At 61.3% G+C, this 922,746-nt stretch carries 747 protein-coding genes, 15 tRNA genes, 10 rRNA genes, 1 other RNA gene, 7 pseudogenes and 1 riboswitch (2 of these 781 only partly in view); of the genes and pseudogenes, 360 read left to right on the top strand and 420 right to left on the bottom strand.

What is annotated here, in order from left to right; translation table 11 throughout:
- The 3 genes from ACO77H_RS04445 to ACO77H_RS04435 all read right to left on the bottom strand — a co-directional run.
- Positions 1 to 1,078, bottom strand: partial view of an NADH:flavin oxidoreductase gene (locus tag ACO77H_RS04445; protein WP_170043025.1) — the 5' portion only. The gene continues 26 nt to the left of window position 1, outside the view; 1,078 of the gene's 1,104 nt are visible here — the first part of the coding sequence; it begins with the start codon at positions 1,076 to 1,078; its stop codon lies off the left edge, out of view.
- Positions 1,079 to 1,263: 185 nt separating this feature from the next.
- Entirely contained in the window at positions 1,264 to 1,746 is a 483-nt protein-coding gene (locus tag ACO77H_RS04440) for a glutathione peroxidase (RefSeq protein ID WP_169954884.1), read from the bottom strand.
- A gap of 136 nt (positions 1,747 to 1,882) precedes the next feature.
- Positions 1,883 to 2,368 carry an FKBP-type peptidyl-prolyl cis-trans isomerase gene (locus tag ACO77H_RS04435; protein ID WP_017476012.1) on the bottom strand — a complete coding sequence of 162 codons (486 nt, stop codon included), beginning with the start codon at positions 2,366 to 2,368 and terminating at the stop codon, positions 1,883 to 1,885.
- Between ACO77H_RS04435 and ACO77H_RS04430 the strand changes: the two genes are divergently transcribed.
- Genes ACO77H_RS04430 through ACO77H_RS04420 form a run of 3 tightly spaced genes read left to right on the top strand, consistent with a single transcriptional unit; the run spans position 2,337 to position 5,735 of the window.
- The gene (locus ACO77H_RS04430) at positions 2,337 to 2,675 is read left to right on the top strand and encodes a DUF3565 domain-containing protein (protein ID WP_169954883.1); all 339 of its coding nucleotides are present in this window, start codon (positions 2,337 to 2,339) and stop codon (positions 2,673 to 2,675) included. The genes ACO77H_RS04435 and ACO77H_RS04430 overlap by 32 nt on opposite strands.
- Before the next feature lie 60 nt (positions 2,676 to 2,735).
- Positions 2,736 to 4,835 (top strand): phosphate acetyltransferase, encoded by a 2,100-nt coding sequence (gene pta / locus ACO77H_RS04425; protein WP_169954882.1) that lies wholly within the window; start codon positions 2,736 to 2,738, stop codon positions 4,833 to 4,835.
- Positions 4,836 to 5,735, top strand: coding sequence for an acyltransferase (locus ACO77H_RS04420; protein WP_169954881.1), 900 nt, complete (start codon positions 4,836 to 4,838; stop codon positions 5,733 to 5,735). It begins immediately after the preceding gene.
- Between the two features lie 174 nt (positions 5,736 to 5,909).
- On the opposite strand, the gene cysN is transcribed toward ACO77H_RS04420, so the two are convergent.
- The 3 genes from cysN to ACO77H_RS04405 all read right to left on the bottom strand — a co-directional run bounded on the left by cysN (position 5,910) and on the right by ACO77H_RS04405 (position 9,743).
- Positions 5,910 to 7,808: a sulfate adenylyltransferase subunit CysN gene (cysN, locus tag ACO77H_RS04415; protein WP_169954880.1), complete on the bottom strand. Its 1,899-nt coding sequence runs from the start codon at positions 7,806 to 7,808 to the stop codon at positions 5,910 to 5,912.
- 9 nt (positions 7,809 to 7,817) lie between these two features.
- On the bottom strand, positions 7,818 to 8,735 hold the full coding sequence (cysD, locus tag ACO77H_RS04410; RefSeq protein WP_029295601.1) for a sulfate adenylyltransferase subunit CysD: 918 nt from the start codon (positions 8,733 to 8,735) through the stop codon (positions 7,818 to 7,820).
- A 249-nt stretch (positions 8,736 to 8,984) separates the two neighbouring features.
- Complete coding sequence (locus ACO77H_RS04405; RefSeq protein WP_169954879.1) at positions 8,985 to 9,743, bottom strand: Nif3-like dinuclear metal center hexameric protein; 759 nt, start codon at positions 9,741 to 9,743, stop codon at positions 8,985 to 8,987.
- A 102-nt stretch (positions 9,744 to 9,845) separates the two neighbouring features.
- On the opposite strand from ACO77H_RS04405, the gene algW reads away from it, so the two are divergent.
- From algW to ACO77H_RS04390, 3 genes are all read left to right on the top strand, one after another.
- Entirely contained in the window at positions 9,846 to 11,006 is a 1,161-nt protein-coding gene (algW, locus tag ACO77H_RS04400; protein WP_169954878.1) for a Do family serine endopeptidase AlgW, read from the top strand.
- Positions 11,007 to 11,081: 75 nt separating this feature from the next.
- Complete coding sequence (locus ACO77H_RS04395) at positions 11,082 to 13,190, top strand: TonB-dependent siderophore receptor (protein WP_432755054.1); 2,109 nt, start codon at positions 11,082 to 11,084, stop codon at positions 13,188 to 13,190.
- 12 nt (positions 13,191 to 13,202) lie between these two features.
- Entirely contained in the window at positions 13,203 to 13,922 is a 720-nt protein-coding gene (locus ACO77H_RS04390) for a DUF4198 domain-containing protein (RefSeq protein ID WP_432755053.1), read from the top strand.
- Positions 13,923 to 14,078: 156 nt separating this feature from the next.
- Here ACO77H_RS04390 and hemH read toward each other — a convergent pair whose 3' ends face one another.
- Positions 14,079 to 15,101 carry a ferrochelatase gene (gene hemH, locus ACO77H_RS04385; protein ID WP_432755052.1) on the bottom strand — a complete coding sequence of 341 codons (1,023 nt, stop codon included), beginning with the start codon at positions 15,099 to 15,101 and terminating at the stop codon, positions 14,079 to 14,081.
- A 14-nt stretch (positions 15,102 to 15,115) separates the two neighbouring features.
- On the bottom strand, positions 15,116 to 16,015 hold the full coding sequence (locus tag ACO77H_RS04380; protein ID WP_432755051.1) for a TIGR01777 family oxidoreductase: 900 nt from the start codon (positions 16,013 to 16,015) through the stop codon (positions 15,116 to 15,118).
- Between the two features lie 197 nt (positions 16,016 to 16,212).
- Here ACO77H_RS04380 and ACO77H_RS04375 point away from each other — a divergent pair, with 197 nt between their 5' ends.
- The 12 genes from ACO77H_RS04375 to ACO77H_RS04320 all read left to right on the top strand — a co-directional run bounded on the left by ACO77H_RS04375 (position 16,213) and on the right by ACO77H_RS04320 (position 26,197).
- On the top strand, positions 16,213 to 17,199 hold the full coding sequence (locus tag ACO77H_RS04375) for an NAD(P)/FAD-dependent oxidoreductase (RefSeq protein ID WP_169954873.1): 987 nt from the start codon (positions 16,213 to 16,215) through the stop codon (positions 17,197 to 17,199).
- A complete protein-coding gene (locus tag ACO77H_RS04370) occupies positions 17,196 to 17,411 on the top strand; it encodes a TIGR02450 family Trp-rich protein (RefSeq protein ID WP_169954872.1) in 216 nt (71 codons plus the stop codon). The genes ACO77H_RS04375 and ACO77H_RS04370 overlap by 4 nt, the downstream gene beginning before the upstream one ends.
- A gap of 113 nt (positions 17,412 to 17,524) precedes the next feature.
- On the top strand, positions 17,525 to 18,484 hold the full coding sequence (locus ACO77H_RS04365) for a YbgA family protein (RefSeq protein WP_432755737.1): 960 nt from the start codon (positions 17,525 to 17,527) through the stop codon (positions 18,482 to 18,484).
- A gap of 3 nt (positions 18,485 to 18,487) precedes the next feature.
- Positions 18,488 to 19,423: a MerR family transcriptional regulator gene (locus ACO77H_RS04360; protein WP_169954870.1), complete on the top strand. Its 936-nt coding sequence runs from the start codon at positions 18,488 to 18,490 to the stop codon at positions 19,421 to 19,423.
- Complete coding sequence (gene phrB, locus ACO77H_RS04355) at positions 19,424 to 20,869, top strand: deoxyribodipyrimidine photo-lyase (protein WP_432755050.1); 1,446 nt, start codon at positions 19,424 to 19,426, stop codon at positions 20,867 to 20,869. It begins immediately after the preceding gene.
- Positions 20,862 to 21,284 carry a nuclear transport factor 2 family protein gene (locus ACO77H_RS04350; RefSeq protein WP_169954868.1) on the top strand — a complete coding sequence of 141 codons (423 nt, stop codon included), beginning with the start codon at positions 20,862 to 20,864 and terminating at the stop codon, positions 21,282 to 21,284. The genes phrB and ACO77H_RS04350 overlap by 8 nt, the downstream gene beginning before the upstream one ends.
- The gene (locus ACO77H_RS04345) at positions 21,281 to 22,063 is read left to right on the top strand and encodes an SDR family NAD(P)-dependent oxidoreductase (RefSeq protein WP_170043033.1); all 783 of its coding nucleotides are present in this window, start codon (positions 21,281 to 21,283) and stop codon (positions 22,061 to 22,063) included. Before ACO77H_RS04350 ends, ACO77H_RS04345 begins: the two co-directional genes overlap by 4 nt.
- Positions 22,060 to 23,307: an NAD(P)/FAD-dependent oxidoreductase gene (locus ACO77H_RS04340; protein ID WP_432755049.1), complete on the top strand. Its 1,248-nt coding sequence runs from the start codon at positions 22,060 to 22,062 to the stop codon at positions 23,305 to 23,307. Before ACO77H_RS04345 ends, ACO77H_RS04340 begins: the two co-directional genes overlap by 4 nt.
- Positions 23,304 to 24,107, top strand: a complete 804-nt coding sequence (locus ACO77H_RS04335) for a DUF1365 family protein (protein WP_169954865.1) — start codon at positions 23,304 to 23,306, stop codon at positions 24,105 to 24,107. The genes ACO77H_RS04340 and ACO77H_RS04335 overlap by 4 nt, the downstream gene beginning before the upstream one ends.
- Positions 24,094 to 25,365, top strand: coding sequence for a class I SAM-dependent methyltransferase (locus ACO77H_RS04330; RefSeq protein ID WP_432755048.1), 1,272 nt, complete (start codon positions 24,094 to 24,096; stop codon positions 25,363 to 25,365). The genes ACO77H_RS04335 and ACO77H_RS04330 overlap by 14 nt, the downstream gene beginning before the upstream one ends.
- Positions 25,358 to 25,837 carry a DUF2878 domain-containing protein gene (locus tag ACO77H_RS04325; protein ID WP_432755047.1) on the top strand — a complete coding sequence of 160 codons (480 nt, stop codon included), beginning with the start codon at positions 25,358 to 25,360 and terminating at the stop codon, positions 25,835 to 25,837. Before ACO77H_RS04330 ends, ACO77H_RS04325 begins: the two co-directional genes overlap by 8 nt.
- A gap of 54 nt (positions 25,838 to 25,891) precedes the next feature.
- Entirely contained in the window at positions 25,892 to 26,197 is a 306-nt protein-coding gene (locus ACO77H_RS04320; protein WP_169954862.1) for a YkgJ family cysteine cluster protein, read from the top strand.
- 122 nt (positions 26,198 to 26,319) lie between these two features.
- Here the strand turns inward: ACO77H_RS04320 and ACO77H_RS04315 are convergent, their stop codons facing one another.
- From ACO77H_RS04315 to hemA, 6 genes are all read right to left on the bottom strand, one after another.
- Positions 26,320 to 26,838 (bottom strand): acyloxyacyl hydrolase, encoded by a 519-nt coding sequence (locus ACO77H_RS04315; RefSeq protein ID WP_432755046.1) that lies wholly within the window; start codon positions 26,836 to 26,838, stop codon positions 26,320 to 26,322.
- Positions 26,839 to 26,951: 113 nt separating this feature from the next.
- On the bottom strand, positions 26,952 to 27,746 hold the full coding sequence (gene murI / locus ACO77H_RS04310) for a glutamate racemase (RefSeq protein ID WP_169954860.1): 795 nt from the start codon (positions 27,744 to 27,746) through the stop codon (positions 26,952 to 26,954).
- Positions 27,739 to 28,494, bottom strand: a complete 756-nt coding sequence (locus tag ACO77H_RS04305) for a molybdopterin-synthase adenylyltransferase MoeB (RefSeq protein ID WP_432755045.1) — start codon at positions 28,492 to 28,494, stop codon at positions 27,739 to 27,741. The genes murI and ACO77H_RS04305 overlap by 8 nt, the downstream gene beginning before the upstream one ends.
- On the bottom strand, positions 28,488 to 29,318 hold the full coding sequence (gene prmC / locus ACO77H_RS04300; RefSeq protein WP_169954858.1) for a peptide chain release factor N(5)-glutamine methyltransferase: 831 nt from the start codon (positions 29,316 to 29,318) through the stop codon (positions 28,488 to 28,490). Before prmC ends, ACO77H_RS04305 begins: the two co-directional genes overlap by 7 nt.
- A complete protein-coding gene (gene prfA, locus ACO77H_RS04295) occupies positions 29,319 to 30,401 on the bottom strand; it encodes a peptide chain release factor 1 (RefSeq protein WP_169954857.1) in 1,083 nt (360 codons plus the stop codon).
- Positions 30,398 to 31,687: a glutamyl-tRNA reductase gene (gene hemA / locus ACO77H_RS04290; RefSeq protein WP_169954856.1), complete on the bottom strand. Its 1,290-nt coding sequence runs from the start codon at positions 31,685 to 31,687 to the stop codon at positions 30,398 to 30,400. Before hemA ends, prfA begins: the two co-directional genes overlap by 4 nt.
- A gap of 182 nt (positions 31,688 to 31,869) precedes the next feature.
- On the opposite strand from hemA, the gene ACO77H_RS04285 reads away from it, so the two are divergent.
- The 18 genes from ACO77H_RS04285 to ACO77H_RS04200 all read left to right on the top strand — a co-directional run bounded on the left by ACO77H_RS04285 (position 31,870) and on the right by ACO77H_RS04200 (position 46,365).
- A complete protein-coding gene (locus ACO77H_RS04285) occupies positions 31,870 to 33,594 on the top strand; it encodes a tetratricopeptide repeat protein (protein ID WP_170043037.1) in 1,725 nt (574 codons plus the stop codon).
- A gap of 4 nt (positions 33,595 to 33,598) precedes the next feature.
- A complete protein-coding gene (gene lolB / locus ACO77H_RS04280; RefSeq protein WP_070996768.1) occupies positions 33,599 to 34,216 on the top strand; it encodes a lipoprotein insertase outer membrane protein LolB in 618 nt (205 codons plus the stop codon).
- Position 34,217: 1 nt separating this feature from the next.
- Positions 34,218 to 35,066, top strand: a complete 849-nt coding sequence (gene ispE, locus ACO77H_RS04275) for a 4-(cytidine 5'-diphospho)-2-C-methyl-D-erythritol kinase (RefSeq protein ID WP_170043038.1) — start codon at positions 34,218 to 34,220, stop codon at positions 35,064 to 35,066.
- 36 nt (positions 35,067 to 35,102) lie between these two features.
- Positions 35,103 to 35,177 (top strand) — tRNA-Gln (locus ACO77H_RS04270).
- A gap of 45 nt (positions 35,178 to 35,222) precedes the next feature.
- The gene (locus tag ACO77H_RS04265; RefSeq protein WP_003171603.1) at positions 35,223 to 36,164 is read left to right on the top strand and encodes a ribose-phosphate pyrophosphokinase; all 942 of its coding nucleotides are present in this window, start codon (positions 35,223 to 35,225) and stop codon (positions 36,162 to 36,164) included.
- 138 nt (positions 36,165 to 36,302) lie between these two features.
- On the top strand, positions 36,303 to 36,902 hold the full coding sequence (locus tag ACO77H_RS04260) for a 50S ribosomal protein L25/general stress protein Ctc (RefSeq protein WP_169954853.1): 600 nt from the start codon (positions 36,303 to 36,305) through the stop codon (positions 36,900 to 36,902).
- 168 nt (positions 36,903 to 37,070) lie between these two features.
- The gene (gene pth / locus ACO77H_RS04255; RefSeq protein WP_003208389.1) at positions 37,071 to 37,655 is read left to right on the top strand and encodes an aminoacyl-tRNA hydrolase; all 585 of its coding nucleotides are present in this window, start codon (positions 37,071 to 37,073) and stop codon (positions 37,653 to 37,655) included.
- A 22-nt stretch (positions 37,656 to 37,677) separates the two neighbouring features.
- On the top strand, positions 37,678 to 38,778 hold the full coding sequence (gene ychF, locus ACO77H_RS04250; RefSeq protein WP_099167955.1) for a redox-regulated ATPase YchF: 1,101 nt from the start codon (positions 37,678 to 37,680) through the stop codon (positions 38,776 to 38,778).
- Positions 38,779 to 39,203: 425 nt separating this feature from the next.
- Positions 39,204 to 40,127 carry a sigma 54-interacting transcriptional regulator gene (locus ACO77H_RS04245; protein WP_432755044.1) on the top strand — a complete coding sequence of 308 codons (924 nt, stop codon included), beginning with the start codon at positions 39,204 to 39,206 and terminating at the stop codon, positions 40,125 to 40,127.
- A 46-nt stretch (positions 40,128 to 40,173) separates the two neighbouring features.
- Positions 40,174 to 40,518, top strand: coding sequence for a hypothetical protein (locus ACO77H_RS04240; protein WP_169954852.1), 345 nt, complete (start codon positions 40,174 to 40,176; stop codon positions 40,516 to 40,518).
- A gap of 310 nt (positions 40,519 to 40,828) precedes the next feature.
- Complete coding sequence (locus tag ACO77H_RS04235) at positions 40,829 to 40,987, top strand: type III secretion system rspB (RefSeq protein WP_169954851.1); 159 nt, start codon at positions 40,829 to 40,831, stop codon at positions 40,985 to 40,987.
- A 6-nt stretch (positions 40,988 to 40,993) separates the two neighbouring features.
- A complete protein-coding gene (gene sctJ / locus ACO77H_RS04230) occupies positions 40,994 to 41,788 on the top strand; it encodes a type III secretion system inner membrane ring lipoprotein SctJ (RefSeq protein WP_169954850.1) in 795 nt (264 codons plus the stop codon).
- A 34-nt stretch (positions 41,789 to 41,822) separates the two neighbouring features.
- Positions 41,823 to 42,338, top strand: coding sequence for a type III secretion protein (locus tag ACO77H_RS04225; protein WP_432755043.1), 516 nt, complete (start codon positions 41,823 to 41,825; stop codon positions 42,336 to 42,338).
- Between the two features lie 5 nt (positions 42,339 to 42,343).
- Positions 42,344 to 42,934, top strand: a complete 591-nt coding sequence (gene sctL / locus ACO77H_RS04220; protein ID WP_169954849.1) for a type III secretion system stator protein SctL — start codon at positions 42,344 to 42,346, stop codon at positions 42,932 to 42,934.
- Positions 42,935 to 43,028: 94 nt separating this feature from the next.
- The gene (locus tag ACO77H_RS04215; protein ID WP_169954848.1) at positions 43,029 to 43,247 is read left to right on the top strand and encodes a hypothetical protein; all 219 of its coding nucleotides are present in this window, start codon (positions 43,029 to 43,031) and stop codon (positions 43,245 to 43,247) included.
- Positions 43,248 to 43,655: 408 nt separating this feature from the next.
- Positions 43,656 to 45,797: a type III secretion system outer membrane ring subunit SctC gene (gene sctC, locus ACO77H_RS04210; RefSeq protein WP_169954847.1), complete on the top strand. Its 2,142-nt coding sequence runs from the start codon at positions 43,656 to 43,658 to the stop codon at positions 45,795 to 45,797.
- Positions 45,794 to 45,997, top strand: coding sequence for an HrpT family type III secretion system protein (gene hrpT / locus ACO77H_RS04205; protein WP_169954846.1), 204 nt, complete (start codon positions 45,794 to 45,796; stop codon positions 45,995 to 45,997). The genes sctC and hrpT overlap by 4 nt, the downstream gene beginning before the upstream one ends.
- Before the next feature lie 5 nt (positions 45,998 to 46,002).
- Entirely contained in the window at positions 46,003 to 46,365 is a 363-nt protein-coding gene (locus ACO77H_RS04200; protein WP_432755042.1) for a transcriptional regulator, read from the top strand.
- Here ACO77H_RS04200 and sctU read toward each other — a convergent pair.
- Genes sctU through sctW form a run of 11 tightly spaced genes read right to left on the bottom strand, consistent with a single transcriptional unit; the run spans position 46,362 to position 56,516 of the window.
- Positions 46,362 to 47,459, bottom strand: a complete 1,098-nt coding sequence (gene sctU / locus ACO77H_RS04195) for a type III secretion system export apparatus subunit SctU (RefSeq protein ID WP_169954844.1) — start codon at positions 47,457 to 47,459, stop codon at positions 46,362 to 46,364. The two genes, ACO77H_RS04200 and sctU, sit on opposite strands and share 4 nt — an antisense overlap.
- Complete coding sequence (gene sctT / locus ACO77H_RS04190) at positions 47,456 to 48,244, bottom strand: type III secretion system export apparatus subunit SctT (protein ID WP_432755041.1); 789 nt, start codon at positions 48,242 to 48,244, stop codon at positions 47,456 to 47,458. The genes sctU and sctT overlap by 4 nt, the downstream gene beginning before the upstream one ends.
- A 10-nt stretch (positions 48,245 to 48,254) precedes the next feature.
- Positions 48,255 to 48,518 (bottom strand): type III secretion system export apparatus subunit SctS, encoded by a 264-nt coding sequence (gene sctS / locus ACO77H_RS04185; RefSeq protein ID WP_169954842.1) that lies wholly within the window; start codon positions 48,516 to 48,518, stop codon positions 48,255 to 48,257.
- Positions 48,519 to 48,525: 7 nt separating this feature from the next.
- On the bottom strand, positions 48,526 to 49,179 hold the full coding sequence (gene sctR / locus ACO77H_RS04180; protein ID WP_169954841.1) for a type III secretion system export apparatus subunit SctR: 654 nt from the start codon (positions 49,177 to 49,179) through the stop codon (positions 48,526 to 48,528).
- Positions 49,176 to 50,198: a FliM/FliN family flagellar motor switch protein gene (locus ACO77H_RS04175; protein WP_169954840.1), complete on the bottom strand. Its 1,023-nt coding sequence runs from the start codon at positions 50,196 to 50,198 to the stop codon at positions 49,176 to 49,178. The genes sctR and ACO77H_RS04175 overlap by 4 nt, the downstream gene beginning before the upstream one ends.
- Positions 50,195 to 50,653: a type III secretion system HrpP C-terminal domain-containing protein gene (locus ACO77H_RS04170; protein WP_432755040.1), complete on the bottom strand. Its 459-nt coding sequence runs from the start codon at positions 50,651 to 50,653 to the stop codon at positions 50,195 to 50,197. The genes ACO77H_RS04175 and ACO77H_RS04170 overlap by 4 nt, the downstream gene beginning before the upstream one ends.
- Positions 50,650 to 51,075: a type III secretion system stalk subunit SctO gene (gene sctO / locus ACO77H_RS04165; RefSeq protein ID WP_169954838.1), complete on the bottom strand. Its 426-nt coding sequence runs from the start codon at positions 51,073 to 51,075 to the stop codon at positions 50,650 to 50,652. The genes ACO77H_RS04170 and sctO overlap by 4 nt, the downstream gene beginning before the upstream one ends.
- Entirely contained in the window at positions 51,062 to 52,420 is a 1,359-nt protein-coding gene (locus ACO77H_RS04160) for a FliI/YscN family ATPase (protein WP_169954837.1), read from the bottom strand. The genes sctO and ACO77H_RS04160 overlap by 14 nt, the downstream gene beginning before the upstream one ends.
- On the bottom strand, positions 52,417 to 53,322 hold the full coding sequence (locus ACO77H_RS04155; protein ID WP_170043046.1) for an FHA domain-containing protein: 906 nt from the start codon (positions 53,320 to 53,322) through the stop codon (positions 52,417 to 52,419). The genes ACO77H_RS04160 and ACO77H_RS04155 overlap by 4 nt, the downstream gene beginning before the upstream one ends.
- A 9-nt stretch (positions 53,323 to 53,331) precedes the next feature.
- Complete coding sequence (sctV, locus tag ACO77H_RS04150) at positions 53,332 to 55,428, bottom strand: type III secretion system export apparatus subunit SctV (protein WP_170058594.1); 2,097 nt, start codon at positions 55,426 to 55,428, stop codon at positions 53,332 to 53,334.
- Complete coding sequence (sctW, locus tag ACO77H_RS04145; RefSeq protein ID WP_169954834.1) at positions 55,425 to 56,516, bottom strand: type III secretion system gatekeeper subunit SctW; 1,092 nt, start codon at positions 56,514 to 56,516, stop codon at positions 55,425 to 55,427. Before sctW ends, sctV begins: the two co-directional genes overlap by 4 nt.
- A 261-nt stretch (positions 56,517 to 56,777) precedes the next feature.
- Between sctW and ACO77H_RS04140 the strand changes: the two genes are divergently transcribed.
- A complete protein-coding gene (locus tag ACO77H_RS04140; protein WP_169954833.1) occupies positions 56,778 to 57,329 on the top strand; it encodes an RNA polymerase sigma factor in 552 nt (183 codons plus the stop codon).
- Between the two features lie 37 nt (positions 57,330 to 57,366).
- Here the strand turns inward: ACO77H_RS04140 and ACO77H_RS04135 are convergent, their stop codons facing one another.
- On the bottom strand, positions 57,367 to 58,584 hold the full coding sequence (locus ACO77H_RS04135) for an MFS transporter (protein ID WP_169954832.1): 1,218 nt from the start codon (positions 58,582 to 58,584) through the stop codon (positions 57,367 to 57,369).
- Between the two features lie 460 nt (positions 58,585 to 59,044).
- Between ACO77H_RS04135 and ACO77H_RS04130 the strand changes: the two genes are divergently transcribed.
- Positions 59,045 to 59,121: transfer RNA gene (locus ACO77H_RS04130), tRNA-Met, on the top strand.
- Positions 59,122 to 59,226: 105 nt separating this feature from the next.
- On the opposite strand, the gene ACO77H_RS04125 is transcribed toward ACO77H_RS04130, so the two are convergent.
- The 4 genes from ACO77H_RS04125 to ACO77H_RS04110 all read right to left on the bottom strand — a co-directional run bounded on the left by ACO77H_RS04125 (position 59,227) and on the right by ACO77H_RS04110 (position 65,623).
- Entirely contained in the window at positions 59,227 to 61,281 is a 2,055-nt protein-coding gene (locus tag ACO77H_RS04125; RefSeq protein WP_172313512.1) for a TonB-dependent receptor domain-containing protein, read from the bottom strand.
- 283 nt (positions 61,282 to 61,564) lie between these two features.
- On the bottom strand, positions 61,565 to 64,048 hold the full coding sequence (locus ACO77H_RS04120) for a TonB-dependent siderophore receptor (protein WP_432755039.1): 2,484 nt from the start codon (positions 64,046 to 64,048) through the stop codon (positions 61,565 to 61,567).
- A 127-nt stretch (positions 64,049 to 64,175) separates the two neighbouring features.
- Complete coding sequence (locus ACO77H_RS04115; RefSeq protein ID WP_169954830.1) at positions 64,176 to 65,123, bottom strand: FecR domain-containing protein; 948 nt, start codon at positions 65,121 to 65,123, stop codon at positions 64,176 to 64,178.
- The gene (locus ACO77H_RS04110) at positions 65,123 to 65,623 is read right to left on the bottom strand and encodes a sigma-70 family RNA polymerase sigma factor (protein WP_169954829.1); all 501 of its coding nucleotides are present in this window, start codon (positions 65,621 to 65,623) and stop codon (positions 65,123 to 65,125) included. The genes ACO77H_RS04115 and ACO77H_RS04110 overlap by 1 nt, the downstream gene beginning before the upstream one ends.
- A 203-nt stretch (positions 65,624 to 65,826) precedes the next feature.
- Here ACO77H_RS04110 and ggt point away from each other — a divergent pair, with 203 nt between their 5' ends.
- On the top strand, positions 65,827 to 67,671 hold the full coding sequence (ggt, locus tag ACO77H_RS04105; RefSeq protein ID WP_432755038.1) for a gamma-glutamyltransferase: 1,845 nt from the start codon (positions 65,827 to 65,829) through the stop codon (positions 67,669 to 67,671).
- A gap of 116 nt (positions 67,672 to 67,787) precedes the next feature.
- Here the strand turns inward: ggt and ddlA are convergent, their stop codons facing one another.
- Positions 67,788 to 68,882 (bottom strand): D-alanine--D-alanine ligase, encoded by a 1,095-nt coding sequence (ddlA, locus tag ACO77H_RS04100; protein ID WP_172313518.1) that lies wholly within the window; start codon positions 68,880 to 68,882, stop codon positions 67,788 to 67,790.
- Positions 68,883 to 69,036: 154 nt separating this feature from the next.
- Here ddlA and ACO77H_RS04095 point away from each other — a divergent pair, with 154 nt between their 5' ends.
- Complete coding sequence (locus tag ACO77H_RS04095; protein ID WP_432755037.1) at positions 69,037 to 69,846, top strand: AraC family transcriptional regulator; 810 nt, start codon at positions 69,037 to 69,039, stop codon at positions 69,844 to 69,846.
- Between the two features lie 22 nt (positions 69,847 to 69,868).
- Here the strand turns inward: ACO77H_RS04095 and ACO77H_RS04090 are convergent, their stop codons facing one another.
- A complete protein-coding gene (locus tag ACO77H_RS04090; RefSeq protein WP_432755736.1) occupies positions 69,869 to 71,233 on the bottom strand; it encodes an MFS transporter in 1,365 nt (454 codons plus the stop codon).
- A gap of 130 nt (positions 71,234 to 71,363) precedes the next feature.
- Between ACO77H_RS04090 and ACO77H_RS04085 the strand changes: the two genes are divergently transcribed.
- Together ACO77H_RS04085 and ACO77H_RS04080 are read left to right on the top strand one after the other, a co-directional pair.
- The gene (locus ACO77H_RS04085; protein WP_432755036.1) at positions 71,364 to 72,248 is read left to right on the top strand and encodes a LysR family transcriptional regulator; all 885 of its coding nucleotides are present in this window, start codon (positions 71,364 to 71,366) and stop codon (positions 72,246 to 72,248) included.
- 72 nt (positions 72,249 to 72,320) lie between these two features.
- Complete coding sequence (locus ACO77H_RS04080) at positions 72,321 to 72,857, top strand: GNAT family N-acetyltransferase (RefSeq protein WP_170043053.1); 537 nt, start codon at positions 72,321 to 72,323, stop codon at positions 72,855 to 72,857.
- Here ACO77H_RS04080 and ACO77H_RS04075 read toward each other — a convergent pair.
- The 3 genes and pseudogenes from ACO77H_RS04075 to ACO77H_RS04065 form a co-directional block, all read right to left on the bottom strand.
- A pseudogene (locus tag ACO77H_RS04075) lies at positions 72,850 to 73,278 on the bottom strand (methyl-accepting chemotaxis protein); the annotation flags it as partial. The gene ACO77H_RS04080 and the pseudogene ACO77H_RS04075 sit on opposite strands and share 8 nt — an antisense overlap.
- A 159-nt stretch (positions 73,279 to 73,437) precedes the next feature.
- Positions 73,438 to 74,076 (bottom strand): annotated as a pseudogene (locus ACO77H_RS04070) (PAS domain-containing protein); the annotation flags it as partial.
- 193 nt (positions 74,077 to 74,269) lie between these two features.
- The gene (locus ACO77H_RS04065) at positions 74,270 to 74,602 is read right to left on the bottom strand and encodes a DUF2790 domain-containing protein (protein ID WP_169954821.1); all 333 of its coding nucleotides are present in this window, start codon (positions 74,600 to 74,602) and stop codon (positions 74,270 to 74,272) included.
- 258 nt (positions 74,603 to 74,860) lie between these two features.
- On the opposite strand from ACO77H_RS04065, the gene ACO77H_RS04060 reads away from it, so the two are divergent.
- The 4 genes from ACO77H_RS04060 to ACO77H_RS04045 all read left to right on the top strand — a co-directional run bounded on the left by ACO77H_RS04060 (position 74,861) and on the right by ACO77H_RS04045 (position 78,870).
- Entirely contained in the window at positions 74,861 to 76,189 is a 1,329-nt protein-coding gene (locus ACO77H_RS04060; protein ID WP_432755035.1) for an OprD family porin, read from the top strand.
- 174 nt (positions 76,190 to 76,363) lie between these two features.
- The gene (locus ACO77H_RS04055; RefSeq protein ID WP_170058600.1) at positions 76,364 to 76,558 is read left to right on the top strand and encodes a hypothetical protein; all 195 of its coding nucleotides are present in this window, start codon (positions 76,364 to 76,366) and stop codon (positions 76,556 to 76,558) included.
- A gap of 234 nt (positions 76,559 to 76,792) precedes the next feature.
- Positions 76,793 to 77,467, top strand: a complete 675-nt coding sequence (locus tag ACO77H_RS04050) for a heavy metal response regulator transcription factor (RefSeq protein ID WP_169954818.1) — start codon at positions 76,793 to 76,795, stop codon at positions 77,465 to 77,467.
- The gene (locus ACO77H_RS04045; RefSeq protein ID WP_170058601.1) at positions 77,464 to 78,870 is read left to right on the top strand and encodes a heavy metal sensor histidine kinase; all 1,407 of its coding nucleotides are present in this window, start codon (positions 77,464 to 77,466) and stop codon (positions 78,868 to 78,870) included. Before ACO77H_RS04050 ends, ACO77H_RS04045 begins: the two co-directional genes overlap by 4 nt.
- A gap of 11 nt (positions 78,871 to 78,881) precedes the next feature.
- Here the strand turns inward: ACO77H_RS04045 and ACO77H_RS04040 are convergent, their stop codons facing one another.
- From ACO77H_RS04040 to ACO77H_RS04030, 3 genes are read right to left on the bottom strand one after another with little or no spacing between them, the layout of a single operon-like run.
- Entirely contained in the window at positions 78,882 to 82,031 is a 3,150-nt protein-coding gene (locus ACO77H_RS04040; protein WP_432755034.1) for a CusA/CzcA family heavy metal efflux RND transporter, read from the bottom strand.
- A gap of 18 nt (positions 82,032 to 82,049) precedes the next feature.
- A complete protein-coding gene (locus tag ACO77H_RS04035) occupies positions 82,050 to 83,213 on the bottom strand; it encodes an efflux RND transporter periplasmic adaptor subunit (protein WP_432755033.1) in 1,164 nt (387 codons plus the stop codon).
- A gap of 17 nt (positions 83,214 to 83,230) precedes the next feature.
- On the bottom strand, positions 83,231 to 84,454 hold the full coding sequence (locus tag ACO77H_RS04030) for a TolC family protein (RefSeq protein ID WP_169954814.1): 1,224 nt from the start codon (positions 84,452 to 84,454) through the stop codon (positions 83,231 to 83,233).
- A gap of 182 nt (positions 84,455 to 84,636) precedes the next feature.
- Here ACO77H_RS04030 and ACO77H_RS04025 point away from each other — a divergent pair, with 182 nt between their 5' ends.
- Complete coding sequence (locus tag ACO77H_RS04025; protein WP_169954813.1) at positions 84,637 to 85,311, top strand: heavy metal response regulator transcription factor; 675 nt, start codon at positions 84,637 to 84,639, stop codon at positions 85,309 to 85,311.
- A 3-nt stretch (positions 85,312 to 85,314) separates the two neighbouring features.
- Here ACO77H_RS04025 and ACO77H_RS04020 read toward each other — a convergent pair whose 3' ends face one another.
- Complete coding sequence (locus tag ACO77H_RS04020) at positions 85,315 to 86,211, bottom strand: cation diffusion facilitator family transporter (protein WP_169954812.1); 897 nt, start codon at positions 86,209 to 86,211, stop codon at positions 85,315 to 85,317.
- 285 nt (positions 86,212 to 86,496) lie between these two features.
- A complete protein-coding gene (locus ACO77H_RS04015) occupies positions 86,497 to 87,780 on the bottom strand; it encodes an MFS transporter (protein ID WP_169954811.1) in 1,284 nt (427 codons plus the stop codon).
- Between the two features lie 183 nt (positions 87,781 to 87,963).
- On the opposite strand from ACO77H_RS04015, the gene ACO77H_RS04010 reads away from it, so the two are divergent.
- From ACO77H_RS04010 to ACO77H_RS03995, 4 genes are all read left to right on the top strand, one after another.
- Positions 87,964 to 89,382 carry a short-chain fatty acid transporter gene (locus ACO77H_RS04010; RefSeq protein WP_432755032.1) on the top strand — a complete coding sequence of 473 codons (1,419 nt, stop codon included), beginning with the start codon at positions 87,964 to 87,966 and terminating at the stop codon, positions 89,380 to 89,382.
- 200 nt (positions 89,383 to 89,582) lie between these two features.
- Positions 89,583 to 89,792: a hypothetical protein gene (locus ACO77H_RS04005; protein WP_170058604.1), complete on the top strand. Its 210-nt coding sequence runs from the start codon at positions 89,583 to 89,585 to the stop codon at positions 89,790 to 89,792.
- Positions 89,793 to 90,035: 243 nt separating this feature from the next.
- The gene (locus ACO77H_RS04000) at positions 90,036 to 91,205 is read left to right on the top strand and encodes a hypothetical protein (protein ID WP_432755031.1); all 1,170 of its coding nucleotides are present in this window, start codon (positions 90,036 to 90,038) and stop codon (positions 91,203 to 91,205) included.
- A 170-nt stretch (positions 91,206 to 91,375) separates the two neighbouring features.
- Complete coding sequence (locus ACO77H_RS03995; protein WP_169954808.1) at positions 91,376 to 91,900, top strand: SET domain-containing protein-lysine N-methyltransferase; 525 nt, start codon at positions 91,376 to 91,378, stop codon at positions 91,898 to 91,900.
- Here ACO77H_RS03995 and can read toward each other — a convergent pair.
- On the bottom strand, positions 91,897 to 92,541 hold the full coding sequence (gene can, locus ACO77H_RS03990) for a carbonate dehydratase (RefSeq protein WP_169954807.1): 645 nt from the start codon (positions 92,539 to 92,541) through the stop codon (positions 91,897 to 91,899). The genes ACO77H_RS03995 and can overlap by 4 nt on opposite strands.
- Positions 92,542 to 92,679: 138 nt before the next feature.
- On the opposite strand from can, the gene ACO77H_RS03985 reads away from it, so the two are divergent.
- The gene (locus ACO77H_RS03985; RefSeq protein WP_169954806.1) at positions 92,680 to 93,084 is read left to right on the top strand and encodes a serine kinase/phosphatase; all 405 of its coding nucleotides are present in this window, start codon (positions 92,680 to 92,682) and stop codon (positions 93,082 to 93,084) included.
- A 118-nt stretch (positions 93,085 to 93,202) separates the two neighbouring features.
- On the opposite strand, the gene rimI is transcribed toward ACO77H_RS03985, so the two are convergent.
- Both rimI and ACO77H_RS03975 read right to left on the bottom strand, forming a co-directional pair.
- Positions 93,203 to 93,655: a ribosomal protein S18-alanine N-acetyltransferase gene (gene rimI / locus ACO77H_RS03980; protein WP_005784514.1), complete on the bottom strand. Its 453-nt coding sequence runs from the start codon at positions 93,653 to 93,655 to the stop codon at positions 93,203 to 93,205.
- Positions 93,648 to 94,394: an energy transducer TonB gene (locus tag ACO77H_RS03975; RefSeq protein ID WP_432755735.1), complete on the bottom strand. Its 747-nt coding sequence runs from the start codon at positions 94,392 to 94,394 to the stop codon at positions 93,648 to 93,650. The genes rimI and ACO77H_RS03975 overlap by 8 nt, the downstream gene beginning before the upstream one ends.
- Before the next feature lie 229 nt (positions 94,395 to 94,623).
- On the opposite strand from ACO77H_RS03975, the gene mksB reads away from it, so the two are divergent.
- From mksB to mksF, 3 genes are read left to right on the top strand one after another with little or no spacing between them, the layout of a single operon-like run.
- Complete coding sequence (gene mksB, locus ACO77H_RS03970) at positions 94,624 to 95,901, top strand: Mks condensin complex protein MksB (RefSeq protein WP_169954805.1); 1,278 nt, start codon at positions 94,624 to 94,626, stop codon at positions 95,899 to 95,901.
- Positions 95,891 to 96,592 carry an Mks condensin complex protein MksE gene (gene mksE, locus ACO77H_RS03965; RefSeq protein WP_169954804.1) on the top strand — a complete coding sequence of 234 codons (702 nt, stop codon included), beginning with the start codon at positions 95,891 to 95,893 and terminating at the stop codon, positions 96,590 to 96,592. The genes mksB and mksE overlap by 11 nt, the downstream gene beginning before the upstream one ends.
- Complete coding sequence (gene mksF / locus ACO77H_RS03960; protein ID WP_172313538.1) at positions 96,589 to 99,429, top strand: Mks condensin complex protein MksF; 2,841 nt, start codon at positions 96,589 to 96,591, stop codon at positions 99,427 to 99,429. Before mksE ends, mksF begins: the two co-directional genes overlap by 4 nt.
- Before the next feature lie 69 nt (positions 99,430 to 99,498).
- Here mksF and ACO77H_RS03955 read toward each other — a convergent pair whose 3' ends face one another.
- The 17 genes from ACO77H_RS03955 to mrcB all read right to left on the bottom strand — a co-directional run bounded on the left by ACO77H_RS03955 (position 99,499) and on the right by mrcB (position 118,739).
- A complete protein-coding gene (locus tag ACO77H_RS03955; RefSeq protein ID WP_170043062.1) occupies positions 99,499 to 101,802 on the bottom strand; it encodes a PqiB family protein in 2,304 nt (767 codons plus the stop codon).
- Positions 101,795 to 102,418, bottom strand: a complete 624-nt coding sequence (locus tag ACO77H_RS03950; RefSeq protein WP_169954801.1) for a paraquat-inducible protein A — start codon at positions 102,416 to 102,418, stop codon at positions 101,795 to 101,797. The genes ACO77H_RS03955 and ACO77H_RS03950 overlap by 8 nt, the downstream gene beginning before the upstream one ends.
- Positions 102,405 to 103,064: a paraquat-inducible protein A gene (locus tag ACO77H_RS03945; RefSeq protein ID WP_169954800.1), complete on the bottom strand. Its 660-nt coding sequence runs from the start codon at positions 103,062 to 103,064 to the stop codon at positions 102,405 to 102,407. Before ACO77H_RS03945 ends, ACO77H_RS03950 begins: the two co-directional genes overlap by 14 nt.
- 162 nt (positions 103,065 to 103,226) lie before the next feature.
- Positions 103,227 to 103,342 (bottom strand): 5S ribosomal RNA (gene rrf / locus ACO77H_RS03940).
- 154 nt (positions 103,343 to 103,496) lie between these two features.
- A 23S ribosomal RNA gene (locus tag ACO77H_RS03935) occupies positions 103,497 to 106,390 on the bottom strand.
- A gap of 248 nt (positions 106,391 to 106,638) precedes the next feature.
- Positions 106,639 to 106,714, bottom strand: a tRNA-Ala gene (locus ACO77H_RS03930).
- A 30-nt stretch (positions 106,715 to 106,744) separates the two neighbouring features.
- Positions 106,745 to 106,821, bottom strand: a tRNA-Ile gene (locus tag ACO77H_RS03925).
- Between the two features lie 82 nt (positions 106,822 to 106,903).
- A 16S ribosomal RNA gene (locus tag ACO77H_RS03920) occupies positions 106,904 to 108,440 on the bottom strand.
- Together the 16S, 23S and 5S rRNA genes with 2 tRNA genes alongside form the textbook arrangement of a ribosomal RNA operon.
- A 487-nt stretch (positions 108,441 to 108,927) precedes the next feature.
- Entirely contained in the window at positions 108,928 to 109,548 is a 621-nt protein-coding gene (gene msrQ, locus ACO77H_RS03915) for a protein-methionine-sulfoxide reductase heme-binding subunit MsrQ (protein ID WP_169955052.1), read from the bottom strand.
- On the bottom strand, positions 109,548 to 110,561 hold the full coding sequence (gene msrP / locus ACO77H_RS03910) for a protein-methionine-sulfoxide reductase catalytic subunit MsrP (RefSeq protein WP_170043553.1): 1,014 nt from the start codon (positions 110,559 to 110,561) through the stop codon (positions 109,548 to 109,550). The genes msrQ and msrP overlap by 1 nt, the downstream gene beginning before the upstream one ends.
- A gap of 63 nt (positions 110,562 to 110,624) precedes the next feature.
- Positions 110,625 to 111,482, bottom strand: a complete 858-nt coding sequence (gene pssA, locus ACO77H_RS03905; protein WP_029298897.1) for a CDP-diacylglycerol--serine O-phosphatidyltransferase — start codon at positions 111,480 to 111,482, stop codon at positions 110,625 to 110,627.
- Positions 111,483 to 111,624: 142 nt separating this feature from the next.
- Complete coding sequence (gene ilvC / locus ACO77H_RS03900) at positions 111,625 to 112,641, bottom strand: ketol-acid reductoisomerase (RefSeq protein ID WP_003176099.1); 1,017 nt, start codon at positions 112,639 to 112,641, stop codon at positions 111,625 to 111,627.
- A gap of 46 nt (positions 112,642 to 112,687) precedes the next feature.
- Entirely contained in the window at positions 112,688 to 113,179 is a 492-nt protein-coding gene (gene ilvN / locus ACO77H_RS03895; RefSeq protein ID WP_003176102.1) for an acetolactate synthase small subunit, read from the bottom strand.
- Between the two features lie 2 nt (positions 113,180 to 113,181).
- Positions 113,182 to 114,906: an acetolactate synthase 3 large subunit gene (locus tag ACO77H_RS03890; protein ID WP_169955054.1), complete on the bottom strand. Its 1,725-nt coding sequence runs from the start codon at positions 114,904 to 114,906 to the stop codon at positions 113,182 to 113,184.
- Positions 114,907 to 115,337: 431 nt separating this feature from the next.
- A complete protein-coding gene (locus ACO77H_RS03885) occupies positions 115,338 to 115,667 on the bottom strand; it encodes a YqcC family protein (protein WP_170043554.1) in 330 nt (109 codons plus the stop codon).
- Complete coding sequence (locus ACO77H_RS03880; RefSeq protein ID WP_057440150.1) at positions 115,667 to 116,398, bottom strand: tetratricopeptide repeat protein; 732 nt, start codon at positions 116,396 to 116,398, stop codon at positions 115,667 to 115,669. Before ACO77H_RS03880 ends, ACO77H_RS03885 begins: the two co-directional genes overlap by 1 nt.
- Positions 116,399 to 116,414: 16 nt before the next feature.
- A complete protein-coding gene (gene mrcB / locus ACO77H_RS03875) occupies positions 116,415 to 118,739 on the bottom strand; it encodes a penicillin-binding protein 1B (protein ID WP_170043555.1) in 2,325 nt (774 codons plus the stop codon).
- Positions 118,740 to 118,856: 117 nt separating this feature from the next.
- Between mrcB and ACO77H_RS03870 the strand changes: the two genes are divergently transcribed.
- The 3 genes from ACO77H_RS03870 (at position 118,857) to ACO77H_RS03860 (ending at position 121,323) form a co-directional block, all read left to right on the top strand.
- Positions 118,857 to 120,413: an AAA family ATPase gene (locus tag ACO77H_RS03870; protein WP_169955057.1), complete on the top strand. Its 1,557-nt coding sequence runs from the start codon at positions 118,857 to 118,859 to the stop codon at positions 120,411 to 120,413.
- Between the two features lie 91 nt (positions 120,414 to 120,504).
- On the top strand, positions 120,505 to 120,849 hold the full coding sequence (locus ACO77H_RS03865) for a pentapeptide repeat-containing protein (RefSeq protein ID WP_169955058.1): 345 nt from the start codon (positions 120,505 to 120,507) through the stop codon (positions 120,847 to 120,849).
- A gap of 201 nt (positions 120,850 to 121,050) precedes the next feature.
- Positions 121,051 to 121,323: a TfoX/Sxy family protein gene (locus tag ACO77H_RS03860; protein ID WP_169955059.1), complete on the top strand. Its 273-nt coding sequence runs from the start codon at positions 121,051 to 121,053 to the stop codon at positions 121,321 to 121,323.
- A gap of 322 nt (positions 121,324 to 121,645) precedes the next feature.
- On the opposite strand, the gene ACO77H_RS03855 is transcribed toward ACO77H_RS03860, so the two are convergent.
- From ACO77H_RS03855 to ACO77H_RS03845, 3 genes are read right to left on the bottom strand one after another with little or no spacing between them, the layout of a single operon-like run.
- The gene (locus ACO77H_RS03855; protein WP_172314679.1) at positions 121,646 to 122,413 is read right to left on the bottom strand and encodes a heme ABC transporter ATP-binding protein; all 768 of its coding nucleotides are present in this window, start codon (positions 122,411 to 122,413) and stop codon (positions 121,646 to 121,648) included.
- The gene (locus tag ACO77H_RS03850) at positions 122,413 to 123,396 is read right to left on the bottom strand and encodes an iron chelate uptake ABC transporter family permease subunit (protein ID WP_169955148.1); all 984 of its coding nucleotides are present in this window, start codon (positions 123,394 to 123,396) and stop codon (positions 122,413 to 122,415) included. Before ACO77H_RS03850 ends, ACO77H_RS03855 begins: the two co-directional genes overlap by 1 nt.
- Positions 123,397 to 123,446: 50 nt before the next feature.
- On the bottom strand, positions 123,447 to 124,325 hold the full coding sequence (locus ACO77H_RS03845; RefSeq protein WP_432755030.1) for a heme/hemin ABC transporter substrate-binding protein: 879 nt from the start codon (positions 124,323 to 124,325) through the stop codon (positions 123,447 to 123,449).
- 172 nt (positions 124,326 to 124,497) lie between these two features.
- Between ACO77H_RS03845 and ACO77H_RS03840 the strand changes: the two genes are divergently transcribed.
- Positions 124,498 to 124,815, top strand: a complete 318-nt coding sequence (locus tag ACO77H_RS03840) for a Rieske (2Fe-2S) protein (RefSeq protein WP_169955062.1) — start codon at positions 124,498 to 124,500, stop codon at positions 124,813 to 124,815.
- Here ACO77H_RS03840 and sfsA read toward each other — a convergent pair.
- Complete coding sequence (gene sfsA / locus ACO77H_RS03835) at positions 124,812 to 125,525, bottom strand: DNA/RNA nuclease SfsA (protein ID WP_170043559.1); 714 nt, start codon at positions 125,523 to 125,525, stop codon at positions 124,812 to 124,814. The genes ACO77H_RS03840 and sfsA overlap by 4 nt on opposite strands.
- A complete protein-coding gene (locus ACO77H_RS03830; protein ID WP_432755029.1) occupies positions 125,525 to 126,697 on the bottom strand; it encodes a pyridoxal phosphate-dependent aminotransferase in 1,173 nt (390 codons plus the stop codon). The genes sfsA and ACO77H_RS03830 overlap by 1 nt, the downstream gene beginning before the upstream one ends.
- 319 nt (positions 126,698 to 127,016) lie before the next feature.
- Between ACO77H_RS03830 and dksA the strand changes: the two genes are divergently transcribed.
- From dksA to ACO77H_RS03760, 14 genes are all read left to right on the top strand, one after another.
- Complete coding sequence (dksA, locus tag ACO77H_RS03825; RefSeq protein WP_029298940.1) at positions 127,017 to 127,451, top strand: RNA polymerase-binding protein DksA; 435 nt, start codon at positions 127,017 to 127,019, stop codon at positions 127,449 to 127,451.
- A gap of 84 nt (positions 127,452 to 127,535) precedes the next feature.
- A complete protein-coding gene (gene gluQRS, locus ACO77H_RS03820) occupies positions 127,536 to 128,423 on the top strand; it encodes a tRNA glutamyl-Q(34) synthetase GluQRS (RefSeq protein WP_432755028.1) in 888 nt (295 codons plus the stop codon).
- A 62-nt stretch (positions 128,424 to 128,485) separates the two neighbouring features.
- The gene (locus tag ACO77H_RS03815; RefSeq protein WP_003176118.1) at positions 128,486 to 128,662 is read left to right on the top strand and encodes a hypothetical protein; all 177 of its coding nucleotides are present in this window, start codon (positions 128,486 to 128,488) and stop codon (positions 128,660 to 128,662) included.
- Complete coding sequence (locus tag ACO77H_RS03810; protein WP_169955066.1) at positions 128,646 to 131,600, top strand: sensor histidine kinase; 2,955 nt, start codon at positions 128,646 to 128,648, stop codon at positions 131,598 to 131,600. The genes ACO77H_RS03815 and ACO77H_RS03810 overlap by 17 nt, the downstream gene beginning before the upstream one ends.
- 22 nt (positions 131,601 to 131,622) lie before the next feature.
- Positions 131,623 to 133,050: a sigma-54-dependent transcriptional regulator gene (locus tag ACO77H_RS03805; RefSeq protein ID WP_029298946.1), complete on the top strand. Its 1,428-nt coding sequence runs from the start codon at positions 131,623 to 131,625 to the stop codon at positions 133,048 to 133,050.
- 712 nt (positions 133,051 to 133,762) lie between these two features.
- A complete protein-coding gene (locus tag ACO77H_RS03800; RefSeq protein WP_170043563.1) occupies positions 133,763 to 135,160 on the top strand; it encodes a polynucleotide adenylyltransferase PcnB in 1,398 nt (465 codons plus the stop codon).
- Between the two features lie 5 nt (positions 135,161 to 135,165).
- Positions 135,166 to 135,654, top strand: coding sequence for a 2-amino-4-hydroxy-6-hydroxymethyldihydropteridine diphosphokinase (gene folK, locus ACO77H_RS03795; protein WP_170043564.1), 489 nt, complete (start codon positions 135,166 to 135,168; stop codon positions 135,652 to 135,654).
- Between the two features lie 350 nt (positions 135,655 to 136,004).
- Entirely contained in the window at positions 136,005 to 136,805 is an 801-nt protein-coding gene (gene panB, locus ACO77H_RS03790; protein ID WP_169955070.1) for a 3-methyl-2-oxobutanoate hydroxymethyltransferase, read from the top strand.
- Entirely contained in the window at positions 136,802 to 137,656 is an 855-nt protein-coding gene (gene panC, locus ACO77H_RS03785) for a pantoate--beta-alanine ligase (protein ID WP_170058506.1), read from the top strand. The genes panB and panC overlap by 4 nt, the downstream gene beginning before the upstream one ends.
- A 354-nt stretch (positions 137,657 to 138,010) precedes the next feature.
- Complete coding sequence (gene pgi, locus ACO77H_RS03780; protein WP_172314667.1) at positions 138,011 to 139,675, top strand: glucose-6-phosphate isomerase; 1,665 nt, start codon at positions 138,011 to 138,013, stop codon at positions 139,673 to 139,675.
- A gap of 122 nt (positions 139,676 to 139,797) precedes the next feature.
- Positions 139,798 to 141,735 carry an acetate--CoA ligase gene (gene acs, locus ACO77H_RS03775; protein WP_432755027.1) on the top strand — a complete coding sequence of 646 codons (1,938 nt, stop codon included), beginning with the start codon at positions 139,798 to 139,800 and terminating at the stop codon, positions 141,733 to 141,735.
- A gap of 15 nt (positions 141,736 to 141,750) precedes the next feature.
- Entirely contained in the window at positions 141,751 to 142,620 is an 870-nt protein-coding gene (locus tag ACO77H_RS03770) for an oxygenase MpaB family protein (RefSeq protein ID WP_432755026.1), read from the top strand.
- Positions 142,621 to 142,746: 126 nt separating this feature from the next.
- On the top strand, positions 142,747 to 143,763 hold the full coding sequence (locus tag ACO77H_RS03765; RefSeq protein ID WP_169955075.1) for a class I SAM-dependent rRNA methyltransferase: 1,017 nt from the start codon (positions 142,747 to 142,749) through the stop codon (positions 143,761 to 143,763).
- 107 nt (positions 143,764 to 143,870) lie between these two features.
- The gene (locus ACO77H_RS03760; protein ID WP_169955076.1) at positions 143,871 to 146,804 is read left to right on the top strand and encodes a DUF748 domain-containing protein; all 2,934 of its coding nucleotides are present in this window, start codon (positions 143,871 to 143,873) and stop codon (positions 146,802 to 146,804) included.
- Between the two features lie 289 nt (positions 146,805 to 147,093).
- On the opposite strand, the gene ACO77H_RS03755 is transcribed toward ACO77H_RS03760, so the two are convergent.
- From ACO77H_RS03755 to rlmE, 16 genes are all read right to left on the bottom strand, one after another.
- A complete protein-coding gene (locus ACO77H_RS03755; RefSeq protein ID WP_029298967.1) occupies positions 147,094 to 147,714 on the bottom strand; it encodes a BON domain-containing protein in 621 nt (206 codons plus the stop codon).
- A gap of 296 nt (positions 147,715 to 148,010) precedes the next feature.
- Positions 148,011 to 150,116, bottom strand: a complete 2,106-nt coding sequence (pnp, locus tag ACO77H_RS03750; RefSeq protein WP_169955077.1) for a polyribonucleotide nucleotidyltransferase — start codon at positions 150,114 to 150,116, stop codon at positions 148,011 to 148,013.
- A 194-nt stretch (positions 150,117 to 150,310) separates the two neighbouring features.
- Complete coding sequence (gene rpsO, locus ACO77H_RS03745) at positions 150,311 to 150,580, bottom strand: 30S ribosomal protein S15 (RefSeq protein WP_003177875.1); 270 nt, start codon at positions 150,578 to 150,580, stop codon at positions 150,311 to 150,313.
- 159 nt (positions 150,581 to 150,739) lie between these two features.
- The gene (gene truB / locus ACO77H_RS03740) at positions 150,740 to 151,657 is read right to left on the bottom strand and encodes a tRNA pseudouridine(55) synthase TruB (protein ID WP_169955078.1); all 918 of its coding nucleotides are present in this window, start codon (positions 151,655 to 151,657) and stop codon (positions 150,740 to 150,742) included.
- Between the two features lie 3 nt (positions 151,658 to 151,660).
- Positions 151,661 to 152,056 (bottom strand): 30S ribosome-binding factor RbfA, encoded by a 396-nt coding sequence (gene rbfA / locus ACO77H_RS03735; RefSeq protein ID WP_029298974.1) that lies wholly within the window; start codon positions 152,054 to 152,056, stop codon positions 151,661 to 151,663.
- Between the two features lie 159 nt (positions 152,057 to 152,215).
- Positions 152,216 to 154,735: a translation initiation factor IF-2 gene (gene infB, locus ACO77H_RS03730; protein ID WP_169955079.1), complete on the bottom strand. Its 2,520-nt coding sequence runs from the start codon at positions 154,733 to 154,735 to the stop codon at positions 152,216 to 152,218.
- A 27-nt stretch (positions 154,736 to 154,762) separates the two neighbouring features.
- Entirely contained in the window at positions 154,763 to 156,244 is a 1,482-nt protein-coding gene (gene nusA / locus ACO77H_RS03725; protein ID WP_038445977.1) for a transcription termination factor NusA, read from the bottom strand.
- A gap of 59 nt (positions 156,245 to 156,303) precedes the next feature.
- Positions 156,304 to 156,762, bottom strand: coding sequence for a ribosome maturation factor RimP (gene rimP, locus ACO77H_RS03720; RefSeq protein ID WP_032867412.1), 459 nt, complete (start codon positions 156,760 to 156,762; stop codon positions 156,304 to 156,306).
- A gap of 140 nt (positions 156,763 to 156,902) precedes the next feature.
- A tRNA-Met gene (locus ACO77H_RS03715) sits at positions 156,903 to 156,979 on the bottom strand.
- Between the two features lie 96 nt (positions 156,980 to 157,075).
- A tRNA-Leu gene (locus ACO77H_RS03710) sits at positions 157,076 to 157,161 on the bottom strand.
- 20 nt (positions 157,162 to 157,181) lie between these two features.
- A complete protein-coding gene (gene secG / locus ACO77H_RS03705; protein WP_029298979.1) occupies positions 157,182 to 157,565 on the bottom strand; it encodes a preprotein translocase subunit SecG in 384 nt (127 codons plus the stop codon).
- Between the two features lie 4 nt (positions 157,566 to 157,569).
- Complete coding sequence (gene tpiA / locus ACO77H_RS03700; protein WP_432755025.1) at positions 157,570 to 158,325, bottom strand: triose-phosphate isomerase; 756 nt, start codon at positions 158,323 to 158,325, stop codon at positions 157,570 to 157,572.
- A gap of 66 nt (positions 158,326 to 158,391) precedes the next feature.
- Positions 158,392 to 159,729, bottom strand: a complete 1,338-nt coding sequence (glmM, locus tag ACO77H_RS03695; protein WP_029298983.1) for a phosphoglucosamine mutase — start codon at positions 159,727 to 159,729, stop codon at positions 158,392 to 158,394.
- A 16-nt stretch (positions 159,730 to 159,745) separates the two neighbouring features.
- On the bottom strand, positions 159,746 to 160,597 hold the full coding sequence (folP, locus tag ACO77H_RS03690) for a dihydropteroate synthase (RefSeq protein ID WP_169955081.1): 852 nt from the start codon (positions 160,595 to 160,597) through the stop codon (positions 159,746 to 159,748).
- An 8-nt stretch (positions 160,598 to 160,605) separates the two neighbouring features.
- Positions 160,606 to 162,516, bottom strand: coding sequence for an ATP-dependent zinc metalloprotease FtsH (ftsH, locus tag ACO77H_RS03685; protein WP_029298988.1), 1,911 nt, complete (start codon positions 162,514 to 162,516; stop codon positions 160,606 to 160,608).
- A 200-nt stretch (positions 162,517 to 162,716) separates the two neighbouring features.
- Positions 162,717 to 163,367: a 23S rRNA (uridine(2552)-2'-O)-methyltransferase RlmE gene (rlmE, locus tag ACO77H_RS03680; protein WP_038445965.1), complete on the bottom strand. Its 651-nt coding sequence runs from the start codon at positions 163,365 to 163,367 to the stop codon at positions 162,717 to 162,719.
- Positions 163,368 to 163,472: 105 nt separating this feature from the next.
- Between rlmE and ACO77H_RS03675 the strand changes: the two genes are divergently transcribed.
- Positions 163,473 to 163,781 carry a YhbY family RNA-binding protein gene (locus ACO77H_RS03675; protein ID WP_029298992.1) on the top strand — a complete coding sequence of 103 codons (309 nt, stop codon included), beginning with the start codon at positions 163,473 to 163,475 and terminating at the stop codon, positions 163,779 to 163,781.
- An 8-nt stretch (positions 163,782 to 163,789) separates the two neighbouring features.
- Here ACO77H_RS03675 and ACO77H_RS03670 read toward each other — a convergent pair whose 3' ends face one another.
- From ACO77H_RS03670 to grpE, 8 genes are all read right to left on the bottom strand, one after another.
- Positions 163,790 to 164,194, bottom strand: a complete 405-nt coding sequence (locus ACO77H_RS03670) for an MFS transporter (protein ID WP_432755024.1) — start codon at positions 164,192 to 164,194, stop codon at positions 163,790 to 163,792.
- A 28-nt stretch (positions 164,195 to 164,222) separates the two neighbouring features.
- Complete coding sequence (greA, locus tag ACO77H_RS03665) at positions 164,223 to 164,699, bottom strand: transcription elongation factor GreA (protein ID WP_032862903.1); 477 nt, start codon at positions 164,697 to 164,699, stop codon at positions 164,223 to 164,225.
- Positions 164,696 to 167,917, bottom strand: coding sequence for a carbamoyl-phosphate synthase large subunit (carB, locus tag ACO77H_RS03660; RefSeq protein ID WP_169955084.1), 3,222 nt, complete (start codon positions 167,915 to 167,917; stop codon positions 164,696 to 164,698). Before carB ends, greA begins: the two co-directional genes overlap by 4 nt.
- A gap of 105 nt (positions 167,918 to 168,022) precedes the next feature.
- Positions 168,023 to 169,159, bottom strand: coding sequence for a glutamine-hydrolyzing carbamoyl-phosphate synthase small subunit (gene carA / locus ACO77H_RS03655; RefSeq protein ID WP_169955085.1), 1,137 nt, complete (start codon positions 169,157 to 169,159; stop codon positions 168,023 to 168,025).
- Between the two features lie 259 nt (positions 169,160 to 169,418).
- Positions 169,419 to 170,225, bottom strand: coding sequence for a 4-hydroxy-tetrahydrodipicolinate reductase (dapB, locus tag ACO77H_RS03650; protein ID WP_169955086.1), 807 nt, complete (start codon positions 170,223 to 170,225; stop codon positions 169,419 to 169,421).
- A 10-nt stretch (positions 170,226 to 170,235) separates the two neighbouring features.
- Complete coding sequence (gene dnaJ, locus ACO77H_RS03645; RefSeq protein ID WP_169955087.1) at positions 170,236 to 171,360, bottom strand: molecular chaperone DnaJ; 1,125 nt, start codon at positions 171,358 to 171,360, stop codon at positions 170,236 to 170,238.
- Positions 171,361 to 171,676: 316 nt separating this feature from the next.
- Entirely contained in the window at positions 171,677 to 173,596 is a 1,920-nt protein-coding gene (gene dnaK / locus ACO77H_RS03640) for a molecular chaperone DnaK (RefSeq protein WP_169955088.1), read from the bottom strand.
- 103 nt (positions 173,597 to 173,699) lie between these two features.
- Positions 173,700 to 174,269 carry a nucleotide exchange factor GrpE gene (gene grpE / locus ACO77H_RS03635; RefSeq protein ID WP_169955089.1) on the bottom strand — a complete coding sequence of 190 codons (570 nt, stop codon included), beginning with the start codon at positions 174,267 to 174,269 and terminating at the stop codon, positions 173,700 to 173,702.
- A 232-nt stretch (positions 174,270 to 174,501) separates the two neighbouring features.
- On the opposite strand from grpE, the gene recN reads away from it, so the two are divergent.
- A complete protein-coding gene (gene recN / locus ACO77H_RS03630) occupies positions 174,502 to 176,175 on the top strand; it encodes a DNA repair protein RecN (protein ID WP_432755023.1) in 1,674 nt (557 codons plus the stop codon).
- Positions 176,176 to 176,260: 85 nt separating this feature from the next.
- On the opposite strand, the gene fur is transcribed toward recN, so the two are convergent.
- Positions 176,261 to 176,665: a ferric iron uptake transcriptional regulator gene (fur, locus tag ACO77H_RS03625; RefSeq protein WP_038448157.1), complete on the bottom strand. Its 405-nt coding sequence runs from the start codon at positions 176,663 to 176,665 to the stop codon at positions 176,261 to 176,263.
- Positions 176,666 to 176,763: 98 nt separating this feature from the next.
- Between fur and ACO77H_RS03620 the strand changes: the two genes are divergently transcribed.
- Positions 176,764 to 177,291, top strand: coding sequence for an outer membrane protein assembly factor BamE (locus ACO77H_RS03620; protein WP_169955091.1), 528 nt, complete (start codon positions 176,764 to 176,766; stop codon positions 177,289 to 177,291).
- A 61-nt stretch (positions 177,292 to 177,352) separates the two neighbouring features.
- Here ACO77H_RS03620 and ACO77H_RS03615 read toward each other — a convergent pair whose 3' ends face one another.
- Positions 177,353 to 177,667, bottom strand: coding sequence for an RnfH family protein (locus tag ACO77H_RS03615; protein WP_169955092.1), 315 nt, complete (start codon positions 177,665 to 177,667; stop codon positions 177,353 to 177,355).
- On the bottom strand, positions 177,660 to 178,094 hold the full coding sequence (locus ACO77H_RS03610) for a type II toxin-antitoxin system RatA family toxin (RefSeq protein WP_032862891.1): 435 nt from the start codon (positions 178,092 to 178,094) through the stop codon (positions 177,660 to 177,662). Before ACO77H_RS03610 ends, ACO77H_RS03615 begins: the two co-directional genes overlap by 8 nt.
- 168 nt (positions 178,095 to 178,262) lie before the next feature.
- Here ACO77H_RS03610 and smpB point away from each other — a divergent pair, with 168 nt between their 5' ends.
- A complete protein-coding gene (gene smpB / locus ACO77H_RS03605) occupies positions 178,263 to 178,745 on the top strand; it encodes an SsrA-binding protein SmpB (RefSeq protein WP_029299012.1) in 483 nt (160 codons plus the stop codon).
- A gap of 66 nt (positions 178,746 to 178,811) precedes the next feature.
- Here the strand turns inward: smpB and ACO77H_RS03600 are convergent, their stop codons facing one another.
- A complete protein-coding gene (locus tag ACO77H_RS03600) occupies positions 178,812 to 179,579 on the bottom strand; it encodes an FCD domain-containing protein (protein ID WP_070994380.1) in 768 nt (255 codons plus the stop codon).
- A 260-nt stretch (positions 179,580 to 179,839) separates the two neighbouring features.
- Here ACO77H_RS03600 and ACO77H_RS03595 point away from each other — a divergent pair, with 260 nt between their 5' ends.
- The 4 genes from ACO77H_RS03595 to ssrA all read left to right on the top strand — a co-directional run bounded on the left by ACO77H_RS03595 (position 179,840) and on the right by ssrA (position 185,377).
- Complete coding sequence (locus ACO77H_RS03595; RefSeq protein WP_169955093.1) at positions 179,840 to 181,534, top strand: lactate permease LctP family transporter; 1,695 nt, start codon at positions 179,840 to 179,842, stop codon at positions 181,532 to 181,534.
- A gap of 126 nt (positions 181,535 to 181,660) precedes the next feature.
- Positions 181,661 to 184,495: an FAD-binding and (Fe-S)-binding domain-containing protein gene (locus tag ACO77H_RS03590; protein ID WP_170058515.1), complete on the top strand. Its 2,835-nt coding sequence runs from the start codon at positions 181,661 to 181,663 to the stop codon at positions 184,493 to 184,495.
- Between the two features lie 101 nt (positions 184,496 to 184,596).
- Positions 184,597 to 184,881: a hypothetical protein gene (locus ACO77H_RS03585; RefSeq protein ID WP_169955095.1), complete on the top strand. Its 285-nt coding sequence runs from the start codon at positions 184,597 to 184,599 to the stop codon at positions 184,879 to 184,881.
- 102 nt (positions 184,882 to 184,983) lie between these two features.
- Positions 184,984 to 185,377, top strand: a transfer-messenger RNA (tmRNA) gene (gene ssrA, locus ACO77H_RS03580).
- 127 nt (positions 185,378 to 185,504) lie between these two features.
- On the opposite strand, the gene ACO77H_RS03575 is transcribed toward ssrA, so the two are convergent.
- From ACO77H_RS03575 to ACO77H_RS03550, 6 genes are all read right to left on the bottom strand, one after another.
- The gene (locus tag ACO77H_RS03575) at positions 185,505 to 186,416 is read right to left on the bottom strand and encodes a restriction endonuclease (RefSeq protein ID WP_170058517.1); all 912 of its coding nucleotides are present in this window, start codon (positions 186,414 to 186,416) and stop codon (positions 185,505 to 185,507) included.
- 27 nt (positions 186,417 to 186,443) lie between these two features.
- A complete protein-coding gene (locus ACO77H_RS03570) occupies positions 186,444 to 189,644 on the bottom strand; it encodes a type I restriction endonuclease subunit R (RefSeq protein WP_432755022.1) in 3,201 nt (1,066 codons plus the stop codon).
- The gene (locus tag ACO77H_RS03565) at positions 189,644 to 191,002 is read right to left on the bottom strand and encodes a restriction endonuclease subunit S (RefSeq protein ID WP_170058519.1); all 1,359 of its coding nucleotides are present in this window, start codon (positions 191,000 to 191,002) and stop codon (positions 189,644 to 189,646) included. The genes ACO77H_RS03570 and ACO77H_RS03565 overlap by 1 nt, the downstream gene beginning before the upstream one ends.
- Entirely contained in the window at positions 190,999 to 192,975 is a 1,977-nt protein-coding gene (locus ACO77H_RS03560) for a type I restriction-modification system subunit M (protein ID WP_432755021.1), read from the bottom strand. The genes ACO77H_RS03565 and ACO77H_RS03560 overlap by 4 nt, the downstream gene beginning before the upstream one ends.
- 327 nt (positions 192,976 to 193,302) lie before the next feature.
- Entirely contained in the window at positions 193,303 to 193,731 is a 429-nt protein-coding gene (locus ACO77H_RS03555) for a TOBE domain-containing protein (protein WP_170058521.1), read from the bottom strand.
- A 94-nt stretch (positions 193,732 to 193,825) separates the two neighbouring features.
- A complete protein-coding gene (locus ACO77H_RS03550) occupies positions 193,826 to 194,179 on the bottom strand; it encodes a gamma-glutamylcyclotransferase family protein (RefSeq protein ID WP_169955100.1) in 354 nt (117 codons plus the stop codon).
- A gap of 116 nt (positions 194,180 to 194,295) precedes the next feature.
- On the opposite strand from ACO77H_RS03550, the gene ACO77H_RS03545 reads away from it, so the two are divergent.
- Positions 194,296 to 194,949, top strand: a complete 654-nt coding sequence (locus ACO77H_RS03545) for a TetR/AcrR family transcriptional regulator (RefSeq protein WP_170058522.1) — start codon at positions 194,296 to 194,298, stop codon at positions 194,947 to 194,949.
- Here the strand turns inward: ACO77H_RS03545 and ACO77H_RS03540 are convergent.
- On the bottom strand, positions 194,943 to 195,242 hold the full coding sequence (locus ACO77H_RS03540) for a hypothetical protein (RefSeq protein ID WP_169955102.1): 300 nt from the start codon (positions 195,240 to 195,242) through the stop codon (positions 194,943 to 194,945). The genes ACO77H_RS03545 and ACO77H_RS03540 overlap by 7 nt on opposite strands.
- Positions 195,243 to 195,431: 189 nt before the next feature.
- Between ACO77H_RS03540 and ACO77H_RS03535 the strand changes: the two genes are divergently transcribed.
- The 4 genes from ACO77H_RS03535 to dapF are packed head-to-tail and all read left to right on the top strand — an operon-like array spanning position 195,432 to position 199,971.
- Positions 195,432 to 196,775, top strand: a complete 1,344-nt coding sequence (locus tag ACO77H_RS03535) for a gluconate:H+ symporter (RefSeq protein WP_169955103.1) — start codon at positions 195,432 to 195,434, stop codon at positions 196,773 to 196,775.
- Positions 196,776 to 196,801: 26 nt separating this feature from the next.
- Entirely contained in the window at positions 196,802 to 198,157 is a 1,356-nt protein-coding gene (locus ACO77H_RS03530; RefSeq protein ID WP_432755020.1) for a D-serine ammonia-lyase, read from the top strand.
- Between the two features lie 33 nt (positions 198,158 to 198,190).
- On the top strand, positions 198,191 to 199,126 hold the full coding sequence (gene dsdC, locus ACO77H_RS03525; protein ID WP_169955105.1) for a DNA-binding transcriptional regulator DsdC: 936 nt from the start codon (positions 198,191 to 198,193) through the stop codon (positions 199,124 to 199,126).
- 44 nt (positions 199,127 to 199,170) lie between these two features.
- Positions 199,171 to 199,971, top strand: a complete 801-nt coding sequence (gene dapF / locus ACO77H_RS03520) for a diaminopimelate epimerase (RefSeq protein WP_432755019.1) — start codon at positions 199,171 to 199,173, stop codon at positions 199,969 to 199,971.
- Here the strand turns inward: dapF and ACO77H_RS03515 are convergent.
- From ACO77H_RS03515 to ACO77H_RS03505, 3 genes are all read right to left on the bottom strand, one after another.
- A complete protein-coding gene (locus tag ACO77H_RS03515; RefSeq protein ID WP_169955107.1) occupies positions 199,968 to 202,376 on the bottom strand; it encodes a TonB-dependent siderophore receptor in 2,409 nt (802 codons plus the stop codon). The two genes, dapF and ACO77H_RS03515, sit on opposite strands and share 4 nt — an antisense overlap.
- 105 nt (positions 202,377 to 202,481) lie before the next feature.
- The gene (locus tag ACO77H_RS03510; RefSeq protein ID WP_346266513.1) at positions 202,482 to 203,444 is read right to left on the bottom strand and encodes a DUF4880 domain-containing protein; all 963 of its coding nucleotides are present in this window, start codon (positions 203,442 to 203,444) and stop codon (positions 202,482 to 202,484) included.
- A gap of 2 nt (positions 203,445 to 203,446) precedes the next feature.
- A complete protein-coding gene (locus tag ACO77H_RS03505; RefSeq protein ID WP_432755018.1) occupies positions 203,447 to 203,956 on the bottom strand; it encodes a sigma-70 family RNA polymerase sigma factor in 510 nt (169 codons plus the stop codon).
- 157 nt (positions 203,957 to 204,113) lie between these two features.
- Between ACO77H_RS03505 and ACO77H_RS03500 the strand changes: the two genes are divergently transcribed.
- Entirely contained in the window at positions 204,114 to 204,617 is a 504-nt protein-coding gene (locus tag ACO77H_RS03500) for a hypothetical protein (protein ID WP_170058528.1), read from the top strand.
- Here ACO77H_RS03500 and ACO77H_RS03495 read toward each other — a convergent pair.
- From ACO77H_RS03495 to ACO77H_RS03485, 3 genes are all read right to left on the bottom strand, one after another.
- Complete coding sequence (locus ACO77H_RS03495; RefSeq protein ID WP_170058529.1) at positions 204,614 to 205,816, bottom strand: benzoate/H(+) symporter BenE family transporter; 1,203 nt, start codon at positions 205,814 to 205,816, stop codon at positions 204,614 to 204,616. The two genes, ACO77H_RS03500 and ACO77H_RS03495, sit on opposite strands and share 4 nt — an antisense overlap.
- Positions 205,817 to 205,869: 53 nt before the next feature.
- Positions 205,870 to 207,372 carry a PLP-dependent aminotransferase family protein gene (locus ACO77H_RS03490; RefSeq protein WP_432755017.1) on the bottom strand — a complete coding sequence of 501 codons (1,503 nt, stop codon included), beginning with the start codon at positions 207,370 to 207,372 and terminating at the stop codon, positions 205,870 to 205,872.
- Positions 207,373 to 207,462: 90 nt separating this feature from the next.
- Entirely contained in the window at positions 207,463 to 207,921 is a 459-nt protein-coding gene (locus ACO77H_RS03485) for a GNAT family N-acetyltransferase (RefSeq protein WP_432755016.1), read from the bottom strand.
- A gap of 196 nt (positions 207,922 to 208,117) precedes the next feature.
- Here ACO77H_RS03485 and ACO77H_RS03480 point away from each other — a divergent pair, with 196 nt between their 5' ends.
- Positions 208,118 to 209,533, top strand: a complete 1,416-nt coding sequence (locus ACO77H_RS03480; RefSeq protein ID WP_432755015.1) for an ArnT family glycosyltransferase — start codon at positions 208,118 to 208,120, stop codon at positions 209,531 to 209,533.
- A gap of 3 nt (positions 209,534 to 209,536) precedes the next feature.
- Here the strand turns inward: ACO77H_RS03480 and ACO77H_RS03475 are convergent, their stop codons facing one another.
- Positions 209,537 to 210,760, bottom strand: a complete 1,224-nt coding sequence (locus ACO77H_RS03475) for an OprD family porin (RefSeq protein WP_169955114.1) — start codon at positions 210,758 to 210,760, stop codon at positions 209,537 to 209,539.
- A gap of 172 nt (positions 210,761 to 210,932) precedes the next feature.
- Between ACO77H_RS03475 and ACO77H_RS03470 the strand changes: the two genes are divergently transcribed.
- The 5 genes and pseudogenes from ACO77H_RS03470 (at position 210,933) to ACO77H_RS03450 (ending at position 217,399) form a co-directional block, all read left to right on the top strand.
- A complete protein-coding gene (locus ACO77H_RS03470; protein WP_170043658.1) occupies positions 210,933 to 211,826 on the top strand; it encodes a LysR substrate-binding domain-containing protein in 894 nt (297 codons plus the stop codon).
- 211 nt (positions 211,827 to 212,037) lie between these two features.
- Positions 212,038 to 213,477, top strand: coding sequence for a YfcC family protein (locus ACO77H_RS03465; protein ID WP_432755014.1), 1,440 nt, complete (start codon positions 212,038 to 212,040; stop codon positions 213,475 to 213,477).
- A gap of 19 nt (positions 213,478 to 213,496) precedes the next feature.
- On the top strand, positions 213,497 to 215,317 hold the full coding sequence (locus ACO77H_RS03460; RefSeq protein WP_432755734.1) for a CocE/NonD family hydrolase: 1,821 nt from the start codon (positions 213,497 to 213,499) through the stop codon (positions 215,315 to 215,317).
- 21 nt (positions 215,318 to 215,338) lie between these two features.
- Positions 215,339 to 216,496, top strand: a pseudogene (locus tag ACO77H_RS03455) (methyl-accepting chemotaxis protein); the annotation flags it as partial.
- 39 nt (positions 216,497 to 216,535) lie between these two features.
- Positions 216,536 to 217,399: a methyl-accepting chemotaxis protein gene (locus ACO77H_RS03450; RefSeq protein WP_371923395.1), complete on the top strand. Its 864-nt coding sequence runs from the start codon at positions 216,536 to 216,538 to the stop codon at positions 217,397 to 217,399.
- Positions 217,400 to 218,037: 638 nt separating this feature from the next.
- On the opposite strand, the gene ACO77H_RS03445 is transcribed toward ACO77H_RS03450, so the two are convergent.
- The 5 genes from ACO77H_RS03445 to ACO77H_RS03425 all read right to left on the bottom strand — a co-directional run bounded on the left by ACO77H_RS03445 (position 218,038) and on the right by ACO77H_RS03425 (position 224,815).
- Positions 218,038 to 218,406: a glyoxalase superfamily protein gene (locus ACO77H_RS03445; protein ID WP_169955118.1), complete on the bottom strand. Its 369-nt coding sequence runs from the start codon at positions 218,404 to 218,406 to the stop codon at positions 218,038 to 218,040.
- Positions 218,407 to 218,495: 89 nt separating this feature from the next.
- Entirely contained in the window at positions 218,496 to 220,952 is a 2,457-nt protein-coding gene (locus ACO77H_RS03440) for a dermonecrotic toxin domain-containing protein (protein WP_432755013.1), read from the bottom strand.
- A gap of 107 nt (positions 220,953 to 221,059) precedes the next feature.
- Positions 221,060 to 222,523 (bottom strand): N-acyl-D-amino-acid deacylase family protein, encoded by a 1,464-nt coding sequence (locus tag ACO77H_RS03435; RefSeq protein WP_432755012.1) that lies wholly within the window; start codon positions 222,521 to 222,523, stop codon positions 221,060 to 221,062.
- A 1-nt stretch (position 222,524) separates the two neighbouring features.
- Positions 222,525 to 223,385 carry a MurR/RpiR family transcriptional regulator gene (locus tag ACO77H_RS03430; RefSeq protein WP_432755011.1) on the bottom strand — a complete coding sequence of 287 codons (861 nt, stop codon included), beginning with the start codon at positions 223,383 to 223,385 and terminating at the stop codon, positions 222,525 to 222,527.
- A 26-nt stretch (positions 223,386 to 223,411) separates the two neighbouring features.
- Positions 223,412 to 224,815 (bottom strand): gluconate:H+ symporter, encoded by a 1,404-nt coding sequence (locus tag ACO77H_RS03425; protein ID WP_169955122.1) that lies wholly within the window; start codon positions 224,813 to 224,815, stop codon positions 223,412 to 223,414.
- A 186-nt stretch (positions 224,816 to 225,001) separates the two neighbouring features.
- Between ACO77H_RS03425 and ACO77H_RS03420 the strand changes: the two genes are divergently transcribed.
- Positions 225,002 to 225,382, top strand: a complete 381-nt coding sequence (locus tag ACO77H_RS03420; protein WP_432755010.1) for a lysozyme inhibitor LprI family protein — start codon at positions 225,002 to 225,004, stop codon at positions 225,380 to 225,382.
- 23 nt (positions 225,383 to 225,405) lie between these two features.
- Here the strand turns inward: ACO77H_RS03420 and ACO77H_RS03415 are convergent, their stop codons facing one another.
- From ACO77H_RS03415 to ACO77H_RS03400, 4 genes are all read right to left on the bottom strand, one after another.
- A complete protein-coding gene (locus ACO77H_RS03415; RefSeq protein ID WP_432755009.1) occupies positions 225,406 to 226,851 on the bottom strand; it encodes a SulP family inorganic anion transporter in 1,446 nt (481 codons plus the stop codon).
- A gap of 158 nt (positions 226,852 to 227,009) precedes the next feature.
- Entirely contained in the window at positions 227,010 to 227,906 is an 897-nt protein-coding gene (locus tag ACO77H_RS03410; RefSeq protein WP_169955125.1) for a LysR family transcriptional regulator, read from the bottom strand.
- Between the two features lie 41 nt (positions 227,907 to 227,947).
- A complete protein-coding gene (locus tag ACO77H_RS03405; RefSeq protein ID WP_169955126.1) occupies positions 227,948 to 228,538 on the bottom strand; it encodes an NAD(P)H-dependent oxidoreductase in 591 nt (196 codons plus the stop codon).
- Positions 228,539 to 228,661: 123 nt separating this feature from the next.
- On the bottom strand, positions 228,662 to 229,426 hold the full coding sequence (locus ACO77H_RS03400; protein ID WP_169955127.1) for a sulfite exporter TauE/SafE family protein: 765 nt from the start codon (positions 229,424 to 229,426) through the stop codon (positions 228,662 to 228,664).
- Between the two features lie 190 nt (positions 229,427 to 229,616).
- On the opposite strand from ACO77H_RS03400, the gene ACO77H_RS03395 reads away from it, so the two are divergent.
- Positions 229,617 to 230,513: a LysR substrate-binding domain-containing protein gene (locus tag ACO77H_RS03395; protein WP_169955128.1), complete on the top strand. Its 897-nt coding sequence runs from the start codon at positions 229,617 to 229,619 to the stop codon at positions 230,511 to 230,513.
- Here ACO77H_RS03395 and ACO77H_RS03390 read toward each other — a convergent pair.
- On the bottom strand, positions 230,459 to 231,865 hold the full coding sequence (locus ACO77H_RS03390) for an amino acid permease (RefSeq protein WP_169955129.1): 1,407 nt from the start codon (positions 231,863 to 231,865) through the stop codon (positions 230,459 to 230,461). The two genes, ACO77H_RS03395 and ACO77H_RS03390, sit on opposite strands and share 55 nt — an antisense overlap.
- Before the next feature lie 163 nt (positions 231,866 to 232,028).
- The gene (gene kynU, locus ACO77H_RS03385) at positions 232,029 to 233,279 is read right to left on the bottom strand and encodes a kynureninase (protein WP_169955130.1); all 1,251 of its coding nucleotides are present in this window, start codon (positions 233,277 to 233,279) and stop codon (positions 232,029 to 232,031) included.
- A 143-nt stretch (positions 233,280 to 233,422) separates the two neighbouring features.
- Between kynU and ACO77H_RS03380 the strand changes: the two genes are divergently transcribed.
- Positions 233,423 to 233,896 (top strand): Lrp/AsnC family transcriptional regulator, encoded by a 474-nt coding sequence (locus tag ACO77H_RS03380; protein WP_017531067.1) that lies wholly within the window; start codon positions 233,423 to 233,425, stop codon positions 233,894 to 233,896.
- A gap of 153 nt (positions 233,897 to 234,049) precedes the next feature.
- Here the strand turns inward: ACO77H_RS03380 and catA are convergent, their stop codons facing one another.
- The 3 genes from catA to ACO77H_RS03365 are packed head-to-tail and all read right to left on the bottom strand — an operon-like array spanning position 234,050 to position 236,453.
- Complete coding sequence (gene catA / locus ACO77H_RS03375) at positions 234,050 to 234,979, bottom strand: catechol 1,2-dioxygenase (protein ID WP_169955131.1); 930 nt, start codon at positions 234,977 to 234,979, stop codon at positions 234,050 to 234,052.
- A gap of 42 nt (positions 234,980 to 235,021) precedes the next feature.
- The gene (gene catC, locus ACO77H_RS03370) at positions 235,022 to 235,312 is read right to left on the bottom strand and encodes a muconolactone Delta-isomerase (protein ID WP_029299901.1); all 291 of its coding nucleotides are present in this window, start codon (positions 235,310 to 235,312) and stop codon (positions 235,022 to 235,024) included.
- 13 nt (positions 235,313 to 235,325) lie between these two features.
- On the bottom strand, positions 235,326 to 236,453 hold the full coding sequence (locus ACO77H_RS03365) for a muconate cycloisomerase family protein (protein ID WP_170043669.1): 1,128 nt from the start codon (positions 236,451 to 236,453) through the stop codon (positions 235,326 to 235,328).
- 114 nt (positions 236,454 to 236,567) lie between these two features.
- Between ACO77H_RS03365 and ACO77H_RS03360 the strand changes: the two genes are divergently transcribed.
- Complete coding sequence (locus tag ACO77H_RS03360) at positions 236,568 to 237,443, top strand: LysR family transcriptional regulator (RefSeq protein WP_169955133.1); 876 nt, start codon at positions 236,568 to 236,570, stop codon at positions 237,441 to 237,443.
- A gap of 133 nt (positions 237,444 to 237,576) precedes the next feature.
- Here ACO77H_RS03360 and ACO77H_RS03355 read toward each other — a convergent pair whose 3' ends face one another.
- Complete coding sequence (locus ACO77H_RS03355; protein WP_169955134.1) at positions 237,577 to 238,578, bottom strand: AraC family transcriptional regulator; 1,002 nt, start codon at positions 238,576 to 238,578, stop codon at positions 237,577 to 237,579.
- Between the two features lie 309 nt (positions 238,579 to 238,887).
- Between ACO77H_RS03355 and antA the strand changes: the two genes are divergently transcribed.
- The 4 genes from antA (at position 238,888) to ACO77H_RS03335 (ending at position 243,403) form a co-directional block, all read left to right on the top strand.
- Positions 238,888 to 240,279, top strand: a complete 1,392-nt coding sequence (gene antA, locus ACO77H_RS03350; RefSeq protein WP_432755008.1) for an anthranilate 1,2-dioxygenase large subunit — start codon at positions 238,888 to 238,890, stop codon at positions 240,277 to 240,279.
- Positions 240,279 to 240,770: an anthranilate 1,2-dioxygenase small subunit gene (gene antB, locus ACO77H_RS03345; RefSeq protein WP_169955136.1), complete on the top strand. Its 492-nt coding sequence runs from the start codon at positions 240,279 to 240,281 to the stop codon at positions 240,768 to 240,770. The genes antA and antB overlap by 1 nt, the downstream gene beginning before the upstream one ends.
- A 150-nt stretch (positions 240,771 to 240,920) precedes the next feature.
- Complete coding sequence (antC, locus tag ACO77H_RS03340) at positions 240,921 to 241,928, top strand: anthranilate 1,2-dioxygenase electron transfer component AntC (RefSeq protein ID WP_099169834.1); 1,008 nt, start codon at positions 240,921 to 240,923, stop codon at positions 241,926 to 241,928.
- A gap of 71 nt (positions 241,929 to 241,999) precedes the next feature.
- Complete coding sequence (locus ACO77H_RS03335; protein ID WP_169955137.1) at positions 242,000 to 243,403, top strand: amino acid permease; 1,404 nt, start codon at positions 242,000 to 242,002, stop codon at positions 243,401 to 243,403.
- A 238-nt stretch (positions 243,404 to 243,641) separates the two neighbouring features.
- On the opposite strand, the gene kynA is transcribed toward ACO77H_RS03335, so the two are convergent.
- Positions 243,642 to 244,499 (bottom strand): tryptophan 2,3-dioxygenase, encoded by an 858-nt coding sequence (kynA, locus tag ACO77H_RS03330; RefSeq protein ID WP_032862811.1) that lies wholly within the window; start codon positions 244,497 to 244,499, stop codon positions 243,642 to 243,644.
- Positions 244,496 to 245,146 (bottom strand): arylformamidase, encoded by a 651-nt coding sequence (gene kynB, locus ACO77H_RS03325; RefSeq protein WP_432755007.1) that lies wholly within the window; start codon positions 245,144 to 245,146, stop codon positions 244,496 to 244,498. Before kynB ends, kynA begins: the two co-directional genes overlap by 4 nt.
- Positions 245,147 to 245,528: 382 nt before the next feature.
- Here kynB and ACO77H_RS03320 point away from each other — a divergent pair, with 382 nt between their 5' ends.
- Positions 245,529 to 245,873 carry a cupin domain-containing protein gene (locus tag ACO77H_RS03320; protein ID WP_076962673.1) on the top strand — a complete coding sequence of 115 codons (345 nt, stop codon included), beginning with the start codon at positions 245,529 to 245,531 and terminating at the stop codon, positions 245,871 to 245,873.
- Positions 245,874 to 245,921: 48 nt separating this feature from the next.
- Here the strand turns inward: ACO77H_RS03320 and mmsB are convergent, their stop codons facing one another.
- Positions 245,922 to 246,809, bottom strand: coding sequence for a 3-hydroxyisobutyrate dehydrogenase (mmsB, locus tag ACO77H_RS03315; protein WP_432755006.1), 888 nt, complete (start codon positions 246,807 to 246,809; stop codon positions 245,922 to 245,924).
- Between the two features lie 14 nt (positions 246,810 to 246,823).
- Entirely contained in the window at positions 246,824 to 248,350 is a 1,527-nt protein-coding gene (locus ACO77H_RS03310) for a CoA-acylating methylmalonate-semialdehyde dehydrogenase (RefSeq protein WP_170043672.1), read from the bottom strand.
- A 131-nt stretch (positions 248,351 to 248,481) separates the two neighbouring features.
- Between ACO77H_RS03310 and ACO77H_RS03305 the strand changes: the two genes are divergently transcribed.
- Complete coding sequence (locus tag ACO77H_RS03305; RefSeq protein WP_170043673.1) at positions 248,482 to 249,429, top strand: LysR family transcriptional regulator; 948 nt, start codon at positions 248,482 to 248,484, stop codon at positions 249,427 to 249,429.
- A 986-nt stretch (positions 249,430 to 250,415) separates the two neighbouring features.
- Here ACO77H_RS03305 and ACO77H_RS03300 read toward each other — a convergent pair.
- From ACO77H_RS03300 to ACO77H_RS03240, 13 genes are all read right to left on the bottom strand, one after another.
- Positions 250,416 to 250,907 carry an OmpA family protein gene (locus ACO77H_RS03300; RefSeq protein ID WP_169955142.1) on the bottom strand — a complete coding sequence of 164 codons (492 nt, stop codon included), beginning with the start codon at positions 250,905 to 250,907 and terminating at the stop codon, positions 250,416 to 250,418.
- A 4-nt stretch (positions 250,908 to 250,911) separates the two neighbouring features.
- Complete coding sequence (locus tag ACO77H_RS03295; RefSeq protein ID WP_169955143.1) at positions 250,912 to 252,180, bottom strand: diguanylate cyclase domain-containing protein; 1,269 nt, start codon at positions 252,178 to 252,180, stop codon at positions 250,912 to 250,914.
- Positions 252,177 to 252,749: a YfiR family protein gene (locus ACO77H_RS03290; RefSeq protein ID WP_169955144.1), complete on the bottom strand. Its 573-nt coding sequence runs from the start codon at positions 252,747 to 252,749 to the stop codon at positions 252,177 to 252,179. Before ACO77H_RS03290 ends, ACO77H_RS03295 begins: the two co-directional genes overlap by 4 nt.
- Positions 252,750 to 252,887: 138 nt before the next feature.
- Positions 252,888 to 254,933: an exodeoxyribonuclease V subunit alpha gene (gene recD, locus ACO77H_RS03285; RefSeq protein ID WP_432755005.1), complete on the bottom strand. Its 2,046-nt coding sequence runs from the start codon at positions 254,931 to 254,933 to the stop codon at positions 252,888 to 252,890.
- Positions 254,930 to 258,610, bottom strand: coding sequence for an exodeoxyribonuclease V subunit beta (gene recB / locus ACO77H_RS03280; protein ID WP_432755004.1), 3,681 nt, complete (start codon positions 258,608 to 258,610; stop codon positions 254,930 to 254,932). The genes recD and recB overlap by 4 nt, the downstream gene beginning before the upstream one ends.
- Positions 258,607 to 262,056, bottom strand: a complete 3,450-nt coding sequence (recC, locus tag ACO77H_RS03275) for an exodeoxyribonuclease V subunit gamma (RefSeq protein WP_432755003.1) — start codon at positions 262,054 to 262,056, stop codon at positions 258,607 to 258,609. Before recC ends, recB begins: the two co-directional genes overlap by 4 nt.
- Before the next feature lie 156 nt (positions 262,057 to 262,212).
- Positions 262,213 to 262,328, bottom strand: a 5S ribosomal RNA gene (rrf, locus tag ACO77H_RS03270).
- A gap of 154 nt (positions 262,329 to 262,482) precedes the next feature.
- Positions 262,483 to 265,376, bottom strand: a 23S ribosomal RNA gene (locus ACO77H_RS03265).
- 247 nt (positions 265,377 to 265,623) lie between these two features.
- Positions 265,624 to 265,699 (bottom strand) — tRNA-Ala (locus tag ACO77H_RS03260).
- A 30-nt stretch (positions 265,700 to 265,729) separates the two neighbouring features.
- Positions 265,730 to 265,806, bottom strand: a tRNA-Ile gene (locus tag ACO77H_RS03255).
- An 82-nt stretch (positions 265,807 to 265,888) separates the two neighbouring features.
- Positions 265,889 to 267,425 (bottom strand): 16S ribosomal RNA (locus tag ACO77H_RS03250).
- A gap of 571 nt (positions 267,426 to 267,996) precedes the next feature.
- Entirely contained in the window at positions 267,997 to 269,490 is a 1,494-nt protein-coding gene (locus tag ACO77H_RS03245) for a CoA-acylating methylmalonate-semialdehyde dehydrogenase (protein WP_432755002.1), read from the bottom strand.
- A 74-nt stretch (positions 269,491 to 269,564) separates the two neighbouring features.
- Entirely contained in the window at positions 269,565 to 270,914 is a 1,350-nt protein-coding gene (locus tag ACO77H_RS03240; protein WP_169957156.1) for an aspartate aminotransferase family protein, read from the bottom strand.
- Positions 270,915 to 271,039: 125 nt separating this feature from the next.
- Between ACO77H_RS03240 and ACO77H_RS03235 the strand changes: the two genes are divergently transcribed.
- The 6 genes from ACO77H_RS03235 (at position 271,040) to ACO77H_RS03210 (ending at position 277,113) form a co-directional block, all read left to right on the top strand.
- On the top strand, positions 271,040 to 271,960 hold the full coding sequence (locus tag ACO77H_RS03235; RefSeq protein WP_169957154.1) for a LysR family transcriptional regulator: 921 nt from the start codon (positions 271,040 to 271,042) through the stop codon (positions 271,958 to 271,960).
- Positions 271,961 to 272,046: 86 nt separating this feature from the next.
- Positions 272,047 to 273,441, top strand: coding sequence for a uracil-xanthine permease family protein (locus ACO77H_RS03230; protein ID WP_432755001.1), 1,395 nt, complete (start codon positions 272,047 to 272,049; stop codon positions 273,439 to 273,441).
- Between the two features lie 87 nt (positions 273,442 to 273,528).
- Positions 273,529 to 274,188, top strand: a complete 660-nt coding sequence (locus tag ACO77H_RS03225) for a TetR/AcrR family transcriptional regulator (protein ID WP_169957152.1) — start codon at positions 273,529 to 273,531, stop codon at positions 274,186 to 274,188.
- 13 nt (positions 274,189 to 274,201) lie between these two features.
- On the top strand, positions 274,202 to 274,783 hold the full coding sequence (locus ACO77H_RS03220; protein WP_169957150.1) for an IMPACT family protein: 582 nt from the start codon (positions 274,202 to 274,204) through the stop codon (positions 274,781 to 274,783).
- A gap of 46 nt (positions 274,784 to 274,829) precedes the next feature.
- The gene (locus tag ACO77H_RS03215) at positions 274,830 to 275,516 is read left to right on the top strand and encodes an SDR family oxidoreductase (protein WP_169957148.1); all 687 of its coding nucleotides are present in this window, start codon (positions 274,830 to 274,832) and stop codon (positions 275,514 to 275,516) included.
- A 241-nt stretch (positions 275,517 to 275,757) separates the two neighbouring features.
- Positions 275,758 to 277,113, top strand: a complete 1,356-nt coding sequence (locus ACO77H_RS03210; protein WP_432755000.1) for an 8-oxoguanine deaminase — start codon at positions 275,758 to 275,760, stop codon at positions 277,111 to 277,113.
- Here ACO77H_RS03210 and ACO77H_RS03205 read toward each other — a convergent pair whose 3' ends face one another.
- Positions 277,114 to 278,202, bottom strand: a complete 1,089-nt coding sequence (locus ACO77H_RS03205) for a calcium:proton antiporter (RefSeq protein ID WP_432754999.1) — start codon at positions 278,200 to 278,202, stop codon at positions 277,114 to 277,116.
- A 194-nt stretch (positions 278,203 to 278,396) separates the two neighbouring features.
- Here ACO77H_RS03205 and ACO77H_RS03200 point away from each other — a divergent pair, with 194 nt between their 5' ends.
- Entirely contained in the window at positions 278,397 to 279,350 is a 954-nt protein-coding gene (locus tag ACO77H_RS03200) for an adenosine deaminase (protein WP_170042552.1), read from the top strand.
- Between the two features lie 31 nt (positions 279,351 to 279,381).
- Here ACO77H_RS03200 and ACO77H_RS03195 read toward each other — a convergent pair whose 3' ends face one another.
- Both ACO77H_RS03195 and ACO77H_RS03190 read right to left on the bottom strand, forming a co-directional pair.
- Positions 279,382 to 280,080 (bottom strand): ArsR/SmtB family transcription factor, encoded by a 699-nt coding sequence (locus tag ACO77H_RS03195; protein WP_432754998.1) that lies wholly within the window; start codon positions 280,078 to 280,080, stop codon positions 279,382 to 279,384.
- A 134-nt stretch (positions 280,081 to 280,214) separates the two neighbouring features.
- Positions 280,215 to 281,144 (bottom strand): LysR family transcriptional regulator, encoded by a 930-nt coding sequence (locus ACO77H_RS03190; RefSeq protein WP_432754997.1) that lies wholly within the window; start codon positions 281,142 to 281,144, stop codon positions 280,215 to 280,217.
- A 122-nt stretch (positions 281,145 to 281,266) separates the two neighbouring features.
- On the opposite strand from ACO77H_RS03190, the gene ACO77H_RS03185 reads away from it, so the two are divergent.
- A complete protein-coding gene (locus ACO77H_RS03185) occupies positions 281,267 to 282,280 on the top strand; it encodes a zinc-binding alcohol dehydrogenase family protein (protein WP_169957140.1) in 1,014 nt (337 codons plus the stop codon).
- 149 nt (positions 282,281 to 282,429) lie between these two features.
- On the top strand, positions 282,430 to 282,609 hold the full coding sequence (locus tag ACO77H_RS03180; RefSeq protein ID WP_432754996.1) for a hypothetical protein: 180 nt from the start codon (positions 282,430 to 282,432) through the stop codon (positions 282,607 to 282,609).
- 8 nt (positions 282,610 to 282,617) lie between these two features.
- On the opposite strand, the gene ACO77H_RS03175 is transcribed toward ACO77H_RS03180, so the two are convergent.
- Together ACO77H_RS03175 and ACO77H_RS03170 are read right to left on the bottom strand one after the other, a co-directional pair.
- Complete coding sequence (locus ACO77H_RS03175) at positions 282,618 to 283,811, bottom strand: multidrug effflux MFS transporter (RefSeq protein ID WP_169957139.1); 1,194 nt, start codon at positions 283,809 to 283,811, stop codon at positions 282,618 to 282,620.
- 86 nt (positions 283,812 to 283,897) lie between these two features.
- Positions 283,898 to 284,095: a heavy-metal-associated domain-containing protein gene (locus tag ACO77H_RS03170; protein ID WP_169957137.1), complete on the bottom strand. Its 198-nt coding sequence runs from the start codon at positions 284,093 to 284,095 to the stop codon at positions 283,898 to 283,900.
- Between the two features lie 147 nt (positions 284,096 to 284,242).
- Between ACO77H_RS03170 and ACO77H_RS03165 the strand changes: the two genes are divergently transcribed.
- From ACO77H_RS03165 to cueR, 3 genes are all read left to right on the top strand, one after another.
- Complete coding sequence (locus tag ACO77H_RS03165) at positions 284,243 to 284,623, top strand: hypothetical protein (RefSeq protein WP_432754995.1); 381 nt, start codon at positions 284,243 to 284,245, stop codon at positions 284,621 to 284,623.
- Between the two features lie 80 nt (positions 284,624 to 284,703).
- Positions 284,704 to 286,905 carry a heavy metal translocating P-type ATPase gene (locus ACO77H_RS03160; protein ID WP_170042548.1) on the top strand — a complete coding sequence of 734 codons (2,202 nt, stop codon included), beginning with the start codon at positions 284,704 to 284,706 and terminating at the stop codon, positions 286,903 to 286,905.
- Positions 286,902 to 287,303 carry a Cu(I)-responsive transcriptional regulator gene (cueR, locus tag ACO77H_RS03155; protein WP_169957133.1) on the top strand — a complete coding sequence of 134 codons (402 nt, stop codon included), beginning with the start codon at positions 286,902 to 286,904 and terminating at the stop codon, positions 287,301 to 287,303. Before ACO77H_RS03160 ends, cueR begins: the two co-directional genes overlap by 4 nt.
- Before the next feature lie 54 nt (positions 287,304 to 287,357).
- Here the strand turns inward: cueR and ACO77H_RS03150 are convergent, their stop codons facing one another.
- Together ACO77H_RS03150 and ACO77H_RS03145 are read right to left on the bottom strand one after the other, a co-directional pair.
- The gene (locus ACO77H_RS03150; RefSeq protein ID WP_076961462.1) at positions 287,358 to 288,254 is read right to left on the bottom strand and encodes a PA4780 family RIO1-like protein kinase; all 897 of its coding nucleotides are present in this window, start codon (positions 288,252 to 288,254) and stop codon (positions 287,358 to 287,360) included.
- Between the two features lie 174 nt (positions 288,255 to 288,428).
- Positions 288,429 to 289,706: an acetyl-CoA C-acetyltransferase gene (locus ACO77H_RS03145; protein ID WP_432754994.1), complete on the bottom strand. Its 1,278-nt coding sequence runs from the start codon at positions 289,704 to 289,706 to the stop codon at positions 288,429 to 288,431.
- A 106-nt stretch (positions 289,707 to 289,812) separates the two neighbouring features.
- Here ACO77H_RS03145 and ACO77H_RS03140 point away from each other — a divergent pair, with 106 nt between their 5' ends.
- The 4 genes from ACO77H_RS03140 (at position 289,813) to ACO77H_RS03125 (ending at position 295,928) form a co-directional block, all read left to right on the top strand.
- On the top strand, positions 289,813 to 291,165 hold the full coding sequence (locus ACO77H_RS03140) for a 3-oxoacyl-ACP reductase (protein ID WP_432754993.1): 1,353 nt from the start codon (positions 289,813 to 289,815) through the stop codon (positions 291,163 to 291,165).
- A gap of 2 nt (positions 291,166 to 291,167) precedes the next feature.
- On the top strand, positions 291,168 to 292,016 hold the full coding sequence (locus ACO77H_RS03135; RefSeq protein WP_432754992.1) for a MaoC/PaaZ C-terminal domain-containing protein: 849 nt from the start codon (positions 291,168 to 291,170) through the stop codon (positions 292,014 to 292,016).
- Between the two features lie 312 nt (positions 292,017 to 292,328).
- A complete protein-coding gene (locus ACO77H_RS03130; protein ID WP_432754991.1) occupies positions 292,329 to 294,077 on the top strand; it encodes a collagen-like triple helix repeat-containing protein in 1,749 nt (582 codons plus the stop codon).
- Positions 294,078 to 294,245: 168 nt separating this feature from the next.
- A complete protein-coding gene (locus tag ACO77H_RS03125; RefSeq protein ID WP_170058647.1) occupies positions 294,246 to 295,928 on the top strand; it encodes a ShlB/FhaC/HecB family hemolysin secretion/activation protein in 1,683 nt (560 codons plus the stop codon).
- Between the two features lie 395 nt (positions 295,929 to 296,323).
- On the opposite strand, the gene ACO77H_RS03120 is transcribed toward ACO77H_RS03125, so the two are convergent.
- Genes ACO77H_RS03120 through ACO77H_RS03110 form a run of 3 tightly spaced genes read right to left on the bottom strand, consistent with a single transcriptional unit; the run spans position 296,324 to position 297,193 of the window.
- Entirely contained in the window at positions 296,324 to 296,512 is a 189-nt protein-coding gene (locus ACO77H_RS03120) for a Flp family type IVb pilin (RefSeq protein WP_169951996.1), read from the bottom strand.
- A gap of 44 nt (positions 296,513 to 296,556) precedes the next feature.
- A complete protein-coding gene (locus ACO77H_RS03115; RefSeq protein ID WP_169951998.1) occupies positions 296,557 to 296,949 on the bottom strand; it encodes a response regulator in 393 nt (130 codons plus the stop codon).
- 55 nt (positions 296,950 to 297,004) lie between these two features.
- Positions 297,005 to 297,193: a Flp family type IVb pilin gene (locus tag ACO77H_RS03110; protein WP_038445716.1), complete on the bottom strand. Its 189-nt coding sequence runs from the start codon at positions 297,191 to 297,193 to the stop codon at positions 297,005 to 297,007.
- A gap of 326 nt (positions 297,194 to 297,519) precedes the next feature.
- Between ACO77H_RS03110 and cpaB the strand changes: the two genes are divergently transcribed.
- Genes cpaB through ACO77H_RS03070 form a run of 8 tightly spaced genes read left to right on the top strand, consistent with a single transcriptional unit; the run spans position 297,520 to position 304,949 of the window.
- On the top strand, positions 297,520 to 298,467 hold the full coding sequence (gene cpaB, locus ACO77H_RS03105; RefSeq protein ID WP_432754990.1) for a Flp pilus assembly protein CpaB: 948 nt from the start codon (positions 297,520 to 297,522) through the stop codon (positions 298,465 to 298,467).
- A gap of 15 nt (positions 298,468 to 298,482) precedes the next feature.
- The gene (locus ACO77H_RS03100) at positions 298,483 to 299,685 is read left to right on the top strand and encodes a type II and III secretion system protein family protein (protein ID WP_169952002.1); all 1,203 of its coding nucleotides are present in this window, start codon (positions 298,483 to 298,485) and stop codon (positions 299,683 to 299,685) included.
- Positions 299,682 to 300,875 (top strand): AAA family ATPase, encoded by a 1,194-nt coding sequence (locus ACO77H_RS03095; protein ID WP_172312656.1) that lies wholly within the window; start codon positions 299,682 to 299,684, stop codon positions 300,873 to 300,875. Before ACO77H_RS03100 ends, ACO77H_RS03095 begins: the two co-directional genes overlap by 4 nt.
- Positions 300,872 to 302,143 (top strand): CpaF family protein, encoded by a 1,272-nt coding sequence (locus tag ACO77H_RS03090; RefSeq protein ID WP_169952006.1) that lies wholly within the window; start codon positions 300,872 to 300,874, stop codon positions 302,141 to 302,143. The genes ACO77H_RS03095 and ACO77H_RS03090 overlap by 4 nt, the downstream gene beginning before the upstream one ends.
- Positions 302,144 to 302,153: 10 nt before the next feature.
- Positions 302,154 to 303,035, top strand: a complete 882-nt coding sequence (locus ACO77H_RS03085) for a type II secretion system F family protein (protein WP_169952008.1) — start codon at positions 302,154 to 302,156, stop codon at positions 303,033 to 303,035.
- Between the two features lies 1 nt (position 303,036).
- Positions 303,037 to 303,924 carry a type II secretion system F family protein gene (locus ACO77H_RS03080; RefSeq protein WP_170042542.1) on the top strand — a complete coding sequence of 296 codons (888 nt, stop codon included), beginning with the start codon at positions 303,037 to 303,039 and terminating at the stop codon, positions 303,922 to 303,924.
- A gap of 10 nt (positions 303,925 to 303,934) precedes the next feature.
- Complete coding sequence (locus ACO77H_RS03075) at positions 303,935 to 304,657, top strand: tetratricopeptide repeat protein (protein WP_169952012.1); 723 nt, start codon at positions 303,935 to 303,937, stop codon at positions 304,655 to 304,657.
- Positions 304,658 to 304,676: 19 nt separating this feature from the next.
- Positions 304,677 to 304,949, top strand: a complete 273-nt coding sequence (locus ACO77H_RS03070) for a DUF3613 domain-containing protein (RefSeq protein WP_169952014.1) — start codon at positions 304,677 to 304,679, stop codon at positions 304,947 to 304,949.
- Between the two features lie 243 nt (positions 304,950 to 305,192).
- Here the strand turns inward: ACO77H_RS03070 and ACO77H_RS03065 are convergent, their stop codons facing one another.
- Entirely contained in the window at positions 305,193 to 305,975 is a 783-nt protein-coding gene (locus ACO77H_RS03065; RefSeq protein ID WP_170058644.1) for a response regulator, read from the bottom strand.
- A 126-nt stretch (positions 305,976 to 306,101) separates the two neighbouring features.
- Positions 306,102 to 306,575, bottom strand: coding sequence for a prepilin peptidase (locus tag ACO77H_RS03060; protein ID WP_169952018.1), 474 nt, complete (start codon positions 306,573 to 306,575; stop codon positions 306,102 to 306,104).
- 72 nt (positions 306,576 to 306,647) lie between these two features.
- Here ACO77H_RS03060 and ACO77H_RS03055 point away from each other — a divergent pair, with 72 nt between their 5' ends.
- Positions 306,648 to 307,085 carry a TadE/TadG family type IV pilus assembly protein gene (locus tag ACO77H_RS03055; RefSeq protein ID WP_169952020.1) on the top strand — a complete coding sequence of 146 codons (438 nt, stop codon included), beginning with the start codon at positions 306,648 to 306,650 and terminating at the stop codon, positions 307,083 to 307,085.
- Entirely contained in the window at positions 307,082 to 309,826 is a 2,745-nt protein-coding gene (locus ACO77H_RS03050) for a PAS domain-containing sensor histidine kinase (RefSeq protein ID WP_432754989.1), read from the top strand. The genes ACO77H_RS03055 and ACO77H_RS03050 overlap by 4 nt, the downstream gene beginning before the upstream one ends.
- On the opposite strand, the gene ACO77H_RS03045 is transcribed toward ACO77H_RS03050, so the two are convergent.
- The 6 genes from ACO77H_RS03045 to pbpC form a co-directional block, all read right to left on the bottom strand.
- A complete protein-coding gene (locus ACO77H_RS03045) occupies positions 309,823 to 311,760 on the bottom strand; it encodes a pilus assembly protein TadG-related protein (RefSeq protein WP_432754988.1) in 1,938 nt (645 codons plus the stop codon). The genes ACO77H_RS03050 and ACO77H_RS03045 overlap by 4 nt on opposite strands.
- A gap of 394 nt (positions 311,761 to 312,154) precedes the next feature.
- The gene (locus ACO77H_RS03040; RefSeq protein ID WP_170042537.1) at positions 312,155 to 312,712 is read right to left on the bottom strand and encodes a DUF4136 domain-containing protein; all 558 of its coding nucleotides are present in this window, start codon (positions 312,710 to 312,712) and stop codon (positions 312,155 to 312,157) included.
- Positions 312,713 to 312,757: 45 nt separating this feature from the next.
- Positions 312,758 to 313,360, bottom strand: a complete 603-nt coding sequence (locus ACO77H_RS03035; protein WP_432754987.1) for a DUF4136 domain-containing protein — start codon at positions 313,358 to 313,360, stop codon at positions 312,758 to 312,760.
- Positions 313,361 to 313,384: 24 nt separating this feature from the next.
- On the bottom strand, positions 313,385 to 314,134 hold the full coding sequence (locus tag ACO77H_RS03030; RefSeq protein ID WP_170042536.1) for a methyltransferase: 750 nt from the start codon (positions 314,132 to 314,134) through the stop codon (positions 313,385 to 313,387).
- Positions 314,127 to 314,435 carry a MazG-like family protein gene (locus ACO77H_RS03025; protein ID WP_133713881.1) on the bottom strand — a complete coding sequence of 103 codons (309 nt, stop codon included), beginning with the start codon at positions 314,433 to 314,435 and terminating at the stop codon, positions 314,127 to 314,129. Before ACO77H_RS03025 ends, ACO77H_RS03030 begins: the two co-directional genes overlap by 8 nt.
- 156 nt (positions 314,436 to 314,591) lie before the next feature.
- A complete protein-coding gene (pbpC, locus tag ACO77H_RS03020) occupies positions 314,592 to 316,922 on the bottom strand; it encodes a peptidoglycan glycosyltransferase PbpC (RefSeq protein ID WP_170042535.1) in 2,331 nt (776 codons plus the stop codon).
- Positions 316,923 to 317,021: 99 nt separating this feature from the next.
- Between pbpC and ACO77H_RS03015 the strand changes: the two genes are divergently transcribed.
- Entirely contained in the window at positions 317,022 to 317,315 is a 294-nt protein-coding gene (locus ACO77H_RS03015) for a hypothetical protein (RefSeq protein ID WP_057437585.1), read from the top strand.
- Positions 317,316 to 317,471: 156 nt separating this feature from the next.
- On the opposite strand, the gene ACO77H_RS03010 is transcribed toward ACO77H_RS03015, so the two are convergent.
- From ACO77H_RS03010 to ACO77H_RS03000, 3 genes are all read right to left on the bottom strand, one after another.
- Entirely contained in the window at positions 317,472 to 322,367 is a 4,896-nt protein-coding gene (locus tag ACO77H_RS03010) for an alpha-2-macroglobulin family protein (RefSeq protein ID WP_432754986.1), read from the bottom strand.
- Positions 322,368 to 322,502: 135 nt separating this feature from the next.
- A complete protein-coding gene (locus ACO77H_RS03005) occupies positions 322,503 to 323,450 on the bottom strand; it encodes a LysR substrate-binding domain-containing protein (RefSeq protein ID WP_432754985.1) in 948 nt (315 codons plus the stop codon).
- Positions 323,450 to 324,298, bottom strand: coding sequence for an EamA family transporter (locus tag ACO77H_RS03000; RefSeq protein WP_432754984.1), 849 nt, complete (start codon positions 324,296 to 324,298; stop codon positions 323,450 to 323,452). The genes ACO77H_RS03005 and ACO77H_RS03000 overlap by 1 nt, the downstream gene beginning before the upstream one ends.
- Before the next feature lie 479 nt (positions 324,299 to 324,777).
- Between ACO77H_RS03000 and ACO77H_RS02995 the strand changes: the two genes are divergently transcribed.
- Positions 324,778 to 325,077 carry a DUF6124 family protein gene (locus ACO77H_RS02995; RefSeq protein WP_432754983.1) on the top strand — a complete coding sequence of 100 codons (300 nt, stop codon included), beginning with the start codon at positions 324,778 to 324,780 and terminating at the stop codon, positions 325,075 to 325,077.
- A 161-nt stretch (positions 325,078 to 325,238) separates the two neighbouring features.
- On the top strand, positions 325,239 to 326,582 hold the full coding sequence (locus ACO77H_RS02990) for an MATE family efflux transporter (protein ID WP_432754982.1): 1,344 nt from the start codon (positions 325,239 to 325,241) through the stop codon (positions 326,580 to 326,582).
- A gap of 129 nt (positions 326,583 to 326,711) precedes the next feature.
- Here the strand turns inward: ACO77H_RS02990 and speA are convergent, their stop codons facing one another.
- The 4 genes from speA to ACO77H_RS02970 form a co-directional block, all read right to left on the bottom strand.
- A complete protein-coding gene (gene speA / locus ACO77H_RS02985) occupies positions 326,712 to 328,625 on the bottom strand; it encodes an arginine decarboxylase (RefSeq protein ID WP_169952043.1) in 1,914 nt (637 codons plus the stop codon).
- A 196-nt stretch (positions 328,626 to 328,821) separates the two neighbouring features.
- The gene (locus tag ACO77H_RS02980; RefSeq protein ID WP_169897394.1) at positions 328,822 to 329,193 is read right to left on the bottom strand and encodes a translation initiation factor Sui1; all 372 of its coding nucleotides are present in this window, start codon (positions 329,191 to 329,193) and stop codon (positions 328,822 to 328,824) included.
- A gap of 315 nt (positions 329,194 to 329,508) precedes the next feature.
- Positions 329,509 to 330,045 (bottom strand): NUDIX hydrolase, encoded by a 537-nt coding sequence (locus ACO77H_RS02975; RefSeq protein WP_169952045.1) that lies wholly within the window; start codon positions 330,043 to 330,045, stop codon positions 329,509 to 329,511.
- A 3-nt stretch (positions 330,046 to 330,048) separates the two neighbouring features.
- The gene (locus ACO77H_RS02970; protein WP_169952047.1) at positions 330,049 to 331,116 is read right to left on the bottom strand and encodes a DUF2333 family protein; all 1,068 of its coding nucleotides are present in this window, start codon (positions 331,114 to 331,116) and stop codon (positions 330,049 to 330,051) included.
- A 274-nt stretch (positions 331,117 to 331,390) separates the two neighbouring features.
- Here ACO77H_RS02970 and ACO77H_RS02965 point away from each other — a divergent pair, with 274 nt between their 5' ends.
- The 13 genes and pseudogenes from ACO77H_RS02965 (at position 331,391) to ACO77H_RS02905 (ending at position 348,435) form a co-directional block, all read left to right on the top strand.
- A complete protein-coding gene (locus ACO77H_RS02965) occupies positions 331,391 to 333,061 on the top strand; it encodes a response regulator (RefSeq protein ID WP_115127297.1) in 1,671 nt (556 codons plus the stop codon).
- A 1,500-nt stretch (positions 333,062 to 334,561) separates the two neighbouring features.
- Positions 334,562 to 335,077, top strand: a pseudogene (locus ACO77H_RS02960) (methyl-accepting chemotaxis protein); the annotation flags it as partial.
- A 297-nt stretch (positions 335,078 to 335,374) separates the two neighbouring features.
- A complete protein-coding gene (gene aroQ / locus ACO77H_RS02955) occupies positions 335,375 to 335,830 on the top strand; it encodes a type II 3-dehydroquinate dehydratase (protein ID WP_170042526.1) in 456 nt (151 codons plus the stop codon).
- 24 nt (positions 335,831 to 335,854) lie between these two features.
- Positions 335,855 to 336,319: an acetyl-CoA carboxylase biotin carboxyl carrier protein gene (gene accB / locus ACO77H_RS02950; protein WP_029297651.1), complete on the top strand. Its 465-nt coding sequence runs from the start codon at positions 335,855 to 335,857 to the stop codon at positions 336,317 to 336,319.
- Positions 336,320 to 336,336: 17 nt separating this feature from the next.
- On the top strand, positions 336,337 to 337,698 hold the full coding sequence (gene accC, locus ACO77H_RS02945) for an acetyl-CoA carboxylase biotin carboxylase subunit (protein WP_003188188.1): 1,362 nt from the start codon (positions 336,337 to 336,339) through the stop codon (positions 337,696 to 337,698).
- A 273-nt stretch (positions 337,699 to 337,971) separates the two neighbouring features.
- Positions 337,972 to 338,850, top strand: coding sequence for a 50S ribosomal protein L11 methyltransferase (gene prmA, locus ACO77H_RS02940; RefSeq protein WP_170042524.1), 879 nt, complete (start codon positions 337,972 to 337,974; stop codon positions 338,848 to 338,850).
- 30 nt (positions 338,851 to 338,880) lie between these two features.
- Positions 338,881 to 340,089 carry a DUF3426 domain-containing protein gene (locus ACO77H_RS02935; protein ID WP_432754981.1) on the top strand — a complete coding sequence of 403 codons (1,209 nt, stop codon included), beginning with the start codon at positions 338,881 to 338,883 and terminating at the stop codon, positions 340,087 to 340,089.
- Between the two features lie 186 nt (positions 340,090 to 340,275).
- The gene (dusB, locus tag ACO77H_RS02930; protein WP_169952057.1) at positions 340,276 to 341,289 is read left to right on the top strand and encodes a tRNA dihydrouridine synthase DusB; all 1,014 of its coding nucleotides are present in this window, start codon (positions 340,276 to 340,278) and stop codon (positions 341,287 to 341,289) included.
- Positions 341,286 to 341,606, top strand: coding sequence for a DNA-binding transcriptional regulator Fis (gene fis / locus ACO77H_RS02925; protein WP_003186237.1), 321 nt, complete (start codon positions 341,286 to 341,288; stop codon positions 341,604 to 341,606). Before dusB ends, fis begins: the two co-directional genes overlap by 4 nt.
- Positions 341,607 to 341,687: 81 nt before the next feature.
- Positions 341,688 to 343,295, top strand: coding sequence for a bifunctional phosphoribosylaminoimidazolecarboxamide formyltransferase/IMP cyclohydrolase (gene purH, locus ACO77H_RS02920; protein WP_169952059.1), 1,608 nt, complete (start codon positions 341,688 to 341,690; stop codon positions 343,293 to 343,295).
- A gap of 155 nt (positions 343,296 to 343,450) precedes the next feature.
- Complete coding sequence (purD, locus tag ACO77H_RS02915) at positions 343,451 to 344,743, top strand: phosphoribosylamine--glycine ligase (RefSeq protein WP_169952061.1); 1,293 nt, start codon at positions 343,451 to 343,453, stop codon at positions 344,741 to 344,743.
- A 102-nt stretch (positions 344,744 to 344,845) separates the two neighbouring features.
- The gene (locus tag ACO77H_RS02910) at positions 344,846 to 347,623 is read left to right on the top strand and encodes a response regulator (RefSeq protein WP_432754980.1); all 2,778 of its coding nucleotides are present in this window, start codon (positions 344,846 to 344,848) and stop codon (positions 347,621 to 347,623) included.
- Positions 347,624 to 347,838: 215 nt separating this feature from the next.
- Complete coding sequence (locus ACO77H_RS02905) at positions 347,839 to 348,435, top strand: MarC family protein (protein WP_003171467.1); 597 nt, start codon at positions 347,839 to 347,841, stop codon at positions 348,433 to 348,435.
- A gap of 8 nt (positions 348,436 to 348,443) precedes the next feature.
- On the opposite strand, the gene ACO77H_RS02900 is transcribed toward ACO77H_RS02905, so the two are convergent.
- The 5 genes from ACO77H_RS02900 to cobG form a co-directional block, all read right to left on the bottom strand.
- Complete coding sequence (locus ACO77H_RS02900) at positions 348,444 to 349,226, bottom strand: hypothetical protein (protein WP_169952065.1); 783 nt, start codon at positions 349,224 to 349,226, stop codon at positions 348,444 to 348,446.
- A 298-nt stretch (positions 349,227 to 349,524) separates the two neighbouring features.
- Entirely contained in the window at positions 349,525 to 351,162 is a 1,638-nt protein-coding gene (cobJ, locus tag ACO77H_RS02895; RefSeq protein ID WP_432754979.1) for a precorrin-3B C(17)-methyltransferase, read from the bottom strand.
- The gene (locus ACO77H_RS02890) at positions 351,162 to 351,896 is read right to left on the bottom strand and encodes a precorrin-2 C(20)-methyltransferase (RefSeq protein ID WP_407073407.1); all 735 of its coding nucleotides are present in this window, start codon (positions 351,894 to 351,896) and stop codon (positions 351,162 to 351,164) included. The genes cobJ and ACO77H_RS02890 overlap by 1 nt, the downstream gene beginning before the upstream one ends.
- Positions 351,893 to 352,519, bottom strand: a complete 627-nt coding sequence (locus tag ACO77H_RS02885; RefSeq protein ID WP_169952069.1) for a precorrin-8X methylmutase — start codon at positions 352,517 to 352,519, stop codon at positions 351,893 to 351,895. The genes ACO77H_RS02890 and ACO77H_RS02885 overlap by 4 nt, the downstream gene beginning before the upstream one ends.
- Positions 352,512 to 353,816, bottom strand: coding sequence for a precorrin-3B synthase (gene cobG, locus ACO77H_RS02880; RefSeq protein ID WP_170042569.1), 1,305 nt, complete (start codon positions 353,814 to 353,816; stop codon positions 352,512 to 352,514). The genes ACO77H_RS02885 and cobG overlap by 8 nt, the downstream gene beginning before the upstream one ends.
- Before the next feature lie 112 nt (positions 353,817 to 353,928).
- Here cobG and cbiE point away from each other — a divergent pair, with 112 nt between their 5' ends.
- From cbiE to ACO77H_RS02825, 11 genes are all read left to right on the top strand, one after another.
- On the top strand, positions 353,929 to 355,134 hold the full coding sequence (gene cbiE, locus ACO77H_RS02875) for a precorrin-6y C5,15-methyltransferase (decarboxylating) subunit CbiE (RefSeq protein WP_432754978.1): 1,206 nt from the start codon (positions 353,929 to 353,931) through the stop codon (positions 355,132 to 355,134).
- Positions 355,131 to 355,841 (top strand): cobalt-precorrin-6A reductase, encoded by a 711-nt coding sequence (locus tag ACO77H_RS02870; RefSeq protein ID WP_432754977.1) that lies wholly within the window; start codon positions 355,131 to 355,133, stop codon positions 355,839 to 355,841. Before cbiE ends, ACO77H_RS02870 begins: the two co-directional genes overlap by 4 nt.
- 272 nt (positions 355,842 to 356,113) lie before the next feature.
- Positions 356,114 to 356,509 (top strand): DUF2946 domain-containing protein, encoded by a 396-nt coding sequence (locus ACO77H_RS02865; protein WP_170042515.1) that lies wholly within the window; start codon positions 356,114 to 356,116, stop codon positions 356,507 to 356,509.
- A gap of 44 nt (positions 356,510 to 356,553) precedes the next feature.
- Positions 356,554 to 357,036, top strand: coding sequence for a copper chaperone PCu(A)C (locus ACO77H_RS02860; protein WP_169952081.1), 483 nt, complete (start codon positions 356,554 to 356,556; stop codon positions 357,034 to 357,036).
- A 19-nt stretch (positions 357,037 to 357,055) separates the two neighbouring features.
- Complete coding sequence (locus tag ACO77H_RS02855; RefSeq protein WP_169952083.1) at positions 357,056 to 357,478, top strand: DUF2946 domain-containing protein; 423 nt, start codon at positions 357,056 to 357,058, stop codon at positions 357,476 to 357,478.
- A 94-nt stretch (positions 357,479 to 357,572) separates the two neighbouring features.
- The gene (locus tag ACO77H_RS02850; protein WP_432754976.1) at positions 357,573 to 359,648 is read left to right on the top strand and encodes a TonB-dependent copper receptor; all 2,076 of its coding nucleotides are present in this window, start codon (positions 357,573 to 357,575) and stop codon (positions 359,646 to 359,648) included.
- 148 nt (positions 359,649 to 359,796) lie between these two features.
- Positions 359,797 to 361,179 carry a PepSY-associated TM helix domain-containing protein gene (locus ACO77H_RS02845; protein WP_432754975.1) on the top strand — a complete coding sequence of 461 codons (1,383 nt, stop codon included), beginning with the start codon at positions 359,797 to 359,799 and terminating at the stop codon, positions 361,177 to 361,179.
- 153 nt (positions 361,180 to 361,332) lie between these two features.
- A complete protein-coding gene (locus ACO77H_RS02840) occupies positions 361,333 to 363,441 on the top strand; it encodes a TonB-dependent receptor (RefSeq protein ID WP_432754974.1) in 2,109 nt (702 codons plus the stop codon).
- Positions 363,442 to 363,476: 35 nt separating this feature from the next.
- Positions 363,477 to 364,265 (top strand): ABC transporter ATP-binding protein, encoded by a 789-nt coding sequence (locus ACO77H_RS02835; RefSeq protein WP_432754973.1) that lies wholly within the window; start codon positions 363,477 to 363,479, stop codon positions 364,263 to 364,265.
- The gene (locus tag ACO77H_RS02830) at positions 364,262 to 365,209 is read left to right on the top strand and encodes an ABC transporter substrate-binding protein (RefSeq protein ID WP_432754972.1); all 948 of its coding nucleotides are present in this window, start codon (positions 364,262 to 364,264) and stop codon (positions 365,207 to 365,209) included. Before ACO77H_RS02835 ends, ACO77H_RS02830 begins: the two co-directional genes overlap by 4 nt.
- Positions 365,206 to 366,216, top strand: coding sequence for a FecCD family ABC transporter permease (locus ACO77H_RS02825; RefSeq protein WP_169952094.1), 1,011 nt, complete (start codon positions 365,206 to 365,208; stop codon positions 366,214 to 366,216). The genes ACO77H_RS02830 and ACO77H_RS02825 overlap by 4 nt, the downstream gene beginning before the upstream one ends.
- 14 nt (positions 366,217 to 366,230) lie before the next feature.
- On the opposite strand, the gene ACO77H_RS02820 is transcribed toward ACO77H_RS02825, so the two are convergent.
- Positions 366,231 to 372,146: a DUF4329 domain-containing protein gene (locus tag ACO77H_RS02820; protein WP_432754971.1), complete on the bottom strand. Its 5,916-nt coding sequence runs from the start codon at positions 372,144 to 372,146 to the stop codon at positions 366,231 to 366,233.
- A 295-nt stretch (positions 372,147 to 372,441) separates the two neighbouring features.
- Between ACO77H_RS02820 and urtA the strand changes: the two genes are divergently transcribed.
- From urtA to ACO77H_RS02760, 12 genes are all read left to right on the top strand, one after another.
- Positions 372,442 to 373,707 (top strand): urea ABC transporter substrate-binding protein, encoded by a 1,266-nt coding sequence (urtA, locus tag ACO77H_RS02815; RefSeq protein ID WP_169952098.1) that lies wholly within the window; start codon positions 372,442 to 372,444, stop codon positions 373,705 to 373,707.
- A 159-nt stretch (positions 373,708 to 373,866) separates the two neighbouring features.
- Entirely contained in the window at positions 373,867 to 375,369 is a 1,503-nt protein-coding gene (gene urtB / locus ACO77H_RS02810; RefSeq protein WP_172312610.1) for an urea ABC transporter permease subunit UrtB, read from the top strand.
- Entirely contained in the window at positions 375,369 to 376,448 is a 1,080-nt protein-coding gene (urtC, locus tag ACO77H_RS02805; protein ID WP_170058621.1) for an urea ABC transporter permease subunit UrtC, read from the top strand. The genes urtB and urtC overlap by 1 nt, the downstream gene beginning before the upstream one ends.
- Positions 376,445 to 377,305, top strand: a complete 861-nt coding sequence (gene urtD / locus ACO77H_RS02800; RefSeq protein ID WP_407073408.1) for an urea ABC transporter ATP-binding protein UrtD — start codon at positions 376,445 to 376,447, stop codon at positions 377,303 to 377,305. Before urtC ends, urtD begins: the two co-directional genes overlap by 4 nt.
- Positions 377,306 to 377,420: 115 nt before the next feature.
- Entirely contained in the window at positions 377,421 to 378,119 is a 699-nt protein-coding gene (gene urtE / locus ACO77H_RS02795) for an urea ABC transporter ATP-binding subunit UrtE (RefSeq protein WP_029297740.1), read from the top strand.
- A 30-nt stretch (positions 378,120 to 378,149) separates the two neighbouring features.
- Positions 378,150 to 378,989, top strand: a complete 840-nt coding sequence (locus ACO77H_RS02790; RefSeq protein ID WP_170042501.1) for an urease accessory protein UreD — start codon at positions 378,150 to 378,152, stop codon at positions 378,987 to 378,989.
- Positions 378,990 to 379,133: 144 nt separating this feature from the next.
- Positions 379,134 to 379,436, top strand: coding sequence for an urease subunit gamma (locus ACO77H_RS02785; RefSeq protein ID WP_032862374.1), 303 nt, complete (start codon positions 379,134 to 379,136; stop codon positions 379,434 to 379,436).
- A 9-nt stretch (positions 379,437 to 379,445) separates the two neighbouring features.
- On the top strand, positions 379,446 to 379,976 hold the full coding sequence (locus ACO77H_RS02780) for a GNAT family N-acetyltransferase (protein ID WP_432754970.1): 531 nt from the start codon (positions 379,446 to 379,448) through the stop codon (positions 379,974 to 379,976).
- Between the two features lie 5 nt (positions 379,977 to 379,981).
- Complete coding sequence (locus tag ACO77H_RS02775; RefSeq protein ID WP_169952110.1) at positions 379,982 to 380,515, top strand: GNAT family N-acetyltransferase; 534 nt, start codon at positions 379,982 to 379,984, stop codon at positions 380,513 to 380,515.
- Positions 380,512 to 380,817: an urease subunit beta gene (locus ACO77H_RS02770; RefSeq protein WP_169952112.1), complete on the top strand. Its 306-nt coding sequence runs from the start codon at positions 380,512 to 380,514 to the stop codon at positions 380,815 to 380,817. The genes ACO77H_RS02775 and ACO77H_RS02770 overlap by 4 nt, the downstream gene beginning before the upstream one ends.
- A 113-nt stretch (positions 380,818 to 380,930) precedes the next feature.
- Positions 380,931 to 382,631: an urease subunit alpha gene (ureC, locus tag ACO77H_RS02765; protein ID WP_432754969.1), complete on the top strand. Its 1,701-nt coding sequence runs from the start codon at positions 380,931 to 380,933 to the stop codon at positions 382,629 to 382,631.
- A 99-nt stretch (positions 382,632 to 382,730) separates the two neighbouring features.
- Positions 382,731 to 383,855, top strand: coding sequence for a sensor histidine kinase (locus tag ACO77H_RS02760; RefSeq protein WP_432754968.1), 1,125 nt, complete (start codon positions 382,731 to 382,733; stop codon positions 383,853 to 383,855).
- A gap of 454 nt (positions 383,856 to 384,309) precedes the next feature.
- Here the strand turns inward: ACO77H_RS02760 and ACO77H_RS02755 are convergent, their stop codons facing one another.
- On the bottom strand, positions 384,310 to 385,254 hold the full coding sequence (locus ACO77H_RS02755) for a DnaJ C-terminal domain-containing protein (RefSeq protein WP_169952118.1): 945 nt from the start codon (positions 385,252 to 385,254) through the stop codon (positions 384,310 to 384,312).
- Positions 385,255 to 385,526: 272 nt separating this feature from the next.
- Between ACO77H_RS02755 and ACO77H_RS02750 the strand changes: the two genes are divergently transcribed.
- Positions 385,527 to 386,795, top strand: a complete 1,269-nt coding sequence (locus ACO77H_RS02750; RefSeq protein WP_169952120.1) for an Hsp70 family protein — start codon at positions 385,527 to 385,529, stop codon at positions 386,793 to 386,795.
- 137 nt (positions 386,796 to 386,932) lie between these two features.
- On the opposite strand, the gene ACO77H_RS02745 is transcribed toward ACO77H_RS02750, so the two are convergent.
- From ACO77H_RS02745 to ACO77H_RS02735, 3 genes are all read right to left on the bottom strand, one after another.
- A complete protein-coding gene (locus ACO77H_RS02745; RefSeq protein WP_169952122.1) occupies positions 386,933 to 387,946 on the bottom strand; it encodes an AI-2E family transporter in 1,014 nt (337 codons plus the stop codon).
- A 181-nt stretch (positions 387,947 to 388,127) separates the two neighbouring features.
- Positions 388,128 to 388,427, bottom strand: coding sequence for a PsiF family protein (locus tag ACO77H_RS02740; protein WP_169952124.1), 300 nt, complete (start codon positions 388,425 to 388,427; stop codon positions 388,128 to 388,130).
- 71 nt (positions 388,428 to 388,498) lie between these two features.
- The gene (locus ACO77H_RS02735) at positions 388,499 to 389,287 is read right to left on the bottom strand and encodes an AraC family transcriptional regulator (protein ID WP_169952126.1); all 789 of its coding nucleotides are present in this window, start codon (positions 389,285 to 389,287) and stop codon (positions 388,499 to 388,501) included.
- Between the two features lie 97 nt (positions 389,288 to 389,384).
- Between ACO77H_RS02735 and ACO77H_RS02730 the strand changes: the two genes are divergently transcribed.
- Positions 389,385 to 390,257, top strand: a complete 873-nt coding sequence (locus tag ACO77H_RS02730) for a DMT family transporter (RefSeq protein WP_169952128.1) — start codon at positions 389,385 to 389,387, stop codon at positions 390,255 to 390,257.
- On the opposite strand, the gene ACO77H_RS02725 is transcribed toward ACO77H_RS02730, so the two are convergent.
- Entirely contained in the window at positions 390,254 to 391,144 is an 891-nt protein-coding gene (locus ACO77H_RS02725) for an esterase/lipase family protein (RefSeq protein WP_432754967.1), read from the bottom strand. The genes ACO77H_RS02730 and ACO77H_RS02725 overlap by 4 nt on opposite strands.
- A 177-nt stretch (positions 391,145 to 391,321) precedes the next feature.
- On the opposite strand from ACO77H_RS02725, the gene ACO77H_RS02720 reads away from it, so the two are divergent.
- On the top strand, positions 391,322 to 391,852 hold the full coding sequence (locus tag ACO77H_RS02720) for a ferritin-like domain-containing protein (RefSeq protein WP_169952132.1): 531 nt from the start codon (positions 391,322 to 391,324) through the stop codon (positions 391,850 to 391,852).
- A 112-nt stretch (positions 391,853 to 391,964) separates the two neighbouring features.
- Here ACO77H_RS02720 and ACO77H_RS02715 read toward each other — a convergent pair whose 3' ends face one another.
- Positions 391,965 to 394,034 carry an AsmA family protein gene (locus ACO77H_RS02715; RefSeq protein WP_172312604.1) on the bottom strand — a complete coding sequence of 690 codons (2,070 nt, stop codon included), beginning with the start codon at positions 394,032 to 394,034 and terminating at the stop codon, positions 391,965 to 391,967.
- 368 nt (positions 394,035 to 394,402) lie between these two features.
- On the opposite strand from ACO77H_RS02715, the gene ACO77H_RS02710 reads away from it, so the two are divergent.
- The gene (locus tag ACO77H_RS02710; RefSeq protein WP_170058617.1) at positions 394,403 to 394,741 is read left to right on the top strand and encodes a hypothetical protein; all 339 of its coding nucleotides are present in this window, start codon (positions 394,403 to 394,405) and stop codon (positions 394,739 to 394,741) included.
- A 152-nt stretch (positions 394,742 to 394,893) separates the two neighbouring features.
- Positions 394,894 to 395,526: a TetR family transcriptional regulator gene (locus tag ACO77H_RS02705; RefSeq protein ID WP_076961541.1), complete on the top strand. Its 633-nt coding sequence runs from the start codon at positions 394,894 to 394,896 to the stop codon at positions 395,524 to 395,526.
- 5 nt (positions 395,527 to 395,531) lie between these two features.
- Here the strand turns inward: ACO77H_RS02705 and ACO77H_RS02700 are convergent, their stop codons facing one another.
- Positions 395,532 to 396,050, bottom strand: a complete 519-nt coding sequence (locus ACO77H_RS02700; RefSeq protein WP_169952138.1) for a C40 family peptidase — start codon at positions 396,048 to 396,050, stop codon at positions 395,532 to 395,534.
- Between the two features lie 309 nt (positions 396,051 to 396,359).
- On the opposite strand from ACO77H_RS02700, the gene ureE reads away from it, so the two are divergent.
- The 5 genes from ureE (at position 396,360) to ACO77H_RS02675 (ending at position 400,056) form a co-directional block, all read left to right on the top strand.
- The gene (ureE, locus tag ACO77H_RS02695; RefSeq protein ID WP_169952140.1) at positions 396,360 to 396,860 is read left to right on the top strand and encodes an urease accessory protein UreE; all 501 of its coding nucleotides are present in this window, start codon (positions 396,360 to 396,362) and stop codon (positions 396,858 to 396,860) included.
- Complete coding sequence (locus ACO77H_RS02690) at positions 396,857 to 397,531, top strand: urease accessory UreF family protein (RefSeq protein WP_169952142.1); 675 nt, start codon at positions 396,857 to 396,859, stop codon at positions 397,529 to 397,531. Before ureE ends, ACO77H_RS02690 begins: the two co-directional genes overlap by 4 nt.
- A 9-nt stretch (positions 397,532 to 397,540) precedes the next feature.
- Positions 397,541 to 398,155, top strand: coding sequence for an urease accessory protein UreG (gene ureG, locus ACO77H_RS02685; RefSeq protein WP_003217431.1), 615 nt, complete (start codon positions 397,541 to 397,543; stop codon positions 398,153 to 398,155).
- Between the two features lie 22 nt (positions 398,156 to 398,177).
- Positions 398,178 to 398,750: a HupE/UreJ family protein gene (locus ACO77H_RS02680; protein ID WP_169952144.1), complete on the top strand. Its 573-nt coding sequence runs from the start codon at positions 398,178 to 398,180 to the stop codon at positions 398,748 to 398,750.
- 184 nt (positions 398,751 to 398,934) lie between these two features.
- Positions 398,935 to 400,056, top strand: coding sequence for an AGE family epimerase/isomerase (locus tag ACO77H_RS02675; RefSeq protein ID WP_432754966.1), 1,122 nt, complete (start codon positions 398,935 to 398,937; stop codon positions 400,054 to 400,056).
- 111 nt (positions 400,057 to 400,167) lie between these two features.
- Here the strand turns inward: ACO77H_RS02675 and ACO77H_RS02670 are convergent, their stop codons facing one another.
- The 9 genes from ACO77H_RS02670 to amaB form a co-directional block, all read right to left on the bottom strand.
- The gene (locus tag ACO77H_RS02670) at positions 400,168 to 401,073 is read right to left on the bottom strand and encodes a cation diffusion facilitator family transporter (RefSeq protein WP_169952148.1); all 906 of its coding nucleotides are present in this window, start codon (positions 401,071 to 401,073) and stop codon (positions 400,168 to 400,170) included.
- Between the two features lie 164 nt (positions 401,074 to 401,237).
- Complete coding sequence (locus ACO77H_RS02665) at positions 401,238 to 402,002, bottom strand: SDR family oxidoreductase (RefSeq protein WP_169952150.1); 765 nt, start codon at positions 402,000 to 402,002, stop codon at positions 401,238 to 401,240.
- 803 nt (positions 402,003 to 402,805) lie between these two features.
- The gene (locus ACO77H_RS02660) at positions 402,806 to 403,522 is read right to left on the bottom strand and encodes an ABC transporter ATP-binding protein (RefSeq protein WP_029300502.1); all 717 of its coding nucleotides are present in this window, start codon (positions 403,520 to 403,522) and stop codon (positions 402,806 to 402,808) included.
- Entirely contained in the window at positions 403,519 to 404,394 is an 876-nt protein-coding gene (locus ACO77H_RS02655; RefSeq protein ID WP_029300504.1) for an ABC transporter ATP-binding protein, read from the bottom strand. Before ACO77H_RS02655 ends, ACO77H_RS02660 begins: the two co-directional genes overlap by 4 nt.
- On the bottom strand, positions 404,391 to 405,668 hold the full coding sequence (livM, locus tag ACO77H_RS02650; RefSeq protein WP_169952152.1) for a high-affinity branched-chain amino acid ABC transporter permease LivM: 1,278 nt from the start codon (positions 405,666 to 405,668) through the stop codon (positions 404,391 to 404,393). Before livM ends, ACO77H_RS02655 begins: the two co-directional genes overlap by 4 nt.
- Before the next feature lie 2 nt (positions 405,669 to 405,670).
- Positions 405,671 to 406,585: an ABC transporter permease subunit gene (locus ACO77H_RS02645; RefSeq protein WP_029300506.1), complete on the bottom strand. Its 915-nt coding sequence runs from the start codon at positions 406,583 to 406,585 to the stop codon at positions 405,671 to 405,673.
- A 222-nt stretch (positions 406,586 to 406,807) separates the two neighbouring features.
- On the bottom strand, positions 406,808 to 407,944 hold the full coding sequence (locus ACO77H_RS02640) for a branched-chain amino acid ABC transporter substrate-binding protein (RefSeq protein WP_104911477.1): 1,137 nt from the start codon (positions 407,942 to 407,944) through the stop codon (positions 406,808 to 406,810).
- Positions 407,945 to 408,333: 389 nt separating this feature from the next.
- Positions 408,334 to 409,617: an L-pipecolate oxidase gene (gene amaA, locus ACO77H_RS02635; protein WP_170058613.1), complete on the bottom strand. Its 1,284-nt coding sequence runs from the start codon at positions 409,615 to 409,617 to the stop codon at positions 408,334 to 408,336.
- 152 nt (positions 409,618 to 409,769) lie between these two features.
- Positions 409,770 to 411,260, bottom strand: a complete 1,491-nt coding sequence (amaB, locus tag ACO77H_RS02630) for an L-piperidine-6-carboxylate dehydrogenase (RefSeq protein WP_432754965.1) — start codon at positions 411,258 to 411,260, stop codon at positions 409,770 to 409,772.
- A 151-nt stretch (positions 411,261 to 411,411) separates the two neighbouring features.
- Between amaB and ACO77H_RS02625 the strand changes: the two genes are divergently transcribed.
- Positions 411,412 to 412,299 carry a LysR substrate-binding domain-containing protein gene (locus tag ACO77H_RS02625; protein WP_169952161.1) on the top strand — a complete coding sequence of 296 codons (888 nt, stop codon included), beginning with the start codon at positions 411,412 to 411,414 and terminating at the stop codon, positions 412,297 to 412,299.
- Positions 412,300 to 412,364: 65 nt separating this feature from the next.
- On the opposite strand, the gene ACO77H_RS02620 is transcribed toward ACO77H_RS02625, so the two are convergent.
- From ACO77H_RS02620 to ACO77H_RS02575, 10 genes are all read right to left on the bottom strand, one after another.
- Positions 412,365 to 415,745 carry an ImcF-related family protein gene (locus tag ACO77H_RS02620; RefSeq protein WP_432754964.1) on the bottom strand — a complete coding sequence of 1,127 codons (3,381 nt, stop codon included), beginning with the start codon at positions 415,743 to 415,745 and terminating at the stop codon, positions 412,365 to 412,367.
- Positions 415,732 to 416,715 carry a hypothetical protein gene (locus ACO77H_RS02615; RefSeq protein ID WP_432755733.1) on the bottom strand — a complete coding sequence of 328 codons (984 nt, stop codon included), beginning with the start codon at positions 416,713 to 416,715 and terminating at the stop codon, positions 415,732 to 415,734. Before ACO77H_RS02615 ends, ACO77H_RS02620 begins: the two co-directional genes overlap by 14 nt.
- Before the next feature lie 140 nt (positions 416,716 to 416,855).
- Positions 416,856 to 417,119 (bottom strand): PAAR domain-containing protein, encoded by a 264-nt coding sequence (locus ACO77H_RS02610; RefSeq protein WP_170042475.1) that lies wholly within the window; start codon positions 417,117 to 417,119, stop codon positions 416,856 to 416,858.
- Positions 417,116 to 419,464, bottom strand: a complete 2,349-nt coding sequence (locus ACO77H_RS02605; RefSeq protein ID WP_432754963.1) for a T6SS phospholipase effector Tle1-like catalytic domain-containing protein — start codon at positions 419,462 to 419,464, stop codon at positions 417,116 to 417,118. Before ACO77H_RS02605 ends, ACO77H_RS02610 begins: the two co-directional genes overlap by 4 nt.
- Positions 419,452 to 419,973, bottom strand: coding sequence for a DUF3304 domain-containing protein (locus ACO77H_RS02600; protein WP_170042566.1), 522 nt, complete (start codon positions 419,971 to 419,973; stop codon positions 419,452 to 419,454). Before ACO77H_RS02600 ends, ACO77H_RS02605 begins: the two co-directional genes overlap by 13 nt.
- A gap of 170 nt (positions 419,974 to 420,143) precedes the next feature.
- Positions 420,144 to 420,659: a DUF3304 domain-containing protein gene (locus ACO77H_RS02595; protein WP_432755732.1), complete on the bottom strand. Its 516-nt coding sequence runs from the start codon at positions 420,657 to 420,659 to the stop codon at positions 420,144 to 420,146.
- 170 nt (positions 420,660 to 420,829) lie between these two features.
- Positions 420,830 to 421,342 (bottom strand): DUF3304 domain-containing protein, encoded by a 513-nt coding sequence (locus ACO77H_RS02590; protein WP_432755731.1) that lies wholly within the window; start codon positions 421,340 to 421,342, stop codon positions 420,830 to 420,832.
- An 81-nt stretch (positions 421,343 to 421,423) separates the two neighbouring features.
- Positions 421,424 to 421,918, bottom strand: coding sequence for a YceK/YidQ family lipoprotein (locus ACO77H_RS02585; protein ID WP_432754962.1), 495 nt, complete (start codon positions 421,916 to 421,918; stop codon positions 421,424 to 421,426).
- Positions 421,915 to 422,670: a DUF4123 domain-containing protein gene (locus ACO77H_RS02580; RefSeq protein ID WP_432754961.1), complete on the bottom strand. Its 756-nt coding sequence runs from the start codon at positions 422,668 to 422,670 to the stop codon at positions 421,915 to 421,917. The genes ACO77H_RS02585 and ACO77H_RS02580 overlap by 4 nt, the downstream gene beginning before the upstream one ends.
- 10 nt (positions 422,671 to 422,680) lie before the next feature.
- Entirely contained in the window at positions 422,681 to 425,065 is a 2,385-nt protein-coding gene (locus ACO77H_RS02575; protein WP_432754960.1) for a type VI secretion system Vgr family protein, read from the bottom strand.
- A gap of 388 nt (positions 425,066 to 425,453) precedes the next feature.
- Between ACO77H_RS02575 and pncB the strand changes: the two genes are divergently transcribed.
- Positions 425,454 to 426,668: a nicotinate phosphoribosyltransferase gene (gene pncB / locus ACO77H_RS02570; RefSeq protein ID WP_169952179.1), complete on the top strand. Its 1,215-nt coding sequence runs from the start codon at positions 425,454 to 425,456 to the stop codon at positions 426,666 to 426,668.
- Between the two features lie 3 nt (positions 426,669 to 426,671).
- Positions 426,672 to 427,499: an ammonia-dependent NAD(+) synthetase gene (gene nadE / locus ACO77H_RS02565; protein WP_169952181.1), complete on the top strand. Its 828-nt coding sequence runs from the start codon at positions 426,672 to 426,674 to the stop codon at positions 427,497 to 427,499.
- Positions 427,500 to 427,632: 133 nt separating this feature from the next.
- On the opposite strand, the gene azu is transcribed toward nadE, so the two are convergent.
- The gene (gene azu / locus ACO77H_RS02560) at positions 427,633 to 428,079 is read right to left on the bottom strand and encodes an azurin (RefSeq protein ID WP_169952184.1); all 447 of its coding nucleotides are present in this window, start codon (positions 428,077 to 428,079) and stop codon (positions 427,633 to 427,635) included.
- Positions 428,080 to 428,461: 382 nt separating this feature from the next.
- Between azu and ACO77H_RS02555 the strand changes: the two genes are divergently transcribed.
- Entirely contained in the window at positions 428,462 to 428,650 is a 189-nt protein-coding gene (locus ACO77H_RS02555; protein ID WP_169952186.1) for a hypothetical protein, read from the top strand.
- Between the two features lie 81 nt (positions 428,651 to 428,731).
- On the opposite strand, the gene ACO77H_RS02550 is transcribed toward ACO77H_RS02555, so the two are convergent.
- The 3 genes from ACO77H_RS02550 to ACO77H_RS02540 form a co-directional block, all read right to left on the bottom strand.
- Positions 428,732 to 429,628, bottom strand: coding sequence for a transglutaminase family protein (locus ACO77H_RS02550; RefSeq protein WP_169952188.1), 897 nt, complete (start codon positions 429,626 to 429,628; stop codon positions 428,732 to 428,734).
- Positions 429,628 to 432,114, bottom strand: coding sequence for a circularly permuted type 2 ATP-grasp protein (locus ACO77H_RS02545; protein ID WP_432754959.1), 2,487 nt, complete (start codon positions 432,112 to 432,114; stop codon positions 429,628 to 429,630). The genes ACO77H_RS02550 and ACO77H_RS02545 overlap by 1 nt, the downstream gene beginning before the upstream one ends.
- A 194-nt stretch (positions 432,115 to 432,308) precedes the next feature.
- Positions 432,309 to 435,593 (bottom strand): DUF2126 domain-containing protein, encoded by a 3,285-nt coding sequence (locus ACO77H_RS02540; RefSeq protein ID WP_432754958.1) that lies wholly within the window; start codon positions 435,591 to 435,593, stop codon positions 432,309 to 432,311.
- 23 nt (positions 435,594 to 435,616) lie between these two features.
- On the opposite strand from ACO77H_RS02540, the gene ACO77H_RS02535 reads away from it, so the two are divergent.
- A complete protein-coding gene (locus ACO77H_RS02535; protein WP_169952194.1) occupies positions 435,617 to 435,967 on the top strand; it encodes a hypothetical protein in 351 nt (116 codons plus the stop codon).
- A 95-nt stretch (positions 435,968 to 436,062) separates the two neighbouring features.
- Here the strand turns inward: ACO77H_RS02535 and ACO77H_RS02530 are convergent, their stop codons facing one another.
- From ACO77H_RS02530 to rnr, 8 genes are all read right to left on the bottom strand, one after another.
- Complete coding sequence (locus ACO77H_RS02530) at positions 436,063 to 438,366, bottom strand: YgiQ family radical SAM protein (RefSeq protein ID WP_432754957.1); 2,304 nt, start codon at positions 438,364 to 438,366, stop codon at positions 436,063 to 436,065.
- A gap of 99 nt (positions 438,367 to 438,465) precedes the next feature.
- Complete coding sequence (dnaB, locus tag ACO77H_RS02525; RefSeq protein ID WP_038445597.1) at positions 438,466 to 439,860, bottom strand: replicative DNA helicase; 1,395 nt, start codon at positions 439,858 to 439,860, stop codon at positions 438,466 to 438,468.
- A 108-nt stretch (positions 439,861 to 439,968) separates the two neighbouring features.
- Entirely contained in the window at positions 439,969 to 440,415 is a 447-nt protein-coding gene (gene rplI / locus ACO77H_RS02520; RefSeq protein ID WP_003171376.1) for a 50S ribosomal protein L9, read from the bottom strand.
- Between the two features lie 18 nt (positions 440,416 to 440,433).
- Complete coding sequence (locus ACO77H_RS02515; RefSeq protein WP_170042461.1) at positions 440,434 to 441,327, bottom strand: hypothetical protein; 894 nt, start codon at positions 441,325 to 441,327, stop codon at positions 440,434 to 440,436.
- 36 nt (positions 441,328 to 441,363) lie between these two features.
- Complete coding sequence (gene rpsR / locus ACO77H_RS02510; protein WP_003171373.1) at positions 441,364 to 441,594, bottom strand: 30S ribosomal protein S18; 231 nt, start codon at positions 441,592 to 441,594, stop codon at positions 441,364 to 441,366.
- A gap of 29 nt (positions 441,595 to 441,623) precedes the next feature.
- Positions 441,624 to 442,046, bottom strand: coding sequence for a 30S ribosomal protein S6 (gene rpsF, locus ACO77H_RS02505; protein WP_003217491.1), 423 nt, complete (start codon positions 442,044 to 442,046; stop codon positions 441,624 to 441,626).
- 304 nt (positions 442,047 to 442,350) lie between these two features.
- Positions 442,351 to 443,106, bottom strand: coding sequence for a 23S rRNA (guanosine(2251)-2'-O)-methyltransferase RlmB (gene rlmB / locus ACO77H_RS02500; RefSeq protein WP_003217493.1), 756 nt, complete (start codon positions 443,104 to 443,106; stop codon positions 442,351 to 442,353).
- Positions 443,103 to 445,739, bottom strand: coding sequence for a ribonuclease R (rnr, locus tag ACO77H_RS02495; protein ID WP_170042459.1), 2,637 nt, complete (start codon positions 445,737 to 445,739; stop codon positions 443,103 to 443,105). The genes rlmB and rnr overlap by 4 nt, the downstream gene beginning before the upstream one ends.
- Positions 445,740 to 445,963: 224 nt before the next feature.
- On the opposite strand from rnr, the gene ACO77H_RS02490 reads away from it, so the two are divergent.
- From ACO77H_RS02490 to ACO77H_RS02475, 4 genes are all read left to right on the top strand, one after another.
- A tRNA-Leu gene (locus ACO77H_RS02490) sits at positions 445,964 to 446,050 on the top strand.
- A gap of 179 nt (positions 446,051 to 446,229) precedes the next feature.
- Positions 446,230 to 446,316, top strand: a tRNA-Leu gene (locus tag ACO77H_RS02485).
- Positions 446,317 to 446,459: 143 nt separating this feature from the next.
- Complete coding sequence (locus tag ACO77H_RS02480) at positions 446,460 to 447,485, top strand: extracellular solute-binding protein (protein ID WP_432754956.1); 1,026 nt, start codon at positions 446,460 to 446,462, stop codon at positions 447,483 to 447,485.
- Positions 447,485 to 449,050: an ABC transporter permease gene (locus ACO77H_RS02475; protein WP_432754955.1), complete on the top strand. Its 1,566-nt coding sequence runs from the start codon at positions 447,485 to 447,487 to the stop codon at positions 449,048 to 449,050. Before ACO77H_RS02480 ends, ACO77H_RS02475 begins: the two co-directional genes overlap by 1 nt.
- Positions 449,051 to 449,125: 75 nt before the next feature.
- Here ACO77H_RS02475 and ACO77H_RS02470 read toward each other — a convergent pair whose 3' ends face one another.
- The 12 genes from ACO77H_RS02470 to ACO77H_RS02415 form a co-directional block, all read right to left on the bottom strand.
- Entirely contained in the window at positions 449,126 to 451,060 is a 1,935-nt protein-coding gene (locus ACO77H_RS02470) for a methyl-accepting chemotaxis protein (protein ID WP_170042455.1), read from the bottom strand.
- A gap of 139 nt (positions 451,061 to 451,199) precedes the next feature.
- Complete coding sequence (locus tag ACO77H_RS02465; protein ID WP_169952210.1) at positions 451,200 to 452,489, bottom strand: adenylosuccinate synthase; 1,290 nt, start codon at positions 452,487 to 452,489, stop codon at positions 451,200 to 451,202.
- A 54-nt stretch (positions 452,490 to 452,543) separates the two neighbouring features.
- Positions 452,544 to 453,731 carry an ATP phosphoribosyltransferase regulatory subunit gene (locus ACO77H_RS02460; RefSeq protein WP_172312572.1) on the bottom strand — a complete coding sequence of 396 codons (1,188 nt, stop codon included), beginning with the start codon at positions 453,729 to 453,731 and terminating at the stop codon, positions 452,544 to 452,546.
- Positions 453,732 to 454,027: 296 nt separating this feature from the next.
- On the bottom strand, positions 454,028 to 454,894 hold the full coding sequence (gene hflC, locus ACO77H_RS02455; protein WP_017849753.1) for a protease modulator HflC: 867 nt from the start codon (positions 454,892 to 454,894) through the stop codon (positions 454,028 to 454,030).
- Positions 454,894 to 456,072 carry an FtsH protease activity modulator HflK gene (hflK, locus tag ACO77H_RS02450; RefSeq protein WP_115127254.1) on the bottom strand — a complete coding sequence of 393 codons (1,179 nt, stop codon included), beginning with the start codon at positions 456,070 to 456,072 and terminating at the stop codon, positions 454,894 to 454,896. The genes hflC and hflK overlap by 1 nt, the downstream gene beginning before the upstream one ends.
- Positions 456,073 to 456,168: 96 nt before the next feature.
- A complete protein-coding gene (gene hflX / locus ACO77H_RS02445; RefSeq protein WP_029299582.1) occupies positions 456,169 to 457,470 on the bottom strand; it encodes a ribosome rescue GTPase HflX in 1,302 nt (433 codons plus the stop codon).
- Positions 457,471 to 457,482: 12 nt separating this feature from the next.
- Positions 457,483 to 457,743: an RNA chaperone Hfq gene (hfq, locus tag ACO77H_RS02440; protein WP_010221594.1), complete on the bottom strand. Its 261-nt coding sequence runs from the start codon at positions 457,741 to 457,743 to the stop codon at positions 457,483 to 457,485.
- A 95-nt stretch (positions 457,744 to 457,838) separates the two neighbouring features.
- Positions 457,839 to 458,810, bottom strand: a complete 972-nt coding sequence (gene miaA / locus ACO77H_RS02435; protein WP_170042453.1) for a tRNA (adenosine(37)-N6)-dimethylallyltransferase MiaA — start codon at positions 458,808 to 458,810, stop codon at positions 457,839 to 457,841.
- Complete coding sequence (mutL, locus tag ACO77H_RS02430) at positions 458,810 to 460,708, bottom strand: DNA mismatch repair endonuclease MutL (protein ID WP_170058222.1); 1,899 nt, start codon at positions 460,706 to 460,708, stop codon at positions 458,810 to 458,812. The genes miaA and mutL overlap by 1 nt, the downstream gene beginning before the upstream one ends.
- A gap of 14 nt (positions 460,709 to 460,722) precedes the next feature.
- Positions 460,723 to 462,144, bottom strand: coding sequence for an N-acetylmuramoyl-L-alanine amidase (locus tag ACO77H_RS02425; protein ID WP_169952436.1), 1,422 nt, complete (start codon positions 462,142 to 462,144; stop codon positions 460,723 to 460,725).
- A 17-nt stretch (positions 462,145 to 462,161) separates the two neighbouring features.
- Positions 462,162 to 462,629 (bottom strand): tRNA (adenosine(37)-N6)-threonylcarbamoyltransferase complex ATPase subunit type 1 TsaE, encoded by a 468-nt coding sequence (gene tsaE / locus ACO77H_RS02420; protein ID WP_169952216.1) that lies wholly within the window; start codon positions 462,627 to 462,629, stop codon positions 462,162 to 462,164.
- Positions 462,617 to 463,477 (bottom strand): NAD(P)H-hydrate dehydratase, encoded by an 861-nt coding sequence (locus tag ACO77H_RS02415; protein WP_169952218.1) that lies wholly within the window; start codon positions 463,475 to 463,477, stop codon positions 462,617 to 462,619. The genes tsaE and ACO77H_RS02415 overlap by 13 nt, the downstream gene beginning before the upstream one ends.
- A 63-nt stretch (positions 463,478 to 463,540) precedes the next feature.
- Here ACO77H_RS02415 and queG point away from each other — a divergent pair, with 63 nt between their 5' ends.
- On the top strand, positions 463,541 to 464,620 hold the full coding sequence (gene queG, locus ACO77H_RS02410; RefSeq protein ID WP_169952220.1) for a tRNA epoxyqueuosine(34) reductase QueG: 1,080 nt from the start codon (positions 463,541 to 463,543) through the stop codon (positions 464,618 to 464,620).
- Here the strand turns inward: queG and ACO77H_RS02405 are convergent.
- Positions 464,602 to 465,216 carry a trimeric intracellular cation channel family protein gene (locus ACO77H_RS02405; RefSeq protein WP_169851492.1) on the bottom strand — a complete coding sequence of 205 codons (615 nt, stop codon included), beginning with the start codon at positions 465,214 to 465,216 and terminating at the stop codon, positions 464,602 to 464,604. The two genes, queG and ACO77H_RS02405, sit on opposite strands and share 19 nt — an antisense overlap.
- 175 nt (positions 465,217 to 465,391) lie before the next feature.
- Positions 465,392 to 465,934 (bottom strand): oligoribonuclease, encoded by a 543-nt coding sequence (orn, locus tag ACO77H_RS02400; protein WP_169952222.1) that lies wholly within the window; start codon positions 465,932 to 465,934, stop codon positions 465,392 to 465,394.
- A 106-nt stretch (positions 465,935 to 466,040) separates the two neighbouring features.
- Between orn and rsgA the strand changes: the two genes are divergently transcribed.
- Positions 466,041 to 467,072, top strand: coding sequence for a small ribosomal subunit biogenesis GTPase RsgA (rsgA, locus tag ACO77H_RS02395; protein WP_099170122.1), 1,032 nt, complete (start codon positions 466,041 to 466,043; stop codon positions 467,070 to 467,072).
- Between the two features lie 114 nt (positions 467,073 to 467,186).
- Here rsgA and motB read toward each other — a convergent pair whose 3' ends face one another.
- Together motB and motA are read right to left on the bottom strand one after the other, a co-directional pair.
- Entirely contained in the window at positions 467,187 to 468,209 is a 1,023-nt protein-coding gene (motB, locus tag ACO77H_RS02390; RefSeq protein WP_169952225.1) for a flagellar motor protein MotB, read from the bottom strand.
- A gap of 3 nt (positions 468,210 to 468,212) precedes the next feature.
- Positions 468,213 to 469,064 (bottom strand): flagellar motor stator protein MotA, encoded by an 852-nt coding sequence (gene motA, locus ACO77H_RS02385; RefSeq protein ID WP_169952227.1) that lies wholly within the window; start codon positions 469,062 to 469,064, stop codon positions 468,213 to 468,215.
- A gap of 166 nt (positions 469,065 to 469,230) precedes the next feature.
- On the opposite strand from motA, the gene ACO77H_RS02380 reads away from it, so the two are divergent.
- The 3 genes from ACO77H_RS02380 to asd are packed head-to-tail and all read left to right on the top strand — an operon-like array spanning position 469,231 to position 472,516.
- Positions 469,231 to 470,766 carry an HDOD domain-containing protein gene (locus ACO77H_RS02380; protein ID WP_432754954.1) on the top strand — a complete coding sequence of 512 codons (1,536 nt, stop codon included), beginning with the start codon at positions 469,231 to 469,233 and terminating at the stop codon, positions 470,764 to 470,766.
- 57 nt (positions 470,767 to 470,823) lie between these two features.
- Positions 470,824 to 471,639, top strand: a complete 816-nt coding sequence (locus ACO77H_RS02375; protein WP_169952231.1) for a rhodanese-like domain-containing protein — start codon at positions 470,824 to 470,826, stop codon at positions 471,637 to 471,639.
- Positions 471,640 to 471,655: 16 nt separating this feature from the next.
- The gene (gene asd / locus ACO77H_RS02370; RefSeq protein WP_172312568.1) at positions 471,656 to 472,516 is read left to right on the top strand and encodes an archaetidylserine decarboxylase; all 861 of its coding nucleotides are present in this window, start codon (positions 471,656 to 471,658) and stop codon (positions 472,514 to 472,516) included.
- Positions 472,517 to 472,613: 97 nt separating this feature from the next.
- On the opposite strand, the gene serB is transcribed toward asd, so the two are convergent.
- A complete protein-coding gene (serB, locus tag ACO77H_RS02365; RefSeq protein WP_169952235.1) occupies positions 472,614 to 473,828 on the bottom strand; it encodes a phosphoserine phosphatase SerB in 1,215 nt (404 codons plus the stop codon).
- Between the two features lie 133 nt (positions 473,829 to 473,961).
- On the opposite strand from serB, the gene ACO77H_RS02360 reads away from it, so the two are divergent.
- Positions 473,962 to 475,491, top strand: a complete 1,530-nt coding sequence (locus ACO77H_RS02360) for an AhpA/YtjB family protein (RefSeq protein WP_432754953.1) — start codon at positions 473,962 to 473,964, stop codon at positions 475,489 to 475,491.
- 171 nt (positions 475,492 to 475,662) lie between these two features.
- On the opposite strand, the gene ACO77H_RS02355 is transcribed toward ACO77H_RS02360, so the two are convergent.
- The 9 genes from ACO77H_RS02355 to ACO77H_RS02315 all read right to left on the bottom strand — a co-directional run bounded on the left by ACO77H_RS02355 (position 475,663) and on the right by ACO77H_RS02315 (position 485,068).
- Positions 475,663 to 476,370, bottom strand: a complete 708-nt coding sequence (locus ACO77H_RS02355) for a PqiC family protein (protein WP_029299146.1) — start codon at positions 476,368 to 476,370, stop codon at positions 475,663 to 475,665.
- Positions 476,371 to 476,546: 176 nt separating this feature from the next.
- Positions 476,547 to 478,811 carry a DNA topoisomerase IV subunit A gene (gene parC, locus ACO77H_RS02350; protein ID WP_170042443.1) on the bottom strand — a complete coding sequence of 755 codons (2,265 nt, stop codon included), beginning with the start codon at positions 478,809 to 478,811 and terminating at the stop codon, positions 476,547 to 476,549.
- 10 nt (positions 478,812 to 478,821) lie between these two features.
- Positions 478,822 to 479,343 carry a TIGR02281 family clan AA aspartic protease gene (locus ACO77H_RS02345; protein WP_169952241.1) on the bottom strand — a complete coding sequence of 174 codons (522 nt, stop codon included), beginning with the start codon at positions 479,341 to 479,343 and terminating at the stop codon, positions 478,822 to 478,824.
- Complete coding sequence (locus ACO77H_RS02340) at positions 479,340 to 480,335, bottom strand: esterase-like activity of phytase family protein (RefSeq protein ID WP_169952244.1); 996 nt, start codon at positions 480,333 to 480,335, stop codon at positions 479,340 to 479,342. Before ACO77H_RS02340 ends, ACO77H_RS02345 begins: the two co-directional genes overlap by 4 nt.
- Positions 480,335 to 482,239 (bottom strand): DNA topoisomerase IV subunit B, encoded by a 1,905-nt coding sequence (parE, locus tag ACO77H_RS02335; protein ID WP_169952246.1) that lies wholly within the window; start codon positions 482,237 to 482,239, stop codon positions 480,335 to 480,337. The genes ACO77H_RS02340 and parE overlap by 1 nt, the downstream gene beginning before the upstream one ends.
- A gap of 44 nt (positions 482,240 to 482,283) precedes the next feature.
- Entirely contained in the window at positions 482,284 to 482,892 is a 609-nt protein-coding gene (locus tag ACO77H_RS02330) for a YqiA/YcfP family alpha/beta fold hydrolase (protein WP_432754952.1), read from the bottom strand.
- 205 nt (positions 482,893 to 483,097) lie between these two features.
- Entirely contained in the window at positions 483,098 to 483,913 is an 816-nt protein-coding gene (gene cpdA, locus ACO77H_RS02325) for a 3',5'-cyclic-AMP phosphodiesterase (RefSeq protein ID WP_170042440.1), read from the bottom strand.
- Between the two features lie 97 nt (positions 483,914 to 484,010).
- Complete coding sequence (locus tag ACO77H_RS02320) at positions 484,011 to 484,460, bottom strand: DUF1249 domain-containing protein (RefSeq protein WP_169952252.1); 450 nt, start codon at positions 484,458 to 484,460, stop codon at positions 484,011 to 484,013.
- Positions 484,451 to 485,068, bottom strand: coding sequence for an NUDIX domain-containing protein (locus tag ACO77H_RS02315; protein WP_169952254.1), 618 nt, complete (start codon positions 485,066 to 485,068; stop codon positions 484,451 to 484,453). The genes ACO77H_RS02320 and ACO77H_RS02315 overlap by 10 nt, the downstream gene beginning before the upstream one ends.
- Positions 485,069 to 485,270: 202 nt before the next feature.
- Between ACO77H_RS02315 and ACO77H_RS02310 the strand changes: the two genes are divergently transcribed.
- Positions 485,271 to 486,017, top strand: coding sequence for an RsiV family protein (locus ACO77H_RS02310; protein WP_432754951.1), 747 nt, complete (start codon positions 485,271 to 485,273; stop codon positions 486,015 to 486,017).
- On the opposite strand, the gene cytX is transcribed toward ACO77H_RS02310, so the two are convergent.
- Complete coding sequence (gene cytX / locus ACO77H_RS02305; protein WP_170042438.1) at positions 485,986 to 487,275, bottom strand: putative hydroxymethylpyrimidine transporter CytX; 1,290 nt, start codon at positions 487,273 to 487,275, stop codon at positions 485,986 to 485,988. The genes ACO77H_RS02310 and cytX overlap by 32 nt on opposite strands.
- Before the next feature lie 130 nt (positions 487,276 to 487,405).
- Positions 487,406 to 489,295, bottom strand: a complete 1,890-nt coding sequence (gene thiC, locus ACO77H_RS02300; RefSeq protein WP_169952260.1) for a phosphomethylpyrimidine synthase ThiC — start codon at positions 489,293 to 489,295, stop codon at positions 487,406 to 487,408.
- A gap of 150 nt (positions 489,296 to 489,445) precedes the next feature.
- A riboswitch (TPP riboswitch) is annotated at positions 489,446 to 489,551 on the bottom strand.
- A 196-nt stretch (positions 489,552 to 489,747) separates the two neighbouring features.
- On the opposite strand from thiC, the gene ACO77H_RS02295 reads away from it, so the two are divergent.
- Positions 489,748 to 491,187 carry a TolC family outer membrane protein gene (locus ACO77H_RS02295; protein ID WP_169952262.1) on the top strand — a complete coding sequence of 480 codons (1,440 nt, stop codon included), beginning with the start codon at positions 489,748 to 489,750 and terminating at the stop codon, positions 491,185 to 491,187.
- Positions 491,188 to 491,458: 271 nt separating this feature from the next.
- Here the strand turns inward: ACO77H_RS02295 and waaA are convergent, their stop codons facing one another.
- Both waaA and ACO77H_RS02285 read right to left on the bottom strand, forming a co-directional pair.
- Positions 491,459 to 492,736, bottom strand: coding sequence for a lipid IV(A) 3-deoxy-D-manno-octulosonic acid transferase (gene waaA, locus ACO77H_RS02290; RefSeq protein WP_432754950.1), 1,278 nt, complete (start codon positions 492,734 to 492,736; stop codon positions 491,459 to 491,461).
- 23 nt (positions 492,737 to 492,759) lie between these two features.
- A complete protein-coding gene (locus tag ACO77H_RS02285) occupies positions 492,760 to 493,650 on the bottom strand; it encodes a LysR family transcriptional regulator (protein WP_169952266.1) in 891 nt (296 codons plus the stop codon).
- Between the two features lie 105 nt (positions 493,651 to 493,755).
- Between ACO77H_RS02285 and ACO77H_RS02280 the strand changes: the two genes are divergently transcribed.
- The 4 genes from ACO77H_RS02280 to ACO77H_RS02265 all read left to right on the top strand — a co-directional run bounded on the left by ACO77H_RS02280 (position 493,756) and on the right by ACO77H_RS02265 (position 497,167).
- Entirely contained in the window at positions 493,756 to 494,091 is a 336-nt protein-coding gene (locus ACO77H_RS02280) for a DMT family transporter (protein ID WP_099170110.1), read from the top strand.
- Between the two features lie 84 nt (positions 494,092 to 494,175).
- A complete protein-coding gene (locus ACO77H_RS02275; protein WP_169952268.1) occupies positions 494,176 to 495,351 on the top strand; it encodes an NAD(P)/FAD-dependent oxidoreductase in 1,176 nt (391 codons plus the stop codon).
- Positions 495,348 to 496,160 carry an aldo/keto reductase gene (locus ACO77H_RS02270; protein WP_432754949.1) on the top strand — a complete coding sequence of 271 codons (813 nt, stop codon included), beginning with the start codon at positions 495,348 to 495,350 and terminating at the stop codon, positions 496,158 to 496,160. Before ACO77H_RS02275 ends, ACO77H_RS02270 begins: the two co-directional genes overlap by 4 nt.
- A gap of 41 nt (positions 496,161 to 496,201) precedes the next feature.
- The gene (locus ACO77H_RS02265) at positions 496,202 to 497,167 is read left to right on the top strand and encodes a metal ABC transporter ATPase (protein ID WP_169952272.1); all 966 of its coding nucleotides are present in this window, start codon (positions 496,202 to 496,204) and stop codon (positions 497,165 to 497,167) included.
- 27 nt (positions 497,168 to 497,194) lie between these two features.
- Here the strand turns inward: ACO77H_RS02265 and ACO77H_RS02260 are convergent, their stop codons facing one another.
- From ACO77H_RS02260 to msbA, 3 genes are all read right to left on the bottom strand, one after another.
- Complete coding sequence (locus tag ACO77H_RS02260) at positions 497,195 to 498,124, bottom strand: NAD-dependent epimerase/dehydratase family protein (protein WP_432754948.1); 930 nt, start codon at positions 498,122 to 498,124, stop codon at positions 497,195 to 497,197.
- A gap of 11 nt (positions 498,125 to 498,135) precedes the next feature.
- Positions 498,136 to 499,572 carry a bifunctional D-glycero-beta-D-manno-heptose-7-phosphate kinase/D-glycero-beta-D-manno-heptose 1-phosphate adenylyltransferase HldE gene (gene hldE, locus ACO77H_RS02255; RefSeq protein ID WP_170042429.1) on the bottom strand — a complete coding sequence of 479 codons (1,437 nt, stop codon included), beginning with the start codon at positions 499,570 to 499,572 and terminating at the stop codon, positions 498,136 to 498,138.
- Between the two features lie 105 nt (positions 499,573 to 499,677).
- Positions 499,678 to 501,498 (bottom strand): lipid A export permease/ATP-binding protein MsbA, encoded by a 1,821-nt coding sequence (gene msbA, locus ACO77H_RS02250; protein WP_169952278.1) that lies wholly within the window; start codon positions 501,496 to 501,498, stop codon positions 499,678 to 499,680.
- 124 nt (positions 501,499 to 501,622) lie between these two features.
- Here msbA and ACO77H_RS02245 point away from each other — a divergent pair, with 124 nt between their 5' ends.
- Positions 501,623 to 502,279: a phosphotransferase gene (locus tag ACO77H_RS02245; RefSeq protein ID WP_169952279.1), complete on the top strand. Its 657-nt coding sequence runs from the start codon at positions 501,623 to 501,625 to the stop codon at positions 502,277 to 502,279.
- 2 nt (positions 502,280 to 502,281) lie between these two features.
- Here the strand turns inward: ACO77H_RS02245 and ACO77H_RS02240 are convergent, their stop codons facing one another.
- The 4 genes from ACO77H_RS02240 to ACO77H_RS02225 all read right to left on the bottom strand — a co-directional run bounded on the left by ACO77H_RS02240 (position 502,282) and on the right by ACO77H_RS02225 (position 507,060).
- Entirely contained in the window at positions 502,282 to 503,754 is a 1,473-nt protein-coding gene (locus ACO77H_RS02240; RefSeq protein WP_432754947.1) for a hypothetical protein, read from the bottom strand.
- Positions 503,755 to 503,914: 160 nt separating this feature from the next.
- Positions 503,915 to 504,820, bottom strand: coding sequence for a glycosyltransferase family 2 protein (locus tag ACO77H_RS02235; RefSeq protein ID WP_169952283.1), 906 nt, complete (start codon positions 504,818 to 504,820; stop codon positions 503,915 to 503,917).
- Entirely contained in the window at positions 504,813 to 506,567 is a 1,755-nt protein-coding gene (locus ACO77H_RS02230; protein ID WP_169952285.1) for a carbamoyltransferase C-terminal domain-containing protein, read from the bottom strand. Before ACO77H_RS02230 ends, ACO77H_RS02235 begins: the two co-directional genes overlap by 8 nt.
- Before the next feature lie 151 nt (positions 506,568 to 506,718).
- Positions 506,719 to 507,060 carry a YceK/YidQ family lipoprotein gene (locus ACO77H_RS02225; RefSeq protein WP_346266505.1) on the bottom strand — a complete coding sequence of 114 codons (342 nt, stop codon included), beginning with the start codon at positions 507,058 to 507,060 and terminating at the stop codon, positions 506,719 to 506,721.
- A gap of 163 nt (positions 507,061 to 507,223) precedes the next feature.
- Between ACO77H_RS02225 and ACO77H_RS02220 the strand changes: the two genes are divergently transcribed.
- Complete coding sequence (locus tag ACO77H_RS02220) at positions 507,224 to 509,317, top strand: TonB-dependent receptor family protein (protein ID WP_432754946.1); 2,094 nt, start codon at positions 507,224 to 507,226, stop codon at positions 509,315 to 509,317.
- Positions 509,318 to 509,468: 151 nt separating this feature from the next.
- Here the strand turns inward: ACO77H_RS02220 and ACO77H_RS02215 are convergent, their stop codons facing one another.
- The 9 genes from ACO77H_RS02215 to glnE form a co-directional block, all read right to left on the bottom strand.
- A complete protein-coding gene (locus ACO77H_RS02215) occupies positions 509,469 to 509,780 on the bottom strand; it encodes a hypothetical protein (protein WP_170042423.1) in 312 nt (103 codons plus the stop codon).
- A gap of 209 nt (positions 509,781 to 509,989) precedes the next feature.
- Positions 509,990 to 511,441 (bottom strand): lipopolysaccharide kinase InaA family protein, encoded by a 1,452-nt coding sequence (locus ACO77H_RS02210; protein WP_432754945.1) that lies wholly within the window; start codon positions 511,439 to 511,441, stop codon positions 509,990 to 509,992.
- Positions 511,441 to 512,193, bottom strand: a complete 753-nt coding sequence (locus ACO77H_RS02205) for a lipopolysaccharide kinase InaA family protein (RefSeq protein WP_169952293.1) — start codon at positions 512,191 to 512,193, stop codon at positions 511,441 to 511,443. The genes ACO77H_RS02210 and ACO77H_RS02205 overlap by 1 nt, the downstream gene beginning before the upstream one ends.
- Positions 512,190 to 512,924 (bottom strand): lipopolysaccharide kinase InaA family protein, encoded by a 735-nt coding sequence (locus tag ACO77H_RS02200; protein WP_170042419.1) that lies wholly within the window; start codon positions 512,922 to 512,924, stop codon positions 512,190 to 512,192. Before ACO77H_RS02200 ends, ACO77H_RS02205 begins: the two co-directional genes overlap by 4 nt.
- Entirely contained in the window at positions 512,924 to 513,730 is an 807-nt protein-coding gene (gene rfaP / locus ACO77H_RS02195; protein ID WP_169952297.1) for a lipopolysaccharide core heptose(I) kinase RfaP, read from the bottom strand. The genes ACO77H_RS02200 and rfaP overlap by 1 nt, the downstream gene beginning before the upstream one ends.
- The gene (locus ACO77H_RS02190; protein WP_170042417.1) at positions 513,730 to 514,851 is read right to left on the bottom strand and encodes a glycosyltransferase family 4 protein; all 1,122 of its coding nucleotides are present in this window, start codon (positions 514,849 to 514,851) and stop codon (positions 513,730 to 513,732) included. The genes rfaP and ACO77H_RS02190 overlap by 1 nt, the downstream gene beginning before the upstream one ends.
- On the bottom strand, positions 514,851 to 515,912 hold the full coding sequence (gene waaC, locus ACO77H_RS02185) for a lipopolysaccharide heptosyltransferase I (RefSeq protein WP_172312554.1): 1,062 nt from the start codon (positions 515,910 to 515,912) through the stop codon (positions 514,851 to 514,853). The genes ACO77H_RS02190 and waaC overlap by 1 nt, the downstream gene beginning before the upstream one ends.
- Position 515,913: 1 nt before the next feature.
- Positions 515,914 to 516,948: a lipopolysaccharide heptosyltransferase II gene (waaF, locus tag ACO77H_RS02180; protein ID WP_169952302.1), complete on the bottom strand. Its 1,035-nt coding sequence runs from the start codon at positions 516,946 to 516,948 to the stop codon at positions 515,914 to 515,916.
- 197 nt (positions 516,949 to 517,145) lie between these two features.
- Entirely contained in the window at positions 517,146 to 520,085 is a 2,940-nt protein-coding gene (glnE, locus tag ACO77H_RS02175; protein WP_170042414.1) for a bifunctional [glutamate--ammonia ligase]-adenylyl-L-tyrosine phosphorylase/[glutamate--ammonia-ligase] adenylyltransferase, read from the bottom strand.
- Between the two features lie 383 nt (positions 520,086 to 520,468).
- On the opposite strand from glnE, the gene aceE reads away from it, so the two are divergent.
- The 4 genes from aceE to msrA all read left to right on the top strand — a co-directional run bounded on the left by aceE (position 520,469) and on the right by msrA (position 528,486).
- Positions 520,469 to 523,114, top strand: coding sequence for a pyruvate dehydrogenase (acetyl-transferring), homodimeric type (aceE, locus tag ACO77H_RS02170; protein WP_169952306.1), 2,646 nt, complete (start codon positions 520,469 to 520,471; stop codon positions 523,112 to 523,114).
- Positions 523,115 to 523,125: 11 nt separating this feature from the next.
- Positions 523,126 to 524,769 carry a dihydrolipoyllysine-residue acetyltransferase gene (aceF, locus tag ACO77H_RS02165; RefSeq protein ID WP_169952308.1) on the top strand — a complete coding sequence of 548 codons (1,644 nt, stop codon included), beginning with the start codon at positions 523,126 to 523,128 and terminating at the stop codon, positions 524,767 to 524,769.
- A 311-nt stretch (positions 524,770 to 525,080) separates the two neighbouring features.
- On the top strand, positions 525,081 to 527,771 hold the full coding sequence (locus tag ACO77H_RS02160; RefSeq protein WP_432754944.1) for a putative bifunctional diguanylate cyclase/phosphodiesterase: 2,691 nt from the start codon (positions 525,081 to 525,083) through the stop codon (positions 527,769 to 527,771).
- A 67-nt stretch (positions 527,772 to 527,838) separates the two neighbouring features.
- Positions 527,839 to 528,486: a peptide-methionine (S)-S-oxide reductase MsrA gene (msrA, locus tag ACO77H_RS02155; protein ID WP_169952312.1), complete on the top strand. Its 648-nt coding sequence runs from the start codon at positions 527,839 to 527,841 to the stop codon at positions 528,484 to 528,486.
- 96 nt (positions 528,487 to 528,582) lie between these two features.
- Here msrA and ACO77H_RS02150 read toward each other — a convergent pair whose 3' ends face one another.
- Entirely contained in the window at positions 528,583 to 529,419 is an 837-nt protein-coding gene (locus ACO77H_RS02150; RefSeq protein WP_032862126.1) for a 23S rRNA (adenine(2030)-N(6))-methyltransferase RlmJ, read from the bottom strand.
- 252 nt (positions 529,420 to 529,671) lie between these two features.
- On the opposite strand from ACO77H_RS02150, the gene ACO77H_RS02145 reads away from it, so the two are divergent.
- Complete coding sequence (locus ACO77H_RS02145; RefSeq protein ID WP_169952314.1) at positions 529,672 to 530,940, top strand: O-acetylhomoserine aminocarboxypropyltransferase/cysteine synthase family protein; 1,269 nt, start codon at positions 529,672 to 529,674, stop codon at positions 530,938 to 530,940.
- Between the two features lie 146 nt (positions 530,941 to 531,086).
- On the opposite strand, the gene putP is transcribed toward ACO77H_RS02145, so the two are convergent.
- Together putP and ACO77H_RS02135 are read right to left on the bottom strand one after the other, a co-directional pair.
- Positions 531,087 to 532,571 carry a sodium/proline symporter PutP gene (putP, locus tag ACO77H_RS02140; RefSeq protein WP_169952316.1) on the bottom strand — a complete coding sequence of 495 codons (1,485 nt, stop codon included), beginning with the start codon at positions 532,569 to 532,571 and terminating at the stop codon, positions 531,087 to 531,089.
- Positions 532,572 to 532,728: 157 nt separating this feature from the next.
- Positions 532,729 to 532,983: a hypothetical protein gene (locus tag ACO77H_RS02135; protein WP_432754943.1), complete on the bottom strand. Its 255-nt coding sequence runs from the start codon at positions 532,981 to 532,983 to the stop codon at positions 532,729 to 532,731.
- A gap of 29 nt (positions 532,984 to 533,012) precedes the next feature.
- Between ACO77H_RS02135 and putA the strand changes: the two genes are divergently transcribed.
- Both putA and ACO77H_RS02125 read left to right on the top strand, forming a co-directional pair.
- Positions 533,013 to 536,966, top strand: coding sequence for a trifunctional transcriptional regulator/proline dehydrogenase/L-glutamate gamma-semialdehyde dehydrogenase (gene putA, locus ACO77H_RS02130; protein ID WP_169952318.1), 3,954 nt, complete (start codon positions 533,013 to 533,015; stop codon positions 536,964 to 536,966).
- A gap of 269 nt (positions 536,967 to 537,235) precedes the next feature.
- Positions 537,236 to 539,038: an acyl-CoA dehydrogenase gene (locus ACO77H_RS02125; RefSeq protein ID WP_432754942.1), complete on the top strand. Its 1,803-nt coding sequence runs from the start codon at positions 537,236 to 537,238 to the stop codon at positions 539,036 to 539,038.
- Here the strand turns inward: ACO77H_RS02125 and ACO77H_RS02120 are convergent, their stop codons facing one another.
- Positions 539,039 to 539,332: a cell division protein ZapA gene (locus ACO77H_RS02120; protein WP_169952322.1), complete on the bottom strand. Its 294-nt coding sequence runs from the start codon at positions 539,330 to 539,332 to the stop codon at positions 539,039 to 539,041. It lies immediately after the preceding gene.
- On the bottom strand, positions 539,329 to 539,559 hold the full coding sequence (locus tag ACO77H_RS02115; RefSeq protein WP_029299225.1) for a hypothetical protein: 231 nt from the start codon (positions 539,557 to 539,559) through the stop codon (positions 539,329 to 539,331). The genes ACO77H_RS02120 and ACO77H_RS02115 overlap by 4 nt, the downstream gene beginning before the upstream one ends.
- Before the next feature lie 158 nt (positions 539,560 to 539,717).
- On the opposite strand from ACO77H_RS02115, the pseudogene ACO77H_RS02110 reads away from it, so the two are divergent.
- From ACO77H_RS02110 to trxC, 6 genes and pseudogenes are all read left to right on the top strand, one after another.
- Positions 539,718 to 540,557: pseudogene (locus ACO77H_RS02110) on the top strand (MCP four helix bundle domain-containing protein); the annotation flags it as partial.
- Positions 540,558 to 540,587: 30 nt separating this feature from the next.
- Positions 540,588 to 541,460, top strand: a complete 873-nt coding sequence (locus ACO77H_RS02105; protein ID WP_432755730.1) for a methyl-accepting chemotaxis protein — start codon at positions 540,588 to 540,590, stop codon at positions 541,458 to 541,460.
- 200 nt (positions 541,461 to 541,660) lie between these two features.
- A complete protein-coding gene (locus ACO77H_RS02100; RefSeq protein WP_029299228.1) occupies positions 541,661 to 543,403 on the top strand; it encodes a potassium/proton antiporter in 1,743 nt (580 codons plus the stop codon).
- Positions 543,404 to 543,473: 70 nt separating this feature from the next.
- Complete coding sequence (gene mscK / locus ACO77H_RS02095; protein ID WP_169952326.1) at positions 543,474 to 546,812, top strand: mechanosensitive channel MscK; 3,339 nt, start codon at positions 543,474 to 543,476, stop codon at positions 546,810 to 546,812.
- 48 nt (positions 546,813 to 546,860) lie between these two features.
- Complete coding sequence (gene selO / locus ACO77H_RS02090) at positions 546,861 to 548,324, top strand: protein adenylyltransferase SelO (protein ID WP_432754941.1); 1,464 nt, start codon at positions 546,861 to 546,863, stop codon at positions 548,322 to 548,324.
- 120 nt (positions 548,325 to 548,444) lie between these two features.
- The gene (gene trxC, locus ACO77H_RS02085) at positions 548,445 to 548,879 is read left to right on the top strand and encodes a thioredoxin TrxC (protein WP_170042407.1); all 435 of its coding nucleotides are present in this window, start codon (positions 548,445 to 548,447) and stop codon (positions 548,877 to 548,879) included.
- Between the two features lie 116 nt (positions 548,880 to 548,995).
- Here trxC and ACO77H_RS02080 read toward each other — a convergent pair whose 3' ends face one another.
- Positions 548,996 to 549,766: a ParA family protein gene (locus ACO77H_RS02080; RefSeq protein ID WP_169952333.1), complete on the bottom strand. Its 771-nt coding sequence runs from the start codon at positions 549,764 to 549,766 to the stop codon at positions 548,996 to 548,998.
- A gap of 347 nt (positions 549,767 to 550,113) precedes the next feature.
- Here ACO77H_RS02080 and ACO77H_RS02075 point away from each other — a divergent pair, with 347 nt between their 5' ends.
- From ACO77H_RS02075 to ACO77H_RS01980, 20 genes are all read left to right on the top strand, one after another.
- The gene (locus tag ACO77H_RS02075) at positions 550,114 to 550,833 is read left to right on the top strand and encodes a beta-ketoacyl synthase chain length factor (protein ID WP_169952335.1); all 720 of its coding nucleotides are present in this window, start codon (positions 550,114 to 550,116) and stop codon (positions 550,831 to 550,833) included.
- Positions 550,809 to 551,621 carry a lysophospholipid acyltransferase family protein gene (locus ACO77H_RS02070; protein WP_169952337.1) on the top strand — a complete coding sequence of 271 codons (813 nt, stop codon included), beginning with the start codon at positions 550,809 to 550,811 and terminating at the stop codon, positions 551,619 to 551,621. Before ACO77H_RS02075 ends, ACO77H_RS02070 begins: the two co-directional genes overlap by 25 nt.
- Entirely contained in the window at positions 551,599 to 551,868 is a 270-nt protein-coding gene (locus ACO77H_RS02065) for a phosphopantetheine-binding protein (RefSeq protein ID WP_032862152.1), read from the top strand. Before ACO77H_RS02070 ends, ACO77H_RS02065 begins: the two co-directional genes overlap by 23 nt.
- Positions 551,869 to 551,877: 9 nt before the next feature.
- Positions 551,878 to 552,132: an acyl carrier protein gene (locus ACO77H_RS02060; RefSeq protein ID WP_169952339.1), complete on the top strand. Its 255-nt coding sequence runs from the start codon at positions 551,878 to 551,880 to the stop codon at positions 552,130 to 552,132.
- Entirely contained in the window at positions 552,129 to 552,674 is a 546-nt protein-coding gene (locus ACO77H_RS02055; protein ID WP_169952341.1) for a hypothetical protein, read from the top strand. Before ACO77H_RS02060 ends, ACO77H_RS02055 begins: the two co-directional genes overlap by 4 nt.
- Positions 552,671 to 554,341, top strand: a complete 1,671-nt coding sequence (locus tag ACO77H_RS02050; RefSeq protein WP_432754940.1) for an AMP-binding protein — start codon at positions 552,671 to 552,673, stop codon at positions 554,339 to 554,341. Before ACO77H_RS02055 ends, ACO77H_RS02050 begins: the two co-directional genes overlap by 4 nt.
- Positions 554,342 to 554,421: 80 nt before the next feature.
- Positions 554,422 to 555,156, top strand: a complete 735-nt coding sequence (locus tag ACO77H_RS02045; RefSeq protein ID WP_170042401.1) for a glycosyltransferase family 2 protein — start codon at positions 554,422 to 554,424, stop codon at positions 555,154 to 555,156.
- Entirely contained in the window at positions 555,153 to 556,091 is a 939-nt protein-coding gene (locus ACO77H_RS02040; RefSeq protein WP_170058119.1) for a glycosyl transferase, read from the top strand. Before ACO77H_RS02045 ends, ACO77H_RS02040 begins: the two co-directional genes overlap by 4 nt.
- Positions 556,072 to 557,616 (top strand): HAL/PAL/TAL family ammonia-lyase, encoded by a 1,545-nt coding sequence (locus tag ACO77H_RS02035; protein WP_432754939.1) that lies wholly within the window; start codon positions 556,072 to 556,074, stop codon positions 557,614 to 557,616. The genes ACO77H_RS02040 and ACO77H_RS02035 overlap by 20 nt, the downstream gene beginning before the upstream one ends.
- Entirely contained in the window at positions 557,609 to 558,037 is a 429-nt protein-coding gene (locus tag ACO77H_RS02030) for an acyl-CoA thioesterase (protein ID WP_169952351.1), read from the top strand. Before ACO77H_RS02035 ends, ACO77H_RS02030 begins: the two co-directional genes overlap by 8 nt.
- Positions 558,038 to 558,294: 257 nt before the next feature.
- Positions 558,295 to 558,945, top strand: coding sequence for an outer membrane lipoprotein carrier protein LolA (locus ACO77H_RS02025; protein ID WP_432755729.1), 651 nt, complete (start codon positions 558,295 to 558,297; stop codon positions 558,943 to 558,945).
- Positions 558,935 to 561,247, top strand: a complete 2,313-nt coding sequence (locus ACO77H_RS02020) for an MMPL family transporter (RefSeq protein ID WP_432754938.1) — start codon at positions 558,935 to 558,937, stop codon at positions 561,245 to 561,247. Before ACO77H_RS02025 ends, ACO77H_RS02020 begins: the two co-directional genes overlap by 11 nt.
- Before the next feature lie 57 nt (positions 561,248 to 561,304).
- On the top strand, positions 561,305 to 562,552 hold the full coding sequence (locus ACO77H_RS02015; protein WP_346266879.1) for an NAD(P)/FAD-dependent oxidoreductase: 1,248 nt from the start codon (positions 561,305 to 561,307) through the stop codon (positions 562,550 to 562,552).
- 11 nt (positions 562,553 to 562,563) lie between these two features.
- Positions 562,564 to 563,298: a class I SAM-dependent methyltransferase gene (locus ACO77H_RS02010; RefSeq protein ID WP_432755728.1), complete on the top strand. Its 735-nt coding sequence runs from the start codon at positions 562,564 to 562,566 to the stop codon at positions 563,296 to 563,298.
- Complete coding sequence (locus tag ACO77H_RS02005) at positions 563,295 to 563,777, top strand: hypothetical protein (protein WP_432754937.1); 483 nt, start codon at positions 563,295 to 563,297, stop codon at positions 563,775 to 563,777. The genes ACO77H_RS02010 and ACO77H_RS02005 overlap by 4 nt, the downstream gene beginning before the upstream one ends.
- The gene (locus ACO77H_RS02000; RefSeq protein ID WP_432754936.1) at positions 563,774 to 564,940 is read left to right on the top strand and encodes a beta-ketoacyl-[acyl-carrier-protein] synthase family protein; all 1,167 of its coding nucleotides are present in this window, start codon (positions 563,774 to 563,776) and stop codon (positions 564,938 to 564,940) included. The genes ACO77H_RS02005 and ACO77H_RS02000 overlap by 4 nt, the downstream gene beginning before the upstream one ends.
- Complete coding sequence (locus tag ACO77H_RS01995) at positions 564,937 to 565,401, top strand: 3-hydroxylacyl-ACP dehydratase (RefSeq protein WP_432754935.1); 465 nt, start codon at positions 564,937 to 564,939, stop codon at positions 565,399 to 565,401. Before ACO77H_RS02000 ends, ACO77H_RS01995 begins: the two co-directional genes overlap by 4 nt.
- Positions 565,394 to 566,122, top strand: a complete 729-nt coding sequence (gene fabG / locus ACO77H_RS01990; protein ID WP_169952361.1) for a 3-oxoacyl-ACP reductase FabG — start codon at positions 565,394 to 565,396, stop codon at positions 566,120 to 566,122. The genes ACO77H_RS01995 and fabG overlap by 8 nt, the downstream gene beginning before the upstream one ends.
- Positions 566,122 to 567,348, top strand: a complete 1,227-nt coding sequence (locus ACO77H_RS01985) for a beta-ketoacyl-ACP synthase (RefSeq protein ID WP_169952363.1) — start codon at positions 566,122 to 566,124, stop codon at positions 567,346 to 567,348. Before fabG ends, ACO77H_RS01985 begins: the two co-directional genes overlap by 1 nt.
- 27 nt (positions 567,349 to 567,375) lie before the next feature.
- Positions 567,376 to 567,825: a hypothetical protein gene (locus ACO77H_RS01980; protein WP_169952365.1), complete on the top strand. Its 450-nt coding sequence runs from the start codon at positions 567,376 to 567,378 to the stop codon at positions 567,823 to 567,825.
- A 268-nt stretch (positions 567,826 to 568,093) separates the two neighbouring features.
- Here ACO77H_RS01980 and ACO77H_RS01975 read toward each other — a convergent pair whose 3' ends face one another.
- Positions 568,094 to 568,987 carry a LysR family transcriptional regulator gene (locus tag ACO77H_RS01975; RefSeq protein WP_169952367.1) on the bottom strand — a complete coding sequence of 298 codons (894 nt, stop codon included), beginning with the start codon at positions 568,985 to 568,987 and terminating at the stop codon, positions 568,094 to 568,096.
- 124 nt (positions 568,988 to 569,111) lie between these two features.
- On the opposite strand from ACO77H_RS01975, the gene ACO77H_RS01970 reads away from it, so the two are divergent.
- Complete coding sequence (locus ACO77H_RS01970) at positions 569,112 to 570,377, top strand: MFS transporter (RefSeq protein ID WP_432754934.1); 1,266 nt, start codon at positions 569,112 to 569,114, stop codon at positions 570,375 to 570,377.
- Between the two features lie 133 nt (positions 570,378 to 570,510).
- On the opposite strand, the gene hemE is transcribed toward ACO77H_RS01970, so the two are convergent.
- The 11 genes from hemE to pilM all read right to left on the bottom strand — a co-directional run bounded on the left by hemE (position 570,511) and on the right by pilM (position 585,168).
- Positions 570,511 to 571,578, bottom strand: a complete 1,068-nt coding sequence (gene hemE, locus ACO77H_RS01965) for a uroporphyrinogen decarboxylase (RefSeq protein WP_169952372.1) — start codon at positions 571,576 to 571,578, stop codon at positions 570,511 to 570,513.
- 253 nt (positions 571,579 to 571,831) lie between these two features.
- Positions 571,832 to 573,250 carry an FAD-dependent oxidoreductase gene (locus ACO77H_RS01960; protein WP_432754933.1) on the bottom strand — a complete coding sequence of 473 codons (1,419 nt, stop codon included), beginning with the start codon at positions 573,248 to 573,250 and terminating at the stop codon, positions 571,832 to 571,834.
- 32 nt (positions 573,251 to 573,282) lie between these two features.
- Positions 573,283 to 577,728 (bottom strand): glutamate synthase large subunit, encoded by a 4,446-nt coding sequence (gltB, locus tag ACO77H_RS01955; RefSeq protein ID WP_169952374.1) that lies wholly within the window; start codon positions 577,726 to 577,728, stop codon positions 573,283 to 573,285.
- Between the two features lie 349 nt (positions 577,729 to 578,077).
- Positions 578,078 to 579,652 carry an SPOR domain-containing protein gene (locus ACO77H_RS01950; protein ID WP_169952376.1) on the bottom strand — a complete coding sequence of 525 codons (1,575 nt, stop codon included), beginning with the start codon at positions 579,650 to 579,652 and terminating at the stop codon, positions 578,078 to 578,080.
- A gap of 10 nt (positions 579,653 to 579,662) precedes the next feature.
- Positions 579,663 to 580,763 (bottom strand): 3-dehydroquinate synthase, encoded by a 1,101-nt coding sequence (gene aroB, locus ACO77H_RS01945; RefSeq protein ID WP_432754932.1) that lies wholly within the window; start codon positions 580,761 to 580,763, stop codon positions 579,663 to 579,665.
- A gap of 147 nt (positions 580,764 to 580,910) precedes the next feature.
- A complete protein-coding gene (aroK, locus tag ACO77H_RS01940; protein WP_169952380.1) occupies positions 580,911 to 581,429 on the bottom strand; it encodes a shikimate kinase AroK in 519 nt (172 codons plus the stop codon).
- 4 nt (positions 581,430 to 581,433) lie between these two features.
- Positions 581,434 to 582,765 carry a type IV pilus secretin PilQ gene (locus tag ACO77H_RS01935; RefSeq protein WP_170042560.1) on the bottom strand — a complete coding sequence of 444 codons (1,332 nt, stop codon included), beginning with the start codon at positions 582,763 to 582,765 and terminating at the stop codon, positions 581,434 to 581,436.
- Positions 582,766 to 582,834: 69 nt separating this feature from the next.
- The gene (locus ACO77H_RS01930) at positions 582,835 to 583,350 is read right to left on the bottom strand and encodes a pilus assembly protein PilP (RefSeq protein WP_432754931.1); all 516 of its coding nucleotides are present in this window, start codon (positions 583,348 to 583,350) and stop codon (positions 582,835 to 582,837) included.
- A complete protein-coding gene (locus ACO77H_RS01925) occupies positions 583,347 to 583,967 on the bottom strand; it encodes a type 4a pilus biogenesis protein PilO (RefSeq protein WP_432754930.1) in 621 nt (206 codons plus the stop codon). The genes ACO77H_RS01930 and ACO77H_RS01925 overlap by 4 nt, the downstream gene beginning before the upstream one ends.
- Positions 583,964 to 584,515 carry a PilN domain-containing protein gene (locus ACO77H_RS01920; RefSeq protein WP_169952387.1) on the bottom strand — a complete coding sequence of 184 codons (552 nt, stop codon included), beginning with the start codon at positions 584,513 to 584,515 and terminating at the stop codon, positions 583,964 to 583,966. Before ACO77H_RS01920 ends, ACO77H_RS01925 begins: the two co-directional genes overlap by 4 nt.
- Positions 584,515 to 585,168, bottom strand: coding sequence for a type IV pilus biogenesis protein PilM (gene pilM / locus ACO77H_RS01915; protein WP_170042387.1), 654 nt, complete (start codon positions 585,166 to 585,168; stop codon positions 584,515 to 584,517). The genes ACO77H_RS01920 and pilM overlap by 1 nt, the downstream gene beginning before the upstream one ends.
- A gap of 220 nt (positions 585,169 to 585,388) precedes the next feature.
- On the opposite strand from pilM, the gene ACO77H_RS01910 reads away from it, so the two are divergent.
- Positions 585,389 to 587,830 carry a penicillin-binding protein 1A gene (locus ACO77H_RS01910; protein ID WP_432755727.1) on the top strand — a complete coding sequence of 814 codons (2,442 nt, stop codon included), beginning with the start codon at positions 585,389 to 585,391 and terminating at the stop codon, positions 587,828 to 587,830.
- Positions 587,831 to 587,958: 128 nt separating this feature from the next.
- Here ACO77H_RS01910 and ACO77H_RS01905 read toward each other — a convergent pair whose 3' ends face one another.
- The 3 genes from ACO77H_RS01905 to rpmE form a co-directional block, all read right to left on the bottom strand.
- Positions 587,959 to 589,227 (bottom strand): malic enzyme-like NAD(P)-binding protein, encoded by a 1,269-nt coding sequence (locus ACO77H_RS01905; protein WP_057958076.1) that lies wholly within the window; start codon positions 589,225 to 589,227, stop codon positions 587,959 to 587,961.
- A 183-nt stretch (positions 589,228 to 589,410) separates the two neighbouring features.
- On the bottom strand, positions 589,411 to 590,217 hold the full coding sequence (locus ACO77H_RS01900; RefSeq protein WP_169952395.1) for a thermonuclease family protein: 807 nt from the start codon (positions 590,215 to 590,217) through the stop codon (positions 589,411 to 589,413).
- 14 nt (positions 590,218 to 590,231) lie between these two features.
- Complete coding sequence (gene rpmE, locus ACO77H_RS01895; protein ID WP_029296053.1) at positions 590,232 to 590,462, bottom strand: 50S ribosomal protein L31; 231 nt, start codon at positions 590,460 to 590,462, stop codon at positions 590,232 to 590,234.
- 202 nt (positions 590,463 to 590,664) lie between these two features.
- Between rpmE and ACO77H_RS01890 the strand changes: the two genes are divergently transcribed.
- The 10 genes from ACO77H_RS01890 to ACO77H_RS01845 all read left to right on the top strand — a co-directional run bounded on the left by ACO77H_RS01890 (position 590,665) and on the right by ACO77H_RS01845 (position 603,645).
- Complete coding sequence (locus ACO77H_RS01890) at positions 590,665 to 592,884, top strand: primosomal protein N' (RefSeq protein WP_169952397.1); 2,220 nt, start codon at positions 590,665 to 590,667, stop codon at positions 592,882 to 592,884.
- Positions 592,885 to 593,088: 204 nt separating this feature from the next.
- Positions 593,089 to 594,825, top strand: coding sequence for an arginine--tRNA ligase (gene argS, locus ACO77H_RS01885; RefSeq protein ID WP_169952399.1), 1,737 nt, complete (start codon positions 593,089 to 593,091; stop codon positions 594,823 to 594,825).
- Position 594,826: 1 nt separating this feature from the next.
- The gene (locus tag ACO77H_RS01880; RefSeq protein ID WP_029296044.1) at positions 594,827 to 595,528 is read left to right on the top strand and encodes an SPOR domain-containing protein; all 702 of its coding nucleotides are present in this window, start codon (positions 594,827 to 594,829) and stop codon (positions 595,526 to 595,528) included.
- A gap of 255 nt (positions 595,529 to 595,783) precedes the next feature.
- A complete protein-coding gene (hslV, locus tag ACO77H_RS01875) occupies positions 595,784 to 596,314 on the top strand; it encodes an ATP-dependent protease subunit HslV (RefSeq protein WP_017738857.1) in 531 nt (176 codons plus the stop codon).
- A gap of 38 nt (positions 596,315 to 596,352) precedes the next feature.
- Entirely contained in the window at positions 596,353 to 597,690 is a 1,338-nt protein-coding gene (hslU, locus tag ACO77H_RS01870) for an ATP-dependent protease ATPase subunit HslU (protein WP_169952401.1), read from the top strand.
- Positions 597,691 to 597,852: 162 nt separating this feature from the next.
- Positions 597,853 to 598,230 carry a gamma-butyrobetaine hydroxylase-like domain-containing protein gene (locus tag ACO77H_RS01865; RefSeq protein ID WP_432754929.1) on the top strand — a complete coding sequence of 126 codons (378 nt, stop codon included), beginning with the start codon at positions 597,853 to 597,855 and terminating at the stop codon, positions 598,228 to 598,230.
- A 250-nt stretch (positions 598,231 to 598,480) separates the two neighbouring features.
- The gene (phaC, locus tag ACO77H_RS01860) at positions 598,481 to 600,160 is read left to right on the top strand and encodes a class II poly(R)-hydroxyalkanoic acid synthase (protein ID WP_170058125.1); all 1,680 of its coding nucleotides are present in this window, start codon (positions 598,481 to 598,483) and stop codon (positions 600,158 to 600,160) included.
- 194 nt (positions 600,161 to 600,354) lie between these two features.
- Entirely contained in the window at positions 600,355 to 601,212 is an 858-nt protein-coding gene (phaZ, locus tag ACO77H_RS01855; RefSeq protein ID WP_029296035.1) for a poly(3-hydroxyalkanoate) depolymerase, read from the top strand.
- A 102-nt stretch (positions 601,213 to 601,314) separates the two neighbouring features.
- Positions 601,315 to 602,997, top strand: coding sequence for a class II poly(R)-hydroxyalkanoic acid synthase (phaC, locus tag ACO77H_RS01850; protein ID WP_169952408.1), 1,683 nt, complete (start codon positions 601,315 to 601,317; stop codon positions 602,995 to 602,997).
- Between the two features lie 27 nt (positions 602,998 to 603,024).
- Positions 603,025 to 603,645 (top strand): TetR/AcrR family transcriptional regulator, encoded by a 621-nt coding sequence (locus ACO77H_RS01845; protein WP_432754928.1) that lies wholly within the window; start codon positions 603,025 to 603,027, stop codon positions 603,643 to 603,645.
- 82 nt (positions 603,646 to 603,727) lie between these two features.
- Here the strand turns inward: ACO77H_RS01845 and ACO77H_RS01840 are convergent, their stop codons facing one another.
- The 3 genes from ACO77H_RS01840 to ACO77H_RS01830 form a co-directional block, all read right to left on the bottom strand.
- Complete coding sequence (locus tag ACO77H_RS01840; RefSeq protein WP_432754927.1) at positions 603,728 to 604,687, bottom strand: phasin family protein; 960 nt, start codon at positions 604,685 to 604,687, stop codon at positions 603,728 to 603,730.
- 11 nt (positions 604,688 to 604,698) lie between these two features.
- On the bottom strand, positions 604,699 to 605,121 hold the full coding sequence (locus ACO77H_RS01835) for a phasin family protein (RefSeq protein ID WP_432754926.1): 423 nt from the start codon (positions 605,119 to 605,121) through the stop codon (positions 604,699 to 604,701).
- 138 nt (positions 605,122 to 605,259) lie between these two features.
- The gene (locus ACO77H_RS01830) at positions 605,260 to 605,535 is read right to left on the bottom strand and encodes a polyhydroxyalkanoic acid system family protein (protein WP_032862236.1); all 276 of its coding nucleotides are present in this window, start codon (positions 605,533 to 605,535) and stop codon (positions 605,260 to 605,262) included.
- A gap of 155 nt (positions 605,536 to 605,690) precedes the next feature.
- On the opposite strand from ACO77H_RS01830, the gene ubiE reads away from it, so the two are divergent.
- From ubiE to ACO77H_RS01770, 12 genes and pseudogenes are all read left to right on the top strand, one after another.
- Positions 605,691 to 606,461: a bifunctional demethylmenaquinone methyltransferase/2-methoxy-6-polyprenyl-1,4-benzoquinol methylase UbiE gene (ubiE, locus tag ACO77H_RS01825; protein WP_003209306.1), complete on the top strand. Its 771-nt coding sequence runs from the start codon at positions 605,691 to 605,693 to the stop codon at positions 606,459 to 606,461.
- On the top strand, positions 606,461 to 607,084 hold the full coding sequence (locus ACO77H_RS01820; RefSeq protein ID WP_170058127.1) for a ubiquinone biosynthesis accessory factor UbiJ: 624 nt from the start codon (positions 606,461 to 606,463) through the stop codon (positions 607,082 to 607,084). Before ubiE ends, ACO77H_RS01820 begins: the two co-directional genes overlap by 1 nt.
- Positions 607,081 to 608,685, top strand: a complete 1,605-nt coding sequence (gene ubiB / locus ACO77H_RS01815) for a ubiquinone biosynthesis regulatory protein kinase UbiB (protein WP_169952416.1) — start codon at positions 607,081 to 607,083, stop codon at positions 608,683 to 608,685. Before ACO77H_RS01820 ends, ubiB begins: the two co-directional genes overlap by 4 nt.
- Before the next feature lie 64 nt (positions 608,686 to 608,749).
- Positions 608,750 to 609,142 carry a phosphoribosyl-AMP cyclohydrolase gene (gene hisI / locus ACO77H_RS01810; protein WP_169952418.1) on the top strand — a complete coding sequence of 131 codons (393 nt, stop codon included), beginning with the start codon at positions 608,750 to 608,752 and terminating at the stop codon, positions 609,140 to 609,142.
- 2 nt (positions 609,143 to 609,144) lie between these two features.
- The gene (locus ACO77H_RS01805; RefSeq protein ID WP_029295998.1) at positions 609,145 to 609,477 is read left to right on the top strand and encodes a phosphoribosyl-ATP diphosphatase; all 333 of its coding nucleotides are present in this window, start codon (positions 609,145 to 609,147) and stop codon (positions 609,475 to 609,477) included.
- Positions 609,478 to 609,504: 27 nt separating this feature from the next.
- Positions 609,505 to 609,783, top strand: a complete 279-nt coding sequence (locus tag ACO77H_RS01800; protein ID WP_170042383.1) for a twin-arginine translocase TatA/TatE family subunit — start codon at positions 609,505 to 609,507, stop codon at positions 609,781 to 609,783.
- A 10-nt stretch (positions 609,784 to 609,793) separates the two neighbouring features.
- A complete protein-coding gene (gene tatB / locus ACO77H_RS01795; protein WP_169952420.1) occupies positions 609,794 to 610,201 on the top strand; it encodes a Sec-independent protein translocase protein TatB in 408 nt (135 codons plus the stop codon).
- Positions 610,198 to 610,989 (top strand): twin-arginine translocase subunit TatC, encoded by a 792-nt coding sequence (gene tatC / locus ACO77H_RS01790; protein WP_170058129.1) that lies wholly within the window; start codon positions 610,198 to 610,200, stop codon positions 610,987 to 610,989. The genes tatB and tatC overlap by 4 nt, the downstream gene beginning before the upstream one ends.
- Positions 610,986 to 611,693 carry a 16S rRNA (uracil(1498)-N(3))-methyltransferase gene (locus tag ACO77H_RS01785; RefSeq protein WP_432754925.1) on the top strand — a complete coding sequence of 236 codons (708 nt, stop codon included), beginning with the start codon at positions 610,986 to 610,988 and terminating at the stop codon, positions 611,691 to 611,693. Before tatC ends, ACO77H_RS01785 begins: the two co-directional genes overlap by 4 nt.
- 104 nt (positions 611,694 to 611,797) lie before the next feature.
- Positions 611,798 to 612,811: pseudogene (locus ACO77H_RS01780) on the top strand (methyl-accepting chemotaxis protein); the annotation flags it as partial.
- A 30-nt stretch (positions 612,812 to 612,841) separates the two neighbouring features.
- On the top strand, positions 612,842 to 613,714 hold the full coding sequence (locus tag ACO77H_RS01775; protein WP_407073435.1) for a methyl-accepting chemotaxis protein: 873 nt from the start codon (positions 612,842 to 612,844) through the stop codon (positions 613,712 to 613,714).
- Between the two features lie 187 nt (positions 613,715 to 613,901).
- Positions 613,902 to 615,809 carry a methyl-accepting chemotaxis protein gene (locus ACO77H_RS01770; RefSeq protein WP_432754924.1) on the top strand — a complete coding sequence of 636 codons (1,908 nt, stop codon included), beginning with the start codon at positions 613,902 to 613,904 and terminating at the stop codon, positions 615,807 to 615,809.
- A 15-nt stretch (positions 615,810 to 615,824) separates the two neighbouring features.
- Here ACO77H_RS01770 and ACO77H_RS01765 read toward each other — a convergent pair whose 3' ends face one another.
- The 20 genes and pseudogenes from ACO77H_RS01765 to hutC form a co-directional block, all read right to left on the bottom strand.
- Positions 615,825 to 616,559, bottom strand: coding sequence for an amino acid ABC transporter ATP-binding protein (locus ACO77H_RS01765; RefSeq protein WP_057437198.1), 735 nt, complete (start codon positions 616,557 to 616,559; stop codon positions 615,825 to 615,827).
- A complete protein-coding gene (locus ACO77H_RS01760) occupies positions 616,552 to 617,511 on the bottom strand; it encodes an amino acid ABC transporter permease (protein WP_169955674.1) in 960 nt (319 codons plus the stop codon). Before ACO77H_RS01760 ends, ACO77H_RS01765 begins: the two co-directional genes overlap by 8 nt.
- A gap of 123 nt (positions 617,512 to 617,634) precedes the next feature.
- Positions 617,635 to 618,432, bottom strand: coding sequence for a transporter substrate-binding domain-containing protein (locus tag ACO77H_RS01755; RefSeq protein WP_032862246.1), 798 nt, complete (start codon positions 618,430 to 618,432; stop codon positions 617,635 to 617,637).
- Between the two features lie 222 nt (positions 618,433 to 618,654).
- Complete coding sequence (locus ACO77H_RS01750) at positions 618,655 to 619,452, bottom strand: transporter substrate-binding domain-containing protein (RefSeq protein WP_169955673.1); 798 nt, start codon at positions 619,450 to 619,452, stop codon at positions 618,655 to 618,657.
- Between the two features lie 155 nt (positions 619,453 to 619,607).
- Positions 619,608 to 622,252, bottom strand: a pseudogene (gene mdoH / locus ACO77H_RS01745) (glucans biosynthesis glucosyltransferase MdoH).
- Positions 622,245 to 623,981, bottom strand: a complete 1,737-nt coding sequence (locus ACO77H_RS01740) for a glucan biosynthesis protein G (RefSeq protein ID WP_346266507.1) — start codon at positions 623,979 to 623,981, stop codon at positions 622,245 to 622,247. The pseudogene mdoH and the gene ACO77H_RS01740 overlap by 8 nt, the downstream one beginning before the upstream one ends.
- A gap of 267 nt (positions 623,982 to 624,248) precedes the next feature.
- Positions 624,249 to 624,686: a D-aminoacyl-tRNA deacylase gene (dtd, locus tag ACO77H_RS01735; protein ID WP_169955670.1), complete on the bottom strand. Its 438-nt coding sequence runs from the start codon at positions 624,684 to 624,686 to the stop codon at positions 624,249 to 624,251.
- Positions 624,683 to 625,654 (bottom strand): prolyl aminopeptidase, encoded by a 972-nt coding sequence (pip, locus tag ACO77H_RS01730; RefSeq protein WP_169955669.1) that lies wholly within the window; start codon positions 625,652 to 625,654, stop codon positions 624,683 to 624,685. Before pip ends, dtd begins: the two co-directional genes overlap by 4 nt.
- 256 nt (positions 625,655 to 625,910) lie before the next feature.
- Complete coding sequence (gene hutG / locus ACO77H_RS01725; RefSeq protein ID WP_432754923.1) at positions 625,911 to 626,711, bottom strand: N-formylglutamate deformylase; 801 nt, start codon at positions 626,709 to 626,711, stop codon at positions 625,911 to 625,913.
- Positions 626,712 to 626,740: 29 nt separating this feature from the next.
- Entirely contained in the window at positions 626,741 to 627,946 is a 1,206-nt protein-coding gene (hutI, locus tag ACO77H_RS01720; protein ID WP_432754922.1) for an imidazolonepropionase, read from the bottom strand.
- 15 nt (positions 627,947 to 627,961) lie between these two features.
- The gene (locus ACO77H_RS01715; protein ID WP_169955666.1) at positions 627,962 to 629,371 is read right to left on the bottom strand and encodes an amino acid permease; all 1,410 of its coding nucleotides are present in this window, start codon (positions 629,369 to 629,371) and stop codon (positions 627,962 to 627,964) included.
- Positions 629,372 to 629,552: 181 nt separating this feature from the next.
- Complete coding sequence (gene hutH / locus ACO77H_RS01710) at positions 629,553 to 631,091, bottom strand: histidine ammonia-lyase (RefSeq protein WP_432754921.1); 1,539 nt, start codon at positions 631,089 to 631,091, stop codon at positions 629,553 to 629,555.
- A 19-nt stretch (positions 631,092 to 631,110) separates the two neighbouring features.
- Positions 631,111 to 632,634, bottom strand: coding sequence for an HAL/PAL/TAL family ammonia-lyase (locus tag ACO77H_RS01705; RefSeq protein WP_169955664.1), 1,524 nt, complete (start codon positions 632,632 to 632,634; stop codon positions 631,111 to 631,113).
- 142 nt (positions 632,635 to 632,776) lie between these two features.
- On the bottom strand, positions 632,777 to 633,601 hold the full coding sequence (locus ACO77H_RS01700) for a quaternary amine ABC transporter ATP-binding protein (RefSeq protein ID WP_432754920.1): 825 nt from the start codon (positions 633,599 to 633,601) through the stop codon (positions 632,777 to 632,779).
- The gene (locus ACO77H_RS01695) at positions 633,598 to 634,449 is read right to left on the bottom strand and encodes an ABC transporter permease (RefSeq protein ID WP_076961686.1); all 852 of its coding nucleotides are present in this window, start codon (positions 634,447 to 634,449) and stop codon (positions 633,598 to 633,600) included. Before ACO77H_RS01695 ends, ACO77H_RS01700 begins: the two co-directional genes overlap by 4 nt.
- Before the next feature lie 72 nt (positions 634,450 to 634,521).
- Positions 634,522 to 635,490 (bottom strand): ABC transporter substrate-binding protein, encoded by a 969-nt coding sequence (locus ACO77H_RS01690; protein ID WP_169955662.1) that lies wholly within the window; start codon positions 635,488 to 635,490, stop codon positions 634,522 to 634,524.
- 68 nt (positions 635,491 to 635,558) lie between these two features.
- Positions 635,559 to 637,028 carry a purine-cytosine permease family protein gene (locus tag ACO77H_RS01685; RefSeq protein ID WP_169955661.1) on the bottom strand — a complete coding sequence of 490 codons (1,470 nt, stop codon included), beginning with the start codon at positions 637,026 to 637,028 and terminating at the stop codon, positions 635,559 to 635,561.
- A gap of 164 nt (positions 637,029 to 637,192) precedes the next feature.
- The gene (gene hutU, locus ACO77H_RS01680; RefSeq protein ID WP_170042371.1) at positions 637,193 to 638,878 is read right to left on the bottom strand and encodes a urocanate hydratase; all 1,686 of its coding nucleotides are present in this window, start codon (positions 638,876 to 638,878) and stop codon (positions 637,193 to 637,195) included.
- A 392-nt stretch (positions 638,879 to 639,270) separates the two neighbouring features.
- Positions 639,271 to 639,831, bottom strand: coding sequence for a HutD/Ves family protein (locus ACO77H_RS01675; protein WP_432754919.1), 561 nt, complete (start codon positions 639,829 to 639,831; stop codon positions 639,271 to 639,273).
- The gene (gene hutC / locus ACO77H_RS01670) at positions 639,828 to 640,607 is read right to left on the bottom strand and encodes a histidine utilization repressor (protein WP_169955658.1); all 780 of its coding nucleotides are present in this window, start codon (positions 640,605 to 640,607) and stop codon (positions 639,828 to 639,830) included. The genes ACO77H_RS01675 and hutC overlap by 4 nt, the downstream gene beginning before the upstream one ends.
- Positions 640,608 to 640,685: 78 nt before the next feature.
- On the opposite strand from hutC, the gene ACO77H_RS01665 reads away from it, so the two are divergent.
- Positions 640,686 to 642,050, top strand: coding sequence for a formimidoylglutamate deiminase (locus tag ACO77H_RS01665; RefSeq protein WP_170042370.1), 1,365 nt, complete (start codon positions 640,686 to 640,688; stop codon positions 642,048 to 642,050).
- 206 nt (positions 642,051 to 642,256) lie between these two features.
- On the opposite strand, the gene ACO77H_RS01660 is transcribed toward ACO77H_RS01665, so the two are convergent.
- Entirely contained in the window at positions 642,257 to 642,826 is a 570-nt protein-coding gene (locus ACO77H_RS01660) for a lipocalin family protein (protein WP_032862264.1), read from the bottom strand.
- A gap of 30 nt (positions 642,827 to 642,856) precedes the next feature.
- On the bottom strand, positions 642,857 to 643,111 hold the full coding sequence (locus tag ACO77H_RS01655; RefSeq protein ID WP_038445326.1) for a lipoprotein: 255 nt from the start codon (positions 643,109 to 643,111) through the stop codon (positions 642,857 to 642,859).
- Positions 643,112 to 643,346: 235 nt separating this feature from the next.
- Between ACO77H_RS01655 and ACO77H_RS01650 the strand changes: the two genes are divergently transcribed.
- Both ACO77H_RS01650 and ACO77H_RS01645 read left to right on the top strand, forming a co-directional pair.
- Positions 643,347 to 643,619, top strand: coding sequence for a type II toxin-antitoxin system Phd/YefM family antitoxin (locus ACO77H_RS01650; RefSeq protein WP_432754918.1), 273 nt, complete (start codon positions 643,347 to 643,349; stop codon positions 643,617 to 643,619).
- Entirely contained in the window at positions 643,616 to 643,939 is a 324-nt protein-coding gene (locus ACO77H_RS01645) for a type II toxin-antitoxin system RelE/ParE family toxin (RefSeq protein ID WP_432754917.1), read from the top strand. The genes ACO77H_RS01650 and ACO77H_RS01645 overlap by 4 nt, the downstream gene beginning before the upstream one ends.
- Before the next feature lie 49 nt (positions 643,940 to 643,988).
- Here ACO77H_RS01645 and ACO77H_RS01640 read toward each other — a convergent pair whose 3' ends face one another.
- The 4 genes from ACO77H_RS01640 to ACO77H_RS01625 all read right to left on the bottom strand — a co-directional run bounded on the left by ACO77H_RS01640 (position 643,989) and on the right by ACO77H_RS01625 (position 652,127).
- Positions 643,989 to 644,999 (bottom strand): class 1 fructose-bisphosphatase, encoded by a 1,011-nt coding sequence (locus ACO77H_RS01640; protein ID WP_057437154.1) that lies wholly within the window; start codon positions 644,997 to 644,999, stop codon positions 643,989 to 643,991.
- 112 nt (positions 645,000 to 645,111) lie between these two features.
- Positions 645,112 to 646,449: a DUF3999 domain-containing protein gene (locus ACO77H_RS01635; protein ID WP_432755726.1), complete on the bottom strand. Its 1,338-nt coding sequence runs from the start codon at positions 646,447 to 646,449 to the stop codon at positions 645,112 to 645,114.
- The gene (locus ACO77H_RS01630; protein ID WP_432754916.1) at positions 646,449 to 649,520 is read right to left on the bottom strand and encodes a DUF2339 domain-containing protein; all 3,072 of its coding nucleotides are present in this window, start codon (positions 649,518 to 649,520) and stop codon (positions 646,449 to 646,451) included. Before ACO77H_RS01630 ends, ACO77H_RS01635 begins: the two co-directional genes overlap by 1 nt.
- Positions 649,521 to 649,676: 156 nt before the next feature.
- The gene (locus ACO77H_RS01625; protein ID WP_169955653.1) at positions 649,677 to 652,127 is read right to left on the bottom strand and encodes a glycogen/starch/alpha-glucan phosphorylase; all 2,451 of its coding nucleotides are present in this window, start codon (positions 652,125 to 652,127) and stop codon (positions 649,677 to 649,679) included.
- 240 nt (positions 652,128 to 652,367) lie between these two features.
- Between ACO77H_RS01625 and ACO77H_RS01620 the strand changes: the two genes are divergently transcribed.
- On the top strand, positions 652,368 to 652,802 hold the full coding sequence (locus tag ACO77H_RS01620) for a YkgJ family cysteine cluster protein (RefSeq protein ID WP_032862271.1): 435 nt from the start codon (positions 652,368 to 652,370) through the stop codon (positions 652,800 to 652,802).
- Positions 652,803 to 653,007: 205 nt separating this feature from the next.
- Here ACO77H_RS01620 and typA read toward each other — a convergent pair whose 3' ends face one another.
- Both typA and thiI read right to left on the bottom strand, forming a co-directional pair.
- Entirely contained in the window at positions 653,008 to 654,828 is a 1,821-nt protein-coding gene (gene typA, locus ACO77H_RS01615) for a translational GTPase TypA (RefSeq protein WP_053140412.1), read from the bottom strand.
- A gap of 139 nt (positions 654,829 to 654,967) precedes the next feature.
- Positions 654,968 to 656,422 carry a tRNA uracil 4-sulfurtransferase ThiI gene (gene thiI, locus ACO77H_RS01610; protein ID WP_170042368.1) on the bottom strand — a complete coding sequence of 485 codons (1,455 nt, stop codon included), beginning with the start codon at positions 656,420 to 656,422 and terminating at the stop codon, positions 654,968 to 654,970.
- A gap of 333 nt (positions 656,423 to 656,755) precedes the next feature.
- Here thiI and glnA point away from each other — a divergent pair, with 333 nt between their 5' ends.
- From glnA to ntrC, 3 genes are all read left to right on the top strand, one after another.
- Entirely contained in the window at positions 656,756 to 658,162 is a 1,407-nt protein-coding gene (gene glnA, locus ACO77H_RS01605) for a glutamate--ammonia ligase (protein ID WP_029295916.1), read from the top strand.
- Positions 658,163 to 658,621: 459 nt separating this feature from the next.
- Positions 658,622 to 659,707, top strand: a complete 1,086-nt coding sequence (glnL, locus tag ACO77H_RS01600) for a nitrogen regulation protein NR(II) (RefSeq protein ID WP_003218001.1) — start codon at positions 658,622 to 658,624, stop codon at positions 659,705 to 659,707.
- Entirely contained in the window at positions 659,704 to 661,140 is a 1,437-nt protein-coding gene (ntrC, locus tag ACO77H_RS01595; RefSeq protein ID WP_169955651.1) for a nitrogen regulation protein NR(I), read from the top strand. Before glnL ends, ntrC begins: the two co-directional genes overlap by 4 nt.
- Before the next feature lie 409 nt (positions 661,141 to 661,549).
- Here the strand turns inward: ntrC and ACO77H_RS01590 are convergent, their stop codons facing one another.
- On the bottom strand, positions 661,550 to 661,990 hold the full coding sequence (locus ACO77H_RS01590) for a hypothetical protein (RefSeq protein ID WP_432754915.1): 441 nt from the start codon (positions 661,988 to 661,990) through the stop codon (positions 661,550 to 661,552).
- Between ACO77H_RS01590 and ACO77H_RS01585 the strand changes: the two genes are divergently transcribed.
- Positions 661,989 to 662,444, top strand: a complete 456-nt coding sequence (locus tag ACO77H_RS01585) for a tRNA (cytidine(34)-2'-O)-methyltransferase (protein WP_057437141.1) — start codon at positions 661,989 to 661,991, stop codon at positions 662,442 to 662,444. The two genes, ACO77H_RS01590 and ACO77H_RS01585, sit on opposite strands and share 2 nt — an antisense overlap.
- 157 nt (positions 662,445 to 662,601) lie before the next feature.
- Here ACO77H_RS01585 and secB read toward each other — a convergent pair whose 3' ends face one another.
- Genes secB through ACO77H_RS01570 form a run of 3 tightly spaced genes read right to left on the bottom strand, consistent with a single transcriptional unit; the run spans position 662,602 to position 663,801 of the window.
- A complete protein-coding gene (gene secB, locus ACO77H_RS01580; RefSeq protein WP_057437139.1) occupies positions 662,602 to 663,087 on the bottom strand; it encodes a protein-export chaperone SecB in 486 nt (161 codons plus the stop codon).
- A gap of 44 nt (positions 663,088 to 663,131) precedes the next feature.
- Entirely contained in the window at positions 663,132 to 663,386 is a 255-nt protein-coding gene (grxC, locus tag ACO77H_RS01575; protein ID WP_432754914.1) for a glutaredoxin 3, read from the bottom strand.
- 1 nt (position 663,387) lies between these two features.
- Positions 663,388 to 663,801, bottom strand: a complete 414-nt coding sequence (locus ACO77H_RS01570) for a rhodanese-like domain-containing protein (protein WP_029295907.1) — start codon at positions 663,799 to 663,801, stop codon at positions 663,388 to 663,390.
- Between the two features lie 151 nt (positions 663,802 to 663,952).
- Here ACO77H_RS01570 and gpmI point away from each other — a divergent pair, with 151 nt between their 5' ends.
- From gpmI to ACO77H_RS01540, 6 genes are all read left to right on the top strand, one after another.
- The gene (gene gpmI / locus ACO77H_RS01565) at positions 663,953 to 665,479 is read left to right on the top strand and encodes a 2,3-bisphosphoglycerate-independent phosphoglycerate mutase (RefSeq protein ID WP_169955648.1); all 1,527 of its coding nucleotides are present in this window, start codon (positions 663,953 to 663,955) and stop codon (positions 665,477 to 665,479) included.
- 232 nt (positions 665,480 to 665,711) lie between these two features.
- Positions 665,712 to 666,998 carry a murein hydrolase activator EnvC family protein gene (locus ACO77H_RS01560; protein ID WP_432754913.1) on the top strand — a complete coding sequence of 429 codons (1,287 nt, stop codon included), beginning with the start codon at positions 665,712 to 665,714 and terminating at the stop codon, positions 666,996 to 666,998.
- A gap of 29 nt (positions 666,999 to 667,027) precedes the next feature.
- The gene (locus ACO77H_RS01555; RefSeq protein WP_169955646.1) at positions 667,028 to 668,335 is read left to right on the top strand and encodes a S41 family peptidase; all 1,308 of its coding nucleotides are present in this window, start codon (positions 667,028 to 667,030) and stop codon (positions 668,333 to 668,335) included.
- Position 668,336: 1 nt separating this feature from the next.
- The gene (locus ACO77H_RS01550) at positions 668,337 to 669,110 is read left to right on the top strand and encodes a divergent polysaccharide deacetylase family protein (RefSeq protein WP_169955645.1); all 774 of its coding nucleotides are present in this window, start codon (positions 668,337 to 668,339) and stop codon (positions 669,108 to 669,110) included.
- Positions 669,111 to 669,179: 69 nt separating this feature from the next.
- Positions 669,180 to 669,722 carry a hypothetical protein gene (locus tag ACO77H_RS01545; RefSeq protein WP_262376982.1) on the top strand — a complete coding sequence of 181 codons (543 nt, stop codon included), beginning with the start codon at positions 669,180 to 669,182 and terminating at the stop codon, positions 669,720 to 669,722.
- A gap of 153 nt (positions 669,723 to 669,875) precedes the next feature.
- Positions 669,876 to 671,135 carry a Vps62-related protein gene (locus tag ACO77H_RS01540; protein WP_432754912.1) on the top strand — a complete coding sequence of 420 codons (1,260 nt, stop codon included), beginning with the start codon at positions 669,876 to 669,878 and terminating at the stop codon, positions 671,133 to 671,135.
- Positions 671,136 to 671,139: 4 nt separating this feature from the next.
- On the opposite strand, the gene ACO77H_RS01535 is transcribed toward ACO77H_RS01540, so the two are convergent.
- The 7 genes from ACO77H_RS01535 to ACO77H_RS01505 form a co-directional block, all read right to left on the bottom strand.
- Positions 671,140 to 671,895, bottom strand: a complete 756-nt coding sequence (locus ACO77H_RS01535; RefSeq protein WP_169955643.1) for a substrate-binding periplasmic protein — start codon at positions 671,893 to 671,895, stop codon at positions 671,140 to 671,142.
- A gap of 66 nt (positions 671,896 to 671,961) precedes the next feature.
- The gene (gene hisF / locus ACO77H_RS01530; protein WP_003171107.1) at positions 671,962 to 672,732 is read right to left on the bottom strand and encodes an imidazole glycerol phosphate synthase subunit HisF; all 771 of its coding nucleotides are present in this window, start codon (positions 672,730 to 672,732) and stop codon (positions 671,962 to 671,964) included.
- Between the two features lie 9 nt (positions 672,733 to 672,741).
- Positions 672,742 to 673,479 carry a 1-(5-phosphoribosyl)-5-[(5-phosphoribosylamino)methylideneamino]imidazole-4-carboxamide isomerase gene (hisA, locus tag ACO77H_RS01525; protein WP_038445290.1) on the bottom strand — a complete coding sequence of 246 codons (738 nt, stop codon included), beginning with the start codon at positions 673,477 to 673,479 and terminating at the stop codon, positions 672,742 to 672,744.
- Between the two features lie 39 nt (positions 673,480 to 673,518).
- Positions 673,519 to 673,776: a DUF2164 domain-containing protein gene (locus tag ACO77H_RS01520; protein ID WP_169955642.1), complete on the bottom strand. Its 258-nt coding sequence runs from the start codon at positions 673,774 to 673,776 to the stop codon at positions 673,519 to 673,521.
- Entirely contained in the window at positions 673,776 to 674,414 is a 639-nt protein-coding gene (gene hisH / locus ACO77H_RS01515) for an imidazole glycerol phosphate synthase subunit HisH (protein WP_169955641.1), read from the bottom strand. Before hisH ends, ACO77H_RS01520 begins: the two co-directional genes overlap by 1 nt.
- Positions 674,414 to 675,007, bottom strand: a complete 594-nt coding sequence (gene hisB, locus ACO77H_RS01510) for an imidazoleglycerol-phosphate dehydratase HisB (protein ID WP_003218037.1) — start codon at positions 675,005 to 675,007, stop codon at positions 674,414 to 674,416. The genes hisH and hisB overlap by 1 nt, the downstream gene beginning before the upstream one ends.
- 238 nt (positions 675,008 to 675,245) lie before the next feature.
- Positions 675,246 to 676,907 (bottom strand): OFA family MFS transporter, encoded by a 1,662-nt coding sequence (locus tag ACO77H_RS01505; protein WP_169955640.1) that lies wholly within the window; start codon positions 676,905 to 676,907, stop codon positions 675,246 to 675,248.
- 296 nt (positions 676,908 to 677,203) lie between these two features.
- Here ACO77H_RS01505 and ACO77H_RS01500 point away from each other — a divergent pair, with 296 nt between their 5' ends.
- From ACO77H_RS01500 to ACO77H_RS01475, 6 genes are all read left to right on the top strand, one after another.
- Positions 677,204 to 679,423: an AsmA family protein gene (locus ACO77H_RS01500; protein ID WP_432754911.1), complete on the top strand. Its 2,220-nt coding sequence runs from the start codon at positions 677,204 to 677,206 to the stop codon at positions 679,421 to 679,423.
- Positions 679,420 to 680,487 (top strand): A/G-specific adenine glycosylase, encoded by a 1,068-nt coding sequence (mutY, locus tag ACO77H_RS01495; protein WP_432754910.1) that lies wholly within the window; start codon positions 679,420 to 679,422, stop codon positions 680,485 to 680,487. Before ACO77H_RS01500 ends, mutY begins: the two co-directional genes overlap by 4 nt.
- A complete protein-coding gene (locus ACO77H_RS01490) occupies positions 680,484 to 680,756 on the top strand; it encodes an oxidative damage protection protein (RefSeq protein ID WP_038445278.1) in 273 nt (90 codons plus the stop codon). Before mutY ends, ACO77H_RS01490 begins: the two co-directional genes overlap by 4 nt.
- A 103-nt stretch (positions 680,757 to 680,859) precedes the next feature.
- Positions 680,860 to 680,935, top strand: a tRNA-Phe gene (locus ACO77H_RS01485).
- Positions 680,936 to 681,141: 206 nt separating this feature from the next.
- A complete protein-coding gene (locus ACO77H_RS01480) occupies positions 681,142 to 681,810 on the top strand; it encodes a hypothetical protein (RefSeq protein ID WP_169955637.1) in 669 nt (222 codons plus the stop codon).
- A 305-nt stretch (positions 681,811 to 682,115) separates the two neighbouring features.
- Positions 682,116 to 684,191 carry a TonB-dependent siderophore receptor gene (locus tag ACO77H_RS01475; RefSeq protein ID WP_432754909.1) on the top strand — a complete coding sequence of 692 codons (2,076 nt, stop codon included), beginning with the start codon at positions 682,116 to 682,118 and terminating at the stop codon, positions 684,189 to 684,191.
- Positions 684,192 to 684,225: 34 nt separating this feature from the next.
- Here the strand turns inward: ACO77H_RS01475 and ACO77H_RS01470 are convergent, their stop codons facing one another.
- Entirely contained in the window at positions 684,226 to 685,866 is a 1,641-nt protein-coding gene (locus ACO77H_RS01470) for an ArnT family glycosyltransferase (RefSeq protein ID WP_432754908.1), read from the bottom strand.
- A 199-nt stretch (positions 685,867 to 686,065) separates the two neighbouring features.
- On the opposite strand from ACO77H_RS01470, the gene ACO77H_RS01465 reads away from it, so the two are divergent.
- Together ACO77H_RS01465 and ACO77H_RS01460 are read left to right on the top strand one after the other, a co-directional pair.
- Complete coding sequence (locus tag ACO77H_RS01465) at positions 686,066 to 686,974, top strand: alpha/beta hydrolase family protein (RefSeq protein ID WP_432754907.1); 909 nt, start codon at positions 686,066 to 686,068, stop codon at positions 686,972 to 686,974.
- Positions 686,975 to 687,044: 70 nt separating this feature from the next.
- On the top strand, positions 687,045 to 687,458 hold the full coding sequence (locus ACO77H_RS01460) for a hypothetical protein (RefSeq protein ID WP_170042360.1): 414 nt from the start codon (positions 687,045 to 687,047) through the stop codon (positions 687,456 to 687,458).
- Positions 687,459 to 687,596: 138 nt separating this feature from the next.
- Here the strand turns inward: ACO77H_RS01460 and gabP are convergent, their stop codons facing one another.
- Complete coding sequence (gene gabP / locus ACO77H_RS01455) at positions 687,597 to 688,988, bottom strand: GABA permease (protein ID WP_057437117.1); 1,392 nt, start codon at positions 688,986 to 688,988, stop codon at positions 687,597 to 687,599.
- A gap of 553 nt (positions 688,989 to 689,541) precedes the next feature.
- Here gabP and ACO77H_RS01450 point away from each other — a divergent pair.
- The 5 genes from ACO77H_RS01450 to ACO77H_RS01430 all read left to right on the top strand — a co-directional run bounded on the left by ACO77H_RS01450 (position 689,542) and on the right by ACO77H_RS01430 (position 693,828).
- Entirely contained in the window at positions 689,542 to 690,315 is a 774-nt protein-coding gene (locus tag ACO77H_RS01450; protein ID WP_247405983.1) for an ABC transporter ATP-binding protein, read from the top strand.
- A 13-nt stretch (positions 690,316 to 690,328) separates the two neighbouring features.
- The gene (locus ACO77H_RS01445; RefSeq protein ID WP_057437113.1) at positions 690,329 to 691,081 is read left to right on the top strand and encodes an ABC transporter substrate-binding protein; all 753 of its coding nucleotides are present in this window, start codon (positions 690,329 to 690,331) and stop codon (positions 691,079 to 691,081) included.
- Positions 691,082 to 691,155: 74 nt separating this feature from the next.
- Entirely contained in the window at positions 691,156 to 691,851 is a 696-nt protein-coding gene (locus tag ACO77H_RS01440; RefSeq protein ID WP_076961640.1) for an ABC transporter permease, read from the top strand.
- Positions 691,852 to 691,889: 38 nt separating this feature from the next.
- Entirely contained in the window at positions 691,890 to 692,579 is a 690-nt protein-coding gene (locus ACO77H_RS01435; protein WP_029295855.1) for an ABC transporter permease, read from the top strand.
- Positions 692,560 to 693,828 carry a methyltransferase gene (locus ACO77H_RS01430; protein ID WP_432754906.1) on the top strand — a complete coding sequence of 423 codons (1,269 nt, stop codon included), beginning with the start codon at positions 692,560 to 692,562 and terminating at the stop codon, positions 693,826 to 693,828. The genes ACO77H_RS01435 and ACO77H_RS01430 overlap by 20 nt, the downstream gene beginning before the upstream one ends.
- 185 nt (positions 693,829 to 694,013) lie before the next feature.
- On the opposite strand, the gene bcsQ is transcribed toward ACO77H_RS01430, so the two are convergent.
- Both bcsQ and ACO77H_RS01420 read right to left on the bottom strand, forming a co-directional pair.
- Complete coding sequence (gene bcsQ / locus ACO77H_RS01425) at positions 694,014 to 694,919, bottom strand: cellulose biosynthesis protein BcsQ (protein WP_432754905.1); 906 nt, start codon at positions 694,917 to 694,919, stop codon at positions 694,014 to 694,016.
- Between the two features lie 140 nt (positions 694,920 to 695,059).
- Complete coding sequence (locus ACO77H_RS01420; protein WP_432754904.1) at positions 695,060 to 695,908, bottom strand: SDR family NAD(P)-dependent oxidoreductase; 849 nt, start codon at positions 695,906 to 695,908, stop codon at positions 695,060 to 695,062.
- Positions 695,909 to 696,161: 253 nt separating this feature from the next.
- Between ACO77H_RS01420 and ACO77H_RS01415 the strand changes: the two genes are divergently transcribed.
- The 6 genes from ACO77H_RS01415 (at position 696,162) to ACO77H_RS01390 (ending at position 703,958) form a co-directional block, all read left to right on the top strand.
- A tRNA-Thr gene (locus ACO77H_RS01415) sits at positions 696,162 to 696,237 on the top strand.
- A 164-nt stretch (positions 696,238 to 696,401) separates the two neighbouring features.
- On the top strand, positions 696,402 to 697,730 hold the full coding sequence (locus ACO77H_RS01410) for a tyrosine-type recombinase/integrase (RefSeq protein ID WP_432754903.1): 1,329 nt from the start codon (positions 696,402 to 696,404) through the stop codon (positions 697,728 to 697,730).
- Positions 697,731 to 698,634: 904 nt separating this feature from the next.
- Positions 698,635 to 699,615 (top strand): integrase domain-containing protein, encoded by a 981-nt coding sequence (locus tag ACO77H_RS01405; protein ID WP_432754902.1) that lies wholly within the window; start codon positions 698,635 to 698,637, stop codon positions 699,613 to 699,615.
- Positions 699,612 to 699,887 carry a hypothetical protein gene (locus tag ACO77H_RS01400; protein WP_432754901.1) on the top strand — a complete coding sequence of 92 codons (276 nt, stop codon included), beginning with the start codon at positions 699,612 to 699,614 and terminating at the stop codon, positions 699,885 to 699,887. Before ACO77H_RS01405 ends, ACO77H_RS01400 begins: the two co-directional genes overlap by 4 nt.
- Positions 699,888 to 700,321: 434 nt before the next feature.
- Positions 700,322 to 703,465 carry a metallophosphoesterase gene (locus ACO77H_RS01395; RefSeq protein ID WP_432754900.1) on the top strand — a complete coding sequence of 1,048 codons (3,144 nt, stop codon included), beginning with the start codon at positions 700,322 to 700,324 and terminating at the stop codon, positions 703,463 to 703,465.
- Between the two features lies 1 nt (position 703,466).
- Positions 703,467 to 703,958: a hypothetical protein gene (locus ACO77H_RS01390; protein WP_198865481.1), complete on the top strand. Its 492-nt coding sequence runs from the start codon at positions 703,467 to 703,469 to the stop codon at positions 703,956 to 703,958.
- A gap of 580 nt (positions 703,959 to 704,538) precedes the next feature.
- On the opposite strand, the gene ACO77H_RS01385 is transcribed toward ACO77H_RS01390, so the two are convergent.
- Positions 704,539 to 705,075, bottom strand: a complete 537-nt coding sequence (locus ACO77H_RS01385) for a dihydrofolate reductase family protein (RefSeq protein ID WP_432754899.1) — start codon at positions 705,073 to 705,075, stop codon at positions 704,539 to 704,541.
- Between the two features lie 93 nt (positions 705,076 to 705,168).
- Between ACO77H_RS01385 and ACO77H_RS01380 the strand changes: the two genes are divergently transcribed.
- The 4 genes from ACO77H_RS01380 (at position 705,169) to ACO77H_RS01365 (ending at position 710,701) form a co-directional block, all read left to right on the top strand.
- A complete protein-coding gene (locus ACO77H_RS01380; RefSeq protein WP_432754898.1) occupies positions 705,169 to 706,164 on the top strand; it encodes a hypothetical protein in 996 nt (331 codons plus the stop codon).
- A gap of 568 nt (positions 706,165 to 706,732) precedes the next feature.
- Positions 706,733 to 707,233, top strand: coding sequence for a sigma-70 family RNA polymerase sigma factor (locus tag ACO77H_RS01375; protein WP_169953863.1), 501 nt, complete (start codon positions 706,733 to 706,735; stop codon positions 707,231 to 707,233).
- Positions 707,233 to 708,180 (top strand): FecR domain-containing protein, encoded by a 948-nt coding sequence (locus ACO77H_RS01370; RefSeq protein ID WP_262376981.1) that lies wholly within the window; start codon positions 707,233 to 707,235, stop codon positions 708,178 to 708,180. Before ACO77H_RS01375 ends, ACO77H_RS01370 begins: the two co-directional genes overlap by 1 nt.
- 112 nt (positions 708,181 to 708,292) lie before the next feature.
- Positions 708,293 to 710,701, top strand: a complete 2,409-nt coding sequence (locus ACO77H_RS01365; RefSeq protein ID WP_432754897.1) for a TonB-dependent siderophore receptor — start codon at positions 708,293 to 708,295, stop codon at positions 710,699 to 710,701.
- Between the two features lie 69 nt (positions 710,702 to 710,770).
- Here the strand turns inward: ACO77H_RS01365 and ACO77H_RS01360 are convergent, their stop codons facing one another.
- A complete protein-coding gene (locus ACO77H_RS01360) occupies positions 710,771 to 711,553 on the bottom strand; it encodes an AraC family transcriptional regulator (protein ID WP_432754896.1) in 783 nt (260 codons plus the stop codon).
- 100 nt (positions 711,554 to 711,653) lie between these two features.
- On the opposite strand from ACO77H_RS01360, the gene ACO77H_RS01355 reads away from it, so the two are divergent.
- The 4 genes from ACO77H_RS01355 to ACO77H_RS01340 all read left to right on the top strand — a co-directional run bounded on the left by ACO77H_RS01355 (position 711,654) and on the right by ACO77H_RS01340 (position 715,997).
- Complete coding sequence (locus ACO77H_RS01355; protein ID WP_432754895.1) at positions 711,654 to 712,532, top strand: EamA family transporter; 879 nt, start codon at positions 711,654 to 711,656, stop codon at positions 712,530 to 712,532.
- Between the two features lie 137 nt (positions 712,533 to 712,669).
- Positions 712,670 to 714,016, top strand: coding sequence for a CHASE2 domain-containing protein (locus ACO77H_RS01350; RefSeq protein WP_432754894.1), 1,347 nt, complete (start codon positions 712,670 to 712,672; stop codon positions 714,014 to 714,016).
- Between the two features lie 37 nt (positions 714,017 to 714,053).
- A complete protein-coding gene (locus tag ACO77H_RS01345; protein ID WP_169953867.1) occupies positions 714,054 to 714,419 on the top strand; it encodes a hypothetical protein in 366 nt (121 codons plus the stop codon).
- Positions 714,420 to 714,431: 12 nt separating this feature from the next.
- The gene (locus ACO77H_RS01340; protein WP_169953868.1) at positions 714,432 to 715,997 is read left to right on the top strand and encodes a M48 family metalloprotease; all 1,566 of its coding nucleotides are present in this window, start codon (positions 714,432 to 714,434) and stop codon (positions 715,995 to 715,997) included.
- Positions 715,998 to 716,071: 74 nt separating this feature from the next.
- Here the strand turns inward: ACO77H_RS01340 and ACO77H_RS01335 are convergent, their stop codons facing one another.
- The gene (locus ACO77H_RS01335) at positions 716,072 to 717,367 is read right to left on the bottom strand and encodes an OprD family porin (protein ID WP_169863984.1); all 1,296 of its coding nucleotides are present in this window, start codon (positions 717,365 to 717,367) and stop codon (positions 716,072 to 716,074) included.
- Between the two features lie 460 nt (positions 717,368 to 717,827).
- On the opposite strand from ACO77H_RS01335, the gene ACO77H_RS01330 reads away from it, so the two are divergent.
- The gene (locus ACO77H_RS01330; RefSeq protein WP_432754893.1) at positions 717,828 to 719,900 is read left to right on the top strand and encodes a TonB-dependent receptor; all 2,073 of its coding nucleotides are present in this window, start codon (positions 717,828 to 717,830) and stop codon (positions 719,898 to 719,900) included.
- Between the two features lie 122 nt (positions 719,901 to 720,022).
- On the opposite strand, the gene ACO77H_RS01325 is transcribed toward ACO77H_RS01330, so the two are convergent.
- The 4 genes from ACO77H_RS01325 to ACO77H_RS01310 form a co-directional block, all read right to left on the bottom strand.
- A complete protein-coding gene (locus ACO77H_RS01325) occupies positions 720,023 to 720,235 on the bottom strand; it encodes a hypothetical protein (protein WP_432754892.1) in 213 nt (70 codons plus the stop codon).
- 243 nt (positions 720,236 to 720,478) lie between these two features.
- Positions 720,479 to 721,585 carry an agmatine deiminase gene (gene aguA, locus ACO77H_RS01320; RefSeq protein ID WP_432754891.1) on the bottom strand — a complete coding sequence of 369 codons (1,107 nt, stop codon included), beginning with the start codon at positions 721,583 to 721,585 and terminating at the stop codon, positions 720,479 to 720,481.
- A 5-nt stretch (positions 721,586 to 721,590) separates the two neighbouring features.
- Positions 721,591 to 722,469 carry an N-carbamoylputrescine amidase gene (gene aguB / locus ACO77H_RS01315; protein WP_170042351.1) on the bottom strand — a complete coding sequence of 293 codons (879 nt, stop codon included), beginning with the start codon at positions 722,467 to 722,469 and terminating at the stop codon, positions 721,591 to 721,593.
- A gap of 304 nt (positions 722,470 to 722,773) precedes the next feature.
- The gene (locus ACO77H_RS01310; protein ID WP_432754890.1) at positions 722,774 to 725,683 is read right to left on the bottom strand and encodes an aminotransferase; all 2,910 of its coding nucleotides are present in this window, start codon (positions 725,681 to 725,683) and stop codon (positions 722,774 to 722,776) included.
- Between the two features lie 199 nt (positions 725,684 to 725,882).
- On the opposite strand from ACO77H_RS01310, the gene rfbB reads away from it, so the two are divergent.
- The 6 genes from rfbB to ACO77H_RS01280 are packed head-to-tail and all read left to right on the top strand — an operon-like array spanning position 725,883 to position 732,429.
- Positions 725,883 to 726,965, top strand: a complete 1,083-nt coding sequence (rfbB, locus tag ACO77H_RS01305; protein WP_169953874.1) for a dTDP-glucose 4,6-dehydratase — start codon at positions 725,883 to 725,885, stop codon at positions 726,963 to 726,965.
- Complete coding sequence (gene rfbA / locus ACO77H_RS01300; protein WP_169953875.1) at positions 726,962 to 727,837, top strand: glucose-1-phosphate thymidylyltransferase RfbA; 876 nt, start codon at positions 726,962 to 726,964, stop codon at positions 727,835 to 727,837. The genes rfbB and rfbA overlap by 4 nt, the downstream gene beginning before the upstream one ends.
- On the top strand, positions 727,834 to 728,724 hold the full coding sequence (rfbD, locus tag ACO77H_RS01295; protein WP_169953876.1) for a dTDP-4-dehydrorhamnose reductase: 891 nt from the start codon (positions 727,834 to 727,836) through the stop codon (positions 728,722 to 728,724). The genes rfbA and rfbD overlap by 4 nt, the downstream gene beginning before the upstream one ends.
- A gap of 35 nt (positions 728,725 to 728,759) precedes the next feature.
- On the top strand, positions 728,760 to 730,568 hold the full coding sequence (locus tag ACO77H_RS01290; RefSeq protein WP_169953877.1) for a sensor histidine kinase: 1,809 nt from the start codon (positions 728,760 to 728,762) through the stop codon (positions 730,566 to 730,568).
- Positions 730,565 to 731,947, top strand: coding sequence for a sigma-54-dependent transcriptional regulator (locus ACO77H_RS01285; protein ID WP_169953878.1), 1,383 nt, complete (start codon positions 730,565 to 730,567; stop codon positions 731,945 to 731,947). Before ACO77H_RS01290 ends, ACO77H_RS01285 begins: the two co-directional genes overlap by 4 nt.
- A gap of 26 nt (positions 731,948 to 731,973) precedes the next feature.
- On the top strand, positions 731,974 to 732,429 hold the full coding sequence (locus ACO77H_RS01280; protein WP_432754889.1) for a thioesterase domain-containing protein: 456 nt from the start codon (positions 731,974 to 731,976) through the stop codon (positions 732,427 to 732,429).
- 143 nt (positions 732,430 to 732,572) lie between these two features.
- Here ACO77H_RS01280 and cysQ read toward each other — a convergent pair whose 3' ends face one another.
- Both cysQ and nudE read right to left on the bottom strand, forming a co-directional pair.
- Positions 732,573 to 733,409: a 3'(2'),5'-bisphosphate nucleotidase CysQ gene (cysQ, locus tag ACO77H_RS01275; RefSeq protein ID WP_169953880.1), complete on the bottom strand. Its 837-nt coding sequence runs from the start codon at positions 733,407 to 733,409 to the stop codon at positions 732,573 to 732,575.
- Positions 733,406 to 733,972 (bottom strand): ADP compounds hydrolase NudE, encoded by a 567-nt coding sequence (gene nudE, locus ACO77H_RS01270; protein ID WP_169953881.1) that lies wholly within the window; start codon positions 733,970 to 733,972, stop codon positions 733,406 to 733,408. The genes cysQ and nudE overlap by 4 nt, the downstream gene beginning before the upstream one ends.
- A gap of 91 nt (positions 733,973 to 734,063) precedes the next feature.
- On the opposite strand from nudE, the gene yrfG reads away from it, so the two are divergent.
- A complete protein-coding gene (yrfG, locus tag ACO77H_RS01265) occupies positions 734,064 to 734,726 on the top strand; it encodes a GMP/IMP nucleotidase (RefSeq protein ID WP_432754888.1) in 663 nt (220 codons plus the stop codon).
- A 127-nt stretch (positions 734,727 to 734,853) separates the two neighbouring features.
- Here yrfG and lysM read toward each other — a convergent pair whose 3' ends face one another.
- On the bottom strand, positions 734,854 to 735,294 hold the full coding sequence (gene lysM / locus ACO77H_RS01260; RefSeq protein ID WP_170042345.1) for a peptidoglycan-binding protein LysM: 441 nt from the start codon (positions 735,292 to 735,294) through the stop codon (positions 734,854 to 734,856).
- Positions 735,295 to 735,428: 134 nt separating this feature from the next.
- Here lysM and ACO77H_RS01255 point away from each other — a divergent pair, with 134 nt between their 5' ends.
- The 4 genes from ACO77H_RS01255 (at position 735,429) to ACO77H_RS01240 (ending at position 740,301) form a co-directional block, all read left to right on the top strand.
- A complete protein-coding gene (locus ACO77H_RS01255) occupies positions 735,429 to 736,298 on the top strand; it encodes a LysR family transcriptional regulator (RefSeq protein ID WP_170058166.1) in 870 nt (289 codons plus the stop codon).
- A 115-nt stretch (positions 736,299 to 736,413) separates the two neighbouring features.
- Positions 736,414 to 737,253 carry a formate dehydrogenase accessory sulfurtransferase FdhD gene (gene fdhD / locus ACO77H_RS01250; RefSeq protein ID WP_170042344.1) on the top strand — a complete coding sequence of 280 codons (840 nt, stop codon included), beginning with the start codon at positions 736,414 to 736,416 and terminating at the stop codon, positions 737,251 to 737,253.
- Positions 737,250 to 739,598 carry an FdhF/YdeP family oxidoreductase gene (locus ACO77H_RS01245; RefSeq protein WP_432754887.1) on the top strand — a complete coding sequence of 783 codons (2,349 nt, stop codon included), beginning with the start codon at positions 737,250 to 737,252 and terminating at the stop codon, positions 739,596 to 739,598. The genes fdhD and ACO77H_RS01245 overlap by 4 nt, the downstream gene beginning before the upstream one ends.
- A 223-nt stretch (positions 739,599 to 739,821) precedes the next feature.
- Positions 739,822 to 740,301, top strand: coding sequence for a glycine zipper domain-containing protein (locus ACO77H_RS01240; protein ID WP_432754886.1), 480 nt, complete (start codon positions 739,822 to 739,824; stop codon positions 740,299 to 740,301).
- Between the two features lie 134 nt (positions 740,302 to 740,435).
- Here ACO77H_RS01240 and ACO77H_RS01235 read toward each other — a convergent pair whose 3' ends face one another.
- The 3 genes from ACO77H_RS01235 to ACO77H_RS01225 all read right to left on the bottom strand — a co-directional run bounded on the left by ACO77H_RS01235 (position 740,436) and on the right by ACO77H_RS01225 (position 744,266).
- The gene (locus ACO77H_RS01235; protein ID WP_170058168.1) at positions 740,436 to 740,867 is read right to left on the bottom strand and encodes an acyl-CoA thioesterase; all 432 of its coding nucleotides are present in this window, start codon (positions 740,865 to 740,867) and stop codon (positions 740,436 to 740,438) included.
- A 23-nt stretch (positions 740,868 to 740,890) separates the two neighbouring features.
- Positions 740,891 to 742,828, bottom strand: coding sequence for a RecQ family ATP-dependent DNA helicase (locus ACO77H_RS01230; RefSeq protein ID WP_432754885.1), 1,938 nt, complete (start codon positions 742,826 to 742,828; stop codon positions 740,891 to 740,893).
- 262 nt (positions 742,829 to 743,090) lie between these two features.
- Positions 743,091 to 744,266, bottom strand: a complete 1,176-nt coding sequence (locus ACO77H_RS01225; protein WP_432754884.1) for a tetratricopeptide repeat protein — start codon at positions 744,264 to 744,266, stop codon at positions 743,091 to 743,093.
- A 478-nt stretch (positions 744,267 to 744,744) separates the two neighbouring features.
- Here ACO77H_RS01225 and ACO77H_RS01220 point away from each other — a divergent pair, with 478 nt between their 5' ends.
- Positions 744,745 to 745,101 (top strand): DUF1493 family protein, encoded by a 357-nt coding sequence (locus ACO77H_RS01220; protein WP_169954007.1) that lies wholly within the window; start codon positions 744,745 to 744,747, stop codon positions 745,099 to 745,101.
- Between the two features lie 141 nt (positions 745,102 to 745,242).
- Here ACO77H_RS01220 and ACO77H_RS01215 read toward each other — a convergent pair whose 3' ends face one another.
- Both ACO77H_RS01215 and hslO read right to left on the bottom strand, forming a co-directional pair.
- Positions 745,243 to 746,784 (bottom strand): phosphoenolpyruvate carboxykinase, encoded by a 1,542-nt coding sequence (locus ACO77H_RS01215; RefSeq protein WP_432754883.1) that lies wholly within the window; start codon positions 746,782 to 746,784, stop codon positions 745,243 to 745,245.
- 179 nt (positions 746,785 to 746,963) lie between these two features.
- Positions 746,964 to 747,866: an Hsp33 family molecular chaperone HslO gene (gene hslO, locus ACO77H_RS01210; RefSeq protein WP_169953891.1), complete on the bottom strand. Its 903-nt coding sequence runs from the start codon at positions 747,864 to 747,866 to the stop codon at positions 746,964 to 746,966.
- Between the two features lie 126 nt (positions 747,867 to 747,992).
- Between hslO and ACO77H_RS01205 the strand changes: the two genes are divergently transcribed.
- Positions 747,993 to 748,793, top strand: coding sequence for a phosphatase PAP2 family protein (locus tag ACO77H_RS01205; RefSeq protein ID WP_432754882.1), 801 nt, complete (start codon positions 747,993 to 747,995; stop codon positions 748,791 to 748,793).
- Positions 748,794 to 748,894: 101 nt separating this feature from the next.
- Here ACO77H_RS01205 and ACO77H_RS01200 read toward each other — a convergent pair whose 3' ends face one another.
- The gene (locus ACO77H_RS01200; RefSeq protein ID WP_432754881.1) at positions 748,895 to 749,302 is read right to left on the bottom strand and encodes an RNA-binding S4 domain-containing protein; all 408 of its coding nucleotides are present in this window, start codon (positions 749,300 to 749,302) and stop codon (positions 748,895 to 748,897) included.
- 348 nt (positions 749,303 to 749,650) lie between these two features.
- Here ACO77H_RS01200 and ACO77H_RS01195 point away from each other — a divergent pair, with 348 nt between their 5' ends.
- Entirely contained in the window at positions 749,651 to 750,067 is a 417-nt protein-coding gene (locus ACO77H_RS01195) for an ATP-dependent zinc protease family protein (protein ID WP_229689213.1), read from the top strand.
- Positions 750,064 to 750,969, top strand: a complete 906-nt coding sequence (gene rimK, locus ACO77H_RS01190; RefSeq protein WP_038445187.1) for a 30S ribosomal protein S6--L-glutamate ligase — start codon at positions 750,064 to 750,066, stop codon at positions 750,967 to 750,969. Before ACO77H_RS01195 ends, rimK begins: the two co-directional genes overlap by 4 nt.
- A 136-nt stretch (positions 750,970 to 751,105) precedes the next feature.
- On the opposite strand, the gene ACO77H_RS01185 is transcribed toward rimK, so the two are convergent.
- Together ACO77H_RS01185 and ompR are read right to left on the bottom strand one after the other, a co-directional pair.
- Positions 751,106 to 752,419: an ATP-binding protein gene (locus ACO77H_RS01185; protein WP_169953894.1), complete on the bottom strand. Its 1,314-nt coding sequence runs from the start codon at positions 752,417 to 752,419 to the stop codon at positions 751,106 to 751,108.
- 116 nt (positions 752,420 to 752,535) lie between these two features.
- Complete coding sequence (ompR, locus tag ACO77H_RS01180) at positions 752,536 to 753,276, bottom strand: osmolarity response regulator transcription factor OmpR (protein ID WP_032856582.1); 741 nt, start codon at positions 753,274 to 753,276, stop codon at positions 752,536 to 752,538.
- A gap of 335 nt (positions 753,277 to 753,611) precedes the next feature.
- Here ompR and ACO77H_RS01175 point away from each other — a divergent pair, with 335 nt between their 5' ends.
- From ACO77H_RS01175 to tauD, 7 genes are all read left to right on the top strand, one after another.
- A complete protein-coding gene (locus ACO77H_RS01175) occupies positions 753,612 to 755,948 on the top strand; it encodes a Tex family protein (RefSeq protein ID WP_170058171.1) in 2,337 nt (778 codons plus the stop codon).
- The gene (locus tag ACO77H_RS01170) at positions 755,948 to 756,331 is read left to right on the top strand and encodes a PaaI family thioesterase (RefSeq protein WP_169953896.1); all 384 of its coding nucleotides are present in this window, start codon (positions 755,948 to 755,950) and stop codon (positions 756,329 to 756,331) included. Before ACO77H_RS01175 ends, ACO77H_RS01170 begins: the two co-directional genes overlap by 1 nt.
- Before the next feature lie 215 nt (positions 756,332 to 756,546).
- Entirely contained in the window at positions 756,547 to 758,130 is a 1,584-nt protein-coding gene (gene gshA, locus ACO77H_RS01165) for a glutamate--cysteine ligase (RefSeq protein ID WP_432754880.1), read from the top strand.
- A gap of 203 nt (positions 758,131 to 758,333) precedes the next feature.
- On the top strand, positions 758,334 to 759,311 hold the full coding sequence (gene tauA / locus ACO77H_RS01160; protein ID WP_432754879.1) for a taurine ABC transporter substrate-binding protein: 978 nt from the start codon (positions 758,334 to 758,336) through the stop codon (positions 759,309 to 759,311).
- 16 nt (positions 759,312 to 759,327) lie between these two features.
- On the top strand, positions 759,328 to 760,107 hold the full coding sequence (gene tauB, locus ACO77H_RS01155; protein ID WP_432754878.1) for a taurine ABC transporter ATP-binding subunit: 780 nt from the start codon (positions 759,328 to 759,330) through the stop codon (positions 760,105 to 760,107).
- Positions 760,104 to 760,931 (top strand): taurine ABC transporter permease TauC, encoded by an 828-nt coding sequence (gene tauC, locus ACO77H_RS01150; protein ID WP_169953900.1) that lies wholly within the window; start codon positions 760,104 to 760,106, stop codon positions 760,929 to 760,931. Before tauB ends, tauC begins: the two co-directional genes overlap by 4 nt.
- 12 nt (positions 760,932 to 760,943) lie before the next feature.
- On the top strand, positions 760,944 to 761,780 hold the full coding sequence (gene tauD / locus ACO77H_RS01145) for a taurine dioxygenase (protein ID WP_170042335.1): 837 nt from the start codon (positions 760,944 to 760,946) through the stop codon (positions 761,778 to 761,780).
- Between the two features lie 114 nt (positions 761,781 to 761,894).
- Here tauD and betT read toward each other — a convergent pair whose 3' ends face one another.
- Both betT and epsC read right to left on the bottom strand, forming a co-directional pair.
- The gene (betT, locus tag ACO77H_RS01140) at positions 761,895 to 763,856 is read right to left on the bottom strand and encodes a choline transporter BetT (protein ID WP_169954008.1); all 1,962 of its coding nucleotides are present in this window, start codon (positions 763,854 to 763,856) and stop codon (positions 761,895 to 761,897) included.
- A gap of 392 nt (positions 763,857 to 764,248) precedes the next feature.
- On the bottom strand, positions 764,249 to 765,175 hold the full coding sequence (epsC, locus tag ACO77H_RS01135) for a serine O-acetyltransferase EpsC (RefSeq protein WP_170042334.1): 927 nt from the start codon (positions 765,173 to 765,175) through the stop codon (positions 764,249 to 764,251).
- Positions 765,176 to 765,342: 167 nt separating this feature from the next.
- Here epsC and ACO77H_RS01130 point away from each other — a divergent pair, with 167 nt between their 5' ends.
- The 12 genes from ACO77H_RS01130 to ACO77H_RS01075 all read left to right on the top strand — a co-directional run bounded on the left by ACO77H_RS01130 (position 765,343) and on the right by ACO77H_RS01075 (position 777,120).
- Positions 765,343 to 766,335, top strand: a complete 993-nt coding sequence (locus tag ACO77H_RS01130; RefSeq protein ID WP_432754877.1) for a D-cysteine desulfhydrase — start codon at positions 765,343 to 765,345, stop codon at positions 766,333 to 766,335.
- 177 nt (positions 766,336 to 766,512) lie between these two features.
- Positions 766,513 to 767,307 (top strand): cystine ABC transporter substrate-binding protein, encoded by a 795-nt coding sequence (tcyJ, locus tag ACO77H_RS01125; protein WP_169953904.1) that lies wholly within the window; start codon positions 766,513 to 766,515, stop codon positions 767,305 to 767,307.
- Positions 767,307 to 767,972, top strand: coding sequence for a cystine ABC transporter permease (gene tcyL / locus ACO77H_RS01120; protein WP_169953905.1), 666 nt, complete (start codon positions 767,307 to 767,309; stop codon positions 767,970 to 767,972). Before tcyJ ends, tcyL begins: the two co-directional genes overlap by 1 nt.
- A gap of 3 nt (positions 767,973 to 767,975) precedes the next feature.
- Positions 767,976 to 768,722 carry an L-cystine ABC transporter ATP-binding protein TcyN gene (gene tcyN, locus ACO77H_RS01115; protein WP_169953906.1) on the top strand — a complete coding sequence of 249 codons (747 nt, stop codon included), beginning with the start codon at positions 767,976 to 767,978 and terminating at the stop codon, positions 768,720 to 768,722.
- Between the two features lie 304 nt (positions 768,723 to 769,026).
- A complete protein-coding gene (locus ACO77H_RS01110) occupies positions 769,027 to 769,803 on the top strand; it encodes a hypothetical protein (protein ID WP_169953907.1) in 777 nt (258 codons plus the stop codon).
- 185 nt (positions 769,804 to 769,988) lie between these two features.
- Complete coding sequence (locus ACO77H_RS01105; RefSeq protein WP_170042331.1) at positions 769,989 to 771,230, top strand: SfnB family sulfur acquisition oxidoreductase; 1,242 nt, start codon at positions 769,989 to 769,991, stop codon at positions 771,228 to 771,230.
- Positions 771,231 to 771,253: 23 nt separating this feature from the next.
- Positions 771,254 to 772,447 (top strand): SfnB family sulfur acquisition oxidoreductase, encoded by a 1,194-nt coding sequence (locus ACO77H_RS01100; RefSeq protein WP_169953909.1) that lies wholly within the window; start codon positions 771,254 to 771,256, stop codon positions 772,445 to 772,447.
- Positions 772,447 to 773,799: an LLM class flavin-dependent oxidoreductase gene (locus ACO77H_RS01095; protein WP_432754876.1), complete on the top strand. Its 1,353-nt coding sequence runs from the start codon at positions 772,447 to 772,449 to the stop codon at positions 773,797 to 773,799. Before ACO77H_RS01100 ends, ACO77H_RS01095 begins: the two co-directional genes overlap by 1 nt.
- A gap of 83 nt (positions 773,800 to 773,882) precedes the next feature.
- Positions 773,883 to 774,692 (top strand): MetQ/NlpA family ABC transporter substrate-binding protein, encoded by an 810-nt coding sequence (locus tag ACO77H_RS01090; protein ID WP_432754875.1) that lies wholly within the window; start codon positions 773,883 to 773,885, stop codon positions 774,690 to 774,692.
- Between the two features lie 2 nt (positions 774,693 to 774,694).
- Positions 774,695 to 775,810 carry a methionine ABC transporter ATP-binding protein gene (locus ACO77H_RS01085; RefSeq protein ID WP_432754874.1) on the top strand — a complete coding sequence of 372 codons (1,116 nt, stop codon included), beginning with the start codon at positions 774,695 to 774,697 and terminating at the stop codon, positions 775,808 to 775,810.
- On the top strand, positions 775,800 to 776,444 hold the full coding sequence (locus ACO77H_RS01080) for a methionine ABC transporter permease (RefSeq protein WP_169953913.1): 645 nt from the start codon (positions 775,800 to 775,802) through the stop codon (positions 776,442 to 776,444). Before ACO77H_RS01085 ends, ACO77H_RS01080 begins: the two co-directional genes overlap by 11 nt.
- Positions 776,445 to 776,484: 40 nt before the next feature.
- A complete protein-coding gene (locus ACO77H_RS01075) occupies positions 776,485 to 777,120 on the top strand; it encodes a class I SAM-dependent methyltransferase (protein ID WP_432754873.1) in 636 nt (211 codons plus the stop codon).
- Positions 777,121 to 777,243: 123 nt separating this feature from the next.
- Here the strand turns inward: ACO77H_RS01075 and ACO77H_RS01070 are convergent, their stop codons facing one another.
- The 4 genes from ACO77H_RS01070 to ACO77H_RS01055 all read right to left on the bottom strand — a co-directional run bounded on the left by ACO77H_RS01070 (position 777,244) and on the right by ACO77H_RS01055 (position 784,817).
- Positions 777,244 to 779,481, bottom strand: coding sequence for a glycoside hydrolase (locus ACO77H_RS01070; RefSeq protein WP_432754872.1), 2,238 nt, complete (start codon positions 779,479 to 779,481; stop codon positions 777,244 to 777,246).
- 127 nt (positions 779,482 to 779,608) lie between these two features.
- Positions 779,609 to 782,650, bottom strand: a complete 3,042-nt coding sequence (locus tag ACO77H_RS01065) for an efflux RND transporter permease subunit (RefSeq protein WP_169953916.1) — start codon at positions 782,648 to 782,650, stop codon at positions 779,609 to 779,611.
- The gene (locus tag ACO77H_RS01060; protein WP_432754871.1) at positions 782,647 to 783,717 is read right to left on the bottom strand and encodes an efflux RND transporter periplasmic adaptor subunit; all 1,071 of its coding nucleotides are present in this window, start codon (positions 783,715 to 783,717) and stop codon (positions 782,647 to 782,649) included. The genes ACO77H_RS01065 and ACO77H_RS01060 overlap by 4 nt, the downstream gene beginning before the upstream one ends.
- Positions 783,714 to 784,817 carry an efflux RND transporter periplasmic adaptor subunit gene (locus ACO77H_RS01055; RefSeq protein WP_432754870.1) on the bottom strand — a complete coding sequence of 368 codons (1,104 nt, stop codon included), beginning with the start codon at positions 784,815 to 784,817 and terminating at the stop codon, positions 783,714 to 783,716. The genes ACO77H_RS01060 and ACO77H_RS01055 overlap by 4 nt, the downstream gene beginning before the upstream one ends.
- Before the next feature lie 164 nt (positions 784,818 to 784,981).
- Here ACO77H_RS01055 and ACO77H_RS01050 point away from each other — a divergent pair, with 164 nt between their 5' ends.
- The 4 genes from ACO77H_RS01050 to ACO77H_RS01035 all read left to right on the top strand — a co-directional run bounded on the left by ACO77H_RS01050 (position 784,982) and on the right by ACO77H_RS01035 (position 788,829).
- On the top strand, positions 784,982 to 786,142 hold the full coding sequence (locus ACO77H_RS01050) for an AAA family ATPase (RefSeq protein WP_432754869.1): 1,161 nt from the start codon (positions 784,982 to 784,984) through the stop codon (positions 786,140 to 786,142).
- Between the two features lie 277 nt (positions 786,143 to 786,419).
- On the top strand, positions 786,420 to 786,899 hold the full coding sequence (locus ACO77H_RS01045; protein ID WP_169953920.1) for a hypothetical protein: 480 nt from the start codon (positions 786,420 to 786,422) through the stop codon (positions 786,897 to 786,899).
- 128 nt (positions 786,900 to 787,027) lie between these two features.
- Positions 787,028 to 788,443: a PAAR domain-containing protein gene (locus ACO77H_RS01040; protein WP_432754868.1), complete on the top strand. Its 1,416-nt coding sequence runs from the start codon at positions 787,028 to 787,030 to the stop codon at positions 788,441 to 788,443.
- A complete protein-coding gene (locus tag ACO77H_RS01035; RefSeq protein WP_172312426.1) occupies positions 788,440 to 788,829 on the top strand; it encodes a hypothetical protein in 390 nt (129 codons plus the stop codon). Before ACO77H_RS01040 ends, ACO77H_RS01035 begins: the two co-directional genes overlap by 4 nt.
- A gap of 35 nt (positions 788,830 to 788,864) precedes the next feature.
- On the opposite strand, the gene ACO77H_RS01030 is transcribed toward ACO77H_RS01035, so the two are convergent.
- The 11 genes from ACO77H_RS01030 to ACO77H_RS00980 all read right to left on the bottom strand — a co-directional run bounded on the left by ACO77H_RS01030 (position 788,865) and on the right by ACO77H_RS00980 (position 798,180).
- Entirely contained in the window at positions 788,865 to 789,731 is an 867-nt protein-coding gene (locus ACO77H_RS01030; RefSeq protein WP_170042321.1) for a transporter substrate-binding domain-containing protein, read from the bottom strand.
- Positions 789,728 to 790,504 carry an amino acid ABC transporter ATP-binding protein gene (locus ACO77H_RS01025; protein WP_169953926.1) on the bottom strand — a complete coding sequence of 259 codons (777 nt, stop codon included), beginning with the start codon at positions 790,502 to 790,504 and terminating at the stop codon, positions 789,728 to 789,730. The genes ACO77H_RS01030 and ACO77H_RS01025 overlap by 4 nt, the downstream gene beginning before the upstream one ends.
- Positions 790,501 to 791,160: an amino acid ABC transporter permease gene (locus ACO77H_RS01020; RefSeq protein ID WP_076962043.1), complete on the bottom strand. Its 660-nt coding sequence runs from the start codon at positions 791,158 to 791,160 to the stop codon at positions 790,501 to 790,503. The genes ACO77H_RS01025 and ACO77H_RS01020 overlap by 4 nt, the downstream gene beginning before the upstream one ends.
- Positions 791,141 to 791,806 (bottom strand): amino acid ABC transporter permease, encoded by a 666-nt coding sequence (locus ACO77H_RS01015; RefSeq protein WP_169953927.1) that lies wholly within the window; start codon positions 791,804 to 791,806, stop codon positions 791,141 to 791,143. Before ACO77H_RS01015 ends, ACO77H_RS01020 begins: the two co-directional genes overlap by 20 nt.
- Positions 791,807 to 792,322: 516 nt before the next feature.
- Positions 792,323 to 793,105: a MetQ/NlpA family ABC transporter substrate-binding protein gene (locus ACO77H_RS01010; RefSeq protein ID WP_170058185.1), complete on the bottom strand. Its 783-nt coding sequence runs from the start codon at positions 793,103 to 793,105 to the stop codon at positions 792,323 to 792,325.
- 149 nt (positions 793,106 to 793,254) lie between these two features.
- Entirely contained in the window at positions 793,255 to 794,181 is a 927-nt protein-coding gene (locus ACO77H_RS01005; protein ID WP_169953929.1) for a sigma 54-interacting transcriptional regulator, read from the bottom strand.
- Between the two features lie 49 nt (positions 794,182 to 794,230).
- Entirely contained in the window at positions 794,231 to 794,812 is a 582-nt protein-coding gene (locus ACO77H_RS01000) for an alpha/beta hydrolase (protein ID WP_032856553.1), read from the bottom strand.
- A gap of 297 nt (positions 794,813 to 795,109) precedes the next feature.
- Positions 795,110 to 795,511 (bottom strand): ExbD/TolR family protein, encoded by a 402-nt coding sequence (locus ACO77H_RS00995; protein ID WP_029299521.1) that lies wholly within the window; start codon positions 795,509 to 795,511, stop codon positions 795,110 to 795,112.
- A gap of 1 nt (position 795,512) precedes the next feature.
- Positions 795,513 to 796,238, bottom strand: coding sequence for a MotA/TolQ/ExbB proton channel family protein (locus ACO77H_RS00990; RefSeq protein ID WP_169953930.1), 726 nt, complete (start codon positions 796,236 to 796,238; stop codon positions 795,513 to 795,515).
- 42 nt (positions 796,239 to 796,280) lie between these two features.
- Positions 796,281 to 797,090 carry an energy transducer TonB gene (locus ACO77H_RS00985; protein ID WP_169953931.1) on the bottom strand — a complete coding sequence of 270 codons (810 nt, stop codon included), beginning with the start codon at positions 797,088 to 797,090 and terminating at the stop codon, positions 796,281 to 796,283.
- A 238-nt stretch (positions 797,091 to 797,328) separates the two neighbouring features.
- Positions 797,329 to 798,180, bottom strand: coding sequence for a LysR family transcriptional regulator (locus ACO77H_RS00980; protein ID WP_170042320.1), 852 nt, complete (start codon positions 798,178 to 798,180; stop codon positions 797,329 to 797,331).
- Positions 798,181 to 798,284: 104 nt separating this feature from the next.
- Between ACO77H_RS00980 and ACO77H_RS00975 the strand changes: the two genes are divergently transcribed.
- A complete protein-coding gene (locus ACO77H_RS00975; RefSeq protein WP_172312425.1) occupies positions 798,285 to 798,746 on the top strand; it encodes a nucleoside deaminase in 462 nt (153 codons plus the stop codon).
- Positions 798,733 to 799,917, top strand: a complete 1,185-nt coding sequence (locus ACO77H_RS00970; protein ID WP_170042318.1) for a CynX/NimT family MFS transporter — start codon at positions 798,733 to 798,735, stop codon at positions 799,915 to 799,917. The genes ACO77H_RS00975 and ACO77H_RS00970 overlap by 14 nt, the downstream gene beginning before the upstream one ends.
- A gap of 93 nt (positions 799,918 to 800,010) precedes the next feature.
- On the opposite strand, the gene ACO77H_RS00965 is transcribed toward ACO77H_RS00970, so the two are convergent.
- Entirely contained in the window at positions 800,011 to 802,359 is a 2,349-nt protein-coding gene (locus ACO77H_RS00965) for a TonB-dependent receptor (protein ID WP_432754867.1), read from the bottom strand.
- A 155-nt stretch (positions 802,360 to 802,514) separates the two neighbouring features.
- On the opposite strand from ACO77H_RS00965, the gene ACO77H_RS00960 reads away from it, so the two are divergent.
- Together ACO77H_RS00960 and ACO77H_RS00955 are read left to right on the top strand one after the other, a co-directional pair.
- Positions 802,515 to 803,459, top strand: coding sequence for a LysR family transcriptional regulator (locus ACO77H_RS00960; RefSeq protein ID WP_432754866.1), 945 nt, complete (start codon positions 802,515 to 802,517; stop codon positions 803,457 to 803,459).
- A gap of 159 nt (positions 803,460 to 803,618) precedes the next feature.
- Positions 803,619 to 805,223, top strand: a complete 1,605-nt coding sequence (locus tag ACO77H_RS00955) for an alkaline phosphatase family protein (RefSeq protein ID WP_432754865.1) — start codon at positions 803,619 to 803,621, stop codon at positions 805,221 to 805,223.
- A 137-nt stretch (positions 805,224 to 805,360) separates the two neighbouring features.
- On the opposite strand, the gene ACO77H_RS00950 is transcribed toward ACO77H_RS00955, so the two are convergent.
- The gene (locus ACO77H_RS00950; protein WP_170042315.1) at positions 805,361 to 806,266 is read right to left on the bottom strand and encodes a TauD/TfdA dioxygenase family protein; all 906 of its coding nucleotides are present in this window, start codon (positions 806,264 to 806,266) and stop codon (positions 805,361 to 805,363) included.
- Between the two features lie 181 nt (positions 806,267 to 806,447).
- On the opposite strand from ACO77H_RS00950, the gene ACO77H_RS00945 reads away from it, so the two are divergent.
- Positions 806,448 to 807,368: a LysR family transcriptional regulator gene (locus tag ACO77H_RS00945; protein WP_169953938.1), complete on the top strand. Its 921-nt coding sequence runs from the start codon at positions 806,448 to 806,450 to the stop codon at positions 807,366 to 807,368.
- A 198-nt stretch (positions 807,369 to 807,566) separates the two neighbouring features.
- Here ACO77H_RS00945 and ACO77H_RS00940 read toward each other — a convergent pair whose 3' ends face one another.
- Positions 807,567 to 808,568 carry an ABC transporter substrate-binding protein gene (locus ACO77H_RS00940; protein ID WP_432754864.1) on the bottom strand — a complete coding sequence of 334 codons (1,002 nt, stop codon included), beginning with the start codon at positions 808,566 to 808,568 and terminating at the stop codon, positions 807,567 to 807,569.
- Positions 808,569 to 808,854: 286 nt separating this feature from the next.
- Here ACO77H_RS00940 and ACO77H_RS00935 point away from each other — a divergent pair, with 286 nt between their 5' ends.
- The 3 genes from ACO77H_RS00935 to ACO77H_RS00925 are packed head-to-tail and all read left to right on the top strand — an operon-like array spanning position 808,855 to position 812,891.
- A complete protein-coding gene (locus ACO77H_RS00935) occupies positions 808,855 to 810,453 on the top strand; it encodes an ABC transporter permease (RefSeq protein WP_170058189.1) in 1,599 nt (532 codons plus the stop codon).
- On the top strand, positions 810,450 to 811,265 hold the full coding sequence (locus ACO77H_RS00930) for an ABC transporter ATP-binding protein (protein WP_169953941.1): 816 nt from the start codon (positions 810,450 to 810,452) through the stop codon (positions 811,263 to 811,265). Before ACO77H_RS00935 ends, ACO77H_RS00930 begins: the two co-directional genes overlap by 4 nt.
- A gap of 15 nt (positions 811,266 to 811,280) precedes the next feature.
- A complete protein-coding gene (locus ACO77H_RS00925; protein ID WP_169953942.1) occupies positions 811,281 to 812,891 on the top strand; it encodes an arylsulfatase in 1,611 nt (536 codons plus the stop codon).
- Positions 812,892 to 813,019: 128 nt separating this feature from the next.
- On the opposite strand, the gene ACO77H_RS00920 is transcribed toward ACO77H_RS00925, so the two are convergent.
- Complete coding sequence (locus tag ACO77H_RS00920; RefSeq protein WP_170058191.1) at positions 813,020 to 813,706, bottom strand: Crp/Fnr family transcriptional regulator; 687 nt, start codon at positions 813,704 to 813,706, stop codon at positions 813,020 to 813,022.
- Positions 813,707 to 813,789: 83 nt separating this feature from the next.
- Between ACO77H_RS00920 and ACO77H_RS00915 the strand changes: the two genes are divergently transcribed.
- The gene (locus ACO77H_RS00915) at positions 813,790 to 814,314 is read left to right on the top strand and encodes a DUF962 domain-containing protein (protein WP_432754863.1); all 525 of its coding nucleotides are present in this window, start codon (positions 813,790 to 813,792) and stop codon (positions 814,312 to 814,314) included.
- A 105-nt stretch (positions 814,315 to 814,419) separates the two neighbouring features.
- Here ACO77H_RS00915 and ACO77H_RS00910 read toward each other — a convergent pair whose 3' ends face one another.
- The 6 genes from ACO77H_RS00910 to dibA form a co-directional block, all read right to left on the bottom strand.
- Entirely contained in the window at positions 814,420 to 815,400 is a 981-nt protein-coding gene (locus ACO77H_RS00910) for a sulfate/molybdate ABC transporter ATP-binding protein (RefSeq protein ID WP_432754862.1), read from the bottom strand.
- A 3-nt stretch (positions 815,401 to 815,403) separates the two neighbouring features.
- Complete coding sequence (cysW, locus tag ACO77H_RS00905) at positions 815,404 to 816,276, bottom strand: sulfate ABC transporter permease subunit CysW (protein ID WP_029299486.1); 873 nt, start codon at positions 816,274 to 816,276, stop codon at positions 815,404 to 815,406.
- 13 nt (positions 816,277 to 816,289) lie between these two features.
- Positions 816,290 to 817,108 carry a sulfate ABC transporter permease subunit CysT gene (gene cysT / locus ACO77H_RS00900; RefSeq protein ID WP_029299485.1) on the bottom strand — a complete coding sequence of 273 codons (819 nt, stop codon included), beginning with the start codon at positions 817,106 to 817,108 and terminating at the stop codon, positions 816,290 to 816,292.
- Between the two features lie 167 nt (positions 817,109 to 817,275).
- Entirely contained in the window at positions 817,276 to 818,286 is a 1,011-nt protein-coding gene (locus ACO77H_RS00895; RefSeq protein WP_432754861.1) for a sulfate ABC transporter substrate-binding protein, read from the bottom strand.
- Between the two features lie 75 nt (positions 818,287 to 818,361).
- Entirely contained in the window at positions 818,362 to 818,544 is a 183-nt protein-coding gene (gene oscA, locus ACO77H_RS00890) for a sulfur starvation response protein OscA (protein ID WP_029299482.1), read from the bottom strand.
- A gap of 285 nt (positions 818,545 to 818,829) precedes the next feature.
- Positions 818,830 to 820,740, bottom strand: a complete 1,911-nt coding sequence (dibA, locus tag ACO77H_RS00885) for a phosphodiesterase DibA (RefSeq protein WP_169953947.1) — start codon at positions 820,738 to 820,740, stop codon at positions 818,830 to 818,832.
- Positions 820,741 to 820,905: 165 nt separating this feature from the next.
- Here dibA and desA point away from each other — a divergent pair, with 165 nt between their 5' ends.
- Both desA and ACO77H_RS00875 read left to right on the top strand, forming a co-directional pair.
- Positions 820,906 to 822,087 carry a delta-9 fatty acid desaturase DesA gene (gene desA, locus ACO77H_RS00880; RefSeq protein WP_169953948.1) on the top strand — a complete coding sequence of 394 codons (1,182 nt, stop codon included), beginning with the start codon at positions 820,906 to 820,908 and terminating at the stop codon, positions 822,085 to 822,087.
- 267 nt (positions 822,088 to 822,354) lie between these two features.
- Positions 822,355 to 823,362 carry a sensor domain-containing diguanylate cyclase gene (locus tag ACO77H_RS00875; protein WP_169953949.1) on the top strand — a complete coding sequence of 336 codons (1,008 nt, stop codon included), beginning with the start codon at positions 822,355 to 822,357 and terminating at the stop codon, positions 823,360 to 823,362.
- A 238-nt stretch (positions 823,363 to 823,600) separates the two neighbouring features.
- Here ACO77H_RS00875 and ACO77H_RS00870 read toward each other — a convergent pair whose 3' ends face one another.
- From ACO77H_RS00870 to gabD, 3 genes are all read right to left on the bottom strand, one after another.
- Positions 823,601 to 824,812: an HDOD domain-containing protein gene (locus ACO77H_RS00870; protein ID WP_432754860.1), complete on the bottom strand. Its 1,212-nt coding sequence runs from the start codon at positions 824,810 to 824,812 to the stop codon at positions 823,601 to 823,603.
- A gap of 132 nt (positions 824,813 to 824,944) precedes the next feature.
- A complete protein-coding gene (gabT, locus tag ACO77H_RS00865) occupies positions 824,945 to 826,225 on the bottom strand; it encodes a 4-aminobutyrate--2-oxoglutarate transaminase (RefSeq protein ID WP_169953951.1) in 1,281 nt (426 codons plus the stop codon).
- Positions 826,226 to 826,405: 180 nt separating this feature from the next.
- The gene (gene gabD, locus ACO77H_RS00860) at positions 826,406 to 827,848 is read right to left on the bottom strand and encodes an NADP-dependent succinate-semialdehyde dehydrogenase (protein ID WP_099170293.1); all 1,443 of its coding nucleotides are present in this window, start codon (positions 827,846 to 827,848) and stop codon (positions 826,406 to 826,408) included.
- A 369-nt stretch (positions 827,849 to 828,217) separates the two neighbouring features.
- Here gabD and ACO77H_RS00855 point away from each other — a divergent pair.
- A tRNA-Arg gene (locus tag ACO77H_RS00855) sits at positions 828,218 to 828,294 on the top strand.
- Between the two features lie 53 nt (positions 828,295 to 828,347).
- On the opposite strand, the gene ACO77H_RS00850 is transcribed toward ACO77H_RS00855, so the two are convergent.
- The 25 genes from ACO77H_RS00850 to ACO77H_RS00730 all read right to left on the bottom strand — a co-directional run bounded on the left by ACO77H_RS00850 (position 828,348) and on the right by ACO77H_RS00730 (position 864,242).
- Positions 828,348 to 828,950, bottom strand: coding sequence for a hypothetical protein (locus ACO77H_RS00850; protein ID WP_170058194.1), 603 nt, complete (start codon positions 828,948 to 828,950; stop codon positions 828,348 to 828,350).
- Positions 828,947 to 829,519, bottom strand: coding sequence for an RNA polymerase sigma factor (locus ACO77H_RS00845; RefSeq protein ID WP_432754859.1), 573 nt, complete (start codon positions 829,517 to 829,519; stop codon positions 828,947 to 828,949). Before ACO77H_RS00845 ends, ACO77H_RS00850 begins: the two co-directional genes overlap by 4 nt.
- Before the next feature lie 155 nt (positions 829,520 to 829,674).
- Positions 829,675 to 831,306, bottom strand: coding sequence for a YfbK domain-containing protein (locus ACO77H_RS00840; RefSeq protein WP_432754858.1), 1,632 nt, complete (start codon positions 831,304 to 831,306; stop codon positions 829,675 to 829,677).
- A 202-nt stretch (positions 831,307 to 831,508) separates the two neighbouring features.
- Positions 831,509 to 832,159 (bottom strand): DUF799 domain-containing protein, encoded by a 651-nt coding sequence (locus ACO77H_RS00835; protein ID WP_169953968.1) that lies wholly within the window; start codon positions 832,157 to 832,159, stop codon positions 831,509 to 831,511.
- On the bottom strand, positions 832,156 to 832,518 hold the full coding sequence (locus ACO77H_RS00830; RefSeq protein ID WP_169953969.1) for a DUF4810 domain-containing protein: 363 nt from the start codon (positions 832,516 to 832,518) through the stop codon (positions 832,156 to 832,158). Before ACO77H_RS00830 ends, ACO77H_RS00835 begins: the two co-directional genes overlap by 4 nt.
- A 29-nt stretch (positions 832,519 to 832,547) precedes the next feature.
- The gene (locus ACO77H_RS00825; RefSeq protein ID WP_432754857.1) at positions 832,548 to 833,231 is read right to left on the bottom strand and encodes a CsgG/HfaB family protein; all 684 of its coding nucleotides are present in this window, start codon (positions 833,229 to 833,231) and stop codon (positions 832,548 to 832,550) included.
- A 30-nt stretch (positions 833,232 to 833,261) separates the two neighbouring features.
- Complete coding sequence (locus ACO77H_RS00820; protein ID WP_169953971.1) at positions 833,262 to 833,843, bottom strand: hypothetical protein; 582 nt, start codon at positions 833,841 to 833,843, stop codon at positions 833,262 to 833,264.
- 216 nt (positions 833,844 to 834,059) lie between these two features.
- Positions 834,060 to 836,630, bottom strand: a complete 2,571-nt coding sequence (locus ACO77H_RS00815) for an autotransporter outer membrane beta-barrel domain-containing protein (RefSeq protein WP_432754856.1) — start codon at positions 836,628 to 836,630, stop codon at positions 834,060 to 834,062.
- 61 nt (positions 836,631 to 836,691) lie between these two features.
- Positions 836,692 to 837,258, bottom strand: coding sequence for a hypothetical protein (locus ACO77H_RS00810; protein ID WP_170058197.1), 567 nt, complete (start codon positions 837,256 to 837,258; stop codon positions 836,692 to 836,694).
- A 46-nt stretch (positions 837,259 to 837,304) separates the two neighbouring features.
- Positions 837,305 to 837,586: a hypothetical protein gene (locus ACO77H_RS00805; RefSeq protein ID WP_169953974.1), complete on the bottom strand. Its 282-nt coding sequence runs from the start codon at positions 837,584 to 837,586 to the stop codon at positions 837,305 to 837,307.
- Positions 837,583 to 838,449, bottom strand: a complete 867-nt coding sequence (locus ACO77H_RS00800) for a PoNe immunity protein domain-containing protein (protein WP_432754855.1) — start codon at positions 838,447 to 838,449, stop codon at positions 837,583 to 837,585. The genes ACO77H_RS00805 and ACO77H_RS00800 overlap by 4 nt, the downstream gene beginning before the upstream one ends.
- Positions 838,446 to 847,478 carry a hemagglutinin repeat-containing protein gene (locus tag ACO77H_RS00795; RefSeq protein ID WP_432754854.1) on the bottom strand — a complete coding sequence of 3,011 codons (9,033 nt, stop codon included), beginning with the start codon at positions 847,476 to 847,478 and terminating at the stop codon, positions 838,446 to 838,448. Before ACO77H_RS00795 ends, ACO77H_RS00800 begins: the two co-directional genes overlap by 4 nt.
- A gap of 30 nt (positions 847,479 to 847,508) precedes the next feature.
- Positions 847,509 to 849,227: a ShlB/FhaC/HecB family hemolysin secretion/activation protein gene (locus ACO77H_RS00790; protein ID WP_432754853.1), complete on the bottom strand. Its 1,719-nt coding sequence runs from the start codon at positions 849,225 to 849,227 to the stop codon at positions 847,509 to 847,511.
- Between the two features lie 432 nt (positions 849,228 to 849,659).
- Positions 849,660 to 850,109 carry a poly-beta-1,6-N-acetyl-D-glucosamine biosynthesis protein PgaD gene (gene pgaD, locus ACO77H_RS00785; RefSeq protein WP_169953978.1) on the bottom strand — a complete coding sequence of 150 codons (450 nt, stop codon included), beginning with the start codon at positions 850,107 to 850,109 and terminating at the stop codon, positions 849,660 to 849,662.
- Complete coding sequence (pgaC, locus tag ACO77H_RS00780) at positions 850,106 to 851,452, bottom strand: poly-beta-1,6-N-acetyl-D-glucosamine synthase (protein WP_169953979.1); 1,347 nt, start codon at positions 851,450 to 851,452, stop codon at positions 850,106 to 850,108. Before pgaC ends, pgaD begins: the two co-directional genes overlap by 4 nt.
- Positions 851,453 to 851,455: 3 nt before the next feature.
- Positions 851,456 to 853,456 carry a poly-beta-1,6-N-acetyl-D-glucosamine N-deacetylase PgaB gene (gene pgaB, locus ACO77H_RS00775; protein WP_170042295.1) on the bottom strand — a complete coding sequence of 667 codons (2,001 nt, stop codon included), beginning with the start codon at positions 853,454 to 853,456 and terminating at the stop codon, positions 851,456 to 851,458.
- Positions 853,457 to 853,468: 12 nt separating this feature from the next.
- Positions 853,469 to 855,919 (bottom strand): poly-beta-1,6 N-acetyl-D-glucosamine export porin PgaA, encoded by a 2,451-nt coding sequence (gene pgaA / locus ACO77H_RS00770; RefSeq protein ID WP_432754852.1) that lies wholly within the window; start codon positions 855,917 to 855,919, stop codon positions 853,469 to 853,471.
- A gap of 311 nt (positions 855,920 to 856,230) precedes the next feature.
- Positions 856,231 to 857,727, bottom strand: a complete 1,497-nt coding sequence (locus ACO77H_RS00765) for a YdgA family protein (RefSeq protein ID WP_169953981.1) — start codon at positions 857,725 to 857,727, stop codon at positions 856,231 to 856,233.
- A gap of 231 nt (positions 857,728 to 857,958) precedes the next feature.
- Complete coding sequence (locus ACO77H_RS00760) at positions 857,959 to 858,591, bottom strand: NADH:ubiquinone oxidoreductase subunit N (protein WP_169953982.1); 633 nt, start codon at positions 858,589 to 858,591, stop codon at positions 857,959 to 857,961.
- Positions 858,592 to 858,672: 81 nt separating this feature from the next.
- On the bottom strand, positions 858,673 to 860,115 hold the full coding sequence (locus tag ACO77H_RS00755; protein ID WP_169953983.1) for an efflux transporter outer membrane subunit: 1,443 nt from the start codon (positions 860,113 to 860,115) through the stop codon (positions 858,673 to 858,675).
- Positions 860,112 to 861,002 (bottom strand): efflux RND transporter periplasmic adaptor subunit, encoded by an 891-nt coding sequence (locus ACO77H_RS00750; protein WP_169953984.1) that lies wholly within the window; start codon positions 861,000 to 861,002, stop codon positions 860,112 to 860,114. Before ACO77H_RS00750 ends, ACO77H_RS00755 begins: the two co-directional genes overlap by 4 nt.
- Positions 860,999 to 861,208, bottom strand: a complete 210-nt coding sequence (locus tag ACO77H_RS00745) for a DUF1656 domain-containing protein (protein ID WP_029298814.1) — start codon at positions 861,206 to 861,208, stop codon at positions 860,999 to 861,001. The genes ACO77H_RS00750 and ACO77H_RS00745 overlap by 4 nt, the downstream gene beginning before the upstream one ends.
- Positions 861,205 to 863,283 carry an FUSC family protein gene (locus ACO77H_RS00740; protein WP_170042292.1) on the bottom strand — a complete coding sequence of 693 codons (2,079 nt, stop codon included), beginning with the start codon at positions 863,281 to 863,283 and terminating at the stop codon, positions 861,205 to 861,207. Before ACO77H_RS00740 ends, ACO77H_RS00745 begins: the two co-directional genes overlap by 4 nt.
- A complete protein-coding gene (locus ACO77H_RS00735; RefSeq protein WP_169953986.1) occupies positions 863,280 to 863,711 on the bottom strand; it encodes a MarR family winged helix-turn-helix transcriptional regulator in 432 nt (143 codons plus the stop codon). Before ACO77H_RS00735 ends, ACO77H_RS00740 begins: the two co-directional genes overlap by 4 nt.
- 288 nt (positions 863,712 to 863,999) lie before the next feature.
- Entirely contained in the window at positions 864,000 to 864,242 is a 243-nt protein-coding gene (locus tag ACO77H_RS00730; protein ID WP_170042291.1) for a DUF2789 domain-containing protein, read from the bottom strand.
- Between the two features lie 149 nt (positions 864,243 to 864,391).
- Between ACO77H_RS00730 and ACO77H_RS00725 the strand changes: the two genes are divergently transcribed.
- Positions 864,392 to 866,548 carry an outer membrane assembly lipoprotein YfiO gene (locus ACO77H_RS00725; protein WP_432754851.1) on the top strand — a complete coding sequence of 719 codons (2,157 nt, stop codon included), beginning with the start codon at positions 864,392 to 864,394 and terminating at the stop codon, positions 866,546 to 866,548.
- A 4-nt stretch (positions 866,549 to 866,552) separates the two neighbouring features.
- The gene (locus ACO77H_RS00720) at positions 866,553 to 867,260 is read left to right on the top strand and encodes a DUF3142 domain-containing protein (protein WP_432754850.1); all 708 of its coding nucleotides are present in this window, start codon (positions 866,553 to 866,555) and stop codon (positions 867,258 to 867,260) included.
- Between the two features lie 44 nt (positions 867,261 to 867,304).
- On the opposite strand, the gene ACO77H_RS00715 is transcribed toward ACO77H_RS00720, so the two are convergent.
- The 15 genes from ACO77H_RS00715 to ACO77H_RS00645 form a co-directional block, all read right to left on the bottom strand.
- Positions 867,305 to 869,758 carry a TonB-dependent siderophore receptor gene (locus tag ACO77H_RS00715; protein WP_432754849.1) on the bottom strand — a complete coding sequence of 818 codons (2,454 nt, stop codon included), beginning with the start codon at positions 869,756 to 869,758 and terminating at the stop codon, positions 867,305 to 867,307.
- A gap of 226 nt (positions 869,759 to 869,984) precedes the next feature.
- Complete coding sequence (locus ACO77H_RS00710; protein WP_172312400.1) at positions 869,985 to 870,941, bottom strand: FecR domain-containing protein; 957 nt, start codon at positions 870,939 to 870,941, stop codon at positions 869,985 to 869,987.
- Positions 870,938 to 871,447, bottom strand: a complete 510-nt coding sequence (locus tag ACO77H_RS00705) for a sigma-70 family RNA polymerase sigma factor (RefSeq protein ID WP_169953992.1) — start codon at positions 871,445 to 871,447, stop codon at positions 870,938 to 870,940. The genes ACO77H_RS00710 and ACO77H_RS00705 overlap by 4 nt, the downstream gene beginning before the upstream one ends.
- Positions 871,448 to 871,520: 73 nt before the next feature.
- Positions 871,521 to 872,966, bottom strand: a complete 1,446-nt coding sequence (locus ACO77H_RS00700; protein ID WP_432754848.1) for an efflux transporter outer membrane subunit — start codon at positions 872,964 to 872,966, stop codon at positions 871,521 to 871,523.
- Positions 872,963 to 874,021: an HlyD family secretion protein gene (locus tag ACO77H_RS00695; protein WP_169953994.1), complete on the bottom strand. Its 1,059-nt coding sequence runs from the start codon at positions 874,019 to 874,021 to the stop codon at positions 872,963 to 872,965. Before ACO77H_RS00695 ends, ACO77H_RS00700 begins: the two co-directional genes overlap by 4 nt.
- 25 nt (positions 874,022 to 874,046) lie before the next feature.
- Positions 874,047 to 875,582, bottom strand: a complete 1,536-nt coding sequence (locus ACO77H_RS00690; protein ID WP_170058211.1) for an MFS transporter — start codon at positions 875,580 to 875,582, stop codon at positions 874,047 to 874,049.
- 209 nt (positions 875,583 to 875,791) lie between these two features.
- A complete protein-coding gene (locus ACO77H_RS00685) occupies positions 875,792 to 876,712 on the bottom strand; it encodes a LysR family transcriptional regulator (protein WP_169953996.1) in 921 nt (306 codons plus the stop codon).
- 52 nt (positions 876,713 to 876,764) lie between these two features.
- On the bottom strand, positions 876,765 to 877,391 hold the full coding sequence (locus ACO77H_RS00680) for an energy transducer TonB (RefSeq protein ID WP_169953997.1): 627 nt from the start codon (positions 877,389 to 877,391) through the stop codon (positions 876,765 to 876,767).
- Positions 877,392 to 877,490: 99 nt separating this feature from the next.
- A complete protein-coding gene (locus ACO77H_RS00675; RefSeq protein WP_057438937.1) occupies positions 877,491 to 878,339 on the bottom strand; it encodes an ABC transporter permease in 849 nt (282 codons plus the stop codon).
- Between the two features lie 12 nt (positions 878,340 to 878,351).
- Positions 878,352 to 879,203, bottom strand: coding sequence for an ABC transporter ATP-binding protein (locus tag ACO77H_RS00670; protein ID WP_169953998.1), 852 nt, complete (start codon positions 879,201 to 879,203; stop codon positions 878,352 to 878,354).
- 1 nt (position 879,204) lies between these two features.
- Entirely contained in the window at positions 879,205 to 880,230 is a 1,026-nt protein-coding gene (locus ACO77H_RS00665; RefSeq protein WP_432754847.1) for an ABC transporter substrate-binding protein, read from the bottom strand.
- 14 nt (positions 880,231 to 880,244) lie between these two features.
- On the bottom strand, positions 880,245 to 881,129 hold the full coding sequence (locus tag ACO77H_RS00660) for a TauD/TfdA dioxygenase family protein (protein WP_432754846.1): 885 nt from the start codon (positions 881,127 to 881,129) through the stop codon (positions 880,245 to 880,247).
- Between the two features lie 225 nt (positions 881,130 to 881,354).
- Positions 881,355 to 882,716 (bottom strand): HlyD family type I secretion periplasmic adaptor subunit, encoded by a 1,362-nt coding sequence (locus tag ACO77H_RS00655; protein WP_029298775.1) that lies wholly within the window; start codon positions 882,714 to 882,716, stop codon positions 881,355 to 881,357.
- Positions 882,706 to 884,862 carry a type I secretion system permease/ATPase gene (locus ACO77H_RS00650; protein ID WP_169954001.1) on the bottom strand — a complete coding sequence of 719 codons (2,157 nt, stop codon included), beginning with the start codon at positions 884,860 to 884,862 and terminating at the stop codon, positions 882,706 to 882,708. Before ACO77H_RS00650 ends, ACO77H_RS00655 begins: the two co-directional genes overlap by 11 nt.
- A 41-nt stretch (positions 884,863 to 884,903) precedes the next feature.
- Positions 884,904 to 886,250, bottom strand: coding sequence for a TolC family outer membrane protein (locus ACO77H_RS00645; RefSeq protein ID WP_029298771.1), 1,347 nt, complete (start codon positions 886,248 to 886,250; stop codon positions 884,904 to 884,906).
- 340 nt (positions 886,251 to 886,590) lie between these two features.
- Between ACO77H_RS00645 and ACO77H_RS00640 the strand changes: the two genes are divergently transcribed.
- Both ACO77H_RS00640 and ACO77H_RS00635 read left to right on the top strand, forming a co-directional pair.
- Positions 886,591 to 901,170, top strand: coding sequence for a retention module-containing protein (locus tag ACO77H_RS00640; protein WP_432754845.1), 14,580 nt, complete (start codon positions 886,591 to 886,593; stop codon positions 901,168 to 901,170).
- A gap of 160 nt (positions 901,171 to 901,330) precedes the next feature.
- Positions 901,331 to 901,669: a hypothetical protein gene (locus ACO77H_RS00635; RefSeq protein WP_029300706.1), complete on the top strand. Its 339-nt coding sequence runs from the start codon at positions 901,331 to 901,333 to the stop codon at positions 901,667 to 901,669.
- A 14-nt stretch (positions 901,670 to 901,683) separates the two neighbouring features.
- Here the strand turns inward: ACO77H_RS00635 and lapD are convergent, their stop codons facing one another.
- On the bottom strand, positions 901,684 to 903,630 hold the full coding sequence (lapD, locus tag ACO77H_RS00630) for a cyclic di-GMP receptor LapD (RefSeq protein ID WP_169957168.1): 1,947 nt from the start codon (positions 903,628 to 903,630) through the stop codon (positions 901,684 to 901,686).
- Positions 903,631 to 903,644: 14 nt separating this feature from the next.
- Entirely contained in the window at positions 903,645 to 904,337 is a 693-nt protein-coding gene (gene lapG, locus ACO77H_RS00625) for a cysteine protease LapG (RefSeq protein ID WP_169957166.1), read from the bottom strand.
- A gap of 266 nt (positions 904,338 to 904,603) precedes the next feature.
- Between lapG and ACO77H_RS00620 the strand changes: the two genes are divergently transcribed.
- The 5 genes from ACO77H_RS00620 to ACO77H_RS00600 all read left to right on the top strand — a co-directional run bounded on the left by ACO77H_RS00620 (position 904,604) and on the right by ACO77H_RS00600 (position 911,443).
- Positions 904,604 to 905,314 carry a GntR family transcriptional regulator gene (locus ACO77H_RS00620; RefSeq protein ID WP_169957165.1) on the top strand — a complete coding sequence of 237 codons (711 nt, stop codon included), beginning with the start codon at positions 904,604 to 904,606 and terminating at the stop codon, positions 905,312 to 905,314.
- Between the two features lie 544 nt (positions 905,315 to 905,858).
- The gene (locus tag ACO77H_RS00615; protein ID WP_169957163.1) at positions 905,859 to 906,629 is read left to right on the top strand and encodes a DUF3050 domain-containing protein; all 771 of its coding nucleotides are present in this window, start codon (positions 905,859 to 905,861) and stop codon (positions 906,627 to 906,629) included.
- A complete protein-coding gene (locus ACO77H_RS00610; protein WP_432754844.1) occupies positions 906,626 to 907,573 on the top strand; it encodes a diiron oxygenase in 948 nt (315 codons plus the stop codon). Before ACO77H_RS00615 ends, ACO77H_RS00610 begins: the two co-directional genes overlap by 4 nt.
- Complete coding sequence (locus ACO77H_RS00605; protein WP_432754843.1) at positions 907,570 to 910,959, top strand: amino acid adenylation domain-containing protein; 3,390 nt, start codon at positions 907,570 to 907,572, stop codon at positions 910,957 to 910,959. Before ACO77H_RS00610 ends, ACO77H_RS00605 begins: the two co-directional genes overlap by 4 nt.
- A 22-nt stretch (positions 910,960 to 910,981) precedes the next feature.
- Positions 910,982 to 911,443, top strand: coding sequence for an SRPBCC family protein (locus ACO77H_RS00600; RefSeq protein ID WP_432754842.1), 462 nt, complete (start codon positions 910,982 to 910,984; stop codon positions 911,441 to 911,443).
- Between the two features lie 52 nt (positions 911,444 to 911,495).
- On the opposite strand, the gene ACO77H_RS00595 is transcribed toward ACO77H_RS00600, so the two are convergent.
- The 9 genes from ACO77H_RS00595 to ACO77H_RS00555 form a co-directional block, all read right to left on the bottom strand.
- Positions 911,496 to 913,376 carry a methyl-accepting chemotaxis protein gene (locus ACO77H_RS00595; protein WP_170058220.1) on the bottom strand — a complete coding sequence of 627 codons (1,881 nt, stop codon included), beginning with the start codon at positions 913,374 to 913,376 and terminating at the stop codon, positions 911,496 to 911,498.
- A 263-nt stretch (positions 913,377 to 913,639) separates the two neighbouring features.
- Positions 913,640 to 913,755 (bottom strand): 5S ribosomal RNA (gene rrf / locus ACO77H_RS00590).
- A 109-nt stretch (positions 913,756 to 913,864) separates the two neighbouring features.
- Positions 913,865 to 913,980: ribosomal RNA gene (gene rrf / locus ACO77H_RS00585) — 5S ribosomal RNA — on the bottom strand.
- Positions 913,981 to 914,134: 154 nt separating this feature from the next.
- Positions 914,135 to 917,028: ribosomal RNA gene (locus tag ACO77H_RS00580) — 23S ribosomal RNA — on the bottom strand.
- A 248-nt stretch (positions 917,029 to 917,276) separates the two neighbouring features.
- Positions 917,277 to 917,352: transfer RNA gene (locus ACO77H_RS00575), tRNA-Ala, on the bottom strand.
- A gap of 30 nt (positions 917,353 to 917,382) precedes the next feature.
- A tRNA-Ile gene (locus tag ACO77H_RS00570) sits at positions 917,383 to 917,459 on the bottom strand.
- 82 nt (positions 917,460 to 917,541) lie between these two features.
- Positions 917,542 to 919,078: ribosomal RNA gene (locus tag ACO77H_RS00565) — 16S ribosomal RNA — on the bottom strand.
- 573 nt (positions 919,079 to 919,651) lie between these two features.
- A complete protein-coding gene (locus tag ACO77H_RS00560; RefSeq protein ID WP_432754841.1) occupies positions 919,652 to 920,872 on the bottom strand; it encodes a CaiB/BaiF CoA transferase family protein in 1,221 nt (406 codons plus the stop codon).
- Between the two features lie 13 nt (positions 920,873 to 920,885).
- Positions 920,886 to 922,067: an acyl-CoA dehydrogenase gene (locus ACO77H_RS00555; RefSeq protein WP_029290432.1), complete on the bottom strand. Its 1,182-nt coding sequence runs from the start codon at positions 922,065 to 922,067 to the stop codon at positions 920,886 to 920,888.
- A 157-nt stretch (positions 922,068 to 922,224) separates the two neighbouring features.
- On the opposite strand from ACO77H_RS00555, the gene ACO77H_RS00550 reads away from it, so the two are divergent.
- Positions 922,225 to 922,746: the 5' portion of a LysR family transcriptional regulator gene (locus tag ACO77H_RS00550; RefSeq protein ID WP_432754840.1), read on the top strand. 378 nt of this gene lie beyond the right edge of the window; only the first 522 of its 900 coding nucleotides appear in the window; its start codon is at positions 922,225 to 922,227; the stop codon falls past the right edge of the window.

Genomic DNA, 922,746 nt, shown 5'->3' with positions numbered 1-922,746 from the left:
GGCTGAACGGCAAGATATCGCCCTCACGCCCTTCACGCACTTTCAGCGCCCAATCCGGATCGACCAGCAGCGCACGCCCCACGGCCACCAGGTCGAACTCGTCGTTATTCAAGCGCTCCAGCAGTTTTTCCAGGCTTGCCGGCTGTGCGATTTTGTCGGTGTTGACCATGAACTGCAGGAACTCGCCATCCAGGCCGACACTGCCCACGGTGATGGTCGGCTTGCCGGTGAGCTTACGGGTCCAACCCGCCAGGTTCAGCTCGGCCCCCTCAAACTCAGGCTCCCAGAAACGCCGCGTGGAGCAGTGGAAAATATCCACGCCCGCGTCAGACAACGGCTTGAGAAACTCACCCAACGCCTCGGGGGTTTGCACCAGGCGCGCGGTGTAATCCTGCTGCTTCCATTGGGAGAAACGGAAAATGATCGGAAATCCAGGACCTGTGGCGGCCCGCACGGCCTGGATCAACTCAATGGCAAAGCGCGAACGGTTGGCCAGGCTGCCACCGTATTCGTCCGTACGCTGGTTGCTGCCTTCCCAGAAGAACTGATCGACCAGGTAACCGTGTGCGCCGTGGATTTCCACGCCGTCCATGCCGATGGCCTGGGCATCCTTGGCGGCCTGGGCGAAGGCGGCAATCACCTCCTTGATATCCTCGACCGTCATGCCATGGACCAGCACGTTGCCATCCTTGAGTTTTTCCATCGGGCCATAGGCCGGGACGCTGGCATCCGGCTCGGTGCCAATGCGCCGCACGCTACCGACATGCCACAACTGCGGGACGATCTTGCCGCCTTCGGCATGCACCGCATCGACCACTTTCTTCCAGCCGGCCAATGCCGCTTCACCGTAGAAATGCGGCACGTTCGGATAACCGTTGGAAGCCTGGTGGCCCACCACTGTGCCCTCCGTGATGATCAAACCTACGCCGGCCGCCGCGCGACGGCGGTAGTACTCGATCACTTTGGAATTGGGTACGCCACCCGGGGAAAACGAACGGGTCATCGGCGCCATGACCACACGGGACGGCAATTGCAGCGCACCGAGCTGGAAAGGTTTGAACAAGGCTTGGACAGGCATGGGAGCACTCCGCACGAGAGGGATTTTATGATGCGGATAATATGGAACGCGGGCAGTGCCGGATAGCACTATTGATTGCGGTGATTAAGGGGTAAAAGCCGTGAGCCACATAAAACACCGTAGGAGCCGGCTTGCCGGCGATGGCCGTTACTGCGGGTCGCCGGCAAGCCGGCGCCTACAGCAGGTCAGGCCAGGGCTTTTTCGATGGCCTGGACCACGCTCGGATCATCAGGCGCGGTACGCGGAGAAAACCGCGCCAATACTCGCCCATCCTTGCCCAGCAAAAATTTCTCGAAGTTCCAGGTGATATCCCCCGGGAACTCTGCCCCCTCACCCGCCAGCAGGCGGTACAACTGATGGCGATCAGGGCCGTTCACCGAAAGCTTGCTGCCCAGGGGAAAGCTCACGCCATAGTTGAGGCTGCAGAACTCCTGGATCTCTTCTTCGGTCCCAGGCTCCTGGCCTGCGAACTGATTGCACGGCAGGCCCAGCACGGTGAAACCCTGGCCCTTGTATTGCTGGTAGAGGTTTTCCAGCGCGGCATATTGTGGAGTCAGCCCACATTTGGAGGCGACATTGACCACCAGCACGACTTGCCCCTTGTAGGGCGCCAGAGGCAGCTCCTGACCATCCAGGGCTTTGAGTTTAAGGTCGTGGAAAGCACTCATGAAGAACTCCAGGTTTCCCATATTCTGTGTAACGGCCATTCGAGATTACAGCCGCCAAGTCGGCAAGAATAGCCGCCAATCAAAAAAGGCGCCCGAAGGCGCCTCTCTTTTCAACTGACTGGACGTGGCCCGTCAATCAATGGTGGTGACCACCTTCGCCGTGTACGTGGCCGTGAGCCACTTCTTCCTGGGAAGCGTCGCGGATGGCAACGATCTTGACCTGGAAGTTCAGGCGCTGGCCTGCCAGCGGGTGGTTGCCGTCGACGGTCACGTCATCGCCGTCCAGGTCGCGGATGGTCACGATCTGCATCTGGCCGTCCGGAGCGGAGGCGTGGAACTGCATGCCCACTTCCAGTTCGTCGACGCCTTCGAACATGCTGCGGCTCAGGGTGCTGACCAGTTCGGCCGAGTACTCGCCGTAGGCATCTTCAGGTTCTACGGCAACGGTCAGTTCATCACCAACCTCTTTGCCTTCCAGGGCCTTTTCCAGGCCAGGGATGATGTTACCTGCGCCTTGCAGGTAGACCAGCGGCGCGCCGCCGGCGGAGCTGTCGATGACCTCACCAGCGTCGTTGGTCAGGGTATAGTCAATGGAGACAGCCTTGTTGGCGGCGATCGGCATGGGGCGAGACCTTTTGCATAAGAATGAAGAACGGACAAGTCTAAACAAGGATTTGCCCGAAAGCGAACACAACCCGGACAGACGGAGTCGATCCGGTGACCCGACGGTCGTCGGATTTCACCAGGATGCAGATGGCCACTGGGTCGCCGCGCTGTCCTGCGGCCATACGCAGCACCTGCGCCACCAGCCGCCCTGGCAATCCCGGGGCTGGGTGATGGATCCGGCGCAACGCCTGGCAAAAATAGGCCAGCCCTTTGCCTGTGGCTGGTGTGCGCAGCGCCCGGATAACGATACCCTTGGCAGCTGATTCCCGGTCGGCGCGCAGCCATAGCGCACCACCGAAGCCATGCACCTTCAGAGAATTCGCATGCAGACTTTTTTTATCGCTCCCACCGATTTTGGTGTGGGTCTGACCTCCATCAGCCTTGGGCTGGTGCGTACCCTTGAACGGGCCGGGCTGAAAGTCGGCTTTTTCAAGCCCATTGCCCAGCCCCATCCCGGCGACACGGGGCCTGAGCGCTCCACCGAGCTGGTGGCCCGTACCCATGGCCTCAAACCACCGCAACCATTGGGCCTGGCCCATGTCGAGCGGATGCTCGGCGATGGCCAGCTCGATGAGTTGCTCGAAGAAATCATCACCCTTTATCAACAGGCGGCCGTGGGCAAGGACGTGCTGATTGTCGAGGGCATGGTGCCGACCCGCAGCGCCAGCTATGCGGCACGGGTCAACCTGCACCTGGCAAAAAGCCTGGATGCCGAAGTCATCCTCGTCTCGGCCCCGGAAAACGAGGTGCTGACCGAACTGTCCGGCCGTGTGGAATTGCAGGCGCAGCTGTTCGGCGGCCCGAAAGACCCGAAAGTGCTGGGGGTGATCCTCAACAAGGTGCAGACCGACGAGAGCATGGAGGCCTTCGCCGCCCGCCTCAAGGAGCATTCGCCGTTGCTGCGCAGTGGCGATTTCCGCCTGCTTGGCTGCATCCCGTTCCAGCCCGAGCTCAACGCCCCGCGCACTCGCGATGTGGCCGACCTGATGGGCGCGCAAGTGCTCAACGCCGGCGACTATGAAACCCGGCGCATGAACAAAATCATCATCTGCGCGCGCACCATGCGCAACACCGTGGAGCTGCTCAAGCCCGGCGTGCTGGTGGTGACGCCGGGGGATCGCGACGACATCATCCTCGCCGTCAGCCTGGCCGCGATCAATGGCGTGCCCCTGGCCGGCCTGCTGCTGACCAGCGACACCCTGCCCGACCCACGGATCATGGACCTGTGCCGAGGCGCATTCCAGGCCGGGTTGCCGGTGCTGTCGGTGAGTACCGGCTCCTATGACACCGCCAACCAGCTCAACAGCCTGAACAAGGAAATCCCGATTGATGACCGCGAACGTGCGGAGATCATCACCGATTTCGTCGCCAGCCACCTGGATGCGCGCTGGCTGCACCAGCGTTGCGGTACGCCACGGGAGATGCGCCTGTCGCCGGCAGTGTTCCGCTATCAGTTGATCCAGCGCGCCCAGGCCGCCAACAAGCGCATTGTGTTGCCCGAAGGCAGCGAGCCGCTGACCGTGCAAGCCGCCGCCATCTGCCAGGCCCGCGGCATTGCCCGTTGCGTGCTGCTGGCCAAGCCGGCCGATGTCCAAGCCGTAGCCCGCGCCCATGGCATCGAGCTGCCTGAAGGCCTGGAAATTCTGGACCCGGACCTGATCCGCGAGCGCTATGTCGAGCCCATGGTGGCGCTGCGCAAGAGCAAAAGCCTCAACGCACCGATGGCCGAGCAGCAACTGGAAGACACCGTGGTGATCGCCACCATGATGCTGGCGCTGGATGAAGTAGACGGCCTGGTCTCCGGGGTCATCCACTCCACCGCCAATACCATCCGCCCGGCCTTGCAGCTGATTAAAACGGCGCCGGGCTGCACCCTGGTGTCATCGGTGTTTTTCATGCTGTTCCCTGAACAAGTGCTGGTCTACGGCGACTGCGTGATGAACCCACACCCAAGCGCTGCGGAACTGGCGGAAATCGCCCTGCAAAGCGCCGACTCGGCCGCCGCCTTCGGCATCACCCCACGCGTGGCGATGATCAGCTATTCCAGCGGTGACTCGGCCAGTGGCGAGGAAGTGGAGAAAGTCCGCGAAGCCACCCTGCTGGCCCACGAGCAACAGAGCTCGCTGCTGATCGACGGCCCGTTGCAGTACGACGCCGCCGCCAACGAAAACGTCGCCCGGCAACTGGCGCCCAACAGCCTGGTGGCGGGCAAGGCCACGGTCTTTGTATTCCCCGACCTCAACACCGGCAACACCACCCACAAGGCGGTGCAACGCAGTGCCGATTGCGTCAGCCTCGGCCCCATGCTGCAAGGCCTGCGCAAACCCGTGAACGACCTGCCCCGTGGGGCCCAGGTGGACGATATCGTTTACACCATCGCCCTGACCGCGATTCAAGCCGCCAACCGACCTATGGATGCCTAAATGCTGGAATTCCTGCCTGCCCCCCTGCGTGGGGTAATCGCCTCGCTGTTGCTGGCGTTGAACACAATTCTGCTGTGTTCATTCCTGTTTATCGTCGCGCTGTTCAAGGCACTGCCCTTCGCCAAGCGCTTCAGCGAATGGCTGATGAACCAGACCCACGAGGCCTGGATCAGCAATAACAACACCTGGATGAACCTGGTGCGCCGCACACGCTGGCACCTCAAGGGCCTGGAAAGCCTGGACTACCAGCACTCGTACCTGGTGACCAGCAACCACCAGAGCTGGGTCGATATCATGGTGCTGCAGTACGTGCTCAATCGGCGGATCCGCCCGCTGAAGTTTTTCCTCAAGCAGGAACTGATCTGGGTGCCGGTGATTGGCCTGGCCTGGTGGGCGCTGGGTTTCCCCTTCATGAAGCGCTACACCAAGGCCTACCTGGAAAAACACCCGGAGAAGAAAGGCAAGGACCTGGAAACCACCCGCAAGACCTGTGCGAAGTTTCGCGACAACCCGGTGGGTATTTTCAACTTTGCCGAAGGCACACGCTTCACCCCAGGCAAACATGCGCAGCAGCAGTCGCCGTTTCGTTACCTGCTCAAGCCCAAGGCTGGTGGCATTGCGTTTGTGCTGGATGCCATGGGTGAGCAGTTGAAGTCATTGGTCAACGTGACAATCCACTATCCGGGCGGCCGCCCGGGTTTCTGGGACTTGCTGTGCGGCAATGTGCAGGAGGTGGTGGTGCAGTTTGAAGAGGTGCAGATCCCGGCCGAGTTCATTGGCAAGAATTATGAGCAGGATGGGGAATATCGGCTGGCGTTCCAGGGCTGGATCAACCAGTTATGGGAAGACAAGGATGCTCTGCTGAGCCGACTTCACATCGAGTACCCAGGCAATAGGTGATCACTATGTGGGAGCTGGCTTGCCTGCGATAGCGGTCTGTCAGAGGTAAGTGCATTGCCTGGCCTCCTGCAATCGCAGGCAAGCCAGCTCCCACATTGACGGTGTTGACCTTTAGAGTGTGAAAAAAGCCCGCCACCGAGTGCTCGGTGGCGGGCTTTTTTGTGGCGGCGAGGTTTAGATCGCGCCGCGCTGGCGCAACAGCTCCAGCACTTGCTTGACGCTGTCGTCCAGCGACAGTGCCTGGGTATCGATCACCAGGTCAGCATTCAACGGCACGTCGTACGGGAACGACTCGCCAGGGATGTTATCCCCACCGGCGGCGTACAGGCCTTGCGGGTCACGCTCGGCACACACCAGCGGCGAGGCCTGCACGTAGACCGTGAGCAAGCGGTCACTGCCGATCAACGCCTTGGCCTGTTCCCGGCCTTCGGCATCCGGTGCGACGAAGGCCGCCAGGGTCAGCAGGCCGGCTTCGTTGAACTGACGCGCCACGTGGGCCGCACGCCGCCAGTTCTCGGTACGCCCGGCACGATCCTGGGGCAGGCCTTTGTTCAGGTCATGGCGCAGGTTCTGCCCATCCAGCACAAACACCGCACGGCCCATATCGAACAGTTTGCGCTCGACCGCATAGGCCAGGGTGCTCTTGCCAGCGCCCGACAAGCCGCTGAACAACACGGTGGCCGGCTGCTGGCCGAAGCGCTGGGCGCGTTCTTCGGTGGCCACATGGGCCAACTTGCCGTGCTGCGCGGCGCTGCCATGGCTGACCGGCGGGGCGATGATCATGCCCGCAGCCACGGTGCCGTTGGTCAAACGGTCGATCACGATAAAGGCGCCGGTGGTGCGGTTGCTGGCGTAACCGTCCAGGGCAATGGCCGCATCGAGGCTGACCTTGACCCGGCCGATCTCGTTCAACTGCAAGGCACTGGCCGGGCCTTCCTCGAGGGTGTTCACATCCACACGATGCACGATGCTGGTGATCGAACCCGGCACATAGCTGGTGGCGCGCTTGATGTCGTATTTCTTGCCCGGCAGCATCGGCTCCTCGGCCATCCACACCAGCATGGCGTCGAAGGCATCGGTGACTTGCGGCACGTTGTCGGCATGCACCAGCAGGTCGCCACGGGAGATGTCGATCTCGTCTTCCATGGTCAGGGTCACGGCCTGGCCTGGGCCTGCGTGCTCCAGTTCACCTTCGAAGGTGACGATGGATTTGACGCGGCTGCTCTTGCCCGACGGCAGCACTACGACTTCGTCGCCCTTGTGCACGATGCCGCTGGCCAGGGTGCCGGCAAAACCACGGAAGTTCAGGTTCGGACGGTTGACGTACTGCACCGGGAAACGCAGGTCGGTGTAGTTGCGGTCGTTGGCGATCTCGACGGTTTCGAGAATCTCCATCAGCGACTGGCCGGTGTACCACGGCGAACGCTCGCTTTTGTTCACCACGTTGTCGCCCTTGAGCGCCGACATCGGCACAAAGGCCATGGTGCTCGGCTTGAACGCAATGCCATCGGCGAACTTCAGGTAATCGGCCTTGATCGACTCGAAAATGCTCTCGTCGAAACCGTTGAGGTCCATCTTGTTGATCGCGATGACGATGTGCTTGATGCCCAACAGCGAGGCGATAAAGCTGTGGCGACGGGTCTGGGTCTGCACGCCGTAGCGCGCGTCCACCAGGATGATCGCCAGGTCACAGGTGGACGCACCGGTGGCCATGTTGCGGGTGTACTGCTCATGGCCGGGGGTGTCGGCGATGATGAATTTGCGCTTGGCGGTGGAGAAATAGCGGTAGGCCACATCAATGGTGATGCCCTGCTCACGCTCGGCCTGCAGGCCGTCGACCAGCAATGCCAGGTCGATATCGTCACCGGTGGTGCCGACTTTCTTCGAATCGCGGGTGATGGCTTCCAGATGGTCTTCGTAGATCATCTTCGAGTCGTGCAGCAGGCGCCCGATCAGGGTGCTCTTGCCGTCGTCGACGTTGCCACAGGTCAGAAAGCGCAGCATTTCCTTGCGTTCGTGCTGGCCCAGGTAGGCGAGGATGTCCTCGCTGATCAAATCAGATACGTGCGACATGACAACCCCTTAGAAATAACCCTGACGTTTTTTGTCTTCCATCGAGCCGGCGCCATCGTGGTCGATGACACGGCCCTGGCGCTCGGAAGTTCGCGTCAGGAGCATTTCCTGGATGATGTCCGTCAGCGTCTCGGCTTCGGACTCCACCGCACCCGTCAACGGGTAGCAGCCAAGGGTACGGAAACGTACTTTCTTCTTGACGATACGGGCTTTGTCTTCGTCGGACAGGTGCTCGAGGATGCGCTCGTCGTCGATCATGATCAGCGTGCCGTTCTTCTCGATCACTTCGCGTTCGGCGGCGAAGTACAGCGGCACGATCGGGATACCTTCCAGATAGATGTACTGCCAGATATCCAGCTCGGTCCAGTTGGACAGCGGGAACACGCGGATCGACTCGCCCTTGTTGACGTTGCCGTTGTAGACGTTCCACAGCTCCGGACGCTGGTTTTTCGGGTCCCAGCGGTGCTTGCTGTCGCGGAACGAGTACACGCGCTCTTTGGCGCGGGATTTCTCTTCATCGCGACGGGCGCCGCCGAACGCTGCGTCGAAACCATACTTGTCCAAGGCTTGTTTCAGGCCTTCGGTCTTCATGATGTCGGTGTGCTTGGCACTGCCGTGGGTAAACGGGTTGATGCCCTGCGCCACGCCGTCCGGGTTGACGTGGGTGATCAGCTCCAGGCCCAGTTCCTCGACCATGCGGTCGCGGAATTTGTACATTTCCTGGAATTTCCACTGAGTGTCCACATGCATCACCGGAAACGGCAGCTTGCCCGGGAAGAATGCCTTGCGCGCCAGATGCAGCATCACGGCGGAGTCTTTGCCGATGGAGTAGAGCATCACCGGGTTGTCGAACTCGGCGGCAACCTCACGGATGATGTGGATGCTCTCCGCCTCCAGCTGTTTCAGATGCGTCAGTTTATCGACCATGGCTACTCACGGAAAAACGATTCTTTTTGGACGGCCTGCGGGCCGTGTTCGAGCGGGGCATGCTAGCACAGCACCTTCTTCTATTCAGGGAGCCAGCTAGATCGAAACGGTATATGGATATACCGCCTCGTTTGGCCGTACATCGCCCCGTAGGAGCCGGCTTGCCGGCGATGGCGTCCTTGAAATCAATGCATGACTCAAGGGCCTTGTCGCCGGCAAGCCGGCTCCTACAGTGGACGCAATGGGGGCTTAGATCGGGTTGGGGCAATCGATAAACAGGTGTTCCAGGGCAAAGCGCCGGGCCAGGTAGTCGCCCAGGGCCTGCACGCCATAACGCTCGGTGGCGTGATGGCCGGCGGCGATAAAGCTGATGTCGTTTTCCCGGGCGCTGTGGAAGGTCTGCTCCGAGGCTTCGCCGCTGAGGTACAAATCCACCCCGGCCAGCACGGCCTGGTCGATGTAGCCCTGGCCGCCGCCGGTGCACCAGCCCACGCGGCGGATCATCGCGCTGCCTTCGATCAGCAACGGCTCGCGGCCCATGGCTTCCTGCACGCGCCGGGCGAAATCCCGCGCCGACAGCGGCTCGGCCAGGGAGCCCACCAGCCCCACGACCTTGAGGTTGTCCGGGTCCAGCGGGCCTTCGACGGTAATGTCCAACTGGCGGGCCAATTGCACGTTGTTGCCCACTTCCGGGTGCAGGTCCAGCGGCAGGTGGTAGGCCAAGAGGCTGATGTCGTGCTTGAGCAGGGTCTTGAGGCGGCGCTGCTTCATGCCGGTGATGCACGGGCTTTCGCCTTTCCAGAAATAGCCGTGATGCACCAGCACCAGGTCGGCCTTGGCCTCCACCGCCGCGTCGAGCAGCGCTTGGCTGGCGGTCACGCCACTGACAATGCGCAACACCTGCGGCCGGCCTTCGACCTGCAGGCCATTGGGGCAGTAATCGGCAATTTTCGCGCTGTTCAAGTAGCGATCCGCTTCTTCAACCAAGGTGCTCAGGGCGACGGCCATAAAAGACTCCTAAATATCCCGTTCAGAGGCGCTCGCGGCCTCGTATAATGCGCGACATTATGGGCGCTCCCGCGCCCCCTGCAACCTGTCAGGACTTACTTGATGCTCAAGGCACTGCGTTATTTTGGATGGCCATTGTTGGCCGGCGTGCTGATCGCGATGCTGATCATTCAGCGTTATCCGCAATGGGTCGGCCTGCCAAGCCTGGACGTCAACCTGCAACAGGCGCCGCAAACCAGCGCGGTGCAACAGGGCCCGGTGACCTACGCCGATGCGGTGGTGGTGGCCGCGCCTGCGGTGGTCAACCTGTACACCACCAAAGTCATCAATAAACCGGCGCACCCACTGTTCGAAGACCCACAGTTCCGGCGCTTTTTCGGCGACAACTCGCCCAAGCAGCGCCGCATGGAGTCGAGCCTCGGTTCCGGGGTGATCATGAGCCCGCAAGGCTACATCCTGACCAACAACCATGTGAGCACCGGCGCCGACCAGATTGTCGTGGCCCTGCGTGATGGCCGCGAAACCCTGGCGCGGGTGGTGGGCAGCGACCCGGAAACCGACCTTGCCGTCCTGAAGATCGACCTGAAGAACCTGCCGTCCATCACCATCGGCCGCTCCGAGGGCCTGCGAGTGGGTGACGTGGCGCTGGCGATCGGCAACCCGTTCGGCGTCGGCCAGACGGTGACCATGGGCATCATCAGCGCCACCGGGCGCAATCAGCTGGGCCTCAACAGCTACGAAGACTTCATCCAGACCGACGCGGCGATCAACCCGGGCAACTCCGGCGGCGCGCTGGTGGATGCCAGTGGCAACCTGACCGGCATCAACACCGCGATCTTCTCCAAATCCGGTGGCTCCCAAGGCATCGGCTTCGCGATCCCGGTCAAGCTGGCGATGGAAGTGATGAAGTCGATCATCGAGCACGGCCAGGTGATTCGCGGCTGGCTGGGGATTGAAGTGCAGCCGCTGACCAAGGAGCTGTCGGAGTCCTTTGGCCTGACCGGGCGCCCAGGCATCGTGATTGCCGGCATCCTGCGCGGCGGCCCGGCGGAAAAGGCCGGGATGCAGGTGGGCGATGTGATCCTCAGTATCGACGGCGAACCGGCGGGCGACGGCCGGCGTTCGATGAACCAGGTGGCGCGAATCAAACCGACGGAAAAGGTCGCGATCCAGGTGATGCGCAACGGCAAGGAAATCAAGCTGCTGGCCGAAGTGGGCCTGCGCCCGCCGCCGGCACCGGCAACGGTGAAAGAGCAGGAATAAACGGCGACCCTTAAAGAGATACACTCTCAATAGTCATGTTATATTATTTCAATATTGATATTGGAATGTTAGACCATGACGTCTCGAAAGTTTGCGCCCCTGGCCGGTCTCGCCTTGGGATTACTGGTAGACCCGGTATTTGCAGAAGACACCCACCCCCTTGAACTGGGCACCACCAGCATCACCGGCGAGGCCTATGAGTCCGCCACCGGCCCGGTCAAGGGCTACCGCGCAACCCGTTCGGCCAGCGCGACCAAGACCGACACGGCCCTGCGCGATATCCCACAATCGATCAGTGTGATTCCCGCCACGGTGCTCATGGACCTGGGCAGCAACAACGTCGAGCGCGCCCTGGAATTTGCCGGCGGCGTGTCCAAGCAGAACAACTTTGGTGGCCTGACCCTTTACGAATACAGCATTCGTGGCTTCACCACCTCGCAGTTCTATCAGGACGGTTTCAGCGCCAACCGCGGCTACCCCAGCACGCCGGACGTGGCCAATATCGAACGCATCGAAGTGCTCAAGGGCCCCGCCGCCAGCCTGTATGGCCGTGGCGATCCCGGCGGCACGGTGAACATCGTCACCAAGAAGCCCCAAGCCGAAGCCTTCACCACCGTGCAGACCAGCGCCGGCAGCTGGGACCGCTACCGTACCGCCATCGACATGAACACCCCGCTGGACAGCGAAGGCAATGTGCTGTCGCGGGTCAACCTGGCAGTGGAGGACAACCACAGCTTCCGCGACCATGTGCAGAGCAAGCGAGTGTTTGTCGCGCCCTCGTTCAGTTGGCAACTGGACCCGGACACCAGCCTGCTGGTGGAAAGTGAGTTCGTGCGCCACAGCTCGACCTTCGACCGCGGCCTCGTCGCCCCCAACAACCGCTGGAGCGGCATGTCCCGCTCGACCTTCCTCGGCGAGCCCAACGACGGCGATATCGACAACCACAACAACCGCCTGCAAGCCACCCTCGAACATCACTTGAACGATGCCTGGAAGCTGCGCCTGGCCAGCCACTACAAACAGGGCAGCCTGTGGGGCGAAGCGTCGGAAAACCGCGCGCTGAATGCCGACGGCCATACTATCAACCGCCGCTACCGCCAACGCTCCATGGGTTGGCACGACAGCATCACCCAACTGGAGTTGCGCGGCCTGTTCGAGGTGGGCAGTTGGCAGCATGAACTGCTGATCGGCACCGAGTACGAGGACTACCGCAAGAAAGAACGGGTGACCGCCATCGCCGGCCGTTACCCGATTGATATCTACCGTCCGGTCTATGGCCAGCCCAAGCCCAATGGCGAGCGCACCGGCAGTGATTTTTTCACCCAGGTGAAAAGCCAGGCGCTGAACCTGCAAGACCAGATCGTCTTTACCGACCGCCTGCGCGGTGTGGTTGGCGTGCGCCTGGAGCATGTCGAGCAAAGCTCGAAGGACTTCACCCGTAACGGTGCCAAGAGCCAGAAAACCCACGATGTCATGACCCAACGGGCGGGCCTGCTGTATCAACTGACCCCGCAAGTGGGCCTGTTTGCCAACGCCTCCACCTCGTTCAAACCGCAAAGTGAGCTGGACGCAGCCGGCAATTTCCTCAAGCCCGAGGAAGGCATCGGCTATGAAGTGGGGATCAAGAGCGAGCTGTTCGACGACCGCCTGAGCACTACCCTGGCCGCCTTCCATATCGAAAAGGAAAACACCCTGGCCACGGACCCGGCCACCGACACCAAGCGCGCCATCGGCAAGGCCCGCAGCCAGGGCTTCGACCTGCAACTGACTGGGCAACTGACGGATGCCGTACGGGTGATTGGCGCGTTTGCCTACATCGATGCCGAAGTGACCAAGGGCGACAAAGAGATCCCCACCGGCAGCCGCATTCTCGGCGTGGCCAAGCGCAGTGGCAGCCTGTTGGGCGTGTACGAGTTCCAGGATGGCGCCCTGCGTGGCTCGGACCTGGGCGCGGCGTTTACCTACGTCGGCGACCGTTCGGGCGAGGCCGGTAAAAGCTTCGAGTTGCCGGCCTACCACACCGTCGACCTGCTGGCCCATTACAAGGCCAGCGATAACGTCACCGTGGGCCTGAACCTCAACAACCTGTTCGACGAAAAGTACTACGAGCGCTCCTACAGCAACTACTGGGTCAACCCCGGAGAGCCGCGCAACTTCACCGTCAGCCTGACCCTCAACCTGTAAAAGGACCTCACCATGCAAGCGCTCAAATCATTGGCCGTGCTCGGCCTGCTGTTCGCCACCCAGGTCTCGGCCCATGGCCTGTGGACCGAACAACGCCGGGGCCATGTCGAGGTGGTCTACGGCCACGGTGCCGAGGATGAAGCCTTCAAGGCGAGGAAAGTCAGCGGCGCCTGGGCCTACGACTCCAGTGGCCGGATGATCCCGGTGACCCTGCAGCGCCTGGACGATCAGGCGCGCCTGCAACCGCTCAAGCCGCCTGCCGTGCTGGCGGTGGCCTTTGATAACGGCTTGTGGTCGCAAACCCCGGACAAGAAGTGGGTGAACAAGGGCCGCAGCCAGGTACCTGGCGCCGTCGAAACCACCCAGGCCCTGAAGTACAGCCTGGCGATCTATCAGGCCGGGGCCAAGCTGCCCAAGCTGGATCAATTGAGAATGGTGATTGTGCCCGAGGTCGACCCGCTGACCGTCGGCCCCGGCCAATCGCTGCCCGTACGGGTGCTGATCGACGGCAAGCCTGCCGCCGGGATCAAGTTGATTGGTGACTACCGCAGCGCGCCCAATACCCTGAGCACCGAGACCGACAAGGATGGCCGGGCCCAGGTACTGGTGCGCAACGAGGCGTTGAATGTGATTGCGGCGCAGACAGAAGTGCCGGTCAAGGGTGACAGCAAGGTACAGGCGCGCGCGCTGTTCAGCTCACTGACCTTCCTCGGCCAGCCCCATCATGAGTGAACACCACTGAAGCCATGTGGGAGCCTGCTTGTGTAGGACTTGCCTGGGGCTGACTTGTGTGGGAGCTGGCTTGCCTGCGATAGCATCACCTTGGTATGAATGACACACCAAGGTGCCTGCATCGCAGGCAAGCCAGCTCCTACACAAGCCCCCACACTAGAGGCTGACAGGCGCTCTTTCGCACAAGGTATTGAGCGCCGCCGCCCATTGCGGATCATCATTGAGGCACGGCACCAGCACCAACTCCTCACCGCCGGCTTCGCGGAACTGCTCCAGGCCGCGATCACCAATCTCTTCCAGGGTCTCGATGCAATCGGCGACAAACGCCGGGCACATCACCAGCAACTTCTTCACCCCCTGCTGGGCCAAGGCCTCCAGGCGGGCCTCGGTGTAGGGTTCGATCCACTTCGCCCGGCCCAGGCGCGACTGGAACGCCACCGACCATTTATCGTCCGCCAGGCCCATGCGCGCGGCAAAATCGCGGGCGACGCTGAAGCACTGCCCGCGATAACAGGTGGTGCGCACCTGCGGCGACGCATTGGCGCAGCAGTCGCCCGCGCCTTCCAGGGAATGCCCGGGGTTGAGCTTGTTCAGGTGCCGCTCCGGCAGGCCGTGGAAGCTGAACAGCAGGTGATCGTAATCCTGCTGCAAATGCGGCTTGGCACTGGCCACCAGGGCGTCGAGGTATTCCGGCTGGTCGTAGAACGGTTGCAGGATCGAGAACTGCAGGTTGAGCTGCTGATCGCGCACCACACGCCGCGCTTCTTCGATCACCGTGGTCACGGTGCTGTCGGCAAACTGTGGATACAACGGCGCCAGCGTGACTTTGTGGATACCTTGGCCAGCAAGGCGAGTCAGCACGCTCTCAATCGACGGCTCGCCATAGCGCATCGCCAGCTCCACCGGGCCCTGGGTCCACTCTGCAGTCATCTGCTGTTGCAGGCGACGGCTGAGCACCACCAGCGGCGAGCCTTCATCCCACCAGATCGAGGCGTAGGCGTGGGCCGACTGCTCGGGACGCTTGATCAGGATCAGCGACACCAGCAAGCGCCGGACCGGCCACGGCAGGTCAATCACATACGGGTCCATCAAAAACTGATTGAGGTAGCTGCGCACATCGGCCACCGAAGTGGACGCCGGTGAGCCCAGGTTGACCAGTAACAACGCGTGATCCGTCATGCAACATCCTATCTCTAGAGGCGGCTGGACAAGTCGTCCAGGGCCGCGTGCAACTCAGTGAACTGAAAAGTGAAACCGGCGGCCAACAACCGCTCGGGCAACGCCTTCTGCCCGCCCAGCATCAGCCCGGACAACTCGCCCAAACCCACCCGCAAGGCAAACGCCGGCATCGGCATGAACGCCGGGCGGTGCAGCACCTGGCCCAGGGTCTTGGCGAACTCGCGGTTACGCACCGGCTGCGGCGCGCAGGCATTATAAGGACCGCTGGCGTCAGGTTTGTGCAGAAGAAAATCAATCAGGGCGATTTGATCCTTGATATGCACCCACGGCATCCACTGCCGACCGTTGCCGATAGGCCCGCCCAGCGCCAGCTTGAAGGGCAGCAACAGCCGCGACAAAAAGCCGCCCTGCGCCGCTAGCACCAGGCCAGTACGCACCAGCACCACCCGCAGGCCAAAGGCTTCGGCGCGCTGGGCGGTTTCTTCCCAGGCAATGCATAACTGGCTGGGGAAATCGTCCTGCACCGGGCCGCTGGCTTCGGTCAGCTCGCGCTCACCGCCATCGCCGTACCAGCCCACCGCCGAACCGCTGATCAATACCGCAGGTTTTACCGCCAGGCCTTCAAGCCAGGCCAGCAGGGTTTCCGTCAGGCTGATGCGACTGCTCCACAGCAGCGCCTTGCGTTTGTGGGTCCAGAGGCGGTCGGCAATCGGCGCGCCGGCCAGGTTGATAACGGCATCCACCGGCTGCGTCACATCCTGCAAACGGGCCACGCCCTGCACCTGCGCACCGCACAACGTGGCGACCTGCGCGGGGTTGCGGCTCCAGACCGTCAACCGATGCCCCTGGGCGCTCCAGTGCTGGCAGAGCTGGCGGCCGATCAGACCTGTACCGCCGGTCAGCAAAATATGCATGAGATCTTCCTCCTGTAACGTTGGCCGGGCATCGCTGGTCTATTTTATAAGCAGGGATCTTTTTAATCGGCCGCGACCTGGGTTTAACCATAGGTCACGCGACACATTCAGGCATGCCGAAACTTATACCAAAAAACAATATTGTACAGCTATTGGTGTCGGCGTAGTCTGTACCCAACGGTAAAACGAGGCCTCCCATGACTGTTCCCATCGCGATCATCGGTACCGGCATCGCCGGACTTTCGGCCGCCCGAGCGTTAAAAGATGCCGGGCACGTTGTACAACTCTTCGATAAAAGCCGTGGCAGTGGCGGGCGTATGTCCAGCAAGCGCAGCGAGGCCGGTGCACTGGACCTGGGCGCGCAGTACTTCACCGCGCGCGACCGGCGCTTCGTCAATGAAGTGCAACGCTGGCAAGCCAATGGCTGGGCCGCCGAGTGGGAACCGCAACTCTACAACTGCCAATCCGGCCAACTGAGCCCCTCCCCCGACGAACAGACCCGCTGGGTCGGCACCCCGCGCATGAGCGCCATCACCCGTGCATTGCTGGATGACCTGCCGGTGGAGTTTGGCTGCCGGATCACCGAAGTGTTCCAGGGCCAGCAACACTGGAACCTGCTGGACGCCGACGGCGGCAACCATGGCCCCTTCAGCCATGTGATCATCGCCACCCCGGCCCACCAGGCCACGGCATTGCTGGCGGCGGCGCCCAAACTGGCGAGCACGGCGGCCGGGGTGAAAATGGACCCGACCTGGGCTGTCGCCCTGGCCTTCGACACGCCGCTGGATACGCCGATGGAAGGCTGTTTCGTACAAGACAGCCCCCTCGACTGGCTGGCCCGCAACCGCAGCAAACCAGGGCGTGACGCCACGCCAGACACCTGGATCCTGCACGCCACCAGTGCCTGGAGCAAAAGGCACCTGGACCTGCCCAAGGAAGCCATCATCGAACTGCTCCACGGCGCCTTTGCCGAACTGCTGCATTGCAGCATGCCGGCGCCCTCCTTCAGCCTCGCCCACCGCTGGCTGTACGCCCGCCCGGCGGGCAGCCATGAATGGGGAGTGCTGGCGGATGCCGACCTGGGCCTCTACGTATGCGGCGACTGGTGCCTGTCAGGCAGGGTCGAAGGTGCATGGCTCAGCGGCCAGGAAGCCGCGCGGCGCCTGCTTGAGCACCTGCAATGAAGCGCATCAACCCGGCGAAATTGCTGCTCTCGAAATGGACCGCCACCCAGCCTCGGCACAAGGAAAAGCATTTCCTGGTCACTGAGTTGTTTCGCGATGAACAAGGCCGCGTGCTGGAGATAGAACTGCAAGCGGTCCTGACCCGTCGCGCAGAGCGCCTGGCCTGGCAAAGCCTGCAAGATGCCGGGCAGTGGAAAATCGGCTGGCAGTAAAAACCTGTACAAATAATTTGACTTGTATAGCTTCAGACCTATGATGAGATTAAGTTGTACAGAAATTACATTTTGTACAGGAATCTTGTAGAGGTTTTGCCATGTCCACCCCTGTGTCCGCCACCGGCAAACCCAAGATCGCCATCAGCGCCTGCCTGCTCGGCGAGAACGTGCGCTTCAATGGCGGGCACAAACAATCCCCTCTGTGCAGCCAGACCCTCGGTGACTACTTCGACTTCGTGCCCCTGTGCCCGGAAGTGGCCATCGGCCTGGGCATCCCCCGTGAGCCGATTCGCCTGGTGGGAGACCCGCAGCAACCGCAAGCCGTGGGCACGGTGCACCGCGAACTGAACGTGACCGCCGCGCTGGACACCTACGGCCAGGACATGGCCGCCGAGCACACCGACCTGTGCGGCTACATCTTCATGCAGAAGTCACCGTCGTGCGGCCTGGAACGGGTCAAGGTCTACCGCGACAATGGCACCCCGGTGGATGGCGGCGGGCGCGGCATCTATGCCCAGGCATTCTGTGCCCGCCACCCCAATCTGCCGGTGGAAGAAGATGGCCGCCTGCATGACCCGGTGCTGCGCGAAAATTTCCTCACCCGGGTGTTTGTGTATGCCAGCTGGCAGCAACTACTGGCCGAGGGCTTGACCCGCCACCGCCTGCTGGCCTTTCACTCGCGCTACAAATACCTGCTGATGGCCCACAGCCCGGCCCACTACAAAAGCCTCGGCCATCTGCTGGGCAGCATGGGCAAGGGCTGCGACCTGCATGCCTTGGCCAGGGACTATTTCAGCGAGCTGATGAGCGCCCTGAAAAAGTGCGCCACCCGTGGCACCCATTCCAACGTGCTGCAGCACATCAGCGGCTATCTCAAGCAAGCCCTCAGCGCCGAGGACAAACAGGAGATGCAAACCCTGATCGGCCAATACCGCCACGGCATCGTGCCGCTGGTGGTGCCGCTGACCTTGCTCAAACATCACTTTCGCCAACATCCGGACCGCTACATCGCGCAGCAGGCCTACCTGCAACCGCATCCGGAAAATCTCAGCCTGCGTAATGCGATCTAACCCATGAATGCTTCCCTGCACCACCCCACCCACCCCGTCGAAGACGTCGCCCAGGCCCTGGAACAAGGCTGGCTGCCGATTCGCGAAGTGGCGCGCCAGACCGGGGTCAACGCCGTGACCCTGCGTGCCTGGGAACGGCGCTATGGCCTGATCGTGCCGCAGCGCACGCCCAAGGGCCATCGGCTGTTCAACACCGAGCATGTGCAGCGCATCCAGGCCATCCTGACCTGGCTCAACCGTGGCGTGCCGGTCAGCCAGGTCAAGCAGTTGATCGACAGCGCCCAGCCGGTGGACGACAGCGGCGAAAACGAATGGCAGGGCCTGCGCCAGACCCTGGTGCAAGCCATCAGCCAACTGGCCGAGCGCCGGGTCGATGATGTGTTCAACCAGGCCATGGCCCTCTACCCGCCGCGCACCCTGTGCGAGCAACTGTTGCTGCCTCTGCTCAAGGAACTGGAACAGCGCTGGCAAGGCCAGTTCGGCGCGCAGATGGAGCGGGTGTTTTTCCACTCTTGGCTGCGCAGCAAATTTGGCGCGCGGATGTATCACAACAATCGCCAACTCAGTGGCTCCCCGTTATTGCTGATCAACCATTGCGACCTGCCGCTGGAGCCGCACCTGTGGTTGAGCGCCTGGTTGGCCAGCAGCGCCGATTGCCCGGTGGAAGTCTTCGACTGGCCGTTGCCCACCGGCGAACTGGCCCTGGCGGTCGAACACCTGCAACCACGCGCCGTGGTGCTCTACTCCAGCAAGGCCATCAATCTGGCGGCGCTGCCGAAACTCTTGAGCGGCAGTAGTTGCCCAATCCTCCTCGCCGGACCAACGGTGTGCATCCACCAGGCCGAGTTGGCGGTATTAACCCAAGACATCCCTGAACTGTTGCTGGCCGAAGACCCGTTGTCGGCCCATCAGCTCCTGATCCAGCGTGGGCTTCTTTAAATGCACCTGATCTGGCTGCGCAGCGACCTGCGCCTACATGACAACACCGCCCTCGCTGCTGCCTGCCAGCGTGGGCCGACGGCGGCGGTGTACCTGATCACGCCGCAGCAATGGCTGGCCCATGACGATGCGCCGTGCAAAGTCGACTTTTGGCTGCGCAACCTCAAGTGTCTGGGCCTGGCCCTGGGTGAATTGAATATCCCACTGCTGATCCGCCACGCGGATACATGGGATCAAGTGCCACAGGTATTGGTCGAGCTGTGCCAGGCCTTGGCGGTCGAGACCGTCCACGCCAACGAAGAGTACGGGATCCACGAAAGCCGGCGTGATGCCGCCGTAGCCCAGGCCCTGGAAGCACAAGGGGTGGATTTTTACAGTTACCTGGACCAACTGCTGTTCCAACCCGGCAGCGTACTGACCAAGACCGGCACCTACTTCCAAGTGTTCAGCCAGTTTCGCAAGGTCTGTTACAACCGCCTGCACAGTGCCCTGCCACGCCGGGTGCCGACGCCCAAGGCCCAGGCGGCCTTGGCACTGGCCAGCGACGAGGTTCCCGAACAGGTCAGAGGATTCATCCCGCCCAGCGACACCCTGCGCGCCCTGTGGCCGGCCGGTGAAGACGAGGCACAGCGGCGCCTCGGGCAATTTGCCGATGCCCAGATCAGCTACTACAAGGACGAACGCGACTTTCCGGCCAAGCCCGGCACCAGCCAACTCTCCGCGTACCTCGCTGCTGGCGTGGTATCGCCGCGCCAGTGCCTGCATGCGGCGCTGCAAAGCAATCAGGGCGAATTCGAAAGCGGCGATATCGGTGCAATCACCTGGATCAACGAGCTGCTGTGGCGTGAGTTCTACAAACATATTCTGGTGGGCTACCCACGGGTGTCGCGCCATCGTGCCTTTCGCCCGGAAACCGAAGCCGTGGCCTGGCGCCACGCCCCCGCCGACCTGGCCGCCTGGCAAGAGGCGCGCACCGGCCTGCCGATCATCGACGCCGCGATGCGCCAGCTCCTGGAAACCGGCTGGATGCATAACCGCCTGCGCATGGTGGTGGCGATGTTCCTGACCAAGAACCTTTTGATCGACTGGCGCGAGGGTGAGCGCTTTTTTATGCGGCACCTGATCGACGGCGACCTGGCGGCCAATAACGGCGGCTGGCAGTGGAGTTCGTCCACCGGTACCGACTCGGCGCCGTATTTCCGCATTTTCAGCCCGTTGAGCCAGTCCGAGAAATTCGACGGCGAAGGACGTTTTATCAAGCAGTGGCTGCCGCAACTGGCGGGATTGAACAAAAAGCAAGTGCACAACCCCGACGCCGTCGGCGGCCTGTTTGGCGTGGCCGACTACCCACGGCCCATCGTCGACCTGAAGTCTTCCCGCGAGCGGGCGCTGGCGGCCTTTCGTGCCCTGCCCCCGCGCCAGGCGGCAGGAGGTGGGTATGAGTGATTTCCTGCGCCAGTTTGCCGAGTCTTTCGCCGGTCTTAACAAACACAACCTGCACCGGCTCGACAGCCTGTACAGCCAGGACATATCGTTTAGCGATCCACTGCACCAGGTCCACGGCATCAGCGCGCTGAATGCGTATTTCGCCGAGCTTTACAGCAACGTCAATCAACTGCATTTTGACTTCCACGGCTTCGACCACGTGGCCGAAGGCGAGGGTTATCTACGCTGGACCATGAGTTTCTGCCACCCGCGCCTGGCGGGCGGCCAACAGATTCAGGTGCAAGGCTGCTCCCACCTGCTATGGCACGACAAGGTCTACCGGCACCGCGATTACTTTGATGCTGGAGCGCTGCTTTACGAACACCTGCCGGTACTTGGCCGGCTGGTCCGTTGGTTGAAAGGGAGAATGGCATGAGCCTGAAATCGCCACGCCGTTATTGGCTGACAGGAGCAAGCAGTGGCATCGGTGCCGCCCTGGCCGAAGAGTTGCTCGGCAGTGGCGCGCAGGTGGCGCTGAGTGCACGTTCCAAGGCGCCGCTGGAACAACTGGCCCAACGTTACCCCGGCCAAGTGCTGGTGGTGGCCGGAGACTTGACCAACAGCCAGGTCGTACGGGAAATCGGCGAGCAGATCGCACAGACCTGGGGCGCCCTGGACACCGTGATCCTGAATGCCGGTACCTGCGAGTACGTGGATGCCCGGCAGTTCGATGCGTCGATTATCGAACACGTGGTGCGCACCAACCTGCTGGCCAGCAGTTATTGCATCGAAGCCGCGCTGCCGCTGCTGCGTGCCGGTCACACCCCGCACCTGGTGGGGGTCGCCAGTGCCGTCACCTACCTGCCGATGCCCCGCGCAGAAGCCTATGGCGCGTCCAAGGCCGGCCTGCGCTACTTGTTCGAATCCCTGCGCATCGACCTGTCTCCCGAAGGCATTGATGTCACGGTAGTCAGCCCCGGTTTCGTCGATACGCCACTGACCGAACGCAACGATTTCCCCATGCCCCTGAGCTGGCCGGCCGACAAGGCCGCGCGGCATATTTTCGGCAAACTGGAAAAACGCCCGCTGGAAATCGCCTTCCCAGCGCTGTTCATCGCCACACTGTGGCCACTGTCGAAACTGCCGAACCGCGCGCAACTGATCATCGGCAAACGCATGCTGCGCAGCCCGCCGCCGCAGAAGGACGACCTGTGAAGATCGCCATAATCGGCAGCGGTATTTCCGGGCTGACCAGTGCCTATCTGCTCAGCCGCCGTCACGACATCACGGTGTTCGAAGCCGCCGACCGGATTGGCGGCCATACCCATACGGTAGACGTGACCGTCGAGGGCACGCGGTATGCGGTGGACACCGGGTTTATTGTGTTCAACGACTGGACCTACCCCAACTTCATCCGCCTGCTGGGGCAGATCGGCGTGCCGTTCAAGCCGACCGAAATGAGTTTTTCGGTGTGCGACCCTGAGGAAAATGTCGAGTACAACGGCAACAACCTCAACAGCCTGTTCGCCCAGCGCAGCAATCTCCTGTCCCCGGGTTTCTGGGGCATGTTGCGCGACATCCTGCGTTTCAATCGCCAGGCGCCCCTGGATTTGCAGGAGCAGCGCATCAGCGCACAGATGACCCTGGGCGAATACTTGCAGGCGGGCAACTACGGCCCGCGGTTTATCCGCCACTACATCGTGCCCATGGGCGCAGCCATCTGGTCGATGCCCCTGGCGGACATGCTCGGGTTCCCGCTGCAGTTCTTCGTGCGGTTCTTCAAGAACCACGGCTTGCTGTCGGTGAACAATCGGCCGCAGTGGTGCGTGATCGAGGGTGGCTCCAGTCGTTACATCGAGCCGCTGACCCGCTCGTTTGGCCAGCAGATCCGCCTCAACTGCCCGGTGCAAAAAGTCGAGCGCACGCCAGAAGGCGTGGTTATCCACAGTGCCGATGGCCGTGAAATTTTCGACAAGGTCGTCTTCGCCTGCCACAGCGACCAGGCCCTGGCCCTGCTGGACGATCCCAGCCAGGCGGAGCAGCAGATTCTTGGGGCGATAACCTACGCCGACAATGACGTGGCCCTGCACACCGACACCCGCTTGCTGCCCGATCGCCCCCTGGCCTGGGCCAGCTGGAACTATCGGATGGACGCCAGCACGCACAAGCCGGCAGCCGTCACCTATGCCATGAACATCCTGCAAGGCATCGACAGCCCCACCACCTTTTGTGTGAGCCTCAATCAGACGGCGATTATCAACCCGCTGAAGATTCTCGCCCGCTATACCTATGCCCATCCGCAATACAGCCTGGCGGCAGTGGCGGCGCAAGCGCGCTGGGAAGAACTGCATGGCACCCGGCACACCTATTATTGCGGGGCCTACTGGGCCAGCGGTTTTCATGAAGATGGCGTGGTCAGCGCCCTGCGCGTGGCCCAAGCCTTTGGGGAAACCCTGTGAACAGCGCGCTCTACAGCGGCTGGATCGCCCACCGGCGCTTCACCCCCAAAGGCCATGCCTTTCGCTATCGCATTGGCCTGCTGTACCTGGATCTGAGCGAACAGGAACAGGTGCTGGGGCTGTCGCCCTTAGCAGGTCATGGCCGCTTCGCGCCCTTTGCGTTTCGCCAGCAGGATTACCTGCGTGAATTGACCCGCGACGGCACCTGCTTGATCGATGCCGTGCGCCAAGTGGTCGGCACGGCGCTGGGGCATACCCCCCAGGGCAACATCTGCCTGCTGACCCAGGCCCGCAGTTGGGGCCTGGCGTTCAACCCGGTGAGTTTCTTCTATTGCTTTGAGGCCGACGGGCAACTGGCGGCGATTGTCTGTGAAGTGACCAACACGCCATGGCGCGAGCGTTATCACTACGTGCTGCCGGCCCAGGCCCTGGCGGTTGGCGAGCATCAGCATTTCGCGGTGGCCAAGGCGTTTCATGTGTCGCCGTTTTTGCCCCGAGACCTGGAATACCGCATGAGCTTCAGCCCGCCGAGCCAGCGCCTGGGCGTGCATATGGCCGACTGGCAAGGCGAGACCAAGGTGTTCGATGCCACCTTGAGCCTGCAACGCGAAGCCCTCGACCGCGCCAGCCTGCATCGCTACTTGCGGCGCTTTCCGTGGATGACCGCCAAGACCTGCCTGGCCATCTACTGGCAAGCGCTGCGCCTGCTCTTTAAACGCACACCGATTTTTCCCCATCAGGCCGCCGATGGCGCCTGTGCAATTGGCTATCCCAAGGATCGTCGCCATGAAATCCCCTAGCTTATCGGTCAAATCCAACCGCCTGAACGTCAACGGCCTGACCGGCGCGCTGTTGCGCAAAGCCGTGCTGCGCCAACTCGGCAAGCTGCGCCATGGCCAACTGGTGGTGATCGAGGACGGCGAGCGCCAGGTGTTCGGCGCACGGGAAGCGCACTTGCTGGGGGAGATCCAGATCCTCGACCCGGCGGTGTGGGGCCTGGTGGCCGCCAACGGTTCCATCGGCGCCGGCGAGGCGTTTATCCATGGGTTCTGGAGCAGCCCGGACCTGACCGCCGTGGTGCGCGTGATGGTCAGCAACCTCGATGTACTGGACGCCCTCGAAGGCGGCCTGGCCAAGCTGGCCCGCCCACTCACCCAAGGCCTGCACTGGCTCAATCGCAACACCCGCAAGGGCTCGCAAAAAAACATCGCCGCCCATTACGACCTGGGTAACGACCTGTTCCAGGAGTTTCTTGACCCGACCATGATGTATTCGGCGGCGCAGTTCCTTACCGCCGACGACACGCTGGAGCAGGCACAACTTAACAAGCTGGAGCGCATTTGCCAGAAACTGGCACTCAAGCCATCGGACCACCTGCTGGAAATCGGCACCGGCTGGGGCAGCATGGCCCTGTATGCAGCGCAGCAGTACGGCTGCCGGGTCACCACGACCACCTTGTCCAAGGAGCAATTTGCCTACACCGAACAGCGCATCCAGGCCTTGGGACTACAGGACCAGGTGACGCTGCTATTGCAGGACTACCGCGACCTGAGCGGGCAGTACGACAAGCTGGTGTCCATCGAAATGATCGAGGCCGTGGGCCATCGTTTCCTGCCCACCTACTTCAAGCAATGCGCGCACTTGCTCAAGAGCGACGGGTTGATGCTGTTGCAGGCCATCACCATTCGCGAACAACGTTATGAACAGGCCAAGGGCAGCGTCGACTTCATCCAGCGCTACATCTTCCCCGGCGGTGCCTTGCCCTGTGTGCAGAAGATGTTGCAGATCGTCAGCCGCGACACCGATATGAACCTGTTGCACATGGAGGATTTCGGCCTGCATTACGCGCGAACCTTGCGCTTGTGGCATGAGAACTTTCGCCGCGCCCACGGTCGACTGACGGAACTGGGCTACGACGAATACTTCCTGCGGTTGTGGGAGTTCTACCTGTGCTACTGCGAAGGCGGCTTTATGGAACGCACCATCGGCACCGCGCAGTTGCTGCTGGCCAAGCCCTGCGCGGTGACACAACCGTTGCTCGGGCGCTTCAATGCTTAAAAACCTGGCCAATGCCGCGTTGTTCCAGTGCGGTTGGTTTGCCTGTGTGATCGGTGGTGACAGCCTGTGGTTTTTGGTCGGGCTGGGCGTGCTGGCGGTCCACCTGCTGTGGATAACTTCGTGGGCCGTTGAGTGGCGGTTGATCTTGAGCGTGACCGTGCTGGGCACCCTGCTGGACACGCTGCTGCGCACGCTCGGGGTGTTTGAATTCAGTGATCCAGGCCCGTTGATTCCTGCGTGGCTGATCCTGCTGTGGGCGCTGCTGGCGACCACCCTACGCCACTGCCTGGCCTGGAGCGCCCGGCCCTGGTGGCGCGCAAGCCTGCTCGGAGCTGCGGGCGGGCCGCTGTCGTACTACGCCGGCAGCCAGTTGGCCGGTGTGAGCTTCGGCTTTGCCACCGTGCCAACCCTGGTGGCAATCGCGCTGCTGTGGGCTGTGGTATTTCCTGGCCTGCACCGGCTCGCGCGCTGACGTTTGTCAGAGCTTTCACACGCGCTAGACCGGCTTGCCTTACACTGCGCGCCTATGACCACCATCCCTCACACCCAAATCACCGAACCTGCCGTCACCTGCTCCACGTGCGCAGCCTGCTGCTGCCAGCTGGAAGTCATGCTGATCACCGACACTGGCGTGCCTGATCGCTTTATCGATACGGACGATTGGGGCGGCGAAGTCATGCTGCGCCTGGACGACGGCTGGTGCGCGGCGTTGGATCGCGACACGATGATGTGCACGATCTATGAGAAACGACCGCTGATTTGCCGGGAATTCGAGATGGGCGCGCCGGAGTGCCTTGAAGAGCGCCTGGGGATTGCGACGGTCTACCGCTGATCCCAGGGCAAATGTGGGAGCTGGCTTGCCTGCGATAGCATCACCTCGGTTTGTCTGAAGCACCGAGTCGTCTGCATCGCGGGCAAGCCCGCTCCTACATGGGTTCTGCTGTGCTGGGAAAATCAGAGCGGCATGGTGTAGTTCAACGAATAGCTCTCGATACCATCGTTGTGGCTGCTGATGCCAGCGTTGGAATAGTGGGTGGCACGGATCCCCACCTGGTGCCCACCGGCAAAGCGCAAGCCAAAGCCCAGGCGGTCTTCGAACTGGAAAGCGCCGCCAATGTTGTTGTCTTCGACCCGGCTGCGTGAGAACAGCGCCACGCCGATCCCCGCTTCGATGTAGGGTTTGACCGACTCACCGGCAAATTCATACACAAACACCGGCGAAAACGACAGGCTGCTGACACTCGCCCGTTCGTCACCGTCCCAGAAGGTATAAGCGCCGCTCCAGTAGCCAGTCAGGCGCCCCACATTGCTCTGCCACCAGCTCTTGTCCCAGTCCGATTGCAGGCCAAGACGATAAGTCATGGTCGAATCGCTGGTATGCCCCACCGCAAACTCCAGGCCGGCAGCCTGGGCCGAAACCGAGTGTCCCACCACGACGGCCGCAATCGCAGCCAAACAGAACAAGCGCCTCATAAGAAACATCCTTTCCAAACGAAGTTGTATGGTTTTGTACTGCTCATCAAGAGCTATAGAAATCACGGACAACGCAGAAGTTCAGCCGGAAAACCCGCTATTTCACGAATTTTTCACAGGGCGAAGCTTCGCACAACGCCGCTGAATTTCCATAGTGTGGGTAGGATATTTCTGAGATGTTGCGGATCACCGCTGGTCCACAACTGCGCGGCCCGAGGATTGCCCTCGGCCAGCAGCTGACGCTCACCCAGCAGGCGTTGCAGTTGGCGCGCCACGGCCGCCCCGGTGTCGATCAGGATGATCGACGGTGGCAGCATCGTCGCCAGCAGTGGCTTGAGGAAAGGATAGTGAGTGCAACCAAGGATGATGGTGTCGCATCCGGCCTCGACCAGCGGCGCGACATAACCTTGCAGCATCTGGCGCAGCGCCGGGCTGTCCAGGTCGCCGGCTTCGATCAGCTCCACCAGCCCCGGGCATGGCTGGGTAATCACCCGCACGTCGGTGGCAAAACGATCCAGCAGCGCAGCGAACTTGGCACTTTGCAGGGTGCCCGTAGTGGCCAGCACCCCGACCACACCGCTGCGGGTTGCGGCGGCGGCTGGCTTGACCGCTGGCTCCATGCCCACCAGCGGCCAGTCCGGGTAATCACTGCGCAAATCCGCGACCGCCGCCACGGTTGCCGTGTTGCAGGCAATCACAAAGGCCTTGGCGCCCTGCCCACGGAAAAACTCTGCCACCACCCGCGAACGTTCGCGAATGAATGCAGGGGTTTTCTCGCCATAGGGGATATGCCCGCAATCCGCCACGTACAGCAGCGATTCATGGGGCAACAACCGATGAATTTCGTCCAGCACCGACAGACCGCCGACACCGGAGTCGAACACACCAATCGGTGCATCCTTAACCATGCTGGCTACCGCAGACGCTGCAACCGGGATCGCGCTTGACCCGCAGTTCGCGAAAACGTGTGCCCAGGGCGTCGATCAGCAGCAGGCGCCCAACCAGCGGTGTGCCAAAACCGGCCAGCAGCTTCAGGGCTTCCAGGGCTTGCAGGCTGCCGACCAACCCCACCAGCGGGCCGGCGACGCCGGCTTCGCTGCAGGTCAATTCGGTATCGCTGCCGTGCCCATATAAACAGTGGTAGCACGGGCTTTCCGGGCGGCGCGGGTCGAACACCGAGAGCTGGCCTTCGAGGCGAATCGCCGCGCCGCTGACCAGGGGCTTGCCAGCCGCCACGCACGCCGCGTTCACCGCCTCACGGGTGGTGAAGTTGTCACAGCAGTCGAGCACCAGGTCCACATCGGCCACGACGGCGGCCAGCGAGTCGGCGTCCAGCGCCGTGCGATGGGCAATCAGCCGGATCTCGGGGTTGATCGCGCTCAGGCGGCGGATGGCCGAGTCCACCTTGCTCAGGCCAACGCTGTCGGTGTCGTGGATGATCTGGCGTTGCAGGTTGGTCAGGTCGACGGTATCAAAGTCCGCCAGATGCAGCTCACCCACGCCGGCAGCCGCCAGGTACAGCGCCACCGGGGCACCGAGGCCGCCGAGACCGACGATCAGCACGCGGCTGTTTTTCAGGCGCAACTGGCCGTCGATGTCCACCTGTTGCAACAGGATCTGTCGGCTATAGCGCAACAGCTCCTGATCGGTCAGCACGGCCGGCGCCCCAGGCTGATGCGCTCGTGGCCGCCGAGGTCGATACGGCTGTGGACCTCTTCGAAACCTTGGGTCAGCAGCAAGTCACGCACGGCCGGGGCCTGGTCATAACCGTGTTCGAGCAGCAACCAGCCACCAGCCTCCAGGTGCTGCGGCGCCTGGGCGATGATCAGGCGCAGGTCGTCCAGGCCATCGTGGCCGGCCACCAGTGCGCTGGCCGGCTCGAAACGCACATCGCCCGCCACCAGGTGCGGATCGCTGTCGGCAATGTAGGGCGGGTTGCTGATGATCAGGTGATAGGTGTGATCTTTCAGGGCGCTGAACCAGTGACTGTTAAGCACCGTGACGTTATCCAGGTGCAAGCGCTGGCGATTGCGCTCGGCCAGGGCCACCGCTTCGAGCACACGATCCACCGCCGTCACGCGCCAGGCCGGGCGCTCGCTGGCCAGGGCCAAGGCGATGGCGCCGCTGCCGGTGCCGAGGTCCAGGACAGTGGCCGGGGTGGCGGGCAACAACTCCAGGGCTGCTTCCACCAGCAACTCGGTGTCCGGGCGCGGGATCAGGGTGTGCGGCGCGACTTCCAGGTCGAGCTTCCAGAAGCCTTGCTGGCCGAGGATATAGGCCACCGGCTCACCGCTGCGGCGACGTTGCAGGTAATCGGCAAAGCGCAGCGCGTCTTCGCTGTTGACGATTTTTTCCGGCCAGGTGTGCAGGTAGCTGCGGGACTTGCCCAGGGCAGCGGCCAGCAGCAATTCGGCGTCCAGGCGGGCGGTAGGCGAATCTGGCAGGTCGGCGGCGCGCAACAAGCTGGCAATAATGGTCATTTATTCACCTATCGCGGCCAGTTGGTCGGCCTGGTATTCGGCGAGCAACGGCTCGATCACTGCGTCCACGCCACCGGCAAGGATTTCGTCCAGGGAATACAGGGTCAGGTTGACCCGGTGGTCGGTGACCCGGCCCTGGGCGTAGTTATAGGTGCGAATGCGCTCGGAGCGGTCACCCGAGCCCACCAGCAACTTGCGCTCGCTGGCAATTGCGTTGGCCGCGGCGCTGGTCTGCTGGTCGTTGAGCTTGGCCGACAACCAGGACATGGCCCGCGCCCGGTTCTTGTGCTGGGAACGCTCTTCCTGGCACTCCACCACAATGCCGGACGGCAAGTGGGTGATGCGGATCGCCGAGTCAGTCTTGTTGACGTGCTGGCCACCGGCGCCCGATGAGCGATAAGTGTCGACGCGCAAGTCCGCCGGGTTGATTTCGATGGCTTCCTGCTCGTCCGGTTCTGGCAATACCGCCACGGTGCAGGCCGAGGTGTGGATACGGCCCTGGGACTCGGTGGCGGGCACACGTTGTACGCGGTGCGCGCCGGATTCGAACTTCAGCTTGCCGTAGACGTTCTCGCCTTCGACGCGGGCGATGATTTCCTTGTAGCCGCCGTGCTCGCCTTCGTTCTCGGAGAGGATTTCCACGCGCCAGCCGCGCCGCTCGGCATACCGCGAATACATGCGAAACAGGTCGCCGGAGAAGATCGCCGCCTCATCACCGCCGGTGCCGGCGCGGATTTCCAGGAAGACGTTGCGCCCATCGTTAGGGTCTTTGGGCAGCAGCATGCGTTGCAGGTCGCCTTCGAGTTCGACGAGCTTTTCCTTGGCTTCGCGGACTTCTTCCACGGCCATTTCACGCATGTCCGGGTCGCTGTCCTTGAGCAGCGCCTGGGCGCCTTCGAGGTCGGCCTGCACTTTGAGCAGTTGCGAATAGGTGGTCACGATCGGCTCAACTTCGGCGTATTCCTTGGAATAGGCACGGAACTTGGTCTGATCGGAAATAACCTCGCCGTCGCCGAGCAAGGCGGTCAGTTCTTCGAAACGGTCCTGGAGCACGTCCAGTTTATTGAGCAGTGACGCTTTCATTGCAGTTTTTTATCCGAAGAGCTGTCTGACGCGCCCTCACCGAGGGCAAAGAGTTCCTGGGCCATGGCCAGCGCATCGAGGCGGCCTTCGGCTGTCAGTTTTTTAAGCTGTACGCTGGGAGCATGCAACAGCTTGTTGGTGAGGCCACGGGCCAATTGCATCAAGATATCTTCAGCATTGCCGCCATTGGCCAGCAGGCGCTGGGCCTTGATCAATTCCTCGTCACGCAGGCGCTCGCCTTGCTGGCGATAGGCCTTGAGCACATCCACCGCGGCCAGCTCGCGCAGGCGCACCATGAAGTCATCGGCGCCGATCGCGACCATTTCCTCGGCGGCCTGGGCAGCGCCCTGGCGGCTCTTGAGGTTTTCGGCGACCACTTCGTGCAGGTCGTCGACGCTATAGAGGTAAACGTCGTCCAACTCGCCGACTTCCGGCTCGATATCCCGGGGAACGGCGATATCCACCATGAAAATCGGCTTGTGCTTGCGCAGCTTCAGCGCGCTTTCTACCGCGCCCTTGCCAAGGATCGGCAACTGGCTGGCGGTGGAGCTGATGACGATATCGCTGCGCACCAGTTCCGCCGGGATGTCGGCGAGCAACACCGCGTGGGCGCCGAACTCTTCGGCCAGGATGCTGGCGCGCTCCAGGGTTCGGTTGGCCACCACAATCCGCTTGACCCCCAGGTCATGCAGGTGCCGGGCGACCAGGGTGATGGTCTCGCCGGCGCCGATCAGCAAGGCCTGGCTGCGTTGCAGGTCGCTGAAGATCTGCTTGGCCAGGCTGACAGCGGCGAATGCCACGGAGACCGGGTTTTCGCCAATCGCCGTATCGGTACGCACCTGCTTGGCCGAATTGAAGGTGGCCTGGAACAGACGCCCCAGCAACGGCCCCACGGTCCCGGCTTCACGGGCCACGGCGTAGGCCGATTTCATCTGGCCGAGGATCTGCGGCTCGCCCAAAACCAGGGAGTCGAGCCCGGATGCCACACGCATCATGTGACGAACTGCCGCATCATCTTCATGCACATAAGCGCTGGCGCGCAGGTCATCCAGGCTCAAATGATGGTAATCAGCCAGCCAGCGCAGCACCCCATCCGACGAAAGATGTTCCTGCTCTATATAGAGCTCACTGCGATTGCAGGTGGAAAGGATCGCAGCTTCGCGGCTGTCGGTGAGCCGGCACAGCTGCTGCAAAGCCTCAACCAACTGCTCCGGGGTAAACGCCACGCGCTCGCGGACGTCTACAGAAGCAGTCTTGTGGTTGATACCCAGAGCAAGGAAGGCCATTCAATATCGCTGATGATGTCGAGAAGCCGACAATTGTCCTACTTCGACTCATCCAGAACAACCACCGTCGTCTATTGTCCTAATGCCTTGTGTCTATAAAGGCGCCAATTGAGACTCGGTTATGTTTGGCCGAGGGCTTGTGTCATGATGATCCGACCGCAGGTTAGTCGTCCTCTTCCTATATGAATAGATCTTCCGCGTTGCTCCTTGCCCTTGCCTTCCTCGGCGGCTGCCAGTCCATGGCCCCCGTATCGCCGCAGAATCCTGCGCCGGTGGAAGACAGCACCCCCGCCCCTGAAAAACCCAAGGTTTATTCCTCGTTCAGCGAAGAAACAGTGTTCAGCCTGCTGAGCGCGGAGCTGGCCGGCCAGCGCAATCGTTTCGACATTGCCCTGGATAACTACGTGACCCAGGCCATCAACACCCAGGACCCAGGGATCTCCGAGCGCGCGTTTCGCATCGCCGAGTACCTGGGCGCCGACCAGGCCGCCCTGGATACCGCGCTGATCTGGGCGAAAAACGCCCCGGACGACCTGGAAGCCCAGCGCGCCGCGGCGATCCAACTGGCACGTGCCGGGCGCTACGACGACTCCATGGTCTATATGGAGAAAGTCTTGCAGGGCAAGGGCGACACCCATTTCGACTTCCTCGCCCTGTCGGCCGCCGACACCGACCAGGACACCCGCGATGGCCTGATGAAGAGTTTCGACCGCCTGCTGCAAAAGCACCCAAGCAATGGCCAGTTGGTCTTTGGCAAGGCGCTGCTGCTGCAACAGGATGATGAACCGCAAGCGGCTCTCAAGCTGCTGGAGCAGAACCCGCCGGAAGAAGGTGAAATCGCCCCGCTGCTGCTGCGCGCACGCCTGCTGCAAAGCCTCAATCGCGGCAAGGAAGCCTTGCCCCTGCTGCAAAAAAGCATCAAGAAGTATCCGGACGACAAGCGCCTGCGCCTGACCTACGCTCGCATGCTGGTGGAACAGGACCGCATGGAAGACGCCAAGGTCGAGTTCGCCAGCCTGGTCCAGCAATACCCGGACGATGACGAATTGCGTTACTCCCTGGCACTGGTCTGCCTGGAAGCCAAGGCCTGGGAAGAAGCCAAGGGCTACCTGGAAGACCTGATCGCGCGGGAAAGCCATGTCGATTCGGCCCACCTGAACCTGGGGCGCATCGCCGAGGAACGGGATGACCCGCAAGGCGCACTGATCGAATACGCCCAGGTCGGCCCCGGCAATGACTATCTGCCGGCACAACTGCGCCAGGCCGATATCCTGATGAATAACGGCCGCACCGACGAAGCCGAAAAACGCCTGGCCGCTGCCCGTGATGCCGAGCCGGACTACGCTATCCAGCTGTATCTGATCCAGGCCGAAACCTTGTCGGCCAACAATCAGGGGGAGCGCGCCTGGAAAATCCTCGCCCAGGCCCTGCTGCAATACCCCGACGACCTGAACCTGCTGTACACCCGCGCCATGCAGGCCGAAAAACGCAATGACCTGGCCCAGATGGAAAAAGACCTGCGCCTGATCATCAAGCGCGACCCGGACAATGCCATGGCACTGAACGCCCTGGGCTACACCTTGTCAGACCGTACGACGCGCTATGCCGAGGCCAAGGCCCTGATCGAACAGGCCCACCAGCTCAACCCGGAAGACCCGGCGGTGCTCGACAGCCTGGGCTGGGTGAATTACCGCCTGGGCAACCTCGACGAGGCCGAACGCCTGCTGCGTCAGGCCCTGGAGCGGTTCCCCGACCAGGAAGTCGCCGCGCACCTGGGCGAAGTGCTCTGGGCCAAAGGCAACCAGCGCGAAGCCCGACAAATCTGGGCCAAGTTCCTCAAGGAACAACCCGACAGCCCTATCCTGCGCAGCACCATCAAGCGCCTGACCGGATCCGAGACTCTTTAATTCTATGTTTTTGCGCCACGCCATCGTTTTCAGTTTTATCGCCTTGCTCGCCGGTTGTGCGGGCTTCGGTGCCCGTGAGTCCGTCGAAGGCCAGGGCAACCCGGCTCAATGGCGACAGCACAAGGATCAGCTCAGCAGCATTGATGGCTGGCAGATCGAGGGCAAGATCGGGGTTCGCGCACCGAAGGATTCGGGCAGCGGCACCTTGTTCTGGCTGCAACGCCAGGACTATTACGACATCCGCCTCTCCGGCCCCCTGGGCCGTGGCGCTGCACGCCTGACCGGTCGACCGGGGCAGGTGAGCCTCGAGGTGGCCAACCAGGGCCGCTATGAAGCGCCGTCACCGGAGGCCTTGCTCGAAGAGCAGGTCGGCTGGAAGCTGCCAGTCTCGCACCTGGTCTGGTGGGTTCGCGGGCTGCCCGCACCTGACAGCAAGAGCCGCCTGAGCCTCAATGGCGACAGTCGCCTGGCCACCCTGGAACAGGATGGCTGGCAGGTTGAATACTTGAGCTACGTAGAACAAAGCGGCTACTGGCTGCCCGAACGTATCAAGCTGCACGGTTCCAACCTTGATGTCACGCTGGTGATCAAGGACTGGCAACCACGCAAACTGGGGCAGTGACATGACTGAACGCCTGACGCTGCCGTCCCCGGCCAAGCTCAATTTGATGCTGCACATCCTCGGTCGTCGTGAAGACGGCTACCACGAGTTGCAGACGCTGTTTCAATTTCTCGACTACGGCGACGAGATGACCTTCGCCGTGCGCGACGATGGCGTGATTCAACTGCACACCGAATTTGCCGATGTGCCCCACGACAGCAATCTGATCGTGAAGGCCGCAAAAAAACTTCAGCAGCAATCCGGTTGTACGCTGGGCATCGATATCTGGATCGATAAAATCCTGCCCATGGGCGGCGGCATCGGCGGCGGCAGCTCGAATGCCGCGACCACCCTGCTCGGTCTCAATCACTTATGGCAACTGGGTTGGGACGAAGATCGCCTGGCCGCACTGGGCCTGACCCTGGGCGCCGACGTCCCGGTTTTTGTGCGTGGACACGCCGCATTTGCTGAGGGTGTCGGGGAAAAACTCACACCCGTAGACCCCGAAGAGCCGTGGTATGTCGTGCTTGTTCCGCAAGTATCTGTAAGTACAGCAGAAATTTTTTCAGATCCGTTGTTGACACGTAACTCTTCTCCCATTAAAGTGCGCCCCGTTCCCAAGGGAAACAGTCGAAATGACTGCTTACCGGTGGTAGCAAGGCGTTATCCAGATGTACGTAACGCTTTGAATTTGTTAGGTAAATTTACCGAAGCAAAACTCACCGGAACTGGAAGTTGTGTGTTTGGGGGCTTCCCAAACAAAGCTGAAGCTGATAAAGTCTCGGCCCTTCTTACAGAGACCCTTACAGGGTTTGTAGCAAAGGGAAGCAACGTTTCGATGTTGCATCGCAAGTTGCAAAGTCTGCTCTAAAGGAACCGAGTACTGGGTACTCGTTGCAACAGATACAGGGGCGTCGCCAAGCGGTAAGGCAGCAGGTTTTGATCCTGCCATGCGTTGGTTCGAATCCAGCCGCCCCTGCCATTTTCTATACTCATCCAGGTTACCCTCAGCCTCTAGGTACTGCGCGTGTCCAAGATGATGGTCTTTACGGGGAATGCCAACCCCGATCTGGCTCGGCGTGTTGTACGTCAGCTGCATATCCCTCTCGGTGACATCTCTGTCGGTAAATTTTCCGACGGCGAGATTACAGCCGAGATCAATGAAAATGTCCGCGGTAAAGATGTTTTCATTATTCAGCCGACTTGCGCTCCGACCAACGATAACCTGATGGAACTCGTCGTGATGGCTGATGCCTTCCGCCGCTCCTCAGCGACTCGAATCACAGCTGTAATCCCTTACTTTGGTTATGCCCGTCAGGATCGCCGTCCGCGTTCTGCACGTGTGGCTATCAGCGCGAAAGTCGTCGCTGACATGCTGACCGTGGTAGGTATCGACCGTGTTCTCACGGTTGACCTGCACGCTGACCAAATCCAGGGGTTCTTCGATATTCCAGTAGATAACATCTACGGCTCCCCCGTCCTGGTGGATGACATCGAAGACCAGCGCTTTGAAAACCTGATGATCGTGTCCCCGGACATTGGTGGCGTCGTGCGTGCACGGGCTGTTGCCAAATCCCTGGGCGTGGACCTCGGGATCATCGACAAACGCCGTGAGAAAGCCAATCACTCTGAAGTGATGCATATCATCGGTGATGTCGAAGGGCGTACCTGTATTCTGGTCGATGACATGGTCGATACCGCCGGCACCCTGTGCCACGCGGCAAAAGCCTTGAAAGAGCACGGTGCGGCTAAAGTCTTCGCCTACTGCACACACCCTGTGCTGTCGGGCCGAGCGATCGAGAACATCGAGAACTCCGTGCTGGACGAACTGGTGGTGACCAACACCATCCCGTTGTCCGCAGCTGCTCAAGCCTGTGCGCGTATCCGTCAACTGGATATCGCCCCGGTTGTTGCTGAGGCGGTTCGCCGTATCAGCAATGAAGAATCGATCAGCGCGATGTTCCGCTAAGGGTCAAACCTTGGCAGCATCAACCTGACGAAAAGCGCCCCGCCCCAGCACTCTGCTGGGGCGGGGCTTTTTTGCCCATATCGCCTTTAGCGCTGGTCGCAAACGCTGGGGCGAATGTGGTTATTTTGGAGATACAACATGAACGATTTTACTTTGAATGCTGAAGTGCGTTCCGACCTGGGGAAAGGTGCGAGCCGCCGCCTGCGTCGTCTCGCAAGCCTGGTTCCAGCTGTAGTCTACGGTGGCGAAAAAGCCCCTGAATCCATCAGCATGCTGGCTAAAGAAATTGCCAAACTGCTCGAAAACGATGCGGCCTACAGCCACATCATCGAGCTGAACGTAGGTGGCAAAAAGCAGAACGTCATCATCAAGGCCCTGCAACGTCACCCAGCTAAAGGCCACGTGCTGCACGCTGACTTCGTACGCGTTGTAGCCGGTCAGAAACTGACCGCTATCGTACCTGTGCACTTCGTTGGCGAAGCTGCTCCGATCAAGAAAGGCGGCGAAATCTCGCACGTTGTAGCCGAGATCGAAGTGACCTGCCTGCCGAAAGACCTGCCTGAGTTCATCGAAGTCGACCTGTCGGCTGCTGAAATCGGCGACATCATCCACCTGTCCGACCTCAAGGCGCCTAAAGGCGTTGAGTTCGTCGCACTGGCTCACGGTGATGACAAAGCTGTTGCAAACGTTCACGCTCCGCGCGTTGCACCAGAAGCTGAAGAAGGCGCTGCAGAGTAATTCACTCTGTAATGCCGGAGCTTGAGGAAACATCGCGGACCGAAACGTAGCGAGAAAGCGGGCGATAACGCGGCGTTTACTCTTGAGTAAATGATCTCTTGTTGTCCACTTTCGCCGCCCGTTGGTTGCGGCGATGTTATCCACAACTCCAAAGGAAGGGCCCCTGTCGTGACTGCCATTAAACTGATCGTTGGCCTGGGAAATCCAGGCGCCGAATACGAACAGACCCGGCATAACGCGGGGGCCCTTTTTGTTGAGCGGATCGCCCACGCCCAAGGTGTAAACCTTGTGGCCGATCGCAAATATTTTGGCCTGACCGGACGCTTCTCGCATCAGGGTCAGGATGTTCGTCTACTGATTCCCACCACCTACATGAACCGCAGCGGCCAGGCTGTCGCGGCGCTTGCGGGCTTCTTCCGGATCAAACCCGAGGAAATCCTGGTGGCCCATGACGAACTGGACCTGCCACCCGGCGTTGCCAAGCTCAAGCAAGGCGGCGGCCACGGCGGTCATAATGGCCTGCGCGACATCATCGCGCAGTTGGGCAATCAGAATACGTTCTACCGCCTGCGGCTCGGCATTGGCCACCCAGGCGTTGCCAGTATGGTTTCAAATTTCGTCCTGGGTCGTGCGCCACGCGCCGAACAGGAAAAACTCGATGCCAGCATCGATTTTGCCCTCGGCGTGCTGCCGGATATCTTCGCCGGTGAATGGAACCGTGCGATGAAAAACCTGCACAGCCAGAAGGCCTGACTCTTATCCGAGGGGAAACACCATGGGATTCAATTGCGGCATCGTCGGCCTACCTAACGTCGGCAAGTCCACCCTGTTCAACGCCCTGACCAAGTCCGGTATTGCGGCGGAGAACTTCCCCTTCTGCACCATCGAACCCAACACCGGTATCGTGCCAATGCCCGATCCGCGTCTGGAAGCCCTGGCGGCCATCGTCAATCCCAAGCGCATCCTGCCGACCACCATGGAGTTCGTCGACATCGCCGGCCTGGTGGCTGGCGCGTCGAAAGGTGAAGGCCTGGGCAACAAGTTCCTCGCCAACATCCGTGAAACCGATGCCATCGCCCACGTGGTCCGCTGCTTTGAAGACGAGAACGTGATCCACGTCTCCAACAGCGTCGACCCGAAACGCGATATCGAGATCATCGACCTGGAACTGATCTTCGCCGACCTCGACAGCTGCGAAAAGCAACTGCAAAAGGTCACGCGCAACGCCAAGGGCGGCGACAAGGACGCAGTGGTCCAGAAGGCCCTGCTTGAGCAGCTGATCGCACACTTCACCCTGGGCAAGCCTGCACGCAGCCTGATGAAGAGCATGAGCACCGACGAAAAGGCCGTGATCAAAGGCTTCCACCTGCTGACCACCAAGCCTGTGATGTACATCGCCAACGTGGCTGAAGACGGTTTTGAAAACAACCCGCTGCTCGACGTGGTCATGGCCATTGCCGAAGAAGAAGGCGCGATGGTTGTACCGGTGTGCAACAAGATCGAAGCGGAAATCGCCGAACTGGAAGACGGCGAAGAGAAAGACATGTTCCTCGAGGCCCTGGGCCTGGAAGAGCCTGGCCTGAACCGCGTGATCCGTGCGGGCTACGAAATGCTGCACCTGCAGACCTACTTCACTGCCGGTGTCGAAGAAGTGCGTGCCTGGACCGTCAAGGTTGGCGCTACCGCACCACAGGCTGCGGGTGTGATCCACACCGACTTCGAAAAAGGCTTTATCCGCGCCGAAGTGATCGCCTACAACGACTTCATCCAGTTCAAGGGCGAAGCCGGGGCCAAGGAAGCCGGCAAATGGCGCCTGGAAGGCAAGGAATACATCGTCAAGGATGGCGATGTGATGCACTTCCGCTTCAACGTATAACGCTTCACCGGCGGCCTATGCCCCCACAAAAAAAGCCGATGCCCAGCATCGGCTTTTTTTATGGCCGCACCAATAACGATACCGATCTCCAACAGCTCAAGCGCCCCATGAAACATCAAGCAATCGTTAAATATTTTTAATAAAGACATCTAAAAAACAGGACGCAACCACTTCAAGCATGAGATTTGCCTAATCAATAACATTCATAAATCATTTAAGACTTCTCCTACCAACAGCTACAAATAACCTTCCTACAAAAACTTGAATATTTCCCAAGAACAACGCCCTAAACACTTAAAGCACAACAGCGGCGCATTCCAACATCCTTTCGCGATGACAACCTGGATATTTTGCGGTCTACTGGTCAATATCATTCGCTAATTCAAACAATAGTGAAGCGACAACTCTATTGGAGCAATAGCAATATGTCGGCCTCCTATCAGAACGAAGTTGAAACAGATACACCATTCAACGAATACCCAGACATCGAAACAACTATCATAAATACCGCCCCGCTCAACATTGACATGCTGCTGCTGGGGGAAACGGGGACGGGTAAGGACACCTTGGCGCAACGTGTTCATTGCTTATCGGGGCGGCGGGGGAATTTCGTCGCACTCAACTGTGCGGCAATACCGGAGAGCCTTGCCGAAAGCCAACTGTTCGGTGTCAACAGCGGGGCCTACACAGGGGCGATGCAGTCACGTGCAGGTTCTGTCGAGGCCGCGCACCTGGGGACCTTGTATCTTGACGAAATAGACAGCATGCCGCTGACCCTGCAGGCCAAATTGCTGCGGGTGTTGGAGTCGCGGGGGGTTGAGCGCCTGGGCTCAACCCGATTTATTCCAGTGGATATGCGCGTGATCGCCTCCGCGCAGCAATCCTTGCATGAGATGGTCGAGCAAGGAGCGTTCAGGCGCGATCTGTACTTTCGCCTGAACGTGGTCAACATCAACCTGCCGCCCCTGCGCGAGCAACGAGATCGCATCATCCCTTTGTTCCTGAAAATGATCCGGCAGGAGGCCGAGTATTTCAAATGCCCTGTGCCGGCCCCCCCCAGCCACCTGTTAACACAATTACTGTGTCACCCCTGGCGGGGGAATGTCCGCGAGCTGCGTTCGACGGCCAAGCGTTTCGTCCTGGGGTTAGCCCCCCTTTGCGTCCCCGAGGCAGAGCGCGCAGACATGAACATGCCTCTCAAGGAGCGGCTACAGCAGATAGAAAAATCCCTGATTGAAGCCTCACTGAACCGCCACGCCCACAACGTCGACGTGGTGGCCATCGAACTAGGCGTTGCCAAGCGCACACTTTATTACCGGATGAAACAACTGGAAATATCACTGACCTGAGTACCTTGCACAACTCACCCGCACGGCGCTGAAAAAGTTACACCTTTTGAAATACACCCTCCAGAAACACGTGGAACGCATACATCTTCTGCGCCACATAAATCATGGAACAGCGAAACTGGATGTGACACACCACCTCTCAGGATCGCCCTATTCCAGTGAGATCAACGTTAAGTACGGAGTAAAAAATATGAGTATCGGTTCTATTGGCTCTTCCGGATCTAACCCTTACGGCAGCGGCGCTGGTGGTATGAGTGTAGAACAGGCCGACGCGGGCCTTGAAGCCGCAGAAGCAAAAAAGAGGGCAGATGGTGTGAAAAACGCTTGGAAAACTGCGGAGAACCAAAATACCGCAGGTATAAAAACAGCCGCTGACGCACTCCGTTTGTAATCAGTCCGGCAGCCCTCTGGCCTTCCTGGTGCTTGACAGCGGGAAGGCCACTTAAAGTCTGCGCTACACCTCCCCTCCTGAGTACTTACGTAATAGGCGCCATATGTTTATAGGAAGAGTAAGTTCTTTTGAAGAGAATAATCTTGCTGGCGCCGCAAGCGCACAAGAATCATCTGTCTCTAGTACCGACGTGAACTTTTTTGCCTCAATCATGGCACCGTCAATGCCGGCAAATTCGGCGACAACTTATACGACGCCACAAAGTATGCTTTCCGAGGCATCAGGCAAACTATCCTCCGTAACCCAACGCATGACCAAAAGTCTGCGTGCCCTGAGTGGCGACGATAAGTTTGACGAAGCGCGCAAATACCCGGACCAACTGTCCGATACGCTATTGCTCACGCATTTACTCGTCAAGAGTGTCGGTAAAACCGCACAATGCGTGGATAAAATCTGCAATCTTCAGTAGATAAACATGACTCGCACCCTGCGTATTGCATTAGTTCTAGCGTTTTCATTTATGCTCAATGCCTGTAGTGAACGTGTCGAACTTCACCGTCAACTCTCTGAGCAGGAAGCCAACGAGGTCCTCGCAGAGTTGGCAGACAAACATATACGCGCCAGCAAAGTTCCCGCCAAAGACGGTGTTGTCGTGATGGTCAACGCATCCGACATCGGGCGCGCCGTACGTACCCTGGATGCAGTGGGATTGCCCAAGGCCGCCCGCGCCACCATGGGCGAGACGTTCCGCAAGGAAGGGGTCATCTCGACCCCGCTTGAGGAACGGGCGCGCTATATCTATGCCTTGTCCCAGGAGCTGGAAACAACGCTGTCGAACATCGACGGAGTCATCGTCGCCCGGGTACACGTGGTGTTGCCCGAGCGAGTCGCACCGGGTGAACCGGTGCAACCCGCCTCCGCATCGGTGTTCATCAAACACGATCCCCGGCTCGACCCCGACAACATCCAGGCCCGTGTGCGCCGGCTGGTTGCCAGCAGTATCCCTGGCATGACCAACACTGCCGAAAACCCGCAAAAATTGACCGTGGTATTCGTCCCGGCAACGGCCTACATGGAGCAGCAACGCCTGGCCTATTTCGGTCCATTCCTGGTTCCCGGGGACGACATTGGATTTTGGCGGGCCAGTGTCACATTCACCCTGATCGTTTTGGTGCTGCTGATTCTCGCTGTAACGTTCTGGCGGATCCGAGGCCAGCGCGTACTGCCGCCGCCATCCCCTAACGCCCCGGCCCACGCGCCCGATGAGTAACCTGGCTTGGGTCCAGTGGTGGGCAACCCCCTGGATGTATTCGCGTGAAGATTGGAGAGCGGCTGATGAACACCCTGCGCTGAATGGGCTGTATCGCAGTCGGCATTCATGGGTAGGCAAGATATACGGCATCGCCCCCTGCCTGCCTCCCCCGCCCCAGCCCACCCTGCTTCAATTGGCGCTCGCCTCGCCGGACCAACTGGACCTGGTGCTGGCATTGGTCGACAGCACGTGTCGCCCGAGCCACGCCAGCCTATTGAATGAAAGCCTCCTCCAGTGGTGCAACCGACTCTCCAAGGCGTTGCCTGCAGATATGTTGTTGCCCGATGACGACCCCCTGCAATTACTACGAACCTGGGTCAGCCCGCCAACCTGGCAGAGAATCAGATTGAGGTTTTCTCGCAGGCGCGTCTTGGAGCTGGAGAAAAACGCCCTTTCGCTGGGCGACTCGTACAGTCGCCTCGATACCCTTTGGCACGCCGTAGTCTGGCGGATTGCAACGATCAACAGCGACGGTAAAGCGCCTTATGCCAAGGACCATGGAGACTGAAAACGATGTTTTGCCGACATAAAATCGACTTGCCCAAAGGTGCCGCTGCCACTCCCGAAACCCTGATCCCCCGCGAAACGCTGGCGGGTTATGCCCAGGCCAACACTGTGTTGGAACACGCCAAGGCCCAGGCCAGGAAATTGCTGAAGTTGGCAGAAAAGCAGCGTGAAAAGCTCCTGGAACAGGCCGGCCTTGAGATCTGGCAACGTGCCGATGCGCAGTTCAAACGCTGGGAAGTCGAGCGCCAGGCGATGTACGACAACCTTGAGCGCTATGCCTCGTCTATCGCCAACCAGGCTATTGATCTGCTGCTCGAAGAAACGCCCCCTGCACAACGCATGGCGGCCCTGATCAAGCAATTGATGGCGAGCCAGGTTCCGCTGGTCAAGGCGGCTTTGCTATGCCATCCACAGGAACTGGAAGCCGCCAGGCACTTCCTGGCCGGCCACAACAATACGCTCTGGGCGTTGCGTGCCGACGATACGGTCAAACCTCAAACACTGCTGCTACAGACCGAAGAGGGAGACTTCTGTATCGGCTGGGCCGCCATGCGCGATAGTTTCCAGGAACAAAGCGACAAGTTCTTGGGCAGCTGATTTTAAACACGCATATGTATCCAAAATAAATGGCTACATCTGGAACCAATTCGAAATACAAACCACAGAGAGGAAACACAAAAGGAGCGAAGCCATGAACTACTACGAAGGTTATAGAGCACGACTTGTACAGGATGCGAAGCTCACTAGAAACGATGTCCGCGACTTGATGGAAGACAACTCTGGATCTGAGGAAGATATGGCTTTGTTCTACGAACTTCTGAGGAAGAATCGCAAATCCGAATACGTTTACACCGAGCATATTAGAGCCAGGCATATGCTGCTCAAGTCTGGCCTGGACAGCGGGCAGTAAATTGAAGGAGCTACTTTGCAACTGGTTGAACAGCCGTACTGAAGAACTAATACTGTTTGAGGATGACGACGAAATAATCCTCAGCCGCGGTTCTGACACCCTGTTACTGCGCGTCCAACTGACCTCAAGCCGGCCTGACAAATCACACCTCTACACCTGGATGCGCCTGGGCAATGCAAGCCTGAGTCACTTTCAGGGAGCGCTCGCCCAGGCGCCTGCAACGGGTGTGCTCTGGCTCGTCCAGTGTCTACCGCACAGCGCCGGCGAAAAGCATCTATTGGACAGTCTCGAAGCCCTGCTCAACCAGCGCGATACCTGGCGCGCAATGATTACGCGCCTCACAAAACCAACCCCAAGGTTCCAGCCCACGTCACTCCGATCGCTGCCGCACTAATCAGGGAACGCTCCATGTATAACAAAAACCACAAGCGCACTTGCTTGCGCGCCGTCTCGCCTGCATCCCCCCAAAAAAGCCGCCGTTGGTGCTGCCTGCTGGTGCTGCCCTGGTTGCTGGCGCCCTTGCAGAGCCCCCTCGCCGCTATCCCCGCCGAATGGAAAAACACCGCATACGCCTATGAAGCCGAACATAAGCCGGTGCGTGATGTACTGGAGGATTTCGCCCAGACCTTTGGCACGCAATTGCAGATCGACGGCCTGCTGGAGGGCAACGTCAATGGCAAGATACGCGCCAACACCCCGCAGTCGATGCTCGACAGGCTGGGGGTAGAACACCGCTTCCAGTGGTACATGTACAACAACACGCTGTACATCAGCACCCTGGACCAGCAAGAGTCCGCGCGCCTGGAGGTGTCCGCCGAGACCGTGGCTGACTTGAAGCAGGCATTGACCGATATTGGCCTGCTCGATAGCCGTTTTGGCTGGGGCGAACTGCCCGACGATGGCGTGGTGCTGGTCTCAGGCCCCAAGCGCTATATCGAGCAGATCAAGAACTTCAGCAGCCAGCGTAAATCTCCCGACGAAAAACAGAGCGTGCTGACGTTCCCGCTCAAGTTCGCCAACGCGGCGGACCGCCCGATTGATTACCGTGGCGAAAAGCTGGTCATCCCGGGGGTTGCCAGCATGTTGCGCGGGTTATTGGAGCCTCGCGATGCCTCGGCACTGTCGTCAATGAACCCACGCCCCACCTCGTCATCGCAGCCTTCGCCCATAACCCCGATCCTGCCCCGCCTGGGCAACCCGATGCTGGACCAGATGCTCGGCTCGCAAGCGTCCCTGGGGCAGACGGGGCCAAGCATGGCGCTCACATCCCGGGCACCGCCTGCCCGAGGCAAGATCCGTGTCGAGGCCGATGTGCGTAACAACGCGGTATTGATCTATGACCTGCCAGAGCGCCAGGCAATGTACCGCGAACTGATCGCTCAACTCGATGTGGCACGCAAGCTGGTGGAGATAGACGCCATCATCCTTGATATCGAGCGCACGCAACTGCGCGAGTTCGGGGTCAACTGGGGCTTTCAGAACAGTCGCTTTCGCGCCGGTGTGAACATGGCGCCCGGCACCTCCGCGCAAATATCGATCGAGAACCGTGACCGTTTCTACGCCGACATCCGGGCCCTGGAGGCCAAGGGACTGGCGACCATGGTGTCCAACCCGTCAGTGTTGACCCTGGAAAACCAGCCGGCGGTGATTGACTTCAATCGCACCCAGTACCTGACCGCTGGTGTCGAAAACGCAACCATCCTGCCCATCACCGTGGGCACCAGTTTCCAGGTGGTGCCGCGGGTCATCACCTCGCGCGGCAGCCACCAGGTCTATCTGGCGGTGGATATCGAGGACGGCAACTTCGACGAGTCCAACCCTGAGCGCATCGGCCCCGATGTGCGCCGGGGCAAGGTCAGCACCCAGGCGGTGATGGCGGAAAAACGCTCGCTGGTGGTCGGCGGGTTCCATGTCACCGAAAGCGCCGACCAGAAAAACAAAGTGCCGGTACTGGGGGATATTCCCTTGCTGGGCAAGGCGCTGTTTTCTTCAACCCAGCGCAAAAACAACCGGCGTGAACGCCTGTTTATCCTGACCCCACGGGTGATCGGCGACCAGGCCGACCCGTCACGCTACCTGCCCCAGGACGACCAGGTGGAACTGCAAGCAGCCCTCAAGCCGCTGGCCAGGCGCTATGCCGGGCACCCACCGGTGATCAAGCGCAGCGAGATCACCAGCGCCCTCGCCCACCTCGTCACCGGCCAGGTACCCGATGCGTTCAAGGCCGCGCCCATGCCCCTGGGCCTGAACACCTTGTGCAACCCTCGCGAGTTGCTGGCGCTCAATACCGAACGCAGCCAGTGGTACGCCGGCCCGCAGTTCAACGTGGCGGTGGTGGTGATGCGCAACCAGTTCAAACGCAACGTGCGCATCGATGAAAACGAATGCAGCAACGCCCAGACCCTGGCCGTCAGCGTCTGGCCACGGGCCTGGCTCAAGCCGGGCGAAGAGGCTGAGGTGTTCATCGCCATGCGCCCGGTGGTCAAGGATGAACACATCGGTATCTCCCGCCCGTCCCTGCTCACCCCAACACGGAAGACTGCGCCATGAAACAACCACTCGCCGGCATCACCCTCTTCGCACTGGCTCTGTTGATGGGCGGTTGTACACCAACGTGCAAAGGTGACTCCTGTTCACGGCCACAATCGAGCGCCGGCAAGCTGGTGGTCTGGTGGCCGCCGCAGATGCGGGTCGAACCCGGCCCCTCGGGCGAAAGGGCCGATTACCAGACGATCTCGCTGGAGCAATGACAAGCATGGGATTGCCCGACGAGGGTGCGCGTCGCCAGGTACTCCTGGACAACCTGGCAAGCGGCAATGTCGCCTACCAGTCGCTGTGTCCGGGCATTGGCCTGTGCCGTCTGAATGCCGGGCGCCAAGCCGGCCTGGCCCTGCAGATTGCGCCTGAGGCGTTGCAGCCTGGCCAGTTGGACCAGGTGCTGAAGCGGCGCTTTGCCCACGCGATCGGGTTCGATGGCTGCTTTGTCTATCTCGATGGCAAGGGCAGCCTGGTGATCTGGCATGCATGGTCGCCAAAAGGCCATTCGGCCGATGACATCGTCAGCCGCCTGCTCTCCCTGGCCAGGCTCGAGGCCCTGGATGTGCACCGCGCGCCCTAGCGGCGCGCCAACTCCGGCAGCTCCAGGGTCTGGCGCTTGGCCTCATCATCCAACTCACGCAAGGTGCGATAGATCAACGCCACCGCCTGCAAGGTCTCCCGCGGGATCGGCGCGCCCAGCTTGCGTTCATACAGCATGCGCGCCAACCACACACACTGGATCACCGGCACATCAGCAGCCTTGGCCCGGCCAATCAGTTTGCGGGCCTGGGCATCCGTGCCCTTGTCGACCAACATGGGCAGCGGCGTCTTGCCAGGCCTGTAGTACAGCGCCACGGCATAGTGCGTCGGGTTGACCACCAGCATGTCGGACTCTTCAAGCTTGGGCAGCTTGACCTTGGGTTCTTCCTGGGCGAGTTGATAGGCCAGGGAGCGGCGCTGGCCCTTGACGTGAGGATCGCCCTCCATGTCTTTGTACTCCTTGACCACCTCCACCTGGGTCATACGCATGCGCTTGGCAAAGAAGTACTTCTGCATGGCCAGGTCGACCAGCGCGAGCACCAGCAGAAGCCCGAGGCAGGCGTGCAGCAAATGGCGGAACAAGGTAATCAGCGCCACGATGTAGCTTTGCAGGTCGCTGGTGGCGAGGTTGATCAGCACCCCCAAGGACGGGGTGATCACCACATACAGAATCAACGAGAGCAGCAATGCCTTGGCGAGCCCCATCAACAGGTTGATCACTGACTGGGCAGAAAACATCTGCTTGACCTGATTGAGCGGGTTGAGGCGATTGAAGTCCGGCTTCAAGCTCTCCGGAGCGAACAAAAAACCGAACTGCAGCCAACTGCTCATCAGCTTCACGGCAATCGCTACCCCACACATCAACAGGCCGAACGAAAAAAACACCACCAGGCCGTCCATCAACACTTCTTCCAGGGCGCGAACAAACGGTTGGCCAATGCGCGAAAACGGCAGCGCCATCAACTGCTGGAAGCGCTGCAGGCTGGTTTGGGCAGTAAACAGGGCGATCTCGCTGATCGCGGTAAGCACCAATAACTTGGCCACGTCCTGGCTCTGTGCGACCTGGCCTTTCTTGCGTTGGTCCTTGAGTTTCTTGGGGGTCGCCGCGTGTTTTTTCTCGCCTGAGTCACTCATGACCCCACGCTCCCAATCATCACGCCCAGGGAGTGCTTGAGGTCGAGCAAAAGGCCCATGCGCCCGGCGATCAAATCTTCCAACAGGGGAAAGTACAGCAGTAAAAAGGCCAGGCCTGCCAGGCTCTTGGCCGGCATGGCCAGGGTCGACACCTGCAACTGCGGGCTGTAGAGCCCCAGCAGGGCAAAGCCGAATTCCAGCAGCAACAGCACCGCGATGAACGGCGCGGCGTAGAGCATCATGTGCACGAAGGTATCGCCGAGCAGGCCCAGGAACACGCTGAAGCCATTGACTGCGGGCAGTGGCACCCAGGCCGTGGGTGGCCAGATCAGATAGCTGTCCCAAATCACCTGCGTCAACGCCCCCAGCCCGAGGGTGGTGATCAACAGAAAAATCGCCAACTGCTTGAACAGATGCCCGACCGGCGTGGCATCCGGCCCCAGCGAGGGGTTGAGTTGCCCGCCCGCCAAGGCGCCTCGCTGGTTATCGAGCAACGCGCCGACCGACTCGACCATCCAGAACGGCATGAACAGCAACACCCCCAGCAACAGGCCCAGGGCCGCTTCCTTGAGCACCAGCCCGGCAAGCAGCAGCGCCGAGTAATCCTTGCCCATCAACGCGGCATGGATGCCGGGCGTGGGGAACAAGGCCAGCACCATCACAATCGTATGCCGGGTCATGCCGCGCACATGCTGGAAACAAAACGCCGGCACCAGGAACATGCACGGGTAGATGCGGGCCATGCTGATCAGCAGGCTGGGCAAAAATTCCAGATAAAGGAGCAAAGGCTGTTCCTCAGTTCAGTGCCGAGCGGGCAATCATGTCGAAGGTCATATTGATCAGTTGAATCAACTCCACGCCGATCCAGCGCCCGGTCAATATCAGGGTTATGCCGACGGCAACCAGCTTGACCCCAAAGGGCAAGGTCTGGTCCTGCACCTGCATCAGGGCCTGCACCAGGGACGTCATCACCCCGACAATCACCGCGACGATCAGCGGCGGCGCCGAGAGCACCACCACCAGCAGCATGCCCTGCTTGAACAGCACGATCGGTTCCATAGATCACTCACAGATAAGAAAGGAACAGGCTGTCGAGCAGCCGCGACCACCCGGAAACCAGCACGAACAGGAGCAATTTCAGGGGCAGGGAAATGGTCATCGGCGAGACCATCTGCATGCCCAGGGCCAGCAGCAGGTTGGAGACAATCAGGTCGATGACGATGAACGGGATGTAGATCAAGAAGCCGATCTCGAACCCGGCCTGCAATTGCGAGATCACATAGGCCGGGATCAGCAACATGAGATCGTCACGGTGGGCGTTTTGCGCCATTTCCGGGGGCCACATGCGGGCGGTGTTTTCCACCAGGTGGGTCAGGATGTCGGGGTCGGTGTTGCGGGTCATGAACAGGCGCAGCGGCTCGATGGCCACCAGCCCCGTCTCCTGGAGCCGTTGCACACTGCTCAGGTCTACCGGGGCGTCCTTGACGTTCTGGACGATCGCATAGCCCACTGGCGCCATGATGAACAACGTTGCCGCCAGCGCGATGCCGTTGAGCGCCATGCTCGGGGGCACTTGCTGCACGCCGATGGCGTTACGGGTGATCATCAGCACAATGATGATTTTCAGAAAGGACGTGCACACGATCAACAGCATCGGCATCAAGGCCAATGCCCCGATGAACAGCGCCAGGATAAGGGGTTCAACCCCCTGCAGCGTCATCGCGCGAAAATCACACGGGACAACTGCAAGCCCAGGCGTCCATCCATTTCGACCAACTGGCCCTGGCCAATCGGCCGGTCGCCGTAGTACAGGCCAGCCATGCCGGGGGCGTAGCCGGCGATACTCAATACCGCGCCGGGGGCCAGGTTGCGCAGCTCGCCAAGGGTCAGGTTCAGGGTGCCACAGCGTACATTCAGGGCCATGCTCAACTCGTCGAAAGGCTCATGGCCAAAGACATCCACCACCGGTTCATCAAGATCATTGTCTTCATACTCCGAGTAGTGTTGTGCTGAAAGATCCTCGTCCACGGACGTTTCCTCGATAGATGTAAGTGTCAGGCACACAGGCCCGGATTCATCGTCAATGCACCCGCGCAAGCGATGCTTGCCAGCGCGCACCTGGCCATTGCCCCGCACATCAAAAAAGGCTTGTTCGAGCATCAGCACGTCGCCGGCACGCAGGCTGCGCACCTGCGTCACGGGCAGCAGCAAGCGCCCCAGCGTCACGGCAATCGCCAACTGAAACGAGGGCGGTAATGGCAAGGCTGTCGGCTGCCAGCGCCCGGTCTCACACAGCGCCAGCAAGCTCTCGGGGGCCAGCAACAGATACCCCACCACCCTGGAGGGCCCCAGCGTCACCGTGAGCCGGCAACCGAAGTTCAGTTTTCCAGGGGCCGTGCGCAGCCGCAGGTAACCGAACAGCGCTCGCACTTGAGGGCTCAAGTGATGCTGGAATAACTCCCAGAACCAGGAATCCGGATCATTGCCGGCCTCTGCCAGCGTCACCGGGCACTCCCCCAGCAGGCTGAACATTGGCCCTGGCTCGCTGAAGGCCAATAGCCCACAGGCACTTTCGAAGTACAGCGCGGCAGCACTCCTGGGCGCACGCCCAGGCTCGAGCAGCAGCTCTCCGTGCTGGCCTGTCACCTGGAACGGCATGCGCAGGCCTCGCCCCAGTCGCAGGCGTGCCGCAACCGTGGCGCTCTTGACCTGCGGCAGCGCTAAAGCAGGCATGATCATGCCGCGCCCACATTGACCAGATGCAAATCGACGAGCTGGCCCAGCACCTCGGCCAGCCGCTCCTGGCAGCCCTGCCGCACGCCGGTCAGCCAGCGCGCGGCAAGTTCCTGCTCTGCCGCCAGCTCGATGTTCCAGCCCCCCTGTTCACGGCGCACGCTGGCGTTGATCCGCCCCAGGCGCGGCAGGTAAAGCACCGCCTGCAGAGGCCATTGCGCGCTCCCGTGAATCCGGGGAGTCAATTGCGCCGTCATCGCCTCGATCATCAAGGCATCGGCTGACACTCCGGCTGCCGATGCCGAGGTCCCGTAACCTGCACCCTCCGCATCACCGCCCAGCAGTTGGGCAAACAACAGTCCTTGCTCCCAATGCACCACACCCGACAGCGCAGGCTCCTGTTCCGCGCGTGGCTCACGGGGGCGCGGTCGTTCAGGCTTGCTTGCTGGAACTTGCGTCATAGCTCTTCCTGTACCTCTTCCTGGGTCAATAAAACGGACAACTCCTGGAGCTTCTCAACCTCGCGCAGGCATTGGGTGACCTGCTTTTGCGCAGTGGCGACGTGAACCACCTGTTCCTCGCGCCGGCCCTGTAGTGCCTGCAGCTGCCCTTCTTCGCGCTGGGTTCCGGCAGCCAATGAGCGCTCCTGGGTACTCCAGGCCTTGAGTTGCTGCAGTGAGAGCACCTGCCCTTGATGCTGATTCAACAACTGCGCGGACTTCTGGATTTCCTCCAGGCGGGTTTGCTCAAGTGCGTCTTGCGCCTGCTGGATTTGCGCCAGCAAGGCTTGCTGGTGCCGCTTGGCTTCACGTAGCGCCCGCTCGGCACGGTCGGCCCGATGCCTGCGCAGGCGCCGCAACGTGTCGATTTCAGAAAGGGACATGGGTCGTCAGGCTCATCAATTGATCGAGGGTCATCGACATCGATGCCGGTTCGCGCAAGTCCTGGCGCAGGAAGCCATCCACCGCCTGGCGACTGTCCACGGCCAGGTCAGTCAGGGCATCGTTGCCGGGCTGGTACTCCCCCAGCTTGAGCATCAACTCGATCTGCTGGTACGCCGACAACAAGCGGCGCAGTGCCGTCCCGGCCTGGATATGCACGGGCTCGGCGACGTTGCTCAAAATCCGTGACAGGCTGGCCAGCACATCCACCGCCGGATAGTGGCCGCGCTCGGCCAATTTGCGCGACAGGACGATATGGCCATCGAGCAACGAGCGCACCTCATCGGCCACCGGATCGCTCATGGAGTCCTGCTCGATCAGCACGGTATAGATCGCCGTGATCACCCCCTCGCGGGTCAGCCCGGCACGCTCCACCAGGCGCGGCAGCAAGCTGTACACCGACGGCGGCAGGCCGCCACGCCCCAGCGGCTCACCGGCAGCCAGGCCGATTTCACGTTGGGCCCGGGCAAAACGGGTCAGGGAGTCGATCAGCAACAGCACCCGCTTGCCCTTGCGTCGATAACCTTCGGCCAATGCAGTGGCGGTGAAGGCGGCCCGGGCGCGCTCCATGCTCGAGCGGTCGGACGTCGCACACACCAACACCGCCTTGGCCCGCAACTGGTCATCGAGTTCGTGATCGAGGAACTCGCGCAGCTCGCGGCCACGCTCGCCAATCAGGCCAAACACAATCACATCACAGTCAACGTTGCGCGCGATCTCCGCGAGCAAGGTGGTCTTGCCACAACCGGCGCCCGCAAACAGGCCGACGCGCTGGCCTTCGCCCAAGGTCAGCAGGCCATCGATCGAACGGACCCCGGTGGACAACGCCCGATGAATCCGCGGCCGCTCGGTGGGCAACGGCGCCTCGCACAACACCAGGCTGGTGTCTTCGGCCTGCGCCTCGACAAATGCACTGGCGCCCTGCCCCGTGATCGGGCGCCCAAAGCCGTCCAGTACCTGGCCCAACAGCTGATCACTGACACGCACCCGATGTGAGACGCCCAACTGCTCGACACTGGCGCCCACCCGCACGCCTTCAAGATTGCCCAAGGCGCTGAGCACCGCATCCTGCTGATCGAAGCCAATGATCTCGGCCAGCATGTAGTCGCCCGTGGCCTTTTCCACCTGGCACAAATCGCCGATACGCGCATGAGGCAAGCGGCATTGCAGCAACATGCCATTGACCCGCTGGATCCGCCCACGCACCGAGACCGGTGCGAAATTGGCCAGTGCCTGTGATCGGTCCTGCTGCCAGGCGGCCAGGCGTGCCTGCAATTCGGCACTCACCAGCGCACCTCATAGCGCTGTACGCCGTCGAACACCACTTTGCTGTTGTCGATCAGCACCAGGCGCAAGCCATCTACTTCATCCCCGACAAACAGGCGGCTGCCTTCATCCAGGACCACATGGCCATTGGGCCCGCCGACGATCTGCAGAATCTTGAACGGGAACACCGAGCTGCGCTCCTTGACCCGGCTGATCACCGGTACAGGCGTCTCGAACTGCTCGCCAAAACGACTGAGCATGCGTGATACCACCCCCACATCCTCCTGGGAAACATCACCGTCGAGCGCCACCTGGCCATTCACCACCTGTAGGCTGACGCGCTGGCTCAACTCCCGCTCGACGAGCATTTTCAGCAGTTGCTGACGGACTTCGTAGGGTGAGTCCAGCGCGCTTTTCTGGTTCTGTACCGGCATCAACGATGCCTGGGCCTCGTGCTCTCCCGTTGTGGCCAGCCCCACCGCCATGATGATGGCCGCGACCACCACCGCCAGGCTGATCAACCGCTTTTGCTGCGACCCGGAGATCGACGACAACGTCAGCCCCGCAGCCGCCTCCTTGACCGACCTGGCGGGTGACGGAACAGGCGCGGCAGCCGGAGCTTGCGGCCACGGCTGATCAGCCAGGGTCACACACAGTCGAATATTGCCAATCGAAAACGGCACATCCAGTGCCAGGTCGGCAATCTGTGCCAGGAGCCGACCGTCATTGGCGCGCACCAGTCCCTCCTGGGCCTGTACCGACCAGCACTGCTCGATATAGCGCAGCACCACATGGCGCTCGGCAATCCCCTCGTCATATAGCGAAAGGTCAGCCTCCGGATGGGCACCAATACTCCATTGCCCGCCAAACAGCGGCAACGCCGCCCCCTGGCGCGAACCATCCAGCACTCGTAGCTCAAACATCGCCAGGCCTCATGCCACTTCCTCTCGAAACAGATTCTCCTGGGCCAGATCAAAACGCCCCAGCACCTTGACCTTGGACGATGCACTCAACTCGGCAAACGACAGCACCGGCACATGGTTGAACTCCTCCAGCAACAAGGTGCGCAAGGGGCTGCGCAGATCCTGCGCAACCAGCAGCACGCTTTTGCTCTTGGGGCGCACGGAGAAGGCCTGCTTGAGCAAGCTGACCAGCGCCGCACTGCTTTCGTTATCCAAAGAAAAGAACACCCCGGTCTGGGTCTGGCGCAGGGCGTCGCGCAACACGTTTTCGGTGTGCGGTGACAACAGCCAGGCATGCAGGCCATCGGTTTCGCTGTACTGGTGCAGGATCTGCGACTTGAGGGCAATACGCGCATAGTCGGCCAGGGCATCCGGCTCACGTTCATGCTGGCCGTGCTCGATCAACGCCTCGACAATCAGGCGCACCGCCCGTAGCGGTACGCCCTCGCCGGCCAGGCGCTGCAACACCGACGAAAAACGCGACAACGGCATGATCCGCTGCAGTTCCTGCACCAATTCCGGCTGGTTGAACTCCAGCCAACTGAGAATCGCCTTGCTCTCCTGGATGCCGAGGAACTGCGGGCCGCTGAGCAGCATCGCTCGCGTCATGCGCTCCTGGAGCAGGCTGTAGGCCGTCGAGCGCGCCAGATGCTCGTCCGCCAGCAGCGGGTCATCAGGGGCAAACCACATCCAATCCTGTTCGTCGCGCTCCGCCAGGCCCCTGCTGCCACTTGCGGGCTCGCCCGCAAATGCCGCCATTTCCACACCCACCCAATGTCCCAGCGTGGCCTTCAATATCGGCACTTCATGCACGCAGAAACGAAACTCATCGTCGGCCAATGCCGGGGCGAACTCGACTTCAAACGGCGGTAGGGTCAAGCCAATCTGGGTCACCAGGCTATTGCGGCTCTGGCGCACCCCGTGGATCACATCCGATACCAGCGGGCTCTCCTGCAAGGCCAGCGGAAACTGCAACAGGTACGGCCGCGACGGGTCAAAGCCGCGCAGATCCTCCACCCCGTTCTGCTCTGGGGGGACGGTATCGGTGGCCGGTTCCTGCGACTGTTCCTCACGCTGGCGGCGGCGCATCAGGAAATAGCCGAGGCTGCCGGTCATCAACGAAATCAGGATGAACACCACCGTGGGCATCCCCGGCAGCGTGGCGAAGGCGAGCATGCCCACCGAGGCAATCATCCAACTCTTGGGCTCGCTGGTCATTTGCCGGGCAATCTCGGCGCCCATGTTGTTGCTGCCTTTATTGCGCCCGGAAGGCGCTACACGGGTGATGATCATGCCGGCGGTCAGCGAGATCAGCAGGGCCGGAATCTGCGCGATCAGGCCGTCACCGATGGTCAGTACCGAGTACAAAGCCATGGATTCGCCGGCACTCATGCCATGCTGGAACATGCCGGTGGCGAAACCGCCCAGCAAGTTGATCACGACAATGATCAGCCCCGCGATGGCGTCGCCCTTGACGAACTTCATGGCCCCGTCCATGGCCCCGAACAACTGGCTTTCGCGTGACAGTTGCTCACGTTTGTCCCGGGCCTGGTTGCCGTCGATCAGGCCGGCGCGCAGGTCGCTGTCGATGGACATTTGCTTGCCGGGCATCGCGTCCAGGCTGAAACGCGCCGCCACTTCCGCAACCCGCTCCGAACCCTTGGTGATCACCAGGAAGTTAACCAGGGTCAGGATCATGAAGATCACCAGGCCCACCGCGAGGTTGCCGCCCACCACAAAGTTGCCGAACGCCTCGACAATGTCGCCGGCGTCCTGCTCCAGCAGGATCAGGCGCGTGGTGGCAATCGACAGCGCCAGGCGAAACATCGTGGTCAGCAGCAGGATCGACGGGAACGATGAAAACGCCAGCGGCCCCGGCAGGTACAGCGCCAGCACGATCAACAGGCAAGAAATACAGATATTGAGGGCGATCAGGATATCCACCAGCCAGGTGGGCAGCGGCACGATAAAGATAAACACAATGGCCATGACCACCACCGCGCCCAGCACCTCGGCGCGTTGTGCAACCTTCAACAGCACGCCGTTGATGGCCCGCAAAGCACTCATGCCTTCAATTCCGGCCACGTGTGGGTATGCCGCGTGCCTCGCTCCTGGGTGGCGTACTCCAGCAGGACCTGCTTGTAGCTGTTCAGTGCCTCCTCGCGCCGTCTTGCATCACACCACCAGGCCAGCGGCAAGGCCTTGAGCTCCGGGAAAAAGGTGCTCAGCGACTGTAATTGGTGAGCCCACTGATCGCCCCCCAGGTCCCGGGCCAGGTGCTTGATTTCGTGGGGCGCAAGACCGCTGGCCGCATACCCCAGCAAGCGCTGCAACAGGCCCACCGCGTCCAGGGGCAGTTCGGGGTACAACAGAAGGAACTTGCCGATCAGATCCTTGCAGCGGGCGAGCACACCACTCAGGCGGCTGCAGTCATTCAAGCCCAGCAACAGGGTGCGCAACTGGCCCCGGTCTACCGAAGAGGTCTGCGCGGCAATATCGTCGGCCAGGGCGCGGCGGATCAGCTTGAGCCCGGACTCAAAGTCCCCGCCCCCGAACAGCCCCAGCAGCGACTGCATAATGGTCGCCAGCGATTGGGTCGTGACCACGCTGGTGTAATACAGGCTGCGCACCGCCTGGCGCAGCTGCGGGTCATCACTGCCGGCCTGCAATGCCAGTGCGGTGTTCAGGCCCGCCTGGATCTGTGGTTTGTAGTGGGCCTCAAGGTCAACCAGCGAACTGCGCGCCAGGCTCGCCTCGGCGGTACGCCCCTCGGCGTCCGCCTGCAGCGCCACGTGCTTGAGCACCACATACGCGCGCGCCGGGTCGTTGCCCGTGATATCCATCAACTTGCCGACCTTGGCGCCGACCAGCAGTTGCACCCTGACGTTACGGGCAACGGTCGCCATTGTCGTCTGCGCCGGGTGCCCCAGTTGATCATAGAGCTGCGTCAACTGCTCGGCCGCTGGGGCCCGCAGGCCCAGTTGGCGCTGGCCCAGCGCCCGGCCATTGAATTCGACCTCCTGGGTGAACAGCACACTCAGATCGTCAGCAACCGGAGCGTTTATCGGAACCGGCAGCCCACCCTCAATCCGTGCCGGGGCCGGTTGATTCAGGGGCGCGGGGGTTTGCACTTCAAGATTGGGATCGACTTTCATGGGAGTGCCAGCACAAGAGATTCGTATCCTTGTGTGGCTGGGACAGCCCATACGGTTCCATCCTCATCCGCTTTGCATCAGCAATGAAAATACCCGCACAAACCCACGGCGGCTTGCGCAAGCTCTTGCATGAAAAACACCTAAAACAAGATATTTCGCTATATATATCAATTAGATACAGACAATTTCCGATTGGCACAAGCGGTGCTAACAGGGTTCTCGTCGAAGCCATTTCGACTGCTTATACCCTGAGGAAAAATCATGGATATCCCTATCAGTGTTTTAGTTAATCTTCCCCGTGACCCTGGCCAATCCATCCAAGATCTGTCCGACGACCACCACAAACGCCTGCGCCGGTTCATTCATAAACGCGTTTTGAACCCGGAGGATGCGGACGACATCCTGCAACTGACGTACCTGGAGGCCTGGCGTAACCGCCATCACTTCAGCGCGCAGGCATCATTAAGCACGTGGATGTGCGGGATCGCGCTGAATCTGATCCGCAATCACTTCCGCCGCCTCTATGCCAAGCCGGTGCATTGCGAGTTCGACGAGTCGCTGTCCCATGGACATAACGAAGAGCAGGACCTGGCGCGCCAATTCGAGATCAACCGCCGGCTGGAAAACACCCTCAGCGCAATCCAGAACCTGCCCCTGGAAATGCGCAACACCTTGTATGCCTCACTGGAAACCGACGGTAGCTACCAGGACACCGCCGATGCCCTGGCGATCCCGATTGGTACCGTCCGTTCCCGCCTGTCCCGGGCACGGGAACAGCTCAAACGTGCGACAAAATCTCATCCATTCCAATAGGAGAGGGAATGCCCATGGATAGGGCCCTCCCCCGGCTTCAAGCCTTTTTCGAACGTGGCAACAGAATCGCCAGCACCCCGAGCAGCGGCAGGAACGAGCACAGCGTGTACACGTACTCGATGCCGTGGATGTCTGCCAGGTAGCCCAGCAACGCCGCACCAATCCCGCCAAACCCGAACATCAGGCCGAAGAACACCCCGGCGATCATTCCCACATTGCCCGGTACCAATTCCTGCGCGTAAACCACAATCGCCGAGAACGCCGAAGCCAGGATAAAGCCGATCACCACACTGAGCACGCTGGTCCAGAACAGGTCGACATGGGGCAACAGCAGGGTAAAAGGCGCCACACCCAGGATCGAGAACCAGATCACCGCCTTGCGGCCGATCTTGTCGCCAATCGGCCCGCCAAAGAACGTGCCCGCCGCCACCGCCCCCAGGAACAGGAACAGATGCAACTGCGAGCTGGCCACCGACAGGTCGAACTTCTCGATCAGGTAAAAGGTGAAGTAACTGGTGAAGCTGGCCATGTAGAAGTACTTGGAAAACACCAACAGCCCCAGCACCACCAACGCACCGAGCACGCGGTTTTTCGACAGGCCGTGGGTAGCGGCCTGGCCCTGCTTGAGCTTGAACAGGTTCAAATGGTTGCGGTACCAGCGGCTGATCGCATACAGCACACCCAGGGCGAATACCGCGAACAAGCCGAACCACGCCACATTGCCCTGGCCATACGGAATGATGATCGCCGCCGCCAGCAACGGGCCAAACGCCGAACCTGCGTTACCGCCAACCTGGAAGGTCGACTGCGCCAGGCCATAGCGCCCACCCGAGGCCAGGCGCGCCACGCGGGACGCCTCCGGGTGAAAGGTCGAGGAACCAATGCCGATCAACGCCGCCGCCAGTAGGATCAGCGGGAAACTGCCGACCTGGGACATCATCAAAATCCCCACCAGCGTACAGATCATCCCGCAGGGCAGCAGGAACGGCTTGGGATGGCGGTCGGTGTAATACCCCACCCACGGCTGGAGCAGCGAGGCCGTGAGCTGGAACGTCAGGGTAATCAGGCCGACCTGGGTAAACGTCAGGCCATAACTTTGCTTGAGCATCGGGTAGATCGACGGCAACACCGCCTGGATCAAGTCATTGATCAAGTGCGCCAGCGCCACGGCGCCGATGATACGCATGACCAACGGGCTGGATTGCGCCGCGGCCGGCGTCGTAGCCACTGAAGGCTGGGAATTGGTAAGAGCCATGAGGAACGTTTCCGTACAGCAGATGGATGCACAGGTGCAGGTGCGACAATGTGCCATTTTTCGGGGCAGGAAGGCTATCCCGTTAGCAGGCTAACGAGTAGGTGAATCGATGCAGCGCTCATGGGTTGTAAAGGGCCAACAAGATGGATCCGTCTAATTTGAGGGACATTTCCTAGAGAATCCTTCGGCCTTGTACCTGGTAAGAACACCCCACATCAAAGGTGGGAGCGGGCTTGCCCGCGATGGCGGTGGGTCAGTCAACTTCTGTATTGGCTGGCCCACCGTCATCGCGAGCAGGCCCGCTCCCACACTTTGATTTTCGCGACCTGAGGAACCGCACAAATCCCCAGCCATTGGTCGCCTCACCCGATGTTTTTGCTTAAACAGTTGATAGCGTAGATAAATTTTCAAAAAAAGCGCTTGACGCATTCCCGTTCTCCGCGAATAATGCGCGCCACTTGGCTACATAGCTCAGTTGGTTAGAGCATAGCATTCATAATGCTGGGGTCCGGGGTTCAAGTCCCTGTGTAGCCACCAAGTACTAAAAACGGCTTACCGAAAGGTAGGCCGTTTTTTTATGCCCGCAGAAATCCTGGAGAGCAAGCCCGCGAGCAGCTATAGCTCACGGGCCATGTCTACACCTTAGAAGTAAGTCGTAGCCCCGGCAAAAAACGCCCGGCCCGGCACATAGAACGTCGTCGAACCATCCCGCGCATCTTCGTCCAGCAGGTTCTGCACGCCGCCATTGAGCGTCAGCCACTTGGTCACGGCCAGGTTCGCCGTCAGGTCGTAGGTGGTGTAGGACTTGACGAAGTCATTGCCCACTCCGCGCTGTTTACCCACATGCTGCGCCGACAGTTCGGTGTTGAGCTTGTCGGTGGCCTGCCAGTTGATTGCACTGAAAGCAGACAACTTGGGCGCGCTGATCAGGTCTTCGCCGGTGGACAGGTTTTTGCTTTCCAGCATGTAGGTGGCGTTGGTGCGCCAGTCCAGGGAGTCGGTCAGCGGCACGCGAACCGAGCCTTCCCAGCCGCGGGTGCGCGCTTTTTCGACGTTTTCCAGCATGGTCCACCAGCGACCCTGGAATTGGCCCAGTGGCGCATATTCGATCTTGTCTTCGAAGTCGGTATGGAAGTACGTCAGGCTGGCTTCCCAACCATCACGGTCGAAGGACACACCCATTTCCTTGTTGACGCTGGTCTCTGGCGACAGGTTCGGGTTACCGGCCATCCAGCAACTGCCGCTCACATAACCCAGGGGTTTCAACGAGCCGCAACCGCGACCGCCGGACTCGGTGGCGGCACCGGCGCTGCCCTCTTTCAGGCTTGGCGCACGGAAGCCCTTGGACACACCACCGCGCACGGTCCAGTCCGGGTGCGGATGGTAGACCAGGTACGCCCGCGGGCTGTTGTGGTTGCCGTAGTCTTGACTGTGGTCGAAACGGTTGCCCAGGGTCAGGGCCAGGTTGTCGAGCAGGTACAACTCGTCTTCGATAAACGCGGCCGAGTAGTCCCCCTTGAGCGACGAGCCGGAAACCGCAGCGCCCTGATAGTCCACGGGCACCGTGCCCAGGGTGTCGCTGTTGGTCAGCTCTTCACGCTTCCACTGCCCGCCCACGGTCATGCGCTGGCTGAGGAGCAATTCAAACGGAATGTTCAGGCTGCCTTCGGCGATTTTTTCTTCGGCGCTGGATTTGCCCCAATCGATATCGTTCTTGAATTTGTTCAGGTACAGGTCGACCTTCGAGGTGCCGAAACTCCAGTCCCCGCTGTGGGAAACGGAGTAGCTGTCACGAATCAGACGGCCAGGACCAAAGCTGCCACCGATGGTTTCGCCCCAGTCACCAAAGGTCTTTTTACTCGACCAGGACCGCTCCACACCATGCACGGCCTCGAACGACAGGCTCTGCTCATCGTTGATCTTCCAGTCGAGCAAGGCGTTGACGCTGTGGTCCTTGGCGCCGCCAGCGCCGTCGCCGTACATGAACTCGCCATCCTTATCCAGGCGCGCCGTGACCTCATCGGCGGCCCGCCGGGTCAGGTTGGCGCCCAGGCGCAGGCCCACCGACTCAGTCAATGGCCCGGACAGGTTGAGGCTGGTCTGGGTGGTCTGGCCCCGATCGGAGTCTTCGGGAATCGTGGTGTTGATGTTGGCCGAACCACTCCAGGTGCTCGAGACCTTGCGGGTGATGATGTTGATCACCCCGCCCATGGCATCCGAGCCGTACAGCGAAGACATGGGGCCGCGCACGATCTCGATGCGCTCAATCATGTTCGGGGTGATCCAGTTCAGGTCCTGGCGCGCCAGGTCGCGGCGATAGCTCAAATCCCCGGAACCGCCGAGGCGTTTGCCGTCCACCAGGATCAAGGTGTACTTGTCGTCCAGGCCACGCAGTTTGATTTTCGATTGCTCGCCCACCGGGCCGAAGCCACCGGTAACGCCGGGCACACGCCGCAGCAGAGTGTTGAGGTCATACACCGGCTGGCGCTCGATTTCTTCGCGGGTAATCACGCTGACGCTCGCGGGTGCATCGCGCAGGTCCGTGGCGCCGCCGGTGGCGGTGACGAACGAGGTGTCGAGTTCGGTGACGGCGTGTTTATCGACCTCACCAATCTCTTCTGCTTGCAACGCCGGGGCGGCGATCAGCATGCCGACGGCCAGGAAAAGAGAGCTGAACAGGTAGGGGGGATTATTCATTGCAAACAGTCCTTGTTGAGCCGATATGCACCAAGACGGAGCACTAAAGGTCGCGGAGTGTAATGCAAATCTTTATCATTTAGAAAAGCATTTATGACAATGTCGACACAATTCCATACATTTCAAATAGATTTATTTTCTGCTAAATACAGCGAAAATCCGATTAAATCGTCAATCAGAGGATATTTTGCAACGTTAAAGTATTTACTAAAAATTCGAATTAATGCCCTGCTCGCCGCCCCGCAATGGCCTGAATCAGGACCGTTGCGGGGCAGCAATGCCATCAGAAAGCGTATTTGGTGCTCAGCATGAAGTTTCGCGGCTCCCCGTAGGAACCGCTGTAGAAGTTGCCATCCAGGGAGCTGATGTACTTCTTGTCCAGCAGGTTGTTGAGCGTGGCGGTCGCGGACCATTGTGGCGTCAATTGATAGCGGGCCATCAGGTTGACAGTGGCGTAGTCGCCCTGCTTGACCTTGGCGGGCTGGCTGAAGCGCCAGGAGTCCACCGTCAGGTTGATCGCGCTTTGCCAGTTCACCCCGCCGCCAAGGGTCAGGCGCTCCAGTTCGCCGGGCAGGTGGTAGGTGGTCCAGACCTTGACCAGGTCGGCGGGGATGCTGCTTTTGACGCGTTCGTGCTGCTCATCCTTGACCACACTGTGGCTGTAGCTGGCGGCAAGGTTCCAGTCGGGCAGCAGCTCGCCGCTGACTTCCATATCCACCCCCCGGGTCTTGGTTTTTTTCGCCGCATAGGCGGTCAGGGTGTCACTGCCGGCGACCATGCCATCGGCCACGGCGTCGTTCTCCAGGTCGACCTCGAACAAGGCAACAGAGGTGTTCAAGCGCCCACCGTAGTAGTCGCTCTTGAGGCCGATTTCGTAGTTGTTGCCCTCACGCGGGTCCAGCAGCCTGCCGCTCCTGTCACGGTAGGGCTGGGGTTTGAAAATACTCGTGTAGCTGGCGTACAGCGAGTGGTTGGGCGTGAGGTCATAGACCACGCCCGCATATGGCGTGACCTCACCATTGACCCGCACGCTGTCGTCGGTGTTGAAGCGCACCATGTTCGCCACGTTGTAATGCAGCGAGGCGTCATACCGATAGTTGCTGACCCGTGCCCCGAGGATTACCGACAGCTCATCACTGGGTTTTAGGCGCGTGGCCAGGTAAACCCCGTTCTGCCACTGGTCGATGTTGTCGTCTTCGCGGTTGAAGTTGTAGGACGCATGCGGCGCATAGTTGTTCCAGCTGTAGATATTCACCGGCTTGCCGCTGACACCGTTGTTGCTGGTGCCGTCGGCCAGCAGGTTGCCGAAGCCGTTACGACGGTTTTCGTAGTCCTGGAAGTTGAAGCCAAATACCAGCTCATGCTCACGCCCCATCAGCTGGAACGGGCCGGAAAACATGATATCCAGGCCTTTCTGTTCCTGGGTGTTGTCGCCCTTGGTGGCGGTATAGCTCAGGCCATTGCCGGTCTGGGCATTCACGAAGCCTGTGGTGGTGCCGACGATGATCGAGTCGTAGTCGCGGGTGCCATACATGGCATTGGCGGAGACTTTCAGGGTCCAGTCATAGGCCAGTTTCTGCTCGATGGAGGCGAAGGTGTTGACCGATTCCTGGCGGTTGCTGCTGTCACGGCTGGCCGGGTTGTCGGAGCGCGAGGTGTGCAGGCGCTTGCCATTGCTGTCCAGCAGCGGCAGGCCGGTGGTGGAAAAGCCCTTGGGGTCGTTATCGAGGTATTCCACGCCCGCCGTCAGCAGGGTGGTCTCACTCAAATCGGCTTCGACCACGCCATACACAATGGTCTTTTCCTGCTGCAAATGGTCGGTGAAGCTGTTGCCCTGCTGATACGCCGCTACCGCCCGGCCACGCAGGTTACCGGTTTCGGTCAAGGGCCCGGACACGTCCACTTCGCTGCGGTACAAGTCCCACGAACCCAGCCCGGCACTGACGTAGCCCTTGAACGTATCGGTCGGTTTCTTGCGGATCAGGTTCACCGTGCCGGACGGATCACCGGCGCCCGACATCAGGCCCGAAGCGCCACGCAGCACTTCAATCCGGTCGTAGATGGCCATGTCCGACAAGGCCTGGGGCAATGCCTGACTGAACGCGAAGGATGTGGTCGGCATGCCATCGTACTGATAGTTGTCGATGGCCAACCCACGGGAAAATACATACAAGCGGTCGCTGCCGGGGCTCTGTACGTTGATCCCCGGCGTCTGCTCCAGCACCTGGCCGATGCTGCGCAGGTTCTGGTCATCGATACGCTGGCGAGTGATCACGCTGACGGTCTGCGGGGTTTCGCGCAGCGAAAGGTTGAGCTTGGTCGCGGTCTGGGTCGACGCCACGGTGTAGGACCCCGTACCCTCGCTGGTAGTCCCCAGGCCGGAAATGGTGGTAGCGCCCAATTGCAGGGTGTCGCCCTGCACCGCCGGCACCAGGATGTAAGTGCCATTGCCCTGGCGCTGGGCCTGCAAGCCGCTGCCGGCGAGCAGGCGCGACAGGCCTTCCTCGACACTATAAGTACCGCTCAGGCCCGGCGTGGTCATGCCTTGGGTCTGCTCGCTGCTGAACGACAAAGTGACGTTGGCGGCCGTGGCAAACAGGCTTAACGCCGAGCCCAGGGCGCCCGGCTGGATCTGGTAGACCACCGGCAGGCTTTGCGCCATGGCCTGGGTTGGCGCCAGGTTCAGGGCCGAAAAGGCACCAAGGGCCAATGCCAGGTGCACCGCCTTGGCAAGCGGCCGGGCGGCCCGCAGAGAGAATCGTGACATGGGGGTTTCCTTCCGTTGGCAGAACATAGCAACAGTCGTAATCGCTGCTTTCGGTACATGGCCGAACGAAAATGAAAATCAGCAACCGCCAATGGGAATAATTCGCAAAAAAAAAAGCAGAGGTCGCTCAGGCAGGTTCCACCGTGACCCAGTAACGCGTCACGTAACGCACATTGACCGCGAGGGATTGGCGCAGGTTGTCAAGGACGGTGTCGGTGTCATCAATGCGAAACGCCCCGCTCAGGCGCAGGTCGGCAATCGCCGGCGCACAGCGCAGCACGCCGGCACGATAGCGCCCCAACTCGGCGAGGAAATCCGCCAGGCGCCAGTCCAGTACCGTCAACATCCCCTGGCTCCAGGCGCCTGCGCCTGCCGGGGCCGCAGTCATCGGGCCGACCTGCTGGCGATTGAAACCGGACTGCTGCCCGGCATCGAGGCGCAAGACCTGCGCGGGGTTATCCAGGGGACGCAACTCCACCGCCTGTTCGATCACACACACATCGGTGTGACCGGGCCCGCAGCGCACGGTGAAACGCGTGCCCAGGGCGCGCACCGTACCCTGGGGCGTCTGCACCACAAACGGCCGGCCCAGGGCATCGCGGGCGGTCTGCACCAGAATCTCGCCACGGTGCAGATGGATCGCGCGCAGTTGCCCGCTGAAGACAATATCCATGGCGCTGTCAGTGTTCAGGTCGACCTGGCTGCCATCTGAAAGACGCAGATGGCGACGCTGGCCGGTAGCGGTGCGTTGATTGGCCATCAGCGCCTGGTAAGGCACGGTCTCGGTGGCCAGCCAACCGCTGCCGCCCACCGCCAGCAACACCGCAAGGATCTTCAACACCTCCCGGCGCCGGGCGCGCCCACCAGCGAGCGTGGGCAACGCCACATCCGCCGGCAGGCCGGCCCATTGGCTGTGCAGTTTTTCCACCCGGGCCCACGCCCGCGCATGCTGGGGACTTGCCTGCAGCCAGGTGCGCCAGGCCTGGCGGTCGGCATCGCAAGGGTTCGTCCCCTTGAGTTGCACGTACCAGGTGGCCGCGGCTTCCAGGGTCTGGATATCCAGGGCGGTGCTCATCAATCTTCCGTGAGCAGCAGGCAGCGGGTCATGGCGCGGATCAAGTGCTTTTTGACCGTGGTGACGGACACGCCGTAACGCTCGGCGGTCGCCACATAGTTCAAGCCTTCCAGCTGTACCGCGAGGAAAATCTGCCGGGTACGTTCGCCCAGGCCGTCGAGCAAGGTGTCCACCGCCACCAGGGTTTCAAAGATCAGCAGGCGGGTTTCCGGGGAAATCTCCAGGGGTTCCGGGCGCAGGGCCAGGGCCTCCAGATAAGCCTGTTCGAGCGCACGGCGGCGGAACTTGTCGATCATCAGCGCCCGGGCGATGGCACTGAGGTAGGTCCGCGGCTCGCGAATCTGTGCCACGTCCCGGGAGGTCAACAGGCGCACGAAGGTGTCCTGCGCCAGGTCCGCGGCATCGCTGGCATTGCCCATGCGCGCGCGCAGCCAGGCTTTGAGCCAGCCATTGTGTTCGCTGTACAACACGTGCAGCGCAGCATGATCGGGAGCGGACATGGGCGGTAAAGACCAATAATTCAATTGATAATTAATCGCATTGTCTTGCCCGCACGGGATTTGCGCAAGATCGATTCTGTTACCCATCGGTTTTTGACGCTCTTGCATCCCCGCTGTTAGTGTCCGCCCTCCTTCCCCGCAGATATCTGCCAGGTGCGATTTACCGCAAAGCATCATCCCAGGGACAACAGATCATTCTCAAAATGAACGGAGTTCAGCGCGTGCTTTTCAACCTACGCTTGCAGCGCCTCACCAGCCTTTCGGTGATCGCCGCCGCCCTCAGCCTCGGCGCCTGCCACAGCACCAGCACCCCCGACCTGCCGCCCGCCCCGGAGCTGGGCTCGGGTTATCGCACCGACATGAAAGTACGCCATGCCGAGCGCCATATGGCGGCGGCGGCCAACCCGCTGGCGGCCGAAGCCGGGCGCAAGATCCTGCGCCTGGGCGGCTCGGCAATCGATGCGGCCATCGCCATGCAAGCGGTGCTGACCCTGGTAGAGCCGCAGTCCTCGGGGATCGGCGGTGGCGCCTTTATCATGCTGTGGGATGGCAAGCAGGTACGGGCCTATGACGGCCGTGAAACCGCACCGGCCAGCGCCACGGCCGATATGCTGTTGAATGCCGACGGCACACCGATGGCCTTTGCCCAGGCGCAGATCGGTGGTCGTTCGGTTGCCACCCCCGGTGTGCTGCGCGCGCTGAAAATGGCCCACGAACACAGCGGTCGCCTGCCCTGGGCGCAGTTGTTTGCACCGGCGATCCAGTTGTCCGAACAAGGCTTTGCGATTTCTGCGCGCCTGCACAGCCTGATCGCCGCCGACCGCTACATCAGCCAGTCACCGGACATGGCGGCGTACTTCCTCAACGCCGACGGCAGCCCGAAAGCCACGGGCACGCTGTTGAAAAACCCGGCGCTGGCCAATGTATTCAAGCGTATCGCCAAGGAGGGGCCCGAGGCACTCTATAGCGGTCCAATCGCCGAGGAGATTGCACGCAAGGTCCAGGGCCATCACAACACTGGCCGCCTTGCGCTGAACGATCTCCAGGGCTACCGCGCCAAGGAACGCGCGCCGCTGTGTACCGACTACAAGCGCTGGCAAGTGTGCGGCATGCCGCCACCCTCTTCGGGCGGGGTGGCCATTGCGCAGATCCTCGGCACCTTGCAGGCCCTCGAAGCCCGCGACCCACGCTGGGCCCTGGCGCCGCTCAAGCCGGTGCAGGCCGCAACAGCCGCCGGCCTGGAACCCGTACCCGAGGCCGTGCATTTGATTGCCGAGGCCGATCGCCTGGCCTACGCCGACCGCGCCCAATACATCGCCGACACCGACTTTGTCCCAGTGCCGGTCGCGGGCCTGGTCGCCCCCGGCTACCTGGCCAGCCGCGCCGCATTGGTGGGTGAGCGCAGCATGGGCGTGGCCACGCCCGGCCAACCGGCGGGGATTCAGGTGGCCTACGCGCCGGATCGCTCGCCACTGCGTATTTCCACCTCGCAAGTGGTGGCCGTGGATGACCAGGGCGGCGCGGTATCGATGACCACCACCATCGAAGCCGCGTTCGGTTCCCACGTGATGGTCCAGGGCTTCCTGCTGAACAATCAGATGACTGACTTTTCCTTTATCCCCGAGGAAAACGACCAGCCGGTAGCCAACCGCATCGAGCCGGGCAAACGCCCCCGTTCGTCCATGGCGCCGACCCTGGTCTTCGACCGCCAAAGCGGCGAGCTGCTGGCCACGGTCGGCTCTCCCGGCGGATCGCAAATCATCGAATACGTGAGCAAATCCCTGGTGGGCATGCTCGACTGGAACCTCGACCCGCAAGCCGCTATCAGCCTGCCCAACTTCGGCAGCCGCAACGGCGCGACCGAGCTGGAGCAAGGGCTGTTCAGCGAACAATTGAAGGCGGCGCTCAAGGCGCAAGGGCACACCTTGAGCGAGATCGAGATGACCAGCGGCACCCAGGCCATTGTGCGGGTACGCGATGCCCAGGGTAAGGCGACCTGGAGTGGTGGCGCGGATCCGCGGCGTGAGGGGGAAGCGTTGGGGGATTGACCCAGGGTTGTATCGCCTTTACGGGCCTCATCGCCGGCAAGCCGGCTCCTACAAGGTTAACGGCAGGATACGCCACACCCTGTAGAAGCCGGCTTGCCGGCGATGGCGTTTGAAGCTTAGCGACTGATCTTCAGCCCCTTGCGCGCCGTATGTCGCTCCAGTGCCAGTTCGATCAGGCGGCTGACCAGTTCGCTGTAGCTCATCCCCGCCGCCTGCCATAACTTGGGGTACATGCTGATGCGGGTGAAACCGGGCAGTGAGTTGACCTCGTTGATCAGGACTTCACCGTCCTCGCACAGAAACACATCGACCCGCGCCAGCCCGGCGCAGCCCAGCACTTCAAAGGCCTCAACGGCCAGGGCACGAATGCGTTCGCTGGCTTGGGCGCTGATATCCGCCGGCACCAGTACTTGGGCGGCCTGGTCGTCGATGTATTTGCTGTCGTAGGAATAGAAGCCGTCACGTACCACGATCTCGCCACAGCCGCTGGCGATGGGACGCTCGTTGCCCAGCACCGCGCATTCGATTTCGCGGCCTTTGACGGCAGACTCCACCAACACTTTTTCATCGAAGCCCAGGGCCAGTTCAATTGCAGCCAGGTACTGGGCTTCGTCAGCCACCTTGCTCACGCCCACCGAGGAGCCTTGGTTGGCCGGTTTGACGAACAGCGGCAAACCGAGCTTTTGCCGGGCTTGGTCGAAGGTGGTGCGTGCCGCGTTGCCGCGGTTGAGGGTGATGAAGGGCGCCACCGCGATACCGGCATCGCGCAGCAGGCGCTTGCTGATGTCCTTGTCCATGCACACCGCCGAGCCCAGCACGTCGGACCCCACGAACGGCAGGTCCGCCATGCGCAGCAACCCCTGCAGGCAGCCGTCTTCGCCGAGGGTGCCATGGACGATGGGGAAGATCACATCGACATGTTCCAGCAAGCCCTGGCCCGAGGTTTCCACCAATTGCTGGCTGGCCTTGCCCGGCACCACCGCCAGTTCACGGTTGGACTGGTTGAGGGCGATCAGCGCCGGGTTTTCCTGGTTGAGCAGGAAGTTCGAGGTGTCATTGAGATGCCAGTGGCCGGCCTTGTCGATGCCGATCAGTACCGGCTCGAAGCGTGTGCGATCAAGGGCGTCGACGATGTTGCGGGCCGACTGCAAGGACACTTCATGCTCGGCCGAACGCCCGCCAAAAATAATACCCACCCGCAACTTGCTCATAGCCTGCCTCACATTGGAAATGTAGGGCTTATTACCACGAGCGGTCAGCAATTTGCCACCGTTGAAGCCGCGCACAATCGTACAAGACCCTGGCAGACAGCCGCCCCAGACTCAGTTAACGTAACTCCATCCGACATCTTTCGAAAAACATCCCATGGGCAAACCTACCGCAAACATCGACTGGCTGCACCGGGCGCCCCATGCCAGCGGGCTGGAGCGGATCGAGGCGTATTTCTCCGGGTTCGGCTTCGACCCTCATCGCCACGATACCTACGCCATCGGCCATACCCTGTTCGGTGTGCAGAGCTTTCATTATCGCGGCAGCCAGACTCACAGCCTGCCGGGCACAACCATGGTGATCCATCCGGATGAGGTCCACGATGGCTGGGCCGGCAGCGACGAGGGCTTCAAGTATCGGATGATTTATGTCGAGCCGGCGCAGATCCAGCAGGTTCTCGGCGGCAAGCCGTTGCCGTTTATCCACAACGGGCTGTCCAACGACCCATGGCTGCACCGGGCCTGCCAGGCCTTTGTGCAGCAGCTCGACTGCCCGCTGGACCCAATGCAGGAGCAGGACGCGTTGTTCGACCTGGCCCATGCCCTGAACAACGCGTCGGGCATCAGCGTCAGCCGCAAGACGTTTGATTACCAGGCCGCCGAACGCGCCCGGGAATTTATCCACAGCGCCCTGGGGCGCAGCATCACCCTGGATGAAATGGCCGCGCACTGCGGGCGGGATCGCTGGGCCTTGTCGCGGGACTTTCGCCTGTTGTTCGGCACCAGTCCCTATCGCTACCTGACCATGCGCCGCCTCGACCTGGTGCGCAATCTGCTGGGCCAGGGCCAGTCACTGGTGGATGCGGCGCTGATCGCAGGCTTCACCGACCAGAGCCACATGACCCGGCAGTTTCGCAGCACCTTTGGCATACCACCGTCGCGGTGGGTGAAGATGCTCGGCCGCTAAAACCCGATCAACGGTGGGCAACCTATGTGGCTTCGGCTAGCGCCTCCTGCCGTGGAGCTCGCAGCCGCATCGCCACCACCGCCCCGGCCAGCGCAATCCCCGCGCTCCACCACAATGCCAACTCGATGCCCTGGGCTTGACCCGCCCCCGTCGCCCCACCGGCATTGGCCAGCGACACCAGCACCGCCAACCCCAGCGCGCCGCCGATCTGTTGCGTGGTCGAGGCCATGCCCGCCGCCACACCCTGCTCCCCCGGTTTGACACCCAGGCCTGCGGCCACCCACATCGCGGTCCAGGTCATGCCCTGACCAAGGCTCAAGATAAAGATCCCAGGCAACAACCACCAGAATCCCGCGCCGGTGGGCAGCGCCAGGCACACCAGGGCAATCCCCAGCGCCCCCGCCAACTGGCCGCTGACCAGGGTGTTGCGCAAGCCGATTTTTACCAGCGCGCGCTCCGCCAGCCAGATCCCCAAAGTACACACCAACGTCGCCGGCAAGAACGCCAGCCCGGCCTGCAACACGCTGTAGCCGTAGACCTGCTGGTAGTACAGCGCGAGGAAGTAGTACTGCACGCCAAAGCTGCTCATAAACACCGCCGTCAGCACCATGGCCATGCGCAACTCGCGGTAGCCCAGCAGGCGCAGCGGCATCAATGGGTCGCGGCCACGGTGTTCAATCCAGGCGAACAGCCCAAGCAAGACCAGCGCCAGCAGCATGCAGCCCAGGGTCGCGGGCGCCGTCCAGCCCCACTCCGGCCCCTGCACCAGGGCGAACACCAGCAGCGTGCCGCCGACCGTGACGGTCAACGCACCGCTCAGATCGAAACTGCGGCCACGGCTGCGCTCACCGTCGGCCGGGATCCAGTAGCGCGCCGCCAGGGCACAGCCACCTGCCAACGGCACGTTGACCAGAAACACCGCCTCCCAGCCCCACCACTGAGTCAGCACGCCACCCAGCAACGCCCCCAACGCCAGCCCGGCAGCGGATGCCGCGCTCCAGACCGCAAACGCCCGGTTGCGCTGCGGCCCTTCGGCGTAGTGGGTGTTGATCAAGGCCAGGGTCGCCGGAAACAACAGCGCGCCGCCCACCCCCTGCACCGCACGCGCCAGCACCAGCAGCAACGCGCTACCGCCCAGTACCGCCGCCAACGACGACAGCGCGTACAGCGACTGGCCCACCCGGTACAAACGGCGCTTGCCCAGCAAGTCCGTGGCCCGGCCTCCGAGCAATAGAAAACCGCCAAACGCCACGGTGTAGGCACTGACCACCCACTGCAATTGCTGGGCAGAAAAGCCCAGGTGGCTGCCGATCTGCGGCAAGGCAACAAACACGATAGTCGCGTCCAGGGCGATTATCAGTTGCGCAGTAGCCAGCAACATCAGCATCCAGCCCGAGGGACGACTTGAGGGAGTGGTGGGCATCACAACATCCTGTGCAAAAAAGAGTGCGGCCAGTGTCTTTCATGCCCAACAGATGATAAATAGCCCTACCACTCTTTCAGTTATGACTTTAATCATGGACCTGAACGCCGTTCGCCTGCTGGTACGCGTCGCCGAAACCCGCAGTTTCACCCGCGCTGCTGCTGACCTGGGGCTCACGCAATCGGGCTTGTCCCGCGCGATCTCGCGCCTGGAGGCCGAGCTGGGCGTACGCCTGCTGCAACGCAACACCCGCAGCGTCAGACTGACCCCGGATGGGCAAATGCTGTATGAACGCAGCGCACCGTTGCTGGCCGAGCTGGCCGAAGCCGAAAAGCTCATGCTCGATCGGCGCTGCACACCTTCCGGTTTGCTGAAAATCAGCACCCCGTCGTTGTTCGGGCGCAAGGTGGTGATGCCCGTGATCGGTGAGCTGACCTTGCGCTACCCCGAGTTGCGCATCGAAGCGGTGATGACCGACCGCCTGGTGGATATTGTCGACGAGGGTTTCGATGCATTGCTGCGCACCGGCGAGATCCAGGACCAGCGCCTGATTGCCCGCGCCTTGACGCCCTTGCGCTGGGTAACCGTCGCCTCCCCCACCTACCTGGCCCGCTTTGGCACGCCGCAAACCGTCGAAGAACTGCGCGACCACAACTGCCTCACGGTGCGCAACCTGCGCAGCGGGCGGATGGTGGACTGGCAGTTCATGCTCGACGGCAAGGTGCGCGATGTGAATGTGGAGGGGCGGTTGATTTTCGATCTTGGCGATGCCCTGGTGGACGGTGCGGTGGGCGGCTTCGGAATTGCCCAGGTGATGGATTTTGCCGTGCGCGACGACCTCGCCGCCGGGCGCCTGGTGCCATTGCTGCAGGACTTTGCGGGGCGCAGCCGCGCAATTTCCCTGGTGTATCCACCGTCACGCCAGTATTCGCCGAAGTTGATCGCCTTTGCCGATGCCTTGGCACAGGCGCAATGGTAAGCAGAACTTGAACCCGGCGCCCCGAGTGTGAGAAGAAAGGATGCGCTATCGCCACCGCGAGGTTTTCCACGGATGAACCTGACATTGACGCCCCCCCAGTGGGATGACGTGAACGAGCTGCTGGCGTTCGAGCTGGCCAATCGGGCCTTTTTCGAACGTTGGATCAATGCCCGGCCCGAGGCGTACTACAACGTCGAAGGGGTACAGCGCGCCATCGAAAACGCACTGCTGGAGGCCAGTGAAGACCGCGCCTATCAGTACCTGATCCGCGAAAACGGCGTGCTGGTGGGGCGCATCAACTTTACCCAGGTGCGCCGCCGCTACTATCACTCGGCGTCCCTGGGCTATCGCATGGGGGCCGAGTTCACCGGCCGCGGCCTGGCAAGACAGGCCGTGGCCCTGGGCCTGCAGAAAGCCTTTGGCGAGCACGCCCTCAAGCGCATCGAAGCCACTGTACGCCCAGAGAACCCGGGCTCGCTGCGGGTGTTGCAGCGCAGCGGCTTTACCCAGTACGGGCATTCACGCAAGGCGTTCCTGCTCGATGGCCAGTGGTTCGACCTGCTGCTGTTCGAGGTGCATGCCCCGGCCTTGAGCCAGGCATCTAGGTAGATAACTGATTGGCAAACTGGCCAACCGCACTCACCACTTTCTGCGCGCCGTCCTGGATCTCGACGATCACCGTGCCCGCCTCTGCCGCCAGGGACAATCCCTGCTCGGCCTGCAACCGGCCATCGGTCATCAGCGCCACGGCATCGCGGGCCATGTCCTGGTTCTGACGCACCACGCCGACGATTTCTTCAGTGGCTTTGCTGGTACGCGAGGCCAACTGCCGCACTTCATCGGCCACCACCGCAAACCCGCGCCCCTGCTCGCCGGCACGGGCGGCCTCAATGGCGGCGTTGAGCGCCAGCAGGTTGGTTTGCTCGGCAATCGCGCTGATGGTCTTGACGATGCTGCCAATCACCTGGGACTGGGCATTGAGCGCCTCGATGCCCTCGCCGGCCTGTTCCATGTGCTTGGCCAGGTCACGCATCACCTCCACCGCCTGGGTGACCACGGCGGTACCGCGCTGGGCGCTGCTGTCGGTGTGCAACGAGGTGCTGTAGGCAATGTTGGCGGCCTCGGCCACCGCGCGCTCCTGATTGATCTGGTCGGTGATCACCGTGGCGAACTTGACCACTTTGTACAGTCGGTCGTTGGCATCCAGCACCGGGTTGTAGGACGCTTCCAGCCAGACTTCGCGGCCATGGGCATCAACGCGCTTGAAGCGCCCGGCGACAAATTCACCACTGTTCAAGCGTTTCCAGAACGCCTGGTACTCGGCGCTGTTGTAATCCTGGGGCTCACAGAACATGCGGTGATGCTTGCCCTGGATCTGCGCCAGGCTGTAACCCATGCCCTGCAGGAAGCGCTCGTTGGCGCCCAGCACATTGCCATTGAGGTCGAACTCGATCACCGCCGTGGAACGCACCAGCGCAGTGATCAGGTTTTCGTGCTCGCGCGACGCCTCGATGGTGCGGGTCAGGTCGCTGGAGTACACCGAAAACCGCTTGATGCGCCCATCCGCGCCCCGCACCGGCTGCACGATGGAGCGCAACCACGCTTCCTTGCCATTGCCGCGCAGCAGGCGCACGGTGCCGGCAAAATGTTCGCCACGGCTCAAGGCGTTGTTGAAGCGCTGCTGGAACTCGTCGCGTTTCACATGCTCGGGCACAAACCCATGGATGGCATGGCCCAGCAGGTCGCTGGACTTGTAGAGCATTTCTTCGAGAAAGTTCTGGTTGACCGACTCGATCCGGCCCTCGGGGTCGAGGCTCAGGGCCAGCATCTCGCTCTCCAGGCTTTCCTTGACCTGCTGCAGGCTGGACAGTTCTTCGCGAAGAGCGGACAGCTCCTGCTTCAAGCGGGTATTGAACATAGGAACACCGGAGGGCAGTCAATAGTGGATTGTCTAACCATCGGCGCATCCAGCATTTTCTGAAGAGTGCTTGAGGCCCTGACTCAACTATTTTTTCAGCACCTCAACTGCCGTTGTTCCGGCACAATCCCATGACCTGATATTCAAGGGTCTTGAGCTGGCCGCTGGAGTCTTCATACGTCATGCGCGAGGGCACCACCTTGCAGCTACGGACCGGCGGCGTGACGCTCACCACCCGGGCGATATCCAGCTTCATCCCATACCGATAGGCCTGCACCTCAGGCGCCGGCTTGCCCTGGTTGGCAGCGTAGCGAGCCATGGCCTGCTGGTTGTTTTCCATCATTTGCGCGATGGCGCGATCCCCGCCCCCTTCGGCCATCGCCCCCATGGACAGAGCAAAAACCACTACACCCAGGGCTCGTGTTAAACGCTTCATTAAAGTGTCCTCGTCTGATTTCAAGTCGTTGAAAGTTCAGGCTCGAGGGTAACCAACACTTCCTGTCAGCAGCTTCACGGGCGCATTACGTATCCGTAATAGAGCGCTGAACTGGCAAAATTGTAATGCGCGCGCCACCTCCGCGTTATCCGCTGTTTGCAACTATGAGCCGGGCTCCCCGCATCAGGGATAGCTCTCCAATAAGAACGCCCAAGGCGACTAAAAAAGCTCATAGCTGCCAACACCGAGGAGCGATACATGCGCACTAACCGCACACTTTCCCTTTCCATCATCGCGGCACTGGCCAGCGCTACACCGCTGGCGGGCATGGCCGCCGAAGACAAACCCGAGGGGTTTATCGAAGGCAGTACGCTGAACGTGCTGGCGCGCAACTTTTACTTCAACCGCGATGACCGCAAGGGCCAGTCCAGCCCGACCGGCAATGGCTATTCAGAAGCATGGGCGCAGGGCCTGATCGGCAAGTTCGAGTCCGGGTTCACCCAGGGCACCGTGGGGTTTGGCCTGGATGCGTTCGCGATGTACGGTCTCAAGCTCGATTCCGGCACCGGGCGCAGCGGCGGCAAGGGCTCATTCGGCATGCTGCCGGTGGACAGCGGCAACCGCCCCGAAGACGACTACAGCAAACTCGGCGGCGCGGTAAAAATGCGCCTGCTCGATACAGTGGTCAAAGTCGGCGACGTCTTCCCGCAAACCCCGGTGGTGCACTACGGTGACTCACGCCTGCTGCCGGAAAGCTTTCGGGGCGTGACCCTGGAAAACACCAGCCTGGAAGGCCTGACCCTGCAAGGTGGGCGCCTGCACGCCATGAGCCAGCCCACCCAAAGCGGTATGCGCGAGGGCTTTGCGACGTTTTACGCAGGTAATGTGAATGCACCCTGGGTCGGCTACTTCGGCGGCGACTACCAGGCCACTGAACATTGGAGCCTGAGCCTGTACAGCAGCCGCCTCAAGGACGCATGGGACCAGTACTACTTCGGTACAGCGGTCAATTTTCCGCTGACCGAAGAGGTGGCGATGTTTGCCGGCTTCAACTATTACAACGCCCAGGACGAGGGCAAGCGATTGCTGGGCGAGCTCAACAACAATATCTGGAGCGCCAAGCTTGGGGTGAAGGTCGGTGCCCATCGCCTGGCCCTGTCCCACCAGCGCAACAATGGCAACAACGACTTCGACTACCTGCGCCAGTCAGACTCGATCTTCCTCGACAACTCGATCCAGTACAGCGACTTCAACTCGCCCAAGGAGCGCTCGTGGGCGCTGCGTTATGACCTCGACATGCAGACCCTGGGCATCCCCGGCCTGTCGTTCATGACCCGCTATGGCAAGGGCACGGGCGCTGACTACAGCAACGCCAACTCGGTGTACATGCGCCGCGACGCCTTGGGTGACCCGCTCACTGACCAGCGCCGCTGGGAGCGCGACATCGAGGCCAAGTACGTGTTTCAGGGCGGCAGCCTGAAAGATCTGTCGGTGCGCATTCGCCAGGCGACGGTACGCTCGAGTGCCTTTGAGTCGGACCTGGAAGAATTCCGGCTGATCATGGAATACCCGCTGGCCATCCTCTGATGACACTCAACGGCAAGTGCTTACATTCACTTGCCGTTGACTAGCACTTCTTCACAATTTGCAGCCTGTCAGAACTGTAATATGCGCCTCACGTTCTCGTTAAGTTGCACTTCATATACTGCCTGCATCGACCGACCGCGAACTAACGGCACGGGTCTTTTGCGGAGAACGTTCATGAAGCCACTGCACATTTTATTCATCGCTGTCATCAGCGCGGCATCCACCGCTGCCCTGGCCGACGACGGCGGTGAGCGATCCCGCCAGTTGCTGGTCGAGTTTCGCCAGCAACAGCAACAGATCCACGGCAGCCAAGCCGTGACCGAGCAAACACCAGCCCCCTCGGATACGCCGGCCCCAAAGGCCACCTGAGCGGCGCACCCTGTGCACATTCATCTCTTGAAGCTTTTTTTGTGGAGCTCCTTTGGAAGGAGATGAATTTTTAGCGCCCTCACGGGCGCTTTTTTTTGCCCGCTCGATATCATCCAACGCCGCCCTTGACCCTGAAGCTACTTCAAGGCTCAGAATTTTCCTACTTTTGGGACTACAGCCCTACTCGGTGTAGCTCCCGTCGCCTGTTTGCTTATCAGTAAGAGGTCAATCTGCATGCGTATCCTTGTGGTTGAGGACGAACCAAAAACTGCCGACTACTTGCATCAAGGCTTGAGCGAGAGTGGTTATGTCGTCGATCGTGCCGCCAGCGGCATCGACGGCCTGCACCTGGCCGGGCAGCAGCGCTATGAACTGGTGATCCTGGACGTCAACCTGCCGGGCAAGGACGGCTGGCAGGTACTCGAACAACTGCGCCGGGACAGCACCCTGCGGGTGATGATGCTCACCGCCCGCGGCCGTCTGGCCGACAAGATCAAGGGCCTGGACCTGGGCGCCGATGATTACCTGGTCAAACCCTTCGAGTTTCCCGAGTTGCTGGCCAGGGTGCGCTCGTTGCTGCGGCGCAGTGAGCCAATTGCGATGCCGGAGATCTTCCGCGTCGCGGACCTGGAGCTGGACCCGCGTCGCCATCGCGCCTACCGGGGCACGCGGCGCATTGACCTGACCACCAAAGAGTTCGCGCTGTTGCAGGTATTGATGCGCCAGAGTGGCGAGGTGCTGACGCGCACGCAGCTCATTTCCCTGGTGTGGGACATGAACTTCGACTGCGACACCAACGTGGTGGAGGTGTCGATCAGCCGGCTGCGGGCCAAGGTCGATGACCAGAGCGAGGTCAAGCTGATCCATACCATTCGTGGCGTGGGTTACGTGCTGGAAGTACGCCAATGAGATCCGGCAGTCTATCCATGCGCCTGGGGCTCACCGTCAGCCTGATGGGCGCGGGCCTGGTGGTGTTGCTGGCGAGCCTGGCGTACCTGGCCCTCACCCACGAGCTGGAAAACCTCGCGCGCAAGGGCCTGGAAAGCAAGATGGAGCAGATCCAGCACAGCCTGCTCCAGGACCTCAACACCCGCGACATCAGCGCCCGGCCCCATTCACTGCTGGACCTGGTGATGGGCCATGACAACTTCTACCTGACCATCATCGGCCCGGCGCCCGCCAACGCGGTGCTGCTGAGCGTCGGCGCCAGGCCCCAGGAACCGCTGCTGCTGGACTTTGCCGCCGGGCAAACCCTGGGTTTTCTCAACTGGACCGATGGCCGCGACAACCAGATCCTCAGCGCATCGAGCCTGATGCGCCTGCACACCGGGGAAAACGTACGGGTGTTGCTGTCCCTGGACCGTTCCGACGATCAGGCATTGCTCAGTGCCTACCTGCAATCCACGGTCATCGCCCTGCCGATGCTGCTGATCCTGATTGGCATGGGCGCCTGGTGGCTGGTGCAGCGCGGGCTCGCGCCGTTGCAGCAATTCAGCCGCGTCGCCGGCAAAGTCACCACCCAGGACCTGAGCCATCGCCTGTCTGTCGAGAACCTGCCCAGGGAACTCAGCGAACTGGCCCGGGGCATCAACGTGATGCTCGATCGGCTGGACGCTGGCGTGCAGCAGTTGTCGCAATTTTCCGACGACCTGGCCCACGAACTGCGCGCGCCCCTGACCAACCTGATGGGCAAGGCCCAGGTCACGCTGTCCCGCGCCCGGGCGCCGCACGAGTACAAGTCGGCGCTGGAGTCCAGCACCGAAGAGCTGGACCGCCTGGCCCGGATTGTCGCCGACATGCTGTTTCTGGCGCAGGTCAGCCATCCGGCGGCGCGGGCTTCGTTTACCACGGTGAACCTGCGGGATGAAACGCTGCGGGTCATGGAGCTGTTTGCCTTGAGCGCCGAAGACAAAGGGTTGAAGTTGACCCAGGCCGGCGACGCCTGGGTCCAGGGGGATCGGTTGATGATTCAGCGGGCCATTTCCAACCTGCTGTCCAACGCGATCCGCCACAGCCCGCACGGCTCGCGTATCGCCCTGCAGGTCGACAGCCACGAGCAGCGCATATCGCTGGCCGTGAGCAACCCGGGCCCGGGGATTGAAGCGCAACACCTGCCCCACCTGTTCGAGCGTTTCTACCGCGCCGACAACAGCCGCGCCCGCTCCGAAGGTGGCACCGGGTTGGGGCTGGCGATCGTGCGTTCGATCATGAGCCTGCACCAGGGCCAGGCCGAGGCCAGCAGTGTGCCGGGCGAGGTGACCCTGTTCCGGCTGATATTTCCCAACCGCCCGGCCACCCCACAAGTCCCCTAGCGCCCCCGCGATCAAGACGCTGCCTGCTCTTCATCGCGGCGATGGGCCCAGTGGTAAAGCGCAGGCAATACCAGCAACGTCAGCAGCGTCGAAGAAATAATCCCGCCAATCACCACCGTCGCCAGCGGCCGCTGCACTTCGGCGCCGGTGCCGGTGGCCAGGGCCATGGGGATAAACCCGAGGGACGCGACCAACGCGGTCATCAACACCGGGCGCAAGCGGGTCAGCGCGCCTTCGTTGATCGCCACCGACAGCGAGCGCCCTTCCTCACGCAGGTTGCGGATAAACGCGATCATCACCAGGCCATTGAGCACCGCCACCCCCGACAGCGCGATAAAACCCACCCCGGCGGAAATCGACAACGGAATATCCCGCAGCCACAGCGCCATGATCCCGCCGGTCAACGCGAAGGGAATCCCGGTGAACACCAGCAGCCCATCCTTGAGGTTGTTGAACATCATGAACAGCAATCCGAACACCAGCAGCAACGCCACCGGTACCACCACCCGCAAGCGCTCGGACGCTTCCTTGAGTTGCTCGAACTGGCCGCCCCAGGTAGTCCAGTAGCCGGCAGGGATTTTCACCTGCTCTGCCATCACTCGTTCGGCTTCTGCGACAAACGAGCCAATATCCCGCCCGCGCACGTTGGCGCTGACGATCACCAGGCGCTTGCCGTTTTCGCGGCTGATCTGGTTCGGGCCCAGTACCAGGTCCAGGCTGGCCACTTGCGACAAGGCGATAAAGCCCAGTTGCCCCGTGGTATTGCCGGCCAGCGCCGGGATCGGGATCAACAGCCGCGACAAACCCTCGATATCGGTACGCAAGGTTTCCGACAAGCGCACCACCATGTCAAAGCGTCGGTCGCCTTCATACATCGTGCCGGCCTGGCGCCCACCCACGGCCACCGCGATGGTGTCTTGCACGTCGCCCACGTTCAGGCCAAAGCGCGCGGCCTTGTCGCGGTCGATATTGATGGTCAGCACCGGCAGGCCGGAGGTCTGTTCCACCTTCACTTCCGAGGCGCCATTGAGCTTCTGAAGGGTTTCGGCAATTTCCCCGGCGGTCTTGTTCAGCACGTCCCGGTCATCGCCAAACACCTTCACCGCCACGTCACTGCGCACCCCGGAAATCAGCTCGTTGAAGCGCAACTGGATCGGTTGCGACAACTCGTACTGGCTGCCCGGCACAATCGCACTGGCGCGCTGGATATCGGCGATCAAGGCCTCGCGGGATTTTTTCGGGTCCGGCCACTGGTCCTTGGGCTTGAGCATCAGGTAGCTGTCGGAAATGTTCGGCGGCATCGGGTCGGAGGCGATTTCTGCGGTGCCGGTGCGGGCAAATACCCGCTGGATTTCCGGCACCTGTTCCATCAAGGTTTTCTCCAGTTGCTGCTGCATCTGCACCGACTGCGTGAGGCTGGTACCCGGCACGCGCAAGGCTTGCTGGGCGAAGTCACCTTCACTGAGGCTGGGGATAAACTCGCTGCCCATGCGACTGGCCACGGCGCCAGACACCACGATGGTCAACAGCGCCAGGCCACACGCCCAGGTACGGTGCGCCATCACCCAATCCAGCACCGGTGCATAACCCCGGCGCGCATTGCGCATCACCCAGTTTTCGTCTTCCTTGACCTTGCCGGTGACGAACAGCGCAATCGCCGCCGGGACAAAGGTCACCGACAAAATCATCGCGCCCAGCAAGGCCATGACCACGGTGAATGCCATGGGGTGGAACATTTTCCCGGCAACGCCCGTCAGGGCGAAGATCGGCAGGTACACCACCATGATGATCAGTTGCCCGAAGATCAGCGCGCGGCGCGCTTCCTTGGCGGCGGCGAACACTTCGTGCAGGCGTTCGCTGCGGGTCAGCAGGCGGCCATGGCGTTGCTGCGCATGGGCCAGGCGGCGGATCGCGTTCTCGACGATCACCACCGCACCATCGACGATAATCCCGAAGTCCAGCGCGCCCAGGCTCATCAGGTTGGCGCTGACTTTGTTGGTGAACATCCCGGTAAACGTGAACAACATGGCCAGCGGGATCACCATCGCGGTAATCAACGCCGCGCGGATGTTGCCGAGGAACAAAAACAGAATCACGATGACCAGCAGCGCGCCTTCGAAGAGGTTTTTCTTCACCGTGGCGATGGCTTTTTCCACCAGGTTGGTGCGGTCGTAGACCGTGACCGCGACCACGCCTTCGGGCAGGGAGCGGTTGATCTCTTCGAGTTTTTTCGCCACCGCCTGGGACACGGTGCGGCTGTTTTCGCCGATCAACATGAACACCGTGCCAAGCACCACCTCGCGACCATTTTCGGTGGCCGCGCCGGTACGCAACTCACGGCCGATATCGACCTGGGCCACATTGCGCACGCGGATCGGCGTGCCGTCCACGGTGTTGATCACGATATTGGCGATGTCGTCGATGGACGCCACCTGACCCGGCGCGCGAATCAGCAACTGCTCGCCGCTGCGCTCGATATAACCGGCGCCGACGTTGGCGTTGTTGCGCTCAAGCGCCGTCACCAGGTCACTCAAGGTCAGGTTGTAGGCCGCCAGACGCTTGGGGTCCGGGGCGATCTGGTATTCCTTGGCAAAGCCGCCGATGGTATTGATCTCGGCCACGCCGGGCACGTTGCGCAACTGCGGCTTGATGATCCAGTCCTGGATCACCCGCAAGTCCGTCGGGGTGTAGGCCGAGCCGTCTTCCTTACGCGCGCCGTCTTGCGCCTCCACGGTCCACAGGAAAATTTCCCCCAGGCCCGTGGAAATCGGCCCCATCGCCGTTTCAATGCCGTCCGGCAGTTGCTCGCGGGCCACTTGCAGGCGCTCGTTGACCAGTTGGCGGGCGAAGAACAGGTCGGTGCCGTCCTTGAAGATCACCGTGACCTGGGACAAGCCCGAGCGCGACAGCGAGCGGGTCTGCTGCAAGCCCGGCAGGCCGGCCATGGCGGTTTCGATGGGGAAGGTGATGCGCTGCTCGGTCTCCAGCGGAGAGAAGCCGGCCGCCGCCGAGTTGATCTGCACCTGGACGTTGGTGATGTCCGGTACTGCGTCGATCGGCAGTTTCTGGTAGCTGGCGATGCCGACACCGGCCATCAACAACACCGCCAGCAGCACGATGATGCGCTGCTCGATGGCAAATTGAATCAGACGTTCAAACATGGGGAATCACTCGCAGGATCAATGGGCGTGCTCGGCCGAGGCCTTGCCCAGCTCGGACTTGAGGACGAAGCTGCCAACGGTCGCCACCTGGGCGCCGGCCTCCAGGCCCTGGCGCACTTCGACAAAGCCGTTTTCGCTGACACCCAGTTCAACGTGGCGGGTGACAAAGCCTTCGGCGGTGCGCACAAACAGCGAGGGTTTGTCTTCCACGGTCTGGATCGCATCCACCGGCACGCTGACCGCTGCCAAGTAGCTATCCGTCGCCACCTGCACCGCCACGAACAACCCGGGGCGCCAGGAGTCGTCGGGGTTGGCCACGGTGACCCGCACCGTCGCGGTACGCGTCTGCTCGCCCAGCAGGTTGCCGACATAGGCCACGGTGCCCATCACGTCGGTGCCCATTTCCGTGGAGCTGACCTTGACCGGCCGCCCCACCTGGACCTTGTTCAAGTCCTTGGGAAACACGCCAAAGGTGACCCACACCTGGGACAGGTCCGACAGGGTGAAGGCGGCACTGGTCTCACTCACCACCTCGCCGACGCCCAGGTGTTTTTCCACCACCACGCCAGCAAACGGCGCACGCAATTCATAGCGATTGCCGCCGGCCAGGACCGTGCTGCCACTCAGGGCGTTCATCTTTTGCCGCGCGTTGTTCAGGGCGATCTCGGCTTCTTGCAGGGTCTGGCGGGCCAGCAGGTAATCCTGTTCGGCAGAGATCTTGTCCTGCCATAACAGACGCTCGCGCTGGAACGTAGTGCGCGCCAGTTCGACCCGGCGTTCGCTGGCCGCCAGCTCGCTGCGCTGATCGGAAATCTGCTGGCTGGCGATCACGGCCAACAGCTCACCCTGCTTGACCTTCTGGCCCAGGTTGACCTTGACCGACTCCACCACACCCGCGGCACGGGGCACGATATGGGAGGTGCGGTCTTCGTCGAAGCGCACCTCGCCCGGTAGCGACAGCAGTGTGCTGATCTGCCGGGGCTGGGCCTTGGCCAATTGAATGCCGGCAGCCTGGATCTGCTGCTCGTTGAGCACCAGCACACCCTCTTCCTCTTCTTCCTCCGGCGCTTCGACGCTTACGACCGGTGCCTGGGGCGCCACGCTGGTGGCCGGCCAAAACACCATCGCCCCAAGGGCAATGGCCACTGCGACGGCCAAAGCCAGGCCTTGTTGTTTGTTCATGGGGAACTCCTGAAAGATCAAATGCGGGCGAGGTCGCCGTAAATCCGTTCGATGCGCACCCAGGCGTCGGTGGCCTGGGCGAGTGCGGCGAGGTATTGGGTACGGGCGGCGATCAGGGTGCGCTGGGCGTCGAGTACATCGAGGAAGTTGAACTTGCCCATCTCAAAGCCGCGGGTGGCACTGTCCACTGCGCTTTGGGCGGCGGGCAGGATCACTTTATTAAAGGCACTCACCTCATTGTTGGCCGTCGCCCACAGGTCCAGGGCCTGGCGGGTTTCGGTGCGCAGGCGCAGCTCGGTGGCGTTGCGCAGGTCCCGGGCCTGGTCGGCTCGGCGGCTGGCGGCCAGCACATTGCCCTGGTTGCGATTGAACAGCGGGATCGGCATCGACACGCCCACCAGGTTCACCCGCTCGCGCACGCTGGCGTCGTACTGGCTGCCGATGGATATATCCAGGTCGGGAATCCGCTGGGCCTTTTCCAGGCCCAGGCCGGCCTCCCGTTGCTGGATTTGCAACTGCGCCAGGCGCAGCTCGGCGGTGCTCTCCAGGCGCGCCAGCAGTTGGGTGGCCGAAGGCAGCGCTGGCGTATTCACGGCACCTGCCTCGACACGCTCAAAACTGATGTTGGCGCTGCCGGTGATGGCGGCCAGGCGGCGATAGGCATCGCTCACGCCGATCTCGGCGCGGCTGCGCTCCAGGCGGATTTCCGAGACCTGCACCTGGGCGCGAGTGGCTTCGACCGGCGACGACTTGCCCGCCGTGACCCGGCCATTGGCAACCACCAGGCCGCGCTCGGCCAGCGCCATTGAGCGTTGCGCCAGCTCCAGGCGTTCCTGGGCCCGCAGCGCGCCATAAAAGCCATCGATGACCTCGGCCCGCAGCAGGTTGCGCCGCTGTTCCAGCTCCTGGGCCGCCGCATCTTGTGCCCGCGAGGCCACATCGATGCGCGCCCCGCGCTTACCGCCCAGCTCCAGGGTCTGGCTTAGCTTGACGGTGGTGGTGCGGGTGCTGCGGCGGGTGTCTTCGGCGTCCCAGGAGGCCACCGGGTTGGGGATCAGCCCGGCCTGCTGCCGACCGCCCTGGGCGATGTCGATTTCCCATTGCGCAGCGGCCAGGTCCGGGTTGTCGGCAAACGCACTTTGCAGGGCCGATTCGAGGGTCAGGGTCTGGGCGCTTGCCACTTGGGCCATCGCCAAGACCCCCACTACGGAGCACACAATTGTTCTTAAAAACGTTGGCATAACAAGCGTTCCACACCCATGAGTTGGCGGACAAATCCAAGCAGGGGCAATGTAACTTTCGCTACTTATCAGAGGGGTGGCCGAAACATTACAAATCCGTTAGCAAAGGCTCTGGTCCGGGCTTTTGCTTTAACCTTCGCGGCGATTGCAGATACTTTCCCTTGCACCGAGGCACCCTCGACATGCGCATCCTGGTTATCGAAGATGAACTGAAAACAGCCGAGTACTTGCATCAGGGACTGAGCGAAAGTGGCTATGTGGTCGATTGCGCGGCCAGCGGCGCCGACGGCGTACACCTGGCGCGGCAACACACCTATGACCTGGTGATTCTGGATGTGAACCTACCGCTCATGGACGGGTGGGATGTGCTGCAGCGGATCCGCCAGACCAGCAACACGCGAATCATGATGCTCACCGCCCAAGGCCGCCTGGCCGACAAAATCAAAGGCCTGGAACTGGGCGCCGACGACTACCTGGTCAAGCCTTTCGAGTTTCCCGAACTGCTGGCCAGGGTCCGCACCCTGATGCGCCGCAGCGTCGAAGCGGCGGTGCCGGACGTGCTGCGGGTGGCCGACCTGGAACTGGACCAGGGTCGCCACCGGGCCTTTCGCGGCAACCAGCGCATTGACCTGACCACCAAGGAATTCGCCCTGTTGCACCTGCTGATGCGCCAGAGCGGCGTGGTGCTGTCACGCACGCAAATCATCTCGTTTGTGTGGGACATGAACTTCGATTGCGACACCAACGTGGTCGAGGTCTCGATCCGCCGCCTGCGGGCGAAGATCGACGACCCGTTCGAGCGCAAGTTGATCCACACCTTGCGCGGGGTTGGCTACGTGCTGGAAGACCGCGAATAGCGGTCAGTGCGCGATCGGTTCCGGATGAAAACCCTCGCCTTCGATCTGGATGGTGACGTGGGAAATATCGAATTGTTCGTGCAGTAACTCGGTCACCTGGGCGAGGATCTGTTGCTCGCTGCCCAGCGCCGGCTCCACCACCAGATGGCTGCTGAGCACGTTCTTGCCGCTGGTCAGGGCCCAGATATGCAAGTCATGCACCTCCTTGACCCCAGGCACCGCGCAGATGGCCTGCTCGACCGCGTCGATATCGATGCCGTCCGGCACGCCTTGCAGCAGCACATTCATGCTGGCCTTGAGCAGGGTCCAGGTTCTGGGCACGACCCAGAAGCCAATCACCGCGGCCACCACCGAGTCGACCCAGGCCCAGCCAGTGAGCATGATCACCACGGCCGCAATGATCACGCCGATGGAGCCGAGCATGTCGCTCCAGACCTCCAGGTAGGCACCCTTGACGTTCAGGCTCTCGCCACTGGCCGCGCTGAGCAGGCGCATGGAGATCAGGTTGACGATCAGCCCCAGCACCGCAATCACCAGCATGCCGGTGGACTGGATCTCGGCCGGAGCCTGCAGGCGCAGGTAAGCCTCGTAGAGGATGTAGAACGCCACCCCGAACAGCAGCAACGCGTTGAACGCGGCGGCGAGGATTTCAAAACGCGCATAACCGAAGGTGCGCTTGCGGTCAGCGGCGCGCTTGGCGACCTGGATGGCTACCAGGGAGATGGCCAGGGCCAGGGTGTCGGTCATCATGTGCGCGGCGTCGGACAACAGCGCCAGGCTGCCGGTGACAAAGGCACCGATCACTTCGGCAATCATGAAACTGCCGGTCAGGCCCAGGGCTAGCCATAACTTGCGTTCGTGGCCGGCGCGTACGGTGGCGTGGCTGTGTCCTGCACTCATGGCGATTCCTCGTGGGGGGATGTGCGCTGATCATAGAGCGATAAGGGGAAACCTTTGGTATGGATTTCACAATTGTCATAACGCTGCCAGCGGGGTGTTAACCACATGGGGGAGCTGGCTTGCCTGGGATAGCGGTACACCCTCAAGCCCCAATGCCAGTCAGTTAAGCGCAGATCCCCTGTGGGAGCGGGCTTGCTCGCGAAGACGTCGGCCCAGCAAACATTGATGTTGACTGACCCACTGCTTTCGCGAGCAAGCCCGCTCCCACAGGGGAATGCGGCGGCGTTAAAACACCGGGCGCCGGCCAAACCGCAATGCACTGGCCACGCCGACTGCGCCCATCACTACACAGTAAAAAACGCAGATCCACGGGCTGCTGGGCATCAATGCAATCAGCATCAAAGGCGTAGTACTCGCCCACAGCGCGTAGGCAATGTTGTAGGTAAAGGAAATACCCGACACACGAATCTGCGCTGGAAACAGGCTGACCATCACCGATGGCACCGCGCCCACCACTCCGCAGCTCAACCCCGCAATGGCATAGGCCGCGCCCAGCCACACGCCGCCGGCGATCAGGCTGGCGTAGAGCACGGCGATGCCCACCGGCAACAGCAGACTGTAGACCAGTACCGCGCGCCAGGCGCCGATGCGGTCCACCAGCAGGCCGGCCAGTACGCAACCGATGTTCAGGAAGACGATGCCCAGTGCGCTCAGGGCGAAGGTGTGGCTGGGGCTCATGCCGAAGGTTTTCTGCATCATGGTCGGCGTGATCACCACCAGCACCACCACCGCCGAGGTGAGCACACAGGTCAGCAACATGGCCGGCAGCAACGCCTGGCGATGGTCGCGCAACACCGTGCGCAGCGGCAGTTCGGCGTCGGCCTGGCGGCGCGCCTGCATGGCCAAAAACACCGGGGTTTCACTCAGCCAACGCCGCAGCCAGACACCGATCACGCCAAACACCCCACCCAACAGAAACGGGAAGCGCCAGGCGTAATCCAGGATTTGTTCTGCGGTGAACATCTGCGCCAGCAAGGTCGCCGTCAATGCCCCCAGCAGGTAACCGAAGGTCAGCCCGGCTTGCAGGAAACCCAAGGCATAACCGCGGTGGTTGGCCGGCGCGTGTTCGGCGACGAAGACCCAGGCGCTGGGCACTTCACCGCCCACCGCCGCGCCCTGCAAGACCCGCAGCGCCAGTAGGATCAGCGGCGCGAAATAGCCGATCTGTGCGTAGGTCGGCATGATCCCGATCAGCAGGCACGGCAGGGCCATCATCAGAATGCTCAGGCTGAACACGCGCTTGCGCCCCAGGTGATCGGCAAAGTGCGCCATCAGGATCCCGCCCAATGGCCGCGCCAGGTAGCCGGTGACGAAAATCCCGAAGCTTTGCAGCAGGCGCAGCCATTCGGGCATTTCCGGGGGGAAGAACAGCTGGCTCAGGGTCAGGGCGAAAAATACGAAAATGATGAAGTCGTAGATTTCCAGGGCACCGCCCAAGGCGGCCAGGCCCAGGGTCTTGTAGTCGGAGCGGGAAAAACGCTGCGCCTGTGGATAAGTGCTGGCAGTCATGAAAGAAGCTCGGCAGACAGACAAAATGGCGTGCAGGTTATGAGCTGGACCGGATCCTGGCAATCGCCGCGGATATATTGGGTTTACTCATTGATCCATGAAAATAACAACATTCCCAAATAAATGGCCGTGGGCCAAGATGCGGCGATACCTTGCCAAAATAACTACAAGAGGTAATCCCACGTGGCCGATCCTATCGAAGATAGCCGTTATGCCCGCTTCGCCCTGCGTTGCTCGAATTTCGCCGAACGCTGGTTTCCTGACTCCTGGGTGTTTGCCGCCCTCGCCGTGATCATTGTCACCGTGGCGACCCTGGGCATGGGCGCCGCGCCCACCGAAGCAGCCAGGGCCTTCGGCGATGGTTTCTGGAGCCTGATCCCGTTCACCATGCAAATGGCCTTCGTGGTGATTGGCGGCTATGTAGTCGCCAGCTCGCCGCCCGCCGTGAAGTTGATTGACCGCCTGGCGCGCATCCCGAAAAACGGCCGCTCAGCCGTGGCGTGGGTGGCATTGATCTCGATGGTCGCCTCGTTGCTCAACTGGGGCCTGTCCCTAGTGTTCGGCGGGTTGCTGGTGCGAGCCCTGGCCCGGCGCACGGATTTGCGCATGGACTATCGCGCGGCCGGCGCGGCGGCCTATCTAGGCCTGGGCGCCGTGTGGGCGCTGGGGCTGTCGTCATCGGCCGCACAATTGCAGGCCAACCCGGCCAGCCTGCCGCCTTCGATCCTGGCGATCACCGGGACCATTCCCTTCACCGACACCATCTTTTTGTGGCAATCGGGGGTGCTGTTGCTGGCGTTGATTGTGGTGTCGCTGATCATCGCCTACGTCACCGCACCGGGCCCCAACTCGGCCCGTGACGCCAAGGCGTGTGGCGTAGACCCGGCATTCAACCTGCCCAAGCCACAACTGCCAAGCCGTCCGGGAGAATGGCTGGAACACAGCCCGCTGCTGACCATTTTGCTGGCGCTGCTGGCTGCCGGCTGGCTGTTCCATGAGTTCTCGACCAAGCCGGCGATCAGCGCGATCTCGGGGCTCAACACCTATAACTTCCTGTTCATCATGGCCGGCGCCTTGCTGCACTGGCGCCCCCGCAGCTTCCTCGACGCCGTGGCCCGCGCGGTGCCGACCACCACCGGGGTGCTGATCCAGTTCCCGCTGTACGGCTCCATCGCGGCGCTGATGACCGTGGTCAAGGGCGGTGACGGCCAGACCCTGGCCCACCATATCTCGACCTTCTTCACCTCCATCGCCTCCCACGACACCTATGCGCTGCTGATGGGCGTGTATTCGGCGGTGCTGGGGTTCTTTATCCCATCGGGCGGCGGCAAATGGATCATCGAGGCGCCGTACGTGATGCAGGTGGCCAATGACCTGCAATATCACCTGGGCTGGGCCGTGCAGATCTACAACGCCGCCGAGGCCCTGCCGAACCTGATCAACCCGTTCTACATGCTGCCATTACTCGGCGTACTGGGACTCAAGGCACGGGACTTGATTGGTTTCTCGTTTGTGCAACTGCTGGTGCACACGCCGCTGGTGCTGTTTTTACTGTGGGCGCTGGGGACGACCTTGAAGTACATGCCGCCGGTGATGCCTTAGTCATTGGATGTTGCGCCCGTCGTTGTGGCGGGTGCAGCCAGGCCGACATTGAGCGCCTTTTTCCCTCACTGAACATTTCAAGGAGGGAACCCACCACTACTGTAAAACCACCTACATAGTGTCTTTTAGTAGCACGGGACAATCTTCAACTTAACTAAGAGACCACCACTAAATTATTTAGAGCTATAACTGGAGCGCCCATGAATATCACGCCTACAACTACCATGCCTGCCTCTCAAAACAGTGCTCAAACGGGCAACACCCAAGAAGCCAGCCAACAGCAAAACCCCCAGCTAAAAAAATTCAAACAGTTCAAATCGGCTTTCGGCCAACCGGCGGGAAGAATAGTCTTTGCAGAGTCAAACCCTAACAAAAATCTTTTCAAGCCTGTTGTATCGTTTAAAGGCTAACTTCTCAGCAAGCATTCCGGCTTCGCAGCCCATATTGAACACTTACAAGTGTTGCAACTACCTCGGGTCTAATTGCAATCCCATGGATAACCGAAGCAATGCGTTGCACGTCACGATATATGAGAGGCGGCCAAGCCCTACAAAAAAACCGCATTTGCCGACGCATTTTCCCGGTCAGCCGCTACTGTGTGAGGGTAGGCATTCATCCCGCGCAGACGGGCTTTAGCTGACAAGGAAACACGCATGTTTAAACTGACCAGGCTGTCCTTCACCCTTGTCGCACTTAGTGTGAGCACGGTCGTACAAGCCGATGTCGAACTCGACCTGGGCACTGCGCAACGGGTCAGGCAATTGTTCGCCTACCCCAACAATTGCAGTGTGATCTGCTTTCGGCCGCTGACGTTGGAACAGACAGTTGAACACTACCTGACCCAGAGTTTGCAACGTGATGGCTACAGTCGGGCCAGGGTCAGTGTGAAAACCCAGCAGGATCAGGTGCGCGCGCACTTTACGGGTGTACCCGATGGCTATGGCCAGCCCTTGACCGCGTTGTTGCATACCGCCGACCTGGCCTATGAAGGCGCCAGCCAGTTGAACCGCGATGGCAAATGGCAATTTAGCTGGTACCTGTTCCTGCCGCTGGGCATGGCCCTGGAGAACCGCAAGAGCATCGAGTTGATGCATTTCCCGCCCGACTATTCCCTGACCCATTACCAGGACTACCTGGAGTCGGCCACCACCGACCGTTGGGCCACGTTATTGACCGCCAATGGCATAGCGGCGGCCCAGACCCCGGAATACCAGACCATCATCGATATTGCGCCGATTGCCGCGCCCTCCACGGCTGGCAAGGACCTGGAAGGGGTCTATGGCTACTTCACCGAGTACCAGACCCGGATAGTTCGCGAGTTGAGCCTGCACCCCACAGGCTCATTGCCCATGGTCGCCTTCGGCGCACCGGTACGCAGTTGGATCCAGCAACAGTACGGGCAAACTCTCGGGGTATTGGGCCTGGGGCAGATCAGCCCGGCCGAGGGCAGCTATGTCGCCGTACTGGGGGCCAATCACCCCAGTTACATCTGGTACGCCGCCGACCCGGCCAGCTACGGCGGTGACGAACAGAAAGCCGACGAGGCCGGCTTGAAAGTCATGGGCCAGGACTTGAGCGCCGCCTGCTGGCAGGCTGGAATGGGCCAGCAGCCCGCCAGCGACCCCAATGTGCTGCTCAAGGGTTGCATGAATACCTGGCAGGTGACGCGCAAGGAGCAGACCTGTGAATTGTTCTATACCTCGGTGCGAGAGCTGCCCGCCGAGCAGGCCAAGGAAAAATGTAGCAACGCGTCGATCAAGGCCCAGCTCAAGCGCCTGAAAAGCCCCATGCCAGAAGCCTCTGTGCCGGCGCCGGCCCTGTAGGTTCCTGGCTTTATCAGCATTGTCTTACGCGAAAAAACGCCGATAGCTACTGTCAGATTTGACAGTAGCTATCGGCGTTTTTTTGCGTAAGTCTTGGACGGTGCCCATTTGCTGCAAGACCGGCAGTCTAATCAATCTCAGGAGGTCAATGCAGCCCGACAAGGAGCCCTATGAAAACCCAAGTCATGGAAGAAGCACCTGCGGCCGCGAGTGACTGTCTGTATCCCTTCGCAACATTGCTGGCGAAAAAAGGTTACCCCTCGCGTCGTGACTTCGAGGTGGTGCGCACCCGCAACGGACGTGGAACCGGGATCAAGGCCAAGGTCGCCTTCGACAGCCGAGTGCGTATCGCCAAGATTTCCGGGCACGCCCTGAGCGAACGGCGCTTGCACACGCTGCAGGTGTCTTCGCGCATCCACTTGTACGACCCATGGTTCAGCGGCTTGCTCCTGCATTCATGCGACCCGAATGTGTTCCTCGATATCAGCGAACTGGAGCTGTGGTCGATCCAGGCGATCCGCCCCGGCGCGCTGCTGACCATGGATTACGCCAGCACCGAGGACGTGCTGTTCCGGCAGTTCCCGTGCCGTTGCGGCGCCGGCAACTGCCGAGGCTGGATCACCGGCATGAAAGAGCCCTTGAACGCCGAGGGCCAACTGTTCATGGAACAGTGGCGCCAGCGCAAACGCTATTAAATGGCCTCGATCGGGCGCAGGCGGTACTGCGGCGGCAGTTGCTCGAACCCGGTGATGGTGGCGTTTAGGCTTTTCCAGCGGCCGTCCTTGATCCCGTAGATGCAACCGTGGATCGACAGGCTCTGCCCGCGATGCCAGGCGTTCTGCACAATGCTGGTGTGACCGACATTGGCCACTTGCTGGATGACGTTGAGTTCACACAGGCGATCGACGCGTTCTTCTTCCGTGGGCAACTGGGCCAGTACTTCGCGGTTCTCGTAGTACAGGTCACGGATCGTACGCAGCCAGCCGTCGATCAGGCCGAACTGGCGGTCCTGCATCGAAGCACGCACGCCGCCGCAGCCATAATGGCCGGTGACCAGGATATGTTTGACCTTGAGCACATCCACCGCGTACTGGATCACCGACAGGCAGTTGAGGTCGGTGTGTAGCACCACATTGGCCACGTTGCGGTGCACAAACAGGTCGCCCGGCAGCATGCCGACGATCTCGTTGGCCGGTACCCGGGCGTCCGAACAGCCGATCCACAGGTATTCCGGGGTCTGCTGGCGGGCAAGCTTGGCGAAGAATTCGGGATCTTCCTGTTTGATCGCATCCGCCCAGCGTTCGTTGTTATCAAGCAGGTCTTGTAGTTCGTTCATCAGGAAAGCCTCAGGAATGATGCGCAGTTTTGTGACTGACAACCTCTCGCCCAGGTCACGCCCCACGCAAATTAGCTTGAATCTTTGGGAGGCCGGGCCTGTCCACACACTATAAGCCCCACAGTATGAGGATTGGCCATGACGCAATCACGACGTCCCTACGGCGCCCCGACGCCGGCACCGATTGATGACAACGAAGATCGCATGGGCTCGATGCGCGAGCTGGATTTTGACGAGCAAGAGCCAACGGCGGAAATCGGCGATGAGATCCCGCGTGGAGAGCGCGAGCACCTGATGCCCGACGAGCGGGTGCGCGAGGCCGGAATGACCGGGGCTTCGACGGCGGATCATGAGCCCACGGATGATGATATGAGCCCCGAAACCCTGATCCATGAAGATGGCGCGCGCGATGCCCGCGAAGAAGGTGAAGGCGAGCAGGCGGATTGGGACCTGAGTATCGTCGATGAGGACGAGATTGGCGGCGGTAATGGGTTGGATGAAGCCGAGTTGGCGGACATTGATCCGGTCGACGGTAACCGCTGACACAGCGCCACACCTAGGGTGAAGCATGGCGGTGTGGGAGCTGGCTTGCCTGCGATAGCGGCGCTGGATTCACCACCGCTATCGCAGGCAAGCCAGCTCCCACACGGGATCGTGTGTTTTAGTCGACCAGGGTGCAGGCCATGACGACGGCGTCTTCGCGACCACCGACGGCCGGGTAGTAATCGCGGCGACGGCCGATTTCGTTGAAACCGTAGCGCTCATACAGGCGGAATGCCCCGGTATTGCTATCGCGCACTTCCAGGAAGCATTCCCGCGCACTGGCGGCATAGGCCCGGGACATCAGGTGCTCCAGCAGCGCCAGGCCCAGGCCGCGGCCCTGGTTTTCCGGCTTGACGGTGATGTTCAGCAAATGCGCTTCATCGAGGATGATTTGCACCACGCCGTGGCCCACCTGCTGCTCGCCTTCGAACATCAACCAGATCTGGTACTTGCCCAGCCCGTCGAGAAAGATGCCACGGGTCCAGGGATGGCTGAACGCCGCGTATTCGATTTTCAGCACGGCGTCGAGGTCAGCCTCGGTCATCGGGCGGAAGGATAAAGCCTCACTCATCGGTTGTTTTCCAGCGCGCCATCAGCCGGCGCATGGCTTGCCAGACATCAGCCTTACGCTGTGGCTCTTCCATTAATAATTCCAGGCCCGGCAAGGCCCAGACCGAACCCAGGCCTTCGACCTGCAGTTCGCGGTACCAGGCCTCGGCGTTGGCTTCGCCGGCAAATCGCACGGCCGGCAGGCCGATCAGCCACAGGCACACACAGGGTTCATCTTCCAGGCGGGCCGAGACAAAGCCCTGCACGAAGTCACGCGCGGCGTCCGGCCCCTGGTCCATATTGCCGCGCACCAGCAACGGCCAGCGCACCGGCTCGCCGACGATCTGCGGGCTGTCGGGCAGGCCGGCAGCGCGCAGCATATCCTTGAGCAGCAGGTAGGCCGGGTCGCGCGCCTGGAAACGTTCGCCGGTGGGCAGCTCGACCAGCAACAGGCAGCGCCCGGCCCGCAGCAATTGCAAGGCAAAACGCGGTGGCGGCACGACCGGGGCCTTGGCCACCGGGGCAGCGTCGGCCACTGCAGCGGGCTTGGGCGCCGCCGAAGGGCGTGGCACTTCGATCTTGACCCGCTCCGATGGCCGCACAGGCACCTCGGCCACAGGCTTTACCAGCGCAACCGGCGGCGCTGCTTCCTCGCCCGAGGCGTCGAATGGCTCGAACGGTTCCAGCGCCTGCAGCAGTTCGGGCCGCGACGGGGCGGCAAAGGGCAATTCGGTGCGCGGCAGCCAGTTGACCACCTGCATGGCGGTCAAGTAAGCGCGACGTCGGGACTCGATAAGCAAGGCGCGACCACTTGTGGATAACTAAAGAGCGCAGATTCTACCGCCCTTCGACGACGATCGCCCACCGTTGATGATTTTCTCTGCATTGCTGACCGCCCATCGCGAACGCGCCCTGACCGGCTGTGGATAAATCCCGCGCCTGATGCAGTACAATCGCTGCTTTTAATTCGCCAACCAGCCGGCCATTCCGATGATCGAACCCAAGCGCGTCTTGCGCGCCCTCGCCGAACACTGGGCCCTGCTTGAGCCACTGTGCGAACACTTCGACCAAGGCACCCTGAGCCTTGGCGAGTTGCGCGCGCAACTGGCCGCCCAACAACTGGACAGCACGCCACAGGACATCACCAGCCTGCTGGACGTGTGGATTCGCCTGGATATCCTGGTGCCTGTCGCCAAGAGCCCGAACCGTTTCGAGCTCAACGCGCAGATCCATGACTTCCTGGCCTATCTTCGCAAGGAGCACCGGCTAGGCCTGTGCCTGGAAATCGAAGCCTACCTGCGGCACCTCGAGCGCCTGGCCGGTTATATCCAGGACGCCTTCGACATCCGCGACGGCCACGACCTGGCTCGCCAATTGCGGCTGCTGGACATGCGCGTGCGCGACGTGCTGAAAAAACTCGCCAATGACGAACAGGCCCTCGCGGCCGTGGCCGACCGCGCCAAGACCAGCGACCGGCAGATCCCGTTGCGCCAGCGCTATGCCGAGGTCCTGGCGACCTGGGACGAGTACGTCGAGCCGATGATCCAACTGGTGAACGCCGACGGTGCCTTCGAGCAAGGCGTGCGCAAGGTTGAGAACGTGCTGCTGCGCATGCTCACCGAACAACAGCGCCTGGGCCACCTGGTGGATGACGATATGTTGCTGCGCACCCACGCGCGCATCCTCGAAATGCAGACCAGCGCCCAACTGACCCTGCGTCATGCCCGCGAGCTGCTGCTGCCGCTGCGCGAAGAGGCACGCCGGCACAACGCCGTGACCCGTGGCGCGGCGCTGGCCCTCTCGGCGATCCGGCGCAAGGGCCTGGACGCGGTGCCGCAAGCGGCGATGCCGATGTTCACCCGGCCACAAAGTACCTTCCTCGGCAGTGCCAGCCAGGTCGAAGCCTATGTGTATGCCCTGGCGAATTTCGAACCCAAGCCTGCGCGGTTCCCCAAGGCCCACAAATCCCACAAGGGCCAAGCCCAGCGTGCGCCACGCACGGTCAAGGAGATGCTGGAGCGTTGCGAAGACGCGCTGCCGATGCCGGACCTGATGACCTGGCTGCTGGAACAGGAACCGGACGGGGCCACCGACGAGTTGCTGTACTGGTTCTCGCGTTTGTCGCGGGAGAAGCGTTTCAAGCGCGAGCGCCTGGAACGCCGGGATTACCACACTCACGAGCACCAGGTCAGCCTGCGCTCATTCGCCCTGCTCCCGGCCAGCACCGACGTAGCCGAGAATTCTGCGAGCACACCCTATGCATCTTGATCTATCCGAACTGTCCCAGCTGGCGCCGATCTTTCGCGAGCTGTTCAAGGGTTACCACGTCAGCCGCCGCGACCCGGAGCTGTACGCGCAATTGTCGAACTTCCAGGACCAGTACCGCACGCTGTTCAAGGCCCTGGGCTTTGAGCTGGTATGCGATACCCGTGGCTTCTATTACTTCGTGCCGGACACCGCCGTGGCCGCCGCGCAGGTGAACAAGACCGCGCAGCGCCTGGCGTTGTTCACCTTCATCATCGTCGAACACCTGGCCGACCAGGGCCGCGACCCGATTGCCGTGCTCGACGGTGGCAGCCTGGGCCGCGATGAGCTGCCCTCGTTGCTGGAGAAATACCGCGACCTGTTTATCCAGGCCGAAGTACAGACCGTTGAGGAGCTGGAAGAAAAAATCATGCGCCGCATGACCCAGCTCGGCTTTGCCGGTGAAGACAACGGTGTTTACCGCTTCCTGCCACCGATGCACCGTTTCCTCGACGTGTGCCTGTCGGTCCAGGCCGACCGCGACCTGGCGGCCAGCGTCCACAGTGTGCTGCCGTTGCCGGCGCCGGTGATCATCGACGAAGACAGTGATGAAAAGCTGCTGCAGACCGATGACCCGCTGGACTTGAGTGAGTTTGAAAGCGAAGAAGATGCCCTCGCCCGTGCCATTGCCGAAGAACAGGAGACCGATGCATGAGCAAGGAACGTTATGGCATTCGCCGCTTCGCCCTATTGAACACCGCCGGCTACAGCCTGGGCCTGTTCCCGCTGGAAGAGCCGCTGTCGGTGTACGGCGCAAACAACCTCGGTAAATCGGCTTCGATCAACGCCTTACAGTTCCCGATCCTGGCACGCATGTCGGACATGAGCTTCGGCAAGTACACCCTGGAACAGTCGCGGCGCTTCTACTTTGCCACCGACACCAGCTACATCCTCGTCGAAGTCTCCCTGCCCCACGGCCCGCACGTGATTGGCGTGGTCGGGCGCGGCCCAGGGGGCGGTTTCGGTCACCAGTTCTTCGCCTACGCCGGCAAGCTGGACCTGGCTCACTACCAGAAGAACGACACCTGCCTGCGCCAGAAAGAGCTGTTCACCAACCTTGAGCGCGAGGGCCTGAAGGCCTATGAACTCAAGCCCGATGAGCTGCGGCGCTTGCTGGTGGGTGGCCATACCTCGATCCCGCTGGACCTGACCCTGATTCCGCTGCGTTCCACCAGCGAGCAGAGCCTGAAGACCTTCCGTGCGCTGTTTATCAACCTGCTGCACATGCGCGAAATCACCGCGGCCAAGCTCAAGCAGCTGTTCCTCGATGCCTTCGAACACAGCCTGCGCTCGGGCAGTGTGGATTACATTGCGGCGTGTGAAGAAGCGTTCCGCGATGTGCGACGCATGGAGCAGGACTACAACTCACTGGTAGCCGCCGGCCCATTGGTCGAGGCCTTGGCCAATGGCGTGAAACAGCGCGACATCCTGCGCGGCAAACTGCATCGCCTGTCGCCGCTGCTCGATTCGCTGCTGGGTACCTGGTCGGACTACGCCAGTGCGCGCAAGGAAGAGCTGACAATCCAGGCCGAACACTACCGCAACGAGCAGGACGCGCTGCAGAACGATCAGCGCGGCGGCACCCAGGAGCTGATGCGCCTGGAGCGGGAAATCAGCGGCATCCAGCGCTGGCTGGGCGAGTTGTCGGTGCTCAAGCATCGCTTTGCCCTGGTGGATGACGTCAAGGTCCTGGAGCAGCAACTGCTGGCGGCCAAGGATGCCCACGACGAACTGGCCGGCGCCCTCGCGCAATCGCGACAGTTCAGCGCCGAGGACCTGGATGAGCGCCTGCGCGACCTGGAAAAGCGCCTGAAGTCGGTCAAGCAACAACTCGATCACGCCGACAACAACAGCTACGCCAAGCTGCGGGAAGAATTCTCACAGCAGGACGTCGAGCGTCTGATGCGTCTGTTCAACAGTTCGTTGTTCAGCCTGCCGCTGGGCGAGCATGGCATCACCCTGGATGAAGACGGCCAGTGGGTAAAATCCCTGGAGCTGATCCTCGATGGCTTCAAGGGCGAGCGCTTTGAAGTACCGGGGCTGTCCATCGACATCTCGCACATCGAGCCCCCTGCCTTGCAGGCCCTCGCGGATCGCGCGGCATTGCGCGACCAGAAGGAGCGCCTGGAAAAAGAACTCAAGCAACTCAAGACCCAGCAGGCGGTGGCCTCTGACCGCGCGGCAAGCAAGACCCAGACCGAAGCGCTGTACCAGCAGGTACTCGATGCGCAGAAAGCCCTGGAAGACTACCGTCGCGCCCAGACCCTGAGTGCCGAGGAAGGCGAGAAGCTGGAAAACCTGGCGCAGATGGAAGCCGCCCAGGATGAACTCAAGCGCTCCAGCGATGCGTTTACCGAACGTGTGCAGCAGCTGTCGGCCAAGCTGCAACTGGTCGGCCGCCAGATCGGCGATATGGAAGCCAAGCAGCGCACCCTGGATGACGCCCTGCGCCGTCGCCAGTTGTTGCCGGCCGACTTGCCGTTTGGCACGCCGTTCATGGATCCGGTCGACGACTCCATGGACAATCTGCTGCCGCTGCTCAATGACTATCAGGACAGCTGGCAGGGGTTGCTGCGCGCCGACGGGCAGATCGACGCGCTGTACGCCCAGGTGCGCCTCAAGGGCGTGGCCAAGTTCGACAGCGAAGACGATATGGAGCGCCGCCTGCACCTGTTGATCAATGCTTACGCGCACCGCACCGACGAAGCCCTGACCCTGGGCAAGGCGCGCCGCGCGGCGGTGACTGATATCGCGCGGACCTTGCGCAATATCCGCAGCGACTACGACAGCCTCGAGCACCAGTTGGCCCTGTTCAACCGCGAGATCAACAAGCGCCAGGTATCCAACCTGCAGAGCTTCCGTATCGTGTTGGCGCCGAACAAGGAAGCGCTCAAGCATATCGACCAGATCATTCACAGTGCCGGTCAGTATGAGGAAGGCGAAACCCTGTCGGTGTTCGACCTCAGCCAAAGCGCCGAGCAGGACAACAAAAACGAAGAGGCCAAGGAATACCTGGCACGCCTGGTGGCCGCCAACCACAACCAGTTGGGGCTCAAGGACCTGTTCGAACTGGCGTTCGAGATTACCAAGGTCAACGGCCAGCCGATCATTCACACCGACATCGATGGCGCTGCGTCCAACGGCACCACCATGACCATCAAGGCGCTGACCAACATGTACTTGTTGCTGCACTTGATGGACCGCGACCAGGCCGGTCGCGTGCGCCTGCCGTACTACCTCGACGAGGCGGCGGATATCGACGAGAAAAACCAGGCAGCATTGCTGGAGACCAGCCTGCAACTGGGCTTTGTGCCGATCCTGGCCAGTGTGAAGCCGCAGGTTTCCGCCCAGGTGGCGATCGACCTGGAAGGCGGCAGCGGGCCGAACGGGATCTACATCGATGAGGCGGACTGGAAGTACATCCGCCGCCATGATGTGGTGAAGGCGACGATCAATGTTCAGGCGGATGAGCCGCAGTTGGATGAGGTCTGATCGGCGCCTAGCAGGGCATTAAAAAGGCCGCGATCTTTTGGATCGCGGCCTTTTTTTTGGCTCCTGGATTTATTTACCCAGGGGAATCTTCGGCGCCCAGATCAGCCACTCGTCTTCAAACTTGTCGAACAACGGGAAGGTCTGCTCGGGCAGTGCCGGGTTGCCCATGCGCTCGCCATCCGGCGTCGCAAAGGCGATGCCGCCCTGGACCAGGGTTTCCAGGGATTCGGTACGCACTGTCGCGCCCTTGAACAGGCCAAAGTCCAGGCCAAAGCCACTGCTGTTCCAGAAACGGCTGCCGCCACGCACCAGCGGGGCGTACTTGGGCTCGATCAGCACATGAATCAGCACACGGTCGGCCGTCTTGCCCAACTCGTAGCCGGTGACCTTGCCCACCGTGACTTCGCGGTAGGTAACCGGCACGCCGACTTTCAACGAGCCGCGGCGGGCCGCGCTGAGGACCAGGCTCAAGCCGGCTTCCTGCACGTTAGCCTCGGGCGGTTGGGCCAGGGCCACGAAGTTCTTTTGTGCCCCGGTGCTTTTCACCGCCGGCAAGACTTCGATGTACTGGCCGGTGACCAGGGTTTCCAGGTTGGCGGTCTTCATCAAGCCCAACTCGGGCTTGACCACCCAGAACTGGCTGCCGGTGCGGGCGATCCGCTCAGGCACTTCGGTGATGCGCGCACTAAGCATCACTGACTGCATGTCGGCGCTCAGGTCGACGCTTTCGATCTTGCCCACGTCCAGGCCTTTGAAGCGAATCGGCGTACCGGGGCGCAGGCCGTCGGCGCGGTCGACCTTGATCGTGATGAGGGTGCCACGCTGGGTGGAGGCTTCGTGATCGGCAAACAGGCGGAAACGCGGGATGCGATTTCTCAGCGGTACGTTTGGCTCTGGGGTCTCAAAGGCGATCCCCCCGGCCATCAGGCTTTGCAGGGATTCGCTTTTGACCTGGATGCCGCCGGTGAGCCCGCCGGTCAGTGTCACGCCACTGGCGTTCCAGAAACGCGTCGAGCCGTTGACCAGGCCTTCGTACTCCTTCTCGATATGCACACCGATCACCAGCTGCTTGCGCTTGCGCGAGAACTGATAGCTCTGGACCGAACCGACCTTGACCTGTTTGTAGAGGATCGGGCTGCCAACCTCCAGGGAGCCGAGGTTTTCTGTGAGCAGGACCAGGTGCAGGCCTGGGGAGCGCAGGTCCAGCGGTGGCGCCTTGGGCCGGGCGACGAACTCACGTTGGGGACTGGCGCCTTTGTCGCCGGGACGGATGGCAATGTAATTGCCCTTGACCAGGGCTTCCAGGCCGGTGATACCGGCCAGGGAGATGGACGGCTTGACTACCCAGAATTGTGTGCCTTCCACCAGGTAATCTTCGGCCAACGGGTCGAGGGTCAGGTCGGCGCTGGCGCTGGACAGGTCGGAGTCGACCTTGAGGGCCTTGAGACTGCCGACCTGGATGCCTTTGTACATCACCGGTGTACGCCCGGCTTGCAGGCCCTCGAAGTCACTGAGCTTGACCTTGATGCGAATGCCCGCGGCGGCGGCGTCGAAGTCTTCGTACAGACGGAACGGCAGGCTTGGGTCGGTGGGCGGGCTGTCCTTGCGGTTTTCCGGCGTGGCGAAGGCAATCCCCCCGGAGACGATGCTGGCCAGGGACTCGCTGCGCACTTTGACCCCGGACAGGTTGGCGTCGATGCTGATGCCGCTGGCGTTCCAGAAACGCGTATGTTTGCGCACCAGGTTGGCGTAGGTCGGCTCGATATAGACTTTTATCTCGACGGTGTTTTGATCGGCTGACAGCAGGTAGCTTTTGACCTGGCCAACCTGGATCTGTTTGTAGAAGACCGGGCTGCCACGGTCGAGCGAGCCGAGCCGCTCGGCCTTGACGGTCAGGTGCAGGCCGGGCTTGGCGTCGGACAATGGCGGCTCTTCGGAGAGCGCCTTGAATTTGCGCGTAGGCTCGCCGTCACCTGGGCTGGCGGCGATGTAATTGCCCGAGACCAGGGTTTCGAGGCCGGTGATCCCGGCCAGGCTCACGCTGGGCTTGACCAGCCAGAAGCGCGTATTGGCCTTGAGGTATTGCTCGACATCCTTGTTCATCTCGATGGTGGCAATCACCCCGCGATTGCTGCCCTCGTCATCCAGGGCCAGGGTCTTGACCTTGCCCACGGGCATGCCTTTGTAGACCACTTCGGTCTTGTTGGCCTGGATACCTTCGCCGCTTTCAAAGCGTACCTGGATCTCGATGCCCGTCTGGGTGTAGGCACGCCATCCGAGCCAGCCGCCAATCACCAGGGCGATCAACGGCAGTACCCAAATGGCCGACCAGTTCGAAGCGGGGCGGGTTTTAGCCTTTGGCAAATCAGTCATGGTCGTCGTCCGACTCCGTGTTATCCCAAATCAGTCGGGGATCGAAAGTTACTGCGGCAAACATCGTCAAGATCACCACACTGGCGAACGCCACGGCACCGAGATTGGCCTCGATACTGGCAAGTCGCCCAAAGTTAACGACCGCCACCAGAATGGCGATCACGAAGATATCCAGCATGGACCAGCGACCGATGAATTCGATAAAACGGTACATGATAATGCGTTGTCGGGCGGAAAGCGGCTGGTGACGCTGCACCGAGAATAGCAACAGGGCGATGCCCACCAGCTTGAAGGTCGGCACCAGGATACTGGCAATAAACACCACGGCGGCAATCGGGAACATACCGTGCTGAACCAGTTCGATCACGCCCGCCATGATAGTGCTCGGCGCACCCTGCCCCAGGGAGTTGATCGTCATGATTGGCAACAGGTTAGCCGGAATGTACAGAATTGCCGCAGTAATCAGCAAAGCCCAGGTGCGCATCAGGCTGTTCGGGCGGCGGGCATGGACCAACGCACCGCAACGGGTGCAGGTTTGCTCGTCGGTCTCCGGGTCCTGCCTGTTCAGTTCGTGGCATTCGGTACAGATCAGAATGCCAGCATCAATCGCCCGCATGTTCGTCCTCCCCGGACAATGCCTGCCAGATTTGGTGCGGTGACATGACCACCTCCAGCAGCACCTGAACCATCAACAGGCTGACAAAGCAGGCCAGCCCCAGGCCTACACTGAGGGCGGCCATGTCGGCCAGCTTTACAATCGCCACCAGCACGCCCATCAAGTAGACCTCAAGCATCCCCCAATCGCGCATATGGTGATAAATACGGTAGAGCAACAGGCCGTAGCTGCGGCCTATGTTCCAGCGAATACTCAGCAGCACCGCCAGTTGGCACAGCAGCTTGAGCAACGGGATGCCCATGCTGCACAGGAACACCACCACTGCGACGCCTTGCATCCCGGTATTGAACAGGGCGACTACACCGCTCCAGACCGTGTCTTCAGAAGACTGCCCGAGTAGATTGAGCTGCATGATGGGTAAAAAGTTCGCCGGGATGTACAGCAACAACGCGGCGATCACCAAGGCCAGGCTGCGCTCGACGACATTGTAGCGGTGGGCGTACATCTCATAACCACAGCGCGGGCATTGGGCCTTTTCACCGTGCGCAAGCTCTGGCTTGCGCATCAGCAAGTCGCACTCGTGGCAGGCAACCAGGTCCTCCAGCGGTAGGTCGGACACCTGGGTGGTATCAACCGGGTCGGACATATAGGGCTCTAAGTCTAAAATGATCAGGGGTCTATTCTAGTGTTCTGGTTGGGAAATAACTGTGCAAATTTGTCGGGATGAACAATGGTGTAATGCCAGCGCCTTTTCGACCGCCCAAAACAAAACCCCAACTGCTTTCGCAATTGGGGTTTCGGAATTTAATCTTGACGATGACCTACTCTCACATGGGGAAACCCCACACTACCATCGGCGATGCATCGTTTCACTGCTGAGTTCGGGATGGGATCAGGTGGTTCCAATGCTCTATGGTCGTCAAGAAATTCGGGTACTGAGTCGCGGCAAGTGCCTCGCTTCAGCAAATTGGGTATGTGACAGCTTTCGGTGTTTTGTGAGATTCGAACTTTCGGTTCATTTCGTCTTCACACACCGCAATCTGATGCTCTTTCGAGAAACAAATTGCTTGGGTGTTATATGGTCAAGCCTCACGGGCAATTAGTATTGGTTAGCTCAACGCCTCACAGCGCTTACACACCCAACCTATCAACGTCGTAGTCTTCGACGGCCCTTCAGGGAACTCAAGGTTCCAGTGAGATCTCATCTTGAGGCTAGTTTCCCGCTTAGATGCTTTCAGCGGTTATCTATTCCGAACATAGCTACCCGGCAATGCCACTGGCGTGACAACCGGAACACCAGAGGTTCGTCCACTCCGGTCCTCTCGTACTAGGAGCAGCCCCTCTCAAATCTCAAACGTCCACGGCAGATAGGGACCGAACTGTCTCACGACGTTCTAAACCCAGCTCGCGTACCACTTTAAATGGCGAACAGCCATACCCTTGGGACCGGCTTCAGCCCCAGGATGTGATGAGCCGACATCGAGGTGCCAAACACCGCCGTCGATATGAACTCTTGGGCGGTATCAGCCTGTTATCCCCGGAGTACCTTTTATCCGTTGAGCGATGGCCCTTCCATACAGAACCACCGGATCACTAAGACCTACTTTCGTACCTGCTCGACGTGTCTGTCTCGCAGTCAAGCGCGCTTTTGCCTTTATACTCTACGACCGATTTCCGACCGGTCTGAGCGCACCTTCGTACTCCTCCGTTACTCTTTAGGAGGAGACCGCCCCAGTCAAACTACCCACCATACACTGTCCTCGATCCGGATAACGGACCTGAGTTAGAACCTCAAAGTTGCCAGGGTGGTATTTCAAGGTTGGCTCCACGCGAACTGGCGTCCACGCTTCAAAGCCTCCCACCTATCCTACACAAGCAAATTCAAAGTCCAGTGCAAAGCTATAGTAAAGGTTCACGGGGTCTTTCCGTCTAGCCGCGGATACACTGCATCTTCACAGCGATTTCAATTTCACTGAGTCTCGGGTGGAGACAGCGCCGCCATCGTTACGCCATTCGTGCAGGTCGGAACTTACCCGACAAGGAATTTCGCTACCTTAGGACCGTTATAGTTACGGCCGCCGTTTACCGGGGCTTCGATCAAGAGCTTCGCGTTAGCTAACCCCATCAATTAACCTTCCGGCACCGGGCAGGCGTCACACCCTATACGTCCACTTTCGTGTTTGCAGAGTGCTGTGTTTTTAATAAACAGTCGCAGCGGCCTGGTATCTTCGACCGGCATGAGCTTACGGAGCAAGTCCTTCACCCTCACCGGCGCACCTTCTCCCGAAGTTACGGTGCCATTTTGCCTAGTTCCTTCACCCGAGTTCTCTCAAGCGCCTTGGTATTCTCTACCCAACCACCTGTGTCGGTTTGGGGTACGGTTCCTGGTTACCTGAAGCTTAGAAGCTTTTCTTGGAAGCATGGCATCAACCACTTCGTCACCCAAAGGGTAACTCGTCATCAGCTCTCGGCCTTAGAATCCCGGATTTACCTAAGATTCCAGCCTACCACCTTAAACTTGGACAACCAACGCCAAGCTGGCCTAGCCTTCTCCGTCCCTCCATCGCAATAACCAGAAGTACAGGAATATTAACCTGTTTTCCATCGACTACGCTTTTCAGCCTCGCCTTAGGGACCGACTAACCCTGCGTCGATTAACGTTGCGCAGGAAACCTTGGTCTTTCGGCGTGGGTGTTTTTCACACCCATTGTCGTTACTCATGTCAGCATTCGCACTTCTGATACCTCCAGCAAGCTTCTCAACTCACCTTCACAGGCTTACAGAACGCTCCTCTACCGCATCACCCGAGGGTGATACCCGTAGCTTCGGTGTATGGTTTGAGCCCCGTTACATCTTCCGCGCAGGCCGACTCGACTAGTGAGCTATTACGCTTTCTTTAAAGGGTGGCTGCTTCTAAGCCAACCTCCTAGCTGTCTAAGCCTTCCCACATCGTTTCCCACTTAACCATAACTTTGGGACCTTAGCTGACGGTCTGGGTTGTTTCCCTTTTCACGACGGACGTTAGCACCCGCCGTGTGTCTCCCATGCTCGGCACTTGTAGGTATTCGGAGTTTGCATCGGTTTGGTAAGTCGGGATGACCCCCTAGCCGAAACAGTGCTCTACCCCCTACAGTGATACATGAGGCGCTACCTAAATAGCTTTCGAGGAGAACCAGCTATCTCCGAGCTTGATTAGCCTTTCACTCCGATCCACAGGTCATCCGCTAACTTTTCAACGGTAGTCGGTTCGGTCCTCCAGTTAGTGTTACCCAACCTTCAACCTGCCCATGGATAGATCGCCCGGTTTCGGGTCTATTCCCAGCGACTAGACGCCCTATTAAGACTCGCTTTCGCTACGCCTCCCCTATTCGGTTAAGCTCGCCACTGAAAATAAGTCGCTGACCCATTATACAAAAGGTACGCAGTCACCCAACAAAGTGGGCTCCCACTGCTTGTACGCATACGGTTTCAGGATCTATTTCACTCCCCTCTCCGGGGTTCTTTTCGCCTTTCCCTCACGGTACTAGTTCACTATCGGTCAGTCAGTAGTATTTAGCCTTGGAGGATGGTCCCCCCATATTCAGACAAAGTTTCTCGTGCTCCGTCCTACTCGATTTCATGACTAAGAGATTTTCGCGTACAGGGCTATCACCCACTATGGCCGCACTTTCCAGAGCGTTCCGCTAATCTCAAAGCCACTTAAGGGCTAGTCCCCGTTCGCTCGCCACTACTAAGGGAATCTCGGTTGATTTCTTTTCCTCAGGGTACTTAGATGTTTCAGTTCCCCTGGTTCGCCTCTTAAGCCTATGTATTCAGCTTAAGATAACCATCTTATGATGGCTGGGTTCCCCCATTCAGACATCTCCGGATCAAAGTCTGTTTGCCGACTCCCCGAAGCTTTTCGCAGGCTACCACGTCTTTCATCGCCTCTGACTGCCAAGGCATCCACCGTATGCGCTTCTTCACTTGACCATATAACCCCAAGCAATCTGGTTATACTGTGAAGACGACATTCGCCGAAAATTCGATAATACTCAATTTGAGTAACTCACAAATTTTACCTTAGCCTGATCCGTTACCAGTGAAAGTAACGTTCAGTCTATCTTTCTATCACATACCCAAATTTTTAAAGAACGAACTAGTCAAAGACTAGAAATCAACATTCACCATCACAATGATGGAATGCTCATTTCTAAGCTTTATACAAACAGAAGCAGTAGTGGTGGAGCCAAACGGGATCGAACCGTTGACCTCCTGCGTGCAAGGCAGGCGCTCTCCCAGCTGAGCTATGGCCCCGTATTTCTACAGGCGTTTCCCACACAAAATTGGTGGGTCTGGGCAGATTCGAACTGCCGACCTCACCCTTATCAGGGGTGCGCTCTAACCAACTGAGCTACAGACCCAATTTCGGGCTGCTTCTTTTCGTCTTCTTCAATGAATCAAGCAATTCGTGTGGGAACTTATGGAGCAGCTGATGTCGTCGATTAAGGAGGTGATCCAGCCGCAGGTTCCCCTACGGCTACCTTGTTACGACTTCACCCCAGTCATGAATCACACCGTGGTAACCGTCCTCCCGAAGGTTAGACTAGCTACTTCTGGTGCAACCCACTCCCATGGTGTGACGGGCGGTGTGTACAAGGCCCGGGAACGTATTCACCGCGACATTCTGATTCGCGATTACTAGCGATTCCGACTTCACGCAGTCGAGTTGCAGACTGCGATCCGGACTACGATCGGTTTTGTGGGATTAGCTCCACCTCGCGGCTTGGCAACCCTCTGTACCGACCATTGTAGCACGTGTGTAGCCCAGGCCGTAAGGGCCATGATGACTTGACGTCATCCCCACCTTCCTCCGGTTTGTCACCGGCAGTCTCCTTAGAGTGCCCACCATAACGTGCTGGTAACTAAGGACAAGGGTTGCGCTCGTTACGGGACTTAACCCAACATCTCACGACACGAGCTGACGACAGCCATGCAGCACCTGTCTCAATGTTCCCGAAGGCACCAATCTATCTCTAGAAAGTTCATTGGATGTCAAGGCCTGGTAAGGTTCTTCGCGTTGCTTCGAATTAAACCACATGCTCCACCGCTTGTGCGGGCCCCCGTCAATTCATTTGAGTTTTAACCTTGCGGCCGTACTCCCCAGGCGGTCAACTTAATGCGTTAGCTGCGCCACTAAGAGCTCAAGGCTCCCAACGGCTAGTTGACATCGTTTACGGCGTGGACTACCAGGGTATCTAATCCTGTTTGCTCCCCACGCTTTCGCACCTCAGTGTCAGTATCAGTCCAGGTGGTCGCCTTCGCCACTGGTGTTCCTTCCTATATCTACGCATTTCACCGCTACACAGGAAATTCCACCACCCTCTACCATACTCTAGTCAGTCAGTTTTGAATGCAGTTCCCAGGTTGAGCCCGGGGATTTCACATCCAACTTAACTAACCACCTACGCGCGCTTTACGCCCAGTAATTCCGATTAACGCTTGCACCCTCTGTATTACCGCGGCTGCTGGCACAGAGTTAGCCGGTGCTTATTCTGTCGGTAACGTCAAAATTGCAGAGTATTAATCTACAACCCTTCCTCCCAACTTAAAGTGCTTTACAATCCGAAGACCTTCTTCACACACGCGGCATGGCTGGATCAGGCTTTCGCCCATTGTCCAATATTCCCCACTGCTGCCTCCCGTAGGAGTCTGGACCGTGTCTCAGTTCCAGTGTGACTGATCATCCTCTCAGACCAGTTACGGATCGTCGCCTTGGTGAGCCATTACCCCACCAACTAGCTAATCCGACCTAGGCTCATCTGATAGCGCAAGGCCCGAAGGTCCCCTGCTTTCTCCCGTAGGACGTATGCGGTATTAGCGTCCGTTTCCGAACGTTATCCCCCACTACCAGGCAGATTCCTAGGCATTACTCACCCGTCCGCCGCTCTCAAGAGAAGCAAGCTTCTCTCTACCGCTCGACTTGCATGTGTTAGGCCTGCCGCCAGCGTTCAATCTGAGCCATGATCAAACTCTTCAGTTCAAACATCTTTGGGTTTTTAAGAAACCCTAAACTTGGCTCAGCAATCGTTGGTTACATCTTTGATTTCTCGCGGAGCAACTTGTGATGCTGATAATCTTGTTGACTATCAGTCTGACTCCACAAGCACCCACACGAATTGCTTGATTCAGTTGTTAAAGAGCGGTTGGTTAAGATCTTTCGTCTCAACCGAGGCGCGCATTCTACAGCAGCCTCATTTGCTGTCAAGTGATTATTTTCAGAAGCTTCGAGATTTTCCTCAACAACTTCAACCACTTGCGCTTTCGATCTCTCGTCAGCGGGAGGCGAATTCTACAGCGTTACACGCTGCTGTCAACACCTCTTTTTCAACTTCCTTTTGGCTTCGATGCACTGAAGCAACCTGCTGCCGAAAACCACATAACTCTTTGTTTACCAAGGAGTTTTCCGTTTCGACTGCGCCGGAAGTGGGGCGAATTATAGACTTCCAGGATCTGCGGTCAAGCGTTAATTACGCTTTTGTTGCAGAAGGTGCTTTTTTGGCAATAAGGCGAGGGATACGGCGCATCACAGGCGGAATCCGCAAGAGCAAAAGCAGCACCCCTATAGAGGCATAGATAGCCCACTCCTTCAGATCGGCACGCACGATCCACAGCATATGCAGCAAACCAAGCCCCAAAATCACATACACCAGGCGATGCAGCTTCTTCCAACGGGCGCCCAGCCGACGCTGGCTATAGCGATTGGATGTCACCGCCAACACCAACAAGCACATAAAACCCAACGCCCCCACAATAATGTAGGGCCGCTTGCGCAGCTCAACGCCCAGTTGCGACCAGTCCAGCCCCAGGATAAATACGCAATAAGCGGCGAGGTGCAAAACCACATACGCAAAGCACCACAACCCCAACTGCCGGCGCACAGCGATCCACCCTGCCCAACCGCTCAATTTTTGCAGTGGCGTCATTCCCAACGTAACCAGCAACAGGATCAGCGTTCCCAGCCCCAACCGATCAACCAGCACTTTTCCGGGATCAGGCCCCAAGGTGAGACTCCACGCCTCATACAACCAGTACAACGGCCACACCGCCGCAGCTATAAAGACGCCAAGGCGCCAGATGGGGTAGCGCATCAGTAGTTCTTCCGCAGATCAAGGCCGGTATAAAGAGAAGCGACCTCATCCGAGTAGCCATTGAACATCTGCGTCTCGCGTACATTCGGACTGAACAAGCCACTGGGCAGGCGCCGCTCCCGCGCCTGGGTCCAGCGCGGGTGATCGACGGTGGGGTTCACATTCGCATAAAACCCATACTCATCCGCAGCAATGCTCTGCCAGGTGGTTTTCGGTTGCTCGCTCACCAGACTGATCCGCACGATAGATTTCACGCTCTTGAAGCCATACTTCCACGGCACCACCAAACGCAGCGGCGCGCCATTCTGGTTGGGCAATTCCCGCCCATACATGCCCACAGCCAGGATCGCCAAAGGATTCATCGCTTCATCCAGGCGCAGTCCTTCTATATAAGGCCAATCGATCAGGCCAAAACTTGAGCGCTGGCCCGGCATGCTCTTGGGATCCTGCAGGGTTTCAAAGCGGATGTATTTGGCCTTGGAAGTGGGCTCGACCTGTTTAAGCAAGGCCGATATGGGAAAGCCGATCCATGGAATGACCATCGACCACGCCTCGACACAGCGTAGACGGTAGATCCGCTCTTCCAACTGATAGGGCTTCATGAAGTCTTCCAGGGCGTAACGCCCTGGTTTTGCGACTTCACCATCAATCACGACACTCCATGGCTCGGTCTTGAGCGAGCCGGCATTCGCCGCAGGATCGCCCTTGTCCGTGCCGAACTCATAGAAGTTGTTGTAATGGGTCGCATCCTTGAACGGCGTGATGGCTTCGTCTTTGACCGTCACCGCCTGCCATTGCGTGCCAGGAAGTTTCTCGGCGAACCAGCCGGGAGCCTTGCCTGGCTCGACATCGGCATAACGCGCAGTGTCAGCCGCACTCACCCAACGCGGCAGGCTGCTGGCAGCAATACCGGCAAGCGCGCCACCGAGCAGACTGCGGCGGGAGAAATAGAGGGATTCTGGGGTGACGTCCGATTCGTGACAATCGGACGCTTTGGGCAACTTGATTAACATGGCAACTCCGCAGCATTGGAGAACTGATGCACCAATAGACTGCGGAGTATGGGGGAAATTACATTAAGGCAATGTTTTGTCCCGGCGCAGATGCAACAGGTACTGAACCGGACCCGAAGCCGCATATACCAGGAACGCCAGCAGCAGGATCCGCGGCGGATCACTGAAGACCACCGCGAACACCAGTACCACCACCAGAATCGCCACGAAAGGCACACGCCCCTTCAGGTCGAATTCCTTGAAGCTGTTGTACTTGATGTTGCTGACCATCAGCATACCGGCCGCCGCAACCATCAAGGCCACCAGGAACGACATCTTCGAACCCTGGATACCATAGTCACTGAACGCCCAGACAATACCGGCCACCACACCCGCCGCCGCAGGACTGGCAAGACCGATGAAGTAACGCTTGTCGGCAGTGCCCACCTGGGTATTGAAGCGTGCCAGGCGCAACGCAGCGCCCGCGACATAGATGAAGGCCACCATCCAGCCAACCTTGCCCATGTCACCCAGGGCCCAGGCAAACGCCAGCAACGCAGGTGCGACACCAAAGGCCACCATGTCCGACAGCGAGTCGTACTCGGCACCGAAGGCGCTCTGGGTATTGGTCATGCGCGCCACGCGCCCATCAAGGCCATCGAGGACCATGGCCACGAAGATCGCGATGGCAGCAAAACCGAAGTACTTGCTGGCACTCGCCGCATCACCTGCTGCCAGCGCGCTCTGGGCACTCATGGAATTGATGATGGAGTAGAAACCGGCAAACAGGTTCGCCGTGGTGAACAGGTTGGGCAGAAGATAGATGCCACGATGCCGGACCTTGCGGCCTTCCGCGTCATGCCCTTCTTCGACATGCTCATCGATCGGTAGCAGGCTTTCGGCGTCAGAGGCCTGGTTTGGCTCTTCGGGACGTTCGCTCATGGACTTTACCTTGCAACGGTGTGAAAAAATTCGATAGACACTTGCGGCGAGTTTCGCCCGCAAACGATGCAGCTTTATACCAGAACCAGCCCTCAAACGAAAAAACGCGGCCTAGGCCGCGTTTTCCGTAGACACGTGCGACTTAGTTCTTGGCTTTGTCGACGATCTTGTTGGCACCGATCCACGGCATCATGGAGCGCAGTTGCTCGCCGATGACTTCGATACCGTGAGCGGCGTTGTTACGACGCTTGGCGGTCATCGAAGGGTAGCCGGTAGCACCTTCGCTGATGAACATTTTGGCGTATTCGCCGTCCTGAATACGTTTCAGGGCGTTGCGCATGGCCTGACGGGATTCGGCGTTGATGACTTCCGGGCCGGTCACGTACTCGCCGTACTCGGCGTTGTTGGAGATCGAGTAGTTCATGTTGGCGATACCGCCTTCGTACATGAGGTCAACGATCAGCTTCAGTTCGTGCAGGCACTCGAAGTAGGCCATTTCCGGCGCGTAGCCAGCTTCAACCAGGGTTTCGAAACCGGCTTTGACCAGTTCAACGGTACCGCCGCACAGAACGGCTTGTTCGCCGAACAGGTCGGTTTCGGTCTCGTCCTTGAAGGTGGTTTCGATGATGCCGGTACGACCACCACCGACGCCAGCAGCGTAGGACAGTGCAACGTTCTTGGCGTTGCCCGAGGCGTCCTGGTAGATCGCGATCAGATCAGGAATACCGCCGCCCTTGACGAACTCGGAGCGCACGGTATGGCCCGGTGCTTTCGGCGCGATCATGATCACGTCGAGGTCAGCGCGCGGCACAACCTGGTTGTAGTGGATCGCGAAGCCGTGGGAGAAGGCCAGGGTGGCGCCTTTCTTGATGTTCGGCTCGATTTCGTTCTTGTACAGCGCGGATTGGAACTCGTCCGGGGTCAGGATCATGACCAGGTCGGCAGCCGCAACAGCGGAAGCAACGTCAGTCACTTTCAGGCCGTGGGCTTCTGCCTTGGCAACAGTGGCCGAGCCTTTGCGCAGGCCAACAGTCACGTCAACGCCGGAATCTTTCAGGTTGCAAGCTTGTGCGTGACCCTGGGAGCCGTAGCCGATGATGGCGACTTTCTTGCCCTGGATGATCGACAGGTCACAATCTTTATCGTAATAAACTTTCATGAGGTTCCTCTATATATCCAGGCCTTAAGGCCATTCGCTAATTGGGTTAGATGCTGAGTACTTTGTCGCCACGGGCAATCCCGGTGACACCACTGCGTACGGTTTCCAGAATCGAGGCCGTCCCGATCGACTGGATGAAGCTGTCCAGTTTGTCGCTGGTACCGGTCAGTTGAACGGTATAAACGCTGGCGCTCACATCGACGATCTGCCCACGATAAATATCGGTAGTACGCTTGATCTCGGCACGTTGGGCACCCGTGGCCTTGACCTTGACCAGCATCAGCTCACGCTCGATGTGGGCGCTTTCCGACAAATCGACCAGCTTGACCACTTCGATCAGCTTGTTGAGGTTCTTGGTGATCTGCTCGATCACCTCATCATGGCCTACGGTGGTCAACGTCAGGCGCGACAGGGTCGGGTCTTCGGTCGGGGCCACGGTCAGGCTTTCGATGTTGTAGTTGCGCTGCGAAAACAGGCCGACCACACGAGACAGAGCGCCCGGTTCGTTCTCCAGAAGCAGGGAGATAATGTGCCGCATGATTAGGTTCGCTCCGTCTTGTTCAGCCACATATCGCGCATTGAGCCGTCTTTGATCTGCATCGGGTAGACGTGCTCGCTGGTGTCGACCTGAATGTCGATGAACACCAGGCGATCCTTCATGGCGAACGCCTCTTCCATCTTCGGCTTGAGATCCTTCAGATCGGTGATGCGCATGCCGACATGGCCATAGGCTTCAACCAACTTGACGAAGTCAGGCAACGATTCCATGTAGGAATGGGAGTGACGACTGTTGTAGCTCATGTCCTGCCATTGGCGAACCATGCCCAACACACCGTTGTTCAGGCAGACGATCTTCACCGGCAGGCCATATTGCAGGCAGGTCGACAGCTCCTGGATGTTCATCTGGATGCTGCCTTCACCGGTAACACAAGCCACGTCGACATCCGGGAAGCTCAGCTTCACACCCATGGCCGCAGGGAAACCAAAGCCCATCGTGCCCAGGCCACCGGAGTTGATCCAGCGGTTAGGCTTGTCGAACTTGTAGTACTGCGCGGCGAACATCTGGTGCTGGCCCACGTCGGAGGTCACAAAGGCGTCGCCCTTGGTCACTTCGCACAGGGTTTCGATCACGGTTTGTGGCTTGATGATGCTGCCGTCGCCCTTGTCGTAAGGGAACAGACCGCGGTCACCGCGCCATTCGTCGATCTGCTTCCACCAACTGGCAACGGACTCCTTGTTCGGCGTCTCGCCAATGTCCTTGAGCGCAGCGACCATTTCGGTCAACACGCTCTCCACGGGACCTACAATCGGCACATCGGCCTTGATGGTCTTGGAGATGGACGCCGGGTCGATGTCGATGTGGATGATCTTGGCATTCGGGCAGAACTTGCTCGCGCCGTTGATCACCCGGTCATCGAACCGCGCGCCCACGGCCAGGATCACGTCGGCGTGGTGCATGGTCAGGTTGGCCGTGTAGCTGCCGTGCATGCCGAGCATGCCGACGAACTGACGGTCCGAACCCGGGAAGGCACCGAGGCCCATCAAGGTGTTGGTCACCGGCAGGTTGAGCATCTTGGCCAATTCGGTCAACGGTGCGGAACCGCCGCCCAGGATCACGCCGCCACCCGAGTAAAGCACTGGGCGCTTGGCCGCCAGGAGCATTTCTGCTGCCTTGCGGATTTGCCCCGAGTGCCCACGCACGGCCGGGCTGTAGGAACGCAGCTTGGCTTTCTTCGGGAAGATGTATTCGAACTTTTCCGCCGGGTTGGTCATGTCTTTCGGGATATCGACCACCACTGGACCCGGGCGACCGGATTGCGCGAGGTAGAACGCCTTCTTCATGACTTCCGGGATTTCCGAGGCATGCTTGATCATGAAGCTGTGTTTCACGATCGGCCGGGAGATACCGATCATGTCGGTTTCCTGGAATGCATCAGTGCCCACCATGGTGCTCGCCACCTGGCCGGAAATGATCACCATCGGAATAGAGTCCATATACGCAGTCGCGATGCCAGTAATGGCATTGGTTGCGCCAGGGCCGGACGTGACCAGCACCACGCCGGCTTTACCGGTGGCACGGGCATAACCGTCAGCCATATGGGTCGCGGCCTGTTCGTGGCGAACCAGGATGTGGTTGACAGCCGGTTCCTTGAACAGTGCGTCGTAGACATGCAGCAGAGCACCACCTGGGTACCCGTAGATATAGTCGACGCCTTCGTCACGCAAAAAGCGGACGAGCATCTCACCGCCAGATAAAAGCTCCACGTTGTTCACCTCTAAAACGCCAGAATACCGTCCGTTGAAAACCGACGGGTCTTAATAGGTTTACTTCTCAACAGAGCATGAGCGACGGTGGTCGCCGACTACGTCAGCACTGACTGAGCAAGTATTGGGATCGTCCCAAGTGTTGCGGGCTTTTCCCACCCAGCGCGAGGTAACGCGTTGCGGGTGTAACAGGTCGGCGCGGATGTGCGCCTCATGATCTGCTGAGCGGGCCTGCTTCTGGCAGTCCCGATACAGCGGACTTTGGATTCTTCTGTTTCAGCCCCTTCAAGTCAAGCAATAATTGCGCTTTTTTCCAACTAAGCGCATGAGAACGTAGAAGAAAGGGCTTTGAGGAGGGATAAAACTCGCCTGAATGTCGTCAAGCGGTAGAAATGTGCGCAAGACTGCCGGAAAACCCGGCAGTCAGGCAATTAACGAGCGCCGACGATCAGTTGGTCGAACTTTTTCAGCGCAGAGCGTAGGCCGAGGCTTTGTTGGGGACGGTCGGCGTAGACCATCTCGGCCATCTCCAGGATGCCCGACGCATTAGGTAGCGGCAGGTCCTGTTCGAGGATCTGTTTCATCCGCACCAGGAAGATCCACTGCAGCCACTGATGAAAATCCAGGGTATCCACGGAAAACGGCTCGACGCTGCTCAGCGCCTCTGCACCGGGAGACACCTCATCCCACCAGCCCGCCACGCGCAATTCGCGCTCAATCAGCAACAACTGTTCGGCAATCGCCGGAAAACGAGGATCCATCAGAGACTGACCTTGGCCTTCTGCCGGGCCTGGGCAGCACCGGCAGCATCACCTTGTGCAGCACGTGCATCACCAATCAAGGCCCACAGGCTGGCTTGCAGGTCAGGACGACCGTTGGCCATGGTCAAGCCACGACGGGCGAACTGCTCAGCTTGCGGCGCATCACCCTGGGCCATGCGCACTTGCGCCAGGCGGTAGAGCACCTGCGGTTCACGCGGCGCGACCCGCTGGGCGCGCTCAAGGCTGGACGATGCGCCGTTCAAGTCGCCACCGGCCTGCTGTTGCTGCGCAGTGGTGAGCAAGGCCAGGACCGGGCCGTCCAACTGCTCGTCGGCAGACAGGCCGCCGGCATTGGCCGAGGGAATCCCGCTCGGGGTCGACGGCATGTTGTAGGTGCCCTGGTTGATCGGCGCGGTATCAATCGGCGCCGAGTTCGACGGGCCAGGGGTGATCGGCCCCGGCGTCCATGGTGCGGAGCTGATGGGTGCAGATGTGGTGGCGCCCCCACCCGGGACCATCACCACTACGCCGGAATCCTGCGGTACCGCCTGGGTCGTGGCAGGGTTTGGACGGGTAGTCACGGTCTGGCGAAAGCCGCCATTGGCCGAGATCCGGTCATTGTTGGATACGGCCGTGCCGGAATCCACCACCGGGATGGAGCCGCGCTGCACGCTGGAGCAACCGCTGAGCAAAGCTAACGTTGTAATAGCCGGAATCAACCACTTGTTCACTTGAAATCCTCTTTGCTTAATTCATCCAGCCCTTGACCCAATCCATCACCGAATCCGCATCCGTGGGCACACCTGTGCCACATGGAGCGCCGGCTGGCGGTTCACTGCCGCGAATATACGGCATCTGCACCGCGCCCGGACAGTTGGCATCGGAGCCCTGCCCGGTATGGGGGTCGATCCAGGCCTGCACGATATTGTCGGGTTGCGGCATGTTCAGTGGCAGCGGGTCGGCCTTGCGCATAAAGCTGGTCCAGACCTGCAAGGCGCCGGTCGCGCCGGTGAACGGTGTCTTGCCGTTGTCATCGCGCCCCAGCCACACCACCGCGAGCAGGTCCTGGCTGAAACCGGCGAACCAACTGTCACGGGAGTCGTTACTGGTACCGGTCTTGCCGGCCAGCGTCAGGTTACCCGGCAGCGAGCTGTACACCGAACGCCCGGTCCCTTCGCGCATGACCCGTTGCATGGCGTTCTGGATCAGGTAGATGGAGGCCGGATCAAAACGCTGCTCGATCTGGAACGGGTAGCGCTTGAGCGGCTCGCCTTCCGCCGTGAGGACACTGCGGATCCCGCGCATCGGCGTATTAAAACCACCGTTGGCCAGGGTCTGGTACATGGTCGCCACTTCCATCGGGCTCAAGCCACCTGCGCCCAGCAACATCGACGGGAACGCCGGGAACTCGCGGCTTACACCCAGCCGTGCAAGGGTCTTGAGCACATTCGGCACACCCAGCTCCAGGCCAAGCCGCGCCGTGGACAGGTTGTAGGAATGCGCCAGTCCCTGATACAGGAACACCGTGCCGTGGGAGCGACGATCATAGTTCTGCGGCTTCCATACCTGGCCATCGGCGCCCTTGACCGAAAACGCTTCGTCGGAGAGCCAGCTGGTCAGGGTGTACTTGCTCGGCTTTTCCAGTGCAGTGAGGTACACCGCCGGCTTGATCAGCGAGCCAATCGGCCGCACGGCATCCAGGGCACGGTTGAAGCCGGCGAAGCTGGCCTGGCGGCTGCCGATCATGGCCTGGACTTCACCGGTTTCCGGGTTGGTCACCACCATGGCCGCTTCGACTTCGTCCGAGCCCTTGCGCCCGGCCAGGCGCTTGAAGGTATCGCTGACCGAGGCTTCGGCCTTCATCTGCAGGATCGGGTCGAAACTGGTGAAGATCCGCAGACCTTCTTCGGTCAAGTCCTCGTCGCGATAGTCTTCGCGCAACTGGCGCTTGACCAGGTCGATAAAGCCGGGGAAGGAACTGTCGGCCAACTTGCCACGGGTGGTGACGCCCAAAGGCATCTTCTTCGCGGCCGCGACCTGTTCTGCGGTGGCTACGCCCTGCTGCTCCAGCACGTCGAGGACCAGGTTGCGGCGCTCCAGGGCCCGCTCCGGGTTGCGGCGCGGGTTGTAATAGGACGGCCCCTTGACCATGCCTACCAGCAACGCCACCTGGTGCAACTTGAGCTCGGACAACGGCTGGCCGAAGAAGAACTGGCTGGCCAGGCCAAAACCGTGCACCGCGCGCTGGCCATCCTGGCCGACGAACACCTCGTTGAGGTAGGCCTCAAGGATCTCCGGCTTGCTGTAGTGCAGCTCCAGCAACATCGCCATCATGGCTTCGGTGAGTTTGCGGGTCAGGCTGCGCTCACTGGTCAGGTAGAAATTCTTGACCAATTGTTGCGTCAGCGTACTGCCGCCCTGAGTCATGCGGCCACCCGAGGTGTTGACCCAGATGGCGCGAGCGATGGACTTGGGCGAGACGCCCCAGTGGCTGTAGAAATCCCGGTCTTCGACCGCAACCAGGGTTTCCAGCAGATACGGCGGCACCTGATCAATTTTGATCAGGATGCGATCTTCAAGGTTCTTGGGGTAAATCCCGCCGATCAGCAACGGCTCAAGACGCACCACTGGCAACTTGCCGCCATTGAGTGCAGAAAGCTCGGCCACGTAATCCCCGGAGAAACGCACGCGCACCGGCTGCGCCTTTTCCAGGCCTTCATAGAACTGGAAGCCCCGGGTGTTCAGGTCCACGGTATTGCCGCTGACCGCCGCCGCACCCGGGCCGTTGGCCACGGCTTCGCGCCGATAGCCCAGCGCATCGAGTTCGGTAAGGAAATCTTCCTTGCTCAGTTTCTGGCCGGTAAACAGCTCCAGCGGGCGAGCGTAGACCTTCGCCGGGATGGTCCAGCGCTTGCCAGAGAACTTCTCCTGGACCACGGCATCGAGGTATACCGCGATGCCTGCGATCACCACCAGGCCCACCAGGCCGAGCTTGAGCGCCCAGCCTAGCCAGGGGCGCAGGCTGCGGGGAGGAGGTTTTTTACGGGAACGGGGAGATCGGGTACGAGTCATGGCGGCGGATTATACGCATTTTATTGATGATCAACATGAACCGGACGGCGGTTTGCATGACCGACCTGAGCGGCCATAATGCGCTCCATTATTTTCCCAGACTCCGAAGGATCGCCTGTGAGCCAGCCCCTGATTGCCGCCCTGCAAAACCCGGCCCTGTTTCCTCATCCGGTCGAAGCGTTTCAAGTCATCGAAACCCATATTTCCTGGGTCCTGCTCACCGGTCCCTATGCCTACAAGATCAAGAAACCGGTGAACTTCGGCTTCCTCGACTTCACCCAACTGGACGCCCGCGCCCACTTCTGCAACGAGGAACTGCGCCTCAACCAACGCCTGACACAAGATTTGTATCTTGAAGTGTTGCCGATCACCGGCAGCGCTGAAGCACCGCAACTGGGCGGCGAAGGCCCGGCCATCGAATATGTGCTGAAAATGCGCCAGTTCCCGCAAAGCCAACTGCTGAGCACCTTGCAGGCCAATGGCGAGCTGACCAACGGCCACATCGATGAGATGGCCAGCCAGATTGCGCACTTCCACCTCAACGCCCCCAAGGTTCCCGAGGCCCATCCCGCCGGCACCCCCGACGAGGTGATGGCGCCGGTGCGGCAGAACTTCGAGCAGATCCGTCCGTTCCTTAGCGACAAAGCCGACCTGGCCCAACTGGACGCACTGCAAGCCTGGGCCGAGAGCAGCTTCGAACGCCTCAAGCCCCTGCTGGAGCAACGCAAGCTCAATGGCTTTACCCGCGAGTGCCACGGCGATATTCACCTGGGCAACGCAACCATGATCGACGATCACGTGGTGATCTTCGACTGCATCGAGTTCAACGAACCGTTCCGCTTCACCGACGTGTGCGCCGACACCGGCTTCCTGGCGATGGACCTGGAAGACCGTGGCCTCAAGACCCTAGCCAGGCGCTTTATCAGCCAATACCTGGAGCTGACTGGCGATTACCAGAGCCTGGAGCTGCTGAACTTCTATAAAGCCTACCGCGCGCTGGTGCGGGCCAAGATCGCGCTGTTCAGCATGCCGCCCGAGGCAACACCGGTCGAGCGCGCAACCACCCTGCGCCAGTACCGCAACTACGCCAACCTGGCCGAAAGCTACAGCACCATCCCCTCGCGCTTCCTGGCGATTACCCATGGCGTATCGGCGACCGGCAAAAGCCATGTGGCGATGCGCCTGGTGGACGCGCTCGGCGCCATTCGCCTGCGCTCCGATGTAGAACGCAAGCGCCTGTTTGGCGAGCAACAGGTCGAGAACACCCTCCAAGCCGGGATCTATGCCTCGGACGCCAGCGCGGCAACCTACGCCCGCCTGCATACCCTCGCCGAAACCGTACTGCGCGCAGGCTTCCCGGTAGTCCTGGACGCGACCTACCTCAAGCGCGAGCAACGAGAAGCTGCCGCCAAAGTCGCAGAAGCCACCGGCGCGCCCTTCCTGATCCTCGATTGCAATGCACCGCAGGCCGTTATCGCCAGTTGGCTGGCGAAACGTCAGGCAGATAAAAACGATCCGTCTGACGCTACCCTGGCAGTCATTGAGCAGCAACAAGCCAGCCGCGATCCCCTGAGCGCCGAAGAACTGCTACTGAGCAAGCGGGTCGAGACCAATGAAAGCGGGACGCTGGACGCGCTGGTTGCCCACGTCCGCCAGCGCCTGCCAGGGCTGTAGGAAATATTTCACGGCCGTGATGCGGTTAACAGCTCACGGCCGCAAATAGTGGCACTATAATGGCATTATAAGTCCAACAGGAGTTGCCGCCATGGGCCAGCCGAAGCTGCTTGATACACCGCTCTACGCGCTGCTGCATAAAGATGACATCCGGGGTTTCAATCAGGAACGCCCCAAGGATGGTCCGATTGATATGCGCGGCGGCGACTTCCGTGGTCTGGACCTGCGCCACCTGGACGCCGAGGGCGTGGACTTTACCGACGCCTACTTCCGCTCGGCCGACTTGCGTGGCCTGGACCTGCGGGGCTGCCCGCTGGAAGGCGCCAGCCTGGCCCATGCGCAGATCTCGGGCACTTACTTCCCAGCCGAACTGAGCGCTGACGAGATCCTAATGTCGGTCAATTTCGGCACGCGCCTGCGCTATCGCACCCGCTGACCGAACACCTTTATCCCCAGCTGAGCGCAACGCGAGCTGGGGGCCTGCGCCTGTCACCGTCAAGATTCCAGCGCCAGCCTTAGAAGCGTTTACGTCGTTTCTGAGCAAAGAACTACGCTTTTCCTACTGAGCGCTACACTCCTTTCAGGCTTGCCTGGTCACGATACCCACCGAACCATTCGGCCGTCGCAAGGAGGCTTGATGAATGATGAGCTGCAACACCTGAAAAACCTTGGCAAGACCTCGGCGCAATGGCTGCATGCGGTGGGCATCCATAGCGCTTCGGACCTGCGTCGCCTGGGCGCGGTGGACGCCTACCGGGCGGTACGCACCCGTGGTTTCCGGGCATCCAAAGTCCTGCTGTATGCCATCGAAGGCGCATTGATGGATGTGCATTGGAACGATATTCCAACCGAGCGCAAGGAAGCCTTGAATCGCCAACTGGAAGCGCTGTCGATACGGAACAAGAACTGAAACAGGTGAAAACCCAATGTTTGCGGGGTTCCAAACAGACGTTTGAGAAAAATCCCCATGGGTGCAAAAACAAGTGTTGACTCTCAAATGAGAATCGTTATGATTATCACAACTGGTCGCGAGATCAGCCGATAACTGAAAGACCATTGGTTCGGACTCTCAGATTATCTCCTCATCAGGCTAATCACGGTTATTTGACCCGGCTCTTGCCGGGTCTTTTTTTGCCTGGGTTTTATATCACCCTGTAGCAGGCTTGCCGGCGAAGGTGCTGGGCCTTGATACACCGCTATCGCCGGCAAGCCGGCTCCTACAGAGATAGGGTTCAGCGGGCGATGATCAAGGGATGACCCAGCTCAGGATGGGGCTGCACCAGTACATCCAGGCCGAACACCGCCTTGAGCAACTCCGGTCGCAACACCTGCACCGGTGTGTCCAGGGCGTGGGGGCGACCGTTCTCCAGCAGCAGGATGCGATCGCAGTAGCGCGCCGCCAGATTGAGGTCGTGAAGAATCACCAGCACGGCCGCGCCACGGTCGGCAAAGCTGCGGATGGCCTGCAAGGTGGTGTGCTGGTGCAATGGGTCGAGCATCGAGGTCGGCTCGTCCAGCAATAGGGTCTGCCCCGCCTCGCCCGGCCAGAGTTGCGCCAGCACCCGCGCCAGGTGCACGCGCTGGCGTTCGCCGCCGGACAACGCCAGGTAGCTGCGTCCGCTCAGGTGGCCCACGTCGGCGGCCTGCAAGGCGGCTTCGATGATTTCATCGTCGCGTACCCGCCCGGTCTGATGGGGCAAGCGCCCCATGCCCACCACTTCCTCGACGCGAAACGCGAAATCCAGGGTCGACACCTGGGGCAGCACCGCCAGGCGCTGCGCCCGTTGCGCGCCCTGCCAATCCTTGAGCTCGCGGTCGTCCAGCCAAACCTGCCCTTCATCCGGATGCAATTGCGCACACAACGCGCCCAGCAACGTGCTTTTGCCGGCGCCATTGGGGCCGAGCACACCCAGAACTTCACCGGGTTTCAAGTCCAGGGTCACGTCGGCCAACACGGTTTTGCGACCGCGGCGGATCTGCAGGTTGTCCACTCGCAGCATCAGGCGCGTCCTCGCAACAGCAGGTATAGAAAAAACGGAGCACCGATAAAGGCAGTAACAATACCAATGGGCAACTCCGCCGGCGCCAGGGCCAGGCGGGCCACCAGGTCGGCGAATAACAACAGGCTCGCGCCCGCCAGCACCGAGGCCGGCAGGAGCACACGATGATCCGGCCCCGCCAGCAGCCGCACCAGATGTGGCACCACCAGCCCGACAAAACCGATCAGCCCCGCAGCGGCGACCGCCGCACCAACCCCGAGCGCCGTGCAAAACACCAGCTCGCGCTTGAGCCCCTCGACATTGATCCCCAGGTGACTGGCTTCCGATTCTCCCAGTAGCAAGGCATTGAGCGCCTTGGCCCGGCGCGGCAGCCACAGCGCCACACCGGCACTGACCAGCAGCAATGGCCACAGTCGCGAGTAGCTGGCACCGTTCAGGCTGCCAAGGTTCCAGAACGTCAGGGTGCGCAAGGTAGCGTCATCGGCCAGGTAGGTGAACAGGCCCACCGCCGAGGCCGCCAGCGCGGTCAGGGCGATACCGGCCAACAACATGGTTGCGACATTGGTCTGCCCATCGCGCCGCCCCAGGCGATAGACCAGCGCGGTCACGCCCAAGCCACCCAGAAATGCACACAGCGACAGCAGATACGGCGCCACGGCGTCCGGCAGGCCACCAAAGGCCGCGCCGCCGACGATGGCCACCGCCGCCCCCAGCGCAGCGCCACTGGACACACCGACCAACCCGGGGTCGGCCAACGGGTTGCGAAACAGCCCCTGCATGGCCACCCCCGACAGCGCCAGCACCCCGCCAACCGCCAGCCCCAGCAAAGTGCGCGGCAAACGGATCTGCCCCAGAATCAGCTCAGCCTGCTCCAGGCCCTGGGCCTCGATAGGCACGCCAAGCAGGCGCAAGGCAGCGCGCAGAGTGTCGAGCAACGGCAGGCTGACCGGCCCCAGGGCCAGGGACAGCCAGGTCGCCAACACACACAACAGGCTCAAGCCGATAAACAGGGTGCGCGGTTTAATCAGAGTGGTCATGGGGCGGCTTGGGCTTTAACGGGATAGAACCCGGCGGACAGGATTTGCAGGCTGGCCGGCAAGCGTGGGCCCAGGCCGCCGACCAACAAGGTGGGATCCAACTCAAACACCCGGCCGGTCTTGGCCGCCGAGGTGTTCGCCAGAATCGGGTTTTCCTTGAACAACGCCGCACGGGCCGCCTCGCCACTCAGGGCGCGGTCAGAGAACACCAGCACTTCAGGACTCAACCCCGCCAGCGACTCAACCGAAAATGGCTTATAGCCGCTGTGCGTCGCCAGGTTGTGCCCGCCGGCCTGTTGCAGCACCCAGTCGGCGGCGGTGTCCTTGCCGGCAATCAGCGGCTTGCCACCGGCATGCCCGAGCACCAGTAGCACGCCAGGGGCCTTTTGCCGGGTTTGCGCCTGGGTCACGGCCGCTTTTTGCAGGTTTAGTTGCTGTTGATAAGCATTGAACAGTGCCGCGGCCTTGTCTTCAGCTCCCAGCAGCTTGCCCAGGTGCTGCAGGCTGCCTTGCAGGGTCGGCAGGTCCGGCTGCGCGGAGAACAGTTCCACTTGCACCCCGGCATTGCGAATCTGCGCCAGCACCGGTGGTGGCCCCATTTCCTCGGTGCCCACCAGGATCTGCGGGCGCAGGCTCAAGATCCCTTCGGCGGACAGCTGGCGCTGGTAACCGATACTGGGCAGCGCCTTGAGCGACTGCGGATGCTGGCTGGTAGTATCGACGCCCACCAGCTTCGACTCTCCGCCCAGGGCCGTCACCCACTCCGACAACGCGCCCCCGGCGCTGACCCAGCGTTGAGGCAGCTCAGCAGCTTGCGCCACGTGGTTGACCAGCAGTCCGACAACAAGCGCAATAGCGCTGGCACTCAGGCGCATAAAAGGGTTTCCTTCCAAGGGTGAGGCCGTCTGGCATCGTACTGAGCACGCAGTCAGCTGACGGGCGAAGCCAGCATTTGATAATTGTTTGCATTTGAACGTCAAGCACCGGGCTCACCCGTAAACCCCGGATTGCGCCACAGCCCTTGACCCGCGCCACCTGAGAACACCTATGAAGTTTCTGTGCTCCTCCCACGAACTGGCCCCAGACAGCAGCCGCGGCTTCGATATCGATGGCCGCAAGTTATTGGCCGTGCGCCGCGAAGGCCGAGTGTATTTCTATATCAACCGCTGCCCCCATCGCGGCGTACCACTGGAATGGCAACCTGACCGGTTTCTCGACCCCAGCGCGAGCATGATCCAATGCGCCACCCACGGCGCGTTATTTCTGATCGAAAGCGGCGAATGCGTGGCCGGCCCCTGCGCAGGCCAAAGCCTGACGCCTCTGCCCGGCCGCGAAGACGCACAGGGGCTGTGGGTGCAACTCTAGTCGTTGAGCAGCACGGGCAAAGGGCGATCAATGCAGATTTGCTGTGCACTGACATTCACGCCATAGGCCAGGACCTGCACCCCAGCGGACTTGGCTTCACGCAGTGCAGCGGCATACCCGGGATCGATCTCCTCGGCCGGCCTTACGCCATCGATGCCGGACACATTCACACAGTACAACTGTACGGCTCGTACACCGTTACGGGCCAAGTGCGCCAACTCCCGTAAATGCTTGGCACCACGCTGGGTCACTGCATCGGGAAACGCCGCGATAGGCGTGCCGTCAAACCCCAGGGTGACACTTTTGACTTCGACATAGGCCGCGCCGTCGGGGTAGTCCAGGCGAAAGTCGATCCGGCTTTTCTCCTGGCCGTAGGGCACTTCACGCTTTAACGCGGTAAAGCCGTTGAGCTCAGTGATCACCCCGGCATTCAGCGCCTCTTCAACCAACGGGTTGGCTCGCGCGGTGTTGACGCACGCCAGACGGCCCTGTGGGGTCTGCGCGATCTCCCAGGTGCCCGGCAGCTTGCGCTTGGGGTCGTTGGAGCGGCTGAACCAGACCGGCCCGCCCTCGATCATGCAGTTGAACATTGAGCCGGTGTTGGGGCAGTGAATGGTCAGCAACTCGCCGGTAACGGTTTCGATATCGGCCAGAAAACGCTTGTAGCGGCGAATCAGCCGACCTTCTTCGAGGGGAGGATGAAAGCGCATCAGCCTTGCCAGCTCCGCAAGCCACGGGCAATGCGTTCCACTGCTTCCTGTAGGCGATCGAGGTTTTGTGTGTAGGCAAAACGCACATGATGACCCGCCTTGAAGCGACCGAAATCCAACCCTGGCGTGAATGCCACGTGCTCGGTTTCAAGAAAGTGCCGGCAAAACGCGAAGGCATCGCCACCAAAGGCGCTGATATCGGCATACAGGTAAAACGCCCCCTCAGGCTCGACTGCGATACCGAACCCCAGCTCACGCAGGGCCGGCAGCAAAAAGTCACGCCGGCGCCCGAACTCGGCCCGTCGTTCTTCAAGGATCTCCAGGGTCTGCGGGGTAAAACAGGCCAATGCCGCATGCTGGGCCATGCTCGGTGCGCTGATGTACAGGTTTTGCGCCAGCTTCTCCAGCTCACCCACCGCAGCGGGGGGCGCCACCAGCCAGCCGAGGCGCCAACCGGTCATGCCGAAATACTTTGAAAAACTGTTTAGGACAAACGCCTCGTCATCCACTTCCAGCACGCTGGCCGCGTCAGTGCCATAGGTCAGGCCGTGATAGATCTCATCCACCACCAGATGGCCATTGCGGGCCTTGATCGCCCTGGACAGGCCGGCCAGTTCATCACGGGTCAGAATGGTCCCGGTCGGGTTGGCCGGCGAGGCGACCAACGCCCCCACGCTGTCCTGGTCCCAATAGCGCTCCACCAGGTCGGCGGTCAGTTGGTAACGCACCTCGGGGCCGACCGGCACCAGTTGCGCCGCACCCTCCACCAACCGTAGGAAATGCCGGTTACAGGGGTAGCCTGGGTCCGCGAGCAACCAATGTTTGCCGGGATCCACCAGCAGGCTGCTGGCCAGGAGCAAGGCCCCGGAGCCGCCCGGTGTGATCAGGATGCGTTCGGGGTCGATGCTCAAGTCATAACGCTGCTGGTAGAAACCACTGATGGCCTCGCGCAATTCCGGCAGGCCACGGGCGGCGGTGTAGCGGGTCTTGCCGTTGGCCAGTGCGGCCTGGCCGGCCTGGATGATCGGCTCGGCGGTGGTGAAGTCCGGCTCGCCGATCTCCAGGTGAATCACATCATGGCCAGCGGCCTGCAGCTCATTGGCCCGCGCCAGCAACGCCATGACATGAAAAGGTTCGATAGCACGACTGCGAGCACTGTAGGGCTGAGCCATTAGCCTTCCTTAACAATGAGGACAAAATCGGGATTCTACCGAACCCGCGAGGTAAAACATGTTCTATTGCCTGCCCGGCTGGCGTGATGAGCCGGGCAAGCGCCTGCAAAAAGACTAAAATCATCATTCCAGACGGTGTATGCCCGGCCACGGCGGGTCGCAGCAGTTTGCAACCCCGGCGCGACGGGCCTCGACAACCGGGAGTGGCGCACCCCGAATCTATCTGGTAAGTTCGCCCGCTTGCAGCCGCAGGGCCGGCAGGTGTCGGTGATGTTGCAATCCTGCGCAATGGATTAGAAGAGTGAGAGGCGGTCTATTCATGTCCACCCAAGCAAAGCAACAGAGCATCAGCGGCTTCGAACCCTATATCGAGACGAAGGGTGAGGAGTACATGGGCGAGCCCATGCGCAAGCACTTCACCAAGATCCTGCAAAAATGGAAACAGGACTTGATGCAGGAGGTCGACCGTACCGTTGACCATATGAAGGACGAAGCAGCCAACTTCCCTGACCCGGCCGACCGTGCCAGCCAGGAAGAAGAGTTCAGCCTTGAACTGCGCGCCCGTGATCGCGAGCGCAAGCTGATCAAGAAAATCGACAAGACGTTGCAACTGATCGAAGACGAAGAATATGGCTGGTGCGAATCCTGCGGCGTCGAGATTGGTATTCGTCGCCTGGAAGCCCGTCCTACTGCAGACATGTGCGTAGACTGCAAGACCTTGGCCGAAATCAAGGAAAAACAGGTCGGCAAGTAATCCCTGCCGGGCTGGACGAATGGGGCGTGCAAACGCCCCATTTTTGTTTCTGGAGTTTGGCGGTTTTCCAGTAATATCCAGGCCATGACAGCCTCTCCCTATATCGGGCGTTTCGCCCCCACGCCCAGCGGCCATTTGCACTTCGGCTCCCTGGTTGCAGCCCTCGCTTCCTATCTCGACGCCCGCGCCAATCAAGGCCGCTGGCTGATGCGCATGGAAGACCTCGACCCACCCCGTGAAGAGCCCGGCGCCCAGGCGGCGATCCTGCATGCCCTGGAAAGCTATGGTTTTGAATGGGACGGCGAACTGGTCCGACAAAGCGAGCGGCATGATGTCTACGCCAAAGTCCTGAACGATATGTTCAATCATGGCCTGGCCTACGCCTGCACCTGTTCACGCAAGCAACTGGAACCGTATAACGGCATTTACCCTGGCCTCTGCCGCAACGCCGGCCACGACCAGCAGGATGCCGCCATTCGCCTACGGGTTCCCGAGTTGGAATACCATTTTACTGACCGTGTACAGGGCGAGTTCCGACAACACCTGGGCCGCGATGTCGGCGACTTCATCATCCGCCGTCGCGACGGCCTGTATGCCTACCAACTGGCCGTGGTGCTCGACGATGCCTGGCAAGGTGTCACCGATATCGTGCGCGGCGCCGACCTGCTGGACTCCACGCCACGCCAGCTGTACCTGCAAGAGCTGCTGGGCCTGCGCCAGCCGCGCTACCTGCATGTGCCGCTGATCATCCAGCCGGACGGCAACAAGCTGGGCAAATCCTACCGCTCCCCACCGCTAATGCCCGACCAGGCCACACCTTTGCTCTTAAGGGCCCTGCGCGCCCTCGGCCAGATGCCGGGGGATGAACTGCTCTACGCCAGCCCACGGGAACTGCTCGATTGGGGCATCCAGCACTGGGATGCCAGCCGGATCCCGCGCACACTGACCCTGGCCGAAGCGCAATTGCGCTGAAGGCGCTTGCAGCCTGCCAGCCATCCGTTAACATCGCCGCAGTTTTTCAATCAGAGGCCAACATGTACATCTATCGATTGGTCCTGCTGCTGGTCGTCGGGATCTACCTGTTTTCTCCCGCCATCATGGACTGGTGGATCGACGCCACGGGCGCCTGGTATCGCCCCTATCTGCTGTGGCTGATCCTGATCGTCGTGACCTTCATCCTGCAGAGCCAAAAAGATGCCGATGAGCTTTAGCCTGACCCAGATGCTGCTGATCAGCGCCGCCTACCTGGCCGCGCTGTTCGGGGTGGCCTGGATCAGTGAGCGCGGGATGATCCCGCGGGCGATCATTCGCCACCCGTTGACCTACACCTTATCCCTGGGCGTCTATGCCAGCGCCTGGGCGTTCTATGGCACGGTGGGCCTGGCCTACCAATACGGTTATGGGTTTCTTTCCAGCTACCTCGGGGTATCCGGGGCCTTCCTGCTGGCGCCGGTGCTGCTGTACCCGATCCTGAAAATCACCCGCACCTACCAGCTGTCGTCGCTGGCCGACCTGTTTGCCTTCCGCTTTCGCAGCACCTGGGCCGGCGCGCTGACCACGATTTTCATGCTGATCGGCGTGCTGCCGCTACTGGCCCTGCAAATCCAGGCCGTGGCCGATTCCATCGGCATTCTCACCCATGAGCCGGTACAGCATCGGGTGGCCCTGAGCTTTTGTGCGCTGATCACTTTGTTCACGATTTTTTTCGGCTCGCGGCATATCGCCACCCGGGAAAAGCACGAAGGCCTGGTGTTTGCAATTGCCTTCGAGTCGGTGATCAAGCTGATCGCCATCGGTGGCGTCGGCCTCTATGCACTGTACGGCGTGTTCGACGGTCCGCAACAACTGGAGCTGTGGCTGCTGCAAAACCAGACCGCCCTCGCCGCCCTGCACACTCCGCTGCAAGAAGGCCCATGGCGCACGCTGTTGCTGGTGTTCTTTGCCTCCGCCATCGTCATGCCGCACATGTACCACATGACCTTTACCGAGAACCTCAACCCGCGCTCGCTGGTCAGCGCCAGTTGGGGCCTGCCGCTGTTCCTGTTGCTGATGAGCCTGGCAGTGCCGCTGATCCTCTGGGCCGGCCTGAAACTGGGGGCCACCACCAACCCGGAATACTTCACCCTGGGTATCGGCATCGCCGCCAACAGTAAATCCCTGGCCTTGCTGGCCTATGTCGGCGGTTTGTCGGCGGCCAGCGGCTTGATCATTGTCACCACCCTGGCGCTGTCGGGCATGGCCCTCAACCACCTGGTGCTGCCGCTGTACCAGCCGCCCGCCGAAGGCAATATCTACCGCTGGCTGAAATGGACACGCCGGGCGCTGATCGTAGCGATCATCATGGCCGGCTATGGTTTCTACCTGTTGATGGCGGCCGAGCAAGACCTGGCCAACCTGGGCATTGTGGCCTTCGTCGCCACCTTGCAGTTCTTGCCGGGGGTTTTGTCGGTGCTGTACTGGCCGACAGCCAATCGGCGTGGGTTTATCGCCGGGTTGCTGGCGGGGATCCTGGTATGGCTGGTGACCATGCTGCTGCCGCTGGTCGGTAATCTGCAGGGTTTCTATATCCCGCTGCTGAACATGATCTACGTGCTCGACGACACCAGTTGGCACATGGCAGCGATCGCGTCGCTGGCGGCCAACGTGCTGATGTTCACCCTGATTTCCCTGTTCACCAACGCCAGCCCCGAAGAAACCAGCGCCGCCGAGGCGTGCGCGGTGGATAACGTGCGCCGTCCGCAACGCCGCGAACTGCATGCCGCCTCGCCCCAGGAGTTTGCCACGCAACTGGCCAAGCCCCTGGGTGCCAAGGCCGCGCAAAAGGAAGTGGAGCAGGCGCTGCGCGATCTGTACCTGCCGTTCGACGAGCGCCGTCCCTACGCCCTGCGCCGCCTGCGCGACCGTATCGAGGCCAACCTGTCCGGGTTGATGGGCCCCAGCGTGTCCCAGGACATGGTCGAGACCTTCCTGCCGTACAAGGCCGGCGGCGAGAACTATGTCACCGAAGACATCCACTTTATCGAGAGCCGGCTGGAGGACTACCACTCGCGCCTCACCGGCCTTGCCGCCGAACTCGACGCCCTACGCCGCTACCACCGCCAGACCTTGCAGGAACTGCCCATGGGCGTGTGCTCCCTGGCCAAGGACCAGGAGATCCTGATGTGGAACAAGGCCATGGAGGAGCTGACCGGCATCGCCGCCCAGCGCGTGGTGGGCTCGCGCCTGACCACCATCGCCGATCCGTGGAAAGAATTGTTGCAGGGTTTTATCAACCTGCCAGACGAGCACTTGCACAAACAGCACCTGGCCCTCGACGGCCAGACCCGCTGGCTGAACCTGCACAAGGCAGCGATCGACGAGCCCCTGGCCCCCGGTAACAGCGGCCTGGTGTTGCTGGTCGAAGACCTGACCGAAACCCAGATGCTCGAAGACAAGCTGGTGCACTCCGAGCGCCTGGCCAGTATCGGCCGCCTGGCGGCCGGCGTGGCCCACGAGATCGGCAATCCGATCACCGGTATCGCGTGCCTGGCGCAGAACCTGCGCGAGGAGCGCGAAGAAGACGACGAAATCACCGAGATCAGCGGGCAGATCCTCGAGCAGACCAAGCGTGTCTCACGCATCGTGCAATCGCTGATGAGCTTTGCCCACGCCGGCGGCCACCAGAATCATGACGAAGCGGTGTGCCTGGCCGAAGTCGCCCAGGATGCCATTGGGCTGCTGGCCTTGAACCGGCGCAATTTCGAAGTACAGTTCTATAACTTGTGCGACCCGGAACACTGGGTGGTGGGCGACTCACAACGCCTGGCCCAGGTGCTGATCAACCTGCTGTCCAACGCCCGCGACGCGACCCCCGCCGGCAGTGCGGTAAGGGTCAAGAGCGAGGCTTTCGAGCACACGGTCGACCTGATCGTCGAAGACGAAGGCAGCGGTATTCCACAGAACATCATGGACCGATTGTTCGAACCCTTCTTCACCACCAAGGATCCGGGTGAAGGTACCGGTCTGGGCCTTGCACTGGTCTATTCCATCGTTGAAGAGCATTATGGACAAATCACCATCGACAGCCCGGCTGACACCGAAAGCCAACGCGGCACCCGTATTCGGGTGACCTTGCCGCGTCATGTCGAAGCGACGTCCGCTGTGAACTGAGACCGTCGAGAGAATTGAATCAATGCCGCACATTTTGATCGTCGAAGACGAAACCATTATCCGCTCTGCCTTGCGTCGCCTGCTTGAACGTAATCAGTACCAGGTCAGCGAAGCCGGCTCGGTGCAGGAAGCCCAGGAGCGTTTCAGCATTCCCACATTCGACCTGATCGTCAGTGACCTGCGCCTGCCTGGCGCACCGGGCACCGAACTGATCAAGCTGGGCCAGGGCACGCCGGTGCTGATCATGACCAGCTATGCCAGCCTGCGCTCGGCCGTCGACTCGATGAAGATGGGCGCGGTGGACTACATCGCCAAGCCTTTCGACCACGACGAGATGCTCCAGGCGGTGGCGCGTATCCTGCGTGACCGCCAGTCGGCCAGCAGCGCACCGGCGGAACGGCCGGCCGGCAAGGCCGCCAGCGACAAACCCGGCGTCGACAACAGCAATGGCGAAATTGGCATCATCGGCTCCTGCCCACCCATGCAGGACCTGTACGTCAAGATCCGCAAGGTGGCGCCCACTGACTCCAATGTCCTGATCCAGGGCGAGTCCGGTACCGGCAAGGAACTGGTGGCCCGCGCCCTGCACAACCTGTCCAAGCGCGCCAAGGCCCCGATGATCTCGGTGAACTGTGCAGCGATCCCCGAATCCTTGATCGAATCCGAACTGTTCGGCCACGAAAAAGGGGCCTTTACCGGCGCCAGCGCCGGACGCGCAGGTTTGGTAGAAGCGGCGGACGGCGGCACGCTGTTCCTCGACGAAATCGGTGAACTGCCCCTGGAAGCCCAGGCCCGCCTACTGCGTGTGCTGCAGGAAGGCGAGATTCGCCGGGTTGGCTCGGTACAGTCGCAAAAAGTCGACGTGCGCCTGATCGCCGCGACTCACCGTGACCTGAAAAGCCTGGCGAAAATCGGCCAGTTCCGTGAAGACCTCTATTACCGCCTGCACGTGATTGCCCTCAAGTTGCCGGCCCTGCGCGAACGCGGCGCCGACGTCAACGAGATCGCCAATGCGTTCCTGCTGCGCCAGAGCGCGCGGGTCAACCGTACCGACCTGACGTTTGCGGCCGACGCCGAACAGGCCATCCGCCACTATTCGTGGCCAGGTAACGTGCGCGAGCTGGAAAACGCCGTGGAACGCGCAGTGATTCTCTCGGAGAGCCCGCAGATCTCCGCTGAGCTGCTGGGCATCGATATCGAACTAAGCGACCTGGACGATGACGACTTCATTGGCCTGGCACCACAACAGGGCGGCAGTAACACCAGCCACGAGCCCACAGAAGACTTGTCCCTGGAGGACTACTTCCAGCACTTCGTCCTGGAGCACCAGGACCATATGACCGAGACCGAGCTGGCGCGCAAACTGGGCGTCAGCCGCAAGTGCCTGTGGGAGCGGCGCCAGCGCCTGGGCATTCCACGGCGCAAGACCGGGGTTGCCAGCGAAAGCTGAGATCAACTCACATTGGGTAACACCCCAAACGTGAAAAAACTGTTACCTCAGATATTCACGTAACAAAAAGCCGGGGCTTACGGTAACGAAGCCCCGGCTTTTTTTCGCCCGCCAAACACCCATGAACCGGTCAAACCCCTGATTTTGCTGGGGCTCGCAAAAGTTGGCACGCACCCTGCTATATGCTTAGTACAAGAACAATAAAAAGCACCGTAAACACACAATAAAAATAAGACGAATCGACTCACGCACAATAAAAACAACACGGCGGAGGCGCAGCTAACTGATTCTTTTGGAGAGGCGTTGCATTTGGGGCTTGCCCCGCAACCAGGCCGAGAACAACAAAAACTGCCCTAAGGCAGAGCCTGAACTGGTTGGATCATTGATCATAGCAACACAGCGACCAAAGCAATCCGTTTGCTCTTGACTCCCGATTGGGAGTGTCATGAAGGTGAAATGTCATGGCGAGGGCGATCAACAAAAACAAGAAGCCCGAAATCAATAATAAAAATAGAGCACGCAACTACTTTCTGGGGGAGCTTCGGCTCCCCTTGTAGTTTCTGCGATTTGAGCGCCACGCCGGCTTTTTTAAGCATCTGGCTCAACGCTTGCAGCTAGTTCCTACACCATCCCCTGACTAAATGCTAGAATCCCGGCCCATCATGCGGTCATTCTTCGTTATGGCCGAACATTCCTTCAAACAGTGCATCCCATGCTGAAGAAGTTGTTCCAGTCATTCCGTTCCCCCTTGCGTCGTACGCAACACATTCGCAGCACGCCTGAAGTGCTCAACAGCAATCAACATTCGCTGCAGCGCGCCCAGTTCAGCCGTTATGCGGTGAACATCGTCGAACGCCTGCAGAACGCCGGCTACCAGGCCTACCTGGTCGGCGGTTGCGTGCGCGACATGTTGCTCAACATCACCCCCAAGGATTTCGACGTCGCCACCAGCGCCACGCCTGAACAAGTGCGTGCCGAGTTTCGCAACGCGCGGATCATCGGCCGGCGCTTCAAATTGGTGCATATCCACTTTGGTCGCGAAATCATCGAGGTCGCGACATTCCGCGCGGGCCACCCGCAAAACGATGAAGAGGAAGACAGCAACCAGTCTTCCCGCAACGAAAGCGGACGCATCCTACGGGACAATGTGTACGGCACCCTGGAAGAAGACGCGCAACGCCGCGACTTCACCATCAATGCCCTCTATTACGATCCAGTCAGCGAGCGCATCCTCGATTACGCCAACGGCGTGCACGATATTCGCAATCACCTGATTCGCCTGATCGGCGACCCCACGCAGCGCTATCAGGAAGACCCGGTGCGCATGCTGCGGGCCGTGCGTTTTGCCGCCAAGCTGAACTTCGGCATTGAGAAACACACAGCCGCGCCGATTCGCGAACTGGCACCGATGCTGCGGGAAATTCCCTCGGCGCGCCTGTTCGAGGAAGTGCTCAAGCTGTTCCTTTCCGGGCATGCCGCCGACACGTTCGAAATGCTGGTGGACCTGCAGTTATTCGACCCACTGTTCCCGGCCAGCGCCGATGCACTGGAGCACAACCCGACGTACACCCACACGCTGATCAGTGAAGCGTTGATCAACACCGACCTGCGGATCAAACAGAACAAACCGGTGACCCCGGCGTTCCTGTTTGCCGCCCTGCTCTGGCCGGCGCTACCCGCCCGGGTACTGCGCCTGCAGAACCGTGGCATGCCGCCGATTCCGGCAATGCAGGAAGCTGCGCACGAATTGATCGCCGAACAGTGCCAGCGCATCGCGATCCCCAAGCGTTTCACCATGCCGATCCGCGAGATCTGGGACATGCAGGAACGCCTGCCACGTCGCAGTGGCAAACGCGCCGACCTGCTGCTGGACAACCCGCGCTTCCGTGCCGGCTACGACTTCCTGCTGCTGCGCGAAAGCGCCGGCGAACAGACCGATGGCCTGGGCGAATGGTGGACCGACTATCAGGACGCCAATGACAGCGAACGTCGCGAGATGATTCGTGAACTCAGCAGTAAAGGCGAAGCCACGGGCGAGGGGCCGAAAAAGCGCCGCCGCAGCAGTGGCAGCAAGCGCAAGCGCAGTGCCGCCGATACCTCGGGCGAATAAGCACGGTGGAACGGATCTACATCGGCATGGGCAGCAACCTCGCTGCCCCGCAGCAGCAATTGCACAACGCCATCGAGGCGTTGGCGCAGTTGCCGAACACCACACTCGTCGGTGTTTCTGCCTTCTATCAAAGCGATTCCCTGCTTCCTGGCCAGCCGCGCTACACCAACGCGGTGGCGGCGCTGGACAGCACCCTCACGCCACTGGATCTGCTGGATGCGCTGCAAGCCATCGAGAACGACCAGGGCCGCGAACGCCTTGAACGCTGGGGCCCACGCACGCTGGACCTGGATATCCTGCTGTTTGGCGATCGCCTGATTGATGAGCCGCGCCTCAAGGTGCCGCACTATCAAATGCATCTGCGCGCGTTTGTGCTGTATCCACTTGCCGAACTGGCGCCTGCCACTTTGCAACTGCCTGACGGCCGTCTACTCAGTGATCTGCTCGCCGGATGCCCGTTCGTCGGCCTGGAACGCCTGCCTCAATCCCTGTAGGAGCTGGCTTGCCTGCGATGGCATCACCGCAGTCTGCCTGACACTCCGCGGTGATGCCATCGCAGGCAAGCCAGCTCCTACATTGATCCTCAGCGCCAGCCAAAAAGCATTACAGCCTGCTGAATCGCATCAGTAACAGCGGTAACACCTACCTCGTAACAATGCGGTAACACATCCAATTGACTTCCAGAGTCCTCCTCACGACTATAGGCGTCCCGCTGCCGCCAACCCGGCGCTGAAGGGCGCAATCCAGGCCTTATAAGCACTGCTCTGAAGAAAGTGCGCCTGTATAAACGAAGACTCACGCGCGTTACTCGCTGTTTCCAAGCGCCTGAACGAGGACCCTTTTCATGCCAGACATTACCTTGACCACCTTGCAGAGCCTCAAACTCAAGGGTGAAAAAATCGCCATGCTGACCTGCTATGACGCCACCTTCGCCCAGGCCTGCTGCCAGGCCGGCGTCGAGGTGTTACTGGTGGGCGACTCCCTGGGCATGGTTCTTCAAGGGAATGACAGCACCCTCCCGGTCACCACCGATGAACTCGCCTACCACACCGCCAGCGTCAAGCGCGGCAACGAGGGTGCGTTCATCATCGCCGATCTGCCGTTCATGGCGTACGCAACGCTTGAGCAGACCTTCCAGAATGCCGGCAAGCTGATGCAGGCCGGGGCACATATGATCAAGGTGGAAGGTGCCGTATGGCTCGCCGAGTCGATCCGCCTGCTGGCCGAACGCGGCGTGCCGGTGTGTGCGCACATGGGCCTGACACCGCAGTCGGTGAATATCCTCGGTGGCTACAAGGTCCAGGGTCGCAATGAAGCCCAGGCGCGGCAGATGCGCGCCGATGCCATCGCCCTTGAGCAGGCCGGCGCGGCAATGATCCTGCTCGAATGCGTGCCAAGCGAACTGGCCGCAGAAATCACCCAGGCGGTGAAAATCCCGGTCATCGGTATTGGCGCCGGCAGCGCTACCGACGGCCAGGTCTTGGTGTTGCACGATATGCTCGGCCTGAACCTCACCGGCCGCGCACCTAAGTTCGTGAAGAACTTCATGGCGGGCCAGGACAGCATCCACGCCGCGCTGGGTGCCTATGTCGCCGAAGTCAAAGCCGTCACCTTCCCAGGCACCGAACACGGATTCTCTGCATGAACACCGTAAAAACCCTGCGCGAACTGCGGGCCGCGGTCACTCACGCGCGCAGCGCCGGTAAGCGCATCGGCTTCGTGCCAACCATGGGCAACCTGCATGCGGGCCACGCCACGCTGGTGACCCGCGCCGCCGAGCAAGCCGACTTCGTGGTGGCGAGCATTTTCGTCAACCCGCTGCAGTTTGGCGCCGGCGAAGACCTGGACAAGTACCCGCGCACCCTCGCCGCCGACCAGGAAAAGCTGCTGGTGGCGGGCTGCAACCTGCTGTTCGCACCCACGGTCGACGAAATGTACCCAGGCGGCATGACCGTGCAGACCCGGGTCAGCGTGCCACAACTGTCTGAAGGCCTGTGCGGCGCCAGCCGTCCGGGGCACTTCGAGGGTGTGGCGACGGTGGTGAGCAAGTTGTTCAACATGGTCCAGCCTGACCTGGCGGTGTTCGGGCAAAAGGACTACCAGCAACTGGCGGTGATCCGCGCCATGGTGCGCGACCTGAACATGCCGATCCAGATCATTGGCGAACCCACCGTGCGCGCCGAGGACGGCCTGGCGCTGTCCTCGCGCAACGGTTACCTGACGCAAGAGCAGCGCGCCATCGCCCCGGTGCTGTTCCGCAGCCTTAGTCATATCGCCACTGCCATTGAGAATGGCGACCGCGACTTCGCCAAGCTGCGGGCCGAGCAGGTCCAACACATCGAGGCCGCCGGCCTGCGCATAGACTACCTGGAAGTTCGCCAGGGCCAGCATCTGCGCCCGGCAACCGCCGAGGATCGTGATGTGGTGATCCTGGTCGCCGCGTACCTGGGCGCGACCCGGTTGATCGACAACCTGCACCTCAACCTCAGCGTTTAAGCCTGGCAATATCCTCATGTGGGGGCGGGCTTGTCGGGTCGCCGCATCGCCGCGATGGCGGACTGTCAGTCGATGTATTTGTCGCTGACCCACCAACATCGCGAGCAAGCCCGCTCCCACATTCGGTTTGTAGCGCCTCCCAGGCCCCGGTATAAAAAAGTACCGGCCTGTGCGCAGACAAAGCCAAGACATATCGACACGCTAGGTTTAATGTAAACGCCCGACGCTAGTGTTGGCGTTGACGCATTCGACCGGAACCCGCCGTTTCTCAGTGCCTGCTTGATAAAAGTCGGACGTTCCGGACATTCAAGTGTCCCAAAAGTAGTCCCAGTAATAAAAAGGAAACCCGCAGCGATGGCGTATTACCGCACTCCTCATGACGTTACCGCTCTGCCCGCCTGGCAAGCGCTCAATCAACACCGCCAAGCCATGCAGGATTTCAGCATGCGCGAAGCGTTCAATGCCGATCCCCAGCGCTTTGGCCAGTTCACCTTGAGCAGCTGCGGACTGTTCCTCGACTACTCGAAAAACCTGATTACGTCTGAAACCCGCGACCTGCTGGTGGGCCTGGCCAACGAAGTCGACCTCAAGGGCGCAATCAAGGCGCTGTTCGACGGCGAGTCGGTCAACTCTTCGGAAGGGCGCCCGGCGCTGCATACCGCATTGCGCCGTCCGGTGGGCGACAAGCTGTCGGTCAACGGCACCAATATCATGCCCGACGTGCACAAGGTGCTGAACCAGATCACCGACCTGGTAGGCCGCATCCACGACGGCCTGTGGCGCGGCTACACCGAGAAGCCGATCACTGACGTGGTCAACATCGGCATCGGTGGTTCGTTCCTCGGCCCGGAGCTGGTCTCTGAAGCGCTGTTGTCCTACGCCCATAAAGGCGTGCGCTGCCACTACCTGGCGAATATCGACGGCAGTGAGTTCCACGAACTGACCCAGAAGCTGCGCGCCGAGACCACACTGTTTATTGTCTCGTCGAAGTCCTTCAACACCCTGGAAACCCTGAAAAACGCCCAGGCCGCCCGCGCCTGGTACCTGGCCCAGGGCGGCTCCGAAGCCGAGCTGTATCGCCACTTCATCGCCGTGTCGAGCAACAACGCGGCAGCCGTGGCCTTCGGTATCCGTGAAGAGAACATCTTCCCGATGTGGGACTGGGTCGGCGGCCGTTACTCGCTGTGGTCGGCCATCGGCTTGCCGATCGCCCTGGCCATTGGCATGTCCAACTTCAAGGAACTGCTGTCGGGTGCCTACACCATGGACCAGCACTTCCAGACCGCGCCGTTCGAGGCAAACATGCCGGTGCTGCTGGGCCTGCTGGGTGTGTGGTACGGCAACTTCTGGGGCGCACAGAGCCACGCGATCCTGCCGTACGACCACTACCTGCGTAACATCACCAAGCACTTGCAACAGTTGGACATGGAATCCAACGGCAAGAGCGTACGCCAGGACGGCACGCCGGTTTCCACCGATACCGGCCCGGTTATCTGGGGCGGCGTGGGCTGCAACGGCCAGCACGCGTACCACCAGTTGCTGCATCAGGGCACCCAGTTGATCCCGGCCGACTTCATTGTGCCGATCGTCAGCTTCAACCCGGTCTCCGACCATCACCAGTGGCTGTATGCCAACTGCCTGTCCCAGAGCCAGGCTTTGATGCTCGGCAAGACCCGCAGCGAAGCCGAAGCCGAGCTGCGTGACAAAGGCATGGCCGAAGACGAAGTGCAGAAACTGGCCCCACACAAAGTGATCCCGGGCAATCGCCCGAGCAACACCCTGGTGGTCGAGCGGATCAGCCCGCGTCGCCTGGGCGCACTGGTGGCAATGTATGAACACAAGGTGTTCGTGCAGAGCGTTATCTGGGGCATCAACGCCTTTGACCAATGGGGCGTGGAGCTGGGCAAGGAACTGGGCAAGGGCGTCTACAACCGCCTGACGGGCGCCGAGGAAACCTTGGCCGACGATGCCTCGACCCAGGGCTTGATCAACTACTTCCGTGGTCGTCACCGCGGTTGATGTGATCGGCACTACAATCAGGGATTGAACCTGCACAAGCGCCCCCTGTGGGAGCTGGCTTGCCAGCCCCCACAGGGACCAGCCTTGAACTCTTGTATCTATAACAAGAAGAGGGATCCCTAATGTTCGATATCAGCCAGTTTCCCCATGCCGATGCCGTGCGCCGGGCTGCGCAACTCAGTCAAGAGGACTACCAGCGCCTCTATCGGCAATCCATCGAACACCCCGATATTTTCTGGGCCGAACAGGCCAAGGCGCTGCTCGACTGGATCACGCCCTGGCAAACCGTCCAACACTGCGATATCCACACCGGCGCCGCACAGTGGTTTGCCGGCGGCCAGTTGAACGTCAGCTACAACTGCATTGATCGGCACCTGGCGCAACGTGCCGATCAGCCGGCCTTTATCTGGGAAGGCGACGATCCTGCAAAATCGTCCAAAATCACCTACCGCCAACTTCATCAAAACGTCATCCGCCTGGCCAATGTGCTGAAAAGCCGTGGCGTGAAGAAAGGCGACCGGGTGTGTATCTACATGCCGATGATTCCGCAGGCCGCCTACGCAATGCTGGCCTGCACGCGAATTGGCGCGGTGCACTCGGTGGTGTTTGGCGGGTTCTCACCGGATGCCCTGCGCGATCGCATTCTGGATGCCGACTGCCGCACGGTGATCACTGCCGACGAAGGTGTACGCGGCGGCAAGCCGGTGGCACTGAAACAGAATGTCGATAAAGCCCTGGCCAGTTGTCCGAATGTCACGACGGTGCTGGTGGTAGCGCGTACCGGCGCCGCAGTGGCCTGGACCGAGGGGCGCGACCTCAAGTATCAACAGGCGGTGGACGCGGCCAGCGGCGAATGCCCGCCCGAGCCGATGGGCGCCGAAGACCCGCTGTTTATTCTTTATACCTCCGGCAGTACCGGCAAGCCCAAGGGCGTGCTGCACACCACCGGTGGCTATCTGCTGCAAGCGGCAATGACCTTCAAGTACGTGCTCGACTACCGCGAGGGCGAAGTGTTCTGGTGCACCGCCGACGTCGGCTGGGTCACGGGCCATAGCTATATCGTGTACGGGCCACTGGCCAACGGTGCCACCTCCCTGATGTTCGAGGGCGTGCCGAGTTACCCGGACAGCTCGCGCTTCTGGCAAGTGATCGACAAACATCAGGTGAATATTTTCTACACCGCGCCCACCGCCCTGCGGGCCTTGATGCGTGAGGGCCATGGCCCGCTGGAGAACACGTCCAGGGCCAGCCTGAGATTGCTCGGCAGTGTCGGCGAGCCGATCAACCCGGAAGCCTGGGAATGGTATTTCAATGCCGTCGGCGAGCAGCGCTGCCCGATTGTCGATACGTGGTGGCAGACCGAGACCGGCTCCATCATGCTCAGCCCGCTGGTCAGCGCCCAGCGCATCAAGCCTGGCTGCGCGACTCAGCCGATGTTTGGGGTGCAGCCGGTATTGCTCGACGAACAGGGCAAGGAAATCAGCGGCGCCGGCAGTGGCGTCCTGGCGATCAAAGCCAGCTGGCCGGGGCAGATCCGCAGTGTGTATGGCGACCCGCAGCGGATGATCGACACCTATTTCAAGCCTTACCCCGGCTACTACTTTACCGGCGACGGCGCGCGGCGCGATGAGGATGGCGACTACTGGATCACCGGGCGCATCGATGACGTGATCAACGTCTCCGGCCATCGCATCGGCACCGCCGAGGTGGAAAGCGCGCTGGTGCTGCACGACAAAGTGGCCGAAGCCGCCGTCGTCGGCTATCCCCATGACCTCAAGGGCCAGGGCATCTATGCGTTTGTCACGCCGATGAATGGCGTCGAGCCCAGCGACGAACTGAAAAAACACCTGCTGGACCTGGTCAGCAAGGAAATCGGGAGTTTCGCCAAGCCCGAGCTGATCCAATGGGCGCCAGCCTTGCCCAAAACCCGCTCAGGCAAGATCATGCGGCGTATCCTGCGCAAGATCGCCTGCAACGAGCTCGACAGCCTGGGCGATACCTCGACCCTGGCCGATCCGAGCGTGGTCGACGGCTTGATCGACAAGCGCCTGAACCGATAGGAACCCTCAAGCCACATGGAATTTCTGCGCAACCGTATCGAATCCCAGTTGATGAGCCTCACGGGCCTGTCCCTGGGCAACCTGGACCTGGAAAGCCCCAAGGGCGATCCGGGGCTGTTCGGGCCGGACTCGGTGAGCTGGAAGGTCCATGGTGACTTCAGCAGCATGCTGATCGGCGGCATCAGCGCCTTGATGTTGCAAGCGCTGCATCCCTTGGCGCTGGCCGGCGTGTGGGACCATTCCAACTTTCGCCAGGACATGCTCGGGCGCTTGCGCCGTACGTCGCAGTTTATTTCCGGCACCACCTTTGGCTCGCGCCGCGATGCCGAGTGGCTGATCGAAAAAGTGCGCACCATCCACCTGCAGGTGGTCGGGCACGCGCCGGATGGGCGTCCCTATGCCGCCAGTGATCCGCAATTGCTGACCTGGGTCCACGTCGCCGAAGTCAGCAGCTTTCTGGCGGCGCACCTGCGCTACAAAAACCCGGGGTTATCACCCAGGGACCAGGACCGCTACTACAGCGAGATAGCCCTGGTCGCCGAACAACTGGGGGCTCGGCATGTGCCGCGTTCAAGGCAGGAAATATCTGATTATCTGCAACGTATTCGCCCACAACTGTTGTGTGACGAACGCAGCCGCGAAGTACTGCGCCTGTTGCTCGATGCCCCGGCTCCCAGCGCGTTGGCCAAGCCGTTCGGGGCGCTGATGATGCAAGCCGGCATCGACCTGCTGCCGGACTGGGCGGGTGACATGCTGGGGCAGCAGCAAAGCCCGCTGCAACGCCAGTTGATCCGCGCCGGGGTCAGGCGTAGCGCGCCGCTGCTACGCTGGGCGATGCGCAATGGCTCGGTGCAACGCGCCCACAGGCGGATGGGCCTGCTGTAACGACACACCCTGTGGGAGCTGGCTTGCCAGCGATAGCGATTCCTGCTCCACCGCCATCGCTGGCAAGCCGGCGCCCACAGGAGCTGTTAAACTTGCGCGCTTCAATTCCCCAGCAAGGCGCGCTCCATGTCGTCCCTGAATCAGGCGCTGCGCGCCGCCCTCGATCACCGCCAAGACCTGCTCGCCGAGCTGCATGCCCAAGGCACCGATTGCTATCGGTTGTTCCATGGCAGCCAGGAAGGTGCCGGTGGCTTGACCATCGACCGCTACGGCCCGCAATTGATGGTGCAGAGCTTTCACCAATCGCTAGATAGCGATGCGCTGCTGCAGTTGCACCTGATGATCAACCAGTACCTGGGGCTGGAACTGCTGCTGGTCTATAACGACCGCTCCCGAGGCAACTCGCGTATCGACCGCGAAGACACGGTGTACCGCGCCGAACCCGCAGCTCTGGAAGACCTGGTCGGCCATGAATGGGGCCTGAACTATCGCGTGCGCGGTCGCCACTCCGGGCAGGATCCGCTGCTGTTCCTGGACCTGCGCAACACCCGCGGCTGGGTCAAGGCGCACAGTGCCGGCAAAAGTGTGTTGAACCTATTTGCCTACACCTGCGGCGTCGGCCTCAGCGCAGCGGCCGGTGGGGCCCGCGAGGTGTGCAACCTGGACTTTGCCGAGGGCAACCTGGCGGTCGGTCGCGAAAACGGCGAGTTGAACCCGCAACTGCCAGCCATGACGTTTGTACAGTCCGATTACTTCCCGGCAATCCGCCAGTTGGCCGGGCTGCCGATCACCCAGCGTCGCGGGCAAAAACTGCCAAGCTACCCACGCCTGGAGCAACGGCAATATGACCTGGTGCTGCTCGACCCACCGGCGTGGGCCAAGAGCGCCTTTGGCACCGTGGACCTGCTGCGCGACTACCAAAGCCTGCTCAAGCCCGCACTGCTGGCCACCGCAGACAATGGCGTGCTGATCTGCTGCAACAACCTGGCAAAAGTCAGCATGGATGATTGGCGCGAGCAGGTCTTGCGTTGCGCTGAAAAGGCCGGCAGGCCGGTACTCGACTGGAAAGTGATGACGCCCGGCGCTGACTTTCCCTCACAAGACCAGCAGCCTCCTCTGAAGACCCTGATCCTGCAGCTGTAGGATTGCCCTGAAAGGCCTGGACTGGCGTAATAAAGGCTCGGTTCTTCGGAACCGTAAACCCGTGCCATACTCCAAGGCACTCTTGATCGACATAGATGGCGTCACCCATGCCCAAAGGATTGATTCGCGCCGCAGGCGCCTTGCTGACCGCCCTTGCACTCTACAGCTTGCTGGGCTTTTTGATTTTGCCCGGTATTGCGCTTCGCGTGGCCAACCAACAGTTGGCCAACTACGCCACCGTGCCGGCCCGTATCGAGCGTATCGAACTCAACCCGTTCAGCCTGGAGCTAACCCTCTGGGGCCTGAAAATCGGTGAGCCGGGCAAGGAACAGGTGGGCTTTGATCGCCTCTACGCCAACCTGCAGATCGACAGCCTCTGGACTCGCGCCCTGCACTTGGCCGATGTGCAGTTGGACAAGCCGAAGACCGAAATCCTCTTCGACAAAGCCGGCACGCTCAACCTGGCGCAACTGTTCAAGTTGCCGCCGAGCGAACCGACGCCCGATGACCCCGAGAGCAAACCGTTCCCGCTGCGCATCGAGCGCATCAAGCTGGCGGGCGGCTACGTGCACTTCGAAGATGTGCGCCCCAGCGAACCTATCGAGTTTCTCTACGACAAACTCGACTTCGAACTGAAAAACCTCAGCACCCTGCCCGAAGACAACGCCGACATGACCCTGGTCGCCGCCGGCCCCGAGGGTGGGCAGATCGACTGGACCGGTAATTTCAGCCTGGTGCCGATCGCCTCCGAGGGTAAGCTCAAGGTCACGGATGGCAAGATGAAAGTCTGGTGGCCCTATGTACGGGACGCCGTGCCCCTGGTCCTGGAAGACGGCATCCTCAACTTCAGCACCGACTACAAGCTGAACCTGGCCAAAGAAACCGAACTGAACCTGACCAACGTCTCCGCGAGCATCGCTCCCTTTGCGATCAAGGCCCCGGATGGCCGGCCACTGGCGCGCCTGGAGCGCCTGGATGTCAGCGAAACCTCGATCGACCTGGCCAAGCAGCAAGTGATCGTGGGCAAGATCCGCAGTAACAAGCTCGAAACCTGGGCCGCCCGCGAAGCCGACGGCCAACTGGACTGGCAGAAACTGTTCGCCAGCCAGCCGAGCAAGCCGGCCACCCAGCCTGAGCCAGCAAGCGCTCCCGCCACGGCCGACTCGCCAAAACCCGAACCGACAGCACCGAGCAAGCCTTGGCAAGTGCTGCTCAAGGATGTGCAACTGCGCAACTACCAGGTGCATCTGGCTGATCGCCAGGTAAAACCTGCGGTAGCACTGGAGCTGGGCCCGCTGAATGTCGATGTACAAGATTTCGACAGCCTCAATCAAAGCCCCTTCACGCTGAAGATCGACAGTGGCCTGGGCAAGCAGGGCAAGATCCAGGCGAGCGGCCAGGTCAACCTCAACCCGGTCAGCGCCAAGCTGAAGGTCGACACCAAGGATATCGACCTGCGGGTTGCCCAGTCCTATATCAGCCCCTTTATCCGCCTGGAACTGCGTAGCGGCATGCTCGGCAGCAACCTGGACGTGAACCTCAAGAGTACCGAGCCCCTTGCGCTGCAGATCACCGGCCGCGCGCAAGTGGACCAACTGCACACCCTCGATACTCTCAAGACCCGTGACTTCCTCAAGTGGCAGCGCCTGGTGGTCGAGGGCTTGAACTACCAGCACGGCAATAGCCTGTCGATCGACAAGATCAACCTGCTGCAACCCTATGCGCGCTTTATGATCAACGATGACCGCACCACCAACGTCGATGACCTGCTGATCCCACAGCCGGCCGACAGCGGTGCCAAATCGACGGCCAAATCCAGCGCGAGCAACGAGAAGCCCCTGGGCATCCGTATCGGCCAGATCGCGATCAATGATGGCTCGGCCAACTTTGCCGACTTCAGCCTGACACCGAACTTCGCCACGGCGATCCAGCAACTCAATGGCCAGATCGGCACCATCGACAGCCGCCAGGCCAAGCCGGCCAGCGTCGATATCAAGGGCAAGGTCGATCGCTATGCGCCGGTAACCATCAAGGGCAGCGTGAACCCGTTTGACCCGATGGCCGCACTGGATATCGCCACCAGCTTCAAACGCGTCGAACTGACCACCCTGACACCTTACTCGGGCAAGTTTGCCGGGTTCCGTATCCGCAAGGGCCGGCTCAACCTGGACCTGCACTACGTGATCACCAAAGGCCAGCTGAAGGCCGAGAACAAGGTAGTGGTGGAGCAACTGCAACTGGGCGAGAAAGTCGACAGTGCGGACGCGGTGGACCTGCCGATTCGCCTGGCGATTGCCCTGCTCAAGGACACCGACGGCAAGATTTCCATCGAATTGCCGGTGACCGGCGACTTGAACAACCCGCAATTCAGCGTGATGCCGATTGTCTGGCAAACCCTGCGCAACCTGGTGGTACGCGCGGCGACGGCGCCGTTCAAGTTCATTGGCGGGCTGGTGACGGGTGGCGGTTCGCAAGACCTGGGCAATGTGTCGTTCGCCGCAGGCTCCAGCGCCCTGAACAAGGACGCCGAGTCGGCCCTAGACAGCCTCGCCAAGGCCCTCAAGGAGCGCCCTGCCCTGCGCCTGGAGATCGAAGGCACCGCGGCAGCCAGCAGCGACGGCCCGTTCTTGGCTGCCGAGCGGCTTGAGCGCGAGTATCAGTACAACTACTACAAGATACTCCAGCGCCGTGGCGATAAAGTCCCGGCCCAGGCGTCGTTGCTCGAAGTACCGGAAAAGGAAAAAGCCCCGCTGCTCGAAGGCATCTACCGCACTCGCTTGAAGCAACAGCCACCGGCCGAGTGGAAAAACCTGGGTAGCGATGAGCGCTCGTCGAAGCTGCGTGACGGCGTGATCAAGTTCTGGAGCGCCAGTGACGTGCTGCTACGCCAACTGGGCCAGGACCGCGCCAGCACGATCAAAGACTATCTGGTCGACAAGGGCCAGCTGGAAGATGACCGGGTGTACTTCATTGATGCCAACCTTGGGCAGGCAGAGAAAGATGGCCGGGTTGTTACGCCAATGCACCTGGATGCCGAGTAACTACCGGGCACCATAAGTGCAAAGTGTGGGGGCTGGCTTGCCTGCGATGGCGGTGGGTCAGCCAGCCTGCTTACTACTGATACGCCGTCATCGCAGGCAAGCCAGCTCCCACATTTGATCTCAAAAATCGGCAAATATGTATTCCCCGCCACAATAAAACGGGCCCCGACACAAGTGCCGGGGCCCGTAGTGACCACTTCCCTGTGGTCGGTCGCATGAACCTGTAAGGTGCATTGAGCGGATATCTGCCTCGCTCGTGGCCGCCTGGGTCCAGTCGAATGGTTACACGTTACTCTGCTTTCAGGCCGTCGGCCGATACAGCTTTAACGCCTTTGATTTTCTTGGTGATATTCACCGCAGTAGTTTTCTGCGCTTCAGTCACAGCGACCGAAGAGGACAGGGAAACCACGCCCTTGTTGGTTTCGACTTTAATGTCGGTACCTGGAATGCCTTTCTCGGTTACCAGGTCAGCTTTCACTTTGGTAGTGATCCAGGTATCCGAAGTGGACTCTTTGGCGCCTGCTGCTGCGCTTTTGGTTTTGTCGATGTTGTCTGCCTTGGTGGCGCCGCCAGCCAGCAGGCCGTCAGCAGAAACCGCGGTTACACCTTTGATTTTCTTGGTGATCGCTACAGCGGTTGCTTTCTGCGAATCCGAAATGGCTACAGTCGACGACAGGGAAACCACACCTTTGTTGGTTTCAACCTTGATGTCCGAACCAGGAATACCTTTTTCAGTCAGCAGATCAGATTTAACTTTGGTGGTGATCCAAGTATCCGAAACGCTTTCTTTCGCTTTGGTGGCTTCACCAGCCGCCAGAGTCATTGGAGCTTGGGAAGTTTGGGCAAAGGCCACGTTAGCACCCATGGCCAGGGTCAGAGCGGTAGCAGTAGCGAGAGCGAACTTCTTCATACGAGTAACTCCTGTTTTATTGAAAGTCTGCAGCGTGTGAACCTTCATACTGCAGCGTTAACAGGAATAGTGCAGACAGTGTGCCAAGTCCAAAAATTTAAATAAACCCTTATAAATCAATAGCTTATATAAATGCTGTTTTTTCGAAATCGTGCAACTTGCATGAAGCCCGTCGTGCCTGCATGCAAGTTGCGGCTTTTGTCCTGGGCTAAACGGCTGATTTACCTTCACTTTCCCGCAGTCCAAAAAAAAGGACTCCGAAGAGTCCTCTTTTTCAGCGTGAAGCCTGGGAGTGATTAAACGCCCGAAGCCTTGGCTGCTGCTACGTCCTTGATGGACAGTTTGATACGGCCGCGGTTGTCCACGTCCAGTACCAGCACTTCCACTTCCTGGCCTTCTTTGAGGATGTCGGTCACTTTCTCAACGCGAGCATCGCTCAGCATGGAGATGTGAACCAGACCGTCCTTGCCAGGCAGGATGTTGACGAATGCGCCGAAGTCGACGATGCGCTCAACCTTACCGACGTAGATCTTGCCGATCTCGGCTTCTGCGGTGATACCCAGGACGCGCTGACGTGCAGCTTCAGCCGCTTCCTTGGTTTCGCCGAAGATCTTGATCGAACCGTCGTCTTCGATATCGATCGAGGCCTTGGTTTCTTCACAGATCGCACGGATGGTCGCGCCGCCTTTACCGATGACATCACGGATTTTGTCGGTGTCGATTTTCATCGCGATCATGGTCGGAGCATTTTCCGACAGTTCGGTGCGGGACTGACCAATGATCTGGTTCATCTGGCCGAGGATGTTCAGGCGCGCTTCCAGGGCTTGGCCCAGAGCGATTTCCATGATCTCTTCGGTGATGCCCTTGATCTTGATGTCCATCTGCAGCGCGGTCACACCTTTGGCGGTACCGGCTACTTTGAAGTCCATGTCGCCCAGGTGGTCTTCGTCGCCCAGGATGTCGGTCAGGATGGCGAACTTCTCGCCTTCTTTAACCAGGCCCATGGCGATACCGGCAACCGGTGCCTTCATCGGAACGCCGGCGTCCATCAGAGCCAGGGAAGCACCGCAGACCGAAGCCATGGAGCTGGAACCGTTGGACTCGGTGATTTCCGACACAACACGAATGGTGTACGGGAACACGTCGGCGGCAGGCAGCATGGCTGCAATCGAACGACGGGCCAGGCGGCCGTGACCGATTTCGCGGCGACCAGCACCACCCATGCGACCACACTCACCTACCGAGAACGGAGGGAAGTTGTAGTGCAGCATGAACGGGTCTTTTTTCTCGCCTTCCAGGGTGTCCAGCAGCTGTGCGTCACGGGCAGTACCCAGAGTCGCGACTACCAGGGCCTGGGTTTCACCACGGGTGAACAGGGCCGAACCGTGGGTCTTCGGCAGAACGCCGACTTCGATGTTCAGCGGACGTACGGTGCGGGTGTCGCGACCGTCAATACGTGGCTTGCCGTTAACGATATTTTCGCGAACGGTGCGGTATTCGATTTCGCCGAAGGCTGCTTTGACTTCGCTGGAAGAAGGCTGGCCTTCTTCACCGGACAGCTTGGCAACAACCTGGTCCTTCAGTTCACCCAGGCGAGCGTAACGGTCGGCCTTGATGGTGATGGTGTAGGCGTCGGAGATCGCAGCACCGAACTCGGAGCGAATAGTGCCCAGCAGTGCGGTGGCTTCAGGCGCAGGAGCCCAGGTCCAGGTTGGCTTGGCAGCTTCAGCAGCCAGTTCTTTAACAGCGTTGATCACAACCTGGAACTCGTCGTGAGCAAACAGTACAGCGCCCAGCATCTGGTCTTCGGTCAGCTCTTTGGCTTCCGATTCAACCATCAACACGGCTTCCGAAGTACCGGCAACGACCATGTCCAGGCTCGAAGCTTTCTGTTGTTCGTAAGTCGGGTTCAGCAGGTAGCCGGTGCTTTCGTGGAACGCAACACGGGCTGCGCCGATCGGGCCATCGAAAGGAATACCGGAGATGGCCAGGGCAGCCGAGGTGCCGATCATCGCAGCGATGTCCGGATCGGTCTTCTTGCTGGTGGAAACGACGGTGCAGACAACCTGCACTTCGTTCATGAAGCCTTCTGGGAACAGCGGACGGATCGGACGGTCGATCAGTCGGGAAGTCAGGGTTTCTTTCTCGGAAGGACGGCCTTCACGCTTGAAGAAACCACCAGGGATCTTACCGGCAGCGTAAGTCTTTTCCTGGTAGTGAACGGAAAGAGGGAAGAAGCCTTTGCTTGGGTCAGCGGTCTTTGCGCCTACAACGGTCACCAGTACGGTAACGTCGTCGTCAACGGTGACCAGCACTGCGCCGGAGGCTTGACGGGCAATACGGCCTGTCTCGAGGGTAACGGTCGACTGACCGAACTGGAATTTTTTGATAACCGGGTTCACGGTGTCCTACCTTCTTTGTGGCTCTTGGGGAACTTGTCTTCTTGCGAAATTCTTGGGCAATGTCGGGAGTCGGCCCAACGCCTGTCCAGGGTAAAACGTGTATCCAGATAAAACTTGAGGCTGGAAGCCTGCCATGGGCCAGCGGGAAACCCACTGACACACGACAGCCAACCAACCTCTAGCGCAATCGCTGATTAGCGACGCAGACCCAGGCGACCGATCAGAGTCTGATAACGACCCAGATCCTTGCCTTTCAGGTAGTCCAGCAGCTTACGACGCTGGTTTACCATGCGGATCAGACCACGACGGGAGTGGTGATCTTTACCGTTGGCCTTGAAGTGACCTTGCAGCTTGTTGATGTTGTGGGTCAGCAGCGCAACTTGCACTTCTGGCGAACCAGTGTCACCAACAGCTTGCTGATAGTCAGCTACGATTTGTGCTTTTTCTTGAACGTCGAGAGCCATGAGGCAATCCTTTTTTCAGGAAACCACCCAAAGGGCAGTTTCAACAGGCCAGGGACAAATCCCTGTATCTAAAAATGAGTAGTGACCGTGCCTGTTAACAGCCACCCTCGTTCCAGCTTGCGTAAAAACTACTGCGCTTTTACCACAAACTGGTTCCGGTCATTCTGACCGAATCAGTCGACGCGGCGCGATGCGCCCGTCTTCGCTCACTTCACCGATACCGATAAAGCGACCGTTGTGATCTTGTACCCGCACCATGCCGAACTTCGGGGCATCCGGTGCACGTACTGGCTGGCCGTTGAGCCAGTAGAACGCGCTGTGCTCCGAAAAGTGCAGCAATGGCCAATCCAGCAAACCGCTGTCCGATGGCATCAGGAAGCGATCAACTGCTTCATTGCCGCCTTCGGCATGCACGGCTTCCAACTCTTCCAGCGTGACCGTCTGGGCCAGGGTAAAAGGGCCAGCCTGGGTGCGTCGCAGTTCTGCAACATACGCGCCGCAACCGAGCTTTTCACCGATATCTTCCACCAGGGTACGGATATAGGTGCCTTTGCTGCAGTCCACGGCCAAGCGGGCAGTCTCGCCTTCACAGGCAAGCAATTCCAAGCGCGCAATAGTAACAGAACGCGGTTCGCGCTCCACTACTTCGCCCGCACGTGCCAGCTTGTAAAGAGGCTGGCCATCACGCTTGAGAGCCGAGTACATCGGCGGTATCTGACTGATTTGCCCACGAAAAGCGGGTAAAGCGGCCTCGATATCTGCACGACCAACGGTCACGTCACGAACCTGCAGAACATCACCTTCGGCGTCAGCCGTGGTGGTGGTCTTGCCCAGTTGCATCAGGGTTTCGTAACCCTTGTCTGAATCGAGCAGGTATTGCGAGAACTTGGTGGCCTCGCCAAAGCACAATGGCAATACGCCAGTAGCCAAGGGGTCGAGGCTGCCGGTGTGCCCGGCCTTCTCGGCATTGAGCAGCCAGCGGACCTTCTGCAAAGCGGCATTGGAGGTAAAGCCAATGGGCTTGTCGAGCAGGATGATGCCACTGACGTTACGACGGATACGCTTGACCTGAGCCACCGCTTACTCCTTGGCGTCTTCAGGTGTGGACGGATGCTGATTGTCTTCAGCCACGGCACGCTCGATCAGGGCCGACAGGTGCGCACCACGCACGACACTTTCGTCGTAGTGGAAGTGCAACTGGGGCACGCTGCGCAGCTTCATCTCACGGGCCAACTGCATGCGCAGGAAGCCTGCGGCAGAGTTGAGCACCTTGATGCTTTGCGCGATCTCTTCGCTGTTGTCCTGGCCCATCACGGTGATGAAGATCTTCGCGTGACCAACGTCACGGCTCACTTCAACAGCGGTAATGGTGACCAGGCCAACGCGCGGGTCTTTGACTTCGCGACGGATCAGTTGGGCCAGCTCGCGCTGCATCTGATCGCCGATACGTTGGGTACGGCTGTATTCTTTTGCCATGTCTTGTTACCTGTTACTGCCACACGGTGAAACCCGTGGGGTCTGAAAGCGGCAAACGCCCGGCCTGACAAAAGCCAGACCGGGCGTTGCGTTTAGAGTCCGGACACTGCGCGGGACATTTGCATGCCCACACGCGGCGTGGCTCCTGAAGTGCGCGAGTTAGAGGCTGCGAGCAACCTGGACCTTCTCGTAGACTTCGATCTTGTCGCCAGGCTTGACGTCGTTGTAGCTCTTGACGCCGATACCGCATTCCATGCCCGCACGTACTTCGGAAGCGTCATCCTTGAAGCGGCGCAGGGATTCCAGCTCGCCTTCGAAGATAACGATGTCTTCACGCAGTACACGGATTGGACGGTTACGGTGCACAGTACCTTCGATAACCATGCAACCGGCGATCGCGCCGAACTTCGGCGAACGGAACACGTCACGCACTTCGGCAACACCCAGGATATTTTCCCGCACGTCACTGCCAAGCATGCCGGTAAGGGCTTTCTTGACGTCTTCGATGATGTCGTAGATGACGTTGTAGTAACGCATGTCCAGGCCTTCCTGCTCGACGATCTTCCGTGCGCCAGCATCGGCACGCACGTTGAAGCCGAACAGTACAGCGTTGGAGGCCAGTGCCAGGTTGGCATCGGATTCGGTGATACCACCGACACCGCCACCGACAACACGCACTTGCACTTCGTCGTTACCCAGGCCGTTCAAGGCGCCGTTCAACGCTTCGAGGGAACCACGGACGTCAGATTTGAGGACTATGTTAAGCGTCTTCTTCTCTTCCTGGCCCATGTTCTCGAAGATGTTTTCCAGCTTGCCGGCGTGAGCACGGGCCAGCTTGACTTCGCGGAACTTGCCTTGACGGAACAGAGCCACTTCACGGGCTTTCTTCTCGTCGGCAACTACGCTCATCTCGTCGCCAGCGTCCGGGGTACCGTCCAGGCCGAGAATCTCGACCGGGATAGCAGGACCTGCTTCCTTGATTGGCTTGCCGTTCTCGTCGAGCATGGCACGTACACGGCCGTAGTTCGAACCGACCAGGACCATGTCGCCTTGGCGCAGGGTACCGTCTTGAACCAGCACGGTCGCAACCGGGCCACGACCCTTGTCGAGGCGCGATTCAACCACGACACCACGGCCAGGAGCCGATGGCGTAGCGGTCAGTTCCAGGACTTCGGCTTGCAACAGGACTGCTTCGAGCAGTTCGTCAACGCCGGTACCCATCTTCGCCGAGACCGGTACGAATGGAGTGTCGCCACCCCACTCTTCGGACGTCACGCCGTGAACCGACAGTTCGCTACGGATGCGATCGAGATCGGCGCCCGGCTTGTCGATTTTGTTCACTGCAACCACCAGCGGCACACCAGCAGCCTTGGCATGCTGAACGGCTTCGATGGTTTGTGGCATTACGCCGTCGTCCGCTGCAACCACCAGGATCACGATGTCGGTCGCCTTGGCACCACGGGCACGCATTGCGGTAAACGCGGCGTGACCTGGGGTATCGAGGAACGTCACCATGCCACGGTCGGTTTCAACGTGGTAGGCACCGATGTGCTGGGTGATGCCGCCGGCTTCGCCCGCTGCAACCTTGGCACGACGGATGTAGTCGAGCAGGGAAGTCTTACCATGGTCAACGTGGCCCATTACGGTCACGACTGGCGCACGGGAAACTGCCTCACCTTCAAACTTCAGGGACTCGGCCAGGGAATCTTCCAGGGCGGTGTCGCTGACCAGGGTCACTTTGTGGCCCAGCTCCTCAGCAACCAGTTGGGCAGTTTCCTGGTCCAGTACCTGGTTGATGGTGGCCGGAGTACCCAGCTTGAACATGAACTTGATGATTTCAGCAGCCTTGACCGACATCTGCTGGGCCAGATCGCCCACAGTGATGGTCTCGCCGATCTTCACTTCACGCACGACAGGGCCGGTTGGGCTCTGGAAACCGTGGGCGTTGCGTTTCTTCAGCTTGGCCTTGCCGCGACCACCACGACGGAAGCCATCGCTTTCTTCGTCGGTAGTACGTGGCGCAACGCGTGGAGCAGGCGCTTTCTCTTTGACCGAAGCACGATGTGGAGCGTTTTTGCGCTCACCATCACCACTGCCGCGACGATTGTTATCGTCTGCGCGTGGTTTGTCCGGACGACGAGGTTCGTCGCGCTTGCGAGCGTCGGCTGCAGGAGCAGGTGCGGCGGCAACAGGAGCGGCCTCACGCACAGCTTCAACAGGCGCGGCAGGAGCGGCGACTGCATCAGTAGCGGATTGCGCAGCAGCAGGCTGGCGACGCGCTTCTTCTTCGGCGCGACGCTTGGCTTCTTCTTCAGCCTTCTGACGTGCAGCATTTTCTACTGCGCGACGTTCGTCCATCTCGCGTTTGCGCTCGGCTTCGATTTCTTCCGGGCTGCGCTGTACGAAGACTTTCTTCTTACGCACTTCAACGCTGATGCTTTTGCTACCAGCCACCCGCAGGGTGCTGGTTGTTTTGCGCTGCAATGTAATCTTGCGCGGTTCTTCCACTTTCGCCTTGTGGCTGCTTTTCAAGTGAGTCAGCAACGATTGCTTCTCACTGTCGCTCACATGTTCCTCGGCGGCGGTGTGCGGCAGACCTGCCTCACGCATCTGCTGCAACAGGCGCTCTACCGGTGTTTTGACCTCATCGGCCAGTTGTTTCACCGTGACTTGCGTCATGCACTTCTCTCCTCAGGCCGCGCCTAATTACTCGAACCAATGGGCTCGGGCGGCCATGATCAACTTGCCGGCACGATCATCGTCAATGCCGTCGATGTCGAGCAGGTCGTCAATAGACTGCTCGGCCAGGTCTTCGCGGGTAATTACGCCGCGCACCGCCAGTTCCATCGCCAAATCCTTGTCCATACCCTCAAGCGAGAGCAGGTCTTCGGCCGGATGGGCGTCTGCCAGCTTTTCCTCAGTAGCGATGGCTTTAGTCAACAAGCGATCCTTGGCCCGAGCGCGAAGCTCGTTGACGGTGTCTTCGTCAAAGCCGTCGATGTTGAGCATTTCCTCCACCGGTACGTAGGCAATCTCTTCCAGGCTGGTAAAGCCTTCATCTACCAGCACCTGTGCCAGGTCTTCGTCGACTTCCAGCTCGTCGATGAAGTTGCGCAGGATGTCGCCGGTTTCTGCTTGCTGCTTAGCCTGGATGTCCGATTCGGTCATGACGTTCAGGGTCCAGCCAGTCAACTGGCTGGCCAGACGCACGTTCTGACCACCGCGACCGATGGCCTGGGCCAGATTGTCTGCGCCAACGGCGATGTCCATTGCATGGGCATCTTCGTCAACAATAATTGCCGCGACTTCGGCCGGGGACATGGCGTTGATCACGAACTGCGCCGGGTTATCGTCCCACAGCACGATATCCACACGCTCACCGCCCAATTCGCCCGACACTGCCTGGACGCGCGAACCGCGCATACCAATGCAAGCGCCCTGCGGGTCGATGCGTTTGTCCTTGGAGCGGACCGCGATCTTGGCGCGCGAACCCGGGTCGCGGGACGCAGCCATCACTTCGATCAGGCCTTCGGCAATTTCCGGCACTTCGATACGGAACAGCTCGATCAACATTTCCGGCGCAGTACGCGACAGGATCAGTTGAGGGCCACGGTTCTCGGTGCGGATTTCCTTGAGCAGCGCACGCAAGCGCACGCCAACACGGAAGGTTTCGCGAGAAATGATGTCTTCACGGGCCAGCAACGCTTCAGCGTTGTTACCCAGGTCGACGATCACGTTGTCGCGGGTCACTTTCTTCACGGTGCCGGAGATGATTTCCCCCAGGCGCTCGCGATAGGCGTCAACGACTTGAGCGCGCTCGGCTTCGCGGACCTTTTGCACGATGACTTGCTTGGCAGTCTGTGCAGCGATGCGGCCGAACTCGATGGACTCGATCTTTTCCTCGACGACGTCACCCACCTGGGCACCAGGATGCGTTTGCGCAACCTTGCTTGGCCAGGTTTCGATGGCCGGATCATCAAGATCGGCTTCTTCGACGACTGTCCAGCGACGGAAAGTCTCATAGGCTCCGGTGTGGCGGTTGATTTCCACACGCAGATCAACTTCGTCTTCAAAACGCTTTTTGGTAGCAGTGGCCAGGGCCAACTCCAGCGCTTCAAAAATCACGTTAGCCGGTACGCCCTTTTCATTGGATACCGACTCAACAACCAGCAGTACTTCTTTGCTCATCGTACGCCTCGCCTTTCGCAAGCCATTGGATCCGCGGGATCCGCAGTTTCTGGCACGTCTCAGTCAAAACTGGGAATAATGTTGGCCTTGTCGATCATATCGATCGGCAACAGGAACTCGTGGTCTTCTACCTGCACCACTACATCCTGTTCTTCTACACCGCGCAGAAGGCCCTGAAAGTTGCGTCGCCCTTCAAAAGGAGATCGCAGCTTGATCTTCACTTGTTCACCGGCATATTTAGCAAACTGCTCAATAGTGAACAGTGGGCGTTCCATGCCTGGCGAGGAAACTTCGAGGGTGTATTCAACGGCGATCGGATCTTCAACATCCAGGACACCGCTGATCTGACGGCTGACGATGGCACAATCGTCCACCAGCACGCCGCCCTCTTTATCGATATAAACGCGCAACATTGAGTGGCGACCTTGAGCCGAAAACTCAATACCCCAGCATTCATAGCCTAGGGCCACGACCACCGGGGCCAGCAAGGCCTGCAACTCTTCTAGCTTGCTCGACACCTGAACCCCCTCGTGCATGTATGTGCATGCTGTGCAAAATAAAAAAATGGGCGAAACGCCCATCCTTGAAACGCCGTCGAACAGCGGCGTTGAAAGTGTCCAGCTAACAAAAAGCCCCTTAAAAGGGGCTCCGCTAAAACTGGTTGCGGGGGCCGGATTTGAACCGACGACCTTCGGGTTATGAGCCCGACGAGCTACCAGACTGCTCCACCCCGCGACAAAGCTGGGGCGGAAGTATACGACCGATCCCTTACAGGGTCAATGTAACCTTCCACCTACAAGAAAGCCCGCAACAGCGGGCTCTCCTGATAATTGGTACCGAGAAGGGGACTCGAACCCCTACACCCTATGGGCACAACCACCTCAAGGTTGCGTGTCTACCAATTCCACCACCTCGGCATACAGCGTTTACAACCTTCTTACTTCTGCTCTTGAGCTGGAGGCACGTCAGTCGCTGGAGTAGCCGACTTTTGCTCTTGAAGCACCGGGACATCATCAGAAGCCGGTTTTGCTTTTGGTACTTCCAACACTGCTGGATCTGGCAAACCTGCTTGAGTTAGCACATGAGCTTTCTCTTTAGCAAAGTAACCTAACCCCAGGCTGGTTATGAAGAAACCGGCGGCAAGTATAGCAGTAAACTTACTAAGAAAGGTAGAGGAACCTTGGCTTCCGAACACAGTATTTGAAGCACCTGCCCCGAAAGACGCACCAGCGTCCGCACCTTTACCCTGTTGCAGCAATACCAGGGCAACAACGCCCAGCGCACCCAACAGATGAAAAACGACTACGACTGTTTCCAGCATTTTCTCAGTTTCCCGCGGCGCGACAAATCGCACCGAACTCATCTGCATTCAGGGAAGCTCCACCAATGAGCCCCCCATCGATATCCGGCATGCCGAACAGTTCGACCGCATTGGCCGCCTTCACGCTGCCGCCGTATAGAAGCCGCACACCTTGTGCGACCTCAGAATTCTCTGCCGCCAACTGCGCGCGGATGGCTGCATGCACATCCTGCGCCTGTTGCGGTGTAGCAGTCAGCCCGGTGCCAATGGCCCAGACCGGCTCGTAAGCAATCACTGCCTTTGCAAATGCACCAACACCCAGCTCCTCGATGATGCTGCCCAGCTGACGCGAGACAACTTCAAGAGTCTTGCCCGATTCACGCTGCTCCAGGGTTTCCCCTATGCACAACACTGGAATCAAGCCACAAGCCTGTGCCGCTGCGAACTTGCGGTTGAGCGTCCCATCCCGCTCGCCCATCATCTGACGGCGCTCGGAGTGCCCAACAAGCACATAGGAACAACCCGCATCAACCAACTGACTCGGTGCAACCTCACCGGTCAACGCACCCTGCATGGCTTCTACTGCGGAATTCTGCGCGCCGACCTGGATCGACTTGCCTTTCAAGCCATCAACCACTTGGTTGATATGCAAGCAAGGCGGGAATACCGCAATATCGACACCGCTTGGCAAAGCCAGGTGACGAAGGCCATTGACCAGCTCAGCGACACTGGCGCGGGTACCGTGCATCTTCCAGTTACCAGCTACCATAGTGCGACGCATGCTGTACCTCGTCGGTCAAAGTGGGCGCAGATGTTACCCAACCACATCATCACTGGCAAGCCGAATTCAGGCGCAAACTTCAGTTACCAGTTTTGCCAGCTCTTCGGCGTAGCCACGAACCTGTGTTTCGTCATCGCCTTCAACCATCACACGCACCAAAGGCTCGGTCCCCGACTTGCGCAACAAGACCCGGCCACGCCCCGCCATGGCGACGGTAACGCGCTCACAGGCTTCCTTGATCGCCGGGTGCTCGATAGGGTTTTCACCACCCGAGAAACGCACATTGAGCAATACTTGAGGGCACTTGCGTAGCGCCTGGCGCGCCTGAGCCAGGCTTTCTTCGCGGCGACGCAGGGCCAATAGTACCTGCAGCGCCGCGATAATCGCATCACCGGTGGTGGTGTGCTGGAAGCACACGACATGGCCCGAATTCTCGCCACCCACCACCCAGTTGCGCTCCAGCAGCTCGGCAATCACGTAGCGGTCGCCAACATTGGCGCGCACGAACGGGATCCCCAGGTCGGCCAGGGCCAGCTCCAGCCCCAGGTTACTCATCAAGGTACCGACGACGCCGCCTTGGAGCTTGTTACGCTCATGCAGGTCGCGGGCAATGATGAACAGCAGGTCGTCACCGTCGACGATGGCGCCGGTATGATCGACCATCAGCACGCGATCACCGTCACCATCGAAGGCGATACCCAGGTCCGCGTGCTCGGCCAATACCGCTGCCTGCAATTGCCCCATGTGGGTCGAACCGCAGTTGTCGTTGATGTTCAGGCCGTTAGGCTGAGCCGACAGCACGGTGACCTCGGCGCCCAATTCCTTGAATACGCTGGGAGCGACCTTGTAGGTGGCACCGTGGGCACAGTCGATGACCACCTTGAGCCCGGCAAAATTGGTGCTGGTAGGCACGCTGCTTTTGCAAAATTCGATATAACGACCCGACGCGTCGTTGATCCGCGATACCTTGCCCAGCTTGCTCGACTCGACGACGGTCATCGGCGCATCCAGCAGCTCTTCAATCATGTGTTCGATCTCGTCCGGCAGCTTGGTGCCCTGGCCCGAGAAAAACTTGATGCCATTGTCGTCATGGGGATTGTGCGAAGCGCTGATCACAATTCCGGCTTCAGCGTGAAAGGTACGCGTCAGATAAGCGATCGCCGGCGTAGGCATCGGCCCCAGCAACATCACATCAGCCCCGGCAGCGGACAGGCCCGCCTCCAGCGCAGACTCGAACATGTAACCGGAGATCCGCGTGTCCTTGCCGACCAGGATGCGGCATGCGCCCATGCTGCGAAAGGCCATCCCGGCCGCCCAGCCCAGCTTGAGCATGAAATCCGGAGTGATCGGGAATTCGCCGACCCGACCACGAATACCGTCGGTGCCAAAATATTTCTTTGTCATAAGTGCTCCATCATTCTTATTCGGCTGATTCTACCGCTTCGATCATCCGCACTACGTCAACTGTCTCGGCCACATCATGCACCCGCAGAATGCGCGCGCCCTTGGCCACGGCCAGTGCCGCGAGGGCCAGGCCGCCATACAGGCGCTCGCCCACGGGACGATTCAAGGCCATGCCTATCATGCTCTTGCGTGACACCCCAACCAACAGGGGGCGACCAAGGGCATGCAGCGACTCCATATGTTTGAACAGGCTCAAGTTGTGCTGCAGGGTTTTGGCAAAACCAAACCCCGGGTCGAGAATGATCCGCTCAGGTGCAATTCCTGCAACGGCGCATTGGGCAATGCGACTCACCAGAAATTCCGTCACTTCTTCAACCAGGTTGTCGTAGTGCGGGGCGTCCTGCATCGTCCCGGGCTCGCCAAGCATATGCATCAGGCACACAGGCAACCCGGTGGCAGCAGCAGCATCCAGCGCACCATCGCGCTGCAATGAGCGCACATCGTTGATCAGCCCCGCGCCGAGTCGCGCGGTCTCACGCATGACGGCGGGCGTCGAGGTATCTACCGAGATGATGACATCCAGCTCACGATGGATTCGCTCGACAATCGGCGCAACACGCTCCATCTCCTCCAACGGGGAAACAGCACGTGCTCCAGGCCGGGTCGACTCACCACCGACATCGATAATGGTCGCACCCGCAGCCACCATTGCCTCTGCATGACGCAAAGCCGCGTCCAGCTGGCTGAAGCGACCACCGTCGGAAAAGGAATCAGGGGTTACGTTGAGAATGCCCATAACGTGGGTACGGGCCAAATCAAGAACCCGGTTGCCGCAAGGCAACCGGGTGGAGGACAACACAGAAGTCATTTCAAGCCTTAAAGGTCGGCAGCCGGGCCGCCGATTGGGTTTTCCGGGCGCTCATTCTGTACCACTGGCGGTGTTCCAGAAGTACCCGAACCACCTTCCCAATCACGAGGCTCGCGAGGAGTACGGCCAGCCATGATGTCGTCGATCTGCTCGGCATCAATAGTCTCGTACTTCATCAGGGCATCAGCCATGGCGTCGAGCTTGTCACGGTTATCGGTAAGGATCTGCTTGGCCGTGCCGTAGCACTGGTCAATGATGCTGCGCACTTCAGAGTCGATCAGCTTGGCAGTCTCGCCGGAGAAGCTGGCACTTTGACCGCCGCCACCACGACCCAGGAATACTTCGCCTTCTTCCTCGGCATACATCAGCGGGCCGAGTTTTTCCGAAAGACCCCACTTGGTGACCATGTTCCGCGCAATCTGGCTGGCACGCATGATGTCGTTGGACGCGCCGGTGGTTACACCGTCAAAGCCCAAGGTCATCTCTTCAGCGATACGGCCGCCGTACAGCGAGCAGATCTGGCTGATCAGGGCACGCTTGGAGAGGCTGTAACGATCCTCTTCCGGCAGGAACATGGTGACACCCAACGCCCGACCACGAGGAATGATCGACACCTTGTAGACCGGGTCATGCTCAGGCACAACGCGACCGACAATGGCATGACCGGCTTCGTGATAAGCGGTGTTCTGTTTCTCTTTTTCGGACATGACCATGGATTTGCGCTCAGCGCCCATCATGATCTTGTCCTTGGCCAGCTCGAACTCTTTCATCTCGACGATGCGCTTGCCGGTACGGGCAGCGAACAGCGAGGCCTCGTTCACCAGGTTGGCCAGGTCGGCACCGGAGAAACCAGGAGTACCACGGGCAATCACGCCCGGCGCCACGTCATCGCCCATTGGCACTTTGCGCATATGGACCTTGAGAATCTGCTCGCGGCCACGGATATCCGGCAAGCCAACCACCACCTGGCGGTCGAAACGGCCCGGACGCAGCAGCGCCGGGTCAAGTACGTCAGGACGGTTGGTGGCGGCAATCACGATGATGCCGTCGTTCATTTCAAAGCCGTCCATCTCCACCAGCAACTGGTTGAGGGTCTGCTCACGCTCATCATGACCACCGCCCATGCCCGCACCACGATGGCGACCGACAGCGTCGATTTCATCGATGAAGATAATGCATGGCGCGTGCTTCTTGGCCTGCTCGAACATGTCACGCACACGGCTGGCGCCTACACCGACGAACATCTCGACGAAGTCGGAACCGGAAATGGTGAAGAACGGCACCTTGGCTTCGCCGGCAATCGCCTTGGCGAGCAGGGTTTTACCGGTACCCGGAGGACCAACCATCAGTACGCCGCGAGGAATACGGCCACCCAAGCGCTGGAACTTGCCTGGGTCGCGCAGGAACTCGACCAACTCGCCGACTTCTTCCTTGGCTTCGTCGCAACCGGCAACGTCAGCCAGGGTGGTTTTTACCTGGTCTTCGGAAAGCAGGCGCGCCTTGCTCTTGCCGAAGCTCATCGGCCCGCCCTTGCCTCCTGCACCACCTTGCATCTGGCGCATGAAGAACATGAACACGGCAATAATCACCAGGATCGGGAAGCTGGCTACCAGCAACTGGGTCCAGATGCTCTGCTGCTCAGGCTGCTTGCCCTCGACGACCACCTTGTTGTCCACCAGGTCGCCGATCAGGCCATTGTCCTGGATCGCCGGACGGATGGTCTTGAAGCTGTCGCCATCGTTGCGCTTGCCGGTGATCACGTAGCCATCAACCGCTACGCGCTCGACCTTGCCATCCTTAACTTGCTGGATGAAGTCGGAATAGTTGAGGGTCTGCGGCTCGTTAGGGCTGGAGAAGTTGTTCATCACCGTCACCAGGACAGCCGCGATGATCAACCACAGGATCAGATTCTTTGCCATATCGTTCAATTAACTACCCTCTGAAGCAAGCTCCGCTACTGGCGCGCGCTTCGCATGATATTCACCGGCCTAACTTACTACATTACCTACAACTCTGGCAGGCGCCGTCTGTAACCCTTTGTGAAACTTTGACTACACAATATTCGTAAAGCTTCGTGACGAAAGCGATATAAAAAAACCTATCGACTCCCTTAAAACCTTTAAAGACGCTCATCACTGGCAGCGCCTTCGACACCGCGGTAACCGCGGCCCAGCAAATACTGCTCGCGAGACCTGTCCCTCGACGAGTCAGGCTTGCGGGTCTGCACCTTGTCGAACAGCTTGCGCATGTTCTTGTGGTACTCGTCAAAACCTTCCCCAAGGAAGACCTTGACCAGAAAATCACCACCCGGACGCAGAACCCTTCCTGCCAGATCCAGTGCCAATTCGCACAGGAACATGGCGCGTGGCATATCCACGGCTGGTAATCCACTCATATTGGGGGCCATATCCGAAATCACAAGGTCTACCTGCGAATTTCCGACAGCCTCGAGGATCTGTGCCAACACGTCATCGCGGGTAAAGTCGCCATGGACGAAGGTCACATCAGGGATGCTGTCCATCTCCAGGATATCGGAAGCGATCAACCGGCCTTGCCCACCAATCAGACGACTGGTCACCTGGGACCAGCCACCTGGGGCTGCGCCAAGATCGATTACGCTCATGCCTGGACGGATCAACCGGTCCTTTTCCTGGATCTCCAGCAGCTTGTAGCTGGCCCGGGAACGGTAGCCATCCTTTTGCGCCTTTTTGACGTAAGGATCGTTGAAATGCTCTTTAAGCCAGTTAAGGCTAGTTTTGGAACGGGCCACGGGCCACCTCGAAAATAAAACGGGTCGTGATTAACTGGGCGGTCCCGGACTCGCTCGGGTAAACTGGCCGCCGCTTTTTACAAGATCAGACGCAGGGGTCAGATTATGCCGCTCACTCAAGAGCAGAAGAAACAGTACAAATCCATTGGCCACCATCTGAAACCAGTTTTGATCGTGGCTGACAACGGTTTGACTGAAGGTGTGTTAGCCGAACTTGAACGCGCATTAGGCGATCACGAGCTGATCAAGATCAAGGTCAATATCCTCGATCGCGAAGCGCGCCTGGCCGCCATTGCAGAACTGTGCAAGGTGGGCAAGGCGGACCTGGTTCAGGTCATCGGCAAGATGGCGCTGCTGTATCGCAAGAATTTCAGCGCCAACAAGCAATTGTCGAACGTTCACCGCTTCAAATGATACAAGGGTCACGGGCGTGCTTCGCGCGCCCTGCCACTCCATCCCGGCACCGGCTGTACCACCAGCACCAAGCCAGAAAACCCTAGCACAAGATAGCTGAACAGCTGCCAGCGCAACGCTTCCGGCAGCAATATGCGCACCACGCAATACATTGCGCACGCATACAGCGCCATCAACAGCAGTTGCCCGCGCATATCCCGCCACAAACTCCCCAAGCCCTCGGCCTTGACCAGCACCAATGCCTGGAGAGTCACGCACGCCGCCGCAAATCCCACCAGCAGCGCACTCAATAATCCGCCGATCTCATCGATCAGCAACGGCGCCAGGCCAATCATGCCCAGTACCGGCAATACACCCAGGTGTAACAGCCACAGGCCGCCAACCCAAAGCATCTGGGCCAACTGCCAAAGCATGGCGCCCGCTGGAAGCGGGCGCCCTCCTTCAGATGTGACGAACTTCGACAATCTCGTACTCGATCACGCCACCAGGCGTCTTGACGGCGACCACGTCACCCTCTTCCTTGGCGATCAAGGCACGGGCCAGCGGCGAACCGACGGAAATCTTGCCGAGTTTGAAGTCAGCCTCGTCCTCACCCACGATATGGTAAGTCACGCTTTCATCCGTCTCGACGTTGGCGATTTCCACAGTCGTGCCAAAAATCACCTTGCCGGTCTTCGGAATGGTCGTGACATCGATGATGACCGCATTCTGCATGCGCCCTTCGATATCACGGATCCGCGCCTCGACCATACCTTGCTGCTCACGAGCAGCGTGGTATTCGGCGTTTTCCTTCAAGTCACCCAACTCACGGGCCGTACCGATGTCCTGGCTCAGCTTTGGACGTACGACCTTGGTCAGGTGGGCGTGCTCCTCTTCCAGGGCCTTGGCGCCCTGGACAGTCATAGGGTATTTGATCATGCCTTCAATCCTGCGTGTAGATCCTGCAAGCGACGCACGGTCTTTTCCGGACCGAACTTGAGCGCTTCACAGATGGCTTCGCCAGCAGCAATGGTGGTGGTGCAGTAGATCTTGTGCTGCAAGGCATTACGACGAATGGAGTAGGAGTCCGCGATCGACTGGCGACCTTCGGTGGTGTTGATGATCAGGGTGACTTCGTCATTCTTGATCATGTCGACCACATGCGGACGGCCTTCCGTTACCTTGTTCACGCGACGCACTTTCAGGCCAGCGGCTTCAATCAGCTTGGCGGTCCCGGCAGTGGCCACGACTTCGAAGCCCAAGTTGATCAGATCACGGGCCACGCCTGCAACCAGTGGTTTGTCATCATCACGCACGCTGATAAACGCAGTACCGCCGGTCGGCAGCACTTCGCTGGCGCCCATCTGGGCCTTGGCGAATGCTTCGCCGAAGGTATCGCCCACACCCATCACTTCACCGGTGGACTTCATCTCTGGGCCCAGGATCGGGTCCACGCCAGGGAATTTGGCGAATGGGAATACCGCCTCTTTCACGCTGTAGAAGTTCGGAATGATTTCCTTGGTGAAGCCGATTTCCTTCAAGGTCTTACCGGCCATCACACGGGCGGCAATCATTGCCAGGGATACGCCGATGCACTTGGAAACAAACGGTACGGTACGCGAGGCACGTGGGTTGACCTCGATGACATAGATGTCTTCGCCCTGCAGCGCCAACTGTACGTTCATCAGGCCGACCACACCCAGCTCCAAGGCCATTTTCTTGACCTGCTCGCGCATCTCGTCCTGAATGTGCAGCGGCAGCGAGTACGGTGGCAGGGAGCATGCGGAGTCACCGGAGTGAACGCCCGCCTGCTCGATGTGCTGCATGATCGCGCCGATCACTACGTCGGTGCCATCGCAGACCGCATCCACGTCCATCTCGATGGCGCAGTTGAGGAAGTGGTCCAGCAGCACCGGGCTGTCATTGGACACTTTCACCGCATCACGCAGGTAGCGCTTGAGTTCGTCTTCTTCGTAGACGATTTCCATCGCCCGGCCGCCCAGCACGTACGACGGACGCACCACCAGCGGGTAGCCGATCTTGCTGGCGGCGCGGATGGCTTCGTCTTCGCTGCGCACAGTAGCGTTTGGCGGCTGACGCAGGTTCAGGCGCTCGACCATTTGCTGGAAGCGCTCACGGTCTTCGGCACGGTCGATGGCGTCTGGGCTGGTACCGATGATCGGCACGCCGGCCGCTTCCAGGGCCCGCGCCAGTTTCAGCGGGGTTTGCCCGCCGTACTGCACGATCACGCCTTTTGGTTTCTCGACGCGACAGATTTCCAGCACGTCTTCCAGCGTTACCGGCTCGAAGTACAGGCGGTCAGAAGTGTCGTAGTCAGTGGAAACAGTTTCCGGGTTGCAGTTGACCATGATGGTCTCGTACCCGTCTTCGCGCAGGGCGAGGGCGGCGTGTACGCAGCAGTAGTCGAACTCGATGCCCTGGCCGATACGGTTTGGACCGCCACCCAGAATGATGATCTTGTCGCGACCCGACGGCGCGGCTTCGCACTCTTCCTCGTAAGTGGAGTACAGGTACGCGGTGTCGGTGGCGAACTCTGCGGCGCAGGTGTCAACACGCTTGTAGACCGGGAAGATATCCAGCTTGTGGCGGTGGGTGCGCAGGTTTTTCTCGGTCACACCCAGCAGCTTGGCCAGACGCTGGTCGGAGAAGCCTTTGCGCTTGAGGCGGAACATCAGGTCGCGGTCGATAGAGGAAAGACCCAGGGTCTTGACCTTCTCTTCTTCCTTGATCAGATCTTCGATCTGCACCAGGAACCACGGGTCAATCATGTTCATGCCGAAGATGTCTTCGACGGTCATGCCCGCGCGGAAGGCGTCAGCCACGTACCAGATACGCTCGGCGCCCGGGACGGTCAGCTCGCGCTTGAGGATGCTCATGCTTTCCGGGTTGCTCAGGTCGAGCTTCTCGTCCAGACCGCAAACGCCCACTTCCAGGCCACGCAGGGCTTTCTGCAGGGACTCCTGGAATGTCCGGCCAATGGCCATGACTTCACCGACCGACTTCATCTGAGTGGTCAGGCGGGCGTCGGCTTTCGGGAACTTCTCGAAAGCGAAGCGCGGCAGCTTAGTGACGACGTAGTCGATCGACGGCTCGAAGGACGCCGGCGTAGCACCGCCAGTGATTTCGTTTTGCAGCTCGTCCAAGGTGTAACCGATCGCCAGCTTGGCAGCGATGCGTGCAATCGGGAAGCCGGTAGCTTTTGATGCCAGCGCCGAAGAACGCGAAACACGCGGATTCATCTCGATCACGACCATGCGGCCTGTGTCCGGGCAGATACCGAACTGAACGTTGGAACCGCCGGTTTCAACGCCGATCTCACGCAGTACCGCCAACGAGGCGTTACGCATGATCTGGTATTCCTTGTCCGTCAGGGTTTGCGCAGGTGCAACGGTGATCGAGTCACCTGTGTGCACGCCCATCGGGTCGAAGTTTTCGATCGAGCAGACGATGATGCAGTTGTCCTTTTTATCGCGGACAACTTCCATCTCGTACTCTTTCCAGCCGATCAGGGATTCGTCGATCAACAGCTCTTTGGTCGGCGACAGATCCAGGCCGCGGGCGCAGATTTCTTCGAACTCTTCACGGTTGTAAGCGATACCGCCGCCGGTGCCGCCCATGGTGAAGGACGGACGAATAATGCACGGGAAGCCCAGCTTTTCGAGAACCGCGTTGGCCTCTTCCATACTGTGGGCGATACCCGAGCGCGGGCAATCAAGACCGATAGACTTCATGGCCTTGTCGAAACGCGAACGGTCTTCAGCCTTGTCGATGGTGTCGGCATTGGCGCCGATCATTTCTACGCCGAACTTTTCCAGGACGCCTTCGCGCTCCAGGTCCAGGGCACAGTTCAGTGCAGTCTGGCCACCCATGGTCGGCAGCAGTGCGTCCGGACGCTCTTTCTCGATGATCTTGGCAACGGTCTGCCATTTGATCGGTTCGATGTAGGTGGCGTCGGCCATGTCCGGATCGGTCATGATGGTGGCCGGGTTGGAGTTCACCAGGATGACGCGGTAACCCTCTTCGCGCAGGGCCTTGCAGGCCTGGGCGCCGGAGTAGTCGAATTCACAGGCCTGGCCGATAACGATCGGGCCAGCGCCGAGAATCAGGATGCTTTTTATGTCTGTACGTTTTGGCATGGGTTTGTCACTCAAATCCGCAGGTCAGTCGGCAAGCCGTCTTGAACAATCTTTGAAGAGCCTGCGGGGGCCACCGAAATTCGGGGCCGCCCGCAAGCCACTCAGTCAGCGTCGCTTGGCCATCTCATTGATGAAACGGTCGAACAGCGGCGCTACGTCGTTCGGGCCCGGGCTCGCTTCAGGGTGGCCCTGGAAGCTGAACGCGCTCTTGTCGGTGCGCTCGATACCCTGCAGGGAGCCGTCGAACAGCGACTTGTGAATGGCACGCACGTTGGCCGGCAAGGTGGCTTCATCCACCGCAAAACCGTGGTTCTGGCTGGTGATCATCACCACGCCCGTATCCAGGTCTTGTACCGGGTGGTTGGCACCGTGATGGCCATGGCCCATTTTCAGGGTCTTGGCGCCGGAGGCCAGGGCCAGCAGTTGGTGACCGAGGCAGATACCGAATACCGGGATCTCGGTGTCCAGCACTTGCTTGATGGCCTTGATGGCGTAGTCGCATGGCTCCGGGTCACCCGGGCCGTTGGACAGGAAAACGCCATCCGGTTGCAGGGCCAGTACGTCGGCGGCCGGGGTTTGCGCCGGCACCACGGTTACGCGGCAACCGCGCTCGACCAGCATGCGCAGGATGTTGTACTTGATGCCGTAGTCGTAGGCCACGACGTGGTACGGCAGCTCGCTGGCTTCGATAGTCGCGTGGCTGTCGGTCTTCAAGTCCCAGACAGTGGAGCGCCACTCGTACTTCTCTTTGGTGCTGACAACTTTCGCCAGGTCCATGCCTTTCAGGCCAGGGAAGCCCTGCGCTGCAGCAATCGCAGCCTCTTCGGAAATATTGTCACCGGCCATGATGCAGCCGTTTTGCGAGCCTTTTTCACGCAGGATGCGCGTGAGGCGGCGCGTGTCGATACCAGCGATTGCCACCACGTTGTTGGCTTTCAGGTAATCGGACAGAGACATCGTGTTACGCCAGTTGCTCGCAACCAGTGGCAGATCACGAATCACCAGACCGGCCGACCAAACACGATCAGACTCGACGTCTTCCGGTGTAGTACCGGTGTTGCCGATGTGCGGATAGGTCAGGGTAACGATCTGTTGGGCGTAGGAAGGATCGGTAAGGATTTCCTGATAGCCGGTCATGGCGGTGTTGAACACCACCTCTCCAACGGTCTGACCGTCGGCTCCAATGGCTTCGCCGCGAAAAATGCTGCCATCAGCAAGGGCGAGTATGGCTGGCTTAGTCAAGAAGACCTCCCGTAAATAAAGCCTGAAAGGGCGATCGCAGGTTGTAAAAAAGCGGAGTGACGTATGGACACGTCACCCCGCTTCTTCACCGAATTATTCTGCGCGCTTTTAGTGGACACACTAAAGCTGTAGCTTACAGAAAAAGGCTTTTTTGGTCCACCGCTAATGAGCCGAAAAGGCAGGAGAATGCGACAGGACGTCGCTTAGCGGGTAAAAACGGGGCCCTAGAGTAATACCCGGGGCCCGTTTTTGCTACTGATTAACGCAGATCCAGCACATCTTGCATGTCATAGAGGCCCGCTTCGCGCCCCTCCAGCCACAATGCCGCACGCACTGCGCCCTTGGCGAAAGTCATGCGGCTGGAGGCCTTGTGGGTGATTTCCAGGCGCTCACCTTCGGCAGCAAACAGCACCGTGTGATCACCGACCACGTCACCGCCGCGCACAGTGGCAAAGCCAATGGTCTCGCGCTCGCGAACACCGGTATGCCCCTCGCGACCATACACCGCGACTTTCGACAGATCGCGCCCCAACGCATCGGCAATCACTTCACCCATGCGCATGGCGGTCCCCGATGGCGCATCGACCTTGTGCCGGTGATGGGCCTCGATGATCTCGATATCCGCATCATCACCCAGCACCCGTGCAGCCATGTCGAGCAACTTCAGCGACAAGTTGACGCCTACACTGAAGTTGGCGGCAAACACGATAGGAATATCCTTGCCCGCCGCGACGAGCAACTGCTTCTGCTCGGCATTCAGGCCGGTGGTGCCAATGACCATGGCCTTGCCCGCCTTGCGGCAGAACGCCAGGTTTTTCAGCATCACTTCGGGCAGGGTGAAATCGATCAACACATCGAATTCATCAGCCACTTGCTCCAGGCTGCCGGACAGCGCCACACCGATCCGCCCCAGCGCAGCCAACTCGCCAGCATCGGCGCCAATCAGCGTACTGCCGGGGCGTACGATTGCCGCAGTCAGCCCCGACAGAGGCGAGCGCTGCTGCACCGCCTCCACCAGGTTCTTGCCCATGCGCCCGGCGGCGCCCATCACTGCTATACGTCGCATATCCACGTCCTTACAGGTCGCCGAAGAAGCGCTTCACGCCTTCGAACCAGCCAGCAGTCTTGGGCGAATGGGAGCCATCACCGGCCAGCGAGCCGCGCAGCTCTTCGAGCAACTCACGCTGGCGACGATCCAGGTTGACCGGCGTCTCGACAGCCACACGGCACATCAAGTCGCCCGCACCACCGCCGCGCACCGGCGCCACACCCTTGCCACGGATCCGGAACTGCTTGCCGGTCTGCGTCCCCTCGGGGATCTTCAGCTTGACCCGCCCTTCGAGGGTCGGAATCTCCAGCTCGCCACCCAGGGCCGCATCGACAAAGCTGATCGGCACTTCGCAGAACAGGTGCTTGCCGTCACGCTGGAAGATCGCGTGCTCGCGCACATTGATCACCACATACAGGTCGCCCGTCGGACCACCCTGTGTACCCGCCTCGCCTTCACCGGACAAGCGGATGCGGTCACCGGTATCAACACCCGCAGGCACTTTCACCGACAGGGTCTTGTACTCTTCGACACGCCCTTCGCCGTGGCAGGAATCGCACGGATCGGAAATGATTTTGCCCTGACCATGGCAGCGCGGGCAGGTTTGCTGCACAGAGAAGAAACCCTGCTGCATGCGCACCTGACCAATACCGCCACAGGTTGGGCAAGTGATCGGCGAAGAGCCCTTCTTGGCGCCCGAACCATCGCACGGCTTGCAGTTGACCAGCGTCGGTACACGGATGTTGACGCTGGTGCCGCGCACGGCTTCTTCCAGGTTCAGCTCCAGGGTGTAGCGCAAGTCGCTGCCGCGCTGAGCACCGCCGCGCTGACCGCCGCGACCGCCACCAAAGAAGTCGCTGAAAACATCACCAAAGATGTCGGAGAAGTTCTGCCCGCCAAAACCGGCACCGCCGCCACCCATGCTTGGATCGACACCAGCATGGCCGTACTGGTCGTAGGCGGCACGCTTGTTCGGATCACACAGGCATTCGTAGGCCTCATTGGCCTCTTTGAACATTTCTTCGGATTCTTTGCTATCCGGATTACGGTCAGGGTGATGCTTCATCGCCAGGCGACGATAGGCCTTCTTCAGGTCCGCCTCGCTGGAGCCGCGCTCCACACCCAACACTTCGTAATAGTCACGCTTTGCCATAAGTCTTTGCACTCTTAAGGACGTTCGGCAAAACCCTCCTGAGCCTGCCAAACTCGTTGAGCCCCAATACAGGCCCGGACCCAACTCACGTCAAATTCAACGATCCTGGTCTTTACTGCTCTCAGCCGAGACCCAGCTAAAAACGCGGTGACTGTTGATCGCAAAGCAGGAGCATTCCCGATCACACCGCCAGCATCCGAACCTTGTCGCATGCTGTAAAAATTCCCGTACCCCAGACACGCCAACGCGGGAGCAAGCTCCCGCGCGGCGACATCCTACCAGTCACCGCTTGATAGCGGTCAACCGGGCGACCAAGTTACTTCTTCTGGTCGTCAACTTCTTCGAAGTCAGCATCGACAATGTCGTCGTGCTTGGCTTCAGGCTCTGCCTGTTGCGCCGCAGCGTCACCTTGCGGGTCCTGCTCGGCGTACATCTTCTGAGCGACCGGCGCGGAGACTTTCGACAGTTCCTCAACCTTGGCGTCGATGGTGGCCTTGTCGTCGCCTTTAACAGCGGCTTCCAGGGCAACCACGGCGGCTTCGATTGCGGTCTTCTCTTCAGCAGTCACTTTTTCGCCAGCATCAGCGATCATTTTGCGAGTCGAGTGAACCAGCGCATCACCCTGGTTACGGGCAGCGGCCAGCTCTTCGAACTTGCGATCTTCCTCGGCGTTCTTTTCAGCATCGTTGATCATCTGCTGAATTTCTTCCTCGGACAGGCCGGAGTTGGCCTTGATCACGATCGACTGAGTCTTGCCAGTAGCCTTGTCCTTGGCGCCTACGTGCAGAATGCCGTTGGCGTCGATGTCGAAGGTCACTTCAATCTGTGGCACGCCACGTGGAGCTGGTGGAATCTCGGCCAGGTCGAACTTGCCCAGGGACTTGTTCTGCGCGGCCTGCTTACGCTCACCTTGCAGCACGTGAATGGTCACTGCGCCCTGGTTGTCATCGGCAGTCGAGAACACTTGCGATTTCTTGGTAGGAATCGTGGTGTTTTTCTCGATCAGCGCGGTCATCACGCCACCCATGGTTTCGATACCCAGGGTCAGCGGGCTGACGTCCAGCAGCAGCACGTCCTTCACGTCACCGGCCAGTACCGCACCTTGGATGGCAGCACCCATGGCAACTGCTTCGTCCGGGTTGACGTCTTTACGCGCTTCTTTACCGAAGAACTCTGTGACCTTCTGCTGCACCAGCGGCATACGGGTCTGACCACCGACCAGGATCACGTCGTTGATCGAGCCTACATCGATACCTGAATCTTTCAGGGCGATGCGGCAAGGCTCGATGGTGCGTTGAACCAGGTCTTCAACCAGCGATTCAAGCTTGGCGCGCGAAATCTTCACGTTCAAGTGCTTAGGACCGGTGGCGTCTGCAGTAATGTACGGCAGGTTCACGTCGGTCGAATTGCTCGAAGACAGTTCGATCTTGGCTTTTTCAGCGGCTTCTTTCAGACGCTGCATCGCCAGCGGGTCACCCTTGAGGTTCATGCCGCTTTCTTTCTTGAATTCGTCAACGAGGTAGTCGATCAGACGAATGTCAAAGTCTTCACCGCCCAGGAACGTGTCACCGTTGGTCGCCAACACTTCGAACTGGTGCTCGCCATCAACTTCAGCGATTTCGATCACGGAAACGTCGAAAGTACCGCCACCCAGGTCATAAACGATCACAGTGTGGTCGCCCTTGGCCTTGTCCATACCGTAAGCCAGAGCGGCCGCGGTAGGTTCGTTGATGATACGTTTTACGTCCAGGCCCGCGATGCGGCCGGCGTCTTTGGTCGCCTGGCGCTGGCTGTCGTTGAAGTAGGCAGGAACGGTGATCACCGCTTCAGTCACTGCTTCACCCAGGTAGTCTTCGGCGGTCTTCTTCATCTTTTTCAAGATTTCAGCCGAGATTTGCGGTGGCGACATTTTCTGGCCGTTCACTTCAACCCAGGCGTCACCGTTGTCGGCCTTGGCGATTTTGTACGGCACCATCTTGATGTCTTTCTGTACGACTTCTTCGTCGAACTTACGACCGATCAAACGCTTTACCGCGTACAGGGTGTTATGCGGATTGGTCACAGCCTGACGCTTGGCGGACTGGCCTACCAGGATCTCGCCGTCGTTGGCATAAGCCACGATGGACGGAGTGGTACGCGCGCCTTCTGCGTTCTCAATAACCTTGGATACGCCGTTTTCCAGCACGGAGACGCAGGAGTTGGTAGTCCCCAGGTCGATACCGATAATTTTGCCCATGATTCACTCTCCCGAAACTTTGGATTTGGTTGCCGCAGCAGTGGTGGCTAACTGCGGTAGCACTTAAACGCTTGACTTATAAATGGGGTCGTTACGAACGATTTCAAGCCTGCTCGTCAATCGATGGCGAAACCGGTGCGGGAGCCTTGCTCACCACCACCATCGCCGGACGCAACAGGCGACCGTTGAGCTGGTAGCCCTTCTGGAACACCTTCAACACGCTATTGGGCTCAAGGTCAGCATTTTCCTGCATGGCCATGGCCTGGTGATGCTCCGCGTTGAACGGCTCGCCGCCTTGTGGATCGATGGCTTCCAACTGATAACGCTTCAGGGTGTCCTGGAACATTTTCAGGGTCAGTTCGATCCCTTCGCGCATGGCTCGGATGTTTTCGTCGTCCGGGCTGGACAGCTCCAGGCCGCGCTCCAGGCTGTCGATGATCGGCAACAGATCACCGGCAAACTTTTCCAGCGCGAACTTGTGGGCTTTCTCTACATCCTGCTCGGCGCGGCGGCGGACGTTCTGCAGATCGGCAGCAACACGCAAAGCCTGATCCTGAGCGCCTGCCAGTTGCTCTTCGAGCACCTGCACACGAGCCACCAGGTCTTCACCCGCTGCCTGCGAGGCCTGGTTGGCGTCTGGGTTTTGCGTATCCAGCGTCTGTTCGTCAGCCATAGTTTTCTCCTTTCAAAATCCTGCGCGAACTCAACTCGCGCTTCTGTTCCGGTATATGGGGCCACAATTTCCAGGTTCAAGGGCCGACATGTCCTGACCGACACTTTCCCGCACATTCCACATCGCGCTAAAAAACATCGCCATCCAAGCAAATTGAGCTAAGCCGCAGGATTGTCAGCGCCAAACAAAACACTGTATAAATAACCAGACCTAAAGCCTGGGAGCAGCCATTATGCTGGTTCACCTGTCCGTACATAACTACGCCATCGTTGAGCATCTGGATCTTGAACTGGATCGCGGGATGAGCGTAATCACAGGCGAAACCGGCGCCGGCAAGTCGATCATGCTCGACGCCCTGGGCCTGACCCTAGGCGATCGCGCCGACAGTGGCGTGGTTCGCCCGGGTGCAGACAAGGCCGATATCCTGGCGACCTTTGACCTGGCAGATATCCCGGAAGCCAGCGCCTGGCTCGCCGAACGTGACCTGGACAACGACGGCCCATGCATCCTGCGCCGCGTGATCACCGCCGAAGGCCGCTCCCGAGGCTACATCAATGGCACGCCCTGCCCCCTCGGCGACCTGAAGGCCCTCGGCGAGTTGTTGATCGACATCCACAGCCAGCACGAGCATCAATCCCTGCTGAAAACCGACACCCACCGCCGCCTGCTGGATGAGTACGCCGGCGCCACCGACCTGGCTCGCCAAGTGCAGTTGGCCGCGCAGCGCTGGCGCCAGACCCGCCTGGAACTGGAGCGCCTGTCCAATTCCGGCGACGAACAACGGGCCCGCCACCAACTCCTCAGCTATCAACTGGAAGAGCTGGAAAGTCTGGGCCTGGGCGAAACCGAACTGGAACAGTTGGAACAGGAACACAAGAACCTGACCAATGCCGAAACCCTGCTGGGCATCTGCCGCCAGGTTGTCGAGCAATGCAGCGAAAGTGACTCCGGCAATGTGCTGAACGCACTGACGGCAAGCCTTAACCGCCTGTCGAGCGTAAACAGCGGCTCCGGCTCACTAAATGAAGCCACCACACTGCTGACCAGTGCGCAGATCCAGGTAGAAGAGGCGGTTGGCGAGTTGAACCGCTTCCTTGACCACTTCGATGCCGACCCGGCTCGCCTGCAAGAGATCGAAGAACGCCTCGACACTATTTATACCTTGGCGCGCAAACACCGGATCCAACCAACAGAAGTCGCAGCCATGCAGCAAAAACTGCTGGACGAGATCGAAACCCTGAACGCCAACGATGAATCCATTGAGCGCCTGGCTGATGAACTGGCCTCTTTCGCCCGCCACTACCAGGAAAAAGCGCGGGAGTTGAGCGACCTGCGACACCAGGCCGCAACCGCACTGGCCTGCGCGGTGGAACAGGAAATCCAGCGCTTGGGCATGCCCGGCGGGCGCTTCACCATCGAGCTACACGCCAATAGCGGCAATGAACTGATGCCCAACGGCCTTGAGCAAGTCGAACTGCTGGTCAGCGCCAACCCGGGCCAACCCCTCAAGGCACTGGCCAAGGTGGCGTCTGGTGGCGAGCTGTCACGGATCAGCCTGGCGATCCAAGTCATCACTGCCCAGACCTCTCGCGTACCGACCCTAGTCTTCGACGAAGTGGACGTGGGGATCGGCGGGCCAACCGCGGAAATTGTCGGCCAACTGCTGCGTCGCCTCGGTGAGCGCGGGCAGGTATTGACCGTTACCCACTTGCCCCAGGTGGCAGCCCAGGGGCATCAGCATCTGTTTGTGCATAAGGTGCGGGGCAGTGATGCCACACACACTGCGGTGTCTAAGTTGAACAAGACCGAACGGGTGGAAGAAGTCGCGCGCATGCTCGGCGGCATCGATCTGACCAAGGAGTCCCTGGCCCATGCGAAGAAAATGGTGGTGACGGCGAAGGTCTGATCGCGAGTTTTCCCTCGCTAGAAAGCACGAAGGCGACCCTAAGGTCGCCTTCGATCGTTTCGCAGAGCGAATCTGCGTAGCTTTCTTACTTTTTCTTACGTATGTACAGGACCAGATTATGGTCCACCAAATCGAATCCGTGCTGCTCAGCGATCTCATGCTGGAGCTTCTCGATTGCAGGACTGGTGAACTCGATTACCTCATTGGTATCCAGGTCAACCATATGGTCGTGATGACCACCGTCAGCCAGTTCAAACACTGCATGACCGCCGTCGAAATTATGACGAACCACCAGCCCTGCGGCTTCAAACTGGGTCAGTACACGGTAAACCGTGGCCAGGCCGACGTCCTCGTTAGACTCCATCAGTGCCTTGTAGACATCCTCGGCACTCATGTGGCGCTGCTCGGCGGAATCGAGCATTTGTAGAATCTTGACTCGTGGCAGAGTCACTTTAAGACCGGCTTTGCGTAGTTCGCTATTTTCAACCATGGTTAGCTTTCTCGCGGATGCTGCTTCGCAGCTTCTCTTAATACGGGTATGATCGGCGTTTACGTTGTCCCAGCCAAGATAGTGGAAGTCGCCCACCGATGCAAAACACCAAGCTCTTGCTAACCAGTTTCACCCTTGTGGGACTGCTCGCACTCGCCGGTTGTTCATTCCCCGGGGTTTACAAAATCGACATCCAGCAGGGCAATGTCGTCACGCAGGACATGATAGACCAGTTACGCCCGGGAATGACCCGACGGCAAGTACGGTTTATCATGGGCAATCCCCTGCTGACCGACACATTCCATGCCGATCGCTGGGATTATCTCTATAGCCTGCAGCCTGGAGGCGGGGAACGCCAACAGGAGCGCGTCAGTGTCATCTTTAATGGCAATGACCAACTCGTCAGCCTTTCCGGCGACTTCATGCCTGGCGTAAGCCGCGATGAAGCCCTGTTGGGCAAGGACAGCGGGACCAGCGTCACTGCGCCAGCGCAGAATGCTGAAAAACCCAAGTCCGAAGTGCCGGCCAAGCCTGGCTCCTTGCTGGACACCATCCAGAAAGATATCGACAGCGTCGAAACCGTTCCGGTGCCAACACCAGAACCTCTGGATACAGGCCCGCAATAATTTGCATCGCTCAACAAAAAGCCCGGCATGCCGGGCTTTTTGTTGCCTGCTATTTCGCAGGTTATGGATTTTGCCGTCGCGCTTCGGCTGCTTTAGCCGCTCGCAAGCGCCTTACCTCTTTGGGATCCGCCAACAAAGGGCGATAAATCTCGATGCGATCGCCGAGCTGCACGCTACGCGTTTCAGCATCCGCCACAACCTTGCCGAAAATTCCCAAGGGGCAACTGGCAACATCCAGTTCAGGAAACTGAGCCGCAATACCTGAAACCAGCACCGCCGCCCGCAGGCTCGTCCCCGGCGCAACCGCCAGATTCAACAACAATTGGCGATCCACTGCCGCACAGACCACCTCAATCTCAATCATGGACTCAGCCATGCAGTTGCTTGGCGCGCTGGCAAAACGCATCCACCAGGGTGTTCGCCGCCTGATTGAACAGCGGCCCCAAGGTCGCCCGCACGATGGAGCCTGCGTAATCAAACGTCAGGTCCAGGCTGATCTTGCACGCCTTCTCCCCCAATGGCTTGAATACCCAGACACCATGCAGTTGAGTGAACGGCCCCTCTTCCAGATTCATCTCGATGGATCGACCAGGCACCAGGACGTTGCTCGTCACAAACTTCTGACCAAGCCCGCCCTTGGACACCTCCAGACTCGCACGCATATGCTCATCGCTGCTCTCCAATACCGTGGATGAGGAGCACCAGGGCAGGAAATCCGGGTAGCTCGCCACGTCGTTGACCAGGTCATAAAGCGCTTGCGCCGGATACGGCAGCAGGGCCGAGCGTTGAATATGCGTCGTCATGGGAACGTTATTTCCGAAGCTGAGCGGCAAACATCGCGAAAAGACTGCCCGATTCGCGAGAGAAAAAAACCAGAAAACTGGCGGTATTGTCCGGGATTCGTCCAACACGCTCAAGCACGCAGGTTGACCGTAGCCGACACGCTCGCAACTCCCTATAATGCCGCCCCTATGGCTAAACAAAAGAAACACCCAACAGGGACCATCGCGCAGAACAAAAAGGCGCGACACGATTACTTCATCGAACATCGGTTCGAGGCTGGTCTGGTCCTGGCCGGCTGGGAAGTAAAAAGTCTGCGCGCCAGCAAGTTGCAGCTGGTCGACAGTTACGTGCTGCTCAAGGATGGCGAGGCCTGGCTGCTCGGCAGTCATATCACGCCGTTGATGACCGCCAGCACCCACGTCATTGCCGACCCAGTGCGTACGCGCAAGCTGCTGCTCAATGCGCGCGAACTGGAAAAGCTCGCCGCTGCCGTACAACAGAAGGGCTACGCCTGCGTCTGCCTGTCGTGGTACTGGAGCAAGCACCTGGTCAAGTGCGAGATCGCACTGGGCAAGGGCAAGAAGGAATACGACAAGCGTGATACCGAGCGCGAGCGCGACTCCAATCGGGAATTGCAGCGCGCCGTACGCAACAAGGGCAAGGAAGACTGATCTTCCCCGGCCCTTGATGCGAGCCCGTGTGGCCAGGGAGCCTGCTCCCTGCGCCGCAACTGCCGGTCACATCCCCTTGCGCCGCTCCGCCCGCGCCATGCGCTGGACTTCCTGACGCACTTCTTCCAACACTTCCTGCACGTACAGCAGGTGACGTGTTGAAACCTCCCGCGCCTGTTCCGCCCGCCCTTCGATAATCGCCAGGTACAAGTCGCGATGCTGATTGATCAGCATGTCGCGGGTTTCGCTGCGTTGCTGGTACATGCCACCGATATTGGTCACCACGTTACGCTTGAGCAGATCAAACAAACCGCGAATAGTGTGCAGCAATACCGCATTGTGGCTCGCTTCGGCGATAGCCAAGTGAAACCTGGCATCGGCCGCGCCCTCTTCAATACGGCTCACCTCATCGTCACGCGTGTAGCAATCCTGCAAGGCATCAAAGGCTGCCGTCAGCCGCTCGCGGTCCACTTCCGTGGCGCGCAACGCCGCGTAATAGGCGCAAGACGCCTCGAGCGTCTGACGAAACTCCAACAGATCACGCTGGGCTTCGGGGTTGTTTTCCAGCAGATGCAGCAATGGGTCGCTGAAGGTTGAACCCAGCGTCTCCACCACATAGTTGCCGCCGCCCTGACGACTGACCAGCAACCCCTTGGCCGCCAGCTTCTGGATCGCCTCGCGCAACGACGGCCGCGACACACCAAACTGTTCAGCCAGTGCGCGCTCGGCTGGCAATCGCTCGCCCGACTTCAACGTGCCCTCAAGGATCATGCCCTCAAGCTGCTCGACAATATCGTCGGACAAACGGCGCTGACGCACCTGATCAAACGCCATAACTGACTCTCCACGATCCCGGCCACTCGCCGGGCCCTCTATTCTGGCCTATTGCCGCGCTGTCGGCACCTATCAGAGCCCCTTTGATTACACCGATCAGACCCCGCGCCCGCCGACATGCGACCAAAGTTTCTCAGGCGGCAAATTGACACATCACCCCGAAGGCTCTTAACCTAGCCATCAGCGATTGTAAATTGGTCTTACCAATTACCCAAATCAGCTGAGCATGCATGACCAACAACAATTAGGGGCCACCCCATATGCAAACCTGGCAACAGCTTTACAGCCCACTCGGCAGCCTTGGCCTGTCCGCACTGGCCGCCGTTATTCCCATCGTATTTTTCTTCCTGGCCCTGGCGGTGTTTCGCCTTAAAGGCCATGTTGCCGGGAGCATCACCCTGGCGCTGTCGATCCTGGTGGCGATCTTCGCCTTCCAGATGCCGGTCGACATGGCATTCGCCGCTGCCGGCTACGGCTTTGCCTACGGCCTGTGGCCAATCGCCTGGATCATCGTCGCCGCAGTGTTCCTCTACAAACTGACGGTCAAGAGCGGCCAGTTCGAAGTAATCCGCAGCTCCGTGCTGTCGATTACCGATGACCAGCGCCTGCAAGTGCTGCTGATCGGCTTCTGCTTCGGTGCATTCCTCGAAGGCGCCGCCGGTTTCGGCGCACCCGTGGCGATTACTGCCGCACTGCTGGTAGGACTGGGCTTCAACCCACTGTACGCCGCCGGCCTGTGCCTGATTGCCAACACCGCGCCAGTGGCGTTCGGCGCCCTGGGGATCCCGATCATCGTCGCTGGCCAGGTCACCGGCATCGACGCCTTCAAGATCGGCGCCATGACCGGCCGCCAACTGCCACTGCTGTCGCTGTTCGTACCGTTCTGGCTGGTGTTCATGATGGACGGTGTGCGCGGCGTCAAGGAAACCTGGCCTGCGGCACTGGTGGCCGGCTTGAGCTTTGCCATTACCCAGTACTTCACCTCCAACTTTATCGGCCCGGAACTGCCGGACATCACCTCGGCCCTGGCCAGCCTGATTTCCCTGACCCTGTTCCTGAAAGTCTGGCAGCCCAAGCGCACTGCGGGCGCACAGATTGCTGGCGCCACCTCCAGCGTTTCGATCACCGGCAGCGTCGGCGGTTTCGGCCAGCCGCGCACTTCCGTGGCATCGCCCTACAGCCTGATGGAAATTTTCAAGGCCTGGTCGCCGTTCCTGATCCTGACCGTGCTGGTGACCATCTGGACCCTCAAGCCGTTCAAGGCGATGTTCGCCGCCGGCGGCTCGATGTACAGCTGGGTGTTCAACTTTGCGATTCCGCACCTGGACCAGATGGTGATCAAGGTTGCGCCGATCGTCACCAACCCGACCGCCATCCCCGCGGTGTTCAAGCTGGATCCGATTTCCGCCACCGGCACGGCGATTTTCTTCTCCGCACTGATCTCCATGCTGGTGCTGAAGATCAATTTCAAAACTGGTCTGACCACTTTGAAAGAGACCTTCTACGAGCTGCGCTGGCCGATCCTGTCCATCGGCATGGTGTTGGCGTTCGCGTTCGTGACCAACTACTCCGGCATGTCTTCGACCATGGCCCTGGTACTGGCCGGCACCGGTGCGGCATTCCCGTTCTTCTCGCCGTTCCTTGGCTGGCTGGGCGTGTTCCTCACCGGTTCCGATACCTCGTCCAACGCCCTGTTCAGCTCCCTGCAAGCCACCACCGCCCACCAGATCGGCGTCAACGACACCCTACTGGTAGCGGCGAATACCAGTGGCGGCGTGACCGGCAAGATGATTTCCCCGCAATCGATCGCCGTGGCCTGCGCCGCGACCGGCCTTGTGGGCAAGGAGTCCGACCTGTTCCGCTTCACCCTCAAGCACAGTCTGTTTTTCGCCACGATTGTCGGCCTGATTACCTACGCCCAGGCGTACTGGTTCACCGGCATGCTGGTGCATTAAGACCACAGGCAATACCGTAAGAACCGACGCCGCAGCCGCCTTGCGGCGTCAGCTATTCACAACCCAGTCTGCTGGACCGTGGCGTCCAGGCTCCCCAGACTGGGTGCTGCTGATCCTGGAGGACCCATGAGTCTGCCCATCGCGTTCCTTGATGCTGTCGCACGACTGATCCCGAAAGATCGGCGCTTCGACGATCCTCTTTCCACCCTGGCTTTCGGCACCGACGCCAGTTTTTACCGACTGATCCCACAGCTGGTGATCCGCGTCGAATCGGAAGATGAGGTGGTCGAACTCCTGCAACTGGCGCAACGCGACCGCGTGCCAGTGACCTTTCGTGCAGCCGGCACCAGCCTCTCCGGCCAGGCCATCAGCGATTCGGTACTGATCGTACTCGGCGATAACTGGAACGGCCGCGAGATTCGGGGCCAAGGTACGCAAATCCGCCTGCAACCGGGAGTGATCGGGGCCCAGGCCAACGCCTGGCTTGCGCCGTTCGGGCGTAAGATCGGCCCGGATCCGGCGTCGATCAATGCCTGCAAGATCGGCGGAATTGTCGCCAACAATGCCAGCGGCATGTGCTGCGGCACTGCCCAGAACACCTACCACACCCTGGCCGGGATTCGCCTGGTGCTGGCCGACGGCAGCCGTCTCGACACCGAGGATGCCGCCAGCGTCGCGGCCTTCCGCGAGCAACACAGCCAGTTGCTTGAGCGCCTGGCCACCCTGGGCCGCGAGACCCGGGCCAATTCTGAATTGGCGGCGAAAATCCGCCATAAATACCGTCTGAAAAATACCACCGGCCTGTCACTCAATGCCCTGGTGGATTTCGACGAGCCGCTGGATATCCTCAGCCATTTGCTGGTGGGCTCCGAAGGCACCCTAGGCTTTATCAGCGCAGTGACCTACGACACGGTGATCGATCACCCCCACAAGGCATCGGCCCTGATCGTGTTCCCCGATGTAGAAACCTGCTGCAACGCCGTGACCGTGCTGAAAACCCAGCCCGTGTCGGCGGTCGAGTTGCTGGACCGACGCAGCATGCGCTCGGTGCAGGACAAACCCGGCATGCCCGCTTTCGTACAACAGCTATCGGAAGGTGCCTGCGCGCTATTGATCGAATCCCGTGCAGCCTCCTCCACATTGCTGCATGAGCAACTGGCGCTGATCATGGCCTCGCTGGCCGACTTCCCGGTCGAGAAGCAAGTCGACTTCACCGAAGACCCGCTGGAAAACGCACGCCTGTGGGCAATCCGCAAGGACACCTTCCCTGCCGTCGGCGCCGTACGCAAGACGGGCACCACGGTGATCATCGAAGATGTGACCTTCCCGGTAGAGCAACTGGCCATTGGCGTGAATCGCTTGATCGAGTTGTTCGACAAGCATCACTACGATGAAGCCATCCTTTTCGGACACGCCCTGGAAGGCAATCTGCACTTTGTGTTCACCCAAGGCTTCAACAGCGCGGAAGAAGTCACACGCTACCAGGCGTTCATGGATGACGTGGCGCAACTGGTGGCCGTGGAGTTCGGCGGTTCGCTGAAAGCCGAGCACGGCACCGGGCGCAATATGGCGCCCTTCGTCGAACTGGAATGGGGCAGCGATGCCTATCAATTGATGTGGCAGCTCAAGCGCCTGCTCGACCCCAACGGCATTCTCAACCCGGACGTGGTGCTCAGCGAAGACCCGCAAATCCACCTCAAAAACCTCAAGCCCCTGCCGGCCGCCGATGAGATTGTGGATAAGTGCATCGAGTGCGGTTTCTGCGAGCCGGTATGCCCCTCCAAGGGCCTGACCCTGAGCCCGCGCCAGCGCATTGTGATCTGGCGCGATATCCAGGCACGCAAACGCGCGGGCATCGACACCACCGAACTGGAAGCGGCGTATCACTATCAAGGCATCGACACGTGTGCCGCCACCGGCTTGTGCGCCCAGCGCTGCCCGGTAGGCATCAATACCGGCGACCTAGTGAAAAAACTGCGCAGCCGTGAAGCAGGCAGTACGAAAACCGCCGAGTGGCTGGCCAGCCATTTCTCCACCGCGCTGCAAGGTGCACGCTTCACCCTGCATGTGGCCAACGGCGCCCGCATGCTACTGGGCGCGCCACGCCTGGCGAAACTCTCAGCCTCCGTGACCAAGCTGTCCAAGGGACAAATCCCGCAGTGGACCAGCGCTATGCCGCAGCCAGAAAAAGCCATCCGCTTCAGCCCTGCCGTCACCGATGAACGCCCACGCGTGGTCTACCTCGCAGCCTGTGTATCGCGGGCAATGGGCCCGGCAGCCGGCGACAAAGAGCAAATGTCGCTGTACGACAAAACCCGCGGCCTGCTGGAAAAAGCCGGCTACCAGGTAGTCATTCCGGACAATCCCGACAGCCTATGCTGCGGCCAGCCCTTTGCCTCCAAAGGCTACGCCGAACAGGCCGAGCACAAGCGCCAGGAACTGATCGGCGCCCTGCTCCACGCCAGCCGTGGCGGCCTCGACCCGATCTACTGCGACACCAGCCCCTGCACCCTGCGCCTGGTCCAAGACCTGGGGCAAACACGCCTGGACCTCTACGACCCGGTCCGTTTTATCCGCACCCACCTGATGGACCGCCTGGACTTCACACCCCAGGACGCGCCGATTGCCGTGCATGTCACCTGCAGCACCCAGCACCTAGGCGAAAGCCAGGCCCTGATTGACCTCGCCCGGCGTTGCAGCAACAACGTGGTAATCCCCGAAGGCATCCACTGCTGCGGGTTCGCCGGCGATAAAGGCTTCACCACGCCGGAACTCAATGCCCACTCCTTGCGCTCCCTAAAAGACGCGGTGCAGTACTGCAGCGAAGGCATCTCCACCAGCCGCACCTGTGAGATCGGTCTGACCCAGCACGGTGGGATTGATTACCACGGCCTGGTCTACCTGGTCGACCGGGTGACCCAGGCCCGCGCAATAAAAACGAACCCCTGCGCACTGGCGTAGTCACTTGCTTAAGCCCCGGGCAACCGGGGCCGACCCATGACCTCGCCGGCTGCCCGCACGTACCGCGCAGCATCGAGACCTCTTTGCACAAGGAGATACCCATGAAGCGTTCCGTACTGGCTGGTGTATTCGTTACCGCTGCGATGCTGGCCTCACCCGTGTTTGCCGCAAGTAACGAGGCAGATCTGTGCCAGATCAACCTGGATAAAATCAACAACAGCAAGGCCTTGCTCGCCACTGACAGCACAGGCAAAAGCGGCGAGATCGACACTGCCGTCTCCCAAGCCAAGGCTGCCCACACGGCCGGTGATGAGAAGAAGTGTATCGAGATCACCTCCAAGGCCCTGCAAGACCTGCAGAACCTGGACAAAGGCGGCAACCCATAACCCGCCAACCGCTCAAGGCCAACCTTTCGGGTTGGCCTTCTGTGACCGTTTGACGTACACTGCGTAGGCTTGTCGCTCACGATCACATCGAGCAACAAGCACGGGGCCGTTTAGGATTCGACGCCGGTTGCGAACCTTTAGGTGCATGCCGAGTTGGTAACAGAACTCGTAAATCCACTGTTGCAACTTTCTATAGTTGCCAATGACGAAACCTACGGGGAATACGCTCTCGCTGCGTAAGCAGCCTTAGCCCTTCCCTCCTGGTACCTTCGGGTCCAGCAATCATCAGGGGATGTCTGTAAACCCAAAGTGATTGTCATATAGAACAGAATCGCCGTGCAGTACGTTGTGGACGAAGCGGCTAAAACTTACACAACTCGCCCAAAGCACCCTGCCCTTCGGGTCGCTGAGGGTTAACTTAATAGAAACGGCTACGCATGTAGTACCGACAGCAGAGTACTGGCGGACGGGGGTTCAAATCCCCCCGGCTCCACCAAATAAGCTATACAAATTAGGCACTTAGCGCTTAGCAAAAGTGCCTTTTTTGTGCCCGTCAGATTTTTCTTAACTGGGTAGTACCCGTTTTGTGACAGCCCTCTCTCCGCGGCTAGCAGCGTTGCTGATTACTCACCCGCAAAGTAATCACTGTCCAACTGCTTCACCTCATACACCTGCTTAACGCTCACGCCCAGGTTGTTTTCCACCATCAATCGCGCCAGCTCGACACCGTCAATCAGCACTACTTTGATATCCAGCCCCAACGCGGCAGTGCGGGCACCATCGGAGAACTCTGAAGTGGTGATAAACACACCCTTGCGCGCACGCTGGCGGGTAAGCGCACCGATAAATTTGTCAATTTCCGGACGATGTACCGTGTTACTCCAGCGCTTAGCCTGCAGGTAAATAACATCCAGGCCGAGTTTGTCCTCTTTGATGATGCCGTCGATACCATCATCATTGGTCGCCTGGGTCGCTTTACCGGCCTCCTTGCGCGAGCCGCCATAACCCATGGCGATCATCAGATCGACCACCAACTGTTCAAAAAAGCTGGGAGTGGCTGCCAAAACTTGTGTCAGCAGCTCGTCTGCAAGGGATTGCACCAGTGCCTGATGCGCCTCTGACAACTGTTCGTCAGGCGTGGTTTCGGCAATATCGACGTTCAGCACGGCCGGCGCATCAACAGATTGCGGCTTGGCCGTATGAAAGTCCGCAAACTCAGGAAACTGCTTCAACCAGCTCACTGTGATGCGCTGCGGACCATCGGCCAAGGCGTCGAGTCCGCGCGGAGTAATCTGCACCAGTCCCTTGGCAGGAATGCATAACAGCCCCGCCTTATTGAGATAGGTGCGAGCCCAGCCCACACGGTTGTTGATTACCGTCTGGTGGCCGGAGGGCAAACGTTCCTTACGTTCGTCCTCGGTCAGTCGGAACTGATCAGCCACTCGCTCGCGCAACTCATTAAGAGGCAGCGGCGCACCGCTCTGCACAGTAGCCAGCACCGGCCGCATAACACTTTGAAAGTCCGGAATTGCCATCTTCACTCCTATCCCTGCTAGCTACTTTCAGGCACCGCGTACGTCGCCATTATCGAGAGCAGCCGCAGTTTTGAGCATCTTCAAAATCACCAACGCAAACGCCCGGCTCTTAGTCTCGTTATCCAACACTTCCAACGACAGTTTCTCGTGATCGGTCATGGCATCAAGCACGGTGTCGAGCACGCGTTTGGGGAACAAACCGTGCATCACTTGATCGACCGAGTGGTTGTTCACCTGAGCCATTACATCCTCCTGGCGGCTGATGCGCTGGGCGATGCCTGTGAGGAACTGCAACTGATCATCATCGCTCACTTCTGCACCGAAGATATCATTCAGCGCCTCGATGATTTCTGACAGACGCTTCTTCTCCGGATCATGCGGCTTACCACTACCTACGTCGCTACCTGGCTTGAGGTTGTATTCGCCGGTTTCGTCGCTGAGGCGTAACTGGTGTGCGGCACGCTTGCTCAGACGATAGTGGCTCAGTTGCAGCTCGCCGACGTCCACATCGTCTTGTAGTAGACGATCTACCCGTAGTAGCGGATGCAGGTGCTTGGCGTACACGCACAGTTGCTCTAGTTCGCGATCTTCGTAAGGCACGATCTGCGACAGAAACTCGTACAGGCGCACAAAGCTTTGCAGGTTCTTGCGGAACAGGTCGAGCTGATCGATCTGCTCGCCAGTTTCTTTCAATGCGTGCTCGGCTTTTTTCAAACCAGCGCTATCCCCATTGGCTTCGGCAGCGCGCTTGTGATCCAGCGCCTGCTGACGAGAATCCAGCGAGAAGGCATAGCGCTTAGCAAAACGCTCCTTGGCCGGCACGCAGTAATAACTGAGCTTGCTGGCTTGCGCCTTAGGGTCGAAGAAGGCTAAAGCGAACGCTTCGACCTCTTGCCAGTGATAGATGCCCTCGGCATCCAGCTTCTTCTGCAGGTCATAGATGATCTGCGGGTCTGTTACGTCGGTCAGCTCGGCCTTGGTGTAGTACGGTAAGAAGGCGTCGAGAATATCCTGCGGCTCGTTAAAGAAGTCGAGGATAAAGGTTTGCTTGTTGTCACCAAAGGTGCGGTTCAACCGTGACAGAGTTTGCACGCAGTCCACGCCTTGCAGTTTCTTGTCCACGTACATGGCGCACAACTTGGGCTGATCAAAACCGGTTTGATACTTGTTGGCAGCGATCATCACGTTGAAGTCTTGGGTGTCGAAAGCGTCCGCTAGATCGCGGCCATTCAGGCCCGCGTTGAGCAGGCTGCTGTTTTCCGTGACCTCTTCGGGGATAACCTCATCCGGCAACACGCTGCCGGAGAACGCCACCAGCGGGTGCACATCGTTGTAACCCATTTGCTGCACATAAGCTTTCAATGCCAACTGATAACGGACAGCTTCTTGACGGCTGCTTGTCACTACCATGGCCTTGGCCTGACCATTGAGCAGACCGCGAATGTTCGCGCGAAAATGCTCGACGATTACCTCGACCTTCTGACTGATGTTGTACGGGTGTAAACGCACCCAGCGCGCTAACTTGATGCGAGCTTTTTTGCTGTCCACCTCGTCGTCTTCGCCATCCGGATGGGCGATCTTCCAGGCGGTGCTGTAGGTGGTGTAGTTGCGCAGCACGTCGAGGATGAAACCCTCTTCAATTGCCTGGCGCATGGAGTACAGGTGAAAAGCCTCCGGCTTATTGCTGGCACTGGCCGGCAGCGTCGGGTCGGCCGGGCGACCGAATAGCTCCAGGGTCTTGGCCTTGGGTGTGGCGGTAAAGGCGTAGTAGCTGATGCGCTCATTCGGTTGGCGTGACTGCACGGCGGCGTCCAGCAGCTCTTCGACGCTGACTTCTTCACCCTCCAGTGCATCGCTGCCGAGAATCTGTTTCAGCTTGCTGGCCGATGAGCCGGTTTGCGACGAATGCGCCTCGTCGGCGATTACCGCATAGCGCCCGCTGGCCAGCTTGGGATATTTGTCCAGCGCATCGAACAGCGCCGGGAAGGTCTGGATGGTGACGATGATGATGCGCGTCTGCTCGGCCAGCGCTTCGGCCAACTGTTCGGACTTGCTTTGGTTGCCGACATCCCGGCTGATCGGTTTGACCACACCCTGGGCGTGCTCGAACTGGTAAATAGTGTTTTGCAGTTGGCTGTCCAGCACCGTGCGGTCGGTGACCACGATCACCGAATTGAACAGGCGCCGGCCGGCATCGTCGTACAGCGAGGCCAGTTGATGGGCGGTCCAGGCGATGGAGTTGGACTTGCCCGAGCCGGCGCTGTGCTGGATCAAGTAGCGCTTGCCTGGCCCTTCCGCACGGGTGGTGTTTATCAGCGTGTTGACCACTTCCCACTGGTGGTAACGCGGGAAGATCATTGTTTCCTTGGTCACGGGCGTGCCGTCGAAGCCTTCGCTGGTTTTCTTCTCCAGGTGCAGAAAGCGCCCCAGCACCTTGAGCCAGGCGTCCGGCGACAGCAGGCGTTGCCATAGGTAGCTGGTGGCGTACTGGCTGTCATCTTCAGGCATGGGGTTGCCCGCGCCGCCTTCCGCGCTGCCGAGGTTGAACGGCAGGAAGAAGGTCTCCTTGCCCGCCAGTTTGGTGGTCATCGCCACCTCGTTCTGGCCCACAGCAAAGTGCACCAGTGCGCCGCGCTTGAAGGTCAGCAGCGGCTCGGGCTTGCGCGTGAGCGGGTCTTTTACCGGGCGATCTTGGCGATACTGGCGCTTGGCGTTTTCCACCGACTGCTTGAACTCGCTTTTCAGCTCCAGGGTGGCGGTGGGAATGCCGTTGACGAACAGCACCAGATCCAGCCGTGGGTTGTAGCTCTGCCCGCCGCTAGCGGCATCACGCGCATGCGGCGAGTAGGACACCTCCGGCACCACGCGCAGGCGGTTGCACTGGTAGCGTTTGAGGGTGTCCGGGTTCATCCCGTGGTCGGGCTGGAAGCTGCACAGCTCGACCTTTACCGCCGGCAGCTTAAAGCCGTGGCGCAGCACATCCAGGGTGCCGCTCTGCTCCAACTCGCGCACCAGCTTTTGCACCAGCACGCTATCCGGATCATTAGGGTTGGCCTTGGCGAACTTGTCCCAACGCTCCGGCCAGGCGTCCTTGAAGTAGCCCAGCACATCCTCGGTATACAGCGCCGTGCGGCGGTCGTAGCCACTGGCGGTGCCGACCAGCCAGCCTTGGACGGCCAGGGCGTCGATAATGTCCTGCTGAAATTGCGCTTCCTTGCTGTCCGCCATTACACGGCCTCTTTTACTAATTTGGGAGTTGGCACGCTGGCGGGTGGCTGCCAGGCGCGCACGTCGATTTTGCCTGTGACGGCGGCGGAGATCAGGGCGGAGCGGCGTTCTTTTAATAGCCCCATTGTGCGCCATGCTTCGCTAGACAATTGGCGTGCAGCTACGCACTGCAATTGCAGAAAACCAGCAATAAGTGCTTGCTCTTCAAGTGGAGGGAAAACGCCAACAACCTTTGTAAGATTTTGAATTGACAAGCGAGGCAAGCCCGCGCCTTTCACAAAACCGTCTACCTGCTGGGAAACTACCCAAGACTGGCACAGGAAGTCGAGATATGTTGGCAGTAATTCCGCTCTGTTGGGCCTGATAATAATCAGTGAAGACGCAACGACAAAATCTGGCGAATTTTCACCGACTACAATAGTCCGGCCTATAGTCCCATCCTTGCTAAATAGAACATCACCGGTCGCTGGCTGGCAGCCTGTTTTTACTAGGTACTCATAACTGGCAGCAGAAGTTCGAAGACAACCATCAAAGTCTATACCGTCGTCTGATACATCTCTGGTAGAGACAAAGCAGTAAACCCCGCTTTCCGTCTCAGGAGAAATATGCGCACCATCAGTAATCAGATCACATCGACGTTTAATTTGAGTGATTTCCCAATGTGCCGGTACCTCTCCCAGCCACTTCACACCGGAGCCTTTCATCGGCACCGTGGGGTCGAGGCCTTTGGTGACGGCATGGGAGATCACGGCCTGGCGCTTTTCCTTGAGCAGCTCGATCAGGCGCTGCTGCTCTTCGATCAGCGCGTCGATGCGAGCGGTTTCGTAATTGAGGAAGCGGGCGATTTGGGTTTGTTCAGCCCGCACTGGAGCAGAAAACCTCACAGAGCTAATAAGCTCCTGATTAAGCAAGGTCGCGCCGTAGATATTTTCTCTGCCATACCTGGGAATAAATTCTGGGGCGGCGTATTTCCAGTATTCAAGATCAAGTGGCCCGCAAGGGAGAAACCCTGCTATCGCTTCGTTTGTATACGAGTCAATTGTTAAAAAGGCGATTTTCCCCACAGACAGCTTGAACGAAAAGAGCATGCTGCCAGCAGGAACAACTTTTGCACCTTTATCTTGAACCGCAAGGTGGCTGATTTTCGATTTCGTATCCTGGACGGACATCTGTGTCATGTCCGCAATCGTGACCCAAGGTAAATCACCGTCGTAGTATTCATCCTTGCCTGATGGCGGCGTCCAACCGACCACGAAAGGGATATCCCTTGCAATCTTCCTATCCACCCAATGTGAAGGAACTTCAGGCAACCAATCAAAACCAGATTGTTTGTATTCCGGATAGGCAGGAAAGCTCATGCTGACAGCTCCTCGATCATCTTTTTGATGATGTTGGTGCAGGCTTTTAGGTCCCGGTCGATTTCAGCCAGCGGGCGTGGCGGCTGGAACACATAGAAGTGGCGGTTAAACGGAATCTCGAAGCCGACAATGCCAACCTCGCCGTCCAGTGCATCGGTTTTGCTTTCGTCGATCCAGGCATCCGGCACATGGGGGAGGACTTCGCGCGTAAAATACTCGTACACCGACTCGCCCAACGGCACATTCTCGTTGTCGCGCAGGCCAGCATCGGCATCTGGTTGGTTCTTGGTGGTGCAGATATCCGCCTCGGCGTCGCGCTCGCTGAGGGCATTCAGCAGGGCTTTTAGCTCCGGCGTGCTGAGACTGACGCCGTGTGTGGTCAGGGCTTTCTTCAATAGTTTGCTGAACTGCTCACGGTTGCGGTGCAGCACTCTGGCGTCCATCGCTTGCAGGACAGCCAGCAGGTGCTGCTGAGCGGCGCTGTCGAGCTTCTGCAGGGCTTTTTCTTCCAACACCTTCGCGATGCGTTCGGCGCTGGTCTGAAAGTTCAGGCGCAGCGGGCGTTCGACAGTGATACGCCGATAGCCGAAGGCGTCGATGGGGAAGATCTTGCTCTGCGCGCTGTGCTCGAAGCTGCCATATAGGCGCACCAGCTCGCTGATTTGATCCTCGGTGATGTACTGGCGCTTGCTGCCCAGCGACTTGCGCATTTTGGCGTAGTGCTGGCTGCCGTCGATCAACTGAACCTTGCCCTGGCGCGCAGCGGCTTTGTGGTTACTGAGTATCCACACATAAGTGGCGATGCCGGTGTTGTAAAACATGTCCGTCGGCAGAGCGACGATGGCTTCGACCAGATCGTTCTGCAGCAGGTAGCGGCGAATCTCCGACTCACCCGAACCCGCACCACCGGTAAACAGCGGCGAGCCGTTAAGGATTATGCCGATGCGCGAACCACCGTCGCGCGGGTCACGCATCTTGCTGACCAGGTGCAGGAGGAACAGCAGCGAGCCATCAGACACCCGCGGCAGGCCGGGGCCGAAGCGGCCGTCGAAGCCTTTGTGGCTGTGCTCGTCGGTGATCTGCTTCTGCACCTTCTTCCACTCCACGCCGAAGGGCGGGTTGCTGAGCATAAAGTCGAAGTGCTTGCCAGCCAGTTGGTCGTTGGACAGGGTGTTGCCGAGCTTGATGCTGGCCACGTCTTGGCCCTTAATTAGCATGTCCGCCTTACAGATGGCGTAGGACTCAGGGTTGAGCTCCTGGCCGTGCAGCGACACGCTGACCTTCTCGCTGATGGACTGGATGTACTCATCGCCCTCAGACAGAAAGCCGCCAGTGCCGGCGGTTGGGTCATAAATGGTGACGATGCTATTAGGCGCGAGCTTGTGGTCCTGATCGGTGATCACCAGCGAGGTGGTGAGGTGCACTATATCGCGCGGGGTGAAGTGCTCCCCGGCGGTTTCGTTCGAGCTTTCCGCAAACTTGCGGATCAGCTCTTCGAAGATGATGCCCATACCAAAGTTGCTGATGAACTCGGGGCTCAGATCCGTGGCAGCGAATCGCTGCACCACCTGATACAGCAGGTTGGCGGTTTCCAGTTGCTGAACGAAATCTTCAAAGTGGAAATGCTCAAAAATCTCGCGAGCATCCTTACTGAACGCCTGTACGTAGCTCATCAGATCGGCGGCGGTCTGGGTATCGGACAGCGTCCCAAGGGTCAGCGGCGAGCCATTGAAGAACTGCTGACCGGCAGCGCGGAGCAGAATCATCTCACGCACTTGGTCCGGACGGCCTTCCTGAGCGAAGGTTTGTTTGATCACCTCAACTTTGGTCGGCGCAAGTACGCACTCCATCCGCCGTAACAGGGTGAATGGCAGGATGATGCGACCGTATTGCGATTGTTTGAAGTCACCGCGCAGCAGATCGGCAATGGACCATAGAAACGCGGCCGTCTGGGAATGATTTTCCGTGTTCACGCAATAACTCCTTGGAGTACGGGCAAAAACGCAAGTCTAACACCTGAGGGTACCCATCCGGAGCGTGCACTTTAGGTTATGAGGGCTCCACTTTTGGGCGGCTTTGCCAGTGCTAATAGCTAGCCATACGCAGTTTCACTACCAACCGTGGTTACAAGACTGATCGCACACAAGTGATCTCGTGGAATGTAATACTCCAGCCAAAATTAAAACTTAAAGACTCAACTCAACTTACGCCGGCCCACCACTTCATCATCTAAAGACGCCCAAGAACGTCTTTTTTTCACCCCACAATTAATCCTATCCCCCCACCCCCCAAAAAAAACCTCAACCCCGCACCCCCAAAATAATATGCGAAGCCTTAATCACCGCAGTAGCACCAACGCCCGGCATCAGCCCCAGCTCTGCAACGGCATCGCGGGTGACGATGGAGTAGACCTTCGACCCTCCTGCCAGCTCGATAACTACTTCAGCGTTGACCGCACCATCGTTGACGCTCAACACCTTGCCTTCCAGGCAGTTGCGCGCCGACAGGCGAATGTCGCTGGATTCGGTCATCAGCATCACCCACGGTGCCTTGATCAGGGCGACTGCGTCTTTACCCACCGCAATTCCGAGGTTGCGGATGCTTTCCATGGTCACCACGGCAACCAGTTGCTCGCCGCCCGGTAGGGTCAATACCACTTCGGCGTTGACGGCCCCTGCCTGGACCTGGCTGACACGGCCGTTGAATACGTTGCGTGCACTGACTTTCATGAGAGAGGCCTTTTTTGACTTTTCAGTTAAGAATTCCAGCCATCATTACGCTTAGCGCTGTGTAAAGACAACGACAGCGATTCGCGCAGCAGGCTCAAGCCCGTACATACACCCAGGCCCGGCTGCCCGATTTGAGGGCCACGCTGACTCGTTTGTAGTCCGCCACCTCGTAGGCATCGGCGGCAATCAGTTCCTGCTGGGTAATCTCGAAAACAGTGCCGGCGATTTCATCCTGCAGGTTGGCGCTCTCCTGCACGATGGGATGATGGGTTTTCCCACTAGCGGCCAACACCGCGGGGTCGGTGATTTCGACCAGTTGTTGCGTGTAACCGGGCAGCGTATCGGGGCGGCCCTTCAATTCGCGGCCAAAATTGGACAGCTGCACGGCCTTGTCCTGCAAGGTGCCGTAGGAAAACAACAGAACCGCTTGCTCGATGTCATGTGTCATGGGGTGTCCTTGGGTAAGTCTTCATAAAACCTGCCGCTGTTAGAAAGCGCAGGTCATTCGCTATGTAGTTTTGTATATTGCGATATTCGTCAATGATACAGCCATGAGCCCTCATCATGACCACCTCTAGCGCGCAAGACGGTGCCGAGCGTTGCCGCACCCGTGAGCATCATCAACGTGTGATCCTGCAGGCTGCCTGCGAGGAATTCGCCGCCACAGGCTTCGACGCGACCCAGACCCGCACCATCGCCGCACGCGCCGGGGTCCCTAAGGCAAACCTCTATTACTACTTCCACAGTAAAGAAAACCTGTACGCCCAGGTGCTGCTCAGCTTTGTAGAGCCCCTGCTCCAGGCGTCTGCAGAACTGCGCGCCAGCGACGATCCGGTGGTGGCACTACAGGCCTATGTCCATGCCAGGATTCGCATCCTTGAGCAAAACCCGCTGACCTCGAAGGTCTTCAGCCACGAACTGCTACTTGGAGGCAAGCAACTCCCGGATGAATGCAGGGACCTGCTCCAGGCCGAGGTGCGGCGTAATGTCGAATGCCTGCGCAACTGGATCGACCGTGGCCTGCTCGGCCCTTTTGATCCGGAACACTTGATGCTGTTCATCTGGTCGGCAACGCGGACCTACACCAACCTCGGCTGGCAGATGTCGTTGATTACCGGCAAGCCAACACCCGACGACGCCAACTATGCGTGCGCGGCCGCGACTATTACGCGAATGGTGCTGCGCGGGGTAATCCCCGGTACACCGCCAGGTTACTGACCGCCCTCTTCACAAACAGCCTTCAACCCCAAGACGGTGGTCGGCGTGCTGCCAATATGCGTCTGCGTGGCAACCACCATATTGGCCCCGGTATCACCTTCCAGATGATATGGCTTGCCATCACAGGCCTTGGCGGCCTTTTGGTTGATGTTTTCCAACAAGCCTTCGCGGGAGTTAAAGATGCTGCCGTGGCTGGTGATCATGTATTGGCCGGGAGCGATTTCATTGACGCCGGTGAAGGTGCAACCCGTCAGGGCCAGGGCAATACATCCGGTTAACAGTAATGCTTTCAAGTGCTCGAACTCCTGTAAGGGCCTGACGATTGCGCAGGCGCCGCGCATTGTCGAGCAATCGCCAGCCCCTGGCCATAAGTGAACAGGCTTCAACTAGCGCCTGACGAATCATCGTTTGTCCCCGCCATAGGCCTGAAATCTAATCCCTCGCAAACAACTAACAATAACTGCGATGGAGCAGACCCACCCATGTCCCCTACCTTTTCTCTATTGATCCTCGGCGCGTCAATCCTGTTGATCGTCATGCTGATCGGTAAATGTCGCGTCCATCCATTCCTCGCCCTGATCGCCGCCAGCCTGCTGGTGGGGGTCGGCACGGGCATGACTCCCACCGCGATTGTCTCGGCATTTGAGAAGGGCATGGGCAGCACGCTCGGCTTTCTCGCCGGCATCATTGGGTTGGGCAGTATTCTCGGCAAGTTGCTGGAAGAGTCTGGCGGCGCCAAGCGCATTGCGACCACGCTGCTACGGCTGCTGGGTGAGCAGAACGCCGCGTGGGCGATGATGCTGGTGGGCTTTATTGCCGGGATTCCGGTGTTCTTCGAGGTGGGATTTGTGCTGCTGATCCCGCTGATTTATGTGGTTGCCCGTCAGACCCGGATCAACCTGCTGTACCTGGGCGTGCCGCTAGCGACCTCGCTGATGGTGGTGCACTGCATCCTGCCGCCGCACCCTGCCGCCACGGCCATTACCGGCATGCTCAATGCCGATATCGGCAAGGTGATTCTGTACGGGCTGATCGTCGGGTTGCCGACCGCCGTGATCGCCGGGCCGATCTGGGTCAAGCTGACCTGCGCGCGGCAGGCCCCGGCCGGCCAGGCGCAGTTCCTGGCCGAGCGCGGCGAAGGGAACATCGACGACAGCCAATCCCCCAGCTTCGCGATTGCGATGATCACCGTGCTGTTGCCCTTGGCGCTGATGGTGGGCAAAACCCTGGCCACCCCCTTGCTGGCCAAAGGCTCGATGGCGTTTGAGTGGGTATCTTTTATAGGCAACCCGCTGATTGCGCTCGTACTGTCGATTTGCTTTGCCTACTGGTCCCTGGGCCTGCGCCGTGGGCTGGGCATGGGCGACCTGCTTGACCTGACCCACCGCTGCTTCCCGCCACTGGCCGGCATTCTGCTGGTGATCGGTGCAGGTGGGGCGTTCAACGACATGCTGGTCGGCAGCGGCATCGGCAAAGTCCTGGCGGACGTGCTGGGCCAGTCCAACATCAACCCGATCCTCCTGGCGTGGCTGATCGCCGGGCTGATGCACTTCGCCGTGGGCTCGGCCACCGTCGCCATGATCAGCACCGCCGGCATGGTGCTGCCGATCCTCGGACAGAACCCGCAATACAGCCCCGAGATCCTGGTGATCGCCATCGGTGCCGGCGCCATCGGCTGGACCCACGTGACCGACTCGGCGTTCTGGGTCGTAAAAGAGTACCTGGGGATTTCCCTCTCCGAGGCCCTCAAGAAATTCACCGGCGCCACCGTGCTCGCCTCGGTAGCGGCCCTGGTCTTTACCCTGATTCTTTCCCGGTTTGTGTGATGAACCCCACCCCAAAGGCAGTTCCCATGATTCAAGGCAAAACCCTAGACGCCTGGTATGCAAGTCATCCCGTTATCCAGCAACTGGTCGCGCTTGAGCCGGTCAGTTGGTTCAACCCCGCGATCGCCCCGGCCGCTGTAGGGCTGGGGGATGTCGGCCTGACCCTGGACGATGTACAAGACGCCAGCGCGCGCCTGCTTCGCTTCGCGCCCTATCTCGCCAAGGTGTTCCCGGAGACGGCGGCGGCGGGCGGCATCATCGAGTCCGCGATCCAGCCGCTGAAGGCCATGCAGCACGCGCTGTTGAGCGAGGCCGCCCTCCCCGACAGCGGCGCGCTGTGGCTGAAAAAAGACTGCGACTTGCCGATCTCCGGCTCGATCAAGGCCCGTGGCGGTATCCATGAAGTGCTCAAGCACGCCGAAGACCTGGCCCTGCAGGCAGGCCTGATCACCCTCGACGACAACTACGCAGCCTTGGCCAGCGAGCGCGCACTGGCGTTTTTCAGCCATTACAAAATCGCCGTGGGCTCCACCGGCAACCTGGGCCTGTCCATCGGCATCATCAGCGCCAAGCTGGGTTTCCAGGCGACGGTGCACATGTCCTCCGATGCCCGCCAATGGAAGAAGGACAAACTGCGCGCCAGCGGCGTGACGGTGGTGGAATACGCCTCTGACTACAGCGTTGCCGTGGAAAACGGCCGCCTGCAGGCGCAAAACGATCCGGCCTGCTATTTCATCGACGATGAAAACTCGCCCCACCTGTTCCTCGGCTATGCCGTGGCCGCCGAGCGCCTGGCCCGGCAATTCGACGTGGCGGGCGTGCGGGTAGACGCCGAGCACCCGCTGTTCGTGTATCTGCCCTGCGGTGTTGGCGGCGGCCCTGGTGGCGTGGCGTTTGGCTTGAAGCTGGCGTTTGGCGATGCGGTGCATTGTGTGTTTGCCGAGCCGACCCACTCCCCATGCATGCTGCTCGGCGTGTACAGCGGGCTGCACGACCAGGTGAGCGTGCAGGACTTCGGCATCGACAACGTCACCGCGGCTGACGGCCTGGCAGTGGGCCGCCCCTCCGGCTTCGTCGGCAAGGCGATGCAGCGCCTGATCGATGGCTACTACACCGTCACCGACGAAGAGCTCTACCGCCTGATGTTCCTCGCCCACGACCTTGAAGGGGTAAAACTCGAACCTTCGGCCCTGGCCGGCGCGCCAGGCATTGTGCGGGTACTCAAGGACGCGCAGTATTTGCAGCGCATTGGCGTCGGTGCCGCACAACTGGCCAACGCCACGCACTTGATCTGGGGTACCGGCGGCAGCATGGTACCTGCGCAGGAGTACGCGACTTATCTGGATAAGGGGCGTGCTCTGCAAACGACAATCCACCGCTGATCGCCGGCGGCTGACGCGAAGAGGGATACCCACATGGCAGTACTTGGCCTGAGCAAAGCGCCCAAGCTCAACGGCGCCCACCTGTCCAACCTGCATACGTTCCTGGTCGCCGCCCGCCACCTCAGCTTCGCCCGCGCCGCCGACGAACTGTGCCTGACCGCCAGTGCGGTCAGTCACCGCATAGCGCGCCTGGAAGAAGAACTGTCGCTCAAGCTGTTCCATCGCTTGCCGCGCAAGGTCGACCTGACCGATGACGGCGAGCGCATTTTCAAGGTCATGCAGCACACCATGGACACCCTGTCCGAGGCTGTGCAGGAGCGTTCCGATACGCAGATCGAAGGCCAGCTGTGCTTCTACGCCAGGCCTTCCGTCGCGCAATGCTGGCTGGTGCCAAGGCTGGCCGATTTCACCGCCCGCTACCCCGGGATTCAACTGGATGTGCGGGTCGGCAACGAACCGATCGACTATCGCACCCGGCGCATTGACCTGGTGCTGTGCTACTCCAACGGCGAGCATCCGGGCCTGGCAAGCCTGCGCCTGATGCCCGAGCGGATTGCCCCGGTGTGCAGCCCGCAATATGCCCAGGCCCATGGCCTGATGGGGCACCCGGAACGCTTGGCACAGTGTACGGTGCTGCACGATGTGGCGGCATGGGACAACATTTCATTCGATGCAGAATGGCGTTTATGGCTGGATGCGGTGGGCGACAGCAGCCCATTGCCAAGCCGCTTCATGACTTTTGACCGCTCCGACTTGAGCACCCTCGCGGCAATCAACCACGCGGGCGTCGCCATCGGCCGCGAGCAACTGGTGCGCAAGCGCGTGCAGGATGGCGAGTTGGTACTGCCGTTCGGCGGGTTCAGCGAGGCGGTCAATTACGGTTACTACCTGGTCCACCCCGCCCACGAAACCCTGCCCAGACGGCTCAAGGCGCTGATCGACTGGCTGGTCGAGCAAGCGGACAATTGACGCCTCTACCCGCGCGTAAATCACGCTGACCTCAGGACTTCGCCATGCCGCTGAACTTTCACAAGATGCACGCCAATGGCGATGATTTTGTCGTTGTCGACGCACGCAACGCCACCAACCCTATCACCAGCGCCCTGGCCAAGCGCATGGGGGATCGCCACCGTGGGGTTGGCTTCAACCAACTGGCGGTGATGCTCGATTGCGACGATGCACAGGCGCGGGTGGAGTTCTGGAATGCCGATGGTTCTGCGCTGGATACCTGTGGCAGCGCCACGCGAGGGGTTGCCGAGCGCTTGATGCGCGAATCCAACAGCACCTCGGTGATACTGCGAACCAACCGTGGCCTGCTTACCTGCGAACAAACCAGCAGCGGCGCGATTACCGTGAGCATGGGCGAACCGCTGCTCGGCTGGTCGCAGATCCCCTTGGCCACGGCCATGGATAGCCTACGGCTGCCACTGGCCGGAGAGCCCACCGCATGCAGCATGGGTAATCCGCACTGCACCTATTTTGTCGATGATCTGGCGAACATTGACATCGCGGCCGTCGGCTCGTTGATTGAAACCAACCCGCTGTTTCCCGCGCGCACGAATGTGCATTTCGTCAAAGTCATCAACCGCCGGCATATCCGGCTGCGCATTTGGGAGCGCGGTGGTGGCGTGCCGTTGGGGTCTGGCTCGTGCTCGTGTGGTGCGGCGATCAATGGGATACGTCGGGGGCTGCTGGACGATTGCGTTGAGGTTGAATGTGATGGGGGCAGCGTCACGGTGCAATGGCGTGGCACCGGCCCGGTGCTGCTTACCGGGCCGGTTGAATGGGTGTTTTCAGGGACGTTTGCGGCCTAGAAATCCCAGCGCGTAGTCACCATCACATTGCGCGGGTCGCCGTAATACGCCGAGTCGTAGAAGCCGATGTTGGTGTAGTACGCCTTGTCGAACAGGTTGTTGACGTTGAGCGTGGCCGACAGGTTTTCCGTCAGTTGATAACGGGCCATCAGGTCCACCAGCCAGTACGGGTCCTGGGTGAATTTTTCGCTCTGGCGCGTGCCGGGGTTGTTGACGTTTTGCCAACCGGCAGCCTGCCAACGCGCGCCACCGCCCAGGGTGAGTTTGTCCAGGCGGCCCTGGAGTTTGTAGCTGGTGTAGAAACTCAGTTGATCTTCCGGCTCCCAGGTGGCGACCTTTTTCTTGTCGGCATCGCGGGCGATCTTGTGGGTGTAGCCGGCCTGTAGCTGCCAGCCGGGGCTCAGTTCACCGGAGATTTCCGCTTCGTAGCCCTTGGTCTCGGTTTTAGTGCCGATGTAGGAGTAGTCCACGCCCGGCTGGGAGTTGTAGGCCGTATCAGCAACCGGGCGGTTTTTTTCGTGGACCTCGAAGTAAGCCAGGCTAGCGTTCAGGCGCCCGTCGAAGAACTCACTCTTGAGGCCCAGTTCGTAGTTCTTGCCTTCGTTGGGATCAAGCATGGTGCGCGTACGGTCGCGATACTGGGTTTGTGGCTGGAAGATTTCGGTGTAGCTGGCGTAGGCCGTGAAGTTGTCGTTGAGGTCGTAGGTCAGGCCGGCATAGGGCACGACCTTGCCGCTTTCCCGGGTGTCGCTGGTGCCCGTGACCTGGTAGTTGGCGATGCGCGTGCCCAGCAGCAAGTGCAGGTCCTCCATCAGGCTGAAGCGCCCGGTGATGTAGCTGCCGGTCTGGCGCGTGGTTTCGTCGCTGATCCTGGTCGGTTGGTTCCACAGCGGCTCGATGGCTTCGCCGTGCCACTTGTAGAAGTCGTAGGAGTTGTCGAAATAGGTCGCGCTGCCGTAGTCCTTGCCCTTCCATTTGGAGATGGACAACGACTGGCCCACCACCAGTTGATGCTCACGACCAAACAACTCAAACGGCCCGGACGCGTACACATCGACGCTGTCACTGGTGGTCTCGCCGGTGTATTTACGCGCAAAGATCGAGCTGGCGGTCAGGGAGTCCTGGGAGATGTAGCCCAGGGGCGCGTTGTAGCCGTTGATCTGATGGTTGTACTGGCCCTTGGTCACCCAGCCATTGTCGAAGGTGTGTTCCAAGGTGGCGAACAGGGTGCGGGTGTACTGCTCCCAACTGCTCCACTTCGGCCCGTTGTTGAACGAGCGCGGCAGGTCCAGTTTGTTGCCGGCCGGGTCGAAGATGGTCCGCGTACCGGTCCAGCTGGAGCCTTTCGGGTCGCTGTCCTGATAGTCGGCGCCCAGGGTCAGCAGGGTGTCGGGATCAAGGTCGAATTCAAGGATGCCGTAGTAAACGCCGGTCTTGCGCGAATAGTGGTCGAGGAACGATTTTTTATCCTGGTACGCCGCCACCGCCCGGCCGCGCACGTTGCCGGTTTCGGTCAACGGGCCGCTGACGTCGATCTGCGAGCGGTAGTTGTCCCAGGAGCCGGCGCCCAGTTCGATGCTGCTCTTGAACTCCGAGGTCGGCTTCTTGCGAATCAGGTTGATGGTACCGCCCGGGCCGCCCGCGCCGGTGAGCAGGCCGGTGGCGCCCTTGAGCACTTCGACGCGGTCATACAGGGCCATGTCGGTCAGGGTCTGCCCCGCCGAGTACTGCGCGTCGCGCAGGGTGGGGATGCCGTCGTACTGGAAGTTGACGATGGAAAAACCACGGGAATAGTAGTTGGTGCGCTCGGTGTCGTAGGTCGACACGGTGATGCCGGGCGTGTGGCGCATCACGTCGTCGATGGCATTGAGGCCGAAGTCATCCATCACCTGGCGCGTGACCACCGAGATCGATTGCGGCGTTTCCCGTGGGGTGAGCACCATCCGCGTGGCGGTGGCAATCGTGCCCGGGGTGTAGGAGCCAGTGCCTTCGGTGATCGAGCCCAACTGGTTGGCGCTGATCTGCGTGGCCTGCAATTGCACTTGCCCGTCTGCGACGGCCCGCGCCACCACACGATAGCTGCCCTGCTCATACTCGGCCTGCAGGCCCAGCGGTGCCAGCAGGCGCTCAAGCCCCTCGGCCAGGGCAAAACTGCCGTGCAAGCCCTGGCTGTGCACACCCTTGGCCAGCGCCGAATCGATGGCGATCATCACACCCGCCTGATTGCCGAAAGCACCCAGCACGCGGTCCAGGCTGCCGGCAGCGATGTCGTAGGACTGGCGCGGGGCCTGTTCGGTAGCCGGTTGCGCAGTGGCGGCCATGGCGCCGTGGCTGGCCGTGGCCACGGTTAAACCAACGATGATGGCGCGCAGGGCGCTGGCAAGCGGAGTGACGCGGCTGTGCATAAAGACTGTCCTGTGGTGAAAGGTTGGGGGCGCTCTTATTCAGCGTCTTCCCTGTCTTGATGCACGAGATGGCAAATACTGCCGGCCCCATGGAATTTTTTTTACCTAGGCCGCCACCACCGTCGCCAGGTAGCCGAAGACCCGCTGCACGCGCACCGGCAGCACCTTGGCCAGCAGGTCGAGGCTGGCATCCGGGCGGTCGAGGGAGAACGAACCCGAAACTTGCAGACCGGCAACCGCCGGGTCACAGCGCAACACCCCGCGCCGGTAACGGTTGAGCTGATCGACCACCTGGGCCAGCGGCATGCGCTCGGCAATCAGCAAGCCACGGCTCCAGGCATCGGCGGCGGGCGCAAGGGGTTGTGCCGGGCCGCTTTGGCGGTTGTCGAAGGCCAACTGCTGGCCGGCGCCGATCGACACCCGGCCACCTTGCTGCGGTTCGATCCAGACATGGCCTGCGAGCACTTGCACCAGGGTCCCGCGCTGGCCTGGCAGATCCTGGCTGATGATCAGCCGCGACAGCGCCACCGGCCGCACCCAGCCATGGGCGGTCTTGACGCCGACGAAGGTGTCCGCCGCCGTCGCCAATAGCAAGCGCCCCTGGTTCAGGGCCAATTGCGGGCCGCGCACATCCACCGCCGTCTGGGTGTCCAGTTGCACCGCGCCAGCGCCGGCCAACTGCAAGGGCCGCCGCTCGCCGGTGGTGGTGCGGTAGTCACTGAACAACTGCGGCAACACCACGCGCTCGCGCACACCCAGGCCCATGGCCGCCGCCATCCCCAGGCCGGCGAAACCCTTGAGCAGCGTGCGCCGCGAGGTCAGGCTGCGCGCCCGCAACAACTGGCGGGCGGCGGGCGCCGGCAGGGCAACGGTGCTGCTACGCAGGTCGCGGCTCAAGCCGGTCAAGCGCTGCCAGGCCAGTTCATGCTGGGGATTTGCATTGCGCCAGGCTGCACACGCGCGTTGCTCGGCGGCGCCGCTGACGCCCGATTGCAGGGTGACCATCCACATCAGCGCCTGGTCCAGCACGTATTCATCCAACAATTGATCGTCGGTTGGCTGGAACATCGTCATGCCTGGTACACCGCCAGGTAACAATGCCGATAGGCCTTGAGCATGGCCTTTTGCACAACATTCACGGTCAGGCCCAGTTGCTCGGCGATCTGTGGATAAGTCAGGCCGTCCAACTGCGACAGCAGGAAAATCTCCCGCACCTTGCTCCCCAACCCGTCCAGCACCTGCCCGACCGCATCCAGTGCTTCAAGTACCAACAAGCGGGTCTCCGGCGACGGCGCGTGTTCCGGCTCGAGGATCAACAGGGATTGTTCGTACGCACGCTCCAGGGCCTGGCGGCGAAAATACTGGCCGCACAGGCGGCTGGTGACCGTGGTGAGATAAGCCCGCGGCTCACGCAACAGCGGCAAGGGCCCACTGCTGAGGATGCGCACGAAGGTGTCCTGAGCCAGGTCCAGTGCCTGCTCCTGCCCACCCAACTTGCGCCGCAGCAACTGCACCACCCAGCCGTGATGCTGGGCGTAGAGTTCACCCACAGCACGGTGGGAGGAAGAGGATGAGGCCATCGAGGTGATTTCCGGACTGGCAGCTGACGGGAGGCGCGTATGATAATACTTCTCATTAGAGACAAGTAGAAGTTTATACTCCCTGCTGTTTTATCCGACCCAAACACAGTGCCTGTCGCGTTTACCCCTTTGCTTCACTGCATGGAAGCCATTTGAATTGAGAAGACCGCTGACCTCTACACGCCTGCTCGTCGGCCTGGGCGTAGTACTTTTCGTGGCAACCATCGGGTTATGGGTGTTCTGGCTCGACCGCATCGTGTACTTCAATACGTTGAGCGTGATGATCTGCCTGGTGACATCGCCCCTATTGGCTGCGGTGGCATTTGTGCTGGGGGTGCGGCGCAGGAGTCCGCGCCTCAGATTTACAATAATGGACTCGTTGCAAGAGGCGATCTCGCTGCTCGCCGTTATCGCCGTGGCCGAATTTTTCGTGTTGTCATTGCTTGTGTTTTTTTCAAGCACAAGGCCGGGCGCCTACATCGCCAGCTACGAATACACCTCCAGCGGCAAGGGCTGTAGCGGGTTAAAGGTCTACGATCGAGAACTCGAAAAACGTATAAGAATCTGCCACCCGGATGCGCTTCGGGCGGGTGGCAAGGTCAGGGTCGAAAAGCTCAGCGGCCCGTTGGGTATCGCGGTGAAACGCGCCGAACTCCTTTAGCCCGCCGCGCGCGTCTGAACCCCGCGCCCACCGTGAATCACCCCATGCACCAACAACCCCGCCACCAGCCCCCAGAACGCGCCGCCAATCCCCAGCAGCGTGACATTGGCCGCCGTCGCCAAAAAGGTGATCAACGCGGTTTCCCGGGTGCGTGTATCGGCCATGGCATTGGCCAGGCTTGAACCGATGGCCCCGAGCAGCGCCAGGCCCGCCAAAGTGGTGATAAACGCGCGTGGCAGGACCATGAACAAGGTCGCCAGCGTCACGCCAAACACCCCGACCAGGATGTACAGCGCCCCACACACCAACCCGGCGATGTAGCGTTTGGACGGATCCTGATGGGTATCGCGCCCGGTGCAGATCGCCGCCGTGATCGCTGCGACGTTGAATGCATGGGCGCCGAACGGCGCCATCAGCAAAGAACCCAGGCCGGTGATAGTGATGATCGGGTTGGCGCTGGTCTTGAACCCGTCGTTGCGCAGCACCAGCATGCCGGGGATGTATTGCCCGGTCAGGGTAATCACGAACAGCGGCAAGGCCACGCCAAAAAACGCCGCGATGGAAAAGTGCGGCATTTCAAACACCGGGGCGGCCAGTTGCAGCTCCAGGCTGTGCAGGTCAAGCCGCTGTTGGGCGAGCAGCAACCCCAGGCCAATCAACAGAACTCCGACCATCGCATAACGTGAAGTGAAACGGCGCAGCACCGCGTAGGACACCACCAGGACAATCACCAGCAGCGGGTCCGCGTTGGCCCCGCCAAACGCCGCCACACCAAATTGCAGGAGGATCCCCGCCAGCAAACCCGCCGCAATGCCACCGGGGATCAGCCGCACCAAGCGCTCGAACGCACCGCTCAGGCCCAGCACGATAAAACCGATGGCGCACATCACATAGGCACCGATCACTTCGGCATACGGCGTAAACGCCATGACCGTCGCCAGAAAGGCCACCCCCGGCGTCGACCACGCCGTGATGATCGGCTCGCGATAGCGGTAGCTCAACCACGCACCGGTCACGCCCACGCCAATACTCACCGACCAGACCCAGGACGCGGTTTGCGCCGCGCTCAGTTGCGCCAGGTGCGCGGCCTGGAACACCAGGACAAAGGTCCCGGCGTAATTGACGATGACGGAAATCAGCGCGCTGATGCTCGGTGACAGGTAGTCGGCAAGACGCAGGCGTGGGGCGGGTCGGTTCATGGCGCATTCCTTTGGTTGAGGCCGCAAAGGCTAACAAGCACCGGACCGCCCGTTCAGTCCACTTCCCGACCTTGCACCAGACCACCCTTGAGCACCTTGGCCAATTGCCGGCTGGCGCTGTCGATTTCACCGGGCGTCAGCGCCGAGAACCCCAGCAGCCAGCCGCCCCTTGCCGGCGGCTGGGCGTAGAGCCGCGTGAGGCCAGGCAGTTGGATACCCACCCGCGCCGCCTGGCGAATCGTCTCCAGCTCCGACCATCCCTCATGCAGCACGCAAGGCAACTGCAAGCCCCCGGGCGGCAAGCTGGCGGTGACCACATGGCTCAAGTGGCGCTCCACCGCCTCGGCCATGGCATCACGTCGCTCGCCGTAGATTTTGCGCATCGCGCGGATATGGCTGCCGAAATGCCCATCGCTCATAAAGCGCGCCAGGGTCAACTGGGCGATTTGCGGGGTGTGGCCGTCGAGAATGCTGCGGGCGTAAGTCATGGGCTTGACCAACTCCCGGGGCAGCACCATAAAGCCCATGCGCAAGCCGGGGTACAGGGATTTGCTGAAGGTGCCGAGGTACAGCGTGCGCTGGTAACTATCCAGGCCTTGTACACAGGCGGTCGGCAGGCCTTCGTAGTGAAACTGGCTGTCGTAGTCGTCCTCGATGATCCAGCCTTGGCGCTGCTCGGCCCAGGCGATCAGGTCCAGGCGCCGTTCCAGCGCGAGGGTGGCGCCAGTGGGGTATTGATGGGACGGCGTGACATACACGGCATTGGCGCCACTGCGGTCGGCGCGCAAGGCGTCGATACACAGGCCTTTGGCGTCCACCGCAACCGGTACCACCTTGAGCTGGGCCATTTCAAACGCCTTGCGGGCGCCGAAGTAGCCGGGGTCTTCCATCAGGATCGGCTGGCCTTCATCCACCAGCACCTGCGCGCACAAATACAGGGCCTGGCGCGTACTCGACAGCACCAGCACCTGATCCGGTGTAACCCGCGCGCCGCGCTCCAGGTTCAGGTAGTCGGCGATGGCCTGGCGCAGGGGTTCGGCGCCTTGCGGGTCGCCGTGCAACAGCAGGTTCGGGCGATAATCCTTCAATGCCTGGCGGTGCAGGCGCTCCCAGATGCCCACGGGAAAGGTGCGCGTTTCCGGCAGCCCCGTGGCAAACGCCTTGACCACTTGCTGGTCGGTAACGCCGCCGCTGGCGAGGATCTGCGCGCCCCTGGCACTCAGCGCCGCCGCCTGGTTCGCCATCACTGGCTGGCGCTTGCGCGTCCCCAGCAGGCTCGGCCCGATTTTCTCGGAGACAAAACTGCCCGAGCCTTCGCGCCGACACAGGTAACCGTCCAATTGCAGTTGGACGTAGGCCATTTCCACGGTATCCCGGGAGATGCCCAGTGACTTGCACAGCGTGCGCGTGGCGGGCAAACGGCTGCCGGGCGCGAGGATGCCCTCGAGGATCAACTGGCGCAGCACCCGTTGCACCCGCACCCGCAAATCCAGCGAGGCCAGCTTGGGGTCCGTCAGGCGGATCTTCAGCGTGTCCAGTTCCAGGTTGTGGGTCATTGACTTGGCCAAGGGCTAAAAAACCATGCATCTTTGTGCTAAGCCGCCGATATGTCCACGAGCAATATCGGCGAGCGTTGCGGGCGGGCGCTACAGGGCCATCCGATACTCGATGCAGCCCGAGTCTTTGGCGATCCAGTTGTAGAGTTTCTGCGCACGTTTATTGGTCTGCTGGGTATGCCAGTACAACCGGGCGCAGCCGTGGTGTTGCGCATAGCGCTGGACCCATTCGATCAACAGCTTGCCGGTGCCGCCGCCGCGCACCGTGGGGGCCACGTACAGGTCTTCGAGGTAGCAAAAATCAGCGACCGCCCAGGTCGAACGATGCAACAGCGCATGCACCAGCCCTACCAACTCATCGCCCTGTACCGCCACGGCGCAGGCCATGGCTTCATCGGCATCGAGCAAGCGACTGAAGGCGGTGCGGGTGGTGGTCTCATCCAAAGTGACTTGATAAAAGTCCTGGTAGGCCAGCCACAGTTGCAGCCATTGCTCATAGTCTTCGGGTTGCAAGGCTCTCACCACGATTGCCTGTGGATCGTTACTCATCGCGTTCTCCTATCGGGAAGCCCGGTCCGGGATGGATCGGGACCCGGCAATGGTAGGTTTCCAAGGCGGCGGCGAACCGACCACTTCCAGACCACCTGGCAGGCCAATCTACAACGGGCGCTACGTTCACAATTCGTTAAGGATTGCCTTCGTATACTCCAACGCTACCCCCCTCTAGCATCCGGTAACCCACCCCATGACACGCCCTGCCCCACTGTTGCTGCTGCTTGCCGGTCTGCTGTTCTTCGTGGCCCTGGGTAATCATGAGTTGCAAGGCTCCACCGAAGCCCGGGTGGCCGGGATTGCCATGGCCATGCACCTGGACAATGACTGGGTGGTGCCGCGCCTGTTCGGTGAGCCGTTCCTGGAAAAACCACCCCTGAGCCTATGGCTGGATGCCGGGGCGATTCGCCTGTTTGGCGCCAGCACCGGCGCGGTCCGACTGGCCTCGGCGTTTGCCGGGTTGTTCAGTGTGATGCTGCTGTACGGCATGTTGCGCCGCTTCGGACGGCCCAAGCCCCTGGCGTTTGGCGCCGCGCTGGTGCTGGCGACCATGGCCAGTTACTGGAGCAACGTGCGCGGCGTAGGTGAGGATGCGCTGCTCAGCCTCGGCGTGACCCTGGCCCTGCTGGCGTTCTACCAGGCCACCCGCGCGGAATCCCAGCCCGGTGCCAATATCGGCACATGGCTGCTGTTTACCTTGGGGATGACCATCGCCACCTTGAGCAAAGGCGTGCTGGGCCTGGCGATGCCGGGCATTGTGATTTTTGCCTACCTGGCCTGCACCAGCCTGTTGGACAAGCGTGTGCGACCGGGCCAATGGCTGCGGCCCGGCATGTACACCCTACTGGCGCTGGTGCCGTTGTTGATCTGGCTGGGGTTTCTGTATCAACGGGGTGGGATGCAGGCGGTCGGTGAGGTGTTGTGGACCAACAGTGTCGGACGTTTCAGCGGCTCCTTCGTCGAAGCCGGGCATTACGAGCCGATCTACTACTACCTCGCAAAATTGCCCGAAGCCTTTTTGCCGTGGAATATCCTGGTGTACCTGGGCCTGTGGCACTTTCGCAAAAGCCTGGCGAGCAATCGTTACCGGCTGTTTTTCAGCCTGTGGCTGGTGGCGCAATTTACCCTGCTGACCTTCGCCTCCAGCAAACGCATCGTGTATCTGATGGCCCTGACCCCGGCGGCGGCGGTCCTCGCGGCCGAATATGGCGCGGTTCTGCTCAGCCGCGTGCCCGCCTATCGCCGTGGCTTGATCAGCGGCGTGTTTGCCGTGGTGATTGCCGGCTACCTGGGCGCTGCTATCTGGTATGCGCCCAAGGCCGACCGGCGAGAATCCTTCGTGCCGCTGACCCGCCAAATCCAGGAATTACAAGCCCAGGGCCACACGGTGGTGCTGTACCAGCCCAACGAGCGTGTGGCCGGCGCCAGCGTGTTTTACACCCAGAGCAACTTGCCGATCCTGCAGACGGAGGCACAACTGCGCACCTATCTCGATGCCAGGCCGGGCAACGTGGCGTTGCTGGACCGTATCGAGCAACTGACGACTCCGGTCACCGCTCTCAAGCAGATCACCGTGGGCAGCCGGCCCTACTCGTTTGTCGAACAGTAAGGCCTACCAGAGCGCCAGATCGTACGTCAGGTAGACCCGGTAGTTATCGCGGTCACTGGCATAGGTGGAACGGTAGGTGGCCTTGCGCAACTCCACGCCCAGGCCTTTGAGGGTGCTGTCCTGGATCACATAGCGCAGGTGGGTGTCGGACTCCCACTCGCGCGCTTCGCGGCCCTTGAAGTCGCCGTTCTGGCCCTTGTAGTAACGGGTCATGAAGCTCAGGCCCGGCAGCACGGCGGCGAAGTCATAGTCATAGCGCAGCATCCAGGTTTGCTCACCGGCCTGGATGAACTTGCCGACCCCAGCATTGCTGAACGAGTACACCGTCGACACGCTGGCATAGGGCAGCGCGGTATCGCCGCTGACTTTCTGGTAGCCCACGCCCAGTGCCTGCGGCCCCAGGCGATAGGTGAACAGGCCGCTGAACATGTCGCTGTCGACCTTGCCGTTGCGCGCCTTGCCGGCTTCATTGCTGATGAAGTAGCGCAAATCACTGGTCAGGCTGCCCGGGCCCAACGGCTGCTTATGCACCAGGCCGAGGAATTGCTGGCGATAGAATTCGCGCATTTCCCCGTAGTACCAGGTGCCACTGAGCGTAGGCGTGAAGGCATAGGTGGCGCCGGCGAAATCGAAGTCGCTGCCTTTTTTGCCGCTGTAGCCCTGTGGATAAATATCCACGCTGTCGGTGGAGTTACGCAGCTTGAATTGATCCAGGTGCCCGCTGTGCAGGTACAGGTTGCGGATGCCCGTGTATTCGACCTGGGTGCCGCGAAATGTCTGGGGCAGCAGGCGCCCATCGTTGTGCACCAGCACCGGGATCTTGGGCAACAGCGTGCCGGTTTTCACCACGGCCGCGCCGATGCGCATTTTTGCGGTCACGCCGAGGCTGGAGAATTCATTGGCGGCGCGCCCATCATCATGGACCGGCAACAAACCGGTGCCCGCGTGGGTGCGGCTGGAGTCGAGCTTGATCCCCGACAGCCCCTGGGCATCCAGGCCAAACCCCACGGTGCCTTCGGTGTAGCCCGACTGCAGGTTGAGCAGAAAGCCTTGCGCCCACTCCTTGCGATCCTCGCCACCGTCGCGATAACCGTCGTTGAAATAGTAATTGCGCAGGCTCAGCTTGCCCTGGGAATCCTCCCAGAACCCCTGGGCCATCAGCGCCGGCGACAGACTCGCCAGCAAGCCGGCGGTAACTACGCCGCCTCTCGTGAAAAGCTCACGCATCAGTGTTTCCTCAATGCCGTATTGTCGATTTTTATGGGCAGTTGCTCCGTGTGCCAGGCTGGACGCCAGGTCACATTGGGGCGGACACTAACGGCTTGCCGAACGCCCCACAACGTTATGCGAGAAGCGCATGACGCTATGCGCAAAGCCGCCCTTCGACAGGAAATCCACGGTGAACCTCAAGCAACTCGAAGCCTTCAAGGCGATCATGTCCACCGGCTCGACCATCGGCGCGGCCACGCGCATGGGCTTGTCGCAGTCTGCGGTCAGCCGCTTGTTGAGCCAGTTGGAGGACGCCCTGGGGTTTGCCCTGTTCCTGCGCAAAAAGGGCCGCCTGATGGCCACGCCAGAGGCCGAGGAGTTGCTCACCGAGGTCGCCGGCCTGGTGGACGGCATGCAGCGTATCCAGCGTCTGGCCGACGAAATGCGCGTCGGCCGCTCGCGCAAAAGCCTGCTCAAGGTCGGTGTCCCCACCAGCATGACCCAGCAATTGTTACCGCGGATTGTCGCGGACTTTCTCAAGGACCATGACGACACCGTGGTCGAACTGCTGACCGGCTCCTACGACATGATCGAACGCGCCGTACTGGACCGCTCCGCCGACCTGGGTTTTGTGCGCCTGCCCACCGAGATTCCCGACTTCGATATCGAGCCGGTGCTGCACACCGAAGGCGTGTGCGTGATGCCAGCCGATCACCCGTTGAGTCGCCAAGAGTTCATCGAGGTGCAGCATCTGCGCAACGTGCCGCTGGTGATGCTGGGCCGGCAACGGGCGGTGCGTACCGAGTTGAACCAGATGTTCCGCGCCGCCAACCTGACGCCCCAGGTGCGGGTCGAGGTGCACTCGGTGGGCGCCGCCTGCAGCTTTGTCGCCGAAGGCCTAGGGGTGTCGATCGTCAACGGTTTGCTGGCCAGCCACTTCATGCATCTGCCGATTGTCAGCCGGCCGTTTCGCCCGGCGTTGCCCTATGCATTCGGCCTGGCATTTCGTGCCGACGAGCCACGCTCACAGTTGGTAACGGCCTTCGCCGACCACCTCAAAAGCCGCCTCGCCACCCCACTGTAGGAGCTGGTTTGCCGGCGATGACAGCCGCGCCAACACCACAGCCTCCCAGCCGAACCGCTCGTCGTTGCGCGCAATCTGTGTGTAAAACGCATACCCCAACCCGCCCCACGCATAACGTTGTGGGCCTGCGCGCTTTGCCCTAGTGTCCGCCCACCACAACAATAACAGCGCACTCACCCCGCCCAGACGGGGTCGCGCCGGGGCCGCCAGCATGACCGAACCGCAGATCCTCCGTACCCCGCCGCCCACCGAGGCGGCCGCAGACAAACCCGTGCAACGCAAGCAAATCAACCCGGCGATCATTCTGCTGAGTATCGTCCTGCTCGCCGTCGCCTTCACCTATGCGGTGAATGCCGGCAAGTTCCAGCGCCACAATGGCCTGGTGGTGCCGGGCTCGTACCAGGTGCTGGAAAAGCAGGACTCCTTCAGCCAACTGTTCTCCCTGGAACCACGCAAGGCCGGCGACACAACCGCGCGCCCGGTGTCGTTGGTGGAAGGCTTCATGGCCATCCCCCAAGGCATCGAAAAGCGTGCGGCGCTGATTTTCATGGTGCTGTTCATCGGCGGCATGTTCGGCGTGCTGAACAAGGCCGGGGTAATCGACGCCGGGCTGGAGCGCCTGCTGGGCCTGACGCGGGGCAATATCTACGTGCTGGTGCCGAGCCTGATGCTGGTGTTTTCCGCCGGCAGCACCTTCATGGGGCTGGCCAAGGAGTTCATCCTGATCGTGCCGTTGATGGTGGCCATGGCTAACCGCCTGGGGCTGTCGAACCTGATTGGCCTGGCCATCGTCACCATCTCGGTGAAGATCGGCTACCTGGCGTCCATCTCCAACCCGGTGGCGTTGTCCGTGGCCCAGCCGATGGTCGGCCTGCCGATCTTCAGCGGCTTGAGCATGCGCGTCGCCGCTTACTGCACCTTCCTGCTGGTGGGTATCGCGTTTGTGCTGTGGAGCATTCGCAAGCACGGCTTTGATGCCAGCGCGCAGATCACCTTTGAAAGCAACCCCCTGCCGATTCGCCACCTGCTGAACCTGCTGGTGCTGGGCGGCGGGATCGGTTTTCTGGTGTATGCCTCGAACCGCTGGGGCTGGAAATACCATGAACTGTCGGCGTTCTACCTGCTGCTGACCGTGGCCTTTACGGTGATCGCCGGCCTGGCTGCCAGCACTGCCGCCAGCGCGTTTGTCGATGGCATGAAAAAGGTGCTGATCGCCGGCGTATTGATCGGCCTGGCGACCGCCGTGGAAATCATCCTCAGCACCGGCCAGGTGCTGGACACCATCGTCAACAGCCTGGCCAACCTGGTGGGCGACCACGGGCCGGTGGTCTCGGCCTACGGCATGTTCTTCGCGCAACTGGGGCTGGACGTGCTGATCCCGTCTACCTCAGGCCAGGCGGCGGTGACGATGCCGATCTTCGGGCCGCTGGGCCAGTTGTCCGGGGTCAGCCCGCAAACCACGGTGTTTGCCTTTTTGATGGGCAACGGCCTGACCAACATGATCACCCCGACCTCCAGCGGCCTGCTGGTGCTGCTGGCCACCGCCAACGTCGGCTGGGGCCAATGGGCGCGATACATCCTGCCGCTGTTCCTGATCTACGCGGTGCTGGCGATGGTGCTGTTGGCGATTGCCGTGCAAACCGGATATTGAGCCGATGAGTGTTTTACCTATGCAAACCCTGCACAACCAGATGATCGCCATGCGCGATGGCATCCACCTGGCCACCGATATCTACCTGCCGGCGGGCGGCGAAGGTCCGTATCCGGTGGTGATCGAACGTACGCCCTATGACAAGCGCAAACCGTCGCGCTCGGAAAAACAGCTCGACGGCCAGCACATCTCCCGCGAGCAGATGGCGGCGCGTTTTACCGCCCAAGGGTTTGTCGCGATCTTCCAGGATTGCCGCGGGCGCTACGCCTCCGAAGGGGTGTTCACCAAATACACCGCCGAGGGCGAAGACGGCTTCGACACCCTGGCCTGGATCGTTCGCCAGCCATGGTGCAACGGCAAGATCGGCAGCATGGGCCTGTCCTACGCGGCCCACACCCAACTGGCGGTGGCCTGCCTGCACCCGCCGGGCCTGAGCAGCATGGTGCTCGACAGCGGCGGCTTCGCCAACGCCTACCAATGCGGGATTCGCCAGGGCGGTGCGTTTGAACTCAAGCAGGCTACCTGGGCCTTTCGCCAGGCCAAGGAAAGCCCGCTAGCCCTGGCCGACCCGCAAGTACGCCAGGCGCTGGAAGACGAAGACATCCATGAGTGGTTCCGCCGCATGCCCTGGCAGGCGGGTCAATCACCGTTGCGCCATGTGCCCGAGTACGAAGCCTATCTGCTGGAGCAGTGGGCCCAGGGCACTTTCGGCCCCTACTGGCAGAAGTCGGGGATTTATGCCGAAGGTCATTACGCGGACTTGCCGGATATTCCCGTGTTGTTCATGTCCAGTTGGTATGACGCTTATGTCAGCTCGACCCTGGCCAACTACGCCGCATTCACCCGCGCCAACCGTGCACCGCAACAGTTGATCATGGGGCCGTGGTTGCACGGTGACCGCAATATCAGCCATAGCGGCGATGTGGAGTTCGGCGCCCAGGCCGCGTTTGACGGCCAGGTGGCGCAGGATTGGTTGAGTTGCCGCCTGCAATGGTTCGAGCAGTCCCTCAAGCCTGGGACGCAGCCACCGCAGGCCCAGGTGCAGGTGTTCCTGATGGGCGGCGGCAGCGGCTTGCCGGATGAAAAGGGGCGCCTGCAACACGGCGGCCGCTGGTTGCAGGCCGAGCAATGGCCGCTGCCAGGCACCCAGGCGCTGACCTTGTACCTGGATGAACAACGGCAATTGACCGAGGTTGCGCCCAGCGCTGACGAGGCCGTCCTGGGTTACTACGCCGACCCGGCCAACCCGGTGCCGACCGTGGGCGGCGCACTGACATCCGGTGCGCCGATCTTCGTCGGTGGTGCCTTCGACCAGCGTGAGCGCGCGGACTTTTTTGGCACCCATGGTGACAATCGCCCCCTGTGCGAGCGCGACGATGTGCTGAGCTTTGAGACCGCGCCCCTGACCGAAGACCTGATCGTCGCCGGCACGGTGCAGATCGAGCTATGGATCGACAGCGACGCGCCGGACACCGACTTCACCGCCAAGCTGGTGGATGTCTACCCGCCGAGCGCCGCTTACCCGCAAGGCTTTGCGATGAACATCACCGACGGCATCCGCCGCTGCCGTTATCGCGACGCGTGGGAGCAGCCCAAACCGCTGACACCCGGCAAGCTTGTGAAGGTGAACATCGAGCCATTTGCCACCTGCAACCTGTTCAAGCAGGGCCATCGCCTGCGCCTGGACATTTCCAGTAGCAATTTCCCGCGCTTCGACGTCAACCCCAACAGCGGCGAAGCCGAGGGCCAGGCCCACGACCCGCGCATTGCCCACAATCGCATCCACCTCAGCCGGGATGCCGCATCGTGTCTGGTCCTGAGCATCCTGCCCAACGGGTGAAGAGCGCCTACATCGGGAGTAATGACCGCTCATCCGCCAATCCCACATTGGCTAAAAAACCGTTTCAGCTCTCGCCCTGCCTGCCGATATCTCCTGACTATCCATCGGCTGGGCGATCTTCCAGCAACTGATGTACACGCAATCTGTTCCTGGAGGAATTCGATGAATACATGGTTTGGCAACATCAGCGTCAACTTGAAACTGGGCCTGGGCTTCGGCCTGGTACTGGTGCTCACCTCGATCCTCGCGCTCACCGGCTGGACCAGCCTGGGCAGCCTGATCGACCGCAGCAACTGGATGAGCGACATCACCCAGCTCAACGCCTCGCTGACCAAACTGCGGATCGTGCGCCTGCAATACATGCTCGCCAACGGCGATGAAACCGTGGCGCAGAACGTCCAGACCACCCTCGACAGTTTTGCCGCGCAGCAGCAACAGTTGGTCAACAGCTTCAAGAGCCCGGAAAACCTCAAGCTGCTCAACGAGCAGAAAGACATCATCACCGCCTACCGGCAGTCGCTGAACAAAATGCGCGAGGCCTACCGTAACGGCAACGCGGCTCGCCAGACCATGGGCGAACGCGCCGACGCCGCCGGCCTGGTGATTGCGGCACTGGACCAGAGCGTGCGGCAGTTGCCTGAAAGCAGTGAACGCTTCGCCCAGTACGAAGCCGTCAACCACGCCAAGGAAGAGTTCCAGGTGGCCCGCTATGAAGTGCGCGGCTACACCGGCAACGTCAACCCGGACACCGAAGCCCGTGCAGCGGCGCAGATTGAATCGGCGATCAATGGCCTCAAAGGCTTGAAGAACGTGTTTGGCGAGTCCCAGCAAGCCGAGCTGATCGCCCTGGAAAATGCCCTGGGCGCCTATCGCAATGCGCTACAGGCGTATAAAGCGGCCAACGCCAATATCGTCCTCGCTCGCCAGGAAATGACCGTGCAGGGTGCCGATATCGTGTCGCGCAGCGAAGCGCTGTATGACATCCAGCTGCAACGCCGCGACGCCGAAAGCGTCCAGGCCCGCAGCCTGCAACTGATCAGCACCGTGCTGGCGCTGCTGGTGGGGATTATCGCCGCGCTGGTCATCACCCGGCAGATCACCCGCCCGCTGCAGGAAACCCTGGCCGTGGTCGAGCGCATCGCTTCCGGCGACCTGAGCCACAACATCCAAGTGACCCGCCGCGACGAACTGGGCGTGCTGCAACAAGGCATCCAGCGCATGGGCACCACCTTGCGCGAGCTGATTTCCGGGATCCGCGACGGCGTCACGCAGATCGCCAGCGCAGCCGAAGAGCTGTCGGCCGTGACCGAGCAGACCAGCGCCGGGGTCAACAGCCAGAAAATCGAAACCGATCAAGTGGCCACCGCCATGCATGAAATGACCGCCACCGTGCAGGAAGTGGCGCGCAACGCCGAACAAGCCTCCCAGGCCGCATCCGCCGCCGATGGCCAGGCCCGCGAAGGCGACAAGGTGGTGGCCGAAGCCATCGCCCAGATCGAACGCCTGGCCGACGAAGTGGCACGCTCCACTGACGCCATGGCCCACCTGCAACAAGAGAGCAACAAGATCGGCAGCGTGATGGACGTGATCAAGGCCGTGGCCGAGCAGACCAACCTGCTGGCGCTCAACGCCGCGATTGAAGCGGCGCGCGCCGGTGAAGCCGGGCGTGGGTTTGCCGTGGTCGCCGACGAGGTACGTGGCCTGGCCCAGCGCACACAAAAATCCACCGAAGAAATCGAAGGACTGGTCGCCGGCTTGCAGAACGGCACCCAGCAAGTGGCCAATGTGATGAACAACAGCCGCAGCCTGACCGACAGCAGCGTCGAACTGACCCGCAAGGCCGGCGTCTCCCTGGAGAACATCACCCGCACGGTGTCGAACATCCAGTCGATGAACCAACAGATCGCCGCCGCCGCCGAACAGCAAAGCGCCGTGGCCGAAGAGATCAGCCGCAGCATCGTCAATGTACGTGACGTATCGGAACAGACCGCAACGGCCAGCGACGAGACCGCCAAGTCGAGTGTCGAACTGGCACGGCTGGGCAGCCAGTTGCAGCAGATGGTCAGCCACTTCCGAGTCTAAGCAAAAAGCCGCCCCGGCCGAAACCGGGGCGGCTCCACTTCTCAGGCCTTAGCGGTCATCGAAGCTGTCTCGCAGGAATTTCCAGACGTGATAAACACGCAGGCAATTCACTACGAGGTCCCACGTACGTCGTGCAAACTTGGACATACTCGGCCCTCCTAAGAGTTGGGCCTTACCTCCAGCGCACTTACCGGAACACGTGAGCCTTTGGACGCAGGTCGATTACGTCTCTTGAGGTGGCCGGGCTAATGGTCCTTCCGCATGAATCCGGCACGGATTACTAGCCCGTGGCGGCCGGTCCGGAATTCGCCCGCATACCCGACTCACCTAAAAGCGACAGACGCAGAACGGGGGAGATCCTAACCAACATTTAGGCCAAAGGTGTGACCAATAGTGGTCAAGCATCCAGTATTTGACGGTAGATTTATTGCAGCTTTTTGCAGTCAGCTTTGACGCGAGAAAAGCTTCAGAAGCGATCGGTGCCGATCATCGTTGAACCTTGCGAACCGATATGGTCAACGTTAATATTCGCGGGCAGGTCGATTGCGTCTTTTGAGACAGCAACCCCAGCCACTAACTGGGATTGCAATAAAAAACCGCCCTACCAAGGCGGTTTTTTATTGCCTGAAATTTGTCGATCAGGCTTGCCCTTCCTCGACAAACACCAGCCGATTGCCAAACGGGTCCTTGATGCTCATCTCCCGCGAGCCCCAGGGAGTTTCCTCCACTCCAGGCTTGGCAAAGCGATAATTCTTGGCCTGCAATTGCTGCTGGAACCCATCCACCCCTGGTGCCTGAATCCGCACCGCTGCGCCCGGTGAGGCATCGCCATGGTGCTCGGATAGATGCAGCACGCACTCGCCCAACGACACTTGCAGGTACAACGGAAAATTCGCTTCGAACCGGTGCTGCCAATCGACCTTGAATCCCAGGAAATCGACGTAGAACTCCAGCGCCTTGGCCTCGTCGAAAATCCGCAGGATGGGGGTGACGTTTCCTAACCGCATAAGACTCTCCAAATCCAGAATACTCCCTGTTGAGGCGCCATCACCCTACCCCATAGCCCGTCCACTGTGAATGCCTGACGACGCTGCGTTCAACCATGGGGGATTTTGGTGATCCGCGCGTTCGACAGATCCTCATTGGACACATGCACCTCATCGAACCTATAGGCATTGGCCGCAAACTCATCCAGGCGCCCCTCGTTGCGCAGACGCTCAAGGGTACCGGGTGCAACGCACTGGCGGGCCTCGACGAACTGAGGGTTGGCGTCGATGTTTTCATTGAAGGACACGGCAGGAATGCCACGGCTGTCGATTTCGTACAAATGGTAGTCGCCGCTGAACTCTGTCTCGCCAAAATGCATGGCCGCGGCCTTGGAGCCAGAGGCCACCAGCACCTTGCCATCCATCATTTTTTCGGGCCCGGAAAAGAAGTTTGAGTCCCGAAAACCAACATCCAACGGGTCCCCCCGGCGCTCCACGCGCTCGGCCTTTTCGACGCGATACAACTTGGGCCGGTCGGTGCGCTCGATCATGCCCCGACTGTTGAAATACCCACCGGCAGGCAGGGTGACGCCGGCCTTGAAGGGGTTGGTCTTGATGACATTATCCTCATAGGGATCGTAATCCCCGGATGAAGTGGCATCCGAAGCCACGGAAGGTGGCGACTGCTCATCCTCCGACAGTTCCCCCTCCGAGTCGTCAAGCCTGGGTCTTTTGGGGCTGGGCTGTGGGGTCTCATACCTGGGCTGAACCTGCGGCCGCCGGGATCCCGACTGCAGGTAGATTTCCATGGAGGGATCCCACGCAGGATTCAGCTTGCCCCCCAGCGGCGCGGGTAACCGTGGCGGGCCGTCGGGGCTCATCAGCACGCCAATTTTGCCGTTCACTCGTCGATAATTGAAAAAAGGTCTGGCTCCCGCGCCGTTTGCAGCCTCGCCCTGGCCCGCTGGTGAGGCCGCCTCGACGGCGGGATCGGCAGTGAGGGGAACAGACTTGCCCAGCGCATGAAAAAACCCCATCGTCGCCACGTCCATCACCGCAGCATGCAAGCCACTCTCGCGCTCGGCCTGGGTATCGCCTTGCACAGCCGTGTCGATTTCCAGCCCCACCTGTGCTCCAAACAATGCGGTGCCAAGCGCCAGGCCAATCGGCCCGAGCAATGCCATCGGGATGGCAAAGACCGCATTGCCCGCTTGCAACAGGCCCAGGGCATCGTCCTTGTACACCTCGGCATTGGACTTCATTTCGGTATCGGCATCGTTGTTGATGCGCTCACGTGTCTGGCTGGCCATGAAGGAAAACACATCACCACCGACAGGGTAATTCAGGGTGTCGATATGGCTGTCGTTGGCCGCCAGGTCACGGGAACCTAGTTTTTTCAGGGTACTGTCCACACCGCTGGCACTCAGGGCCCCGAATACCCCCTGCTGGCGATCGCGCAAGGAAAAATGCGCCTCCAGCGCCGTGGCCTTCGCCGGGTCGTTGCTCTGCGCAAGTACCCACTGGTCCACTTCGGCACGGTCCTTGAACGCCAGCAAGGAGGGCTGGCCCCCGGGGATATACAAGGTTTCGCTGCCATCCTTCGCGACAAACCGCAGGATGTTGTTGGAGCGGTAGCCATTGATGTCGAAGCACAACACCCGGGTGTCCGACCCTGGCGCCGCCTCGGCCTGTAACTGTTCTTTTGACACCGGGCCTTCGAGCGGCACGTTGGGCGCAGCCGCCTGCATGACGCTGGCATACGCCTGCGGGCTCAAGCCCTGGCTGGGATCTTTCTGGTTCAGGCTCCGGGCGGCTCGGGCTTGCATCACAAACTGCTTTTTCGCCAGCGTGCGCCACTCGCTGCCGTGCTGGGTCCAGAAGTCATCCAGCTTGGCAATCACCTTCTTCTGCAAGTCGCCCTCGCGCACCAAATCCAACAACTCGCTGGGCTTCATGCGCAGTTGATTGTCCGCGTTGTAGCTGCCCTTTTGCGGGCCATCCAGATAGAGGCCGTAGACTGAATCCAGGTCCCGCCAGGCCTCCCGGGCATTGGGTACATCATCATGAATTTTCGAGTAAATGAAGCCAGGCCCGGTTCGATCAAGAACGAACCGGCCCAGACGGCTGAAAAAGTCCGTGACGCTTTCACTTTCAAACAGGGAGAACGGGCTTGTGTTCGAAGACAGGAAATGGGCTACCGCCTGGGCCTTCCCGGCAGCGCCATAGCGCTGCGCCGAGAAAAAATCGCTGGCGACGGCCTCGGTGAGGGTCATGGAGGATTCGGGAGCCCCGTTGTGCTCCCAGCCCGTCACCGCACTGGGATTGTGCGTGCTGTGCGCCGACGAAAATTTATGCAGGTAGACCTTGTCAGGGTCGATCCATTGGTTGGTCAGGTTCCAGACTTTTTCCTGGATCCAGCCTTTGATCGTATCGCGGGGGAAAGGAAAGGCTGCCAGCGCATTGGCGGTCGCCGCATGAATGCTGGCAGCAGGGCCACTGGCGTACAACGCGGCCGCAACGTTGGGCGGGTTACCGAAACGACTGACGCTATCATATTGATTTGGCATACAGGCTCTCCGTAAGAAGTCCTGCCCATCTTAGATAGCGCTTCCACCGTCACAACCTACCTTTTGTAAGCCCTCATTGACCACAATCCGACACACCTCACGGCCGATCACACCTGGGCAAAACCCCGCCGCAAATCCCCGCTACGCGCCAGGAAGCGCCCAGCCCGCTGACCATTCGCCTGCCCCTCGCAGTAGCTCAACACACCATTGACCCACACCCCATCAATCCCCTCGGCGGCACGTTGCGGGTCCTTGAAGTCCGCCACATCCCTTACCCGCAACGGGTCGAACAGCACCAGGTCAGCCCAATGCCCCTCGCGGATTTCGCCACGCCCGGCCAGGCCAAAGCGCGCGGCCGACAGGCCGGTCATTTTGTGTACGGCTGTGTGCAGCGGGAACAGTCCCAGGTCGCGGCTGAAATGTCCGAGCACCCGTGGAAATGCGCCCCACAAGCGCGGATGGGGGAACGGGTCTTCCGGCAATCCATCGGAGCCGACCATCGACAGTGGGTGGGCGAGGATGCGCTGCACATCGGCCTCATCCATGCCGTAATAGACCGCCCCCGCCGGTTGCAGGCGGCGGGCGGCGTCCAGCAGGGATACGCCCCATTCGGCCGCGATGTCCTGCAGATCGCGCCCGCCCACTTGCGGGTGCGGCGTCGACCAGGTGATGGTGATGCGAAATGCATCGGTGACTTGCTTGAGGTCCAGGGTCGAGGAACTGGCGGCATAGGGATAACAATCGCAACCCACCGGGTGGCTCTTCGCCGCCTGCTCCAGGGACGCCAGCAGCTGTGGACTACGCCCCCAGTTGCCGGCGCCGGCACATTTGAGGTGGGAAATGATCACCGGTGCCTTGGCGTGGCGGCCGATCAGAAACGCCTCGTCCATGGCCTCCAGCACCGGCTCGAACTCACTGCGCAGATGGGTGGTGTACACCGCGCCAAACGCCGTCAGCTCTTCACTCAGTTGCAGCACTTCGTCGGTGTCGGCGCTGAACGCGCTGGCGTAGGCCAGCCCTGTGGATAAGCCGAGGGCGCCCGCCGCCAGGCTTTCCTGCAGTTGCTCGCGCATCGCCGCGATTTCGGTGGCGGTGGCGGTGCGGTGCAGGTCGTCCATATGGTTGCTGCGCAAAGCGGTATGGCCAATCAATGCCGCGACGTTGAGGGCCGGGTGAGCGTTTTCCACCGCCGCGCGGTAATCGAGGAAACGCGGATAGGCGAACGCCTCGGCCTTGCCCAGCAGGTTCATCGGGTCCGGTGGGGCACCACGCAGGCTGACCGGCGCGGCGCTGATGCCGCAGTTGCCGACAATCACCGTGGTCACGCCCTGGCTGAGCTTGGGCAGCATCTGCGGCTGGCGGATCACCACGGTGTCGTCGTGGGTGTGCACGTCGATAAAACCCGGCGCCAGTACACGGCCATTGGCCTCGATCTCATGCTCGCCCCGGGCGGCCGACAAGTCGCCGATTTTCTCGATCCGCCCCTCGCGCAGCCCCACGTCGGCGAGATACCCCGGCGTGTTGCTGCCATCAATGATCAGCGCCTGGCGAATCAGCGTGTGGTACTTCATTTCAATCTCCAAGCGGCAGGCTGTCAGGGCCGCCGCGATAGTCGTCCAGGGCCAGCTTGATCCGGCGCAGGCGTTCCTGGTTGTCGTCCGGCATGGCCAGGGCCAGTTCGGTGGCGAGTAAATCGATGGCCAGCAACATGCCGTAGCGCGCCGCCGTGGGTTTGTAGATAAAACTGGTTTCCGCCGGTTGCAGCGGCAGCAGTACGTCAGCCAACTGCGCCAATGGCGAGCCGGCCAGGGTGATGGCGACGACCCGCGCGCCATAATTGCGGGCCAGTTCCACCACGCCCAGCAGCTCAGGCGTCAGGCCGGTGAGGGAGCAGACAATCAGTGCGTGCTCGGCGCTCAACGTGGCGGCCGTGACCCGCATCATCACCGGGTCGCGGCAGGCGGCAATCGGGTAGCCCAGGCGTACCAGGCGCACCTGCAACTCTTCACTGCACAGGCTCGACGGGCCGCCCATGCCAAACGCGTGGATCATCCGCGCCTTGCCCAGCAGGTTCACCGCATCGACAAACCCGGCCTGGTTGAAACCCGACAGGTGCTGGCGCAACGTCGCTTCGATATCACCGAGGATCTGGCGATGAAACGCCGACTGCTCGGGCAACCCCGCCGGGTCCAGAAAACGGCTGCCCACGCCACTGGCCTGGGCCAGTTGCAGGCGCAGGTCGCGCAAGTCGCGGCAACCGACGCTGCGGGCAAAGCGCGACAAGGTGGCGGTGCTGACCTCGGCCCGCTGGGACAGCTCTTCCAGGCTGGCGGATGCGGCAAAACCCACATCATTGAGCATCAGCCGGGCGATACGCCCTTCGCCAGCGCTGAAGGAATCCTGGCGGGCGCGGATCTGGTAGAGGATGTCCATGGGGTCTCCGGGTTACAGGATGAGGCTCATAAAACAAGAGACAGGCCGTAGGTCAGGCCGAAGGCGACCACTGAAATCAAAGTCTCCAGTACGGTCCAGGTCTTGAAGGTCTGGATCACCGTCATATTGAAGTATTCCTTGATCAGCCAGAAGCCGCCGTCGTTGACGTGGGAAAAGATCACCGAACCGGCACCGGTCGCCAGCACCAGCAATTCCGGGTGTGGGTAACCCAGGCCCAGGGCCACGGGGGCGACAACGCCCGACGCGGTGGTCATGGCCACGGTCGCCGAGCCGGTGGCAATGCGCATCAGCGCAGCGAACAACCAGCCCATCACCAGCGGCGACAGGTTGAAGGCATTGGCCATGCCGAGGATTTCATGGGTCACGCCGGCATCTACCAGGATCCGGTTCAAACCGCCGCCCGCGCCCACCAGCAGGGTGATGCTGGCGGTCGGCGCCAGGCATTCATTGGTGAACTTGAGGATCGACTCGCGGTTGAAGCCCTGGGCCAGGCCCAGGGTCCAAAAACTGACCAGGGTCGCTACCAGCAAGGCGATCACCGAGTTGCCGATAAACAACAGGAACTGGTTGAAGCCGCTGCCAGGCGTGGAGATCAGGTTGGCCCAACCGCCGATCATCATCAGCACCACCGGCAACAGGATGGTGCCCATGGTCAGGCCGAAACTGGGCAGGCGGGTGCGCGGCTCGCGCTCGATGAACTGGCGCTCCAGCGGGTTTTCGGCGGGCAAATGGATGCGCGGCACGATGAACTTGGCGTACACCGGGCCGGCGATGATCGCGGTGGGGATGCCGATCAAAATCGCATACAGCACGGTTTGCCCGACCGAGGCGTTATACGCCAGCACCGCCATCATCGCCGCCGGGTGCGGCGGCACCAGGGCATGCACCACCGACAGGCCGGCGACCATCGGCAGGCCGACCATCAGGATCGACACGCCCACGCGCCGGGCCACGGTAAAGGCAATCGGCACCAGTAGTACAAAACCGACCTCGAAAAACAGCGGCAGCCCCACCAGGAAGGCAATGCACACCATGGCCCAGTGGGCATTGCGCTCGCCGAAACGGTTGATCAGGGTGCGCGCCACCTGCTCGGCGCCGCCGGATTCGGCCATCATCTTGCCGAGCATCGTGCCCAGGGCCACCACCAGTGCGATATGCCCCAGGGTCTTGCCGACGCCCGCCTCGTAGGAACCCATGATCGTATCCGCCGGCATCCCGGCCAGCAGCGCCAGGCCGATGGATACCAGGGTGATGACGATAAACGGGTTGAGCCGGTAACGTGCAATCAGCACGATCAATGCAATGATGGCGATGGCAGCGTATGCCAACAGCCAGACGCCCGGTGATGCGGCCATGCGGTACTCCTCGGAAAGGGTCACGTCGAATTGGTTGTGAAACTCATAAATCATTACCGAGGAAGGTTTTCAAATTTTATGAAAGTAATTTTCGCCCACAGGTAAGCGCTGTCGCTTTGGGACATGCCCGCAGAGCCAGGATGAAAATCGGGGGATAGTTCTTACATGCAGCACAGAGCAGATACGGGAAACTAGACTGCTGGCCTAAACTGCAACCCAATAACCGCCAGGAAGCCCAAGATGAACCTGAGAACTTTCACCGCCAGCACGCTGTGGCTGGCCTTGTGCGGCGCCGCAGTGGCCGCCGACAGCAGCCCGGCCCTGCAAAAATGCCTGGACGCCGCCAACACCACGGCGGCGATGGTCAGTTGCAACGTCGAACAAACCAGGATTCAGGACCTGCGCCTGAACAACGCCTATAAAGCCGCGCTGGATGCCCAGGGCCAGCGCAAGCAACAACTGCAGGATGTGCAACGCCTGTGGATCAAATACCGCGATGCCAATTGCGCCTTCGTCGGCTCCGCGACCGGCGCCAGCATCGATCAGGTCAACGGCTCCGGCTGTGTGCTGGACATGACCCAGACCCGCGCCGAGGAACTGGAAAACCTCGTCGGCCCCTAACCCCCTCGCCTATCCCGCCAGGATCAGTCGTGCTGCACCCGCGCACGCTTGAGCAGTTTCTTGCAGCGCTCCGACAAGTGCAGCACCCGCAGGTGCTTGCCGGCCTTGGCGTAGCGCTCGCGCAAGGTCATCAACGCGGCGATGGCGGAGTAGTCGACAAAGCTCAGGTGCCGGCAGTCCAGCGTTACCTGGGCCGGATCGTTGGCCGGGTCGAACTGGTTCAAAAACGGTGTGGTCGAGGCAAAGAACAAGGTGCCGTGCAGGCGATAGAGCTTGCTGCCATCGGCCTCCAGATGTTCATCGGCATACAGCTCCCGCGCCTGTTGCCAGGCAAAGTTGAGCGCGGCAATCACAATCCCGCACAGCACCGCCGTGGCCAGGTCGGTGAACACCGTGATCACCGTCACCGCGATGATCACCAGCACATCATTGAGCGGCACCTTGTTGATCACCCGTAGCGACGCCCAGGCAAAGGTCTGCTGGGACACCACGAACATCACCCCCACCAGCGCCGCCAGGGGAATGCGCTCGATCAGCGGCGACAGGAACAAAATAAACAGCAGGATCATCACCCCGGCAAACACCCCGGAAAACCGCCCGCGCCCGCCCGAGCTGAGGTTGATCACCGTCTGCCCGATCATCGCGCAGCCGCCCATGCCGCCAAACACCCCGCTGACCATGTTCGCCGCGCCCAGGGCCACGCTTTCGCGGTCGGGGTAGCCACGGGTCTCGGTGATTTCGTCGGTGAGGTTGAGGGTCAGCAAGGTTTCCAGTAGCCCGACCATGGCCATCAAACACGCATAAGGCGCGATGATGCCCAGGGTTTGCAGGGTCCAGGGGATCTGCGGCAGGGCAAACGTCGGCAGGCCGCCGGCGATGTGGGCCATGTCGCCCAGCGTGCGAGTGGGCAAGCCCAGCAGATACACCGCAAGCCCCACGCCAAGAATCGCCACCAGCGCCGGCGGCACCGCGCGGGTCAGGCGGGGCAGCAGGTAGACGATGGCCATGGTCGCCGCCACCAACCCCGTCATCACGTACAACGGTGTACCGCTGAGCCAGGCCTCAGCGCTTTTGAAATGCTCCAGTTGCGCCAGGGCGATGATGATCGCCAGGCCGTTGACGAAACCGAGCATCACCGGGTACGGCACCATGCGCACCAACTTGCCCAGGCGCAGCAGGCCGAAGGCAATCATGATCAGGCCGCCGAGCACCACCGTCGCCAGCAGGTACTCCACCCCGTGTTGCACCACCAGCGCGACGATCACCACCGCCATCGACCCAGCCGCCCCCGAGACCATCCCCGGCCGGCCGCCGAACAACGCGGTCAAGGTGCAGATGATAAAGGCGCCATACAGGCCCATCAGCGGGTTGAGGTGGGCTACCAGGGCAAAGGCGATGCATTCGGGCAACAAGGCAAAAGACGTGGTGAGTCCGGCCAGGGCGTCGGCGCGCAGACGAGAGAGCTTCATGGGTTTACCGGGGGAGTTGCGGGGAATGAGGCGGCGATGGTACGCAAAACCACGAAACCGAACCAGTAGGAACCGGCTTGCCGGCGATGAGGCCAGTTGCATCACCCCGCAACCTTCAGGCCGCTATCGCCGGCAAGCCGGCTCCTACAACGGGCAGGTCAACAGGCGTAGCGCGCCAGTTTTTCCTGGATAAAGTCGAGGAAGCATTGGATACGCAGGGCCAGTTGCGAGTTGCGGTAGTACACCGCGTGGATCGGCTGGCGGTAACCGCTGTTGAACGGAGCCAGGACCGTCTGCAAGCGGCCGGCGTTGATGTCTTCGATGGTCATGAAGTGCGACAGGCAGGCGATCCCCTGCCCCTCCAACGCCAGTTGGCGCAGGGTTTCACCGCTGGACGCGGCAATGCCCGGCTCGATCTGCCAGCGGTCGCCCTGCACATGGCGCAGCGGCCAGTGGTTGAGGGTTTCGGTCTGGGTAAAGCCCAGCAACGTATGGTTGGCCAGGTCGGCCACGGTCGCTGGCGTGCCGTGTTGTGCCAGATAGGCCGGGCTGGCAAGGATATGCAGCGGGCTGCAGCCCAGGGAGCGGGCGTGCAGGGTCGAATCCGCCAGGGCGCCGATGCGGATGGCGATATCGGTGCTCTGCTCCAGCAGGTCGATGATCAGGTCGTTGCTGTTGAGCTCCAGCTGGATATCCGGGTACAGGCGGCGGAACTCGGCGACGTACGGCACGATGGCGTGCAGCATGAACGGCGACGCCGCATTGATCCGCAAGCGCCCGGACGGGGTTTTCTGGCGCGACGACAGGCGCTCTTCCAACGCTTGCATCTGTTCCAGGATCAGCTTGGCCTGCTCGAAGAAGTACTTGCCCTCTTCGGTCAGGTCCATGCGCCGCGTGGTGCGGTTGATCAAGGTGGTGTCGAGCTTGGCTTCGAGCCGCGACAGGGTGCGGCTGACCGCCGAGGGCGTCTGCCCGACTTGTTCGGCGGCGGCGGAAATCGAACCGCATTCAATCACGCAGACGAAGATCTGTAGCTCATCGGATCGGGCTTTCAACGTGCATCCTCGTGAATACGGCTGCGTGGATACTAGCCGTATTACGGCGCCAGGTTAAACACCTGGGCCAGATGCTGCTCGTAGCGCAGCACATCAGCCTCGATGGAGGGGCGTTTCATCACGTCCACACAGAGGAACGTCGGCAGGCCGCTCATGCCGAGGAACTGGTTGGCCTTGTGGAACGGGAAGTACACCGCGTCCACGCCCTTGGCCTCGAAGAAGTCGCTCGGGTCGTCGAATGCGGCCTGCGGCGCGTTCCAGGTCAGCGACAACATGTACTGCTTGCCTTGGATCAGGCCGCCGCTGCCGTATTTTTGCGACGCATCGGAACGGGTGCGGCCATCGCTGGCGTACAGGCTGCCGTGACCTTCGGTGAAAACTTCGTCGATGTACTTCTTGACGATCCACGGGGCGCCCATCCACCAGCCGGGCATCTGGTAGATGATCACGTCGGCCCAGAGGAACTTGGCGACTTCTTCGGCCACGTCGTAGCCGGCGTCGATATGAGTGACTTTCACGTCGATACCACCCCGGTCCAGCACCGCCAGGGCGGCGTCATGCAGGGTGTTGTTGTAGCGACCATCGGAGTGGGCGAATTTCTTGCCACCGTTGAGCAACAGAACTTTTTTCATGGGGGTTCACCTGAAGGTTGAAAATGTATGAGCGCAGGCTACGGGCAACTCCTCGGGGGAGTAAGCCACGGATCGACAAAACACTTTTGACCTTCAGGCACGAGTGCTCAATTGATTGTTGCGTCAGCCGCCTATCAGTAGGTGCCCGCCCAGGGCTGCCATGCCTATAAAGAACACGCGCTTGAACAGCACAGCGCTGATGCGCTGGCGCAGCTTTTGCCCCAGCCACATGCCCAGCAGCGCCGGCACCAGCGCCAGCAACGAAGCATTCAGTTCGCCGGCCCCGAGGTTGCCGCGCCAGAACAGCCCGCCTGCCAGGGCCAGGGTCGACACGCTGAAGGACAGGCCCAGCGCCTGCACCAGTTGGTCACGGCTCAAGCCCAGTGCTTGCAGGTAGGGCACGGCCGGGATCACGAAGACGCCGGTGGCCGAGGTGATGATCCCCGTCAGCAGCCCGCACAGCGGGCCCAGCCAGCGCTCGGTGCGGGCGGGCACACGGAACGTCGGCAGCAACAGCCCGCACAGCGCATACACCAGCAACGCCCCGCCCAAGGCCCGCACCACCCAGGGGCCACCGTCCATGCCCAGCCACAGCGAACCGAGCCCGGTTCCCAAGAAAACCAGCAGCAGCATGGGCCACAGGCGTTTGCTCAATGCGCCCAGGTGCCCCCCGAAGCTCAGCTGCCAGAGGTTGGTAATCGTCGAAGGGATGATCAACAAAGCCGCAGCCTGCGCCGGCAACATAGCCAGGCCAAGCAGGCCCATGGCGACGGTGGGCAGGCCCAGGCCGATCACGCCCTTGACGGCACCGGCCAGCAGGAAGGTGCCGATCACCAGCAGAGTCAGGGCTGAACCCAGGTTTTGGTAGAACGCGAGGAAGGTAGTCATGGGGGGAGTTTGCGGGTTTGCCTTGGGGTTGGAAATTCGCCATATACTGAGGCAGCCTCTTGTTTTGCGTGAGGCTCAGACCGCTATCGCAGGCAAGCCAGCTCCCACATTCTGAATGTGTTCACCCTTCCAAATGTGGGAGCTGGCTTGCCTGCGATAAGGCCCGTCCAGGCACCCGAGAACCCCAGCCATGCACTTTGACCTGACCGACCTGCGCCTCTACCTGCACATCCTCGACACCGGCAACATCACCGCCGGCGCCGCCCGCAGCCACTTGTCCCTGGCCGCCGCCAGTGCGCGCATCCGCGCAATGGAGGCCTCACTGGGCGTCGAGTTCCTGCAGCGCGGCCGCCGTGGCGTGACCCCGACTGCCGCCGGTAACGCCCTGGCCCGGCACGCGCGCCTGCTGTTGCAACAGGCCGAACGCCTGCAACAGGAGCTGGCGGAATACGCCAACGGCGTCAAAGGCCAGGTGCGCCTGCTGTGCAACACCACCGCCCTCAGCGAATACCTGCCGGAGTTGCTGGCGGATTTTCTCTGCGCCCACCCCAACCTCGATATCGACCTGCAAGAGCTGCCCAGCCTGCGCATCACCCACGCCCTGCGCCAGGGCGCGGCGGACCTGGGGATTATTTCCGATGCGGTGGACACCCATGGCTTGCAGACCCGGCCGTTTCGCGATGACCCGTTGGTGTTGATCCTGCCGACGGGTCACGCGCTGACGGCCGGCGCGCTGAGTTTTATCGACAGCCTGCCCTACGACTACGTGGGCCTGGCCGCCGACAGCGCGCTGGCGGTGTACCTGGAGGAACAGGCCCTGCACGCAGGCTTTCGCTTGCAGACCCGGGTGCGGGCCGATGGTTTTGATGGGGTGATGCGCATGGTCGCCCGTGGCGCGGGCCTGGGAATTGTGCCGCTGGCCGCGTTGCAGCGCTGGCCCCGCGCGCGGCCATTCCAGGCCCAGCCCCTGACGGAGGACTGGGCCTGTCGCAAACTGCTGTTGTGCGCGCGCTCGTTCGAGCAGTTACCGGGTTACGCCAGGGCCTTGCTCGATGCCTTGTCCGTGCCTTTGCGGAAAAACACGTAATACACCGCCGAGAGAATCAACAGGAACGGCACGCCAAACACCAGGGTCATCTTGAACGCTTCGGTGAAGAACGTGGTGATCATCACCGCGCCCATCAGCACCAGCCCCAGCAGCGTGCTGTAGGGAAACAGCCGCAGTTGGAACGACAACTTCGGCCCGCCGTGGCGCTTGCGATAGCGGCGGAAGAACAGGTGCGTGAGGAAGATCATGAACCAGGTGAAGATCGCGCCAAACATCGAGATGGCCATCATCAAGGTGAAGGAGCTTTCCGGGTACACCACGTTGAGCAGGGTCGCCAGGGCGATGCCCGAACTGGACAGCAACAGGGCATTGAGCGGGATCCCGTTCTTGCTCAAGGCGCCCATGGATTTTGGCGCGAAGCCGGCGCGGGACAGGCTGAACATCATGCGCGTGGTGATGTAGAGCTGGCTGTTCATGGCCGATAGCGCGGCAATCAGGATCACGAAGTTCATCACCCCGGTGGCGCCGGGAATGCCAATGGTCTGCATCACCGTGACAAACGGGCTCTGGCTCTGCCCGGACTGGTTCCAGGGCACGATGGCCAGCATCAGCGCCAGGGTCAGCAGGTAGAACACCACCAGCCGCACAATCGTCGCGCGGAAGGCTTTTTTCACCGCCTGCTCAGGGTCGGCCGCTTCGCCCGCCGCCACCGCGATCATTTCCACGCTCAGGTAGCTGAAGATCGACACGATCACCGCGATCCACATGCCACTCAGGCCATTGGGGAAAAACCCGCCATGGGCCGTGTAGTTCTGCACCCCGTAATCCGGGTTGCCGGAGCCGAACACCACATACACCGCGAGGATGATGAAGCCGACAATCGCGCTGATCTTGATCGTCGAGAACCAGTATTCGAAGTTGCCGAAGGTCTTGACGCTGATGGCGTTGAGCACGATCAGCACACTGGAGAACGAGACGATCCACACCCATTCCGGCACGTTGGCGAACCAGTACTTCATGTACATCGCCACCGCCGTGACCTCGGCGCCCACCGCCAGCACAATCGCCGCCCAGTAGGCATAGCGCACCAAAAAACCGGCCAGGGGGCTGATGTAGAACTCGGCGTAGGCGCCAAAAGAGCCCGAGGTGGAATGGGCCACCGTCATTTCCGCCAGGCAGCCCATCAACAACAAGGTGATCAACGCGCCGATGGCGTAGCTGACCAGCACGCTGGGCCCGGCATAGCCGATGGCGTAGGCACTGCCCATGAACAGCCCGGTACCGATGGCGCCACCGATGGCGATCATGCTCATCTGCCCGGAAGTGAGCTGGCGCCGCAGGCCCAGTTCGCGGTTGGTGATTGCTGCAAAGCCGTTGTCTGGCGTGGTCACGTGCGTGCCCCTTTTATTATTGTGATTGTTACTGCTGGCCAAGCACCTGTGGGAGCTGGCTGTGGGAGCTGGCTTGCCTGCGATGCAGACACCTCGGTAGTCAGTCGGACCGAGGCGATTTCATCGCTGGCAAGCCAGCTCCTACAAGGGTTTTGTGGTGTTTTCAGGTGACGCTGTGGCGCACCTTGAATTGTGGCTGGTCCCAGGTTTTTTCATCGAGGATTTCGCCAAGGATTTCTACCGCATCCCACACCTCGGTAAAGCTGGTGTACAGCGGGGTAAAACCAAAGCGCATGATCTTCGGCTCACGGTAGTCACCGATCACCCCACGGGCGATCAGGGCCTGGACGATGGCGTAGCCTTCAGGGTGTTCAAAGCTCACATGACTGCCGCGCCTGGCGTGCTCGAGCGGGGTGATCAACGTCAGGTCATGGGCCGCGCAGCGGCTTTGCACCAATTCGATAAACAGGTCGGTCAGCGCCAGGGATTTGCGGCGCAGGCTGGCCATGTCGGTCTGGGCGAAGATATCCAGGCCGCACTCGACCATCGCCAGCGAGGTGATCGGCTGGGTGCCGCACAGGTAGCGGGTGATGCCTTTGCCGGCCACGTAGTTGGACTCCATGGCGAACTGGCGGCTATGGCCGAACCAGCCCGACAACGGCTGCGTCACCAACTCGACCAGCGCCGGGTTGACCCAGACAAACGCCTGGGAACCCGGGCCGCCGTTGAGGTATTTGTAGGTGCAACCAATGGCGTAGTCGGCGCCGGCCTGGTGCAGGTCAATCGGCACCGCGCCCGCCGAGTGCGCCAGGTCCCAGATCGCCAGCGCGCCGCACTCGTGGCTCAGGGCGGTCAGCGCCTGCATGTCGTGCATGTAGCCGGTCTTGTAGTTGACGTGGGTGATCATCACCACGGCGGTGTCCTGGTCGATGGCCGCCGGCAGTTCGTCCGGGCTGTTCACCAGGCGCAGGCTGTAGCCCTGCTGCAGCAGTGCCGCCAGGCCTTCGGCGATGTACAGGTCAGTGGGGAAGTTGCTTGCTTCGCTGACAATCACCTTGCGCTGCGGCTGGCGTTGGCGCTGCACGCTCAGGGCGGCGCTGAGCACCTTGAACAGGTTGATTGAAGTGGTATCGGTAATCACCACTTCGGCCTCGCCCGCGCCGATCAGCGGCGCCAGGCGGTTGCCCAGGCGCTGGGACAGGTCGGCCCAGCCGGCACTGTTCCAGCTGCGGATCAAACCATTGCCCCACTCCTCGGCAATCACAGCTTGTGCCCGCGCAAGCGCCGCCACCGGGCGTGCGCCGAGTGAGTTGCCATCGAGGTAGATCACCCCTTCCGGCAGCGCAAATTGGTGGCGCAGTGGCGCCAGCGGGTCTTGGGCGTCGAGGGTCTGGCAATGATTTCGGCTGGTCATGAAAAGTCCTGTTTTTATAGGTGACGATGGACCAAATAATGAACGAAGATTTGCAGAATTTTCGTGCAAAGTGCGCTACAACTGGCTTAATAAGCTGTAGGAAATTCGAATTTAACCTCCAAATACGCGGATTAATTCTAAGCATGATTCTCGACGCCACCGACCTGCGCCTCCTGCATTTCCTGCAACAGGATGGCCGTATCAGCAACCAGGAACTGGCGGAGAAAGTCGCCCTGTCGCCGTCCGCCTGCCTGCGCCGCTTGCGCCTGCTGGAAAGTGAGGGGGTGATCAGCGGTTATCGCGCGGTGCTCAATGCCGAGCAGCTGGGGATCGAGTTGGAAGCCATCGTCCACCTGTCGTTACGCCAGGATGTGGAGGACTGGCACGAGACGTTTATCAAGAAGGTCCAAGGCTGGCCGGAAGTGGCCAGTGCCTATGTGATCACCGGCGCCAGTAACTATGTGCTGCGGGTGCAGGCGCGCAACCTCAAGCACTTCTCGGACTTTATCGTGAACCACCTGAACCGCACGGCGGGGGTGATGGATATCCGCTCGGAGATCGTGTTGCAGAAGATCAAGGACCGGGATGAGGTGCTGGACCTGGTTGTACGCAAATAACCAACACACCGCTGATCACCTGTGGGAGCTAGCTTTTGTGGGAGCCGGGCTTGCCCGCGATACAGACACCTCGGTTTATCTGCAATACCGAGGCGACACCATCGCAGGCAAGCCAGCTCCCACAAAAGCCTGCTCCCACATTGTTTACTGCATTCAGTCTTCGAGGGCGCGTACGCGTTGCATGCGTGTTTGCTCTACGGGCGCGGCCGCCGGCTGCAACTCGAAGTCGAAATCAATCTGCGCAAACTTGCCCTCCACGCCAAACTCCCGCGCCAGCTGCGGGTCTTCGCTGAAGCGAATTTCGGCAATCAGCTCATCCCGGGTCGCGTAGGCAAAGTCATCATGCAGATACGGATCATCCGACAGGTTGATCTGCGTGGTCAGGTGCCGATGCCCCGGTGCCGAGATGAAGAAGTGGATATGCGCCGGCCGCTGGCCGTGGCGCCCCAGTTGATCGAGCAACTGCTGGGTCGGGCCGGTCGGTGGGCAGCCGTAGCCAGACGGCACGATGCTGCGGAAACGATAATTGCCCTGGGCATCGGTCTCGATCCGGCGACGCAGGTTGAATTCCGATTGCGATGGGTCGAACCAGGAGTAAGTACCGCCGGTGTTGGCCTGCCACACATCCACAATCGCCCCGGCCAACGGCTTGCCGTTGATATCGCGCACTTGCCCGCGCATAAACAGCGGCACGGCCGCATCCAGGCCATCGTCCAGCCGCGCTTCGTATTTGGACAGCGGCGCACCCGCCACGTACAGCGGCCCTTCGATGGTGCGCGGGGTGCCGCCGGATTTGCCGGCTTGCTCGTCGGCGGCGTCCATCAACAGGTCCAGGTAATGCTCCAGGCCCAGGCCCGCGGCCAGCAGCCCGGCTTCCTGGTTCTTGCCCAGTTCGTTGAGGTAGTTGACCGCCTTCCAGAACTCTTGCGGGGTCACTTCCAGGTCTTCGATGATATTTACCGTATCGCGCAGGATCCGGTAGATCAGCGCCTTGGCCCGTGGGTTGCCGGCGTCATTGAGGTTGCCGCTGGCTTCTTCGAGGAAGCGTTGGGCGTGGGCAGTCTGGGACAGTCGAATGGACATGGTGCAATCCTCATCTTGTAATTATTAGGTGGCTAGACAGACTCAGCGATCATCCTCATGGATCGACGACGGATGCCGGCACAGGGCATTCACTTCGATGGCCATGTAGGGATAGAGCGGCAGTTGCATCAGCAGGTCATGCAGTTCCTGCACGCTGTCGACATCGAACACGCTGTAGTTGGCATACAGCCCGGCGATGCGCCACAGGTGGCGCCATTTGCCCTGCGCTTGCAGGCGTTGGGCCAGGGCTTTTTCGTCGGCCTTGAGGGCCGCCGCACGCTCGGGGTTCATGTCCACGGGCAGGTTTACGGTCATTTTTACGTGAAACAACATCGCAGGCGTCCTCTTAATGTTTGTCGCGACGGAAGAACGCCAGGCGTTCCTCATCGATGGCCAGGCCCAGGCCCGGGGCGGTCGAGACATGCAGGTGGAAATCGCGATACACCAACGGCTCGCTGAGGATGTCCTCGGTCAGCAGCAGTGGTCCGAACAGCTCGGTGTCCCACGCCAGTTTATTGAGGGTGAGAAACGCGTGGGCCGAGGCCAGGGTGCCAATACCGCCTTCAAGCATGGTGCCGCCATACAGGCCGATACCCGCCGCCTCGGCAATCGCCGCCGTGCGCAGTACGGCGCGCGGGCCGCCGTTTTTCGCGATCTTCAGGGCGAACACCGAGGCCGCGCCTTCGCGGGCCAGGTTGAAGGCATCTTCGACACATTCAATGGACTCGTCAGCCATGATCGGCGCCGGGCTCGAGAGGTTGAGCCGGGCCATGCCGCCACGGTTATTGCGCGAGATGGGCTGTTCGATCAGGTCGATACCGTTATCGCCCAGCACCTTGCAGGCGCGCAGGGCCACGGCTTCGTCCCAGGCCTGGTTGACGTCGACGCGCACGCTGGCACGCTCGCCCAGGGCTTTTTTGATCGCGACCACATGGGCCAGGTCCTGGCTGACTTCACCGGCGCCGATCTTCAACTTGAAGATGCGGTGGCGGCGCAGGTCGAGCATTTTTTCGGCTTCGTCGATGTCTTTTTGCGTATTGCCGCTGGCCAACGTCCAGGCCACCGGCAGGGCATCGCGCACGCGACCGCCGAGCAGTTCGCTGACCGGCAGGCTCAGGCGCTTGCCGAGGGCATCGAGCAAGGCGCTTTCGATGCCGGACTTGGCAAAGGTGTTACCACGGATGCTGCGCTCCAGGCGCAACATGGCGGCGTTGATGTTGCTGGCATCCTGGCCGATCAACAGCGGCGCGAAGTGTTGGTCGATATTGACCTTGATGCTGTCGGGGCTTTCGTTGCCGTAGCTCAGGCCACCGATGGTGGTGGACTCGCCGATCCCTTCGATGCCGTCGGCGCACCGCACGCGGATAATCACCAGGGTCTGGTTTTGCATGGTGTGCATCGCCAGCTTGTGCGGGCGGATGGTGGGGAGATCGACGATGATGGTCTCGATCGACTCGATGGCGCAAATCGGCATGGCAATACCCGTTGGGTTCTTTATAGGTCTTGCCCGATTCTGTCGCCCATTGTTGCTGGCTTCCAATATAGAATTGGTCTCGAACAATACCCTCAAGGTATGAGAGGAACCCGTATGGAACTGCGCCACCTGCGTTACTTCCAGGTGCTGGGGGAAACCCTGAACTTCACCCGCGCCGCCGAACGCCTGCACATCGCCCAGCCGCCGTTGAGTCGGCAGATCCAGCAATTGGAAGACGAACTGGGCGTGGTCCTGCTGGAGCGTGGCCGCCCGCTGCGGCTGACCGAAGCCGGGCGGTACTTCTATGAGCACGCCAATGTGCTGCTGGAGCAATTGGCCAAGACCTGCGACAACACCCGGCGCATCGGCCTGGGGCAGAAGACCTGGCTGGGCATCGGTTTTGCCCCCTCGACCCTGTACGGCGTGTTGCCGGAGCTGATTCGCCGCCTGCGCAGCCATGACGCGCTGGAACTGGAGCTGGGGCTGTCGGAGATGACCACCCTGCAACAGGTCGAAGCGCTCAAGGCCGGGCGTATCGACGTGGGCTTCGGGCGGATTCGCATTGATGACCCGGCCATCGTCCAGCGCGTGTTAGTCGAGGATCGGCTGGTGGCGGTGTTGCCGGCCGGGCATGCGCTGCTGGGCGCACCGGTGACCCTCGCGCAACTGGCCGCCGAGCCGTTGGTGCTCTACCCCGGCAACCCACGCCCCAGCTACGCCGACCATGTGATCGCACTGTTCGACACCCACGGCCTGGCGATCAAGGTCGCGCAATGGACCAACGAGTTGCAGACCGCCATTGGCCTGGTCGGGGCGGGCATGGGGGTGACGCTGGTGCCGGCGTCGGTGCAGATGCTGCACCGGGCGGATATCGGCTATACGCCGATTGTCGAGGTTACAGCGACCTCGCCGATCATTCTCAGCCGGCGGATCAATGATCAGTCGCCGGGGCTGGGTCATTGCCTGCAATTGGTGGAAGAGCTGATCTGAAACAGCACAGCCACCACTAATACCCTGTGGGAGCTGGCTTGCCTGCGATAGCGGTGGGGCAGTCAGTACATGCAGTGGCTGACCCACCGCTATCGCAGGCAAGCCAGCTCCTACATTTTGATCCGCTGTGTGTTCAGGCACCGCGCATGCGTCGGGCGTCGTTACGCTGCAGCGTCTGGCTGGGGGATTCGTCGAACAGCTTGCGGTACTCCGCCGAGAATCTTCCCAGGTGGGTAAAGCCCCAGCCCAGGGCGATTTCGGAGATGGTGCGGGTGGCGCCATGCTCGAGAATTTCCTGGCGCACCGCGCTCAGGCGGTACTTCTTCAAGTAGGCCATGGGTGACAGCGCGAAGTATTTGCGAAACGCATCGAACAGCTTGAACCGCGACACCCCGGTGGCCGCCTCCAGGTCTTCCAGGTGCAGCGCCTCGCGGGCGTTGTCGTGGATGTATTGGCGAGCGCGGACCAGGTAGTGAGGCAGCTTGACCCCCAGCACGTCGCGCAGCTCTTCGGAGTAGTTGTTCGGCTGGGCCAGGATCAGGCCCTTGATCAGCGAGCTTTCCAGGTCGCGGGTAAACGCGGCCTGGTCGTATAGCTCGCTGCTGTGCTCCAGCTCAGCGATAAAGTGCCGCGCCATGCGCCACCACGCCGCCGGTGCACCCTGCACCGCATCCATCACCGACTCAAAGCGCAGCGGCGCATCAATCGGGCGCTGCAACAGGCCCTCCAGGGTTTCGCTCATCGCCGCGCGGGTGATCACCACTTGCAGCTTGCGGCAGTCGCCGGAGATCGCCAGCACCTGGTGTTCATTGGGCGAGATGATCACCCCCTGGTCGCGGTTGGAGCTCAGGCGCTGGCCACCCTTGCTCAACTCCTGCTCGCCCACCAGCGGCAGGCTCAGGCTGTAGCTGCGAAAGTGCTCGGCGTCTTCGATATCGATGGTCACGTCAGTGCCGTACTCGATCACCCCAAGCGTGGTGGCGCGGGACTTGAACACATTGGCACTGTGGTGGAAGCGCAGGCGCTCCGGGGTGGCGGTTTCCAGCCGATGGGGCCCGCAGATGCCGGACATCCAGCTGCGGGCGCCTTCAAGGTCGAAACGTTCAATACGGATATCGCGTGTATGGCTACTCATCAGGTTGCACTCACGGCGGTTGTGGCCAGCGCGCTCTGACGGCGCGTCCGGTGGATCAAGGCAAGTTCTGCGCCACGTCGTGCACTTGTCCACTGGGTGGATAGCGAGCGTCGACTATGTGGATAAGAAGCCGGCTTTTGCGACAATTGCCTGGCCAGACAGTAGCGCATTCCCCGGCGCCGTTGCACCTGAGTGGGTACTTGCTCCCCAACTATGCGGCCCATCTTCCCCCATTAAGCGGATAGCTGGCCGCCCCCCTGCCCGCCTCTAATGAACCACCGATTAGCTACCCAATAAAAGGTGCCTCCCATGAGTGGTGCAAGAAGCGTCGAGCAGTGGAAAACGTTTATCGAAAGCTGCCTGGATTTTCGTCCGGCCGAGGGTGTGTTCCGCATCGCCCGGGACATGTTCACCGAGCCCGAGCTGTTCGACCTGGAGATGGAACTGATCTTCGAAAAGAACTGGATCTACGCCTGCCACGAAAGCGAACTGGCCAACAACCACGACTTCGTAACCATGCGCGCCGGGCGCCAGCCGATGATCATCACCCGCGACGGCGAAGGCCAGCTCAACGCCCTGATCAACGCCTGCCAGCACCGCGGCACCACCCTGACCCGTGTCGGCAAGGGCAACCAGTCGACCTTCACCTGCCCGTTCCACGCCTGGTGCTACAAGAGCGACGGGCGCCTGGTGAAGGTCAAGGCGCCGGGGGAATACCCGGAGGGTTTCGACAAGGCCACCCGCGGCCTGAAGAAAGCGCGCATCGAGAGCTACAAGGGCTTTGTGTTTATCAGCCTCGACGTGACTGGCACCGACAGCCTGCAAGACTTCCTCGGCGATTCCAAAGTGTTCTTCGACATGATGGTCGCGCAGTCCGCCACCGGCGAACTGGAAGTGCTGCCCGGCAAGTCCGCCTACACCTACGACGGCAACTGGAAGCTGCAGAACGAAAACGGCCTGGACGGCTACCACGTCAGCACCGTGCACTATAACTACGTGGCCACGGTGCAGCATCGCCAGCAGGTCAATACGGAAAACGGCAGCGCCTCCGGCAGCACCCTGGACTACAGCAAACTCGGCGCCGGCGATGCCAATACCGATGACGGCTGGTTTGCCTTCAACAACGGCCACAGCGTGTTGTTCAGCGACATGCCCAACCCCAGCGTGCGCTCCGGCTACGCCACCATCATGCCGCGCCTGGTGGCAGAACACGGCCAGCAAAAGGCCGAGTGGATGATGCACCGCCTGCGCAACCTCAATGTGTACCCGAGCCTGTTCTTTCTCGACCAGATCAGCTCGCAACTGCGCATCATCCGCCCGGTGGCGTGGAACAAGACCGAGATCATCAGCCAGTGCCTGGGGGTCAAGCACGAGTCCGACGCCGACCGCGAAAACCGCATCCGCCAGTTTGAAGACTTCTTCAACGTGTCCGGCATGGGCACCCCGGATGACCTGGTGGAATTTCGCGAAGCCCAGCGCGGCTTCCAGGGCCGCCTGGAACGCTGGAGCGATATCTCCCGGGGCAGCCATCGCTGGGAAACCGGGCCGACGCCCAACAGCGAAGCCATCGGCATCCAACCGGCCATGACCGGTACCGAATTCACCCACGAAGGGCTGTACGTCAACCAGCACCGCAACTGGCAGACCTTCCTGCTGGACGGTCTGGACGCACAATCGTTGAAACTGCACGAGGTGAAATGATGAGCGCGCAATTGCAGTATCAGATCGAGCAGTTTTTCTACCGCAAATCCGAGCTGTGCGACGCCCAGGACTGGGACGCCTACGTGCAGTTGTTCGACCCGCAGAGTGAGTTCCACCTGCCGCAGTGGGACTCGGAGCACGTCTACACCCGCGATCCCAAGCGCGAGATGTCGCTGATCTACTACGCCAACCGTTCGGGCCTGGAAGACCGGGTGTTCCGCCTGCGCACCGGCAAGGCCGCGTCCGCCACGCCGATGCCGCGCACCTTGCATCTGATCAATAACGTGCGGATCGCCGAGCAGGCTGATGGCTGCCTGCAGGTGCGGTTGAACTGGCACACGCTGTTTTATCGACTGGCGATGTCGGAGCAGTTCTATGGCCACGCCACCTACACCCTCAAGCCCCACGGCGACAGCTGGCTGATCACGCGCAAGCATGCGCTGCTGCTCAATGACACGATCAACTCGGTGCTGGATTTCTACCACCTCTGACGTTGACGCCCTCCCTGCAACTGTAGGAGCGAGCTTGCTCGCGAAAAAACCAAGGGCTGCGCGTGCATTCGGGATGCCCGCGCCATCGTTAACGTTTTTCGCGAGCAAGCTCGCTCCTACAGGTATTACCCAATCCATGGAGAACGGTGGATGAATCACAAAGTGGCCTTCAGTTTTGCCGATGGCAAGACCTTGTTCTTTGCGGTGGGCAGCAACGAAATCCTGCTGGATGCAGCATTGCGCAGTGGCATCAAGATCCCCCTCGATTGCCGCGAAGGCGTGTGCGGCACCTGCCAGGGGCGTTGCGAGTCCGGCGACTACAGCCAGGACTATGTGGATGACGAGGCCTTGTCCAGCCTCGACCTGCAACAGCGCAAGATGCTCAGTTGCCAGACCCGAGTCCAATCGGATGCGGCGTTTTACTTCGATTTCGATTCGAGCCTGTGCAATGCGCCAGGGCCGGTGCAGGTCAGCGCCAGGGTCTGCGAGGTGCAACAGGTGTCGGCCAGCACCGCGATTCTGGCGGTGCAACTGGAGCAGGCCCTGGACTTTCTGCCGGGGCAATATGCGCGCCTGTCGATCCCCGGCACCGAGCACCAGCGCTCCTACTCCTTCGCCAACCGCCCGGGCAACCGCTTGCAGTTTTTGATCCGCTTGCTGCCGGACGGGGTGATGAGCAATTACATACGCGAGCGCTGCCAGGTCGGCGATGAAATCACCCTGGAGGCACCGCTGGGTGCGTTTTATCTGCGGCACGTCACCCAGCCACTGGTGCTGGTGGCCGGCGGCACCGGGTTGTCGGCGCTCTTGGGGATGCTCGATGAATTAGCCGAGCGCGGCTGCGAGCAACCGGTGCACCTGTATTACGGGGTGCGCGGAGCCGAGGATTTGTGCGAGGCAGAGCGCATCAAGGCGTATGCCCAAACCTTGCGCGGTTTTCGCTACACCGAAGTGCTCAGCGACCCATCGCCGCAGTGGCCTGGCAAGCGCGGCTATTTGACCGAGCATTTCGACCTGGCCGAATTGCGGGATAGATCGGCCGATATGTACGTCTGCGGCCCCCCTCCAATGGTCGAATCGATCAAGAAGTGGCTGCAAGAACAGGCACTTGATGGCGTTCAGCTGTATTACGAAAAGTTTACCGAGAGTAATATCTGACCCCTCAGCAGTGAGGGGCGGGTCTGGCGTGCAGGATCAACCCTGAAAAAAACAAGTAGAAGGGAATGTTAATGGCGGATGACATGGTTAACCCGGTGGGCCTCAAGCGTGGCCTGAAAAACCGGCATATTCAGCTGATTGCCCTGGGCGGGGCGATTGGTACGGGCTTGTTCCTCGGTTCGGCCGGGGTGCTGAAGTCGGCGGGGCCGTCGATGATCCTGGGCTATGCGATAGCCGGGTTTATCGCGTTCCTGATCATGCGCCAGCTGGGCGAGATGATCGTCGAGGAACCGGTCGCCGGCTCCTTCAGCCACTTCGCCCACAAGTACTGGGGCGGCTATGCAGGCTTCCTCGCCGGCTGGAACTACTGGGTGCTGTATGTGCTGGTGGGCATGGCCGAATTAACGGCGGTGGGCAAGTACATCCAGTTCTGGTGGCCGGAAATACCGACCTGGGTCAGCGCGGTGGTGTTCTTTATCGCCGTGAACCTGATCAACACCCTGAACGTGAAGTTCTTCGGTGAGACCGAGTTCTGGTTCGCGATCATCAAGGTAGTGGCGATCATCGGCATGATCGTGCTCGGCTGCTACCTGCTGTTCAGCGGTACCGGCGGCCCGCAGGCCTCGATCAGCAACCTGTGGGACCACGGCGGTTTCTTCCCCAACGGCGGCATGGGCCTGCTGATGGCGATGGCGTTCATCATGTTCTCGTTCGGCGGCCTGGAGCTGGTGGGTATTACGGCTGCCGAAGCCAGCGAGCCGCGCAAGGTGATCCCCAAGGCGATCAACCAGGTGGTGTACCGGATCCTGATTTTCTACGTCGGCGCCCTGACCGTGCTGCTGTCGTTGTACCCATGGGATCAACTGCTGCAAACCCTCGGCGCGTCCGGCGATGCCTACAGTGCCAGCCCGTTCGTGCAGATCTTCTCGTTGATCGGTAACGACACCGCCGCGCACATCCTCAACTTCGTGGTGCTGACCGCCGCACTGTCGGTGTACAACAGCGGCGTGTACTGCAACAGCCGCATGCTGTTCGGCCTGGCCGAGCAAGGCGACGCGCCCAAGGCGCTGATGAAGCTCAACAAGCAAGGCGTACCGTTACGCGCCCTGGGCATTTCGGCCCTGGTGACGTTGCTGTGCGTGGTGATCAACTACGTGGCACCCAAGGATGCACTGGTGCTGTTGTTTGCCCTGGTGGTTGCTTCGCTGATGATCAACTGGGCGCTGATCAGCCTGACGCACATCAAGTTCCGCAAGGCCATGGGCGAGCAAGGCGTGGTGCCGTCGTTCAAGACCTTCTGGTTCCCGTTCAGCAACTACCTGTGCCTGGCGTTCATGCTGGTGATCGTTGGCGTGATGCTGGCCATCCCGGACATGCGCCCCTCGGTGTATGCGATGCCGGTGTGGGTGGGGATTCTCTTTGCGGCGTACTGGCTGCGTTCGAAGAAGGCCAAGGCCGTCGCCGTCGCACAATAACCTGTGTAGGAGCTGGCTTGTGTGGGAGCTGGCTTGCCTGCGATGGCATCGACTCGGTCTAACTGAATGACCGCGCCGCCTGCATCGCGAGCAAGCCCGCTCCTACAGGGGATCGGCGCTTGACTGACGGGCATTAGGGCAAGCCCGGCTCCCACATGAACAGGGTCACAATAAGAATGCATTGCCAACAAAAAGCCCCGGTACTCAATGAGTGCCGGGGCTTTTTGTTGGGTTTCAATCAGAGCGTCGAGCGCACCCGCCACAGCTCGGGGAACAGCACCGTGTCGAGCATCTTGCGCAAGTACCCCACGCCCTCAGTGCCACCGGTGCCTGGCTGGAAGCCGATGATCCGCTCCACCGTGGTCACATGGCGGAAACGCCATTGGCGGAACGAGTCTTCCAGGTCGATAAACTTCTCGGCCAACTGATACAAGTCCCAGTAACGGTTCGGATCGCGATACACCTCGCGCCATGCCGCCTCCACGGATTCGTCGTGAACCGTGGGCGCCGTCGGGTCGCGTTGCGCACGCTGCGGGTCAATCGCCAGGCCCGCCTTGATCATCAGGTTGATCGCCTCGTCATACAGCGACGGCGTGGCAATCGCCACTTGCAGCTCCTTGAGCAACTCCGGGCGATGGGCGTGGGGCCGCAACAGCGCCGCGCTTTTATTGCCAAGGATGAACTCGATTTCCCGGTACTGGAACGACTGGAAACCCGACGACTGCCCCAGGTACGGGCGGATCGCCTTGTACTCCGATGGCGTCATGGTCGCCAGCACGGCCCAGGCATGCACCAGTTGGTCGAAAATCCGCGACACCCGCGCCAGCATCTTGAACGCCGGCGCCAGCTCACCCAGGCGCACGTGCTCACGGGCGGCCTTGAGTTCGTGGAGCATCAGCTTCATCCACAACTCGGAGGTCTGGTGCTGGATGATGAACAGCATCTCGTTGTGGTCCGGCGATAGCGGGTGCTGGGCCGTGAGCACTTTGCCCAGGTCCAGGTAATCGCCGTAGCTCATGGACTCGGAAAAATTCAGCTCGGCGTTATGCCACTCTTCAGGCGGCTGGTAATCAGGGGAAAAAGGACACTGGCTCATCGCGTGGGCTCCTTGAGCGGGCGCAGGATTGCTCGTACCGGGCTGGCATCGAGGTTGGCAAAACGCAGCGGCAGCGCGATCAACTCGTAATCGCCCTCCGGCACGTCGTCGAGCACGATACCTTCGAGAATCGCCATGCCATGCCGGGCGACGGCGTTGTGGGCATCCATGGTCTTGGACTGTTGCGGGTCCAGGGACGGCGTGTCGATGCCGATCAGGCGCACGCCGAGGCTGGCCAGCAGCTCGACGGTTTCGTGGGCGACGGCGGTGAAGTTCGAATCCCAGGTGGTCAGCGGCGCCTGTTGATAAGTGCGCAGCAGCACCCGTTCCGGCAGGTTATCCAGGCGACCTTGCAACTGCTCGGGCTGCACCAGCGCGCCGCTGCCCAGGCAATACACGACCCGGCACGGGCCCAGGTAAACATCCAGCGACACTTCGCCGATGGGCGCACCGTCGGCGCTGTAGTGCAGCGGCGCATCGACATGGGCGCCGGTGTGGGGCGACAGGGTGATGCGCCCGACGTTCACCGGGCATTCGGGGCCGAACTGCCAGACGCGTTCTTCCTGGAAGGGCGTATCGCCCGGCCAGGTCGGGGTGGCGGTGCTCAAGGGCGGGCTGATATCCCACCACGTTTTTATTGGATTCATACGAGGCTCTCGGTTGTTTCTAAAGTGAATGATACGAGGGCCAGCGGTAAATATTCTTGCGAATTCCGGCGCAAAGGCTGATTTCTTTCGTACTTACTGCGAAGAAATGTCTGATTATTGAATGGATCCATCAGCCACCCCAGATCAAATGTGGGAGCGGGCTTGTGTGGGAGCGGGCTTGCTCGCGAAGGCGGTGTGTCAGTCACCAGACGCAGTGGCTGACCTACCGCCTTCGCGAGCAAGCCCGCTCCCACAGGGGGGGTTGTGTAGTTTTTCAGATTGTGTGAGCTGCGCTTCTGGGCATCCCAGTGTCGAGTTCAGACCACTGGCATCCGGCCCGGGGCTATAGGGTTGGGCTTCACTTCCCTGCCTTGGAGCCATCATGTCCCAGCCGATCACCGTACTGCGCGATACCCATCCCCTGCCGGTCCTGGATGCCTGCAAATGGCAGAAACTCGAGGGCGACCCGCACACCGTCAACCTCAACGCCTACACCAGCGAAGACGGCAGCAAGATCATGGGCACCTGGATCTGCACCCCGGGCAAGTGGTACGTGGAATACGTGAAGTGGGAATACTGCCATTTCCAGGAAGGCTACTGCGTGATCACCCCGGACGGCCTGGAGCCGATCCATTTGCGCGCGGGGGATATCTTTGTGGTGGAGCCCGGCATGAAGGGCACGTGGGAAGTGGTCGAGACGGTGCGTAAGTACTTCGTGTTTGCCTGAGCACGAAAAACCCGGGAGCCCACCCGACGCGGGCTCCCGGAAAATCCCCTATTGGGGCTTGCGATAGCTGTTGATGATCGCCGAGAAGTCCTTGCCCCCTTCCCCACGCTGGCTCATCGCTTGATACAACTGCTGCGCGACCGCCCCCAGGATCACTGGCTGGTGCGCCTGGCGTGCTGCTTCGGTCGCCAGGCCCAGGTCCTTGAGCATCAGATCAGCGCCAAATCCACCGGTATAGCCCCGGGACGACGGCGCGGTCTCGATCACGCCCGGCCATGGGTTGTAGGTGTCCGAACTCCAGCAACGCCCGGTGGAGCTGTTGATGATGCCGGCCAGCACCTGGGTGTCGATGCCCAGCGCCTCGCCCAGGGCCATGGCCTCGCTGACGCCGACCATGCTGATCCCCAGCAGCAGGTTGTTGCAGATCTTGGCGATCTGCCCGGTGCCGACTTCACCGCAATGCACGATGTTGCGGCCCATCTGCGCCAGCACCGGTTGCAGGGTGGCGAACAGTTCCGGGGTGGCGCCGACCATAAACGTCAGCGTCCCGGCCTGCGCCCCGCCCGTGCCGCCAGAGACCGGCGCATCAGCCATCGCCACACCGTGCTTGGCTGCCGCAGCCGCCACGTCACGCGCGGTCTGCGGGTCGATGGTGCTGCAATCTACCGCGGGCACGCCTTTGCCGATGCCGGCGAGCACGCCGTCTTCATTCAGCCAGACGCTGCGCACATGGGCGGCAGCGGGCAGCATGGTCAACACCAGTTCGGCGCCTTCTGCTGCCGCGCGCGGTGAGGCGCTGATGCTGCCGCCCAATTCGGCCAGTTCCTTGAGCACGGTCTGGTTCAGGTCGAACAAGTTCAGCGCGTGGCCAGCCTTGATCAGGTTGCGGGCCATGGGGGCGCCCATGTTGCCCAGGCCGATAAATGCAATCTTCATGGTCGTCTCCTTGATCAACGCAGGTTGATGGTGGTGTTGACGCCATCATTGACGCTGTCGTCGTCGAACCAGCGGCTGGTGACGGTTTTGGTCTGGGTGTAGAACTGCACCACTTGCTTGCCGTACGGGCCCAGGTCGCCGAGTTTCGAGCCACGGGAACCGGTGAAGCTGAAGATCGGCACTGGCACTGGGATCGGGATGTTGATGCCCACCTGGCCGACGTCGATTTCGCTCTGGAACTTGCGCGCCGCCGCACCGCTCTGGGTGAACAGGCCGGTGCCGTTGCCGAACGGGTTGGCGTTGACCAGGGCGATGGCTTCGTCGAGGGTATCGACTTCCAGCACCACCAGCACCGGGCCGAAGATTTCCTGGGTGTAGATCTGCATGTCGGTGGTCACGCCCGAGAACAGGGTCGGGCCGACGAAGTTGCCTTGCTCGAAGCCCGGCACCTGGATGTCGCGGCCGTCCAGCTCCAGCTTGGCGCCTTCTTTCACGCCGCTTGCGATCAGGTCGAGAATGCGTGCCTTGGCGCGCTTGGAAATCACCGGGCCCACGTCGGTCCCGGCTTCGCTGCCGGCGTTGACTTTAAGCTTCAGCGCCAGGGCCTTGAGGTCCGGCAGCCACTGCTTGGCCGCGCCCACCAGCACCACCACCGAGGTGGCCATGCAGCGCTGGCCAGCCGCGCCGAAACCGGCGCCAACCAGCGCGTTGAGGGTCTGTTCGCGGTTGGCATCGGGCAGCACCACCGCATGGTTCTTCGCGCCCATCATCGACTGCACGCGCTTGCCGTGCTTGCCCGCCAGGTCGTAGACGTGGGTGCCAACGGCGGTCGAGCCAACGAAGGACACGGCCTTGATATCTTTGTGGGTGCACAGGGCATCCACCACATCCTTGCCTCCGTGGACCACGTTCAGCACGCCCGCTGGCACGCCAGCCTCCAGCGCCAGCTCCACCAGCATCAGGGTCGACAGCGGATCCTGTTCCGACGGTTTGAGCACGAAGGTGTTACCGCAGGCGATGGCCATCGGGAACATCCACAGCGGGATCATCGCCGGGAAGTTGAACGGGGTGATGCCGGCGCAGACGCCGATGGGTTGGCGCAGGGTGTAGGTATCGACGCCACCGGCAACGTTCTCGGCGAACTCGCCCATTTGCAGGGTGCCGATGGAACAGGCGTGCTCGACCACTTCCAGGCCACGGAAAATATCGCCCTCGGCATCGGCAATGGTCTTGCCTTGCTCGGCACTGAGGACAACGGCAATGCGCTTGGAGTGTTCACGGATCAGCGCCTGCAGCTTGAGCATGATGCGCATGCGCGCGCCGATCGGCGTCAGCTTCCAGGTCTGAAAGGCGCGATGGGCAGCGTCGATGGCCGCGTTGACTTCATCGGCCGTGGCGAAGGGCACACGGGCCAGGACTTGTTGGGTCGCCGGGTTGACGATGTCTTGCCACTCGGTGGTCTTGGACTCGACCCATTCACCGTTGATCAACAGTTTGGCCTGTTTGACGGTGGTATCGGCAGACGTAAGCGATGCGTTCATTGTGGTCTCCAGATCTTGTAGTTATGCAGAGAGCCAAGGCGTGAAGCGCCTTGAGGATGAGGCGTTCGGACGATTTTTGGAGTATAGATGTGCAAACTTCCAATAAGAACCCACATAAAAGCCGGTCCAACATGCAAAAAAACATCACCTCCTTAGGGTCGTTGAACTGGGATGACCTGAAGTTTTTCCTCGAAGTGGCGCGCACCCGCAAGGCCAGCGTCGCCGCCAAGCGCCTGGCGGTGGACTACACCACCGTGTCGCGGCGCATCAGTTCGCTGGAAGGCTCTTTGGGCACCCTGCTGTTCGAGAAATCCCGGACCAGCGGCTTCGTCCTGACCAACGAAGGCCAGCGTTTACTGGGTTACGCCGAGTCCATCGAAAGCACCTTGCACATGGCCTGCGAGCAAGTCTCCGGCTCCGGCGTGGCGCTGTCGGGGCATGTGCGCATGGGTTGCACCGAAGGTTTCGGCAGCTTTTTCGTCACCCCGCAACTGAGCCACTTCGTCGATACCTACCCGGCGATCTCGGTGGATATCTTGCCCCTGCCCCACTTCATCAGCCTGTCCAAGCGCGAAGCCGACATCGTCATCGCCCTGGAGCGCCCGGAGCACGGGCCCTACGTGTGCTGCAAACTGTGCGACTACAAGTTGCAGCTGTACGCGACCCAGGACTACCTCGACCAACACCCACCCATCCGCCGCCCCGCCGACCTGGCCGACCATCCGTTTATCAGCTATGTGGATGACCTGGCGTTCAGCTCAGAGCTGCTGTACCTGGCCAATGTCGTCCCGGGCGCCAGCGCCAGCCTGCGCAGCACCAGCGTGATCGCGCAGTACGTAGCGGCGCAGCAGGGGCGTTCGCTGGCGATCTTGCCGTGCTTCCTGGCGGCGCAGGACTCGCGGCTGCTGCCGGTGTTGGGGGAGGAGATCAATATTACGCGGCAGTTCTGGATGTACTGCCGGGAGGATTTGCGCAAGTTGAAACGGATTACGTTGTTGTGGGATTACATCCGTGAGGTGACGGAGCAGAACCAGGGGCTTTTGATGGGCGAGACGCGAGAGATGGTGTTTGCCGACTGAACCGCTATCGCGGGCAAGCCCGCTCCCACAGGTGAGTAGCGGCGGGCGCAGAATTTTGGGGCGACACAAAAACTGTAGGAGCTGGCTTGCCAGCGATAGCGCTGGGTCAATCGATACATACCCGGCTGAACCACCGCCTTCGCGAGCAAGCCCGCTCCCACAGGTGAGTAGCGGCGGGCGCAGAATTTTGGGACGACACAAAAACTGTAGGAGCTGGCTTGCCAGCGATAGCGGTGGGTCAGTCAATACATACCCGGCTGAACCACCGCCTTCGCGAGCAAGCCCGCTCCCACAGGTGAGTAGCGGCGGGCGCAGAATTTTGGGGCGACACAAAAAACTGTAGGAGCTGGCTTGCCAGCGATAGCGGTGGGTCAATCGCTACATACCCGGCTGAACCACCGCCTTCGCGAGCAAGCCCGCTCCCACAGGTGAGTAGCGTCGGGCGCAGAATTTTGGGGCGCCACAAAAAACTGTAGGAGCTGGCTTGCCAGCGATAGCGCTGGGTCAGTCAATACATACCCGGCTGAACCATCGCCTTCGCGAGCAAGCCCGCTCCCACAGGTGAGTAGCGTCGGGCGCAGTTTTGGGGCGACACAAAAAACTGTAGGAGCTGGCTTGCCAGCGATAGCGCTGGGTCAGTCAATACATACCCGACTGAACCACCACCTTCGCGAGCAAGCCCGCTCCCTCAGGTGAGTAGCGGCGGGCGCAGAATTTTGGGGCGACACAAAAAACTGTAGGAGCTGGCTTGCCAGCGATAGCGCTGGGTCAGTCAATACATACCCGGCTGAACCACCGCCTTCGCGGGCAAGCCCGCTCCCACAGGTGAGTAGCGTCGGGCGCAGTTTTGGGGCGACACAAAAACTGTAGGAGCTGGCTTGCCAGCGATAGCGCTGGGTCAGTCAATACATACCCGGCTGAACCGCCGCCTTCGCGGGCAAGCCCGCTCCCACAGTTTGGTTGCACAGTTAGGCCGAGCTGTCGGCTTAGTCGGCGATCACTACAATCGATACCCGGCGGTTCTCGGTACGGCCCGCGGCAGTGCTGTTGGAGGCCACCGGCTCGCTGCTGCCCAGGCCACGCAGTTGCACGTTTTCCTCCTTCATACCCACGTCCACCAAGACCTTGCCCACGCTTTTCGCCCGGCGCAGGGACAGTTGCTGGTTGTAGGCTTCCTTGCCCGAAGCGTCGGTGTGGCCGTCTACGCGTACGCGTTCGATGCCCACGCCGGTGAGGGCCTTGCCGATGCGTTCGACGATCTCGGTGCTGGGTTTGTTGAGCTTTTCGACGTCGCTGCCAAACAGCACTTTGCCCGACAGGCCAAACGCCCAGCCTTCGTCGGTCAGTTCGAAGCCTTGTTGTTTGAGCACCGCCACTTGCGCCGGTGTTAGGCCCTTGGGCGGAGCGGTCTGGCAGCCGCTCAGCGCCAGCAGTGCGATAAACAAGGTGATAAAGAGAACACGTGTGTTAGCAAACAAGGGATCAACTCCTGTGTTGAACGTTGGCAGCGGGGTGCTCCGACTCCGCCGTGTGCTGGCCGCCCTGGGAAAGGCGTTTGGCCTGGTACATCGCCGCATCGGCGGCATTGAGCAGGGCGCCGGGAGTGGCGCCATGATCGGGATAAACCGCGATACCGATACTGAGTGAGGTCAACACTTCGGTGTTGCCCGGCAGCGGGATGGGCTGGTCCATGCTGGCGATGATTTTGTCGGCGATGCGCTGGGCATCTTCAAGCTTGTGCAGGGGCGAGAGCAGGATGGCGAACTCATCGCCGCCCAGGCGCGCCACCAGGTCGCTCTCGCGCAGTTGCGCCCGTACGCGCGCGGCGACGGCCACCAGTACCGCGTCACCGGCGGCATGCCCGAAGTTGTCGTTGATGTCTTTGAAGCGGTCACTGTCGAGGAACAGCACCGCCACCCGTTCGTTGAGCTTGGCCGCACTGCGCAAGGCCCGGATCAGGCGGCCCTCGAAGAAGGCGCGGTTGGGCAGCCCGGTCAGGCTGTCATGGCTGGCCTGGTGGGCGAGGGTTTCGTTTTCGCTTTGCAGGTGGGTTTGCCAGGCTTCGAGCTCGTCGAGCAGGGCATTGAAGTCATTGCCCAGGCTGTCGAGTTCGGCGATCTGTGCCGGCGGCACGCGGCGGTCGAAGGCCCGCTCGCTGCGCGCGGCGTGGGCGACGTCGGCCAGGCTGTGCAATGGGCCGGTGATGCCACGCAGCATGCGCCGCGCCAGGTAAATCGCGACCCAGCCACTCAAGGCGGTGCAGATAATGATCCCCGCCAGGCCGCTGAGCAAAAAGCGCAACAGGCTACCGCCGTGACCGCTCAACTCAACGGTGCCAATCTGCTTGCCTTGGTGCAGGATCGGCTGGCTGATGGCCTCTTCCAGCAACGTATGGGCCAGCTCCAACTCGACCCTGGACAACATCCCGGTCTCCGGGCGCACCCAATGGGCCAGCGTTTTGCCATTAAGGTCCAGCACCCGGGCTTCGGCCACCTCTTCCGTGGAGGCAATCAACGCCAGGGCTTCGGTGGCCGCCACGCGGTCGTTGAACACCACCGCGGCTTCCACCGTGTAATTGATCGAGCGGGCGATCAGGTGCAGGTTGTGGTCGGCATATACCCGCAGGGCCAGCACGCCCAGCAGGGTCAGGGACACGCTAGCCATGGCGACCGCCAACAGCGCCACACTCAGGTGCCCGCGACCTAAGACCGAACGTAAAGTGGGGCGGCTTGTGGCGTTACGCAGCCTCATGGCTCCGGCGCTCGCCGGCGGGACAATTGCAACACGCTGGGATGAATGCGCACGCCGCTGCGGGCCACGGAGTCGAGGTTGACCTCGAACGACACCTGCTCATCGCCCACCCGCAGGCAGAACAGGCTGCCCACGGTGCATTGGTCGCCACCTTCGCTGATGCTCAGCACCGGGCGGCCGATCAAGGCGGTGAACAAGTGGCTGCGTTCTTCAGTGGAGAGCTTGCCGATATACAGCGCGTCGCAGGCGTTGACGATATTGGGGTTGTCCGCCAGCAGGCGCTGGACTACCACCGGCCGGCCTGTGGCCTGGGTTGTGCCCTTGACCAGGTCATCGGTGTATTGGGTCGGGCCCACGATGCACAAGCGCAGTTGGGTGGGTTCCACCGGCCAGCGGGCGTAGCTGAGAATCCCCAGTACCACCTGGGTGACGGCCTGGGCCCGCTGGTCGGCCGCACTGACAGTGGACGCCTGGGCAAAAGCCAGAGGCGTGACGAGGCACAGAACGGCCGATAGCAGCAATCGTCTCCAGCTCCAACTACGCTCTGCGGGCGAGACAGCCACGTTCATGCAGCGATTCTCTATGATCTTCTCGGGATGATGCCGCAACGATAGCATATTGGCGGAAACCCCATCGAGACGGGGCCTAGGTAGATCCCGCCATTTATTACGAAAAAACCGACATATCAGTCAGGTTTTTCCTACGCATCACACACCCAGCTCCAACATCAGCCCGCTCAACCGTTTCACTTTGCGCCGCACCGCTTCCTCGAATACTGCGCCACGGGTCTCGATCAAGCTGAAGCGGTCCTTGGCACGGGTGATGCCGGTGTAAATCAGCTCCTTGGTCAGTACCGGGTTCAGCGCATCCGGCAGGATCAAGGCAGTGTGGGCGAACTCCGAGCCCTGGGACTTGTGCACGGTCATGGCATAGACGGTTTCCACATCATTGAGGCGGCTGGGCAGTACAAAGCGCACCCCGCCCTGGCCGTCGTTGCGCGGGAAGGCCACACGCAGCACCTGCGGCCCGCCGTCGCTTTCGGGCAGCTTCAAGGCGATACCGATGTCACCGTTCATCAAGCCCAGGCCGTAGTCGTTGCGGGTCATCAGGACCGGGCGGCCTTCGTACCATTGCTGGTCGCTGTCGATCAGCCGGGCCTTGAGCAGCGCGGCGGTGATGCGTTGGTTGAGGCCTTCGACGCCCCAGGGGCCCTTGCGCACCGCGCAGAGCAATTGGAAGGCATCGAAGGCTTGCAACAACTGGCGTGCCCAGTCGGTCCAGCGCGGGTCGTCGCGGGGTGTCTGGGCTGCCGGGCGCGTGGTGCGCAGCAGGTTCAGGTAGTAGCGATAGCCCTGGGCATCACCGCCCTGCCCATCCAGCACCAGGCGCTCCAGGGCGCGATCATGCTCGCCCTTGAGGCGCAGGCAAGACAGGTCGTGGCTACCGGCATCCAGCAGTAGCCGGGCCTGTTCGGGGTTTTGCTGGTTGACCCAACGCGCCAGTTGACCGATGCCACTGCCTTCGCCGAAACGCCGGGAATAGCGCAGCATCACCACTTGTTGCGCCAGCGGATGGCTGGCATCGAGGTCTTCCTGCAAGCCGCTGCCCGCCAGGCTCTCGCCGCTGACACTTTCCAGCCATTGGCGAGTGCCGGGGCTGTACCAGCCCGCTTCGGCATCGCGGCACAAATCGCCGAGTACCGCGCCGGCCTCCACCGAGGCCAATTGGTCCTTGTCCCCCAGCAGTACCAGGCGCGCATGGGGCGGCAGGGCATCTAGCAGGTTGGCCATCATTTCCAGGTCGATCATCGAGGCTTCATCGACCACCAGCACATCCAGCGGCAACAAGTTGCCCGCGTGATGGCGAAAATGCCGAGTGCCGGGGCGGCTGCCCAACAAGCGGTGCACGGTGGTGACCTCGGTGGGGATTTTTTCGCGCACGGCCTCTGGCACTTGCAGCGAGCGTACTTGCTGGCTGATGGACTCGGTCAAGCGCGCCGCCGCCTTGCCGGTAGGTGCCGCCAGGCGGATGCGCAGGGCCGTGCCCTGCTCCACCGCGGGCGCTTGCAGCAAGGCCAACAAACGCACCACGGTGGTGGTCTTGCCGGTGCCGGGGCCGCCGGTGACGATGCTGAACGCGCCACGCGTGGCCAGGGCACAGGCGAGTTTCTGCCAGTCGACCACGCCATCCGGTGGCGGCTGCTGGAACAGGCCATTCAAGCGCTGGGGCAGGTCCGCCGAGACCGCTTCCTGCGCGGCAAGACGCTGGCGCAGGGCGCTGTCGATGCGCCGCTCATAGGTCCAGTAACGCCGCAGGTACAGGCGCTTGCCCGACAACACCAAAGGCCGGCTCTGCGCCGCCACACTGCCATCCACGGCCAGCGCCACCAGCGGGCTTGCGGCCAGGGCCTGGCACCAATGGCCACCGTCCAGGCCATCGAGCAGTTGCGAGGGCAGCATCACGCCACTGGAAAGATCACCTTCAGGGGGCAACGACAGGGCGAAATCCGGAGCATTCAGGGTCTCGAACAAATCCAGGCACACATGGCCGTGGCCCAGTTGGTGACTGGTCAGGGCGGCGGCCAGCAGCACCAGGGGGTCGGCCTGTGGGTCGAGCTCGTGGAGAAAGCCGACGAACGCCTTGTCCAGCGCCCGCAGCCAGCCGCGCTCGACCCAGCGCTCCAGCAGGTGCATCAGGTCGTCAGCGCAATCCAGCGGTGCCAGTGCCTCCAGCGGCATTGTCGAGAGGCTCATAGCAGGACTCCTTGTTCCCAGGCCGGTTCGACCTTGGGCGGTTGCGGCTTGCCCTGGAACAGCAAGTCCAGGCGTTCGATCAGCTCCCGTGGCGGCCGGGTGAAGTACGCGCCCTGGCTCACGGCTTGGCTACCGCGCAGGAACAGGTAGAGCGCGCCGCCCACATGCCGGTCGTACTCGTAATCGGGCAGCCGCGCCTTGAGCTGGCGATGCAGGGCCAGCAGGTAGAGGACGTATTGCAGGTCATAACGATGGTCGAGAATCGACTGTTCCATGGCCTCGCGGGTGTAGGCCGCGTCGTCGGCACCGAGCCAGTTGGATTTGTAGTCCGCCACGTAGTAGCGGCCGTCGTGCTCGAAGGTCAGGTCGATAAAGCCCTTGAACATGCCGTTGAGCAATACCGGCTCGGCGGCGACCCGCGACACGCCGTCATGGGTGTACTGGCAGACCAGTTGGTCGAGGGCAAGCACATCGACTTTGTGGCTGGCGAACCAGAACTCCATTTCGATCTGGTAGTGCTGCAGGTCGCTAAGGCTCATCGCTACCTGCCCATGGCCCAGGCCCAGCGGCACTTGCAACAGGTGCCCGAGCCAGCCGCTGAGGGTGCCGATCCAGCCCTCCCAACCGCGTCGGTTGCAGCGCCGGGCGACGGCATCTTCGATGGCTTCGCCCGTTACGTCGAAGCCTTCGTTGCCGGCCCACTCCAACAGGCCGTGGAGAAAGGTCCCGGGGTTGGGGCCCCGTGGGAAACGGTGAATATCCCCGCCAGACGCGGCGACTTCGCGCGGTGCATCCGGGTCCAGGCGTTCGTCGTCGAACAGCTTTTGGGCTTGTGGGCTTTCCGGGGCTTCCAGGCTGGCGGCGCTCATGCTTTCGCCGATGCGCAGGGCGCTGTAGGAAGCAATCCACCAGTTTTCCGCCGCCTTGCGCTTGGGCAGGAGCGGCGCGAGCAAGGTCGCGTCATTGCGCGGTGGCTGGTAAGTGTTGCTGTCGGCTTGGGGCATTTGCCCGTAGGCAATTGCCGCGCAGCCGTCCTGCACATCCATCAGCCAGCGGGCCAGGGCTGCGGACTCACCCAGGGGCGCGCCGCCGCCCAGCAGATAGCCCAGGGCCGAGAGGTGCAGCACCGAACTGTTGTTATTGCCGCGCTTGAGGTCGGCCACGCCGAGCCAACAGGCATGTTTGGCCCGGGTCAGCGCCACGTAGAACAGACGCAGGTCTTCGGCCAGGCGCTCGTCATCGGCCTGGGCGATCAGTTCGGCGGTGGGTTTGAGGCTGACCTGGGATTTACCGTTGGCATCGTGGTAATGCAGCGGCAGGCGGCTGCCGTCGACCGGCTTGGCCGAGCAGATAAACGGCAGGAAAACCAAGTCGTATTCCAGGCCCTTGGACTTGTGGATGGTCACCACCTTGACCAGTTGCTCATCGCTTTCCAGGCGCAGGATCTGCTCTTCGCCGGCCTGGCCCGAGAGCGCCAGGTGCTCTGCAAGATGGCGGATCAGCGCTTGTTCGCCGTCCAGTTCTGCAGCGGCCTGTTGCAGCAATTCGCACAGGTGCAGCAGGTTGGTCAGCACCCGTTCGCCATCGCTGCGGGCGATCAGGGTTTGCGGCAATTTGAAGTCATGCAGCAGGCGCCGCAGCATCGGCAACACGCCCTGGGTGCGCCAGATCACACGGTAGTCGCGAAACTGCATGACGCGCTGCTCCCAGGCCAGTTCGTCCTGGTTCAGTTGCTCCAGCTGGGGCAGCGACAAGTTAAGGGTGACGCAGGCCAGGGCCGCGCGTAGCGGGCGCTCGACATCCGGTTCGGCACAGGCCTTGAGCCAGGCGAGCAGGTCGTGGGCTTCCTGGGAGGCGAACACCGAATCCTTATCGGACAGGTACACACTGCGCACACCGCGCGCGGCCAGTTCGCCGCGTACGGCCTGGGCTTCCTTGCCGTCACGCACAAGGATGGCGATGTTCGACGGTTGCACGGGGGTAAAGTCCGTCCCCTTGATAAACCCCGCCGTGCCCTGCTGGCCACCATTGAGCAACGCGACAATCTGGCTGGCGCACGCGCCGGCCAGTTGCTGGCGATACAGCACATTGGAGATCGGCTGGTCAGTGGCCAGGTGCCAGATATTCAAGGCCGGCAGTGTATGGCCATCGACCTGCAACTGCTCTTTGCGGCCCTGGGACGAGACCGGTAGGAAAGGCACCGGGTTGTCGCCGTCGGGCGTACGAAACAGAAACGCCCCACGCCCGGTTTCCGCACGCTCGAACACATGGTTGACCGCCTCGACCATGGCATGGCTGGAGCGAAAGTTGGTGCCCAGGGTATGCAAGCGCCCGGCGGTGGCCTGGCGGGCGCGCAAGTAGGTGTAGATATCGGCGCCGCGAAACGCGTAGATCGCCTGCTTGGGGTCGCCGATCAGGAACAGGCCGCTGTGCGGGTTGTTGTCTTCGATGCGGTAGATGCTTTCGAAGATCCGGTACTGCACCGGGTCGGTGTCCTGGAATTCGTCGATCAGGGCCACCGGGAATTGCTCGCGGATCACACTGGCCAGGCGCTCGCCCCCCTCGGCTTGCAGGGCGGCGTCCAGGCGGATGAGCATGTCGTCAAAACCCATCTCGGCGCGCCGGCGCTTCTCTTCCTCAAAACGTTTACCGACCCAGGCGGCCGCGTGTTGCAGCACCGCCGCGTCGGGCGTGGGCAAGGCGTCGAGGCTGGCTTTGAGGCCCGCCATGGCATCCAGGCCGGGGTGATGGGGTGCATCGCCCTTCCAGGCTTCGGCCATGCCATCGGGGGTCAGGCGCGTGAAACCGGTGCCGATATCCAGTTGCTCCAGGGTTTCGTCGGCAGCCCAGGCGCTGATTTTCTCGAACCAGGGCTCGAAATAACGGGCCTGCATCTTGCGCCCGTCCACCGCCTTGGCGGCGACGGCTTGCAGGCAGATTTCGCGCAACTCGGCGGCCCATTCCTGCCAAGGAGCCTTGAGCGCCACCAGGGCTTCGCGGCGTTCGTGCAGGCAGGTCTCGATCAGTTCGGCGGGCTCGCGCGGATCGTCAGCGGGGCGCTCGCTGCCAAACAGCGCACGCACTCGGGGCATCAGCGCCGCAGGGCCGCCCCAGTTGCTGCGGACCCAGTTCAGCGCATCGCCGTGCATCGGGTAGCAGAACAGGCGCCAGTAGTCGCGCAACACTTCGCCGAGCAAATCGCTGTGGTCGGTTTCCAGGGTCTGGGTAAACAGGCTGCCACTGTCGAACGCGTGTTCGCGCAGCATGCGCTGGCACCAACTGTGGATGGTCGAGACGGCGGCCTCGTCCATCCATTGCGCGGCGATATCCAGGCGGTTGGCGCAGCCAGGCCATTGCTCGGCGCTGTACTGAGCGCGCAGCTCGGCGATCAAGGCGTCGGGCTGCTCGATTTCGTCACGAAAAAAGCGCGCCGCTTGGGCCAGGCGGGTGCGGATGCGTTCGCGCAGCTCTTTGGTGGCAGCATCGGTGAAGGTCACTACGAGGATCTGCGGCGGCAGCAATTCGCGACCAAAACCCGCCTCGTCGCCGCCGTGGCCCAGTACCAGGCGCAGGTACAGCGCGGAGATGGTGAAGGTCTTGCCGGTGCCGGCGCTGGCTTCGATCAGTTGGCTGCCACGCAGGGGGAAGGCCAGGGCCAGGGGTTTGATGGCACTCATGGACGGGCCTCCTCGCTGGTCAGTGATCGCCAGGGTGCGGTTATCAAGGGGCGATACAGGGTTTCAGCCCAGCCTTCGAAATCTTCGCTGGCGACCAGGGCCGCGTAGTCGGGGAACTGCCGGGTGAGGGCCGGGCTTTCACGGCGCTCGCCGTCGCTGGTGATGCCATCGCCTTCGTAGGCTTTAAGGGCGGCGGCCTGGGCTTTATCCGGATCAGTCTGGCCGAGCCAGGCAAACGCCGTCTTGACCGCGACCGGCAGCGGCTCACTCATGCCGGCCTGCCAGGCCAATAGCAGATTACCGAGCACATCCTGGGCAAGGTTTTGCTCCAGGGGTGCCAGCAAGAGTGTGTCATCACTCGCCACCAACCCTGTGCTCAACGGCAAGCCGCAGGCACAGGCCACCAGGTGATTGACCCATGGGCGGATCAGGCGATGCCACTTGCGGGTCTTGATCGAGCCGATGCTGTTGGGGATGGTGGTCACGCTGAGCAAGCCGCCATCACTGCGCCGGTGCAAACCGCTGATCCAGCCGTCGAGCGCAATCCCCTGGTGCGCGAAGCTGACGGGCTCTGCGGTGTTGTGTGGCGTGGGCCAGAGGGTCAGGAGTTGCTGGTAGCGTTGCAGCAAGTCGGGCAAGGGTTCAATCAGCTCGTTGCGCAGGCACTCGCCGAAACCGACCATGGGCAACAGGCCACTACCTTGAAGACGTTGTGCCTGTGCCTCCAGGGCTTGCTCCAGATGATCCGGGTCGGTCAGCGCGGCGGCGAGCAGGCTGTCGCTCAAGGTGTAGCGCTGCAGGGCGTCGAGGACGAAGGGTTCTTCATCGGCCAGGGGCACTTCGGCAGCTTCGAAAAACACTTTCAGGCGCTGGCTGAAGAAATGCCTGACAGGGTTGCGCAAGAAGTCCTGCAACTGGCCCAGGCTCAAGGGCTCTTCCTGGATGTAGGCTGCCAGGCGCGCTGTTTCGCGGACTTCGTCCTGGGCTTCGTGCAGTAGCTGCCATTCGCGGGCGTAGCTGAACAGAGGGTCACCCTCGTGGAAGTAACGCGCACTGAAGGGTTGCAACGGATGCTCTTGGGTCATCGCCTCCAGCAGTGGTTGCTCCTGGGCGTGCTGCCAGCCGCTGGCGAGGTGATCGCGCAGTTGACCGATCAGCACGGACGCCGGGCGCTCGCTGTTATCGCGGATGCTGCGGCCGACCCAACTGATGTAGAGCTGGTCGCGTGCGGAAAGCAGGGCTTCGAGCAGCAGGTACCGGTCGTCTTCACGCCGGGAGCGGTCGCCGGGGCGGTAGTCGCTGCCCATCAGGTCGAAATCCAGCGGCGGTTGCGCACGCGGATAGTCGCCGTCGTTCATGCCCAGCAGGCACACCAGCTTGAAGGGGATGGCGCGCATCGGCATCAGGGTGCAGAAATTCACGGCGCCGGCGAGAAAGCGCTGGGACAGGCGACCCTGGTCGAGGCCGGCAAGCCAGGCCTCACGGACGACAGTCAGCGGTAATTCATCGCACAGGCCGACGGACTCGCAGGTTTCCAGCCAGTCTTCCCGCAGTTGCTCGAGTTGGCCCAGCAGATAGTCGTCGTGTTCATTGCTGGCCAGGAAGAAGCGTTGCATCAGGTCTTGCAGGCGTGCGCCCCAAGCGTGCGGGGTCGCGGGTTGCGACAGCGCTTGATGTGCAGCGTGCAATGCGTCAAGCAAGGCGACCAGTGGGCCGATCAGCGCCGCGTCGAGGCCGCCGATTTCGTCATAGGGCTCAATGCCATCGCAGGCAGCCCCACTGCCGACGGCGTAGCCCAGCAGCATACGGCGCAGGCCGAAACGCCAGCTGTTCTGCTCCAGCGCACTGGGCAAGCCCAGGCCGGCGCGTTGTTCGGCATCGAGCCCCCAGCGGATGCCCGCGCCTTCGATCCACCGGTGCAGGGTGGGCAGGTCGCGCTCCTGGATCGCGAAACGTTCGCGCAAGGCGGGGACGTCCAGCAAATCAAGGATTTCGCTGACCGGGAAACGGCTGTCCGGGAGTTTCAGCAGGTGCTCGACGGCGATCAACAGCGGGTCGCGGCCCCGTTGGCCCTGGTCCGTCAGGGTGAAGGGGATGAAGCGTGTGTCTTTCTTGTCCAACTGGCCGAACACCGCGCGTATATGCGGTGCATAGCTGTCAACGTCAGGGACCATGACGATAACGTCGCGGGGGCGCAACGTCGGGTCCGCGCTGAAGCGCTGGAGCAGTTGGTCGTGGAGGATTTCCACTTCGCGCTGGGCGCTGTGGGCGATGTGGAAGCGGATCGAAGTGTCATGCTGCAGATTAACGGCAGGCCAGCGCTCACGGGTTTCGGGGAGCGGGCGCAGTTCGAGGATATCGTCCTGTAACTGGTTGAGGATGGTGGTCGGTTCGCTGTCGCTGAACAGGTCGATGCGCCCGTCACGGAAGGCCGAACGGTAGCTGTTGGGGTCGTCGTAGCTGTCCAGCAGGTTGATGTAGTCGCGACCTTGCTTGCCCCAGGCGGCCAGCAAGGGGTGGGCATGCTGGTGCAAGGTTTGCGGGTCGATGGTGACGGGCATCCCGGTCTTGCGCGCCTGGCGTTTGTATTCGTTTCGCAGTAGGTCTTTGTCGGCAACGATGTCGGACCAATGGTGACGGCAAGGGTTGTGTACGCAGAGCAACACCTGGCTGAAACGGGCCAGGCCGGCCAATGCTTCAAGGGCCTGGGCTGGCAGGGAGGATATGCCAAACACGATGACTCGCGACGGCAGGCCTTGCGGGGCGGCATCTAGGTTGTTGATGCGTTCGATAAAACGCTGGTGGACCCCGGCACGGCTCTGCGCCATGCCTTGCTCGCCAACGTCCAGCAGCAACGCCCGCCATAACTCGGCCTGCCAGCAGTTGGCCGGGCTCAGGGGCTTGGCTTCGCCTCGGCCATTGCGCAGTTGGTGGCGACCAGCGGCCCAGTCTTCCAGCCAGTCCGCACGGTAGACCTGGTATTGGTCGAACAGGTCGGCCAGGCGTTCCGCCAGTTGGTAGCGTTTACGCAGGTCGGTGTCGTGGGTGAGGAAACGTTGCAGGGGCTCGAAGTGCGGCTGGTCGATCAGCTCGGGTAACAGGCGCATCAGGCGCCAGGTCAGTGGGGCTTTATCCAGCAGGGATTTGACCGGGATTTCGTCACGGCCCAAAACCATGCGATAGAGCTGCCACATAAAGCTGCCGGGCAGTTGCACGTCGATTGCAGCGGCGATGCCGCAACCACCCATGTCGTCTTCTTCCGGGTCTTCGGCAAGAGCCAGCTTGAGCCATTGCGCGATGCCGTTGCTTTGTACCAGGGCGATTTCGTTTTCCAGGGGAGCCAGCGGATAACGACGCATCCAACTGACAACCAGGCTGCGCAGTTCATCCAGGCGATTGCCGTGGACGACCATGAATCCAGCGCTGAGGGACGTTGCATCCGGCATAACGGCTTCCTTGGGAAAAGCAAAATCGAGGGTGGGACTTTAGCATTGAAGGGCGTTATGGACAGAGTTGGACGACGTGCCAAATCGCCTCAGCGCCTTTTCGACCGCCCAAAACAAAACCCCAACTGCTTTCGCAATTGGGGTTTTGGAATTTAATCTTGACGATGACCTACTCTCACATGGGGAAACCCCACACTACCATCGGCGATGCATCGTTTCACTGCTGAGTTCGGGATGGGATCAGGTGGTTCCAATGCTCTATGGTCGTCAAGAAATTCGGGTACTGAGTCGTGGCAAGTGCCTCGCTTCAGCAAATTGGGTATGTGATAGCTTTCGGTGTTTTGTGAGATTCGAACTTTCGGTTCATTTCGTCTTCACACACCGCAATCTGATGCTCTTTCGAGAAACAAATTGCTTGGGTGTTATATGGTCAAGCCTCACGGGCAATTAGTATTGGTTAGCTCAACGCCTCACAGCGCTTACACACCCAACCTATCAACGTCGTAGTCTTCGACGGCCCTTCAGGGAACTCAAGGTTCCAGTGAGATCTCATCTTGAGGCTAGTTTCCCGCTTAGATGCTTTCAGCGGTTATCTATTCCGAACATAGCTACCCGGCAATGCCACTGGCGTGACAACCGGAACACCAGAGGTTCGTCCACTCCGGTCCTCTCGTACTAGGAGCAGCCCCTCTCAAATCTCAAACGTCCACGGCAGATAGGGACCGAACTGTCTCACGACGTTCTAAACCCAGCTCGCGTACCACTTTAAATGGCGAACAGCCATACCCTTGGGACCGGCTTCAGCCCCAGGATGTGATGAGCCGACATCGAGGTGCCAAACACCGCCGTCGATATGAACTCTTGGGCGGTATCAGCCTGTTATCCCCGGAGTACCTTTTATCCGTTGAGCGATGGCCCTTCCATACAGAACCACCGGATCACTAAGACCTACTTTCGTACCTGCTCGACGTGTCTGTCTCGCAGTCAAGCGCGCTTTTGCCTTTATACTCTACGACCGATTTCCGACCGGTCTGAGCGCACCTTCGTACTCCTCCGTTACTCTTTAGGAGGAGACCGCCCCAGTCAAACTACCCACCATACACTGTCCTCGATCCGGATAACGGACCTGAGTTAGAACCTCAAAGTTGCCAGGGTGGTATTTCAAGGTTGGCTCCACGCGAACTGGCGTCCACGCTTCAAAGCCTCCCACCTATCCTACACAAGCAAATTCAAAGTCCAGTGCAAAGCTATAGTAAAGGTTCACGGGGTCTTTCCGTCTAGCCGCGGATACACTGCATCTTCACAGCGATTTCAATTTCACTGAGTCTCGGGTGGAGACAGCGCCGCCATCGTTACGCCATTCGTGCAGGTCGGAACTTACCCGACAAGGAATTTCGCTACCTTAGGACCGTTATAGTTACGGCCGCCGTTTACCGGGGCTTCGATCAAGAGCTTCGCGTTAGCTAACCCCATCAATTAACCTTCCGGCACCGGGCAGGCGTCACACCCTATACGTCCACTTTCGTGTTTGCAGAGTGCTGTGTTTTTAATAAACAGTCGCAGCGGCCTGGTATCTTCGACCGGCATGAGCTTACGGAGCAAGTCCTTCACCCTCACCGGCGCACCTTCTCCCGAAGTTACGGTGCCATTTTGCCTAGTTCCTTCACCCGAGTTCTCTCAAGCGCCTTGGTATTCTCTACCCAACCACCTGTGTCGGTTTGGGGTACGGTTCCTGGTTACCTGAAGCTTAGAAGCTTTTCTTGGAAGCATGGCATCAACCACTTCGTCACCCAAAGGGTAACTCGTCATCAGCTCTCGGCCTTAGAATCCCGGATTTACCTAAGATTCCAGCCTACCACCTTAAACTTGGACAACCAACGCCAAGCTGGCCTAGCCTTCTCCGTCCCTCCATCGCAATAACCAGAAGTACAGGAATATTAACCTGTTTTCCATCGACTACGCTTTTCAGCCTCGCCTTAGGGACCGACTAACCCTGCGTCGATTAACGTTGCGCAGGAAACCTTGGTCTTTCGGCGTGGGTGTTTTTCACACCCATTGTCGTTACTCATGTCAGCATTCGCACTTCTGATACCTCCAGCAAGCTTCTCAACTCACCTTCACAGGCTTACAGAACGCTCCTCTACCGCATCACCCGAGGGTGATACCCGTAGCTTCGGTGTATGGTTTGAGCCCCGTTACATCTTCCGCGCAGGCCGACTCGACTAGTGAGCTATTACGCTTTCTTTAAAGGGTGGCTGCTTCTAAGCCAACCTCCTAGCTGTCTAAGCCTTCCCACATCGTTTCCCACTTAACCATAACTTTGGGACCTTAGCTGACGGTCTGGGTTGTTTCCCTTTTCACGACGGACGTTAGCACCCGCCGTGTGTCTCCCATGCTCGGCACTTGTAGGTATTCGGAGTTTGCATCGGTTTGGTAAGTCGGGATGACCCCCTAGCCGAAACAGTGCTCTACCCCCTACAGTGATACATGAGGCGCTACCTAAATAGCTTTCGAGGAGAACCAGCTATCTCCGAGCTTGATTAGCCTTTCACTCCGATCCACAGGTCATCCGCTAACTTTTCAACGGTAGTCGGTTCGGTCCTCCAGTTAGTGTTACCCAACCTTCAACCTGCCCATGGATAGATCGCCCGGTTTCGGGTCTATTCCCAGCGACTAGACGCCCTATTAAGACTCGCTTTCGCTACGCCTCCCCTATTCGGTTAAGCTCGCCACTGAAAATAAGTCGCTGACCCATTATACAAAAGGTACGCAGTCACCCAACAAAGTGGGCTCCCACTGCTTGTACGCATACGGTTTCAGGATCTATTTCACTCCCCTCTCCGGGGTTCTTTTCGCCTTTCCCTCACGGTACTAGTTCACTATCGGTCAGTCAGTAGTATTTAGCCTTGGAGGATGGTCCCCCCATATTCAGACAAAGTTTCTCGTGCTCCGTCCTACTCGATTTCATGACTAAGAGATTTTCGCGTACAGGGCTATCACCCACTATGGCCGCACTTTCCAGAGCGTTCCGCTAATCTCAAAGCCACTTAAGGGCTAGTCCCCGTTCGCTCGCCACTACTAAGGGAATCTCGGTTGATTTCTTTTCCTCAGGGTACTTAGATGTTTCAGTTCCCCTGGTTCGCCTCTTAAGCCTATGTATTCAGCTTAAGATAACCATCTTATGATGGCTGGGTTCCCCCATTCAGACATCTCCGGATCAAAGTCTGTTTGCCGACTCCCCGAAGCTTTTCGCAGGCTACCACGTCTTTCATCGCCTCTGACTGCCAAGGCATCCACCGTATGCGCTTCTTCACTTGACCATATAACCCCAAGCAATCTGGTTATACTGTGAAGACGACATTCGCCGAAAATTCGATAATACTCAATTTGAGTAACTCACAAATTTTACCTTAGCCTGATCCGTTACCAGTGAAAGTAACGTTCAGTCTATCTTCTATCACATACCCAAATTTTTAAAGAACGAACTAGTCAAAGACTAGAAATCAACATTCACCATCACAATGATGGAATGCTCATTTCTAAGCTTTATACAAACAGAAGCAGTAGTGGTGGAGCCAAACGGGATCGAACCGTTGACCTCCTGCGTGCAAGGCAGGCGCTCTCCCAGCTGAGCTATGGCCCCGTATTTCTACAGGCGTTTCCCACACAAAATTGGTGGGTCTGGGCAGATTCGAACTGCCGACCTCACCCTTATCAGGGGTGCGCTCTAACCAACTGAGCTACAGACCCAATTTCGGGCTGCTTCTTTTCGTCTTCTTCAATGAATCAAGCAATTCGTGTGGGAACTTATGGAGCAGCTGATGTCGTCGATTAAGGAGGTGATCCAGCCGCAGGTTCCCCTACGGCTACCTTGTTACGACTTCACCCCAGTCATGAATCACACCGTGGTAACCGTCCTCCCGAAGGTTAGACTAGCTACTTCTGGTGCAACCCACTCCCATGGTGTGACGGGCGGTGTGTACAAGGCCCGGGAACGTATTCACCGCGACATTCTGATTCGCGATTACTAGCGATTCCGACTTCACGCAGTCGAGTTGCAGACTGCGATCCGGACTACGATCGGTTTTGTGGGATTAGCTCCACCTCGCGGCTTGGCAACCCTCTGTACCGACCATTGTAGCACGTGTGTAGCCCAGGCCGTAAGGGCCATGATGACTTGACGTCATCCCCACCTTCCTCCGGTTTGTCACCGGCAGTCTCCTTAGAGTGCCCACCATAACGTGCTGGTAACTAAGGACAAGGGTTGCGCTCGTTACGGGACTTAACCCAACATCTCACGACACGAGCTGACGACAGCCATGCAGCACCTGTCTCAATGTTCCCGAAGGCACCAATCTATCTCTAGAAAGTTCATTGGATGTCAAGGCCTGGTAAGGTTCTTCGCGTTGCTTCGAATTAAACCACATGCTCCACCGCTTGTGCGGGCCCCCGTCAATTCATTTGAGTTTTAACCTTGCGGCCGTACTCCCCAGGCGGTCAACTTAATGCGTTAGCTGCGCCACTAAGAGCTCAAGGCTCCCAACGGCTAGTTGACATCGTTTACGGCGTGGACTACCAGGGTATCTAATCCTGTTTGCTCCCCACGCTTTCGCACCTCAGTGTCAGTATCAGTCCAGGTGGTCGCCTTCGCCACTGGTGTTCCTTCCTATATCTACGCATTTCACCGCTACACAGGAAATTCCACCACCCTCTACCATACTCTAGTCAGTCAGTTTTGAATGCAGTTCCCAGGTTGAGCCCGGGGATTTCACATCCAACTTAACTAACCACCTACGCGCGCTTTACGCCCAGTAATTCCGATTAACGCTTGCACCCTCTGTATTACCGCGGCTGCTGGCACAGAGTTAGCCGGTGCTTATTCTGTCGGTAACGTCAAAATTGCAGAGTATTAATCTACAACCCTTCCTCCCAACTTAAAGTGCTTTACAATCCGAAGACCTTCTTCACACACGCGGCATGGCTGGATCAGGCTTTCGCCCATTGTCCAATATTCCCCACTGCTGCCTCCCGTAGGAGTCTGGACCGTGTCTCAGTTCCAGTGTGACTGATCATCCTCTCAGACCAGTTACGGATCGTCGCCTTGGTGAGCCATTACCCCACCAACTAGCTAATCCGACCTAGGCTCATCTGATAGCGCAAGGCCCGAAGGTCCCCTGCTTTCTCCCGTAGGACGTATGCGGTATTAGCGTCCGTTTCCGAACGTTATCCCCCACTACCAGGCAGATTCCTAGGCATTACTCACCCGTCCGCCGCTCTCAAGAGAAGCAAGCTTCTCTCTACCGCTCGACTTGCATGTGTTAGGCCTGCCGCCAGCGTTCAATCTGAGCCATGATCAAACTCTTCAGTTCAAACATCTTTGGGTTTTTAAGAAACCCTAAACTTGGCTCAGCAATCGTTGGTTACATCTTTGATTTCTCGCGGAGTAACTTGTGATGCTGATAATCTTGTTGACTATCAGTCTGACTCCACAAGCACCCACACGAATTGCTTGATTCAGTTGTTAAAGAGCGGTTGGTTAAGATCTTTCGTCTCAACCGAGGCGCGCATTCTACAGCAGCCTCATTTGCTGTCAAGTGATTATTTTCAGAAGCTTCGAGATTTTCCTCAACAACTTCAACCACTTGCGCTTTCGATCTCTCGTCAGCGGGAGGCGAATTCTACAGCGTTACACGCTGCTGTCAACACCTCTTTTTCAACTTCCTTTTGGCTTCGATGAACTGAAGCAACCTGCTGCCGAAAACTACATAACTCTTTGTTTACCAAGGAGTTTTCCGTTTCGACTGCGCCGGAAGTGGGGCGAATTATAGACAGATATAAATCGCCGTCAACCGTTACTTTCACAATTCTGTCATATCGCTCAAAAAAGCCCCGAAAACGCAAAGGCCGACCCCAAGGGGCCGGCCTTCTGCTCATCCAACCTTACAAACTAGGGAACGCGAACTGCGACGCCTCATGGCTGGCACGCTGCGGCCAGCGCTGGGTGATCGCCTTGCGGCGGGTATAGAAACGCACCCCATCCGGCCCATAGGCGTGCAAGTCGCCAAACAGCGAACGCTTCCAGCCGCCGAAGCTGTGATAAGCCACCGGCACTGGCAATGGCACGTTAACCCCTACCATGCCTACTTCAATCTCGTCACAGAACAGGCGCGCCGCCTCACCGTCACGGGTAAAGATGCAGGTGCCGTTGCCATATTCGTGATCATTGATCAGTTGCATCGCCGCTTCCAGGCTATTCACCCGGACGATGCACAGCACTGGGCCAAAGATCTCTTCCTTATAGATGCGCATTTCAGGTGTCACGCGATCAAACAGGCAGCCACCGAGGAAGAAGCCTTCCTCATGACCACTAACGCTCAAGCCACGCCCATCGACCACCAGCTCAGCACCCGAAGACACACCGTCTTCTATATAGCCGCTGACCTTGTCCCGCGCCTGCGCAGAAACCAACGGCCCCATGTCCAGGCCACAGGAAGTACCCGCACCAATCTTCAGCGCCTTGATCTGCGGTACCAGCTTGGCGATCAATGCATCCGCCACCTGGTCACCCACACAGACCGCCACCGAGATTGCCATGCAACGCTCGCCGCAGGAACCGTAGGCTGCGCCCATCAAGGCACTGACCGCGTTGTCCAGGTCCGCATCCGGCATCAGCACCGCATGGTTCTTCGCCCCGCCCAGCGCCTGTACACGCTTGCCGCGCTTGGTCGCTTCGGAATAGATGTACTCGGCAATCGGCGTCGAACCGACAAAACTCAAGGCCTTGACCTCAGGCGCCTCGATCAGCGCATCCACCGCGCCCTTGTCACCATGCACCACGCTCAACACGCCTTTGGGCAAACCGGCTTCCTGCAGCAACTGCGCAATCAACAGCGTCGAGCTTGGGTCGCGCTCCGATGGCTTGAGGATGAAGCAGTTACCGCAGACGATAGCCAGTGGATACATCCACAGCGGCACCATGGCCGGGAAGTTGAACGGTGTGATACCCGCCACCACACCCAGCGGCTGGAAGTCGGACCAGGCATCAATGTTCGGGCCGACGTTACGGCTGTACTCGCCCTTGAGGATTTCCGGCGCCGAGCACGCGTACTCAACGTTTTCGATACCGCGCTTCAACTCACCGGCGGCGTCTTCCAGGGTCTTGCCATGCTCTTCGCTGATCAACTGCGAGATGCGGGCTTCGTTCTGCTCCAGCAATTGCTTGAAACGAAACATCACCTGGGCACGCTTGGCCGGTGGCGTATTGCGCCAGGCCGGGAATGCCGCCTTGGCCGAGTCGATCGCCTGTTGAATGGTTTCACGGCTGGCCAATGGCACCTGGTGAATCACCTGGCCAGTAGATGGGTTGTAGACGTCGGCGCTACGACCGCTATCGTTAACCAGTTCGCCGTTGATCAAATGCTGGATAAGGCTCATGCAAGGCTCCTGAAAAGTTGTCCACAGGCGCGACACGCGTCGCGCCCGACAGTTGTTCTATATAGAAGGAGAAATCAGTCGATCGTGTTCAGCACTTCGCCGACCGCATCGAACAAGCGATCCAGGTCCTGCGGCTTGCTGTTGAAGGTTGGGCCGAACTGCAGGGTGTCGCCGCCAAAACGCACATAGAACCCGGCCTTCCACAACGCCATGCCTGCTTCGAATGGGCGCACGATGGCGTCCCCATCACGCGGTGCAATCTGGATCGCACCGGCCAGGCCGTAGTTACGAATGTCGATCACATTCTTGCTGCCCTTGAGGCCATGCAGCGCATTCTCAAAGTGCGGCGCGACTTCGGCCACGCTCTGCACCAGGTTTTCCTTCTGCAACAGATCCAATGCCGCCAACCCGGCTGCGCAAGCTACCGGGTGTGCCGAGTAGGTATAGCCGTGTGGGAATTCCACCGCGTACTCAGGCGTCGCCTGGTTCATGAATGTCTGATAGATCTCGCTGCTGGCAATCACCGCACCCATCGGAATCGCCCCGTTGGTGACTTGCTTGGCGATGCACATCAGGTCCGGCGTCACACCGAAGCTATCGGCACCAAACATCGAGCCGGTCCGGCCAAAGCCGGTAATCACTTCGTCGAACACCAGCAGGATGTTGTGCTGGTCACAGATTTCACGCAGGCGCTTGAGGTAGCCCTGGGGTGGTACGAGCACGCCAGCCGAGCCTGCCATCGGCTCGACGAACACCGCAGCGATGTTCGAAGCATCATGCAACTCGATCAGCTTGAGCAACTCGTCAGCCAGGGCAATACCGCCCAACTCCGGCATGCCGCGGGAGAAGGCATTACTGGCCAGCAGGGTATGGGGCAGGTGATCAACATCCATCATCGCCTGACCAAAAATCTTACGGTTGCCGTTGACGCCGCCCAGGCTGGTACCGGCGATATTCACCCCGTGATAACCACGAGCGCGGCCGATCATCTTGGTCTTGGTTGCCTGGCCCTTTAGGCGCCAGTACGCACGCACCATCTTCACCGCCGTATCGGCGCACTCGGAGCCGGAGTCAGTGAAAAACACATGATTCAGGTTGCCTGGGGTCAGGTCGGTAATCTTTTCTGCCAACTGGAAGGACAAAGGATGACCGTATTGGAAGCCTGGCGAGTAGTCCAGGGTGCCCAGTTGCTTGGCGACCGCTTCCTGGATCTCCTTGCGCGTGTGCCCTGCGCCGCAGGTCCACAGCCCCGACAGCGAGTCATAGACCCGACGCCCCTTGTCATCGATCAACCAACTGCCTTCGGCACCCACGATCAGGCGTGGGTCGCGCTGGAAGTTACGGTTGGCGGTGTAAGGCATCCAGTGGGCATCCAGCTTCAATTGGCTGGCCAGGGTGGATGGGGCGTTTTCGGGCATGTTCATCAGCAAAACCTCGCAGGGCAAAAGGCAGCGTCGGGATTGAAAAGCGTTGTTGCAGCTAAATTGCCACGGGGATAAAGTCTAGGAAATGCAACTCTTCTAACCTTCAGTCAGGCATTCACTAAACTATGAGCAGCCGTCGACCCGACCCGCTAGCCCAAGTCAGCGACTTCGATATCCGCCTGTTGCGCATCTTCCGCAGTGTGGTGGAGTGCGGAGGCTTCTCGGCGGCGGAAACCGTGCTGGGCATCGGCCGTTCGGCCATCAGCCAGCAAATGAGCGACCTCGAACAGCGCCTGGGCCTGCGCCTGTGCCAGCGCGGGCGCGCCGGTTTCTCTCTGACGGAAGAAGGTCGCGAGGTCTACCAGTCCGCACTGCAACTATTAAGTGCGCTGGAGAGTTTCCGCACCGAGGTCAACGGCCTGCACCAGCACCTGCGCGGCGAACTGATCATCGGCCTGACCGACAACCTGGTGACCCTGCCCCATATGCGCATCACCCATGCCCTGGCGCAGTTGAAAGAACGCGGCCCGGACGTACAGATCCAGATCCGCATGATCGCCCCCAACGAAGTGGAACAAGGTGTGCTCGACGGGCGCCTGCATGTCGGCGTGGTGCCCCAGGCCAGCGCACTGTCGGGCCTGGAGTACCAACCCCTGTACAGCGAGCGTTCGCTGCTCTACTGCGCAGTGGGCCATCCGCTGTTTTATGCGGACGACAAGCAACTGGACGACCACCGCATCAATAGCCAGGACGCCATCGCACCAACCTTCCGCCTGCCCGCCGATATCCAGGCCCATTATCAGGCGCTCAACTGCACCGCCAGCGCTTCCGACCGCGAAGGCATGGCCTTCCTGATCCTCACCGGGCGCTATATCGGCTACCTGCCCGACCACTACGCCAGCCTGTGGGTGCAACAAGGCCGACTGCGTGCGCTGAAACCGCCTACACGTTTTTACGATTTAAGCCTGGCTTCGGTCACCCGCAAGGGCCGCCGCCCCCATTTGGTGCTGGAAAGCTTTCTCGACAGCCTGGCCGCGACCCGCTGATACGGGCCCCACATAAAACCTGAGCAAGTGGACAGCTTTTTGCAAGGCACAGGGACCATGAACCGTCAGCCCCGAGTCCACATGCCATGCCACCAGAATCCTCCAGCGCCAGCGACCTGATCTACGGCCTCAACGACCGTCCCAAACCACTGCCCGCATTGCTCGCGGCCCTGCAACATGTGCTCGCCAGCTTCGTCGGCATCATCACCCCGCCTTTGATCATCGGCTCGACCCTGGGCCTGGCCGCCCACCTGCCCTACTTGATCAGCATGGCGTTGATGGTTTCCGGTGTCGGCACCTTCATCCAGGCCCGTAGGCCGTTTGGAATTGGCGCGGGGATGATCTGCCTGCAAGGCACCAGCTTTGCCTTTCTCGGCGCAGTGTTATCGGCGGGTTTCCTGGTCAAGCAGCGCGGCGGCAGCCCGGAAGACATCCTGGCGATGATCTTTGGCGTGTGCTTTTTCGGCGCGCTGGTGCAGGTCATATTGAGCCGTTTTATCGGCCAACTGCGCCGGGTCATCACGCCGCTGGTAACCGGGATTGTGATTACCCTGATTGGCATCAGCCTGATCAAGGTGGGCATCACCGACCTGGGCGGCGGCTTCAATGCGCCGGACTTTGGCGCGCCAACTAACCTGGCCCTGGGCCTGTTCGTGGTGCTGACGATTATCCTGCTCAATCGCTCGAATACGCCGTGGGTACGCCTGAGCGCAATCATCATCGGCCTGCTATTGGGCAGCCTCGCCGCCTGGTTCAGCGGCAAGCTGGTGCCCCAGCCCCTGCCCGACCTGCCCTTGATCAGCCTGCCGACGCCGTTCCATTTTGGCTTCAGCTTCGACTGGAGCGCTTTCCTGCCGGTCGCGCTGATTTATCTGATCAGCAGCATCGAAACCGTGGGCGACCTCACCGCCAACTGCATGATCGCCCGCCAGCCCATCAGCGGCCCTTCCTATATAAGCCGGCTCAAGGGCGGCGTGCTGGGGGATGGCGTCAGTTGCATGATCGCCGCCACTTTCAGCGCGTTCCCCAACACCACCTTTGCCCAGAACAACGGCGTGATCCAGTTGACCGGCGTCGCCAGCCGCTATGTGGGCCTGTACATCGGCGTAGTGCTGTTTTGCCTCGGGCTGTTTCCAATGATTGGCGCGGTATTGCAGCAAATCCCCAAGCCGGTGCTCGGCGGCGCGACCCTGGTGATGTTCGGCAGCGTGGCCGCCGCCGGCGTGCGCATCCTGGCCCAAGCCCCGCTGGACCGCCGCAGCATGCTGATCATCGCCACCTCGTTTGGGGTCGGCCTGGGCATCGCCGCGCAACCGAACCTGTTACACCTGATGCCAACCCTGGTGCAAAACCTGTTCGATTCAGCCATCACCAGCGGCGGGCTGACGGCGATTGTGTTGTGCCTGATCCTGCCGGAATCCAAGGCGACAACGCCTGCCGCAAATCCACTCGTGGAAAACGACACGCTGGAACCGCTTTGACGCTTTTATCGTATCGGGACTTGTCTGAGGCTTGAGGGTGGGTTATCTGTGCAGCAATCGCATTCATCGATCTGCACGGAAACCTCCATGAGCCTCGAAGTTCCTGCCCACAACAGCCACGCCGGAAAACCCGCCAGCCGCATTCGGCAAAAGAACGAACAAGCGATCATCCAGGCCGCTGAAGACGAATTCGCCCGGCATGGCTACAAAGGCACCAGCATGAACACCATCGCCGCGAGCGCCGGGCTGCCGAAGGCCAACCTGCATTATTACTTCACCAATAAGCTGGGGCTGTACATCGCGGTACTGAGCAATATCCTCGAACTGTGGGACAGCACCTTCAACACCTTGACCGCCGAGGATGATCCTGCCGAGGCGCTGACCCGCTATATCCGCACCAAGATGGAATACTCGCGGCGCCAGCCCCAGGCTTCGCGGATCTTCGCCATGGAGATCATCAGCGGCGGCGAATGCCTTACCGAATATTTCAGCCAGGACTACCGCGCCTGGTTCAGCGGCCGGGCTGCGGTATTCCAGGCCTGGATCGATGCCGGCAAGATGGACCCCGTGGATCCGGTACACTTGATCTTCCTGCTGTGGGGCAGCACCCAGCATTACGCTGACTTCGCGACCCAGATCTGCCGCGTGACCGGTCGCACCAAGCTGACCAAGCAGGACATGGAAGACGCCGGCAGCAACCTTATCCACATTATTCTCAAGGGCTGTGGCATCAAGCCTGCCCTCTGAACGAAGCGATCCAATGCCTTTCACCCTTACGGGCTTTTGCGAATTTCGCGAAGAAATCCGCAAAAGCCGCTTCATCACCTATGCCGCGCCGATTACCAGCCCGCAGGACGCCCAGGCGTTTATCGAGCAGCACAGCGACCTCAACGCCACGCACAATTGCTGGGCCTGGAAACTCGGTGGGCAATACCGCAGCAACGACGACGGTGAACCCGGCGGCACCGCCGGGCGGCCGATCCTGGCCGCCATCGAGGCCCAGGGGTTTGACCAGGTCGTGGTGCTGGTGGTCCGCTGGTATGGCGGTATCCAACTGGGTACCGGTGGCCTGGCCCGGGCCTATGGGGGCGGCGCGAATAAATGCCTGCAAAACGCCGAACGGGTCGAACTGATCAGCCGCGTGCCCTTGAGTTGCGCCTGCGGCTTTGCCGAGTTGACGCTGGTAAAGCTGCGTGTCGCCGAACTGGGTGGCCTGGTGGTGGAAGAAACCTTCACCGCCAACGGCGTGGAGCTGCAACTGGCACTCGGCGAAGCCCATATCGACACCCTGCAAACGCAGTTGGCCGACCTGAGCCGCGGACGAATCCTACTGCAACGCTGAACCTGATAAGGTTGTTCACTAAACTCCGACGCCAAAGGAAGCCTTCATGTCTACGCCAAAAACCGCACTGATCATCGGCGCCTCGCGCGGGCTGGGCCTTGGCCTGGTCAAGCAATTGCTGGCTGATGGCTGGCAAGTCACCGCCACCGTGCGCAACCCGCAAAAAGCCGACGCCCTTAAAAACCTGGGCCCGGTACAGATCGAGCAACTGGACATGGACGACCAACAGGCCGTCATCGCCTTGAACCAGCGCCTGAAAACCCAGACCTTCGACCTGCTGTTCGTCAACGCCGGCGTCAAGGGCCCGGCCAACCAGACCCCGGGCCACGCGACCCAGGCCGAAGTCGGCCAACTGTTTTTCACCAATGCCGTGGCGCCGATCAACCTGGCTCAACGCTTTGCCCCGCAGATTCGCCAGGGCAGCGGCGTACTGGCGTTCATGAGCTCGGTGCTGGGCAGCGTGACCATGCCCGACGCACCAGACCTTGCGCTGTACAAGGCCAGCAAGGCCGCCCTGAACTCCATGACCAACAGCTTCGTGTCGCAATTGGGCGAGCAGAAACTGACCGTCCTGTCGTTGCATCCGGGCTGGGTCAAGACCGATATGGGCGGCGAAGGGGCCGACCTGGACGTGGAGACCAGCGTGCGCGGCCTGATTGCCCAAGTGAACGCCTACACCGGCAAGGGCGGCCATCATTTCGTCAACTACAAGGGCCAGACCATTCCCTGGTAACCCCACCCTGTAGGAGCCGGCTTGCCGGCGATGGCGTCACTGAGAACATCGCAATATTGGCGGGCCTCATCGACGGCAAGCCGGCTCCTACAGGATAAATGGATGTCGGATGAGCGGTGGATAGACCCCACCGCTCACTCCACGTAGACTTCCCACCTCGCCTTTACCGGCGACCCTGGATCAGCAGACAGGGCAACACTGAGCTGGCAAACCTGAACCCATCATTCAGAGGAGCCGGCCAATGCCTGCGACCCGTACCTGGTTAAAAAACCCTCTCGCGATTTTCACTGCCAATGCTCTCGATGCCCGTGGCGGCCTGGTGCTGCAAGACGGCGTGATCGTTGAAGTACTCGCCCTCGGCCAACAACCAAGCTTGGCCTGCGAACACACCTTCGACGCCCGCGAGCACGTGATCCTTCCCGGCCTGATCAACACCCACCATCACTTCTACCAGACCCTGACCCGCGCCTGGGCCCCGGTGCTCAACCAGCCGCTGTTCCCCTGGCTGAAAACCCTGTACCCGGTCTGGGCGCGCCTGACCCCGGAAAAACTGGCCCTGGCCAGCAAAGTCGCGCTCGCCGAACTGCTGCTCTCAGGCTGCACCACCGCGGCCGATCACCACTACCTGTTCCCCGATGGCCTGGAGCAGGCGATCGACGTGCAAGTCGACAGCGTGCGCGAATTGGGCATGCGCGCCATGCTCACTCGCGGTTCGATGAGCCTGGGCGAAGCCGACGGCGGCCTGCCACCGCAACAGACGGTGCAGCAGGGCGAAGTGATCCTCGAAGACAGCCAGCGCCTGATCAAGCGCTACCACGAGCGCGGCGATGGCGCGCAAATCCAGATCGCCCTGGCGCCCTGCTCGCCGTTTTCGGTCACCCCCCAAATCATGAGCGCCAGTGCCGAACTGGCCAACCAGCTCGATGTGCGCCTGCACACCCACCTGGCCGAAACCCTCGACGAAGAAGACTTCTGCCTGCAACGCTTCGGCCTGCGCACCGTGGACTACCTCGACAGCGTCGGCTGGCTCGGCCCCCGCACCTGGCTGGCCCATGGCATTCACTTCAACCCTGAGGAGATCGCCCGCCTGGGCGCGGCCGGCACCGGGATTTGCCATTGCCCAAGCTCCAACATGCGCCTGGCCTCCGGCATCTGCCCGACCCTGGACCTGATCGCCGCCGGCGCGCCGATTGGCCTGGGCGTGGACGGCTCGGCTTCCAACGATGCCTCCAACATGATTTTGGAAACACGCCAGGCCCTGTATATCCAGCGCCTGCGCTACGGCGCGGAAAAAATCACCCCTGAAGGCGTACTGGGCTGGGCCACCAAGGGCTCTGCGCAGTTGCTCGGCCGTAGCGATATCGGTGAACTGGCGGTAGGCAAACAGGCCGACCTGGCGCTGTTCAAACTCGATGAGCTGCGCTTCTCCGGCAGCCACGATCCTGTTTCGGCGCTGCTGCTATGCGGCGCCGACCGTGCGGATCGAGTGATGGTGGGCGGCAAGTGGCGGGTGATCGAGGGGCAAATCGAGGGCATGGACCTCAAGGGCCTGATCGCCGATCACAGCCAGGCGGCGCGGCAGTTGATCGCCGGCTGACTACACGCCCAGCAGCGACAACATGATAAAGGTCGCAAACAGCACAAAATGGGTCATCCCTTCGATGGCGTTGGTTTCGCCATCGTTGAGGTTGATCGCGCTGACAATCAGCGTGATAAACACCATCACGGTTTGCACCGGCGTCATCGCCATCTGAAACGGCTGGCCGGTGTACAGCGCCATGGCTTCCATCACCGGCACGGTCAAGATCACCGTCGACAATGAAGCACCCAGCGCGATGTTGACCACCGACTGCATACGGTTGGCCAATGCCGCGCGCAAGGCGGTCAGGATCTCCGGGGCGGCGGAAATCGCTGCCACCAGGATCGCCGTGATCACCGGCGGCGCGCCCGTGCCCTCCAGGCCAAGGTCCAGGGTCTTGGACATCACTTCGGCCAATGCGCCAATCACCACCACGCCAAACACCAGGGTTACGATGGAGAATGTCAGGTTGACCGACGAAGCCTGTTCTTCCGGCAACGGCTTGCGGCGTTTTTCCGGATAGCTGTAGCTGAAGAAGTAGCTGTGTGGCCCCACCTGCATGCGCAGGAACAAGGCGTACAACACCACCATCGCGCCAATGGTGAAGGCCGAGTAGATTTTCCAATCGGCCTCGGGGATAAATTCCGGTACCACCATGGATACGCCCATGGCGGTGAGGATCATCACGCTGTAGGTCCGCGCCGAATCATCGTTGTAGGACTGTTCCCCATGCTTGATGCCACCCATCAGCGCGGCCAAGCCTAAGATGCCGTTGATATCCAGCATCACCGCCGAGTAAATCGTGTCGCGCACCAGGGTCGGCGACGCCTCGTTGCTCATCATGATCGCCAGGATCACCACTTCCACCAGCACTGCCGCGAGGGTCAGGATCATGGTGCCGTAGGGGTCGCCGACCTTTTCAGCGAGAAGTTCGGCGTGGTGGGCCACGCGCATCGACGCCATGACGATAAAACCGATCAGCACCAGGCCACCGAGCAGTGCCGTCACCTGCCCACTGTGCAGCAGCCAGTGCTCCAGCGGGTAGGCCGCGATGGCGGCGATCAGCGCCAGCCACATGAATTTTTCTTGCTTGAGGGATGTGAGCATTGCGGGCCTTTTCGAGCGGCGATTCAGTCATTGATGGGGTACAGACTGCGGCGATTCGCTAACGTTTCGTTACACCTTAGTTCATTCACCCATTGCCGCAGGCACGAACAATGCTTACCGCTCGGTCAGGTTTTACCGATTATTTGCGCCCTGGCCTGTAGAATGCCGCCATTGCACCTGATGAGAACGCACACATGTACGACTGGCTCAACGCCCTGCCCAAGGCCGAACTGCACCTGCACCTGGAGGGTTCGCTGGAGCCCGAGCTGCTGTTCGCCCTGGCCGAACGCAACAAAATCGCGCTGCCGTGGAACGACGTCGAAACCCTGCGCAAGGCCTACGCCTTCAATAACCTGCAAGAGTTTCTCGACCTCTACTACAAGGGCGCCGATGTATTGCGCACCTCCCAGGATTTCTACGACCTGACCTGGGCCTACCTGCTGCGTTGCAAAGCGCAGAACGTGATTCATACCGAGCCGTTCTTCGACCCGCAGACCCACACCGACCGTGGTATCCCGTTTGAAGTGGTGCTCAATGGCATCGCCAGCGCGCTCAAAGATGGCGAGCAGCAACTGGGCATCACCAGCGGCCTGATCCTCAGCTTCCTGCGCCACCTGAGCGAAGAAGAAGCCGAAAAAACCCTCGACCAGGCGCTACCGTTCCGTGATGCGTTTGTCGCCGTGGGCCTGGACAGCTCGGAAATGGGCCACCCGCCGAGCAAGTTCCAGCGCGTGTTCGATCGCGCCCGTGGCGAAGGTTTCCTGACCGTCGCCCATGCCGGTGAGGAAGGCCCGCCGGAGTACATCTGGGAAGCCCTCGACCTGCTGAAGATCCAGCGTATCGACCATGGCGTGCGCGCCATCGAAGACGAGCGCCTGATGCAGCGGATCATCGACGAGCAGATCCCCCTGACCGTGTGCCCGCTGTCCAATACCAAGCTGTGCGTGTTCGACGACATGGCCCAGCACAACATCCTCGACATGCTCGAGCGTGGGGTGAAGGTCACGGTGAACTCGGATGACCCGGCGTACTTCGGCGGGTATGTCACCGAGAACTTCCACGCGTTGCACACCTCGCTGGGCATGACCCAAGACCAGGCCAGCCGACTGGCGCAAAACAGCCTGGATGCACGCCTGATCAAGCCGTAAGCAACCCAGGCAGGAGCCGGCTTGCCGGCTCCTACACAGCCGCTATCCGGGCAATTTCCAGGCGCCCGGTCTCGGTGACCTGCAGTGCGCTCGACTCGTTGATTGTCTTCAACCAGCGCGACTGCATGAACAATTGCAGCAATCCCGCCCCCAGCGCCCCACCCAGGTGCGGCTGCTGCTCGCTCCAGTCAAAACAGTCGCAAGCCAGCGTCGAGTAACCCTGATGGGACAAGGCCTGGGTAAAAATGCCGTGCTCGGCCAAATGCCGTGCGCCCAGGGGCGTCACATGGATCCGCTGTTCGTAGCGCTCGATCCACTTCGCCAGCAGCATGCGTTGATAAAGTGCCGCCGCCATTTCCCCGCCCAAGTGGTCATGGCACAGCCGCGCCTGGCGCAACGCTGCCGGCGCCAGCAACGCCGCCACCGGCCGGCTGGGCGCAATGCGCGCCACACTGGCAATTGTGGTACTGGCCAACGCATCGACTGCCGCGCCCACATCCGCCGCCGCCATGCGGAAGAAGCGTTTGCGCCCGCGGGCTTCAATACGCAGCAATCCACCCGCCGCCAACCGCGCCAGATGCGCATTGGCCGACGACGCCGATAACCCAGCCAACATCGCCAGTTCTTCAGACGGCTTGGCCGAGCCGTCCATCAATGCCCAGATCATCGCGGTGCGCTTAGGGTCGGCCAGCAAGGTGGCGATCTGGCTGATGCAAGGTGCCTGTTCCATGTACTCACTCCCTGTTGAATCGTTGGTCTGCTCCATTCCGCGCAAAAGTATAAGTGTGTAAGCAGCAGATTCCGTGGCGTCTTACAGCCAAATCAGCTACAGCAACTGCCTGAAATTTCCTGAATCCCCTGGGGTTATTGCGTAGTCCCTCGCCGTTCAGGCAACTGCGCGCTCAACTTCCCACAACGTGCCACGAGCATTTCTCGCAGGAGATTGATCGGTTTACTCAATTGCGCGCGGTGGGCGCACAGCAGATTGAGCGGTGTGCGCTCACCCTGCAGCTCCGGCAAGAGCAACTGCAGGCGGCCGGCCAGCACGTCGGCGCTGACATCCAGCCAGGACTTGTAGGCAATGCCCACCCCGGCCACGGCCCAGCGCCGCACCACATCGGCATCATCACTGAAGCGGTCACCGGTGACGGTCAGGCTGATTTCCCGCTTGCCATCGCGAAAGCTCCAATGGTCGTGCACCCGGCTGCCGAGCATGTAAAGCAGGCAATTGTGCTGGGCCAACTGCTCCAGGTGGCGCGGCTCGCCATGGCGGGCCAGGTAGCCGGGCGCCGCGCACAGCACCCGGCGATTGTCCGGCGCCACAGGCAAAGCCACCAGGCTCGAGTCCTCGGGTTCGCCGTAGCGCAAGGCGATATCCACCGGCTGGCGGAACAGGTCGGCGATCCGGTCGCCCAGCAGCAGGCGTACGCTCAATTGCGGGTGCTCACGTTGAAATTCGTCGAGCCACGGCAATAGTAGGTTGCGTCCGAAGTCCGAAGGCGCCGACAGCTGCAAGACTCCGCTGACATGATCCTGACCGCTGGCCAGCAGGCGCCGGCCTTCATCCAGTTGGCTCAAGGCACCACGGGCGTACTGCAAGAAGCCCTCGCCCTCGGCGGTCAGGCGCAGGCTGCGGGTGGAGCGAGCCAGCAAGCGCACGCCCAATTGTTGCTCGATGCGTTTCAACGCGGCACTGGCTACCGCCGCCGACATATCCATGACCCGGGCGGCGGCAGACAAACTGCCCAAATCCGCCGCACGCACGAACAACTGCAAATCATCAAAACGCAGCATGAGCATCGCCCCGACTAATTATCAAAAATATATTGAAAGAGACTGCTCTTTTAGCGGGTTTTATCTGCAAGAGAAATAGCCAATGATCCACCTATTCCCTTCCACACACCCTGGAACTCGTCATGAAAGCCATCGCCTACTACGCCGCATTACCAATCAACGACCCCAAGTCCCTGCAAGATATCCAATTGCCTGAGCCGGTGGCCGGCCCGCGCGACCTGCTGGTAGAAGTCAAAGCCATCTCGGTCAACCCGGTGGACACCAAGATCCGCCAGAACGTCGCCCCGGAAAACGGCGCGGCCAAGGTGTTGGGCTGGGACGTTGCGGGCGTGGTCAAGGCCGTCGGCAGCGAAGTGACACTGTTCAAGGCCGGCGACAAGGTGTTCTACGCCGGCTCCCTGACACGCCCGGGCGGCAACAGCGAGCTGCACACCGTGGATGAGCGCATCGTCGGCCATATGCCCAAGAGCCTGGGTTTTGCCGAAGCCGCTGCCCTGCCGCTGACCGCTATCACCGCCTGGGAACTGCTGTTCGAACGCCTGCAAGTCCCTGAAGGCAAGACCGATCAAGGCCAGAGCCTGCTGATTGTCGGCGCTGCCGGTGGCGTGGGGTCGATCCTCACCCAACTGGCGGCGCAACTCACCGCGCTCAAGGTCATTGGCAGCGCCTCGCGCCCGCAAACCCAGGCCTGGGCCAAGGACCTGGGGGCCGACCTGGTGGTCGATCACAGCCAGCCCCTGAGCGAAGAACTCAAGCGCGCAGGCCACCCGCAGGTGACCCACGTCGCCAGCCTGACCCAGACCGACCAGCATCTGGACCAGTTGGTCGAAGCCCTTGTGCCCCAGGGCAAACTGGCATTGATCGATGATCCCAAGTCGCTGGACGTGCTCAAGCTCAAGCGCAAGAGCCTGTCGCTGCATTGGGAGTTCATGTACACCCGGTCGATGTTCGAGACTGCCGACATGATCGAGCAACACAACCTGCTCAACCGCGTGGCCGAGCTGATCGACGCCGGCACCCTGAAAACCACGGTGGGCGAACACTTCGGCGTGATCAACGCAGAGAACCTGCGCCGCGCCCATGGGTTGCTGGAAAGCGGCAAGGCCAAGGGCAAAATTGTGCTGGAAGGCTTCTAAGACGCGGGCTCTGTCAGTGTCGTCCGCTATCGTTGTAGGTAACGGACGGCACCGCTAGTCAGACACTTGACCCTTGTCATATTTGTGAGCGTATTCGGGTTTATATTGGCCGCCTTTGCCACGCAATCTTTTACGTGAGGAAGTCAGCAATGAAGATCCTGATAAAAGCGTTAGCAAAATCCCAAGGCGACAAATGGCAGGTGCGCCTGGACCACGATGCCTTTACCTTCCGCAGTGAAGCCGAGGCCCGCGCCTTCGCCAACACCCTGCAAAACCGGATCCAGGCCCCCCACCGTTTTCCCGAAAGCCAGCAGCGCGCTACTGGCTGAAAACGCCGTCAGACCTGCGCTTGCAAGGCTCGCTGCCGTTGCAGGCGCTGGGTCAACATGGCCACCACTACCGCCAACACCCCGCACAGGCTGATGACGATCGACATCGGCATGGCCGTGCCGTCGTGCAATGCGCCGACCAACGATGCCGCCCCCGCCGCCACCCCAAACTGAATGCAACCCAAAAGGGCCGACGCGCTACCGGCCCGCGCGCCCTGGCCGTTCATGGCGCACGCCGAGGTATTGGGCATGATGCAACCCAGGCTGGCGATACACAGGAACAGCGGCACCAGCAGCGGCCACAGCGCCTGGGTATGCAGAGCACTGACCGCCAGCAACGCCAGCGCCGCCGCGAGGTACACCCACACCGTGCGGGTCAGCAAAAACGCCGGGCCGCGCTTGGCCAGCAGCCGCGCGTTGACCTGGGCCACCAGGATAAAACCCGCGGCATTGGTGCCAAACAGCCAGCCATAGTGCTCGGCCGGCACGCCGTAGAGCTTGATAAACACGAAAGGCGAACCCGCAATGTAGGCAAACATCCCGCCAATCGCGATGCCACCGGTCACGGCATAGCCCAGGTACACCCGGTCGGCCAGCAGGCGCCCGTACTGGCGCAACGCCCCGGACAGTGGCTGCCGAGGCTGATGAGCCGGAAAGCTCTCCGGCAAACCGACAGCCACCGCCACCCCGGCGCCGACGCTGAACACCGTAAGCGCGAGGAAAATCGACTGCCATCCCCACAGGCTGACCATTACCCCACCGAGCATCGGGGCCAGGATCGGGGCCAGCCCGACCACCAGCATCAACTGCGAAAAGACCTTGGCCGAGCCCACCGCGTCGCACTTGTCGCTGACCACCGCCCGGGAAATCACCATGCCCGCACACCCGCCCAGGGCCTGGACGAAACGCGCACCGATCAGCCACTCCAGGGACGGCGCATAGGCGCACGCCAAGGAGGCCACGGTGAACAGGGTGACGCCGCTCAACAGCGGGATACGCCGGCCAAAACGATCCGCCAGCGGCCCATAGATCAACTGGCCGATCGCCAGGCCGGTGAAGTACACCGCCAGGGTCAGCTGGATATGTTTTTCGTCGGTACCGAACGCCACAGCCATGGCCGGGAAGCCCGGTAGATAAAAGTCGATGGCCAGCGGCGCAAATGCGCTCAAGGCCCCCAGAATAAGGATTATGCGAAGGTTCATCAGGCACCCGGAAGAGTCGGCAGCCCGACAGTCTAGCCGCGCTTGGGTGCCTTGAACATTACGTTAGCTCGCTACCTATTAAATAATCAGGCGAGCCTGGCGTTGTAGCCTTCTTCGGTGATCAGGCTGATCACCTCTTCCGGCGACAAGCGACTTACCACGCCGACTTCCTTGGCTTTCAGATCTACATTCACGCTAGCGGCCGGATCTCTGGATTGTACTGCTTGGGTCACGGCCCGAACGCAATGGCCGCAGGTCATTCCTTCAACGCTGAATATTTGCATGACATGACTCCTTGAGTGAGGTTTCGCCCAGTTTCATCCTTGCCACGATGGCAAGGTCAAGCGCTGAAAACAACTGCCGGGCTGGCATTCCCTGGCGGCGTCGGCCAAGCTGCAACCATCCACGATTTGAAACCCGGAGAATTCACCATGCGCTGGTCGTTTTTTGGCCTTGTGAGCCTGCTCAGCCTGTTCGCCACTGTCCCCCAGGCCAGCGCCGCCGAGGACTATGGGGTGCTGATCATTTCCAGGGAACGCCTGGAAGTGCCCACCAATTGCGAGATTGGCCTGTACGTCAATGATCAACTGGCCGGCCGGCTGTTCCAGGAGCAGGCCACCTCGTTCAACTTCCCCGCAGGCCGGGTCTCGCTGCGTCTCAAACTGTTGCCGGGCCAGGCGCCTGGCTGCCTGCCGGGACTGTTGGCGTCCAAGGCACAAAACATCGAGTTGAAAGCTGGCGACGTGCGCAAGCTGCGCATTGCCCAAGGCGCAGACGGCATGTACCTAAAGCCTGCAAAACTGGGCTATTGAACCACGCGGGATAATGGAGCTTGACCTTCCCCTAAGGTTAAGGTTGATCCTACAGGCAACTACTCCTGGAGGACTGCCCCATGAATGGATCCACCACCTTCGACCTGCCGATCAGCGGCATGACCTGCGCCAGTTGCGTCGGGCGGGTCGAACGCGCCCTGAACAAGGTGCCCGGCGTGCAAAGCGTCAGCGTCAACCTGGCCAATGAACGAGCCCACGTCGAGGTGGCGGGCCAGATGGACGCCGCCGTACTGATCGCCGCCGTAGAAAAGGCCGGCTATACCGCCACCTTGCCGCAGAGCGAAACCGCCACCCAAGCCAGCCAGGAACAGCGCCTGAAACGCGAACGCTGGTCACTGGTGATGGCCATTGTGTTGGCGTTGCCACTGGTGTTGCCGATGCTGGTGCAGCCCTTCGGCCTGCACTGGATGCTCCCGGCCTGGATCCAGTTCCTTCTCGCCACACCGGTGCAGTTCATCTTTGGTGCGCGCTTCTATGTCGCCGCCTGGAAAGCCGTGCGCGCCGGTGCAGGCAACATGGACCTGCTGGTCGCCATCGGCACCAGCGCCGGGTATGGCCTGAGTATCTATCAATGGCTCATCGCCCCGGCTGGGGTGGAACCGCACCTGTACTTCGAAGCCTCGGCGGTGGTGATCGCCCTGGTGCTGCTCGGTAAATACCTGGAAAGCCGCGCCAAACGCCAGACCGCCAGCGCCATCCGGGCCCTGGAGGCCTTGCGGCCGGAGCGGGCGATCCAGGTGATTGATGGCCGCGAGCAGGATGTCGCCATCAGTGCGCTGCGCCTCAACGACTTGGTACTGGTCAAGCCCGGTGAGCGTTTCCCGGTGGATGGCGAAGTGGTCGAAGGCCAAAGCCATGCGGACGAAGCCTTGATCACCGGTGAAAGCCTGCCGGTACCGAAACAGCCTGGGGATAAAGTCACCGGCGGTGCGATCAACGGTGAAGGCCGTTTGCTGGTACGCACCCTGGCCCTCGGCGCCGAGAGCGTGCTGGCGCGCATCATTCGCCTGGTCGAAGACGCCCAGGCCGCCAAGGCGCCGATCCAGAAACTGGTGGATAAAGTCAGCCAGGTATTTGTGCCGACCGTGTTGGTGATCGCCCTCGCCACCCTGATTGGTTGGTGGTTGTACGGTGCGCCGCTGGAAACCGCATTGATCAACGCGGTCGCGGTACTGGTGATTGCCTGCCCGTGCGCATTGGGCCTGGCGACGCCGACTGCGATCATGGCCGGCACCGGCGTTGCGGCCCGTCACGGGATTCTGATCAAGGATGCCGAAGCCCTGGAGCGCGCCCACGAAGTCAGCGCGGTGGTGTTCGACAAAACCGGCACCCTCACCTCCGGCGCGCCGAAAATCGCCCACCTGCATGCGGTAGATGGCAATGAGGCGTTGCTGCTGCAACAGGCCGGCGCCCTGCAACGCGGCAGCGAACACCCATTGGCCAAGGCAGTACTGGACGCGTGTAACGAACAAGGCCTGCCGGTTGCCGATGTCAGCGCCAGCCAATCCCTGACCGGGCGCGGCATTGCCGGCACCCTGGACGGCCGGCAACTGGCCCTGGGCAATCGGCGCATGCTCGATGAGACCGGCTTGAAGCCGGGGGACCTGGCCGCCAACGCCAGCGCGTGGGAGGCCGAGGGCCGCACCTTGTCCTGGCTGATCGAGCAAAGCCCACAGCTGCGGGTACTGGGCCTGTTTGCCTTTGGCGATACCCTCAAGGAAGGTGCCCTGCAAGCCGTGCAGCAGCTCAAGGCGCGCAATATCAGCAGCCACTTGCTGACCGGCGACAACCGCGGCAGCGCCCGCGTGGTGGCACAAGCGCTGGGCATCGACGATGTGCACGCCGAAGTGTTGCCTGCCGACAAGGCCGCCACCGTCGCCGAGCTGAAAAAGACCGGGGTAGTGGCCATGGTCGGCGACGGCATCAACGACGCCCCGGCCCTGGCCGCTGCGGATATCGGCATCGCCATGGGCGGCGGCACCGACGTGGCGATGCACGCGGCCGGTATCACCCTGATGCGCGGCGATCCGCGCCTGGTGCCCGCAGCGCTGGAAATCAGCCGCAAGACCTACGCAAAAATCCGGCAGAATCTATTCTGGGCCTTTGTGTATAACTTGATCGGCATTCCGCTGGCCGTGTTCGGCCTGCTCAACCCAGTATTGGCCGGTGCCGCCATGGCCCTGTCCAGCGTGAGCGTGGTCAGCAATGCGCTGCTGTTGAAAACCTGGAAACCCAAGGATCTGGAGGATCACCGCCAATGAACATCGGCCTAGCAGCCCGGCAAAGCGGCTTGAGCGCCAAGATGATTCGCTATTACGAATCCATCAACCTGCTCAAGCCGGCCCATCGCAGCGACAGCGGCTATCGCCTGTACGACCACGAGGACCTGCATACCCTGGCCTTTATCAAGCGCTCGCGGGACCTGGGGTTTTCCCTGGAGGAAGTCGGCAAGCTGCTGGAATTGTGGCAAGACCGGCAGCGCGCCAGCGCCGACGTCAAGGCGTTGGCTCGCCAGCATATCGATGAGCTGAACCACAAGATCCGCGAGCTGGGGCAGTTGCGCGATACCTTGCAGGACCTGATGGAGAACTGCCAGGGCGATCACCGGCCCGATTGCCCGATCCTCAAGAAGTTGGCGTCGGGCAGTTGCTGTAACTGAGTAAGGAGCGGGGGTACAAAAAATCCGGCCTGGGCCGGATTTTTTGTTGTCAGATCACTGCATCCACGGCGGCGGCGGTTCCTCCGCCGGTTTGCCCGGTGGCGCATCGTCCGCTGCGCGGATCGCCTGGCGCCGCTCTTCGTCGAGGCGTGCCGCTTCGATCTCGCGCATCACGCCGCCCACATCCGCCAACTCTTCCGGTTCGTCGAACTCGCCGGTCAATACGCTGGCCGGGTGCAACGTGCCGGCTTCGTACAGCGCCCACATTTCCTTGGCGTACTTGGTAGCCTTCAATTCCGGGGCAAAGCGCCCGAAATACGAAGCCATGTTGCCCACGTCCCGCTCGAGCATGGTGAATGCGTGGTTGTTACCCGCCGCGTCCACCGCCTGCGGCAGGTCGATGATTACCGGTCCCGTCGGCGTCAACAGTACGTTGAACTCGGACAAGTCACCGTGCACCAGGCCGGTACACAGCATCAATACGATCTGCGAGATCAGGAATGCGTGATACTCACGGGCCTGATCCGGCTCCAGGACCACGTCGTTCAGGCGTGGCGCCGCATCACCGTATTCATCGGCCACCAGTTCCATCAGCAACACGCCTTCGAGGAAGTCGTAGGGCTGGGGCACCCGCACACCGGCACCGGCCAGGCGAAACAAGGCCGCCACTTCGGCGTTCTGCCACGCGTCTTCGGTTTCTTTCTTGCCGAACTTGGAGCCCTTGGCCATCGCCCGGGCCTGCCGGCTGTTGCGGACCTTGCGGCCTTCCTGGTATTCGGCCGCCTGACGAAAACTTCGTTTATTCGCCTCCTTGTAGACCTTGGCGCAACGTAACTCGTTGCCGCAGCGCACCACATAAACAGCTGCTTCTTTACCACTCATGAGTGGGCGCAGCACTTCGTCGACCAGACCGTCCTCGATCAGGGGTTCAATGCGTTTAGGAGTCTTCATCAGCTTTTATTGTGGGTCCTTTATTACCAAACACGCGTATGGCACTCGTTATACGGCAATCCTCGCACAGCGGGGAGAGGGTAACGAGCCTTGATCTGCTAAAGAATGCATCCAATATGCCAGATTAATCCGACAAAGCCGCTATTGCTCAAGGCGTTCGGATGATAGCCGAGATCAGCGCTCAATGATCGCCGTCACGCCCTGGCCACCCGCCGCGCAGATCGAAATCAGCCCGCGCCCCTTGCCGGCCGCGTCCAGCAGCTTGGCCAGGTTGGCGACGATACGCCCACCGGTAGCGGCAAACGGGTGCCCGGCGGCCAGGGAACTGCCTTTGACGTTCAGCCGGCTGCGGTCGATGGCGCCCAACGGTGCGTCCAGGCCCAGGCGGCTCTTGCAGTAATCGGCATCTTCCCAGGCCTTGAGTGTGCACAACACTTGGGCAGCGAAGGCTTCATGGATTTCGTAGTAGTCAAAATCCTGCAGGGTCAGGCCATTTCTCGCCAACAGGCGTGGGACGGCATACACCGGCGCCATCAACAGCCCTTCGGCGCCATTGACGAAATCCACCGCCGCCGCTTCGCCATCGCGCAGGTAGGCGAGGATCGGCAGGCCACGTTCGTTGGCCCAGGCTTCGCTGCCCAACAACACCAGGGATGCACCATCGGTCAGTGGCGTGGAGTTGCCGGCGGTCAGGGTGCCCTTTGCGCTGCGTTCAAAAGCCGGTTTGAGGCTGGCGAGTTTTTCCAGGGTCAGGTCCGGGCGCAGGTTGTTGTCACGGGTCAGCCCCAGGAACGGCGTGAGCAAGTCGTTATGCCAGCCTTCGGCGTAGGACGCGGCCATCTTCTGGTGGCTTTCGAGGGCCAGTTGGTCCTGCTCGGCGCGGGGTATCTGCCAAGTCTGCGCCATCAACTCGCAATGCTGGCCCATGGACAGGCCCGTACGCGGTTCGCCATTGCGCGGCAGTTCCGGCTTGAGGTGTTGCGGGCGAAGTTGTAACAGGACTTTTAATTTATCCGCCATGGATTTGCTGCGGTTGGCCTGCAGCAGGATCTTGCGCAGGCCCTCGTTCACCCCGATGGGCGCGTCGGAGGTGGTGTCGACACCGCCGGCAATCCCGCATTCGATCTGCCCCAGGGCAATTTTGTTGGCCACCAGCAACGCCGCTTCCAGCCCGGTGCCACAGGCCTGTTGAATGTCATAGGCCGGGGTTTGCGGCGACAGGCGCGAGCCCAGCACGCATTCGCGGGTCAGGTTGAAGTCGCGCGAATGCTTGAGCACCGCGCCTGCGGCCACTTCGCCCAGGCGCAGGCCGTGCAGGTTGTAGCGCTCGATCAAGCCTTCCAGGGCAGCGGTCAGCATGGCCTGGTTACTCGCCGTGGCGTAGGGGCCATTGGAACGGGCGAAGGGGATGCGATTACCGCCAATGATCGCGACACGGCGCAACTGAGTCATGGAAAGCTCCCTGTTAGGTGGTAGGTGCAATCCTGAGCCTAGACTAGGAACGACTGTCACCTATTGATGGTCCACCCTTTGAACCCCAGCAGCCGGAGAGCGTTCCATGTCTGACCGTTATATCGACTTCGCCAACTCAAGCCTCGGCCACCGCCTGGTCTCGGCCATTGGCCTGCCGTCCCCGGTACGCCTGGAGCGCTGGCAAGCCGGACGCCTGCGCCCGGTGGATGGCGCCCTGCTGCTGGGCGGCGGCCCGCTCGCGGCCCAGGTGCTGGGGTTTGCCAACAAACTCACCGAGGCCATCTACAGCTACGGGCCCGAGCCGTTGCAGGCCACACCGTGGATCCCCGGGCACGGCCCCAAGCTCAAGGCGGTACTGTTCGATGCCAGCCACTTGCAGCACACCGACCAACTCAAGCAACTGCGTGAATTCTTCCAGCCGCTGCTGAAAAATCTCGATCACAGCGCGCACCTGGTGATTCTCGGCCGCGCCCCGGAAAGCCTCGACGAACCGTTTGCCGCCAGCGCCCAGCGCGCCCTCGAAGGCTTCAGCCGGTCCCTGGCCAAGGAGCTGCGCAACGGCGGCACCCTGCAACTGCTGTATGTCGCAGAAGGCGCCGAGGAGCAATTGGAAGGTGCGCTACGGTTTTTCCTTTCGCCAAAAAGCGCCTATATCAGCGGCCAAGTGCTGCGCCTGAACGCCTGCACAACCCAGGTGCACGACTGGACGCGCCCGCTGGCCGGGCTCAAGGCCCTGGTGACCGGGGCTGCCCGTGGCATCGGCGCGTCGATTGCCGAAACCCTGGCGCGCGACGGTGCCGAAATTGTGTTGCTGGATGTGCCGCAGGCCAAGGCCGATCTCGACGCCCTCGCCGCACGCTTGGGCGGGCGTGGCATTGCCCTGGATATCTGCGCCGATGACGCCGCCACGCAACTGATCGACCACTTGCCGGACGGCATCGACATTGTGGTGCATAACGCCGGGATCACCCGCGACAAGACCCTGGCCAATATGACCCCGGAATACTGGGACGCAGTGCTGGCAGTCAACCTCAACGCCCCGCAAGTGTTGACCAAGGCCCTGCTCGACAGCGGCACCCTGCACGACAATGGCCGCGTGGTTTTGCTCGCGTCCATCAGCGGCATCGCCGGCAATCGCGGGCAAACCAACTACGCCGCGAGCAAGGCCGGGTTGATCGGCCTGGCCCAGGCCTGGGCGCCGCTGCTGGCGCAACGGGGTATCAGCATCAACGCAGTGGCGCCAGGCTTTATCGAGACCCAGATGACTGCGCATATTCCTTTCGCCTTGCGTGAAGCCGGGCGGCGCATGAGTTCACTGGGCCAGGGTGGCTTGCCGCAGGATGTTGCCGAGGCGGTGGCCTGGCTGGGCCAGCCAGGGTCAGGCGCCGTCAGTGGCCAGGCATTGCGCGTATGCGGGCAAAGCCTGCTGGGAGCGTAACCATGCTGTGGCACACATTACCCAGCAGCCCGGCGCTGCCACCGCTGTATTGGCGCGCCGCGCTCAAGCGCAAGATCACCGGCACCACCTTGCCCACGTTCGGCCTGCATTGCCGGGTGCAGGTCAACCCCGAAGCGGTCGCGGCCTACCGCAAGGTCTGCGGGTTTGCCCAGAGCCCGCTGCTGCCGGCGACTTATCCGCACATCCTGGCGTTCGGCCTGCAGTTGCAACTGCTGACAGCAAGGGAATTCCCCTTCCCGCTGCTGGGGCTGGTGCATTTGAGTAACCGTATCCGCGTGTTTCGCCCCATGGGCGGGGTCAGCGATGTACGGGTCAGCGTGCATACGCGCAACCTGCAACCCCATGCCAAGGGTGCGACTTTTGACCTGATCACCACCGTCGAAGATTCCCTGGGTCTGCTGTGGGAAGGTGAAAGCCGAATGCTCTGTCGCGGGATGAAACTCGATGGTGAGGCGCCAGAGCAATCCCTGCCCGCGCCCAGTTCGATCAGCGAACTGACCCGCTGGCAGGCGCCATCCGACATCGGACGGCGGTATGCCCGGGTATCCGGCGACTACAACCCGATCCACTTGAGCGCCCTCACCGCCAAGCTGTTCGGCTTCCCCCAGGCGATCGCCCATGGGCTGTGGAACAAGGCTCGCACCGTGGCGGCCCTGCATGAACATCTGCCCACGGCGAGTATCGAGATCTACGTTGAGTTCAAGAAACCGGTGCGCCTGCCTGGCGAGGTCATCTTGTTGAGCAGCGCCCCCGGCTCCAGCGGTGAGTTGCAACTCAAGGGCCGCAGCGATATAGAACACATGCTCGGCAAGTGGCAGCCGATTGCCTGAAACCGGGGTAATTTGCTGATTAATTGTATATATACAACCTAAGTTATAGCGGGCTAACGATAGCCCGCTAACTTATTCAAGTGCTTGATTTATAACACATCGACGCAAACAACAAACCGCCCCCTATACCTTTGGTATTAATCACCAAGATGCATACCAGCGCCTGTATATAAATCGTTAATACCAAGTTGAGCGTTGCGAGAAAGAGTACCGAAGACTGTTATAGCCACAACGGACGCATGTATTGCCTGCCAAAGAACAGGCGAACTTGCGAAACCAACAAAGGCTGTACCAGGTGCTAAGGAACTCATCATGAAAACTCAAGTCGTGTTGTGGAAGGCAAGTACTGCATTGGCCCTTATCTTGGCGATGAGCCTGGGAGGCTGCAGCAGTGGTGGTGGCGGTCATAAGAGCAGCGTTGCATCCTCCTCCCCGGATGCTGGCGCCGGTACCGGCGGTGGTGGTACAGGTGGTGGCGACGGTGGTGGTACTGGCGGCGGCACTGGTGGCGGAACCGGCGGTGGCACTGGCGGTGGCGACGGTGGCGGAACCGGCGGTGGCACTGGCGGTGGCGACGGTGGCGGAACCGGCGGTGGCACTGGCGGTGGCGACGGTGGTGGAACCGGCGGTGGTACTGGCGGCGGCGACGGTGGTGGTACTGGCGGCGGCACTGGCGGCGGAACCGGCGGCGGAACCGGCGGCGGCACTGGCGGCGGAACCGGCGGTGGTACTGGTGGCGGCACTGGCTCGACCACCAGCCCCCTGGTCACTGGCCAGATTGCAGCCAACCTGGGCGGCACCCTCGGCAATGTCGGTACAGCTATCGGTGGCATCGGCACCACTGTTGGCGGCGTTCCAGTAGTCGGCACTGCCGCAGGCGGCCTGGTGTCCAGCGTGGGCACCGCCGTGGGCAGCGTAGGCACCGGCGTCGGTACTGGCCTGGGCTCCCTGGGCACTAACAGCAACTCCCTGGGCGTTACCGTGGCCGGTGTGGCCAACGGCGTCGCCGACCTGGGCACGGGTGTTTCGAACACTGGCAAAACACTGTCGACCACCCTGGGCGGTATCCCGGTAGTGGGCGGCCTTACCGGCGGCGTCGGTGGAGCAGCCGGCGGCCTGGTGGATAAGGTTGGCCAGGCGGTCACCATGCTCGGCGATACCTTGAGCACCGCCAGCACCACCGGCCCACTGGGGTCGGTCACCAATACCCTGGGCGGCAAAGTGCTGGTGCCTGTGGTCTCGCTGGTGGAAAACACCACCGGCAACCTGGGTAAAGCCACCGGCCTGGGCAACCCGGTCAATGGCCTGCTGGACAAAGTCGGCTCTACCGTCACCGGCCTCGGCACCCAGGTGGCAGGCGCGGGTGGCGCTGGCAACCCGGTAACGGGCGCCTTGGGCAGCGTGCTCGGCGGTGTCGGAGCAGTAGCGGGCACTGCCGGTGGTTACGTCGCACCGTCTGCCGGGACCGGCAGTGGCAGCGCCCCTGCATCCGGTCTGCCTGAACTGGTGGGCGGCCTGGTGGCCAACGTCGGTAACGGCCTGAATGCGGGCAACACCAACGGCACCGTCAGTGCAGGGGGTGTGGCAGGCGGCGCACTGGGCAACACAGTAGCCTCGCTCGGCACAGTGATCGGTGGCAACGGCGTCGCCAACACGGCGGCAACCGCACCGGTGGCAGGCCTGGCAACCAATGTGGGCGCAGCGCTCAACCCTGTGACTTCGGGTGTCAGCAGCCTGACCCAAAACATCGGCACCTCCACTGGTATCGGTGCACCGGTCAACGGCCTGGTGACGCAAGTGGGCGGCGCAGTCAGCGGCCTGGGCGGCAACATCAGCGCGGCCAACGCCAACCCGGTCACCAATACCGTGGGCCAGACCGTCACCGCAGTCGGGGGCGTGGTGTCCTCGGTGGGCGGCCTGGTTACCGGCGGCACCAGTGGTAGCGGCGGGGGCCTGCTGGGCGGTCTGAACATCAATGCCAACGCCAACGCCACGGCGTCTGGTTCGGCCACTACAAACACCGGCGTAGGCGGCCTGCTCAAGGGGCTGACCGGCAAATAGAAGAATTGCACCTGGCCATTAGACGGCCTCCCCTACAGCGCCTACGCTTGGTTGAGACGAGAGATTCCAATGGGTCTCTCGTCTTTTTTATTGGAACTCCCGAACCGTGCCCAAGAACCCGGCGGGACCCTGCGAAATGCCGCTGCAGTTTTGACCATGGAGTGTCCTATGCGCGTTTTGACGCCGTTGTTATTGCTCACCCTCAGCGCTTACGTCCACGCCGAGACCCTACCCAGCTTCCTCAACAGCAACGACACCATCCGCAACCTCCCCGTCCCCAACCTGCCGGCCGACGCCTACCGGCCCGTGACGCCGCAGACCCAGCTACCAGAGACCCCGGCGGCACAAGCGCAACCGCTGCTGATGGACACCAAAGTCACCATCCGCAAGCTGCAGATCGAAGGCGGCACGGTGTATCCGCTGCAGGAAGTCGCCCAGGTTTTCGAGCCGTTGATTGGCCATGAAACCAACCTCGCCCAACTGATCGAAGCGACCCGCAGCATCACCCGGCGCTATCAGCAGGACGGCTACCTGTTGTCCTACGCCTTCCTGCCCGACCAGCGCTTCGAACAGGGCCTGGTGCGCGTGGTGTTGGTCGAGGGTTATATCAAGGACTACCAGGTACAAGGCGACATTGGTTCGGTGTCGGCCTACGTCGACAAGTTGGCGCAAAAACTCCAGGCCGAACGCCCGCTGACCCGCAAGACTTTCGAGCGCTACACCACCTTGATGGGGCGGATTCCCGGCGTGACGCTGCAAGCGCAAGTACCGCCACCGGGCACCACCGATGGTGCCGCGCACATGAATATCCAGGCCAGCCGCAAACCGTTCACCAGCAGCATGAGCATGACCGACGACAGCCGCGGGGGCCTGCAAGCCTTGATCGCCGGTACCAGCAATTCCCACACATCAATGGGCGAACAAGTCAGCCTCAGCGGCCTGTTCCCGCCGGGGGACGACAAAGAGCATTACTACCGGCTCGACTACAGCCAGTTCATCAATGCCGAGGGCACGCAACTGAGCCTGTATGGCGCGCGCTATCGCAGCGACCCGAGCACCCATATCCGCCTCGACGGCGGCTTCTCGCTCAAGCCACACCGGGAAAACGACCGGTTCTCCATCGGCCTGAGCCACCCGCTGATCGCCTCGCCCAGCGAGTCCCTGACCCTCGGCACTCGCTTCTACGGGGTGAACGACAAGACTCGCTATCAACTGGTCGGTTACCCGCAACGCTTTGACGTGGAAACCGACCTGCGCGCGCTGGCCTTTGAAGGGGATTGGCGCAAGGCCGACAATCGCCAACTGCGCATCCTCAGCGCCGGCCTGTACCAGGGCGTCGACGGCCTGGGCGCAAAAACCCGCAGTGACTTCGAGGGCATAAAGTCCGACCTGGACTTCTTCCGCCTGCGCCTATCCGGGGTGCAGAGCGACAAGTTCTTCGACAACTGGCAAGGCGTGCTCTCGGCGGCGCTGTACTGGAGCGACGACACCCTGCCCGACAGCGAACGGGCGGTGTTCGGTGGGCAGAACTTCGGGCGCGGCTACCCGGATGACCAGGGTTCGGGCGACAAGGGCTGGGGGGTGGCCTACGAGGTGAACTACAGCTACAACCGCGCTGGCGACTGGGTAAGGATCGTGCAGCCTTACGTCGTGCTCGACCGCGCCAAGGCCTGGTTCAACAACCTGCCGGTCAAGGACAGTGACATGTCATCCGCCGCCGTTGGCGTGCGCTTTGGCGATGCCAAGTACTACAACATTGCGTTGGAGGCGGCCAAGCCGATGTCGGATATGGCATTGGACAGTTTTAACCGGCGGCCGCGGTATACCTTGAGTTTTAGCTATCAGCTGTAGGAGCCGGCTTGCCGGCGATGCGGCGACCCGACAAGCCAGCTCCCACAGGGAAATGCAGCTCTGCGCTGTAGCTCTGCTTTTGATCTTGATCTTGATCTCAGACGCCCCGTCAAACCACGCTGGCCGCAGGCAGGTATTGCGCAGTGGGCACCCCGGCATGGATGCCGGGGTAGCCGCGACACGGCCATGGATGGACGATCGCGGCGGGCCCACGGAGCAATGCCTGACTGCGGGCATGCCGAGCCTAGGCGAGGCACCGAGTGGTGGGGCAAAAGCGCTTTGGTTACTTTCGCGCTCTTCGAAAGTGACCCGCCGTCAGGGCGGAACCCTAAGTGGCCATGACCGCAGCAACGGATATGTACACAAACCCAGTGTAGATACCTATGGCACCGCCCTCAGGTCAGAGCATCCCCCACCTTGCCAAAGAACGTCGCAATCTGCGGCCCCAGCAACTTCCCAGCCGCCAGCACCACCAGCGCAATCACCACAATCAAAATCACATACTCGATAGCCGTCGCACCGTCCCGGCGGCGCCAGAACAGCATCGACCACGCATACATCCTCAGCAGCAGGGCAAGCAACATAGGGCATCTCCTCAGCAGGGCGCTATGCACGGGCCAACTGTTCCCTACGCCCGGGGGAACAGATTGTTAAGGGTGTCGATCAACCGAACCAGGTAGATGGGTTTGCGAAACAGGTCCAGGACCTGCAAGCGCAGCATGTCACTGACATCATCCATTTCGGCATGGCCGGACATGACAATAACGGGCAGGTGCTGGCGTGACGTGTGCTCACGCAAGCGCTTGATCAGGGAGATGCCACTTTCCTCGGGCATGCGCAAGTCGGTGATAACCAGCGCGATATCAGGATGCAGTGTCAGTTGCTGCAATGCATCTGTGACGGAGGTGGCACAAAAACAAATAAAGCCCTCGTCTCCCAGCGATTCGGCCAGTTCAACGAGGGCATCTTCTTCGTCATCCACCAACAGGATCTGCTGGCGGCTCGCAACAACAGCGCTCATGAGCAATACCTTCCAAGACAATCACTGATGGGCATGCTCAAGGCACTGCTGCCAATCAGGTCAAGGCGGCTCCGACTTTAGCGAACATGGCCGCGATCTGAGGCCCAAGCAATTTACCGGCCGCCAGCACGACCAGCGCGATAACCGCGACAAGAATCACGTATTCAATCGCCGTCGCGCCCTCTTTGCGATGAAAGAACAGTTGGAGTTGGACGTAGAGCTTCATCATGAAGGTAAGGAACATATGACTTCTCCTTTGCGCTTGCTTGCGCAGATCGCGGTGCTGCACGGTGATTGCTGCGTGCCACTAGAGCATTGTCAACAAACCCCACATCAACAACTGTAAGAACGGATTAATCACAAAGTAGTAGTCACAACCTTGGCGTCATGAACCCGTGTTTTAAGGAGCTGCGCGAGGGTTCCAAAATAAATCGCGGACGCTAATGGCATTTTGTCCTAGCTCGGCTACCGTCAAATAGCGAAATCGTTAGATGTTCATAGCTGCCTGGTTGCGAAATCAACTCGTTGGGAAAAACGGGCGCGTGGTGCAACAGGAAAGGGAGAGCCTTCATGAACAGTCGTGTCAGCATGATCCTGGCCGGGTTGTTATTAATCGGTGCGCTGTTTGCAGGCTATTGGGGACTGGTACTGAGTCGTCCGCCTGAGCCGGCAGCCACGCCCGCGCCATCTGGCGTTTCTGTGGAAAAAACCGTCGCCGCCGTCGAAGACCAGACCCGCCAACCCGTGGTGGTCCTGGCCCATGACGTGCCGCCCTATATCGCCCTGACCGCCGCCGACCTGACCCTGGAAAAACTGCGCACCGCCCCGGCCGGCAGCTTGACCAGCCTCGACCAGGCCATCGGCCGCACGCCCTTGAGAGCCCTGCGTGCCGGCACCTGGCTGGATGACTCCAGCTTCAATGCCGGAGGCCCGCTGGCCCGCATGATCCGCCCTGACGAACGCGCCCTGGCGGTGGCCGTCGATGAGGTCATCGGTGCGGCTGGCCAGTTGAGCCCCGGGGATTTTGTGGATGTGCTGCTGTTCCTGCGCCCGGAAGGCACCAACCCCGAGCCCACGTCACAGATCATCGTGCCGGCCCTGCGCCTGCTCAGTGTCGGCGATACCCTCGGCCCGACCAACGATGGCAAGCCCGCCGTTGCGCCGCCCACCACCGATGAAGAAAAAGCCCGCCAGGCACAACGCCAGGCAAGCCCACCGCGAACCGTAGTGCTGGCAGTGCCGGAACAGTTGATGAGCCGCTTGATGCTGGCCACCAGCGTCGGCGCCTTGCGCCTGGCGGTACGCAGTGCCGATGAACAATTGCTGAGCCAGTACTGGGCCGGGGACAACGAGGCCTTCGCCAAACTGCAAAGCGCCAATCGCGAGCTGTACCAGTTCACTCAACTGGCCATGCTCGGTGCGCCGAAAAGAGTCGCACAGGCTGGAGGCGCCAACGAACCCCGGCGCTCCGGCATCGAGGTCATACGCGGTAACCAAGCGATCCAACAAAATCCCTGAGCAAGGATGCCTTGAATGCGCCATCGATTTGCACCTGCGTTCACGCAAATGGCCTGGGCACTGATGCTGTCCAGTCTGCCTGTAAGCCTGGCGTTCGCGGCTACCGACAGTTGCAGCGGCCTGGGCGCCCTGCCGGCCGTGGTCGAGGTCGGCGAAGGCCTGCAACAGACCCTGCAATCGCCTGTAGCGATCACCCGGCTGGCCATCGGCGACCCGAAAATCGCCGATGTACACCTCAACGGTGACCGCGCCTTCCTGCTCACCGGCGTTGCCTCGGGCGCCACCAGCCTGATGGTCTGGACCCACTGCTCCAGTGCGCCGCGCCAAAGCATGGTGTTCGTCAAGGGCAAGGCCAGCTCAAGCCTGACCAGCCAGGCCCTGGCGCCGTCCGACGACCCGTCCCTGCCGAGCCAGGTGCAGACCGATATCCGCTTTGTCGAAGTCAGCCGCACCAAGCTCAAGGAGGCCAGCACGTCGATTTTCGGCGGCACCCGCAACTTCCTGTTCGGCAGCCCGCGCACAGCCGGGATGAGCCTGCCCCTGGATAACGAGAGTTTTAACATCGGCATCGGCGGCGGGCGCTTTTCGGCGCTGATCAATGCCCTGGAACGCAGCGGTTTTGCCTACACGCTGGCGCGACCGAGCCTGGTTGCCATGAGCGGGCACAGTGCGACCTTCCTTGCCGGTGGCGAAGTGCCGATCCCAGTGCCCAGTGCCGGCAGCGACACCATCTCCATCGAGTACAAAGAGTTCGGTATCCGCCTGACCCTGACCCCCACCGTGATCGACCGCACGCGGATTTCCCTCAAGGTCGCACCGGAAGTCAGCGAGCTGGATTACGCCAACGCCTTGCAGGTAGAAGGCATCCAGGTACCGGCCCTGACGGTGCGGCGTACCGACACCACGGTGTCCCTGGCCGATGGCGAAAGCTTTGTGATCAGCGGCCTGATCAGCAATAACAACCGCTCCACCATCAGCAAGTTTCCAGGCCTGGGCGATATACCGATCCTTGGTGCGTTTTTCCGTGACAGCAACGTCAGCCGCGAGGAAAAAGAGTTGCTGATGATCGTTACCCCGCACCTGGTCCAACCCCTGGCCGCCAACGCGCGCCTGCCGTCCCTGCCCGGGGAAAAACTGCGCAACTACGATCCCAACTGGTATCGCCTGTACTTCCTGGAAAACGGCAACTTCGACCGACGCACAGGACTTTCCCAATGAGCGATAGCCTGAGCCAGACGTTCCTGGCAATCACCCGCAACACCACCGACCTGGAATGGCTGCAAGGCGCCCTGGCGCCCCTGGGCCAAGTGGTCAGTGCCGGTGGTGGCAGCCTCGACGAACTGCTGGCCCTGGTGGACGTGACCTTCGCCAACCTGGTGTTCGTCGGCCTGGACCGCGAGCATGTAGTGGCCCAGAGCGCCTTGATCGAGGGCGCCCTGGAAGCCAAGCCGATGCTGGCCATCGTCGCCCTGGGCGACGGCATGGACAATCAATTGGTACTCAACGCGATGCGTGCCGGGGCGCGGGATTTTGTCGCCTATGGTTCACGCTCCAGCGAAGTCGCCGGCCTGGTGCGGCGCCTGAGCAAACGCCTGCCGCCAGTCGCCCACAATGCGCACCTGGGCGGCCTGACGGTGCTGTATGGCACCCAGGGCAATGCCGACGGCGCCCTGCTCGCCAGCCACCTGGCGATGGTGGTGCAAAAGAGCGGTCAACAGACCCTGCTGCTGGACCTGGGCCTGCCCCGTGGCGACAGCCTGGCGTTGCTGGGCCTGGAAAGCTCGTTCAACTTTGGCGATGCCCTGCGCCACCTGCGCCGCCTGGACACCACGCTGATCAACAGCGCCTTTACCGCCACCGAAGGTGGCCTGCGCATCCTCGCCTACACCGAAAGCGACGACCCCCTGGAACTGACCAGCGCCGCCGAGCTGTACATGCTGCTCAGTGCCTTGCGCCAACACTTCCAGCACATCGTGGTAAACCTCACCGGCCAGCGCGACAGCGAAGCCCTGCGCACTTTTGTCAGCCACTGCGACAAGCTCTTGTGGTGCACCGACCAGAATGTCCTCGACTGCCGACGCAACCTGGCGGTACTCAATCAGTGGCGGGAAAAGGGTATGAAGCTGGACCATGCACGGCTGCTGATCGACCGCTATCTCAAGGGCGCCGCACCGGACAGCGAGGCCCTGGAAAAGAGCTTCGGCCTGGAAGTCATCGCCGTGCTGCCATTGAGCCCGGAAGTGCGCCTGAACGCCAAGAACCAGGGGCAAACCTTGTTCAGCCTGGCGCCCAGGGAGACCCTGACGCAAAACCTGAAGGTCTTGGGCGAACGCCTGGCCAAGCGCTCCGAAGGTCTTGAAAAACCTTCCACCCGCTGGTTTGAGCGACTGCGGGGGACCACCAAATGAACGGCGAAAAGCTCTTCGGCGCGCCCGCCCGTGGGCTTGGCAGCGCAGTGGATCACGACGGCCTGAAACTGGTGCTGCACCGCTACATCATCGATGCCATCGAAGAGTCGGGGAAAAACCTGCTGGAAGGCTCGCGCCAATCCCTGGCGCAATTTGTCATCGACAAGGTGTCCGAATACATCACGCGCATGCACCTGGCAATTTCCCGTTATGAGATGGAGCGCCTGGCCGAGGAAATCGTCGATGAACTGACCGGCTTCGGCCCTCTGGAAGTGCTGTTGCGCGACCCGTCAGTGACCGAGATTCTGGTCAACGGCCCACACCGGGTGTTTGTCGAACGGGACGGCCTGTTGCACCAGAGCGACCTGCGTTTTATCGACGCCCACCATGTGGAGCGGGTCATGCAACGCATCCTCGCGCCATTGGGTCGGCGCCTGGATGAATCTTCGCCGATGGTCGACGCCCGGTTGCCCGATGGCAGCCGGGTCAACGCGATCATCCCGCCGATTGCCCTCGACGGTCCGTGCCTGTCGATTCGTAAGTTTCGCAAGGACATGCTCAAGAGCAGCGACCTGGTAGCGATGCAGACCATCGACCAGTCGATCTTCGAGTTTTTCCAGGAGGCGGTGGGCAAGCGCTGCAATATTCTGATCAGCGGCGGCACCGGCACCGGCAAGACCACCTTGCTCAATATTCTCAGCCAGTTGATCAACCCCCACGAACGCCTGGTGACCATCGAAGACGTCGCCGAACTGCAACTGGGCCACCCCCACGTGGTGCGCCTGGAAACCCGCCCGCCCAATGCCGAGGGGCACGGTGAGGTGAAGGCCAGCGACCTGATCCGCAACGCCCTGCGGATGCGCCCGGACCGCATCATCCTCGGTGAGATCCGTGGTGTGGAAGTGCTGGATGTGATGACCGCAATGAACACCGGCCACGACGGCTCCATGAGCACCGTGCACGCCAACAACGCCCAGGACGCCCTGTTGCGCCTGGAAACCCTGGTGGGCCTGACCGGGCGGGTGGTCGCGGAGAAAACCCTGCGCCAGATGATCTGCGCGGCGCTGGATGTGGTGATCCAGCTGACCCGCCTGCCCGACGGCCGGCGCTGCGTCAGTGAAGTGGTGGAAGTGGTGGGGGTGCGCGATGACGTGTATGTCACCAACACCCTGTTCCGCCATGACCGGCGCACCGGCTTCGGCTTCCTGCGCGAGGCCGTCAACCCGGCGGGTGACAAACTGCGCCGCGAATCCGCCCTGCCGCTATAGGAGCGTCACCATGACCGGCGCCATCCTGATGTTCAGTTGCGTGATCCTGATTGGCGTGTCGCTGCACCTGTTCCTCAGTGGCCTGCGCCAGGCAGAAACCGACCGCGTCCTGGAACGACTCGCCGAAGGCCAACCGCTGCTGGCCGAAGAGCGTGGGCGTTGGGTCGGCCTGGAGCGCATGTTCCAGCGCGCGGGCCTGGGCAAACCCACCGACAGCCTGGGCCTGTGGGTGACCTGCTGGGTGTTGGGCGCCGTCCTGGGGTTCCTGGTGTGGAGCTGGGTCGGCCTGCTGAGCATGGTGTTGCTGCCGCCGCTGCTGCTGCGGCTGTACATCGCCTGGCGCTATCGGCGGCGGGTGAAGCGGATGATCGAACAACTGCCGCAAGTGCTCGACCATACAGTGCGCAGCCTGAAGTCCGGACGCACCCTGGCCGACGCCTTGCTGGGTGCGATCGACAGCACCGAGGAGCCCTTGAAGCCCGCCATGGGGCGTATCCAGCGCAATGTGCAACTGGGGGTCAGCCTGCCCGAGGCCGCCAGTGATTTTGCCGAGTTCTACGAGCAAGACGAGTTCCGCATGCTTGCCCTGGGCCTCAAGGTCAACCACCGCTACGGCGGCAATGCCAGTGACTTGCTGGAGAACCTGATCAAGGTGATCCGCGAACGGGAACAGGGCGCGCGGCAATTGCGCGCCATGACCGGCGAGACGCGCGTCACCGCCTTTGTCCTGGCGGGCATGCCGATCGCCATGGTGGGCTATTTCATGCTGATCAACCCAGGCTACCTGCTGACCATGTGGAACGACGACAGCGGCCGCTACATGCTGCTGGCCGCGCTGACCATGCAGGTGCTGGGCTGCCTGACGATGTGGCGCATGTTGCGGAGTATTTGAGATGGTCCTGCTGATCAGTGCCTTGTTGTTTTTGGCTGCGCTCGTTCTGATCGCCGGCCAGTTGCTGGCCCAGCGTCGCCGCGAGCGCCTGGTCAACCAGCGCCTGCAAGGCCAACTGGTGCGCCGCGACCGGCTCGGCACCCTGCTCAGCCAGTTTGGCAGCAGCCAACTGGCCCAGCGTTCGGTGAGCATGGATAACGAAACGCAGATCCTGCTCAACCGCGTGGGCTGGCGCAAAGCCAATCAGCGCTCGATCTTCGCCGCCTGCCAGATTGGCGTGCCGCTGGTGCTGGCCGGGCTGATCCTGGTGGGTGAGGAACTGATCTTTCCCGGCGCCGACTCCCCGTGGATCGCGCCCCTGCTCGGCCTGGGCGTGGGCTACCTGATACCCAAGCGCATCCTCGCCAGCGCGGCCAAGGCCCGCCAGCAGCAAATCTCCCGTGAGGTGTCGACCTTCATCCCGCTGCTGCGCATTCTGTTCGAGTCGGGCATGGCGGTTGAACAGTCGCTGCGGGTATTGAGCGTTGAAGCTCAGCGCCTGCTGCCCGCGCTGACCCAGGAGCTGCGGCTGATCCTGGCACGGGTCGACTCCGGCCTGGAACTGAGCGAGGAACTGGGCAAAACTGCCCGGCTGCTGGCCGTGGACGAATTCACCGACACCTGCATCATTCTCCAACAACTGATCCAGCAGGGCGGCGGCGCCATGAAGTCGCTGCTGGCCCTCAAGCAACTGCTCGATGACCGCCGCTTGACCCGCTTGCAGGAATTCATCTCGAAGATGTCGGCCAAGATGTCGGTGGTGATGATGGTCTTCCTGTTTCCCGCTTTATTGATTGTGCTGGGGGGGCCGGCATTCATTGCGATCTCCCGGGCCCTGAGCAGTTTTTGAGGAGCGCTCGATGAAAGCACTGATTGCAGGCCTGGGCCTGCTGATGCTCGGCGGCTGTGCCAGTAACGGCCAGACGCCGTGGTCGGCGCTGATGACCCCGGGCAGTTGTGCCAAGCCCAGCGCCGAGCAGGAGCTGTCGCTGAACCTGGCCGACGACATGGCCAATGAAGGAAAGATGCACGCCAGCCTGGCCAACCTGCAAAGCCTGCCGGAGTCTTTGCCGCAAGTGCGCCAGCGCAAGGCCAAGGTCTACCGCCTGCTCGGGCGCAGTGAAGCGCAACCGCTGTACCGCAGCCTGCTGGGCACCTGCATGGCGGCCGAAGGGGAACACGGCTTGGGTCAACTGGCGGCGGCCCAGGGCGACAACGCCCAGGCCTTGGCCCATATGCAACGGGCGGCGCAACTGGCGCCCACCGACGAAAAAATCCGCAACGACCTGGGGGTGGTCTACCTCAACCAACGGCGCCTGGAAGAGGCGCGCTTTGAGTTCATGACGGCCATGGAGCTCAAGCAAAGCGATCAACTGGCGGCGGTCAACCTGGTGACCCTGCTGATCTACCAGGACAACTGGGGCCAGGCCGCACAACTGGCCAGCCAAGTGGGCCTGAGCCCCGAGCAGGTCACCGAGGCCCAGGCCCGGGCCGAGAAACTCAAGGCCGCCGGCACGCCGGCTGCCAAGGCCAAGGACCAGGTCGCAGCGGCCAGCGATGCACCGCCCGCACTAATCAAGTAAGCGCTTGAAGGAGCCGATGATGAAATTCCCCTACCTCGCCAGCCTGACGCTGCTGGCCCTGCCCCTGACGGTACTGGCCATCGAGCCTGGGCCCTCGTCCAAGGCCCAGCAGGAAACGGAGAACTGGCTGAGGCTGCAAGTCGACGGGCAAGCCGCCTCACCCACGGTACAGAGGGCAACGCCCGCCGAACGTGAACTGGCGATACAGCGTTTGCTGGAGAGCAAGAAATTCGCGATCCCCGAAAAGTTCGACGAAGACAACGCAAGCGGGGGCTCGGGCAGTAGCAAATAAACCACAGCCACTGGAGAAATGTGGGAGCGGGCTTGCCCTGATGCAGATCAGTTAAGCGAACGCAATGCTCAAGACAGTGAAGATCAAATGTGGGAGCGGGCTTGCTCGCGAAAGCGGTGGGTCAGTCAACATCAATGTTTGCCGGGCCGACGTCTTCGCGAGCAAGCCCGCTCCCACAGGGGGATCTGCGCTTAACTGACTGGCATTAAGCTTGCCCGCTCCTACAGGGCTGTACGCAAAGCTTCAGTGCGCCGTCACCCGCTGGCGCAATGCCGAGTTGCTCGGTGACAGCGCCAACGCCAGTTGGGTGCGGTTGTGCATATGGGTCAAGCGCAACACCTGGGACACGTACAACTTGACCGTGTTCTCGGTAATACCCAGCTCGCAGGCAATCTGGTAGTTGGTCTGGCCCTTGCCCACCAGCCGCGCGACGTCCAGTTGCCGGGGCGACAACTGATTGAAGATCGCCGGCACCTCCAGGCGCTCGGCCTCCTCGCTTGACCCTTCGCCCTCGGCTTGCGGCGCCGGGCCGCGACGGACCTTGTCCAGGTCCTGGTACAAGTCATCGATGGACTCGGAAAGATATTGCAGCTTCTGATTCAAGTTCCCCAGGTGCAGATTCTTGTGGCGCTCTTCCAGGGCGGCCTCCTGGCGCTGCAAGCCTTCGAGCAACTCATTGAGGTTGATGGGCTTTTGGTAGTAATCGGAGATGCCCACGCGCAAGGCCTTGATCACGTCCTGCTTGTCCGCCCGGCCAGTGAGCATGATGGCTTCGAAGGCACGCTGCTTGCCGGCAATTTTCTGCAGGGCCTGCACCAACTCAATGCCGTCCATGTCCGGCATATGCAGGTCACACAGCACCAGGCCGATCTGCGGGTCTTCACTGAAGCGTTGCACGGCCTGCTGGCTGGAGCCACACGGGACACAGCGATAACCGCTGCTTTCAAGAAATTCGCAAAGCTCCTCCACAATCAGCGGTTGATCGTCGACCACGAGCACTTTTACTGCAGATGTAAGCTTGTTCACGCGCTACTCCATGCCTGGCAAGCCAAAGATTGACCTATCCGTTCCGAGGAACTTTCCTAATTACCGGTACAAATAAACGTAGACGTACTTTGCGACTATGTACATAGCGATATAGAGCGCCCGCGACTAATGGAGCCACGGCCAGGCCAAGGTAAAACCCACTAAAAGAAACGGTGCAAAGGGCAGTTTTTTTGACGGGTCCACCACCAGGTAACCCAGGCGCGCTCTAACGCCTTGACTAGCAAGCGGTAACAGCCGAGGCCCATAGACCAGCCATGCGACATTGGCCGCGCCGGCCCCGATCAGCGACCACAACAGGTAGGTCGAATTCGACGCCAGCGCCAACGCCGCGAGCATCTTCACATCCGCGGCCCCCAGGCGCCCGAGGGCGTAGCCGGGCAGCGTCAACAGCAGCGCCAGGATCAGCGCCCACAGCCCTTCAGACCGGGACGTGCCGAGCCAGGTGCTACCGCTCCACAGCAGATAGAGCAGCGCCAGCAACGCCACGCCCAGGGTCAGGCGATTGGCGATCTGTCGCTGGCGAATATCCTGCATTGCACACAACACCAACCAGACAACTACCACGAGGCCTTGGATCACGTAAAAACCGTCCCTTTTTGCCGATTGATTCTATGCTGATATCAGGTAGTAGCAGTCAGGGTAGTCGCAGTGATGAAAACCAGCCTCCCTAGAAAGCAAAAAGGCGCCGTCGCCATCGAATTTGCGGCGGTGTTCGTGATTTTTTTTGCCGTGTTCTATGCCATGGTCAGCTATAGCCTGCCGCTGTTGCTGCTGCAGTCGTTCAACCAGGCTACCGCCGAAGCCGTGCGCCGCAGCGTGGCACTGGACCCCAGCACCCCCAACTACAATGCGGCGCTGATCCTGCGGGCGACCCAGACCGTGCAAAGCCAATTGCAGTGGATCCCCGCGACGTTCCAGTTCCAGGCGGCCCATATCAATCCGACCTACACCGCAGGCGTGTTGACCGTCGAGATCAACTACCCCTCGGCCAACCTGAAGAACGTCCTGCCGTTTATTGTGCTGCCGGGCATTGGCACAGTGCCCCGCTTGCCGACCACGTTGCACGCCCAGTCGAGCCTGCAATTTTGAACTCCGGTGACAAAATCTTCGGCAGGCTGCTGGGCCGCAGCAGTGCCCAGGCCCTGGAGACGCCCGCCAGCCCGCCGGCGCAAGGCTTGCACCTGCGCCTGGACCCGCAAGGTCATGTGCTAGATATCAGCCGGGCATTGCACCCACAGTTGGCCCGTCACCTTGGCGCCCCGGCTCACCCGCTGTTGCGCGACCTGCTGTGCCTGCCTGGCGCATTGAGCATCGAAGGCACTCCCGCCGACTGGCAGCGGCACAGCCTGGACCTGGATTTCCAGGGCGCCGCCGATACCATCCTGCATACCCGTGGCTGGATCGAGCCGGACGGCGATGGCTGGATCCTGCGCCTGCTGGATATCAGCGACCTGCTGAACGGCCGGCAATTGGCCCAGCAGCGCGAACAGAACCACCAATTGGCCAGCCAGATGAGCGAGCAGCTGCGCGTCTGCAGCCTGACACGCCTGCCGCAAGTGTTCAGCGAGCACCTGCGCAACCTGGCCCAGCGCTGGCATATCCCGTGCGTGGCGATGGTCCTGCTCGACCAGCAGGACCAGGACTGGCTGGTCTACAGCGGCTACAGCGCCCACGACGCGCCGCAGTTGTGGGAACCGGGCCAACGCCTGGGTACCTGCCTGGACAGCCTCAACGGCAACACCGCGCTGAGCCTGAAAACCCTCCAGGGCCGCAGCGAACACCCGCGCCTGTACAGCGTGTTTGGCAGCGCCGAGGGCCTGCTGGTGCCCTATCGCGATAGCCAGGGGGTGGCCGCCTGGTTGCTGTGCGGGTTCTACAGTGGCCACCCCGACGTCAGCGAACGTGACTGGCTGAACCTCGCCGCCGCCCTCGCCGCCCCTTTGCTCAGCCGCCTGCGCGAGCAACGTCATCACCAACAACTGGAACGGGTGGAAGCCTTGCAAGGCCTGCTCGGTACCGGCTGGTGGGAATTGCTGGAAAGCGGTGAAGAAATCCTGCTGGCCCCACAGCTGATGCGCAGCCTGAGCCCGGAAGATGCACCGACCAAACAGGTACTGGCCAACTGGCTGGAACTGATCCACCCCGCCGACCGCCAGGAACTCAACAGCCGCCTGCAAGACCTGCAAACCCTGGGCAAACCCTTGTTGACCAGCGTGCGCCTGCTGCGCAGCGACGCCAAGCAGAACCCCATCTGGTACCGCGTCCAGGGCCAGGTGCTGGGTGCCGGCGAGCAGCGCCGCTGGATCGGCTTCATGCTCGACATCAGCGACATCAAGAACCAACAATTGCAGGCCGCCGCCGCCCATGCGCGCCTGGACAACCTGATCGCCAGCTCCCCGGCGGTGATCTACGTGCAGCGCTACGTCAACGGCGCGCTGCACCCGGCGTTCTTCAGCGACAGCCTGCTGCCGCTGCTGGGCTGGACCCTGGCCGAATGCACCCACGACACCTCCGTGGAATGGGTACACCCCGAAGACCGTGACCTGTACTTCGAACGCACCCGGCAGTTGCTGCGCGAAGGCAGCGTGCGCAGTCGCTACCGCGTGCGCGATCGCCAGGGCAACTACCACTGGCTGCTGGACGAAGCCAAGCTGCTGCGCGACGACCTCGGCTTGCCGGTGGAGGCCGTCGGCCTGTGGCTGGACGTCACCGAAGCGACCCTGGCGGCGCAACAGATCAAGGACAGCGAAGAGCGCTATCGCATCCTCGTCGAAGACTCACCGGCGATGATCTGCCGCTACCGCCCGGACCTGACCCTGACCTTCGGCAACACGCCCCTGGCCAACTACCTGGAATGCACGCCGGCCCAGTTGCCGGGGATCAACCTGGGCCACTGGTTATCTGAAGAACAGCGCAACGCCTTTGTAAAACGCATCGGCCAGTTGAGCCCGGAATTCCCCGTCAGTACGGCTGAAATCAGCCTGCAACTGCCGGGGCGCGAACATGCGTGGTGGGTCTGGTCGGACCGTGGCGTATTCGACGAACACGGCCAGTTGCAGGAAGTCCAGGCCGTGGGCCGCGACAACACCGAAGTGCGTCGCTCCCAGCAGCAACTGACCCAAAGCGCAAAAATGGCCACCCTCGGCGAAATGGCCACCGGCCTGGCCCATGAGATCAACCAGCCGCTGAATGTGATGCGCATGGCCATCGTCAACGTGCTCAAGCGCCTGGGCAACGGCGACGTGCAGATCGACTACCTCACGGAAAAACTCCAGCGCATCGACGCCCAGGTCCAACGCGCCGCCCGGGTGGTGGACCACATGCGCGTGTTCGGCCGCCGCTCGGAGGTCGAGCAACAACCCTTCGACCCGGCCCAGGCGGTGGAAGGCACCCAGTCACTGCTGGGAGAAGGCCTGCGCGGCAAAGGCGTGGACCTGCGCATCACGCCGATGGACTTGGGCGTACAGGTCAACGGCCATGTCGACCAACTGGAACAGGTACTGATCAACCTGGTGGTCAACGCCCGCGATGCACTGATGGCACGCCACGAAAAAAACCACGACTTCCACCCCTGGATCGCCCTGTACAGCGAACACGACAGCCGCCATGTGCGCATCTGGGTCGAAGACAACGGCGGCGGCATCGATGCGCGGTTGCTGGAGCGGATTTTCGAGCCGTTCTTTACCACCAAACCGATTGGCGTCGGCACCGGACTGGGGTTGTCGGTAAGCTACGGCATTGTGGAAAACATGGGCGGACGCCTGAGCGTCGCCAACAGTGAACAGGGGGCGCGGTTTTGTGTGGAGTTGCCGGTGGTGGGTGGGGGTTAGATCACAAGGTAGGCGCGGCCCATGTGGCAGGTGAGGTTGGCGCCGACTTCAGCATTGCCAAGGTTGATGCCCAGAGCGCTCAGTAGCGTATTGACGATAGGGTCCAGCAGCGGCGACAAAAGCCCTTGGACGAGCCCGACAAGGGTTGTGGTGATCGTTGCCAGGAGCGTCGCGACACCTGCCAGCGCTCCATTCGGAATCGCCGGGGCAGGAGGCGGTGCGTAGGTCACCTGAAGTCCATTCAACGTGTTACCCAGGCTGTTGATGATGTTGACACTGGAAATACTTTTGTAGGTCGGCGGGAGGTTCATTTCTGCCACCGGGGAATAAAACAGGCTTTCTGTTCTCTGCCCTACAGTTGATTGCGCCTTTAACAAAAATCCGCCGCCGACATTGGCTTTGCGTGGGTCGCAGCCTCCCAACAAAGTGCAGTGCTGGGTACCGATATCAATGAGGCGGACCGGCTGGACATCCACTGGTGTCGATGAGGAGAACGCCTTGGCCGGGTCAATTTTACCGACTGCCAGGGTGGCCAAAGAACTGGTGGCCTGGGCAGTTAATGTCTTGGTTGCGGAGGTTGCACAGGTGAAGTCGGTAACATGGCTTTCGCCACTGGCAGCCTCGATGTAAATGTCCAGCGTACTGGCAATATCAATATCTGTGCGCTCGCAAGACAGAGCACATAAAAGAGCATTTACGATAGCTGCCAGGTCCAGATTCAAAAGCCCCTTCACTACTTTGATCACTGGGTCGGTCAAGCCTGCCAGCCCCGATATCACAGAAGAAACCGTCCTCAAAATCGGCGCATCCACCGAGATCAGCGTGCGTACTTGTGCAGTGCGCACGGAAATCTGATTTGCCCCCGTAGCCAAGCCAGCCTTGGCCAGGGCGGGGTTGCCGATGGCGGATAGCTGTGGCGGCTCCATGACTTTGGTTTTGACTGAGAAGGTGGCGACCAGTGGCACGCTCAATTGAAAATCTGCCCTCACCAAACTATTGCCATTGGAGAGCTGGGCCACGCCCTGCAGCAACTGGAACAACTGCACGTCCGTATTCAAGGCCGCTGTGGGCGTGCCCGTCGCGACATCTAACAGATCGCCCAGCTTGAGCACTTTGGTGTTCGGCGCAATCGCCTCGATGGCAAGCACGTTGGTGATGGTCGCCGCGACCGCCGAACCGTTGGTTTGCAGCACCTTGACCGCCGCGTCGATCAATTGCGTCGCCGAAACCGCGGTGTTGAGCAGCGTCGCGTAGTCACCCGCCGCCACATTCGCTTGAATAGCCAGTTGGTCCAAGTAACTGAGCAGGTTCACATTGGTATTGATCAAGCCCTGCCAACCCACGGCGGTCAGGGAAAGGCCACCACCAAGCAAGCCACCGATGGTTTTGTTCAAGATGTCTGATTGAGCCGAATTGACCGTCAGCAGCGAACTGCGAATCGTCAATTGCGCCACCGGCGGCGCCAGCGCCGCCACTGCTGTCGCGGTCAATGTGGTATTGGCGTTGTACGTGCCACTGAACAGCTTCCACACCCCGTTGGCGATACCGGTGGCGACCGTGCGGCTCGCCACTACGCGGATGGCCTCGTTCTTGGTGGCATCGGCAGTGAAGACACGGGTGTTAAGGCCATTGGTCAACAACGTCCCACACGTCACCGCCAGGGCGCGGCTGGTGTCGTTGGCGACGACGGTGAAACCATTGCGGGTGGCATTCTGCTTGGCGTAATCGACGGCGGTGGTGCTGCCGGAGCACTGCCCGCCGCGGTTGGCGGCTTCCAGGGCGGCGGTGTCGGCGATGGCTTGCAGCTTGCGTTTTTCCAGGTACAGGCGGCCGCTATCGACCACCAGCAACAGAAACACCAGAGCCAATGCCAGGGTGCCGGCGAATACCAGACCGATTGCGCCACGTTGGCCAGAACGAAGTCGGGGAGACATCGAGCACTCCTTTGCCGGCGAACTGCCGAGCGCTTACTCTCCTGTAGTCAACAGCAGTGTAGACAAGGCTTGCAAGGTACGCTGGCAAGTCGCCACTTTGGCGACTGACGGAAAGAAACACCGCTCGACGCTGGTTAGTCCGGCCGCTGCATGGCAGCGATGCGGGCACCTCGGTGTATCGAGTTGTACGGAGTCGATCCCATCGCAGCCTCGCCGAGGCTCGACAGCTCCCACAGGGGAGCCGCGACACCTGCACATTTGTCTTGGCAACACAGATCGAATGTGGGAGCTGTCGAGCCCCGGCGAGGCTGCGATGGGATCGCCTCGGTGTACCTGCTAAACCGCAGCGCCCGCATCGCAGTGATGCAGCGGCCCTACACGGACCGAGTACGACTTAGCGAGGCGGGTAGTTGGACAGCACCTTGGTCACCGTCGCCCGGATCGCCGCATTGCGGTCCTGGGGGTTGGGCGAGCTGCTCATCATCTGTTCGTCACTGCCGCGCCATACCAACTTGCCGTCCTTGCCGTCGAGCAGGTCGATCTGGAGGGTGGCGACCTTGTAGGTGACGTTGCGGGTTTCGTTGTACATCGGCGCGCCCCAATAGCCATTCCACGGGCCGCCCCAGGCGCCACCGTAGTTGGTGGTGACTTGCTGCTGGCGATCCTCGACGATCAGGTAGGCCTGCACGTTCACATCAGCCTTGGCCCCCGGGGCCGCCGGGCGCAAGCCGCGCTGGTCGAGTTGGTCGGCCACCGCCTGGCGGATGCGCTGTTCGGTGAGGTCGCTCTTGATCCGTGGATCATCGGGGCGGTACTGCAACGCTGGGTCTTTCCAGGCCCAACTGCGGTAGGCGGCAAAGTCGCGACTGGCGTCAAAATCGTGGTTGACCTGGCTGGTCTGGCATCCGCCCAAAAGCACGGCAAAAGCGAGCAAAGCGATACGACGCAACATGGTAGTTCTCCAAAGGGCAAACCGAACCTGAGATGAGAATAGCTGTTAACTCGGAGGATACGCCGTCATGGCCTTCTGCACAGCCTGGCGCAACGCATCGCCGCGTTCACTCAGGCTGCCCTGGCTGCCCGTTTCGGCGCTGGCGCTCCATACCGGCTGGCCCGTGCGGGCGTCGAACAGGTTGACGCGCACCACCACCACTTGCACTTCATAGGTGCGCACGATCGGCACCGAGTTGTACATGCCATAGCCGTTGCCATAGCGGTTGTAGCCACCGTAGCCGTAGCCATAATCGTCCTGCACCTGGCGCAGGCGTTTTTCCAGATGCACATCGGCGCTGACCAGCAAGTCCGGCGCGCGCTGGTCATGTACCGGGCGCAGGCCGCGCTGGTCGAGGGCGCCGCTGACGGCTTCGGCGATCTGTGCAGGATCTGCCCAGGCCGAGCCCGCCGGCAATTGGCCGTTGCGCCAGGCCCAGTTGCGATAGGCGCCGTAGTCACGCACCGGCGCCGGGTAGGCGCTGGCATCAAAGGTGTTGGCCGCCTGGGCAGGCGCCGGTGGCATGGGCTTGGAGGCCGCGACATACGGATTGTTGCTGGAGCAGGCACCCAGCCCCAGGCACAGCAGGATCATTGCACAGCGCTTCATTTCGATCTCCGCAGACTGGGCCGCTTAAACCGGACGGCAGATCCAGTGCAAATAACGCCCAAGTCCGGCAAAGCTTGGGTGACGACGGTGAGCGAGCTCCATCTCCAACAAGTCCTGCAAGTCGGCGCGGGCCTGGAACTCCACCGGCATATAGTCGTGGAAGACCCGCACCCCGCTCTGGCTTTCGACCTGCCACAGGCCTTCAAGTTGCGCCGCCAGTTCACGCGGGTCCAGGGGCTGTTGCGGGGTCAGGCTCTGTTTTTCGCCAGCCATGTCATTTTTGCGCATCTTGCGAAAGTGCCCCTTGAGCAAGTTGCGGTAAATCAGCGCATCACGGTTATAGAAGGCCAGGGACAACCAGCCGCCCGGCGCCGTCAACTGGTGCAGCACCGGCAGGATCCCATGGGGTTCGGCCAGCCATTCCAGCACGGCGTGGCACAGCACCAGGTCGTAGGGCTCGGTCAGTTGACCCAGCAGGTCCTGCCACGGCGCCTGGATGAACGTTGCGCTCTGCCCCGCCTCGGCGAACCGCTGGCGGGCACCTTCGAGCATCGGTTCGGCAGGCTCGGCCAAGGTCACCTGATGCCCGCGTTCGGCCAGCCACAACGACATATGGCCCAGGCCTGCGCCGATATCCAGCACGCGCAGAGGCCGGTCCGGCAGGGCCTCGGCCAAGTCGGCCTGCAACACCGCCAGGCGAATCGCACCCTTGGCCCCGCCGTAGATCTTCTCGGCAAAGCGCGTGGCCAACTGGTCGAAATGGCGATCACTCATGGGTAAACCGCCGTTCGTTGTCGGCCAGCTTGGCGCTGACCACCTGGTTCATGTCCAGGCCCAGTTCGCCGCACAACAGCAGCAGATAGAGCACGATGTCCCCCACTTCCTGCCCGGCGTGGGCGAGTTTGTCGGCGGGCAACTGGCGGGACTGGTCTTCGCTCAGCCACTGGAAGATTTCCACCAGCTCGGCCATCTCGACGCTGGCGGCCATGGCCAGGTTTTTCGGGCTGTGGAATTGCTTCCAGTCGTTGTTATCGCGGATGCGATGCATGCGTTCGGTAAGGTGTTCGAGATTCATGGGGTGCTCCTGAAGGGGTATAGCTTCGGGCTCAAAGGCGGGGATGGCAAATAAATTTACGGCGCGCGCAAGGGCGCTATCGCAGGCCAGCCAGCTCCCATATTTGGCGGTGTTTACAAATCAACATGGGGGAGCTGGCTTGCCTGCGATGGCGACCTAATCCACCACGCTGAACTCAACCCTGGCCGTCTGCCCCGCCTCATCGAGCACACTCAGTTGATAGCGCCCCAACTGCTCCAGGCTGGCATTGATACTGTCCTGACTGGCGCTGTCCCCCAGCGGTGCACCATTGAGGAACCACCAGCGCCGCCCACTGCCGCCCAACGCCGATAGCTTCAAGCGCAGTTGCTGCTGGCTACCTGCCGGTAACCGCAACTGGTCCCCCTCACGTACACCCACCACCGACAACGGCGACGCCGCCGCCAGGGCCGGGGGTGGGCAATCCGGGTCTGGCGCGGGGATGCGCGCGTCACGCCGCTCGATCCTGGGCAACCATGGCTCCAGCGGTGCCGGCCACAGGGCTATGTCCCGCGAGACCGCGCCCGGGCAACTGGCCGCCACGCGCAGGCCCTTGGCATTGACCCACACGGTCTCCATCAAGCCGACACCCAAAGGTTGGTCCAGGGCTTGCAAGGTCGGCGGCGTGGTGTTGTCCAGCGTCCAGGCAAACCGCTGACGCCGGCAATTGGGATCGCTGCGGCTCATGGGCTGGCCCAGGGGCCAACAGATCGCCGCCACGCCGACATTCATCGGTACCGCCTTAACGGGCGCAGTAATGCCGCGCTGGCTGTCGCGGTTGGTCAACACATCGTGCACTTGCAGCATCAACGGCGCCGCCGAGGCCAGGCCGAACTGGCCGGGCACCGGGGTGCCGTCCGGGCGGCCGATCCACACACCAATCAAATAGCGCGGCCCGACGCCAATGGCCCAGGCATCGCGAAAACCGTAACTGGTGCCGGTCTTCCAGGCCAACACCGGGCGCTGTACCAACTCGGCCCGGGGATCACGGTCCGGCCGCGCCTGGCCACTGAGGATGCGCCGCACGATCCACGCCGCACCCGGCGACAACAACGGGCGCTCCTTGAGCACATCATCAGGCTGCAAACGGATGGCCGCGCTCTTGCCGTCGCGGGCCAACGCGCTGTAGCCGCCGACCAGGTCCTCCAGGCGGCTGCCGGCGCCGCCCAGGATCAATGCCAGGTTCGGCTCGGCCAGCGCCGGCAGCGCCAGGGGCATGCCGCCGATGCGCATTTCGCCGGCAAAGCGCTTGGGCCCGTAGGCTTCCAGAAGCTGCACCGCCGGTAGGTTCAGCGAACTGGACAGCGCCGTGCTGGCCGGTACCGCGCCGGTAAAGCCCATGGAGAAGTTGCCCGGCCGGTAATCGCCGTAGCGTCGCGGCACATCCTGCAACAGCGATTCGGAGTGAATCAGCCCCGCGTCCAAAGCCATGCCATACAGGAAGGGCTTGAGGGTCGAGCCCGGCGAGCGCAGGGCGCTGATCATATCCACATGGCCAAAACGCCGCGCATCGTTGATATCCACCGAGCCCAGGTAGGCGCGCACCGCCATGCTTTCTTCTTCGACCACCAGGATCGCGGCCGAGGTGTGCTCCGGCAGCCGCGCGCGCCAACCCAGCAGCAGGTCTTCGAGACGCCGTTGCAGGGTCGCGTCGAGAGTGGTGCGAATCAGCGGCGGGCTGTCGGGACGGTTCAAGCGGCGCGCCAGCAGCGGCGCCAGGCTGGGTTCCAGGCGCGGCGCCAGCAACAGGGGTTCTTCCAGGGCTTCGTCGACCGCAGGTTGCGGCCATACCTGAAACTCGGCCAGGCGCCGCAGCACTTTGTCCCGGGCCTCCTGGGCGCGCTGCGGGTGGCGGTCCGGGCGCAGACGGCTCGGTGCCTGGGGCAAAACCGCAAGCAGCGCCGCTTCAGCGTGGGTCAGCTGTTGCGGCGACTTGCCCAGATACGCCCAACTGGCTGCCGCCACGCCCTGCAAGGTGCCGCCAAATGGCGCGCGATTGAGGTACAGGTTGAGGATCTGGTCCTTGGACAGATGCCACTCCAACTGCGCCGTACGCCACAGCTGGCGCAACTTGCCCGGCAGGGTGCGCGAATGGGGATCAAGCAGGCGCGCCACCTGCATCGACAAGGTGCTGCCGCCAGATACCACCCGTGCACCGCTGAGGTTCTGCCAGGTCGCCCGCACCAGGGCCAGCGGGTTGACGCCGGGGTGCTGGTAGAACCAACGGTCTTCGTAGGTCAGCAGCGCATCGAGGTAATACGGCGAGACCTCATCGGTGGCCACCGGGTAACGCCACACGCCGTTGGCATCGGCAAACCGCCACAACGGCGTGCCGTCCTCCGCCAGTACCACGCGGGCCAGGTCATCCTTGGGCAGCGGCAGGGGCCAGAGGCGGTCGGCCAGCCACAGCAGGGCTATCACCACCAGCAGGCTACCCAGGGTAGCGCGTGCAACTATTCGCAAATTCAAACGGGCAAACCTCTATGCTTCTAGGGAACTCGCCCAAGGGATTGGCGACCAAAGGCTCAGGTCCGGCAGATACGCCCACCCTTTCATCAGGAAACTCATATGCAGGTAGAAAGCTTTTTCGAATGGCTGGGCCAGGCGCTCGGTTCGGTCATCCGCTTTATCGTCGACGGGCTCAGTGGCCTGTTCGGCGCCCTGACCAATGCCGGTGGCAACTTTATCGATGGCCTGTCGCGCACCCTGGGCATGGATACCTCGATCATCAGCATCATCACCCTGATCATCGGCCTGATGCTGCTGTACTCGGCAGTCCGGGCATTTATGCGGGCCTCGATCATCATGGGGATTATCTGGTTGATGCTGGGGTTGTGGCTGCTCAGTTGGGTTGTGCATTAAATACAGACCCTGTGGGAGCGGGCTTGTGTGGGAGCAGCGGTGCGACTTGCTCGCGATAACGGTGTATCAGCCACCGAATGTATGGGCTGAAAGATCGCTATCGCGGGCAAGCCCGCTCCCACATAAAGCTACCGCCAGTTCCTATAGGGGTTGGGCTTAACGGCCCTTGATCACCATATCGGCCGGGGTTTCCCCCACTGCCTGCCAGTTCGGCCGGTACATCGACTCCACTTGCGGCGGCGGTACGCGATAAGTCCCAGGCGTCACCGCACGGGCCAGGTACAGCAGGTGCGTGGTGCCATAGCCGTCCAGGTTCAGCGCGGCCACGTAGCGATCATCGCGATATTCCTGATGTTTGATCGACGCATTCTGCATCGACTCGCGCCACTCCTTGACCTGGCTGCTGGCGTTTTCCAGGCTGGCGGCGCTTTGCCCAAGGTTCTGGTTCTCCAGCTCCAGGCCAGCCGGCAACAGGTCAACTACCAGTGCATCCGGCACCCGCTGTTTGTTGGCGCTGACCGCAATGTGCACCAACACCAGGTCGCCGCTGCGCAGGTTTTGCAGGTTCAGCGGCTGGCCATTCATCCCCAGGTACTCGCGGCGAATACTCAGGTTTTCGCCACCCGCTGCCGGCGCGTGCTGTGGATAACCGGAGATGCTCAGTTGCTGGTAAATCGGCTCGCTGCCCGGGTTGTGCAGGGTCAGTGGTGAGGCCAGCAACGGCCCTTCCAGCTTCAGGCCGGACTGGCCGTTGTTCAGCTCGCGGGTTTCGCCGCCGCTGCTCAACTGCGCCGTCCAGTTGGTTTCCGGTTTGCCCAGCAAGCCACGCCCGGCCAGGAACAGCGAGTTGCGCTCCTGGGTCGACAGCCACGGGCTGGCCGCCATCTGGTCCGACAGCTCGAACAGGCGCTCTTCACGCTTGCCCTTGGCCAGGTCGTTTTCTTCCAGCAGGGCCAGGATCATCGCCTGATCACGCAGCGGGCTGCCGTAGTCGGCCAGCCATTCATTGGCTTTGCGCTTGACCGCCAAACCGGCCAGCAAGGCCTGGTCGGCACGCGGTTGGTCACCCATCTTCTGCAGGGCAATCGCCAACTGCACCAAAGGCAGGCCGGAGCGAGCATCGCTGCGACGTTCGAACAAGCTGCGCAATGCCCCCAGCGGCGCCTGCTGACTGCGCGCCAGCACCAGCCCGGCATAGGCTTGTACGGCAAAACGCGTGTGGTCGGCGTTGTCGCTGTAGTCGACCTCAATCAGATTGCGCTCCTGCACATAGCGCAGCAGGCGTTCGCTGGCCTTTTTCAGCGCCTCGGGCGGTACGGCAAAACCCTGGTCGCGGGCGCGCAGCAGGAAGTCGGTGACGTACGCCGTCAGCCAGTATTCTTCCTCGCCATCGGCGCCCCACAAACCAAAGCTGCCGTTGTAGCGCTGCATGCCCAGCAGGCGCTCTATGCCCAGTTCGATTTTGCGCTTGCGCTCGGCATCCGGCTCGCCGGTCAAGCCCAGGCGCGTCAGCACGGCGGCATCGGCATACAACGACGGGTACAGGCCGCTGGCGGTTTGCTCCAGGCAACCATACGGGTAGGCCTTGAGCGCACGAATCTGCTCGCCCAGGTTCAACGGCGGGCGGCTCGACAGGCTCAACAGCGCCTCACGCCCGGCCGGCTCAAACAGGGCCAGTTCGCTGTCCGGCAGGCTCCAGGCGTCGTCCTTGAGCACCGCGCGGTATTGCTTGAGCAGCGCCGGATAAGCCGGGCGCACACCCAATGTCCATTCGCGGGTAAACGCCGGCAGGTTCTCGCCCGGCAGGTCCAGGCCATTGACCGTGACCTTGATCTTGCCCTGGCCAAAACCGCCCAGCGCGCGCACCGGAATCTGCAAGGTGGTGCGCTGGCCCTGGGTCAGTTGCACGCTTTGCGATGGTTCGCCCAGCAGGGTCAGTTGCCCTTCGGCGGTCAGTTGCACATCGAGCTTCTGCGCCTTGCCCGACAGGTTGGACAGGTCCAGCGCCAGGCGCGTCTGGTCGCCGCCCGCGAGGAAGCGCGGGGCCGACAGCTCGGCAATCAACGGCGCGGCAATCACGGTCTTGGCTTCGGCCATGCCGTAGCGGTCATCGCTCCAGGCCTGGGCCATCAGGCGCAGCTCGCCGTTGAAGTCGGGGATATTGACGCTGACTTCGCCCTCGCCTTTCTCGTTCAAGGTCACCGGCGCGCTTTGCAGGGCGACGATGGTGACGCTGGTGTCCGGGCGCTTGCCGCCCTTGGCCAGCGCCGCGTCACCGCCAAAGGCCAGGCTGGCCAGGCGGCCCTGGCCGGCTTCGATCAACTGCCCATAGATATCGAACTGGTCCACGCCATACGCCTTGCGGCCGAACAGGCTGGAGTACGGATCCGGGGTCGGGTATTCGGTGATATTGAGGATGCCCACGTCCACCGCCGCCACCAGCACATGCACCTGTTTCGGCACGCTGCCATCGGCATTTTTTGCCGCGACCTTGACCGTCAGCGGCTGTTTGGGGCGCATTTTTTCCGGTGCGGTCAGGGTCAAGCCCAGTTTGCGCTGGGTACGGTCCAACGGCAGGTGCAGCAAGCCCACGGCGCGTTTAGGGGTGATGTTGGCCTTGCGCTCGCCGGGACGGATCACCAGCGCACTCACATACAGGTCATGACGCGACCATTTCGGGTCGAGCTTCACCGCAAAGCTCTTGCCTTCGGCCGGCACCTCGATTTCCTGCCACCACAACGGGCCTTCGCTGGACTCCACCAACAGGTAGCCCTTGCCGGCTGCCGGCGGGGTGACGGTGACGTTGGCCGTATCGCCATCGCCATACGCCGGTTTGTCCAGCGCCAGCTTGACCTGGTCCGGGCGCACGGCGCCGCCTTCGGTGTTGTCCTGGGCCTGGTAACCAGCCCAGAAACGCTTGCTGCTGATCAGCCCGGTCTGCGGGTCCTCGACCTCGACGCGGTACGGGCCCCACTCCACCTGGAAGCTGACCTTGGCGGTGTCGCCGGCCTTGATGTTGACGGTCTGCTCATCGAGGTTGAGGAATTTCTCGTTGTAGTGATAGCTCCAGCCGTCGTTGTCCGAGTAGTTCCAGTAGTAGTCGCGGCGCTCGCGGATCAGGCGGACCTTGAGGTTGTCGACGGCAAGTTTCTGGCCGTCCTGGTTGGCCAGCAGCACTTCGAATTCCGCCGGGCCATCGCCATCGGTTTCCTTGCCATCGAACAAGCCGCGCAGGCCCGGCAATTGCTCGGCCGGCCATACCGGCTGCACCAGGCGCCGGGTGATCGGGCGCCCGCCCGACTCTTGCAGGCTGGCCTGCACGATCAGTTGCAGCGGTGACTTGGCCTCGCTCCATTTGCTTTCCAGGGTCAGTTTTTCCTGGCCCTGGGCGTCGAGCACGCTTTCGTCCAGTTCAAAATCCTGGCTCAGTTCTTCTTCCGTTACCGAGCCAAACTCGTAGCCCGGCAGGGCTTTGACCGCCTCGCGCAGCGGGCGCACATACACTTGCCCGCTCAGGCGATTGCCCGTCGCCGGGGCGCCGTAGAGGTAGCGGCCATTGACCTGGATAACGGCGTTGTCCGCCGGGCTCAACGGCGTGTCACTGCCCTTGAGTTCCAGGGCCAGGCGCTCGGGCAGGAAGTCTTCGACGAGGAATTCATACAGCTGCGGCTTGCCGTCACCCAGGTCGAACACCAGTTGCCAGCGCCCGGTCGGCGCTTCGCCGGCCAACTGCAACGGGTATTGATAGAGGCCAGAGGCATCGGCGTCCCATACGAATTTGCGGCTGACCTGTTCATCCGGGCGGCGCACTTCGACACTCACGGGCTGCGGCTTGACGGCATTGCCGTCCTTGTCGCGCAGCAGGGCGTTGAGCAGCACGGTTTCGCCAGGGCGGTACAGGTCGCGCGGGCCGAACACGAAGAATTGCAGCGGGTGCGCAGGCTGGCCGCCGATATCGAACTCGGCCAGGTCCAGCGCCGCGCTGTCGAGGCGCAACAGGCTGGTTTGCTCGCCCTGTTTGGCCAGCAATACCTGGGCCTTTTTCGGCAGCGGCAGTTCGGCGTGGCCGCCCTTCTCGGTCTTGCCCTGGCCCAGCACGCGGCCTTCGGCATCGAGGATTTCCAGCTCGACACCGTCCAGCGCCTTGCCGCCTTCCAGCGCCTGGGTAAACACATCCAGGCGATTGGCGTAGCGGTGCACCGACAGGCCGATATCACTGAGGGTAAACAGCGTGGCCGGCTGCGAATAGTTGTAGGTGCCCGAGGCGCGCATCACCGCCAGGTACACGCCCGGCTGTTGCAGTTGCTTGAGGCCGGCGATGGGCAGCAGCAGGGTTTCGCGGGTGTTGCGCGCAGGATTGAGGTCGAAGCGGCCGCCGTACACCAAGTCGGCCATGGGCAGCAGTTCGCGCGATTCATAGCTTTGTAGGCTGGTATTGCGACCCCACTGGGCGAGAAACGCCGGCAGCGATTCGGGCTTGATGCGGAAGAATTCGACGTCGATCTTGTCGACATTCAGCGCGATCACCGGCAAACCTTCGGCCAGGCGGGTGGGCAACAGGGTGCCACGGCTGGCGAAGCCGACGGTGGCTTGCAGGTCGCGGGTTTCCAGGCGGCTGACGTACTCGGCGGCGAGCTTGGCGTCATTGACCCCACGCAGGCCGGCGTCCACGGTCAGCACCAACTTGCGCTGGGGCTCCAGGTGGCGCAGGCGCAGTTCCATCAGGTTGTCGGAAAGCTCCCAGGCACCGTCGACCTTGCCGGATTTGCTGTCCACCAGGTGCAGCTTGTCGGCGAACTTCTGGTCCGGGTCCAGCGGGATCGAAAAACTCACCGACAAGGTGCTGGCGCCATCCAGTTGCACCTCAGACACGTCCACCACGCTCAACTCACGGCCGGCATAACGCTGCTTGAGCGTCGCCACATCCACCGCGGCCTTGGCCGGGGCCGTCACCGCTGGCGCAGAGGGCGCGGGGGCTGCGGGTTTGTCGGAAGAATCGCAGGCGCTCAGCAGGGCCAGCGCACAGGCCAGGAACAATCCTTTGTTAAGCATGGGGCACTCGTTGTCGGGGTGTCTGAGGGGTGAACTATATATCAGTGCCAGTGAAGCGGTTGTGGCAGTGATCACATTGACCGACGGAGGGCGGTTTGGTTCTGCGTGCAGGCCAAGTCAGGCCAAACCCTACCGCTAAAGTGCTCCAGCACCCGCTATTTGCGGGTGGCGGGTCCGAACCTCCCGCAGAAACTCACCCGCGCTGGCCTTGAGCCAATCAATCAACCGGGCGATGTCCGGCTCGGACTGTCGACCATTGCGGCAAATAACGTAATACGCCGCCGGCGACATCATCACGGGGCTGTTCAAGGCAACCAACGCCCCTTCTTCCAATTGGTCGTATACCAACGCCGTCCGGCCCAGAGCGATCCCACCCCCCTTGACCGCAAGGGTTATAGCCAGGCTCGAATCCGGAAACCGAGGCCCAGGGTGATACGGGGGCGCCGCCACCCCCTGGAACGCAAACCAAATCTCCCACCCCGGACAGATCTGATCATCCGCCCGGTGAATCAACGGGTAGCGGGCGATATCCGTCGGTGCAATATCGCCATGCTCGCGATAAAACGCCGGCGAGCATACGGGAAACACCGCATCGCGCATCAGCAACTCGACATGATGCTCGGGATAGTCCCCGCCCCCTATGACTACTGCGACATCAAATTGATGAGCCCCCAGGCTGGCAGGGTTCATATCTGCGCTGCTCAGCACCACGTCAAGATTGAACGAGGCGTCAGTATGCGAGCCATGCATTCTGGGAATCAGCCAGGTCGAACAGAGCGAAGAGGTGCACAAGAGGTACAACGGCTGGGCTGTGCGCGGATTAAGCGCCTGCAACGCCGCCTCCAGCCCTTTGAAAAACCCATCAGTGACCGGCAACAAGGCCTGCCCTGCCGACGTCAGCTTGACGCCGCGCGAGTGCCGCTCAAACAACTGTACGCCCCACCACGCTTCCAGGCCTGAAATTTGATGGCTGATGGCACTGGCGGTGAGGTTAAGCTCAGACGCCGCACGCGCGAAACTGCCCGTTTGCGCGGCGCTGACAAAAGCCTGGAGCATCGCAGTGGGTGGAGGGCGCTGAGCCATCAGGTGCTCACTTTGATCAGGATGATCCCGCAAACAATGACGAACGCCGAGAGCATCCGTCGCCAGCCGAACCGTTCATGGAAGAACAGCGCGGCAATAATGGCGCCGATAATAACACTGGTTTCCCGCAGCGCTGAGACCTTGGCCACCGCATCCAGCGACAGCGCGAACAACACCAGGCCGTAGGATGCCAGGTAAAAAATACCCCCCAAGGCCCCCACTCGCCAATGACTGCCAATGGCCTGGACAAGTGCCGCACGCTCCTTGAAAAACGCCAGCAGCGGGATAGGAATGCTCTGGAATACCGTCAGGTAAATAATGTATTGCAGCACCGTTTCACTGGCTCTCACGCCCTTGGCGTCCACCACTGTGTAGGACGCAATAAACACTCCAGCGCCCACCGCCATCAGGATCGGCTTGAGCATTTGCGCGGTCATCCTGCGTACAAATGTCAGGCTGATGATCCCCAGGCAAATCAACAACACCCCGGCCATCGCATGGAACGACAGTTGCTCATGCAGCAGAAAGTAGGAAAACAACGCCACCAGCACCGGCGGCACACCGCGCATCACCGGGTAAACCTGGCCGAAGTCGCCCGTCTCATAGGCCTTGATCAGAAACAGGCGATAGACCGTATTCAATATCACCGAAAGCAGTACATAACCCCAGACTTGCAGGCTTGGCACATTGACCAGCGGCAGCGCCGCCAGGCAGATCAGCAATGCTGTGCCATCGACCAGGGCCAGGGTCATGAAGCGGCTGCTGCCGGCCCGGACAACAGCGTTCCAGGTGGCATGCATGAAGGCGGAGATCAGGACCAGGGTGATCGCGATATCGGAGTTATCCATGGGGGTTGGCTGTTCAGAGGAGAAGGCGGGTATTTAACTCAACCTCGCGTGCCGGCCGGAAGCGAAAGCTCATCAGCACAGCCATGACCCTTCATCATGCCGACATCGCCACCACAAACACTGAAGACCTCCTGTGAAAGCTGGTTTGTGGGGGCGCCGGGCTGGCATTTGGTCACGGTTTGTAAAGGGCCAGCAAGGCGTGTCGCTTTAAATTGCAGGACGTTTCCTAGACAATCCTCAGCGCCTTGTGCCTGTTGGAATCGGTGACTAGTCTGCGGTCCGTCACTGCTTATCAGTGATCGGGTTTAGTCGCCCGGATCCTATATGGCGCATGGTCTCATGAAGTTTCATGGTGGCTGTGCGTAGGGCACCTTCGGGTGCGCCGGTTTGCCATATGGCCGGTCGACTAACCTGCGTACAGCCGCCACCCTTCGTTTAGTCGCGACGGATGTCAGCTCCAAACCATATGGAGTTACACCATGCATAAGATTGTCCCCGACCCACCCTGCGACCTGCTCAACGACCGCGCCGCCTTCAGTCGCGCCCTCAGCCACTACCTACCGACCCAGGGCTTCCACTCCATCAGTGAAGAACTGAGTTTCGAAGACTCCCTGCTCTACACCGCCAGCCTGCTGAACAGCGCCTCGGCCACCGCGCTCGACTGTGGCGAACTCTTGCCCGGCGCCGAACGGGCCAAGGTCTTGGCCGTATGGCATTTGCTGGAGATCGCCAAGACCACGGTCGACCGCTCTATCGAGTGCCTGCATCCCCCGGCATAAACGCGATCAAAAAGGTGGGAGCGGGCTTGCTCGCGAATGCGGTGGGTCAGTCAATAGAGATGCCAACTGACCCACCGCATTCGCGAGCAAGCCCGCTCCCACATTTGGATCTGCGCCGCTGTTGAGGGCCAGTTACAATGCCGCTCCCCCAAGGAGCCCCCATGCCCACCTTACTCACCGACTGGCGCCACCGCCCCACTCACCGCCGTGTCTGGGCCCTGGCCGCGCCGATGATTCTGTCGAATATTTCGGTACCGTTGGTGGCGCTGGTGGACAGCATGGTCATCGGCCACCTGCCCCACGCCCATCAACTGGGTGCCGTGGCCGTTGGGGCCAGCCTGTATACCTTCCTGGCCTGGGCCATGGGTTTTCTGCGCATGGGCACCACCGGGTTTGCCGCCCAAGCCGCCGGGCGCAATGATGGCGCGGCGCTGCGGCAAATCCTGCTGCAAGGTTTGCTGCTGGCGCTGGGGTTGGCGATGGTGCTGGGCACGGTGGGCATTCCCCTCAGCCACCTGGCACTGGAGTGGATGCAGCCCTCGGCCGAGTTGAATCAACTGACCCGCGAATTCTTCCACACCCGCCTGTTCGGCCTCCCTGCCGCCCTGGCCACCTACGCCCTGGTGGGTTGGTTCCTGGGCACGCAGAACGCCCGGGCCCCGCTGGCGATTCTGTTGACCACTAACCTTGTGAATATCGCCCTGAACCTGTGGTTCGTTTTAGGCCTGGACTGGGGCGTGGTCGGCTCGGCGCGGGCCTCGGTGATTGCCGAATGGACCGGCGCCCTGCTCGGCCTGGCCCTCACGCAAAAAGCCCTGCGCGCCTACCCCGGGCACATCGCCTGGGCGGCGCTCAAGGTCTGGCAAAGCTGGCGCGCGCTGCTGGCGGTCAACCGCGACATCTTTATCCGCAGCCTGGCGCTGCAATCGGTGTTTTTCATGATCACGGTGCAAGGCGCCCGGCTGGGCGACGCCACCGTCGCGGCCAATGCCCTGCTGCTCAACGGGCTGTTGCTGACCGCCCATGCCCTGGACGGTCTGGCCCACGCGGTGGAAGCGTTGTGCGGCCACGCCATCGGCGCCCATGACCGCCAGGCCCTGCGCCGCTCGCTGGTCGTTGCCTGCGGCTGGTCATTGATCGCCAGCCTCGGGTTTGTGCTGTTGTTTACCTTCGCCGGCCACTTGTTTATCGCCATGCAGACCGATATCCCCAGCGTGCGCGAAACCGCCGATATCTACCTGCCGTACCTTGCGGTACTGCCGTTGATTGCGGTGTGGAGTTATCTGTTGGACGGCTTGTTTATCGGCGCGACCCGCGCGCGGGAGATGCGCAACGGCATGCTGCTGACGGTGCTGATTATGCTGCCGCTTGCCTGGGCGTTGCAGGGGCTGGGTAACCACGGGCTGTGGATAACGTTCCTGCTGTTTATGGCAGTGCGCAGTTTGACGTTGTGGGCGATTGCCTGGCGGCTGAATCGGCAGGGGCTGTGGCTGGCCGCACACTAATGTGGGAGCGGGCTTGCCCGCGATGACGGCAGATCAGTCAGCACCTGTATTGACTGATCCACTGCTTTCGCGAGCAAGCCCGCTCCCACACAAGCCCGCTCCCACAGCTTGGCGCTGTGCCTGCCGGTCTTAGGAAGACAGGTAGGACGAACGGGTCAGGCCCAGGCGTAGCGCATCCAGGAACTGGGTGCGTTCTGCCGCCGTGATCTTCGCGCTGGCGCACTTGTCACGGTAGTGGGTCATCAACTCCTCCGGCGACAAGTGCACGTAGCGCAGCATGTCTTCGATGGTGTCGTGGGTCTCGATCCCGGCGCTGTACACCGAGCCGTCCTCGCGCTGGTAGATGTTCACCGAATCGGTGTCACCGAACAGGTTGTGCATGTCCCCGAGGATTTCCTGGTAGGCGCCCACCAGGAAGATCCCCAGCAGGTAGTCCTCGCCTTCGTTCAAACCGTGCACCGGCAGGCTGGTCTCGATGCTTTGCTCGTCGACGTATTGCTTGATCTTGCCGTCGGAGTCACAGGTCAGGTCCTGCAGTACCGCGCGGCGCAGCGGCTCTTCGTCGAGGCGGTGCAGCGGCAGGATCGGCAAGACCTGGCCGATGGCCCAGGTGTCCGGCAGGCTCTGGAATACCGAGAAGTTGCAGATGTACTTGTCGGCCAGCTTGTCGTTGAGTTCGTCCAACACCTGGCGGTGCGAGCGCTGGCGGGCCTTGAGCGAGTTGTGCAGGCGGCGGCACACGGCGAAGTAGCACTGTTCGGCCAGGGCTTTTTCCGCGAGGGTCAGCTTGCCGTCGGCGTACTGGGCGGCCACGTCACTCATGTAGTGGGTGGCGCGCCAGTAGGTTTCGGTGACCATTTCAATGTCGGTCGGGCCCAGCAGGTCAACCAGCCATTGCACGGTTTCCGGCAGGCTCTCCTTGTTCTCGATCACCGGTACGTCGTCGTTGTGTTTCTCGACGTCGGTCACCTGCACCACCAGCATGGCGTGGTGGGCGGTCAGGGAGCGGCCGCTCTCGGAGAAGATGTTGGGGTGCGGCAGGTTCTGCGCGTCGCAGAATTCCTTGAGCATGCCCACCACCACGCCGGCGTAGTCGTCCATGTCGTAGTTGATCGAGCTGGCGTTGCGCGAGTGGGTACCGTCGTAGTCCACGCCCAGGCCGCCGCCGACGTCGATGTGGTCCACCGGCAGGCCGAGGTTGCGCAGTTCGCCGTAGTAGCGGATGGCTTCCTTGAACCCGTGCTGGTAGTCCGCTAGGTTGGCGATCTGCGAGCCCATGTGAAAGTGCAGCAGGCGGATGCCCTGGTCCAGGCCCGCGGCGCGGAAGCGCTCGACCACCGACAGCAACTGCGCCGCCGACAGGCCGAACTTGGACTTCTCGCCACCGGTGTCGGCCCATTTGCTCGACGCCAGGGACGACAGGCGCACCCGCAGGCCGACCTGTGGCTTGACCTTGAGGTTGGCGGCTTCTTCGATCACCAGGCCTACTTCGGACTCTTTCTCGATCACGATAAACACGTTGTGGCCCAGCTTCTGGCCCATCAGCGCGAGGCGGATGAACTCACGGTCCTTGTAACCGTTGCAGACGATGGTGCCGCCTTTCGGTGCCAGGGCCAGTACGGCCAGAAGCTCAGGCTTGGAGCCGGCTTCCAGGCCGATGGACACGTCCTGGGTGGCGATGATGTTCTCGATCACCGCTTCCTGCTGGTTGACCTTGATCGGGTAGAGCGCGGTGTATTTGCTCTGGTATTCCAGGCGCTCGATATTCGCGTCGAAGGCGCCGGTCAGTTGGCGCACGCGGTCTTGCAGGATATCCGGGAAGCGCACCAGCAAAGGCAGGGACAGGCCGCTTTTGCGCAGCTCATCCACTTGCTCGTACAAATCGATGGGCGAGCTGTTCGGGCCGTTCGGACGGACTTCAACGCGACCGGCATCATTGATCGCGAAATACCCGGCCCCCCAATGGCGAATCCCGTAAACACTGCGGCTGTCCGCAACTGTCCATTGGCTGCCATCGTCTTTGCGTGTGCGTCGTACGGACATCGAAGTCCCCTATATAAAGTCGAAGAGCGCCACCCAAGTCAGAGGCTGGCGCAGTCTAAAGAGTGAAAATGACGATTTGCCTGTGAGAGGGGTAGACCCCACTTGCAGGACAGAGTTTAGACACCGGTCAGGAACAGGCTCTGTGAAACCATGGAGACGACGAGCGCGCTCGTCGGTGCGGGTTTCACAGAGGCTGCTAGCCGCCGGATTTCTTCGCCTTGTAGCCGAGCTTGATCAACTCGGCCAACAGCAACTCGACGTGATCGCCCTGGATTTCGATGATCCCGTCTTTCAGGGCGCCACCGGTGCCACAGCGCTTTTTCAGCAGCGTGGCCAACTCCTTGAGTGGCTCGGCTGCCAGGGGCACGCCGGTGATGGTGGTCACCGTCTTGCCGCCACGGCCCTTGCTCTCGCGGCGTACGCGGGCAATTCCGTCACCTTCGGGAATCAGGGTCTGTTTACAGGTACAGGCGTCCACGGGCTGGCGACAGTCCGGGCAATGCCGACCTGCGTCGGTGGAAAACACCAGGCCACCAAGGGCGGCGAAGGATGCGGCTTTTTTGGCCACCGGCAATCCTCTTGGGAGGATGAAGACTGATCAGTGCCCGTCAACCGGCCACCAACCGCGAAGCCCCACTCAGGCAGGGGCAGCGCTACCGAACCGCTTAGGCCTACCCGCCCCTGTAGGAGCGAGCTTGCTCGCGAAAATCGTCAACGATAACGCGGGCATCCAGACAGCACGCGGTGACATTGGGTTTTTCGCGAGCAAGCTCGCTCCTACAGGGACCGAGGAAACGTTGGAGCGGTTCGGCTTGAAAAGTCGCGCAGTGTAACGGCAAAAAGCCTACTTGCTAAGAGCCAAATGGCGCCAATTTATGCAACTTTAGCGACGCGCAGCCAGATAGCGTTTTAAGGCGGCCAACGAGTCGGGGCAATAGGACTTTTGCTCGATATCGGCCAGCACCGCCTCGATGCTCATAAAGCGCGCTTCCAGCACCTCTTCGGGCTGCAATTGCAGCGGCCCGTCCCAGACCGCCGAGAACGCCGAGCACCAGAGCCGGTTGCCCGTGTCCTCGAAAAAGAAGTGGTCGTGGGCCGTCAGCTTTACACCGCTGACGCCCAACTCTTCTGCCAGCTCGCGGGCGGCCGATTGCTCATAGGTCTCGCCCGCCGCAACCATGCCCCCCGCCGCCACGTCCCAGTAACCGGGATAGATGGCTTTGCTCAGGGTGCGTCGATGCACGCACAGCTCACCTTTTGAGTTGAACAGCATGATGTAGGTGCCGCGCCCGATCAGCCCGCGCTCGCGCAGGTCGGCACGCACCAGGGCGCCAAGCAGGTTGTCCTGCTCGTCGACCCAGGCGATGTGCTCGGCATCCGAGGCCGCGCGGTGCGCGACCTCCTTGGCGCTATCGACCATGACTCAACCCTGGTTCAGCAGTTGACGCAGGTCGATCACTGCCGCGTTGGCGCGGGAGATGTAGTTGGCCATCACCAGCGAGTGGTTGGCCAATACGCCGTAGCCGCTGCCATTGAGGATCATCGGGCTCCACAGGGTTTCCTGGGAGGCTTCCAGCTCACGAATGATCTGGCGCACGCTGACGGTGGCGTTTTTCTTGGCCAGGACGTCGGCAAAGTCGACTTCGATGGCACGCAACAGATGGGACAGGGCCCACGCCTGGCCACGGGCTTCGTAGAACACGTTGTCGATTTGCATCCATGGGGTTTCCACCACTTCTTCATCGACCTGCGGCACTTCGCCCGGCGCCAGCGCTTCGGTTTTCAGCGCGGTGTTGAGCTTGACCCGGCCGACACTGGCCGACAGGCGCTGCGACAACGAGCCCAAGCGGGTGGCGACATCGCCCAGCCAGTTGTTCAGGTTGTCGGCGCGCGCATAAAACAGGGCGCCTTTCTGATTGGGGTCGGACAGGCGTGCCTGGTAGCGGCTCAGGGAGTTGATGCCTTCCTGGTATTCCGATTCGCTGGAAGGCAGCACCCAGCTTTTGTTGTCGAAGTTGAAACGCGGCTCGGCCTTGGCCAGGTCGGCGTCTTCGGCCGATTGCGATTGCGAGCGGGCGAAGTCCTTGCGCAGGGCACGGGTCAGGTCACGCACCTGCACCAGCACGCCATATTCCCAGCTGGGCATGTTGTCCATCCACAACCCAGGCGGGAAGCGGTCGTTGGAAATGTAGCCGCCAGGCTTGTTGAGCAGGGTGCCCACTACGGTCTTGACGGTTTCGACGGTGGTAAAGCCGATGACCATTTGCTTGCCGTCTTTTTCGGCGGCAATTTGCGCGTTTTGCTGGACCGGGAACAAGGCCGGCTCCTGGCTCCAATACCAACCCAGGCCACCGGTGACCAACAGGTAAATCACCACCAGGGTCAGCAGTGCCCGGCTCATCAACAGGTTACGAAAATAGCTGCGGGAGGCCGACTTGGGCGCAGGGCTTGGGCCTGGGGCGCTGCCTGCACGGTTTTTCCAGTCCAGCATGGCGGATATCCTTTCAGTCACTTGAGTTCAATAGCTACGACCACAACCCTACCCCATCGTGCCCGTCTGTGCGGGGCTTTTAATCAAGGTGGCGCAAAGCTGGCACTCAACTATAAAGGAAGGGCACTGATGCGCCTACGCGACCCGCCAGTCAGTAAATGAATCCCCGGGACCTTGCAGTTAATTGACGTATGACACTCGTGCGATTGAAAAGAGGTGCTAGCATAGAGCCACCAGTCGACCTCAGCATGCACCCTTACCTAGTAGTCAGGATATGACCGAGCCAGAAGACCCAAGCCGTGAGCGTCTCAAGCACCACTTTGCCCAGCGGGTAATTCATCAGGCGCGTCAAATTCTTGAGATCTGGCAGCGTTTGCAGCGCAGCGAATGGTCGAACGCCGAATTGAACGAACTCAGCGAGGCCAATCTGCGCCTGCTGCGTTTTGCCGAGCGCTTTGAACAACCCGAGCATGGCCAACTGGCCCGGCACATCATCGAGTCGCTCAAAGCGGTGGATGAAAACCGCGGCCGCCTGAGCAGCCACCTGATCACCGACCTCAACCGCTTGATGCAGCGCCTGTCACGAACCGGCCTGCGCCAGGGCGACCAGTTGGACCAGACCTTCCTGCCGCCGATGCGCAAGCCGATCTACGTGATGCTGGCCGATCACGACCGTGCCGAGCGCCTGGCCAAGCAGCTGGAATTCTTTGGCTTGAGCGCGCAGTCCCTGGACAGCGTGGCCGCGTTCCGCTCGTCCATGGCCGAACGCCTGCCGGCGGCGATTGTGATGGACGTGGACTTCTGCGGCGCCGGCCTGGGCCTGAAACTGGCCGCCGAAGCCCAGGAAGGCCTGGAGCAGAAACTGCCGCTGTTGTTCTTCAGCCTGCACGAAACCGACACCCCCACCCGCCTGGCGGCGGTGCGCGCCGGTGGCCAGGAGTTCCTCACCGGGACCCTGGAAGCCTCGAGCCTGCTGGAAAAAATCGAGGTACTGACCTGCGTCGCCCAGTACGAACCTTATAAAGTGCTGATCATCGACGACTCCCGCGCCCAGGCGATGCACACCGAGCGCCTGCTCAACAGCGCCGGGATCGTCACCCGCACCCTGATCGAGCCGATCCAGGCCATGGCCGAGCTGGCAGACTTCCAGCCCGACCTGATCATCCTCGACATGTACATGCCGGCCTGCACCGGTACCGAACTGGCCAAGGTGATTCGCCACAATGACCGTTATGTCAGCGTGCCGATCATCTACCTGTCGGCCGAAGACGACCTGGATAAACAGCTGGATGCCATGAGCGAAGGCGGTGACGACTTCCTCACCAAGCCAATCAAGCCGCGCCACCTGATCACCACCGTGCGCAACCGCGCCGCCCGCGCCCGCCATCTCAAGGCGCGGATGGTGCGCGACAGCCTGACCGGCCTGTACAACCACACCCATATCCTGCAACTGCTGGAAGACTGCAGCTTCCGCTCGCGCCGCGAGAACAAGCCGCTGAGCTTTGCCATGCTCGACATTGACCACTTCAAGCGGGTCAACGACAGCCACGGCCACCCCATGGGCGACCGCGTGATCAAGAGCCTGGCGCTGTTTCTCAAGCAACGCTTGCGCAAGACCGACTACATCGGCCGTTACGGCGGCGAAGAGTTCGCCATTGTGATGCCCGACACCGACCTGGACGCGGCCTGCAAAGTGCTCGACGAAATCCGTGGGCGCTTTGCCGAAATCCACTACCCGGCCCAGCCCCAGGATTTGTGGTGCACCTTCAGCGCCGGTGTGGTCGAGTTGTGCGACGGCTCCGACAGCCTGATGATGGCCGCCCAGGCCGACGAGGCGCTGTACCGCGCCAAGGATGCCGGGCGTAACCGGGTGCACGCCGCAGGCACCTCAAGGCAAAGTGCCACCTTTTCATCGGATTCCACTCAGTCCGTCATAACGCTGTAACGAAAACGCAATAACTTCAGGCACTTATCTTTCCGCCGTTGGTTGAAACCACGCATGCGCCTGAAGCTGCTGACGAATCTGAACACCCTTCTGCTGGTCGCCGTTTGCCTGGCCCTGGGCGCTACGCTCTGGTGGTCGCAGCGGGCCCTTGAGCGCCCGTACCTGTTGATGGAGCGCTACCTGGGCCTGTCCCAGGCCTTCCAGAACCAGACTGCGCGCAATATCGACGATTATCTTTCCAGCGGCGACGCCTTGCGCCTGAGCGCTGCCGGCCAGAGCCTGGAAAACCTGCTGCTGCACCTGGACGAGCTGCCGCCTGAGCTGACGCAAAAACTGCGGCCCGGCCTGCTCGACCTCGATGGCTTCAGCAAGACCGACCTGCTGGCCGCCGGCAAACTGGCCGGTGACCCACAAGCCCTGCTGCTGCAAGCCGAGCGGGAGTTGGGGGCCAATCTGGAGCAATTGAGCCAGTACGCCATCGGCGTCAGCTCAGTAGACGCGCCGCGTTATCTGCCGCCGTTGCTCGCCGCCTCCCAGCATCTGGGCCGACTGTCCCTGGCACGGGACAAGCTGGTGAGCAGCGGGCGCAGCGAACTGGCCGACGATGTAGAGCGCGAACTGGCCAATATCCGCAGCCAGGCTGATCTGCTTGGGCAACTGCCGCTGCTGGGCATGACCGCCAGCAGTGCCTCCAACAGCGATGATTTTTCGGCGCTGATGGGCCTGGAAAGCAGCGAAACCACAGCCGCCGAAGACACCGGCGTGGGCCTCAAGCGCGAGCTCAACAGCCTGCTCACACGCTACCCGGCCGAACTGACGCGCACCCGCGAGCAAATCCACAAACGCACTGAGCTGGCCGCCGCCACCCATCTGAAAATCGACACCGTGCAGCAAGCCATTGCCGCACTGGAGCCCGAAGTGCGCGCCCAGCACGCCAGAATCCAGGGCGAAGTGCGGGTGATCCAAGGCGTGATGATTGGCCTGATCCTGCTGATCGCCCTGCTCATCGACACCCTGCAACGGCGCCTGGCGCGGGTGCTGACCAGCCTGGCGCCGGCCCTGTCGACCTGGGCCGAGGGTGACTTCAGCCAAGAGATCGCCCTGGGTGCGACCAACCGCGAACTGCATGATATTGAAGCCTCGCTCAATCGCCTGCGGGCTTACCTGGTGAACCTGGTGGGCACTATTCGCACGAATGCCGAGCAAGTGGCCGGCAGCAGCCGCGCCCTGGCCGAACTGAGCGGCGGCCTGCATGACGGGGCCGAACGCCAGGCCGGGGACACTGCGCAAATCCGTGATTCATTGGGCGAGTTGGAGGCCACTATCCAGCAGGTTGCCGGTGACGCCAGCCAGGCTGCCGGGGCCAGCCGCAGTGCCGGCGAGGCCGTGGAACATGGCCAGCGGGTGATCGGCTTGAGCCTCACCGGCCTGCACGCGCTGGTGGGCGAAGTGCAAGACAATGCGCAGATGATCGAAAAACTCGCCGAAGAGTCCGCGACCATTGGCAGCGTGCTTACGGTGATCCGCTCGATTGCCGACCAGACCAACCTGCTGGCGCTCAACGCCGCCATCGAAGCGGCCCGCGCCGGTGAGGCCGGGCGCGGGTTTGCGGTGGTTGCCGACGAAGTACGCTCCCTGGCCCAGCGCACGGCAGGCGCCACCGCCGAGATCCAGACCCTGATTGCCGGCCTGCAGACCGCAGCCCGGCAATCGGTGGAAGGCATGCGCGCCCAGGTCGAACACGCCGAAGCCACCGCCCAGCAGGCCCAGGCGGCCGACGGCGCGCTGGATGAAATCGTCGGCGCGATCCAGACCATTTCCGACACCGCCACCCGGATTGCCGAGGTGACGGCCCAGCAGAGCGGCGCGGTCAGTGAAATCCGCGATAACAGCGAGCGCATCCACCAGTTGGGCGAGGACAACCTGCTGCGGATCGGCCAGGGCCGCCGCCAGGGCGAGCATCTGTTGGTGCTCGGCGGGCAGCTTAATACGGCGGTGCAGGCATTTCGCGTCTGACGCCATCTCCCGCCCCATGAAGATCAAATGTAGGAGCTGGCTTGCCTGCGATAGCGGTGGATCAGTAGCCGATTAGTCGCCTAGCACACCGCTATCGCAGGCAAGCCAGCTCCTACAGTCGATCTTCATTGCTTTCCAGACCGTATTACCAATGACCGAATCGTGCGCCCCAGTCACATACTTTGCGCAATCCTCGCTAATCGTGCTGGCTATTGCAGAGAACTGGACAGTCACAAAGGCTTTGCGGCATAGTCGCCGGGTTCTGACGTACCTACCTCCAATAACAAGGAACAGCCGATGGCGACCTTACTGGTTCTGCACGGACCCAACCTGAACCTGCTCGGCACCCGCGAACCGGGTGTGTACGGTGCAGTGACCCTCGAACAGATCAACCTCGATCTCGAACGACGGGCCCGTGAAGCCGGCCACCATCTGCTCTACCTGCAAAGCAATGCCGAGTATGAATTGATTGATCGCATTCACGCCGCGCGCAGCGAAGGCGTGGACTTTATCCTGATCAATCCCGCCGCTTTTACGCACACAAGCGTTGCATTACGTGACGCGCTGCTGGCGGTGAGCATCCCATTCATCGAAGTGCATTTATCGAACGTGCATAAACGCGAAGCTTTCCGCCATCACTCTTACTTCTCCGACGTAGCGGTAGGAGTGATCTGCGGCCTTGGCGCCAGCGGTTACCGACTGGCCCTGGAGGCCGCCCTGGAACACATTGAAGAACAGGCTATACGCCCCTGACCGCCCCTTGGGAGTTGATGATTCATGGATATCCGTAAAGTTAAGAAACTGATCGAACTGCTGGAAGAATCCGGTATCGACGAGCTGGAAATCAAGGAAGGCGAAGAGTCCGTACGGATCAGCCGTCACAGCAAGACCCCGGCCCAACAGTTCTACGCGCCACAGATGCAAGCGCCGGCGCCAGCCGCTGCTGCTCCAGCCGCCGCACCTGCTGCTGCCGCTGCACCTGCCGCACCAGCAGCGCCTGTGCTGAACGGTTTCGTGGTCAAGTCGCCAATGGTCGGTACTTTCTACCGCACCCCGGCACCGACCTCGCCAGCCTTCGTTGAAGTGGGCAAGACCGTGAAAGTGGGCGACACCATCTGCATCGTGGAAGCGATGAAGATGATGAACCACATCACGGCCGAAAAAGCCGGCGTCATCGAATCCATCCTGGTAGAAAACGGTCAGCCGGTTGAGTACGACCAGCCGCTGTTCACCATCGTTTGAACCGCGGAGCGCCTTCGATGTTGAAACCTGCGAAGAAACTGCAAAAAGTCCTGATCGCCAACCGCGGCGAGATCGCGCTGCGGATCCTGCGCGCCTGTAAGGAAGAGGGCATCAAGACCGTCGCTGTTTACTCGACGGCCGATACCGAATTGATGCACGTGAAACTGGCGGACGAAAGCATCTGCATCGGCCCGCCACTGGCCACGAACTCGTACCTGAAGGTCTCGAACATCATCGCTGCGGCTGAAGTGACCGGCGCTGATGGCATCCACCCTGGCTACGGCTTCCTCGCGGAAAACGCCGATTTCGCCGAACAGGTGGAAAAATCCGGCTTCGCCTTCATCGGCCCGAAAGCCGAGACCATTCGCCTGATGGGCGACAAGGTGTCGGCCAAGGACGCCATGATCGCAGCCGGCGTGCCTACCGTTCCAGGTTCCGACGGCCCGCTGCCCGAGGACGAGGAAACCGCCCTGCGCATTGGTCGTGAAGTCGGTTACCCGGTGATCATCAAGGCCGCCGGCGGCGGTGGTGGTCGCGGCATGCGCGTGGTGCACAAGGAAGAAGACCTGATCGAAGCGGCCAAGCAGACTCGCTCCGAGGCGGGCGCCTGGTTCGGCAACCCGATGGTCTACCTGGAAAAATACCTGACCAACCCACGTCACGTGGAAGTCCAGGTACTGTCCGACGGCCAGGGCCACGCCATCCACCTGGGCGACCGCGATTGCTCGCTGCAACGCCGTCACCAGAAGGTCCTGGAAGAAGCTCCGGCACCGGGCCTGGATGAAAAAGCACGTCAGGAAGTCCTGGCACGCTGCGTCAAGGCTTGCATCGATATCAACTACCGTGGCGCCGGGACTTTCGAGTTCCTCTACGAGAACGGCCGCTTCTACTTCATCGAGATGAACACTCGTGTGCAGGTAGAGCACCCGGTTTCGGAGATGGTCACCGGTATCGACATCGTCAAGGAGATGCTGAGCATCGCCGCTGGCAACGTGCTGTCCTTCACCCAGGACGACGTGAAGATGCACGGTCACTCCCTGGAGTGCCGGATCAACGCCGAAGACCCGAAAACCTTTATCCCGAGTCCAGGCCTGGTCAAGCATTTCCATGCACCCGGCGGCAACGGCGTTCGCGTCGATTCGCACCTGTACAGCGGCTACAAGGTTCCGTCCAACTACGACTCGTTGATCGGCAAGCTGATCACCTGGGGCGCCACTCGCGACGAGGCCATGGCCCGTATGCGCAATGCCCTGGACGAAATCGTGGTCGACGGCATCAAGACCAACATCCCCCTGCATCGGGATCTGGTTCGTGATGAAGGCTTCTGCGAAGGTGGTGTGAACATTCACTACCTGGAACACAAGCTGGCCAACCAGTAAGTTTGTGCTCCACCCACAAAACCGCCTTCGGGCGGTTTTGTCGTTTATGCGCACACAAGAACACCACAAAACCCTGTAGGAGCTGGCTTGCCTGCGATAGCGGTAGGCCTGGCACTGATGAGCAAGCTGACACCCCGCCATCGCAGGCAAGTCAGCTCCCACATTTGGCTCCCGTGCTGTCAGTGGTGTCGTCTTCTGGCCTGCTCTCGCGTAAACTTGCGCCCTTTCGCAGCCCCACCCCGCTGCACACTCATTTTTTCAAAGGTGCCCGCCATGCCTTGGCTGCAAGTCCGTCTCGCCATCAGCCCAGAACAAGCCGAAACCTATGAAGACGCGTTCCTCGAAGTGGGCGCCGTGTCGGTGACCTTCATGGACGCCGAAGACCAGCCGATTTTCGAGCCTGAGCTGAACACCACCCCGCTGTGGTCCCACACCCACTTGCTGGCGCTGTTCGAAGACGGCACCGACGCCAGCAGCGTGTTTGCCCACATGGAACTGCTCACCGGCGGCCCGCTGCCCGAGCACCATAGCGAAGTGATCGAAGACCAGGACTGGGAACGCAGTTGGATGGACAACTTCCAGCCTATGCGTTTCGGCCAGCGCCTGTGGATCGTGCCAAGCTGGCATGCGGCCCCGGAGCCTGAGGCAGTCAACCTGCTGCTGGACCCGGGCCTGGCGTTCGGCACCGGCACCCACCCCACCACCGCCCTGTGCCTGGAATGGCTCGATGGCCAGGACTTGCAAGGCTGCAATGTGTTGGACTTCGGCTGCGGCTCGGGGATCCTGGCCATCGCCGCGCTGCTACTGGGCGCCAACGAAGCCGTCGGCACCGACATCGACGTGCAGGCCCTGGAAGCCTCCCGCGATAACGCCGGGCGCAACAACATCCCTGAAGGCAAATTCCCACTGTACCTGCCGGAGCAATTGCCCCAGGTGCAGGCCGACGTACTGGTCGCCAATATCCTCGCCGGGCCGCTGGTCTCACTGGCCCCGCAACTGTCGAGCCTGGTCAAGCCGGGCGGGCGCCTGGCGCTGTCGGGGATCCTCGCCGAGCAGGGCGAAGAAGTCGCCGCCGCCTATGCCCAGGACTTCGACCTGGACCCCATCGCCAACCGCGATGGCTGGGTACGCATCAGCGGTCGTCGGCGCTAGAATGAGCGCCTGCATGAATCGGATGGCCGCATGACCGACAGTTTTGTCACCCAGTGCCCGCATTGCCAAACCCGTTTCCGCGTCAGCCATGCCCAGTTGAGCGTGGCCCGCGGCGTGGTTCGCTGCGGCTCTTGCCTGCAAGTGTTCAATGCCGCCCGGCAACTGCTGGAGCAGCGCGCCCACGCGCCTGAAACGCAGGCCGCCGAAGCCCCGCCGCGCGCCATCAGCCAGAAGCAATGGACCGCCGAGGAGCTGGACCTGGACCACCTGGACCTCGACGAAGAACTGGCCAAGCTGGAACGCCGGGAAATCCAGCACACCCAGCCCCAGGGCAGCGAACGACGCCAGGCAGGTGCGGACCGCCGGCAAAAAGACGAGTCGATGAGCGCCAGCCGCGACACCGCCAAGGCTGAAGAAGAACAATGGGCCGCCAGCCTGTTCAGCGACCCACCGGACGAACGGGCTGCGACAATCGCCCACGCCGAGCAAGCCGCCGAACCGGCCCCAGCCCCCACGGGCAAAACCCAGCGTACCGAGCCCTCGATGTCCTTCGACATCCACGAGGTGGACGACGAGCCCGTACTGCATGCTGACGAGCCTCTCGACCCGCCCGAGCCAACGCTCAGCAGCGAGCTGGACGAACCCGAGCCTGAGCCACGCCGCAAGCGCACACGCGCCACGGGCAACGCCCATGACGAGATGCTGCAGGACCTGGAAGACGACCCGCTGCACCTGTACACCGGCAAACGCCCGGCCGGCTGGGGCCGCCGCCTGCTCTGGCTGACCCTGGTGCTGCTGGCCGCCGCCGCCCTCGCTGGCCAGTACATCGCCTATCAGTTCGACGACCTGGCCCGCCAGGACAAGTACCGCCCGTGGTTCCAGGAACTGTGCCCGAAACTGGGCTGCACCGTGCCGTCGCGGGTCGATATTGCCCATATCAAGAGCAGCAACCTGGTGGTGCGCAGCCATCCCGAGTTCGCCGGCGCCCTGGTGGTGGATGCGATCATCTACAACCGTGCGACGTTCTCCCAGCCGTTCCCGCTGCTGGAGTTGCGTTTTGCCGACCTCAATGGCCGGATGATCGCCAGCCGGCGCTTCAAGCCCGCCGAGTACCTCAGCGGGGAGCTGGCCGGCCAAACCGAGATGCCGTCCCAGACCCCGATCCATATCGCCTTGGACATTCTCGACCCAGGCAACAAGGCTGTGAACTACAGTCTCAGTTTCCACTCCCCCGAGTGATTCGCAGCGCACGTCAAGGTTCGGACGGCAGGTTATTGACTTGCTCGTCCACGACCAAACCGCTGGCGATAAGAAAATAACTGCTCAGATTTTATCCAATTCAGCCTTTAACCAGTCATCGAGAGCGGGTATCATGCCAACCCTTTTTCGAACTCTAATGATCCGGCCCCACAACAGGGAAGTCCTATGTCGGCGGTACGCATCGGCCCATATACATTGCCAAACGCTTTGATTCTCGCCCCGATGGCGGGTGTCACCGACCAGCCCTTTCGTCAGCTGTGCAAACGTTTGGGCGCGGGCCTTGTAGTTTCGGAAATGGTCACCAGCGACATGAGCTTGTGGAACACCCGCAAATCGCGGATGCGCATGATCCATGAAGGTGATCCCGAGCCGCGCTCGGTACAGATCGCCGGTGGTGATGCGCAGATGCTGGCGGATGCGGCCCGGGCCAACGTGGAGCTGGGTGCACAGATTATTGATATCAACATGGGTTGCCCGGCAAAAAAGGTCTGCAACAAGGCCGCCGGCTCCGCCCTGTTGAAGGATGAGCAGTTGGTGGCCGAGATCCTGCACGCCGTGGTGGGTGCAGTGGATGTGCCGGTCACCCTGAAGATCCGCACCGGCTGGGACCGGGACAACAAGAACGGCCTGACGGTGGCGAAGATCGCCGAACAGGCAGGCATTACAGCGCTGGCGGTGCATGGCCGTACCCGTGCGGACCTTTATACCGGCGAGGCTGAATACGACACCATTGCTGCGATCAAGCAGGCGGTGTCGATTCCGGTCTTTGCCAACGGCGACATCGACTCGGCCGAGAAAGCCCGGCGCGTGCTGCACGCAACCGGTGCCGATGGGCTGTTGATCGGCCGGGCCGCCCAGGGGCGGCCATGGATTTTTCGTGAGATCGAGCACTTCCTGCGTACCGGCGAAATCATGCCGGCACCGGGGCTGATCGAGGTGGAACGTATTCTGCTAGAGCATCTGGCCGCCCTGCACACCTTCTATGGAGACGTGATGGGCGCGCGCATAGCTCGCAAGCATGTGGGTTGGTATCTCGCAACCCTGCCCGGCGCCAAAGAGTTTCGTGCCGGGTTCAATCGTTTGGATGAAACGCAAGCACAGGTCACCGCCGTTCGTGAGTTCTTTGCCGAACGAGACAAGAGCCTGAGAGCAGGGGACGCAGAAGGGGTGGCCGCATGACGATGATGACCGAGACTTTAGTGAGTGGAACAACACCCGTGAGCGACAACGTCAATTTGAAACAGCACCTCAACACGCCGAGCGAAGAAGGCCAGACCCTTCGCGGGAGCGTCGAGAAAGCGCTGCACAATTATTTCGCCCACCTTGAGGGCGCGGCCGTCACGGATGTGTACAACCTGGTGCTCTCCGAAGTCGAGGCGCCCTTGCTCGAAAGCGTGATGAACTACGTCAAGGGCAACCAGACCAAAGCCAGTGAGCTGCTGGGCCTGAACCGTGGGACCCTGCGCAAGAAGCTCAAACAGTACGATTTGCTGTAAGCATTCAATCAAACCAGAAAGGCGCCCGCGTAAAACCGGTCGCCTTTTTTGCTGACTCCTTTGCTTTTGATGGAAATTGAGATGACCGACCAGACTACCCGCCTGCCGATCCGCCGTGCCTTGATCAGTGTTTCCGACAAGACCGGGATCCTCGAATTTGCCCGGGAGCTGGAAGCCCTGGGCGTGGAAATCCTCTCCACGGGTGGGACCTTCAAACTGCTGCAGGACAACGGCGTGGCCGCAGTAGAAGTCGCGGACTACACCGGTTTCGCAGAAATGATGGACGGTCGGGTCAAGACCCTGCACCCGAAAATCCACGGCGGCATCCTCGGCCGTCGCGGTATCGACGATGCCATCATGAACGAGCACGGCATCAAGCCGATCGACCTGGTGGCCGTCAACCTCTACCCGTTCGAAGCCACCATCAACAAGCCAGGCTGCGACCTGCCGACCGCGATCGAAAACATCGATATCGGCGGCCCGACCATGGTGCGCTCGGCAGCCAAGAACCACAAAGACGTGGCCATCGTGGTCAACGCCAGCGACTACGCCCAGGTGTTGCAAAGCCTCAAAGCCGGCGGCCTGACCTACGCCCAGCGTTTCGACCTGATGCTCAAGGCCTTCGAACACACCGCCGCCTACGACGGCATGATCGCCAACTACATGGGCACCGTGAACCAGGCCGCCGAGACCCTGAGCACTGAGGGCCGCAGCCAGTTCCCGCGCACCTTCAACAGCCAGTTCATCAAGGCCCAGGAAATGCGCTACGGCGAGAACCCGCACCAGAGCGCGGCGTTCTACGTGGAAGCCAAGCCTGCCGAAGTGGGGATCGCCACCGCGACCCAACTGCAGGGCAAGGAGCTGTCCTACAACAACGTGGCCGACACCGACGCCGCGCTGGAATGTGTGAAGAGCTTCGTCAAGCCGGCCTGCGTGATCGTCAAGCACGCCAACCCGTGCGGCGTGGCGGTGAGCCCGGACGCTGAAGGCGGGATCCGCCAGGCCTACGAGCTGGCCTACGCCACCGATACCGAATCGGCATTCGGCGGCATCATCGCCTTCAACCGCGAACTGGATGCCGAGACTGCCAAGGCCATCGTCGAGCGTCAGTTCGTCGAAGTGATCATCGCCCCATCCGTCAGCGAAGAGGCCCGTGCCATCGTTGCCGCCAAGGCCAATGTGCGCCTGCTGGCCTGCGGTGAGTGGTCGGCTGACCGCGCCGCTGCCTGGGACTACAAGCGCGTCAATGGTGGCTTGCTGGTACAGAGCCGCGACATCGGCATGATCGGCAGCCAGGACCTGAAAGTGGTGACCCAGCGCGCACCGACCGAGCAAGAGATCAACGACCTGATCTTCGCCTGGAAAGTGGCCAAGTACGTCAAGTCCAACGCCATCGTCTACGCCAAGAACCGCCAGACCATCGGTGTCGGCGCCGGCCAGATGAGCCGCGTTAACTCGGCGCGTATCGCGGCGATCAAGGCTGAACATGCCGGTTTGCAAGTCGCGGGTTCGGTGATGGCATCGGATGCGTTCTTCCCCTTCCGTGATGGCCTGGATAACGCTGCAAAAGCAGGTGTTACTGCGGTGATTCAACCGGGTGGCTCGATGCGTGATGCTGAGGTGATTGCCGCGGCTGATGAAGCCGGCATTGCCATGGTCTTCACCGGCATGCGCCACTTCCGCCACTGATCCAAATGTGGGTGGGGCTTATGTGGGAGCGGGCTTGCTCGCGAATGCGGTGTGTCATTCGACACATTCCTCACAGGCCCACCGCTTTCGCGAGCAAGCCCGCTCCCACATTTTAAAGCGCTCCAGCAGCGCCTACAGAATTTGAGGTTTTTGAAATGAATGTTTTGATCATTGGCAGCGGTGGCCGTGAACACGCCCTGGCTTGGAAAGTCTCCCAGGACCCACGCGTGCAGAAAGTCTTCGTCGCTCCCGGCAACGCCGGTACCGCCATTGAAGCCAAGTGCGAAAACGTCGCCATCGACGTCTTGGCCCTTGAGCAACTGGCTGACTTTGCCGAAAAGAACGTGTCCCTGACCATCGTTGGTCCGGAAGTGCCGCTGGTGGCGGGTGTCGTGGACCTGTTCCGCAGCCGTGGCCTGGACTGCTTCGGTCCGACCGCTGGCGCCGCCCAGTTGGAAGGCTCGAAAGCCTTCACCAAGGACTTTTTGGCGCGCCACAAGATCCCGACCGCCGACTACCAGAACTTCACCGAGATCGAGCCGGCCCTGGCTTATCTGCGCGAGAAAGGCGCCCCCATCGTGATCAAGGCCGATGGCCTGGCCGCCGGTAAAGGCGTGATCGTCGCGATGACCCTGCAAGAAGCCGAAGACGCGGTACGCGACATGCTCGCCGGCAACGCCTTCGGTGACGCCGGTTCGCGGGTGGTGATCGAAGAATTCCTCGACGGTGAAGAAGCCAGCTTTATCGTGATGGTCGACGGCAAGAACGTCTTGCCGATGGCCACCAGCCAGGACCACAAGCGCGTCGGCGACGGCGACACCGGCCCCAACACCGGCGGCATGGGTGCCTACTCCCCTGCCCCGGTGGTCACCGCCGACGTGCACCAGCGCGTCATGGACCTGGTGATCTGGCCGACCGTGCGCGGCATGGCCGATGAAGGCAATGTCTACACCGGCTTCCTGTACGCGGGCTTGATGATCGACAAGGCCGGTAACCCGAAAGTCATCGAGTTCAACTGCCGCTTCGGCGACCCGGAAACCCAGCCGGTGATGCTGCGCCTGCAGTCGAGCCTGGTGCTGTTGGTGGAAGCCGCCCTGGCGCAAGCGCTGGACAAGGTTGAAGCGCAGTGGGACCCACGCCCAAGCGTCGGCATCGTACTGGCCGCCGGTGGCTACCCTGCCGACTACGCCAAGGGCGACCTGATCCAGGGCCTGGACGCAGCGGCTACACTGGAAGGCAAAGTGTTCCACGCGGGTACCGCGCTCAAGGATGGCCAGGTCGTCACCGCAGGTGGCCGTGTACTGTGCGCCACCGCCATGGGCGCCAGTGTCGATGCCGCCCAGCAGCAAGCGTACAAGCTGGCCGCGAAGATCGACTGGCAGGGCTGCTTCTACCGCAAGGACATCGGCTACCGCGCCATTGCCCGTGAGCGGGGCGAAGATCAGTAAGCAGCTGTCCGTTCGGCTAGGCAGGGGCCTTTGGCCCTTGCCGTCCCATTACGGTCCCGCGCATAGTTAACCCCGTGCATCAACCTACGAAGGGATTTCGCCGTGCGCTGGCTCAGGATCGCCATAGTTTTTACAGTCAGCCTGCTGACCCTGCTCTGCCTTTTGCCGGCCCAGGCCGCCGCACAAGGTAGCGGCTGGGCGGTATTGCTTGATGAACAGGCCGACCTGCAACTGAGCGACATTCGCTCGGCACGCTACACCAACCAATTTAGCCCCATCGAACTGGACCGGATCACCGCCGCCGAGCCCAATGGTGCGCTGTGGGTACGTTTCAGGCTGCAGCCCGGCAAGCACGAGCAAGTGCTGCGGGTCTTCGCGCCGGACCTGGCGCACCTCAACCTGTATGTGCTGGACGGCGACACGCTGATCGAGCAAGTGAACACCGGCACCCGCCAACCCCAGGCCGAACGCCCGCTGCCGAGCAGCGACTTCATGCTGCCCTTGCCCCAGAGCCAGAAGCCCCTGGATGTATATGTGCGCCTGGTTTCGGAGCACGAGCTGCGGCCATACCTGACCCTCGAACCCGCCGTGATGGCCGCCGCCAACCAGACCCAGACCCTGGTCTATGGCCTGCTGTTCGGCTGCCTGCTGATGCTGATCCTGCACAACCTCACCCGCTACGCCTACCATCGTTCGCGCAGCAGCCTGTGGCTGGCGGCCTGCGAAGTGCTGCTGTTGCTCAGCCTGTTGCTGCTGCTCAACCTGCTGGGCCCCTGGCTGCCGAACTGGCACGCCATGCAAACCCCGGGGGCCTATATGGCGTTGCTGCTGACCGCACCGTGCGGCCTGATGTTTGCCTACCGTTTCTTCGCGCCACTGGGCCCGCATCCACTGAACAAGCTGCTGATGGCGGACATCCTGCTGATCGTGCTGTGCGGCCTGTTGCTGCTGTTCGTCAACACCCTGCCACTGAACATCATCACCTATGCCCTGGTGGCGCTGGCCGGCCTGAGCATGCTGTTTGTCTCGGCCTACCACTGGCAAAAAGGCTACCGGCCGGCCCGCTTGTTCCTGCTGGCCATGGTGGTGTTCAACACCGGCACGCTGATTATCCTCCCGGCCCTGCTGGGCCTGACCCTGGTGGCCCCGCAAGGCCTGATCATCACCTTGCTGGCGGTGATCTGCGTCAGCGGCCTGCTGATGAGCCAGGCCCTGGGCGAGCGCCAGCGCAGCATCGTCGAGGACCGCTTCAGCCTCAGCCGCGACCTGGCTGCGAGCAACGCCGAAATCGCGGCCAAGGCCGAGTTCCTGGCGAAGATCAGCCACGAAATCCGCACCCCCATGAATGGCGTGCTGGGCATGACCGAGTTGCTGCTGGGCACGCCTTTGTCGGTCAAGCAGCGTGACTACGTGCAGACCATCCACAGCGCCGGTAATGAGTTGCTGACCCTGATCAACGAGATCCTCGACATCTCCAAGCTCGAGTCCGGGCAGATTGAACTGGACGATGTGCAGTTCGACCTCAACGCCCTGATCGAAGACTGCCTGAGTATCTTTCGCGCCAAGGCCGAGCAGCAGAACGTCGAGCTGATCAGCTTTGTCCAGCCCCAGGTGCCCCGGGTCATCAGCGGCGACCCGACGCGCCTGCGCCAGGCCCTGTTGAGCCTGCTGGAAAATGCCCTGCAAAAGACCGACGAAGGCGAAGTGCTGATCGTGGTCGCCCTGGACGAGCGCAGCAGCAAACCGCGTCTGCGCATTGCCGTGCAAGACAGCGGCCTGCCGATGGAAGCTGCCGAGCGCGACGCTCTGCTGCACAGCGAACTGCACAGCAAGAATTTCCTCTCGGCCACCCGCCTCAGCGGCCACCTTGGGCTGGTGATCGCCCGCCAACTGATCCTGTTGATGAATGGCGAGTTCGGCATCAAGGCTGGCAGCCAGCAAGGCAGCACGCTATGGCTGACCTTGCCGCTGGACCCGGAGCGCCTGGAACACCCGACCTCCGACCTCGACGGCCCGCTGCAAGGCGCACGGGTGCTGGTGGTGGACGACAACGACACCTGTCGCAAGGTGCTGGTGCAGCAATGTACCGCCTGGGGCCTGAACGTCAGCGCCGTGCCCTCGGGCAAGGAAGCCCTGGCCCTGCTGCGCACCAAGGCGCACCTGCGCGATTATTTCGATGTGGTGCTGCTGGACCAGAACATGCCTGGCATGACCGGCATGCAACTGGCGGCGAAGATCAAGGAAGACCCGAGCCTGAACCACGACATCCTGCTGATCATGCTCACCGGTATCAGCAACGCGCCAAGCAAGATCATCGCGCGCAATTGCGGGATCAAGCGCATCCTCGCCAAACCGGTCGCGGGCTACACCCTCAAGACCACCCTGGCCGACGAGTTGACCCAGCGCAGCAAAGGCGTGGTGCAACCCCGCCACCCCGCGCCGAGCGCCCCGGTGGCCGTCACGGTGCCCAGCGATTTCCGCATCCTGGTGGCCGAAGACAACAGCATCTCCACCAAAGTGATTCGCGGCATGCTCGGCAAGCTCAACCTGCAACCCGACACCGCCAGCAACGGCGAGGAAGCCTTGCAGGCGATGAAGGCCCAGCGCTACGACCTGGTGTTGATGGATTGCGAAATGCCGATCCTCGATGGTTTCTCCGCGACCCAGCAATTGCGGGTCTGGGAAGTCAGCAACCAGCGCACCCGCACGCCGGTGGTGGCGCTGACCGCGCACATCCTCTCGGAACACAAGGAGCGCGCACGCCAGGCCGGGATGGATGGGCACATGGCCAAGCCGGTGGAGCTGTCGCAACTGCGCGAACTGGTAGAGTTCTGGGTGACGCAGCGTGAGCAGCCGGCAGAGCAGGCGCATACGTCCTGAATCACCACATCCCTGCGGGTACCGGAGCTGGTTTGTGTAGGAGCTGGCTTGCCTGCGATAGCATCACCTGGATATACCTGATGTACCGAGGCGATGCTATCGCAGGCAAGCCAGCTCCTACACAAGCCCACTCCCACATTGGTTCGCAGTCGCGCCTTCCGGCCTGCAAGCCTGATAAACTCTCCCTCGCCCTTCCTTCGCTGTGAGCTCCCACCATGCTCCACGTGTTGTTCAGCGTTTATTTGAAGATGCTGGTGCTGTATAGCCCCTTCTTCGTCCTGTCCTGCTTTATCAGCCTGACCCGTGGCTATTCCAGCAAGGAACGGCGGCGCCTGGCCTGGAAGGTCGCCTTGGCGACACTGGTGTCGAGCGTGTTGCTCTACCTGTTTGGCCGGGTGATTTTCAGTGTGTTTGGCATCACCGTGGATGCCTTCCGCATCGGCGCCGGCAGTGTGTTGTTTATCTCCGCCCTGGGCATGGCCCAGGGCAAGTCGGCAGTGCAGACCGACAACGTGCAGCAGGACGTGACCATCGTCCCCCTGACCATCCCCTTGACGGTCGGCCCCGGCACCATCGGTGCGCTGCTGGTGATGGGCGTCAGCCAGCCCCATTGGGATGACAAGCTCACCGCGATCCTGAGCATTGCCCTGGCCAGCCTGACGGTGGGCGTGGTGCTGTACTTGTCCAACCGCATCGAACGCATCCTCGGCGACCAAGGGCTGCAGATTGTCAGCCGCCTGATGGGCTTGTTCGTGTGCGCACTGGCAGCGCAGATCATCTTTACCGGAGTGCGCGGTTACCTGGTGCCCTGAGGCAACGGTCAGATCCGGTATTGGGCAATCGCCAGCAAGACCTTGTCGCCTGCACTCTCGCGCAACTGCTTGAGGGTTGCGTCGTTGACCACGGCAGGATTGAGCATCAGGCAGGTCTGGCCACTGTAGGCTTCGACCGTGGAACTGTCCCATTCAAAAAACGGCACCCCCACTTTCTTGCTCACGCCATGGGCGCTGTAGGTCACCAGCACCATCAACACCTCTCCGTCGACCTCAGAACAGGACGCCAGGCCAAAGTCGCCGCCCTCATGGTTGACGATATTGCGCTTGAACAGATCAAACGGTGCCGACAGCTGCTTCAACGCCTCGAAGGCATCCGCCGCCAACTTGGGCAGTGCCATGGCCAGGGAGCCCGACAGGAACGTCGAGGCCACCGTGGACGTGATGATGTTCAGCGCCGCCATCTGCACGCTCAGCCCCTTCACCGAAGTGGTGACCCGCTCGAAACTGCTGCGTATCGGCAACCACCCAAGGTTGCCCATGACCTTGATGAACTCGTCGTACCAGGCCTGCGTACCACGCCCCACTTTCAGCACATCACTCACGTAGCTACTGGCCAACAGGTAACTCTTGCGGGTGTATTCCTTGTTGAGGCGGCTCATGCCCGCCACAAACGAAAACACACTGTTGTTGATCACCGCGCCATTCAAGTCGCCATCGGCCTGGGCGGGCCCTGGCGACCCCGACGGCTGACTGGTCAGTGGCAGCCGGTATGCCGCAATCAGCTTGTTCTTTTTCGCCACGTCGATTCGTTTATGTTTGCGCTCCATAACTGTTTCTCCACAAAAACCCACACGGGCTTACAAGAAACACTAGTCGTGTGATTGAACTTTTTTCAGTGGGTACAAATAGGGTTATTTGGCCGTAGGAAAAACCTGCGCCCCTTGGCCCCCTCGCAAACACGGGGGATGGGGTGAAGCCTGATAACAGCAGGCTTACTTTCTGCAACTAAAAGGGAGGAACCGTTGATGGCATTGCGAAACGGCGGGGGTGAATGCAGAAATCTCTGTCATCGATGATTGGCGTTTTCTGACAGATCAGCGGCCCCATCGCGGGGCCGCTATCGTTTCAGGAGGCCGGCTTCTCGCCATACCAGCGTGGCGTGTACACCCACTCGCCACCGCCCACCCGAGGGAACGCGCAGGTGGTGGACGAACCGACCAGCACCATGGTGCGCATATCCACCTGGTCCGGGGTCAACTGGCCCAGGGTGGTGGTGCGCAGCGTCTGCCCGGGGCGACCGATATCGCGTCCCAGCACTACCGGCGTGCTGGCAACGCGGTGCCGGGCGACGATTTCCAGGGCGCGCCCCAGCTGCCAGGGGCGCGAACGCGAGATCGGGTTGTAGAACGCCAGGGCCAGGTCGGCCTCGCATGCCAGGTCCAGGCGTTTCTCGATGATCGACCAGGGCTTGAGGTTGTCCGACAGCGACATCACGCAGAAGTCGTGCCCCAGTGGCGCACCCGCCTGGGCCGCCGTGGCGAGGGACGCCGAGACCCCCGGCAGGATCTCCAGCTCGACCCGCTGCCAGGCCGGGTCGCTGGATTCGTGCAACGCCTCCAGCACCGCCGCAGCCATGGCGAACACCCCAGGGTCACCGGAAGACACCACCACCACCGAACGCCCCTCGGCCGCCAGCGCGAAGGCATGCCGCGCCCGCTGCATCTCTTCGCGGTTGTCGGTGCAGTGCTGCACCTGGTCGGCCCGAAACGGCCCGGCCATGCGCACATAGGTTTCGTAGCCCAGCACGTCGGTACAACGCGCCAGCTCAGCCTTGACCGCCGGCACCATCAGTTCGGCAGCGCCGGGGCCCAGGCCGATCACCGCAAGGCGGCCACGGGGGCGACCCAGTTGCGCCAGGTCCACCGGCGCGGCGCTCGAATGGATGACCAGCTCCGGTCCAGCGGCCAGCGCCGTAAAGCGCAGCGGTACGCCCAGCTCCAGCGCGGCTTCATGCAATTGGCCACTGGCCATATCGGCGTTATCGGCCAGCAGGCACGCCAGGGACTGCACGGCGATGCCATCCTGCTGCAACGCCTGGCGCACCTGCGCGGCCAAACCGACGCCGGGGCGGCAGGTGATCCAAGTGTTTTTCGGATAGATCAGCAGCTCATTGGCCGCTGGCACCCGCTCGGCATTGCCGACATGAATGCTCAGGCGCGCCTGCTGGTCCTGCGCCAGGTTGGCCTGCTCCAGCCATGGCGCGGCGCCTTCGATACGCACATGCTCGCCGGCCAGCAGGTCCGAGACAAAGCGCTTGCCCAGTTCAAGGTCCGCCAGTTGATAACCCTGGGGCGGGTTGAGCAGGCAGGTGCCAAAACGCAGCTCACCACTGGTGGTAATCGCGGCAGCCACACCCAGGGCCGCCGCGATTTCCCGCGCCATGATATTCACCCCGCCCAGGCCACCGAGCAACGGCACCACCGCGCTACCGTCTTCAGCAACAGCCAGCACCGCCGGCTCCTCGCCTTTTTCCAGCAACAGCGCCGCCAACGTGCGGATCACAATCCCCGCGGCGCACAAGGCAATGATCGGCGTGCCCTGCTGATACAACTGACGCAGGGTCACGCCAAATTCGCTATAGGCCTGGTCGGCCCCCTCAACCCGGCCGGCCAGGCCGTGGATCAAGGCGCCGGGGTACACCTGCTGGATACTGCGCGCGGTGGCCAGGCTGCCCTGGCCGAGGACTACGATCGCCGGCGTCATCACCCTTGCCACCTTTCGCCCGGCACGATGATCAGCGAGAAATACGGCGAAGACATGGGCTCGACCTGATCCAGCGCAACGATTTTCTGGTTGGCCATGGTGGCGCGCTCCACATATAGCGCGCGCCCGGCCAGCCCCAGCTCTTCAAGCACCTGGCGCACCTTGGTGAAGTTGCGCCCCAGCTTCATGATCACCGCCGCATCGGCATCGGCCAGGCGGCGCTTGAGCTCGTCGTGGGGCAGCACGCCGGACAATACCGACAGGCTCTGGTTGCGATACACCAACGGCGCGCCCAGCACCGAGGCGCCACCGAGCATCGAGCACACCCCGGGAATGACCTGGGCGTCGTAGCGTTCGGCGAGGCGGTCATGCAGGTACATGTAGGAGCCGTAGAAGAACGGGTCGCCTTCGCAGATCACCGCCACATCGCGCCCGGCATCCAGGTGCGCGGCCACCTCGACACTGGCAGCGTCGTAGAAATCGCTGATCACCTGTTCATAGGACAACGGCGCCGGCAAGGCTTCGGTGGTCACCGGGTACACCAGCGGCATCAGCGTCTGCTGGGGCACCAGATGCTCTTCGATAATGCCAAACGCATTGCCCTTCTTGCCCTTGGCGACGAAGTACGCCACCACCGGCGATTCGCGCAGCAGGCGCAGGGCCTTGAGGGTAATCAGTTCCGGGTCGCCAGGGCCGACGCCCAGGCCGATCAAACGTCCACGCGCCTGCATCATTCGACCTCCGTGGCCAGGGCGTTGACCGCTGCGGCGGCCATCGCACTGCCGCCCAGGCGGCCCTGCATGATCACAAACGGCACGCCACGGCTGTCTGCGGCGAGCATCGCCTTGGACTCGGCGGCACCGACAAAGCCCACCGGGAAACCGAGGATCAGCGCCGGCTTGGGGGCGCCGGCGTCGAGCATTTCCAGCAAGTAGAACAAGGCAGTCGGCGCGTTGCCGATCACCACCACGCTGCCAGCCAGGTGCGGGCGCCACAGTTCCAGGGCGGCGGCGGAACGAGTGTTGCCCAGCTCCCGTGCCAGCTGCGGCACGCTATCGTCGCGCAAGGTGCAGATCACCTCGTTGTTGGCCGGCAGGCGCGCACGGGTCACGCCTTCGGAGACCATCCGCGCATCGCACAGGATCGGCGCACCGGCGGCCAGAGCTTCACGGCCGGCCTTGCCTGCGCCTTCAGAGAACTGCAAACCGTCGATAGCCTCGACCATGCCGCAGGCATGAATCACCCGCACGGCGAGTTTTTCCAGGTCGGCCGGGATGCGATCCAGCTTGGCCTCTGCGCGAATGATCGCAAAGGAGTTGCGATAGATCTCCTGACCGTCGCGGATGTAATCAATCATCGGTGCTGCTCCGTGGACGGGCACGCAACACGGCGCCCGCCGCTTCAATAGAAAGGTTGTGCGCGTGCAGGCGGCCGAAACCCGGCTGGCCTGCATCGCGAAAATAGAGGTCGTAGTGCCCGGTGCCCACCGCCAGCAAGGTGACCGGGGCAATGTGCGCCGCAGCGCAGGTGCGCGGGCAGCCGGACAAGTGCACGTCGAGGCCCTGGCCGTGGTCCTGTAGCAACGTGGCCAGGTGCAGGGCGTCGGCCTTGGTATCGGCCTGGGCCTTGGCGCAGCCGCTGGACCCGGTGCAGGCAATCATCCGCGCCAGGGCCTGGTCGGCCGAACAGAGGAAGCCCAACTGCGCCAGGCCTTCGGTAACGCCCACGGCAACGTCCGGCGCCAGGTTGGGCAGCAGCAAGCCTTGCCATGGGGTGAAGCGCAATGTGCCGTCGCCATGCTCCAGGGCCAGTTGCGCAGCGCCTCGCAGCATGGCCGAGTCCAGGCGCCCCAATGGCGTGACGGCGGCCACGTAGACCCGCTGCGGTTGGCGCTGTGGATAAGTGCCCAGGCGCAAGCTGCTCGGGCTGGCGCGGCGGCGATAGCCATCGGCGCGGAGCAACGGCAGGTGCAAACGCCCGACGAAGTTATCCACAGACGTTTGCGCCAGCACCTCGCGCATGCGGTTCTGCTCCGGGCGCGCCAGGTCGAGGAACAGCTCCAGCACGGCGACGACCAGCCCATGGCCTTGCTCCACGGGGACAGCGGCCAGCGGTTGATCTTGCGCGGGGCAACCGGCCAGGCCGAACGCCAGCCAGGTCTGGCCCTGCGCGGCATAGGCTGATAACCACAGGTCGTGATGATGTTCAAGCATCGCCAGGGCTTCGCCGCCATCCAGTTGCACGGCGAACTTGGCCGACAACTCATGGAACCTTGGATGGGTTTGCAAGGTGGCGAGGATCTGGTCCGCCAGGGGCCGGGTGTCCAGCAGCATGTCGCGGTCGATGCCTGCGCCGGGGCTGAGCATCACATTGCGCACGTCATCACCACCGGCGGTGGTCGGGCCCAGGCCTGCGGCCAGCAGATGCGCGATCAAGCCGTCATGCTCCGGGCCAATACCGCGAATCTGCAGGTTGGCGCGGTTGGTCGCCTCGATCACCCCACCGGCGTAAACCTGCGCGGCGTGCGCCACGGCCAATGCCTGCGCGGCGGTGATGGCCCCACCGGCCAATTTGATCCGGCAAATCCCGCCATCCAACGCCTGGACAATACGCAGCAACCCCGGGCAACCCGAGGGGCGTTTGCTAGTGGACAGAGGAAGTGGCTTCACGGGGGGCTACCGGTTCACGGGTAAAGGCGCGGTATTATGCCTGCTTTGTCCGGCGGCATGAAAAGCCTGCCCGTCGGATGTCGTTCAAGGAATCAATATGTCGCCCTGGCTGACGGTAGTAGGCATCGGTGAAGACGGCTTCAAGGGCCTGGGCAGGAATGCCCGGCATGCTCTGTTGCGCGCCTCTCGTATCATTGGCGGCCAGCGCCAGCTGGATTTGCTGCCGGTGTGCATCCGTGGCACACGCGAGCTATGGCCCAGCCCGTTTTCCCTGGAGCCGCTCTTGGCGCGGCGCTTTGAGCCGGTCTGCGTGCTGGCCAGCGGCGACCCGATGTTCTACGGCGTCGGCGCCAGCCTGGCACGGCAGGTGGCGGCGGATGAGCTGTTGATCCTGCCAACGCCCTCGTCCGTATCGCTGGCGGCGGCGCGCCTGGGCTGGCCGTTGCAGGACGTGGTGACGCTATCGGTGGTCGCCCGCCCGGTGGCCGCGCTCAATGCCCATCTGGCCAGTGGCGTGCGCTTGCTGGTATTGAGCAACGACGGCCAGAGCCCGGCCGCCATCGCCGCGTTGCTGCGCGCCAGCGGGTTTGGCCCGAGCCGCCTGAGTGTGTTTGAACACCTCGGGGGCACCGCCGAGCGGCGCATCGATGGCCACGCCGAAGGCTGGCAAGACCCACCGATTGCCGCGCTGAACCTGATCGCCATCGACTGCCACGCCGACGCCAATACCCCACGCCTGTCACGCCTGGCCGGCCTGCCGGATGCGGCGTTCAAGCATGACGGCCAACTGACCAAGCGCGATGTGCGGGCCATGACCTTAGCGCGCCTCGCCCCGACTCCCGGCGAATTGCTGTGGGATGTGGGCGCCGGCAGCGGCTCCATCGGCATCGAATGGATGCGCGCCCACCCCAGCTGCCGCGCCCTGGCAATTGAGGCCGACGCCGGCCGCCAACAGTTGATCGAACACAACCGCGAGGCCCTCGGCGTGCCTGGCCTGCAATTGATTCGCGGCAGCGCGCCCCAGGCCCTGGCAGAGTTGGAGGCGCCCGATGCAATCTTCATCGGCGGCGGCGTAACCCGCGACGGCGTGCTCGATACCTGCTGGCAACACCTGCGTCCCGGCGGGCGGCTGGTGGCCAATGCCGTGACCCTGCAAAGCGAGATGACCCTGATGAACTGGCGCGCACAACACGGCGGCGAACTGACCCGCATCCATGTGGCCCAGGCCCAGCCCCTGGGCGAATTCGACACCTGGCGCCAGGCGCTGCCCATCACCTTGCTGGAAGTGATCAAGCCGCTATGAAGCGCATCCTGCTGCTGGGCGGCGTGACTGAAGCCCTGGCCATCGCCCGCACCCTGGGCCCGCAACATATCTACAGCCTGGCCGGGATTGGCCGGGTGCCCACTGACCTGAGGTGCCAGGTGCGCGTCGGTGGTTACGGCGGTGCCGAGGGGTTGGCGCAGTTTATTCGCGAACAGGGCATCGACCTGCTGCTGGACGCCACCCATCCCTACGCCGCACAAATCAGCGCCAACGCCGCCCAGGCAGCGCGCTTGTGCACGATCCCCTGCTGGGCCCTGCGCCGTCCCGCCTGGCAGCCACAACCCGCTGATGACTGGCGCGAAGTCTGCGACTGGGCCGGGCTGATCGAGGCCTTGAAACCCTTCCAGCGCCCACTGTTCACCCTCGGTCGCGAACCGCTGCAACACATCGACGAAATCCCCGCCGGGCAGTTCTGGACCTTGCGTGCGCTGGACGCCTACCCCGGCAACGAACGCTGCGAAGTGATCGGCGCCCGTGGGCCGTTTTTGATCGAGGACGAACGGGCGTTGTTCGAACGGCGGCGCATCGATGTATTGATCAGCAAAAACAGCGGCAGCAGCGCCACCGAACCCAAGCTGCAAGTAGCGCGCGAGCGCGGCATACCGGTGGTGGTTTTGCAGCGGCCGGTGTTGGCGGGGGTGGATCGGGAGTTTTTGACGGTCGATTCGATATTGCAGGCCTTATAGAACAACACTGCTCAAATGTGGGAGCGGGCTTGCCCGCGATAGCGGTGTATCAGTCAACATATTTGATCCTGACATACCGCAATCGCGGGCAAGCCCGCTCCCACATTTAGGACTGCGGCGTTTTCACGATTGGTAATCCTGCGTTCGCGTCTATCATGATAAGCACAGCGCCTGACATCACTGCGACACCAAACCACACCAGCAACTTTTACTTATGCCCCCCGATCAGGCTAAATACCCACTTGATCGCTTAACCCTACGGATTGTCCGCCATGGCCCGTCAACGCTTTGCATTTGCCTGGATCGCCTGCCTTGCAGTGCTGTTCAATGCGTTTGCCATGCCGATGGCTGGGGCGATGCAGCAGGGCAAAAGCCCTACCGAGCAATTGTTGTGGGGCAGTTTCTGTTCGTCCAACGCCAGCAAGCTGGTGGCGATGTCCCTGGGCACGCTGGATATACCGGCGCCGCAGCAGGACGAGCATTCCAGCATGCAGCATTGCTGGTGCTGTTCGGGCTCGGCGCCATTGGTGGCGCTGCCGGGGCATGTGCCGCAGTTGTATCTCACCCGCTTCGACCCGGCGCCTGGCCTGCCATCGCCTGCCCTGCAAGCCCCGACCCCGCGCCAGCAATGGCCGAGCCTCAACCCCCGCGCCTCTCCAACCGTTTGATCACTTCGCAATGAACTGCGTTTGAATCGTTCTGGAGAACTGCCATGCTCAAATCTTCCCTGCTTCTGGCGGCCTTGCTGCTGCCTGTGTTCAGTGCTGCCAATGCCGATGACTACAAGGCCGGCGACCTGCTGGTAAGCGATCCCTGGTCCCAGGAATTGCCGCCCAATGCACCCACGGTTGCCGCCTACTTTGTGATCCATAACCAGGGCGAAGCCCCGGACCGCCTGCTCAGTGTCGATACGCCGGTGGCGGCCAAGGCCGAGCTGCATGAGCATGTGATGCAGGGCGACCTGATGAAGATGCAACAGGTGCCCAGCGTGGCCGTGCCGTCCAAGGGCGAGCTGACCTTTGCACCGATGGCCTATCACGTGATGCTCCTGGATCTTAAAGATCGCAGCCAGTTGCGCGACGGCCAGCACTTCCCCCTGACCTTGAACTTCGAAAAGGCCGGGCCGGTAAAAGTGCAAGTCTGGGTGCAAAAAGTGCCGCCGATGGCCAACCACGAGCACCAGCACGCCCAGTAACTACCCCAGGTCGCTCCCCATGGGTGCTCCCGCCAACAGCTCGACCCTGCGCCGCCGCCAGCCCTTGAGGCTGGCCCGCGGCAGTTGGATCAGCCTGTTCGCCATGCTGATGATCTTTATCGGACCGCTGATTTCCCAAGCGATGCCGATGGACCATCACGCCGGCATGTCCATGCAGATGTCCATGGACGACATCTGCCATGCCGCCCCGCAGCACCCGGCCGGGCATGCCAAGGCCCCCGCCGCCGACCACGTGATGTGGGAGAAATGCGGCTATTGCAGCCTGTTGTTCAGTTGCCCGGCGCTGCCTGGCAGCGTGTCGTTCGTGGCCCTCGGCAGCCCGCCGCCGGCCACCGGCCTGATCCCCGCACCGCGCCTGGGCCATGCCCGGCAGAGCATCTTCCCCGGCGCCCGCAGCCGCGCACCGCCCAGCCAGTCGTAGACCGCCAATAACACACAACTTCGCACGGCCGCCTTCACACAGACAGCCGCAGGCTGCTGGCCGTGTTGTTTACGACTGATTGATGGAATTTTTCATGTCCAGGTTTCCTGCTGACACCCTTATGGGATGTACCCCTGTGCTCGCCGTTTTGTGCGGCGCACTCTTGGCGCCACAGGCGTATGCCGACGACCACGCCGAGCACCGCAACGAGCTGAGCCCGACGGTGATTACTGGCGTCGCTCCCAGCTCCCCGCTGACTATCGTCACCAACCCCAAGGACCCGCGCCAGCCGGTGCCGGCCAGTGACGGCGGCGACTACCTCAAGACCATCCCAGGCTTTGCCCTGGTGCGCAACGGCGGCACCAATGGCGACCCGGTACTGCGCGGCATGTTCGGCTCGCGCCTGAACATCCTCACCAACGGCAGCATGATGCTCGGTGCCTGCCCTGGCCGCATGGACGCGCCCACCTCCTATATCTCCCCGGAAACCTACGACAAGCTGACCGTGATCAAAGGCCCGCAAACCGTACTCTGGGGCCCCGGCGCCTCGGCCGGCACAGTGCTGTTCGACCGTGAGCCGGAACAGTTCGGCGAACTGGGTACCCGGGTCAACGCCAGCATCCTCGCCGGCTCCAACGGGCGCTTCGACAAAGTAGTAGATGCCGCTGCCGGTGGCTCGCTCGGCTATATCCGCGTGATCGGCAACCAGGCCCACGCCGATGACTACAAGGACGGCAACAACGACACCGTCGCCTCGCGCTACGACAAATGGAACGGCGACGTCGCCCTCGGCTGGACCCCGGACGCCGACACCCTGCTAGAGCTCACCGCCGGCCGTGGCGATGGCGAAGCGCGCTACGCCGGGCGTGGCATGGACGGCTCGCAGTTCCTGCGCGAAAGCCTTGGCCTGCGGTTCGAGAAGTCCAACATCGGCGAGGTGCTGGACAAGGTTGAAGCCCAGGTCTACTACAACTACGCCGACCATGTGATGGACAACTACAGCCTGCGCACGCCATCGGGCACCGGGATGATGGCCGGGCCCATGGCGTCCAACGTCGACCGCCGCACCCTCGGCGCGCGGATCAAGGCCACCTGGCGCTGGGCCGATGTGCAACTGATCAGCGGCATCGACGCGCAGACCAACGAACACCGCCAGCGCAGCAGCGCCGGTGTCGACACCTACAAGAACCTGCCGCGCACCAAGGACGCCGACTTCCATAACTACGGGGTGTTTGGCGAGTTGACCTGGTACGCCGCCGACAATGACCGGTTGATCACGGGCGCCCGCCTGGATCGCGCCTCGGCCAAGGATTACCGCCAGCGCACCGGCAGCGGCATGATGAGCCGCGCCAACCCGACCGCCGGCGACACCCGCGCTGACACCCTGCCATCGGGTTTCGTACGTTATGAACATGACTTGGCCGACAGCCCGACCACGCTCTACGCCGGCCTCGGCCACGCCGAACGCTTCCCGGACTATTGGGAACTGTTCTCCCCCGGCAAAGGCCCGGCGGGTTCGCTCAATGCCTTTGATGCAGTCAAGCCGGAGAAAACCACCCAGCTGGACTTCGGCCTGCAATACAAGACCGCTGAGCTTGAAGCCTGGGCCTCCGGGTATGTTGGCCAGGTGCGCGACTACATCCTGTTCAACTACACCCCGGGGATGATGGGCATGACTTCCCAGGCGCAGAACATCGACGCGCGGATCATGGGCGGTGAATTGGGCGCCGCCTACAAGCTGACCTCCAATTGGAAAGCCGATGCCACCCTGGCGTATGCCTGGGGCAAAAACAGCAGCGACGGCAAGGCCCTGCCGCAAATGCCGCCGCTGGACGCGCGCTTCGGCCTGACCTACAGCGAAGACGACTGGAGCGCCGGCGCCTTGTGGCGCGTGGTGGCGGCGCAAAACCGCATCGACCAGAACAAAGGCAACGTGGTCGGCAAGGACTTCGCCAAGAGCGGTGGCTTTGGCGTGTTCTCCCTCAACGCGGCGTACCGCATCAACAAGAACTTCAAGGTCAGCACCGGCGTCGACAACCTGTTCGGCAAGGCCTACGCCGAACACTTGAACCTGGCCGGCAACGCCGGGTTCGGCTACCCGGCCAACGACCCGCAAGCTATCAAGGAGCCAGGGCGCACGCTCTGGACCAAGGTGGATATGAGCTTCTAAACACATCGCGGGCAATCCCCCCTGTGGGAGCCGGCTTGCCGGTGATGGCGTCCTCAAGGGCCTCATCGCCGGCAAGCCGGCTCCTACAGGGGGATTGCCCGCAATAGCGTCATCAATACCCATATAAGAGTCCTTGCGGAGCGCCCTGATGAACCCTCCAAAGATTTCCTTCTACAACCTGGCCTGGCGCTGGCATTTCTACGCCGGGCTGTTTGTCGCGCCCTTCATGGTGTTGCTGGCAGTGACCGGCATCATCTACCTGTTCAAACCCCAGCTTGACCCGCTGATGTATGCCGACCTGCTCAAAGTCGAGCCCGCCGCGCACGTCCTCAGCGCCGACGAGCAATTGCAGCGCGCCAAGGCCGCCTACCCACAAGCCACCCTCAGCAAATACCTGCCGCCTGTGGACGCCAGCAGCAGCGCGCAGTTTGTCCTGCACAACGCCGGCCACGAACTGACCGTGTTCGTCGACCCCTATCGCGGCAACGTGCTCGGCGAGCAGGACGCGACCTACAACCTGCAAGCCATCGTCCGTGCGCTGCACGGTGAGTTGATGATCGGCACCACCGGCGACCGCCTGATCGAGCTGGCCGCAGGCTGGGGGGTGATGCTGGTGGTGTCCGGCCTGTACCTGTGGTGGCCGCGCGGCAGATCCGCCGCCGGGATCCTGTGGCCGCGCCTGGGCAGTCGCGGGCGCCTGTTCTGGCGTGACCTGCATGGGGTCACCGGGTTCTGGGGCGCCGCATTCCTGCTGCTGATGATCCTCAGCGGCCTGACCTGGACCGGCTTCTGGGGCAAGCAATACGCCGACCTGTGGAACCACTTCCCAGCGGCGATGTGGAATGACGTGCCGCAGTCCGACCAACAGGCCCGCAGCCTCAACACCGCCACGCAACAGACCGTGCCCTGGGCCCTGGAAAACACCCCCATGCCGATGTCCGGCGAGCATGCCGAACACATGCAGCACGGCGGCATGCACCACGGCCCGGCCGCCCCGGCGATCAGCCTGCAACAGGTGGTGGACCTGGCCACCGCACGCCAGGTCGAGCCGGGCTACAGCGTCACCTTCCCCACCACGGCCACAGGCGTGTTCACCATCGCCGTGTTCGCCAACGACCCACGCAATGACGCAACCCTGCATATCGACCAGTACACCGGCAAGGTCCTCGCCGATGTGCGCTGGGAACACTACAACACCGTGGCGCGGGTCACCGAGTCCGGGGTGATGCTGCACGAGGGCAAGATGTTCGGCGTGGTCAACCAGATCATTGTGCTGCTGGTGTGCCTGATGATTCTGCTGAGTTCGGTCAGTGGCCTGGTGATCTGGTGGAAGCGCCGGCCACAGGGCGGCCTAGGGGTGCCGCCGTTGCGCCACGACCTGCCGAAATGGAAAACCGCGATGCTGATCATGCTGGCCCTGGCGATCATTTTCCCGCTGGTCGGCGCCTCGCTGATCGTGGTGTGGGTGTTGGATCGGCTGGTACTGGCGCGTTTTTTCAAGCAACGTGAATCGGCCTCATCTTCTGCATGAGGTGGGCGAGATGCCCTACATAGAGACGTTATGTAGTCTTACGCGGGCTTTCATCCCCAACGTAAGAAGTGTTAACTTATAACACTTACTGCACCGTCCCCACTCGCCGCGCTCAGCGGCGAGTACCGTCTCGAAGAAGCGATCTGTCGTCCGATGAACAAGTACCTTGCCAGCGGCCTGTGCCTGCTTGCCTTGCACAACAGTGCCCAGGCCCTGACCCTGCCCGTCAGCCCCGTGACCGCCCCGGCAGTGGACAGCGCACCTGTCGACCTCGACACCCCGACCACCGCCGGCTCGCGCCTGGGCCTCAGCGCCCGGCAAACCCCCGGCAGTGTCGAAAGCCAGACCGGCGAGCAGATCCGCGAACGCGGCGACGCCAGTGTGCAGGACGCCATCTCCCGCGCCACCGGCATCAGCCGCACCGGCACCCCGGGCGACGGCGGTACCTCGCTGCAAGCCCGTGGGTTTGCCGGCCAGGGTTCGGTGATGCAGTTGTATGACGGCAACCGCCTGTACAACGGCATGGGCACCTCGACCTTCCCGGTCGACACCTGGGCCGTCGAACGCGTGGACGTGCTGCGCGGCCCGGCATCGGTGCTGTATGGCGAAGGCGCCACCGGCGCGGTGGTCAATACCGTCGCGAAAAAACCCTTTGAGGGCGAGATCGAAAACCACATCCGCCTGGGCTACGGCTCCTATGATCGCCAGCAACAGGCCCTGGACAGCGGCGGCTCGCTGACCGATACCTTGAGCTATCGCTTGAACCTCAACCGCCTGCGCAGCCATGGCTTTATCGACCGTGGCGACTCGGCCAGCGAGTTTGCCAGCGGCGCCCTGCGCTGGCAGGCCGCCGACAACCTGAGCTTCACCCTGGCCCACGACTACGGCGACCAACGCCCGCAGAACTATTTCGGCACACCGCTGCTCAACGGCCACCTGCACAAGGGCCTGCGCGACAAGAACTACAACGTCAGCAACGACACCCAGCACTACAACGACCAGTGGACCCGCCTGAGCAGCGAATGGCAGATCAACGACAGTGTCAGCGCGCGCAACGAGTTGTACTACCTCAAGGCCCAGCGCCGCTGGCAGAACGCCGAGAACTACAACTTCAGCGCCGGGCAACTGACCCGCAGCGGTTTTTTTGGCATCAAGCACAACCAGGAACAGGTCGGCGACCGCCAGACCTTTACCTTCAAACACACCCTGTTTGGCCTCGACAGCCAGACCGTGACCGGCGTGGAATACAACCGCATCCGCTTTCGCCTGGCCAGCAACTCACCGTTTAACGACGTCGTGGACGGTGGCCAGCCCATCGATGTGAAACACCCGGCCCAGGCCCCGTTTGAAAGCGCCGATCCGTTCCTGCCGGTGTTCGCTACTACCACCAAGCAGTTCGCAGGCTTTGCCGAAAACCGCCTGCAACTGAGCGAGCGCCTGTCCCTGGTCACCGGCATTCGTCGCGACTACGTGCACCTGGACCGCGATGAACTGCGCAGCGGTGAACGCAACGACAAGACCCTGACCGGCAACAACTGGAAGGCCGGCCTGGTGTTTGCCCTCACCCCGGACACCTCGGTCTACGGCCAGTACGCCACCAGCACCGATGGCGTCGGCGGGCTGATCTCCCTGAGCTCAAGCCAACAGGCGTTCGACCTGTCCACCGCCAAGCAGACCGAAATCGGTATCAAGCAAGCTTTCTGGGACCAGCGCGGCGAGTGGACCCTGGCGGCCTACCATATCGTCAAAAAGAAACTGCTGACCGATGTGCCGGGCAACCCGCAGTTCAAACAGCAAGTGGGCCAGCAATCCTCCGACGGCCTGGAGGCCAGCCTCGACCTGCAACTGCCCCATGCCTGGCAACTGCAAGCCAATGCGGCCATCGTGCGGGCGCAATATGACGACTTCCAGCAGAACGTCGGCGGCGTGCAGGTCTCGCGCGACGGCAATCGCCCGGTGGACGTGCCGCGCCGTACGGCCAACCTGTGGGTCAGCAAGGCGGTGAGCGACGACATCCGCGCCGGTGCCGGCGTGCGGTATGTGGATGCGCGCTACGCCGACATGGCCAACCGCAATGAGCTGCCCAGCTACACCGTGGTCGACGCCACTGTTTCGTGGAAAGCCCTGCGCAACACGACATTGGGCCTGCAATTGAATAACCTGTTCGACCGCACCTATGCCGTGAGCCAATACAATGACGGCCAGCAATGGATACTGGGTGAGCCGCGCTCGTTCTTTGTGACCGCGGACTACACCTTCTAACCACCCCTGGATCGCTGTTTGACTTGAGATTTTTGATGCCCACACTCAACCTCCACCACCTCGCCTGGTCCCCCCAGGGCCATGGCCACTGTCATCACCAGTTCCACCTGCGTGATGCCAGCCTGCAGGTGGGTGCCGGGGAGTTTGTCGGGTTGATCGGGCCCAATGGCAGCGGCAAGACCAGCCTGTTGCGCTGCGCCTATCGCTTCAGCAAGCCCGAGCAGGGTGAAGTGCATCTGGATCACCAAAACGTCTGGAAGCAATCCTCGCGCTGGTGCGCCCAGCGCATCGCCGTGGTGCTGCAGGAGTTCCCCGACGCCTTCGGCCTGCGGGTCGATGAAGTGGTCGCCATGGGCCGCACCCCGCACAAAGGGCTGTTCGACAGCGATACCCTTCACGACCGCCAACTGATTCGGCACGCCCTCGAATCCGTCGGCCTGCTGGGTTTTGAGGACCATGCCTTCGCCACCCTGTCCGGCGGTGAAAAGCAGCGCGTGATCCTCGCCCGCGCCCTGGCCCAGCAGCCGCAACTGCTGATCCTCGACGAGCCGACCAACCACCTCGACCCACGCTACCAACTGGAGCTGCTGGGGCTGGTCAAGCGCCTGCAGATCGGCACCCTGGCCAGCATCCATGACCTGAACCTGGCCGCCGCCTTCTGTGATCGCCTGTACGTGATCAACCATGGCCGCATCGTCGCCAGCGGCACGCCCCACCAAGTGCTGACCGCCGAGCTGCTGCGCGAGGTGTTCGGTGTCGAGGCACTGATCGATACCCATCCACTTTCCGGCTACCCGCGAATCACCTGGATAACCCAACCATGATCCTGCGTTCCCTGCTGTGCCTTACCCTGCTGTGCGGTGCGACCCAGGCCTTTGCCGAGGCCACCCGCTACCCGTTGAAAATCCAGAGCTGCAACCGCGAGGTGATCTTCAACCAGGCCCCTGAACACGCGGTCAGCCACGACATCAACATGACCCAGATGATGCTCGCCCTGGGCCTCAAGTCGCGCATGGTCGGCTACAGCGGCGTGACCGGCTGGAAGGCGGTGACCCCGCAAATGGCCACGCTGCTCGACGGCCTGCCGGAGCTGGCGGCCAAGTACCCGTCGGTGGAAACCCTGCTCAACGCCAATGTGGATTTCTTCTTCGCCGGCTGGGACTACGGCATGCGCGTGGGGGGCGACCTCACCCCGCAGACCCTGCAACCGCTGGGCATCAACGTGCTGGAGCTGACCGAATCCTGCGCGTTCGTGATGAAGCGCCCGGCCGCGACCCTGGACGACACCTATAACGACCTGCGCAACCTGGGCCGGATCTTCGACGTGCAGGACCGCGCCGACGCCCTGATCGCCCGGATGCAGGCCCAGGTCGCCGCTGTGCACAAAACCCTGCCCGCCACACAGCCACGGGTGTTCCTCTATGACAGCGGCGAAGACCGCGCCATGACCTCCGGCCGCCTGGGCATGCCCCAGGCGCTGATCGCTGCCGCTGGCGGGCGCAATATCCTCGACGATGTGGACGCCAGCTGGACCCGGGTCAACTGGGAGACCGTGGTGGAGCGCAACCCCGAGGTGATCGTGATCGTCGACTACAGCGAAATCACCGCCGAGCAGAAAATCCAGTTCCTGCTGGATAACCCGGCCCTGCAATCGGTGGACGCGATCAAGCAGCGGCGTTTTATCGTGATCCCCTACGTGCAGGCCACACCTGGGATCGACAATGTGCTGGCGGTGGAAACCCTGGCCAAGGGGTTCCACGGCCAATGATCGAGCGCCGCTATGCCCTGCTGCTCGCCGCCCTTGGCGCGGTGCTGCTGGTGTCCTGTGTGGTCTCGCTGGGCTTCGGTTCGGCGCGGGTGCCGGTGGACGTGGTGTGGCGGATCCTGCTGCACAAGGCCCTGGGTATCGGGGCGGTGGACTGGTCGGTGGGCCAGGAACATATCGTCTGGCTGATCCGCGTACCGCGCATGTTGCTCGGGGCGCTGGTAGGTGCCGGGCTGGCGCTGATTGGCGCGGTCTTGCAGGCGGTCACGCGCAACCCACTGGCCGATCCGCACCTGCTGGGGGTGACCTCGGGCGCTACCCTGGGCGCGGTAATCGTAGTGCTGCATGTGGGCGAAATCATCGGCCTGCTGACCCTGCCCATCGCCGCCTTCATCGGCGCGTTACTGAGCATGCTGGTGGTGCTGGCGGTGGCCAGCCGCAATGGTCGGCTGGAGAGTGATCGCCTGTTGCTGTGCGGGGTGGCGGTGTCATTCGTGATGATGGCGGCGGCCAACCTGCTGCTGTTCATGGGCGACCATCGCGCGGCGTCGGCGGTGATGTTCTGGATGCTCGGCGGCCTGGGCCTGGCGCGCTGGGAGCTGCTGGCGATCCCCAGCGCCACGGTGCTGCTGGGCCTGCTGTTGCTGCTGGGCATGGCCCGCCCGCTCAACGCGCTGATGGCTGGCGAGCAGACCGCCGTGACCCTGGGCCTGAACGCGCGCAATGTGCGCCTCAAGGTGTTCTTGATTGCCTCGCTGATGACCGGCGTGCTGGTGTCGATCAGCGGCTCCATCGGGTTTGTCGGGCTGATGGTGCCGCATATCGCCCGGCGCCTGGTGGGCGCCGAGCACCGGCGCTTGTTGCCGGTGTGCGTGCTGGTGGGCAGCCTGTTCCTGGTGTGGGTCGATGTCGCCGCCCGCACCCTGATCGCCCCCGAGGACCTGCCGATTGGCGTGGCCACGGCGGCGATTGGCGGCCTGTTTTTTATTGGCCTGATGCGCAGGCGCTAAGCTCAGGCGCCGGCTTACAGCTCATCCCGGTCGCGGATGCTCAATGCTTCATCGATCTGGGTTTCTTCGGTTTGGTTGCGCGGGTCGACCTGAGCTTCCACCGTGCGCCCCTCGTTGCGCCAGAGCGCATCCCGATCCAGTACAAAAAGCTGGCCATAGCCGGTCACGCGCTTGAGGAACTCACTGGGCTGGAGCCTCACACCCAGCTGCTGGGTTTGGTCTTCCATCTGCGAAAAGCTCGGAATGTATTTGAGTAGCGCCCCCTCGCGAACCGACAGGTAAAGGCTTGCCGGGCGCTCTGCATGCGCACGCAACACCCGCAGGAACAAGCTCAAGAGTGCCGGGCCGACAAAGTTGTTGAGCAGCCGCTGCTCCTGGGGATCGTTGCTTTGCGAGGGCGGCATGGCGCCGTAGATCAGTTGTGCGGCGACCACTTGGTACTGCGTCGGGAACACCGGCTCAGGCACCGGGTGCTCAGTCGGTTGCACCAGCGGCTGTACCGGCCCATCTGGCCCGGTGTAAAACAGCGCCAGCTGCTGCGCCGTGTCGAGCCCGGCCACTCGCGGCAACGTGGCGACAAACGAGGTGCGCGCACGATTGCCCAATATCGCGGCAAGGTACTCCTGGCCACGATACGGCGCGAGCCTGCGCTGTACATCGCGGGCAGCATCGTCGGCATGGGAAAAGAGCGGGCCACAGGCCCGCCAGGTTTCCTCGAAACCTGGCCCCGTACCCGGTTGCCAATCGGAGGAAACCCGTGTCGTGCCAGCCCACACCCGGCCCTCGATCAACACATCCAGATTGCCCCGGGCAACCAGGCTGCGCACGTGGTCAAGCATGCGGGCATTACCCAGCAGCAACTGTTCGCGCAATACCTGCAACGAGCCGAGCGTGTCCAGTTGCTCATCGCTACTGAGGTACTGATACCTGAGCAGCGCGCCGTCCGGGCACGACAGGTAGAGGCGCAGTTTCTTGTCCTTGACCGCGTGCTGGGAGAAACGCAGGCCCGTATCGAAATCCGTGGGCAGGAAGAACGCCTGGTGCAACGGATCCTCCGCCGGCGTCAACAGCTCATTGGTGGCGCAGAGGTAGAGACCTTCCAGGGCATACCCCTGGGGAAGCAGGCCTTGGGGGAACACCTGGCTATAGTCGCGATAGCTCGCACGCACCAGTGGCATGCTGACCATGTAAAGCCCCAGCTTGGGCGACTTGAAAACGTAGCCGAACTGCAAGCTCTCACCGGGCCTGCACTGCTCATGGGCATAGCGCACCGCGTCCTGCTCCTGGGTGAAGAGCGGGCTGAACGGCGGGTCGGCCACGGCGTTGCGGATCAACAACGGCTCGGGCCAGATGACGTTGGCAACGAAGGGTGCTGTGACCGTGCGCGGCATGCCCCACACCACACTACCGTCCACCACGCGCAATGTACCGGCCTGGGCCAGCCGGGTGACGAACTCGACCGGGGTCAGCGTGCCGTCGCGCATCTGCCGCTCGACAAGGTTATCCAACAGCTCGGCACGTTGCGGCTGCAATGGCTGCAGGGCTGTTTTCAACTGATCCTCAAGGGCTGTGCGGCTACGGGTGTAACTGAGCACGCAGCCGTCGGTGCCTAACAGGTACTCGCGGGTCAGATGCACGTCCCGCGACTGCAGCGATGCGCCAATCACCCGGGTGGAAAGCATATTGCGGTAGACGCTCTTTTGCGTGGCCTCCAGGGCAAACGGCAACTCCCGCGCAGCACTGGTGCGGTAACGCGCAACAATTGTATGGCCCGCCGGAAAACCTCCCACCGAGACCACCTCATCGGGGAAAATCCACTTGGGATCAAAATCTTCGCGAGGCACTTTCAAAGGTTCTGTGGCCACGAACAGGCCGTCAGGGCGCTTGAGCACCAAGCCTCCCAGCAAGCCGTTATCGTGATCACCCAGCCGTGAGCGAGCATGGCGCACTGCGTCATCCTGTTCCTGGAAAGCCGGGCCCAGGCGACGGCGGGTGAAACGCCCATAGGGACGCCATAACGTGGCGTTTTCGATGACCAGCCCCCGTCGATCCCAGCACTGGCTGCTGTATAACACCCGCAGGTCACCGGCCTTGGCGATCAGCGTGACAAACCGGCGGATATCCAGGGAGCCGTCATGCAGGCTCATGCCCTGGATCGTCACACCGGCGCCATCAATGCCCTGCTTGAGCATTGACGAAGCCTGGGGTTGATACCGCAACAAGGCGCCGTCCAGTGTTGACACATACACAGGCAATACGGCGGGCCCCGCAGAAGATCGCGGCAAATGCCGGGCATCTTCTTCGGCACGCAACAGCAACTCGGGGGTGACAAAGAACTGGGTCAACCAGGCCTCGGAAGTGTTCAGCCCCACAGGCAGCCATTGCTGTGAATACAGCAGGCCCTTGAGCACAAAGCCCTTGGCGAAGTCGCCACCGGTCAGATACCCAAAGCCCCTGGAGGAGTCGCTCAACCAACGCCCGGGCGGCTTGATCGGCAACAGCTCGCTGACCACATATTCTTCGTGTTGCGGGTGCTTGAGAATGTAGGCCGTCGCCGCCTGTGCATCCAGGTTCCTGCCGTACCAGCGAATGTGCGCATTGAGCGCCGCCGCGTCCTGGCTGTTGAAGATTGCACCAAACGCCGGGGTTTGCAGATCGATCTGGGCATACTCGAAGTTGGGCGTCCAGTCGTCGTAGACCGTGCCACGCGGCCCCCATAAATGGCTACCGACAAGCACTTGCAGATTGCCCGCATCCGCCAGGCGGGTAACGATGTCCACCGGCTTGAGCTTGCCGGTTTCCAGGCGTTCGAAGTAACCATGCTGGCCGGGCTCGCGGGTGGTGTTGCTCAGCACCAGCAACTCATTGGCCGAGCCGCTGGGGGTGTAGCCGATCAGGTTGTTCGGCGAACCGCTCAGGTAGGCCGGCAGGCGGGATTCAATCACCGCCCGGATCTCCACATCCGAGAACATCGTGGCATTGACCTCAAGGTCCGCAAGGGTCCAGTCAAGGCGCCGCTGGCGGGCCAGGTCATTGAAGGACACCGCCCCATGGGAGGCGTAGCGCCCATGAATCTCATGGCCCACCGGAGGCACCAGCAAACCACCGCCCGGTCTCGGCAGCAGCAGGTCGGAGGAAAAACCGTCGCCATGAATGGTCACAGGTTCGGTGAATAAAAATCGCCCGTCTGGCCTTTTGAGAATGTACCCACCAAAGGCCGTCCCTCGGCGAAAGCCGATCTTCTCATGGGCATGGCGCGCGGCATCATCGGCCGTCAGGAATGCCGCACTCAGCAGCGTGGTCCCCGAACCCAGCGGCAGACGCTCGCCGTCATGCATCGGCCCCAGTACGTTCCACAAGTCGCCCTGCTGAATCACCGTCAACTCGCCGGCACGAATCACCCGGTGCACGAACTCCCGGGACGACAACGTACCGTCGAGCAGTGCCGCCTGGTTGCCTTTGTCAGTCACCCTCTGGCCGGCCACGCTAAACAGCTCGTTGGCGGTATCGGCACTCGGCACCTGCCAATGCAGCAGCGCCCGGTCAGGGGCTTGCAGATACAACTTGAGCCCCAACCCGGCGATCTGCAGCTTGGAGGTGGCAAGAGCCTGGGTCATGACCTCCACCCATAGCGCAGGTGGGGCAAACCGCTTATACAGCCAGGCTTCATTGGCCGGCAACGGCCTCGGCTCGGAGGCAAACACATTACGGTAAAGGCCAACCAGGCGATAATTGGAGGGCAGTTTCGCCTGACCGTCGGCACGGGCGGGGAACAGACTGGCCAGGGTTGTGCCTGCTGCAACCGGTAGCGTCGCGATATAGCTCGGGGCATTCTGATGCTTGAGCACAAACCCCTGGTAAGCGCCCGCCGGCATGCCATTGATAAGGTTCAGGGCGATCAGCGCGGCAACTTGCCCCGTGTTGGCCTGCGGCGTAAAGAACGGCTGCTCCTGCACGGTGTCCTTGGGAATGACCGGTTCGCCGACCCGCCACCCCCTGGCGACACGACCGCGAGCGCCGCCCCAGACACGGTTGGCCAACACCACCCGCAGGTCGCCCGCATCGGCAAAATTCCAGACAGTCCCTTCAAACTCGGTGACCGGCTGGATCGGCATCTCACCGGTCAACTGCTTGAGCAGCGTCTGCTCCGCCGTTGAACCGCTGCTCACATACTTGAGCAACGAGCCCTGCGGGCCTGACAGGTAGTGGGCCGGGGCAAACTCACGGTTACCGATGACAAACGCCTGGTCGGCAGACGAGAAAAAGCTGATAAATATCTCCACCTCATCGGCCGTGAACTGAGTGTGCAACCCCTGCTCACCGGGAGAGCCCGCCGGGTGCGAGTGGTAAAAGGCGTAGCAGTCGAAGGGAGCCGGAGCAATGAAGTAGTCATGCTCATCGGTGGCCATGATGGCGCGAAAATCAAACTGTATCGACGCACCGGCCACCGGTTCTGTGGCGAAATAACGCGCGCCTTGTCGCAGCACCGCACCGCCATACTCCTTGTCGCGTCGCTCGCCGATCCGGTTGTGAGCCCAGCGCGCAGCATCATCGGCGGTGACAAAGGGCGGACTCAATACGGGTTTGGGAACCCTGGAGACGGCTCGCCACTGCGCGTCGACCGGGCCGAGCCTGTCCCAGATCTTGCCCGCCCGGATCACCGACAGATACCCGCCTGCCGCCACGCGCAGGACAAAGTCCCGAGGGCTCAGCGTACCCGCGAGCAGCGCCGAATCGATCTGGTTATCCACCACCTGACCGTCCGGCTCGACGCGAAACAGTTCAGTCTCGGCGGTCGAGAACGCGCACTTGTATTGCAACAACGCCCCATCATTGAGGTTGCGATAGAAAAACAGCTGACGCTCCGGCCCCAGCAAATCCCTGGACTGCACCCCATGGTAAAGCTGGGTCGCCAACTCCAGCGGGCTAAAAAAGTTACGGTACAGCCACGCGTCCCTGGACGGGAGACGCAGGGGCACCGGAGGGCGTCCCAGATAGACCGCCACCCAATGGAAGCTCTCGTGTGACACGCGCTTACCATCCGAGGTGCGCGGGAACAATTGCTGGATGGACACCGGTGCGGGCCCGCCGGCCGGGGGCTCGACCAGCACATAGTCCTCTTTGTTGGCATCCTTGAGGATAAAGGCGCGCTCAGGGTTGCGTTGCTGCAATACCTCCAGCAGGGCATCAAGCCCGGCGTACACCGGCCCGCAGGCCGGCAGCTCGTAGGTGCGCGAGACAAAGGCTGTGAACGGTCGCCATTGCCTGGGCACTGTGCCTGTCGAGCCACCCCACAACGCACTCGGAACCACGATGGACAACTGGCTGACACTGGCGGCCTTCTTGAAGAAGGTCTCCGGTTTGTTATCGGCCGGGCCATCCGCATGACCAAAGTGCAGCTTTTTGTCGAGCCACACACCAAAACGCTGCTCCTCAGCCGAGCCGGTGGTGACATACTTGAGCAACCCGCCATCGGGCCCAGACAGATAAGAGGCCGAAAAAAAACCGCGCTCCAAAATAAAGATGCTCAGGTCAATATCCGAAAAAAAGCCATTCAGCCCCCTGACCTGACGCTCGGAAAACTCAGGGTTGTTCTCTTGAAAATCATCGAACGCATCGGGATGAGAGTGGTAGTCGGCCACGCACCGATAGCCTTGTGGGTGCAGGTACTGGCTATTGCTGTCGACTTTCAGCACCGTCCAGTAATCGAAGGTGTAGGGCCCGCCCGCTATCGGCTCGGTGGCATAGAAGTAGCCGTCCGCCAAGCTCTCCAGGATCACCCCGCCATACTCCTTATCTCGCCGGCTGCCGATCTGTTGATGGGCATAACGCGCCGCATCATCCATGGTGACAAAGGCCGGCCCCACTGGTGGCAGTACCACATCCGACTTCAAGCCGCTGCCGAACCAACCGCGTTTAGGTCGTTCCATGACATCCCCTCAAATATGCCCCGACCAGACGCTGGCCAGGGTCACGGCGATCTTTACCGTTGGCGCGAGCGCGAGGGCGCTAAATAGATATCCACCGCGCCACACACCCTGCCCCGTTCGGGCGCACGCCACGCACCAGCACGCCCGGCAAGCCCTCACTTGGTGCAGTGCAACCGACCAGTGCAGCCCATGGCCCACATAACAAGGCAGCGCAGCCAATAGGCACAGCCTTTGCAAATGCTCTGGCAACGCCCCTATCCGCCCCCTGAAAATATTGAGTTCTGGAGACCGCACCATGAAGCGTCGCAGCTTGATCAAGGCTTTCACTCTGTCGGCATCCATTGCCGCCATGGGCCTGACCTGGACCGTCCAGGCCGCCGAGACCATCAAGGTCGGCATCCTGCACTCGCTGTCCGGGACCATGGCCATCTCCGAAACGTCCCTCAAGGACATGGCGCTGATGACCATCGACGAGATCAACGCCAAGGGCGGGGTGAACGGCAAGATGCTCGAAGCGGTGGTGGTCGACCCGGCCTCCAACTGGCCGCTGTTCGCCGAAAAGGGCCGGCAGTTGCTGACCCAGGACAAGGTCGCGGTGGTGTTCGGCTGCTGGACCTCGGTGTCGCGTAAATCGGTGCTGCCGGTGTTCGAAGAACTCAACGGCCTGTTGTTCTACCCGGTGCAATACGAAGGCGAGGAAATGTCGCCCAACGTGTTCTACACCGGCGCCGCGCCGAACCAGCAGGCGATCCCGGCAGTGGAATACCTGATGAGCGAAGAAGGCGGCAGCGCCAAGCGCTTCTTCCTGCTGGGCACCGACTACGTGTACCCGCGCACCACCAACAAAATCCTGCGCGCGTTCCTGCATTCCAAAGGCGTAGCCGACAAGGACATCGAAGAGGTCTACACCCCGTTCGGCCATAGCGATTACCAGACCATCGTGGCCAACATCAAAAAATTCTCGGCGGGTGGCAAGACCGCCGTGGTGTCCACCGTCAATGGTGACTCCAACGTGCCGTTCTACAAGGAACTGGCCAACCAGGGCCTGAAGGCGACCGAGGTGCCTGTGGTGGCGTTCTCGGTAGGCGAGGAAGAACTGCGCGGCATCGACACCAAACCGCTGGTGGGCAACCTGGCGGCGTGGAACTACTTCCAGTCGGTAGAGAACCCGGTCAACGCCAAGTTCGTCGCCGACTGGAAAGCCTACGCCAAGGCGAAAAACCTGCCGGGTGCCGACAAGGCCGTGACCAACGACCCGATGGAAGCCACCTACGTCGGCATCCATATGTGGGCGCAGGCGGTGGAGAAAGCCAAGTCCACCGACGTCGACAAAGTGCGTGAAGCCCTGGCCGGCCAGACCTTCGCCGCGCCGTCGGGCTACACCCTGACCATGGACAAGACCAACCACCACCTGCACAAGCCGGTGATGATTGGCGAGATCCAGTCCGACGGCCAGTTCTCGGTGGTGTGGCAGACCGAAGGGCCGATCCGCGCCCAGCCGTGGAGCCCGTACATCCCTGGCAATGACAAGAAGCCGGATCACGCGGTCAAGAGCAACTAAGCCCCAACCCACGAGCCCGCCCCCTGTAGGAGCTGGCTTGTCGGCGATAGCAGCGTGTCAGTGACAGATGAATCGACTGACACACCGCAATCGCCGGCAAGCCGGCTCCTACAGGGGGTAGGTGTTCACCCCGTCCGCGCATGTTCAGGACAATTTGTTATGCCCACTGCCCTCCACCGCCTCCTCCTGGCCTGCCTGCTGTTGCTGCCCCTGGCCGCACACGCCGGCGATGCCGAAGATTTCCTCGCCGCCAACCCGAGCCAACAGGCCAAGCTGTTGCAGGACTGGGCCGCCCAGCCTGACCCTGCGCGTATCGAGTTGGTCAACGCCCTGCAACAAGGCCAACTCACGGTCAACGGCGAAGCCAAGACCGTGCGCCTGAACAACCGCCTGCGCGGCCTGATCGACAACGTGCAAGCCAGCCAGCAACTGCTCGCCGCCGATCCCAAGGTGCGCCTCGCCGCCGCCCGAACCCTGCAAAAAAGCGCGCAACCGGCGCAGCTGAAATTCCTCGACCAGCAGCTCGCCAGCGAAACCCATGACCCGGTGCACAGCGCCCTGAGCCTGGCCCTGGCCAACCTGCAACTGGTCGACACCGACCCGGCCGTGCGCCTGGCTGCCGTGCGCCTGCTCGGCAGCACCGGCGACCCGCTGGCCCGCACGCGCCTGGAGGCCCTGCTGGCGCCCGGCGTGGAAGCCGACGCCGCAGTACACACCGCGGCCGAAACCAGCCTGGCCCAGGTCAAGCGCAAGCTGCTGGTGGGCGAGATCCTCGGGCAAGCCTTCAGCGGTATGTCCCTGGGCTCGATCCTGTTGCTGGCGGCCCTGGGCCTGGCGATCACCTTCGGCCTGCTCGGGGTGATCAACATGGCCCACGGCGAGATGTTGATGCTCGGTGCCTACTCCACCTATGTGGTGCAGTTGCTGATGCAGCGCTATGTGCCTCAGGCCATCGAGTTCTACCCGCTGATCGCGCTGCCGGTGGCGTTTTTTGTCACCGCCGGCATCGGCATGGCCCTGGAGCGCACGGTGATCCGTCACCTCTACGGCCGCCCACTGGAAACCCTGCTGGCCACCTGGGGCATCAGCCTGATGCTGATCCAACTGGTACGCCTGCTGTTCGGCGCACAGAACGTCGAAGTGGCCAACCCGGCCTGGCTGTCGGGCGGGATCCAGGTACTGCCCAACCTGGTGTTGCCATACAACCGCATCGTCATCATCGGCTTTGCCCTGTGCGTGGTGGTGCTGACCTGGCTGCTGCTGAACAAGACCCGCCTGGGCCTCAACGTGCGCGCCGTCACCCAGAACCGCAACATGGCCGCCTGCTGCGGCGTGCCCACCGGGCGTGTGGACATGCTCGCCTTTGGCCTCGGCTCGGGCATCGCCGGCTTAGGCGGCGTGGCCCTGAGCCAGATCGGCAACGTCGGCCCGGACCTGGGCCAGAGTTACATCATCGACTCGTTCCTGGTGGTGGTGCTCGGTGGCGTCGGCCAACTGGCCGGCAGCGTCATGGCCGCCTTTGGCCTGGGCATCGCCAACAAAATTCTTGAACCGCAGATCGGTGCCGTACTCGGCAAGATCCTGATCCTCGCGCTGATCATTCTGTTTATCCAGAAACGCCCGCAAGGACTCTTCGCACTGAAAGGACGGGTGATCGACTGATGAACCAGCCATTGATGCTCACGGCCGCGCAAAAGGCCGGCCCCAAGGTGACGATTGCAGTGGGCGCGGTGATCCTCGCCGTGCTGCTGGCGTTGCCGCTGCTGTCGCTGCTGCCGGCCGATAACGCATTGCATGTCTCGGCCTACACCCTGACGCTGGTGGGCAAGATCCTCTGCTACGCCATCGTCGCCCTGGCCCTGGACCTGGTGTGGGGCTACGCCGGCATGCTGTCCCTGGGCCACGGCCTGTTCTTTGCCCTTGGCGGCTACGCCATGGGCATGTACCTGATGCGCCAGGCCGCCGGCAGCGAGTTGCCGGCGTTCATGACCTTCCTGTCGTGGACCGAACTGCCGTGGTATTGGCTCGGCACCCAGCACTTCCTCTGGGCCCTGTGCCTGGTGGTGTTGGCGCCGGGTTTGCTGGCGCTGGTGTTCGGCTTCTTTGCCTTCCGCTCACGGATCAAGGGCGTGTATTTCTCGATCATGACCCAGGCCCTGACCTTTGCCGGGATGCTCTTGTTTTTCCGCAACGAGACCGGCTTTGGCGGCAATAACGGCTTTACCAACTTCCGTAGCATCCTGGGGTTTGGCATCACCGAGCCGGGCACCCGCGCGGTGCTGTTCCTGGCCACGGTGCTGCTGTTGGTGGGCAGCCTGTTTATCGGCTGGCGCCTGGCCCGGAGCAAGTTCGGCCGGGTGCTGACGGCCCTGCGCGACGCGGAGAACCGCCTGATGTTCTGCGGCTACGACCCGCGGGGCTTCAAGCTGTTTGTGTGGGTGTTGAGCGCGGTGCTGTGTGGCCTGGCCGGTGCGTTGTACGTGCCGCAGGTGGGCATCATCAACCCCAGCGAAATGTCGCCGACCAACTCCATCGAGGCCGCCGTGTGGGTGGCCCTGGGCGGGCGCGGCACCCTGATCGGCCCGCTGCTGGGTGCCGGCGTGGTCAACGGCATGAAGAGCTGGTTCACCGTGGCCTTCCCGGAGTACTGGCTGTTCTTCCTGGGGGCGCTGTTCATCATCGTCACGCTGTACCTGCCCAAGGGCATCATCGGCCTGCTGAAGAAAAGGGGCGAACAATGAGAGTCACGGCAACCGACCAGTTCATGCTCGAACCGATCATCGAACCGAACCGCGATCAGGGCACCAGCCGCGACGCCATCGGCCTCGGCCAGGCCGCCGGCAAGGGCCTCAATACCCGCCACGGCACGATCCTGACCCTGGAAGACATCAGCGTCAGCTTCGATGGCTTCAAGGCCCTCAACGACCTCAACCTGTATATCGGCGTCGGCGAGCTGCGCTGCATCATCGGCCCCAACGGCGCGGGCAAGACCACCCTGATGGACGTGATCACCGGCAAGACCCGCCCCAGCCACGGCAAGGCCTGGTTCGGCGAAACCCTGGACCTGACGCGCATGAGCGAAGTGCAGATCGCCCAGGCCGGCATTGGCCGCAAGTTCCAGAAACCCACGGTGTTCGAGGCCCTGAGCGTGTTCGAGAACCTGGAGCTGGCGCAGAAGACCGACAAGTCCGTGTGGGCCAGCCTGCGGGCGCGCCTGAGCGGTGAACAGAAGGACCGCATCGATGAAGTGCTCGACACCATTCGCCTGACGACTTCGGTACAGCGCCCGGCGGGTTTACTGTCCCACGGCCAGAAGCAGTTTTTGGAAATCGGCATGCTGCTGATGCAAGACCCACAACTGTTGCTGCTCGATGAACCGGTGGCCGGCATGACCGACGCCGAGACCGAGTTCACCGCCGAGTTGTTCAAGCGCCTGGCGGGCAAGCATTCGCTGATGGTGGTGGAGCACGACATGGGCTTTGTCGGCTCGATTGCCGACCATGTGACGGTGCTGCACCAGGGCAGCGTGCTGGCGGAGGGGTCGCTGGAGCAGGTGCAGGAAAACGAGCGGGTGATCGAGGTGTACCTCGGTCGCTAAGCCTGATGCAATCCGCGTTATGTAGGAGCTGGCTGGCCAGCGATAGCCAGGGTGACTGACACAGCGCCATCGCAGGCAAGCCGGCTCCCACAGGGGAATTGAGGAGATTTTGAACATGCTGCAAGTCGACAAATTGCACCAGTACTACGGCGGCAGCCACATCCTGCGCGGCCTTTCGTTCGACGTGAAAGTCGGCGAAGTCACCTGCCTGCTCGGCCGTAACGGCGTGGGCAAGACCACCCTGCTCAAATGCCTGATGGGCCTGCTGCCCGCCAAGGAAGGCGCGGTGAACTGGGAAGGCAAGGCCATCACCGGGTTCAAGCCGCACCAGCGCGTGCACGCCGGTATCGCCTATGTGCCCCAGGGCCGCGAGATTTTCGGGCGGCTGACGGTGGAAGAAAACCTGCTGATGGGCCTGTCGCGTTTTCCCGGCAGCGAAGCCAAGCAAGTCCCGGCGTTTATCTACGAACTGTTCCCGGTGTTGCTGCAAATGAAGCATCGGCGCGGCGGCGACTTGTCCGGTGGTCAGCAACAGCAGTTGGCAATTGGCCGTGCGCTGGCCAGCCGTCCGCGCCTGTTGATCCTCGATGAGCCCACCGAAGGCATCCAGCCCTCGGTGATCAAGGAGATCGGCGCGGTGATCAAGAAGCTCGCAGAACGCGGCGACATGGCGATTTTGCTGGTGGAGCAGTTCTACGACTTCGCCGCCGAACTGGCCGATCAATACCTGGTGATGTCGCGGGGGGAAATCGTCCAGCAGGGCCGCGGAGAAAATATGGAGGCCGAGGGTGTACGCGGCCTGGTTACCATCTAATCTGTAGCGTCTCGTTGATAAGCCCTGACCATGACCGTTCCTGCCCCCACCGCTCTGTTCACCCCCAGTTGGCACGCCGCGCTGGAGTTGGGTTATGCACGCTTTGGCGCCAGCACGCGCCCGGTGCTGCGCCGCCACCTGGGCCCGCTGCGGGTGCAAAAGCACCTGTATGCCGAAGGCCCCGAGGTGTGCCAGCACATCATCGTGCACCCGCCGGGCGGGATTGCCGGGGGCGATCGCCTGGAGATCACCGCCCACCTGGCTGAGGGCGCGTGGGCGCAACTGACCAGCCCCGGCGCCGCCAAGTGGTACCGTGCCAGCGGGCCGGCCTACCAGCAGGTGGCCTTGACAGTCGAGGCCGGCGCCACCCTGGAGTGGCTGCCCCAGGAAACCATCGTGTTCAGTGCGGCCCAGGCCGAACTCAGCACCCGCATCGACCTGCACGGCGACGCCCGGCTGTTGTACTGGGACGTGGTGGCGCTGGGGCGCCCGGCCAGCGGCGAACGTTTCGACCGTGGGCACTTCCAGTCGCACCTGGATATCCGTCGCGACGGCCAGTTGCTCTGGCATGAACGCCAACGCATCGTCGGCGACGACGGCCTGCTCGACTCGCCGATTGGCCTGGACGGCCAGCCGGTGTTCGCCACCTTGCTGGTGACCGGTGACATCGATACCGAACTGCTTGAACAATGCCGAGCGCTGCCCCATGCAGTGCGTGGCGACCTGACCCAACTGCCGGGTTTGCTGGTGGCGCGCTGCCTGGCCAGCGAGACGTTACTGGCGCGGGCCTGGTTGATTGATTTATGGCGGCTGTTGCGCCCGGCGCTGCTGGGGCGTGAGGCCATACCACCAAGAATTTGGAACACATGAGATCAAAATGTGGGAGCGGGCTTGCTCGCGAATGCGGTGGGTCAGTAATGGATATGTTGACTGATACACCGCATTCGCGAGCAAGCCCGCTCCCACATTGGACCTGTGTTGTTAATAATTGTTTTTCAAAACGGACTGCTGACCATGGACCTGACCCCAAGGGAAAAAGACAAGCTGCTGATCTTCACCGCAGGCCTGGTGGCCGAGCGCCGCCTGGCGCGTGGGGTGAAACTCAATTACCCGGAAACCATCGCCTACATCTCCGCGGCCCTGCTCGAAGGCGCGCGCGACGGGCGCACCGTGGCCGACCTGATGCACTTTGGCACCACCCTGCTCAGCCGCGAGCAAGTGATGGAAGGCATCCCGGAGATGATCCCGGACATCCAGGTCGAAGCCACCTTCCCCGACGGCACCAAACTGGTGACCGTCCACCAACCCATCGCCTGAGGCCCGGCCATGTCCTTGCTGATTCGTGACGCGGTGCACGGCGATCTGCCGGCGATCCGCGATATCTACAACGATGCCGTGCTCAACACCACGGCCATCTGGAACGATCAACCAGTGGACCTGGGCAATCGCCAGGCCTGGTTCAGCGCACGCCAGGCGCAGTTTTATCCGATCCTGGTGGCGGTGGAGGCCGAGCAGGTGCTCGGCTATGCCTCGTTCGGCGACTGGCGGCCCTTCGACGGCTTTCGCCACACCGTCGAGCATTCGGTGTACGTGCGCAACGACCAACGCGGCAAAGGCCTGGGCCCGCTGCTGATGCAGGCCCTGATCGAACGCGCCCGGGCGTGCGACAAACACGTGATGGTTGCCGCCATCGAAAGCGGCAACCAGGCCTCGATCCGCCTGCACGAACGCCTGGGCTTTGGCATCACCGGGCAGATGGCCCAGGTGGGCACCAAGTTTGGCCGCTGGCTGGACCTGACCTTTATGCAACTGCTGCTCAAACCCGGCGCCCAGCCGCCGGCGGTCCACAAGGAGTAACACCGATGAATGCTGCCCAACTGCGTCGAGTCAATGCTGAAAGTTTTGCCCATTACCGCCTGGGTTTGATTGAGCTGTTGCTGGACGCGGTGAAGCATGGCGCTTCGGTAGGTTTCATGGCCGATTTCGATGATGCCCAGGCCCGCACCTATTTGAGCGGTGTGCAGGCGAGTATCGAGGAGGGCAGCCTGCTGCTCTGGGTAGTGGTGCGCGACGAGCAAGTGATCGCCAGTGTGCAATTGGCGTTGTGCCTCAAAGCCAACGGCCTCAACCGCGCCGAAGTGCAAAAACTGCTGGTGCACAGCAGCGCCCGCCGCCATGGCCTGGGCCAGCAACTGATGAGCGCTCTGGAACTCGCCGCGCGCCAGCACAAACGCGGCCTGCTGTACCTGGACACCGAGGCCGGCTCCGGTGCCGAAGCCTTCTACCAGGCGCTGCGCTACACAAAAATCGGCGAGTTGCCGGATTACTGCCAAAGCCCGGACGGGCACTACAGCCCGACCGCCATCTACTTCAAGACCCTGGGGCAACCTGCATGATTCCTGGTGAATATCAGATCCAGCCTGGTGCAATCGAACTCAACGTGGGCCGCCGCACGGTCACCCTGAACGTGGCCAACAGCGGCGACCGTCCGATCCAGGTGGGTTCCCATTACCATTTTTTCGAGACCAATGACGCGCTGACCTTTGACCGCGCCCTCAGCCGCGGCATGCGCCTGAACATCCCGGCGGGCACGGCGGTGCGCTTTGAACCGGGGCAGAGTCGCGAGGTGGAGTTAGTGGAGCTGGCAGGGTTGCGCCGGGTGTTCGGGTTTGCCGGGAAGATCATGGGTGATCTTTAGGGCCTCATCGCAGGCAAGCCAGCTCCCACATGGGAATGCACTTCAAATGTAGGAGCTGGCTTGCCGGCGATAGCGGTTTCACATTCAACACATATTTTCCAGGGTTCACACACATGAAAATCAGCCGCCAAGCCTACGCCGACATGTACGGCCCCACCGTCGGTGACAAGGTCCGCCTCGCCGACACCGAACTGTTCATCGAAGTGGAGCAGGACTTCACGGTTTATGGCGAAGAAGTGAAGTTCGGCGGCGGCAAAGTCATCCGCGATGGCCAGGGCCAAAGCCAACTGCTCGCCCGTGAAGTGGTGGATACGCTGATCACCAACGCGCTGATCATCGACCACTGGGGCATCGTCAAGGCCGACGTTGGCTTGAAGAATGGCCGCATCCACGCCATTGGCAAGGCCGGTAACCCGGACATCCAGCCCGGCGTGACCATGGCCATCGGCGCCAGCACCGAAGTGATCGCCGGTGAAGGCATGATCCTCACCGCCGGCGGCATCGACTCACATGTGCATTTCATCTGCCCGCAGCAGATCGAAGAGGCGCTGACCAGCGGCGTCACCACCATGATCGGCGGCGGCACCGGCCCGGCCACCGGCACCAATGCCACCACCTGTACTTCAGGCCCGTGGCACCTGGCGCGCATGCTGCAAGCCAGCGACTCATTCCCGATGAACATCGGCTTTACCGGCAAGGGCAATGCCAGCCTGCCCGAGCCGCTGATCGAGCAGGTCAAGGCCGGCGCCATCGGTTTGAAGCTGCACGAAGACTGGGGCACCACGCCCGCCAGCATCGACAACTGCCTGAGCGTGGCCGATGAGTACGATGTGCAGGTGGCGATCCACAGCGACACGCTCAACGAGTCGGGCTTCGTCGAAACCACCCTCGCCGCGCTCAAGGGGCGCACCATCCACACCTATCACACCGAGGGTGCCGGTGGCGGCCACGCGCCGGACATCATCAAGGCCTGCGGTTTCCCTAACGTACTGCCCAGCTCCACCAACCCGACGCGGCCGTTCACCCGCAACACCATCGACGAGCACTTGGACATGTTGATGGTCTGCCATCACCTGGACCCGAGCATTGCCGAAGACGTGGCGTTCGCCGAAAGCCGCATCCGCCGCGAAACCATCGCCGCTGAAGATATCCTGCACGACCTTGGCGCCTTCTCGATGATCAGCTCCGACAGCCAGGCCATGGGCCGCGTGGGCGAAGTGATCACACGCACCTGGCAAACCGCCGACAAGATGAAGAAACAACGCGGGCCACTGCCTGGCGACGGCGCGGGCAACGACAACTTCCGCGCCAAGCGCTACATCGCCAAGTACACCATCAACCCGGCGATCACCCACGGCATCAGCCATGAAGTGGGCTCCATCGAAGTCGGCAAATGGGCCGACCTGGTGTTGTGGCGCCCGGCGTTCTTCGGCATCAAGCCCACCCTGATCCTCAAGGGCGGGGCGATTGCGTCCAGCCTGATGGGCGATGCCAATGCGTCAATCCCCACCCCGCAGCCGGTGCACTACCGCCCGATGTTCGCCAGCTTCGGCAGCTCGCTGCACGCCACCAGCCTGACGTTTATCAGCCAGGCGGCGCTGGCAGAGGGCCTGCCGCAGGCCTTGGGCCTGAAGAAGCAGATCGCGGTGGTCAAGGGTTGCCGCCAGGTGCAAAAGAGCGACTTGATCCACAACGACTACCTGCCAGACATCGAGGTCGATCCGCAGACCTACCAGGTCAAGGCCGATGGCCAGCTGTTGTGGTGCGAGCCGGCGGACGTGCTGCCGATGGCCCAGCGTTACTTCCTGTTCTGACCGTTCATCGGCAGGCACCTGCTGTGCCAGTGAAGCCGGGAGACGTTGGCGCTACGATGCGCGACGTTTGTTCACTGTCTTGCACTTGGGAACCTGGCTATGCGCCTATCCGAATTCATCGTGTTGCATGCCGACCGAATCGTCGATGAATGGGAACAGTTTGCCGAAACCCTGACCCCGGCCGCCGAAACCCTGAACCGCGCGCAACTGCGCGACCACGCCCGTTCGATCCTGCTGGCCGCCGCGCGGGACATGAACACCCGCCAGAGCGCCAGCGAACAGGCGGCCAAGGCCAAGGGCGAAGGCCCGGAAAAAACCCCGAGCCTGGACGAAGCGGCCGCCAGCCATGGCGAACTGCGCCATACCGTGGGTTTTGACCTGGTGCAGATGACCTCCGAGTTCCGTCACCTGCGCGCCTGTGTGATTCGCCTGTGGGTCAATAGCCTGGAATCGCCGGACCTGGGCTATTTCCAGGACATGATCCGCTTCAACGAAGCCATCGACGAAGCCCTGGCCGAATCCACGGCGGCCTACGCCGAGCAGGTCAATCGCTCGCGGGATATTTTCCTCGCCATCCTCGGCCACGACCTGCGCGCACCCTTGCAGGCGGTGAAGATGTCCACCGAGATGTTGTTGCGCAAAGCCCCATTGGACGGCAACGGCTTGAGCCTGCTGGGCAATATCCAAAATGGTGCGCGGCACATGGAGGCGATGGTCAGCGACCTGTTGGAGTTTGTTCGCAGCCGACTGGGCAGCAGCCTGCCTATCGAGCCCAAGCCGATGAACCTGGCCGATGCTGCCAAAGAGGCCATCAATGAAGCGTGCGCAGGCCGCCCGGACTGCCGGGTTCACCTGCACATCGACGGGGAAACCCAAGGGCTGTGGGATCGCGGGCGCATTGATCAACTGTTGCAGAACCTGATCGGCAATGCATTGCAGCACGGCCTCAACAGCCAGGCGGTGACCCTGAGCCTGGACGGCACGCCCGACAGCGTGGAACTGCGCATGCACAACTACGGCCAGCCGATTCCCCAGGCGGCGCTGGGCACCGTGTTCGACCCGCTGGTACGCAGCGCCAACGAAGAGCTGGGCAGCAACTCGACCAGCCTCGGGCTGGGCTTGTTTATCGTCAAGGAAGTGGTGCAGGCCCATGGGGGCACGATTGAAGTGACGTCCAGCGAGGCGGCGGGCACCACGTTTACCGTAGTGCTGCCGCGCCAGTAGACACCACCGATCCCCTGTAGGAGCTGTCGAGCTTTAGCGAGGCGGCGATGGCGGTGGGTCAGGCAGCATCAATGCTGGTAATGCCGCCGCCATCGCCGCCTCGCCGGGGCTCGACAGCTCCTACATTTTTTTTGCGATGTGGCGCAAATCTATGCCCGCCAACGATCCCCTGTAGGAGCTGTCGAGCTTTAGCGAGGCGGCGATGGCGGTGGGTCAGGCAGCATCAATGCTGGCAATGCCGCCGCCATCGCAGCCTCGCCAGGGCTCGACAGCTCCTACATTTCTTTTGCGATGTGGCGAAAATTTTTGCCCGGCAACGATCCCCTGTAGGAGCTGTCGAGCTTTAGCGAGGCGGCGATAGCGGTGGGTCAGGCAGCATCAATGCTGGTAATGCCGCCGCCATCGCTGGCAAGCCAGCTCCTACAGGGTTTTGCTGATTTCCCACACAGGGCGGTTAGCGGCCCCAGGTTTCCCGTGGATCAAAATTGGCCTTTTGCGCCAGTTCCTGCCACAGCGCCTTGACCTCATCGTCACTGCTTTTGGGCATCACGGCCTTGAGCTGCACAAACAGGTACCCGCGCTGCCCGGCCTTGTTCAGCAAGCCATGGCCCTTGGCCCGCATGCGCTGGCCGTTCTGGCTGCCGGCCGGGACCTTGAGGTTGATCTTGCCAGTCAGGGTCGGCACTGCGACTTCCGCGCCCAAAGCCAATTCCCACGGTGCCAGCGGCAAGGTAATCACCAGGTTTTCGCCTTCGACCTCGAACTTCGGGTGCGGCGCAAAGCGGATGATCAGGTACAAGTCGCCATTGGCGCCGCCACCGATCCCCGGAGCACCCTGGCCCTTGAGGCGAATGCGCTCGCCATCGGCCACACCGGCCGGAATCTTCACGTTCAGGCTCTTGGTGGTGTTGCTGACGTGCTGGCCCGCCGCATTGTATTGCGGCACCTGGAAGCTGATCGCCTTGGGCTCGGTGGACAGGGTCTCCTCCAGGAACACCGGCAACTCCATCTCCACATCCTGGCCGCGCCGCCCGGGGCTGCGCCCCTGGGCGCCGCCAAAGCCGTTGCCACGCGAGCCGAAGATCGAGCTGAAGAAGTCCGAAAACTCGCCCGTATCCTGGCCACCGCCAAACCCGCCACGGCTCTGCCAACCTGGCGGCCCCTGGAAGGGCTGACCGTGCTGGCCATAGCGGCGCAATTCATCGTACTCGGCGCGCTTGTCGGCACTTTTCAGCGCTTCATAGGCTTCCGAGGCGTCCTTGAACTTCTCTTCCGCGTCCTTTTCCTTGCTGACGTCGGGATGATACTTACGGGCCAGCTTGCGATAAGCGGCCTTGATCTGCTTGTCATCGGCCGTCGGCTCGACACCAAGAATCTTGTAATAGTCTTTGAAATCCATGGGGGCATCACCATCCGTTATCGAGATCGCACAGTCGGGCCCTGCCTGCCTGGGCATTGCGGGGCGATTCGAGGTGCGTCAGAAAAATATCGGCGGCTTGCAGGACAAACTTGATCCTTTCGACAGCCACCAACCGTATGCACAGGAGTTGGGGGCAAGGAGCCGACCTTTCAAGGTAACAAGTCTGCTGTATTTAGCGGATAGTCGGCCTACGCATCTGCACGCGAGTGACATACACTGCGCGGCCGTTTTTTAACCGGAACCTGTTAGACATGAACAACACCTCTCCAGCCCGTGCCTGCGGCATCGACTTCGGCACGTCCAACTCCACTGTCGGCTGGATCCGTCCCGGCATGGAAACGCTTATCGCGCTGGAGGACGACAAGATCACCCTGCCGTCGGTGGTGTTCTTCAACTTCGAAGAACGCCGCCCGGTGTACGGCCGCCTGGCGCTGCACGAGTACCTGGAAGGCTACGAAGGCCGCCTGATGCGTTCGCTCAAGAGCCTGTTGGGCTCCAAGCTGATCAAGCACGACACCAGCGTGCTGGGCACGGCCATGCCGTTCAAGGACCTGCTGGGGCTGTTTATCGGCCAGCTCAAGAACCGCGCCGAAGCCACTGCCGGCCGTGAGTTCGAAGAAGTGGTACTGGGCCGCCCGGTATTTTTCGTCGACGACGACCCGATGGCCGACAAAGAGGCCGAAGACACCCTGGTGGACGTGGCCCGCAAGCTCGGCTTCAAGGAAGTCTCGTTCCAGTACGAGCCGATCGCCGCAGCCTTCGACTACGAATCCACCATTGAACAAGAAGAGTTGGTCCTGATTGTCGACATCGGCGGCGGTACCTCCGACTTCTCCCTGGTGCGCCTGTCGCCCGAGCGGCGCAAGCACGACAACCGCCACGACGACATCCTCGCCACCGGCGGCGTGCATATCGGCGGTACCGACTTCGACAAACAGCTCTCGCTGGCCGGCATGATGCCGCTGTTCGGCTACGGCAGCCGCATGAAAAGCGGGGCCTACATGCCCACCAGCCACCATATGAACCTGGCCACCTGGCACACCATCAACTCGGTGTACTCGCAAAAATCCCAGCTGGCCCTGGGCAGCATGCGCTACGACATCGAAGACACCGGCGGCATCGACCGCCTGTTCAAGCTGATCGAGCAGCGCGCCGGCCACTGGCTGGCGATGGAAGTGGAAGAAACCAAGATCCACCTCACCCACGACGACAGCCGCCACGTGCCGCTGGACCGGGTAGAACCGGGCCTGAGCGTGGAACTGAGCCGCGCCCTGTTCGAATCGTCCATCGACAACCTGCTGGAACGGGTGCGCAACAGCGTGACCCAACTGCTCGACGACGCCTCGGTGGACGTGGCCCAGGTCGACACGGTGTTCTTCACCGGCGGCTCCAGCGGCATCCCGGCCCTGCGCCACAGCATTTCGGCGATGCTGCCCAATGCCCGGCACGTGGAAGGCAACATCTTCGGCAGCATCGGCAGCGGGTTGGCGATCGAGGCAAGCAAGCGTTATGGCTACTGAGTATTAGCTGAAACCGCGGCGCGCCCTTTCGCGAGCAAGCCCGCCCCCACATTTGGACCGCATTCCCAAGGCGGAACCCGGTCGAAATGTGGGAGCGGGCTTGCCCGCGATAAGGCCAGCCTAGACGCCCTCAATCTTCAGACCATCCCACCCAGCTTCAACTCACTCTTCAAATACGCATAATAAATCGGCCCTGCCACCACCCCAGGCAGGCCGAATGCGGCTTCAAACACCAGCATCGCCAACAACAACTCCCACGACTTGGCGCTGATCTGCCCGCCGACGATGCGGGCATTGAGGAAGTACTCGACCTTGTGGATCACGATCAGGTAGCCCAGCGCCGCCACCGCCACCCAAATCGACATCGACAACGCGACGATGGTGATCAGGGTGTTGGACATCAGGTTGCCGATCACCGGCAGCAGGCCCAGCAGGAAGGTGAGGACGATCAGGGTCTTGGTCAGCGGCAGGTGGATCCCCGCCAGCGGCAGCACCACCGCAAGGAAGATCCCGGTGAAGATGGTGTTGAGCGCAGCGATTTTGATTTGCGCAAAGACAATGTTGCGAAAAGCCTGGACCAGCAGGTGCAGGCGGTCGAACAACGCGGCGGCCAGGGGTTTGCGCTTGGTCAGGTCGGGGACCCGTTGTAGGGCGATGATGGCGCCCAGGACCATGCCGATCAGCAGAGTCACGAACATATGCGCCGCGTCCTTGCCCACCAGCTGCAGTTCGCTCAGGTGCTTGCTCAGCCATTCACCGATAGCCACGCGAAACTCGGCGGCGCTGGCCGGCAGGTAGGCGTCGAGGAACGGCGGCAACTGGCCGCGCGCGCGGTCGACCACGCCCATGAATTTATCGAGGGAAGCCCCGGGGTTTTCCGCTTCGTGCAGCAAAAAGCTGATGGCACCGGCAAAAATCAGGGTCAGCACGCTGACAATCACGGTGCCGAGCAATGCCACCGCCAGCCAGCGCGCGCGCCGGCCTTCGATCAGGCGTTGCAGCTGTGGGGTGAGCATGTTGACCAGTTCGAAAACCAGCAGGCCGGCCAACAGGCTGGGCAGCAGTTTTAACGGTAGGACCAGCAACAAGCCGCCGAAAATGATGATGTAGCTGGCCAGCAACAACACATGACGCTGAGAAAACGTTGGCATACAGCCTCTAAACGAACGGCGTTAAAGGATGGGCAGTCTGCCAGCCTTGGGGCAATCAAGCGAGAAGTCTGATGGCGGTGAACGCCATCAACTGTGGGAGCGGGCTTGCCCGCGATGGCGCTGGCTGGCTGACACACCGCAATCGCGGGCAAGCCCGCCCCCACAGGGGTATTTAAGCGGGTCAGCCTTTAAGGCAGGTGCTCATAAAGGTTTTACGCGCATCGCCGGCCAGCGCCTTGGTTTTTGCCGTCGCGTTACAGTCCTTCATTTTTTGCTGCTGCGGGGTCAGGGTCTTGGCGTCATTGGCGGCCGGGGCCGAGAGGCAGGTTTTCATGAAGGCCTTGCGCTCGTCGCCCTTCAAGGTCTTGGTGGAGGCTTCGGCGTTGCAGGTGGTCATTTTGTTTTGCTGGGCAGTGGCCGCAAACCCTTGGGAACAGAGCAGCAGACCGATCATCAACAACGGAATACGCAACATCTTCATGGAGTTTTCTCCCTGTTACCACGCCGAGGGGCGCGGCCTCCCCTGCAGTGTAGACAAAGCCTGTTACACCTTCACCTGCTACGTAAGTTCGTTCGTCGATACTGCTCCGGCGTACAGCCGGCCTGGCGCTGGAACATCGCAATAAACGCCGAGGCGGTGCTGTAGCCCAGGTCAAACGCCACTTCCTGGACGCTGCGCGTGTTTTCCAGGGCCTCGATGGCCGCCAGAAAGCGCAGGCGCTGGCGCCATTCGCCAAAGCTCATGCCCAGTTCGCGCACAAATTGCCGGGCCAGGGTGCGCTCGCTGACGTGTACCTGCTGCGCCCATAGCGCCAGCGCGCGGTTGTCCCCGGGATCAGCCTGCATGCCTTCAAGCACGCTGAGCAGGCCGGGGCTGCTGGCATACGGCAGGAAACAATCATGCACCGGCGCCTGGCGCAGTTGGTCCACCAGCACCTGGGCCAGGCGCACGTCGGCTTCGTTGGCCGGGATATTCACGTCGCGCTCGGCAAAATCACTGAGGATGGCCTTGAGGATGTTGCTGATGGTCAGGGTGCAGGGCTGCGTGGGCAATTGCTCGCACAGGGACGGCGCCAGGTACACCGAGCGGTAGATAATTGCCTGGGCGTTGTAGGAACTGTGCTGGGTGTTGGGCGGGATCCACACCGCATATTGCGGCGGCGACATAAACCGGTTGCCGCCCACTTCAAAGCGCATCACGCCGCGGGCCGAGTAGTCCAGGGAGCCCCAGGCATGCTGGTGGCTGGAGGCGCGGCTGTCGGCGGCAAATTCCGAGTAGCGAAAGTACACCGGGGCCGGTAGCACGTCGAAATCGGGCAGGTTGATGTAGGTCTTCGGCATATTGTCTGGATACAGAGGCGGCTTGTCTGGATCGAAGTATAGGCTTCGATCCAGACAAAGGATAATCACCCCTCACTAACGTTCCTGGTTCCTTGCAATGCAATACGCTTATCCGCTGCTGGCCATCTTTATCTGGGCTGGTAATACCGTGGTCAACAAACTCGCCGTGGGCTCGATTTTCCCGGCCGAGATCGGTTTTTATCGCTGGCTGCTGGCCGCCATCCTGTTTACCCCGTTCATGCTCAAGCCAGTCATTGCCAACTGGGCGCTGATCCGCCCCAACTTGGGCAAGATCGCCGTGCTCGGCGTGCTCGGCATGGCGGTCTACCAGAGCCTGGCGTACTACGCCGCCAGCCTGACCAGCGCCACCAATATGGGGATCATCCTGTCGCTGATGCCATTGATGGCCCTGACTGCGGCGATTATCAGCCTCGGCCAGCGCCTGACCTTCGGCGCCCTGACCGGGGCGGTGCTGTCGTTTGCCGGGGTGGTGGTGGTGGTGTCGGCCGGCAGCCTCGGCGCGCTGCTGCAACACGGGGTTAACCTGGGCGACGCGATGATGCTGGTGGCCACCCTGGCCTATGCGATCTACAGCACCCTGCTGAAAAAATGGCAATTGCGCCTACCGCCCCTGGTGTTGCTGTATTTGCAGGTGCTGGTGGCGGTGGTGGTGCTGTTTCCGCTGTTCCTGGCCTCGGACAAGGTCGGCCTGGGCCCGTCGAATATTGGCCTGGTGGTGTACGCCTGCCTGTTGGCATCGATGATTGCGCCGCTTTCGTGGATGCATTCGGTCAAAAACCTGGGGCCGAGCCGGACCACGCTGTTTTTCAATTTGCTGCCGCTGATCACGGCGCTGATTGCAGCGGTGGTGCTCAAGGAGCAGTTGGCGCTGTATCACTTGGTGGGGGGTGTGTTGACCTTGGGCGGGGTGATTTTGTCGGAGCGCTGGACCACGCCGGTAAGGCGTTAAAGCCCGGCCGCCTTCAACCGCTGCGCATGTTCGACAAACAGGCGGATCGGCTCGGCACCCTTGCCCACCAGGCCCAGTGACTGGTTGACGATATCGAAATGGTCCAGCGCATAGTCATCGCCAATCACCGTGCCCAGGTGTGAGCTGTAACGCCCGACCATGCCGTCGCACTGGCCTTTCTCCTTGACGAAGGTGCGCGCAAACAGCCGGCAACTGCGGTTGGTGCCGTCCAGCAGGTTGCGCCCGCGATCGGTCTTGCCCGGCTGCAAGGTGCCGGACCAGGAGTAATAACGCACTCCGCCCACTTCTTCGGCGCCCTGCCCGCCCCAGGTGTCTGGCAGGCCTTGGGGGTATTGACGATTGAACAGCGCCACACCCGCGCTGGTCAGCGATTGATGGGAGGCGTGGATATCCGCCGCAAAACGCGGGCCGCGATAGCCGGTTTCGAGCAGGCCCATCACCACGCCCACCAGGCGCAACAGCGCACTCATGATCCGGCCCTTGGCGCTGTCGGTCGGATAGTGGGTGTGCAGGTAGTCCGCCAATTCCGAACCGTGATTGGGCCCGGCCACCGAGGTCACCGAGGCCACCCATTCCGGGCGTTTGGCCGCCGCGTAACGGGCGGTGAGCGAGCCCTGGCTATGGCCGATCAGGTTGACCTTGTCGGCACCGGTCTGGCGGCGAATCTGCTCGATCTGCACCAGCAACTGCTCGCCGCGTACCTCGCTGGAGTTGAGCGGCGCCACCTGCACCGCAAACACTTGCGCCCCGCCCGCACGCAAGGCCGGGACGATGCCGTACCAATACGGGTACAGCAGCAGCCGCACAAACCCGAGCATGCCCGGCACCAAAACCAGGGGATAACGTGTAGCCAATGTCTGCGGCATGGGGGCAAACGTCCTTCAAAGGGGCGATTGAGCTGATCCTAGACCAGCCCTGCGGCAATCGATATGACACCCGGCAACATCCGATAAAACTTTTTGCGCCGCGCAGCACTCACAACTTTGAGCGATCACACCCCGAGAGTGTGGCGCAAAACCGGATATCGCCCTGAGGAGATTGAAATGACCGACATGCATTTGTCTGACGTAAGCACCCTTCGCGAACGCGCGCGCAAGAATGTGGAAAACGGCGCAGTGACCGAAGGCTACAGCGCCGACCGCGAAGAGATCCTGCGCCTGCTCAACGAGTCACTGGCCACCGAACTGGTCTGTGTGTTGCGCTACAAGCGCCACTACTTCATGGCCAGCGGCCTGAAAGCCAGCGTGGCCGCCGATGAGTTCCTGGAGCACGCCAACCAGGAACTGGAACACGCCGACAAACTGGCCGAACGTATCGTACAGCTGGGCGGCGAACCAGAGTTCAACCCGGACCTGCTGTCCAAGCTGTCCCACGCACAGTACGTGGCCGGCAAGACCTTGAAGGACATGGTCTACGAAGACCTGGTGGCCGAGCGCATCGCGGTGGACAGCTATCGCGAGATCATCCAGTACATCGGCGAGAAAGACCCGACCACCCGCCGGATCTTTGAAGACATCCTGGCCCAGGAAGAAGAGCACGCCGACGATATGGCGGACATTCTCAAAGACCTGTAAGCCTGCCAGCAGCACTCACTAATGCGGGAGCGGGCTTGCTCGCGAATGCGGTAGATCAGTGATGGATATGTTGACTGATACACCGCATTCGCGAGCAAGCCCGCTCCCACAGTTAGCCTTTCACCGTCTTCGGCGCCTTGCCTTCCCGCATCTGCTGCAACAGCGGCACGCACTGGTTGGGCTCATCCCCGCTCGGCGCCACCAGTGCCAGCAGGCCTGCCGCAGGTGCAACGATCACACCCAGCGCCACCATCCCCGCGCCACGCAGCAATAGCGGCACTGCCTTGACTCCGGCATTGGGCTTGATGAACGGCCCGTTGACGTACAAGGGCGAACGCAGCGAAAACAGGCGAAAGCCCTTGGACTCTGGGGTGATTGTCAGGTCCAGTTGTTCGCTGGCCATGTTCGCGGTGCCGTCGATGTAGATGATCGCGTTCTCGGTATCGAACACAAACAACCGACTGGTGGCCAGGCCGGTCTTGATGCCGAAGTCCGCCGCCGCGCAGTTGATCTTCACTTCCTTGTCGCCAAACATCTTGCCGACCACATAGTTACCGACGTTCAGCCCGGCGATTTCCATCAGGCCTCGGCTGATGGCACCGTCGTTGATGAGCATTTTCAGATCGCCATTGGCACTGCCCAACAAAGCCGCCACCGAGTTGCCGCGCCCGGCGATATCCGCATCGCCGTTTAGCTCGCCAAAGCTGGTCTTCATCGGTTCAAAGGTGGGGAACAGTTGCTTGAGCTTGAAGTTGCGCGCCGTCAGTTTCGCCCGGCCTTCCAGCGGGGTAATGCGGCCATTGAGGCGAATCTGTGCATCGAGCTTGCCGCCCGCCACGCCGAAACGCAGGGGTTCGAGGCTCAATTGGCCGTCGTTGAGCACCAGGTGCGTGTAGAGGTCGGTAAAGGGCAGTTCGGCGCTGTGGACAATGCGCTTGCCGGTGAACTCGACATCGGCGTCCATATCGCGCCAGCGCTCGGTGCGAAACTCCTCCACCGGCAGCACCTTGGTCGCCGGTTGCTTGCTTTCACCGCCACGGGCCTTTTGCTTGGCGTTGGAGTCAGCACCGATCAGCGGCGCCAGGTCGGCCAGCAGCAGTTGGTTGGACACCAGTGCGCCACTGAGCTTTGGCCGTGGCTGGCTGGCGACATAGGCCAGGTCGCCGTGGATGTCGCTGTTGCCGATCTTGCCGTTGAAGTTTTCATAGCGGAACGACGCACCGCCCGCCTCATGCAACTTGGCGATCAGGCGCCCATCGGTGGAATAGGCCGGCGAGTCCGGCAGGGTCACGCCGGTCAGTGGGTAAAGGTTGCCCAGGCTGGTGCCAGACAGTTTCAGGCGCAGGTCCAGGGCGCCGAGGTTCAGTGGGTCGGTCAGGGTGCCGGCCAGGGCGATGCTGGTATCACCGACCTTCGCCTGGGCCTGCAGGGGGAACGGCTTGGCGGCGTCTTGCAGGGCCAGCAGCCCGCCGATCTTGCCGCTGCCGGCGAGTTTCTGGCCGTGGTACTGGCCGCTGACCTTGAGGCCAAACGCATAGTCCTGGGGTGTGGCGCCCTGCTCCAGGGCTTTTTTTGCATCGCGCTCGCCGACGATTTCGCTGAACGCAATCGGCTTGCCCAGGGGGTCGATCAGCACATCGAGACGGGTCTTGAGGGTCTGGTCGTCGAGGGTCACGTGGCCCTTGTCGAAGCCGATGGCGCCGATATCCACCACCCAACTGGACGGTTCGGCATTCGGGTCCTTGGGATCAAAGGTGAAGGTCCAGTTGGCGCGGCCATCGGCCAGGCGCTGCAATTGGGCACTCGGCTCGGTCAGGTCGATGCGCGGGATCACCACGCGCTGGGCCAGCAGAGCCAAGGGTGAGATGCGCAGTTCAACGCGCTTGAGGGTGACCATCTGCGGCTGTTTCGACCACTCGGGGTTGCCCAGGCTCAGGTCTTCGGCCACCACATGGGGCCACGGCACCCAGGCGCGCCAACCGCCCTCGTCCGGCTCGCGCTGCCAGACCACCGCCAGGTTGCCATTGATGGCAAAGGCGCGATGCAGCTCTTCGGAGACCTTGGCATTGAGTTGCGGCTTGATCCGGTTCCAATCGAAGAACACCAGGATCAGTACCACAGCGGCGATTAACAGAACGAAGCAGGCACTGCTCCAGGCGAGAATTTTACGAGTGCGCGTCATTGCACAGGGCTCCTGATTACGACTGCGCGTGCCACTGGCAACGCGCGCAAGGACTAAAGCTTATATGGCTACGACTGGCAAATGGCCTGGGGGTTTAACCGCAGATGGCAATTAGCGCTGAAAAGCGCTTTTTCTGACTAATCCGACAGCTTCTTTCATCAACGACGCACCGTTGTTACCCACGCCCGTGTCGAAAATACCCACCCCGGTGCAAAAGCGCGTGCTTGAGAGGCGCGATCTAGAGCCTCGGCGCAGAACAATCAATTCTGTTGATTATTACCATTGTGTTTATGAACTTTTATATCGAGATATCGAGAGTAGCATTAGCCCTGTACCCACTTTATCGCCCTCCCAAGGAGCAACTCATCATGAAACGCCAATTACTGCTCAGTGTTGCACTCTCTGTCCTGGCCACCAGCGCTTTTGCCCTGCCGGCTGCCGAACAAGCCATCCCGCAAGCCAAGGCTGACGCCACGCACATCGGTCAGACCGTTGCCGAAGGTGGTCGCGATCGCCTGGAACAAAAAGGCCTGGTTGAAGGTGGCTCGGACCGTCTGCAAAAACGCGAATTCGTCGCCGAAGGTGGCCGTGATCGCCTGGAACAAAAAGGCCTGGTTGAAGGTGGCTCGGACCGCCTGCAACAACGCGAATTCGTCGCCGAGGGCGGTTCCGACCGTCTGGATGACATGCATAAAGCTACGAGCTAAGCCTGTGCTGGCCCTGAAAAAAGCCCGATCCCCAGAGATCGGGCTTTGACTTTGTGGGATCTGCGCCACCTTTGTCCCGTTACAAGTTCGACGCAGGCAAAGTTGATTTGCTAGAGTGCGTCGCTGTCCTTGTCTACAAAGCCCACCCGCCAATGCTGCCCCGCGCCGAACAGAAGCAACAGACCCGCCTTGCCTTGATGGACGCAGCCCGCCATCTGATGGAGGGTGGCCGAGGGTTTGGCAGCCTGAGCCTGCGCGAAGTGGCCAAGAGCGCTGGCATCGTGCCCACCGGCTTTTACCGACACTTTGCCGATATGGACCAATTGGGCCTGGTGCTCGTCAGTGAGGTCGGCCAGACCTTCCGTGCCACCATCCGCCTGGTACGCCACAACGAATTCGTCATGGGCGGCATCATCGATGCCTCGGTACGGATCTTTCTCGATGTAGTGGCGGCCAACCGTTCACAATTCCTGTTCCTCGCCCGCGAGCAATACGGCGGTTGCCTGGCCGTGCGCCAAGCCATCGGCGCCTTGCGCGAAGATATCACCTCGGACCTGGCAGCCGACCTGACGCTGATGCCCAAGCTGCAGCACCTGGATGCCGACGGTTTGCATGTGATGGCCGACCTGATCGTCAAGAGCGTGTTCGCCACCCTGCCCGACATTATCGACCCGCCCGCCGCGGCCTTGCCGGCGCACCTCACGCCCCAGGCCAAGATCACCCAGCAACTGCGCTTTATCTTTATCGGCCTCAAGCACTGGCAAGGCCTGGGCAGCACCGAATAGGCCGGTCAGCGCAGCGCCTGGAAACGCTTGGCGGTGGTGTAGTTTTTCTTCCAATAGCTGTTGGCCAGTGAGTCGATGCGGATGCTCTTGCCCTTGCGCGGCGAATGAATGAACTTGCCCTCGCCCACATACAGGCCGACATGGCTGACCTGGTTGCGTCCATTGGCCCTGAAAAACACCGCATCGCCCGGTTGCAGCGCGTCACGCTTGATCGTCGCCGCCGTTGACCGGTGCATCGCCGCTGTGGTGCGCGGGATGACAATGTTGGCCTCGGTCTTGAACAGATAGACCAGCAAGCCGCTGCAATCGAACCCCTGGTCCTGAGAGCTGCCGCCCCATTTGTAGGCGGTGCCGAGCAATTGGTGGGCGCGGTCGACTACATTCTCGATGCTCGGCTGCGGCACGGCCTGTAGCGAGGCACTGAAGGGGGCCAGTGAGGTGTGGCGTTTGTTGAAGTTGGCCGAAGCCGATGACGTGACGCCAAACAGGCCGACCATCACTACACATAAAAATGACTTGAACATGATAAACAACGCAGTGGATTAAACACGGGGTGCAATCCTAGTGAAGCGATGCGAAGCAAGATGAACGGCAAATCCAAGATGGTCGTAGGACAAATCCCAAATCACCCCTAGCTATAAATAGCCCCGGCCAAATCGCCCAATTCAGGTGCCATCGCCCCCTACGGCGCACCAAAATAGACCACTCCAACCTCCTGCCACCGCCCCGTTTAGTGGCGCAATGCCCAGAACCTACGGCTATTTCCTACGCTAAGCGTGGTTGGCAAGCCCCTTGCTCTAGCCTGTTTATCGCTCATTGCTGGAAGCTTCCCGATGCTGGTCATCCACCGCCGAATTGCGCCCCAACCCACCTGGGCCGCGGAGTTGCTGCTGAACTTCGAAGCCCGCAGCAAAAGCCGCCTGCGCTGTTTCAGTGCCGAGGGTGAAGATGTCGGCTTGTTTCTGGAGCGCGGCCAGCCGCCGCTCTACGATGGGGAATTCCTACAAGCTGAAGACGGACGTGTCGTACGCGTCTGCGCACGCCCTGAACAACTGCTGCACGTCACCTGCAGCAGCGCCTTTGAACTGACCCGTGCGGCCTATCACCTGGGCAACCGGCATGTGGCCCTGCAAGTGGGGGACGGCTGGCTGCGCCTGCTCGATGACTACGTGCTCAAGGCCATGCTGGAGCAACTGGGGGCCCATGCCGCAACCCTCGAAGCGCCGTTCCAGCCCGAGCACGGTGCCTACGGTGGCGGTCATCATCACTCGCGCCACGGTGACGAAGACTTCAACTACCCGCCCAAACTGCATCAGTTCGGCGTGCGCCTGTGAACCCGGCCTGGGCGCTGCTGCGTCTGGCCAGTCCGCAATTGCCGATTGGCGGCTACAGCTATTCCCAAGGCCTGGAAATGGCCGTGGACAATGCCCGTGTCAGCGATGCCGACAGCGCCCGACGCTGGATCAGCGACCAACTGTTGCTCAACCTCGCGCGCTTCGAAGCGCCGCTGTTGCTTGCCCATTGCCAGGCGGCAGCTGCCCAGGACTGGGTGGGCCTGCGCCAACTGTGTGAAGAACACCGCGCCAGCCGCGAAACCCGCGAGCTGTTCCAGGAGAGCCGGCAAATGGGCTACTCCCTGCAACAACTGCTCAACGGCCTGCCGGAACTGGATGACGCGGCGCGGCGCTTTCTCGACACCACCCACGAACCCCATCTGGCCCTGGGCTGGGCACTTGCCGCACGAGCCTGGGCGATCAGCCCCGACGATGCCCTGGCCGCCTGGCTGTGGAGCTGGCTGGAAAACCAGTTGGCCGTGCTGATGAAGACCCTGCCCCTGGGCCAACAGGCCGCCCAACGCCTGACCAGCGAACTGCTGCCGTTGCTGCAACAAGCCCAGCAGGACGCCAGCCAGCGCGATCCCCACCACTTTGGCAGCGCCGCGTTCGGCCTGTCCCTGGCATGCATGGCCCACGAGCGCCAGTACAGCCGCCTGTTCCGTTCCTAGGAGAACCCCATGAACACACAACCTTTGCGCGTCGGTATCGGCGGCCCCGTTGGCTCCGGCAAGACCGCCCTGACCCTGGCGCTGTGCCTGGCCCTGCGTGATCGCTACAACCTGGCGGTGGTCACCAACGACATCTACACCCGCGAAGACGCGGACTTTCTGGTACGCAACCAGGCCCTGGCGCCCGAACGCATCATCGGCGTAGAAACCGGCGGCTGCCCGCATACGGCGATTCGCGAAGATGCGTCGATCAACCTCGAAGCGGTGGATCAACTGAACCGGCGTTTTCCCGGCCTCGACCTGATCCTGGTGGAGTCGGGCGGTGACAACCTATCGGCCACCTTCAGCCCAGAACTGTCGGACCTGACCATCTATGTGATCGATGTGTCGGCCGGCGACAAGCTGCCACGCAAGGGCGGGCCGGGGATCTGCAAGTCGGACCTGCTAGTGATCAACAAGATCGATCTGGCGCCGCTGGTCGGTGCTTCGCTGGAACTGATGAACAGCGACACCCAGCGCATGCGCGGCGGCAAGCCGTTTGTCTTCAGCAACCAGAAAACCGGGGTCGGCCTGGAAGAAATCGTCGCCTTTATCGAACGCCAGGGCCTGCTGACCGCAGCCTGATCCCCTTACCAAGGAGCTGTTTATGAGCCTCAACAAACTGTTTGCCGCCGCCGCACTGCTACTGGCCCCGGCCCTGGCCCTGGCCCATCCGGGCCACGGCGACAATGGCCTGGTGGCCGGTATCAGCCATCCGCTCGGCGGGCTGGACCATTTACTGGCGATGCTGGCCGTCGGCCTGTGGGCGGCACAGCAACAAGGCGCGGCGCGGTGGGCGCTGCCATGTACGTTTGTCGGCACCATGCTGATCGGTGGCTTGCTGGGTTTTGAAGGGTTGGCCTTGCCGGCCCTGGAGAGCGGGATTGCCGCGTCGGTGCTGGCCCTGGGCCTGGCGGTGGCCTTGGCGATCCGCCCGCCGGTGGCGGTGGCCGTGGCCGCAACAGCCGTGTTTGCCCTGTTCCATGGCGTGGCCCATGGCCTGGAGCTGCCGGACATGACCAGCCCTTGGGCGTATGCGGCCGGGTTCGTCGGGGCGACGGCGGTGCTGCATGCGGCCGGGTATGCGCTGGTGCGTTTCCTGCCAGCTGCGGCGGCACCGCTGGTGCGGGTGGCGGGTGCGGCTTCGGCGGCGACGGGGGTTTGGTTGCTGGCGGGCTGAGTCTTGTGGCGCCTGTAAGGTACTCATCGCAGGCAAGCCAGCTCCTACATTTGACCGAGTTCTACCTTTGGAATGGGGTCGAATGTGGGAGCGGGCTTGCTCGCGATAGCGGTAGCAAAACCACCGCAGCCCCCAAGCCTGCTACCATGCGCGGCAAACACCCCTGCCGTGACGACGCCAGCCGATGCCCATCGCTCCAAGCTCTGCCAACAAGCCTCAATTGAACGCTGTGCTCACGCACTTCAACGACCTGATCGTGCCGCTCTGGCAGGGTCCGGGCTGGAATGCCGAGTTGGCGCTGCCCTATGAGGCGCTGGATGCCGATCACCGCCCGTTGCCCCCGCAACGCTACCGCGCCATGGCCTGTGCCCGACAGTTGTATGTGTTTGCCAGCCTGATCGGCGCGCCGGGCAAGGACTTTGCCGAAGAACGCGCCGCGACGCTGTTTCGCTCGCTGCAAAGGCACTTTCATGACGCCGAGCACGGCGGCTGGTTCTACAGCATCGACCCCCACGGCCAGCCGCTGGACAAGCGCAAAGACCTGTATACCCACGCGTTTATCATCTTCGCCTGCGCCCATTACTGGGCCAAGGTTCGCGAGCCGTTGGTGGAGTCGGTGCTCAATGCCGCCCTGGAAGTGGTCGCCGAGCGCTTTGCCACGGGCGACGGCCTGTATGAAGCGGTCCTGGAGCGTAACTGGTCGTCCCTCAAGTCCGGCCCGCTGCAGAACCCGCTGATGCACCTGGCCGAGGGCTTCCTCGCCACCCTCGCAGTGCGTGAAGATGCGGCGGTGCAACAGGCCCTGCTGGCACTGGCGACGGCCATGCAGCGACGCTTTATCGAACGCCAGCATGGCGTAATGATGGAAAAGCCCCTGGGGGCTGTGGATAACTGGTTCGAGCCGGGGCATCAGTTTGAATGGTTCTTCCTGCTGGAGTCCTCGCCCCTGCTGCGCGGCACTGCGCTGCATGCCTCGCTGAGCCGGGCATTCGCCTATGCCGAGCAAACCGGTGTGGATAACCTCAGTGGCGCGGTCAGCGGCATGTTGGCGCTGGACGGCAGCGTGCGTGACGCCACCCAGCGCATCTGGGCCCAGGCCGAGTACCTGCGCGCACTGACCTTGCGCCCGGGCAGCGCGGCGGTGCTGGAGCGCCAGTTGCTGGCGTTGCAGCAGCATTTTTTACATGCCAAGGGCTGGAATGAGTGCCTGGATGCCAAGGGTGAGGTGAGCCGGCGGGATATGCCGTCGACTACGCCTTACCATTTGGCTACCTGCTATCAGGGGTTGAGCGAGTTTCTCGGCTGATCTTTCTGGCCCCATCGCAGGCAAGCCAGCTCCCACACTTGAAGGGGTTCACCCTTCAACAATGTGGGAGCTGGCTTGCCTGCGATAGCCTCACCTCGGTCTAACGGCCAATCAAGCAATCCACTTGCGATCCCCAGTAAAGCTGATCGTCAACCACCGCGCCTTGTCCGGCGCGCCCAGCCCTGTGGATATCTCTTCGCGCAGCCCGTCGAGCGTCGCGACCTTATCCACCGGGTAGTCCGCCGGCAGCACCACATGAATCTCGATAAACCGCGCCCGCCCGTGCTTCTGCACGTAGGACACGTAGTCGTCGAAACCATGCCGGGCCTGGGCCGCGTCCATCACTTCGCGCACTTTGTCGTCCAACTGGTCGGGGGCAATTCCCAGCACATCGCGCAAGGCCGGGCGCAAGATCTTCAACGCCGGCGCCAGCATGCTCAGGGCCAGCAGGATCAGGATCAAGGGGTCGACGTACACCGCCCACTCGCCATAGCCCTGGGACTTGAGCAGCAGCGCGGCCAGGAAGCTCACCAGCAGGCCCACGGAGAGCATGGCGTCTACCAACCAACTGATGTTGTCGAACTGGATCAGCGACGACTGCAGCTTGCGGTTGCGGTGCCGCACATAGAAGAAGTAGGCGAACTCGACCACGGTAAACACCGCAGCGTAGATGATCACCAGCCCCAACTCGATCTCGCGCCCGCCATTGATAATGCCGAACACCCCGTTGAGAAACGCGTAGATGGCGATCAACAGCAGGAAACTGCCTTCGATCAGCAACACCATCGGCTCCAGGTGCCAGTAGCCGAACTGGAAGCGATCGTTGCTTTTCTTGGCGATCAGCTTGGCCGTGATCAGCATCAGCACCTTGATAAAGGTCGCGATCAGCGAGAAAAAGCCGTCGAATAAAATGGATTGGGCGCCTGATATCACACCCGTGACAATCCCGGCGATCGCCACGGCGAACATCAGGATGGTCGATTGTTTGAGCAGTGCCTGCTCACCTCGGTTACTCACATATCCTCCTGTCAAAACCTTTAAACCGCTGGGTGCGGTGGGGTTTTCAGGAGTGGAGTGTACCTTATGCCGCCTTTTGGCCGATTTGCCGCCTTCGCGAGCACGTCGAATCGGCGGTGCGACGATTGGACTTGCTCACGAAACAGGCGACGCGGTCTCAAGCCTTACTTGGCCCCACGCTCAATCGCGAACCCAGCCCAGGTCTGGCTTACCGGCATCAGCTCCAGGCGGTTGATGTTCACGTGCGCCGGGGTGTTCATCACCCAGAAGATGGTGTCGGCAATGTCCTGCGGCTGGATCGGCTCGGCGCCAGCGTAGGTGGCGTCGTAACGCGCCTGGTCACCGCCAAAGCGCACCAGGGAGAACTCGCTCTCGCACAGGCCCGGCTCGATGTTGGTCACGCGCACGCCGGTGCCTTGCAGGTCACAGCGCAGGTTCAGGGAGAACTGTTTGACGAACGCCTTGGAGCCGCCATACACGTGGCTGCCCGGGTATGGGTAGTTGCCGGCGATGGAGCCCAGGTTGACGATCCCGGCGCCACGGCCATGGGCGATCAGGCGCGGCAGCAACAGGCTGGTGGTGGTCAGCAGGCCCTTGATATTGGTGTCGACCATGGTCTCCCAATCGTCGAGGCTGCACTTGGGCGCCGGGTCGGTGCCCACGGCCAGGCCCGCGTTGTTGATCAGCCCGCGCAGCTTGCTGAACGACGCCGGCAGGTTGGCAATCGCCTCTTCCATGCCCTTGCGGTCACGCACGTCCACTACCAGGCCATGCACCTCGGTTTGCTTGGAAAGCTCTTCGACCAGGGCATTCAAGCGCTCGGCACGTCGACCGGTGAGCACCAGTTTCCAGCCAGCCTCGGCAAAGCGACGGGCACAGGCTTCGCCGAAACCTGAGGTTGCGCCAGTAATAAACAGCGTGTCGGACATGGTGTTCTCCTTGCGGGCATCGAGAAAAAATCAGCCAGCAGAATGCCCTTACGCCGCCGTCGCGGCAACCGCTATGCACACAACTTGAAGCACATCTGGTCAATTTTTAACCACCACAGGCAAAGCCTTATAAAACGTGGCGCGCAGCCATGTGCGCGCAGGTTATCCACAGCTGCGCCCACAGTCTTTGGGGGCAAGTGCAAAACCCTCCAGGCCGCTGTGTACAAGGCTTTCAGGGCGATTCAAAAAGTTTTTTGCTTGACCTTGGGCGGCCCATATGTAGGCCCATGGGGGAGGACGCGCCAGGAGGCATGGCTCCAGGCCAGTAAATCCGGCCCCTGCACACGTCTTTCCAGAGTTTAACCACAGACTTATCCACAGGCTTGCAGGTCATGTTCCGGTCATATACCTGTGTCTATGAACAGGTTGACAAAACCTGCGGCACCTCCCGAAAAAGCCCCTGATCAAAAAACAGCCACCACGCTGTAAGCCCCGTAGATAAAGGCGTACAGCCAGCTACTCCCATGTTACCCACAGCCGGTTCCACAGTGGATGGGGACAAGTCATTTGTGTGACAAAACAGGGATTTGCGGCGGCTATATGTCGCGCTTTGGGAGGTGTGTGGATTTGTTTTCCACAATTTGCCGGAAGGCCTGCGGACTACCGAAAAATGTAGGCGCCCGCTTTATGTGGAAGCCGGGCTTGCCCGCGATGGCATCACCTCGGTGTACCTGAAATACCGAGGTGTCTGCATCGCAGGCAAGCCAGTTCCCACACAAGCCGGCGCCTAGGGTGATGGCGGGTTAGTGCCCGCCGAGGTAGGCGTTGCGCACTTCCTCGTTCACCAGTAGCTCCTTGCCACTGCCAGTCAAACGGATTTCGCCGTTGACCATCACATACGCCCGGTCAGACAGGCGCAGCGCGTGGTTGGCGTTCTGCTCCACCAGAAAGATGGTCATCCCGGTAGCCGCCAGTTCGCGCAAGGTGGCAAAGATCTGCTTCACCACAATCGGTGCCAGGCCCAGGCTCGGCTCATCGAGCAGCAACAGCTTGGGCCGGCTCATCAACGCCCGGGCAATGGCGAGCATTTGCTGCTCGCCACCGGACATGGTCATGGCCCGCTGGTTACGCCGCTCCTTGAGCCGTGGAAACAGCTCGAACATGCGCTGCATATCCTCGCTGGCGTGCTTGTCGCCAATGGGGATGGTGCCCATCAGCAGGTTTTCCTCGACGGTCATGTCGGGGAACACCCGCCGCCCTTCCGGGGACTGGGCGATGCCGTTGGAGGCGATGTAGTGGGACGACTTGTGGGTAATGTCCACGCCCTGATAGAGGATCTGCCCGGACTCGGCACGCGGCTGGCCGAAGATCGACATCAGCAGCGTGGACTTGCCCGCGCCGTTGGAGCCGATCAGGCTCACGGTTTCGCCCTCGTCGATGTGCAGCGAGACTTTCTTCAGGGCCTGGATCGGGCCATAGAACACGTCCAGGTCCTTCATTTCGAGGATAGGCGTCGTCATACCAGCTCCTCCTCATCGGCGCCCAGGTAGGCCGCGATCACTTTCGGGTCGTTACGGATCGCTTCCGGCCCGCCCTCGGCAATGACGTTGCCGTGGTCCAGCACCACGATGTGGTCGGAAATACTCATCACCATGCCCATGTCGTGCTCGATCAGTACCACTGTGAGGTCGTGTTCGTCGCGCAGCAGGCGAATCATCGCACTAAGGGCTTCGGTTTCCTGGGGGTTGAGGCCAGCTGCCGGTTCGTCCAGGCAGATGATCTGCGGCCGGGTGCACATGGCACGGGCGATTTCCAGGCGGCGCTGCTGGCCGTAGGACAGTTCGCCAGCCAGGCGGTTGGCGCAGTCCACCAAATCCACCACTTCCAGCCAGTAAAAGGCGTGGTCCAGTGCGTCGCTTTCTGCCTTGCGGTAGCCCTTGGTGTTGAGAATGCCCGCCAGCATGTTGCGGTTGACCCACATGTGCTGGGCCACCAGCAGGTTTTCCACCACCGACATTTCCTTGAACAGGCGAATGTTCTGGAACGTACGGGCCAGGCCTGCGCGGTTCACCAGGTGGGTGCCGCCGAACATCTTGTAGTACACCCGACTGAAAAAGCTCTTGGGCGACACGAAGTCGGTAGGCTTGAAGCGCTCGCCGAGCAACTGGATCACGTTGGTCTGCTTGCCGCGGATGTTGAGTTCGATCTTGCCGCCACTGGCCGTATAAAAGCCGGTCAGGCAGTTGAACACCGTGGTCTTGCCGGCGCCGTTGGGGCCGATCAGGGCGAAGATCGAGTTGCGTTCGACCTTGAGGCTCACATCGCTCAAGGCCTTGATGCCACCGAAGTGCATCATCAGGTGTTCCACGTTGAGGACAACTTCCTTGCTCATGGCGCTACCCCCTTGCGTGGTGTCACACCGGTACGGCTGATCCGGATCAGGCCGCGTGGCCGCCAGATCATCATCACCACCATCAACACGCCAAACAGCAACACCCGGTACTCGGAGAAGCTGCGCAGCAGTTCAGGCGCCACGGTCAGCACGAACGCGGCAATGACCACGCCCACCGTCGAGCCCATGCCACCCAGTACCACGATGGCGAGGATCAGCGCCGACTCGAAGAAGGTGAACGAAGACGGGTTGACGAAGCCCTGGTAACTGGCAAAGAACACCCCGGCCAGGCCGGCCGTCGAAGCGCCGATGGTGAAGGCCGAGAGCTTGACCAGTACGTGGTTCAGGCCCATGGAACGGCAAGCGATTTCATCCTCGCGCAAGGCTTCCCAGGCGCGGCCCACTGGCATGCGGGTCAGGCGATGCTTGATGTACAGCACCAGCAGCACCACCAGAAACAGCACGATGTAGATGAACAGGAACTTCACGTTGGGGTTGTAGGCGATGCCGAAGAACTCATGGAACGGCACCCCGCCCTCCTTGGCACGCCGGCCGAACTCCAGGCCGAGGAACGTCGGCGATGGCACCGGCATACCGTTTGGCCCGCCGGTAAACGACAGCCAGTTATTGAGCACCAGGCGGATGATTTCACCAAAACCCAGGGTCACGATGGCCAGGTAGTCACCGTGCATTCGCAACACCGGGAACCCGAGGATGCACCCCGCCAGCGCAGCAGCGATGGCCGCCAGCGGCAGCACCGTCCAGAACCCCAGCCCGAGGTATTGGTAACCCAGGGCCAGGCCGTAGGCGCCGATGGCGTAGAACGCCACGTAACCCAGGTCAAGCAGCCCGGCCAGGCCGACCACGATGTTCAGGCCCAGGCCCAGCAACACGTAGATCAGCCCGAGGATCACCACGGTCAGCAGGTATTTGTTGGCGAAAAACGGAAAGACAATGGCGATCACGATCAGCGCCGGGATGATCCAGCGCAGCCGCGACTTGTAGTCCGGCGCCAGCACATGCACGCCAGAGCCCGAGCTTTCAAAACCCTGGAGAATCTTCAAGCCCTTGGGGGTTTGCAGGAACAGGCTCATGAGCAGGCGCCCGGCCATGACGATGGCCACCAGCAAGCCGACGCGGGCCGGTTCCAGGTTGAAGCTGTAGCCGTCCAGGACCACGCCGACGATGGGGCCGAATACGATCAGGGAAATCAGCCCGGCGAGGACCGCATCGACCACACTTTTCTTGATATCGATAGATTTGGCAGCAGACATGTTTACACCTTCGCCACGAGCGGGCGACCAAGCAGGCCCTGGGGACGGAAAATCAGAATCACCACCAGCAGGGAGAAACTGAACACGTCTTTGTAGTCAGAGTTGATCAACCCCGAGAACAGCGACTCGGAAATCCCCAGGATAATCCCGCCCAGCATCGCCCCAGGCAGGGAGCCGATGCCGCCGAGTACCGCTGCGGTAAATGCCTTGATGCCGATGATAAAGCCGGCATAGAAGTCGAACGTGCCGTAGTTCAGGGTGATCAGCACACCGGCCAGGGCCGCCATGGCGGCACCGATGACAAAGACGTAGGAGATCACGCGGTCGGTGTTGATCCCCAGGATCGAGGCCATCTTGCGGTCTTGCTGGGTCGCGCGGCACATGCGGCCGAGCTTGGTGTACTTGATGATGTAGGTCAGCAGCGCCATGCCGGCAAAGGCCGCGACCAGGATGAAGACCTTGGTGTAGGTCAACTGTACGAACCCGGTGCCGATATCGACGCGCCAGGCGCCGGCCAGCAGGGTGGGAATGCCTTGTTGCTTGGCGCCCTGGGCGATCTGCGCGTAGTTCTGCAGGATCAGCGAGATCCCGATGGCGCTGATCAGCGGGGCCAGGCGAGTGGAGTTGCGCAACGGTTTGTAGGCGACACGCTCGATGACCCAACCATAGACGCCGGTGACGACGACGGTGAATATCAGGGTGCCGAGAATGAGCAGCGGGAAGGATTCGAGGCCGAAATAAGCCAGCAGTGCCAGACTGATCGCCGCGAGGTAAGCGGAAATCATGTAAACCTCGCCATGGGCGAAGTTGATCATGCCAATGATGCCATAGACCATTGTGTAGCCGATGGCGATCAGGCCATAGACCGACCCGAGGGTCAGGCCGTTGACCAGTTGCTGCAGGAAAATACCATCCATAACGCAATCTCACGCGGTGAGAACCTGCACACCCTTGGGCGTGCGGCCCTTCTGGAGGAAAAAACAGATCTGGTGCCGGACGCAATGGCCCGGGCAACCGCGATCCAGTGTGGGAGCTGGCTTGCCGGCGATAGCGGTCTCACATTCAACACAGGTGCTGGCTGTCAGTCCGTCATCGCGGGCAAGCCCGGCTCCCACAAGGGGTCGGCGGTGGCTGGTTGATTACTTCTGCTTTTCCAACTGGTGGTACTTGCCGTCCTTGTCCCACTGGTACACCACGTAGTCGGAGACCTTCAGGTCACCCTTGGTATCCCATTCCTTCTTGCCCATCACGGTTTGCACCGGGTTGGCCTTGAGCCACTTGGCCGCGTCTTCACCCTTGTTGGACTTGGCGCCGTTGAAGCCGGCCGCCAGGGCCTGGATCGAGGCGTAGGCGTACAGGGTGTAGCCTTCAGGCTCGGTGCCATTTTTGCGGAACTCTTCCACCACGGCCTTGCTGTCTGGCAGCAGGCGCGGGTCGGCGCCGAAGGTCATGTAGACGCCATCGACGTATTGCGCACCACCGGCGGTCGCCACCAGTTCGTCGGTCACCACACCATCGTCAGACATGAACTTGACGTCTTTGAGGCCCGCTTCACGGATCTGGCGCACCAGTGGGCCGGCTTCCGGGTGCAGGCCGCCGAAGTACACGACATCGGCGCCCAGCGAACGGATCTTGGTCACCAGGGCGCTGAAGTCTTTCTCGCCACGGGTCAGGCCTTCTTCGAGCACCGGCTTGACGCCGCGCTTGGTCAGTTGGGCTGCGGTGGCATCGGCCAGGCCTTTGCCGTAGGTGTCCTTGTCGTTGATGACCGCGACTTTCTTGCCCTTGAGCACGTCGACGATGTAGTCGCCGGCCACGATGCCCTGCTGGTCATCCCGCCCGCACATGCGGAACATGGCGCCCAGGCCACGCTCGGTCACTTGGGGGTTGGTGGAGCCTGGAGTGATTGCGATGATGCCCGCTTCGTCGTACACCTCGGAGGCTGGAATGGTGTTCGACGAGCAGAAGTGCCCGACCACGCCGATCACTTTGTCCTGGTCGGCCAGGCGGTTGGCCACGGCTACGGCCTGCTTGGGTTCGCACGCGTCGTCACCGGCCACCAGCTTGATCTGCTCGCCGTTGATCCCGCCCGCCTTGTTGATCACATCGGCCGCCGCCTGGGCACCTTTCATGTACTGCTCACCGAAGGCAGCGTTGGCACCGGTCATCGGCCCCGCCACGCCAATCTTCACATCAGCTTGAACAAACGTAGAAACGCCCAGCGCGGCAGCTACCGCGAGGGCCAGGAAACCTTTCTTGTAAAACGTCTGGGACATGAGTGGTGCTCCGAGTTTTTTGTTGAATGGGCACTGCAATTTCACTTCAAACTTTCACTTGAAACCTTCACTGGAAAGCTGAGAGCAAGCGGCGTGCCATTGCGTTTTTATATTTCAAAAAGACACGGTGTCATTGTTATTACAGGCGTTTCGGTGCCTTTTTGGCGGGACGTGCAACCCTCTGGAACGCAGAGGTGCAACCACTGGCCCGAAAGAGTGAAACCCGCCCATTGGACTGATGTCAGCCAGCCATCAAGCGCCCCTTCGAGCATCTGTAACCATGCGCGTAACGGAAGTGCACATTTACAGTGCGTCACTGCTACGACTCGCACCAATACAGATTAGTAGCCGGCTAAGAAAATGCCGGCTTTTGAAGGGTATTTCGCTGATCAGATGACAATTCGCAGGCATTGGCCCGCGTGGTACAGCGAGAATCCGGCCTCGTACAGGCAACTGCGCAGGCCCACGCCGGCCAGCGGCTGCATCGGCGCAAACGGAATCGGCAGGGCCTTGGGGTCCTGGTGGCACAAATAATCGGCAAATGCCTTGCCCACCACGCTGCCAGTGGTCACCCCACGCCCGTTGTAACCAGTGACTGCCACCAAACCGGGCGCCGGCTCGAAAAGACGCATCAGATGGTCTGGGGTGAAAGCGATGCAGCCGGTCCAGGTGTATTCCCAGTCCACCGCCTTGAGAAATGGGAAATAGTGCTGCTGCACGCGGTCGGCCCAGGCCTTGAGAAACCAGGTGGGTTTCTGGTTGCCATTGCCCAGGCTGCCCAGCAACAACCGCCCATCGGCATCGCGGCGGATGCTGCTCAGCACCTGGCGGGTATCCCAGGAACCCTGGCCGCCCGGCAGGATTTGCTGCGCAGCATCACCGCTCAGGGGCACCGAGGCCACCTGATAGTAGTAACCGGGGAAAAAATTGCGCCGCAACTCGGTCCACTCGCCTTCGGTGTAGGCATTGGAGGCGATCACCACTTGTGCAGCCTGCACCGCGCCCTGGGCCGTTTGCACAGACCAGGATTGGCCCTGGCGCTCCAGTTGGGTCACCGGTGAATGATCGAACAACTGCCCACCCAGGCCCACTGCGGCATTGGCCAGGCCACTGGTGTAGGCCATCGGGTTCAAGGTGCCGGCACGCCGGTCGAGCAAGGCGGCGGCGATCTTTTGGGTGCCGGTGGCCTGCTCGCACGCAGCACCGGTCAGCAGCTCCACGGGCGCGCCACGGCGCTTCCATTGTTGCTCGCGGCTGCGCAGGTCGGCTTCGCCACGGGCGTTGTGCGCCATGTGCAACGTGCCCTCGCGGCGCAGTTGGCAATCTATCCTGTACTTGTCGATCAGGCTGAACACCAGGGACGGCGCTGCGCCAAGCATCCGGTTGAGCTGGCTGCCCACCGCCGTGCCGAAACCAGCCTCGATCTCATCCGGAGGGATCCACATCCCGGCGTTGACCAGCCCCACGTTGCGCCCAGAACCGCCATGGCCGGTGCGATGGGCCTCCAGCACGCAGACACTTTTACCTTGCTCCAGCAGGTGGATGGCCGCCGACAAACCGGTGATACCGGCGCCGATCACACACACATCCACCTTGACCTCGCCCGCGAGTGCTGCGCGATCCGGCCGGCCAGGGGTCAGTTGTTCCCACAAACACGCTTCGCGTAATGGCATTGCCAGACTCCGGGATCTAACAAACAACTCTTATTCTGAATTGCGAACCCAATCGAATGTGGGAGCTGGCTTGCCAGCGATGACGATGGTGAATTCAATACCGCTATCGCCGGCAAGCCAGCTCCCACATTGACCGCATTTCGGCTGGAGGCTCAGTCGAAGGTAATACCCTGGGCCAACGGCAGCTCCAGCGAATAGTTCACAGTGTTGGTCTGCCGGCGCATGTATCCGCGCCAGGCATCCGAACCCGATTCACGCCCGCCACCGGTTTCTTTCTCGCCGCCAAACGCGCCACCGATCTCCGCGCCACTCGGCCCGATATTGACGTTGGCGATCCCGCAATCACTGCCCACCGCCGACATGAACTGCTCGGCCTCGCGCACATCGGTCGTAAAGATGCACGACGACAGGCCCTGCGGCACAGCGTTGTTCAAACGCAGCGCCTCGGTGAAGTCCTTGTAGCTCACTACATAGAGAATCGGCGCGAAAGTTTCGCTGCACACCACATCGCTCTGCTCAGGCATTTCGACGATGGCCGGCGCCACGTAGTAAGCGTTGGGGAACTGGTCCTGCAACTGACGCTTGCCGCCAAACACCTTGCCGCCTTCGCTCAGGGCCTGCTCCAGGGCGTCCTGCATGTTTTCAAAGCTGTGCTTGTCGATCAGCGGGCCGACCAGATTGCCTTCCAGAGGATGGCCGATGCGCACCTTGGAATACGCGGCCTTGAGGCGCGTGACGATTTCATCCTTGACCGACTCGTGGGCGATCAGCCGGCGCAGGCTGGTGCAGCGCTGGCCTGCGGTACCGACCGCGCTGAACAGGATGGCGCGCACGGCCATGTCCAGGTCGGCGCTGGGGCCGAGGATCATCGCGTTATTGCCGCCCAACTCCAGAATGCTGCGGGCGAACCGCGCGGCAACCTTGGGCGCCACTTCGCGGCCCATGCGCGTGCTGCCAGTGGCGCTGATCAGCGCCACGCGCGGGTCGTCCACCAGGGCGGCGCCGGCATCGCGCCCGCCAATGACCACCTGGCTGAGGTACGGTGGTGCATCGCTGAAGTTTTTCGCCACCCGCTCGAACAAGGCCTGGCAGGCCAGTGCGGTGAGCGGGGTCTTTTCCGAGGGTTTCCAGATCACCGCGTTGCCGCACACCAGCGCCAGCGCGGTATTCCACGCCCACACTGCGACCGGGAAGTTGAAGGCGCTGATCACGCCCACCACGCCCAGCGGGTGCCAGGTTTCACGCATATGGTGGCCAGGGCGCTCGGAGGCGATGGTCAGGCCATACAACTGGCGCGACAGGCCCACGGCGAAGTCGCAGATATCGATCATTTCCTGCACTTCCCCCAGGCCTTCCTGGGTGATCTTGCCGGCTTCCCACGACACCAACTCGCCCAGGTCGGCCTTGTACTCACGCAAAAGGTCGCCGAACTGGCGCACCAGTTCACCGCGACGGGGCGCCGGCACCTTGCGCCAGGCGTCGAATGCATGCTCGGCACGACTGACCTGCTGCTCGACCTCGGCGGCGCCTTCCCAGTGCACACTGGCAATGCGGCTGCCATCGATAGGGGAATGCACGGGCTGTTTCCCCGCCTGGTACAACGCCGGGTCTACCCCCAGACGATCAAGCAATGCGGCAACCATGGGTCACTCCTTCAATCCATCAACAAAAAAATGCGCCGCAGCCCGCACGACGATCCAGGCCTTATTTGTAGCTGGCCCAGGACTTGCCAACAAACGACGATTAGGCGAGATATCATTCCGTTTATTCATGCAAAACAAAAAGAGGCATGCCGTGCTCAATAAAAGACATTTGCCCTCGATCACCGCGCTGCAATGCTTCGAGGCCGTGACCCGCCACCTGAGTTTCACCCGTGCCGCCGAGGAGCTGAACCTCACGCAGAGCGCCGTCAGCAAGCAGGTCGCGCAATTGGAAGAGTTGCTGCAGCACCTGCTGTTTCGCCGGGTGCGTCGGCGCTTGCAGATGACCCCGGCGGGCGACCTGTACCTGGTGGAAGTGCGCAAGATCCTGAGCCAGGTGGAGATGTCGACCCACTACCTGCGCTCCTACGGCGGCGAGACCGAAGTACTACGGGTGTCCACGCCCTACACCTTTGGCGCGCGCTGGCTGGTGCCACGTCTCAAGGGCTGGCGCCTGCGCCACCCGCAGATCCACCTGGACCTGTGCAACGAACAGACGCCAGACGAGTTGCTGCAAGGCAAGGCCGACCTGGCCTTCTACTTCGGCGCAGGCGCAAGGCCCGGCACCGAGAGCCTCAAGCTGTTCAGCGAGGAACTGGTGCCGGTGTGCGCCCCCGAGAGCCTGCCGGCCCTGCCCTTGCGCGACCCGACGCAACTGAGCGAACTGGTGCTGCTGCAAAACGCCTCACGCCCCCAGGGCTGGCACGACTGGTTCGCCAGCCTCGGCTACCAGACCGAACACAGCTACCACGGGCCGCGCTTTGACACCTTCTATATGTGCATCCGCGCCGCCCAGGTGGGCTGTGGCGTGGCGCTCCTGCCGCGTTTTCTGGTGGAAGAAGAGCTGGCAGACGGCAAGTTGGTGATCCCCTGGCAGCACGCACTGCCCAGCCAGGACGCGTACTACCTGGCGTACCCGGAGCATTCGGCGGAGGTGCCCAAGGTGCGGGATTTTGTGAAGTGGATGATGGAGCAGAAGTGAGCAAAGTGTCTGCGGCTAGAGCGGGATAGCAAACCATCCGCAGCAAGCCCCGCTCTCCAAAACCACTACCGATCAATCTGCGCATAGGGCACCTCTACAGCGCCCTCACTCAGAAATATCTGCTGCGGCAAGGTGAAGTCACGCAATTGCAGCAAGGCCAACGGCCCTGCGCCTAGTTCCGTGCGCAGGTTCCAGGTCAGGCTTGCGCCGTCTGGGGCCTTCAGCACCATACGATAGTGGCTGTCACCATCGTCCAGATGCGTGATTTGGGCTTTTTCCAGCAGGCGGATCAGGCCCCAAGTGCCCTGGAAGTCGCCGAACAGACGCTCGCCGGTATGAATGCTGGTCCAGCTCAGGCTGGCCCCCGGGTGGTCGCTGCGGCCCGGCCAGTTGAAGCGCTGCCAGATTTCGCGCTGGTTGAAATACTGGTGCTGTTCGCCATTGAGCACGAAGGTGGTTTGCACTACATCACGCACCGGTTTGCCTTGTAGATCGAAACTCAAGCCCATGCCGCCATCGGTGTAGATCACATCCGCCAAATGACTGAGCTGGTTGATCGCCGCCAGGAACTGCGGGTTGAAACGCAACCCCTGGCTGTGACGCGGATCGGCCACCCAACGACTGCCTTCCTTGCGCAATACGCCGCGCAGTTGGCGTTGCAAAAACTGCTCGATGCGCCCGGAGTCGGCGCGGATCATCTGCCCCAGCATCGGCAACGAGGAGTCGCTGGCGGTGTTTGCAAAAGGGTAACGACCGGCGAAGGCGCCTTGCCAGTCGGTGACCACCGCCCGTTGCCATTGATTGTTGAGCCCTGCCGCTGACGGTTGCAGCACCCGTTGCCAGGCTTGCTGCAACGGCTGCACGAACAGCGTCTGGCCGACGCCACCCCACTCCGCGCCCAGGCTGGAGGCAATCAGGCTGCCGTAAGACTGGGTATCTGTCAGGTCGACGCTTTTGCCCTGAAATACGGTCTGCGCCAAGGCCTGGGTCATTTCCTGCGGGTCGGGCGCATTGCTCACTTGCTGCAATTTCAAACGTACCCGCGTGACCCGAGTGAGAAACGCTTGCAGGCTCAACCGGTCGTTATCAGCCTTGCCCTCCGGGTCTTTGCCCAGCAACATCAGCAGCGGACCGAAGGTGGCATCCAGCGGGCTACGTGGCGTCTGAGTTTGCTGGTCGATCACCGGCACCTTGTCCTGGTCGATCAGCTTTTGTGCGGACTTGATCAGCGAGTCGGCCAATGCCTGCGTACGCGTCCCGGCTTGGCCCTGATAGGCCAGGGTGTTCATCAGTGCAATCAACGGCGACTGGCGCACATCGGTCATCAGGGTTAACTGGTCGATCACATCGGGCAGGCTGTCAGCCTGATGCCAGCGCAAGGTGTTGAGAAAATCCAGCCAGGCATTGGCGTAGTCCAAAAAGTAACGCTCGGTAAGACGCTCCTTGAGCACCTCCGGCGTCAACTCAGCGGCGATGTCGGTTTGCTTGTCGCTGAGCACCCAGTCAATTTCCTCGCGGCGCGCCTCGGCGATTTCGTCGATGGCCTGGCGCACTTGGCCTTCCCAGGCTTGGCGGGTGAACACGCCCGGCACGCTGGCTTCGGTGTAGAACAGCGCCAGGACGTCGGTCTCACCGACCATGTTTTGCACCCCCATGTCAGGGTATTGGTTAGCAGCCAGGTCGAGGACTTGCTGGTACAGGCTGGTCTCGGCATTACGCTGGCCCAACTGGCCGAGCAGCACTTGCCGGGTCAGTGCTACCAGCGTCGGGTCAGCCTTGATGGCCCATTCAGGATGCGCCGCCAGATGCTCGCCATAGAACTGCCACAGCGTTGGCGACAGACCTTGCCACAGCCCCGGCGATACGCCAACGCGCGACGGCTCGGCGTTGCTCAAGGCTTTGGTCAGAAAGACCGCATTGGCTTTTTGCGGGCGTGCCAGCATCAGATACGCCTTCAATTGCTCGTAGGCACTCTGAGCCCGCTCGGCCCGTTGCTCGCTGCCCGGTGGCAGGCTGATCAAGGCGTTGAGCTGGCGCTGCAAATTGGCCGCCGCCGGGTCACGCATCAAACGGTTGTTGACTTCGACATAACGCGGCCACACCACCTCGAACAAATCCGGGTTCTGGTTCAGACCGAAACGCTGATACCAGGGCACACCGTGTTCGGCGCGATAATCCAGGCGGGAGAGTTCGCGCACCAGGTCATTGAGCGCAGTCAGTTGCGCATCACCGTTGCCCGGTTGCTCCAAGGTCGCCAACGAGGCCTGCACCTGGGCAAGCTGCACCCGGTTGCTGACAAACGACAGCAACAGACCGGCGCCCCACAGCGTCGCCAGTCCCAGTATCAATACATAGGCGACACGCGGAACACTCCAGCCCAGCCGACGGCCACTGGCTTTATCGTCCAGCACGCCGTGCCACACCGGCGCGGCCGGCCAAACATGTTGAGCATCGCGCTGAGTACGCTGCACCGGCAGGCTGAACCACAACCCGCGTAACGGCACGCCACGGGCAAACTCACCGGCCAGAGGGGCCAGCGTGTGACGCCAACGGGCAATTCCCTCGCCCTGTAAGTCCCGCGACAGGCGTAGCAGGAAGTCATGGCTCATCTCACCATTCATCTGCGCCAGGCCCTCGCGGCGCAATGGCTCCAGCAACCGAGACAGAGAGGTTTCCAACGCCGCCGCCGTTAAACGTGCAGGCAACAGGCAACCGACCGGGCGTGCCTTGCGAGTAGCCTGAGACCATGCGCTGTCGCAGACATGCCACAGGTGCAACGGCAACTGCCAGCTCAGGCTGCGGGCCAGGCGCTGCAACTGATGAATGCCCGCCGCGATTGCGGCATCATCGGCGGCCTGGGTGTTGTTCAGCGCCCAGACCACGCCGTCCAGTGCGCGCCAGCGGCTGAGGCCAGCCCATTGTGTAGGGAATGATTGGTCCCGCGTCGACTGGGCACTACCGCCCCACAAGAGCACGATGCCTTGGCCTTCCAGCCAGCGTTTATCGGCCAGGGTCGGGGCTATGGCTTCGACTTGCGCGGGTTCGCCGAGGACCAATAGGAGGCGGACTTTGCGGCGCCAGAAGAAGCCGTAGCATTCGCGCAGGTGCTCGCGCAGCTCTCCTACCTTTGCCGCGTCTGGCGATGTCGGTTCCGGGTTCAATCGCAAGTTCGGCGTCTCAGCGTCCGCACCCACAACCCGCCGTGCCTGGCGAAGCGCCAGACGATCCCATGCCAGCAAAATGACCGGGCAGAACCAGCAGAACGCGAACCACAACCCCAGGCCCCACAGCAGTAAGTGCTTGATCGGAATTTTCGGCCAGCCCAGATAGCCGCCACACAAGCCATACAACAGGCCACCGAGCAGCACCAGCAGCGTCATGATCAGTAGATAGCCCAACCCCACGCGCACCAAAGAGCCCTTACCTACGTCTTTAACTGTTGCCATGAGGCACCGCCACTCCAATCGCCAATCGTTTGTTTCCATCCTGGCTCAGCCAACCACAGGGCTGACCCGCCTCTCCCGCCTGCAGCAATGCCAGGGACATCCCGATAAATGGCGCAAGGTGCGCCAGCACGCCCCACTGCCCGGCCAGTTGATGCCCCACCGCTGACCAACCGCCCTCTACAAACGCTGCCTGGCTGGTTTTATCCAGTGCCAGGCAGGTGGTCGGAGGAGATTGCAGCCCGGCGTAACGCTGCATCTGTGTACAGAGTTCGACAGGAGACTCGCTCGCCAGGTATTCACCGCGATGCAACAACTGCCGGCCCTGTCGGCTTGCCCGCCAGAGGAAGCCGGCTTCACCGGTCAGCTCACCCTCGTCTGCGCTCTCCACCGACACCACACCGGCGCACAACAGCCAATCGTTCTCGCCACAGCAATCGCGGTGGAAGGTATCGATCAGGTCATCCAAATCAGTCAGGTTCTGTAATGACAAACGGGCCTCGGGCAACACCACGCCCGCCCGGGCCAGCGCATCAGCGAAAGCAGCCTGGCTGCTCTCATCTCCTACCCATGCAATCGCCCGCAGTTGCGACCAGCCCTCGACCAGCCCTGGGAGCGCCAGGGTCAAGCGAGCCAAATGCCGGGCCAGGGCCGGGGCACGCTCGGTGAGAGCACTCATCGACAACGGACAACGCAACATGAGATGCGTGGCGCCGGGTGTCGCCAAAGGCTTAGACAGCGGGACGTCTTTCATCAAGTTGCGGTAATCGGTTTGCACATCACCCGCAGGTCCCAGTAACAACACGTCCTGCACCGGTAGCCCGAGAGAGCGCCATTGCCACCAACGCTGTATGGCGGTCTCCAGCGTACGCAGATACACCGTGCGATTGAACAGCTCGATCTGCCACACCACCACACGCACCGCCAGCACCAACGCCCAGCACAGCGGCAGCACTGCACTCCACAGCCACAGCTCCAGGCGCGGTTGCTCCTGGGGCCACACCAGCAGCAAGACTGCCGACTGCGTCCCCCACAGCAGCACTAACCCCAGCCACCAGCGTCCCCAGCGTGGTGCGTCCGGTTCGATAGAGCCAGGGTATTCAGGGGGGCCATTCATGGCGCGACACTCATAAAAGTTGCCGCCAAGGTGCTGACCAACTGGCAACCGCACGCGCAACGATGGCCATCCAGCGCCACAGGTTTGCCGTCCATGGTAGAAATCGAGGTACCTTCAATAATGTGCGTCATGCCATGCAAATTGCAGCGGACTTGATCGTCTACACAGGCCACTGGTTTGCCGAAGGCTTCGTAGTGTCCCGATAACACCTCACCGCCGAAGGGGTGCAATGGGTCGCCCAGCCGTACCAGAGGCATCATGAGACCACCGCCTTCACCTGCTCGACCAAGCTGCCCGTCTTGCGCAACATCGCACTGGTCTGCTCGATACGCTGCATATAGTCATCCAGCGAGATCTGGCGCTTCTGTTCGGCCACCACCTGGCCGATATGGCGGGTCGGTTGCAGGAGTTTCTCGGCGCCCGGCAGGAACGGCATCGCCAAGCCAGTGGCTTTATCGATTACCTGATAACCAATGGTCGCCGCACCTATGCCCCCCGCCAGGCCGCCAAGTCCACCCAGTGCCCCACCACGCTTAATGCCATACACCGTGGCCCCGGCAATCATCGCCACGCCCACTATGCGACCGGCCACAACCACCGGGGACAGATCGCGGCTGTTGTCGTTGCCAAAATAGGTCATGCGATAAAAGAAGTAACCTGCCCACATCTCCCGTGTTGTCAACGCATCGTGCATGAACCAGGCACGAGAGTCGTGTATCTGGTCATCGAACAACGACACCAACAGGGCCATGTCCAGATCCGCGCTAGGCGTGCCTTGAGTGTCACGGAACAGTTGCTCACTGCGCCGCTTGCCCTCGGCCCTGAGGGTTGCGTGGTCTTTGCTCTCATCATTTTGGTTGAGCAGGTAAATCGCATCGCGCAGCACCACATCAAGAACGGTGCCTTTCCAATTAGTCTGTTCACGCTTGGTGTCCAGGTAATCACTCTTGAATTCCGCGGCGGCCTGGCTGAGCTGGGTCTGGTCGATCGTCGGTTCGTAGATCCGCGGGCCCGGGAGATTAGGGTTTTCCAGTCGTTTACGCGGCAGGCCTGCCACTTCTTTTTCATAGTCCTTGCGCTCTTCACTCGCAATGTAAGCCGTGACTTCTTTGGCCTGAGTGAAATACGGCTGGCGTTTGTAGCTGTCGTTATCATCCTTGAGGTCATTAACATAACGGCCAATGCGCCAGCCGGTGATCCAGCCCAATTGATCAGCCAGAGTGTCTTCTACGGTTGTGCTCAGAAGCTGCGGTGTGTACTCCCCAGCGGGATTGTCGACGGACTTGTCGGCGGGGATACCAGGTAGGGTTTTGCTCCGCCAGGCGTTGAAGCGTTCGATTACTACAGGGCTGACGTCGAACTCCCGTAACGTATCGCGCCCCATGCTTCGCCATTGCGCCTGCGACAACAGACTTTTTGGCAGTACTGCTTCCAACACTTGCAGCGGCGCTCCTGCTGAAAATGCGGCGGCATATAGGTCGTGCAGAACGATCTGCGACACCAGTTCATCAGTGCCACCACGGGCCTTGCCCTGGTCATTTTCGGGGTAGCCGCCGCCAACATCGGAGTGCACACCGGGGTAAACCACCTCATAGGTGTTGGCCGGATACTGGCCGTTCTCGTTCCGGATCGAATCCAGCGGGAAGCATGAGCGCTGCTCAAAGCCGGCGACAAAATGTCGGCAACACTTGACCAGCTTCGGGAAGCGCTGTGCATCCGGCAATAACTGGGTGTCATCGGCCCAATCCATGTGCCCGGCGAAAAACGGGGCCGCATGGGCGATGCCCACCGAGGCCACGGTGTCCAGCACACCGAGAAATTCGACGCTCACGGGTAAGCCCGCCAGTTCTTCAACAGGTTGCTCGGCGCCCTCAGGGGTGTCGAACAACTGGCTCAGCCAGGTGACAAAAGTACGGGCCTCGGCTGCTCCTCGGGAGAAGCCGTACACAAACAGTTTGACCCCCAGCACGCGAGGCTTGGCCAATTCCGTTTTGGCCTGCAAGGGGGCCAATAACTCGTTCATCGTCCGCCGCCGGTTACCTTGACCTAGGGCACTCATCAGAGGCGCCTTCAAGGTGCTCATGGCCTGGACCTTGGTTTTGGCAATAGCCCTATCAATTTCTTTCTTATCGTTAAGCGCGAAAGACAGGGCACTGGCTACCTGCACCAACGCCCAGTTGATGCGATCCTCACCCCCAGTGGCATATTTCAGCCCACCTTCGCTGTAATCCAGCTCACCAATTTCGGGAAACGGAGTACCGACACCCGGCATGTAATAAGAAAAATAGCCTTTGCTCTTGGCATCATTGTCTTGAATCGACGCATGATAGAGTTTGGCGATATTACTGGGGTGGTTACTCTTGGTATCGTTACTGTCGTTATTGTTGGTGCCATCGAAAAATAGACTGATATGCAGACTATGACAGCAGTCGGAATGCCGCTTCTGCCCTCTGGAATTAACCCCCTGACGGTAACGGCTCTCCTCGAAAGTTTGTTTATTGTAATTGGCGGCCACCACCGAAGTTATCGTCGGCAAACGACCACTTACAGGAAAAACCGGAGGAGCCCAAGCTTTAGCTATGGAATTGCTTTTCATTTCGGACATACAGCGGGCTCCTTCATTTGCTTAGGCTCTTTAATCGGGTTGTTCGGCGAGCCGTAGCCCCAGCAAGAAGTTGTGACTTTGACCTGATTACAGACTAAAAAATGCACCTTAAGATCACAAGACTCTGTACCTGGCCACTCCGGAATTTCCACTGTGACTCTATGGTGCTGATAATTGGCTTTATGTTTAGCTTGTGCGGCTCGATAGCCATCAGTTCCTAACGGCGGCCATTTTGAGTAAGCAAAAGGGTCAGGGTCGACTTCCCACTCGACATTAGCCTTCAAACCAGGTCGCCACTTAGTCGGCATGATGATGCAGCACGAACTCCCGCCTCCTCCATGGGCCCTGTAACCATTGACCGAAAACCAATTGATTGCACTCAAGGTATGGTTGACGGCCTGTATATTTCCGGCCGCCATTTCGTTATCCGCAGAGGAACATCCGAATAGCATTAAGGCCAACAAGCCACACAACCCTTGCATCAGAAATTTTCTCATCATTAATTTCATAGCCTTAAACCTCCCTGACCACAACCAAACTAAAAATGTTGCGCACGTAAATAAATAGTCACTCCAAGGTTTGTTTTTGTAATTGGCGGTCACCACCGACGTCTCGGAAGGCAAACGACCACTGACAGGAAAAACCGGAGGAGCCCAAGCTTTAGCTATGGAATTGTTTTTCATTTCGGACATACAGCGGGCTCCTTCATTTGCTTAGGCTCTTTAATCGGGTTGTTCGGCGAGCCGTAGCCCCAGCAAGAAGTGGTGACTTTGACCTGATTACAGACTAAAAAATGCACCTTAAGATCACAAGACTCTGTACCTGGCCACTCTGGTATATCCACTGTGGCGCTGTGACGCTGGAAGCTAGACTCCGCTTTAGCCATAGCAACCTTAAATTCCTTTGTTCCAAGAGGAGGCATTTTTGCAAAAGGGTCAGGGTCGACTTCCCACTCGACATTAGCCTTCAAACCAGGTCGCCACTTAGTCGGCATGATGATGCAGCACGAACTCCCGCCTCCTCCATGGGCCCTGTAACCATTGACCGAAAACCAATTGATTGCACTCAAGGTATGGTTGACGGCCTGTATATTTCCGGCCGCCATTTCGTTATCCGCAGAGGAACATCCGAACAGCATTAAGGCCAACAAGCCACACAACCCTTGCATCAGCAATTTTCTCATCATTAATTTCATAGCCTTAAACCTCCCTGACCACAACCAAACTAAAAATGTTGCGCACGTAACTAAATAGTCACTCCAAGGTTTGTTTTTGTAATTGGCGGTCACCACCGACGTCTCGGAAGGCAAACGACCACTGACAGGAAACCTGGGAGGGGCCCAAGCTTTAGCCACTGAGTTATTTTTCACTTCGGGCATACGGCTGGCTCCTTCATTCCCATAGGGTCTTTAATGGGATAATTGGGTGAACTAGGTGCCCAGCACGAACTCGTGAGTTTTATCTTATTGCAGACCAAAAAATGCACAGTCAGACCACATCTTTTAGTTTCCGGCCACTCCGGAATATCCACTGTGGCCCTGTGGTGCTGATAATTGGCTTTATGTTTAGCTTGTGCAGCTCGATAGCCATCAGTTCCTAACGACGGCCATTTTGAGTAAGCAAAAGTATCAGGATCGACTTCCCATTCGATATTAGCTTTCAAACCAGGACGCCATTTAATCGGCATGATAATGCAGCAAGATCGCCCGCCCCCTCCGTCAGCTCTATAACCATTGACCGATAACCAATTGATTGCACTCAAGGTATGGTTGACGGCCTGTATATTTCCGCCCACCATTTCGTTATCCGCCGAGGAACATCCGAATAACATTAAGGCCAGCAAGCCACACAATCCTTGCATCAGCAATTTTCTCATCATTAATTTCACAGCCTTAAACTTCCATGATCACAGCCAAACTAAAAATGTCGCGCACGTAACCAAACAGTCACTTCAGAACTACTAATTGCGCGCACCAAAACAGAAGCCCATATCAAGGCCCAAATTTTTGAGTGCCACTTCATCCGGCCCGCCGTCCGCGAGGCAGTATTTATCTCTAAGATACGCACTGAATTTTCGTTCTTCGACTATCTTTTTTTGATGATCGCTATACAACATCACTGTATCGACCACGAAATCTACGGGCATACTGAGCAGAGTGGCAAAAAGGCACACTATGCTTAGATAACAAAACATAGGTACGTAGTCGTAGCTACCGCGGCCTTCCAACGAAAGCAATCTCCAGTCATATCGAACACCTGCATAGTAGTGACCTGAGTTACTGTAGACTTTCGATGACTCGCCTCGCTCAACTAATGTTCCGCAGCCGGCAGTAATGGCTACGAGGCCAAACAACGCGATCAAAAGCAATCGCTTCAGCACACCGAACTCTTGCCTGAACGAATTTTCTGTATTCCGAACAAACTGACCATCCAATGCTGCTTGTTTGAAGCTCACAGTTTTAGCCTCACGTATTCTGTCAAATCACCAAAGTAGTTTTCCTGGCTGGCCTGTACGACTAATGCATATAAAGAGGCGAAAACCAGCTCCCGACTCTCTTCCAAGCCATCAAAATTCCCGCCATCCAGCAGTTTCTGTGCATCTCCAATACAACCGATCAAATCGCATTGCTGATCGCTGAGCTCCAGGAACGGGCTAACTTCGATACTGCCCTGATGTACCTGGCAATTACCTTGCAACCATTGCGACTGATCATCCCGATCCAGCCAGCCCCAATAGCAGGCCGTTTGCAGATATTCGCCACGCTGGTCAGTGGTCAGGATCGACGACATCAGCAAGGGAAAAATTCGCGGGTCGTAATAACGCAACAAGCCTGCCTGCCCACCCCACTGCATTTGCGACAGGGCTTGCAGGGCGTGGCTCAATGCCTCGAAGGGTAATGGAGAGATCACCACCACCAGCCTGGCATCGGCGGCGCAGTGAGTCATCAACTCCTCCAACCAGGCTTTATGTTGCCAATGCGCCAGATCCAGACGCATCAACAGAGGGGCCTGATCCAGCAGGTTTTCTTCGGGCGTACCGCTGAACAGTGAGAACCACGGAACTTCTGGCCTCAACATCTTCAGCGCAGGTACTGCGCAGTTGTTCCAAGCGGATTGGTCGAGCAGTAGATCAACCTGTTGGATGCCGACGCTGGCACATACCTGTTCGATCTGCTCTTGCCATTGAGTAGGTGTTGTCATCTGCATTCCCCTTCGATCAACCTTCGCGTTTCAGTAAACCGATGGCATTTTTTCGAGCCCTTTCAAGGCACTCTTTACACACCGACTGCGGCAACTCAGGCATCGGAAAACTCTGGCTGGTCGTGGTTTCCCAGACGTGTTGGCCCTTAAGGTTGAGCTTGCCAGGGGTGTGGATGTCGATAGCCCCGGCTGGGGTGATGCGGATGTAACCGCCGCCGCAAGCCAGGGTGATGCCATTTTTGGCGGTCAATTGCAGGTGGCCTTGTACCGACTGCATGGTGATGTCTTGCTGGGCAATCAGATTCAACACGTCGCCGTGGGACTCAATTTCCAGCGGCCCCTTGCCGGACACCAGGCGCATGCCTTCCTGCTGGGCCAGCAGGGAGATGCCTTGATTGGCATGGGCAGACAAGCGCTGGGCGGCGGCCAGGTTGATCTCGTCGTTGCTTTGCACGTACAGCGCGTCGCCGCTTTTGAGCAGCAAGCTGGCAGGGGTCACTGCACCGATGCCCTTGGGGGCGCTGAGCAGGATGGCCGAGGCGTTCAGGTCTTGGGCGCTGTCCTGAAACTGTTGCAAGCCGTCGATGGCGGGCTGACGGCTATGGTGCGCCTGAGCGATCTCCTGCCAATCGGCAATTTGCTGTTTCGCGCCCTGGACCTGACTGGAAGCAGGTTCCATGGCCAGTACGTCACCGGTGGCCTGGGCCTGTTCATCAGCACTGATAAACACCCCTTTCCCGCCACGAATTGCGCCCCAACCGTCAGTACGCAGTTCAAACCCTTCGCCACGTTTTTTGCGCTCGGCATCCACCAAATGCCCCAAGTTGAGTTGACTCTTACCACTGTGCTCGGTACTGACCTTGACGTGCTCCTGCCCCCGCGTGTCATCCATACGCAGTTTGTTATTCGCCGGCGTACGCAGCACGTTGCGTTTGTAGTTACGCAAGGTCACGTGGTCAACGTGCTGGCTGTCGTGCAACGCATGGGCAATGTAGGGCCGGTCTGGGTCGCCCTGTTCGAAGGCGATGGCCACTTCGGTGCCGGGGATCAGCGGCAGGTGCAGGCCGTGGGTGTCGCCGGCGTATGGGCGGGCCAGGCGTAACCACAGGCTTTCTTCGCCGGGTTTCCAGCTGTCGCGGTCGAAGAGGAAGTTAACTTTGTATCGACCTTCGATATCGATATGGCCGTACGGGTCGTGCTCCTGCGGGCTGGTGACGCGGGCCGGGACGGTGCCGGCGATTTGTGGCTTTTTTTGCAGCGGGGGGCGGAAGCACACAGTTTCCGAGTAAGGAATCGCCTCAAAGTTGACCTCAAAACTGCGATCACGAGCAGCACGGGTGGTCAGGTGGGTAATCACCGCACCGGGACCAAAGGCTTGCGGGGCGCCGCCGGAGATTTTCAGGACTTGGCCGGGTGCCAGGGTGGCGCTGCTGCTGGTGCCGCTGAGATGAGTCTGGTCGTTGAGGTAGCGTTCGTGACGCAGGCGCGCGTAGAAAAAACCGCTTTCGCTTTGCAGGTCTTCGTCCTGGGCATGAGGATCGCCGAGGCCGGTGTAGGGTTCAGCGTAGTGATAGGCCTCGCCGTAGGTGGTACTCGCGCCACGGCTTTGGTCGACGTCGCCGTTGAGTTGGGCATTGGCGACACGGTGGTAGTAGGCGCGGATGTTGACGTGCTGCTCCACCACCTGATGGCTCGATTGCAAGGCCCACACGCCGTCTTGCCCGCTGCTGCTGGTGCCGGACTGCGGACGGTAAGGCAGCTCGACGTCGAACTGGTAGTGACGCTGATCATCGTGAAATTCCACCACGTCGATGTTCAGGCGTTCGTCGCGGGTGAGGCGGTACCAGATGCCCACGTCGGCCAGCAGACGCGAGATAAAGGCCAGGTCGCTTTCGCCGTATTGCATGACCTGTTCGCGCTTGGGGTATTCGCGCACCAGGCTGAAGAGAAAGTCCTGGCCTTCAAAATCGTGGCGGCTGCGCAGGATACTTTCGACAATGTCCGGTACTGATTGGTGTTGATAGATACGAAATTGTTGGCCCCGTCCCAGCAACGCCAGACGCGGTTCCAGGATGACTTCGTAGCGGGCTTCGTCCAGCGAGCCGGACAGGCGCTTGAATCCGGTGACCACGCCATGAAGTGTGCGCAGTGGTTTAACCGCCAGTGGGGTGAAACCGCGCCTCTGCACATTTTGCGGCGCACCATTCATGCTGAAACTGGCACTCTGCCCAATCATGGCACCGGCAGTAAGATCACGCTCGATACAGGTGAACTCAACACGATAGACAAAGGGCAGGCTAAGCCGCTCTTCGCCGGTGAAATTCAAGACATCAAGGCGGGGCTCAACGTTGCGCACCCTCAGGGTGTGTCGGCTGTGGTCGAAAAAGGGAGTCGAATTCATTGGAGCTCCCTATTCAGCACACAAGACACTGGGTCGCCCCTTCGCTGAAACGTGTGGCTCGAACCTGCTGATACAGTGCTGGATATCATTCATGTCAGTCCCTGGGTAAGCCTCTTCACAAAGAGCCAGGAGGGTAAAGGCTCTTTCTCACCCAGTAATGTCGGAGCATTCGTCTTTCCCAGAAGGGAACTTCTCGATTCCTTTTTCTCACCTTGAGCACCGGGATCGGCACGACGTCATTGAGGCTCACAGTGGCCAATATCGGCCTGGGTGGCCCTAGCAAAAAAACTGCTGGCAAAACGGCACAAATCTATGCGCCACTAGCACCCTTCCTTTAATTGCGCGTACAAGGGCAGCGCCATCGCCGCCCCGTTTGGAGATTCCCGCCATGAGCGAGAGTGTGTTTGCCGATCGCATCGTGCAGAACCTGCTCGACACCGACTTCTACAAGCTGACCATGATGCAGGCGGTGCTGCACAACTACCCCAATGTGGAAGTTGAATGGGAGTTCCGTTGCCGTAACAGCGAGGACCTGCGCCCCTACCTGGCAGAAATTCGCTACCAGATCGAGCGCCTCGCCGAGTTGAGCCTGAGCCCGGATCAGTTGGGCTTCCTGGAACGCATCAGCTTTATGAAGCCGGACTTCCTGCGCTTCCTTGGCTTGTTTCGCTTCAACCTGCGCTACGTGCAGACCGGCATTGAGAACGGCGAGCTGTTTATCCGCCTGCGCGGCCCCTGGCTGCATGTGATTCTGTTTGAAGTGCCGTTGCTGGCCATCGTCAGCGAAGTACGCAACCGTTATCGCTACCAGACCATCATCCTGGAGCAGGCCCGTGAGCAGTTGTATCGCAAGTTCGACTGGCTGACCGCCAACGCCAGCAGCGATGAGCTGGCCGAGTTGCAGGTCGCGGACTTCGGTACCCGCCGGCGCTTTTCCTACCGCGTACAGGAGGAGGTGGTGAATGTGCTCAAGCACGACTTCCCCGGCCGCTTCGTCGGCACCAGCAACGTGCACCTGGCCCGCGAGCTGGACATGAAGCCCCTGGGCACCATGGCCCATGAATGGATCATGGCCCACCAGCAACTGGGCCCGCGCCTGATCGACAGCCAGATCGCCGCCCTCGATTGCTGGGTCCGCGAGTACCGTGGCCTGCTGGGTATCGCCCTGACCGACTGCATCACCACCGATGCCTTCCTCAGCGATTTCGATCTGTACTTCGCCAAGCTGTTCGACGGCCTGCGCCATGACTCCGGCGACCCGGTGCAGTGGGCCGAAAAAGCCATCGCCCACTACCACAAGCTGGGAATCGAGCCGATGAGCAAGACCCTGGTGTTCTCCGACAGCCTGACGCTGCCCAAGGCCCTGGAGATTTTCCGTGCGCTGCGCGGGCGGATCAATGTCAGCTTTGGCATCGGCACCAACCTGACCTGTGACATTCCAGGTGTGGAACCGATGAGCATCGTGCTTAAAATGACCGCCTGCAATGGCCAGCCCGTGGCGAAGATCTCCGATGAAGCGGGCAAGACCCACTGCACGGATCCGAACTTCGTCGCCTATTTGCGCCACGTTTTCAAAGTACCTGCCATCTCTAGCGAGGAGTGAATCATGCAAGCCGTACAGCGTGAGATTGCCCAACAGCTCAAGGTCCAACCACCGTTCCAGGACCACGCCGCCCTTGAGGCGGAAGTGGCCCGGCGGATTACCTTTATCCAGGACTGCCTGCTCAACTCGGGGCTCAAGACCCTGGTACTGGGCATCAGCGGCGGTGTCGACTCCCTGACCGCAGGCCTGCTGGCCCAGCGGGCGATGAAAGAGCTGCGCGCGCTCAAAGGTGATGAGGCTTACCGCTTTATCGCGGTGCGCCTGCCTTACGAGACCCAGTTCGACGAGCACGATGCCCAGGCCAGCGTGGACTTTATCAACCCCGACGAACGCCACACGGTCAATATCGGCCCGGCGGTCAAGGCCCTGGCCAACGAAGTAGCGGCCTTCGAAGGCAAGGCTGCGGTGTCTCGTGACTTTGTGCTGGGCAATACCAAGGCGCGGATGCGCATGGTCGCGCAATACACTATCGCCGGCGCAGCGAGCGGCCTGGTGATCGGCACCGACCATGCGGCGGAAGCGGTGATGGGTTTTTTCACCAAGTTCGGTGATGGCGCGTGCGACCTGGCACCGTTGAGCGGGCTGGTGAAAAACCAGGTCCGCGCGATTGCGCGGCACTTTGGTGCGCCGGAGTCGCTGGTGGAGAAAATCCCAACGGCCGACCTGGAAGACCTGTCACCGGGCAAGCCGGATGAAGCGTCCCATGGCGTGACCTATACCGAGATCGATGCGTTCCTGCACGGCCAGCCGGTGCGTGAGGAAGCGTTCAGGATTATCTGCGAGACCTATCGCAAGACTGAGCACAAGCGGGTGATGCCGTTTGCGCCTTGAGGTGAGGCGGGGGGTTGTGTATTGATTGTCAGGCCGCTATCGCGGGCAAGCCCGCTCCCACATTTGAATGTATTCACAAATCAAAATGTGGGAGCTGGCTTGCCTGCGATGAACGATAACGCGGTCTTGAGCCTTACTTCAGGGTCACAGTGCCTTTCATCATCGAGATGTGTCCTGGGAACGAGCAGAAGAACATGTACTTGCCGTCAGCCTTGAGCTTGGACACGTCGAAAGTCACCGAATCAGTCTCGCCAGCGCCGATGATCTTGGTGTGGGCGATGATGCGGGCGTCGTCTTTTTTCAGGTAGTTGTTGTCGATACCGGCAGCCATGCCTTCGGTTGCAACCGGCTGCATATCAGCCTCAGTGGTCAGCACCCAGTTATGGCCCATGACGTTCTTTGGCAGGTTACCGGAGTGCTTGAGCTCAACGGTGAACGTCTTGCAGCTCTTGTCGATTTCAATGGCCTTGGTGTCAAAGGACATTTGGTCGGTGGAGTCGACAGTGACCTTGCACTCTGCAGCAAGCAACTGGCCGCTAGCCAGAGTCAGCAGGGAAACAGCAACGATTTTGGCAAACATGTGAATCTCCAAGGCAGGGTTTAGAAAACGCATATGCGACAAGGGTGCCTGAGGCAGGCAGATGTTCCAATGATCTGAATCAACAAATTGTATACAACTTTAGGCTATCAGACTGATCGACAGAATCAACCAGCCAAAGTGCCGCACGGGGCCTATGATCGGCTCATCTTTGTTTCCTGGAGTCCGCCCCATGCACCTCAATAGCCTGTTATGCAGCCTGCTTGCCGCTTATGCCTGTGGCGCCAGCGGTACTTACGAAACGGTTAATGTCGACTAACGTTTAACCTAGAGAGGCGATTCTGAAACCCGATTAACCCTTGGGGCACGTTTAAAGGCAGAATACCCGCCGCTCAACCTCACCTTCGACCCCAGAGGATCGCCCATGGCAAAACCTAATTACTCCTTCGCCAAACGTCAGAGAGACTTGGCCAAGGAACAGAAGAAAGAGGAAAAGCTGCAACGCAAGAAAGCTGCGGCCGACGAAGAAGCAGGCGCACTGAACCCGGATGCCGAGGGTGAAGTGGCTGCTGACGATACCCAAACACCGAAAGACCAGGCACCCGAGGCCTGAGTAACCACACAGGCTTATGTAGGAGTCGGCTTGCCGGCGATGGCGGCGCCCGGTAGACCACTGTCGCCGGCAAGCCGGCTCTTACAGTGGGTCTAATGGCATCACCGTCACCCGCACTTCCGGGTCATGGCTGCCCCCTCCCAGGATCACCCCGCGCAACGGCGAGACATCGGAGAAATCCCGGCCCCAGGCCAGGGTGATGTGTTCCAGTGCCGGCTGCACATTGTTGGTCGGATCAAAATCCACCCAGCCCGACAACGGGCAAAACACCGACACCCATGCGTGCGACGCATCGGCGCCGATCAGCCGTGGCTGGCCGGGCGGCGGCTGGGTCAGCAGGTAGCCACTGATATAACGCGCCGCCAGGCCCCGTGAGCGCAGGCAGGCGAGCATCAGGTGGGCAAAGTCCTGGCACACCCCCCGTCGACGCTCCAGCACCTCCACCAGCGGCGTGGCCACCTGGGTGGCTTCGGCATCGAAGGTGAACTCGCAAAAAATCTTCTCCATCAACGCCTGTACCCCCAGCAACAGCGGCCGGCCGGGCGCAAAGCAGCTCTCGGAGAACTCGACGAAGTTTTTCTTCAAGTGCACGTAGGGCGACTCGAAACGATAGCGGCACGCCTCGATGGCCTCCAACGACAATGGCTGGCCGCTGTAGGTCAGGCGGTTGCGGGTCTGGTCCCAGGGCGGTGACTGGCTGAAGTCCAGCACGGGCCGGGCCAGCACTTCCACGGTCAAGCCAGCGTTGACCAGCAATTCATCATGGGGCCGCTCGAACGCCAGCCGGGTGATCGGGTTGCCAAACACGTCCAGCTCATCACGACGCGCTGTCGGCTCGGGGCTGATCTCCAGTTGCCGCGAGGTACAGCGCTGCCAGGCACACGGGCGCGGCCATAAGTGCGCCAGTTGCTGGGCCAGGGACACCGGGCTGTCATAGTGGTAATGGGTATCGTGGAAAATCTGGTAGCGCGCGCTCATCACACAGACACCGTTTGCTGGCTGACATCATCTACATGGGCAAAATGGCGCAGGGCCAGGCGATCGGAGACCTGCCCGCTTTCATCGGCGACGGCCTGCAGCAGGTCCGCCAGGCCATCGAGGGCCGCGCGCACGCTGGCATCACCAAACAGCGGGTTTTCCAGGCAGCCCAGGTCAAAGCGCGCCAGACGCTCCACCAGCGGCGCCAGTCCGGCCTCGCGGGGCACGCCGAAGTCATCGTTGAGCCGACGCAAGGTGCGGCTCACCAGCTTGAGCTGGAACAGCACCGCATGGGGGTTCTGTTCATCCAGCAACAACAGGTCCAGCACCGGAATCAATTGCGGCACCGCCAGGTAGCGCGAACGGTAGGTGATGCTGCTGTTGCCCAGCTCCAGCAACCACTCCAGCCCGGCCTGGTCGAACACCGCCACCCCGCGCAGGAAGGCCGCGAGGCTGCTGCTGAGAAATTGCAGGCGCTCGATGCGCCGACCCATCATCAAAAAGCGCCAGCCTTCGTCGCGGGTCATGTCGTCGAGGGCAAAGCCGGACAGCGCCGCCAGGGACATCACCAGGCGGTTGAGGAAGTCCAGCAACTGGCCAAAGTCCGGCGCTTCGCGCTCCAGCTCCAGGGCTTCGCGCTGCAGCTCCACCAGAGCCTGCCAGTTCTCTCGGGACAGCTTGCCGCGCACCTGGGACGCCGCCCACTGCAAGCGCTGCAGGTTGGCACGCAGGCTCGACGGCCAGTCATCACCGAGCAGGGCCTGTAGCAGGCGCTCGGGCAACTCGCCCTCCTCCGGCAGCAGGCGCAGGCTTTCGCCGAGTTCCACGGCGGCCTGCAAGGCCAACGGGTCGTCACCATCGACATAGCGGGCGAGGACGATGCGCAGCCAGCGCGCGCTGTCATCGCAGCGCTCGCAGTAGCGGCCGAACCAGAACAGGTTTTCTACCACGCGCGACGGCAGGTACGGGTCGCGGCGCACCAGGTCATGGGTGCCGATCACCCTCTGCGCGCGCCATTGTTCGCCGCCGGGGGCACGCTCGCCCAGCACCCAGGTGTCCTTGCTCGCCCCGCCACGCTGCATCGACACCACTTCGGCGTCCGCATGGGCCGCCACGCGGGTCAGGCCACCCGGCAGCACCCGATAGCCATCCTCACCGGCCACCGCGTACACACGCATGCCGATGGCGCGATGTTGCAGATGGTCATCCACGGTGTGCCAGACCGGCGCCTGAGACAGCTGCGCCAGCTCCTGGGCCACGTAGGCGTATGGGCGCGCCTGCATGCGTTCGGCCAGGGCCTGGCGTTGTTCGGCATTCAAGTCGCGGCCAAATACCGGGGCAAAACTCTGCGAGGGAAATGCTGGCTTGATCAGCAGCTCCGGCAGTTTTTCCAGGGCTTCGGCCAGCACCGGCGCTTCGCCGCACCACCAGGTGGCGATGGACGGCAGAATCAGTTCTTCGCCAAACAGAAACTGATTGATCTTCGGCAGGAAACCCAGCAGCCCAGGGGACTCCAGCACGCCGGCGCCCAGGGCGTTGGCCACCAGCACATTGCCCTGGCGCACCGCGTCCAGCAGGCCGGGCACGCCCAGGGCCGAGTCGGTGCGCAGCTCCAGGGGGTCGCAAAAATCATCGTCCAGCCGCCGCATGATCGCGTGCACGCGGCGCAGGCCGCTGAGGGTTTTCAGGTACACGGTGCTGTCGCGCACGGTCAGGTCGCCGCCTTCTACCAGGGGGTAGCCAAGCTGGCGGGCCAGGTACAGGTGTTCGAAATAGCTTTCATTGAAGCGCCCCGGGGTCAGCAGCACGATCAGCGGCGGCTGGTCATCGCCGGGGGCCTGGCGGGCCAGGGTTTCCTGCAGGGTGCGGAAGAACCCGGTGAGGTGCTGCACCTGCAAGTCGCGATACAAATCCGGGAATGCGCGGGAAACGATGGTGCGGTTTTCCAGGGCGTAGCCGGCACCGGACGGCGCCTGGGTACGGTCCGCCGTGACCCACCAGCGGCCATCCGGGGTGCGCGCCAGGTCCACCGCGTACAGATGCAGGAACACCCCATCAGGCGGCTGGATGCCCTGGCAAGGCCACAGGAAGTTGTTATGCCCAAACACCAGCTCTGCCGGCAGCAAGCCTTCGGCAATCAGGCGTTGCGGGCCGTACAGGTCGGCCAGCACCGCATTGAGCAAGCGCGCGCGTTGGGCAATGCCTGCCGACAAATGCGCCCACTCATCCGCCGCCAATACGTGGGGCAGCAGGTCCAGTTCCCATGGGCGATCGGCGCCCTTGGGGTCGGCATAGACGTTGTAGGTCACGCCGTTTTCCTGGATCTGCCGCGTCAACAACGCCTGGCGCTGGGCCAGTTGCGCCGGGGTGCTGCGTTGCAGATGGTCGAGCAGGCGCTGCCAATGGGCGCGCACGGCGCCGCTGTCATCCAGCAGTTCGTGATAGGTGCCCGCAGTCAGCGGGTAACGGTCGAGCAAGTCGGACATGGAACGCTCGGCAGGGGCAAGGGGGCTCAGATTAACCCAACAAACATTGCAAATCCTCTGTGGAAACTGGGCTTGCGTGGGAGCGGGTTTGCTCGCGATAGCGGTGTGTCGGCCAATGCATGTACTGGCTGATATTCCGTCATCGCGGGCAAGCCCGCTCCCACATAAGCCCGCTCCTATAGGTGGAGTTGTGTTTAGTCATTTTTATTGGCGAAGCGCCGCAGATCCAGGGTCATTGGCAGTTCATCGTTGATCACCACCGTCGGCACCGGTAATTTCCCCGGGCTGTGGCCCAAACGGAAGAACCGCGCCATGCGTCGGCTTTCCGCTTCGTTGGCATTCACCGGCAAGCTGTCGTAATTGCGCCCGCCCGGATGGGCCACGTGGTATTGGCAACCACCCAGGGAGCGTTGCATCCAGGTATCCAGCAAGTCGAATACCAACGGCGCATGCACGGCGATGGTCGGCTGCAGGCAATTGGCCGGTTGCCAGGCGCGATAACGCACACCCGCCACAAACTCGCCGACCCGGCCGGTAGCGTGCAGTGGCACGGCCACCCCGTTGCAGGTCAGCACATAGCGCTGCGGCGCCAGGCCGCTGAGTTTTACCTGCAAGCGCTCAAGGGATGAATCCACATAGCGCACCGTACCGCCCGCCGCGCCCTCTTCGCCCAGTACATGCCAGGGCTCCAGGGCCTGGCGCAGTTCCAGCTCGATACCGCTGACGGCATAGTCGCCGACCTTGGGAAAGCGAAACTCCAGGTGTGCCGCGAACCACTCGGCGCGCAGCGGATAACCGGCGGCGTTGAGCTCGACAATCACGTCGGCAAAGTCCTGCTCGATAAAGTGCGGCAGCAGGAAGCGATCGTGCAGCTCCGTGCCCCAGCGCGCCAGCTTCGGCGGCGCGTAGGGTTCACGCCAGAAGCGCGCCACCAGGGCGCGCAGCAGCAACTGTTGGGTCAGGCTCATGCGCGCATGGGGCGGCATTTCAAAAGCGCGCAACTCCAGCAGGCCCAGGCGCCCGGTGGCGCCATCTGGCGAGTAGAGCTTGTCGATGCAGAATTCGGCGCGGTGGGTATTGCCGGTGACGTCGATCAGCAGGTTGCGCAGCAAGCGGTCCACCCGCCACGGCGGGCATTCCTCGCCTGGCGCGGGCATTTGCGCGAAGGCGATTTCCAGTTCATACAGCGCGTCGTTGCGCGCCTCATCCACCCGTGGTGCCTGGGAGGTCGGGCCGATAAACAGCCCGGAAAACAGGTACGACAACGACGGGTGGTTATGCCAGTAGCTGATCAGGCTGCGCAACAGGTCCGGGCGGCGCAGGAACGGCGAATCCTTGGGCGTGGCCCCACCCAGCACAAAGTGGTTACCGCCGCCGGTGCCGGTGTGGCGCCCGTCGATCATGAATTTTTCGGTGGTCAGGCGGGTTTGCCGGGCCTCTTCATAGAGGAACTCGGTGCGCTCCACCAGTTCGTCCCAGGTGGCGGACGGCTGCACGTTGACCTCGATCACGCCAGGGTCTGGCGTCACACGAAAGTTGCTCAGGCGTGGGTCACTCGGCGGCTCGTAACCTTCCAGCAGCACCGGGCAATGCAGTTCCTGGGCGGTGGCCTCGATGGCACTCACCAACTCCAGGTAATCCTCGACCCGCTCCAGGGGCGGCATGAACAGGTAGAGCCGCCCTCCCCGCGCTTCGGCGCACAAGGCGGTACGGGTCAGCCAGTCGGCAGACTCGTCGATCTTGGGCACACGCTCATCGCTGGGCGCAGGCTCGCCAAGGCCTGGCGTGGTGATGGCCAGCGCCGGCAGATCCTGATTGGGATCGGTCGGATGCACAAAGGGGTAATCTGCCGCCGTCACCCAGGGCTGAGAGGCCAAGGGCAGGCGATAGCCCAGTGGCGAATCACCCGGCACCAGCCGGCAGTGGGTGTCGCGCAGGTACCAACGGCCGCTCTGCCAACGGTCGTTGGCCGCCGTGCGCGCCAGGGGCAGTACGTGGCCGATGACTTTATCCAGGCCCTGGCTGAACACCTTGCGCAGGCGTTCGCGCTCCAGCTCATCGTCCAGGCGCGAATCCTGGGGGCTGACGTTCTGCGGCAAGGCTCCTTCGCGCCACAGGTAGTAAAAATTGTCCTCGAAGGCCGGGAATACAAAGCGTGCGGGGAGCTTCAGGCGCTCGGCAATGCTCGCCAGGAAGCGCCCTGCCATCACGTCATCCGCACCGTAGTCCTGCTGCTCGTCGGCAATCAACGCGTCGTTGTGCCAGACCGGCACGCCGTCCCGACGCCAATGGCAATTGAGCGACCAGCGCGGCAGTTGCTCGCCGGGGTACCACTTGCCCTGGCCGAAGTGCACCAGGCCCTTGGGCGCGTAGTGCTTGCGCATGCGCTGGAACAGCTCGGCAGACAGCCGGCGCTTGTCCGGGCCGAGGGCGGCGGTGTTCCACTCGGCGCCGTCGGGGTCGTCGATCGAAACAAATGTCGGCTCGCCGCCCATGGTCAGGCGCACATCGTCCCTGAGCAGGTCGCTATCAATCTGCCGGCCCAGGGCCTGGATCGCCAGCCATTGCTCTTCGGTGTAGGGCTTGGTGACGCGCGGCGCTTCCCAGATGCGCTCCACCGACATTTCGTGGGTAAATTCGCACTCGCACGGTTCCACCAGCCCACTGATCGGGGCGGCAGACGATGGATCAGGACTACACGCCAACGGGATATGCCCTTCACCAGCGAACAGGCCGGAGGTGGCATCCAGGCCGATCCAGCCGGCACCGGGCAAGTACACCTCGCACCAGGCATGCAGGTCGGTGAAGTCCACCTCGGTACCGGAGGGCCCGTCGAGGGCCTTGACGTCGGCGGTCAACTGGATCAGGTAGCCGGAGACAAACCGTGCCGCCAAGCCCAGGTTGCGCAGCAATTGCACCAGCAGCCAGGCCGAGTCACGGCAGGAGCCGGAGGCGTTTTCCAGGGTGAATTCGGGGGTTTGTACGCCAGGCTCCATGCGGATCAGGTAGCCGATATCGGCGGCCAGGCGCTGGTTGAGGCCGACCAGGAAATCCACGGCCGGCAGCGGCGTGCGGTCGATACCGGCCAAGTACGCGGCAAACTTGGGGGTCAGCGGCAGGGTTTCCAGATACGGTGCCAGCTCGCGCTGCTCATCGGCGGCGTAGCTGAAGGGGATGTGTTCGGCGTAGGGCTCAAGGAAAAAGTCGAACGGATTGAACACCGCCATCTCGGCCACCAGATCGACCTCGATGCGCAGCTCGTCGGTCTTTTCCGGGAACACCAGGCGCGCCAGGTAATTGCCCTGGGGATCTTGCTGCCAATTGATGAAATGCTGCTCGGGCAGCACCTTCAGCGCGTAGGACAGGATCCGCGTGCGGCTATGGGCTGCCGGGCGCAGGCGTACAATCTGCGGGCCAAGCTCCACAGCGCGGTCGTAGCGGTAATGCGTAACATGGTGCAACGCGACATGAATCGACACGGCGGCCTCCTGCGAGCCAGGGCATGGAAACAAAGCGCGCAAGACTTATGCCAGTGCGGCGGTCATTGCGCTTTATCGAGGGACCCGGTGCAGTACAGCACCAAAACGGCGCGAGAGTGACCGCCGTGGTGCGAGGGTTGCACATATTTGTGGCGCAAGTGCGGGGCGCAGTGGTGAATCTACCCAATCAGCGCGTTTTGCGCGCGGCGATGACGGCTTGGCGCATGGAGTATGTGGCGCTGGTGCTTGATGTTGAGCTGGTTTTCTCCCTCGAGGTCGAGGGTGGCTGGTCTGGCGTCATCGCAGGCAAGCCAGCCCCCACAATTTTAAATTGTGAACCTGATCAGATGTGGGAGCTGGCTTGCCTGCGATGACGGCTTGACGGGCGCCACCTTAACAAGCAGGTTTCCCACCCGCGACAAAGCAAAACGCCAGCACGGAGGCTGGCGTTTTGCATTTCAGGCGGCGATCAACGCGGCACGACCGGCTTGCGCGCAGGCTTCTTGCCTTTGCCCTTGGCCGCGTCGGTGCGTTCTTTAGCTGCCTGCTTGTTGCGCGCCATGGCCGCGGCCTTGGCTTGTTCGCGCTTGTCCCACGGGTTGCTGCCGTCGCTGCCACGGGGCGGCAGGCCGGTGTGCTGGGTGAGGATCTTGGTGGTGGTTTCCTTGGCGACCTTATGGCTGCCCACCGGCGTCGAGTTCTTGCGACGAGCACTCTGGTAGCTGTCGGTGGACGGCTGGTGCAGCGGGATCAACTGCTCCTTGCCCGACCCGATCAGGTCGGCGCGGCCCATGCGCGTCAGCGCTTCACGCAGCATCGGCCAGCCTTTGGGGTCGTGGTAGCGCAGGAACGCCTTGTGCAGACGGCGCTGGTCTTCGCTCTTGACGATGGTCACCGCGTCGCTCTTATAGGTGACCTTGCGCAGCGGGTTCTTGCCCGAGTGGTACATCGCGGTGGCGGTGGCCATTGGCGAGGGGTAGAACGCCTGCACCTGGTCGGCACGGAAGCCATTGCCCTTGAGCCACAGGGCCAGGTTCATCATGTCTTCATCGGTGGTGCCGGGGTGGGCGGCGATGAAGTACGGGATCAGGTACTGCTCCTTGCCCGCTTCCTTGGTGTACTTCTCGAACATGCGCTTGAACTTGTCATAGCTGCCGATGCCCGGTTTCATCATCTGGTTGAGCGGACCTTCCTCGGTGTGTTCCGGGGCGATCTTCAGGTAACCACCGACGTGGTGGGTCACCAGCTCTTTGACATATTCCGGCGACTCCACGGCCAGGTCGTAGCGCAGGCCGGAAGCGATCAGAATCTTCTTCACACCCGGCAACGCACGGGCGCTGCGGTACAGCTGGATCAACGACGAGTGGTCGGTGTTCAGGTTCGGGCAGATGCCTGGGAATACGCAGGACGGCTTGCGGCACGCGGATTCGATTTCCGGGCTCTTGCAGGCAATGCGGTACATGTTCGCGGTCGGCCCGCCGAGGTCGGAAATCACCCCGGTAAAGCCCGGGACTTTGTCGCGGATTTCTTCGATCTCGCGAATGATCGACTCTTCGGAACGGTTCTGGATGATCCGGCCTTCGTGCTCGGTGATCGAGCAGAAGGTGCAGCCGCCGAAGCAGCCACGCATGATGTTCACCGAGAAGCGGATCATGTCGTAGGCGGGGATCTTCTCTTTGCCATACACCGGGTGTGGGACACGGGCGTAAGGCATGCCGAACACGTAGTCCATTTCTTCGGTGGTCATGGGAATGGGCGGCGGGTTGAACCACACGTCCACTTCGCCATGCTTCTGTACCAGCGCGCGGGCGTTGCCTGGGTTGGTTTCCAGGTGGAGCACGCGGTTGGCGTGGGCATACAGCACCGAGTCGCCACGGACTTTTTCCACGGACGGCAGACGAATGACCGTCTTGTCACGGGTCATGCGCGGGCTGGCCAGGATCTGTACGACCTTGGCCTCTTCCGGGTCTTCAACCGGGCCCTTTTCCTGCTCGATGGCACAGGCCTGGGTGTCCTGGGTATTCACGTACGGGTTGATGATCTTGTCGATCTTGCCCGGACGGTCGATACGGGTGGAGTCCACTTCGTACCAGCCTTCCGGCGTGTCACGGCGAATGAACGCGGTGCCGCGCACGTCGGTGATGTCTTCGATCTTGTGGCCCCACGACAGGCGCTGGGCAACTTCGACAATCGCCCGTTCGGCGTTGCCGTACAGCAGGATATCGGCGGTGGCGTCGATCAGGATCGAGTTGCGCACCCGGTCCTGCCAATAGTCGTAGTGGGCGATGCGGCGCAGCGAAGCCTCGATACCACCGAGCACGATCGGCACGTTTTTGTAGGCTTCCTTGCAGCGCTGGCTGTACACCAGGCTCGCCCGGTCCGGGCGTTTGCCGGCCATGCCGCCTGGGGTGTAGGCGTCGTCGGAGCGGATTTTCTTGTCGGCGGTGTAGCGGTTGATCATCGAATCCATGTTGCCGGCCGCGACGCCGAAGAACAGGTTCGGCTCGCCGAGCTTCATGAAGTCGTCTTTGGACTGCCAGTTGGGCTGGGCAATGATCCCGACGCGAAAGCCCTGGGACTCCAGCAGCCGGCCGATGATCGCCATGCCAAACGACGGATGGTCAACGTAGGCATCGCCGGTGACGATGATGATGTCGCATGAATCCCAGCCAAGCTGATCCATCTCCTCCCTGCTCATGGGCAGGAATGGCGCTGGACCGAAACATTCGGCCCAATACTTGGGATAGTCAAATAACGGCTTGGCTGTTTGCATGACGGTGACCGGTGTTGAGATGAAAAATCGCGGGCGCGGAATATAGCACAAATTTTGACCAATTCCGACCTTTGCAGTCGGAATTGGCGAGACCGTCTTTTACTCGTCCTCGAAGTTGTAGCTGCCCGGCGCGAGGTTTTCGAAACGTGTGTATTTACCGATAAACGCCAGGCGCGTGGTGCCGATCGGCCCGTTCCGCTGCTTACCGATAATGATCTCGGCGATGCCTTTGTGTTCGGTCTCCGGGTGATAAACCTCGTCCCGGTACACGAACATGATCACGTCGGCATCCTGCTCGATCGCTCCGGATTCACGCAAGTCGGAGTTGATCGGGCGTTTGTTCGGCCGCTGCTCCAGGGAGCGGTTGAGCTGCGAGAGCGCAACCACCGGGCAGTTGAACTCCTTGGCCAGGGCCTTGAGGGAGCGCGAGATTTCGGAAATCTCGTTGGTCCGGTTGTCGCCGCCGGAACCAGGGATCTGCATCAATTGCAGGTAGTCGATCATGATCAGGCCGACATCGCCGTGCTCACGCACCAGGCGCCGGGTGCGTGCGCGCATTTCCGACGGGCTGATGCCCGCGGTATCGTCGATGAACAGCTTACGGTCGTTGAGCAGGTTGACCGCCGAGGTCAGGCGCGGCCAATCGTCGTCTTCGAGGCGACCGGCACGCACCTTGGTCTGGTCGATGCGGCCCAGGGACGAGAGCATCCGCATGATCAGCGATTCACCTGGCATCTCCAGGGAGTACACCAGTACGGCCTTCTCGCTGCGCAGTACCGCGTTCTCCACCAGGTTCATGGCAAACGTGGTCTTACCCATGGACGGACGACCGGCGACGATGATCAAGTCAGCCGGTTGCAGGCCGCTGGTCATGCCGTCGAGGTCGGTGTAGCCAGTGGACAGCCCGGTGATGGCATTGTCGGTGTTAAACAGCGTATCGATGCGGTCGATGGCCTTGGTCAACAGGTCGTTGACGCTGACCGGGCCGCCGGTCTTGGGCCGCGCTTCGGCGATCTGGAAGATCTGCCGTTCGGCTTCATCAAGGATTTCTTCTGCCGTGCGGCCTTCGGGGTTGAAGGCGCTGTCGGCGATTTCCGTGGCGATGCCAATCAGCTGTCGCAAGGTGGCTCGTGCGCGGACGATCTGCGCGTAGGCCTTGATGTTGGCGACAGATGGCGTGTTTTTCGCCAATTCGCCCAGGTAACCGAGGCCGCCCACCTGCGAGGTCTGACCTTCCTTGTCCAATTGCTCGGCAAGGGTCACGACATCGATGGGGGAGTTAAGGTCGGCCAGTTTGGCGATGGCGCGGAAAATCAGGCGGTGGTCATGGCGATAGAAATCACCGTCCGAGACTTGATCGAGCACGCGTTCCCAGGCGTTGTTGTCCAGCATCAAGCCACCGAGCACGGCCTGTTCGGCCTCGATGGAATGCGGCGGCACCTTCAGGGCAGCGGTTTGCAGATCGTATTGCTCAGGAGCGGAGATATCGTTCATGGCCACTTGAAATTAGGGGGTCTGAAAAAACAAAAGGCACGACCTGTAAACAGGATCGTGCCCGATGTTAACCGCCTGGCACCGGGGGTGCCAGTCAGTTAGCTTGCTTTAAGCTGCTACCACTACAACGCGTACGGTGGCTTCAACTTCAGCGTGCAGGTGCACGGCTACGTCGAATTCGCCTACGTTGCGGATGGTGCCGTTCGGCAGACGAACTTCGCTCTTCTGCACTTCAACGCCGGAGGCGGTCAGTGCATCAGCGATGTCGTGGGTGCCGATCGAACCGAACAGCTTGCCTTCGTCACCGGCGGTGGCAGTGATAGTCACTTCCAGCTCAGCCAGTTGGGCGGCACGGGTTTCAGCCGAAGCTTTCTTGTCTGCTGCAGCTTTTTCCAGCTCAGCGCGACGCTCTTCAAACGCGGCCAGATTGGCAGCGGTTGCAGCGGTGGCTTTGCCGTATGGCAGCAGGTAGTTACGACCGTAGCCGGCCTTAACGTTTACTTTGTCGCCCAGGTTGCCCAGGTTGGCGACTTTTTCCAGAAGGATCAGTTGCATGTGAAAATCCTCTAACTTTTAACCTTCACCGTTCGCGTTATCGGCGTCTTTCGGCGCCAGACGACCGCGAAAATCAATCAGGCCGTCGACAATGGCCAAGACCACGAGTAACGGATAGATCAGTTGCATAAACAGCAACAGCGTCACGTACAACCCCACCAGCCAGAACCTGGCCAGGCGCTTTTGCGCCACCAGCCCGTGAATCAGGGCCAGCCCGGCAATCACCAGCGGTACGCTGCACAACGGCGTCAACATGGCCATTTGCGGACCGAAGTTCGGCCCTACAAGCATGCACGCCAGCAGCAACATCGCTGGTCCTGCGGGGATTCTGATACTGCGAAACTCGCGACCAAAACCACCTGGGTTATACAACAACGCCTGCCAGTAGCGCCCAAGAATCAGGCTCAGCACACTGACGATCTGCAACAGTGCCGCTATCAGGCCGGTAAGAACCGGAGCAATCAGTGTGGCCATGCGCGCTCGCTCATCTACCGACAATTGCTGGTAGAGATCCCCGAGGGCCAGTGGCAGGATTTTTACCAACTCCTGCGACAGCGCCTCGATTTGCGGGCGGAAAGCCGCGCCAAGCACCACTGAATACACCACTCCCAATGCCACGCTGACCAGCAGCGTACGGACCCAGGACTCACTTGCGCGCAGAACCAACGCAAGGCTCGAAGACCCCAGCAGTACCAGAAGTACCCGCGGATCGTCGAATTGCAGCCACCAGATCAAGGCCGGCAGCAACCCCAGGGCAAGGACGCCCAGGGCGTCCTTCAAACCGCGCCGCAGCAGCACAAGGCTTCCTGCGGCAGCACCCAACCAATACAACAACGGCAATGCAGCACATCCAGCCACTACCAGAGTGGCCTGCACACGACCGCGCATGATGAACTCAGCTAAGGCGCGCATGCATTCAATCCCTTACTACTTGTCGACTGCCCGGTCTCAGCGGCCGTGGCTGTCGGTGTAGGCCAGCAGGGCCAGGAAGCGGGCGCGCTTGATAGCGGTGGCCAGCTGACGCTGATAACGAGCTTTGGTACCGGTGATACGGCTTGGAACAATTTTGCCGGTCTCGGATACGTAGGCTTTCAGAGTGTTGAGATCTTTGTAATCGATCTCCTTCACTTCTTCAGCGGTGAAGCGGCAAAACTTACGACGACGGAAGAAACGTGCCATTTGATAGGCTCCTTAATAAGGTCCGTGGATTACTCGTCAGCGTTATCGCTGTTGTCGCTGTCATCACTATCAGCGCTTTCAGCGCCTTCGTGCTCAGGACGGTCGCGACGCTCACGGCGCTCACTGCGGTTTTCTTCAGCCTTGAGCATCTCGGATTGGCCGGTAACGGCTTCTTCGCGACGGATGACCAGGTTACGGATCACTGCATCGTTGTAGCGGAAGTTGTCTTCCAGCTCGGCCAGGGCCTTGCCAGTGCACTCAACGTTCAGCATCACGTAGTGAGCCTTGTGAACATTGTTGATTGCGTAGGCCAGTTGACGACGGCCCCAATCTTCCAGACGGTGGATTTTGCCGCCGTCTTCTTCGATCAGCTTGGTGTAACGCTCAACCATGCCGCCGACTTGCTCGCTTTGATCCGGGTGGACCAAAAAGATGATTTCGTAATGACGCATGAATGCTCCTTACGGGTTGTAGCCTGCCGCTCAAAAACGGTCAGACAAGGAGTGAATGACACTTAGGAATCTTGCCGAAGGGAGGCACATCGGTGCCCGCCAGGAAGGCAAGGGGCGCAATTGTAGAGAAGGGGGAGAAAGGGTGCAAGGCAATTGGTGATTATTTGACCAAAAACCAATGTGGGAACAGGCTTGTGTGGGAGCTGGCTTGCTTGCGATGCAGACACCTCGGCACATCAGGTGTACTGAGGTGATGCTATCGCAGGCAAGCCAGCTCCCACATTCGGACCTGCGCCAGACCTGATTACTTCTTGGCCTTGGCCTTGGCACCACGCTGGCGCTGGGCTTCGAACAGGCAGACGCCCGTCGCGACTGAAACGTTGAGGCTGCTGACGCTACCCGCCATCGGCAAGTGCACCAGGTAATCGCAATGCTCACGGGTCAGGCGACGCATGCCCTTGCCTTCGGCACCCATGATCAGGATGGTCGGGCCAGTGAGGTCCTGGTCATAAATGCTGACCTCGGCCTCTCCCGCCGTGCCCACGACCCACAAGCCGCGCTGCTGGAGTTTTTCCAGGGTGCGCGCCAAGTTGGTCACGGCCACCAGCGGAATCACTTCCGCCGCGCCGCAGGCGACTTTACGCACAACTGGCGTCAACGTGGCCGACTTGTCTTTAGGCACGATCACCGCCAGCGCACCGGCAGCATCCGCCGAACGCAGGCAGGCGCCGAGGTTATGCGGGTCGGTCACGCCGTCCAGCACCAGCAACAGCGGCGCGCCTTCGGTACGGTCGAGCAGCTCGTCGAGCATGGCCTCGCCCCAGACCTGGCTCGGACTCACGTCCGCTACCACGCCCTGGTGCACGCCTTCGACCCACACGTCCATTTCGCGACGTTCGGCCTGGCCGATGGCAACCTTGTTCTGGTTGGCCAGCTCCACCAGCGCTTGCACGCGCGGCTCGCTACGACCCTCGGCCAACCACACTTGCTTGACGCGCTTGGGATGGTGACGCAGCAACGCTTCTACGGCGTGTACGCCGTAGATTTTTTCCAGACTCATGACTTGGCCTTAGGTTTGCGCGACCCGCCGCTCTTGGCAGGGGCCGAACCCGCTTTTGGCGGGCCTTTACGGTGTTTACTCGGTTTGCTCGACGGCTTGTCGGCGGCCTGGGACTTTCCCCCAGACGCCGCTTTACCACCGCTTTTGGCTTCATTGAGCAACTGCTGCTTCAACTCGCGACTCTTGCGCAGCTCGGCGTTTTTCGCCGCCGCATCGCTAGGGCGGTAAGCGTCACTGACCTTTTCCTTGCTCGACGAACGGCGAGCAGGCTTGGCGGCTGGCTCGGCGGCAACAGCCGCGGCAGCTTTGGCCGGAGCGCCTTTTTTCGCCGGCGCTGCAGTTTCAGCACCACGCTTCTTGCGACCAATCGGTGCATCGATGGTTTTTTCGGCCATCTCGAAGTCGATCTTGCGCTCGTCGAGATCGACGCGCATGACCCGCACTTCCACGGTATCGCCCAAGCGGAAGCTGCGACCGGTGCGCTCGCCCGCCAGGCGGTGATGCACAGGGTCGAAGTGGTAGTAGTCACCCGGCAAGGCAGTGACGTGCACCAGGCCTTCGACGTAGATATCGGTCAGCTCGACGAACAGGCCAAAGCCAGTCACCGCAGTGATCACGCCCGGGAACGACTCGCCTACGCGATCCTTCATGAACTCGCACTTGAGCCAGTTCACCACGTCACGGGTGGCTTCGTCAGCACGGCGCTCGCTCATGGAGCACTGCTCGCCCAACTGTTCCAGGGCCGCTTCGTCGTACGGATAGATCCGTGCCTTCGGAATGGTCATGGCACCGGCACGCTTGACGTGCGGGGTGTTCTGCTTGGAATGGATCACGCTGCGGATAGCACGGTGCGTGAGCAGGTCCGGGTAGCGGCGGATCGGCGAGGTGAAGTGGGTATACGCCTCGTAATTCAGGCCGAAGTGGCCCTGGTTGTCGGCGCTGTACACTGCCTGGCTGAGGGAGCGCAGCATGACGGTCTGGATCAGATGGAAATCCGGGCGGTCCTTGATGCTGGCCAGCAGCGCCTGGTAATCCTTGGGCGACGGGCCGTCCTTGCCTTTGTGCAGGGACAGGCCGAGCTCACCGAGGAAGGCGCGCAGTTTTTCCAGGCGCTCCGGCGGCGGACCATCGTGCACTCGGTACAGCGCAGGAATCTCGTGCTTTTTCAGGAATTCGGCGGTGGCCACGTTGGCCGCCAGCATGCATTCCTCGATCAGCTTGTGCGCGTCATTACGGGTGGTCGGCGTGATTTCGGCGATTTTGCGCTCGGAACCGAAAATGATCCGGGTTTCCTGGGTTTCAAAATCGATCGCGCCACGCACATGACGTGCGCCCAGCAACACCTTGTACAGCGAGTAGAGCTGCTTGAGGTGCGGGACTACGTCGGCGTACTGGCTGCGCAAAGCCTTGGCTTCGCTGGTCTTCGGTGTTTCCAGGATGGTGCTGACCTTGTTGTAGGTCAGGCGCGCCTGGGAGTGGATCACCGCTTCATAGAACTGGTAATCGGTCATTTCGCCGGTTTTCGAGATAGTCATCTCGCACACCATGGCCAAACGGTCGACTTTCGGGTTCAGGGAGCACAGGCCGTTGGACAGCTGCTCAGGCAGCATCGGGATCACGCGCTCAGGGAAGTACACGGAGTTGCCGCGCACCTGGGCTTCGTTATCCAGGGCCGAACCGATCTTCACGTAGCTGGATACGTCGGCAATCGCGACAAACAACTTCCAGCCGCCGGAGAACAGGCGCAGCTTGCCGGGCTTGGCTTCGCAGTAGACCGCATCGTCGAAGTCGCGGGCATCTTCGCCGTCAATGGTGACGAACGGCAGATGGCGCAGGTCGATGCGTTTCTCTTTGTCTTTTTCTTCGACTTCCGGCTTGAGCTTGGCGGCTTCTTTGAGCACTGCCTCAGGCCAGACGTGAGGAATATCGTAGGTGCGCAGCGCAACGTCGATTTCCATGCCCGGCGCCATGTAGTTGCCGACCACTTCGACGATATCGCCCTGTGGTTGGAAGCGCGGGGTTGGCCAGTGGGTGATTTTCACCTCGACGAACTGACCGACCTTGGCAGCGCCATTGCGGCCCGGGGTCACCAGCACTTCCTGCTGGACCTTCGGGTTGTCCGGAATCACGAAGCCGATGCCGCCTTCTTCGAAGTAACGGCCGACGATGGACTCGTGGGCACGGGACACTACTTCGACGATCACGCCTTCGCGCCGACCGCGACGATCCAGGCCCGACACACGCGCCAGGGCACGGTCGCCATCGAACACCAGGCGCATTTGCGCCGGGCTCATGAACAGGTCATCGCTGCCATCATCAGGGATCAGGAAGCCGAAGCCGTCACGGTGACCGGCAATGCGGCCAAGGATCAGGTCGAGCTTGTCCACCGGTGCGTAAGTGCCGCGGCGGGTGTAGATCAACTGTGCATCGCGCTCCATGGCGCGCAGGCGGCGGCGCAGCGCTTCGAGTTGGTCTTCGGTGGTCAGACCGAATTCTTCAACCAGCTGCTCGCGGCTAGCAGGCGAACCCCGATCGGCGAGATGCGCCAGGATCAGTTCGCGGCTAGGAATAGGGTTTTCATATTTTTCCGCTTCACGAGCGGCCTCGGGATCGAGGGACTGCCAATCGGCCATTAGAGAGTTTTCACCTTGTCTATATGTGGGTTAGTTTGGCATACGCGTATTGAAACGGGAAATTTCCAGCAATAACTAGCCGGGAAATGCGTTTTATAGCCCCGCAAAACCACCTTGCGCGACCGCCCGCGAAATTTTCCAGGCTTTTTTGATGACGGGGGTTTACAGCTCAAAAGTCACTCCGTATAGTGCGCGCCATCGACGACGGCAACGTTGAAGATACTGCCCAGATGGTGAAATTGGTAGACACGCCAGCTTCAGGTGCTGGTGACCGCAAGGTCGTGGAAGTTCGAGTCTTCTTCTGGGCACCAATTCAAAACTTGAGGTTTGCGCCTTGAGTCTCACAAAAACCCGCGAAAGCGGGTTTTTGCGTTACAGGCCTTTGATTTTTAACCGAAAAATTGATTTATAAAATCAAATCAGGGGTTTACAGATCAAAAAGCCCGCCGTATAGTTCGCCCCATCAACAGCGGCAACGTTGTTTGATAATGCCCAGGTGGTGAAATTGGTAGACACGCCAGCTTCAGGTGCTGGTGATCGCAAGGTCGTGGAAGTTCGAGTCTTCTCCTGGGCACCAAATTCAGATCAAACCCGCGAAAGCGGGTTTTTTCGTTTCTGGGGTTTAAAAACTCCCACTGCATTGCTCCCCTGTCCGCACTTGAGAAGTTTTATCGTTTATCCTTGCAATGATTTGTTGCACTCAAGTGAGGAAAACCCCGGATGATGATCCGCGATACCCGTCTCAAGACATCCCTTCTGCGTGGCCTGACCATCACTCTGCTCGGCCTGACCCTGCTCTCTCCCGCCGCCTACGCCGCCGACAAGGCTGAACTGACCCTGTACAACGGCCAGCACAAGGAAGTCGGCGATGAACTCGCCAAGGCCTTCGAAGCCAAGACCGGCATTCATGTGAATGTGCGCAAGGGCAGCAGCAACCAATTGGCCAGCCAGGTCGTCGAAGAGGGTGAGCGCTCCCCCGCCGACGTGATCTACACCGAAGAATCCCCGCCGCTCAACAAGCTCGGCGAACAAGGCCTGCTGGCCACTATCGACGCCAGCACCCTGGATGTCTTGCCCAAGGAATACGTAGCTGCCAACGGCGCCTGGATGGGCGTGACCGCACGCACCCGGGTCGTGGCCTTCAACCCCAAGTTGATCAAGGAAGAAGAACTGCCCAAGTCGGTCCTGGATTTTGCCGGCCCCGAGTGGCAAGGCAAGGTTGGTTTCGTCCCCACCAGCGGCGCCTTCCAGGAACAGGCCGTGGCCATCATCAAGCTGCATGGTCGTGAAGCCGCCGAGGAATGGCTGACCGGCCTGCGCGCGTTCGGCAAGGTCTACAGCAACAATATGGTGGCCCTCAAAGCCGTGGAAAACGGCGAAGTCGCGACGGTACTGGTGAACAACTACTACTGGTTTGCCCTGAAAAAAGAAAAGACCAACCTGGATTCGCAACTGCACTATTTCACCGATGGCGATGCCGGCGGCCTGATCACCGTATCGGCAGCGGCGGCACTCAAATCCAGCAAGCACCCCAAGGAAGCCCAGCAACTGCTGGCTTTCATGGCCAGCGAAGAAGGCCAGCGGGTTATCACCAATACCTCGGCTGAATACCCGTTGCGCAAGGGCATGGAGTCCAATCGCAGCCTCAAGCCTTTCAGCGAGCTGCAACCGCCAAAAGTCACTCCCGCCGACCTGGGCAATGCCGAAGAAGCCCTGGAGCTGGAACGTGAGGTTGGCCTGAACTGATGAACCCATCGCTACCGACCCCCGCCTTGCGCGGGGGTTTTAGTCCACGGCGCAAGCGCCCTTCAATCTGGTTGCTGCTGCCGGTCTTGCTCCTGGTGGGCCTGAGCCTGCTGCCATTGGTGTATGTGGGCCTCAAGGCCTGGCAAGCGGGCTGGACCGAAGCGGTGCATCTGCTGTGGCGCCCGTATGTGTTCGGGTTGCTGCGCAACACGTTGGCACTGATGGTTGGCGTGACCATGGCCTGCGCGGTGATCGGCCTGTCCCTGGCCTGGCTGCTGGAGCGCAGCAACCTGCCGGGCCGGCGGATCTGGGGAGTGATCCTGTGCCTGCCGTTTGCCGTGCCAGCGTTTGTCAGCAGCTTTACCTGGGTGTCGCTGAGCGCCCAGTTCGAAGGCCTGGGCGGTGCGATCCTGGTGATGACCCTGTCCAAGTACCCATTGGTGTTCCTACCGGTGGCGGCCACCCTGCGCAACCTGGACCCATCCCTGGAAGAGTCGGCCCGCACCCTGGGCCTGAATCGCTGGGGCGTATTCTTTCGCATCACCCTGCCGCTGCTGTGGCCATCACTGTTGGCCGGCGCGCTGCTGATTGCCCTGCACATGCTGGTGGAATTCGGCGCCTTGTCGATCATCGGCCTGCAAACCTTCACCACGGCGATCTACCAACAGTTCGAGCTGGAATTTAGCAACGCCAATGCGGCGATGCTGTCTGCGGTACTGCTATTGATGTGCCTGACCCTGCTGTGGCTGGAGTTGCGCGTGCGCGGCAAGGGCCGGCATGTGCGCACTGGACAAGGCGCGGCGCGGCATGCCGAACAGGTTCGATTGGGCAGATGGGCGCCACTGGGCCAGTTGTATTGCGTGATGCTGGCGATCATTGGCAGTGGCATTCCGTTAGGGATGCTCGGTTACTGGCTGGCCGTGGGCTCTTCGGCCGCCTTCCCGGTTGCGCAAATCAGCGAGGCACTGCTGTCGTCCCTGGCCCTTTCCCTCGGCGGCGCCGCACTGTGCCTGGCGCTGGCTGTGCCGGTAGGCCTTTTGGTGGTGCGCTACAAGGGTCAACTGGCGCTATGGGCCGAACGCCTGCCGTACCTGCTGCACGCCCTGCCCGGCCTGGTGATTGCCCTGACCCTGGTGTATTTCGCCCTGCATTACGTGCCGGCGCTGTACCAGACCTCGGCGCTGCTGCTGATCGCCTATGCGCTGTTGTTCCTGCCACTGGCCCAGGCCCCCATCCGCACTGCGCTGAACAAGGCTGCGCCGCAGTTGGAAGAGGCGGCACGCACACTGGGCGCATCGTCGCTCAGCGCGTTCTGCCGGGTGACCCTGCCGATTATCTTTCCGGCATTGGGTGCGGCGTTTGCGCTGGTGTTCCTCGACGCGATGAAGGAATTGACCGCAACCTTGCTGCTCAGCCCGACGGGGCTGAATACCCTGGCCACGGCGGTATGGGCGCACACCTCGAATGTGGAGTTTGCGGCGGCGGCGCCTTATGCGGCGCTGTTGATTCTGGTGTCGGGGTTGCCGGTGTATCTGCTGACGACGCGAATGTATCTGAGTCGCTGAGAGCGTTATCGCGGGCAAGCCCGCTCCCACACCTGTGGAGCGGGCTTGCCCGTGATAGCGCCCGATGAGGCGACGCTAGGCCCGAAACTGCCCCAGGCTGGCCTTCAACTGCGCCGCCAACCCATCCAGCACCTTGCCACTGGCCGTGGTTTCCACCACCGCCTGCGCCGCACGCTCGGCCTGGGCGTGGATCACCTCGACCCGGCCACGCACCGCATGCGCGCCCTGCGCCTGGTGCTCGGCAGCCCGGGTCGCCAGGCCAATCGCCGCGTGCACCTGCTCTACCGAGGCCTGCACCGTTTGCTGCAGGCGCACGCTGTCACGCAGCACCAGCAGACCTTCGCTGGCCTGGCGCCCGGCCTTGCCGATGGTTTCGACTGCCTCGCGCGCGCCTTGCTGCAACGCCACGATGTGCGCCTGGATATCACCAGTGGAGCTTTGGGTTTTACTCGCCAGCGCCCGCACTTCGTCCGCCACCACCGCAAAACCGCGCCCGGTCTCGCCGGCACGCGCTGCTTCGATGGCCGCATTCAGGGCCAGCAGGTTGGTCTGCTCGGCAATCCCGTGGATCACCGTCAGCACCACTTCAATCTGCTCGCTTTGCTGGGCCAGGCGCTCGATCACCTTGGAGCCGGCCTGCACCTGGCCTGCCAGTGCTTCGATCAAACTGCCGACCTCAGCCGAGGTCCGCGAATTTTCATCGGTGGCCTGGCGGATATCCACCACCTGCTGCAACGCGGCCTGCATGGCGTGACTTTCAGCCTGGGCCTCGTCGGCCATTTGCGACAGCGCCCGCAGGCTTTCGGCCACTTCGTCGCGCTGCAAGCCCGCCGCCGCATCAGCACCAGCATTGCGTAGGGTCATCGCGCCGATTTCCACACCAGTACGCTGGGCCACATCGCCCGCCTCGCGCACGATGGGCTGCAACTTATCCACAAACCGATTAACCGCCGAAGCCATGGCGCCGATTTCGTCCTGGCTGTTGATCTGCACACGCTTGGTCAGGTCGCCCTCGCCAGCGGCCAAGTCATCCATGGCGGCGATCAGCAGCTTCAGGCGATTGACCACCCGCCGCCCCAGCACCACGGCAATCAGCAACAGCACGCCCAGGCCAACCACCGCCAGGCCCAGGCCAATCCGCCAGCGTAGGGCCTGCGCGGCCTCTTGTACGGCGCTTGAGGTGTTAGCCGTCATTTGCGTGGCCGTGGCCTGCGCCGACTGCAAGCGTGCGCCCATGGCCGCTGCGCTGTCAGCCGCCGCGCCCTTGAGGCTATCGCCCACCAATTGACCGCCACTGGCGATCAGCGCGATGAAACGCTGGTCCAGCGCCGCCAGATCCGCCTCGACCGCAACGGTGGAAACCCCCATGAGTACCTTGCCGATCTCCACACCATTGGGGCTGATCGATGCCTCAACGTAATACACCGACGGGTCGTTTTTCGCGGCATTCAACACTTTATCCAGCGCGCGGTCGCCTTCGCCTTTCTCCAACAGCGCCTTATTGATCGGGTTTTCCCGGTTCAGATAACGGGTCAGGTGCTGGCCCGTGGCATCGTCGTACACCACAAACAGCACGTTGGGGTTGCGCTGGGCGCGCCGGGCGAACTCGGACAACGCCGGGACATCACTGTCCCACATGGCACGCGGCGCAACCGAGGCCAGCAACTGCGCCATGTCATTGGCAGAGTCCTTCAGGTCCTTTTCCAGGGTCGCACGCAGTTGCTGCTGCTCTTGCTTGAGACGCGCAGAAAGCCCGGCCGTCAGGCGGTCGCTGGTGCTGGTCGACAGGCTGTCCAGGCTGGATGTCACTTCCTTGCCCGCCTGGGTCAATTCGCCCGACAGTTTCTGGCTGTCCACGCCCAGGCGCTTGCCCAAATCGGCTTCCAGGGCCGTGACTGTGCTCCGGGTCAGGGCGACCGCCACCAGCACTTGCACCAAAAGAGCGATACCAAGGGTAACGAACACCGGCCGCAACAGCCGGCTTTGTAACAATGAGAGAACGGCAGACATCGGGAATCCCTCCACCACGGGTGCCATTAAATTGATAGCACCGCGAAAGAGAGAAACATAGCAAGGGTCGTGCCGTGCGCAAGGCAGAAACGACAAAGGGCCCCCGAAGGGACCCTTTGCTTTTTACATCAACAGCTTATTAAGCGAACGGATGACGCAGAACGATGGTCTCGTTGCGGTCCGGGCCGGTCGAAATAATGTCGATCGGCGCGCCAATCAGCTCTTCAACGCGCTTGATGTACGCACGGGCGTTAGCGGGCAGTTCTTCCAGGGTCTTGGCACCCACGGTCGATTCGGTCCAGCCTGGTACTTCTTCGTACACAGGCTGCAGGCCGACGTAGCTGTCAGCGTCGGTCGGGGCCACATCATTACCTTCTGCGTCTTTGTAGCCGATGCAGATGTTGATGGTTTCCAGGCCATCGAGTACGTCCAGCTTGGTCAGGCAGATGCCCGAGATGCTGTTCACATCGATAGCGCGACGCAGGATAACGGCGTCAAACCAGCCACAACGACGGGCACGGCCGGTAGTGGCGCCGAACTCGTGGCCTTGCTTGGCCAGGTGCGCACCGACGTCGTCAAACAGCTCAGTCGGGAATGGGCCCGAACCTACGCGTGTGGTGTAGGCCTTGGTGATGCCCAGGATGTAGTCCAGGAACATCGGACCGACGCCCGAACCCGTCGCAACGCCGCCAGCGGTGGTGTTGGAGCTGGTCACGTACGGGTAGGTACCGTGGTCGATGTCCAGCAACGAACCCTGGGCGCCTTCGAACATGATGTCTTTGCCGGCGCGACGCAGGTCGTGCAGCTCGGCAGTCACGTCCAGCATCAGCGGCTTGAGCAGTTCAGCGTACTCTTTGCACTCAGCCAGGGTCTTGTCGAATTCAATGGCTGGCTCTTTGTAGTAACCAACCAACATGAAGTTGTGGTAATCCACCAGTTCACGCAGCTTGTCTTCAAAGCGCGGCATGTTGAGCAGGTCGCCCACACGCAGGCCACGACGTGCAACCTTGTCTTCGTAGGCCGGGCCGATGCCGCGACCGGTAGTACCGATCTTCAGCTCGCCACGGGCCTTTTCACGGGCCTGGTCCAGCGCAACGTGGAAGGACAGGATCAGCGGGCAGGACGGGCTGATACGCAGGCGCTCGCGCACCGGTACGCCTTTCTCTTCCAGCTTGGTGATCTCGCGCAGCAGGGCATCAGGTGCAACCACCACGCCGTTGCCGATCAGGCACTGCACGCCTTCGCGCAGGACGCCCGACGGGATCAGGTGCAAGACGGTTTTTTCGCCATCGATGACCAGGGTGTGGCCAGCGTTGTGACCACCTTGGTAGCGCACTACGGCGGCTGCATGTTCGGTCAGCAGATCAACGATCTTGCCTTTGCCCTCATCACCCCATTGGGTGCCCAGGACTACGACATTCTTACCCATAACACTTGTCCTCATTCGCGCAAACTTGGTGCCGGCATTGGCCGGCAGGAAAACTCAAGAAGCCAGTGGCGATACTTGCCAAAGCCCGTTCTGCTGAATCAATTGCCGGTCGCAGTCCGCTTCACGGGCGGCGGCCAATGGCTGCCCAGGCAAGGCCTGGACGACACGCTGACCCTCACTGCGCAACTGGCAGACCTGCTGCCAGAGTGCCGCGTCCGTACTGTCTGGCATCCAGATACCGCCAGACGGTAGCTCGACTTCAGCACGCCCCAGGGTCACCAGGGTTTTCAAATCGGTAGAAAAGCCAGTCGCCGGACGGGCACGACCGAAGTCGGCGCCGATATCGTCATAACGACCGCCCTGGGCGATGGCCTGGCCAACACCCGGAACAAACACGGCGAACACCACACCGGTGTGGTAGTGGTAGCCGCGCAGCTCACCCAGGTCAAAATACAGCGGCAGTTGCGGGAAGCGCGCCGACAACTGCTCGGCAATCGCCAGCACGTCGTCCAGGGCCGCCAACACCGGGGCCGGTGCGTTGGCGAGGCGATCACGGGCAGCGGTCAGCACTTCGCGACCACCACACAGGCCCACCAGCGCACGCAGCATGCCGGCCAGATCCTCAGGCACGCCTTCGGTCAGGGCGATCACTTCGTCGATGGCCTTGCGTTGCAGGGCATCGAACAACTGTTGCTCAACTTCGCCAGACAAACCGGCCGCACGAGCCAGGCCACGGTAGATACCGACATGCCCCAGGTCCATGTGCACATCCGGCACGTCAGCCAGTTGCAGCATCGCCAGCATCAGGCTGATGACTTCGACGTCGCTGCTCGGGCTCGCATCGCCGTACAACTCGGCGCCCAGCTGGATCGGGCTACGGGACGATGACAGGGCGCGCGGTTGCGCGTGCAGCACGCTGCCGGCATAGCACAGGCGGCTCGGCCCTTCACGGCGCAGGGTATGCGCATCGATGCGCGCCACTTGCGGCGTGATGTCGGCGCGAAAGCCCATTTGCCGGCCCGATTGCGGGTCGATGACCTTGAAGGTGCGCAGATCCAGGTCCTGGCCCGCGCCGGTCAGCAGGGATTCCAGGTACTCGATATGGGGAGTCACGACAAACTCGTAACCCCAGCTCTGGAACAGATCCAACACCTGGCGGCGCGCGATTTCAATACGCGCAGCCTCTGGTGGCAGTACTTCTTCGATGCCATCTGGCAGCAGCCAGCGGTCTACCGTTGCCATTACGCCATTCCCCTATGACCCGGCCTGCCCTTGGGCGAGCCTTGAGTGAAGCAGAAAATACCCGGCCCCTGCATAAACCACGCGCAAGAGCGACGTGACGAATGGCCTGTAAACGGCCTCGTCGGGCACTTTCCTCGAAAAACCTGTCACGCCTGCAGCGTAAAACAGCAATCAAACATGCAGACGCAAAAAAGCCGGGAATTTCCCGGCTGCCGCATCATACACCCGTTTTCCGAAAGGATCACCCCGCCAAGCGTTTTAGCCGCCCGACGGAGTGGGTCCAGACAGTCAGCGGGTTACTTGGACTTTTCCAGGTAGCGGAAGAAATCGCTACTTGGGTCCAGCACCATGACGTCGGTTTTGTTCGCAAAGCTTTCACGGTAGGCACGCAGGCTACGGTAGAACGCGTAGAACTCCTGGTCCTGGCCATAAGCCTTGGCGTAGATCGATGCGGCTTGAGCATCACCATCACCGCGAGCCTCTTCAGACTCACGATAGGCTTCTGCCAACAGTACGCGACGCTGACGGTCGGCATCCGCACGGATACCTTCAGCCAGTTCGTTACCCTTGGCGCGGTGCTCACGAGCCTCACGCTCACGCTCGGTGCTCATCCGCTCGAACACGCTGCGGTTCACTTCCTTGGGCAGGTCAATGGCCTTGACCCGGACATCGACCACTTCGATGCCCAGCTCTTTTTCAGCCATGGTGTTCAACGAACGCGTGATGTCAGCCATCAGCGCATCACGTTCACCGGATACCACCTCGTGCAGGGTGCGCTTACCAAACTGGTCGCGCAGGCCCGATTCCAGACGACGGGACAAACGCTCGTCGGCAATCTGCTTGAGGCCGGAAGTCGCGGTGTAGAAACGCTCGGCATCCTTGACGCGCCACTTGGCGTAGGCGTCAACCATCACGGCTTTCTTTTCCAGGGTCAGGAAACGCTGTGTCGGTGCATCCAGGGTCATCAGGCGGGCGTCGAACTTGCGCACCTGGTTGACGTAGGGGACTTTCACATGCAGGCCCGGCTGGACATCCGCCTGGACCACACGCCCGAATTGCAGCAGCACCGCGCGCTCGGTCTGAGCCACGATGTAGAAGCAGTTCCAGGCAGCGATGACCACGACGACGCCCACAATCAGGGCGGTCAGCGATTTATTGCTCATCAACGACTCTCCCTGGAACGTGTTTGCTGTTGCTGCAGGTCAGCGGCCGCACGGGCGCTCGCTTCGTTGGCAGCGGCAGTCGAACTGGCGGAAGACGAAGTACTGCCGGCACTACGACCACCTTCGATCATCTTGTCCAGCGGCAGGTACAGCAGGTTGTTCTGCCCACCTTTGTTGCCGGTCACGAGAACCTTGCTGGTGTTGGTGAAGACTTCCTGCATGGTGTCCAGGTACAGACGCTCGCGGGTGACTTCCGGTGCCTTGCGGTACTCGGCCACCAGCTTGGTGAAGCGGTCGGCCTCACCCTTGGCGCGGGACACGACTTCGTCGCGGTAACCGTTGGCATCTTCAAGGATGCGCTGGGCCTGACCACGGGCTTCCGGCACGACGCCGTTGGCGTAGGTTTCAGCCTGGTTGCGCGAACGCTGCTCGTCTTCACGGGCACGGATCACGTCGTCGAAGGCTTCCTGCACTTCACGCGGTGCAGCTGCGCTCTGTACGTTGACCTGGGTAACGGTGATACCGGTGCGATAAGTATCGAGGAACCGTTGCAGGCGCTCCTTGATCTCGCTAGCCATCAGTTCACGGCCTTCGGTCAGCACCTGGTCCATCGCAGTGGAACCCACTACGTGGCGCAGGGCGCTTTCGGTCGCGTGCTGCAAGCTGATTTCCGGCTGGTCGACGTTAAGCACGAAGTCCTGCAGGTTGCTGATCTTGTACTGCACGGTCAGCGGCACTTCGACGATATTCTCGTCTTCGGTCAGCATCTGGCCCTGCTTGGTGTAGGCACGCTCACGCGTGACGTTCTCCATGTACTTCTTGTCGATCGGCGGGAAGTAGATGTTCAGGCCGGGGCCGACAGTCTCGTAGTACTTGCCAAAGCGCAGCACCACGGCTTGCTCCTGCTCGTCGACTACATAAACCGCGCTGTACAGCCAGACAGCCGCCAGCGCCACGAGGCCGAGGCCAAGCAGGCCGTAGCCGCCGCCCTTGCCTGTGCGACCGCCGTCGTCACCACCACGTTTTTTTCCACCACCGAACAACCCATTCAGGCTTTCCTGCAGCTTTCGGAAGGCCTCGTCGAGATCTGGTGGCCCCTTGCGGTCGCCATTATTGCGGCGTTTACCACCCCAAGGATCCTGATTATTCGAGTTGCCACCCGGCTCATTCCAAGCCATAGCGCTCTCCATCTGATAAAGCAAAGACGCACCCACGGCGCGCCGACCAATGCTACAGAATGCCTGCCACAGCGGCACAACCGCTTTCTCAGGCTTTTATTGCAAAGTGTGTTGTTCGAGGAACTCCGTCGGTACAACGCCCTCACGACTCACCAGTCGATTGAGCTCCGAACGGGGCAAACGAACAGCCAGCAGGCTGACACCTTCTTCGTCGTGTTCTTCTTTCTGTACGGCGCCCAACTCAAAAAATTGAGCACGCAGTCGAGCAAAACGCTGCGGCAAGCGCAAGGTGCCGACGAACAAATCGCCGCCCAGCAACTCTGCGATCGCCTGTTCAAGCAGTTCCAGGCCGCTACCGTCCCGCGCCGAGAGCCAGACCCGCTGGGGCCTGCCGTTTTCGTCGCGCTGGATCTGCGGCTCTACACCCTCGAGCAAATCGAGTTTGTTATAGACCTCGAGGATCGGCAAGTCTTGGGCACCAATCTCACCCAGTACTACCATGACCTGCTCGATCTGCAACATCCGGTCAGGCTCGGCCGCATCGATGACGTGCAGCAGCAGGTCGGAGTTGCTCGACTCTTCGAGCGTAGACCGGAATGCCTCGACCAGCTTGTGCGGCAAGTGGCGGATGAAGCCCACGGTGTCGGCCAGCACAATCGGCCCCAGGTCGTCGAGTTCCAGACGGCGCAAGGTCGGGTCGAGGGTGGCGAACAACTGGTCTGCCGCGTACACGTCCGACTTGGTCACGTTGTTGAACAACGTGGATTTACCGGCGTTGGTGTAGCCCACCAGGGACACGGTAGGGATATCCGCACGGGTACGCCCACGGCGTGATTGCTCGCGCTGGCTGCGTACTTTTTCCAGGCGGCCCTTGATCTGGCGCAGGCGCACCCGCAGCAGACGCCGGTCGGTTTCAAGTTGGGTTTCACCCGGGCCACGCATGCCGATACCACCACCCTGACGCTCAAGGTGAGTCCAGCCGCGAACCAGGCGGGTGCTCATGTGGTCAAGCTGGGCCAGTTCGACCTGGAGCTTGCCTTCATGGGTACGGGCGCGCTGGGCGAAAATATCGAGAATCAGACCGGTGCGGTCAATCACGCGACACTCGAAGACACGTTCGAGGTTACGCTCCTGACTGGGCGTGAGGATGTGATTGAAGATCACCAGATCGGCTTCTTCGGCATGGACCAGGTCGCGTAGTTCCTCGACCTTGCCGCTGCCAATCAGAAATTTGGCGGTTGGCCGATGACGCGGCACGTTAAAAAACGCGACGGTCTCGGCGCCGGCCGAATTTGCCAGCTCCTGAAACTCCTGCGGATCTTCGCGCGCCTCAGGGTCCTGTCCATCCAAATGAACGAGGATCACTCGCTCACCACCACCGTGGCGCTCAAAGAACAAAGGAGACTCCTATCAGGCGTTACCTGGCTCAGCGTCACCCTGTTCGGATTCGGTTGCGCTAGGCAGACGAATTGGACGAACCGGCACTACTGTCGAGATAGCGTGTTTGTAGACCATCTGGCTTACGGTGTTTTTCAGCAGGATCACGAACTGGTCGAAAGACTCGATCGTACCTTGCAGCTTGATGCCGTTGACCAGATAGATGGAAACCCCAACTTTCTCTTTACGTAAAGTATTCAAGTAAGGGTCTTGTAGCGAATGCCCTTTTGACATGTGCCGCACTCCTTTAAGGATCAATAATAAAAAATCGGAAAAATAGATAGTTTGTAGCCGTCACACCCCCAAGGATAGACGGCAATTGCAAGGACTCAGCTCAATATGGAGACCGTTCCCAAGTATTTCAAGGCGCGTGACAGATTGTCGCAATCCAGACTGTCCAGCCAATGCAAGTCAGTCCAGCTGCGCAGCCAAGTGAACTGGCGCTTTGCCAATTGGCGCGTGGCAATAATGCCGCGCTCCTGCATTTCGGCTGACGTCAGCTTGCCATCCAGATGATCCCAGACTTGGCGGTAGCCTACAGCACGTATCGAAGGCAATCCCGGATGCAGATCACCTCTTGAACGCAGTGCTACGACCTCTTCCACGAACCCCTGTTCCAACATAATTGTGAATCTTTGTGCAATTCGCTCATGCAGCACCTGGCGATTCGCCGGAGCGATGGCCAGATTGGCGACAGTATAGGGCAATTGTCCCGGTCCAGAGGTGCCTGCGTCAGTACTTTGCGCAGATTGTCTGAGGCGATGGGCCGTCATTGTCTGGCCACTCACGCGCCAGACTTCCAGGGCCCGGCTCAGGCGCTGGGGGTCATTGGGGTGAATGCGCGCGGCAGACACCGGGTCAATCGCCGCCAATTGCTCGTGCAGGGCCTGCCAGCCAAGGCGCGCAGCCTCTTCTTCGATCTCGGCGCGCACCTGTGGATCGGCGGGCGGCATGTCTGCCAGGCCTTCCTGTAGAGCCTTGTAATAGAGCATCGTGCCGCCCACCAGCAGCGGGATATTGCCCCGCGCGGTGATCTCAGCCATGGCGGCGAGGGCATCGGTACGAAAATCCGCCGCCGAGTAGCTTTGCGACGGATCGATAATGTCGATCAGACGATGGGGATGGGCAGCCAATAGCTCTTTGGACGGTTTGGCGGTGCCGATATCCATGCCTCGATAAACCAGGGCCGAATCGACGCTGATCAGCTCACAGGGCAGGACCTTGGTCAGCTCGATCGCCAAGTCGGTCTTGCCGGCCGCTGTCGGGCCCATCAGGAAGATGGCGGGAGGTAGGGCGCTCATCAGCGACCGCGCAGGAATAGTTTGTCCAGATCATCCAGGCCCATCTGGGTCCAGGTCGGTCGGCCGTGGTTGCACTGGCCACTGCGCTCGGTGTTTTCCATGTCCCGCAGCAGGCCGTTCATTTCCGGCAGGGCCAGGCGCCGGTTGGCGCGGATCGCGCCGTGGCAGGCCATGGTGCCGAGCAGTTCGTTGATATGTGCCTGGATCCGGTCACTGGTGCCGTACTCCATCAGGTCCGCCAGCACGTCAGCCACCAGCCGGTTAGCCTCAGCCTGCTTGAGCAAGGCGGGAATCTGCCGGATAGCCAGGGTTTCCGGGCCCAGTCGCTGCAATTCAAAGCCCAGTTTCTGGAACACCGCGAGGTGCTCCTCGGCGCAATCGGCTTCACGCTGGCTGACGGCCAGGGACTCTGGCACCAGCAATGGCTGGCCGCTCAGGCCTTCGCTGGCCATGGCGATCTTCAGGCGCTCGTACATGATCCGCTCGTGGGCTGCGTGCATGTCCACCAGCACCAGGCCGTGGGCGTTTTCCGCGAGGATATAGATGCCCTTGAGCTGAGCCAGGGCATAACCGAGCGGCGGGATATCACCGCCACCTTCCGGCAGGGCCACCGCGCCCGGCTCGGCACCGGGCAGCGGCGCGAAAAATTCGCGATAGGCCGCCTGGGCCTCGGCCACTGGCACCGCCGACTGCGGACGCGGGGTGTATTGATATTGATAGCCCGCCCCCGCGCCGGAACCCGCCGCCGGGTAGCTTGGCTGGGATTGCGGCGCTTGCAGCAGGTTGGCCGCCAGGCTCATTTCGCCCTGGGGCCCGAATTCACCGGCCTCAGGCCCCGTCGGGCGGACGATGGCGGTGACTATCGGCGCCGCCAGTTGATCATCCGGACGCACATCGCCCAAAGCACGGTGCAAGGTGCCATAGAGGAAATCGTGGACCATGCGCCCGTCACGGAAGCGCACCTCATGCTTGGTCGGGTGCACGTTGACGTCGACTACTGCCGGGTCCACTTCAAAAAACAGTACGAAGGTCGGATGCCGGCCATTGAACAGCACGTCGCGATAGGCCTGGCGCACCGCGTGGGCCACCAGTTTGTCGCGCACTGCACGACCATTCACAAAAAAATACTGCAAGTCGGCCTGGCTGCGGGAGAACGTCGGCAGGCCGACCCAACCCCACAAATGCAGGCCATTGCGCTCGATTTCAATCGGCAGCGCCTGCTCCAGGAACCCAGCACCGCAGATCGCCGACACGCGCCGGGCGCGGGCGGCATCGTCGTTGGCCTCGTGCAGGCTAAGGATGGTCTTGCCGTTGTGGCGCAGATGGAAAGCCACGTCGAAACGGGCCAGGGCCAGGCGCTTGATGACTTCTTGCAGGTGATCGAATTCGGTTTTTTCGGCCTTGAGGAATTTGCGCCGTGCCGGAGTATTGAAGAACAGGTCGCGCACTTCCACCGAGGTGCCTACCGGATGGGCCGCCGGCTGGACCCGAGGGGCCATGTCGCGGCCTTCGGTTTCTACCTGCCAGGCCTGTTCGGCGCCGCGGGTGCGGGAAGTCAGGGTCAGGCGCGCCACGGAGCTGATCGACGCCAGGGCCTCACCGCGAAAGCCCAGGCTCATCACCCGCTCAAGGTCTTCCAGGTCACGGATCTTGCTGGTGGCATGGCGTGCCAGCGCCAGCGGCAGGTCGTCGGAGGAGATCCCGCTGCCGTCGTCACGCACCCGCAGCAACTTGACTCCGCCCTGCTCCACGTCCACGTCAATGCGCTTGGCGCCGGAGTCGAGGCTGTTTTCCAGCAACTCCTTGATCACCGAGGCCGGACGCTCAACCACCTCGCCGGCGGCGATCTGGTTGGCCAGCCGTGGGCTGAGCAGTTCGATGCGCGAAGCGCTGTTCAATACCGATTCGCTCATTACTGGGCTGCCAATTCAGTGCCGGGGATGGTCAATACCTGGCCGACTTTCAGTTCATCGGTTTTCAGGCTATTGGCGCTGCGCAAGGTGGCAGCCGAGACCTGGAAGCGTACGGCCAGCATGGCCAGGGTGTCGCCGGGCTGCACCCGATGGTCACGCGGGCCCTGGGCAATTTTCCCGGAGTCCCGCAGCCAGGCGATATAGGTGCCCGGTGGCGGGTTCTGCTGGAAGAACTGGCGCACGCCGGCGCTGATGGAGCGCGCCAGCGCCTGCTGGTGGCTGGCGGAGGCGAGCTTGTTGGCTTCGTTGGCGTTGGAAATAAAGCCGGTTTCGACCAGGATCGACGGGATATCCGGCGACTTGAGCACCATGAACCCGGCTTGCTCCACCCGCTGTTTGTGCAGCGGCGTGACCCGGCCCATGTTGCTCAACACCTTCTGCCCCACGTTCAGGCTGGAGGTCAGCGAGGCGGTCATCGACAGGTCCAGCAACACACCTGCGAGCATGCGGTCCTTGTCATCCAGGGACACGTTGCCGGCACCGCCGATCAAGTCGGAACGGTTTTCGCTGTCAGCCAGCCAGCGTGCGGTCTCGGACGTGGCGCCACGATCCGACAGGGCAAACACCGAGGCGCCGAAGGCTGCCTTCGACGGTGCGGCGTCGGCGTGGATCGAAACGAACAGGTCCGCGCCCTTTTTGCGGGCGATTTCAGTACGCCCACGCAATGGGATGAAGTAGTCGCCAGTACGGGTCAATTCGGCGCGATAACCCTTCATCCCGTTGATCTGGCGCTGCAGTTCACGGGCGATGGCCAGGACCACATCTTTTTCGTGCTGGCCACGGGAGCCCGAGGCACCCGGGTCTTCACCGCCGTGCCCGGCGTCGATCACTACGATTATGTCGCGCTTGCCGGCCGGCGCGGGTGGCAGCGGTGGCAACTTGACCTGGGGCTGCGCAGGATTGACCGGCACCGCCGGGGTGGTGGCAACCGCAGGGGTCGGCGCCGGGGTGGGCGCGGCGTCGGCAGGATTGTCAAAGAGGTCGACCACCAGGCGGTTGCCATACTGGGCGTTCGGCGCGAGGGAAAAACTCTTGGGCGTGACGACTTTCTTCAGGTCGATGACCACCCGCAGGTCGGTCGGAGTGCGCTGGGCCGAGCGCATCGCGGTAATCGGCGTGTTGGCGGTGGAAACCTTCAAGGGCGCAGCCAGGGTTGCACCGTTGATGTCGATCACCAGGCGATCAGGCGCCGTCAGGGTAAAGACGCTGTGCTGGACCGGGCCAGACAGGTCGAACACCAGTCGCGTGTTATCCGGTGCTCGCCACAGGCGCACACTTTTTACCTGTGAAGCGGCCAGAGCATTGACAGTCATTGCCGCAAGCAACACCCCCACGACAGCAACCAACGCGCGAAAGCGCATACCTAACCCACCCATTATTAGAATTCCAAAGCCAAAGCGGCGCACCAAGACTCACTGCGCGCGCTCTGGGACAACAATTTCAACTGACGCCCATGGTTATGCGGGGTAATGGTAATGGTCAGGTCAGGCTTTGGCAAAAAGCCTGTGCCCTTGTCCGGCCACTCGATCAGGCATAAAGCATCGCCATCGAAGTAATCGCGGATGCCCATGTACTCCAATTCCTCAGGATCCACCAGGCGGTACAGGTCGAAATGGAACGCGCGCAGGTCACCGATCTCGTAAGGTTCTACCAGGGTAAACGTCGGACTTTTCACCGCGCCAGCGTGCCCAAGCCCGCGAATGATGCCGCGCGACAGCGTGGTTTTGCCGGCACCCAGGTCACCCTGCAGAAAAATCAGGCCCACGCCCTGGGTGATCTCGGCAATGCGTTTACCAAACGCCACCATGGCCTCTTCATCGGCAATAAACAGGGTTACTTCAGACACGGTGACTGCTCCTCCAGCAACTGACGAATGGCAGGAATCAGGTCGCTGGCTACCAGGCCGCGACCAAAGGTGCCCTGGCGATCGCCCGCCGTGGCGTGCAACCACACCGCCAGGCTGGCGGCCTCGAACGCCGGCATGCCCTGGGCCAGCAGCGCGCCGGTCAGGCCGGCGAGCACATCCCCCAGGCCCGCCGACGCCATGGCCGGGTGCCCCTGGTCACAACGCGATACCCGCCCATCCGGGCTGGCGATCAGGCTGCCAGCACCCTTGAGTACCGTGACGGCATTGAATTTCTGGCTCAGCGCGCGCGCCACCTTAAGTCGGTCGGCCTGAACCTCGGCTGTCGAAATACCCATCAGCCGCGCCGCTTCCCCCGGGTGCGGGGTGATCACACAATCGGCCGGCAAGGTTACATGGCCTGCGGCCAGCAGGTTCAGCGCGTCAGCATCCCAGACCTGGGGTTGCCGGGCATTGGCCGCCACCGACAGCAGGCTCTTGCCCCACGCCATGTCGCCCAGGCCAGGGCCGATAACAATCACCGAGACTTTTTCCAGCAGGCCCATCAATTGGTTGGCCGAATGCACGCCCCGCGCCATGATTTCCGGCAAGCGGGTCAAGGCCGCCGGGACGTGTTCGCTGCGGGTCGCCAGGGACACCAGGCCAGCACCGCTGCGCAGCGCGCTTTCGGCACTCAGCAACCCCGCCCCGCCAAAGCCATGGTCGCCGCCAATCACCAGGACATGGCCAAACTGGCCCTTGTGGGCCTCTGGGGAACGCGCAGCCAGTTGCGGCAAATGGCCGGGCAACAGGGGCTGAACGTCAGTTATTTCGTGTTTTGTCTGCGGCATGCGTCTTCAAGCTCCGATGTCTGGCAGAATTATACGCATCTAACCTGCGGTTTCTCTCGTCTCATGCCTGCTATTACCACGGATCTGCCCGCCCTCGCCCAATCGATCAAAGACTGGGGCCGCGAGTTGGGCTTTCAACAAGTCGGCATCAGCGGCCTGGACCTGGCCGAGCATGAACAGCACCTGCAGCGCTGGCTCGACGCGGGCTATCACGGCGAGATGGACTACATGGGCGCCCATGGCAGCAAGCGCTCGCACCCTGACGAGCTGGTACCCGGCACCTTGCGCGTGGTGTCCCTGCGCATGGATTACCTGCCCGGCGACACGCAAATGGCGCAACTGCTGGCCCAACCCGAAAAAGCCTACATCTCCCGCTACGCCCTGGGCCGCGACTACCACAAGCTGATCCGCAAGCGCGTGCAGCAACTGGCCGACCGGATCCAGGCACAGATCGGCCCGTTTGGCTTTCGCGCCTTTGTCGACAGCGCCCCGGTGCTGGAAAAAGCCATCGCCGAACAGGCAGGTTTAGGCTGGATCGGCAAAAACACCCTGGTCCTCAACCGCAAGGCCGGTAGCTACTTCTTCCTCAGTGAGCTGTTTGTCGACCTGCCGCTGCCCATCGATCCGCCCCACAGCACCGAACACTGCGGCCGCTGCACCGCCTGCCTGGATATCTGCCCGACCAATGCCTTCGTCGGCCCCTATGTGCTGGACGCCCGGCGCTGCATTTCGTACCTGACCATCGAACTCAAGAGCGCGATCCCCGAAGAGCTGCGGCCGTTGATTGGCAACCGGGTTTTCGGCTGCGATGACTGTCAGATCGTTTGCCCATGGAATCGTTTCGCCCGCCCCTCAGGAGAAAGCGATTTCAAGCCGCGCCACAATCTGGATAACGCCGAACTGGCTGAGTTATTTATGTGGGATGAGGATAAATTCCTCAGCAGCACCGAAGGCTCGCCGCTGCGCCGCGCCGGCTATGAGCGCTGGCTGCGCAACCTGGCCGTGGGCCTGGGCAATGCGCCCTCGAGCATTCCGGTGCTGGAAGCCTTGAAGGCACGCCTGGACTACCCCAGCGAACTGGTTCGCGAACATGTGGAATGGGCGCTGAACCAGCACGCGCTCCGTCAATGTTCGTCGTTGTAGACGAACTTGGGCATTTCCCAGTGAAAGCGGATCGCCAGCAGACGCAATAGAAAACCGCTGAACAACGTCAGCAGGATCGCCTGCTCGCTGGGCAGTTCGAGGTAGATGCACAGCATGTAGCACCAGGCGGCGAGGAACGACACGCTGGCGTACAGCTCGCGGCGGAAGATCAATGGGATATCGTTACAGAAGATATCCCGCAGGATCCCGCCGAAGACCCCGGTGATCACCCCGCTGACCGAGGCCACCAGCATGCCGTGGCCCATTTCCAGGGCCGTCATGCAGCCGATCAGGGTGAACGCCACCAGGCCCACGGCGTCCAGCGCCAAAAACAGTGAACGCAAATGACGCATCAATGGGGCGATAAAGATCGTCACCAATGCCGCTACCGAGGTCAGCACCAGGTATTCCGGGTGTTTGACCCAGGTGAGCGGGTAGTGGCCAAGCAACACATCGCGTACCGAACCGCCGCCAAGGGCTGTGACGCACGCAATCAGCACCACGCCGAACCAATCCATGCCACGACGGCCAGCCGACAAGGCACCAGTCATGGCTTCGGCGGTGATGGCGATGAGGTAGAGCATCAGCAGCATGATGGCGATCCTTGCAAAGAGGCGCGCAGTCTAATCATTTGGCAGGGGCACCAAAAGGGGGCGGCCAGAAAACCCGCGCGAACATCCGTGTAGGAGCCCCGCTTGCCGGCGATGGGGCCCTTGAGGACGCCATCGCCGGCAAGCGGGACTCCTACAGAGGGCACCGCCCTGCTGCAAGTCAGGCCTTGATGAAATGCTTGCGGTAGTGCTGCAACTCGGCAATCGACTCGCGGATATCATCCAGGGCCAGGTGGGTGCTGCCCTTGTGGAAGCTGTCCTTGACCTCTGGCGCCCAGCGCGCGGCCAGTTCTTTCAAGGTCGACACATCTAGGTTGCGATAGTGGAAATAGCTTTCCAGCCCCTTCATGTGGGTATAAAGGAAGCGACGGTCCTGGCAGATGCTGTTGCCACAGATCGGCGACTTGCCTTTGGGCACCCACTTTTCCAGGAACGCAATCGTCTCGGCCTCAGCCTCAGCCATGCTCACGCGGCTGTCGCGCACGCGCTGGGTCAGGCCCGAGTTGCCGTGGGTGCGGGTGTTCCACTCGTCCATGGTGGCCAGCACCGCGTCGCTGTGGTGGATGGCGATCACCGGACCTTCGGCCAAGGTGTTGAGGTTGCTGTCGGTGACAATGGTCGCCATCTCGATGATGACGTCGGTGTCAGGGTTCAGACCGGTCATTTCCAGATCGATCCAAATCAGGTTCTGTGGGTTTTGCATGTCGTGGTTCCTTGGCACCTTGGCGTAGCTGCGCAGTTTAGCAGGCGGGGCGTGCTAGACTCGCGACCGTTTTATCCAACCTTTGCATTATCGACACGGAACACCAATGGCCAAACGCCAGCTCAACCGCCGCCAAAACTGGCGCATCGAAAAGATCCAGGGTGAACGCGCTGCCCGCGCCGCCAAACGTGAATCCTCTGCCGTAGAAGCGCTGGAGGGTGGCGACCTCGGCCCCGAGCAAACGGGCCTGGTAATCGCGCACTTTGGGGTGCAGGTCGAAGTCGAGGCCCTGGAAGGCGAACTGGCCGGCGCAGTGTTCCGCTGCCACCTGCGCGCCAACCTGCCGGCGCTGGTCACTGGCGACAAAGTGGTATGGCGTGCCGGCAACCAGGGTATCGGGGTGATCGTCGCGCAACTGCCGCGCACCACCGAACTGCGTCGCCCCGACAGCCGTGGCCAACTCAAGCCGGTGGCGGCCAACGTCGACATGATTGTCATCGTCTTCGCCCCGCTGCCCGAGCCCCACGCCAACCTGATCGACCGCTACCTGGTGGCGGCCGAACACGCCGGCATCCGCCCGCTGTTGCTGCTGAACAAATTCGACCTGATCGACGAACAGAACGCCCCGGCGCTCAATGCATTGCTCGCGGTGTATCGGCAGTTGGGCTACCCGGTGCTGGAAGTCTCGGCGCACCATGGCAACGGCATGGAACAGCTGCAACAGCAGTTGGACGGGCGCATCAGCGTGTTCGTCGGCCAGTCGGGCGTGGGCAAGTCGTCTTTGGTCAACAGCTTGCTGCCGGAAGTCGAGACCCGCGTCGGCCCGCTGTCGGAACTGTCCGGCCAGGGCACGCACACCACCACCACCGCGCGCCTGTTCCACTTCCCGGGCGGTGGCGAGTTGATCGACTCCCCCGGCATCCGTGAGTTCGGCCTGGGCCACGTCAGCCGTGCTGATGTCGAAGCGGGTTTCATCGAGTTCAACGACCTGATCGGCACTTGTCGCTTTCGCGACTGCAAGCACGACCGCGAGCCAGGCTGCGCCTTGCTCAAGGCCCTGGAAGACGGGCGCGTGCAGCAACAACGGATGAACAGCTATCGCTCGATCATCGCCAGCTTGCCCGAAAGCAGCTATTAAGTCGTAGGTACGCGCTTGTGTGGGACCGGGCTTCCCCGCGATGCAGACAACTCGGTGCAACTGATGCACCGAGGTGATGCTATCGCGAGCAAGCCCACTCCCACCTAAGCCGCATCAGCTACCGGCCGGGGCTTCTCCGGGAGCCTTCACCCCACCCTCGTCAAACAAATTCAGCTTCTGGCGCAGCTCATGGGCCGGCAACGGCTGCTGCTCGGGTGGCAGGGCGTTCGGGTCCACCGGGACTTCACCCGGAGCGCCCTCGCCCTGGGTCGGCACTGGCGGTGGAGTGCCCTGCTCGCCTTCGATGGCGCGCTGGGCTTTTTTGGTCAACACCACGATGTCGATGCGCCGGTTGATCGGGTTGAATGGGTCCTGGGTATCAAACAACTGCGATGAAGCAAAGCCCACCACCCGCGCCACCTGGGTGTCTGGGTAACTGCCAGCCACCAGGGCACGGCGGGCGGCGTTGGCGCGGTTGGCGGACAGCTCCCAGTTACCGAAATCGCCCAGGCCCGAATACGGCTTGGCATCGGTATGGCCGCTGACGCTGATCTTGTTCGGCACCGCCTTGATGGTGTCGGCCATGGCCAGCAGGATGTCTTCGAAGTAGGGCTTGAGGCGCGCACTGCCAGAGTCGAACATCGGTCGATTGGCGTCATCCATGATCTGGATACGCAGGCCGTCCGGGGTGATCTCGAAGTGGATCTGATCCTTGAATTTTTGCAGTTGCGGGTTCTCGTCGACCTTGTTCTGCAGCTCTTGCAGCAACAACTCCAGGCGTTCCTGCTCGACCTGTTCGGCCATGCTCTCGACGGTCTGGCGTTCGATCGGGATGTTTTTCTGGGGCGCTTCGGTCTGGACTTCCGGGTTGATGGTGCGCTCGGGAGCCAATTCTGGCGAACCACCCAGGTCGATCACAAACGGCGTGCCACTCTCGGAGAAGCCGATGGGATCCTTGAAATAACCGGCGATGGCGATCTTCTGTTCCGGCGTCGCAGTGGACATCAGCCACAGCACCAGGAAGAACGCCATCATCGCCGTCGCAAAGTCGGCGAAGGCGATTTTCCAGGCGCCGCCGTGGTGCCCGGCAGCGAAGCGCTTGACGCGCTTGATGATGATTGGCTGGTTGTTTTCCATGGCTTAGCGACCGCGAACTGCTTGTTCCAGCTCGGCAAAGCTCGGGCGGTGCTTCGGATACAGCACCTTGCGCCCGAATTCCACGGCCAGGGACGGCGGCATACCGGAAGCCGAAGCCACCAGCGACGCCTTGATTGCTTCGTAGATGTTCAGCTCTTCCTTGGCATCGTGGGCCAGGGAGGTGGCCAGCGGGCCAAAGAAACCATAGGCCGCGAGAATACCGAAGAAGGTCCCCACCAGCGCCGCGCCTACGTGCATACCGATGGCCGCCTGGTCGCCCTCGCCCAGGGACGCCATGGTCACCACGATACCCAGTACCGCCGCGACAATACCGAAACCGGGCATGCCGTCGGCGATGCCGGTCACGGCGTGGGACGGGTGCTCCAGCTCTTCTTTCAAGCTGAACAGCTCCATGTCGAACAGGCCTTCCAGCTCGTGCGGGGCCATGTTGCCGGAGGACATGATGCGCAGGTAGTCGCAGATGTAGGCGGTCATGCGCTCATCCTTGAGCACGGCCGGGTACTTGGCGAAAATCGGGCTCGCTGCAGCGTCCTCGATATCTGCCTCAATGGCCATCATGCCTTCGCGGCGGCTCTTGTTGAGGATCTCGTAGACCAGGCCCAGCACTTCCAGATAGAACGTGTGGGAAAAGCGCGAGCTGAACATGCCCAGCGACTTTTTGACCACGTGCATGGTCATGTAGCCTGGGTTAGCCTGCAGGAAAGCGCCAAACGCCGCACCGCCGATGATCAGCACTTCGAAGGGCTGGATCAGCGCAGCAATTTTACCGTGGGACAGAACGTATCCGCCGAGCACGCTTGCGATGACGACGATGATGCCGATAATTTTAGCCATAGGGGATGAGTACTTGCGCCGTCGGGTTCATGGACATATTCGGAAGATCTAAAAACTCTTCTTCTACTTATCGGCAAAACTGCGCCAGACTATAGGCCGTTAAGGCGAAAAGCCAGTTCGGCCCACTCCGGGCGTGTTGACCGCAAGTGATGATCGCGCCCCAATCATGGCAAACGAAACGACAGTCCCAACTGCAAAACCCAACTCCCTGGCTGGCTGGATCAAGCGTCTGGACGAGGTGCACCTGCCCGTCCCGCAAGCGAGCCACGTTGCGGTGTGCAAGGCCATCGGCGACAGCCGCCGTTCGTTGCGAGATATTGCGGAGCTGATGCAAGACAGCCCGGCGCTAGTCCTGAGCGTTATGCGCGAAGCCAACAACCAGGCCCACGGCAGCCTGGCAGAGCCTGCAGAAAACCTTGAAGTGGCGATCAACCGCCTCGGCCTCAAGCGCACCGAAGAACTGCTCGTGCGCCTGCCGTCGGTGCCGCTCAATGAAATCCCCGTGGCCCTGCGTCAACTGCAACTGATCAGCCAGCACGCCTCGCAACAAGCCAATGGCCTGTTCGCCAGCCGCCTGGCGCGCCTGTGGCAGGACATTCATTGGGGCAGCCTGCTGTTTCTCTCGCCGCTGTGGCCGATGGCCGTGGCCTACCCAAAGCTTTTGGAAGAATGGGAACTGCGGGTGATCCACAAGGGCCAATCGGCACGCAAGGTCGAGCAGGAACTGTTCGGCGTGCGCCTGCTGGAACTGTGCCTGGGGCTGACCGAGGCCTGGCGCTTGCCGATCTGGGTGTCCCAGGGCTACCAACTGCTGCTCAAGGAACAACGCTTGCTGGTCAAGGCCCTGCACATCGCCCGCGATGAAGCGCCCTTGAGCCAGCAGCAAAAACTCGATGACGACCCAGCGCTGCGGCGCTGGCTGAACCAGCCGGCCAACACCGTGCTGCTGGCCAATGGCATGGCGCTGGCAGCGCAGGAGTCCTGGACCTGCCCGCACACCCAGCGCTGGCAGTACCTCACCGCACTGTACCTGCAACAACCGCTGGCCGATGTGCAGCAACAGGTGCACCAGCAGGCAGCCATCAGCGCCCGCCATACCTTGACCGCCGGTCTCTGGCACCCAGCGTTGGCACTGATCTGGCCGTGGCATGTGCAGCGGGTGCATCGCGGCCTGCTGCCAGCACCGCCGCCCACCGCCGAATCCCTGGCGGTCTGGCGCAAGCGCTGCAGCGAACTGTTGGTGGAGCCCAGCCGCTTCGCCAACGCCATGCACCTGACCACCTGTGCCAAGGAGGCCCTGGTGGCCAGTGGCATGCAGCGCGTCATGTTGCTGATGGCCGACAAGGCCTTGGCCACGCTGCGCGTGCATCAGGTCGATGGCCTGCCCAAGGACGCCGCCAACCTGAGCCTTGAAACCGCACAAAGCACGCTGCTGCAACGCCTGCTGGAGAAGTCTGCGCAGGTGCGCCTTAACCCGGACAATCACGCGCAATTCGCGGCACTGCTGCCGGCCTCATTGCGTCGCCTGTTTGTCGGCGAGCACCTGCTGTTGCGCTCCCTGAGCTGTAACGGCCGGGTGGTGATGCTGATGGTGGCCGACCAGGGTGGCGGGCCGTTCTCCGAAACCACCGTGCAGGCCTTCGGTAAAACCGCCCAATGCATCGAGAAAGCCCTGCACTGCTTTACCAACCGCACCACCTGATGCTTGCGTTACAATCGCCCTCTTTTATCGCCCAACCTAGTGCCCGGGAGACCTCACATGCCTGACTTTTCTGGCTTGCCGCTGGTGATCGAGCCCAGCGACCTGCTTGGCCGCCTCGCCGCCGAGCCGTTGATTCTGGTGGACCTCACCAGCGCCGCCCGTTATGCCCAGGGGCATATCCCCGGCGCGCACTTTGTTGATCCCAAACGCACCCAACTGGGCCAGCCTCCGGCACCGGGGCTGCTGCCGGCCAAGGCCGACCTGGAGAAGCTGTTCGGCGAACTGGGCCACACTCCGGACGCCACCTACGTGGTGTACGACGACGAAGGCGGCGGCTGGGCCGGGCGCTTTATCTGGCTGCTCGACGTGATCGGCCACAAAAAGTATCACTACCTCGATGGCGGCCTGCTGGCGTGGCTGGACGAGCAGCACCCGGTGTCCACCGAGGCAACCGCTGCCGTGGGTGGGCCGGTCAGCCTGACCCTGCACGACGAGCCCACCGCCACCCGCGAGTACCTGCAAAGCCGCCTCGGCGCTGCCGACCTGGGCATCTGGGATGCACGCGGGCCGCTGGAATATTCGGGAGAGAAAGTCCTCGCCGCCAAGGGCGGACATATTCCCGGCGCAGTCAACTTCGAATGGACGGCGGGCATGGACAAGGCGCGCAACCTGCGAATCCGCCGCGACATGCCGCAGATCCTCGAAGGCCTGGGCCTGAGCAAAGACAAAGAAATCATTACCCACTGCCAGACTCACCACCGTTCTGGCTTCACCTACCTGGTGGCCAAGGCGCTCGGTTATCCGCGAGTCAAAGGTTATGCCGGTTCCTGGGGCGAATGGGGCAACCACCCCGACACCCCCGTCGAGATTTAAGGTTTAAGGACACTTCATGAAAAAGCGTTTGTTTATCCTCAGCCAGTACCTGCTGCCCCACCACCTGCTGTCGCGCCTGGCCGGCTGCATCGCCGAATGCCGTGTGCGCTGGTTCAAGAATGCCTTCACCACCTGGTTCGCCAAGCGCTACCAGGTGGATATGTCCCAGGCGCTGGTGGAAGACGTGACCGCCTACGAGCACTTCAACGCCTTCTTCACCCGCGCCCTGAAGGACGGCGCGCGCCCACTGGACCCAACCCCGGGCGCGGTGTTGAGCCCGGCAGACGGCGCCGTCAGCCAGCTCGGCCCGATCGAGCACGGTCGTGTGTTCCAGGCCAAGGGCCACAGTTTCAGCGTGCTGGAGTTGCTCGGTGGCGACGCCGCCGTTGCCGCACCGTTCATGGGCGGCGACTTTGCCACCATCTACCTGTCGCCGAAGGACTACCACCGCGTGCACATGCCACTGGCCGGCACCCTGCGGGAAATGGTCTACGTGCCTGGGCGGATTTTCTCGGTCAACCAGACCACCGCCGAAAACGTGCCGGAACTGTTTGCGCGTAACGAGCGTGTTGTCTGCCTGTTCGATACCGAACGCGGCCCGATGGCCGTGGTATTGGTGGGCGCGATGATTGTCGCGTCGATTGAAACCGTATGGGCCGGGCTGGTGACGCCGCCCAAGCGCGAGCTGAAAACCGTGCGCTACGACGAAGCCGCCCGTGCACCGATCCACCTGGAAAAAGGTGCGGAACTGGGGCGCTTCAAGCTGGGTTCGACCGCTATCGTACTGTTCGGGCCGAATCAGGTGCAGTGGGCTGAAGAACTGGTGGCGGGAACGCCGGTGCAGATGGGCCAGGGTATCGCGCTACCAAAAGCCTGATGCAGCCTTCATTGTAGGAGCCGGCTTGCCGGCGATGACGGTGGTGAATCCAACACCGCTATCGCTGGCAAGCCAGCTCCTACATTTTGATCTCGGCTTACAGCTGCCCGTCGCGGTCGCGCAGGCCCAACAGATACAGCACACCGTCCAACCCCAACGTCGAAATCGCCTGCTTGGCCGACTGCTTGACCAGCGGCTTGGCACGGAACGCTACGCCCAACCCGGCGATAGCCAGCATCGGCAGGTCATTGGCGCCGTCGCCGACCGCAATGGTCTGCTCCAGACGTAAACCTTCCTTGTGTGCCAGCTCCCGTAGCAGATCAGCTTTGCGCTGCGCGTCGACAATCGGCTCGACCGCCACGCCCGTCACCTTGCCATCCACCACTTCCAGCTCGTTGGCGAACACATAGTCGATGCCCAGCTTGGCCTGCAATTGCTTGGCGAAGTAGGTAAAGCCGCCCGAAAGGATCGCTGTCTTGTAACCCAGGCGCTTGAGTTCGGCGAACAGGGTTTCGGCACCTTCGGTCAAGCGCAGGGAGGCGCCGATAGAGTCGAGGACGCTGACGTCCAGGCCCTTGAGCAGCGCCAGGCGCTCCTTGAAGCTGGCGCGAAAGTCCAGCTCACCCGCCATCGCGCGTTCAGTGATCTGGGAAACTTGCTCGCCAACGCCCGCAGCCTTGGCCAACTCGTCGATGACTTCGGCTTCGATCAGGGTCGAGTCCATATCGAACACCGCTAGGCGGCGATTGCGACGGAACAGCGAGTCTTCCTGGAAGGCGATATCCACGTTCAGTTCCTGGGCGACGCTAAGGAACTCGGCGCGCAAGGCCTGTGGATCGGCCGGCTCACCGCGCACAGAGAACTCGATACAACCCTTGCCCTGGTCCGCCGGCATGTCCAGCGGCATACGACCCGACAGACGGTCGATATGGTCGATGTTCAAGCCGTATTGCGCGGTGATCGAGCTGACCCGCTGCAACTGTTCGGCGGTGACCTTGCGCGTCAGCAGCGTGACGATGTGGCGTTTCTTGCCTTGGCCGGCCACCCAGTGCTGGTAATCCTCTTCGGATACCGGAGTGAACCGCACCTGCTGATCCAGCTTATAGGCCGTAAACAGGATGTCCTTGAGCACGGACGAGGCCTGCTCGGTATCTGGAATCTCCACCAGAATGCCGAACGACAGGGTGTCGTGGATCACGGCCTGGCCGATGTCCAGAATGGTCACGCCACCCTGGGCCAGGACACCGGTGATGGCTGCGGTAAGACCCGGACGGTCCTCACCTGTGATGTTAATCAGGACAATTTCGCGCAAAGCGCACCCCCGAGCTGGAAAAAAACCGCATTCTACCCACTTTCAGTGACCATCGGGCACAGCCAGCGCTTTGCCGGTCTTGGGCCTGTCGCTATACTGCGCGTCAACTTCACGGACCAAGAGCCGAGCGCAAGTGAACCGGCCCACGCCAGTAAAAACCGATAACTTCTTCCTGCTGATCTTCCGGGCACTGCGCCACCGCCGTGTACCGATCGCATTACGCATTGCCAGCCATAACGTGATCCTGGTCGCCCTGGCCCTGGTGATCTACGCGTGCGTGATGGGTTTGCAGTTCAAACAGGCCATGCACGAGCAAGCCGACGCCCTGGGCGAGAGCTTGACGACCCAGACCGCCACCTCGGCGACCGAGCTGTTGGTGTCCAATGACATCCTCAGCCTCAACGTGCTGCTCAACAACCTGACCAAGAACCCGCTGGTGGCCCACGCCGCCATCTACAGCGTGGACAACCGGATCATGGCCGAAGCCGGGCAACGCCCGAAAAACGGCCTGTTGGGTGAAGCCGAAGGCTTGTACCAGAGCAATATCACGTTTCAGGATGTGAAAGCCGGCCAATTGCGCATCAGCCTGGACATGCAACAGTTCCAGCAGCCGATGACCATCAGCCTGCAAAGCATGGGCATCCTCAGCGCGATCCTGCTGGCCCTGGCCCTGGCCTTGAGCCTGCGTCTGGGCCGGCATATCTCCACGCCCCTGATGCAACTGCGCATCTGGTTGCGCGACATCGACGAACACACCCCGGCCACCGACCGCCAGGATGAGATCGGCGACCTTGCCCGCCAGTTGCACACAAGCTTTGCCCCGGAGCCGGTCGTGCCCGAAGCCAAGCCTGAGCCTGAGCCAGAGTTCGACGACACCGACTATGACGACGAGCCCGAGTTCGAGGTGCGCAACCTGCGCGACCCGAGCTTCGACGAGTCGGCGCCGGTGGCAGGCCTCAAGCCGCTACCGCGCACCCTCATCAAGGCCGACGAAGACAGCCTGGACGAAGACGACCCGTTTGCCGACCTGCGTGACGAGTCGGCGCCAAGCCCGGTGGTCGCGCCCAAACCTGCGAACACCCAACCCCAGCACAGCGCGGTATTGGCCGTGCAACTGGGCGCCCAGGAGCAATTGCGCCGCCTGCCACGGGCACGCCTGACCGAGTTGCTGGAACGCTACCGCGACTGCCTTGACCAGGCGGCGTCGCTGTACCAGAGCGAACTGCACACCCTCAACGATGGCAGCACGCTGATGCTGTTCCACAGCGAAGATAGCGGCGAAGATTATTTGACCAACGCCATCTGCTGCGGTGAGCTGCTGCGCGCCCTGGGCCATGCCTTGCAGATCGAAGTCGCTGACAGCGGCATCACCCTGCAACTGCAACTGGGCCTGACCTTGGGCGACGATCTATATGGCATGAGCCAGATCGACCTGTTGCTGACCGAAAACGCCCAGGATGCCCTGGCCTTGTCGCAACACAGCCGCAACCTGCTGCTGGTGGAGCGCAAGATCAGCGACGACGCCTTGATCCGCCAACGCGCGCGTATCCGCCCGATTGCCAGCCCTGAAGGCGCGTGCTGTGTAGAGCGTTTGATGGAGCCTTACCCGTCGATGCTGGAGCGCCAGCTGGCGCGGATGCATGAGACTCGGAACAAGCCCTAAACAACACTGCGGGCTTGTGTAGGAGCGGGCTTGCCCGCGATGGCGCTGGATCAGTCAATCAAGTGTCGACTGACACTGCGCTATCGCGGGCAAGCCCGCTCCCACATTTGATCTGCACCAAACAAAAAGGCCCGCTTACTCAGCGGGCCTTTTATTTGGCTGCGATCCAGGTCAGAACCTGAACACTTCCATATCCGTACGAATCGGCGAAGCCATCGGGATCTTTGGCTTTTCCGGAGCTGCCGGCTTGGCCGGGGCCGGGGCCTGTTTGCGTGGGGCTTCGGCAATCGGTGGCTGGTTGGCCAGCGGCTTGAGGGCTACCGACAACTGCTCAGCCAAACGCTGCAACAACACACCCTGGGCCTGGACCTGTGAAGCGGTGCTGCCGGCATGTTGCTCCTGCAGATGCACGATGCGGTTGTCCCGCACCTGGCCGCGGCGGTCGATCAGGCGCCATTGCGCGTCAAGGATCGCCGGCTGGGAAGCCCCGGAGTCCAGGCGCGTGATGGTCAGCAATACCTGCACATCGGGGGAGAAGCTTGTAGGCGCCGGCGACAGCACCACACGCTGGCTGTCCAAGTGGCCAGCCACCTGACGCAACATCAACTGGTTGATATCCGACGACAGGCTACCGGCCCAACGGCCGTCGATGGAGCCTTGCAGGCTGCCATCGTCCTGGCGTTGCAGCAGGGTTTCACGTTGCAGGTAATCGGCAACCACTACCGGCCCGAGCAAGACCGCCATGCCAGCACTTTGCGCTGGCTGCGCCGGATTTCCGCTATCCAGCTGGTACAGCGACACCGGTTGGTGCGTAGTGCAACCCGCCAACCCCAAAAGGCCGGCGAGCATCAAAAATAAAGGAAGGCGTGGAGCAGTCATCATCCCATCCAGGTGGCTGCCACAAGGCAAACCACAATGTAATACTAAAAATAACCTATACGTGCTCAGCCACGCCGGCGCTGGAAAGGCCATATCATCCGTGAATATGCGCCATGACTCCAGCGCGAAAGCGCCGATCTACGCGTTAAATCGTAGATCGGGCGCTCTATATCGCTTTAAGCGGGTGTTTCTACCAGCAATGCATCTACCCGCTGGAAGCCACGGGGCAATTTGTTCCCGCGGCGTCCACGTTCGCCCTTGTAGTGCTCAAGGTCGTCAGGACGCAGGGACAACGTGCGTTTACCGGCCTGCAGCACCAGGGTCGAGCCTTCCGGGATCACCGCGATGTCGGTCACGTACTCTTCGCGACTGGCCACCCGCTCCCCTGGGATACCAATGATCTTGTTGCCCTTGCCCTTGCCCAGTTGCGGCAGGTCGCTGATCTTGAACACCAGCAAGCGCCCTTCGGTGGTCACCGATGCCAGCCAATTGCCCTCGCGGTCCTCGACCGGGCGCGGCAGGATCACTTTGGCGTTGTTCGGCAGGCTCAGCAGGGCCTTGCCCGCCTTGTTCTTGGCCTGCAAGTCCTCACCCTTGACTACAAAACCGTAGCCGGCGTCGGAGGCGATCACGTACAGCGAGTCATCATCGGGCAGCAATACACATTCAAAACTTGCCCCTGGCGGCGGCGTCAGGCGGCCGGTCAGCGGTTCGCCCTGGCCCCGTGCAGACGGCAAAGTATGGGCCGGCACCGAATAACTGCGCCCGGTGGAGTCGATAAACACCGCGAACTGGTTGGAACGCCCGGCTGCGGCGGTCTTGAACCCATCGCCCGCCTTGTACGACAAGCCAGTGGCATCAATATCATGCCCCTTGGCAGAACGAACCCAACCCTTTTCCGACAGAACGACGGTAATTTTCTCGTTGGGCAACAGCTCGGTTTCAGTCAGGGCCTTGGCTTCGGCGCGCTCGACAATCGGCGAGCGGCGGTCGTCGCCATAGGTTTCGGCATCTTTGATCAGTTCGCTGCGCACCAGCTTCTTGAGCTTGGCTTCGCTACCCAGCAGCGCTTGCAGCTTGGCTTGTTCCTTGAGCAACGCGTCCTGCTCGTCGCGCAGCTTCATCTCTTCCAGGCGCGCCAACTGACGCAGACGGGTATCGAGGATGTAGTCGGCCTGGATCTCGCTCAGTTCGAAACGCGCGATCAACTCGGCCTTCGGGTGCTCGGCGGTGCGGATGATGTGGATCACTTCATCCAGGTTGAGGTAGGCAATCAGCAAGCCGTCCAACAGATGCAGGCGGCGCTCGACCTTGTCCAGGCGGAACTGCAGGCGGCGGCGCACGGTATTGACCCGGAACTCCAGCCACTCCACCAGCAGGTTGCGCAGGTTTTTCAGCTGCGGCTTGCCGTCCAGGCCGATGATGTTGACGTTGACCCGGTAGCTGGACTCCAGCTCGGTACTGGCAAACAGATGCTGCATCAACACTTCGTGATCGACCCGGCTATTGGTCGGGATGATCACGATGCGGCAAGGGTTCTCGTGGTCGGACTCGTCACGCAAGTCCGCGACTTGCGGCAGCTTCGACGGCTTGGCCTGCATCAGCGCGGCAATCTGTTCCAGCACCTTGGCGCCGGAGACCTGGTGTGGCAAGGCGGTGACGATGATGTCGCCATCTTCGACGTGATACACCGCGCGCATGCGCACCGAGCCCTTGCCGGTCTCGTACATTTTCAGCAGGTCGGCACGCGGCGTGATGATTTCCGCTTCGGTCGGGTAGTCCGGCCCCTGGATATGCTCGCACAGCTGCTCGACCGTAGCCTTGGGCTCATCGAGCAGGCGCACGCAGGCGCTGGCGACTTCACGCAGGTTGTGTGGCGGAACGTCGGTGGCCATGCCCACGGCGATGCCGGTGGTGCCGTTAAGCAGGATATTGGGCAGGCGCGCCGGCAAGACCAGAGGCTCGTCGAGGGTGCCGTCGAAGTTCGGGCCCCAGTCTGCCGTGCCCTGGCCCAGCTCGCTGAGCAGCACTTCGGAGTATCGCGACAGCCGCGCCTCGGTGTAACGCATGGCGGCGAACGACTTGGGATCATCCGGCGCACCCCAGTTGCCCTGGCCATCGACCAGGGTGTAGCGGTAGCTGAACGGCTGGGCCATCAGCACCATGGCTTCATAGCACGCCGAGTCGCCGTGGGGGTGGAACTTGCCGAGCACGTCACCGACGGTACGCGCCGACTTCTTGTGCTTGGAGTCCGCGTCCAGGCCCAACTCACTCATGGCGTAGATAATGCGCCGCTGTACCGGTTTCAGGCCGTCGCCGATATGCGGCAAGGCACGGTCCATGATCACGTACATGGAGTAGTTGAGGTAGGCATTTTCGGTGAAGTCAGCCAGCGACCGGCGTTCTACGCCGTCTAAGCTGTCTGCGAGGATGTCACTCATGCGGGCCTCATCATTGTCTGGTCTGGCGCAGCAGCAAGGTGCCGCCACGCTGGGTAAATTCAAGTTGTTTCAATGCGCTCATGCCCAACAGCACTTGCTCGCCACCCAGGCCCGGCGCCACCAGGGCGCGTACGTCCTGCAGGACGATATCGCCCAACTGCAGGCGGTCGAGGTGGGTGCGATAGCCCTGGCTACGGCCGTTGGCGGTGCTCAAGGTCACCGGCAAACCGCGCTTGAGCCCCAGGCGCTCGGCCAACTCGGCCGGCACCGCCACATCGGTGGCACCGGTGTCGAGCATGAAATCCACCGGCTGGCCGTTGATCTGGCCAGTGGCGACAAAATGCCCCTGGCCGTTGCCGACCAGTTTCACTTCTATATAACCCGCGTGTTGCTGCGAGGTGACCACGGCGTTGGGGTTTTCCTGCCGCGCCTCCCATTGCCCAAAAAACCGTGTTGCCAGAAACAGCCCGGCGCCCCAGGCCACGAACATCAATAGGCGTCCAGCGCGCTTGCCGGGCGGTTGCGTGCTCACGGCTGGGCGCTCCAGCCACCGGCCGGGGCGGCAAAACGATAGACCATCGGGCGTTTTTCACCATCGGCCCGGGCGCCGAAATTATTGTCGATGCCAACCCAGGCACCGTCAGCGTCAATCAGCAGCGCTTCCGCCAGCCCGTAACTCTGGGGGTAGCGCCGATTTGGCAGCAGGGCCTCATCGGCGTACGACCAGCACAACTCGACCTTGGCCGTCACGCTGTCGCGCCGGCAGATCTGGAACGCGTTGCGCTCCAGGGTAAACAGCTTGCCGTTGAACAGCGCCAGGTCGGCAAAATCCTTGGACACCGCCCTGGCCCCCGGAAACTGCGCCGGCTGCATTTCCTGGCCGGCTTCGCTCAACAGTACGCATGGGCCATCACAATCCCAAACGCTTTGCCCGCGCTTGATCGAGATCAGCCCACGCCGCTCGCGCTCGGCCGCCAGCCAGATCTGATTGCCCTCGGGGTTGATCGCCAGGCCTTCAAACAACGCATTGAAGTGCAGCAGCAAGCCACTGGCCCGCGCTTCGCGAACCATGCCAGGGGCAATTTTCAGCCACTCTGGATCACCGCTTGCCGGCACCTGCAGCACTGCCGCATGGGCTTCGCTGACGATGTAGCGATTACCTGCGGCGTCACAGCTGATGCCTTCAAAATCCAGGTCGCCGCCGCGTATCACCGACGCTGCCGTGGTGCGCGCGCGCAAGCCCCACGGCAGGCCCGACTCGGGCACTGGTGGCACGTCGAGCTTTACCGTCTCGGCCTGCCAGGTGTCGGCGCGGGTGTCGAGGCGGTAGATCTGGTCGTCGTCGCGGTCAGAGACCGTCCACAACTCCTTGCCACACAACGCCAGGCCCGACAGGTTGCCGCCGCGCATGCCGTCTACCGGGTGTTCGGACAGCAACTTGAGCTCGACCGCAGGCTGGGCAACTGCCTGGGTAGCTGCCAACCCGCTCAACAACAGTATCGCCAGGGCGAAACCGCTGCGCATCAGCCCAATACCTCGGCCAGGTTGCCTTTGGACTCCAGCCAGGCCTTGCGGTCGCCGGCGCGTTTCTTGGCCAGCAACATGTCCATCATTTCCGAGGTGGCGGCGTAGTCTTCCAGGGTCAACTGCACCAGGCGCCGAGTGTTCGGGTCCATGGTGGTTTCGCGCAGTTGCGGCGGGTTCATTTCACCCAGGCCCTTGAATCGGGTGACCTGCGGTTTGCCGCGCTTCTTCTCGGCTACCAGGCGGTCGAGGATGCCGTCGCGCTCGGCTTCGTCCAGGGCGTAGAAAATCTCTTTGCCCAGGTCGATGCGGTACAGCGGCGGCATCGCCACGTAGACGTGACCGGCATCCACCAGCGGGCGGAAATGCTGGACGAACAAGGCACAGAGCAAGGTTGCGATGTGCAAGCCGTCGGAGTCGGCGTCGGCGAGGATGCAGATTTTGCCGTAGCGCAGCTGGCTCATGTCCTCGGCGCCTGGATCGACGCCAATGGCCACGGCGATGTTGTGCACTTCCTGGCTGGCCAGCACTTCGCTGCCATCGACTTCCCAGGTATTGAGGATCTTGCCGCGCAGCGGCAGGATCGCCTGGAACTCCTTGTCCCGTGCCTGCTTGGCCGAACCGCCGGCGGAATCACCCTCCACCAGGAACAGTTCGGAGCGCATCGGGTCCTGGCCGGCGCAGTCCGCCAGCTTGCCGGGCAATGCCGGGCCCTGGGTGATGCGCTTGCGCTCGACCTTTTTGCTGGCCTTGAGGCGACGGCCGGCGTTGTTGATCGCCAGTTCCGCCAGGGCCAGGCCCAGCTCCGGATGTTCGTTGAGCCACAGGCTGAACGCGTCCTTGACCACACCCGAGACAAACGCCGCGGCCTCGCGGGACGACAGGCGTTCCTTGGTCTGGCCGGAGAATTGCGGCTCCTGCATCTTCATCGACAGCACAAAGGCGATGCGCTCCCAGACGTCTTCCGGCGCCAGCTTCACGCCGCGCGGCAGCAGGCTGCGGTATTCGCAGAATTCACGCATCGCATCCAGCAGGCCCTGGCGCAGACCGTTGACATGGGTACCGCCCTGGGCGGTGGGGATCAGGTTGACGTAGCTTTCCTGAACGCTGTCGCCACCCTCGGGCAACCACAGCAAGGCCCAGTCCACCGCCTCCTTGTTACCGGCCAGGCTGCCGCAGAACGGCTCGTTGGGCAGGCGTTCGAAGTCGCTGACCGAGTCTTCGAGGTAGGAGCGCAGGCCGTCTTCGTAGTGCCACTCGACCTTTTCGCCGGTGCCTTTGTCTTCAAAACTGACCAGCAAGCCCGGGCACAACACGGCCTTGGCCTTGAGTACGTGCTTGAGGCGGCTGATGGAGAATTTCGGGGAATCGAAGTATTTCGGATCCGGCGCAAAGTACACGCTGGTCCCGGTGTTGCGCTTGCCGACGGTGCCGACCACTTCCAGCTCGGTGGCCTTGTAGCCATCGGCGAAGGTCATCTGGTATTCGTTGCCGTCGCGCTTGACCTTGACCCGCACCTGCGTGGACAAGGCGTTGACCACGGAAATACCCACACCGTGCAAGCCACCGGAGAACTGGTAGTTCTTGTTGGAGAACTTGCCGCCGGCATGGAGCTTGGTGAGGATCAGCTCGACACCCGAAACCCCTTCCTCGGGGTGAATGTCCACCGGCATGCCGCGCCCGTCGTCGGACACTTCCAGGGAGTGGTCGGCGTGCAAAATGACCTGGACCGACTTGGCGTGCCCGGCCAAGGCTTCGTCGACGCTGTTGTCGATGACTTCCTGGGCAAGGTGGTTCGGCCGACTGGTGTCGGTGTACATGCCGGGGCGTTTGCGCACCGGGTCGAGGCCCGAGAGGACTTCGATGGCGTCGGCGTTATAAGAGCTAGCGCTGGGAGTGGCCATGGGGTCTCGTCGTGAGTCGTTCGATTAAAAAGTAACCTGCGGTTTCACAATGCGGTGAAATCGAAGGATTGGTACTGATCTGCGCCAATGCCGGCAAAACTCAACAGCGCCGGCAACTGTCGGCCAAAACCCTGGTAACCGTGGTCGCCGCCAGCCTGGATACGCAAGGAACAGGCCCGGTAATACTGCTCGGCGAGGCGATAATCCAGTGTTTCGTCCCCGGTCTGCAACCACACCTGATAGCGCTGGGCATCCTGGGGCGCTGCAACCTCAAGCTCAGCCAGGGCCGCGACGTGATCGTGGGTCAATTCCCAGGTTTCATCGGTATAGAGGTTCTTCTGGGTGCCCAGGTAACCGTCGAACATGCGATGGGGGCTGACCGCCGGGTTGACCAGCAGCGCCTTGAGGCCATGGCGTTCGGCAAGATGGGTTGCATAGTAGCCGCCGAGTGAGCTGCCGACCAGCAACGGCCGCCCCAGCTCGCCGATCGCCTGCTCCAGCTGGGCAATCGCCTGGCGCGGGTGGTGATGCAAGGCCGGCACCCGCAGTTGGTCGGCCAGACCGAGACTGTCCATCACGCCCATCAGCAAGCTGGCCTTGGTCGAGGCTGGCGCGCTGTTGAAACCGTGGATATACAAGATCGAAGCGGACATGCCGGGCTCTCCGTGCGTTATCGGCCAAAGGGGCGCAGTTTACAGGGAATGACGCAGTGTGAGCAGGGTTACTGCCGAACGCGGTCTGCCAGGGGTGTGGGAGCGGGCTTGCCCGCGATGGCGCTATATCAGTGATAGATTTGTTGGCTGACCCACCGCAATCGCGGGCAAGCCCGCTCCTACATTTTGGTGTGTGTTTGCAGGTTTAGTAGCCGTTACTGCCGTAATCCACGGTAAAGGTGAAGTCTTTGACCCGCTCTACCCCAGTGTCCAGCCGTCCATCCGGATGCAGACGCAGCCAACGATAGCCTGGCGCCTCTTCACTGACCTTAAAATCCTCACTGCCGGGGGCGAACTGGATGCAGGTCGACGGCGACGCCAGCAAGCGCACGCCATGGCGTTCGCGGTCGATTTCCTGGTGCACATGCCCCCAAAGCACCGCCCGCACCTGGGGGAAGCGGTCGAGCACGGCGAACAGCGCCTCGGGGTTGCGCAGGCCAATCGGCTCCATCCACGCGCAACCAATGGGCACCGGGTGATGATGGAAGCACACCAGATGATGACGGCCCGGCGCTTCACTCAAGGCTTGCGCCAGCAATTGCAGTTGCGGCTCGGCCAGATAACCCGGCACCGAGCCCGGCACCGCGGAGTCCAGCAAAATCACCCGCCAGTTGCCCACATCCACCACCGGTTCCAGCAGTGCGCTGCCCATGGTCGCCTGGGCCATGACCTGCGGCTCATCGTGGTTGCCCGGAATCCAGCGCGCCGGGACGCCAAGCTGCTGGCTCAGGTCGCGAAACTGCTGGTACGACGCAAGCGTACCGTCCTGAGACAAGTCACCGGTGGCCAGCAGCAAATCAATCTGCGGTTGCTGGGCCCGCACCAACTCGATCACCCGTTGCAGGCTGTCGCGGGTGTTCATGCCCAGCAGCGTGCCGTCGGCCTCGGCAAACAGGTGGCTGTCGGACAGTTGCACCAGCAACGCCGGCGCATCAGGGTTCACGGTGGATACGCTCGGCAAGGCGTTCTCCCAGGGCGATCACAAAAATGGACAATGGGCGCAATTATGCTGGGGCAGGACACAAAGAGGAAACCCGTGAAGCGTACGCAGTTCACCTCTAGCGCACGACTTCAAACTCATGGCCCAAGGCCAGGCAATGACTCAACCATTCACCGAGGAACACATTGAGCTGTGCTTTCTCATCGGGCTGGTGCATGAACACATTGGGGTAAGGATAAATGCTGCGAAAGCGCCGCGCATGTTCGGCGCTGACCACTTCGGCCATCCGCGCATCGTGATACACCTGCACTTCCAGCTGCGGCACCGGCAGCCATGGCAGGCTGTGCTCCTGGCGCACGCGCAGGGTGCTGGTGTACGGGCAGGTGAGGATGACTTCCAGGTTCAGCACGCCGAGCATCTGGTCGCCGTGGGTCACGGCAATGCGCCGCGCTTGCGGCGTGCGGCGCATGTCTGGCAGCAGGCGCATCAGCCGCGCATAGTTAGCCTCGCAAGCGGCTTGCAAGCCGATCAGGTCGACCCGGTAGCGTTCCCGTGTCTTTACTGCCATAGCCCCCTCACTTCCGCGCGATTAAGCGCAAGCCATTGCAGGGCGATAATGCTGGCTGCGTTGGAAATCTTACCGTCGCGCACCGCTTGCAGGGCATCTTCAAATGCCCAGGTGGTGACGCGGATATCTTCTGCTTCTTCGGCCAGGCCGTGGATACCGCCGGCACCGGTACTGTCGCAACGCCCCAGGAACAGGTGGACGAATTCGGTGCTGCCACCCGGCGAGGGGAAATATTTGGTAATCGGCCACAGCGCCGAGAAGGTCAGCCCAGCTTCCTCCTCGGCTTCGCGGTGCGCAACCTCCTCCGGTTGCTCGTCCTTGTCGATCAGGCCGGCAACCATCTCCACCAGCCAGGGGTTGTCGGTGCGCCCCATGGCGCCCACGCGAAACTGTTCGATCAACACCACTTCATCGCGCTGCGGGTCGTAGGGCAGTACACACACGGCATCGTGGCGCACAAAGACTTCACGATTGATCACCGGGCTCATGCCACCATCGAACAGCTCGTGGCGCAGCTGTACACGATCGAGCTTGTAGAAGCCCTGGTAGGCATTGTCGCGCTGAACGATTTCAATTTTGTTCGGCGTCGATTTCGCACTGTCGGTCATATCAACCCTCGTTTAATACGGTGTGTGTCTGAGCATCGCGCCATCCTACAGCGCCCGCGTGCCTCGGTGCAGCCCCTTTGCAGTTGCCGGGACGGGCGGCGGCGGTCAAACTCACTGTAATCAGCTTAGTGGCGAACTGACTGGGATGCCGATAGTCCAAGCCCCATCTCTTTCGCTCTTCTCCGCTTTATGAAGGACGCCCATGTCGCTGTTAAAAGTCGCCTCCGTGGCCTGTATTGCCTTGACCCTCGGCGCTTGCCAGAGCCTGTTCCAATCCAGCTACCGTGCACCGCTGGAAGCCACCCGCGATGCCTCCGAGGTGGTGCAACCCGGCTGCACCACCGCCGACTGCCCACTGGTGAACATCGATACCGTGCATTTCGCCAACGAGCCCAAGCTCGATGCGCTGATCGAGCAACGCCTGCTGGAAATGACCCGCACCACGCCCGGCTCCCCATTGCCAGCGACACTGAACGCCTATCGGGAAAAATTCCTGCGCGAGTCCGGCCCGCGCAACAGCATGTACTTGCAGGCCAAGGTACGGGAGCAGCATGACGGCTTGGTGATCATCGAACTGTCCAGCTACCTGGACACCGGCGGCGCCCATGGCGAACCTGGCCGCGGCTTCATCAACTACTCGCGCCAGCAGCAAAAAAACCTGACCCTGGCGGACATGCTGCGCCCCGGCAAGGAAGACGCGTTCTGGAAAGCCGCCCAGGTGGCCCACAACAGCTGGCTGATCAGCACCCGCCTGAGCCTGGAGCCGGACTACGTGAAAAGCTGGCCCTTCCAGAAAACCCCGAACGTGGCGCTGACCTACGGCGCGGTGGTGCTCAAGTACCCTACCGCCACCATCGCGCCCTACGCCATGGGCCACGTCGAGTTGCAGATTCCTTACGCTCGCCTCGACGGCATCATCAAGCCTGAGCTGGTGCCCGTGCGCCGCTGAAGGCGCGCCCGAGGATAAATTGCAGCAGCCCTGCCAGCACCAGTGCCGGCAGGGTTGCGCCAACATCCGGGTACAGATTGGCCAGCAGGTGATAGGTACTGATGCCCCCCAACCAAGCCAGCAGCGCCGGCCAACGCAGGCTTGCAACCAGCGCCTGGCCACGCCGGCGCAGGATGAAGTGGTCTACCAGCACCACGCCAAACAGCGGCGCGAATACCGAGCCGATCAACAGCAGGAAGTTCTGATACTGGGCCAAGGGCGCAAAGCAGGCGATCAGCGTGCACACCAGCCCAATCGCCAGCGCCAGGTGCTCGACTTTCAGGCGCAACAGCATGCCGCTGGACACCGCCGCCGAGTGGATGTCGGCGAAGGCGTTTTCTGACTCATCCAACACAATCAGCAGCAGCGGAATCCCCAGGCCAGCCCCGGCCAACGCCAACAACAGCGCATTGACTTCACCACTGGGCGCGAACGCCAGGGTGTAGGCCACGCCCAGGCTCATCAGCCAGAAATTGCCGATAAAAAAGCCCAGGGCCGTGCCGCCGAACACACGGGTGGCGCGCTGGCCGAAACGTGAGTAATCGGCAATCAGCGGCAGCCAGGACAACGGCATGGCAATGGCGATATCAAACCCGACGGCAAACGGCAGCGAACCGTCGCCAGCCTGGGCCCACAGCGCGGCCAGGTCAGCCTTGGCGAACAGGTTCCAGGTCAGCCACAGGCACGCCGCCAGCAGCAGCCAGATTCCCCATTTGCGCAGGATCTTTCGCACAAAGGTCAACGGGCCGCTGATTGCAAGCAAGGTGGCGAGGCCGCCGAAGAACACGGTCCAGAGCAACGGGCTGGCCAACAGGCTGCCTGCACTGAAGGCGCGGGTGCCCAGCAGGCTAGCGGCATCGCGCATGACGATGATCTCGAACGAACCCCAACCGATCAGTTGCAACAAGTTCAACAGCGCCGGCAGGCTGGCGCCTTTGGCACCCAGGCTGAGCTTGAGGGCGGCCATGGACGACAGGCCGGTGTCACTGCCGATCACCCCGACGGCGGCCAGTAACAGCACGCCCACCAGGGTCCCGAGGAAGATGGCCAGCAACGCCCCCGACAGGCCAAGCCCCGGCGCCAACAGTGCACCGGTTTGCAGGACCATCAGGCCGATGCCGAGGGAGAACCACAGGGAAAACAGATCGCGGGCGCCGAAGACACGTTTGTCTATTGGGACTGCAATGTCGGGAGAGTAGGTACTCGGTTGAATGCTCAAGGGGGTCATCTCAGAGGGACATTTGTTATTGGAGAGATTGCTATCGCGGGCAAGCCCGCTCCCACACATTCAAAAATGTGGGAACGAGCTTGCCCGCGATGAGGCCAGTAGAAGCACCTCCAATCCCAAGTCAGACCTTTTTGTAGAGCTGACTGCCTTCCTGCTTGAACCGCTGCGCCTGCTCGGCCAGGCCCTTGGCCACATCCACGTCCACCGCCTCGATGCGCTGGTTGGCCGCGTATTCGCGCACTTCCTGGGTGATTTTCATCGAGCAGAATTTCGGCCCGCACATCGAGCAAAAGTGCGCGACCTTGGCCGAATCCTTGGGCAGGGTTTCGTCGTGATAGGAGCGCGCGGTGTCCGGGTCCAGACCGAGGTTGAACTGGTCTTCCCAGCGAAACTCGAACCGTGCCTTGCTCAACGCGTTGTCGCGGATCTGCGCACCGGGATGGCCCTTGGCCAAATCCGCCGCGTGGGCCGCAATCTTGTAGGTAATGATCCCGGTCTTCACGTCATCCTTGTTCGGCAAGCCCAGGTGCTCCTTGGGCGTGACGTAGCAAAGCATGGCGCAACCGAACCAGCCGATCATCGCCGCGCCGATGCCCGAGGTGATGTGGTCGTAGCCGGGCGCGATATCGGTGGTCAGCGGGCCCAGGGTGTAGAACGGCGCTTCGTCGCAGCACTCCAGCTGCTTGTCCATGTTCTCCTTGATCAACTGCATCGGCACGTGGCCGGGGCCTTCGATCATGGTTTGCACGTCGTGCTTCCAGGCGATTTTGGTCAGCTCGCCGAGGGTTTCCAACTCACCGAACTGCGCCGCATCGTTGGCGTCGGCAATCGAGCCCGGGCGCAGGCCATCGCCGAGGGAGAAGCTGACGTCATAGGCCTTCATGATTTCGCAGATTTCGTCGAAATGGGTGTAGGTGAAGTTCTCTTTGTGGTGTGCCAGGCACCACTTGGCCATGATCGAGCCGCCACGGGACACGATGCCGGTGACGCGCTTGGCGGTCAGCGGTACATAGCGCAGCAACACACCGGCGTGGATGGTGAAGTAATCGACGCCCTGCTCGGCCTGCTCGATCAAGGTGTCGCGGAACAGTTCCCAGGTCAGGTCTTCAGCGGCACCGCCGACTTTTTCCAGGGCCTGGTAGATCGGCACGGTACCGATCGGTACCGGCGAGTTGCGGATGATCCACTCGCGGGTTTCGTGGATGTGCTTGCCGGTGGACAGGTCCATCACCGTGTCCGAGCCCCAGCGAATGCCCCAGGTCAGTTTCGCCACTTCTTCTTCGATGGACGAACCCAGGGCGCTGTTGCCGATGTTGCCGTTGATCTTCACCAGGAAGTTACGGCCGATGATCATCGGTTCCAGTTCGGTGTGGTTGATGTTGGCCGGGATGATGGCGCGGCCGCGGGCGATTTCTTCGCGTACAAATTCCGGGGTGATGATTTTCGGCACGCTGGCCCCGAAGCTGTGCCCGGCGTGTTGCTGGTCGAGCAGGCCACTGGCACGGGCTTCTTCAAGCTTCATGTTTTCGCGGATGGCGACGTATTCCATCTCGGCGGTAATGATGCCCTGGCGTGCGTAGTGCATCTGCGTGACGTTGGCCCCGGCCTTGGCCCGGCGCGGGTTTTTCACATGGGCAAAACGCAGGGCGGTCAGCTCGGCGTCGCTCAGGCGCTGTTGGCCGAAGTGCGAACTCAGGCCTGGCAGGCGCTCGGTGTCGCCACGGGATTCGATCCACGGCGAGCGCACATCGCCCAGGCCTTTGCGCACGTCAATGATCACGTTGGGGTCGGTGTACGGGCCGGAAGTGTCGTAGACCACCACGGGCGCATTGATCTCGCCGCCAAAATCGGTGGGGGTCACGTCCAGGCTGATTTCGCGCATCGGCACGCGGATATCCGGGCGAGTGCCCTGCACATAGACTTTTTGCGAGCGGGTAAACGGCTGCACGGATCCCGAGTCAACCTTGGCCGACTCACTCAAATGCACGGTGTTTTTTAGTTTTGTACTCATCACGGGCTCTCCAGACACATCCAGGCAGTGGATTTTTGTCGGAGCGAACCTGTGACGGACGGACGCACTGGAAGCAGTGCTGTGCTTGGCGCACGAGGGCTGTTCGATTGTCGAACAACATCCCGGACGAAGCACAAGAGGACTCGCCGGGTGACGAGAAATCTTGTTCCCTACGCAGGCGCTAACCTGATCAGGTTCAACGGGATCCGGTATTTACCGATCTCAGCCTCATAGCAAGGCACCCCGACAAGAACGCGGCCAGTCTAGACCATGGAGCAGGCAAATTGCCAATAGCGGTGCATTCAGCGTGATGAATGGCGCAATTACAGGATTGTTGTGCGGGGGTGTGGCCACTACACTCGCCTACTGTCTCAACGCCTTGACGCTATGGATTGCTCGTCGTAGCCTTGGGCGCTAAATTATCGCCGTAATATTTATCTAGGGATCGCCTCATGCTGCGCAAACTTTCACTGGCTCTTGCCGTGTCTTGTGCGACCAATGGAATGGTCTGGGCAGCAGAAGCGCCCTTGTCGACCAAAACCGACTTGGTCAGCGTCTACCAGGAAGCGGTGGACAACAACGCCGACCTGGCCGCCGCCCGCGCCCAGTACGGCGCGCAGAAAGAAGTGGTGCCCCAGGCCCGCGCCGGCCTGCTGCCCAACCTCTCGGCCGGTGCCGACGTGAACAACGTGCGCACCCAGATCGACACACCGTCGGCCACCGCCAATCGCGACGCCCACACCTGGCGCGCAACCCTGAGCCAGCCGCTGTTCCGCGCCGACCGCTGGTTCCAGTTGCAAGCTGCCGAAGCGGTCAATGAACAAGCCGCACTGCAGCTGTCGGCCACCGAGCAGGAACTGATCCTGCAAAGCGCGGAAAACTACTTCGCCGTGCTACGCGCCCAGGACAACCTGGCCTCGACCAAGGCCGAAGAGGCCGCCTTCAAGCGCCAACTGGACCAGTCCAACGAGCGTTTTGACGTGGGCCTGTCGGACAAGACCGACGTGCTGCAATCCCAGGCCAGCTACGACACGGCGCGGGCCAACCGGATCCTCGCCCAGCGCCAGGTAGATGACGCGTTTGAAGCGCTGATCACCCTGACCAACCGCCAGTACAACGCGATCCAGGGCATTGTCCATACCCTGCCCGTTTTGCCGCCAGCACCCAACGACGCCAAGGCCTGGGTCGACACCGCCGGGCGCCAGAACCTGAACCTGCTGGCCAGCAACTATGCGGTCACCGCCGCCGAAGAAACCCTCAAGCAACGCAAGGCCGGCCACGCGCCGACCCTGGACGCGGTGGCGCAATACGAAAAAGGTGACAACGACGCCCTCGGTTTCAGCAACCCCAACGCCTTCGGCCAGCCCTATCGTGGCGACGTCGAGCAACGCACCATCGGCCTGCGCCTGAATATCCCGCTGTACAGCGGCGGCCTCACCAGCTCCCAGGTACGCGAATCCTATTCGCGCCTGGGCCAGACCGAACAGCAACGCGAAGGCCTGCGCCGCCAGGTGGTGGAAAACACCCGTAACCTGCACCGCGCCGTGAATACCGATGTAGAACAGGTGCAGGCACGCCGCCAGTCGATCATCTCCAACCAGAGCGCAGTGGAAGCCACGGAAATCGGTTACCAGGTGGGCACGCGCAATATCGTCGACGTGCTCGACGCCCAGCGCCAGCTGTACACCTCGGTGCGCAACTACAACAACAGCCGTTATGACTACATCCTCGACAACCTGCGCTTGAAACAGGCGGCGGGAACGTTGAACCCGGGGGATCTGCAGGACCTGGCGCGCTATCTGAAGGCTGACTACAACCCGGACAAGGATTTCCTGCCGCCGGACCTGGCCAAGGCCGCGGCCGAACAACTGAAGGCCCGCCCCAGTAACTAAACCCACCACATGACAAATGTGGGAGCGGGCTTGCCCGCGATACAGGCGCCTCGGGTTATCTGCAACACCGAGGTGATGCTATCGCAGGCAAGCCAGCTCCCACAGTTGGTGTGTGGTATGTGCAAAGTCCTGTGCCCAGCCGAGATCCCCTGTGGGAGAGGGCTTAGCCGCGATGGCGGTGGGTCATGTAAGGATGTGTTGACTGGCCTACCGCTATCGCAGCGATGCGGCGACCCGACAAGCCAGCTCCTACATTTTTGACCGAGCTGGGTCAGGGTTTGAGCAGTCTGTCCAAGCCATCGAGCAAACGCTTCAACGCGCCCTGATTGGCCTGCATCACTTTGAGCCCCGCCAGCGCCCGCTTGTGCGCATCCTGTGGCAGTTCGAACAGTTGCCGCACTACCTCGGCCAACCCTTCGGCATCATCCACTTCCTGCAACGCCCCGGCGTCGCGCATCATTGCGGCGATTTCGAGGAAGTTGAACAGGTGCGGGCCGCTGATCACCGGCTTGGCCAGCGCCGCAGGCTCCAGCAGGTTGTGCCCGCCGTTGGGCACCAGGCTGCCGCCGACAAAGGCGCTGTCGGCCAAGGCGTAGAGAAACAGCAGCTCGCCCATGGTGTCGCCAAGCAATACCGAGGTGTCGGCATCGACCGGCGCCCCACTGGAGCGCTGCACCGTGGCAAAACCCTGCTGTTGGCATAGCTCCAGCACCGTGTTGAACCGCTCCGGATGACGGGGCACCAGGATCAACAGCGCGTTGGGGTAGCTGGCGAGCAACTGCCGGTGGGCTGCCAGCACCACTTCATCTTCGCCCTCGTGGGTACTGGCGGCGATCCATACCGGGCGCTCGCTGGCCTGCCACTGCTCACGCAACGCGGCGGCGCGTGCCAAAAGCGCTGGGTCGATGGTCAGGTCGAACTTGATCGAGCCGGTGACTTCGACCGTTTCCGGGCGCGCGCCCAGGCTGCGAAAGCGCTCGGCCTCGGCGGCGGTCTGCACCGCGAACAGGCTCATGTCTGCCAGCATCGGCGCAGTCAATTTGGCGAAACGCCCGTAACCCTTGGCCGAACGTGCCGACAGCCGCGCATTGGCCAGGGCTACTGGAATCCCGCGCTTGGCGCATTGATGAATATGGTTGGGCCACAGCTCGGTTTCCATGATGACCGCAAGCCTGGGCTGGACCCGGTCCAGGAAACGCTTGGCGGCACACGGCAAATCGTAGGGCAGGTAGCAATGCTGGATGCGCGGCTCGTTGGCAAACAGTGCCTGGATCCGCTCGGAACCGGTGGGCGTCATGCAGGTGACGGTGATCGGCAGCTGTGGATGACGCTCCAGCAAGCCACGGATCATCGGTGCGGCGGCGATGCTCTCGCCCACCGACACCGCGTGCACCCAGATCCCACCGGGTTTGAGTACCGGCAAACCGTAGGAAAAGCGCTCGCTGACGCGCTTGGCGTAGGCCGGCGCCTTGCGGGCACGTAGCCATAGTCGTAAGGCCACCAACGGCAGCGCCAGGTAAAACAGACAGCTGTAGAGAGTTCTATTCATGGCGGCGGAGTTTATCGGCTTTTTCAGCCGATCGCCTGCAAACACGCGGTAAAACGTTCGGCCAGAAAGCGCGCGGCCGGACCCAGGGGCTCATCGCGCCGCCACACCAGTTCCACCACCAGGGCCGGTGGCGTCCATTCGCTGTCCAGCTCGACCATCTGCCCGTGATAGGTCGGGTATTGCACCACATGCCGGGGCAACCAGGCCCAGCCCAGGCCACGGGCCAGCCATTCGGCCAGCACGTAGAAGCTGTCGGCGCGCCATACCTGGGGGCTGGCCGCCTCGCTGCCGGGGTAAACGCTGGTCTGGGTCGACATCAGCAATTGGCGAAACTGCGCCAAGCGCTGGCAATCGACAAAACCTTCCCTGGCCAACGGATGCCCGACGCCACACACCGTGACCATCTCCACACTGCCAACCACCCGCCGCTCAAGGGCTTCGGGGATCTGGTCGTGATAAAACAGCAACCCCAGGTCAGCCTTACGCTCCACCAGCTTGCGCGCGACATCGCCCTGGGCTGTGCTGGACAACTGCACCTCCAGGCTGGGAAATTTCCCCGCCAGCGCCTCTAGGCTGTCGAGTACCGGCTGATAGAGCATGGCTTCGTCCTGGGCCAGGCGCAGCCGCGCTTCTTCGCCGCGCATCAACGACAAGGCGCGGCCATTGAGGCGCTCACACTGGCGCAGCACTTCCCGGGCCTCCTCCAGCAGCACAGTGCCGGCCTCGGTCAGGCGTGGCTGGCGACCGCTACTACGCTCAAACAGGCTCACGCCCAGGTCGGCCTCCAGCAAGGCAATGCCATTGCTCACCGCCGACTGCGCCTTGCGCTGGTGCCGTGCCACCGCCGAAAACGAGCGCTGCTCGGCGACGCTGACAAACAGGCGCATCTGCTCCAGGTTCCATTGCACGCTCATTGGCTAAACCCATCTTAAATTCGGATAGGTAATGACTTTACCCCATCTACGGATTCTCTAGAATGCCGGCCTTGTTATGCGCCCCTATTTCCGAGGAACACCCCCATGAACGCCGCCTACTACTACCTGGCCATTGCCATTTGCTCGGAAGTGATCGCCACCGTTTCCATGAAAGCGATCAAGGGCTGGAGCACGCCAATCCCGCTGCTGCTGGTTATCGTCGGCTACGGCGTGGCGTTCTGGATGCTCACGCTGGTGGTGCGCACCGTACCGGTGGGCGTGGCCTACGCGGTGTGGGCGGGGCTGGGGATCGTCATGGTCAGCATCGCAGCGCTGTTTATCTATGGGCAGAAGCTCGATCTGCCGGCGATGCTGGGGATGGGCTTGATCGTGCTGGGCGTGGTGGTGATTCAGTTGTTTTCGAAAACAGCCGGCCACTGACCTTCTACAGTTGTTGATCCTGGGCAAAGATCCCGCTGTCGAGTCTGTATACTTGGCCTCTTGTTCTGAACACTGAGGTCGCCCATGCCATCCGTTATTTCCACCGACGTCCTGATTGTCGGCGCCGGGGTTGCCGGCCTCTGGCTCAACGCGCGCCTGCGCAGCCAGGGGTTTTCCACGATTGTGGTGGAGAACGCGACCCTGGGTGGCGGGCAGAGCGTGAAGTCCCAGGGGATCATTCACGGTGGTGCGAAATACGCCTTGCACGGTGCCCTGACCGGCGCTTCCGAAGCCATTGCCGACATGCCGCGACGCTGGCGTGAAGCGCTGGCGGGCACCGGCGAGCTGGACCTGACGGGCGTGCGCTTGCTGTCCCAGGCCCATTACCTGTGGTCGCCCGGCACCCTGGCCGGCAACCTCACCAGTTTCTTCGCCAGCAAGGCGGTGCGTGGTCGCGTCGACCAGGTCAAGGGCGACGATTTGCCGCCGGCCCTGCAAGACCGCCGCTTCAAGGGCAAGGTCTATCGCCTGGCCGAACTGGTGGTGGACGTGCCGAGCCTGATCGAACGCCTGGCGCAACTGGCCGGCGACGGCCTGCTCGCCGGGCAACAGATCGAGCCGCTGCTGGAAGGCGGCATCCTGGTCGGCCTGAAAGTCGATGGCCGGGCGATCCGCGCCCAGCGCATCGTGCTGAGTGCCGGCGGCGGCACCGCCGAGCTGCTGACGGCCCTGGGCCTGAGCCAGCCGGCCATGCAAAAGCGCCCGCTGCATATGATCATCGCCAAGGGCCCCGGCCTCAAACCCCTGTACGCGCACTGCCTGGGCGGCGGCACCAAGCCACGGATCACCATCACCACGCACCCGGCCGCCGATGGCCATTGGGTGTGGTACATGGGCGGTGATATTGCCGAGACCGAAGGCGTGCACCGCACGCCCGCCGAGCAAATCGCCACCGCGCAAAAGGAGCTGGCGCACCTGCTGCCGTGGATCGACATGAGCCAGACCCAGTGGGCAACCCTGCGGGTGGATCGCGCCGAACCCCTGCAAACGGGCCTGACCCGGCCAGACAACGCGTTCCTCGCCGAACAGGGCCGCCTGTTGGTGGGCTGGCCAACCAAGCTGGCCCTGGCGCCGGACTTCGCCGACCGCGTGCTCAGCGCCCTGGAACGTGACGGCATCCAGCCAACCCCAAGCACGCCGCTGCCTGAACTGCCACGCCCAGCCATCGCCCAACCCGCCTGGGAGCAATTGTTGCCATGAGCCTGCCGACCCTGCATGACCTTCATCGCCCCCTGGGCAGCACCGGCCTGCTGGTATCGCCGCTGGGCCTGGGCACCGTGAAGCTGGGCCGCGACCAGGGGGTGAAGTACCCCAATGGTTTTCAGATCCCCAATGATGAAGAAGCGCGGATGTTGCTGCGCCAGGCGCGCGAGCTGGGGATCAACCTGATCGACACCGCACCGGCCTACGGCCATAGCGAAGAGCGCCTGGGGCCGCTGTTGCGTGGCCAGCGCCAGGACTGGGTGATTGTCAGCAAGGTCGGCGAAGAGTTTGCCGACGGCGTGTCCCACCATGACTTCACCGCGGCCCATACCCGGCTCTCCGTGGAGCGCAGCCTGAAACGCCTGGAAACGGATTTCATCGACCTGGTGCTGGTGCATTCCGACGGCAATGACTTGCATATCCTTAATGACTGCGAGGTCTACCAGACCCTGGCGCAGCTCAAGGCCGAGGGCAAAATTCGCGGCTTCGGCTTCTCCGGCAAAACCGTCGAAGGCGGCGTGAAGGCTCTGGAACAAGGCGATTGCGCCATGGTCACCTACAATCTGAACGAGCAAAACGAAAAAGCCGTGATCGATTACGCCGCCGCCCATGGCAAAGGCATCCTGGTGAAAAAGGCCCTGGCCAGCGGCCATGCATGCCTTGAGCCTGGAGTGGATCCAATTCATGCCAGTTTCGTCTTGTTGTTTGCGCAAACGGGCGTGGCCAGTGCTATTGTCGGGACCATCAACCCGCTGCACCTTGCCCATAACGTGGCAACCGCTGCCAAGATCATTCGCCAATCCTGATGCCGCCGACGCGGCCGACCCCGACGCAAGAAGGAGCCGACATGCCGCGAACGCTCATAAGAAAAAACCCCAGTAACTTTAAAACACTGCCGCTGTACGTCGAAGCCACCCCCGAAGGCCTGAGCTACCAGAGCGTGGGCATGCCGCTCAACTTTGCCCAGACTCTGCAGCGGCGCAAGCCGGTGGAGGTGGCGGATGCCGAACGCTTCGCCCTGGAACTGGCCAACCTCGGCGTATCGGTGCGCCTGACACTGCACTGGCAAAACCGCGATTACTGGGTGTTGGTGCGCCAGCGCCGGCAGGACCGTGGCGATGTGGTGCTCAAGCTGATTTCCGGCTACGTGCCGGCCCATGAACTGAACCTGCCGCTGCACACGGCCATCCAGGAAATCGCCGAGGAATGCCTGCTGGAAACCCCGGAAGGCTGGCTCGGCGGGCGTTTCAACGACACCTGGCTGCCGGCGCCCTACTCCAGCGCGCTGCATTATCGTGAGGCCTTGCCGTTTCGCCTGTCACCGCTGTCCGGCGCCGCCCGCCCGGTGCGCTGCGCCAGCATGCAACTGATCGAACGCCCCCGGGCCTATGTGCACCTGCCCACGGCCTCCCTGCAATTGATCTATGACCTGCGCCTGGAAGTGCCCAAGGAAGCCAAGTCCTTGAGCCTGTTCCATGTGGACGAACGTCTGGAGGGCGATCAACTGGTGGCGCGCCTGGACCGCCAGCGCCCGGACCTGTACCTGATGCCCCTGAAGGACGGCCAGCCGTGCGCCGAGCTGTATACCCTGAAGAAGGATCAACTGATCCCGGCGAGCACGCGCGGCTTGTACCTGGCCGAGAGTTTTGCCCAGCAGGAAGGCTGGCTGGTGCGCGATGAGCGGATCCGCTGGAAGGACTGGCTCAGGCAACAGGGCCTGAGCGCGCCAGAGAAGGAATCGAAGTTGAGCCAGTTGACCGGGCGGGCCAGGCAGATCTTGCGCAAGATGGTGCCGAAGAAGGCGGGTCGCTGAAGCAGCCCCGCCTGTGGCGAGCGGTTTCTACTGGTTGAGTAGTTTTTCCAGCCCAACCGTCAACGGCGTCGGCTCAGGCAATGTGAAGCTCGCCGCCAAGCGCTGGTTGTTGGCCCTGGAATGCCGGATATCCCCCGAGCGCGGCGCGGTGTAGCTGACAGCCGGCAATGAGCCGACGATTTGCGACAGCGCCTGCAGCAACTGCTTGAGGGTGGTGGTGCGGTTCCAGCCGACATTGATCGCGCCCAGCGGCGCATCGGCCATTTCCACGGCTTGCACCAGCACGGCTACCAGATCCCCGACGTACATGAAGTCACGGGTTTGCTCACCGTCGCCGAACACGGCAATCGGCAGGCCTTTTTGCGCGCGCTCGCTGAAGATGCTGATCACCCCGGAATACGGCGATGAAGGATCCTGGCGCGGCCCAAAAATGTTGAAGAAGCGGAAAATCACCGGCTCCAGGCCATGCTGGCGACGGTAGAAGTCAAAGTAGTGCTCGCTGGCCAGCTTGTCCGAAGCGTATGGCGTCAACGGTGCCCTGGCGGTTTGCTCATCGATGGAGTCGCCTTCGCCGTTGTTGCCATACACCGCCGCACTGGAAGCAAACACCACACGCTTGACCCCAGCCTGGCGCATGGCTTCGCAAACATTGAGGCTACCCACGAAGTTGCTCTGGTGCGTACTGACCGGGTCATCCACCGACGCCTGCACCGAAGCGACTGCCGCCAGGTGCACTACCGCCGTAACCCCTACCGCTGCACGAGCGACCAGTGCGGCATCGGCCACATCGCCTTCGAGCAGTTGCAGGCGTGGGTTGTCCAGCGGCAGGTTGCTGCGCTTGCCGGTGGACAGGTTATCCAGCACGCGCACCGCGTAGCCCTTGGCCAGCAGTGCATCGACCAGATTGGAACCGATAAAGCCAGCACCACCGGTAATCAGTACGAGAGCATCAGACATAGCGGCAAACCCTATTGAGCGGCATCGTTGGTTTGGCGAATTTTTTCGACAATCGCGGTGGTCGAGCTGTTTTCCACCAACCCCAGGACTTTGACCTTGCCGCCATAGGCGTTGACGATATCGGCGCCGACCACCTGGTCGACCGAGTAGTCGCCGCCCTTGACCAACACGTCCGGCTTGACCTGGGCCAGCAGGTTTTCCGGGGTGCCCTCGGAGAAACTGATCACCCAGTCCACCGCGCCCAACCCAGCCAGGACCGCCATGCGCCGATCCACACTGTTGATTGGCCGGCCAGGGCCTTTGAGGCGGCTGACCGAAGCATCGTCGTTGATCGCCACGATCAGGCGATCACCCTGGGCGCGGGCCTGCTCCAGGTAAGTCACATGGCCGGCGTGCAGGATGTCGAAGCAACCGTTGGTGAAAACGATGCTTTCGTTATGGGCACGGGCATCGTCAATCGCCAGCAGCAATTGCTCAAGGCTCAACACGCCACGCTCCGAGCCTTCCTCGCGTTGGATCGCACGGCGCAGTTCCGGGGCGCTGATGGATGCCGTACCCAGTTTGCCCACCACAATGCTCGCCGCCAGGTTGGCCAGGGCAACCGCGTGGGGCAATTCCTCACCGGCTGCGATCGCCGCCGCCAGGGTGGAAATAACGGTGTCGCCGGCGCCGGTGACGTCGAATACTTCCCGCGCCCGCGCCGGCAGGTGCATGGCCGGGTGACCGGGGCGCAGCAGGGTCATGCCGTGTTCGCCACGGGTCACCAGCAAGGCGCCGAGGTCGAGGTCGGCCATCAGGCGTGCGCCTTTGCTCACCAAGTCGTGCTCATCGGCGCAGCCGCCGACGATGGTTTCAAATTCGCTGAGGTTCGGCGTGATCAGGCTGGCGCCCCGGTAGACCGAGAAGTCCTTGCCCTTGGGATCGGCCAGCACCGGGATGCCCCGGGCCTTGGCGGCCTGGATCAGCACCTGGTGGTTTTTCAACGCGCCTTTGCCGTAGTCCGACAGCACCAGCACCTTGATGCCTTCGAGCAACGTGTCGACCTGGTCACTGAGGGCCAGGGCGTCGGTGGCGAAGGGTTCTTCAAAATCGATACGCAGCAATTGCTGGTGACGGCTCATGACCCGCAGCTTGACGATGGTCGGCTGGTGGGCAATGCGCTGGAACAGGGCACGCACACCAGCGCCGCGCAGGCTGTTGGTCAGGCTGTCGGCGGCTTCGTCGTCGCCGGTCACGCCGACCAGGGAGGCCGGGGCGCCGAGTGCAGCGATGTTAAGGGCGACGTTGGCAGCGCCGCCTGGACGGTCTTCGATTTGCTCGACCTTGACTACCGGTACCGGTGCCTCAGGGGAAATCCGTGAGGTACCGCCATGCCAGTAACGGTCGAGCATGACATCGCCGACCACCAAGACAGGGGCTTGATCGAATCGCGGCATGGACAACTTCATGGAGCAACCCACATACAAAATGAACAGGGGCGCGATATTAGCACAGGGAAAAGCATCGACCGATTCAATCCTGGCGGTCGATCCCAGCCTGGCTGCAATAGCGCCTCAATAGGCATCTGTCACGTGGGAGGGCGCCACAGGGTCACCTTCTTCGAACTCCTTGGCGTGCAAGCGGGCGTAGTAACCGTTCTTCGCCAGCAGCTCGACATGGGTGCCGCGCTCGACAATCTGGCCGTCGTCCATCACCAGGATCAGGTCGGCTTTCTCGATGGTGCTCAGGCGGTGGGCAATCACCAGGGTCGTGCGGTTCTTCACCACATGGTCCAGGGCCGCCTGGATATGGCGCTCGGACTCGGTGTCCAGGGCCGAAGTCGCCTCGTCGAGAATCAGCAGCGGCGCATCCTTGAGCAAGGCCCGGGCAATCGCAATGCGCTGGCGCTGGCCGCCAGACAGCAGCACGCCATTCTCGCCCACCAGGGTTTCGTAGCCCTGGGGCATCTTCACGATGAACTCGTCGGCATAGGCTTCGCGAGCGGCATGGTGCACCGCGTCGGCGGGCGCTCCGGCCAGGTCGCCATAGGCGATGTTGTTGGTCACGGTGTCGTTGAACAAGGTGACTTGCTGGGTCACCAGGGCAATTTGCCGGCGCAGGTTGCGCAGGGTGAAATCCTGCACGCGTACGCCGTCGAGCAGAATCTGCCCCTGTTCGTGCTGATAGAAGCGCGGAATCAAGCCCGCCAGGGTCGACTTGCCGCTGCCCGAACGCCCCACCAGCGCGACCATTTGCCCAGGCTCGACGATAAAGCTGATGTCGTTGAGCACCTTCTTGTCGCTTTCCGGGTATTGGAAGCTGAGGTTGCGCACTTCAATGCGCCCAGCCAGACGTTCATGCTCGATCACGCCCTGGTCGACTTCGACCGGCTCATCCAACTGCTCGAAAATACTCTCGGCACCCGCCACGCCCTTTTGGATGGTCGAGCTGACTTCGGACAGCTGGCGAATCGGCTTGGGCAACAGGCCGGCCATGGTGATGTAGGCCACCAGGTCGCCGGGCGAGGCATCGCCACGCAAATACAGGACCAGGAACATGACCACGGCCATCGCACTGTAGGTCACCAACTGCAGCATCGGCGTGTATACCGCGCCGGTCTTGGTCATCGCCAGTTGTTTCTCGGTATTGCTCAGGCTCGCCTGCTCGAAGCGCACCTTTTCATATTTCTCGCCGCCAAAGCTGCGGACCACACGGTAGCCGTGGATCGTCTCGGAGGCCACATGGGTCACGTCGCCCATGGACACCTGGATTTTCTTGCTTTGCTTGCGGAATTTACGGCTGGTGCTGTTCACCATCATGCCGATCACCGGCAGGATCGCCAGCATCACCAGGGTCAGCTTCCAGTTCATCCACACCAGGGTGCAGAACAGGAAAATCACGGTCATGCCTTCGCGGATAACCACCTTGATCGCATCGGTGGCTGCACCGGTGACCATGGTGACGTTGAAGGTAATGCGCGAAATCAGGTGGCCGGAGTTGTTCTTGTCAAAAAAGCGGTTGGGCAACTCCAACAGTTTGTTGAACAGCACCACGCGCAGGTCGTGGACCAGGCCCAGGGAAACCCGTGCCAGGAAGAAGTTGCCGAGGAACGAACCCACGCCCTGCCAGGCCGCGATCAGCACGATCATCAGCGGCACGGTTTCCAGTAACTGCAACTTGCCCAGATAGGGGTTGCCGGGGAACAGGCTGGCCTCGGGATTCGCCAGGCCATCGACGAAATACTTGAGGATATAAGCGAGCATCGGTTGGGTCGATGCGAAGATCAGGAACCCGACAATACTCAGGATGAACAGACCCACATAAGGCCGTACGTAAGTCAGGAGGCGGAAGTAAATCGCCAGCGTCGACTGGGTTTTCGGTTCAGGACTGCTCATGGGAATCCGCGCAAATCAGTAAGGCGCGGATCATATCACAGGCCTCTTCGCCCCAAAAAACATGAGCAGGGGCCAGCCTTGCATCAAGTCGGTTAAGATAACCGGCTATTGATGGGAGTCAGGCATGCAAGTAATCGATCACAACACCTATGAGGCATTGCGCGCCGGCGCGCAGGTGCTGGAAGCCGATGGTTCTGGCGACAAGGTGCTCCGGTTGACCGATGGTTGCATGCTCAAACTGTTCCGGCGCAAGCGCCTGCTCAGTTCGGCGCTGTTCTACCCGTATGCCCAGCGCTTCGCCAACAACACCCGCGCACTGCAGCAACGGGATATCCCCTGCCCGCGCATCATTGCGGTGTATCGCATTCCCAGCATTGCGCGGGACGCGGTGTATTACAGCCCGCTGGCCGGGGAAACCATCCGCCAGTTGAAACTCGCCAAGGCCGAGGCCGACGCCTTGCGTGTGCGCCTGGGCTGTTTCATTGCGCAACTGCATGAGAAGGGCGTGTACTTTCGCTCGCTGCACTTTGGCAACGTGGTCCTGACTCCGGAAAACACCCTGGGGCTGATCGACATTGCCGACCTGAGTTGCCAGGCCGCCGCCCTGAGCCAGAGCAAGCGCCTGCGTAACTTCAGCCATCTGCGGCGCTATCCCGAGGATCGGCAATGGCTGCTGGGCGATGATGCCGGGCAAGCCTTCTTCGATGGCTATCGCCAGGGCTTGCCGGCCGGCAGTCAGCAGGCGCCGCTGATTGAGCGCCTGCGGCAATTACTGGACTGACTTCACCGGGTGATGATCAGCACCGTGGCGCCTCGGCGATTGGCGAAGCGCTCGACGATGCGCATGTTGCGCTCGGCCAGCCAACTGATGAGCCAGGGCTCGTTACCGCGGGCTTCGATCAGGAAATAGCGGAATTGATCCGCATAGGCCGGCGACATGGCCGCTTCCCGGGTCAATTGCTTGAGCAGATAACCACGCCCGGCGTAATAACCGATCCGGCCGTCATCGAAATACGCTGGGACATCCGGCTCGACATTCGCCGCCATCCAGCGCCCCGCGTCAACGTACTGGACCTTGCCCGGCCCGGTGGACACCACATTGGACAACATCACCAAAAGGCAGACCGCCACCAGGGCCTTGCCCAGGCGCGGGAACTGTTGGGCAAACATCTGCATCGCCAAGGCCAGCGCCGGCACAAACAGTAGGTTCAGGAAGCTCATGTAGCGCAAGTTCATGAACTGCTGCTGGATAAAGAACAGCAGCAATACCAACAGGTACAACAGCGCCGCCCAGGCAAAAGGCCGGTATTCGTGCCAGTAGCGCTTGATCGCCTGCCAATTGCGGCCACGCAAAAACGGCACGGCAAACGGACCGCAAATATTTACAAAGCCGATGGCCATGGCCGCCAGGATGCCAAAAAAGATGATGCGTCCGGCTTCATCCTGGGAGTACTTGTTGATCAGCGAGTTGGCGAACTGATCGCGCAGCAAGTCAAACGACGCCAGCACCTGGTTGGGGTTGATCAAGCCCAGATAGTAGTCAACGCGAGCCGATGTAAAACCATCCGTGGCCGAGACCAGCACTATCCCCGCCACGACACCCAACAGCGGCAGCGCCACAAACTGCAGGAGCGCCAGGCGCCGCTCGCGCACCCACAGGCCAGGCAACTGCCATAAGCCCAACGCCGGCAACAGCAACAACGCTTCCAGCCGGAAGGCTGCCGCCGCGACAATCGCCAGGTGGATGATTGCCGCCCGCAGCCATCCACCGCGGGCCTGCCAGCGCATGGCCAGCCAAAGCGTCAGGATGCAGAAGAACCAGAAGCCGAACTCACGCAGGATCTCGCCACGAAACTGGTTGAACGCAGGCATCGCCAACACCACCAGGCAAGCCCAAGGCGCCACCTGCACCGAGCGCTGGCGCACGCAGTCAACCAGTAGCGCACAGGTACCGGCAGCAAACAGCGAACACCACAAGTACGCACTCAGTTCTATGGGCAGGGCTGAAACCGAATGGGTGCCCGCCAGGAGCAGGGAGAACCAGGGCCAGTTGAATACGGCAAAGGCGGCTTTCGGGCCATGGACGTGAGCGTCCTGGGCAATGGTCAGGTAGAAAGCCGCATCACGTCCGACAGTCGCTGCGCCCAGCACAGCGATCAGGGACAGCAGCAGGCTCCCAAAAAATGCCACTCGAACGGGATGCTCGACGGCAATACTCAACACCCGGGCCCACAACTTGCTGCCTATTCCAACCACACCCCCCCCTTAAAACCTGGCGTCACATCGCGTGCACAAGATTTGAAAACATACATTTCAGAAAAACCACTGCACCACGAAAACCCAACGCCCAGTCATTGCAATCAACTCTGGCGCTGCATAGGTAATTCCCGGCGTAGCGTAACAGGCTATAACGCGCTTACTTGAACATCAGCTGAAGCGCCTTGCGTGTGTACGACCAGCGCGTCAGGGCGCGCCAGTCGGTACGCACCGCCTGGCAGTAAAACTGCCTGGCAAGCGTGTATTCCCCAGCACTGAAGCAATTGCGAAACAACGACAGGCAGCGCTGCGCGAGAAACGCACTGCGCAGGCCTTGCAACTCTGCTGGCATACGCACCGGCGAAAACACCTCGTCTACCAGGCTCACGCCCGCCGCGACACTGTGGTTGATGTCATGTCGCAGGCTATCCGCATGCTTGTAGATCAGCGCCAGTGGCTGGTCGATGACCGTGCAAGGCACGCGCGCCAGGGCCTGGGCAAACACCGGGATATCCTCGGCGTTACGCATGCGCTCCGGGTAGTTGCCCACCGCGAAGATGTCACGGTGCATGGCGCAGGCGCCATTGGAGATCGCGATGGTCTTGTCCAGCAAGTACCCGCGCACCCGCTGGTATGGGGTGGCAGGCAGCGGCTTGACGGCATGTAGGCGGCGCTTGCCATCTTCAAATACCGACCAGTGGCCACCGATGATCAGGCGGCTATCCGGGTGAGCAGCAATATGCTGCGCAACCAGGGCCAGGGCGCCTGGGGCCATTTCATCATCGGCGTCGAGGAACATCAGGTACTGGCCCGCAGACTCCTCAATCCCGCGATTGCGCACCGAGGCCAGGCCGCCATTGGGCTTGCGCAGGGCCTGGAAACGCCCGGGGTGCTTGGCCAGCAGAGCTTCCAGTACCTGCGGCGTCTCATCGGTAGAGCCGTCATCAATCACCAACAGCTGCGCATCGGCTTCGTCGAGTTGCGCCAGCACCGACTCAACCGCGCGACCCAGGGTGCGCGCGTAGTTGTAGGCCGGGATGACGACGCCAATCAGTGCTTCAGTCAACGGCTTGCCCTTCCACACCGTCTTTGACGACCAGGATGTCTTCCATGATCAGGTACTGCAGGTCGGAGCCGAAGAACATGTTCAGGGCGTCGGTCGGCGAGCAGATCATCGCTTCGCCGCGGCGGTTGAGCGAGGTGTTCAGGGACACACCGTTGCCGGTCAGCACTTCCAGCTCTTTCATCATGTCGTAGTAGCGCGGGTTGTACTCGCGCTTGAGCACCTGGGCGCGGGAGGTGCCATCTTCATGGACCACTTCCGGCACGCGGGTTTTCCACTCTTCGGCCACTTCAAAGGTGAAGGTCATGAACGGGGCCGGGTGATCGACCTTGATCATCTGCGGGGCCACGGTGTCGAGCATCGACGGGCAGAAAGGCCTCCAGCGCTCGCGGAACTTGATCTGGTGGTTGATCCGATCAGCCACGCCCACGGCGCTCGGGCAACCAATGATCGAACGCCCGCCCAGGGCGCGCGGGCCGAACTCCATGCGGCCCTGGAACCAGGCCACCGGGTTGCCGTCGACCATGATCTGGGCGATGCGCTTGGGCATGTCGTCGATCTGGCGCCACTTCGGCTTGCTCGGGTGCTTGGCGCACGCGGCAATCACTTCTTCATTGCTGTAGGACGGGCCGAGATAGACGTGTTCCATCTTCTCTACCGGTACCCCACGGGCATGGGACACATAGGCCGCCGCGCCCACGGCAGTGCCGGCATCGCCGGACGCCGGCTGCACGAACAGCTCCTTGACGTCGTCGCGGGCAATGATCTTCTGGTTCAACTTGACGTTCAGCGCGCAGCCGCCGGCGAAGGCCAGCTTGCCGGTTTCCTTGAGGATATCGCCCAGGTAATGGTCAATCATCTGCAAGGCCAGTTTCTCGAACAGCGCCTGCATGCTGGCTGCGTAGTGGATGTACGGCTCGTCGGCGATGTCGCCTTCACGCTTGGGACCCAGCCACTCAATCAGTTTTGGCGAGAAGTAGAAGCCCTTGCCCTTCTCTTTATAGCGGCGCAGGCCGATGACGTTGGCGTAGTCGGTGTTGATCACCAGTTCGCCATTTTCAAAGGAAGCCAGGCGCGAGAAATCGTACTTGCTGGCATCGCCATACGGCGCCATGCCCATGACCTTGAACTCGCCGTCGAGCATTTCAAAGCCGAGGAACTCGGTGATCGCGCCGTACAGGCCGCCCAGGGAGTCCGGATCGTAGAATTCCTTGATCTTGTGGATCTTGCCGTTTTCGCCGTAGCCGAAGAAGGTGGTGGCGTACTCGCCCTTGCCGTCGATCCCGAGGATCGCGGTCTTCTCCTGGAAACCCGAGCAGTGATAGGCGCTGGAAGCGTGGGCCAGGTGGTGTTCAACCGGCTCGATCTTGATCTTCTTCGGATCGAAGCCCAGTTGCTCCAGGCACCAGACAATCTTGTTGCGGTAGCGCTTGTAGCGCCGGTTGCCCATCAGGATCGCGTCAAGGGCGCGGTCCGGGGCATACCAGTAACGCTTGGCATAGTGCCAGCGAGCCTCGCCGAACAAGCTGATCGGGGCAAACGGGATCGCCACCACATCAACGTCGGAGGGTTTGATGCCAGCCTGTTCCAGGCAGAACTTCGCCGACTCGTAGGGCATGCGGTTCTTTGCATGTTTATCGCGTACGAAGCGCTCTTCTTCGGCGGCCGCGATCAGCTTGCCGTCGATATACAACGCTGCGGAAGGATCATGGCTAAGGGCGCCGGACAGGCCAAGAATCGTCAATGCCACTGGGGTCTAGCCTCTTTTAGTCTGCATGCAGGCGCTGGCGCCTGAAAAAATGTGAGCCCCTCGCCTCGGCGAGAAAAGCTAAAGGGCGGGATTATAGCTTAAAAGCGGCAAAACGCCTCTAGCCGCAAATGGCACGGAGAAACAAGAGGCATCATCGGAAAATCTCGATACTGCCGTCTCGATTTTGCCGGTAGACGGTGTAGGGCAGTACCAAAGTATCGAGAACGCCCGATAGCACGAAATCAATGGCTATCCACGGCACCGAGGCGATCTGCTGGTCTTCCAGGCTTTTTTTGCTGTTGGGTTCGCCATTGAGGGAGCAGAAGTCATACACCACCCCGCTGTAGATACGGGGCACGCTCTCGCAGTGGCTGCGCAGGTCCTTGAGCTTCTGGCTGGCCACCGCGTCTTCGCGAAACACCGTATTCAGGGTGCCGCAGGCCGTGGTCGAAAGGACAATGGCGGCGAGCAGCAGAATGTTTGTAGGATTCACGGGTAACCCTCTTTGGTATGGGGCGCACAGCCTAACCCAAGACTGTGTAAGACGAATATGCCGGCATTTTGCGGGAATATTCTTCAAAAAACGCCGCGCAGAATCGTTAAACTCGCGCCCTTTTTCCGCGCCCGCGCTGCGCGTCATGGAAGTTGGTTTGCTCATGAAAGTTGTTGCCCCCACGTGTTTTGCGATGTTGCTCCAGAGCCTGCCGGGCCTGCAGCAAACTGCCCTGGCCGAAGATGCCCTGCTGATCCTCGACCCCAGCGTGGTGACAGGTTCGCGCAGCGCCAGTCGCAGCTTCGACCTGCCCTACTCGGTGGACAGCATCAGCCGTGAGCAGATCAGCGACGGCCAGTTGGGTATCAATGCCTCGGAGGCCCTGTCCCGCGTGCCGGGGCTGGTGGTGCAGAACCGCCAGAACTACGCCCAGGACCTGCAGATTTCCTCCCGCGGCTTTGGCGCGCGCTCGGCGTTTGGCGTGCGCGGGATCAAGCTGATTGCCGATGGCATCCCCGCCAGCACCCCGGATGGCCAGGGCCAGGCCGCCACCTTCAACCTCGACACAGCGGACCGCATCGAAGTACTGCGCGGCCCGGCCGCCACCCTGTATGGCAGCAACGCCGGCGGGGTGATCCAGATGTTCTCGCGCAATGGCGAAGGCCCGCCCCGTATCGGCGCCGAAACCCTGTTTGGCAGCGACGGCCTGAACAAGAACCACCTCAGCGCCGAAGGCGCGGTGCAGGGCGCCGGGTTTGTCCTCGATGCCTCGCGCATGGACACCGACGGCTACCGCGACCACAGCAGCGCCCGCCGTGACCAGACCTTCGCCAAGCTCAACCTCGAACCCGATGACGACAGCAAGCTAGCCCTGATCTATAGCAGCCTGGAGCAAAACGGCACCCAAGACCCGCTGGGGCAAACCTGGGCAGGCTACAAGGCCGACCCGCGTTCGGTAAACAGCAATGCCCTGGCGTACAACACGCGCAAGAGCATTGATCATCAGCAACTGGGGATGAATTACGAGCGGTACATTGGCGATGCAACGTTGCAGGTGAATGCCTATACCGGGCGGCGGAGTGTGATTCAGTATTTGTCGATTCCCAAGGGCGTAGCGAGCAACGAACGCGGCGGCGGCGTGGTGCAATTCGACCGCAAGTTCTACGGCGGTGGCGTGCGCTGGATGCAGCCCATCGACAGCGTGCCGGGCGAATTGATGATCATCACCGGCCTGGACTTCGACCAGAGCGAAGACAGCCGCCACGGCTACCAGAACTACAGCGGCAACACCCTCGGCGTGAAAGGCGAATTACGCCGCAATGAAATCGACACCGCCCGCAGCCTCGACCCGTACATCCAGGCCAACTGGGCCATCGAGCGCTGGACCCTGCAAGCCGGGCTGCGCCACAGCACGATGGAAATGGACGTGGATGACCAGTTCCTGAGCAATGGCGATGCCAGCGGCAATAAGACCTATCAGAAGAACACGCCCTCGATGAGCGTGATGTACGCGTTCACCCCTGACCTGCACGGCTATGTCAGCGCCGGCAAGGGCTTCGAAACGCCGACCCAGGCAGAGCTGGCTTACGCCCCTGGTGACATCGAAGGTTTCAACTTCGGCCTGAAGCCGTCAGAAAGCACTCAATATGAAGTGGGCTTGAAGGCGCAGGTGAACAACAGCACGCGGGTCAACGCTGCCGTATTCCAAATAGCTACGGAAGATGAGTTGGTGGTCAATGCATCGAAGGATGGACGCACCAGCTACCAAAACGCCGGCCGCACCCTACGCCGTGGCTTTGAGCTGGGCATCGAAAGCCAACTGAGCGAACAGTGGAGCGCCAACCTCGCCTACACCCGCCTGCAAGCCACCTACGACAGCAACTTCAGCAATAGCGGCAAAACCGTGGACAAGGGCAACTACCTACCCGGCGTCCCACAGACCACGCTCTTTGCCGAACTGAACTGGAAACCAAGGGACTGGGTGAGTACCGCCGTCGAAGGTATGTACCGCAGCAAGATCTATGTCGAAGACACCAACCAGAAGCATGCTGCTCCGGGTTACAGCGTTTTCAACTGGCGTGCACGCTTTGAGCAGAAGGTCGAACACTGGACCTTTCACCAGACCCTGCGCCTGGACAACCTGCTGGATCGCCAGTACGTCGGTTCGGTGATTGTTGGCGATGGCAACGATCGTTATTACGAAGCCGCGCCCGGCAGGTCGTGGTATGCGGGCGCAGGAGCCCAGTACAGCTTTTGAGTGATAAAAACCAATGGGCAAATAACGTTGCCCATTTGGTTCCCACATTAATAACAGACACTTCCTATAACCCAGCCCCTACACTTTGGAAAAGTACCCACCAAAATCATAAAGAACTATAAACGCAAACACCTACTCAACTTTTGAGCAATCACCCATCAGCCTTTAATTGCCACTCTCCATTAGCCCCGTAAACCAGTTCATGATCTATGGGCTCTCGATAGGGATCACCAAAGTTCACATGACCACCATCACCTTTGCCATTAGAGGCGGTTGGCTGCCATTCCTGGGTATCGGCGTTAAAAAATTCGGCGTCATCACCAGCGGTTGTGTCCTTTGGATTGCGGACACCCGACTGCACTTTATCTATCGGACTTGTTGGATTCACCGGATCTATCGGCTTATTTTTACCGGCCAGATCACTGTAAAAAGAAAACGGTTGAAAACCTGTTATCGAAGTCATTTGCACACTCCCGGAATTAACATTTCGATCACTCAATAAACATCTATATAAGATATTTTTATCACGCGTCGATACAACCTATTAACCCCAACGAACAATGTCCAGAGCACTACTTAATCAAAATATTAAGTAATGCCCCTTGCCTTCGAAAACACTGTGACTTCCCAGACCTGAAAAAATCGCTACGACTTATGACGGCCTCACGCGGATCACCTAGCTAACGCGCTCACCTTGGGCAAGCGCTGATCAATCACGCGATACAAAGCACTATCAGCCGGCCAGTTGCGCATAAACCGCGCACGGTCCTTGGCAAACGCCGGTGCGAAGCTGCTCAGCGAGCCATGCTGACACATCGAATCCAGATCTATCAGCACCCAACGCCCTCCCTGCCAGAACAGGTTGCGACCCTTGAAGTCACCGTGGCTGATCCGCTCGCGAATCAGTTCGCCAAACAGGCGCTCCAGGGCCAGCAGTTCAGGCTCGGGCACCTCGCCGCTGTCCACGTAAGGGGCCAGGTGCTCGATCAGGTCGGGCCCGGACAGGTGCTCGGTGACCAGATAAGCCCGGCTGCGCAACCAGAAAAAGCGTCGTTCCAGAAGCGCCAGGGGCTTGGGTGTGGCAATCCCCAGGAATGTCAGGCGGTTGCCTTCGCTCCAGGCGTGCCATGCGCGGCTGGGCCTCCAGAAGCGCCTGAGCCAGTGTGTAAAACCCTTGATGTTGTAGCGTTTGATCACCAGCGCTCGACCCGCAGCATCAACCCCGGCCACCGTGGCCGAGGCGCCGGCCTTGTACATTTGGCCCTGGTCGATAAGCCTATCGACGTTTGCCAGCACCGGCAGCAGGGTGGCTTCTTCTTCACGCCGGATCGCCAGCAGCCCAAAGGCCCCGCGCACTACGCTGAACAAGGTGCACTCACGGCCGATCTTGCCCATGAAGTCTTTCAGGCGCCAGGCGCGCACTTTGCGCACCTGTTTTTGCAAGGCTTCCAGGGGCAACGCGTGCTCGCCGTTGCTTAATAGGTAGTGCACCAGTAATTCTTCGGTAAACGGTTCGAGGTCGCTCGGTAACTGGGCAAAAAACACCCCGAGGTTTTCCAGCACCCGGTTACGCGACAGGGGCTTACCCGCCTGCTCGACGCAGATGCCCCCCCCGTCGATCAAATACAGCTTGTCAGCCTGACGCATCAGGTTGTCCAGATGCAGATCTTCCTGCCACAAACCCTTGGCGTGCATCTGGGCAATCGCACCCAGCGCTTGGGCCAGTACCGCCTGTTGCTCATCGGCCAAGAGCGGCAAGGCTTCGACTGCCGCCCAGGCGTCGGCCAGGCTTTGGGCCCCTTCCAGAAACTCGAACAGCAGCCAGCCACCCTCACCGTCTTGCAGGCCGTCGGCGAGCAACAGCGGGGTAGTGAGGCCTTGCTCGGCGAGCAGGCGCACGCCCTGGAGTTCGCGCTGGAAATGTCGCGCGGCGTTGCTACCCACCAGCAACTTGGCCAGCACCGGCCGGCCGCGCCAGATGGCCGCGCCCACATAACGCTGGCCGGGCAACACCCGCAACAGGCTCAGCAGCTGCAACTGCCCAGGGCCCGCTGCATCCGCCAACTCAATACTCAAGGGCAGCGCGGGGGTGCGCCCGGCGTTTTTGAGTTCAGACAGCCGCATCAGCGGGCCTCCTTGTGACTGCGGCGCCCCGCCAGGTAAGTTGCCCAGGTATCCACCAGCGAACTGTCGACCGGCTGGTCGAGGTAAGCCGCCAGAAATTGCCGCACCTGCTCTGCGGTCCATGCCCCGGCACGGCGCAGTAGCGGCTCCAGATCCTTGACCCGATCACGCCGGCCCAGCAACAGCGGCCGGGTTTTTTCCAGGTCGATCAACTGCGCCGCGTAACCGTCGCCGGTGGCCTGCAGGAAGATGTGCTTGGGGTAAAAACAGCCATGCACCTGGCCGACACCATGGAGCTTGCGCGCCAATTGGCCGCAGGCCACGAGGATTGCGTGGTGCTGGGCTTCGCTCAGGGCCGGCCACTGCTCCAGGAGTGAATCCAGGTCATTCCAGCCATCCAGCGCGCGGGTCAGCAGCAAGGCGCGGTATTCGCCGGCAACTTTGCGCTCGCCATAAAAGGCGGCCTGCAAGGCTGGGATCGCCTTCTGCCGATAGCGGCTGATATTGCGAAACTCGCGGGCAAAGGTTGGCTCGCCAAACGGCCGATGCAGGGTGCGCGTCAGGTAGTTGCTCTGGCGCTTGAGGTAGAAGCCACGGCCCTCCAGCTCCAGGCGGAACACACTGCTCCAGCCGCCGCGACTGGTGTTGGGCTCGTCCACTGCATCCAGTTGCCTGGCCCACAGGGCATCGAAGTCAGCCAGGCCATTGCGCTCCAGCAAGGCCCGGTCTTCAGTTGCCAGGAAGTCATTCATTCGCGTCCCTCGAAAAACTTCAGCACATGGCGGATCCGCTGTTTATCCGATGTGTTCAGGTGCTTGCGCCGACGATATTGCATGTAGAAGCGTAGGCGCTGGGTGGCCGACAAGTGGTATTTGGCGACCTTGTCCAGGCATGCCAAGTCCTTGGTGATCCGGTATTTGAGCCAGAAGCCGCGCCAGAAGTCGCCGTTGGGGCAGTCGATCAGGTACAGGGTCTGCTGGTCGTCGATCAACAGGTTGCGCCACTTCAAATCGTTGTGGGTAAACCGGTGGTCGTGCATGGTCCGGGTGTATTCGGCGAGCTGGCGGCTGACCTTGTCGACCCACGCCGGGTCGGACAATTGCGGGTCCTTGCGTTCGGCCAGGGCCGCCAGGTCTTCAGTGCGCGGTAACTCGCGGGTGATCATCGCCCCACGGTCATAGGCCAGGCCCTTGCGCTCCAAGCCCCAGGCCACCACTTCGGCCGTGGGGATGCCCCACTTGGCGAAGCGCTTGAGGTTCTGCCATTCGGACTTGACCCGTGGCTTGCCCAGGTAACGCCGCAAGCCTTTGCCGGCGCCGGTGTAGCGCTTGACGTAGTAGTTGACCCCGCCGCGCTCCACGCGAATCACTTCGGACAGTGGGTCTCGGGTCAGCCGCTCGCCTTGCAGGGCGAACACCGCGTCGAGGCTACCAAAATCGTCCACAAGCTCCGAGTAAGCAGGTTCCAGGTTCCAACCCGCCATCAGAGCGCGCCTCCGTAGCGAATTTTACGGTCATAGAGTTTGCTGGCCTTGCGCTCCAGCCACTGTAGCAACGCGCCTTCCTCGGCCAGGATCTGGCGCAGGGGCTGCTGGAAGTAGCCCTTGAGGAAGCGCAATTTGTCGCGGCGGGTCAGGCCGATATCCAGGATCGAAAAATACAGGGCCGCCAGGTCCTTGTTGCGCCAGCGCTGACTGATGCGCGGCCGCACCTGGGCGCGGTGCAGGTCGATCACCGACAGCTTGAAGTCATCGGCCGTCACCGGCTTGTCGGTGTGCAGCAGGAAGTGGCAGATGTAGCAGTCACGATGGTTGACGCCGGCGCGATGCATCATCCCGGTCATGCGCGCCACTTCGGCAATCAGCGCGCGCTTGAGACGCGGCTCGGGCGGCTGCTTGAGCCAGTCCATGCTCAAGTCTTCCAGGCTGATGGTCGGCGCCAGCTCTTGGGTGACAATAAAGGAATGCTGGTCGGCCGGGTTGGCGCCACGTTCGCCGTAGGCCACGGCGGTCATGGTCGGGACGCCCACTTCGTGCAGGCGCTGGATCGCCTGCCACTCCTGCCCGGCGCCCAGCACCGGCAATTTGGCGGTGAATAGGTTCTTGAAGATTTCACCCCAGCCGATGCCACGGTGGATTTTCACAAAGTAGCCGCGCCCATCCACCTCGGTGCGCAAGGTGCGACGGGCTTCCAGTTCACGGTAAACCTCACCCTCCAACAGCTCGACTTCGGCGAACGCATCGCGCCCGGCCCAAAGGCTCTTGAACGGTTCGGCAAGAATCAACTTCATCAGTGTTGCTCCGCCAGAATTACATCCGCAGCGTGCTGCGGCATGCTATAGAGGTCGGCCGTCTCGGCGAAGGCCAGACCATTGCGGCTCCAGGCCGCACGTTGCTGCTGATCACTGAGCATCCCGGCCAGGTACTGGTTGAGCTGGGCCTGCTCGAAAGGCTCGTCAAGCACACGCCCGCAATCGGCCTCGCTGATGTAATGGGCATAACCACACACCGCCGTGACCAATACCGGCAACCCGGCCACCAGGGCTTCGAGCAGCACGGTCCCGGTGTTTTCGTTGTACGCCGGGTGAATCAACAGGTCGGCGCCCAGCAAAAAACGCGGGATATCGCTGCGCCCCTTGAGGAACTGCACATTGTCGCCCAGGCCAAGGGTAGCACTCTGCAATTGGAATACTTTGGGGTCGTCCTGGCCAATTACAAACAGACGGGTGCGCTTTTTCAGGTCTGGCGGCAGTGCGGCCAGTGCCTTGAGGCTGCGATCCACGCCCTTGGTCTTGAAACCCGAGCCGATCTGCACCAGCAGCAAGTCATCGTGCGCAAGGTTGAATTCGGCGCGAAAGCCTGCGCGGATCTCGGCCGCATTCGGCGGCGCCCGACGATCCTGGGCGATACCCGGTGGCAGCAGGTGGAAGCGCGCCAGCGGCGTGTCGTAGTGCTTGATAAACAGCGGCTGCTGGACCTCGGAGATCATCAGCACTTGGGTCTTGGCGTCCTTGGCAAACACCGCGCGCTCATACTCGGCAAAGTGCCGGTAGCGGCCGAAGCTGCGATACAGCGAGTGCCGCAGGTTTTGCGCCTTGTCTTCAAAACAGCCGTCTGCCGCGTAGTACACATCCAGGCCGGGCATTTTGTTGAAGCCGATCAAGCGGTCCACCGGGCGCTTGGCCAGGTCGGCCTGCATCCAGGCGGTCAACTTCTCGTTGCGCCGATGGTTGAAGAACGCCTTGACCGGCGCCACCAGCACTTCAAAACCTTGGGGCACGTCGCCTTCCCAGATCAGGGTGTAGACACGGATCTGGTGGCCGCGCTGCTGGCACTCCAGGGCGATGCGCATGAAATCGCGCTGCAAGCCACCAAAGGGGAAATATTTGTACAGTACAAATGCCAGTTGCATTAGTGCAGCTCCTCAGCCAATAACAACGTGCTCAGTCGGCTGGCCACACGCTCAGGGTTCAGGCGAGTGAAGCACAACGGCCACTCGCGCTTGAGATCAAACCGGCGCTGGTCTTCGGCGGTCGGTTGGTAGGTGCATTTCTTTTGCAGGCAGGGCGCGCAGGGGAAATCGCTGCCCAGATGGATCTGCGCCTTGCCGTAGGCACCGGTCAGGCCCGGATTGGTCGGGCCGAACAGGGAAATTGTCGGCACATCCAGCGCGGCGGCCAGGTGCCCGAGGCCGGTATCCACCGCCACACAGGCCCTGGCGCCGGCCAGTACCCGCGCCACACCGGCCAGGTTCAGCTTGGGCAGCACCTCGGCGTTGGCCAGGCCTTGGGCCAGGCGCTCGGCGCGGGCTTTTTCGGCGGCATTGCCCCATGGCAACTTCACATCCACCCCCAGGCTGCCCATGCGTTCGGCCAACTCGCGCCAATAGGCTTCGGGCCAGTGCTTGGTGTCCCAGGTGGTGCCGTGCAGCAGCAACACAAAGGGCTTCTTCGGCGGCAGGCCGAGCAGTTTTTCGGTGCTCAGGCCGTAATCCCCCAGGCCTTTGGGCAGGTCATAGCCCAGGGCTACGGCGAACAACTGGCGCAGGCGCTCCACTGCATGCTGCCCACGCGCAACCGCCAGGCGCCGGGAATAGAAGCGCGCGGCGATGGGTTCGCGGGCTGAATTTTTGTCAAAGCCCGCCACCGGCGCCCGCACATAGCGGGTCAGCCAGGCGCTTTTCAGCAGGCCCTGGGCGTCGATCACCAGGTCGTATTTGGTCGATTGGACCTGCTTCTTGAAGCGGCGCCATTCGCCGCTCTTGAAGGTCTGCCAGAGGTTCTTGCGCCAGCGGCGAATCGCCACCGGGATCACCTTGTCCACCGCCGGATGCCAGGTGGGGATTTCGGCGAAGCCTTCTTCCACCACCCAGTCGAAACGGATCCCCGGGATCGCCCGGGCCGCGTCGGTCAATGCAGGCAAGGCGTGGATCACATCGCCCAGGGATGAGGTCTTGATTACCAGTACCCGCAACTCAATGAACCTCGACCACGTTGCCCTGCAAGCGCTGCAAGGCTTGGGCTACCGAGTCGGGCAGCAACTGGCGCAGGCAGTTGTAGTGGCCGAAACGGCAGGTGCGGTCAAAGCACGGGCTGCACTCCAGGCCCAGGCGCACCACCTCGACCTTGTCGGCCAACGGCGGCGTGAAGCCTGGCGAGGTGGAACCGTACACCGCCACCAGCGGGCGATTCAGCGCGGCGGCCACGTGCATCAGGCCAGAGTCGTTGGACACCACCGAGTCGGCACAGGACAGCAGGTCGATCGCCTCGGCCAGGGACGTATCGCCACTGAGGTTGACCGCTTCTTCGCGCAGGCCGGGGATCAGGCGCTGGCGGATGTCCTCGCCCACCGAATGATCGTTTTTCGAGCCAAACAGCCAGACTTGCCAGCCTTCGCGGATTTTCAGCTCGGCAACCTTCGCATAATGCTCCGACGGCCAGCGCTTGGACTCGCCAAACTCGGCGCCTGGGCACAGTGCCAGCACCGGGCGGTCGAGGCTCAGGCCGAACTTGGCCAGGGCTGCATCGCGGGTGACCGGGTCGATTTGCAGGCTCGGCCGTGGATACGGTGTCGGCAGCTCGGCATTGGCCGCATAGGCCAGGGCCATGAAGCGCTCGATCATCAGCGGGTAGCGGGCCTTGTCGAGCTTGCGCACGTCGTTGAGCAGGCCATAACGGAACTCGCCGCGCCAGCCGGTACGCTTGGGGATGCCGGCGAAGAACGGCACCAGGGCCGACTTCATCGAGTTGGGCAGCAGGATCGCCTGGTCGTACTGGCCGGCCAGGGACTTGCCGATCCGCCGCCGGGTCGCCAGTTCCAGCGCGCCATGGCCGAGCGGGAAGCTCAAGGCCTGCCGTACTTCGGGCATGCGCTCCAGGATCGGCCGGCTCCATTCGGGGGCGAGCACGTCGATTTGGCAGTCGGGATGACGCTGTTTCAGGCACTGGAACAGTGTCTGCGCCATCACCATGTCACCGACCCAACTGGGCCCAACGATCAGAATATTCATGTAGTTTCCACAAACGATTCGGGGAGGCTCATGCCTCCCCGCCTCGATAATTACTGTAGGTCACGGTGTGTGGGGGAGCGGGCTTGCCCGCGATAGCATCACCGCGTGCTGTCAGCCAGACCGCAGCGCCTGCATCGCGGGCAGCCCGCTCCCACATAAAGCCGGTCTCCACATTCAATTGGGGTCGCTGTAGTGTTTTAGCTTAACCCCAGTTCTTGCCAGATCCGTTTCACCTGGCGCCGTTCGTCAGCAAACTGATCCCCGGCAACCACCCCCGCCTCGTTCTGCAAGGCCTGGCGATGGGCCGCCGAGCGGTAGGCCTTATACACCTCACGCAACAGGTGGGCATCGGCGGCGGGCATCAGCCCGACCTGCTCCAGGCCTTCCAGGATGCGGATATTGTCGGTGTAGCGCAGTAACGATGGATGCTGCGCAGACCACGCCAAAGCGGCGTATTGCACCATAAATTCAATATCGACGATACCTCCGGCGTCCTGCTTGAGATCGAACAGCGCCGTGGGCTCGAAGGCGTTCGCCGCTGTGCCGGCCCCGGTCGACTTGGTGCCCAGGTTATCGCGCATCTTGGCACGCATCTCGCTGACCTCCTGGCGCAGCTTCGCCAGGTCCTGCGTGCGGCCCAATACCTGCGCACGCACTCCTTCAAACGCGCGGCCCACGTCCTGGCTGCCGACCAGCACCCGCGCCCGCACCAGGGCTTGATGTTCCCAGGTCCAGGCCTCGTTTTCCTGATAACGGGCAAAAGCCCCCAGGGAGCTGACCAGCAGCCCGGATGCGCCAGAAGGTCGCAGGCGCATGTCCACTTCGTACAATTGCCCGGAGTTGGTCTGGGTGGTCAGCAGGTGAATGATGCGCTGGCCCAGGCGAGTAAAGAACTGCGCGCCATCGATCGGCTTGGCGCCGTCGGTTTCGGCCTGCGGGTCACCGTCGTGGATAAACACCAGGTCCAGGTCCGAGCCATGCCCCAGCTCGATCCCGCCGACCTTGCCATAACCGACGATGATAAATCCGGGGTCGCACAGGGTGCCGTCCAGGCGTTGCGGCGTGCCGTGGCGCGCCACAGTCTGGCGCCAGGCCAGGGCCAGCACCTGCTCCAGAATGGCCTCGGCGAGCCAGGTCAGGTAATCGCTGACCTTCATCAACGGCAGGCTGCCGGCGATTTCCGAAGCGGCGACACGCAGGCGGTGCGCCAACTTGAAGTGGCGCAGGGCTTCCATCTGCTGCTCAAGGTCATCTTCGGGGATACGCGTGAGGCGCTCGCGCAGTTCGGCGGCCAGTTCCGGCGCCAAGGGCGGCTTGAACAGGCGGCCTTCGTTGAGCAGTTCATCCAGCAGCAGCGGGAAGCGGGTGATCTGCTCGGCAATCCACGGGCTGGCCGCGCACAGGGTCAACAGCCGACGCAGGGCGTCAGGGTTTTCCGTCAACAGCACCAGATACGCAGAACGCCGCGCGACAGCTTCTACCAGCGGCAGTACGCGCTCCAGCACCAGGTCCGGGTTGGCGTGTTCGACGGCCTGGGCCAGCAGGCGCGGGATAAACGCATCCAGGCGCTCACGTCCCAGGCGCTGCATCGCCCGCAGTTGCGGGCTGCCGCGCAGGCTGGCCAGGGCTTTCAGGGCCTTGGGCGCATCGGCAAAGCCGCCTTCGGCCAATTGGCGACAGGCGGCCTCCTCATTTTGGGATTCTTCCCACAAGGGCAGCCACTCGCCACCCACCACCAATTCGCTTTCCACCCCCTCCTCTTCGTCCGGATCAGCGATCACCTGGCGGAAATGCCAATCCACCCGGCCACGCCAGTACATCAACTGCCCGTGGAACGCGGTCCAGTCGGCAAAGCCCAGCATGAACGCGATCCGCGCCTGGTCTTCATCACTGTGGGGCAACATCTGGGTCTGGCGGTCGGCGATGGCCTGGATCGCGTGTTCGGTGTAGCGCAGGAACTCATAGCCGCTGCGCAACTCGGCAATCACCGCCGGCGGCAGGTAGCCCTGGCCTTCCAGGGTGCCCAGCACCTTCAGCAAAGGCCGCTGTTGCAGGCTCAGGTCGCGGCCGCCGTGAATCAGCTGGAACGCCTGGGCGATAAATTCCACCTCACGGATACCGCCCGCGCCCAGCTTGATGTTGTCGGCCATGCCCTTGCGCCGCACTTCCTGCTGGATCAACTGCTTCATGGTGCGCAGCGCTTCGATCGCAGAAAAGTCCAGGTAGCGCCGATAGACGAACGGGCGCAACAGGTCGAGCAATTGCGCGCCGGCCACCTGGTCGCCGGCCACCACCCGCGCCTTGATCATCGCGTAGCGTTCCCAGTCGCGGCCCTGATCCTGGTAGTACTGCTCCAAGGCATTGAAACTCAGCACCAGCGCCCCGGCGGAACCGTAGGGCCGCAGGCGCATGTCGACCCGGAACACAAAGCCGTCGACAGTCATCGGGTCCAGGGCCTTGATCAGTTTCTGGCCCAGGCGGATGAAGAACTCCTGGTTGTCCAGGGCACGCTTGGCCCCCACGGTCTCGCCGCCCTCGGGGTAGGCAAAGATCAGGTCGATGTCCGACGACAGGTTCAACTCCACCGCGCCCAGCTTGCCCATGCCGAGGATGACCATCTGCTGCGGCTCGCCGCTACGCCCGCCGGTGGGCGTGCCGAATTGCGCGCAGTGACGCTGGTACAGCCACTGGTAAGCCTGGTCGATGCTGGCGTCGGCCATGTCCGACAGGTCGCGGCAGGTCTGCACCAGGTCCGCCTGTCGGGTCAGGTCGCGCCAGATGATGCGCACTTGCTGGCGGGTGCGCTGGCGGCGCAGCACGCGACCCAGTTCGTCTTCTGTTTGCGCCTGTTGCACGGCTGCGGCAATCTGCCCACACAGCTCATCGGGCGCAAAGCCGCGATCCAGCTCGCCCCAGGCCACCAGCTCAAGCAACATCAAAGGGTCACGAACACTCTGTTCAATCACAAAGTCACTGGCGGCGCACACCCGGGCGAAGTCGGCCCAACGTTGCGGCGTCCACGCGGACAGGCCATGATCGGCATCCAGCATGGCCACCGCGTCACGAAATGACTGCTCGGCCCGGCTGGCAAATGGCAACAGAATGGCTGGGAGTTCAACCAGCATTGGAAGGCTCATGGTCTATCCTTGATCGGCGCGTAAATGACTTGTAGCTGTGAACGCAAGAACCACGCTCGATGAAGGACTGTCGAACAAAGGTTAGAAATAGCTGAAAATTCTTTAATTTTGGCAGGCAACATTAAACTTCTACCTTTTCTTGTTCGCAAAAGATCAACAATAACGATTATGCTCACCAGCCAGACCGAGCCATACGCTCAGTCTTGTGTAGTTTTACTACTCGTATATACATTCGAAAGGCTGAAATGGCCGACGATTTGTAGTAAAACTACAGGACGCCGAAGCAACCTTCGGCCATCCAAGAATTTATGTCGTCTGCCCACAAGGCCAGTCGCAAACTTCAGGCAACCGATTCTGGTAGCCTTTCCGCCCTGGAGCAAGCCATGCAAGACCTCGATCCCGTCGAAACCCAGGAATGGCTGGACGCCCTGGAATCGGTTCTCGACAAAGAAGGCGAAGACCGTGCGCATTACCTGATGACCCGTATGGGCGAACTCGCGACCCGCAGCGGCTCGCAACTGCCCTACGCCATTACCACGCCATACCGCAACACCATCCCCGTTACCCACGAAGCACGCATGCCTGGCGACCTGTTCATGGAACGCCGCATTCGCTCGCTGGTACGCTGGAACGCGATGGCGATGGTTATGCGCACGAACTTGAAAGATTCTGACCTGGGCGGTCACATCTCCAGCTTCGCTTCCAGCGCAACCCTGTATGACATCGGCTTCAACTACTTCTTCCAGGCCCCGACCGAAGAACACGGCGGCGACCTGATCTACTTCCAGGGCCACACCTCGCCAGGCGTCTACGCCCGTGCGTTCATGGAAGGTCGCATCACCGAAGACCAGATGAACAACTTCCGCCAGGAAGTCGACGGTGGCGGCCTGTCGTCGTACCCGCACCCTTGGCTGATGCCTGACTTCTGGCAGTTCCCGACTGTATCCATGGGCCTGGGCCCGATCCAGGCGATCTACCAGGCACGCTTCATGAAGTACCTGGAAGCCCGTGGCTTCATCCCCGAAGGCAAGCAGAAAGTCTGGTGCTTCCTGGGCGACGGCGAGTGCGACGAGCCGGAATCCCTGGGCGCCATCTCCCTGGCCGGCCGCGAGAAGCTGGACAACCTGATCTTCGTCATCAACTGCAACCTGCAGCGCCTCGACGGCCCGGTTCGCGGCAACGGCAAGATCATCCAGGAACTCGAAGGCGTGTTCCGCGGTGCCCAATGGAACGTGACCAAAGTCATCTGGGGCCGTTTCTGGGACCCACTGCTGGCCAAGGACGTCGACGGCATCCTGCAACGCCGCATGGACGAAGTCATCGACGGCGAGTACCAGAACTACAAGGCCAAAGACGGCGCGTTCGTACGTGAACACTTCTTCAACACGCCTGAACTCAAGGCGATGGTTGCCGACCTGTCCGACGACGAGATCTGGAAACTCAACCGTGGCGGCCACGACCCGTACAAGGTCTACGCGGCATACCACGAAGCGGTCAACCACAAAGAACAACCGACCGTCATCCTGGCCAAGACCATCAAGGGTTATGGCACTGGTGCCGGCGAAGCGAAGAACACTGCGCACAACACCAAGAAAGTCGACGTCGACAGCCTGAAGTTGTTCCGCGACCGCTTCGACATCCCGGTCAAGGACGAAGAGCTGGAGAACCTGCCGTTCTTCAAGCCCGAGCCAAACAGCGCCGAAGCCCGCTACCTCAGCGAGCGTCGCACTGCACTGGGCGGTTTCGTGCCACAGCGCCGCGCCCAGAGCTTCAGCGTACCGACGCCACCACTCGATACCCTCAAGGCTATCCTGGACGGCTCGGGCGACCGTGAAATCTCCACCACCATGGCCTTCGTGCGGATCCTCGCGCAGTTGGTCAAGGACAAGGAAATCGGCCCGCGCATCGTCCCGATCATCCCGGACGAAGCCCGTACCTTCGGTATGGAAGGCATGTTCCGCCAGTTGGGCATCTACTCCTCCGTCGGCCAGCTCTACGAGCCAGTCGATAAAGACCAGGTGATGTTCTACAAGGAAGACAAGAAGGGCCAGATCCTCGAAGAAGGTATCAACGAAGCGGGCGCCATGAGCTCCTTCATCGCTGCCGGTACTTCGTACTCCAGCCACAACCAGCCGATGCTGCCGTTCTACATCTTCTACTCGATGTTCGGCTTCCAGCGTATTGGCGACCTGGCCTGGGCAGCAGGCGACAGCCGTACCCGTGGCTTCCTGATCGGCGGTACTGCCGGGCGGACCACGCTGAACGGCGAAGGCCTGCAACACGAAGACGGTCACAGCCACATCCTGGCTGCCACCATCCCGAACTGCCGCACCTTTGATCCAACCTACGGCTACGAGCTGGCGGTGATCATCCAGGACGGCATGAAGAAGATGACCGAAGAGCAGCAGGACGTTTTCTACTACATCACCGTGATGAACGAGTCCTACCAGCAACCAGCCATGCCGGCCGGTGTTGAAGAAGGCATCATCAAGGGCATGTACCTGCTCGAAGAAGACACCAAGGAAGCGGCACACCACGTACAGCTGATGGGCTCCGGCACCATCCTGCGCGAAGTGCGTGAAGCGGCGAAGATCCTGCGTGAAGAGTTCAACGTCGGTGCTGACGTATGGAGCGTTACCAGCTTCAACGAACTGCGTCGCGACGGCCTGGCCGTGGAGCGCAGCAACCGCCTGCACCCAGGCCAGAAGCCTGCGCGCAGCTACGTCGAAGAGTGCCTGACCGGCCGTAAAGGTCCAGTCATCGCCTCTACCGACTACATGAAACTGTTTGCTGAACAAATTCGCCAGTGGGTCCCGTCCAAGGAATTCAAAGTCCTGGGCACCGACGGTTTCGGCCGCAGTGACAGCCGCAAGAAGCTGCGTCACTTCTTCGAGGTCGACCGTCACTTCGTGGTGTTGGCAGCCCTGGAAGCCTTGGCTGACCGTGGTGAAATCGAACCCAAGGTGGTAGCAGACGCTATCGTCAAGTTCGGGATCAACCCGGAAAAACGCAACCCACTGGACTGCTGAGGAGATTTTTTGTGAGCGAACTCATTCGCGTACCTGACATCGGCAGCGGTGAAGGTGAAGTAATCGAGCTGTTTGTAAAGGTCGGCGACACCGTCGAAGCCGACCAGAGCATCCTGACCCTGGAGTCGGACAAGGCGAGCATGGAAATCCCTGCTCCCAAGGCTGGCGTGGTCAAGAGCCTGAAAGTGAAGCTGGGCGACCGCCTGAAAGAAGGCGACGAACTGCTGGAGCTGGAAATCGAAGGTGCCGCTGATGCGGCCCCGGCGGCGGCGCCTGCTGCCGCTGCTGCACCGGCGCAGGCTGAAAAGCCAGCGGCGGCTGCCGAGGCCCCTGCGGCCCCGGCTGCTGCACCGGCGGCGGCGACTGTCCAGGACATTCACGTCCCGGACATCGGTTCGTCGGGCAAGGCCAAGATCATCGAGCTGCTGGTCAAGGTCGGCGACACTGTCGAAGCCGACCAGTCGCTGATCACCCTGGAGTCCGACAAGGCCTCCATGGAAATCCCATCGCCGGCTGCCGGCGTCGTGGAAAGCATCGCGGTCAAGCTCGAAGACGAAGTCGGCACTGGCGACTTCATCCTCAAGCTGAAAGTACAAGGCGCTGCGCCTGCTGCTGCCCCGGCGCCGGCCGCTGCTCCTGCTGCCAAGGCTGAAGCTGCACCGGCTGCCGCCGCCCCGGCTCCTGCGGCAAAAGCCGAGGCCGCACCGGCCCCGGCGGCTGCCCCAGCGCCAAGTGGTGCCAAGGCTCACGCCGGCCCTGCCGTGCGTCAACTGGCCCGTGAGTTCGGCGTCGAGCTGAGCGCTGTCAGCCCTACCGGCCCACACGGTCGTGTGCTCAAGGAAGACGTGCAGGTCTACGTCAAATCCATGATGCAGAAGGCCAAGGAAGCTCCGGCTGCCGGCGCTGCTACCGGTGGCTCGGGCATTCCGCCGATCCGCACCGTAGACTTCAGCCGCTTCGGCGAAATCGAAGAAGTGCCGATGACGCGCCTGATGCAAATCGGCGCAGCCGGTCTGCACGCCAGCTGGCTGAACATTCCACACGTGACCCAGTTCGACCAGGCCGACATTACCGACCTGGAAGCTTTCCGCGTTGCGCAGAAAGCCGTGGCCGAAAAGGCCGGCGTGAAACTGACCGTGCTGCCACTGCTGCTCAAGGCCTGCGCGCACCTGCTCAAGGAACTGCCGGACTTCAACAGTTCGCTGGCACCAAGCGGCAAGGCGATCATTCGCAAGAAATACGTACACATCGGCTTCGCGGTCGACACCCCGGATGGCCTGCTGGTACCGGTCATCAAGAACGTCGACCAGAAGAGCCTGCTGCAACTGGCTGGCGAAGCGGCTGCACTGGCTGCCAAGGCCCGCGACAAGAAGCTGACTCCGGACGACATGCAAGGCGCCTGCTTCACCATCTCCAGCCTCGGGCACATTGGCGGTACTGGCTTCACGCCAATCGTCAACGCGCCGGAAGTGGCGATCCTTGGTGTTTCCAAGGCCACCATCCAGCCTGTGTGGGACGGCAAGGCCTTCCAGCCGAAGCTGATGCTGCCACTGTCGCTGTCCTACGATCACCGTGTGATCAATGGCGCGGCCGCTGCACGCTTCACCCAGCGCCTGAGCCAGTTGCTCAACGACATCCGCACCATCCTGCTGTAAGCCGCAGCAGCCTCCCCTTCACCGGGGAGGCTGGTTGCAACGATTTCCGAGCGCCACGCTCGTACCTCAACCCCGCCAATTTGGCGGGGCTTTTTTTGCCTGTGGTTTGCAGGAGCCGGCTCCTACAGGGAATCGACAGACCATCTATCAGGCCGACTGTAGAAAACCGCCCTGCGGCCGATAACCCACTTATAGCACTTAGCCTTCATCCTCTCTTGTCAGTCCGCGCTGCATGATGCAACCTTGCCGCAGACAGCAGCAAAGAGGGCGATAGCCCGGCGCGATGCGCATTTTTCCAAGCGAGTTCCCCCATGAAAAGCCAACCCGATGTCGCCCGAACGGCGGCCGAGGTCGTGACGCAATTACCGGTGCCTTCGCGCCTCGGTATGCTGCGTTTCGAGCGGCTGAATGAGGCTAGCTGGGCGCTGCTGTACCTCGACCCCAATTGTGAACGCCAATTCGGCTTGCCCGCAGTAGAGCTGTGCTCGCTGATCGGCTCGCCCTACGCCAGCCTGATGGAACCCCAGGCGCGCTATCAGTTGCACGACACGATCCAGCAGCAACTGACCACCAGCCCCCATTACCTGGTGCGCTACACCCTGCACACCAACGACGGCCCGCTGAGCCTGCTGGAGGTCGGCGAGGCCTACAAGCAACACAATCGCCACCTGCTGCGCGGCTACCTGATGGTGGTGGACGGTTTATTCAGCAACCTGGCGCCGCTACCCGCCGCCGACCTGGAAGACCAGAACAGCCGCCTGCAGATCGCCCTGGAGCTCAACCAGCGCGCCCAACAGGAGCAGTTGCAGCACCTGGAGCGGGTGCGCGCCCAGCAGGAACTGATCCTGCTGCTGGCCCGCCAGCGCTACAGCACCAACAACTCCCTGCAAGAAGCCGCCGAACTGATCACCCGCAGTGCCTGTGACATCTACCAGATCGACTGCGCCAGCATCTGGAACCTCGAAGGCCAGCAGTTGGTGCCGATCTCTGCGTTTCATCGCGCCGACCAGCAACACCATATGCCGGCGCCGATTGATGCCAGTGGCTTCCCGGACTACCTCGAAGCCCTGCAGAGCTGCCGCGCCATCGATGCCGGCAATGCGATGCGCGACCCGCGCACCCGGGACATGGTCGAAAGCCTGCGGCCCATGGACATCCACGCCATGCTCGACGCCAGCATCCGCGTCGATGGCCAGGTGGTGGGCGTACTGTGCCTGGAACAAAGCGCTGGCACCCGGGACTGGCTGTCCGATGAAATCGCCTTTGCCGGCGAATTGGCCGACCAGTTCGCCCAGGTCATCAACAACCATAACCGGCGCACCGCCACCAGCGCCCTGCACCTGTTCCAGCGCGCCGTGGAGCAAAGTGCCAATGCCTTCCTGCTGGTCAATTGCGACGGCGTGGTGGAGTACGTCAACCCCAGTTTCACCGCGATCACCCAGTACAGCACCGAGGAAGTCCACGGCCATCGCCTGGCCCAGTTGCCGGCCCTGGAAAACCTCAGCGAACTGCTGTTCGACGCGCCCTCCAGCCTTGCCAAGAGCAACAGTTGGCAGGGCGAGTTCAAGAGCCGGCGCAAAAACCTCGAACCGTACTGGGGCCAGCTGTCGATCTCCAAGGTGTATGGCGACAATCGCGAACTGACCCACTACATCGGCATCTACGAAGACATCACCCAGACCAAGCTGGCCCAGCAGCGTATCGAGCGCCTGGCCTACACCGACAACCTGACCAACCTGGGTAACCGCCCGGCGTTTATCCGCAACCTCGACGAACGCTTCGCCCGCGACAACGACGCACCCATCAGCCTGCTGCTGGTGGATATCGACAACTTCAAGCGGATCAACGACAGCCTCGGCCACCAGACCGGCGACAAGCTGCTGATCAGCCTGGCCCGACGCCTGCGCAACAGCCTCAATGCCGGTGGCAGCCTGGCACGCTTTGCCAGTAACGAATTTGCGGTGCTGCTCGACAACGCCGACCTTGAGGCCGGCCAGCAAATGGCCTGCCAGTTGCTGATGACCCTCGACAAACCGATGTTCGTCGACAACCAGTTGATCAGCGTCACCGGCTCCGTGGGCCTGGCCTGCGCGCCGCTGCATGGCCGCGACCCGCAGACCCTGATGCGCAACGCCGGCCTGGCGCTGCACAAGGCCAAGGCCAACGGCAAGCACCAGGTGCAGGTGTTTACCGAGGCCCTGAATGCCGAGGCCAGTTACAAACTGTTCGTCGAAAACAACCTGCGCCGCGCCCTGACCCAGAACGAGCTGGACGTGTTCTACCAGCCCAAGCTGTGCCTGCGCAGCGGGCGCCTGCTGGGTATGGAGGCGCTGCTGCGCTGGAACCACCCGGAAAAGGGCATGATCCGCCCGGACCAGTTCATCAGCGTCGCCGAAGAGACCGGCCTGATCATCCCCATCGGCAAATGGATCGCGCGCCAGGCCTGCCGCATGAGCAAGCAGTTGAGCGCCGCCGGCCTGGGCAACCTGCAGGTGGCGATCAACCTGTCGCCCAAGCAGTTTTCCGACCCGGACCTGGTGGCCTCCATCGCCAGCATCCTCAAGGAAGAACAGCTGCCGGCCAACCTGCTGGAGCTGGAGCTGACCGAGGGCCTGCTGCTGGAAGCCACCGAAGACACGCGCCTGCAACTGGACCAGTTGAAGAGCTTTGGCCTGACCCTGGCCATGGATGATTTCGGCACCGGTTACTCGTCCCTCAGTTACCTGAAGAAATTCCCCATCGACATCATCAAGATCGACCGCAGCTTTATCCATGAGATCCCGGACAACCAGGACGACATGGAAATCACCTCGGCAGTGATCGCCATGGCGCACAACCTCAAGCTCAAGGTGGTCGCCGAAGGCATCGAGACCGCCGAACAACTGGCGTTCCTGCGCCGCCATCGGTGCGACGTCGGCCAGGGCTACCTGTTCGACCGGCCAATTCCCGGCTCCGAGTTGCTAGAGAAGCTCAAACGCTATCCGCGCGGGCCAATCGCCTGACAGCGCTGTAACACTCGGGCACACTGGTGGTCTGAACTGTTAACTCAACCTGACGAGAGGACTGATCATGGTCTTGCGCTCGGAAATCCTGGTGAATAAAAACGTGCTGCCTACTGCCGAACAAGCCTTGCCTGGTCGTGAAACCCCGATGAACCTGCCCGAGACGCACTTCGTCAACGGTAACCCGCTGCTGGGCCCGTTTATGGACGATGTGGGCTTTGCGATCTTTGGCCTCGGTTGTTTCTGGGGCGCCGAGCGCAAGTTCTGGCAGCGCGACGGCGTGGTCAGCACGGTGGTCGGCTACGCCGGCGGCTTCACGCCAAACCCGACCTATGAAGAAGTCTGCTCGGGCCTGACCGGCCATAGCGAAGTGGTGCTGGTGGTGTATGACCAGGCCAAGCTCAAGTACGAAGACCTGTTGAAGATGTTCTGGGAACTGCACAACCCGACCCAGGGCATGCGCCAGGGCAATGATATCGGCAGCCAGTATCGCTCGGTGATCTATGCCACCACGCCTGAGCAACTGGACGCGGCGCAGGCCAGTGCACAGGCTTATCAGGAAGAACTGACCAAGGCTGGCCTGGGCGAGATCACCACGCAAATCGACCAGGCGCCAACAGTGTACTTCGCCGAGGCCTACCACCAGCAGTACCTGGCGAAGAACCCGCAGGGTTACTGCGGGATCGGCGGTACTGGCGTGACCTGCCCGATCTGACCTCAAAAGCATCGCGGGCAAGCCCGCTCCCACATGGGATCGCATAACCATGTGGGAGCGGGCTTGCCCGCGATAGCAATCTAAACAGCGATGCCGTTATTCGGCGATCAACCAATCCATCTGCCAGCCACCCTGGGTCTGCCCCAGTTTCTTTGACAGCCACGGCAGCAGCTCACGCAGTTCCTCCTCCAGCCCCCACGGCGGGTTGGCAATCGCCAGGCCCGAGCCGGTCAGGGTGTTGGGCGTGTCCAGCGGATGCACCAGCAATTCCACACGCAGCAGCTTCGGCGCGCCGGTGCCGGCCAGGTCCTGGTAGAAGCGGCGCAACATGCGCTGATCCTTCACCGGGTACCAGATCGCGGCGACCGTCTGGCGCATGCGGCCCACGGCTTCCTTGAGGGAGGCGGCGCAGCGCTGCATCTCGTCGAGTTGCTCGAACGGTGGGTCGATCAGCATCAACGCGCGCTTTTCCGGCACCGGCAGCAAGGCCCGTGGCACGTGCCAACCTTCGCCCAGATGGACCTTCACACGCCGATCGCCCTTCATGTTGTCCTTGAGCAACACACCGTCTTCGGGATGTTTTTCGTTGAGCAGCACGCGGTCCTGGGGCCGGGTCAGGCGCCGCGCCAGCTCTGGCGAACCCGGGTAATAGCGCAATTGGCCATCCGGGTTCATCTCGTGCAGCACCTGCATGTAGTCGGCGGTCAGCGCCGGCAGGTCCGCCTCGCCCCACAGGCGGGCGATGCCTTCCAGGTATTCACCGGTGCGGTTGGCCTGGTCGCCTTGCAGGTCGTACAGACCAATCCCGGCGTGGGTGTCGAGATAGGCAAACGGCTGCTCCTTGCGCGACATCAGGGCGATGAGGCGGGTCAAGGTCAGGTGTTTGAAGACATCGGCATGGTTGCCGGCGTGAAAGGCGTGACGATAATTCATGGTTGCTCCTGCGCAGGGGGCGAAGTTTACCTTTTACGCGGGCAAAGGTGCAGGGCTGCATGCTGGGCGGTGCTTATGTCGCAAATGTAGGAACAGCAGCGAAAACGTTCTAGCGAGTTATGTGCGAGCGGGCTTGCCCGCGATGCAGGCGACGCGGTATTACCCGTACTCTGCGCTGATGCCATCGCAGGCAAGCCAGCTCCTACCTTATCCGGGGCTGCCCCATGCAATCCAGGGAGGTCAGTAACACTCATGAAAGACGCCACAATCGCATTGCATCACGGCTTCAAGTCGGACCCGACCACCAAGGCCGTCGCCGTGCCGATCTACCAGAACGTCGCGTTCGAGTTCGATAACGCCCAGCACGGCGCCGACCTGTTCAACCTCGACGTGCCCGGCAACATCTACACACGGATCATGAACCCCACCAACGATGTGCTGGAGCAGCGCATGGCGGCGCTGGAAGGCGGGATCGCTGCCCTGGCCGTGTCGGCGGGCAGCGCGGCGATCCACTATGCCATCCAGGCCCTGACCCGCGCCGGCGACAATATCGTCTCCACCCCGCAGTTGTACGGCGGCACCTACACCCTGTTCGCCCACCTGCTGCCGAGCTTCGGCGTAGACGTGCGCTTCGCCCGTGATGACTCGGCCGAGGCCATCGCCGAGCTGATCGACGACAACACCAAGCTGGTGTACTGCGAAAGCATCGGCAACCCGGCCGGCAATATCGTCGACCTGCAGGCCCTGGCCGACGTCGCCCATGCCCGTGGCGTACCGCTGATGGTGGATAACACCGTCGCCACACCGATCCTGTGCAAGCCGATCCAGTTCGGCGCGGACATCGTCGTGCATTCCCTGACCAAGTATGTCGGCGGCCACGGCAACTCCCTGGGCGGGGTGATCGTCGACAGCGGCACCTTCCCCTGGACCGACTACCCGCACAAATTCCCCGGCCTCAACCAGCCGGAGCCGGCCTACCACGGTGTGGTGTACAGCGAAAAATTCGGCCCGGCGGCCTTTATCGCCCGTGCCCGCACCGTACCGCTGCGCAACACCGGCGCAGCCTTGGCGCCAATGAACGCCTTCCTGCTGCTGCAAGGCCTGGAAACCCTGGCCCTGCGCATGGAGCGCCATACCGAGAACGCGCTGAAAGTCGCGCAGTTCCTGCAAGCCCACGAGCAGGTGGAATGGGTCAGCTACGCCGGCCTGCCGGATCACCCGCACCATCACCTGGCGCAAAAGTACATGCAGGGCAAACCCTCGGCGATCCTGTCCTTCGGCCTCAAGGGCGGCTATGCGGCCGGTGTGCGTTTCTACGATGCGCTGCAAATCTTCAAGCGCCTGGTGAATATCGGCGATGCCAAATCCCTGGCCTGCCATCCGGCGTCCACCACCCACCGGCAGATGAACGAAGACGAGCAAGCCAAGGCCGGGGTACGCCCGGAGATGATCCGCCTGTCGGTGGGTATCGAGGCGATTGAAGACCTGCTCGATGACCTGCAACAGTCACTGAACGCCTGATTCACCCGCGCACGCAGCCAGGCAAGGCTGGCGTGGCTGCGTGCGCTACAGGCAATTTCAGTAAATCCCGACACAAAAAAAGGCCCGCCATCCAAGGATGCGGGCCTTTTTCAGTTCACCTGGCCATCAAGGCCAATACGAACGCCTCATTTGTTGAGGTTGTAGTCTTTCTCGGCAGCAGTGAAGCGCTCAACCATACCGGCAGTCGGGGCGCCCATCTTGCTCACGAAGTAGATCGCCAGGCTGGCGAACAGGAAGCCTGGGATGATTTCGTACAGACCCAGCAGTTCGAAGTGTTTCCACACGATCACGGTGATCGCGCCGACCAGGATCCCGGCCAGTGCGCCGTTGCGGGTCATGCCTTTCCACAGGACCGAGATCAGCACCACAGGACCGAACGCAGCGCCGAAGCCGGCCCAGGCGTAGCTCACCAGGCCCAGTACGCGGTTTTCCGGGTTGGCGGCCATCGCAATCGCGATCAACGCCACTACCAGCACCATGATCCGGCCGACCCATACCAGCTCAAGCTGGGACGCGCCCTTGCGCAGGAACGCCTTGTAGAAGTCTTCGGTCAGGGCGCTGGAGCACACCAGCAGTTGGCAGCTCAGGGTGCTCATCACGGCAGCCAGGATGGCCGACAGCAGCACGCCAGCAATCCACGGGTTGAACAGCAGCTTGGCCAGTTCGATGAACACACGCTCAGGGTTTTCGGTCACGGGACCGGCGACTTCAGGGTGTGCCGAGAAGTAGGCAATACCGAAGAAGCCTACCGCCACGGTGCCGGCCAGGCACAGGATCATCCAGGTCATGGAGATACGACGGGCATTGGCAATCGACTTGACCGAATCCGCCGCCATGAACCGCGCGAGGATGTGCGGCTGGCCGAAGTAGCCCAGGCCCCAGCCCATCAGCGAGATGATGCCGATGAAGGTGGTGTTTTTGAGCATGTCGAAGTTGGTTGGATCGTTCGCTTCGATAGCCAGGAACGTAGTATCGACACCGCCGGTGGCCAACAGCACGATGATTGGCGTGAGGATCAACGCGAAGATCATCAGCGTGGCTTGTACGGTATCTGTCCAGCTCACTGCCAGGAAACCACCGATGAAGGTGTAGGCAATCGTCGCCGCAGCACCGGCCCACAGCGCAGTCCCGTAGGACATGCCAAAGGTGCTTTCGAACAAACGCGCACCCGCGACGATGCCAGAGGCGCAGTAGATGGTGAAGAACACCAGGATCACCACCGCCGAGATAATCCGCAGCAGGCCGCTTTTGTCTTCAAAGCGGCTGGAGAAGTAGTCCGGCAGGGTCAGGGCGTCGCCGTTGTGTTCGGTCTGCACGCGCAGGCGACCGGCCACAAACAGCCAGTTCAGGTAAGCACCGACGATCAGGCCGATGGCGATCCAGCTTTCCGACAGGCCCGACATGTAGATGGCGCCCGGCAGGCCCATCAACAACCAGCCGCTCATATCCGAGGCGCCAGCCGAGAGTGCGGTAACGACGCTGCCGAGGCTGCGACCACCGAGGATGTAATCGGAAAGGTTATTGGTGGAGCGATAGGCCATGAGACCGATCAGCACCATTGCGGCGATGTAGATCACAAATGTGATCAGGGTTGGATTACTTACGCTCATTGAGTTACGCCCTGGCTTTGTTTTTATGTAGCGGCGGTCTGTCAGCTCTTGTAGACGAAGCTGCATGCCGCGCATTTATGACTGACGTTTCCCCAGGAAAGCCATCAGCCGATGAACCGAACTTTACAATTGGTTGCACCTTGGCCGCGAATGCTATTCAACAAAGCAAATAAGGTGCAACCAGTTTCTTGAGAATTAGTTGCACCTGTAGATGTTTTTCGGCAAATGGCAGTTTTTTGCTCCTTTTCGGAGCAAGAACAGCCAAATCCAGAAGTAAATGCACCAACAACAAGCCGATTCCGTCGAGTGAAAATGAATTCTGACGAGCAGTGCGGATTTCCTGAAGAAAATGGGTTGCACCCGGTTGCACCTCGTACGGCGCAAAGCTAATCTTGCCGCCAGCTGATGCCACGCAGTAGTGGCACCCATGAGGATAAAAATATGGCTACGACCACCCTTGGGGTCAAACTCGATGACCCGACCCGCGAACGCCTGAAGGCCGCCGCGACCTCCATTGATCGCACGCCGCACTGGCTGATCAAGCAGGCAATTTTCAATTACCTGGAGAAACTGGAGGGTGGTGCAACCCTGACCGAACTCAACGGTTCGGGCCTCAAGGACGCAGACGACGCCGGTGAGGTGCAGAACGACCACGCCCACCAGTGCTTCCTCGAATTTGCCGAAAGCATCCTGCCGCAATCGGTGCTGCGCGCCTCGATCACTGCCGCCTACCGCCGCCCTGAGCCGGAAGTGGTGCCGATGCTGATCGAGCAGGCCCGCCTGCCGGCCCAGATGGCCGAAGCCACCAACAAGCTCGCCGCCTCGATTGCCGAAAAACTGCGTAACCAGAAGAGCGCCGGCGGCCGTGCCGGTATCGTCCAGGGCCTGCTGCAGGAATTTTCCCTGTCGTCCCAGGAAGGCGTGGCGCTGATGTGCCTGGCCGAAGCGCTGCTGCGTATCCCTGACAAGGGCACTCGTGACGCGCTGATCCGCGACAAGATCAGCACCGGCAACTGGCAGCCGCACCTGGGCAACAGCCCGTCGCTGTTCGTCAATGCCGCCACCTGGGGCCTGCTGCTGACCGGCAAACTGGTCGCCACCCACAACGAGGCCGGCCTGACCTCCTCCCTGAGCCGCATCATCGGCAAGAGCGGCGAGCCGATGATCCGCAAGGGCGTCGACATGGCCATGCGCCTGATGGGCGAACAGTTCGTCACCGGCGAAACCATCGCCGAAGCCCTGGCCAACGCGAGCAAGTTCGAAGCCAAGGGCTTCCGCTATTCCTACGACATGCTCGGTGAAGCTGCACTGACCGAACACGATGCACAGAAGTACCTGGCCTCGTACGAACAAGCCATTCACTCCATCGGCAAAGCCTCTCACGGCCGTGGGATTTATGAAGGCCCGGGCATCTCCATCAAGCTGTCGGCGCTGCACCCGCGCTACAGCCGTGCCCAGTACGAGCGCGTGATGGACGAGCTGTACCCGCGCCTGCTGTCCCTGACCCTGTTGGCCAAGCAATACGACATCGGCCTGAACATCGATGCCGAAGAAGCCGACCGCCTGGAGCTGTCCCTGGACCTGCTCGAGCGCCTGTGCTTCGAGCCGCAACTGACCGGCTGGAACGGTATCGGTTTCGTGATCCAGGCCTACCAGAAGCGCTGCCCGTACGTGATCGACTACGTGATCGACCTGGCACGCCGCAGCCGTCACCGCCTGATGATCCGCCTGGTAAAAGGCGCGTACTGGGACAGCGAGATCAAGCGCGCCCAGGTCGAAGGCCTGGAAGGCTACCCGGTGTACACCCGCAAGGTGTACACCGACGTGTCCTACATCGCCTGCGCACGCAAGCTGCTGTCGGTACCGGAAGTCATCTACCCGCAGTTCGCCACGCACAACGCCCACACCCTGTCGGCCATCTACCATATTGCCGGCCAGAACTATTACCCCGGCCAGTACGAGTTCCAGTGCCTGCACGGCATGGGTGAACCGCTGTACGAACAGGTTGTAGGCAAGGTTTCCGAAGGCAAGCTGAACCGTCCGTGCCGCGTGTACGCTCCGGTCGGCACCCACGAAACACTGCTGGCCTACCTGGTGCGTCGCCTGCTGGAAAACGGCGCCAACACCTCGTTCGTCAACCGAATCGCCGACCAATCCATCTCGATCCAGGAGCTGGTGGCTGATCCAGTGGCCAGCATCGAGCAGATGGCGACGCTGGAAGGCGGCTTCGGCCTGCCGCACCCTCGTATCCCACTGCCGCGCGACCTGTATGGCAGCGAGCGCGCCAACTCGGCCGGTATCGACCTGGCCAACGAACACCGCCTGGCGTCGCTGTCCTGCGCCTTGCTGGCCACCGCGCACAACAACTGGAAAGCCGCGCCGATGCTCGGCTGTGCTTCGAGCAATGAAGCCGCTGTGCCGGTACTGAACCCCTCCGACCTGCGGGATGTGGTCGGCCATGTCCAGGAAGCCACGGTCGAAGACGTGGACAACGCGATCCAGTGCGCCCTCAACGCCGCACCGATCTGGCAGGCCACCCCGCCGGCCGAACGCGCCGCGATCCTGGAACGTGCCGCCGACTTGATGGAAGGCGAGATCCAGCCGCTGATGGGCCTGCTGGCCCGCGAAGCCGGCAAGACCTTCGCCAACGCCATCGCCGAAGTGCGTGAAGCCGTGGACTTCCTGCGCTACTACGCAGTGCAGGCGCGTAACGACTTCACCAACGACGCCCACCGCCCACTGGGCCCGGTAGTCTGCATCAGCCCGTGGAACTTCCCGCTGGCGATCTTCAGCGGCCAAGTCGCCGCCGCACTCGCCGCCGGCAACCCGGTACTGGCCAAGCCGGCCGAACAAACCCCGCTGGTTGCCGCGCAAGCCGTGCGCCTGCTGCTGGAAGCCGGCATCCCTGAAGGCGTGCTGCAACTGCTGCCGGGCCAGGGCGAAAGCGTCGGTGCCCGCCTGGTGGGTGATGATCGCGTCAAAGGCGTGATGTTCACCGGTTCCACCGAGGTGGCGCGCCTGCTGCAACGCAACGTCGCCGGGCGCCTGGATGCCCAGGGCCGCCCAATCCCGCTGATCGCCGAAACCGGTGGCCAGAACGCGATGATCGTCGACTCCTCGGCCCTGACCGAACAGGTGGTGATCGACGTCGTGTCCTCGGCCTTCGACAGTGCCGGCCAGCGTTGCTCTGCCTTGCGCGTACTGTGCCTGCAGGAAGATTCGGCAGACCGCGTCATCGAAATGCTCAAGGGCGCCATGGCCGAATGCCGTCTCGGCAATCCGGAGCGCCTGTCCGTGGATATCGGCCCGGTGATCGATGCCGAAGCCAAGGCGGGCATCGAGAAACACATCCAAGCCATGCGCGACAAGGGTCGCACCGTGTATCAGGTGGCAATCGCCGACAGCGAAGAAATCAAGCGCGGCACCTTCGTGATGCCAACCCTGATCGAGCTGGAAAGCTTCGACGAGCTGCAACGGGAGATCTTCGGCCCGGTCCTGCACGTGGTGCGCTACAAGCGTAAGGAAATCGACCAGTTGATCGGTCAAATCAATGCTTCTGGCTACGGTCTGACCCTGGGCGTGCACACCCGTATCGACGAGACCATCGCCAAGGTGATCGACAACGTCCATGCCGGTAACGTCTACGTCAACCGCAACATCGTCGGGGCCGTGGTCGGCGTGCAGCCATTCGGCGGCGAAGGCTTGTCGGGCACCGGTCCGAAAGCCGGTGGCCCGCTGTACCTGTACCGCCTGCTGTCGACACGTCCTACCGATGCGATCGAGCAATCCTTCGTACGGGGTGACGCACTGGCCGCGCCGGATGTACGTCTGCGTGACGCCATGAGCCAACCGCTGACCGCCCTGAAAACCTGGGCCGAGAGCAATAAGTTCAGCGACCTGGGCGCCCTGTGCAACCAGTTCGCCGCGCAATCGCAAAGCGGTATCACCCGCCTGCTGGCCGGCCCGACCGGCGAGCGCAACAGCTACGCCATCCTGCCCCGCGAGCACGTACTGTGCCTGGCAGAGGTGGAAGGCGATCTGCTGGCGCAACTGGCGGCGGTATTGGCTGTAGGCAGCTCGGCGGTATGGCCGGAAACTGACCTGACCAAGGCGCTGTTCCCACGGCTGCCGAAGGAAGTTCAGGCGAAGATCCAGCGCGTGGCCGACTGGACCAAGGACGAAGTGATCTTCGATGCGGTCCTGCACCATGGCGATTGCGACCAACTGCGCGGGGTTTGCCAGCAAGTGGCGCAGCGTAGCGGCGCGATTGTCGGGGTCAACGGCCTGTCTTCGGGCGAAACCAACATTGCGTTGGAGCGCCTGGTGATCGAACGTGCATTGAGCGTCAACACCGCTGCGGCGGGTGGTAACGCGAGCTTGATGACCATCGGCTAATCAATCCAGTGGGGCACCTGCAATGGGTGCCCCACTGCATTGCATCGGTCGAAACCGGATAAGTGTGGGAGCGGGCTTGCCTGCGATAGTGGCGGGTCAGCCATGCAAATATTGCCTGGCCTACCGCTATCGCCGGCAAGCCAGCTCCCACATTGACCGCGTCATACCTTTGCGCTGTGTTTTGCTGCTCCATCACCCAGATCAATCTTGCTATCGCGCCTCTATTCGCGCACTTAGACTGCGGCCTATTCCCACATAGGTAAGCCGCCATGTCCGAGACGCTCCTCAGTTCCCGCAATCTGGCTTTCGAGCTGTATGAAGTCCTCGATGCCGAGGGCTTGACCCAGCGCGAGCGGTTTGCCGAACATAATCGCGAAACCTTCGATGCCGCCATCGGCACCGCCCGCAGCATCGCCGAAAAGTACTTCGCCCCGCACAACCGCAAAGGTGACGAAAACGAACCGCGCTACGAAGACGGCCAGGCGATCCTGATCCCGGAGGTGAAACCTGCCGTGGATGCCTTCCTCGAAGCCGGCTTTCTGAATGCGGCGCGCAGTTTCGAAGCCGGGGGCATGCAACTGCCGACACTGCTGTCCCAGGCCTGCTTTGCGCATTTCCAGTCAGCCAATGCGGCTTCCACTTCGTACCCGTTCCTGACCATGGGCGCGGCCAATCTGATCGAAAGTTTTGGCACCGAGGAGCAGAAGCAGCGTTTTCTGCAACCGATGATCGAAGGCCGGTTCTTCGGCACCATGGCCTTGACCGAGCCCCATGCCGGCTCGTCGCTGTCGGATATCCGCACCCGCGCCGAACCGGCGGCGGACGGCACTTACCGGCTCAAGGGCAACAAGATCTTTATCTCCGGTGGCGACCACCCGCTGTCGGAAAACATCGTGCACATGGTCCTGGCCAAACTGCCGGACGCACCCGCTGGGGTGAAGGGAATTTCGCTGTTTATCGTGCCCAAGTTCCTGGTCAACGAGGACGGCAGCCTGGGCCAGCGCAATGATGTGCTGCTGGCCGGGCTGTTCCACAAAATGGGTTGGCGCGGCACCACTTCGACGGCGCTGAATTTCGGCGATAACGGCGAGTGTGTCGGCTATCTGGTGGGCAAGCCGCACCAAGGCCTGGCGTGTATGTTCCAAATGATGAACGAGGCACGGATTGGCGTCGGCATGGGCGCGGTGATGCTTGGCTACGCCGGCTACCTGTATTCCCTGGAATACGCCCGGGAACGCCCGCAAGGCCGCCTGCCGGACAGCAAGGACCCGAACACCGCACCGGTGTCGATCATCCAGCACGCCGATATCAAGCGCATGCTGCTCACGCAAAAAGCCTATGTGGAAGGCGCCTTCGACCTGGGCCTGTACGCCGCGCGGCTGTTCGATGACACCACCACCCTGGACAACGAAACCGCGCGCAAGCAGGCCCATGAATTGCTCGATCTGCTGACGCCGATCGTCAAGTCCTGGCCGTCGGAGTTCTGCCTCAAGGCCAACGAACTGGCGATCCAGATTCTCGGCGGCCACGGCTACACCCGCGAATACCCGGTGGAGCAGTACTACCGCGACAACCGTCTGAACCCGATCCACGAAGGCACCCACGGCATCCAGTCCCTGGACCTGCTGGGGCGCAAGCTGGGGCAAAACGGCGGCGCGGGCTTGAAACAGTTGATTCGCCTGATCGCCGAGACGGGCGCACGGGCGCAGGAATATCCGTCACTCACGCCATTGCGCGAGCCGCTGGAGCAACTGGTGGCACGCCTGCAAAGGGTGACCCTGGGACTGTTGACGGATCTCGCCCAGGGCAAGGTCAACAGCAGCCTGGCGAACTCGGCGCTGTACCTGAAAGTGTTTGGGCATACGGTGATTGGCTGGCGCTGGCTGGAACAGGCGATCCGCGCCGAAGAAGGGTTGGCCAGGGGCAATGTGGCGGATTTGGCCTTCTATAAAGGCAAGCTGCAAGCGGCCCGGTACTTCCTGACCTGGGAAGTACCGGGCTGCCATCATGAACTGTCGATCCTGGAAACTCGGGACGATACGTGCCTGGCCATGCAGGATGAATGGTTCTGATCAGGGCTGGCCGATGGCCTTGGCAATCACGTCGACCGTGGCGCTGACTTGCTCTTGGTAACGGTCGAGTTCCTGCTGGTGACGCTGCTGCATGTCGATCTGCTCGGCACATAGATTCAGCGCCGCCAGCACCAGCAGTTTGTCGCCGATCAGGGTCGGGTACTTCTGCTTGGTGGTGGCCAGGGACGCCTTGAGCAGGGTCACGGCCTTGAGCAGGGTGTTGTCTTCCCCGTCCGGTGCCTTGATCGAGTAATCCTCACCGAGAATCGAAACGACCTTTATCCCTTCACTCATGCGCTCACAGGACCTGCGCTCACACGCTCAACCAACGCCTGGATACGGGCTGCGGTGGCGCCCTGCTTTTCTTCCTGTTCCATCAGGTTCAGTTGCAAGCTGTCGTTCTCATCCTTGGCGCGGGCCAGTTCCGCCTTGAGGGATTCGTTGGTGCCCAGCAATGCTTGATTCTGCTGCACCAGGTCACTGACCAGTTGTTCCAGTTGGCTGAGGGATGTTTCTAACATTTTGAATTCTCGGGCTTTTTCAAAGGGCGGTGACGATAAAGAAAATTCACCGTGGAAGCCAGGGTTATCCTGGCGCGCAGCCCCGATTTCACGGGTCAGGCCACGCTGTGGAGCCTTAGTGACTGCATTTACGCCATCTGGTTCCTGAATCCATTCCAATGCGCGCAAGGTGCGACAAAAGCGCACAGCCCCTCAAGACTTTAGTCGTATGTCCGATAGGTCATGCTTACCCCGCCTCAAAGCCGCACGGATCGCGCCTCTCCCAGGACCATTGCATGTCTCTTCGTAATATGAATATCGCGCCGCGCGCGTTTCTCGGCTTCGCGTGCATTGGTGCGCTGATGTTGTTTCTCGGTATTTTTGCGCTGAACCAGATGAGCAAGATCCGTGGCGCCACCGAAGACATCACCCTGCGCAGCGTGCCGAGCATTCGCGCGCTGGACGACTTCACCCAACTGACCCTGCGCCTGCGCGTGCTGTCCTACCGCTTGCTGACCAACCGCGAGCCGGATGTGCAACAAAAGACCCTGGAAGCCTTTGAGCTGCGCAACCAGCAGATTCGCGCAGCCCAGGGCGTGTACGAAAAGCTGATCGACAGCCGCGAGGAGCGCTCGGCCTACGACGATTATGTGCGCCTGCTGGGCCAGTACCGGCAGATCGAAGAGCGGATGAAGAGCCTGTCGCGCAACAATCAGACCGAAGAGCTGCGCACCTTGCTCAACACCGAACTGCTGAGCAACTCCGAGGCGGTCAACGCGGTGCTGACGCGCCTGCTGGACATCAACAACTCGATGGCCAACGACAGCAACCAGAAAGCTGCCGATCAATATGATTCAGCCTTTGACCTGGTAGTGGCCCTGCTGGTGCTGGCCACGGCGCTGACTGTGCTGTTTGCCTGGTTGCTGACCCGCAGCATCACCCTGCCCATTGCCCAAGCCCTGGACGCCGCCGAGAACATTGCCGAAGGCAACCTGACCCAGCCGATCAAGGTCGATGGCGACGACGAAGCCGGCCGCCTGTTGCGCGCGATGAATAAAATGCAGGAGAAATTGCGCGACACCCTGCAGCGCATTTCCGGCTCGGCCACTCAACTGGCCTCGGCTGCCGAAGAGCTGAACGCCGTCACCGACGAAAGCGCCCGTGGCCTGACCCAGCAGAACAATGAAATCGAGCAGGCAGCCACCGCTGTCAACGAGATGACCAGCGCCGTCGAAGAAGTCGCGCGCAATGCGGTCAGCACCTCCGAGGCCTCGAAAAACGCCACCACCTCGGCCGGCGATGGCCGCGACCTGGTGCAGGAAACCGTCAGCGCCATCGAACGCATGAGCGGCGATGTACAGGGCACCGCCACCCTGATCGGCGCCCTGGCCGAAGAATCGCGGGATATCGGCAAGGTGCTGGATGTGATTCGCGGCCTGGCCGACCAGACCAACCTGCTAGCCCTGAACGCCGCCATCGAAGCGGCGCGTGCCGGGGAAGCCGGGCGTGGTTTTGCGGTGGTTGCCGATGAAGTGCGGGCCCTGGCCCATCGCACCCAGCAATCGACCAGTGAAATCGAGCGGATGATCGGCAGTATCCAGGCCGGCACTGAACAGGCAGTGGACTCGATGCGCAACAGCACCGAGCGCGCCGAGTCGACGCTCAATATCGCCAAAGGCGCAGGGATGTCCCTGGATACCATCAATAGCGCGATTATCGAGATCAACGAGCGCAACATGGTGATCGCCAGCGCCGCCGAAGAGCAGGCCCAGGTCGCGCGGGAAGTGGACCGCAACCTGGTGAACATCCGCGACTTGTCGGTGCAATCGGCCACGGGCGCCAGCCAGACCAGTGCGGCCAGCGGCGAGTTGTCACGCCTGGCGGTGGATTTGAATGGGATGGTGGGGCGTTTCCGCCTCTGAAATACAGTCACACCCTGTAGGAGCTGGCTTGCCTGCGATGGCAGCGCCGCGGTGAGCCTGATTCACCGAGGCGCTGCCATCGCAGGCAAGCCAGCTCCTACAAAAGCTTTTTGACAGCGCAGCAATTCAACAGGTTAGAATCGCTGGCACGCAGACTGCATGGTCAGTCTGCGCCTCGCCTTAATTCCGGAGTACTGCCTTTGAATGCGACGACCATCAACAGCCTGTTCTTGATCGGCGCGTTGCTGGTAAGTGCGAGCATTCTGGTGAGTTCCCTTTCGTCCCGCCTGGGGATCCCGATCCTGGTGATTATCCTGGCCGTGGGCATGATCGCCGGCGTCGATGGCGGCGGGATCATTTTCGATAACTACCCTACCGCGTACCTGGTGGGCAACCTGGCATTGGCAGTGATCCTGCTCGATGGCGGCTTGCGGACCCGGGTCGCGAGCTTTCGCGTGGCACTGTGGCCGGCCCTGTCGCTGGCGACCGTGGGGGTGTTGATAACCACCGGCCTCACCGGTATGGCGGCGGCCTGGCTGTTTGACCTCAATATCATCCAGGGCCTGCTGATCGGCGCCATCGTCGGCTCCACCGACGCCGCCGCCGTGTTCTCGCTGCTGGGCGGCAAGGGCCTGAACGAACGGGTCAGCGCCAGCCTGGAAATCGAATCCGGCAGCAACGACCCGATGGCGGTGTTCCTCACCGTAACCCTGATCGACATGCTCGCCAGCGGCCAGACTGGCCTGCACTGGAGCCTGTTGACCCACCTGATCCGCGAATTCGGGATCGGCGGCATTATCGGCCTGGGCGGCGGTTGGTTGATGCTGCAACTGGTCAACCGGATCAACCTGGCAAACGGCCTGTACCCGATCCTGGTGATCGCCGGCGGCCTGTTCGTCTTCGCCTTGACCAACGCCCTGCACGGCAGCGGCTTCCTCGCCGTGTACCTGTGCGGCCTGGTGATCGGCAACCGTCCGGTGCGCAGCCGCCACGGCATCCTGCATATGCTCGACGGCATGGCCTGGCTGGCGCAGATCGGCATGTTCCTGGTGCTGGGGCTGCTGGTCACGCCCCATGACCTGCTGCCCATCGCCCTGCCGGCCCTGGGCCTGGCGCTGTGGATGATCCTGTTTGCGCGGCCGCTGTCGGTGGCGGTTGGCCTGCTGCCGTTCAAGGCGTTTCATGGCCGCGAAAAAGTGTTTATCGCCTGGGTCGGCCTGCGCGGCGCGGTGCCGATCATTCTTGCGGTGTTCCCGCTGATGGCCGGTTTGCCCCATGCCCAGCTGTATTTCAACCTGGCGTTCTTCATCGTGCTGGTGTCGTTGCTGGTGCAGGGCACCAGCCTGCCGTGGGTAGCCAAGCTCTTGAAAGTAACGGTACCGCCCGAGCCCGCGCCGATTTCCCGGGCGGCCCTGGAAGTACACGTCACCAGCGAGTGGGAGTTGTTCGTCTACCGCCTGGGTGCCGAGAAATGGTGCATCGGCGCCGCCCTGCGCGAGCTGAAAATGCCCGAAGGCACGCGGATCGCCGCCCTGTTTCGCGGCCAGCAACTGCTCCATCCGTCGGGTAGTACGGTGCTCGAAGCCGATGATTTGCTGTGCGTGATCGGCCATGAACACAACCTCGCCGCCCTCGGCAAGCTGTTCAGCCAGGCGCCGCAACGGGGCCTGGACCTGCGCTTCTTCGGCGACTTCGTGCTCGAAGGCGACGCCCAGCTGGGCGCGGTGTCGGCGCTGTACGGGCTCAAGCTCGACGGCATCGATCCGGACATGCCGCTGGGCCAGTTCATCACGCAGAAGGTCGGTGGTGCCCCCATCGTCGGCGACCAGGTGGAGTGGAACAACACCATTTGGACAGTCGCCGTGATGGACGGGAACAAGATCGGCAAAGTCGGCGTCAGATTCCCCGAAGGAAGTCGCCCGGCCCCCGGACTCTTCCTCTAAACTGCGGGGCGACGGTGTGCCATTGGCCATCAACACGCCCCCTATTCTTCATCTTGTTCGACCGGTCTCTATGACAATCCTGCGCACTTTTTTAGCCACTGCCCTGCTGGGCCTGAGTCTCTGCGTCAGCCCGGTGTTCGCCGCCGACCCGCCAAGCATCGAGAGTGTGCAACAGACCCTGGACAAGCTGCCGGACCGCAAGCTGCCCGACGCCGACATGAAGGCGCTGCAAAATGTGTTGCAGCAGACCCTGACGTTGCTGGGCAACAAGCAGGACTACGAGCAACGCCTGAGCGATCTCAAGCGCCAATTGCAAGACGCGCCACGCCAGACCACGGAAAACGCCCGTGAACTGGCCCGGCTCAAGGCCACCAAGGTGGTCCCGGTCGCCCAGCGCTACGCCAGCCTGCCAGTGCCGCAGCTCGAACAACTGCTGGTGCAGCGCAGCACCCAGCAAGGCGACCTACAAAAGGAGTTGGCCGACGCCAACAGCCTGAGCATCGCCGCCCAAACCCGCCCCGAGCGTGCCCAGACCGAAATCAGCAACAGCCAGACGCGCATCCAGCAGATCAACGGCATCCTCAAGGCCGGCAAGGACAATGGCAAACCGCTAAATGGCGACCAGCGCAACCTGCTGAACGCCGAACTGGCGGCGCTCAACGCCTTGATCCCGCTGCGCCGCCAGGAGCTGGCGGGCAACAGCCAACTGCAAGACCTGGGTAACAGCCAACATGACCTGGCGGTGGAAAAAACCGCGCGCCTGGAGCAGGAAATCCAGGACCTGCAAACCCTGATCAACCAGAAACGCCTGGCCCAGTCCCAGGAAACCGTTACCCAGCAGTCCATCGAAGCGCAGAAGGCCGGTGGCAGCAGCCTGCTGGCTACGGAAAGCGCAGCCAACCTGAAACTCTCTGACTACCTGCTCAAAAGCACCGACCGGCTCAATGAGCTGACCCAGCAGAACCTGCAAACCAAACAGCTGCTGGACAACGTGACCCAGAGCGATTCGGCCCTGGACGAGCAGATCAACGTGCTCAAGGGCAGCCTGCTGCTATCGAAGATCCTCTATAAACAGAAACAGGCCTTGCCGCGCCTGAAGGTCGACCGCGACCTGGCCGACGATATCGCCAACATTCGCCTGTACCAGTTCGAGGTCAACCAGCAGCGCGAACTGATCAGTTCGCCCAGCACCTACGTCGACAACCTGCTGGCCAACCAGCCCGAGGACCAAGTCACGCCACAGTTGCGCCGCACCCTGCTGGAGCTGGCCGTGACCCGCAGCGACCTGCTCGAACGCCTGAGCCGGGAGTTGAGCGCGCTGCTCAACGAATCCATCACCCTGCAACTGAACCAGAAACAACTGCTCAGCACCGCCGCCAGCCTGCGCGCGACCCTCGACGAACAGATGTTCTGGATCCCCAGCAACAAGCCGCTGGACGTCGAATGGCTCGAAGGCGTGCCCAACCGCCTGAGCAAACAGGTCGACACCCTGCCCTGGGCCTCCAGCCTCAGCGAACTGTATGACGGCCTGGCCCAGCGCCCGCTGCTGTTCCTGCCCCTGCTGCTATTGATCGGCGCGCTGTTGTGGCGGCGCAACAGCCTCTACGAGCGCCTGAAAAAAATCCATATGGATATCGGGCACTTCAAGCGGGACAGCCAGTGGCACACTCCGGTCGCGATCCTGGTGAATATCCTGCTGGCCTTGCCGGTAACCCTCGGCCTGGCGCTGTGCGGCTACGCCCTGCAAATCGATGCACGCGGGCAGAACGCCAACCTGGGCATGGCCCTGGTGCAAATTTCCCAGGCATGGCTGGTGTTCTACACCGCCTATCGCATCCTCGCGCCGGGTGGCGTGGCCGAATTGCATTTCCGCTGGGAAAAACCCCAGGTCGAGTTTCTCCAGGGCTGGATCCGCAAGCTGGGGCTGGTGGTGCTGGCGCTGGTGGCCGTGGTGTCCATCGCCGAACACCAGCCGGCAGCCCTGGCCGATGATGTGCTGGGCATCGCCGTAGTCCTCACCTGTTATGGGCTGATGGCCTGGTTGCTCAGCCGCCTGCTGCTCAACAGCCCGACCCATGAAAAGGCCTCGCTGTTTCGCAAGGTCGTCGGCGTGGCGTTTACCGCGCTGCCCATCGCGCTGTTTATCGCCGTGTGTTTTGGCTACTACTACACCGCGCTCAAACTCAGCGACCGCCTGATCAACACCCTGTACCTGCTGATGTTCTGGCTGGTGATCGAAGCCACCTTCGTCCGTGGCCTGGGTGTTGCCGCGCGGCGCCTGGCCTATGCCCGGGCACTGGCCAAACGCCAGGCCGCCAAGGAAGCCGGCGACGGCGAAGTGGTGATCGAGGAACCGACCCTGGATATCGAGCAGGTCAACGAACAATCCATGCGCCTGATCCGCCTGGCCCTGCTCGGCGGCTTTATTGCGGCGCTGTACTGGGTCTGGTCGGACCTGATCTCGGTGTTCTCCTACCTGGACAACGTCACGCTCTACGAATACACCAGCGGCACCGGCGCCAATATCAGCATGGTGCCCATCAGCATCGGCGACATGCTGGGCGCGCTGATCATCATCGGCATTACCTTTGCCCTGGCGCGCAACCTGCCGGGCCTGCTGGAAGTACTGGTGCTGTCGAAGCTGGACCTGGCCCAGGGCAGCGCCTATGCCACCACCACCCTGCTGTCGTATGTGATCGCCGGCGTGGGCTTTGTGTCGACCCTGTCGACCCTCGGGGTGAGCTGGGACAAGTTGCAATGGCTGGTGGCCGCACTGTCGGTGGGCCTGGGCTTCGGCATGCAGGAGATCTTCGCCAACTTTATCTCCGGCATCATGATCTTGTTCGAGCGCCCGGTGCGCATCGGCGACACCATTACCATCGGCAACCTGTCGGGCACGGTGAGCAAGATCCGCATCCGCGCCACCACCATCACCGACTTCGACCGCAAGGACATCATTGTCCCGAACAAAACCTTCATCACTGGGCAACTGATCAACTGGTCGCTGACCGACACCATCACCCGGGTGACCCTCAAGCTCGGCGTGGACTACGGCTCCGACCTGGACCTGGTGAAGGAATTGTTGCTCAAGGCCGCCAGGGATAACCCACGGGTATTGAAAGACCCGGAACCCCACGTGTACTTCCTCAACTTTGGCGAAAGCACCCTGGACCACGAACTGCGCATGCATGTGCGCGACCTCGGCGACCGCAACCCGGTCATCGATGAGGTCAACCGCTTCATCAACCGCGAGTTCAAGAAGCAGAGCATCAACATTTCGTTCCGCCAGATGGAGGTTTACCTGAAGAACCTGCACGGCCAGGAATACAAACTGGTGGAAATCGAGCCCTTGAGCAAGCCGGCCAATGACGGCTCGCCGCAACCCACGCCGCCGGCCAAACTCGACTAACCGCGCTATCCCCAGCAGAATGCTCGGACATTCTGCTGGAGATGGCCGGTGAAAGCCCTCGACGACCTGACCTTCGACAACCGCTTCGCCCGCCTGGGCGACGGTTTCTCAACCCACGTATTGCCCGAGCCCATCGACGAGCCGCGGCTGGTGGTGGCGAGCAACGCCGCCATGGCCCTGCTGGACCTCGATCCAGCCGTCGCCCAGACGCCAGTGTTTGCCGAACTGTTCGGCGGCCACAAGCTGTGGGCCGAGGCCGAACCGCGGGCGATGGTCTATTCCGGGCATCAGTTTGGCTCCTATAACCCGCAACTGGGGGATGGTCGCGGCTTGCTGCTGGGCGAGGTGTATAACGCGGCGGGCGAACACTGGGACTTGCACCTCAAGGGCGCCGGGCAAACGCCGTACTCACGCATGGGAGATGGCCGCGCGGTGCTGCGTTCGTCGATCCGCGAGTTTCTCGCCTCCGAAGCCTTGCACGCCCTGGGCATCCCCAGCAGCCGCGCCCTGTGCGTGATCGGCTCGGACACCCCGGTATGGCGCGAGAAGCAGGAACGCGCGGCCATGGTCCTGCGCCTGGCGCCGAGCCATATCCGCTTTGGGCACTTCGAATACTTCTACTACACCCAGAAAACCGAGCTGCACCAGCAACTGGCCGAGCATGTGCTGAAGTTGCACTTCGCCCACTGCCAGGAGCAACCCGAGCCGTACCTGGCGATGTTCCGCGAGATCGTCGAGCGCAATGCCGAGTTGATCGCCAAATGGCAGGCCTACGGCTTTTGTCACGGGGTGATGAACACCGACAACATGTCGATCCTGGGCATTACCTTCGACTTCGGGCCGTTTGCCTTCCTCGATGACTTCGACGCTCACTTCATCTGCAACCACTCCGATCACGAAGGCCGCTATTCCTTCAGCAACCAGGTGCCCATCGGCCAATGGAACCTCAGCGCCCTGGCCCAGGCGCTGACGCCGTACATCAGCGTGCAAGCCCTGCGCGAGACCCTGGGCCTGTACCTGCCGCTGTACCAGGCCCACTACCTGGACCTGATGCGCCGCCGCCTGGGCCTGACCACCGCCGAGGACGATGACCAGAAACTGCTGGAGCGCCTGCTGCAACTGATGCAAAACAGTGGCGTGGACTACACCTTGTTCTTCCGCCATCTGGGCGACGAATCCGCCGCACTGGCCGTGGCGCGCCTGCGCGATGACTTTGTCGACCGCGCGGGCTTCGATGCCTGGGCCGACGAGTACAAGGCCCGGGTTGAGCGCGACGGCACCGGCAGCGAGGCAGAACGCCGCGAGCGCATGCACGCGGTCAACCCGCTGTACATCCTGCGCAACTACCTGGCGCAAAACGCCATCACCGCCGCCGAATCAGGTGACTACAGTGAAGTGCGACGGCTGCATGAGGTATTGAGCCAGCCATTTGAAGAACAGACCGGGATGGAGCAGTACGCGCAACGGCCGCCCGATTGGGGCAAACATTTGGAGATCAGTTGTTCGTCCTAGGATCAAAAGCGCAGCGTGCTCACGCCACGTTAGTCTTCACTGTCGCCTATTCATCTGGCCTTGATAATCCCCGTGACGGGCGCCAGATTGAGCCCATAGGCCACACCCAAGGAGCCCATCATGTCCGATTCTCTTGTAATCCCCTGCCCACACTGCAACGCCCTCAACCGCATCCCCCACGAACGCCTGGGCGATGCCCCAAAGTGCGGGCGCTGCAAGCAGCCGGTGTTGCTCGGCAAACCGTTTGAATTAAGCCAGGGCGATTATTCCAGCCAGATCAAGGGCGATTTACCGCTCCTGGTGGATGTGTGGGCCGAATGGTGCGGGCCGTGCAAGTCGTTTGCGCCGGTGTTTGAACAGGCGGCCGGGCAGTTGGCCGGCAAGTGCCGGCTGGCCAAGCTCGATAGCGAGGCCAACCAGCAGCTTTCGGCGCAATTGGGCATTCGCTCGATTCCCAGCCTGATCCTGTTCAAGAACGGCCGGGAAGTGGCGCGCCAGAGCGGGGCATTTGCGTTACCGCAACTGATGAGCTGGTTGCGTAGCCAAGGGGTGTAACCCTGTAGGAGCGGGCTTGCCCGCGATGGCGAGGGGCAGCTTGATGGATATGCAAGCTGGCACACCGTCATCGCAGGCAAGCCAGCTCCCACATCGAGCGTGCTCATCCTTGATGATCAGGCGTTTTCCAGCAGGTTATGCAACTCCACAAACTGCTGGGTCAGCTTGTGGCGCGGGTCGAGGTGGATCAGCGGTTTGCTCTCCTGGTGGGATTCGCGCATGCGCACCGAACTGGCCAGGTACACCGGCAGTACCGGCAGGCCCTCGGCGATCAACTCGTCCAGCATCTTCTGCGGCAGGCTCGCCCGGGCCTGGAACTGGTTGACCACGATGCCTTCCACTTCAAGGCCTTCGTTGTGGTCCTCCTTGAGCTCTTCGATTTCCGCCAGCAGGCCGTACAGCGCCTGGCGCGAAAAGCTGTCGCAATCGAAAGGGATCAGTACCCGATCAGCCGCGATCAACGCCGAAACCGCATAGAAGTTCAGGGCCGGCGGGGTATCCAGGTAAATCCGGTCGTAATCCTCGGCCAGTTCATCCAGCAGCTTTCGCAGCTTGTTGATCTTGTGCTTGGCCTCGAGCTTGGGCTGCAGGTCCGCCAGTTCTGCGGTGGCGGTGATGACGTGCAGGTTGTCGAACGGGGTTTCGTAGATATCCACCTGGTTTTTCTTCGAAAACGGCCCGGATGACAGGGTCTGCTTGAAGAAATCGGCAATGCCCATGGGAATATCGTCACCCGTCAGCCCTGTCAGGTACTGGGTCGAGTTGGCCTGTGCATCGAGGTCCACCAACAGGGTTCGATAGCCTTCGCTGGCGCTGACCGCCGCCAGGTTGCAGGCGATGCTGGACTTGCCAACGCCACCTTTTTGATTGAACACCACGCGCCGCATGGAAAAACCTCCGTGTATCAATGAATGCCCGAGTGTAGAGGGCAAAAGCGCCCGCTCGCTACCTTGATCAAGCTTGTACTACAGCATCTGAAGACAGATCCCGCATAACTATCTCGTAATACGCCAACCAATAAAGAGTTGCCTGACACCAGCCCCCCGTAGCCATTGGCGGACAATCACTGATTCTTTTCGGCGAATTTGTAATTTCTCGTGAACAATTCTTTACCAAAGTTTGCTAGAACCCCACCGCACCGGGATAATGCGCGCCACTCGGCCATCGCGCCATGCCCCGGTTTTATGGGCAATTTGCAGCACAAGGAAGCCCGCAGGGGCGGGAAATCTTCTCAGTGATCAACTTCAACATCGCCCAATGGCGCGCCTGGGCCCCTGGGCTCGACAGCGTGGATGCCTGGCGCGACTGGTGCCAGGCCCCAGTGTTGGTGGCCCAAAGCGATGCCGCGCCCGATGTGTCGTTCCTGCCGGCCATGCAGCGCCGGCGCCTGAGCCGCCTGGCCCGGATGGCCTTCAGTGTCGGCTGGCCCTTGGCCGACGGCCTGCAGGACCTGCCGCTGGTATTTGTCTCGCGTCATGGCGAAACCCCACGCACCCTGGACATTCTCAGCGACCTGGCCAACGACCAGCCGCTGTCGCCCACCCAATTCAGCCTGTCGGTACACAATGCGGTGATTGGCCTGTGGTCGATCCTGCGTAACGAAACCAGCGAAATGACCGCCCTGGCAGCCGCTGGCGACGGCCTGGAGCACGGCATGCTCGAAGCCGCAGCCCTGCTCAACGAAGGCGCGCCGGCCGTTCTGCTGGTGATTACCGAAGAGCAGCCACCCCTGGCCTACGCGCGGTGGATCGATGATGTGCCGTTCCCCTACGCCCTGGGCCTGCTGCTGACCCCAGGCGACGAATGGCAACTGGCGCTGCACACCACAACGGTCCAACCCACCGAGACCCAGTGGCCCCACGCCCTGAACCTGCTGCGCACCCTGCTCACCGAGCAAGGTGCCTGCCAACATGCCTGGAAGAACCGAGTATGGAACTGGCAACGCAAACCCTGACCGACAAGCCCCGGGACGCCTACTACTGGCGCCTGTTCGCCACGGCAGCCAGCTTCGTGCTGTTCGGCGTGGGCGGCTTGTGCCTGCGCTTGCTGGTGTTCCCGCTGCTCAGTTGCCTGCCGGGGGACGCCCGGCAGCACCAGCGCCGTGCGCGCCTGACCGTCGGGCGGTTGTTCTGGTTCTTTATCAACATGATGTACCGCGCCGGCATTCTCACCTACAGCGTCGAAGGCGCCGAAAAACTCGGGCGCCCCGGGCAGATGATCATCGCCAACCACCCGTCGCTGATCGACGTCGTGGTGCTGATCGGCCTGGTACGCCAGGCCAATTGCGTGGTCAAGCAGAGCCTGTGGCAAAACCCCTTCACCCGTGGCCCCGTGAATGATGCCGGCTATATCAGCAACGATGGCAGCATCGACATGCTCGATGCCGCCGCAAGTGCCCTGCGAGGCGGCCAGACCCTGATTATCTTTCCCGAAGGCACCCGCACCGTGCCGGGCAAAGCCCCGGCCTTTCATCGCGGGGCCGCCGCCATCGCCCTGCGCGGTGCGACAATCATCACCCCCGTGGTGCTCAAGGTCAGCCCGACCACGCTGACCAAGGCCGAGCCCTGGTATCGCATCCCCAACCGCCGCTTTCACTTCAGTTTGCGGGTGGGTGCCGATATAGACCCACAGGTGTTTGCCTCACAAGGGCCACCACCTCAGGCCTCACGCAAGCTCAACGATTATCTGCATCACTATTTCATTAAGGAGCTCGCCGAAGATGAGCAACCCCAACAGCCTTGAACACGAAATCAAAACCCTGATCATCGAGGCCCTGGGCCTGGAAGACATCGACGCCTGCGACATCGGCAGCGAGCAAACCCTGTTCGGCGAAGGCCTGGGCCTGGATTCGGTAGATGCCCTGGAATTGGGCCTGGCGATCCAGAAAAAGTACGGCATCAAGATCGATGCCGACGCCAAGGACACCCGCAATCACTTTATCAACGTGGCCAGCCTCGCGGCGTTCGTCACGGCCCGACAGGCAGCTTGAGACCCGACCATGCAAACTCGTGACGATATCTTCAACACCCTGCGCGACGCCCTGGTGGAACTGTTTGAACTGGAGCCTACGCGGGTCACCCTCGACGCCAACCTGTACCAGGACCTGGAAATCGACAGCATCGATGCGGTGGACCTGATCGACCATATCAAGCGCCAGACCGGCAAGAAAATCGCCGCCGAAGAGTTCAAGGCCGTGCGTACGGTCAATGATGTGGTCGAGGCGGTCTACCGTCTGGTCCAACCGGCCGCATGAGCCGGCTGATCGGCCTTGGCCTGTTGCTGGTAGGGCTGCTGTACCCTTTCGCGGTGTATTACGGCACGGAGCATTTCGCCCCGTGGCAGTTCGGCCTGCTGCTGGCCAGCCTCTGGCTGCTGCGCGCGCTGACCGGCCCGCGGCGTCCCGGCAGTGGCTGGATGGCCGGCGTGGCGCTTGTGTTTTGCCTGCTGCTGGCCTGGTTCGACAACCCGCAGTTGCTGCGCTGGTACCCAAGCCTGGTCAGCATCTTCATGCTGGCGCTGTTCGGCCTGAGCCTGAAGTACGGCCCGCCGATGGTCGAGCGCCTGGCGCGCCTGAGCGATCCGCATCTGCCTGAAAAGGCCATTGCGTATACGCGCCAGGTCACCGTGGTGTGGAGTGGGTTTTTCTTGTGTAACGGCCTGCTCGCCGCCGCGCTCACCTTGTGGGCACCGTTGAGCTGGTGGACGTTGTACAACGGCCTGATCGCCTATGGGCTGATGGGGTTGTTGTTTGCCGTGGAATGGCTGATACGACAAAGGGTTCGAGGCCGCGTATGAATTGGGTCAATCTTGAGCATCTGTTGCTTGAGCCTGTGCAACTGCGTTCGGTCACCACTGAACCTGCAATGAACCACGCACAACTGTGCGAACGGGCCCTGAGCCTGGCGGCCGGGCTCAAAGCCCGTGGCATCCAGCGCCTGGCCGTGCACCTGAGCGACGCCGGCGAGCTGGCGATTGCCCTGCTGGGCGCCTGGCGCGCCGGGGCCAGTGTGCTGCTGCCCGCCGACCTGCAAGCCCAGACCCGCCAACGCTGGGCCACTGCGGTCGACGCCTGGCTGACCGAAGCGGGCGACCTGGAGGCGCTCTACCACCCGCCGCTCGCCGCCGCCGCCCTGGACCTGGATGCCTGCCAATTGGGCCTTTGTACCTCCGGCTCCAGCGGCGCGCCCAAGCGCATCGACAAGACCCTGCGCCAACTGGCCAACGAGGTACAGGCCCTGGAAGCCTTGTGGGGCGCCGACCTGGGCCGCGCGTGCATCGTCGGCAGCGTCGCTACCCAGCACATCTATGGCCTGTTGTTCCGCATGCTGTGGCCGCTGTGCGCCGGTCGCAGCTTTGTGCGCCAGCAACTGCCGTTCCCCGAAGACTTGCAGCGCGTCAGCCGCCAGCACCCGCATTTCGCCTGGGTGGCCAGCCCGGCCCTGCTCAAGCGCATGGGCGATAACCTCGACTGGACGGCTTTGAGCACGGTCAAGCGCGTGTTCTCCTCCGGTGGCGCGCTGCCCGCCGAGGCTGCCGACAGCCTGCACCAACACCTGCACCAGTGGCCGACCGAGATCCTCGGCAGCTCGGAAACCGGCGGCATTGCCTGGCGCCAGGGCCACACGCCCTGGCAGCCGTTTGCCGATGTACGCCTGACTCAGGATGCCGATGGCGCCTTGTGCATTGCCTCGCCGTACCTGCCGGCCGGGCATGTCGAGCAGACGGCCGATGCCGCGCAGATCCACGCAGATGGGCGCTTCGAACTGCTCGGGCGCCTGGACCGGATCGTCAAGCTGGAAGAAAAACGCATCTCCCTGCCGATGCTCGAACAGGCCCTGGCCGACCACGCCTGGGTCGCGGAAGCGCGCCTGGGGGTGGTCCAGGAAAACCGCGCGTCCCTCGGCGCCCTGGTGGTGCTCAGTGGCGACGGCCTGCACGCCCTGCGCAACCAAGGCCGGCGCAGCGTCACCCAAGCCCTGCGCCAGCACCTGGGCCAGCACTGCGAAGCCCTGGCGCTGCCCCGCCGCTGGCGCTTGTTGCGCCAGTTGCCGCTTACCCCCCAGGGCAAGCTACCCCAGGCCGATGTCGAAGCCCTGCTGCTGGCACCGCGCCCCAAGGCGCCGGAATTGCTGGCGCAAGTCGAGACCGACGGCGAATGGACCCTGCAACTGAGCATCCCGCCGGACCTGGCCTACTTCAGCGGCCACTTCCCTCACACCCCGGTGTTGCCAGGGGTGGTGCAGGTGGAATGGGCGTTCAACCTGGGCCAGCAACTGCTTGATCTACCGCCGACCTTTGCCGGCATGGAAGTGCTCAAGTTCCAGCAACTGGTGCGCCCTGGTGACGTGATCGAGCTGCACCTGCGTTTTGATCGCGAGCGGGGCAAGTTGTATTTCGCTTATCGCAATGACAGTGCGGCGTGTTCCAGCGGGCGGGTTTTGCTGGAGAATTCTCATGCATAGGTTGGGTAAGCGCACATCCCAAATGTGGGAGCTGGCTTGCCTGCGATGCAGGCAACTCGGTCCATCAGGTGCCCACCACCATGCATAACCCCTGCGCCCTGATCCCGGTCTACAACCATGAAGCCGCCGTGCCCGCCGTGGTCCGCAGCCTGCTGGACCATGGCCTGCCCTGCCTGCTGGTGGACGATGGCAGCAGCCCGGCCTGCGCCGCCGTGCTGGCGCAACTGGCAAGCCTGGATAACGTGTCGCTGCTGACCCTGCCCGTCAATCAAGGCAAGGGCGCGGCAGTGATGGCCGGCTTTCGCGAAGCCGCGCGCCTGGGCTTCACCCACGCCCTGCAAGTGGACGCCGACGGCCAGCACGACCTGCGCGAAGTCGCGCTGTTTCTCGACGCCTCGCGCACCCACCCCGACGCGGTGATCTGCGGCTACCCCGAATACGACGACAGCGTGCCCAAGGGCCGCCTCTATGCGCGCTACCTGACCCATGTCTGGGTGTGGATCAACAGCCTGTCGCTGCAGATCCGCGATTCGATGTGCGGCTTTCGCATCTACCCCCTGGCACCGGTGCTGGCCTTGATGGACTCGGCACGGATCGGCAAGCGCATGGATTTCGACTCCGACATCCTCGTGCGCCTGTCATGGCGCAACCAGCCGATGCGCTGGCTGCCGACCCAGGTGCATTACCCGGCCGATGGCCTGTCGCACTTTCGCCTGGTCCACGACAACCTGCTGATTTCATCCATGCACACCCGGCTGTTTTTCGGCATGTTGCTGCGTGCGCCAATGATCCTCTGGCGACGGTGGCAGGCATGAGCGACACCCCCCGGCACTGGGCCGACCGCCAGGAGCGCGGCAGTTTCTGGCTGATGAAACTCACCGCATTCGCCGCCAAGGTCCTCGGGCGCCGGGTGCTGAGCCCGCTGCTGTATGGCATCGTCCTGTACTTTTTCGTGTTTGGCCGTGCCGCGCGCCAGAGCATCTGGCAGTACCAGCAGCGCCTGGCCGACTGGAGCGGGCGCGACGACCTGCGCCCCAGCCACACAAGGGTGTTCGGCCAGTTCATGGCTTTCGCCGACGCCTTGCTGGACAAGCTCGACGTATGGAACGGCAAGCTGCGCCTGGAACAGATCGAAATCATCGACCCGGCCCAATTGCGCGGGCAACTGCGCGGCGAACGCGGGCAGATGCTGGTGGGCGCGCACCTGGGCAACCTGGAAGTGTGCCGGGCCCTTGCGGAGCTGGGTGAGAAAGTCACCATGAACGTGCTGGTGCACACCAAGCACGCCGAACAGTTCAACCGCCTGCTGGGCGAAGCCGGGGCGAGCAACCTGCGGCTGATCCAGGTCAGCGAGCTGGACCCGGCGGTGATGCTGCTGCTCAGCCAGCGCCTGGACGACGGTGAGTGGCTGGCGATTGCCGGCGACCGCATCCCGCTGCACGGCGGGCGCACGGTGCGCGTGGATTTTCTCGGCCATAGCGCCGCCTTCCCCCAGGGCCCATGGCTGCTGGCCGGCCTGCTCAAATGCCCGGTCAACCTGCTGATGTGCCTCAAGCACCAGGGGCGCTATCGGCTGATCATCGAGCCCTTTGCCCCATTGATCGAATGGAAACGCAGCGACCGCCAGCAGGTGATCGCCCACTGGGCCGCCCGCTACGCCGAACGCCTGGGCCAGTTCTGCCTGCAAGCGCCCCAACAATGGTTCAACTTTTACCCTTTCTGGAAGACCGATGACGACGCATCTGCTTGAGCCGGTAACCTTCGGCGAACTCCCTTTGCGCATCGAAGACGTGCTGGCCCTGGCCAACCGTCAGGCGCCCACCCGCCTGCAAGACGATGCCGGGTATCGCCAGCGCATCGCCAAGGGCGCGCAGTTCCTCGATTCGCTGCTGGACAAGGAAGGCGTGATCTACGGCGTCACCACCGGCTACGGCGACTCGTGCGTGGTGGCGGTGCCGTTGCAGCATGTCGACGCATTGCCGCGTCACCTGTACACCTTCCACGGCTGCGGCCTGGGCAAGTTGCTCGACGCCCAGGCCACCCGTGCGGTGCTGGCGGCGCGTTTGCAGTCGCTGTGCCACGGCGTGTCCGGGGTGCGGGTTGAACTGCTGGAGCGCCTGCATGCGTTCCTTGAACACGACATCCTGCCGCTGATCCCGGAGGAAGGCTCGGTGGGCGCCAGCGGCGATCTGACGCCGCTGTCGTACGTGGCCGCGACCTTGTCCGGCGAGCGTGAAGTGCTGTTTCGTGGCGAGCGCCGCCTGGCCGCCGACGTACACCGTGAGCTGGGCTGGACGCCATTGGTGCTGCGGCCCAAGGAAGCCCTGGCGCTGATGAACGGCACCGCCGTGATGACCGGCCTGGCTTGCCTTGCCTTCGCCCGCGCCGACTACCTGCTGCAACTGGCCACGCGCATCACCGCGTTGAACGTGGTGGCGCTGCAAGGCAACCCGGAGCACTTTGACGAACGCCTGTTCGCCGCCAAGCCGCACCCCGGGCAGATGCAGGTTGCGGCGTGGCTGCGCAAGGACCTGGCCATCGACGCCCCGACCGCGCCGCTGCACCGTTTGCAGGACCGCTACTCGCTGCGCTGCGCGCCCCACGTCCTCGGCGTGCTGGCCGACAGCCTGAACTGGCTGCGTTCGTTTATCGAGATCGAGCTCAACAGCGCCAACGACAACCCGATCATCGACGCCGAGGCCGAGCGCGTGTTGCACGGCGGGCACTTCTACGGCGGGCATATCGCCTTTGCCATGGACAGCCTGAAAAACCTGGTGGCCAACGTCGCCGACCTGCTCGACCGGCAACTGGCGCTGCTGGTGGACGAGCGCTACAACCATGGCTTGCCGAGCAACCTGTCGGGCGCCCCGGCGGACCGCGCGATGATCAACCACGGCTTCAAGGCGGTGCAGATCGGCACCAGCGCCTGGACCGCCGAAGCGTTGAAAAATACGATGCCGGCCAGCGTGTTTTCGCGCTCCACCGAGTGCCACAACCAGGACAAGGTCAGCATGGGTACGATCGCCGCCCGCGATGCAATCCGCGTGCTGGAGCTGACCGAACAGGTGGCCGCCGCCACCTTGCTCGCCGCCAACCAGGGCGTGTGGCTGCGCGCCCAGGTCACGGATGCCAGGCCGTTGCCGCCGGCCCTGGCCGCGATGCACATCGAGCTGGCCAAGGACTTCCCGCCGGTGATCGAAGACCGTGCCCTGGAGGGCGAACTGCGCCTGTGCCTGCAGCGCATCGCCGCGCAACACTGGAGGCTGCATGCGTAGCCCCGGCGTGTTGCATTGCGACACTGAAATCCTCGTGCCCTTCTTCGACATCGACACGATGAACGTGGTCTGGCACGGCCACTACGTGAAATACCTGGAAATCGCCCGCTGCGCGCTGCTCGACAAGCTCGGCCACAACTACACGGCGATGCTCGAATCCGGCTATGCGTGGCCGGTAATCGATCTGCAACTGCGCTACGTGCGTGGCGCCACCTTTGGCCAGACCCTCAACGTGCGCGCCAGCCTGGTGGAGTGGGAGAATCGCTTGAAGGTCAACTACCTGATCACCGACCTTGCCAGCGGCGAACGCCTGACCCGCGCCAGCACCGTGCAAGTGGCCGTCGAGATTGCCAGCCGCGAGATGCAACTGGCCTCGCCCACCGTGTTCATCACCGCCGTCGAAAGGGCCCTGGAATGCTGAGCTTGCCCGCGATGGTCGCCAACGATAACGCGGGGGGCCTGACACTGCGCGGCGTCCTCGGGTTTTTCGCGAGCAAGCTCGCTCCTACAGAGGGGCGTCGAAAGGACTTCCCTGTGGGAGCGGGCTTGCCCGCGATGGTCGTCAACGATAACGCGGGGGGCCTGACACTGCGCGGCGGCCTCGGGTTTTTCGCGAGCAAGCTCGCTCCTACAGAGGGGCGTCGAAAGGACTTCCCTGTGGGAGCGGGCTTGCCCGCGATGGTCGCCAACGATAACGCGGGGGGCCTGACACTGCGCGGCGGCCTCGGGTTTTTCGCGAGCAAGCTCGCTCCTACAGGGGTTGGGTTGTTTTTGAGTTTTGGGGCTTATGCCTTCGACTTGCAACAACTGAGCGATCAGTTGGCCAAGCCCTCGGTGATCCACGGCAGCTTCATCCAGGAAAAACACCTGCGCGCCCTGCCCCAGCCGCTGACCAGCAAAGGCACCTTCGTATTGGCCCGGGACCACGGCCTGCTCTGGCTGCTGAAAACCCCACTGCAGCAGGACTACCGCATCAACGCCCAGGGCATCGCCCGGCGTGATGCCAACGGTTGGCAACCGCTGCCGAACAAAAGCGCCGGCGCCGAGCAGAACCGTTTGTTCCTGGCCGTGCTGCAAGGCGACAGCAGCGGCTTGCAGCGCGACTTCGAGTTGCAGCTGCAAGGCGAGGCCAAGGCCTGGAAACTCAAGCTGATCCCCCGCTCGCTGCTGCTCAAGCAAGTGTTCACCCAGATCAATATCGACGGCGGCGAGTTGGTGCACACCATCGAACTGCTGGAAACCCAGGGCGACAGCACCCTGTTACGCATGCAAGACAGCACCAGCACGCAACCCTTGAGCGACGCGGAGCAACACGACTTTGCCCAGTGAGCGTTGGTTGCCGCGCCTGTTCCTGATCCTGCTGGTGGCCGTGCTGGCCCTGGCCGGCTGGCAATGGCGCGAGGGCGCGCCGTTGTCGGCCAACCTGATGGATCTGGTGCCGGGCAACACCCCGGACGCGCTGGAACTGGCGGCCGAGCAACGCATGCAAGAGCCGCTGAACCGCGAGATGCTGGTGCTGGTCGGGCATGCCGATCGCCAGCACGCACTGGCCATGGCCCAACAGCTCGGTGAACAGTGGCAAGCCAGCGGCCTGTTTGAAAAGGTCACCTGGACCCTGCAGGCCGACCTGCCAGCCCTGCGCCAGCAATTGCTGCAAGGACGCCTGGCGATGCTGTCGGCCAAGGACCGCGAGCAGTTGGTCAGCGAGCCCGAGGCGTTTATCGCGCAGCGGGTGCAGGCGCTGTTCGACCCCTTTACCGGCTTCAGCCTGGTGCCGAGCCAGGACGATTGGCTGGGCCTGACCGGACGCATCCAGAACAGCCAGCCGCAACACGGTGCGGTGCAGCTGGATATCGGCAGCGGCGCGTTGATCGCCGATGCCGACGGCAAAAGCTGGGTGCTGCTGCGCGCGCGTACCCAGGGCAATGCCTTTGATATGAAACTGCCGCTGCAAGTCGCCGACTTGCTGCAAGCCAGCCGCGACCAGGCCAGCGAGCAAGGCGTGCAACTGCTCGCCGCCAGCGGCCTGCTGTACGCGGCCAACGGCCAACAACAGGCCAGCCGCGAGATGACCTGGGTCGGCGGCGGCGCAACAGTAGGGATTCTGTTGCTGTTGCTGCTGGCGTTCCGTCGCTGGCGGGTGTTGCTGGCCTTTGTCCCGGTGCTGGTGGGCATGCTGTTTGGCGCGGTGGCCTGTGTGGCGCTGTTTGGCCATATGCATGTGATGACCCTGGTGCTGGGCGCGAGCCTGATCGGCGTGGCCGTCGACTACCCGCTGCATTACCTGTCCAAGAGCTGGAGCCTGCAACCCTGGCGCAGCTGGCCGGCCTTGCGCCTGACCCTGCCGGGCCTCAGCCTGAGCCTGGCCACCAGTTGTATCGGCTACCTGGCCCTGGCCTGGACGCCATTCCCGGCGCTGACCCAGATCGCCGTATTCTCCGCCGCCGGCCTGGTGGGCGCCTACCTGTCGGCGGTGTGCCTGTTGCCGGCGCTGCTCAACGGCCTGGACCTGCGCCCGGCGCAATGGCCGCTGCGGGTCGCCGAGTTCCTGCTGGGGGTGCGTGAATCCTTGCTCAAGCGCCTGCCGAGCCAGGCGCTGCTGGTGCTGGCCCTGCTGTTCTGCGCCGGCGGCCTGTGGCAGTTGAACAGCAAGAACGATATTCGCCAGTGGATCGGCGCACCGCCGCAGTTACTGCAAGAAGCCCAGGCCATTGCGCGCATTACCGGCTACCAACCCACCAGCCAGTTCTTCCTGGTGCATGCGGACAATCAACAACAGTTACTGGAGCGCCAGGCGGCGTTGAGCCAGCGCCTGGATCAACTGGTGCACATGGACAAGCTGCAGGGCTACCTGGCGCTCAATCAACTGGTCAGTACGCCCGGCGAACAGCAACACGTGCGCGAGGCCCTGAATCAACTGCCGGCGCTGTGGCAACCACTGCTCGACCTCGGCATCCCCGCCAGCGCCCTGCAAGCGGAGGTGGCGCAGTTGCAGGCGCTGCCCACCGCCGACATCGACGCCGCCCTCGCCGGCCCGCTGGCCGAGCCGTGGCGCCTGCTATGGCTGGGCAATGTCGACGGCGGCGTGGCGGCGATGGTCAGCCTGCAAGGCCTGAACAACCCGGCGCTGCTGCGTATCCAGGCCCTGGACCTGCCGGGCGTGCAACTGGTGGATCGCCTCGGCGACTTGAACCAGGTATTTGCCGCGACCCAGGTCAGCGCCGCCGAACTGAAATTATTGTCCTGTGTACTGATCGTCTTGCTGCTGATCCTGCCCTTTGGCCTGGGCGGCGCGCTGCGCATTGTCGCCCTGCCGCTGTTGGCTGCGCTGTGCAGCCTGGCCAGCCTCGGGTGGCTGGGGCAACCGTTGACCCTGTTCAGCCTGTTCGGCCTGTTGCTGGTGACCGCGATCAGCGTCGACTATGCGATCCTCATGCGCGAACAGATCGGCGGGGCCGCGGTCAGCTTGCTGGGGACGCTGCTGGCCGCGGTCACCACCTGGCTGTCCTTTGGCCTGCTGGCGGTGTCCAGCACCCCGGCGGTGAGTAACTTCGGCCTGTCGGTCAGCCTGGGCCTGGCCTTCAGCTTTATGCTGGCGCCATGGGCCGGCCGCCAGGAACATGCGCAATGATGCCGACTAATTTTTTTTTGTTGAATGTGATGATCGCCAACCCGGCAAGGAGCCACAGTGCCCACAGTTGAAATGGAACGTCGCCAGGTCGTGGTGATCGGGGCCGGCCCGTCCGGTGCCATTGCGGCCGCGTTGCTCAAGCGCAACGGGCATGATGTGTTGATCATCGAGCGCGAGCACTTCCCGCGTTTTTCCATCGGCGAAAGCCTGTTGTCCCATTGCATCGACTTTATCGAAGAGGCCGGCATGCTCGAGGCGGTCAACGCCGCCGGCTTCCAGCTGAAAACCGGCGCCGCGTTTGCCTGGGGCGAGCGCTACAGTGCCTTCGATTTCGGTGACACTTTCAGCGAAGGCAAGCCCACTACCTTCCAGGTCCAGCGCGCCGACTTCGACAAGTTGCTGGCCGATCAGGCGGCGTTGCAAGGCGTGGAGATCCGTTACGGCCAGACCCTGGTCGGGGTGGATTTCGCCGCGGGCCACCGCTACCTGCATGTACGCCGCGAAAACGGCCGCGAATACCACATCAAGGCCGGCTTTGTGCTCGACGCCAGCGGTTACGGCCGCGTGCTGCCACGCCTGCTGAACCTTGAGGCGCCGTCAAACTTCCCGTTGCGCCAGGCGGTGTTCACCCACGTCGAGGACCGTATCGAACATCCGGGCTTCGACCGCAGCAAGATCCTCATCACCACCCACCCGACCCAGCGCGATATCTGGTTCTGGACCATCCCGTTCAGCAACGGCCGCTGCTCGGTAGGCGTGGTCGCGGCCAAGGAGCATTTCGACGGTTGCGATGGGGATCTGGATGCCTGCCTGCGCGGCTTTATCGAGCAAACCCCGAGCCTGTCCAAGGTGCTGGCGAACGCGGTCTGGGATACCCCGGCGCGGACTATCGGCGGCTACTCGGCAAACGTCACCACCTTGCATGGCCCGGGCTTCGCGCTGCTGGGCAATGCCGCAGAGTTCCTCGACCCGGTGTTCTCTTCAGGCGTGACCATCGCCATGCGCTCGGCCAGCATGGCCGCAGGTCTCCTGCACCGCCAACTCAAGGGCGAAAGCGTGGACTGGCAAACCGAGTTCGCCGCGCCACTCAAACGCGGGGTCGATACCTTCCGTTGCTACGTCGAAGGCTGGTACGCCGGCACCTTCCAGGATGTGATCTACCACCCTGGCAGCTCGCCGGAAATCCGCCGCATGATCAGCTCGATCCTCGCCGGTTATGCCTGGGACGAGCGCAATCCCTTTGTCAGCGAACCCAAGCGCCGCTTGCGGATGCTCTCGGAAATCTGTGCGGGGGAAAACCTATGAGCAGCCCACCTGTGTCTAAAGAGTACTTGAGCAAAAACTACGTCGAAGAAACCAAGTTCGGCTTCTGGTTCCTGCGCAGCCACACCTGGCAACATCACGTACTGCGCGTGGCAATCAACGACCTGCGCAGCCTGTTCAGCACGCCGTTGCCGGAAGCACCAGTGCTGCTGGATGCCGGTTGTGGCCAGGGCAAGTCGTTTAGCTATTTACAGCAGGTGTTCGCTCCCAAGCGCCTGATCGGCCTTGACGCCGACCCGCACAGCCTCGACCTGAGCCGTGCCGAAGCGGCGCGCCAGGGCATTGAGATCGAGTTGATCGGCAGCGATTGCGCCACCCTCAAGGTGGCCGATGAAAGTGTCGACATCCTGTTCTGCCACCAGACTTTCCACCACCTGGTGGAGCAACAACGGGCACTCACCGAGTTTTATCGAGTGCTCAAGCCCGGCGGCTACCTGCTGTTTGCCGAGTCCACCGAAGCCTATATCGACACCTGGGTGATTCGCTGGCTATTCCGTCACCCGATGCATGTGCAGAAAAGTGCCGATGAGTACCTGGAGATGATCCGCGAGCAGGGTTTCGAGTTTGGCCCGCAGAACGTGTCGTACCCGTACCTGTGGTGGAGCCGCTCGGCAGACTTCGGCCTGCTGGAGCGTTGGGGCCTGCGCCAGCCCAAGCCGTTTGGCGAGCGTGAAGAGACGTTGGTGAATGTGGTTGCACGCAAGCCACTCACAGGCCCGCCAGCATGATCCGCGCGCTGTTGATCGGCTGCCTGTTGCTGCTGGCCGCATGCGCCAGCCAGCCGCCGCTGCCGGTGCATACACCGAGCCTGGCCTTGCCCCTGCAATTGCATATCGAGCGCGAGCAGGACGGCCAGCGCCAGGACTGGTTGCTGGTGATCCAGCGCGAAGGCGATGCCTTGCGCTGGTCGCTGATGGACCCGCTGGGCATCCCCCTGGCCCGGCAAAAGCTGGTGGCCGGCAGTTGGCAGGCAGATGGCCTGCTACCACCCAACCCCCAGGCCCGCGAGCTGTTTGCGGCGCTGCTGTTTGCCCTGACCCCGGCCGCTGAAATGCCCGGCAACTACCCCCAAGCCCGTGAAGACGATGGCGTACGGGTACTCAAGCCGCACTGGCAGGTGATCTACCGCGCCCCCTTGACCTTCAGCGTGAACATGCCGGGCCAGCACCTGAACTACCGCGTCACCGCGCTCGAGAGCAGCCCATGACCGCTTATCTCAATGCCCTGGGGATCATCTGCGCCCTGGGCCGTGGCCAGCAGCAAGTGCGGCGCAATCTGTTTGCCGGGGATTGCTCGGGCATGCGCGCCGAGAGCGGCTGGGTGCCCGAGCGAGTACTGCCGGTGGGCAGCGTGCCTGGCGAACTGGCGCCACTGCCGCCGCACCTGGCGCAACAGAGCAGTCGCAACAACCAGCTGTTGCTGGAGGCCGCCTTGCAGATAGAAGGCCCGATCCGGCAGGCGATCCACACCTTTGGCGCCTCGCGTATCGGGGTGGTGCTGGGTACCAGCACCTCGGGCATCGATGAGGCCAGTCGCGGCATCGCCCATTACCTGCGCGAAGGGCAGTTCCCCCAGACCTATGACTACCGCCAACAAGAGCTCGGCGCCCCGGCCAACTTCCTCGCCGACTGGCTGCAACTGAGCGGCCCGGCCTATGTGATTTCCACCGCCTGCACCTCCAGCGCCCGCGCAATGATGAGCGCACGCCGCCTGCTGGACCTGGGCCTGTGCGATGCGGTGCTGTGCGGCGGGGTCGATAGCCTGTGCAAGCTGACCCTCAATGGCTTCACCTCGCTGGAGGCGGTGTCTTCCGAGCGCTGCAACCCGTTTTCGCTGAACCGCAACGGCATCAATATCGGCGAGGCAGCGGTGCTGTTCCTGATGAGCAAAACACCGGCGCCCATCGCCCTGCTGGGCAGCGGCGCCAGTTGCGATGCGCACCATATTTCTGCGCCGGAGCCCAGCGGCAAGGGCGCATTGCAGGCGATGAGCAAGGCCCTGGCCAGTGCAAAATTGGCACCGGCGCAGATCGGTTACCTGAACCTGCACGGCACCGCGACCCAGCATAACGACGCCATGGAAAGCCTGGCCGTGGCCACCCTGTTTCCGGCTGGCGTGGCGTGTTCCTCGACCAAGCCGCTGACCGGCCATACCCTCGGCGCTGCCGGGGCACTGGAGGCTGCGTTCTGCTGGCTGAGCCTGGTCGAGGGCACACTGGCGCCGCATATCTGGGACGGTCAAGCCGACCCGGCGTTGCCCGCCCTGCGCTGGGCCAAGGTCGGCGACACCCTGGAAAAACGCTGCCTGATGAGCAACTCGTTTGCCTTCGGCGGCAACAACGTCAGCCTGATTATCGGAGACGCCCCATGAGCCATTGGCCACTCGCCGAACTGCTGCCCCACGCCGGGGACATGATCCTGATCGACCAGGTGTTGGCGTTCGATGAAGAACAGATCCACACCCGCGTCACCGTCAAGCCCGGCGGCCTGTTCAATCGCCCCGACGGCAGCCTGCCGGCCTGGGTCGGCGTCGAGTTGATGGCGCAAAGCGTGGCCGCCTATGCCGGCTGCCGCGCGCGCCAGAACGGCGAAGCGGTGGAGTTGGGCTTCCTGCTGGGCACGCGCAAGTTCGAATGCAATGTCGAGCACTTTCCCCTAGGTGCCGAACTGACCATCCACGGCCTGCGCTCCCTGGAAGACGACAACGGCATGGGTGTGTTCGAATGCCACCTGACCGGCGACGGGATCCAGGCCAGCGCACGCCTGAACGTATTTCGACCGCCCCAGGCGGCCAACTATTTAGCTGAATCGAAGGACACGTGTCATGACTGAATCCGTACTGGTCACCGGCTCCAGCCGGGGTATCGGCCGCGCTATCGCCCTGCGCCTGGCCCAGGCCGGCCATGACCTGGTGCTGCATTGCCGCAGTGGCCGTGCCGAGGCGGATGCCGTACAGGCCGAAGTCGAGGCCCTGGGCCGCAAGGCGCGGGTGCTGCAATTCGATGTGGCGGACCGTGCCACCTGCAAGCAGATCCTTGAAGCCGACGTAGAAACCCACGGTGCCTATTACGGCGTGGTGCTCAATGCCGGGCTGACCCGCGATGGCGCGTTCCCGGCGCTGTCGGAGGACGACTGGGACGTGGTGATGCGCACCAATCTCGATGGTTTCTATAACGTGCTGCACCCGGTGATGATGCCGATGATCCGGCGGCGCGCGGCCGGGCGCATTGTGTGCATTACTTCGGTCTCGGGGCTGATCGGCAATCGTGGCCAGGTCAATTACAGCGCGTCCAAGGCCGGCCTGATCGGCGCCGCCAAGGCCCTGGCCATTGAGCTGGGCAAGCGCAAGATCACCGTCAACTGTGTGGCTCCGGGCCTGATCGACACGGCAATGCTCGATGAAAACGTGCCGGTGGAAGAACTGATGAAGATGATCCCCGCGCAGCGCATGGGCACCCCCGAAGAAGTCGCCAGTGCGGTGAACTTCCTGATGTCGGCGGAAGCCGGCTACATCACCCGCCAGGTCCTGGCCGTGAACGGGGGCCTGTGCTGATGAAACGTGTGGTAGTCACCGGCATGGCCGGCATGACCTCCCTGGGCTGCGATTGGGACACCATCGTCGCCAACTTCCGTGCCCAGCGCAGCGGTATCCGGCGCATGGACGAGTGGGATCGCTTCAGCGAACTGAACACCCGTTTGGCCGGGCCGATTGACGACTTTGTCGTGCCGGCCCACTGGACCCGCAAGCAACTGCGCAGCATGGGCCGGGTTTCGCGCCTGGCGGTGTGGGCTGCCGAACAGGCGTTGCACGACGCCGGCCTGCTGGGCGATGCGTCGATCAAGGATGGACGCATGGGTGTGGCCTGCGGCTCATCCACCGGCAGCACCGATGAGATCAAGGCGTTCGGCAATATGCTGCTCAACTCGGTGGCCGAGGGCCTGAACGCCAACTCCTATGTGCGCATGATGCCGCACACCACGGCGGCCAATATCAGCATCTTCTTTGGCCTCACCGGGCGCCTGATCCCCACGTCCAGCGCGTGCACCAGCGGCAGCCAGGGCATCGGCTACGCCTATGAAGCGATCAAGTTCGGCCGCCTGCCGCTGATGCTCGCCGGCGGCGCCGAAGAGCTGTGCCCCACCGAAGCCATGGTGTTTGACGCGCTCTACGCCACCAGCCTGAAAAACGACGCCCCGCAGACCAGCCCACGGCCCTACGACAGTGGTCGCGACGGCCTGGTGATTGGCGAGGGCGGCGGCATGCTGGTGCTTGAGGAGCTGGAACATGCCCTGGCCCGTGGCGCGCATATCCATGCCGAGATCGTCGGTTTTGGCAGCAACGCCGACGGCCAGCACACCACGCGCCCCGAGCAGGCCACCATGCGCCGGGCCATGGAGCTGGCCCTGGAAGATGCTGGCCTGGCGCCGGATGCCATCGGCTATGTCAACGGCCACGGCACGGCCACCGAACAAGGCGACATTGCCGAAACCCTGGCCACCAGCAGCCTGTTCGGCAGCCGCATGCCCATCAGCTCGCAAAAGAGTTTCCTGGGCCATACCCTGGGCGCCTGCGGGGCGCTGGAGTCGTGGTTCAGCATCGAGATGATGAACCGCGACCAATACGTGCCGACGTTCAACCTCGATCAAGTCGACCCACGCTGCGGCGAACTGGATTACCTGCGCGGCGAGTTCCGCCAGATGCACAACGATTACGTGATGAACAACAACTTTGCCTTTGGCGGCGTCAACACGTCGCTGATCTTTCGCCGCTGGCAGTAAGCCTTTTATCTGATTGGAGAGAACGCAATGTCTTCGTTGCTACGCGCCACCCTCATCGCCCTGACCCTGCTGACCGCTGCCGGCTGTACCAGCAAGCCGGTACTCAATACCCAGCACGCACTCGCCGCCAACGAGCAGGTCAGCGAAGCGAAAATGAAACAGAGCATCCTCACCGCGCTGGACAAGCGCAACTGGACCGTACAACGCGCCGACCCACGCCTGATCCAGGCCCAGATCAACGTGCGCAACCGCTACTACGCCGAAATCGACATCCGCTACACCGGCACCAGCTACGCCATCACCTACCGCGACAGCCAGGAACTGGGCTACAAGGACGGCAAGATCCATCGCAACTACAACCGCTGGGTGAGTATGCTCGACCGCGACATCATGGCCGGGCTGCGCTCCAATGGCGCAGCTGAAGCGGGCACGGCGGCGCAGTTGTTCAAGGAGACGGGGACGTCGAAGCAGAACTGATCGGCGCCTGAAAAACCGGCACCTACCTAGCACCAGAAACGACAAAGGGCGCCTTTCGGCGCCCTCTTCACAAGCAGGCTGGCTTGTCATCGCCTTGACAGCCAAAAACTGCTCACTGGAAAGTTCAGCGATTTTGTCAAATCAACACGCTGCCTTCTTTGGGCTGATAGAGAAGTGTCATCCATGTCACTCAGTGAAAAAGAAACGATTCTGCGCAACGCCAAGGTAAATCACTAAATCGGTTCCGTTACCTGATATGTGACCGCGGTTACACCAACGCCTTGCGCGTCAGCAGCTCGACAAACGCCTTGGCCATGGGTGACTGCTGGTCCTTGCGCTGCACCAGCCACACCGCCGTTACCGCCTCCGGGTCGAGCAAGGTGCGGTAGACCACGCCATCGATGCGGATGCGCTGGTACGACGCCGGCAACACCGACACTCCCAACCCCGCCGCCACCAGGCCGATGATGGTCATGGCCTCGCCGGCCTCCTGGGCGAAGTGCGGGCTGAAGCCGGCGTCGCGGGCCAGGCTGAGTAACTGGGCGTACAAACCGCTGCCATAGGCCCGTGGGAAAAACACAAAAGGTTCGTCGGCCAACTGCGTCAGATGCAAACCCCGCTCACTACCCTGCGCCAACGGATGGCCGGCACTGAGCACCGCCACCAGGGGCTCACGCATCAACTCCACGACACTCAGTGAGTCCGGCAACGGCAACGGGCGCATCAAGCCGACCTGGATCGACTCATCCACCAGCGCACCCGCCACTTCGGTACTGCTCATTTCCTGCAGGTTCAGGTGCACCGCCGGGAAGGCCTGGCGAAAAGCAAAAATCGCTTGTGGGATGCTGGAGTTGAACGGCGCCGAAGAGGTGAAGCCAATCTTCAGTTCACCCAGTTCCCCCAACTGCGCACGGCGCGCCACATCCGCAGCCTTGTCGACCTGCGCCAGCACCAGGCGGGCTTCCACGAGGAACAGGCGCCCAGCCTCGCTCAGCTCGACCCGACGATTGGTGCGCTCGAACAGCCGCGCGCCGACCTGCTGTTCCAGCGCCTGGATCTGCTGGCTCAAGGGCGGCTGGGAGATCCCCAAAACCTGGGCGGCCCGGCCGAAATGCAGCTCTTCAGCCACGGCGATGAAGTAGCGCAAGTGGCGCAATTCCATGAAAACCTCATTAGGTCGTAAAAGCTATCAAACAGGTCGAACAATATATTGGAAAGAATCATTAGCCAGCTATATTCTTTTTTGCATGGCCAGTCCTGGCTGCCTTTGCTTGCCGAGGTCCCGCGTGAAAGCTGCTGTCGCTCCACTTGTCCAAGAACGTCCGCCCACAGCCCTGGATGAGGTGGTGGCGCAGCTCAACGACGTGTACATCGAAAAAGGTACGCCGATGTTTATGCGTACAGTGCTGGCGCTGTTTTCCGGCGGCTTTGCCACCTTTGCCCTGCTGTATTGCGTACAACCGATGATGCCGGCGCTGTCCCACGAGTTTTCCATCAATGCCGCGCAGAGCAGCCTGATCCTTTCTGTCTCCACCGCGATGCTCGCCTTTGGCCTACTGATCACCGGGCCAGTTTCCGATCGCCTGGGGCGCAAGCCGGTGATGGTCACCTCGCTGTTCTGCGCTGCGGTGTGCACCATCGCCAGCGGCCTGATGCCGACCTGGGAAGGGATCCTGTGGATGCGCGCGCTGCTGGGCCTGTCCCTCAGTGGCCTGGCTGCCGTGGCCATGACCTACCTCAGCGAAGAGATCCACCCGCAGCACATCGGCCTGGCCATGGGCCTGTATATCGGCGGCAATGCGATTGGGGGCATGAGCGGGCGCCTGATCACTGGCGTGTTGATCGACTTTGTCAGCTGGCACACCGCAATGCTGGTCATCGGCGCGCTGGCGCTGATTGCGGCGACGGTGTTCTGGAAAATCCTGCCGCCCTCGCGCAACTTCCGCGCCAGCAGCCTCAAGCCGCGCAATTTGCTCAATGGTTTCGTCATGCACTTCAAGGATGCCGGCCTGCCCTGGTTGTTCTTCGAAGCCTTCTTGCTGATGGGCGCCTTTGTCACGCTGTTCAACTACATCGGCTACCGCTTGCTGGCCGATCCCTATGACCTGAGCCAGGCGTTGGTGGGCTTGCTGTCGGTGGTGTACCTGTCGGGCATCTACAGCTCGGCGAAGATTGGCTCGCTGGCCGACCGCCTGGGCCGCCGCCGCGTGCTGTGGGCCACCATCGTGCTGATGCTCGCCGGCATCACCCTGACCTTGTTCGGCCCGCTGTCACTGATCATCATCGGCATGCTGATCTTCACCTTCGGCTTCTTCGGCGCCCACTCGGTGGCCAGCAGCTGGATTGGCCGCCGCGCAGTCAAAGCCAAGGGCCAGGCTTCGTCGCTGTACCTGTTCAGCTATTACGCGGGGTCGAGCATTGCCGGGACGGCCGGTGGGTTTTTCTGGCACTACGCCGGCTGGAACGGGATTGGCGGGTTTATCGTCGCGCTGCTGATCGTGGCATTGCTGGTGGCGTTGAAGCTGGCCAAGTTGCCACCGCTCAAACTGTAGGAGCTGGCTTGCCAGCGATGTGGCCCGAAGAATAACCGCAGGGCTCAGGCATGTCATCGCCGGCAAGCCGGCTCCTACAACAATCGTCAGCTAATAAAAAACCGGCCTGAGCCGGTTTTTTATTAGCTGATGCTTACTCGTGATACTGCGCCGACAACTCATGCACCGCCCGCAGGAACGCGCCCGCATGCTCCGGGTTCACTTCCGGGGTGATGCCGTGGCCGAGGTTGAACACGTGGCCGCTGCCCTTGCCGTAGCTGGCGAGGATACGGCCCACTTCGGTGCGGATCGCTTCCGGCTTGGCGTAGAGCACGGTTGGGTCCATGTTGCCTTGCAGGGCCACCTGGTTGCCGACGCGGCGACGGGCTTCGCCCAGGTCGCAGGTCCAGTCCAGGCCCAATGCATCGGCGCCCGCATCGGCGATGCTTTCCAACCACAGGCCGCCGCCCTTGGTGAACAGGATCACCGGCACTTTGCGGCCTTCGTGTTCGCGGATCAGGCCGCTGACGATTTTGCGCATGTAGGCCAGGGAGAACTCCTGGTACGCCGCCGCCGACAGGTTGCCACCCCAGGTGTCGAAGATCTGCACCGCTTGCGCGCCGGCCATGATCTGGCCGTTGAGGTAGGACACGACCGACTGCGCCAACTTGTCCAGCAGCAAGTGCATGGCTTGTGGGTTGTCGTAGAGCATGGCCTTGGTCTTGCGAAAGTCTTTCGACGAGCCGCCTTCGACCATGTAGGTGGCCAGGGTCCACGGGCTGCCGGAGAAGCCGATCAGCGGTACGCGGCCGTTGAGTTCGCGGCGGATGGTGCTGACGGCGTCCATCACGTAGCCGAGGTCTTTGTGCGGATCGGGGATCGGCAGGGCTTCGATATCGGCCAGGGTGCTGATCACTTTCTTGAAACGTGGACCTTCGCCGGTTTCAAAGTACAGGCCTTGGCCCATGGCATCGGGGATGGTCAGGATATCGGAGAAGAGGATGGCCGCATCCAACTGTGGATAGCGGTCCAGCGGCTGCATCGTGACTTCACAGGCGAACTCCGGGTTCATGCACAGGCTCATGAAATCGCCCGCGTTGGCGCGGCTGGCGCGGTATTCCGGCAGGTAGCGACCGGCTTGACGCATCATCCACACGGGGGTGACGTCTACGGGTTGCTTGAGCAGGGCACGAAGGAAACGGTCGTTCTTGAGGGCAGTCATGTCGGCATCCGCAAAAAAAGTGCGGGCATTTTCTCAGAGCCGGACGCAAAAGGCACGGTTACAGGTCAGCCTTTTGTCTATCGGGTCAATTTGTCGCAATGGCTGGCAGCACAAACCTCAATAGGCAATGGGGTTTGTGTAGGAGCTGGCTTGCCTGCGATGGCATCAACTGGGCCTGGCTGACAGACCGAGCTGCCTGCATCGCAGGCAAGCCAGCTCCCACATTTTGATCCCGTTTCAACTCGGGATCAGATCAGACCTGCAGGTAGTCCAGGATGCCTTCGGCGGCGTTGCGGCCTTCGAAGATCGCCGTCACCACCAGGTCAGAGCCGCGCACCATATCGCCACCGGCGAAGATTTTCGGGTTGCTGGTCTGGTGCTTGTACGGGCCCTGTTCCGGGGCCACGACGCGGCCCTGGCTGTCAGTCTGGATCTGGAACTGCTCGAACCACGGCGCCGGGCTTGGGCGGAAGCCGAAAGCGATGACCACGGCGTCGGCCGGGATGATCTCTTCGGAACCCGGGATCGGCTCGGGGCTGCGGCGGCCACGGGCGTCCGGTTCGCCGAGACGGGTCTCGACCACCTTCACGCCTTCGACACGGTCTTCACCGACGATAGCGATCGGCTGGCGGTTGTAGAGGAATTTCACGCCTTCTTCCTTGGCGTTCTTCACCTCTTTGCGCGAGCCGGGCATGTTGGCTTCATCGCGGCGATAGGCACAGGTCACCGACTTGGCACCCTGGCGAATCGAGGTGCGGTTGCAGTCCATCGCGGTGTCACCACCGCCGAGCACCACGACCTTCTTGCCTTTCATGTCGACGAAATCTTCCGGCGACTTTTCAAAGCCCAGGTTGCGGTTGACGTTGGCGATCAGGAAGTCGAGCGCGTCGTACACGCCCGGCAGGTCCTCACCGGCAAAGCCGCCCTTCATGTAGGTGTAGGTGCCCATGCCCATGAACACGGCATCGTATTCTTCGAGCAGTTGCTCCATGGTCACGTCTTTGCCGATCTCGGTGTTCAGGCGGAACTCGATGCCCATGCCGGTGAAGACTTCGCGGCGATTGCTCAACACGGTCTTTTCCAGCTTGAACTCGGGGATGCCGAAGGTCAGCAGGCCGCCGATTTCCGGGTTCTTGTCGAATACCACCGGGGTCACGCCACCACGTACCAGCACGTCGGCACAACCCAGGCCCGCCGGGCCCGCGCCGATAATCGCCACGCGCTTGCCGGTGGGCTTGACCTTGGACATGTCCGGGCGCCAGCCCATGGCGAATGCGGTGTCGGTGATGTACTTCTCCACCGAACCGATGGTCACCGCGCCGAAACCGTCGTTGAGGGTGCACGCACCCTCGCACAGACGGTCCTGGGGACAAACCCTGCCGCAGACTTCCGGCAGGGTATTGGTCTGGTGCGACAGTTCGGCGGCGGCGAGGATGTTGCCCTCGGCCACCAGCTTGAGCCAGTTGGGAATGAAGTTGTGCACCGGGCACTTCCATTCGCAATACGGGTTACCGCACCCCAGGCAGCGGTGGGCCTGGTCGGCCGAGTGCTGGGGTTTGAAGGGCTCGTAGATTTCCACGAACTCTTTCTTGCGTTGACGCAACAGTTTCTTCTTCGGATCTTTGCGCCCGACATCGATGAACTGGAAGTCGTTATTCAGACGTTCAGCCATGTTAAAACCTCATCAAACTCTTCAGGCGCATATCACTGCGGGTTGGCACGGATGCTGGAAAGCAACGATTTCAAGTTGGCAGCCTTGGGCTTGACCAGCCAGAAACGACGCAGGTAATCATCGAGGTTCTCGGCGAGGTTACGGCCCCATTCGCTGCCGGTTTCCTCGACGTACTCGTCCAGCACGTGCTGCAAGTGGTTCCGGTAGGACTCCATGGCTTCGCCGCTGATCCGCTGGATCTCGACCAACTCGTGGTTGACCTTGTCGACGAAGGTGTTGTCCTGGTCCAGCACGTAGGCGAAACCGCCAGTCATGCCCGAACCAAAGTTGTAACCGGTCTTGCCCAAAACGCAGACAAAACCACCGGTCATATACTCGCAGCAGTGATCGCCAGTGCCTTCGACCACGGTGTGGGCACCGGAGTTACGCACGGCGAAACGCTCACCGGCGGTCCCTGCGGCGAACAGCTTGCCACCGGTGGCGCCGTACAAGCAGGTGTTGCCGATGATGGCACTGTCCTGGGTCTTGTAGATGCTACCCACGGGCGGGACGATCACCAGCTTGCCGCCGGTCATGCCCTTGCCCACGTAGTCGTTGGCGTCGCCTTCAAGGTACATGTGCAGGCCGCCGGCGTTCCACACGCCAAAGCTCTGGCCCGCGGTGCCCTTGAAACGGAAGGTGATCGGCGCCTTGGCCATGCCCTGGTTGCCGTGCTTGCGCGCGATTTCGCCGGAGATCCGCGCGCCGATGGAGCGGTCGCAGTTGCAGATATCCAGGGTGAATTCGCCACCGCTGGCGTCGTTGATCGAGGAGCCGGCCATGTCGACCATTTTCTCGGCCAACAGGCCTTTGTCGAACGGTGGGTTGCGGTCGACCTGGCAGAATTGTGGCTTGTCTGCCGGGATGTGATCGCTGCCCAACAGCGGCGTCAGGTCCAGATGGTGCTGCTTGGCGGTCTGGCCCTGGAGGATGTCCAGCAGATCGGTACGCCCGATCAGCTCTTGCAGGGAGCGCACGCCCAGCTTGGCCAGCCACTCACGGGTTTCTTCGGCGACGTAGGTGAAGAAATTCACCACCATGTCGACGGTGCCGATGTAGTGATCCTTGCGCAGCTTCTCGTTCTGCGTCGCCACGCCGGTGGCGCAGTTGTTCAGGTGGCAGATGCGCAGGTATTTGCAGCCCAGGGCAATCATCGGCGCGGTGCCGAAGCCGAAGCTTTCGGCGCCGAGGATCGCGGCCTTGATCACGTCGAGGCCGGTTTTCAGGCCGCCGTCGGTCTGCACCCGGACCTTGCCGCGCAGGTCGTTGCCGCGCAGGGTCTGGTGGGTCTCGGCCAGGCCCAGCTCCCACGGTGCGCCAGCGTACTTGATCGAGGTCAGCGGCGAAGCGCCGGTGCCGCCGTCGTAGCCGGAGATGGTGATCAGGTCGGCATAGGCCTTGGCCACGCCAGCGGCGATGGTGCCGACGCCGGCTTCAGCAACCAGTTTCACCGAGACCAGGGCCTGCGGGTTGACTTGCTTGAGGTCGAAAATCAGCTGCGACAAGTCTTCAATCGAGTAGATGTCGTGGTGCGGCGGTGGCGAGATCAGGGTCACGCCCGGCACGGCATAACGCAGCTTGGCGATCAGGCCGTTGACCTTGCCGCCCGGCAGTTGCCCGCCTTCACCGGGCTTGGCGCCCTGGGCCACCTTGATCTGCAGCACTTCGGCGTTGACCAGGTATTCCGGGGTCACCCCGAAACGGCCAGTAGCCACCTGCTTGATTTTCGAGCTCTTGATGGTGCCGTAGCGCGCCGGATCTTCGCCGCCTTCGCCGGAGTTGGAACGCGCACCCAGGCGGTTCATGGCTTCGGCCAGGGCTTCGTGGGCCTCGGGCGACAAGGCGCCCAGGGAGATACCGGCGGAGTCGAAGCGCTTGAGGATCGACTCCAGCGGTTCGATTTCGCTGATAGCCAACGGCGTGTCCAGGGTTTTCACCTGGAACAGGTCGCGGATCATCGACACCGGGCGGTTATCCACCAGCGCGGTGTATTCCTTGAACTTGGCGTAGTCGCCCTGCTGCACAGCGGCTTGCAGGGTGCTGACCACATCCGGGTTGTAGGCGTGGTATTCGCCACCGTGCACGAACTTGAGCAGGCCACCTTGCTGGATCGGCTTGCGCGCGCTCCAGGCCTCCAAAGCCAGGGCTTTCTGTTCGGCTTCGATATCGACGAAACGCGCGCCCTTGATGCGGCTTGGCACACCACGGAAGCTCAGCTCGCAGACTTCTTCCGACAGGCCGATAGCCTCGAACAACTGCGCACCACGGTACGAAGTGACGGTGGAGATGCCCATCTTCGACAGGATCTTCAACAGGCCTTTGGTGATGCCTTTGCGGTAGTTCTTGAACACTTCGTAAAGGTCGCCCAGCACTTCGCCGGTGCGGATCAGGTCGCCCAGCACTTCGTAGGCCAGGAACGGATACACCGCCGATGCGCCAAAGCCGATCAGCACCGCAAAGTGGTGCGGGTCGCGGGCGGTGGCGGTTTCGACGAGGATGTTGGAGTCGCAGCGCAGGCCTTTTTCGGTCAGGCGGTGGTGGACCGCGCCGGTGGCCAGCGAAGCGTGGATCGGCAGCTTGCCCGGGGCGATATGGCGGTCGGTCAGCACGATCTGGGTACGACCGGCGCGCACGGCTTCTTCAGCCTGATCGGCGACGTTGCGCACAGCAGCTTCCAGGCCGAGGCTCTCGTCGTAGTTCAGGTCGATGATCTGCCGCTCGAAGCCTGGACGCTCCAGGGTCATCAACGAGCGCCACTTGGCCGGGGAAATCACCGGCGAGCTGAGGATCACGCGCGAAGCGTGCTCTGGCGATTCCTGGAAGATGTTGCGCTCGGCACCGAGGCACACTTCCAGGGACATGACGATGGCTTCACGCAGCGGGTCGATCGGTGGGTTGGTCACCTGGGCGAACTGCTGGCGGAAATAGTCGTACGGCGTGCGCACGCGCTGGGACAGCACGGCCATCGGCGTGTCATCGCCCATGGAGCCGACGGCCTCGTAGCCTTGCTCGCCGAGTGGGCGCAGCACCTGGTCGCGCTCCTCGAACGTGACCTGGTACATCTTCATGTACTGCTTGAGCTGGTCGACGTCATAGAAAGCCGAACCGTGGTCGTTGTCTTCCATGGTCGCCTGGATGCGCAGGGCGTTCTTGCGCAGCCATTGCTTGTACGGGTGACGCGACTTCAAGCGGTTATCGATGGCATCGGTGTCGAGGATCTGCCCGGTTTCGGTGTCCACGGCAAGGATCTGGCCAGGGCCGACGCGGCCTTTGGCAATCACGTCCTGCGGCTGGTAGTTCCACACGCCGACTTCCGACGCCAGGGTGATGAAGCCGTTGGTGGTGGTCACCCAACGCGCCGGGCGCAGGCCGTTACGGTCGAGCAGGCACACCGCGTAGCGACCATCGGTCATGACCACGCCGGCCGGGCCGTCCCACGGTTCCATGTGCATCGAGTTGTACTCATAGAACGCCCGCAGATCGGGGTCCATGGTCTCGACGTTCTGCCACGCTGGCGGAATGATCATGCGCACGCCACGGAACAGGTCGATGCCGCCGGTGACCATCAGTTCCAGCATGTTGTCCATGCTCGAGGAGTCGGAACCCACGCGGTTGACCAGCGGGCCGAGCTCTTCGAGGTCCATCAGGTCGTTGGCGAACTTGGTGCGACGGGCCACGGCCCAGTTGCGGTTGCCGGTGATGGTGTTGATCTCGCCGTTGTGGGCGAGGAAGCGGAATGGCTGGGCCAGCGGCCATTTCGGCAGGGTGTTGGTGGAGAAGCGCTGGTGGAACACGCAGATCGCGGTTTGCAGGCGCTCATCGCTCAGGTCTGGATAGAAGGCGGTCAAATCCGCCGGCATCATCAGGCCTTTATAAATGATGGTCTTGTGGGAAAAGCTGCAGATGTAGTGGTCGGTGTCCAGGGCGTTGGCCACGGACGAGCGGCGACGCGAGGTGAACAGCTTGATCGCCATGTCCTGGTCGCTCAGGCCGTCGCCTGCGATAAACACTTGTTCGATCTGCGGCAGGCGCTCATGGGCCAGGCGGCCGAGCACGCTGGTGTCGATCGGCACTTTGCGCCAGCCGACGAGTTGCAGGCCGGCGGCGAGGATCTCGCGGTTCATGTTCTCGCGAGCGGCCTGGGCTTTGACCGGGTCCTGATTGAAGAACACCATGCCCACCGCGTATTGCTTGGGCAAATCGGCGCCGAAGGTTTCCTTGGCGACAGCGCGCAGGAACAGGTCGGGCTTTTGAATCAGCAAGCCACAACCGTCACCGGTCTTGCCGTCGGCGTTGATCCCACCGCGGTGGGTCATGCAGGTCAGGGCCTCGATGGCCGTTTGCAGAAGGGTATGACTGGGTTCGCCCTGCATATGGGCTATCAGGCCGAAACCACAGTTATCCTTGAATTCATCGGGTTGGTACAGACCTGCTTTCATAGACACTTTCTCACCAGGCTGCCTCTTATTTCGAGGCAAATTTCTTTTCAATTCAACCGGTTACCTTCCACGCCGAACGTACGCCGGCTTAGCGGGGGCAAAAGGGAGGTCATTGTACACACCGACACAGACGCCCACAAATTTGGCGACGAACTGTCGCAAATCTATGTCGCATTTATGAAAGGTTTAAAGCGATATGCTGTGCTAGTCAAAACTTTTTTAATTCTGACTGCTACTACTCAAAAGCTACTGTGAGGCAGACACCACAAAGCGCGCGGCCTTCAGGGCTGCACGCTTTGTTGTTTTTTTTGAGGTGCTGGGAGGGCGACCTGGGTAAGGTCGCCGGACTTCAGCGAGTTGTTGCGAGTTCTTGTTGAACGCTGGCAACAGTGCGAGGCCAAGGTTTACCAGCCTGAACCTTCGCTGGCAAGGCCTTGATCGCGGAATCGGCTGCCGCGCGGCTCGGGAAACTGCCGTAGGTGATCACGTAGAGAGGCTTGCCGTTGAGCACTTTCTTGAAATAACGGTACTCGCCGCCCTGCTCTTTGACGAACGCCTGGGCGTTGGCTTCGGAGCTGGTGCCGAGGATCTGCACCACGTAGTTCTTCGCCGGTTGGCTGCCGTACCAGCCGCTGCCGGCAGCGGCCTTGGCCACGGTCACCGGTTTTTCAGCAGGCTTGGCGACAGGTGCAGGCTTGGCCGCCGGGGCTGGCGTCGGCTTGACCACTGGCGCCGGGGTTGGCTTGGCGGTGGCAACCTGGGTCGGCGCAGGCGTCGGCTTGGCCGCAGGCACCGGTGCCGGGCTGGCTGTCGCGCCAGGCGGCGGAGCCACGGTGGTGACGGTCGGTGGCGTGGCGCTGGAGCCTTCTACCGGCACGCCGTCGTCGCCTTCGGAAATGGCGCCGGCCTCTTCTGCCAACGGGCCACGCATGACCGGCTGGCCAACCATCGGCAGGTTGGTAGGCTGGCCAGAGCCGGCAAACTCAACGGCTGGTGCGCCATTGGTAGTGGGCTTGCCCAGTGGCAGCTGCGCCTGCTCGGTCGGTGCACCTGGAGCAGTCGGGGCCTTGCTACGGCCGGGAATCAGCCAGGCGGCGGCAACGGCAACCACGACAACAGCAGAAATCGCCAGTACGTGTTTCTTCGGCATGGTGAACCCCATCTTTGGACGCTTAACCGCAGAGCGGCTGGCAATCATTGCTTCGATCATCGCATCCCGGGCCACCTGGTTGATGGTGCCAGGCCAGCCGTCGGAGCTTTCGTGAATATCAGAGATCTGCTGGGCAGAGAAAAGTTCGATGCCCTGGCCGGCACCTTCAAGGCGCTGGGCCAGGTACTCGCGGGTTTCTTCTTCTTCGTAGGGCTGCAATTCGATGACGTGAAACAGCTCTTGCTCGCCACTGAGCTGCTCCAGGTCGGCAATCAGCGACGCCTCACCGAACAGGAAGACATGGGGGCGCCCTTCCGGCGTACCCGCCGCCAGGGCGAGCAACGCTTCCAGGGCGGACTCGTCGAGCTGCTCGGCATCGTCCACCAGCAGGTAGACTTCCTGGCCGGTCAGGCCCAGTTGCACTACTTGCTTGAGAATCGCAGTCGGCTCGGCATTGGCCACGTCCAGCGCCTGGGCAACCTGGCGCAACACGCCTGCCGCATCGCCGGCACCACGGGCGGAAACCACCACGCTCTGCACCGATTGCTTGTTGGTGCTGGCCACCAGGGCCTGGCGCAGCAGGGTCTTGCCGCTGCCCAAGGGGCCAGTGACCACCAACAGCAACTGGCTGTAGCGCGCCAGGTGGTGCAACTGCCCCAGCACCGGCTTGCGCTGTGCAGGGAAAAACTTGAAACCGGGGACCCGTGGCGCAAAAGGGTCATGGCTCAACTGGTAATGGCCGAGGAAAGCCTCGTCGGCATGCAAACTAGTCATCGGGATCTGGTTAACCTTTCAGCTGGGCCAGGGCGCGGTAATCCGCTCCCAGCGTGGCCTGTAGAATCTCTTTCGGATAATCGTCGGTCACTACCGCTTCGCCCATTCGGCGCAACAGCACCAGACGCAAACGACCATCGATCACTTTCTTGTCTATCGCCATATGTTCAAGGAAATCGGCTTCAGTCATCTCATCGGGAGGAATGACCGGCAACCCGGCGCGCTGGAACAGGCGGATACCACGATCACGCTCTTGGACACTGATCCAGCCCAGGCGTTGCGACATCTCCAACGCCATCACTGTGCCAGCCGCCACGGCCTCACCATGCAGCCAGACACCATAGCCCATGTGGGTTTCAATCGCATGGCCGAAGGTGTGGCCCAGGTTCAGGGTGGCGCGCACGCCAGACTCACGCTCGTCGGCATTGACCACCAGCGCCTTGGCCGCACAGGAGCGGGAGATAGCCTCGGTCAGCGCCACCTGGTCCAGGTTGCGCAAGGCATCGACGTGCTCTTCAAGCCAGGTCAGGAAAGGCTCATCGCAGATCAACCCGTACTTGATGACTTCCGCCAGGCCCGCCGACAGCTCGCGAGGCGGCAGGGTATTGAGGGTGGCGGTGTCGATCAGCACGGCATTGGGCTGGTAGAACGCGCCGACCATGTTCTTGCCCAGGGGATGGTTGATCCCGGTCTTGCCGCCCACCGACGAATCGACCTGGGACAGCAGGGTGGTCGGCACCTGGATAAAGTCCACGCCACGCTGGTAACAGGCCGCGGCAAAACCGGCCATGTCGCCGATCACGCCGCCGCCAAGGGCCACCACCGTGGTACGCCGGTCATGACGCGCGGTGAGCAGCCCGTCAAAGATCAATTGCAGGGTTTCCCAGTTCTTGAAGGCTTCGCCGTCGGGAAGAATCACCGAGATCACCGAATACGCCGCAAGGCTGCGACTCAGACGCTCAAGGTAGAGCGGCGCGACGGTCTCGTTGGAGATGATTGCCACTTGTCGCCCGGCAATATGCGGCGCGAGCAACTCGGGCTGGTCCAACAAGCCTTCGCCAATATGGATCGGGTAGCTACGCTCGCCAAGATCGACCTTAAGTGTCTGCATGTGTCCCCGCGCTGAAGATGGAAGCAGGCGTCCTGCCCTGTATTAACGTTGTCGGCACCGTCGAGATCGGACGCTGCCTGATGGCTCTACGCCACACCTCGGACGGTTGCAACGCGCTGCCGAGGATAGCGCATTTCGGCCCTGGCTTTAACGGGGTGGCAACTGCTGCAAGCGCTCGAGAATGTCGATTACGACCATGCGCGGTGGCCGTTCATCGGTTTCCACCACCAGATCGGCGATTTCCCGATAAAGCGGATCGCGCAGGGTCAGCAAGTCCCGCAGGGTTTTCTCGGGGTTGGCGGTACGCAACAATGGCCGGTTGCGATCACGTGCGGTGCGCCCTACCTGCTGCTCGACCGACGCATGCAAATAGACCACCCGACCGCCATCCCGCAGCGCCCGTCGGTTTTCCTCGCGCATCACTGCACCGCCGCCGGTGGCCAATACCACGCCATCGCAGCCGCACAACTCGGCAATCATCGCCTGTTCGCGGTCACGAAAGCCCAGTTCGCCTTCCTTATCGAAGATCCACGGGATATTGGCGCCCGTGCGCAATTCAATTTCCTTATCGGAGTCTTTGAATGGCAGGCGCAGCTCTTTGGCCAGCAAACGGCCGATGGTGCTTTTTCCAGCCCCCATCGGCCCTACAAGAATCAAATTTCGCACAGAATCAACGACTCACAGCAATCGCCTGGTTATTCATAATACGCGGAGTCAGGAATACCAGCAGCTCGGATTTTCTTTGGGCAACGACATCACGCCGGAAAAGGCGGCCAAGATACGGCACATCGCCCAAAAATGGCACTTTATCTACCACCTTGCTCTGGTTTTTGGAGAAAACCCCGCCAAGGACGATGGTCTCGCCGTCCCTGACCAGCACCTTGGCGTTGACCTCGTTCTTCTTGATCGGCGGCACATCGTTGAGTTTGTTCAGGTAGTCCGGTTCATCCTTGGTCACCCGAACCTCCATGATTACCTGGTCGTCCGGAGTGATTTGCGGCGTCACCTCCAAAGAAAGCGAGGCTTCCTTGAACGAGACCGAGGTCGCCCCCTCGGACGTAGCTTCCTGGTAAGGAATCTCGGTACCCTTGAGAATCCGTGCGGTTTCCTTGTTGGACGTGACCACCTTGGGCTGGGAAATCACCTCGCCATTGCCGCCCTTCTCCATGGCGGTGAGCTCCAGGTCCAGCAGCACGTTATCGGTGATAAACGCGATGCCAAGGCCGGAGCTTGCATTGACGACGCCCAAGTCCACGAAGGGCGAGCTATCGGGAGACTCGCCATCCCCTGTCGGGCTTTTATCCACCCCGCCACCACTCCAGTTACCTTTATTGCGCAGCAACCCGCCCCAGCGCACCCCCACACTTTTGTCATAATCGACATTGGCTTCGACTATCCGCGCCTCGATCATCACCTGGCGCACCGGGATATCCAATTGATTGACGATGCGCCGCAGCTCCTCCAGACGCTCTCCCGTCTGGTAGGCAATGATGTTGTTGGTGCGATCGTCTACCGTCACCGAGCCACGCTCATCGGCCACCCCCTCAGGCCCGCTTACCGACTGGAACAGCTTGGCCAGCTCAGACGCCTTGGCGTAATTGACTTGCAGCAGCTCCCGGCGCAGGGGCGCCAGCTCGGTCATCAATTTGCGCGATTCCAGGGCCAGCAGCTCGCGGGCGGCCAGCTCTTCGGCCGGCGCCACCAGCAGCACATTGGCCGTCACACGCTTGTCGAGGCCCTTGGCTTGCAGCACCAGGTCCAGGGCCTGATCCCACGGCACGTCCTTGAGGCGCAGGGTAATCGAGCCGTGCACGTCATCACCGGCCACCAGGTTAAGCCCGGCCACGTCGGCAATCTGCTGCAGTACTGCGCGGACCTCGATGTCCTGGAAGTTGAGGGAAAGCTTGTCGCCGCTAAACGGGCCACGCCCGCTACCCTGGGGCGAAGCACCGGGTGGTGGCAGGTGAATCAGGTCGATCCGATTGGGCACAGCCTCAGTCATCGGTGCCGTGAACGCTATCCATAGCGCCACACCGAAGGACGAAATAATCCTTTTCATTTTTTGCTTCCGTTATGAGTTCACGTTCAACACCAAGGTGCGCGGGCGCTCAAGCCAAGCGCCTTCGCCATCAGGGAAAAGTTCGACCAGCTCCAACTGACCTTCATGGATCTCCACGACGCGCCCATGATCGGCACCCAGGTAATCCCCCACCGCCAGGCGATGAACCCCTGCTGCGCCGCGCAGCAGGGCAAATGTCTGCGCGCCCAGGGACAAGGTGCCGACCATCTGGAACTGGTCCACGGCAAATCCTTCGAGAAACTGCCGGGGGCGGTCGAGATCCGGGGCAGGCCCGGGCTTGCCGGTGGGACGGCTGGCGGGTTGGTCCGGCGGCTGGAAAGGGTCACGCAAGGGAGTCGGGCTGGAGACAAAGCGTAGTCCCGGCAGTGTTGCAGGCGTTTCGTCAGCCAGCGGCACTGCCTGCTGGCGAATCGCTTGCAATTCGTCGTTCAGCGCCTGCAATTGCGGATCACTGTCGCATCCAGCAAGCAAGACCAGGCCCAGGCCCGCAACCTTGAAGCGGCTCATGGAAATGCTCCCTGGTTGCCGTACCGGTAGGTCTTGGCGAGCATCGTCAGGCTCAGCAATGCGCCAGCCTGGGAATCCACAGGACGAATGACAAAGTCATGCAGGGTCACGATCTGCGGCAACCCGGCCACGCCACTGATGAAGGCCAGCAGGTCGTGATAGGTGCCCACCAGCTTGAGCTGCATCGGCCGCTCGACGAACACCGGTTGCACCTGTTCGTCCAGCACACTGAGCTGCTCGACCAGCACCCCGCTGACCTGACCCAACCGGGCGAAGTCTTCCAGTAGGCCGGGCATTTGCGTGAGTGTCGGCATTTGGCGCAACTGTTCGGCAAAGGCAGTGCGCAGGGTTTCAAGCTCACGTACCACGCCCTCATGCTCGGCGGCTTGCCGGGCTTTGGCAGCAAACTGCTGGCGCAGCGTTATTTCTCCCGCCTCCTGGCGCTGCAAGACCTCACGGGCACCGCCCAGATAGACAGCATCCCCCGCCGCCAGCACTAGCAAGGCAAGTACCGCGCCCAGCAGAATCCTGCCAGCCAAGGGCCAGTGGGCGATGTTGCGGTACAGCGTGGACAGTTGCAGGAGTGCCAGCCCTGACGGGCTGGACACAAGGCTCACCGCTGCGTCTCCTGGTGCTCCCCATGGTCCACCATCAACTGGAAGGCACTGCCGGCGGCGCCCTCCTCGGCCCGGACATGACGCAGATTGGGCGCCCGCAGGCTGTTGGAAGCCTCAAGGCTACGCATCAACCGCGCGACATCATCGTTGGACACCGCCGTGCCGGTGACTTGCACCGATGTGCCGCTGACGCTGACCTCGCTCAGTTGGATACCATCGGGCATCGCGCGGGCCAACTGCTCGAACAATTCCTGGCCCGATGCACGATGGCCCTGGAGATCTTCGACCACCTTCATCCGCTCCATCAGTTGCTGGCGCTGTTCGCGCAGCTCGTCGATGGTCTTGATGCGCGAGTCCAACACCGTGACTTGCTTGCTCAAGTGGTTGTTGCGGGCCACTTGTCGATCAATCGCCCGGTCAATGACCCGGTCGGCCAGCCATACGGCGGCCAATGCAATAGTGGTGATCACCAACAGGAAAATCAGGAAGAACTTGCGACGGCGCTCAGCGCGTTCTTCACGCCAGGGTAAAAGGTTGATTCTTGTCATCAATCGAAACTCCTGAGGGCCAAACCGCAGGCGACCCGCAATCCCTGGGCATCGGCAGCCCATTGTGCACTATTGATCCCACTCCCCGGCGCTATCCGGGCAACCACCTGGTCGGTCATCCGCGCCAGGGCAAACGCCTCTACATCCACCACTCGCGCAACCAGGCCGGCCAGGGCCAACACTGCTTCGCGCGCCTCCACCTGCTCCTTGAGGCACGCCACAAGCAGCACATCAACATAACCGGGTTCACGACCCGATGGGCCCTGTACCTGAAAATCAATTGCAACCTCATCTAACGGATAAGGAATGTACTGGTCGGCTTCACAGCGCAGGCGCTGCTCCATCTCGTCGGCCTCAAGCCCTGCCTCCAGCGCCACAACCCGGCTGATCACCGATGGCCCCGCCACGGCAACTGCCGCATGGGTGACCTGGGTCCGGGCCCGGAACAATGCCTTGGAAAGGGTCTGCGCGACAACCTCCAGATCAACGATATTACTGTCGAGCACCGCATGGCCAGGCAGAGGCTGGCTCGCATACGCGCGCACCGCATAGCCATCGCCGGCGCGGGCCAGCTCCAATATCTTCACGTTGCTGTCCTGGATGTCCACGCCCAGTACGGTATCGGCTTTTCGCCTGAAAAATCCCTTTTTCATAAAACTCCCTAAAGCTTTGCCTGTCTCAGGGCTGGTCAGTTCCGGGTTTGATGCATTCGGTCGGCTCGGTTGAGCGGCGCCCATGACGCCCCGAGGCGAAAAATGCTTTAATGCCCAGCGTTTTTTCCCGCTTTTTATCTGCAGGTCGGGTCGATACATCTTTAGTCATGCCTATCCCGACACCTAACTCATTCTTTTCTCTGGAAATCCAAAAGCCTTGATTCGTCTGCTGAAGTTTTTCGGGTACTCCTTCGTCGCTATCGTTTGCGGGCTGCTGCTCGTGTTCAGCGGCGCCTATCTCTACCTTAGTCCGGGATTGCCCTCGGTAGAGGCCCTGAGAAGTATCCAGTTGCAGATTCCTTTGCGGGTCTACAGCAGCGATGAAAAACTGATCGCGGAGTTCGGCGAAATGCGCCGCACCCCGATCCGTTTCGCCGACATTCCACCCAATTTCATCAATGCCCTGCTGTCGGCTGAAGACGATAATTTTGCCAACCACTATGGCGTGGACCCCAGCAGCCTGGTGCGCGCAGCCACGCAGCTGGTAAAAAGCGGACACATTCAATCGGGCGGCAGCACCATCACCATGCAGGTGGCGAAGAATTTCTTCCTCACCAGCGAGCGCAGCTTCTCGCGCAAGGCCACGGAAATCCTCCTGGCGCTGCAGATCGAACGCCAACTGACCAAGGATGAAATCCTTGAGCTGTACGTCAACAAGATCTACCTGGGCAACCGCGCCTATGGGATCGAAGCGGCGTCCCAGGTGTACTACGGCAAGTCGATTCGCGACGCCAGCCTGGCACAAATGGCCATGATTGCCGGCCTGCCCAAGGCCCCGTCGCGCTTCAACCCTCTGGCCAACCCCGCCCGCAGCAAGGAGCGTCGCGACTGGATCCTGGGGCGCATGTACAAGCTGGGCAAGATCGACCAGAACGCCTATGAGACGGCGGTGGCCGAGCCGCTGAACGCCAGCTACCACGTGCCGACGCCAGAAGTCAGCGCACCGTACATCGCCGAGATGGCCCGCGCCGAAATGGTTGGCCGCTATGGCAGCGATGCCTACACCGAAGGTTTCCGCGTTACCACGACCATTCCGAGCAACTTGCAGGAAATCGCCAACCACGCGGTGCATGAAGGCCTGATCACCTATGACCAGCGCCACGGCTACCGTGGACCGGAATCGCGCCTGCCGGGCAAGACCCTGAGCGCCTGGACCGTCGAACTGGGCAAGCAGCGCTCCATCAGCGGCCTGGATCCAGCCATCGTCACCCAGGTAAAAAAGGATGGCGTGCAGGTCCTGACCCGCAGCGGCGAAGAACATGTGGCGTGGGACAGCATGAAGTGGGCGCGCCCCTTCCTGAACACCAACAGCATGGGGCCGATGCCCAAGCAGCCATCTGATGTGGCCCAGGTCGGTGACCTGATCCGCGTGCAGCGCCAGAAGGACGACAGCCTGAAATTCAGCCAGGTCCCGGTCGCCCAGGGCGCACTGGTCTCCCTGGACCCGCAGAACGGTGCAATCCGCGCCCTGGTCGGGGGCTTCGCCTTCGAGCAGAGCAACTACAACCGCGCCACCCAGGCCAAGCGCCAGCCCGGCTCCAGCTTCAAGCCATTTGTCTACAGTGCCGCGCTGGATAACGGCTACACCGCCGCCAGCCTGGTCAACGACGCGCCTATCGTGTTTGTCGACGAGTACCTGGATAAGGTCTGGCGCCCGAAGAACGACACCAACACTTTCCTCGGCCCGATCCGCGTGCGTGAGGCGCTGTACAAGTCGCGCAACCTGGTATCGATCCGCCTGCTGCAAGCGATGGGCGTGGGCAAGACCATCGACTACATGACCCGCTTCGGCTTCAACAAGCAGGACCTGCCGCCCAACCTGTCCCTGGCCCTGGGCACTGCGACCCTCACGCCAATGGAGATCGCCACCGGCTGGAGCGTATTCGCCAACGGCGGCTACAAGGTCACGCCGTACCTGATCGACAAGATCGAAAGCCGCAACGGCGACACGCTGTTTGTCGCCAACCCGCCGAGCGTGCCCAACGGCGTTGCCGCCAGCGATGGCCTGGCCGCGCCCGCCAATGGTGGCATCACCATCGAGCCTGCGCCTGGCACGGCACCTACCGATGCCGCTTCTACCCCGCAGGCACCGGCGGTGGCAGAGCGCGTGGTTGATGGGCGGACCACCTACATTCTTACCAGCATGCTGCAGGACGTGATCAAGCGCGGCACCGGCCGTCGCGCCCTGGCCCTGGGCCGCACGGACCTGGCAGGCAAGACCGGTACCACCAACGAATCCAAGGATGCGTGGTTCTCCGGCTACAACGCCGATTACATCACCACCGTCTGGACAGGTTACGACCAGCCAGAAAGCCTCGGTCGCCGCGAATACGGCGGCACCGTCGCCTTGCCGATCTGGATGAGTTACATGGGCGCCGCCCTCAAGGACAAGCCGGCTCACACCCAGGCCGAGCCGGAAGGCATCCTCAGCCTGCGCATCGACCCGATCAGCGGCCGCGCTGCAGCACCGGGCACGCCGAATGCGTACTTTGAACTGTTCAAGAGCGAAGACACGCCGCCGTCGATGAATGAACTGGGCAATGGCGTGGCACCGGGCAGCCCGCTGCCAGCGGATGAGTCGGCGCCAATCGATCTGTTCTGACAAACACAGATCCAATTGTGGCAGCCCGCTCCCACATTTTGACGGTGTACCCTCCCACCGTTTTGCACAGCCACAAAAAAGCCCCGACTCGCAAGAGCCGGGGCTTTTTGTTGGTGCGCTACAACGGCTTAGCCGTTGAACACATCATCCACGCTTTGCAGCGGGTAGTTCTTCGGATACGGCAGGGTTGCCACACCTGTCTCGATGGCGGCCTTGGCCACGGCATCGGAGATCACGGTGATCAGGCGTTTGTCCATTGGCTTGGGAATGATGTACTCACGGCCAAATTCCAGCTTGGCGCCACCGTAGGCGTCGCATACGTCCTGAGGTACCGGCAGTTTGGCCAGTTCACGCAGGGCGTTGGCGGCAGCTACTTTCATCTCTTCGTTGATGCGCTTGGCGCGAACGTCCAGGGCGCCACGGAAGATGAACGGGAAGCCCAGTACGTTGTTGACCTGGTTCGGGTAGTCCGAACGGCCAGTGGCCATGATCACGTCGTTACGGGTGGCGTGCGCCAGTTCCGGGGCGATTTCCGGATCAGGGTTCGAGCAGGCGAACACGATCGGGTTGGCCGCCATGGACTTCAGGCCTTCGGCGCTCAGCAGGTTCGGGCCGGACAGGCCGACGAACACGTCAGCACCGTCAAGTGCGTCAGCCAGGGTGCGCTTGGAGGACGGGTGGGCAAACATCGCCTTGTACTGGTTCAGGTCGGTACGCTCGGACTGGATCACGCCCTTGCTGTCGACCATGTAGATGTTTTCAAGCCGGGCACCCATGCTCACGATCAGCTTCATGCAGGAGATGGCCGCGGCACCGGCGCCCAGGCAGACGATTTTCGCGTCGGACAGGGTTTTGCCAGCGATTTCCAGGGCGTTGATCATGCCGGCCGCAGTAACGATCGCGGTGCCGTGCTGGTCATCGTGGAATACCGGGATGTCGCACTGTTCGATCAGGGCCTTTTCGATCTCGAAGCACTCAGGTGCCTTGATGTCTTCCAGGTTGATACCACCGAAGGTGATGGAGATGCGCTTGACGGTGTCGATGAAGGCTTGCGGGCTTTCGGAATCGACTTCGATGTCGAATACGTCGATGCCGGCAAAGCGCTTGAACAGCACGCCCTTGCCTTCCATCACTGGCTTGGAAGCCAATGGGCCGAGGTTACCCAGGCCGAGAATCGCGGTGCCATCAGAAATCACTGCAACCAGATTGCCCTTGCCGGTGTATTTGTAGGCCAGTTCAGGATCGCGGGCGATTTCACGCACGGGCTCGGCTACACCGGGGCTGTACGCCAGCGACAGGTCGCGTGCGGTAGCAGTGGCTTTGGTGAGCTCGACACTCAGCTTTCCTGGACGAGGATGGGCATGATATTCGAGAGCGGCAGTTTTCAAATCAGACATATCGGCATTCCGCTTTTTACTGTTGGACGACGGACCGCCGAGGATACTCGTGTCGCAAAGTCCCTACAAGACTGGGCAGTCACCGGTGTCAAGGGCCCTGCCCTACGACTTTCGGCCAAGAGCCACGGGATACAAGGCCTACAACTGTTCACAATCGACTGAAAAAATGTCTACAATTTTTTCTTATTGTGCCAATTGCAGCATGCCGGGATCGGTCAAGGGGAGCAGCCAGCGTGCCTGGCCACTTTTCAGGCCACCACGTCGGGAACGGTCCAGCACCCAGCCACGAGCCTCGACCTCCTGGCCTTGCAGGCGCTTGAGCAGGGCGTTATCAAATTGCCCGACCAGATTGGGTGCAACCCGTAATACCAGTGAGTCCTGCAATTCGATCCAGATCCCGCCGCGATTGCGTTCGACCTTGCTCACGCGCCCGCTGACCACGGCGAAGCCCGACTGCTGGATTTGCCCGGCTTTCTGCACAGGCGACTGGCGCCACAGGCCCAACCTGGCCGCCCGCGCACTGCGCTCGGCGGCTTGCTGGCAGGCGACCAGATCGACATTGGGCGCCACCGCCACCAGGAACCCGAGGCCCTCGGCGAGCAGTTGCGCCTCCAGATTCGCACCGTTGGCCCCATAAAGGTGAGCCAGGGTTCGCCCATAACGGTCCTTGCCCTCGCGACCCGACACCAAGCCGACCCGACCACCACTGGCGTCCACCAGCCCTTGCAGGCGTTGGCGCGCGGCCACGGCGAATGGCTCGTCCGGGCGGCCTTTCTTGCCGGTCTCCGGGGCGTTGACGCCGATCATGCGCACACTGCGCCCGTCCTTGAGACGGACGGTGTCGCCATCCACCACGCGCTGCACCTCGACGGCGCTGACCGAGGCCGGCGCTGGGCAAAACACCTCGGCCTGGGCGGCCGATAGCCAAATCGCGGGCACAAAAAAGGCGCCCACAAGGGACGCCTTCTTCATAAGCAGGTAAAAGCCCATCAGGCTTTCGAACCTTACTCTGCAGCAGCTGGAGCTTTCTTGCCGAAAGCACCGAAACGGTCGGCGAAGCGCTGTACACGGCCGCCAGTATCCAGAGTCTTCTGCTTACCGGTGTAGAACGGGTGGCACTCGTTGCATACGTCAGTACCCAGTGGCTTGCACAGGTTCGAACGAGTTTCGAACTTGTTGCCGCAGCTGCAAGTAACTTGGATGGTTTCGTACGCTGGATGGATATCGGCTTTCATGGTGTCTTCCTCAGGCTAGCGTGCCGCCACTCGACACTATTGTCGAATACCGCACGTAATTAGGCCGCGGATTCTACCAGAGCTTTTTAATCACGCAAGCGCCGCCATGCCCCCTTTCATCAGAAACTGTGGCAGGACACTCCCCTGCGGGTCTGCTAGGCTCGCGCCCTTCTTCACCGTCTGCCATATGAGAACCTCCCGCGTGCCCGACGCCATTTTGCGCCTCGCCCTGCCCTCGCCCCTGCGCCGCCTCTTCGACTATCGGGCGCCTGCGGGTGTCGTAAGGTCGCAGTTGCAGCCGGGGATGCGCGTGCGCGTACCGTTTGGCCGGCGGGAGATGATCGGGATTCTGATCGAAGTGGCGGACCACAGCGAAGTGCCGGCAGAAAAGCTCAAGCCGGCCCTGGCCATCCTGGACGCCACGCCGCCACTGCCGGCGTCGCTGTTCAAGCTGTGCCTGTGGACTTCCCAGTATTACCAGCACAGCCTGGGCGACACCTTGAGCTGGGCGTTGCCAGTGCTGTTGCGCCAGGGCGAGCTGGCCGAGACCCGCCAGGAGCGCTTCTGGTCGATAACGCCCGGCGCGCGCCTGGACGACCCGCGCATCGCCCGCGCCCCGCGCCAGCGCGAGGCCCTGGCCACCCTGGCGCAGCATCCACATGGCGTGGCGCACCAATTGCTGAGCAAACTGATGCTGAGCAAGGACAGCCTCGACCTGCTGCTGGCCAAGGACCTGGTGCAGGTGGAAATCCGCCGCCACGCCCCCGGCGAGCGCCACGAGCACTGGCTGGCCCAACCGGAACTGCCACTGAACCCGGAACAACGCGCCGCGTTTGAGGCCATCAGCGCCGGCGCCGACAGCTTCCACGCGTTCCTGCTGGCCGGCGTCACCGGCAGCGGCAAGACCGAAGTCTATTTGCAACTGATCCGCGAAACCCTGGAGGCCGGCAAGCAGGCCCTGGTGCTGATCCCCGAGATCAACCTCGGCCCCCAGACCCTGGCGCGCTTCGAGCAGCGTTTCAATGCGCGGATCGCCCTGGTGCACTCGGCCGTCAACGACCGCGAGCGCCTGGAATCCTGGCTCGCCGCCCGGGACGGCGAGGCCGACATTATTATCGGCACCCGTTCGGCGCTGTTCACGCCGATGAAAAATCCCGGCCTGATCATCATCGACGAGGAACACGACGGCTCTTATAAACAGCAGGAAGGCCTGCGCTACCACGCCCGCGACCTGGCCCTGGTGCGCGCCCGCCAGGAAAACATCCCGATTGTGCTCGGCTCGGCCACGCCCTCCCTGGAGAGCCTGCACAACGCCTACACCGGGCGCTACGGCCTGCTGCGCCTCAACGAGCGCGCGGGCGGCGCCAAGCAACCGCGCTTCCTGCGCCTGGATGTGAAAAGCCGGCCACTGGACAGCGGCATCTCCGGGCCGATGCAGCAAGCCATCGGCCAGACCCTGGCGGCCGGCCAGCAAGTGCTGGTGTTCCTCAATCGCCGGGGCTTTGCGCCGACCCTGCTGTGCCACGACTGCGGCTGGATGTCCGAGTGCAACCGCTGCGATGCGCGCATGACCGTGCACCAGCGCTCCGGCGAGCTGCGCTGCCATCACTGCGGCCATGTGGAGCGGGTCCCGCGCCACTGCCCGCAATGCGGAAAAGTCGACCTGCGGCCCGTGGGCGCAGGCACCGAGCGCGCCGAGGAACGCCTGGGGATTCTGTTTCCGGACTTCCCGGTACTGCGGGTGGACCGCGACAGTACGTCGCGCAAGGATGCGATGAACCAGCTGTTCGCCACCATCCAGAAAGGCCAGCCGTGCATCCTGGTCGGCACGCAGATGCTTGCTAAAGGCCATCACTTCCCACGGGTGACCCTGGTCTCGATCCTGGATGCCGACGGCGGGCTGTTCTCCGGGGACTTTCGCGCCAGTGAACGCATGGCGCAACTGATCGTGCAGGTCGCAGGCCGCGCCGGGCGCGCCGAAGAGCCTGGCAAAGTGATCATCCAGACCCACCTGGCCGACCACCCCCTGCTGATTCAACTGACAGAACAAGGCTATTTCGCCTTCGCCGAGCAGGCGTTGAGCGAGCGTCGCTCCGCCGGCTTGCCGCCCTTTGCGCACCTTGCGCTGTTGCGCGCCGAGGCCCATAAACCGGGGCAGGCCGAAGGTTTCCTGGACGAGGCATGCAGCGCCGCTGAACGTTTGCTCGGTGAGCTGGGTCTGAGCGGCATCGAGTTGCTGGGCCCTGTGCCAGCACCGATGGAGCGCCGCGCCGGACGTTATCGCGCCCAGCTCCTGTTGCAAGCCACCGCCCGCGCACCGCTGCATCGGCTATTAAGTAGCTGGTTACTTGCGCTGGAGCAAATGCCCAGCGGGCGACAGGTGCGATGGTCGTTGGATGTCGATCCGGTGGATTTGTACTGATATATAAATTGCTATCGCAGGCAGGCCGGCTCCCACATTTGACGGTATTCACACATCAAAATGTGGGAACGGGCTTGCCCGCGATGAGGCCCGCAGGTCCAGTAACGGACCTTGAAGGTTGGCAAGCCCGCCCTCGCACCGGATAATGTCCAGTTTTTCCACCTGCGCATCGCGCACCGCCGCTTGCGGTCGAAAGAGAACACCATGAAAGACACAATTCGCCAGTTGATCCAACAAGCCCTCACCCAACTCGTCAACGAAGGTGTGTTGCCTGAAGGCCTGACGCCGGCGATCCAGGTGGAAAACTCTCGAGACAAGACCCACGGCGACTTCGCCAGCAACATCGCAATGATGCTGGCCAAGCCTGCGGGCATGAAACCGCGCGACCTCGCGGAAAAAATCATTGCCGCACTGCCGGCCGACCCACAGGTCAGCAAGGCCGAAATCGCCGGCCCAGGCTTTATCAATATTTTCCAGAACACCCAGGCCCTGGCTTCACGCCTGGACGCCGCCCTGGCCGACGCCAAGATCGGCGTGCGCAAGGCCGGCCCCCTGCAGCGCGTGGCCATCGACCTGTCGGCCCCCAACCTGGCCAAGGAAATGCACGTCGGCCACCTGCGTTCGACCATCATTGGCGACGGCGTGGCGCGGGTCCTGGAGTTTCTTGGCGACACCGTGATCCGCCAGAACCACGTGGGCGACTGGGGCACCCAGTTCGGCATGCTGATGGCGTACCTGCAAGAGAACCCCATCACCAGCAACGAGCTGTCGGACCTGGAAAACTTCTACCGCGCCGCCAAGAAGCGCTTTGACGAATCCGAAGAGTTCGCCAACCGCGCCCGTGGCCTGGTGGTCAAGCTGCAGGCCGGCGACCCGGAATGCCTGGAGCTGTGGGCACGTTTCCGCGATATTTCCCTGTCCCACTGCCAGAAAATCTACGAACTGCTGAACGTCAAGCTGACCATGGCCGACGTGATGGGCGAAAGTGCCTACAACGACGACCTGATCAATGTGGTCAACGACCTCAAGGCCAAGGGCCTGCTGGTCGAGAGCAACGGCGCCCAATGTGTGTTCCTCGACGAATTCAAGACCGCCGACGGCGAGCCGCTGCCGGTGATCATCGTCAAGGCCGACGGCGGCTATCTGTACGCCACCACCGACCTGGCGGCCGTGCGCTACCGCAGCGGTGTGCTCAAGGCCGACCGTGCGCTGTATTTCGTCGACCAGCGCCAGGCCCTGCACTTCCAGCAAGTGTTCGAAGTGGCGCGCCGCGCCGGTTTCGTCACCCACCCGATGCACATGGAACACATGGGCTTTGGCACCATGAACGGCGCCGATGGCCGCCCGTTCAAGACCCGCGACGGCGGCACCGTGAAGCTGATCGACCTGCTGAACGAAGCCCAGGAGCGTGCCTACAACCTGGTGAAGGAAAAGAACCCGGAACTGGCGGAAGCCGAGCTGCGCAATATCGCGCGGGTAGTGGGTATCGGCGCGGTGAAATACGCCGACCTGTCCAAGCATCGCACCAGCGACTACAGCTTCAACTTCGAGCTGATGCTCAACTTCGAAGGCAACACCGCGCCGTACCTGCTGTATGCCTACACCCGTGTGGCGGGCGTGTTCCGCAAGCTGGGCAAGGATTTCAGCGAAGTCGACGGCCAGATCATCCTGCAAGCGCCGCAAGAGCACGACCTGGCCGCCAAGCTGGCGCAGTTCGGCGAAGTGCTCAACAGCGTGGGCGAGAAAGGTACGCCGCACATTTTGTGCACCTACCTGTATGAAGTCGCCGGGTTGTTCTCCAGCTTCTACGAGAACTGCCCGATCCTGAGCGCCGACGACGAAACGCAAAAGCAAAGCCGCCTGCGCCTCGCCGCACTGGCTGGACGGACCCTCAAGCAAGGCCTGGAACTGTTGGGCCTGGAAACTCTGGAGCGTATGTAAGTTGGCAGCCAAGAAAAAACCTGCACCCAAGCGCGGCGCCAGCCGCTACCAGGCACCGGCCAAACAACCGATCCCGGGCTGGATGTGGCTGGCCATCGGCCTGTCGGTCGGTGCGTTTATCGTGTTCCTGATGAAACTGGAGCCGGGCCAGGGCGAAGACGTCAAGCGGGTCAAGCAGGAGCAGCAGAAGGCCAGCAAGATCGCCGAAGCGAACAAGACACCGCCGAGCCCAACCGCGCCTGTGAAGCCGAAATACGACTTCTATACGCTGCTGCCGGAATCGGAAGTGATCGTGCCGCAAGACGCCGTGCCGGAGAAAACCCTGCCGACGCCGCAAGTGCCGACCACCCCGGTAACCCCGGCGGAAGCAGCCAAGATCGACACCGCACGAGCCCAGGCGGCGTTAGCCGGGATTACCCCGCCGCCGGCACCACCGGTTGCCACTACCAAGGCGGCGCCGGTCACCAAGTTCTTCCTGCAGGCGGGCTCGTTCCCCAAGCAGGCGGATGCGGACCGGGTGCGGGCGCAGATTATCCTGCTCGGGCAGACGGTGACGGTGGAATCCGGGACGGTCAAGGAAGCGACCTGGTATCGCGTGCTGGTGGGGCCGTTCAGCAATCGTGAACAGCTGACCGTGGCCCAGAAGCAGCTGGCGGGTGCGGGCTTTAGCAACCTGTTGTTACAACAACGCCAGAGCCGTTGAGCCACAGGCAACACGGATCAGATGTGGGAGCTGGCTTGCCTGCGATGACGGTGTATCAGTCAATATTTTCAGTGACGGGTGCACCGCGATCGCAGGCAAGCCAGCTCCCACATTGGTTTTATAGTGCTCTTGAGCTTGTGCCGGCCCGCTAGACACCACTCGTCCGCGCACCCTTCCTACGGTTGAAATCTCCCCCGCCACCCCCATATGAGTTCCATCAGGGCATTTTCGCCCCGCAGCGTGGAGACTCTCCCCTTGACCACCATCGTTTCAGTTCGTCGCCACGGCAAAGTCGTCATGGGCGGCGACGGCCAGGTTTCCCTTGGTAATACCGTGATGAAAGGCAACGCCAAAAAAGTGCGCCGCCTGTACCACGGCCAGGTCCTCGCCGGTTTTGCAGGTGCCACCGCTGACGCCTTTACCTTATTCGAACGCTTTGAAGGCCAACTGGAAAAACACCAGGGCCATCTGGTGCGTGCCGCCGTCGAACTGGCCAAGGAGTGGCGCACCGATCGTTCCCTCAGCCGCCTCGAAGCCATGCTCGCCGTCGCCAACAAAGACGCCTCCTTGATCATCACCGGCAACGGTGACGTGGTGGAGCCCGAGAACGGCCTGATCGCCATGGGTTCCGGCGGTGGCTATGCCCAGGCCGCAGCCAGCGCCCTGCTGAAAAAAACCGACCTGTCGGCCCGGGAAATCGTCGAGACCGCCCTCGGTATCGCCGGCGATATCTGCGTGTTCACCAACCACAACCTGACCATTGAGGAGCAGGACCTCGCGGAATAAGCCGTCGGCTTGTTCCTGCTTGAGGACCACACACCACTATGTCCATGACTCCCCGCGAAATCGTCCACGAACTCAATCGCCATATCATCGGCCAGGACGATGCCAAGCGCGCCGTTGCCATCGCCCTGCGTAACCGCTGGCGCCGGATGCAACTGCCCGAAGAATTGCGCGTTGAAGTAACCCCCAAGAACATCCTGATGATCGGCCCGACCGGTGTCGGCAAGACCGAGATCGCCCGGCGCCTGGCCAAGCTGGCCAACGCACCGTTCATCAAGGTCGAAGCGACCAAGTTCACCGAAGTCGGCTATGTGGGCCGCGACGTCGAGTCGATCATCCGTGACCTGGCCGACGCCGCCCTGAAACTTTTGCGCGAACAGGAAATGACCAAGGTCAGCCACCGCGCCGAAGACGCCGCCGAAGAACGCATCCTCGACGCCCTGCTGCCACCGGCACGCACGGGCTTCAATGAAGACGCCGCCCCCGCCTCGGATTCCAACACGCGCCAGCTGTTCCGCAAGCGCCTGCGTGAAGGCCAGTTGGACGACAAGGAAATCGAGATCGAAGTCGCCGAAAGCGCCGGCGTCGACATCTCTGCACCGCCCGGCATGGAAGAAATGACCAGCCAGCTGCAAAACCTGTTCGCCAACATGGGCAAGGGCAAGAAGAAAAACCGCAAGCTCAAGGTCAAGGACGCGCTCAAGCTGGTGCGTGACGAAGAAGCCGGGCGCCTGGTCAACGAGGAAGAGCTCAAGGCCAAGGCCCTGGAAGCGGTCGAGCAGCACGGCATCGTGTTTATCGACGAGATCGACAAGGTGGCCAAGCGCGGCAATTCCGGTGGCGTCGATGTATCCCGCGAAGGCGTGCAGCGCGACCTGCTGCCGCTGATCGAAGGCTGCACGGTCAATACCAAGCTGGGCATGGTCAAGACTGACCACATCCTGTTTATCGCTTCCGGTGCGTTCCACCTGAGCAAGCCCAGCGACCTGGTGCCCGAGCTGCAAGGCCGCCTGCCGATTCGCGTGGAGCTCAAGGCCCTGACGCCGGGCGACTTCGAACGCATCCTCAGCGAACCGCATGCTTCGCTGACCGAGCAATACCGCGAGCTGCTCAAAACCGAAGGCCTGGGGATCGAGTTCCTGCCGGATGGCATCAAGCGCCTGGCGGAAATTGCCTGGCAGGTCAACGAGAAGACCGAGAACATCGGTGCCCGTCGCCTGCACACCCTGCTTGAGCGCCTGCTTGAGGAAGTGTCCTTCAGCGCCGGCGACATGGCGGGCGCGCAGAATGGCGTAGCAATCAGGATCGACGCCGACTACGTCAACAGCCACCTGGGCGAATTGGCGCAGAACGAAGACCTGTCTCGTTATATCCTGTAAGCCTTACGCAGGAACCGCTCTGCTTTAAAGTGGGAGCGGGCTTGCTCGCGAATGCGGTGGGTCAGTTTATGCAACGGTGACTGACCCACCGCATTCGCGAGCAAGCCCGCTCCCACATTTTAAAGCCGGTTCCTTCAGGATCATCTCTGAGCGGTTCCCCAAATGACCAAACTGCCTACCGCCATCAACCTGCACAAAGCCTCCAAGACCCTCTCGCTGACCTACGGCCCCGGCGAGGTCTATCACCTGAGCGCCGAGCTGCTGCGGGTCCACTCCCCTTCCGCCGAGGTCCAGGGCCACGGCAAACCGATCCTGCAATTTGGCAAGCTGAATGTCGGCCTGACCAAGATCGAACCTGCCGGGCAGTACGCACTGAAATTGACCTTCGACGACGGTCATGACAGCGGACTGTTCACTTGGGACTACCTCTACCAACTCGCCGTACGTCAGGACGAGCTGTGGGCCGATTATCTTGCCGAGCTCAAGGCGGCCGGAAAAACCCGCGACCCGAGCCAGTCCGTCGTCAAGCTGATGCTCTAACTCAAGCCTCTTGCTCATTAGTGGGCATTTTCTAATTTCATCTGCTTGAATGCCCCTCCGTGTGGCCAAAGATTGGCCCGCTTGCGAAAAAAATTAAACTCGGGTAACCAATGGAATTGGCAAGTTCCCTGCATTTGACGATGCGGTATTTACGGTCACCCGAGCAGCAGTACCAGGCTTGTGTTGTGCCTCGATAATTGGGAGCACAGCGGTACCCGGTACTCGTCTTTCGGACAATGGAGCGTCGTAGATGAGTAACAAGAATAACGATGACTTGAAACGCCAGGCCTCGGAAAACACCCTGGGGCTCAACCCGATCATCGCATTACGGAAAAAGGATTTACTGGCTTCTGCGCGCATGGTGCTGACCCAGGCCATCAAGCAACCGCTGCACAGCGTCAAGCACGTCGCCCACTTTGGCGTCGAATTGAAGAATGTGGTGTTCGGCAAGTCCGAGCTTGCCCCCGAAAGCGATGACCGTCGCTTCAACGACCCGGCGTGGAGCCAGAACCCGCTCTACAAACGCTACCTGCAAACCTATCTGGCGTGGCGCAAGGAGCTGCACGACTGGATCGGCGACAGCAACCTGTCGGAGCAGGACATCAGCCGCGGCCACTTCGTCATCAACCTGATGACCGAGGCCATGGCGCCGACCAACAGCGCCGCTAACCCGGCCGCCGTCAAACGCTTCTTTGAAACCGGTGGCAAGAGCCTGCTCGATGGCCTCTCGCACCTGGCCAAGGACCTGGTGCACAACGGCGGCATGCCGAGCCAGGTGAACATGGGCGCCTTTGAAGTGGGCAAGAGCCTGGGCACCAGCGAAGGCGCGGTGGTGTTTCGCAATGACGTGCTGGAGCTGATCCAGTACAAGCCGATCACCGAACAGGTGTACGAGCGCCCGCTGCTGGTGGTGCCGCCGCAGATCAACAAGTTTTATGTGTTCGACCTGAGCCCGGACAAGAGCCTGGCGCGTTTCTGCCTGCGCAATAACCAGCAAACCTTTATCGTCAGTTGGCGCAACCCCACCAAGGCCCAGCGCGAATGGGGCCTGTCGACCTATATCGAAGCGCTGAAAGAGGCGGTCGATGTGGTCACGGCGATTACCGGCAGCAAGGACATCAACATGCTCGGCGCCTGTTCGGGTGGCATCACCTGCACCGCGCTGCTGGGCCACTACGCGGCGCTGGGCGAGAAGAAGGTCAACGCCCTGACCTTGCTGGTGAGCGTGCTGGACACCACCCTCGACACCCAGGTGGCCCTGTTCGTCGACGAACAGACCCTGGAAGCGGCCAAGCGCCATTCGTATCAGGCCGGCGTGCTGGAAGGCCGGGACATGGCCAAGGTATTTGCCTGGATGCGCCCCAATGACCTGATCTGGAACTACTGGGTCAACAACTACCTGCTGGGCAATGAGCCGCCGGTGTTCGACATCCTGTTCTGGAACAACGACACCACGCGCCTGCCGGCAGCCTTCCACGGCGACTTGATCGAACTGTTCAAAAACAACCCGCTGGTGCGGGCCAACGCCCTGGAAGTGTGCGGCACCCCGATTGACCTCAAGCAGGTCACAGCCGACATCTACTCGCTGGCGGGCACCAACGACCACATCACGCCGTGGCAGTCCTGCTACAAGTCGGCGCAGTTGTTTGGCGGCAAGGTCGAGTTCGTGCTGTCCAGCAGCGGGCACATCCAAAGCATCCTCAACCCGCCCGGCAACCCCAAGGCGCGCTACCAGACCAGCGAGAGCATGGGCGAGAAGGCATTGGACTGGCAGGAAAATGCCACCAAGCATACCGACTCGTGGTGGCTGCACTGGCAGGGATGGGTGGGTGAGCGTTCAGGCAAGCTCAAGAAGTCCCCTACGATTTTGGGTAACAAGGCCTACGCAGCAGCAGAGGCTGCGCCAGGCACATACGTTCACGAGCGCTAAGGCCACACTTTTGTGTGATTGCAATGAGATCAAATGTGGGAACTCGGTCAGGGTGGGAGCGGGCTTGCTCGCGATGCAGGCAACACGGTGTATCTGTCAGGCCGAGTTGATGCCATCGCGGGCAAGCCCGCTCCCACACACACCTGCTCCCGCATGGGCCGCATTCCAGCAGTAACACTTCACAGGGCTTGAGCATGCCGCAACCGTTCATCTTCCGTACCATCGACCTGGATGGCCAGACCATCCGCACGGCGGTACGACCGGGCAAGTCTCACTTGACGCCATTGCTGATTTTCAACGGCATCGGCGCCAACCTTGAGCTGGTGTTTCCGTTCGTCCAGGCCCTGGACCCGGACCTGGAAGTGATTGCCTTCGACGTACCCGGCGTCGGCGGGTCGTCGACACCCAGCCGCCCCTATCGTTTTCCCGGCCTGGCCAAACTCACCGCGCGCATGCTCGATTACCTGGACTATGGCCAGGTCAATGCCGTGGGGGTTTCCTGGGGCGGCGCCCTCGCGCAGCAGTTTGCCTACGACTACCCGGAACGCTGCAAAAAGCTGATCCTCGCCGCCACCGCCGCCGGCGCCTTTATGGTACCCGGCAAGCCAAAAGTGCTATGGCTGATGGCCAGCCCGCGGCGCTACATCCAACCGTCCCATGTGGTGCGTATCGCACCGATGATTTATGGCGGCTCGTTCCGCCGCGACTCGAAACTGGCCGCCGAACACGCGAGCAAGGTGCGTTCGGCCGGCAAGCTGGGCTACTACTGGCAACTGTTTGCGGGCCTGGGCTGGACCAGCATTCACTGGCTGCACAAGATCAAGCAACCGACCCTGGTACTGGCCGGCGACGACGACCCGCTGATCCCGCTGGTCAACATGCGCATGCTGGCCTGGCGCATTCCCAATGCCCAACTGCACATCATCGACGATGGCCATCTGTTCCTGATCACCCGGGCCGAAGCCGTGGCACCGATCATCATGAAGTTTCTCCAGGAGGAACGCCTGCGTGCGGTGATCCATCCGCAGCCGGCGCCCTATAGCAACACCTGAGCGGTATCGGGTCAGGACGACCCCTACGCGCAACTTGGCCAGAACCGACTATGGTTCTGAATTGGCGTGCTTGTTGGCGAATTGACGAAGGAGTGTTGACCCATGCGTGACCGACCCGTAAACGTCCCGGCGCCTACACCCGCCGCGTTCATCAATGCACAAAGTGCGATCACCGGGCTGCGCGGCCGGGATCTGCTGTCGACCCTGCGCAGTGTCGCCGCCCATGGCTTGCGCAACCCGCTGCACAGCGCGCGGCATGCGTTGGCATTGGGTGGGCAATTGGGCCGGGTACTACTGGGTGAAACCGTGCACGAACCCAACCCCCACGACAGCCGCTTCGCCGACCCCACCTGGACCCTCAACCCCCTGTACCGGCGCAGCCTGCAAGCTTATTTGAGCTGGCAGAAACAGACCCGGCATTGGATCGACGACAGCAGCCTGAGCGAAGACGACCGCGCGCGGGCGCATTTTGCCTTCTCGTTGCTCAACGATGCGGTGTCGCCGTCCAACACCCTGCTCAACCCGCTGGCGATCAAGGAGTTGCTCAACTCCGGCGGCAACAGCGTGGTGCGTGGCATGAGCAACCTGTTCGATGACTTGCTGCACAACAACGGCCTGCCGCGCCAGGTCACCAAGCAGGCCTTCGAGGTCGGCAAGACGGTGGCCACCACGCCTGGCTCGGTGGTGTTTCGCAATGAACTGCTGGAGCTGATCCAGTACAAGCCCATGAGCGAAAAACAGTACGCCAAGCCGCTGCTGGTGGTGCCGCCGCAAATCAACAAGTACTACATTTTCGATTTGAGCCCCGCCAACAGCTTCGTGCAGTACGCCCTGAAAAACGGCCTGCAGGTGTTTATGGTCAGTTGGCGCAACCCGGACGTGCGCCATCGCGAGTGGGGCCTGTCGACCTACGTGGCGGCCCTGGAAGAAGCCCTGAACATCTGCCGGGCGATCAGCGGCGCCCGTGAAGTGAACCTGATGGGCGCCTGCGCCGGGGGCCTGACCATCGCCGCGCTGCAAGGCCATCTGCAAGCCAAGCGCCAACAACGGCGGGTCGCCAGTGCCACCTACCTGGTAAGCCTGCTGGACAGCCAGATAGACAGCCCCGCCATGCTGTTTGCCGACGAACAGACCCTGGAAGCGGCCAAGCGCCGCTCCTATCAACAGGGCGTGCTGGATGGCCGCGACATGGCCAAGGTCTTCGCCTGGATGCGCCCCAACGATCTGATTTGGAATTACTGGATCAACAACTACCTGCTCGGCAAGGAGCCACCGGCGTTCGACATCCTGTACTGGAACAACGACAACACCCGCCTGCCGGCAGCCTTGCACGGCGATCTGCTGGATTTTTTCAAGCACAACCCACTGAGCCACCCCGGTGGCCTGGAAGTCTGCGGCACGCCCATCGACTTGCAGAAAGTCACGGTGGACAGCTTTAGCGTGGCAGGGATCAACGATCACATCACGCCCTGGGACGCGGTCTACCGCTCGACCTTGCTGCTGGGCGGCGACAAGCGCTTCGTGCTCTCCAACAGCGGGCATATCCAGAGCATCCTCAACCCGCCGGGCAATCCCAAGGCGAATTTTGTCGAGAACCTCAAGCTGAGCAGCGACCCCCGCGCCTGGTACTACGACGCCAGCCACATCGAGGGCAGTTGGTGGCCGCAGTGGCTTGAGTGGATCCAGCAACGCTCCGGGGTGCAGCGCGAAACCCTGACGGCCCTGGGCAACCAAAACTACCCACCGATGGAAGCGGCGCCGGGCACCTATGTGCGAGTGCGCTGAGCTCAACGATCAGATTAAGAAGACTGGATGAAAACCCGCGACCGGATCCTGGAATGTGCCCTGCAGTTGTTCAACCACAAGGGCGAGCCAAATGTTTCAACCATGGAGGTGGCCAATGAAATGGGGATCAGCCCCGGTAACCTCTATTACCACTTCCATGGCAAGGAGCCCCTGGTACTGGGGCTGTTCGAGCGTTTTCAGGGGGAGTTGGCGCCGCTGCTCGACCCGCCGGCCGATGTGCAGCTGGCACCGGAGGATTACTGGCTGTTCCTGCACTTGATCGTCGAGCGCATGGCGCACTATCGGTTCCTGTTCCAGGACCTGTCGAACCTGGCCGGGCGCTTGCCGAAGCTAGCCAAGGGCATTCGCAACCTGTTGACCGCGCTCAAGCGCACCCTGGCTTCGCTGCTGGCGCGGCTCAAGGCCGAAGGGCAGTTGGTCAGCGATACCCAGGCACTGGGGCAGTTGGTGGAGCAGATCACCATGACCCTGCTGTTTTCCCTGGATTACCAACGCATCCTCGATCGTGAGGCCGAAGTGCGGGTGGCGGTGTATCAAGTGATGATGCTGGTGGCGCCGCATCTGTTGATGCCGGCGCGGTTGGCTACCGAGCGTTTTGCACTCAAATACCTGGATGACACCGATTAACAATGTGGGGTGTGCTGTTGCAAGCGCCAAGTAAAAACGCCCGACCTTTGCAGGCCGGGCGCTTTTATTTGTCCCGTGTAAATCAGGACTGACTGGATGGCGTCGGGGTGGCCGGCGTTACAGTCGGGGCCGCTGCGGCGGGCGTCGGCGCGGTGGCCGAGTTGGTCGCAGGTGCCGGGGTTGCAGGCTTGGCCGCTACAGCAGGCTTGGGCGTTGCAGGTTTCTTGGCTACGGCCGGCTTTTTCGCTGCTGGCTTTGCCGCAGGTTTTGCCGCTGCTGGCTTGGCTGCAGGCTTCGCGGCGGCCGGTTTGGCAGCGGGTTTTGCTGCCACTGGCTTGGCAGCCGGCTTGGCCGCAGCCGTTTTTACCACAGGCTTGGCAGCAGGTTTCGCTGCCGGCTTGGCCGCAGGTTTTGCAGCAGCTTTAGCCGCTACTGGCTTCTTGGCAGCAGGCTTGGTGGCAGGTTTGGCTGCTGCCGTTTTCGCCGCTGGCTTGGCAGCAGGTTTAGCGGCTGGCTTGGCCGCGGCCTTGACCAGTGGCTTGGCCGCGGTTTTCGCCGCAGGTTTGGCCGCAGCCGTTTTCGCGGCCGGCTTGGCAGCAGGCTTGGCCGCTGCTTTGACGGGAGCGACTTTAGCGCCGGTCAGCTTTTCGATTTGCTTGGTCAGGGTATCGACCTTGCTGTGCAGCGCCTTCACTTCATTGCGGCTCGGCACGCCCAGGCGCGAAATAGCACTGTTCAGGCGCTTGTCGAGTGCACCTTCAAGTTCGCCCCAAGTACCCAGTACCTGCTTTTTCGCATCACTGATACGGGACTTGGCCGAACTCGCGCTCGCCTTGGCCGCATCTACTTGTTTACCGACTGTGCTCTTGGTCAACTTCTCGGCCTTCTCGCCGTCTTTAACCAAAGTCTCGAAGAGTTTGCTGCCGTCACTGTCGATCTTCGAGTACACGCCTAAACCAGCCAGCCAGATCTTGCGGGAGTATTCTTCAACTTTCCCGACCCAAGAGCTGCCTTCTTTCTGAGTAGTCTTTTTAACAGCCATCCGATGTCTCCTTAGTGTTTACGCGCGACACGTTCGAGCAATGCCGTTAGCTCATCGAGCTTAGCAGAGAGTGTCTCCACGTCATGTTTAGACGCAATGCCGATTCGATTCAAGGCACTTGCAACACGCGCGTCAAAAGCCTTCTCGACTTTATCCAGTCGCACTTCCACGCGACCTTTGACGCTGGAGACATTGCTCTTAACGTAATCAATCTGACTGTTGGCGGCATCAAGTTGTTCATTCACAACTTTTTTGCCTTTGCTTTCAACATGTTGACCAGTCTTAACGAGTTCCTTGAAGTACTCGCTGCCTTCGCTGCCGACCTTCGCGTAAGCCCCCAAACCCGCCAGCCAGATCTTGCGAGCATAGGTTTTAACGTCGCTCAGAGCGCTGATTTGGGTATCGATTTTTTTCTTCAAAATAACTTTGGCCATGGTGCACCTCACGCATAAAAGGGTGGAGGAACTGCCCACAGGAGTTGAGGGCTGAGTACAAAGTAGGGAGAAAAATTAGAATCGGCACCCTAAGAACAGCACAATGAGCCTCCAGCCAATGCGGCGCGCAGTCGCAGATCAGGCCAGGGCTTTATCCAGGGCCTTCTCGATTTCGGACTTGATGGTGCCACTCATGGCCGACATCAACAGGCCCAGTTCCACTTCAATCCTTAACGAATCCTCGGCCACTTTCAGCGTGCCTTTGACGCCGGAACGCTTGAGGTTCAACGTGTCGCCAGACCAAGATGGCTCCAGGCCATATTGTTCCTTGAGTTTATGCGCCAACTTCTCGGCTTTCGCCCTGGCAGCTTCCTTACCCAGTGCGTGGGCACGTTCAATCTGTATGCGGGCCATTTGAATGACTCCTCGTTATAAAGACGTATTGAGCACCCTGCTCACCCGCCATGCGGCAAAAGGTCTCGGCGGCCACCTATCTTACCTTCAGCCTTGCCAAGACAAAGCATGCCTTGGGGATTAGAATGCCCCCATTCTCTTTTGGTGACAGCGATATGACTGATCAGCGCAAAGGCAGCGATGCCGAACCCACCACTCACTTCGGCTTCAAGAACGTCCCGGAAAGCCAGAAAGCGGAAAAAGTCGCTGAAGTGTTCCACTCCGTGGCCGCCAAGTACGACCTGATGAACGACGTGCTGTCGGGCGGCATGCACCGCCTGTGGAAACGTTTCACCATCGAGTTGTCCGGCGTGCGCACCGGCAACCGCGTGCTGGACATCGCCGGTGGCACCGGCGACCTGGCCGCCAAGTTCTCCAAGCTCGTTGGCCCCACCGGCCAGGTGGTATTGGCCGACATCAACGGCTCGATGCTCAAGGTGGGCCGCGATCGCCTACTGGACAAGGGCGTGGCCGGCAATATCGAGTTCGTCCAGGCCGACGCTGAAAAGCTGCCGTTCCCCGACAACCATTTCGACTGCGTGACCATCGCCTTCGGCCTGCGCAACGTGACCCACAAGGAAGACGCCCTGCGCTCGATGCTGCGGGTGCTCAAGCCCGGTGGTCGCCTGCTGGTGCTGGAGTTCTCCAAGCCGACCAACGCGCTGATGTCCAAGGTCTACGACACCTACTCGTTCGCCTTCATGCCGTTGATGGGCAAGCTGATCACCAATGATGCCGAGAGCTATCGCTACCTGGCCGAGTCGATCCGCATGCACCCCAACCAGGAAACCCTGAAGTCGATGATGGTCGAGGCCGGCTTCGACCGCGTGACCTATCACAACATGACCTCCGGTATCGTCGCCCTGCATCGCGGCATCAAGCCCTGATGTTGTTCACGGGCCTTCTCGCCAGTGTCGAACACGGCCTCAACCGTGTCCTGCGCCTGGACAGCACCGCCCTGGCACGGCTGGCGCACCTGAACGGCAAGATCATTGCCGTCGATTGCAGCAGCCCGGCCTTGCAGCTGTTTATCCTGCCCAGCGATGAAGGCCTGATGCTCGCCGCGCACTGGGCCGCCGATGCCGACTGCACCCTGCGTGCACCGGCGGCGAGCCTGCTGCGCCTGGCCTTGAGCCGTGACAAGACCGCGATCCTGCACGGCCCCGAGGTGACCCTTGAAGGCGACAGCGCGGTGCTGATGGACCTGGCCGCCGTGCTGCAAGACCTGGAGCTGGACTGGGAATACGAGCTGTCGCGCTGGCTCGGCCCGGTGGCCACCCAGTTGATCAGCGGGCACCTGCGCAGCCGTTCGCGCTGGTACCAGCAGGGTTTCGCCAGCCTCAATCAGAACCTCGCCGAATACCTGAGCGAAGAATCGCGCACCCTCGTCGGACAACGGGAAGCCGAAGCGCGCTTTCGTGAACTCGACCAGGCCAAACTCGACCTGGAACGGCTTGAGGCGCGCTTCGAGCGCCTGAGCCGCTCCCTTGATCCAAGCGATAACGCATGAAGCTGCTCGCCGTCCGCCGTCTGTTCCGAATCCAACGCGTCGTCATTCGCTACCGCCTCGATGACCTGCTGTTCGCCCTGCCGCTGCCGTGGTTGTTGCTGGCCGTGCGCTACGTGCTGCCGTGGCGCTGGTTCCCGCGCAAGACCCTGGACCTGAGCCGTGGCGCACGCCTGCGCCTGGCCTTGCAGGACCTGGGGCCGATCTTCATCAAGTTCGGGCAGATCCTGTCGACCCGTCGCGACCTGCTACCCGAGGATATCGCCGACGAGCTGATGCTGTTGCAGGACCGCGTGCCGCCGTTCGACTCACAGCAGTCGATGAAGCTGATCGAAGAACAGCTGGGCAAGAAAATCAGCGAAGTGTTCAGCCGTTTCGACGTCGAGCCCCTGGCCTCGGCCTCGGTTGCCCAGGTGCACGCCGCGCAGCTTAAAACCGGCGAAGAGGTGGTGGTCAAGGTGATCCGCCCTGGCCTCAAGCCGATCATCGGCCAGGACCTGGCGTGGCTGTTCATTCTGGCCCGCGCCGCCGAGCGCTTCTCTGCCGATGCGCGCCTGCTGCACCCGGTGGATGTGGTCGCCGACTACGAAAAAACCATCTACGACGAACTCGACCTGTTGCGTGAAGCAGCCAACGCCAGCCAGCTCAAGCGCAACTTCGAAGGCTCGCCACTGCTGTACGTGCCGCAGGTCTATTGGGACTGGTGCCGGCCAAAGGTGCTGGTGATGGAGCGCATCTACGGCGTGCAGGTCACGGACCTGGCGACCCTGGCCGACCAGCGCACCGACATGAAGATGCTCGCCGAGCGTGGTGTGGAGATTTTCTTCACCCAGGTGTTTCGCGACAGCTTCTTCCACGCCGACATGCACCCCGGCAATATCTTCGTCAGCACGGTAAATCCATGGAGCCCGCAGTACATCGCGATCGACTGCGGCATCGTCGGCAGCCTCACCCCCGAGGACCAGGACTACCTGGCGCGCAACCTGTTTGCCTTCTTCAAGCGTGACTACCGGCGCGTGGCGCAATTGCACATCGATTCGGGCTGGGTGCCGGCCGAAACCAAGCTCAATGAGTTCGAGGCAGCAATCCGCACCGTGTGCGAGCCGATCTTCGAAAAACCGTTAAAAGATATTTCATTCGGCCAGGTACTGATGCGCCTGTTCCAGACCGCGCGACGCTTCAATATGGAAGTGCAGCCGCAACTGGTGCTGCTGCAAAAGACCCTGCTCAATATCGAAGGCCTGGGCCGCCAGCTGTACCCGGACCTGGACCTGTGGAACACCGCGCAACCGTTCCTCGAACGCTGGATGCGCGAGCGCGTCAGCCCGAAAACCCTGCTGGGCAACCTGCAAAGCCAGGTCGAGCAGCTACCGCACTTGGCCAACATGACCCGCGACCTGCTCGAGCGCATGTCCCAGCCCCACGCCAAGGACCCGGCGCCGCCGTGGCACCAGCGCAAGGACGACTGGTTCCTGCGCCTGCTGGGCGCGGCGCACCTGGGCGGTGGCGCGGTGCTCGCAGCCGGTGGGCCGTTGAACGAGCTGGGCCATTGGCCGGCCGGGATCATGGTCGCCGTGGGTCTTTATCTGGTCGTGCGTCGATAGGCCGACCGGTTATACACTGTTGCACATTGCCGGGGCGGGTCGCGCACGGCTGTCGGAGTCGAAGATGAAAGACTGGCTGGACGAGATCAAATGGGACAGTGACGGCCTGGTGCCGGCCATTGCCCAGGACCACAAGACCGGGCGCATCCTGATGATGGCCTGGATGAACCGCGAGGCCCTGAGCCTGACTGCCGCCGAGCAGCGTGCCATCTACTGGTCACGTTCCCGTGGCAAACTGTGGCGCAAGGGCGAAGAGTCCGGGCATGTACAAAAGCTGCACGAAATGCGCCTGGACTGCGACGCCGACGTGATCGTGCTGATGGTCGAGCAAGTCGGCGACATCGCCTGTCATACCGGCCGCCACAGCTGCTTCTACCGAGTGTTCGAGAACGGCGCGTGGAAAACCGTCGAGCCGGTGCTCAAAGACCCGCACGCCATTTACTCGGCAGGACATTGAACATGAGCGATACCCTGAACCGTGTGGCCCAGGTGCTGGAGGACCGCAAGGGTGCGGACGCCGACAGCTCCTATGTCGCCAGCCTGTACCACAAGGGCCTGAACAAGATTCTGGAAAAACTCGGCGAAGAATCCGTCGAGACCATCATCGCCGCCAAGGATGCCGAGATCAGCGGCGATTACAGCGATGTCATCTATGAGACCGCTGACTTGTGGTTCCATAGCCTGGTCATGCTCGCCCAACTGGGGCAGCACCCACAGGCCGTGCTGGATGAACTGGACCGTCGCTTCGGCTTGTCCGGGCACGCCGAAAAGGCCTCGCGCCCGTCCGCCTGAATAACTTTCTGACTGAGGAATTGCAGCATGGGCATTTTTGACTGGAAACACTGGATCGTCATTCTCGTGGTGGTCGTCCTGGTGTTCGGTACCAAGAAACTGAAGAACCTGGGCACTGATGTCGGCGAATCCATCAAGGGCTTTCGCAAGGCCATGAACGACGACGAAAAACCGGCCGATACCGGCGCCACCCCGGTTCCACCGGCGCAGCCTGTACACCCGCAGGCGGCACAGCCGATCACCGAGCGTCGCACCTTCGACGTACAGGCCGAGAAAGTCGAAGAGCCGTCCCGCAAAGACTCGTGAGCACTGACTAATGTTTGGTATCAGCTTCTCTGAACTGCTGCTCGTCGGCCTCGTTGCCCTGCTGGTGCTGGGGCCTGAACGCCTGCCCGGCGCCGCGCGCACGGCTGGCCTGTGGGTCGGGCGCCTGAAACGCAGTTTCAACGCCATCAAACAGGAAGTTGAACGGGAAATCGGCGCCGACGAAATTCGCCGGCAACTGCACAACGAACACATTCTGTCCCTGGAGCAGGAAGCGCGCAAAATCCTCGCGCCCCAGCAACAGGCGCCGACACCGGTTGAACCGGTGGCCGAGCAGAGCATTGCGCCGGTGGCCGAGACGGCCCCGATCGCCACGCCCGCTCCCCCAGCAGAGCCTGCGCCGACGCCTACCGCGTCGCCCGCTCCCCACGACCCTACATTGCCGCCGCGAGCCCCATGAGCGCTGATAAACCGGAAAACGACCAGCATATGCCGCTGGTCTCGCACCTCACCGAGTTGCGCACCCGCCTGCTGCGGTGTGTCGCGGCGATCTTCGTGATCTTTGCCGGGCTGTTTGCCTTTACCCAGCAGATCTACACCTTCGTCTCGACGCCGCTGCGCGAGTACCTGCCGGTGGGCGCGACGATGATCGCCACCGACGTGTCCTCGCCGTTCCTCACGCCGCTCAAGTTGACGATGATGGTGTCGCTGTTCTTGGCGATCCCGGTGATCCTGCACCAGATCTGGGGCTTTATCGCACCGGGCCTGTACAAGCATGAAAAACGCATCGCGGTGCCGCTGTTGGTGTCGAGCATCATGCTGTTCTACACCGGCATGGCGTTCGCCTACTTCCTGGTGTTCCCGCTGATCTTCAAGTTCTTCGCCGCCGCTACCCCGGCCGGTGTGGAAATGATGACCGACATCACCAGTTACCTCGACTTCGTGATGACGCTGTTCTTCGCCTTCGGCGTGGCCTTCGAGATCCCGGTAGCGGTGGTGCTGCTGGTGTGGATCGGCGTGGTCGACGTGAAGTACCTGCGCAAGATTCGCCCGTACGTGATCATCGGCTGCTTCGTGGTCGGCATGATCCTGACCCCACCGGATATCTTCTCGCAAACCTTGCTAGCCGTGCCGATGTGGATGCTGTTTGAAATTGGCATCTTGTTTGGCAGCCTGATAAGCAAGCGCGGCGAACACCCGGATGACCAACCCGCCGATGACGACCAGCCGCCAGCGACCCAACCGTGAACCTGCTGCTGCTTGAAGATGCCGACTTTATCGCGCCCGACCGGGTCGTGCTGCGTGACCGGCGCCTGGTGCACATGCAAGAAGTGCATCGCGCCGCGGTCGGCGACAGCCTGCGCGTGGGGCGCATTGGCGGCTTGATGGGCAATGCACAGTTGCTGCGCCTGGAAGCGGGCGAGGCCGAGCTGCAAATCAGCCTCGACCAGCCGCCACCGGCCAAGTTGCCACTGACCCTGCTGCTGGCCCTGCCACGCCCGAAAATGCTCCGTCGGGTGTTGCAGACCGTAGCGTCCATGGGTGTGCCACGGGTAGTGCTGGTCAACAGTTATCGGGTCGAAAAAAGTTTCTGGCAGACCCCGTTCCTGGAGCCCGAAGCCATCCGCGAGCAACTGATCCTCGGCCTGGAACAGGCGCGGGATACGGTGCTGCCCGAGATCGTCATCGAAAAACGCTTCAAGCCCTTCGTTGAAGACCGCCTGCCGGCCCTGGCCCAGGACACCCTAGGCCTGGTCGGGCATCCCGGCGATTACCCGGCCTGCCCACGCGGCCTGGATGAACCGGTGACCCTGGCCATCGGCCCCGAAGGTGGCTGGATTCCCTATGAAGTGGACTTGCTGGCCAAGGCCGGCTTGCAGCCGGTGCAACTGGGCGCGCGGATCCTGCGCGTAGAAACTGCCGTGACCGCCCTGCTCGCCCGCCTCTTCTAACCCCGCCCCTCCAAACACCACGGGGCTTTGTGCCGCTACAGAATCCCGCTCGCATGCCGATACCCTCAGGATAAGTCCAAGCCTTGTTCAGGGGAGTTCACCGCATGTACCGTTGGCTAGCTGAAAAACTGGGGAATGTGAGCGTCAATCGCAAGCTGAGCGTGGGCTTTGGCCTGGTCTTGGTCCTCACGCTGCTGATCACCTTCACCGGCTGGACGGGCCTGAGTGGCGTGATCAGCCGTGGCGATAAACTGGGTTTTATTTCCAGCCTCAACGAACTCACCAAAGACCTGCGCCAGGCCCGGCTGGACTATGAAATGCGCCGTGGCGAACAAGGCCCGGGGCTGGTCAACGAGCTGATGGATAAACTCGACAGCGGCCTGAAGACCGCGCGCAGCCAGATCGAGCAACCGGCCGATGTCGCCATCATCGATGAGCAGTTGGCCGCCGTCGCCAAGTATCGACAGGCCTTTGGCGCCATGGTCCAGGCCGGTGCCCACCGCGAAGATGCACGCAGCAAGCTTGGCGCTACCGCCGACAACGCCGTCGGGCGCGTCGCGGAAATCGAAAAAGTCCTGCTGCAAGGTGACAGCGTCCCCCAGTTCAACAGCGCGGTCGAACTGAGCAAGCTGATCCAGCAGGCGCGTTTCCAGGTGCGCGGCTATACCTACAGCGCCAAGGTCGAAGCTGAGCAACCGGCGCTGGATGCCATTGCCAACGCCCTGAAGAGCGCCGACAGCCTGCGCAGCCAACTGCCGGATCAATACAGCGCCAACCTGCAGGAGGCCAGCGACTCCCTCAAGGCCTACCTCGCCGCCGTCAGTCAGTTTCGCGATTCCCAGGTGGCCAGCGCCGCGGCCCTCAAGGCCATGGCCGAGCAAGGTGACCTGCTGTTCGAGCGCAGCAAAAAGCTCACCGCCTCCCAAACCATCATCCGCGACGCCGACGCCGCACAGGCCAAGTTCCTGTTGATGCTGGCCACCGCCTTGGCGCTGGTCTTTGGCATGGTGGCGGCCTGGGCGATTACCCGGCAGATCGTGATTCCACTGAGCCAGACCCTCAAGGTCGCCGAGCGCGTCGCCGCCGGTGACCTGACCCATGATCTGGTTTCGCAACGCCAGGACGAACTGGGCCAACTGCAACGCGCCATGCAAAGCATGACCATGGGCCTGCGCGACCTGATCGGCGGGATCAGCGACGGCGTGACGCAAATTGCCAGCGCCGCCGAAGAGTTGTCGGCGGTTACCGAGCAGACCAGCGCCGGGGTCAACAGCCAGAAGGTGGAGACCGACCAGGTCGCCACCGCGATGAACGAAATGGCCGCCACCGTGCAGGAAGTGGCGCGCAATGCCGAGGAGGCCTCGGAAGCCGCCGTCGCCGCCGACCAACAAGCCCGCGAAGGCGACAGGGTGGTCGGCGAAGCCATCGCCCAGATCGAGCGCCTGGCCGGCGAAGTCGGCAATTCCACCGAGGCCATGGGCCATCTCAAGCGCGAAAGCGACAAGATCGGCAGCGTGCTGGACGTGATCAAGTCCGTGGCCCAGCAAACCAACCTGCTGGCACTCAACGCCGCCATTGAAGCGGCACGCGCCGGGGAAGCCGGCCGTGGCTTCGCGGTGGTGGCCGATGAGGTGCGCAGCCTGGCGCAGCGCACGCAAAAATCCACCGAAGAGATCGAAGAGCTGATCGTCGGCCTGCAAAGCGGCACCCAGCAGGTGGCGACCATCATGGACAACAGCCGTGGCCTCACCGACAGCAGCGTCGAGCTGACCCGTCGCGCCGGCAATGCCCTGGGGAACATCACCCGCACGGTCTCGGCCATCCAGGCGATGAACCAGCAGATCGCCACCGCCGCCGAGCAACAGAGCGCCGTGGCCGAAGAGATCAACCGCAGCGTGCTGAACGTACGCGATGTGTCCGAGCAGACCGCAGCAGCCAGCGAAGAGACTGCCGCCTCCAGTACCGAACTGGCGCGCCTGGGCACCCATCTGCAATCACTGGTCGGCCGCTTCCGGGTCTGACCCCTGCCCTTCGCGGCGATCCGTCCGGGTCGCCGCGCGCAGCTTGTGAAATTTCCTACACGTTTTTCAGGCCATGATCGGTACACCTGGCGCCTACGCCGACTAGCGTTCAAATGGATTCAATGTGTCCGCGCCCGTCGGCGCCCCGGCACGTCGAACGCCTTTGTTCACTTGCCGGAGGTTGGCCATGCTTCGTCGAATGACTCAACTGCTGGGTAACACCAGCGTCACCCTCAAACTGGTCCTGGGTTTTGCCTTGGTGCTGGCCCTGAGCCTTGTAATCGCCCTGACTGGCTGGCAGTCCCTCGCCGCCTCGCTCTACCGCTCACAAACCCTGACCGTGCTCGCGCAACTGGCAGTGACCGGTGAACAAGTGCGGGCCGACCGCATCGTGTACCGCACCCTGGACAACGCAACCAGCCTCAATAAATTGAGCGTCTCCATCGACAAGGTCGACGGGTACATGAGCGAGCTGTCAAACCGTCTCAAGGCGCCAAAAGCCCTGCAATACCTGCAGAGCATGGCCAGTATTTCAGGCAAGTTCAAAACCACGCTCAAGGATGTGCCATCACTGGTCAAGCAGCGGGAAACTGCCCGCGAACAGCTGAAACAGAGCTCCATCCGTACCAGCGACAGCCTGGCGCAACTGGCCAGCGACCTGCCCGACCAGGACGACGAAAAAGCCCTCGATGCCATCGAAGCCCTGCGCCTGGCCATTGAACAAGCCGAAGACCGCGCCCTGACCCCGGCCTGGGCGGCCAGCAGCCTGGATACCTATGCCCAGGCCGTCAGCGACGCCGAGCGCAGCCTCGAACTCGCCCAGGCGGCCGTGGAGAAACTGCCCGTGGACAGCAGCGCATTGAAAAATGCCGTGCTCAGCCTGCGCACCCATCTGGCACGCCTGCGCGATACCCAGCTCACCACCGAAACGGCGCAAAACGAGTTGGAGCAGCAGCTGGATCAACTGCTGGTACAGAGTGACCTGTTGAGCCAGGACCAGACCCAGCGCCGCAATCGGGAAGCCGAACAGGCCCGCACCCAGACGCTCGCCATTACCGCTGCGGCTGTGCTCTTTGGCGCCCTGGCCGCCTGGATAATCGCCGGGCAGATCGTCAAGCCACTGCGCAGGGCCCTGGCCGTGGCCAATCGCATTGCCGACGGCGACCTCAGCCACGATGTGCAGACCCGGCGCCGCGATGAGCTGGGCCAGTTGCAATGCAGCATGGCGCAAATGACCCTGAACCTGCGGGGGCTGATTAGCAGCATCAGCGACAATGCCCGGCAGATCGCCAGCGCCGCCGAGGAGTTGTCGGCCGTCACCGAGCAAACCCGGGCGGGCGTGAATAATCAGCGTGACGAAACCGAGCAGGTGGCGACCGCCATGAACCAGATGCTCGCCACCGCCCAGGAAGTCGCGCGGCATGCCGAACAGGCCTCGATTGCCGCCGGCCAGGCCAATCAGCAGACCGAACTGGGCGACCAGGTGGTGACGGATGCGGTGGCGCACATTGAACACCTGGCCCACGAGATGGCGCGCTCCAGCCAGGCGATGCTGGGCCTGCAACGGGAAAGCCAGAAGATCGGCAGCGTGCTGGAGGTGATCAAGTCGGTGTCCCAGCAGACCAACCTGCTGGCGCTCAATGCGGCGATCGAGGCCGCACGCGCAGGTGAAGCCGGCCAGGGATTTGCCGTGGTGGCCGACGAAGTACGCAGCCTTGCCCAGCGCACCCAACAGTCCGCCGAGGAAATCGAAGAACTGATCGGCGGGTTGCACAGCGGCACGCAACAGGTCGCCGACATCATGGACAACAGCCGCGCCCTGACCGACCGCAGCGTCGGCCTGACGCGCAATGCCGGCGACGCCCTGACGGAAATCGCGCGCACTGTGCTGGTCATCCAGGAAATGAACCCACAGATCGCCGCCGCCGCCGAACAGCAAAGTGCGGTGGCCGAGGAGATCAATCGCAGCGTGTTGAAGGTCAGGGATGTTTCGGAGCAAACCGCCGCTGCCAGCGAACAGACGGCGGCGGCGAGTATTGAATTGGCACGGCTGGGCACGAATCTTCAGCAGTGCGTAGGCAAGTTCAAGGTATGAACCTGCCCCCGTGGGTTACAGAACCTGGCGCAGGAACGCCTGTGCCCGTGGGTCCTTCGGTGCATCGAAGAACTGCGCGGGTGCAGCGTCTTCCAACAGTTTGCCGTGATCGAAGAACAGCACCCGGTCTGCCACTTCACGGGCAAAGCCCATTTCGTGGGTCACGCAGACCATGGTCATGCCTTCCAGGGCCAGGGTCTTCATGACGTCCAGCACTTCGCCGACCATTTCCGGGTCCAGTGCCGAGGTGGGCTCGTCAAACAACATGACCTTGGGCTCCATGGCCAGCGCCCGGGCAATCGCCACGCGCTGTTGCTGGCCACCCGAGAGCCGCGAGGGGAACTCGTTGGCTTTTTGGGCGATGCCGACCTTTTCCAGCAATGCCAGGGCCTTGGCCTCGCGCTCCTTCTTGCCGCGCTTGCGCACGACTTTCTGCGCCAGGCACAGGTTTTCCAGCACGGTCATGTGCGGGAACAGGTTGAAATGCTGGAACACCATGCCGACTTCCCGGCGATAGGCGTTCACGTCGGTCTTGGGGTCGGCCAGTTGCAGACCATCAATGCTCACCGAGCCCGAATCGAACTCTTCCAGGCCGTTGAGGCAGCGCAGGAACGTCGATTTGCCGGAGCCGGACGGGCCGATCACCACCAGCACCTCGCCCTTGGCCACTTGGGTGGTGACGTGATCCACCGCGCGCACCACGTGCCCACGGGTGTCGAAGACTTTTACCAGATCGCGCACTTCAATCACTTTGGGCGAGCCTCCGCTCAAGCCGGCTGGCCATTTTCGACAGCGGCAGGTTGATCAGCAGGTACAGGCCTGCGACACAGAACAGGATTTCAAACGGCGAGAACGAGGTGGTGATGACCTCGCGACCGCTCTTGAGCAGCTCGGTAATGGCGATCACCGACACCAACGAGGTGTCCTTGACCAGGCTGATAAATTGCCCGGCCAACGGCGGCAGCACGCGCTTGAAGGCCTGCGGCAGCACCACATGGCGCATCGACTGGCTGGCGCTCAAGCCCAGGGAGCGGGCAGCTTCGCCTTGGCCACGGGCAATCGACTGCACGCCGGCACGCACGATTTCGGCCACGTAGGCGCCGGTAAACAGCGACAGCGCGGCGATGCCGGCGAACTCGCGCGACAGGTTCAGCACCGTGCCGATGAAGAAGTAGAAAATGAAGATCTGTACCAATAGCGGCGTACCGCGTACCAGTTCGACATAGATCGTCGACAGATCGCGCAAGGTCGGATTATTCGACAAACGACACAGGCCGGTTGCCAGGCCGATGAACAAGCCCAATACCCCCGAGACCAGCGACAGCCACAGGGTGGTCCACAACCCCCACATCAACGGCCCCAGCGCCCAGTGCCGGGTCACGCCGATCACGTCGCCCTCGGCCACATCGTCGCCACGGGCCACTTGCAGGCTGTTTTCGGCCACCGTCAGGTGCTGTTCGGCGCCGGCGTCGTTGCGCAGGGTGACTTGCGCCACGTCGCCCTTGCGCACCAACTCGACCACCGTGGAAATATCCGCCGCCCGCTTGGACTCTTCAGCCTGGTAGGCGAAGTATTGCGGCACGCGGTTCCAGCGCCATTCGTAGGACATCAGCGAGGTGGCGTAGTACAACGCGCCGGCCATGCCGACCAGCACCAGCACGGTCAGCAGGTGCCAGGACCATTGGGCTTTTTTCTGTTTCATTGCGGGTTCCGGGATGTGTATCGGCTGTCAGGCCGCCATCGCGGGCAAGCCCGCTCCCACACTGGAATACATTCCAAATGTGGGAGCGGGCTTGCCCGCGATGGGCGCGACGCGGTTTCTAGCTTATTCCATGTCCTTGAGCCACTCGGAGCTCTTGAACCACTTGTCATGGATGCGATCGTAGGTGCCGTCGTTGCGGATCTGGTGCAGGAAGTTATTGATGAAGTTGATGCTGTCGTAGTCGCCCTTCTTCAAACCGAATGCCAACGGCTCGTAGGTGAAGGGTTCTTCGAGGTACACCAGCTTGCCATTGCCGACTTTTTTCTCGGCAACCACGTTGTACGGCGCGTCGTAGACAAAGGCGTCGGCCTTGCCGTTGACCACGTCGAGCACACCTTCCTGCTCGTTGTCGTAGCCGTGGTACTTGGCCTTGGAGATCAGCTTCTTGGCCACCATCTCACCCGTAGTGCCGAGTTTGGAGGTCAGGCGGTACTTCTCGTCATTCAGGTCTTTGTAGGACTTGATGGTGCCTTCCAGTTCCTTGCGGATCAGCAGGGTCTGGCCAACCACGATGAAGGGTTCGCTGAAGTTCAGGCGCAGGTTGCGTTCCTGGGTCAGGGTCATGCCGCTGCCGATCATGTCGAACTTGCCGGTGAGGAAGGCTGGGATGATGCCGTCGTAACCGGTGGAGACCAGTTCCAGCTTGACCCCCATGGACTTGGCCATCGCCTTGAGCAGGTCGACTTCAAAACCAATGATTTCGCCACGCTTGTTGGTCATCTCAAACGGCATGTAGGTCGGATCCATGCCGACTTTCAAGGTGCCGCGCTTGACCGCTTCGTCAATCGCACCGGCCTGGGCCGTATTGACTGCCAGCAGGGCCGTAACGCCGAGCATCAGCATCGAAAGATACTTTTTCATCACCAAGTCCCCTGACTCATTTTATTTTGATGCAGGCCTTCACAGGGCTGCACTATTTCTTCGGGGAGCGATGCTAACCCACTCGCCCACCGGCACAAAGGTCTAGCCGGGATTTGTTGGCGGATATGACAGAAAAACCCCACAAAACCCCGGAGAAAAGCGCAGTTAGACGGCTTGACCTGACGGGTAAGCCCCCAGGAGTTATGTAAGCAGTTGTGACCATCATTCGATCTCCGACAACCAGTCCGTGTCCCGAAACCACTTGTCATGCAGCCGATCGTAGGTGCCGTCCTGGGCTATCTGATTAAGGAAGTGATTGATCCAGTTCAGGCTATCGTAATCGCCCTTTGGCAATCCAAACGCCAGGGGTTCGTAGGTGAAGGGCTGCTCCAGGGCCAGCAGTTCGCGGTTTTGCGGCTTGGCCAGGGCAATCAGGTTATAGGGTGCATCATGGATAAAGGCATCAACCCTCCCGTCGACCAACTGGCGCACGCCTTCCTCCGCCGTGGCAAAGCTGCGCAATTGCGCAGCCCCCAGGAAGCGCCGCGCCGCCGCTTCGCCGGTGGTGCCGTCTGCGGCAGCAATCCGATAGCCGGCTTCGTTCAGGTCTTCAATGCTGCTGACTTTGCCGGCCAGGCGCGGGTGCAGCAGTACGGTCTGGCCAACGATGATGAACGAGTCGCTGAAGTTGAGCTTGAGGTTGCGCTCCTGGGTTACGGTCATACCGCTACCGATCATGTCGAAGCGGCCGCCGAGCAGGCCCGGGATCAGCTCGGTATAGGCCACCGGGACCCATTCCAGCGCCACCCCCAGGGCATTGCTCATTTCTTCGAGCAGGTCAGCTTCAAAGCCGATGACACGCCCCTGCTTGTCGGTCATTTCAAAGGGCACGTAGTTGGGGTCGGTCCCCACTTTCAAGACCCCGCGCCGCACGGCCTCATCAATGGCGCCCGCGTGCGCCATCTGTACCTGTAGCAACGCGACAATACCCAGCAGTATCGACCAGTAACCCTTGATCATGAAAAGCCCCTTTTTCATTAAGCAGCCGCGTACCGTGCGTTGCGGGTCTAGCGCAAGCCACAGGCGGTCGAGTCAGATTTGGGGGGCGATCCTAACCCACTGGCAGGCACGGCAATACGCCTTGAACCAGGGTCTTTTGTATCGAAGTTAGAAGGCTAAGGCAGAAGCGAAAAACGCTGTAGGAAGGGCGTTTCAAGCGCCCCCGAGACGAATCCCGGGGGCGTCTGAATCAGGCTGGCTGAGCCTGGGATGACAGCGGCTTGAGCGGTAGCAACGGCGCATGCGGGTCGGCCTTGACCGATTCGCGCCAGGCGCCAAGCCATTCGGCATGCCCCTCGCTCCAGACTTGCTCATGCAGGCGCCCCAGGGCCACCGGGTCGCTGAGCAAGGCCACGCGTTCGTTGTTGCTCAGGCCCGCGGGGCCGACTTTCAGGGCATGTCGCACGCGATCGGCGCGCAGCCACTCAATCGGCTCCGCATGGCCATGGCGGGAGGTCGCCAGGGCACAGGCCAGGGCGTTCTGCTGCGGATCGACCACTGCCCGGATAAAACCGTCATTCAGTGCATGCCAACGGTTTTCGTGGGTGTAGCGGTCGGTCGACAGCAGCGCCTGCGGCGGATTGTATTCCTCGGGGATCAGGAACAGGCTTTCGTCGCGCGACTTGAGGCCCAGATTGACCCGGCTGGAGATCACCGAGACCGGGATCGACAACATCAGCGAACCGACAATCGGCACCAGCCACCACAGGAAGCTTGGGTTCAACCACACCACCAGCAGCGCCCAGAAGAAGCCCAGCAAGGTCTGCGGGCCGTGGCGCTTGACTGCCTCGCTCCATGGCGTGGAGTCATCGTCACGTTGCGGCGAGTTCCAGGTCGCAGCCCAGCCGAGGAACGCGGCGAGCACGAAGCGGGTGTGGAAAATCATCCGCACCGGCGCCAGCAGCATGGAGAACAGCATCTCCAGCAGCATCGACAAGGTCACCTTGAACTTGCCACCGAACTCTTTCGCGCCCTTGGCCCAGATCAGGATGATGCTCAGCAATTTAGGCAGGAACAGCAGCACGATGGTGGTGGAGAACAGGGCCACCGCCTTGTCCGGATGCCATTGCGGCCACAGCGGGTACAACTGGCGCGGCGCCATGAAGTACTGCGGCTCCATCAGTGTGTTGACCGCCAGCAGGGCCGTGGACAGCACCAGGAACAGGAACCACAACGGCGCCGACAGGTACGACATCACGCCGGTGAGGAACACCGCACGGTGTACCGGGTGCATGCCCTTGACCAGGAACAGGCGGAAGTTCATCAGGTTACCGTGGCACCAGCGACGGTCACGCTTGAGTTCGTCCAGCAGGTTGGGCGGCAGTTCTTCGTAGCTGCCCGGCAAGTCGTAGGCAATCCACACGCCCCAGCCGGCACGGCGCATCAGCGCAGCTTCAACGAAGTCGTGGGAAAGAATCGAACCGGCGAACGCACCTTTGCCGGGCAACGGCGCCAGGGCGCAGTGCTCGATAAACGGCTTCATGCGGATGATCGCGTTGTGGCCCCAGTAGTGGGATTCGCCCAACTGCCAGAAGTGCAGGCCCGCGGTGAACAGCGGGCCGTAGACGCGGGTGGCGAACTGCTGCATGCGCGCATACAGGGTGTCCATGCCCGAGGCACGTGGCGCGGTCTGGATGATCCCGGCGTCCGGCGTGGCTTCCATCAGGCGCACCAGGCTGGTCAGGCATTCGCCGCTCATCACGCTGTCGGCGTCGAGGACCACCATGTACTTGTAGTCACCGCCCCAGCGACGGCAGAAGTCGTCAAGGTTGCCGCTCTTGCGTTTGACGCGACGACGACGGCGGCGATAGAAAATCTTGCCAAAGCCACCGGCCTCGCGGCAGACGTCGAGCCAGGCTTGCTGTTCGGCGATGCAGATGTCGGCGTCGTTACTGTCGCTGAGCACAAAGAAGTCGAAACGATCCAGATCGCCAGTGGCAGCGACCGACTCGAAGGTCGCGCGCAGGCCGGCAAACACCCGGGGCACGTCTTCGTTGCAGATCGGCATGACCAGCGCGGTACGGGCCTCTTTCGGGATTGGCTCGTCGCCGGCACTTTTCCCGGAGATCCGGTACTTGTCGTGACCGGTAAGCAACTCAAGGAAGCCCATCAGCGCAGTCCAGAAACCCGCCGAAACCCAGCAGAACAGGATGCCGAACATGATCAGGATGCTGGTTTGCAGGGCGTAGGGCAGGACCTGGGTGGCAGTTTGCAGCAGGGTCTGGTTGCGCACCTCGTCAAAGTCGACGAAGGACCAGCCCTGGTACGGCATGATGCCTTTCATGTACCAGCCGGCCACGATCGTCTGGCCGAGCATCAGCACCAGCAGGATATAGCGGCGGATCGAACCGACCGTGCGCCAGCGCGCAGCCGGCAGCACGCGCTCGTCTTTGGGCGGCGCAGGCGGGTTGCTACGGCCGGTCAGCCGGCGCCAGCCACGCACCAGGATATTGGTGCGCCAAGGCTCGGGCACCACTTTGGTACGCCGGATCGGCGGCGTGGCCTTGAGGCAAACCCGACCGCTGGCGTCGAGCACCAGCATTTCGGCTTCCTCTAGCTCCTCGGCCGTGTTGAGGGTCAGCCTTCGGCCAACCGAGGCCTGCGCCGCGTCCACCGGGGCGTCAAAGGTCGACGACGACAGGCGCTCGTGCAGTTCGGAGAAGGACTTGCAGCCCGCCAGTTCGGCGCGCTGCTCGTCGGTCATCGGAAGATGCGCCAGGTACTCGGCAAGAGTCTCTGGCTGGACTTGGGAGTTACTCATCGGCAGGCAACTGATTGCTCCAGGTTTCGGTCAGGACTTGTTCTGTCTTGACTGGCTCCGGGGTGGCTGGGGCAGCTTCTGGCTGCTTGTCTTGCTTGTCCTTGGCGTCTTTCTTGGCGTGTTTCTCGTGTTGCTTGGCCAGGACTTTGTCAGCCTTCAGGACTTGGGTGGAAACCTGCTCTGGCTCAGGCTTGACGATGTCCTGGACCAGGGCCGCACGCATTTCGGTCGGTTTGCCTGCATCCTTGATCTTCAAGCGCAGGGTCAGGCGCCAGCCTTTGGTGTGCGGGTTGTAGCGCACGCTGTTTTCCACGACTTCGCCGTTTTCACCGACGCTGACCTGGCTGCGCACTGCCGCATCTGGCTTCAGGGCCTTGAGGGACGGGCCCTCGAAGTCCACCAGATAGGCCACGCTGCCGTCTGGCTGGCGGATCAGGTTGGACTGTTTCACATCACCAGTAGAACGCAGGGTCTGCTTGACCCAGGCACTGTCCGGCGAGTGGAACGGTGCATCGTTGAGAGTCCAGTGCAGGCGGTAGGCGATATCCAGCGGCTCGCCGGGCTTGGGCAGTTCGGCCGGGCTCCAGAAGGCAACGATGTTGTCGTTGGTCTCATCGGCAGTCGGGATCTCTACCAAATCGACGGAGCCCTTGCCCCAGTCGCCTTCAGGCTCGATCCAGGCGCTTGGGCGCTTGTCGTAGTTGTCGTCGAGGTCTTCGTACTGGCTGAAGTTGCGACCACGCTGCAACAGGCCGAAACCACGCGGGTTTTCTACCGAGAAGTTGCTGACCGACAGGTGTTTTGGGTTGTTCAGCGGGCGCCAGATCCACTCGCCGTTGCCGGCGTGGATCGACAGGCCGCTGGAGTCGTGCAGTTCGCGACGGTAGTTGAGCACTTTGGACGGCTGGTTGGCGCCGAACAGGAACATGCTGGTCAACGGGGCAACGCCCAGCTTGCTGACCTTGTCGCGCAGGAACATCTGCGACTTGACGTCGACAATGGTGTCGGTGCCCGGGCGCAGGATCAGGCGATAGGCGCCGGTGGCCCGTGGCGAGTCCAACAGGGCAAAGATCACCAGGTGCTTGTCACCCGGTTTTGGACGCTCGATCCAGAATTCGGTGAACCGCGGGAACTCTTCGCCGGACGGCAGCGCGGTATCAATCGCCATGCCACGGGCGGACAGGCCGTAGACCTGGTCCTTGCCCACGACGCGGAAATAGCTGGCGCCGAGCATGGTCATGATTTCGTCTTGCTTGTCGTCCTTGTTGATCGGGTACAGCACGCGAAAGCCGGCATAACCCAGCTGGTCGGTGGCTTTTGGATCAAACTTGACGTCGCCGAAATCGAAACGAGTCGGGTCGTACTTGATTTCCTGGACGTCAGTCGCGGTGATTTCGTTGATCTTCACCGGCGTGTCGAAGTGCATGCCCTGGTGATAGAAGGACAGCTTGAACGGGGTTTTCTGATCGGCCCACTCGGCTTTTTCATTGCGGAAACGAATTTTCTGGTAGTCAGCGAACTTCATTTCGCGGAATTCGTTCGGCAGATTGCTGCGCGGGGCTTCGTATTTCTGCCCGGCCAGCTCTTTTGCCTTGGCCGACACATCGTCCAGACTGAATGCCCACAGTTGACCCGCGCCGAACAGGCAAAACAGGGCAGAGCCCGTCACCAGTGCGTTTCGTAACCGTTTGGCAGACAATTTTGGTGCATTACAGGGACTAACAATCACGAGCAACCCTCGCCGAAAACAGATCAAAAAACCAACGGCCAGCTATCTATATGCCAGGTTGGCGAGCATTGTTCCGACTCCGATGGGGCTAAATGATTCCCCACGGGCGAGCGGACAAGTCTCTACCTAAGTCAAAAATGGATCAATTTACGCTGATCCCCGTAGCGCGCGATTATCTAGTAGCCGGTGAGATAACGCAGCAGGGGCAGCGAAGTATTTGTAGCGAAAACTTGCGTTTTTGCGCATTAAAAGTCGTTTTTCATACAATCAGGTCTGTAAAAGGAAGGTGACCGGGCCGTCATTGACCAAATGCACCTGCATATCCGCGCCAAAACGCCCCGACGCCACAGTGCCATGCAATTGTTGCGCTTGTAGCAACAAGTGCTCGAAAAGTGCCTCGCCCACTTCCGGAGGCGCCGCTGTGGAGAAGCTGGGCCGCAGGCCGCTCTTGGTATCGGCCGCCAGCGTGAACTGCGACACCAGCAGCAAACCGCCGCCAACGTCCTTCAACGACAGGTTCATCTTGCCCTCGTCGTCACTGAACACCCGATAGTTAAGCAGCTTATGCAACAGCTTGTCGGCACTGGCCGCTGTATCTGAAGGCTCGACGGCCACCAGTACCAGCAAACCCTGGTCTATCGCGCCCACCACTTGCCCTGCCACTTCGACCCGGGCGCCACGCACCCGCTGCAAAAGGCCCTTCATGCTTCTTCAGGGGGCAGATCAAGCAGACGCCGTGCCATCTGGCTCGCGGCACGCACCAATGCATCGGTGATGCCCGGCTCGGACGCTGCGTGGCCCGCCTCGCGGATCACCTGCAGCTCGCTGTTGGGCCAGGCTTGGTGCAGCTCCCAGGCATTATCCAGCGGGCAGATCATATCGTAGCGGCCATGGACGATGATGCCCGGCAGATGGGCGATCTTGTGCATGTCGCGAATCAGCTGGTTGGGCTCCAGGAACGAGTTGTTGGTGAAGTAGTGGCACTCGATACGCGCAATCGACAAGGCGCGCTGAGGCTCGGAGAAGCGTTCGATCAACTGCGGGCTGGGGCACAGGCCCAGCATGCGGCCTTCCCAGGTGGACCAGGCCTTGGCGGCATGCATCTGGGCGATCTGGTCGTTGCCGGTGAGGCGCTTGTGATAAGCGCTGATCATGTCGTCGCGCTCTTCCAGCGGGATGGGCGCAATGTAGTCCTGCCAGTAATCCGGGAACAGGCGGCTCGCGCCGGCCTGGTAGAACCACTGGATATCCTGGGGGCGGGCCAGGAAGATGCCGCGCACGATCAGGCCATGCACGCGCTCGGGATGGGTTTGCGCATAGGCCAGGGCCAGGGTCGAGCCCCAGGAGCCGCCGAACAGCACCCACTTTTCGATGCCCAAGTGCTCGCGAATGCGCTCAAGGTCAGCGACCAGATCCCAGGTGGTGTTGTTTTCCAGGTTGGCCCGTGGCGTGGAGCGCCCGCAACCGCGCTGGTCAAAGGTGACGATGCGGTACAGGTTGGGATCGAAATAGCAGCGGCTGTTGGCATCACAACCGGCGCCGGGGCCACCGTGGATGAACACCACGGGCAAACCTTGCGGGGAACCACTTTCGTCGACATACAGCGTGTGGGTTTCATCGACGGCCAGATCGTGCCGGGCGTAGGGTTTGATCTGCGGGTACAAAGTCTGCATTGCGCACTCCGTAAGGGGTCGGTTCCATCCCTGGGGGGACGTCTATTATTTTGCCGTCTGGCATCATAAACCCGAATTGTGCAATGAGCATGTCCTTGAAGGCCTGGACCTGGGTCAGCGATCAGCCAGGAAGGTTCACGCAACCACGTGTGGGAGCGGGCTTGCTCGCGATAGCGGCGTATCAGTCGACATATTCGTGAACTGACAGACCGCCGTCGCGCGCAAGCCCGTTCCCCACAGTTTGATCTTCGTTGCCTCAGGTGTAGTGCTTCTGGCCCCAGGCCAATAGCCCTTGCAGCAACTGCCTCAACACCACCCGCGTCGGTTCGGCCAAATCCTGCCGATACCTGAACGGCTCAAACTCCTCCATATACGTGCACTGCCCCAACTCCAGCTGCACCGCATGAATATCCTTCGCTGGGTTGCCATAGTGCCGGGTGATATGCCCGCCCTTGAAGCGTCCGTTCAGCACATGGCTGTACTGCGGATGCGCCGCACAGATGGCTTGCAACTGGCTGGCCAACTCGGGGTCGCAGGCGGCGCCATTGAAGGTGCCGAGGTTGAAGTCCGGCAACTTGCCGTCGAACAGGTGGGGGATCACCGAGCGGATCGAGTGGGCGTCGAACAGCAACGCGTAGCCAAATTCAGCCTTGAGCCGTGCCAGTTCCTGTTGCAGGGTCTGGTGATAAGGCGTCCAGATCTGCTTCAGGTAGGTCGCCCGCTCCGCCTTCGACGGCTCCTTGCCTTCGATAAACAACGGCACCCCATCAAACAGCGTCGCGGGAAACAGGCCGGTGGTCGCGCCGACATACAACGGCTTATCGTCAGACGGCCGGTTCAGGTCGATGACAAACCGCGAATACTCGGCCGCCAGGGTGCTGGCCCCCAGTTCCTGGGCAAAGTCGTACAGCGTGGGGATATGCCAGTCGGTATCCGGCAGGCTTTGCGCCTCGGGGATCAGGCCCGCTGCAACCGCAGGCGTCAGGCGCAGGCCGGCATGGGGCATGCTGATCAGCAGCGGCACACGGCCTTGTTTGAAGTTCAGAACCTTATCCACAGCAGTACTCCTTACTCACAAAGGCAGCCTTACACATCGACGTCGACGCCATGGCGCACGACGCGTTTACCCAGCTCGCCGCCCAGCCAGTAGGCCAGGTCGGCGGGGCGATCGATCTGCCAGGCGACAAAATCCGCGACCTTGCCCACTTCCAGCGAGCCGTGGGTGTCGCCCATGCCCAGTGCCGTGGCGGCATGTCGGGTGGCGCCGGCCAGGGCTTCTTCCGGGGTCATACGAAACAGGGTGCAGGCCATGTTCAGCATCAGCCGCACGGACAAGGCCGGCGAGGTGCCGGGGTTGAGGTCGCTGGCGATGGCGATCTTCACCCCGTGCTTGCGCAAGGCATCCATCGGCGGCAACTGGGTTTCGCGCAGGAAATAGAACGCCCCCGGCAGCAACACGGCGACGGTGCCGGCAGCGGCCATGGCGATGGCGTCTTCTTCGGTCATGAACTCCAGGTGGTCCGCCGACAGCGCCTGATACCGCGCCGCCAGGCTGGAGCCGTGCAGCGACGACAGTTGCTCGGCATGCAGTTTTACCGGCAAGCCCAAGCGCTGCGCGACTTTGAACACGCGCTCTACCTGCTCGGTGGAAAACGCCAGGTATTCACAGAACGCATCCACCGCATCCACCAACCCTTCTGCCGCCAGGGCCGGCAGCATCTCGTTGCAGATGTGCTCGATGTAGTCGTCGGCGCGATCCTTGTACTCCGGCGGCAACGCATGGGCCGCCAGGCACGTGGCGCGTACGCTGACCGGCAACTCCTGCCCCAGGCGCCGGGCCACCCGCAGCATCTTGCGCTCGTTGGCAAGGTCCAGGCCGTAGCCGGACTTGATCTCTACCGTGGTCACGCCGTCACGCAGCAAACTGCGCAGGCGCTTGCGGCTGCTGTCGAACAGCTCGTCTTCGCTCGCTGCGCGAGTGGCGCGCACGGTGCTGGCGATACCGCCGCCGGCCGCCGCGATCTCGGCGTAGCTCACGCCTTGCAGGCGCTGCTCGAATTCGCCGCTGCGGTTGCCGCCAAATACCGTGTGGGTATGGCAGTCGATCAGCCCCGGCGTGACCCACGCCCCTTGCAAGTCATGGGTCTGCCCGTAGTCGCCAGGCGGTAGCTCGGCACGGGGGCCGATCCACTCGATCAGCGAACCGGCCGTGACCATGGCGCCATCCTCGATGATCGAGTACTCGCCCCGGGCCATGGTTGCGATGTGGCAGTGTTGCCAAAGCGTTTTCATCAACGCCTCCCTAAGTTATCGGTGAGACAAAGCCGGGTCGTAATTGACCTTGGCCGCTTGCCCGGCTGCGGGCTTGACCCACAGCAGGTAGGCGAGGACCAGCAACACGATCCATACGGCGCCTACCAGCAGCGCGGCCTGGGTGTCCGGGAAGTAGCCCAGCACGCCAAAAATAAACAGCATGAACACAATGGCCGCCGCCGGCGCATAGGGCCAGAACGGTACCGGGAATTTCAGTTCGGCGATCTGCTCGCGGGTCATCGAGCGGCGCATTGCCACCTGCGTGACCAGGATCATCAGCCATACCCACACGGTAGCGAAGGTGGCAATCGAGGCAATCACCAGGAACACGTTTTCCGGGATCAGGTAGTTCAACACCACACCGCCCAGCAGCGCCGCGCCCATCACCACCACGGTCATCCATGGCACACCGTGGCGCGACAGTTGCGCAAAGCCCTTGGGCGCCTGCCCTTGCTGGGCCAGGCCGTACATCATGCGGCCGGCGCCGAAGATGTCACTGTTGATGGCCGAGACGGCCGCCGAGATCACCACGATATTGAGGATGGTCGCCGCCGAGCCAATCCCCAGGTTGCTGAAGATCTGCACGAATGGGCTGCCCTGGCTGCCGATCTGCGGCCATGGGTAGATGGCCATCAGCACAAACAGCGTCAGCACGTAGAACAGCAGGATGCGCAGCGGCACCGCGTTGATCGCCTTGGGGATCACCCGCTGCGGGTCCTTGGCTTCACCGGCGGTGATGCCGATGATTTCGATGCCGCCAAAGGCAAACATCACCACCGCAAACGAGGCGATCAGCCCGCCCACGCCATTGGGCATGAAGCCACCATGGGCCCAGAGGTTGCTCAACCCGGTGGCCGGGGCTTCGCCGGCCGAATGCACGCCGAACAGCATGATGCCGAACCCGCCGAGGATCATTGCGACAATCGCGCCGACCTTGAGCAGTGACAGCCAGAACTCCATTTCGCCAAATACCTTGACGTTGCACAGGTTCAGCCCGCCGATCAGCAGGACGATGCCGAGCACCCAGACCCAGCGTGCGACTTCGGGAAACCAGAAGCCCATGTAGATGCCAAAGGCGGTGACGTCTGCCAGGCAGACGATGATCATCTCGAAGGCGTAGGTCCAGCCGAGAATAAAACCGGCCATCGGGCCCAGGTAAGTGCTGGCGTATTGGCCGAACGAGCCGGACACCGGATTGTGCACGGCCATTTCCCCGAGGGCGCGCATCACCATGAACACGGCAGCGCCACCAATCAGGTAGGCCAGCAACACCGCCGGGCCAGCCATCTGGATGGCCGAGGCGGAGCCGTAGAACAGCCCGGTGCCGATCGCCGACCCCAGTGCCATGAAGCGAATATGGCGGGCGGTCAGCCCGCGTTTGAGACCTTGTGCTTGCTGGTGCATTTCTCGTCCCTAATTATTGTTATCCAGAGAGAATCCGAACCTATGGGCGATCACCTGTGGGAGCTCTCGAGCCTTGGCGAGGCTGCGATGGCGGCGGCACCGGCAACATTTATGTTGCCTGGCCCACCGCTATCGCAGCCTCGCGGGGCGAGACAGCTCCCACACGGGATCGGGGTGGTGCTTAGAGACTTGGCAGCAGCTCGGCCGGCACCAATTCGTTCAGGCAGCGGCTGGCCAACAGCTCGCTGGCAGCGTTGATGTCCGGGGCGAAGAAGCGGTCTTTGTCGTAGAAGCCCACTTTGGCGCGCAGGATCCCACGGGCCTTTTCCAGCTTGGGCGAGGTTTTCAGGCCATCGCGCAGGTCCAGGCCCTGGCAGGCGGCCAGCCATTCCACTGCGAGAACCCCACGGGTGTTTTCGGCCATTTCCCACAGGCGCTTGCCGGCAGCCGGCGCCATCGACACGTGGTCCTCCTGGTTGGCCGACGTCGGCAGGCTGTCGACGCTATGGGGATGGGACAACGCCTTGTTCTCGCTGGCCAACGCCGCCGCCGTCACCTGGGCGATCATGAAGCCGGAGTTGACCCCGCCATTGCCCACCAGGAACGGCGGCAATTGCGACATGTGCTTGTCCATCATCAGCGAGATGCGGCGCTCGCTCAGGGAGCCGATTTCAGCGATGGCCAGGGCCATGTTGTCGGCGGCCATCGCCACCGGTTCGGCGTGGAAGTTACCGCCGGAAATCACATCGCCTTCGGCGGCGAACACCAGCGGGTTATCGGATACGGCGTTGGCTTCGACCACCAACACCTCTGCCGCCTGGCGGAACTGGGTCAGGCAGGCGCCCATGACTTGCGGCTGGCAACGCAGGGAGTACGGGTCTTGCACCTTGTCGCAGTTCTGGTGGGACTGGGACACCTGGCTGCTGTCGCCGAGCAAGTCGCGATAAGCGGCGGCCGAGTCAATCTGCCCACGCTGGCCACGGGCCGCATGAATGCGCGCGTCGAACGGCGAGCGCGAGCCCAGCACCGCTTCCACGGTCAGGCCGCCACAGGTGATAGCGGCGGCGAACAGATCTTCGCCTTCAAACAAACCGCGCAAGGCGTAAGCGGTGGAGACCTGAGTGCCGTTGAGCAGCGCCAGGCCTTCCTTGGCGGCCAGGGTCAGGGGCGCAAGGCCGGCGACTTTCAGCGCTTCGGTCGCCTCCAGCCACTCACCTTTGTAACGGGCCTTGCCTTCGCCCAGCAGCACCAGGGACATATGGGCCAGTGGCGCCAAGTCTCCGGAAGCACCGACCGAGCCCTTGAGCGGGATATGCGGGTAGACCTCGGCGTTGATCAGGGCGATCAGCGCATCGATTACCTGGCGGCGAATCCCGGAAAAACCCCGGCTCAGGCTGTTGACCTTGAGCACCATCACCAAACGCACCAGCGCATCGCTGATCGGCTCGCCAACGCCGGCCGCGTGGGACAACACCAGGGAACGCTGGAGGTTTTCCAGGTCTTCGCTGGCGATACGGGTCGAGGCCAACAGGCCGAAACCGGTGTTGATGCCATAGGCGGTGCGGTTCTCGGCGAGAATCTGCTCGACACAGGCCACACTGGCTTCGATCTGCGCCGAGGCGCTGTCATCCAGGCTGAGGGTTACCGGCTGCTGGTAGATGGCCCGCAGTTGGGCAAGGCTCAGTTGGCCTGGAATCAGATTTAGCGCAGTCACATTCATACTCCTTTTGAAATAGGGTTCAGTGCAAATTCGGTAAAACGTGGTTCAGCAAATCAGGGGTGTTGAGCAGCTTTGCGGTGGTCGCGATATCCGGTGCCAACCAGCGGTCCTGCTCATAGGCCGGGACGTGCTCGCGCAGCAGGCGCCAAGCCACGTGGGTGCCGGCGCCGAAGCCTTGGTGTTTGAGGAACTCAAAGGCCTGGGCCGCCAGCAGGTATTCGATGGCGAGGATCTGGGTGACGTTTGCCAGCACCGAATGCAGCTTTAGCGCAGCGTTGGTGCCCATGCTCAGGTGGTCTTCCTGCAGGCCCGAGGTGACGAAATTGTCGAGCACCGCCGGCTGCGCCAATTGACGATTCTGCCCACAGAGGGAAGCGGCGACGTACTGCACGATCATCATCCCCGAGTTGACCCCAGGGTTGCTCACCAGGAACGCCGGCAAGCCGCTGACGTGAGGGTTGATCAGGCGGTCCAGGCGGCGCTCGGCGATGGAACCGATCTCGGCCATGGCGATGGCCAGCATATCCGCCGCCAGTGCCACGGACTGCCCATGGGGGTTGGCCTGGGACACCACGCGGTAGTTGTCTGGCGTGCCGAGCAGTAACGGGTTGTCGGTGGCGCCGTTGAGTTCGGTTTCAATCTGGCGGGTGGCGTGTTCCAGCTGATCGCGGGCGGCGCCATGGACCTGGGGGATCGAACGGATGCTCAGCGCGTCCTGGGTACGAATGCCCCGGCTGGCGGCAATCACCTCGCTGCCCGCGAGCAAAGCCCGCAGGTTGCTGCCGACCTGCTGCATGCCAGGGTGTGGCTTGAGGGCGATGATCTGCTCGTCGAACGCATCGATCTGCCCGCGCTGCGCTTCAAAGCTCATAGCGCCGATCACATCGGCCCATTGCAGCAAATGGTGGGCATCGGCCAGGGCCAGGCAGCTCAGGCCGCTCATGCACGGCGTGCCATTGACCAGGCACAGGCCGTCCTTGGCGCCGAGCACCACCGGCTGCAGGCCTTCGGCGGCCAAGGCGGCCTGGGCGGTAACGATCTGGCCGCGATAGCTGACATTTCCCACACCCAGCAAGGCAATGCCGATATGGGCCATATGGGTCAGGTAGCCCACCGAACCCTGGGACGGTACCTGCGGGGTAATGCCATGGTTGAGCAGCGCCAGCAACGAATGCACCACCTGCGGATGCAGGCCGGACTTGCCCTGGCTGTAGTTGAGGATGGCGGCGCAGATGATGGCGCGAGTCTGCTCATCGGTAAGCGGTGCACCGACACCGCAGGCGTGGCTGAGCAAGGTATTGCGCGACAGCTGGCTCAGTTGCTCGCCCTTGAGCGACACATTGCACAACGCGCCCAGGCCGGTGTTGACACCATAGGCGCGCTCGCCGCCGGTGACGATGCGCTGCACGATGGACTGGGCATTGTCGATGCGCGCCCAGGCCTGGCCCGACAGCGCAAGCTCGGCGCCGAAGCGCGCGACAGCGACCACGTCCTGCCAGTGCAGGGGGGTGTCGGCGATGACGATTTTTTTAGCCTGGGACATCTTCATACCTTCTGGAATTTTTTGCGGCCTTGCCGGCCTCATCGCGGGCAAGCCCGCTCCCACATTTTGATTTGTGAATGCATTCAAATGTGGGAGCTGGCTTGCCTGCGATGAGGCCAGCCAACTCACCACAAACCCCGGCTCAGACCACCGCCGCCCGCCGCTGAACAAACCGATCCACGTACTCATCGGCCGGCGAATGCAAGATCTCCCGCGGCGTGCCGACCTGGATCAGCTTGCCGTCCTTGAGGATCGCGATGCGATTGCCGATGCGCACGGCCTCGTCCAGGTCGTGGGTGATAAACACGATGGTCTTGTGCAGGGTCTTTTGCAGTTCCAGCAACTGGTCCTGCATCTCGGCGCGGATCAGCGGGTCGAGGGCACTGAACGCTTCGTCCATCAGGATGATGTCGGTGTCAGCCGCCAGGGCCCGGGCCAGGCCCACCCGTTGGCGCATGCCGCCCGACAACTGGTGCGGGTATTTGTTTTCATACCCCTTCAAACCCACGGTTGCGATCCAGTGCAAGGCACGCTCGGTGCACACTTGCTTGGTTTCGCCGCGCACTTTCAGGCCATAGGCCACGTTGTCCAGCACGCTCTTGTGCGGCAGCAGGCCGAAGCTCTGGAACACCATGCTGATCTTGTGCCGACGGAACTGGCGCAAGGCGTCCATATCCAGTTGCAGAATGTCTTCGCCGTCCACCAGGATCGCGCCGCTGGTGGGGTCGATCAGGCGGTTGAAGTGGCGCACCAGGGTGGACTTACCGGAACCCGACAGGCCCATGATCACAAAGATCTCGCCGGTGCCGATGCTCAGGGACAGGTCATTGACCCCCACCACGCAACCGGTCTGCGCCAGCACCTGGTCCTTGGTCTGGCCCTGGCCAATCAGCGCCAGGGCTTCCTTGTCACGGGCGCCGAAAATCTTGAATACGTTTTTAACTTCGATCTTGCTGACAGTAGTCATTTGCTCGCCTCATGCCGTGGACGACCATAGGCCTGGGTAATGCGGTCGATGACCACTGCGAGAATCACAATCGCCAGGCCAGCCTCCAGGCCGCGCCCGACGTTAAGGGTCTGGATGCCCACCAGTACGTCTTCACCCAAACCACGGGCGCCGATCATCGAGGCGATCACCACCATCGACAGGGCCATCATGGTGGTCTGGTTGATCCCGGCCATGATGCTCGGCAGGGCCAGCGGCAGTTGCACGCCAAACAGCTGCTGCCAGCGGTTGGCGCCAAAGGCATTGATGGCTTCCATCACTTCCCGATCCACCTGGCGAATGCCCAGGTCGGTCAGGCGAATCAATGGCGGCGCGGCGTAGATCACCGTGGCGAAAATCGCCGGCACCTTGCCCAGGCCAAACAGCATCAATACCGGGATCAGGTACACGAAGCTGGGCATGGTCTGCATGATATCCAGCAGCGGCATCAGCACCGAGCGCAGGCGATTGCTGCGCGCCGAGAGGATGCCCAGGGGAATGCCGATCAGCACTGAGATCACCGTGGCCACCATCATCAGCGCCAGGGTTTGCATCAGCTTGTCCCACAGGCCGACCGCGCCCACCAGGAACAGCAGGCCGACGATCACCGCCGTGGTCAGCACCTTGCGGGTGGCGTGCCAGGCAACGCCGCCGACTATCGCCAGCATCAGCCACCAGGGCGCCGCGCGCAGCAGGCCTTCCAGGTTGACGATGGCCCACAGCAAGGTGTCGGAAATCTGCCGGAACACATCGCCGTAGTTGGTCACCAACCCATCGACCCAACCGTTGACCCAGTCGGCGATGGAAAACGTAAAACTCTCAGGAAACATAACGTGCTCTCGATCCAGTGGAGTGTGGCCGGGTGTCCGGCTGCCTGTTCAGGGTAGCCGGGAGCACTGTGCCTACAAGGCCGCGTCTATTTTCTTGGCTGCGTCTTCACTGACCCAGGCGTGCCAGACCTCTGGATGCTCCTTGAGGAAAATCTTCGCCAGCTTCGACGAATCAATCCGCTCTTTGCTCATGCGCGCCAGGTTCTGGTTGAGCAGGTCGATCGGCAGGTTGACCTTCTCCAGCACCGCCACCAGTTCCGGGGCCTGCTCGTGGAACGTCTTGGACAGGCCGACCTTGATGGTCACGCTTTTATCCACGCCGGGTTTTTCGTCGAGCTTGACCAGGTCCACCTGGCCCATCAGTGGCGTCGGCGACCAGTAGTAGAACAGGATCGGTTCGCCACGCTTGTAGCTCGACAGCACCGCTGCATCCAGCGCCGGGCCGGTGCCTGGGCGGAAGTTGGTATAGGAATTTTCCAGGCCGTAGCTCTTGAGCATTTCGCTGTTGTCCAGCTCGCAGGTCCAGCCGGCCGGGCAGTTGTAGAAGCGGCCTTTGGCGGGCTCTTCCTGGTCCTTGAACACTGCGGAATACTTGGCCAGGTCGGCGATGCTTTTCAGGTCCGGGGCCTTGGCTTCGAGCTTGCGCTTGGCGTCGCCTTCGATCACGTAGCGCGGCACGTACCAGCCTTCAACCGCGCCGACCACGGGCGCACCGACACCCACGACCTTGCCGGCCTTCTCGGCCTTTTTCCACACTTCACTGCGGCCAACCCACTCTTCGGCGAAGATCTGGATATCGTTGCTGCCCAGGGCGTTTTCCATGGTGATGGAATTGCCCGGCAGGCTATCGGTTTTACAGTCGTAGCCTTTTTCCAGGACCACTTGCAGGACGTCAGTCAGCAACATGCCGCTTTCCCAGTTCAGGCCGGCGAACTTCACCGGCTTGCCCGACTCGCACCAGCCGGCCGCCTGGGTGGCGCCAGCGCTGGCCAGCAGGCCGGCGGCGAGCAATGGGGTCAGCAGGGTCTTATGCATTCTCATTATGTGACGCTCCCAATCATGAAATGGATTACGGCAGTCAAAAGGCATCCTGCCTTGTCCACGTCCCATCAGGCTTGTGCACTCAGCCCGTTGTTTTTAGGGGTAACTTGGGGTGCAGCGCCCTGCTCTACCGGCAGGATCAGCCGCTCAGGAATCGCACCGTGCCATTTTTTCGCACACAGGTAATACAGGGCGGCGGGCAGTACCAGGCCGATGATCCAGGAAATATCCACACCCCCCAGGCTGGCCACCAGGGGACCGGTGTAGAACTTGGTGGCGATGAACGGCAACTGCACCAGCACCCCGAACACATAGACGCTGATCCCCAGCGGGTTCCAGCGGCCGTAGCGGCCATTTGGATCGGCCAGCGCCGGCACGTCATAGCGATCGCGGGTGATGCAGTAGTAGTCCACCAGGTTGATCGCGCTCCAGGGCGTAAAGAACGCCAGCAAAAACAGGATGAAGGACTTGAACGCACTGAGGAACGAGTGCTGCCCGAGCAACGCGATCAGAGTCGCCGCGCCGACGATGGCCAGCACGAAAACCAGGCGCTGCATGCGCGAAACCTCCATGCGCCCGCGAAAACCGCTGACGATGGTCGCAATGCACATGAAGCTGCCGTAGGAGTTCAGCGTGGAAATGGTGACCTTGCCGAACGCGATGCTGAAATACAGCAGTGCCGCCGTAGCCCCCGTGCCGCCCAGGCCCACGATGTAGGCCACTTCGTTACCGGCAAATTTGCCGTTGGACATCGCAGCGGCAAACACACCGAGGATCATCGCCACCTGTGCGCCAATGACCGAGCCTGCGCCTGCGGCCAGGAAGGTTTTCACCGAGGACGTGTTGCGCGGCAGGTAGCGGGAATAGTCCGCCACATAGGGCCCGAAGGCGATCTGCCAGGAGGCCGCGAGCGATACCGCGAGTAGGAAGCTGCTCCAGCTGAAGTGACGGATTTGCAGGAGTGCGCCAACGTCGGTCTGGCTCATCAGGCGGCTGAACAGGTACACAAAGGCAATCACGCCAATGACGCTGGCGACACGACCGATGAAATGGATCACCCGGTAACCGAGCACCGTGACCAGCACGATGACACTGGCGAAAATCAGAATGCCAACGCTGTCGCTGACCCCAAACAACTGGCCCAGCGCCTGGCCGGACAGCACGGTCCCGGTGGCGGTGAAACCGAGGTACATCAAGCACACCAGCACAATCGGGATGGCTGCGCCATACACACCGAACTGCACCCGGCTGGAAATCATCTGCGGCAGGCCAAGCCTGGGCCCTTGCGCCGCATGCAACGCCATCACGCCGCCGCCCAGCAGTTGACCGACCAACAGACCGATCAACGACCAGAACACATCACCGCCCAGCACCACGGCCAGGGCCCCGGTGACAATCGCGGTGATTTGCAGGTTGGCACCCATCCACAGGGTGAACTGGCTCAATAGACGACCGTGTCTTTCCGCTTCCGGGATGTAGTCGATCGAACGCCTTTCGATCAACGGGGTGGAGCTTGCACGCGCGTCTTTTGCAGCCATGGGTATTCAACCTCTAATGGATTGTTTTCGGTGGTGCGGCTCAAACATGTTTCAAATACACAGCAGGTCAAATGTGGGAGCTGGCTTGCCTGCGATGCGGGCGACTGGGTCTGTCAGGCAGACCGGGCTGATGCCATCGCAGGCAAGCCAGCTCCCACAAGGCGTTACTTGATCATTGGCAGGTTCAGGCCCTGCTCCTTGGCGCAATCGATCGCGATCTGATAGCCCGCATCGGCATGACGCATCACCCCGGTGGCCGGGTCGTTGTGCAGCACGCGGGCAATGCGCTCGGCGGCTTCGTCGGTACCGTCGCAGACGATGACCATGCCGGAGTGCTGGGAGAAGCCCATGCCCACGCCACCACCGTGGTGCAGCGAAACCCAGGTCGCGCCGCTGGCGGTGTTGAGCAAGGCGTTGAGCAGTGGCCAGTCGGACACGGCGTCGGAACCGTCCTGCATGGATTCGGTTTCGCGGTTGGGGCTTGATACCGAGCCGGAGTCCAGGTGGTCACGGCCGATCACCACCGGTGCCGACAACTCGCCGCTGCGCACCATTTCGTTGAATGCCAGGCCGAGCTTGGCGCGCTGGCCCAGGCCAACCCAGCAGATGCGCGCCGGCAGGCCCTGGAAGCTGATGCGCTCGCGGGCCATGTCCAGCCAGTTGTGCAGGTGGGCGTCGTCGGGGATCAGTTCTTTGACCTTGGCGTCGGTCTTGTAGATGTCTTGCGGGTCGCCCGACAGTGCCGCCCAGCGGAACGGGCCGATGCCACGGCAGAACAGCGGGCGGATGTAGGCCGGTACAAAGCCTGGGAAGTCGAATGCGTTTTCCACGCCTTCTTCCTGCGCCATCTGACGGATGTTGTTGCCGTAGTCGAAGGTCGGTACGCCCATTTTCTGGAAGTCCAGCATCGCCTTGACGTGTACGGCCATCGACTGCTTGGCGGCCTTGATCACGGCGGCCGGTTCGGTCTTGGCGCGGGCGCGGTATTGGTCCCAGGTCCAACCGGCGGGCAGGTAGCCATTGAGTGGGTCGTGGGCGCTGGTCTGGTCAGTGACCATGTCCGGGCGCACGCCGCGCTTGACCAGTTCCGGGAGGATTTCGGCAGCGTTGCCCAGCAGGGCGATGGAGATGGCCTTGCCTTCCTTGGTGTACTTGGCGATGCGCGCCAGGGCGTCGTCGAGGTCGCGGGCTTGTTCGTCGACATAACGGCTGTTCAAGCGGAAATCGATACTGACCTGCTGGCATTCAATGTTCAGCGAGCACGCGCCGGCCAGGGTCGCGGCCAGAGGCTGGGCGCCGCCCATGCCGCCGAGGCCGGCGGTGAGCACCCAACGGCCCTTGAGGTTTGAATCGTAATGCTGGCGACCGGCCTCGACGAAGGTTTCGTAGGTGCCCTGAACGATGCCCTGGCTGCCGATGTAGATCCAGCTGCCGGCGGTCATCTGGCCGTACATGGCCAGGCCCTTGGCATCCAGTTCGTTGAAATGCTCCCAACTGGCCCAGTGCGGCACCAGGTTGGAGTTGGCGATCAGCACACGCGGGGCATTGCTGTGGGTCTTGAACACGCCGACCGGCTTGCCCGATTGCACCAGCAGGGTTTCGTCGTCGTTCAGGTTGGTCAGGCTTTCGACGATCTGGTCGTAGCACTCCCAGTTACGCGCCGCACGGCCGATACCGCCGTACACCACCAACTCTTTGGGGTTCTCGGCCACTTGCGGGTCGAGGTTGTTCATCAGCATGCGCAGCGGCGCTTCAGTCAGCCAGCTTTTGGCGGTGAGCGTGTTGCCACGGGCGGCGCGGATTTCAACGTCGCGGTACTTGGTAGGCTTGTTCTGGGAAAAGTCAGTCACAAAAAACTCCTCAGCAATCGATGCGCGAACACGATGGTGCGAAGAGGATGTTTAGCGACTCTTATGCACACACCTTTACTTGTACATACAAGCATATGCAATCGAGCGGCCAACTTGATGAGAGAGAGCTTAAGATTTTTTTGTGGTGGGCGTGCAGGCCTCGGAAATCAAGGCTTCGAGGCTTGATGAAATTTCTTAAAGCACTGGTTTGGACAGTTGGGGAGTTGTTACAAAAGCAGGGTATTGCGCCATGCTGGGGCATTCGGTAACAACTTGGTGCGGGACTGGAAACAGATTGTGCAGCCTATACATAACCCATGTGGGAGCTGGACTGCCTGCGATAGCCATTTGTCTGACACACCGCAATCGCAGGCAAGCCAGCTCCCACAGGTTTAATCGCGTGCGGTCAGTTCGATCAGGCAGCAGCGACCTGTCACGCCGATATCCAGCAAGTCACTGTTACCGTCCACCTGCAAACAATCATGATGGCCCAGCACTTCGCCCAGCACCTTCACCTCATCGGCCACACTGAACACCAGCACGGTGTGAGCGGTACTGAAAAACTGCTGCACCCCGTCCACCCATTGCAAACGTGCGTGGTAACGCTGGGGCGAATAGATCAGGTTGAAGTCGCGAATCGGCCCGGTGATCAGGCGGCACGCCACCTGGCTTTCACCCTTGAAGGCAAACGGCTGCAGAGGCAGCAGGCCGCGCTGCTCTTCGCCGTCCACCGTCAGCACCATGCCGGCACCCTGGATCACGGTGATGATCCGCTGATACCCGGCAAACGTGGAAAAACCACCCGACTCGCCGATGTCGGCAATCGACAGGCGCCAGCCAAAACCGTCGAGGCCAAAGCCTGCATCACGGGTGATTTCTTCGGTGCTGCCACCGCCGTTTTTCCACGGCATGCGGACGTAATCGGCGGCGCGCCAGACCTTGACTGCACTCATTTGCTGAAGCGTCCTTCGAGGCTATGCCGCGAACCTGGGTGGATCAGCCGCGCAGCGGTCACCGGCTGGCGCCCGGACCAGGTGCGCCGGCGAATCAGCAGGCACGGCTCGCCGGCCTCGATCTGCAGCAGCTTGCATTCCTGCGGGTCGGCCAGGATCGCTTCCACCACATGCTCACCCTCGGTCAGCGGCGCCACCTGGTTGAGATAGGCGTAGGGGGTTTGCTGGGTGAAATCCTGTTGCAGGTACTGGGGGGCGACCAGGGCGTTGACGAAACGGTCTTCGATTTGCACCGGGATATCGTTTTCGTAGTGCACGATCAGCGAGTGGAACACCCGCCCGCCTTCACGCATTTCCAGGGCCACGGCGCGCTCGGAACCAGCAGCCTCCTCGCCCAGGGTAATCACCTTGCAGGTGTGGCGATGGCCGCGGGAGGCGATCTCATCGGCGATGTTATGCACCTCGAACAGCGCCGACTGGCTCTTGGGCTCGGCAACGAAGGTGCCGACGCCTTGCATGCGCACCAGCAGACCTTCGGCGGTCAGCTCCCGCAGGGCGCGGTTGATGGTCATGCGGCTGAAGCCCAACTGGTTGACCAACTCGCTTTCCGACGGCACACGATAGTGCGGCGGCCAGTTGCCGTTGAGAATCTGCTGGCTGATCATCTGCTTGACGCGGGCATACAAGGGCGCCGGACTTTCGTCCATGTGGGCAGCCAGCGGGGACTTGGCGGGCGGAGTCGGCACGGGGAATCCTTGCAGGAGGAAAAGATGCATAGATTGCCGGAGTTTACCGAGCAGGCAAACGTCTGTATATGTATATACAAATAAACACACGACCGGGGTGCCTTGATCATGTCCGCTTTCTTTGCCGAACGCGCGCTGCTGCCTAATGGATGGGCCACTGATGTACGCCTTGAAGTCAGCGCCGATGGCCTGCTGACCAACGTGACGGCCAATGCCAGCGCAGACGGCGCCGAACGACTGAGAGGCCCTGTGTTGCCGGGCATGCCGAACCTGCACTCCCATGCGTTCCAACGGGCCATGGCGGGGCTGGCGGAAGTCGCCGGCAACCCCAATGACAGCTTCTGGACCTGGCGTGACCTGATGTACCGCATGGTCGGCCAGATCAGCCCCGAGCAATTGCAGGTCATCGCGCGCCAGCTGTATATCGAGATGCTCAAGGCCGGCTACACCTCGGTCGCCGAGTTCCACTATGTGCACCACGATATCAGCGGCCAGCCTTACAGCGACCCCACCGAACTGTCGCGCCAGATCAGCCTGGCCGCGGCCAGCAGCGGGATCGGCCTGACCTTGCTGCCAGTGCTCTACAGCCACTCGGGCTTTGGCGGCCAGGCGCCGAACGACGGACAGCGCCGCTTTATCAACAGCACCGATAACTACCTGGAGCTGCAAGCGCGCCTGCAACCGATCCTGGCGGCACAACCGGCCCAGCAACTGGGCCTGTGTTTCCACTCATTGCGCGCGGTAACGCCGCAACAGATCAGCGCAGTGCTGGCCGCCAGCGACCAGGCCTGCCCGGTGCACATCCACATCGCCGAGCAGCAAAAGGAAGTCGATGACTGCCTGGCCTGGAGCGGCAAGCGCCCACTGCAATGGCTGTATGACAATGTGCACGTCGACCAGCGCTGGTGCCTGGTGCACGCCACCCACGCCAACCCCGACGAAGTGACATTGATGGCCAACAGCCGGGCGATCGCCGGGCTGTGCCTGACCACCGAGGCCAACCTGGGCGACGGGATCTTCCCGGCGGTGGACTTCCTGGCCCAGGGCGGGCGCATGGGGATTGGGTCGGACAGCCATGTGTCCTTGAGCGTGGTCGAAGAACTGCGCTGGCTGGAATACGGCCAGCGCCTGCGCGACCAGCGGCGCAACCGGCTGTATCGCAGCGATCAACCGATGGTCGGCCGCACCCTGTATGACGCAGCCCTGGACGGCGGCGCGCAGGCGCTGGGGCAACCGATTGGCCGCCTGGAAGTCGGCAAGCGCGCGGACTGGCTGGTGCTCGATGGCAATGATCCGTACCTGGCGACGGCCCATGAGGATGGCATTCTTAATCGCTGGTTGTTTGCCGGAGGGGATCGGCAGGTGCGCGATGTGCTGGTCAACGGCCAGTGGGTGGTGCGCGATGGGCATCATGCGGGCGAGGAAGAGAGCAGCCGGGCCTTCACGCAAGTCCTCAGAGACCTACTGTCTTAAGAACAACACATAACCCCTGTGGGAGCGGGCTTGCCCGCGATAGCCGTGTGTCAGTGGAAATCGTCATCGACTGGCCCGCCGCCATCGCAGGCAAGCCCGCTCCCACATTGGGTAGTGTGGTGCCCTTCTGGCTTTGCAAAAAACCAGCAAAAAAAAGAGCGGGCTTTATGGCATGCCCGCCCTTCTTTGCTCGACCTTGTTTCGGGTTACTGCGAGGTCTTGGCCATCTGTTTGTCCGACGTACGCCAGATCAACCGTGTGGTGTCGTAACCCTGCTGGCGCGCCCGGCTCAGCAGGTCTTCACGGGTGTCGGCGCTGACGGTCGGCGTGCGTGACAGCAGCCACATATAGCGCCGGCTCGGGCTGCCGACGATGGCGGTCTTGTAGTCATCGCTGACATACAACACCCAGTAATCGCCCTTGGCCACGCCCGGTAGCAACGCGGTGAACCAGTTATTGAATTCGACCCACAGCTTGTCGGTCTTGCCCGGTACCTGCGGCGTGGCCGTGCCCTTGGCTTCTTCCCACTTCCACTCGGTGGTCAGGCAACGGTTGAACACTGACATGTCGCCATCGGGCAACAGGGAGTAGCGGGCCTCGGATTGCGCACAGTTGCGCTGGAAGTACATGGGCAAGCGGGCCAGTTCGTACCAGGTGCCCTGGTAACGCTTGAGGTTGACGCTGCCGACAGTCTTGGGTTGCAGATCATCGCCAGAATGGCTGGCGCAGCCTGCCAAAAACAGGCTGGCGCAAAGGTATAAAACGAAACGCATCATTCTTCTTCTCCCGCAGGCTTGCGCCCCGGTTTACTTCAGGCCTTGCCCGGAAAACATCAGAACTTTGTCACCGGCGTACTGCACGCTGATAAAGCTGTTTTTATCGCCCCAGGTGCAACTGGACATGCCCAGTGCGCCAGAACAATCGGTGGGCTTGCCCAGCAACGACTCCACTTCAGCCTTGGCCATGCCAGCCGAGAGCTTCTGGTAATTTTCCTGGGTGACCTTGCTGCAAGCGGCCAACAGCACGCAAAAGCACAAGAGGGCGAGACGGCGTAACGACATGGTAGAGCTCCTGGAGGGACACGCAGCAGTGGGGGTCTGCCAGAAGCTTAGAAGGGAAAAGGGGGGTCTGGTTCCCGGAGGGGGGTGGTATTTCTTTTTTCTGCGAGGTGGCCTTTTTCGACAAATTTTCTGAGGAGTAAAGCGCCGCCTTTCGTCGATCAGGATGAGGCTTCAGCCCCCTGATGACTGAATAAAGACTAAAATCAGTCCCAATTTCGAGCAGAGGGGTCATGTCATGAAATTCTCATCTCAGATAAAGCCGATCAGTTACCTCAAAAGCCATACCGCAGAGATCGTCAAAAACCTCACAGAAAGCCGTGAGCCGCTGGTCATCACCCAAAACGGTGAGGCCAAGCTAGTCGTAATGGATGTGAAGAGCTTTGAAGAACAAGCAGAAACCATGGCGCTGTTGAAGCTTTTAGCACTGGGCAACCGACAAATTGAGCTGGGCCAGTTTGAGGATATGGAGGACGTGTTCGCTGAACTGGATCAGGACGAAGATCAATGACTTATCGAGTTGTTATTCTTCAATCTGCAAAAAAAGATCTGAAAGAAATCAAGTCCTACCTTACACGACAGTTCTCTACATCAACCTGGCAACAGACCTACGAGTCGCTTAAACAGGCTTTACGTCGCCTGGAAACCCAACCGTATACAGGCTCGATGCCGGAAGAAATCGAGCAGTTGAACCTGACCCGGTACCGCCAGATTATCAGCGGAATGAACCGGATCATCTACGAAATCCGCGGCCAGGTCCTCTACATCCACATCATTGCCGACACTCGCAAGAATTTGCAGGCACTGCTGTTCAAAAATCTGACCCAATAAAAAGCCCCGAAACACTGAAAGCATTTCGGGGCTTCTTTAGCGCAAGACCTTAGGCCTTGTGGTAACCGGTCACACGCGCCACTTCTTCCTTGGACCCCAGGAACACCGCCACACGCTGGTGCAGGCCTTCAGGCTGGATGTCGAGGATGCGCTGGTGGCCGTCAGTCGAGGCACCGCCCGCCTGCTCAACCAGGAACGACATCGGGTTGGCTTCGTACATCAGGCGCAGTTTGCCCGGCTTGGACGGCTCGCGGCTGTCGCGTGGGTACATGAACAGGCCACCACGGGTCAGGATGCGGTGTACGTCGGCAACCATCGCGGCCACCCAGCGCATGTTGAAGTTTTTCTTCAGCGGGCCTTCTTCGCCTTCCATCAGCTCGTTGACGTAGCGCTTGACCGGTTCTTCCCAGTGGCGCTGGTTGGACATGTTGATCGCGAATTCCTGGGTCGAGGCAGGAATGGAGATGTCTTCGTGGGTCAGCACGAAGCTGCCCATTTCGCGGTCCAGGGTAAAGCCCTTGACGCCATCACCCAGGGTCAGCACCAGCATGGTCTGCGGGCCGTAGATCGCATAGCCGGCAGCAACCTGTTCGGTGCCTGGCTGCAGGAAGGCCTTTTCGTTCAGCGCTTCGTTCTGGCTCAGGTATTCGTTAGGGCAACGCAGCACCGAGAAGATGGTGCCGACTGGCGCGTTGATGTCGATGTTCGACGAGCCGTCCAGCGGGTCGAATACCAGCAGGTACGCGCCTTTAGGGTATTTGCCCGGGATCTGGTAGGCATTGTCCATTTCTTCGGACGCCATGCCGGCCAGGTGACCGCCCCATTCGTTGGCTTCGAGCAGGATTTCGTTGGAAATCACGTCGAGTTTCTTCTGCACTTCGCCTTGCACGTTTTCAGTGCCCATGCTGCCCAGGACACCGCCCAGCGCGCCCTTGGACACGGCGTGGCTGATTTCCTTGCAAGCACGCGCCACCACTTCGATCAGGAAGCGCAGATCGGCAGGGGTGTTGTTGCTGCGGGTCTGCTCAATCAAATAGCGACTCAGGGTAACGCGGGACATGGACGGCTCCGGAGAATGGGGGGGCTAAAAACCCGCGCAGTTTAGCGCGAGTCGGGGCGCATTTCCTCCTATCAGACGAGATAAGACTGACAGAGTTCATGTAGGCCCCGGCTCAGGGCCTGGCCGGCGGCTTGCGCAGCAGACTGTAGGCCATCGCCCCAAGTGCCGCCACGCCCAGTAACAGCACGGCCCACAGGCCAATTGTCTTCCAGTGGGTACCTGCGGCATTTGGCGCAGGCGGTGTACTGGCGCGCCACGCGCCATCGACCCGGGCCTGGCCCAGAGTCGCGAGGCGCTGCGGGGTGTAGCCGGGAATCAAGGTGGTCAGTGCCAGGTTCGCGGCCTTGGCCGACGGGTTGCCCAGCGCCAGGGTAAACGGTGGTTCGCCCCGCGCCAGGAACACCACTTGCGTGGCCCGCACGGCAAAACTCAACGCCGGCGCCTGCGCCCCCAGGCCACCGCCCCGTTCGTCCACCTCCAGCTTGAGCTGCCGCACCGGATAGCCCGGCAGTTGCAGTTGATCCTGGGTGACTTCTTGCCCGCCTTGCGCCAAGCGATAGAGCAAACCACGGCTCAACGGCTGCCATGCCTGCTTGTTGTCCTGCCGCCCTTGCAGCCCCACCGGCGCCAGGCTGTTGGGCTGACGCAACTCGACACGCACCCGCTCGATATTCAACACCCCAGGCAACTGCCAGCTGTACTGCCCAGGCTCCAGGGTGCTGCCGGCCAAAGGCTCGGACCACACCAGCGACAGCGGCAGGCTGCTGGTGCTTTGCACTTCAATGGAGGTCAACTCGGGCGCGGCCTGGCCTTGCCATAGCAGGCGCAGGTAGCGCGCCGACTGCCCTGGCAAGGCGACTTCACGCTGCTCCACCCGATCCTCGGCAAATGCCAGGCGCGCCACCTGCCCGTCGCCCCAGGAGCGCCACTGCTGCAAATCGTCACTGGCTTCGATGCTGAAACGCTGGAAACCCTCGTGCTCGGCGGGCCAGTCGAGGATCAGCTTTTGCAACGGCGCCTTGACTGCACTGGCATCAAGCAGCCAGCCGCGTCGCACCTGCGCACCGGTCGGCACCTCGCTGGACGGCTGCACCTGCACCAGGGTGCCCGTGGCGCTGGATTGCACGCGCACGCTGGGCACACTGTCGCTGGCATTGTCGGCGGCATACAGCGGGAAGCCCTTCAGCCGGGCCAGGTTGTTTGCGCTTGCGGCCGACTGCCGCACTAATGCATATGCCTGGGGTTCGCCCGCCGCGTTGAACACCCGCAGGTCACCGAGATCCGCCTGGCTGGCGCTCAATTGCACCGCCAGCGGCAACTCCAGGCGATACCAGGGGCCGTCGCCGCTGACGGTCAGCGGCACTTGGGTGGTGAAGTCGGCGAGGCCTTCTGCGGCCGACGCCGATAACACGGCGCACAGGCCCACCAGTGCAATACTCAGTTTGCCGATCAAGAGGACGCTCCTTGGGTTTGAACCTCGGGTTCACTGCGCTTGGGCGGCAGCGGAGCAAAATAGCCCACCACCAGCAACAGCCCGCCCACGCCGATAAACGACACGATCCGCTCCAGCCCGCCACGGTTGCTCAGCTCCACGAGGAACAACTTGGCGACCACTACGCCGATCAGCACCGCGCCGACCAGCCACACTTCCCGGCGATTGCGCAGGTGCCCGCCGATCATCAGGCCCAGGGCAATCAGGGTCCAGACAATCGACAGGCCGGCCTGGACCAACATTGAGTCGAGCAACGCATCCAGATGAAACGGCACGCCGCCCCAATGGTGCGCCGCGCGCATCACCAATGCGGTGAAAAAGGCGAACAGCGAGACCCCGGCAACGCCCTGGGCAATCCACGGGGTGCGGCCGCCCAGTTGCGGCGCCGCACTGCGCGCCCACAGGTACACGCCCAGCAGCGCAAACAGCAGGCCCAGGTCCAAGGGGTTGAGCAACGGCACATACGGCAATGGCCTGGCCGTGCCGTCGCTGAAAATATTGGCCAGCCAGAACCACACCAGCATCAGCGCGGCCAGCGGCAGCGCGGCCAGCAGGCGGTATTCACGCGCATAAGCAGATATCGGCCATGGCCACTGACGCGGCGTAGCGACGGCTATCAGGTACAGGCTGGGGAAAACCGCCCAGCCCAGACAGCGCCAGGCGTTGTATTGCACCGAGAGCACCAACAGGCCATAACGCAGCTCCAGGGCGAGCATGCCGATCAGCATCCAGCAGCCCAGCACATGGGCGACGCTCAGGGCCTTTGCCGCCGCCAGGTCGGCCAAATAACGCAGCGCGATGAAATGTACGGCGAACACCGCCAGCCAGGCCAACCAGCCCAATTCGGCCGCCGGGTGGTAATAGCGATGCAACGACACCAGCACCACCAGCGCCGCCGCTGGCATCAGCAACAGGCAGAGGGTACCCAGCGCGGCCCAGCGCAGGCGCAACGCCAGCAACATCCACAACGCCGCGCTGGCCGCAGCCGCCGCCAACAGGAACGTGGCTTGCAACTCTGGCGGGGTGAAGCGCAGCACTTCATGGTTCAGCGCCAATACCCACCACGCCGCGCCCCAGGCCAGCAGGCCGTTGGAAAGATGGGGCAACTTGAGCCGTCGATCACTGCCCTGCAAGCGCCAGGCGCCGACAAATGCGGCCAACCCCACCAGCATCGGCGCCCAGAAACCGATATGCCGAAACGCCGGCAGTTCTTCGCCGCCCCATGACGTGAGCATGAGCAACGCCCCCGCCAGCACTTGCACGCCAAGCGCGCAGAACAGGAAGGTGCGCGAAGCGATATGCCAGCCGACAAACACCGTTACCAGCCCGGCCAGCGCCCAACTGATCGCGGTGCCTTGCTCGGCCACCAGCAACGGCGCCAGCAGGTACACAAAGCCCAGGCCAAGGCCGGCCAGGACCGGCAAGCCCCGGCGCTCCCACGTCGTGGTCTGCGCCAGCGCGGCCGTGCGCAGTTGCTGGAAGCTGAACAGCAACGCCACGCCGAGCAACAACGCGCCCAGCGCCGCGCCGTCCAGCAACGTGTGTTCGCCCACGTCCAGCTCACTGAGAAAGGCCAGCGCCGAGCCCAGTTGCAATAGCAGGCCGAACCCGCGCGCCAACGCTCGCTGCTGACGCAGGCCAAGCCAGAGGATGCCAGCGCCTTCCACCGCCCAGGCTGCGGCGGTCCAGCGCGCGTCCAGGCCCAGGGGGATCGCCAGGCTGGCGAAGATCACGCCCAGGGCCAGGCAGGTTTCTGCCAGCAACACGGTGCGCCCACCGCTGAGCACACGCGCCAGGACCATATAGATGATCCCCAACGCCAGTGCGCTGAATGCCGGAGCGAAGGCCAGGTGTTGCACCAAGGTGAACTGCAAACCAAACGCCACCAGCGGCGGGCCGAACAGCAGGCCGCCATCCACATAATCACCCTTGGCCGCCGACCAGCGCAGCAGCGCGCCACGGCTGTCATCGGCCGGGGCGTCGGGGGTTTCCAGGAGTTTGCGCCGCGCAAACAGTAGGCCGATGGCCAGGTACATGAGGAAAAACAGGATCAGGAACGGCTCGGTACTCCACAGCAGTTCCGGGGTGTAGGAACGAATCCCCCAGGCGAAGCCAATGCCGAAGGTGCCGGCAAAGCCAATCACATTGAGCAGGCGCCAGGCCTTGAACCAGGCGATGGCGAGGATCCCGGCGTTGAGCAGGGCGAAGTAACTGAACAGCGCCACATGGCTGCCTTCGCCAGTGGACGCCAGGATCGGCGCGGCAAACCCGCCGAGGGCTGCGGCGCAGGCCAGGCCGATGGCGTCCTGGGTAATCGCCAGGATCGCCGAAAACACCGTTACCGCCACCAGCAGGCCCAGCGCCGCACCCGGATCGAGCAGCGGGTGCAGGCGCATGGCGGCGAACACCGTCAGGTACAACACGGCAATGCCCGTGCCTTGCAGGATCAGCGCGTAATTGCCCCGGCGCAGGCGCAGCCACCAACCCAGGCCCAGCAAGCCCAGGGCGCAGGCCGCGACACCGGCGTAGCGCATCTCGATCGGCACCACCATGCCTTCGGTGGCATAACGCAGCAAAAATGCCAGGCCCAAGAACAGCAACACCACGCCGACCCGCAGCACGGTATTGCCGCCCAGCAGCCAGTTGCGCGCGGCGCCGATGGCACGTTCGATCAGGTTGGGGCTACGGGGGATTTCGGGTTCAGCTTCGCGGGCAACGGCGGCCGGTTTCCACAGGTCGTCCGGCAGCGGTTGGCTCGGTTCGGGAGCAGGGGTGGATTGCAGTTCGGCGGGCAGCTCCCAGACCAGCTCTGGGGCGGGCGCGGGTTCGGCCCTGGACGGTTCAACCTGAGGCGGCTTTTCCAGCAGCGCGAGGCGTTGTTCCAGCGCCTTTACGGCACTGCCCAGGTTCGACAGGCGAATGGCCTGGCCAACCCCCAAACCCAGTAGTGCACCGAAGCCTGCATCACTAAACGATTCATCCAGCGCCCAGCCGAGCACCAGGCCAATGAGCATGAACATCCATTGCATGGTCCAAATCCCTAAGCAAACCGAGGCCCAGTATATAGACGCATAACCAATGTGGGAGCGGGCTTGCTCGCGATAGCGGTGCATCAGTCACCTATTTGCTAACTGACGCAGCGCTATCGCGAGCAAGCCCGCTCCCACATTTTTCCCCTGCGGCGTTTAGTCCAGGGCTTTCCAGATTTCGGTCGCATACTCGCGGATGGTACGGTCCGACGAGAACCACCCGGTACGCGCGGTGTTGAGCACCGCTGAACGCCACCATTCCTTGGAGTCATGCCAATGGGCCTCGACCCGCGCCTGGGCGTCCCAGTAGGCATCAAAATCGGCACACACCAGGAAGCGATCATAGGCGATCAACGAGTCGATCAACCCCACATAGCGCCCCGGATCGTCCGGCGAGAACACCCCGCCACGAATCGCCTGCAGCACGTCGTTCAAGCGATGGGAGGCCGCGATATCCGGGCCGGCATTGAATTCACCCGCCTGTTTGCGCGCTTCGACCTGCTCGGCGCTGAGGCCGAAGATAAACATGTGCTCGCCGCCGATGCGCTCGTGCATCTCGACATTGGCGCCATCCATGGTGCCGATGGTCAGCGCACCATTGAGGCCGAACTTCATGTTGCTGGTGCCCGAGGCCTCGAACCCGGCGGTGGAGATCTGCTCTGACAGGTCCGCCGCCGGAATGATGTTTTCCGCCAGGCTGACGTTGTAGTTGGGCAGGAACACCACCTTGAGCAGGCCGCGCACGGTCGGGTCGTTATTGACCGTACGCGCGATGTCGTTGGTCAGCTTGATGATCAGCTTGGCCTGGTGATAACTGGCCGCTGCCTTGCCGGCGAAGATTTTCACCCGCGGCACCCAATCCACCTCCGGCTCGGCACGAATCGCCTGGTACAGGGCGACGGTGTGCAGCAGGTTCAGCAACTGGCGCTTGTACTCGTGGATGCGCTTGACCTGCACATCGAACATCGCCGCCGGGTTGACCGAGATCCCCAGGCGCTCATGGATGATATCGGCCAGTACGCGCTTGCTGTGCAGGCGCTGCTCGGCGAAGGCCTTGCGGAACGCCTGCTTCTCGGCAAAGGTTTCCAGCTCCACCAGGCGCTGTTCCATGTTGTCGAGAATGTCCGGGCCCAGGGCTTCTACCAGCATCGCGGTGAGCTTGGGGTTGGCCTGGAACAGCCAGCGGCGGAAGGTGATGCCGTTGGTCTTGTTGTTGATACGGTCGGGGTAGAGCTTGTGCAGTTCGGAAAACACCGTGCTGCGCATCAACTGGGTGTGCAGCCCGGACACGCCGTTGACGCTGTGGGAGCCAAGGAACGCCAGGTTGCCCATGCGCACGCGGCGACCGTTGTCTTCTTCGATCAGCGACACTGCGCGCAGCACGTCGAAATCGTGGATGCCCTTGGCCCGCAGCGAATCGATGTGCTGGGCGTTGATCAGGTAGATGATCTGCATATGCCGGGGCAGCATGCGTTCCATCAGGCCTACGGGCCAGGTTTCCAGAGCCTCGGGAAGCAGCGTGTGGTTGGTGTAGGAAAGCGTCTCCACCGTAACCTGCCAGGCCGCATCCCAGGCGATGTCGTGCAGGTCGACCAATTGGCGCATCAACTCGGCCACGGCGATGGACGGGTGGGTGTCGTTGAGCTGGATGGCCGCGTGTTCGCCCAGGCTCAGCACCGAGCCGTGCATGTTTTTGTGGCGCCGCAGCAGGTCTTGCAGGGAAGCCGAGACGAAGAAGTATTCCTGGCGCAGGCGCAATTCCTGCCCTGCTTCGGTGCTGTCGGCCGGGTAAAGCACCCTGGAGATGCTTTCGGCACGGGCCACTTCGGCAACGGCGCCCAAATGGTCACCGGCGTTGAAGCGCTCCAGGTGCAGGTCTTCGACGGCTCGCGCACGCCACAGGCGCAAGGTGTTCACACTGGCACCGCGCCAGCCGACTACCGGGGTGTCGTAGGCCACCGCGCGCACGGTTTCATTGGGCGACCAGACCTGTATCGACTTGCCGGACGCATCCAGCACGGTCTCGACGCTGCCGCCGAAGCCGATCGGGTAGATCACTTCGGCGCGCTCGAACTCCCAGGGGTTGCCGAAATCCAGCCAGCGCTCGGTCTGCTCCTGCTGCCAGCCATCGACAATCGCTTGGCGAAACAGCCCGTGTTCATAGCGAATGCCATAGCCATGGCCGGCAATGCCCAGGGTCGACATGCTTTCCATAAAGCACGCGGCCAGGCGGCCCAGGCCACCGTTGCCCAGGGCCGCATCGGGCTCCAGCAGGCGGATGCGCTCCAGGTCCACACCCAACTCGCCGAGGGCTTCGCGCGCCACCTCCAGCAGGCCGAGGTTGCTCAGGCTGTCAAACAGCAAACGGCCGATCAAGAACTCCAGGGACAGGTAATACACCCGCTTCTGCCCACGCCGGTAGATGTGCCGGGTGTGGTCCATCCAGTGGTCGACCATGTGGTCGCGCGCCGCCAGGGCAATGGCTTCGAACCAGTCATGGTCGAAGGCGTGATCGGGATCCTTGCCCACCGCATAAGTGAGTTTGGTCAAGACAGCATCGCGAAACGCGGCTACCTCTGCTTCTCGTACAAGCGGTTCCTGAGACATCGGTGCGACCTCGGGCGAGATAGAAGAAGGGAAATCCTAGAGCCTAGACGGTCTGACCCATGGCATGGCTGACGGTTCGGCAGTTTTTTCACTCATTCACGCATGCAGGTTTTAGATGCAGGGGCCGTGCCCGTTTACGTCACCAAGCAGCCTTTAAGCCGAAACCCGCAAAATATTGTTCAAAAAATCACCAATCCCGGTATGATCGCGCGCCCGGACAAAGCCCCTCTTGGAAACCTGATGAAGCCTCAACTGATCGCCGCCGCGGAACTCGACCGTCTCGAAACGTGGCAGAAATACTCCAGCCACATGTGCGGCGGCTGCACGTCCAACTGCTGCACCCTGCCGGTTGAGGTGAAGATCAAGGATTTGATCCGCATTGGCATCGTCGATGAATTCGAGCGTGGCGACCCGCCGAAGAACATCGCCAAGCGCTTGCAGAAGGAAGGCATCGTCGAGCGCTTCAACTCCAAGTCCGAGATCTTTACCCTGCAGCGCATGAGCAACAACGATTGCCTGTACCTGGATCGTAAGACGCGCTTCTGCACTATTTATGACAAGCGCCCGGATACCTGCCGCAATCACCCGAAAATCGGGCCGCGCCCAGGATATTGCGCGTACAAGCCCAAGGAAGTGGTGCGCGAGACCAAGTTGCGCACGCTCGACAAATTCTGATCCAGATTTTTTATTGCTTGAACTACCGCTTTCGCGAGCAAGCCCGCTCCCACACTTGACCTCATTCGTCCTGAAAAAACGCCGTCGAATGTGGGAGCGGGCTTGCTCGCGAAGGGGCTCGCACAATCACTACAGATATTGCAGGCATAAAAAAACGCCCCCGGCCAACAGGCCGGGGGCGTTTTTATTCAGCTGGAACTAAGTATCAGTTCTTAGCCTTTTTGGCAGCGCGGGTACGCTCGCCTTCGTCCAGGATCTTCTTACGAAGACGGATGGACTTAGGCGTCACTTCGCACAGCTCGTCGTCCTGGATGAATTCCAGGGCCTGTTCCAGGGTGAAGCGAACAGGTGGAACCAGGGCGATGGTTTCGTCTTTACCCGAAGCACGCATGTTGTCGAGCTTCTTGCCTTTGGTTGGGTTGACGCCCATGTCGTTGTCACGGCTGTTCAAGCCAACGATCTGACCGTTGTAGATCTCTTGACCGTGTTCAACGAACAGCTTGCCACGCGCCTGGAGAGTTTCCAGGGAGTAGGTCAGCGCCTTGCCGGTTTCTACCGATACCAGAACACCGTTCTGACGGCCGGACATGTCGCCGGACTTCATGGTGTCGTAGCGATCGAAGATCGAGGTCAGGATGCCAGCACCGTTGGTCAGGGTCAGGAACTGGTTACGGAAACCGATCAGACCACGAGCAGGGATGTTGTATTCCAGACGCACACGGCCTTTGCCATCCGGCACCATGTTGGTCAGGTCGCCCTTACGCAGGCCCATCTCTTCCATGACCTTGCCCTGGGATTCTTCAGGGGTGTCGATGGTGACGTTTTCGAACGGTTCCTGCTTCACGCCGTCAACGGTACGGATGATCACTTCCGGACGACCAACGCCCATTTCGAAGCCTTCGCGACGCATGGTTTCGATCAGTACCGAGAGGTGCAGCTCACCACGGCCGGAAACCTTGAACTTGTCAGCCGAGTCGCCTTCTTCAACGCGCAGTGCAACGTTGTACAGCAGCTCTTTGTCCAGACGTTCCTTGATGTTACGGGAAGTCACGAACTTGCCTTCTTTACCGCAGAAAGGCGAGTCGTTTACCTGGAAGGTCATGGAAACGGTTGGCTCGTCGACGGTCAGAGGCTTCATCGCCTCGACAGTGTCCGGCTGGCACAGGGTGTCGGAGATGAACAGCGAGTCCATACCGCTTACGCACACGATGTCGCCGGCGAAAGCTTCTTCAACGTCGATGCGGTGCAGGCCGTGGTGACCCATCAGCTTGAGGATACGACCGTTGCGCTTCTTGCCGTCGGCGCCGATAGCCACAACCGGGGTGTTCGGCTTGACGCTACCGCGAGCGATACGGCCAACACCGATAACACCCAGGAAGCTGTTGTAGTCCAGTGCCGAGATTTGCATCTGGAACGGGCCTTCACGGTCAACCTTCGGCGGTGGAACGTGGTCAACGATCGCCTGGTACAGCGGGGTCATGTCTTCCGCCATGGCGGTGTGTTCCAGACCGGCAATACCGTTCAGGGCAGAGGCGTAGATCACTTGGAAATCAAGTTGCTCTTCGGTAGCACCCAGGTTGTCGAACAGGTCGAAGATCTGGTCCAGAACCCAGTCCGGACGCGCGCCTGGACGGTCAACCTTGTTGATGCACACGATCGGACGCAGGCCGGCTTCGAAAGCCTTCTTGGTCACGAAACGGGTTTGCGGCATAGGGCCGTCTTGAGCGTCAACCAGCAGCAGAACGGAGTCAACCATCGACATTACGCGTTCTACTTCGCCGCCGAAGTCGGCGTGGCCCGGGGTGTCCACGATGTTGATGTGGTAGCCGTTCCAGTTGATGGCGGTGTTTTTCGCCAGGATGGTAATACCGCGCTCTTTTTCCTGGTCGTTGGAGTCCATCACGCGCTCGTCGTTGAGCTCGTTGCGCTCCAGGGTGCCGGATTGACGCAGGAGTTTGTCTACCAGGGTGGTTTTACCATGGTCAACGTGGGCAATGATGGCGATGTTACGTAGATTTTCGATCACTTGTGTATCTCGATCAGAGGATTCGGTGTGCTGACAGGTCGTGGCAGCGATTAACAGTAGAGTCAGGCCTTGCCGTTACAGCTTGACGGCAGAGTCGGGGGGCCGGTGACGCAGGCCACAGGCAAACAGCCCCGGGCTCTTAGCTCGGTCGATAAACGCGCACATTGGCATGCCCCTCACTGAGCAAATGGTGGGCATGCAGGCGACTCATCACGCCTTTGTCGCAATACAGCAGGTACTGACGGCTGTTATCCAGTTCCTTGAAACGCGCGTTCAGTGCATAGAACGGCAGCGTTTGCACGTCGATGCCAGCGACTTCCAGCGGCTCGTCGCAAGCGGCATCCGGATGACGGATGTCGATGACAATCTGGCCGGCCAGTGCTTCGCTGACTTCTTCGATCTGCACATCCTGGCCCAGTTCGTCGATTACCCGATCGATCGGCACCAGTTTGGCGTTCTCGAGCGCTCGCTCCAGAATCGCCATGTCGAATTCTTTCTCTTCATGCTCCACGCGGTAGCGCTTGGCATGGGTCTTGGGGTTCACCGAAATGACCCCGCAGTACTCTGGCATGTGCTTGGCGAAATCAGCGGTGCCGATTTCGTTGGCCAGGTCGATGATGTCTTGCTTGTGGCTGGCGATCAGCGGGCGCAATACCAACTTGTCGGTCACGCAGTCGATCACAGACAGGTTCGGCAGGGTCTGGCTGGAGACCTGGGAAATCGCCTCGCCGGTGACCAGCGCTTCGATTTGCAGGCGGTCGGCGATTTTCGACGCTGCGCGCAACATCATACGCTTCAATACGACGCCCATATGACCGTTATCGACTTTTCCGAGAATTTCTCCCAGGACTTCCTCGAACGGCACGCTGACAAACAGCACGCGCTGGGAGCTGCCGTACTTCTTCCAGATATAGTGCGCGACTTCCATCACGCCCAATTCGTGTGCACGCCCGCCCAGGTTAAAGAAGCAGAAGTGGCTCATCAGGCCGCGGCGCATGATCTGGTAGGCCGCCACGGTGGAGTCGAAACCGCCGGACATCAGTACCAGGGTCTGCTCCAGCGCGCCCAGCGGGTAGCCGCCGATGCTGTTGTGCTGGCTGTGGATCACAAACAACCGTTGGTCGCGAATTTCGATGCGCACTTCGATTTGCGGCTCTTTCAGCGAGATTCCAGCCGCGCCGCACTCACGACGCAGCTTGCTGCCGACGTACTTCTCGACGTCCATGGAGCTGAACGGATGCTTGCCCGCACGCTTGCAACGCACCGAAAAAATCTTGCCCACAAGGCTGTCGCCAAAGTGCAGTTTGCATTTTTCAGTGATGTCGTCGAAGTCGCCCAGCGGGTACTCGTCAACCTGCAGGAAATGCGCGATGCCCGGCATGCAGCTCAGGCGCTCGGTCATATCTTTCAAGGCTTTAGGGTCGCTGACGCGGGTTTCCAGCTCGAGATTGTCCCACACACCGTTCACCACCACGGCCGGGTCCAGGTCACGGAGCACAGCGCGGATGTTCTTGGCCAATTGACGGATGAAACGCATCCGTACCGGTCGGCTCTTGATGGTGATCTCGGGGAAGACTTTAACGATTAATTTCATGGAAACAGCGCGCGCAGGGCCAGCCGAAAAAGGGGGGCGCGGATTATAGCGGAAATCGCTCAAGGTTTAACCAGTTAATATACAAACGGCATGCAGCGCACCAAAGAGGTGCATTTAAGACTGATTGCGCTACATTGCAGTGCGCGATTTTTGCCGTTTTGACGATTTGCACCTTTATAGGGGCCATTTTGAGGCAAAAAACCCATGTCGGGGCACTGGCATGCAATTTGCTCTCTTGTGAGGCAGGTTGCCATGGCGGACTATCCGCGCCGGCATCACCCACATTCTAAGGGCTACTCCACTACCCAAGCCCGAAGCCACCCGGAGGACACTATGTCGAAGTCGGTTCAACTCATCAAAGATCATGACGTTAAATGGATTGATCTGCGCTTCACGGACACCAAAGGCACTCAGCACCACGTGACCATGCCGGCTCGCGACGCGCTGGATGACGCCTTCTTCGAAGAAGGCAAAATGTTCGACGGCTCCTCCATCGCTGGCTGGAAAGGCATCGAAGCCTCCGACATGATCCTGATGCCGGACGATTCCACCGCCGTACTCGACCCGTTCACCGAAGAGCCGACGCTGATCATCGTCTGCGACGTGATCGAGCCTTCGACCATGCAGGGCTACGACCGCGACCCACGTGCGATCGCCAAGCGTGCCGAGGAATACCTCAAGTCCACCGGTATCGGTGACACCGTATTCGTGGGCCCGGAGCCTGAGTTCTTCATCTTTGACCAAGTGAAGTTCAAGTCCGACATCTCCGGTTCCATGTTCAAAATCTTCTCCGACCAAGGTTCGTGGATGTCCGACCAGGACGTGGAAGGCGGCAACCATGGCCACCGTCCAGGCGTCAAAGGCGGCTACTTCCCGGTTCCACCGTTCGACCACGACCACGAAATCCGTACCTCCATGTGCAACGCCATGGAAGACATGGGCCTGGTCATCGAAGTTCACCACCACGAAGTGGCGACTGCCGGCCAGAACGAAATCGGTGTGAAGTTCAACACCCTGGTGGCCAAGGCTGACGAAGTACAGACCCTCAAGTACTGCGTACACAACGTGGCTGTGGCCTACGGCCGTACCGCTACCTTCATGCCTAAGCCTCTGTACGGCGATAACGGTTCGGGTATGCACGTTCACCTGTCCATCGCCAAAGATGGCAAGAACACCTTCGCTGGCGAAGGTTATGCCGGCCTGTCCGACACTGCCCTGTACTTCATCGGCGGTATCATCAAGCACGGTAAGGCCCTGAACGGCTTCACCAACCCGTCGACCAACTCCTACAAGCGTCTGGTCCCAGGTTTCGAAGCGCCAGTGATGCTGGCCTACTCGGCGCGCAACCGTTCCGCTTCGATCCGTATTCCTTACGTGTCCAGCCCTCGCGCTCGCCGTATCGAAGCACGTTTCCCGGATCCAGCAGCCAACCCGTACCTGGGCTTCGCTGCCCTGCTGATGGCTGGCCTGGACGGCATCCAGAACAAGATCCACCCAGGCGACGCCGCCGACAAAAACTTGTACGACCTGCCGCCTGAAGAGGCCAAAGAGATCCCACAAGTGTGCGGCAGCCTGAAAGAAGCCCTGGAAGAGCTGGACAAGGGCCGTGCGTTCCTGACCAAAGGCGGCGTGTTCAGCGACGACTTTATCGATGCCTACATCGCCCTGAAAAGCGAAGAAGAAATCAAGGTCCGCACCTTCGTACACCCACTGGAATACGAGCTGTACTACAGCTGCTGATCCGGTAGCGCCGCTTAGTGGCGTGACAAAAAGGCCTCCTTCGGGAGGTCTTTTTTTTGCCCGAAACAATGACTATCCACCTTTGCAAACCCATCAAAACTGTAGGAGCTGGCTTGCCTGCGATGGCGGTGTATCTGTCGCATCACGACTGACTGAACCACCGCTATCGCAGGCAAGCCAGCTCCTACAGTTTGATGGGGTGCTTCCAGGAAATATTTGATCGCTGAACAGAATGTGGGGATTCGCACTATATTGGTGCGATAGGTTGCACCCATGCCCACGGACCAGCCCATTTTGGGTCGAAATCTCCCGAGCAGGCTGGCAGAGCGCCATAGTTTCGCGCCTCAAGCCCCCATTTCAGGGCTTTTACGCTTCTTTTCGGAGCCTTGGTTTGGTTTTTGCATTTTCCTGGTATCAGCGTGTGCCTCAAGCCCACGCCTTGCTCCAAAAGAGGTCCTAATGACCATCAGCGACGCACTGCACCGCTTGCTACTCGACAACCTGACCACCGCGACCATCCTGCTCAATGACGAACTGCGCCTTGAGTACATGAACCCCGCGGCGGAGATGCTCCTGGCCATCAGCGGCCAGCGCAGCCATGGGCAATTTATCAGCGAGCTGTTCACCGAGTCCGCCGAGGCCTTGAGTTCCTTGCGCCAGGCCGTGGAGCAGGCCCACCCGTTCACCAAGCGTGAAGCGATGCTCACCGCCCTCACCGGCCAGACCCTGACCGTCGACTACGCGGTAACACCGATCCTGAGCCACGGCGCCACCTTGCTGCTGCTGGAGGTGCATCCCCGTGATCGCCTGCTGCGCATCACCAAGGAAGAGGCCCAGCTGTCCAAACAGGAAACCAGCAAGATGCTGGTGCGTGGCCTGGCCCATGAGATCAAGAACCCGCTGGGCGGGATTCGCGGCGCTGCGCAGCTGCTGGCCCGCGAGTTGCCGGATGAAAACCTCAAGGACTACACCAACGTCATCATCGAAGAGGCGGACCGCCTGCGCAACCTGGTGGACCGCATGCTCGGCTCCAACAAGCTGCCGTCGCTGGCGATGACCAATGTGCATGAAGTGCTGGAGCGCGTCTGCCAGTTGGTGGAGGCCGAAAGCCAGGGCTGCATCACCCTGGTGCGCGACTACGACCCGAGCATTCCCGACGTGTTGATCGACCGCGAGCAGATGATCCAGGCGGTGCTCAATATCGTACGTAACGCCATGCAGGCCATCAGCAGCCAGAACGAGCTGCGCCTGGGCCGCATCAGCCTGCGTACCCGCGCCTTGCGCCAGTTCACCATCGGCCATGTGCGCCATCGCCTGGTGACCAAGGTCGAGATCATCGACAACGGCCCGGGCATCCCGGCCGAACTGCAAGAAACCATTTTCTTCCCAATGGTCAGCGGTCGCCCGGACGGTACCGGGCTGGGCCTGGCCATTACCCAGAACATCATCAGCCAGCACCAGGGCCTGATCGAATGTGAAAGCCATCCCGGCCACACGACCTTTTCGATCTTTCTGCCACTGGAACAAGGAGCCCCATCGACATGAGCCGTAGTGAAACTGTCTGGATCGTCGATGACGACCGTTCCATCCGCTGGGTCCTGGAGAAAGCCTTGCAACAGGAAGGCATGACCACCCAAAGCTTCGACAGCGCCGACGGGGTGATGAGCCGCCTGGCGCGCCAGCAGCCCGACGTGATCATCTCTGATATTCGCATGCCCGGCGCCAGCGGCCTGGACTTGCTGGCGCGGATCCGCGAGCAGCACCCGCGCTTGCCCGTGATTATCATGACCGCGCACTCGGACCTGGACAGCGCTGTCGCGTCGTATCAGGGCGGCGCCTTCGAGTACCTGCCCAAGCCGTTCGACGTTGATGAGGCGGTGGCGCTGGTCAAGCGCGCCAACCAGCACGCCCAGGAACAGCAAGGCCAGGCCGTGGAACCGACCCTGACCCGCACCCCGGAAATCATCGGTGAAGCACCGGCGATGCAGGAAGTGTTTCGCGCCATCGGGCGCCTGAGCCACTCCAACATCACCGTGCTGATCAACGGTGAGTCCGGGACCGGTAAAGAGCTGGTGGCCCATGCCCTGCACCGTCACAGCCCGCGGGCGGCCTCGCCGTTCATCGCGTTGAACATGGCGGCGATCCCCAAGGACTTGATGGAGTCCGAGCTGTTCGGCCATGAAAAAGGCGCGTTCACCGGCGCGGCCAACCTGCGTCGCGGGCGCTTTGAACAGGCGGACGGCGGCACGCTGTTTCTCGATGAAATCGGCGATATGCCCGCCGACACCCAGACTCGGCTGCTGCGAGTGCTGGCCGATGGGGAGTTCTATCGTGTCGGCGGTCATACGCCGGTCAAGGTCGACGTACGGATCATCGCCGCGACCCACCAGAACCTGGAAACCCTGGTGCACGCCGGCAAGTTTCGCGAGGATTTGTTCCACCGCCTGAATGTGATCCGCATCCACATCCCGCGCATGTCGGACCGTCGCGAAGATATCCCGACCCTGGCCCGCCACTTCCTCAGCCGCGCCGCCCAGGAGCTGGCGGTAGAGCCCAAGCTGTTGAAGACGGAAACCGAGGAGTACCTGAAGAACCTGCCGTGGCCGGGCAACGTGCGCCAGCTGGAGAACACCTGCCGCTGGATCACGGTGATGGCGTCCGGGCGCGAGGTGCATATCAGCGACCTGCCGCCGGAGTTGTTGAACCTGCCGCAGGATTCGGCGCCGGTGACCAACTGGGAACAGGCCCTGCGCCAGTGGGCCGACCAGGCCCTGGCCCGTGGCCAGTCGAGCCTGCTGGACAGCGCCGTGCCGACCTTTGAGCGGATCATGATCGAAACCGCCCTCAAGCACACCGCCGGCCGGCGTCGTGATGCCGCCGTGCTGCTGGGCTGGGGTCGCAACACCTTGACCCGCAAGATCAAGGAGTTGGGGATGAAGGTCGATGGTGGGGATGATGATGAGGGCGAAGAGGGCTGAGCACAGCTTTCCTTTGTAGGAGCTGGCTTGCCAGCGATGCATGCACCTCGGTTTTTCAGTGAGACCGCGGTGATGCTATCGCTGGCAAGCCAGCTCCTACATTGTTTTGTGCAATCGCAAAAAACCATGCACCGCTTCAACGCACCATGAACCGCTATCGCGCACGAACTCCAGGCCGCTTTCAAAAAACTCTGAACCCTGAAAACGCCAAAGCCCCGTAATCCGGGGCTTTGCGCTTTATAAAATATATTTCCCAGACAATCTCGCCACTCTGGCACGCCCCCTGCAATAACCCTGGTACTACCCAGTTTCGGGGACCTTGGTACAGGCAGGCCGAGAATCCCCTCTTTAATTCGAGCGTCAAACCGTTTTGGGAGCCCTGGTACAGGCAGGCCGGGAACTCCCTCTTTTATTGCTCCAGGAGATGGATCTCCAGTCGCCAGCGGTCATCGACCGCCTTGCCCGACCATTCCCCACGCAGCGGCCGTGCCGCCACCAGGTTCAACAGCAAGCCGCCATCGGTCTTGCGCACGCGCCAGTTCACATCCTTGTCATTGACCTTCAATTGCCCCGCCTGGGCCTGGCCCTGGGCGTCGAACAGCAGCGCCACGGTGCCGTCGATATGCTCGCCGTGCAGCTTCGGCTCGCTGTTGAACCACACCACCAGGCCATCGCTGCCAGGCTCTACCTGCAGCAAGGCGGTTGGGTCCGGAGTGGTCAGGCGACCGATCATCAAGCCCACCATCAGCCCGACAATCGCCAGCGAACCCAGGACGCGGGGCAATAGCTGCGGCCTGGGGTCGTCTTCAGGGGTAGAATGCGCTGCATCTTTATCTTCGGAGCCGTGCATGTTTCACGTCATCCTTTTTCAACCAGAAATTCCGCCGAATACCGGCAACGTTATCAGGCTGTGTGCCAACAGTGGCTGCCACCTGCATTTGATCGAGCCGCTGGGCTTCGAGATGGACGACAAGCGCCTGCGCCGCGCGGGCCTGGACTATCACGAGTACGCCACCCTGCAGCGTCACGCCGACCTCGCCAGTTGCCTGGAGAGCCTGGGGCAGCCGCGCCTGTTTGCGTTCACCACCAAGGGCTCGCGGCCGTTTCACGATGCCAGCTTTGCCGAGGGCGATGCCTTCCTGTTCGGCCCCGAAAGCCGTGGCCTGCCGGCAGACGTGCTCGACGCCCTGCCCGACGGCCAGCGCCTGCGCCTGCCGATGCGCGAGGGCTGCCGCAGCCTGAACCTGTCCAACACCGTGGCCGTCGCCGTCTACGAAGGCTGGCGCCAGCTCGGTTTCAAATAACCCGCCTAAACAAATGTGGGAGCGGGCGTGTGTGGGAGCCGGGCTTGCCCGCGATGCAGGCACCTCGGTGTGTCAGTCACACAGAGGTGATGCTATCGCTGGCAAGCCAGCTCCCACACACGCCCGCTCCCACATTTAGAGCGGCGTCGGGTTCAGCTTACTGAACCGTCGGTGCGCCTTCCTGTTGCATGCGCTGCAGCTCTTGCGCATACAGGGCATCGAAGTTCACCGGGGCCAGCATCAGGGCCGGGAACGAACCACGGGTAACCAGGCTGTCCAGGGTCTCGCGGGCATACGGGAACAGGATGTTCGGGCAGAACGCGCCCAGGGTGTGGCTCATGGACGCATCGTCCAGGCCCTGGATCAGGAAGATACCGGCCTGTTGCACTTCAGCGATGAATGCCACTTCTTCACCGTTCTTCACGGTGACCGACAGGGTCAGTACCACTTCGTGGAAGTCGCCTTCGAGCTGCTTCTGACGGGTGTTCAGATCCAGGCCGACGCTTGGGGTCCACTCCTGGCGGAAGATCGCCGGGCTTTTCGGCGCTTCGAACGACAGGTCACGCACGTAGATACGCTGCAGGGAAAATTGTGGGCCTTGAGCCTCTTCTGCTGCCGCTTCGATGTTCGGTTGGTCAGTCATCTCGCAGATCCTTCTTGATCTTGGGGTCTTTTAGGTTTTTGGAGTCAGACGTGAAGCAGCGCGTCGAGTTTACCGGCGCGCTCCAGGGCGAACAGGTCGTCGCATCCACCGATATGCTTGGTACCGATCCAGATTTGCGGCACAGAGGTGCGCCCCGCCTTCTGGGCCATCTCGGCACGCACCGCAGGCTTGCCATCGACCTTGATCTCTTCGAAGGCAACCTGTTTGCTCTGGAGCAACTGCTTGGCTCGCATGCAATAGGGGCAATAATCGCTGGAATAAACGACAACCTGGCTCATATCACTTCACCAACGGCAGGTTATCGGCGCGCCAGCTGGAGATACCACCCGACAGCTTGGCGGCGGTGAAGCCGCTCTTCATCATTTCGCGGGCATGGCCACCGGAGTGCTGGCCCTGGGCGTCGACCAGGATAATGGTCTTGGCCTTGTGCTTTTCCAGCTCGGCGATGCGGGCGATCAGCTTGTCCTGGGGGATATTCAGCGCGCCAACGATATGGCCGGCGGCAAAGTCCTTGGCCGGGCGGATGTCGACGACAACGGCCTGGTCCTTGTTGACCAGCGCGGTCAGCTCGGCGGTGCTGAGGCTACGGCCGCCACGGCTCACTTCATGAGCAATCAGCAGCGCCAGCAGTACAACGAAGGCACCGACCAGCAGATAGTGAGAGGTAGCAAATGCAATCAGGTGATCAACCATCAAGGAGGTTCCAGGGCGTTAAAATGGCGGTAAGTATACACAGCCGCCATGGGGGGCCAACCCCCGTAAAGCGGTGACGGCATCGGAACTTCGCTTTAAACTGCCACTCCCTTTTCAATCGCCTTCCTTTAATACCGCCGCGAGAGGATCTATGACTACCACGCCTAAACCTTTGGTCCTGATGATTCTCGATGGCTTCGGTCACAGTGAAAACCACCACGACAACGCCGTATTCGCGGCGAACAAGCCCGTACTGGACCGCCTGTGCGCCAGCGTACCCAATGGCCTGATCTCCGGATCGGGCATGGACGTCGGCCTGCCGGACGGCCAGATGGGCAACTCTGAAGTCGGCCATATGAACCTGGGCGCCGGACGAGTGGTATATCAGGACTTCACCCGCGTGACCAAAGCCATCCGCGATGGCGAGTTCTTCGAGAACCCGACCATCTGCGCCGCGGTGGATAAAGCCGTCGCCGCCGGCAAGGCCGTGCATTTCATGGGCCTGCTGTCCGACGGTGGCGTGCACAGCCATCAGGACCACCTGGTGGCCATGGCCGAACTGGCCTACAAACGCGGCGCCGAGAAGATCTACCTGCACGCCTTCCTCGATGGCCGCGACACCCCGCCCAAAAGCGCGCAATCGTCTATCGAACTGCTGGACGCGACCTTCGCCGCCCTCGGCAAGGGCCGCATCGCCAGCCTGGTTGGCCGCTACTTTGCCATGGACCGCGACAACCGCTGGGACCGTGTGTCCCAGGCCTACAACCTGATCGTCGACGGCAACGCCGAATTCAACGCGGCCACCGCCCAGCAAGGCCTGGAAGCCGCCTACGCCCGTGGCGAGAGCGATGAGTTCGTCAAGGCCACCACCATCGGCGAGCCCGTGAAGGTCGAAGATGGCGACGCCGTGGTGTTCATGAACTTTCGCGCCGACCGTGCCCGCGAACTGAGCCATGTGTTCGTCGATGAGGGTTTCAAAGACTTCGAGCGCGCGCGCCAGCCGAAAGTCGAGTTCGTGATGCTGACCCAATACGCCGCCAACATCCCGGCCCCGTCGGCCTTCGCCCCGGGCAGCCTGGAAAACGTGCTGGGTGATTACCTGGCGAAAAACGGCAAGACCCAACTGCGTATCGCCGAAACCGAGAAATACGCCCACGTCACCTTCTTCTTCTCCGGCGGGCGTGAAGAACCGTTCCCCGGCGAAGAGCGCATCCTGATCCCGTCGCCGAAAGTCGCCACCTACGACCTGCAACCGGAAATGAGCGCACCGGAAGTTACCGACAAAATCGTCGACGCCATCGAACACCAGCGTTATGACGTGATCGTGGTCAACTACGCCAACGGCGACATGGTCGGCCACAGCGGCAACCTGCAAGCCGCGGTCAAGGCCGTGGAATGCCTGGACCTGTGCGTAGGCCGGATCGTCGACGCCCTGGAAAAGGTCGGCGGCGAAGCACTGATCACCGCCGACCACGGCAACTGCGAGCAGATGTCCGACGAGTCCACCGGCCAGGCCCACACCGCCCACACCACCGAGCCGGTGCCGTTCATTTATGTCGGCAAGCGCGACTTCAAAGTGCGCGAAGGCGGCGTGCTGGCAGACGTGGCGCCGACCATGCTCATGCTGATGGGACTCAAGAAGCCTGCCGAGATGACCGGCACCTCGATTCTGGTCTAAACCAAAACACCCTGTAGGAGCCGGCTTGCCGTCGATGGCGCCTGATTGAGCACCGCAAGGTTCAAGGCCTCCATCGCTGGCAAGCCAGCTCCTACAGTGAGTTAGAGGTGTTTTTGAGGGTGGCGTTTAGCCATACCCTGCCGTATGGCAGCTAACTTACCCATTGGGCGTTTTTTTTGCAGCGTGGGGCGGGCATACTAGGCCGTCCCTTTCCCTGGTGTCGCCCGCCTCTATGCTTCGCGCCTTGATTACCCTTGCTCTTGTCTGCGTGCTCCAACCGGCCTTGGCCGACGAGCGTGCGCAAACCCAACAACAGTTGGACGCTACGCGTCAGGACATTACCGAGCTGAAGAAACTGCTCGGCAAGCTCCAGGAAGAAAAATCCGGGGTGCAGAAAGACCTGCGCGGCACGGAAACCGAAATGGGCAAGCTGGAGAAGCAGGTCCAGGAGCTGCAAAAAGAACTAAAGAAGAGCGAGTCGGAACTGGAGCGACTCGACGGTGAGAAAAAAAAACTCCAGAGCGCGCGCGTTGAACAGCAACGCCTGATCGCAATCCAGGCCCGTGCCGCCTACCAGAACGGCCGCCAGGAGTACCTCAAGCTGCTGCTCAACCAGCAGAACCCGGAAAAATTCGCCCGCACCCTGACCTACTACGACTACCTGAGCACCGCGCGCCTGGAGCAACTCAAGAGCTTCAACGAGACCCTGCGCCAGTTGGCCAACGTCGAGCAGGAAATCGCCGATCAGCAAAGCCAGTTACTGGCCCAGAAAAGCAGCCTCGACACCCAGCGCGACGAGCTGGACAAGGTGCGCAAGGAGCGCCAGCAGGCCCTGGCCAAGCTCAACAGTGACGTAAAAGCCCGTGATGCCAAATTGCAGGCGCGCCAGCAGGACCAGGCCGACCTGGCCAAAGTACTGAAAACCATCGAGGAAACCCTGGCACGCCAGGCCCGCGAAGCCGAACAAGCGCGGCAGAAAGCGCTGATCGCCCAGCAGGAAGCAGAAAAACAGCGCCAGCGTGAAGCCGAGGCGCTCGCCAGCGACGCCCCGCGTAAACCGGCGCGTGCAGCCCCCGGCCCACTGGTTTCCAGCGCCGGTGAATCGTTTGGCGGGCCTTTTGCTACTGCCCGAGGCAAACTTCCATGGCCAGTTGATGGTCGACTACTGGCACGCTTTGGTGAAACCCGTGGCGATGACACCCGCACCAAGTGGGATGGCGTGATGATCAGCGCCTCTGCGGGCAGCCAGGTGCATGCCGTGCACGGCGGGCGCGTGGTGTTCGCCGATTGGCTGCGCGGCGCCGGTTTGCTGGTGATTCTTGACCACGGCAATGGCTATTTGAGCCTTTACGGCCACAATCAGACGTTACTCAAGGCCGCAGGTGATGTTGTAAAAGCCGGTGAATCCATCTCCACTGTCGGTAACAGTGGCGGCCAGGACACCCCGGCGCTGTACTTCGCTATTCGTCAGCAGGGCCGCCCGAGCGACCCTGCACAATGGTGTCGCGCCCAAGGATAGGCCGCACCTACATTAGGAGTTCGTTCGACATGCTGCATTTGTCCCGCCTCACTTCGCTGGCCCTGACGATCGCCCTGGTGATCGGCGCGCCTATGGCATTCGCCGACCAGACCGCCCCGTCAGCCACGGCCGCGACCACCAAGGCACCGCTGCCGCTGGACGAATTGCGCACCTTTGCCGAGGTCATGGACCGGATCAAGGCAGCCTATGTCGAACCTGTGGACGACAAGACCCTGCTGGAAAATGCCATCAAAGGCATGCTCAGCAACCTCGACCCGCACTCTGCCTACCTGGGCCCGGAAGATTTCGCCGAGCTGCAGGAAAGCACCAGCGGCGAATTCGGTGGCCTGGGCATCGAGGTCGGCGCCGAGGACGGCATCATCAAGGTGGTATCGCCAATCGATGACACCCCGGCGTCCAAGGCCGGCATCCAGGCCGGCGACCTGATCGTCAAGATCAATGGCCAGCCGACCCGTGGCCAGACCATGACCGAAGCCGTCGACAAGATGCGCGGCAAGGTCGGCCAGAAAATCACCCTGACCCTGGTGCGTGACGGCGGCAGCCCGTTTGACGTGACCCTGACCCGCGCCACCATCGTGGTCAAGAGCGTGAAGAGCCAGTTGCTGGAATCGGGTTACGGCTACATCCGCATCACCCAGTTCCAGGTCAAGACCGGCGACGAAGTGGCCAAGGCCCTGGCCAAGCTGCGCAAGGACAACGGCAAGAAGCTCAACGGCATTGTCCTGGACCTGCGCAACAACCCCGGCGGCGTGCTGCAATCGGCAGTGGAAGTGGTCGACCACTTCATCACCAAAGGCTTGATCGTCTACACCAAGGGCCGCATCGCCAACTCCGAACTGCGCTTCTCGGCCACCGGCAAGGACCTCAGCGAAAACGTCCCGCTGGCGGTGCTGATCAACGGCGGCAGCGCCTCGGCCTCGGAAATCGTCGCCGGCGCCCTGCAAGACCAGAAACGCGGTGTACTGATGGGCACCACCAGCTTCGGCAAGGGCTCGGTGCAAACCGTGCTGCCGCTGAACAACGAGCGTGCGCTGAAGATCACCACGGCGCTGTACTACACGCCTAATGGTCGTTCGATCCAGGCCCAGGGCATCGTGCCGGATATCGAGGTGCGTCGGGCCAAGATCACCAACGAGAGCGACAACGAATACTTCAAGGAAGCCGACCTGCAAGGTCACCTGGGCAATGGCAACGGCGGCGCCGACCAGCCAAGCGGCAGCGGCCCGAAAGCCAAGCCGATGCCACAGGACGACGACTACCAACTGGCCCAGGCGTTGAGCCTGCTCAAGGGCCTGAGCATTACGCGCAGCCGTTGATATGCGTTTTGCGCTCATCCTCGCACTGTTGTGCAGCCTGGCAGGAGTCGCCCAAGCGACTCCTGCCGACCAGCCCCACAAAGCCTACCTGACCCTGATCATCGACGACCTTGGGCAAAACCTGCCCAGGGATCGTCGCGTGCTGGCCCTGCCCGGCCCGGTGACGGCGGCGATCATGCCCGATACCCCGCACGCCGCCGAGTTCGCCCGCGAAGCCCATCGCGCCGGCAAGATCGTGATCCTGCACATGCCCATGGACCCGGCCACCGGCCCGTTCGCCTGGCACCCCGAGCTGCCTGTCGAAGAACTGGGCAAGCGCCTGGATGCAGCGTTCAAGGCCGTGCCCTACACCGCCGGCATCAACAACCATATGGGCAGCCGCATGACCGCTGAGCCTGGCGCCATGGCGTGGTTGATGGGCGAGTTGCAGCGCCGGCACAAGTTTTTCGTCGACAGCCGCACCAGCGCCAAGACCGTGGCCGCCGCCGAGGCACAGAAGATCAACCTGGCCCACGTCTCGCGGGATGTATTTCTGGATGACGAACGCACCGAAGCGGCCATCACCACGCAGTTGCAGACCGCTATCAAGCTGGCGCACAAACAGGGTTCGGCAGTGATGATCGGCCACCCATACCCACAGACCCTGGCGGTGCTGGAGCGCGAGCTGCCCAAGCTCAAGGCCCAGGGCGTCGAGTGGATTGATATCAAGCTGATGATCAGTGTGCGCAGCAACCAGGCCATGAGCGGCCACGGCAAAAATGGCATCTACCGCTAGATAGCTACCGCACCGCCGCACGTGAACACCTGAATAGTGAGCGGACAACACTCAACTATCAGGATGATCATGACCCCCTCTCGACACCTTCTCTCTGGGCTGTTGCCCAGTGCCCTTTACACAACCCTCATCGCCGCGCCCAGGCTTCTGCACAATAACCGGCAACAGCACCAAAGCCAGGCCCTGTGTACCGCCAGCCTGCTGGATACGCGCAATGCGCACGGAAAATCCGGTCCGGCCTATGTGGTGACCAGCAGCCATTGTCTGCATCGTCTCGGCGGTCTGGTGCATGAGGATCTGCCGATCAAGGGCAGCGTCAACTTCAACTATTTCGACGACACCCTGGAAACCATCAAGGCTCATCCACTCAAAACCCTCAAGTGGAGCAGCAGCCAAGGGGTGGACCTGGCCATCGTCGAGCTGCACACCTCGCTGGCAAGCCTGATTGACGATGGGATCACGCCCTTGAAACTGGCTGAGGCCGCGCCCGCCGATGGCGCTGACATTCTGGCCCTGACAGCGCGCCTATCGACGCCCGCAACGCCTATATCAACGACCCTATTGGCCCGCAAACCGCCCAGAACCCATCGCTCTGTTTCGCCCACTCGATGACGCGGTCAGCGGGCCAGAGGACCACCTCACCAAGATCCTTTTTGTAAATAACAAGCCTGTCAAAGTCTGCACCTATGCCTGTGATCAGGCCGACCAACCCTCAACCCTGCGGGTTGACTTCATGAAGCCTCGCTAACAACCGGAGCCCCACGAATGGAATCGATAAAATTTGGCAATCTGCTCATTAATTTCACAACGGAGTTCAGTCGACTCTGGGACAACAAGGGTTCACCCAACGCATCACCCGTCAGTTTTTGGCGCCCGGTACCGTCCGCCGACTTCCTCACCGAATATTTTCCGCTCGGCGACCATGCGGTTGCCGGACACGACGGTATCAACCATAAAGCCACGGTCGCTGTGGTATCGGAGGCCCCTGCACTAACCGAAGAAGAGCGCAGTAAAGGCAACGCACTCATGCCACCCATCGAGTTCGAAAAAGTGTGGGATGACAAAGGCTCCAGTGCCCATTCGAACGGGGCCATCTGGCGCCCGCTTCCACCCACCGGCTATGTAGCAATGGGACTGGTGACCACTGACGGCTACGAAAAGCCCTCACTCAACACAATCCGGTGCGTTCGAGCGGATCTGGTGATTGCCTCATACATCAGCGACCCGATCTGGAACAACAAGCGCAGCCCCGCCCGTCTGGACTTCAGCGCCTGGGGCATCAGCCCTCCAGGGGCGGCGGCAGGCGAGGTGTACCTGTCGGCAGGAACCTTTGTCGGAGTCGCCAGCTATACCAAACCCTCGGTACACATTGCGGCTTATTCATTGCGCATGCAGATCCCCCTGCAGGCCAAGGCCCCGCCTCCGGCGCCAGCACTTGCAAGCGAGCGACAGCCTTCGCCTTTCGAAAAGGCCGAAGTGACCTATATCGCAAAACTGGCCTGGTTTACCGTCACGGACCCCAATCTGTCGCCCCTCCAACAACTGCGTACGTCCCCCACTTACCGACTGGAACGATCGGACAAATACATATTGGTCGGGTTTGGTCATAACAACAGCTCGCTGAACCAGACCTTCAAATGGACCGCTACGCGAGGGCAGAACGGCAGTAGCCTCAAGACACTGACCGACACCACGGCCATCGAAATTGGCACTGAATGGGGTTTCAACGTGTGGGGCGCTTCGGGCAAGGTCTCGGCAAAACTCAGCGGCAGCCTCACGCACACGCAAACGTCCTCCGAAGGGTGGACCAGCTCGACCACTTTTGAAGTCAACGCCACAGTTCCCGCGCACAAGGCGGTAGCCGTCTATCTGGTGCAAAGCAATTACAAGCTGCTGCGGGAAAACGGTACGCAAGTGTCAACTAGCATCAGTTACACCGACGGTGACAGTGTGTATTGGAGCGAATACCCACCGGCCCGTGAATGCGCGGTCACTTGCAAGCCGTTGCCAGCGCCTGCCTCATGAACCGCTAGAGATAGCGCGCCATGATCTGATCGACCACGCCTTCCTTACGTAGCTGATCCAGCGCCGCCTGCAGTTTGGCCACCACCTCATCCGGCACGTCCTTGTTCAGTGCCAGATACAGCTGGGCACTGTTGAAGCGCAGCACCGTCTTGAGCCCGGAAACACCGACCTGGCGCGCCAGATACCGCCCGGCGGGGTCGCCGGTGGCCCAGAGGTCGATCTGCCCCTCCATGAGCTTTTGCGCATTGTCCTGGTCGCGCAGCACGATAATCGGCTTGAGCCCGCGTTTTTCCAGGGTCTGGGCAATGGCATCGCCTTTATAGGCACCGATCTTGTAGGTGCGGGCGTGCTCAAGGTCGGTCAGTTGGATGCTGCTGTCGGCCCTGGCCAGCAGCACCCAGTCATCCGGGCCGATGGGTCCGACCCACTTGAACAACGCTTCGCGGTCCGGCAGGCGCGCCATCACGAATACGCCGTAGCCTGGCTGTTCCAGGGCGAGTTTATAGATCCGCTCCCAGGGGAAGCGCAACGTGAGGTTGTAGGAAATGCCGGCCTGCTTGAAGGTCTCGCGGACAATGTCCACCGCAATGCCTTCGATGTTCTCGTCCTTGGCAAAATTCTTGCCGTTTTTCGCCATGTTGTAAGGCGGAAAGTTTTCCGTCAGCAGCACCAGGGAGGTGCCGGAAGGCTCGGCGGCGTTGGCCGAGCCCGCCAACAGAATGGAAGAACTGGCGAGGGCAAGCAGCAGGTCTTTGAACATGTAGGGTTACCGGAATCCATGGCAGGCCCCAGAGTGCCGCGAGCCTGTCATGGTGTCCAGTGGCGTTTAGCGTACGACGATGCCGCGTGCAGCCATGTAGGCCTTGGCCTCGGGAACGGTGTATTCGCCAAAGTGGAAAATGCTCGCCGCCAACACCGCACTGGCGTGGCCTTCGATGACGCCATCGGCCAGGTGTTGCAGGTTACCCACACCACCGGACGCAATCACTGGAATACCCAGCGCATCGCTGATGGCGCGGGTCACGCCCAGGTCAAAGCCGTTTTTCATGCCGTCCTGATCCATGCTGGTCAGCAAAATCTCACCGGCGCCCAGGCCTTCCATCTTCATCGCCCACTCCACCGCATCCAGGCCGGTAGGCTTGCGCCCGCCGTGGGTGAAGATCTCCCAACGCGGGGTTTCACCGGGGCCTGAGACTTTCTTGGCGTCGATGGCGACGACGATGCATTGTGAACCGAAATGCTGCGCGGCCTCGCCGACAAACTCCGGGTTGAACACCGCCGCAGTGTTGATCGAAACCTTGTCTGCACCCGCGTTAAGCAGGTTGCGGATGTCTTGCACGGTGCGCACGCCACCGCCCACGGTCAGCGGGATAAACACCTGGCTGGCCATGCGCTCCACGGTATGGAGCGTGGTGTCGCGGCCGTCGACGCTGGCGGTGATGTCGAGAAAGGTAATCTCGTCGGCACCCTGCTCGTCGTAGCGACGGGCGATTTCCACCGGGTCGCCGGCGTCACGGATGTTCTCGAACTTGACGCCCTTGACCACCCGACCGTTGTCGACGTCCAGGCAAGGGATGATGCGTTTGGCCAGCGCCATGGTCAGTCCTCAGCCTTTGTAGGCATCGCAGTAAGCCTGGGCTTCGGCGACGTCCAGGGTGCCTTCGTAGATCGCGCGGCCCGTGATGGCGCCAATGATCCCCGGCGCCTTGGCGTCCAGCAGCGACTTGATATCGCCCAGGTTGTGGATGCCACCGGAAGCGATCACCGGGATTTTGGTGGCAGCCGCCAGCGCCGCGGTAAACGGTACGTTGCAGCCCTGCATCATGCCGTCTTTGGCGATGTCGGTATAAACGATGGCGGACACACCGTCGGCTTCGAACTGCTTGGCCAGGTCGATTACCTGCACGGTGCTGATTTGCGCCCAGCCGTCTGTAGCGACGAAACCATCCTTGGCGTCCAGGCCCACGATGACCTTGCCCGGGAACGCGCGGCAGGCCTCGGCGACGAAGGCCGGGTCTTTCACGGCCTTGGTGCCGATGATCACGTAGCTCACGCCCGCCTTGACGTAGTGCTCGATGGTTTCCAGGGAGCGGATACCGCCACCGATCTGGATCGGCAGGTTCGGGTAGCGCTTGGCGATGGCCGTCACCACTTCGCCATTGACCGGCTGGCCTTCGAAGGCGCCGTTCAAGTCCACCAGATGCAGGCGACGGCAGCCGCCCTCCACCCACTTGGCAGCCATGCTCACCGGGTCATCGGAGAACACCGTGGAATCTTCCATGCGGCCCTGGCGCAGACGTACGCAAGCGCCGTCCTTGAGATCGATAGCGGGGATAATCAGCATCTGGCAAACCTTATTCGATATTCAGCATTGCTCGGAAAATCAGGGTTTCTCGAGCGCCCACAAGTCGCTTTCGATGCTCTCGAACCTTTCTTTAAGGTGCGTCTGGGCATCGAAAATCGCCCTGTTGTAATAGTGCGGAGCAATTTCAGTGGTGAACAGTTCGAGGATCTCAGCCACCTCGAACGACCCGAGACGGAGCTCGAAGCGGTCTTCCATGAAACGCTTGATCTTGTCGGTCGCCTCACTCTCCTGCTGGGGAGTGAGGTTGAGGATCGGCGGCTTGATCTTCTTGGCCATTACCAGCGCCCGTCCCAGCTGGCGAAGTTCTGCAGCAACTGCAGGCCATGGGTATGGCTTTTCTCCGGGTGGAACTGCACGGCAAAGCGCGAGCCTTCGGCCAGGGCTGCGGCGAAATCGACGCCGTAGTGCCCGCCACCCACCACCTGGCGCGGGTTACCGGCGGCAATGTAGTAGCTGTGCACGAAGTAGAAACGCGCCATGTCCGGGATGTCGTGCCACAACGGGTGATCGACGGTGCGGCGCACTTCGTTCCAGCCCATGTGCGGGACTTTCAGGTGTTCGCCGTCTTCGTGCAGGTCCTTGCCGAAGAACTTCACATCCCCCGGGAACAGGCCGATGCAGTCGACGCCGCCGTTCTCTTCACTGCGGTCGAGCAAGGCTTGCATGCCCACGCAGATCCCGAGGAACGGCCGGTCCTGGCTGACTTCGCGCACCAGGCTGTCAAAGCCCAGGCGGCGGATTTCGGCCATGCAATCGCGAATCGCGCCCACACCGGGGAACACCACACGGTCGGCTTCGCGGATCACCTGCGCATCGCTGGTGATCAGCACCTTGCCAGCACCGACGTGTTCGAGGGCCTTGGCCACCGAATGCAGGTTGCCCATGCCGTAGTCGATAACCGCGACCGTCTGCATTACAGAACGCCCTTGGTCGACGGCATTTGCCCGGCCATGCGGTCATCCAGCTCCACCGCCATGCGCAGGGCGCGGCCGAAAGCCTTGAACACGGTTTCGATCTGGTGGTGGGTGTTGGTGCCGCGCAGGTTGTCGATGTGCAGGCTGACCAGGGCGTGGTTGACGAAGCCCTGGAAGAATTCCTGGAACAGGTCCACATCAAAGCCGCCCACGGTGGCGCGGGTGTAGGGCACGTGCATCTGCAGGCCTGGGCGGCCCGAGAAGTCGATGACCACACGCGACAGCGCCTCATCCAGCGGGACATAGGCGTGGCCGTAACGGCGGATGCCTTTTTTGTCGCCGATGGCCTTGGCAAACGCCTGGCCGAGGGTGATGCCGACATCCTCCACGGTGTGGTGGTCGTCGATATGCAGGTCGCCCTTGCTGACGATATCCAGGTCGATCAGCCCATGACGGGCGATTTGATCCAGCATGTGCTCAAGAAAAGGGACACCGATATCAAATCGGGCCTTTCCGGTGCCATCCAGGTTGATCGAGGCTTTGATCTGGGTTTCCAGAGTGTCGCGCTCGACGGACGCCTTACGTTCGGCCATCACCAGCTCCGCAAAATCATTGGGCGAAAAAGGTGGCCATTATAGGGGCTGCGGGCGCTAAACAGAAACATCGAAGGGGATAAGACTGACGGCCTGTCGGGGATAGACATGTGCATACAACCCCCGACAAGCACGCAACAACCCTTGTAGGAGCCGGCTTGCCGGCGAAGCATTCGCAAGATCAGCATCGACCTCACTGACGCCATCGCCGGCAAGCCGGCTCCTATAGGTTTTTACATCAGTGGAATAGCACTGCAGTCTTCTGCAAGGTCACCCACACGCCCCACGCCAGCGGGATACCTACAACCAGCCAGGCAGCAATGGCCAATGGCACGGTGCCAGAGGCTGCTTTCCACTCCAGGGAAGTGCTGGCATCGGCGCCCTTGTCATGGCCCAGGGCCTGTTCGGCAGCCAGTTCGGCGTCGGTCATGAAGTACTTGTCGGCCACCGGGCGTACCAGCAGGTTGCAGATAAAGCCCAGCACCAGCAGGCCGGCGAGGATGTACAAGGTGATGTCATAGGCCGCGGCGCGTTCGACGCCGATGCTCAACTGATACTCACGCAAGTAGTTCACCAACACCGGGCCCAGCACGCCGGCCGCCGCCCAGGCGGTGAGCAGGCGACCGTGGATCGCGCCGACCATTTGCGTGCCGAACAGGTCCGCCAGGTAGGCCGGTACGGTCGCGAAGCCGCCGCCGTACATCGACAGGATGATGCAGAACGCCGCCACGAACAGCGAGACGTTGCCCAGGTGGCCGAGGTTCGGGATCAGCGCATACAGGGCAAAGCCCAGGGCGAAGAACACGAAGTAGGTGTTCTTACGGCCCAGGTAGTCGGAAAACGACGCCCAGAAGAACCGCCCACCAATGTTGAACAGGCTCAGCAGCCCGGTGAAACCCGCCGCGATGGCGGCGATGGAGGCCAGTTGCCCGGCATCCAGTTGACCAAATGGCACGTCCACGCCCAGCAGCTTGCCGCCAAACACTTCCTGCAACAGCGGCGACGCCATGCCGAGGATGCCGATACCGGCCGATACGTTCAGGCACAGCACCAGCCAGACCAGGCGAAATTGCGGGGTTTTCCAGGCCACGTTCACGTGCACGTGACGGTGGGTGATCATCGCGTTGCTGGCTTTTTTCGCCGGCGCGGTCCAGCCCTCAGGCTTCCAGCCGGTCGGTGGCACGCGGTAGGACAAGGCACCGCCGATCATGAACACGAAGTAGATCGCGGCCATTACCAAAAAGCTCTGCCACACGCCCACGCCGGTCGGCGAGGCAAAGTGGCCCATCAGCGCTGCCGCCAGCGGCGCACCGACCATCGCCCCGCCGCCAAAGCCCATGATCGCCATGCCGGTGGCCATGCCGCGCTTGTCCGGGAACCACTTGATCAGGGTCGAGACCGGCGAGATATAGCCCAGGCCCAGGCCGATACCGCCAATGACCCCGGAGCCGAGCCACATCAGCCAGATCTGGTGGGTATAAATCCCCAGCGCCGAGATCAGCAGGCCACCACACCAGCACAGTGCCGAGACCACACCCGCCTTGCGCGGCCCTGCGTGTTCCAGCCAGCCGCCCCAGATCGCTGCCGAGCAGCCCAGGAAGATGAAGAACAGGGTGTAGATCCAGCCCAGCATGGAGATCGGCCAGTCGCAGGACGACGAGAAGATCTGCGCGATAAAGCTCATGTCCGGCGCACAAGCCACCGGCGCGGTCACACCCAGCGCCTTGGACAGTGGCAGCCAGAACACCGAGAAGCCGTAGGCCATGCCGATGCACAAGTGGATGGCCAGGGCGGCCGGCGGAACCAGCCAGCGGTTGAAACCGGGCTTGGCGATGATGCGCTCCTTGGACAGGAACGCAGGCTGCGCAGCAGTAACGCCGGCCGCAGTGCTAGTGTTCATTGGTGTTTCCCCCAGTTATTGGTCTGTGTTCGCCAGGCGCTCTCCTCCTCGGCCTTTGCACGCAATGCGTGGCCGTTTTGTCGAGTGAAGCTCCTTGTAAGCGCGACGTTTCGTCGCAGAAGGCGGGCGAACGCGCAAAGATTAGCATCTGGCGCAGCGAGAGAAACCAAACTGACACTACCTTTTTCGGTTCATCTGTTTTGTTTGACACTATGTAACGATGCGTAAACAGCCGTGGACCTCGCGGCGTTATACTCTGCGGCTAAATTTTAAAATCGACACACAAGGACTCGCCCATGAAAGCGTTCGGCAAAATCCTGGGTCTGGTACTTCTCGGGCTGTTGCTGATCATTGTGGCTCTGGGCTTTGCCCTGACCCACCTCTTCGATCCCAACGACTATAAAGACGAGATTCGCCAGATTGCCCGCGACAAGGCCCACATCGAGCTGACGCTCAATGGCGATATCGGCTGGAGCCTGTTCCCCTGGCTGGGCCTGGAGTTGCATGAAGCCAGCGTGGCTACCCTGAGCAATCCTGCCCAACCGTTTGCCGACCTGCAGATGCTCGGCCTGTCGGTACGCGTGCTGCCGCTGCTGCGCCGCGAAGTGCAGATGAGCGATGTGCGCGTCGAGGGCCTGAACCTGCGCCTGACCCGCGACAAGCAAGGCCATGGCAACTGGGAAGATATCGGCAAGGCACCGCCCGTCGTGGCTACCGGTACCGCCGATGCACCCGCGACGACTGCGCCAACCACGGCGCCAGCGCCGGAGAAAGCGGCCCAGCCGATCCGCCTGGACATCGACAGCCTGACGGTCAACAACGCCCGCATCGAGTACAACGACGAGCAGACCGGCAAGCAGTTCAGCGCCGAAAGCATCCAACTGAGCACCGGTGCCGTGCATGAAGGCGCAAGCATTCCGGTCAAGCTCACCGCGTTCTTCGGCAGCAACCAGCCGGTAATGCGGGTCAAGAGCGAGCTCAACGGCGAGCTGCGTTTTGATCGTGCCCTCAAGCGCTATCAGTTCGAAGACATGAAAATCGCAGGCGAAGCCACTGGCGAGCCGCTGCAAGGCAAGACCGTGACGTTTGCCACCCAGGGCCAGTTGCTGGTGGACCTGTCGGCAAACATTGCCGAGTGGACCAGCCTCAAGCTCTCGCTCAACCAACTGCGGGCACTGGGCGAACTGAAGGTCAACGACCTGGATAAAACCCCGCAGATCAGCGGCGCCCTGTCGATTGCCCAGTTTGACCTGGCCAAGTTCCTCGACAGCGTCGGCCAGCCGCTACCGGCCATGGCCCCAGAGAGCCTGAGCAAGGTCGAACTGGTCAGCCGCCTGCAAGGCACGCCGTCGAGCATGGCCCTGGAAGACCTCAACCTAAAAGTCGATGGCAGCACCTTCACCGGGCGCCTGGCGGTGGAGGACTTTGCCAAGCAAGCCCTGCGCGTGCAGTTGAAGGCCGACACGTTCAATGCCGACCACTACCTGCCCGCCAAGTCCGAGGCCGCCAACAGCGCCGCCGTTGCGCGCAAGGCCGAAGTGCAGAGCAGCGAAGCCGGGGCCATGGCCGCCGGTGGCACCACGCCGTTGCCGGACGCGCCGACCAAAGGCGCCTGGAGCACCGACAAGCTGCTCCCGCTGGCGCGCCTGCGCAGCCTGGACGTGATTGCCGACCTGTCCTTCGGCCAACTGACCCTGAGCCAGTTGCCCATCGAGAATGCAGCCCTCAAGGCCTCCGGCCAGGGCGGCCAGCTCAAGCTCGACACCTTGAGCGGCGGTCTCTACAACGGCACGTTCCAGGCCAGCGGCAGCCTCGATGCACGGGAGGATGTGCCGGTGCTGGCGCTACAGACCAAAATCAAGCAAGTGCCGGTCGAGCGGATCCTGCAGGCCCAGGGGCAAACCCCGCCGGTCAAGGGCCAGATCACCCTCGACAGCAACCTGAGCGGGCGCGGCAACAGCCAGAAAGCGCTGATCGACAGCCTCAACGGCACCGCCAGCTTCGTCATCAACAATGGCGTGCTGCTCAATGCCAACCTTGAGCAACAGCTGTGCACCGGCATTGCCCTGCTCAACCGCAAGACCCTGGCCGCCACACCGCGCAGCAAGGACACTCCGTTCCAGGAACTCAAGGGCAACCTGACCTTGCGTAATGGCGTGGCCAGTAACCCGGACCTGAAAGTGCGCATCCCCGGCCTGACCGTCAACGGCAATGGCGACGTGGACTTGCGCGTACTGGGCATGGACTACCGCGTGGGCATCATCGTCGAAGGCGACAAGCGCGACATGCCGGACCCGGCCTGCCAGGTCGGCTCGAACTTCCAGGGCATCGAAGTACCGCTGCGCTGCCGTGGCCCGCTGGAACTGGGCGCCAAGGCCTGCCGCCTGGACAAGGACGGCCTGGGCCAGGTGGCCGCTAAAATGGCAGGCAACAAGCTCAGCGAGAAGATTGAAGAGAAGCTCGACAAGGTCAATCCCAAGCTCAAAGACGCCCTCAAAGGTTTGTTCAACCGATGAGAAACGAGCAATTTTCAGCGGCCGTGCTCGACTGGTACGACCGTCACGGCCGCCATGACCTGCCCTGGCAACAGGGCATCACCCCGTATCGGGTGTGGGTCTCGGAAATCATGCTGCAACAGACCCAGGTCAGCACCGTGCTCAATTACTTCGATCGCTTCATGGCTTCGCTGCCAACGGTCGAAGCCCTGGCGGCCGCGCCGGAAGATGAAGTGCTGCACCTGTGGACCGGGCTGGGCTACTACACCCGGGCACGCAACCTGCAAAAGACCGCGAAGATTGTCGTCGCCGAATACGGCGGCGAGTTTCCCCGCGATGTAGAGAAACTCACCGAGCTGCCGGGCATCGGCCTGTCCACCGCCGGCGCCATCGCCAGCCTGAGCATGGGCCTGCGCGCGCCGATCCTCGACGGTAACGTCAAGCGCGTGCTGGCACGCTTTACCGCCCAGGAAGGCTACCCGGGCGAGCCCAAGGTGGCCAAGCAGCTGTGGGCCACTGCCGAGCGCTTTACCCCCCACGACCGCGTCAACGCCTACACCCAGGCCATGATGGACATGGGCGCCACCCTCTGCACCCGCAGCAAGCCCAGCTGCCTGCTGTGCCCCCTGGAAAAGGGCTGCGAGGCGCACATGCTGGGCCTGGAAACCCGCTACCCGATCCCCAAGCCGCGCAAGACCATCCCGCAAAAGCGCACGCTGATGCCGATGCTGGCCAACAAGGAGGGCGCGATCCTGCTTTACCGTCGCCCCTCTACAGGGCTGTGGGGCGGGCTGTGGAGCTTGCCGGAACTGGACGACCTGGACGACCTGGAACACCTGGCCAACCAGCACTCACTGGCGCTGGGCAAACATCAGGAACTACCCGGGCTGGTGCACACCTTCAGCCACTTCCAGTTGGCTATCGAACCCTGGCTGGTGCAGGTCGAGGAATCGGCCCATCACGTGGCCGAGGCCGACTGGCTCTGGTATAACCTCGCCACCCCGCCGCGCCTGGGCCTTGCCGCCCCGGTGAAAAAACTGCTGAAGCGCGCGGCCGACGTATTGAACGCAGGAGTTTCGTCATGACCCGCACCATCATCTGCCGCAAGTATCACGAAGAACTGCCCGCCCTTGAGCGCGCCCCATTCCCGGGCGCCAAGGGCCAGGACATTTTCGACCACGTCTCCGCCAAGGCCTGGGCCGACTGGCAGAAGCACCAGACCCTGCTGATCAACGAAAAACGCCTGAACATGATGAACGCCGAAGACCGCAAATATCTGCAGGGCGAGATGGACAAGTACTTTTCCGGCGAGGATTACGCCAAGGCCGACGGCTACGTGCCGCCTGCTCAATAATTGAGCAAAAACCGGGGTTGGCACGTAAGCGACGGTAATAATTAAATATTTTTTGAAAACTTGCTTGACGACCCCCTGAAAAACCCGTTTAATGCGCCCCGTTGCCCAGATAGCTCAGTCGGTAGAGCAGGGGATTGAAAATCCCCGTGTCGGCGGTTCGATTCCGTCTCTGGGCACCACTTATTAGTTTCAGGTGGTGCAAACATCATCTGGAACACCCAAGAAACCCGCCTAGTGCGGGTTTTTTGTTGCCTGCGATTTAGTGCGCCAGCGCCCCTCTGGTTACTTTTAGGTTAACGCCAAGCCTCACGGGCATCCGATGTGTTATTTATCGCGCTGCTCAACCGTCTAGCCTTAATCCACTCTTCAGCAAGGTAGTTACTTCATGACCCGGTATTTGTTCTGCACGCTGTTAATGCTGACAGCGCTGCTCAGCGGATGCGCCACGACGATGGACGTCGCGATCAATGCAACCCCTGATCCGGACTATCACTTTGACCGACAGGCGCCCGTGCTGGTGACATCGGTCGGCGGCAATAGCGAGAATGCGCTCAATGCCCGCTACTACCTGCGCGACATGGTCAGCGCCATGAAGGACCAGGGGTTTCGCGAGGTCTATACCGACGTGACCCTGCCCAAGAATCGCACGCCAAAAATCACCATCACCCTCGATATCGACAGCCACCAGGTGACCTACCGCTATACCGCCACCGAGTATGGGCAGGTGCCAACCAGCACCTCTACCGTGTGCAAGAACAGCAAGAAAAAAAGCGACCAGATGATCTGCACCAGCACGCCGAACACCACCTATGGCCCGGTAGGCAGCTCGGAACGCACCGGCTACACCACACTCACCACCTTCACCGCCACGGCTCGGGATGAAGCGAGCAAACGCGCGGTGTACCTGCTGCGGGTAACGTCCTACAACGAGGACTGCCAGGCGGCCAAGGTCGAGGCCTTCTTGGTACAGCAGGGCCTGCAGAACCTGAACTTCCAGGACCGTGTGCAGCGCAACTACAGCGTCACGATGCCCGAGGGTTATCGCTGCAAATAGTTCGTCGCCCCATTCCAGGTAGTGCAGGGCGAATGTCACTTCGCAGTCCTGCCTGACGGCCAGCCTTGATTGCCCCTCCCCGCACAGGGCGACCCCACCCGGTCGCCCGCATCAAACATCCCCCCCGCCAAAAAGCCAGGCTCGACTGAAGCCCATAGTTGCTAATAGCAATTATTATCATTTAAGCTGGCGCGCAAAATCCCCCCTGCACCACTAAAAATAATCAAGGAGCTGCGATGCCTTCTGCACGCGAGCCAGGTTCATGGTTGAAGGCACTTGGCCTTGCCCCCTTAGGATTCGCTTCGATGCTTGCCCCCGCCGCCTTCGCGGCCGAGGAAAAAGGCCAGCTCGAACTGCCCAGCCAAAGCATTACGGCAACTGCCTCAGAAGAAACGGCCGACGGCCCGGTCAAAGGCTATGTTGCCAAGCGCAGTGCAACGGGGGTCAAGACTGACACCCCAATCACTGAGATCCCCCAGTCGATCTCCGTCATCAGCGCCGACCGCATGCGCGATCAGGGCGCACTGACCGTGCAAGACGCATTGCGGTATGTTTCTGGGGTGCGGGCCGAGACCTTCGGGCTCGATAGCCGGGGAGACTGGTCGAAAGTGCGAGGCAGCTCGCCGGCCCTGTTCCTGGATGGTTTACAGCAGAGCTTCGGTACTTACACCAACGTGCGCACCGACCCCTTCACCCTGGAACGCCTTGAAGTGCTCAAGGGCCCCGCGTCGATGCTGTATGGGCAAAGCCCCGTGGGGGGCCTGATCAATCAGGTCAGCAAACGCCCCAAAGCCGAACAGCACACCGAAGTGCAACTGCAGTACGGCAATTACAACCGCAAGCAGGTCGCCGTGGACACCACCGGCTCCCTGAACCCACAAGGCACGCTGCTGTACCGGCTGGTGGCGATCCAACGCGACAGCGACACCCAGGTTGATCATGTCAAAGACAACCGCCAGGTCCTGATGCCATCGCTGACCTGGCGCCCCAACGACGATATCGACTGGACCCTACTGGCCAACATCCAGCGCGATGACAGCGGCTCCACCACGCAGTTCTTCCCACACAAAGGTACCGTCTGGAACGCGCCATATGGCCGGATCCACAGCAACCGGTTCGCCAGCGAGCCAGGCTTTGACGAATACGACAGTGACCAGACAGCGCTGACGTCGCAATTTTCGTGGCATCTGAACGATACGTGGACCCTGCGCCAAAACCTGCGCTGGCAAAAAAGCAAAGTCAGCTACCAATCGATTTACTCGGTATTTGCCAAAAACCCACCGTTCAAGCCCGATAACCAGACCCTCGACCGCGTCTATTACGTTTCCAAACCCGAGGTCAAAGTGTGGGTCGCCGACCAAAACGCCGAGGCTCGATTTGACACCGGCCCGCTCCAACACACCCTGTTGCTGGGAGGCGATTACCAGCATGCCGTCTCCAACCGGGACGGCGCCAGCGGCCCGGCAACACCCCTGAATGTGTACGACCCGGTGTATGGCACCTTTGACCCCTCTGTCATTCGCCTCACCGCAGACCCGGAGCAACGGGTCATGCAAAAAGGGCTGTATGCCCAGGACCAGATCAAATACGAGCAGTGGTTGTTGACCCTGGGCCTGCGCAAGGACTGGTCCGCCAGCCAGACCCAAGGCAGCGCCCGACAAAAGGACGACAAGCTGACCGGCCGCGCGGGCCTGACCTATCTGTTCGACAACGGCATAGCGCCCTACTTGAGCTACAGCGAATCATTCCAGCCCCAAATCGGCCTCAACCGGCGAACGCTGGAGCCATACGTACCGCTCAAGGGCAAACAATGGGAGCTGGGCGTGAAATATCAGCCAGTTGGCAGCAACAGTCTCTACACCGCAGCGGTGTATGACATTCGCGAGCAGAACCGGCGCATGCCCGACCCCCTGGATGCGATGAACACCCTGCAAAGTGGTGAAACCCGTGCCCGTGGGCTGGAGCTCGAAGCCCTGGTGACAGTCACGCCCGCCTGGGACCTGATTGGCACCTACAGCTACACCGACACCACCGTCATCAAGGGTTCGCCCGCCGAGCAAGGCAAACGCCTGGCCAGCGTTCCAGAGAACATGGCCTCGGTATGGAGCCAGCATCGATTCAGCATCGGCGACATTTCCGGGTTCAGCGTCGGTGCAGGCATTCGCTATGTAGGAACCAGCTGGGATGGGGCCGACCGGCTGAAAACACCGTCTTCCACCCTGGTGGACGCGATGCTCGGGTATCGCTACCAGAACTGGAACCTGAGCCTCAACGCGACCAACCTGGAAGACAAGACCTACTACACCACATGCCTGGCACGAGGTGACTGCTTCATCGGTAACCGTCGTACGCTCGTCGGTACACTGGCCTACAACTTTTGATCGAGCTGTAAGGCCACGACACTGCGGCGGCTGATCACGGCACCCGGAACACCAACAACGGGTTGTCATTGAGTCGCCCATTGAACGCTGGGGCCAGGTGCTCCAGCGGCGTGGCCTGCAGCAGTTCGGTTTCCTTGCGCGCGACGATGACCCAGGACGAACGCGGCAGCGCGTTCAGTTGCGCAAGGTCGTCACGCCCGACAAACAGCGGCTGCTCGTCATGACCCAGGTTCATGATGTAGCGAATGGCCCAGGTGTCCTTGCCGAGGTTGAGAAACACCAACGGTCCGGGGTGCTCGGCCCGCAGGTTTTCCACCGCACCCACAAAGTTTTTGGTGTCGAATTGCAGATCCTTGGCCGGCTCCACGACCGTCACCAGTACCAGCCATTGAGTGGCCAGCGCGATCAGGCTGAGCGTCACCAGTCGCGGCCCCACACGGCCGTGCAAACGACGCCAGGCAGCCACCGCCGCCAGTTGCAGGACGACCAGCAGCGCAATCAATCCCGGCACTGAAACATCAGGCCAGTAACCGTGCTTGCTCCACAGCTGCCGGCAGACCAGGACCACGACAAGCCCCAGCAGCGGCAGGACCGCCACCAGCCACTCATAACCCCGACGCACCCCAAGCAACCAGCCCCGGGCCTGTAGCAGCCCGTAGGCCGCCACGGCGGCAAACATCGGGACCATCGGCAGGATGTAGTAGGCGCGCTTGAAGTTCGGCACCGATAACCCCAGCAGGATCATCAGGCCACAGCCGCCCAGGCGCAGCATCAGCCGCACATCGGCATCGTCGTTGCGCGCCGACCAAGTGTGGCGCAGGGCAATCAACGTCGCCAGCGCCAGCGGGATCACCGGGAAATAGCGATACAGGCTCAGCTTGAAGTAGAAGTAGAACGGTTCGCCGCTTTCATCCAGGCGGCCGGCCACCTGCATCTTCATCACCTCATCGGCAAAAGCATCACCCCCGCTGATCCGCGCCAGCTTCAGCAACACCCACCAACAGGCAAGGAGTAGGACCAGGCCGATCACGCCGTGGGCAATCACCTTTTTCAGCAAGCCAATCTTCTCTTCCCGCGAGCGGGCAGGCCCCAGCGCCCAATACACGCAGGCAACACCACAGACCTCGATCAACCCCAAAGGGCCACGAATGGCAAAGGCCGCCACAAACAGGGGAAAGATTGCGTATTGGCGCAGCCGCGAGCCCAGGCGCTCGCCGGTGTGCAGCAGGTAGAAACAGCCCAGGCACAGCAGGGAGACCATCTGGTCCAGGCAGACTGAACGCGACTTCTCCAGCAATTGCGCGGTCAAGGCCGTCAGCACTACCGTCAGCAACGCCCAGGCCCGCCCGGAGGGCACCAGCAAACGGTAGACCAGGGCCATGACCCCGGCCGACGCCAGGGCGGTGGGCAGCACGTTAGCCAGGTCGTTAGGCGCACCGAACAACCGGGCAAAGAGCAGGCTGAAATAAGTCGCCGTCCCTGGGTAATCCGGGTAAGGCTCACCGTAGGTGGTAGGGAAAAGGCTCGCGCCGTGGCGGAACATCTCCTGCATGAACACCGCCCAACGCCCGTCAAACCCTTGCGGCTGTTGATCCCAGATGCCCAGGGTAAATAACAACAAGGCCACCAGGAAAACACCCAGGGCCTCCACACGAAAACGGTTGCGGTGTTCCATGGTTTAACCTGCCAGGGCGGGGGAGATGCTGGCGTATATTGCCGGCAGCACGCCTGAATCGCGCCTGAACCAAACGCAACATTGCGATGGCACAGACAACAACTCACTGTAGGCGCTGGCTTGCCAGCAAAAAGTCGTCAACGATCACTAGAGTTTTGGCTCACTCCCCCTATCCACAGCGCATGGATCAAGGCCTTTCATGAACCTGCCGACCCGCCCTCACCCCGAGACATTCCGCGAGCCCGCCGCCGACCACTACCCCATCGGCGGTTTCACCTGGCGCCATATCCGCCGCGACATCGAGCGCCCAGTGGTGATCATCAACGCCGCCACCTCGGTACGCTGCCGTCACTATTCGCGCTTTGCCGCGTACTTGTTTGCCAATGGCATGGACGTCATCACCTACGACTATCGCGGTATCGGCGAGTCGCGTAGTGGCTCATTGCGTGGGTTCAAGGCCTCGTGGTCAGACTGGGGCCGGCTGGATTTCGAGGCCATCGTGCAACGGGCGCAGCGCGAGTTTGCCGGGCAGCCCATTAATGTGGTCGGCCACAGCTTTGGCGGCTGCGCGGCCGGGCTCGGAGCGTCGGGGGCGGCGATCAGGCGCTTGGTCACCGTAGGGGCACAGTTCGCCTACTGGCGTGACTATCAAGCAAACGGGCGCTGGCGGATGTTTGCCAAATGGCACCTGGTGATGCCACTGGTCACCGCCGTCTGCGGATATTTCCCGGGCAAGCGCCTGGGCTGGCTGGAAGACACGCCCGCCGGGGTGGTGCGCGACTGGAGCACGTCCACGCCTACCTACGAGACACGCCCCAGCGGGCGGGCCTTGGGCGTGTTGCCCTTTGCCCGGGTGCAGGCACAGATCCTGGCGATCAGCATCAGCGACGACCCGTTTGGCACGGTGCCCGCCATCGAGCGTCTGCTGAACTACTTCCAGGCCAGCGAGCGCACGCACCTGCGTATCGCGCCCATGGATATTGGCGAAAAGGCCGTCGGGCATTTCGCGTTTTTCCGTAGCGAATATCAGGATCGGTTGTGGCCGATTGCACTGGCCTGGTTGCAGCATGGCCAGTTGCCGGCCGACACACCGGGGTCACGGCTGTAGAAACCCTTGGGATTTCGCCAGACCTGCGCTTCAATACGCCACCCAGATCCTGAACCAAGGACGTGAGCCCATGGCTTCGCCAGACAAGCAGCAAAAACGTGCCCAGCGGGCAAAAGCCAAGGCCAAGCAGAACCGCACCCAGCGCGCCAATGCGCCCAAGCAGGATGCGTTTGCAGGTGACGACGAGCGTATTGACCTTGAGTCGGTGGATTTGACCGAACTGTTCGTGCAAATGCGCGCGGCCGGCGAGACCAGCCAGCAGGCGCTGTGTGCGGCATTCCTGGCGCACCCGTTGCTGGCGCTGGTGCTGGAGCAGGAAGGCGAAGAAAACGCCACGGACTTTATCCTGGCGGCGCTGATCGAGTATCGGCAGTGGTCCACCGACAGCGATGATGAAGCGGCGGCGTTGGCGTGGATTGAATCGCCAGAGTTCCAGGCGGACTACGTGGCGGCATCCCAGGCGCTGACTAGCGCGCAGGATTGATACCACACCAATGTGGGAGCGGGCTTGCTCGCGAAGACGTCGGCCCAGCCAACATTGATGTTGACTGACCCACCGCTTTCGCGAGCAAGCCCGCTCCCACAGTGCTTTGTGGTGCCAGGCAACACGCATTTCAACTCATCAGTTGAGTACCGCAGCCCCCAACTTCTGGGCCCGGCGCCGACTTGCCACCAGCAACCCCGCCAACACCACCAGCAGGCTCAACACACCGGTCGCGATAATCTCCACCCGATGCGCTTCCTGGAACAACATGATGGTCAACGCGCCGACGATAAACACGATCACCGCGTAAGTCAGGCCGGGGAACAACCACATCTTGAAGGCAATCTTCTCGCCCGCCGCAGTACGTTTCTGCCGCATGCGCAGTTGCGACACGGCAATCACCAGGTACACCAGCAGCGCAATCGCGCCGGAGCTGGCCAGCAGGAATTCAAACACCGCCGCCGGCGCCACGTAGTTGGCAAATACCGCGAGGAACGCCGCGCCGGTAGACAGCATCACCGCCCAGTAAGGCGTGCCGCTCTTGTTGGTGCGCTTGGCCACCGCCGGCGCATCTCCACGACGCCCCAGGGAAAACAGCATGCGTGACGCGGTGTACAGCGCCGAGTTCAAGCAACTGGTCACGGCGACCAACACCACCAGGTCGACGATCAGCTTGGCATTCGGGATGCCCATGCGTTCCAGCACAGTCTGGTAGGAACCAACGGCAGCCAGGGTCGGATCGTTCCACGGCACCAGGGCCACAACGATGAAGATCGACACCAGGTAGAACAAGCCGATCCGCCAGATCACCGAGTTGGTGGCCTTGGTGATCTGCTGGCCAGGGTTCTTCGATTCTGCAGCCGCGATGGTCACGATCTCGGTGCCCATGAACGAGAACATGGTGGTCAAAATCGCCGCCAGCACCGCGCCCATGCCGTTGGGCAAAAAGCCTTGGGTGTCGAACAGGTGCGAGACGCCGCTGACCTGGCTGCCCGGCAGCAAGCCAAAGATCGCCAGTACGCCGAGGATCACAAAGCCGATGATCGCCACCACCTTGATCAGGGCAAACCAGAACTCGAACTCGCCGTAGTTCTTCACGCTGAACAGGTTGGTTGCGGTCAGCAGCAAGGTGATGACCAGGGTGAAAGCCCAGATCGCCACGTCGGGGAACCAGGCATGCAGGATGGTTGCGGCGGCGTTGGCTTCCAGGGGAATCACCAGCACCCAGAACCACCAGTACAGCCAGCCGATGGTAAAGCCGGCCCAATGGCCGATAGCCCGGTCGGCGTAAGTGGAAAATGAGCCAGTGTCTGGCGAGGCAACGGCCATCTCGGCCAGCATGCGCATCACCAGCACCACCAACGTACCGGCTGCGGCATAAGCCAACAGTACGGCGGGCCCGGCTGCCGCAATCGCGTGGCCGGAGCCGACAAACAAACCAGCGCCGATCACACCGGCAATCGACAACATGGTGACATGCCGCGGTTTGAGCCCCTGTTCGAGGTCATTGGAGCTTTGCGTACTACTCATTGACACACCTTTGCGAGGAATTGCGTATACGGTCCACCCGGCCTGCCGCCTCTTCGTGAAAAGAAACAAACGGGGCGTTCTTTATTTTTTACGCAAGATTTGCGCCAAAATGTTACAAAGCCAAGGTTGACGCGGCCTGTAGGACAATCCCTCAGCGCTCGCAAGCCATTGAGATTACTGGCAATCCGCCACAGCGTTACCGCTCGACTCACTTCAAGAACGAATGAGCGCACCAAAAACACACACAAAAAGTAAGTGACGCCCAATTAAAGGGCCGATAGGCACCGTTTACCCGTTTAACCCTTCCAACACCCGGCCAAAGCTGGCACCATCGCGCCCTTTTTTACGCGACTGCCACGGGTTTATCGGTTAAAACGGCTGTTCGGTTGTTGATGGCGCGACACGCTACTGTGCCGATGCGACAACCTGTCACACACCGTCTGTTTAACGCCCGTGGCGCTGTTGGCTGTCATCCGGACGCTATGCTAGCTTGGCGCCACGCCAGGAAGGCGACCCAACAGCAGGAACGCAATGAACACAATGAGGACCGCACATGGCTTTGGCCGCGCCCGCGCTTGAAATCCGCAACTTGCATAAACGCTATGGTGAGCTGGAGGTGCTTAAAGGCATCTCGCTGACCGCTCGCGACGGCGATGTGATCTCGATCCTGGGTTCGTCCGGTTCCGGCAAGTCCACCTTCCTGCGCTGCATCAACCTGCTGGAAAACCCGCACCAGGGCCAGATCCTGGTGGCCGGCGAAGAGCTCAAGCTCAAGGCCGCGAAAAACGGCGAGCTGATGGCCGCCGACGGCAAGCAGATCAATCGCCTGCGCAGCGAAATCGGTTTTGTCTTCCAGAACTTCAACCTCTGGCCGCACATGAGCATCCTCGACAACATCATCGAGGCCCCACGCCGCGTGCTCGGCCAGAGCAAGGCCGAAGCCATCGAAGTGGCCGAGGCGCTGCTGGCCAAGGTCGGCATTAGCGACAAGCGCCACGCCTACCCGGCGCAATTGTCTGGCGGCCAGCAGCAACGCGCCGCCATCGCCCGCACCCTGGCGATGCAGCCTAAAGTCATTCTGTTCGATGAGCCCACTTCGGCACTTGACCCGGAAATGGTTCAGGAAGTACTTAATGTGATCCGCGCGCTGGCCGAAGAAGGCCGCACCATGCTGCTGGTCACCCACGAAATGGGCTTTGCCCGCCAAGTGTCCAGCGAAGTGGTGTTCCTCCACCAGGGTCTGGTCGAAGAGCAAGGATCGCCACAGCAGGTGTTTGACAACCCGCTTTCGGCGCGCTGCAAACAATTCATGTCCAGCAACCGCTAACGGAGCAACATGCATGCAGAACTATAAAAAATTCCTCCTGGCCGCCGCCGTTTCCATGGCGTTCAGCGCCACGGCCATGGCCGAGACTTTGAAAATGGGGATCGAGGCGGCCTACCCGCCCTTCAACAATAAAGACGCCAGCGGCAACGTTGTCGGCTTCGACAAAGACATCGGCGACGCCCTGTGCGCCAAGATGAAAGTCGAGAAGTGCGAAGTGTATGTCTCGGACTGGGACGGCATCATCCCGGCCCTGAACGCCAAGAAGTTCGACTTCCTGGTGTCGTCGCTGTCGATCACCGACGAGCGCAAGCAAGCCGTTGACTTCACCGACCCGTACTACTCCAACAAGCTGCAATTCATCGCGGCCAAGTCCATCAAGGACTTCAAGACCGACGCCGACTACCTCAAGGGCAAGATCATCGGTGCCCAGCGTGCGACATTGGCCGGTACCTACCTGGAAGACAAACTGCCAGACACCACCGCCAAGCTCTATGACACCCAGGAAAACGCCTACCTCGACCTGACGTCCGGCCGCCTGGACGGGATGCTCGCCGACAAGTACGTGCAATACGAGTGGCTCAAGAGCAAAGACGGTTCGGCCTACGAGTTCAAGGGCGACCCGGTTGTAGAAAGCGACAAGATCGGCATCGCCGTGCGTAAAGGCGACCCGCTGCGCGAGCGCCTGAACAAAGCCCTGGCGGAAATCAAGGCCGACGGCACCTACAAGAAGATCAACGACAAGTACTTCCCTTTCAGCATCGAATGATCCTGATTGGCCAGACCGGCGCGCTCCGTTGAGCGCGCCGGTTTTTCGCAAGCCTTGCGCGATATGAAAAAACCATGAATTTCGATCTCTACGGATTCGGCCCCGCACTCGCTGCCGGCGCGCTGATGACCGTCAAACTGGCACTCACGGCGTTATGCCTGGGGCTGGTGCTCGGCCTGGCCGGCGCCCTGGCCAAGACTTCCCCGTACAAGTTCCTGCAATGGCTTGGCGGCGCTTACTCGACCATTGTCCGGGGCATTCCCGAACTGCTGTGGGTGCTGCTGATTTATTTCGGCACGGTCAATATGATGCGGGCCCTCGGGGAGTTTTTCGGTAACCCCGACCTGTCGCTCAGCGCCTTCGCTGCCGGCGTGATTGCCCTGGGCCTGTGCTTTGGCGCCTATGCCACCGAAGTGTTCCGTGGCGCGATCCTGGCGATCCCCAAGGGCCACCGTGAGGCGGGCATTGCCCTGGGCCTGTCGAAGCTGCGTATCTTCACCCGATTGATCATGCCGCAGATGTGGCGCATCGCCCTGCCGGGCCTGGGCAACCTGTTCATGATCCTGATGAAGGACACCGCACTGGTCTCGGTGATCGGCCTGGAAGAAATCATGCGCCACGCGCAAATCGGCGTGACCGTCACCAAGCAGCCGTTCACCTTCTTCATGGTCGCAGCCTTCATGTACCTGGGCCTTACCGTCCTGGCCATGGCCGGCATGTACTTCCTGGAAAAACGCGCCGCTCGCGGCTTTGCGAGGAGCACGCAATGAACGGCGACTATAGCTGGCTGGCGCATTTCGACCTGGGCCTGAACTGGGCCGTGATCATCAAGTGGCTGCCACGACTGGCCCAGGGCGCGACCCTGACCCTGGAACTGGTGGCCATCGCGGTGATCGCCGGGCTGTTGCTGGCGATCCCCCTGGGCATCGCCCGTTCTTCGCGACTGTGGTACGTGCGCACCCTGCCTTACTGCTACATCTTCTTCTTCCGTGGCACGCCGCTGCTGGTGCAGCTGTTTTTGGTCTACTACGGCCTGGCGCAGTTCGACGCCGTGCGCGAAAGCGCCCTGTGGCCCTACCTGCGGGACCCATTCTGGTGCGCCACCGTCACCATGACCCTGCACACCGCCGCCTACATCGCCGAGATCCTGCGCGGCGCGATCCAGGCCATCCCGCCCGGTGAAATCGAAGCGGCGCGGGCGCTGGGCATGTCCAAGCCCAAGGCACTGTTCTATATCATCCTGCCGCGCGCCGCGCGCATCGGCCTGCCGGCCTACAGCAACGAAGTGATCCTGATGCTCAAGGCCAGCGCCCTGGCCAGTACCGTGACCTTGCTGGAGTTGACCGGCATGGCCCGCACCATCATTGCCCGCACCTACCTGCCGGTGGAGATCTTCTTTGCCGCCGGCATGTTCTACCTGCTGATGGCCTATGTGCTGGTGCGCGGCTTCAAGCTGCTGGAACGCTGGTTGCGGGTCGATGCCTGCCAAGGACGCTAACAGCGGGTTGACGGGCGAGCGACTGCTGGCCCGTTTTCTCGCACTGGATGCGTTCCTCACCGAACATCAAGGGCTGTGGCGACCACGGCCCTTCACCCATCTGCAATTGCGTTGGGAAGCCCAGCATCCAGCGCTGGCCCAATGGTTGCGCCAGCGCTCGCTGGCAGAGGCCGAAAGCAGTCACAACCTGCCCACCGAACTACAAGCCCCGGCGCCGTTTCCCCAATGGGCGCAGCTGGCGGCGCGTCTCAGCGCTGTGGATAAGTTACCGTCGAGCGCGCTACATGCAGCTGCGCCGCGCCTGAATGTGGATGTACCGGGGCGCAAATGGCAGCAGATCGAGGCGTTTGGCGCCGCCTTGCAGTTTGCCGAGCGCCCCACCCATTGGCTCGATTGGTGCGCCGGCAAAGGCCACCTTGGCCGGCGGCTGCTGCAACCGGGGCAAAGCCTGACCTGCCTGGAGTACGATCCGGCGCTGATCGGCGCAGGCCAAATCCTCAGCGACCATCATCAAATGCCCGCCCGCCACCTTCAGCAAGATGTGATGGCTGAAAGCGCTGTGCAGCAACTCACCGATAAACACACCCCGGTGGCCCTGCATGCCTGTGGCGATCTGCACGTACGCCTGCTGCAACTGGCCAGCGCCGCCGGCTGCCAGCAACTGGCCGTGGCGCCCTGCTGCTACAACCGCATCAGTAGCGAGCAGTACCAGGCGCTGTCGGCCCCGGCTCGTGCTTCGGCGCTGCGTTTGTCGCGCGAAGACCTCGGCCTGCCCCTGAGCGAAACCGTCACCGCAGGCTTGCGGGTGCGCCTGCAACGTGACACCTCCATGGCCCGGCGCCTGGGTTTCGATCAGTTGCAGCGGCAACTGCGCGGGCGTGACGAGTACCTGCCCACGCCTTCGTTGCCCAGCGAATGGCTGCACCGGCCCTTCGCTGATTACTGCCAACACCTGGCGGCGCTCAAGGGTTTATCCACAGGGCAGCAGGATTGGGCAACCCTGGAACAGCATGGCTGGCAACGCCTGGCCCATGTACGAAACCTGGAACTGGTACGTGGCCTATTTCGCCGCCCGCTGGAATTGTGGCTGGTGCTGGATCGGGCATTGTTCCTGCAAGAAAACGGCTACAAGGCTCTAGTCGGTCGCTTCTGCGAATCGTGCCTGACACCGCGCAACCTGATGGTGCTCGCCGAGCGCGATCAAAGGGCAGCAAGCCCTGTGGATAACTCTGTTGATGAAATTCTGTAGGACGCCGTAAAAGCGGGCGCCATAGGCCAAAATCCTGACTGATCATTTTTTGTTCATAAAATAAAACGCACGAAAAACAGGCAGTTGCAGCGTAATGAGAACAGCTCCACAAAATGACTGTTTCAACACCTGTCCGACCAACAGATTGTGCATAAGCATCTGCGGTTAACCGTATAAGGCGTGGGTCAGGGCACGTTTGGCGGGCTATCCAGCAACTGGCACAGCCCATGGATATCGTCACAGGCCAGGCTCACCGCCTCGTTATCCAGGGGGTCCTCGCCAAAGGCCAGCGCCTCGCTGATCTGCGGGTCGCGATGGATCACCTCCAGGCCATCCTCCCCGAGGCGCTGCTTGAATACGTCCAGCATATCCAGGCTGAAGGCACTGCCCTCATCCAACTGGTTGACGAACACATGGCAACGCGGCGCCGACGGCCGCGCAAGGTACGGCGCCAGCAACCGCTGCATCTGCTCCAGCGCACCCAGTGACGCCGCGTCTGCCAGGGCAACCACCACCACCCTGTCGGCAACGTGCAATGCCTGGTGCAGGTAGACGTTATTGCCGGCGGGGGTGTCGATGATGACCGTGGCCTGCTCACTCAAGCCCAGGCGCGACAAGTGCTGCGCCAGCCACTGCGGGTCCTGCTTGAGCCAGCGTTGCAGGTCTTCCTGCTGTTGCAGGTCGGTCTCGCCAAAGACCACTACCCGACAGCCACAAAAGCCGGGTTGGGCGATCGGCCCCCAGGGTTGCTTGCACAGGCTGGCACGCCCGATTCCCGGGGTGTCGTGGGGCAGGCCAAAGTGCAGGTGCAGGGCGTTTTGTGGGTCCAGTTCCAGCACCGTCACTGCGCGCCCCAGGCGTTGCAGGCCACTGCCCAATGCCGTCGCCAGGGTGCTGCGCCCTACGCCGCCATTGCCCGACACCAACGCCACAACCTGCGCGCGACAGGCCGGCATGGCGGTTGGTTGGGGTTGCTCAATGGAGGAAGGCGCAGCGTCGATGGGGGTATCTTCGAAGAACTGCAGCGTCGACGTCATCGGGTGATCATGACTGGCAAGATTCTTGGCAAAACGTTCGTCGGCATGGCTCACAGACCACCCTCCTTTGTCACGGCACCTCTTTTAGGACATGGGTGCACTTGTTGTTCAAGCAGTGTGTGACAGGAGTAGGTGAGTGTCATTATTTTGGTGTTTTTTAGCGCGGCAATTTCGACGAGCGGTTAAAAGTCAATTTAATGACAGCCCTTTATCCGCTCCCACTGCTGCGCAACCTGCTCGGCACTGGAGGCCCCGACCCGCGCCAGGTCAACGGGATAATCCACCCCCGGATTCTCGACAAACCGCGTCGCGGTAAATTGACCATTGCTGGCGCGCAGAATATAGCCGGTGTCCTGGCAGCGCTCCGACGCCAGAAACACCACCCCCGGAGCTACCCACTCCGGCTTGAGATTGCCCGGTTCACCTTCAACGCCCCACATGCGCGTCTTGGCCACCGGCGACACCGCATTCACCAGAATCCCGGCGTTTGCGCCTTCCATACTCAACGCATTCATGATGCCCAACTGCGCCATCTTCCCCGCCGCATAGGCCACCAGCCCGGGCTGGGCATATTGCTGGTACATCGCCCGATCAGACGACGTCAGCACCACCCGCGCGGCAGTGGATAGCTTGAGGTATTGCCAGGCATGTTTGCATAGCCAGATGGGCGCATAGACATTGATATCCAGCGCACGCCCGATAAACGCCGCCTCCGCCTCCTCAATGGATTGATAACCCACCCAGCCGGCGTTATGAATCAGGATGTCGAGCTGCCCAAACGCCGCGATGGCCGTCTCGACCAACTGCCGACAGCCTTGCTCGCTGGACAAATCCCCCTGATGAGCAACCGCGCTCAAACCCTCGGCCTCAAGGCGGCGTGCCGCGTCCAGGGCGATGGAGGCATCGCTTCCCGAACCGAGGTTATCGGCGCCGATATCACTGATCACCACATTGGCCCCGCGCTGGGCCAGCGCTTGTGCGTAGACAAAACCCAAACCACGGCCAGCGCCGGTGATAACGGCGGTTTTTCCTGCGAAGTTCATTGGCTTTTCCTCATTGAGTGCCCCCTCAACTTAGCAATGAACAACGGCGTTGTTTAATACTGATCAAGGGGCGGTTTGATACCTTCTGCGTATCAAGCCTCAGGCCCCCCCAAGGCCTCGGCACCGGCACGCATCACCCCTTGCCAAAGCGCTGGAGCACGCGACCGGCAGCGGAAAAACCACGTTCTGAAAAATAGTCAGAATTCAGGGGTTTACAGAACCTTTCCAATCGCTATAATCGTCGCCCTAACACGCCGGTATAGCTCAGTTGGTAGAGCAACTGACTTGTAATCAGTAGGTCCCGGGTTCGACTCCTGGTGCCGGCACCACATTAGGCTCCACTGCATTCCACCGAATGCTCTGGAAGCCCCGAAAACCCGCCCTTTGGCGGGTTTTTTCGTTCCAGAACCCTCCGTCGGGATCCAACAAAATCCCCCTTCCCCGAGGGTATGTTAGGGGTATTGCGATTTCCCGGTCAGGAGCGCGTACCCCTATGCCACGTCTAGCGATCCCTCTCAGCGACCTGCAATGCCGCACGGCCAAAACCCGCGAGCGCGCCTACAAACTGTTCGACGGTGGCGGCATGTACCTTTTCGTCAAACCCAATGGCGTGAAGACCTGGCGCTTGAAGTACACCAAGCCCAACGGCAAGGAAGGTACGCTCATCATCGGCAATTACCCCATAGTTACCCTTTCCGTCGCACGACGTAAGCGAGACGAAGCCAAGGCGTTGCTGCTCGACAATCTCGACCCAATGGAAGAAAAGAAGAAGGCCAAGATCGTAGCCCAGCGGGCGGCACTGCTTTTCGAAACCGTCGCCCTAGAATGGCACGCTGATATGTCCCGCCGCTGGACCGAAGGACACGCGAAAACCGTGATGAGCCGACTGCGTACCCACGTCTTCCCGCTGATCGGCCAACGACCCATCGCTGAACTCGATACCCATGACCTGCTAGAGATCACCCAGCGCATCAAGGAACGCGGCACCATGGATGTGGCGTTACGGGTACAGAACTACTTATCCACCATCATGCGCGGGGCCAAAAGGGCTCGGCAGATCACCATGAATCCTGCACTGGATTTGGCAGGCTCGCTTCACGCGCCGCGCACAGTCCATCGCCCCGCCCTATCCCTCAACCGCCTACCCGAACTGCTACACCGTATCGACAACTACAACGGCCGCGAACTGACGCGCCTTGCCGTGCTGCTGACTCTGCACGTGTTCGTCCGCTCCAGCGAGTTGCGCTTCGCTCGATGGAGTGAGTTCGACCTCCAACGCGCCATGTGGGAAATCCCCGATACACGCGCACCGATTGAAGGGGTACGCAACTCCACACGCGGGACCAAGATGAACGGCGACATTCAAATGGTTCCGCTATCGCCGCAGGTCATCGAAATACTGGAGCGCCTGCGCAGCCTGAGTCGCTTTTCAGAGTTGGTGCTACCGGGCGACCACAAGTACTGGAAGCCCATGTCCGAGAACACGGTGAACACCATGCTCCGCAACGTCGGCTATGACACCAGCAAGGACGTGTGCGGCCACGGCTTCAGGACCATGGCCTGCAGCGCCCTGCTTGAGTCCGGACTATGGACCGACGCAGCCATCGAAAGACAAATGAGCCACAAGGAACGCAACCGTGTGCGCGCCGCGTATATCCACAAAGCTGAATTTCTGGAGCAGCGCCGGCTGATCATGGCGTGGTGGAGCAACTACATTGATGCCAATCGTAGCGGCCATGTAACGCCTCACGAATTCGCTCACCCAGTCGGCAACAACATCACCGCCCTACAAAATAGCCGTGGCGCATCCAAACGTGGGTAAGCCTGTGAGATCACCGTTGTCCGCCCTTCCACTCGGGTCCATCCAAGCGGGGCTGCAAAGCCGCCCTGCTTGGATGGACCTCATTTAAAAAATCTAAAGCCCACGCAACTGTCTGTGGAAAACCACTGATTTCCACCGGTGGATAGTTTCATCCACAGCCGTAGAACGCCCGAAAATTCGGGCCTTGACCCAAATTATCCACAGGCGTAGAAAAGATCGGGCAAAGCGCTGTCTTTGACAGCAACCCAGGTAGCCAGAACCTTTAAGGCTACGCCACACCGTGGTGGTTCTCCCAAAGTGCGATTAGCGTCCGGCGGCTCGCACGGTCACAGCGATGTGATGGATGCCTACTTTTACCAGTGTGCCCACTGCGGCAACTTATCCCCTTTCATAGCTGCCCTGCAGCAACCTATCCACTTGGCCATTCCCGTGCGCCAACCTGCGCCCGTCTCTTTCTCCCGGAAAGAGACGGGCGCTCCTACCGCTGCTGCAGCCCAACTCGTACAAGGCTTTGCGGCATTCCCCCTCGTGACAATCGGTGTGACAAACACCGAAGTCACCCGCAACAGCGATGCAGATGATGGTGCCGCAGCCCAAGGAATGGGTTGTACCTGACTGACAGTCAGGCATGCCCCGGTCATCTCATCACTGCCTTCACCCGACTCAGGATCTCGCGGCGTTGGTTTCGTCAGCCGATGCAGCCCCACCCGCCCACTTCCTCGGAAGTGTTCAGGAGGCCAGATCATGAGATGCCCAAGCTCCCGGCCGTAAAGAGCCGCCAGTCCCGCGTTAGTGGACAACCCTCACAGGTCGCAGGGGCCTTGATCCCTGATAACACTCAACATTCTTGGCGGGATGACGTGGGGAAGGTTTTAAAAGTTTTGGCTTCGAGAGGAGTTCGATCATGGCATTGGTCGGTAGACGGGATGGGCGCAATTTTGGCTATGGCCGGCAACTGAGTTATGCCGGGCCACAGGCGCTACGTGATCTGTTTGGCGGCGGGCATTACGGGACGGTCAAAGCACACAGTGATCGTTGGCTGGTGTTTGTACGCTGGTGTCGGTCGGAGGATGGCCCGGGAATTAATGACGCACGGCAGATTGATCGGCAGACCTTGCTGGATTACGCGGAGCATCTGCGTCACCTGGTTGAGCGCAGCGATCTCGCCATCGCCACTGCGCAAAACCGATTGTCCAGCGTCAATCGGACCCTGGCAGCGCTTCGCGGTGATCAGTATGTGAAAGTACCGAGTCCGAGCAAGGCGCTAGGAATGCGGCGCACCAGTGTTCGTCGTTCGGTGCCGCAAGGCCAAGACCGCGAACATGTGAAGAGGGTCGTAGAGGTGCTTTGCGCACACCAGCAGCCGCGTGCCGCGGCCATCGCTCAATTAGCGCGAGCCACCGGCATGCGCTTACGCGAGGCCATTTTGGCCGACCTTCCGCGCTTAAAACGTGAGGCCGAACAATACGGCAAGATCAACATCCAGGATGGCACCAAGGGGGGCCGCTCAGGTGCCTCGGCACCTCGCTGGATCAGGGCGGATGATCATATTCGCGAGGCGCTGAGATTCGCCGAACAGGTCTCACCCGACGGTAGCCGCAACCTACTTGCACCGAACGAAACCTACCTCGATTTCCAACGGGGAATCGTCCGTCCTGCACGGGACATCCTCCATCAGTACAACATCAAAGGCTTCCACGAATTGCGGGCAGCCTATGCGTGCGAACGCTATGAGCAAATCACCCACCATCCCGCCCCCATCAACGGTGGCCATTGCTATCAACTCGACCGACGTCTCGATCAGGAAGCCCGAGTACAAATCAGCTATGAGCTGGGGCACAACCGTATCGTCGTGGTGGCCGCTTACATTGGTGGTCGAGCATGAGCACGGCATTCGATATGGATCTGTTCCTGGCGGGCGTCCTGACCGGGTCGCATACCACGCGGCAACGCCACCTGCATCAGGCGAAGGCTATCCAAACAGCAATCGCTGAGCGCTGGCAACGCGACAATCCATGGACTTGGCAGAGAAAACACCTTGCGTGGTTTTTGAATCACCACATAAACCAGCACACAGAATCGACGCGCTATTACTATTTGCTGACCATGCAATTACTCACTCATCGCTTAGGAAAACCCTGGCAGTTCAACCTCTAAACGAAGGTCAGAAAACGGCCGATTCTGTTGAAAAAGTCGGTTTCCCCAAACTGTTCGAATATTGATGGGTAAAAACACCTTTTTTTGCACGCTGCTACGTGAAATCCGAGTCACGCAGCCTCTGCTGAAGGTAAGGATTTCAATCTCAGACGCGTACTTTTCAGCCATGGGAACCAAGCCGGACTTTTTCAACACAATCGGCCAAAAGCAGACCTTGACCTGTCAAAGAAGCTTAGGAGCTATAAATGAATAGGGGAGGTATTTGCAGAAAAGTCACGTCAGAGTAAGGACGTCCTGGCCTCGTCCGATAGTAGCTCAGCTTAGGGGCACTTGCACCGACCAATGGTGCAGGCATCCGCAAACAATGCTCTGGACTGGATAAAATTCAAAATGGATAATGGGGGCAATTAGCCACCACTAAATCATGATGGATTATGAAAAAAATAATACATGTTTCAGATATACACGCTAGTACCACTCCGCTTAAAGGGCAGTCCAGACAATTTCTTGAGAGGTTGAAGGACGCATTTTTGGCGGACATACAGTCACTTGAGGGGGCTGATTCCATCATTTTCTCCGGAGATCTGACCTACTCAGGAAAGATGGAAGAGTTCGAACTCTGCCAGAAAGAAATAATCGTTCCTATTCGTGATGCCCTCAGGCTAGATAATAAAGATATTCTTTTGGTACCAGGGAACCATGACACGGATTGGAGTGGTTTCAGTTTCTCTACGAAACTAGCAATAAAAAGCCTTCGTAAAGAGCATGACTCTGGAGGTATAGCCGAGCTCCAGGCTGAGTTGCTTTCTGGTGAAAAAAAACCTTATGCAGGATGGTTGGACTTTACTAGTAAGTTCTACGAAGGATCTCAGAGTGTGGTGGAGATAAAAGATTTTTATCAGACTTACAAACATGGAAATGTTGGTATTGCATGCCTTAATACCGGTTGGTCCGCGATTGGAGAGGGTGATAGAGAGAACCTCTTTATCGGGGAGCGGCAGCTAGATGCTGCAATGAAGAGTATCAGTGGCTTCAAGGAAAAGGTCATCATCATGCATCACCCTATGGAGTGGCTACATCCAGAGGAGCGCAGGTTGTTGTCTGCGAAAATAACCAACTTTAAGGTTTCAACCATTTTCTACGGACACATGCATGAATTTAATATTCTTCGGGAATCTTCATTTTCTGAAGACTTTGTGATGAAAATGCAGGCTGGTAGGTTTGATCTGTCAGGAACAGAGAAAAGCGGTTACTCAATCATCAGTGCAAATCATACTAACAATCTTAAGTCAGGAAGAATTCTATTTCGGCGATATGACGAGGCTGCTAAGAAGTTTGCGCCATGGGTAGATAGGTGTCCTCAAGGGCAAATGGATTACGAAGCAGCTCTATCGGGTGGCTTTAATAGAGAAGCGTTTGCTGAGGATTGTAGTAAAGTATTGGATCGCTTTGACTACGATCTGATGTGCAACACTGGTGTGGCAGAGGCTGAACGTAAACGACTTTCTGAGATATTCATTTGCCCTGCTATTAAGGTGGAGGGGTATGAAATCGAAGAGGACGGCGAGGAGCAGTATATTGGCTTTGAGGAATTGACGAAGTCGCGAGATAACTTTCTTCTCGTCGGTGGTGAGAACTCCGGAAAAAGCACCATATTGAAAAGCTTGCTCATGAATAAGCTCAGGAGCCAAGCGCAGGCGCAGTTAGATGAAATTGCATTCTATTTTGATTGCAAAGGAAAGAAGCTGCCGTCCAAGAATAGAATCAAGGCAGTTTTAACTGAAATTTACGATTCTCTCCCCGGTTCGGCTTTATACATTGACACTCTAAACAATAAAACCACAACCGAAAATGCACTTCTGATTTTTGACGGGGTGGAAGGGCTTTCTCAACGCTGCATTGACGAACTGATTGACTTCCTGAAAGAATACAAGGCTCCTAGGTTCATTATATCCTGTAAGCACGCTACAGCTCATGAAATTGCAACAAAGCTGCGCACGGAAGTGGCTAGGAAGTTTTTTGAGGTAAACATCGGCGGGATGAAGCGAAGCCATCTCAAGGGATTGGTCGGGAGGTGGCTTTCAAGTTCTACCAAACAGAACTCTGTTGCAAGAGAAATCTTGAAAGCTGTTGATAACGCAGGGATGCCGAATAATTTATTTGTGTATTCTATGCTGCTTTCGATTTATGAGCGAAAGCAAGGCCATTTCTCTACCTATCTGCATGAGGCAGATCTTGTTGAGAATTTTATCGAAGTAATTATGCATAAGCACTGTATTACTGTTGAGCGGGCACCACAATATAAGGATCTATTGCGTCTGCTTGGTAGCATTGCTCATGAAATGGTCTGTAGAAATACATTCGCCCTCAAGGTGTCTGAAGTGGATGCCCTTATCGTCCAGTTCAATGGTGACATTGCTCAGGACTTTCAGGTCGCCTCCTACCTCAATCCTATATTGGCAAGCGGCGTGATTGAACTTTCTGAAGGTAGATACCGATTCAGTCAGGCCTGTTTCTTTGATTACGTCTACGCCAGATATCTCAGCAATAGAAGTACTTCGTACACAGAGCTGCATAACTCGATTAACTTCCTGCGTTTCAATAAAGTTATTGAGTATATATCTGCTATTTCGAAAGAAGATACAGCTTTACTTGAGTTTTGTCAGAAGCTCACTGCTGACGCATGGGAAATCTGTGTTGCGTCAGAAAAAATCTCCGATCTGAAGTCCGCTGCGCAGGAGCTTCAAGAGGCTGCGCAGTCAGATATTCTCGATGAGCTGAAGGTGGAGTCCATCGATAAAGCTCTTGCCCAAGAGCCTCCTAAAGAGCACGAAATCGATGATCGGATGGATAGTGAAAATCCTTTGAGGGAGTGTCCTCAGAATGGCGAGTCCCGTGCTACTTGGGACGACCTCCATGGCGCAACGTTATTTCAATCTTCACTGTCTCTCTATGCCCGAGTATTCAGGGCGGCAGAGCACGTGACAGATCGCTCGATAGCAGATCAGCACTTTTCTAGTGCCTTGGATTTCTATCAAAAGACTATTGCATTGAATACTAGACGGTTTCAAGAGAAGCTGCGGCCTATCGTGTTGGAAAAGCTTGCGAGGCATTCTAAATACCAAGAGCTACCCCAAGAGCACAGAAAGAAGGCGACCGAAAGATTTGATGCTTTCCTCAACTTTCTTATCGCAGCGTTCCCTAATTTTGCTGTGTCAATGATGACTGCTGATCTAGTCAATTCCAGACAGATAAGTCGACTCAGGGAGAAGCGCGCTGATTCAGTCGACAACCTGGAAAAGATCATCATAACGTATGCCCTTTGCGAAATTGATGGAGTTGACACGCTTGGCGAAATTAAGTCCCTCAAGCCGAGTAAGAGCTATGAGTATTCTACGGTTATCATGAAAATTTTGGAACTCTCTCACATGGACTTCACTCTTAGTCAAGAGGTTCGTGAAGAGTTGATTGAACATGCCAAATCGCTGATGAAGAATAAGCTAGCTAGGAAGCTGGTTAATGATCTTTCTGAGATATCGACCAAAATAACTGGAGAGTTGCTGGGGCTAGAGTCGTAATATGAATATTGATTTGAATGTCGTAGCAACTGGCCTAGCAGCTCCTTGTGCGGTTTTAATTGTAAAAACGCTTCTGGACTTCAGTCTATCTCACTATTTCGTTAAGTATTTGCACTGGATTCCTGTGAGGGGCTTTTTTCGGGATCGTCCCCCTGCATTATCAGGTAGATGGCAGCAAGTTTGGGAGGCTCCGGATAGTCCCAGCTTCAAAGAGATTAAGGATCGTCACAGCTATACAGATATCAAGCAGTTCGGAAAGTATCTTTATGCGGAGTTTGACGCTAAAGGCAAAACTTACTGTATGTTTGGCATGATCAAGAACTCTTACATCTCCGGAGAATGGTACGATAAAAGCGATCGGCTTGCTTATTTTGGAGCCTTGCAGTTAAAAATCGTCGATACGGGAAATTTGACAGGCCTGTACATAGGCCATTCCTCCCGGACGAGTCGTGTGGGGTGCGGAGATTGGAATTGGAACCGTTGCTCTCCTTGAGAGCGGCTTCCTATAGGTCTTCTTTTCAAATATTTCGTTACTCTTTTCTCTGCTGCAGCACTCTAAGGTTCTCAAGCAATCGTGAGCGTCCGCTATTGGTCGTCGTCCGCTGCCTGTCGCCACGGCAGCTTTTGGCGGACTCCTACCTATTCTCGCCGGAGGGGATGATCAACAACGTTCGAATTCGGGAGGTTTACCATTCCGTATGCGGCTCTGAATTACTTGTAGACTGACGTCGTGCTGACATCTAAAAAATCCCGAGTTCGATTCCACCGAGTGCCATAACTAGCTGATTTAATTATAGTTACTAGTTGGGGTACGCCGAATTTTCCAGCGAACTCCAGACGCCCGAAAAACCTAGCCGCAGAAACATACCGTTCGTCTGGCGCCCATACAAAACGAAGCCCTCGCAGAAATGCGAGGGCTTTGTTGTTTCTGAAGTAGTGATTGCTCAGTTATCCCTGCACACCACTGCCTCCTACATAGCCAGCTCACTGCGTGCTCCGCGCACTTCGCCTTTCAGACCCTCTTCTCAGAGCTGAAAATCTTCTCGCTCTGGCTTGGACATATACGCGGGCAGTCATGCGGCCAGCAGATAAGTGGACTGTACCAACCCAGAAGGAAAGCAGCGGCTGGATACTAGTTTCAATTCAACGTCCTGCTGAAGGGCCCCGAACAATGGTCTTCCCGACCCGATCAGCACAGGAACAGTGGTAATCACCATGTCAGCGATTAATCCATCGCACAGGAATGATTGCACCACCTGCCCGCCATCGACATAAACCCGACGCACGCCTTGCCTCTTCAAGTCCTCCATCAGTTCCATGGGTGCAAGGTTGGAGAAACGTACCTTGCCCTTCAACGCCTCGGGCACTGGCGAATCCGCCAGCCGTTCAGACAGCACCACCACGGGTCGTTCATAGAACCAAGTGTCGAAGGTCAGCACCTTCTCATAGCTTCCCCGCCCCATCACAATCACATCCTTGTCAGCGATGAAGTCTGAATAGCCATGGTCCTCAGTTGGATCGTCGCGCTGCAAAAGCCAGTCAATGTCACCATCGGGCCTGGCGATGAAGCCATCCAGACTGGTGGCTATGAAAACATGGGCAGTGGTCATCAGGACTACCTTATGGTGTATGTCGATGCATGATCATAATCCGAATAAACGTTTTCCTTCGCTCTCGCAAGGAAATGAACAGGACGGTGTTGCATGTTTGATAATTTGCAGAAAGAGCTTCGCCGACTAGCTGCGACTCAGCAGGTGTCTGTGCCCATTGAAAGTGATGCGGAGGGTTACATCGACAAGGAATGTCCCGCTGAGGCGTGCCTGTTCCAATTCAAGATCTACGGTGATGATTGGACAAATATCGTGCGGGACGATGAGGTTTTTTGCCCATCCTGCCGGCACGCTGCTCCAGCCAAATCATGGTTCACAACCGCACAGATCGAATCGGCAAAGGAGTACGCTTTGGGCACTGTGATCAACGGTCTAAACGGCGCAATGCGAGCAGACGCCCAAGCCTCTAAACGACGACAAAAACCGGGCGCTTTCCTCAGCATTACTTTAGACGTCAAAGGCGGAAAGGATGCTGTTCTTTTGCCGATAGCCGCAGCGGAACCGATGCGCCTACGTACAAGGTGCGACGATTGCGCGTGCAGATATTCCTACGTTGGCGCGGCCTACTTCTGTCCGAGTTGCGGGAAAAACTCGGCGAGCCACACCTTTCTGCAAACGTTAGCGACTATCCGAACGTCGGCTGCACTAGGTGGAACGCTACGCGGAGTGCTCGAGCCCGACGAGGCCGAGGTGATGACACGAACTCTTCTAGAGAAGGCCATTTTAGATACAGTTACTTCTTTCCAGCGGCTTGCTGAGCAGCTATATGAAGCTCGAACCGGCAAAGAGCCGCGGCGTAATGCCTTCCAGAATCTCGATGCAGGCTCTGCATTGTGGGAAACAGAACTCGGAGTTTCATACGCTCAGCTACTGGAGGCCTCTGCTATGACACAACTGCGTGTCTACTATCAGCAACGCCATCTTCTGGCGCACCAGCAGGGTATCGTTGATAACGACTATGTTACACGTAGTGGCGATACAACCTACGAGGTCGGACAACGGCTACTCATCAAAGAAAGTGCTGCGCTTAATTTTGCAGACCTGGTAGACCGGCTTGGAACCGCGCTAATGGCCCGTTGCTCGCCCTGAGTTTAGTGTGGCCCCGCCGACTCCCTACCAACGGTCGTGAGTTGTTAAGCGCTCTAGTTTCGTAGACATCTTTGATGTGTCCTCCTCTGGCCGTCTGCTGCCTGTCGCCACGGCAGCTTTTGGCGGAGTCCTGCCTATTCTCTACGGATGGGATGATCGACAACGTTCAAATTCAGGGGGGGGGGGTTACCATTCGTATGCGGCTCTGAATTACTTGCAGACCGACAACGTGCTGACATCTAAAAAATCTCGAGTTCGATTCCACCGAGCGCCATAACTAGCTGATTTATTTATAGTTACTAGTTGGGGTACGCCGAATTTTCCAACGAACTCCAGACGCCCGAAAAACCTAGCCCGGCCGAAACATACCGTTCGTCTGGTGCCGCACCATACAAAACAAAGCCCCCACAGAAATGTGGGGGCTTTGTTGTTTCTGGGGTTCGGGTTTGTGCCCCCCCCCACAAAATGTCCACACCCTTCCCTCCCTGGCGCAGAAAAGTCTCTTGCATAAAAATCATGCCATCACGAAAATGAGAGCGATTACCATTTACGCATCGGTGGCACGCTCATGTCAGCGCTTGATCAATCAGCTCTTCATCAGCTGTATAGCGAACACAACAGCTGGCTGAAAGGCTGGTTGCGAGTCCGCCTGGGCAATGCCGCCGATGCTTCGGATCTGGCTCAGGACACGTTTGTGCGGGTCATGACGGCCCGCAATGACGCGCCGATCCGCGAGCCTCGAGGTTATCTCAGTGCCATTGCGCGTTCTCTTCTGATCGATAAGGCCCGCCGCCGCACTATTGAGCAGGCTTATCTGCACGCGCTGGCTCAAAGGCCAGAACCTGTGGATGTCTCACCAGAGATACGGTTGTCGATCATCGAAATGCTGGTTGCCGTCGATAGCCTGCTCGATGAGTTGGGCACCAGGACTCGGGAGATTTTTCTCGCCGTGCAACTGGAAGGGCTTAGCTATGTTGCAGCTGCTGAGCGATTCGAGGTGTCAGTGACGACGGTCAAAAATCACTTGATTCGTGCCATGACCCGTTGCCTGTTGCTGGTCGACAGTTGATGACCCCCTCTCTGGATCTCAAGACGCTTGAGGCTGCGGCTACCTGGTACGTGCAACTCAATGACGGTACGGTCAATGAAGCCAGAACCCAGGCCTGGCAGGCTTGGATAACGTCCGACCCACTGCACTCGCAAGCCTGGGAAAGGGTCGAAACGCTTCAACGGCAATGGGCGTTGATGCCCAGGCGAGCCGCCCTCTCCAGCCTGGACGCAGCGAAGACACAGCGCCGTGATGTTCTGAAACTGCTTGGCATGCTGGTGGCCGCTGGCGGCTGTACTTGGATGGCGGCGGACCAGATACCGTACCGCTCGATGCTCGCTCAACAACGCACCGGGACCCGTGAGCGTCGCACGCTGCAGCTTGACGATGGCTCGCAGTTGGAACTGAATGCCGGCACCGCCCTGGATGTCCGCTTTGACTCAAAACAGCGCGTGATCCAGCTATACAGTGGTGAGATTGAGGTTCAGACCGCCAAAGACCCCGCCCTGCGTCCGTTTATCGTTCAAACCGGCGAGGGCAGCGTACGCGCGCTGGGTACCCGGTTCAGCGTCCGTCAATTGCCTGAGCAAACACTCGTCGGCGTACTGCAATCGGCTGTGCAGGTATGCCCAAGTCAGCATGTCGAGCGGACGCTGCGCCTGGAAGCCGGGCAGCAAGTGGCTTTCAGTCGCGATGAAGTCCACAAGGTGCGCCCATTACCCGCGGGCTCAACTGCGTGGGTCCAGGGGATGTTGAGTGTGGATGACTGGCGCCTGGGAGACTTTATCGAAGAGCTGGGTCGCTATCGTCCAGGCGTATTGCGCTGTGCCGCGTCTGTACGGGGCATGAGTATCTCGGGCGCGTTCCGTATCGATGACACCGATACGGTGTTGGAAAACTTGAGCAAAACCCTACCCGTTAAGGTGAGCTATCTGACCCGGTATTGGGTCAGCATCGAGCCGGCATAATCCCCTGGTGTTGATTCTTGCCCAACGACCTTGCTGATTTTGATTCTCATCCGTCAATGACATAAGCCGCGATAACAGCGGGTTTCTGCCATGACAACGCAAGGATCAACGAATGCTCCCGCTCCCCCTCAATGTCACTCCCAAGATAACGCGCGCCATACGCTTTGCAGTATTTGGCATGTCCCTCGCCGGGTTGCCGGGTTTGGCACTGATGCCGCTGCCGGTGCTGGCCCAGAGCCTAAAGACTTACCAGATTCCTGCAGGCCCGCTGGGTAGCGCCCTGACCCGGTTTGGGGTGCAAGCAGGGGTCACTATTTCATTCGACACCGAGCAAACACGCCGCCTTTCTACCGCGGGCCTTACTGGCACCTACAGCATCGAGGAGGGGTTATCGCGCCTGTTGGCAAACAGCGGATTACTGGCGCAACGCCAAGGCAACGGGGGCTTTGTGTTAATTGCTGGCAATAACGAGTCAGCGGTGCTACTCGGCACAACCAGCATCTCAGGGCAGAGCCTGGACGCAACGACCGAAGGTACCGGTTCCTACACCACAGGTTCCATGAGCACCGCGACCAAACTGGCCACCTCGATGCGCGAGACGCCGCAGTCAGTAACGGTCATCACCCGCCAGCGCATGGATGATCAGAACATGCAGTCCCTGGAGGACATTTCGACCTACACGCCGGGCCTGACCATGCGCAAGACCGGCGGCGAACGCCCGCAGTTCTACTCGCGTGGCTCGGCCATCGACAACATCATGATCGATGGCCTACCCGTGGCATATGACACCGACACTCTCGGCACCTCGACAATGGCGATGTTCGACCGGGTCGAGGTGGTGCGCGGTGCGTCGGGCCTGATGATCGGTGCCGGCAACCCGTCCGGCACGCTCAACCTGATCCGCAAACGCCCGACCGTCGAGCCACAAGTATCGGTGACCGTAGGTGCCGGTTCGTGGGACAACTACCGCACCGAACTCGATGCCAGCAGCGCACTCAATTCCAGCGGCTCGATCAGGGGGCGTGTGGTCGGCGCCTTTCAGGACAAAGACAGCTTTACCGATGGCTACAGCAGCAAGCGCCAGTTGCTGTACGGCATCACTGAATTTGACCTGAGCGAAGCCACTACCCTGACCCTGGGCGCGTACTACAACCGCGAAGACAACCCAGGGGCCGACTGGTCAGGCATACCAACCAAAGCCAATGGCACGTTCCTGCCCATCTCCCGTTCGACGCGCATGAGCCCGAAGTGGACCTACTGGAACAAGAAAAACACCAGTGCCTTTGCCGAACTCGAACACCGTTTTGACAACGACTGGAAACTGCGCCTGAACACCACCTGGTTGCGAGGCGACCTGGACATGCTCGGCACCAGTTTCTACCGACTGGACCCGGCAGCCGACCAACTGAACCTGAACGTGGGCCGATACACCTACCAACACACGCAAAAAAGCGTCGACAGCTACGTTTCCGGGCCCTTCATCCTCTTCGGCACCACCCACGAACTGGTGCTTGGCGCCAGCTATCGCACCGATAACACCGACGATGGTCCCGGCGGCGGCTTCCTCAACGACCCGAACGTCGTGCTCGACCCGTCCAATTTCGACTATCACGGCGTGGATAAACCCACCATCAACTACAACTGGTCGCGCAAAGGCCAGGTCGATCAGTACAGCACCTACGCCACCACGCGCTTGCACCTGCGCGATGACTTGAAACTGATCCTCGGCTCACGCCTGGATTGGTACGAGTACGAACAGAACACTATTTCCGGTGAATACACGTTCGGCGCCGACTACAAGGCTACGCGCGAATACACCCCCTATGCCGGCCTGATCTACGACATCAACGACACCTACTCGGTGTACACCAGTTGGACAAAAATCTTCCAGCCCCAGGCCAACGTGAATTACTACGGCAGCCTGCTGCCGCCAGTCACGGGCACCAACCGGGAGGTCGGGATCAAAGGCGAATACTTCGAGGGTGCCTTGAACGCCAGCGTGGCTTATTTCCAGCTGACTCAGGAGAACCGCGCCCAAAGCCTGGACACGTGCTTGCCGGGGGTCGCGTCTTGCTCGGTAGCGTCCGGTGAAGTGCAGACCAAAGGTGTCGACATGGAGCTGCAGGGCATGCTCGCTCGTGGCTGGCAGGCCTCGGCCGGCTACACCTATGCCGCCGCCAAGAACGTCAAGGGCGGCAGCGGCCGCTTCGACAGCGACACGCCGTACAACTTGCTCAAACTGTCTACCACTTACCAACTGCCGGGCGACCTGGAAAAATGGTCCATTGGCGGTTCATTGCGCAGCCAGAGCAGCACCTACACCTCGTTCGGCGTTACTCAGGGCGGCTACAGCATCTTCGACCTGATGACTGGCTACAACGTGAACAAAAACCTCAAGGTACAAGCCAACCTCAACAACGTGTTCGACAAGCGCTACTACCAAAGCATCAGTAACCCTGCCGGCGCGAACCTCTTTGGCGACCCACGTAACGTGGCGGTGACCATGAGGTGGAGCATGTAAGGCGCAGCCGTTGAAAACGACAATACCCTGCTTGCGCACGGTATTGTCGCGCTTGACAGGCGTGATACCTCAAGGCACGTTCTTCGCAAAATACCGACTCGGCACCTCCCCCAGCACCCGCCTGAAAACACTCGTAAACGCACTCGAGCTGCTATACCCCAAATCAATCGCCACCCGTGTCACCGACTCTCCATTCCCCAACCTGACCACCGCCGCCAACAGGCACGCTTGCTGGCGCCATTCCACAAAGCTGATGCCCGTCTGCTGGCGAAACAAGCGGGTGAAGGTGCGGCGGCTCATGCCGAGGCGTTGGGTCATGTCGTCGATGCTGGTTTCCAGTGATGGCTGTTCCAGCAGGTGGCGGCAGATGTCGGCCAGCCGGGGGTCGTTGGGAAGTGGGGCGTTGAGTGACAGGGGGCACATGTCGGCTATTTCGTCGAGCAGCAGGGTCATCAGGCGGCCGTGCAGATGGTCCTTTTCGTACAGCGCCGGTACATCGATGGCGCGGGCCAGCAGTTCGCGCAGCAGCGTCGATACGCCGAATACCTGGCACTGCGCGGGCAGGTTCAGGCGGGTTGCGGCGTGGGGGCGGATGTAGGTGTTGAGCATGGTCACCGGGCCGCTCATGCTCATTTCGTGGGGCACGCCCGCCGGGACCCAGATGGCACGGTGGGGTGGCACCACCCAGTTGCCCTGTTGGGTGAAGACGGTGATCACGCCGCAGGCGGCGTAGGCGAATTGCCCGCGCCGATGGGTATGCAACGCAAAGTGCTGGCCGTCGGCATAGTCGTTGGCGGTGACCACGGCGTCGCGGGGGGTGTTTTCGTAAGGGTCGATGTCAGTTTCGCGCATGGCCCGAATTTAATGATTTATGACCTGATAGTGCAAGCGAGCCAGCTCACCTATTGCGCATAGTTGCGCCTTGGCTGACGCACACTGGAATCAGAACACTATGCAAAAGAAACACTTGGCCCTGGCCGTGTTGGTGACGGCTGTCTGGGGGCTGAATTTTCCGATTACCAAGCTCGGGCTGGCGGGGGTCGATCCGCTGTTGCTGACCGCCCTGCGCTTTACGCTGGCGGCGTTGCCGTGGGTGTTTTTTGTGCGGCGTCCGACCGTGGCGCTCAAGTGGCTGGTGGCCTATGGCTTGATTTTCGGGGTGGCAATGTGGGCCTTGATCAACCTGGGGATTGAATGGGGTGTGCCGCCAGGTACGGCAGCCTTGTTGATCCAGTTCAGTGCCTTTTTTACCCTGGGTTGGGGAGTGTTGTTGTTTCGCGAGCAACTGAGCGTCGGCCAGATCCTCGGAGTGGGGCTGGCGGCTGTAGGACTGATCGGCATTATCGCCGGCAGTCCGGGCGAGGCGACAACCCTGGGTTACGGCCTGCTGCTGGTAAGTGCGTTCAGTTGGAGTGTGGGCAACGTCATCATCAAGCAATCAAAAGTGCGCGAGATGTTTGCCTTTGTGGTGTGGGCCAGCCTGTTCCCGCCGCTTCCGTTGCTGCTGCTGACGTGGCTGGCCCATGGATCAGCGCCGTTCACTGCGCTGGTCACCCATATGGAGTGGCTGACGGTGTTCTCGCTGTTGTTCCAGGTGTATGCGGCCACGCACTTTTGTTACTGGGGCTGGAACCTGCTGCTGCGCGAGTACCCGGTCTCCAAGGTGGCGCCGTTGTCGTTGCTGATCCCGGTGTTTGGCGTCACCGGTTCCATGCTGTTGCTGGGGCATCGGGTCGATCTCAACGAGGGGATCTCGATTGCGCTGATTTTGTCTGCATTGGCCGTGGGGCTGGTGAAATCGCGCCCGGCGGGGACGTCATCTGCCGCTTGATGCCGAGGGCGGCGGGCGCCAGATGGCACTTAGCCATATTTCTAATTGACACCCCCCTCCCCGTCCTTTAAAACCCCATGCATTCGCTGCGGGAAACCTGCCCCCAACAGCACCCGCCGTTTTTTATCGAGACATGGATGTCGAAGAACCCCCCGCTTTTTAATCGTCGTCGCTATTTGCTCGCGTTTTTTATCGTGTTGCTAGCGGTGCTCGACCCCTTCGGCCTGGCCAGTTCCAGTGACAAGGCATCCGCCCAGTGGCTCAACCGGATGTTCTCCAGCAATTACCCCGGCACCGGCCAGCAACATATCACCGTGGTGTTGATCGACGACGCCTACCTGATGCGCAACAACACCTCGTGGCCGATGCCGTATAGCGAGCAGAGCAAGTTGTTCAAACGCTTGCTGGCCTACAAACCCAAGGCGGTGTTTGTGGACTTGCTGTACAGCCACGATCACTCCCTGGGCGATCCGACGCGGGGCAGCCAGTTGTTGGCGAATGTGTTCGAGCGCTATCAGCGCCGGGGCATTCCCCTGCTGCTGGCCAATACCGGGGTGACGCGGGGCGAGAATGGGCAGGCCAATACCCTCGAGCAGTTTGCCGCATTCAGCCAGCCGGGGCTGGTGGTGTGGGACGGTGTGGACGACAAGTACCCGCTGGCAATGCCGACCGCGCTGGGGGTGATGGAAACCCCGGCCCTGGCCCTGTACCGCCAGTTCTGCAAGGGCCAGCCGTGTGCCAGCCAACTGCCCCGGGATGCTGAAGCCGCGGCGCAGCTACAGCCGATCGCCGTGCAGTGGGGCTTGAAGCTGGCGCCGCAGCAGGCGCAGATCGCGGATATCCGGCACTGCGCACCACCGCGCAACTTTGTGCTGGATTGGGTGGCGCAATTTTTCCAGGCAGTGTTCTGGAAACTCGACGACTCCGCCCAGGCCCGTTGCCCTTATAGCCTGACCCTGTCGGCCAGCGACCTGGAGGTCAGCTCACCGGAAGACCAGGCGTTGGTGGCCGGGTTGCTGCGCGACCGACTGGTGATGGTCGGGGCCAGCATCACCTCCACCGGCGACCTGGTGCAGTCGCCCGTGCATGGCCTGATCCCCGGGGTGTACCTGCATGCCATGGCCCTGGACAACCTGATCAACAAGGGCATGGATTACGACCGCGAGCCGGCCAATTTCCCGAGGTTGAACCTGCACTGGGTAGACGTCCTGGAGCTTGGGCTGCTGGCGCTGATTATCGTACTCAAGGCCCTGCATGCCCGGCGCCTGGCCGGCTTGCCCACCTGGACGCGCTGGCAGGATCAAGAGAGTCGCTTTTTTACCTCGCCCTACCCGTCGTGGGGCGTGGTGATGCTGGTGCTGCTGATTGTGTGCGGGGTGCTGTATCTGAACCACATCACCCTGGTCAACGTGCTGGGTATTGTTTTGCTGTCATTGGCGCTGTTCAGCGAGCGGATCGAAGCTTTCTTCGACCGTGGCCGCTGAGGGTGCCGCCATGTCGTCTCACTCAAGGAAACCAAGGATGAACAGAATCCTCATCGTGTTACTCGCCGCGCTCTACAGCCAGGGTGTGCTGGCCGAAACCCACGTCATCAAGGAATTCCTGGCCGACCCGGTGGAGGTGGTAGACGAGCAGGGCAAGCTGCTGCGGGAAATCGCCCGCAAAGACACACCCAAGCAACCCGTTCAGGTGTTGCAACTCAACAAGGAGCTGGAGTTGGTCCTGGTGGAGCTGGCTGGGCAGAAAGTCTGGCTGGACACCAGGGACCTGCGAATCGACCCGCCCCTGAATGTCACAAAGCTGCCGTGCCAGCTCATGCCCCAAAGCCTGGCCAAGGACAGTAACAACAAGTCCACCCTCGGCTACGGTGCCGGCTGCAATCAATAAGGGAGTACCGCGGTGAAGGGATATCTATTGCTGGCCAGTGCATTGCTCAGCGGCTGCGCCACCTTGAAGGGTGCAGACCAGGCGTTTCTGAACCTGGTGGGGCCGTCGACCCAGTCGCGCGTCGAAGGCCACTATGTGGACAACGCTGACGTGCGCCAGTACTACAAGCTCGACCCGCAGCGCGCGGGCCAGCAGCGCTTGAGTTACGACGGGCGCACCGTGCCTGCGGCCGAGGCGCGCCAGCAGAACCTGGTGGATATCCCGATGTTGCAGGTGTACTTGCAGGGCATCGTCACGCGCCTGTCCAAGGGCTGGCCGGGGCAGTTGCCGCTGTTGCAGGTGAAGATCACCGACAGTTACAGCTTCGGACCGTCGGCGGACCCGTACGGAAATATCTTCGTGCCCCTGGGCATGCTGGAGAACGTCGGCAGCGAAGACGAAATCGCCGCCATGCTCGGCCACGAAATGAGCCACGTGCTGTTGCACCACCATGATCGTGCCGCTGCCTTCCAGCAGCAGAAGGACATGTTCACCACCGTGGCCTCCACCGTGGCCCTGGCAACCGTGGCGGCCAACACCGGGGTGGACCGCAGTTCGGGCACCATGAAACTGTTCAGCAAGGACCCGGCCGGCACGCAAAAAACCATCGGCAATACCGTGTTGTATACCTCGCTGGCCAACAGTTTTTCCGACAACGTCTGGAGCACTGCCTGGGGTCGCAGCCAGGAAGACCAGGCAGATTTGCTCGGCACCGACCTGATGATCCGGGCCGGCTACGCGCCCCGTGCGGCCACCCACAGCCTGGAGCGCCTGAATGATTTCCAGGGCAAGCAAAAGCCGCTGCTGACGGGCTTTCTCACCGCCCGCAAGGACGCGATGCAAGATTCATTGCAGCAGTTCAACCTCGACCGCTTTACCAAGGAGCTGGACGTGCTGGTCAAGGACGGCCTGACCAATACCATCACCGCCACCACCGATTACTTCAACCGCTCCCACATGTCCGCCATCGACCGGGACACCGAGCTGCGCCAATACCTGCAACGCGAGTACCGCAAGGAGCGCCGCGCCCGGGTCAACACCACGAGCTGGCCGAAGGTGCGTGACGCCGCGCCTGTGGCCAAGGCCATGCAGGGTTACAAGGACGCCTACGCCGCCACCGCCGCCCTGGCCAAAAACAAGGTGCCCGAGGCCGATGCGTTTATCCGGCGCGCCTTGAGCTCGCCGGTCAAGGACCAGCCGAACATCCGCCGCACCGCCTACGCCGTGCGCCTGGCCCAGGGTAGAAATGCCGATGCCCTCAAAGAATTGCAGGCGATCAAGGACTGGTCCCTGGCCGGGCCTTCGACCTATGACTTGATGATCAGCTACTACCTCAAGCGCGGCGACGGCAAGGCCGCCCTGGCCATGATCGACACGGCCGAGCGTCACCTGGGTTCGGAGGAGCTGTTTATCACCGAGAAGCTCTTGGCCAACCAGCAACTGCAGAACACCCAGCAGGTGCAAAGCGTGTTGCGCAAATGCGGGCAGTACCCGGCGCGCAAGGCCAACTGCCAGAAGTTGGCGCAGGTCAAAGCGTAGGGTTTAGGCAGCCATAAAAAAACCCCGACAAGTCGGGGTTTTTTATTGCCTGGTATCAGGCACGACGCACGATCTTAGAACACGTTGATCGGGTAGTCGGCGAACAGGCGGATTTCGTTACCACCAACGTTGTAGTTGTTGGCGTTGGTCGAAACACGCAACCAGGAGGCACGGGCACGCAGGCTCAGGTCTTTAGCCGGGCCGCTCTGTACTACGTACTTGAACTGGTTGAAGATTTCACGCTCGGTGCCATCGCCACGGTTGCTACCGTCGTCGATGTTGGTGCCACGCACGTAAGCGATGTTGTAGGTCAGGCCCGGTACGCCGAAGGTGCTGAAGTCAATGCCGTAGCCGACCTGCCAGGAGCGCTCGTCTTTACCGTTGAAGTCAGACCAGTAGGAGTTGGCCAGCAGGATGGTGTTACCACCGTCGCCGATACCACTACCCTTGGTGTTGTTACGGTAGCCGCCGTACATGTAGCCGGTGTCACCGGTGCTGCGCTGGTGAGCCAGGGTCAGGCTGTGCGGACCGAAGGCCCAAGTGGCGCCCAGGCTCCAGATTTTGTTGTCGCGGGCGTCAGCATCACCTTGGGTCAGCTGGGCGAAGCTCTTGTCCAGCTTGGTCTTGTAGCCGTTGAAGTCAAAAGTCAGCGACTGCTCTTGTGGCAGGGCCAGCACGTAGTTGACGTTGACGTATTGCTTCTTCAGCACGTCTTCCATGTCGGATGCGTACAGCGCGGCCGACAGGCTTTCGGTGAATTTGTAGCTACCGCCCAGGTAGGCGATGTTTTTCAGGTTGCCGCTGTCGGTGCCTTCGGCGCCTTTTTGGGCTTCCTTGGTGAAGTAACCACCTTGCAGCTCCAGACCCTTGATCTCTTTGGAGACGATCGAGGTACCGGTGTAGGTTTCCGACAACAGACGGGAGTTGTCGTACTGCAGGACCGGCACGGCTGGCATCTGGTCACCGTACTTCAGCACAGTGTTGGAGATGCGTGCCTTGACGGCTGCGCCGCCCTTGGCCAGGTCGTGTGGTGCTGCGCCGCTGTCGCCTTGCTTGAAGAAGTTGATGCCGCCAGCGCCGCTGCGACCTTTACCACCGTCCAGACGGATGGCGTATTGGCCGATCACGTCCACACCCACACCAACGGTGCCTTGGGTGAAGCCGGACTCGAACTTACCGATGAAGCCTTGGCCCCACTCGGCTTTATCTTTACCACCGTCTTTGTAGTCGCGGCTGATATACGCATTACGCGCCGCGATGTTCAAGTGGCTGTCTTCCACGAAGCCTTTGGATTGCTCCTGGTCGTTTGCCATTGCCTGAGTAGCGCTCAAAATCCCCAGAGCAATCAGACCCATCCGTTTATTCAACATTTTTTTATTCCTTATTACTGGTTGAGTACGCGCTGTGACACCTGGCTCCATTTGGCTTTTTTGGTATCGACTTTCCCCGGATAAAAAAAGGCCCGCGGACGACCGAATATGCCGCGGGCCTTTTTTATAGAGAAGTCATGGCGGTTAGCCACAGGCGTTGAGGCGAATCCTATCCGCGCCCTGAACCGCGTGTCAATTTAGTGAATCGTCTGTATTTAGGCAAAAAAAGTCTAAGCGATATTATTTAGCCATTATTTACGCGATATATACGCTCGGCCAATTCATCGTGTGAATAAGCCGCTGGTGGGTAACGCATTTTCCATTGATGCGTAAAATTCCCTCGAAAACACATTTTGTAACAAATACCCAAGCGAGCAGCGTAAGAATAAATCACGCGCGCAAATAGCAAGCATTATCATTCGCGCATTATTTACCCTCCCTCTTACGGATGCGCCCCTAGATGCCTGCCTCTCGCCTGACGCCCATGACCCTTGGGCTTTCTGCACTGCTGTGTGCCGGATTTGCCTGCGCCGCGACCACCCTGCCCGCCACCGCCATCAGCGCCGAAGCGGACGAAGACGACCCACGCGTCAAAGACACCAACACCGCCACGCGCACAAGTACGCCGGTGCGCTACGTGCCCCAGGCGATCGACTCGGTAAAGACCGAGAACCTGCGCGCCTACGGCACCAACGACCTGGGCCAGGCGTTGAGTGGCATCCCCAACGTCAGCAGCGGCGCCGACACACGCTTCGACAGCTTGCGCATCCGCGGCTTCGAGGCCAGCAGCGACTTCTACCTCGATGGCATCCGCGACGACAGCCAATACGTGCGCGACCTGCACAACATCGAGCGCATCGATGTGCTCAAGGGCCCCGCCGCGGTGTTGTACGGCCGTGGTGGCCAAGGCGGGATCGTCAACCGCGTCAGCAAGCTGCCCCAGGCCGGGCGCGCCTCCAGCATCGAGGCCCAGGGCGGCACGAACGGGCTGCGCAGCCTGTACACCGACTTGAGCGCCGACCCGACCGAAAACATCAGCCTGCGCCTGAACATGGGTAACGAAGACACCGATAGCTTTCGCGATGGCATCAGCGGCAACCGTAAATTATTCGCCCCGTCGATGAGCTGGCAACTGACCCCGCAACTGAACTGGCTGGTGCAATACGAATACAGCCGCTACGACCGCACCCCGGACCGGGGCATCCCTGGCGTGCGCGGGCGCCCGGCCGATGTGAGCCGCGACACTACCTACGGCGACCCACGGGACTATATCGACGACACCACCCAGTCCCTGCGCTCCAAGCTCGCCTATGAACTCAACGACAGCTGGCAACTGCGTCACACCCTGGGTGTGTTCAAGCTCGACAGTGATTTCGACAACACCTACCTGACCGGCTACGACCCCAAGACCAACACCGTCGGGCGCCAGCGCTGGCAGCAGGACCTGACGACGCGCAACGTATTCAATAACGTCGAGCTCGAAGGGGGCTTCAATACCTTTGGCCTGGAACACCGCCTGCTGACCGGCGTGGAGCTGGGCAGCCAGCGCCGTGATCCGAAGTTGTACAGCGCGGTAACGGCAACAGTGCCCGGCCTCGATCTGAACCACCCCAACCGGCACCTGAGCCATACCGGGCCGATGAGGATCTCCAGCAACAACCACACCGAAGTCGAAAGCCAGGGGCTGTATGTGCAGGACCAACTGCGCCTGAACGATCAGTGGCAAGTACTCGCCGGTTTGCGCTACGACCGTTTTGAAGTAGAAACCACCAATAAGATCACCAATATCCGGCAACCCGTCGACAGCCACAACACCAGCCCACGGCTGGGCGTGGTGTGGACGCCGGTGGAGAACCATTCGTTCTACGCGTCGTGGAGCAAGACGTTTTCCCCCACCGGCGGTGGCCTGATCGGCATCACCCCGAATGCAACGGGCAATGCCAATGACCTGAGCCCCGAGCTGACCAAACAAAAGGAAATCGGGGTCAAGAGCGACTGGCTCGACGACCGCTTGAGCACCACCCTCGCCGTGTATGAACTGGAACTGTACAACCGCCGCACCCGCGACCCGGAGAACCCGCTGATCACCCTGCTCAGCGGAATCCAGCGCTCCCGTGGTATCGAGCTGACCACCACCGGCAAAATCGTCGGCAACTGGTATGTGCGCGGTGGCGTCGGCGTGCAGGATGCCAAGGTGGTGAAAGACAACAATGGCTTTGAAGGCAAGCGCATCAGCGACGTGGCCAAGCGCAACGCCAGCCTGTTCGTCACCTGGAAACCGGAGATGGGCTGGTACGCCGAAACCGGCCTGACCCTGGTGGGTGATCGTTATGCCGATAACGCCAACACCGTGGTGTTGCCGGGCTATGGCCGCTGGGACGCCCTGGCCGGGTTCCGGCACAAGGACTGGGATGTGAAGGCGGCGCTGAACAACATCAGCGACAAGACGTACTACGCGTCGGCGACCAGCGCCAACCAGATCCAGTTTGGTGAGCCGCGCAGCCTGGTGGTGACGGGGACGTACAACTTCTAAGCCACATGCAGTTCCTGTGGGAGCGGGCTTGCCCGCGATAGCGGTGTATCAGTCACATATGCATCAACTGACACACTGCTATCGCGGGCAAGCCCTCTCCCACATTTGGATATCAGCGTCCGTCAGTCCTGGATCAATTCGCACAGCACCTGCACCTCATCCTCACTGAACAACCCCAGCGGGTAGCGCTCACTCATCACCCTGCGTGGATCCGCCTGCCGGATCCGGCGCGAGCCGTTTGCCTTCAACCAAAGTGCCAACGTGTGAATCGCGTCACCTCGCACGACCGAAGGATGGGGCGCGCGTTTATAGACCAGGTTGATATCGGCGTTCATTTCAGCGCTCTCTCCTACTGCTTGAGCGGCTAACTTACTCAAGGTTTATGACAGAACTGCGCAGTCACAAACCCCGATCACTGTCACAACGCCGATACAAGAGCTGTGCCAAAGCGTCCGGTTTATAGGCCTGCGGACACAAAAAAGCCCACGACCCCGACGGGCCATGGGCTTGCTGTTATTACCCGGCGCACTTGCCGGCAATCAGCCGAGGTGCAGCGAAATTGCCTGTTACAACTGCACTCAGTTTTTGTGCGGCGCGGGCTGTTGTTGGGTCAGGCAATGGATATTGCCGCCACCCAGTAACAGTTCACGGCCCGGCACCATCACCACTTCATGCTGCGGGAACAGGCCCTGGAGGATTTCCTGGGCGCGCCTGTCCAGCGGGTCATCAAAACTCGGCGCGATAATGCCGCCGTTGACGATCAGAAAGTTGACGTAGGAACCGGCCAGACGCACGGTCGGATTACGCTCCTGGGAGCCGTCCACCGGGTCGACACCGGCGCATTCTTCCTCAGTGGCGTACAACGGCCCCGGGATCGGCATTTTATGCACGATAAACCCGCGGCCCTTGGCGTCGGTGCTGTTTTGCAGCACGTCCATGGCAGCATGGCAGCGTGCATAGTTCGGGTCTTGCGGATCGTCCGTCCAGGCCAGCAACACTTCACCCGGGCGCACGTAGCAGCAGAAGTTATCCACATGGCCGTCGGTTTCGTCGTTGAACAGACCGTCGGGCAGCCAGATGATCTTATCCACAGCCAGGTTGGCGCTCAGGACCGCTTCGATCTCTTCGCGGCCCAGGTGCGGGTTGCGATTACGATTAAGCAGGCATTCCTCGGTGGTGATCAGCGTGCCTTCACCATCAACGTGGATCGAGCCGCCCTCCAGCACAAAACCTTCGGTGCGATAACGCGGGCTGCGCTCGATCTCAAGGATCTTGCCGCCCACCTGGGAATCGCGGTTCCACGGGGCATACAAGCCACCGTCAAACCCGCCCCAGGCATTGAAGTCCCAATTCACGCCACGGACTTCGCCGTGGTCATTGATCACGAAGGTCGGCCCGCTGTCGCGTACCCACGCATCGTCGCTGGACATCTCCACCACCCGGATATTCGGCACATCCAGGCGCGCCCGGGCGTTTTCGTACTGACCGGCGGAAACCGCAACCGTCACCGGCTCAAAACGCGCAATGGCCTTGGCCACTGCCACGTGGGCCGCCTGCGCCGGTTTGCCGCCCAGGCGCCAGTTGTCCGGGCGCTCGGGCCAGATCATCCAGGCCTGGGTCTGGGGTGCCCACTCGGCTGGCATATAGAAGCCGTCAGCGCGAGGCGTGCTGTGCAAAGTGGTCATGGCGATCAGGACTCCAAGGAACCGTCGAGGGTCTTGAGCGCGCCGTACAGGTTCGGCCGGCGGTCACGGAACGAGCCCCACGCGCTGCGGATGTGCTCCAGTTCATCGAGGTCGAAGCTGTGCACCAGGATGCCTTCTTCGGTTTCGTTGAGCTCTTCGACTTTTTCGCCGAACTGGTTGGCAATGAACGACGAGCCGTAGAAGTCGATGTCGTAGCCGTCCTGCTCTTCGTTGCCGATGCGGTTGCTGGCGATCAGCGGCATCAGGTTGGCGCCGGCATGGCCTTGTTGCACGCGCTGCCAGTGATCACGGGACGAGATGGTCTTGTCGTGTGGCTCGCTGCCGATGGCGGTCGGGTAGAACAGGATCTCCGCGCCTTGCAACGCCATGCTGCGGGCGCATTCCGGGAACCACTGGTCCCAGCAGATGCCCACGCCGATTTTCGCGTAGCGGGTGTTCCACACTTTGAAGCCGGTATCGCCTGGGTTGAAGTAGTACTTTTCGTGGTAGCCAGGGCCGTCCGGGATGTGGCTTTTACGATAAATCCCGAGGTTGGAGCCGTCCGCGTCGATGATCGCGATGCTGTTGAACCGCGCACGGCCGGCCAGCTCGAAGAAGCTGATCGGCAGGACCACTTGCAGTTCCTTGGCGATTTTCTGGAAGTGCTTGATGGCCACGTTTTCTGCAACCGGGGTTGCCAGTTGCAGATAGTCCGGGTTTGGCTTCTGGCAGAAATACGGGCTTTCGAACAGTTCCTGGATCAGGATGATCTGCGCGCCTTTGGCTGCGGCCTCACGGACCAGCTTTTCAGCGGTCTCGATATTGGCTTCGAGGTCCCAGGAACAAGCCATCTGGGTAGCGGCGACGGTAACGATACGGCTCATGAATCATCTCCTGGGCGGTGGTCAGCGGCCAGGATAACCGGGGCCGATGACAGAAAGGGGAATGCTGGCCGACTTTATAGCGGATAAAAATCGGCTTTTAAAGCTTGCAAACATCCAACCGTCTAAAAAACTCAAAATATTCCCGATAACAATCGGGTTAACGTCTGAAACCCCATCACCCTTGTGGGAGCGGGCTTGCTCGCGAAAGCGGTGTGTCTGTCTACAAATCTGTCACTGATACACCGCTTTCGCGAGCAAGCCCGCTCCCACAGGGGTGATCTCATTTCAACTCATAGAAAGGTGTTTACAACCCTTCATCCAACACCTTCGACAACATGTCGACAAAGAAATCCACACTGCGTTTAGACGTGACCATCGGCGGCTTGATCTTGAGGATGTTCAGATAGTCCCCGGTCGGCTGCATGAAAATCCCCAGCTCACGCAAACGATCACACAGCTTGGCGGTTTCTTGCGTCGCCGGCTCCAGGGTCTGGCGGTCGCGCACCAACTCCAGTCCCAGATAGAAGCCCGAGCCATGCACCGCCCCCACCAGGGGATGGCGCTCGATCAACGCCTCGAGCCGCGCCTTGAAGTGCCCGCCGACCACCTGGGCGTTTTCCCAAAGCTTTTCTTGCTCCATCACATCCAGCACCGCCATGCCAATCCGGCAACTCACCGGGCTGCCCCCCGAGGACGAGAAGAAATACCCTTCGGCCTCCAGCGCTTCGGCGATTTCCCGGCGGGTAATCACGGCGCCAAGGGGCTGGCCGTTACCCATGCCTTTGGCCATGGTGATGATGTCCGGCACCACGCCCTGTTCTTCAAAACCCCAGAAGAAGTGGCCCATGCGGCCGTAGCCGACCTGCACTTCATCGGCGATGCACACCCCACCCTGGGCGCGCACCAGGGCATACACCTGCTGCAAATAGCCCGGTGGCAGGGAGATGCCACCGGCATTGCCATACACCGGCTCGCAGATAAAACCCGCCAACTGGCGCTGGCTGGCGGCGATTTTCGCCAGGTTGTGCTCCACGCTGCGCACATAATCCGGCGCACTGTGCGGGCCACGGAATTCGCCGCGATAGGTATTGGGTGCGGTCACCGGGTGCACCCAATCCGGCCGGCTGCTCAAGGCCTTGGGGTTGTCGGCGATTGAGGTGGACACCGCATCGGCGGCCACCGACCAGCCGTGATAGGCCTCCAGCACACTGAGCATGTCGCGCCCGCCGCTGTAGGCCCAGGCCAGGCGGATCGCCAGGTCGTTGGCTTCGGTGCCACTGTTGACCAGGAACACCCGGTCCATGGACTCGGGCGCCAGCGCCAGCAGACGCTCGGAGAACTCGGCAATCGCGGCGTAATGAAAGCGCGAGTTGGTATTGAGCAGCGACCACTGCCGCGCCGCCACCTGGGCCATGCGTGGATGGCCGTGACCCAGCACCGCGACATTGTTGAGCATGTCCAGATACGAGCGGCCCTGCATGTCGATCAGATGGTTGCGCCAGCCGCGTTCGATGCGCGGCGGGTCGACGTAATAGTGCTTTTGCGAGCGCGCAAAGCTGGCGTCGCGTCGGGCCAGCAAGGCTTCTGGATCCAGCTCCGGCTCGGCGTCACAGGCAAGGCCCAGCAGTGTCGCCGGCGAGGGGCACAACGCCTGCCAGGCCGCAGCGCGGGACGGTGTGCAAAACAGTGGCGGATCAAGGTCAACCCGGCACAGTTGCACGGTCAATGCCCCGCCCGCCTCCCCCAGGACCTGGCCCTTGAGCACCGCGGCGCCGGGTTGCAACGCATTTTTCAGGCCCAGCAGCCGTACATTCAGTTGCGCGCTATGCAGACTTAATACGCCATCGGCAGTGCTGCGCAGGATGCCGGCGAACGGCGCCTCTACGACGCTGCCCTGGGGCACATACAGTTCAACGTGCAGGGCGAACGTTTGCGGTTCGCTCGCGCAGTCCGGACGCGTGCGGGACAAGCGATACTGACCATAACGACTGGCCGCCAAGCCATGGACCGTTGCGGCCTGCTGCAATAAATGTTGGTCGATGCCAGGGGTTTCCCAGTTTCCGGCTTCGAAATGCTCACTGAGCACACCCAGGTCAATCAGCGCGAACTCGCGCCCCACCAGACCCGGCAGCAGCGGGGCAAAGCCTTCGCTGGCCACTGGTTTGGGGGTTGCACCGACGCACGCCTGGATCGCCGCCTCCATCAACTCAAACGGCACCGAGGTGGCAACCTGGAAGATTTCCCACTCGTGCTCGGCATTCTTCAACAGGTAGGTGTTATCCGGGTCCAGGCGCTGCTGCTGTTCACTGCTCAGCACCAAGACCGCCGCACGGGCCACGATCAGCGGCCACAGCGCCTGCAATTCCTGGGGTTGCAAAGGGGTCAACGCGTGACAGGCCCGGATCGCCGGCAAGATCGCAAACGGGTCGCCCTCGGCGTGGTGCAGCAAAGCGGCACAGGTCACCGACAAGTCCGCAATCCGCCAGGTGTGCACCAGGTCGCCGAAATCAATGACACCCTGCACTTGCCAATGCCGCTCGGCATCGCGCTGCCACACCACGTTGTCGTCGGTGATATCCATATGCACCGCCTGCCACGGCAACTGATCGACCAAGGGCCGCAGGCGCTGCTCGACCTCTGCCGCGACCCGCTCCAGGGCCGCACGCTGCGGCAGGTTGTCGAGCGTCGACAATAAATGGCTGATCAGCTCCCGGGCATGGCGCGGGTCCCATTGCAGGGTGCGCTCCAGGCCCGCGTGCGCAAAACCGGCCAATGCCTGGCTCATCTGCCCGCACAGCCGCCCAAACCCTGTGATCAACGCGCGGCCCAGGTGCGGCAGGTGGGTCAGCGGCTGGCCGTCGATATAGTCCAGCAACCGCAGGTGCAAGGCCTGCCCGGCCAGCGTCACGCTCAGTAGTTGCTCGCCGCCGAGGGTGCTGATGACCTTGGGCACCCGGACGCCGGCGTGTGCCTGCAAGTGCGCAAGAGCGGCGTGCTGGGCGTGCAGCTCAACGGCGGCGTACTCGCCCCGGCAGATTTTCAGGACGAAGCGGCCACGATCGCTGTCGACGCGGTAATTGAGGTCTTGCTGGCTGCCCAGGGACTGCAGGGTGCCGCTGAGGCCGTAATGCTGCTCAAGCAACTGCAAGGCTTGCTCCGCGCTGACCTGCGGGCACGGCAAACGGGTGCGATGGATCAATGTATCGAGCAGCATGTGACGGTCCCTGGTTTTTTGTTGGGCGCTTATATCGCCATTGTTAATAGGTCAGATGCAACCCCGACCCCATTGAGATTGTCTTCTTTAAAGCACGCAAGCTGGGCCAATCTGACCACCGCCCCTTGCACGCCCTATCGCAAGCCCGCAAGCTATGCACCATTCGCTCAATGTCCGTCTAAGGAAAAGGCCTCTCGACATGCGTATTCTTGTTACCGGTGGCGCCGGTTTTATCGGTTCCGCACTGATCCGCCATTTGATTCAAAACACTGAACATGAAGTTCTCAACCTCGACAAACTGACCTACGCCGGCAATCTTGAGTCGCTGACCAGCATCGCGACCAACACCCGCTATGAGTTCGTCCAGGCCGATATCATCGACCAGGCCACCGTCAGCGCAGTGCTGGCGCGTTTCCAGCCCCAGGCCATCATGCACTTGGCGGCCGAGTCCCATGTCGACCGCTCCATCGACGGCCCGTCGGACTTTATCCAGACCAACATCGTCGGCACCTACAGCCTGCTTGAGGCCACTCGTGCCTACTGGCAACAGCTGGCAGAGCCGGCCAAGAGCGCCTTCCGCTTCCATCACATCTCCACCGACGAAGTGTATGGCGACCTGCATGGCGTGGATGACCTGTTCACCGAAACCACGCCTTACGCGCCAAGTTCGCCTTATTCCGCGAGTAAGGCGGCGTCCGACCACCTGGTCCGCGCCTGGCAGCGTACCTATGGCTTGCCGGTACTGCTGACCAACTGCTCGAACAACTACGGGCCGTTCCACTTCCCCGAGAAGTTGATCCCGCTGGTGATCCTCAATGCCTTGGCAGGCAAGCCGCTGCCGGTATATGGCGATGGCCTGCAAGTGCGCGACTGGCTGTATGTCGAAGACCACGCCCGTGCGCTGCTCAAAGTGGTCACCGAAGGTGTGGTGGGCGAGACCTACAACATCGGCGGGCACAACGAGCAGAAGAACATCGACGTGGTGCGTGGCATCTGTGCGCTGCTCGAAGAGCTGGCGCCACAGCGTCCGGCCGGCGTTGCCCAGTTCAGCGACCTGATCACCTTCGTCAAGGATCGCCCAGGCCATGACCAGCGCTACGCCATCGACGCCAGCAAGATCGAGCGCGAGCTGGGTTGGGTCCCGGAAGAAACCTTCGAGACCGGACTGCGCAAGACCGTGCAGTGGTACCTCGATAACCTGCAATGGTGCCGCCGGGTCCAGGACGGCAGTTATCAGGGCGAGCGCCTCGGCAACACCGATGCGAAGGACCTGATTGCATGATGAAGGGAATCGTACTGGCCGGTGGCTCCGGGACGCGCCTGCACCCCATTACCCTGGGGGTTTCCAAGCAGTTGCTGCCGGTGTACGACAAACCGATGATCTACTACCCGATTTCCGTGCTGATGCTCGCCGGAATCAAGGAGATCCTCGTGATCTCCACGCCCGTGGACTTGCCGCAATACCGCAACCTGCTGGGCGACGGCAGCCAGTTCGGCGTGCAGATCAGCTACGCAGAGCAGCCTTCGCCAGACGGCTTGGCGCAAGCCTTCCTGATCGGCGAAGCGTTCATCGGCAATGACCCGGTATGCCTGATCCTGGGTGACAACATTTTCCACGGCCAACACTTCAGCGAGCAACTGCGCACCGCTGCCAAACGCCCAACCGGCGCCACAGTGTTCGGCTACTGGGTCAAGGATCCGGAGCGCTTCGGGGTGATTGATTTCGATGGTGAAGGCCGCGCCCTTTCCATCGAGGAAAAACCCGCCAAGCCCAAGTCCAGCTATGCCGTGACCGGCCTGTACTTCTATGACAACGATGTGGTCAAGATCGCCAAGGCCGTCCAGCCATCGCCACGCGGCGAACTTGAAATCACCGACGTCAACAATGCCTACCTCAAGCGTGGCGACCTGCATGTCGAGCGTTTCGGCCGTGGTTTTGCCTGGCTCGATACCGGCACCCATGACAGCCTGCTGGAAGCCTCGATCTATGTTCAGACCATTGAGCATCGGCAGGGCCTGAAAGTGGCTTGCCTCGAAGAAATCGCCTACGAGAACGGTTGGATCGATCGCGACCATTTGCTTGAGCGGGCCAAATACTTTGGCAAGACAGGCTATGGCCAGTACCTGTTCACCCTCGCCGGGGAAACCAAATGACTGGGAGCGGGACACCGTTGAAAATCCTCATCACCGGCCAGCACGGCCAGGTTTCCCGTGAACTGCAACAGCGGCTCCAGGGCCTGGGTGAACTGGTCGTGCTCGGTCGCGACCAGCTCGACCTGGCCAACCCCGAGCAGATCCGCCAACAGGTACGCAGCCATCGCCCGGGGCTGATCATCAACGCGGCGGCGCATACCGCTGTCGACCAGGCCGAGAACGAGCCCGATGTAGCCTTCGCGATCAATGCCACGGCGCCCGGCATCCTCGCCGAAGAAGCCAAGGCCCTGGGCATTCCGTTGATCCACTACTCCACCGACTATGTGTTCGACGGCAGCAAGCCCGCACCCTACACCGAAGACGATGTGCCCAACCCCTTGGGTGTCTACGGCCAGAGCAAGCTGGCGGGCGAGCAGGCCATTGCGGCGGTGGGCGGTCAGTACCTGATCCTGCGTACCAGCTGGGTGTATTCGAGCCACGGCAAGAACTTCCTGCTGACCATGCAGCGCCTACTCCAGGAAAAGCCGCAGATGCGCATCGTCGCCGACCAGATCGGCGCGCCGACCTGGGCCGGGACCATCGCCAACAGCACCCGTGCCCTGATCGAGCGCTGGCAGGCCGGCCAGGCCGCAGACTGGGGTGTCTATCACCTGACGGCCCAGGGCGAGACCTCATGGTTCGGCTTTGCCCAGGCCATTGGCGAGCACCTGCTGGCCGAAGGCAAGGCGTGCGCCGAGCTGGAAGGGATTCCCGCCAGTGACTACCCAACGCCCGCCAAGCGCCCGTTGAACTCGCGCCTGGATTGCAGCCGCCTGCAACAACAATGGCAAGTCGGCCAACCGCAGTGGCGCGAAGCATTGCGCGAGTGTCTTGCACAGCAGCACTAGGCATAATGCGCCTGTACCCTCAGGCGCAGACCTACATGACTCCACCTCTTCCACGAAGACCCCGCTGGCGCAGCCTGGCCTTGCTGGCACTGTGCCTGGCGCCGTTGCTGTGGCCGCTGGAGCATCTGGCCGAGCGCTACTATCGCAGCGAACTGGCCGGGCAGAACCGCCAGACCCTCGACCTGTACGTCGCCAACCTGCTGGGCACCCTGCATCGCTACGAAGTACTGCCGCAGATCCTTGGCGACTTGCCGGCCCTGCGTACCGCCCTGGCAGCGCCCCACGTCAGCACCAACCTGGTCGCGGCCAACCAGTTGCTCAAGGAGGTGGCAGCCCAGGCGGGCGTGGAAGTGATGTACCTGATGGACACCCGTGGCAAGACCCTGGCCGCTTCGAACTGGGACAAACAGGACAGCTTCGTCGGCCGCAACTTTTCCTTTCGACCTTATTTCAGCGAAGCCATGGCCGGGCGCCTGGGGCGCTTCTTCGGCCTGGGCACCACCTCGGCCAAGCGCGGGTATTTCTTCGCCGCTGCGGTGCGTGAAGATGAACATGTGATCGGCGTGCTGGTGGTCAAGGTCGACCTGGACCACACCGAAAGCCTCTGGGGCCAGACTCCCGAGCAATTGCTGGTCACCGACCACAACGGCGTGGTGATCCTGACCTCGCGCCCACAATGGCGTTTTCGTGCGACCCGGCCCCTGACCGAGGCCGAGCGCCAGGCGATCATCGCGATCCAGCCCTATCCGACCCGCGATCCGCAGCCGCTGGTTTTCAGCTCCAGCGCCTGGCTGCGCCAATCCACCGAAATTGCCGAAACCGGCTGGAATGTGGAGATCCTTGCCCCGCGCACCTTGATCGACCGCCCGGTGCGCACAGTGGTCGCCGTCGGCGGCGCGACCTTGCTGGTGCTGATGCTGCTGCTCGGCCTGATGATGCAGCGCCGTCGTCATTACCTGGAACGCATCGCCTTTGAAGCCAAGGCCCGGCGCGAACTGGAAATGCGCGTGGCCGAACGGACCAGCGACCTCGAAGGCCTCAACCGCCGCCTGCGCCAGGAAGTGCTGGAGCGCGAAAATGCCCAGCAGGAACTGGTGCGCGCCCAGGATGACCTGGTGCAGGCGGGCAAGCTGTCGGCGCTGGGCACCATGTCGGCGAGTATCAGCCATGAACTCAACCAGCCCCTGGCCGCCATCCGCAGTTACGCAGAAAACGCCGAGATTCTCCTCGACCACCAGCGCACCGACGACGCCCGCGGCAACCTCAAGCTGATCAGCGAATTGACCGGGCGCATGGCCTCGATCATCGCCCACTTGCGCGCCTTTGCCCGCCGCGACCGGCATGCCCCGGAAAGCGTGGCCCTGCAACCGGCCCTGGACGACGCGCTGGCATTGCTGGCCAAGCGCCGGCGGGCCATGGAAGTGGAACTGATCCGCGACTTGCCAGAGGCATCCCTGTGGGTAGAGGCCGGCGAAACCCGCCTGCGCCAGGTACTGGGCAACCTGTTGGCCAATGCCTTGGACGCCCTGACCGAAAAAGGCCCGCCGCGCAAACTGTGGCTGAGTGCCGAATCCACCGAGCAGGGCGTCAACCTGTACATCCGCGACAACGGGCCTGGGTTCTGCATGGAAGCCCTGGGTCGCGCCGGCGAGCCTTTCTACACCACCAAGACCCGCACCCAGGGCCTGGGGTTGGGCCTGGCCATCTGTGACACCCTGATGCGCGCCTTTGGCGGTGAACTGTTGTTTGCCAACCACAAGGAAGGCGGCGCACTGATAACCTTGAAACTGCGCGCCGGCGCCCCCGGCGTCAGTCTGCAACCGTCCGAGGACCGCAGTGTATGAGTATCGATAACCAGATTCAGGTGGTGTTGATCGACGATGATCCACACCTGCGTCAGGCCCTGTGCCAGACCCTGGACCTGGCCGGGCTGAAAGTCCTGCCCCTTGGCGAAGCCACCGGCCTTACGGCGCGCCTGTCGCGGGACTGGCCGGGGGTGGTGGTCAGCGACATCCGCATGCCCGGCATGGACGGCCTGGAGCTGCTCACTGAGCTTCACAGCCAGGACCCGGAGCTGCCGGTGCTGCTGATCACCGGCCACGGCGATGTGCCACTGGCGGTGCAGGCCATGCGCGCCGGCGCCTATGACTTCCTCGAAAAGCCCTTCGCCAGCGACGCCCTGCTCGACAGCGTGCGCCGCGCCCTGGCCCTGCGCCGGCTGGTGCTGGACAACCGCAGCCTGCGCCTGGCCCTGAGTGATCGCCAGCAACTGAGCACGCGCCTGGTGGGGCAATCGGCGCCGATGCTGCGCCTGCGCGAGCAGATTGGCGCGCTGGCGGCGACCCGCGCCGATGTGCTGATCCTTGGTGAAACCGGCGCCGGCAAGGAAGTGGTGGCACGCGCTCTGCACGACCTGTCGAACCGTCGCACCGGGCCGTTTGTCGCCATCAACGCGGGCGCCCTGGCCGAGTCCGTGGTCGAAAGCGAGCTGTTCGGCCATGAACCGGGGGCCTTTACCGGTGCGCAGAAGCGGCGGATCGGCAAGTTCGAATTTGCCAACGGCGGCACGTTGTTCCTCGATGAAATCGAAAGCATGAGCCTGGATGTACAGGTCAAGTTGCTGCGCCTGTTGCAGGAGCGCGTGGTCGAGCGCCTGGGTGGCAATCAGCAGATCCCCCTGGATATCCGCATCATCGCCGCGACCAAGGAAGACCTGCGCCAGTCCGCCGACCAGGGCCGCTTTCGCGCAGACTTGTACTACCGCCTGAACGTTGCGCCGCTGCGCATTCCGCCCCTGCGCGAGCGTGGCGAAGATGCCTTGATGCTGTTCCAGCACTTCGCCGACGAGGCCAGCAGCCGCCACGGCCTGCCGCTGCACGAGTTGCAGCCTGGCCAACGGGCAATGCTGTTGCGCCATAACTGGCCGGGCAACGTGCGGGAGTTGCAAAACGTCGCCGAACGCTTCGCCCTCGGCCTGGAACTGGCCCTGGACAGCACACCGGACGGCCCGGCGCCGGGTGTGCCGATGTCTACCGGGGGCTTGAGCGAGCAAGTCGAGCACTTTGAAAAAGCCCTGATCGCCGCCGAGCTTGGTCGCCCCCACAGCTCCGTGCGTAGCCTGGCCGAAGCCCTCGGGGTGCCGCGCAAGACCCTGCATGACAAGTTGCGCAAGCATGGGCTGAACTTTGCCGACAGCGGCAACGCTCACACCGATGACGAGTGACCCTTTCCACCAGCCAAGAGACCACCATGAGCCGCGATAGCCGTTACCTGGAATCCATTCTGCACCATGACATCCCCCTGACCCGGGAGATGGGCCTCAAGGTGCTCGACTGGCAGGACCGGCAATTGCGCCTGCACTTACCGTTGCAGGCCAATATCAACCACAAGAGCACTATGTTTGGCGGCAGCCTGTATTGCGGCGCGGTCTTGGCCGGCTGGGGCTGGCTGCACCTACAGCTGCGCGAGGAAGGGATTGAAGACGGGCACATCGTGATTCAGGAAGGGCAGATCAGCTATCCGCTGCCTGTCACCCAGGACGCCACCGCGATTTGCCAGGCGCCGGAGGACAAGGTGTGGAAGCGGTTTTTGGCGACCTACCGGCGCCATGGCCGGGCACGGCTGGCCCTGCAGACGTGGATTGTGAATCAGGGCAGTGAAGAGCAGGCGGTGGCGTTTACCGGGCAGTACGTGTTGCACCGCTAAACCTGCAACACATAAACAATGTGGGCACAGGGCTTATGTGGGAGCGGGCTTGCTCGCGAAAGCGGTGTATCAGTCAGCACTTGTATTGGCTGATACACCGCTTTCGCGAGCAAGCCCGCTCCCACATTTTTGATCGCGGCGGTTTATGACCTTGCCAGCGCCAGCAAACGCTCGCGCCAGGCGGCCTTGGCCGGCAAGGCCAGGAAGAACGGGTTCAGCAGCGACTCGCGCGCCGGGTAGCTGAACGGCTGGCCATTCAACTCCAGCACTTCGCCACCCGCACCTTCCAGCACGCCCTGGGCCGCAGCGGTGTCCCACTGCGACGTCGGCGCCAGGCGCGGATAACAATCGGCGCTGCCTTCGGCCAACAGGCAAAATTTCAACGAGCTGCCGATATTGGCCAGCTTCAACTGCCCCAGCCCTTGGCTCAACCCATCGAGCAAGCGCTCCTGTTCGGGGCTGGTATGGCGCCGGCTGGCGACCACGGTGAACGCTTCGCCTGCGACTGGCTTCTGGCGCACCTGGATCGGCCGGGGCGCGGCATTCACGTCGGAGCGCCACGCCCCAAGGCCGGCGCCGCCGAAGTAGCAGCGGCCACTGGTGGGCATCGACACCACGCCGAACACCACCCGTCCCTGTTCGATCAAGGCGATGTTGACGGTGAATTCTTCACTGCCGCTGATAAATTCCTTGGTGCCATCCAGCGGGTCCACCAGCCACCAGCGCTGCCAACGGGCACGCACGCTCTGGTCAATGTCGGCATCTTCTTCCGACAGCACCGGGATGCTGGGGTCCAGCGCGGTGAGGCCGGCGAGAATCAGGTGGTGGGCGGCCAGGTCGGCGGCGGTGACTGGCGAATCATCGGCCTTGGCTGTCACGGCCACATCGGCGCGCCAATACGGCAGGATGACCTCGCCGGCCTGGCGAGCCAGTTCAATCACGGGGGCGATGTAGGCGTGGCCGAGGAACAATTCGCTCATGGCTGGTAGGCCCCGCGCTGGGTCAGCAGGTCCCGCACCAGGTACAGCGCGGCGAGGGCACGGCCTTCGCTGAACTGCGGGTTCTGCGCCAGTTGCGCCAGTTCGCGCAGGTTGACCCGGTCCACGCGCATCGGCTCGGGCTCGTCGCCCTCCAGGCGTTCTTCGTACAGCTCGGTGGCCAGCACCACCTGGATTTTCTGGCTCATATAGCCGGGGGACAGGGACAGCTCGGTCAAGTGCTCCAACTGCCGTGCGCCGTAGCCTGCTTCTTCCTTGAGTTCACGATCTGCCGCCGCCAGCACATCTTCGCCCGGTTCGATCAGGCCCTTGGGCAAGGACAGTTCATACTCATCCGTGCCACCGCAGTATTCCTCCACCAGCAGCGCGTGGTCAGCGTCGATCATCGCCACGATCATCACCGCGCCATACCCTGCACCCCGGCCCACCAGGCGCTCGTAGGTCCGTTCAACGCCATTGGAAAAGCGCAACTGCACTTGCTCCACGCGGAACAAACGACTACTGGCGACAATTTCGCGGGCGAGGACGGTGGGTTTCTGGCGCATAAAGGGCTCCTTGGCGTGATCGGGTTACTATACCGTGGCTTTTCCGATTGTCTGTGTCGGATGTATTTACTTACCTGCTTGAGAGCCCACCATGCCGCCACTGCCCTGGTCTGATATCGATACCGTCTTGCTGGACATGGACGGCACCTTGCTCGACCTGCATTTCGACAACCACTTCTGGATGGAACACCTGCCCCGGCGCTATGCCGAACTGCACGGGGTGAGCCAGGCCATGGCCGAGATGGAGTTGCAGCCGCTGTTCGAGCGTAACGCTGGCCAGTTGCAATGGTATTGCCTGGATTTCTGGAGCGCCGAACTGCAGATCCCGGTGCGCGAACTCAAGCTGGAAACCGCCCACCTGATCGCCCTGCGACCGGACGCCGATACCTTTCTGGCGGCGATCAAACAGGCTGGCAAGCGCGTGATCCTGATCACCAACGCCCACCGCGACTCGCTGTCGCTGAAGCTGGAACGCATTGAGCTGGCGCCGTATTTCGAGCGGCTGATCAGCTCCCACGACTATGGTTTTGCCAAGGAAAACCCGCAGTTCTGGGACGCCCTGCAAGCGGATATCGATTTTGACCCGGCGCGCAGCCTGTTTATCGACGACACCTTGCCGATTCTGCGCAGTGCGCGGGATTTCGGGGTGTGGCATTTGCTGGCGGTCAAACAGCCGGACAGCCGCAAAGGGCCCAAGGATACGGCGGAGTTCGATGCGGTCGGGGATTACCGGGAATTGATTGTCGGGCTCTAAAACTATGTGTAACACCCCTGTGGGAGCGGGCTTGCCCGCGATAGCGGTGGGTCAGAGCTAGATCTGCTGACTGACACACCGCAATCGCGGGCAAGCCCGCTCCCACATTATTTAGTTGCCTTGGGTATTACTCAGGAATACGCAGCGTCTGCCCTGGGTAGATTTTGTCCGGGTGCGACAACAGCGGCTTGTTGGCCTCGAAGATTTTGTTGTACTTGTTGGCGTCGCCGTACTCAATTTTGGCGATCGCGCTCAAAGTGTCGCCCTTTTTCACCACGACAAAGCGGGCAGCCGCAACAACAGGGCCCGACACGGTGATTTTATCTTCTACGGTAGCCACGCCAGCAATATTGCCCAGCGCCAGCAGAATCTTCTCTTTCTCCTCCTGGGTGGCGACTTCACCGGTCACCGTCACCTTGTCGCCATCCACCGTGGTCTGCACATTCGGGTTACCCAGGCCGACCTTGGCAACGTGATCCTTCAACTGTTCACTCGCGTTCGCATTACCCGGCGTCAACAGATCAACGATTTTCTCGCCGGCTTCTTTGATAAAGCTAAAAAGACTCATAGTGCGCTCTCCTTGGGATTAGGTTTCCAGATGCCAAAGACTAGACCAGTCTTACAGACCTTGGTTCCAGCCCGACCAATGACGCAAACGCGCTAGAATCCCCCCGCTATTGGAATAAGAGCCCCGGAGCGAAGATGGACATCAAACAGCTGAAATTCCTCATCGCCCTCGACGAAACCCGTCACTTCGGCCAGGCAGCCGCGCGCTGCCACATTACCCAGCCGACCCTGTCGATGCGCCTGCGCAGCCTGGAAGAAGAGCTGGAGCTGCCGCTGGTCAACCGCGGCCAGCGTTTCGAGGGCTTTACCGCCCCCGGCGAGCGGGTGCTGGCCTGGGCGCGGACGGTGCTGGCAGCCTACGACGGCCTGCAGGCCGAAGCCGCCGCCTGCCGGGGCAACCTGGTGGGGACACTGCGCCTGGGCGTGGTGCCGCTGTCGAGCTTTGATCCGCTGGCCTTGATGCAACAACTGCACAAGCAACACCCCAGCCTGCGATTTGAGTTATCAGCGTTGAGTTCCGAACAAATCCTCGAGCAACTGGCGAGCAATCGCCTGGACCTGGGCGTGTCCTACCTCGAGCGCCTGGACGCCGAGCGCTTTGACTCCCTGGCCCTGGAAGAAACCCGCATGGGCCTGCTGTACGACCAACGCTTCTTCAGCTTCGGCGAAAAGCCCCTGAGCTGGGAGGCGCTGATCGAACTGCCCCTGGGCATGCTCACCAGTGGCATGCACTTTCGCCAGTCCATCGACCATAACTTCCACAGCCGGGGCCTGACGCCGCGACCTCTGCTGCAAACCGATGCCGTCCATCAGTTGCTGCAGGCCGTGCACGGCGGCCTGTGTTGTGCGGTGATGCCGCTGGATGGCGGCCTCGACGCCCTGACCGAACACCTGCGCCTGCAACCCATCGAAAACGCGCAAACCCTGGCCAAGCTGGGGCTGATCATGCGCCGCAGCGCGCCGCGCTCGGCGTTGGCCGAGGCGTGTTTCGCGCTTTATCAGTAATCGCTGGCAAAGCCTTGATCGACGTCATCTATCGGTAGATCAGTACTGACGATTAGACGCGACCCTTTGTCGCGCCTAGTCTTCACTCTGAACACTTCGCCGGTGACTAGACTTGATGAACGCCCAGCGCCCAGCATGCGCGGCGCCCGCCCTGACAACGCCCGCGCCTGCCGCCAGCCAGAGTTATCAATACTGCAACCTCGACCATACGGAATCGGCCAGCACCGCGCTGGCCGAGGAAGTCGCGTTGGCGATTGCCTATAACGACATCAACCAGGCGGTAATGCTGGTGACGCCCACCGATCTTGAAGACTTTATCGTCGGCTTCAGCCTGGGCAGCGGCATCATCAGCGACATCAGCGATATCTATGACCTGCAACTGAGCGGCGCAGGCTCGGCCCAGTACGCCCAGGTGCAGATCTGCAGCCGCGCCTTCTGGAACCTCAAGCAACAGCGCCGGCAACTGGCCGGCACCAGCGGCTGCGGCCTGTGTGGCGTGCAAGCCCTGGAGCAGGCGCTGCCGGACCTTCAGGTGCTGCCTGGCGCACCGCTGCCGCCTGCTGCCTGGCTGGAGGGCTTACGCCAGCGCATCAGTGCCTTTCAGCCGCTGGGCCAGTACAGCGGCGCGGTGCATGCGGCGGTGTTCATGGATAACCAGGGCGAACTGCTGCTGGGCCGCGAAGATATCGGCCGCCATAACGCCCTCGACAAACTGATCGGCGCCCTGGTCCGCCAGCGCATCCCGACCGCAGGCGGCGTGGCAATTGTCACCAGCCGTTGCAGTCTCGAATTGATCCAGAAAGTCCTGCGCGCAGGCATCCAGACCCTGGTCAGCCTGTCATCGCCCACCGGCCTGGCCCTGCAATGGGCGCGCCGGCATAACCTCAATCTCATCCACCTGCCGCAAAAAAGCGCGCCGCGGGTCTACAGCCCTGCGATGGAGTACCAGCCATGAGCAATCATCACCAAGCCGACCAAACCCCGACCCCGCGCTACAAGCCCTATAAAGGCCCGGCTGGCGGCTGGGGCGCGCTGATCAGCGTGGCGCAGGCGTGGCTGACCAGCGATAACGCGCTGAAAAATATCCGCATGATGCTCAAGACCAACCAGAACGGCGGCTTCGACTGCCCAGGTTGCGCCTGGGGTGACTCGCCGGAAAGCGGCATGGTCAAGTTCTGCGAGAACGGCGCCAAGGCGGTCAACTGGGAAGCCACCAAGCGCCGGGTAGATGCGGCGTTCTTCGCCAAACACAGTGTCAGCGCACTGCTGGAGCAGAGCGACTATTGGCTGGAATACCAGGGCCGCCTGACCGAGCCGATGAGCTATGACGCCCAGACCGACCGCTACAAACCCATCAGTTGGGAGTCGGCCTTCGACCTGATCGGCCAGCACCTGCGAGCCCTGCCAAGCCCGGACATGGCCGAGTTCTATACCTCGGGCCGGGCCAGCAATGAAGCGGCGTACCTGTATCAGTTGTTCGTGCGCGCCTACGGCACCAACAACTTCCCGGACTGCTCGAACATGTGCCACGAAGCCAGCGGCGTGGCCCTGGCGCAAAGCGTAGGTGTCGGCAAAGGCACTGTGACGTTTGATGATTTCGAGCACGCCGACGCGATTTTCGTCTGGGGCCAGAACCCCGGCACCAACCACCCGCGCATGCTCGAACCGCTGCGCGAAGCGGTGAAGCGCGGCGCCCAGGTGGTGTGTATCAACCCGCTCAAGGAGCGTGGCCTGGAACGTTTCCAGCACCCGCAGCACCCGCTGGAAATGCTCACCAACGGCGACAAGCCGACCAACACCGCGTATTTCCGCCCGGCGCTTGGTGGCGACATGGCGATCCTGCGCGGCATGGCCAAGTTCCTGCTGCTGTGGGAGCGCCAGGCCCAGGCCGAAGGCAAGGAGACAGTGTTCGACCACGACTTCCTCAATGAACACACGATCAATGTGCTGGATTACCTGGCCAAGATCGACGACACCTCCTGGGATGAAATCGTCGAGCAATCCGGCCTGAGCCTGGTGGAAATCGAGCAAGCGGCGCGCATGTACGCCAAAGGCAAGAACGTGATCATGTGCTGGGCGATGGGCATCACCCAGCATCGGCACTCGGTGCCGACCATCCAGGAAATCGCCAACCTGATGCTGCTGCGCGGCAACATTGGCCGCCCCGGTGCCGGCCTGTGTCCGGTGCGTGGCCACAGTAACGTGCAGGGCGACCGCACCATGGGGATCAACGAACGGCCACCCGTGGCCTTCCTGGATGCCCTGGAGCGTCGCTTCCAGTTCAAGGTACCCCGGGACAACGGGCATAACGTGGTCGAAGCGATCCACGCCATGCTCGAAGGCCGCGCCAAAGTGTTTATCGGCCTGGGTGGCAACTTCGCCCAAGCGACGCCCGACAGCCCTCGCACCTTCCAGGCCTTGAGCAACTGCGACCTGACGGTGCAGATCAGCACCAAGCTCAATCGCAGCCACCTGGCCCACGGCAAGCAGGCCTTGATCCTGCCGTGCCTGGGCCGCACCGACATCGATATCCAGGCCGATGGCCCGCAAGCGGTGACGGTGGAAGATTCGTTCAGCATGGTGCACGCCTCCAATGGCCAGTTGCAGCCGCTGTCGAAACTGATGAAGTCGGAACCGGCCATTCTCGCCGGCATCGCCGCCGCCACCCTGGGTAGCAAGCCGGTGGACTGGAACTGGCTGGTGGCCGATTACCGCCGCATCCGCGACTTGATCGCCGACACCATCCCCGGCTTCAAGGACTTCAACGAGCGTGTGCAGCACCCAGGCGGTTTCTACCTGGGCAACAGCGCCGGCGCCCGCCGCTGGAATACCCCGTCAGGCCGGGCGAATTTCCGCGCCAACATCCTGCCCAAGGACCTGGTGCATGAACGCACTCGTGCCACTGGCCAGTTGCCCGACCTGATCATGCAATCCATGCGTTCCCACGATCAGTACAACACCACCATCTACGGCCTGGATGACCGTTATCGTGGGGTCAAGGGCCAGCGCGACGTGCTGTTCGTCAACGAAGCCGACATCATCCGCCTGGGCTTCAAGCCGGGGCAGAAGGCCGATATCGTGTCGATCTGGGATGATGGCCGTGAACGCCGGGTCAAGGGTTTTACCTTGCTGGCGTTCGATATTCCGGCGGGGCAGGCAGCGGCCTATTACCCGGAGGTCAACCCGCTGGTGCCGTTGGAAAGCACCGGGGATGGTAGCCATACGCCTACCTCCAAGTTCGTGGCGATTCGCCTGGAAGCGGCCAGCGACAAGGGTTTGATCATGGCCCGAACTGCCTGATCGTCTCCATGGCTGGGAACGATCTTCACGGGCACAAAAAAGGCCGCTTTTGTATAAAAGCGGCCGTTGCGAAGTAACTAAAGACCGGCAAAAACGACTTAAGTTCCCTAGATAAAACAGCAACTTAGCTAATTGTATACAACCTTCACCACTGGTCGGAATTCGATTGTAAGAATATTCCGACAACCTCAGGATCGCGCCGTCATCCCCTTGAGGTTCACCTATGAAGTTCTCCTCGATTCTCTTGTTGTCCCTTGGCCTGGTCAGTGGCGCAGCCATGGCCGGTGGCACCACCGAAGCCGGTGTAGGCGGCGCATTGGGCGGGGTTTTAGGTTCTGTCGTCGGCCAGCAGATCGGCGGCAATACCGGTTCGGCCATTGGTGCAGCCCTGGGCGGCGCTGGCGGTAGCGCAGTAGGCGCAGACAAACGCAGCCGTGGCGAAGCAGCCATTGGCGGTGCACTGGGCGCAGCGGGCGGCAACGTGGTCGGGCGCAGTGTCGGCGGTAGCACCGGCAGCTTGATCGGCGCAGCAGCAGGCGGTGGCGCCGGCGGCGCACTGGGTAACTATATGGGCAACAAGAGCGATGACGACGACCGCCGCGATCGCGGGCGTGATAGCCGTCGCTATGACCGTGATGATCATCGTGGCCGTGGGCATGCTTATGGCCATCGCAAGAACAAGCATCACTACCGTCACCGGTAAACACAGCAAACTCAATGTGGGAGCTGGCTTGCCGGCGATAGCGCAATGCCAGCAACCAATAGGTGGCCTGACACTGCGCTATCGCGGGCAAGCCCGGCTCCCACATTAGCTCTTCATTGTTTCGCAGGCCGCAGTCAGACCGCCAGGTGTTGCAGTGCTTCGCGCAGTACCTGTGGAATCGTCACCGGCTGGTTCGTCGCCCGGTCCACAAACACATGCACAAACCGCCCCGCCGCACAGGCCTCATCCTCGCCGGCCTTGAACACCGCCAACTCGTACTGCACTGAACTGTTGCCCAACTTGCCCACCCGCAGGCCGATATCGATACGGTCGGGAAAGGCAATCGAGGCAAAGTAGTCGCACGCCGAGCTCACCACAAACCCCACCACTTCGCCGTCATGGATATCCAGCCCGCCCTGTTCGATCAGGTAGGTGTTCACCGCCGTGTCAAAAAAGCTGTAGTAGGTGACGTTATTCACATGCCCATACACGTCATTGTCGTGCCAGCGCGTAATGATCGGCTGGAAGTGACGGTAATCGGCACGTTGCGGCATTGAGTCAGGCATGGACAAGTCTCGCTGAAGTGAATTTACAGGTCGCTCAGATGGGTCTCGGCCCAATCCCGCACCTGGGCATACGGATATTCTTCCAGCACGCCAGATCCTGGAATCCCCCGGGCCTTGAGCTTGGTAAACAGCGGCACGCTGATCCCACATAGAAACCGCGTCAGGCGTTCCGCCCCTGGCAGGCTGCCGGTGTGCTGATGATGCCTGTGGATAAAATCCCCGCACAGCCCCTGGAAATTTTTATCCACAAGCGGTGCCAGCCCCGGTGGTGCCGGCAGATGGGCGACCTGGCCATGACACACCGAACAATGCCCGCACTGGCGCGGCGCCTCGGCATCGCCAAAGTACTCCGCCAACCGATAGCCCAGGCAGCGTTCGCTGGCAAACAACGCCAGCATCCCATGGATGCGCGCCACTTCCGTGGCTTCGTGCTGCTTGAAGCCTGTGTATAACTCTTCGCTCAAGGCCTGGGGGTCAAACCCGCTATCGAGCAGGCTGTAGACTTCGGTCATCTGCTTGCTTTCCAACTCGATCAGGCCCTGTTCCTGGAAATAGTCCAGCGCCTTGACCACCCGGCCACGCTCGGCCTGGTGCTGTTGATAAAGCGCGTCGAAATCCACGGTGGCCCAGCTCCTGGCCCGTTTGCACACCTGGATGATCGCGGCGACAAACTGCTGCCGCTCCCCGGAAAAACGCGCCAGCAACACCTCCGGCTCCACCAGGTACTTGAAGCGATACTCGGCATAAAACGCATAGCGCGGTGCAATGACCCCCTTGAGTTCCAATTGCACCAACAAGGTCTTGAGCGGTAGCTCGCGGATGTTGCTCAGCTCTGCCAATGACCTCAGCAGAAACTCCCATTGCCCGTCATCAGCGGCCGCCAGCAGTTCTTCCAGCACCAACCGAATGCCTTCCTGCTCCGGCGTATCGCCGTACACAAAGTTCTCCAGCACATTAAGGCTGTCGCGGTTGGCCAGCACCAGGCACTCGGAAGGCTGGCCATCGCGCCCGGCCCGGCCGATTTCCTGGCTGTAGTTCTCGATGGATTTGGGCAGGTCGAAATGCACAACGTTGCGGATGTCGCTCTTGTCGATACCCATGCCAAAGGCAATGGTGGCGACGATGCAATTGGACTGGCCGCCCATGAACCGGCGCTGGATGCCCTCGCGCTTATCGTGGGGCAAACCTGCGTGATAGGCCTCGGCCTGGATGCCATGGCGATTCAGATGCTCGGCGATCTGCTCGGCGGTTTTCTGCAAGGTGACATAGACGATGCTCGGTTGGTTGGCCCGCTCGCCCATCCACTCCACCAGGCGCCGGCGTTTGTCTGCGCCGCTGACCGGTTCCACCAGCAGGTTGAGGTTGGGTCGATAGAAACCGGTGGTGATCACGTCTGCGGGGGCGATGGCGAACTTGGCCTGCATGTCCGCAATCACCTTGGGTGTGGCGGTGGCGGTCAACAGCAGCGCCTGGGGAATCTTGAACTGGCGCTGGTAGTCGGGGAGCTTGAGGTAGTCCGGGCGGAAATTATGGCCCCATTCGGAAATACAGTGCGCCTCGTCCACCACCAATAATGAAATCGAAACGCTTTGCAAAAAGTTGCGAAAGCGCTCGTTCTTCAGGCGCTCTACGGAAATCATCAGGATCTTCAGCTCGCCGGAGCGAGCGCGGGCCATTACGTCATTGGCCTGATCACGACTTTGCGTCGAATCGATGCTGCCGGCCGAAATACCATGACGCTGCAAAAAGCCCAGTTGGTCCTGCATCAACGCCAACAGTGGCGACACCACCAGTGTCAGGTGCGGCAGCAGCACGGCTGAGAGCTGGTAACAGAGGGATTTGCCGGAACCTGTGGGAAAGATCGCCGCCGCCGAACGACCGGCCAGCACGGCGCTGACAGCCGCCTCCTGGCCAGGGCGAAACTGTGGATAACCAAAGACCTGTTGGAGGGTGTCGTGCATGAGCTGTCACTCCATTGACCGCTGAACAGGCCTAAAACATAGCCCGGTATTTTCAGCGGATCGAAAAAGGTCGCGAGGAAAAGAGAGACAGGATGATACACAGGCTGCGAGGGTGAACCGACAATCTACAGAACACCGCAAAACAAATGTGGGAGCGGGCTTGCCCGCGATAGCGGTGCCCCAGTCGATACTTCTGTTGACTGTTACACCGCTATCGCGGGCAAGCCCGCTCCCACATTTTCAGACCTTTGCTACCGCTCGATCAGCGGTTTTGCACACGCTCAATGGCTTTGTCATACACCGGGTTGGCCTTCTGTTCCTTGGCCAATTGGTAGTGACGCAACGCATCGGCAAACTGCCCGGCCGCTTCGTAGATCCGCGCGATGTTGTAGTAGGACCCGGCACGCACGGTGGCGGCTGTCGGGCCGCTGGCCAGGGCAATCGCCTTGCGGTTGGCCCAGATCGACTCGGCGGTGTTTCCGGCTTTCTGATAGGCCAGGCCGAGATTGCCGTAGGCTTTACCGAAGGAATTATCCAGCTCGATGGCCTGGCGGAAGTAGTCGATCGCCTGGTCCAGGTTACCGGCCTGGTAGGCCGCTTCGCCTTTGAGGTTCAGCTTTTTCGCATCACCCTGTACCGCTGAACTGACCACCACGGCATCCACGGCAACGCTGTCGTTGAGCAGGGGTTTGACTTCGTTGAGCACATCCTTGGCCTCGACCAGCACGCCGGTGAAGGTATTGATGTCCTGGAAGTCACCGCTGCCGGTCATGCGGAACACAGTCCACAAGTTACCGGTGCGATTGGTCGGCACGTAGTAAGTGCGGACCAGGGACTGGCCCATGTACACAAACACCTTGGCCTGGCTTTCGGACAGCGCCGTGGAACCGGTATCGGTGCGGTTGGAGAAGTCATGCACGGCGTACACGTAGCTTTCGCCGTAGTGTTTTTTCTGCAGGGTGATGGTTTCCGGGCCGTAGCTGTCGGTGTCATCCACATCCAGCTCGGCATCGGTGCCGGTCTTGCTGTTGAAGTAGATGTTGTTGCCGGGGAAGATCATGTGGGAGTCGAGGTCCGAAGGCGATCGCCCCCAGGTCAGCACCACACGCAGGCCGTCGAGGTTTTCCATCACCGGGCTGATGGCATAGGTCATGCCTTTGCACGGGCACTTGACCACCAGGTTGGAGTAGCCGGGCTTCTTGATGATCAGCAGGTTGTCGGCACCATCGGCAACTTCGCTGGTGAGAGTGACTTGGCCCTGGGCATTGGTGCGCCCCACCACATTCTGTGCGCCGTTGCGTTGCAACAAGACTTCGGCGTCGGCGATTTTCTGGTCCTTGACCACCGCACTGAGCACCTCGATCGGCAACTGCTCGGCCTGGACCGAAAACGCCACCGCACACAATGACATCGCCGAGGCGACACGAAGCAAACCCATGCTTAACTCCCTTTAAGTAGTGGGCGGAATCGCCCTATAAGATTTTGCGGTGAAACATACGCTGAATTCAGGGGTTTTGCCGGGATTTTATACAGAATGTGACGTGGTTTTTATCCCACCTGCGCCAGGGTGCCCCGCAGCCAAATCGCAAACTTCGGAAGCCTCCGTAGGAAATCGCCAAGCCGGGCCCCATACGCTTCCCAAACTTCCTCCAACCTACACTTGACCCTCTACAGAATCAGCCAACCCTGACCGAAACTAGCGCCTTCGCCATCTGCTCGGTAAAAGTCCGTGAGCGATGCTCAGCCATCAAGCCTCTCAATGCATGTGTACACACATGAGTCCTAGTCCGACGCTCTTCTTACAGTCGGCGATCTTCTTTGCCCTGATCTTGATAGGCTTGGCGCTCTTCATCAGCCGAAACAAACTGCGCCAGCAAGGCGACCATCCCTCTGACCCACTCCCGCGTGCCCCCACCATGAACCTGGCCCCCAACTTCCCCCAAGACCCTGTCATGCAGCAGCTCCTGCAATTGCTGCACGAAGAAATCGGCCTGCCCAAGCACAAGACCATCCGCCTTAAAACCTCGCTCAACTTTGACCTCGGTTGCGACGGCGCAGAAGCCAGGCAGTTTATGGAGACTCTGGAGCAGGCATTTGATCTCGACCTGGGTGACTATGATGCTTATCGTTACTTCAATCCGCCGGTGTTCGATGTATTCCTGAAACACCGCGCCAAGGGCCGTGGCGAGAAGACGCCGCTCACCATCGGCATGCTCTACCTGGCTATCAAGACCCATAGCTGGGATACGCAGACGCTGGAAAACCTGAGCTGAAGAGCGCTGGGGAATTAATGTGGGATGCCTGGTGCCCCGCTTTGTTCTCAGGCTCTTCGCCCGCAAGCCGGGTTCCTACAAAACTGTTTCGCGCACAAAAAAGCCGCCCACTAGGGGCGGCTTTTTAACAGCTACCGAATCTTACAACTTCGGACCCGCTGCCTTGATCGCGTCGCTGACTTCAAACTTCTTGAAGTTCTCGACGAACAGGCCGGCCAGGGCCTTCGCTGCGTCGTCGTAGGCAGCCTTGTCAGCCCAGGTGTTACGTGGGTTCAACAGGCCGGTCTCAACGCCCGGTACGGCCAGTGGCACGTCGAGGTTGATGGTGTCCAGGTGCTCGGTTTGCGCACCGATCAACGCGCCGCTCTGGATCGCGGCGATCACCGCACGGGTGGTCGGGATGTTGAAGCGTTTGCCAACACCGTAGCCGCCGCCGGTCCAGCCGGTGTTGACCAGGTAGACCTTGGAGCCGAAGCCACGGATGCGCTTGATCAGCAGCTCTGCGTATTCGCCAGCCGGGCGCGGGAAGAACGGCGCGCCGAAGCAGGTGGAGAAGGTCGACTTGATGCCGCTGCCCGAACCCATTTCAGTCGAGCCCACCAGTGCGGTGTAGCCGGACAGGAAGTGGTAGGCCGCCTGTTCTTCGTTGAGGATCGACACCGGTGGCAGCACGCCAGTCAGGTCGCAGGTCAGGAAGATCACTGCGTTTGGCTCGCCGCCCAGGTTCTTCTCGGAACGCTTGGCAACGTGCTCCAGCGGGTAGGCCGCACGGCTGTTCTGGGTCAGGCTGACATTGGTGTAATCGGCGTGCTTGGCATCGTCGATCACCACGTTTTCCAGGACGGCGCCGTGCTTGATGGCTTTCCAGATGACCGGCTCGTTTTTCTCGGACAGGTCGATGCACTTGGCATAGCAACCGCCTTCGATATTGAACACCACGCCCTCGCCCCAGCCGTGTTCGTCGTCACCGATCAGGTAACGGCTTTCGTCGGCGGACAGGGTGGTCTTGCCAGTGCCCGACAGACCGAAGAACAAGGTCACATCGCCTTCTTCGCCGATGTTGGCAGCGCAGTGCATTGGCAGCACGTCAGCGGCCGGCAGCAGGAAGTTCTGCACCGAGAACATGGCTTTTTTCATCTCGCCGGCGTAACGCATGCCAGCAATCAGGACTTTTTTCTGGGCGAAGTTGAGGATCACGCAACCATCGGAGTTGGTGCCGTCACGCTCAGGGACGCATTCAAAGTTGGCAACGTTGAGCACTTGCCACTCTTCACGCCCGGCCGGGTTGTACTGGGCCGGGTTGATGAACAGGCAACGACCGAACAGGTTCTGCCAGGCAGTCTGGGTGGTCATTTTCACGGCCAAGTAATGCTCTTCGGCAGAACCTACATGCACGTGGGAAACGAAATGCTCTTGCGCGTTGTTGAAAGCCTCGACGCGAGCCCACAGGGCATCGAACTTGTCGGCCGGGAACTTGCGGTTGATCGGGCCCCAGGCAATGGCAGCCTGGGTGGACGGCTCTTCAACGATGAAACGATCGACCGGCGAACGACCGGTACGGTGACCGGTTTCTACGACCAGCGCGCCAGTATCGGCAAGCACGCCTTCACCGCGCTGCAGGGCTTCTTTGACCAGATCGTCAACACTCAGATCGGTGTATACGGCGTTATTGGCTTGCGTCATGAGGTTCCCCGTCGGCCTATGGCCGAGTGCTCCAAACGTTTTGTAGTAGAAAGTTGCGCACTACTACCGCGAAAAAAGTGGGCCGGATTATGCCAGAAAAGCCCAAAAAGAGTAGGGCCCTCCCGTCAGAACACCTCTAATCCGGCGTTTGTCAGGTGATTTACCTGTGCTTAAACGTTTTAGTGGTGGGTGCCCGAAGGGGTGTCAACGCCAGCGCCAGCGAACAATTGGCCGATATCGGCAGCGTCGAACAGGTAGCGCTGGTTGCAGAACTGGCAATCGATCTCGATTCTGCCGCCGTGCTCTACCGCCAGGTTTTGCGCATCTTCCAGGCCCAGGCTCACCAGGGCATTGCCCGAACGCTCGCGGGAACAGCTGCAGTGGAAACGCAGCGATTGCGCATCGAACAGGCGCACTTCTTCTTCGTGGTAAAGGCGGTGCAGGATGGTTTCGTTGTCCAGGCCCAGCAGCTCTTCAGCGGTCAGGGTACCGGCCAGGGCGGTCAGACCGCGCCAGCTCTCTTCGCGCTCATCCTCATCCTTGATACGGTCCGCCGGCAGCTGTTGCAACAGCAGGCCACGGGCACGCTTGCCGTCCGCGTTGAGCCAGAAACGGGTGCCCACCTGCTGGGACATGACGAAATAGTTGGTGAAGCAGTCGGACAGGGTTTCACCGTCCAGGTCGACAATGCCCTGGTAACGCTGGCCAACGGTCGGGTCGATGGTCAACGCCAGCACGCCGTCGGGCATCAGGTCGGCCAGGGTCGCGTCCGCCGGGATCCGGTCTGCGTCATACCGGGCCAGGCCACGGATTTCGCGGTTGCTGGAGCACTCGATCATCAGCATGGGCACCGGGCCTTCGGAACGGGCCTGGAGAATCAGCAAGCCATCGAACTTCATGGTGCCCACCAGCAGCGACGCGGCGGCCATCAGTTCGCCGAGCAACTGCGCGACCGGCTCCGGATAGGGGTGCTTGGCAAGGACTTCGGCATAGCTGCGCTCCAGGGCAACCAGTTCGCCACGCGCGTCGTTGTCGTCAAAGAGGAAACGTTGGGTGAAGTCGGTATCCGGTAGATCAGTCATAGGTCTGGGTATCTGAATTGATGACAAAGTGATGACAATGTTTCTAAAATTATGCGCTTTAGCACCAATTTGGTGCGATTTTCTTCTGATAGGTGAAGAGAGTTTAGAGCGAAGAGGAAACAGTTTATGAACAATCCGGGTTTGTTCCAAGCCAAGTGGAACCTCGGGCGATTGGCCCTGTGCAATTTACTCGCTCTGGGGCTGCTGTGTTTTTGGCTATGGCCCGCGGGCCAGATGCTTTGCGTGATATTCGACGAATGGCTGTTTCATCTGCTCAACGACCCACTGGCCAGCAACCCGGCCTGGCTGCATGTATGGGCGATCGCCAGCCTGCGCCCCTTTGATGCGGTGGTCGGGGTGATCCTGCTGATGCTGCTGATTCGCGGCGAATGGGTATTCAAGACGATTGAAGTGCGCCAGGCGTTTTTCGGCTTCCTCGCGATTCTGCTGTTGCTGCTGTTTATCCGCATGCTGTTTTCCAAGCTCGCGGCGCAGATGGGCTGGCAGCACAACAGCCCGTCAATGGTGATCAGCGGGGCGATCCACATGAGCGATTACTTCCCTGACCTGGAAAAAACCTGGGAATTGAAGGATCGCTCCAGCCAGAGCTTCCCAGGTGATCATGCTTCGGTGCTGCTGATCTGGGGGATGTTCATGAGCGTGTTTGCCAAGCGCGTTGGCCAGGTTGTGCTGATCTGGGCCCTGGCGCTGCTGTTCATGATGCCGCGCCTGGTGGCGGGTGCGCACTGGGGGCAGGACGACTATATCGGCGGTGTGCTGCTGGCGTTGTTGGCACTGGGCTGGGGTTATTACACGCCGTTTGCGGCGAAGGTGTCGGGTTGGCTGCTGCGCGTGACCGCACCGGTATTCGGGTTGTTGCAACGAGTACCTGTGATCAATCGCTTGAGCGTGATCCGCAACGCCTGACCTGTAGGAGCCGGCTTGCCGGCGAAGAGGCCCTCGACGGCACTGCAACTGTTGCAACCGCCATTGCTGGCAAGCCAGTTCCTACAGCAGATAACCGATATTCAGTCGTCATTGCCGCTGCCGCGAAACTTGAACAGGTCGCGGCGCTGTTTCTTGCTTGGCTTGCCATCGGTGCTCATGCCCAAGGCTCCGGCCTTGCGCATGGCCGCCGCATTCTCGCGCTTGGCAATACTGGCAGGTGTCTCGGTGTACAGTGCCTGGGCTTCGGGTGCGCCACGGCGAACGACGGAAAGCGCCTCGACCAACACCGTTTTTTCATCAAACCCGACGCGGATCTGCAACTCATCACCCATACGCGGCTCCTTGCCTGGCTTGCAGCGCTCGCCACGGCAATGCACCTTGCCGCTCTCGATGGCGGCCTTGGCCAAGGCCCGGGTCTTGTAGAAACGTGCAGCCCACAGCCACTTGTCCAAACGGACTTTTTCGTCCTCTTCCTGCTTTTGAGCCACTTGAATTCCTCGCTCTGAAAAATGTCGCAACTTAACAGTCGAAGCCCTTCGACGCACAAACGCCAAGGCTCACCTAAGATACGCCAGCTGTCAGGCAGTTTCCCCTCAGCCGTGGTTTTTTGTGGCGTGAAGATATCTGTCGCCATTTGGTGAATATTCTGCGTGAATACCGCGAATTCGGCGCCAAGCGCTCGTCAACGTTCCTGGGTTGTCACAATCTGTGAGCAGTAGGACGCTAGTGTCGTGTGACGTCGAAACATTTCTGATTGCCGGTTGTTCATATTGAAGACATTTGACCATTTGACCGTTGTCGGTCTGCGTGAATGGGTGGCACTGCCCGATCTGGGAGTGGCGGGCCTGCGCGCGAAGATCGACACCGGGGCCAGTACCTCCAGCCTGCATGCCACCGAGATCGAGCCTTTTGAGCGTGACGGTGAAAAGTGGGTGCGTTTCACCGCCCATCTGGGCAGCGTGGTGCAACTGCGTCACCGGCGCTGTGAAGCGCCGCTGGTGGCGATGAAAACCATTAAAAGCTCCAACGGCCAGGCGCAGGTGCGCTACGTCATCAGCACCACCCTGGCCCTGGGTGATCGGGTATGGCGGGTGGAGTTCACCCTGGCTTGCCGCAAGACCATGCGTTACCGCCTGTTGCTAGGTTCCAAAGCCCTGATCGACGGCCAGTTGGTGGTCAACCCGGGGCTCAAGTACGTTCAAGACAAGCCGGTGTTCCCGGTCTCTACTATTGCTGCCACAGGTGTTGCATGAAGATCGCTGTGCTGTCGCGTAACCCGCGTCTGTATTCCACCCGTCGTCTGGTCGAGGCCGGCACCGAACGGGGCCATGAGATGGTGGTGATCGATACGTTGCGCGCCTATATGAACATTGCCAGTCATAAGCCGCAGATCCACTACCGGGGCAAACCACTGGAAGGCTTCGACGCGGTGATCCCGCGTATCGGTGCCTCGGTGACCTTCTACGGCTGCGCGGTACTGCGCCAGTTTGAAATGATGGGGGTGTTTCCACTCAACGAATCGGTGGCCATTGCCCGTTCCCGGGACAAGCTGCGCTCCCTGCAATTGCTGTCGCGCCGGGGCATCGGCTTGCCAGTGACTGGCTTTGCCCATTCCCCCGATGACATTCCCGACCTGATCGAGATGGTCAACGGTGCCCCATTGGTGATCAAGGTACTGGAAGGCACCCAGGGCATTGGCGTGGTGCTGTGTGAAACCGCCACGGCGGCAGAGTCGGTGATCGAGGCGTTCATGGGCCTGAAGCAGAACATCATGGTCCAGGAGTACATCAAGGAGGCCGGCGGTGCCGATATCCGCTGCTTCGTGGTGGGGGACAAGGTGATTGCGGCGATGAAACGCCAGGCCAAGCCGGGAGAATTTCGCTCCAACCTGCACCGAGGCGGCAGCGCCAGCCTGATCAAGATTACTCCGGAAGAACGCATGACCGCCCTGCGTGCAGCCAAGGTCATGGGCTTGAGTGTGGCGGGCGTGGATATCCTGCGCTCGAACCACGGGCCACTGGTGATGGAAGTGAACTCTTCACCGGGCCTGGAAGGGATTGAAACCACCACCAACAAGGATGTGGCGGGGATCATCATTCAGCATCTGGAGAAGAACAGCGGGCCGAACATGACCCGTACCAAAGGCAAGGGCTGAAATACTCCCTTTAAGGCAACACAAACCAGTGTGGGAGCCGGCTTGCCTGCGATGACTGACTAACATTCAACATCAATGTCGACTGTTACATCTTCTCGCAGGCAAGCCATTTCCCACATTTGATTTTCGTCGTGGCTTAGACCGCATCTCTTGGCAGCATCAGCCCCAATGGTAAGCGCACTCGCGCCTCCAACCCGCCATCGGCCCGGTTACGCAGTTCGACATTGCCACCATGCATCGAAGCAATCCGCCGCACAATCGCCAGGCCCAGGCCGGTGCCTTTGCCACCACGGGCACGATCACCGCGGGTAAAGGGGTTGAAAATGCCCTCCAGCTCCGCCGGATCGATCCCGGCGCCACGGTCCATGACACTCAGCACCACATAAGGCGCATTGGTGTCACCCGACACATAGGCGGCGACTTCCACCTCGGTCCCCGCGTGATGCAAGGCGTTGCCGATCAGGTTGTTCAGCAGGCGCTTCATCGAGACCCGGCGCAACGCAAAGGGCTGGATCGGCTCCAGGCGCATGTGCACCTGCTCGCCATTCTGGTTGTAGGGCGCCACGACCTCGCGGACCAGGTCGGTCAGGTCCACCTCTTCCACTACCTCGTCACGACCATCGCGGATAAACGCCAGGAACTGGTCGAGAATCGCATCCATGTCTTCGATATCACGGACCATGTCATCGGTCAGGTCGGTATGGTTGCCCATCAACTCCAGGGACAGACGCAAACGTGTTAGCGGCGTGCGCAGGTCGTGTGAAACCCCGGCCAGCATCAGCTCACGCTCACGACCGGCCTGTTCGACATCCTCGGCCATCTGGTTGAACGCGCTGTAGACCTCGGTCATTTCGCTGGGAGTGTCGCTGATCGGCAGGCGCACGCTGCGACCCTGCCCCAATTGCCTGGCCGCAAATACCAGGCGCTTGAGTGGCTGGTTGAGCTGACGCACGAAGATCCAGGCCGACGCAGTGGAAAGCAAGCCAATGGCCAGGAACCAACCGAGCACGTTCCAGATCTTCTGACCCCGCAGCGGGTGGGGATACAACGGCACTTTCAGCCATCCATCCCCCAGGCTCGGGGCTCGCACCCACAAGGCTGGTGAAACATGCATGCGCAGCCGCACCTCAGTGTCTTCGCCCAATTCGGCCTGCATCTGGCGCTGGTAGATCTCGCTGTAGGGCCAATGCTGTTCGCCCTCCGGCACGCCCGCACCCACCACGCGAGTCAAGGTTGCCGCCTTGGCGATTTTTTCACGATTCTCCGGGTCGGCAGCCCAGTAGGCACGCAACGTCAGCGCAACACCGTGACTGTACTGGCGGTCTACCAACACGTCTTCGTTCATCAGCAGGTAAACGAGGGTCAGCGCCTTGGAAAACAGCACGACGATCAGCACCAGCCAAAGGGTGCGGGAGAAGAAACTTTGCGGGAACCACAGCGGGGTTTTCATAGAAGACAGCTAGACACCTGGCAAGAGCGAGCCACGCTCGCAGAATTGCAGACGCCGGGCATCCGGCCGACCCGCTGGGATCGAACTCCGGAATACCCGCATGTGCAAATCATCGGTTACTTGGTTGCCGTGCCATCCGGCACAAACACGTAACCCACGCCCCACACTGTCTGGATATAACGCGGCTTGGACGGGTCCGGTTCGATCATCCGGCGCAGACGGGAAATCTGCACATCGATGGAGCGCTCCAGGGCGTCCCATTCACGACCACGGGCCAGGTTCATCAGCTTGTCACGGGTCAGCGGTTGGCGAGCGTTCATCACCAGCGCCTTGAGTACCGCGAATTCGCCCGTGGTGAGCATGTGGACTTCTTCACCACGCTTGAGCTCACGGGTGGCCAACGACAGCTCGTAGTCACCAAAGGTCACGCTTTCGTCTTCGCTGCCTGGAGCGCCCGGAACCGGAGCCGCCTGGCGACGCAATACAGCCTTGACCCGCGCCATCAGCTCGTCGGGGTTGAACGGCTTGGCCAGGTAATCGTCGGCGCCCAGTTCCAGGCCCTTGATCCGGCTCAGTTCATCGCCCTTGGCGGTCAGCATGATGATCGGAATCTGGTTGTTGGTGCTGCGCAGGCGCTTGCAGGCGGTCAGGCCGTCTTCACCGGGCAACATCAGGTCGAGTACGACCAGGTTGAAGACCTCGCGCCCCAGCAGGCGGTCCATCTGCTCGGTGTTCGGCACCGCGCGGGCACGGTAGCCCTTGGAGGTGAAGAACCGCTCCAGCAGGCTGCTCAGCCCCGGATCGTCATCAACGATGAGAATTTTTTCGCCTTCAGCAGTTTGTGCAGTGCTGCTCATTGGATGCTCCTCTTATCTGGCGCGCATTATGGCTTAGCTGCCGTTATACGCACGGTACGCATTGTTAGCAGATTTTTCTCCAACCACCAGTACGCCTGCTCCTGGCGCAATCCCCCCAAGGACGGATCGCTGGTTATAATGCCGCGCCTCAGTGCCGGGCAATACCAAGGCCGGCCTGGTGTTTTTTTCATCTGCTAGTCGTGAATTTTTCGATTTCGAGGGTCAATAGGCTGCCTCTTGACCCAGGCAGCGGCGCCAGTCGGGCCGCTCAACCAGCCGCGCAGGGCCTTGTTTTGCGGGCCTGCACACTGCTTTCAAGAATTTCAGGTGGTTTTATGGACAGCATCAACAGCCGCATCGCCGAGGAACTCGGTGTACGCCCACAACAGGTCGAAGCGGCCGTCGCTCTACTGGATGAAGGCTCCACGGTGCCCTTCATCGCCCGTTACCGTAAAGAAGTGACCGGCAGCCTCGATGATATCCAGCTGCGACATCTGGAAGAACGCCTGCGCTACCTGCGAGAACTCGACGAACGGCGTGTCAGCATCCTCGCCAGCATCCAGGAGCAGGGCAAGCTGACCCCGCAACTCGAACGCGACATCAAGCTCGCCGACACCAAGACCCGCCTCGAAGACCTGTACCTGCCGTACAAGCAGAAGCGCCGCACCAAGGGCCAGATCGCCCTGGAAGCCGGCCTCGGCGAACTGGCAGACGGCCTGTTCAACGACCCGTCCCTGGCCCCGGAAACCGAAGCTGCGCGCTTTGTCGATAGCGAAAAAGGCGTGGCCGACGTCAAGGCGGCCCTCGAAGGCGCCAAGTACATCCTCATGGAGCGCTTCGCCGAAGACGCCAACCTGCTGGAAAAACTGCGTAACTACCTGAAACAGGAAGCCACCCTCAGCGCCCGCGTGATTGCCGGCAAAGAGGAAGAAGGCGCCAAGTTCCGCGACTACTTCGAGCACGACGAACCGCTCAAGAGCATGCCGTCCCACCGCGCCCTCGCCATTTTCCGCGGGCGCAACGAAGGTATTCTCAGCTCCGCGCTGAAAGTCGGCGACGAACTGCCGGGCACCATGCACCCGTGCGAAGGCATGATCGGCCAACAATTCGGCATCCAGAATCAGAATCGTCCTGCGGACAAATGGCTCGGTGAAGTCGTGCGCTGGACCTGGAAGGTCAAGCTCTACACCCACCTGGAGACCGACCTGCTGGGCGAACTGCGCGACGGCGCCGAGACCGAGGCGATCAACGTATTCGCCCACAACCTGCACGACCTGCTACTCGCCGCGCCGGCCGGCCCGCGCGCGACCCTGGGCCTGGACCCAGGCCTGCGCACCGGTTGCAAGGTCGCCGTGGTCGACGCCACCGGCAAGCTGCTGGACCACGCCACCGTGTACCCGCACGTGCCCCACAACAAGTGGGACCAGACCATCGCCATCCTGGCCGCCCTGTGCGCCAAGCACGCGGTAGACCTGATCGCCATCGGCAACGGCACCGCCAGCCGCGAAACCGACAAGCTGGCCCTGGAGCTGATCAAAAAATACCCAGGCATGAAAATGACCAAGGTCATGGTCTCCGAAGCGGGCGCTTCGGTGTACTCGGCGTCGGAGTTGGCCTCCAAGGAATTCCCGGACCTCGATGTATCGATCCGTGGCGCAGTGTCCATCGCGCGCCGCCTGCAGGATCCACTGGCCGAACTGGTGAAGATCGACCCTAAATCCATCGGCGTCGGCCAGTACCAGCACGATGTGTCGCAGCTGAAACTGGCGCGCGGCCTGGATGCAGTGGTGGAAGACTGTGTGAACAAGGTCGGCGTCGACGTGAACACCGCCTCGGTCGCCTTGCTTGCGCGGATTTCCGGCCTCAACTCCACCCTGGCGCAGAATATCGTCACCCATCGTGATGAAAACGGCGCGTTCAAGACCCGAGCGGCACTGAAAAAAGTTGCACGCCTTGGCGAAAAAACCTTCGAACAGGCCGCAGGCTTCCTGCGCGTGATGAACGGTGACAACCCGCTGGACGCCTCGGCGGTCCACCCGGAAGCCTACCCGCTGGTGCAACGCATTGCCGCTGAAACCGACCGCGATATCCGTTCGCTGATCGGTGACGCCGGGTTCCTCAAGCGCCTGGATCCGAAGAAGTACACCGACGAAACCTTCGGCGTGCCGACCATCACCGACATCCTGCAAGAGCTGGAAAAACCCGGTCGCGACCCGCGTCCCGAGTTCAAGACCGCCGAGTTCCAGGAAGGCGTCGAAGACCTCAAGGACCTACAGCTGGGAATGATCCTCGAAGGCGTGGTGACCAACGTGACCAACTTCGGTGCCTTTGTGGACATCGGCGTGCATCAGGACGGTTTGGTGCATATTTCTGCGCTTTCGGAGAAGTTCATCAAGGATCCGCGTGAGGCGGTGAAAGCCGGGGATGTGGTCAAGGTCAAGGTCATGGAAGTCGATATCCCGCGCAAACGCGTGGGCCTGTCGATGCGTATGAGCGATACCCCCGGCGAGAAAATCGACGGCGCCCGTGGCGCACGCCCAGGTTCAGCGCCGCGCCAGTCGCAAAACCGCTCTGAAAACACTGCACCGCGCAAGGAAACCGCCACCGCAGCCCCGGCCAACAACGCCATGGCTTCGTTGTTCGCCAACGCCAAGCAACTGAAAAAACGCTGATGGAGCTGCCAGCCGGCCTGACCCACAGCGCTTTCAGCGAACTGCTCGGCTGCCGCCTGCAACGCCTGGACCAGGGCGTTGCCGAGGTTGCCCTGAGCCTTGAGCCGCAACTGCGCAACCGCGCGGGCAAGCTCCATGGCGGGGCGATTTTCAGCCTGGTGGACATTGCCATGGGGCTGGCCTGTTCCAGCGCCCATGGTTTCGACCAGCAGAGTGCGACCATCGAGTGCAAAATCAATTACATCCGTGCCGTGTCCGACGGTGACGTGCTGTGTACCGCCCGGGTCATCCACCCCGGCCGGCGCACGCTGGTGGTCGAGGCCGAGGTGTATCAGGACGAAAGACTCGTCGCAAAAGCACAAGGCACCTTCGCTGTCCTATAGCTCCCGGTCATCAATTTGGGTTAATTTCGGCGCTGCAAAAACAGCGTCGGAATTTTCTTCCTGCGCAATAGCCTAATTCAGGGAATGAAGTCGGCACTTTCAGAGCAGGTTATTCCGGCTCGAAAACCAGGCGATAACGCCAGTTTTAACTTCACCCTTGTAGACCGTCTTGCCCACCCCCATATTGGGGCGACTGACGCGTGAAGGAATCCAACTTGAGCGAACTTCTCAACCGCCGCCTGGCTCTGCTCGGCAAGCGCGAACACCTCTCTTTGCTTGAGCATTGCCTGCACGGCATCGAGCGTGAATGCCTGCGTGTCACCGGCGAAGGCCGCCTGGCTCAAACGCCGCATCCAGAGGCCCTGGGCGCGGCATTGACCCATGAATCGATCACCACCGACTATTCCGAGTCGCTGCTGGAGTTCATCACGCCGGCGCTGCCCAACCCGGCAGATACCCTGCGCAGCCTCGACAAGATTCATCGTTTTGCCTACAGCAAGCTCGGCAACGAGTACCTGTGGAGTCCATCGATGCCGTGCCCGTTGCCGGCCGAGGAAGATATTCCGATTGCCTACTACGGCACCTCCAACATCGGACAGCTCAAGTACGTGTATCGCAAGGGCCTGGCCCTGCGCTACGGCAAGACCATGCAGTGCATCGCCGGGATCCACTACAACTTTTCCCTGCCGGAAGAGCTGTGGCCGCTGCTCAAGGAAACCGAAGGTTTCGTGGGCACCGACCGTGACTACCAGTCCACGGCCTACATCGCCCTGATCCGTAACTTCCGCCGCTACAGCTGGCTGCTGATGTACCTGTTCGGTGCCTCGCCGGCCCTGGATTCGGGTTTCCTGCGCGGACGGTCCCATCAGCTTGAACAGTTCGATGCCGACACCCTTTACCTGCCGTATGCCACCAGCCTGCGCATGAGCGACCTGGGTTACCAGAGCAACGCCCAGGCGGGCCTGACCCCTTGCTACAACGATCTGGCCAGCTACACCGACAGCCTGCGCGAAGCGGTGGCAACGCCCTACGCGCCCTACGTCGAAGTCGGCACCCATAAGGATGGTGAGTGGGTCCAGCTCAACACCAACATCCTGCAGATCGAAAACGAGTACTACTCCAACATCCGCCCCAAACGCGTGACCTACACCGGCGAGCGGCCGATCCAGGCGCTGATGGCCCGTGGCATCCAGTACATCGAAGTGCGCTGCCTGGACATCAACCCGTTCCTGCCGATGGGCATCGACTTGCCGGAGTCGCGCTTCCTCGATGCGTTCCTGCTGTACTGCGCGCTGAACGACAGCCCGCTGTTCGAAAACAACGAGTGCGCCAATGCCACGTCGAACTTCCTCAGCGTGGTCAAGGAAGGCCGGCGCCCGGGCCTGCAATTGCAGCGTCGCGGCGAATCGGTGGAAATGAAGGAATGGGCCGCCGAGCTACTGGAAAAAATCGCACCGCTGGCTGCGCTGCTCGACCAGAGCCAGGGCATCAACGAACACAGCCAGGCACTGGATGCCCAGTTGGCGAAGATCAAGGACTCCTCCCTGACCCCGTCGGCCCAGGTGTTGGCGACCATGCAAGAGCGCAAGGAAAGCTTCGCGCAGTTCTCCCTGCGTCAGAGCGAAGTGCATGCCGAGTACTTCCGTAGCGAGCCGTTGCCGGCAGACGAGCAGGCGCGCTTTGAAGAGCTGGCGCGTACGTCGCTGGCGCAACAGGCGGAGCTGGAGCAGAACGAAGTGGGGGATTTTGATGTGTTTGTCGGGTCGTACCAGGCGAGCATCCTGGCGATCAGCAACTGACACGCCCTTTGTAGGAGCGAGCTTGCTCGCGAAAAACTCAAGCACGCCGCGTTTATCCAAGCCGAACGCGTCATCGTTAAGGTTTTTCGCGAGCAAGCTCGCTCCTACATAAGCTAATTCGAAAATGTTATTTATTTTCGGATTCTTAGATCATTTAGTCTCCTCACACGCCGACCTGCGGCCGCCTGATGAGGAGCTTTTCCATGCTACGACCTTTCCCTTTACGCCTCCTGGCGGCCCTGTCCCTGGCCGGCGCCAGCCTGCTTTCCCAGGCGGCCGACGTGACCATCGCCTATCAGACCACCGTTGACCCGGCCAAAGTCGCCCAGGCCGACGGTGCTTATGAAAAAGCCACGAACGCCACTATCGACTGGCGCAAATTCGACAATGGCGCCGATATCATCGCCGCCATCGCTTCCGGCGATGTGCAGATCGGCTACCTCGGTTCCAGCCCGCTGACCGCGGCCATCACCCGCAAAGTACCGGTGCAGACCTTCCTCGTCGCCACCCAGATCGGCGGCGCCGAAGCCCTGGTGGCGCGCAACGGTTCCGGGATCAACAGCCCGCAGGACCTGATCGGCAAGAAAATCGCCGTACCGTTTGTCTCAACCGGCCACTACAGCCTGCTGGCCGCGCTCAAGCATTGGAACATCGACCCATCGAAAGTCACCGTACTCAACCTCGCCCCGCCGGCCATCATTGCCGCCTGGAAGCGTGGCGATATCGATGCCACTTATGTCTGGGACCCGGCCCTGGGCGTGGCCAAGGAAAACGGCAAAGTGCTGATCACCTCCGGTGAACTGGCCAAGTTCGGCGCGCCGACCTTCGATGCCTGGATCGTGCGTAAGGACTTTGCCGAGAAGCACCCGGAAATTGTCAGCGCCTTCGCCAAAGTCACCCTCGATGCCTACGCCCAATACCGTAAAGACCCACAAGCCTGGCTGGCCGACAAGGGCAATGTCGACAAACTGGTGAAGCTCTCCGGCGCCAAGGCCAGCGACATTCCGCTGCTGCTGCAAGGCAACGTCTACCCGCTGGCCGCTGATCAAGTAACCCTGCTCGGCGCCCCGACCACCAAGGCCGTGACCGACACCGCCGCGTTCCTCAAGGAACAAGGCAAGGTCGAAGCCGTGCTGGCGGACTACGCCCCTTACGTCAGCGCCAAGTTCATCACTAACTGATCAGGAGTTCACCGCGATGGCCTTGCTACAGCTGGAGCGCATCAGCGCACAGTACCCAGGCGCGACCACGCCCGTGCTGGCGGACATTTCCCTGACCCTTGGCCCCCAGCAATTGCTGGTGGCCCTCGGCCCTTCCGGCAGTGGCAAGACTTCGCTGTTGAACCTGATTGCCGGCTTCGTCGAACCCAGCGCCGGGCGCATCACCCTAGACGGCGTGCCCGTCCAAGGCCCGAGTGCCGAACGCGGCGTGGTGTTCCAGGACGATGCCTTGCTGCCCTGGCAGGATGTGCTGGCCAATGTCGGCTTCGGCCTGGAGCTGGCCGGCGTGCCCAAGGCCCAGCGGCATGTCCGCGCCCGGGAAATGCTCGCCCTGGTGGACCTGGCCGGCTTTGACAGCCGGCGCATCTGGCAGCTGTCTGGCGGGCAGAAACAACGCGTCGGCCTGGCCCGCGCCCTGGCAGCCGACCCACGGGTGCTGCTGATGGACGAACCCTTCGGCGCCCTCGATGCCTTCACCCGCGAACAGATGCAGGAGCTGCTGCTGCAAGTCTGGCGGCGCACGGCCAAGCCGGTGTTCCTGATCACCCACGACATCGAAGAAGCGGTCTTCCTCGCCACTGACCTGATTTTGCTGGCACCCAACCCCGGGCAAATCGTCGAGCGCCTGAGCCTGGATTTCGGCCAGCGTTACGCGGCCGGCGAGCCGGCCCGCGCGATCAAGTCCGACCCACGGTTTATCGAAACCCGCGAACATGTGCTGGGCAAAGTGTTCTCGCAACGGCAGGTGTACGCATGAGCAGCTATGAAATCCCGGCCACCGCCGCCAACCCAATCACCCCGCCGTTGCGCCGCAGCCTGAGCACGCGCTGGATCAGCCTGCTGACCCTGGTTGCGCTGCTGGCGCTATGGTGGGCCGTGACCGCCAGCGGGCTGATCGAGCCGCTGTTCCTGCCGCCACCGTCTGCCGTGCTGCAAAAAGGCTGGCTGCTGGCGACCAGCGGCTATATGGATTCCACCCTCTGGCAGCACCTGGGCGCCAGCCTTGGGCGTATCGGCCTGGGCCTGGGCTTTGCGGTGCTAACCGCCGTGCCGATCGGCATTGCCATCGGCGCCAACCGCATCGCCCGCGGCATTCTCGACCCGCTGATCGAGTTCTACCGGCCGATCCCGCCGCTGGCCTATCTGCCGTTGATCGTGATCTGGTGCGGCATCGGCGAGCTGTCCAAGGTGTTGCTGATCTACCTGGCGATCTTCGCCCCGATTGCCATCGCCACCGCCACCGGCGTACGCACGGTCGACCCGGCCAAATTGCGCGCAGCACAGTCTTTGGGCGCCACCCGGGCGCAGTTGATTCGCCATGTGATTCTGCCCAGCGCCCTGCCCGACATTCTCACCGGTGTGCGCATCGGCCTGGGTGTGGGTTGGTCGACCCTGGTGGCCGCCGAGTTGATCGCAGCTACCAGCGGCCTGGGGTTCATGGTGCAGTCGGCGGCGCAGTTTCTGGTGACCGATGTGGTGGTGCTGGGCATCCTGGTGATCGCGCTGATCGCCTTTGCCATGGAAATGGGCCTGCGCGCCCTGCAGCGTAAATTGGTGCCGTGGCATGGCCAGGCACACTAAGAAGAGAACAACATGAGCCGCCTGACCGTTACCCCTTTAAGCACCGCCCTGGGCGCCCAGATCAGTGGCGTCGATATCAGCCAGCCGCTGAACCTCGAACAGCGCGACGCCATCGAGCAGGCGTTGCTCCAGCATTCGGTGCTGTTCTTTCGCGACCAGCCGATCACCCCGCAGCAGCAAGCGCGCTTCGCGGCGAATTTCGGTGACCTGCACATTCACCCGATCTACCCCAACGTGCCCGAGCAGCCAGAAGTGCTGGTGCTCGACACTGCCGTCACCGACGTGCGCGACAACGCCATCTGGCACACCGACGTGACCTTCCTGCCCACCCCGGCCCTGGGCGCGGTGCTCAGTGCCAAGCTGCTGCCGGCCTTTGGCGGTGACACGCTGTGGGCCAGCGGTATCGCGGCCTTTGATGCGTTGTCAGAACCGATGAAGGCTTTTTTGACCGGCCTGACGGCAACCCATGACTTCACCCGCTCGTTCCCTCTGGAGCGTTACGGCAACACCGCCGAAGACCTGGCCCGCTGGGAAGAGGCCCGCAGAAAGAACCCGCCACTGTCCCACCCGGTGATCCGCACCCACCCGGTCAGTGGGCGCAAATCGCTGTTTGTCAGTGAGGGCTTCACCACCCGGATCAACGAACTGGAGCCGGCCGAAAGCGAAGTCATCCTCAAGCTGCTGTTCGCCCACGCCACCCGGCCGGAATTCACCATCCGCTGGCGCTGGCAAGCCAACGACGTGGCCTTCTGGGACAACCGCGTGACCCAGCACTACGCCGTGGACGACTACCGCCCACAGCGGCGAGTGATGCACCGGGCGACGATTCTGGGTGACGTCCCCTTCTAACAAACCCTTGTAGGAGCGAGCTTGCTCGCGAAAAACCCAAAGACGCTGCGGGGCATCAGATTCCCCGCGTTTTCGTTGGCGATCTTCGCGAGCAAGCTCGCTCCTACCGTTTGTTCAGCGGACCAAATGCAGGAACTGCAAGTGCCGCTCGTACTGGTCGAGGATGTCGTTGATGATCTGCTCCTTGGTGTAGCCCACCAGGTCGTAGTCCTGGCTGCCCTCGCTCAAGTGCACTTCGGCGCGGTAGTAGCGACGGTTGTTCATCTCTTTGGAACCCATGCCGCCACGGGCAAAGGACGGCGTGAAGTAGCCGCGCATCTGCACCTGGTAGACAAACGGATGCTCTTCGCCGTGGCCGATTTCCAGGCTGACGCTGTCGTTGGACGGGTCGGGCTGGGTGACCACGTTCAGGCCCTTCTCGACAAACACGGCGGTCACTTCTTCAATCGCCGGGCGGACTGTGGTTTCGAGGAAGCGGTAGACCTCGTCCCGTGAAGGGAAATGCACCGCCTGGCTCAAGCGCTGGCGCCAGCCGCCACGGCCCTTGCGTGATGCCGACACCGGGGCCAGGGAGTGCAGTTGGGCGATCTGCTTCTGGGATTCGAGGTAGAACGCCTTGTGCAGCCCCCACATCATCAACAGCAGGATCATCGAGAACGGCAGCGAAGTCAGCACCACCGCGGACTTGAGCGAGTCGATGCTTCCGGCAAACAGCAAGGCGCTGGTCACCAGCGCCGTCATCGCGCCCCAGAACACCCGCAGCCACTTGGGCCCGTCTTCATCGGCGTTGCCTCCCTTGGACGACAGGGTCGACAGCACCACGGTGCCGGAGTCGGCCGAGGTGACAAAGAACACAAAGCTGATAAACACCGTGACGGCGATCACGGTCTTGCTCCACGGGTAGGTTTCCAGCAGCAGGTACAGGCTCATCGACGGGTCGTCGATGGCCGACTGCCCCAGGGCAACCATGCCGTGGTTGAGCACCTGGTCAATCGCGCTGTTGCCGAAGATCGACATCCACGCCAGGGTGAAGCCCAGCGGGATCAGCAGTACGCCAAAGACGAACTCGCGGATGGTGCGACCACGGGAGATCCGTGCGATGAACAGGCCCACGAACGGCGACCAGGCGATCCACCAGGCCCAGTAGAACACCGTCCAACCGCCGAGCCAGTCGCTGGGCTTGTCGTAGGCGTACACATCAAAACTCTTGCTCGGCAACGCGCCGAGGTAGTCACCGATGTTCTGGATCAGGGTGTTGAGCAAATGCTGGGTGGGCCCGGCGAACAACACAAACAGCAGCAGCGCACAGGCCAGCAGCATGTTGATGTCGGACATGACCCTCACGCCCTTGTCGACACCGGCCACCGCAACCAGGATCGCCGCGCCCATCATCAGGGTGATCAGGCCGACCTGGATCCATTGGGTGTGGGCGATGCCAAACAGGTAGTCCAGGCCCGAGTTGAGGTGCAGCACCCCAAAGCCCATGTCAGCCCCCAGGCCGAACACCGTGGCGATAATGCCGAAGCCATCCACCGCGTAGCCGATGGGGCCATTGATGCGCTTGCCGATCAGCGGATACAGCGCCGAACGCAAGGCCAGCGGCAGGTTATGCCGGTAGGCGAAGTACGCCAGGGCCATGCCGACAAACGCAAATACACCCCAGCCATGCAGGCCCCAATGCAGGAACAGCACCTGCATGGCCTGGCGCGCCGCGTCGGCGTTCAAGGCCTCGCCCTGGGGCGGCTGCACCAGGTGGGTCAAGGGTTCCGAGACGCAGAAGAAAAACAGCGTGATGCTGATCCCGGCGGCAAACAGCATGCCGGCCCAGGACAGATAACTGAATTCGGGCTCGTCGTGGTCGGCACCGAGTTTGATCTTGCCGTAGCCAGACAACGCGGTGACCACCACGAAGATCAGATACAGGGTCATCGCCAGCATGTAGTACCAGCCGACCGTATTGGCCGCCCAGTTTTGCGCGGCCAGCAACCAGGCGCCGGCCTGTTCGGGGATCGCGATTACGGTGACACCAAACAGCAGGATGAAGCTGGCGGCGAAGTAAAACACCGGCGCATTCATGCGCACCAGGCCGCTTGGAGGGACAGACGATGCACTCATGAACCGTGCACCTCGAGGGTGTGGGATGTGGCTGTATAAAACGGACTCAGCAAAGGTAAGCCTCCTGTTGTGAGCGGGCAGCGAACCACCGGTTTAACTTGAACGAACGTTCAAGTTAAACATGGATAGGCGGTCTGGGACTAATCGCAGGGCTGAGTGGTAGGTAATTCCTACACTAGCTCAAGGAAGGGTATGACGGATGGGAGAGGCAAAACGTTCAGCGATTGCTTACCTAAATTGAAATGCTATCCCCTGTGGGAGCGGGCTTGCCCGCGATAGCGGAGTGTCAGGTTAGCGGTATTTGACTGGCCTACCGCCATCGCGGGCAAGCCCGCTCCCACATTAGGTCGTCACTACTTCTGCGTACCATCATCATGCTGCAAATTCGCCTGCGTGATGTTCGCCCCCGCCGGCACGCTGCGCGTCAGCCACACGTTGCCGCCAATGGTCGAGCCCTGGCCGATGGTGATCCGCCCCAGGATCGTCGCCCCGGCGTAAATCACCACATCGTCCTCGACAATCGGGTGCCGTGGATGGCCCTTCTGCAACTGCCCGTCCTCATCCGCCGGGAAACGCTTGGCGCCCAGGGTCACCGCTTGATAAATGCGCACCCGCTCACCAATGATCGCCGTCTCGCCAATCACCACACCCGTGCCGTGGTCGATAAAGAAACTCGGGCCGATCTGCGCGCCGGGGTGAATATCGATGCCGGTGGCCGAATGGGCGATTTCCGCGCTGATCCGCGCGAGCAAAGGCAGCCCGGCGCGATACAAATGGTGGGCCAGGCGATGGTGGATCACCGCGAGGATCCCCGGATAGCACAGCAACACCTCATCCACACTGCGCGCGGCCGGGTCGCCGTGATAGGCCGCCAGCACATCGGTGTCCAACAGGCTGCGCAGCGCCGGCAAGGCCAGGGCAAAATCCTGGATCAGGCGAATGGCCAATGCATCGACTTCATTATCGGCCCGGCCACCCTGGCGTGCGGCATAGCGTAACTCCAGGCGTGCCTGGGCGAGCAGGGCATTGAGCGCCACATCGAGGGTATGGCCGACGTAGAAATCCTCACTCTCCTCGCGCAAATCCACCGGCCCCAGGCGCATGGGGAACAGTGCGCCGCACAGCGCTTCAAGAATCTGCGCCATCGCATCACGGGAAGGTAACTCGCGACCGCCCTGCTCGCCGCTGACCCGGCCGTTGCGCGTACGCCACTGATCCCGGGCGCCGCGCAACTGGCTGACGATGGTCTGTAATTGCCAATGACTGGAACGCTCGCTCACGGTAATCCCTCCTGAGGTAATGGCCATCACTTTACGGTATGCAACCGGGCCGCTCTTAATAACCAATGGTGCGATGCTCATAACGTTATGGCATAAGCAACTGGCGGTTGCCCGCGCAAAAAGCCCTGCCTATAGTCCCTCCCATCTTCTATTACCCGTGCGTAACCATGATCAAACAACAGCTCGAGCGTTTTAACCGTCTGGAACTACTGGGTGGCGCCACCGCCCTGGAAAAACTCGAACGACTGTCGGCCTGGCTGGGCCGTGATATCTACGTCAAGCGCGACGACACCACGCCGCTGGCCATGGGCGGCAACAAACTGCGCAAGCTCGAATACCTCGCCGCCGATGCCTTGGCCCAGGGCGCCGATACGCTGATCACCGCCGGCGCGATCCAGTCCAATCATGTGCGCCAGACCGCAGCCCTCGCCGCCAAGCTGGGCCTGGGCTGTGTCGCCCTGCTGGAAAACCCCACGGGCACCGACGACCCCAACTACCTGGGCAACGGCAACCGCTTGTTGGTCGAGTTGTTCGACGCCAAGGTCGAACTGGTCGAAAACCTGGACAACGCCGACGAGCAACTCCACGCCCTGGCCGAACGCCTGCGCAGCAACGGTAAGACCCCCTATCTGGTGCCAATCGGCGGCTCCAACGCCCTGGGTGCCCTAGGCTATGTGCGGGCCGGGCTGGAATTGGCCGGGCAGATCCAGGACAGCGGCCTGCAGTTTGCGGCGGTGGTCCTGGCCTCGGGCAGCGCCGGCACCCACAGCGGCCTGGCGCTGGCATTGAGCGAAGTGCTGCCGGACTTGCCGGTGATTGGCGTCACCGTGTCGCGCACCGACGAGGCGCAACGGCCCAAGGTCCAAGGCCTGGCCGAACGCACGGCGCAATTGCTGGGGGTGGCGGTACCCGACGCGTTCAAAGTGATTTTGTGGGATGAATACTTCGCCCCGCGCTATGGCGAACCCAACGCCGGCACCCTGGCGGCAATCAAGCTGCTGGCGAGTCAGGAAGGCCTGCTGCTGGACCCGGTCTACACCGGCAAGGCCATGGCCGGGTTGCTCGATGGCATCGGTCGCGGCGCGTTCGGGGAAGGCCCGATCATCTTCCTGCACACCGGGGGGGCGCCGGCGTTGTTTGCCTATGATTCAGTGTTCTGAATGGACACATTGAATCTGCACCTGATATACAAAAATAGAATATAAAACTTAATTTATATTATTTTTAACGCTTTAAAACTCGCCCTATAGTCGCGCTCCCACACACCGCGTTTTTAGGGCAGGATACGACCACTGCGTCACCTGCTTCGCACACCATAAAAAGCACAGGGGCTTGTCATGACTATTTCTGTATTGCGTCGTACGTTGCTGGTTGGCACTTTGGGCCTGGCCCTTGGCGCCGGGTTGTTGGGCCAGGCGGTTGCCGGCGAACAGCTGGGCAATATCAAGAAGGCCGGCGAGATCAAGATCGGCCTGGAAGGCACCTACCCGCCGTTCAGCTTCGTCGATGAAGACGGCAAGCTCAGCGGCTTTGAAGTCGAGCTGTCCGAAGCCCTGGCCAAGGAGCTGGGCGTCAAGGTCAAGCTGCAGGCCACCCCGTGGGACGGCATCCTCGCAGCCCTGGAATCCAAGCGCCTCGACGCGGTGGTCAACCAGGTGACGATCTCCGAAGAGCGCAAGAAAAAATACGATTTCTCCAAGCCCTACACCGTCTCCGGGATCCAGGCGCTGACCCTGGCGAAAAACGTCGACACCATCAAGACCGCCGACGACCTGGCCGGCAAGAAAGTCGGGGTGGGCCTTGGCACCAACTACGAACAATGGCTCAAGGACAACCAACCCAAAGCCATCATCAAGACCTATAACGACGACCCGACCAAGTTCCAGGACCTGCGCATCGGCCGTATCGACGCGATTCTGATCGACCGCCTGGCGGCCCTGGAATATGCGAAAAAAGCCAAGGACACTGCCGCTGCCGGTGACGCCTTCTCCCGCCAGGAATCAGGGATTGCCCTGCGCAAAGGCGAGCCTGAGCTGCTTGAGGCGGTCAACCAAGCTCTCGATAAACTGCGCGCCGACGGCACTTTGAAGAAGCTGTCCGAGAAATACTTCAACGCTGACGTCACTCAATAATGGAAGCAGGTTTCCAACTCGCGCTCGACTCCGCGCCCTTTTTGCTCAAGGGCGCGTATTACACGGTGATCCTCAGCCTCGGCGGGATGTTTTTCGGCTTGCTGCTGGGCTTCGGCCTGGCCTTGATGCGCCTGTCGCGCTTCAAGCTGTTGAGCTGGACGGCCAGGGTCTATGTCTCGTTCTTTCGCGGCACGCCGTTGCTGGTGCAGCTGTTTTTGATCTACTACGGCTTGCCGCAAGTGGGTATCGAGCTGGACCCGATCCCGGCGGCGATGATCGGCTTCTCGCTGAACATGGCCGCCTACGCCTGTGAAATCCTGCGCGCGGCCATCGGCTCCATCGAGCGTGGCCAGTGGGAAGCTGCCGCCAGTATCGGCATGACCCGCGCGCAGACCCTGCGCCGGGCCATCTTGCCGCAGGCGATGCGCACGGCCCTGCCGCCCTTGGGCAATAGTTTTATTTCGCTGGTCAAGGACACGGCGCTGGCCGCCACCATCCAGGTGCCCGAGCTGTTCCGCCAGGCCCAATTGGTATCGGCGCGCACCTTCGAAATTTTCACCATGTACCTGTCTGCGGCCCTGGTCTACTGGGTCCTGGCAAGCATCCTGGCGCATTTTCAGAACCGCCTGGAAGACCGGGTCAACCGGCATGACCTGGAGTCTTGAAGCATGATCGTGGTTGAAAAACTGACCAAACAATTCAAGGGTCAGGTGGTGCTCAATGGGATCGACCTGGAGGTCAAGGAAGGCGAAGTTGTCGCCATCATTGGCCCCAGCGGCTCCGGCAAGACCACCTTCCTGCGCTGCCTGAACTTCCTCGAAGAACCCACCAGCGGCCGGATCAAGGTCGGCGACATCGAGATCGACGGCAGCCGTCCGCTCAACCAGCAACAGGCCCTGGTGCGGCGCCTGCGCCAGCATGTGGGCTTTGTGTTCCAGAACTTCAACCTGTTCCCCCATCGCACCGCCCTGGAAAACGTCATCGAAGGCCCGCTGGTGGTCAAGAAGATGCCGCGCGACGCCGCCGACCGTCTCGGGCGGGCCCTGCTGGCCAAGGTCGGCCTGGCAGGCAAGGAAGATGCTTACCCCCGGCGCCTGTCCGGTGGCCAGCAGCAACGGGTGGCCATTGCCCGGGCCTTGGCGATGGAGCCGGAAGTGATCCTGTTCGATGAGCCGACCTCGGCCCTCGACCCGGAGCTGGTGGGCGAAGTACTGGCGACCATCCGCAGCCTTGCCGAAGAGAACCGCACCATGGTCATCGTCACCCACGAAATGAGTTTTGCCCGGGACGTGGCCAACCGCGTGGTCTTTTTCGACAAGGGCGTCATCGTCGAGCAAGGCGACGCCAAGGCGTTGTTTGCCAACCCCAAAGAAGAACGCACCCGGCAGTTCCTCAGCAAATTCCTCACCCACTGACCCTGCCCTTGTAGGAGCCGGCTTGCCGGCTCCTACATGTATCCTCCCTTTCGGAAAAGTCCCCGTAATCATTGGGCAAAGCGCCTATCAACGCCCCCTTTAATAGCAGCCATCAGTAAGACCCTTCTGAATAATCCCCAACCCGCCGTTTAGCCTTTTGCCTCCATTGACGCCCCCTGGCCAACCCTCTTATCTAGGGCCCACTGGATTGGATCCTATCCTGGCTTTTCAAAAAAACGTTCCTTTCGAACCCCATGCCTGAGGTTCGGAACGATCGCTGCTGGCTGCATCAAGGAGATTATTTATGAAGCACATTCCCCCCCTGGCCATGCTCGCCGCGCCGACAGTGCCCCAGGCTCTCAAACAAGGTATCAACGCGCAGGCCGCCACCTATTTGCAGGTCGATATCGCCCCCTACCCGGACATGGGCAAGGGCGACTTGATCGAGCTGTTCTGGAACAACTGCTTTGCCGCCTCCAAGCGCGTGAGCGCCGCCGATATCGGCCAGCCCAGCAGCCTGCGGGTACCGGAAAGCTTTGTGCAAAATGGTGCCGCACGGATTCACTACCGGGTCATGCAAGTGGGGCGCGGCCCGGCGCGCTCGATGATTACCCGGGTGCAGGTCAAGACTGCCTGCCCGGGCGGCCCGCCATCGGTGCTGTGTGGCGCAGAAAACCAGAACCTGGCCCCCGTGGGCCTGCCTGAAACCATCCGCCGCCATGGCGTCAACCCCAGCCAGATCCGCCGGGGCGTGCCGTTGACCATCGAGCCCTACCTGAACATGGCCGCCGGAGATGCAATCACCCTGCGCTGGGGCGATGCGCGCCTGGACCTGCCCCCCATCCACCCCACCGGGGTGGGGCGGCCCGTGCAGGTTTGGGTGCCTTCGACGCTGATCCTCGAAGCGGGGGACGACGCGCGCCAGGAGGTCACCTACTGCGTGATCGACCGCGTGGGCAACAACTCACGCTGGGCGCCCGGGCGCATCGTGAGCATCGCCCAGGCCAAAGCCCCAGGCCCGGCCGAGGCCTTGTCGGTGTACCAGCCACGGCGTCCTGGCTCACCGTGCGAGCCGGGGTGACAGACCTTCTATGCATATTCCTAAAAGTTAGTTTATTTAAAAAATAAACACGCTTAGGGTATATGCACCGGACCACCGGACATTCCTGATTTTTTAGCTTTTCCACGGATGTGAGGTAGGTATGGTCAAAATTACCCCGGTGCACAACGCCAGGGCATTACGTGTAGCCACGCAGGGGCGCACCGATGTCTAACTTGGCGCAATCGCCCCTCCAGAGCGATCTGGATATCGCCCCGCTGCTACTGCCCGCCAAGGTGCTGCGCAACGACAGTGAAGCCCTCGCCGCCGCTCACGAGCTTGCCCAGGCCGCCCGCCTGCAAGCCGGCCTGCGTGACCGCCAGCGCAAACTGCCTTGGGCCGAAATCGAACAGTTCACCCGCAGCGGCCTGGGCAGCATTTCCATCCCCCGCGAATACGGTGGCCCACAAGTATCGTTTGTGACCCTGGCCGAAGTGTTCGCGATTATCAGCGCCGTCGACCCGGCCCTGGGGCAGATCCCGCAGAACCACTTCGGCATCCTCCACGTGCTGCAAGGCGCCGCCAGCCAGGAGCAGAAAAAGCAGCTGTTCCAAAGCGTCCTCGACGGCTGGCGCATCGGCAACGGCGGGCCGGAACGCGGCACTAAAAATACCCTGGATTTGAAGGCCCGGATCAGCGCCGAGGGTGACGGCTTTGTCATCAACGGCCAGAAGTTCTACTCCACCGGCGCACTGTTTGCCCATTGGGTCGCGGTCAAGGCCCTGGACGACGAAGGCCGCCAGGTCATGGCTTTTGTACGGCGTGGCACCCCGGGATTGCGTATCGTCGATGACTGGTCGGGCTTTGGCCAACGCACCACCGCCAGCGGCACCGTGCTGCTGAACAACGTGCCGGTAGATGCCGACCTGGTGGTGCCGACCTGGCGCCTGGGGCAGGCCCCAGGCATCCAGGGCGCGGTCTCGCAATTGATCCAGGCCGCCATCGACGCCGGTATCGCCCGTGGCGCCCTCGACGACACCATCAGTTTTGTCCGCGAACGCTCGCGGCCGTGGATCGACGCCAAGGTCGAACGGGCCAGCGACGACCTCTATGTGATCGCTGACATCGGCAAGCTGAAAATCGAACTGCATGCCGCCGAAGCCCTGCTGCGCAAGGCCGGCCAGGTGCTGGACCAAGTCAGCGCCGCGCCCATCACCGAACACTCCGCCGCCCGGGCCTCGATTGCCGTGGCACAAGCCAAGGTGCTGACCACCGAAGTCTCGCTGCTGGTCAGCGAGAAGCTCTTCGAACTGGCCGGCAGCCGCGCCACCCTCGCCGAATTCAACCTCGACCGCCACTGGCGCAATGCACGGGTGCACACCTTGCACGACCCGGTGCGCTGGAAATATCACGCGGTGGGCGCCTGGCACCTCAACGGAACATTGCCGGCCCGGCATTCCTGGATCTGACGACCAGACATCTGGAGAAAAACATGACGCTTTCCCATCCCGTCGCGGTCATCACCAGCGACGAGCAAGCCCTGATTGTCGCCAGCGACCTGGCCGAAGACTTTCGCCGCGACAGCGCCCTGCGCGACCGCGAACGCCGCCTGCCACACGCCGAGCTGGAAGCCTTTTCCCGCTCCGGCCTGTGGGGCATCAGCGTGCCCAAGGCATACGGCGGCGCTGGCGTATCCAACGTCACCCTGGCCAAGGTCATTGCCCTGATCGCCCAGGCCGATGCCTCGTTGGGGCAGATCCCGCAAAACCATTTCTATGCCCTGGAAGTGCTGCGCGTAAATGGCAGCCCGGCGCAGCAACAACGCCTGTACGCCGAGGTGCTGGCCGGCCAGCGCTTTGGCAATGCCCTGGCGGAACTGGGCACCAAGACCGCCCATGACCGGGTGACGAAACTTGTGCGCGAGGGCGACGGATTTCGCATCAGCGGCCGCAAGTTCTACGCCACCGGCGCGATCTACGCCCAGCGCATTCCCACCTCGGTGGTGGATGAACTCGGCGTGCAGCAACTGGCCTTCGTGCCGCATGACAGCCAGGGCCTGACGGTGATCGACGACTGGAGCGGCTTTGGCCAGCGCACCACCGGCAGCGGCTCGGTGGTGTTCGACAATGTGTGGGTCGCCGCCGAAGACGTGATCCCGTTCCAGAGCGCCTTCGAGCGCCCGACCACAGTAGGCCCGCTGGCGCAGATCCTTCACGCGGCCATCGACACCGGCATCGCCCGCGCGGCCTTTGAAGACGCCCTGCATTTTGTGCGCACCAAGACCCGCCCATGGATCGACTCGGGCAATGACAAGGCCAGCGAAGACCCGCTGACCCTGAAAAGCTTCGGCCACCTGAGCGTCCGCCTGCACGCCACCGAAGCCCTGCTGGAGCGCTCCGGCGAATTCCTCGACCGCGCCCAGGCCGACAGCACCGCACACACCGTCGCCGCGGCATCGATCGCCGTGGCCGAAGCACGCGCCCTGAGCACCGAGATTTCCCTGGCCGCCGGCAGCACCCTGTTTGAACTCGCCGGCAGCCAGGCAACCCTCGCCGAACATGGCCTGGACCGCCACTGGCGCAACGCCCGGGTGCACACCCTGCACGACCCGGTGCGCTGGAAGTACCACGCAGTCGGCAATTATTACCTCAACGATGAAAACCCGCCGCTGCGGGGGACCATCTGATGGCGAAGAAAAAGATCCTGCTCAATGCCTTCAACATGAACTGCATCGGGCATATCAACCATGGCCTGTGGACGCACCCACGGGATACCTCGACCCAGTACAAGAGCGTCGAATACTGGACCGAACTGGCGCAACTGCTGGAGCGCGGGCTATTCGACGGCTTGTTTATCGCCGACATCGTTGGCGTGTACGACGTCTATCAAGGCTCGGTCGATGTGCCGCTCAAGGAGTCGATCCAACTGCCAGTCAACGACCCGCTGCTGCTGGTCTCGGCCATGGCTGCGGTGACGAAAAACCTCGGCTTCGGCCTGACCGCCAACCTGACTTACGAGCCGCCGTATCTGTTCGCCCGGCGCATGTCCACCCTCGATCACCTGAGCCGTGGCCGGGTGGGCTGGAACATCGTCACCGGCTATCTGGACAGCGCCGCCAAGGCCATGGGCCTCACCGAGCAGGTCGAACATGACCGGCGCTACGACCAGGCCGACGAGTACCTGGAGGTGCTGTACAAGCTGTGGGAAGGCAGTTGGGAAGACGACGCGGTACTCAACGACCCGCAACAACGGATCTATGCCCAACCGACCAAGGTGCACAAGGTCGAGCACCATGGCGAGTTCTACCAGGTGGAGGGTTATCACCTGTGCGAGCCGTCGCCGCAGCGCACGCCAGTGTTGTTCCAGGCCGGCAGTTCGGAGCGCGGCCTGCTGTTCGCCGGGCGCCATGCCGAGTGCGTGTTCATCAGCGGGCAGAACAAGGCCGCGACCAAGGTGCAAGTGGACAAGGTGCGCGCCAGCGCGGTCGAGGCCGGGCGCAACCCGGACGATATCAAGGTGTTCATGGGCCTCAACGTGATTGTCGGCGCCACCGAGGCACTGGCCTGGGCCAAGCATGCCGAGTACCTGAGCTACGCCAGCGCCGAGGCCGGGGTGGCGCATTTCAGCGCCTCCACCGCCATCGACTTCTCGCAATACGAGCTGGATGAACCCATCCAGTACGTGAAGAGCAACGCGATCCAATCGGCCACCAAAGCCTTGCAGAACAACGACTGGACCCGTCGCAAGTTGTTGGAGCAACACGCGTTGGGCGGGCGCTATATCACCCTGGTGGGCTCACCCGCGCAGGTGGCTGATGAGCTGGAATCCTGGATCAGCGAGACCGGCCTGGATGGCTTCAACCTGACGCGTATTGTTACGCCGGAGAGCTATGTGGATTTCATCGAGTTGGTGATTCCGGAGTTGCAAAAACGGGGGTCGTACAAGACCGCGTATGAGGCCGGAACCTTGCGAGAAAAGGTCTTCCACCGCGAAGCGCATTTACCCGAACAACACACCGGTTCCACCTACCGCCACTAAACCAAAAATGGGGGAGCTGGCTTGCCTGCTCCCACATTAGATCTTCGTTGTTTTTCCCCACACCTTATGACTGGAAATCGACCATGAAAAAAACACTGCTGTCCCACCCAGTCAAAGCACTGGCCCTGGCCCTCGGCCTGTTCAGCTCGGCGGTGTTTGCCGCCGATGCGCCGCTGAAAGTCGGCACCACGGCGGCCTTCGCCATCCCCCTGGAAGCCGCCGTCGAAGAGGCCGGCAAACAGGGCCTGAAAGTCGAGCTGGTGGAGTTCACCGACTGGATCGCGCCCAACGTCAGCCTCGCCGCCGGCGATATCGACGTGAATTACTTCCAGCACATTCCGTTCCTGGAAAACGCCAAGGCCGCCGCCGGTTTTGACCTGGTGCCGTTCAAGCCGGGGATCATCAACAACGTCGGCCTGTACTCGAGAAAATACAAAAGCTTCGATGAGCTGCCCCAGGGCGCCAGCGTGGCCATCGCCAACGACCCGATCAACAGCGGGCGCGGCCTGCAACTGCTGGCCAAGGCGGGCTTGATCTCCCTCAAGCCGGGCGTGGGCTACAAGGCCACCGAAGAAGACATCGTCGCCAACCCGAAAAAGCTCAAGATCCTGCAAGTCGAAGCAGTGCAGCTGGTACGCGCCTATGACGATGCCGACCTGGTGCAGGGCTACCCGGCCTACATCCGCCTGTCCAAGACCTTCAATGCCGAGTCGGCGCTGCTGTTCGACGGCCTCGACCACCCGGAATACGTGATCCAGTTCGTGACCCAGCCCAAAGGCACAACCGACCCGCGGGTGATCAAGTTCGTCGAGATCTACCAGCATTCGCCGGTGGTGCGTGCTGCCCTGGATAAATCCCTCGGCACGCTGTACCAAGTCGGTTGGGAAGGCTGAACATGAGCGCCGCCAACAGCCAACTGCGCGACCTGGGCACACCGCCCAGGGACGCCCGGCAGACCGAACTGCACCCAGACCTCAACCGCGCCCATGTGCGTTTTATCAACCTGGGCAAAACCTATGACGGCACGGTGCATGCGCTGCAAGGCATTGACCTGGCGATCCAGCACGGCGAAGTGTTCGGCATCATCGGCCGCAGTGGCGCCGGCAAGTCGTCGCTGATCCGCACCATCAACCGCCTGGAGCAACCCAGCAGCGGCCGGGTGCTGATCGACCAGGTGGATATCGGCGAGTTCGACGAAGACCGCCTGGTGGCCCTGCGCAGGCGCATCGGCATGATTTTCCAGCACTTCAACCTGATGTCGGCCAAGACCGTGTGGCAGAACGTCGAGCTGCCGCTGAAAGTCGCCGGTGTGCCCAAGCCACAGCGCGCACAAAAAGTCCGCGAACTGCTGGAGCTGGTGGGCTTGCAAGACAAGCACAAGGCCTACCCGGCGCAGTTGTCCGGCGGGCAGAAGCAACGGGTAGGCATCGCCCGCTCGCTGGTACACGACCCGCAGATCCTGCTGTGCGACGAAGCCACCTCGGCCCTGGACCCGGAAACCACCCAGTCGATCCTCGGCCTGTTGCGCGAGATCAACCGGCGCCTGGGCCTGACCATCGTGCTGATCACCCACGAGATGGCGGTGATCCGCGAAATCTGCGACCGCGTGGTGGTGCTGGAACACGGGCGGATCGTCGAGCAAGGGCCGGTGTGGGAAGTGTTTGGCAACCCCAGGCATGAGGTCAGCAAAACCCTGCTGGCGCCCCTGCAACATGGCTTGCCCGATGAGCTGCAAAAGCGTTTGCAGGCCACGCCGCCGTCGGTGCAGGCGGCCGTGGTGCTGCGCCTGCAATTTACCGGCGCCAGCGCGGATGAACCGGACCTCGCCGCACTGTTCGGCGCCCTGGGTGGGCGCGTGCGCCTGCTGCAAGGCGGGGTCGAGCGCATCCAGGGCCACGCTCTGGGGCAGTTGCTGCTGGCGGTGAGCGACTCCACCCTGGATCCCGATACATTACGCACCCGCGCCGCGCGCTGGGCACAACAGGTCGAGGTGCTGGGCTATGTGGTTTGATCGTTTATTGCAGGGCGCCATCGACACCTTGTTGATGGTCGGGGTGTCGTCGTTGATCGCGCTGTTGGTGGGCATCCCGCTGGCGGTGTTCCTGGTCACCAGCGACAAGGGCGGCATCTACCAGGCCCCCGCGTTGAACCGGGTACTGGGGGCGTTCGTCAATCTGTTCCGCTCCATCCCCTTCCTGATTCTGATGGTGGCGCTGATCCCGTTCACCCGCCTGATCGTCGGCACCACCTACGGCGTATGGGCCGCCGTGGTGCCGCTGACCATCGCCGCCACGCCATTCTTTGCGCGAATCGCCGAGGTCAGCCTGCGCGAAGTCGACCATGGCCTGATCGAAGCCGCCCAGGCCATGGGCTGCCGGCGCTGGCATATCGTCTGGCATGTGCTGTTGCCGGAAGCACTGCCGGGGATTGTCGGCGGGTTCACCATTACCCTGGTGACCATGATCAACTCGTCGGCCATGGCCGGGGCGATCGGCGCCGGAGGCCTGGGGGATATTGCCTACCGCTACGGTTACCAGCGTTTTGACAGCCAGATCATGCTCACGGTGATTGTATTGCTGGTTCTGCTGGTGGCCGCGATCCAACTGGGCGGCGATCGCCTGGCGCGCGGGCTGAACAAGCGCTGAGGTATAGTCGGCACCTTTCTTTGCCCTGGTGCCGACTGCCATGAAACTCGCCCCCGACGACCTCGACCAGATCACCTCCACCACCTTGGGCCACTACAACCAGGTGGCCGAGGACTTTCGCGAAGGCACCCGCGACCATGATGTAAGCCAGAACATCGACGCACTGCTGCGGCATATCCAGGTGCCCGCACCGTTTACCGTGCTGGACTTCGGCTGCGGGCCGGGGCGGGATTTGCAGACCTTCACCCGGCTTGGGCATATCGCCGTGGGCCTGGATGGCGCCGAGCGTTTCGCGCAGATGGCGCGCCAGGACAGCGGCTGCGAGGTACTGCATCAGGACTTCCTCAAACTGGATCTGCCGGCCGCGCGCTTCGACGGAATTTTTGCCAATGCGGTGCTGTTTCATATCCCCAAGCAGGAATTGCCGCGCATTCTCCAGCAACTGCATGCTGCGCTGAAACCGGGCGGGGTGTTGTTCAGCTCCAATCCCAGGGGGCAAAACCAGGAGGGCTGGAACGGGCCGCGTTATGGCTCGTATCACGACCTTGCGGCCTGGCAGGCGCTGCTGGCGGCGGCGGGGTTTGTGGAGTTGGAGCACTACTATCGCCCGGCAGGACTACCGCGCGAGCAGCAGCCCTGGTTGGCCAGTGTGTGGCGTAAGGGAGGGGTTGTCTGAGCGGACGCTATCGCAGCGATGCGGCGACCCGACAAGCCAGCTCCCACATTGGTTTTGTGGTGTGTCCAGAATTCCCTGCCTGGTCGAGCCCCCCCTGTGGGAGCGGGCTTGCCCGCGATGGACTCAAGGGCGCTGCTGATCCACCTGATACACCACCGGACTTTCACCCACCACCCACGCCGTCACACTCCGCCCCGGATACCCGTCCCTCTGCTCCTGCGCAAAATTGGCCACCAACCGCGTGCCATCGGTAAACGTGGTCTGCTGCACCAGCCGGTCGTTGCTCAGCCAGCGAAAATCCGTCAACGCCTGGGTCGCCAGACGCTCATGCAACGGGCGGAAAAACCCATCCTGACGCTGGATCATCGGCAAGCGTTGCTTCAAGGTAGCGGCGCTCAAGTGATAGAGCGGCGGCACGTTGTAAAGCAGCTGGGTCAACTCGTTTTCCACCTGCACATTGCTCAGCTTCAGGCTGTCGAACAGCCAGTGATGGCTGGTAATGACCGAGCCATGGAACACCGCCTGATACAGCGGCAGGCGCATCGCCGGGGCAAAGTACACGCTGCGCAGCGGCTCTTTGAGCGGCACGCGCTTGAAGAACACCGCCGGTTCCTCCGGTGGATACCAGGCGCCCACGTAGTAAGGCGATTGCTTGTCCTGGGTCATCTCGCGGTCGCCCCAGCCCATGACCGGGGTTTGCATGCCATGGGCGAACAACACGCCGCGGGCGGTGGTGGCATTGCCGTCTTCGGAGCCCACCGGCAACTGGAGGTGGCTACCAATCCAGCGTGCCGCGTCGATATTGCCCTCGGCGTTCTGCGCCTGGGTCATGCCCAGTACCGAGCGATAGCTGTCAAACAGCATGCCGGTGGCGTAGGCATCGAGAAACCAGGCATTGAACCCGGCCTTGGCCTGCACCGCTGTCACCCGTGCCTGCAGCAGCGGGCGCACGCAGCGCGGGTCGGTGTAGTGCCCGGACTTCTGGAAGCCGGTCTTGAGCTGGCCATTTTTCAACATGATCGCGCAGTCGCGGTACGCCCGGCTGCCCAGGTGCGCGGTGGTCCAGTCGAGGTTCTCCGTGTCCGCCAGCGCGGTTTCATAGGAATCATAAGGCGCCATCAAGTACCCGGCCTCGACGCCCTTGCGTACCGCCTCAGGGTGCCAGAGCCCGCCCTCCCAGCCTTCGCCCAGGGTCAATAGCAAGCGTGGTAGGCCACTGTCTTGCAGGGCCTTTATAGTTTTGGCGGATAAGGTGCTACCCCAGGTTTCGGGGGGCGCGGTCAAGGCGCTGGCAAACTCCTGCGCCAATGCCTGACGGACCACCCCATAGCCTTCGGCGAGGGCCTGCATGTCGGGCTCGGTCTTGGCTTGCCAGCCCTGGCGCGCCTTTTTGTCGAGGGCCGCGTTGAGCCCTCTTAGCAACACGGCTTGCTGGTAACGATCCAGAAACGGCTGGGTGACGTGCACCACCTGCGTCGCCTGCGGGTCAAGCAGGCCCCTGAGTTGCGCGCCCAACCCATCAGCCGCGCGCAACAATGTGCGTAGCTGCTGCCAATCGCGTACATCACCAAGGCCCAGCAGGTCGTTGCCCCACAGGTACACATGGCTGGCACCCAGCAGTTTTTCGCCGTCAGGCAGGCGTTGCAGCTTTTGCGCCAACGACTCGTAAAGGCCCTGCTCCACCAGCCACTGGCGATAGCGCTTGGCACCGGCCAGCAAGTCGGCTTCGCCCAGGTTCAGGCGCAGTGTCATCGGTGCGCCAGGGTCCAGGGCGGTGAACTCATGGCGCAACGTCAAGCCCAGGCGCTGGCCCTCGGCATGCCACTGCAAGCGATTGTTGTAGGGGTTGGTCAGCAGCCAGTTGAGGGTAAAGCTGGCGTGGTCGACGCCCCATAACGGCAGGCTGAGGTCTTGGGTGCTGTTCACATCGCCGTAATCGAGCAGGAAGTCTTGCCACAGGCGATTGCCGGCGGGGATGTAATGCCCCTCGGCGAGCGGCCAGATCAAACCCTTGCCCATGGCGCTGGCCGGTTGCCGGAGGATGTCCAGTTCAGCAGCCTCGCGTGCGGTGACGCTAAGGATCAGGTCGCGCTGGTCCAGGGTGGCGCTCAGGTGATAGGCCCCCTTGTCCCATTGCCAGTTGGCCTGTTGATCGGCCTGTTGCAACTGGCTGACCTCATGGGCCGCCACGCCGCTTGAGGCCAGTACCGGTTCGCCGCCAGCGGGGGTAACGCGCACAGCCAGGGTCGCCGCGTCGAGTTCGATACGCCATTGGGCGTTTTCCAGCACGGTGCCGGCAACCGCCAGGGGTGAGAGCAGTAGCATGCAAACCATTAAGGTAAGGCGCAGACAACGAGGCATGGCAAAGACCTTCACACAAGTGAAAGCCTGGAGGGTAAAACAATTGGTTACCTGAGAAACGCCCCATTAGGACTTTGAGACGTTTCCCACGGCCCCTACCGCGCTGTAGGAGCCGGCTTGCCGACTCCTACGCGGGCTCGCGGATTTTGTACCAGGCCACATACAACGCCGGCAAAAACAGCAGCGTCAGCAGGGTGGCGATGATGATGCCGCCGATCATCGCGTAGGCCATCGGCCCCCAGAACACTTCCCGGGCGATGGGGATCATGCCCAGGCTGGCGGCCGCCGCCGTCAGCAGGATCGGCCGGCGCCGGTGTTCGGTGGCCTGCACCACCGCGTCCCACGGTGTGTAGCCATCCCGCTCGTAGGCGTCGATCTGGGTCACCAGGATCACCGAGTTGCGGATGATGATACCGATCAACGCCAGGATCCCCAGGATCGCCACAAAGCCCATGGGCGTGCCCGTGGGAATCAGCGCCAACACCACGCCGATCAAGCCCAGTGGGGCCACGCTGGCCACCAAGAACATTTTCTGCACGCTGTGCAACTGGATCATCAGGAAGGTCGCCATCAAGAACAGCATCAACGGCACCACACTGGCAATCGGGCCCTGGGCCTTGCCGCTTTCCTCCACGGTGCCACCGGTAGCGACCGTGTAGCCCACCGGCAAGCCGGCGCTGAATTTCTCGATTTCAGGCTTGAGCTGCTTGACCAGGTCGGTCGGCTGCATCTCGTCGCGCACGGCGGCCTTGATGGTGATGGTCGGCTTGCGATCACGGCGCCACACCAGCGGCTGCTCCAACTCGTAGCGCACGGTGGCAAAGGCCAGCAATGGGATCGAGGTGCCGCTGGGGGTGACGATCTGCAGGTTCTGCAAGGTTTCCGGGGTGCCGCGCTCGGCGTCTTCGGCGCGGCCGACCACGTTGATCAGGTAGATATCGTCGTGTACCTGGGTCACGGCCGAGCCGCTGACCACGCTGTTCATCAACTGCGCCACGTCTTCGGACGACAGCCCAAGCTGGCGCGCCTTGTCCTGGGCGATATCGACCCGCAGCACTTTGCCCGGCTCGTTCCAGTCATAGATGATCTCGCCCAGGTGCGTATTTTTATCCAGCAACGTCGCCAGTTCGATGGCGTGTTTGCGCACCTGGTCGATGTCCTTGCCAGACACCCGGTACTGGATCGGCCGCCCGACCGGCGGGCCCATTTCCAGGGGTTGGACAAAACTGCCGACGCCCACGAAGTCATCGCGCAAACGTTTTTGCAGGCGCTCGATCAACGCGCCGCGCTCCTCCAGGCCCTTGCTGACAATCACCAACTGCGCGTAGTACGGGTTCTCCAGTTGCTGGTCCAGGGGCAGGTAGAAACGGATCGCCCCTTGGCCGATATAGGTGCTCCAGCGTGCGATGTCGGGGTCGTCCTTGATGATTGCCTCAAGCCGATCCACGGCCTTGCGGGTTTCGTTGATCGAGGCGTTTTGCGGCAGGTTGAGGTCGACGAGGATTTCCGGGCGATCCGACGACGGGAAAAACTGGTTCTGCACAAACTGCATGGAAAACACCGACGCCACGAACAGCAGCACCGTCAGGCCAATCGCCCACCAGCGGTTGCGCATGGCCCACAGCATACCGGCGTTGAACACCCGCCCGATCCGCCCCGGCTCTTCACTGTGGGGTTTGACCTTGCTGCTGAGGATATGCACGCCAATCACCGGCGCAAACAACACGGCCACCACCCACGACACCAGCATCGCCACCGCAATCACCGCAAACAGGGTGAAGGTGTATTCGCCGGCCGAGCTGGCGTTGAGGCCAATCGGCACGAAGCCGGCCACGGTCACCAGGGTGCCGGTGAGCATGGGGAACGCGGTGGAGGTGTAGGCGTAGGTCGCGGCCTGCTCCAGGGTCTCGCCTTTTTCCAGGCGCGTGATCATCATTTCCACGGTGATCATCGCGTCATCCACCAGCAAACCGAGGGCGATGATCAACGCACCCAGCGACACCCGCTGCATGGTGATGCCGCTGTACTCCATAAAGACAAATACCAGTGCCAGCACCAGCGGGATCGAGCACGCCACCACCAACCCGGCACGCAGGCCCAGGCTGATAAAGCTCACCACCAGCACGATGATCACCGCTTCGAACAGCGCACTCGTGAAGCCGCCGACGGCCTCTTCCACCACCTCTGCCTGGTCCGACACCTTGTGCACGCCGATGCCCACCGGCAGGTCGGCAGTCAGCTCGTCCATGCGCTGGTGCAGGGCCTTGCCGAACTCCTGGATATTGCCGCCCTTCTGCATGGCGATGGCCAGGCCAATGGCTTGCTGGCCGTTGAAACGGAACATCGGCCGCGCCGGATCCACATAGCCACGGCTGATATCCGCGATATCCGCCAGGCGGTAGAAGCGGTCATTGAGCCGCAGGTTGACGTCAGCCAGATCCTTTTCCGAGGCGAATTGCCCGGAGGTACGCACCGAAATCCGCTCCGGCCCGGCCTCGATCACCCCGGCCGGGGTCACCGCGTTCTGCGCTTGCAGGCTCTGCACCACTTGGCGCTGGTCAATCCCCAGGGCGGCCAGTTTGCGCGTGGAAAAATTCAGGTAAATCACTTCGTCCTGCTGGCCGATCATCTCGACCTTGCCCAGCCCCGGCACCGCCCGGATTTCGGCGCGCACCTGCTCGACGTAGTCGCGCAACTGGCGCATCGACATGCCATCGGCGGTAAAGGCATACACCGAGCCAAACACATCACCGAACTCGTCGTTGAACGACGGTCCCTGCAAGCCCTGGGGGAAAGTGCCGCGAATGTCGTCGATCTTCTTGCGCACCTGGTACCAGATCTCGGGGATCGCCTTGGCGCTGGTGGTGTCCTTGAGGAACACAAAAACCGTGGATTCACCGGGCCGGGTGTAGCTTTTCACATAGTCCAGGGAGTCCAGCTCTTCGAGCTTTTTCTCGATGCGGTCGGTGACCTGCTTGAGGGTTTCTTCCTGGGTCGCGCCCGGCCAGCGGGTCTGGATCACCATGGTCTTGATGGTGAAGGACGGATCTTCCTCGCGCCCCAGGTTCATGTAGGAAAACACGCCCATCAGCAGCGCAACGAACATCAGGTACCAGACGAAGGACTGATGCTTGAGTGCCCAGTCGGATAAGTTGAAGCTCCCTTTCATCGCGGGCTGTCCTCGTCGGTTTTGACTTTTTGTCCGGGTTTGAGGCTATTGACGCCGGCGCTGACCACCCGCTCGCCAGGCTGCACGCCGCCGTTGAGCACGACACTGCTGGCATCACGGCTGACCAGGGTCACGTCGCGGGGTTGCACGGTCTGCTGCTGCATATCGATGACCCAGATGCGGGCCTTGCCCTCGACATCCTGCACCGCGCTGGCGGGCAACTCGATGCGGGGCGCGATGGCCGAGCTCAAGGTCACACTGATCGCCGTGCCCAACCGGAACGCCGGGGGCGTCTGGGCCAGGGTCAGGCGCGCGCGACGGGTGCGGGTTGCGCTTTGTGCCTGGGGCTCGATCTCGCGTACGGTGGCGGTGGTGTTGATGCTGGGGTCCAACTGGCTGGCCACCAGGAACACCACATCCGGCGGCAGACGCTCGGCGAGGCCGGCGGGCAGGTCGATCACCGCTTCCTTGATATCCGGGCGGGCCAGGGTCACTACTTGCTGGCCGGCGCTGACCACCTGGCCGGCCTCGGCTTTCCAGGCGGTGACGATGCCACCGTGGTCAGTGCGCAACTCGGCGTAGTTGAGCTGGTCCTTGGCCTGGTCCACCGAGGCCTTGGCCTGGTCGAGGGAGGCCTGGGTGGTTTTCAGGTCGGTCTGGGCAATGTCCAGTTGCGCCTGGGCGCCGACGCCACGGTTGAACAACTCCTGCTGGCGCCGCGCATTGGCCTGGGCGTTGATAAATTGCGCCTGGATCCGCGCCAGGTCGCCCTGGGCGGCGCGCAGCTGGTTCTGCTGGTCGGTGGGGTCGAGCACCGCCAGCAAGGCGCCTTTTTCGACTTCGGCGCCCACATCCACCGCACGCCGGGCGATGCGCCCTGGCACCCGGAAACCCAGGTTACTTTCATAACGCGCCTGGATGCTGCCGGCAAAGCGCCCGAGGTGAGCCTGGTCTTCGGCCTTCACCTCGACCCAGAGCACCGGCCTTATAGGCTCCGGCGCCGGCTCTTCCTTGGAACAGGCGATCAGCAACAGGCTGCTGGCGAGGATCAGCGTCAGGCGCTTCATGGCTGCACGCCCCTGGCCTGGGCCTGGTCCGGCGCCTGGGCGATCTCCACCACCATGCCTGGATGCAGCAATTGCCCACCGGCCACTACGACTTTTTCGCCGCCCTTGAGGCCATCGCTGATGATCACCTTGCCGGTCAGGTAGCGCGCGACAGTGACTTTGTGCAATTGCGCCTTGCCGTCGCCATCCACCAGCCACACGGCGGGCTCGCTGAGATCCTTGGTCAGTGCAGCCCAAGGCAGTTCGATGCTGGCCTTGGCTTGCCCGTTGGCGGTGGCGCTGACCACCGAACCCAGTTGCATGCCCTTGGGCAAGGCCTCCAGGGCAATCTTCACCTGCACCGTGCCGCTGCTGGCCGCAACGGCCGGGGTCACTTCACGCACCCGGCCCACGGCCTTGATGCTCGGGTTATCCAGCAGGCTGACGGTGATTGGCGCATCCGGCGGTGGCTCCGCCAGCAGCGATTCGTAGACGTTGAATACCGCGTCGCGCTCGCCGTCACGGGCCAGGCTGAAAATCGGCACGGTGGCCTGCACCACCTGGCCGACTTCGGCCTGGCGCGCGGTAATCACCCCCGGCGCTTCGGCGATGAGGGCGGTGTAGCCCAACTGCTCGCGGGCGTTGGCCAACTGCGCCTGCGCCGCCGCCAGGGCACTTTGGCTGCTGCGCAAGGCGGCCTGGGCCGCGTCGTACTCGCTGCGGCTGGTGTAGCCCTTGGGCAGGAGTTTTTCCTGGCGCACAAAGGCCGCCGCCGTCTGTTTGACCCGCGCCTGTTCCGCCACCACTTGGGCCTGGGCGGAATCGACGTTGGTCTGCAAATCCTTGGGATCGAGCCTGGCCAGCACTTGCCGGGCCGTCACGCGGTCACCCACATCCACCATGCGCTGGATAATCTTGCCGCCTACGCGAAACGACAAATCGGTCTGCACCCGCGCCTGGATATCCCCGGTAAGGGTCACCGCCGCCGCGAAATCGGACGGCTGCACGGTTTGCACAAACACCCTGGAATGGGCCTTGGGTTCAGGCTTTTGCTGGCCACAGCCGCTCAGCAATGCCAGCAGAGCAAGGCCACAAATAACTGTTGAGGTGGGACCGCCCATGCAGGCTCCTTTTGCGTGATACCGACGTGCCAGTGTGTATGCGACTGTGAGCTTAGTTCAGGGTTCCGCCTTCGACTATGGGAATTACGTGGCCTCGGTTGATCGCCGGCAAGCCGACTCCTACAGGGTAAGATGGCGGTCCATACCGGCCGGGAACGCCCCTGATGCTGAAAACCTTAGCGGTGGCCAATTACCGCTCGATCAATAAATTGGTGGTACCGCTGGATCGGCTGAACCTGATCACCGGCCCCAATGGCAGCGGCAAATCCAACCTGTACCGCGCCTTGCGCCTGCTGGCGGAAACCGCCCAGGGCGGCGTTATCAATGCCCTGGCCCGTGAAGGAGGCCTGGACTCGACGTTCTGGGCCGGCCCCGAAAACATCAGCCGGCGCATGCTCAAGGGCGAAGTCGCGGTGCAGGCCAGCGTGCCCCAGGGCGTCAAGCGTTTGCGCCTGGGCTTTGCCGGCGAAGACTTCAGCTACGCGATTTCCCTGGGCTTGCCAGTACCCAGTTCGTCGTACTTTTCCCTGGACCCCGAGATCAAGAAGGAATGCATCTGGGCCGGCCACGTCTATCGCCCGGCCAGCCTGCTGGTGCAACGCTCGGGGGCGATGATCCGCGCCCGAGACGGGCGGGCCTGGGATGTGCTGGCCCAACACACGCCCGACTACCACAGCCTGTTCGACCAGGTCGGCAGCCTGCGCGGCTCGCCCGAAGTGCTGATGCTGCGCGAAAGCATTCGCGGCTGGCGCTTCTACGACCACTTTCGCAGCGACGCCGATGCGCCAGTGCGCCTGCCCCAATTGGGTACGCGCACAGCGGTGTTGCACCACGATGGCCGCGACCTCGCGGCCGCGTTGCAGACCATCCGCGAAATCGGCGACCCCGAGGCCTTGCAGCGCGCAGTCGGCGATGCGTTTCCCGGCGCACGCCTGAATATCCAGCCGTTGCAGGGCGGACGTTTTGCCATTGAGTTTTATCAGGAAGGGTTGCTGAGGCCACTGTCGGCGGCGGAGTTGTCGGACGGCACCCTGCGCTACCTGCTGCTGATCGCCGCCCTGCTGACGCCACGCCCGCCAACGATGATGGTGCTCAACGAACCGGAAACCAGCCTGCACCCGGACCTGTTGCCGGCCTTGGCGCGCCTGATCATCCAGGCATCAAGGCAATGCCAGGTGTGGGTGGTGTCCCATGCCAGCCGCTTGATCGCGGCGTTGCAGCAGGACGAGGGATGCAATTCGATTGTGCTGGAGAAGGTGATGGGCCAGACGCAGATTGTGGGGCAGCGGGTGTTGGATGAGCCGGCGTGGCATTGGCCGAGTTAGGCAGTGCGTTGGAAGCCCTTCGCCCGGTGCCGCACACCGGGCATCTGAACACTCACGGTGCAGTACCAAAGTAATCGCTGTCTATGCGCAGAATCACTCCCATCATTTAAATAGATGGAATTTTTCCTTCAGAACTTTATGAGCTTAACTTCGGAGGCATCCGACTTTACTTAAACCCTATATCTCTTCAGGCTGACGACCTGGCACTTACGCCTAGTTTTAATCACTGCATACACCAAGCTTAGTGCAACACACACGTCATGAACGAGAATATAAAATGAATACAGCCCAGCCTGCACGTCACACCAACGAAGCTTGCGCTGACTTTCTCCGCGACCTAGACAAGTCGAAAATCACGGAGAACATACAAGACACCTGCAACGAAGAGGTGTTGACCCTCGTCAGGCAACAGCAAGAATACAGAAAAGCCCATCCTCCTATCGCTATTTACCGAATCGCGGCGCAAGGCAGCCAAACCCGCAACGGTGGCGTTATTGAACAAGCCACTTCTCCGATGGAATTCAAACTGCCTAATGGGCAGCACGTACACGCCGCGCAGAAAGGTGATTACGCTGTATACAACGACGGCACTAAAGCACAAATTGTAACCGCCGCAGGAGCAGACTACAGCCATATTGCATTAGTGGGCAGCGTGCTCAGTAACGGTGACGAAATCATCAATACACCGCAAAGTTCTTCGTTGATCATATTACGTGCGGGAGTGTCGAAAGCTGAAGATTTTTTGCAATCTATTTGAGTGCTTAACCGCAAACCGTACACCAGTTGACTACCCGCTAATTAGATAACACTTAACCACTTCCAAATAAAAAATTAATGGACGCTCGCAACGCGTCATTACCCGACCGAAAACAATAGGAAATAACAATGAGTGAAGGTCATTTCATTGGTCGCGGTGACAAGACCACCTGCGGCGGGATCGTCCTGGATGGAGATGTGAGGGTAACTATATTCGGTCTGCTTCATGCCCGCGAAGGGGGCGAAGTCACATGCGGCATAGACAGGAAGATCTATCAGATTATCGGTGGCATATCGCACATAGAGAGTCATGGCAAACTTGTAGCGGGCACGCTGGACAGTTTCAGCAGTTGCCCCTGCCGAGCGCGGCTGATTCCCTCGGTGTACACGGCGACCTACAGCAACCAAGGCACTGCACCGCGAGTGGCCAGGCGAGCCGCCGAACCCACCGCGCCACCCGTTACCCAACGACCGGCAGCTGCGACCTCATCCAGCCTGGCGCTTTCAGCCAATCGCGCTCCAGCCGTATTCAACAGCGTTGAGCCCCAGGAACCTGGGTTCTACGTGGTCCCCAAAAGCATGACCCGCGAAGCGTTGGAGGCGGTCCTTTTCCCCGAGCACAACCCCGCCGTCATGAGCAAGTTTCAGGGGCTTAACCCCTATAAGGGCGAGGTTAAAGCCGGCTCGATCATCGTGTTGAGTGATCCGAACAACACCGCCTGCACTTACCAGGAAGCCCTGTTGATGCAGGCCGCCCAGCAAGTAGACGCAGCGCTGGAGCCCCTGACACCCGAGGAGGCCGACTTTCTGTACCGGCACGGCGCAGAAATCGCCGGGTTTATCGGCCACACCTCAACCTGGCTGGGCGTCAGCGCGGTGGTGATGGAACAGCACCTGAGCAACTTGCGTGACACCCTCCAAGCCATCGAGCGCTTGCATCAGGACAGCTATCGGCAGCACCGCCATCTCAAATCACCGCAATTCTTGTCTGATCGCCAGCGCTTGCTGAACCAACTGGATGCCCACTTGCTGAACTCCACGCGCCTGCGTGGCCAGACAACCCTTGGGGATCACCCAAAACTGAAAACGTCCCTTGGCCTATCCAGTCGCAGCCTGGTGCATCACTGGGACAAGGCGGGGGCACCGGGACAGATTCCGGGGTATGCCACGCATGTGGATGCGATCAGTCGTGCCGCCAAATACATGAAGACGGGTGGGTATATCGCCATTGGGATTGGTGGTGTTTCTTCGGTGTTGGCTATTCAGCAAGTGTGTAACGGGGGTGATGCGGCAGCTTGCGAGAAAATCAAGTTCACTGAAGGGGGGAAGTTCGCCGGCGCAACTTCTGGTGGTCTTCTAGCTGGCGTGATAGCGAGTTATACAAGTGGCTCGATCTGCTTGGCAATTGGCGTAGCTACAGGAGGTATCGGAGGTGTTGTCTGTGTCGCGGCCGTAGTGGGAACTGGCGTATGGGCGGGTACGACTGCCGCTAGCATGGGTGGCGAATACATAGGTGAAAAAATTTACGAGTCCATACAACAGTGACCAGTATTGATACCTGGCCAACTTGGATTGCCCTCATTGTTGCAGGCGGCCCAATTCTGCTTGCCGTGTTGAGTCTTTCATACAGCCTGTACCTCAGCCGTCGTCACATGGACGAAATAAAAGAAGCGTTGAAGAACAGCCGTTATATCTATATTTGGGGGACCAGCCTGGGGAAACGAGGTTTGATTTGGTCGCTCTGGGAGATATCAAAAATCGCCGGGATGGTGGTGTGGCCGAGGGCGTCTCTCATTGTCGGTGAGCTGGACTCAGTCGATCTCGAAAACTTCCCACCTCACCTGAAACGGCGTCTGATCATCAAAATGACAATGACGATCACTGCCTTCACTTGGATGGTAGCGGTAGCCATTCTGCTGAAATTCAGGTAGCGCAAGCGGGCCTCTCCCGAGGCCCTATACCGATATCAACCCTGCCACTTACCCCCTTCAACAATCACACTCTCAGGCTTGGTGTCGTCGCTCAGTTCTTTACGCACGTACTGGTCATACAGCTTGAGCAAGAACTTCTCTTCACCCAACTTGGCCAACTCGGCATTCACCCAGTCGCGCAGTTCGATATTGCCCTTCTTCACCGCCGGTGCAATCGGCGCTTCGTCACCCAGTTTCTCTTCCAGCACGCGATAGCCCGGGTTCTGTTTGGCCCAGCTGAACAGCACCAGGTTGTCCTGGGCATAGGCATCACCACGCCCAGCCGAGAGGGCTTGTAGCGACTCGGAGTTTTTCTCGAACTTGAGCAGTTTCCAGTCTGGGTGGTTCTTGGTCAGCCAGATATCGGCCGTGGTGCCGGTGGTGACGATGGTGGTGCGGGTCGCCAGGTCGTCGAGGCTTTTGACCACGCTGTCGTTAGGCACCAGGGCCTGGACCGCGACTTTCAGGTTGGGGTTGGTGAACTCCACCGCTTCCTTGCGCTCCGGGGTCACGGTCATGTTGGCGAGGATCAGGTCGACCTTGTCGCTCTGCAAAAACGGGATGCGGCTGGCCGGCTCCACGGCCACGAACTCGACCTTGTTCTCGTCACCCAGCAGGTCCTTGGCAAAACGGCGGCCGATGTCGGTATCAAAGCCGACGTAGCGCCCGGCTTCATCGACAAAGCCAAACGGCGGCTTGTCGGTAAACACGCCGACGATCAGCTTGTCGCGGGCCTTGATCTTGTCGATGTAACTCACCGCCGCCGGCGCGGCAGCGGCGGGTTTGGCCGGTTCTTCAGTTTTGTTGCAGCCGGCCAGTAAGGCGAGGCCGAGCAGCGGCAGTAACAACTTGGCAGTTTTCATGACAGCTCCAGTTCCTTGATTTTCTTGGGCAGTGTTGAAACAAACGAGAATTTCTCGAGGAACTGCTGCGCGCGTGCGGTCTGCGGGTTCGTAAAGAAGGCCTCGGGGGTGTTGTGTTCGAGGATGCGGCCAGCCTCCATAAACACCACGCGGTCGGCGACGGCGCGGGCAAAGGCCATTTCGTGGGTGACGATCAGCAGGGTCATGCCATCGCGGGCCAGGTCCTGGATCACTTCCAGCACCTCCTTGACCATTTCCGGGTCGAGGGCGGCGGTGACTTCGTCAAACAGCATGACCTGGGGGTTCATGCACAGCGAACGGACGATGGCGATACGTTGCTGCTGGCCGCCCGAGAGCTGGCGCGGGAACGCATCGCGCTTGTCGGCGAGCCCTACCCGCTCCAGCAGTTTTTGCGCCTGTTCACGGGCTTCGCGAGGCTCGCGCTTTTGCACTTTGAGTGGGCCCAGCAGGATGTTGTCGAGCACGCTCATATGGGGGAACAGGTGGTAACTCTGGAACACCATGCCTACGTCCTGGCGCACCTGGCGCCAGTCGGTGTGTTTATCCAGCAGCTCTTTGCCGGCCAGCCGCAGGCTGCCGCTGTGGGCCACTTCCAGGCCATTGAGGCAGCGCAGCAAGGTGCTTTTACCGCAGCCGCTGGGGCCGAGGATCACCACCACTTCGCCGCTTTGCACCCTCAGGTCGATGCCATTGAGCACCTGCTGTTCGCCGAAGAATTTATTGAAACCCTGGAACTCGATCAGTGCGCTCATGCTTGGGCCCAGCGCCGTTCCAGCACCTTGGAGGCGGCCGACAACGGGTAGCAGATAAAGAAGAAAAACAGGAACAGCGCGCCGTAGATCAATACCGACTCGTAAGTGCGCTCGATGATTTGCTGGCCGACCTTGATCACGTCCACCACGCCGATCAGCACCGCCAGGGAGCTGGTCTTGATGATCCGCGTGTAGACGTTGATGGTCGGCGGCGTCATGCGCTTGAGCGCCTGGGGCAACAGCACGTAGCCGTAGAGCTGCGGCGCCGACAAGCCAATCGACAGCCCCGCCTCCCGCTGCCCGCGCGGCAGCGAATGCAAGGCCCCGCGCACCACTTCGCCCACTTCACTGGCGCCCCACAGCGACAGCACCAGCACCGCGCACCAGAAACTGGGGATGCTCAGGCCGGTGAAAATCGGCAGGCCAAAAAACAGCAGATACAGCCACACCAGCACCGGAATCGCGCGGAACAATTCCAGGTAAATGCGCAGCAGCAGGTTGATCGCCCGCACATTCAAAGTGCGCAGCACCCCATACACCACCCCGCCAATGGTGCTGAAGGCGATGCTCAAAAACGAAATCGACAGGGTTTGTGCAGCGCCCTTGCCCAGTTGCGGCAACGACACCCACAACAATTCAAGACCCGAACTGGCCATGCTGGAGCCTCCTTTCCAGGCGGCTGAGCAGCAGCGACAGCGGCAAGAACAACAGCACGCAAATCAGCGTGAGCACGGCGAGCATCTCGTAAGTCTTGTAGTAGAGGGCGATATAGCTTTTGGTGGTGTAGAGAATCTCTGGCACCGCCACCGCCGACACCACGGTGGTTTCCTTGAGCAGGAAAATGAAATTGGCGAACAGCGCCGGCAGGCTGAGGATCCCGGCCTGGGGCAGGATCACATGGCGCAGCAACTGCCAGTCGGACAGGCCGATGGACTTGCCCGACTCGATCTGCGCCAGCGGCACCGCTTCCACACCGGCGCGCAGCACTTCGGTGAGGTAGGCGCCGCCCAAAAAGGTCATGGTGATGATCGCCGCCCAGAACCCGGAGATATTCAAGCCCAGGGCCGGCAAGGCGAAGTACACGAAGAACAGCTGGATCAGCAGCGGCGTGTTGCGCGCCAGCTCCACATACAGCGCTACCAGGCGCGACAGGTAGGGCGTGCGGAACACCAGCAGGGCCGAGTTGATCAGCGCCACCAGCAGCGAGGTGCCGATGGCGATCAAGCCTACTTGCAGGGTCACCCCCACGGCCTTGAGAAACGCCGGCAGGGTGCTGAGGATAAACGCGTAGTCGAAGGTCATTTCAAGTCCTGGGCGCCGCAGGGGTAATGCGGCGTAAACGCAGTCCGGTCCAGCGTGGGTAACGCCGGGAAGCGCTGACTTTAAAGGTATAAAAACCAAAATTTAAATACCGAAATAGCATATTGATATCACCCAAAAAGCTAACCGGCGGATTCGCCGGGTTGCCGGGTGACAGCTATTGTTCTGGGGTGTGTAGGAAGGGTCTTTTTTTCAGCGCTGAACCACAGGGAAGGACAGCGCGTGCCCAGACTGAGGGCCATTTAACAGCGAGGGAATGCCAGATGAGCGAGACAAAACCGATTGACCCGCAGGACTTGGTGAAATGGCTGGTGGCGCTGCGGCGGGCGATCAACCGCCGGGATTTGTAGCGCAGTGTGGGAGCGGGCTTGTGTAGGGGCGGGCTTGCCTGCGATGCAGACACCTCGGTTTATCAGTATTACCGAGGTGATGCTATCGCAGGCAAGCCAGCTCCTACACAAGCTCAGCTCCCACATTTCTTGAAGGGGGTTTGGCAAATCAGAACGCCGGCAACACCGCGCCGCTGTATTTCTTCTCGATGAAGGCTTTGACTTCAGGGCTGGTCAGGGCCTTGGAGAGTTTCTGGATGGCGGCGCTGTCCTTGTTGTCTGGGCGGGCTACCAGATAGTTCACGTACGGCGAGTCGGCGCCTTCAATGATCAACGCATCCTTGGCCGGGTTCAGGCCGGCTTCCAGGGCGTAGTTGGTGTTGATCATGTCCAGGTCAACCTGGTCCAGGACGCGCGGCAGCAGGGCCGATTCCAGTTCCTTGAACTTCAGGTTCTTCGGGTTGCTGGCGATGTCCTTTGGCGTGGACAGGGCGTTTTTCGGGTCCTTGAGGGTAATCAGGCCGGCCTTCTGCAGCAGCAACAGGGCGCGACCACTGTTGGAGCCTTCGTTGGGAATAGCCACGGTGGCGCCGTCTTTCAGGTCTTCAAGCTTGGTGACTTTCTTCGAGTAGCCGCCAAACGGTTCAACGTGCACGCCAATCACGGTGACCAGGTTGGTGCCTTTACCCTTGTTGAAGTTTTCCAGGTACGGCAGGGTCTGGAAGTAGTTGGCATCCAGGCGCTTCTCGGCCACTTGCACGTTCGGTTGCACGTAGTCGGTGAAGACCTTGATTTCCAGGTCCACGCCTTCTTTGGCCAGGGTCGGCTTGATCAGCTCAAGGATCTCGGCGTGCGGCACCGGCGTGGCCGCGACCACCAGTTTTTCGTTGGCTTGAGCGATACCGGCAGTCAGGGCCGCCGCCAGGGCGGTGAACAACAGAACCTTTTTCATGCAGTGTCCTTAATCGAAAATCCGGGACGTCGGTGACGGCCGCTTCTTATGGGGGTGCCAGCGATGTGCTATCGCGGCGTGGAATGGACAATACCGATATTTTTTATTCCCGAACAATACCTTTTATTCACTTTGATATTCCATTTTGCTCATACAGAGCCCAAGCCCTGAAACAGACGCGTCAACGCTGCGCGCTCGACTTCGCTGCCGCTGCTCAGGATCTGTCGCACCTGATGCTCAATCTGCGCCACCGACGCCACCGGCAGGTTCAGATGCTCCGGCAAGATCTCATCGCCGCTGCTGACCAGCAGCGCAAAGTGGATCACGTTCTCCAGCTCCCGCGTATTGCCCGGCCAACTGTGCTGCTCCAGCACCCGCTGCGCGTCCTCGCTGATCAACGGCACCGGCAGGTCCAGGCGCTGGCTGTAGATCCCCAGGAAGTACTCGGCCAGGGACAGGATGTCGCCTACGCGCTCGCGCAGCGCCGGCAGTTCCAACTGGCCTTCGCTGAGGTAATGGAACAGGCGCTCATGGAATTTACCCACGGCCACCGCCTGGGCCAGGTCGATGCTGGTGGCAGCGACCAGGCGCACGTCCACCGGGCTCGGCTGATGGGCGCCGACGCGAGTGACTTCGTGGTTTTCCAGGGCGGCGAGCAGCTTGATCTGGATCGGCAGCGGCAAGTCACCGATCTCATCGAGGTACAAGGTGCCGCCGTTGGCCGAGCCGAACCAACCGGCCCGGCTGCTGGCCGCGCCGCTGTGGCTGCCGGCGGCATAGCCGAACAGTTCGGCATCGGCGTAAGTGGGGCTGATCGCACCGCAGTTGACCGACACAAACAGGCCGCTGCGGTCACTGCCACGATGGATATGGCGCGCCAGCAGCTCTTTGCCGCTGCCGGTTTCGCCGCGAATCAGTACGGGCAAGGCACGCGGGGCCAGGCTTTGGAGGTCTTCGCGCAGTTGCCGGGAACGGGGGTCGACAAACACCAGCGCCTTGGCGCGGATGCTCAAGGGGCTTTTTTCGGCATCGGGGAAGGTCAGCAGTGGCTGGCCAAAGGTTTCATGCAGGCTCATGGCAGGCTCCCGCCCCAATTCCACTTAAGGGACGGGGCGTTGAAAAGTATTAGGCGCGGCGCCGGGAGTGATGCTCCAGACGGTTTTGCAGGCGATAGAGGTAGGCGAAACCCTGCTCCCAGCGCTGGTGGCCGGACTTCACGTTGATATGCCCGGCGCCTGCGAGAATTCCGGCTTCAGCCCCCCAGTTCCGCGCCAGCTCCAGGGCCCGAGGGGCGCTGACCGCACTGTCGTTGTCGGAGCTGACGACCTGGCTGGGAAACGGCAACAGGTCGCGCGGAATCGGTGCAAAGTTGCGCAACGCCGGCGCACACGCGGGGCGCTCGACATCCGCCGGGGCCACCAGCAAGGCCCCGCGCACCTGGCGCAGGAACTGCAATGGCGCGCTGGCCGCCCAGTGCGCCACGGTGATGCAACCCAGGCTGTGGGCAATGAGAATCACCGGAGTGCTGTCGGCCGCAATGGCTTCAGCCAGGGCCGCCACCCAGTCTTCGCGGCGCGGGGTCAACCAGTCGGCCTGCTCCACGCGGGCGCTGTTGGGCAGGCTGTTCTGCCAATGGGTTTGCCAATGATCTTCTGGCGATCCTTGCCAGCCCGGCACGATCAGGTAACGGATCAACTCGCTGTGCATGGGTGTGCCCTCCTGCAGCGTTTAACGTTGCTGACCAGTATAGGGACGGGGCATATATTCGTTAAGGAATAAGAAGCTATTTATTAATAACCAAAAACACAAAACCATTTCGCTCAAAATGTAGGCGCTGGCTTGCCGGCGATTGCGCCGTGTCCGCCGAAACATTCATCGACTGACTCACCGCTATCGCTGGCAAGCCAGCTCCTACAGGGGTTGGGCAGACGGCTTAAATCACAGGCAAAAAAAAGGCCGCACCCTGCCAAGGAGACGGCCAAAAAATTGTCGAGGCTGTTGACACTAACGCGCAGTAATCACCGACAGCTTGGTAATTCCCGCTCGCTCAATCGACGCCATGGCCCGAGCCACTTCGCCATAGTTCACACCATCGTCAGCCTGCAGTTGTACCCGCACCTCTGGGTCCTTCGCCTTGGCGGCCTGCAGGTTGAATTCCAGCAGGTCCGGCTGGATTTCATCCTTGTTGATAAACACTTTGCCGGCGCCGTCGATGCTCACCACCAACGGGTCTTTCTGCTCCACCGGGGCCACGGCCTCGGTCTTGGGCAGGTTGATCGGGATCGCATTGGTCAACAGCGGGGCGGTGACGATAAACACCACCAGCAGTACCAGCATCACGTCCACCAGGGGCGTGACGTTGATCTCACTCAGTACCTCGTCGCTGTCTTGGGTGGAGAAGGCCATATCAGGACGCCTCCTTCACTTTTTGCGCGCTGCCCTGGGCGGCGTTTTTGTGCAGCGCCGGGTGGACCAGCACGCGGAACGAATTTTTCTGCGCCAGGCTGTAGAAGTCATGGGCGAAGTCATCCAGGTCGGCAGCTGTCAGCTTCAGGCGACGCAGAAAATAGTTGTAGACCAGTACCGCCGGTACGGCGACGGCGATCCCCACGCCGGTCGCGACCAGCGCCGCACCGATGGGCCCGGCCACGGTTTCGAGGCTGGCGGAGCCCGCGGCGCTGATCCCTTTCAACGCTTCCATGATCCCCCACACGGTGCCGAACAGCCCGATAAAGGGCGAGGTGCTGCCAATACTCGCGACCACGGCCAGGCCGGTTTCCAGGGAGCGCCGCTCACGCACAATCTGCTGGCGCAGGGCACGTTCGAGGCGGTCCTGGTGGTTGATCGCCTGGCTCAAGTCAGCGGCGTGCGGCGCATCACCGACCTGGATCGCTGCATAACCGGCCTGGGCCACACGGGCGGCGGCGCCGGGGTGGGTTTCGCTCAGTTCGGCGGCCGAATCGAGACTCGACGCTGCCCAGAACTGTTTGTGGAACTTGCGATCCTGGGCCTTGAGGCGGCCGAACTGCACGCCCTTGAGCAGGGCCAGGCCCCAGGTGGCGACGGAAAAAACCACCAGCAGCCAGATCACCGCGCTTTCGATGGATTCAAGTGGAGATGCCAGTAACGTCATGATGCGGTCCTCGGTGTAAGCGATAGAGTGTCGAGCAAAGGCTCAATGAATCTTGAAATCGATAGGTACGCTGACCCAGCCATCCTGGGCCACGTCGCCCTGCTTGGCGGGCACGAAGCTCCAGCGCTTCACGGCGCTGAGTGCGGCGTCGTCGAGTTGCTGGCGACCGCTGCTCTTTTGCACCTGGATTTCACCGGGCTTGCCGCTGGCCAATACATGCACCCGCAACAACACCGTGCCTTCCCAGCCACGGCGCTGGGCCAGTGATGGGTACTCGGGCGCCGGGTTCTTCAGGTACGCAGCGTTGGCCGAAGCAGGCGTCACCGGTGCCGGCGCAGGCGCAGCTGGCGTGGGCGCGGGGGGTGCCGGCTGGGGTGGCGCAGGCGGCTGTTCGACGGCTTTGGGCACCGGCTTGGGTTCGGGCTTGGGCACAGGTTTTGGCTTGGGCTTGGGAACCGGCTTGGGTGGCGCCGGCTTGGCCGCCAACTCATCCACGACCGGTGGCGGTGGTTCTACAACTGGCGGCGGTGGCGGTACAGGCGGCGGCGGTTCCACCACCGGCGGCGCCGGCTGGGAAAACTCGATGGTCATCGGTGGAATTTCCGGCGGCACAATCGGCAGCACCGGCACCGGTTTCTGGCTGACCCAGTAGATCACCGCGCCATGCAGCGCCAGCGCCAACAGGCCCAATAAAATGCCTTCACGGCGGCTCAAGATCCCCTTGGGGGTTTTCTGCAAACGCAACTGCCCCAAGGGCGCGCGATGCGGCCGGCCAAGGTCGACCAACTCACCACTCGGTGCCTGGCGCCACTGCGCCTCATGTGCACTGGCGGCGGTCTGGACATTGCCCATTGATTCACTCCCTGCTGTCTTCAGCGAAAAAACCGACGGGCCTGCGGGGCGACCGTCGAGAGCTGAATCATCGGGGGCAGACGCTTATCTCTTAAAGTAATCTTTAAAGTTATACATAGACCAAACAGGAATATGAAAAATCAGCGCTTGGCCCAAAGCCACGCCCCACGGGGCCTGGCGGCGAGAGGCAAAATCATGATGCTTTGCGGGCATGCAAAATATTCCTCAAAGGCATGGCTCAGCGCGGGCTGGCCTCGCATAAATCCCACAATTGCCCCTGCAGGCTCTGCCCCGCCGCCCCCATCCCATTGCGCCCATACAGCGCCAGCCGCACGCCCTGCACCGCGGGCAAACCACTGTCGGCGCCGAGCACCACATGCCCGGCCTGCACCACCCGCTCAGGCAGCAGGCTGATGCCCAACCCCGCCGCCACCGCCGAACACACACTGGCCAGGCTCGCGCTGGAATAGCCAATGCGCCAGCGCCAGCCACCGACTTCCAGGTGCTGGAGCATTTCATTGCGGTACAGGCCGCCCACCGGGAACGCCACCAAGGGCAATGGGTCGCGGCCCAGGGCCGGCATGTGGCGGCTATCGACCCAGCACAACGGCTCCGGCCAGGAGGCCAGGCAGTCGTCGCTGTCGCCCATCTGCTTGACCAGCAACACATCGAACTCACCGCCGCGATACTGACGCAACAGCGCCGGCCCCAGGCCGCTGGTGACCTCCAGGCGCACCCGTGGGTAGGCCACGACAAACGCCGACAGCAACGGCATCAAGCGCTCGGCGGCAAAATCCTCGGGCACGCCCAGGCGCAGCACACCGTCGCTCTGCTGGTTGATCAGCACATCGGCGGCTTCTTCGTTGAGTGCCAGGATGCGCCGCGCATAGGCCAGCAGGCGTTCACCCTCGACCGTTGCCACCACCCGGCGCTGATCACGGTCGAGCAAGCGGCAGCCGACACTGTCTTCCAGGCGGCGCAATTGCTGGCTGACCGTGGATTGGGTGAGGTGCAGGCGTTCGGCGGCGCGGGTGAAATTCGCACAATCGACAACGGCGACAAAACTGCGCAACAGCACGGGATCGAACATGAACACCACCATCGGGTTTGCCACTGGTTGGCATGGTTATATTTAATTTCAGAATACCCCAGGCGGTGGCCATACTTCGCGTTCACCGAGAGGGGAGATTTTCCATGACTGACGATCAGCGTCATCTGCAACGCGCCGTTGCCCTGGCGCAGGACAACGTGGCCTGTGGCGGACGGCCGTTTGGCGCCGTCCTGGTCAAGCACGGCGAGGTGTTGGTGGAAGCGGTCAACCAGATCCACCTCGACCAGGACCCCACTGCCCACGCCGAGATGCTCGCCATTCGCCGCGCCAGCGAGCAACTGGGCCCACGCCTTGAAGGCTGTGTGATCTACGCCAGCGGCCAGCCGTGCCCGATGTGCCTGGGCGCGATGTATATGTGCGGCGTATCCCGCGTGGTGTTTGCCGCGAGCAATGAAATGGCCGCGCCTTTTGGCCTGTCGACCGCAGCGATTTACCAGCAGATGGGCCTGGCACTGAGCGCACAGCCCTTGCCCGTCGAGCACTTGCCTGTGCCGGCCATGCAAGCCCTTTACCGTCAATGGAAAACCCTGCATGACCCTGAATAAATCCCTCGCCGGCTGGGGCCTGCTGGTCGTGCTGGGCCTCAACCTGCGGCCGATCCTCAGCTCTATCAGCCCGTTGCTCGGGGAAATCCGCCTGGCCACCGGCCTGAGTTTCCAGAGCAGTGCCTTGCTCACCAGCCTGCCGGTGGTGTGCATGGGTCTGGTGGCGCTAGTGGGCATCCGTGTCGAGGCGCAGCTGGGGGAACGACGCGGGATTGCCCTGGGCTTGATGATGATCCTGCTGGCGTGCCTGGCGCGCTGGCTGCTGGGCCAGGCACCGGCACTGCTGGCCACGGCGTTGCTGGGCGGCGCCGGGGTAGCGCTGATCCAGGCGCTGGTGCCGGCGATGATCAAGCGCCAGTTCCACCACCGGGTGCCACTGGCGATGGGGGTGTACTCAGCCTCGTTGATGGGTGGCGGTGGCTTGGCGGCACTGCTCAGCCCGCTGGTGGCCAGCCATTTCCAGCACTGGCAGGCCGGCCTTGGCATCTGGCTGCTGCCGGCGCTCGGCGCGTTGCTGCTGTGGGCGTGGCTGCCGTTGGGCGCGGCGAAGAACCTGCAGGTGAGCGCGCCGCTCCAGGGCCTGCGCAATCGTCGCGCCTGGTTACTGGCGCTGTATTTCGGCCTGGTGAACTGCGGGTACATGAGCATGGTGGCGTGGCTGCCGGCGTACTACCAGCAACTGGGTTGGGGCGTGCTGCCCAGTGGCTCGCTGCTGGCGTTCATGACGATTTTCCAGGTGATTGCCGCGCTGTTGATGCCGGCGCTGGCGCAACGCGGTATCGACCGCCGGCCCTTGCTGACCATCAGCCTGCTGGCCCAGACCGTGGGCTACCTCGGCCTGCTGCTGGCGCCGCTGCAATACCCGCACCTGTGGGTGGCGCTGATCGGCTTCGGCCTGGGGGCATGTTTTGCCCTGAGCCTGCTGTTGACCCTGGACCATCGCCGCGACCCACGGGAAGCCGGGCAACTGGCGGCATTCGTGCAGGGCGTGGGTTTTCTGATCAATGCCGTGTCGCCGTGGATGACCGGCTGGCTGCGCGAACTCACCGGCAGTTTTGTCAGCGCCTGGATAGTGCTGACCGTGACGGTGATCGCGATGCTGGTGGTGACCCGGGTCTTCAGCCCGGCCACCTACCGCACAGAGCCTGCGCGCGAAGCCGCCCTGCTGTAGGAGCCGGCTTGCCGGCGATGGCGGTGGGTCAGATATCGATCCGGTGACCGATAGACCGCTATCGCCGGCAAGCCGGCTCCTACAGATGGGGGGCTAGAAGTCGTAGCGCCCGGTCACCCCCAGCGTGCGCGGGGTGCCCAGCAGCCCTTCATAGCCACCGTTGCCGCCTGTCCACAGGGTGGTGTAGTAGGTCTTGTCGAAGGCGTTTTTCAGCCATAGCGACACGTCCCACTGACCCTGCTGGAAATCGCCGCGCAGGCCGGTGGACAGGTTGACCACCGCATAACCCGGGATCTGCCCGTAATCCGAATCCTCCACCGTACCCACCGCCTTGGAGCGGTAGGCATAGCTTGCGGTGACGTAGGGCTCCAAACCGTTATCCAGGTTCCACTTGTATTCGCCGTTGGCGTTGGCAATCCACTTCGAGGCGCCCACCACCGGGTGCCCGCTGAGATCGCACGAGGCCGGTGCACCCGGGCGCAGGCTGACTTCCGGTGGGCATGGCGCATCTTTGTACGACAGGTAGCGCACATCGTTGAACGAGCCATTGATGTTCAGCGTCAGGCCACGGATCGGCACCAGGGTGCTTTCCAGCTCCACCCCACGCGAGCGCACGGAGCCGGCGTTGGTCAGGTACTGCACGCGGTTGCCATAGTCGTAGGCGTTGGTCTGGTAGCCGTTGACCTGGGTCCAGAACAGGTTGGCGTTGAGTTGCAGGCGACGGTCCCACAGCGTGCTCTTAAAGCCCAACTCGGCGTTGTTGGCGCGCTCGGTGCCGATCAACAGCGAGTCTGCACCAGCGGTCGGGGCAGAGCCCACTGCCAGGTTGACCCCGCCGGATTTCTCACCGTGGGACAAGGTCGCATAGCCGAGCAAGTCATCGCTGAAACGGTAGCTGAGGTTGAGCAGGCCAGAAGGGCTGGTGCTGTACTGGTTGAGATCGCCGGAATCGTAGGCACCGGCACGGCCACGGCGTGCGGTGGCTGCCGCGCCCGCCACGGTTGCGCCACCTTGCGGCGCGTTGCGGCTGACCGAGGCGCTTTTTTCTTCATAGGTGCCGCGCAGGCCGGCAGTGAAATCCAGGCGTTCGGTAAGGTGCCAGGTGCCCTGGGCGAACAGGGCAAAACTGTCGGTGCGGATATGCCCGTTGCCGACGCTGCTGACATTGCTCAAGGCCCCTGCTGGCGTGCCGTTCCAGATATCGGCCTGGGGCCCGTAGTAAGCGAAGGATTTGTTGTCCAGGTCGGAGCCAAAGTAGTAAGCGCCCACCACGTAATCGAAGAACCCACCGGTAGGCGAGGCCAGGCGAAACTCCTGGGACCACTGTTTATCTTCCACCGATACGCCAGCGTTATACGAGGCCGGCACGTTAAGGCCGTCGTCGTTGCGCGGGGTGAAATTCCACCAGCGGTAGGCGCTGACCGAGGTCAGGGTGAAGTCGCTGGGCAGGGTCCAGTTGGCCTCAAGGGACGTGCCACCCTGGAACACCGTGACGCGCTGGTCGTTGTCCAGGTTGACCTTGCGGTGGGAGCCGTTGACCAGGGTCGCCCCGGCCGCATCGGCCCGCGATTGGTAGAGGTTGGTGCCGTTGATGGTCGGGCCGGTGCTGTACAGCACGCGGGTGCCGGCGCTGGAGTCCTCTTCGTTGTAGTCGCCGATCCAGCGCAGGTTGAACGCCTCGCTGGGTTTGTACAGCAGTTGCCCGCGAAAGCCCTGGCGTGAACCGCCGTTGAGGTCGTGGCCGTTGTATTGGTTCTGGATATCGCCGTCGCTGCGGGTGCGATAGGCCGAAAAGCGCCCAGCCAGCTCATCGTTGAGGGGCCCGGAAATCGTGCCCTTGGTCTGGAAATAACCGTCTTCGCCCACCGAGGTCTCGATGCTGCGCTCCGGGGTGAAGCTCGGCGCGCGGGTGCTGATATTGATCACCCCGGCCGTGGTGTTCTTGCCAAACAGCGTGCCTTGCGGGCCGCGCAAGACCTCAAGCTGCTCGATGTCCATCAGGTCGAATACCGCCATGCCCGGGCGCCCGAGGTACACGTTATCGATATACAGCCCGACACTGCCTTCCAGGCCATCGCTGGCCGGGTTGTTGCCCAGGCCGCGAATCGACACGCTGGACTGGCGCGCATGCATGTAGGCGACGTTGACGCTGGGCACCAGTTGCTGCAAATCCTGGATCCGGTAGACCCGCTGGCTTTCCAGCGCCTGGCCACCGATCACACTCATGGGCGTGGGCACGTCCTGGGCGCTTTCGGTGCGGCGGCGGGCCGTCACGGTGACCGTTTCCAGTTGCCCGCTGGCGCTCTCGCCCTTGCGCGCGGGGGCGGGTGTTTCGGCGGCCTGGCTCGGCAACCAGCTGGCACTGCCCGCCAGCAACAGCGCCAGGGGCAGGCGCTTGAGCCGCCAGGGGGAAGACGGTACAGCGGGCTTCGACACACTCATAAGCGGCTCCGGAATCGCGGAATATGCACAGTTACATATTCTATAAAGTTATTTATTTATGTTTTTACAAACATTTACTGCATAAGAGATAGCCTTTATAAGGAGTCGACCTAATGCATAGCCAATGCATTTCCCCGATATTTTTAATGTGAAAAATGCATATCGACTTGCGCCAGCTCCGTCACTTCATCGCCCTCGCCGAACAGCGCAGCTTTGTCGCGGCCGCGACCACCGTGAACCTGTCGCAATCGGCCTTCAGCCGTAGCATCCAGGCCCTGGAACACAGTGCCGGCTGCCAACTGGTGGATCGCGGGCGCAAGGACCTGGCCCCGACCAAGCAAGGCCAGGTGCTGCTGGAACATGCACGGCGCCTGGTCAGCGGCGCGCAGCAGTTGGCCAACGAGATCAGCCAGTTCAACGGCCTGGAAGCCGGCGAGCTGCGCTTTGGCTGCGGCCCGGCCCCGGCGGCCGGGTTGATCCCGCGCGCGATCGGCAGCTTTATCGGGCGCTACCCCAAGGCTCGCGTGCAGTTCCAGGTGGATGACTGGCAAAGCCTGGGCAAGCGCCTGCTCAGCGAAGAGTTCGAATTCTTCGTCGCCGACACCCGCCACTTCGAAGCCAACCCCGACTACCAGACCCACCGCCTGCGCCCGCGCAAATGGCACTTTTGCTGCCGCAGCGGGCACCCGTTGGCCCAGCGCGAAAGTGTCAGCGCCGCCGAGCTGATGAGTTATCCCCTGGCCGTGACCATCCGCCCGCCGAACCTGCGCAAGGTCATCGTCGACCTCAGCGGCCGGCCGGACTACACGCCCAATGTCGAATGCGAGAACGGCTACAGCCTGCTGGGGGTGGTGCTGCGTTCCGACGCCATCGGTATCGTCAGCGCCAACAGCGACGTGCTGCACATGGCCCGGGGCGACTTGGTGTGCTTGAAGATCGACGGCCTGGCCGAGGACCTGGAGGAGCGTTACACCCGCTATGGCATCGTCAGCCGGGCGGGGTATCGGTTGTCACCGCTGGCGGAGGCGATGATCGAGCAGATCAAGGAGGTGGATGAGCAGGATGAGCAGGTGTGTGAGATGGAGAATCTTGCGGTCTGAACGACCGCTATCGCGGGCAAGCCCGCTCCCACAGGTTGATCGCACTCCAATGTGGGCTGACCATGCACCCACTGCATAAAACCCATTCCCCAAATGCACTTGCCTCACCCCCGCTTCACCGGCGAAAAACACCGCCTGTTCCCCGTTCGGTAAACCCTCATGTCCCCTGTGCGCAACGTGCTCTACATCATGTGCGACCAACTGCGTCGCGATTACCTTTCCTGCTACGGCCACGCCCACCTGCACACGCCCAATATCGATCGCCTGGCCGCCGCCGGCGTGCGTTTCAGTCGTGCCTACACCCAGGGCACGATCTGCGGGCCGTCGCGCATGTCGGCCTATACCGGGCGCTACGTCAGCAGCCATCAAGTGGCATGGAACGCCGTGCCGCTGCCCCTGGAAGAGCTGACCATCGGCGACTACCTGCGCCCCCACGGCATCCGCACCGCGCTGGTGGGCAAGACCCACGCCACGCCCAATCTCGACGCCTTGCAACGCCTGGAGATCGACCCCGACAGCGCGCAAGCGCAGCCACTCAACGAGGTCGGATTCGAGGCGTACTTTCGCCATGACGGGATCTTCCCCGACAGCCCGCTGTTCGAAAGCAAGCGCGAGTCAGCGCCCTACACCCACTACCTGCGCGAACAGGGTTATGCCGGCGCCAATCCCTGGCATGAATGGGCCAACGCCGCCGCCGGCGAAGGCGGGGAAGTGCTGAGTGGCTGGCACATGCGCAACGCCCACTTGCCGGCGCGGGTGGACGAGGCGCATTCGGAGACGGTCTACACCACCGACCGCGCCATCGACTTTATCCACGAACAAGGCGAGCAGCCCTGGTGCCTGCACCTGTCGTACATCAAGCCGCACTGGCCCTATATCGCGCCTGCGCCGTATCACGCGTCGTATGGCGTCGATCAGGTGCAGGCGCCCATCCGCGCCGAGCCCGGGCAGGCCAGCGATCACCCGGTGTACCAGGCCTTCCGCCAACACCAGGAGAGCCTGAATTTTTCCCGCGACGAGGTACGGCTACGGGTGATTCCCACCTACATGGGCCTGATCAAGCAGGTGGATGACCAGCTCGGCCGACTGTTCGATGTGCTGCACAGCACTGGCCGCTGGGATGACACGCTGATTGTGTTCACCAGCGACCATGGCGACTTCCTCGGCGACCACCACCTGGGCGAAAAAGAGTTTTTGCTGGAGCCGGCGGTGGGGGTTCCGCTGATTGTCCGCGACCCGCGTGCCGCTGCCGATATCAGTCGAGGTACGGTGGACGCGCGCCTGGTGGAAACCATCGATGCCCTGCCCACGTTCCTTGAGGCCCTGGGCCTGCCCAACGCCGAGCATCGCCTGGAAGGCCGCTCGTTGATCGCGCTGCTGCATGGCCTGGAAACCGACTGGCGCCGCTACGCCATTGCCGAGTACGACTACGCCTTCCAGGCCCCGGCCCGCGAACGCCTGGCGCAGCCGATCGACCGTTGCCGCATGACCATGGTGCGCAGCGAACGCTGGAAATACCTGGCCTATGACGGCTTTCGCGCGCAGCTGTTCGACCTCGAAAACGATCCCCAGGAACTGCACGATTTGGGCGCTGACCCGGCGTATGCCCCGGTGCGCGAAGAGCATCAGGGCTATCTGTTCGAATGGCTGCGGGGTTTGAAGCGGCGCACCACCATCAGCCACGCGGAGATTGACCTGCGGGGCCAGCGGTTTCGTTATGGGGAGCCGGAAGCGGAAAAGGTGGTGCAGATTGGGGTTTGGTAACCCCCAAAATCCCCTGTGGGACGCGGGCTAGTGTGGGAGCGGGCTTGCTCGCGAAAGCGGTATGTCAGTTAACAACTGTGTTGGCTGATCCGCCGCTTTCGCGAGCAAGCCCGCTCCCACATTTGATCTGCGGTGGGTTACGCGCCTTTGGTCGTCACACTCCGCTGCCCCTGCACGCTCACCGGCACATCACCCTTGAGGGTCACGCGGCGCACGATGCGTTCCTGGGTGCCGTAGTCATCCACTGCGTAATGCTGGGTGGCGCGGTTGTCCCAGATCGCTACGTCGCCGGTGTTCCAGCGCCAGCGCACGGTGTTTTCCAGGCGGGTGACGTGGCTTTGCAGCAAGTTGAACAAGTGCGCGGAATCGGCCTGCGAGTAGCCCTTCAGGCGCTTGACGAAATGCCCCAGCAGCAAGGTCTTCTCGCCGCTGACCGGGTGTACGCGCACCACCGGGTGCTCGGTCTCGTACACCGTCGAGGTGAAAATCTTGCGGTATTCCTCGAGCTTTTCAGGCGCCACATCCGGCTTGCGCGCGGCGTAGTCGTATTCGTTGCTGTGTACCGCCCACAGGGTGTCGGCCAGCGCGCGCACTTCGGGCGTCAAGTCGTTGTAGGCGCTGGAAGTGTTGGCCCAGACCGTGTCGCCACCCGATGGCGGCGCCAGCACCGAACGCAGGATCGAGGCCTTGGGGTACGCATCGACGAAGGTCACATCGGTGTGCCAGGAGTTGGCACGATGACCACGGGCGCCATCAAGTTCCAGCAAAAACCGCGTGCCATCGCGCACCGGCACCGTGGGGTGGGCAATCGGCTCGCCGAGCAAGTGGGCAAACGCTTCCTGGCTCTGGTCATCGAGGTGAGTCTGCTGCCGAAAGAAGATCACCTTGTACTGCACCAGCGCTTGCTGGATGGCGTCGACGGTGGCGGCGTCGAGGTCGCCGGACAGTTTGATGCCCCGGATCTCGGCGCCGATACGCCCGGCGACCGGGTGGATATCCAGCGCCAGGGCGACGGGTTGAACAGCGAGTGCGGCATTGCTCATTGGATGACCCTCATGTGTCTGCTTACGGTTGGGTGACGCTGTGCCAACGCTCTATTCATATGCAATTTAGGTCTAGCAAATGAACACATGCTTCGTTGACGGAATAAGAGCTTGCATTTAAAACCTCAGCTCCCCTGGTCGCAAATGCCTTCGACCTATTTTTAAAATGCCGGGAAAGCATATGGATCTTCGCCAACTGCGCTACTTCATCGCCCTCAACGAACACCGCAGTTTTGTGCGCGCGGCCGACGCCATGGGCATCACGCAACCGGCGTTCAGCCGCAGCATCCAGGGCCTGGAACAGGAATTTGGCTGCGTGCTGGTGGACCGTGGCCACAAGGATCTGCGCCCCACCCCGGAGGGCCAGGTGGTGCTGCAACATGCCCTGAGCCTGGTGCACGGCGCCGCGCTGCTGAGCAGTGAAGTGACGCGCATGACCAAGCTCGATGCCGGCGAACTGCGCTTCGGTTGCGGCCCGGCGCCAGCGGTGAAGCTGGTGCCGGACGCGGTGGCGCGCTTCGTCAATGCCCACCCGAAAATCCGCACGCGTTTTCAGGTGGATAACTGGGAAACCCTGAGCCGCAGCCTGAGCCGGGAAGAGATCGAATTCTTTATCGCCGACATCCGCCAGTTCGAAGCCGATCCGAATTTCCAGACCCAGGCGCTTTCGCCCAAGCGCGGGGTATTTTTTTGCAGGCCTGGCCACCCACTGCTGGCCAAGGACAGCCTTTCGACCAACGACATGTTCGACTACCCGCTGGCGTCGCCGCTGATCTCCCAGGGCATTCGCAAACTGCTGGCGAACCTCAGCGGGCGCATGGACTTTTCACCGAGCATCCAGACCGAACACTTCCCGGCGCTGGTGAAGATCGTGTTGCAGTCCAACGCCATTGGCGTGGGCACCGAGGAAGCCTTTGCCGAGGACATCGCCCGCGGCGCCCTGGTGCTGCTGCACTGGCGCAACCTGCCACAGAACATGGAGACCATGAGCGCGCGGTGCGGGATCGTCAGCCGCACCGGCTCGCGCTTGTCGCCGGCGGCAAAAGCGATGATCGAGACGTTGGTGGCGGTGGATCGGCAGGAGGTGGATGTGGCGGTCTGAAGGGCGCCATCGCAGGCAAGCCAGCTCCCACATTTGACCGCATTCCCATGTGGGAACCGGCTTACCTGCGATGAGGCCCGTTCATGCACTGTAGATTTCACTTCGCGGTCTAGCAGGCCCCTGTAGGAGCCGGCTTGCCGGCGAAAAACCTGAGCACACTGCGGGGCACCAGGCACCCCGCGTTATCGTTGAAGGCTCCTACAGTTGCGCCGCCACCAACCCCGGCACCACCCAATCACTGACCTGGAACGACTTGCGAATCAGCCGCTCCTTCGAAGCCAGATCCACCGCGTCCTGCAGCTTGCCCAGGAACACCGGATCCAACGTCGACGGGAAAATCTCACTGAGTTTCTGGTCCTTCAGATCATTGGTCAGAATCACCGGCGGATAACTCGCCAGCCCCGACACCAAATCGATATACGCCTGCTTGTTGTTGTCATCGGTCAACCACTGCACCGCCTGCTGCTGCGCCTTGAGCAGCTTGGCCACCACCTCGGGATGGGCGTCGACAAACGTGCCGCTGCCCACCAGCACCGCCTGGATGCTGCCTGCGCCGCCAAGGTCCTTGGTGGTCAGGGGGATTTCGGCCAGGCCCTTGGCCTGCAATGAACTGAGGTTCGACCCGCCCCAGGTCGCATCGATCTGCTTGGCGGCCAGGGCGGCCACGGCGGCGTTGAAATCCAGGTTGATGATCTTCAGGTCCTTTTCACTCAAGCCCTGGCTGGCCAGGGCGCCGTTGAGGGACAACTGGGTGGCCGTGCCGCGAAACACTGCCACACGCTTGCCCTTAAGGTCCTGCAAGGTCTTGATCCCCGAGCCCGGCACCACGCCCAGGTATTGCTTCACCCCGCGAGCGGTGGCGCTCAACAGGCGAGTGTCGAGGCCATTGGAACGGCCGATGATCGCTGCCAGGTCGCCCAGGTAAGCCAGGTCCACCTGGCCGTTGGCAAAGGCTTCATTGATCACGGGGCCGGCACCCTTGAAGTAATTCCACTGGATCTTGATGCCCTGGTCGGCGAAGGCTTTTTCAAAGATCTGCTGGCTCCTCAGCACATCCGTCAAGCCACCACCGCTGTTCTGGGTACCGGCGCTCAGGTCGGGTACGGCGATGCGGATTTCCTTGAGGTCGGCGGCATGCACCAGCCCGGCGAGCGCGGTGCCGGCGACCAGGGTGATCAAGCGTTTAAAGGGCAGTTTCATAGCGGTGCTCCTGTGGGCGACGGTGGCCTTTGGAGCAGAAAGTACGCACAACACGATCAAAACTTTAAATACTATAAATTCACAATTTAATAGCTTTTTGGACTATGCAGCCGCAGACGCCGGTTCCAGAGGGTTATGCATCAACAGCATGGAAAATATTCTCCAAATGCATTGGATGCGTGTCGGGCAGAGGCTTTAAATGGTTTTTCTTATCCCTAAATAATCTTGATTGTTTGTTTATAAGATCAAAATCACATAACGCACTCGCCGACCACGGAGGTCTTCCATGGCCCGAATCTCACTGTTGAGCCTGCCGCTCGCCGCCCCTGCCAAGGCCGGGCGGGCACATTGGCCGAACCTGAGTGAACGCCTGCTGCCATGGCTGCTGCCACTCACGCTGTTTGCGCTGTGGTGGCTGGCCAGCCGTCAGCACTGGATGAGCGAGCAGATATTGCCCGCCCCCGCGCTGGTCTGGAGCAGCGCCGTGGAACTGGCCGGCGGCGAGTTGTGGAGCCATTTGGCGATCAGCCTGCAACGGCTGTTCTGGGGATTGCTCGCAGGGGTCGGCGCCGGGGCGTTGCTGGGTGCCCTGCTGGGCTTGAGTGCCCGCGCCGAGCGCCTGGTGTTCCCCACCTTCAGCGCCCTGTCGCAAGTCCCGACCCTGGCCTGGATCCCGCTGTTCATGGTGTTTTTCGGGATCGGCGAAACCCTCAAGCTGGTGGTGCTGGTCAAGGCGATTGTGGTGCCCGTGACCTTGCACACCCTGGTCGGCGTGCGCGACGCCCAGCCCGGTTTACGCGAGGCCGCGCGGGTGCTGCGCTTGCCCACGCACCTGCTGATCCGCCGGCTGATCCTGCCCGCCGCACTGCCCGCCTTCATGGCAGGTGTACGCCTGGCCCTGGCCGCCGGCTGGACCTCGTTGCTGGCCGTGGAATTGCTGGCCTCCAGCGAAGGCATCGGCTACCTGATGGTGTGGGCACGGCAGCTGTTCATGCTCGATATCGTATTTGTATGCATCGTGGTCATTGGCGTGCTGGGCGTGGCGATGGATCGCGGCATTGGCTGGCTGGATCGCAAGTGGGTGCACTGGCCCCATCCGGCGACCGCGCAGATCCGCCGTGGCCCGCGCTACCAGGGCTGGCAACGCCTGCAACCGTGGTTGCTGCCCTTGAGCCTGTTGGCGCTGTGGCAGTCGGCGACAGCCCTGGACTGGGTCGATCCCAATATCCTGGTCAGCCCGTGGACCGTGTTGTACACCACCGCCAGCGGCATATTCGATGGCAGCCTGCTCAGCGCCCTGGGCAAAAGCCTGGGACGCACCTTGAGTGGCTTGCTCCTTGGCGGCGGGCTGGGTTTTGCCCTTGGCCTACTGTTGGGCCTGTCGCGCCGCAGTGAGCGGGTATTGGGCCCGACCCTGGCGGCGCTGCGCCAGATCGCGATTTTTGCCTGGGTACCGCTGCTTACCGCCTGGTTCGGCCTGGGGGAGTTGGCCAAGTCGGTGTTTATCGCCCTTGCCGCGTTTTTCCCGCTGTTTATCGCCACCCAACGCAGCGTGCTCAACCTCTCGCCGCAGCTCAATGAAGCCGCCCAGGTGCTGCGCCTGAGCCTGGCCCTGCGCCTGCGCCGCCTGGTGCTGCCGGGGGCGGCGGCGGGCATTTTTGCCGGGCTGCGCCTGAGCCTGATCTACGCCTGGCTGGGCACCATCGGCGCGGAATATTTCATGCCGTCCAATGGCGGCATCGGCAGCCTGATGATCGGCGCCCAACAGCTGCTGCGCATGGACCTGATCATGAGCGGCATGCTCCTGGTCGGCCTCACGGGCGCGGCACTCAACCTTATCGGCCAACGCATCGAAACCCGCGCCACGCGCTGGAGACACGCATGACTGCACCTATCGTCAGCTTCAACCATGTGGGCAAGACCTTCGACGTCGATGGCTTCGAGCTGGAGGCCATCCGCGAATTCAACCTGGACATTGCCGAGGGCGAGTTCGTCGCGATTGTCGGTTCCAGCGGCTGCGGCAAATCCACCTTGCTGCGCCTGCTGATCGGCCTGGATACGCAGTTTCGCGGCGAAATCCGCGTCGATGGCAAGGCAGTGCAAGGCATCGGCGGCGAGCGCGGCATCGTGTTCCAGGAACACCGTTTGTTCCCGTGGCTGACGGTGGCAGAAAACATCGGCCTGGGCCTGGTCAACGAGCCTTTGAGCGAGGCCCAGCGCCAACAGCGCATCAGCGATTTTATCGAACTGGTGGGCCTCACCGATTTCACCCGCGCCTACCCACACCAATTGTCCGGCGGCATGGCACAACGGGTGGCAATCGCCCGTGGCCTGGTGGCCAGCCCGCGCATCCTGTTGCTGGACGAGCCCTTCGGCGCCCTCGACGCCCTGACCCGCCAGCAGATGCAGGATGAACTGCTGGCGATCCGCGCCCGCGCCAGAATCACCACGGTGCTGGTGACCCACGATGTGGAAGAAGCGATTTTTCTTGCCGACCGCGTGGTGGTGATGGAGCCCCGGCCCGGGCGGATCAAGCAGGTGGTGGACATCGCCCTGCCCCATCCGCGCCAGCGCAGCAGTTTCGACTTCCACCAATTGCGCGAAGAACTGCTGCACGAGCTGATCAGCGACGACCATTACCAGCCGCCGCTGCGTGAACAGATCCGTGACCTGCCCCTGGCGTTTATTGCCTGCTGAATGAGGAGTGTCTTGATGTCGCAACGTCCCAACTTTCTAGTGATCCTGGCCGATGACATGGGCTTCTCCGACCTTGGGGCCTTTGGCGGGGAGATCTCTACGCCGCACCTGGACGCCCTGGCGCTCAACGGCCTGCGCCTGACCGATTTTCACACCGCGCCCACCTGCTCGCCGACCCGCTCGATGCTGCTCACCGGCACCGACCACCATATCGCCGGCATCGGCACCATGGCCGAGGCGCTGACCCCGGAGCTGATCGGCAAGCCGGGCTATGAGGGCTACCTCAACGACAAGGTGGTGGCCCTGCCCGAACTGCTGCGCGACGCCGGTTACCAGACCCTGATGAGCGGCAAATGGCACCTGGGGCTGACCGCTGAACTGGCGCCCCATGCCCGGGGTTTCGAGCGCTCGTTTTCGCTGCTGCCGGGGGCGGCCAACCACTATGGTTTCGAGCCGCCCTACGACGACACCACCCCTGGCCTGCTCAAATCCACCCCGGCGCTGTATATCGAGGACGACCGCTTCGTCGAGCAATTGCCCGAAGGTTTCTATTCCTCGGATGCCTTTGGCGACAAGCTTTTGCAGTACCTCAAGGAACGCGACCAGGCCCGGCCGTTCTTCGCCTACCTGCCGTTTTCCGCCCCGCACTGGCCGTTGCAGGCGCCGGTAGAGATCGTCGACAAATACCGTGGCCGCTACGACGCCGGCCCCGAGGTGCTGCGCCTGGAGCGCCTGGAAAAACTCAAGGCCCTGGGGCTGATCGATGCCGAGGTCGAGCCCCATCCGCTGATCGAACTGAACACCCAGTGGGCGGCCCTGAGCGATGAACAACGCCAGGTCTCGGCGCGGGCCATGGAAGTGTATGCGGCGATGGTCGAGCGCATGGACTGGAACATCGGCCGGGTGGTGGAGTACCTGCGCCAGCAGGGGCAACTGGACAATACCTTCATCCTGTTTATGTCCGACAACGGCGCCGAGGGCGCGCTGCTGGAAGCCTTCCCCAAATTCGGGCCTGAGCTGCTGACTTACCTCAACCAGCATTACGACAACAGCCTGGGCAACATTGGCCGCGCCAACTCCTATGTCTGGTATGGACCGTCCTGGGCCCAGGTGGCCACCGCGCCGTCGCGCCTGTTCAAGGCCTTCACCACCGAAGGCGGGATCCGCGTGCCGGCGCTGGTGCATTACCCGCAGTTGGCACTCAAGGGTCGGATCAGCCATGGCTTTGGCACGGTGATGGATATCACCCCGACCATTCTCGACCTGGCCGGCGTGCGCCACCCCGGCAAACAGTGGCGCGGCAAGCCGATTGCGCCGCTGCGAGGCAAGTCGTGGCTGGGCTTTTTATCTGGGGAAACCGCGCAGGTGCACGACGAACATACCGTCACCGGCTGGGAGCTGTTCGGCCGCCGGGCGATTCGCCAGGGGCAGTGGAAGGCGGTGTACATCCCAGGGCCCGTGGGGCCGGCGACCTGGCAGCTGTATGACTTGGGCAGGGATCCTGGAGAGATCCATGACCTGGCGTCGAGCCAGCCGGAAAAGCTGGCGACCTTGATTGGCCATTGGCAGCAATATGTGGAGGAGACCGGGGTGGTGCTGAGTGCTTCGCCGTTTCAGCCGGACTGAGGTTTTTCAGTGTCTGGGCTGGCCCTTTCGCGAGCAAGCCCGCTCCCACATTTGACCGAGTACATTCTTTGGAATGTGGTCGGATGTGGGAGCGGGCTTGCTCGCGAAAGGGCCGCTACAGGCACCGCCTACCCCTGCGCCATCTCCCGCAACCGCAGGGCATCAAGTATCTCAATCTCCCCATACCCCAACCGCACAACGCCCTGCTCTTGCAACGCCTTGAGCAGCGCATTGATCGTCTGGCGCGACACCCCCAGCATCGCCGCCAAATCTTCCTGCGCCAGTTGCACCACGCGCCGCGAGCCGTCGATCTCGCCATAACCCTCGGCAATCATCCACAACCGATGGGCCACCCGCACCGACGCCGGCGCAAGGCTCAACTGCTCGATATTGATAAAGGTCAGCCGCAACTTCTGGCTCATCAACAACGCCATGTCCCGCCAATAGGCCGGGCTTTGCGCAAGCAAGTGCAGGATCGCCGACTGCGGCACCTGCAACAGCGTGCAAGGCCCGACCGCACAAGCGTCATGGGTGCGTGGCAGGCCGTCGAACACGGCGATTTCGCCAAACCAGAAGGGCGCTTGCGCCAGGCTCAACAACGCCTCCTTGCCCTGGGCGCTCACTGCGCTGATCCGCAGGCTGCCATCGAGCACCGCATACAAGCCACATGGCGGATCACCGCGCTTGAACAGCACCTGCCCCGCCGCCAGCTGCCGCACGCGGGCGTGGGCCAGCAGGCTATGCTGCAAGGGAGCAGGCAGATGGCGGTACCAGTGGCCGCTGGACAGGCGCCCATGCCAAGACTCTGCGTCCATGAGAACTCCAAAGATTGTCGCCCAGTTGACAGTTTGTCGCAGTCCTACAGGGCATGATCAAGCATCCTACAGGAGGAATAACAATGAAAAGCCTCGTCGACCACCTCAGCCAATACGCCGCCTACCACCGCGACCCGCGCAACATCGCCAGCCACTTTATCGGCATCCCCATGATAGTGGTGGCCGTCGCCGTGCTGCTGTCACGCCCCGAATGGCAGGTGGCCGGCCTGTGGCTATCACCGGCGGTGCTGCTGGCGCTGTTTTCTGCAGGGTTCTACCTGCGCCTGGAACTGGCGCTGGGGGTGTTGATGAGTGTGCTGATGGGCCTGTCGGTCTGGGCTGGACATGTGCTGGCGGCGCAAAGCACGCTGGTGTGGCTCAGCAGCGGCATCGGCCTGTTTGTGCTGGGCTGGGTGATCCAGTTTGTCGGCCATTACTACGAGGGGCGCAAGCCGGCCTTTGTCGATGACGTGTCCGGGCTGATCGTGGGGCCGCTGTTTGTGGTGGCGGAGTTGGCGTTTTTGCTGGGGTTGCGCCATGAGCTCAAGCGGCAGATTGAAGAGCGGTCGGGGCCGGTGCGCACGCTCGCTCGACACACACCTGTGTAGGAGCTGGCTTGCCTGCGATAGCATCACTGCGGTGTGACTGATACACCCAGGTGTCTGCATCGCAGGCAAGCCAGCTCCTACAGGTGATTGGTGCAGGCCAGAGACTCAGGCTTTTTGCCAGACCTTGGGTTTGAAGAACAACGTCTCGCCCCGCTCCAGCCCGGTCAGGCTGTCGTGATCCTTCACCACTTCCGCTTCGATCAGTTCGCTCTGGCCTTCGACCTTCAGCGTGACCCGCGTGGTAGCGCCCAGCGGGCGGATGTCGCGCACTTGCGCAACATGGTGGTCTTCCAGTTCATGGCGTGACAACGACACTTCGTGCGGGCGGAACAGCAGGTGCTGGTCTTCGCCCAGGTGCAGGCGGTTGGAGTCGCCGAGGAAGTGGTAGACGAAATCGCTGGCCGGGTTTTCGTAGACGTCGCCCGGCGAGCCGATCTGCTCGATCACGCCTTTGTTCATCACCACGATCCGGTCGGCAACTTCCATGGCTTCTTCCTGATCGTGGGTCACGAACACCGAGGTCAGGTTGATGTCCTCGTGCAGGCGGGCCAGCCAGCGGCGCAGCTCTTTACGGACCTTGGCGTCCAGGGCGCCGAAGGGTTCGTCGAGCAGCAGCACCTTGGGCTCCACCGCCAGGGCGCGGGCCAGGGCGATCCGCTGGCGCTGGCCGCCGGAGAGTTGTTCCGGGTAGCGATCCGACAACCAGTCCAGTTGCACCATGTTCAGCAGTTCGTGGACCTTGGCGGCGATCTGGGTTTCGTTCGGGCGCTGGCTCTTAGGTTTCATGCGCAGGCCGAACGCGACGTTGTCGAACACGGTCATGTGGCGGAACAGCGCGTAGTGCTGGAACACAAAACCGACGTTGCGATCACGCACATCGTGGCCGGACACGTCTTCGCCGTGGAACACGATGCTCCCGGCATCCGGGGTTTCCAGGCCGGCAATGATGCGCAGCAAGGTGGTCTTGCCGCAGCCGGAGGGGCCAAGCAATGCCACCAGCTCGCCACTCTGGATATCCAGATTGATGCTGTCCAGGGCCTTGAAGGCGTTGAAGTTCTTGCTGACGTTACGGACTTCGATCGACATGACTTATTCCTCAGCCGCACCGGCGCGCAGGCGGTTAATACGGTTCTCGCTCCACTGCTTGAGCAGCAGGATGAAGAGCGCCAGGATCAGCAACAGACTCGCCACCGCAAACGCGGCGACGTGGTTGTATTCGTTGTAGAGAATCTCGACGTGCAGCGGCAAGGTGTTGGTCACGCCGCGAATGTGGCCGGACACCACCGACACCGCGCCGAACTCACCCATTGCCCGCGCAGTACACAGCACCACGCCGTAGATCAGGCCCCACTTGATGTTGGGCACGGTGACATGCCAGAACATCTGCCAGCCATTGGCGCCCAGCAGGCGCGCGGCTTCTTCTTCCTGGGTGCCCTGCTCCTGCATCAGCGGGATCAGCTCACGGGCCACGAACGGCACGGTGACGAAGATCGTCGCCAGCACGATGCCCGGCAAGGCGAAGACGATCTGGATATCGTGATCCTGCAACCACGGCCCAAAGAAGCCCTGGGCACCGAACATCAGCACGTAGACCAGGCCGGCGATCACTGGCGAGACCGAGAACGGCAGGTCGATCAGGGTCACCAGCATGCTCTTGCCACGGAACGAGTACTTGCTCACGCACCAGGCCGCACTGACACCGAATACCAGGTTGAGCGGCACCGAGATCAGCACCGCAATCACCGTCAGCTTCAAGGCCGACAGCGCGTCGGGCTCAAAGATCGCGGCAAAGAACGCGCCCAGGCCGAGCTTGAGGCCCTGGGACACCACGATAAACAGCGGCAACAGCAAAAACAGGGCGAAGATCAGCCAGCCAAGGCCGATCAGGATACGGCGCGAAACCGCACTGCCACGGCGGGCAGCGTTGGCCGAAGACGCGGCGGAAATAGACGATTGGGACATGTTCCGCGCCTCCTTATGGGTGTTCGATGCGCCGCTGCAACAAGTTGATCAGCAGCAGCAGGACAAAGGAAACCACCAGCATCAGCACGCCGATGGAGGTAGCGCCGGTGTAGTCGTATTGGTCGAGCTTGACCATGATCAGCAGCGGCAGGATCTCGGTTTTCATCGGCATGTTGCCGGCGATGAAAATCACCGAACCGTACTCACCCACGCCACGGGCAAACGCCAGGGCAAACCCGGTCAGCCAGGCTGGCAGCAGCGCCGGCACGAGGATGTAGCGGAACACCTGCAAGGGCTTGGCGCCCAGGCAGGCGGCGGCTTCTTCGATTTCCCGGGGGATATCGGCCAATACCGGCTGCACGGTGCGCACCACAAAGGGCAGGGTGACGAAGGTCAGGGCCAGGGTGATGCCCAAAGGGGTGTAGGCGATCTTGAAGCCCATGTCGGTGGCGAACTGGCCGACCAGGCCGGACGGCGCGTACAGCGCGGTCAGCGCAATACCGGCCACGGCGGTGGGCAGGGCGAACGGCAGGTCGATCATCGCGTCGATAATCTTGCGCCCGGGGAAGGTGTAGCGCACCAGCACCCACGCCAGCAACGTACCGATCACGCCGTTGATCAGCGCGGCGTACAGGGCGGTACTGAAGCTCAACTTCAAGGCTGCCCAGACTCGCGGCGCCGAGATGATGGCCCAGAACTGATCCCAGGTGAGTTGGGCGGCATGGACGAACATGGCCGCCAGCGGTATGAGCACAATCAGGCTGAGGTACACCAAGGTGTAGCCCAGCGTCAGCCCGAAGCCGGGTATGACGGGGGAGATACGACGCGACATAAAAGTCCTTGGTTAACAGTTCAATACCACTGCAGGAACGAACTCACGTGGGAGCGGGCTTGCTCGCGAAAGCGGTGTGTCAGTCACTAAATGCGTTGACTGGCACACCGCTTTCGCGAGCAAGCCCGCTCCCACATAAGTCGCATTCCACAGGGAGGCCGTGTTGGTTATTGGGCAGTGTAGATCTGGTCGAACACGCCACCGTCGTTGAAGAATTTCGGTTGGGCAGTTTTCCAGCCGCCGAAGTCTTTGTCGATAGTCACCAGGTCCAGTTTCGGGAACTGCTGGGCGTATTTGGCGGCCACATCCTTGTCACGCGGGCGGTAGAAGTTCTTCGCCGCGATCTCCTGGCCAGCCGGGCTGTACAGGTGGTTGAGGTACGCCGTGGCAATTTCGGTGTTGCCCTTTTTCTCGGCATTCTTGTCGACCACGGCCACGGGTGGCTCGGCGAGGATCGACAGGGACGGCACGATGATGTCGAACTTGTCAGCGCCGCCATCTTCCTTGAGGGCCAGGAACGCTTCGTTTTCCCAGGCCAGCAACACGTCACCCTGACCGTTGTTGACGAAGGTGATGGTCGAACCGCGAGCACCGGTGTCGAGGATCGGCACGTGCTTGAACAGCTCTTTCACGTATTCCTGGGCCTTGGCTTCGCTGCCACCGGCCTTGAGGCCATAAGCCCAGGCCGCGAGGAAGTTCCAGCGGGCGCCGCCGGAAGTTTTCGGGTTTGGCGTGATCACCGATACGTCCGGCTTGATCAGGTCGCCCCAGTCCTTGATGCCCTTGGGGTTGCCCTTGCGCACCAGGAACACGATGGTCGAGGTGTATGGCGTGCTGGCTTCAGGCAGGCGGGTCTGCCAGTTCTCTGGCAGGGTCTTGCCCAGCTTGGCGATTTCGTCGATATCGCCGGCCAGGGCCAGGGTCACCACGTCGGCGCGCAGGCCGTCGATCACCGCCCGGCCTTGCTTGCCCGAACCACCGTGGGACTGCTGGATCTTCACGTTGTCGCCAGGGTTTGCCTTCTTCCAGAAAGCCGTGAATTCAGCGTTGTAGTCCTGGTACAGCTCACGGGTCGGATCGTAGGAAACGTTGAGCAGCTCGTAATCCTTGGCCACTGCGGAACCGGCAAACACGGCGCTGGCCAGGGCGGCCAGGGCATAACGGCGAATCGACGACATAGACAAGCTCCTGAAATTCTTGGGTGTTGGCTTTTCTTATTAGTACGGGTCCCGCAATCGAAGCGCCGTGTTGCCTCAGCTCGGTTTGTTGCCCGGGCTCTGCAAGCGGAATTTCTCTTTGCGTTCGATCTGCACCACTTGGGCGTTGTGTACGGTGATTTCCACTGCGCCAAAACGCAGGTCACGCAATGCGCTTTGGATCTCGCGCAAAATGGCTGCTTCGTCCTGGCCGTCAACGCTGCGTAGAGATGCGCTCATGGTCGTGCTCCTGAAATGAGAAGTGCCTGGCAGTGGCGGCACTGCTTGCGGCGTGAGAGCGATAGTAGATAAGCGCGGATATTCTTAAAAATACTATTTAAGAATGTTTATATAACCAGAAAGAATTTTCAGGCAGGACACGACGTTAAGGCGTACGCAGATGCAAATGTGGGAGCGGGCTTGCCCGCGAATGCGGTGTGCCAGTCACCGAATTTGCTAGCTGACACACCGAATTCGCGAGCAAGCCCGCTCCCACATTTACTGTATTTCAACCCCAGATAGAGGTCAGTGGATGGCGGGTGCCCTGGCCCAATCGATGTCAGCCGCCAGCATCGGCCGGCCAAACCAGTAGCCCTGGCCAAGATCGCACTGGTGATTCAACAGGAACCGCGCCTGTTCCATCTGCTCGATGCCTTCGGCGTGTACTTGCATGCCCATGCTCTGCGCCAGGGCGATGACCACCCGTACAATCGCCGCATCGTCTTCATCCCACGGCAGGCCGGCGACGAAGCCCTGGTCGATTTTCAGCTTCTGCACCGGCAACCGCTTGAGGCGCAGCAGTGACGAATAGCCCGTGCCGAAGTCATCGATCGCCAGGCTCAGGCCCAGCTCGCGCAGGCGGTGAAGTTGCTCCAGGGCCATTTCCGGGTCGTCCATCACCGCGCTTTCGGTGACTTCCAGCTCCAGTTTCGCCGGATCCAGGCCGGTTTCATGCAGCACCTTGGCCACCTGCTCGTACAGTTCGTGGCGGGCAAACAGGCGGCTGGAGATATTCACCGCCAGGAAGGACAGGCCCCGGCCCTCTGCCAGCCACCGGCACATCTGCCGGCAGGCCTGGTCCATGACCCAGGCATCGATCTCGGCGATCAGCCCGGTGCGCTCGGCAATCGGGATAAATTCTGCTGGCGGCACCAGGCCGCGCAATGGGTGTTGCCAGCGCACCAGGGCTTCCACGCCAATCATCTGGCTGGTTTGCAGGTCGTGGACCGGCTGGTAGTAGACCCGCAGCTCTTGCTGATCGAGGGCGCGGCGCAGCTCATTGCCGATCTCGATCCTGTGCTGGGCGTGGGCGGTCAGCTCCTCGGTGTACAAGGCGTAGCCTTCGCGCCCGGAGCTCTTGGCCTTGAACAACGCGGAGTCTGCGTTGCGCAGCAATTGTTCGGCACTCAAGGCGTCGCTGGGGAACAGGCTGATGCCAATACTGACGCTGACAAACAACTGGTGACCATCGAACACAAACGGCTGCTTCATGCCGTCGATGATGCGCTGGGCCAAGGCGGCCGCCTGGACCACCTGTGGACAACTTTCCGCCAGCACCGCGAATTCATCGCCGCCCAGGCGCGCCAGGGTCACGCCCGGGCCGAACAGGCCCTGCAGGCGCTCGCCCACGGCCTTGAGCAACTGGTCGCCGACATTGTGGCCAAGGCTGTCGTTGATGATCTTGAAGTGGTCCAGGTCCAGCATCAGCAGCGCGCAGCCACGCTTGTGGATCTGCGCCGAGGCCAGCGCCTGTTCGGCGCGGTCGGTGAACAGCAGGCGGTTGGGCAGGTCGGTCAACGGGTCGTGGTGGGCCAGGTGGGCCAGTTCGTGCTCGGAATGCTTGATGGCACTGATGTCGGAAAACACCGCCACGTAATGGCTGACCTGGCCCTGGTCGTCATGGATGACGCGGATGGTTTGCCACTGTGGATAAATTTCCCCGCTTTTACGTCGGTTCCAGATCTCGCCGCTCCATTCCCCGTCTTGATTGAGGGTACGAAACATCTGCTCATAAAAAGCCGGCGAATGGCGGCCGGACTTGAACAGGCTCGGCTGACGGCCCATTACGTCATCCACCTGGTAACCGGTGATTTCGATAAAGGCGCGGTTGACGTGGACAATCCGCCCGCGTGCGTCGGTGACCAACACCCCTTCGCGGGTGCAATCGAACACCGCCGCCGCCTGGCGCAGGCGTTCGCGGTTTTCCTTCAAGGGTTGCTGGATGCGATGAACGCGGGCGCTGCGGGCGCACAACAGGAAAATAAACAGGGCGCTGAGGGTCACCCACAGGTAGCCACGCAGCATCTGCCAGTGGACCATTTCCGTCGGTTCATCGATGAAATTGATAAATACCTGCTGGCTGAGCTGGATCCACAGGACGGAAAGCAGCAAGTACACCAGCCCTGCACGTAGGGCACCTCGGTATGAAAGCAGCATATAACTAGTAATCCTTACTAAAAAACAGAATCGCCCTACAAAGGCTGCGGATTATAGAATAAGTAACATCTCGTCACTCCTATTCAAAAGGGCGACTGGTTTTATCTGTAGGCTTAGTGATAATGCGTCAGCTGTTCTTTTCTTTATCTGAGGGCCATACAGCCTATGTGGTACAACGGTTTTCTTGACTTGTCAGCCTGGCAACTGGTGGCAGTCACTCTGTTGATGACCCACGTGACCATTATCGGCGTCACGGTCTATCTACACCGCTATTCAGCCCACCGCTCCCTGGAGCTCAATGCCGGCCTGAAACACTTCTTCCGCTTCTGGCTGTGGCTGACCACGGCGCAGAACACCCGCGAGTGGACCGCTATCCACCGCAAGCACCACGCCAAGTGCGAAACCGTCGACGACCCCCATAGCCCGGTGATCAAGGGCCTGTCCACGGTCCTGCGCAAAGGTGCCGAACTGTACCGCGCCGAGGCGGAAAACCCCGAGACCCTGCGCATCTACGGCAAGAACTGCCCGGACGACTGGATCGAACGCAAGCTCTACACCCGTTATCCGCTGCTGGGCGTGGCCCTCATGGGCGTCATCGACGTGCTGCTGTTCGGCACCATCGGCATCACCATCTGGGCGATCCAGATGATGTGGATCCCGTTCTGGGCCGCCGGCGTGATCAACGGCCTGGGCCATGCCATCGGCTATCGCAACTTCGAATGCCGCGACGCGGCGACCAACCTGGTGCCGTGGGGCATCATCGTCGGTGGCGAAGAGCTGCATAACAACCATCACACCTACCCCAACTCCGCCAAGCTGTCGGTGAAGAAGTGGGAATTCGACCTGGGCTGGGCCTGGATCAAGGTGTTCAGCTTCCTGCGCCTGGCCAAGGTGCAACGCGTCGCACCGATTGCCCACCGGGTCGAAGGCAAGGGCCATCTGGACATGGACACTGCCATGGCGATCCTCAACAACCGTTTCCAGATCATGGCCCAGTACCGCAAGCTGGTGATCGCGCCCCTGGTCAAGCAGGAGCTGGAGAAGGTCGATCATTCGGTACGCCACCAGTTCCACCGGGCCAAGCGCCTGCTGTCACGGGAAACCAGCTTGCTGGATGAGCGCCACCATCTGCGCATCCAGGGCATGCTGGAACACAGCCAGGCCTTGAAAGTGATCTACGAAAAGCGCCTGGCGCTGCAACAGATCTGGCTCAAGACCAGCAGCAACGGGCATGACATGCTCGCCGCCATCAAGGAATGGGTGCATGAGGCCGAGGCCAGCGGGATCCAGTCCCTGCGCGACTTTGCCCACCAGTTGAAAACCTACTCCCTACGCCCCAGCGCCTGACACGGTAGGAGCCGGCTTGCCGGCGATGAGGCCTAGTTTCAAGGCCGCCATCGCTGGCAAGCCAGTTCCTACAAGGCCCAGGTACATTTCAAGCCAGCCCCACAGTTTTTTGGCGCCATTTCACAGTCACCGAACATTCCGTCTCAATCGCGACTGATAACGGAACTTAGCTGCAATTCCCCTCTCTCAAACAACACTTCGCCATCCTGGCGGGCCTTGTTTTGACTGCTGTTCAATGCTGCGGCATGTCCAGAGAGAATTGTGCCGATGGTCCACGAAACGGACTCCCCTACCTCCACCACACCTGATTCGACGGATACGTCGCGACCGGCAGCTGCCGCGACCCTACTGGCGTTGATGCACGCCCAGGGCGAAGTGGAGCGCCTGAGCGAGCGCGAACAGTTGTTGAGCTCACTGCTGGTGAGTGTCAACGCCGTGCTCTGGGCCATCGAGTGGGAAACCCGGCGCGTGCTGTACGTCAGCCCCGCCTATGAGCGCATCTTCGGGCGCTCGGCCAGCCTGCTGTTGGCCGAGCACCGCGGCTGGCGCGACAGCATCCACCCCGAAGACCAGCAGTACGCCGAGCACAGCCTGGCCCAGGTGCTGGAGCTGGGTGCAGTGGAGGATCGCCAGTACCGCATCATCACTGCAGACGGGCAGATCCGCTGGCTCAGCGACAAGTGTTTTACCAACCAGCAGGCCACGCCGGGAAAGCCGCTGATTGTGGTGGGCATCGCTGAAGACATCACCGAAAAAAAGCACCTGGAGCTCGAACTGCAACGCCTGGCCACCACCGACGTGCTGACCCGCAGCAGCAACCGTCGCCACTTCTTCGAGTGCGCCCATCACGAATTCGAACGCGCTTGTGCCCAAGGCCTGCCGCTGGCCTTCCTGCTGCTCGACATCGATGATTTCAAGGCCATCAACGACACCTACGGCCACTTGGAGGGCGATCAGGTGTTGCTGCGTATCGCCGAGAGCGGTCGCGGGGTGTTGCGCCGTGGGGACCTGTTCGGGCGCATTGGCGGCGAAGAATTTGCCGCGGTACTGCCCGGATGCGCCCCGGAAAGGGCCATGCAAGTCGCCGAACGCCTGGGCCAGGAAGTGCGGCAACTGGGCTTCAGCCATGAAGGCCAACCCTATAGCGTGACCGTCAGCCAGGGCCTGGCCAGCCTCAGCGCCGAAGATGCAACCCTGGACAGCCTGTTCGCCCGGGCCGATGCAGCCATGTATGAAGCCAAGCGCCAGGGCAAGAACCGGGTGATTGCCGGCTGAATGCCTGCCCTTTCACGGCGCTAAAAAAAGCGCCTGGACCACCGCCATCGCGGGCAAGCCCGCTCCCACAGGGGATCTCGACCAGGCGAGAATTCTGGATACCCCACAAAACCAATGTGGGATCTCGACCAGGCCGGGAATTTTGGACGCACCACAAAACCAATGTGGGAGTTGTCGAGCTTCAGCGAGGCTACGATGGCGGCGGCACATTCAGCATTGTGGCTGCCTGACACAACGCCTACCCAGGCTTGCGGATGCGCGTGAGTTCTGAAAACCCCACCTTGAGCAACCGCGCCGTCTTGCCCTTGGCCAGCGCCTCGACCCCTTCATGCTCGGTCAGCCCCGCCAGTTGCGCCGCCATATTCATCACCAGCGCTTCGCGGGAATACACCCCGCCTTCCAGGGAGTAGATCGCCGCGACCAGTTGGCGCAGCTCCAGGGGCAAGCGCCAGCGCGTACGCAGCGCCGAGCCATAACTGGCGCCAAAGGTGGACAACGACTCGCCAACCAACTCATCGTCCAGTTCGCCACCACCCTGGCGCCACTCCTGCAAACTGCGCAGCAGGGCCAGGTCGCCCAGGCGATGGAGAATACCGGCGCTGTAGCAGCGCTCGTGATCCAGGTCGAGCATGCGCGCCAAGGCGCGGGCGTATTGCGCAGTCTGCTGGGACAGTTGCCAATGACGTTCGGCGTACTCCATCAAGACTGCATCGCTGAGGATCACGTTGTGCTTGAGGGCCAGGCCAAGGATCAGGTTCATGCTCTGCCCGGCCGCCAGCTTATGCAGCGCCATAGACAGCGTCTGCACCGGCGTGCCGTGCTGGCCGGCGCTGTTGGCGGCGGCGATCAGCACGGCGGTGATCTGAGGATCAACCTTGACCTGTTCTTCCAGCTGCTTGAGGTCCAGCCCCTGCGGCGCGAGGCTGCGTTGCACGGCGGCTTTTACGTCAACCCGCAGCGGCGCGCCGTCCGACAGCTCGCGACGCTGCTCCAGGAACACCGGCAAGGACATGCCCGCCGCCAGGGCCGGGATTTCGCAATACACCGTCTGGCCGTCGTTGAGCAGCAAGTCCTGCAGGCGTTGCGTAAGGCCTTCCATGTTCAAAGGTTTGGTCAGGTAGGCGGTGGGCGCCAGCGGCAACGCTTCGCGCACGCTGGCGCCGTCATTGCGCGCACTCAGCAGGATAAACGGCAACGCCGGCACCCGCCGACGCTGACGCACACTGCGCAACAGGCTCAGGCCATCAACGCCCGGCAGCTCCCAATCGGCAATGATCAAATCGTAAGGTTTGTCTCGCAACAACTCGGCGGCTTGCTGCCCGTCGGCGCACACATCCAGCCGCGCGTCGCAGCGCACATTCAACAACACCTGCTTGAGCAGATCCCGCGACCAGGGGTCGGTCTCGGCAATCAGCACTCGGGGTACAGCAGGTAAATCAACAGCAGTCATGCAGCACGCTCCATCGGCAATCCTTGCACATTAGACAAAGGAAGCGCCTGCGTACAATGAACAAGGCCTGAATAGCTGCACAGCCCACAAAAAAACCCGCCGAAGCGGGTTTTTTCTGTCGATCAGGTCAGCCTACAGCTCAGAGAAGCATTCTTCGATGATCGCCAAGCCTTTGTCCAACTGCTCATCCGGCGAGGTCAGCGGGACCAGCACGCGCAACACGTTGCCGTAGGTGCCGCACGACAGCAGGATCAGGCCCTTGTCACGCGCCTTGGCCACTACCGAGGCAACCGCCGCAGCGTTCGGCTTGTGGCTGTCGCCATCCTCGAACAGCTCGACCGCGATCATCGCGCCCAGGGCACGTACTTCACCGATCACCGGGTACTTGGCCTGGATAGCCTTGAGGCCGGTGACCAGACGCTCGCCAACCGCCTTGCAGCGGTCCAGCAGGTGCTCTTCTTCGAACACTTCCATCACGGCCAGGGCCGCGGCGCAAGCGATCGGGCTACCGGCATAGGTGCCGCCCAGGCCACCCGGGGCGATGGCGTCCATGTATTCGGCCTTGCCGCACACACCGGCCAGCGGGAAGCCGCCCGCGATGGATTTGGCGAAGGTGGTCAGGTCGGCGGCGACGCCCATCTGCTCCATGGCAAAGAAGGTCCCGGTACGACCGGCACCGGTTTGCACTTCGTCGGCGATCAGCAGGATGCCGTGCTTGTCGCACAGTTCGCGCAGGCGCTTCATGAAGGCTTTAGGCGCGACGTAGAAACCGCCTTCGCCCTGCACCGGCTCGATGATGATGGCAGCGATGTCACGCGGCTCGGCATCGTTTTTGAAGATGCGTTCGATGCTGGCGATGGAGTCGTCGATGCTCACGCCGTGCAACTCGTTCGGGTACAGCGCACGGAAGATGCCACCGGGCATCAGGCCCATGCCAGCGGAGTACGGCACGACCTTGCCGGTCAGGCCCAGGGTCATCATGGTGCGGCCGTGGTAGGCACCGGTGAAGGCGATCACACCGGCACGGCCAGTCGCGGCACGCGCAATTTTCACGGCGTTTTCAACGGCTTCGGAACCGGTGGTGACCAGCAGGGTTTTCTTGGCGAAATCACCTGGGACCTTGGCGTTAACTTTTTCGCACAGCTCCACGTACGGCTCGTAGGCCAGGACCTGGAAGCAGGTGTGGGTCAGCTTGTTCAGCTGTTCGGTCACGGCCGCGATGATTTTCGGGTGCAGGTGACCGGTGTTCAGCACGGCGATGCCGCCGGCGAAGTCGATGAACTCGCGACCTTCAACGTCAGTCACGGTGGCGTTCTTCGCGGATTCGGCGAAGATCGGGTGAATCTGGCCAACACCGCGCGGTACAGCGGCTTCGCGGCGTTTCATCAAGGAAGCGTTGGTCTTGTTGCTCATAAAGTCCTCATTCGCCACTCATCGGGTGGCGTGGTCCAAGGATTACGTGGCGGGGAGGCAACTACGGCAGCATGCGATGATCGACTGCCACAGCTTTCCCGGCCACTTCGAATAACGGTGTGAAGCACGCAAAGGGACAGCGCTCTCGTGCCCTTTGCGTTTGCAGCGATACCTTGCCGGTTAGATGCCCAGGCAGAGGTATTTGATTTCCAGGTAGTCCTCGATGCCGTACTTGGAGCCTTCACGGCCCAGACCCGACGCCTTGATACCGCCGAACGGCGCCACTTCGTTGGAGATCAGCCCGGTGTTGACGCCGACCATACCGTATTCCAGAGCCTCGGCCACACGGAACACACGACCCAGGTCGCGGGCATAGAAGTAGGAGGCCAGGCCGAACTCGGTGTCGTTGGACATCGCGATCACTTCGGCTTCGTCTTTGAAGCGGAACAGCGGCGCCAGCGGGCCGAAGGTTTCTTCCTTGGCCACGGCAGCGTTTTTCGGCACGTTGGTGAGGATGGTCGGCTCGAAGAAGTTGCCTTGCATGACCTTGCCGCCAGCCAACAGCGTCGCGCCTTTGCTCAAGGCATCGGCGATGTGTTCCTGGACCTTGGCCACGGCTTTTTCATCGATCAGGGGACCGGTGGTGGTGCCTTCTTCCAGACCATTGCCGATCTTCAACTTGGCCACGGCCACCTTGAGTTTTTCAGCGAACGCGTCATACACCGAATCCTGGATGTACAGGCGGTTGGCGCAGACGCAGGTCTGGCCGTTGTTGCGGTACTTGGAGATGATCGCGCCTTCGACGGCCTTATCCAGGTCGGCGTCGTCAAACACGATGAACGGCGCGTTGCCGCCCAGCTCCAGGGAAACTTTCTTGATGTCCTTGGCGCATTCGGCCATCAACTGGCGGCCGATTTCGGTCGAGCCGGTGAAGGACAATTTACGCACGGTCGGGTTGCTGGTCAGCTCGCTGCCGATATCGCCAGCGCTGCCGGAGACCACGCTGAATACGCCGTTTGGAATCCCGGCACGCTGGGCCAGCTCAGCCAGGGCGAACGCCGAGAACGGGGTTTGCGACGCAGGCTTGAGGACCATGGTGCAACCGGCGGCCAGGGCCGGGCCGGCTTTACGGGTGATCATCGCGGCCGGGAAGTTCCACGGCGTGATGGCGGCGGTGACGCCGATCGGCTGCTTGATCACGATCAGGCGCTTGTCCGGCTGGTGGCCAGGGATCACGTCACCGTAGATACGCTTGGCCTCTTCGGCGAACCACTCGATGAACGAAGCGGCGTAGACAATTTCGCCCTTGGCTTCGGCCAGCGGCTTGCCCTGCTCCAGGGTCATCAGGCGCGCCAGGTCATCCTGGTTCTCGATAATCAGCTCGAACCAGCGACGCAGCTTGTTCGCACGGTCCTTGGCGGTCAGTGCGCGCCAGGCCGGCAAGGCCTTGTCGGCAGCTTCGATGGCACGACGGGTTTCGGCGGCGCCCATTTTCGGCACGGTGCCCAGGATCTCGCCAGTCGCGGGGTTGTTGACCTTGATCGTTTGACCGTTGTCCGCATCGACCCAAGCGCCATCAATAAAGGCTTGCTGGCGGAACAACTGGGTGTCTTTAAGCTGCATGTCGGCTTTCCTTAACAGCACCGCGCGCGCGCGGGGCAAATTAGAGTTGTTGAAAGGCGCCTCGAAGGCTGCCGTCAGGGAAATCAGTCACTGGGCGCAAGCTGAAACATCGCGCACGGGAGACAGAGCGTTTGAAATCTCAAACGAATCCTAGGATCAATGGGGGGGCAGGGCAATAGTCTGTTCGAAAAAAAGAACGAAAACGGCGCATTAGCCAGACTATTCTGACAGGCGTAACGGAGCCGAATTGCGCATCACCGGCACACACCGCCCGGTACAGAGCCTCGCTGCACCAGAATCCTACCGGCAGACGGCCAAAAACCAGCATGGACGCCCAAGGTCGACATGGGTATGATGGCGCCCGCACAAGCATCCGTAGCTCAGCTGGATAGAGTACTGCCCTCCGAAGGCAGGGGTCGTGGGTTCGAATCCCGCCGGGTGCACCAGATACAAAGAAAGCCCCAGGTCCCAAGACCTGGGGCTTTTTTGTGGGCGCGGTTCAACGCTTTTGCAACGCCTCCAACTGCGCCGGCAGGTTTTCCTCGGGAAAGCGCTTGTGCAAGGCCAGCAGCTTCTCATCCGCCGCCCTGCTCTGACCCGCCTGGCGCAGACGCACGATTTCCTCAAGCCCTTGCTCCAGGGACTGGGGCTTGGCGGCCATCTGTTTGCTCATTTTTGCCACGGGCTCATCGGCCATGGCGCTTGCCATCTCGGCCTGGACCGGCGTGCTGTCGGCCTGGGGCGCCATTGCCATACGCGCCATGGGCGCTGGGGCGGCGGGCGCAGAGAGTGCCTGCGGCGGTGGCGCGGCGGCGTATTGGCTGGCTTCGGGCAGGTTGAGGTCGGGCACTGGCGAGCGCGTCACCACGCCAATCAATAGCGCGACCCCGGCTACGGTAGCAAAGGCCATCTGCCAGCGTGGCCGTTGGCAGGCTTGCAGCCAGCGTTGCCACAGGCTCGGCGGTGGCGTGGGGGCTTCGCGGCGGGCGGCGGCGAGGATGAAGGCGTCGAGGGACGCGGGCGGCTCGCTGGCGCTGTGTTGGCGAAAGTGCTGGATCAGCCCTTCGTCAGTCGGGTCCTGGGGGTGTCGGGAGTCAGTCATACGGGTACCTCCTCGGCCAGCAGTCGACGCAGTTTCTGCTGGGCGTAACGCAAGCGGCTTTTTACCGTTTCCAGTGGGCTGCCGGTCAGGGCGGCGATTTGCGGCAGTTCCAGGTCGCCGTGCAGGCGCAGCATGAACACTTCGCGCTGGTCCTCGGGCAAGTCCTGCAACGCGGCATCGAGACGGCCCTGGTCGCGACTCAGGCTCAGTTGCTGCTCCGGGCCCGCGCTGTCGTCGGGTTGGGCGTGCTGCTGTTCGTCGTAGCTGTCGTGCAGGGGGTTGTGGATACCGTGCTTGCGCCAATGGTCGATCAGGCGGTTGCGGGCAATCTGGAACAACCAGGTACGAAAACTCGCCCGGCCTTGTGGCTGGGTGGTGCTGCGGATCAGGCTGAGCCAGGTGTCCTGGTAGATTTCCTCGGCCAGTTCGGCCTTGTTGCAAAGGCCTACCAGAAACCGGTAGAGGCCCTGGCGGTGCCGGGCATACAGGGTCTCGAACGCAGCGGCGTCACCGCTGCGGTAGCGGGCCAGCAGCGATTCGTCGCTGGGTGGGTCATCTGATACGGCCATGTTGGGTGGCGAACTCCTTTCGATGGATCACTGCAGATTACCTGTGGGAGCCGGGCTTGCCTGCGATGGCGGCGGGTCAGGCACTATGGGCGGCACTGACCCACCGCTATCGCAGGCAAGCCAGCTCCCACATTAGAGCTATATCGTGGGCAAGATCAGTGTTTGAGGCTCTGGGCCAGTTCCAGCAACTGTACGAATTCATTACGCAGGCCGTAGGGATCATCACCGCGCGCCGAACGGGCCAGGGTGGCGGTGTCCTTCAGGCTCATGTTGCCAGTGTAGCGGCCATCACCCTTGAGCTGTTGGGCGAAGGCGGCCACGGCGGCGGCGAAGCGCAGGTCGTCGCTGGCGGCGTGTTGAGTGCTATTGATCGGGTGCTCGATCAGGCGGCTGCTGCCACCCGCCGCCGGCTTGTAGCGTACGCGCAGCATGGCCAGTTCTGCGGCGTTGCCCTCGACAGGCGTAGCCTGGGCATAGCGCAGCGGTTCCAGCCAGCCTTTGGCACCCTTGGGTACGATTTCATACAGCGCCGTCACGGTATGCCCGGCACCGATCTCGCCGGCGTCCACCTTGTCGTTACTGAAATCCTCACGCTTCAAGGCCCGGTTTTCATAGCCCAGCAGGCGATATTCGCTGACTTGGGCCGGGTTGAATTCCACCTGCAACTTCACATCCCGCGCCACCACGGCCAGGGTCGAGCTGAGTTGCTCCACCAGCACCTTGCGGGCTTCACGCAGGTTGTCGATATAGGCGTAGTTGCCATCGCCCGCGTCGGCCAGTTGTTCCATCAGGTGTTCGTTGTAGTTGCCCACGCCAAACCCCAGGGTGGTCAGGGACACGCCGCTTTTGCGCTGGTCCACGGCCATCTGCTTGAGGCTGTCGAAGTCGCTGATGCCGACGTTGAAGTCGCCGTCAGTGGCCAACAGGATGCGGTTGATACCCTTATCGATAAACCCTTCGCGGGCCATCTGATAGGCCAGCTCGATGCCCGATGCACCCGCTGTGGAGCCGCCGGCGGTCAGTTGCTCGATGGCGTTGCGGATTTTTGCCTTGTCACGCCCGGACGTGGGCTTGAGCACCACCCGCGACTCGCCGGCATACACCACCAGGGACACGCGGTCCTGATCGCGCAGTTGGTCCACCAGCAGCTTGAGCGTGCTTTTGACCAGCGGCAGGCCTTCGCGACGGTCCATGGAGCCGGAAACATCCACCAGGAACACCAGGTTGGCCGGCGCCAGTTCGGCCACGGCACGCTCGGACGCCTTGATGCCGATGCGCAGCAGACGCGTGCTGGGGTTCCAGGGGGTGGCGGCGACTTCGGTGGTCACGCCAAAAGGCGAGCTATCGGTGGGCAGCGCATAGTCGTAGGGGAAGTAATTGACCATTTCCTCAAGTCGCACGGCGCCTTCGGGCGGCAGCTGGCCTTGGTTGAGGAAACGCCTGACATTGGCGTAACTGCCCGTGTCGACATCGACGCTGAAGGTCGAGACCGGGGTTTGGGCCACGCTGTGCACCGGGTTGTCCGGCAGGTTTTGATACTGCTCACGCGGCTCGGCGCGGTACTCCATCGCCACGCCGTCGTGCATGGCCATCGGTGCCGGCATCGCCATTCTTTTGAGCATGGCGGCCTGAGCCTGGACCGGCGCGCTTTGCAGTTCGGGGATAGCAACCGCTTCGGGCGCCTTGGCCTCGTCACGGGATGACAGCCCACACCCGGCGAGCGCCACCAGCAAGGTCACGGCAAAGCCCTGGGCAGCGGGGCGCAGGAAGAGAAGAGGATGGGACATGGGCTGAACCTCGTGTGTGAATGATGCGTTCACAAGGTCAGACGTAGGGGCGTCGGGATTCGGGTTAGCGTCTGGTCACTCAATCCATGTGGGAGCTTGCGTGCCTGCGATAGCGGTGGGCGAGTCAATACATACGGTGACTGACCTACCGCTATCGCGGGCAAGCCCGCTCCTACATTGGATCGGCAGTGACTGGTCCAGATCAGTCCGAGCCGTACTTGGGCGAACGCGGGCCGTAGAGGATCCCGGTGCGTTGCCCGGCCGACAACAGGCGCGCGCTGGTGATACCGGCGATCGGGTGCGCCGCGTCGGTAGAGCTGTTGATCACCTGCTTGACCGCTGCGGTGATCAGCATGCCCACCAGGCCGCCGCCGTTGTTGTTGCCTTCCTCGCTGGAGGCCCGTGCCGAGCCGGTCCACAGGGTGGTGCCGGTACGCAGGTCGACCAGTTTGGCCGAGGCCGTCACGGAAGTGTCGCTGGTGACCAGCATGTACTTGGTGCCGTACTCGCTGACGGTGATGTACAGCGCCGCGTCTGCGCCGAAGATCTCATGCAGCTTGCCCGGCGCCACGCCCTGGATATCGTTGGCGGTGGTCAGGCCGTTCTGGCGGAAGGTTTCGTCCACCAGGGCAATCGGCATCACGTAGTAGCCGGCTTCCGCCAACGGGTAGGTTACCTGCGATACCAGGCTGTAGGAGGCCTGCACTTCAGGGGATTCATTGATCGGTGGCAGCACCAGGATCGACTTCGGCCGCGCCTGCTTGTAGGCCGAATAGTCGACGGTCTTGGGGGCCGCGCAACCGCCCAGCAAGGCCAGGGCGAGCAAGGCGCCGGTGAGTTTCAAAAAGCTCATTGCTTCACCTCTGGGGCCTTGGCGTTCTTGAGCAAAAAGTCCATGTAGGCCGCAGACTCGGGGAACAGCGCCTTCTCGGTGCGCAACTGCTGCACCATCTGGTCATCCTTGCCCATGCTCAGGTACAGCAAGCCCAGGTGGGCGTGGTAGCCCGGCGGGGCCTGGCGGCCACTGGCGTTGATCTTTTGCAGGTCGCGTTCCAGCGCTTCGACCTGGGCTTCCTTGGGCTCACCCTTGAAGTACTCGTAAACCTGTGGCTGGTAGCTTTCCCATTGATACAGGGGCTTGGGTGCCGTCTGGCACCCTGCAACCAGCGCGGTTGCTGTCAGCATCAGCGCCAACTTAACTGCCTTGCTCATCCGTGTACTGCTCCTTGAAAACACTTGAATCAGTTACGCGGGTTCCAGGCGCCGGCGTTGATGCCGTCGACCAGGCGATTGATCGCTTCGCGCATGGCCAGGTCCAGGACCTTGCCATTGAGGGTGGAGTCATAGCTGGCGGTACCGCCAAAGCCCACGACTTCGCGGTTCGACAGCGCGTACTCACCGGCGCCCTGGGTGGAATACACCACTTCGGAGGTGCTGATGCTGACGATATTCAGGTTGATCTTGGCGTAGGCCACCTGGGTCTTGCCACGGCCGAGGATGCCGAACAATTGGCGATCGCCGGTCTCTTTGCGGCCGAACTCGGTCACATCGCCGGTCACCACGTAGTCAGCACCCTTGAGGTTCTGGGCGGTGCCCTTGATCTTCGCTTCCTGGGAGATCTCGCCCATGTTGTCGCGGTCCAGCACGCTGAAGCGGTTGGTCTGCTGCAAGTGGGTGATCAAGATGGTCTTGGCCTGGCCACCGAGGCGGTCCACGCCATCGGAGAAGATCCCGCGCATGTAGCTGGAGCGGTTATCGAACTTGCCCACGGCAATCGGCACGCGTACGCCGGAGTAGGCAACGTTGGCGCTGGCGACTTTTTCGATCGGCAGTGCGCGGGAGGTTTCGGTCGCCGCACAACCGGCCAGCGCCAGCAGCGCTGCGCCGGCAAAGCCTGACAGCAGGATGTTTGAGAGTGCTTTCACAGGGTGCTCCTAAGTGAAGAAATCCGGGGGTTAGCGTGCAGGTATGGCACGCAGGTCACGCACGATGTAGTTGCTCAAACCACCGGTAAAATGGCGCTCGATGTTGGCGTTGCCTTCATTGGTCAGGATCCCGCCAATGGTCTTCCATTGCTGCACCTGGCCGCCCCAGTTGTTGGGCACCAGGCCATCCCGGTCCTGGGCAAAATGCAGCACCTCGGCCTCGGCTTTCCTGACCTTGACCTTGTAGCCAAAATCGATGCTTTGCAGGATCGTGTTGTCGTCGACCACCAGGCTGGTGATGCCGCCCTTGGAGTCGAGGATATGGCGCACGTAGACGATATCCACGTCCAGCAGGTAGTCAGCGGTCTGCTTGCTGCTGGCGTAGCGCTTGGCCTTGAGCAGGCGGTCCACCAGGTCGACGCCCAACTGCTCGCGGACTTTGGCGTCCGACATGAAAATCCGGCCCTGCCCCACCACTTTGACGTCGAAGGTATCGACCCAGAAGGTGGCGGTCTTGGGAATGGTCACAGGGGCTGGAGAGATGTAGTACGGGGGTTTGGAAGCACAGCCGGCCAGGAAGGACAGAGCCAGCAGTAAAGCAAAAATGCGCATCTTCGAATTCGTCCCTGATTAAGTGCTGCGGCATTTTACGGGGTTGAGAGCGGTTCTCAAGTTGTTTCGCACTTGTGGGGCCTGGCTTGCGTAGGAGCTGGCTTGTGTGGGAGCTGGCTTGCCTGCGATAGCATCCCTGCGGTGTGATTGAAACACCGCAGTGTCTACATCGCAGGCAAGCCAGCTCCTACACCAGCTCGCTCCTACCAGGACGGTTTAGAAGGCGTAGCGGGCCTTCAGCATGACGCCATCGGCATCAAACCCGCTGCGGGCCTGGCGGGTGTAGCTGGCACCGACGCTGAACGCCGAAACCTGGTAGTTCACGCCCACGCTGGCTTCATAGCTGTCACGCGCGACCGATGCACCGGTCACGCTGAACGTCGAACCACCGTTCACAAAGCTGGAAGTCTGCGCCACGCGATCACCCATCAGGTCGTGATAAGCCATCAAGGTCGCTTCCGGTTGCAGGGTGCCGGCGCCCAGCGCCAGGTTGCCCGCCACGCGCAGGCCGGCGCCCAGTTCACCGACTTCGTAACGCTGGGAACCGGTGTTCAGCGCCGCCGAAGAACCCTTCTCATGCAGGCTGTCCATGTGCACGCTGGAGTAACGCGCCGCGACACGCGGTTCGATCAGCACGCTGTCCGACGCTTTGAAGCTGTAGCCGCCGATCACGCTGGCCGACAACGCCTGGCTGTCGTAGCTGCCCTTGGCCGTGGTGCCGGCGATGTGGCGCTTGCTGTCGTTGTCGTTGACGCCGTAGCTCAGGCTGCCATCGACAAACCAGTTCTGCAGCGACCAGTTGCCATACAGCGACAGCGCATTGCCCTGCACTTCGGTCTTGTTGCCCAGGTCCGAGTGGATGTTGGAGTTGAGGTAGCTGTACGCCACACCCACCCGCGTGCTGTCGTTCAAGCGCCCGTCCACGCCGACTGCCACGCCACTGCTGTTGGCCGAGTAACCGTTGTCGCCACCGCGACCGTCCTGGTCCATGTTGCTGCTCAAGCCCTGCACCCACACACCGCCGCGTTCGCTGCCATCGCGCTGGCCGGCCAGGCGGTTGAGGATCGCGCCGTTGATCACGGTCTGCCCGGACAAGGCCACGTCCAACGCGCCACGGTTCACGTCTGGCTTGAGCTGTTCGCCAAGCTGCGCCAGTTGCTGGGCGCTGCCAGCGTTGGCCACGGCCTGGAACACCGCGTCCTCCTGGCTCAGTTGGCCCAGCACTTCGTTTTTCAACAGGTTCACGGCAGTGACCGCCGAGGTCGTTGCCCCAACGCCGCCGAGGTCGGTTTGTACCTGCTCGTCTGGCTTCAGACCCACCACGGCCTTGACCGTCTGCGCATCGGCCGAGTAGCTGAGCACATCGAGCAGCGACGAGCTGCTGGCGACCGTCAGGCCGTTGTTCTGCACGCTGCCGGCTTGCAGCAGGGTGTATTCGGTGCCGCTGGGCGCTGCGGTGAAATCACCGGGCTTGGCGCTCAAGGTCACGTTGGAACCCTGGGCAAAATTCGCGGCGCCGCTGACCGTCAGGTACGGGGTGGTCGGCACCACGCTGTTGGACAGGCGCATATCAACCCCGGCGCCGCTGGCCACATTCAGGTCGCCAGTGATCGTGGTGCCGGCGCCAGACAGGTTCAACGAACCCGCGTTGACCGATACCGGGCTGCCAATGCGCGCACCGGTAAAATCGGCCTGGCCGTTGATGTTCACTGCCGTGACACCCAGCACATCACCGACGATTTTGCCGCCGCTCCAGTTCAGGCTCGCCAGGTTGCCCCCGTCGATGGCCGTGCCGGAGTTGCTGCGGATTTCCCCGGCTTGCTGGTTGATCTCCAAGGGCGTCAATTGGAATCGCGGGTTGACCTTGATCGCGGTCGCGTCGGCGCTGATCACGCCACGGTTGATCAAGCCGCGCTCACCGCTCGGCGAGGTGGTGTTGAAGGTCGCGCCTTGCACGTTGAAGGCCATGGCGTTGCTGCCGCTGGCTTCGATGGTGCCGGTGTTGAGCAGGTAATCGTAGGTGCCCGCATCGAGCTGCACGGCAATCGCCTGCCCGCCGTTGACGGAAACCAGGCCGCTGTTTTCGATACGCAGGGGGTTGGTATCGGTTTCGATCTCGATCCCCAGGGCCTCTTCACCGGTCACGCGAATGGTCCCGGAATTGAGCAGCTTGCCGCCGATGGTCACTGGCATGTTGTTGTGGGTATCGAGAATCAGGCCGTAGCCGTAGTAGGACGTGATATCCACCACACCGCTATTGACCACGTCGCCCGCCACGGTGGTGCCATTGAGGTAGATACCCTCGGCGTCGGATTCATCGCCCGAACCTGGGACCTCGACCAGGGTGATGTTGCCCGAGTTGATGATGCTGCCGCCCACGTTGCTGGCGCCCACTTCAAAGCCTTCGGCCCAGATGGTGTTGCTCAGGTGGATATTGCCAGCCTGGACGATATCGCCGCTGATTTGGCTGCCGGTGGTGGTGAGCATTTGATCCAGCGCCCCATCGACGATCAGGCCACGCACGGCCTGGCCGCCGGCATTCAGGGTGAGGTTGGCGTTGTTACGCAGCGTGCCCTGGATATTGGTCAGGGACACATTCACACCATCGGCACTGGGCTGGGTCGATACGACATTGCGCGCGCCCACCAGGGTCACAGGCTCGTTGAACGTCTGGGAGGCCCAGACGTTCTGCCCTGTGCTGACGTCAAACTCCACCGCACTGGCTTGTGCGGCAACGGCGCTGACCATCATGGCCAACAGGGTTTTCTGGAACTGCTTGCGCTTCATTTGAAACTCCATTTACTACGACAACACCGCCAATGTGCCCGGCGGTTGTAGGGTGCATGATTCAGGACGCGGGGACGGCAACGCGTTGTGCGGGGTCGGTGATGTCATAGGCATGCTGCTCACAGCCGGCGCCGACAATCACGAATTCCACCAGGTAAACCTTTTGCTTTTGCGGCTTGAACGCCGAGGTCATCGGCCCGCAGGCGTAGACAATTTTTTCGGCGTAGCGGTAGTAGTTCGAGTCATACACTCGCGACTCGCCCAATACCTCGATCGTCTGCCCCGGATCGGCCAGCACTTCCAACTGTGGGAAGCGCTTGACCGCGGCGCTGTTGGCCACCTCGCTCATCTTGGCGATCCAGCCGAACACCTTGCCCCGGCCCGAATCCACCACCGTGCCGAGGATCTCCGGGCGCTGATCGGCATCGCCGCCACGGCGCACGGAGAACTGCACCGGGTAGGTAAAACCGGTGGCGCGCATGATCACCTTGGCGTGCTCGGCGTCCGCCACGACCTTGCTCTGCTGCAACTGCACACCATCTTTCAACAGGCTGGGCGACGAGTCGCGGGCAGTGGAGTGGCAGCCCGCAAGGGCCAGGGCCGCGAGGATAAAGGCAACTTTTTTCATAAAGGGTCTTCCGTGGCAATAAAGGGCTGGGGTTGCCCTGCAAGAGTCAAAAACTCAAAAAGAACACGCCCCCATATAAAAACAGGGCGAAGCCAGCCAAGGCCGCGCGCCACTTTGGGTCGGCATCCTTGCTCATGCCACCCGGCGCGATGGCTACCCGGGCGCCACGCGCATAGTTGTAGACCGCCTGGCCAAACCACAGCTGCACCAACACCATGATGAAAAAACGCTGCCAGCTGCCGTCAAATCGCAAGAAACCGTTCAATAACGCTGCCAGCAATAAAGCCACGCCAATGCCATGCCGGTACTTGTACAAGTGACGGCTCATTCATCTGAGCGCCCAAACAACCGCGCCAGCCAGCCGGTTTTTTCTACGCGGGCAGGGGCAGGGGCGGGAACAACGTCTTCACTGGGATGGAGCAAGTCGCCGGGGTAATGCTCATGCCCCAGACAAGCGCTGTCATCCAGCCCGAATGCCTTGACTGCGGCAACCGCCTCAAAGCACCAGCGGCCAAAGTAGCTACCCATTTCAAGGGGATGCTTTACCGGGTCGCCATAGACATACCACCAGGGTTGCTGTTTACCGCGTCGGTTCAGCTCCGGGTACCAATGTTCCACGAACGCCCGCAACAGCGAGGCCTGCTGGTCCTGGGGCGCATCGATGGCCTTGAGCAGCCTTGCATAAGGTTTGGCGTGCAGTAGCTGTTCACCGATCACACGCCCTGGCTGGCGGGATGCAATGATTCGATCCAGCAGAACGTCCTGCCCACCTTCGCCGATCAAGGCGACGAGGCGACGCCACTGGTCGTCGGGAATTTCCAGCGCCAGCGCCAGGCTTACCAACCAGAAACACCAGATGTAGTGGTTCAGGTCCGCCAACTCGAAAGTCCAGTCACGGCAGGTCTGGAGATTATTCTCAGCACACAGGCTGTCGGACTCTCGATTTGAAAGCTCCCATGCGTCTATCGCGGCGGGGAGGTAGGTAGCCATCTCTGCAACATTGCCACCACTCGAATAGACCCGAATGGCCGCACGCACATTATCTTTGGCAAAGTCGAACGTAAATTGCGCTCTGTACAGGGGGTTGGCCGAAGGTTGCGAGAGAATTTCACTGACGCGCTCAACCCATTGCCGATCCTTGGCTTCGCGATCGTCCCAATACGGCTTATCCCCCAGGGGTGCACGAATCATGGATAACCCTCATCGAAGTTTTTCTTGGGCGGGAGAATTTTCGACGTATCAACATTTTTGGCTTTGCCACGCGCATCAAGCACTTCAATTTCCGTGTCGCCATCTGGCCGGGTTCTCACCACCCACGTTTCAGTACGGTTCGCGTCCACCGCGAGCCGCACATCCCGGCTCTGATCTGCGCCAACCGAACGCTCCAGGCGATCGCCTCCGAGTATCCACGAGGCGGAACCTTGCTTGCCATCTGTAGGCTTGCCCAGCGCCGAGGAACCGGACTTCCTGTTATCACTCAAAAACTTGTATTCAATGACAAGGAAGTCGACATCCGGACGATCGACCTTGTACAGATCGTCAATACCCGTTTCACCGGTCCCCGGTACTCGCGCCAGCTTCTGCCCGTCAGGAACAATTTGCTGCACCGAGCGACCTCCAAGTAAATCGCCCATGACACTTTTCTGCTCACGGGTCAGCACCGACAGATCCATCAGCGGCTTGCCATCAGGTCCGAATCTACCGCCACTCTTGAGCAGTGCCTGCTCGGCCGCTTCGTTGATGATACCGGTGAAGCGCTTGCCCACAGCCCCGGCCAGCTCGCCGGTCAGGCGGGTGGTCGTCGCGCCAGCACTACCGACACCCGCGCCGCCCAGGCCGAGGCCCACGCCAGTAGAGGTGGCGATCATCTCGTTCTGGCGCAGCACGTCGGCGCCATAGCCCTGCATGATATGCAGGGTGTCCAGGTAGCCCTTGAGCCTCAGCTCTTCGGGCAAGCTCTGCACCGCCTCTACCGCCGCGATAAACTGCCGACCGCCACAGCTTGGGCAATTGACGGTACTCATCGCCCAAAGCGCCGTCTTGGAACCGAAACTGGCCAGATCCTCTACGGCATTGGCAATACCCTCGGCACTGCCCTGGCCTTTGGCATTGAGAATTTCGGCCATGTTTTTCGGATCGTGCAGGTACTTGTAGGGGTCGACCAGTTCGATGTACTTGACCAGGTTCTCAACCGAGTTCCGGTCTTTCATCAGGCGCGACAGGCCCAAACGCTCATTGTTGTAATCGGCCAGGCTGACCTGGAACAGGTCGGCGCTTTTGGACTGCGAAAGCTCGCTGCGCAGGAAACTGGCCGCCGTCGTGGTGTTGCCATCCTCGACACCCAGCACGGTGTTCCAGCCGCGATCGACCATCGCCGCCGCCGTTCGCAGCAGCTCTATGCGTGCTTGCTCTTCGGTGATGCCCTGCGCTTGTGCATAGCGATCGACGCGCTCCTTGTCGGAGGCGAACTTGATCTCGTCCGGGTGCAACTGGCGGTTGTACCGATCCACGCTGGCCGCAGTGCCACCGGCAACAATGGCGCCGCCGGTGCCATGCCCGGAACCGACCGCCGTACCCACGCCGGAGGCAATCAGCGTAGCCACGGCCTTACGGTCGGCCTCTTTCATGCCACTGTCTTCCAGCGCTTGCAGAATCGAGGGCATCAGCGCCGCCGAGGCCCCTGCACCCAATGCGCCGCTCTGCACATTGCCGCTGGAAAGCCCCAACGCGGCTCCCGCCAATGCGTGCAACATAACGCGCGCGGCGCCGCCTTCGGCCCAGGCAGCCTTGGTCGCGCTGTCGATGTCTTTGCGGTTTTTCTGCTCGTCGGCAAAACTGCCGATTTTATTGAAGATATCGCTGGCCGATGTATTAGCCACGATCCCTACCGCCGTGCCGCCGGTAGCGCCGCCCAGCCCGGCCGCAATCAGCCCGGATGCAATATCGGCCATCAGTTTCTTGTCGCCACCCACCTGCCAGCGCAGCGCCTCGGCATTCGCCGCCTCGTACGCCTGGGCCGCGGCACCCGCCGTTGGCGAGCCCGCGCTGGCCTGGTCTTTTGCCTCCTGCCCAAGCTTCTTCGCTTCATCGGCCTTGGCTTTGGCCACCGTACTGATCACCCCACTGGCCAATTGCGCCGAGCTTTGGATCAGGTCGATGCGCTCCCGCATGGCCTTTTCGTCTGGACGGTCGAGCCTCTGGTTGGCGTTGGCAGTGTCGCGATTGAGCCCCACCAGGTCATTGGCGCCCTCAGGGTTGCGGACCTCAATCGTGCCGTCGCTGACCGCACTGCGGGTGTGGCTGCGCTCGTCTTCCTTGAGCGCCACCGGAATGCTGCCACCCGGCGAGGTGCCACCGCTGCTGCTGAACGAAGCGGAGAGCCCCGCCGACTGGCTCTGGATCTCGCTGGTGTTCTTGATATCGCTGACGATCAGGCGATCGGTGCTCAAGCGGTTCTTCACTGCCGCCGCTTCGCTGGCAATCACCCCGCCCTGCAAGGTGGTGGTCTTGCCGACATTGATGTCGTAGCCACCGGTGCCCGCAAACAGGCCGGTCTGGTCGGTCACGGCCTGGTAGTCGCTGTTCATCTTGGCCGCTGCGATGCTGGCCGAACCGGCCACAGTGGAGCCGTAGCAGAACGGTGGGATGCAGATACTCGCGCCAAAGCCTGCGCTGCTCTGCTTGCTGCGCGACGATTCGCTGTCCTGGCGCGAGAGGATGTTGAGGTTGCCGCCGATGTCGGCCTGGATGCGGTCAGCGCGCACCTGGGCGCCGGCGAGGGTGGTGTCGCCACCGCTTTTGAGCAGCAGCGAGCCGGTGTCCAGGGTGGTGTTGACCTGGGTTACCGAGTTGCCATTGCCCTTGTTCTTCGCGCCCTGTGCACCGAGGTCGAGGGTGAAGCCGTTCTGCTCGCCGATGTTGAAGCTGGCGCCAATTGCAGTCCTGTTGGTCGAGCCATCGTTCTTGCGATCGACGGTGTCCTGGGCGCTTTGCAGCAACACGTTGTTCTTGGCCAGCAACAAGGTGTTGGCGGCTTTCAGGCTGCTGCCGGTGATCTCGATATTGCCCTGGGTGCCGGGCGCTTCGCCGGTGGCGACAATCGACAGATCCTGCCCGGCATTGAGCGTGCTCTGGCGCGCCGTCAGGCTGTTGTACTCACTGCTGGCCTTGCTGCGGGTATTGGCCAGTTCGGTACCGATCTTGATCAACGAACCGTTGCTGGGTGAGCCGCCCTGCTTGTTCTTGAAGCCGGCGCTCTGGCCGTTGGCGTCCGAGGCCTGGCCACCCAGGTTGTAGGCCGCCAGGGCGGCCTGGGCGATTTTCACCGCCTTGAGGCGCGGGTCATCGGCGTTCTTCGCCGCTTCGGTGGCATCGTGGATACTGCGCGCGGTGTCGATCACCGCACCGCCAATCACCCGGCCCACGGCCAGGCTCTTGGAGCTGTCTTGCGTGGTTTGCCGCGCGGTTTCAGCGCCGGCGGTGATGGTCACGTTGGCGCCACTGAGGTCCATGTTCTTGGTGCTGACCAGGTCACTGGCGACCACATTCAACTCACGCCCGGCAATCAACGCAACGTTGCCTTCGCTGGAGCCAATGGTGCTGCCGGTCAGGGTGGTTTCCTGGGCGGTGCCGTTGTGTTTGCTGCTGCTGATCGACAGGTGTTGATTGCCGGTGATGTCGTCCAGGCCCAGCTTATTGCCGGTCAACACGCCGGTCAGGTCGCGATTTTTTTCCTTGTGCATATCGGTGCGCGAGAAGGTGTTCTGCGCCGCATCAATCGTCAGGTCGCGCCCCGCCTGCACGGCCAGGTCACCAGTGCTGACCAGTGCCGAGCCGGTCACTGTCGCATCCTGCCCCGCTACCACGCTGACCGTCTCGCCCGAAACCATGCTGCCCACGGCCATGGTGCGTTTCTCGTCAACCTTGTCCTGGACCTTGCTCGACTTCAGCCCGCCCCAACTGCTTTTGCTTTCTTTGCGCTCATGCCGCGCACTTTCGGCGTCGGTGACCGCGACGATTTGCACATCCTTGCCCGCCACCAGTTTTGCCGCACCTTTGTCGGCGGCCACGCTGCTACCCGCCAGCAGGAGGTTTTCACCGGCTACCAGAGTGCTGTTGCCGCCGGAATTGACGCTGCTGCCCACGTTGTTGACGGTGTCGGTCTCATCGAGGCGGAATTTTTTCCCCGAGGAGCTTTTCTTGGTCTTGCTGTAGAAGCTGTAGTCCTGATCTTCGGCAGCCTTGAGGGCCAGGCTCTTGCCGGCCACCAGGTACGCTTCGTTGCCGGCGCTGACGTTACTGGCCAGCAACAGCAAATCTTCGCCCGCATTCAAGGTCACGTTGCCACCGGCCTTGAGCACGGTGGAGACCTGGCTCACATGGTCCTCGATGCTCTTGACCTTTTTCGAGTTGTACGCCGAATGTTGCTCGTTGGCCGCCGCCGCCAGGTTCACATTGCGCACGCCGCCCACGCTCAGGTCGCGCTTGGCTTCGATCTGGCTGCCCACCGCGCTCACATCCCGCCCGGCGACCACATGGAAGTCCCGCCCGGCTTCAACCACCGAGCCTTGCTGGGTGATGATCTCGTGGCGCGAACGGCTGCCAATGGCGCCGTTGTCCAGGGTTTGCGCCGCGACGATATTCACGTCGCGCACCGCCTGGGCGGTGGTGTCGCCGCCACTCTTGAGCGCGCCGCCGACACTGTTGATATCGCGCCCGGCCTGCATCGCCAGGGTGCTGGCCGACTCGATGCGCGCAGCGTTGTCGATAAAGTCGCTGCGCTCGATGCGGTAGTCGCTGGCGCTCTGGTGGGTGGTGACGCTGCGCTCGTTGAGCAGGTCGGCACCGGCCACCAGGTTGACCTGCTGCCCGGCAATGATGCCGCCGGCACGGTTGTTGAGGTTCTTGCCGGTCAGCAGGTCGAGGCGGTTGCCGGTCTCCATCAGCCCGCTATTGTTCAGGTCGCCGCCCACATTGGCGCCCAGGTTGCTGGTGGCGCGCAGCGTGCCGACGTTATTGAGGTTGGCGCCGGTCATCAGGTTCAGGTCGCTGCCGGAAATCAGCGCGCCATTGGGGGCCAGGCGATTGCTGGCCTGGGCCAGGTACAACACGGGCACCAGCACTTGCTGGCCGGCGACGGTGGCGTTTTCCAGCCACACGATATCGTGGGTCAGGGCCGCGACCTGTTCGGCGGTGAGGCTCACGCCCACGGCCAGGTTCAGTTGCTGGCGGGCGCCGACCGCATTGTCCATCAGGTACTTGAACACCCCGGCGTCGCTGGTCTGGCCGTCGATGAAGCGCTGGCCGGTACGGGCGACCACGGCTTGCTGGATCAGGCGCTGCTCGTAGAAACCGTCGCCCAGGCGCTTCTGGCTGGCGTCGGGGTCGTAGCCCAGCTTGGCCAGCATGTAATCCGAGCTCATGAACTGCGCCATATTGGTCAGCTGCGCGTTGGTCTCGATCAGGTACTTTTGCGGCTTATCGGCAAACTGGCTGTTGGGCAGGCCCTGCACGCCACTGCCATCGCTGAAGTGGAACAGGCCGTTCTGCCCGGTGGGCAAGCTGAAGCCCGGCAGGCCCAGCGGGTTGACTTGTTGCTGGGCGACATCCGGTGGCAATTGCCCGTTGAGCTTCACTTGGGTGGAGAAGCCGGGAGCGTTGGTGTCGGTCTTCGCGCCGCTGCCCACGTAGGTGTAGCCGCCGCGCACCACGCTGTTATCGATACCGGCCTGGGCCTGGATGTTCACCGCGCCGCCAGCCTGGATCACCGCTGCGTAGCGCTGGTCCGCAGCCGCCAACTGAGTGGTTTTGGTCTCGCCCCACTGGCGCTCCATAGCGCCGATAAAGAACGCCATGGCCGCTTCCAGGCCGCCCAGGTTGTTGGGGTTGTAGGCCGCGCCACCGATGGAATAGCGCTGGGTAAATTGCGCGGCGGTCTGGTTGTAGCCCGACGGATCACGGGTGCGCTCGGAAGAAAACACGCGCTCGGTCAGGGTGTCGTGGGTTTCCAGGCCGAGGTTGGTCAACTGGTTGACCCGCGCCGTCAGGCTGCCGGCTGCAGCGATGCTACTGCTGCTGTTGAGCACATCGCCGCCGACCAGCAGCAGGTTGGCGCCGGAGGTAATGCTGGAAGCCGCACTGGCGTCGGTAACCCTCAGGCGCTCCCGCTGGGCAATCAGGAACGGACGGTTTTCCTTGCCGCCTTCGCAGTCACCGCCGTTGACGTTTTCAATGCACTGCACCGGGCTGATCGAGGCGCTATAGATCCCCGATTCGCTGGTCAGCACCGTGCGGATATTCTGGATGGTGCCGGCGGCCAGGCTCAGGTTGCCGTCACTCTGGATGCTCGACGAGCTGTTGATGATGCTGGTGGCGAACGCGCCCTTGCCGTCGCGGTCGATGCTCAGGTTGCCCATGGCATAGATATCGGCGCCGAGGTTTTTCAGGCGCTCGACCCGCAGGCTCATATCACCGCCGCTGAACAGCAAACCGTTCTGGTTGAGCAGGCTGCCAGTGGTCAGGGTCATGGCGCGGCCGCTGCCCAAGGTACCGAGGTTGTTCAGCGCGGCACTGGCCAGGCTGAAATCCGTGGCGCCGGTCAGGCGGCCGGTGTTGTTGAGGGTCCCGCCCAGGTTCAGCTCAAGGCTGCCGTTACTGGCGATCACGCCCTGGGTGGACCAGTTCTGGCCCGTGCCCTTGATGCGGTTGGCCGCGAGCAGTTGGCCGCTGCTGGTTTGCTCAAGATTATCGACATTGACCGTGAGGTTGCCGGCCTGGATCAGGCTGCTGTTGGTCCAGTTGGTTTTGTCCAGGCTCAGGTCGCCCTGGGTCACCAGGCTGCCGCCTACGTTATCGAGGTTGATCCCGGCGATATCAAACACCCCGGTACCCACATGCAACACGCTGCCGCCCTGGTTCTGGAAAGTGCCGGCGGCCAGGCTCAAGTCGGCATTGGCCGCTTCCAGCTTGCCGCCGCTGTTATCCAGCACACCGCCAATCGCCACGCGGCTTTTGCCGCTGGTACCCAGGGCACGCAATTGCCCGCCCTGGTTGCTCAGGCTGGCGGCGGTGATATCCAGGGTGCTGGCGCTTTCGATCAAGCCACGGTTGTTGAGGGCGCCCAGCAGGCTGAGGTCGACTTGCTGACCGGCGATCTGCCCGGCGTTATCGACGCTGCCGCCACTGAGGCGCACGCGCTGGCCGGCAAACACACCGCCGTTGCCGTTGTTGAAAACACCGGCGTTGATCAGCGCATCGCCCGCCTTGGCCGAGAGTTTGCCCCCGGCGTTGTTCAGGCTGCCGACGGTGAGGTTGAGGCCGGCGTTTTCGCTGTGGATCAGGCCATCGTTGTCGTTTTGCAGCAGGCCGCTGGCGTTCAGGGTCAGCCCGGCGTTTGCCGCCAGGGTGCCGCTGTTGCGGTTGTCCACGCTGGCCGCCAATACCGTCAGCAGGGTTTGGCTGGTGAGTTTGCCGCCCTGGTTGTCGAGGGCGGCCACCCGCTCGATCGACAGCGGGCCGGCGCTGGCCAGCTTGCCGTTGCGGTTGATCAGATCGGCCAGCAGGTCGAGGGTCAGCGCACCGTTGCCGGTCAGGCTGCCGGCGCTGTTGTCCAGGCTGTTGCCGCGCAGGGTGAATGCGCCGGCGCTGTCGATGGTGCCGCCCTGGCTGTTATTGAGTGCGCCGCTGAGGGTCAGGGTTTGCGCTGCGGCGCTGGAGATCACGCCTTTGTTGCTGTTATCCAGGCTGTCGCCGGTCACGCTAAGGGTGTCGTGGCTGACCACCACGCCGCCCTGGTTATTGACCTGCGCGACATTGGCCTGCAACGCGCCATCGCTGATGATTTCGCCCTGGCTGTTGTACAGCGCAGCGGCGGTCAACTGGGTGCTGCCGCTGGTCAGCAGGCGGCCTTTGTTGCGGTTATCCACAGTGCTGGCAGTGACGTCCAGGGCCTTTCTGGCACTGATGACGCCGCCCTGGTTATCCAGGGTCTGGCTGGCCTTGACGGTGGCGCTGCGGCTGGCAACCACACTGGCGTTGTTGCGGATATCGCGGGCCTCGAGACTGACGTCGCCGGTGGTGGTGCGGGTGTTATCAGCATTCACGCCGGCTTCGATAACGCCGTTGTTGGTCAACTTGCCGCCGCTGCTCAGGCGCACCGTGTCGCGGGCCGCGAGGCTTTTCTGGGTGTTCAGGTCGCCGCTGGTTTTCACCGTCAGGGCGGTGCCGGCGTAGGCCGGGCCCTGGGCATCGAGGCTCGCCGCCTTGACGTCGATCGCGCCACTGGCCGCCGCCTGCGCCATGCTCAGGTGCCCGTTGGCATCGAGCTGGATATCGCCGGCGCTGGCCGCCAATGTGCCGTCCAGTTTTACCCCGACACCGGCCTCGGTGCCCACCAGCTTGATCGCGCCGGCGTACATGCCGCCCAGGGCCGAGGAGTCAATCGCAAGCTCCGGCTTGGCGCTGCCATCGTCGGCGCGTGCGGTGGCATTCAAGGTCTGTGCATTGACGTCGTTGCGCCCGGCAATCACGGTCAGGTTGCGCGCATTGATCTGCGCGTTGATCTTGGCCGTGCGGGTGATGATTTCGAAGCGGTCGACATTGCTCGCGTTCAAGCCCTGGCCGTCGATGGTCACCGCGCCGCCATCGACCTGGTAGCGGTCCAGGCGGCCGTTATCGAGGATCGGTTTGCCAGTGGTCAAGGTGACGTTGGGGGTGTTGATAAAGCCGCAGCCGTTGCAGGTCACGCCATAGGGGTTGGCGACGATGACCTTGGCCGACTGCCCCGCCACTTCGGTGTAGCCGCGCAACTGGCTGGCGCTGCCGCCGTTGACTTCGTTGAGGATGACATTCGCCGAGCCACCCTTGAGGTTGGGGTTGCCGACGATAATCCCGCCCAGTTGGGTGGACTGCAACGGGCCGCCGGCGTTGTTGAGGATCACGCCATTGGGGCCGACGTTGTAGTCCTTGAACTGGTTGTGGGACAGGCCGCTGCCGTTGGGCGTGGCGATGTTCACCACCGGTACGCCATTGCCCGCCGCGCCCACCGTCGTGCCGGGGCCGCTGACCACAATGCCGTCGGCCTGGGCCAGCAGCGGCTGCCAGAACAGCGCGTTGGCCAGGATCAGCACCAGGCCGCGCTTGGGCAGGCCGCAGAACGCATCACGGCGCTTCATGGCTGAAGAAGGCAGGCGGGCAAGGAAGGCAAACTGGCGGACATCCATGTCAAATTCTCGATGCGGCTAGGCGTTGAATTACAGGTAGAAATCCATCCGGAAGTAGATCGGCGCTTCGCGCTCGCTCATCACTGCCGGACGTTCCAAAGAGTGGGCAAAGGTCACGCTGGTGCTGACGTTTTTGCCACGGGCGAACAGCTCCACGGAGTTGCTGGAAACCCGGCCGTGGACGATGTCGTTGTAGCGGTCATTGCGGATCACGCCCTGGTCGTAGCCCAGGCTCACACCGTATTCGCCGAAGGCCGGGCGCAACCAATCCACCAGCACCGGCCGCGCCCAGCGCAGGTCGTTGCGCCAGTAGCCGCCACTGTCACCGTTGAGTTGCTGGTCCTTGAAGCCGCGCACCGAGGACGAGCCACCGAGGCTCATGCGCTGCGGGCTGAAGAGTATGTCTTCACTGCGTTGGCCGGTGGCAAGGCTAGTGAAACTGAACGACTCGCCCCACAACGTGAACGGCTGCAGGTAGCTGACGGTGGCGGTGTATTTGCGGTAGCGCGAATTGGGTTGGCGACTGCCGAATTCGCCACGTTCGTCCTGGGACTGGGCATCGAGCAGGCCAATGCCGTTCTGCATGCCCAGATCCATGTTGACGAAGGCACTGCCGACCCGCCGACCGTGGTTGATGCCGACCTGCATCTCGCTCAAGCGCGTGCTGCTGTCCAGGCGAGTGCTGAGCACGTAGTTGTTGGTACGCAAGTGGGCCAGGCCGACGTTGACCGAGGTCTTGCTCACGTCATCACGATGCACCACGCGCTCGGCGCGCAGTTGGTGGTTCTGGCTGTCACCCGATTGCTTGAAGCTGAACGTGTCGGCCTGGCCCAGCGCGCGGTAATCGCTCTCGCTGTAGGTGTAGCTGAAGTTCCACCAGCCCCACGGCACGTTGTAATAGAACATGCCGTTCTTCGAAGTTTTCTGGTGATCGCTGATCGCATCATGGCCGCCGCGCAACACCAACTGGTCCGCCAGGCCCAGGGGGCTGTCCCACTCAAGGCCGGTGCCCCACTGCTGCTCGCCGGTGCTTTTCTGCCCGTCGTTATTGCGCGACAGGCTGGCGCGCCAGGGCTTTTGCGGAGTGTTTTTCACCAGCACCGAACTGCCACCAACGGCTTCGCCGGGGGCCAGCTCCATTTGTGCCTGGTTGGATGGCAAGCGGTTGAGCTGATCGATGGCCTGCTCGATTTCCCGCAGGTTGAGCAGGTCGCCGTTTTTGCCGGGGAAGGCCATGGCCAACTCGCGCGCCGAGATCTTGCTGTCGGCGGCGCTATTCAAGCCTTCGAGCTTGCCTTCGACCACCAACACTTGCAGATGCCCTTTGGACAAATCCTGCTGCGGCAAGTAGGCACGGCTGGTGACCATGCCCTTGTCGATGTAGTGATCGGTGACGGCCTTGAGCAGTTGATTGAGCTGGGCCACGCCCAGGCACTGGTCGATGTAAGGCTTGATCAAGCGCTCACGCTCGGGGGCGGACAGGCTGTCGGCGCCTTTGAGTTCAATGGTCTTGATCGCGAAGCAACGGGTATCTACCGGGGCGGTGGGCGTTGCGGGTTTGACTTCCTTGCCGGGCAATTCCTTGAGCTCTTCGAGGCGCCGGCGCTGCTCTTCAAGCAAGCGGTTTTGCCGCTCGCGGATCAGGTCCTGATCGCCAGGCGAAGTCGCGGCCACTGCGCTGTTTGACCCACAGAGGGCGAACAGGGCAATACACAGGGAATACCGAATCCGTGGCAATAACGAGGGCATGTTCGATCCATCGAATAACAAGGGGCGGCAAACTAACATCGAACTTCCACACAGCCTAAATTCACGGCTAGTTGAAGCTAAAAATTAAATCACCAATAAGTTGCTGATTAATAACGATAAAAACTATCAGCAACAATTAAATGCTTGTATTCGGAATTTTTATTCCGACAAGCGGTATCAGTTTTGATACAGCTTTCGGCGCAACTTGAAAGTTGCCACTAGTTAGCCATCAATGTTGTGCCGAGATGGTTTAGTAGCCAAATAAGCGGAAAAGTTCGCGGTTATTTTGTGAATTGGATCCCATTTCTGACCACCGGCACCGCAGCCCCCACCCTGTAGGAGCTGGCTTGCCAGCGATGACGGCCGCGAGACCGCCGCAGAGTGTCAGATACCCAACGTCATCGTTGACGACCATCGCCGGCAAGCCGGCTCCTACCCAACGCGTTCCGCCACCAGCTTCAGCTCCCGCCGTTGTGCCGTCACCGCCTGCACCCCGCCCTCCTGGTCGTTATGAATCACCAGCACCCCCGGCCGGCGCAGTTGTTCAAGCTCCCCCGCCGCCAACCGGAAGCTCTCGCTCAGGCCGTGATCACTCAAGGCCTTGCCCGCCGCCCGGCGCTGGGCGAAGCGCTTGCCGCGCCGCTGCTGGTAGCGCGCCCAACTGATCAGCAGTACCGCATTGAACAGGGCGATCCACAGGTAGATCTGCAAGGTGTTCAGCGCAGCAAAGATCGGGGCATCGATGCGTGGGCCGCCGTGGCTGTCGAGCATCGGCACCAGGCCGCGCACCAGCAGGATCACCAGCCCGGCCCAGGCCAGCAGGGTCAGGAAAATATCAATGGCCTGCATCACAGGCCGCTGTGGGGTACGGATCAGGTTCATGGCTTCACTTCCTTGGCAGGTGCCTTGATGCCGCGATCCGGGCTGACCCAGCGCGCGCGTTTTTGATGTTGGCGGAACAGGACTTTGGGAAAGCTGACCAGGGTGGTGAACAGGCTCACCAGCCAGAACACCAGCGGGTACCAGACGGTCCAGAACAGGGTTTTCCACAGGCCGCGCTCGTAGCGCCGGTCAATCATGATGCTCACGGCGAACTGCACCAGGCACACCACCGCCAGCAGCAAGCCGGTGAAGGCCGGTGGCATCAGCGAGCTGACGGCAATCGCCTCAGGCAACGGCACCACTTTGCCCACGCCCCAGAAAATCACCGACAGCAGGAAGGTGAAGGCCCAGCCGGTGGACAGGCAGTATTCGAACAACAACGGCCACAGGTAGCGGTGGCGCCATTGCCAGATCCCGCGAATGTTCTTGAACAGCACCTCGGCACCACCCTGGGCCCAGCGCAGGCGCTGCTTCCACAGGCCGCCGAGGGTTTCGGGCATGAGGATCCAGCACAGCGCGCGCGGCTCGTAGAAGATGCTCCAGTGGTCCAGTTGCAGCTTCCAGCTCACGTCGATGTCTTCGGTGATCATGTCGGTGCTCCAGTAGTCGACCCGGTCCAGGGCCGCCCGCCGAAACGCCACCACTACGCCGGACACAGTGAAAATCCGCCCGAAGACCCGCTGGGTGCGCTTGATCAGACCAATGATCGAAGAGAACTCGCCCACCTGTACCCGACCGATCAAGGTCGAGCGCGTGCGGATGCGCGGGTTGCCGGTGACCGCGCCAAGCCGTGGGTTGTCGAGCATCGGCGCCACCAGGTAGGCGGCGGCATTGCGGTCGAGCAAGGCGTCGCCGTCGATGCATACCAAGTATTCGCTGCGGGCCGCCACGGCGCCCATGCGCAAGGCCACGGCCTTGCCCTGGTTTTGCGCCAGGTGCAACACGCGCAGGCGCGGCTCTTGCAGCGCCAGGGCATCGAGTACTTCGGCGGTGTTGTCGCTGGAGCCGTCGTTGATCGCAATCACTTCCAGGTTGCGATAACGCTGGGCCAACGCCGCGCCGATGGTCTCGGCGGCGTTGTCGCCTTCGTTGTAGCAAGGGATCAGGATCGAGATCAGCGGCTCGCCCTTGAGCGCCGGCGCCGGGGTGTCATCGGACCACGGCCAGTGGCGCTCCCAGTGCAGCCAGAAATACACGCCACCGGCGATCCACAGCCCGGACATAAACAACGGGTAGAAAAACACGAACTCCATCAGGAACTGCCCGGTGACCAGGAACATCAGGCCCAGGGGCACCCCCAACACCAATGCCAACACGAGAAGAGCAAGGATTCTGTCGAACATGAGTCAAGGATTCCATTTGTTGGAAAGGGCCGGACGCACGGTGTTCAGATCCGGCGAATTCTCCAGGAAGTTGTCGGGGTAGTAGCCAAAACTGCTGGCACCCTGGCGCTTGAGCACACCCATCCACTCCGCCATTTGCACGCCGGAAATGTCCGGGGCGGCTGGAGTGCGCCAATCCTTGGCCTGTAGCTCGAAGACCGTGCGTTGCATCGCACCGGGCCGGGCCTTGACCGTGGCCACGAGCTTTTCCAACCAGGCGTTGGAGTTTTTCAGCGACTGGCCTTCCATCAAGGGCATCGCCATCGGCGCGGTCCAGTCGTAGTGCTTGAGGAAGTCGTCGAGGTTCTGCGCAAACCAGGCTTCGCTGGCCGGGTTGAGCATCGGCTCGGCGAAGATATTGCGCGCGGTGAGCACTTCCGGGCCGCGCAGGGTGCGGACCTTGGCGGTCAGTTCATGGGTGAAGTCGATCAGGTAGCGACTCTTGAAACGGGTCCAGCGCTGCATCGCCTCAGGGTCGGCACGCAGCGCCTGGATGCTGCCCGGCAGGCCGTTGGCGGCGTAGGTTTTCAGGGCTTGGGGGCTGGCGTCTTCAAAGTCCGAGAGCACGGCGTCGTCGTGGAACAACACGCCGTGGATAGCGCTGGTACGGGCCAGGTCTTCGTAGATCTCACCGATGACTTTGCGCACTTGGGGATCGAATGGCGACAGGCGCTGGTACTGTTTCGGGTCGACGGCTACCTTGCCGGTGGCCGGGTCCCAACGGCTGACGCGGGGCAGCTTGGGGTCCAGGGCAAAGCTGAGCACGGGCATCCAGGCGTAGACCTTGACCAGGCCGCCACGGGTGTGCAGCTGCCAACTGACGCGGTTGAACAGGTCGGCACGCATCGGCAGATGGCGGTTGGGGAAGTACAGCGAACGCGCCAGGCCATCACCCTTGGGGTCGGCGAAGGCCTGGAGGAACACGGTGTCGACGCCCATGTCCAGCACACGCTGGACCAGCGCATCGAGGTTGCGCGCTTCCTGCGCCTTGTCCGGGTCGTAGACATGATCGAGGTCCACATGCAGCACGCGCATCGGCGCTTTGACCTGCGCCGAGACCATGCTGTTGGCGAAGTCCTCGCCGTACGGGTCGTTGTCCACCAGAAAGCGCGGGCTGCTCATCAAGTTGCCGAGGTTATCGAGGCCGTCCTCCAGGGTCAGGGCCATCTGGTAGCCCTGCTCACCCACCACCGCCAGGGAGGTGCCATCCGCCGCCCCATACGGCCATACCCATACACGCGGGGCCTTGCCGGTAACGGCGCGGATCTTGTTGGAAATCGCCGCGACGTCGGCGCGCATCCGCGCCTGGAACTGCGCTTCGGATTCATAACTGCCGGTGACCGGGTCATAGCGCCGGGTGGCGGCGGCCGGTTGCAGGTTGCCCTGGGGGTTGGCCAGCACGCCCTTGTGGTTGGCGTCGGTGTGGGCAGCGATTTCCACCAGGCCCGATTGCGCCACTTCGCGCACTTGTTGCCAGGTCAGAAACTCCGCGCGGTCACGCGGCACGCCGGCAAAATCCACCGGTTGGTTCAACGGCGTGTCGACCCAACTGCCCACCGGCGCCAGCACGGCCGGCCACTGGTAGGCACGCAGGATCGGCATGACACGGGTGTAGAAGCTCGAATAGCCGTCGTCGAAGCTGAGCATGACGGCTTTGGCCGGCAGCTCTGGCCCACCGGCGCGGGCGGCGAGGACCTGGTCGACGCTGACCGCCTGGTAGCCGTTCTCGCGCAGCCAGGACAACTGTTCGATCAGGCGTTCGGTGCGCACCGCCACCACTCTCTGGTCGGGGTCACGGTCGTTGACATCGTGGTAGGCAATGCCCAGGAAATGGTTTTTCGGCCACGGCGCTTCGTTGACCGGTTTGAGTCGTTCAGCAGGTGGCGTAAAAGGCGCGGGCGACTGGGCACAGGCACTGCTCAGCAGAAAGCCCAGGGCCAGCAGGCAACGGGAAACAAGGGTCATGATCGGACTCTTCTAGAAACGGTAAGTGAGGTCGACGATCAGGCGCACATCGCTTTCGCGCTCACCGTCATAAGGTCGGTTGATCCAGCTCAGGTTGGCGCCGGTCTCCAGTACGTCGTTCCAGCGATAACGCTGGCCGTAACTGAGCAAACCAATGGCGCCGGTGGAGTAATCACGCTGGCTGTAGGTGCCCGCACCGGCCTGGAACTGCTGACTCCACTGGGTTTCGTAGCGGTGATAAAGCACATGGTTGACGCTCACCGTGGGCAGCACGCTGAAGTCTGAACGCGGGTTGAAATACGCCGCTTCTTCCTTGCTGTTGCGGCTGGTGGCGACTTCCAGGCCAAGGTCCACTTGCACGCCCGGCGAGCGGTAGACGCCCTCACGGCCGATGAGCGACGCTTCGACACGGTCGTTACCGTCACTGAAGTGGGACGGGCTCAGCGCCAGTTTCCACTCACGGCTCTCGTTGGCGCTCCAGCGGATAAACCCGCTACCGCCGTTGGCGGTGACGTTGGCATTGAGCGCGCGCAACGGCGTGCTGGCGGCCAGGTAGTCAAGGCTGCCCCCGTACTGCCAGTGGTCGTTGATGTCCCGGGCAATCGCCAGGCGCGCGCCTTGCTTGGTGCCTTTGCCGTAGGAGTGATTGGAGACTTCGGCCTCCAGGGTCATATCACGGGTACGCCGCTCCACCCCCAGGCGCTGCCAGCGGTGGTGGCCGGTACCTTCTTCAAAGTCGGCGGTGGCGTAGCCGATACCGCCGAATATCCGCCAGTCTTCATCGATGGGCGGGCTGTAGAGCAGGGTTTCGATCCCCCAGTCGCGACTGCCGGAGACCGCCCCGCCGCCATGGCTTTTGCCGGTTTCGGCCTCGATGCGCAGCTCGGCCATCTCATGCACCTTGCGCAGGCGCTGCAGGCGTTGGACCTGGCGATTGTCCGGGGCGCGGGCGACTACGTCATCGGCGAGCACATCGAGCTGGCGCCACTCCTGCAGATCCAGCGCGTTGTAGCCTTGGGAGACTTCCAGGTCGATATGGCGCGGGTTCTGGTTCTCGGCGTTCTTGAGGGCAACTTCGGCACGCCGCGGCCAGGCGCGGGCGCGGAACATGTCCGCCTGGGCCACACGCATGCCGACATTGCCAGGCGAGGTGCGCACCAGGGTTTCCAGGCTTTTTTCACTGGTCGGCAGATCGGCGCCGTAGGTCGCGGCCTGGGCCGCCAGTTGCTGGGCGGCCAACCACGCATCGTTGGGGTTACCGAGGGGCAGGCCCTTGAGTTCAACCCGAGGTTTTTGCGTGCTCGCCAGGTCGTTTGCGACGGCGCGGGCTTCGCGGGTCTGGTCGTTTTCCAGCAAGGAGTAGTACAGCGCGGTGCTGTCGACCACTTGGTTGCTGGGGTCGGCGTCCGGCGCAATCACCGCCTGGCGATACAGCGGCGCAGCCTTTTCCGGCAGGCGTTGATCGAGGTAGGCGGCGGCCACCCAGCGCAGGGCGTAGTTGGGCAACTGCACGCCTTGAGCTTGCAAGGCTTCGTAGTCGTGGAGCACCTCGGCGGTACGTGCGCGAGCCTTGAGCGCGCCCAGGCGGTCGATGCGCCAGCGCACCACATCGTCATGGGCACTGGCGTCCGGGGTCCAGGTGGCGAGCAGTTGGTCGTAATCCTTGAGGGCGCGGTCGGCGATCACAAAGCGTTCGCTTTCACTGCGCGTCGGGAATTCAGCCAGGCGCACGCGTTCGGCAGCCAGGTCACCTTCCAGGCGGCGCTGGGTCACCGGGTCCAGCAGGCCGGGGTGGCGGGCGCTCAGGCGCAGGGCCGGTTCCGGCATGCGTGCACGTTGCAGGGCGATCAGGTATTCGCGCACCACCTCGGGCTGGTTGCCGGCGCGGATAAACGCCTGGTCGAATTCGAACAGCGAATCATAGAGCTGCCCGGCACGGGACAACGCGTAGCCCAGGGCCATGCGGCGCTGGACATCCTCAGGCTTGGCCGCCACCAGGGTGCGCGCACGCTGTACGGCCTCGGCGGTTTTGCCACCATCGGCCAGGGTCATGGCCAGGCCCAGTTGCAGGTCCGGGTTGTTCGGTTCGCGCAGCACGGCCTGGCGATACACCGCCTCGGCGGGCGCCCAACGCTGTTGATTGCGGTAGGTGCGGGCCACGGTGGTCAGCGCTTGGGTGGTCAGTTGGCGCTGGCGCCCCTGGGTCTCATAGACCTTGAGCACTTCGTCATCCTGGCGCGCCCAACTGGCAATCAGCAGGTGATCGCTGACCTGGCCAGAGGTCTGGCGCTCGGCAGGCAATTGGCGCAGCAGGTTGAGCGCCGGCGTGTAGTTGCCGGTACGGGCCTGGCGAATCAGGGAATCATAGGCAGGATCGGCCACGGCCAGAGTCGGCAGCAACAAGGCGGCACCGATCAATAGACGCAGGCGGCCAGGGCCAGTGGGAGAGAAATTACGCAACATGTCGTCAGCTTCCTTACTTGGAAAGCTGTAGCGATAGGTTCGCCTGTACAACACGCATCAGGCCGCCGGTGTCTGATGACCCGGCCAAGCTTTCCTGGGGCGCAATATCCCTGAGAAGGATATGGAATAGGGCAAATCAGGACAATTGTTCAGAATCGTCCTACAAACCGGTGGAGATCAAATGTGGGGCTTGTGTGGGAGCTGGCTTGCCGGCGATGGCATCACCTCTGTTTCACTGAAACACCGAGGTGATGCCATCGCCGGCAAGCCAGCTCCTACACAGACCGTATTTCTACAGGGGGCGGGCGGCCTTACTGCGCGCCGCTGACCGCACCCAGTTTGCCCAGTACGCCGCCGATAAACTGCTCGACGGTCATTTTCTGGCCATTGAAGGTCACTTCATTGTTGGCGTAGTGCAGCTTGGCCAGGATGTCGTTGCCTTCCAGGGTCGCCAACTGCGTGCCAACAGCCATGCCGCTGACCATCTCGCTGGCCATCTGCGATTGCTGCTCGATGGCTTTCGGGTCGGTCACGCCACCGATCTGCGCTTGCAGGGCAGCCACATCAGAGATCATCGGCTTGGACAGGGTCAGGTTGGCATCCAGCAGGGTAATCATCTGCTTGGCCAGTTCAACCGGCGGCAGCTCCATGGTGGACGGCTTGGTCAGGTCCACCACCAGGTTGAAGCGGCTTTCGCCATTGGCGGTCTTCAGGGACAGGTTTTCCAGGGCCACTTGCGGCTTGGCGGCCAGCAGCAGGTCAACGTTGGCCTGGGCCAGCACTTGCTCGGCTTCGCTCAGTTGCAGTTCTGGGATCGGTTGGCCGGCAGCCTGGGCAGCCTGCACCGGTTGCATCTTGTCCTGATAGAGCTTGGTCAGCACCATGGTCGATGGCACGTCGATGTTCTTGACGCTCACGGCCATGGCCGCCGAACCCACGGGTTTGCCCTGGTATCCGATCTCGGTGATTTTGTAGTCGACGCGACCGCTGAGGTTGTTGTCCTTGGTATCGCTGCTGTCTTTCTGCTCAAAACCTTTGACAGTCAGCACGGCTTGTTCCGGGCCAAAGGTGAACGTGCTGTTGCTCAACACGACGGTATTCTGGCCGACATAAAAGCCGAAGTTGCTCTTGGTCAAGTTACTGGCGAGGGTCAAGCCATTGAGCTCTGCCTGGAACGGTGCCCCCTTGGGGTCGACCAGGGAGACCTTGAGGGCGTCCATGTAACCGTCGACCTTGATCTCTGTCGCCTTTTCGGTGTTGAAGTAGTCCATGTTCAGGCCGGAGAAGGTGACACTGGTGGTGCCGTCCTTGTACTCCAGGGGCAGCAGCTCCAGGTTGCCGTTGACCGAACGGTTGAAGCCGATGTTGGCCACGCCCTTGACCGGCGAAACGTCCTTGGTGGCGGCGAACCATTTTTCGGTGGTCGGGTTCTTCTCAAGCGCCAAATGGCTGGTAGCCAGCACCGGCCACCACTTCAGGGTTACCAGGCGCGAGAAGGGCAGCGGGCCGTGTTCGATACGGTCGACAAACAGCAGTTCGCTGTCTTTGAACTGTTCACCGAATGCCGCACCTTCAGCCTTGAGACGGAAGTGGCCGGTGCTGCTGAACCAGCCGCGGTCCAGGGAGACCATCTCCAGGGTCATGCGGCCATCGACACCGGCCAGGGAGCGTTCCATCTCCTTGTTGGCGTCTTCGATCGTGGTTTTCAGCACCCCTTCCAACTGGCTGCCGGTGTACCAGGCACCGCCAGCACTGACCACGCCGACGGCGGCAACAAAACCCAAGAGTACAACGGCTGATTTATTCATGAAGTGTCCTGATCCAATCCTGTGCGAAGTGGGCTGTCTTCCCTGAACCCCGAAGTGGGGCGTCGGCTCAAGCCCGCCGAAAATCGGGGCAAGGTTAGCACTGGCAAGGGGGCTTGTCGCAAGGCCCGCCATACACACGCCCTCGGCCTGCCGGCAATGGCGGCCGAATGGGCGGCGCAGGGCTCAAGGTCGTCTCGCCGGCAAGCCGGCGCCTACCGGGGGCGGTGGGGGTCAGGAGTATTCCATCTCGATCTCGTCGAGCTGGTGATCGAAGCTCTTCAGCCGTGCGGTCCAGGTGTACACCAGCACTTCAAACTCGCGATGAATCACCGCATTGCCCGGTGTGTCGGCCTTGGGGTCGTAGAAGTCCAGCTGGTAACGCTCGCGGGCCATGGCGGTGGCAACGTCTGACAGCTCCCGGGCGTTGTTCAGCCAATGCCGTCCTTCAGCCACTTGCCGGTCGAGTACCACGCATTGTTTCTTCAAGGCTTCGAGGCTTTTTTCCAGGGGGGTGCCGGTCAGTTCGCCCATGACTTCCTGGAACGTACGCCCCGGCTGCCAGTAGCTACCCCAGAAATAGCGGTCGAACACGGTTTCGACCCGGCGCAGGGCAACCTTGGTGTCCCAGATCGCCACCCGCGTCTTGCCTTGCTCGAGGATTTTCTTCTGGGTCCGCTGGCCCTGGTACGACGCCCAGGCCACCACGCCCACGGACAATGCGGCGATCAACGCGCAGGCGCTGTCGAGGAACACCATGGCCTTATCCAGTTGATGGGCCAGCATGACACCGTAGAAGTAAGTCGCCGATAACAACACCAGTGCGAAGAGCACGCACCAGAAAGCGGGAGCATAAGGGTTTTTCATTATTGGAATCCCCATGAGCAACGCAGGCAGTGATCAGCGGGCCATCACGCAAGCCCGTCTGATCAAAGCATAGCAACCGCCTCAGGGTTTGCCGGGTTCCGTACCTTGCGTTCGTCCGCTTTCCCAGCCGCCGCCCAGGGCCAGGAACAGGTCGATCTGGCTCATTGCCACCTGGCTATTGGCCTGGGCCAGTTGCGCGCGCATATCGGTGTAGGTGCGCGTGGCCTGCAGGTCGGCGAGAAACGACTCGCGGCCGGCCTGGAAGAAGCGGTGCGTCTGGTCTGCGGCCTGTTGCGCCGACTGCTCGGCCTCGGCCAGGGCATCGCGGCGCTGCAATTGGGCGGTGTATTGCGCAAGCCCGGTCTGGGTCTCGCGGATGGCATTGAGTACCACCCCGTCAAAGTGCGCCAGGGCGCCCTGGGTCGCGGCTTCGGCTTCGTGGATGCGCGCACGCGAGCCGTTGGATGGCACCGTCCAGCTCAACAAGGGGCCGAAACCCCAGCGGTTGGTGGCCGGTTTGCCGAGGTTGTCGATAATGCCCACGGTGCCAATGGAGGCGCCGATGCTGATATCCGGGTACAGCTCGCCGGTGGCCACGCCAATGCCCGCCGTCGCCGCCGCCAACCGGCGTTCGGCCTGGCGCACGTCAGGGCGGCGCTTGAGCAGGGTTGCGCCGTCGCCCACCGGTAGCAGTTGGGCAATCTGCGGCAACTGGGCGCAATCGCGGGTGCCGGTCGGCAATTGGTCCAGGGGCTTGGCCAGGAGCATCGACAGGCGGAACAACCCCGCCTGGCGCGCCGCCTCAAAGCGCGGCAGTTCGGCGCGCAGAGACTTGAATTGGGTTTGCGAGCGGGTGACCTGGGTTTCATCGCCCCGCCCGGCATCGCGCAGGCGCTGGGTCAGGCGCGTGCTCTGGGCTTGCAGGTCGAGGGACTGTTGGGCGATGTGCAGCTCTTCGTTGGCCGCGCACACCTGGGTGTAGGAGCGCACCACGTCCGCCACCAGGGTGATGCGCGCGGTATCGACGGCAGCCTGGGTCGCGTCGGCATTGGCCTGGGCGCCTTCGATGCCGCGCTGCAGGGTGCCGAACAGGTCGAACTGATAGGAGGTGGTGATGCCGATATCACCGACATTCGCCACCGGCACTTTATTGGCCTGCAAAAAGGCCTCGCCGGACTCCTGCAAACGCTGGGCGCCAAGCTTGACCCCACCGCTCCAGCCGCCCGCCGATTGCGCTTCCTGCACCTGGAAACGCGCCCGTTGCAGGTTGGCTGCCGCCACGCGCAGGTCGGTGTTGGAGGCCATGGCCTGGCGCACCAGTTCATCCAGACGCGGGTCCTGGTACAGCTTCCACCAGTCGGCGGGCACCGGGGCCGAGACCACATGACTGCCCTGCCCGGCCAATTGGCCTTGCAGGTCGCCACGGTTGATCGCCGCTTGGTCCGGCAACTGGTAATCCGGGCCTACCACCTGGCAGGCCGACAGCAGCAGCCCCAGCCCTGCGGTCGCCAGCAGTTGCTTCATGGCTGGTCTCCGGCCTTGGGCTGGTCATCGATGATCGAGACGGTGGCCGTGCGCCCGGCGATCATGCGGAAATCCGCCGGCACATCATCAAAGGCAATACGCACCGGAATCCGCTGGGCCAGGCGCACCCAACTGAACGCCGGGTTGACGTTGGGCAGCAGGTTGGAGCCGCTGGTGCGGTCGCGGTCTTCAATACCGGCGACGATGCTCTGCACATGCCCGCGCAAGCGCGCGTTGTCGCCAATCACGCGGATATCCACGCGTTGGCCGACATGGATGCCGTCCAGCTTGGTCTCTTCAAAGTAGCCGTCGATGTGGAAGGAGTTGCTGTCCACCACCGACAACACCGGGCGCCCGGCGGTCACGAACTCCTGGGCCCGAGGCGCACGGTCGTTGACGTAGCCGTCCACCGGGCTGCGGATCACCGAGCGGTCGAGGTTGAGCTGGGCGCTGTCCACCGTTACCTGCGCTTCGGCCAGGGCCGACTGGGCGCGGGCCACCCGGGACTGGCTTTCTTCCAGTTGCTCGCTGGCCACCAGGTTGCCCAGGCCACGGTTGCGCTTGGCTTCGCGCTGGGCCTGGGCCAGGGTTTCCTGGCGGTCGGCCACGGCCGCCTGGGCCTGGCGCAGGGCGAGCTTGAAGCGGTCCTGGTCCACCGAAAACAGCACCTGGCCACGGGTTACCAACTGGTTGTCGCGCACGTCCACTTGCTGGATCAGCCCGGACACGTCCGGGGCGATCTGCACGATGTCGGCGCGGATATGCCCGTCACGGGTCCAGGGCGCGAACATGTAGTACATCACCATGCGCCAGACCACGACGCAGGCGAAGGTCACTACCAGTAATGTCAGGACCACACGGCCAATCGTCAAAAAAGGTTTTTTCATGTCATCAGGTATCGACTGAGTGAGTCCACAGCGCCCAGCAACAGCGCGTAGAGAGCCACATTGAATAATGCCCGGTGCCAGACCAGGCGATAGAAGTGGACGCGGTTCAACAGCCCGTGCACCACCAGGTAAAAGCCATACGTAATGCCCATCAGCACCAGCAGCGTGGGCAGGAATACCCCGCTGATATCCAGGTCACCGATCATAGAGGCGCTCCATCGGGTAACGGCGCGTCCATCTCGCCTGTGCTGACAAACTCCACGCCGGGCAACAACGCCAGGCGCAGGCCGCTGAGGGCATGCAGCAGGTGCAGGCGGGTTTCGCCCTCGCCTTGCAGGCCCTGGCCATTGAGGGCGCGGCGGGTGCGGTCCAGGGTCATCAGCAGACCGCTGGGAGCCGGCAGGCGTTCACCGGCCTTCAGGCACGCCTTGAAGTACTCGCCAACCTCGGCCACCACCTGGTCGAGCAACACCCGTGGCACGCCGAGGATGCGGGGTGCGTAGGCCAGCAGGTCGAGCAGGTTCAGCGCCACGCGCAGCTCGCGCAGGGCGACGCCGGTGTCCTGGCCGGTCATGGCCAGGCGCGGCAGGTGCTGCATCAGGCGGTCGAGCATTTGCACGCCCAGGCGCCGGTGCTCGGCGAGGGTCGCCGGCTGCGTGAGCCCGACGATATCGCGCCAGCTGAAACGGGTCAGGCGCTTGGCCGCCAGTTCGGCGCCAAAGGGCCGCGCAATCAGAGTCCAGACAAAGGCAAACAGCAAGCCCACGGGGCCGGCGAGGTTGGAGTTGGCGAAGCTCAGAAAATCCGCGTCATAGGCGCCCTGGATGCTGATAAAGGACGAGGTGTTGACGATGGTCAGCAGCATGCCCAGGTAGAAGCGCGGTTGCACCGTCAGGGTGCCGACCCAGATAAAGGGCACCGCGAAAGCCAGCACCAGCATCGGGAAATCATGCAGGTTGGGCAGGATCAGAAACAGGTAGAGGCTGGCGAACAGCACCGACATCGCGGTCCAGAAAAAGAACCGGTAGATCTGGGGCGCCGGGTCGTCCATCGAGGCGAAGAAACTGCACGCTACCGCCGCAAGGATCACCGCGCTGCCGCCGTCGGTCCAGCCCAGCAGAATCCACAGCACCGAGGCGACGATGATCGCGCTGACCGTGGAAAACGCCGAGTAGAACATCAGGCCACGGTCAAGAAACGGCGTCAGCCGGCCCAGGCGCCAATGGCGGTAGACCGCGCGCCACGGGGCCTGGCTTTCGCTGTGGATGGCAGCTTGCAGGCTGCGGCAGTCTTGCCACAGGTCGATCCACTCGCCAAGGCGATACAGCGCGTTGGAAAACAGCAACTGATGGCGATCGTCCAGGGCCTCGGCGTCGGGTTGCAGGGCTTCGAGCTGGTCACGCAGGGCGCGCCAGCGTTCCACCGACGCCTCACTGGCGGTGCTTTGCAGCCACTCGGTGGTGGCCGCCAGCAGCGGCGCAAACTTGCTGACCAACTCCGGGGTGCGGCGCTCCAGGGCATACAGCGCGTCATCCAGGGCATCCACCACCGGCAACAGATGGATCATGCGCCCGCGCAGTTCCTTGGTGTTGCGCACCGTTTGCGGCCGCGCGCCTTCGTGGGGCAGTTGGCCGATCATCAATTCCAGGGTGTTGAAGGTCGCGACCATGCCGCCGCGCAGGCTGCTGACTTCTTCGGGCTGCACATTACGCGTGAGGAAGCGCTGGCTGTAGACCGTCGCGTCGGCAAACCATTTGCGCACCGAATCATCGAACACCGGCGCCAGGCGCCGTGGCCAGAACATCGCGCCGACCACCGCCGCCACGGCGATGCCAAGGAAGATCTCTTCGGTGCGCGCCTCGGCCACATCCCACACCGCCAGGGGGTTATCCACCACCGGCAGGGCGATCAACGGCAAGGTGTAACCCGCCAGCATCAACGCGTAGCTGTTGGCGGTGCGCAAATGCAGGGACAGAAACAGCAGAATGCCAGTCCACAGTGCAATCACCACCACCAGCAGGAACGGCGTCTGCACAAACATCGGCACGAAAAACACCGCCGCCATCGCCCCCAGAAAGGTGCCGATCGCACGGTACAAGGCCTTGGAGCTGGTGGGCCCGACAAACGGGCTGGAAACGATATACACCGTGGCCATCGCCCAATACGGACGCGGCATTTGCATGAGCATGGCGATGTACAGGGCAATCATGGAGGCGGCGAAAGTGCGCACGCCGTAGAACCAATCCCGGGCCGGCGGCATGCCGGTAAAAAATCCGTTCAAGAAGCCACGACCACGGGCGGCTGGCTGGCGTCTTCGAAAGCGCGCAGTACCCGCAACGCTGCCTCCAGGTCGGCAGGGGCAATATCTGCCAGCACTTCACGGCGCAGGCGCACCAATTGTGCTTCAACGGCCTGCACCAACTCCCGGCCCCGTTCGGTCAGGCTCAAGGCCTTGGCGCGGCGGTCGTGCAGGTCTTCGGCGCGGCACACATAACCTGCGCTGCACAGTTGGTCCAGCAGGCGCACCAGGGATGGGCTTTCCATCCCCGAGGCCTGGGCCACCTTGACTTGATGCACGCCGTCGCCAAGACGGCCGATCATCAGTAAAGGCACCGCACAGGCTTCGGAAATACCGTAGCTCACCAGCGTGGTCTGGCAGATTTTGCGCCAGTGACGGGCGCCTGCGACCATGCTGCTGCTGAGGCTCATATGTAGGGTTTCGAGGGTTTGGGGCACAAGATCATTCGCATACAGTTAGTTTGCTAACTATCAATATGATCAAGGAATGGAATCTCGTCAAGTTTTGATACAAATTCACAGATAGGCGGTGGGACACCCACATACCGCGTCACCCTGTGGGAGCTGTCGAACCTTGGCGAGGCTGCGATGGCGGTGGCACTGCGTGCATTGATGGTGGCTGACCCACCTCTATCGCAGCCTCGCTGGGGCTCGACAGCTCCCACATTCGATTGCCGTTGTCTTGCACAGTGCGTTCGCTTAAGCACGACCGCTGCGCAGCAGCACATTCAACTCATCCACCACTTCCGCCCAATCCGCATCCTCCAGGATTTCTTCGCGCAAAAACGCCCTCTGGCTCGGCGTCCAGAAAAACGCATCTTCGAGTTTCAACTCCGGCTTGAGTGGTGAATGCACGGCGACGAAACGCTCAATGCTGATGGCGTCATCGGCCAGTCCGAGCTGTTTGAACAACGACGGCAGGCTGTGAACAGGCGATTCCATGACAACTCCAAGACGAGGTAATTGCCCACAGTCTAGACCGATAAAACCCACAGATTGGCGGCCATACGTGCAACATTTTGCAATGTTCACGTTATCATCTTCACCTTCCGCCCAGCGGCATCCACGGACTCCCGGAATAAGGACAATTCATGCGCATCGGTCTTCTGTCATCCCTGACCCTGGCACTGTGTGCCGGCGTATCCCTGCAGGCCCAGGCCAGTGGCGACGACTCGTGCTACCCCGACTGGCGCGTGTCCCAGGATTCGCTGACCGCTTGCAGCAACATGCCGTTCCTGAGCCCCGGCAACGACAGCCGGACCAACCTGCGCCTGTTGCTCGCGGCAAAAAAGAACGCGCCCCTGACCCCCAATCCGCTGGGTGAAGATGACCTGGCCCAGGGCTTCGGCCCGGTGCCGTTCCCGGTGTATCGCCTGGTGCCCCGCCCGCCCGAGGGGCAGACGCCCGCAGAACAAGGCACGCAGCTTGCGCAGTTGTTGGCCGCGCTGGGCATCCAGCACGAGGTCACGGCGGCGGCGGGCGACCAGTTTTTGTGGGGCGAAGGCAGCCGTTGCCGCAGTAACAATGTGCAGAGCGCCACCGACTTTGTGCGCCAAGTGACCAAGGCCGATGTGCCGGCGAATGAGCGTGTGCTGCTGGCCAATGCCCGCCTGAAACTGCTCGGCACCTGCGACTGGCAGGGCGAGGTGCTGCTGGAGCCGCAGTTGATCACTTCCACCCAGGGTCGCGAACTGACCACCTACCTGCTCGCCGCCTCCGACTTTTACAGCGGGCGCTTTGTGTATGCCGAGCGTGGATTTGCCGCAGTCACCCTGACCACGTTGCCGTGGCTGAAGGAAACGGCGGTGTACATGATCGCCCGCGCGTCCCTCAACCATGCCCAGGAAAATGCGTTTGACGAGTACGGCTTGCCCCAGCGCCAGGCTGTGGATAAGTCTGCGCTGGACGAAGCCGAGCACAGTTTCCTCAGCTACCTGAACACTTATCCACAGGGTGAATACGCCCCTTCCGCTCGTGGCCTGCTGCGCCGGGTGCATTGGCTGGCTGGCGATGCGACCAAACTGGCCGACGACTACGCCTGGCAACTGACCGCGGCCAGCGATGCCGAGCGCAATGGCTCCATCGATGAGCTGGTGGAAGAAACCGACAACAAGCTGCTGACCAGCTACGCCGAGACCATCCGCAACCCCTTGTTGCTGGCGATCAACGACCTGATGTGGATGCGCGCCAACAACCCGCCCAAGCTGACCCGCGCCACCCTCGACGGACAAAAGGCCGCGTTTGCCAACGAGCCTGCGCTGTACGACTACTTGCAGGCGGCGTTCGCCCTATATGTCGAGCACCAGCCAGACCAGGCGTTGAAGCATCTGCCACAGGAGCTGCCAGCGAGCCTGGATTACCTGGCATTCAGCCAGCAAACCCTGCGCGGCCTGGCCCTGCAAGCCAAGCAGGACTGGAAAGGCGCCGAGGCACTTTGGCTGCAACTGCTGCCACTGGCCAAGCAGCCCTTGCAGCGCGATCAAGTGGAGCTGGCCCTGGCGATGAACTACGAACGCAGCGGCCAATTGGCCAAGGTGTTCGCTGCCGACTCGCCGATCCAGACCCAGCAAGTGCGCTATATCCTGTTGCGCAGCGTGGCCGGGCCCGAGTTGCTGCGCCAGCAGATCAGCCAGGCCAGCGACCCGCTGGAGCGCAGTACCGCGCAATTCGTGTTGCTCTACAAAGACCTGCTGCGGGGCCAGTTCGCGACCTTTGCCGAGGACTTGCAACAACTGCCGGCTTCCCCGGCGGCCGACAAGCTCGGCACCAGCCTGGGCTATGTGTACGACGGTGGCCAGGCACTGACCCTGTTCCGCTGGAGCGGCGACAAGGCCGCCTCCGGCTACACCTGCCCGACCATCGCGCAAACCGCCAGCACCTTGCAGGACGACCCGAAAAACCCACACGGCCTCAACTGCCTGGGTGAGTTCATCCTGCGCAACGGCCTGGACGGCATGCCCCTGGAACAGGCCCGCTCGGCCGGCAGCCTGGGCAGCACTGCATCGGGCTTCACCGGGGAAACCTTCTCGCGGCTCGAGGGCTACCAACAAGTGATCGCCAACCCCAAGGCGCCCCGTGACGACAAGGCCTATGCACTGTTCCGGGCGATCAACTGCTATGCGCCTTCGGGCTATAACAGCTGCGGTGGCGAAGATGTGGACAAGGCCGTGCGCAAGGGCTGGTTCCGCCAGTTGAAAACCGGGTTTGCCGACACCCAGTGGGGCAAATCGCTGCAGTACTACTGGTAAGCCGGTGAAAGGCTTGTGGCTGGCGCTGCTGCTCCTGGCGAGCCCGGCCTTCGGCGCAGTCGACGCCCGCGACCATGAAGCCTTCTGGCTGTGGAGCGGCGTCGCGCCACAGCCGGTGCTCAAGCAGGCCAAGACCCTGTACATCCTCCAGGGCCAGATCAACTCGACCCGCCGCCAGCCCGAACGCGGCGTGCAGTTCATCGCCCAGGGCATGAGCGTGCCGCGCCTCCGTCAGGGCGAAGTGTGGATCGTCTACCGCGCCCATACCTTGCGCTGGCCAGAGCCGGTCTACACAAAAATGCTCGGGCAGGTGCAACGCTGGCGCGCAGCGGGCAACCCGGTGGTCGGGATCCAGATCGACTTCGACGCCCGCACCCAATACCTGCACGAATACGCCACCTTCCTCAAAGACCTGCGCCAGCGCTTGCCGAAGGAGTTGCGCCTGAGCATCACCGGCCTGATGGACTGGAGCAGCAACGCCGACCCGGCCGCCATCGCCCAGCTTAAGGGCGTAGTGGATGAAGTGGTGGTGCAGACCTATCAGGGCCGCCATAGCATCCCCGATTACGCGGCGTACCTGCCCCGGATGATCCGACTGGGAATGCCGTTCAAGATCGGCTTGATCCAGGGCGGGGAATGGCAGGAGCCGGGGTATTTGCAGGGGAGCGAGTGGTTTCGGGGGTATGTGGTGTTTTTGCAGAATCCAGGTTGATCCCTGTAGGAGCCGGCTTGCCGGCTCCTACAGGGGATAGCGTCTTACCAGTCGTAAGTCAGGCTCGACACCACCGTACGCCCTTCGCCGTAGTAGCAATCCAGGTCGCTGGTGCACTGCGATACGTAGGTCTTGTTGGCAAGGTTCTGCACGTTCATCGCCAGCTTCACGCCTTTGAGTTTCAGGGGCGAGGCGCCCAGGTCGTAGCTCAGGCTGGCATCGTAGACGGTGTAGGACGGCACGGTGAACGCGCCGGCAAAGTAGTCACCCATGCTGCTGCGCGAGTAGCGGGCGCCCAGGCCTGCGCCGAGGCCGGCCAGGGGGGTGTCGCCGATCACGGTGTAGTTGACCCACAGCGCCGCCGTCAGGGGTGAGATACCGGCCGGGTGGCGGCCTTCGCGACCTTCGTTGTCCTTGGTGTACTTGATGTCGTTGCGCGCCGCCGAAGCGACCACATCCCAGGAATCGTTCAACACGGCCTTGGCTTCGAACTCGACGCCGCGCGAACGCATGGCGCCGCTCTGGCTACTGAAGTTGCTCGGCGGATTGGCCGTCAGGATGTTTTCCTGGTCCAGTTGATAGACCGAGACCTGCACAAAACTTTCCTGGCCCGGGGGCTGGTACTTCACGCCGACTTCGTACTGGTTGCCGGTGGACGGGTCGAAGGGTTTCTGGTTGGCATCGGTGCCGGACAGCGGCAGGAAGGACTCCGAGTAGCTGATAAACGGCGCCAGGCCGTTATCGAACAGGTACACCAGGCCCGCGCGGCCGGTGAAGGCCTGGTCCTTGCTGCTGGTGCGGTCGTCGCTCAGCGGCGCCTTGTTGACCACATTGGCCCAGTCATAGCGCCCACCCAGCACCAGTGCCCATTTGTCCCACTTGATCTGGTCCTGCACATACAGGCCGGTCTGGGTGATGGTGTTGTCCCAGCGATAGGGCTGGCCGAAGTTCAGCGGCTGGCCATACACCGGGTTGAACAGATCGATGATCGGCGGGTTGCGGTCATAAAGGCCGAGGAACCTGGAGTTGGAGTGGTAGTAATCCAGGCCCACGATCAGGGTGTGGGAGAACTCGCCAGTGGTGAATTCGGCCTGGGCGATGTTATCCACGCCAATCACTTTGTTGTTCTGCCTCCAGTCCACGCCGAAACGTTGCAGGTAGCGTTGATCCATCGCGCCAGTGGCCGGGTTGGCGACAAAACGGTAGCCGTGCAACGGCGCCCTATAGCGGTCGTCCACTTCGGCATAGCGCGCGTTTTGCTTGAGGGTCCAGGTGTCGTTCAGCCGATGGGACAACTCGTAGCCGAAGGCGAATTGTTCGCGGTTGTACTTGTTGACGCCCGGCTCGCCGATAAACACATCACGGTCGATCTTGCCGTTGGGGTTGCGCCAGATCGTGCCGGACGCCGGCAGGCCCTGGGCCTCGGGCACGCCCTTGTCTTTCTGGTACTGGGCGAACAGGGTCAGGCTGGTGTCGTCGTTGGGCCGCCAGGTCAGGCTCGGCGCAATGAATTGGCGGCGGTTTTCGAAGTAGTCGATCTCGCCCTGCTCGTCCTTGAGGCGCCCGGTGAGGCGATAGAAGAATTGCCCTTGATCATCCAGCGGGCCGCTAAGGTCAATGGCCGCGCTTTTGTGCTCGTAGGTGCCGGCTTCGAGCACCACCTGGCGCACCGGGGTCTCGCTGGGGCGCTTGCTGACCATATTGACGATGCCGCCCGGCTGGTTGTGCCCGTACAGCACCGATGCCGGGCCCTTGAGCACTTCGATGCGCTCCAGGGAATAGGGCTCGATCTGCAACGCACCGCCGGTACTGCCGCCGCCGTAAGGCAGGTGCAGGCCGTCGAGGTACAAGGGGGTGGGCGAGAAGCCACGGGATGTCGGCTCGTCGAACAGCTTGACCCGGTCGGAGAACCCCCCGGCGCTCATGCCGGGGGTGTACAGCAGCGCCTGGGTCACGCTTTGCGCGCCGCGCGCCTTGATTTCGGCAGCGGTGATCACGTTGATGGTCTGGGGGATTTCCACCAGCGCGGCATCGGTCTTGCTGCCCGTGGCGCTGCGGGTGGCGACGATGCCGTCGACCGGGCCCCAGGCGTTTTCCTGGGCCTGCTGGGCGCTGATCTGGGTTGCGCCCAACTGCACCGAACCGTCCCCCGACAGCGCCTGCACCGACCAGCCGCCGCCCGACTGCAGCGCCACCAGGCCGCTGCCGGCCAACAAGCGTTCCAACCCCGGGCCCGTGGCATAGCGACCCTGCAAGCCAGGGCTGCGCTTGCCGGCAGTCAGTGATGCATCCACCGAGAGCAAAATCCCCGAAGCGCTGGCGAAACGGTTCAACGCCTGGTCCAGGCTGCCAGCAGGGATGTTGTATTGGCGCAAGGCTTCGCCAGCGCTCTCCTGGGCCTGGACCAGGGTCGGGACGAGCGGCACAGTCGCCAGCACACTGACAAATAGGCCACGGCGCAGGGCGCGGGCCAGGGGTTGGATTGGGTGGTGCGGCATTGCAGGACTCCCCGTGAGAACGCTTCTTGATTGGCTTTCAAGAGGTATCCCGGACGGGATTGAAAAACCGACAAAAGAAAATCAAAAAAAATGCGGCCACTGACTTTCCACACCAAAACACCATCAATGTGGGAGCTGGCTTGCCTGCGATAGAGGTGGGTCGGTTAGCCCATCTGTCACTGATACACCGCTATCGCAGGCAAGCCCGCTCCCACCGTTGATCGAGTCAAACCCTGGCTTTTAGGGTGACCCAATAGCGCGTCACCGCATGCACCCGTACCGGCAATGAGCGCTCAAGGGCGGTGAGGATCGCATCGGTGTCATTGAGCGGAAACACACCGGTCAGCAACAGCCCGGACACGGCCTCGTCACAGCGCAACACCCCCGGCCGATAACGGCTCAGTTCAGCCACAAAACGCCCCAGCGGCTGGCGCTCGGCAATCAGGCGGTGCTGGGCCCAACTGCTGGCGTTGGCATCCAGCGCAGTCACTGCCGAGGTCTGCGTTGCACTGAACCACAGGCTGTCACCCGCGTTCATCAGCACCGGCAAACCCTCTACCGGGCGCACCTGCAGGCGTCCTTCATACAGGTCGACGCGGCTGCCGTCGTCCAGTTCGCGCACGGCAAAGCGGGTGCCCAGGGCCTGGATATCGCCCGCAGCGGTTTCGACGATCAGCGGGCGGGACGGGTCGTGGCCGCTGGTCAGCAGGATCTCGCCACGAATCAGGCGGATGCGCCGCTCAGTGGCACTGAAGCGCAGGTCGATGGCACTGTCGCTGTTGAGGTCCAGGTGGGTGCCGTCGCTCAAGGTCAGGTGGCGAATTTCGCCCGTGGCGGTGCGGTGCTCGGCAAACGCCGCCCGCCACGGCTGGCTGCCCTGCACCAGGTAGCCGCTGCCACCGGCTACCAGCAACAGTCCGAGCAGTTTCAACGCAGCCCGACGCTGTGGGTCCGGCGCGTCGCGCAACACCGCGCGGGCGCTGTCTGCGGGTACGCCGCCCAAGGTCTGCTGCAACTGCTGCAACCGCTGCCAGGCGCGACGATGCTCCGGGTCAGCGGCCTGCCAATGGGCAAAGGCCTGGCGCTGGGCCCCGTCGAATTCGCCACCCCATTGCAGCATCAACCATTCGCTGGCCTGTTCGACCACGGCCTGGGCAATCGGCGCGTCATGGCGGGCTCTCATTCTTCGTAAGCCACCTGGTAGCAGGCGATGATCGCGCGGGTCATGTACTTCTGCACCGAGCTGATCGTTACCCCCAGGCGCTCGGCGATCTGCGCGTAGGTCAGGCCTTCGAACTGCGACAACAGGAACGCCCGGCGCACGTTCTCGGGCATGCGGTCGAGCATGGCATCGATCTGCATCAGGGTTTCGAGGATCAATGCGCGGGTTTCCAGGGACGGCGACTCGGGCTCCGGCAGGTGGGCAATGCTTTGCAGATAGGCGCGCTCGATGCGCAGGCGCCGCCATTGATCGATCACCAGGTTGCGCGCGATCTGCGTCAGGTAGCTGCGGCTCTCCTTGGCCCCGGGAATACGCCCCGACACCAGCAGGCGCAGGAAGGTGTCCTGCGCCACGTCGGCGGCGTGCTCACGGTCGCCCAGGCGCTTGCGCAGCCAGCCTTGCAGCCAACCATGATGGTCGCGGTACAGGAGATGAAGCTGTTGCTGGCCGTCAGTCGCGGTGTCCATGAATCGCCCGGATACACTATTGAGAGCAATTATCATTACAGCTTGTATCGCGACTGGCAAAAAACTTTATCAGTTACCGCCCGGCGGTCTGCAACGGATACACCGACTCCCAGCCCCCGCCCAATGCCTTGTACAAGCCGACCATGGCCAGGGACACGCCGGTGGAGCTTTCCACCCATTGCTCCTGGGTCGCCAGCAAGGCGCTCTGCACCGTGAGCACGTTGACGAAATCCACCACCCCTTCGACGTACTGGTGCTGGGCGGTGTCCAGGGCAATCTGGTTCTGGCGCACGGCTTCGGCGAGGCTGTCGCGGCGCAATTGGCTGGCGTTGTAGCGGGTCAACTGGTCGTCGATTTCATGCCAGGCGCGCAACACGGTCTGCTGGTACGCCAGGGCCGCTTCCTGCTGCTGGGCTTCGCGCAGATCGAGCATGCCTTGCAGGCGGCCGCCGTTGAACAGCGGCAGGCTCAGCGATGGGCCGAAAGCAAAGGTGCGTGAGCCCCAGGAGCCCAGATCCGACAATTGCATGGCCTGGGAACCGAGGCTGCCTGACAGGGTGATCCGTGGGTAGAAGTCGCCCTTGGCCACGCCGATGCTCGCGGTCGCCGCATGCAGGCGCGCCTCGGCCTGGCGGATATCCGGGCGGCGCTGTGCCAGTTGCGACGGCAGGCCAATCGCAACCTGGCGCTGGGTCTGGGGCACCGCCGCGTCCGGCGACAGTTGCGCATGCAAGGCTTGCGGGGCCTGGCCCATCAGCAGGCTCAGGGCGTTGATCAACTGGTCCTGGCGCTGCTGCAAATCCGGCAGGCGCGCTTCGATGGCGGCCACTTGCGCCGCAGCTTCAGCGACATCCAGGTGGGTGGCCACGCCATCGGCCAAGCGCAGTTGCGAGAGCTTCAGGCTGCGCCGTGCGACGTCGAGGTTTTGCTCGGTGACCGCACGGGTACTTTGCACGCCGCGTAGCTGGATGTAGTCCTGGGCAGTCTCGGCCAAGACCGACAGCAGCACACTGCGGCGGTCGTTTTCGGCCACTTGCAGGGTGGCGTCGGCGGCTTCGGTTTCGCGCCGTACCCGGCCCCAGAAGTCCAGTTCCCAGGAGGCCGCAAAGCCTGCGTCCCACAGGTTGAAGGCCGAACGGCCGTTATTGCCGGAGGGATCGCTCAGGCCGTTGGCGCTATTGCGTTTGCGGCCATAGTTGCCGCCGGCGCTGACCTGCGGGTAGCGCTCGGCAGTCGTCACCTGGCGCACCGCGCGGCTCTGTTGCAGGCGGCTGCTGGCCAGTTTCAGGTCGAGGTTGTCACTCAGTGCCCGGCGCACCAGGGCTGACAGTTGCGGGTCGTGGAACACGTCCCACCACTGCTCTTCCAATGGGTCGCTGACCGCACGGCTGGCGGCCTGGCGCCCCTGGGGCTCGGCCCAGTGCGCCGCTGGCTGGGCGTCGGGGCGCTTAAAATCCGGGCCGACGGTGCAAGCGCCCAGGCTGATCAGGCTGAGAGTAAGCAGCGCGAGTTTTCTCATTGCTGCGCCACCTCACGTTGCTGCGCACTGGGCTGTGTGTTGACGCTGGCCTCCACCGACATCCCGACCCGCAGGCGATGAACCTGCGCCTGGCCCGGCTCCAGGATGATTTTCACCGGGATGCGCTGCACCACCTTGGTGAAATTGCCGGTGGCGTTGTCGGGCTTGACCGAAGCGAAGGTCACGCCCGTGGCCGGTGCCAGGCTTTCCAGGTGGCCGTTGAGGACTTCACCGTCGAGGCTGTCGACCCGCACTTCAACCGCCTGGCCGGCGTGCATGTGGGACAGTTGGTTTTCCTGGAAATTGGCCACCACATACGCGTCGGCCAACGGCACCACGGCGAGGATCTTGCTACCCGGGGTGACAAAGGCACCGACCCGCACCGCCCGCTCGCCGACCATGCCATCCACCGGCGCGACAATGCGCGTGTACGACAGTTGATAGCTGGCCATTTCCAGCGCGGCCTGGGCACGCTTCAAGCCACCTTCGGCGGCATCGCGCTGGGCGCTGAGGATTTCCACCTGCTTGCGCTCGGCGGCCAGTACCGCCGTGGCGTTGGCCAGGCGCGCGGTGGCCTGGTCGATGCGGGTCCTGGCTTGCTGGGCGTTCTGCACGGTACCTGCGCCAACTCCGGCAAGGTGGTTGTAGCGGTTCAATTCGTGCTCGGCAAAGGCCACTTCGGCGCGGTCGGCGGCCACCGTGGCCTGGGCCTGGGCGATCACCGAGCTTTGCCGCTCAAGGGTGGCCACTGCGTTTTTCAGCTGGGCCTGGGCCATCAGGGTTTCGGCATCGGCGGCCTGGGCGGCGGCGCGCAAGTCGCGGTCATCGATCAGCGCCAGCAACTGCCCGGCCTTGACCTGCTGGTTGTCCTCCACCAACACCTCTTTGATAAACCCGGCGACCCGTGGTGCCACCAAGGTGTAGTCGGCGGCGACGAAGGCGTCGTTGGTGGTCTGGCGCTTGCTGCCAAACACACCCGGCGCCAGCAGGTACACCAGCGCGCCCACGGCGAATACGCTGATAACAGTCACGGCAATCTGGTCTTTGCGTTTCATAAAAATCCTTTGTTTCAGTCAACAATCAAGCGGGTGCGCGCGGCGGGAAAATCCGCGTCGGCATCCAGAAAATCAGGAGGATCAACGCCACCGCGACACCGGCCATGACGTAATAAAGATCCGCAGAAGTCAGCACCACGGCCTGCTGGTGCAGGCGGTGGGCAAGGCCCGCGGCATCGCTGTCAGCCAGGGGTGAGTTACCCAGGGCGTCCACCAGCATGGTCGAGTGGAAATGCAGGCGGTGGGTGGTCAGCACCTCGATCACCCCGGTGGCGACCACCGCCGCCAGGCCCTTGACCGTGTTGAACCAGGCCGAGGCAAACGGCCCGTCGGTGGGCACGATGCTGCCGGTGGACAGCATCAACAGCGGCAACACCGCCATCGGCTGCCCGAAGATTTGCAGCAGTTGCAGCACGTAGAACTCATCCCGGATCCACGCCGAGGTCAGTTGCGCGCCGCCAAGGCAGGACAAGGTCAGCATGCCCAGGCCAATCCCCAGCACCCAGCGGCAATCCACCCAGCGCAAGTTGCACAGGGCGGCCACCAGGGGCAGCGCGAGCAACTGCGGCAGCGCCATGATCAGCATCACCGGCGCGGTTTGCAGCGGCCGGTAACCCTGCACCTGCGCCAGGTAGCTGGACGGCAGGATGATCACCGCCTGCAACACCACCAGCACCCCGGCCAACACGATCAGGGCGAAGGCCAGGTTGCGCAGGCCGAGCATCTGCAACTTGAAGAACGGCATCGGGTGTGACCATTCATTGAGCATGAACAGCACCAGCAACAGCACCCCGCCAATCAGCAGCGTGGTGATCAGCGGCGACTCGAACCAGTCCAGGCGATTGCCCTGCAAGATGCCGATCACCAGCATGCAGATCGCCGGGAAGCCCAGCAGCAGGCCGCGCCAGTTGAACTGCTTGAGGCGCTCCAGGCGCAGCGGGTCCTGGGGCAAGCCGTAGGCCACGGCGGCCATGGCCAGCAGGCACGGTGCGACGATCTGCCAGAACGCCCACTGCCAGCCGACGTATTCGGTCCAGAGTGCCGCCAACGGTGTGCCGAGGCTGGGGCCGAAAGTGGCGGTCAGGGCATAGCCGGCCAGGCCGTAGAGCTTGACGTGGGCCGGCAAGAAACGCAGGGCCACGGTCATCAGCATCGGCGGCAAGGCTCCACCGGCCAGGCCTTGCAGGGTGCGCAGTACCAGCAGGCTTTCATAATTCGGCGCCAGCGGGCAAAGCACCCCCAGCAGGGTAAACAGGCCGATGGCCCACAGGGTGAAGCGGCGCAGCGAAAACGTCACCGAACACCACGGCGCAAAGGCCATGGCCGAGACGGAAGTGGCGGTGTAGGCAGCAACCAGCCAGGTACCTTCGTCAAACCCGATGTACAGCGCACCGCGGATATCGGCGAGGGCGACCTTGGTCACCATTTCGTTCAGGCCCGAGACCAGTACCGCCAGCAGCACGCCAACCAGGCCGATGATGATCCGTGGGCCGAACACAGGGGGGCTGACGGCGGCGGGTTTGGCGGCGGCCAAGGGCGCGGGGGCAGCGAGGGAAGTCATGAAGGTACAACTCGGCAATAGAATACCCGAGCAGTTTAATAAGGCTTAGACATGACGAAAACTGACTTGTGGGAAGGTTATAACTGCATCAGACGCAATGATTGAACGTAGGAGCTGGCTTGCCTGCGATAGCGGTGTATCAGTTACAGATGCGTTAGCTGACACACCGCTATCGCAGGCAAGCCAGCTCCTACATTTGATCGGGGTCATCAGACCGGCTGGGCTTCGCGCCAGGTCGCCGCGCAGCTTTCGCGCATGGTTTCGCGCAGCCATCGGTGCGCCGGGTCTTTGTCGAAGCGCGGGTGCCAGGCCTGGGTCAGGACCAGGGTCGGCAGGGAAATCGGCAGGGTGAATGCGCGCAGTGGCAGTTTCAGGCGATTGGCGCTGTACAGCGCTTCCTTGGGCACCGGCAGGATCAGGTCGGAGTCGGGCAGCATGAACATCGCACCGTGAAACCCCGGCGCGATCATCGCCACCCGGCGCTCCAGGCCCTGGGCACTGAGGGCAGTGTCGATCGGCCCACGGGCGATACCGCGCCGGGAGATGCTGATATGGGAGTAGCTGGCAAAGCGCGCCGCAGTGATTTCTTCGTCGAACAGCGGGTGGCCTTCACGGGCCAGGCCGACGAAGGTGGTGGAGAACAGGTTCTGCACCTTCACTTCCGGGGTGATCGGCATGGTGTTGCCGACGCGCAGGTCCAGGCGCCCTTCGCGCAAGGCTTCATCGTCACTGTCGCCTTCCGGCACAAAACGCAGCTCGCAGTGGGGCGCCACCCGTTCCATGGCATCGAACAAACGACCGCCATACACGCCGACAAAAAAGTCATTGGCACGCACGCTGAACCGCCGGCGCAAAGTGCTCAGGTCGACCTCGTCCGCCGAGCGGAACAGCAACGCCGCCTGCTCCACCACGTTGCGCACCTGGCCTTGCAACTCCAGGGCCTTGGGCGTGGGCACCAGGCCGCGCCCGGCGCGCACCAGGATCGGATCGCCGACAGCCTCGCGGATGCGCGTCAGGGTGCGGCTCATGGCCGCCGGGCTGAGGTTCATCCGCCGTGCGGCGCCCACCACACTGCCCTCGTCGAGCAAGGCGTCGAGGGCCACCAGCAGGTTCATGTCCGGTAATTGCATGCCAAGCACTCGTGATGAATGTGGAGTACAGCGCACGCAATCGTAGCAGGCTTTATCGGTACTGTTTCAGGCTATGCGGCAGGTAATCGGCGTAGGTGGCGGTGGGATTGGCCTGACACTGGCGGACGATTTCCGGCAATAAGTTTTCCAGCTGATCGGCCAGGACCAGGCCGTCGGCATAGGTAGTTTTGCCACTGAACGCCGGCAGCATCACCGCAACGCGGGTGATGGCGAAGCTCTTCATGGCACTCAAAGGGCGGGTGGGATGCTCGCGGCGGAACTGGCTGACCTCCTCGCTCAAGTCACGGCAGGATTGAAACTTCACCTCGGTAAAGTTCAGTTGCACCCCTTCACGGCTGATGGGCTCGGGCGAAAACAGCATATCGTTGCGCGCCTCGACCACCGCAGGCCGCTCGGCGCTCACTGTCCACGGCTTGAAGCGCCATTGCTTGGCCGCACCGACAGCCGCTTCGCCAAAGGCGGGCTTGGTGGCATTGAGCGCTTTTACATCGCTGACCGATCCGTCGTTGTGGATCTTGAGGCTGATCCGCGCATGCCCCTGGGTGGTTGTCAGGGTCTTGGGGTACACCGGCTTGACCGTGAACACCACTTCAGGCTCAAACCCGGCAAAAACCGCTGTCGACGCGAGTAAGGCTGCAGCCAAGACAAGAAACCGCATGTTCGTAAATCCTTTTACCGGCCAGGCCTGACGCCAGGGCGGCGTCAGGTTCGGGCGGCATTATCGGACTCATAGCGGCCAAAGAGCAATAATTCCTATTTAGCGCTGCATGCCCCAGCGCTTCACGGTGACACGCTCGAGGGTGTCGAACACCAGGTTTTCCACGAGCAGGCCGATCAGGATCACTACCGCCAGCCCGGCGAATACCTTGTCGGTGTACAACTCGTTGCGGTTCTGGAAGATGTACCAGCCCAGGCCGCCCTTGCCGCTGGTGGCGCCGAACACCAGTTCGGCGGCGATCAGCGTGCGCCAGGCAAAGGCCCAGCCGATCTTCAGGCCGGCGAGGATCGACGGCAGCGCCGCCGGGATCAGGATAAACAGCACAAAGCGCATGCCCTTGAGGCCGTAGTTGCGCCCGGCCATGCGCAGGGTTTCCGACACTCCCATAAACCCCGAGTAGGTGTTGAGCGCCAAGGCCCACAGCACCGAGTGCACCAGCACAAAAATCAGGCTGTTCTGCCCCAGGCCAAACCACAACAGCGCCAGGGGCAGCAGGGCAATCGCCGGCAGCGGGTTGAACATCGAGGTCAGGGTGCTCAGCAGGTCGCGGCCCATCTGGGTCGAGACCGCCAGGGTGGTCAGGGCAAATGCCAGGACGATGCCGATCAGGTAGCCCTTGAGCAGCACCACCAGCGAGATGCTGACCTTGCCCAGCAACTCGCCGCTGGCAATGCCGTCGTAGAAGGCGTGGAAGGTCTGCAAGAAGCTGGGCAGCAGCAGGTCGTTGTTCTGATAGCGCGCCGCCGCTTCCCAGAGGATCGCCAGCACGATCAGGATCAGGCCCTTGCGCAGCCAGCCTTGTTGCCACAGGCGTTGGCGCAGGGGTAAGGCGCGTTCCACGGGCACGCCGGGCAGCGGTTGCAGGGTGATTTCATATTCCTGGCGCATGGGCACAGTCCTTCAATAAGCGATGCGGATGTCGGCGAAATCCAGTTCGGTTTCTGCCTCGGGCGACTCATCGAACAACAGGCGATGAATACGCCGCGCTGACGCCTGGAACGCCACACCGCCGAGGCTGTGCAGGTCGTATTGATGGCTGTGGATTTCGGCGCGCACCCGCCCTGGATGGGGCGACAGCAACAGGATGCGATTGCCCACCACCAGGGCTTCTTCGATGGAGTGGGTGACAAACAGCAGGGTGAAGCGCACCTCTTCCCACAGCAGCAGCAACTCCTCCTGCATCTTGCGTCGGGTCAGGGCATCGAGGGCGGCGAAGGGCTCGTCCATCAGCAGGATTTTCGGCTGCATGGCCAACGCCCGGGCAATCGCCACCCGCGCCTTCATGCCACCGGACAGGGTGTGCGGATAGGCGTCGGCAAAGGCGCTCAAACCGACCTTGTCGAGGTAGTACAACGCCCGCTCCTCAGCTTCGCGGCGCTTGAGGGTCCGGGACGCCAGCAACGGGAACATCACGTTCTGCTTGACGGTTTTCCAGGGCGGCAGTTGGTCGAACTCCTGGAACACCACGATGCGATCCGGGCCCGGTTGCTCGACCTTTTGCCCCAGCAGGCGGATCTCGCCTTCGCAGGGTTTGATAAAGCCGGCCACCGCCTTGAGCAGCGTGGATTTGCCGCAGCCCGAAGGCCCCAGCAGTACAAAGCGATCAGCCGGATCGATCTCGAAGCTGACCTGGTGAGTGGCCCGCACCACCCGTTCGGGGGTGCGGTATTCCAGGCTGACTTGATCCACCGCGAGCAAGGCTTGGGCGGGACTCAGGTTGCTGGCCGTGTGGCCTTGCAAAGGCGCGTTCATCTCAGCTCCCTTGCAGCGGCTTGGCATCCTGGAAGAAGTAATCCTTCCACGACTCGGGTTTGTTCTTGATCGCGCCCACGCGGTAGAGGAATTCAGCCAGTGGGTAGGTGTTTTTCGGCGTGACGCTGAACTCAAATTGCGGGTTGTCGATGATTTTCAGCAACTCGGCCCGGTCGATCTTGGCCTTGGTCACCCGGATATAGGTGTCGGCGGCGGCGCCCTTGTCGTTCTGGGCGAACTGCGCGGCCTCGGTCAGGGCATCGATGAAGGCCTTGTAGGTTTTCGGGTTGTCGTGGCGAAACTTCTCGGTGGCGAACAACACGGTCGGCGAGTTCGGCCCCAGCAGGTCATAGGTGTTGAGCACCACATGCACGTTCGGGTTGGCCAGGGCCTGATCCTGGAACGGCGGGTTGGAGAAGTGCCCGGTCAGCTCGGTGCCGCCGGCGATCAGCGCGGCCGTGGCGTCGGGGTGCGGCACGGCGATGGTGTATTTATCCAGGCGATTGAATTCCTTGTCGCCCCATTGCTTGGCCGCAGCGTATTGCAAGAATCGCGACTGCACGGAAACCCCCACGGCCGGCACGGCGATGCGGTCTTTCTCGGTGAAGTCTGCAATGGTCTTGACCTTGGGATTGTTGCTGACCAGGTAGTACGGGAAGTTGCCCAGGGAGGCCACGGCCTTGACGTTCTGCTTGCCGTGGGTGCGGTCCCAGATGGTCAGCAGCGGGCCGACACCGGCGCCGGCAATGTCGATGGAGCCGGAAAGCAGCGCGTCATTGACCGCCGCGCCGCCGGACAACTGGGTCCAGTCGACCTTGATGTCGATACCTTCCTGCTTGCCGTATTTCTCGATCAGGTTCTGGTCGCGCACCACGTTGAGCAGCAGGTAAACGATGCCGAACTGCTCGGCAATGCGAATCTGGCCTTCGGCCTGGGCGACAGTCGGGGCAACCAGACTGCCGGCCAACAGGCTGATGCCAAGGCCCACGGTCGCGGCCAATCGTGCAAAGGGGGTTTTGCTGGACATGGTCATGCTCCGAATCAGAAGGGGGCGTCGCCCTGGATGGTGGTGCGAAACAGCTTGCGGCGCAGGTGGCTGGGGCAACCGGCGGCCAGGTGGATCAGCGAGCGGTTGTCCCAGAACACCAGGTCGTGGGGCTGCCAGCTATGGCGGTAGATGTTGTGCGGGTGGACGCTGTGGGCGTAGAGCTGGGCCAGCAGGTCGCGGCTTTCGTCTTCGGGCAGGCCGACGATACGGGTGGTGAATCCTTCACTGACGAACAGTGCCTTGCGCCCGTTTTCCGGGTGGGTGCGCACCACTGGGTGCACCACCTCGGCGACCTGGGCCAGTTGTTCGGGGGTCAGGGTTGGGCGCCAGTTGCCTTCGAATTTGGTCTCGCTGTAGCGCGCGGTGTAGGAGTGCGCGGCGCTGCGGCCCTGCACGGCTTTGCGCAGATGCTCGGGCAGTTGGTCCCAGGCTTTGTGCATGTCGGCAAACAGCGTGTCGCCGCCTTCGGACGGCAACTCCTGGGCGTGGAGCATCGAACCCAGGCTCGGCAGTTCCTTGTACGACAGGTCCGAGTGCCAGAACTTGCCAGCGTCGCCCAGGCCGACGGATTGACCGTTTTCGATGATGTTGGAGACGATGAGGATTTCCGGGTGGTTGGCCAGCAGGAACTGTTTGAGCACATGGATCTGCAACACGCCGAAACGGCGGCTGAAGGCGATCTGTTGCTCAGGGGTGATGCGCTGGTCGCGGAACACCACCACATGGTGGTCCAGGTGCGCGCGGTGGATGCGGGCGAAATCCTGGTCGTTGACCGGACGCGACAGATCCAGGCCGATGATCTCGGCGCCTACGCTGCCGGGGAATGGGCGGATGTCGAAGGTTTGGGCGGTGGGCAAGGCGGCTGTGGCGGTGGACATGAGATCACTCCCTGGCAGTCAGGAGAGCGACTTTATAGATATAAGAACTGGAATTTAAATACCGTTAGAGAATAACTATATGGCCTTTTAAGGGGTTGAGGCCGGAAAGTGTGGTGGAGTTGAGGGCCCTATCGCAGGCAAGCCAGCTCCCACATTTTGACCGTGTAAACCGATCCAATGTGGGAGCTGGCTTGCCTGCGATGAGGCCAGGCCAGGCAATCGAGATCAACGCTCCTGCAACGACTCCGCCCGGGCCTTGATGATGGGCTTGAGCAGGTAGCTGAGGATGGTTTTCTTGCCGGTGATGATATCGACCGAGGCGACCATGCCGGGGATGATGATCAACGGCTTCTCATCGGTGCCCAGGTGGCTGCGATCGGTGCGCAAGGTGATCATGTAGTAGGTGGTTTTCTTGTCTTCGTCGGTGATGGTATCGGCACCGATGCGCTCCAGCTTGGCCTTGAGGCCGCCGTAGATGGTGTAGTCATAGGCGGTGAACTTGACCACGGCCTCTTGCCCCGGGTGCAGGAAAGCAATGTCTTGCGGGCGGATCTTGGCTTCCACCAGCAGGGTGTCGTCCAACGGCACGATTTCCACCATGTCGCTGCCCGGCTGGATCACCCCGCCGATGGTGTTGACCAGCAGTTGCTTGACGATCCCGCGCACCGGCGAGGTGACCAGGGTCCGGCTCACCCGGTCTTCGAGGGCTTTGCCGGTGGCCTGGGCCTTGTTCAAGTCGGTGCGTGCTTCGTTGAGTTCGGTCAGGGCTTCGCTGCGGTATTTACCGCGGGTCTCGTCGATCTTGCGCTGCACTTCCTTGATCGCCGAATCGGCGCGGGGGATGGCCAGGGTGGTGGCGTCCAGCTGGCCACGGGTTTCCATTTCTGCGCGCTTGAGGCGCAGCACTTCCACCGGCGACACCGCGCCCTGGGCGACCAGGGGTTCGGACATGTTGATTTCCTGGCGCTGCAACGACAGCTGGTTACGGTACTGGCCCTGCTTGGAGGTGTATTCGCGCATCTCCTGCTGGCGCTGGGTCAGTTGCTCCTGCAAGCCGCCGATTTCGTCCTTGAACTGCTGGCGCCGGCTTTCGTACAGCGACTGCTCGTTGATCGCCTGGGTGGGCGCAGCAGCCCGTACATCTTCAGGGATATTCAACGGCCGGTCTTCGACCTGGGCGTTCAAGCGTTCGATGCGCAACAGCAGGGACAGGCGCTGGGCCTCGGTTTCCCCGGCGTTGGAGACAAAACGTGTGTCGTCCAGGCGAATCAGCGGCGCGCCGGCTTCGACGATCTGCCCTTCCTTGACGTACAGCTCGGCGACGATGCCGCCTTCCAGGTTCTGGATCTTCTGCAGCTTGGAGGATGGGATGGCCTTGCCATCGCCACGCGTGACTTCGTCGACCTTGGCAAAGCCGGCCCACAGCAGCATGCACAGGAAAAACCCGATGATCCCCCAGATGGTCAGCCGCACGACGCGCGGGGCATCTTCGATCAGGGCCTTCTTGACCTCTGGCAGTGGCTGGCCGTCCAGCGAATCGGAACCAATGAAGTAACGACGGACCGCGTCCTTGAATTTACGCAACACTGATCTGCCCCTTCTTCAACGCTTCCATCACTACGGCTTTCGGGCCATCCGCGAGGATCTGCCCACGGTCGATGACCAGCAAACGGTCCACCAAAGACAGCAACGACGCCCGGTGTGTCACCAGCACCACGGTCTTGTTTGCCACAACGGCTTGCAGGCGCTGTTTGAGGCGTTCCTCACCGGTGTTGTCCATGGCGCTGGTCGGTTCGTCCAGCAGCAGGATAGGCGGGTTGAGCAACAGGGCACGCGCCAGGGCGACGTTTTGTCGCTGGCCGCCAGAAAGGTTCTGGCCCCGCTCGCCTACTTGCAGTTCGTAGCCTTGCGGATGCAGGCGGGCAAATTCGTGGACGCCCGCCAGTTCGGCGGCTTGCAGCACCACTTCGTCTTCAACGTAGCGGGCGCCGGAGACCAGGTTGTCGCGCAGGGTACCGGCCAGCAGTTGGATGTCCTGGGGCACATAGCCGACGTTGTGGCGCAGTTCGCTGACGTCGATCTGGCGAATGTCCACGCCGTCTACCAGCAAGGCGCCAGAGTCGGGCTGATAGAGCCCCACGATCAGTTTGGCCAGGGAACTCTTGCCCGAACCGCTACGCCCGATGATGCCGATCTTCTCGCCGGGCTTGATCACCAGGTTGATGTTCTTGAGCGCCATGTTCTGCTGGTTGGGGTAGGTAAAGTTCAGGCCCCGGCACTCGATGGCGCCTTGCAGGGTGCGGCGGCTCAGGGGGCGCTCTTCGAAGTTGCGCTCCTGGGGCAGCTCCATCATCTGGTCGGTGGAGACCATGGTGACTTTGGCCTGCTGGTAGCGGGTCATCAGGCCCGACAGCGACGCCAGGGGGCTGAGCGCGCGGCCACTGAGCATGTAGCAGGCAATCAGGCCGCCCATGCTGAGGTTGCCGGCGATGATCTGGTAGACCCCGAAGACAATCATGATCACACCCGCCAGTTGCTGGATCAGCAGGGTGATGTTCATCGACAGCCCGGAGAGCATTTTGACCCGCAGCTCAAGGCGGCTGAGGGTGCCAATGGTCTGTTCCCACTGGTACTGGCGCTCGCTTTCGGCGTTGTTGACCTTGACCGCGTCCAGCCCGGCCAGGGTTTCGATCAGGCTCGACTGGCGCTCGGAAGCCAGGGCCATGGTGCGCTCCATGGTGGCGACCAGCGGTTTTTGCAGCAGGTAGCCGATGCCCAGGGCAATCGGGAAGGCCAGCATGGGGATCCACACCAGATGCCCGCCGAGGATGGCGATCACCATGAAGATCAGCAGGGTGAACGGCAGGTCGATCAGGCTGGTGAGGGTCAGGGACGCGAGAAAATCGCGCAGGCTCTGAAACTCGTGGATGTTCTGGGCGAAACTGCCGACCCGCGCCGGGCGGTACTTCATCGACATGCCGACAATCCGCTCGAACAGCGTGGCCGAGATGATCAGGTCGGTTTTCTTGCCGGCCAGGTCCAGGCACAGGCTACGCAGGCTCTTGAGGACCAGGTCGAAGACATAGGCGATAAAAATACCGGTGGCCAGCACCCACAGGGTGGCGGTGGCCTGGTTCGGCACCACGCGGTCGTAGACATTCATCACGAACAGCGGCGCGGCCATGGCAATCAGGTTGATCAGGAAACTGGCGGCGATGGCATCGGCGTAGAGCCAGCGCGAACGCTTGAGGGTATCGCGAAACCACGAGCGGGCCCGAGGGATCAGGGTGCCGTGGCTGACATCGAATTTGTGCTGGGGCTGGGCAAAGAACACTTTACCGATGTAGTCATCGGCCAAGGCTTGACGCTTGACGATGGTTTCACCGCCATCGCTTTCGCTGAGCAGCACCTGGGCTTCGTCTTCACCCTGCCAGCCGAGCAGCACGGCGCTGCGACCGTCCTTGAGCAACAACAACGCCGGCATGGCAATCGCGGGGATCGAATCGAGCTTGCGTTGCAGCAGGCGCCCTTGCAAACCGGCGCGGGCCGCGGCCCGGGCCAGCAAATCGGCAGTCAGTTGCTGTGCCGGCAATGGCAGACCGGTGGTCAGCATCGCCGCACTGGCGGGCTTCTGGTGCAGGGCGCAGAGAGCCAACAACCCGTCGAGTAACGGGTCGTCGTGCAATGTGCGTGGATCATGACTGAGATGGACTCGACTGACTTCTGATTCCACGCGGGCTCTCTCAACTAACAGATGGGACTATAAGGAATAGCTCAATTCATCCCAGGCAGTTGAACTTTCGGCTTCACATCGTTCTGTACGACGGAGGCCATCGGTGCGACCACTCCCTGGCTCTTGAGCAACTCGCCCATGGTCGCCTTGATTCGGTACTGAGTAAATAACTGAACGTTTTTTATCTCTTCCAGACGACGCGAAGCGGTGAACAGTTCGTTCTCGCTGTCGAGCAAGTCGAGCAGGGTCCGCTCGCCCAGGCTGAATTGCTTTTGGTACGCGCCGCGCACCTTGCTGCTGTGGTCGACGTATTGCTGGGCAATCGGCACCTGGGCATTGGCGTTGTTCATGGCGTTCCAGGCCAGGCCCAGTTCTTCGTTCAATTGACGCAGGGCGTTGTTGCGGATATCCAGAGCCTGGTTGGACTGGTAGGACTTGGACTCCAGCTCAGCCTTGTTGCTGCCACCGGCATACAGGTTAAAGCGCATGCGCAGCATGGCTTCCCATCCATTGTTGTGGCTGGCGTCGCCGTCGATGTTGTTGTCGGCGTTGCGGCCCAACTCGGCGTCGAAGCGTGGGTAGAAGGAAGACTTGGCGGCTTCGTATTGTTTTTCGGCGGCGGCGATGTCGGATTCGGCCGAACGCAGGATCGGGCTGTTATCCAGCATCTGGCGGCGCGCTTCGTTCAGGTCTGCTGGCAGCAGCGCCATGAAGCTTGGCGGACGCTCCAACTGATCGGCTTCCTGGCCAACAGCGCTCAGGTAGTTGGTCTGGGCATCGGCCAGGTTGGTCTGCTCGGTGATCACGTTGTTGCGGGCCTGGGCCAGACGGGCTTCGGCCTGGTCCAGGTCAGCCCCGCTGCCGACGCCGCGCTGGGTGCGCAACTTGATCTGGTCGTAGATGCGCTCGTGATTGCGCAGGTTGTCTTCAGCCAGGCGCACGAACTCACGACGGGTCAGGACGTCCAGGTAAACCTGGGCTACCGTCAATGCTGTGCGCTCGGAAGTGCCAAGCAACGAGAAAGCGCGGGAGTTAACGGTGGCTTGTTGACGCCCAACTTCACTGGAGGTGGCAAAACCGTCAAAAACCATTTGCTGCAGGCGCAGGCTCGATTCACCGCGATTAAGGGTGTCCCAGTGGCCGCCACGGGCCCGGGTGGAAGAACTGTCGGTGCCTTCACGGCCGTAACCGGCGTTCAGGTCGACACGGGGCAGGTAACCGCCCTTGGCCGCACGTAACTGATAGTCGGCAGCAATACGAGCGTTGACACCTGCCTGAATCTCCGGGTGCACATCCAGCGCTTGCTGCATGGCCTGGGGCAGGGTTTGGGCTTGTACAAAACTGGCGGCGAGAACGAACGGTATTGCCTTAAGCAGGTGCAAACGCATTTAAAAATTCCCCAGGACTTCTTGTCTCAAGTCACAGCAACTTGGCGTGCTGCGTTAGAAAATGGCTACCGTAATGACCGTACGTCGGAAAGTTCAAAAGCGGAACTGGTTCACACATGTAGGACGGTTCGCCGCGTGAATATCAATGTGACATTAGCGAGGCGATTGTTTAGGATGGCGCCAATAAGGTCAATAGTTTGGCATAAAGTAAATCGCCAAAAAATATAGCCAATTATTTGACGTCACCCGTTTTATAAACTACGCACTTCCCAGGTTGATGAATCCCATAGGGTCTCAGCCACAGGAACACCCACAGAATGGATCGCCGGAGAAATCTTCAATGAGCAGTGTTGTTGCAATCGTCAAAAGCATTGTTGGCCAAGTTTTCGTCATTTCTCCGGAAGGCGCCCGTCGGGTGCTTGTTGAGGGTGATCGCCTGTTCGCCGGCGACCAGATAGACACCGGCATGTCGGGCGCCGTCAGCCTGGAGCTGGCCGATGGCCGCACCCTGGACCTGGGCCGTGATACCCAGTGGAGCGCCAACGCGCCCGACTCCAGCACCGACCTGAGCCAAGCCACCGCACAGGCCGCGCCTTCGGTTGCCGAACTGCAGCAGGCCATTGCCGCCGGCGCTGACCCGACCACCGACCTGGAAGCCACTGCCGCAGGCGCGACAGCTTCTGGCACGGGCGCTGCCGGTGGCGGCCACAGCTTTGTGATGCTCAATGAGACGGCTGGCTCGGTTGATCCGTCCATTGGTTTCCCGACGGCAGGCCTGGGGTTCGGTACCAATGCGTTGACCAACGAACTCGGCGGGCAGCCGACCGATCCCCTCACGGCAGCACCTTTGCCGTCGACCCTGTCGCTGAGCGCCACCCCGACCATCACCGAAGCCGGCGGCGTGCTGACCTACACCGCCACGGTGACCCAGCCGTCTACCAGCAACCTGACCGTCACCCTGTCCAACGGCGCGGTGATCACCATCCCGGCCGGCCAGGTGACTGGCTCCGTGAATGTGCCCCTGGCGCCCAACGACAGCCCTTACATCGATCCAGGCCAGATCAGCGTCACCGTCACCGGCACCACTGGCGGTAACAACCTGATCGTGACCGTCGACCCGACGCCGGCAGTTACCCAGATCACCGACACCATCGACACCACCACCGTGACCCTGACAGCAGGCGAAACGGTGACCGAAGGCGGTCAGATCACCTACACCGCGACGCTGACCAACCCGGCGCAGACGCCTGTCACCATTACCTTGAGCAACGGCTCGGTCATCATCATCGAGGCGGGTAAGTCCACCGGTACGGTGGTGGTCGACACGCCGGCCAACGATGTCTACACCAATGGCAGTACGGTCAGCACCACCATTACCGGGGCAACCGGTGGCAACTTCGAAAACCTGGTGCCCAACACCACACCAGCCGTCACGACGATTACCGACTCGGTCGACGACACCGGCGTAACCCTGACCGCGACCAACACGGTCACCGAAGGCGGCCAGATCACCTACACCGCGACGCTGACCAACCCGGCGCAAACCCCGGTGACCGTGACCTTGTCCAACGGTTCGGTGATCACCATCAAGGCCGGCGAGTCCGTGGGTACCGTGGTGGTCGACACCCCGGCGAACGACGTCTACGTCAACGGCAGCACCGTCACGACGACCATCACCGGCACAACCGGTGGCAACTTTGAAAACCTGGTGCCCAACACCACGCCAGCCGTCACCACCATCACCGATTCGGTCGACACCACCACGGTGACGCTGACTGCGCCTGGCGATGTCAGCGAAGGCGGCCAGATCACCTACATCGCCACGCTGTCCAATAAAGCGGACACCGACGTTACCCTGAAGCTGGACAACGGTTCGACCATCGTCATCAAGGCAGGTGAAACCGTTGGCTCCGTCACCGTCGATGCTCCGGGCGATGATGTGTTTGTCGACAAAAGCACGCAAACGGTAAAGATCGTCGAGACTAATGGCGGTAACTTCGAAAAACTGGAAGTGGCAGGCGATGGCGCGACCACCACCGTCAACGACACCATCGACAAGGTCGATGTGGTCCTGACCGCCACAACCACCGTGGGCGAAGGCGGCCAGATCGTCTACACCGCATCGCTGGTGGACAAGGCAGGTAACCCGGTCACCAACACCACCAATCCGTTGACCGTGACGCTGGACAATGGCCAGACCATCACCATTGGCGTCGGCCAATCCGCGGGCACTGCCAGCACTGTTGCGCCAAACGATGTGTATGAGGGCAACCAGACCGTCACCACCGCTATCACCAATGTGACCGGCGGCGCGCATTTCGAGAACCTGGTGCCTGGCACCACGCCGGTCAACACCACCGTGACCGACACACCCGGCACCACCGACACCACCACCGTCACCCTGACTGCGCCAGGCGAGGCCGACGAAGGTGGCAACATCACCTACACCGCGACCTTGAGCAACAAGGCCGGCAGCGACCTGACCCTGACCTTGAGCAATGGTGACGTCATCACTATCGCCAAGGGCGAGACGACCGGCCAGGTGACGTCCAAGGCACCGAGCGACGACGTATTCAAAGATGCAGGCCCGATCAACGTCACGATCAATCCGGACGTCGTGGGTGGCGGTTTCGAGAAGCTTGATATCGCACCGGGTGGGGCGACAACGCAGATCAACGACACCATCGACAAGGTCGATGTGGTGCTGACCGCGACCAAAACTGTGGGTGAAGGCGGCGAGATCGTCTATACCGCGACCTTGGTGGATAAAAACGGCGCGCCGGTGACTAACATCACCAGCCCTGTGACTGTGACTCTGGATAACAACCAGGTCATCACCATTGGCGTGAACCAGTCGAGCGGTACCGTTTCGGTTGTGGCTCCGGACGACGTCTACAAAGGCGACCAGACTGTCACTACCGGCATTAAAGAAGTCGCCGGTGGCGAGCACTTCGAGAACCTGGTTCCGGGGACTGACAAGGTCACCACGACTGTTACTGATACCCCAGGTACCGATAACACCACGACAGTGACCCTGACGGCGCCGTCGGAAGTGAGTGAAGGTGGAAAAATCACCTACACCGCCACCTTGAGCAACAAGGCTGACACTGACGTCACCTTGACCCTCGATAACAAACAAACCATCACCATCAAGGCCGGTGAAACCGTCGGCACCGTGACAGTGGATGCTCCAGGCGATGACGTGTTCATCGATAAGAGCACCCAAACAGTCCAGATCACCGGCACTGACGGTGGCAACTTCGAGAAACTCGTGGTTGCAGGCGATGGCGCTACTACCACCATCAACGACACCATCGACAAGGTCGATGTGGTGCTGACCGCGACCAAAACCGTGGGTGAAGGCGGCGAGATTGTTTACACCGCTACCTTGGTGGATAAGAACGGCGCGCCGGTAACCAACATCACCAGCCCTGTGACTGTGACTCTGGATAACAACCAGGTCATCACCATCGGTGTGAACCAGTCGAGCGGGACTGTCTCGGTTGTGGCTCCAGATGACGTGTACAAAGGCGATCAAACCGTTACTACCGGCATTAAAGAAGTCGCCGGTGGCGAGCACTTTGAAAATCTGGTTCCAGGTACCGATAAAGTCACCACCGTCGTGACTGATACCCCAGGTACCGATAACACCACGACAGTGACGCTGACGGCTCCTTCGGAAGTGAGTGAGGGTGGAAAAATCACCTACACCGCCACGCTTTCTAATAAAGCGGATACCGACGTCACCCTGACCCTCGATAACAAACAAACCATCACCATCAAGGCTGGCGAAACCGTCGGTACTGTGACGGTGGACGCTCCAGGCGATGACGTGTTCATCGATAAGAGCACCCAAACAGTCCAGATCACCGGCACTGACGGCGGCAACTTCGAGAAACTCGTGGTTGCAGGCGATGGCGCGACTACCACCATCAACGACACCATCGACAAGGTCGATGTGGTGCTGACCGCGACCAAAACCGTGGGTGAAGGCGGCGAGATTGTTTACACCGCTACCTTGGTGGATAAGAACGGCGCGCCGGTAACCAACATCACCAGCCCTGTGACTGTGACTCTGGATAACAACCAGGTCATCACCATTGGCGTGAACCAGTCGAGCGGTACCGTTTCGGTTGTGGCTCCGGACGACGTCTACAAAGGCGACCAGACTGTCACTACCGGCATTAAAGAAGTCGCCGGTGGCGAGCACTTCGAGAACCTGGTTCCGGGGACTGACAAGGTCACCACGACTGTTACTGATACCCCAGGTACCGATAACACCACGACAGTGACCCTGACGGCGCCGTCGGAAGTGAGTGAAGGTGGAAAAATCACCTACACCGCCACCTTGAGCAACAAGGCTGACACTGACGTCACCTTGACCCTCGATAACAAACAAACCATCACCATCAAGGCCGGTGAAACCGTCGGCACCGTGACAGTGGATGCTCCAGGCGATGACGTGTTCATCGATAAGAGCACCCAAACAGTCCAGATCACCGGCACTGACGGTGGCAACTTCGAGAAACTCGTGGTTGCAGGCGATGGCGCTACTACCACCATCAACGACACCATCGACAAGGTCGATGTGGTGCTGACCGCGACCAAAACCGTGGGTGAAGGCGGCGAGATTGTTTACACCGCTACCTTGGTGGATAAGAACGGCGCGCCGGTAACCAACATCACCAGCCCTGTGACTGTGACTCTGGATAACAACCAGGTCATCACCATCGGTGTGAACCAGTCGAGCGGGACTGTCTCGGTTGTGGCTCCAGATGACGTGTACAAAGGCGATCAAACCGTTACTACCGGCATTAAAGAAGTCGCCGGTGGCGAGCACTTTGAAAATCTGGTTCCAGGTACCGATAAAGTCACCACCGTCGTGACTGATACCCCAGGTACCGATAACACCACGACAGTGACGCTGACGGCTCCTTCGGAAGTGAGTGAGGGTGGAAAAATCACCTACACCGCCACGCTTTCTAATAAAGCGGATACCGACGTCACCCTGACCCTCGATAACAAACAAACCATCACCATCAAGGCTGGCGAAACCGTCGGTACTGTGACGGTGGACGCTCCAGGCGATGACGTGTTCATCGATAAGAGCACCCAAACAGTCCAGATCACCGGCACTGACGGCGGCAACTTCGAGAAACTCGTGGTTGCAGGCGATGGCGCGACTACCACCATCAACGACACCATCGACAAGGTCGATGTGGTGCTGACCGCGACCAAAACCGTGGGTGAAGGCGGCGAGATTGTTTACACCGCTACCTTGGTGGATAAGAACGGCGCGCCGGTAACCAACATCACCAGCCCTGTGACTGTGACTCTGGATAACAACCAGGTCATCACCATTGGCGTGAACCAGTCGAGCGGTACCGTTTCGGTTGTGGCTCCGGACGACGTCTACAAAGGCGACCAGACTGTCACTACCGGCATTAAAGAAGTCGCCGGTGGCGAGCACTTCGAGAACCTGGTTCCGGGGACTGACAAGGTCACCACGACTGTTACTGATACCCCAGGTACCGATAACACCACGACAGTGACCCTGACGGCGCCGTCGGAAGTGAGTGAAGGTGGAAAAATCACCTACACCGCCACCTTGAGCAACAAGGCTGACACTGACGTCACCTTGACCCTCGATAACAAACAAACCATCACCATCAAGGCCGGCGAAACTGTCGGCACCGTGACAGTGGACGCTCCAGGCGATGACGTGTTCATCGACAAGAGCACCCAGACCGTCCAGATCACCGGCACTGACGGCGGCAACTTCGAGAAACTCGTGGTTGCAGGCGATGGCGCGACTACCACCATCAACGACACCATCGACAAGGTCGATGTGGTGCTGACCGCGACCAAAACCGTGGGTGAAGGCGGCGAGATTGTTTACACCGCTACCTTGGTGGATAAGAACGGCGCGCCGGTAACCAACATCACCAGCCCTGTGACTGTGACTCTGGATAACAACCAGGTCATCACCATCGGTGTGGACAAGTCGAGCGGTACCGTATCGGTTGTAGCGCCGGACGACGTCTACAAAGGCGACCAAACCGTTACTACCGGCATTAAAGAAGTCGCCGGTGGCGAGCACTTTGAAAATCTGGTTCCAGGTACCGATAAAGTCACCACCGTCGTGACTGACACACCGGGCACCGATAACACCACGACAGTGACCCTGACGGCTCCGTCGGAAGTGAGTGAAGGTGGAAAAATCACCTACACCGCCACCTTGAGCAACAAGGCTGACACCGACGTCACCTTGACCCTCGACAACAAACAAACCATCACCATCAAGGCCGGCGAAACTGTCGGCACCGTGACAGTGGACGCTCCAGGCGATGACGTGTTCATCGACAAGAGCACCCAGACCGTCCAGATCACCGGCACTGACGGCGGCAACTTCGAGAAACTCGTGGTTGCAGGCGATGGCGCGACTACCACCATCAACGACACCATCGACAAGGTCGATGTGGTGCTGACTGCGACCAAAACTGTCGGTGAAGGCGGCCAGATCGTCTACACCGCCACCCTTGTGGATAAAAACGGCGCACCCGTCACTAACACCACTGGTCCACTGACCATCACCCTGGATAACAACCAGGTCATCACCATCGGTGTGGACAAGTCGAGCGGTACCGTTTCGGTTGTAGCGCCGGACGACGTCTACAAAGGCGACCAAACCGTTACTACCGGCATTAAAGAAGTCGCCGGTGGCGAGCACTTTGAAAATCTGGTTCCAGGTACCGATAAAGTCACCACCGTCGTGACTGACACACCGGGCACCGATAACACCACGACAGTGACCCTGACGGCTCCGTCGGAAGTGAGTGAAGGTGGAAAAATCACCTACACCGCCACCTTGAGCAACAAGGCTGACACCGACGTCACCTTGACCCTCGACAACAAACAAACCATCACCATCAAGGCCGGCGAAACTGTCGGCACCGTGACAGTGGACGCTCCAGGCGATGACGTGTTCATCGACAAGAGCACCCAGACCGTCCAGATCACCGGCACTGACGGCGGCAACTTCGAGAAACTCGTGGTTGCAGGCGATGGCGCGACTACCACCATCAACGACACCATCGACAAGGTCGATGTGGTGCTGACTGCGACCAAAACTGTCGGTGAAGGCGGCCAGATCGTCTACACCGCCACCCTTGTGGATAAAAACGGCGCACCCGTCACTAACACCACTGGTCCACTGACTATCACCCTGGATAACAACCAGGTCATCACCATCGGTGTGGACAAGTCGAGCGGTACCGTTTCGGTTGTAGCGCCGGACGACGTCTACAAAGGCGACCAGACTGTCACTACCGGCATTAAAGAAGTCGCCGGTGGCGAGCACTTCGAGAACCTGGTTCCGGGGACTGACAAGGTCACTACTACTGTTACTGATACCCCAGGTACCGATAACACCACGACTGTGACCCTGACGGCTCCGTCGGAAGTGAGTGAAGGTGGAAAAATCACCTACACCGCTACCTTGAGCAACAAGGCTGACACTGACGTCACCTTGACCCTCGACAACAAAAAAACCATCACCATCAAGGCCGGCGAAACCGTCGGCACCGTGACAGTGGACGCTCCAGGCGATGACGTGTTCATCGACAAGAGCACCCAGACCGTCCAGATCACCGGCACTGACGGCGGCAACTTCGAGAAACTCGTGGTTGCAGGCGATGGCGCGACTACCACCATCAACGACACCATCGACAAGGTCGATGTGGTGCTGACTGCGACCAAAACTGTCGGTGAAGGCGGCCAGATCGTCTACACCGCCACCCTTGTGGATAAAAACGGCGCACCCGTCACTAACACCACTGGTCCACTGACCATCACCCTGGATAACAACCAGGTCATCACCATCGGTGTGGACAAGTCGAGCGGTACCGTTTCGGTTGTAGCGCCGGACGACGTCTACAAAGGCGACCAAACCGTTACTACCGGCATTAAAGAAGTCGCCGGTGGCGAGCACTTTGAAAATCTGGTTCCAGGTACCGATAAAGTCACCACCGTCGTGACTGACACACCGGGCACCGATAACACCACGACAGTGACCCTGACGGCTCCGTCGGAAGTGAGTGAAGGTGGAAAAATCACCTACACCGCCACCTTGAGCAACAAGGCTGACACCGACGTCACCTTGACCCTCGACAACAAACAAACCATCACCATCAAGGCCGGCGAAACTGTCGGCACCGTGACAGTGGACGCTCCAGGCGATGACGTGTTCATCGACAAGAGCACCCAGACCGTCCAGATCACCGGCACTGACGGCGGCAACTTCGAGAAACTCGTGGTTGCAGGCGATGGCGCGACTACCACCATCAACGACACCATCGACAAGGTCGATGTGGTGCTGACTGCGACCAAAACTGTCGGTGAAGGCGGCCAGATCGTCTACACCGCCACCCTTGTGGATAAAAACGGCGCACCCGTCACTAACACCACTGGTCCGCTGACCATCACCCTGGATAACAACCAGGTCATCACCATCGGTGTGGACAAGTCGAGCGGTACCGTATCGGTTGTAGCGCCGGACGACGTCTACAAAGGCGACCAAACCGTTACTACCGGCATTAAAGAAGTCGCCGGTGGCGAGCACTTTGAAAATCTGGTTCCAGGTACCGATAAAGTCACCACCGTCGTGACTGACACACCGGGCACCGATAACACCACGACAGTGACCCTGACGGCTCCGTCGGAAGTGAGTGAAGGTGGAAAAATCACCTACACCGCCACCTTGAGCAACAAGGCTGACACCGACGTCACCTTGACCCTCGACAACAAACAAACCATCACCATCAAGGCCGGCGAAACTGTCGGCACCGTGACAGTGGACGCTCCAGGCGATGACGTGTTCATCGACAAGAGCACCCAGACCGTCCAGATCACCGGCACTGACGGCGGCAACTTCGAGAAACTCGTGGTTGCAGGCGATGGCGCGACTACCACCATCAACGACACCATCGACAAGGTCGATGTGGTGCTGACTGCGACCAAAACTGTCGGTGAAGGCGGCCAGATCGTCTACACCGCCACCCTTGTGGATAAAAACGGCGCACCCGTCACTAACACCACTGGTCCACTGACTATCACCCTGGATAACAACCAGGTCATCACCATCGGTGTGGACAAGTCGAGCGGTACCGTTTCGGTTGTAGCGCCGGACGACGTCTACAAAGGCGACCAGACTGTCACTACCGGCATTAAAGAAGTCGCCGGTGGCGAGCACTTCGAGAACCTGGTTCCGGGGACTGACAAGGTCACTACTACTGTTACTGATACCCCAGGTACCGATAACACCACGACTGTGACCCTGACGGCTCCGTCGGAAGTGAGTGAAGGTGGAAAAATCACCTACACCGCTACCTTGAGCAACAAGGCTGACACTGACGTCACCTTGACCCTCGACAACAAAAAAACCATCACCATCAAGGCCGGCGAAACCGTCGGCACCGTGACAGTGGACGCTCCAGGCGATGACGTGTTCATCGATAAGAGCACCCAAACAGTCCAGATCACCGGTACTGACGGCGGCAACTTCGAAAAACTCGTGGTTGCGGGCAACGGTGCAACGACGCAGATCAACGACACCATCGACAAAGTCGATGTGATCCTGACCGCGACCAAAACTGTCGGTGAAGGCGGCCAGATCGTCTACACCGCCACCTTGGTGGATAAGAACGGTGCGCCGGTAACCAACATCACCAGCCCTGTGACTGTGACTCTGGATAACAACCAGGTCATCACCATCGGTGTGGACAAGTCGAGCGGTACCGTTTCGGTTGTAGCGCCGGACGACGTCTACAAAGGCGACCAAACCGTTACTACCGGCATCAAGGAAGTCACCGGTGGCGCGCACTTCGAGAACCTGGTTCCGGGGACTGACAAGGTCACCACGACTGTTACTGATACCCCAGGTACCGATAACACCACGACAGTGACCCTGACGGCTCCGTCGGAAGTGAGTGAGGGTGGCAAGATCACCTACACCGCTACGCTTTCTAATAAAGCGGATACCGACGTCACCCTGACACTCGACAACAAGCAAACCATCACCATCAAGGCTGGCGAAACCGTCGGCACCGTGACAGTGGACGCTCCAGGCGATGACGTGTTCATCGACAAGAGCACCCAGACCGTCAAGATCACCGGGACTGACGGTGGCAACTTCGAGAAGCTCGTGGTTGCAGGCGATGGCGCGACTACCACCATCAACGACACCATCGACAAGGTCGATGTGGTGCTGACCGCGACCAAAACCGTGGGTGAAGGCGGCCAGATCGTCTACACCGCCAGCCTTGTGGATAAAAACGGCGCACCCGTCACTAACACCACGGGTCCGCTGACCATCACCTTGGATAACAACCAGGTCATCACCATCGGTGTGGACAAGTCGAGCGGTACTGTCTCGGTTGTGGCTCCGGACGACGTGTACAAAGGCGACCAGACTGTCACTACCGGCATTAAAGAAGTCGCCGGTGGCGAGCATTTTGAAAATCTGGTTCCGGGGACTGACAAGGTCACCACGACTGTTACTGATACCCCAGGTACCGATAACACCACGACAGTGACCCTGACGGCTCCGTCGGAAGTGAGTGAAGGCGGGAAGATCACTTACACCGCCACGCTTTCTAATAAAGCGGATACCGACGTCACCCTGACGCTCGATAACAAGCAAACCATCACCATCAAGGCTGGCGAAACCGTCGGCACCGTGACAGTGGACGCTCCAGGCGATGACGTGTTCATCGACAAGAGCACCCAGACCGTCAAGATCACCGGTACCGACGGCGGCAACTTCGAGAAACTCGTGGTTGCAGGCGATGGCGCAACGACGCAGATCAACGACACGATCGACGATGTGAAGGTTGTGCTGACAGCCACCACCAGCGTCGCCGAGGGCGGCCAGATCGTCTACACCGCAAGTTTGGTAGACAAGAACGGCGTGGCCGTGACCAACGTGGGTTCCGACCTGGTGATCAAGCTGGACAACAACTTGATCATTACCATCGGTAATGGCAAGACCAGCAGCACTGCCAACTTCACCGCGCCGAATGATTTCTACATCGGCGCCAAGGACATTTCCGCCAAGATCACTAGTGTGGTCAGCGGTGGCGACAAGTATGAAAACCTGATCCCGGTCGGCACGCCAGTGGTTACCAAGGTAACGGACGTGACGAACGACACCGTGATCACCATCGCGGGCGATACCTCGGTTACCGAAGGCCAGACCGCTCACTACACGCTGAACCTGACCCAGCCGGCAGCCACCGAAGTCACGGTGACGCTCTCGTATAAAGGCGTGGCCCAGGACGGTTCGGACTTCAACGGCGTGTACACCGTGAAGATTCCGGCCGGCCAAAGCAGCGCGACGTTCGATATCAAGACCATCGACGACAAGCTGACCGAGCCTACGGAGAAGTTCGAGATCAGTATCTCCGGGACCTCCGGCGGCAATTTCGAGAACCTGGCTATCAGCACCACCAACGGTAAAATCGAAACGTCGATCATCGACAACGACGCACCACCGGCCATCGACCTGGACGCCAACAACTCCAGCGGCGCCACCGGTAACGACTTCAAGACCACGTTCACCGAAGGCGGCACTGGCGTGTCGATTGCTGACACCGACATCCGCATCACCGACCCGGACAGCACCCAGCTGACGGGCGCCACGGTGGTGCTGACCAATACTCAGCCGAACGATTCGTTGAGCTACACCAGCGTCCCGGGCATTACCGTGACCCCGGTCACGGACCCTGTCACCGGCAAGATCACCCTGACCCTCACCGGTACGGCGTCGCTGGCTGACTACATGTTGCAGATCAAGAACATCACGTTCAGCAACAGCAGCGAAGACCCAAGCACCACGCCACGGACCATCACCGTGACCGTGACCGATGGCGGCAACTACTCGAACGTGGCGACTACCACGGTCAACGTAGTGGCGGTCAACGACGCACCGGTTGCCACTGGTAGTGCCGTCACCGGCACCGAAGACACGCCGCTGAAGCTGACCTGGGCCAACTTTGGGGTCACCGATGTGGATTCCCCGCAGGCCAGCCTCGGGGTGAAAATCACCGAGCTGCCGGTGGCCGGCAAGCTGCAGTACCTGGCAGCGGACGGCACGACCTGGACCAACGTGACCGCCGGCCAGACCTTCACCAAGGCGCAGATCGACGGCGGCCAGTTGCGCTTCACGCCAAACGCCAACGAATCCGGAGCCGACGGCTACGGCGGCACGGGTGTGGGCAACAAGCAGGCGGACTACGCACAGTTCAAGTTCCAGCCAACCGATGGCAAGGACCTGGGCACCAGCACCACCGTGAAAGTCGACATCACCCCGGTTGCAGATGCGCCGACCTTGAGCGTTGCCGATAACAACATTGCGTCGGTCGGCCTGACCAAGCAGAGCTGGAACAGCATTGCGAACCTGGGCACCAACGGCAACGGCGCCTCGCCGACCGTGTTGAAAAACGCCATCGATAACGCCGGCACGCCAACCAGCACGACGGTTTCGACCACCGTCCTACCTACTGCAGATGTGCCTGGCGGTGCCGGTTCGAAGACCTCCGGCCTGATCTACCTGGAAGCCGGCAAGTCGTACACCTTCAGCGGCTACGGCGATGACAGCATCCTGGTCAATATCGGCGGCAAAGATGTGGCCAGCGGTACCTGGGGCTCCAACTCCGGCCAGTTCAACGGTACGTTCACCCCGACCAGCAACGGCTACTACAGCATTGATATCTACCATGCCAACCAATCAGGTCCGGGCAGCTTTGATCTCAAGCTGTCGGTCAACGGTGGCACCGCAACCAACCTGAGCAACACCACGATGCCGATCTACACCGGCATCAACGACCTGATCAGCGCCGGCGCGCAGGTATCTGACCTACACGGCACCAACGGCCAGGGCTACTACGACGCGTACAAGCTCAACGAAGGGCTGGAAAACGGCACGGTCAAACTGACCAAGGTCACCACCGGCCTGACCGATACCGACGGTTCTGAAACCCTGAGCGTGAAGATTGGCAGCATTCCGGTGGGCGCAGTGCTCAGCGATGGTGCCGGGCATACCTTCACCGCGACCCAGGGCCATACCGAGGTGGACGTCACCGGTTGGAACCTCAACAACCTGAGCCTCAAGCCACTGCCTTACACCAGCGGCCAGTACAACTTGACCGTGACCTCGACCTCCACCGAAAGCCTCGGCGGCTCGGCCCAAACCGTGGCTAATCTGCCGGTCAAGGTGTACCCGGCAACCTACAGCGGGAGCACGGCGACTTCGGGCGATGACAACGTCAGCGGTACCAGTGGCAACGACATCATTGTGGCGGACGTTTCGGGCCTGAACGTGGTCCAGGGCAAGAACTACAACATCGCGTTCATGATCGATACGTCGGGCAGTATGGGCGACGACTCGGTGGCGGCGGCGAAAGCCTCGCTGACCACCGTGTTCAACTCACTGAAAAACAGTATCGGCTCCAGCACCTCTGGCACCGTGAACATCTTCCTTGCCGACTTCGATTCCCAAGTCAACCAGACCGTTACGGTCAACCTGAAAGACCCAGGCGCCCTGGCTGCCCTGCAGAAAGTCCTGGACTCGATGGTGTCTGAAGGCGGGACCAACTACGAAGACGTGTTCAAGGCCGCATCCAACTTCTTCAACAGTGCCAAGGCGACCAGTAATACTGGCGCAATCAACACAACGTACTTCATCACCGATGGCCAGCCGACGTTTTACCAACGCAGCGAGCAGGGCAACCCGACCTTGTACGGCAACGTCAAGCTGGATGATGTCGTCAACATGAACAACTACACCTTAGGCACCGCCACCAGGATCACTATCGACTCGACTCACCTGATTGATATTGATGCTGTCGGGAAAATGACGCTCTGGATCAACAACGGGGGCTGGTCGCAGTACAACCCGGGAGTCATCCACGCCCAAGGGGATGGCACTTTTGAGCTGTCGGTGCGCGACGGTTATGGCAACTATACCGACACCGCCACCACCGCCAACTCCAATAGCGCATTTGCACTGCTCAAGGGCCTGTCCACCGGCGGTGTCGAAGCCATCGGCCTCAACAGTGGCGTCAGCCTGGATCAGTTGAAACCGTACGACAGCGATAACAAGCCACAAGCCAACATCGATCCCAAGGATCTGGCCAACGCCATCCTCGGTAGCAGCGAAGCCACCCTGCCGGGTGCCGACCGTGTCGATGGGGGTGACGGCAACGACATCCTGTTTGGCGACCTGGTGAGCTTCCCGGGCATTACCGGCGAGGGCTACAACGCTATCCAGTCCTACGTGGCAGGGAAAAACGGCGTGGCGGTTGCTGCCGTCACCGGCCAGGATGTGCATAAGTACATCACCGAGCACTACAACGAGTTCAATACCTCGGGTGCCAAGGACGGTAATGACACCCTGCTGGGTGGCTCGGGTGATGACATCCTGTTCGGCCAGGGCGGCAACGACTACCTGGACGGGGGCAAGGGCAACGACATCCTGCTGGGCGGCACGGGTAACGACACGCTGATCGGCGGCCAGGGCAATGACATCCTGATCGGCGGTACCGGTGCCGATACCTTCGTCTGGAGATCCGGTGACGTCGGTAACGACGTGATCAAGGACTTCAAGGCCTCGGAAGGCGACCGTATCGACCTGCGCGACCTGCTCAAAGGTGAAACCGACAGCACCATCGACAACTTCCTGAAGTTGACCACGGTGGATAACGTGACCACGCTGCAGATCAGTTCCGAAGGCAAGCTCAACGCTGCCGGCGGCCTGGCCAACGCGGATGTGACGATCAAGCTGGAAGGTAACAACTGGTCCGGGCAGACGATCAATTCGTTGATCAGTGGTGCTGACCCGACCATCAAGGTCGATCACACCTAATGAACCAATGACCCGGCCGCCTCTTGAGGCGGCCGATTCATTTGCGGCCACCGTTCGCTGGCATGGGGCAACGATTGCACGGCATACTCACGCCCAATCGCGCTCCGTTGGCCTATGCTGCTGACAGGCTGTCGTCAGTTCTCCTCATGAGGGATGTTCAATGTTCTACGTGCAACGTGATGCACAGGGTGAGCTGATTCGCGCCGAAGCGGTTGCCTTCGCCGAATCGACCGGCACCCTGCCCGCGGATCATCATGAGATCCAGGCCTGGTTTGCCAATGAAGAAGCGGAGCTGAGCCTCAAGCAGCTCAAGCACAGTGACTCGGAGATGATCCGGGTGCTGGAAGACTTGATTCAGGTGCTGATCCAAAAAGGCGTGATCAACCTCACGGACCTGCCGGTGGCTGCCCAAGCCAAGCTCAAGGACCGTAGCAACGCACGGGAATCACTGGGTGGCCTGAGCCACCTGATCAATGATGATGAGACCGGCCTGATCTGAGGCCGGCCACGGCCTCAGCGCCAGGGCGCCGGCTCGCCAAACAGCTGGCCCTGCACGCCAAAAATCCCCATCTCGCGAATCACCTGCAACTCACCTTCGGTTTCGACCCGCTCGGCAATCAGCGGCAAGTCGATGCTGTGGGCTGCGCGCTGGATGGCTTCGATAAACAGGCGCTTGTCGCTTTCCTGGTCGATGTCGCGGATGTAGCTGCCATCGATCTTCAGGTAGGCCAGGCCCAGGCGCGCCAGGTTGCCGATCATGCTGAAGCGCCCGCCAAAGCGTTGCAGGCTGAGGGAAAAATTCAGCTCCCGCAGACGCTGGGTCAACTGCTCCAGCACGGCCTGTTCAGGCAGTTGCTCTTCACCGATTTCCAGGGTCAGGCGCGGGCCCAGGTTGGAATGCTGACGCAGCAGGTCGAAGACGCGGTTCAGCGCTTGCGGGTCGGCCAGTGTGGCCGCAGACAGGTTCAGGGCCAGCGACTGCTCGTGGCTGGCCATCTGTTTGAGCACCAGTTCCAGCATCACCCGGTCCAGGCGCGCCGACCAGCCAAAGCGCTCAAGCCAAGGCAGGAAGCGCCCGGCGGGGATGGTATGACCCTGGTCGTCGACCAGTCGCGAGAGGACTTTGTAATGCAGGATCAGTTGCGGATCCTGAGTGGCCACTACCGGCTGGAAGTACAGCTCGAAGCGTTGTTGGGTCAGCGCCTGGTCCAGCAGTGTGTGCCAGGCATGGTGATCGTCGCCGACGCTGGCGGCCGCGCTGTGGTCCAGGCACACCCAGCTGACATCCCCCAGGGTCTCGGCCTGGGCCAGCGCTTGGTCGGCCAGGGTCAGCAGGGCTTGCGGCGAATCACCGTGATTGAAAGGCGCCAGGCCAATACAAGCGACCGGCGACACATCACTGGCACCGGTGGCTTGCAGGCTTTGCAAGGTGCTTTCCAGGTTCTGCGCCAGCTGCAACGCCTCTTCACGCATCAGCCCCGGCGCCAGCACGGCGAATTCGCCACCGCGGATTCGGGTGACCAGGTTGTGGGTTTCCGGGTACGGCTCGCACTGGCGCAGCAGTTGCTCGCCAACCGCCTGCAGCAGTTGGTCGGTACGCTGGCCGCCGAGGCGCTGGTTGAGGCCGGCCAGGTCCTTGACCCGCAGCACCAGCAAGTAGCCTGAACTGGTCTCTTCGGGGTTGCTGACCCGCGCGTTGAGTTGCATCTCGAAATAGCGACGGTTGGCCAGGCCTGTGAGGTTGTCCTGATAGGACTCCACCCGCAGCTTTTCGCTGCGCTCGGCCTGTTCCTGGAATAGCGCCTTGAGCTTTTCCACCATCTGGTTCATCGCCTGCACCACGCGGCGCAGTTCCGGGGTGCGCGGCAGATCCGGCAGGCTCAGGAACTCGCGGCGGGCAATGGCGTGGGACTGCTTGACCATGTAGTCCAAAGGCTTGAGCTGGCGGCGCAGCAACAACGCGCCCAGCACCGCACTGACGGCGCCGCACAACAGCAGCCAGCCGAGGCTGCCCAGGGCGCTCTGCCACAGCTTGGCCAGGGCGAACATCGGATGGCTGACCACCTCGACCCGCGCCGCCTGCTCCCAGCCACGGCTGACCAGGGCGTCACCACCGGCCGGCTCCAGGCCGATCATCTTGACGAACCAGTTGGGCACGCCGTTATTGTCGGGGATGCCGCTGCGCTCGACGATGACCTGGTCATTGGTCACGTCGATCACGCGGATGCTGGCGTAATAACCACTGTCGAAGATCGAGCTGACCAGCAGCTCGACCATCGCCGGGTCGTCGATATTGGGCGTCAGGGACAGCGCCAGGGCGGTCGCCGCATCCTGCGCGTGGGAGCGCAACTGGTTCACGTATTGGGTACGCGAGCTTTCCAGGCTGACCATGAAGCTGCCGCTGAAAGCGACCACCAGGAACAGACAGATAGCGATCAACAGCTGTTTGAACAGTGACATCTGAACAGTTACTCCTAGTTGGCCGGCTCGGCTGGGAAGCCTTCCGCACGCATTTTTTTCAGCACATCCTGCCAGCGCGACAGGCGCTTGGTGTCGCCGACCTTTTTGTTGCCCTTGGCGCCCGGCAGGTACAAACCTTCGGCGTTGAAGGAGTAGACCGGCAGCAAGTCGGTCCGTTGGCTGGCAGGCTGGATTTCGTCGATCAGGCTGTCGAGCACCAGCGGCATGGCCTCTGGCGTCGAATAATAGGTCAAGACCATATGGGCGCGATTCTGCCGCAATGCCTTGACGTAGGTAATGCGCAATTTGTCGCTGGAGACACCCAGGTGCCGGAGGCTGAAATATTTGGCGATGGCATAGTCTTCACAGTCGCCGGCGCCCTTCCACAGGGCTTCGATGGGCGTTTCCCAGTAATCGACCTGGTTCCACAGGTCGATGTCTTCGACATAGCGCACCCGTTTGTTGAAGAACAGGTTGACCACCTTGAGCTGCTCCAGCTCGCTGCCTTGTTTTTGCGTGGCCAGCAGCCGCTGCCAGTCATCGATACGCTGCTGGCCCGCGCCCAGTGGCCCATAGAGCGTGGTGGCACGCCGGCTGATCTGGGAGAAATCCCAATCGGCATGCAGCCCGCCAGGCAACAAGCCAGCCAGCAGCAGCGCTGAAAACAACCAGCACAGGATCCGCGAGGGAGTAAAACGTACCGCCAATGGCTTCAGTCCGTAGAAAGAGACGGAGAATCAATCGATGGTGAAGGGTCGGTCGGCAAAAGACAATGGCACGGTGCAATCACTGAGCTTAAGCAATCGCGCCTTGTAAGACGCCAGCAAGCCATAATGTGCGATGAAAAACCGCGCTGTTGAGTCGCTTACAAAGGGAAACCTTGCCTGTTTGACAAGCCTGCATGCAATCTCTAGTGTTCTTTGGATCCAATTAGCCAAAACCCATTCCAACAAGAAAGGAGGATAGCGTAGTCGTGACGCACAAGCCGAACCCTTTGAGCAGCATCAAGATCAGTGGGCCCATTCCCGCTCACCTCGCCCGCTCCGTTATTGAAGAAACATTGCGCAACGCCATACTGGATGGCCGCCTGCCCTGCGGCACCGCCATGCGCCAGCAAGAGCTGGCCAGCCTGTTCGGAGTCAGCCGCATGCCGGTGCGCGAGGCCCTGCGCCAGCTGGAAGCCCAGTCGCTGCTGCATGTTGTCACCCATAAAGGCGCCGTGGTCGCCCCGCTGATTGAAGATAACTCGGCGGAAACCTACGCCCTGCGAATTCTCCTGGAGTCGGAGGCGCTGCGCTTGTCGATCCCATTGCTGGGCACAAGTGATATCGAGCAGGCGGGTGCCTTGATCGACACCCTTGAGCACGAAACCGACTACAACGAAATCGGCCGGCTCAACCGCCTGTTTCACATGGCATTGTATGGCAAGGCTCCCAACCAGCGGTTGTTGAGCCTGGTAGAGCACGGGCTGAACGAGGAGGAGCGGTTCCTGCGTTTCAACCTCGAAGCCATGGGGCTGGGCGAAACTTCCCAAGAGGACCATCGCGAGTTGCTCACCCTGGTCGCGCAGAAAAAGGTCGAGGAAAGTGTACTGACCCTGCGCAATCACCTCATGCGCGGGATGGAAGTGATCACTCACTACCTGAACGGCCTCGAGCAGGAGAACGACAAAGGGGCGCGTTGATTTCTCCCGGCTTTAGCCGCTACGTGCGCGACCTGGATTGCCAGGCGCCGCACACGTCCAAAGCCGGCCTCTGCTGCCGTCACCCCTTGGCCGCTCCGTCAACCGACTCGACATTGACCGTCAGGAAACATCCAGCATTGCAAATGCAAAAGCGGATTTAAGCCTGGTCATTAAGTCCAATAATTTAAAACCTGCAAACAAGGAGGAAAGTTCTCACATCGAACAGTAAGCTCGACTACGAAACATTCCTTCCTGCAAAAAAACCTTATACAACTCTTAAAGTATTTGAATACTTAACCAAGTGATTATCCTTTAATTGGTCTTGGCACTTCAGTCGAAAGCGTAGGCACAGGCTTAGGCACGACTGTGGACGACAAACTATCCAATAAGTCTAAGTTGCTTTGTCACTACTTGTTGCTTGCCGGATAACCAAGCCAGCCGTGTCATTCCCATGACTGCGCGACGCAACACTTACCTGTAATGCACACTTGGTTCTAAACAACCTTTTTATTTGAGTCGGCATAACGACTTATAGGCATTAAGCATGTTTCAACTCCAAGAACTACTCAGACAAAAAAAACTGCAACTACATGAACATCCGATTTTCCTGGAAATCAACTCTTTCCCGCAGTTACAGCACTTTATGCAGAACCATATTTTCGCCGTCTGGGACTTCATGACCCTGACCAAACGCCTGCAACAGGACCTGACCTGCGTGCGCCTGCCCTGGCTCCCGCCGGCGGACCCGCAGGCCGCGCGGCTGATCAACGAAATTGTCCTCGACGAGGAATCGGACCTGCGCCTGGGCGACGGGCATAGCAGTCACTTCGAACTGTACCTGGAGGCAATGCGCGAGGTAGGGGCCTGCACCACCACCATCGAACGCTTCATCGCGTTGCAGCGAGAGGGTGCAAGCCTCGACAGTGCCTTGGCGCAGATCACGCTTGATCCTGCGGTAGAGCGCTTTGTGCGGCACACCCTGGACGTCGCCCTGAACGCCCCGACCCACTGTGTAGCCGCGACCTTCCTGCATGGCCGGGAAAGCGTCATCCCGGCGATGTTCAAGCGCATCCTGCAGGGCAGCGACGTCGCCCACCGGCAGGCCCCCAGCTTGTGCTACTACCTCCAGCGCCACATCGAGCTGGACGCTGAGGGCCATGAGCCGGCCGCAGAGCGCCTGCTCCGACGCCTGACACTGGCGGACCCGGTGCTCGAACAACAGGCCTGGAACGCCGCCCTCAGCGCCGTAGAGAGCCGCATTGCCTTGTGGGACGGCCTTCGCCAGCACGCAGGCCGCCAGGAGGTGAGCCTGTGAACGCCCTCGACTATCGCTCGTTCGCAGCCGACTGGGAGCATCAGGCGACTATCCGCACTCGCCCGCGACGCCTGCTGGAAGATGACGACAAGTTGATCTACCCCCTGTGTCGCCAACCGCTGGTACTCAGTGCGGGTTTTCTCGAGCACTGCCCGCAGTGGCGCGATTTTGTGCTGGTGCAGACGCTCTACAAATTCCTCAACGACGTGGTGATCTTTGAGACCGAGATCGTCGATAGAACCGCACGGAGCATCGCCAAGAATCGTTTTTCAATCCCCTTCCCTACCGCGTGCCGCTACGACGCCATGACCGTGGTGGTCGATGAGGATTATCACGCCCTCGTTGCCCTGGACTTCATGCAGCAAACGCAGGAAAAGACAGGTATTGCGCCGCTACCGCTACCGGCCGCCATCGAGTTGAGCCGTGCCATCCCCATCGCCCAGGCCCAGGCACCGGCGCATCTGCGTGATGCAGTGGAGCTGGTGTGCGTGGCGATTGCCGAGAACACGGTCACCCATGACGTGGCGGCGTTTGCCAAGGATGACAGCGTCAAGCAGTCGGTCCGGGGCCTGATGGCCGACCACCTGGCTGACGAGGGCCGCCACGCCAGCTTCTGGACCTGCCTGGTAAGGCTCTACTGGCAAACGGCAAGCGAAGAGGATCGCGACGGCATCGCCCGAACCCTGCCGGTGTTCCTGCAACACTATTTGACCAATGACCTGCAAAGGGACTTCGACCGACTGTTGATCGAACATCTGGATGTGCCGGCGCGCACTCGCCAGACGCTGCGGGTCGAGGTACAGACCCCGGCCTTTCCGATCACCCGCCAGCACCCGCTGATCGGCAACATCATGGGGTTCCTGCGCCGCAGCGGGTTACTGCAAACCTCGTGTGTCGCCCATGCGTTGAGTGCCTACCTGCCGGCAGCCGGGGGCCAGTCATGAGACGCCTTGGGATTAGCCTGGTCGGTAGCAGTGCGGCCTTGCATGAACTGGGGCAGGCACTGCAACCCTATGGGCATGACCTTGCCGCGCAGGCGCCGGCAATCGACTTGCTGATTGAAGATGGCACCCAGCCCCTCGCCCAGGAACTGGCCGGCGTGACCATGATGAGCCTGCGCCTGTGCATCGGCCCGATGAGTGAGTGTGGCCTGCCAGCCCTGCAAATACGCTGCTATGACCGCACACGCCAGTTGCTGGCCGCGCTGGACCTGACACCGCCAGCCTGTGGCAACGGCCAACGACTGCGACGCCAGGCAGTGACGCACCTGGTCAAGTGGGTCGCGCTGCAGGTCAGCGGCTTTTCGCGCAACCCCGGGCACTTCACACAACGTGCTAGCGCCGCCACGTTTGCCGAGCAGAGCCTGCAAGGCCTGGAAGGACTGGCCTACCTGCATCGCCTCAACCGGACCGCTGACCCGGCGCTCCTGCAAAAAGCCCGGACGCCGCTGATCAAACAGTTGGAGCAGAGCTTGCGGGTCTTCGCCGACCGGCCGGCCCTGGAGATTGCCGGGCTTAGCCTGAGCTATCGACAGCTGTTGCGACACAGCCTGGCCATCCGGCAGGTTCTACAACCCTTGCTCGGGCCGGGGCCGGCGCCCGTGGTCGGGATCTGCCTGGGCAAGTCGATCGAGTTGTACGCCAGCATTCTGGCGACCCTGGGTTGCGGCGCGGTGTATCTGCCGCTCGAGCCGGGCCACCCGCTGCCGCGCCAACGAGCCATGCTGGAAAACGCCGGGGCCGTGGTGTTGCTCGATGATGGCCAACATCCCTTGCGCAAGCATTTCATGGCGGTGGACGTCAGCCGCATGGACAGCCAGCACGTGGACGACAATTGCCCCTTGGCGCTCACCTCGCCCACGGCTGATAGCGCCAGCATGGTGCTTTACACCTCGGGCACTACCGGCCAGCCCAAGGGGGTGTTGCTCAGCCAGCAAAACCTGGCGCATTTTTCGGCGTGGTACAGCCAGCATGTCGAACTCAGCGAGCACAGCCGTGTACTGCAATTTTCGTCCGTGAGTTTCGACTCTTCGCTGGTCGATCTCTTTCCAGCCCTGAACCAGGGCGCGACCCTGATTGTTCCCAGTGAAGAACAGCGTCGTGACCCACTCCAGTTGGTTGAACTGATCCAGCAACAGCGCGTCACCCATGCCTTCCTGCCGCCGGCGCTGTTGAGCCTGCTGCCAATGGACCGACCGTTGGGCCTGCAACACCTGCTGACCGGCGGTGATATCTGTGAGCCCCATGTCATCCGGCAGATGGCCGGGCAATGCGCCTTGCACAACCTCTATGGCCCGACGGAAGCCACAGTGCTGGTCAGCAGCCGTCGGATGCAGGCTGACGACAGCAACCTCAACCTCGGCATACCCATCGCCAACAGCCAGGTGCTGATCCTCGACGAGCAGCGCCAGCCGGTCGAGGACCAGGTAGTTGGCGAGGTGTACATCGTCGGCCCCGGGGTGAGCCTTGGGTATCTAAACCAGCCACGCCAGACCGCCGAGCACTTTGTGCGCCTTGGGCTGCCTGACGGCCAGGCCTTGCACGCGTACCGCACGGGCGACATGGCGAAATGGACGGCCGAGGGTATCGCGCTGGTCGGGCGCCAGGACCAGCAGGTGAAGATCCGTGGTTTTCGGGTCGAGCCCCAAGAGATCGAGCAGTGCTTGCGCGCCAGCCAGCTGTTTCGCCAGGTCGCGGTGGTGATTGACCGTGATCGACGGGTCCTGGCGTTTGTGGCACAGCCTGATCCCAATGGTTCGGGCGCAGCCCTGGCCGCGCTCAAGCAACATGCCAGGCAAATGCTGCCGGACTATATGCAGCCGACCGTGTGCACAGAGCTGACGAGCCTGCCCTCTGGCAGCAATGGCAAGGTTGACCGCCAGGCCTTACTGGCGCTGACGGTTCAAGCCGTCTCGGAAAACCCTCAACGCCACCCCCAAACACCGCTGGAAGGGCAATTGCTGGGCCTGTGGAGTGAACTGCTGGGGTTGCCGGTCGACGAGATGTCGACTGACGACAGCTTTTTCCATCTCGGCGGTCACTCCATTCTGCTTTCAACCATGCTCCTGCGGATTCGCGAGTTGTACGGGCGCAGCCTGCCCCTCAACCGGTTTATCGAAGCGCCAACGGTGCAGACCCTCGCCGCGTTGATGAGCGACAGCCTGCCAGGTGCTGCCCCCAGCGACCGGGCGATCAGCGACGCGCTACGCGCGCTGGACATAAGCCTGTTGCCAGGAGCGCGCGCGGGCAATCGCCACAAGGCGATCGTGACCGGCGCCAACAGCTTTTTGGGTGTGCACATCGTCGAGGCCTTGCTGATGGCCGGAGCGACAGAAGTCGCCTGCCTGGTGCGCGAAAACCCAGGGCAATCAGCCGCTACACGGTTTGCCGAGGCGTTGCGTGAATACCGCCTGGAACACCTGGACCTGAGCCGCGTGCGGGTGTACGCCACCGACCTGCGCCGACCTCGCCTGGGGCTTGAGGCCCATGTCTATGAACACCTCGCCCGCCAGTACGGGGTGCTGATACACAGCGCGGCCCACGTCAATCACGTCATGGACTACGCATCGCTGGCCAAGGACAACGTGGAACCGGTGCTTGAGTGCCTGCGACTGTGCGAAACCCACTGTAAGAAGGTGCTCAATTTTGTCTCCACATTATCCGCATCAAGCAGCGTCGGAGCCGACGGGCAGGTGCTTGAAGCGCCTGCGGCAAGTACCCCGCCGCTCTACATCAAGAACGGCTACAACCTTTCCAAATGGGTGGCTGAACGCCTCTTGGGGCGCGCTGCGGGGCAAGGCGCCTGGATCAACATCTATCGCCCCGGGAACATCAGTTTCAATAGCCGCAACGGCGTCTGCCAACCACACAAAAACCGCCTGATGCTGATGCTCAAGGGCTCGCTGCAGCTGGGCCGGGTGCCACGCCTGGGCTTGAACTTCGACCTGATGCCGGTGGATTTCCTGGCGCAGTTCATTGCCTTCCACAGTGGCAACTGCGTTGCCGAGCGCAGCGTGTTCAACCTGCACAATCCGCAGCCACTGCGGTGGGAAACCTACGTGGAGTCGTTCCGCCAGGCAGGTCATGCGTTCGAATTGGTAAGCGTGGCGGATTGGCAACACCAGCTAGGTGAAGTGGGTCGCGAGAATGCCCTGTTTGGCGTGCTCGGGTTTTACCTCAATGGGCTGGGAGAAGACATTGGCGATATCTCGATGATTCGCCACGAGAACGCACGCTATGGCGTCGAGCAGATGGGCATGCAATACCCCGAAAAAGCACCCGCGCTGTTACGCAGAGGGTGCCAGTACCTCAATGCCATCGGCTTTCTGTGACACCGCCACCAGGGAAAAACTTATGAGACAGCTGCAACCCGATACGTTGATCCAAAACCCCGTGGGCAGGCCTGTGGTGTCATCTGTGGCGATTGCCTGCAGCGCCGTCAACCTGTGGGGGGTCGTGGGTCGCTTCGCAGGCTTTGACGCGTTCATCCCTGCCCTGGCAGGTATCACGATGATCGGCAGCGGTGTGGGATCGCTGCGCAAGAAATGCTTCCACGACGGCAATGTGGTCGTGGAACAGCTCAATAGCCACGATGCGCAGGCGATGCACATGACCTGGACGACGATCTATAACACCTTGGGCGTGGCCCGGCTGTGGGCCGCAATGAGCGTTGAGTCGCTGGGGGAGAATCAGGCGCGGGCGACCTGGACCATCATCGCCGAACCCGTTGATGCCAGCGACAAAGAGGGATTTGAACAATTCATCCAGGCCTTCGCCGACAGTGCACTGGATAACGTGCGCCGACTGCTTGGCTGAAAAAAATGGCGCAGTGCATTGCTGCACTGCGCCACATTGACTGGCAGGGTGATCAGATCTTGAAACTGTCGACCAGTTGCTTCAAGCGATTGGCTTGTTGTGACAGCGCGTCACAGTCTTTCAAGGTCTCGTTGAGGTTGGCCACACCTTGTTGGTTCAGCAGGTTGATCTGGTTGATATCAACATTGAGCGTCTCCACCACGGCGGTCTGCTCCTCGGTGGCAGCGGCCACCGACTGGTTCATGCCGTCGATCTCGACGATACGCTGGGTCACGCTGATCAAGCGTTCACCGGCCTGGTTGGCAACCTCGACGCTTTCTTCGCTGGACACCTGGCTGGCATTCATCGTGGTCACGGCTTCGCGTGAGCCGATCTGCAACGAGGTGATCATCTTGTGGATCTCCTCTGCCGACTCCTGGGTACGGTGGGCCAGGTTGCGCACTTCGTCAGCCACCACGGCAAAACCACGGCCGGCTTCACCAGCACGGGCGGCTTCAATAGCGGCGTTGAGGGCCAGCAGGTTGGTTTGCTGGGAGATGCCTTTGATCACATCGAGGATATGGCCAATGTTGTCGGTACTGGCATTCAAGGTTTCGATCTGCGTACAGGACAGGCTGATCTTCTGCGACAACTCGGACATCGCCAGGATGGTTTTCTCTACGACCTGGCGACCGTCATCGGCTTGCTCGCTGGCGCCACTGGCGTGTTGCGAGGCGTCAGCGGCGTTACGGGCGATTTCCTGGGTGGCGGCACCCAGTTCGTTAATGGCCGCGGCAACGCTGTTGGTACGGGCGCTCTGCTCGTCAGAACCGATGATCGAGGCGTTGGACGATGCCATCACGCGCTGGGAAAGATCGTGTACATGCCTGGTCGCCGAGGACACTTCGCTGATCGAGGCATGGATACGCTCGACAAACTGGTTGAACGCACCACCCAGCTCACCGAATTCATCTTTGCTTTCCACGACCAGGCGGCGGGTCAGGTCGCCCTCGCCCTGGGCAATGTCTTGCATGGCGCGACCCATGGTGGTCAGCGGGCGCATCAGCACCTGGATCAACAGGCTCAGCAATACGGCAATTGCAGTGACGGCAATGAACATTGCGATCAAGGCGGAGGTGCGGAACTTACTTAGGGGGGCGTAGGCTTTGTCTTTATCGATCGACAGCCCTATGTACCAGTCCGCACCAGGCAAGCCGCTGATCGGGGTGAAGGACAGGATGCGGTCCTGGCCATTGAGGACCACATCCTGGTTGATCTTCTCAATACGGACGGTGCTGCCCGGATAGATATCCTTGAGGTTTTTCATTACCTGTTCTTGGTCAGGACTGACAATCACCTGCCCATCGCCGCTGACCAGGAACGCGTGGCCAATCCCGCCGAAGTCCACCGAGTTGATGATCTTCACCAAGGTTTGCAGGCTCAAGTCGCCACCCACTACACCCAGCAGCTCACCATTTTTCTTGACCGGCATCGCGATGGTGACGATCAAACCACCGACGGCGGCCATATAAGGCGGGGTCAGCATGGGTTTGTCGGCAGCGACCGCTTGCTTGTACCAAGGGCGCTGACGCGGATCGTAGCCATCAGGCATTTTCGCGTCAGGACGCTGGGTGAAGACACCGTTGGTTGAACCGACGTAGGTGAACTGGAAGTTCGAGGTGAACGCCGGTTGATCAACCAGGCCGGGGAGGTCGGCATTGCTGCCTTGGTGAGCAACGTTCTGCGCAAGGTTCTCCAGGACCAGCACCCGGCCACTGAGCCAGTTCTGCACACTGCTGGCAGTCAGGTCACCCGACTGCTGGATAGATGACTCCAGGTTTTGCCTGATGGTATTGCGCTGCAGGTAGTCGTTGTACAACGTAAACAGCGCGAAGGCCAAAACCACGACGCCTGACGCGGCCAACAGAATTTTATGACTGAACTTGAGATTCATTTCATCGACTTCTTTTTGCCAAAAGGGGGTGAGCGTGCCGAATGCAACGTTCCATGTACGGTATAGGCGGACTCTACGACCGCTCTATTTCGGTGCACGCATGGCTCATCAGGCTTTCGGCCAAGGCTGGATAAATCTTAGGAATTTGTGGGATACATCTTCTTTTTATGTAAGAAGCCGACAGGCGGTCAGGATTGGACACTTAGGTCCCCAGAACGACAAAACCCCCGTCTGCGCTAGCAGACGGGGGTTTCGGAATTCAATCTTGACGATGACCTACTCTCACATGGGGAAACCCCACACTACCATCGGCGATGCATCGTTTCACTGCTGAGTTCGGGATGGGATCAGGTGGTTCCAATGCTCTATGGTCGTCAAGAAATTCTGTGTACCAGAGCGTTGCGCTAGCAACGGTCCGGTGAAATTCATGGACTTCTACATAAACAAAACCCCTGTCTGCGTTAGCAAACAGGGGTTTTGGAATTTAATCTTGACGATGACCTACTCTCACATGGGGAAACCCCACACTACCATCGGCGATGCATCGTTTCACTGCTGAGTTCGGGATGGGATCAGGTGGTTCCAATGCTCTATGGTCGTCAAGAAATTCGGGTACTGAGTCGCGGCAAGTGCCTCGCTTCAGCAAATTGGGTATGTGACAGCTTTCGGTGTTTTGTGAGATTCGAACTTTCGGTTCATTTCGTCTTCACACACCGCAATCTGATGCTCTTTCGAGAAACAAATTGCTTGGGTGTTATATGGTCAAGCCTCACGGGCAATTAGTATTGGTTAGCTCAACGCCTCACAGCGCTTACACACCCAACCTATCAACGTCGTAGTCTTCGACGGCCCTTCAGGGAACTCAAGGTTCCAGTGAGATCTCATCTTGAGGCTAGTTTCCCGCTTAGATGCTTTCAGCGGTTATCTATTCCGAACATAGCTACCCGGCAATGCCACTGGCGTGACAACCGGAACACCAGAGGTTCGTCCACTCCGGTCCTCTCGTACTAGGAGCAGCCCCTCTCAAATCTCAAACGTCCACGGCAGATAGGGACCGAACTGTCTCACGACGTTCTAAACCCAGCTCGCGTACCACTTTAAATGGCGAACAGCCATACCCTTGGGACCGGCTTCAGCCCCAGGATGTGATGAGCCGACATCGAGGTGCCAAACACCGCCGTCGATATGAACTCTTGGGCGGTATCAGCCTGTTATCCCCGGAGTACCTTTTATCCGTTGAGCGATGGCCCTTCCATACAGAACCACCGGATCACTAAGACCTACTTTCGTACCTGCTCGACGTGTCTGTCTCGCAGTCAAGCGCGCTTTTGCCTTTATACTCTACGACCGATTTCCGACCGGTCTGAGCGCACCTTCGTACTCCTCCGTTACTCTTTAGGAGGAGACCGCCCCAGTCAAACTACCCACCATACACTGTCCTCGATCCGGATAACGGACCTGAGTTAGAACCTCAAAGTTGCCAGGGTGGTATTTCAAGGTTGGCTCCACGCGAACTGGCGTCCACGCTTCAAAGCCTCCCACCTATCCTACACAAGCAAATTCAAAGTCCAGTGCAAAGCTATAGTAAAGGTTCACGGGGTCTTTCCGTCTAGCCGCGGATACACTGCATCTTCACAGCGATTTCAATTTCACTGAGTCTCGGGTGGAGACAGCGCCGCCATCGTTACGCCATTCGTGCAGGTCGGAACTTACCCGACAAGGAATTTCGCTACCTTAGGACCGTTATAGTTACGGCCGCCGTTTACCGGGGCTTCGATCAAGAGCTTCGCGTTAGCTAACCCCATCAATTAACCTTCCGGCACCGGGCAGGCGTCACACCCTATACGTCCACTTTCGTGTTTGCAGAGTGCTGTGTTTTTAATAAACAGTCGCAGCGGCCTGGTATCTTCGACCGGCATGAGCTTACGGAGCAAGTCCTTCACCCTCACCGGCGCACCTTCTCCCGAAGTTACGGTGCCATTTTGCCTAGTTCCTTCACCCGAGTTCTCTCAAGCGCCTTGGTATTCTCTACCCAACCACCTGTGTCGGTTTGGGGTACGGTTCCTGGTTACCTGAAGCTTAGAAGCTTTTCTTGGAAGCATGGCATCAACCACTTCGTCACCCAAAGGGTAACTCGTCATCAGCTCTCGGCCTTAGAATCCCGGATTTACCTAAGATTCCAGCCTACCACCTTAAACTTGGACAACCAACGCCAAGCTGGCCTAGCCTTCTCCGTCCCTCCATCGCAATAACCAGAAGTACAGGAATATTAACCTGTTTTCCATCGACTACGCTTTTCAGCCTCGCCTTAGGGACCGACTAACCCTGCGTCGATTAACGTTGCGCAGGAAACCTTGGTCTTTCGGCGTGGGTGTTTTTCACACCCATTGTCGTTACTCATGTCAGCATTCGCACTTCTGATACCTCCAGCAAGCTTCTCAACTCACCTTCACAGGCTTACAGAACGCTCCTCTACCGCATCACCCGAGGGTGATACCCGTAGCTTCGGTGTATGGTTTGAGCCCCGTTACATCTTCCGCGCAGGCCGACTCGACTAGTGAGCTATTACGCTTTCTTTAAAGGGTGGCTGCTTCTAAGCCAACCTCCTAGCTGTCTAAGCCTTCCCACATCGTTTCCCACTTAACCATAACTTTGGGACCTTAGCTGACGGTCTGGGTTGTTTCCCTTTTCACGACGGACGTTAGCACCCGCCGTGTGTCTCCCATGCTCGGCACTTGTAGGTATTCGGAGTTTGCATCGGTTTGGTAAGTCGGGATGACCCCCTAGCCGAAACAGTGCTCTACCCCCTACAGTGATACATGAGGCGCTACCTAAATAGCTTTCGAGGAGAACCAGCTATCTCCGAGCTTGATTAGCCTTTCACTCCGATCCACAGGTCATCCGCTAACTTTTCAACGGTAGTCGGTTCGGTCCTCCAGTTAGTGTTACCCAACCTTCAACCTGCCCATGGATAGATCGCCCGGTTTCGGGTCTATTCCCAGCGACTAGACGCCCTATTAAGACTCGCTTTCGCTACGCCTCCCCTATTCGGTTAAGCTCGCCACTGAAAATAAGTCGCTGACCCATTATACAAAAGGTACGCAGTCACCCAACAAAGTGGGCTCCCACTGCTTGTACGCATACGGTTTCAGGATCTATTTCACTCCCCTCTCCGGGGTTCTTTTCGCCTTTCCCTCACGGTACTAGTTCACTATCGGTCAGTCAGTAGTATTTAGCCTTGGAGGATGGTCCCCCCATATTCAGACAAAGTTTCTCGTGCTCCGTCCTACTCGATTTCATGACTAAGAGATTTTCGCGTACAGGGCTATCACCCACTATGGCCGCACTTTCCAGAGCGTTCCGCTAATCTCAAAGCCACTTAAGGGCTAGTCCCCGTTCGCTCGCCACTACTAAGGGAATCTCGGTTGATTTCTTTTCCTCAGGGTACTTAGATGTTTCAGTTCCCCTGGTTCGCCTCTTAAGCCTATGTATTCAGCTTAAGATAACCATCTTATGATGGCTGGGTTCCCCCATTCAGACATCTCCGGATCAAAGTCTGTTTGCCGACTCCCCGAAGCTTTTCGCAGGCTACCACGTCTTTCATCGCCTCTGACTGCCAAGGCATCCACCGTATGCGCTTCTTCACTTGACCATATAACCCCAAGCAATCTGGTTATACTGTGAAGACGACATTCGCCGAAAATTCGATAATACTCAATTTGAGTAACTCACAAATTTTACCTTAGCCTGATCCGTTACCAGTGAAAGTAACGTTCAGTCTATCTTTCTATCACATACCCAAATTTTTAAAGAACGAACTAGTCAAAGACTAGAAATCAACATTCACCATCACAATGATGGAATGCTCATTTCTAAGCTTTATACAAACAGAAGCAGTAGTGGTGGAGCCAAACGGGATCGAACCGTTGACCTCCTGCGTGCAAGGCAGGCGCTCTCCCAGCTGAGCTATGGCCCCGTATTTCTACAGGCGTTTCCCACACAAAATTGGTGGGTCTGGGCAGATTCGAACTGCCGACCTCACCCTTATCAGGGGTGCGCTCTAACCAACTGAGCTACAGACCCAATTTCGGGCTGCTTCTTTTCGTCTTCTTCAATGAATCAAGCAATTCGTGTGGGAACTTATGGAGCAGCTGATGTCGTCGATTAAGGAGGTGATCCAGCCGCAGGTTCCCCTACGGCTACCTTGTTACGACTTCACCCCAGTCATGAATCACACCGTGGTAACCGTCCTCCCGAAGGTTAGACTAGCTACTTCTGGTGCAACCCACTCCCATGGTGTGACGGGCGGTGTGTACAAGGCCCGGGAACGTATTCACCGCGACATTCTGATTCGCGATTACTAGCGATTCCGACTTCACGCAGTCGAGTTGCAGACTGCGATCCGGACTACGATCGGTTTTGTGGGATTAGCTCCACCTCGCGGCTTGGCAACCCTCTGTACCGACCATTGTAGCACGTGTGTAGCCCAGGCCGTAAGGGCCATGATGACTTGACGTCATCCCCACCTTCCTCCGGTTTGTCACCGGCAGTCTCCTTAGAGTGCCCACCATAACGTGCTGGTAACTAAGGACAAGGGTTGCGCTCGTTACGGGACTTAACCCAACATCTCACGACACGAGCTGACGACAGCCATGCAGCACCTGTCTCAATGTTCCCGAAGGCACCAATCTATCTCTAGAAAGTTCATTGGATGTCAAGGCCTGGTAAGGTTCTTCGCGTTGCTTCGAATTAAACCACATGCTCCACCGCTTGTGCGGGCCCCCGTCAATTCATTTGAGTTTTAACCTTGCGGCCGTACTCCCCAGGCGGTCAACTTAATGCGTTAGCTGCGCCACTAAGAGCTCAAGGCTCCCAACGGCTAGTTGACATCGTTTACGGCGTGGACTACCAGGGTATCTAATCCTGTTTGCTCCCCACGCTTTCGCACCTCAGTGTCAGTATCAGTCCAGGTGGTCGCCTTCGCCACTGGTGTTCCTTCCTATATCTACGCATTTCACCGCTACACAGGAAATTCCACCACCCTCTACCATACTCTAGTCAGTCAGTTTTGAATGCAGTTCCCAGGTTGAGCCCGGGGATTTCACATCCAACTTAACTAACCACCTACGCGCGCTTTACGCCCAGTAATTCCGATTAACGCTTGCACCCTCTGTATTACCGCGGCTGCTGGCACAGAGTTAGCCGGTGCTTATTCTGTCGGTAACGTCAAAATTGCAGAGTATTAATCTACAACCCTTCCTCCCAACTTAAAGTGCTTTACAATCCGAAGACCTTCTTCACACACGCGGCATGGCTGGATCAGGCTTTCGCCCATTGTCCAATATTCCCCACTGCTGCCTCCCGTAGGAGTCTGGACCGTGTCTCAGTTCCAGTGTGACTGATCATCCTCTCAGACCAGTTACGGATCGTCGCCTTGGTGAGCCATTACCCCACCAACTAGCTAATCCGACCTAGGCTCATCTGATAGCGCAAGGCCCGAAGGTCCCCTGCTTTCTCCCGTGGGACGTATGCGGTATTAGCGTCCGTTTCCGAACGTTATCCCCCACTACCAGGCAGATTCCTAGGCATTACTCACCCGTCCGCCGCTCTCAAGAGAAGCAAGCTTCTCTCTACCGCTCGACTTGCATGTGTTAGGCCTGCCGCCAGCGTTCAATCTGAGCCATGATCAAACTCTTCAGTTCAAACATCTTTGGGTTTTTAAGAAACCCTAAACTTGGCTCAGCAATCGTTGGTTACATCTTTGATTTCTCGCGGAGTAACTTGTGATGCTGATAATCTTGTTGACTATCAGTCTGACTCCACAAGCACCCACACGAATTGCTTGATTCAGTTGTTAAAGAGCGGTTGGTTAAGATCTTTCGTCTCAACCGAGGCGCGCATTCTACAGCAGCCTCATTTGCTGTCAAGTGATTATTTTCAGAAGTTTCGAGATTTTCCTCAACAACTTCAACCACTTGCGCCTTCGATCTCTCGTCAGCGGGAGGCGAATTCTACAGCGTTACACGCTGCTGTCAACACCTCTTTTTCAACTTCCTTTTGGCTTCGATGAACTGAAGCAACCTACTGCCGAAAACTACATAACTCTTTGTTTACCAAGGAGTTTTCCGTTTCGACTGCGCCGGAAGTGGGGCGAATTATAGACTTCCAGAATCTGCCGTCAACCCTTGATTTTGCTTTTCTATCAATTAGTTACGATCGATTAAAAAACAATCAACTCCTGCCATGCAGAACCCCTTCTATATAGAAGACACACCTCATATAACTCCCGCCGCCTTTAAAGCCGCCACATGAGCCGCTCCCAACCCCAGCACCTGGCTGAGTATTTGAGCCGTATGCTCGCCCAGGAGCGGTGGCGCACTGCGATACTCCACGGGCGTCTTGGACAGCCTAATAGGGCTCCCCACCTGCGGCACCTTGCCCGCCAACGGGTGCGGCAACTCTATAGCCAACCCACGCGCCTGCACCTGCGGATCGGCAAACACCTGCGCCAGGTCATTGATCGGCCCACACGGCACACCTACCTGCTCCAGCTGGGCCACCCACTCGGCCGTGGTCTTGAACACCGTTGCCTGGCGAATCAATGGAATGAGCACCGCCCGATTGGCCACCCGCAGCTTATTAGTAGCAAACCGTGGATCATCAGCCCACTGCGGCTGCCCGGCGACCTGGGCAAACTTGCGGAACTGGCCGTCATTACCCACGGTCAGGATGAAATCGCCATCTGCCGTGGGAAAGTCCTGATACGGCACGATATTCGGATGCGCATTACCCAGCCGCTTGGGCGCTACCCCCGTCGTCAGGTAATTCATCGCCTGGTTGGCCAGGCAGGCAACCTGAACATCCAGCAACGCCATATCAATATGCTGGCCGCCGCCATCATGGTCGCGGTGCGCCATGGCCGCCAGAATCGCCACGGCTGAGTAAAGTCCGGTCAAAATATCGGTCAGGGCTACACCTACCTTGACCGGGCCTTCGCCCTCATCACCCTCGGGACGCCCCGTCAGGCTCATCAAACCGCCCAGGCCCTGAATCATGAAGTCATAGCCAGCGCGCGCCGCATACGGCCCAGTCTGGCCAAAACCCGTGATAGAGCAATAGATCAGCTGCGGATTGAGCTCCTTGAGCGACTCATAGTCCAGGCCATACGCCGCCAAGCCGCCCACCTTGAAGTTCTCGATCAAGATATCCGACTTCGCCGCCAGGTCCCGGACCAGCTTCTGCCCCTCCGGCCGCGTGAAGTCGATAGTCACCGACTCCTTATTACGATTGGCCGATAAGTAGTAGGACGCCTCACTGGTGTTTTCACCATAGGCATCCTTGAGGAAGGGCGGGCCCCAGGCGCGGGTATCGTCACCACTGCCAGGTCGTTCGACCTTGATCACCTCAGCGCCGAGATCAGCAAGAATCTGCCCGGCCCAAGGCCCCGCCAGCACCCGTGACAAATCCAGCACCCGCAGATGCGATAGCGCGCCCATGGTCACACTCCTATTAATAGAACGCCTGGATACCGGTCTGGGCGCGCCCGAGGATGAGCGCATGGACGTCATGCGTGCCTTCGTAGGTATTCACCACTTCCAGGTTGACCAGGTGCCGGGCAATCCCGAACTCATCGGAGATGCCATTGCCACCGAGCATGTCGCGAGCCATGCGGGCGATATCCAGGGACTTGCCGCAGGAGTTGCGCTTCATTATCGAAGTGATCTCCACCGCGGCCGTTCCCTCATCCTTCATCCGCCCCAGGCGCAGACAGCCTTGCAAGGCGAGGGTGATCTCGGTCTGCATATCAGCGAGCTTTTTCTGGATCAACTGCGTGGCGGCCAGTGGGCGCCCGAACTGTTGACGATCCAGGGTGTATTGGCGCGCCGTGTGCCAGCAGAACTCCGCAGCCCCCAAGGCCCCCCATGAAATGCCGTAGCGGGCCGAATTCAGGCAGGTGAAAGGGCCTTTCAAGCCACGCACATCGGGAAAGATGTTTTCTTCGGGAACGAAGACGTTGTCCATGACGATTTCGCCAGTGATCGAAGCGCGCAGGCCGACCTTGCCGTGAATCGCCGGCGCACTCAGGCCTTTCCAGCCCTTCTCCAGGACAAAACCACGGATGTCGCCAGCGTCGTCCTTGCCCCAGACCACAAACACATCGGCAATCGGGCTGTTGGTGATCCACATCTTGCTGCCGGTAAGGCTGTAGCCGCCATCCACCTTGCGTGCGCGGGTAATCATCGCGCCGGGGTCCGAACCATGGTTGGGCTCGGTCAGGCCAAAGCAACCAATCCACTCACCCGAGGCCAGCTTGGGCAGGTACTTCTGCTTTTGCGCTTCAGTGCCGAACTCATTGATCGGCACCATCACCAGTGAAGACTGCACGCTCATCATCGAGCGATAGCCGGAATCGACACGCTCCACTTCCCGGGCAATCAAGCCGTAGCTGACATAGTTCAAGCCACTGCCACCGTACTGCTCAGGAATCATGGCGCCGAGCAGGCCGGTCTCGCCCATTTCACGGAAAATCGCAGGGTCGGTCTTTTCATGACGGAAGGCTTCAAGCACACGCGGCGCCAGCTTGTCCTGGGCAAATTGCTCGGCGCTGTCGCGCACCATGCGCTCTTCTTCAGTGAGCTGTTGATCCAGCAGCAGTGGATCGATCCAGTTGAAGCTTGCCTTACCGCCCATGAGTGAGTCCTCGCGAAGTAAATCAAAAGTCGTGCATGCAGCCTAGGCCGGGTAGGCGAGGAGGGCAAACGAGGTTTTTGCATAGCCTTGTGCTAATTTCTCACTCCGTAACGATTGAGAAAGGCGCAACAGCCTTTTATTAGTGAGAGTACGGTACATGCGCAGAAAGATCCCCAGCACCACGGCCCTGGTCAGCTTTGAAGCAGCAGCCCGCCACGAAAGCTTCACCAAGGCCGCGCAAGAACTTTCCATCACCCAGGGCGCGATCTGCCGACAGATCGCCAGCCTTGAGGAGTTTTTGAGTGTCGAGCTGTTTCGGCGCTCGCGACGCGGGGTAAAGCTCACCGAAGCCGGGCTTTCCTATAGCCGGCGAGTGGCGACGCAATTGGATGCCGTGGAGCGTGACACCCTGTCAGTGATGGGCCAGCAGGGCACCAATGTGATTGAGCTGGCGGTAGTGCCCACGTTCGGCACGCAGTGGCTGATCCCGCGCCTGAAGGATTTCCAGCAGCAACACCCCGAAGTCACAGTGAACCTGACCAACCGCACCCGCCCGTTCCTGTTTGCCGATACCGAGTTCGATGCCGCTGTGTATTTCGGCGATGCCGACTGGTCGGGCACCGAATCTCATCGGCTGATGGGCGAAAATCCAGTCCCCGTCTGCAGCCCGCGCTTGCTG

Origin of the sequence: Pseudomonas sp. WMBT8 (genome assembly GCF_050916005.1) — a bacterium.
In the GTDB taxonomy this organism is placed as follows: domain Bacteria; phylum Pseudomonadota; class Gammaproteobacteria; order Pseudomonadales; family Pseudomonadaceae; genus Aquipseudomonas.
This window is presented reverse-complemented; position numbering and strand designations above follow the sequence as displayed.

Coding starts and splice junctions, on each gene's coding strand:
- ACO77H_RS01930 (WP_432754931.1), bottom strand. CDS start 583,350: ATGAGCCGCTTCAAGGTTGCGGGCCTGGGCCTGGTCTTGCTTGCTGGA.
- hisF (WP_003171107.1), bottom strand. CDS start 672,732: ATGGCGCTGGCCAAACGCATCATCCCTTGCCTGGACGTCGACAACGGT.
- cysN (WP_169954880.1), bottom strand. CDS start 7,808: ATGTCGCACGTATCTGATTTGATCAGCGAGGACATCCTCGCCTACCTG.
- ACO77H_RS01505 (WP_169955640.1), bottom strand. CDS start 676,907: ATGAACACTAGCACTGCGGCCGGCGTTACTGCTGCGCAGCCTGCGTTC.
- ACO77H_RS03405 (WP_169955126.1), bottom strand. CDS start 228,538: ATGAAAAAAGTTCTGTTGCTCAACGGTGGCAAGAAATTCGCCCACTCC.
- rfbD (WP_169953876.1), top strand. CDS start 727,834: ATGACTGGGAGCGGGACACCGTTGAAAATCCTCATCACCGGCCAGCAC.
- panC (WP_170058506.1), top strand. CDS start 136,802: ATGAACACCGTAAAAACCCTGCGCGAACTGCGGGCCGCGGTCACTCAC.
- ACO77H_RS02265 (WP_169952272.1), top strand. CDS start 496,202: ATGCCGCGAACGCTCATAAGAAAAAACCCCAGTAACTTTAAAACACTG.
- ACO77H_RS02705 (WP_076961541.1), top strand. CDS start 394,894: ATGCTGCCCCGCGCCGAACAGAAGCAACAGACCCGCCTTGCCTTGATG.
- ACO77H_RS03045 (WP_432754988.1), bottom strand. CDS start 311,760: ATGTCTCCCCGACTTCGTTCTGGCCAACGTGGCGCAATCGGTCTGGTA.
- carB (WP_169955084.1), bottom strand. CDS start 167,917: ATGCCAAAACGTACAGACATAAAAAGCATCCTGATTCTCGGCGCTGGC.
- hisA (WP_038445290.1), bottom strand. CDS start 673,479: ATGCTGATTATCCCCGCTATCGATCTCAAGGACGGCGCTTGCGTACGT.
- ACO77H_RS03485 (WP_432755016.1), bottom strand. CDS start 207,921: ATGAGTAACGATCCACAGGCAATCGTGGTGAGAGCCTTGCAACCCGAA.
- ACO77H_RS01335 (WP_169863984.1), bottom strand. CDS start 717,367: ATGTTGAATAAACGGATGGGTCTGATTGCTCTGGGGATTTTGAGCGCT.
- ACO77H_RS04000 (WP_432755031.1), top strand. CDS start 90,036: ATGTTTAAACTGACCAGGCTGTCCTTCACCCTTGTCGCACTTAGTGTG.
- ACO77H_RS02475 (WP_432754955.1), top strand. CDS start 447,485: ATGAACCCATCGCTACCGACCCCCGCCTTGCGCGGGGGTTTTAGTCCA.
- ACO77H_RS04030 (WP_169954814.1), bottom strand. CDS start 84,454: ATGCCAACGTTTTTAAGAACAATTGTGTGCTCCGTAGTGGGGGTCTTG.
- ACO77H_RS02215 (WP_170042423.1), bottom strand. CDS start 509,780: ATGACTTCGATAACAGGTTTTCAACCGTTTTCTTTTTACAGTGATCTG.
- ACO77H_RS00705 (WP_169953992.1), bottom strand. CDS start 871,447: ATGGACACCGCGACTGACGGCCAGCAACAGCTTCATCTCCTGTACCGC.
- cbiE (WP_432754978.1), top strand. CDS start 353,929: ATGTCGCCCTGGCTGACGGTAGTAGGCATCGGTGAAGACGGCTTCAAG.
- ACO77H_RS02665 (WP_169952150.1), bottom strand. CDS start 402,002: ATGTCCGACACGCTGTTTATTACTGGCGCAACCTCAGGTTTCGGCGAA.
- ACO77H_RS02655 (WP_029300504.1), bottom strand. CDS start 404,394: ATGAGCAAGGAAGTTGTCCTCAACGTGGAACACCTGATGATGCACTTC.
- ACO77H_RS02210 (WP_432754945.1), bottom strand. CDS start 511,441: ATGCGGCTGTCTGAACTCAAAAACGCCGGGCGCACCCCCGCGCTGCCC.
- ACO77H_RS01345 (WP_169953867.1), top strand. CDS start 714,054: ATGAACAGAATCCTCATCGTGTTACTCGCCGCGCTCTACAGCCAGGGT.
- ACO77H_RS03565 (WP_170058519.1), bottom strand. CDS start 191,002: ATGAGCTTTCCTGCCTATCCGGAATACAAACAATCTGGTTTTGATTGG.
- lysM (WP_170042345.1), bottom strand. CDS start 735,294: ATGAGTCTTTTTAGCTTTATCAAAGAAGCCGGCGAGAAAATCGTTGAT.
- dnaB (WP_038445597.1), bottom strand. CDS start 439,860: ATGAACGATATCTCCGCTCCTGAGCAATACGATCTGCAAACCGCTGCC.
- ACO77H_RS04090 (WP_432755736.1), bottom strand. CDS start 71,233: ATGCTGATGTTGCTGGCTACTGCGCAACTGATAATCGCCCTGGACGCG.
- ACO77H_RS03535 (WP_169955103.1), top strand. CDS start 195,432: ATGTCCCCTACCTTTTCTCTATTGATCCTCGGCGCGTCAATCCTGTTG.
- ACO77H_RS01750 (WP_169955673.1), bottom strand. CDS start 619,452: ATGATCAAGGGTTACTGGTCGATACTGCTGGGTATTGTCGCGTTGCTA.
- ACO77H_RS00660 (WP_432754846.1), bottom strand. CDS start 881,129: ATGTCCACCGCCACAGCCGCCTTGCCCACCGCCCAAACCTTCGACATC.
- ACO77H_RS01185 (WP_169953894.1), bottom strand. CDS start 752,419: ATGAAAACCCCGCTGTGGTTCCCGCAAAGTTTCTTCTCCCGCACCCTT.
- ACO77H_RS00635 (WP_029300706.1), top strand. CDS start 901,331: ATGTTCTACGTGCAACGTGATGCACAGGGTGAGCTGATTCGCGCCGAA.
- ddlA (WP_172313518.1), bottom strand. CDS start 68,882: ATGAGCAAGTTGCGGGTGGGTATTATTTTTGGCGGGCGTTCGGCCGAG.
- sctJ (WP_169954850.1), top strand. CDS start 40,994: ATGACTCGCACCCTGCGTATTGCATTAGTTCTAGCGTTTTCATTTATG.
- ACO77H_RS00990 (WP_169953930.1), bottom strand. CDS start 796,238: ATGACGTTACTGGCATCTCCACTTGAATCCATCGAAAGCGCGGTGATC.
- ACO77H_RS00735 (WP_169953986.1), bottom strand. CDS start 863,711: ATGAGCCTCAGCAGCAGCATGGTCGCAGGCGCCCGTCACTGGCGCAAA.
- tatB (WP_169952420.1), top strand. CDS start 609,794: ATGTTTGGTATCAGCTTCTCTGAACTGCTGCTCGTCGGCCTCGTTGCC.
- ACO77H_RS02380 (WP_432754954.1), top strand. CDS start 469,231: ATGGCAAACGAAACGACAGTCCCAACTGCAAAACCCAACTCCCTGGCT.
- ACO77H_RS02595 (WP_432755732.1), bottom strand. CDS start 420,659: ATGAAATTAATGATGAGAAAATTGCTGATGCAAGGGTTGTGTGGCTTG.
- ACO77H_RS04050 (WP_169954818.1), top strand. CDS start 76,793: ATGCGTATCCTTGTGGTTGAGGACGAACCAAAAACTGCCGACTACTTG.
- ACO77H_RS02060 (WP_169952339.1), top strand. CDS start 551,878: ATGCAAACTCGTGACGATATCTTCAACACCCTGCGCGACGCCCTGGTG.
- ACO77H_RS01640 (WP_057437154.1), bottom strand. CDS start 644,999: ATGTCCCGCGTTACCCTGAGTCGCTATTTGATTGAGCAGACCCGCAGC.
- ACO77H_RS04170 (WP_432755040.1), bottom strand. CDS start 50,653: ATGACGCAAGTTCCAGCAAGCAAGCCTGAACGACCGCGCCCCCGTGAG.
- ACO77H_RS02470 (WP_170042455.1), bottom strand. CDS start 451,060: ATGTCTGCCGTTCTCTCATTGTTACAAAGCCGGCTGTTGCGGCCGGTG.
- dnaJ (WP_169955087.1), bottom strand. CDS start 171,360: ATGGCAAAGCGTGACTATTACGAAGTGTTGGGTGTGGAGCGCGGCTCC.
- dusB (WP_169952057.1), top strand. CDS start 340,276: ATGTCGGCGGTACGCATCGGCCCATATACATTGCCAAACGCTTTGATT.
- rbfA (WP_029298974.1), bottom strand. CDS start 152,056: ATGGCAAAAGAATACAGCCGTACCCAACGTATCGGCGATCAGATGCAG.
- mrcB (WP_170043555.1), bottom strand. CDS start 118,739: ATGACTCGTACCCGATCTCCCCGTTCCCGTAAAAAACCTCCTCCCCGC.
- ACO77H_RS03310 (WP_170043672.1), bottom strand. CDS start 248,350: ATGAACGCATCGCTTACGTCTGCCGATACCACCGTCAAACAGGCCAAA.
- ACO77H_RS02860 (WP_169952081.1), top strand. CDS start 356,554: ATGCTCAAATCTTCCCTGCTTCTGGCGGCCTTGCTGCTGCCTGTGTTC.
- msbA (WP_169952278.1), bottom strand. CDS start 501,498: ATGAGCAGTCCTGAACCGAAAACCCAGTCGACGCTGGCGATTTACTTC.
- ACO77H_RS02965 (WP_115127297.1), top strand. CDS start 331,391: ATGACCGAGCCAGAAGACCCAAGCCGTGAGCGTCTCAAGCACCACTTT.
- panB (WP_169955070.1), top strand. CDS start 136,005: ATGCCAGACATTACCTTGACCACCTTGCAGAGCCTCAAACTCAAGGGT.
- ACO77H_RS02105 (WP_432755730.1), top strand. CDS start 540,588: ATGAATAAAATGCAGGAGAAATTGCGCGACACCCTGCAGCGCATTTCC.
- ACO77H_RS04125 (WP_172313512.1), bottom strand. CDS start 61,281: ATGAATAATCCCCCCTACCTGTTCAGCTCTCTTTTCCTGGCCGTCGGC.
- ureE (WP_169952140.1), top strand. CDS start 396,360: ATGCTGGTCATCCACCGCCGAATTGCGCCCCAACCCACCTGGGCCGCG.
- ACO77H_RS03135 (WP_432754992.1), top strand. CDS start 291,168: ATGCTGTGGCACACATTACCCAGCAGCCCGGCGCTGCCACCGCTGTAT.
- pncB (WP_169952179.1), top strand. CDS start 425,454: ATGAGCGAGAGTGTGTTTGCCGATCGCATCGTGCAGAACCTGCTCGAC.
- asd (WP_172312568.1), top strand. CDS start 471,656: ATGAAAAAGCGTTTGTTTATCCTCAGCCAGTACCTGCTGCCCCACCAC.
- ACO77H_RS03240 (WP_169957156.1), bottom strand. CDS start 270,914: ATGAACATGCCCGAAAACGCCCCATCCACCCTGGCCAGCCAATTGAAG.
- fdhD (WP_170042344.1), top strand. CDS start 736,414: ATGAACGCCCAGCGCCCAGCATGCGCGGCGCCCGCCCTGACAACGCCC.
- ACO77H_RS03290 (WP_169955144.1), bottom strand. CDS start 252,749: ATGAACGTGGCTGTCTCGCCCGCAGAGCGTAGTTGGAGCTGGAGACGA.
- ACO77H_RS01405 (WP_432754902.1), top strand. CDS start 698,635: ATGGCATTGGTCGGTAGACGGGATGGGCGCAATTTTGGCTATGGCCGG.
- ACO77H_RS02005 (WP_432754937.1), top strand. CDS start 563,295: ATGATCCGCGCGCTGTTGATCGGCTGCCTGTTGCTGCTGGCCGCATGC.
- ACO77H_RS04370 (WP_169954872.1), top strand. CDS start 17,196: ATGAAGCGCATCAACCCGGCGAAATTGCTGCTCTCGAAATGGACCGCC.
- ACO77H_RS03445 (WP_169955118.1), bottom strand. CDS start 218,406: ATGCGGTTAGGAAACGTCACCCCCATCCTGCGGATTTTCGACGAGGCC.
- aroQ (WP_170042526.1), top strand. CDS start 335,375: ATGGCGACCTTACTGGTTCTGCACGGACCCAACCTGAACCTGCTCGGC.
- cysQ (WP_169953880.1), bottom strand. CDS start 733,409: ATGAGCGAATTGTTCCTCGGCCACGCCTACATCGCCCCCGTGATTGAA.
- recD (WP_432755005.1), bottom strand. CDS start 254,933: ATGAGCCTCTCGACAATGCCGCTGGAGGCACTGGCACCGCTGGATTGC.
- ACO77H_RS02260 (WP_432754948.1), bottom strand. CDS start 498,124: ATGTCTGATGCTCTCGTACTGATTACCGGTGGTGCTGGCTTTATCGGT.
- ACO77H_RS04285 (WP_170043037.1), top strand. CDS start 31,870: ATGAATAGATCTTCCGCGTTGCTCCTTGCCCTTGCCTTCCTCGGCGGC.
- ACO77H_RS00595 (WP_170058220.1), bottom strand. CDS start 913,376: ATGAATCTCAAGTTCAGTCATAAAATTCTGTTGGCCGCGTCAGGCGTC.
- ACO77H_RS03335 (WP_169955137.1), top strand. CDS start 242,000: ATGGCGGATGACATGGTTAACCCGGTGGGCCTCAAGCGTGGCCTGAAA.
- ACO77H_RS01770 (WP_432754924.1), top strand. CDS start 613,902: ATGCTTCGTCGAATGACTCAACTGCTGGGTAACACCAGCGTCACCCTC.
- ACO77H_RS01205 (WP_432754882.1), top strand. CDS start 747,993: ATGAACAATCCGGGTTTGTTCCAAGCCAAGTGGAACCTCGGGCGATTG.
- ACO77H_RS01805 (WP_029295998.1), top strand. CDS start 609,145: ATGAGCGATACCCTGAACCGTGTGGCCCAGGTGCTGGAGGACCGCAAG.
- ACO77H_RS02000 (WP_432754936.1), top strand. CDS start 563,774: ATGACCGCTTATCTCAATGCCCTGGGGATCATCTGCGCCCTGGGCCGT.
- ACO77H_RS02770 (WP_169952112.1), top strand. CDS start 380,512: ATGATTCCTGGTGAATATCAGATCCAGCCTGGTGCAATCGAACTCAAC.
- dsdC (WP_169955105.1), top strand. CDS start 198,191: ATGGCAGTACTTGGCCTGAGCAAAGCGCCCAAGCTCAACGGCGCCCAC.
- ACO77H_RS03440 (WP_432755013.1), bottom strand. CDS start 220,952: ATGCCAAATCAATATGATAGCGTCAGTCGTTTCGGTAACCCGCCCAAC.
- ACO77H_RS02120 (WP_169952322.1), bottom strand. CDS start 539,332: ATGAGTGAAGGGATAAAGGTCGTTTCGATTCTCGGTGAGGATTACTCG.
- ACO77H_RS00940 (WP_432754864.1), bottom strand. CDS start 808,568: ATGAAACTGCCCTTTAAACGCTTGATCACCCTGGTCGCCGGCACCGCG.
- ACO77H_RS01960 (WP_432754933.1), bottom strand. CDS start 573,250: ATGGCTGAACGTCTGAATAACGACTTCCAGTTCATCGATGTCGGGCGC.
- pip (WP_169955669.1), bottom strand. CDS start 625,654: ATGCAGACTTTGTACCCGCAGATCAAACCCTACGCCCGGCACGATCTG.
- msrQ (WP_169955052.1), bottom strand. CDS start 109,548: ATGCGCTACCCCATCTGGCGCCTTGGCGTCTTTATAGCTGCGGCGGTG.
- tpiA (WP_432755025.1), bottom strand. CDS start 158,325: ATGCGTCGCACTATGGTAGCTGGTAACTGGAAGATGCACGGTACCCGC.
- ilvC (WP_003176099.1), bottom strand. CDS start 112,641: ATGAAAGTTTATTACGATAAAGATTGTGACCTGTCGATCATCCAGGGC.
- ACO77H_RS00605 (WP_432754843.1), top strand. CDS start 907,570: ATGAGACGCCTTGGGATTAGCCTGGTCGGTAGCAGTGCGGCCTTGCAT.
- ACO77H_RS01905 (WP_057958076.1), bottom strand. CDS start 589,227: ATGTCTGATTTGAAAACTGCCGCTCTCGAATATCATGCCCATCCTCGT.
- ACO77H_RS02270 (WP_432754949.1), top strand. CDS start 495,348: ATGAGCCTGCCGACCCTGCATGACCTTCATCGCCCCCTGGGCAGCACC.
- ACO77H_RS04395 (WP_432755054.1), top strand. CDS start 11,082: ATGACGTCTCGAAAGTTTGCGCCCCTGGCCGGTCTCGCCTTGGGATTA.
- tcyN (WP_169953906.1), top strand. CDS start 767,976: ATGATCGTGGTTGAAAAACTGACCAAACAATTCAAGGGTCAGGTGGTG.
- rimI (WP_005784514.1), bottom strand. CDS start 93,655: ATGAGTGAGGCTTTATCCTTCCGCCCGATGACCGAGGCTGACCTCGAC.
- ACO77H_RS02605 (WP_432754963.1), bottom strand. CDS start 419,464: ATGTCCGAAATGAAAAGCAATTCCATAGCTAAAGCTTGGGCTCCTCCG.
- ACO77H_RS04095 (WP_432755037.1), top strand. CDS start 69,037: ATGGGCAAACCTACCGCAAACATCGACTGGCTGCACCGGGCGCCCCAT.
- ACO77H_RS04005 (WP_170058604.1), top strand. CDS start 89,583: ATGAATATCACGCCTACAACTACCATGCCTGCCTCTCAAAACAGTGCT.
- ACO77H_RS03090 (WP_169952006.1), top strand. CDS start 300,872: ATGAACGGCGAAAAGCTCTTCGGCGCGCCCGCCCGTGGGCTTGGCAGC.
- ACO77H_RS02775 (WP_169952110.1), top strand. CDS start 379,982: ATGAATGCTGCCCAACTGCGTCGAGTCAATGCTGAAAGTTTTGCCCAT.
- ACO77H_RS02555 (WP_169952186.1), top strand. CDS start 428,462: ATGGCAAAACCTAATTACTCCTTCGCCAAACGTCAGAGAGACTTGGCC.
- ACO77H_RS01355 (WP_432754895.1), top strand. CDS start 711,654: ATGCAAAAGAAACACTTGGCCCTGGCCGTGTTGGTGACGGCTGTCTGG.
- ACO77H_RS01050 (WP_432754869.1), top strand. CDS start 784,982: ATGCTGAAAACCTTAGCGGTGGCCAATTACCGCTCGATCAATAAATTG.
- ACO77H_RS00965 (WP_432754867.1), bottom strand. CDS start 802,359: ATGAGTGTGTCGAAGCCCGCTGTACCGTCTTCCCCCTGGCGGCTCAAG.
- dapF (WP_432755019.1), top strand. CDS start 199,171: ATGCCGCTGAACTTTCACAAGATGCACGCCAATGGCGATGATTTTGTC.
- amaA (WP_170058613.1), bottom strand. CDS start 409,617: ATGCCATTACGCGAAGCGTGTTTGTGGGAACAACTGACCCCTGGCCGG.
- ACO77H_RS02675 (WP_432754966.1), top strand. CDS start 398,935: ATGCCCATCGCTCCAAGCTCTGCCAACAAGCCTCAATTGAACGCTGTG.
- ACO77H_RS03025 (WP_133713881.1), bottom strand. CDS start 314,435: ATGAATCTCGAACACCTTACCGAACGCATGCATCGCATCCGCGATAAC.
- ACO77H_RS01365 (WP_432754897.1), top strand. CDS start 708,293: ATGCTCCCGCTCCCCCTCAATGTCACTCCCAAGATAACGCGCGCCATA.
- ACO77H_RS01430 (WP_432754906.1), top strand. CDS start 692,560: ATGCCTGCCAAGGACGCTAACAGCGGGTTGACGGGCGAGCGACTGCTG.
- ACO77H_RS00915 (WP_432754863.1), top strand. CDS start 813,790: ATGAAAAGCCTCGTCGACCACCTCAGCCAATACGCCGCCTACCACCGC.
- ACO77H_RS03840 (WP_169955062.1), top strand. CDS start 124,498: ATGAAGTTTCTGTGCTCCTCCCACGAACTGGCCCCAGACAGCAGCCGC.
- ACO77H_RS00955 (WP_432754865.1), top strand. CDS start 803,619: ATGTCCCCTGTGCGCAACGTGCTCTACATCATGTGCGACCAACTGCGT.
- ACO77H_RS02040 (WP_170058119.1), top strand. CDS start 555,153: ATGAGCGACACCCCCCGGCACTGGGCCGACCGCCAGGAGCGCGGCAGT.
- ACO77H_RS00790 (WP_432754853.1), bottom strand. CDS start 849,227: ATGCCCTCGTTATTGCCACGGATTCGGTATTCCCTGTGTATTGCCCTG.
- ACO77H_RS03865 (WP_169955058.1), top strand. CDS start 120,505: ATGGGCCAGCCGAAGCTGCTTGATACACCGCTCTACGCGCTGCTGCAT.
- ACO77H_RS01390 (WP_198865481.1), top strand. CDS start 703,467: ATGAATATTGATTTGAATGTCGTAGCAACTGGCCTAGCAGCTCCTTGT.
- urtB (WP_172312610.1), top strand. CDS start 373,867: ATGCCCACTGCCCTCCACCGCCTCCTCCTGGCCTGCCTGCTGTTGCTG.
- ACO77H_RS02480 (WP_432754956.1), top strand. CDS start 446,460: ATGATGATCCGCGATACCCGTCTCAAGACATCCCTTCTGCGTGGCCTG.
- amaB (WP_432754965.1), bottom strand. CDS start 411,260: ATGGTTGCCGCATTGCTTGATCGTCTGGGGGTAGACCCGGCGTTGTAC.
- ACO77H_RS03115 (WP_169951998.1), bottom strand. CDS start 296,949: ATGAGCGCTGTTGTTGCGAGCCGCCAGCAGATCCTGTTGGTGGATGAC.
- ACO77H_RS00960 (WP_432754866.1), top strand. CDS start 802,515: ATGCATATCGACTTGCGCCAGCTCCGTCACTTCATCGCCCTCGCCGAA.
- sctL (WP_169954849.1), top strand. CDS start 42,344: ATGTTTTGCCGACATAAAATCGACTTGCCCAAAGGTGCCGCTGCCACT.
- ACO77H_RS04345 (WP_170043033.1), top strand. CDS start 21,281: ATGAGCCTGAAATCGCCACGCCGTTATTGGCTGACAGGAGCAAGCAGT.
- ACO77H_RS04375 (WP_169954873.1), top strand. CDS start 16,213: ATGACTGTTCCCATCGCGATCATCGGTACCGGCATCGCCGGACTTTCG.
- rpsO (WP_003177875.1), bottom strand. CDS start 150,580: ATGGCTCTCGACGTTCAAGAAAAAGCACAAATCGTAGCTGACTATCAG.
- ACO77H_RS01630 (WP_432754916.1), bottom strand. CDS start 649,520: ATGCAATGGATGTTCATGCTCATTGGCCTGGTGCTCGGCTGGGCGCTG.
- ACO77H_RS03040 (WP_170042537.1), bottom strand. CDS start 312,712: ATGTTGCGTCGTATCGCTTTGCTCGCTTTTGCCGTGCTTTTGGGCGGA.
- ACO77H_RS04110 (WP_169954829.1), bottom strand. CDS start 65,623: ATGTCCGCTCCCGATCATGCTGCGCTGCACGTGTTGTACAGCGAACAC.
- ACO77H_RS02715 (WP_172312604.1), bottom strand. CDS start 394,034: ATGACGCGCACTCGTAAAATTCTCGCCTGGAGCAGTGCCTGCTTCGTT.
- ACO77H_RS01445 (WP_057437113.1), top strand. CDS start 690,329: ATGCAGAACTATAAAAAATTCCTCCTGGCCGCCGCCGTTTCCATGGCG.
- ureC (WP_432754969.1), top strand. CDS start 380,931: ATGAAAATCAGCCGCCAAGCCTACGCCGACATGTACGGCCCCACCGTC.
- ACO77H_RS03120 (WP_169951996.1), bottom strand. CDS start 296,512: ATGTTGCTTGCCCTGCTGCTGAGGATGTATGCGTGGTCGATGCTGTTC.
- ACO77H_RS03670 (WP_432755024.1), bottom strand. CDS start 164,194: ATGCTTTGGCAGTTGGCCCAGATGCTTTGGGTTGGCGGCCTGTGGCTG.
- acs (WP_432755027.1), top strand. CDS start 139,798: ATGTTCGATATCAGCCAGTTTCCCCATGCCGATGCCGTGCGCCGGGCT.
- antA (WP_432755008.1), top strand. CDS start 238,888: ATGAGTGGTGCAAGAAGCGTCGAGCAGTGGAAAACGTTTATCGAAAGC.
- ACO77H_RS03770 (WP_432755026.1), top strand. CDS start 141,751: ATGGAATTTCTGCGCAACCGTATCGAATCCCAGTTGATGAGCCTCACG.
- cpaB (WP_432754990.1), top strand. CDS start 297,520: ATGAACAGTCGTGTCAGCATGATCCTGGCCGGGTTGTTATTAATCGGT.
- ACO77H_RS01370 (WP_262376981.1), top strand. CDS start 707,233: ATGACCCCCTCTCTGGATCTCAAGACGCTTGAGGCTGCGGCTACCTGG.
- ACO77H_RS01675 (WP_432754919.1), bottom strand. CDS start 639,831: ATGAGTGCAGTCAAGGTCTGGCGCGCCGCCGATTACGTCCGCATGCCG.
- folP (WP_169955081.1), bottom strand. CDS start 160,597: ATGACTTCTGTGTTGTCCTCCACCCGGTTGCCTTGCGGCAACCGGGTT.
- pta (WP_169954882.1), top strand. CDS start 2,736: ATGCAGACTTTTTTTATCGCTCCCACCGATTTTGGTGTGGGTCTGACC.
- ACO77H_RS02835 (WP_432754973.1), top strand. CDS start 363,477: ATGCCCACACTCAACCTCCACCACCTCGCCTGGTCCCCCCAGGGCCAT.
- gabD (WP_099170293.1), bottom strand. CDS start 827,848: ATGCAGCTTAAAGACACCCAGTTGTTCCGCCAGCAAGCCTTTATTGAT.
- ACO77H_RS00645 (WP_029298771.1), bottom strand. CDS start 886,250: ATGCGTTTGCACCTGCTTAAGGCAATACCGTTCGTTCTCGCCGCCAGT.
- motB (WP_169952225.1), bottom strand. CDS start 468,209: ATGGAAAACAACCAGCCAATCATCATCAAGCGCGTCAAGCGCTTCGCT.
- sctV (WP_170058594.1), bottom strand. CDS start 55,428: ATGAGTGCTTTGCGGGCCATCAACGGCGTGCTGTTGAAGGTTGCACAA.
- ACO77H_RS01695 (WP_076961686.1), bottom strand. CDS start 634,449: ATGTTTCCTGAGAGTTTTACGTTTTCCATCGCCGACTGGGTCAACGGT.
- ACO77H_RS01110 (WP_169953907.1), top strand. CDS start 769,027: ATGAAGCACATTCCCCCCCTGGCCATGCTCGCCGCGCCGACAGTGCCC.
- ACO77H_RS03515 (WP_169955107.1), bottom strand. CDS start 202,376: ATGCACAGCCGCGTCACTCCGCTTGCCAGCGCCCTGCGCGCCATCATC.
- ACO77H_RS01845 (WP_432754928.1), top strand. CDS start 603,025: ATGAAAACCCGCGACCGGATCCTGGAATGTGCCCTGCAGTTGTTCAAC.
- pilM (WP_170042387.1), bottom strand. CDS start 585,168: ATGAAAAAGGGATTTTTCAGGCGAAAAGCCGATACCGTACTGGGCGTG.
- ACO77H_RS01100 (WP_169953909.1), top strand. CDS start 771,254: ATGACGCTTTCCCATCCCGTCGCGGTCATCACCAGCGACGAGCAAGCC.
- ACO77H_RS04215 (WP_169954848.1), top strand. CDS start 43,029: ATGAACTACTACGAAGGTTATAGAGCACGACTTGTACAGGATGCGAAG.
- ACO77H_RS00925 (WP_169953942.1), top strand. CDS start 811,281: ATGTCGCAACGTCCCAACTTTCTAGTGATCCTGGCCGATGACATGGGC.
- speA (WP_169952043.1), bottom strand. CDS start 328,625: ATGTCCGTACGACGCACACGCAAAGACGATGGCAGCCAATGGACAGTT.
- ACO77H_RS03080 (WP_170042542.1), top strand. CDS start 303,037: ATGGTCCTGCTGATCAGTGCCTTGTTGTTTTTGGCTGCGCTCGTTCTG.
- ACO77H_RS04120 (WP_432755039.1), bottom strand. CDS start 64,048: ATGTCACGATTCTCTCTGCGGGCCGCCCGGCCGCTTGCCAAGGCGGTG.
- ACO77H_RS01245 (WP_432754887.1), top strand. CDS start 737,250: ATGAGCAATCATCACCAAGCCGACCAAACCCCGACCCCGCGCTACAAG.
- mscK (WP_169952326.1), top strand. CDS start 543,474: ATGACAATCCTGCGCACTTTTTTAGCCACTGCCCTGCTGGGCCTGAGT.
- rpsR (WP_003171373.1), bottom strand. CDS start 441,594: ATGGCACGTTTCTTCCGTCGTCGTAAGTTTTGCCGCTTCACCGCTGAA.
- ACO77H_RS03480 (WP_432755015.1), top strand. CDS start 208,118: ATGACACGCCCTGCCCCACTGTTGCTGCTGCTTGCCGGTCTGCTGTTC.
- ACO77H_RS03800 (WP_170043563.1), top strand. CDS start 133,763: ATGCTGAAGAAGTTGTTCCAGTCATTCCGTTCCCCCTTGCGTCGTACG.
- ACO77H_RS03420 (WP_432755010.1), top strand. CDS start 225,002: ATGAACCTGAGAACTTTCACCGCCAGCACGCTGTGGCTGGCCTTGTGC.
- ACO77H_RS01995 (WP_432754935.1), top strand. CDS start 564,937: ATGAGCCATTGGCCACTCGCCGAACTGCTGCCCCACGCCGGGGACATG.
- ACO77H_RS01920 (WP_169952387.1), bottom strand. CDS start 584,515: ATGACAAGAATCAACCTTTTACCCTGGCGTGAAGAACGCGCTGAGCGC.
- desA (WP_169953948.1), top strand. CDS start 820,906: ATGTGGTACAACGGTTTTCTTGACTTGTCAGCCTGGCAACTGGTGGCA.
- ACO77H_RS03185 (WP_169957140.1), top strand. CDS start 281,267: ATGAAAGCCATCGCCTACTACGCCGCATTACCAATCAACGACCCCAAG.
- ACO77H_RS01015 (WP_169953927.1), bottom strand. CDS start 791,806: ATGACCTTCGACTACGCGTTTATCCTCAGCACCCTGCCGGCGTTTCTC.
- ACO77H_RS02905 (WP_003171467.1), top strand. CDS start 347,839: ATGCTCCACGTGTTGTTCAGCGTTTATTTGAAGATGCTGGTGCTGTAT.
- urtE (WP_029297740.1), top strand. CDS start 377,421: ATGCTGCAAGTCGACAAATTGCACCAGTACTACGGCGGCAGCCACATC.
- thiC (WP_169952260.1), bottom strand. CDS start 489,295: ATGAGTACAAAACTAAAAAACACCGTGCATTTGAGTGAGTCGGCCAAG.
- ACO77H_RS01840 (WP_432754927.1), bottom strand. CDS start 604,687: ATGGCTGTTAAAAAGACTACTCAGAAAGAAGGCAGCTCTTGGGTCGGG.
- ACO77H_RS01550 (WP_169955645.1), top strand. CDS start 668,337: ATGCGTTTTGCGCTCATCCTCGCACTGTTGTGCAGCCTGGCAGGAGTC.
- ACO77H_RS02600 (WP_170042566.1), bottom strand. CDS start 419,973: ATGAAATTAATGATGAGAAAATTTCTGATGCAAGGGTTGTGTGGCTTG.
- ACO77H_RS01760 (WP_169955674.1), bottom strand. CDS start 617,511: ATGAAACAGAAAAAAGCCCAATGGTCCTGGCACCTGCTGACCGTGCTG.
- lapD (WP_169957168.1), bottom strand. CDS start 903,630: ATGTCACTGTTCAAACAGCTGTTGATCGCTATCTGTCTGTTCCTGGTG.
- ACO77H_RS03860 (WP_169955059.1), top strand. CDS start 121,051: ATGAATGATGAGCTGCAACACCTGAAAAACCTTGGCAAGACCTCGGCG.
- ACO77H_RS01655 (WP_038445326.1), bottom strand. CDS start 643,111: ATGTCGTTACGCCGTCTCGCCCTCTTGTGCTTTTGCGTGCTGTTGGCC.
- ACO77H_RS02550 (WP_169952188.1), bottom strand. CDS start 429,628: ATGAGCGCGCGCTACCAGATTTTCCACGATACCCATTACCACTATGAC.
- thiI (WP_170042368.1), bottom strand. CDS start 656,422: ATGAAATTAATCGTTAAAGTCTTCCCCGAGATCACCATCAAGAGCCGA.
- ACO77H_RS01500 (WP_432754911.1), top strand. CDS start 677,204: ATGAAAGCGTTCGGCAAAATCCTGGGTCTGGTACTTCTCGGGCTGTTG.
- ACO77H_RS03475 (WP_169955114.1), bottom strand. CDS start 210,760: ATGCGTGAGCTTTTCACGAGAGGCGGCGTAGTTACCGCCGGCTTGCTG.
- ACO77H_RS03395 (WP_169955128.1), top strand. CDS start 229,617: ATGCACTTTGACCTGACCGACCTGCGCCTCTACCTGCACATCCTCGAC.
- ACO77H_RS01975 (WP_169952367.1), bottom strand. CDS start 568,987: ATGGAATTGCGCCACTTGCGCTACTTCATCGCCGTGGCTGAAGAGCTG.
- ACO77H_RS00685 (WP_169953996.1), bottom strand. CDS start 876,712: ATGCAATTACCGGACATGAACCTGCTGGTGGCCCTCGACGCCTTGCTC.
- oscA (WP_029299482.1), bottom strand. CDS start 818,544: ATGAGCGCATCTCTACGCAGCGTTGACGGCCAGGACGAAGCAGCCATT.
- ACO77H_RS03620 (WP_169955091.1), top strand. CDS start 176,764: ATGCAAAACACCAAGCTCTTGCTAACCAGTTTCACCCTTGTGGGACTG.
- ACO77H_RS00560 (WP_432754841.1), bottom strand. CDS start 920,872: ATGGGCGCGCTATCGCATCTGCGGGTGCTGGATTTGTCACGGGTGCTG.
- ACO77H_RS03170 (WP_169957137.1), bottom strand. CDS start 284,095: ATGCAAATATTCAGCGTTGAAGGAATGACCTGCGGCCATTGCGTTCGG.
- rfbB (WP_169953874.1), top strand. CDS start 725,883: ATGCGTATTCTTGTTACCGGTGGCGCCGGTTTTATCGGTTCCGCACTG.
- ACO77H_RS04360 (WP_169954870.1), top strand. CDS start 18,488: ATGAATGCTTCCCTGCACCACCCCACCCACCCCGTCGAAGACGTCGCC.
- ACO77H_RS00845 (WP_432754859.1), bottom strand. CDS start 829,519: ATGGCCGTATCAGATGACCCACCCAGCGACGAATCGCTGCTGGCCCGC.
- lolB (WP_070996768.1), top strand. CDS start 33,599: ATGTTTTTGCGCCACGCCATCGTTTTCAGTTTTATCGCCTTGCTCGCC.
- ACO77H_RS03760 (WP_169955076.1), top strand. CDS start 143,871: ATGCCCAAAGGATTGATTCGCGCCGCAGGCGCCTTGCTGACCGCCCTT.
- ACO77H_RS00810 (WP_170058197.1), bottom strand. CDS start 837,258: ATGAAAAAAGTTGCCTTTATCCTCGCGGCCCTGGCCCTTGCGGGCTGC.
- ACO77H_RS02050 (WP_432754940.1), top strand. CDS start 552,671: ATGAATTGGGTCAATCTTGAGCATCTGTTGCTTGAGCCTGTGCAACTG.
- ACO77H_RS01410 (WP_432754903.1), top strand. CDS start 696,402: ATGCCACGTCTAGCGATCCCTCTCAGCGACCTGCAATGCCGCACGGCC.
- fis (WP_003186237.1), top strand. CDS start 341,286: ATGACGATGATGACCGAGACTTTAGTGAGTGGAACAACACCCGTGAGC.
- ACO77H_RS02660 (WP_029300502.1), bottom strand. CDS start 403,522: ATGACGACGCCTATCCTCGAAATGAAGGACCTGGACGTGTTCTATGGC.
- ACO77H_RS02425 (WP_169952436.1), bottom strand. CDS start 462,144: ATGCGCTTTCGCGCGTTGGTTGCTGTCGTGGGGGTGTTGCTTGCGGCA.
- rfaP (WP_169952297.1), bottom strand. CDS start 513,730: ATGAAGTTGATTCTTGCCGAACCGTTCAAGAGCCTTTGGGCCGGGCGC.
- ACO77H_RS01255 (WP_170058166.1), top strand. CDS start 735,429: ATGGACATCAAACAGCTGAAATTCCTCATCGCCCTCGACGAAACCCGT.
- sctC (WP_169954847.1), top strand. CDS start 43,656: ATGTATAACAAAAACCACAAGCGCACTTGCTTGCGCGCCGTCTCGCCT.
- ACO77H_RS03400 (WP_169955127.1), bottom strand. CDS start 229,426: ATGACTACCTTCCTCGCGTTCTACCAAAACCTGGGTTCAGCCCTGACT.
- ntrC (WP_169955651.1), top strand. CDS start 659,704: ATGAGCCGTAGTGAAACTGTCTGGATCGTCGATGACGACCGTTCCATC.
- ACO77H_RS01830 (WP_032862236.1), bottom strand. CDS start 605,535: ATGGCCCGCATACAGATTGAACGTGCCCACGCACTGGGTAAGGAAGCT.
- aceE (WP_169952306.1), top strand. CDS start 520,469: ATGCAAGACCTCGATCCCGTCGAAACCCAGGAATGGCTGGACGCCCTG.
- cysW (WP_029299486.1), bottom strand. CDS start 816,276: ATGTCCCAATCGTCTATTTCCGCCGCGTCTTCGGCCAACGCTGCCCGC.
- msrA (WP_169952312.1), top strand. CDS start 527,839: ATGGTCTTGCGCTCGGAAATCCTGGTGAATAAAAACGTGCTGCCTACT.
- tcyJ (WP_169953904.1), top strand. CDS start 766,513: ATGACTATTTCTGTATTGCGTCGTACGTTGCTGGTTGGCACTTTGGGC.
- ACO77H_RS04225 (WP_432755043.1), top strand. CDS start 41,823: ATGTATTCGCGTGAAGATTGGAGAGCGGCTGATGAACACCCTGCGCTG.
- ACO77H_RS01095 (WP_432754876.1), top strand. CDS start 772,447: ATGGCGAAGAAAAAGATCCTGCTCAATGCCTTCAACATGAACTGCATC.
- ACO77H_RS01400 (WP_432754901.1), top strand. CDS start 699,612: ATGAGCACGGCATTCGATATGGATCTGTTCCTGGCGGGCGTCCTGACC.
- ACO77H_RS00835 (WP_169953968.1), bottom strand. CDS start 832,159: ATGAGCTTTTTGAAACTCACCGGCGCCTTGCTCGCCCTGGCCTTGCTG.
- ACO77H_RS02070 (WP_169952337.1), top strand. CDS start 550,809: ATGGAACTGGCAACGCAAACCCTGACCGACAAGCCCCGGGACGCCTAC.
- ACO77H_RS03675 (WP_029298992.1), top strand. CDS start 163,473: ATGCCGCTCACTCAAGAGCAGAAGAAACAGTACAAATCCATTGGCCAC.
- ACO77H_RS03425 (WP_169955122.1), bottom strand. CDS start 224,815: ATGATTTATGAGTTTCACAACCAATTCGACGTGACCCTTTCCGAGGAG.
- ACO77H_RS02900 (WP_169952065.1), bottom strand. CDS start 349,226: ATGGAGCGCAAACATAAACGAATCGACGTGGCGAAAAAGAACAAGCTG.
- ACO77H_RS01230 (WP_432754885.1), bottom strand. CDS start 742,828: ATGCACGACACCCTCCAACAGGTCTTTGGTTATCCACAGTTTCGCCCT.
- ACO77H_RS02845 (WP_432754975.1), top strand. CDS start 359,797: ATGAACCCTCCAAAGATTTCCTTCTACAACCTGGCCTGGCGCTGGCAT.
- ACO77H_RS02760 (WP_432754968.1), top strand. CDS start 382,731: ATGCGCCTATCCGAATTCATCGTGTTGCATGCCGACCGAATCGTCGAT.
- ACO77H_RS04380 (WP_432755051.1), bottom strand. CDS start 16,015: ATGCATATTTTGCTGACCGGCGGTACAGGTCTGATCGGCCGCCAGCTC.
- ACO77H_RS01685 (WP_169955661.1), bottom strand. CDS start 637,028: ATGGCTGCAAAAGACGCGCGTGCAAGCTCCACCCCGTTGATCGAAAGG.
- ACO77H_RS01215 (WP_432754883.1), bottom strand. CDS start 746,784: ATGACGCAAGCCAATAACGCCGTATACACCGATCTGAGTGTTGACGAT.
- ACO77H_RS00715 (WP_432754849.1), bottom strand. CDS start 869,758: ATGCCGCACCACCCAATCCAACCCCTGGCCCGCGCCCTGCGCCGTGGC.
- ACO77H_RS02870 (WP_432754977.1), top strand. CDS start 355,131: ATGAAGCGCATCCTGCTGCTGGGCGGCGTGACTGAAGCCCTGGCCATC.
- ACO77H_RS04435 (WP_017476012.1), bottom strand. CDS start 2,368: ATGCCGATCGCCGCCAACAAGGCTGTCTCCATTGACTATACCCTGACC.
- ACO77H_RS01240 (WP_432754886.1), top strand. CDS start 739,822: ATGAAGTTCTCCTCGATTCTCTTGTTGTCCCTTGGCCTGGTCAGTGGC.
- ACO77H_RS02720 (WP_169952132.1), top strand. CDS start 391,322: ATGACCGACATGCATTTGTCTGACGTAAGCACCCTTCGCGAACGCGCG.
- gabP (WP_057437117.1), bottom strand. CDS start 688,988: ATGAGTAGTACGCAAAGCTCCAATGACCTCGAACAGGGGCTCAAACCG.
- tauC (WP_169953900.1), top strand. CDS start 760,104: ATGAGCAGCTATGAAATCCCGGCCACCGCCGCCAACCCAATCACCCCG.
- ACO77H_RS00820 (WP_169953971.1), bottom strand. CDS start 833,843: ATGCGCATTTTTGCTTTACTGCTGGCTCTGTCCTTCCTGGCCGGCTGT.
- ACO77H_RS04315 (WP_432755046.1), bottom strand. CDS start 26,838: ATGAGGCGCTTGTTCTGTTTGGCTGCGATTGCGGCCGTCGTGGTGGGA.
- ACO77H_RS03175 (WP_169957139.1), bottom strand. CDS start 283,811: ATGAACCTTCGCATAATCCTTATTCTGGGGGCCTTGAGCGCATTTGCG.
- ACO77H_RS03140 (WP_432754993.1), top strand. CDS start 289,813: ATGTCTGACCGTTATATCGACTTCGCCAACTCAAGCCTCGGCCACCGC.
- urtA (WP_169952098.1), top strand. CDS start 372,442: ATGAAGCGTCGCAGCTTGATCAAGGCTTTCACTCTGTCGGCATCCATT.
- phaC (WP_170058125.1), top strand. CDS start 598,481: ATGAGTAACAAGAATAACGATGACTTGAAACGCCAGGCCTCGGAAAAC.
- ACO77H_RS03070 (WP_169952014.1), top strand. CDS start 304,677: ATGAAATTCCCCTACCTCGCCAGCCTGACGCTGCTGGCCCTGCCCCTG.
- prmA (WP_170042524.1), top strand. CDS start 337,972: ATGCCTTGGCTGCAAGTCCGTCTCGCCATCAGCCCAGAACAAGCCGAA.
- ACO77H_RS02990 (WP_432754982.1), top strand. CDS start 325,239: ATGCCCACCTTACTCACCGACTGGCGCCACCGCCCCACTCACCGCCGT.
- accB (WP_029297651.1), top strand. CDS start 335,855: ATGGATATCCGTAAAGTTAAGAAACTGATCGAACTGCTGGAAGAATCC.
- greA (WP_032862903.1), bottom strand. CDS start 164,699: ATGATCAAATACCCTATGACTGTCCAGGGCGCCAAGGCCCTGGAAGAG.
- hutH (WP_432754921.1), bottom strand. CDS start 631,091: ATGAATGTGACTGCGCTAAATCTGATTCCAGGCCAACTGAGCCTTGCC.
- ACO77H_RS01590 (WP_432754915.1), bottom strand. CDS start 661,990: ATGCACGGCTCCGAAGATAAAGATGCAGCGCATTCTACCCCTGAAGAC.
- ACO77H_RS02590 (WP_432755731.1), bottom strand. CDS start 421,342: ATGATGAGAAAATTGCTGATGCAAGGATTGTGTGGCTTGCTGGCCTTA.
- recN (WP_432755023.1), top strand. CDS start 174,502: ATGCTGGTTCACCTGTCCGTACATAACTACGCCATCGTTGAGCATCTG.
- livM (WP_169952152.1), bottom strand. CDS start 405,668: ATGTCTGCTGCCAAATCTATCGATATCAAGAAAAGTGTGGTCGATGCG.
- ACO77H_RS00920 (WP_170058191.1), bottom strand. CDS start 813,706: ATGGACGCAGAGTCTTGGCATGGGCGCCTGTCCAGCGGCCACTGGTAC.
- ACO77H_RS03245 (WP_432755002.1), bottom strand. CDS start 269,490: ATGAGCCTTATCCAGCATTTGATCAACGGCGAACTGGTTAACGATAGC.
- ACO77H_RS02315 (WP_169952254.1), bottom strand. CDS start 485,068: ATGACCGACAGTGCGAAATCGACGCCGAACAAAATTGAAATCGTTCAG.
- grpE (WP_169955089.1), bottom strand. CDS start 174,269: ATGGCTGACGAACAGACGCTGGATACGCAAAACCCAGACGCCAACCAG.
- pgi (WP_172314667.1), top strand. CDS start 138,011: ATGGCGTATTACCGCACTCCTCATGACGTTACCGCTCTGCCCGCCTGG.
- tauB (WP_432754878.1), top strand. CDS start 759,328: ATGGCCTTGCTACAGCTGGAGCGCATCAGCGCACAGTACCCAGGCGCG.
- glnA (WP_029295916.1), top strand. CDS start 656,756: ATGTCGAAGTCGGTTCAACTCATCAAAGATCATGACGTTAAATGGATT.
- ACO77H_RS01460 (WP_170042360.1), top strand. CDS start 687,045: ATGGCTTCGCCAGACAAGCAGCAAAAACGTGCCCAGCGGGCAAAAGCC.
- dapB (WP_169955086.1), bottom strand. CDS start 170,225: ATGCGACGTATAGCAGTGATGGGCGCCGCCGGGCGCATGGGCAAGAAC.
- pgaB (WP_170042295.1), bottom strand. CDS start 853,456: ATGACCCTTGTTTCCCGTTGCCTGCTGGCCCTGGGCTTTCTGCTGAGC.
- ACO77H_RS02310 (WP_432754951.1), top strand. CDS start 485,271: ATGTCGCTGTTAAAAGTCGCCTCCGTGGCCTGTATTGCCTTGACCCTC.
- ACO77H_RS02680 (WP_169952144.1), top strand. CDS start 398,178: ATGAGCCTCAACAAACTGTTTGCCGCCGCCGCACTGCTACTGGCCCCG.
- aroB (WP_432754932.1), bottom strand. CDS start 580,763: ATGCAGACACTTAAGGTCGATCTTGGCGAGCGTAGCTACCCGATCCAT.
- ACO77H_RS02610 (WP_170042475.1), bottom strand. CDS start 417,119: ATGATGCCTCTGGTACGGCTGGGCGACCCATTGCACCCCTTCGGCGGT.
- ACO77H_RS01075 (WP_432754873.1), top strand. CDS start 776,485: ATGAAACTCGCCCCCGACGACCTCGACCAGATCACCTCCACCACCTTG.
- ACO77H_RS01645 (WP_432754917.1), top strand. CDS start 643,616: ATGACTTATCGAGTTGTTATTCTTCAATCTGCAAAAAAAGATCTGAAA.
- ACO77H_RS02080 (WP_169952333.1), bottom strand. CDS start 549,766: ATGCGGCGCGTGGTGTTCAATCAAAAAGGTGGCGTTGGCAAGTCCAGC.
- ACO77H_RS02515 (WP_170042461.1), bottom strand. CDS start 441,327: ATGCGCGCCTTAGCTGAGTTCATCATGCGCGGTCGTGTGCAGGCCACT.
- ACO77H_RS02780 (WP_432754970.1), top strand. CDS start 379,446: ATGTCCTTGCTGATTCGTGACGCGGTGCACGGCGATCTGCCGGCGATC.
- ACO77H_RS02340 (WP_169952244.1), bottom strand. CDS start 480,335: ATGCGCAGCGGTTTCGCCCTGGCGATACTGTTGTTGAGCGGGTTGGCA.
- yrfG (WP_432754888.1), top strand. CDS start 734,064: ATGCCGCCACTGCCCTGGTCTGATATCGATACCGTCTTGCTGGACATG.
- rpmE (WP_029296053.1), bottom strand. CDS start 590,462: ATGAAAGCCGATATCCATCCAGCGTACGAAACCATCCAAGTTACTTGC.
- ACO77H_RS02125 (WP_432754942.1), top strand. CDS start 537,236: ATGTCCGAGACGCTCCTCAGTTCCCGCAATCTGGCTTTCGAGCTGTAT.
- msrP (WP_170043553.1), bottom strand. CDS start 110,561: ATGTTAATCAAGTTGCCCAAAGCGTCCGATTGTCACGAATCGGACGTC.
- recB (WP_432755004.1), bottom strand. CDS start 258,610: ATGAGTGCCATCAAACCCCTGGCCCTGGCCTTCCCCCTGCGTGGCAGC.
- pgaA (WP_432754852.1), bottom strand. CDS start 855,919: ATGTTGCGTAATTTCTCTCCCACTGGCCCTGGCCGCCTGCGTCTATTG.
- ACO77H_RS03100 (WP_169952002.1), top strand. CDS start 298,483: ATGCGCCATCGATTTGCACCTGCGTTCACGCAAATGGCCTGGGCACTG.
- ACO77H_RS00795 (WP_432754854.1), bottom strand. CDS start 847,478: ATGGATGTCCGCCAGTTTGCCTTCCTTGCCCGCCTGCCTTCTTCAGCC.
- ACO77H_RS01625 (WP_169955653.1), bottom strand. CDS start 652,127: ATGTCTCAGGAACCGCTTGTACGAGAAGCAGAGGTAGCCGCGTTTCGC.
- murI (WP_169954860.1), bottom strand. CDS start 27,746: ATGGTTAAGGATGCACCGATTGGTGTGTTCGACTCCGGTGTCGGCGGT.
- fur (WP_038448157.1), bottom strand. CDS start 176,665: ATGGTTGAAAATAGCGAACTACGCAAAGCCGGTCTTAAAGTGACTCTG.
- ACO77H_RS01005 (WP_169953929.1), bottom strand. CDS start 794,181: ATGAGCCTGCATGAAACCTTTGGCCAGCCACTGCTGACCTTCCCCGAT.
- hrpT (WP_169954846.1), top strand. CDS start 45,794: ATGAAACAACCACTCGCCGGCATCACCCTCTTCGCACTGGCTCTGTTG.
- nudE (WP_169953881.1), bottom strand. CDS start 733,972: ATGCGCCAGAAACCCACCGTCCTCGCCCGCGAAATTGTCGCCAGTAGT.
- ACO77H_RS04175 (WP_169954840.1), bottom strand. CDS start 50,198: ATGATCATGCCTGCTTTAGCGCTGCCGCAGGTCAAGAGCGCCACGGTT.
- ACO77H_RS01480 (WP_169955637.1), top strand. CDS start 681,142: ATGACCCGGTATTTGTTCTGCACGCTGTTAATGCTGACAGCGCTGCTC.
- ACO77H_RS02935 (WP_432754981.1), top strand. CDS start 338,881: ATGACCGACAGTTTTGTCACCCAGTGCCCGCATTGCCAAACCCGTTTC.
- ACO77H_RS01085 (WP_432754874.1), top strand. CDS start 774,695: ATGAGCGCCGCCAACAGCCAACTGCGCGACCTGGGCACACCGCCCAGG.
- ACO77H_RS04065 (WP_169954821.1), bottom strand. CDS start 74,602: ATGAAGCGTTTAACACGAGCCCTGGGTGTAGTGGTTTTTGCTCTGTCC.
- ACO77H_RS00710 (WP_172312400.1), bottom strand. CDS start 870,941: ATGAGAGCCCGCCATGACGCGCCGATTGCCCAGGCCGTGGTCGAACAG.
- purH (WP_169952059.1), top strand. CDS start 341,688: ATGACCGACCAGACTACCCGCCTGCCGATCCGCCGTGCCTTGATCAGT.
- ACO77H_RS03575 (WP_170058517.1), bottom strand. CDS start 186,416: ATGGCAATTCCGGACTTTCAAAGTGTTATGCGGCCGGTGCTGGCTACT.
- mmsB (WP_432755006.1), bottom strand. CDS start 246,809: ATGAAGATTGCATTTATCGGCCTGGGCAACATGGGCGCCCCCATGGCC.
- hemH (WP_432755052.1), bottom strand. CDS start 15,101: ATGACGGATCACGCGTTGTTACTGGTCAACCTGGGCTCACCGGCGTCC.
- ACO77H_RS01935 (WP_170042560.1), bottom strand. CDS start 582,765: ATGACTGAGGCTGTGCCCAATCGGATCGACCTGATTCACCTGCCACCA.
- ACO77H_RS03220 (WP_169957150.1), top strand. CDS start 274,202: ATGCCTTTCACCCTTACGGGCTTTTGCGAATTTCGCGAAGAAATCCGC.
- ACO77H_RS00765 (WP_169953981.1), bottom strand. CDS start 857,727: ATGAATAAATCAGCCGTTGTACTCTTGGGTTTTGTTGCCGCCGTCGGC.
- ACO77H_RS03805 (WP_029298946.1), top strand. CDS start 131,623: ATGCCGCACATTTTGATCGTCGAAGACGAAACCATTATCCGCTCTGCC.
- ACO77H_RS03955 (WP_170043062.1), bottom strand. CDS start 101,802: ATGACTGATTTGCCAAAGGCTAAAACCCGCCCCGCTTCGAACTGGTCG.
- ACO77H_RS01755 (WP_032862246.1), bottom strand. CDS start 618,432: ATGAAAAAGTATCTTTCGATGCTGATGCTCGGCGTTACGGCCCTGCTG.
- ACO77H_RS01650 (WP_432754918.1), top strand. CDS start 643,347: ATGAAATTCTCATCTCAGATAAAGCCGATCAGTTACCTCAAAAGCCAT.
- ACO77H_RS02115 (WP_029299225.1), bottom strand. CDS start 539,559: ATGTTAGAAACATCCCTCAGCCAACTGGAACAACTGGTCAGTGACCTG.
- ACO77H_RS00670 (WP_169953998.1), bottom strand. CDS start 879,203: ATGAACGCGCCTTTGCAAGGCCACACGGCCAGCAACCTGAGTCCCGCC.
- ACO77H_RS03195 (WP_432754998.1), bottom strand. CDS start 280,080: ATGGAACAGGCACCTTGCATCAGCCAGATCGCCACCTTGCTGGCCGAC.
- ACO77H_RS02755 (WP_169952118.1), bottom strand. CDS start 385,254: ATGGATTTCAAAGACTATTACAAGATTCTTGGTGTCGAGCCGACGGCC.
- ychF (WP_099167955.1), top strand. CDS start 37,678: ATGGGATTCAATTGCGGCATCGTCGGCCTACCTAACGTCGGCAAGTCC.
- glnE (WP_170042414.1), bottom strand. CDS start 520,085: ATGAGCCTTCCAATGCTGGTTGAACTCCCAGCCATTCTGTTGCCATTT.
- dibA (WP_169953947.1), bottom strand. CDS start 820,740: ATGCTGCTTTCATACCGAGGTGCCCTACGTGCAGGGCTGGTGTACTTG.
- ACO77H_RS00970 (WP_170042318.1), top strand. CDS start 798,733: ATGACCCTGAATAAATCCCTCGCCGGCTGGGGCCTGCTGGTCGTGCTG.
- ACO77H_RS03215 (WP_169957148.1), top strand. CDS start 274,830: ATGTCTACGCCAAAAACCGCACTGATCATCGGCGCCTCGCGCGGGCTG.
- ACO77H_RS02245 (WP_169952279.1), top strand. CDS start 501,623: ATGCAAGTAATCGATCACAACACCTATGAGGCATTGCGCGCCGGCGCG.
- hisB (WP_003218037.1), bottom strand. CDS start 675,007: ATGGCCGAACGTAAGGCGTCCGTCGAGCGCGACACTCTGGAAACCCAG.
- ACO77H_RS01170 (WP_169953896.1), top strand. CDS start 755,948: ATGGAGCTGCCAGCCGGCCTGACCCACAGCGCTTTCAGCGAACTGCTC.
- rnr (WP_170042459.1), bottom strand. CDS start 445,739: ATGGCCGATTGGCAGTCCCTCGATCCCGAGGCCGCTCGTGAAGCGGAA.
- hutC (WP_169955658.1), bottom strand. CDS start 640,607: ATGCATCTTTTCCTCCTGCAAGGATTCCCCGTGCCGACTCCGCCCGCC.
- dksA (WP_029298940.1), top strand. CDS start 127,017: ATGTCCACCCAAGCAAAGCAACAGAGCATCAGCGGCTTCGAACCCTAT.
- ACO77H_RS04430 (WP_169954883.1), top strand. CDS start 2,337: ATGGAGACAGCCTTGTTGGCGGCGATCGGCATGGGGCGAGACCTTTTG.
- ACO77H_RS03380 (WP_017531067.1), top strand. CDS start 233,423: ATGATTCTCGACGCCACCGACCTGCGCCTCCTGCATTTCCTGCAACAG.
- ACO77H_RS02415 (WP_169952218.1), bottom strand. CDS start 463,477: ATGCCGCAGACAAAACACGAAATAACTGACGTTCAGCCCCTGTTGCCC.
- ACO77H_RS02320 (WP_169952252.1), bottom strand. CDS start 484,460: ATGGCAGTAAAGACACGGGAACGCTACCGGGTCGACCTGATCGGCTTG.
- ACO77H_RS03595 (WP_169955093.1), top strand. CDS start 179,840: ATGCAAACCTGGCAACAGCTTTACAGCCCACTCGGCAGCCTTGGCCTG.
- ACO77H_RS03305 (WP_170043673.1), top strand. CDS start 248,482: ATGCAAAAAAACATCACCTCCTTAGGGTCGTTGAACTGGGATGACCTG.
- ACO77H_RS00950 (WP_170042315.1), bottom strand. CDS start 806,266: ATGAGCAATGCCGCACTCGCTGTTCAACCCGTCGCCCTGGCGCTGGAT.
- ACO77H_RS03945 (WP_169954800.1), bottom strand. CDS start 103,064: ATGTCCGACCCGGTTGATACCACCCAGGTGTCCGACCTACCGCTGGAG.
- ACO77H_RS03095 (WP_172312656.1), top strand. CDS start 299,682: ATGAGCGATAGCCTGAGCCAGACGTTCCTGGCAATCACCCGCAACACC.
- urtD (WP_407073408.1), top strand. CDS start 376,445: ATGAGAGTCACGGCAACCGACCAGTTCATGCTCGAACCGATCATCGAA.
- ACO77H_RS00730 (WP_170042291.1), bottom strand. CDS start 864,242: ATGGAATCGCCTGTTCACAGCCTGCCGTCGTTGTTCAAACAGCTCGGA.
- ACO77H_RS01330 (WP_432754893.1), top strand. CDS start 717,828: ATGCCTGCCTCTCGCCTGACGCCCATGACCCTTGGGCTTTCTGCACTG.
- ACO77H_RS01535 (WP_169955643.1), bottom strand. CDS start 671,895: ATGTTCAAAGACCTGCTGCTTGCCCTCGCCAGTTCTTCCATTCTGTTG.
- sctW (WP_169954834.1), bottom strand. CDS start 56,516: ATGAAAGTCGATCCCAATCTTGAAGTGCAAACCCCCGCGCCCCTGAAT.
- ACO77H_RS03000 (WP_432754984.1), bottom strand. CDS start 324,298: ATGGATAACTCCGATATCGCGATCACCCTGGTCCTGATCTCCGCCTTC.
- ACO77H_RS04135 (WP_169954832.1), bottom strand. CDS start 58,584: ATGGCTCTTACCAATTCCCAGCCTTCAGTGGCTACGACGCCGGCCGCG.
- mutY (WP_432754910.1), top strand. CDS start 679,420: ATGAGAAACGAGCAATTTTCAGCGGCCGTGCTCGACTGGTACGACCGT.
- parC (WP_170042443.1), bottom strand. CDS start 478,811: ATGAGTGACATCCTCGCAGACAGCTTAGACGGCGTAGAACGCCGGTCG.
- ACO77H_RS01010 (WP_170058185.1), bottom strand. CDS start 793,105: ATGAAAAAGGTTCTGTTGTTCACCGCCCTGGCGGCGGCCCTGACTGCC.
- ACO77H_RS00815 (WP_432754856.1), bottom strand. CDS start 836,630: ATGAAGCGCAAGCAGTTCCAGAAAACCCTGTTGGCCATGATGGTCAGC.
- gltB (WP_169952374.1), bottom strand. CDS start 577,728: ATGAAAGCAGGTCTGTACCAACCCGATGAATTCAAGGATAACTGTGGT.
- ACO77H_RS02145 (WP_169952314.1), top strand. CDS start 529,672: ATGAAAGACGCCACAATCGCATTGCATCACGGCTTCAAGTCGGACCCG.
- ggt (WP_432755038.1), top strand. CDS start 65,827: ATGAACGGAGTTCAGCGCGTGCTTTTCAACCTACGCTTGCAGCGCCTC.
- ACO77H_RS01030 (WP_170042321.1), bottom strand. CDS start 789,731: ATGAAAACTGCCAAGTTGTTACTGCCGCTGCTCGGCCTCGCCTTACTG.
- cysT (WP_029299485.1), bottom strand. CDS start 817,108: ATGTCGCGTCGTATCTCCCCCGTCATACCCGGCTTCGGGCTGACGCTG.
- ACO77H_RS00725 (WP_432754851.1), top strand. CDS start 864,392: ATGCGCATCGGTCTTCTGTCATCCCTGACCCTGGCACTGTGTGCCGGC.
- ACO77H_RS03035 (WP_432754987.1), bottom strand. CDS start 313,360: ATGAAGCGCTGTGCAATGATCCTGCTGTGCCTGGGGCTGGGTGCCTGC.
- ispE (WP_170043038.1), top strand. CDS start 34,218: ATGACTGAACGCCTGACGCTGCCGTCCCCGGCCAAGCTCAATTTGATG.
- ACO77H_RS00700 (WP_432754848.1), bottom strand. CDS start 872,966: ATGAGAAAACTCGCGCTGCTTACTCTCAGCCTGATCAGCCTGGGCGCT.
- ACO77H_RS03545 (WP_170058522.1), top strand. CDS start 194,296: ATGACCACCTCTAGCGCGCAAGACGGTGCCGAGCGTTGCCGCACCCGT.
- pssA (WP_029298897.1), bottom strand. CDS start 111,482: ATGAGCGAACGTCCCGAAGAGCCAAACCAGGCCTCTGACGCCGAAAGC.
- ACO77H_RS00695 (WP_169953994.1), bottom strand. CDS start 874,021: ATGAAACGCAAAGACCAGATTGCCGTGACTGTTATCAGCGTATTCGCC.
- ACO77H_RS02890 (WP_407073407.1), bottom strand. CDS start 351,896: ATGATGCAGGCGCGTGGACGTTTGATCGGCCTGGGCGTCGGCCCTGGC.
- ACO77H_RS00945 (WP_169953938.1), top strand. CDS start 806,448: ATGGATCTTCGCCAACTGCGCTACTTCATCGCCCTCAACGAACACCGC.
- aguA (WP_432754891.1), bottom strand. CDS start 721,585: ATGACCACTTTGCACAGCACGCCTCGCGCTGACGGCTTCTATATGCCA.
- ACO77H_RS00750 (WP_169953984.1), bottom strand. CDS start 861,002: ATGAAAAAACCTTTTTTGACGATTGGCCGTGTGGTCCTGACATTACTG.
- ACO77H_RS02740 (WP_169952124.1), bottom strand. CDS start 388,427: ATGAAGATGTTGCGTATTCCGTTGTTGATGATCGGTCTGCTGCTCTGT.
- ACO77H_RS01800 (WP_170042383.1), top strand. CDS start 609,505: ATGGGCATTTTTGACTGGAAACACTGGATCGTCATTCTCGTGGTGGTC.
- ACO77H_RS04015 (WP_169954811.1), bottom strand. CDS start 87,780: ATGACTGCCAGCACTTATCCACAGGCGCAGCGTTTTTCCCGCTCCGAC.
- ACO77H_RS01285 (WP_169953878.1), top strand. CDS start 730,565: ATGAGTATCGATAACCAGATTCAGGTGGTGTTGATCGACGATGATCCA.
- ACO77H_RS03190 (WP_432754997.1), bottom strand. CDS start 281,144: ATGCTGCGTTTTGATGATTTGCAGTTGTTCGTGCGTGCGGCGGATTTG.
- ACO77H_RS04045 (WP_170058601.1), top strand. CDS start 77,464: ATGAGATCCGGCAGTCTATCCATGCGCCTGGGGCTCACCGTCAGCCTG.
- hflC (WP_017849753.1), bottom strand. CDS start 454,894: ATGAGCAATAAATCGCTGACCGCCCTGATTGTGGGCGTCGTCGTGGTC.
- ACO77H_RS00665 (WP_432754847.1), bottom strand. CDS start 880,230: ATGTCCAGCAAAACCCCCTTTGCACGATTGGCCGCGACCGTGGGCCTT.
- dtd (WP_169955670.1), bottom strand. CDS start 624,686: ATGAAGGGCCTTTTGCAGCGGGTGCGTGGCGCCCGGGTCGAAGTGGCA.
- ACO77H_RS04405 (WP_169954879.1), bottom strand. CDS start 9,743: ATGGCCGTCGCCCTGAGCACCTTGGTTGAAGAAGCGGATCGCTACTTG.
- ACO77H_RS01325 (WP_432754892.1), bottom strand. CDS start 720,235: ATGAACGCCGATATCAACCTGGTCTATAAACGCGCGCCCCATCCTTCG.
- kynU (WP_169955130.1), bottom strand. CDS start 233,279: ATGACCAGCCGAAATCATTGCCAGACCCTCGACGCCCAAGACCCGCTG.
- ACO77H_RS01620 (WP_032862271.1), top strand. CDS start 652,368: ATGAAGCCTCAACTGATCGCCGCCGCGGAACTCGACCGTCTCGAAACG.
- ACO77H_RS03145 (WP_432754994.1), bottom strand. CDS start 289,706: ATGACTCAGTTGCGCCGTGTCGCGATCATTGGCGGTAATCGCATCCCC.
- ACO77H_RS03360 (WP_169955133.1), top strand. CDS start 236,568: ATGGAACTGCGCCACCTGCGTTACTTCCAGGTGCTGGGGGAAACCCTG.
- argS (WP_169952399.1), top strand. CDS start 593,089: ATGAAAGACACAATTCGCCAGTTGATCCAACAAGCCCTCACCCAACTC.
- ACO77H_RS02545 (WP_432754959.1), bottom strand. CDS start 432,114: ATGTCCGACTTGCTCGACCGTTACCCGCTGACTGCGGGCACCTATCAC.
- rpsF (WP_003217491.1), bottom strand. CDS start 442,046: ATGCGTCATTACGAAATCATCTTTTTGGTCCACCCGGATCAAAGCGAG.
- ACO77H_RS02220 (WP_432754946.1), top strand. CDS start 507,224: ATGAAAGTTGTTGCCCCCACGTGTTTTGCGATGTTGCTCCAGAGCCTG.
- ACO77H_RS02530 (WP_432754957.1), bottom strand. CDS start 438,366: ATGCAAACAGCCAAGCCGTTATTTGACTATCCCAAGTATTGGGCCGAA.
- motA (WP_169952227.1), bottom strand. CDS start 469,064: ATGGCTAAAATTATCGGCATCATCGTCGTCATCGCAAGCGTGCTCGGC.
- ACO77H_RS02280 (WP_099170110.1), top strand. CDS start 493,756: ATGAACGCCGCCTACTACTACCTGGCCATTGCCATTTGCTCGGAAGTG.
- rlmB (WP_003217493.1), bottom strand. CDS start 443,106: ATGAGTCTGGAAAAAATCTACGGCGTACACGCCGTAGAAGCGTTGCTG.
- recC (WP_432755003.1), bottom strand. CDS start 262,056: ATGCCGGATGCAACGTCCCTCAGCGCTGGATTCATGGTCGTCCACGGC.
- miaA (WP_170042453.1), bottom strand. CDS start 458,810: ATGAGCGCCCTACCTCCCGCCATCTTCCTGATGGGCCCGACAGCGGCC.
- ACO77H_RS00600 (WP_432754842.1), top strand. CDS start 910,982: ATGAGACAGCTGCAACCCGATACGTTGATCCAAAACCCCGTGGGCAGG.
- putA (WP_169952318.1), top strand. CDS start 533,013: ATGGCTACGACCACCCTTGGGGTCAAACTCGATGACCCGACCCGCGAA.
- ACO77H_RS01175 (WP_170058171.1), top strand. CDS start 753,612: ATGGACAGCATCAACAGCCGCATCGCCGAGGAACTCGGTGTACGCCCA.
- ACO77H_RS04420 (WP_169954881.1), top strand. CDS start 4,836: ATGCTGGAATTCCTGCCTGCCCCCCTGCGTGGGGTAATCGCCTCGCTG.
- ilvN (WP_003176102.1), bottom strand. CDS start 113,179: ATGCGGCACATTATCTCCCTGCTTCTGGAGAACGAACCGGGCGCTCTG.
- ACO77H_RS03505 (WP_432755018.1), bottom strand. CDS start 203,956: ATGGCCTCATCCTCTTCCTCCCACCGTGCTGTGGGTGAACTCTACGCC.
- gluQRS (WP_432755028.1), top strand. CDS start 127,536: ATGACAGCCTCTCCCTATATCGGGCGTTTCGCCCCCACGCCCAGCGGC.
- hflK (WP_115127254.1), bottom strand. CDS start 456,072: ATGGCTTGGAATGAGCCGGGTGGCAACTCGAATAATCAGGATCCTTGG.
- ACO77H_RS02735 (WP_169952126.1), bottom strand. CDS start 389,287: ATGCCGAAGACCTACATCAACCTGCCCGATTTCGACGTGCTACCGGCC.
- ACO77H_RS02460 (WP_172312572.1), bottom strand. CDS start 453,731: ATGGCAACGGTAGACCGCTGGCTGCTGCCAGATGGCATCGAAGAAGTA.
- ACO77H_RS03230 (WP_432755001.1), top strand. CDS start 272,047: ATGCCACCAGAATCCTCCAGCGCCAGCGACCTGATCTACGGCCTCAAC.
- ACO77H_RS04390 (WP_432755053.1), top strand. CDS start 13,203: ATGCAAGCGCTCAAATCATTGGCCGTGCTCGGCCTGCTGTTCGCCACC.
- ACO77H_RS04035 (WP_432755033.1), bottom strand. CDS start 83,213: ATGAACAAACAACAAGGCCTGGCTTTGGCCGTCGCAGTGGCCATTGCC.
- ACO77H_RS03815 (WP_003176118.1), top strand. CDS start 128,486: ATGTACATCTATCGATTGGTCCTGCTGCTGGTCGTCGGGATCTACCTG.
- ubiE (WP_003209306.1), top strand. CDS start 605,691: ATGACTGATCAGCGCAAAGGCAGCGATGCCGAACCCACCACTCACTTC.
- ACO77H_RS04115 (WP_169954830.1), bottom strand. CDS start 65,123: ATGAGCACCGCCCTGGATATCCAGACCCTGGAAGCCGCGGCCACCTGG.
- ACO77H_RS01660 (WP_032862264.1), bottom strand. CDS start 642,826: ATGATGCGTTTCGTTTTATACCTTTGCGCCAGCCTGTTTTTGGCAGGC.
- ACO77H_RS01385 (WP_432754899.1), bottom strand. CDS start 705,075: ATGACCACTGCCCATGTTTTCATAGCCACCAGTCTGGATGGCTTCATC.
- waaA (WP_432754950.1), bottom strand. CDS start 492,736: ATGAATAGAACTCTCTACAGCTGTCTGTTTTACCTGGCGCTGCCGTTG.
- pgaC (WP_169953979.1), bottom strand. CDS start 851,452: ATGTTCGACAGAATCCTTGCTCTTCTCGTGTTGGCATTGGTGTTGGGG.
- ACO77H_RS02850 (WP_432754976.1), top strand. CDS start 357,573: ATGTCCAGGTTTCCTGCTGACACCCTTATGGGATGTACCCCTGTGCTC.
- ACO77H_RS02975 (WP_169952045.1), bottom strand. CDS start 330,045: ATGGTCGATAGCGCCAAGGAGGTCGCGCACCGCGCGGCCTCGGATGCC.
- purD (WP_169952061.1), top strand. CDS start 343,451: ATGAATGTTTTGATCATTGGCAGCGGTGGCCGTGAACACGCCCTGGCT.
- ACO77H_RS03205 (WP_432754999.1), bottom strand. CDS start 278,202: ATGCTCACATCCCTCAAGCAAGAAAAATTCATGTGGCTGGCGCTGATC.
- ACO77H_RS02645 (WP_029300506.1), bottom strand. CDS start 406,585: ATGGATGGTATTTTCCTGCAGCAACTGGTCAACGGCCTGACCCTCGGG.
- ACO77H_RS03550 (WP_169955100.1), bottom strand. CDS start 194,179: ATGACACATGACATCGAGCAAGCGGTTCTGTTGTTTTCCTACGGCACC.
- ACO77H_RS01060 (WP_432754871.1), bottom strand. CDS start 783,717: ATGAAGCGCCTGACGCTGATCCTCGCCAGCAGCCTGTTGCTGATCGCC.
- gpmI (WP_169955648.1), top strand. CDS start 663,953: ATGACTACCACGCCTAAACCTTTGGTCCTGATGATTCTCGATGGCTTC.
- sctS (WP_169954842.1), bottom strand. CDS start 48,518: ATGGAACCGATCGTGCTGTTCAAGCAGGGCATGCTGCTGGTGGTGGTG.
- ACO77H_RS01420 (WP_432754904.1), bottom strand. CDS start 695,908: ATGAACTTCGCAGGAAAAACCGCCGTTATCACCGGCGCTGGCCGTGGT.
- ACO77H_RS04245 (WP_432755044.1), top strand. CDS start 39,204: ATGTCGGCCTCCTATCAGAACGAAGTTGAAACAGATACACCATTCAAC.
- ACO77H_RS03075 (WP_169952012.1), top strand. CDS start 303,935: ATGAAAGCACTGATTGCAGGCCTGGGCCTGCTGATGCTCGGCGGCTGT.
- ACO77H_RS02820 (WP_432754971.1), bottom strand. CDS start 372,146: ATGGAACGACCTAAACGCGGTTGGTTCGGCAGCGGCTTGAAGTCGGAT.
- ACO77H_RS00870 (WP_432754860.1), bottom strand. CDS start 824,812: ATGACTGCTGTTGATTTACCTGCTGTACCCCGAGTGCTGATTGCCGAG.
- ACO77H_RS00760 (WP_169953982.1), bottom strand. CDS start 858,591: ATGAAAAACCCTTATGCTCCCGCTTTCTGGTGCGTGCTCTTCGCACTG.
- prfA (WP_169954857.1), bottom strand. CDS start 30,401: ATGAAAGCGTCACTGCTCAATAAACTGGACGTGCTCCAGGACCGTTTC.
- ACO77H_RS01395 (WP_432754900.1), top strand. CDS start 700,322: ATGAAAAAAATAATACATGTTTCAGATATACACGCTAGTACCACTCCG.
- ACO77H_RS04060 (WP_432755035.1), top strand. CDS start 74,861: ATGCGCACTAACCGCACACTTTCCCTTTCCATCATCGCGGCACTGGCC.
- ACO77H_RS02285 (WP_169952266.1), bottom strand. CDS start 493,650: ATGAGCGTGCAATGGAACCTGGAGCAGATGCGCCTGTTTGTCAGCGTC.
- ACO77H_RS03180 (WP_432754996.1), top strand. CDS start 282,430: ATGAAGATCCTGATAAAAGCGTTAGCAAAATCCCAAGGCGACAAATGG.
- ACO77H_RS01835 (WP_432754926.1), bottom strand. CDS start 605,121: ATGGCCAAAGTTATTTTGAAGAAAAAAATCGATACCCAAATCAGCGCT.
- ACO77H_RS03810 (WP_169955066.1), top strand. CDS start 128,646: ATGCCGATGAGCTTTAGCCTGACCCAGATGCTGCTGATCAGCGCCGCC.
- ACO77H_RS00690 (WP_170058211.1), bottom strand. CDS start 875,582: ATGACTTCCCTCGCTGCCCCCGCGCCCTTGGCCGCCGCCAAACCCGCC.
- trxC (WP_170042407.1), top strand. CDS start 548,445: ATGTCCGATTCTCTTGTAATCCCCTGCCCACACTGCAACGCCCTCAAC.
- ACO77H_RS01065 (WP_169953916.1), bottom strand. CDS start 782,650: ATGAAAGGGAGCTTCAACTTATCCGACTGGGCACTCAAGCATCAGTCC.
- ACO77H_RS01820 (WP_170058127.1), top strand. CDS start 606,461: ATGTTGTTCACGGGCCTTCTCGCCAGTGTCGAACACGGCCTCAACCGT.
- ACO77H_RS01665 (WP_170042370.1), top strand. CDS start 640,686: ATGTCCGCTTTCTTTGCCGAACGCGCGCTGCTGCCTAATGGATGGGCC.
- putP (WP_169952316.1), bottom strand. CDS start 532,571: ATGAGCGTAAGTAATCCAACCCTGATCACATTTGTGATCTACATCGCC.
- ACO77H_RS03755 (WP_029298967.1), bottom strand. CDS start 147,714: ATGAAGAAGTTCGCTCTCGCTACTGCTACCGCTCTGACCCTGGCCATG.
- ACO77H_RS01570 (WP_029295907.1), bottom strand. CDS start 663,801: ATGGTTGATCACCTGATTGCATTTGCTACCTCTCACTATCTGCTGGTC.
- ACO77H_RS02355 (WP_029299146.1), bottom strand. CDS start 476,370: ATGACTGCTCCACGCCTTCCTTTATTTTTGATGCTCGCCGGCCTTTTG.
- ACO77H_RS01350 (WP_432754894.1), top strand. CDS start 712,670: ATGTCGAAGAACCCCCCGCTTTTTAATCGTCGTCGCTATTTGCTCGCG.
- ACO77H_RS03055 (WP_169952020.1), top strand. CDS start 306,648: ATGAAAACCAGCCTCCCTAGAAAGCAAAAAGGCGCCGTCGCCATCGAA.
- ACO77H_RS01490 (WP_038445278.1), top strand. CDS start 680,484: ATGACCCGCACCATCATCTGCCGCAAGTATCACGAAGAACTGCCCGCC.
- ACO77H_RS03235 (WP_169957154.1), top strand. CDS start 271,040: ATGAGCAGCCGTCGACCCGACCCGCTAGCCCAAGTCAGCGACTTCGAT.
- ACO77H_RS01950 (WP_169952376.1), bottom strand. CDS start 579,652: ATGACTAGTTTGCATGCCGACGAGGCTTTCCTCGGCCATTACCAGTTG.
- ACO77H_RS00615 (WP_169957163.1), top strand. CDS start 905,859: ATGTTTCAACTCCAAGAACTACTCAGACAAAAAAAACTGCAACTACAT.
- ACO77H_RS03885 (WP_170043554.1), bottom strand. CDS start 115,667: ATGGATCCTCGTTTTCCGGCGATTGCCGAACAGTTGTTGCTGATTGAG.
- ACO77H_RS01705 (WP_169955664.1), bottom strand. CDS start 632,634: ATGTCCCAGGCTAAAAAAATCGTCATCGCCGACACCCCCCTGCACTGG.
- ACO77H_RS04325 (WP_432755047.1), top strand. CDS start 25,358: ATGCTTAAAAACCTGGCCAATGCCGCGTTGTTCCAGTGCGGTTGGTTT.
- ACO77H_RS00745 (WP_029298814.1), bottom strand. CDS start 861,208: ATGATCGGTGACCTGGATATCAGCGGGGTATTCCTGCCCACGCTGCTG.
- ACO77H_RS01280 (WP_432754889.1), top strand. CDS start 731,974: ATGAGCCGCGATAGCCGTTACCTGGAATCCATTCTGCACCATGACATC.
- ACO77H_RS02885 (WP_169952069.1), bottom strand. CDS start 352,519: ATGATTGATTACATCCGCGACGGTCAGGAGATCTATCGCAACTCCTTT.
- ACO77H_RS00840 (WP_432754858.1), bottom strand. CDS start 831,306: ATGTCCCATCCTCTTCTCTTCCTGCGCCCCGCTGCCCAGGGCTTTGCC.
- antB (WP_169955136.1), top strand. CDS start 240,279: ATGAGCGCGCAATTGCAGTATCAGATCGAGCAGTTTTTCTACCGCAAA.
- ACO77H_RS03510 (WP_346266513.1), bottom strand. CDS start 203,444: ATGTTCCAGCCAACCGACGATCAATTGTTGGATGAATACGTGCTGGAC.
- ACO77H_RS03015 (WP_057437585.1), top strand. CDS start 317,022: ATGCAGGTAGAAAGCTTTTTCGAATGGCTGGGCCAGGCGCTCGGTTCG.
- ACO77H_RS02375 (WP_169952231.1), top strand. CDS start 470,824: ATGCCTGACTTTTCTGGCTTGCCGCTGGTGATCGAGCCCAGCGACCTG.
- ACO77H_RS02160 (WP_432754944.1), top strand. CDS start 525,081: ATGAAAAGCCAACCCGATGTCGCCCGAACGGCGGCCGAGGTCGTGACG.
- ACO77H_RS02700 (WP_169952138.1), bottom strand. CDS start 396,050: ATGTTCAAGTCATTTTTATGTGTAGTGATGGTCGGCCTGTTTGGCGTC.
- ACO77H_RS03530 (WP_432755020.1), top strand. CDS start 196,802: ATGATTCAAGGCAAAACCCTAGACGCCTGGTATGCAAGTCATCCCGTT.
- ACO77H_RS04055 (WP_170058600.1), top strand. CDS start 76,364: ATGAAGCCACTGCACATTTTATTCATCGCTGTCATCAGCGCGGCATCC.
- ACO77H_RS01105 (WP_170042331.1), top strand. CDS start 769,989: ATGTCTAACTTGGCGCAATCGCCCCTCCAGAGCGATCTGGATATCGCC.
- catA (WP_169955131.1), bottom strand. CDS start 234,979: ATGTCCATTCGACTGTCCCAGACTGCCCACGCCCAACGCTTCCTCGAA.
- ACO77H_RS01290 (WP_169953877.1), top strand. CDS start 728,760: ATGACTCCACCTCTTCCACGAAGACCCCGCTGGCGCAGCCTGGCCTTG.
- ACO77H_RS01090 (WP_432754875.1), top strand. CDS start 773,883: ATGAAAAAAACACTGCTGTCCCACCCAGTCAAAGCACTGGCCCTGGCC.
- hemE (WP_169952372.1), bottom strand. CDS start 571,578: ATGACTGCCCTCAAGAACGACCGTTTCCTTCGTGCCCTGCTCAAGCAA.
- ACO77H_RS02745 (WP_169952122.1), bottom strand. CDS start 387,946: ATGCCAACGTTTTCTCAGCGTCATGTGTTGTTGCTGGCCAGCTACATC.
- ACO77H_RS03225 (WP_169957152.1), top strand. CDS start 273,529: ATGAGCCTCGAAGTTCCTGCCCACAACAGCCACGCCGGAAAACCCGCC.
- ACO77H_RS02710 (WP_170058617.1), top strand. CDS start 394,403: ATGAAACGCCAATTACTGCTCAGTGTTGCACTCTCTGTCCTGGCCACC.
- nadE (WP_169952181.1), top strand. CDS start 426,672: ATGCAAGCCGTACAGCGTGAGATTGCCCAACAGCTCAAGGTCCAACCA.
- ACO77H_RS02030 (WP_169952351.1), top strand. CDS start 557,609: ATGCGTAGCCCCGGCGTGTTGCATTGCGACACTGAAATCCTCGTGCCC.
- nusA (WP_038445977.1), bottom strand. CDS start 156,244: ATGAGCAAAGAAGTACTGCTGGTTGTTGAGTCGGTATCCAATGAAAAG.
- ACO77H_RS01690 (WP_169955662.1), bottom strand. CDS start 635,490: ATGAGAATGCATAAGACCCTGCTGACCCCATTGCTCGCCGCCGGCCTG.
- ACO77H_RS03610 (WP_032862891.1), bottom strand. CDS start 178,094: ATGACGACGCATATTCAACGCTCGGCCCTGCTGCCGTATCCGGCGCAA.
- ACO77H_RS03985 (WP_169954806.1), top strand. CDS start 92,680: ATGACGCAATCACGACGTCCCTACGGCGCCCCGACGCCGGCACCGATT.
- rplI (WP_003171376.1), bottom strand. CDS start 440,415: ATGCAACTGATCCTTCTGGAAAAAGTCGCCAACCTGGGCAACCTGGGC.
- ACO77H_RS01540 (WP_432754912.1), top strand. CDS start 669,876: ATGGAATCGATAAAATTTGGCAATCTGCTCATTAATTTCACAACGGAG.
- orn (WP_169952222.1), bottom strand. CDS start 465,934: ATGCAAAACCCACAGAACCTGATTTGGATCGATCTGGAAATGACCGGT.
- ACO77H_RS01700 (WP_432754920.1), bottom strand. CDS start 633,601: ATGACTACTGTCAGCAAGATCGAAGTTAAAAACGTATTCAAGATTTTC.
- ACO77H_RS04200 (WP_432755042.1), top strand. CDS start 46,003: ATGGGATTGCCCGACGAGGGTGCGCGTCGCCAGGTACTCCTGGACAAC.
- ACO77H_RS02465 (WP_169952210.1), bottom strand. CDS start 452,489: ATGGGTAAGAATGTCGTAGTCCTGGGCACCCAATGGGGTGATGAGGGC.
- ACO77H_RS02045 (WP_170042401.1), top strand. CDS start 554,422: ATGCATAACCCCTGCGCCCTGATCCCGGTCTACAACCATGAAGCCGCC.
- ACO77H_RS03430 (WP_432755011.1), bottom strand. CDS start 223,385: ATGGACATCCTCTACCAGATCCGCGCCCGCCAGGATTCCTTCAGCGCT.
- ACO77H_RS00935 (WP_170058189.1), top strand. CDS start 808,855: ATGGCCCGAATCTCACTGTTGAGCCTGCCGCTCGCCGCCCCTGCCAAG.
- ACO77H_RS03200 (WP_170042552.1), top strand. CDS start 278,397: ATGTACGACTGGCTCAACGCCCTGCCCAAGGCCGAACTGCACCTGCAC.
- ACO77H_RS03160 (WP_170042548.1), top strand. CDS start 284,704: ATGAATGGATCCACCACCTTCGACCTGCCGATCAGCGGCATGACCTGC.
- antC (WP_099169834.1), top strand. CDS start 240,921: ATGAATCACAAAGTGGCCTTCAGTTTTGCCGATGGCAAGACCTTGTTC.
- ACO77H_RS03005 (WP_432754985.1), bottom strand. CDS start 323,450: ATGGCTCAGCGCCCTCCACCCACTGCGATGCTCCAGGCTTTTGTCAGC.
- ACO77H_RS03570 (WP_432755022.1), bottom strand. CDS start 189,644: ATGGCGGACAGCAAGGAAGCGCAATTTCAGCAGGACATTATCGACGCC.
- tauA (WP_432754879.1), top strand. CDS start 758,334: ATGCTACGACCTTTCCCTTTACGCCTCCTGGCGGCCCTGTCCCTGGCC.
- mksF (WP_172313538.1), top strand. CDS start 96,589: ATGAGCAAGGAACGTTATGGCATTCGCCGCTTCGCCCTATTGAACACC.
- ACO77H_RS00850 (WP_170058194.1), bottom strand. CDS start 828,950: ATGACTGACTCCCGACACCCCCAGGACCCGACTGACGAAGGGCTGATC.
- ACO77H_RS03435 (WP_432755012.1), bottom strand. CDS start 222,523: ATGAAGTACCACACGCTGATTCGCCAGGCGCTGATCATTGATGGCAGC.
- ACO77H_RS00675 (WP_057438937.1), bottom strand. CDS start 878,339: ATGCGCCAGGAATATGAAATCACCCTGCAACCGCTGCCCGGCGTGCCC.
- ACO77H_RS03590 (WP_170058515.1), top strand. CDS start 181,661: ATGAGTCTGCCCATCGCGTTCCTTGATGCTGTCGCACGACTGATCCCG.
- tauD (WP_170042335.1), top strand. CDS start 760,944: ATGAGCCGCCTGACCGTTACCCCTTTAAGCACCGCCCTGGGCGCCCAG.
- ubiB (WP_169952416.1), top strand. CDS start 607,081: ATGAAGCTGCTCGCCGTCCGCCGTCTGTTCCGAATCCAACGCGTCGTC.
- hslO (WP_169953891.1), bottom strand. CDS start 747,866: ATGACTGATCTACCGGATACCGACTTCACCCAACGTTTCCTCTTTGAC.
- fabG (WP_169952361.1), top strand. CDS start 565,394: ATGACTGAATCCGTACTGGTCACCGGCTCCAGCCGGGGTATCGGCCGC.
- ACO77H_RS02295 (WP_169952262.1), top strand. CDS start 489,748: ATGCTGCGCAAACTTTCACTGGCTCTTGCCGTGTCTTGTGCGACCAAT.
- ACO77H_RS01040 (WP_432754868.1), top strand. CDS start 787,028: ATGAGTGAAGGTCATTTCATTGGTCGCGGTGACAAGACCACCTGCGGC.
- ACO77H_RS03585 (WP_169955095.1), top strand. CDS start 184,597: ATGAAGCGTTCCGTACTGGCTGGTGTATTCGTTACCGCTGCGATGCTG.
- ACO77H_RS02025 (WP_432755729.1), top strand. CDS start 558,295: ATGGTCGCCAACGATAACGCGGGGGGCCTGACACTGCGCGGCGGCCTC.
- ACO77H_RS03295 (WP_169955143.1), bottom strand. CDS start 252,180: ATGAGGCTGCGTAACGCCACAAGCCGCCCCACTTTACGTTCGGTCTTA.
- ACO77H_RS04155 (WP_170043046.1), bottom strand. CDS start 53,322: ATGTTTGAGCTACGAGTGCTGGATGGTTCGCGCCAGGGGGCGGCGTTG.
- ACO77H_RS01440 (WP_076961640.1), top strand. CDS start 691,156: ATGAATTTCGATCTCTACGGATTCGGCCCCGCACTCGCTGCCGGCGCG.
- ACO77H_RS02330 (WP_432754952.1), bottom strand. CDS start 482,892: ATGTCCGCTTCGATCTTGTATATCCACGGTTTCAACAGCGCGCCAGCC.
- ACO77H_RS03495 (WP_170058529.1), bottom strand. CDS start 205,816: ATGAACCGACCCGCCCCACGCCTGCGTCTTGCCGACTACCTGTCACCG.
- phaZ (WP_029296035.1), top strand. CDS start 600,355: ATGCCGCAACCGTTCATCTTCCGTACCATCGACCTGGATGGCCAGACC.
- ACO77H_RS02620 (WP_432754964.1), bottom strand. CDS start 415,745: ATGGCAACAGTTAAAGACGTAGGTAAGGGCTCTTTGGTGCGCGTGGGG.
- sctU (WP_169954844.1), bottom strand. CDS start 47,459: ATGAGTGACTCAGGCGAGAAAAAACACGCGGCGACCCCCAAGAAACTC.
- ACO77H_RS00895 (WP_432754861.1), bottom strand. CDS start 818,286: ATGTCGTCGATTCGCCGTTATGCCCTGGCCGCCCTGGCCAGCGCCGTG.
- tatC (WP_170058129.1), top strand. CDS start 610,198: ATGAGCGCTGATAAACCGGAAAACGACCAGCATATGCCGCTGGTCTCG.
- ACO77H_RS01980 (WP_169952365.1), top strand. CDS start 567,376: ATGTCTTCGTTGCTACGCGCCACCCTCATCGCCCTGACCCTGCTGACC.
- ACO77H_RS00985 (WP_169953931.1), bottom strand. CDS start 797,090: ATGGGCAATGTCCAGACCGCCGCCAGTGCACATGAGGCGCAGTGGCGC.
- queG (WP_169952220.1), top strand. CDS start 463,541: ATGCCTGCTATTACCACGGATCTGCCCGCCCTCGCCCAATCGATCAAA.
- ACO77H_RS02535 (WP_169952194.1), top strand. CDS start 435,617: ATGGAAACAAAGCGCGCAAGACTTATGCCAGTGCGGCGGTCATTGCGC.
- can (WP_169954807.1), bottom strand. CDS start 92,541: ATGAACGAACTACAAGACCTGCTTGATAACAACGAACGCTGGGCGGAT.
- cysD (WP_029295601.1), bottom strand. CDS start 8,735: ATGGTCGATAAACTGACGCATCTGAAACAGCTGGAGGCGGAGAGCATC.
- ACO77H_RS01055 (WP_432754870.1), bottom strand. CDS start 784,817: ATGGGCGGTCCCACCTCAACAGTTATTTGTGGCCTTGCTCTGCTGGCA.
- ACO77H_RS03615 (WP_169955092.1), bottom strand. CDS start 177,667: ATGGCTGAGTCCATGATTGAGATTGAGGTGGTCTGTGCGGCAGTGGAT.
- pgaD (WP_169953978.1), bottom strand. CDS start 850,109: ATGAACCTGATCCGTACCCCACAGCGGCCTGTGATGCAGGCCATTGAT.
- ACO77H_RS00975 (WP_172312425.1), top strand. CDS start 798,285: ATGACTGACGATCAGCGTCATCTGCAACGCGCCGTTGCCCTGGCGCAG.
- ACO77H_RS03030 (WP_170042536.1), bottom strand. CDS start 314,134: ATGAGTGATCGCCATTTCGACCAGTTGGCCACGCGCTTTGCCGAGAAG.
- hisI (WP_169952418.1), top strand. CDS start 608,750: ATGAAAGACTGGCTGGACGAGATCAAATGGGACAGTGACGGCCTGGTG.
- ACO77H_RS03460 (WP_432755734.1), top strand. CDS start 213,497: ATGCAAACCCTGCACAACCAGATGATCGCCATGCGCGATGGCATCCAC.
- catC (WP_029299901.1), bottom strand. CDS start 235,312: ATGTTGTTTCACGTAAAAATGACCGTAAACCTGCCCGTGGACATGAAC.
- ACO77H_RS01470 (WP_432754908.1), bottom strand. CDS start 685,866: ATGGAACACCGCAACCGTTTTCGTGTGGAGGCCCTGGGTGTTTTCCTG.
- secB (WP_057437139.1), bottom strand. CDS start 663,087: ATGACTGACCAACCGAACATCGAAGCGGCAGCAGAAGAGGCTCAAGGC.
- parE (WP_169952246.1), bottom strand. CDS start 482,239: ATGGCCACTCCCAGCGCTAGCTCTTATAACGCCGACGCCATCGAAGTC.
- ACO77H_RS03555 (WP_170058521.1), bottom strand. CDS start 193,731: ATGAAAGTCAGTGCACGCAACGTATTCAACGGCCGTGTCAGCCAGGTC.
- ACO77H_RS00805 (WP_169953974.1), bottom strand. CDS start 837,586: ATGAGCCGTCACTTGTACAAGTACCGGCATGGCATTGGCGTGGCTTTA.
- hisH (WP_169955641.1), bottom strand. CDS start 674,414: ATGCAGACGGTCGCGGTTATCGACTACGGCATGGGCAACCTGCATTCG.
- phaC (WP_169952408.1), top strand. CDS start 601,315: ATGCGTGACCGACCCGTAAACGTCCCGGCGCCTACACCCGCCGCGTTC.
- ACO77H_RS04440 (WP_169954884.1), bottom strand. CDS start 1,746: ATGAGTGCTTTCCACGACCTTAAACTCAAAGCCCTGGATGGTCAGGAG.
- ACO77H_RS03210 (WP_432755000.1), top strand. CDS start 275,758: ATGCCTGCGACCCGTACCTGGTTAAAAAACCCTCTCGCGATTTTCACT.
- ACO77H_RS03110 (WP_038445716.1), bottom strand. CDS start 297,193: ATGTTCCTTACCTTCATGATGAAGCTCTACGTCCAACTCCAACTGTTC.
- ACO77H_RS04020 (WP_169954812.1), bottom strand. CDS start 86,211: ATGAGTGCAGGACACAGCCACGCCACCGTACGCGCCGGCCACGAACGC.
- rimK (WP_038445187.1), top strand. CDS start 750,064: ATGAAGATCGCTGTGCTGTCGCGTAACCCGCGTCTGTATTCCACCCGT.
- ACO77H_RS03010 (WP_432754986.1), bottom strand. CDS start 322,367: ATGCTTAACAAAGGATTGTTCCTGGCCTGTGCGCTGGCCCTGCTGAGC.
- ACO77H_RS02840 (WP_432754974.1), top strand. CDS start 361,333: ATGAACAAGTACCTTGCCAGCGGCCTGTGCCTGCTTGCCTTGCACAAC.
- dnaK (WP_169955088.1), bottom strand. CDS start 173,596: ATGGGCAAAATTATCGGTATCGACCTGGGGACTACCAACTCCTGCGTC.
- hslU (WP_169952401.1), top strand. CDS start 596,353: ATGTCCATGACTCCCCGCGAAATCGTCCACGAACTCAATCGCCATATC.
- ACO77H_RS02725 (WP_432754967.1), bottom strand. CDS start 391,144: ATGCCGCAGACATTGGCTACACGTTATCCCCTGGTTTTGGTGCCGGGC.
- ACO77H_RS03465 (WP_432755014.1), top strand. CDS start 212,038: ATGACCGAACCGCAGATCCTCCGTACCCCGCCGCCCACCGAGGCGGCC.
- ACO77H_RS02575 (WP_432754960.1), bottom strand. CDS start 425,065: ATGAATTCGACTCCCTTTTTCGACCACAGCCGACACACCCTGAGGGTG.
- prmC (WP_169954858.1), bottom strand. CDS start 29,318: ATGACCATTATTGCCAGCTTGTTGCGCGCCGCCGACCTGCCAGATTCG.
- grxC (WP_432754914.1), bottom strand. CDS start 663,386: ATGAGCCAGGTTGTCGTTTATTCCAGCGATTATTGCCCCTATTGCATG.
- hfq (WP_010221594.1), bottom strand. CDS start 457,743: ATGTCAAAAGGGCATTCGCTACAAGACCCTTACTTGAATACTTTACGT.
- ACO77H_RS02200 (WP_170042419.1), bottom strand. CDS start 512,924: ATGGCGGGTTGGAACCTGGAACCTGCTTACTCGGAGCTTGTGGACGAT.
- ACO77H_RS01585 (WP_057437141.1), top strand. CDS start 661,989: ATGTTTCACGTCATCCTTTTTCAACCAGAAATTCCGCCGAATACCGGC.
- ACO77H_RS01475 (WP_432754909.1), top strand. CDS start 682,116: ATGCTTGCCCCCGCCGCCTTCGCGGCCGAGGAAAAAGGCCAGCTCGAA.
- ACO77H_RS01000 (WP_032856553.1), bottom strand. CDS start 794,812: ATGCACAGCGAGTTGATCCGTTACCTGATCGTGCCGGGCTGGCAAGGA.
- sctR (WP_169954841.1), bottom strand. CDS start 49,179: ATGACGCTGCAGGGGGTTGAACCCCTTATCCTGGCGCTGTTCATCGGG.
- ACO77H_RS01220 (WP_169954007.1), top strand. CDS start 744,745: ATGAACCTGGCCCCCAACTTCCCCCAAGACCCTGTCATGCAGCAGCTC.
- hutI (WP_432754922.1), bottom strand. CDS start 627,946: ATGAAAACGCTTTGGCAACACTGCCACATCGCAACCATGGCCCGGGGC.
- ACO77H_RS01380 (WP_432754898.1), top strand. CDS start 705,169: ATGTTTGATAATTTGCAGAAAGAGCTTCGCCGACTAGCTGCGACTCAG.
- ACO77H_RS04140 (WP_169954833.1), top strand. CDS start 56,778: ATGGATATCCCTATCAGTGTTTTAGTTAATCTTCCCCGTGACCCTGGC.
- ACO77H_RS02785 (WP_032862374.1), top strand. CDS start 379,134: ATGGACCTGACCCCAAGGGAAAAAGACAAGCTGCTGATCTTCACCGCA.
- ACO77H_RS02865 (WP_170042515.1), top strand. CDS start 356,114: ATGGCCCGTCAACGCTTTGCATTTGCCTGGATCGCCTGCCTTGCAGTG.
- rfbA (WP_169953875.1), top strand. CDS start 726,962: ATGATGAAGGGAATCGTACTGGCCGGTGGCTCCGGGACGCGCCTGCAC.
- ACO77H_RS01080 (WP_169953913.1), top strand. CDS start 775,800: ATGTGGTTTGATCGTTTATTGCAGGGCGCCATCGACACCTTGTTGATG.
- aguB (WP_170042351.1), bottom strand. CDS start 722,469: ATGAGCCGTATCGTTACCGTCGCCGCTACCCAGATGGCTTGTTCCTGG.
- ACO77H_RS00555 (WP_029290432.1), bottom strand. CDS start 922,067: ATGGGCGGTAAGGCAAGCTTCAACTGGATCGATCCACTGCTGCTGGAT.
- ACO77H_RS01375 (WP_169953863.1), top strand. CDS start 706,733: ATGTCAGCGCTTGATCAATCAGCTCTTCATCAGCTGTATAGCGAACAC.
- ureG (WP_003217431.1), top strand. CDS start 397,541: ATGAACACACAACCTTTGCGCGTCGGTATCGGCGGCCCCGTTGGCTCC.
- ACO77H_RS00800 (WP_432754855.1), bottom strand. CDS start 838,449: ATGATTCGTGCACCCCTGGGGGATAAGCCGTATTGGGACGATCGCGAA.
- ACO77H_RS03995 (WP_169954808.1), top strand. CDS start 91,376: ATGAAAACCCAAGTCATGGAAGAAGCACCTGCGGCCGCGAGTGACTGT.
- ACO77H_RS03975 (WP_432755735.1), bottom strand. CDS start 94,394: ATGCAGGTGGTCAACTGGCTGCCGCGCACCGAATTGCCCTTTGCCGCC.
- ACO77H_RS04025 (WP_169954813.1), top strand. CDS start 84,637: ATGCGCATCCTGGTTATCGAAGATGAACTGAAAACAGCCGAGTACTTG.
- ACO77H_RS03130 (WP_432754991.1), top strand. CDS start 292,329: ATGAAAACTCAAGTCGTGTTGTGGAAGGCAAGTACTGCATTGGCCCTT.
- kynA (WP_032862811.1), bottom strand. CDS start 244,499: ATGAGCCAGTGTCCTTTTTCCCCTGATTACCAGCCGCCTGAAGAGTGG.
- ACO77H_RS04080 (WP_170043053.1), top strand. CDS start 72,321: ATGAACCTGACATTGACGCCCCCCCAGTGGGATGACGTGAACGAGCTG.
- ACO77H_RS01900 (WP_169952395.1), bottom strand. CDS start 590,217: ATGGGCTTTTACCTGCTTATGAAGAAGGCGTCCCTTGTGGGCGCCTTT.
- sctO (WP_169954838.1), bottom strand. CDS start 51,075: ATGTCCCTTTCTGAAATCGACACGTTGCGGCGCCTGCGCAGGCATCGG.
- ACO77H_RS02750 (WP_169952120.1), top strand. CDS start 385,527: ATGAACAACACCTCTCCAGCCCGTGCCTGCGGCATCGACTTCGGCACG.
- ACO77H_RS03125 (WP_170058647.1), top strand. CDS start 294,246: ATGCGCGTTTTGACGCCGTTGTTATTGCTCACCCTCAGCGCTTACGTC.
- ACO77H_RS01130 (WP_432754877.1), top strand. CDS start 765,343: ATGATCAAACAACAGCTCGAGCGTTTTAACCGTCTGGAACTACTGGGT.
- sfsA (WP_170043559.1), bottom strand. CDS start 125,525: ATGCGCTTTCATCCTCCCCTCGAAGAAGGTCGGCTGATTCGCCGCTAC.
- ACO77H_RS03765 (WP_169955075.1), top strand. CDS start 142,747: ATGTCGTCCCTGAATCAGGCGCTGCGCGCCGCCCTCGATCACCGCCAA.
- hldE (WP_170042429.1), bottom strand. CDS start 499,572: ATGAAGTTGTCCATGCCGCGATTCGATCAAGCCCCTGTCTTGGTGGTC.
- ACO77H_RS03320 (WP_076962673.1), top strand. CDS start 245,529: ATGTCCCAGCCGATCACCGTACTGCGCGATACCCATCCCCTGCCGGTC.
- ACO77H_RS03450 (WP_371923395.1), top strand. CDS start 216,536: ATGGGCACCACCTTGCGCGAGCTGATTTCCGGGATCCGCGACGGCGTC.
- azu (WP_169952184.1), bottom strand. CDS start 428,079: ATGTTTGCCAAAATCGTTGCTGTTTCCCTGCTGACTCTGGCTAGCGGC.
- ACO77H_RS02825 (WP_169952094.1), top strand. CDS start 365,206: ATGATCGAGCGCCGCTATGCCCTGCTGCTCGCCGCCCTTGGCGCGGTG.
- ACO77H_RS00980 (WP_170042320.1), bottom strand. CDS start 798,180: ATGTTCGATCCCGTGCTGTTGCGCAGTTTTGTCGCCGTTGTCGATTGT.
- glmM (WP_029298983.1), bottom strand. CDS start 159,729: ATGACAAAGAAATATTTTGGCACCGACGGTATTCGTGGTCGGGTCGGC.
- ACO77H_RS03490 (WP_432755017.1), bottom strand. CDS start 207,372: ATGACCCACAACCTGGAACTGGACACGCTGAAGATCCGCCTGACGGAC.
- hemA (WP_169954856.1), bottom strand. CDS start 31,687: ATGGCCTTCCTTGCTCTGGGTATCAACCACAAGACTGCTTCTGTAGAC.
- ACO77H_RS02580 (WP_432754961.1), bottom strand. CDS start 422,670: ATGCAGATGACAACACCTACTCAATGGCAAGAGCAGATCGAACAGGTA.
- ACO77H_RS01865 (WP_432754929.1), top strand. CDS start 597,853: ATGACCAAACTGCCTACCGCCATCAACCTGCACAAAGCCTCCAAGACC.
- ACO77H_RS04330 (WP_432755048.1), top strand. CDS start 24,094: ATGAAATCCCCTAGCTTATCGGTCAAATCCAACCGCCTGAACGTCAAC.
- ACO77H_RS01555 (WP_169955646.1), top strand. CDS start 667,028: ATGCTGCATTTGTCCCGCCTCACTTCGCTGGCCCTGACGATCGCCCTG.
- ACO77H_RS02035 (WP_432754939.1), top strand. CDS start 556,072: ATGACGACGCATCTGCTTGAGCCGGTAACCTTCGGCGAACTCCCTTTG.
- ACO77H_RS02190 (WP_170042417.1), bottom strand. CDS start 514,851: ATGCAACTGGCATTTGTACTGTACAAATATTTCCCCTTTGGTGGCTTG.
- ACO77H_RS01775 (WP_407073435.1), top strand. CDS start 612,842: ATGCAAAGCATGACCATGGGCCTGCGCGACCTGATCGGCGGGATCAGC.
- ACO77H_RS00640 (WP_432754845.1), top strand. CDS start 886,591: ATGAGCAGTGTTGTTGCAATCGTCAAAAGCATTGTTGGCCAAGTTTTC.
- ACO77H_RS01025 (WP_169953926.1), bottom strand. CDS start 790,504: ATGAGCGCACTGATCGAGTTCCAGGGTTTCAATAAATTCTTCGGCGAA.
- ACO77H_RS01545 (WP_262376982.1), top strand. CDS start 669,180: ATGACCCCCTCTCGACACCTTCTCTCTGGGCTGTTGCCCAGTGCCCTT.
- ACO77H_RS00910 (WP_432754862.1), bottom strand. CDS start 815,400: ATGTCGATCGAAGTCCGTAACGTCAGCAAGAACTTCAACGCCTTCAAG.
- ACO77H_RS03415 (WP_432755009.1), bottom strand. CDS start 226,851: ATGAAGCTCTCTCGTCTGCGCGCCGACGCCCTGGCCGGACTCACCACG.
- ACO77H_RS02830 (WP_432754972.1), top strand. CDS start 364,262: ATGATCCTGCGTTCCCTGCTGTGCCTTACCCTGCTGTGCGGTGCGACC.
- ACO77H_RS03845 (WP_432755030.1), bottom strand. CDS start 124,325: ATGCGCCTGAGTGCCAGCGCTATTGCGCTTGTTGTCGGACTGCTGGTC.
- ACO77H_RS03950 (WP_169954801.1), bottom strand. CDS start 102,418: ATGCGGGCGATTGATGCTGGCATTCTGATCTGTACCGAATGCCACGAA.
- secG (WP_029298979.1), bottom strand. CDS start 157,565: ATGCTGGAAACAGTCGTAGTCGTTTTTCATCTGTTGGGTGCGCTGGGC.
- ACO77H_RS01715 (WP_169955666.1), bottom strand. CDS start 629,371: ATGCACCAGCAAGCACAAGGTCTCAAACGCGGGCTGACCGCCCGCCAT.
- ACO77H_RS03855 (WP_172314679.1), bottom strand. CDS start 122,413: ATGCTGCGAGTGGACAACCTGCAGATCCGCCGCGGTCGCAAAACCGTG.
- ACO77H_RS00755 (WP_169953983.1), bottom strand. CDS start 860,115: ATGAAGCAACTGCTGGCGACCGCAGGGCTGGGGCTGCTGCTGTCGGCC.
- mksE (WP_169954804.1), top strand. CDS start 95,891: ATGCATCTTGATCTATCCGAACTGTCCCAGCTGGCGCCGATCTTTCGC.
- cobJ (WP_432754979.1), bottom strand. CDS start 351,162: ATGACGCCGGCGATCGTAGTCCTCGGCCAGGGCAGCCTGGCCACCGCG.
- ACO77H_RS04235 (WP_169954851.1), top strand. CDS start 40,829: ATGACCAAAAGTCTGCGTGCCCTGAGTGGCGACGATAAGTTTGACGAA.
- ACO77H_RS01520 (WP_169955642.1), bottom strand. CDS start 673,776: ATGGCCAAGAAGATCAAGCCGCCGATCCTCAACCTCACTCCCCAGCAG.
- ACO77H_RS01985 (WP_169952363.1), top strand. CDS start 566,122: ATGAAACGTGTGGTAGTCACCGGCATGGCCGGCATGACCTCCCTGGGC.
- ACO77H_RS02205 (WP_169952293.1), bottom strand. CDS start 512,193: ATGAATGACTTCCTGGCAACTGAAGACCGGGCCTTGCTGGAGCGCAAT.
- ACO77H_RS02055 (WP_169952341.1), top strand. CDS start 552,129: ATGAGCCGGCTGATCGGCCTTGGCCTGTTGCTGGTAGGGCTGCTGTAC.
- ACO77H_RS04085 (WP_432755036.1), top strand. CDS start 71,364: ATGGACCTGAACGCCGTTCGCCTGCTGGTACGCGTCGCCGAAACCCGC.
- betT (WP_169954008.1), bottom strand. CDS start 763,856: ATGAATGCGCCGGTGTTTTACTTCGCCGCCAGCTTCATCCTGCTGTTT.
- ACO77H_RS04040 (WP_432755034.1), bottom strand. CDS start 82,031: ATGTTTGAACGTCTGATTCAATTTGCCATCGAGCAGCGCATCATCGTG.
- ACO77H_RS03365 (WP_170043669.1), bottom strand. CDS start 236,453: ATGCCGATTTGCGCCATCGAGTCGATCGAGACCATCATCGTCGATCTC.
- mksB (WP_169954805.1), top strand. CDS start 94,624: ATGATCGAACCCAAGCGCGTCTTGCGCGCCCTCGCCGAACACTGGGCC.
- ACO77H_RS02065 (WP_032862152.1), top strand. CDS start 551,599: ATGAGCAACCCCAACAGCCTTGAACACGAAATCAAAACCCTGATCATC.
- ACO77H_RS04350 (WP_169954868.1), top strand. CDS start 20,862: ATGAGTGATTTCCTGCGCCAGTTTGCCGAGTCTTTCGCCGGTCTTAAC.
- urtC (WP_170058621.1), top strand. CDS start 375,369: ATGAACCAGCCATTGATGCTCACGGCCGCGCAAAAGGCCGGCCCCAAG.
- ACO77H_RS00930 (WP_169953941.1), top strand. CDS start 810,450: ATGACTGCACCTATCGTCAGCTTCAACCATGTGGGCAAGACCTTCGAC.
- ACO77H_RS01045 (WP_169953920.1), top strand. CDS start 786,420: ATGAATACAGCCCAGCCTGCACGTCACACCAACGAAGCTTGCGCTGAC.
- ACO77H_RS02640 (WP_104911477.1), bottom strand. CDS start 407,944: ATGTCCCAGACGTTTTACAAGAAAGGTTTCCTGGCCCTCGCGGTAGCT.
- accC (WP_003188188.1), top strand. CDS start 336,337: ATGTTGAAACCTGCGAAGAAACTGCAAAAAGTCCTGATCGCCAACCGC.
- ACO77H_RS02855 (WP_169952083.1), top strand. CDS start 357,056: ATGGGTGCTCCCGCCAACAGCTCGACCCTGCGCCGCCGCCAGCCCTTG.
- ACO77H_RS01360 (WP_432754896.1), bottom strand. CDS start 711,553: ATGCGCGAAACTGACATCGACCCTTACGAAAACACCCCCCGCGACGCC.
- ACO77H_RS01225 (WP_432754884.1), bottom strand. CDS start 744,266: ATGGGTTTGCTTCGTGTCGCCTCGGCGATGTCATTGTGTGCGGTGGCG.
- ACO77H_RS00680 (WP_169953997.1), bottom strand. CDS start 877,391: ATGCGGTTTCTTGTCTTGGCTGCAGCCTTACTCGCGTCGACAGCGGTT.
- gabT (WP_169953951.1), bottom strand. CDS start 826,225: ATGAGCAACAAGACCAACGCTTCCTTGATGAAACGCCGCGAAGCCGCT.
- ACO77H_RS02150 (WP_032862126.1), bottom strand. CDS start 529,419: ATGAATTATCGTCACGCCTTTCACGCCGGCAACCATGCCGATGTCTTC.
- ACO77H_RS02730 (WP_169952128.1), top strand. CDS start 389,385: ATGCAATACGCTTATCCGCTGCTGGCCATCTTTATCTGGGCTGGTAAT.
- rsgA (WP_099170122.1), top strand. CDS start 466,041: ATGGCCAAACGCCAGCTCAACCGCCGCCAAAACTGGCGCATCGAAAAG.
- ftsH (WP_029298988.1), bottom strand. CDS start 162,516: ATGGCAAAGAATCTGATCCTGTGGTTGATCATCGCGGCTGTCCTGGTG.
- ACO77H_RS00875 (WP_169953949.1), top strand. CDS start 822,355: ATGGTCCACGAAACGGACTCCCCTACCTCCACCACACCTGATTCGACG.
- cueR (WP_169957133.1), top strand. CDS start 286,902: ATGAACATCGGCCTAGCAGCCCGGCAAAGCGGCTTGAGCGCCAAGATG.
- ACO77H_RS01310 (WP_432754890.1), bottom strand. CDS start 725,683: ATGCTGCTCGATACATTGATCCATCGCACCCGTTTGCCGTGCCCGCAG.
- smpB (WP_029299012.1), top strand. CDS start 178,263: ATGGCTAAACAAAAGAAACACCCAACAGGGACCATCGCGCAGAACAAA.
- glnL (WP_003218001.1), top strand. CDS start 658,622: ATGACCATCAGCGACGCACTGCACCGCTTGCTACTCGACAACCTGACC.
- tcyL (WP_169953905.1), top strand. CDS start 767,307: ATGGAAGCAGGTTTCCAACTCGCGCTCGACTCCGCGCCCTTTTTGCTC.
- ACO77H_RS01465 (WP_432754907.1), top strand. CDS start 686,066: ATGAACCTGCCGACCCGCCCTCACCCCGAGACATTCCGCGAGCCCGCC.
- kynB (WP_432755007.1), bottom strand. CDS start 245,146: ATGAATCCAATAAAAACGTGGTGGGATATCAGCCCGCCCTTGAGCACC.
- ACO77H_RS03165 (WP_432754995.1), top strand. CDS start 284,243: ATGCGCTGGTCGTTTTTTGGCCTTGTGAGCCTGCTCAGCCTGTTCGCC.
- ACO77H_RS01020 (WP_076962043.1), bottom strand. CDS start 791,160: ATGGCCAGTTCGGGTCTTGAATTGTTGTGGGTGTCGTTGCCGCAACTG.
- ACO77H_RS01560 (WP_432754913.1), top strand. CDS start 665,712: ATGCTTCGCGCCTTGATTACCCTTGCTCTTGTCTGCGTGCTCCAACCG.
- ACO77H_RS03830 (WP_432755029.1), bottom strand. CDS start 126,697: ATGGCTCAGCCCTACAGTGCTCGCAGTCGTGCTATCGAACCTTTTCAT.
- ompR (WP_032856582.1), bottom strand. CDS start 753,276: ATGAGCAGCACTGCACAAACTGCTGAAGGCGAAAAAATTCTCATCGTT.
- ACO77H_RS00995 (WP_029299521.1), bottom strand. CDS start 795,511: ATGGCCTTCTCCACCCAAGACAGCGACGAGGTACTGAGTGAGATCAAC.
- ACO77H_RS04260 (WP_169954853.1), top strand. CDS start 36,303: ATGAACGATTTTACTTTGAATGCTGAAGTGCGTTCCGACCTGGGGAAA.
- ACO77H_RS01070 (WP_432754872.1), bottom strand. CDS start 779,481: ATGCCTCGTTGTCTGCGCCTTACCTTAATGGTTTGCATGCTACTGCTC.
- ACO77H_RS04320 (WP_169954862.1), top strand. CDS start 25,892: ATGACCACCATCCCTCACACCCAAATCACCGAACCTGCCGTCACCTGC.
- infB (WP_169955079.1), bottom strand. CDS start 154,735: ATGACGCAAGTCACGGTGAAACAACTGGCCGATGAGGTCAAAACACCG.
- ACO77H_RS03600 (WP_070994380.1), bottom strand. CDS start 179,579: ATGGCGTTTGATCAGGTGCGTCAGCGCCGTTTGTCCGACGATATTGTC.
- ACO77H_RS03355 (WP_169955134.1), bottom strand. CDS start 238,578: ATGAGTAGCCATACACGCGATATCCGTATTGAACGTTTCGACCTTGAA.
- ACO77H_RS02790 (WP_170042501.1), top strand. CDS start 378,150: ATGACCGTTCCTGCCCCCACCGCTCTGTTCACCCCCAGTTGGCACGCC.
- ACO77H_RS03150 (WP_076961462.1), bottom strand. CDS start 288,254: ATGAAGACTCCTAAACGCATTGAACCCCTGATCGAGGACGGTCTGGTC.
- phrB (WP_432755050.1), top strand. CDS start 19,424: ATGCACCTGATCTGGCTGCGCAGCGACCTGCGCCTACATGACAACACC.
- ACO77H_RS01450 (WP_247405983.1), top strand. CDS start 689,542: ATGGCTTTGGCCGCGCCCGCGCTTGAAATCCGCAACTTGCATAAACGC.
- ACO77H_RS02995 (WP_432754983.1), top strand. CDS start 324,778: ATGCATAAGATTGTCCCCGACCCACCCTGCGACCTGCTCAACGACCGC.
- ACO77H_RS01235 (WP_170058168.1), bottom strand. CDS start 740,867: ATGCCTGACTCAATGCCGCAACGTGCCGATTACCGTCACTTCCAGCCG.
- ACO77H_RS00830 (WP_169953969.1), bottom strand. CDS start 832,518: ATGAGCAAGGCAGTTAAGTTGGCGCTGATGCTGACAGCAACCGCGCTG.
- waaF (WP_169952302.1), bottom strand. CDS start 516,948: ATGAATATTCTGATCGTTGGGCCCAGTTGGGTCGGTGACATGGTGATG.
- ACO77H_RS03085 (WP_169952008.1), top strand. CDS start 302,154: ATGACCGGCGCCATCCTGATGTTCAGTTGCGTGATCCTGATTGGCGTG.
- ACO77H_RS02970 (WP_169952047.1), bottom strand. CDS start 331,116: ATGCTGGACTGGAAAAACCGTGCAGGCAGCGCCCCAGGCCCAAGCCCT.
- ACO77H_RS02275 (WP_169952268.1), top strand. CDS start 494,176: ATGCCATCCGTTATTTCCACCGACGTCCTGATTGTCGGCGCCGGGGTT.
- algW (WP_169954878.1), top strand. CDS start 9,846: ATGCTCAAGGCACTGCGTTATTTTGGATGGCCATTGTTGGCCGGCGTG.